Raw genomic sequence first — 922,746 nt, forward strand, 5'->3', positions numbered from 1 at the left:
TGACGCAGCGACCGCTTGAGGCTTTTCCGCAGGCTTCTCGGCAACAGCCGTCGCCTTTGGGGCCGCAGGATAAGACAAGTTCAGCTTCACGCTCATATCCATGTCCATCACCTCTTAAACCAAAAAAGCGAGAGAGCGCGACATGCACACTCCCCCGCCAAAACTCACTCAGCTATTACTGAAGCAGTTTCAGTACAGCGGATGGCAGTTGGTTGGCCTGAGCCAGAACTGCGGTGGAAGCTTGTTGCAGAGTTTGTTGCTTGGTCAGCTGTGCAGTTTCAGCAGCGAAGTCGGTATCTTGTACGCGACCCAGTGCAGCACTGGCGTTTTCGTTGATGTTTTGCAGGTTGGAAATGGTGCTGGACAGACGGTTTTGTGCAGCACCGAGGTCAGCACGGCTGGAGTTGATCTTGGCCAGAGCGGCGTCGATTTTGGTCAGCGCGTTGTTCATCGAAGCTTCGGCGGTTGCCGAGTTGTTACCAGTGATCTGAACGGTAGCCGAGTCAACCGACAGGGTAGCTGCGTCGAAGCCGCTGTCCAGGGTCAGGGTGATCTGGTTGGTAGCGCCAGTGTTGGAACCAACCTGGAAGGTCATGGTGCCAGCGGTGCCGTCGATCAGGTTCTTGCCGTTCAGGTTGGTCGACTTGGCGATACGAGTCAGTTCGTCCGACATCGAAGCGAATTCTTTGTTCAGAGCAGCGCGGTCAGCGGTGCCATTCGAGTCGTTTCGGGATTGAACAGCCAGTTCACGCATACGCTGCAGAATGTTGGTCGATTCTTGCATCGCGCCTTCAGCGGTCTGAGCGATCGAGATACCGTCGTTGGCGTTTTTGATAGCCATGGTCTGACCGCGGATCTGCGAAGTCATACGGGTAGCGATTTGCAGGCCGGCGGCGTCGTCTTTAGCGCTGTTGATTTTCAGGCCGGAAGACAGGCGAGTCATCGATGTCGACAGAGCGTCGGAAGCGCGGTTCAGGTTTTTCTGAACGTTCAACGATGTGACGTTGGTGTTTACTGTTAAAGCCATGACGAATTCCTCGTTGGTTGGGTACTGCGGCTTCCGGCCCTGGCAACCGCCGGGTATGGCCTAGAGAACCTTCGTAATAGTTATCGTCGCCAATGCAACTTGCTTTAGGGGATTTTCAAAATTATTTGCCATCACGTTGCCACCCCCGTAAATCAAGGGGTTGGCGATGATCCGGCAGCGAAAAAATGACGCCAGGGAAATGTCGGCGACAGGTTGGCGAGGACTCGCCGGCACCGACAGAAGGGATATTGCTTAAACAGACAGGCTTTCGGTCAGCAACTCGACCAGTTCATATTCCAGGTAATCGGCCAATGCGAGCCAGTTCTGCGCCTCCTGACACGCGAACATTTTGCTGAGCAAAAATGCCCATTGCTGTTGCGATGCCTGCGGCGTGGAGTCAAATGCCGGATGCACTTCACCGACCAGCTCGATCATTACCAGGCTGGCTTCGACATCACGCCCCAGACGGAACAAGGCTGCACAGTGCTGCGCATCGGCAACGAAGGTTTCAAGCGCGCTCATGACGCAAACTCCGGATGAAAAACCGTACCGGCGATCATCGCCCCTGCCCGACTGCTGTTATGGAAACGCACCTGTGGGTGGCCCGCAATAAAACGCTCCAGCTCACACAGATAGCTGCGGAAGTTGAGTTGAGTCTTGATGCGCTGGCCGTGGCCATCCAGCACCCAGTGCTTGGCAGCCCCCATCTGCGGCCCCAGATCACCATCGCTCCACCCTGCGTGGGTCTTGTCACCCGGGAAGGCAAAGTCGGCGCCGAACAGCGTGATTTGCACAGCGCCCATTTTCACCGCCAGGTCGACCGCCGGGTGAATCACGCTGCCGCCAACATACAGCTCGCCCCTGGGCAATTGCCGACGCAGCTGCTGGTAGATCGGGCTCGCGGAATAACCGGCATAACGCGGCCCCTGCCAGGCCTGGATCACTGCCGGATCAAGCATGGGCATGAACACCAGCGTGATGTCGGCCGTGCCTTCAGACGGCAGGTGCCGCTGCGAAATGCGCTGGTCGATGCTGACGACAATGTCAGGACGAATGCCGTGCTTGAGCAGCGGACGATAGGCCGTGTCGACGCAGATGAACAACGGTCGCTCGGCTTCATTGCGAATAGCGCGCAAGGTCGCAAAGTGCTGTTCCAGGCTTGGCCCGGTGGCGATGACAAACACCTCCCGCCCCGGCTGTGAACCGAACAACTCGGCCACGTCGCGATCGCCCAGCAACCATTTGAGACTGACCTGCAAGCGCTCCACGATTTCAGGCGACTGCGGATCGAACTCACGATTGTTGAAGGTCAGATGGGTTTCACTGATCAGGCGATCACGGATCTTCGCGCTGAAATCGTCGGCCAGTACCAGCTCGGAGGGCAAGGCAAAAAACGGCAGCTGGATTTCTCCCAGATCGCCGGCATACAACAGCTCGACCCTGGGATCGCTGAGCCACGGCTGTTGATCGAGCAGTTGCAGCACCAAGGCAAACACGGCGCCGTTGAGGATGTGCACGTACAAATGCTCAAGACCGGCGCGTTGCAGCAACTCCATTTGCAGATCGCCGAGCCCGGTGCCGTAGACGTGCGCCACCGGACTGTCGAGCGGCAAACTGTCGGCCTGAAGCACGGCCTCGCGACTGCGATCATGGCGGCTGGTCAGCTGAATGCCATTGATGCTCAGCGTCGAGCCCAGGCCTTCCACCAGATCAGCCTGTAGCAGGCTCGTGTCTTCGACCAGCAAGCGCACAGCCAACGCCGGCCAGCGTTGCTGGATGACGTCGACGTTGTGCTCAAAGAACTCGCTCATGGCGCCTCGCATTGTGTTCGGGCAAAAAAATAGCGCTCAAGATTACACCTTGAGCGCTTTTTTTGTGTCTGGCTTTCTTTGACTAAGACGCCTTGTTCAAGGGCGGTAGAGGATCGCCGAGCCCCAGGACAGGCCAACGCCGAAACCGCTGAGCGCAACGCGCTTCCAGTCGGAGTCCAGCACGTGTTTTTCCAACAGCAGCGGAATGCTCGACGACACGGTGTTGCCGGTCTCGACCATGTCCTTGATGAACTTCTCCGGCTCGCCTTCGAAGCGACGCGCCACAGCGTCGACAATCGCGGCGCTGCCTTGGTGAATGCAGAAGGCGTCGATGTCATCAGCGGTCAGTTGCGAGTCAGCCAGCAGCTCATGCAAGTGCGCCGGGACTTTGAGCAGTGCAAAGTTGAACACCTGGCGACCGTTCATGTAGAACACGCCGTCGGTGACTTTCAAGTGCGGCGCACCGGAACCGTCGGTGCCGAACTTGGCTTTGCCCAGCTGCCAGGGCGCGTTTTCGCCCATCCAGGTCGCGGTGGCGGCGTCGCCGAAGAGCATGGTGGTGTTGCGGTCTTCCGGGTCGACGATCTTCGAATAAGGGTCGGCGGTGATCAGCAAGCCATTCTTCAGGCCAGCGGCTTCCATGAAGCCCTTGATCGCGTAGATGCCGTAGACGTAGCCGGAGCAGCCCAGGGAAATATCAAACGCCGCCACGGTAGTCGGCAGGCCCAGCTTGTCCTGAACGATGGCGGCCGTGTGTGGCAAACCTTCTTCGTCGCCGTTCTGGGTGACGACGATCAGCACATCGACGGATTCACGCTTCAAGTCAGGGTTGTTGGCGAACAACGCGTTGGCTGCTTCGACACACAGGTCCGACGTTTCCTGCCCGGCGTCTTTACGCGGCAGGAAGGCCGAGCCGATTTTGCCCAGGATGAACTCTTCATCCTTTTCGAATTTTGCACCTTGTGCGTAATTGTCCACGCCGGCTACAGGAACGTAGCTCGCAATGCTTTTTATGCCAATCATTACGGCTTCCCAATAATAAACAGCCCAATACCACCGCTCGTAATGATTCGAGGGGCGCCGACAAACAGAGAAAAACGTCGCCCCATGGAGGCGACAACGGGAAGAATAAAAGGCTATCACTGGGCCAAACAGAGACCAGGCGCCACCTCCCCGATTTATACAATACAGTGAAGATGCGCGTTATGACTCGCAGGTCACGCTATTTTGCCGAAACAGACCGACAAGGCGTTATTCGACCAACGACCAGTCCAGCGCGGTTCCACGCTGGATGGCGTGGCGGGCGCGGCGGCCCAGAAGGGTTTCAGCGTGTTTGGGCGCCAGCCCCAGGCCAGGACGGATGGCACGCAGATTGGCGACGGTAAACGGCTCTCCGGCCGCCATATCTTGCGTGACATAGAGCGAGCGTCGGTACACCAGGGACTTGCGCTCGGCCTCGGTCACGCCGTAATGCACCTGGCCCATAGCCTGCCAGGCACGCTCGGTTTCGATCACCAGGCTTTCCAGTTCGGCCGGCTCCAGGGAGAAACTGGCGTCCACCCCTCCGGCCGCACGATCGAGGGTGAAGTGCTTTTCGATCACAGTCGCTCCCAGCGCCACGGCGGCCACAGACACGCCGACGCCCATGGAGTGATCGGACAGGCCGATCTCGCAGCCAAACAATTCACGCAAATGTGGAATCGTGCGCACATTGCTATTGGCCGGTGTTGCCGGGTACGTGCTGGTGCATTTGAGCAGCACCAGGTCCTTGCATCCCGCCTCACGGGCAGCGCGCACGGTTTCGTCGAGCTCGGCGATACTGGCCATGCCGGTGGAGATAATCAATGGCTTGCCGGTGGCCGCGACCCGACGAATCAGCGGCAGGTCGGTGTTTTCAAAACTGGCGATCTTGTACGCCGGCACATCGAGGCTTTCGAGGAAGTCGACGGCGCTGTCATCAAACGGCGTGGAGAACGCCAGCATGCCCAGTTCCTTGGCCCGGGCGAAAATCGGCGCGTGCCATTCCCACGGCGTATGCGCTTTCTCGTACAACGCATATAACGAGGTTCCGGCCCACAGACTCTTTGGGTCCTTGATGAAGAACTCACCTTCGGCCAGGTCCAGGGTCATGGTGTCCGCGGTGTAGGTTTGCAGCTTCAAGGCATGCGCGCCGGCCTTGGCCGCCGCTTCGACGATTTGCAGCGCCATGTCCAGCGACTGGTTATGGTTGCCGCTCATCTCGGCGATGATGAACGGCGGCGCGTCGGCACCGATGGAGCGGTTGCCGATCTTGAAGCTAGTCATTGCTGCGTTCCTTTAATACGCGCGTGAACGCGCAAGCACTCTGAGTAAAACCGGCTTCGCGAAACACCTTCAGCGAAGGCTGGTTGTCCGGCAACACCTGGGCGGTGATGGCCGTCAGTTGCGGCCAGTGGGCCGTCACGAACGTCTCGCCGCGGACCAGCAGCGCCCTGCCCCAGCCCAGGCCGATGCGATCTTCAAACAGATAAATCGAGACTTCGGCTTCAAAGCCGCGCACGTCATAACGCAACACCCCCACCGGACCGTCATCGGTTTCGGCGATCAATAGCAAGCGCCGCGCATTATTCAAACTGGCGGCCAGCCAATGTTGATGCGACGACCATTCAATCGCCCCGGCGTCCAGCGACCAGCGCCGAACCGCCTCGGCGTTGCGTCCGTGGAACAGAAGCCGTGCATCGTCTGCGGTCGCGAGACGGATCTGCAACACCGCACCGGCCAACGCTGCCGCCACCCGCTGCGCCCCCCGACCATCCACCAATTGCCGCGAATGATCGGCCAGGCTCTGGCGTATCCCCTGATTGCCAGCGACAAAACCGATGGCCTGGCGCAGTTGTTCAACGCTCACCTGTTCACGAGGGCCCAGGTAGACATGGGCACCCGAGGCGGCCATGACCTCGCCATTGGCCTGCTGATTGTTCGAGACCGCAATGCAAATCGTCGGCAGCCCCATGGCCGCCCGCTCCCAACTTGTCCCGCCACCGGCACCGACAAACAGGTCGGCCTCGGTCATCAGCCGGTAGAAGTCGCTGACAAAACTGTGCAAGCGCCAGTTCGGCCGAGTCGCCGCCATGGCCTGCATATCGTCCCAGGCCGGGTTGTCGGCTCCGGCAACGAAATCGACTTCCAGCGCATCGAAATCCGCCATGGCCAGCATCGCGTGATGAGTCTGCATCGCCGCATCGAAGCCGCCGAAATTCACCAACACCCGCTCGGCCTGCGGTTTGATCGGGATCGCCGGGCAACGGAACTCATCGCGCAGCATCGCGAAACGTGGGCCGAACAACGTATGGCAGCCAGGCGTGAGCAGTGAGTCATAGGCCGCTGGTGTGCCCGACAGGTTCTGGTTGAGCAGCAGGTCGACGGCGTACTGGCGAGTGGCAAGATCATCCACCGCAGCGATCCGTAGCGCCCAGCGCCGGGCCGCCGTTTGCCAGTGATGGTCGAGGCCGTAGTGATCGACGATGATCCAGTCGAACGGCGGATGGTTTTCCAATGCCTGCGCCAACGCGTCGATGTCCGCCTGCCACGGCAGCATGGATTCGATGCCTTGCTGCGGGTCTTCATCGGGATAACGCCCCGGCAGCGCGAAGGTTTCAAAACCTTCGGCCGCCAGACTGTCCAACCGATGCCCCGGCAGCAGGCGACAGGCAAAGGCAACATGTGAACCCTGCTTGCGCAAGGTTCTGGCCAGGGGCAACAAGCGAGCGATATGCCCGCTGCCAATGGTCGGCGATGCGTCGGAGCGAATCAGCACCCTCATTGCAGTTCGCCTCCAGCCTTCAACGCGGCGTAAAGGTATTCAGCGCGTTTCCAGTCTTCGAGGGTATCGATGTCCTGCACCAGATGCCGCGGCAGAATCACCGGCAGGCTCGCCGGGGAAAACAATACATCGCCGCGCAACCAGGCCTCGCTGCGCCCCCAGTAGAACTGCCCCGCATCTTGAAAGGCTTCGGCCAGGTCCTGCGAGCGGGTGTTGCGAAATTCCGGGTACAACGACGTCAACGCGCCGTGTTCGTCGAGGGTCAAGGCACGCTGCACGGGAAAGCCGAAACCGGCCACGGAAAACGCGAAGGATTTATCCGGGTTCTGCTCCAGCAATTCAAAGCCCTGACGCAGAAACCGTGCCTGCAAGAGGGGTGCGGTCGCGTAGATACAACAGGCATAGTCGAACGCCGCAAGCTCATTCAAGGCATGCACCATCACCGCCGCCGTGCCGGTGAAATCGTCGGCCAACGACGCCGGACGCATGAACGGCACCTGAGCACCGTGCACCCGCGCGACCTCGGCGATTTCTTCATCGTCGGTGCTGACGACCACCTGATCGAACAGCTGCGAATCCAGCGCCGTACAGATTGAGCGGACGATCATCGGCACGCCGTCGAACGGTTTGAGGTTCTTGCGCGGGATTCGCTTGCTGCCGCCCCGGGCCGGAATGATGGCTACGCAGCTCACAACCAGCCCCCGCCGCCCGACGATACATCATGATGTTCAACCCAGAATTCGCCTCAAATGCCCCACCACTTCATCCTGCTCCTCATCCGTCAGATCCGGGTACAACGGCAAGCTGATGGCTTCGGAAAAATAACGTTCGGCCTCAGGGAAGTCGCCGTCCTTGAAACCCTGCTCACGGTAATACGGCTGCAAATGCACTGGAATGTAATGCAGGTTCACCCCCAGCCCGGCAGCCCGTAACGCTTCGAACACCTGAGTCTGGCTGAGTTTGATCTGTTCCAGCTGCAACCGGACAACGTACAGGTGCCAGGCCGATTCGGCACCTGACTGAACGGCCGGCAATGTCACCGCAATACCCGCCAGCAGTGTTTCATAACGCGCGGCCAATTGACGACGTCGGGCGACAAACGCATCAAGCCGCGCCATTTGCGACAGGCCCAAGGCGGCATGCAAGTCGGTCATGCGGTAATTGAAGCCAAGCTCCAATTGCTGGTAGTACCACAACCCTGTGTCCGGCACGCTCATCTGAGCCGGATCACCGGTAATACCGTGACTGCGCAAACGGCGCAAACGGTCGGCGAATTCCGGGCGATTGGTCAGCACCATGCCACCTTCGGCGCTGGTGATGATCTTCACCGGGTGAAAGCTGAAAATTGTCATCGCCGCGTATTGGCCACACCCCACCGGCCGCCCCAGATACGAAGCGCCCACCGCATGGGAAGCATCCTCGATCAAGGTGAAGCCATAGCGTTCGGACAACTGCGAGATCGCGCGCATATCGCAACTCTGCCCCGCGAACGCGACCGCCACCACCACTTTGGGCAACTTCCCGGCCGCTTCGGCGATCTCCAGTTTCTCTGCGAGTAACCGTGCATCCAGGTTCAAGGTGTGCGGGTCGATGTCGACGAAATCGACGTCGGCGCCGCAGTATCGACCGCAGTTGGCCGAAGCGACAAACGTGTTGGGACTGGTCCAGAGGTAATCGCCCGGACCAAGCCCTGCGACCCGACAGGCAATGTGCAACGCCGCCGTGGCATTGCACACGGCTACCGCATATTCAGCCTGGCAGTGTTCGGCCAGGGCTTTTTCAAAGCGCTCGATCGTCGGCCCCTGAGTCAGCCAGGGCGAGTTGAGTACCTCAATGACAGCGTCGATGTCTGACTGATCAATGTTTTGTCGGCCGTAGGGAATCCGGTACGGCATCATGACCGTGACTCAACACACTGCCCAACCAGCAGGCGGCCACAAGCGTCCTTGAACTTCATTTTGCCGTTGCACATGTGCTGAGTCCTTTTGCTGATCAGGTAGCTTATGCGAGCAACTGCGTCCAATTCACGCTGGAAGCATCGCCGAGGGTAAAGCCCTTGCCGGTCAAGGCCAGGTTCTGGTTGTAGGCTGAATCCTGTTCGAAGCGCGATTGCCACTTGTCGCGCAGAGCGGCGCGAGCCTGGGTTGCCTCAGGCAGCACGCCCGGATGCAACAGTTGCGCTTGTGGTGTCCAGACAGTCAGGTAACCGGCATCGGCGACTTTCAGGCACAGGTCGATATCGCCAAACGCTTCGTCGAAATGCTCCTCGTCCAGACCACCTACCGCTTCGAACACGTCCTTGCGAATCATCAGACAGGCACCGGACACTGCCGAGTAGTTCTGCTCGACCTGATGGCCGTTCATGTAGCCCTTGGCGTCCTTACGTTCATCGACAAAGACCGAGCCGATATCGCCATTCAAACCCAGGACCAGACCGGCCTGCGTGGTGACGCCACGAATGTCCATCAGTTTGGCGCCAACGATGCCGACTTCCGGACGCTGGGCCTGGTTGAGCATGGCGTCGAGCCAATTGGCATTGACCACTTCGGATTCTGCCGACAGCAATACCAGGTAGTTCCCCTTGGCCTCGCCACAGGCAAAATTGTTCAGCGCCGAGGCGCTCAGGCGCTGACCGCTGCGCAGTACACGAAGGCGATCGCCCTTGCCTTCCAGGCTGCCCAGCCAGGTTGCGAGTTCTTCGGATTGGCTGTGGTTGTCAGCAATCAGCACTTCGTGACGCTGATAACGGGTACGTTGCAGCACACTGACCAGCGCCCGCTGCAGCGACTCAAGGTTGTCCTGGCTCTGGAGGATGATCGACACCAGCGGCCGTTCAGCGTGTTGATAGTCGATCTGGTACGTCAGCGGCAGTGCCGAGCTGACCTGAGCGCGATAACCGCGCGCCGCCAGAGAGCGGGTCAGCACCTGACGTTCCTGAGCGCTGGATTCTTCTACCGGGGCATTGCAAATCAGCAAGGGTTCGGCCAGATGCGCCAGCCCTGCCAGGCCACCGTCCTCGATCAGGCGCAGCAACAGATCGAACTCCAGAGCCTGGGGGACTCGGTCGAGAAACCTTTGGCCTGAGCCAACACATCACGCTGGATCAACCAGTGGCGCGCCATCAACGACGGCACGGTTTGCAGCAGGTCGAGGTTGACCCCGGGACGGAATACATCCGCCAGAGCGCCGTTGGCCTGACGCTGAAGCTCATCCATCGCCACCGCACGCACACCCTCGGCACCGGCCAGCTCAAGGCTGGCGCGCAGCAAACCGCTGGCAGTGAACTGATCTCCGGCCTCGGCCAGCAACAGCCAATCGGCGGTGGACTGGGCGACGATCTGGTTGATGCGCTCCACATAATTGGTTGTGCTGACTTTGACGAAGTGCACGGTGTCGCGCACGGTCGTGGTCGCCGGTAAATCACCGGTGGTGAACACCACCAGGTTGAACGCCCTGCAGTGACCAGCGACCAAGCTATCGAAGGTCGCCTGCAACTTGACCATGTCGGCGTCCAGATCCAGCAACAGAATGCCGAACTGAGGACCGCCATTGTGCCTGGTCAACTGTGCGGCGATTGCCTTGAGCTGCGCGGCATCCGGGTTACGCGCTTCGAGCCAGTTCAGCAACCGGCCGGACGGCATGTTCTCGAACAATCGGCGGTCTTGCTGACCCGGTAAAGCGTTCAGTCGCTCGGCCCAGGCTTGCAGCTTGAGGCCTTCTTCCGGCTCTTCGCTGTCCTTTAACGACTCCGCCAGGCGCTCGACCACCGCCCGGTTGAACACGTTCAGGCTCAAGGCCTCCCACAACCGGCTACGCACAGTGCGGTCAGTGTCATTGGGGTGAATTTGCATCAACTCATGCTGCTTGAGCAGGATGCCTTCCAGTTCCTGAAGTTGCAGGCGTCCGGCAGGCATGGCATGCAGCAGGAATTCGAACTCGGTCAGCAGGTCGAACACCGGTTTATTGTAGAACGGCATTTCGACGAATTGCTCGGGGCCGAACGAACGAATCGGCTCTTCCCCCGCCTCGCGCCAGGCCGAGCGAATAATCATGGTGCCTTTGAGCGAGCGACCTTCGATCAGGCAATCGGCCATGGCGGTAAAACTGTCCAGGGCGATCTGCTTGGCCTGGACCGCCCCCTTGGCGCTGAGTGGCGTCGGGATCGAGGCCAGGAATTCGGCAAACTGCTCGCGCTCGGCAACGCTTTTGGCGTCTTTGAAGGTCAGCACCGTCAACACGTTGGTGTTGTGGTCCGAGGCGCCATAGTTCATTTCCCGCACGGCGAACGGAATCGGCAGGATCCGTGCCTTCGCACAGGCCAGCAGGTAGAAGGTGTGGCCGATCTCCTGCCATTCGAAACCGGTGCCCGGTGGCAGCAGGCTGTACCACTGTTGCAGCAGATCGGTACGGGTGACCGCATAGAACGGCGGCAGGAAATTATCCATGAACCGCACGACACGGTCTTCAGCCTGCTCCGAGTTGTAATCCTCATGAACCTTGCGGTCGCGGCGGAAGTAGTTCACTTCAGTGGCGCGGGTCAGGTACATGATCCCGTAGCCGTGGCACAGGCCGTAGTCGGGGTTGGCTTCGAGAAACTCCACCGACTCGGTCAGTGCGCGGTGCAGCAGGAAGTCGTCATCGGCAGCAAACACCATGTAAGGCGTGGTGACCTGATTGACGCCGTAGGTGAGTTTTTCCTGCAGCCCCTTGTAGGTGTATTGCGGCAAGTGGCGATAGTCGACCGACGGGAAGTCCCGGGCCATGTTCTCGTCACCCTCAGCAGAGGAGTCCAGAACCAGAACCGTGCAGGGATAGCTGCTGTAGTACTGCAAAGTGCGCCGCAGGAACGCGTTCCGGTTGTGAGAAATCACCACCACCGTAAACCGCTCGTTCAGCGGTGCAACGTTGTTTTGAGCACTGTTTTGAACCTGCATCTTCCTATCCCCACAACCGGCCAATCGCCAAGAACCTGAAACCACTTTTGATTAACGAACGCGACGCAGATAGCCGTCTGGCGCCACGGTGATCAGCAGTTTGTTTTGCATCTGCTGGTCGATCTCGAAGTCCTTGTTTTCTTCCAGGTACTTCCACACTGCGGTTTTCGGGTTATCGCCCGGGCCCCAAGGACGATCCGGGAAGAAGTCCGCCGGCATGTCTTCAACTACGGTGTCCATCACCACGCAGTAGCTGTCCACCGAGACCAACGGCGCGTAAAGACGCAGCTCTTCGAGCACGTGATCGTGAGTGTGGTTAGAGTCCAGCACCAGAATGACTTTCTTGCCTTCGGCCGCGGCGCGCACTTGTGCAGCGATTGCAGGATCAATGCTCGAACCTTCGATCATCTTGATGCGCTTGCTCATCGGGTGGCTTTCGATGGCTTCGCGGTTGTGCGGACGGATGTCGAGGTCAATACCCAGCACTTCGCCGTGGCCTTGCAGCTCAAGCAACGATGCGTAGTAGATGATCGAACCGCCATGGGCGATGCCGCACTCGATGACCAGATCCGGTTTGACCTGCCAGATGATCTCTTGCATGGCCATCATGTCTTGCGGCAGCTGGATGATCGGACGGCCCATCCACGAGAAGTGGTAGCTGTATTTGTGCTTGGCCGATTCGTTGAAGAAGTCCCGGGCCAGGCCGGTGAGTTTCTGGTCATCACCTTGCTGGGCGATCTGTTCCCGGCATTCGGCTTCGAAGGCTTTATTGATGCTGTTGTCGGTCATTTCAAAATTCTCAATGGTCACTGGAACGAAGCGCTGTCGACGGCGTGATAGACGTAGCGTCCATCGGTCATCCGCTTGATTTCTTCGAGGTAGTTGGAGTTCATCACAAACAGGTTGGCGCCTTCGGGCAACGCATCCATGGCCTCTTGTGGCGAGGACACCCGCACGCCACTCAGGGGCAGATATCGGCCTTGTTTGGCCGGGTTGATATCCACCACACGATCCACCGCCACGCCGGCCCGTTGCAGGAACAGCGAATAGATCACGCCTTTGGACGACGCGCCCCAGATCGCCGAACCCTGCTCGGGCGCGGCCTGAATGATCTGCACGGCTCGGTCGAGGCTGGTGGTGAAATCTTCGGGCAGCGTCAGGCGCGACACCGGTTGATCCGGGGTCAGGCGCAACGTCGACAGGTCGGCGACGATGTACAGGTATTGGCCACCGAACAGGTGACCGGCCTCGTGCACCGTGCCGAACATCCGGCGCAGGTCGTCGAGGCGGAAATAATTGACGTGCTCGTAGAACAGGTCGAACCAGGCACGGTGCTCGAGGATCCAGTCGAAGCACGGCACTTCGATGTAGATCTGCCCGCCCTGATTGGCGTCGGCCATTTCGGCGAGGAAACTCACCGGGTCCTGAATGTGTTCCAGCACATGGCGCAGCACAATGGCGTCCGCCGCCAGCCCCAGGCCGCGGGTGAACGGCGCCTTGATCACGTCAGCGTTGTTGCCTTCGTAGGCCGGGTCAATGCCGGTGATGGCGTAGCCCAGGCTTTTCAGCAACTCGAGAAAGTAGCCTTTGCCGCAGCCGACTTCGATCAGTTCCTGACCCTTGAAGTGACGGGCAATGATGCCTTCGACATCGCTCAAGTGCTTCTGGAACTGGCCCGAGTGCGCCTGTTCGTTCTGGTAGTCAGCGTCGTAGCTGAGCTTGTCGGCATTGAAGGCCTGGTTGAAGATCAACCCGCTCTTTTCGTCCTGCACCAAGACCATGTCGGCGCACGCCGACGCTTTCGCCGACGCAGGGTCGGCAAAGGTGCGGTTCTGCAACACCGGCAGGTCGGCGACCCGATACAACTCATGCCTCATGCTCTGCTCCCAGTAGCTGTTGCAAACGGTCCGCCACGCCCCAGAACGCCATCGGTTCGTGGGTCGGGTATGGGTAGTGACCGAGGTTCAGGCGGATCGCCGCGCCACGCTCGCGCAGGCGCTGCTCGACCAGCGCCCGAACCGAAACCGGTTGGCCGCTGGAACAATTGATCACGCCGTCGAATTCACGCTGTTGCACGATGGCGGCGAGGTAGCCGGCGGCCGTGTCGATGGCCAGGTAATCGCGCAGCTGCTCGCCGGCCGACATGTTGAAACTGGCATCGCCGGCATCGATGGCCCGGTCCAGCGCCGCCAGCAAACTGTTCGGGTTTTGCCCCTCGCCGTACAGGTAAAACAGCCGCGCCCATTGCAGGGTGAACGGTTGAACCCGCTGCAGATTCTCAAGGAACAGGCGCAAGGTGTTCTTGGCCAGGCCGTAAGGATTACTCGGCAGAGGCGCGGTCTGCTCGCTGAGCGGTCCGCTCTGCAGGCCGTATTCAAAACAGGTGCCGGTGACCAGCACTTGCGAGACGCCCGCCTCCACCGCGCCCTTGATGAACCGATAGTCGGCCATCAGGTTGTGCTCGAAGTGAAACAGCGCCTGATAGTTCGGCAACCCTGGCCAGGCCAGGTGCGCCAAGGCATCGATGCCATCGGTCAGCGCGGCAATGTCGAGGTCGGCGGCGTGAATATCCGCCGCAACGAATTCCACGGCCTTGATCCACGGCAAGTTCGCGGCGGTCTCGGCGTTACGCGCCACGGCGCGGACTTCGCAGCCACGGGCGAGCAAGGCCTCGACCAGATGCCTGCCGACGAACCCGGTCGCCCCGGTGACCAGGACTTTCACAGGACGGTCAACTCAGGCACGGCGATGACGAAGCGGCCATCCCACTCGCGCACCTGGGCCAGTTGCTGACTGACTTCGTGCAGCAAGTTCCACGGCAGCACCAGGACGTAATCCGGCTTTTCCAGATCGATCTGCGCGGGCGAAACAATCGGAATGCGACTGCCCGGCAGGTACTTGCCCTGTTTGTGAGGATTGGCGTCGGCCACCCAGGCCAGCAGGTCCGGCTTGACCCCGGCGTAGTTGAGCAAGGTGTTGCCCTTGGCCGCCGCGCCGTAACCGACCACGCGCTTGCCATCGGCCTTGGCCTGCAACAGGAAACGCAGCAGTTCGTGCTTGATGCGTTCGGCAGCGGGCGCGAGGGTCGCGTAGTACTCGGGCGTTTTCACCCCGGCGGCGAGTTCGGCTTGCAGCTGCTGAGCCACCGCTGGCTGCACCTCGCGGCGCACACCATCGGCGCGCTGGACAAAGACCCGCAGCGATCCGCCATGGGTCGACAGCTGGCTGACGTCGAACACTTCCAGACCGTTGCGCGCGCACAGGGTCTGGACAGCGGTCAGCGACAGATAGGAATAGTGCTCGTGATACAGCGTATCGAACTGCTGCCCGGCCATCAGGGTCAGCAACTGCGGAAACTCGAACGTCGCCACGCCGGTCGGCTTGAGCAATGTCGCGAAACCGCCGAGGAAATCATTGATGTCGGGCACGTGGGCCAGCACGTTATTGGCCGCCATCAGGTCGGCGGACCAACCGTCGGCGATCAGTTGTGATGCCGTGTCGCGGCCGAAGAACAGCTCTCGGATCTCCAGACCTTTTTCCCGCGCCGCTTGTGCGGTGCTGCGGGTCGGCTCGACGCCCAGGCATGGGATGCCGCGCCCGGCCACGTACTGCAACAGGTAACCGTCATTGGCCGCAATTTCCACCACGCGGCTGTCGGCGGTGAGGCCGAAACGCTCGACCATTTCGGCGACGTATTTGTCGGCATGGGCCAGCCAGGTGCTGGAGAACGAACTGAAATACGCATACTCGGCGTCGAACAGGCTGTCGGCGCTGGTGTAATCCTCGGTCTGCACCAGCCAGCATTGCTGACACACCGCCACTTTCAGCGGTACCCATTGCTCGGCTTGTTCCAGCTGATCGGCGCGCACATACGCGTTGGACGGCGGCGAGGTGCCGAGATCGATCAGCGGCAAGGCCAGAGAAGTCCCGCAACCACGGCAGTTCATACACGTACTCCAGCGAAGTGTTCATCAAGCAAAGGATGGCTGGAATCCCGTGCCGACAGATTATTGACAGGCAACGGCCAGGCAATCGCCAGCCGTGGATCGTTCACGCTCAAACCACCCTCGTGCACCGGCGTGTAATCCGCGCTGTGCAGGTAGAGCAATTCAGCGTCGTCGGTCAGGGTCTGGAAGCCATGGGCGAACCCGGCCGGGATCAACAGGCTGCGACCGTCGCCAGCCCGCAGGTGTTCGGCGTGCCAGTGCAGAAAGGTGTCGGAGTCGGGGCGAAGATCCACCGCGACGTCCCAGACTTCACCGCGCAGGCAAGTGATCATTTTGGCTTCCGGCGCGCTGGCGTTCTGGTAATGCAGACCGCGCACACTGCCGCGTTCGCGGTTGCAGGAATGGTTGATCTGGCGGATATGAAACGGCTCACCGAATGCACTCAGGCTGCCTTCACAAAACAGCCGTGCAAAGTGCCCGCGCTCATCTTCGAAGCGTTTGTGCTGAACGCTAAACAGTCCGGCGAGCGGCAATGGCTGCAACAGAAACTCGCTCACAGCGCGCCTCGGTACAGGTTCAACTGGCTCAGCGTGATGGCGCGCATGTCGTCACCGTTCCGCCACGCCAGGTGCCAGTCGAGGGTCTGGGTCAGGCACTGCTGCAATGACCAGCGTGGCTGCCACGCCAAGAGTTGACGGGCGCGGCTGCTGTCCAGACGCAGCAGACCGGCCTCATGCAAATCACTTGGTTCGATGCGCAGGCCACGGGCTTGCGGCCAGCGGCTGGCGAGCAGTTCGACAACTTCGCCGACGCTGCACATATCAGCTTCGCTTGGGCCGAAGTTCCAGGCACCGGCAAATGCCGGGCCTTTTTCATAGAGCCCGGCGGCCAGTTGCAGGTAACCGGCCAACGGCTCCAGCGCGTGCTGCCACGGGCGTACGGCTTGTGGGTAACGCAGGGTCACCGGTTCGTCGGCGGACCAGGCTTTAAGCACATCGGGGATCAAACGCTCTGGTGCAAAATCACCACCGCCCAACACATTGCCGGCACGCGCAGTGGCCAGGGCCAGACCGTGTTCGGCATGTTTGTCGGCCGGGAAGAACGACGCCGCGTAAGACTGCGCCAGCAACTCGCAGCAGGCTTTGCTGCTGCTGTAGGGATCGTGTCCGCCGAGGGCTTCGTTTTCGCGGTACGGCCACAGCCATTCCTGATTGGCGTAGACCTTGTCGGTCGTCACCAGCACACAGGCGCGCACGCCGCCGACCTGGCGGATCGCTTCGAGCAAATTGAGGGTGCCCATGACGTTGCTGGAGTATGTCCCCAGCGGGTCGCGATAACCCTCGCGCACCAGCGGCTGGGCTGCCAGGTGCAGGACGATTTCCGGTTGGGTTTCGGCGATCAGCTCCAGCAGCGCGCCGAGGTCACGCAGGTCGCCGCGCTGATCGTTGATGCCTTCGTGCACCCGCGCCAGCTCGAACAGGCTCGGCTCGGTCGACGGGTCCAGCGAAAAACCGCTGACCTCGGCCCCCAGGCTTTGCAGCCACAACGTCAGCCAACTGCCTTTGAAACCGGTGTGGCCGGTCAGCAGGACCCGCTTGCCGCGCCAGAACTCCGGACTCAGTCCCATTGTTTCCATGGGGCCTCCCCGCTCTGCCACAACGCTTCGAGGTGGTTCTTGTCACGCAGGGTGTCCATCGGATGCCAGAAACCTTCGTGCTCGAAGGCCTTCAACTGTTCATCCTGGGCCAGACGGGCCAAGGGCTCGGCTTCCCAGGTGGTCTCGTCACCGCCGATGTACGACAGCACTTTCGGTGAAAGCACAAAGAAGCCGCCATTGATCCAGCCACCGTCGCCACGGGGCTTCTCGGTGAAACCGAGCACCTGATCGCCGTGACGCTCCAGGGCACCGTAACGGCCCGGCGGTTGTACGGCAGTGACGGTCGCCAGGCGACCGTGGGCGCTGTGGTAGTCCACCAGTTGACGGATATTGATATCGGAGACGCCGTCGCCGTAGGTAAAGCAGAAGGCTTCTTCATCCTTGAGGTAACGGCCGGCGCGCAGCAAGCGGCCACCAGTCATGGTTTCTTCACCGGTGTCGATGAGGGTGACGCTCCACGGCTCGCTGTAGTTCTGGTGCACGTCCATGCGGTTGTTGCGCATGTCGAAAGTGACGTCGGAAGTGTGCAAGAAGTAGTTGGCGAAGAAGTCCTTGATCGCATAGCCCTTGTAGCCAAGGCAGATCACGAAGTCATGAATTCCGTGGGCGGAGTACTGTTTCATGATGTGCCAAAGAATTGGCTTGCCGCCGATCTCGATCATCGGCTTTGGCTTGAGGTGCGACTCTTCGCTGATCCGCGTACCGAGACCACCTGCCAGAATTACTGCCTTCATCGCTGTCCTCTTGCTCTTCGCGCGGCCTGGGCACCCTCGCGAGGGTGGGCGGACCGTCAGATGCACATCATTTACCCGCAGCCATTGAGCCGTTCACACCCATTGGGGTGAAGGTTTTATGGCGATATACGGGGGACTTGCAGGAAGTGAGCCAATTGCGCAGGACAAAAAAGATCGCAGCCTTGGACAACTGCTGCAGGTATCAATACATCCCTGTAGCGGCCCAAGGCTGCGATCTTTTGACGTTTAGAGGGTAATCACGGGATCAGTCAGGCAACCAACCCCACAACCAGTGATTGAGGTTGTCGCCCCGCAGCATGAAATCGCGGTGAACCGCTTCACGCAATTCATCGCCCATACGGTAGCTGGCGTCCGGGTCGACCAGGTGCATGCGGATCGCCTGCAGCCATTCGTCCGTGCTGTTGCTATAGACCCTGGTACACGGCAGATGGCCGCGATAGGCCTCGGTGTCGGTGCAGATCACCGGGTATCCACAGGCGCCGTACTCCAGCAAGCGCAGGTTGCTTTTGCAGTCGTTGAAGATATGGAATTCCAGCGGTGCCAGCGCCAGGTCGAGGTTCAGGCTGGCCAGTTTGAACGGGTAGCTCTGCAAGCCGATGGTGGAGTGAAACTCGTGGACATACGGACGCAAGGCATCAGGGCACATGCCGAAGAACACCCACTCGACTTGGTCCGCCAGTTCGCGCACAACCTCGGCAATGATCTCCAGGTCACCGGTGTGGCTGGTGCCGCCGCCCCAACCGACTCGCGGCTTGCTGGAGGTGCGCCGATGGCTGGTCAGCGTCGCCCATGGGGCCGGCGATAGCATGTTCGGTACTACGCGGATTTCGCTGTGCATGCTCGACAAGGCATCGGCCAGCGGCTGAGTGGTGACCACTACGCGATCGCACAGGCCAATGCCTTCGCGCAACAGCTGCTCGGTATTGACCGGTTTGTTGCGGGCGTGGGTGTTTTTCTTCGGCGCACTGACGATGTAGTCGTCGAGTTCGAAAATTCGTAGCGCACTGGAGTACTTTTTCATCCGCAGAATGTCACCCGCAGCGCCTTCGCTGTAACGCCCTTGCAGAATGATCGTGTCTGGTGACAGACGCTCGATCTCCACGGTCGACGGCGACTCATAGGCCACCCGCGCGATCACCCGACCGGCTGCTTCGAGCTCAGCCAGTGGCGCGGTTACCCGGTAATGGCCAACGGCGGTGCTGTTAACCGGCAGACCGAGAATCAACGGCAAGGCACGGGTGCAGAACGGGTTCCAGTTATTGCGCAGTGACGGCTCCAGACTGAAGCTGGAAATCCCAAGGCTCAGCGCCGGGCTGTAGGCCGGATCCTTGGCGATCTTCGGCAGCCATTTGCGATAGAAATCCTCCTGTTCACGCTCGCGCAGTGCCAGTGTCGAAAGCCCTGCCGGCGACACCTCTTGCTGCACCCATACCACGCTGGCGTAAGGCGTCCAGACCACCAGATAACCATCGTTGCCTGCCCGCAAACACAAGTCGACGTCGCTGAGGCCCTGGGTGAAAGTCACCTCATCGAATTGCTCGAGTTCATCAAACACTTGCTTGCGCACCATCAGGCAGAGATTGCTCACCGCACTCCAGTTCTGGGTTACGTGTAATCGCTGCATGTAGCCGCGAGAACCGGCCGCTTCGCCATAAAATGGCGAACCGACCGGCCCGGCCAGGCCAAGAATCAACCCGGCACTGACGATCGAGCCCTCGGGGCTGAGGATACGAGCACCGACCACACCCACTTCGGGGCGCTGGGCGTGATTGAGCATTTCATCCAGCCAGTCGCTGTCGCAGATCACTGTCTGCGCGCTGAGCAGCAGCAAATATTCGCCATGCGCCAGGCTCGCGGCAAAGTTACGGATCGCCGCGTCGTTGGCATCACCGGCGTAACGCAATACTCGCAGCATTGCGGCGCCCAGCTGCGCCATCGCCTCCAGCCAGTCGAGCATCGCCGGGTCGTCCGTGCCGCTGTCGACGATCAGGATTTCGTATTGGCCGTAAGCCGTGCGCTCGATCAGGCCTTCGATGCACCGCTGCAACGCGTACAGCGAATCGCCGGTCTGGATGATGATCGACACCAAAGGGCGCGCCCCATGGAGGTAGTCGATGCGGTTGATCAACGGCAACTCTTCCTGCCGGATCGAGTGCGCCACACCAATACGTTCCAGGTGTGCGCTGACCATCCCGGCGTTGTTCTCGATCACCTCCGGCAACGACAGCCAGGCGGCGAAAGACTGACTCGACTCAATCTGGATTTCGGCGATGTGCTCAATGGTTTGCGGCCCGGCCTCTTCCACCAGACGCCATAACAAATCGTGCGGCGCCAGCTCACCGTGAGCCGAATCGAAGCCGCCCAGCGTCATGAAGCGCTGCCGCTCGAAGGCCAGGGTTCGGCCGACGTAGGGATAAGCACGCATCAGATCGAGATTGAAATCGGGTTTGAACACCGGGTCGATCGACTCGCCATCGACCAGCGCGCCCTCATCGCTGTAGGCACAGAGAATGCCCGCCGAACCCGCAATGCGTTCAGCCAGGATCAGCAGGGCCGACTCGCGCAAAGTGTCGCCAGCATGCAGCAGATAAAACCAGTGAGCGCCTTCCAGCTGCGGCACCACCGCATTGAGTTGTTGCGCCCAATCCGCCTGGAACGGCAACTGCACCACACGATCGTCGGTCGCGCACAAGGCATCAGAAAGCACCACCACCGCCTGCGGCGTGTAAAGCTGTCGGCTGATGCTTTGCAGCGTAGTGTTCAGCGCTGCACTGTCAGCGCCGCTGTCGATCACAATCGGCACGATCTGCGGACGGAATGCCCAGCTGTCGAGGCGTTGCGGCATGAGCTGCTGCTCGACATCGGAGAACCTGCGGATCGCCAGCCATTCGCGATAGAAATCGGCGTAGCTTTCGCTCTCCCCGCCCACCCGACCATTCACCACTGTGTTGCGGTTGCCCAAAATGCGCACCACGCACAATTCTTCCCAGGCGTGGGGCTGGTCGGTGATTTTAGTCAGCTCGATGTAGCGCACCCAACCCGATGCCGGTGCCGATTCACCGCTGCGTGCCGCGAGCATCTGCGAAAGCCAGCTCCACTCCACCGCTGCGGCCTTGACCATTTCCGGGGTTTTGCTCAGACGCTCCGGGTACAAACGTTCGGTACTCAGCACAGTGCTCAGCGACACCAGATTGCCGCGACGCATCAAGCACACGAACAAGGCGAAATCGAGCATGGCGACGAAACCGGCGCCTTCCTGAATCAGCGCCGGCAACAGCTCCAGTACATCGACGCGACGCATCAGGGTCGAACTGAAGTTGCCGAGGAAATTCTTCGGCGTACCTTCGAAGATCGCCAGCATGTCATCGCCCTTGAGCAAGGCGTCGTTCGGTGAGAACCGGCAATTGTCGACCCGTGGCGGCAGGATGAAATTGCCGGCGTCGCTGAGCATCCGCAGGGCAAAGACCACATTAACGTCCGCGTGGTCGATCAACACCTGCGCCTGCAAGGCTACGCTGGGTGAAAACAGACGGTCGTCATCGCACAGCACTTTGATGAATTCGCCACGGGCTTCTTCGACGCAACGCAATACGTTCTTCTGCAAGCCCAGACGCTGCGGATTACGCAAGTAGCGAACCGGGTGAGCCGGCTCGATGAAGGCCTCGACAATGTCGCGGATATCGTCGCCGGACGAATCGTCACAAATGACGATCTCGATGTGCTCGTAGGTCTGGGCGAGCGCACTTTCCAATGCCTGACTGAAGAAGCGCGGGTTGAAGGCTGGGATGACGATACTGACGAGGGGGCGTTGATTCACGGCAGGAAACTCTCGAGCGGCGGGCCTCTACCCTTTCAGGCAGAGGCCCCGGAACCGCTTACAAAAAGACGGTTGGCAGCTCGGCAGGCGCTGGCTCAGACCTTGTTGAACAGGCCCAACTGAGCGATCTTGCTGAAGGCCAGTTGCGAGGCCTGCAACATGGTTTGTTGCAAGGTCAGACGGGTCATCACTTCAGCCGGATCGGAATCGCGGATTGACGATTGGGTCTGGGCATTGGCCAGCGTCAGGCTCTGGTTGGTATCGTTCTGGGTCTCCAGAGCAGCACCGCGACCACCCACCGAACTCAAGGCGCTGGACAGCTGATCGGTGCCGCTGGCCAGGTTGGCAATACCGGAAGCCAGTGACGCTTGCAGCTTTTGAGTAGCGATCGGGTCACCATTGGTTGGTGTATTCAGAGCGGTTTTCAGTTGGCTCACGGTGTCCAGGATGTTCTGGGTTTCGTGAGTGTTGACCGCGATGCTGAACTGATCGTTGGCAGCCGGCGCACCGCTCAACGTGAAACTCACACCCGATGCAGTGGCGACGCTGCCGGCCATGGTTCCGCTAGACACAGGCTTACTGCTGGCCGTCAAAGGCGCCGCATACAGGTCGAAGGCGGTGGCGCTGGTGAACTTGAGGATCGCCGAACCGGTAGGGAAACTGGCGTGGTAATCCGCCGGGTTGGTGATGCTGCTGGTGGTGACCTGCGCCGCCGAAGCGTTGCCCGGGCTGCCGGTTGCACTGAAGGTGTCCGGCTTGGCCGCCAGGGTAAACGTGTGGCCAGGCAGCACGGTCGCCGCCGTATCGCCGGCACTCAGGTTGATGTTCAGGGTCAGCTCGACGCCACGGAAAGTGACGGCCTGGCCGTTCTTGCTGGCAGGGTCGAACGCACCGCCCTGACTGGCTTCGGCAGTCACGTCATTACCGCCCGAGTCGGTGATTTTCAGCTGGGTGCCGCTGACGAAGTCCACGGTATACGGCTCGCCGCTGCGGAATTTGGCGTTGTAGGTGACGTTCGACGACACCTGGCCGTTGGACAGGGTCACGCGGCCGTCATCCACGACCGGCGCGGTCCGGGTGACCTCGCTACGGCTGGTGTTGATCGCCTGCTGGAACGCTTCCCAACCGGTGCTGTTGGTGGCCATCGACATGGTGTCGCCGATCGCCAGGTCAAGCGTCACCTGGTCGCCGTTGTAGCTGTAGGTGCCATCGTTGTTACGCGTGAACGGAATTGTATCGCCCTTGGAACCGGCGAAGATGTATTTGCCGTTCTCGTCCTTGCTATTCATCAGGCTCAGCAACTGCTCTTCGATCTGCCCCAACTCCGATGCGTTGGCCTGGCGATCGGCATCGGTGTAACCGGCGTTGCCGGCGCCCACAGCCAATTCCTTGGCGCGCTGCAGCACGCTATTGATGCTGGTCATCACCGCTTCGGTCGTGCCCAGGGTCGCCTTGATGGTCGTGGTATTGGCCTTGTACTGATCAAGCATCGACGCCTGTTGACCCAACTGCAGCAGACGCGAGGCGCCAACCGGATCATCGGCGGCGGTGTTGACGCGAACCAGGCTGCTGGCCTCTTCGCTGCTTTTGACTACGTTGGCGAAATTTTTCTGGTAGTTCGCAGCAGAGGACTCGTAAAACTGGGCGGTAGAAATGCGCATGGGCTACGACTCCTTAAAGACTGTTGATCAGTGTGCTGAAGATTTCCTGCGCAGCCTTGATGATCTGCGAAGACGCGGTGTAGTACTGCTGATATTTGACCAGGTTGCCGGTTTCCTCATCGAGGTCGACACCCGACAGCGAATCGCGAGCGCCCTTGGCGTTGGCCAGGATAGCGGTGGTCGCGGCACTGTCGAGCTTGCCTTGCGCGGCCTTGGCGCCGACGCCCTCGACCAGTTTGCCGTAGGCGTCGGTCAGGGAAATGCCTTTACTGGCCGAACCGGTATCCACGGTCTGCTTGGTCTGCAAGCCGGCCAGTGCGGTACCGTTACGGTTGTCCAGCGTACCCGGTTGACTGAGCGTGACGTTAATTGCACTGCCTTGACCTGGCGAACCGGCCACGGTCATATCAAAGGTCGCCGTACGCTGCACGGCGGGTGGCCCCGGATCCATGATCGCGGCGCCGCTGGCGTCGACCAGTGGAATGCTCAGGCTGAGCGTATTGTTCTGGCCCGGCACAATGGTGCCGCTGCTGAGTGCATTGCCTTTGGCATCGAGCAATTGGTAAGTCTGGGTGGTGCCACCGCCGGCACCGAAAACCACTTTGACCGGAGTCGAATTCTGCAGCCCGTTCTGAATGGCCAGAGTGGTCGCCGAGTCATAAATATCAAACTGCGTAGTCAGGGTCGGTTGACCACTGGCCGGGATCGTCAAGGTGCCGCTACCGCCCGGTGCGATGGACGCGCTCAACGGTGCCGCGATGGCCAGACGCTTGCTGTCGGTCATCTCGGTCTTGATGTTCGCCGCCGCGTTGCGGGTCGGCGTGATCTTGAACGTGTCGCCCGCCGCGGCGGTGCCGCCGGAAAGCTTCAGCGAGAAACCGTCGATTACCGGCGGCGGCGTGGTCAGGGTGCTGAAAGCGCCCATGGACGTGCCATCTGGCAGACGCGACACGGTGTAGTTGGTGCCGCTGGTGAAGGTGACCTTGTAGTCGTTGATGGTCAGCTTGCCGCTGTCTTCGATACTCACATCAAAGTTACCCGAGCCGGCACTGTTGCCGACGGTGGCAACACTGCGGCTGGCCATCTGCGCGGCACTGTTGATGCTGTTGAACAGGTTCGAGCCGAACGCACCGTTTTTGTCGATGCCCTGAGCCTGGAGGCTGTTCATCTGATCGGCGACAACCAGCGCCACGCGGCCCAGTTCGTTCATGGCCGGGTCCAGCACGGTGCTGCGATAACGCAGCAAACCACCCATTTCACCACCGGTCATCACCGACGTGATGTCAACGGTGCTGCCGGCGCGATTGAGCTGAATGCCCATGCGCGAAGGGTCGTTCAGGCTCGACGCAACAGACAGGGTGCTGGCGGTGCCGCCGATGACCAGCGGCTGGCCGCTGCCCAGATAAACGTCGAGGTTACCGTCGCGCTCGATGACCTGCGCACCGGTGAAGGTGGAGAGCTGACGCACGGTTTCGTTACGCGCATCGAGCAGCTCGTTCGGCATGCCGCCGGATTTGGAAATCTCGGAAATCTTCTGGTTCAACTGCGCCACGGTGGCGGCCAGTTTGTTGACCTGATCGGCCATGTTCGCCAGGTTGCCGTTGACGTTGGCGTTCTGCTGCGTCAACTGGCTGGAGATCGAGTTGAAACGATTGCTCAAGGCCTGGGCATCGCTGAGCAGAAGCTGGCGCGACGCGTCATCACCCGGCTTGGCGTTGACGTTCTGCACCGAGGCGAAGAACTTGGTCAGGGCGCCGTTGAGGCCGGTGCCGCTGTCCGAGAGCAAGGCGTCGAGCGGGCTGATCTGCCCGGCATACGCAGCCGCATCGCTGTTGAGCGAGGTGGTGGTCTGCAGTTGTGCATCGAGGTAGCTGTTGTAGACGCGACGCACATCGGCCAGGGTCGTACCGGTGCCGATGTAGACATTGCCGAACTGATTCGAGGCTTTGGTGCCCTGCACGGTTTGCTGGCGTGAATAACCGGCGGTGTCGGCGTTGGCAATGTTATTGCCGGTAGTCATCAACGAGGATTGGCTAGCAGCCAGACCCGACATCCCGATATTGAGCAAACTCATGGTTCAGACCTTATGCCTTGTGCCTATAGAGGCGTAGTAGAAGCGCCCGCCGCAGCGTAGTTTTGGTAACTCGTCATCTGCTTGGCTATCTGCGAAATCTTGCTTGCGTAGGCCGGGTCTGTCGCATACCCGGCTTTCTGCAGCTCGCGTACAAACTGTTCTGGGTTATCGGCAGACTTCAGAACATCTTGATAGCGATTATTGGTTTGCAGCAAAGTCACCAGGTCATGGAAGCTGTCTTTGTACGAATCGTAGGAGCGGAACTCTGCCGTCTCCTTGACCATCTCGCCATTCCTGAATTCGCTGGTGATCGCTCGCGCCGATTCACCCTTCCAACTGCTGCTGGCCTTGATGCCAAACAGGTTGTGACTGCTGCTGCCATCCTGGGCACGCATGACCGATTTGCCCCAACCGGTTTCCAGGGCCGCCTGGGCCACCAGGTAACGCGGATCGACGCCGATACGGTCGGCGGCTTCCTTGGCCATCGGCAGCATGGTGTTGACGAATTCGTCGGCGGAACTGAAGGCTTTCTTCGGTGGTGCCAGCGGAATCTGCGCCATCGCACGGCCGTAAACCTGCAGACGTCCGCTCGACTTGTTATCGGTTGGCGAGGGCAGCCAGTCGCCATTGAACAGCGGGCCGGCACCGGTCACGACCGGAGTCGCGGCGCGCTCAGGCAGCAAGGCTTTGTTCGGGGTTGTAGCGGCAGTCGTTGCCGAAGGCACCAGGCCGGCGAGCAAGCGGTCGGCCAGTTTCGGCGGCAAAGCCAGACGGCGCTGATTGATCAGCGCCATGTCATTGTGATGCGTGCCCTCGCCTGTTGGCGCTTTCACCGAACGCGAGGCCCACAACGGACGCTGACCATTGAGCCGCGACAGCGGACCGTCTGAGGCCGCAGTGCCTGCGGCAACCGGTGTTGGCACGGCCGCTTTCGCCGCTTCCTGCTTGGCGGCGGACGCGGCTGCGGCCTCGCCCGGCGCCAGCGGTTTGTTCTTCGACATCTGGCGCATCAGCACGTCCGCCAGACCGATACCGCCGCCCTCGCGGGACATGGAAACGGCCAACTGCTGGTCGTACATTTCCTGGTATTGCTTGGCCGCTGGAGTGTTGAGCGGATTGTCCTTGCCCAGCGCATCGGTGGCCGAGCGCATCGACTTGAGCATTTCACCGAGGAACAGCGACTCGAATTCCTGCGCCACTTTGCGCATGTTCGCGTCACTGTCCTTGTCGCCGACCTTGAGCTGGTTCAAACGATTCAAGTCCGAATAGGAGCCCGAATCGTTGCTGCTGACACCCAGGCCGCCCTTGCGCATATCCATGGTCGCTGTCCTCAGATCACAATCAGGTCGGCTTGCAACGCGCCAGCCTGTTTCAATGCTTCGAGGATCGCCATCAAGTCACCCGGTGCCGCGCCGACCTGGTTCACCGCACGCACAATTTCGTCGAGGGTGGTGCCCGGGCCGAACTTGAACATCGGCTTGGCTTCTTGCTGAGCGTTGACCCGCGAGCGCGGCACAACGGCGGTCTGGCCATTGGACAGAGGGCCGGGCTGGCTGACAATCGGGTCTTCGGTGATGGTCACCGTCAGGCTGCCGTGAGTCACGGCGGCCGGTGAAACCTTGACGTTCTGGCCGATCACGATGGTGCCGGTGCGCGAGTTGATGATGACTTTCGCCACCGCCTGACCCGGGTCGACTTCAAGGTTTTCGATGATCGACAGATAGTCGACGCGCTGACTTGGATCGAGCGGCGCGCTGACCCGAATCGAACCGCCGTCGATGGCCTGGGCAACGCCAGGGCCGAGCATGTCGTTGATCTTGTCGACGATGCGCTTGGCGGTGGTGAAGTCCGAACGGTTGAGGTTCAGGGTCAGGCTGTTGCCCTGGTTGAAACCGCTTGGCACCGAACGCTCCACCGAGGCACCGCCCGGGATACGACCGGCCGACGGAACGTTGACGGTAATCTTCGAACCGTCGCGGCCTTCGGCATCAAAACCGCCGACCACCAGGTTGCCTTGGGCGATTGCGTAGACGTTGCCGTCGATACCCTTGAGGGGTGTCAGCAGCAAGGTGCCGCCGCGCAGGCTCTTGGAGTTACCGATGGAGGAAACGGTGATGTCGACCTGCTGACCCGGCTTGGCGAACGCCGGCAGATCAGCACTGATCGACACGGCGGCGACGTTCTTCAACTGCACGTTGCCCGAACCCGGCGGCACCTTGATGCCGAACTGCGAGAGCATGTTGTTGAAGGTCTGCAGAGTGAACGGGGTTTGCGTCGTCTGGTCGCCGGTGCCGTTAAGCCCGACCACCAGGCCGTAGCCGATCAATTGGTTGGAGCGCACGCCGGAAATACTGGCGATATCCTTCAGCCGCTCGGCTTGCGCGTTGAACGCAGCCGAGAGCATCAGGGCAGCCACCATCAGGTGTTTAAGATTCAACGTGGCCACCTAGAAAGGGAACAGCGGGCTGAGGAAGAAACGGTCGAACCAGCCTGGCTGACTCGCATCGGCAAACGCACCGGTGCCCGAGTAGGTGATGCGTGCATCGGCGACGCGGGTCGACGACACGGTGTTGTCGGTGGAGATGTCATCGGCGCGCACCATGCCGGCAATCCGCACCAGCTCATCGCCGGTGTTGAGCGTCAGCCACTTCTCGCCGCGCACGGCGATGATGCCGTTGGGCAGCACGTCAGCGACGGTCACCGTGATCGAGCCGGTCAGGCTGTTGCTCTGCCCGGACTTGCTGTCGCCCTTGGTCGCGCGATCACCTTCGTAGCCAACGTCCAGGCTCAGGCTACCGCTGCCCACAGGGTCGCTGGTGCTCAGGCCACCGCCAAAGAACGAGCTCAGGCCGATGTCGGTCTTGCTGTTCTTGCCGATTTGCGAGTTGGCGTTCTTGCTGGCCTGGGTCCGTTCGTTCAGGGTGATGGTGATGATGTCACCGACCCGGAACGCCTTGCGGTCGCTGTACAGGTTCTGTTCAAAGCCGGCCTGATAGATCGAGCCGTTATTGGCGGCAGCCGGCAACGGCGTGCGCGGCAACACCGGGGCGTAGTAAGGGTCATTGGGCTTGGGTGGCGGAGCGACGCAGCCCGCGAGCACGACGACCCCACTCAGTGCCAGAACAGATACAAAGCGATTCATGACCCTACCTCACGGTGTTGCAGACGACCTCATGGCCGCCTCATAGACTGATTACAGATTCTGCGTTACGAACGAGAGCATCTGGTCGGCGGTGGAGATCACCTTGGAGTTCATCTCGTAAGCGCGCTGAGTGGTGATCATGTTGACCATCTCTTCAACGGTGCTGACGTTGGACGTTTCCAGGGTGTTCTGCAGCGTGGTACCGAAACCGTTCAGGCCCGGGGTGCCGACTTGCGGCGCGCCGCTGGCAGCGGTTTCCAGGAACAGGTTGTTACCCACGGCTTGCAGGCCGGCCGGGTTGATGAAATCGGCGGTTTGCAGGTTGCCGATCACCTGGCTGGCCGGGTTACCCGGAACGGTGACCGACACGGTGCCGTCGCGACCGACCGTGAAGGTCTGCGCGTCGTTCGGAATGACGATGGCCGGCTCCAGGGCGAAGCCACTGGCATTGACGATCTGGCCGTTGGAATCGAGGTGGAACGTGCCGTCACGGGTGTAGGACGTGGTGCCGTCCGGCTGCAGGATCTGGAAGAAACCGCGACCATCGACGGCCAGGTCCAGCGGCTGCTCAGTGGTTTGCAGGCTGCCGGCGGTGAAGTTTTTCTGGGTGCCGACGATGCGCACACCGGTACCCACTTGCAGACCCGACGGCAGTTCGCTGTCCTGGGTCGACTGGGCGCCTGGCTGGCGCTTGATCTGATAGAGCAAGTCCTGGAACTCGGCACGGTCACGTTTGAAACCCGTGGTCGACACGTTGGCCAGGTTGTTGGAAATGGTCGTCAGGTTGGTGTCCTGGGCGGACAGACCTGTTTTGGCAACCCATAGAGCCGGAAGCATTCGATTCTCCTCGTGCGCCTGTTTTACGGCGCGACGTTCTGATAATTAGCTGATCTGCAAGACCCGAGCCATGGCCTGGTCATCGTCTTTGGCGGTGTTCATCATCTTGATGTGCAGCTCGAACTGCTTCGACAAAGCCAGCACCGAGGTCATCTCTTCCACGGCGTTGACGTTGCTCGACTCAAGGAACCCGGACACCAGTTTGACGCCTGCATCGGCTTGCGCCGGCTTGCCGTCCTTGGTGTGGATCGAACCATCCAGGCCTTTGGTCATGTTCTTCAGGTCAGGGTTGACCAATTTGATACGGTCGACTTCAGCCATCACACGCGGGCCTTCGCCCATCGCACGGATGCTGATGGTGCCGTCTTCGCCCACTTCGATTTGCTGCTCGGGCGGCACGGCGATCGGTCCGCCATTGCCCATCACCGGCATACCGTTGCCGGCACGCAGCACGCCCAGGGCGTCCACGTTCAGGCTGCCGGTGCGCACGTAGCTTTCAGCGCCATCGGGGGTCTGCACGGCGATCCAACCGTTGCCTTGCACCGCGACATCGAGGTCGCGACCGGTTTCAACCAGCGAACCTGGTGAGAAGTCGGTGGCCGGACGCTCGGTCATGGCAAACGCACGCGCCGGAAAGCTGTCACCAAACACCGGCATCGAACGGGCCTGTTCCAGGTCCTTCTGAAAACCGTTGGTAGAGATGTTTGCCAGGTTGTTGGCATGAGCCTTCTGCGCCAGTGCATTCTGGCTGGCGCCGGTCATTGCCACATAAAGGTACTTGTCCACACTCTTTCCTCTGCATGCCGGACGTTTGCCGCCCACCGCTGTACTGTTGAGCGATAAGCAATTTACAGACCAACTTTTTTCTGGCGGTGCGAGGCCCGGCAAACAAAGGACTTGAGGGGTTTTGCGGGGATTGGGGAAATGTATCGGAGACGAAAAACCGGCGGTGTTATGCCGGTTGGTGGCAAGTGCTGGCCTTTGCAGCCAACAGGATCCCCTGTGGCGAGGGAGCTTGCTCCCTCGCCACAAAGTTGTCATTGCTTCAGCTTAAGCGTCGGGGTCTTTGCCGACTTCATACTCACGCAACTTGTTGGCAATGGTCGTATGCGAAACCCCCAACCGCTTGCCCAACTGCCGACTGCTCGGATGCTCGGAATACAACCGCTCCAGCACCGCTTTCTCAAAGCGCCCGACGATCGCATCCAGCCCGCCTTCGAGGGAGAAATCGCCAAGCGGCTGACGCACGCCGTAATCCGGCAAGCGAATGTGCTCGGCCTTCACGGTCCCGCCTTCGCACAACGAAACCGCCTGGAACAACACGTTTTCCAATTGCCGGACATTGCCCGGCCAATGGTAATGACTGAGCCGCTCCATCGCCGCTGGCGCCAGCTTCGGCAGCGGGCAACCGATCTGACGACTGGCCTGGTCGAGGAAGTGCTCCACCAACGGCGTCAAACCATCGAGGCATTCACGCAGCGGCGGAATGTGCAGTGAGAGCACGTTCAAGCGGTGATACAAATCCTGGCGAAACTCGCCCCGCGCGCATAACTCGGACAAGTCCACCTGCGTCGCGCAGATCACCCGCACATCCAGATAGACCTCTTCATCACTGCCCACACGACGGAAGCAACCGTCCTGCAAGAAGCGCAGCAATTTCACCTGCAAGCGCGGGCTCATTTCCCCGACGCCATCGAGAAACAACGTACCGCCCGCCGTCAGCTCCAGCAGCCCAAGCTTGCCTTCGGCACGCGCGCCTTCGAAGGCGCCGGGGCCGTAGCCGAACAATTCGGTCTCGGCCATCGATTCCGGCAGGCCGGCGCAGTTGAGCGCCATCAAAGGTGACTGGCCGCGCGGACTCGCCAGGTGACAGGCACGCGCCAATAATTCCTTACCGGTGCCGGTTTCGCCTTCTATCAAGAGCGGTGCATCCAGTGGCGCCATGCGCCGCGCTTCGCGGACCACCGCGGCCATGACCTTCGAGCTTTGGAAGATGCTGTCGAACCCGCGCAGTTCCTGCTTGCGCACGTTATAGATGCGCTCCCCCACCCGATCAGCGCGGTGCAGCGTCAGGACTGCACCGGCCATGGCTTCGCTGTCGTCATGCTCGGATTGCAGCGGCGCGATGTCGGCGAGGAACACATCGCCCTTGACCTTGACCCGCAGCCCGTTGATCCGCGACTTGTTGGCACGCACCAGTTCCGGCAAATCAAAATCCTCGGCGTAACGCGATAGCGGAATCCCCGGCACCTCATCCACCCGCACCCCGAGCAACTGCGCCGCTGCACGGTTGGCCGCCACGATGGAGCCGCCCATGTCGATCGACAACACCGGAAACTCCAGGGCGCCGAGCAAGGCATTGAGCTCCATGTGCCGACGCTCGCTGGGCATCAGCCCTACACGCTTGACGCCAAATACCCCGGCAATCGACTCGAATTTCGGACGCAACGCCTGGAACTGAATATTGATCAGGTTCGGGCAGTGCAGGTAGATCGCATTGCCATGCTCACCGCCGACCTCGCCGCGAGCGACGTTGATTCCGTACTCGACCAACAAGTTGAGAATGTCGCGCAGGATGCCGATGCGGTTCTGGCAGTGGACTTTGATACGCATATAAAGGCCCAAGAAAAACGGTCAATAGGTTGGATGCCCGAGGTACAACCCTGTGGGAGCGAGCCTGCTCGCGAATGCGTCGGTGCATTCGGCATTGATGTGTCAGGCAGAACGCTTTCGCGAGCAGGCTCGCTCCCACAGGGTATTTTTTTGCTGGCACGCTCAGATAGCCGTCAAGATTATGTGACAGGCGCAACGCTTTTCAAACCCGAAAAACTCAATACCTGCGCCACCGCGATCCATTCGTAACGAAAACTTTACGAAAACTGGAGAACTTTCCTACGCACGGCACGATTCACCTACTGCAACGCGGCACGCCTTGGAGTATTTCTAAGTCCATAGCAGTACATAACAAGAATGAAATCCCCTAGCAGGAGAGCAGCATGAAGCAGACGCAGTACGTGGCTCGCGAGCCCGATGCGCAAGGTTTTATCGACTACCCCGCTGAAGAACATGCGGTGTGGAACACGCTGATTACTCGCCAACTAAAAGTGATCGAGGGGCGTGCGTGCCAGGAATACCTGGACGGTATCGAAAAACTCGGTCTGCCCCACGACCGCATTCCGCAACTCGGTGAAATCAACAAAGTCCTCGGTGAAACCACCGGTTGGCAAGTAGCCCGAGTGCCGGCGCTGATCCCCTTCCAGACCTTTTTCGAATTGCTGGCCAACAAGCAGTTTCCGGTGGCGACCTTTATTCGGACCCGCGAAGAGCTGGATTACCTGCAAGAGCCGGATATTTTCCACGAGATCTTCGGCCACTGTCCGCTGCTGACCAACCCTTGGTTCGCGGAATTCACCCACACCTACGGCAAGCTTGGCCTACAGGCCACCAAGGAAGAACGCGTGTACCTCGCGCGTCTCTACTGGATGACCATCGAGTTCGGCCTGGTCGATACACCAGAAGGCCTGCGCATTTACGGCGGCGGCATTCTCTCCTCGCCGAAAGAAACCGTTTACTGCCTGTCGGACGAACCTGAGCATCAGGCGTTTGATCCGCTGGAATGCATGCGCACGCCTTACCGCATCGACATCCTGCAGCCGCTGTACTTTGTCCTGCCGAACCTCAAGCGTCTGTTTGATGTGGCTCATGAAGACATCATGGCCATGGTCAAGCAAGGCATGCAGCTCGGTTTGCACGCGCCTAAATTTCCACCCAAAAAAGCCGCGTGATCCGCAGCTTTTAGAATCAAGTGAGCCTGTCAGGACACGACGCTTTGCTATAGCGTGGTGAAACTGACGGCCGATTTCCAATCATTCGATTTCAGGAACCCATCATGTCCACATTGAATCAAGCCCATTGCGAAGCCTGCCGCGCCGATGCCCCTCAGGTCAGCGACGAAGAATTGCCGATCCTGATCAAGCAGATCCCGGACTGGAACATCGAAGTGCGCGACAGCGTGATGCAACTGGAAAAAGTGTTCCTGTTCAAGAATTTCAAGCACGCCCTTGCATTCACCAACGCAGTCGGTGAAATCTCCGAGGCCGAAGGCCACCACCCTGGCCTGCTCACCGAGTGGGGCAAAGTCACCGTGACCTGGTGGAGCCACTCCATCAAGGGTCTGCACCGCAACGACTTCATCATGGCCGCTCGCACTGATGAAGTGGCCAAGAACGCCGAGGGCCGCAAATAATGCATTTCGACGCCATCGGTCGAGTACCCGGCGATCCGATTCTCGGCTTGATGGAAGCCTATGCGCAGGACCCGAACCCGCACAAATTCGACCTTGGCGTGGGCGTCTATAAAGATGCTCAGGGCCTGACGCCGATTCCCCAGTCCGTGAAGCTGGCCGAGCAGCGCCTGGTGGATCGCCAGACCACCAAAACCTACATCGGTGGTCACGGCGAACCGGCGTTCGGCAAGGCGATCAACGAGCTGGTACTTGGCGCCGACTCCCCGCTGATCGCCGAACAACGGGCCGGCGCCACCCAGACACCGGGCGGCACCGGCGCGCTGCGCCTGAGCGCAGACTTCATCGCCCAGTGCCTGCCGGGCCGTGGCGTGTGGCTGAGCAACCCGACCTGGCCGATCCACGAAACCATCTTCGCGGCGGCCGGGGTCAAGGTCAGTCATTACCCCTACGTCGGCAGCGACAACCGTCTCGACGTTGAAGCCATGCTGGCAGTGCTTAAAGACGCGCCGAAGGGCGATGTGGTGTTGCTGCACGCCTGCTGCCACAACCCGACCGGTTTCGATCTGTCCCATGACGATTGGCGCCGCGTGCTGGACGTGGTGCGCAGCCGCGATCTGGTGCCGTTGATTGATTTCGCCTACCAGGGCTTCGGCGATGGCCTGGAACAGGATGCGTGGTCGACCCGGCTGTTCGCGGCCGAGTTGCCGGAGGTGCTGATCACCAGTTCCTGCTCGAAAAACTTCGGGCTGTACCGCGATCGCACGGGTGCGCTGATTGTCTGTGCGAAAACCGCTGAGAAGCTGGTGGATATCCGCAGCCAACTGGCAAACATCGCCCGCAATCTGTGGTCGACGCCGCCGGATCATGGCGCTGCCGTGGTCGCGACGATTCTTGGCGATCCCGAGTTGAAAAGCCTCTGGGCCGACGAAGTGGAAGCCATGCGTTTGCGCATCGCCCAATTGCGCAGCGGCCTGATGGAAGCGCTTGAACCCCATGGTTTGCGTGAGCGTTTTGCGCATATCGGTGTGCAACGCGGGATGTTTTCCTACACAGGCTTGTCGCCGGAGCAAGTGAAACAGCTTCGTGATCATCACAGCGTGTACATGGTCGGCACCGGCCGTGCGAACATGGCTGGGATCGATGCAACCCGCCTCGATCTGCTGGCCGAGGCCATCGCCGAAGTCTGCAAGTAACCTCAACCCTGCACATTCCCACCTGTGGGAGCGGCGGTGCGGCGATCCGACATGCTTGCGAAAGCGGTGTGTCAGGCGACATAGATGTCGACTGAGACTCCCTCTTCGCGAGCAGGCTCGTTCTCACATTTGTTTGGTGCTGCCCCTTCCAACAAACCAATCGCTGAAGTTGCGCCCGGCCGCGTCAGCGGCGAGAGGTCTGCAACCTCACCAGAGTGGGAGCGAGCCTGCTCGCGAAGGGGCCAGTCAGAGCAATCCATCACTCTCGGGCAACTCATACTCTGCCGCAACCTTCCCAGCCCTCCCCGGCTTGCTCAGGGTCGGCTCCTTCTCCAGGCACTCCACCAGATAATCAATAAGCACCCGCAATTTCGGCGGCAAATAGCGCGTCGGCGAATGCAGCAACCAGGCGCCGCCATGGTAGGACGCGAGGAAGGTCCAGTCCGGCAGCACCTGCACAATCAACCCTTGCTCCAGCGCATAACGCGCCGTGAAATACGGCAGACTGCCAATCCCGATGTGCTGCAACACCGCCCCCAGCCGCACGCCTGTGTGATTCGCCGCATACCGACCGCGCACACCGACCGTCACAGCCTTGCTGCCTTTCTTGAATTTCCAGCGCGCATCGCTCGGGGTTTCACCCAGGTAGATACAGCTGTGGTTGAGCAAGTCGTGGGGATGCGTCGGCGTGCCATGTTCGGCGAGGTATTGCGGTGTAGCGCAGAGCAAATGGTCGATGGTGAGCAATTGCCGCCCGACCAACCCTGCGGGCGGTCGATCGGTAATCCGAATCGCCAGATCAACGTTGTCGTCGATCAGATCCACCTGCCTATCCTCAAGCAACAACTCCACATCCACTTTGGGATAACGGCGCAGAAATTCCGGCATATGCGGGTGAATCACAAATCGACCGACCGCCTTGGGCACGCTGACCCGAACCAGCCCTTCCGCTTCATGGGTGAACTGCCCGCTGATTTCCATCACGGACTTGGCCGCACTGACCATTTCCTGGCAACGCTTGAACACCTCTTCGCCACCGTCGCTCAAGCGCAGCTTGCGCGTGGTTCGCTGCAGCAGACGCGTGGCCAACGCTTTTTCCAGACGCGAAATACTGCGACTCACCGCCGAGGGTGAAGAACCCATCTGACGAGCCGCTTCGGAAAAGCTGCCGGTCTCGACAACCTTGACGAAAATCGCCATTTCACCCAGTAACGGCAGTGGAAGATTTATGCTCACAGCGCAACAGTCCTTTGATGTTTGAACGGATTATCACGCAATTCCACGATTCATATAATAAAAAGAGAAACTTTAATGAGGACATGGAATATGACGCTTCGCCTCTTTTTCCATAGTGATGACCTCAAGGCCAATGTGGAAGTCCTGGATTGCACGCCCCAGGAAAACGAGTTTGCGGTGGTGCTGCGCGCCACGTTGTTTCACCCCCAGGGTGGCGGCCAGCCTTTCGATACCGGCTGGATCGGCGAAAGCCAGGTGCTGCGCGTGGTCCAGGACCCGGACCGAATCATTCATTTTGTCGACCGGCCAATAAAACCCGGCATGACTCAGATCAGGATTGACGAGCAACGCCGCCGGTTCAATTCGCGCATGCATTCGGCCGGCCACCTGATCGGCCATTTTGTCCAGGCACTGGGCTGGATGCCGGTCAAGGCTCATCACTGGCCGGGCGAAGGACGCGTGCAATTCAAACCGTTGGAGTCGGCAAAAGAGATGGATGCCGAGATGATTCAGCACGGCATCGAGCAATGGGTCGCCCATGACCTGCCGCGCCTGACATCGATGCGCGAAGGCGCCCGGGAAATTGGTTTCGGTGAGCTGCCCGCCTACGGCTGCGGCGGCACCCATGTACGTAGCCTGAAGGATTTGGGCACGGTCACGATCGCTTCCCTTTCACTGAAAAAGGGAATGCTGTCAGTCCACTACAGCGTGGATTGAGCTTTCGGCGATGTCGTCCCCGGCATCGCCCGACGCCCGGGGGAGCCCGCATTCGCGGGTTCTGTTGACTATCTAATAGATGGACCTAAGACATGATGCTTGACGTCGAGCGTCTCGATGAGACGTGCATAAAAAAACTGGCCAATGAAGAAGTCCTCGCCATCCGCGTCAAAGGCCTGCTGCCCCAGCCGCTGGCGATTCAGATTGGCGACAAGATCCTCGCCCCGGGTTTCGAAGGCTATATCAATGCGCCGAGCATCGGTCGCATCGGCATGGCGTTTTATGAGGCGGAAAACCAGCCGCTGCTGATCGAAGATTATTTCGAGCATGCCTCGCGCAACATCGCGGAATTACGCAAACGTTGCGCGCCCTACTCGTCCCCGGTCGACACCTTGCGCTGCATGCTCGATGAGTCCTGGCCGGCGGGTGCGCACCTGGAAAATCTCTACGGCCGCAAGATGTATGTCGGCCTGTCCCGCGTGGTGAAACCAGGGGTGTGCTTCCTGGCCCATCACGACATTTTCGCCAAGGATGCCCCCGACAGTTACCAGGCCAGAAGCCTGGAAGCGCAGTTCGCCTGCAACGTTTACCTGAACATGCCCTCCGAGGGTGGCGCCTTGCAGATGTGGGACCACGATATTTCTCCGGATCAATTCGACGAGATGCGTGGCGACAGCTACGGCATCGACCCGGCCTTGCTCGGCACGCCGGCCCTGGAGATTCGTCCTGAGCCGGGTGATTTCATCATGTTCAATTCGCGCTGCATGCACTCGGTAACACCCGGCGTGGCGGATCCGCGATTGAGCCTTTCGTTCTTTGTCGGCTATCGCGGCAATGCTTCACCCCTTACTTTCTGGAGTTGAAATGCTTTCGAATTACCTGGGCGAGTTCCTTGCGCTGGCGACTATTCACTTTCTGGCTGTGGTCGCACCTGGACCGGACTTCGCTGTCACCATCCGTCAAAGTGTGCGTTTCGGCCGGTTGGTCGGGATCTGCACGGCCCTGGGCATCGGTGCGGGGATTTCCGTGCACGTGCTCTACACCCTGCTCGGGGTCGGCGCGTTGATGCATACGACGCCCTGGTTACTGACGGTGGCCAAGGTGGTGGGCGGCGTTTACATTTTGTACCTCGGTGTCAGCCTGCTACGCAGTAAACCCAAATCCGCGCTTGAGGGGGACAAAGTCGCCAACGAGCCCGTCGTCGAACAAACACTGTTGAAGGCGTTCACCACCGGCTTTTTGACCAACGCGACCAACCCCAAGGCAACGCTGTTTTTCCTGGCAATTTTCACCACGCTCATCAGCGCTACGACACCCTTGAAGATCCAGGCGCTGTATGGGGCCTGGATGTGTTTTGTGAACGCGCTGTGGTTCGTGATCGTCGCGCTGTTCTTTTCCAGCGCCCGGGTGCGATTGCTGTTCATGCGCATGGGGCATTGGTTCGAACGCACCATGGGGGTGATTCTGATCCTGTTCGCCGGGCGTTTGATTCTCTCGATGTAAGAGCGCCTCAAACGCAAAAGGCCCGCTCAGTCTGACTGACGGGCCTTTTTCGTTTCTGCGCCGCTTTTGCATTTCTGTGCGACAGATCCCACATCAGGGACTCCCGTAACACTCCGTTACAGTGTTAGCTTGGAACCGTTTCTGTCTCATCGATCAGAAACTTCTCACTCCACTGCCTGCAAAGGAATGCCAACAGCAATGAATTTCTCACTCAAGCACTTGGCTGCGTCAACCCTGATACTGGCCAGCCTTTCGTCGTTCACCCTGACAGCGCAGGCCAACATCACCCCGCAACAGAGTGCGGCGATCCTCAAGACGTTCAGTGACACCTCCGTAACGGATTTCAGGCAATTCCTGGGAGGCCTGGCCAAGAGCGACCTCGGCAAAACCGACAATCTCGGCCCCGCCATCAGCGCCTTCCTCGACAACAAGACCCTCACTCCAGACCAGCAGAACGAAATCCATCGCCTGCTTGGTCTCTACGCACGGGTGAAATACGGTGCCGCCGCCACCGAGACCCTGCGCGAGCTGGTGGCTATCCCGACCTTCCGCGTCGAGGGCGTTGATCAACACGACAATCCCGAATTCATCAAGATCGCCGACAAGATCAAGGGCCTCGCCCAGGCGTTCAACCTGAACTTCCGCAACATTGACAACCGCGTCTATGAAATATCCCTTGAGGGCAGCGGCGACGAAGTCGTGGGCATTCATGCGCATGCCGATGTGGTGCCCGTAACGCCGGAGAACTGGGTTCTGAAAGACGGCACCAAACTTGATCCGTTCAAGGTCACCCTGATCGGCGACCGCATGTATGGCCGGGGCACCGAAGATGACAAGAACGGTATCGTGGTAGCGCTTTATGCGATGAAGGTCATCAAGGAAGAGAAGCTGCCGCTGGCGCGCAATTTCAAGCTGCTGGTCGATACCACCGAAGAAACCACCGGCGACGCCATCCCTTATTACTTCGAACACAACCCGACACCCAACTACAACCTGGCGCTGGATGGCGGCTACCCGGTAGTGATTGCGGAGAAAGGCTACGGCACCGTGATGGCGAACTTTGCCAAACGCAAGGCTGAGGGCAAGGGCGCCGAGATCATCTCGATGACCGGCGGCATGGCCACCAACCAGATCCCGTCGACATCGGTCGTCACCCTTTTGAGTGAGAAGCCTGTCGAGTTGGCCGCCAGCCTGCAGAAGGCCGGCGCCGAATATGCCAAAAGCAATGGCGGCAACTTCGACGTCACCGCCAAAGTTGATGGCAAGGATGTCAAATTGACGGTCACCGGCGTTTCCGCCCACTCCTCCGAGCCCGAATCCGGCATCAACCCGGTGTCGAGAATGCTGGGTTTCATCAATAGCCTCGACGGCAAGGTTGCGCTCAAGCACAACCACATCACCGACGCCGCCCGCTACGCTGCCGACAACTGGGGGCTGGATTACCTGGGAGGCAAATTGGGGGTCGGTTTTTCCGATGCTTTCATGGGACCGTTGACCGCTTCGCTGACCTATGTCGGGATGGACGATAAAGCCTTCAAGCTCGCGGTCAACCTGCGAGTGCCGAAGGGCAAGTCGCCGGAAACGCTCAAGTCTGAAATCGCCGATAAGCTTGATGCCTGGAGCAAAAAGACCCACGTCGCGGTGGCCTTCGACTACTCGATCGCCGAGCCGATGTACCGCAACCCTGAAGGTGAATGGGTCAAGGCCTTGCTCGCCGTGGCCAGCGAAAACCTGGGCATGGAACACAAGTACGGCACCTCTGCGGGCGCCACTTCGGTCCATGAACTGCCCAATGGCGTGCAATTCGGCCTGGCCAGGCCCGAGGTCAAGTACACCGGCCACACCGACAACGAGTTCAAGACGGTCGACCAGTTCCTGCTGGACCTGCAGATCGTGACGGAAATGATGGGGCGGATCGGGCAGTTGCCGAAACTCTGATCGCCTTTTCGGACCCGCTGTTGTGGCGGGTCCGACGCGTTGATCATCTTGATGCCGGCACCGACAAAAAAGGACCGTCGGTCCTTTTTATAAATGACACACAAACAAAAACGCCGCTCATTGCTGAGCGGCGTTTTTGTTGAATATGGAGCGGGAAACGAGACTCGAACTCGCGACCCCGACCTTGGCAAGGTCGTGCTCTACCAACTGAGCTATTCCCGCAAATGGCGTCCCCTAGGGGACTCGAACCCCTGTTACCGCCGTGAAAGGGCGGTGTCCTAGGCCACTAGACGAAGGGGACACGCTAACTGAAACACATGGTGTGTATTTCAGTGCCCAAATCCGCATCCTAAGATGTCGGCTCTGGCTTCACTCAGCCCTGCCCGAAAGCAACGCTGCTTAAAATTGGAGCGGGAAACGAGACTCGAACTCGCGACCCCGACCTTGGCAAGGTCGTGCTCTACCAACTGAGCTATTCCCGCATATGGCGTCCCCTAGGGGACTCGAACCCCTGTTACCGCCGTGAAAGGGCGGTGTCCTAGGCCACTAGACGAAGGGGACACACGTACAACATTCACTCCCTACCGCGTTTCGCTCTGTGCTTTACGCTGTAAGTGGCGCGCATTCTATGGATGGATTGAGGGGTCGTCAACCCCCAGATATAAATTTATTTAAATCAATGACTTCGCCCCGCTTTCAGCCGGGATTCCGGCTTTTGCGCCTGCTGACCTTTGGCGGCTATATTCTGATAACCACCAAGACGTTATAGTCCGTCGCTGAAGATGATGGCAATCTGAACCACGATTGCCAGTATTTATATAAGTCGAACCCCGGCCGATATAAAGATAGCCACAACCGATTCAACTCGTCGAGCGGTCCTATGCGCCCAAATGCCAAGCCACTACACTCGATCGCGAACCCTATAAAGAGGTCTTACCGGTGACACCACTCATGATCACCCTGCTAGTCGTAGCCGGGATCGCACTATTGATCGCCATTGGCTACATGAACCATGTGGTGGAAAACAACAAGCTGGAAAAGGCCCGTACCAAGGTTGAACTCAACGACCGCCTGCGTCGCTGCGGCGAAATCACCGAGACCTTCCCCGGTCAGCTGATGACACCTGGCCTCAAGCTGCTGCTGACCCGCCTGGAACTCAATGTCTGCAAGCGTTTGCTCAACCTGGAAAAAACCAGTTCCAACCTCAAGGCCCGGATTACCGAACTCGAAGCCCTGGTCGCGCAAGGCGAATCGATCCCGGTCAACAACCCGCCGGCACCGATCCAGACCGAGGCCAAGGCCAAGGACGTGCGTTTCCTGCTCGAAGCCCTGCACGGCCAAATCACCCGCGCCGCACAGGATGGCTTCCTGCCGACCAACGAAGCCAAGCGCTGGATCCGCGAAGTGCGCCACATTCTGGTCCTGCTGCACATCGAGTTCTTCAATAACCTGGGCCAGCAATGCCTGCAACAAAACCAGCCAGGCCAGGCCCGCCTCGCCTTCGAGCGCGGTGTGCAATACCTGCGTAAACAGCAGGAACCACAGATCTACGCCGAACAGCTCGAATACCTGGAAAAACTCCTGGCGCGGGCCAACGCCATGGTGATGGACAACATCGCGGCCGTTGAAAGCGAGACCAACCAGTTGAACGCCGGCCTCAAAGAAGTTGAAGCGGATGCGGACTGGAAGAAAAAAGTGATCTACGACTGATCGGAAGAATCAAGGAAGCCACCGCGAGGTGGCTTTTTTTTGGACTGGGTTTGGCGGGTGAGTACTGCCGGTCAAGATGGATTGGCGGCGAGGCCGTCATCGCTGGCAGGCCAGCTCCTACAGGGTTAGGTGTTCACCTGCAACTCATTGGTCGGCTGTCAGGCCGCCTTCGCGGGCAAGCCTCGCTCCTACAAGGGGGTCGCTGTACACGCTTCGCTCTTCACCACTCATCAGGCCGAGCGTTAGCTCGCCTGCAGCTTGGCCGTCATCGCTGGCAAGCCAGTTCCTACAGGGTTAGGTGTTCACCTGCAAGTCATTGGTCGGCTGTCAGGCTGCCTTCGCGGGCAAGCCTCGCTCCTACAAGAGTTCGGCGTACAGCTTTTGATTTTCACCACTCATCAGGCCGAGCGTTAGCTCGCCTGCAGCTTGGCCGTCATCGCTGGCAAGCCAGTCCCCACAGGGTTAGGTGTCCACCTGCAAGTCATTGGTCGGCTGTCAGGCCGCCTTCGCGGGCAAGCCTCGCTCCTACAAGGGGTTCGCTGTACACGCTTCGCTCTTCACCACTCATCAGGCCGAGCGTTAGCTCGCCTGCAGCTCTTGATCTTGATCTACCCGCCCCTTTCGGAGGCTGAGTGGAGGTGTTCATCCGGGGAGTGGCGCGCAGCGCCGTTCGACGCAGTCGAACACGCTGCATGTAGGTCGTCGCGAAGCAGACCGGAGGGCAGTGTCCCCGGATGGATACCGGAGCGAAGGAACGCCGAGCCTTAGCGAGGGGCCGGACGCTTGGGGCGAGACTTTTTGGTTCCTTTTGGCTGGGCCGGCACTCCGGGCGTTTGACAAAAGGGACTCGCCGTAAGGGCGAAACCATAAGTGGCCGTTACCGCAGGAATGGATATACACCCGGTCAACAGCAGCATGGTCGGCTATCAGGCCGCCATCGCGAGCAGGCTCACTCCCACATTAGATCTGTGCACATACGCAGGGAGACAAATCAGAGCCGGAAGTGTCCGACCATCCCCTTCAACTCAACCCCCAACTGCGCCAATTCAATGCTCGACGCCGCATTCCCCCGCATCGCCAACGAAGACTGATCCGCACTCGCACGAATACTCGTCACACTGCGATTAATCTCCTCTGCCACCGAACTCTGCTCCTCGGCGGCCGCCGCAATCTGCTGGTTCATCTGCTGAATCAACGACACCGCCGCCGCAATACTCCCCAGCGCACTCTCAGTCTGCAACGCGTCACTCACCGCCAGCTTCACCAGCTCACCACTGTTCTGAATCTGCTGCACCGACGACTGCGCCGCCGAACGCAAGGCGCTCACCAGACGCTCAATCTCCTCGGTCGATTGCTGAGTGCGCTTGGCCAACGCCCGAACCTCATCCGCCACAACCGCAAACCCCCTGCCCTGCTCGCCGGCCCGTGCTGCCTCGATCGCCGCATTGAGCGCCAACAGGTTGGTTTGCTCGGCGACACTCTTGATCACACTGAGCACCGTGCCGATGTTCTGGATTTCTGCACTCAGGCTTTCGATGCTCGAACTGGCCGACGTCGCCGAATCCGCCAGCTGCTCGATCCGCGCCATGCTTTGACGCACCACCTGCTGGCCACTTTCCACCTTACCGTCCGCCGTTTGCGCAGCCTGAGCGGCTTCCTCCGCGTTACGCGCCACATCGTGCACCGTCGCCGTCATCTGATTCATCGCCGTGGCGACCTGCTCGGTTTCTTCCTTCTGGCTGCTGACCTCCAGGTTGGTCTGCTCGGTCACCGCCGACAAGGATTGCGCCGAGCTCGCCAACTGCTCGATACCGGCCTGCAAACCGCTGACGATGGTGCTCAGCCCCGCCCCCATCTGTTGCATGGCCTGCATCAACTGGCCGATTTCGTCACGGCGCGTCACTTCAACTGTCGCACTCAAATCACCCGCGGCGATCTGCTGCGCAACACGAATCACACTGCGCAGCGGCGCCACGATCAATCGGGTAATGACCCACGCCGCGATCAATCCGACCAGCAACGCCAGGGCCGAGGAGCCGATGATCAGCATCGAGTTCTTTTTCAATTCGGCCTGCATCGACTGGTCTTCGGCGACATACGCCTGATCGACCCGCTCCACCACCTGCGCAGCACGCTGGTGCAGTTGCTCATAGACGGTTTTTTCCTGGGCTAACAGACCGGTGTATTCGGTCAGTTTCTCGCTGAAACTGGTGATGTGACCCGCCACTTCATTGAGGACAGTCTGATAGCCCTCATCCTTGACTGTGGTTTTCAACTGCTCGGCCTGAACCTGCGCCTGATCGGCCTGCTCGATCTTGCCCTGAGCTGCGCTGTCATCGCCCTTGCGGCTCTGATCCAGACGCACACGTGCTTCGTTCATGGCCTGCAGCATCAACCGCGACACCTGGCTGACCTGATTGGCTTGCTCGATGAACTGCCCACCGTCCTTGCCTTCGGACTCCTTCAAGGTATAGGCGCCATCGTCGGCAAGCCCGGCTTGCAGGACATCCAGATTATTGGCCACGCTGGACACCGACCAACTGGCCATTTCCAGGGCCAGGTCCTTGGCCTGACTCAGCGAGACGAATTCGTCGAAGGCCTTGCGATAAGCCGCCAGGGACTGCTCGACGTCATTCATCACTGGCACGTTGGCCGCTGAAGCAGCCTTGAGCTGCGTCGCCAAGGCGATCAGGCCATCAACCCCCTGGCGCAGGGCATCCGCAGTTTTCGGGTTGCCGTGCAAGGCGTATTCCTGCTCAAGCAGTCGCACCTTGAGCAAACCGCTGTTGAGCGACGACATCTGCTTGAGCCCGTCGAAGCGTTGACTGATGGTTTGCAGGGACCAAACGCCGATGGCTGCCACCAGGGCCGTCAACAGCAGCACCAAGACAAACCCGACACCCATTTTTTTTGCCATACCGAGGTTGGCAAAACGTCCTTGCACGGCCGAAATCATTGCACTTAGTCCCCTGACATAGTCTGTTGACGCAGATTCGCAATGGGCATGGGCCAGCACAAGTCTCTGGCGTCGGAATAATGGCAAAAAGCTACGTCCACGTCGTTTTCAGAACGCTTTAGGTCGATTCGCAGCGGTCGCCTGAAAAAAAGCCCGGGCACGAGAATCACAGGCATAAGCGACGTTGATGCGCTGCCAATCTTTCGCCTGGCCGTCAGGACTGAAGGCCGTGGCAGAAGACAGCAGCACACCGCAGCGCCGGGCCTGTTTGCGCACCTGAGCGTAGTCGGACATCCGCGATCGCGCCCAGATAAACAGGCCACCAGCCGGCTTGCCGAAAACTTCCCACTCGGCGTCTTCGAGCACTTGCAAGGCCGCCTCTCTGTCCGTATTCAAACGCTGGCGCTGACGCTGTACCAGTTTGCGGTACGCGCCGCTGGCCAACAGGCAAGTCAGCACCGATTCGCAGAACCTTGAGGCGCCCATGCTGCTGATCATCTTGACCTCGGCCAATCGCGATATGACCCCTTCGCTGGCCACGACAAAGCCGACCCGCAATGAACTGCTGAGGGTTTTAGAGTAACTGCCAACGTAGATCACGTTGTCATCCCCCCCCAATGCAGCGAGGCGCGTGCCGGGGCCATAGTGCAAATCCGCATAGACGTCATCTTCAATCACCAGCACGCCATGGGTCTTGGTCAATTGCAAAACCTGCTGTGCCATCGCAGGCGTCAGGCAACTGCCCGTCGGGTTGTGGTAGAAACTGTTGATGAATAGCGCGCGGGGCCGGTGCTTTAACAATAGTAATTGCAGTTGCTCCGTGTCGGGCCCGCGCGGGGTACGAGGCACCTCGATCATCGTCACGCCGTGCAGCCTGAGCAGGTCAAACAACAGTGGATACCCCGGACTTTCCACCACCACGCAATCTCCCGGCTTGAGCAAGGTGCGCACGATCAGGTCGAGCCCCTGACTGGCACCTGCGGTGGTCAGGATACGGTTTTCATCCACTTCGATACCGAGCCGTCCAAGGCGTTTGAGAATTTGCAGACGCAAGGCAGGCAGGCCTCGTGAAGTGCTGTAGTTGAACAACCCGGCCATGTCGGTACGGCTGACCTGACGAATCGCGTAGCTCAGGTCGTCAGTTTCGCGCCAGCTCTCCGGCAACCCGCCACAGCCCAGCTTAAGTTCGCCCGAGCAGCCGCCCTGTTTCAGTTCCGCCCCTTCGAACCAGAGGCAATCCTGTTGCCCCTGGGCGACCAGCGTTGGCGTGGCGACAATGAAACCGGCGCCATGACGCGGCGTCAGCACACCTTGAGTCACCAGCCGCTCACAGGCTTCGACGACGCTGGACTGACTGAGCAGATTGACCCGCGCGATGTGCCGCGCAGAAGGTAAACGCGTCCCTGGCTGCACCTCGCTCTGACGGAGCCAGACGGCCAACCCATCGACGATTTGCTGTACGACCGGCACCAATGCCTGTCGATCGATTCTCAATTCCATGAGCAAGCAAACTCCTGTCCATTTGCGGGGAGCAGTTAATCACAGGTGCGCAGGATCGGATGTGCGACAACGCCGCCAAAACCCTCGGTTCTAACCATTTGAAACACATTGTCCGCCGCCCTTCGCGACACCATGAAAAAGCCCGCACGTGTGCGGGCCTTTTCCTACGAGGCAGGTCTTGATGGGTCAGAACGCCGTGACTCCACCGTCCACTGCCAGCGAGTGACCGGTGGTGAACGCCGCGCCGTCGCTGCACAGATACAGCACGGCACTGGCGATTTCCTCGACCTTGCCGATGCGGCCGACCGGGTGCATGGCGTTGGCGAACTCGCCCTTCTTCGGGTCCGCTTCATAGGCGCGACGGAACATGTCGGTGTCGATCACCGCCGGGCATACCGCGTTTACGCGAATCTTTTTCTTGGCGTATTCGATCGCCGCCGACTTGGTCAGGCCGATCACCGCGTGTTTCGACGCCGCGTAAATGCTCATCTTCGGCGCCGCACCAAGGCCCGCCACCGAAGCGGTGTTGACGATCGCGCCGCCGCCCTGGGCCAGCAGCAACGGCAACTGGTACTTCATGCACAGCCAGACGCCTTTGACGTTGACGCCCATGATCGCGTCGAACTCATCAAGGGTGCCTTCAGCCAGTTTGCCTTTTTCGATCTCGATGCCGGCATTGTTGAAGGCGTAGTCCAGACGGCCGTAAGTATTCACCACTTCGTCCATCAGATTTTTTACATCGCTTTCCAGCGTGACGTTGCAACGCACGAAGGTCGCTTCGCCGCCCGCTGTACGAATCAGTGCCACAGTGCCTTCGCCCCCGGCCGTGTCCATGTCGGCCACCACCACTTTCAACCCTTCAGCGGCGAATGCCTGGGCGGTCGCGCGGCCAATACCGTTGGCAGCGCCGGTCACCACGGCGACCTGGCCGGAAAACGTCATGCTCATTGTTATGCCCTCAAAGAGAAGAATGCGGGGGATCGTGTGTTTCCAGTCTAGCCACAGGGGCATGGGACACGGCAGCACTATCAGAAGCCCGGTTGAGTGACCATGAGTGGCAGTGATAGAACTGCGGCACCGACTATCACTGCACTGGATCGACGTCCATTCGCCGCATCAGCCAAACTTGCGGCATCGATCATGAAGGTCTATCAACAAGGCTTCATTCATCTTGAGTGCCTGTCATGACTACCCAGACCAATCGCCAGTTCCTGCTCGCCAAACGTCCGGTGGGCGCGGCTACCCGCGAGACCTTTACCTATCAAGAAGTGCCAGTCGGTGAACCGGCTGCGGGTCAGATCCTGGTCAAAAACGAATACCTGTCCCTGGACCCGGCCATGCGTGGCTGGATGAACGAGGGCAAGTCCTACATTCCGCCGGTCGGTATCGGCGAAGTCATGCGCGCATTGGGTGTAGGCAAAGTCGTTGCCTCGAACAATCCTGGTTTTGCGGTCGGGGACTACGTCAACGGAGCCTTGGGCGTACAGGATTATTTCCTCGGCGAGCCACGAGGTTTCTACAAAGTCGATCCGAAACTGGCACCGCTGCCCCGTTACCTGTCCGCGCTGGGCATGACCGGGATGACCGCCTACTTCGCGTTGCTTGATGTCGGCGCACCGAAGGAAGGTGACACCGTGGTGCTCTCCGGCGCGGCCGGTGCGGTGGGCAGCATTGCCGGGCAGATCGCCAAGATCAAAGGCTGCCGCGTGATCGGCATCGCGGGCGGCGCGGACAAGTGCAAATTCCTGATCGACGAACTGGGGTTTGACGGCGTCATCGACTACAAGAACGAAGACGTGCATGCCGGCCTTAAGCGTGAATGTCCAAAAGGTGTCGACGTGTATTTCGATAACGTCGGCGGCGATATTCTCGACGCGGTGCTGGGTCGCCTGGCCATGAAAGCGCGCGTGGTGATTTGTGGCGCCATCAGCCAGTACAACAACAAGGAAGCGGTCAAGGGCCCGGCCAACTACCTGTCGTTGCTGGTCAACCGCGCGCGAATGGAAGGCTTCGTGGTGATGGACTACGCTGCTCAGTTCGCCGCCGCCGGGCAGGAAATGGCCGGCTGGATGGCCAAGGGGCAGCTCAAGAGCAAGGAAGACATTGTTGAAGGACTGGAGACCTTCCCGGAGACGCTGATGAAGTTGTTCATCGGCGAGAATTTCGGGAAGTTGGTGTTGAAGGTTTAACCCAACAGTTGATTCACCCCAAAACTAATGTGGGAGCGAGCCTGCTCACTCCCACATTTTTGATCTTCGGTGTTTGATCAGGCGATTTCGGCTACAACTTCGGCCAACGCCTTCGCTGGATCTGCCGCCTGGCTGATCGGACGGCCAATGACCAGGTAATCGGAACCGGCATCCAGCGCCTGACGCGGGGTCAGGATACGGCGCTGATCGTCCTGGGCGCTGCCCGCCGGGCGAATCCCTGGGGTCACCAGTTGCAGCGTCGGGTGCGCCGATTTCAGGGCACGGGCTTCCAGGGCCGAGCACACCAGACCGTCCATTCCGGCTTTTTCTGCCAGTGCCGCCAGACGCAGCACCTGTTCCTGCGGCTCGATGTCCAGGCCGATACCCGCCAGATCCTCACGTTCCATGCTGGTCAGCACGGTCACGCCGATCAACAGCGGTTTGGGGCCGGTACGCTGATCCAGCACTTCACGGCAGGCGGCCATCATGCGCAGACCGCCGGAGCAATGAACGTTGACCATCCACACGCCCATTTCCGCCGCGGCTTTAACCGCCATCGCGGTGGTGTTCGGGATGTCGTGGAACTTGAGGTCCAGGAACACTTCAAAGCCCTTGTCACGCAAGGTGCCGACGATTTCCGAGGCGCAGCTGGTGAACAGCTCCTTACCGACTTTGACCCGGCACAGTTTAGGGTCCAACTGGTCGGCCAGCTTCAGTGCGGCGTCACGGGTGGGGAAATCCAGGGCGACGATGATAGGAGTCTGGCAGACGGACATGTGCGGGCTCTCAGGCAGGACGAAATCGGCGCGCATTGTAGCGGAACCAGCGCCACTGCGGGACCCGATGATCGGTAAATCGTCCCGAAGACTCCAGCAAGACTAGTCCCTGCGCCGATTGTGTCGAGTTCGATACACACACGACACGCCCACTACACCCTTCCTCGCTACCCTCGGCAGCCGCAACACGTCCTTACAGCACTTCCCGCCTCCGGGCCGGACGCCTATGCTGGAACCACAACCTCGCAGCCCATCTTTGTGGTTGGCAGCCTACCTGGCAGATGAACGCACGCATGCACAGCACCCCAGCACCTCTGAACGACGATCAAAAAGCACCCGCTGACGACAAACGCTGGAGCATTCGCGCCCTGATCGTCGACGATGACGTCCCGATCCGCGAACTGATGATCGACTACCTGGCCCGGTTCAACATTCACGCCAGCGGCGTCACCGATGGCGCTGCCATGCGCCTGGCGTTGCAAGCGGAGCATTTCGACGTGGTGGTGCTCGACCTGATGCTGCCCGGTGAAGACGGGTTGTCCCTGTGCCGCTGGCTGCGCGCCGAATCGGACATTCCGATCCTGATGCTCACCGCACGCTGCGAACCCACCGACCGGATCATCGGCCTGGAACTGGGCGCCGACGACTACATGGCCAAGCCCTTCGAACCAAGGGAACTGGTCGCGCGGATTCAGACCATTCTGCGTCGGGTGCGCGACGATCGCACCGAACAGCGTGCGAATATTCGCTTCGACAACTGGCGCCTGAACAGCGTGCTGCGGCAATTGATCGCCGCCGACGGTTTGGTGGTGCCGCTGTCCAACGCCGAATTCCGCCTGCTGTGGGTGTTCATTGAGCGTCCGCGCCGGGTGCTCAGCCGTGAACAACTGCTGGACGCTGCCCGTGGTCGTTCCATCGAAGCGTTTGATCGCAGCATCGACTTGCTGGTCTCGCGCCTGCGCCAGAAACTGGGTGATGACCCGAAAGCCCCGCAGTTGATCAAGACCGTTCGCGGTGAGGGTTATCTGTTCGACGCACGAGACATCGGCTGATGCGGGCGCGCTTCGATACGCTGTTCGGCCGCCTGTTTGGCGTGCTGCTGCTGGCGATCATCCTGGCGCACCTGTTGGCGTTTGCCTGGTTTCACCATTACGGTCCTCCCCCGCCTCCACCGCCGCCGGGATTTTCCGAAGGCATGGGCGGACAGCGCCCGCCGATGGACCCGCGCTTTGAAAACCGGCCACCGCGGCCTTGGTTCGGCGGCCCCTTGGTGCCGCTGACGTTCCAGTTTGTCACGCTGATCATTGCCGCCTGGTACGGCGCCAAACTGCTCAGCCGGCCGATCCAGCGGCTGAGCGACGCCGCCGAACGCTTGAGCGAAAACCTCGACAGCCCGCCGCTGGATGAATCCGGCCCACGGGAAGCCCGGCAAGCGGCCTACACCTTCAATTTGATGCAGAAACGCATTATCGAACAGGTGCAGCAGCGCTCACGGATGCTCGGCGCGGTGTCCCACGACCTGCGCACGCCGCTCTCTCGCCTCAAGCTGCGGCTGGAGCAGATCGAAGACCACAAGCTGCAGGGCCAGATGCGCCAGGACTTGGACGACATGATCAGCATGCTCGATGCCACCCTCACCTATTTGCACGAGCAGCGCACCAGCGAAGCCGGGCAATGGATGGACGTGCAGGCGCTGGTGGAATCCTTGAGCGAAAACGCCCAGGACCAGGGGGCAGATGTTCAGGCCAGCGGCCACTGCGCGCCGCTGCAAGTGCAGCCGATGGCGTTGCGCTCGTGCATCAATAATCTGCTGGACAACGCCCTGCGCTATGCCGGGCACGCGCGGATCACGCTCGAAGACAACCGTGAGCAACTGGTGATCCGCGTCATCGACCACGGCCCGGGTATTGCGGCGGACAAACGTGAAGCGGTGTTCGAGCCGTTCTTTCGGCTGGAAGGTTCGCGTAATCGCAATTCGGGCGGCGTCGGGCTCGGTATGACCATCGCTCGCGAGGCGGCGGAACGACTGGGTGGGCAGTTGAGCCTGGAAGAAACACCCGGCGGCGGTCTCACCGCCGTCATCCGCCTGCCCCGCGCCTGAACCACACACCAATCCCTGCAGGCTCACGCCTACATGATCCGAGCCTGGCCTGAGACTTGTGTGTACCAATCGGTACAAACCTCACACACCCACGACACCTTGCCCCTTGACGCTGCATAAGCCGGTGCACCCACCGGTTTTCCATTCCAGGGAGTGAGTCCAATGATTGGTAGTGTCAGCAACTACACGAGCTATACCAGCACCAGCAGCACCTCGACCAACAGCGCCCGCAGCCAGCAATTCCAGAAAGAACTGTTCGCCAAGCTCGACAGCAACAGCGACGGCGCGGTGGATCAGGGCGAACTTGAAAGTGCCCTGTCGCAGAAAACCGATGACGGCCTGCTGGTCAGCCTGAGCAAAAACTTTGGTGATCTGGACAGTGACGACAGCGGCAGCTTGAGCAGCGAGGAAATGGCGGCAATGGCACCGCCGCCGCCACCGCCGCATGATCAGGCACCCAACACCGAACTGGCCGACGCGCTCGTCAGCGCCCTGGACGCCGACGGTGACGGCGCCATCAGCAGCGACGAATTGAGCAACGGTCTGAACAACGCTGGCAGCAGTGCCGACAGTACAGAAATCTTCTCGGCCCTGGACAAGAACCAGGACGGCACCGTCAGCAAGGACGAACTCGCCGCTAGCCTGACCCCGCCGCCACCGCCACCGCAGCAGCAGGTGTCCAGCGAAGAATTGTTCAGCCAGCTGGATACGGACAGCGATGGCAGCGTGACCGCCACCGAACTGAGCAGCGTGCTGCAGGCCAGCGACAGCACCTCATCGACCAGCACCGACACCAGCGCTGCGTTGCTCAAGGAGTTGGACAGTGACGGCAGCGGTGAGGTCAGCAGCGATGAACTGAACGCGGCGCTGCAAGCAGGTCGCGAGAAAACCAGCGACAACTCCACCGCTCAATTCAACGTCAATGAAGCGCTGAACAAAATGATCGCCAACCTGAGCAAGCAGTATTCGCTCGATAACGTGGCGAGCGTGGGCAAATACTTGAACGTATCGACCTGAGTCAAAAGCTTCGCGAGCAAGCCCGTTCCCACAGTAGAGCTGCGCCCTTCACAAATCCCCTGTGGGAGCGAGCCTGCTCGCGATGAGGCCCTCAGCCCCGCCGAAAATCTCAGGGCCGGCGATCGTCTACCCGCGCATGACTCTTGCTCCAGTCCGTCAACAGACTGTACGCAACCGCCAGCAACGTAGGCCCGATGAACAGCCCGATGAACCCGAACGCAATCAACCCGCCAAACACGCCGAGCAACACGATCACCAATGGCAGATTCCCGCCCCGGCTGATCAGGTACGGCTTCAGCACGTTGTCGACGCCGCTGATGATGAACGTGCCCCAGCAGCCGAGGAACACCGCCATCCCGTACTCACCCTTCCAGGCCAGCCACGCGGTGGCCGGAATCCACACCAACGGTGGCCCCATCGGAATCAGACTGAGCATGAACGTCACGATGCCCAGCACCAACGCCCCGGGCACCCCGGCAATCAGGAACCCGATCAATGCCAGGACCGCCTGCGCCGCCGCTGTGCCGATCACCCCGTTCACCACCCGCTGCACCGTCCCGGCCACGAGTTCGATGTAGTACCCGGCGCGATCACCGATCAGGCGCTCCAGCAGCCCATGGACAAACGCCGCCAGCCGCGGCCCGTCACGGTAGAAAAAGAACACGAACACAATGCTCAATGTCAGCTCGAGAATCCCGCCGCCAATCTGCGCACTGCGTGCCAGCAGCCAGTTGCCGACCTGACCCAGATACGGTTTGACCGCCACCATCATCGCCGCGCCTTGCTCATCGATGCTGTTCCAGATCACCATCAACCGCTCGCCCACCAAAGGAACGCCGCCCAGCCAGGTCGGAGCTTCGGGCAAACCGTCCATCTGCACATCCTTGATGAACGCAGTGGCATCACGCACGTGATCCGCCAGGTTGAACCCGAGCCAGACCAGCGGCACCGCCACCAGCAACATCCAGCCCAGTGTCAGCACCAGCGCGGCCAGGGATTCCCGGCCGTTGAGCCAGCGGGTCAACAACCGCATCAGCGGCCAACTGGCGAACGCCAGCACCGCGCCCCAGAACAAGGCCGACCAGAACGGCGCCATCACCCAGAGGCTCGCGCCAAACAGCACCAGGAGCAGGATCTGCACCAACAGCCGATCGTTATTGAGCATGTAGGTTCTCGAAAAAATCAGTCAACAAAGAGCAGGCAAACGCGCCAGCCGCGTTTACCTGATGAAGCTTATCGCAACAGTTCGATGTGCAGGCCAGGGCTTTTGGCGCTGCCGGCTTCCATTCGCGCCGCCCGCACGCCCTGCACGATCAGCGCCTGGCGCCACGCTTCGGCGTTTGGCCCGGAAACACTGACCCGCAAGGTGGTGTCGAGGTTCAAGCCGCGAGAAATGAGGCGCAGCCAGGTGGCATCAGGATCGGCGCTCAATGTGGGGAAATCGAGTTCGCCCGTACTTTTCAGCTCTCGCAGCAAGGTCGCCGACGTCGGCAGCAAATCACCCAGCGGCGCGGCAGCGTCGAACTGCTCGACGTGCAGGTAGGCTTTGCGATTGCCGCGAGTGATGCTGTAAAGCGCCACCAACGTATTGTCCCGGGGCGCCGCGAGACGCAAGAGCAAGTACGCCTGTTGATCGTCGGCACCGTACAACTTGGCGTTACCGAAGACCTCATTGGCCCAGAGGCTGCTTTCACCGCAATCACGTGCCTGACACCAGAACAGCAAGCCGGCACCCTGCTCTTGCAATGCTTCACGCGCGGCAGTGAAGGCGTCGGTTGACGAATGCTCCGGCGGCAACTCATAGGTCACCGATGTCGCCGTTCCCCGGGCGCTGACCTGACCATCGAAGCGCAACTGGCCGCTGATCTTACGGATCGAACCCAGCGGATAAATCCGCTCAAGCTCAACGCCGGGGCGATAGTCGACGATCTGCGCGTCGGCCATGCGCGGCACGATCGGCAAGTCCTGACTGCCCGGGACATCGGCGGCAAATAACAAGGGACTGAAACAACACAGCACCAGCACACTGAATGAACGCATGGATAGACTCATCGGATCAGCATGGCCTGGGCACCCTTGACGACACTGGCATCATCGAAGCGCTCGGGCACCAGCAAACCACGCTGGACCGCCGGACGCGCTTCCATGGATGCCATCCAGCGCTGCAAGGCCGGCAAACCGTCAACCTCGACGCCCGACCACTCATGGCCACGCACCCACGGATAGGTGGCAATGTCGGCAATGCTGTACTCGCCCGCGAGAAACTCCACGGCTTGCAGGCGTGTATCGAGCACCTCATAGAGGCGACGTGTTTCATGTTGATAGCGGTCGATGGCGCCCTGGAGTTTTTCTGGAAAGTAACGGAAAAACACGTTGGCCTGCCCCTGCATCGGCCCGATTCCACCCATCTGGAACATCAGCCACTGCAGGACGACCGAGTGCCCCTTCGGGTCCTGGGGCAGCAGTTTGCCGCCCAGCTCAGCGAGGTAAATCAGGATGGCGCCGGATTCGAACACGGCAAAATCGCCGTTGGCGCGGTCGACAATGGCCGGAATCCGGCCATTGGGATTGATCTTGAGGAAGTCCGGTGACTTCTGTTCCTTTTTGTCGAAACTCAAGGCGTGCACCGTGTAGGGCAGGCCGAGTTCCTCGAGCACGATAGAGACCTTGTGGCCATTCGGGGTCGCAGCGGTGTAGAGATCTATCATGGTTGTCTCCCATTTCAACCCGCCCAGCCTCGACAGTTGCCCGGCGCAAGTCAAGGAACGGCGAAGAACCGATTGAAACAGTCTGCGACAAGGTCGGCGCCGGGTTCGTCATTCAGGTGCAAATGATGGCCGCCAGGCAGCTGTTCACGGCTAAAGGGTAGACGCTCCAGCAGCTCGGGATGTTTGGCGAGCATGCCGTCAGCTGCTACCACTAATAACGCAGGGCAACTGACCCGCTGGACGAAGGCCATCGCCTGTTCGGTTGTCAGACGCAGGGGCGATGGCAGTGTGAGTCGGTTGTCAGTGCGCCAGGTGTAACCGCCCGGTACCGGCATGAGTCCACGCTGGGCCAACAGCTCGGCGGCTTCGCGACTGACCGCCACCAGGCCTTTCATGCGTGCCTCGATGGCTCGATCCAGGGTGTTGTAGACCGGTTTGCGCTTTTCCCGCAGATCCAGCTGGGCTTGCAGGGCCATGCCCATGCGTTCGGCGGCATTTTCGCCTTTGTCTGTCGGAGGAATGATGCCGTCGATCAACGCCAGATGCGTGACACGTTCCGGCATCGACCCGGCAATAATCAACGAAGCGATCGCCCCCATCGAGTGCCCCATCAGTGCAAAACGCTTCAGGCCCAACTGCTCGGCGACTTGCAGCACGTCGTGAGCGTAGTCCCACATCGCGTAACCGGCGCCGGTCGGGCGATGCCCGGAATGTCCGTGACCGGCCATGTCCAGGGCGATGATGCGCAGGCCTTTGAGCTTCGGTGCCAGCCGGGCGAAGCTGTTGGCGTTGTCCAGCCAGCCGTGCAGGGCGATCACCGGCAGGCCGTCTTCGGGACCGAACAGGTGCGCGGCCAGCTCGATGTGCGGCAGGCTCAGGCGAACTTCTTCGACAACGTGGCTCATGCGCAATCCTGTTGGCGACGACCTTCCCAGCGGCTGAACAGGTTTTTCAGCAGCGTGGCGGTGTCTTGCGGACGTTCGAGGGGGAACATGTGGCCACCGGGCATGGTCAGGGACTCACCCAGCGGCATACGCCCGACGGAGCTTGCATGGTGACGCATCACCACCCGGCTCTTGTGCCCGCGCACCACCGCCAGCGGCACTTTCAACTGGCGTGCCTGGCCTGGACTGGTGTGCGGGACGCCACGGTAGATGCTGATCTCCGTGGCCGGGTCGAAACGCAGGCGCAGCTTGTCGCCGACTTTTTGCAAACCGTGTTGCAGGTAAGCGTCGAAGCACTCGGGATCAAAGCTGCGGAACAGGGTTTTGCCGGCGAAATAGAGCCGTGCCGCGTCCAGGTCGGCGAACTCTTCCCGGCGCCCCAATGTACGGCCGGCGGGGGTCAGGCGGTCGATGAAACCGAAACGCTTGGCCGCACGGATCACCCATTGATCGGCGCGGGTCAGCACCGGCGAATCGAGCATCACCACGCCCCGATACAGTTCAGGGCAACGCAACGCCGCGTGCAGGTGCAGCACGCCGCCGAAGGAATGGCCGACGCCCCAGACCGGCTCCGGTTGCTCTTTGAGGTGATGGATCAGCTCATCCACCAGGTTGCGCCAATTGTCGTCCGCCGGAAAACGCGGATCGTGGGCGTGCTGTTCCAGATGCGTCACCTGGTACTCGGGCGCCAGCGCCGCGAACAACTTGCCGTAGGTGCCCGAAGGAAAGCCATTGGCGTGGGCGAAAAATATCTGTTGCGACATACCGGCAAATCCATGAGCGAAAACAAGGGTTGATTGTCCGTAAGACGCGAGGCGGCGGCAATGACTGTAAGTGCCAGGAATGATGACAGTCCGGTCAGGGGCATGAGCATTCAGACATCGCCGAACCCTGTGGCGAGCGAGCTTGCTCGCGTTCGGCTGCGCAGCAGGCGCAAAACCGGTGCACGCCGCGAGAGGCGTGCCGGCAAGGGCTGCTGTCGCAGCCAACGGGAGCAAGCTCCCTCGCCACAGGTAATCATCGGGCCGGAAGAGGTGGTTCGCTCGACAATCAGCGGGCCGGTGGATTCTCGCCCAACGGCACGACCGCCATGGTCAACCGCGACACGCAACTGGCCTTGCCCTCGTCACTGCTCAAACGGATATCCCAGACATGAGTCGTGCGCCCAATGTGAATCGGCTTGGCCACTGCCGTCACTCGCCCGCTGCGCAATCCGCGCAAGTGATTGGCGTTGATTTCCAGACCCACACAATAGAATTTGCTGGCATCGATGCACAAGTAACTGGCCATGGAACCGACCGTCTCGGCCAGCACCACCGACGCGCCGCCGTGCAGCAAACCGTAAGGCTGGTGGGTGCGGTGGTCGATGACCATGCTCGCGGTCAGGGACTCGTCATCAAAGGCTTCGAAGCGAATATCCAGCACTTCGCCAATGGTGTTTTTCTGGATTGCGTTCAACTGCTCGACGTCGGGAATGGTACGCCACAGACTCATCTTGCTTTCCTTTGTTGGTTTTATTCGTGGCTCAATCCTGCCACAGCACCGTCTCGCTGCGCTCGCTCCATTCTTCGAACCGAGCGCCGTAAGACGCTTCGATCACGTTGCGCTTGATCTTCAGGGTCGGTGTCAGGAAGCCGTTTTCCACCGCCCAACTGTCCTTGACCACCACCAACTGGCGCAAGCGTTCGTGTTTGTCGAGGCCGCCATTGACCTCCTCCAGCAGCTTTTCCAGGCTTGCATGCAACCCTGCCCGCGCCGTTCCCCCTGCGTCCTGCTGACCGACCGCCGAGAGCACGCACAACCCCAGCGGCGCACTCAAGCCATCACCGACCACGCACACCTGTTCGATCCGCGAATGCACCGCCAGCCGATTTTCGATCGGCGCCGGCGCGACGTATTTGCCTTTGCTGGTCTTGAAGATCTCCTTCAGTCGCCCGGTCAGGCGCAGGTTGCCTTCGGCATCTTGTTCGCCCTTGTCGCCGGTGCGCAGGAAGCCGTCCTCGGTGATGGTTTCTGCGGTTTTCTCGGGCTCCTTGAAATAGCCAAGCATGGTCGCACCGCTGCGCACCATGACTTCGCCCGAATCGGCGATCCGCACTTCAACCTCCGGGCAAGGCTTGCCGATCCAGCCGGGTTTGTTCTCGCCGGGCCGGCCGATGTGGGAGTAACCGCAGCTTTCGGTCATGCCGTAGACCTCCAGCACATCCAGTCCCAGCTTGCGGTACCACAACAGCAAGGTCTGCGGCACAGGCGCGGCGCCGGACAACGCCACGCGCAACGCATCCAGCCCCAACCCGACGAGCACTTTGTGCCCGACCCGTTTGCCGATAAAGGGCAGGCCGAGCAGGAAGTCGAGGCGTTTTGCCGCAATCTTGCTGTACACGCCCATCTGGAACTTGGTCCAGATCCGCGGGACGCCGAACAACGCGGTCGGCCGCGCGCGCTGCAAATCGGTGAGAAAGGTGTCGAGGCTTTCGGCAAAGAACACGGTTTGCCCGGTGTAGATCGACGCCAGCTCGACGAACATCCGCTCGGCGACATGGCACAGCGGCAGGTAAGACAGCAGTCGATCCGACTCGTTGAGACCGAACAGCTGAGTGCCGCGCGTGGTGGCAAAGCCCAGATTGCCGAAGCTATGCATCACGCCTTTGGGCACCCCGGTGGTGCCGGAGGTGTAAATGATGGTCGCCAACTGGTCGGCGGACGGCTTGGGATCGTCCTGGATCGGTGAGCTCTTTTGCAGATCGGCCCAGCTGTAGTCGAAAGTACCCGGCGGATGCAACGGCAGGCTGATGGTCGGCAGATCGGCACTGACCCCGCGAGACATGCCTGGCCAGTCATCGAGCTTGCCGATGAACGCCAGCGCCGCTTCCGAGTGTTCGAGCACTTGCGCCACCGACTCGGCGGTGAGGTTGGGGTACAACGGCACCGAAACGTGCCCGGCCATCCAGATTGCCAGGTCGGCGATGATCCAGTGCGCGCAGTTTTTCGAAATCAGGGCGATGTGGCTGCCTTGGGGCAGTTCGCGTGCGCGCAGCCAATGCGCGGCGCAGCGAGCCTGATGGCCGACGTCGGCCCAGGTCAGGGTCTCGACGTGTCCGCCGCCGGTAGGTTGGACCAGAAAACGCTGGCGGGGATGACGGGCTTCACGCTCGTAAAAGACGTCCAGCGGCAAACGAAAAGCAGCAGACATGCGACTCGCTCCTTTATTTTTGGTCTGGAGCAAGCGTAGTCAACCAAGCGGTTGCTTGGTTGACTATTTCACACAAAATCCCGGAACACCGCCGCCCCCTGTAGGAGCGAGGCTTGCACGCGAAGGGCTTTCAACGACGGCAACAGCTTCGCGGACAAGCCTCGCGCCTGCAAAAAGCCAAAGCAAATGCGGTTACGGGTGTTTGATGCTGTTGAGCTTCATCGAACCTATCAGCAGTTCAGCGCTCTCGAGCTCGGCTAGGCCAGCGGTGCTGACCCTCTCTGGTGGATAGCCGGCACCATGCTGCAAGTAACTCAACAAGTTCCCCACCAACGGGTTGTGACTGACCAGAAGGACGTCACTCACCGACACGAGTTGCTCGGCCACCTTGTCTGGATCAGTGTCCGGGGTCAGCCACTCGACAGTGCGAATCTCCGGTTCGAAACCCAGCGCCTCGCGCACCAGCTGCGCGGTCTCATGAGCTCGCAGAAACGGGCTGGCATAGATGGCTGTAATCGGCTGACCGATCAGTTCAGCAGCGATGCTCAGCACCTCTGAACGACCATGTTCCGTCAGTGCGCGCTCCGAATCGTGTGGTTTGGAACCGTGTGGCTCGGCTTCACCATGACGCAATACCCAGAGTTTCATAGTTTCGGCTCCTCATCTCGGGCCGGATGTGGCGCTGGCGGCACGGCGTGCGGCGCTTCGCCTTCCGGTGTACGCGGCGTCGGCCAGTCGGCGAACGGCCAGGGTTTCTGGTCGCTGTGGAAGGTGCCGAAACGACCGATCTGCGCCAGGAACTGGCTCAGGCTGTCGCCGAAGTTCATCAGGCTGGCGCTCGGGGCGCCATAAATCAAACGATAGATCAGTTGCACCAGCACCACCGCCCCCAGGATGAACTGCGCCACTTGCCAGACCAGCAAGAAGACGATCATCCATAACACCCGCAGCAGAATGGACTCGTAGGTGGCCTCTGTTTTCGGATCGTTCATGTGCAACTCCCTGCTTTATCTCGAAAGCGTGATCAGTTGAAACCGCTGGTGGAAATGAAGTCCACATCGGTTTTGGGTTCGCCGCGCATCAACAGTTCAATCACTTGATTGAGCGTGCGCCCTTCGAACAGAATCGCGTGCAACCCGGCGACCAGCGGCATATAGACGCCCACTTCCTGAGCCTTGGCCTTGAGCACCTTCAGCGTGTTCACGCCTTCGGCGACTTCGCCCAGGCGGGTCACCGCCTCTTCCAGGCTCAACCCCTGGCCGAGGGCAAACCCGACCTGGTAATTGCGGCTTTTCGGCGACGAACACGTGACGATCAAGTCGCCCACGCCCGCCAACCCAAGGAAGGTCATCGGGTTGGCGCCCTGATTCACCGCGAAGCGGGTCATTTCCGCCAACGCCCGGGTGATCAGCATGCTCTTGGTGTTTTCACCCATGCCCAGCGCCACCGCCATGCCGGCGATGATCGCGTACACATTTTTCAGCGCCCCGCCCAACTCCACGCCGAAGCGGTCGGCGCTGGCGTACACGCGAAAGGTCCGGCCATGCAACGCCTCCTGGACCCGCTGGCAGAGTTCTTCGTCTTCGCTGGCGACCACGGTGGCGGTCAGTGCGTGCTCGGCGATTTCACGGGCCAGGTTCGGCCCGGACAGCACGCCGATGCGCGCTTGCGGGGCGATTTCTTCAAGGATCTCGCTCATCAGCTTGAACGTGTGGGCTTCGATGCCTTTGGTCAGGCTGACCAGCAATTTGCCGCTCAACCGTTCGGCGTGCGGGACCAGTACCGAACGCAGCGCGCTGGACGGCAGCGCAACAAAGCACAGGTCGCAAGCGTCCAGGGTCGCTTGCAAATCAGTCACCGGTTCTACCAGGGGAAGAATCTTGATGCCTTTGAGGTAACGCGGGTTTTCGCGATTGACCCGCATGGACTCAGCCTGCTCGGGGTCACGCATCCACTGCCGGACCTGATGCCCGTTCTCGGCCAACAGATTAGCCACGGCGGTACCAAAACTTCCGCCTCCCAGGACCGCAATTGGGCGCTGTTCAGTCATATGCAATCCGTTAATCCATACCAGTGGCGATGTCGGCATTATACGGAGCGTCCCAGTGGCGGCCAGCCCCCGTATCAATTACCGGCACTTGTAGGAAGAAGACCAATAAATCCTAGGAAAATGCCGGCATCGTGAATGGAAAAGTCGAACAGCTCGGTTAACATGCGCGCCATCTCATCGTTATCAAGGACGTTTCGTGTCGTTTGGCTCTCCTTCACCCTCCTCTCCGCTGGTTCTGGCATTGCTTTTCAGCTCGCCATTGCTGGCCGACGACTTGTTCCTCGACAACGAATCGCTGCCGCAAGTGCTCACGGCCACCCGCCTGAAGCAGTCGCCGGCCGCAGTCCCGGGAAGCATGACGGTGATCGACAGCGAACTGATCAATGCCAGCGGTGCACGGGACATCAGCGAATTGCTGCGCCTGGTGCCGGGCATGATGGTCGGCAATATCAGCGGTAATCAGGCGGCGGTGAATTACCACGGCACCAACGCCACGGAAGCGCGGCGCATGCAGGTGCTGATCGACGGCCGCTCGGTGTACCGCGCTGGCCTGGCCACGGTGGACTGGAGTGATATCCCGGTGGCCATGGAAGACATCGAGCGTATCGAGGTTTTCCGCGGCCCCAACACGGTCAGCTACGGCGCCAATGCGTTGATGGCGGTGGTCAACATCATCACCCGCAACCCGGCCGACAGCCACGGCACGCGGATGAAAGTCACCCGTGGCCAGCGCGGCATCGATGATTTTTACGCCAGCCAGGGTGTGGGCTGGGACGGCGGCGACCTGCGTCTGTCACTGTCCGGCCAGCAGGACGACGGCTTCGACACCGACAGCAACGGCGCTGATTATCGCGACAGTCGCCGCTTGAACCGCTTCAACCTTGCCGTCAGCCAGACGCTGAGTGAAAACCAGAGCATCGACTGGCAGTTGAACGCCAAGGACGGAACCAACCAGCGGCCTTATACCTACCGCCCGGTGTTCTCCGGTATTACCGCAGCCGGGAACAATTCCGACGTCGTTGCCAAGGACTACGCCGGTTCGTTGCGCTGGAACCTGGACATCAATCCTGATCACAGCCTTTATATCCAGGGTTCGGCTCAGCACTGGGACCGTCAGCAGACCTGGCGCGCCTGTGATGCGGAAGTTTCGTTCAGCCCGCAACTGACCGAACTCTGGCAGCTCAACCCGAACTACACCGAACGCCTGGCGCGCAACATCGAGCGCTTCACCGGTCCCGGCGCGCCGGCCGGCACGGCGGCGGAACAAGCGCTAGGCAATCAAGTGCTGGCGCAATGGCGTAACGGTGCCCGGCAAACCCTCTGTGGCGACATCGACCAGAGCGCCCGGGAAACGCGCTACGACCTGGAACTGCAAGACACCCTCAGCCTGTCCGACAGTCTGCGACTGGTCAGCGGCATGAACTATCGTTACGACCGGGCAAATTCCGAGACCTACTTCAATGGAACGCTCGACGACACCACTTGGCGCGCATTCGGCCAACTCGAGTGGCGCGCCACCGAGCACTGGTTGCTGCAGGGCGGCGCCATGTTCGAAGACACGCAATTGACCGGCAGCTCGCTGACCCCGCGGGTAGCGGTCAATTACCTGATCAACCCGCGTCACGGCTTGCGCGCGGTGTATTCGGAAGCCATCCGCTCACCGGACATGTTCGAGAACAACGTCAACTGGAGTTACCAGGTGACCAACCTGCGGCCCAGTGCCTACGGCCAGACCAGCGCCCGGTATTTCGTCAAGACCCGCGGCCCCGGCGACCTCGAACAAGAACGCATGCGCTCGCGCGAGCTGGGCTACAACGGCTACTTCGCGGAGCTTGGGCTGACGGTCGATGTGAAACTGTTCTACGACGAAATCAGCGGCATGATCAGCGAACCCCTGCGCAACAATCAGTACATCGCCAGCAATTCCAACAGCTCGCGCTTCAAGGGCACGGAAACCCAGCTGGACTGGCGCCTGAGCAGCGCCGACCGGCTGCGCCTGACTTACGCCTACGTCGACGCCGAGGCGAGCAATCCGCAGGATGAGCGACTGACGGCGCGCAACAGCGGTTCCGCCGGTTGGCTGCGCAACTGGGGCCACGGCTGGAACAGCGCCCTCTTCTATTACGGGGACGACGCCCTCAACGGTTACCGCTTCGAACGCGTCGACACGCGCATCGCCAAACGCATCGGCCTGGGCAAGGCCAATCTGGAACTGGCCGGCGTGCTCCAGCAGCGCCTCGACCATCAACCCACCACCTTCGTCGACAACAACTATGACGAGCGTCGGGTGCTCTACTTCAGCGCGGAGCTGACGTTTTAAATGCTGCATCGCCTGTCGCGAAAGTCGCCAACCCTTGGCCGCCTGCTGGCAGGGGTGTGTCTGGTGTTTGCCGGCCTGCTTGGCAGCCTGACGATTCAGGCCGCCGACATTCTGCTGACCGGTGCCGAAGACAGCCCGGGCGTGCAATCCTTTGTGCAGGCGCTGAGCGGCATGCGCCCGGCCGACAGCGTTCGCTTCCAAGTACTGGACAGCTTGCCGAGGCCGGGCGCACTGCCCGGCGATACCCGTTTGATCCTGCTCGATCTGCCGAGCCTCGATTGGCGCCTGCAAGAGACACAAGGCCCGCCGACGCTGGTACTGCGCATCAGTCGCCTGCAAGCCCATCATCGTTTCGGCGCTGACTTTCCATCGCACCTCAGCCTGCTCTGGAGCGATCCGCCGCTGGATCGGCAATTGCGCCTGACCCGGCTCATCCTGCCCGAGGCCCGACGCATCGGCGTGCTGTACGACAGTCACAGCGAATTCCTGCTCAAGGAATTGCGGCTGTCGGCACAAGCGTTGGGCCTTGAAGTGATCGCCGAGCGATGGGACAACACCAACGACAGCCGCCCTTTACAGAATTTGCTGAAGAACTGCGACGTGCTGCTGGGCCTCGACGACGCCGATCTGTACAACCCGAAAACCGCAAAAAACCTGCTGTTGAGCAGCTATTCGCGACAACTGGCGCTGGTCGGCCCGAACGCTGCGTTCGTCAAGGCTGGTAGCCTGGCCAGCACCTACAGCGATCAGAACGATTGGCTGGAAGTGCTCGACGAATTGCTCGATCGGCCGCAGACAGGCTGGCCCCGTGCGTTGTATCCAAAACACTTCAAAGTGTTAAGTAATCCGCAGGTGGCTCGTTCATTGGGTATTGAACAGGTGACTGAAGCATTTGTCGCAGCACAGTTGGCCGAAGGAGAAAGCCGCCCATGACCTTCCGTCGCGGTTGGGATATCAACACCCGCACGCAGATCATCAGCCTCGGCCCCGCCCTGTTGCTGACGTTGCTGCTGATCAGTTTCTTCACCTTCGTGCGGATCCAGGACCTGCGCCAGGAGCTCAACCACACCGGCCAGCTGATCGCCAACCAACTGGCCCCCGCCACGGAATACGGGGTGATCTCGGGCAACAACGAGGTACTCGAAAGTTTGCTCAAGGCGACGCTGGCCACGCCCAACGTGCGCTTTCTCGAAGTCCAGGACAGCGCCAACCGGATTCTGGTGTACGTCGAGCAACCGTCGGAAACCCATGCCCGCTCGCATCAGGTCGAAGTGTTCCAGGCGCCGGTGCGGCTGCAACGGATCGCGCTGAACAATGATTTCTTCCAGGGCAGCAACGTCGCCAACACGGCCCCGCCCGAGGACTATCTGGGCCGGGTGATCGTCGGCTTGTCCAATGACGCCTTCAGCCAGCGTCAGCAGGAAATCCTGTTCAAGGCCGGGATTCTCGCCTTGTTCGCGCTGCTGTTTACCTTTCTGGTGGCCCGACGCCTGGCCGGCAGCCTGTCGCAGCCGATCCGCGACATCGGCCACGCCGTGAAGGCGATTCAGGAGGGTGATTACAAAACGCCGCTGCCGATCGTCGATGACACTGAGTTGGGCGCGTTGTCGCAGCACATCAATAACCTCGCGCAAGGCCTCGAGCAGGCCAGCCGTGAGCAGCAGCAGGCCATGGCGCAATTGATCCAGACCCGCGAAGAAGCGGAAAAGGCCAACAACGCCAAATCCGACTTCCTGGCGATGATGAGCCACGAACTGCGCACCCCAATGAATGGCGTGCTGGGCATGCTGCAACTGCTGGAAACCACCGACATGACCGAGGAGCAGATCGAGTATGCGGCGCTGGCTTCGGAGTCGACCGAACACCTGCTCAAAGTCATCAACGACATTCTCGACTTCTCGCGCATCGAGCGTTCAGAACTGGAGCTGGAACACATTCCGTTCAACCTCGCTGACCTGATCGGCAGCTGCGCCCAGTCGTTCCAGCACAGCGCGGCGCAACGCGGGCTCGATCTGGCCCTGGCGATTCCCGAGGACATGCGCGCCTTGCAGGTTCAAGGCGACCCGACGCGGATCCGGCAGATTCTGGTCAACCTGGTGGGCAATGCGCTGAAGTTCACCGAGCAAGGCCGCGTCAGTATCGAACCGCAATGGCAGTCACTGGATCACGAACTGCTGTGGTTCACCTGCACCGTGCGCGACAGCGGCATTGGCATCTCGGCCGAAAGCCTGGAGTTGATGTTCAACGCGTTCCAGCAGGCCGACAGTTCTATTTCAAGGCGTTACGGCGGCACCGGGTTGGGATTGCCGATTGCCCGCACCCTGGCCGAACGGATGGGCGGCACCTTGCGCGCCCAGAGCGAAGAAGGCCTGGGCTCGGTGTTTACCCTGGAAATTCCGTTGGCCCTTTATAAGCAGTCACTGCCGGAGTTGAAACCACGGACACAAAGCGGCGACGGCCATGGTGAAGGACGCAATGTGCTGCTGGTGGAGGACAACCCGGTCAACCAGACGGTGATCGAAGCAATGTTGCGCAGTCTGGGCTTTACTGTCAGCGTCGCGACCGATGGCGCGCAGGCGGTGCAAAGCGCCAAAAGCCTGATATTTGAAGCGATTCTGATGGATTGCCGACTGCCTATCATCGACGGCTACGAAGCGACCCGCCAGATCCGCCTGCTCCCCGGCTGCGCAGACTTGCCGATCATCGCCCTGACCGCCAATGCCTTGCAGGGCGACCGTGAAGCGTGTTTATCAGCTGGAATGAACGATTACCTGGCCAAGCCCTTCAAACGCACTGATCTGCAGCAAATTTTGCAGCGCTGGGTGCAGTAGTACAGGCCTTTCGACCATCTGCGACTGGCGTGAAAGGCGAAAGTGCGGCAGTCTTAGGCACCCGAACAGGCCCGAAAAGGGGCTTGAATAATAATTTCAGTGCACAAGTGTACATTCATGTCCTTGGTGCTGTGACTTTCACCACAACGCAATAGTCTATGAGTAGGCTGCTGACTCGAGGCATGAACGCCTCGGTCGGCCGGGAAGATTTGCCCCACCCTGCCGCATGGGACTATTGAGGAGCTCGCATGACCCAACAAAACGCCTTTACTCGGGAAGACCTGCTGCGCTGCAGTCGCGGTGAGCTGTTCGGCCCGGGTAACGCACAACTGCCCGCGCCGAACATGCTGATGGTGGATCGCATCACCCATATCAGTGCCGAGGGTGGCAAGTACGGCAAAGGTGAATTGGTCGCCGAGCTGGATATCACTCCTGACCTGTGGTTTTTCGCCTGCCACTTCGAAGGTGATCCGGTGATGCCAGGCTGCTTGGGCCTCGACGCCATGTGGCAACTGGTCGGTTTCTTCCTCGGCTGGCAAGGTCTGCCGGGCCGTGGCCGTGCGCTGGGTTCGGGCGAAGTGAAATTCTTTGGCCAGGTCCTGCCGACCGCCAAGAAAGTCACCTATAACATTCAGATCAAGCGCGTGCTGAAGGGCAAGCTGAACCTGGCCATCGCCGATGGTTCGGTCAGTGTCGACGGCCGCGAGATCTACACCGCCGAAGGCCTTCGGGTCGGCGTTTTCACCTCCACTGACAACTTCTAAGGGTTATCCGCATGCGCCGCGTCGTTATCACTGGTCTGGGCATCGTATCGTGCCTGGGCAATGACAAAGAGACCGTCTCCGCTAACCTGCGTGCAAGCCGCCCTGGCATCCGGTTCAACCCGGAATATGCCGAAATGGGTCTGCGTAGCCAGGTTTCCGGCTCCATTGACCTTCCCCTCGAAGAGCTGATCGATCGCAAGATCTATCGCTTCGTCGGCCACGCGGCGGCGTACGCCTACCTGGCCATGAAAGACGCCATCGCAGACTCCGGCCTGACCGATGAGCAAGTCTCCAACCCGCGTACCGGCCTGATCGCCGGTTCCGGTGGCGCCTCCACGCTGAACCAGATGGAAGCGCTGGACATCCTGCGCGAGAAAGGCGTGAAGCGCGTTGGCCCATACCGCGTCACGCGGACCATGAGCAGCACCGTTTCCGCTTGCCTGGCCACACCGTTCAAGATCAAGGGCCTGAATTACTCCATCGCTTCTGCCTGCGCCACCAGTGCTCACTGCATCGGCAACGCCATGGAACAGATCCAGATGGGCAAGCAGGACGTCGTGTTCGCCGGCGGCGGTGAAGAAGAGCATTGGAGCCAATCGTTCCTGTTCGACGCCATGGGCGCACTGTCCAGCCAGTACAACGAAACCCCGGAAAAAGCTTCCCGTGCCTACGACGCCAAGCGTGACGGTTTCGTCATCGCCGGCGGTGGCGGCATGGTCGTGGTCGAAGAGCTGGAACACGCTCTGGCCCGCGGCGCGAAGATCTACGCGGAAATCGTTGGCTACGGCGCGACCTCCGATGGCTACGACATGGTCGCCCCAAGCGGCGAAGGCGCCATCCGCTGCATGCAGATGGCCATGTCCACCGTCGATACTCCGATCGACTACCTGAACACCCACGGCACCTCGACTCCGGTCGGCGACGTCGCGGAAATGAAAGGTGTGCGTGAAGTGTTCGGCGACAAGGCCCCGGCCATCAGCTCCACCAAGAGCCTGTCGGGTCACTCCCTGGGCGCCGCCGGCGTTCACGAAGCGATCTACTGCATGCTGATGATGGAAGGCAACTTCATGGCGGGCTCCGCCAACATCGAAGAATTGGACCCGGAAGTGGCAGACATGCCGATCCTGACCAAGACTCGCGAAGACGCCACCATCAACACCGTGATGAGCAACAGCTTCGGCTTCGGTGGCACCAACGCCACCCTGGTACTGAAGCGCTGGACCGGCAAGTAATACTCCGCCGTCTCGCAGCACACAAAAACGCCCCGACTGGTTCGGGGCGTTTTTTTATGCCTGAAAAAATGTGCACTGCGATGCTTTTTGTAGGAGCCAGGCATGCCGGCGAAGGCGCACTGAAGGACGCTTTCGCCGGCAAGCCTGGCTCCTACAGATACCGTGTTCTACCAGCGAGATATTCACGGCGAACATGAAGCTTTTGTCATGAAACTCAATGCCCTGCGACCGAATGCCACGTGTTTGGCGGGCTGCAGGACTATTGTCGGTTTCGCAAAAATTCGTTACCGAACTCAGTCGTTTACTTAGCAGGCTAACCAAACATATAACAGAGTCCTGCACACGCCTTGCTGCAGATAACAGAGATTGGAGCTAGCAGATGACTGTAAAAGTAACTGAACGCGACGATTCACATAAATCCCATGAAGGCATAGCCGCCGGTATCCGTATCTGGGATGTACATCAACAAGACATGCTGGTGGGGATGTTTCATTCCGAAACCGACGCCCACAGCTACAAGGCTGAACTGGAAAAACAGGAGCAGCAACGAGCGCTCCGATCTGCATAAGCAATGACAGCATTGAAAACGACAAACCCCGCCATGAGCGGGGTTTGTCGTTGTTGAAGCCGTTAAAGGCTTACCACATCAGATCATCAGGGATCTGATAGGCCGCGTATGGATCATCTTCGGCAGCGACTTCTTCAGTCTTGACGTTCAGCTGCACGATGCGCCGAGGATCGCGCTCCTGAATCTTCAGGGCCGCCTCACGCGGGATCACTTCGTAGCCGCCGGCATGGTGCACGATCGCCAGGAAGCCATTGCTCAACTGGTTGCGCATCAGCGTGTTGACGGAGATACGCTTGACCTTCTTGTCGTCAACGAAGTTGTAGTAGTCCTCGGTCGTCAGCTTCGGCAGGCGCGAGACTTCGATCAATTGTTTGATCTGCGCCGCGCGAGCCTTGGCCTCGACTTTCTCCTGTTGCTGACGGTTCAGCTCCTGGTCGCGCTTGACCTTCTCGGCCATGGCTTCCTGGGCGGCACGCTGCTGCGAGTCATCGAGTTCAATCTGGCCTTTATGGGCCAGGCGTTGCTGCTTCTGCTTCTCTTTGCCGACCTGTTTGGCCTGCTTTTGGTTGACCAGCCCTGCTTTGAGCAACTGGTCGCGAAGGGAAATGCTCATGGTGCTTATTTCTCACTTAGGCCACTGCTCAACCGCAGCTGGGCAAATTCTTTTCCTGACGTTTGGCTTCGCCCCACAAGGCGTCCAACTCTTCGAGGGTGCAATCTTCCATGGGACGGTGGGTATCGCGCAATGCCTGTTCGATAAAACGGAAGCGTCTTTCAAACTTGCTGTTGGCGCCACGCAGTGCAGTTTCCGGGTCGACTTTCAAATGACGCGCCAGATTGACCACGGAAAACAGCAAATCCCCCACCTCATCGGCAATCGCTGCCGAGTCATTGTCGGCCATGGCTTCGAGCACTTCATCGAGTTCTTCGCGGACCTTGTCCAGCACCGGCAAGGCGTCCGGCCAGTCGAAACCGACCTGCCCCGCGCGCTTCTGCAACTTCGCCGAGCGGGACAATGCAGGCAGCGCGGCAGGCACATCGTCGAGCAAGGACAGCTGTTCGGGCGCGGATGATTTCTCGGCGCGCTCCTCCGCCTTGATCTCTTCCCAGCGCTGCTTGACTTGGTCTTCACTCAGACGCGGAATATCCAGCGGCGCGTACAGATCACCGGTTGGAAATACGTGAGGATGGCGACGGATCAGCTTGCGGGTGATGCTGTCGATCACACCGGCGAATTCGAAGCGCCCTTCTTCCCTGGCCAGCTGGCTGTAATAAACCACCTGGAACAGCAAATCACCCAACTCGCCCTGCAAGTGATCGAAGTCACCGCGCTCGATGGCGTCAGCGACTTCGTAGGCTTCCTCAAGGGTGTGCGGGACGATGGTGGCGTAGGTTTGCTTGATGTCCCACGGGCAACCGAACTGCGGGTCGCGCAGACGGTTCATCAGGTGCAGCAAGTCTTCAAGTGAATACATCAATCAATCTCTACATCTGCAATGCGGTATGTCGGCCCAACCGTAACCTTGTAGGAGCGAGGCTTGCCCGCGAAGGCGGTGTGTCAGGTATGACGCCTTCGCGGGCAAGCCTCGCTCCTACAGGGATCATCATCACGGTGTACGGTTACGCCGGGTTTCGATGATGTTCGGCAACTGGGAAATCCGTCCCAGCAACCGCCCCAATGCATCCAGCCCCGGAATCTCGATGGTCAGGGACATCAGCGCGGTGTTGTCCTCCTTGTTCGAGCGGGTGTTGACCGCCAGCACGTTGATCCGCTCGTTGAGCAATACCTGCGACACGTCACGCAGCAAACCGGAACGGTCGTAGGCGCGGATGATGATGTCCACCGGGTAGGTGAGTACCGGCACCGGGCCCCAGCTGACCTGAATGATCCGCTCCGGCTCGCGCCCGCCCAGTTGCAGCACCGAGGCACAGTCCTGACGGTGAATGCTCACGCCACGGCCCTGGGTGATGTAACCGACAATGGCATCACCCGGCAACGGCTGGCAGCAGCCGGCCATTTGCGTCATCAGGTTGCCGACACCCTGAATCTGAATGTCGCCGCGCTTGCCCGGTTTGTAGCCGGTGGCTTTGCGCGGGATCAGTTCCAGCTGCTCATTGCCGCGTTCCGGCTCGACCAGTTGTTGCGCCAGGTTCACCAGTTGCGCCAGGCGCAGATCGCCCGCGCCCAACGCGGCGTACATGTCTTCGGCGGTCTTCATGTTGGCCTTGTCGGCCAGCTTGTCGAAGTCCACCGCTGGCAAGCCGAGACGACTGAGCTCACGTTCGAGCAGGGTTTTACCGGCCGCGACGTTCTGATCACGCGCCTGCAACTTGAACCAGTGAACGATCTTTGCCCGTGCCCGCGAGGTGGTGATGTAACCCAGGTTCGGGTTCAGCCAGTCACGGCTCGGAGTGCCGTGCTTGCTGGTGATGATCTCGACCTGTTCACCGGTTTGCAGGCTGTAGTTGAGCGGTACGATGCGCCCGTTGATCTTCGCGCCACGGCAGTTGTGACCGATTTCGGTGTGCACGCGGTAGGCGAAGTCCAGCGGGGTCGCGCCCTTCGGCAGGTCGATGGCATGACCGTCCGGGGTGAAGATGTAGACCCGGTCCGGCTCGATATCGACCCGCAACTGCTCAGCCAGACCGCCGATGTCACCCAACTCTTCATGCCACTCGAGGACCTGGCGCAGCCAGGAAATTTTCTCTTCGTAGTGGTTGGAGCCGGATTTGACGTCGGTGCCCTTGTAGCGCCAGTGCGCGCAAACGCCCAGCTCGGCTTCTTCGTGCATGGCGTGGGTGCGGATCTGCACTTCCAGCACCTTGCCCTCGGGGCCGATCACCGCGGTGTGCAGCGAGCGGTAGCCGTTCTCTTTCGGGTTGGCAATGTAGTCGTCGAATTCCTTCGGAATGTGCCGCCACAACGTATGGACGATGCCGAGCGCGGTGTAGCAGTCGCGCATTTCCGGCACCAGCACACGAACGGCGCGCACGTCGTAGATCTGGCTGAACTCCAGCCCCTTGCGCTGCATTTTGCGCCAGATCGAATAGATGTGTTTGGCCCGGCCGCTGATGTCGGCGTCGACGCCGGTGGCCTGCAACTCGACTTTCAGCTGGTTCATCACATCGGCAATGAAACGCTCGCGATCCAGACGCCGCTCGTGCAGCAACTTGGCGATCTGCTTGTACTGATCGGGCTCAAGGTAACGGAAGGACAAATCCTCCAGTTCCCATTTGATATGACCGATACCGAGACGGTGAGCCAGCGGCGCGTAGATGTCGAAGACTTCACGGGCAACGCGATTACGCTTTTCGTCGTCGGCGGTTTTCACCGCACGGATCGCGCAGGTGCGCTCGGCCAGTTTGATCAGCGCGACGCGCACGTCGTCGACCATGGCCACCAGCATTTTGCGCAGGTTTTCGACCTGGCCCTGGGTGCCCAGCACCAACGATTGACGGGGGCTCAGGCTGGCGCTGATCGCCGCCATACGCAACACGCCGTCGATGAGTTTGGCGACGACCGGACCGAAGCGCTGGCTGACCGCCGGCAGTTCGATCTGGCCTTCGCGCACGCCGCGGTACAGGACCGCCGCGACCAACGAATCCTGATCGAGTTTGAGGTCGGCGAGAATCTCGGCGATCTCAAGGCCGGTGCGGAAACTCGAGGTCCCTTCGGACCATAGATTCTTCGCCGCATTGGCCTGTTGTTCAGACACGCGAGCGAACTCGCACGCTTCCTTCAAGGCTTCGCGATCCAGTGCCAGATCGACACTGACCGCATGATCGAGCCAAGCCTCGAGATTGATACTGCCGTCAGTGTTGATCGGCTGGTGTGCTCTCACCTGTACCATCTTGCTTACCTTCCCTACGACGCAGATTCAATGCGTCAATTCGCTGACCTTCATTGCCCGATTGCCCTCACGGGGCTACTGCAAGAGCGGCACGGGCGGCCAGTCGGACCAGACGAGCCGTCCTAGCTCGCTTCAAATAACGCCATGGCCTCGACATGTGCCGTCTGAGGAAACATATCGAGAATCCCGGCACGTTTTAACCGGTAGCCCTGCTTGATCAATTCGACCGTATCGCGCGCCAGCGTTGCCGGGTTGCACGATACGTACACCAACCGTTTGGCGCCCAGGGACGCCAGCTTGCGCACGACCTCGAAAGCACCGTCACGCGGTGGGTCCAAGAGTACCGCACAAAAGCCTTCGCGCGCCCATTCGGCATCGGTCAAAGGCTGGGATAAATCGGCCTGAAAAAAAGTCGCATTATGAAGATTGTTGCTAGCTGCATTCGCGGCTGCTCGCTCGACCATCGCCTGCACACCTTCCACTGCCACCACTTCGCGAACGACCTTGGCCAGCGGCAAGGCAAAGTTACCCAACCCACAGAATAGATCGAGAACCCGTTCCTCCGCTGTCGGCTTCAGCCACTCCAACGCCTGGGCGATCATCGCTTCATTGACCCCGGCGTTGACCTGGATGAAATCTCCCGGTCGGTACGCCAGATTCAAGTCCCACTGTTCAAGTCGATAACCCAACGACTGGTCAGTCTCGACTGGTTGCGGTTCACCGTCTCCGTGCAGCCACAGTTGGGCTTCATGGAACGCGCAGAAATCCTTGAGGATCGTCATGTCGGCGTCGGACAGCGGCGCCATGTGCCGCAGCAACACCGCCAACGACGAACCGCTGAACAATTCCACATGCCCCAGCGCCTGAGGTTTGCTCAAGCGTCGAAGCATTTCCGGCAAACGGGTTATGATCGGTTGCAAGGGCTGGACCAACACCGGGCATTCGTTGATGGCCACGATGTCCTGACTGCCCGCCGCGCGGAAACCGACTTCGAGCTTCTTCGCTTTCATGTCCCAACGCACCGCCACTCGAGCGCGACGGCGGTAACCGAATTCCGGACCGCTCAACGGCGCTGCCCACTCTTGGGGTTTGACACCGGCGACCTTGGACAGTTGTTCGGCGAGCATGCGCTGTTTCAGGGCAAGTTGTTCAGTGTGCGGCAGATGTTGCACGCTGCAACCGCCACAGCGGCCGGCATGCGGGCACGGCGCCGGACGACGCAACTCGCTGGCCTGGAACACCCGTTCGGTGCGCGCCTCGACCACTTTGCCGTGGGCACCCAACACGCGCGCCTCGACGTCTTCGCCCGCCAGCGCGCCGAGGACGAACCAGGTGCGACCTTCGAAAAACGCGATACCGCGACCGTCATTGGCCAGGCGCTCGATGCTCAAGCGCTGCTTTTTGCCGGTCGGAATTTGCGGGGTCTTGCTGCCGCCAGTGGGTTGGAAGCGCAGGCCTCTCTCTTGCTTGGCCATCAGTTGGGCGCGTCGAAAATGCCGGTCGACAAGTAACGGTCGCCACGGTCGCAAATGATCGCGACGATCACCGCGTTTTCAACTTCCCGGGACAGGCGCAGCATCGCTGCCACCGCACCGCCCGAGGACACGCCGCAGAAGATGCCTTCTTCGCGGGCCAGACGACGGGTCACGTCTTCAGCTTCGCTTTGCGCCATGTCGACAATGCGGTCGACACGATCGGCTTGATAAATCTTCGGCAGGTATTCCTGCGGCCAGCGACGGATACCCGGAATCGCCGAGCCTTCCATCGGTTGCAGGCCGATGATCTGCACGTTGTCGTTCTGCTCTTTCAAGTAGCGCGAGACACCCATGATGGTGCCGGTGGTGCCCATCGAACTGACGAAATGAGTGATGGTGCCCTCGGTCTGGCGCCAGATTTCCGGGCCGGTGGTGGTGTAGTGCGCTTCGGGGTTATCGCCGTTGGCGAACTGATCGAGCACCTTGCCACGGCCTTCGGCTTCCATTCGCTGAGCGAGGTCGCGCGCGCCTTCCATGCCTTCTTCCTGGGTGACCAGGATCAGCTCGGCGCCATAGGCCGTCATCGCGGCCTTACGTTCGGCGCTGGAGTTGTCCGGCATGATCAGGATCATCTTGTAACCCTTGATCGCGGCAGCCATGGCCAGCGCGATACCGGTGTTACCCGAAGTCGCTTCGATCAGCGTATCGCCGGCGTGGATCTGCCCACGCAATTCAGCGCGGGTAATCATCGACAGCGCCGGCCGGTCCTTGACCGAACCCGCCGGGTTATTCCCTTCGAGCTTGAGCAAAAGGGTATTGCTGGTGGCGCCAGGCAGGCGCTGCAAACGGACCAGCGGGGTGTTGCCGACGCAATCGGCGATGGTTGGGTACTGCAAGGTCATGGCGTATTCGCAATCCAGACTGCGGGGGCGCCTATCATACCGGCAAACGCGAGCAGGCCATATCACGCAAAGTGCGGTGCTTATGGCTTATGGGAATAAGGGGCTGTTTCAGCGTTACGCCCCCACAGGGTGCGGGGTTGATCAGACGATTTGTGGTCGGCAAAGATCCACTGTGGGAGCGAGCCTGCTCGCGATGGCGTCGTCACTGACGCCATCACTCTCAGCCACTAACCGAATATTTAGCCGCAGCCCACGCCCAGTGTTCTGTGCCCAAAGACTCCCGCCCTGCCGCTTCACCGCATTCCTCGCAATGCTCAACCCCAAGCCGAACCCGCCATCCCCCGGCCGCGAGCCGTCGAGTCGAATGAACGGACAGAAGATCCGCTCCAGATCCGCCTCAGCCACCCCGCCGCCCTCATCTTCCAGCCACAAATGCCAGAAGTCGCCGTCACGTTGCCCGCTGAAACGAACGATACCGCCACTCGGCGAATGACGAATGGCATTGCGCAGAATGTTCTCCAGCGCCTGCGCCAAGGTGTTGAGATTGCCCCGAACCCAACAGGACGAATCCACCGCGCACTGCAACTGGCTCGCCGGCCAGGCACTTTCATAACAAGCGTTTTCCGTGAGCATTTCCCACAGCGCCTGGACCTGGATCGCTTCGTCGGGCAACGGTGCGCGCTCGGTGTCGAGCCAGGCCAGTTGCAGAGTGTCTTCTACCAGCCGCTGCATGCCATCGACTTCCCGCCCGATGCGCTCGCGCAATTGCGCCAGCCCCTGCTCGCTTTCGCTGGCGACCCGCAGACGGCTCAGCGGCGTGCGCAGTTCGTGGGACAAGTCGCGCAGCAATTGCTGCTGCAGGGCCACAGTGCTTTGCAATCGCTCGGCCATGTGGTCGAAGGCCCGACCCAGCTCTCCGAGTTCATCCGAACGTTTGGTGGTGCTGCTCGACAGACGCACATTCAACTGGTCGGCGCGCCAGGCATTGGCCTGCTCGCGCAATTGATTCAACGGTACGACCAGCAGCCGATACAGGCCGACGCACAGCAACAGCGTGAACAATCCCGGGATGATGCCGTTGGTGATCACGCGCCAGAACAGCCTGTATTGGCCGGGCATGAAGCGCTGGGGCAGTTCGATGACCAGGCTGCCAGCCGTCGAATCGCCGGGAAACGGCACGCGCAGCCACGGCAGGCGTTTCTTGTGAATGGGCCAATCCAGGCCGCGCAGGAAAGTCAGTCGCTCGATTTCCTGGTCAGTGAGCGGCTGGCTGCTTAGGGACTGCAAATCACCGCTGATGACGCCAACCCAGCCTGTTTCACGCTGTTTCATGCCTTGCAGCCAGGCATCGACGCCCGCGCTCTGCTCCGAACGCCACGCCTGCTCGGCCTCGGCGGCATACCCCGTCAGAGTGACTCGGGCCTGATCCGACAGAAACTGGTTTCGCTGCTCCATGTAGCGACCCCAGGACCAGCTCAGCCAGATCATCAGCAGACAGAACGCCACCAACAGACATGCCAGTTTCCAGAACAGCGAGTGTCGGCCCGGCAAGTCAGACCATTTCATCGCCGGCACTCAACACGTAACCCTTGCCCCAGACCGTACGCACTTCCCGCTCGGTGTAGCCGATGCCTTTGAGTTTGCGGCGGATCTGACTGATGTGCATGTCGAGGCTGCGGTCATGGGCGGCAAAACCGCGTTGCAGCACGTGCTGATAAAGGAAGGCTTTGCTCAGCACTTCATCGCCATTGCGATTCAAGGTGTCCAGCAATCGATACTCGCTGCGGGTCAGGCCGGCGGCGAGTTCGCCATAGGAAACGTCACAGAGTTCGTCATCGAAACGCAGGCTGTCGACCGAGGACGTCGCCGCTGCCGGCTCCGGCCGACGGTCGAGCGCCACCCGGCGCAGGATGGCTTCGATGCGCACACGCAACTCGGCCATGCTGAAAGGCTTTGGCAGGTAATCATCGGCCCCCAGGCGAAAACCGCTGATGCGATCCGCCTCGGCGCCCAGCGCCGACATCAGCACCACCGGGGTCGAATGGCTCTGGCGCAGTTGCGTCAGCACGTTCAACCCGTTCAGCCCTGGCAGCAAAATGTCCATCAGCACCACGTCGAAGGGTTGCTGGCGGGCAATGTCCAGGCCTTCCTGGCCGTTCTGGCACCAGGTCACCTGAAAACCGCACCGGCCCAGATGCTCGTGCACATAAGCGCCGAGCACGAGATCGTCTTCAATGGACAGGATGCGGGGATGGCCAACAGAGATGGGAGTCATGAGTATCTGCAAATAATTCTCAGTTGGCGATTATTCAAGATTGCCTGACGTTGGGCAACCCAAGGTTTGCCCGTGGGGCGAAAGCGCCGGTCCGGCCGACGAATGACGACATCAATTTTACGAAGATTGCCTGCCTGCAAATCGCTACACTGGCCCGATGGCACGTGCCGGACGCACGTGCAGGTCAATCAATAGCTGGATGCAGGAGAGATGCGTGCTCAAGAAACTGGGAATTAAAGGCCGCGTGCTGTTGCTGACCCTGTTGCCGACCAGCCTGATGGCGCTGATCCTGGGTGGCTATTTCACCTGGATGCAGCAATCCGACCTGCAAACCCAACTGATGCAGCGCGGTGAGATGATCGCCGAACAGCTCGCGCCCTTGGTGGCCCCGGCCATGGGCCGCAAAGACAACGAGCTGCTGGAGCGTATCGCCACCCAGTCGCTGGAAACACCGGACGTGCGCGCCGTGACCTTCCTCGCCGCCGACCGTACGCCCGTAGCCCACGCCGGCCCGACCATGCTCAACCCGGCGCCGTTGGGCAATGGCTCAAAGATGCTGCGCCACAGTGGCAACGATGCGACACGCTATCTGCTGCCGGTCTTTGGCAAGCACCGCAACCTTGCCGGCGACCTGATACCGGATGAAGCCGACCGACTGTTGGGCTGGGTCGAACTCGAACTGTCCCACAGCGGCATGCTGCTGCGCGGTTACCGCAGCCTGTTCGCCAGCCTGCTGCTGATCGGCGCGGGCCTGGCCGGCGCAGCGCTGCTCGCCTTGCGCATGGGCCGGACCATCAACCGGCCGATCAGCCAGATCAAACTGGCGGTAGCGCAACTCAAGGACGGCCATCTGGAAACCCGTCTGCCACCCCTTGGCAGTCAGGAACTGGATGAGCTCGCGTCCGGCATCAACCGCATGGCCGGCACGTTGCAAAACGCGCAGGAAGAGTTGCAGAACAGTGTCGATCAGGCCACCGAAGACGTGCGCCAGAACCTGGAAACCATCGAGATCCAGAACATCGAACTGGACCTGGCGCGCAAGGAAGCCCTGGAAGCGAGCCGGATCAAATCCGAGTTCCTGGCCAACATGAGCCATGAAATCCGCACCCCGCTCAATGGCATTCTCGGCTTTACGCACCTGCTGCAAAAAAGCGAGCTGACCCCGCGTCAGCTCGACTACCTGGGCACCATCGAAAAGTCCGCCGACAGCCTGCTGGGGATCATCAACGAGATCCTCGACTTCTCGAAAATCGAGGCCGGCAAACTGGTGCTCGACAATATTCCGTTCAACCTGCGCGACCTGCTGCAGGACACCCTGACCATCCTCGCCCCGGCCGCCCATGCCAAACAGCTTGAGTTGGTGAGCCTGGTGTATCGCGACACGCCGTTGTCGCTGGTGGGCGATCCGCTTCGGCTCAAGCAGATCCTCACCAACCTGGTGAGCAACGCGATCAAGTTCACTCGCGAAGGCACCATCGTCGCCCGGGCCATGCTCGAAGAAGAACACGAAGACAGCGTGCAACTGCGCATCAGCATTCAGGACACCGGCATCGGCCTGTCGAACCAGGATGTGCGCGCGCTGTTCCAGGCGTTCAGCCAGGCTGACAATTCGCTGTCCCGACAGCCAGGAGGCACGGGCCTGGGTCTGGTGATTTCCAAGCGCCTGATCGAACAGATGGGCGGCGAGATCGGTGTCGACAGTACGCCGGGCGAAGGTTCGGAATTCTGGATCAGCCTCAGCCTGCCCAAGACCCGCGACGACGCCGAAGACCTGCCCGGCCCGCCGCTGCTCGGGCGCCGCGTCGCGGTGCTGGAAAACCATGAACTGGCCCGTCAGGCCTTGCAGCATCAGCTGGAAGATTGCGGCCTGGCCGTCACGCCGTTCAATACCCTGGAAAGCCTGACCAATGGCGTGACCGGCGCGCATCAGACCGATCAGGCGATCGATCTGGCGGTGCTCGGCATCACCAGCAACGACATGCCACCGGAGCGCCTCAACCAGCACATCTGGGACCTCGAACACCTGGGCTGCAAAGTGTTGGTGCTGTGCCCGACCACCGAACAGACGCTGTTCCACCTCTCGGTGCCCAACCCGCACAGTCAGCTTCAGGCCAAACCGGCCTGCACCCGCAAGTTGCGTCGGGCATTGTCCGATCTGGTCAACCCGCGCCAGCAGCGCAGCGAGCCCGGCGAACCGGTATCGAGCCGCGCACCGAAGGTGCTGTGCGTCGACGACAACCCGGCCAACTTGTTGCTGGTGCAAACCCTGCTCGAAGACATGGGTGCCAAGGTGCTCGCGGTCGAAAGCGGTTACGCGGCAGTCAAAGCAGTGCAAAGCGAGACTTTTGACCTGGTGTTGATGGACGTGCAAATGCCCGGCATGGACGGACGTCAAAGCACCGAGGCGATTCGTCAGTGGGAAAGCGAGCGGCATTGCACGCCGCTGCCGATCGTCGCCCTCACCGCCCACGCCATGGCCAACGAAAAACGCGCGCTGCTGCAAAGCGGCATGGACGACTACCTGACCAAACCGATCAGCGAACGGCAACTGGCCCAGGTGGTATTGAAGTGGACAGGCCTGGCGTTGCGCAATCACGGGCCGGAGCGTTCCAGCGACAGCCATGGCGGCGCCCATGAATTGCAGGTGCTCGACCACGACGAAGGCTTGCGCCTGGCCGCCGGCAAGGCCGATCTGGCCGCGGACATGCTGGCGATGTTGCTGGCCTCCCTGGAAGCTGATCGCGAGGCCATTCGCCTGGCCCGGGAAACCAATGACAACAACGCCTTGATCGAGCGTGTCCACCGCCTGCACGGCGCGACTCGTTATTGCGGCGTCCCGCAACTGCGTGCCGCCTGCCAGCGCAGCGAAACCCTGCTCAAGCAACAGGACCCCAAAGCCCCCGGCGCCCTGGAAGAACTCGACCGTGCGATCAACCGCCTGGCCGCCCATGCCCGGATAAACGCTTGATACAGCGCAATGGCACCGGCCAGCATCGGCGCTAAGCTCACCGGGTTCTGTTCGTCGCGGCACCATTCCAGGTGTTGGAGCCCCCTCGCCACAGCCGTTCGCACAATGGAACGGTGCGCGGCCACACAGGACTCGAAAAATATCAGGAGGACCGTATGCGCACGATTCTTTTCAGCAGCCAGACCTACGACCGTGACAGTTTTCTCGGCACCGAGCTCCCTGCCGGTATCGAGCTGCACTTTCAATCGGCGCGGCTGAGCCTCGATACGGTGGCGCTGGCGGAGCATCACGAGGTGGTTTGCGCGTTCATCAATGATGACTTGAGCGCGCCGGTGCTGGAACGTCTGGCAGCGGGCGGCACACGCTTGATCGCCCTGCGCTCGGCCGGTTACAACCATGTCGATCTCGCGGCGGCGAAGCGTTTAGGGCTGTCAATTGTGCGGGTCCCGGCATACTCGCCGCACGCGGTGGCCGAGCACGCGGTGGCGCTGATCCTGGCGCTCAACCGCCGCCTGCACCGTGCCTACAACCGTACCCGCGAAGGGGATTTCAGCCTGCACGGCCTGACCGGTTTCGATTTGGTGGGCAAGACGGTCGGCGTGGTCGGCACCGGGCAGATCGGCGCAACCTTCGCGAAAATCATGAACGGTTTCGGTTGCCGGTTGCTGGCCTACGACCCCTACCCCAATCCGCAGGTCGAAGCCCTCGGCGCCCGCTACCTGAGCTTGCCGCAATTGCTGGCCGAGTCGCAGATCATCAGCCTGCACTGCCCGCTCAATGAGCAGAGCAAACACTTGATCAACCGTGAATCACTGGCGCACTTGCAGCCCGGCGCGATGTTGATCAACACCGGACGCGGCGGCCTGGTGGACACGCCGGCGCTGATTGATGCACTGAAGGACGGCCAATTGGGGTATCTGGGGCTGGATGTCTATGAAGAGGAAGCGCAGCTGTTCTTCGAGGACCGTTCCGACCTGCCGCTGCAGGACGATGTGCTGGCGCGGCTGCTGACCTTTCCGAACGTGATCATCACCGCGCACCAGGCCTTCCTGACGCGCGAAGCGCTGGACGCAATTGCCACGACCACCCTGCAGAACATCGCAGCATGGGCCGCTGGCACGCCGCAGAATCAGGTCGAGGGCTGAGCCGGTCAGGCCTTGGACAAGAGAATCATCAGGCCCAGCCAGCCGAAACCCAGCAAGCGTTGCCCCACGGAATGCCCGCGACGCAGCAGGAACCAGACAAAAAACGGCGGCAGGAAAAAAATCATCAGCTTCAGCCACAGTTCCACCGGACGCACGCCGTTGGAGGCGGGCATCGGCGCCGCCATCTCGATTGGGGCTTCGGTTTTGCGTTTACGCCCGAATGCGGCCGGGGTCACCCTGGCCACTTTCTCATCCTCCGGTAAACGCCCGAAAGAAAGGGGTGCCTGCACAGGCGCTGCCGTCGAAGTGGCCGCTTGCACCGTTCCCGCCGGTGCACCGCAATGAATGCAAGCAGGCGCCGTGGAGCTGATACGTTGCTTGCACTCATAACATTCGATTAACGCCATGTCCGTTCCTTAGAAATGCAAAAGCGGCAGTGTGCCATGAGTCGACCGGTGATTTGAACCAGATCGAAGGTCATCTGCGCGCGCCATGCTGCGAGCAGGCCCGTGATAGCATACCGCGCATATTTGGAGGACCCATGGTCGAACACGATTTCCGCTATAGCCTGATGAACCCGCAACACACCCTCACCGAATGCCGCGCCCTTGTGCCGGGGCGTTATCAAGTCACCGGCAACGGCGGCTCGATTCGTAATAACGACGTGCTGATCGTGACCCTCAAAGGTGCCAAGGACCTGTCCATGCGCCTGACCGTGGAAACGGTTCGCCACTTGATCAACCCGCCCGGCCAATGGGTCGCAGTGGCCAGTGGTCCGGTGTTCGGCGAATTGGCGATCCACACCTGGAAAGTCAACTGCGACAGCTGCGCCAAAGAGCTGAGCTTTGAGTTTGCGGTCGATGCCAAACTGGGCAACAAGGCAGAAAAACCTGCCGCCACTGCGCGGATTGCCGAGCTGGGCTGGACCACCGTTGGCGAGAAGCACCTGTGCCCGACCTGCCAGGAGCCCGCGTGATGAAACGCCTCGCCCTGACCGCCCTGGTTGGTGCCAGCCTGCTGGGCTGCGCCGCCGAGCCGGTGAAATTGCAACAAAACCGCAGCTACATCCTGGAATGGATCGGCGAACGTCCACTGATGGATTACAGCCACCTGACCATCACCCTCGGTGAAGACGGTCGGGCTTACGGCAATGGCGGCTGCAACCACTGGTTTGCACCGTACACGCTCGAAGGTGACAAGCTGAGCTTCGGCAAAATCGGCAGCACCCGCAAAATGTGCGCGCCAGCCGTGATGGAGCAGGAAAAGCGCTTCATGCAGGCCCTGGAAAATGTGCAGCGCTGGGATGTTTCGCCGATCGAACAGATGCGCTTCTGGCCGGCCGAAGGCAAGCCGTTGCGTTGGTGGCTTGAAGAGGGTTGATAACCCCGAGCTGTGGCCAAGTGAATACCTGTGGCGAGGGAGCTTGCTCCCGCTGGGCTGCGCAGCAGCCCTAAAACCCGTCACCTCGGTTCATCAGGAACACCGTTTGTACCGGTTTTGCGACTGCTGCGCAGTTGAGCGGGAGCAAGCTCCCTCGCCACAAGATCCATGCGCAGTCACTTGACCGCTTGCAACGCCTCAAGCTTGGCCATCACTCCCGCCGCCGTCTGCTCGCCCATCAATTGCTCGCGCACCTTGCCTTTGTTGTCGATGATGTAGGTCACCGGCAACGCTTCGCTGCGCGGCAACTCGAAAAGATCCGCCGGGTCCGACGCCAGCACGGTGAACTTGATCCCCAGTTTCTCGCTGGCGCTTTTCAGCTCTTCCCCCTGCACATTGTCGAAATTGACCCCGAACACACCAATCTTCTTGTCCTTCAACTGAACGGCCAGCTCATTCAACTCCGGGATTTCGGTACGGCACGGGCCACACCATTCCGCCCAGTAGTTGAGCACCACCCATTGGTTGTCCAGACGTTCGGCGGCGACTTTCTGGCCGTTCTGGTCGATGCCATAGTCGTTGCCACAGCCCCCAGCATCAACGCACCGATGATCGCCAATGCTGCTGCCAGTCGTCTTGTCATGTCGTAATCCTTGTTCAAAATTGAATGCGCCTGCGACCCATCGCCTCCCGAGGTTCTGGATTACGCGCTGCACAGTTAGAATAGCCGCCACCTTACGCAAGATGCGACCCGCACATGACCGATCTGACGCTTTATCACAACCCGCGCTGCTCGAAATCCCGCGGTGCGCTCGAACTGCTGGAAGCCCGTGGCCTGACCCCGACCGTGATCCGCTACCTGGAAACGCCGCTGGACGCCGCGCAAATCCAGAGCCTGCTGACCAAACTCGGCATCAGCGCCCGGCAACTGCTGCGCACCGGCGAGGACGAATACAAGACTCTCAACCTGGCCGACAGCAGTTTGAGCGAGGAGCAATTGATCGGCGCCATCGCCGCCAACCCGAAACTCATGGAGCGACCGATTCTGGAAGTCGGCGACAAAGCCATCATCGGCCGTCCGCCGGAGAATGTGCTGGAGTTGCTGCCGTGAGCGCGCCGTACATTCTGGTTCTGTATTACAGCCGCAGCGGCTCGACCAATGAAATGGCCCGGCAAATTGCCCGTGGTGTCGAGCAGGCCGGGATGGAAGCGCGCCTGCGCACGGTGCCGCCGATCTCCACCGAATGCGAAGCCGTGTCGCCGGACATCCCCGACGAGGGCGCGCTGTACGCCAGTCTCGACGACCTGAAGCACTGCGCGGGCCTGGCCATGGGCAGTCCGACCCGGTTCGGCAACATGGCCGCGCCGCTCAAGTACTTCCTCGACGGCACCAGCAATCTTTGGCTGACGGGGGCGCTGGTGGGCAAACCGGCCGGGGTATTCACCTCCACCGCAAGCCTGCACGGTGGTCAGGAAACCACGCTGCTGTCGATGATGTTGCCGTTGCTGCACCACGGCATGCTGATTACCGGCCTGCCGTATAGCGAATCGGCCCTGCTGGAAACCCGTGGCGGCGGCACGCCGTATGGCGCCAGTCATCACGCCGGGGCGGATGGCAAAAGCGGTTTGAACGAACATGAAGTCGCGCTGTGCCGGGCCTTGGGCCTGCGTCTGGCGAAGACTGCGCAGAAACTGGGGAACTGACGTGGCGAAAAAGCCGAAGATTCTGCCCTCGATCGAATGGCTCGAACCGCGGGTCCGGGCGATGCGCGCGATCAGCCTGCTGTGCTTTTTCGGGCTGGTGGGGCTGCTGTGCGCCTATTATCTGGTATTTGCCGACCTGCACGGCGCCCGGCCGTGGGTGATTTTGCTGATCGAACTGGTGCCCCTGCTATTGCTCGCACCGGGGATGATCATCGGCAGCGCACGCGGGCATTCGTGGATGTGTTTTGTGGTGAATCTGTATTTCATCAAGGGCGCACTGGCCGCGTATGACCCCAATCGGCAGCTGTTTGGCTTGCTGGAAATGGGCGCGAGCCTGGCGGTGTTTTGCTCGGCGCTGTTGTATGTGCGGTGGCGGTTTCAGTTGAATCGCAAGTTGGCGGGTGAAGGCGAGATCTCCGCCGCCTGATCTGACGCCTTCGCGGGCAAGCTTCGCTCCTACAAGGACTGCACCGCACCTGTAGGAGCAAAGCTTGCTCGCGAAGGCCACGACTCGGCCTTAATGATTGACGGTGTACGCCAGCATCATCGAAATCTGGCTCATCGGCCGGCCGCCACTCTGTTCATGCCACTGGTTGAACACATCCTGCACCAACGCCAGGTCCCGCTGGCTGGTCGGCACCTTGTCGACGATCTTCTGCGCGTTCAGCCCCGCCACCACGTCATAGCTCGGCACAAACGTATCCTTGCCGACCATGCGCAAGAAACGCGGCGCCGACAACCCGCCCAATTGATGGCCGCGCTTTTTCAGGTACGTCCACAGCCCGACGATGTCCGTCACCGGCCAATCGGCGATCAATGCGCCGAAGCTGCCCTTCTCATGCGCCACGTCCAGTACGAACTGCGCATTGCGCGGCACGCTCTTGAGCTTGCCCAGGTGACGGATGATCCGCGCGTCCTGCATCAGGCGCTCAAGGTGTTCGGCGCTCATCAGCACCACCTTTTCCGGGTCGAACTTGAAGAACACTTCTTCGAACGACGGCCACTTGGCGTCCACAAGGCTGTGTTTGAGGCCGGCGCGAAACACGCGCAGGGCCATGGTCGAGAGATAACGATCGTCGCTGATCTTGCGCAGTTGCGCCGGGGTCTTGGGAACGGGCAGATGGGCTTCCAGTTCAGCTGCTGAACCGAAGCGATTCAGACAGTATTCGTGCAGCCACTTGTAATCGCGCATGCCCTCTCCTGGAGGTTGAAACAAAAAACAATTGCAGGAGTGAGCCTGCTCGCGATAGCGGTGTGTCATTCAACGTTGATGTCGACTGACACGACGCAATCGCGAGCAGGCTCACTCCTACAGTTTCTGATTAGAGGTTGACCACGTTGACGAACCGCGAAGCGGCGGTTTCGTCGATCTTGAGGCTGGTGAAGTCGAACAGGTTACGGTCCGCCAGTTGCGACGGTTGTACGTTCTGCAAGCTGCGGAAAATGCTTTCGGTGCGGCCCGGGGTCTTGCGTTCCCACTCTTGCAGCATGTCCTTGACCACCTGACGTTGCAGGTTTTCCTGGGAGCCGCAGAGGTTGCACGGGATGATCGGGAATTGCTTGAAGTCCGAGTAGGCCTGAATGTCTTTTTCGTTGCAGTAGGCCAGTGGCCGGATCACCACATTGCGGCCGTCGTCGGCGCGCAGCTTCGGCGGCATGGCCTTGAGCGAACCGTTGAAGAACATATTAAGGAAGAACGTCTCGACGATGTCGTCGCGGTGGTGACCGAGGGCCATTTTGGTCGCGCCGATTTCGTCGGCAAAGGTGTAGAGCGTGCCGCGACGCAGGCGCGAGCACAACGAGCAGGTGGTCTTGCCTTCCGGGATCAGCTCCTTGACTACCGAGTAAGTGTCTTTCTCGACAATGTGGTACTCGATGCCCAGCGTTTTCAGATAGGCCGGCAACACGTGTTCAGGGAAGCCTGGCTGTTTCTGGTCCATGTTCACGGCCACGATCTCGAACTTGATCGGAGCGACCTTCTGCAAGTGCAAGAGCACGTCGAGCATGGTGTAGCTGTCCTTGCCACCGGACAGGCAGACCATGACCTTGTCGCCGTCTTCAATCATGTTGAAATCGGCAACAGCCTCACCCGCCTGACGGCGAAGGCGCTTTTGCAGTTTGTTCTGGTTGACCGTGAGAGTGCCCATGACGCGAGATCCGTAAGGTGTGACGAAAGGCCGGCATTTTACGCAAAAACCCACCGTCGGCGAAGTGCCTGGCGACTGCACTTTATCTGAGCTGAGCATACCCCTGTGGCGAGGGAGCTTGCTCCCGCCGGGTCGCGCAGCGGCCCCAAAACCATCCTGCACCATCGGGTCAGTCAAACCCCGTCGGCCGTTTTTGCGACGGCTGCGCAGCCGAACGGGAGCAAGTTCCCTCGCCACATAGGTCGCGCAAGACCCTACGGCGATTAACAGCAGGGTTTACAGCGCAATTTGCTCTAACGCCCTACAACCTGCGCCGTGAAGACCTTTCTATACTGCGACATAAGGTCGCATACATATCCAGACCTTTTACTTACTTGGCCACTTTGGCCTGTAGGCGCTCCACTGGGGGGCGACGGTAAAAACAAGAGGAGTGACTGGCATGATCCATCACGTAGTGGGGCTCTTCACCCACCCCGACCAGGAATGGAAAGAAATCCGTGGCGACCAAGAGGAAAGCATCAGCCACATGTACCTGACTCACACGCTGATTCTGGCGGCAATTCCCGCTGTGTCGGCGTTTATCGGCACCACTCAGGTCGGCTGGGTCATCGGCAATCGAGCGCCGGTCATGTTGACCCAGGAAAGCGCGCTATGGATGACGATCATGTCGTACCTGGCGATGCTCGGCGGCGTCGCGGTCATGGGCGCATTCATCCACTGGATGGCCCGTACCTATGACGCCAATCCAAGCCTGGCACGCTGCGTTGCATTTGCGACCTATACCGCGACCCCGCTGTTCATCGGCGGTCTGGCGGCGCTGTACCCACATATGTGGCTGGGGATGATCGTCGGAACGGCGGCCATCTGCTACACGGTGTACTTGCTGTATGTGGGGCTACCCACTTTCATGAACATTCCATCAGACGAGGGCTTCCTGTTTTCCAGTTCGGTACTTGCCGTAGGCCTGGTGGTGCTGGTCGCCATCATGGCGTTTACAGTGATTGTCTGGGGACTCGGCGTGGGGCCGGTCTACACCAATTAGCAACTCACCACCCAAAAACAAGATCTGCCAACACAGGCCGCCGCAAGGCGGCCTTCTAATGTGTGAGGGGTAACGACCATTCGGCGCCTCGGCGATTCGCAAGGCCCCGGGGTTGCGGCATACTCGACGTCTCTGGAGATCCATCAAGCATGCCCGAGCAACTCAATACCCGCGTCGAAGACTGTTATCAGCTGGCCGAATCCTTTTTCAAACGAACTTTCAAACGCCCCGTGGTGAGCCTCAAGCTGCGCGGTCAAAAAGCCGGTGTCGCGCATTTGCACGAGAACCTGCTGCGCTTCAATCCGCAGCTGTACCGGGAAAACACTGAAGACTTCCTCAAGCAGACCGTGGCCCACGAAGTCGCGCACCTGATCGCCCATCAACTGTTCGGCGACCGCATTCAGCCGCACGGTGAAGAGTGGCAATTGATCATGCGCGGCGTGTACGAACTGCCGCCCAATCGCTGCCACACCTACGACGTCAAACGCCGCAGCGTGACGCGCTACATCTACAAATGCCCGTGCGTCGACAGCGATTTCCCGTTTTCGGCCCAGCGCCATGGCCTGGTACGGCAAGGGCGGCGGTATTTGTGCCGGCGGTGCCGCAGCACGTTGGTGTTCAGTGGGGAAATGCGGGTCGAGTAGTCAGATTTGTGGGGGCTGGTCTGGCCTCATCGCGGGCAAGCCCGCTCCCACAGGTATTGATTTCGAGCACAAGCTTTGTGAACGACACAGATCCTGTGGGAGCGAGGCTTGCCCGCGAAGAGGCCGGTACAGACGCTAGAGAATCACCTTGGCACGGCGCAATTCTGCAATCCGCTCAGCACTCATCCCCAACTCCCCCAACACCTGATCCGTATGCTGTCCCAACACCGCGCCGATATGCCGCGGCGCCGGCAATCCCTCTGAGAATTTCAACGGGCACGCCATCTGCGCCTGCACAGAACCGTCCCCCCGCGGCACCTGCGTCACCAACTCCCGCGCCTGCAACTGCGGATGCTGCACCGCCTCAGCCAAACTCAGCACCGGCTCGACACACGCATCGACCCCGGCAAACAACTCGCACAGTTGCGCAAAGTCATGTTTCTCGAATTCGGCTTTCAACTCGTTCTTCAGTACCTGTTGCTCGGCGGGTTTGGGCGACAGGCCCTTGGCCGCCAGCTCCGGCCGCCCCAGCGCGCTGCACAGTTGCTGCATGAAGGCCGGTTCCAGACTGCCCACCGATAACCAGCGCCCGTCCCGCGAACGGTAGTAGTCGTAGAAGCTGCCGCCATTGAGCATCTGATCCTCCCTGCCCGGCTCCACACCACAGGCCAGGTACCCGGCGCCGGCCATGGCGTTGAGGCTGAAGGCGCAGTCGGTCATGCTGACATCCAGATGCTGCCCCACCCCGCTGTGCTGGCGAGCGATCACCGCCGCCAGCAACCCGATCACTCCGTGCAACGAGCCGCCGGCGACATCTGCCACCTGCATGCCCAATGGCAGCGGCCCGCTCTCGGTGCGGCCGGTGTAGCTCGCCAGCCCCGCCAGCGCCAGGTAGTTGATGTCGTGACCGGCGCGGTCCTTGTAGGGGCCGCTCTGGCCATAACCGGTAATCGACACGTAGATCAGCCGCGGATTGATCGCCTTCAACGCGTCATAACCCAGGCCCAGGCGTTCCATCACACCGGGGCGGAACTGTTCCAGCACGATGTCGTGGTCCGCCAGCAATTGCTTGATCACCTCCAGCGCCTCGGGCTGCTTGAGGTCCAGCGCCAGGCTGCGCTTGTTGCGGTTGAGGTAGGCGTGGCTGGCCGACACCCCGTGATCGTGCGGCGGCAACACCCGGAGCAAATCCATACGGGTCGGCGATTCGATGCGCAGGACTTGCGCGCCCATGTCCGCCAGCAACAACGAGGCAAACGGCCCCGGCAGCAGCGTCGAGAAATCCAGAACTTTGAGTGATGCCAGTGGACCGGGCATGAGCGACCTCCGTGAACGATGCCTCCAGCCTAGGCAGGCAAACGCATTGCAGCAATCACCTGAAGTGTCAGCAGCTGTGACCGTTGCGCTCAAATCCCGGGCAAGAAAAAACCCGCCGAAGCGGGTTTTTCAGTGCTGCCAGTCTTACTTGACGCTGCTTGGGGTTGGGCCTTCGGCCACGCCCAGGTCGTCTTCTTCACGGGTGTCGGAGATACCGCGACCACCGGAAGCCAGCTCGACTTGCAGCTTGTCTTCGTCCAGCTCTTTCACCCACTTGGCCACGACCAGGGTCGCAACAGCGTTACCAACGAGGTTGGTCAGGGCGCGGGCTTCGGACATGAAGCGATCAATACCGAGGATCAGCGCCAGGCCGGCCACCGGCAGAGTACCTACAGCCGACAGGGTAGCCGCCAAGACGATAAAGCCACTACCAGTCACACCCGCTGCACCTTTGGAGGACAACAGCAGCACCAGCAGCAAGGTGATCTGGTGAGTCAGGTCCATCGGGGTATCAGTCGCCTGAGCGATAAACACAGCCGCCATGGTCAGGTAGATAGAAGTACCGTCGAGGTTGAACGAGTAGCCAGTCGGGATTACGAGGCCGACAACGGACTTCTGTGCACCCAGGCGTTCCATTTTGATCAGCATGCGAGGCAGAGCGGATTCCGAAGAGGAAGTGCCCAGCACGATCAGCAGTTCTTCACGGATGTAGCGAATCAATTTGATTACGCTGAAGCCGTGCGCGCGGCAGATGCCGCCCAGTACCACGAGCACAAACAGGATACAGGTGATGTAGAAGCAGATCATCAGCTGACCGAGTTGCACCAGCGAACCGACACCGTAGGCACCGATGGTGAAGGCCATCGCACCGAACGCGCCGACTGGAGCGAGCTTCATGATCATGTTGATGATGTTGAACATCACGTGGGCAAAGCGATCGATGAAGTCCAGAACCGGCTTGCCGTAGGCACCCAGGCGATGCAGGGCGAAACCGAAGATCACCGAGAACATCAGCACTTGCAGGATGTCGCCGTTGGCGAAGGCGCCGACGATGGTGTTCGGGATCACATTGAGGATAAAGGCAACGATGCTCTGGTCTTTACCGGCCGAGATGAAGCCAGCGATTTTGCTGGTGTCCAGAGTCGTCACATCGATGTGCATGCCGGCGCCCGGTTGCACGACGTTGACCACGACCAGACCGATCAGCAAGGCAATGGTGGAGACGATTTCGAAGTACAGCAGCGCATAGCCACCGGTCTTGCCGACCGACTTCATGTTCTGCATGCCGGCGATACCGCTGACGACCGTACAGAAGATGATTGGCGCGATGACCATTTTGATCAGTTTGATGAACCCGTCACCCAGTGGCTTGAGGGCCACACCGGTCTGCGGATAGAAGTGACCGAGCAGGATGCCGATGGCGATAGCAACGATCACCTGGAAATACAGGGATTTATACAGTGGCTGACGAGTCGTCATTGCAAAGTTCCTCAAGAGTGCCCCGTGACAACATCCGTCTGTTGCCCAAGACACTTCAATTGCGAACCCTCCTGCACTGGAGGGATTTGTTTTGTCGAGCTGCGCAACGGCAGGCATCTGCTTGTTGTATCGCAAGGCCCGTGCCACCTTTAAAAAAATGCCTGCATGCCTTTTGACATCAAGGGTTACAGGTCCAGCCTTGCCACTGACGGGTTACCACAATGTGGCGGATTTCCGCCCATCGACCAGGTCTCGTCCTACAATTTGGCGGATATCCGCCTGTTCATAACGAGGGTCGACAGCTACCATCCGTCGTTCATTGGGTCGGACCTGCTTGCCATGCGTGAACGCACCATCGCCAGTCATTTCGCCCGTGCCGCATTAGGTGGCGCGCGTCGGTTGGGTTATGACTATTCAAATCTGCTGCAACAACTCGGCATCAGCCCCGAGTTGCTGGATGAGCCACGGGCGCGAATTGCGCCGGAGCAGTTCACGCGATTGATCCAGGCGTTGTGGCTGGCCCTCGACGACGAATACCTCGGTTTCGGGCCGACGCCCAGTAAAACCGGGACCTTCGCAATGATGTGTCACGCCGTGATCCACTGCCGCAACCTCGATAAGGCGCTGCATCGCGGTTTATTGTTTTACAGCCTATTCCCTGACGGTCCGCGCCTGACCCTGACCCGCGAAGACGAATGGGTCCGCCTGAGCCTCGACGATTCAAAGTTCCAAGACCCTGATCATTTCCTCACCGAAAGCCAACTGATGGTCTGGCACCGGCTTGGCAGTTGGCTGATCGGCCAGCGCATTCGGCTGGAGCAGGCGACGTTCAGTTATCCAAAGCCCGAACACGGCGCCGAATACGATTTTCTGTTCCCCTGCCCCATGGAGTTTTCCACGGAGCAGAGCAGTTTGCTGTTTCACAGCCGCTACCTGCACATGCCGTTGTTGCAGGACGAACGCACACTCAAGCATTTCCTCCAACATTCTCCCGCCGACCTGCTCTCGCGCCCGGATGACGGCGACAGTCTGAGCAGCCAGTTGCGCCGCTTGCTCAGCCGCGACAGTGCACGCTGGCCGGACCTGGAAGCGGTGGCTGCGCACCTGCACATCAGCCCGCAGACGTTGCGTCGGCACTTGCGCGAAGAAGGGTCGAGTTTTCAGGAATTGAAGGATCAGTTGCGCCGGGACATTGCGATTTATCACCTGGGGCGAGCGGATCTGTCGTTACAGCAGATTGCCGAGCAATTGGGGTTTTCCGAGCCTTCGGCGTTTCATCGGGCGTTCAAGAAATGGACCGGATTGACGCCGGGCGCCTATCGCGCGCAAGAGAACTGAATCTGCGTTGAATTGGCCGGCCTCATCGCGAGCAGGCTCGCTCCCACAGGTGATCGGTGTGAACGCACATTATGTATTCACTGAAGATCTCCTGTGGGAGCGAGCCTGCTCGCGATGAACGATGACGCGGTCTACCTGACTGAACGTCTACGGCGGATCAAGCCTGTCCAGCATCCGAAACTGATTTTTGGGTTGAATTGACCGGCCTCATCGCGAGCAGGCTCGCTCCTACAGGTGATCGGTGTGAACGCAAATGATGTATTCACTGAAGATCTCCTGTGGGAGCGAGCCTGCTCGCGATGAACGATGACGCGGTCTGCCTGACTGAACGTCTACGGCGAATCAAGCCTGTCCAGCATCCGCAACTGATTTTTGGGTTGAATTGACCGGCCTCATCGCGAGCAGGCTCGCTCCTACAGGTGATCGGTGTGAACGCAAATTATGCATTCACTGAAGATCTCCTGTGGGAGCGAGCCTGCTCGCGATGAACGATGACGCGGTCTGCCTGACTGAACGTCTACGGCGGATCAAGCCTGTCCAGCATCCGAAACTGATTTTTGGGTTGAGTTGACTGGCCTCATCGCGAGCAGGCTCGCTCCTACAGGGGATCGGTGTGAACGCAGATTATGCATTCACTGAAGATCTCCTGTGGGAGCGAGCCTGCTCGCGATGAACGATGATGCGGTTTACTTGACTGAACGACTACGGCGGATCAAGCCTGTCCAGCATCCGCAACTGATTTTTGGGTTGAGTTGACCGGCCTCATCGCGAGCAGGCTCGCTCCTACAGGTGATCGGTGTGAACGCAGATTATGCATTCACTGAAGATCTCCTGTGGGAGCGAGCCTGCTCGCGATGAACGATGACGCGGTCTGCCTGACTGAACGTCTACGGCGGATCAAGCCTGTCCAGTATCCGCAACTGATTTTTGGGTTGCGTTGACTGGCCCCATCGCGAGCAGGCTCGCTCCTACAGGGGATCTGCGGAGCATGCACTTTTCGCGAGCGCCGCAGATTCAATTGTAGGAGCGAGCCTGCTCGCGATGAGGCCCGAAAAAACACCGCCAACCCCTCGATCAAACCACCGGAAAATGAATCCGGAACGCCGCCCCGCCCATCGGCGAATCCCCCAGCGTCAGCTTCGCGTTGTAGCTCTCGATAATGTCCTTGACCACCGCCAACCCGATCCCCTGCCCCGGGTGCTGGCGATCCAGCCGCTCGCCCCGTTGCAGAATCCGCGCCCGCTGATCCGGCGGCACGCCCGGCCCGTCGTCTTCAACGCACAACTCGACCCCGCTCAGGGTTTCGCGCACGCTGATGCGCACTTCGCTCAGGCACAGGCGATAGGCGTTTTCCAGCAGGTTGCCCATCATCTCCAGCAGCGCGCCCTGTTCGATCGGCACGTAACACGGCTCCGGCAGGTTGAAAGCAACGCGCACGCGCTTGTCGCGATAGACCTTGTCCAGCGTGTCGCACAGACTTTGCAGCACCGGCTGCAGGCGCACCTGGTGGCGTACCAGCCCACTTTTACGCAGGCTGGCGCGTTGCAGTTGATAGCCGATCTGCTGGCTCATGCGCTCGATCTGGGTTTGCAGCAACCAGGCCTGATCTCGGTTTTCCGGGCGCTGGGCCATGTCTTCGCTGACGCCTTGCAGCACGGTCAGCGGGGTTTTCAGGCTGTGGGCCAGGTCGTCGAGGGAATCGCGGTAGCGGCTGCGCTGCTCGCGTTCGCTGTGCAGCAAGCGGTTGAGGGAGCCGGTCAGGCGCAGCAGCTCACGCGGGTGTTGTTCGCTGAGGCTTTCGCGGGCGCCGCTTTCGATTTCGTCCAGCTCCTGACTGAGCCGACGCAAGGCCTGCAAGCCCCAGGTCAGACCGATCCACAGCAGCGCCAGCAGCACCAGCAACGCGGCACCGAAACCGAGGTAGAGGTTTTCGCGCAGGCCTTCGAGGGTGACTTCGTACTCGTGCACCGGTTGCAGGGCGACGATGCTGAATGCCGCGCTTTTGCCGCTGAGCAGTTTGACTTCGACGTCGTAGACGAAGAATTCCTGACCATCGGCCTCGCGAATGCGCGCGAATTCGTTGCCGCGTCCGTCGTAACGCGGTTTGTAGTTGATCTTCTCTTCGCCGGTGGCCTTCGAGCGCCAGACCAAATGACCTTCGCGGTCATAGATGTAACCGAGCAAGCGGCTGTCAGTCAGGTTGAAGCGCTCATCGGGCAACTGCGCCGGCATCTGCAGGGCGTTGTTTTCCACCCGCGCGGCGGAAATCAAGGTGTTTACGTCCGACGCCAGGCGTTGCTCAATGGAATCCTGCAACGCCAGGCTGAACGCGCCCTGCATCGCTGGCAGCAACGCCAGCATGAACAGCACCGCCAGGGTGGCGGCGGCCAGCATCAAACGGACACGAAGGGAGCGAATCAAGTGCAGCGCTCATTGAACAGGTAGCCGAGGCCGCGCACAGTGTCGATAGGTTTGAAACCGGCCGGGCCTTCGAGTTTGCGGCGCAGACGGCCGACCAGCACTTCGATGACGTTCGGATCGCGCTCGTCGTCATCCGGATAGAGCTGCTCCATCAAGCGGTCCTTGGCCACCACTTGCTGGTGATGGCGCATCAGGTACTCGAGGATTCGATACTCGTAGGCGGTCAGCGCCAGCGGTTGTTCATCGAGGGACGCTTGTTTGCGATTGAGGTCGAGCAGCAGCGGCCCGGCGACGATGGTCGACTGGGTGAAACCGCTGGAGCGGCGCAGCAAGGCATTCAGGCGCGCATCGAGCTCTTCGAACTGGAACGGCTTGACCACGTAATCGTCGGCGCCGGCGGCGAGGCCTTCGACCTTGTCTTGCCAGTTGCCACGCGCCGTGAGGATCAGGATCGGGAAGGCCTTGCCACGCGAGCGCAGATGACGGATCAGGTCGAGCCCGCTCATGCCCGGCAGGCCGAGGTCGATCACCGCCAGGTCGTGGTTGAACTGCTCGGTCTGGTACAACGCCTCCTCGGCGTTGGCCACGGACTCGACCACGTGGCCGCTGTCCGTCAGGCGGGTTTGCAGGTGATGGCGCAACAGCGCTTCATCTTCGACGACCAGCAGTTTCATAACGCTCTCCTAGGCAAATCGTTATCTCCAGCAGCACAGTTCTCAGTCACACCGCAGAACCCTGTAGGAGCGAGCCTGCTCGCGATGGCGCCAGCACATTCGACATTGATGTCGACTGACACGCCGCTATCGCGAGCAGGCTCACCCTTACAGGGATTGCACTTATCAGAAAGCGTAGTTCGCCGACAGGTAGGTCTGGGCGCTGCTGGTCAGGTCCAGCGAACCCTGCTTGCTGCCACCGCGCTCGCTCATCTCGGTGCTGGCGTTGCTGCGCAGGTAACGGTAACCCAGTTCGACCGAGGTGTTTTGCGACACTTGCTGCAATACGCCAACCTGGCCGCCAATGGCGTAGCCGATGTTGCTGTCGCGGCTGAACCCTGGGGACTCCTGGGTCATTTTGGTCAGGCCGGCCGTGGCACCGCCGAACAATTTGGTGCTGGCGCCTACCGGGTAGAACAGATCGTAGCTGCCCAACAGGTTTTCCTGACGCAGTTTAATGCCATTGTGCGAACCCGACACGTTGTCGTAAGTGGCGTAGTAGCGGCCCTCGCTGTTTTGCTGGCCCAGACGCACACCCCAGGTGGTGTCCTTGCCGATCACGCCGTCGGCGTTCGGGTGGTTGAGGTTGTCGTTCAGGGCGTGGGACTTTTTGACTTTGTCGCTGGTCTGTCCAAGAGTAAGGCTGGCGAAATTATCGTTGGAAGCGAAAGCCGCGGTGCTTGCGCCCATGACGGTGAAAGCCAGAAGCAGTTTTTTGAAGTGAGTCATTGGGGAATTTCCTCATGCGCTATTTGCTTTTTGGGTACGGGGCAAGGTTACGCACCCACCCCTGAACTCCCCCTGAACGCACTCTGAACCTAAGCTGAATCAACTCCACCCGGCTGTTTTGATGACTTTTATGCAGGAGATCCGACCATGCGCGTGTTCCTCGCCCTCGTATTACTGGCCTTGAGCGGGCTCAGCCACGCCGAGATCAAGACTCAGGAGATTCCCTATCAGAGCCCCGATGGCACGAAGCTGATCGGCTATTACGCTTACGACGATGCTATTAAAGGTCAACGTCCGGGCGTGGTGGTGGTGCATGAATGGTGGGGCCTCAACGATTACACCAAGCGCCGCGCCCGTGATTTGGCCGGAATGGGTTACAGCGCGCTGGCCATTGATATGTATGGCGATGGCAAGAACACCGAGCATCCCAAGGACGCCATGGCCTTCATGCAAGCGGCGTTGAAAGACAGTGCCGCGTCCAGCGCCCGCTTCCAGGCCGGGCTCGATTTGCTGAAGAAACAGCCACAGACCCATCCGGATAAAATCGCTGCCATCGGTTACTGCTTCGGCGGTGCCGTGGTGCTGAATGCAGCGCGTCAAGGCGTTCCGCTGGCGGGCGTGGTGAGTTTCCACGGCGCGCTGGCGACCAAAACGCCCGCAACACCGGGCAGCGTGAAAGCGAAAATCCTGGTGGAGCATGGTGCGCTGGACAGCATGGTGACGGCGGACAACGTCGCGGCGTTCAAGGCTGAGATGGACAAGGCCGGGGCCGACTATCAATTCGTCAGCCTTGAGGGCGCCAAGCATGGGTTCAGCAATCCAGATGCGGATCGGTTGGGCCATGGCGATCATGGTGGGCCGGATATCGGGTACAGCAAGGCGGCGGATGAAAAATCCTGGGCGGATATGCAGGCGTTCTTCAAAAAAATCTTCGGTTAAGCAGAAGACCGAGGCGTGGCCTTCGCGGGCAAGCCTCGCGCCTACAGGGCTTGTGTCGTTCCGCCATTTCGTGATCGGCTCAAACCTGTAGGAGCGAGGCTTGCCCGCGAAGAACGATAACGCGGTCTACGTCAGGGCTACCCAGCCCGAAGGCAACCCGGCAAAATGCGCGACATGAATTCCACCCCCGCCCTGCCCGTCTGCTGCACCCCGCTCGACGCCCATTGGCCGCTGCCGCTTGTGCTGCCTGATACGGTGCTGTTGAGCACGCACTTCGATACCTCGCAACTGGCCCTCGATGATTTCAGGCGCAGCGCCATCGAGCCGCCAGCGAGCATCCAGCGCTCGGTCGCCAAGCGTCAGGCCGAGTTTCTGGCCGGTCGGGTCTGTGCCCGGGCGGCGCTGCAGAAGCTGGAAGGGCTGAGTTTCAGCCCGGCCATCGGTGAAGACCGGGCGCCGGTCTGGCCTGCGCATATCAGCGGCTCAATCACCCACAGCACCGGCCGGGCCGCGGCGATTGTCGCGAACAAGACCCACTGGCGTGGATTGGGGATGGACCTGGAAAATCTGCTAAACCCTGAACGTGCCGAACGCCTGGCCGGGGAAATCCTCACCCCGGCGGAATTGCAGCGCATGGCCGCAGGTCATCGTGATCAGTTGGCGATGCTGGTCACGCTGACGTTTTCGGTGAAGGAGAGTCTGTTCAAGGCGCTGTATCCGATTGTTCGGCAGCGGTTTTATTTTGAACATGCGGAAGTGCTGGATTGGAGCGAGAGCGGTGAGGTGCGGCTGCGATTGCTGACAGATCTGTCCAGCGAGTGGCGCAATGGCACGGAGCTGGATGCGCAGTTTGGGGTGGTGGATGGGCAGTTGTTGAGTCTGGTCAGTATCAAGGCCTGAGGATTTGCGGTGTATTGAAGGGCCTCATCGCGAGCAGGCTCACTCCTACAATGGATCTGTGCAACACCGAAGATTCCCTGCAGGAGTGAGCCTGCTCCGGGCGGCGTTCCGACGATGAGGCCAGTACAGACGCCGCAAATCTCACCGCTTCTCCTGATTCCTCGGCCAACTCAGGCTGAAGCACGCCCCGCCCAGGCTCTTGCTCTTGCTGATCAACGCCCGCCCGTCATGCCAATGGATAATCCGCCGCACAATGGACAGTCCCAAGCCATGCCCGCCCGACGCCCGGGTACGGCTGTCATCAAGGCGCAGGAACGGCGTGAAGATTTTTTCCCACGCCGACTCTGGCACGCCCGGCCCGTCATCTTCGATGTCCACCCGGCAACGCTGCTGCCCCACCTGATAACTGACCGTCACCCGCGACGAGGCATGGCGCATGGCATTGCTCACCAGGTTCTGGATCGCCCGGTGTAAATAGCGCGGCTCGGCCTCGACCCAGGCATCGTCACAATCGGCGGCGGACAGGCACAACCCGCGCTGCACGGTGACGTCGGCGCGTAGCGGTGCCAATTCCTCGATCACTTGATTGACCAACGCATCCAGATCGATCCGCTGGAAATTCAGCGCGGGCGAGCCCTGCTCCAAACGCGCGTAGGTCAGCATTTCGTCCACCAGCTTGTCGAGGTCCTCGATGTCGTGGTCCATGCCTTCGCGGTATTTCTCCAGGGCCTGTGGCGTGGTGGCCGAGCCGATCATCTCCAGGCCAAAACGCAGGCGCGCCACCGGGGTGCGCAATTCGTGGGACACCGCGCGCACCAGTTCACGCTGGATCGCCAACAACTGTTGCAAGTGCTCGGCCATGCCATTGAACGCCGAGGCCAGCCGCCCCACCGAATCCGCGCCGCGCGCCGGCACGCGGGTTTCCAGGCTGCCCTTGGCAATACGCGTGGCAGCGGCTTCGAGACCACGCAAGCGACGCTCAAGTTGTCGCACCAAGAGATAGACGATCAAACCGATCAGGCTCAAACCAAGGGCCGCGATCAGCACCAACCATTCGGGCGGATAAGGATTCATCTGGTACAGCGGGCCAATTTCCAGGACCCACGGCGTGCCGACCATGCCGGCAAACACCCGGATCGAGTCACCGCCCTTGCCCAATGCCATCACCGTGTCGCCTTCGGAGATCCGGCGGCTCTGGTCCTCGTCCATGTCCGCCTGGTCGACGGTGACCAGGCGCAAGTCGAAACCGAAGCCTTTGTCTTGTTTCAATTGCGCCAGGCGCTTGGGCTGCTCAGCCACCGGCACGCGCACCAGTTCGTCGGCCAGCAGATAGATAGTCGCTCGCGCCAGTTGCTCGCTGATCTGCTGGACTTCTCCCGTCAAAACCAACTGCTCCTTGTCGCTGACCAGCCGATACACCTTCGCTGCATGCGGGCCGGTCTGTTCCACCAGCGCCTGGCCGCGCAGCACGCGGGTACGCTGCGTCAGGTCGAGGTCGGTCTGGGCGAAGGTCTTCAGCGCCAACGGAATCCCCAGCAAACGCTCCCACACCAGCAAGGCCCGGTGGCGTTCGGTTTCGTTCATCGGTTGCAGGTTGTCGGCCATCAGCGAGAAGGTGCCGTGGGCCAGGCGTTCGCGGTATTGCTCACTGCGCACCTGGTTGAGCAGGTGCAAGGCCAGTACGCCGAGCACCGCGACCAGAATCAGCGCCGCGCACATGCCGCCGTAGATGCGCAGGAAGATCGAGTTCACAGGGTGCAGGCTTCCGGAACGAACAGATACCCTTTGCTGCGGATGGTCTTGATCAGTCGTGGATGCTCCGGATCGTCGCCGATTTTGGGACGGATGCGCGAGATGCGCACGTCGATGGAGCGATCCTGGCCGTCATAGCCGATGCCGCGCAGGGCGGTGAAAATTTCTTCCCGGGACAGGATGCGCCCGGCGTTGGCCACCAGCAGCCACAGCAGATCGAATTCGGCGCTGGTCAGTTCGATGCCGTTGTCATTCAGCCAGGCCTCGCGCAATGCGTTGTCCACCACCAGCGGGCCAAACTGCAGGCGTCGTTGTTTTTCCGGGGCCACCTCAGGGGCTTCACTGCGGCGCAACAGCGCCTGGATGCGCGCCAGCAGCAGGCGCGGACGCACTGGCTTGCACACGTAATCGTCGGCCCCCAGGTCCAGGCCAAGAATCTGATCGGTATCGTCGGTGCGGGCGGTGAGCATCAGGATCGGGCCGTCATATTTATTGCGGACCTTGCGGCAGATGCTCAGGCCATCTTCGCCCGGCAGCATCAGGTCGAGGATCACCAGGTCCGGCTTTTCATTAATGATGCGGGCCGCGGCCAGGGCGCCATTGCCCTCGATCGATACGCGCAGGCCATTGGCTTCCAGGTAATCGCGGGTCAGTTCGGCCAGACGCTGGTCGTCCTCCACAATCAATATCTGCCAGGCTTCTTGCTCCACGGTGACCTCTGCTTGCCAACAACACTTATAAGGAAGGATCCGCCCGTCTTTTTGTAATGATTGGGGAGGATAAGAATGCATACACACTGGCCGATTGTATAAACGCCGAACGCCGAGAACACAAGCCGGCAAATGCGTTCGGACAACCCGGATTTTTGTGATAGGGTTCGCGCCCTTAAAAATCCGAATGACTGTTTTCAATCGCTGAAAATCAGTGAAAAACGGTTCGCTCCCGCTAGGTCGCGGCCTACACGCCTGTTCCTTCTTTCACACACAATTTACGCACAGGTTTATCCACAGGCAGCACGTTGCAACACCCTCCAAAACGCATTATCTTGTAGCACGGCGCCAAAAAAACCCTACATGTAGGGTTTTTGCTTAAAAAGCCTAACCACATTTCAGACCAGAAACTCAAGCGCTTTATTGCTGTTTCCGGTTGAACCAAGCGTGAATTTGAAAGCCCAAACCGCACCTGCGGATGGCACCGTTTTTTGAGGCCAGAACAGCCGGAACGGTACGGGTGTTGCAGTCATTACTGTCACCCTCAATGGAATCCGGTTTCGGGCCCTGGCTCGAGACCAAAGACTTCGGCAAGGAAGCGGCATCATTAGCCTTTTCCTACTGTCCCGAAGTTGTTATGCCCGAGGCCCCTCGGTTGTAGTGCTTCAGGACAGAACGGTGGGCACCATGAAGGTGCTCAAACAAACATAGAGAATGTGGAGACACTCCCCCATGCAAACCGACACAACTCGCGAGAACCCGCAGGGCACCTTGCCGCAGGCCGCTGATTCGACTTCGGATCTGTCCGCCACCGCGCCTGGCCAACTGCGCGTGATCAAGCGTAACGGCACTGTCGTTCCTTATACCGATGACAAGATCACCGTCGCGATCACCAAAGCGTTTCTCGCAGTTGAGGGCGGCACCGCTGCCGCCTCGTCGCGAATCCATGACACCGTTGCGCGCCTGACCGAACAAGTCACCGCGACCTTCAAGCGTCGCATGCCTTCGGGCGGCACCATCCACATCGAAGAAATCCAGGACCAGGTCGAACTGGCCCTGATGCGTGCCGGCGAGCAGAAAGTGGCCCGCGACTACGTGATCTACCGTGACGGTCGTTCGAAAGAACGCGCTGCCCACGCACCGGCCGAAGAAGCGGTCAACGCTCACCCGTCGATCCGCATCACCCGCGCCGATGGCTCATTTGCGCCTCTGGACATGGGCCGCCTGAACACCATCGTCACCGAAGCGTGCGAAGGCCTGGAAGAAGTCGACGGCGACCTGATCCAGCGCGAAACCCTGAAGAACCTGTACGACGGCGTGGCCCTGACCGACGTCAACACCGCCCTGGTGATGACCGCCCGTACCCTGGTCGAGCGTGAGCCGAACTACTCGTTCGTGACCGCTCGCCTGCTGATGGACACCCTGCGTGCCGAAGGCCTGAGCTTCCTGGAAGTCGCCGAAAGCGCGACCCACCACGAGATGGTCGACCTGTACGCCAAGGCCTTGCCTGCGTACATCGCCAAGGGTATCGAATTCGAATTGCTGAACCCGGTCCTGGCCACCTTTGACCTGGAAAAACTCGGCAAGGCGATCAACCACGAGCGCGATCAGCAGTTCACTTACCTGGGCCTGCAAACCCTGTACGACCGTTACTTCATCCACAAGGACGGTATCCGCTTCGAACTGCCGCAAATCTTCTTCATGCGCGTGGCCATGGGCCTGGCGATTGAAGAGAAGCAGAAAGAAGACCGTGCCATCGAGTTCTACAACCTGCTGTCGTCCTTCGACTACATGTCGTCGACCCCGACCCTGTTCAACGCCGGTACCCTGCGTCCACAGCTGTCCAGCTGCTACCTGACCACCGTGCCGGATGACCTGTCGGGCATCTACCACGCGATCCACGACAACGCCATGTTGTCGAAATTCGCAGGCGGCCTGGGCAACGACTGGACGCCGGTTCGTGCATTGGGCTCGTACATCAAGGGCACCAACGGCAAATCCCAGGGCGTTGTCCCGTTCCTGAAAGTGGTGAACGACACTGCCGTCGCCGTTAACCAGGGTGGCAAGCGCAAAGGCGCTGTCTGTGCCTACCTGGAAACCTGGCACATGGACATCGAAGAGTTCATCGAGCTGCGCAAGAACACCGGTGATGATCGTCGTCGTACCCACGACATGAACACCGCCAACTGGATCCCTGACCTGTTCATGAAGCGCGTCTTCGATGACGGCAAGTGGACCCTGTTCTCGCCGTCCGAAGTACCGGACCTGCACGACCTGACCGGCAAGGCTTTCGAAGAGCGTTACGAGTACTACGAAGCCCTGACCGAGTACCCGGGCAAGGTCAAGCTGTTCAAGACCATCCAGGCCAAAGACCTGTGGCGCAAAATGCTGTCCATGCTGTTTGAAACCGGCCACCCATGGCTGACCTTCAAAGACCCGTGCAATCTGCGCAGCCCGCAGCAGCACGTCGGCGTGGTCCATAGCTCGAACCTGTGCACCGAGATCACCTTGAACACCAACAAGGACGAGATCGCCGTTTGCAACCTGGGCTCGATCAACCTGCCGAACCACATCGTCAACGGCAAGCTGGACACCGCCAAGCTGGAACGCACCGTGAACACCGCCGTTCGCATGCTCGATAACGTAATCGACATCAACTACTACTCGGTGCCACAAGCGAAGAACTCCAACTTCAAGCACCGTCCGGTCGGCCTGGGCATCATGGGCTTCCAGGACGCTTTGTACCTGCAGCACATTCCTTACGGTTCCGACGCGGCCGTCGAATTCGCCGACAAGTCGATGGAAGCGGTCAGCTACTACGCGATCCAGGCTTCCTGCGACCTGGCCGACGAGCGCGGCGCCTACGAGACGTTCCAGGGTTCGCTGTGGTCCAAAGGCATCCTGCCGCTGGATTCGCAACAGATCCTGATCGAGCAACGTGGCCAGAAGTACATCGACGTTGACCTGAACGAATCCCTGGACTGGGCACCGGTTCGTGCCCGTGTGCAGAAAGGCATTCGTAACTCCAACATCATGGCCATCGCACCGACCGCGACCATCGCCAACATCACCGGCGTATCGCAGTCGATCGAACCGACCTACCAGAACCTCTACGTGAAATCGAACCTGTCGGGCGAATTCACCGTGATCAACCCGTACCTGGTTCGCGACCTGAAGGCTCGCGGTCTGTGGGACTCGGTCATGATCAACGACCTGAAGTACTACGACGGTTCGGTGCAACAGATCGAGCGCATCCCGCAAGAACTCAAAGAGCTCTACGCGACCGCGTTCGAAGTGGACACCAAGTGGATCGTTGACGCGGCAAGCCGTCGTCAGAAGTGGATCGACCAGGCTCAGTCGCTGAACCTGTACATCGCTGGCGCATCGGGCAAGAAGCTGGACGTGACCTACCGCATGGCCTGGTACCGTGGTCTGAAAACCACTTACTACCTCCGTGCCCTGGCCGCAACCAGCACCGAGAAGTCGACCATCAACACCGGCAAGCTGAACGCTGTTTCCAGCGGCGGCAACCACGGTGAAGATTCGGTCCTGGCAGCGCCAGCCGGCCCTGCTCCAGTGCCGAAGGCTTGCGCCATCGACGAGCCGGATTGCGAAGCTTGCCAATAAGCTGAGCCGGTGAGCGCCGCAAGGCGCTCGTCTGGATAACCCCCGATCAGTCCTCTGGATTGTCGGGGGTTTTCTTTTGCCCCAAGGAAAGTGGTGACCGGGCTGACGCCTTCGCGAGCAGGCTTGCTCCTGAACTGGACAGGCGCCGCACTGAAGATCCTTTGTAGGAGCGAGCCCGCTCGCGAAGGGGCCATCACTGACAACGCAAAATTCGGCACTCGAGACAAATCCCGCTCATAAAAAAAGCCCCTCTCACGAGGGGCTCTTTATTCAGCGCGAACCAGCATCAGGTCATCTGAATGATGGTCTGCATGATGGTGCTCTGAGTGGAGATGGTCTTGGCGTTCGCCTGGTAGTTGCTCTGCGCCTTGATCAAATCGACCAGTTCGTTGGTCAGGTTGACGTTGGACTCTTCCAGGGAGTTGGACACCACCGCACCCAGCGTACCGGTTTTCGGAGCATCGACACCCGCCTCGCCCGAGGCGAAGGTTTCTTTCCAGCGCGTACCACCGATGGGCTGCAGGCCTTGCTCGTTGGCGAAGCTCGCGACCGCCACCTGGCCGATGGCCTTGGTTTGCTGGTTGCTGAAGTTAGCGGTCATGACACCGGTTTCGTCGATGGTCAGGCTGGAAATCTGGCCAGTGGCGTAGCCGTCCTGAAACTGCTGGGTACGGGCAGTCGGCGAATTGTAAGAGGTGGTCTTGGTCATGTCGAAGGACAGGCCGCCAGTGGCCGCAACCGAACCGTTAGGCCCCCAGACTTTTGGCGTCACGTTGGCATTGGTGACCACGCCCGGCACCCAACCGGTCAACTGGAAGACTTTACCGGTCACAGCAAAGCCAGGACTGCCGGTCATGGTGTTGACGGTACCGTCAGAGTTGAAGGTCACGTTGGCCGTCACTGGCACCGGTGGCTCGGCGGCCGGGTTGGACGGCGAACGACCGTCGACGTAGGTGTACACGGTCCACGCGTTGGTACCGGTTTTCACGTAGTACTGGTCCAGGTTGTGCTGGTTACCCTGGCTGTCATAGATATGCGTGGAGATCGGCTTGTTGTAGCTCAATGGCTCGGCCGGGTTGAACGGTGTAACGGTCGGCAGGGTTTCCGAGGAGTTCAGGTTAATCGTCTGGTCGACGCGAGTGGTGGCCTTGGGCGACAGGCTCGAGGTGTCGATTTTCAGGTCGGTCAGCACGCCATTGATGATCTTGCCGTTGTCATCAACGCCGTAACCTTGCAGGCGGTTGCCGTTGTTGTCGACCACGTAGTTTTCGGCGTCAGTCTTGAACGCACCGGCACGGGTGTAGCTCAGGGAACCGTTGTCGCTGAGGATGAAGAAACCGTTGCCCTGGATGCCCATGTCCAGCACGTTGCCGGTGTTGTTCACGTCGCCCTGGCCGAACTGCTGGGAAACGTTGGCCAGACGCACGCCGTTGCCGACGGTCTTGCTGCCGGTACCCAGGCGAGTGGCCGAGTACACGTCTTCGAATTCTGCACGGGACGATTTGAAACCGGTGGTCGCGACGTTGGCGATGTTGTTGCCGGTCACGTCCAGTTGTTTGTTGGCTGCATAGAGACCGCTAAGGCCGATATTGAAAGACATATTCCACTCCTTTGTGCCGTGTTAGTCGGCTCTATATACCAATGGTCTGTACTTTGGACAGGGCGATACTGCCCAGGCCTGCGAGGTTCAGCATCAACTCACCGCCGGTCTGGCTGATGGTCACGCTGTTGACGGTGGCTGGCAGGTAAGTCACCAGCGCGGTCGCCTTGCTGTCGTAAGTCGCGGTGGCGGCGAATTTGTACGTGCCGGCCTTGGCCACTTCGCCCGCATCGTTTTTGCCGTCCCAGATGAAGCTGGCGTTGCCGGCCTGCTGGCTGCCCATGTCGATGGTGCGAATCACTTTGCCATCGGCGTCGGTGATCTTGATCGTCACCGGATCCACCGATGCCGGAACCACGGCCGTGCCGTTGAAGCTCTTGGAGGTATCGACCACCGCTGTGTCGGTCTGCGCGACCACCGAGCGGCCCACCAGCGAAGATGCTTGCAGCGCTTGCGACGAGTTGTAGTTGCCGGCAATGCCGCTGACCGTATCGTTCAGCGTGGTGATGCCTTCCAGGCTACTGAACTGTGCCAGCTGAGCCACGAAGTCACCGTTGTCTTGCGGCTCGAGCGGGTTCTGGTTCTTCAGCTGGGTAACCAGCAATTGCAGGAACGCGTCCTTGCCCAACGCCTTCTTGCCGGTGGCGCTGTTGGTGGCCGAGGCCAGGCCGTCGCTGCTGGTGTTATTGGCCTTGACCGAAGAGTTGGCCAAGACGTCCTTGATGTTCACGCCGCTGGTTGTATCGGTAACACTCATCTGAGTCGCCCCTTATCACTGACCGAGGGTCAGGACCTTCTGCATCATGGTTTTGGCGGTGTTCATCATTTCAGCGTTGGTCTGGAACGAGCGACTGGCGGAAATCATGTCGGCCATTTCTTCGACGACATTGACGTTCGGGTAGTAGACGTAGCCCTTGGCATCGGCGGCCGGATGGTTCGGCTCGTAACGCGCGTCAAGGTTGCTTTGGTCTTCGACCACGCCCAGCACTTGCACGCCTTGGCCGGCGGCGTCCTGGTTCTGGAACAGCGAATCGCTGCCGCCGCTCTGGCCGCCCTGGAACATGGTGGCGAACACCGGGTGACGGGCGCGATAGGTCTGGTCGATGCTCGACGAGACGGTTTCGGCGTTGGCGATGTTCGAGGCCACGGTGTTCAAGCGCGTGGTCTGCGCACTCATGCCGCTACCGGCAATGTTGAAAACACTGGATAGGGACATGACTTACTCTCCGCGCAGGGCTGACATCAGCCCTTTGAATTTGCTGTTGAGCAGGGTGAAGCTGGCCTGGAAGCCGACGGCGTTTTCCGCGTAGTTCGACTGTTCCAGTTGGGCGTCCACGGTGTTCTGGTCGATCGACGGCTGCATCGGCGTGCGATACATCAGCGACTCGTCGCCATTGCCCAGGCCTTCGGCCTCGATATGGCGGTTGTTGGTCATGTTCAAGGCAAACGTGCCGCCCTTGGTTTTCTCGTTCTGTGCGGCGAGCACTTTGGAGAATTCCAGGTCCCGAGCCTTGTAGTTCGGGGTATCGGCGTTGGCGATGTTGTTGGCCAGGACCTCGGCACGCTGCGCGCGGAAGCCCAGGGCTTGTTCGTGGATACCGAGCGCTTTATCGAAGCTGATGCTCATGTCGGGAAACCTTCGGGTGACCTGATTTTTCGTAACAGAGACATAGCAAGTGGCGTGCCAATTCAAAAAACCCCGGAAACCGGGGCTTTGCCGGCAGTGGCAAGGCGGCAATGCCAGAAAAGCGGCAACCGATTTCCGCCGCCTGCCGCTTTTCTGCCGCTTATCACCCTCTAAAGAACACCACCCTCCCCTGTGGGAGCGAGCCTGCTCGCGATAGCGGTGTAACAGAAACATTGATGTTGGCTGACACGACGCCATCGCGAGCAGGCTTGCTCCCACAGGGGGATCGTGGTGATGTCAGGGCAATCATCGGGCAAAAAAAACGGGAGCCCCTGAGGACTCCCGTTTTTTGATGCGGCCAACGAATCACTTCGCCTGGTAAATGATCCCCGGGCTGCACTGGACCATCTGGTAATGATCCGGCAAACCGTTCAGCGCTTCGGAGGCGCCGAGGAACAGATAACCGCCTGGCTTGAGCGTGCTGTGAATACGCAACAGGATGTCTTTCTTCACCTCGGCGGAGAAGTAGATCAGCACGTTGCGGCAGAACACGATGTCGAACTTGCCCAGGGCCGCGTAGCTGTCCAGCAGGTTGAACGAGCGAAACTCCACGCGACTCTTGATCGGCGCCTTGATCGCCCAGCGCCCCGGCCCTTTGGGGTCGAAGTAACGCTGAAGACGCTCGGGCGACAGACCACGGCCGATGGCCAGGCTGTCGTACTCGCCGGTCTTGCAGTTGGTCAGCATGGTGCCGGACAAGTCGGTCGCGACGATTTGCGCGCCCATCTTCAACTGGCCCATGTTGACGCGCTCGAACTCATCGATCGACATCGACAGCGAATACGGTTCCTGACCCGACGAGCACGCCGCCGACCAGATCCGCAAGCGCTGGCCGGGGGCCGCCTTGATCGCTTCGGGCAACACCTTGTTCTTCAAGACTTCAAACGGATAGGTGTCACGAAACCACAGGGTTTCGTTGGTGGTCATGGCATCCACCACCATCTCGCGCAAACCGCTGCGCGGCTGGGTCTGGATGCGCTGAACCAGCTCACCCAGGGATTTGATGCCTTGCTGCTCCATCAGCTTGTTGAGACGGCTCGAGACCAGGTACTGCTTGTTTTCACCGAGCAAAATGCCACAGGCTTTTTCCAGGAATACCCGGAACTGTTCGAAATCCAAATTACCCGTAGACAAAGATGCCGCCTCTTAAATCGTGTTAACCGCCAGGGGCAGAAGGCCCCTAGCTGATATCTGCTGCTTTGATCCGGTCGACTACCCGGGATGCCAGGTCATCAGGACGGAATTTTGCCAGGAAGTCGTCCGCGCCGACCTTCTTGACCATTGCCTGATTGAATACACCCGACAACGAAGTATGCAGGATGATATGTAGCTTTTGCATGCGCGGGTCGTTGCGGATCTCGGCCGTCAGGGTGTACCCGTCCATTTCCGGCATCTCGATGTCGGAAATCATCATCAGGAACTCTTCTTCCGGCTTCTTGCCCTCATCGACCAGCTTGCGCAAGTAATCCAGCGCTTGCCTGCCGTCGTTCAATGCCACCACTTCAACGCCGACCGTTTGCAGGCAACGGGTCACCTGCTTGCGCGCCACCGACGAGTCATCGACCGTCAATACCCGCAAGGACAGCGCCTTGTGCTGGGTTTCGACATCCACCACGCCGACCGAAATCGCTTCCGGTGTCGGCGCCACTTCCGCCAGCACTTTCTCGACGTCTATGATTTCGACTAACTGATTGTCGACCCGAGTCACAGCCGTCAGGTAATGATCGCGTCCCGTGCCCTTGGGTGGCGGATGAATCTCCTCCCAGTTCATGTTGACGATGCGCTCCACCGATCGCACCAGGAATCCCTGGGTCTTGGTGTTGTACTCCGTGATGATCACGAAGGGATTGCTTTGATCTTTAAGTGCGCCGGAGCCGGTCGCCATCGCCAGATCAAGAATCGGAATGGTCGCCCCCCGGATATTTGCCACACCGCACACGACAGGACTGGACTTGGGCATCAGGGTCAGTTTGGGGCATTGCAGCACTTCCCGAACCTTGAACACGTTGATCCCATATAGCTGCTGGCCGTCGAGACGGAACAACAACAGCTCAAGGCGATTCTGCCCAACCAGTTGCGTGCGCTGGTTTACTGAATCCATTACACCAGCCATGCACTGACTCCTACACCAACGCTTAAGTGTGTTGCGACGCACATTTATTGCTAAACGGCACGGCGCTTGCTTTTTAACTCTTATGAACACAGAACCGACATTTTTCCGACGCCTGACATCAATTACCCGCAAATTGCTTTGCGCAATGTCGGCCGTCTGCCTGTTCAACGCTGGTAGCCCTGCCCTTGCTGACGCGGTTACCTTGCCTGACATGCTTATCGGCGTCACTCAGGGCTTTCTTGAATTCACCGTAGAAGACTATTTGGCTACCAGTCAAACGGAAGGACGCTACGAAATCGAAGTCAACCAGCTCGATCCGCGACTGCGCATGCCCATGTGCGACAAGGAATTGACAGCCACCCTGGAGAGCCCGGCGACCCCGATCGGACGGGTCACGGTCAAGGTCCGCTGCGACAGCACATCCCCCTGGACAGTCTTCGTGCCCGCTCAAGTCCGCCTGTTTCGGGACGTTGTCACCACCACCCGGCCGCTCAAACGCGCCGGGGTCATCGAGCCCGGCGATGTCATGTTGCGCGAGCGAGACATCAGCCTGATCAACCAGGGTTATTTCACCTCCCTGGAACAAGCCGTGGGGCAGAAACTTACCCGACCAACGGTCGCCAATCAGGTCCTGACGCTGGTCCATCTCGAACAGGCGGAAGTCATCAGCAAGGGCGACCAAGTGGTGATTACCGCCCGCAGTGGTACGCTCAGTGTGCGTATGCCGGGTGAAGCCCTGTCCAACGGCGGCCTGCGTGAACAGATTCGTGTGAAAAACCTCAACTCCCAGCGGGTCATCAAGGCGCAAGTCATCGCGCCGGGCCAGGTGGAAGTTGCCATGTAGAACAATCTGCTGGTGAAAGATGGCGCGCCGCCCGGCTGTTCCCTAAACTGTGCCGCAGGCAGGACAAGCGCTGGCGCATGCAAGCTCATTGATAAATGGGCCTAAAGTTTTCGCAGGGAGAGCCGAAAACATGGCAAGCGTCCAAATACCCAGAGGTTTTTTACCATGGTCATCGATTTCAGCCGTTTGAACAGTTCCTCGTCACTTACCGGTAGTACGCGTACCAGCACCGCGAAGGAAACCGCCGAAACCGGCACATCCGCGCCGCTGAATACCCCGGCCGAACAGGCCAGTACCGTCAAAAGCGGGGAATCGGTACACCTCAGCAATGAGGCTCAACAGTTGCAGAAGGTCACTGACAAGCTGCGCGATCAGCCTGCCGTCGACAACGCCCGCGTGGCCGAGTTGAAAGCAGCGATTGCCGATGGCAGCTATAAAGTCGACAGCAACCGTGTAGCCAGCAAACTGCTCAACTTCGAAGCCCAGCGCTAGGCCACGGCCTGCGCCAGGCTTTTGGACGCTTAAACCCCAAGGCCAGCCATGCACGACACTAATTTACTGCAACTGATCACCGACGACTTTGCTCCAGCGCAACGCTTGCTGGAGTTACTGCAAACCGAGTCCCTCGCCTTGCACGGTCGCGACATGCCGCTGCTCGAAGATATTCTGGCGCAGAAGCAGGCAATGATCATTCTGCTTGAACAGCATGGCCGCAAGCGCAGTGAAATCCTCGTCAGCCTCAATCTGCCGGCCGATCGCAGTGGCCTGGAGCAACTTGCCAGCCAGTCGAGCATCGGCGATCAATTGCTGGAACAGAGCGAGAAACTGACCGATCTACTGGCTCAATGCCAGGCAGCCAACGTCAATAATGGCCAGTCGATCCTGGTCCAGCAGGCCGCCACGGCCAATCAGCTGAAAATCCTCACCGGCGGCGAACCGCCAGCGCTTTACGATGCCCGCGGATCAACCTCCAAGCTCGCAAAGCCGCGCCCGCTTAGTCAGGCTTGAGCCTGTTGATGAGCACGCTCTATCAAGACGCCTCACATGCTGGCAGTATGCTAGCAAGTCGCAGTCAAATTTTGCCTGGAGAATGATGAACCGTGTTCAATGCCTTAAACGCGGACGATGCTCCGCAGCCACCCAAGGTGCTATCCACGCCGATGGAAATCGCCGGTAACCTGCGGCAGCTGCAAGAAAGCCATGATCCGCTGATCATCACGTTCCATGAGCGCACCCAACGCTTCCAGAGCTATCTGGTGAACGTTGATCGCGACAGCAATTCGATCGCCCTGGATGAAATGATCCCGCGTGACGGGGAACGTTTTCTGCTGGCCGGAGAACCATTCAAGGTTGAAGGCTTTCATGACGGCGTGCGCATCGCCTGGGAAAGTAACGGTACGCTGACCATCGATGAGTCCGGCGATGCTCGCTGCTATCGTGGCCCACTGCCCGCTGAAGTGATCTATCACCAGCGCCGTAATGCGTTCCGTGCGGCGTTGAAACTGGCGCAACTGGTCAACGTCGAACTGGGCGGTGAGAAACTCAAATCGACCTTGGGCGGCAAGCTGCTGGACATCTCGGCCACCGGCTGCAAACTGCGTTTTGAAGGTGACATCACCGGCAGCCTGCAACTGGGCCAGGTCTATGACCGCTTTGTCGCCGCCCTGCCCTTCGGCAACATGACCGCACCGGTCGAATTGCGTTACCTGCACTTCGAAGAGAGGATCTCCACCACCTTCGCCGGTGTTCGCTTTCATAACATGAGCGGTCTGGTGCAGCGGCAAGTCGAACGGTTCGTCTATCAGCTACAGCGTGAAGCACGCCGTTTCGACAAAGACGACATGTAATACGGTGCTTCAACAAAAAACGGGCAGTCCCTTGCGGTGACTGCCCGTTTTTTTATGCGCAGGTTTTTAGGGCCTGGCTTCGGTGAAGCTTTGCTCACGACCCGCATCCGGGTCTTCTGATGGTGGATCGGTCTCAGTCTCGGGATCCGGCTCTGGTTCAGGCGCAGGTTCCGGGCTGATCGGATTTTGCATCTGATCCTGCACCACCTGCTCATCGACCCGCGGGTCAAGGCATGCCACCAGTGGCGAACTCGACATGCTGTCCGGCATAGCCACGTGATGCAACGGCGCATCTTCGACCTGATGCAGGTTGGTGACCGCTTTCGGGCGAATCCGCCACACCAGCACCAACGCGAAGAAGCTGAAGAAGGCATACAGCATGTGGCTGCCGAACAGCTTCATCAGGACCCCGGCCACCAACGGCCCGATGCTGGCGCCCACGCCGTAAGTCACCAGCAACATCGCTGTCAGGGACACGCGACGATCACCTTCGACGTGGTCATTGGAGAAGGCCACCGCCAGCGGATACAGGCAGAACATCACCAGCGAACAGAAGAACCCGGCGACGAACAGAACCTCCAGCGGCACCTGCTGCATGATCGCCAGCGGCAACGCGGTCAGGGCCAGGACCACCGCAAAACAGCGGATCAACAACGCCCGGTCATAACGGTCAGAGAGCCAGCCCAATGGCCACTGCACCAGCAGCCCGGCAAAAATGCAGCTACCCATAAACAGACCGACCTGCTCGGTGGACAATCCTTGCTGCGAGGCATACAGCGGCGCCAGACCGTAGAAGGAGCCAATGATCAGCCCCGCGCCCAGCACCGTGCTCAATGACTGCGGCACGCGCTTGATGAAGAACCGCGGCTCCATCGGCGCCGGATGCAATGGCGCCGGGTGAATCCGCCGGGTCAAGGCCACCGGCACCAGACACAGCGCGAAGCACAAGGCGACCAGCATCAGCAGTTCCAGGCCCAGGGCCGGGTGCATGACCAGAATCAGTTGGCCCAGCACCAGCCCCAGGTAGGACGCGATCATGTAGCCGCTGAACACCGTGCCACGCTGGGACGCTTCAGCCTGCTCATTGAGCCAGCTTTCGATCACCATGTACTGGCACATCATGCCGAGACCGACGATCACCCGCAGGAATATCCACGCCGGCAACCAGTCGACCAGGCCGTGGCCGAGCACCGCCGCGCCGACAATCCCGGCGCAGGCCGAATAGGCGCGAATATGCCCGACCCGGGCGATCAGTCGGTGACCGATCTTGCCACCCAGCACCAGGCCGAAATAGTTGGCGGCCATCAACGCACCCACCCACAAGCTGTCGACGTTATCCGCCGCCAGACGCAAGCCCAGGTAGGTACTCAGCAAGCCTGAGCCGATCAACATCATCAGCGAGGCAAAATAAAGCGCTCGAAAAGGTTTCCAGATTTGGCGCATCGGCGTTCCGAGCGGCTCCTTGCGGTAAGAAACGGGCTATCCGAAAAGATAGCCCGAAGACGACAGGTCGTCAGGCCTGGGTGGCCAGAACACGGCGCTCCCAGGGGGTAATTTCATCAAAGAAGCTGGTCAACTCCATGGTCTTCGAAGCGACGTAGCCTTCGATGAACTCCTTGCCGAACAGTTCCTTCGCCAATTGGCTACGTTTCAGACGTTCAAGAGCGGCATGCAAGGTACACGGCAACGAAAGATTATCCGGGACTTCGAATTCGCCCTGGATCGCCTCGCTCGGCTCCAGTTCGTTCTCGATGCCATACAAACCGGCGGCAAGACTGGCGGCGATCGCCAGATACGGATTCGCGTCAGCCCCCGGCAAGCGGTTTTCGACCCGACGGGCGGCCGGTGAACTGGCCGGAATGCGCAATCCGGCGGCCCGGTTGTCGTGGGACCAGCAGGCATTGTTCGGCGAAGCATACGGATGGCACAAGCGCTGATAGGAATTCACGTTCGGCGCAAACAACGCGGTGAAATCCGCCATGCCGGCCTGTTGGCCACCAATGAAGTGACGGAAGGTCACTGTCGGTTGGCCTGCCGCATCGCTGAACACATTTCGTCCGTTGCCGATCTCGACGATGCTCTGGTGAATGTGCATCGAACTGCCCGGCGTGTGCGCCAGCGGCTTGGCCATGCACACCACGCTCAGGCCGTGCTTGAGCGCGACTTCCTTGAGCAGGTGCTTGAACAGGAACGTCTGGTCGGCCAGCAGCAACGGATCGCCGTGCAGCAAGTTGATCTCGAACTGGCTGACGCCCATCTCATGCATGAAGGTGTCGCGCGGCAAACCCAGGGCCGCCATGCATTGGTAGACTTCGCTGAAGAATGGCCGCAGACCGTTATTGGAACTGACACTGAACGCCGAATGACCTTCCTCGCGCCGACCGTCCAGGCCCAACGGCGGCTGGAACGGTTGCGTCGGGTCGGGATTGGGCGCGAACACGAAGAATTCCAGCTCGGTCGCCACCACCGGCGCCAGGCCCAGCGCCGCGTAACGGGCGATCACCGCCTTGAGTTGGCCACGGGTCGACAGCTTCGAGCTTTCGCCGGTCAGTTCATCGGCGTCGCAAATGGCCAGTGCCCGCGGTTGCTGGCTCCAGGGCAATCGGTGGATGTGTGCCGGGTCAGGCACCAGCGCCAGGTCGCCATCATCGCTGCCATAAAAGCGTGCGGGCGGATATCCGCCCATGATGCATTGCAGCAGCACACCCCGCGCCATCTGCAAACGCCTTCCTTCGAGAAACCCCTCGGCGGTCATTACCTTGCCCCGAGGCACGCCGTTCAAATCCGGCGTGACACATTCAATCTCATCAATGCCCGTCAATCGCTGTGCGAGTGAACGCTGGCCATCGGTTGTCATGACGCAATCCTTTGTAATTGTGCGAGCCGCGAACGGCGACCCGTACAAAATAGGCTCCGCCTGTTCGGAATATCAAGCAGCGCCACACAAAAAGAAACGTCAGGGCAAACAGAGGCTGAACACCCCACCACCCAACGGCCCGCCGTTGCTGATCCGGGTGCGTCCTTCCACGCCATTGCGCTGATGCAAGGCGGCGATCCGTCCGGCGAAATACAAGCCCAGGCCTGTGCTGCCGCTGCTGTGGTTGATGCCCTGCACATAATCGGCCTGACGCTCGATCATCTCGACCGGATAACCGTCGCCATCATCGTTGATGGACAGCACCAGTTCGCCGGCCTCGTCGCCGACACTGATCAGCAATGACTGGCGGGCGTAACGAATGGCGTTGTTGATGCAGTTGGCCAGCACCGAGGCCACCAGCTCGCGATCGAAGAAACCCAAGGGGCTCAACGGGTCGACTTCATAAGTCGCGACAATGCCGCGACTGGCGAACACTTCCTGATGAGCGGCCAGTTGCGCTTCGATGAAATCATCCAGCTCATGGTAGGCCGGCTGCAACGGCATCTGATTGACGCCCAGTTTGTACAGCCCCAGCAACTGCACCAGCATGCCGTTGAGGTGAGCGAACTCGTACTCGATGACGCCCTGCTCCGGGCTGTGCCGCTCGGGATCGGGCAAGCGGGCCAGCCATTGGCTGTGGGCCTGCATCAGCAGGGTCAACGAGTTCTTCATGTCGTGCACGGTGGAGGCAATCACCGTCGAAAAATCCAGTGCAGAGTTGTCTTGGCTCATCCGCTGAACGCCTTGATTTTCAGTTTCTGAAAGCGCGGATACCGCGCGTCGGTGTCGGGCATCATGCCCACCAGTTTCAGGCAAGCCCGGCATTCATCGAGCTCGGCCGACGCTACGCTGGTATCGGTGCCGTGCAGCAGCGATTGCGCCATGTTAAGGGCGATACTGATGTTCTTCGGTTGCAGCGCCAGCGCTTTGCGAAAGATTGCCCGGGCTTCGACCAGGTTGCCGGTCTTGTACACCTGCACACCCTGCCGGTTGAGGTCGGAGGCCGCGTTGCTCTGGCTGAGGATCGTCGGGTCGTCGGTCAGTTTGGCGATCCCTTGCATCACCACTGGATCGTCACCGTAGATTTCCGCACAGTTTTTCAACATCGTCGCGCCGGCGCTCGCCTGGCCGAGCATTTGCAGCTGCTTGGCCACCAGCAGCGCGGCTTCGGCGCTCATGAACTGCTCCATGCCATCGAGGCGCATCATCGCCTGCTCGGTGAGCTTCTCGGCGGTTTCGGCGTCGTTGAGCAACAGGCTGGTGGCTTTCATCAGGCGCGCACGAATCTGCAGGCCAGGATCAGACGGGTTTTCCTTGGCCACCAGACTGAGGGTCGTATTGATCTCCAGTCGGGTGCGGGTATCCAGGCCTTTCTCGCTGCCTTTGCTGATCAAGGCATGGGCCAGGCCGAGGTTGCTTTCGGCATCCTTGAAGCGTGACTGCGCGCCTTGGGACACGGCCTGGCGATAAGCCTTTGAGGCCGTATCGAAATCTTCGTTGGCCATCGCCAGTTTGCCCAGCAGTGCTTGCCGGCGCACCGCCAGCGGCGACAGGCGAATGGCTTCTTCCAATACTTTCTGCGCGCCCTTGGTATCCCCTTCGGCCACCAGCACATCAGCCATGCCGTCATACAGCGCCGGCATCATCGGAAACACTTTCAGGGCTTTTTCGTAGACGCCTTTAGCCTGGCTGACCTGGCCACGCTTGAACAGCAACTTGCCCAACCCGGCAAACGCCCACGGCAACGGCCGATCGGCAATGATGCTGTCGTAGAGACGTTCCAGCGCTTCGTTTTGATTCAGGTCGCGCAAGGCGTCCGCGCGGTAACGCAGGCACAGCGGCGAATAACGGATGTCCTTCTTGCACAGCTCGATGCAGGCATTGAGCACTTCGAGCGGTTTGCCACGATCGAGCGCTTGCAGGATCGGCTTGAGCAGGTTCTTGCGCTGTTCCAGACGCTCCAGGCGCTGGGCCAGGCCGGAACGGTTGAACGGCTTGGTCAGGTAAGCGTCGGGTTCGTGTTCCAGCGCGCTGAGAACCATGGCCTGGCTGGTTTCGGCAGTGACCATGACGAACACGCTTTCATGGCTGATCAGTTTTTCGATCATCAAGTCTTCGAGGACTTGCTGGCCGTTCTTCTTGCCGTCGCCGAGGTGAAAATCCTGCAGGATGAAATCGTAGGCCTTCTGCGAACACATGCGCAGCGCCTGCTCCCCGGTGTCTGCGGTGTCGACGTCCTTGACCCCCAGTTCACGCAGCATGGACCTGACGGAACTGCGGAAATCCGAGAAATCATCGACGATCAGAAAACTCTTTTGGTGATACGACAGCATCGAAGATTTCCAGGCAATTTGAGAAGAAGACAATGACCGTTCGGGTTATCGGCCAGGAGTGCCGTTCCCTTGAGAACTCCAGCCAATCAAGTGTCTCTAAATATTTGAAGGTGTTATTGAAAAACGGGATTATGCTGCTTTATTGACGCGCTTTTTATAACCGAAGATATCAATAGACCGCAGTCGCCGACTAAGGCAGAAGAAATGACCAGCCCCCCCAGCACTCGGCCCCGGCTCCTGAGCGTAAGGCCCTGAAGCCCAGCACCCTGGATTTTCCAGTGGTAGGCGTTGGAGCGTCGGCGGGCGGGCTGCAAGCCATCAAACTGTTTTTCGAGAACATGCCGCATGACAACGGCATGGCGTTCGTGATCATTCTTCACCTGTCGCCCGATCACCAGAGCATCGCGGACAAGATCATCCAGGAATCGACCCGGATGCCAGTCCTGCAAGTCACCAAAACGGTGCCGATCGAGAAAAACCACGTTTACGTCATCTCGCCGGCTCAGCGGCTGACGATGAATGACGGGGTGCTTGAAGTCGCCAGCAACGACCCGCACGGGTCTCGGCACGCCTCGATTGATCTGTTTTTCCGCGACCTGGCCGAAGTCCACCGCGAGCGCGCTTTCTGCCTGGTGCTGTCAGGCAGTGGCTCCGATGGTGCGGTCGGGCTGTCGCGCATCAAGGAACACGGTGGCATCACCATGGCCCAGGCACCGGAAGATGCCGAGTTTGACGGCATGCCTCGCGCTGCCATCGAAACCGGCAATGTCGATCTGGTGTTGCCGGTGGTGGAAATGCCGCAAAAGCTGCTGGAGCTGTGGCGAAACTCACAGGAAATCAGCCTGCCCACCGCCAACGACCCGGACCTGCAAACGTTCGCCTCCGTGTCCGAGCGTGACGCGGCGCTCGCCGAACAGCTGCTCCATGACATCCTGATCCAGCTGCGCACCGGCACCGGCCATGATTTCAAGCACTACAAGCGCGCGACCGTGTTGCGGCGGATCGAGCGCCGGATGCAGGTCACGGCCCAACCCGACCTGGGTGCCTATTTCCGCTTCCTGCAAAACAATCCCGAAGAAACCAAAGCCCTGCTGGGCGATATGTTGATTGGCGTGACCAACTTCTTCCGTGATCGCGAGGCGTTCGAAGCCCTGGAGCGGGACGTACTGCCGCAACTGGTCAGTGCCGCCGTGTCGGCGCAGCCCGAGAAAGAAGAAATCCGTGTCTGGTCCGCCGGTTGTTCAACGGGCGAAGAAGCCTACAGCCTGGCGATGCTGCTCAACGATCAACTGCAACTGGACGCCAGCAAAGCCTCGCTGCAACTGTTCGCCACCGACATTGACGAGCGCGCCATCAGCATCGGCCGGGCCGGTCTGTATCCGCAAGCGATCGTGACCGATGTGCCGCCGACGCGCCTGCGGCATTACTTCGTCAAGGAAGATGACCACTACCGGATTCGCAAGGAAATTCGCGAAAAGGTCCTGTTTGCCAAACACAGCCTGTTGTCCGATCCGCCCTTTTCGCAGATTGACCTGATCGTTTGCCGCAACCTGCTGATCTACCTGGATCGCGAAGTGCAGCGTGAAATTCTGCAAATGTTTCACTTCGCACTGCGTCCGGGCGGTTTCCTGTTCCTGGGCTCTTCCGAGAGCGCAGACGCTTGCCACGAACTGTTCGCTCCGGTGGACAAGCGCAACCGGATCTTCCGCGCCAAGACCGGCACGGCCAATAGCCGACGTACCCCGACCATGCCCCGTGGCGGTTACGTGCGTACCAGTGTTACCCGCGAGACACCGCAAAGCGCGGTGCAGCGCAAATTGTCCTTCGCCGACATTCATCAGCGCGCCCTCGAACACGCCGCGCCACCGAGCATGATCGTCGATGCCAACGCAGACATCCTGCACATGAGCGAAAGCGCCGGGCGTTTCCTGCGCCATGTGGGCGGTGAGTTGTCGCGCAACTTGCTGACGCTGATCCTTCCCGAGTTGCGTCTGGAGATTCGCACCACGCTGTTTCAGGTCCAGCAGAGTGGCCTGGTGGTCAAATCCCGCGCGGTGCCGATTTCCCGTGAAAACCGGCGCTACAAGGTCGACCTGGTGGCGCAGCCTTATAAGGACGAAGAGTCGGACGGCGAGTTTGTCCTGGTGATTTTCGAAGAGGCCGAAGTCGATCCCTCGGAACAGGCCGCCTCGACCCTGACGCAAACCGAAAGCCAGGTGCTGTCCAACCTTGAACGTGAACTGCAACGCACCAAGTTGCACTTGCAGGACACCATCGAACAATCGGAAGTCTCCAGCGAGGAGCTGAAGGCCTCCAACGAAGAAATGCAGGCAATCAACGAAGAGCTGCGCTCGGCAACCGAAGAGCTGGAAACCAGCAAGGAAGAACTGCAATCAATCAACGAAGAGTTGCTGACGGTCAACTTCGAGCTGAAAACCAAAGTTGAAGAAACCGACAAGATCAACGACTACCTGACCAACCTGATCGCCTCCACCGACATCGCCACGGTGTTCGTTGACCGCAACATGCGGATCAAATGGTTCACTCCGCGCGCCACGGACATCTTCAGCATGTTGCCGGTGGATACCGGACGCTCCTTGCTCGACATCACCCACCGACTGCACTACGACGACCTGGCCCGTGATGCAGCGCTGGTCTTCGAGTCATTGAACATGATCGAGCGTGAAGTCAGCAGCACCGACAAGCGCTGGTACATCGCCCGCCTGCTGCCCTACCGCTCCAGCGAAGACCATATCGACGGGACGGTGCTGACCTTCATCGACATCACCAAACGCCGCGCCGCCGAAGAAGAACTGCGCCTGGGCGAAGAACGCATGCGTCTGGTGGCTGAAAGCACCCGCGATTACGCGATCATCACGCTGGATGAACAAGGGTGATCACCAGCTGGAACAAAGGTGCCGAGTTGATCTTCGGTTATAGCAAGAGCGAAGCAGAGGGCGCTTATTACGACTTTATTTTCTCTGAAGAGGACCGCGCCAGCGGCGTGCCCGAGAAAGAACTGCAGACGGTGCGCGACCATGGGCGCAGCGAGGACGAACGCTGGCACTTGCGCAAGGATGGCAGTCGGTTCTTTTGCAGTGGTGAGGCGACTTTGCTCAGCGGTGACAACCTACGAGGCTACGTGAAGATTGCCCGGGACCTGACCGGCCACAAACGTCAGCACGAAGCGCAAAGCCTGGCGCTGGCCGAGACCCGCAACACCAATTACCTCAAGGACGAGTTCTTCGCGGTCATGTCCCATGAGCTCAAGCACCCGCTGAACCTGATCCAGCTCAACGCTGAGCTGCTGCGTCGCCTGCCGGTGACCAAGTCCGTGGCTCCGGCCGCCAAGGCCGTCAATACGATCTGCGATGCCGTCAATAGCCAGGCCCGGATCATCGATGATCTGCTGGATGTCGCCCGTGTCCGTACCGGCAAACTCAAGCTGCAACCGGTCGCCACCGACCTGGTCAGCGTGCTGCGTGATATCCACAGCGTCGTGGTCAACGAACGGCACGAAACCACGGTCGAGTTGCATGTGCCTTCAGAGCCGTTGATGGTGCATGCCGATCCGACACGCCTGGAACAGATTATCTGGAACCTCGTGAACAACGCGCTGAAATTCACCCCGCCCAATGGCCACGTGCAACTGATCGCCAGCCAGGACGGGAACAGGGTGCGGCTGGACGTCAAAGACAACGGCACCGGCATTGCCGCCGAGAACCTTGAGCACGTGTTCGATCTGTTCGGGCAGGCAGAGAAGCAACATGCCACGCACAACCGTGAAGGGCTGGGGATCGGCCTGTCGCTGGTCCGCCAACTGGCAGAAGCACAACACGGCTCGGTTGAAGTGAGCTCACCCGGGTTGGGTGCAGGGTGCACGTTCAGTGTCTACTTGCCGATGGCCAAGACTGATCATGACGCTCAAACCGCTACGCAGGTCGACGAGGGGGCCGGACGGCTGAGCGGCTTGACCATTCTGCTGGTCGACGACTCTGCCGAAGTGCTGGAAACCTTGAAGATGCTGCTGGAAATGGAGGACGCGCAAGTGATTGCCTTCGACCGTCCGGTGGCCGCGCTGGACGCCGCAAAAGGCACGCACTTCGACCTGATCATTTCGGACCTGGGTATGCCAGTCATGAACGGTCACGAACTGATGAGCGCTTTGCGGCAACTCCCGCTGCTCAGGGATGTGCCGGCCATTGCGCTGACGGGCTACGGTGCCCACAGCGATATTCAGAAATCCCGGCAATCGGGCTTCGACCAGCACATCGGCAAACCGGTGTCCTACGATGAACTGATCGAGACCATCGAGGAACTGCGACGCTCCTCGAGCCTGTCGATCGGCAAATGACTCATCGCAGATAGGCGCGTTGCACACTGATGCGCCGATCAATCGCCTGCCGCAGGCGATCCTTGTGGTCCGCCCACACCCCGGGGTCGACTTTGGTGGCGCGCATCAGCTCAAGCATCGCGGCTTTGGCAGCCAGGTACTCCGACCAGGCGTCTTCGGAGCGGATTTTCAAACGCTCACGTTCGGTCATTTCCATGCGCCGCAGCGCCAGTGTCGGTTCATCGGTAATCACCGGGGCCAACGTCAATTGCACCCGATGCGGCGCGACAAACGCTTGGCTGTCCGCCACCAGCTCTCTTGCCCGCTGAGCGCCCCACTTCAATGCGGAACAATAATATTCACCCACCGCCCGGTCATGAAACTCCTCGCAAATCGCCCCGCCACCGTCAGCGTATATACCGATGAACACCTGAGTGACGCCCCCATTACCGACCCGTGCCTGCACCTCGACCTGCACACCATCGCTGAGCACTTCTTCATGGATGTGGTGAGGTAGCCGGCTGTTGGTCCATAACCAGAAATGTGCACCTCTGTGTCGCATCGCGTCACTCCTTGCATGGTACGAGGAGTAAGGCACAGCAACGATGGACTTGCCATGTAGGTCGTCGGGTCGACGGGCATAAAAAAGCCCCGCTGGAGGATTCTCCGGCGGGGCTTTTTATCACAGCGCAGGGCTGTAAATCAGGTGGTGTCCCAGGGCAGGTTCGAACTGCCAACCTTCCCCTTAGGAGGGTCAATTAATAACCTAGCAGGCTTGAGACAGCACAGCCACTACGGGGCTTTTCGTCCGGTTGCGTCCGTAAAAACGGCGCCGTATAGTTCTTTTTGCTGCCACGGTGCTGTCACGGAGCTGTATTGCTTGAAAACGAAGATCACCCAGAAACTTATCAACAGCTTGGCCACTGAGCCGAAGGCTTACCGAGTGCATGACACTGTACAGCCCGGCTTATTCATACGCGTGCTGCCGAGTGGGCATAAATCGTACATGATCACCTGGGGCCGCAACAAGAATGCCACCCTCGGCCGCGTAGGAGTGGTGACGCTCGATCAGGCGCGCACCGAAGCCGCCCAGTATCTTGCCGATGCGCACGCCCATGGCGAGCCGTTGGCCATCGCTCAGGGGCGGAAAGGTGCCGCCCTGCCCTCCTTGCGCCAGTTCATCGACGACACTTATATACCTTGGTTCAAAACGCACCACAAAGGGCATGAGAAAACCCTGCACACGCTCGACAACAACTTCGAGGCGATCATGCCTCAGCGTCTCGACTCTATCACTGGTCGCGATCTTGAGCAGATCCGCACAGGATGGATGCTGTCAGGCAATAAGCCATCAACGGTCAACCGCAAAATGGGCTCGATCAGCGGCGTGTTCAGCCGGGCCGTTGAATGGGAGTACATCTCCGCGCATCCGCTGGCCAAGCTGAAACAGCTCAAGGTCGACTCCATGGGGCTGGTCCGCTATCTGGATGCCGATGAGACTAAGCGCCTGCGCGAAGCGCTGGACGCACGCCAAGACGAAGCGCGGGCCGAGCGCGAGACTGCGAACAAGTGGCGGGCAGACCGTGACAAAGAATTGATGCCGAGCTTGCTGGAATTGCCCTTCACCGATCACCTGAAGCCCATGGTGCTGGTGTCTCTGAATACCGGAATGAGGCGCGGCGAGTTATTCGACCTGAAATGGTCAGAGGTGAACTTCCCCACTAAGACGATCACCGTTGCCGGCTCCACCACCAAAACGAGCGACACGCGGCATATCCCGATGAACAAGGAAACCTTCGGCGTGCTGGATAATTGGAAAAAGCAGGTAGGAAAGTCTCGATACGTTTTCCCGAGTCAGGCCGGTGGCCGTCTGGAAGATGTTAAAAGTGCCTGGCTCAATCTGCTGGCGCGCGCCAAGATCGAGGGCTTCCGCTGGCACGATATGCGCCATGACTTCGCGTCACGCCTGGTGATGGCCGGCGTACCGCTCAACACGGTACGGGATCTGCTGGGGCACGCCGATATCAAGATGACGCTCCGGTATGCCCACTTGGCGCCAGAAACAAAAGCCGCGGCGGTTGAACTCATTTAGCCAGAGATTGAGCCCGCATACTTTTGTAATCGGCATAGTCCGGCTGAAGCGGCTTGTTGTTTGCCAGAAACCTCACATATTCCTCAACAATTGGCCACTCCTTCTCTACCAGGGCAAGGTTCACCCGAGGCTGCATTCGCGGCTTGAACCCAAACTTCTCTGTCGAACCGTTCAAATCCCCGAAAACATCGAACTCCCCATCGAAATAGTTATCGCCATTGATAAACATAGCGACCTTCGATAACTCCTCTCCGGCGAAATCAGGCCCGAGCGTTCCTGCGCGGAGCTTGTAGAGAGTTTCATTCTCCGACCAGATCGCAGTGAATGCGACCATGAAACTTATTTTTCCCAGATCCTTTTGCGGAGCTTTAAACGGGTTCGTGATGGTTCGGTCATTCATCCCATTCTCAAGGCATAACTCTAGGATCTTCACGATTTTCTCGTTGCTAGATGCCGCCAGCAGTTCAAGCGCAGCTTTAAGGTAGGGGTCGACCCTCGCCGATAGAACAACCTTCTTCGAACGATTTGCCATTTACTCGCCTCGCGATGTCTACAAACTTTTTGCTTGCAGATGATGTTACTTACAAATAGGATGTTTACGTCCGGACCAGTATCGTACAGTCCGCCCCACCGATCAAGGACAAGCTAATGAACAACCCCGAACACATCGCACCTCTTGCAGTTAGCGTGGAAGACGCTGCCCGCGTGGTTGGCTATTCAAGGTCAGGAGTTTATGAGCTCATCGCTTCTGGCGACCTTAAGGCTTTCAAACTCGGACGGCGACGTCTGATTTTGATGACTGAGCTCAAGGCTTGGATTGAACGCGCAGCAAAGGCAGGCGCCCGGTGAACGCGGTAGCGGTCGAGGGAGCAAAATTGGCTGGGATGTTCCCTAGAAGACCGGCCCTAGGACTGGCTTTAGTAGAAAGAAGTGTCGAGCCAGTGTTCGTACCACTGACTCGACTGTCGCACAGCAAATCTGAGCAGACCGCAATGCAACCGCCAAAGCATATCACCATCCATTTGATAGACCATAAGGGCGCGATCCTTGATAGGCACAGCTTGTCGAAAACGACACGTTTGATTGACCTTGAGGCACTCCGCTGTCGTGGCGTCTCTAGAGTGGAAGTACCGCGTACTATCCCCACTAAGCAAGATATGTACCCCGCTGAAGGGGCAGGCTACAGCGCTCAGAAAAACAAAAATGAAGACTTTGGAATCGCAGGGGAGCGTCAATGAACAACGCCCTGAGTTTCACCCTGCCCGAAGATCTGCTCTGCGTAGACAAAGGAGTCGAAGCCGGTGTGCCGATCGACGCTATCACCTGCGCAATTGCTCGCGCTGACTCGGTGCTGACCCTACTCGAAGACCACTTTGAAAGCGAAGGCGACAGACCTCGCTTAGCCAATCACGTACTGGCAGCGGTTATTTGGGACGTGCGCGGCACCTTGGGCCTAATCAAAACCCTCACGCTGCATGGTGACGCCTCCTCTGTTCCTATGGAGCAGAAAGGCGGTGCGCTATGACGCCACCCACCACACTAGGCCGAACTGCGTTTACACGCGTGAACGCTACTAATCAGAAGCTGTTTCGAGTCAACGCCGATATACCGGTCGAAGATGCGCTGGAGATGGCTTCGCAATTCCAGCAGCACGCCAATCAGCTCTCTTTTGAAGCTGCCATGAGCGACCAAGGCGAGCGCTTCAGTTGGCCCGCCCTGTATCTTGGTGAAATGGCCAAGGCCCTGATCGATGACATAAACGAGGCGCTATTCGCGTCAAGGGTCGACACATGACCCAACACCCGAACAGCAACACAAAACGTCCGAGCTTCGCCGACGTGAAAGCCGCCGCGCTGAAAGACATTGATCGTGTCCTGTCGCACTGGCTGCCTAACGGCAAGCGCGTCGATGGCGGCAAGGAATACACCGCTCCGAATCCAACCCGCAGCGATAAGCGCGCCGGTTCGCTCAAGATCAGTTTGAGCAAAGGCACTTGGTCCGACTTTGCCACCGGCGACAAGGGCGGCGACCTGATCGATCTGGTGCGCTACCTGGACGGTGGCACCGACGTCGAGGCCTGCAACAAACTTGCAGACCTGCTCAACGTATCACCCGGCGCCGCTCAGGCGAAGCCAGCGCCTACCAAGACAAAAGCACCTGAGTGGATTGCCATTCAGCCAGTCCCGCCCGAGGTCATGAACAAGTGCCCAGCCAAGCATCGGCAACACGGTGCGCCATCCAAGATGTGGATCTACCGCGATGTGCAGGGCCAGCCGCTCATGGCGCTCTACCGCTTCGACCTCGCCCCCGATGCAGACGGAAAGCCGAAGAAGGTCTTTGCACCACTGACATGGTGTCAGCGCGCCGATGGCCAAACCACGCAATGGCGCTGGCAGGGTCTGCCCGATCCGCGTCCGCTGCTGCGCCTTGATGAACTGGCCCAACGCGTTGACGCACCGGTTGTTCTCTGCGAAGGCGAAAAAGCCGCTGATGCCGCCGCTGAACTGCTGTCAGGTTACGTGGCTACCTGCTGGCCGAACGGCTCTAACTCCTGGCACAAAGCCGATCTGACACCGCTCAAAGGTCGCGACGTGTTGCTATGGCCGGACAACGATGCCAGCGGCAAAGCCTGTATGGAAACCGTCGTCGACAAGCTGCGCGAGATCGGCGCCGCCTCGGTCCGAGTCATCGCGCTGGATGTGTTCAAACGCAAGCCTACGCTGAAGAGCGAGCGCCCCGCCTTCGCCAAAGGTGGTCAATGGGATGACGGCGACGATGCGGCCGATGCGCTCGCCAAAGGTTGGACAGCCGCTCATATCGCCGAGCTGGAAAGCACTGGTGAACTGTTCGGTTTGGCTGTGAAGAAGTCGGCGACACAACCGACCGAAGCCAAGCCTGAACCAAAAACAAAAGCACCGGCCAAGCGTCCGGCGAAATCGAAAAATGACCTAATGCCCGGCGGCTTTCGCCTCACGTCCGAAGGTGTCTTTTATGCGGGCGACGACGGCGAAGCGCGCCCGGTGTGTTCGCCTCTGGAAATTCTAGCCCGCACTCGCGACGACAAAGGGCAGAACTGGGGCCTGCTGGTCGAGTTCGACGATCCCGACGGCGCCAAGAAACGCTGGAACATCCCAGCACGCACCATGACCGGCGACTTCGGTAAAGACGTGCTAGGACCACTGGTGGACATGGGGCTGCGCCTCGCCGGTAGTCGCTCGGGACGTAACGCACGCAACGGCCTGCAAAGTTACCTCGGCGGCTTTGACAGCGCGCAACGGGCACGACTGGTTACCCGGCTGGGCTGGCACGACAGCGCCTTTCTCCTACCCGAGCAACAGGTCGGCCCGCACAGCGAACACCTGCACTTCTACGAGGCTGGTTCTCAGCTTCCGCCGATCAGCGAAGCAGGCACGCTTGAGCAATGGCAAGAGCAGATCGGCGCGTTATGCGTCGGAAACCATCGCTTGGCGTTCGTCGTCGGCGTGGCCTTTGCTGGCCCACTGCTGCACATGCTCGGCCACGAGTCGGGCGGTTTCCACTTGTACGGCGACAGTTCAGGTGGCAAGACCACGCACCTGCAAGTTGCCGCCTCGATCTACGGCGGGCCGCGTCTGGTACGTTCGTGGCGCTCCACCGATAACGCGCTGGAATCCATCGCCGCTGCGCACTCCGATGGGCTACTGGTGCTGGATGAAATTGGTATGTGCGATCCGCGCATCATCGGCGAGACGGTGTACATGCTCGGCAACGGCACCGGAAAGGCCCGCGCCAATGACCGGGGGCAAGCAGGCCGTCAGGTACAGGAGTGGCGTCTGCTGTTTCTCTCCACCGGCGAGAAGACGCTGGCCCAGCACATGGCTGAGGCCAACAAGGAGCTGAAAGCGGGCATGGAGGTACGCATGCTCGCGGTCCCGGCCGATGCGAGCAAAGGCCTCGGCATGTTCGACGCACTTAACGGCTTTGAGGATGCGGCGTCACTGGCCGACGCGCTCAAGGCACGGGTAACGAAGTACTACGGCACTCCACTCACCGCTTTCCTGACGGAGCTGTGCGAACCGGGCAAACGCCACGGTTGGTCCGCCATTCTGCGACACACGCTTGAAGGCTTTATCGCCCAGTCGCTACCGGCGTCGGCCAGCGGGCAAGCACACCGGGCAGCCGCTCGCTTTGGGCTCGCGGCCGCAGCGGGTGAGCTGGCCACCGCGATGGGGATTACAGGCTGGCCCGATGGGACTGCCACCACCGCCGCTCGCGTGTGCCTCAACGCCTGGATGAACGAACGGGGCGGTGCCGGTAACTTCGAGGGGGATGCCATCTTGGCGCGGCTGCGCCAAGTCATTGAGCGCTTCGGCGAAAGTCGTTTCACACGTTGGGAATCGGCGGCGGCAAAGATCGACGAACACGGCCCGCGTACGATCGATCGCCTCGGATTTCGCAAGACGCTGGAACACGGACTGGGCGACTCCCTTCACACCACCAATACCTACTACGTGCTGCCCGAGTCATGGCGCTCGGAGATCTTCCGGGGCATGAACATCAATGCAGTGAACAAGGTGCTGCTACAGCGCGGCGCTTTAGAGCCTGGCAGCGATGGCAAGGCATATAGCTTGGTACGTTTGCCCGGCCTCGGTCCGCAACGCTGCTACATCGTGAAGACGATTCCGGGAATGGATGAGAGCGAGGCTAGTGCTGCCTGAGTGCATCTCCGCTGATCGAGGTAGCGCCGGCTCATTCCCGGCCTCGCCAGCCGCTCAACCAACCCAATCGAATTGAACAGAGACTAAATACATGAACGAGATTCAAGACCTGAAAGACCGCCGCGACCAACTGCTGAGCGAGGCCGATCAACTGCATACCCAACTGCTGCCCCTTGAGGCGGTGCTGGAAAGTGAGGAAACCATCGAGCCGACTCAGGAACGCGAATTGCGCGACAAGTACAACGAGCTGAAACGGAATTTCGATTCGCGCAAAAACAATGCCGACCTTTTGGATAGGAAGATCAGTCGCCGTGAGAACCTCGCCAACTGCGATTCCCTGATGGCGGGTTACATCGAGGCAATGGATAACTGGAAGGCTGATGAGCAGGAGCTCAACGAAAAGCGCCAGAGCCTTAGCAGCCGCCTGGAACAGATCCAACAACAGGCGGAAGAGGACATGGCCAAAGCCCGTCAGGCCGAAACAGACGCCGCCACTGCATACGCGCAGGCCGTTGCGTGGGGCGACACCGAAGGCGAAAAGACCGCCAACGCCGACGCACAAAAGGCCGCGAAGAACCTCACAGCGGCCGCCGAACATAATCGTCGGCAACACTTGATCATGGCCGCGCTGGAGCAGGAGCTGGTCACCGTAGATAAATACATCGCAGAAGCACAGGTAAAGCATAAAGGGATAGAGCGCACTGCCCTGTTGCTTTCGCAGACGGTGCTCGAGGAGAAATGGAACGAGGCCGCTAAAGCGTTGTTCGAGGCGGGCGGTAAGTTGTGGGCGAATTACAACCTGCTGGACCGTGATCAGATTGGGCTTATGAAGCTTGCCGTTCCAGAGCAAGGTGAGAACTTTGGGAAGTGGACGTGGCAAGAGCTATCGGATCGCTCGCGCCAATACCGCGCGCGGGACTTAATCCAGCTCGACAGCCTGCCGGTACAGCAGCAGCCCAAAGATATGAGCAATCTGAAACAACGTAAGGATGAACTTAATGAACAAGCCGATACAGAACAGCGCCAGTTGGTCTGACACGCTCAAAACTCGGAAGGCCCATCTGAATTCCTTGCTGAAGACCATCAACACAGGGCCGGGCAAAACCAGTCCGATACAAACTCTAACCATCAACGCGATTAAAGCGGAAATGGTGCATATTGAAAGCCAACTGAATCGCCGGAAATAGTGCTTGAACTTGTAGCCCGCACTACTATCCAAACAAGCACGCATGACCTCACCGAACAAGGGAAATCACATGTCAAAACTCGCAGAATACCGTCAGTTGGAAAAACATCTGGCCGAGCAACTCCAGGCATTGGAAGCACTGAAAGGTGATGACGGTCTGAAGAAAGAAATCGAGTTCGAAACGAAGCTGCGCAAGCTGCTCGATCAATACGGCTTCAACCTGAAGCACATCATCAACCTGCTCGATCCGCAAACCACTGCCCGACGCCAATCTGCGACACCGGCCGCCAGCACACGCAAGCCACGCGAACTCAAGGTCTACAAAAACCCGAATACCGGGGAAGTGATCGAAACCAAGGGTGGGAATCACAAAGCATTGAAAGAATGGAAAGCAGAGCACGGTGCCGACGTCGTCGAAGGATGGTTGAAGAAGTAAAACAATATCACCTGAAAAAGGGCCCAGACGGGCCCTTTTTATTAACGACGTTTGACTCAAAGTGAATAATTTCGTCGTCAGTTCACAGCCTCCTGACGAATCTCCCATATTCGTAGCTTTCCACTGCAAAGATCAAAGACCGCTTTCGGCCAATAGCGGACATTGCTTAAGCGCTGACTTGGAGGCTGTGGACGCCTGAAGTGATAAGGGTTCGAATCTCTACCTAACCGCCAAATTGATAAAACGCAAACCCTCGTTTTTCCTAGAGAAAGTCGGGATTTTGTGGTTTTTGGCGTTCAAAAAATGGGCCCATGAGACAGCCATGGAACTGGAGGCCTATTTTGGTGCGAATTTGGGCAGGTTACACGGAGGTGAAGACGGCCAATCCAGGTAGGAAAATGCGGAGCAAGGAACAGTTTCAGGGTTCATCTTACGGCGGGGGATATCATTGTGATATCGTTGGGAAAATTATTAAAAGGAATTTAAAAGTGGGCTCTACGAAATTTTTAGGTGTGAAAGCATTTTTCGTTAAAACATGGCAGTTTTTTGCAAGCGTGGTGGTGGTATTTGTTGTTTTCCTTAGTCAATTTCATGACCTCAAGTCTCCTGATGTAATTTTAGAGGTCACATCAGTTAAAGCGACAACTTCGCAGCCAGTTGATCTGGTAAGATTTCCCGAGCTGTCTTCCTTAAAGTCTCTTATAGTTAGTGACGAACGGCCATATGCCCAATCTGCAGATCGCGATTACTCGCCGGAAGAAATAGACCGTATTTTACTTGGCCATAAAAACAATATCAATTCAATGACCTATGATATTGATAAGTCTGAAAAGCGACTTGGCTCTGCAATGTCTGGGGCTGATCAAAAATATATATTAGATACCTTAAATAACTTGGATGATGATTTATTAAGTGGCCGTGGCATTAATTATTTTCTTGCTATGCAGCTTCAGCGTTCGCCAGTTATTGATGAGGATTCTAGTATCGAGAAGAAAATTGAAGCGCTCCGCCTTAGCGTTAATCAAAAACTTGAGAATAAGAGAAAGTACAGAGATGGTCTTAGTTTGAAGTATAAGGAAGCAAACAAGCAGTGGCTGGATTTTAAAACAAATGTTATGCCGAGTAGAGCCAAGTTGGTGATTACATGCGCTATAGGGAATCAAGGAAGCGGAGCTACTTCATTGAAACCACAGGCGCTCTTCAGGGCAAATCTGGGAGAGGGTAATTATCTCGATTTCCCTATGAAGATGAGCGATTATGATAGCTCGCCAGACGCTGCGACTCTACAAAGTCAATCTTATAAAGTTATCAAATTTGAATCGGATGAGATTCAGTCCATGACTGCTGCCGATCGAGATCGATTTAAAGCGTTTTTAGGCAATGCATCCCCTGCCAGAATTTTCGTATCAGATGTGGCTGGCGAAGTGTATGTATCTAACTCAGTGCCTTTTTCTCCAGGTGTATATGAGCAAAAAATGTTTGACGCGCTGAAGCAGTTCGCATCTTTGAAAAGACCCAGGTAGCGAATTGATATTGGTGGTTTTACTTATTTTTAGATAGGTGCTCGGAGGCAGGGGACGGAATACGTCATTGATGAACGCGACAAAGCTACAAACGAAATTAACTGAAGTTGTGAAGTAGAACAGTTTAGGTTGCGTGAAATTTTATCGATTTATTATTATTCGAGATCAGCTCCTGCCGATTGCTGACATCGTGAAGGACTGCTCGAGATAGGACTGAAGGTGGAGCGAGGCAGAAAACGGTCAGATACGTACATCTTCAGGTCACTAGATATTAAACGGAAACATCGTTTGACGTAGTGGCGCTATTCGTTGCAGTTGGACTTCGTCCTGATCGTCGAACTTGCTGCATAATCAGCCCATTAGAAAATTTGTCTCTACTCTAATTCGGATACAAGCATGAAAAAATAATTCTTTCATTATTAATTTCTCTAGCCTTAATCTCACCTGCATTTTTATTCTGTCAAACTGCAACAGCTACTGCTCAGGTGGCCACTGTAGGTGAAGTAGCAGCCAAGGCTTCTGACGCTCAACCCATTGCGCTGCCAGATGTGCCAAAAATCAGCGCCACTTCAAAAATGAGAGCGTCAGACGAGTCCGAGCTGAAAATCCTCAAAGAAAAAAATCTCCTGATCTCTGAATTTCAGAACTCTATGCTATCAATTATCATATGGTCGCTTAGCGCCATTGTGAGCACCGTGCTTCTGTTAGTTGGTGCAAGTTTATTCACTAACTTTAAGTTACATGACAAAGATCTCCAGAGAGTCAAAGAAGATTACGATGCGAAAATAAAAATTTTTCAATCAGAGATAGAAACCAGTCTCGCCGTCGCGAGTCGGGACGTAGCAGCAGCGCAAGAAGTTAGAAGCCAGCAGGATCTGGATAGGATGCTAGATCAGACGTTGCAAGTAAGATCGCACTTTGAAACGGTTAGGGTATCGCTCGAAAGCAAGTTTGATGAGGTGCTGAAAACCACTACGAGCTCTGGCGCAGCGGTTAAAGAACTAAATGAAAATGTCGTCAATATAACCACTGAGTTGCGTAGAGCTGAATCATTGATTTGGGAGGTTAAAAAAATACCAGCCAACTTTTTAATAAGCTGCTTGCAAGGTCTAGATGCTGCGCTTTTGTCCGGAAGTGATTACGATATCGATGACTTTGTTGATCAGATAAAAGAATCTCTGCAGATAAACTTTATCGATACAAAATTGATAGTAGACGAGCAGCTATTGGGTTTTTTCGAAAGACGACTTGCTAAGCTTGCAGCGGTGAGACCGGATGACGAGAAAACTATTCGAACGCTGTTAGCGCAGTGTTCTGATGCTTAACTGTAATTTGACGCTCTCTTTGAGCAGAAAAGTGCTGGCGGCATTTCGTTGGAGCGGTGTCATACGCTTAAGCGTCGATTTCACTCAGGCGTGAGTGTCCGCTTTTGCCCGATTCCTGCCTGTCGCGAAAGGCTCCAATCGACCAAATAGCGGACAGTCCCGGCGATCAAATGCGCGCGCCGATCGGCGGGCCGACCCATGCGGAAAAGTGGAGTTAGGGGCCGGCTGCGGCCCCATTAACTCAGAAGATAGTCTTAATGACTTTATCAACGCCATTAATGAGGTCGTCGACCTCGTCAGTCGTAGGGTCTGTGGTGTTCTTGTGTCCGCATTTGTTGCGGATGTCGCCAAGGAACTGGATGTGACGATGCTGAGAGAGTTCGATGACGTTAGCAGCTTTTAGGCCGTCATTGAGAACTGCGATCGTGCCAGATTTCTTAGGAATGCTGCGATTGTCACATACCTGCTTCAAGTGACCTTCAAGCACAACACCTGCGATTGCTCCTGAAGCGCGGGCGAACCCAGCTTTGAGCAGTCCCCTGGCGGTATCAAGTTCGGAGTCAAACAGGTCCGCTTGGACCAACTGCTTGATGTCGAAAAGTGAGCTTTCGAAGCGCCGTTTAATGGCCCCTACGATGGCAATCTGCTGTTCCAACAATGACGTAGCGGACTTCATGCTGGCCTTAACTTCTCCATACTGCGTGGTCTGCAATCCCTGACAGGCATCTTCAATTCGATAGCTCTCGAAATCGATCGCTTTTCGTGTTTTGGGCTTTTCATACAGCCGCACAAAATCCGAGAGTCGATCAGGCAGCAGTTGTTTCACAAGCGGTAAGGCTTCTGAATACCACTGTTGGTAAGCTGTTCTGAAGGGCTTTATCTTGGCAATGATGGCTTCGGTTTTTTTCTTATTGCCCTCCAAGCCGTCGAGGAGGCTCTGGTAGTACTCTTTACCGTAGGCCTGGTGAAGGAAGGCTTGCTGAACCCGTGTCGCCTCATCTAACAGCTTGTCGAGATCAACCTGATACTTTGTCAAATTTGATATCGCCATGTTCCTTCCCTTGTTAAATGTGCCTGTCCGATCACCAGGTGCGGAAGGCAGCTGGCGGTTATCCGAGATTAATGGCAATTGGCCTCGCCAACAACACGATTATGCGGGTGGAGAGCGACCGCTTTGGTCATAAGCAGCCCTCGGGAAGAACGAGCGCTATTGGCCGATTGCTGCCTGTCGCAGAAAGGCAGTATCCGACCCATAAGCGACGTTCGTCGATTGAACAACGGCATCGATGGCGGGGCCGTTGAACGTCAAGGGCCTGAAACCTGGGTCGAGAGCTACCCGCTATGATAGATAGCTCTAGACCATGGAGGCATTTGTATCGGAAGCCGCTAGCGAACATTCACGCTAAGCCTGCTAGCGGAATGCGCGCTATGGGCTATTGTTTGTGCCAGCATATTGGAATCACGATCTGAAGCGCAGGTTGATTTCGAGCCAATAAGGATGGGCTGCGGTGTTTTCAAAAGCTGATGGCTCGGTACAGCCGCTGCTTAATCATCTCTTGGGCGAGCAGCTACAAACGGAAGGTTTACGACATGTCTAGATGTACAGCACCGGTACATGGTCATCGTTCGGCAAGCGCAAGAGCAGCGTGTCCCGCATGTGGCAGCGGATATAGCGGGTACGGATCGCGATCGTATTCATCCTCGTCCTACGCACCATCCTATTCGTCCCCGTCTCATGGCGGGGGTGGTCGCAGTAGCGGCGGTTCATCCAGCAGCGCAAAGCCGCGCTGGTCGAAACCCGGATCCTCTGTGGCCTACACCTCCGCCGAGGTAAGAACGCTCACACCGGTACGCGAAAATGTCGAGAGGCGTGCGACAGTACCTGATCTACGTGACGTCTTTCTTTGTCACGCCTGGGACGACCGGAAAGGATCCGCGAAGGAGCTGCATGATGTACTCGATTCGCTCGGTGTTTCCGTTTGGTTCAGCGAGAAAGATGTCCTTCTAGGCTCTTCGTTACTGCGTGAAATTGATAAGGGATTGGCGAAGTCTCGAGTAGGAATTGTGCTGGTGACCCCTGCTTTGCTGCGTCGCCTAGCAGCCGAAGGCATCGCCGACAAAGAGCTTTCCGCGCTCCTCGCAAGGGATCTGCTGGTTCCCATCATTCACGACACCACATACGAATCGCTGCGCGAAGTCAGTCCTCTACTCGGTTCGAGAAGCGGCCTGAGCACTGCTGAAGATACGTTTGCAGATATCGCGGCCAAGCTTGCCGAGTTGGTCGCCCCGTAGCTTCACTGTCCATGCGTACGGCTTTACTTACAGACCCGTTATCAATCGAAGGAGTTGAACACATGAGTATTAAACCCGGCCCCAAACCGATCGCTGAATCCACCGGCAAAAAGGACCAACGCCGTCGTGTTACTGAAGAAAACAAACCCAAACATCCTGATCTGGAAGTACATAAACACAAAAAAGGTGATTGACCTTAAAAGCGGTGAGAGGGGGTGAGTCACGTAGGTTTGGCCCCTTCTGGCCGGAAGCGGTCTCCCCTAGCCCTGTGCCATCACGTCAAACAAAGGGCCAGCCTCTCGGAGTTTTCTATTTTGGTAGTGCACCACACGCTTCAATAAGTCTGCCATCGGTGCGGCTATCGATCGCACCATCTGCCCCGATGTACACATCAGTGTTCGGCCACTTCGGTTTAACCCTGATGCAGCGCGATTTTCCACCGTTGTTCCAATCGAACTCCATAAAAAATTGGTTGTTCGGGAAGATGTGCCCTGCCCCACCAGTGGCTTCGCCTGGGTAGATCTCGCCCTTTGAGATGTCGTGCTGAACATTCAAAATGTAACCGAGCCGCCCCTGCCCCTTGTCAGAGAAATGGAAGCTCACTTGGGGTGTGGCGACATACCAAAAGACGATGGGGGCGAGTAGTAGCGCCACTACCCAGCGCCAGTAATGTCGTTTCGGTTTATTTGCAGACGTGGTCACGTGTGCCATCTCCCCAGCTTGAACGTGGTAGTGCTAAAACTTCATCCATGAGCATCTTTGCCGTAATCCCACCGCCTGGGTGCTGCTTGTACAGTTCGACTCCAATGCTGATAGAGACTCGGTCGCCTATATCGTCCCAAGCCCGCATTCCTTCAATGTCTGCTGAGCGGTGAGGTCCTTTTCGCTCGTCCCACTTCTGAACTTTTCGAATAGAGTCTGATGCAATCTGCTCAAACCCAGCGCCGTCCAGAAGAACGCTTTCAGAAAGGCCACCAGCGCGTCCTATGTAGCCATAGTGGATGTTCGACCAGATGTCATAGAAGTAGTCCACCTGACCTTGCTTCAGCCAAGTCCCGCCGAACTGTTGCCCAATCGTCACCTTGTGATCCCATGGCCGATTCTGACCAACCCGCTCAGTCCAAAGGGCCATCGCAGCAGTAGTGTTACCAAGCTCCATTGCTTGGAAATTAGGTGGTGAAAGGCGTGCATACCAAGGGAGCTTTTGAAACTTTGCATTTTCCGCTGCTGCGTCAAAGCTGATTAGCTTTTTCATTTTCAGTACGGATGGGTGTGTGATGTTGCGGTTCATTTCCCCGGCGATATAGCTGGCCACCTGTTCCATCATGTCAGGGTCTTTGCACGTGACGGGGGCTTTTGATTCAGGCTTTGCCTCTGGCTTTTTCGGAGCGGCTTCGGGGGCTACCAGAGCGTTTGCGGCAACTGCCTTCTCTTTCAACTTTGGGTCAGCGAGCAGTGTGGCCATTTTCTCGTCATCCACAGTGCCATCTGGACGGAACGCACCGAGTGCCATGAAGTTGATGATGGTTGCGCCACCAGCATCGCCCATGACAAAACCGCCACCAACATCGCCTGACCCGGTAATGATCGTTCCGCCGTGACTGGTTGGGCTGCCTAAATGGGCCATAGGACGCCCGTTCACTTGAATAGAGGGGAACCCTGTGGTGATTACGGCTCCACAGCCACAGGTATCGCCAACACGAGCAGATCCCATAAAGTTGATGTTTACGTCGCCACTGGCGGAAGCAATCGGGGTAGTGCCGTGACCGGGCATTGGGCAGACATGCTTGTCACCCAATCGAGCGGAGGGAGTCATTCGTCATCCTTGTCGTGCAATAAAAAAGCCTCCGTGCGGAGGCCAAAAAGCGTGTTGTAGGCTCCGCGAGGTTACCGCACCGATTGGAACGAGTCTGTAGGAAAAGTCTGAGTTTAGCCCCTCGACCGCCCTTTTTTGGCCGACAGCGAACCTTAACTGCCGGGTTTCCTTGGCTCCTGCCGATTGACTACATGCGTAACACCTTTCCGCAGTGTTACACCAAACACGGGGGAAGCTCCAAGCAGGTGTTACGATATTTTTCCTCTTTAAATTCAGCCAGTTAAATCAATTTGTAACACCTGTAACTGGCGTAACACGCTTTTTAACAGGTGTCTGTCCCCGCTCCCCATTAGCATTTAGTTCCACCAGCGAGGAGATTCCAGCAAGAGCCGGGGCCCCTGAGGCATTGAGACACACACGGGGTCGGAAACCCGCCAGAGCTTGTTAGCGGGAGTACTCCCAGCTTAGTGAACAGGTGAACCCGGTGAACTGCCGGTTCACCTGTGCATTTGCCCTACGAAACGACCGATCTTTGATCACCATTACCGATACGGTAACGATGTCCCTTTTTCTTCAAGATCCTTTCAATTTCAACGTTGAAATTTCAGTAAGCTGGAACAGCTTCCACTAACAAGATCCCGCGGGTTTCCGACCCCGTGTCCTTTGAAAGTCCTCAGGGTCCCCGGCGCCTTTTGGCGCACGGGACGGCAGTACCCGGCAACTCGACTAGTATCTGTTGACGATCAATCAGCGGGATAGATGTCATGGAAATGATTGCCGTGTACTCCAGTGCAATGACCGCTGTTGGTTATGATCCAGGCACCAAACAGATGCGGATCCGTTTTCAACAGGGACATTCCTACGACTTCTACAACGTCCCCATGGCTATACACAACGGGTTGATATCCGCTGTATCCAAGGGCGCCTACTACAACCAGCACATACGTGATCGTTATCAGTGATGAGGCCCGTCTTCCACTTGGGAAGACGGACATCCCTGCAAAGGTTTCAGCTAGAGAGATTCCGCGAGTTCGATAACCTGTGTAGTGGGCGGCCCTCGGGGAGGCCCCGTAAAAATCGGCGCCCTGCCCGGCGAGGACTTCTCCGTCGCTGGAGGAGACGTAGCCACAGAGGGCAAGGGGTGCCCCCTCAAACCGTGTTACCGGTGTTACACGCGTTACGAAAAACACTAACAGATTGTAATTAAAGGACTTTTCATGCGTTACACGTTCGCACTGTGTGATCGAAAGGTGGTGTTACATCACTGATAGGTGTTACACCCGAGCAAAGCCGGGTGATGACATCTGAAAGGCATCCGATGCCGCCAACCAATAAGACTTCTTCCCTCGCTGGAGGAGGCGTTGCTATAGGGGCAAGGGGACGCACCCTCAAACCGTGTTACAGGTAGTGGCATCCGAGCAACGGCATTTCATGCAAATTGTTCGACTACAGCTGTGCGCCGTTCAGGGACGGTGAATCATCGTTACCTAACTAAAATTTCCGTACGATTCCAGAATCTACGTGCCCCTTCACTGTTAAGGTCATCCATAACGGCTCTACCCGCGCCGTCAGCTGTGGGGTAGACATTCGCTCCGCTGAATCCCGCCTTGCGACACAGCTGAAGTAATTTGACGGACTCGTAAACTGGCAGGGTGAACTTAATCATCGGGCCAGGGATATCGGCAAAATATTGTTCTAGCCCTTGCACTGTGAACTGGCCAGCGCGGAATCCCGAGTGAGGATGAACAGTGAACAAACCACCCTGCGCGGCAAGATGCCTACTAATTGCGCCCGGCGAGTTGTGTAGAGTAATTTTGGGATGAAGCCCAAGCTGATCACGGTTCATCGCCCAGATAGCTAAGCGCTTCGTATCAGACCAATTTGCATAGTCGGCGATCGCAGAGCTTGCCGCAAAGTAAAGGGCCGTGAACGGTTTAGTCGTCCAATCAAGTAGGCGCGTTGGCACTCCATGGTGCTGGGCCATTGCCATCAAATCCAGCACGTGAGGATTCGGCCAGAGTGACGGATCTTTGTAGTACCTATCAGCCGTCTGCGTATTGATCGCAAACTCGCGGAAGCCTTGAGAGTCATTGGGGATGGAAATACCGATAGCATCACAGTGATCCGCAAAGCTGCTCAAGATGATCAGTTCAAAAAAAACCATCTCACTGGCATCAACCATATCGTCATAGGACGTAATGGGTGGCTGGTTGCGAGGGCGCAGGATGGAGGGAATCAGTGACCAACTCGCGTCAGCCTGACCTCGATAAATGAAGTTCTCTGGCCCATCGGTAAGCTTAGCTGTCGGTGATAGAGCCAGCCATAGATCTTCCGCCGTCTCAAAGTTGCGCTCAGTAAACGATGCGTGCTTTCTCACCATACCCCCCTGAAAGTAACCTTCCTTTTCGCACAAAAAAGCCCCGCTAGGTAAACCGTAGCGAGGCTTTTAGATTCCTCCTGCTGTCACCCTGCTGTCACGATAAAAACCGTTCAACACGAGAATGGCCGGAGAGGCGCTAAATATATGGTGTCCCAGGGCAGGTTCGAACTGCCAACCTTCCCCTTAGGAGGGGGATGCTCTATCCAATTGAGCTACTGAGACACAGATCGCCCCGCTGGGATGCGGTGCGATAGACGGCGAGCATGTTAACGGCCAGGCCTGCTTTTGTCATGTCGTCCGTAGGGCTTTTTAAGTGTAGGCAGCCGCCCCTTGTCATCGTGGCTTAATTTACCGTGCAAATTGCATCCTCTCAAAATGCCATCATTGCAATTTGCAACGACGGCCTCTTTAAGTAATAAGTTAATTCTTTGTTTTTAAAGGATTTAATTGCCGTTAGACTCTTGGCACGCGGGCTGCTTTAGCTGTTCTTACGAACAACCGAGGTTAGCCTCATGAACAGCGTCCTTTTACTCTCGAATGCAATCGCTCTTACCGTCCTGCTGGGTGGTCATTTTGCCGCCGAGAGCGGCGCTGAGCAGGTCGCGCATCGGATGCCGCATTACCTCCAGCTGCAAAAAGCCCCGCAATTGGCGGTCATGAACGATCAGCGCGGCTTTGTTGGCCAGGACGTAAGCCAGCAAAATTATCTTCCGGTGTCTCAGACTTCGGAACGCTTGGTATTTTGAATCACCCTATCAGGAGCACAGCAATGTCCAAATCAGCCGCAGGATTTTTGATCCTTGCCTTACTGAGCGGCATTCTTCATCTGTCATTGGTCCCGGACACGGTTGCCACCGTACCCCTGATCGCCTGCGGCGTTTTCGGCGCGTTGTTCGTGCTGGCGCTGATTATCGGACGCAAAATCAAATTCGATCCGGTTCTGCGCTGACGTTCAGCAATTTCAGAAGATTGGCGACGGTGACGGCAATCTCGCCTGAGTTGTCGAGTCGATAGATATGAGAATCAACGAGAGGATCCTTCGCTGTAAATAACCTGTTGCGGCGCAATCTGGCTTCAATTTCTGCAAGGCTCTCACGGCCTCGCTTCATCAGTCGCTCGCGTAATACCTCATCCTGGACCGTCAACAGCACCGGCAACAATGTCGGGTAGCGTTGCAGTGCCTCGGCCAGGTGGCCACGAGAGCCATTGACCAAGACATGACGACCTTCTTCCAGCCAATGGTCGATCTGGACCGGAATGCCGTAATCCAGGCCATGGGCGTGCCACGACAGCGCAAAGTCACCCTTGTCGCGGCGTTGTTCGAACTCCTCGCGAGAGACTCCGATGGCATCTTCGCCTACGGATTCAGCCGAACGCGTAATGACCCGTCGTACCACTTCGCCGTTTATCGAGCGTAAAGGTTGTCGAGCCGCTTCGATGAGGCTGTCTTTGCCGGATCCGGAAGGCCCCATCAAGTAAATCAGCCTGCCATCCATCCTGAATCCCCCCCTGTGCGGGTCTGCCACTAGTAAATCGGCCATTTGCCACTATCCTGTATAAGGTAAGGACCAAGGATCGAATCCGCGTAGCATGCACCTTCAGGCGCCTTCGGGCATCACCTGACGGGAAGAGCACGCGGTCAGCGATACGGGCAGGGACCAAAGTTTTCTAACCAGTCCACATTTTCGATAAAGGTGCTGGCATAACGCCTTTACCCAGCTCAATATTTGTCACAGAATTGACGCCAATGATCTGGCTGCTTTGAGGCATGATGCGAGCCTCTATCAATTCAGGTTGAACATTTGGCCAGAGAGCTTGTCCTATCAGACATCCTGCGGCCAATCCCGAGAACCGCTCCCCTGAACTAACCGGTTAAATATATGCGCCCATTGAAACAGGCAATTTATTCCAGCCGTACGGCTGACAAGTTCGTCGTACGTCTGCCAGACGGAATGCGTGAACGCATTGCCGAGGTGGCTCGCAATCATCATCGCAGCATGAACTCCGAAATCATTGCGCGCCTTGAGCAGAGTCTTATTCAGGAAGGTGCACTGGGCGAAGAGTTGAGCATGCGCCTGGACAGCCCGGAGCTGTCATTGCACGAACGTGAACTGCTGCAACGCTTCCGCCAACTCTCCCACCGCCAGCAAAATGCTCTTGTTTCGCTGATTGCCCATGACGCCGAAATGGCCGCAGACGCTTCCTGATTCGACCCGAAAGCCAAGCCAGCATAATCGCTGGCTTTTTTTTGCCTGAAATTCGGCCATAAAAAACCCGCCGAATTGGCGGGTTTCTTAAAGCAGGTCAGTCAGAGCAGGAAAATCGTTGCCAGCCCGAGGAAGATGAAGAACCCGCCGCTGTCAGTCATGGCAGTGATCATAACGCTGGCACCCATCGCCGGATCGCGCCCAAGCCGCGCCAGAGTCATCGGGATCAAGACCCCCATCAACGCCGCCAGCAACAAGTTAAGCGTCATGGCGGCGGTCATCACCACCCCGAGGGACCAACTGCCATAAAGCAGATAGGCCACAACGCCAATCACGCCACCCCAGACCAGGCCATTGATCAAACCGACGGCCAGCTCCTTGCGCATCAATCGCGAGGTATTGCCGGTGCTCACCTGGTCCAGCGCCATGGCTCGAACGATCATGGTGATAGTTTGATTGCCCGAGTTGCCACCGATACCGGCCACGATCGGCATCAATGCCGCCAGTGCCACCAGTTTTTCGATGGAGCCCTCAAACAGGCCGATCACCCGGGATGCGATAAACGCGGTGATCAGGTTGACCGCCAGCCAGGCCCAACGGTTGCGCAGGGATTTCCAGACCGAAGCGAAGATATCTTCTTCTTCGCGCAGACCCGCCATGTTGAGCACTTCGTTTTCGCTCTCTTCACGGATCAGGTCGACCATTTCATCGATGGTCAGACGACCGATCAGCTTGCCGTTCTTGTCGACCACAGGCGCCGAGATCAAGTCGTAACGTTCGAACGCTTGAGCGGCGTCGTAGGCATCTTCGTCCGGGTGAAAACTCACCGGGTCGCTGGCCATGACTTCCGAAACCTGCTTTTCCGGATCGTTGACCAGCAAACGCTTGATCGGCAGCACGCCCTTGAGCACGCCGTCGTAGTCGACCACAAACAGTTTGTCGGTGTGGCCCGGCAGCTCCTTGAGACGCCGCAGGTAACGCAGCACGACTTCGAGACTGACATCCTCACGGATGGTCACCATCTCGAAGTCCATCAGCGCACCGACTTGCTCCTCGTCATAGGACAACGCGGAGCGGACGCGCTCACGCTGTTGACCATCGAGGGTTTCCATCAGCTCGTGGACAACGTCTCGCGGCAGCTCGGAAGCCAGGTCAGCAAGTTCGTCGGCGTCCATGTCCTTGGCCGCAGCCAGGAGCTCGTGATCGTCCATGTCGGCGATCAGGGTTTCACGAACCGAGTCGGATACTTCGAGGAGAATGTCGCCGTCGCGATCCGCCTTGACCAATTGCCAAAGCGTCAGACGATCGTCCAGCGGCAAGGCTTCAAGGATGTAGGCAACGTCGGCGGAGTGCAGATCATCGAGCTTGCGTTGCAGCTCGACGAGGTTTTGCCGGTGTACCAGGTTCTCGACCCGGTCGTGATGCGGACCTTCCTGGCGATGAGTCAGGTCTTCGACCACCCGCTGGCGCTGCAGCAGCTCAACGACTTGAGCGAGGCGGTCCTGCAAGCTTTCCTGCGTTTTCTTTACTTCTACTTCAGACATAGGCGAACTCCACTCCCAGCAGCGGGGCACGCCGGAAGGATCAATCAGTCAATTCATGATTGGAAAAACGGGATACTGAGTAACTACTGGGTAAGTCCATGGAGGTATTCCACAAGCCCCGGCGGGGCTGACGGGCGCAATGATACACCGCCCGACGGTTTTAAACGTCAAAAAATCATGGCTGAAACAAGCGGTTGCAAGACAAAGCTGAGTGCAGTCCTGATCTCTCCAACTGCGACGACTCATTCTGAAAAGAAAACACACCCTCATCGAAAAATGTAGCGGCTACCCTGACATGGACCGTCATGGAGGACGTTTAATGCCATCAATTGCCTTTTATTTTTTACTGCTTGCCCTGCTCTGCCTTTCACCCCGGTTGCAGGCAACCATCCTTCACCGTTGCGAAGCACCCGACGGTCGCCTCACCTTCACAACCCTGAGTTGCGCGGAGGGTGAAAGCTTCTCGCAGCAAGAGGTGCGCACTTTCACGCCCGGCAACGCGATAGCGCTCATGCCTGAGGCTGACGCTCGGGAGACACCCTCGACGAAAACCGGAAGGAAGGAGCCAACCATTGTCGGCCAGACTGAGGACAAGTGCGCAAACCTGATAACCGCCAAGGAACGTCGCGAAGCAATCATCAATCAACGGATAGTCGCGGGCATGACACAACAGGACGTCGAGAGCGCCTTGGGCAAGCCGGACAAGATCAGTATCAGGAATTCCGCAACAAGCTACCGCTACGAACTCAAGCGAGGTCGCAGCGCACATGTGGAGTTCGACGAGAAAGGATGTACAAAGGGAAAAGCCAAATCCCGGACGGCAAAAAGCCCGCGTTAAACGCGGGCTTTTTGGTGTTTGGTGCACTCGACAGGATTCGAACCTGTGACCGCTCGGTTCGTAGCCGAGTACTCTATCCAGCTGAGCTACGAGTGCATTTGTGTTTTTATACCAGATCACAACTGGTTGGAGCCAAGTCATTTGCATTGCTGCAAACAACTCTTAAATGGTGCACTCGACAGGATTCGAACCTGTGACCGCTCGGTTCGTAGCCGAGTACTCTATCCAGCTGAGCTACGAGTGCATTTGTTGCCGCGCATTATAGGCCGTCTAATCTCTATGTAAAGCACTTTTTCTAGTAATTTCAAACACTTACCGAAAAAGCCAGATTACAACGTACTACGCAAATAATGGCGGAGAACGGGGGATTCGAACCCCCGACACCCTTTTGAGGTGTACTCCCTTAGCAGGGGAGCGCCTTCGGCCACTCGGCCAGCTCTCCGCAACACGGGGCGTATATTAACCAGCTTCTTCCCCGTTTGCAAACATAAAAAACGATAAAAATTAATGGCTTGGTTCGTCGTCCTTCTCTTTCTTGATCCGCAAGTAGATTTCCTCACGGTGAACCGCAACCTCTTTAGGTGCGTTAACGCCAATACGCACTTGATTTCCTTTGACGCCGAGCACGGTCACGGTGATTTCGCCATCACCAATAATCAGGCTTTCTGCGCACCGACGAGTCAGAATCAGCATACCTTTCTCCTCACGCATTTCATTTCAGGGACAACAGTCTGCAAAAAAAAGGCACTCGACCTACAACCGGAAAACGATCGCAGCCCTACATGCCTGAGTATTGACCAGCGCGAGCAAAAGAACAGTTCCTGGGTCGCGCCATTCAAAAAAGACAAAGGGCGCGGTCAGACCGCGCCCTTTGGAAAACCCATCACTCGCCCGTTCGGGCCGGTGCGTCCAGTTCGAAAGCTGTGTGCAGAGCGCGCACAGCCAGTTCCAGATACTTCTCTTCGATCACAACGGAGACTTTGATTTCCGACGTCGAGATCATCTGGATGTTGATGCTTTCTTTCGCCAGGGATTCGAACATGCGGCTGGCCACGCCTGCGTGAGAACGCATGCCGACGCCGACGATCGAGACCTTGGCGATCTTGATGTCACCGACCACTTCACGGGCACCGATCTCGCGAGCGGTGTTTTCCAGCACGGTTTGTGCGGCCTGGAAGTCATTGCGGTGCACGGTGAAGGTGAAGTCGGTGGTGTTATCGTGCGCAACGTTCTGCACGATCATGTCGACTTCGATGTTCGCGGCACTGATCGGGCCGAGAATCTTGAATGCAACGCCCGGGGTGTCTGGCACGCCACGGATGGTCAGCTTGGCTTCATCGCGATTGAAAGCGATGCCGGAAATGATCGGCTGTTCCATGGTTTCCTCTTCATCAATAGTAATGAGGGTGCCCGGACCCTCCTTGAAGCTGTGCAGTACGCGCAGCGGAACGTTGTACTTGCCGGCGAATTCCACCGCACGGATCTGCAACACCTTGGAACCGAGGCTGGCCATTTCCAGCATCTCTTCGAAGGTAATCTTGTCCAGGCGCTGGGCCACGGACACCACACGCGGGTCGGTGGTGTAGACGCCATCGACATCGGTGTAGATCTGGCATTCGTCGGCCTTCAAGGCCGCCGCCAGCGCCACGCCGGTGGTGTCGGAACCGCCACGACCGAGGGTGGTGATGTTGCCATGCTCGTCGACGCCCTGGAAACCGGCGACAACCACCACACGACCTGCCTTCAGATCACCGCGAATCTTCTGGTCATCAATCTGCAAGATACGCGCTTTATTGTGCGCACTGTCCGTCAGAATCCGCACCTGGTTGCCGGTGTAAGACACCGCAGGCACGCCGCGCTTGATCAGCGCCATGGCCAACAGTGCAATCGTCACCTGCTCGCCCGTGGAAACGATCACATCCAGCTCACGCGGAACCGGTTGGCCATCACCACTGATTTGCTTGGCCAGATCGATCAGACGGTTGGTTTCGCCGCTCATTGCCGACAAGACAACCACCAGGTCATCGCCGGCATCGCGGAATTTCTTAACCTTGTCGGCGACCTGCTCGATTCTCTCGACAGTGCCGACTGAGGTGCCTCCAAATTTCTGTACGATCAAAGCCATTTCAAAGCCGCCTCTGCCCATGAAGGGCGCCCAAATAATCACTCAAACAGCGTTCCCGCCCGCCACTAGACGACGGGCCGGACACCCTGCCTTATAAACCCTGCTCTACAAATGGAACCGTCAGGGCCAGTGCCGCGTCCAGTGCGCCAGCGTCAGTACCACCGCCTTGCGCCATGTCTGGACGACCACCGCCCTTCCCGCCCACTGCCGCAGCGGCTTGCTTCATCAAATCACCGGCTTTGAGTTGGCCAGTCAGGTCTTTGGTTACGCCTGCAACCAGAACGACCTTTTCCTCATGGACACTGCCGAGCAGGATCACTGCGCGGCCGAGTTTGTTTTTCAGCTGATCGACGAGCGCCAGCAGCGCCTTGGCGTCCTGACCGTCCAGACGCACGGCCAGCACTTTCACGCCTTTGACGTCCAGGGCAGAAGCCGACAGATCGTCGCCCGCCGCGCTGGCCGCCTTGGCCTGCAACTGCTCGAGTTGCTTCTCCAGCAGACGGTTGCGCTCCAGCACAGCCGACAGCTTGTCGATCAGGTTGTCGCGGCTGCCCTTGACCAGGTTGGCCGCTTCCTTGAGTTGTTCTTCTGCAGCGTTCAAGTAAGCCAGTGCCGCAGCACCGGTGACTGCCTCGATACGACGCACGCCCGACGCAACACCGCCTTCGCTGATGATTTTCAGCAGGCCGATGTCACCGGTACGGTTGGCGTGGATGCCACCGCACAGCTCGACGGAGAAATCACCGCCCATGCTCAGCACGCGCACGTTGTCGCCGTACTTCTCGCCAAACAGCGCCATGGCGCCTTTTTTCTTGGCGGTTTCGATGTCGGTTTCTTCGGTTTCAACGGCGGAGTTCTTGCGAATCTCGGCGTTGACGATGTCTTCCAGGGCCTTCAGTTGCTCAGGCTTGATGGCTTCGAAGTGGCTGAAGTCAAAGCGCAGGCGCTGACTGTCGACCAACGAGCCTTTCTGCTGAACGTGATCGCCCAGCACTTTACGCAACGCCGCATGCAGCAAGTGAGTGGCCGAGTGATTCAGCGAAGTGGCGTGGCGCACCTCGGCTTCAACGTGGGTTTCAACCGGCGAACCGATGATCAGGCTGCCCGATGCCAACACACCGTGGTGCAGAAATGCGCCGCCGGTCTTGGTGGTGTCACGCACGTCGAAGCGGCCACCGCTCGATTGCAGATAACCGCAATCGCCGATCTGGCCGCCGGACTCAGCGTAGAACGGGGTCTGATTGAGAACGACCACGCCTTCTTCGCCTTCACTCAGTACGTCGACCGCCTGGCCTTCTTTATAGAGGCCAACAACTTTCGCCGAACCGCTGGTGGCTTTGTAACCGGTGAATTCGGTGGCCACATCAACCTTGACCAGGCTGTTGTAGTCCATGCCGAAGGAACTGGCGGAACGGGCACGGACGCGCTGGGCTTCCATTTCGCGTTCGAAGCCTGCTTCGTCGATGGTCAAGTTGCGCTCGCGAGCGATGTCGCCCGTCAGGTCCATCGGGAAGCCGTAGGTGTCGTAGAGCTTGAACACCACATCGCCCGGCACCACGTCGCCTTTGAGTTCGGCCAGATCCTGCTCAAGGATTTTCAGGCCCTGCTCCAGGGTCTTGGCGAACTGCTCTTCTTCGGCTTTCAGGACGCGTTCGATATGTGCCTGTTGAGCTTTCAGCTCAGGGAAGGCTTCGCCCATCTCGGCAACCAGGGCCGCTACGATCTGGTAGAAGAAGCTGCCCTTGGCGCCCAGTTTGTTGCCGTGACGGCAGGCGCGACGGACGATCCGGCGCAGCACATAACCCCGGCCTTCGTTGGACGGCAGCACGCCGTCGGCAATCAGGAAACCGCACGAACGAATGTGGTCAGCCACGACTTTCAGGGAAGCCTGAGCGTCGTTGGTGCAGCCGATAGCCTTGGCCGATGCGCTCAGCAGACTCTGGAACAGGTCGATTTCATAGTTCGAGTGAACGTGCTGCAGCACGGCACTGATCCGCTCCAGGCCCATGCCGGTGTCGACCGACGGCGCTGGCAGCGGGTGCAACACGCCATCGGCGGTGCGGTTGAACTGCATGAACACGTTGTTCCAAATCTCGATGTAACGGTCGCCATCTTCTTCCGGCGAGCCCGGCGGGCCGCCCCAGATGTCGGCGCCGTGATCGTAGAAAATCTCGGTGCAAGGACCGCACGGGCCGGTATCGCCCATGGTCCAGAAGTTATCGGAAGCGTATGGCGCGCCCTTGTTGTCGCCGATGCGGACCATGCGCTCGGCCGGAACACCGATCTCCTTGGTCCAGATGTCATAGGCCTCGTCATCGCTGGCGTAGACGGTGACCCAGAGCTTTTCCTTCGGCAGGTTCAGCCACTGCTCGGAGGTCAGGAAGTTCCAGGCGTAGGTGATCGCGTCGCGCTTGAAGTAATCACCGAAGCTGAAGTTACCCAGCATTTCGAAGAAGGTGTGGTGACGGGCGGTATAACCGACGTTTTCCAGGTCGTTGTGCTTGCCGCCGGCGCGCACGCATTTCTGGCTGGAGACAGCGCGGGTGTACGCGCGCTTTTCCTGGCCCAGGAAGCAGTCCTTGAACTGGTTCATCCCCGCGTTAGTGAACAGCAGGGTTGGGTCGTTGCCCGGAATCAAAGAGCTGGAGGCTACACGGGTGTGGCCTTGCTCTTCGAAGAAGCGAAGGAAGGCTTCACGGATTTCTGCGCTTTTCATTAGGTTCTTCCACGGAGGCTGCGGCCAAAGGCCTGTACGAAACGTCAACAGACGAAGCGACGGCAAAGGGCCGCATTATATCGGCCCAGCGCGCGGGGTACAGCGTGTTTATACGATAGAAACGGTCAATTGGACCGCCAAGGCGATCAGTTGCGAGAAAACTCGACGAATGTCGCGACGACCTGCTCGATTTGAGCGCGGTCAACGTCCATGTGCGTGACCATCCGCAGGCGTCCGGCAGCGCTCAGCTTGATGCCACGCTCGGCGGCAAAGGCCTTGATCGCCTCGGCCTTGTCGCCCATGTTCACGTAAACCATGTTGGTCTGCACCGGCTCGACTTCGTAACCGGCCTTTTGCAGTCCGTCGGCCAGAAATTGCGCATTGGCGTGATCGTCGGCCAGACGCTGAACGTTGTTATCCAGCGCATAAAGCCCCGCCGCGGCCAAAAGACCGGCCTGGCGCATGCCACCACCGACCATCTTGCGCAGGCGACGCGCCTTGCCGATCAACTCTGCCGAACCGCACAACACCGACCCGATCGGCGCGCCCAGGCCCTTGGACAGGCAGACCGAAACCGAATCGAAGTGCTGTGTGATCTCGCGGGCATCAACACCCAACTTGACGGCCGCGTTGTAAAGCCGAGCGCCGTCCAGGTGCAGCTGCAACCCATGTTCACGGGTAAGACTGCGTGCCCGGGCGAGATACTCCAGCGGCAGGACTTTGCCCTGCATGGTGTTTTCCAGCGCCAGCAACCGTGTACGAGCGAAATGGAAGTCGTCCGGTTTGATCGCGGCGACGACGTTCGCCAGGTCCAACGAGCCGTCAGCCTGCACTTCCAGCGGCTGCGGCTGGATCGAGCCAAGCACCGCCGCGCCGCCACCTTCGTACTTATACGTGTGTGCCTGCTGGCCGACGATGTATTCGTCACCCCGTTCGCAATGAGCCATCAGGCCCAGCAGATTGCTCATGGTGCCCGTCGGCACGAACAACGCAGCGGCAAACCCCAACCGTTTTGCCAGTTCCGCTTCCAGGCGGTTGACCGTCGGATCTTCGCCATAGACGTCGTCACCGGTGGGCGCACTGGCCATCGCGTCGAGCATTCCGGCGGTCGGTTGGGTAACGGTGTCGCTGCGAAGATCGATAACGCTCATGAATCTGGCCTCGGTAAGCAGGGGAAAATCCCTTTCAGGTAGGAATTACTGCGGTCATGACAACGATTAATCAACCCCAAGCGAAGGAAAAGACCCGTCAAGTGAGCGAAAAAGTCGATAGCAATCATCAGATAGCAGCAATGCACAGGCAGGAAATATGTGTTAAAAAAGCTGCGCCGCCAAACAATCTGGCGGCAAAACGTTCTCAGGGCGGGGTGCAACTCCCCACCGGCGGTAATTGCGCGCAATGCGCATAGCCCGCGAGCGCTTGGTGACAGACACGGCTTCGGTGGTGTCTGGCGGCAAGGTCAGCAGACCCGGTGTGATCCCGGGGCCGACGGTCATAGTCCGGATGAAGAGAGAACGGGATTGGCGCCAAAGGGCCGTCCGCAGGCATTCGTGCGAGCGTGCGTACCCTTAAATCCCATTCGATTCATATGCCCTGTTTTTTACATAAACAGGAGTCAGAACATGCAACCCACCGCAATCGATAGCAAAAGCAAAAACCATCAGGGCGAGCGCGTTGCGTTCATCCAGGCCTGCTGGCACAAGGAAATCGTCGACCAGAGCCGTAAGGGCTTCGTTGCCGAAATGATTGCCCAGGGTTATCAGGAATCGGACATCGATTTCTTCGAAGTCGGCGGCGCCTTTGAAATTCCACTGCACGCCAAGCTGCTGGCCAAGTCCGGCCGTTATGCCGGCATCGTCGCGGCGGGCCTGGTGGTCGACGGCGGCATCTACCGTCACGAATTCGTCGCCCAGTCGGTGATCAGCGGCCTGATGCAGGTTCAGCTGGAGACTGAAGTGCCGGTGTTCTCGGTGGTTTTAACCCCGCACCACTTCCATGCCGGCGAAGAGCATCAGAAGTTCTTCTTCGAGCATTTCGTGCATAAAGGCCAGGAAGCGGCGAAGACCTGTGCCGATACGCTGCACAAGATGCGTGCGTTGCGTCGCAGCGAGCCTCGCGCGGTAGCCGTCTAAACCCCGAGCCAGCCCCCGTAGGAGCGAGGCTTGCCCGCGAAAGCGATTTTAAATTCAACATCAATGTTGATTATGAAATCGCTTTCGCGGGCAAGCCTCGCTCCTACAGGGGACTACTGTGTCTGTTATGCCAGGTTTTCGTCGGTGGCGGGCACGATCAGGATGCCGGCACGCAGGCCGTTCTTGACCTTGGGGTTCGGGAAAATGATCCGGGCGCCCTTTTCTTCGATGATCCAGCGGGTCTGGGCGATGTCTTCGGCCAGTACGTAACCCACGTCCAACTCCGAAAAGTTCTCGATGTCCGCCGGCAGGTTCAGGCGGAAGCTATCGCTGTGCTTGATGATTTCCCGCGCCACGCTGAACAACTGCAAACCGTCCAGGCCTTCGTCGGTCACCGCAGGCTCGGTGCCTTCGATAATCTGCTGGAGGCGGGTTTCAAGCAGCGAGACGTTCACACCGTCGTTCTGCCCAAACGGCCGCGCCTTGCCCAGCTCAAGGGTGAAAGACTCGGCAGCGAGCTTGTCGTAGGTGTAAGAGCTGAACACAATCGACGGCTTGTTCTGCAACAGCACCGCTTCCATACCGGCAGCACGCAAACGGGCCAGCTCGAGACGTGAATGCTGGCGCCCCTCTTTCCAGGGATACAACGCGAACTGCTCGATTTTCGAACCACGAATCGCAGTGTGCAGGTCGTAATGCAGGCGGCTGCGATCCGGCAGGCTGAAGAAACTCGCCGCCAGCCGCTCCAGTTCACAGGCGCGCAGGGCTTCGGAGCCGCTGGTTTGTTCGTGACGGCCGTTGAACAGCCGATTGACGTCCTGCTCGACGAAGCGCTCGCCTTTGCGAATCGCTTCCGGGTTGCCGAACAGGAACAGAATGCGTGCGCGCGGCTTCAAGTCGCCACGCGCGATGTCATGCAACAGGCGATCGAGCAACTCGATCGGCGCTGTTTCGTTGCCATGGATACCCGCTGACAGCAGCAGGTCCAGGCCATTGTCGCGCGCCTCAGGCGGCCGGACTTCCAGCGCACCTTCGCTCAACCAGCGCATGCGCACGCCTTCGACAGTCAGTTGAGTCTTCTCCGCCGGTTCGCGGCCGGCGAGGGTCAGTTCAAGCAGTTTGCCGAGGGCGAGCATAGAGCGATTTCCTTAGTGGTCGTGTGCGCAATCCGGGCCGTGCACGTGGTCTTCGTCGCCGACTTCAGCCGGTTCCATTTCCAGTTGCAGACTTACCAGATTAGTCGCTAATGGGCGCAGCAGCAGGTTTGCGTATTCGGCATCACCTTCCTCAACGTCCACGCCGATCAGCAGCTGGCCGCGGCCGTCCTGCTGGATCCACAGCTCTTTGCCTTGCCACAGGACCGCGACGCGGGTGCAGGACGTTTCCAGTTGCGTGCCGTCGGTGTCTTCAAGGATCAGCTGCAGGGTATCGCTCATGTTTTTTACGCTCTCGACGTTCAATTGATCTGGAAAGGATAAACCGCGCCCAGTCTAAGGATTTGCGTCAGTTCATCCAGTGCCGTCCGGCACTCAAGCAGCAATTGCGGGTCCGCCAGGTCGGTTTCGGCCATGCGGTCACGGTAGTGCTTGTCGACCCATTCGGTCAGCGTGCCGTACAACGGTGCCGTCATGATAACCCCTGGGTTGACCGCCGCCAGTTCGGTTTCATTCAGTGCGACACGCAACCGCAGGCAAGCCGGGCCACCGCCGTTCTGCATACTTTGTTTCAGATCGAAAACCTTCACTTCGCGGATCAGGCCGCCGGAGCTGGTCAAACCTTGCAGATACTGCCAGACGCGTTCATTGCCACGGCACTCTTCCGGCACGATCAACAGCATAGAACCGTCAGGGCGGGTCAGCAGTTGGCTATTGAACAGGTAGGAACGAACGGCGTCTTCAACGGTAACGGCAGAACGCGGGACGCAAATTGACTGGAATTTCCCACCGACTTTTGCGAGTTTGCCCTGCAGTTCAGCGAGCATCTGCTCGGTGTCGAGGAACGCGTCCTCGTGATAGAACAGCACCTCGCCGTTACCTACCGCGATCACGTCGTTGTGGAACACGCCCTGATCAATCACCGATGGGTTCTGCTGGGCGAAGACCACGCCGTCATCGCTCAAGCCGTGCAGGCGAGCAACGGCTTGCGAGGCTTCAAGCGTCTGGCGCGCCGGGTACTTCTGGGGAGCCGGGTAGCGGGTGTCGAATGCGCTGCGACCGAACACGAAGAACTCGACGCCGGCTTCACCGTATTCACGGCAGAAACGGGTGTGGTTGGCCGCGCCTTCGTCGCCGAACTGCGCCACCGCCGGCAAGGCGGCGTGGTGAGCAAAGTGTTTCTGGTCAGCGAACATCGCCCCCAGCACGCGGCTGGTGGTCGGGTGTTCGATGCTGCGGTGGTATTTGCAGTTGAGGTTGGCAGCGGTGAAATGCACGCGGCCATCCGCAGTATCGGCACTCGGGCTGACCGTGGCGGCGTTGGCCACCCACATGCTCGACGCCGAGCAACTGGCGACCAGCAAGGGCATCGCATCTTTGGCGGCTTTCTCGATCACTTGCGCGTCGGTGCCGCTGAAGCCCAGACGGCGCAGGGCCGCAACGTCAGGACGTTCCTGAGGGGCCAGAACGCCTTGCTGAAAGCCCATTTCCATCAGCGCTTTCATTTTCGCCAGGCCTTGCAGCGCGGCTTCCTTCGGGTTCGAAGACTGCTGGCTGTTGCTCTGGGACGCGACGTTGCCGTAGGACAAACCGCCGTAGTTATGGGTCGGCCCCACTAGACCGTCAAAATTGACTTCATAGGATTTCATCAGCGAGGCTCCACGAGAATCTGTTGTTATGGCTTCAGTAACTATTCAGTAAGACCGCGTCGCGGCCATCGCCAGCAAGCTGGCTCCCACAGTGATGGGGTCGTACACAAAATGTGTGAACACCACCGAACCTGTGGGAGCCAGCCTGCTGGCGATGGGCATCACGCCATCTTCACGCCAGGTGTAAGCGATGCAGGCAACACCAGGTTCGGCGTTTCCAGCGAGGCCACCGGGTACGCGCAGTAATCTGCGGCGTAGTAGGCGCTGGCGCGGTGGTTGCCCGAAGCGCCGACGCCGCCGAATGGCGCGCTGCTCGCGGCGCCGGTCAGCTGCTTGTTCCAGTTGACGATACCGGCACGGCTTTCCAGCCAGAACTGCTGATAACGCGCTTCGGAATCCGACAGCAAACCAGCCGCCAGCCCATAGTCCGTGTCGTTGGCTTCAGCAATCGCCGCTTCAAAATCAGCGTAGCGGATCACTTGCAGCAACGGGCCGAACAGCTCCTCGTCAGGACGATCGGCGACAGCCGTCACGTCCAGGATGCCCGGTGTCAGCAACGCGGCTTGCGCCTGAGGCTGAGTCATTTCCAGCAGCGCCACGGCGCCATTGGCCAGCAGATGCTCTTGCGCATCCATCAGCGCTTTCGCCGCGCCGAGGGAAATCACCGAGCCCATGAACGGCGCCGGTTGCTGGTCAAACGCACCGACTTCAATCGTCGAGCTGACCGCCACCAGACGCGCCAGCAACGTGTCGCCCCAGGCACCTTGCGGCACCAGCAAGCGGCGGGCACAGGTGCAACGTTGGCCGGCGGAAATGAATGCCGACTGGATGATGGTGTAAACGGCAGCATCGAGGTCTGCGACCTGATCCACCACCAGCGGGTTGTTACCGCCCATCTCCAGCGCGAGGATCTTGTCCGGACGGCCGGCGAATTGCTGATGCAGGTGATTGCCGGTGCGGCTCGAACCGGTGAAGAACAGACCGTCGATGCCCGGGTTCGCCGCCAGGGCGATACCGGTTTCGCGAGCGCCTTGCAGCAGGTTCAACACACCCGCTGGCAGACCGGCTTCGATCCAGCATTTAACCGTCAGTTCGGCGACTTTCGGCGTCAGTTCGCTGGGCTTGAACAGCACACTGTTACCGGCCAGCAGTGCCGGCACGATGTGACCGTTCGGCAAATGCCCCGGGAAGTTGTAAGGCCCGAACACCGCCACCACACCGTGTGGCTTGTGGCGCAACACGGCGGTGGCGTCGCCCAGCGGACCGCTCTTCTCGCCGGTACGCTCGCGGTAGCTCTGCACCGAGATCGCAATCTTGTTGACCATGCTGGTCACTTCCGTTGCGGCTTCCCACAACGGCTTGCCGGTTTCCTCACCAATGGTGCGGGCCAGTTCGTCAGCGTGGTTTTTCAGCGCGGCGGCAAAGGCTTCAAGCACGGTAATGCGCTCGTCCAGGGTGCGACGGGCCCAGCCCGGAAACGCCTGACGAGCAGCCTGCACGGCCGACTCAACCTGAGCGGCGGTCGCGCCTTCGCCGGTCCACAGCACTTGCTGGGTCACCGGGTTCAGCGACTGGAAGGCTTCGCCCTGACCGGCCAGCCATTCACCTGCGATGTATAGCGAATTCATTATTTCGACTCCCTGGCAGCAGACAACGGAACGGCGCGCACTTGATCACCGGCGTTGAGTTGAAGACGTTTGGCGGTCAGCGGATCAACGACCAACGTACCGGCGGCGAAGCGTGCTGGCGCGGCAGTGATGCGGCAGTCTTCGCGCTTGCGGTTGTGAATCAGGAACGGAGTAGCGTCATCACCCGGCGTGCCGATGGCCAACACCAGTGCCTGGCTATCGCGCACGGCGCGGATCTTGCCGGTTTCGCACTCGACCGCAGGGCCGGCGTCGAAGATGTCGACGTAACCTTGGTAGCTGAAACCTTCGCTCTTGAGCATGGCCAGCGCCGGCTCGGTGTCAGGGTGAACCTGACCGATGACGTTGCGCGCGTCTGGCGACAGAAAGCAGGTGTACAGCGGAAATTTCGGCATCAGTTCGGCGATGAACGCCTTGTTGCCCACGCCAGTCAGGTAATCGGCCTGGCTGAATTCCATCTTGAAGAAGTGACGGCCCAGGCTTTCCCAGAATGGCGAGCGCCCGGCTTCGTCGGACACGCCGCGCATCTCGGCAATGATCTTGTTGCCAAACAGCTGCGGGAACTCGGCGATGAACAGCATCCGCGCCTTGGCCAGCATGCGGCCGTTGAGGCCCGTGCGGTAATCGGCGTGGAGGAACAGCGAGCACAACTCAGAGTTGCCGGTCAGGTCGTTGGCCAGGAACAGCGTCGGGATCTCGCGATAGATGTTCAGCTCTTGCGAAGCGCTGACCGTCAGGCCGACCCGGAAGTTGTACCAAGGCTCACGCAGGCCGACAGCGCCGGCGATGGCGGAAATGCCCACCACGCGGCCATCATCGTCTTCGAGCACGAACAGGTAGTCTGCATCGCCCCGCCCGGCTTCACCGCGAAAGGTCTTCTCGGCCCAGCCGACCCGATGGGCCAGACGTTCTTCGTTGGCCGGCAAGGTGGTCAGGCCGGTGCCGGTGCTGCGGGCCAGGTCGATCAGAGCGGGTAAATCGCTGCTGCGTACAGGACGAACGATCATGCTATCTCCTCAAACGGGCCGCTTGCGCCACCCGCGAAACTTCGCTGCTTTCTAAACACTCAAGCAGTCGTTAAACCGCCACCAGGCGCACGCTCGCACCCTCACCGACGCCCAGGGCTTCGGCCGCTTCCAGATCCAGGGTCACGGGTTTGCCCGGCGCGTAATCGAGCTCGAGCAATACAGCGCGGTAATCCTGCAACTGGGCGTTGGCCACCAGGTACTGACGACCGACACCTTTGACCGCCTCGCCGATTTTCACCGGCACCACACGGCTCTGCGCGATCGAACGGATCCCGGAGACGCGGGCATGCAACGTCGGGCCGCCGTCGAAAATGTCGATGTAGTGATCGGTCTCGAAGCCTTCGCGCATCAGGATGTCGAAGGTGATCTGGGCTCGCGGATGCACCTGGCCCATCGCTTCTTGAGCGGTGTCCGGCAGCAAAGGCACGTAGATCGGGTAATGCGGCATCAGTTCGGCGAGGAAGGTCCGGCTCTTCAGGCCGCACAGACGCTCGGCTTCGGCGTAGTTGAGGTCGAAGAAGTTGCGACCGATGGCGTCCCAGAACGGCGAATCGCCATTTTCGTCGCTGTAACCGACGATCTCGGTCACCACGGAATCGGCAAAGCGCTCCGGATGGCTGGCAACGAACAGCAGACGACCACGGGAGTTGAGCTCGGCCCAAGGCGAACCCACCAACTCGCGCTGCACGTAGAAACTGGTCAGCAAGCTGTTGCCGGTCAGGTCGTGGCACTGCGAGAGCACGTGAATCTTGTTATGAATCTTCAGCTCGCGGGAGGCGTGCACGAAGGTTTCATTGCGAAAGCTGTAGAACGGCTCGGAGTAACCGGCGGAGGCAACGATTGCAGAGCAACCGACCAATTTGCCGGTGGTCGAGTCTTCGAGGACGAAGAAATAGCTTTCTTCGCCGTTGAAGCTGACTTCCGCGGAAAACGAGGCTTCGCTTGCGGCGATCTTGTCGCTCAGGCGTTCAACGTCATCCGGCAAGGAAGTGACACCAATCGGGCTGTCCGCAGCCAGACGCTGTACCTCGCCCAGATCAGCCATTTGCGCGGGGCGCATCACCAGCATGGTGTCACTCCTTTCTCGTAACTCTTTTGGGGAAAATAAGCCGAACCCTTGCAGGAGCGAGGCATGCCCGCGAAAGCGGTGTGTCAGCCAATAACAAGGGGTCTGACACGCCGCTTTCGCGGGCAAGCCTTGCTCCTACAGAAGAGCGGGTCCGGCATAAAAATTGGGTTCGACGCCTGAAATGTCAGGCGCCGAAGGGTCTATCAGGCTTGCGTCAACTTGGCCACAGCGCGTTCGAAGCGGTCCAGGCCCTCGTCGATGTCTGCGTCTTCAACCACCAGGCTTGGGGCAAAACGCACCACGTCGGGGCCGGCTTGCAGAATCATCAGGCCTTCACGCTCGGCGGCGTTGAAGACGTCTTTGGCCTTGCCTTTCCAGGCGTCGCTCAGTACACAACCGATCAGCAGGCCCATGCCGCGGACCTTGGTGAAAATGCCGTACTTTTCACCGATCTGCTCAAGGCGCGCCTTGAACTTGGCATGCTTGGCCTTGACGCCGGCCAGCACTTCAGGGGTGTTGACCACGTCGATCACCGCTTCCCCGACCGCGCACGCCAGCGGGTTGCCGCCGTAAGTGGTGCCGTGGGTGCCGACGACCAAATGCTTGGCCAGGTCTTCGGTGGTCAGCATCGCCGCGATCGGGAAACCGCCGCCCAGGCTCTTGGCGCTGGTCAGGATGTCCGGGACCACGCCGTAATGCTGATAGGCGAACAGGTGGCCGGTGCGACCCATGCCGGTCTGCACTTCGTCGAAGATCAGCAGCGCGTTGTGCGCGGTGCACAGATCGCGGGCGCCTTGCAGGTACTCAAGCTCAGCCGGGATCACACCGCTCTCGCCCTGGATCGGTTCCAGAACCACGGCGCAGGTCTTGTCGGAAATGGCGGCTTTCAGCGCCGCCAGATCGTTGTACGGCACGTGGGTGATACCGGTGATCTTCGGACCGAAACCATCGGAATACTTGGACTGGCCACCGACGTTCACGGTGAACAGGGTACGGCCGTGGAAGCTGTTGAGCGCGGCGATGATTTCGTACTTCTCGCTGCCGAACCGATCAAAACCGACGCGACGGGCCAGCTTGAAGGCGGCCTCGTTGGCTTCGGCGCCGGAGTTGCAGAAGAAAGCACGCTCGGCAAAGGTGGCGTTGACCAGCTTATGCGCCAGGCGCAAGGCCGGCTCATTGGTGAACACGTTGGACACGTGCCACAGCTTGTTCGCCTGCTCGGTCAAGGCACTGACCAGCGCCGGGTGCGCATGGCCCAATACGTTAACGGCAATCCCGCCAGCGAAGTCGATCAGCTCGCGGCCAGACTGGTCCCAGACATGGGAACCGGCACCACGCACTGGAATGAATGCGGCAGGCGCGTAGTTGGGAACCATTACCTGGTCGAAATCGGCGCGTTCTACCGCAGCGTGCTCAACGGACATCGGAGTCTCCTGAAGAGGAACACTCGCCGGAAACTGGCGAGCGATGGGGGGATTGTAAGGACAGTTTTCAGCCCGGCCTTGCCGCCAAGCGACAACTTCTTATAGCGCAAACCCCGGTTTCAGCCGGGTTTACGGCAATGCGACATATAGGGTCGCAAAGGCGCAGTTTAAACCGCCGGCACAGGTTATAGGCAGGCTTGTCGAGCGGTGCGGTAAATATGTACCGCACCCGCCCCGCCATCGTCTGTTTTGCTGGCGACTCATCCAAACGCTAAGGGAATAGCGCATGAGTCGACACGAAAACGATCGCCCTTCAAATGTCGGTGGCAATGAATCCGCCACGCAACCGGACGATCACTACCATCATCTGTTCAACAACCTGCCGGCCTGGGTATTGGAAGCCTCGCCCGCGACACGCGATGCCCTCAAAACCGCCTCGCTTGCCGCGCCGCACTGGCACGGCACCGCGACATCCCTGCAACACCAGTCGCTGAAAAAGCTCAGCCAGGAACATTGGACCCAGCGAAATCGTCTGGACTCAACGCTGTCGAGGCTGCAAAGCGCACGCGCCTTCGCCGAAGCGTTGCTAAGCGCGGCCTTGAAAACCCGGTTTGATCTGGAAGTGGACGTTAAAACCACCTTCCTGCGCCTGTACATTCCACAAGCCGTGCCCTGGTTCGGGATCAAGACGGGGGCTGCACGCACCTGGACCGTGTCGCTGCTCGACGCCGCCCTGCATAACTTTCAGGCATCGGAAATGGCGGCGGATGCTTACGAGCCCGCCTCGACGTTCATTACCGAACCATCGCCCGCAGGGCAGTTCGATACGCTGCCGGCGGTCAATCAGAAACTGACCATCGCTGCCTTTGTGAGGCTGTGCCGGGAACTGGACATCGGCGCCCGCTACACCACGTACCTCAAAGACAATCTTGGGCTGACCAACCCGGTGGCCGGCGCGGTGTTGAAAGCGAAGGTGATCAGCTCGCATAAAACGGCACTCAAAGCCGCGCTGCAAATGGCTCAAATCCGCAAGGATATTCCAGAGGATGCCTATCACTCGATCCTGCGCCTTGTGGAAGGTCGTTCCGGGGCGCGACTCAATGGCCAGCCGCTGTACGGTCATGACCTGACCCTCATGTCCTCCTCCCTGACCGGGATTGTCGTTTTCGCGCCGAGCCTGGAGCGCGCACGCAAGGGAACACGGATCATTGCCTACATTCCCGACGATCCCGAGCACCCGCTCAAGGAGTACCCGAATACCCTGGCGTTCATGACCGAACTGACCCGCAAGCTACGCGCCCCGGCCTACCAGACGTTCTTCAGCCGCTTCGTCGAGCATAAGGAAAGGGGCCCTTTTTTTGCTGATCTCAACCGCCGCCTCCAGCGCGTGACCTGGCATCAACACAAGCGTGGCGACCCACTGCCGAGCTGGCGCGAAACGCCCATCGACAGGCCCAACCTGCGGTTTTCAATGACGCCGTTCAGCGCGGACCTGTGGAACCATCTCTATCAGCGACAACTGAACAAGATCCTCAACGACGCCAGCACGCTGGCCGTCTCCACCGCCTCCGCCGACCGAAACGCGCGCTGGGCTTTGTGGGATGCCGTCAGCAAAGTAGCTTCGACGCTGCTTGAAATCGCAACATTCGTGGCATTGCCGTTCGTCCCGTTTCTTGGCGAAATAATGCTGGGTTATATGGCTTACCAGTTACTCGACGAAACATTCGAAGGCATCGTAGACCTGGCCGAAGGACTGAAAACAGAGGCGGTCGGGCATTTGATTACACTCGCTGAAACAGTGGTTGAGGTGGGCACATTCGCGGTGGGTGGTGCGATCGCTGCCGGCGCCTTCAGCCGTTTGCTTTCGCGCGAAGCGGTCGCGCTGGTCGACCCGCTCAAACCCGTCGCAACGCCGAAAGGAAAAACCCGCTACTGGAAGCCGGATCTGACCCCTTACGAACAGGCACAGCGTTTGCCCGAAGGCGCCAAACCCGATCAGCTTGGCCTCTATCGCCACGGGGGCAAGACGCTGCTGCCTCTGGAAGGAAAACTGTATGCCGTGAAACCCGACGGCACCTCCAACGCGTTTCAGATTGAGCACCCGACCCGCGCCGATGCTTATCAGCCGTCTTTACTGCACAATCACCACGGCGCCTGGCACACCGAGCTGGAACAACCGCTGGAGTGGGATCGGGAAACGGTCATGCGTCGAATCGGCCAGGGTGTCGAGTCGTTCAGCAACGCCGAGCGCGAGCAGATCCTGCGGGTCAGCGGTTTCCACGACAACGCCGTGCGCGAAATGCATGTCGAACATTACCGCCCGCCTTCGCTGCTGACCGACACGATCAAGCGTTTCAAGATCAACCGGGACATCGACACCTTTATCGAGCAGATCGGCAGTGATCAACCCGAGCACTATCGAAAGGCTGATTCGACCCTGCAACATCAACTGCTGAGTGGCTACGACGGCTGGCCTGTCGACACGCCAATGCCGACAGCGCAAGCCCAAACATCAGCCTTCAGACAACGGACCGCAGAACTGGCCCGGGATTACCGCAAATCGCTGTTCGATCTGCGTTATCGCGCGTTGGAAAAAACCGATGACCTGCGGGTTCAGCGGCTGATCGATGATGTGCGGGGGTTACCTACCGATATCGCCGAGGAACTGGTGAGCAATGCGTCCGGCACGGAACTGAAACAGCTGCACAACGGCCGCACGCCCCAGCGTCTCAAGGACGCCGCGCTCAAAGCCATGGAGGCCGTGCGTGCCATCCGAGCCTCTGAAGGTTTTTATTCCGAAGCGCTGGACACCACCGACACCCACCGACTGGCCTTGCAAAGCCTGAACTCACTGCCCGATTTACCAGCCGGGTTGCGTATCGAAGTGCGGGACTACTCGGCCGAGGGGGCTTTGCGCGACAGCATTGGCCAACCCGATGCGCCCCTACAAAAAATACTGGTTCGCGCTGAAGACGGGACTTACCACGTACACCAAGACTCGGATTCGTCGCCGGAGGATTTTTATCAGGCCTTGTTCCGGGCGCTGCCGGATGCGCAACGCAACAAGTTGAACCCTTCGATCACAGATGCCCAGGTCCTTAAACAACGCATCGCCGAACACGCACTGGAGCAACCGGCCTTACGCAGGCTGTTTGCAAAAAATCCCCATCGGAAACCGTTCTATGACCCGACCACCATGCGCCTGCCCGGTGGTACCGAGGGCTACAGTCGAATCGCCCGCGAGACACCGACGCTCAACGACCGGGTTCGCGAGGTTTACCCCAACCTGCCTCAGGAAGAAATGCAGTCCATTGTCCAGACACTGCAACTTCATCCCGATGGTGCTCGCGTAGAACTTTCACGCTTGAGGAGGGAGTTGGCCCGACTGCATCAGGACCTGCGCGCCTGGGTCAGTGATTCCCCAACAACTCATCCTGAAACCGGAAGCCCGCTCAGTGAGCTTGATCAACAAGCCGAGCGAAACAACCGACGGTTGCTGGCCCAGGAAATCCAGCGCAGCTGGCGTCGACAGTCCGACCGGGATTTCGACACACCGGAGGGGGTGACCCAATATGTGCTCAGGTTTGCAGAGCCGATCCTCGGCGACTTGCCGTCGTTGACTGCCGATTTCAGTCATGTGTCGCAGCTGTCCCTGGAAGGCACGCGCAGCGCACAGGCCATTCCCGCGTTTCTACGAGGTTTCAGTGGGCTGCGCCGCCTGGAATTGCGCCGCTTTTCCCTGAACACCCTCCCCGACGCCATCAGCCAAATGCCCGACCTTCACGCCTTGGTCTTGAGCGATTGCGGCATCCGGGTCGACGCCGCCACGTGGTCGAAGCTGGCGTCAATGAAGCAACTGGCCATGCTCGACCTGTACAAAAATCCGTTTGAAACCTTGCCGCATATCGACACGATGAGCGAGCTGGCGCACCTGGACCTGAGCGACACCCGCCAGACAGGGATTGCGGCCAGCCTTCTGCAACACCCGAAGCTTCAAACCCTCCTGCTGATGAACAACCACATCAGCGAGTTGCCTGCCGGGTTATTCGAGAGTTCGCTTTACGACAAGCGCGGCCTGCACCTCACCGACAACCCACTGTCGAACAGCGCGCGAGAATTGATCAAGCAACACCACTTCGAAACCGCCTACGACATGGGCGTCTATGCACCCGAAGCCGACATCGATCGGGTCAAGGCGCTGTACCCCAGCATGGAAATCGAGCAGGCGAGCGAGTTCGTCTACGAATTGCCGGGGACTCTGGAGGATGGCCGCAGCTATTTGACGCGCCTTGAACAAGAGCTCACCCAGCTGAAAAACGATTTGTCCGCGTGGACCGCCGATGTTCCGCAGCAGCACCCGGTGACGGGCGAACCGTTCAGTGACGAGCAACTCGTTGCCGAGCAAACGAACCGCGACGAATTCAAGCGAGCGCTCGAGAAGTGCTGGCAGCGCGAGTCGGAACTGGATGAGTTCAACGAAGCACTTGAGCCGACGTTCGAACTCAGGGTCCGTCCGGTCATCAATGGAGAACTGCCGACCTTGAGTGCGGACTTCAGCCACGTTTCCGCGCTCGAGGTTGACAGTGCCGAGGGCGCAACACGCCTGGGGCGTTTCCTTGAGTCCTTTCTCAACCTCAAAAGCCTGCGGCTACGCGAGTGTGACCTGGGTGACATTCCCGATTCGGTGTTCAAGATGGGACGTCTGCGCTCGCTGTCGCTCCCCGATTGCCGGGTCAGCCTTTCAGCGGAGTCGGCAAGTGCATTGGCGGGAATGGAGCAGCTTGATTACCTCGACCTGAGCTTTAACCCGTTGGGGCGCACGCCGGATCTAAGCCAAATGCCCGACTTGTCGACCGTGCTGCTCAACGACACCGGCATCACTGACATACCCGACGGCCTGCTTCAGCTGGCGGATCTCGACTGGGCTGACCTGAGCATGAATGCAATAACCGAGGTGCCCAGCGACCTGCTGGAATTGCCGGTGGAAATTGCTGAAAACATCACCTTGAGAGGCAATCCGTTTTCCCAGGAAAGCCTCGCGCGACTGGTCCGCTTCTTTGAACTGACCCGTGCGGATTTTGGCGTGGAGGAGGTTATCAACCGAGGGGAAATACAGGTGTCGACCTCAGAGGGTTCCGAGATCGACGAGTAACATCAGCCGCGCTCGGACGGCACCGACGACAACTCGAATGGACTGCTGCTGCGCCGCTGGTTGCGATCTTCCCGCGGCGTGGCACCAAAGAAGTTGCGGTAGGCGCTGGAGAAATGCGGCCCCGATGAGAAGCCACATGACAGGCCGATCTGAATGATCGACTTGCTGGTTTGCATCAACATCTGCCGGGCCTTGTTCAGGCGCAGTTCCAGGTAGTACTGGCTCGGCACGCGGTTGAGGTATTGCTTGAAGATCCGCTCCAGTTGTCGACGGGACACGCACACGTGCTGGGCGATTTCGTCGGTGGTCAGCGGCTCTTCGATGTTGGCTTCCATCAGCAACACCGCTTGGGTGAGCTTCGGATGGCTGGAACCGAGGCGGTTCTGCAGCGGGATGCGCTGGCGTTCGCCGCCCTCGCGGATACGCTCGACTACCAGTTCTTCCGACACAGCGCCGGCCAGTTCGGCGCCGTGATCACGGGCCAGCACGGCCAGCAACAGATCGAGCACCGACAAGCCGCCACACGCGGTCAGTCGATCACGATCCCAATCGAACAGATGGCTGGTGGCGATCACTTTAGGGAAGCGTTCGGCGAAATCGTCCTGCCAGCGCCAATGCACGGCAGCGCGGTAACCGTCGAGCAAACCCAATTGCGCCAACGGGTAGACACCGGCAGACAAACCACCAATCACGCAACCGGCACGCACCAGTTGTTTCAGCGAACTGCTGAGCGCTGGCGCGAGGGTGGTCGGCGGCTCATCGGCGAGCAGAAACAGCTTCTGGAAGTTTTCGAGCTTGCCGGCCCACGGCTCACCCGGCAGTTGCCAGGCGCCTTCGGTCGGTGGTTCGGCCTGCAAAAACGACAATTCGTAGACAACATCCGGATGCACACGCTGGGCAACACGCAAGGCCTCCTCAGCCAGCGCAAGCGTCAGTGCTTTAGTGCTGGGCCAAATCAGGAAACCAATTCGATGGGCAGTCATGGCGGGCAATCCGAAACGAAAACAGTGATGAAGGCATGGGCCAATGCTAGCCCGTAAATGAACGCAAATCTCGAAACCTGCAGCATTCCCCTGTTGGAGCGAGGCTTGCCCGCGAGAACGGTGGTTCAGTCAACATGATTGCTGTCTGAACCACCGCATTCGCGGGCAAGCCCCGCTCCTGCAGGGATTGGGACCAGCCTTTAGGTTGCGAAGCATGCACTATCCCGGTGCGCAACGGGAGTTCGGTTTACTTCAGGCTGCCCGACAGGAATTGCTGCAAGCGTTCAGACTGTGGATTGACCAGCACTTCACGCGGGTTGCCGCTTTCTTCAACGATACCTTTGTGCAGGAACACCAGCTGATTCGACACTTCACGGGCGAAGCCCATTTCGTGCGTCACCACGACCATGGTCCGGCCTTCCAGCGCCAGGGCCTGCATCACTTTCAGTACGTCGCCGACCAGTTCCGGGTCGAGGGCCGAGGTCGGTTCGTCGAACAGCATCACCTCAGGCTCCATCGCCAGCGCACGGGCAATCGCCACGCGCTGCTGCTCGCCGCCGGACATGTGGCCCGGGTAAGCGTCTTTACGATGGGCCACGCCGACCTTGTTCAGGTAGTGCTCGGCTTTTTCGCGGGCCTCGGCCTTGGACATGCCCAGCACGTGAACCGGCGCTTCCATGATGTTTTCCAGCGCGGTCATGTGCGACCACAGGTTGAAATGCTGGAACACCATCGACAGGCGTGAGCGCATGCGTTGCAGCTGTTTCGGGTCGGCCGCTTTCAGCGCGCCGTCCTTGTTTGCCACCAGTTTCAGCTCTTCGTTGTTGAGCAGAATCTTGCCCGCGTGCGGCTGCTCGAGCAGGTTGATGCAGCGCAGAAAAGTACTTTTGCCAGAGCCACTGGAGCCGATGATGCTGATCACATCACCAGCCGCCGCTTTCAGGGACACGCCCTTGAGCACTTCGTGACTGCCATAGCGTTTATGCAGGTCTTGGACTTCAAGTTTGTACATGCGGTCGGTTCTCACAAAAACAGTCAGTCAGTCGTTGAGCAAGCGCCCGTGACGCAGCGCTTCGCGCCCCGCCACCTTGGCCAGCCAGAAACCGGGTTGGGCATAACGCAGCCGTTCAATGGCAAACAGCACCCCGGACGTACCAGCACACACCGTGCTGACCCGATCCGATAACGGATCGATCACTTCGAAAATCTCGTCACCGGCTTCGATCCACTCACCGGGTTTACGCAAAAAGCTGATCACACCCGGGTGCGGCGCGAACAGCAACTCGGTGCCCTCGAACGGCATGCCTTCGCACGCCTCATGCGCAGGCTTGGGCCATTCGCCGCTGATCAAGCCTTGCTCGGCGAGGAACGCCAGAATGCCTTCGGCATAAGCCTCGGCGTCCGCGCGACCGGTATCAGCCTGACCACCCAGTTCGATGGTCGTCGCCAGACAGGCCAGCGGAATCTGCGCATCCGGGAACTGACGCGACAAACGCAGCCACGGCAGCGAGCACGCCTCGTCAAAGGAACTGCCGCCGGAATCTTCCGCCAGCAGCCCCACTTTCACATTCAGGTGCGCGGCCAGCGAACGCCATTGCGGCCAGTGTTGCGGCAAGGCGTACATGTGCAGCGCCGCTTCGGCATCGCAATGCAAATCCAGCACGACATCAGCGGTGCACGCGTGGCTGAGCAAGATGCGCTGCATGCCTTGCAGCTGGCTTGCGGCCGGCGGCAATGCCGCCAGTGCGTCACTCATTGCTTGGCGGATCAAGCGGATATTGGCGTGCGGATCATCGCCCAGGTGCCCGTCCAGCTCAGCGGCCACTGGCGCGCTCAGCTCGACGAAATCGCGGTTGAAATTCTTGCCGCTGCCCGCTTCGAAACGACCTTGATGGTTGCCTTGCAACAGTTGACCGAGGCCCAGTGAATTGGCCACCGGCACCAGCTCGATCACACCGTTGAGCAGGCCTTGGGCTTCGAGTTCGGCCAGGCGCTTTTTCAGCTCCCAGGCCGTGCGCATTCCCGGCAGTTCATCGGCGTGGAGGCTGGCCTGGATGTAGGCCTTGCGCTCGCCACTGCCGAAGCGGAACACCGAGATCTGGCGCTCGCTGCCCAGGTGGTTCCACGGCAATACGTGATCGATGCGTTCCATATCAGTGCTTCCGCGGGGCCAGATAGCCCAGCCAGCGGCGCTCGGCCAGTTTGAACAGCTTCACCAGAATGAAGGTCAGGCACAGATAGAACACGCCGGCGGTGATGTACGCTTCGAACGGCAAGTAGTACTGAGCGTTGACCGTGCGCGCGGCACCGGTGATGTCGATCAGGGTCACGATGGACGCCAGACTGGTGGTCTGCAGCATCATGATCACTTCGTTGCTGTACTGCGGCAGCGCCCGGCGCAGAGCCGATGGCAGCAGGATGCGCTTGTACATTTTGTAGCGCGACATGCCCATGGCCTTGGCCGCTTCGATCTCGCCGTTCGGCGTGGCGCGCAGGCTGCCGGCGATGATTTCGGCGGTGTAGGCGCTGGTATTGATCGCAAAGGCCAGGCACGCACAGAACGTTGCACTGGACAGCCACGGCCACAAGAAGCTTTCACGTACCGCTTCGAACTGCGCCAGACCGTAGTAGATCAAGAACAGCTGCACCAGCATCGGCGTGCCGCGGATCACGTAGGTGTAGAGCCAGGCCGTCATGTTGACGACGGCGTTCTTGGAGACGCGCATCAAGCCCAGCGGCAACGCACACAGCAGGCCGAAAAACAGCGACAGCGCGAGCAATTTGAGGGTGGTCACCAGGCCGCCGAAGTACAGCGGCAAGGCCTCCCAAATGACGTTGTAGTCGAAGATCATAGATCAGCCGCCCTTACGCCTACCGAGTAGCGCTTCTCAAGGTGACGCAATGCCAGCAACGAGACACTGGTAATCACCAGGTACATCGCCGCCACTGCGAGGAAGAAGGTGAAAGGCTCGCGGGTGGCGTCTGCCGCCTGCTTGGCCTTGAACATCATGTCTTGCAGACCCACCACCGAAATCAGCGCGGTGGCCTTGGTCAGTACCAGCCAGTTGTTGGTGAAGCCCGGAATGGCCAGACGGATCATCTGCGGCACCAAAACCCGGAAGAACACCTGGAAACTGCTCATGCCGTAGGCCATGCCGGCTTCTGCCTGACCCTTGGGGATCGCCATGAAGGCACCGCGGAAGGTTTCCGACAGGTACGCACCGAAGATGAAGCCCAAGGTGCCGATACCGGCGGCCAGCGGGTTCAGGTCGATGTAGTCGTCAAAGCCGAGCATCGGCGCCACGCGGTTGAGCAGGTCCTGACCACCGTAGAAAATCAGCAGGATCAGTACCAGATCGGGAATACCGCGGATCACCGTGGAATACAGGTCGCCCAGCCAGGCCAGCCAGCGAACCGGCGACAGACGCAATGCAACGCCGATCAGGCCCAGAAAAATGGCCAGGACCATGGAGGACAAGGCGAGCTGAAGCGTCAGCCATGCGCCATCGAGGATGACAGCCCCGTAGCCTTTCAACATGATTCAGGTCCTCGAATGTTGGGATGAAAAAATGGCGCAAACCTCAGAGATCCTGTTGCTTGCGCCATTTCGGACTTGTCGCCGGGACGTGTTACTTGCCGTAGATGTCGAAGGCGAAGTATTTGTCCTGGATTTGCTTGTACTTGCCGTTCTCGCGAATGGCAGCGATAGCGGTGTTGATCTTGTCTTTCAGCGCGTCGCCCTTGCGAACCGCGATACCCACGCCGTCGCCGAAGTATTTGACGTCGGTGAAGGCCGGGCCAACGAAGGCGAAACCTTTGCCAGCGTCGGTTTTCAGGAAACCGTCATCGAGCAGCGTAGCGTCTGCCACGGTGCCGTCGAGGCGGCCAGCGGCCACGTCGAGATAGATTTCGTTCTGCGAACCGTAAGGCTTGATCTCGGCACCCAGCGGGGCCAGGACTTCGCGGGCGAAACGCTCGTGGATCGAACCACGTTGCACGCCGATGTTTTTGCCCTTGAGCTCAGTCAGGCCTTCGCTGACTTGAGTGCCGGCCTTCATGACCAGGCGCGCCGGGGTGTTGTAATACTTGTTGGTGAAGTCCACGGATTTCTTGCGGTCTTCAGTGATCGACATGGACGACAGGATCGCGTCGATCTTGCGCACTTTGAGCGCCGGGATCAGACCGTCGAACTCTTGCTCGACCCAAGTGCACTTGACCTTCATCTCTTCGCACAGAGCGTTGCCGATGTCGTAGTCAAAACCAACAATGCTGCCGTCCGGTGCTTTGGAAGCAAACGGAGGGTAAGCCGCTTCGATACCGATTTTCAGAGGCTTTTCATCAGCGAAAGTCGGCAGGGACAGCACGGACAGTGCCAGGGCGCCAAGCAGCACGAGTTTCTTCATCTTGGGACTCCATCGGTAAAGGGCTAAAACGGCAGAGTGAGCGACAGCCCAATATGCGAATGAGTGGAACCGCAAAGCGGTGCTGCGTCGTAGGAACCGCGCGCTTTTTTCAACGCGAGCCACAACGAGCGAGTGATCGGCATTCTAACGACAGGCCCGAAGCCGATATTTCTTCAATGCGACAACTAATTACAGATGCACCGAGAAAGCCGCTTGAGCGCGTTGACAGCCCTGCAAATTCATGCAAGAGCAAAAGACAGTGAACCGATCACTGCTGCAAATTGCGGGCCTATTATTGGCAAACCCTTCTAATCCGGCAAGCGCAGCGTTGTGTCTTATTTTTTAGCTGGGCTGGAGAGGCCCGGGAATGGGGGTTGGCGTTTCCCAATGCCCCGCATCGGAGCGCGCGGTTACACATTCAGTTACTTGAAGGGTGGAGGGTAACAGTGGGAAAGCGCCTACAAGTGAAGCCGATAATTATTGGGCGTTGTTTATAGAGTGCCTGACAGATCGCCATCGCTAGCAGGCTAGCTCCCACAGGGATCTCCAGGGGATTCGCAATTTGAAACGAGCGCAGTTCCCTCTGTGGGAGCTAGCCTGCTAGCGATGAGGCCCGACCGGCCAACACAAAAACCTCAGACAAAAAAAGCCCCATCCGGCACAACACCGGATGGGGCTTTTACTGACTCAGAGATGTCGGTTAAGCGACATTCATGATCTTGTGCTCATCAATCAAATGCTGCACCACCCCCGGATCCGCCAGGGTGGAGATATCACCCAACCCATCGTATTCGGCGGTCGCAATCTTGCGCAGGATCCGGCGCATGATCTTGCCCGAACGGGTTTTCGGCAGCCCCGGTGCCCACTGGATCACGTCCGGCGAAGCAATCGGACCGATCTCTTTACGCACCCAGTTTTTCAGTTCCAGACGCAGTTGCTCGCTCGGCTCTTCACCCGCGATCAACGTGACGTAGACATAAATGCCCTGCCCCTTGATGTCGTGCGGCACACCGACCACGGCCGCTTCGGCAACTTTCGGGTGCGCAACCATCGCGCTTTCGATTTCGGCGGTCCCCATGCGGTGGCCGGACACGTTGAGCACGTCGTCCACACGCCCGGTGATCCAGTAGTAACCGTCTTCATCGCGACGTGCGCCGTCACCGGTGAAGTACATGCCACGGAAGGTCTTGAAGTAGGTGTCGACGAAGCGGTCATGGTCGCCGTACAGCGTGCGCGCCTGGCCTGGCCACGAATCGAGAATCACCAGGTTGCCCTCGGCCACGCCTTCGATGATGTTGCCCAGGTTGTCGACCAACGCTGGCACCACGCCGAAGAACGGACGTGCCGCCGAACCCGGCTTGAGGGCGTGAGCGCCCGGCAGCGGGCTCATCATGTTGCCGCCGGTTTCGGTCTGCCACCAGGTGTCGACGATCGGGCAGCGGGACTTGCCCACATTCTTGTAGTACCAGTCCCAGGCTTCCGGGTTGATCGGCTCACCCACCGAACCGAGCAGGCGCAAACTGCTGCCATCAGCACCTTCAACAGCAGCTTGACCCGACGCCATCATCGCGCGGATCGCGGTCGGTGCTGTGTAGAGGATGTTGACCTTGTGCTTGTCGACGATCTTCGCCACCCGGGTGATGTCCGGGTAGTTCGGCACGCCTTCGAACAGCAGCGTGGTCGCGCCGTTGGCCAGCGGGCCGTAGACGATATAGCTGTGGCCAGTGACCCAGCCGACGTCGGCGGTGCACCAGTAGATTTCGCCCGGGCGGTAGTCGAACACGCGCTCGTGGGTCATGGCGGCGTACAGCAGGTAACCGCCGGTGGTGTGCTGCACACCCTTCGGCTTGCCAGTCGAACCGGAGGTGTAAAGGATGAACAGCGCTTCTTCAGCGCCCATCTCTTTCGGCGCGCAGACACTGCCCGCCACTTTCATCAGGTCTTCGTACCAGATGTCGCGATGCTGGTTCCACTTGATGTTGCCACCGGTGCGCTTGCACACGATGACCTTCTGGATGCTGCTGGTTTCCGGGTTGGTCAGCGCGTCATCGACGTTGGTCTTGAGCGGGATCTTCTTGCCGGCACGAATGCCTTCGTCAGCGGTGATGACCACTTTGGATTTGCAGTCGATAATGCGACCGGCCAGGGCTTCCGGCGAGAAACCACCGAACACCACCGAGTGAATCGCACCGATCCGGGTGCAGGCCAGCATGGCGACCACGGCTTCGGGGATCATCGGCATATAGATAGTCACCACGTCGCCGCGGTGCACATCCTGGCCGCGCAAGGCGTTGGCGAACTTGCAGACTTGTTCGTGCAGCTCGCGGTAGGTGATGTTGCGGCTTTCGGCCGGGTCATCCCCTTCCCAAATGATCGCGACTTGATCGCCGCGCTCGGCCAGATGACGGTCGAGGCAGTTGTAGGAAACGTTGAGGGTGCCGTCGGCGAACCATTTGATGTCGACATGGTGATCGTCGAAGGAGGTCTGCTTCACCGTGGTGAAAGGCTTGATCCAGTCGAGGCGCTTGGCTTGCTCGCGCCAGAAGCCGTCCGGGTTGACGACCGACTGCTGGTACATGGCTTTGTAGGTTGCCTCGTCAGTCAGCGTATTGGCCAGAACCTCGGGACGAACGGGATACAGAGAAGCCGCACTCATCTTTCTTACCTCGGTGGAATAGTTGTTTTTGTATGGCCCCAGTTGTAGCCGGGCCGGGCCTATAGAACCATTCGACGATGGTAGTAACAAGCCCCTACAAATTACCGTGATAAGCCTGGAATGCGCCGCTAAAAGCACACCAAACCCCTGTGGGAGCGAGGCTTGCCCGCGAAGAACGATAACGCGGCCCACCTGAAAACCACATCACCGAGATCGCCAATTGTTCGGTTTCTACCACCTTAATCGGTGATTGTTACGAAATCTGTCAAAGGTGTTTATCAAAACCCCACCTATATGAATGCCCCCCCACGCCTAAAATCAGCCCGCCAACAAGGCAACGTGATTAACCAAGTTGCAGCCCCCACGAAGGCCGTTAATCCAAGACTCTTTAATCAAGCTCCACACGCAACCCCAAAAAGGTTGCGTGACCCCATTCGACCTCTAAAAGGTAAATCTGAAATGAAAGCTTTATTAGTTCTGGCCCTCAGCAGCCTGTGCGCAACCGCCATGGCAGACGAGGTCCCGACTGATGTCGCACAGCAGAAACCCGCCATCGAGGAATACACTTACTCGACTCACCTGGACATCGCCAAAGTTATCTCCATGAGTGAAGTTCCTAATGTGTGCGAAGTTGTTCCGGTGAAAATGGAATACGACGACTCCCAAGGTCAACGCCACATCCTGCGCTACAGCATCATGGGCAACGGCTGCACTAACGGCTGATCACCCGCCCGCCTCATAACGGTTCGACCCATCCGCCCCGCCCTTTCAAGGCTGATGCAGCGCCGAACCGTATATATCGATTAATACGATTATTTTAAGCATTTATTTGCGCTTTTTAATCAAATTAGTTGACGTAGCATTCACTCCATACCCAAGGCACAAAACGCCAACGAACCTGGAGCACTACCATGAAAACCAAACTGATCCTCGCCCTGACCCTTTCTGTTCTGGCCGCTAACACCTTCGCTGCTGACGGTTTCGACCGCACTGTCGCTTCTGACGGCTACGACCGTACCGGTACGGCTTCCTTTGCCGCCGATGGTGCCGATCACGTCGGTGCAGCCAAACTGGCTTCGGATGGCTTTGATCACACCGGTGCCGCCAAAGTCGCCGCTGACGGCTTCGATCACACCGGTGCGGCCAAACTCGCTGCCGATGGCGCCGATCACGTCGGTGCGGCACGCCTGAGCTGATCATCGAGCGTGACTTTACAGCCCGGCTTCGGTCGGGCTTAGTTGTGTCTTGAACCACCGAAAACCGATTCAAAACACAACATGTAGTGAAAAACCGGTTTTTTTGCCTATTTTTTGAACAAAAAAGTAGCGCATCAAAATTTATGAAAAAAAATCTTAACCCGCGATCTCCAGCCAAAGCCCTGTAAACCCTCGCTCCGACCGAAAAACCCGCCTTCTCGACCGCTCCATGCGCGGATTCGCCCCACCACGGCCGCAAAAATTTCCCTATAATGCCGGCTTAAACGGGCCTGCAATATTCCCTTACAGGGATAACAGCCAGTCTGAAGCCCACGCCGACGTCCTCACCGATTTCTGCGCCCCTCAGAGGCTCTCGGAACCCCGTAAAAATTTATGTTTATTTGCCTGCGTGTACCGCTGCAAAAAACGCTATCCAACGCGGCCAGTACGGCCGTGTGAAAAATAACCAATCAGTTTTCACACGGGCATCTGGCCCTCACGCAGGAGACGACACGTCATGCTGAGCTGGGACGAATTCGACAAAGAAGACAGCGGCGAGACCGTGGTAAAAGGCGCCAACGCCGGCCACGCGACTGAAGCCAACATGGACCGACTCGACACCGCTGGTGGTGTCGCCGCTCAAGAAGCTCGCGCCGTAACCGCGAACGACTCTGCCGCCATCGCCCGTGCCAAAGCAGCCCTGGACAACCTCGACATCGCCGAAGGCCTCGCCGAACTCGAAGGCGCCTCCGCCCGTGTCGCCGTCGACGAAAAGCGCATGATCAACTGCCGCGCCGACCTCAACCAACTCGTACCGTTCAAGTACGACTGGGCCTGGCAGAAATACCTGGACGGCTGCGCAAACCACTGGATGCCGCAAGAAGTCAACATGACCGCCGACATCGCCCTCTGGAAAGACCCGGAAGGCCTGACCGACGACGAGCGCCGCATCGTGATGCGCAACCTCGGCTTCTTCTCCACCGCCGACTCCCTGGTTGCCAACAACCTGGTCCTGGCCGTGTACCGCCTGATCACCAACCCGGAATGCCGCCAGTACATCCTGCGCCAGGCTTTCGAGGAAGCGATCCACACCCACGCCTACCAGTACTGCATCGAATCGTTGGCCATGGATGAAGGCGAGATCTTCAACATGTACCACGAGATCCCATCGGTCGCGAAAAAAGCCACTTGGGGCCTCAAATACACCCGTTCGATCTCCGATCCGAAGTTCGAAACCGGCACCGTCGAAACCGACAAAGAACTGCTGCGCAACCTGATCGCCTACTACTGCGTTCTGGAAGGCATCTTCTTCTATTGCGGCTTCACCCAGATCCTCTCCATGGGCCGCCGCAACAAAATGACCGGCGTCGCCGAGCAGTTCCAGTACATCCTGCGCGACGAATCCATGCACCTGAACTTCGGCATCGACGTGATCAACCAGATCAAAATCGAAAACCCACACCTGTGGGATGCCGAGATGAAGGAAGAGGCTTCGCAGATGATTCTGCAGGGCACTCAGCTGGAGATCGAATACGCTCGCGACACCATGCCTCGCGGCGTGTTGGGCATGAACGCGGCGATGATGGAGGACTACCTGAAGTTCATCGCTAACCGTCGTTTGAGCCAGATTGGTTTGAAGGAAGAGTATCCAGGGACGACTAACCCGTTCCCTTGGATGAGCGAGATTATGGACTTGAAGAAAGAGAAGAATTTCTTTGAGACGCGGGTAATTGAGTATCAGACTGGCGGGGCGTTGAGCTGGGATTGATTTCAGCCAACTAAAACGTAAGGAACAGAAATGAAAGGCTCTGAAAAACTCAGGGCCTTTTTTACAAACGGAGAAGTAATGGAATACTCAAAAATTATTAGTGGCAGCAGGCTTCGCTCGAGCACTGCTATTCGAGAACACAATTTAGAAGCCGAGACCGAAAGCGACAAAGCTCGTATATTATTTTCGGCACCATTTAGACGTCTTCAAAAAAAGGCGCAGGTATTTCCTTTAGAGTCTAACGCTGCAGTACGAAGTCGTTTAACTCACACACTAGAAGTTGCGACTGTCGGAAGGCAAATTGCGCAAAAAATCTCCAAAGTACTAGCAAGCGAATCAAAAATCGAATCGAAAGAGGCTTTCGTCAACATTGTAGAATCTGCTTGTCTTTTGCATGACATTGGAAACCCTCCTTTCGGTCATTTTGGCGAAGCAGCAATATCGAATTGGTTTAAGAAAAAGGCAAAAATACAAAACTCTATATTCGAATCAGAAAGGTCAGCACACGAAAACCACTATATAGACTTTGAAAATTTCGATGGGAATGCTCAAGGTTTGCGAATTATGACCAAGCTGCAGGGAGAGGATCAATTTGGTCTAAATTTAACCTGCTCAACAATAGCAGCTTATCTAAAATATACGCACCCAGAACACTCCAGAGACAAAAACATTAATGACTTCCATAAAAAACCAGGTTTCTTTTTGACCGAAGAAGACTCCTTAAAAGAAGTCTGGAACAAACTTGAAATACCCGACAATACTCGCAGCCCTCTAACTTTCATCATGGAAGCAGCGGATGATATCGCATACTGCCTCAGCGACATTGAAGACGGTATAGAAAAAGAAATTATTACTTACGACCAACTAATCATAGCAATTTCAAGCAAGCTTAGTGGCGATATCTTAGATTTTTGGCACGATATAATTTCTAATGCCAACCGAAACAGCGACCATGTAAGCAAGTTCATATCAATCAGAACCAACTTGATCAACAAATCAACGGAACTGGCAAAATCCACTTTTCTATCAAACCAGGAAGATATATTATCTGGGAGCTTTACGTCATCGCTCATACCAGAGGACTCTTATGAGCACAGAGTACTTAAAGTTGTTAGAGACTTTGTAGCTCGTAATGTTTATACATCACCAGAAGCAGAAATCATCGAGCTTTCTGGAAACAGTATAATCACCGGAATCTTAGACAAATTAGCACCACTTCTTGAGCTGAGCTTCCCTGAATTCGAGTTCATCCTAAATAAAGATGTCAAGAATGTAAAGCTGAATGGACTTCAAATAGAGGCCAGATTATTAAACTTGCTTCCTGAACAATGTAAAAAATCATACCGCGCCGACTCAGCTACAACACCAGAGTACGAATGGATTTATCGTACCCACCTACTAGTTGATTACATCTCAGGCATGACGGACGACTTCGCACTAGAAATGTACCAAAAATTAGCTGGCATTAGAACTACATGAAATTAGATTCAAGCCACCCTTCTGAAATCATCAAAGAGCTAGCCAATTGGCTAGCCGATGAACTATTGTTTGAACTTAGTATCTACGAGTACGAACCTCAATCTATACTCGACACAAGAGAAATATTCAAAATAAGGGCAGCAGACTTCACTCAAGAAGCTATTGAAAACAAAATAGACAATCTCGCACCAAACAAGGAATTAGCATTCCACTCTATACTTCGCCACAACAAAAAAAAATATCATATTCCAATGATTGACTTTCAGGCACCTGAAAACAAAATAAGAGAGTCAATTAGCTCTCTAGAGAAAGTCATTCCAAAAAGCATATTTAACGAACTTGTTTTTTATAATTCCGGTCGCTCTTGCCATGCTTACAGTCTGAAAATCATAAGCAATTCAGAGTGGATCGATTTTATGGGACGATTACTTCTAGTATCACATCCGCATGAAGATCAAATTATCGATACTCGATGGATAGGACACAGACTTATGTCTGGGTTCAGTAGCTTAAGATGGAGTGCCAATACAGATCAATATCTAGCATTACCTCGAAAAATCATAATGCACTCGACATTAAAAAATATATTCTGACAGGTTTACACCCACGCCTACTTTTCCGGTGCTCATCAGTTACGGGAGAAAAATTGAATCTTGACTGGATAGTTTGAACATCATAATCTCCTCTTTCCGGCGCCTAAGAAACGCCTCAAGTAGCGGCCTGACCGCTCCCGAAAGATGCGGCTTTTTTGTGCCTACGGATTTCTCGTGGGCGTGAAAAAACCTCTGCTATGTCGGGAGTGGGCTAATACAAGACCCGTAAGGGGAATATGTCCGGCCTTCTACTTGGGGTTTCTTAACTCCCGGCGCCTTAGCCCTAAGAAAGCTATCAAGTAGAGGTAATGGATATGCCTAAGCGTTTTCCCTTCCTATTGAAGGAAATGACCTACATTTGCACCGTAAAAAATCTGCTTCCGCTCCAGGAGGCCGATCATGTCTGATCCTTACATTCCCACAGTATTTATTCGCCAAAACCTCGAACTTCACGCCCTCCTCCTGGAAAACCAGCCATGGTTTTGTGCCCGAGATCTGGGTCGCTTGATGGGTTTCCACCTTAACGATCGCGTAGTCAGCAAACTGGATGAAGATCAGCGGCACACGTTGCTGATCGACTACCACGGGCAACCGGAAAAACGGTTGATGCTCAGCGAGTCCGGCGTCTATGCGCTGCTGGTCTATCACTACGCACCGGGGAATCGATTGTTGCGAGAGTGGCTGACACATCAAGTGGTCCCGGCGTTGCGCGACGCGGGGCAGTCGAAGAATGCGGATCGACCGATGTTGAGTTTGTTGGATTGGCCGGAGATGTCGTTGAGTCTGTTGCATTGGCAGGATGAAGGCTGGATTCGGCTGCGGGACATGCCTTATCTGTTGCTCAATCGCACACGGCGGCGGGTGCCGGTGGTTAAGCCTTGGTGGCGGAAGGTTTTGGAGGCGCTTCAGTCATCGAAGCATTCGGTTGGCTAGCCTTTGTAGGATTAACTGAAAGAAGCGTCGGTCTTTTCTGTAGGAATTTTCGTAGACAGTCGTGATGGCCACTCAGTATCGTCCGAGGGTATTCAGCCCTCGGCGATTGTATGGACACGGAAAAGAGCAACAGCGATTGGACTGACATTGAGATTCAGGCAGCGGTAGACGCCTATCTCAGCATGCTGTCCCGCGAGCAGAGTGGTCTGAAAGTCGTTAAGACTGAGGAGAACCGCATCCTGCGTGAGGGTGCCTTAGCCGGTCGGACCAAAGGGTCGGTTGAGTTTCGGATGCAGAACATCTCTACCGTTCTGGTGGAGTTGGGTCGAGCTCGCATTGCGGGCTACAAACCCGCTAAGAATGTCGGCGCGAATGTTGCGCGAAGCATTCGAGACGCGCTCAACGCTCCAAGTGCTTTGACACCTGAGGATTTTGCTCCGACGGCGGACGAGGCAACGCTGGAACAGCGATCTGCCAAACTTGAGAAACAACCGATTAAAGACGTGCCGAAAGGGATTGAGAGGCCAGAACAGACTCAGTCCAACGGAAAGTCTTATGTTCGCGATCCTGAAGTGAGAGCTTGGGTTCGCCAGCAGGCTGAAGGTCGATGCGAAGGCTGTGGCGAGCCTGCTCCGTTTGAAAAGGATGGCAGACCGTTTCTTGAGGTTCATCACGTTAAGCACTTAGCGCAGGAAGGTTCGGATCGTCCGAGCAATGCTGTGGCGCTGTGCCCAAACTGTCATCGCCGTTGTCACCATTCGGGTGACCGGGATGAGTTCACTGCTTCGCTTTATGACAGAGTCAAGCGGTTGAGACGTGAAGAATTGGGCTAAATGAGATTCGTGGCGAGGGAGCTTGCTCCCGCTCGACTGCGAAGCAGTCGCCCAGCAAACAACTTCATCTGTCTGATGCACCGCGCTTGCCAGGTTTGGGTCTGCTGCGCAGCCCAGCGGGAGCAAGCTCCCTCGCCACAGTTAGTGTGTTGCTATTGAGTCAGCGCTAGGTAGATAGACTGAGTTGATGTTTCGAATCGCGAGCAGGCTCACCCCTACAAGGTTTGGTGGGTTGCCCCAGATTTTGCGGCGTGTTGAAAACATTCAGTGCAACCCGCCCCGCCTCCCGCTATTAATACCCTTCCCCCCTCAAGGACCCGAGCCCACCATGAAATTCGACCTCGCTTACTGCCTCAGCCTCGACGACAAGCTGTCGATCTATGACGTGCGCGATCTCAATTTCGACGAAACCATGGATTTCGATTCCGCCAAAGAACACTTCCAATGCCCCAACGACGCCTGTCGCTCGGCCTTCGATGCGGCAAATGTACTGACGACGTTCAACGCCAAAAACGTGAATTACGTTCGCACCCCGCACTTCAAGAACACGCCCAGCACCCGGCATGTGGCGGATTGTCCTTATGCCAGTCTCAAGGCGTCGGCGTCAGGTGTGGATGCGGACGGTGCGGAAACGGATGACAGTCGCGAGGAGCATTTCCCGTCGGAGTTGTTGCTGACTCGGCGTGAGTATGTGCGTAAGCCGTCGAACCCGGCGGTGGCGGCGGATGTGGTGCGGGACGATCCGACGCCAACCACTGAGGCTAGCAACACAGAACACCCAAGCCGTGAATCGGCACCGGACAAGACCAGTGTCTTCGCCCATCCGGTGGAGTGTTTTGTGTCGAACTTCGAAGACAAGGACCTGCTCAAGCGCATGCCGCTGAAGATTGGCGAGCACACGGCGCCTTATGGGTCGTTCTTCAAGAAGATCGAATACCTGACGGACAACAAGGGGCTGATTTACTGGGGCAAGATCAAGGAGATCAAGGATTACACGCAGAGCTTTCGCATCGATTTCGAGCAGAAGGTCTGGTTCAAGCAGGCGGACGAGGCGAAGAAGAAGCCGTATTCAGTCAACGTTTACCTGAGCAAGAAGTTGATCGAGAACTACCGCAAGCGCAAAGCGTTTCTGGAAGAGATCAAGCACGCCATCGACAGCGAAGCGGAGTTGTATTGCTTCTTTTATGGCGTGACGCCGGAGTTGAAGCAGGTGCCAAGCAAGAAAAACCCCGAGCAGACGTTCGGGGTGTTCAGTGCGAATATCGAGAACCTGGATCACTTTATTATTCGTGAGGCGCCGGGGTTATCGGGTACGCAATCAGGGCAGCTGTAGCGCAACGCCGCCGGGGTGTTGCTTGATCAGGCTATACGGCAGGACACCCCAGCCCACATTTCCACACACAGCGGCCACGTGAGGAAAGGACGGATCTAACTTGATCCCCTGCTCGGTGAAATACCAGGAAGGAAAACTCCAGCGGTCCTCGTCATCGTAGTCGCAGTCGTCATCCCCTTCTGGCGTGACCGTCATTTGATTGGGATAGAGATTAAGCAATTGCGCCACCAGCCACGGCGCCAGCTCTTTGCCGCGGTAATCAGAATAGGCACTGAATGACTCAGACGAAGAAATGTAGGCGTCGTAGTTTTCCTCGTAGTGCAGCGGCTTTCCCTGTCCCACCCACAGCACGTCATCAAGCGTCAGAGATTGGCCCGTTTTAGCATCGAGGTTGAGTGAGTCATTGACCTGATCCGGGTAAGCACCGCCACAGAAGTACTCGGTTGAGACACGGACGCTCATGACGTTCGGCGTCATCCACAGAGGCTGACTCGTCTGTGCGTAGTAGGCGTCAGCGTAGTTAGCGAAGCATCCGTAATACCCCACAACCTCCTGCCACAAACGGCCCATCAATTGCTGATTGATACGCTTACGCTCCTCAGCGCTGTAGCCCGAAACCACTTCAAACAGCTCGGCTTTGGATTGTGGGTCGCGCCACCATTGCAGCGTGTAACCCATGAAGGTTTCAGTCTTGCCTTGTGTAAGCTTCATACCCTGCAAGCGCAGGTATTCATAAGGCGCCTTGTCGTGAAGTCTGGCGAGATAGGGCAAGGTATCAGCGGGAATCTGAGGAAGGTTCGTTGGCTGCAGATCAATCTTCAAGACTTTGCCTTTAGGACTAGTCCATTCTCCGGACCAGCCGCTGGACTTTGGTTGTAGGCGAATTGTCGGAAAAGGTTTGTGCTCTCCATATCGCTGGTCACCCTCTTCCAGCACAAGTGTTTTTCCTTCCTTTGAGCCACTAAGCACCAAGTCCTTGCGGTACTTTTGGTAAAAGTAACGACCCTCACTGCCATCGGCGCTCACCTCCAGCACAATCGGCATTTTTCCCAGAGTCCCGGTATAGACCTGCTTGCCGCTGTCGGCCCACAACATCGTAGAAAACGTGGAGCACACCAATACGACAATGCCAGCAAGACGAAACAGTCCTTTAAACATCAAATCATCCTTGAATGCAGCGAGTATTGGCTCGCAAGAAAGAGCGGCGGATTATGGCGAACCCATGTTCGAGAATCGATAAAAAGCTGACTAGATAACGATCAGCTCAGGCACATGCTGACCATCACCAACACCAGCAACCCCACATAGACCCGCGCATGCACCCGATCCGGTATCCGCCCAATCCAAGGCGTAGCCAGCCGAATCCCCACCAGCGATCCCATCGTCAACACCGCAAACGCCAGCAGATCCACATAGCCAATAAACCACGGTCCCAGATCAAACTCGGTGAACCCCGCCATCGCCATGTAAGTCAGCGTCCCGGCCAACGCCACCGGCAGGCTTAACGGATTAGCCATGGACGTCGCCTGACTCATGCTCAACCCGCACCGTCGCAACAACGGCACGGTCATGACGCTGCCGCCTACGCCGAGAAACGTTGCGATCACGCCGATTCCTACACCGCCGCCGGACACTTCCGCCCTGCCCAATCGTCGTGGGATTGCGGTGTCGGACGCTGTCAGAAAACCACGTCGGAACAGGCAATCCACAATGGTCACGCCCAGGTACGCGATGAAGGCATAACGAATCACCTCACCACTCACCCACATCGCGGCGAGCGCTCCGAGGATTGCGCCCAGGCCGATGAACCCGCCCAGCGGCCACAGATAATGACGAATGAGATTACCGGCGCGGCGGTGTTTGCCGGTGGCGATCAATGCGTTAACGATCATCACGCAGGTCGAAGTCGCCACGGCAATGTGCATTGCCGATTGGCTGACGGGGTCATCGGCACCATGGCTAGCCATGAGCATGCGATAAAGCAATGGCACCACAACGAAGCCGCCGCCAAAGCCGAACAACACCGCAGTGACGCCAGTCACGCACCCGAAAAATGCCAGCAGGAGATAAAACATTGCGTGTCGTCCGTTGGTTGAGAGCGGTCGACAATAGAGCGATGAGCCTTGGCCTGCTTCAGCAAGTCAGCCAATAATGTTCGCGTTTACGCCAATTGTTGGAAAACGCTCAATGCGCAATGTTTCGATCAATCTGCTGGATGACACACCGCGCTCGGTGGTGGCGGTCGGTACGGATTATTCCCACGGTCATGTGTTGCCCCGTCATACGCATCGGCGGGCACAACTGCTGTACGGCGCGACGGGGGTGATGCAGGTCAGCACGCACGATGGCAATTGGGTGGTGCCGCCGCAGCGGGCGGTGGATTCCGGCGGGGGTGGCGCATGAGGTGCTGATGCTGGGGGTGAGCACGCGCAGTTTGTACATCGAACCTGATGCGGTTGATTTGGGGGATCGTTGCCAGGTGATCAGTGTGTCGCCGTTGATGCGGCACTTGTTGATGGAGGCGGTGGAGATCCCGCTGGCGTACGACGAGGCCGGGCGCGATGGCGCGCTGATCGACTTGCTGTTGCATGAACTGGCGCGCAGTGCTCACTTGCCGTTGCACATTCCGTTACCGGTCGATGCGCGGTTGCTGGGGTTGTGCCAAGGCTTTTTGCAGCGGCCCGACGCGCATCAATCGCCGCAGCAATGGGCCGATCAATTGCACATCAGCTTGCGCACGTTCAATCGGCTGTTCCGTCAGCAGACAGGGCTGAGTTTCAGCCAATGGCGCCAGCGGGCCTGCGTGGTGCTGGCCCTGGCGCGGTTGGCGGCGGGGACGCCGGTGACGCGCATTGCGCTGGATTTCGGTTATGACAGCCCGGCGGCATTCTCGACCATGTTTCGCCGCGTATTGGGGCAGGCACCGTCCGTCTGGATGGAGGGGGCGACATAGAAAAAATCAAAAAATGAGTTTGATCCGGGCGCAAAACAACTGTACAAAACAACAGTACTTTTTGGATTAGCACTCTCGAGCCCGGAGAACACCATGGCCTCTCTTGCGATGAAAATCACCCTGGAACGTATCGCCCTTTTCCAATTCACCCCGGCCCACTGTGCCCAGGCCCGAGCGATGCTGGGTTGGAGCGTGGAAGAGCTCTCGGAGGAATCCGGTGTCTCCGTGGACGCCATTGTGCGATTCGAGGCCGAACGCGATGTGCTGGATGTCACCCGGCTGGCGTTGGCGTATCGGTTTGAATCGGAAGGCCTGGTGTTCTTCCCCGGATTTGCGCCGGGTCGGGGGATGAATGTGAGAGGGTCGACGCCTGATCCGGTGGGTCGGGCGGACTACGCGATGGTTGAGTGAGGAGTCAGCAGATGAATGGAATCGATGAATGCGACAGGCTTGGTCATCCGTCTTCGGGTGCTGCCGATGCGGGGGAAATGAGGGCCAAGGCCGAATACCTGATGAAGATCGGCATGCTGCTCGACACCGGTCAGTTGGGCAAGCTGGAAGCGGCGCAGAGGCTTGGACTGTCAGCGGGGGAAATGGATGAAATTCTCGACGGGAATGTTTGCGACCTGACGGTGGCGAAGATCGCGGGCCGCTCCATGGCGAGCGGCCCGACGGCAGAAGATCAGGCGTTCTGAGGCGTGACTGGATCGCCCTTTCAGGAAGGCTCATGGCTTGCCTCGCTGGTCGAGCAGCCACGGCCTTTAACGCCCACCATCACCTGCCTTGGTCTTGGACCTTACTGCTCCCGAAACGCCGGATTCTGACGCTCTAACGACGCTTGTTCATAGCTGTAAGCCAGCGCCAGCAGTTGGGGTTCACTCCAGCGCTGGCCGAAAAAGAACACAGACGTTGGCAGTTCATCGCTGTTCATGCCCGACGGGACGGTAATGGCTGGGTAGCCAGCGACTGCGGCACTAAATTGCGAGTAGCCATCGGCATCGGCGAACATTGCATCCAGATTATGTTCAGCCATTTGCTCATCAATGGCAGCCTTGAAGCTGGCACTGAGCACGCCGAACATCTCGGTTGCCTGTGAGTGGGTCATGTCCAGTTGGTTGATGTCGTTCAGCATTTGCTGCCCGTAACCTTCGGCACCCGGATTCAGCTCGTTGAAATCGATCAACTGTTGAAGCGTCTGAATCGGTAACCCTGAGCGGCTGGCCAGGTACTCGGGCAGTTCATGTTTCATGCCTGCCATGAGGGTGTTGAAGTAGCCATCGATATCCGGCAGTCGGACGCTCAACGGCACCAGGGTCGCGCCTTGCTCTTCCAGTGTGGCCAATGCCATCAGGAATTCAAAACCGGGTCGAAGCACAGTGCCGTTGGTGCCGACGTACTCGGTCGGGTAACCGATTCTTTTGCCTTGCAGTGCATCCGTGTTGAGCAGCGCGGTGTAGTCAACGCCCACTGGCGCATCGCTGGTGACAGGGTCACGGGCGTCAACGCCTTGCAGGGCGTTGAACATCAGCGCGGCGTCACGAACGGTGCGCGTCAGGGTACCCGGCGTATCTTGCAGACGGGTGATGGGAATGATGCCCGATCGGCTGAACAGACCCAGCGTAGGCTTGACGCCCACCACGCCATTGGCCGAAGCAGGGCACGCGATGGAACCGTTGGTTTCGGTCCCCATGGCCAACGGTGCGAAACCAGCGGCAACACCGGCGGCTGAACCCGAGCTGGAACCACAGATTTCACCATTTAACACGTGGGGGTTTTTACCCTGGCCACCTCGGCCACTCCAACCGTGGGGCAAGCCCATTTCCCGGACGTAAGCCCATTCGCTCATGTTGGTTTTGCCGAGGATGACGGCACCTGCGTCACGCAGCTGTTGGACCACAAACGCGTCGTTCGCAGCAGGCTGGCCGACCATGGCCAAAGAACCCGCGCTTGTTTGCATCTGGTCCGCTGTGTCGATGTTGTCCTTGAGCAGAACAGGAATGCCGTGCAGCGGACCACGCACTTTTCCGTCCTGACGCTCCTGGTCCAAAGCGGTGGCAATGTCGATGGCCTGTGGGTTGAGCTCGATAATCGCGTTGATCGTCGGCCCTTGCTTGTCCAGCGTGTGGATGCGCGCTTGCAAATACTCCACCAGTGTGACTGAGGTGAGTTCGTTGCGCGCCATCCGCTCGGTAAGCTCGCTGACGCTCGTATATTCGAGCGACTGGGCAGTGACGGAGGTGTTGCTGTCTGCGAATGCAGGTCCGGTGACCGATAGCAGAATGATCTGCGCCAGTGCCGTCATGCGGCTTTTTAAAACGTCCTTCATTTACAGCATCCTTGATATGGCTAATCGCGGGTGAGTCATTTCACCCGCCGCACAGCCTACCGAAACCGTAGGAAACGGCTGTCAGTCACAAGGAGCTGTCAATGTAGGAAACATCATCCAGACTTGTAGCCGCTACAAGCCAAACGCCCTTCTTCCTTCACTGTACTTTCCATTTCCGACCACCATGCGGCCCCTCGCTGTGGGTACATGACGTTGAACGCCTCGCCCATTTGCGGCGTGGTGATCGACACATTGCGTTCCCAGGCCAAGGCGAGGATCCGGTCGAAGGGCTCGAACCAGGCGTGCATCGACAAATCGAAAGTGCCGTTGTGGATGGGCAGTAACCAGCGGCCCTTGAGGTCGATGTGCGCTTGCAGGGTTTCTTCCGGCTGCATGTGAATGTGCGGCCACTCGACGTTGTAGGCGCCGGTTTCCATGAGGGTCAGGTCAAACGGGCCGTGCTGTTCGCCGATGCGTTTGAAGCCATCGAAATAACCGCTGTCGCCGCTGAAGAAGATCCGCGTGTCGCCATCGATCATCACCCACGAGGCCCAGAGCGTGCTGTTGCCATCGAACAGGCCGCGCCCGGAAAAGTGCTGCGACGGTGTGGCGATGAACTGGATGCCATCGACTTCCGTGCCCTGCCACCAATCGAGTTGGCGCACTTTGCTGGCATCGACGCCCCATTTGACCAGGGTGTCGCCGACGCCAAGTGGGGTCAGGAAGTAGTTGGCCTTGTCCGCCAGTGTGAGCACCGTTTGATAATCGAGGTGGTCGTAGTGGTCATGTGACAGGATCACCGCCTCTATCGGCGGCAAGTCATCGAGGCTGATCGGTGGCTGGTGGAAACGCTTGGGGCCGGCCCATTGCACCGGGGAGGCGCGCTCGGCGAAGACCGGGTCGGTGATCCAGAATTTGTCCCGCAATTTGAGCAGTACGGTGGAGTGGCCGAGGCGATAGACGCTGTGGTTGGGCGCGGCAATCAACGCGGCGTGGCTCAGGGATTGCACCGGGACGGGCGCAGTTGGGCGAGTGTCGCGCGGTTTGTTGAAAATCATGTTCCACATGATGCGCAGCATTTTTCTGACGCCTTCACGTTGCACAGGCACATGATTCTGGAACAGCCCTTGTGCCTGACGGGAAGCTTCGGGTGTGGAGGCATTGTCCGCAGGGGAAATTGAGTCGGCCATGTCTGAGTAACTCCAGAAAAACCGCAAAGTGCGGATTTCACGGTGGGACGATAATTGGCCAAAGCACGCACGCATCAGCCGGAGATTCTAGTATTCACTGCACAGGATTAACGAAACATTACACTGCACAGTGTAGTTTCTAGGTTGCATCAAAGCGGATCACAAGTAAACTGCCGAGTGTAATTCTTCTCTGCCGACTGCCGAAGCGTACTTATGACAGCTCCACAGCGCCTCACCGACCGAAAACGCGAAGCCATCATTCAGGCGGCGATTGCCGAATTCCGTGCCAACGGTTTCGACATCACCAGCATGGACAAGATCGCCGCCACCGCTGGGGTGTCGAAGCGCACGGTGTACAACCACTTCCCCAGCAAGGAAGAATTGTTCGCCGAAATCCTCAATCAACTGTGGGCGCGGGTGACCGCCGAACAGGAAACGTCCTACCGCCCTGACCTGCCCCTGCGCGAGCAAATGCGCCAGATGTTGCAGGCGAAATTGCAGATGCTGGGCGATGAAAACTTTCTCGACCTGGCGCGGGTGGCGATCGCCGCCACCATCCATTCTCCCGAGCGCGCGCAGAACATGGTGGCCCGGATGGGCGAGCGTGAAGAAGGCCTGACTGTGTGGATCCGCGCCGCCCAGGCGGACGGTCGATTGAAGCCGGTCGCCCCCGAATTTGCCGCGCAGCAGATCCAGGGGATGCTTAAATCCTTTGCGTTCTGGCCGCAGATTTCCATGGGGCTGCCCCCGCTGTCAGATGAGATGCAACGCACCGTGGTGGAGTCAGCACTGGACATGTTCCTGGCCTGTTATCAGCGCTGAATCGAGCTGCCATAAATGACAATCTCTGCCGAAACACCGATCACAGGGCGCGCTGAATAAAACGCGGCAATGTGTTTCAAAATGAAAATGGCGCTGGGGCTATAGTGAACGTCAGTCCCAGCGCCACGCAGAGATCATCATGACCACGCCGACCCACGAAACCAAACCCGCCGCTGCCGTCGACCATCTGCGCTTTCACCGCCCCCATGCTCACTTGGAGCCAACGTTCGGCAACGACAAGTTCGCCCTGCGCGCCGAGGCCTTTGCACGGTTCTTCGGCACGCCGACCTTCCTGGGCGCCCAGACGCTGATCGTGGCGATCTGGATCTGCCTTAACGTCTCGGGCGTGACCCAGTTCGACGTTTATCCGTTCATCCTGCTCAACCTGGCGTTCAGCCTGCAGGCGGCGTATGCCGCTCCCCTGATCCTGTTGGCCCAGACCCGTCAGGCGGCGCGGGACAAAGCCCAGACCGATGCCGATGCCCTGCACCGCGAATCCATCGCCGTGGCCAACAGCGAACGCCAGGCACAAGCGGCGCAGAACACCGCGCAACTGCTCGAACTGCTTGAACTGAACACCCGGCTTACGGAAATGACCAAGAACCTGACCGAACGCATTGAAAGCCTGACCTCGGAAATGCATCAGCATTTAGTGAATGATCATTCGAAGGATTAGCACCCGGTCACGGCAGTCGAAGCGCCCGCCCCAGCTCATCGAACAACGTCACCACCGAGCGCAACGCGCGGCAGTCCGGACGGGTCAGCAACCAGAGCGCGGTGTCGTAACCGTGCAGCGGGCCAGTCAGTGGTTGCAGTTCATCACCGATCAAAAAGTCCGGTAACGCCGCAACGCCCAGCCCGGCACGCACCAACTCGGTCACCGACAGCATGCTGTTGCAGCGATAAGCCGGTGTGACGCCGGGCAATTGCTGGCGCCGCCATGCCACGGTGGGGTGGTCGGGAAGAAAGTCATCCGGCGCGATCCAGGTCAGCGAGGCCAGGTCTTCAGGATCGACTGATTTCAGGTACGCCGCACTGGCACAGACCCGATAGGAAATATCCGCCAGACGTCGACCAACCAGATGCTCGGGCGGTGCGCGAGTCAGGCGCAAGGCGATATCGGCATCCCGACGGCTGAGGTTGGCGAAGTCGTTGGAGGTGCTCAGTTCGAGGGTCAGCGCCGGGTAGGACGGCATGAACTGCGCCAGCGCCGGCAGCAGCAACCCTTGCAGGACAGAATCGGTGCAGGTCAGCCGCACCGTGCCGCTGATGACTTCACCGCCCTGCTCCACGCCAATGCGCGCCGCGTCCAGCGCTTGTTCCGCGCGCTCGGCTTGCTCGGCCAGGGTCTGGGCGAGTGTGGTCGGCAGGTAACCGGCGCGGCTTTTTTCGAACAGTTGCTGGCCCAGCGCGGCTTCCAGTCGGCGAACCGCGCGAAACACCGTCGACACGTCGACCTTCAATAACGCCGATGCCCGGGCCAGAGAGCCGCCGCGCACCAAGGCGAGGATCAGCGCCAGGTCTGGATAGTCGAGTCGATAGTGCGTCGCTGCATTGATCACTTGGGATAACGCCAATATTGAATGCGTGAGCGCCAATCTATAGTGGGTGCCAGGAATCAACAAGCGTCGAGATCACTCATGGAAAACACCGCCCTGCGCATCGCCCTGATCGGTGATTACGACCCACAGGTCACCGCCCACCAAGCCATTCCCGTGGCGCTCGGCATGGCTGCCGAACAACTGAACGTGGATGTGCAATTTCAGTGGCTGGCCACCGATCACATAAACGCCGCCACCCCGTTACACCACTTCGACGGTTTCTGGTGCGTGCCCGCCAGCCCTTACCGCGACATGGACGGCGCGTTGCGGGCGATCCGTTTTGCCCGTGAGCAGCAGCGACCGTTCCTCGGCACCTGCGGCGGTTTTCAACACGCGGTGCTTGAGTTCGCTCGGAACGTATTGGGTTGGGAAGACGCCGAGCACGGCGAAACCCATCCCGGTGCAGCACGCGCATTACTCACGCCGCTGACCTGCTCATTGGTGGAAGCAACGGACAGCATTCGCCTGGTTGAAGGCTCGTTGATCGCCAACGTGTACGAAAGCGCCGAGATCGTTGAGGGATATCGCTGCCGCTATGGCGTGAACCCGGCGTTCGAGCGTGAGTTATTGAGCCAACAGTTGTGCGCCGTTGGCCATGACTCGACCGGCGACCTGCGGGCGGTGGAGCTCCAGGGTCATCCGTTTTTCGTCGCCACCCTGTTCCAGCCCGATCGCGCCGCGCTCAACGGCACGCTACCGCCGCTGGCCCGGGCGTTGGTCGAAGCCTGCAAAAGGCAACAGCCATGATGGCCGATACGCCATCAGCGCCGTACTACGCGGTGATTTTTACCTCGCTGCGCACCGACGGTGATCAAGGCTACGCCGAGGCCGCCGAACGCATGCTGGAACTGGCCCGTGAGCAGCCGGGGTTTCTCGGTGTTGAGTCGGCTCGGGGTGAGGATGGGTTGGGGATTACGGTGTCGTACTGGGCCAGCGAGGCGGCGATTCTGGCGTGGAAACATCATCCTGAGCACCGTGCGATCCGTGAGCGGGGGCGGTCGACGTGGTATTCGGCGTGTCATACGCGGGTGTGCAAGGTTGAGCGGGCGTATGGGTTCAAGGCCGTAAAATGATGCGGTGTTCTTCTGGCCGCCTTCGCGGGCAAGCCTCGCTCCTACATAGGGCACCGACAACCTGTAGGAGCGAGGCTTGCCCGCGAAGAGGCCAGTCCAGACACAGCAAAACTTCAGCCCCGAACCAGACTCCGCACCGCCGAAATCTCCGGCACTTCCCGCCGATTCATGTACACCCGCAACGGCTCGGTCACATTGATCCGGTCATCAATATTCTGATCCAGCAACAATTGAATCAACTCACGCTTGAGCGTCATGGCCTGCCCAGGCCCCGGCGCCCAGACAAATTCACTGGTGGGAATGATCCCGTCATCGGCCACGTCCATACCAAACGAGTCTTCGCTGAAACGCACAATGTAGTGGCCGGTCTTGCGATTGAGGCCGACGAAGCCCTTGAGTTGGTCAGCGGCCTGGCAGATAAGCTCGGAAGTGATGCGCATATAAACCTCACAAAAGGTCGTTAACGACCGGTGAACGATGGTTTACACGCAAGAACAGGCATTCGGATTTCCCTCTGCCGGGGAAACGCCGGGGCCAAGAGTACTGCAAAGAACCGCACAAAAGCGCTGAAAAAATCTGCTTTAAACACGTTTATGTCGGTCTGGCGATAGCGCTGGCGGCGCTCAGTTGTTAAAAGAGACGTCTTTGAAAATTCAACGCGAAAGGACCTCGACCATGCCTGTTACCTTCACCAAAAGCGCCCTGCTGCTGAGCATGCTGCTGGGCTTCGGCCAGGCACAGGCCGCCAACGAGCCCAGCCCGACTGCACTGGCCACCCGTTTGGGCATCCCGCACCCGGCGGTGATCGCCCACCGCGGCGCATCCTACGATGCACCGGAATCCACGGCGGCGTCTTACAGACTGGCCCGTGATCTGGGCGCCGATTACCTGGAACTGGACCTGCAACGCAGCAAGGACGGCGTGCTGTTCGCCCTGCACGACAACAACCTGCAACGCACCACCGACGTTGCCACCAAATTCCCCGATCGCAAGGACAGCCCGGCCAACGCGTTCACCCTCGCCGAACTGAAAACCTTGGATGCCGGTAGCTGGTTCAACGCCGCGTACCCGGATCGCGCACGTCCGTCCTTCGTCGGCCTGAAGATCCTGACCCTCGACGAAATCATCGACATCGCCCAGGGCAATCCGCTGCACAAACCCGGCCTGTACATCGAAACCAAAGAACCAAAGCAATTCCCCGGCCTCGAACGCGACCTCAAGGACAAATTGCAGGATCGCGGCTGGCTGAGCCCGGCCGGTTCCAAACTGGCGAAAAGCAATCTGGCGGTCGGCCAGGGCAAGGGCAAAGTCGTGCTGCAAACCTTCGAGAAGAGCAGCCTCGAACTGCTTGAGAAGGAAATGCCGCAAGTGCCGAAGATCCTGCTGCTGTGGGTCGGCGAAGGCAGTATCGAGCCTAAGTCCAAAGTGACGTTTGCCGAGTCCGGCGACAAGGACAAGGCCACCTACTACGCCAAACAGGAACCGAAAGACAAAGCCGAATTCCAGCAATGGGTCGAGTACGCCAAGGCCCAGGGTGCGATCGGCACCGGTCCTTCGGCCGCGTTGACCAAGGGTGGCGATCAGAGCTATTCGGACCTGGTGAAACCGTGGATGAACCAGTACACCCACGATCAAGGCCTGCTGGTGCACGCCTACACCATCGACGAAGCAGTTGATTACCAGAAAGTCATGGACGCTGGCGTCGATGGCATCTTCACCAACCGCGCCAGTGAATTGCTGAAGTTCTACAAGCGCCCGGCGGCCGGGACGGTGGCGCAGTTGCTGCAGAACAACGGGTACTGATCGCTAGCTGACACGACACCGCGTCGTCTTCTTCGCGGGCAAGCCTCGCTCCTACGGGTTCTGAGTCGATCACAAATAATGCGACCGCCCCAAATCCCGTAGGAGCGAGTGATGCGGCAAGCCGACTTGCCCGCGAAATCTTCCAAACGACACGGTGATTGGAATTAAGGGTGAATTAAGTTGCCACAGTTAATCTGGACTCACTTAAACAGATCACCCCAAGGAATGAACCCATGAAAACCCTGACTGCCCTGTTCACCGCTGCTGCCCTGACCCTCACCGCTGGCCTGGCTCAGGCTGACGTTCGTGTCGACCAGATCCCTGAGCTGGTCAAGAGCGGCAAGATCAAGCCACTGGAAGAAATGAACCAGGAGGCACTGAAACGGCACCCAGGCGCGATCATCACCGACACGGATCTGGACAACCACTTCAACAACTACGAGTACGAAGTGGAACTGAAAACCGCTGACGGCAAAGAATTCGACGTGGACTTCGATGCCACCACCGGCAAGGTCCTGAGCGACAAACAAGACACCTGATACCCGTATAAAACAAAGCCGCACGATCTTCGGATCGTGCGGCTTTTTTGCATGCCGGATTCGCATAATCAACACGCGCCAACTCGGCGGTAGCCCGCTAGAATCCCTCAACGGTGATTACACAGAGATGGATTGAGATGGGGCAAACAGCGGCAGCAGACATCGCCACGATCGGCCGGATCAGCGCGGTGCCGGCGATTCTCCAGGTGATCCGTGAATTGACGGGGCTGCGCTTCGCTGCGGTGGCGCGTGTCACTGAAGACTCATGGACCGCTTGCGCCGTACTCGATCAGCTGGACTTCGGCTTGCAGGTCGGCGGCGAGCTGGAAGTGGTCACCACCTTGTGCCACGAAATTCGCCAGGCGCATCAGTCGGTGGTGATCGACAAGGCCAGTGAAGACCCGCTTTACCGCGATCACCACACGCCTCGCCTCTATCAATTCGAAAGCTATATTTCGGTGCCGATCTTTCGCCCCGACGGACGCTTTTTCGGCACCATCTGCGCCCTTGATCCCAATCCTGCATCGCTCAAATCCAGCACGATCCAGAGCACCATGGAATCCTTTGCGCGAATGCTGGCGTTGCAGATCGAGGCGGAAGAGAACCTGCAAAAAACCGAAGCGGCATTGATGGCGGAACGCAAAAACACCGCGTTGCGCGAACAGTTCATCGCCGTGCTCGGCCATGACCTGCGCAACCCGTTGTTCGCGATCAGCGCCGGCGCCGAAATGCTCTTGCGCAAGCTTCCCGACCCGGCGAATCAGCAACGGGCCCGGCACATTCTGACCAGTGCCCGGCGCGCGACCCGACTGGTCGATGATGTGCTGGATTTCGCTCGTGGTTCGTTGGGCAGTGGCATTCCGGTGGACATCGCACCGTGCCCGGACCTGGGCGACGCCTTGCGGCACGTGATTTCAGAAGTCCAGAACATCTATCCCCAACGCACCCTTCGCATGTCCATTGGCGAGCTGCACGGTATTCAGTGCGATCGCGAGCGGGTCGCGCAGTTGCTTTCCAATCTGGTGGCGAACGCCGTTGCCCACGGCGACCCCGAGGGCTCGGTAGACGTGAGCGCGCAGATCCACGACGGGCAGTTCGTGCTGAGCGTGACGAATCAGGGGCTCATCGCCGAGGACGCGTTGCCCCATCTGTTTCGCCCCTACGCGCGACCGGCCCGCGGAACACCGCAGACCGGCCTCGGGTTGGGGTTGTACATCGCCAGTCAGATTGCGCAGTCCCATGGTGGAAAGCTGGAAGTGCGCTCGACAACGAAGGAAGGCACGCAGTTTGTTTTCAGCTTTCCGGTGCAGACAGTTCCGGGAAAAGCTTAAGTCGCAGCAATGACGTTGAAGTTAGAAACGGGCGATACAGCGATATTTCCAGAGTCATCGGCTAGCGAGTAATTCGCCTGCACGGGACCAAGCTTAATGAACTGTTTTTCAATGTAAAAGTGCACACCTGCCACCTCTTCAACCCCCGTGATTGTATGCGTGAACACCGACACGTCATTCCAGAACACTTCGAGCTTGTCCCCTTTGTTGTAGTTCTGGTTGCCTTCGACTAGCGCCCGCAAACCGTTTTCGCCTACAGGTTCGGTGAGCTCGCCATCGTCAACCCCTTCTACTTTCAAACGACTTAATTGCAGATCCATAGACATAAAAACGCTCCTTGTAAATACAGCAGCGCCACTGCGCTGACAGCGCTATCAAACGCTCGTGCACGGCAATCGTCTACTGTCAGAACTAACAGGTGCACCGTAAAACCGAACCAAAATGCCAGGCGCCCGACCAGCGGCGTAACCCTTATGGATCCGAGAGCGACGGGCGTACCGACTCGGTAACCGACCTGATACGCCGCCGTTTCCGTTACGCGCTCAGACGCGCCGTCACTTCATTCAACTGCCCCGACAACCCATGCAAATGACGGCCAGCCGCTTCGGTGCGCTGCACGTTGTCCAGGTTGGTGCTGGCGATGCTGGTGATTTCAGTGAGGTTGCGTGAAATGTCCTCGGCCACCGAGGTCTGTTCTTCGGCGGCGGTGGCGATCTGGCGGTTCATGTCGCGGATGGCTTCCACGGCATGGGTGATCCGCTCCAGCATGGCGCCGGCCTGGGTCACTTGCTCGACGCTTTCCTCACTGCGCGACTGGCCGCTTTCAATCGCCTGAGCCGCGTCCACCGCACCGGTTTGCACGGTTTGAATGATCTGGTTGATCTCGATGATCGATGCCGCCGTGCGCTGGGCCAGGCTGCGCACTTCATCGGCCACCACCGCAAAACCGCGTCCGGCTTCACCGGCACGGGCCGCTTCGATGGCCGCGTTGAGCGCCAGCAGATTGGTTTGTTCGGCGATACCGCGAATCACTTCGAGCACCTTGCCGATGCGTCCGCTGTCCGTTTCCAGTTGGCGGATGACCGTGGCGGTGTTGGCGATTTCGCCGCGCATCCGGGTGATGGTGTGAATGGTGCCCTGCATGACTTTTTCGCCGTGTTGGGCGGACTGGTCGGCATCGTCGGCGGCGCGTGCGGCATCGGCGGCGTGACGGGCGACTTCCTGTGCGGTGGCCGACATTTCGTTCATCGCCGTGGCCACCTGATCGGTGCGGTTGAACTGCTCATTGGTGCCGCTGGTCATGAGGCTGGCGATCGAGTTCAGCTCACTGCTGGCGCTGTCCAGGTCCTTGGCGCTGCGCTGCAAACGGCTGAACGTTTCGGCGAGAAAATCACGCAAAGTGTTGGCCGCAACCGCCAATTTACCCAGCTCATCCTGACGGGTGCTGGCCACGCGGTCGGCAAACTTGCCCTGGCTGAGTTGCGCGACGTACTCGATCAGTTTGCGAATCGGTTCAATCAGGTTGCGGTTGACCAGCCACAGGCTCAAGAGCCCGATCAACAGCCCCGAGACGAGCATCACAATGAGCCCCAGCAACACGGTGCGATCGGCTTCGGCGCTGATTTGCTTCGACTGCTCGACACCCTGCTTGCGCAATTCGCTGACCAACTCGGTCATCTGTTCGCTGGTCGCACGGTCGACACCTTTGACCGCCGCGTCGCCTGCCGTCGGGTCGGCGCCCGCCGCCACGTAGGCATCACGGCCCTTCTGATAGGCAGCGCCCAGCAAACGGTGTTCGTCACGCAGACGTTCGATGCGGGTTTTCAGTTGCGGATCGATACCTTTTTGCACGGCCAGCTCACCGAGAATGCTCTGCACATCGCGCTGACGGTCTTCGAACTGTTTCCAATACTTGTCCAGGTCGGCCGGTTGCTTGCCACGCAGCAGGACGTTTTTCCATTCCTGAACCTGCACCTTGAATTGCAGGTTGGCTTCATCGATCAACTGCGAGGTGTGCAGCGGGCCTTCGATCAGGTTGGCGTAGCTCTGAACGCCGCTGGACAGAAAGTGAAAGCAAGCCAGGGCGATCAACAGTACCGCCAACAGGCTGCCGCTCAACAGGGCGAGAATTTGTGCTCTCAGGGATTTTTGCAGCATCGAGTGATACTCATGACAGGGGGTGAGACACGCGGCAAACACAGCGTGAAAGGTGTCCGGACATCCCTGTCTGAAACTTGGCTCATGGCCGAAGCCGCGCAAGGTAACTTAAGCAAGATCGGCGTGCCAGAGCGGTTCTTGAATCTATTCCGACCACCGGCAATGCAATCGTTTGCGGTTATTTTTTCGTCACAAAAACGTCATCCACAGTTGCGATGATGCGGCTCAAGTGAACCTGTAAAACCTGCGACAGGCGCCTCCCCTTGCGAGCCCCAATGAACCACAGCATCGACCAAAGCCATCGCGACCCGGACCTGTTCGGTCTGCTCTACGGTTTCAGTTTTCGCCCCGGTGAGCGGGGTCGGGAGATTGATTCGGCGAAAGCGCTGCAATACCTGCAACAGCCGGACGAGAGCGATGAATTCCTGTGGCTGCACCTGAACCTGGCGCATGCCGCGTGCGAGCGCTGGATGAAAAGCCATCTGGCATTGCCGGACGAGTTTTTCGAAGCCTTGCACGAAGGGTCTCGATCCACGCGCATCGAGCATGTGGATTCGGCGTTGCTGGCGGTGGTCAACGATGTGGTGTTCAACCTCAGCAGCATGGTGTCGTCGGATGTGTCGACGCTGTGGGTGTGCGCCCGCAGCCGGCTGATCATCAGCGCCCGCCTGCAACCGCTGCACTCGGTGGACAAGTTGCGCTCGTCGGTGAAGGCCGGCGAGTGCTTTCGTTCACCGCTGGAATTGCTGGTGCATTTGCTGCGCGATCAGGGCGAGGTACTGACCCAGATCGTGCGCAAGACCAGCCTCAGTGTCGATCAGATCGAAGATGAATTGCTGTCCTCGCGGCTGTCGACCAACCGTGCGGAACTGGGTGCCAATCGCCGGGTGCTGGTGCGCCTGCAACGGCTGCTGGCGCTGGAGCCCGGTTCGTTGTTGCGGTTGCTCAACCGGCCGCCGCACTGGTTGCAGAAGGAAGACGTGAAGGAGTTGCGCAAGTCCACCGAGGAGTTTGCGCTGATCATCAACGACCTCACGGCGCTGGGTGAGCGGATCAAGCTGTTGCAGGAAGAGATCGCGGCCAACCTGAACGAGCAGAGCAACCGCACGCTGTTCACCCTGACCGTGGTGACGGTGCTGGCGCTGCCGATCAACATCATTGCCGGTTTTTTTGGCATGAATGTGGGTGGGGTGCCGTTGTCGGGGGATCCGGAGGGGTTCTGGATTCTGGTGGCACTGGTGGCGACGTTTACCGTGATTGCGGGGCGTTGGGCGTTTCGCAAGCGCCAGGATTATTGAGCCTTTGCCCCATCCCCTGTAGGAGCGAGGCTTGCCCGCGAAGGCGTTTTACCTGATACATAGCTTTCGCGAGCAAGCCTCGCGCCTACAGGGACCGGGAGATTTCTGATTAACGGATCAGCAAAAAAACCAAACCCTGATCTAGGGCAGTTTCTCTGTAACATTTGGCAACGATCATGACAGACACTCCTTCCTTCCTCAGGATTGTCTGTCATGGCTACGCCCTCCTACACCGCCCAAACCCAGGCTCCCGCCCGCAGTGCCAGGCCTCAACTCGATAAAAAACCCAGCCTGCTCACCCTCGTGGTGTTTTTCGGAGTGCTGGCCAGCGGGTTGTTGTTCACCGCCTACAGCCTGATGCACGACATGAGCGAACTCGGCACGGAGGTCACCACCTGGACGCCGTTTCTGCTGTTGGGCGTGGCGCTGCTGATCGCCCTGGGCTTTGAGTTCGTCAACGGTTTCCACGACACCGCCAACGCCGTGGCCACGGTGATTTACACCAACTCGATGCCGCCGAATTTCGCGGTGGCCTGGTCCGGGTTCTTCAACTTCCTCGGGGTGCTGCTGTCGAGTGGCGCGGTGGCGTTCGGCATCATCGCCCTGCTGCCCGTGGAACTGATTCTGCAAGTCGGGTCCTCCGCCGGTTTCGCGATGATCTTCGCCCTGTTGATCGCGGCGATCCTGTGGAACCTCGGCACGTGGTGGCTGGGCTTGCCGGCCTCGTCGTCGCACACCTTGATCGGTTCGATCATCGGCGTCGGCGTGGCCAACGCCCTGATGCACGGCCACGACGGCACCAGCGGCGTGGACTGGGCTCAAGCGACCAAGATCGGCTATGCGTTACTGTTGTCGCCGCTGGTCGGCTTCGGTTTTGCCGCGCTGTTGTTGCTGGCCTTGCGTGCGTTCGTCAAGAACCGCGCGCTGTACAAGGCGCCCGTCGGCAACACGCCACCGCCGTGGTGGATTCGCGGCATGTTGATTGTGACCTGCACCGGGGTCTCGTTCGCCCACGGTTCCAACGACGGCCAAAAAGGCATGGGTCTGATTATGCTGATTCTGGTCGGCACGCTGCCGATGGCCTATGCGCTGAACCGCACCATGCCGGCCGATCAGGCGCTGCAGTTCGCCGCCGTTGCCGAAGTCACCCAGCAAGCGCTGGTCAAAAGCGTGCCGATGCCGGCCCCCGCCGATCCGCGCCCGATCCTCTCTGAATACGTGCGCAGCAAGGAAGCCACACCGCAACTGATCCCGGCCCTCGCCGCCCTTACGGGCAGTATCGGCGCAGAGGTCAAGGGTTATGGCTCGCTGTCCAAAGTACCGGCCGAAGCCGTGGGCAACGTGCGTAACGACATGTACCTGACCAGCGAAACCATTCGCCTGATGGACAAGAATAAAGTCGGCCACTTCGACGCCGACACCACCGGCAAGCTGCAACTGTTCAAGCAACAGATCGACAACTCGACGCGCTTTATTCCGCTGTGGGTGAAGATCGCGGTGGCGATTGCGCTCGGGCTGGGCACCATGGTCGGCTGGAAGCGCATCGTGGTGACGGTCGGCGAAAAGATCGGCAAGACCCACCTGACCTACGCGCAAGGCGCCTCGGCGGAAACCGTGGCCATGCTGACCATCGGCGCAGCGGACATGTTCGGCTTGCCGGTGTCGACCACTCACGTGTTGTCCTCGGGCGTGGCCGGGAGCATGGTCGCCAACGGCGGTGGCTTGCAGATGAAGACCATCCGCAACCTGCTGATGGCGTGGGTGCTGACCTTGCCGGCGGCGATTGTGCTGTCAGGCAGCCTGTATTGGTTGTTCACCCAAATCTTCTAGCCCCAACACATAACCCTGTAGGCGCGAGTGGTGCGAAAATCCGACTTGCCCGCGAAGAACGATAACCCGGTCATTCGGTCAGACCGCGTTATCGTTCTTCGCGGGCAAGCCTCGCTCCTACAGGGGGCGGTTAGGTTGTGGACTGGATGACATTGGCCAGCCAGTCCATGAACGCCCTCACCCGCAGCGGCAAATGCCGTTGCCGGGCGTAGAGCAGCGAGACCTCCATCGAGGGTGCGCTGAACTGCGGCAGCACCGCCACCAGATCACCACTGCTCAAGTGCGATTGCATGCCCTTGACCGGCGCCTGAATCAATCCGAATCCCCCCACGCACGCCAGCTCATAAGCATCGGTACTGTTGACCGTCACGCTGCCCGCCATCGGCAGTTGCCGGGGCTTGCCTTCCACCTCGTACAGAAACCCGTCCGACCGCGAACCCAATACGCCGACGTAATGCACCATCCGGTGCTGCGCCAGGTCTTCGAGTGTTTCGGGAATCCCGTAGCGCGCCAAGTACGCCGGGCTCGCGCAGTTGACCATGGCGAAATCACACACGCGACGAGCGACCACCGACTGGTCCGGCTGCGACCCCACGCGCAACACGCAATCAAAACCCTCCCGAAGCAGATCGACTCGCCGGTCAGTGGTGCTGATTTCCAGTTCCAGGTGGGGGTGGCGCGCCATGAATTCCGGCAGTTGCGGCATCACCACCTGGCGGGCCAGAAAGTTCGGCATGTCGATGCGAATCCGCCCGACCAACGAGGCCGGGTCCTGGCGAAACAGGCCCTCGATGTCGTCCATGTGCGACAACAAATCCTTGCTGCGTTCGTACAGCACCAGCCCGTCCTGAGTCGCCTGGACCCGGCGCGTAGTGCGTTGAAGCAAGCGTGTCCCCAGCAGCGTTTCCAGCGTTTGAACGTGATCGGACACCGTGGACCGAGGCAGACCCAGGCTCTCCCCCGCCAGAGTAAAACTCGACATTTCGCTGACGCGAACGAAGGTGCGCAGCAGTTCCAGCTTGTTCATGAGCCGCCCCTGTATTGTTCGGATTAACCGACCAGTGATTCCGATTTCATACTGTTTATCACTTCAGAGCGGATAAATAAACTTCCTCCACACCGTCACTCACCACCCTTGAGGAAGTCCCATGAACCGTAAAATCGCACTGATCACTGGCGCCAGCCGCGGCCTCGGCAAAAACGCAGCCCTGCATCTGGCCGCCCAAGGCGTCGACATAATCGGCACCTACAACAGCAAGGCCGATGAGGCGCAAGAACTGGTCGCCGACATCGAACGCCTCGGCGCTCGGGCGGTGATGCTGCAACTCGATGTGAGCCAAAGCGAACGCTTCGAAGCCTTCGCCACCCAGGTCGCCGATGTGTTGCACAGCCGTTTTGATCGCCAGCACTTCGACTTCTTGCTCAATAACGCCGGCATTGGCCTGACCGCGAACTTCGTCGACACCACCGTCGCCCAGTTCGATCTGCTGATGAACATCCACCTGAAAGGGCCGTTCTTCCTCACCCAGAACCTGCTGCCGCTGATAGCGGACGGTGGGCGCATCCTCAACGTATCCAGCGGTCTGACCCGTTTCAGTTTGCCGGGTTACGGTGCTTACGCCGCGATGAAAGGCGCGATGGAAGTGCTGACTCGCTATCAGGCGAAGGAACTCGGTGCCCGCGGCATTTCCGTGAACACCCTGGCACCGGGCGCCATCGAAACCGATTTCGGCGGTGGCACCGTGCGCGATAACAGCGACGTGAACAGCTACATTGCCGGCAATACCGCGTTGGGTCGGGTGGATCAGCCGGATGACATCGGCGCTGCGATTGCTTTACTGCTGGCGCCGGGCAGCCAGTGGATCAACGGCCAGCGCGTTGAAGCGTCCGGCGGGATGTTCCTGTAACCCCTGAACCTGTGGCGAGGGAGCTCGCTCCCGCTGGGTTGCGAAGCAGCCCCAAAATCTCGGTACCTGCCGAAGATTTTGCGAGCGCTTCGCACTCGAGCGGGACGGTGCGGCGATCCGCCAAGCTCCCTCGCCACAAAAACGGTTCACTCTGGATTAACGAGCAGTGGACACCATCAACATGCGCTCACGCACCACGTCATACGCCCAGTGATACACGTAGGTGTATGGCAGGAAAAACAGCAACACGCCGATATCCAGCAGGAACGCCTGCCACAGGCTGACGTTCAGCCACCACGCAATCAGCGGCACCCCCATCGCCACCAGCCCGCCTTCGAACAACAGCGCATGGACAACCCGTACCCAGGCGTTGTGCACGATGCCGTAGCGTTTGAGCAAACGGTCGAACAGCCCGTTGAAGACCACGTTCCAGGCCAGCGCCAGGGCGGCGATGACCAACGTGACGATGCCCATCTCGAGCATCGGTTTGTCCATGATCCACGCCAGGAGCGGCGTACAGATCAGGATGGCCAGCACTTCGAAAGCGATGGCCTGGAAAATACGTTCAGTGATGGATTTGTTGACGCTCATGATCAGGAATCTCTGAGTGACTGTGGTTGCCATCATCCAGCCCTGCGTCGATACTTCCTAACCAATAACCATCGACAAAGGCGATAGTTCATGGCGTCTCAGGAAGTGTTGCAAGCGTTTGTCCAGGCGGCGACGCAAGGTTCGTTTTCTGCGGCAGCACGCAAACTCGGCCGCAGCCAGTCGACCATCAGTGCAGCGGTTGCCAGCCTTGAAATCGATCTGAACCTGGTCCTGTTCGACCGCAGCAGCCGCAAGCCGAGCCTGACCCCGGCCGGGCACGTGATGCTGCAGCGGGCCGAGGAGATCCTGGCCGCCACCAGCCGCCTGGCAATGACCGCCAGTCTGCTGTCCCAAGGGGTTGAGCCGAAGTTGACGGTGGCGATTTCCGACACTTATCAATCCGACCGTTTCGAAGCGGCGTTGAGCGCGTTCGATCAGCGTTATCCGGACCTTGAACTCGAATGCCTGATCGCTGAATGCGATGACCTGGTGGCCTTGGTGCAAAGCGGTCGGGCGCATGTGGCCTTTGCCGAAAAGCAGGACAGTTACCCACCGGACCTGGTCAGCTCGACCGTGGATGAACGCACGGAAATTGCCCTGTTCGTGTCCCGCGAGCATCCATTGGCAGCGCTGGGCCTCGTCGATCAAGACGTGTTGCAAAAGCATCGGGAGTTGCGACTGGCGACGATCGTCAATCCGTATGAAAGCCGTGCGAAGGGACGTGTCTGGTCGGCGCCGAGTTACCTGATGCTGCTGGAAATGGCCCAGGGCGGGTTTGGCTGGGCACCGTTGCCGCGATGGTTGGTGGAGCGGTTTGGCCCGGGGACATTGCAGGAGCTGGACGTGCGGGGCTGGCCGAAACCGGTGTTTGTCGATGCCTTGTGGTCGCGGCTGCATCCGCCGGGGCCGGCAGGGAGCTGGTTGCTCGGCAAGCTGCTGGAATGAAGGTCCTGCGGACCTTATCGCGAGCTGGCTCGCTCCCACAGTGGATCGCGGTGATCACAAAATCTGTGTACGCCCCCCGTAGGAGCGAGCCTGCTCGCGATGGGGCCCGTCAGTTCACATCACCTCAGCGCCTTGATCCGCGCCTCGATAAACCGCCGCTCCGGCACCTGCTGCGTCAATTCCAGCGCCCGTTCATACGCCGCCCTCGCCTCTTCACGCCTCCCCAACTGTCGACAAAACTCCGCCCGCGCCGAATGTGCCAAGTGGTAATCCAGCAGATCACCCCGACCCAGAATCCCGTCCACCAACACCAGCCCCGCCAACGGTCCGTCTCGCCTGGAGATCGCCGCTGCGCGGTTCAACTCAATCACCGGTGAAGGCACCGCCGCCAGCAGCACGTCATACAAACCCACAATCTGCTGCCAGTCCGTCTCCCCCGCCGTGGGCGCTTCGGCGTGCACCGCCGCAATCGCCGCTTGCAGGCAATAAGGCCCGAACCGTCCGGTGGTCAGCGCCGCCTCCACCAGCGCGCAACCCTCGGCAATCATCCCGGCATCCCACAACGAGCGGTCCTGTTCATCCAGCACAATCAGTTCACCGCTCGCCGACGTGCGGGCCGGGCGTCGTGATTCATGCAACAGCATCAACGCCAGCAGCCCTATCACTTCCGATTCCGGCAGCAACTCCATCAACAGCCGCCCGAGCCGGATCGCTTCGCGGGTCAGGTCCTCGCGGGTCAGTTCGGCGCCGACAGACGCCGAGTAACCTTCGTTGAACACCAGGTAAATCACCCTCAGCACACTGTCGAGACGCTCGGGCAGTTCCGCCAGTGTCGGCACTTGATAAGGGATTTTCGCGTCACGGATTTTCGCTTTGGCGCGCACGATGCGCTGGGCGATGGTCGCCGGTGCCGAGAGAAAGGCGCGGGCAATTTCCTCCGTGGTCAGGTCGCACACTTCGCGCAGGGTCAACGGCACCTGGGCATCCGACGCGAGGGCCGGGTGACAACAGGTGAAGATCAACCGCAAACGATCGTCTTCCACGTCCTCATCACTCCAGTCGGCCTGTTCCAGCTCCTCCAGTTGAGCAATCAACATCGGCCGGGACGCGGCAAAACGTGCGCGCCGACGCAACACATCAATGGCCTTGAAGCGCCCGGTGGACACCAGCCACGTGCGCGGGTTATCCGGCACGCCGTCACGCTGCCAACGCTCGACCGCGACGAAAAATGCCTCGTGCAGGGCCTCTTCGGCGAGGTCGAAATCGCCAAGCAAGCGGATCAGCGTAGCCAGAATCCGCCGCGAGTCTTCGCGGTAGACCTGCTCGACCCGAGCCGTGACCGAAGCGTCAGTCATCAGTCTGGCATGCCTTCAGTCACCAGCATCACCAAGCGATCGAGGCTTTGTCCCCAGCCATCGTAAAACCCCATGGCCTCATGGGCCTGGCGATCTTCTTCGGACCAGTGCATGGCCCGGGCGGTGTAGAGGGTTTTGCCGTCCTTGTCTTCGAGGGTCACTTCGGCCGACATGAAGGGTTTGCCCGAAGGAATCCACCCGGGAGTGAACGCGTCGGTGAACACCAGGCGTTCAGGCGCGACGATTTCCAGGAAGACTCCCATGGTCGGATACTCAGTCCCGTCCGGTGCGCGCATCAGGGTGCGAAACTGGCCGCCGACCCACAGATCCATTTCGCACTCCGGCGTGGTCATGCCATGCGGTCCCCACCATTGAGTGAGCAAGGCCGGCTCGGTCCAGGCGCGGAAGAGCTTGCGACGCGGCGCGTCGATCAGACGACTGATGGACAGCTCGAATTCGGCAGGCTGATGCTTATACGGTTGTGGACTCATGGGGATCTCCTGTCTTGTGCTTGTTATTCAGGGATTCAATTGGCGAACGGGCCGCACCTCGACGCTGCCGACCCGGGCCGCCGGGATGTTGCCGGCGACCTGGATCGCTTCATTGAGGTCTTTGGCATCGATCAGGTAGAAGCCGGCCAACTGCTCCTTGGTTTCGGCGAACGGGCCATCGGTGATCGACATCTTGCCGTTGCGCATGCGCACGGTGGTCGCGGTCTGCACCGATTCCAGCGCCTCGGCCGCGATCATCCGGCCGCTGCCCTGGATCGCCTCGGCGTAGGCCATGCACTCGGCGTCATGGGGACTGTCGGGCAGCGAGTGCAACTCCTGTTCGTTGCTGTAGACCAGGCATAGGTACTTCATGTGGGCTCTCCCGGATCGAACTGATCAACTATGGCTGCTGATTGGCGTTTTGGCGCTGCTTCCCGATAAACAGTTCGGTGATCAGGGTTCAAGGTTGAACAGCGCCGTGCCGCTGGTCATGTCGAACGGGGCCGACCAGTGTTCATGGACGATGCGCCATTGCCCGGCATCGCGCCGATAGCAGGCGGTCACACGCATCCAGCAGGCCTGGGTTTCACCTTGTTCGTTGGTGCCGCCGCAATGGGCCAGCCAGTGAGCGAAGGCGATGTGCTCGTCCGCGACGATGTTCAAGTGGGCGAAGTCGAACGTGTGCGCGCCCTGGCACATTTCCATGCACTCTTCCCAATGCGCGCGGTAAGCCGCCTTGCCGCGAAACTGCAAGGCCTTGACCGCGTCGTAGGAGACGATGTCGTCGGCATACAGCTGCATGAGTTCTTTGACGTCCTTGGCGATGACCGCCTCACGATAGGTGTCGATCAGGGCCTGGATTTCTTGGGTTGCGTTCATGGTGGTTCTCCGTGGTTTTTGTTGTGAAGACACCCTTAGTCGTCTGGCGCACCGCCAAATCGACAGTCGAAATAAAAATAATCCATGAATGCAAACTCGTTAGAATCCAACGCCTATTTTGTTGGAAAAAGGACACTCCAGTGACAACCCGACTCGTGCCTTACGAAAGCCTGAACGCGCGCCAGCGCCAGCAGATCGAGGCCATCGAAGTGCATAAAGAGCAGATTAAATTCTCCGGCGACATCCACGGTGCATTGCACACCTTGCTGTCCAAACCCGGCCCCGGCGTCAAGGGATTTGCGCTACTGGCCGAGGAGATTCCCGTGGCCTTCCTGCTGCTCAAACGCCCGCCCGTGTTGCCGGCCTGGGCCGATGAACACAGTGCGACCTTGCATGCGTTGCAAGTCGATCACCGCGCTCAAGGCAAAGGTTATGGGAAGGCTTGCCTGCAAGCTTTGCCCGACGTGGCCCGGCTGGCGTTTCCGGAAATCAAAGCGCTGGAACTCTCGGTGGACGCGGACAATGAGGCCGCCATTGCGCTCTATGCAAAATTTGGCTGGGTCGACAGCGGCGAGGCGTACAAGGGCCGGATCGGTTATGAACGGCGCATGAGTCTGGTTTTCTGAGGTGGTTATGCTCAACAGCATCGAAGCACTGGAAGCGATCTACGGCCAACCCCACGACCGCGCCGTGCGCAAACAGATTGCCTTTCTGAACGAGGACTATCAGGCCATGGTCCGCGCCTCGCCGCTGGTCATCATCAGCTCGGCTGGTCCTGATGGCCTGGACGGTTCGCCTCGTGGCGACACGCCGGGATTCGTGCGGATCATCGACCCGAAGACCCTGGCGATCCCGGACCGTCCGGGCAACAACCGCATCGACACGCTGCGCAATGTGGTGCTCGATTCGCGGGTGTCGCTGCTGTTCATCATCCCCGGCATCGGCGAGACGTTACGGGTCAACGGCACGGCGCAGATCAGCGCGGAACCGACGTTGCTGGAGAGCTTTGCGGTGAACGGCAAACCGGCGCGCACAGTGATGCTGGTGACCGTGGACGCGGCGTACTTCCATTGCTCGAAAGCGATTGTGCGTTCGGATTTGTGGAACCCCGAGAAGCATCTGGAGCGCTCGGCACTGCCAACGGCAGGAGCTTTTCACAAGCGCTTGAATGACGGGCAGTTCGATGCCGAAACGTATGACCGGGAAGCGCCGGCGCGGGTGCGGGACAGTCTTTACTGACACGCCCCCTAACCAATGTGGGAGCGAGCCTGCTCGCGATGGCGGTCTGACAGTCGACACTTCTGTTGAATGTTATGCCGTCATCGCGAGCAGGCTCACTCCCACAGGGGATCTTCGGTGCTTGATATACGTTGGTTACAGCGCCAGAACCATCTCATGCCACGCCATTCCGCCGTGGTCGGAGGCCGACGGCTTGATGTAGGCAAAGCCGAATCCGGCGTACAGCGGAATATGCCGTTCCTTGCACATCAGATGGATGTGGGTCTTGCCCATCGCCCGCATGCGCTCGATGAATTCGCCCATCAAACGCTTCGCCAGCCCCTGCCCCTGAAAATCCGGGTGCACCACCACCGACATGATCACGACGTGCGGCCCGGCCGGGTCGTGGCCAATCAGCTCCTTGAACGCTTCGTCTGACATTTCCACCTGAAACGCCGCACCGGAATTGATGAAACCGGCTACAACGCCGTCTACTTCGGCGACGATGAAACCCTCGGGCCAGGTGGCGATGCGCGTGGCGATTTTTTCCCGGGTGGCGGCTTCGTCGCCTTCGTAGGCAACGGTTTCGATGGCGAAGCAGCGGTCCAGGTCGGCGGGAGTGACGTGGCGGATGACGGTGTTCATGGCAGCTCGGATTCAGCGTGGGAAAGGCTGGGGATCATAAATTAATAAGGTGTTCATATCGATCACTGCTGATGTCGTAAAGCCTGCGTATAGGCGCTTTCATTGCCGATCGGATCGGATTATTGGTGTTGCCTGTCTCTGATCATCGATAGGGGGAACACACCATGAGCAGCGTTCAGATCGGACTTCTCTTGCTGTTGGGCATCAGCACGTTTGGCTTTGTGACGTTGTCGATTGACGTGATGCGGTCGCGGCGGATGAAGCGGAGCAAGTAACGATCAAGAGGCGGACGTGGGTCCGCCTCTTGATGCGGTCATTTGTCTTTTAGCGGCAGCCAGATTTCCAGCACGCCGGTGTTGAGCTTCGGGTTGAAGTCTTCGCTGTAGCGTTCGAACTCTGGCGCGTCCGCCGCCTGATGGCCGGACTGCGGCAGCCAGGTTTTCCAGATGTACTGAAAGGTCGCGGGCAACTGGTCCAGTGTGCCTTTGTGCTCGAACACCGCGTAATGCTGGGGTAGAACCTCGACCCAGCGGTACTTCTCGGGCAGGTCGTCGAGTTTGGCGATTTCGACGCCGGCGATGTACTCAAACCCGCCTTTGCCATCGGGATTGCAGCAAATACCGTAGGTCACTTCACCTTTTTGGCCGGGTATCTTGCCCATCTCGGGAATGAATTTTTCCCAGAGTTCGGGAATGCCTTGTGTGGTCTGCTGGGTAAATCGACCACCCAGCCCTGCAATGAGCAGAAAATGCCCATGTTCGAAGCGTGGCTCGGCCGGTTTCACGCCTGTTTGCTCATCCATGACTCAACTCCTTGCTGCAAAAAAAATGGGTTCGGCTGGGAGTATAGAAGCCAAACCCGATTCGCCTAATTACAGGGCGTGCAACTGCTCGACGGCGCCCGCACCAATGAACTCGTTATAACCCGATAGAATCACGTACACCGCGAAATAGCAGAAGATCGCCGCCGATGCCATGTAGGAGTAACGCAGCAGTTTGTCGCCCAGCAATTTGCCGCCGTGGCTCGCGGCGAAGCACAACGCGACGCACCAGAACACTCCGGCGCACAGAAAACCGCCGAGAAACAGCGCCGAGCTGACGGCGTCACCGCCACCGGAGCGCGCGATCAGCGTGCCGCCCACGGCCGCAAACCAGAGAATGGCGCTGGGTGACGACATGGCCAGGAAAATCCCGCGGAAAAACTCCTTGCGGTGAGAGTTCTGCCCCACCTCGGCGGACTGCGCCAACACCGCTTCATGGTGAATCGCCGAATAGATCATCTTCGCCGCGAAATACACCAGCAACGCTGAACCGCCGATCCACAGCACCCAACGCACGGTTTCGTATTGCAGCAAAACGGTCATGCCCGCCAACGCCAGCACCGCGTAAATCAGGTCACCGACGCAAGTGCCCAAGCCCAGGGCAAAGCCTTGAAAATAGCCGCGCTGCATGGCCAGGGTGATCATCGCGATGTTGGCCACGCCGATATCCAGGCACAGCGAAAGGCTCAGCAGAAAGCCGCTGGTAAATTCCATCAACCGGGTTCCTTCGGACAAATTTGTTTACAGAGTCGCTGGACAGTGTGCCACAACAGCCCTTACATTCCGCCACAGGCCACCGCAGTGGCCAGCGTCGCTCGGACGGTTCCGGGCGCTCACGTTACCGAGGCAACAATGGCTAACCCAGGTTCGCCGCGCCGCTTTGCGCGCATAGATCGACTCCCCCCTTACGTATTCAACATCACTGCCGAGCTGAAGATGGCCGCCCGTCGTCGTGGCGAAGACATCATCGACTTCAGCATGGGCAACCCTGATGGCCCTACTCCGCCACACATCGTCGAAAAACTGGTCACCGTCGCCCAGCGCGAAGACACCCACGGCTACTCGACGTCCAAGGGCATCCCGCGTCTGCGCCGGGCCATTTCCAATTGGTACAAGGATCGCTACGAGGTCGATATCGACCCGGAAACCGAAGCCATTGTCACCATCGGCTCCAAGGAAGGCCTGGCGCATCTGATGCTGGCCACCCTCGACCAGGGCGACACCGTGCTGGTGCCGAACCCCAGTTATCCGATTCACATCTACGGTGCCGTGATTGCCGGCGCCCAGGTGCGTTCGGTGCCGCTGATCCCGGGCGTGGACTTCTTCGCTGAACTGGAAAGCGCGATTCGCGGCTCGATCCCGAAACCGAAAATGATGATTCTCGGCTTCCCGTCGAACCCCACCGCCCAATGCGTGGAACTGGATTTCTTCGAGCGGGTGATCGCCCTCGCCAAGCAGTATGACGTTTTGGTGGTGCACGACCTGGCTTACGCCGACATCGTCTATGACGGCTGGAAAGCCCCGTCGATCATGCAGGTGCCGGGCGCCAAGGACATCGCGGTGGAATTTTTCACCCTGTCCAAGAGCTACAACATGGCGGGCTGGCGCATCGGCTTCATGGTCGGCAACGCTGAACTGGTCAACGCCCTGGCGCGGATCAAGAGTTACCACGACTACGGCACCTTCACCCCGCTGCAGGTCGCGGCGATTGCGGCGCTGGAAGGCGATCAGCAGTGCGTCAAGGACATCGCCGAGCAGTATCGGCAGCGTCGCAACGTGCTGGTCAAAGGCCTGCACGAACTGGGCTGGATGGTCGAGAATCCGAAAGCGTCGATGTATGTCTGGGCCAAGATCCCCGAAGCCTATGCGCACTTGGGCTCGCTGGAGTTCGCCAAGAAATTGCTCGCCGAGGCCAAGGTCTGCGTCTCGCCAGGCGTCGGGTTTGGTGAGTATGGGGATGATCATGTGCGCTTTGCGCTGATCGAAAACCAGGACCGGATTCGTCAGGCCGTGCGTGGGATTCGCGGGATGTTTCGGGCGGATGGCCTGGCCCCGAAATCCGCCGGCTAACACTTAACCTGTAGGAGTGAGCCTGCTCGCGATGAGGCCATCACATCCAATTGAAGTGTCAACTGCCCCACCGCTATCGCGAGCAGGCTCACTCCTACAAGGGTGATGTGTTGAGCCATGAAATCATCACCCACAAAAAAACCGCATTGCTGCGGTTTTTTTGTACCTGCGCCTTGCTTAAACAAAGAGCCGCTTAAACGAACATCGACAGCAACAGGATAAAGCCCAGCGCAACGATGGACAGGATGGTTTCCATCGCGGTCCAGGTCTTGAAGGTTTCCGCCACGGTCATATTGAAATACTGCTTCACCAGCCAGAAACCCGCGTCGTTGACGTGAGACAGGATCAACGAACCGGCACCAGTGGCCAGCACCAGCAGCTCACGGTTCACACCCGGAATCATACCCACCACCGGCACCACGATGCCTGCGCCAGTAATGGTCGCCACGGTTGCAGAACCGGTTGCCACACGAATCACCGCCGCCACCAGCCAGGCCAGCAGGATCGGCGAGATCTGCGCTTCCACCGCCATGTGGCCGATCACGTCACCCACACCGCTGGTGACCAGCATCTGCTTGAAGCCACCACCGGCACCGATGATCAGAATGATCGCGGCGGTTGGCGCAAGGCTGGCATCCAGCCATTTGAGCATCTGGTTGGAGCCAATGCCCTGCTTGTAACCGAAGGTGTACAGCGACAGCAGCAACGCCAGCAGGAGAGCCGAGATAGGGTGACCGATCAGGTCCATGAAGGTGCGGAAGAAGTTACCGTCCGGCAGCACCACATCGGCAAAGGTTTTGAGCAACATCAGGAAAACCGGCGACAGCACGGTGATCAAGGTGATGGAGAAACTCGGAAGATCGGCAGATTCGTTTTCACGTGCCAGTTGATCCACCAGTTCCTGGTTAGGATGGCCGGGGATGTATTTGGCGATGAACGTGCCGTAGATCGGACCGGCAATGATGGCCGTCGGCAGCGCAACGATCAGACCGTAAAGAATGGTTTTACCGATGTCAGCGCCAAACACGCCGATGGCCAGCAACGGACCCGGGTGCGGCGGAACGAGGCCGTGCACGGCGGACAGACCGGCCAGCAGCGGGATACCGATCTTGATGATCGACACGCCGGTACGTCGGGCGACGATGAACACCAGCGGGATCAGCAGCACGAAGCCGATTTCGAAGAACAGCGGAATGCCGACCAGGAACGCGGCGAACATCATCGCCCACTGCACCTTGTCCTTGCCGAATGCACGAATCAGGGTTTGGGCAATCTGATCCGCCCCGCCCGACTCGGCCATCATTTTGCCGAGCATCGTGCCCAGCGCGAGGATGATCCCGACAAAACCGAGCACCCCACCGAAGCCGTCCTGGAACGCCTTGATGATGGTGCCGATCGGCATGCCGGAGGTCAGCCCGAGAAAGGCTGCGGCGATGATCAGGGCAATGAACGGGTGGAACTTGAACTTGGTGATCAGGACGATAAGCCCGATCACCGTGACCACTGCATCGAGCAGCAGGAACGTCTCGTGGGACATGCCAAACATTAGGGGTGTCTCCTGGTTGTTGTTGTTATTAAAGCGGGTAACTCGCACGCCATCAGGACAGCGCTATCTCTTCGAAAAAAACTCATACGGCCTGTTTCAGGCCATGGGCCTGCCACCAGACATGCGCTTGCTTCGCCAGTTGCTCGACGCTGTGGTTCGAAGCGTCCAGCGCCAGGGTCAAGGGCTCGCCAACGGGGGATTCAAGGGTGGCGAACTGACTGTCGATCAGGGTCGAAGGCATGAAGTGGCCCGGCCGGTGGGAGACACGATCAGCGGCGACTTCAGGGGTCAGCTCAAGGAACACGAAGCCCAGGCCCGGCAAGGCGCTGCGCAGACGTTCGCGGTAACTGTGTTTGAGGGCCGAGCAGGTCAGCACCGGGCGCTGGCCCTGAGCGTCGACGCGGCGCAATTCATCGCACAGGCTGTCGAGCCAGCCGGCACGGTCTTCGTCGTTCAGGGGGATGCCCGCGCTCATCTTTTCGATATTGGCGGCAGGGTGGAAAGTGTCGCCTTCAATGGCGGTCGCGCCGCTGAGTTGGCACAAGGCCTCGCTGACGCAAGTCTTGCCGCAACCGGCAACGCCCATGATGACCAGGGCGGTGATGGAATGATTCATGTAACACCTCAGCGCGCAGACAGCGCTACCTTTGCCAGTTATGACGCTTGAGCAAAAGCAGAAGTTGCCGACGCCTTCTTGTCATTTTTGTGGGTTGCAGCATGTTCGTTCCCAATGCCAAAAAGCGGGGATCAGGCAAACCCCGCTCACGCATTTGCAGCTGCATCGAGACAGCGCTACCTTAGTGCCTCGAATTTTGTTTGGCAAGCCGTCCGATGATCTCCACTAAAAACGATAAGAATACGCGCACCACTGGCCGCCCTACCCTGAACGAAGTGGCACGCCTGGCCGGTGTCAGCCCGATCACCGCCTCCCGCGCCTTGCGCGGCGTCAGCACGGTGGCCACCGAACTGGTGGAAAAAGTGCAGAAAGCGGCCCTTGAACTCAACTACGTGGTCAACCCTGCCGCCCGCGCCTTAGCCTCGGCCCAGAGCCATTCGGTGGTGGTTTTGGTGCCTTCGCTGTCCAACCTGCTGTTCATCGATACGCTGGAAGCCATTCATCAGGTTTTGCGCCCCAAGGGCTTCGAAGTGCTCATCGGCAACTTCCATTATTCGCGCGATGAAGAAGAAAACCTGCTGCGCAATTACATGGCGTATCAGCCTCGCGGTTTGCTGCTGACCGGTTTCGACCGCACCGAAAGTTCGCGACGGATGATCGAGGCGAGCAACATTCCGTGCGTGTACATGATGGAACTGGACAGCGCCGCCGGGCTCAATTGCGTGGGTTTCTCGCAACTCGCGGCGGGTGAAACGGCGGCGCACCATTTGCTGTCACGTGGGCGCAAGCGCCTGGCCTACATCGGCGCGCAGCTGGATCAACGCACCTTGCTGCGCGGCGAAGGTTTCCGCAAAGCCCTGCAAAAGGCCGGTTTGTATGACCCGGACCTGGAAGTGCTGACGCCGCGCGCCTCCTCCGTCGGCCTGGGGGGCGAACTGTTCCTGCAACTGCTCGCCAATCATCCTGATGTCGATGCCATTTTCTTCGGCAACGACGACCTGGCCCAGGGCGCCCTGCTTGAAGCGATGCGTTGCGGGATCAAAATCCCCGAACAAGTGGCGATCCTCGGTTTCAACGACCTGCCCGCCTCGGCGCACATGGTCCCGCGCCTGAGCAGCATCAGTACCCCGCGCGAGGCGATTGGCCGACGTTCGGCGGAGTTGATGTTGACCTTGCTGGCGGGCAACGCCGTGGCGAAACCGGTGCAGGACATGGGGTTTGAGTTGAAGGTGCGCGAAAGTACCTGACACGGCATCTGATCGTTCCCACGCTCCGCGTGGGAACGATCAGTTCACTGCGTGCTCAGCGACCCATCAGTTCAACAAACGCCATCGCGCCTTTCTGCAACGGCTGGCTCTTGAGCCATACCGCGTGCACCGGCAGCACCAGACCGTTCTCGATGTTGCGGAAACTCAGGCGCTTGAGTCTTCCGGCATCGAGTAACGGTTGGACCACCGACAACGGAAAATTGCCCCAGCCCAATCCGGCTTCGACCATTTCCAGCGCCATGGCGAGGGTGTCGGTGCGCCAATAGGATTCGCCCACCAAAGGCCGGGTTTCGCTGATCGGCAGGTCGCGACTGGCAACGATGATTTGCCGCACGTGAACCAGATCCTCCAGAAACAAATCCTCGCCCTGAAACAGCGGATTGTCCGCTGCCAGCGTGGCGATCACGCGCTCGGTGCCGACGAACTGGAATCGCTCCAGTACGTTCATGCTCAACCCCGCGAAGGCCAGGCAAACGCTGACGCGACTGCTGTGGAGCATCGCCAGCACATCGTCCTGGGGCGCGCTGAGCAGTTCTATCTCCAGGAGCGGATGACGCTGGGCGATGACCTTGATCGCGGCCAGCAAATGGCGCTTGTCGAGGTCCGCCACGACGCCAATGGACAACTTGCTTTCCAGCCCCAGCGACAGCTCGATCGCATGCACCTGCAGCTGCTTGAGCTGTTCGGCGATCAACCGCGCGTGCGGCACCAACGCACTGGCCATCGCCGTCGGCACCGGTTCGCGATGGCTGCGATCGAACAGCGGATATCCGAGCTCGGCTTCCAGGTTGGCAATGCCCATGCTCACCGCCGACGGCACTTTGCCCAGCACACGCGCCGCCGCCGAAAACGAACCGCGCTCGATCACGGCCAGGAACAACTCGATGCTGTCGCTGTTAAAATTCATTCCTCGTCCTATCAATAAAACTGAAAGCTTCTGACTTTTTCTGTCAGTACTATTGAAGCTATCTTTCGTCGCCTTCGCCAGTGCTGCTGGCTTCAAGTTCGCGAGAAAGAGGCAAAACTCCATGCAAGGCGTTAAACGAAAACTGGTCTACGTGTCGCTGTTCGAAGTCTTTGGCATGACCTTCTCGACGCTGGGCCTGGCATTGCTGTCCGGCACCTCGCCTGGCAGCACCGGGCCGTTGGCCGTCATCATCACCACCATCGCAGTGACCTGGAATTTCATCTACACCACAGTGTTCGAGCGCTGGGAACGTCGTCAGCCATCGCGCACCCGCACCGTTAAACGGCGCATCGCCCATGCCGTGGGATTTCAACTAACCTTGATAGTGTTTCTCATCCCGCTGATCGCCTGGTGGATGAACATCAGCCTGGTGCAGGCTTTCCTGCTGGACCTGGCGCTGATCATTTTCATCCCGTGCTACACCTTCGCGTTCAACTGGCTGTTTGATCGCACGTTTGGTTTGCCCGCCTCGGCGTTGCCGGATCCGGTTTGAAAACCGCGCAATGTCTGTCAGATTCCTGAAGCGTCGAATCGCTAACGGAGTAGCTCAATGGAACATGCACTGAAGATTTTGGGTAAGGCGTCGTCCATCAATGTCAGAAAGGTCCTGTGGACCTGTGAAGAACTGGGCGTTGCCTACGAACGCGAGGATTGGGGTAGCGGTTATGCCTCAACCCACACACCGGAGTTTCTGCGGCTCAATCCCAACGCGCTGGTGCCGGTGATCATCGACGACGCTGGAGTGCTGTGGGAGTCCAACACCATCTGCCGTTATCTGGCCGGCAAACACCAGAACACCGATCTGCTCCCCCACGAACCGGCCGCGCGCGCTCGGGTCGAGCAATGGATGGATTGGCAAGCCACTGAACTCAATGCCTCATGGAGCTATGCGTTCACGGCATTGGTGCGTAAAGATCCGGAGTTCCAGGACCCGCATCACATTGCTGCCGGTGTACGTGGCTGGAACCAGAAGATGGGCATCCTCGAACACCAGCTCGCGGCGACCAAAGCTTACGTCGCCGGGCCACGCTTCACCCTCGCCGACATTGTCATCGGGCTGTCCGTCAACCGCTGGCTGATGACCCCGATGGAGCGGCCCGATTACCCGGCCATCGACGAGTATTTTCAGCGACTGGCACAACGTCCGGGGTTCCTCAAGTTCGGCTGCAATGGCCTGCCTTGATGCCCTGCCTTGTTTGCCGCCAAGCGGCAAAGGCTAACCGCAGAACCCACGTCACCCCCTCGGCCAGCACTCACTAACTGGTTGATTTATAGTGGTTTTTGCCTATAGGCATACTATTTGCTCAAAGCACCGCACCACAACTACCTGCAAGGTCTATTCATCATGTTGGTCAGTGCCAAACAACAAACGTTAATGATCCCGCTCTCCAAGAAGCCCGGCGATGATCCTGCGGCTGAAGCCGCTGCCGGCCTTCAGGGGGCGATGCTGCAAACGTTGCAAAGCAACGTTCAGGCGCAAACCGCGCAGGTGCAGACTTCCGCCACCCGGGATGCCACCCGGCAAGTCAGCGAGGCGAGCAAAATCAGCGACAACGTGGATGAAGCGTTCGCCAAAACCCGCGTGCAATTGCAAGCGCTCGAGTCTTTCCAACTGCCGGCCGATGTTAAAGCCAGGGTCACGGACAGCGCCGCCATGAGCGACTTCAAGGACTACATGAGCAAAACGCCGGAGCAGCGCCTGCGCGACAACATTCTGCAAGAGATGGGGCTGACTGAAGAAGAAGTACAAGCCATGCCACCGGAGAAACAACAGGCGATCGCCAAAGAGATCGCCGAGCGCACGGAGGACAAGGTCAAACTGGCGCAGGTCGAGAAAGAAAACGCCAACAGTGAGAAAGGCAGTAGCCGGGTGGTCGACAAGTTCCTCGCTTCGCTTTAACGGCAGGGAACCCTGCACTTCATGCAGCAACCGGCACAGCCGGCTGCTACAAGAGACGCGACGCAATCAGTCAGTTCAACTGCAACGTTTCGTTGAACTGACTGATTGCATCTACTACATGCCGCGACCCTTGCTGAATCTCCAGGATCACCTCCCCCGCCTCGTTCGCCAGTTCCACCCCAAGTCCGGTTCGGCTCAAGCTCGACTGCATGCTGGTCACCGCGCTCAACGACAGGTCATGGTTCTTGCGCACCACGTCGACGATCTCCAGCGTCGCCTGACTCGTGCGTGCCGCGAGGCTGCGTACTTCATCGGCGACCACCGCAAAACCCCGCCCATGCTCGCCGGCCCGGGCCGCTTCAATGGCTGCATTGAGCGCCAGCAAGTTGGTCTGGTCGGCAATGCCGCGAATCGTCTGCACGATGGTGCCGATGATGTCGGACTGTTTGCTGACGGCATCAATACTGAGCGCGGCTTCGTTCAAATCCCGGGAAATGTCCTGGATGATCTGCACCGTTTGCTGCACCACCTGAGAACCTTTCTGTGCACAAGCGTCGTTTTGCACCGACGTGCTGTGCGCCGACTCCGCAGCGGTTTGCAACGTGGCGATTTGCCGGGTGATGTCGCTGGCAAACTTCACCACTTTGTAGAGCCGGCCCTTGGCGTCGAACAAAGGGTTGTAGGACGCTTCGAGAAACACGGTATGGCCGTGTTTATCTTTGCGTTCAAAACGATGAGAGTGATACTCGCCGCGATTGAGTGATGCCCAGAACGCTTTGTAAGCCGACGACTCGGATTCGGCGCGGTGGCAAAACAGGCTGTGGTGTTTCCCCACCACTTCGTTGAGCGAGTAATGCATCGTCTTCAGAAAGTTATCGTTGGCCGTGATGACGTTGCCCTCGGGGGTGAACTCGATCACCGCCATGGAACGACCTATGGCGGCGAGCATGCTTTCTTCTTCGTGTTCCTTGTAAACCCTGGCGGAGATGTCAGTGGCAACTTTAATCACGCTTTTAACCTGACGGTCGGGACCGAACACCGGCATGTAACTGGCTTCGAGCCAGACCTCCTTGCCGCGCTTGTTCAAGCGCAAGAAGCTCCCGCCCACCGGTTCGCCACGGGCCAGGTCGCGCCACAACTTCGCGTAAGCCTCGCTGCGATAAAAAGCTTCCTCGCAAAAGATCCGATGATGTTTGCCGCGCACTTCGTCGGCGCTGTACCCCATGACACTGCAAAAGTTGTCGTTGGCATCCAGCACGATGCCGTCCGGCGTGAACTCGATCATCGCCATTGATCGACTGACCGCCGCCAACTTGGCGTTGGCTTCGCTCAACGCGCAGCTATAGCGCTCGATTTCCAGCAGGTCAGCCTTGTGATGTAGGTTAAACATGGTCGTATCACCTTCAGCGCGTTCTTTTGATTGATGAAAGGTCTTTGGTCTTTCAACGGATCCACCACAACGTTCTATGGAACAGGCACACGCGTTCCTCCACGGGAGGAAGTGTCAGGTGATCAATGATGTTCAATCGGAGTGTCCATGCAGCAACGCACTCATCAAGACATCCTTCTCTTGATAGCCCGGGACCGGGCCAGCCCTAACGGTTTCATAAGTAATTCCCTTTACCGGCCAGCTCCTTGTTACTCCCTGTCGGCGCCTTGGGTTGGGCACTCTTGCTGCGCCATCTTTCATAGGGCGAGCGACATGGGTAGTTAGAAGTCAGCGTAGACAGTCGATAGAGGGGCGCAAGGCCACTAGTCGGCCAGTATTGAGGACAAAATCGGTTCAGCGAGGAAAATCAGGAATGCCTGTAGCGCTGCAGCGCATCAAACGAACTCGCAATGTCTGCCCGTGGGCGGCATCGAAGTAATGGGGCATGGCGTTGCTCAGATCGGGGACCCGTCCCCCTCTGTGCAATGGCGCAGGGAAATCTTGCAGATTATTGGGTTATTTCTTTAGGCATGCAGCAGGAGCCCGAAGACCGGGCTCCCTTGTGGCGAGATCAATGACCGAACACATCCACCTTCTTGGCCTTCTTGTCTGCGCGCTTTTCATCGGCGGTTTTCGCCGGTTTCTTCTTTGCCGCTTTTTTTGAATCCATGCCTTTGGCCATGATACGTACTCCACTCATACGGGATGTGAGATCAGGTATACACCTATCGCCGGCCGCGCGTTCTTTTATAATCACCCGCTTTGCGCACCGACAGATCGAACCCATGCCCGACACCCAGTACACCCTGCTCGCCGAGCCGTTATGGCCGCTGATGAACAAGTTTTATCGCGCCCACCAATCGTCGATGAAAGCGGTTCGCGACGCTCAGCTGTGGGTCGCCAGACGCGAGGAGATCATTGGCGCGCTGTGTTTGCGGCCGGTCTCGGGGGGCATTGGTTGACGGGGTTGTTCGTCGATCCGGCCTGTCGCGAACAGGGCATCGCGGCGGCGTTGATCGCCGAAGCGGTGCGCGGTCTCGACCAACCGGTCTGGCTGTTCTGCCACCCGGACTTGCGGGGCTTTTATGAACGCCGAGGGTTTTCCTTCGATCCGCCAATGCCCTACGCCATGACCGAACGCCTGAGCCGTTATGCCCGCAGCAAACCGATGATTGCCATGGGCCTGGAACCGTCTGTGAGTTCGACATGTAGGAGCGAGCCTGCTCGCGAAGGCGGCGTGTCATTCGACATCATCGGTGAATGACCCGCCGCCTTCGCGCGCAGGCTCGCTCCCACCGTGGTTTGTGGTGTTTTCGGCTCAGTCGTCGGCGTCAGGGTCGAGGTCCGGGAACATCACTTCGGTGAACCCGAATTGGCTGAAGTCGGTAATCCGTGACGGGTACAACCGGCCGATCAGGTGATCGCATTCATGCTGCACCACCCGCGCATGGAATCCCTCGGCGATCCGCAAGATAGGCTGGCCCTTGGGATCGAAGCCTTCGTAGCGAATCTGCTGACAACGGTCTACCGCGCCGCGCAGGCCGGGCACTGACAGGCAACCTTCAAAGCCCTCTTCCATCAGCGAGTTCAAAGGTGTGATCAGCGGGTTGATCAGAATGGTCTGCGGCACCGCTTCAGCGTCCGGGTAGCGTTCGCTGTGTTCGAACCCAAAGATCACCAGTTGCAGATCGACGCCGATCTGCGGCGCAGCCAGGCCGACGCCACCGACGCTTTCCATGGTCTGGAACATGTCGTCGATCAGTTGCCACAATTCAGGGCTGTCGAACATCTCGGCCGGCACCGGCGGAGCAATGCGCAGCAGGCGTTCATCGCCCATTTTCAGGATTTCACGGATCATTTTATGGTTTCGTCAGTGTGCGGCTTGATCGAGTGATCCCGACCCAGTCCGGAAACGTGGTGTTTGGGTTCGTGATCGAGCTCACCGGGGACTTTTTCACCGTCATTCTTGCCTTCGGTCGACATGTGCTCGATCACTGCATTCATCTCCGCGCCCAGCAACAGCACCGCGGCGGAAATATAAAAATAGAGCAGCAACACGATGATCGCGCCGATACTGCCATACATGGCGTTGTAGTTGGCGAACTCCTTGACGTACAGGCCAAAGCCCACGGAGGCAAGGATCCACACCACCACCGCCAGCACCGAACCTGGGGTGATAAAACGAAACTCCTGTTTAACGTCGGGCATGACGTAATAAATCAGCGCCACGGCCACCATCAGCAAAATCACCACCACGGGCCAGCGCACGATGGTCCACAGGGTCACGATGAAGTCTTCCATGCCGACTTGCGCGGCAATCCAGCCCATCAGTTGCGGCCCGAGCACCATCAACGCGGCGGCGATCAGCAGCATGCCGGCGATGCCAACGGTGTAGATGATCGACAGCGGAAAACGCTTCCACGCGGGCCGGCCTTCGACCACGTCGTAGGCGGCGTTCATCGCGCTCATCATCAGCCGCACGCCAGCGGATGCGGTCCACAGGGCAATCACGATACCAATCGACAGCAAGCCACCCTTGGACTGCTGGAGTTGGTCGATCACCGGGTTCACCTGTTCCAGCGCCTGGGGCGGCAGGACCAGTTCCGATTGCAGACGCAGCCAGGAGAAGAAGTCCGGCAGGTGCAGGAAACCGATCAGAGCGATCAGGAACAGGATGAAGGGAAATAGCGAAAACAGCATTTGATAGGCCAGCGCCGAGGCATAGGTCGACATCTCATCGTCGACGAACTCGGTGACCGTGCGCATCATCACACGGTGCAGGCGCAGGCCTTTCATGTGGGGGAAAAACATTAGCGTCTCCTTTCGCCGCAGGTTGGGTTGAAGTCGAGGCGACTCAGGGGCCGTTTTCTACATCAAAGTAGCCTACTTGGCGACTTTGAAACAATTTCCGTGCGCAAGTTCAGGCTGACACAAAAACGGCCATCCGTGGATGGCCGTTCATGTTGTTCATCAAAGGCCGAATCAAGCCTTGTCGACGCCTTTCTTAATCGCGTCCTTGGCTTTGCCGACCGCTTGCTGGGCCTCGCCTTTTCTTTCCTGCACGACGCCTTCTGCGCGCATTTTGTCATTACCGGTGGCCTTGCCGACGCCTTGCTTGACGTTGCCGGCGGCTTCGTTGGCCATGCCTTTTACTTTATCGCCAGTGCTGCTCATGGTGTTTCTCCTGTGAACAATTCAACGGAAAAAGTCGTTACACAAAGATTGACCGGGGGCATTTGCGTGGAGTTTCATTTATTTCACGGCGACATTTCATCGTTCAATGCAGGTTGGGCTTTATGTTTGCCGACCAACCCCCGAGAATGCGCAACGTATTCAGGCCATGGCGCTGAAGATCCAATCCCGTAGGAATGTTATGAAACTCGATAAAAAGCAGGCCATTGCCCGCAGAAACCAGGAACTCGGCGGTGCTGTGCTTGGCGTCAACAACTGCCATTTCACCGAACTGAACCGCAACCGCAACATCTGGTGGTTCGATATCCCGGTGGCGCGCCTGGCCATTGGTCAGTACGAATGGGTTCACCTGTTGATGCACACGCCGGAAACCGACGAACTGCTGCACTTGAAAGTGCCGACGGTGTTCCTGCGCGAGAAGCTTGAGGGCCTGGTGGTGCGCAACGAAGGCAAGCGCAAGGCCGCCTTGAGCCTGGAACTGAGCGCCGACAAGGACTCGTACCTCCAGGACATGCGTCCGGCGGGCACCAACGTCAATTTCGCGCCGTTTCGCCTGTAAATAACGAGCCCCCTGTGGCGAAGGGAGCTTGCTCCCGCTGGGCTGCGAAACGGCCCTGAAACCTGCAACCCCGTTTCGTCAGATGCACCGCATACGCCGGGTTTGCGACTGCTTCGCAGTCGAGCGGGAGCAAGCTCCCTCGCCACAAAAGCGGTCCTGATAGCGTTTAAAAAAAAAGCCCCGCATCTGCGGGGCTTTTTGTTTGTTACGCGCCGACTTTCCTGGCGTTGAGCTTCTTCAGCTCTTCGTCGCGCAATTCGCGGCGCAGGATCTTGCCGACGTTGGTGGTCGGCAGCGCATCGCGGAACTCCACGGCGCGTGGGACCTTGTAACCGGTGACGTTCGCACGCATGTGCTCCATCACCTGCTCCTTGGTCAACGTCACGCCCGGTTTGGCGACGATGAAGATCTTGATCGCCTCGCCCGACTTCTCGTCCGGCACGCCGATGGCCGCGCATTGCAGCACGCCCGGCAGGGTCGCCAGCACATCTTCCAGCTCGTTCGGGTAAACGTTGAAACCGGAGACCAGAATCATGTCTTTCTTGCGATCGACAATTCGCATGTAGCCGTCCGGCTGGATCAGCGCGATGTCACCGGTCTTCAACCAGCCTTCGCTGTCGAGCATTTCATCGGTGGCGTCCTGACGCTGCCAGTAGCCCTTCATCACTTGCGGACCTTTCACACACAGTTCACCGATTTCGCCCAGCGGCTGTTCAACGCCGGCATCGTCGATGACCTTGCACACGGTCGATGGAACCGGAATACCGATGGTGCCGATCTGGATGTGCTGGATCGGGTTCACGGTGGCGACCGGGCTGGTTTCGGTCATCCCGTAACCTTCGCAGATGGCGCAACCGGTGACCGCTTTCCAGCGCTCGGCTGCCGCCAGTTGCAGGGCCATGCCGCCGGACAGGGTGACTTTCAGCGCCGAGAAGTCCAGCTTGCGGAACGCTTCGTTGTTGCACAGCGCCACGAACAGGGTGTTGAGGCCGACGAAGCCGCTGAACTTCCACTTCGACAGTTCTTTGACCATCGCCGTCAAATCGCGCGGGTTGCTGATCAGGATGTTGTGGTTGCCGATCAGCATCATCGCCATGCAATGAAAGGTGAAGGCATAGATGTGGTACAGCGGCAGCGGCGTGATCAGGATCTCGCAGCCTTCGTTGAGGTTGGAACCCATCAGCGCCTTGCACTGCAACATGTTCGCCACGAGGTTGCGATGGGTCAGCATCGCGCCCTTGGCTACGCCGGTGGTGCCGCCAGTGTATTGCAGGACGGCAACGTCGCTGCTGGCCGGGTTGGCTTCAGCCACTGGCTGGCCGTGGCCCTTGCTCAGCACGTCGTTGAACTTGATTGCCTTGGGCAAGTGATACGCCGGGACCATCTTCTTCACGTACTTGATGACGCTGTTGACCAGCAGGCGCTTGAGCGGTGGCAGCAGGTCGGCCACTTCGGTGACGATCACGTGCTTGACGCCGGTTTTCGGCACGACGATTTCGGCCAGATGCGCCATGTTGGCCAGGCAGACCAGGGCTTTGGCACCGGAATCGTTGAATTGGTGTTCCATTTCCCGCGCGGTGTACAGCGGGTTGGTGTTGACCACGATCAGCCCGGCGCGAATGGCACCGAATACGGCGACCGGGTACTGCAACACGTTGGGCAGTTGCACGGCGATTCGATCGCCCGGCTGCAAGTCGGTATGCTGTTGCAGGTAAGCGGCAAAGGCACCGGACAATTCGTACAGTTCACCGTAGGTGATTGTCTTGCCCAGGTTGCTGAATGCCGGTTTGTCGGCGAAGCGCTGGCAGGAACGTTTCAACACTGCCTGAATATTCGGATACTCGTCTGGATTGATCTCGGCAGCAATCCCGGCAGGGTACTTATCCTTCCAAAAGTCTTCGTTCATGGAAGCCCACTCCTCAGCAACGCGAATTCAGCACCGCATTTGATGCGATTATTATTGGTGTGTGTTTGTCGGTGAATCTAGCGCTTTCATAAGCCCGAGACGTCACAAAGCGCGCCGAGAGTAGCAGCTTTGCCAAGGGTCGACTAGAGCCAAAAGCGGCCTCTACGGTCACAATTGTGACTCAAGAATTGCTAGCGGTCATTTTAGAGCAAAAATTCTATACATCCCTGAAAAGCCTGTGAAACCGGGGGCTTCAGATGTTTAAAAGCTTCGCGGGCAAGCCTCGTTCCTGCAGGCTCGCATCGTTCGCTGACTTAATGAACGACACGAACCTGCAGGAGCGAGGCTTGCCCGCGAACGCGCGAAGCGCGGCCATTCACCAACTACGCGATATCCCGCAACTCCCGCCGCAGGATCTTGCCCACCGGCGTCATCGGCAACGACTCCCGCAACACAATGTGCTTGGGCACTTTGTACGCCGTGAAGTTTTCCTTGCAGTACGCCTTCAGCTCTTCAAGGCTGACCCCTGATTCGCGGGCCACCACAAACAGCTTCACCGCCTCCCCCGAACGCTCGTCCGGCACGCCGATCACCGCACAGTTGGCGACTTTCGGGTGAGCCATCACGATGTCTTCGATCTCGTTCGGGTACACGTTGAAGCCCGAGACGATGATCATGTCTTTCTTGCGATCGACGATGCGCACAAAACCGTCCGGGTCGATCACCGCGATATCGCCGGACTTGAACCAGCCTTCGGCATCCAGCACCTCGGCGGTGGCTTCCGGTTTCTGCCAGTAGCCCTTCATGATCTGCGGGCCCTTGATGCACAGTTCGCCTCGCTCGCCCAGCGGCTGCTCGACGCCTTCATCGTTGATCACTTTCAGGGTGGTGCCCGGCACCGGCAGGCCGACCGTGCCGATACGCGATTTGTCGCCGTAGGGGTTGGTGCAGGCCACCGGTGAGGTTTCGGTCAGGCCATAACCCTCGGTGATGCGGCAGCCGGTGAGCTGTTCCCAGCGCTCGGCGGTGGCCTTGACCAGCGCGGTGCCGCCGGAGTTGGTCAGCTTGAGGCTGGAGAAATCCAGGGTCTTGAAGTCGGGGTGATCCATCAATGCAACGAACAGCGTGTTAAGCCCCAGCAGTGCCGAGAACCGCCAGTTCTTCAGCTCCTTGATGAAGGCGCCGATGTCGCGTGGATTGGTGATCAGCACGTTGTGGTTGCCGGTCACCATCATGCACATGCAGTTCGCCGTGAAGGCATAGATGTGGTACAGCGGCAGCGGCGCGATCATCACTTCCTGACCTTCGCGCAGCAATGGCTGACCGTCGCTGCCGAACTGTCCGAGGCATGCCCGCGCCTGTTGCATGTTCGCCACCAGGTTGCCGTGGGTCAGCATCGCGCCCTTGGCCAGGCCGGTGGTGCCGCCGGTGTATTGCAACACCGCGATGTCGTCGAGGCTGACGTTCAGCGGCTTGATGCCCAGGCCCCGGCCCAGACGCAGCGCGCTCTTGAAGGAAATCGCCTGGGGCAAGGAATAGTCCGGGACCATTTTCTTGACCTTGCTCACCATCGTGTTGACCAGCCAACCCTTGGCGGCAGGCATCAGGTCGCCCATCTTCGCTTCGATCAGGTACTGGATGTCGGTGTCGGGCAGCACTTCCTGGACCTTGGCCCCGAACATGTTCAGGTACACCAACGCCCGGGCACCGGAGTCCTTGAACTGATGACGCATCTCCCGCGCGGTGTACAGCGGGTTGGTGTTGACCACGATCAGCCCGGCGCGCAAGGCACCGAACACGGCAATCGGGTAATGCAAAACGTTGGGCATCTGCACCGCGATGCGATCCCCCGGCACCAAGTCGGTGTGGGCTTGCAGGTAACCGGCGAACGCCAGGCTGTAGCGTTCCAGTTCGGCGTAGGTCAGGGTCACGCCCATGTTGCTGAAGGCGGGGCGATCAGCGAATTTCTTGCAGGAACGCTCGAACACCTCAAGCACCGACTTATAGGCCCCAAGGTCAATGTCCAGGGGCACGCCGGCCGGGCGTTTGTCATTCCAGAAATCAGGTTGCATTGTTCTTGTCCTCTTTACCTGAGCCTATCCGGGCCGCTTTTCTGTCACTTTTGTAAAAGCGGGGCTTCACGGACACTAGCAGCTATGGCGAATCAGGCAAATATGCCAATGGGCGTCATTGACCGCGTGAATCTTGCTGCAGCGGCGTGGCCTGATCAGACGGCAAGCGCTGGATGCGCTATACAATGCATCGAGGCTATTTTCATACCCGGCAGCCCCATGCAAAGGAATCGCCATGATCCACGACACTTTCTGGCTGACCGCGAGTGACCGCAGCCGCCTCTTCGTCAACCAGTGGCTGCCCGATCCGCCTTTGAAAGCCGTGATTCTGCTGGCCCATGGCATGGCGGAACACAGCGGTCGCTACGCCCGCCTGGCGGAAAAACTCTGCGCGCAGGGTTACGGTGTCTACGCGCCGGACCTGCGTGGACATGGCAAAACTGCCGAAAACGGGACACTCGGCCATTTCGCCGATGACGATGGCTGGTGCAAAGTGGTTGGCGATCTGGCGAGCCTCAACCAGCACATCGGCCAGCAACATCCTGGCGTGCCGATCGTGCTACTCGGCCACAGCATGGGCAGCTACATCGCCCAGGCCTACCTGCTGCATCACAGCGCCAGCCTGCACGGTGCGGTGCTCAGCGGTTCGAACTTCCAGCCCATCGCTCTCTATCGTGCGGCACGTCAGATTGCCCGTGTCGAAAAATTGCGTCAGGGGCCCAAGGGCCGCAGTGCGCTGATCGAGTGGCTGTCGTTTGGCTCGTTCAACAAAAAATTCAAACCGGTGCGCACGCGTTTCGACTGGCTCAGCCGCGATCCGGCGGAAGTCGATCGGTACGCCAACGACCCGCTCTGCGGCTTTCGTTGCACCAATCAGCTGTGGATCGATTTGCTCGGTGGGTTGCAGCAAATCAGCAAAGCGTCCAATCTCGCTCAGATTGATCCGGGCCTGCCGTTGCTGGTGATTGGCGGTGAATGTGATCCGGTGAGCGAAGGCAAACGTCTGAAGGATCTGGCCGATGCACTACGCGCGGCCGGCAGCCAGAACCTGCAACTGACTATTTACCCGCAGGCACGGCATGAACTGTTCAACGAGAGCAACCGCGATGAAGTGATCAATGACGTGTTGAACTGGATCGCCCAGGCGCTGAGCCACCGCCGGCCACCCAGATCGGAATAGTTTTTTTGTGGATTTTTTATTCGTCACAGGAATTGAAACAGATGACCCAGGTTACCAACACCCCATACGAAGCCCTCGAAGTCGGCCAGACCGCCAGCTACAGCAAGACGGTCGAAGAGCGCGACATTCAGTTGTTCGCCGCGATGTCGGGTGATCACAACCCGGTGCACCTGGACGCGGAATTCGCCGCCGGCACCATGTTCAAGGAGCGCATCGCTCACGGCATGTTCAGCGGTGCGCTGATCAGCGCGGCCGTGGCTTGCGAGTTGCCTGGGCCGGGGACTATTTATATCGGTCAGCAGATGAGCTTTCAGAAGCCGGTGAAGATTGGCGACACCCTGACCGTGCGCCTGGAAATCCTCGAGAAACTGCCGAAGTTTCGTGTGCGGATCGCCACGCGGGTGTTTAACCAGCGCGATGAATTGGTAGTGGATGGCGAGGCCGAGATTCTGGCGCCGCGCAAGCAGCAGACGGTGACGCTGCCGACCCTGCCGGCGATCAGCATCGGCTGATTCACCTCTCACCTGTGGCGAGGGAGCTTGTCGGAACACCGCACCGTCCCGTTGGGGTGCGCAGCACCCCCAAATCAGGCGTCGCGTTTGATCTGATCAACCGCGGCGTTAGTTTTTACAACTGCTTCGCAGCCGAGCGGGACGGTGCAGCGTTCCGACAAGCTCCCTCGCCACAATGATTGCGGCGCAGCGTATTTAGCGTTCGCTTACCTGCACACTCGCCGTCATCCCCGAACTCAGATTCATGCCCTCCGGCAATTTATCAATCTTGATCCGCACTGGAATCCGCTGTGCCAGCCTCACCCAGTTAAACGTCGGTTCTACCTCCGCCAACAACTGCCCATCTGGCGTGGTATTGCGATCGGTAATCCCGCGGCTGATGCTTTCCACATGCCCGTCCAGCGCTTCTCCCGCGCTCATCAACCAGATCTTCACCGGATCGCCCACCCGAATCCGCGACAACTTGGTTTCCTCGAAATACGCCTGCACATAGAAGGTCGAATCATCGATCAACGCCATCACTGGTTGCCCGGCGTTCACATAATTGCCTTGGGCCAGGCGCAGGTTGGTGATGTGGCCGCTGCGAGGCGCATGGACCTGACTGCGCGCCAGATTGAGTTCGGCAACCTTGGCTTCCGCCTGAGCTTCACGCAATTCACCCCGGGCGATACCGGCGTTGATTTGCGCGTTCTCGCGCAGTTCGGCACTGATGGCTTGCGGCCCGAGGCTGGCGCGGCGACTGGCTTCGCGTTCGCGCAGATTGAGTTGTTGCTGGCGGGTCTGCACCACCGCCTGGGCCTTCTCCAGCGCCGCTTCGAACCGGTCACGATCGATGCTCAGCAACAGGTCGCCCGCCTTGACCGGCTGGTTATCGAACGCCTTGAGCTCACGCACCCACCCCGAGACGTCCGGGGCGATGACCACCACGTCGGCGCGGATCCGCGCATCCCGGGTCCAGGGCGTGAGCATGTAGTACTGCCACAAATGGAAGCCGGCAAAGATCGCCACCGCCACCAGGCTCAAGGTTACCGCGACACGTACGGGGGTACGCATGTTCAACTCCTTATAAAGGTCCGAGGACGACGGTGATCAAGGTCAATACACAGACGTACAAGGCGCAATCAAACAGTGCTTCGTGCCAGATCCAGCGGCCGACCGGTGTCAGGCGCAACAGCATGCGCAAGGCTCCGGTGACCAGCAGTGCCAGCAGCACGTAAATCAAAAACGGACTGAGCAGCACGCCGCCCACCGACCACTCACGCAAGCCCATGGCTTTGCTCCTGCTGACGGCACCAGGCGCGCCAACTGCTCTGCAGTTGCAGCACCGCGCCCTGAGCCAGTTTCACCGCGTCGCTGGGTGGCAACGCGTACAAGGTCTTCAAGAAATCTGCGCTGGGTCGTTCGAGCGCATCGGCGCAGTTGCCCGCAGGGCCCTGCTCAAGGACTTTTTCCAACTGCTCGAGATAACGCCGCTGCGGTGCGCTGACCGGCACTTGCGCCACCGCCAGGCTCAACCGCAGATGCAACAATTCATCGCCGATATCGAGGCCGAGCAAGCCGTCATCCCAGCGACTGCGCGCCGGTTCCGGCAACTCGGGATAGTGCCGCGCCAGTTGCAGCAAGCGGTCGGCCATGCGTCCGCCAAACCAGCTTTCGGCACCCCGCAGGTTACGTCGGGTCAGCCGCACCAGATCGTCGAGCGTCGCTGCCAGCAAGCGGCGGCCATGCCACGCCGGGTTACGCAGGATCAGCAAATGAAACGCCAGCACCGCCGCGCCGACACCGACCACCATCGCCTGGGCGCTGTTGAAGAACGTGGCGACGTCGAATTTCATCGCGTTCAGCGGCGACACCAGCACGATGAAATGCAGACAGAACGAAGTCGCCGTGGCCCCAATCTGCGGCTTGGCCATGCCCAGCGCACCGAAAAACAACGGCACGCCCATGCCCATGCAGAGCAAGGCAAATCCGCTCCATTGCGGCAGCAGAATCTGCCCGACGAAAAACGCCGCGGGAATCGCCAGGAAAATGCCACGCATAAAACTCATGCCGATCTGCGCACCGTTCTCTCGACTGGCGAACAGGCTGCACACCACGCACGTCAGCACCAGGGCGCCCGACGCGGCGGGCCAGGCCGTCGCCAGCCAGAAGCACGACACCACCAGAAACGCCAGGGCACTACGCGCGCCAAACACCAGCGCCAATGACAGGTCGCGGTGCGGCGCCAGGGTGCGTGGCGGATCGACCGTTTCGCGCCCCTCCTCCACCGCTTTCATCGCCGCAGTGGCCGCCATCGCGGTATCGAGCAACAAGGTGAAACGGGCCAGGCAATAACTCTGCGCCGAGCTGATGTGCGGGTCATGGGACGCATCGAGCAACCTCGGCCGCAACGCTTGCAGGGTCGCCGTATCGTCGCCGCTGAGCGCAACCTGAACCTCGGTCATCCACGGCGACAGTTGCTCGGCTTCCTGTGGTTCCAGTTGCTTCCACTGACGGCGCACCGAACGGGCAATGCGCAGCAGCATCAAGAGCTTCTGGCTCAAGCCGCTGATGGCTCGTGCCCGCTGCCGACCCAGGCCACCTTCAAACCAGGCATGTTCGCGCTGGGCATCGACCGCGACGATTCGCCCGAGGATTTCCAGCAACCCCTTACGGGCCTGAGCATCGCCGGCCAGCGTTGCACGCGCAGCATTCATCCCGCTGTTCCAGGCGGCTCGCGCCTGATCCGCCAGTTGTCGCTCGACGCGCATTGGCCACAGCAACGCGCTGGCCGCCGTGGCGCACAGGATGCCCAGACAGATTTCCGTGCAGCGCGCCACGGCCTGGTCGAACACCGTCAGCGGATGGGTAATGGCCGGCAACGCGATGATCGCCACCGTGTAACCGGCCAGCACAAATGAATAGGACCAGGCACTGCGCAGCAACGTTGAACTCGCCGTACACAGCCCCAGCCACAACGCCAAGGCCAGCAAAAACAGCCAAGGCGTCTGGGCGAACAAGCCCATGAATACCACCGACATAATCGTGCCGACCAGCGTGCCCAGCAGCCGTGCCAGCCCCTTCTGCACCACCATTCCAGACAATGGCTGAGCGACGATGAACGCCGTCATCAATGCCCAGGCGGGTTGCTCAAGCCCCCAGCGCAATGCCAGCCACAGGGCCAGACCGCCACCGATCAAGGTTTTGATTGCGAACTGTAGGGCGCGGCGGTCAGGCGCAAACAAAGCCTGCAAAGTGATAGGCACGTAAAAGACTCTTGAAAGGACGTTTTTAACGATAGTCGGGTTCACTGAAGTCACTTGAAAAACAAATTATTAGCGAGCTATCTATATTCCGTCCAGCGTTAAATCCCAGACACAAAAAAACGCCAGACTGGCTGGCGTTTTTGACAGGCTACGAACGCTTAAGAGCGTGCGCGAGCCTGGTTGCGCAGGGCTTTTACCTGGTCGTGATTGCGTTGCACGCCGTGGTACTGACGTTCAACCAGGTCACGAATGCCCACCAGATTGTGCTTGTTGATTTTTTCGAGGGCTTCTTTGTAAGCCTTCAGTGCATGGTCTTCACCGCGTTCGGCTTCGTTCAGCACGGCTTCTTCATCCTTGCCGGTGAACATCGCTTTGACGTCGACCCAACGACGGTGCAGATCACCGCTGACGCTGGTGGACGTTTCCGGATCACCACCCATCGAACGCACGGCACTCTGAAGTTCGGCAGCGGCGGTGGCGCAGTCGGCGGAGCGTTGCACGAACAGGGTTTTGAGTTCAGGGTGTTTGATGTCTTCAGCGCAAGTCTTGAACCCTTCCTGACCGTCTTTGCTGGTTTCAATCAGGTCGTTGAGTACAGAGATCGCTTCTTTATTCATGTCGGTCATTTTTCAATTCCTTGCGGGTTGATGAAAGATGCAATAGCTATTGCACCCTGCATGCCAGCTTCGAACCGAGAATTTATGCGTTATATTTCAACAAGTTAGTTATAGCGACCAAATCTGTATCCGCTTTTTTTGCATGAACTGTCAATTGGCCTGCATGCAGAATGCCTGTATTTTCCAGCCTGATGAATCAAGACGACCGATAGATGAACCCTGAAAAGCTCGAACTGTTGATCACCCGTGAAATGCCCTTCGGCAAATACAAGGGTCGCATCATTGCAGACCTGCCCGGCCAATACCTGAACTGGTTCGCCCGTGAAGGATTCCCGCACGGTGAGCTGGGCGGATTGCTGGCCCTGATGCAGGAGATCGACCACAACGGTCTGTCGGACCTGCTCGAACCGCTGCGCGCCAAACACGGCAAACCTGCCCCGCGCCACTGACATCGTCATCAAAAAAGCCGAGTAGCTCATGCCCGATAACACCCGTCGCGCCCGTGATGAACATTTCTGGAAAACCTTTGCCGACCGCTACTCGGTCGAACCCGGGCCCATCAACCTTGAAAACGGTTACTTCGGACGGATGTCGCGCACCGTGGTCGAGGAGTACGAGCGCAATATCGAGCTGATCAACCGCAGCAACTCGGTGCATGTACGCCAGCGTTTCGAACAGATCGAAAGTCTCGAGATCCGGGCGCAGCTCGCCCGCCTGATCGACGTTCCAGTCGACACCGTGGCCCTCACCCGTAACGCGTCGGACGGCCTGCAATCGTTGATCCGCAATTACAATCGCCTTCAGCCGGGCGATCAGGTGCTGATTTGCGATCTGGAGTACGACACGGTCAAAGGCGCGATGCGTTGGCTGGCACGGCATCGCGGCGTGGAAGTGATCGAAATCGACCACGCGCACCCCGCAACGTTTGACAGCTTGCTGGCGACTTATCGCGACGCTTTCGCGCGTTATCCAAAGCTCAAATTGATGGCCCTGACCCATGTCACCCATCGCACCGGATTGGTCATGCCCGTGCAGGCCATTGCTGCTGCCGCGAAAGAATACGGCATCGACGTGATCCTTGACGGCGCGCACGCCCTCGGCCAGATCGAGTTCAATCTGGATGAACTGGGCGTTTCTTTCGCCGGCTTCAACCTGCACAAGTGGATTGGCGCGCCCCTGACGCTGGGCTTTATCTATATAGACCCCGAGCGTTTGGCCGACATCGACCCGGACATGGGCGAGATGCACTTCCCGGTCACCGATATCCGCGCCCGCACGCCCTACAGCACACCGAACATCCCGGCCCTGCTGACGCTGCCGCTGGTGTTCGAGGAGCATCTCGCCATGGGCGGGGCCGCTGCCAAGAGCACACGGCTCAATTACCTGCGCAACCGTTGGGTCAAAGCAGTTCGCGAGTTACCGGGGATCGAGATCATGACACCCGATGACCCGCGACTGTATTGCGGCATTACCTCGATGCGCTTTACCCAGCATACCGATCAACAGGCGATGGTCGAGCGGCTGCTCAGCGATTACAACCTGTTCACCGTGGTCCGCAGTGGCGCGGCGAGCGGGCCCTGCATTCGCATTACACCAGGGCTCACCACCACCGCTGCCGACATGGATCTGCTGGCCAGGGCGCTGAGCGAGTTGCGCTGACGTCAGACCGTGTATTTGTCGAAGTCCTCCGGCTTGATTTGCGTCGAAGCGGCGAACGTGTCGATACCGATGGTCGTATGCCCGAAAAAGCCATCCTCGTTCGAGTCTCGACCGAGGGTGTGGACCGTCAATGTCGAAGCCTCGCCAGCCTGCTCGCGGTAATAAGTGTCTTCATTGTTGCTCAACGGCGAGACCGATCGGCCGCTGTAGTCCCGGGCGTTTAGCACCGAACGTGAAGCGGGTTCGGGGAAGTAGAGCTGACCGACCCAGGCGACGTGTCGTTCGTCGAGGTAATTGTTGCCGGACGTGATGCGCACGGCGACATGAATGTGCAAAGTGCGGCCGGCATAGAACCCCGGGTAGATGGTGGTAAACCGCACAATGCCCTTTTTGTCGGTGAATTGTCCGCCACGCAGATAGGTGTCGTCGTCGGTGCGCGGGATGGAGCCGATGTCCCCGACATCGACTTCCTGGTCCGGATTGACCTTGCTCCAGCCCGAATACGCACCGCGCGCATTGCAATGCCAGATATCGACCAGGGCTCCGGTCACCGGCTCCCCCGTCATGGCATCGACAATCGACAGTCGCAGCACCAGGGGAATGCCATCGGCGCTCTCGCTGATGTTGCGCCTGATCAGTTTCGGATTGCGGAAATACGGGCCGGCAATTTGCTCGGGAGACAGCAGGTAAACGGAGGGTGCGGGTGTTGCGGAGGTGGTGTCGTCCATGACGTTCTCTCTTCCATAAGATGAACGCAGGTTAACGCTGGATGGGCGGCGAGAGGCGGTAACTATGTATCGCATCATTTCCCTTGCAGGAGCGGTATTTCATCAGGCAAAAAAAAACGGTGCACCGACCAAGCGCACCGTAAAGCCGTAGAACACACAACGAAGTGTTTGGTAAAAGCCGATCAGTCCAGCAGCGCCAAGGCCTCGGCGGTGCATTCCTGAATGCGGGCCCAGTCGCCGTTCTTGATCCACTCGGGATCCAGCATCCAGCTACCGCCCACGCACATCACGTTTTTCAACGCCATGTAGCTCTTGATGTTGGCCGGGCTGACGCCGCCGGTCGGGCAGAATTTCACTTCACCGAACGGGCCGCCAAGGGCCTTGATGGCGGCAACGCCACCGCTGACTTCCGCCGGGAACAGCTTGAAGCGGCGATAACCCAGACCATAGCCTTCCATGATGCCGGAAGCGTTGCTGATGCCTGGCAACAGCGGGATCGGGCTATCGACGCTGGCTTCGAGCAGGTCACGGGTGATACCCGGGGTGACGATGAACTGCGAGCCGGCCGCTTCGGCAGCGGCGAGCATCGTGCGATCCAGCACAGTACCCGCACCGGTCACCAGCTCCGGACGCTGCTCACGCAGAATCTGGATGGCCTTGAGGCCGAACTGCGAACGCAGGGTCACTTCCAGGGCAGTCAGGCCACCGGCGGCCAGGGCATCGGCCAGCGGCAGGACGTCCTGTTCGCGGGCGATGGTGATCACCGGCAGGATCCGCGCCTTGGCGCAGAGGCTGTCGATCAGGGCAATTTTGTCCGCCATGGAAACGGTCGGGGATGTGATTGTCATAGCGGCTGATCCTTGGCTCATGGGCACCAGTAAATCTCTAACGTAGGTTGCAGAAACGCGCGAATCGGCATGGCGGCGACATCGTCACCGGCCAATGCGGCACTCAAAGTGGTCAGTTTGGACTGACCGGAAATCGATAGAACGGTGGTCTTGGCCGAGGCCAGCAGCGCGCGGCTCATGGTCAGTCGCTGATGCGGCACGGTCGGCGCCAGCATCGGATAGCACCGACGGGTGCCGTCGACTTTCAAGGCATCGATCAGGTTCGGGCTGTTGGGGAACAACGAAGCGGTGTGACCGTCATCGCCCATGCCGAGGATCAACACATCGATCGGCGGCAATTCGGCGAGCAAACGGTCGGCCTGCTCGGCCGCCAGTTCAAGGTTCGCGGTGGCGCTGTAGAGGCTCAGAAACTGAGCCTTGGCTGCCGGGCCTTGCAACAGGTAACGCTTGAGCAGACCGGCATTGCTGTCGGCATGCTCGACCGGCACCCAACGCTCGTCGGCCAGGGTGACGACCACCTTGGACCAGTCGAGTTTCTGCTTCGCCAGGTTCTGGAAGAACGCCACCGGGCTGCGGCCACCGGACACCACCAGCGTCGCGCTGCCGCGAGCGTCGATGGCATCACTCAGTTGCTTGGCCACAATCAGCGCCAGACCATCGGCCAGCAACACCGGGCTTTTGAACTCATGGGCGCTGACGCCCTGAGGCAGTTTCAATTCAGATATCGCCATACCACGACCTCCCATCCCGCGTGATCAGAGCAATGGAGCTCATCGGTCCCCAGGACCCGGCCGCATACGGCTTGGGCGCATCACCGGATTTTTTCCACCCGGCGATCAACTGGTCACACCACTTCCACGCGGCTTCGATTTCATCTTTACGGACAAACAGGTTCTGATTGCCGCGCATCACTTCCAGCAACAACCGCTCGTAGGCATCGGGAATCCGTGCGCTGCGATAAGTGTCGGAAAAATTCAGCTGCAACGGACCGCTGCGCAACTGCATACCCTTGTCCAGGCCTTGTTCTTTGGTCATCACACGCAAGGAAATGCCTTCATCCGGTTGCAGGCGGATAATCAGCTTGTTGCTGATTTGCAGGCGCTGCTCGGGGGCGAAGATGTAGTGCGACGGTTCCTTGAAGTGGATGACGATCTGCGACAGCTTCTGCGGCATGCGCTTGCCGGTGCGCAGGTAAAACGGCACGCCGGCCCAGCGCCAGTTGCGGATGTCCGCACGCAGGGCGACGAAGGTTTCGGTGTCGCTCTGGGTGTTCGAATTCGGTTCTTCCAGATACCCCGGAACCGGTTTGCCTTCGCTGTACCCGGCGATGTACTGGCCGCGCACCACTTGTGTAGTCAGGCCTTCCGGGCTGATAGGCGCCAGGGCCTTGAGCACTTTGACTTTCTCGTCACGGATGCTGTCGGCGGACAGGTCGGCCGGCGGGTCCATGGCGATCAGGCAGAGCAGTTGCAGCAGGTGATTCTGAATCATGTCCCGCAGCTGACCAGCCTTGTCGAAGTAACCCCAGCGGCCTTCGATGCCGACCTTCTCGGCCACGGTGATTTCCACGTGGGAGATATAATTCTGGTTCCACTGGGTTTCGAACAGGCTGTTGGCGAAACGCAGGGCGATCAGGTTCTGGACGGTCTCTTTGCCCAGGTAGTGATCGATGCGGTAGGTGCGGTTCTCCGGGAAGAACTGCGCCACGGCGTCGTTGACCTTGCGCGAGGATTCCAGGTCCGAACCGATGGGCTTTTCCAGCACCACGCGGGTGTTTTCAGTCAGGCCGACCTTCGACAGGTTCTCGCAGATCGCACCGTAAACGGCGGCCGGCGTGGCGAAGTAGGCAATCACACGCTGGGCGCTGCCGGCCATTTCGGCCAGGGCGACGTAATCGTCGGCCTTGAGGAAGTCGACATGCAGGTAGCTCAAACGGGCCAGGAAGCGTTCGACCACAGCTTCGTCCAGCTCTTTGGCACCTACATAACGGCGCAGTTCGGAGGCGATGAACGCCAGGTGTTCCTGTTCGCTGCCTGGCTCACGGGCCAGCGCGATAATCCGCGTTTCCTCGTGCAGCAGGCCTGCGCCATCGAGTTGATAAAGGGCAGGAAACAGTTTGCGCAGGGCCAAGTCACCGAGGGCGCCGAACAAGGCAAAGGTGCACGGTTCAACCGTAATCGAAGGCATGATGTTTGTTCTTTTATCAAGTTAAGCTACAAATACCTTTTTTCAAGGCATCACTCAAGGGAAAATGTAGTAATAACCACAACATTTTCGCAAAATACAGATTCCGAGTGGTGGTCGGTCGGAGCCATCAGTAGGATAGGCCACCGTGACGGGCCCGATCAAAGTCCCAATTTGCATAGCCGGGGCCCTTATTTGCATTGCTCTCTTGTTTGCGGAGCTAAGGAACATATATGGACCGCGTGCGAAATTTACTGGAACAGATCCAGAATCGCCTTGAAGACCTGAACAAGGCGGAACGCAAAGTCGCCGAAGTGATCCTGCTCAACCCTGAGCTGGCCACCCGGTTCAGCATTGCCGCGCTCGCCCAGGCCTCGAAGGTCAGCGAGCCGACGGTCAACCGTTTCTGCCGTTCGTTCGGCGTCAGTGGCTACCCGGAGCTCAAGCTTCAACTGGCCCAAAGCCTGGCCAGCGGCGCGGCGTATGTCAGCCGTGCAGTCGAGGCCGATGACAATCCCGAGGCGTACACCAAGAAGATTTTCGGCAGCGCCATTGCGTCGCTGGACAGCGCCTTGCAGGCACTGGACCCGAACCTGATCAGCCGCGCCGTCGACCTGTTGATCCAGGCCCGGCAGATCCACTTCTTCGGCCTTGGCGCCTCGGCCCCGGTGGCGCTGGACGCGCAGCACAAGTTCTTCCGCTTCAACCTGGCGGTCACCGCCCATGCCGACGTGCTGATGCAGCGCATGATTGCGTCAGTGGCGCATACCGGCGAGTTGTTCGTGATCATTTCCTACACCGGCCGCACCCGCGAACTGGTGGAAGTGGCGCGTATCGCCCGGGAGAACGGCGCTTCAGTGCTGGGGCTGACGGCCGAGGGGTCGCCTTTGGCCAAGGCCAGCACCTTGAGCCTGAACATTCCGTTGCCGGAAGACACCGACATCTATATGCCGATGACGTCGCGGATCATCCAGCTGACCGTGCTGGATGTGCTGGCCACCGGCATGACCTTGCGCCGTGGCGTGGACTTCCAGCCGCATTTGCGCAAGATCAAAGAGAGCCTGAATGCCAGTCGGTATCCGGTTGGGGATGAGTTTAACTAGGTCAATATCTTCATTGCCTGTCCTGGCCTCATCGCGAGCAGGCTCGCTCTCACATTAGATCTTCGGTGGACACTGTATTTGTATTCAAAGCAGGTCCACTGTGGAAGCGAGCCTGCTCGCGAAAGGGCCAGCCCAGGCGCAAAGATTCTGGAACTAAACCCCCACCCGCGCCTGCAAACTCAAATGCGCTTTCTGCCCCGGCGCCAGGCTCAAACTGTCGGTCCCGCCACTCGCCGCCTCGACACACACAAATTCTGAAATCTCGTTCCAGCTCACCCCCAGCAACGGTCGCGCCCCCGGATGCCAGACCACCGTGTCCGCATGGTCACCGGTGTCGATGCACAACTCGCGCTGCCAGGCGTGGTCCTTGAGCTGCAATTCACCGTCATGCTGGAACACCCGCTGACACCCACCGTCGACTCTCAACTCGCCTTCCTGCTGGCAAACCTGGCGGTTCAACTGGTCGTAACCGTGGGCGCCATCGAGTCCGGACAGCGCTATCTCACCGACATCACCAATACGCCAATAGGCATGCAACGCCTGGCTCAATTGGCACGGCAGGCTGTCCTGATGCTCGGTGCTCAGGCGCAGATCCATGCGTTCGCCCAAGTGTGCGTGCAGGTCCACTTGCCAGTCACACAGCTGAAGTTGCCAATGCAGGCGCACGCCATCGTCGTCATGGCTGCTGTCGAGCAGTTTCCAGTCGATCAACCGTGCCCAGCCATGAGAAGGCCAGGCGTTTTCGCTTGGATGACGGCCATACCACGGCCAGCATACCGGCACACCGCCACGAATCGCGCCGACTTGTGGCCACTTCGCCGCGCACCAGAGCCAGGGCTTCTGGCCCTTTGGCTGGAAGTGCAGCAACTGCGCGCCCTGCCGGCTGAACACCGCCTGACACAGCGGGTGATCGATCACCAGCACATCGCGCTTCTGATAGCGCTCCCACGCAAACACCGGACGTTCGCGCAAGGATTTGAAGAAGCGTTGTAGCGGATGCTCATGCATGTGCCACGGTCCTGAAAATCATCCGGGGTGCGCCGCCCCAAAAAAAAGCGGACAGCCAAGGCTGTCCGCAAAAATGCGCACATAGAGAGGAGCTTATCGCAACAGCGTTAGAACACCGACTGAATTTTCAGGCCGGCCACCAGCGCGTTGTCGACTTCATCCACACCGCCCGGGTGAGTGATGTATTGCAGGTTAGGACGCACGGTCAGCCAGTTGGTGACGTGGAAACCGTAGTTGATCTCGTAGTTGTACTCAGTGTTACGCAGCGGCGCGAACAGCGGGTCCTGATAGTCAGTGACATTGTTGGAGGCGTTGACCAACTCTGAGTTTTTCTTAACGTCATCGTTGACATGGATACGGGCGGCACCGATACCGAAGTCATCCTTCGGCCGTGCATCGAACGGGCCTTTGTACACCAGCATCAGCGACTGGTAGTTATCGACGAAGTTGGTGTCCTTGTCGTGGAAGGTAGCGTTGGCAGCAATGTTCAGACCGCGGGAAGCGTCACCGTTGTGGGTGGTGAGTTGTTGCTGCGCCACGAACCAGTAGCCGGACTTGCTGCTGTGGCTGCGATAGGCGTTACCGCTGGTTGCGGCGTCATTACCGTTGTCGTCTTCACGAACGTCATCGGCCTTGGCCGTGCTTTTGTAGTAACCGACACGGTATTCGCCCGGCAGGTTGCCAGGGTTAGGCAACCAGACCAGTTCGACCGGCAACACGGTGCCCTTGGTACCACTGCCGCTGAGTTTGAAGCCGTTACCGTGCTCCAGTTGCGACGGGTTCTGGTTGTACGCGCCGATCTGCGCATACCACTCAGGCGAGATGTTGTACTTCACGCGAACCGCAGCCTGCATGACCGGCCAGTTGTACCAGATGTTGGTCGCCCAGTTACCCGCTTGGGAACCGCAGAACGCCAGGTTCTGGAACTCGCACGGGAAGGTGTTGAAGTCTTCGCCTTCGCCGAAGTAACCGGCCTTGACGTCCAGTTTGCCATCGAGGAACTGGTGCTTGATCCACAGTTGGGTCAGGCGAACCATGTGGCCACGGCCGTAGACTTCCTGGGAGGAACTCAAGGTGCCGGCACGCGGATCGCCGACACGGTCATTGGAGATGTTCTCACCGTTACGGTTGGTGAGCTGGACCTTGGCCTGGGTGTTATCCCAGCCCCACAGTTTTTGCAGGTCCAGCGCCACGCCCAGGCCAAACTGGTCGGCGTAACGCGCGGTCTTGTCGTTGTTGTAGCCACCGTGAAGGTTGCCACCGACTTCACCGACGTAGTCCATCTTGATGTCGATGCCCCGCTCGATCAGCTTGGTCCGCTCGCCACCCCAATCGCCGGTCATCCATTCGGAATCGGCGCTGAACGCGTCAGCCGCGTGCACACTACCGGCCAGCATCATGGCCGCAACCGCGGACAACTGGCAGATAAGCTGAGCGTTGTTGTTCTTCTTCATCCCTACATCCTCGTTTTATTGTTATTAACTGTTTTTATTTAACGCGGTTACATCAGGTGCGGAGAGCGACAGGCCGCTCACCGCATATCCCCCTGCAGGAGCCAGTTTTGCCGGCGAAGGCGACCCTGAAATCGCCTTCGTCCGCAAGCCTGGTTCCTACAGTTTTAATCTTCAGCGGCCTTTGAATTGGGCGACGTTGGCGCCGTGGCTCTCGGCTTTTGGTTGACCGGCCACCCCCAGGCGCTCCCCGGTCTTGGCATCGAACAACAGCACTTTCGATGGATCGAATTGCAGGGTCAGGGTCTCGCCCACGTTCGGCGCGACGTCCGGCGCCAGGCGGCAGCAGACTTTGGTGTCGTTGAGATTGACGAACACCAGGGTGTCGGGACCGGTCGGTTCGGTGACCTGGACTTCGGCGCGAATGGTCGGCAAACCGTTCGGCTCGCTGCCCGCCAGAACGATCTGCTCCGGGCGCAGGCCGAGGATCACTTCACGGTCTTCCAGACCGGCGTCCTGCATGCCCATCGGCAATTCGCAACGCGCCTGGCCGCTGTCGAGCAGCGCCACCAGACGACCGTCCTTGCGCTGCAAACGCAGCGGAATGAAGTTCATCGGCGGCGAGCCGATGAAGCTCGCCACGAACAGGTTGGCCGGGTTGTTGTAGATGTCCTTTGGCGTACCGAACTGCTGAATGATCCCGTCCTTCATCACCGCAACCTTGTCGCCCAGGGTCATCGCTTCGATCTGGTCGTGGGTCACGTAGACCGTGGTGGTTTTCAGGCGCTGGTGCATCAGTTTCATTTCAGTGCGCATCTCGACGCGCAGCTTGGCGTCGAGGTTGGACAGCGGTTCGTCGAACAGATAAATCTTCGGCCGACGCGCCAGGGCACGGCCCATCGCCACGCGCTGTTGCTGACCACCGGAGAGTTGACCGGGCTTGCGGTTGAGCAAGTGTTCGATCTGCAACAGCTTGGATACCCGCGCCACTTCCGCTTCGATGTCGGCGGCAGGCATTTTGCGGATCTTCAAGCCGAAAGCGATGTTCTCGCGCACGCTCATGGTCGGGTACAGCGCGTAGGACTGGAACACCATGGCGATGTCGCGGTCTTTCGGGCTCATGCCGCTGACGTCCTGATCACCGATCATGATCGCGCCGCCGGTGATGGTTTCCAGGCCGGCGATGCAATTCATCAGGGTCGATTTACCGCAACCCGAAGGTCCGACCAGGATCAGGAACTCACCGTCCTTGATCGACAGTTCGATGTTCTTGAGGGTGTCCGGCAGGCCGGGACCATAGGTCTTGTTTACATTGCGAAGTTCGAGCGTAGCCATGATTACCCCTTGACTGCGCCGGCCGTCAGCCCGCGCACGAAATACTTGCCTGCGACCACATAGACCAGCAGGGTCGGCAGCCCGGCGATCATCGCCGCCGCCATATCAACGTTGTATTCCTTGGCCCCGGTACTGGTGTTGACCAAGTTGTTCAACGCCACCGTAATGGGTTGCGAATCACCGCTGGAGAACACCACGCCGAACAGGAAGTCGTTCCAGATCTGGGTGAACTGCCAGATCAGGCAGACCATGATGATCGGGGTGGACATCGGCAGGATGATCAAGCGGAAGATGGTGAAGAAACCCGCGCCATCGAGCCGCGCCGCCTTCACCAGCGCATCGGGAACGCTGACGTAGTAGTTACGGAAGAACAGCGTGGTGAACGCCAGGCCGTAGACCACGTGCACAAACACCAGGCCGGTGGTGGTGCTGGCCAGGCCCATCTTGCCGAGGGTGAACGAGGCCGGCAGCAGGACGGTCTGGAACGGCAGGAAGCAACCGAACAGCAGCAGACCGAAGAACAGTTGCGAGCCACGAAAGCGCCACATCGACAGCACATAGCCGTTCAGTGCACCGATGGCGGTGGAGATCAGCACCGCCGGAACGGTGATCTTGATCGAGTTCCAGAAGTACCCGTCAACCGTGCCCCAGGCCTTGACCCAGCCAATGCCGCTGACCACGGTCGGCCAGCTCAGCAGGTTGCCGGAGTTGATGTCTTCCGGCGTCTTGAAACTGGTCAACAGCATGACCACCAGCGGTATCAGGTAAAGGAATACCGCCAGGATCAGCACGCTGTAGATGGCGATGCGACTCAGGCTGATGGATGGTTTGGCAGCGAAATTAGTCATGACGCTTGGTCCTCAGCTCGGAGTACAGGTAAGGCACGATGATTGCGAGAATCGCACCGAGCATCAGAATCGCACTGGCCGAGCCCATGCCCATCTGGCCGCGACTGAAGGTGAAGGAATACATGAACATCGCAGGCAGGTCAGAGGAATAACCCGGGCCACCGGCAGTCATTGCCGCCACCAGGTCGAAACTCTTGATCGCGATGTGGGCCAGGATCATGACCGCGCTGAAGAACACCGGGCGCAGGCTCGGCAACACCACTTTCAGGTAAATGCGCGGCATGCTCGCGCCATCGATCTGGGCAGCACGGATGATCGATTGATCCACGCCACGCAGGCCGGCGAGGAACATCGCCATGATGAAGCCCGAGGCTTGCCAGACCGCCGCGATCACCAGGCAATACACGACGCGATCCGGGTCGATCAGCCAGTCCAGGCGAAAGCCTTCCCAACCCCAGTCACGCAGCAATTTGTCCAGGCCCATGCCCGGGTTGAGCAGCCACTTCCAGGCGGTACCGGTGACGATCATCGAGAGCGCCATCGGGTACAGGTAAATGGTGCGAATGAAACCTTCGCGACGAATCCGCTGGTCAAGAAACACCGCCAGCAGCACACCGATCACCAAGGTGATGCCGATGAACATGCCGCCGAACACCGCCAGGTTTTTGCTCGCTACCCACCAACGGTCGTTGTCGAACAGCCGCTGGTACTGCGCCAGGCCCGCCCATTTGTAAGTCGGCAGGAAGGTCGATGTGGTGAACGACAGGATGAACGTCCACAGGATATAGCCATAGAAGCCCACCAGGACGATGAACATGCTCGGCGCCAGCACCAGTTTCGGTAGCCAGCGCTGCAGTGCATCGAACGGCGAGGCCTTGCTGAACACAGCAACAGAACTCATGGGAAGATCCCGTACGAGAGAAAATTTACGTTGGAAATGCTGACCCTTGCAGGCGTGAGACTGCTTGCGATAGCTGAGTGTCAGACTCTGGATGTATCAACTGATACACCGCTAACGCGAGCAGACTCGCTCCTACAGGGGCCAAGCATTACTTGGCAGCTTTGACGGCCGTGCCCAATTGCTTGGCGGCAGTCGCCGGATCGGCTTTCGGGTCGTTGATGAAGTTGGTCACCACATCAAAGAACGCGCCCTGGACCGCCAGCGTGGTCGCCATGTTGTGCGCCATGCTCGGCTGCAGGCCGCCGGACTTGGCGTCCACCAGGAAGTCCTTGGCAGCGGTCTGGGCGCAGGAGTCGAAACCGTACTTGCCCATGTCGTTCAGCATGTCGATTCGAACCGGGATCGAGCCCTTGTTGATGCTGAAGACTTTCTGGAAGTTCTCACCCAGCACGACCTTGGCAATGTCCTGTTGAGCAGCAGCAGTGCCTTTGTCTTTCTGCTTGAACACGGCCAGGGAGTCGATGTTGTAGGTGAACGCCTTGTCGGTACCCGGGAACGCTACGCACTCGTAGTCCTTGCCGGCGACTTTCTTGGCGGCTGTCCACTCGCTCTTGGCCCAGTCGCCCATGATCTGCATACCGGCCTTGCCGTTGATGACCTTGGCCGCTTCCAGGTTCCAGTCCTGGCCTTTGCCGTCGGCGTCCATGTAGGTCGCGACTTTCTTCAGCTCGGTCAGCGCCTTGACCATTTCAGGACCGGTCAGTGCTGCGTTGTCCAGGTCGACCAGGGCTTTCTTGTAGCCGTCGACGCCCATGACCGACAGGACCACCGCTTCGAACACGGTGCTGTCCTGCCAAGGCTGGCCGCCGTGAGCAAGCGCAATGAAGCCCGCTGCCTTGAGCTTGTCACCGGCGGCGTAGAATTCCTGAAGGGTGGTTGGCGCTTTTTCGATGCCGGCTTTCTTGAAGACTTCCGGGTTGATCCACAGCCAGTTGACGCGGTGAATGTTCACCGGCACGGCCACGTAGTCACCTTCGTACTTCACGGTATCGGAGACTTTCTTGTCGAGCAGACTGTCCCACTTCTCGGTTTTGGCCGCGTCTTTCAAGACGTCGGTGTCGAGCAGACCGGTAGACGCCCATTCCTGGATGTCCGGGCCTTTGATCTGTGCGACGCCCGGTGGGTTGCCTGCAACGGCGCGGCTCTTCAGCACGGTCATGGCGGTCGCACCGCCACCACCGGCAACGGCGCCGTCCTTCCAGGTGAAACCGTCTTTTTCGACTTGGGCCTTGAGGACATCAACGGCCGCTTTTTCGCCACCGGAGGTCCACCAGTGAACGACTTCTACCGAACCTTTGGAATCGGCGGCAAGCGCACTGACAGGGAATGCAGAGATAGGGAGCAATGAGGCAAGAGAAATGACAGTAGCGAGGCGAGAAATCGCATTCATCTAGAATTACCTTTCTTGTTGTTATGCATGCAAGTCTGGTGCTTGCGCTGCATAGGATTTTAAACAGGAGTTATCCCCTCGCAGGTAACGAAGGGACGCTTGAATGTCACCACATGGTTACACAGGAGCGCTCTGGGACAACTGCCCCAAGGCCGTGGCCATGCTCGGCGCCAGTGGCAGGCGCGGGATCAGGACGGCTTGCCAGGCGTGATACAGATCCGGTTTACCGGCCCAGATATCGGCACTTGGACGGTTTTGCGGGTCGAGCTCATGGTGCCAACTGCCATCGCAGCGGTCGATGAAATGACTGTCACAGAATTCCCAGAACAGCCGGTACCAGGTTTCGTATTGCGTATCCCCAGTGCGTTTAAGCAACGCGCTGGCGGCGGCACTGGCTTCGCAATGGGTCCAGTGCAAGCGATGGCGAACCACCGCGCGATTGTCCCAGTCGAGGGTGTAGACAATCCCGGGCAGCCCGTCGACATCCCAGCCGTGACGGCAGTTGTGATCGAAGAGTTTTTGCGCGTCGGTGGCCAGCCAACCCGGCGTGAGCATGCCGGCTTGCACGCGTGCCGCTTCGAGGTGCAGCAACAGCCGCGCCCATTCGAAACCGTGGCCCGGGGTGGTGCCGTAAGGGCGGAAACCGTCGGCCGGGTTGTCGTGGTTGTACTCGCGCAGCGGCTGCCAGTCGCGATCGAAATGCTCGACCACCAGGTAGTCGTTGGCAGCGGCGTGACCATGAATGACGCGCTCGACGATGCGCTGAGCGCGGACCAGCCAGCGGTGGTCGTCGGTGACATCGGCCAGGACGAGAAAGGCTTCGGTGGCGTGCATGTTGCTGTTGGCGCCGCGGTAGGCTTCTTCACCGCTCCAGTCGCGCTCGAAGGATTCGCGCATTGCGCCCTCCTCCTCGCTCCAGAAATGCGTGTCGATTATGTTGATCGCATCGTCGAGCAACGCCTGTGCACCGGGGCGCTGGGCGACGACCGCCGAACTGGCCGCGAGGGCCACGAAGGCATGCAGGTAAGCGGCCTTGCCGGTGTTGTCATCGTGATGATGGGCAGCGGCAAACCAGCCGCCGTGTTCGGCATCACGCAACGGGCCGCTGAGCGCCTGGATGCCGTGATCGACCAGCTCGGCAAACCCCGGCAACCCCTGAATGTGCGCCATGGCGAAGCTGTGGGTCATGCGGGCGGTGTTCATGGTTTCGGCGTGGGCGTTGGCCGGGAGACGGCCCTTTTCATCGAGATTGCCGAAGCCTTCGGCAAGCTTTGAAGCCTTGGCAAATGCCAACAGGCGCAAGCCTTCGGCCGCGAGCCATTGCTGATGGGCAGGTGCGTTGAGCCAACTGCTGAATGCAGGTTGGAAGGTGTCCATGGGGTGCCTTTTTTTGTTGTTTTGACTGAGGGCAGTCTAAACAACGGGCGGGGGCGGGCTTGTAACGAAGGGGGCGAGTTATGTCACCAAACTGTGACATACAGATTTTGTGGTGGATGATTATTTGTGGCGAGGGAGCTTGCTCCCGCCGGGGCGCGAAGCGGCCCCAAAAGAAGGACTGCTGCGCAGTCCAGCGGGAGCAAGCTCCCTCGCCACAGGGTCCGCGTCAATCGATCGAACGAGGCAACTGCAACGTCACCCGCAACCCGCCTTCACGCAGGTTTTGCAGGCTGACTTCACCGCCATGGCTATGGGCAATGTTGCGCGCAATCCCCAACCCCAAGCCATATCCCTGCTGCTGCCCGGCCAACCGGAAGTGCGGTTCGAACACCTGCTCCATCCGTTGCTCCGGCACGCCTGGCCCTTCGTCATCGACATGCAGGATGAAGGCGCTCTCGTCGTCATCGATATGCAAATGCGCGTTCTGCCCATACTTCAATGCGTTGTCGATCAGGTTGCCGATGCAGCGCTTGAGCGCCAGCGGTTTGCCCGGGTACGCCGCCAGCGCCCGGCCCTGCTGGGTGACGCGACCATTACCGTTGGGCGCCAGGTACGGTTCCACCAGACAATCGAGCACATGGTTCAGATCCACCGGCTCGATGTTTTCGTGAATATCGGTGTCTTTCACGCATTGCAGCGCGCCCTTGACCAGCAATTCCAGCTCATCCAGATCGCGGCCGAACTTGGCTTGCAGCTGTTCATCTTCAAGCAATTCGACCCGCAGCCTTAACCGGGTAATCGGCGTGCGCAGATCGTGGGAAATTGCGCTGAACAACTGGCTGCGCTCGGTCAGGTAACGGCTGATGCGCTCGCGCATCGCATTGAAAGCGCGGCCCACTTCGACCACTTCACTGCCGCCGCCTTCGGCCACCGGTTCGACTTCGGCACCGAGGGACATGTCCCGCGCCGCCCGCGCCAGGCGTTTGAGCGGACGACTCTGCCAGTGCACCAACAGGCCGATGAACAACAGCAAAAAGCCACTGGTGAGCACGATGAACCAGACCTGCTGCGCCGGCAGGCCCTGTTCTTCAAGGCTGGTGTAGGGCTCGGGCAACAGCGAGGCGATGTACAACCACTCGCCCGGCGCCATCTGGATTTGCGTGACCAGCACCGGCGGGTTCACCGGCTCCAGCGTCAGCGCGTAATGCGCCCATGAGCGCGGCAACTCATCGAGTTTCAGCCCGCTGTTGAAGATCCGCAGGTCTTCGGGGCTGACGAAGGTCACCGAGATATCCGTGTCTTGGCCGAGGGACTCGCGCAATACCTGATCCACGGCCTTGAGCACGGCTTCCTTGCGCGGGGTGATCGGCAACACTTCCATGCCCAGCGGCTTGTCGTTGAGGGTCACCACGAAACGGGTGCCGCCCATGCTGCGCAATTGGTCGAGCACCAAGGGACGAAACGCCACCGGCAGCGAACGAAAATAACTGACGCTGGCCGTCATCGAATGGGCCAGGCTGCGGGCACTGGTGACCAGGCCTTCAAGTTGGGTGGCACGCAGTTGCGACACCCAGATCACGCTCGACAAGGTCTGCGCGAACAGCACCGCCAACAGGGTCAGCAGCAACATGCGCCCGAGCAGCGAACGCGGCATCGGCACGCGGGCGGCGAGCTTGCGCAACCACTCAGTGGCCATTGCTGGCAACCACATTGGCGGCCAGTTGGTAGCCGCTGCCACGCACGGTACGGATCAATCGCGGCGGTTTTTCGGTATCACGCAGGCGCTGACGCAAACGGCTGACCGCCATGTCGACGATGCGATCCAGCGGCATCAGATCGCGGCCACGGGTGGCGTTGCCGATGGTGTCGCGGTCGAGGATTTCCTGCGGATGATCGAGGAACAGTTTCAGCAGCGCAAAATCGGCGCCGGAGAGAATCACTTCTTCGCCGTCGATGTGGAACAGCCGGTGGCTGACCATGTCCAGCCGCCAGTCGTCGAACGCCAGCACTTCACCGCCGGAACGCTCCTGACCGAACTGCGCGCGGCGCAACAAGGCCTTGATGCGCGCCTGCAATTCACGGGGGCTGAACGGTTTACCGAGGTAGTCGTCGGCGCCCAGTTCCAGGCCAATGACGCGGTCGGCCTCGTCGGAGCTGGCGGTGAGCATGATGATCGGCACCTGCGCCTGACGCGGGTGTTGGCGGATCCAGCGACAAAGGCTGAAACCGTCTTCGTCGGGCAGCATCACGTCGAGGATCACCAGATCGCTCGGCGCTTCGTTCATCGCTTGGCGAAAGCCCGCGCCATCGGGCGTGGTGCGGACCTGGAAACCGGCGCGGGTCAGGTAGGTGTCCAGCAACTCGCGTATCTCTTGATCATCATCGACCAACAAAATCGACTTGTTGACTGAGCTCACGGGGCGGCGTCCTTGTTGTTTGAATTGGGCGGATTATGCCTGATCGCGGGTAAATCGTTGGTGTCTGTACGGACGCCTTCGCGGGCAAGCCTCGCTCCTACAAGGTCAGAGCCGTTCGCGAATTCCGTGAACGACATAAAACCTGTAGGAGCGAGGCTTGCCCGCGAAGGGCGCGACTCGGTCTTAGGCCTGATCGAGCGCCACACCCGCACCCATCAACCCGGAATACGGCGCCGTCACCAGCCACACAGGGATGCCTTTGAAGTAATCGCTCATGCAACCCTTGTCGGCGAAGCACCGGGCAAAGCCGCTTTCAACGAAGAAATCGGCAAACCGCGGAATCACTCCGCCGACGATATACACGCCACCGCGAGCCCCCGTGGTCAGCACGTTGTTGCCGGCGACACGGCCGAGCCAGCAGCAGAACTGCTCCAGCACTTCCAGCGCAATCGGGTCACCCGCCAGACCGGCAGCGGTTATCGATTCCGGAGTATCGAGCACCGGCTCATGACCGTCCACCGCACAAATCGCCCGGTAGACCCGCGGCAAACCGCTGCCGCTCAACGCCGTTTCAGCGCTGACATGCCCGATCTCATTGAAGATGTGTTGCCATAGTTGGGTTTCACGCAGACTGCTCAAGGGCAGATCGACGTGACCGCCCTCCCCTGGCAAGGCGGCAAAACGGCCTTCACCCAGGTCCAGCAAGGTGCCGACACCCAGCCCCGTGCCCGGACCGATCACCACGGCAGGCCGCAGCGGCTCAGGCGTGCCTTCGCAGACCACCCGAAACTCACCCGGCTGCAAACGGGTCATGCCCAGCGCCATCGCCGAAAAATCATTGACCAGCAACAACTGATCGACCTGCAATGCCTTGCAAAAATCTTTGCGACTGAGCCGCCAGTGATTATTGGTGAACTTGAATTCATCACCGCTCACCGGGCCAGCCACCGACAGGCATACCGAGCCGATCGAACCCGGCGCCAGGCCAAGCCCGCCCAGATAGAGGGCAATCGCCTCTTCCGGGCTGGCGTGGTCGGCCGTTGCCAGCACCTGGATCGCTTCCAGTTGCTGGTTTTTCCACAACGCGAAACGTGCGTTGGTCCCACCGATGTCACCGACCAAAGCCAGTTTCAATTAAGCGTCTCCAGGGCAGAAGTAAAGGCGCTGGCGCCCTGCTCTGCGGAGCTGAAGGCCATGCGCATGAAACCAAACAGTTCGCGACCGCTGCCAATATTGTTGCCCAACAGGCCCTTGGCCGGGGTGCGCGCTGCAAATTCTTCGGCGTCCACCTTAAGCTCCAGGGTGCCTTTGACGCCATCGACGCGGATGATATCGCCCTCTTGCACCCGCGCAAGAGCGCCGCCGACATAAGCTTCGGGACTGACATGAATCGCCGCCGGGATTTTCCCCGACGCGCCGGACATGCGCCCGTCGGTCACCAGCGCGACTTTGAAGCCGCGATCCTGCAGCACGCCGAGGAACGGCGTCATTTTGTGCAGCTCCGGCATGCCATTGGAGCGCGGGCCCTGGAAGCGCATCACCGCGACAAAATCCTTCTCCAGCAAACCGGCCTTGAACGCGTCGGCCAGGTCCTGCTGATCCTGGAACACCATGGCTGGCGCTTCGACGATCTGGTTTTCCAAGGCAACGGCGGAGACTTTCATCACGCCACGTCCGAGGTTGCCTTCCATCACCCGCAAGCCGCCCTCAGGCGAGAACGCACGCGCGACCGGGCGAAGAATGGTTTCGTCGAGGCTTTCGATCGGGCCTTCGCGCCAGACCAGTTCGCCGTTTTCGAGGAACGGCTCCATGGTGTAACGGCTCAAGCCGTGGCCCAGCACCGTGTTGACGTTTTCGTGCAGCAGCCCGGCTTCCAGCAGTTCGCGGATCAGGAATGACATGCCGCCCGCCGCCTGGAAATGGTTGATGTCGGCTTTGCCGTTCGGGTAGACGTGGCTCAGGGTCGGCACGACTTCGGAGAGGTCGGCCATGTCCTGCCAGGTCAGTTGAATGCCGGCCGCCATGGCGATAGCGGGCATGTGCAAGGTGTGGTTGGTCGATCCGCCGGTGGCGTGCAGCGCCACGATGGAGTTGACCAGCGAACGCTCGTCGACGATTTCGCCGATCGGCATAAAGTCACCGTTCTGCTTGGTCAGACGCGTCACCTGATGCGCCGCTTCGCGGGTCAGGGCATCGCGCAACGGGGTGTTCGGGTTGACGAACGAGGCGCCCGGCAAGTGCAGGCCCATGACTTCCATCAGCAACTGGTTGGTGTTGGCGGTGCCGTAAAAAGTGCAGGTACCCGGGCTGTGGTAGGACTTCATTTCCGATTCCAGCAGCTCTTCGCGACTGGCCTTGCCTTCGGCATAACGCTGACGCACGTCGGCTTTCTGCTTGTTGGAAATGCCCGAGACCATCGGCCCGCCCGGGACGAAGATCGTCGGCAGATGACCAAAACGCAGTGCGCCCATCATCAGGCCCGGGACGATCTTGTCGCAGATGCCGAGCATCAGCGCGCCATCGAACATGTTGTGGGACAGCGCCACGGCGGTGGACAGCGCAATCACCTCACGGCTCGGCAGGCTCAGCTCCATGCCCGGCTCACCTTGGGTCACGCCATCGCACATGGCCGGGGTGCCGCCGGCGAACTGGCCGACGGAGCCGATCTCGCGCAGGGCTTTTTTGATCTGTTCAGGAAAGACTTCGTAAGGCTGATGCGCCGAGAGCATGTCGTTATATGACGAAACAATCGCAATGTTGGCGGAGTTCATCATCCGCAGACTGTGCTTGTCTTCAGTGCCGCAACCGGCCACGCCGTGGGCGAAGTTGGCGCATTGCAGCTTGCCGCGCATCGGACCGTCGCTGGCTGCATCGCGAATAAGCGCAAGGTAAGCCTCACGGGTTGCGCGGCTACGGGCGATAAGCCGTTCGGTGACCTCAAGGACGCGGGGATGCATGTGTAGAACTCCAGGCTAACGGATGTGGCGACCTGATTGTCTATGCTGAGCAAGAGCCGGTGTCGATGGGATGACAGACGGTTTTCTTGATCGGTCGGACCAGTTGATTCAGGTCACTCGTTGTAGATTGAACAAAATATTGCCATTAAAAAGGCTTGTTTTCTATTTTTATGCGAATAATCTTGTAATTCCAACAACAAAACGACGGCGGCCCTGTTAAATGACTCTTCGAATCGCAATCAATGGTTTTGGCCGAATTGGCCGCAACGTCCTGCGCGCACTGTATACCCAAGGCTATCGCCAGGATCTGCAGATCGTTGCCATCAATGACCTTGGCGACAGCGCGATGAACGCTCATCTGCTCAAGTACGACACCGTTCACGGCACGTTCGACGCCGATGTCCAGCACGATCAGGAAAGCCTGACCGTCAACGGTGACCGTATTGCCGTCAGTGCCATTCGCAACCCGGCCGAGTTGCCTTGGGCCGCGGAAAAAATTGATGTGGTGTTCGAGTGCACCGGTCTGTTCACCGACCGTGCCAAAGCCGCCGCGCATATTACGGCCGGCGCGCGCAAAGTGATTATCTCGGCCCCGGCCAAAGGCGCCGACGCCACCGTTGTCTATGGGGTCAACCACGACATTCTGCGCCAATCGCACCAGATCATTTCCAACGCATCGTGCACCACCAACTGCCTGGCCCCGGTGGCGCAGGTGCTGCACCGCGAACTGGGCATCGAAAGCGGTCTGATGACCACGATCCACGCCTACACCAACGACCAGAATCTGACCGACGTCTACCACACGGACCCGTACCGCGCCCGTTCGGCCACCCAGAACATGATCCCGAGCAAGACCGGCGCCGCTGAAGCGGTCGGCCTGGTGCTTCCGGAACTGGCGGGTAAACTGACCGGCATGGCGGTACGTGTTCCGGTGATCAACGTGTCGCTGGTGGACCTGACCGTGCAGCTCAAGCGTGAAGCATCGGCCGATGAAGTGAATGCACTGCTCAAAGAAGCCGCCCAGCACTCGAAGATTCTCGGCTACAACACCCTGCCGCTGGTCTCCAGCGACTTCAATCACAACCCGCTGTCGTCGATCTTCGACGCCAACCACACCAAGTCCAGCGGCAAGCTGCTCAAGGTACTGGCCTGGTACGACAACGAATGGGGCTTCTCCAACCGCATGCTCGATAACTGCCTGGCGCTGTGCAACGCTGAGTAACGGGGAGCTAAACCGATGATCGGTATCAGCTTCACGCAAAAGACCATGGCGGCGCGCAAGCGTATCGCCTTGGTCGCCCATGACCACTGCAAGGTATTTTTGCTGGACTGGGCCGAGCGGCAGAAGGACAAGCTTGCGCAACATGAACTGGTCGCCACCGGCACCACCGGGCTGTTGTTGCAACAACGCCTGGAGCTACCGGTGGAAAGCATGATCAGCGGCCCCTTGGGCGGCGACCAGCAACTCGGTGCGCGCATTGCCGAGCAGCGGGTCGACATGCTGGTGTTTTTCTGGGACCCGTTCGAACCGCAACCCCATGACCCGGACATCAAGGCGTTGCTGCGGGTCGCGGCGGTCTGGAACATTCCGGTGGCGTGCAACGAATGCAGCGCCGACTACCTGCTCAGCAGCCCGATGATGGAGCAGGCTCACGCCCACCGCATCCCCGATTACGCGACCTATCTGTTGGGTCGCGCCTGAACCGCTTTCGGATCCATCACTGACCCCCTTGAACGGATAATGGACATCATCGTCCGTTCAAGAAGGATCAGGTACGCCAGCCTCAGAATCTCCCCGCGATTTCCCCCGTTTTAAGCCCTGTTTTCGGCAGATTTTTCCGCGCAAACGTTCAACCCCTACCGTTCGTCGGGGCCACCATCATGCATCCTCGTCCCACGCCGATGTGCATTGAATGGCGCTGAATGGACTTGGCGAACCGGGTCGACATCGGCCCACAGCCAACAATTCATCCCTTCGCGAGTTCGCCCTATGTTCGACTCTCTCTCTATCCGTCTGAAAATCGTCTTGCTGTCCGGCCTGTGCCTGCTTGGCGTGGTCGCGTTGATCGTCGGTATGAACTTCTACCAGACCAACCAGAACGATGAGCTGGTCAGCGCCTCCAGCCGCAAGATGCTCACCACCAGCGTGCAGGACCTGCTCCAGGCCAAGGCCGCCGAGCAAGCGGTGCGGGTGCAGAAGACATTTGGTGAAAGCCTGTTGGTGGTGACTGCCCTGGCCGATCAGATCAATGACATGCGCGCCATGGCCGCCAAGCGTTCGCTTGAGGCCGGGGCCCTGCGTGAGGAGTTGAACCAGAGCCTGAAAACCGCGTTTGAGCGCAACAGCAAAGTGCTGGGGATCTGGCTGGCGTTCGAGCCCAACGGTCTGGACGGCAAGGACAGCGAGTTCGCCAACGATGCGGCCCGCCAGTCCAACGAATCCGGGCGTTTTGCCAGTTACTGGAGCCGTGCCGGTGGGGCCGGGATCAACACGATCATGGTCGAAGACGACATGACCAAAACCACCCTGAGCCTCAGCGGCACGCCGTACAACAGCTGGTACACCTGCCCTCGCGACAGCAAACGCACCTGCTTGCTGGACCCGTATGCCGACACCGTCGGCGGCAAGGAAATGCTGATGACCACCATTTCCGTCCCGCTGCTGGTGGACGGCAAATCCATCGGCGTGGTCGGTATCGACATCGCCCTCGACGCCCTGCAAGCGGCCGCGGTCGATTCCCAGCGTGACCTGTTCAACAGCGCCGGGCACATGCTGATTGTCTCCGGCAGCGGTGTATTGGCTGGTTACAGCGTCGATGCGAGCAAGGTCGGCAAAGGCATTGATGCGACCCTCGGCGCTGACGGCAAGGACATCCTGCAACTGCTCAGCGGAGGCACGCCGAAGATCCTCGAACAAGGCGAAGTGATTCGTGCGGTGTACCCGGTCAGCCCGATCAGCGACTCCAAAGCCTGGGGCGTGGTGATTGACCTGCCCAAGCAAGTGCTGCTGGCCGATTCGGTCAAGCTGCAAGCGGTGCTCGATGACGCCCAGCAAAGCGGCACGATCAAAGCGGTGCTGGTGGCTGTCGCGGCAGGCCTGTTCGGTCTGTTGCTGATCTGGCTCACCGCGTCCGGCGTGACCCGGCCGATCAACAGCGTCGCCGAGATGCTCAAGGCGATTGCCAGCGGCGACGGCGACCTGACCCAACGCCTGCACTACAGCAAAAAAGATGAACTGGGCGAACTGGTCAGCTGGTTCAACCGCTTCCTCGACAAGCTGCAACCGACCATCGCGCAGATCAAACAAAGCATCACCGACGCTCGTGGCACCGCCGACCAATCCTCGGAAATCGCCCGTCAGACCAGCGAAGGCATGCAGGTGCAGTTCCGCGAAATCGACCAGGTCGCCACAGCGTCAAACGAAATGAGCGCCACCGCCCACGAAGTCGCCAACAGTGCGTCGAACGCGGCCAATGCGGCTAAAGGTGCGGATCAATCGGCGCGCGATGGCATGTCGATCATCGAGCGCAGCACCCGCGACATCAATCAACTGGCCGACGAAGTCAGCAAGGCTGTGACCGAAGTCGAGGCGCTGGCGGTGAACAGCGAGCAGATCGGTTCGGTGCTGGAAGTGATCCGCAGCATTGCCGAACAAACCAACTTGCTCGCCCTCAACGCGGCGATCGAAGCGGCCCGTGCCGGCGAAAGCGGTCGTGGGTTTGCCGTGGTGGCCGACGAAGTGCGCAACCTGGCCAAACGCACCCAGGACTCGGTGGAAGAAATCCGCGTCGTGATCGAGCGCATCCAGACCGGCACACGCGGCGTGGTGGCCACCATGCATTCGAGCCAGACCCAGGCCCACAGCAACGCCGGACAGATCCAGCAAGCGGTCCAGGCCTTGGGCAAAATCAGCGACGCGGTCACCGTGATCAGCGACATGAACCTGCAAATCGCCAGCGCCGCCGAACAGCAGAGCGCGGTGGCCGAAGAGGTCAACCGTAACGTCTCGGCGATCCGCACCGTCACCGAAACCCTGACCGGCCAAGCCACCGAATCGGCGCAGATCAGCAGCCAGCTCAACTCGCTGACCACCCACCAGATGAAATTGATGGATCAGTTCCGGGTGTAACAGCCACAGCCCTGTAGGAGCGAGGCTTGCCCGCGAAGGGAGCGCTGCGGTTTTCAGATAGACCGCATTATCGTTCTTCGCGGGCAAGCCTCGCTCCTACAGGTTTCATCCGCTTTATCACCTGTTTGATCTATGCTCGGGCTCTCGTTCCGGAGGGCCTTCGATGACTGGTTTACTCACGTCCATTCAAGCCGCGCTTGGCTTGTCTCACACGCCAATTCCCTTTACGTCGAGCGGCGCCCTGCCCTCGGCGTTTGCCGTCACTGATCTGGCCTGTGCCAGCATCGCCGCCGCCGGCCAGGCAGTCAGCGAATTACTGCAACAACACACCGGTCGCTTGCCCAGCCTTGAAGTCGACCGCCGCCTGGCCTCTTTCTGGTTCGCCACCTCGATCCGCCCCGTGGGCTGGAGCGTTCCGCCGCTGTGGGACCCGGTGGCCGGGGACTACGCGACCCAGGACGGCTGGATCCGCTTGCACACCAACGCGCCGCATCACCGCGCCGCCGCCGAAAGCGTGCTCGGCACTTGTGCCGACCGTGCGGCGATGGCGAGCAAGGTTGCGCAATGGGCGAAAACCGATCTGGAACAGGCCGTGGTCGATGCCGGTGGTTGCGCCGCCGAGATGCGTAGCTGGGCACAATGGCAGGCGCATCCCCAAGGCCTGGCGGTGAACGCCGAGCCGTTGATTCAGTTCAGCGCCGGCAGCGGTCAACACGCGAAACCCTGGAAAGGTTCTGTGGCGCAACCGTTGGCAGGCATCAAGGTGCTGGACTTGACCCGCGTGTTGGCCGGCCCCGTCGCCAGTCGTTTTCTCGCCGGCCTCGGCGCCGATGTATTGCGCATCGACCCACCGACCTGGAACGAACCCGGCGTGGTGCCCGAAGTCACGTTGGGCAAACGCTGCGCACGGCTGGACCTGCACAACAACGACGATCGAGCGGTGTTCGAAAGCCTGCTCAAGGACGCCGATATCGTGCTCCACGGCTACCGCGCCGACGCACTGGAAAAGTTGGGTTACGGTGTCGCCGAGCGGGAAAAACTGGCGCCAGGCCTGATTGATGTGTGCCTCAACGCCTACGGTTGGAGCGGCCCGTGGCGTAACCGCCGTGGCTTCGACAGCCTGGTGCAGATGAGCAGCGGCATTGCCGACGCGGGCCGGCAGTGGAAGAAAGCGGACAAACCGACGCCGCTGCCCGTTCAGGCGCTGGATCATGCGACCGGGTATTTGATGGCGGCTGCGGCGATCACGTTATTGGGACGGGGTGGGTCGGCCAGGTTGTCGTTGGCGCGAACGGCGAAATTGTTGATTGAAAACGGTGCAGGGACGGATGAGGCGCTACGAGCTGAAGATGAAAATGAAAATGATCAGGGGATGTTGATCGAGCAAACGCCTTGGGGGCCGGCGCATCGGCTTCATGTGCCTTTGAAAATCACCGGCACACCGTTGCAGTGGACACTTCCGGCTTCGGAATTGGGTGCCCATCGCGCGCAGTGGTGGTGACCGTCAGATAGCTATCGCGAGCAGGCTCGCTCCCACATTGGATCTGCGTCGAACACAAAACCTGTGGGAGCGAGCTTGCTCGCGATGGGGCCAGAACACTCAATACAAAACCGGTGCCAGCCGCCACCTCACAACGACAGCAACCCGCTGTACAACCCATACGCCGCCAGCCCCGCCCCGCTGATGACGCAGGTGAAAATGCCTTTCTCGATATGGGTAAACAGCGGCTCGCCTTGCTCTCGCTTGGCCTTGGCAAACAAGATCACCCCCGGCGCATACAACAACGCCGACAGCAGCAGATATTTCACCCCGCCCGCATACAACAACCACACCGCGTAACCCAGGGCGATGCCGCCGATCATCAGGTCCTTGGTCCGCTCGGCCGACGCGTGTTCGTAGGTTTCGCCGCGTCCGCTCAACAGCACCGCATACGCCGCCGACCACAGATACGGCACAAGGATCATCGACGACGCGAGGTAGATCAGGCTGGTGTAAGTGCCTGCCGAAAACAGCGTGATCAGCAGAAAAATCTGGATCATCACGTTGGTCAGCCACAGCGCATTGACCGGTACATGGTTGGCGTTTTCCTTGGTCAGAAAGGCCGGCATGGTCTTGTCTTTAGCCGTGGCGAAAAGGATTTCGGCGCAAAGCAGCGCCCAGGACAACAATGCACCCAACAGCGAAATCGCCAGGCCGATGCTGATCAGCAGCGCCCCCCAAGGACCGACAATGTGCTCCAGCACCGCCGCCAGTGACGGGTTTTGCAGGGTGGCCAATTCCGGCTGGCTCATGATCCCCAGGGATAACACGTTCACCAGCACCAATAACGCCAACACGCCGAGAAAACCGATCACCGTTGCCCGGCCGACGTCCGAGCGTTTCTCCGCCCTGGCCGAGTACACACTGGCGCCTTCAATGCCAATGAACACGAACACGGTGACCAGCATCATGTTGCGCACCTGCTCCATGACACCGCCGAAATTCGGGTTGCTGCGTCCCCAGATATCGCGGGTGAAGACGTCCGCCTTGAAGGCCACGGCGGCGATGACGATGAACATGATCAGCGGCACGATCTTGGCCACGGTGGTCAGCTGGTTGATGAACGTCGCCTCCTTGATCCCGCGCAGCACCAGAAAATGCACGGCCCACAGCAGCACCGAGGCGCAACCGATGGCGATCGGCGTGTTGCCCTGGCCAAACACCGGAAAGAAATAACCGAGGGTGCTGAATAGCAACACGAAATAACCGACGTTGCCCAGCCAGGCGCTGATCCAGTAACCCCAGGCGGATGAAAACCCCATGTAATCGCCGAACCCGGCCTTGGCGTAGGCGTACACCCCGGAATCCAGTTCGGGTTTGCGATTGGCCAGGGTCTGGAACACGAAGGCCAGGGTCAGCATGCCGACCGCAGTGATCGCCCAACCAATCAATATCGCCCCGGCATCGGCACGCGCCGCCATGTTTTGCGGCAAGGAAAAAATCCCGCCGCCGATCATCGATCCGACGACCAGGGCGATCAGCGCACTGAGGCGAAGCTTTTGCGTCGTTTGCACCATCTTGCGTCCCTTTTTTACGGCATGGCCATTGAGGCATAACTTTAACTAAATGGATAACGGGTTTAAGCGTTTATTAACTAACGGAAAATAACGCCTTCTATTTATAGCCGATAATTCTATGGGATCGGTGTGTAACAGTTTTGTATGTCAATTTTGATAAATCCCTTCCACACCGAAAACAGATGACAAAATTGGCAGAAAGCCAAAACCGGACTAAGGTCAAAATTCAAAAGTGCTATGCATCATTCACGCCTGAACTGGCCGAAGCCTCTGGAAAGGGCTTTTCCAGCGATATCCTTATGCCCGTAAAAGTTTCATAAGTCTTTCATTAACAATGGAATGTGTCGATGTACTGATCTATGTCAGATGTCTGAATAGCTAACAGCATTAATCTGCTGTCTCTTTTCTCCTGCATTGGAGGTCATGCAATGTCTGAATCCCCCGGTAAACTGAAACTCGGCGCACTTGTGGCGCTGGTTGTCGGCTCAATGATTGGTGGCGGGATCTTCTCTTTACCGCAAAACATGGCCGCCAGTGCCGATGTCGGTGCCGTGCTGATCGGTTGGGCGATTACCGCGGTCGGCATGCTGACCCTGGCCTTCGTGTTCCAGACCCTCGCCAACCGCAAGCCTGACCTGGACGGCGGTGTCTACGCCTACGCCAAGGCCGGTTTCGGCGACTACATGGGTTTCTCGTCTGCCTGGGGTTACTGGATCAGTGCGTGGCTGGGCAACGTCGGTTATTTCGTGTTGCTGTTCAGCACCCTCGGCTATTTCTTCCCGATCTTCGGCGAAGGCAACACCGTCGCTGCGGTGATCGGCGCGTCGGTGCTGCTCTGGGGCGTGCATTTCCTCGTGTTGCGCGGGATCAAGGAAGCGGCGTTCATCAATCTGGTGACCACCGTCGCCAAGGTCGTGCCACTGGTGCTGTTTGTGCTGATCGCGATTTTCGCCTTCAAACTGGACATCTTCACCGCCGACATCTGGGGCCTGAAAAACCCGGACCTGGGCAGTGTGATGAACCAGGTGCGCAACATGATGCTGGTCACCGTGTGGGTGTTCATCGGCATTGAAGGCGCGAGCATTTTCTCGGCCCGGGCAGAAAAACGCAGCGACGTCGGCAAGGCCACCGTGATCGGTTTTATCACCGTGTTGCTGTTTCTGGTGCTGGTGAACGTGCTGTCGCTGGGCATCATGACCCAACCGGAACTGGCCAAACTGCAGAACCCGTCGATGGCCGCGGTGCTGGAACACGTCGTCGGTCCATGGGGCGCCGTGCTGATCAGCGTCGGCCTGATCATCTCGCTGCTCGGGGCGCTGCTGTCGTGGGTGCTGTTGTGTGCGGAGATCATGTTTGCCGCCGCCAAGGACCACACCATGCCGGCGTTCCTGCGCAAGGAAAACGCCAAACAGGTGCCGGTCAACGCCTTGTGGCTGACCAACGCAATGGTGCAGCTGTTCCTGGTCATCACCCTGTTTTCGGCCAGCACTTACCTGTCGCTGATCTACCTTGCCACCTCGATGATTCTGGTGCCGTATCTGTGGTCCGCGGCTTATGCCCTGCTGCTGGCGGTGCGTGGCGAGAGCTATGAAAACGCTGCGGCTGAACGTCGCAAAGACCTGTTCATCGGTGCCGTCGCGTTGATTTACGCGGTCTGGCTGATCTATGCCGGCGGCGTCAAATACCTGCTGCTCTCTGCCCTGCTCTATGCCCCCGGCGCGATCCTGTTCGCCAAGGCCAAGATGGAGCTCAACAAACCGGTTTTCACCAACATCGAGAAGCTGATTTTCGCCGCTGTTGTCGCTGGCGCCCTGGTGGCGGCCTACGGCCTGTATGACGGCTTCCTGACCCTGTAACACTCGACTCATTTGTCATCTGGAGGATCACTGTAATGACCACCGAAAAAGTTAAGTACGGCGTCCATTCCGAAGCCGGCAAACTGCGCAAAGTCATGGTTTGCTCCCCAGGCCTGGCCCACCAGCGGCTGACTCCGAACAACTGTGACGAACTGCTTTTCGATGATGTGCTGTGGGTGGCCCAGGCCAAGCGTGACCATTTCGACTTCGTCACCAAGATGCGCGAACGCAACGTCGAAGTGCTGGAAATGCACAACCTGCTGACCGACATCGTCGCCATCCCTGAAGCCCTCGACTGGATTCTGGAACGCAAGGTCACCGCCAACTCGGTCGGCCTCGGCCTGATCAACGAAGTGGGTTCGTGGCTGCGTAGCCTGGAACCGCGGCATATCGCCGAGTTCCTGATTGGCGGTGTCTCCGCCGATGACCTGCCGGACAGCTTCGGCGGCAAGACCATCCAGATGTTCCGCGACTTCCTCGGCCACTCCAGCTTCATTCTGCCGCCGCTGCCCAACACCCAGTTCACCCGCGACACCACGTGCTGGATCTACGGTGGCGTGACGCTGAACCCGATGTACTGGCCGGCGCGACGTCAGGAAACCCTGCTGACCACCGCCATTTACAAATTCCACCCACAGTTCACCAACGCCGATTTTGAAATCTGGTACGGCGACCCGGACCAGGATCACGGCAGCGCCACCCTGGAAGGCGGCGACGTGATGCCCATCGGCAACGGTGTGGTGTTGATCGGCATGGGCGAACGTTCGTCCCGACAGGCCATCGGCCAACTGGCGGTGAACCTGTTCAAGCACAACGCCGTGGAGAAAGTCATCGTCGCCGGCCTGCCGAAGTCCCGCGCAGCGATGCACCTGGACACTGTGTTCAGCTTCTGCGACCGCGACCTGGTGACGATTTTCCCGGAAGTGGTAAACCAGATCGTCGCCTTCACCCTGCGCCCTGACGACAGCAAGCCGGGCGGCATCGACATCCGCCGCGAGGAAACCAACTTCCTCGACACCGTCGCCAAGGCCCTCAACCTCAAGGCGCTGCGCGTGGTGGAAACCGGCGGCAACAGCTTCGCCGCCGAACGCGAGCAATGGGACGACGGCAACAACGTGGTGGCCGTGGAGCCCGGCGTGGTGATCGGCTATGACCGCAACACCTACACCAACACCCTGCTGCGCAAGGCCGGTGTGGAAGTCATCACCATCAGCGCTGGCGAACTGGGGCGCGGCCGTGGCGGCGGCCACTGCATGACCTGCCCGATCATTCGCGACCCTATCGACTATTAATTTTTATGCCCTGCTTCGCGCTCATAAAGCGCGAAGCAGGCGGATAACCGAAACCCAAGGAGATCCAAAATGGCTTTCAATATGCGCAACCGCAGCCTGCTCTCGCTGATGCACCACACCACTCGCGAGCTCAACTACCTGCTGGACCTGTCCCGCGACCTCAAGCGCGCCAAATATACCGGCACCGAGCGTCCGCACCTGCAAGGCAAGAACATCGCGCTGATCTTCGAAAAAACCTCGACCCGCACCCGTTGCGCCTTCGAAGTCGCGGCCCATGACCAAGGCGCCCACGTCACCTACATCGACCCGGTGTCGTCGCAGATCGGCCACAAGGAAAGCATGAAAGACACCGCCCGCGTGCTGGGGCGGATGTTCGACGCCATCGAGTACCGGGGCTTCGAACAGGAAATCGTCGAAGAGCTGGCCAAGTTCGCCGGCGTACCGGTGTTCAACGGCCTGACCGCTGAATTCCACCCGACACAAATGATCGCCGACACCCTGACCATGCGTGAGCACAGCGACAAGCCGCTGCACGACATCAGCTACGCCTACCTTGGCGACGCCCGTTACAACATGGGCAACTCGCTGCTGATGATCGGCGCCAAACTCGGCATGGACGTGCGCATCGCCGCGCCCAAAGCCTTGTGGCCGCACGCTGATTTCATCGCCCAGTGCAAAGCCTTCGCTGAGGAAAGCGGCGCACGCATCACCATCACCGAAGACCCGAAAGAAGCGGTCAAGGGCGTGGACTTCATCCACACCGACATCTGGGTGTCGATGGGTGAGCCGGTAGAAGCGTGGGACGAGCGCATCGAGCAACTGCTGCCGTACCAGGTCAACGCCGCGATGATGAAAGCTTCCGGCAACCCGCGGGTGAAATTCATGCACTGCCTGCCGGCGTTCCACAACAGCGAAACCAAGGTCGGCAAGGACATCGCCGCACGCTATCCGCACCTGGCCAACGGCGTGGAGGTGACTGAAGAAGTCTTCGAATCGCCGGCCAACATCGCCTTCGAGCAAGCGGAAAACCGCATGCACACCATCAAGGCGATCCTGGTGTCGGCGTTGGCGGATATCTAACGGCCCACCCGGCTCTCCCGGCTGGAACAAAGCCCCTGTGGGAGCGAGCCTGCTCGCGATAGCGGAGTAACAGTCAACGTCTCTGTTGAGTGTTAAATAGTCATCGCGAGCACGCTCACTCCCACACTGATCGGGTTTCACCAGGGAGACCGAGTCACCTCATCTAGAAGGACTGCATTATGCGTATCGTCGTTGCTCTGGGCGGTAACGCCCTGCTCCGCCGTGGTGAACCCATGACCGCGGACAATCAACGCGCCAACATCCGGATCGCCACTGAACAGATCGCCAAGATTTATGCTGGCAACGAACTGGTGATCGCTCACGGCAATGGCCCGCAAGTCGGGTTGCTGTCTTTGCAGGCCGCCGCTTACACCTCGGTTTCGCCTTATCCGCTGGACGTACTCGGCGCCGAAACCGAAGGCATGATCGGCTACATCATCGAACAGGAGCTGGGCAACCTGCTGGACTTCGAAGTGCCCTTCGCCACCTTGCTGACCCAGGTCGAAGTCGACGCCAACGACCCGGCGTTCCAGAACCCCACCAAACCCATCGGCCCGGTCTACGCCAAGGCCGAAGCGGAAAAACTTGCCGCCGAAAAAGGCTGGGCGATTGCCCCGGACGGCGACAAATACCGTCGCGTGGTGGCCAGCCCGAGACCGAAACGCATCTTCGAAATCCGCCCGATCAAATGGTTGCTGGAAAAAGGCAGCATCGTGATCTGCGCGGGCGGTGGCGGCATCCCGACGATGTACGGCGCCAGCGGCAAACTGCAAGGCGTGGAAGCAGTGATCGACAAAGATCTGTGCTCGGCGCTGCTGGCCGAACAGCTGGAAAGCGATCTGCTGGTGATCGCCACCGACGTCAACGCCGCCTGCATCGACTTCGGCAAACCGACCCAGAAAGCCATCGCCCGAGCCCACCCTGACGAAATGGAAAAACTCGGCTTCGCGGCCGGCTCCATGGGACCGAAGGTGCAGGCCGCCTGCGAGTTTGCCCGCCATACTGGAAAAACCGCGGTGATCGGTTCACTCTCGGACATCGAAGCAATCGTCCAGGGCAAGGCCGGCACGCGCATCAGCACGGCGACACCTGGCATTACTTATTTATAAGGAGAAACGTCAATGGCAACGTTCGCCCCCGGTCACTTGCACATCGAGCGCCACGCGCTGACCTCGGATGATGTCAGCTACAACCTGCACTTCGACTATGAGGTCAGCAATAACGACAAAGGGGAAAAAGGCATCCAGTTCACCATGCATGGCAGCATTCAGGGAAAGGATATGAGCGAAACCTTCTTTCTACCCAAGGTTGAGGCCTACAACTTCGCCAACAACATAACGAATATCGCCGAGAAGTACGGTATTCCAAGGACACACAGCCAGATCGGCTCGGTTCACAAAAATTACGACGAGGTATTTGAAGACATTCGGAAGAAGCTGGATATGAAATCCGGCGACCCGGTAGATCTCAAAAACTTTGAGTAGCCTGCGTCCCCTTGTGGGAGCGGGCCTGCTCGCGATGACGGACTTTCATTCGCTATGGATGCCGACTGAAAGACTGCGGCCCCACGACCTGTAGGAGCGAGGCTTGCCCGCGAAGCTTTTAGCGGTCTTGATGGCCTCTTCGCGGGCAAGCCTCGTTCCTACAGGTTGAACACGTGCATTTCACCTGAGACCCGCCCCAAGGCATACTTGCCCCCTCCGCTTGCCAGATTGAAAACCGCCCCATGCGTATCCACGTCAGCTTCATCGACCGCGTCGGCATTACCCAGGAAGTCCTGGCCCTGCTCGGTGGGCGCAATCTCAATCTGGATGCGGTGGAAATGGTCCCGCCCAACGTGTACATCGACGCTCCGACCCTGAGCCCGGACGTGCTCGAAGAGCTGCGCGATGCGTTGCTCAGCGTGCGTGGCGTGCAAGCGATGACGGTGGTCGACATCCTTCCGGGGCAACGGCGGCACTTGCAGCTCGATGCGCTGCTCGCCGCCATGACCGACCCGGTGCTGGCCCTGGACAGTGACGGCAAAGTGCTGCTGGCCAACCCGGCGCTGATCGCGTTGTATGGTCGCGAACCGGCCGGTGAAAGCGTCGCCGATCTGTTTGCCGACCCGGCGCTGCTTGGCGTATTGCTCGAAAACGGCTTCCGCCTGCCGCTGCGCGAGATCACCGTCAACGGCCAGACCCTGCTGCTCGACGCCACCCCGATCACCGACGCCGGCGCCCTGCTGACCTTGTATCAACCGAACCGCATCGGCGAACGCCTCTCGGCGCTGCACCACGACCATGCCGAAGGTTTCGACGCGTTGCTGGGCGAGTCCCCGGCGATCCGTACCCTCAAGGCACGCGCCCAGCGCGTGGCAGCACTGGATGCGCCGTTGCTGATCCAGGGCGAAACCGGAACCGGCAAAGAACTGGTGGCGCGGGCCTGCCACGCCATCAGCGCCCGGCACGGTTCGCCGTTCCTGGCGCTGAACTGCGCCGCATTGCCGGAGAACCTCGCCGAAAGCGAACTGTTCGGCTACGCCCCTGGCGCCTTTACCGGTGCGCAACGGGGCGGCAAACCGGGGCTGATGGAACTGGCCAACCAGGGCACGGTATTTCTCGATGAAATCGGTGAAATGTCGCCGTACCTGCAGGCGAAGTTGCTGAGGTTCCTCAACGACGGCAGCTTCCGGCGAGTCGGGGGTGATCGCGAGGTAAAGGTCAATGTGCGAATCCTCAGCGCAACTCACCGCAACCTGGAAAAAATGGTCAGCGAAGGTTCGTTCCGCGAAGACTTGTTCTATCGCCTCAACGTCCTGAATGTCGAAGTCCCGCCCCTGCGCGAACGCGGTCAGGACATCCTGCTGCTGGCGCGCTATTTCATGCAGCAGGCCTGCGCACAGATCCAGCGCCCGGTCTGTCGTCTGGCGCCCGGGACTTATCCTGCACTGCTGGGTAACCGCTGGCCGGGCAACGTGCGGCAATTGCAGAACGTGATCTTCCGTGCGGCGGCGATTTGCGAAAGCAGCCTGGTGGACATCGGCGACCTCGACATCGCCGGCACCTCGGTGGCGCGCCAGAGTGACAGCGATGTCGATAGCCTGGAGCAGGCGATGGAAGAGTTCGAAAAGACGCTGCTGGAAAAACTCTACGTCAGCTACCCCTCTACCCGGCAACTGGCCAGCCGCCTGCAAACTTCCCACACGGCGATAGCCCATCGACTGCGCAAGTACGGCATTCCCAATAAGCCGTGAGGCCGGATATACAATCTCCCAACCGGCACAAAACAACTGTAGGAGTGAGCCTGCTCGCGATAGCGGTGTGTCAGTTGCTGCATGTGTTGACTGACACACCGCTATCGCGAGCAGGCTCACTCCTACAGGGTTTGTGTCTGGCCTGAAGACCTGTTTAAAAACGACCTCCATCTGTACTGAAAGCGCTACAGCGGAACGATATCGCTACACCCTCCCCTGATCACCGCTGTGCAAGGCTTTGATCCACCTAGGCTTTTTTCTTCGCCTCTTGCTGTAGCGATTTCGCTACAGTCATCAATCTATCGCGCATCGCAATATCAACTAAGCCATTGATTTATAACGATAAAAAAACATTGGCCGCGAAATTGCTTAGTAACCCGCCATAAAGCAGGGCTTTAGCCCAAGCATTCCATCGCGTCTACCAGACAAGTCTGGCCCCCTTAGGAGTTTCCATGAGCGAGTTGCGTTTTACTGAAGATCACGAATGGCTGCGCACCGAAGCTGACGGCAGCGTCACTGTCGGCATCACCGCCTTCGCACAGAACGCCTTGGGCGACGTGGTTTTCGTACAACTGCCTGAGCTGCAGTCCTACGACAAAGGCGCCGAAGCCGCCACCGTGGAATCGGTAAAAGCCGCCAGCGGCGTGTACATGCCTTTGGACGGTGAAGTGGTCGAGACCAACCCGGCCCTCGAGAGCAGCCCTGAACTGGTCAACGAAGATCCGCTGGGCGAAGGCTGGTTCTTCCGCTTTAAGCCAACCGACGCCTCGGCTGTCGCCAAACTGCTGGATCAGGACGCTTACGACCGTCTGATCAAAGCCAACGCCGAAGCCTGAGGAGCGCTGACATGACTCAAGTCAACCTGACGACCGCCAACGAATTCATCGCCCGCCACATCGGCCCGCGTTCCGGCGACGAGCAAGCCATGCTCAACAGCCTCGGTTTTGACTCCCTGGAAGCCCTGAGCGCCAGCGTCATCCCGGAAAGCATCAAAGGCACCAGCGTCCTCGGTCTCGAAGACGGCCTGAGCGAAGCCGATGCCCTGGCCTTGATCAAGTCCATCGCCGGCAAAAACCAGCTGTTCAAGACCTTCATCGGCCAGGGTTACTACGGCACCCACACGCCGTCGCCGATCCTGCGCAACCTGCTGGAAAACCCGGCGTGGTACACCGCGTACACCCCGTACCAGCCAGAAATCTCCCAGGGTCGTCTCGAAGCGCTGCTGAACTTCCAGACCCTGATCAGCGACCTGACCGGCCTGCCGATCGCCAACGCATCCTTGCTCGACGAAGCCACCGCCGCCGCCGAAGCGATGACCTTTTGCAAACGCCTGAGCAAGAACAAGGGCAGCCACGCCTTCTTCGCGTCCGTGCATTGCCACCCGCAAACCCTCGACGTGCTGCGCACCCGTGCCGAGCCGCTGGGTATCGACGTGGTCGTTGGTGACGAGCAGGCACTGACTGACGTGACGCCGTTCTTCGGCGCCTTGCTGCAATACCCGGCGAGCAACGGTGACGTCTTCGATTACCGCGAACTGACCGAACGCTTCCACGCCGCCAACGCGCTGGTCGCCGTCGCCGCCGACCTGTTGGCCCTGACCGTGCTGACCCCTCCGGGTGAGTTCGGCGCCGACGTGGCCATCGGCAGCGCGCAACGCTTCGGCGTGCCGCTGGGCTTCGGTGGCCCGCACGCGGCTTACTTCTCGACGAAAGATGCGTTCAAGCGCGACATGCCGGGCCGTCTGGTCGGTGTCTCCGTGGACCGTTTCGGCAAACCGGCCCTGCGCCTGGCGATGCAAACCCGCGAGCAGCACATCCGCCGCGAGAAGGCCACGTCGAACATCTGCACCGCGCAGGTTTTGTTGGCCAACATCGCCAGCATGTACGCCGTGTACCACGGCCCGAAAGGCCTGACGCAGATCGCCAACCGCATTCATCACCTGACCGCGATTCTGGCCAAGGGCTTGAGCGCACTGGGCCTGACGGTCGAGCAAGAAAGCTTCTTCGACACGTTGACCATTAAAACCGGCGCCAACACTGGCGCGTTGCACGACAAGGCTCGCGCCCAGCAGATCAACCTGCGCGTCGTGGATGCCGAGCGTCTGGGCCTGTCCCTCGACGAAACCACTTCGCAAGCCGACGTGGAAACCCTGTGGGCCCTGTTCGCCGACGCTAAGGCGCTGCCAGACTTCGCCGCCCTCGCCGCTTCCGTGGTCAGCACCCTCCCGGCCGCGCTGGTTCGCCAATCTCCGATCCTCAGCCACCCGGTGTTCAACCGTTATCACTCGGAAACCGAGCTGATGCGCTACCTGCGCAAGCTGGCCGACAAAGACCTGGCCCTGGATCGCACCATGATCCCGCTGGGTTCGTGCACCATGAAACTCAACGCCGCCAGCGAAATGATCCCGGTCACCTGGGCCGAGTTCGGTGCCCTGCACCCGTTCGCCCCGGCCGAGCAAAGCGCCGGTTACCAACAGCTGACCGACGAACTGGAAGCGATGCTCTGCGCCGCGACCGGCTACGACGCGATCTCGCTGCAACCGAACGCCGGTTCCCAGGGTGAATACGCCGGCCTGCTGGCAATTCGCGCCTATCACCAGAGCCGTGGCGAAGACCGTCGCGACATCTGCCTGATCCCCTCGTCCGCCCACGGCACCAACCCGGCCACCGCCAACATGGCCGGCATGCGCGTAGTCGTCACCGCGTGCGATGCCCGCGGCAACGTCGACATCGAAGACCTGCGCGCCAAGGCCATCGAGCACCGCGAACATCTCGCGGCATTGATGATCACTTACCCGTCGACCCACGGCGTGTTCGAAGAAGGCATCCGTGAAATCTGCGGCATCATTCATGACCACGGCGGCCAGGTGTACATCGACGGCGCCAACATGAACGCGATGGTCGGCCTCTGCGCCCCGGGCAAGTTCGGCGGCGACGTGTCCCACCTGAACCTGCACAAAACCTTCTGCATTCCCCACGGTGGTGGCGGCCCGGGCGTTGGCCCGATTGGCGTGAAATCGCACCTGACCCCGTTCCTGCCGGGTCACGGCACCATGGAGCGTAAAGAAGGCGCGGTCTGCGCGGCACCGTTCGGCAGCGCGAGCATTCTGCCAATCACCTGGATGTACATTCGGATGATGGGCGGCGCCGGCCTCAAGCGCGCTTCGCAGCTGGCGATCCTCAATGCCAACTACATTTCCCGTCGCCTCGAAGAGCACTACCCAGTGCTGTACACCGGCAGCAACGGTCTGGTGGCGCACGAATGCATCCTCGATTTGCGTCCGCTGAAAGACAGCAGCGGCATCAGCGTCGATGACGTCGCCAAGCGCCTGATCGACTTCGGTTTCCACGCTCCGACCATGTCCTTCCCGGTCGCCGGCACGCTGATGATCGAGCCGACCGAAAGCGAATCCAAGGAAGAACTGGACCGCTTCTGCGACGCCATGATCCGCATCCGCGAAGAAATCCGCGCGGTGGAAAACGGTACGCTGGACAAGGACGACAACCCGCTGAAAAACGCCCCGCACACCGCCGCGGAAATCGTTGGCGAGTGGACGCATCCGTACAGCCGTGAGCAAGCGGTATACCCGGTTGCGTCGCTGATCGAAGGCAAGTACTGGCCACCGGTCGGTCGCGTCGACAACGTGTTTGGCGATCGCAACCTGGTTTGCGCTTGCCCGTCAATCGAGCTTTATGCCTAAAGCAGCTGCAAGCTCTAAGCTTCAAGCTACAAGTTAAAAGCCTGCGGGCTCTTACTTGCAGCTTGTAGCTTGCTGCTGACAACTGCGACCCCGGAGCCCAACCATGTCGTTAAGCGTGTTCGACCTGTTCAAGATTGGCATCGGCCCTTCCAGCTCCCACACCGTCGGTCCGATGCGCGCTGCTGCGCGTTTTGCCGAAGGCTTGCGCCGTGAAGGGCTGCTGACTGCCACCGCCTGCGTCAAAGTCGAGCTCTACGGCTCGCTCGGCGCCACCGGTAAAGGCCACGGCAGCGACAAGGCCGTGTTGCTCGGCCTGGAAGGCGAACACCCGGACACCGTGAACACCGAAACCGTCGCCGCCCGTCTGCAAGATATTCGCGGCAATGGTCGCTTGAACCTGCTCGGCGAACACAGCATTGCGTTCAACGAGAAAGAACACCTGGCGATGATCCGCAAACCGTTGCCCTATCACCCCAACGGCATGATTTTTCGTGCGTTCGACGCGGCGGGCCTACAGGTCCGCAGCCGCGAGTACTACTCGGTCGGCGGCGGATTCGTGGTCGATGAAGACGCCGCTGGCGCCGACCGCATTGTCGAAGACGCCACGCCGCTGACCTTCCCGTTCAAAAGCGCCAAGGACCTGCTCAGTCATTGCGCCACGTACGGCTTGTCCATCAGCCAGTTGATGCTGACCAACGAAAGTGCCTGGCGCCCGGAAGCGGAAACCCGCGCCGGCCTCCTGAACATCTGGCAAGTGATGCAGGATTGCGTCGCTGCCGGTTGCCGCAATGAAGGAATTCTGCCCGGTGGCTTGAAGGTCAAACGTCGGGCCGCTGCGCTGCATCGGCAACTGTGCAAGAACCCGGAATCGGCGCTACGTGATCCGCTGTCGGTGCTGGACTGGGTCAACCTCTACGCTTTAGCGGTCAACGAAGAAAACGCCAACGGCGGGCGCGTCGTCACCGCGCCCACCAACGGAGCAGCGGGCATCGTCCCGGCGGTGCTGCATTACTACATGCGCTTCATTCCCGGCGCCAACGAAGACGGCGTCGTGCGCTTTCTGCTGACCGCCGCCGCCATCGGCATTCTCTATAAAGAAAACGCCTCGATCTCTGGCGCCGAAGTCGGTTGTCAGGGTGAAGTCGGCGTCGCCTGTTCCATGGCGGCCGGCGCGCTGTGCGAAGTGCTTGGCGGCACGGTGCAGCAAGTGGAAAACGCAGCGGAAATCGGCATGGAACACAACTTGGGCCTGACCTGCGACCCGATTGGCGGGCTGGTGCAAGTGCCTTGCATCGAGCGCAACGCCATGGGTTCGGTGAAAGCCATCAATGCCGTGCGCATGGCCCTGCGCGGCGACGGTCAGCACTTCGTCTCCCTCGACAAGGTCATCCGCACCATGCGCCAGACCGGCGCCGACATGAAAAGCAAATACAAGGAAACCGCCCGTGGCGGTTTGGCGGTCAACATTATCGAGTGCTGAGGCCCACGCGCATCCGCACACTTTTTCAGGAGCTGAATATGTCCACCGAACAATTGCTGAAAACCCCGCTGCATGCACTGCACATCGAACTCGGCGCGCGCATGGTGCCGTTCGCCGGCTACGACATGCCGGTGCAATACCCGTTGGGCGTGATGAAAGAACACCAGCACACCCGTGATCAGGCCGGGCTGTTCGATGTCTCGCACATGGGCCAGATCCGCCTGACCGGCGCCAATGCCGCCAAGGCCCTGGAAACCCTGGTGCCGGTGGACATCATCGACCTGCCGGTGGGCATGCAGCGCTACGCGATGTTCACCAATGAAACCGGCGGAATCCTCGACGACCTGATGGTCGCCAACCTGGGTAACGACGAACTGTTCCTGGTGGTCAACGCCGCCTGCAAGGATCAGGACCTTGCGCATCTGCAAAAGCACATTGGCGACCAGTGCACAATCGAACCGCTGTTCGAAGAACGCGCGCTGCTGGCCCTGCAAGGCCCGGCTGCCGTGACCGTGCTCGCTCGTCTGGCGCCTGAAGTCGCGAAGATGACTTTCATGCAGTTCACCCGAGTGAAACTGCTGGGTGTCGAATGCTTTGTCAGCCGTTCGGGCTACACCGGTGAAGACGGCTTCGAAATCTCCGTACCGGCCGCCAACGCTGAAGCCTTGGCGCGCGCGCTGCTGGCTGAGCCTGAAGTGGCGGCCATCGGCCTCGGCGCTCGCGACTCCCTGCGCCTGGAAGCCGGCCTGTGCCTCTACGGCCACGACATGAACACCGAGACCACTCCGATCGAGGCCAGCCTGCTGTGGGCCATCTCCAAGCCACGTCGCGCCGATGGCGCACGGGCCGGCGGCTTCCCTGGCGCAGAGACTGTGTTCGCGCAACAACAAGCCGGCGTCAACCGCAAGCGTGTGGGCCTGTTGCCTCAGGAACGCACACCGGTGCGTGAAGGCGCGGAAATCGTCAACGAAGCAGGCGACATCATCGGCGCTGTGTGCAGTGGTGGTTTCGGCCCGACTCTGGGCGGACCTTTAGCCATGGGCTACCTCGACAGCGCTTATATCGCTATCGATACACCCGTATGGGCGATTGTTCGTGGGAAAAAGGTGCCTTTGCTTGTAAGCAAAATGCCATTTGTTCCACAACGCTACTATCGCGGCTGATTGACTGTTTCTATAAGTAACGCGGTTGCGTTAACAGTGCACTAATGTGTAACGCAACCGCCATAAAACAGTGCATGTCTTTGGCTCTAAGCTTCGTTTATGAACGTTGCTTATAACGTTCGAAAACAATTGAACAACCCGATCGAATAAGCCCGCACTAGTGGACACGCTACTGCCATCAACCTGAGCAAAACCGGGCCTCTCACAGGGCTTGTTTTTTCTCACGTAGTTGGCGTAGAGTTTGTTCACTGTGTTTGCATGGGTCGCTTGGAATCGTGACCTGGGCAGTAGCCTACAAGTTAGCTACATCCCGTTCGACGTCTTCTTACTCTCCTGCAACCAGCCCCAGTACTCTTTCATGAGAAGGAGACTGTCATTAATTTTTGCGTCAAAGGAAATAAGAAATGTCCCAACGTCAGAGCGGTACCGTCAAGTGGTTTAACGACGAGAAAGGTTTTGGTTTTATCACTCCAGAAAGCGGTCCGGATCTGTTCGTGCATTTCCGCGCTATTCAGGGCAACGGCTTCAAAAGCCTGAAAGAAGGCCAGAAAGTGACTTTCGTTGCTGTGCAAGGCCAGAAAGGCATGCAGGCTGACGAAGTACAAGCAGAAGCCTAATCTTCTGTAACGAAAAAGCCCCTGATGCTGACATCAGGGGCTTTTTTGTGCGCGTAAATCCGTAAAATGGCTTTTTTTTCCGTCCAGAGGCTGTCATGTCGAAACACCTGCTCAACCCCCAGGGCGACTTTCCCGCCGCCCCCTGGGCCGTCGCCTGGCAGCGATGTTCTATGACTTCCTCTTGTGCACCGCCCTGCTGATCGTCACCAGCGGCATTTACAAGATGATCCAGATGGCGATCATCGGCGAAGACAAAATGCGCACATTGACCGAATCCGGCGCGCTGGACGGTGATCCGCTGCTATCGACGGTGTTGCTGTTTGTGTTGTTTGGGTTTTTTGCCAAGTTCTGGACCTGGTCCGGTCAGACGCTGGGTATGCAGGTGTGGTGCATTCGCGTGCAGAACGCGGATGGTTCGTCCATCAGCCTGTGGCAGGCGCTGCTGCGGTTTGTCGTGTCGATCGCATCGCTGTTGTGCGTTGGCCTTGGGTTCTTCTGGTCGCTGTTCGATAAACAGAAACGCAGCTGGCATGACATGTACTCGAACACGCAGCTCGTGCGCATTCCGAAGAAGAACAAGTAGCTGCGGGAAGCAAAAACCACTGTGGGAGCGAGCCTGCTCGCGATGGCGGTGCCTCAGTCAACATACATGTGACTGACGGACCGCCATCGCGAGCAGGCTCGCTCCCACAGTTTTTATCCCACAGTTTTTGCGAGTACTTAAGCGTTACCAGCCTGTTTCATCCGAGCAGCTTGGGTGAAGTCGAGCATCCGCTTCAACGGCCGAATCGCCTGCGGAATCAACGCCGGATCCACAAAGATCTCGTTCGTCCCCTCCTTCAAGCACTTCAGCGTGCGCTCAAGGGTGTTCATCGCCATCCACGGGCAATGTGCGCAACTGCGGCACGCTGCGCCGTTACCAGCCGTTGGGGCTTCGATGAAGACCTTGTCCGGGCACAGCTGCTGCATCTTGTAGAAGATGCCGCGATCGGTGGCGACGATCAGGGTCTTGTTCGGCAGGCTCTGTGCCGCCGCAATCAACTGACTGGTGGAACCAACGGCGTCCGCCAGCTCGATCACCGAGGTCGGCGACTCCGGGTGCACCAGAATCGCGGCGTCCGGGTACAGCGCCTTCATGTCTTCGAGCTGCTTGGACTTGAACTCTTCGTGAACGATGCAGGCACCGTCCCACAGCAGCATGTCCGCACCGGTCTGGCGCTGGATATAAGTGCCCAGATGCTTGTCCGGGCCCCAGATGATGGTTTCGCCGTTATCCATCAGGCTTTCGACGATCTCCAGCGCGCAGCTGGACGTTACCACCCAATCCGCCCGGGCTTTGACCGCCGCCGAGGTGTTGGCATACACCACCACCGTGCGTTCCGGATGCTGATCGCAGAACGCCGAAAACTCATCCACCGGGCAACCCAGGTCCAGCGAGCAGGTCGCTTCCAGGGTTGGCATGAGAATGCGTTTTTCAGGATTGAGGATTTTCGCGGTTTCGCCCATGAACTTCACACCGGCGACCAGCACAGTCTTGGCCGGGTGAGCACTGCCGAAGCGCGCCATCTCCAGTGAGTCGGAGACGCAACCACCGGTTTCTTCGGCCAGGGCCTGAATCACCGGATCGCAATAGAAGTGAGCAACCAGCACTGCGTCCTGAGCCTTGAGCTCGGCAGCGATGGCGGCACGGTAAAAAGCTTCCTCCTCAACGGTCAGCGGCTTGGGCTGCTTGGCGTCGAGGTGGGCTTGAACCAGAAGGCGTTCGGAAATTTGCGTCATGTTCGCAAGACCTGCAGGCGCTTTCGCGCGAAAGTCGAGTATACACCCGGCTCCGGACCCTTCAGGGTACCGCCGGGAGAGTGAGTATCATCAGGCACGGACATCGGTGAGGCTGCGCAAGGCTACAGAATATCCCGTGGATGCAAAAGATGATTCTGACCTGCGTCACGCGGTGCAACCCCGCGTTGAGCCGAGGTCAAATCGCGGACAAAAAAAAATCCGGAAATCCTCACTTGCGTGGGCCTTCCAGACTTTTAAAACTGCTACAAAAATGGTGGGTCGTGTGGGATTCGAACCTACGACCAATTGGTTAAAAGCCAACTGCTCTACCAACTGAGCTAACGACCCGCTGTGTGGTGGCGCGTATAATACTGATTTTTAAGGACTATTCAACACCTAATTTGAAATAAATCAAAAATAAGGTGTTGGGTCGCTCACGCCGGCCGCTGCAAAGCCTTCTGCACGCAGTCGGCAGCTGTCGCATTTGCCGCACGCACGACCATTATCGTCCGCCTGATAGCAGGAAACGGTCAGTCCATAATCGACCCCCAGCTTCACGCCTGCCTGGACGATCTGTGCCTTGCTGAGGTTCTGCAGTGGCGCCTGGATGCGGAAGCCATTGCCCTCTACACCGGCCTTTGTCGCCAGATTGGCCATGCGCTCGAAGGACTCGATGAACTCGGGACGGCAATCCGGGTAACCGGAGTAATCCACCGCGTTCACGCCGATGAAGATGTCGCGCGCGCCGAGCACTTCAGCCCAACCCAGCGCCAGAGACAGAAACACCGTGTTGCGCGCCGGCACATAAGTGACTGGAATGCCTTCTCCCAGCTCTTCAGGAATGTCGATGCTGCTGTCGGTCAGTGCCGAGCCGCCCATACCGTTCAAATTGAGGCCGATCACCTTGTGCTCGACCACGCCCAGGTCGCGGGCGACTCGTTCTGCGGCGTGCAACTCTGCTTGAGACCGCTGACCGTAATCGAAGCTCATGGTGTAGCAGCTGTAGCCTTCAGCACGGGCCATGGCCACGACCGTCGCGGAGTCGAGACCGCCGGACAGCAGGATGACCGCACGTTTTTCAGCAGTGTTCAGTTGTTCAGTCATCTCAGCGCCCCGGCTCGTCATTCCAAAGATATTTATGCAGCTGCAATTGCAGACGCACTGGCAGGTTGTCCGCCACCACCCAGTCAGCCAGGTCCCGCGCATTCAGGTCATGGTGGCTTGGCGAAAACAGCACTTCGCCCGCACGCGTGTCCAGGCCGTACTGAATCAGCTTGGACACCGCCCAGTCGTAGTCTTCCCGCGAGCAGATGACAAACTTCACCTGGTCATTGGGTGTGAGCAGTTCGATGTTCTCGTAGCGGTTGCGGTGTGCTTCTTTCGAACCCGGGGTTTTCAGGTCGACGACTCGACTGACCCGCGGATCGACCGCCGAGATGTCGAGCGCGCCGCTGGTTTCCAGCGACACTTCGTAACCGGCGTCACACAACTGCTTGAGCAATGGGATGGCATTGGGTTGCGCCAGCGGCTCGCCACCGGTGACACAGACGTAACGCGGACGGAAACCGGCCACTTGCTCGAGGATGTCGTCGAGGGGGCGAATGGTGCCGCCGGTGAACGCGTAGGCGCTGTCACAGTATTGGCAACGCAATGGGCAACCGGTCAGGCGCACAAAAACTGTGGGCAGCCCGGCAGTCCGCGTTTCACCCTGCAACGAGTAGAAAACTTCGGTGATTCTCAATGTGTCTTGCATAGTCGCCACGGGCATAACAGCTAAACAGGCTGTCCGCCTCCGTCAGGCACTTCAAGGAACCCCGCCAACGCGCAGATCCCAAAAAGCGTGTTTCAGAAAAAGGGCGTGAATTCTAACGAAAAAACCCGCGACAGGCGCGGGTTTCTTCAAAACGGGTCAAGCAGCCCTTACATTTTTTGCAGATCACGCTGGGCCAGCTGCGCAGCGGAAGTGCCCGGATACTGGGACACAACCTGTTGCAGAATGCCTTTGACCTTGTCGGTGTGACCGAGGCGGCGTTCTACATCAGCCAGCTTGTACAGCGAATCAGGCACTTTGGGGTGCTTGGGGTATAGCTGCGAAACCTTGGCAAATGCCTGACCTGCACCTTGCAGATCGCCTTTGGCCAAATTGACTTCGCCCAACCAGTATTGGGCATTGCCCGCGTACTGGCTGTTCGGGTACTTGCGCAAGAATGCGGCAAAAGCCTGACTGGCCTTGTCGAAGTCCTTGGCTTTGATCAGGTCGAAGGCTGCATCGTAATACAGTTTTTCCTTCGCCGGATCAGCCGGTTCGCTACCCGCAGCAGGTGCTTGAGCGGCGGCCGCTCCTGCACCTGCGCCAGCGGCGGCACCGGGGGCATTCAAACTGCCACCGGTGGAAGAATTATCAGGAGTCGCGGCTGGTGCAACGCCGGTTCCTATGCGCCGATCAAGATCCTGATATCGCTCCAGGCTCTCTTGCTTCATGCGCGCTACATCATTCTGCAGAACTTCGATCACACCCTGTTGGCGTGAAATCTGCTCCTGCATGGATTGCAATTGGTTGAACAGCTCGCCCTGTGCCGAGACAGGGGTCGAAACCCCTCCCCCGGCATAGGCGCCGTTCGTACCGTAACCCGCAGGCGGATTGCTACTCCCGCTATTGTTATAGCCGGAGTCGTTATCGACCACAGGAACCGCAGCCCACACCGCAAGCGGTGCGAGGCTGAGAGCCAAAACAGTTACAGCACGACGGCACGTTCGCATGACGAATTACTTACGCAGTTCGACGCGACGGTTTTGAGCCCAGGACTGCTCGTCGTTGCCGGTAGCAACTGGACGCTCTTCGCCGTAGGAAACCAGTTCCAGCTGAGCTGGGGAAACACCTTGCAGTACCAGGTAACGCTGAACGGCTTTCGCACGACGCTCGCCCAGTGCCATGTTGTACTCACGAGTACCACGTTCGTCGGTGTTGCCTTCCAGAACAACGCGAGCGCCGTTTGCTTTCAGGTCTTTGGCGTGAACGTCCAGAGCGCGCATGGCTTCTGGCTTCAGGTCCGAGCTGTCGTATTCGAAGTAGAAGGTAGTGATTGCGCGCAGAGCAGCTTCTTCGCTCAGGGAGCCATCAACGGCACCAGTGTTAGCGCCGTAACCAGCGTTTGGATCAACAGCGCCTTCACCGGCATTGTCGCCGCCTTTGGACGAGCAACCTACAGCTACAGCCATGGCCAGAGCCAGCGCAGCAAATTTACCAAACTTCAGCATTTCCATCGTGAAACTCCTAATGAACCCCAGTGTGTTAAGTAAAACGTGTAGCGCCGCGTCAGTTCAGGTAAGGGGACCAGGAAGGTTCTCTGACTTCGCCTTGTGCGGTAGGAAGCGGGAGCCTTACGCGTCCATTAATGGACACGAGCATCAAGACTCCCCGGCCCTGCTGGCGGGTGGCGTAGATTACCATGGTGCCGTTGGGCGCAACAGTAGGCGACTCGTCCAGAGTGCTATCAGTGAGGATCTTTACACTACCGCGCTGCAAATCCTGGGCCGCCACCTTGAAATTAGTGAAGCCATCCTGGCGGTGAATCATCACCAGGGTCTTTTCATCAGCCGAAAGTTTAGGGTTGGCGTTGTAGTTACCAATAAAGGTCACGCGTTCCGCACCGCCACCACCGACGCTGGTTTTGTAGATCTGTGGCTTGCCGCCACGGTCGGAGGTGAAGTAGATGGTCGAACCATCCTTGCCCCAGAACGGTTCGGTGTTGATACCGGGACCATTGGTGACGCGAGAGATCTGACGCGAGCCCAGGTTCATCACGTAGATGTCCGGGTTACCGTCTTTCGACAGTACGAATGCCAGGCGATTGCCATCCGGCGACCAGGCAGGCGCGCCATTGAGGCCTTCGAAGTTGGTGATCTGCTCACGGCGACCGGTGTCGATGTTCTGCATGAAGATACGCGGACGCTTCTGCTCGAACGAAACGTAAGCGATGCGCTTGCCGTCCGGTGCGAAACGCGGCGACAGGATCGGCTCGCGCGATTGCAGCAGAGTCACGGCGCGGGCACCGTCATAGTCCGAGCGTTGCAGCGTGTAGCGCGTGTTCTTCTCGGAGAAACGTTCGGCCGTCACGTACAGCAGGCGTGTCGAGAACGCACCTTTGATACCGGTGAGTTTTTCGAACGACTGATCGGCGATGTAGTGCGCCATGTCACGCAGTTGATCGACACTGCCCGACACGCTGCCGGTCAGCACTTGCTGTTCGGTGGCGACGTTGAACAGAGCGTATTGAACCTGCAGGCGACCGCCCGCTGGAACGATGCTGCCGACCATAATGTACTGAGCGTTGATCGCCTTCCAGTCACGGAAAATGATTTCGCTGGCCTGGCTCGGCTGGCTGATCATGTTCTGCTTTGGAATCGGCGCGTAGTAACCCGAGTTGCGCAGGTCGTTGCCGATGATTTCGGCCATGTCATCCGGCAGCACGGTGCCGCCCTGGAAACCGAATGGCACTACGGCAATTGGAGTTGCCTGGGAGCTACCACTGCTGACCAGGATATTTTTTTCATCTGCGGTGGCCAGTCCTGCAAAGCAGAACATGACGACAAGCAGTCCTCGAAGAAGGTTTCTCACAAGGCTAGATCCTCAGGTGTGAATGTCATCTTGAATGAACGATAGGGTGCGAAATCAGCTGGCTTCAGACCCTGCATTTCGGTCAATCGACCAATATTTTTTACCGCCGCTACCGCTGAACTGTCGAACGGTACATCACCGCTGGACTTGGCAACCGATACGCCGGAGATTGTTCCATCAGGCAGCATGTTGATTTGCAGAATCACTTTCATGCCCTTGCGGGCCGACGGTGGCTGCGCCCAACCTTCGGAAGCACGCGAGCGAATCAAATCGTCGAAGTTACCCGCGACTTCATCACCCGTTTCATCCGCCAAGGCCTGCTGACGCTCCGTCGTGTCGGAAAGCAGATCGGCCAGGGCCTGAGCTTTTTTCTCATCGACGGATTTACGCGCCGCTTCCTGCGATTTTTTCTTCGCAGCATCGGCAGCAGCTTTCTTCTTCGCGTCTTCGGCGACTTTCTTCTTCGCCTCTTCAGCTTCGGATTTCTTCTTGGCGTCTTCCGCGGCTTTCTTCTTCGCGTCTTCGACAATCTTTTTCTTGGCTTCTTCAGCGGCCGCTTTCTTGGCCTCTTCTTCAGCCGCTTTCTTGGCTTCTTCTTCAGATTTCTTCTTGGCTATATCAGCCAATTGTTTCTCTTCGGCCTTTTTGGCTTCGGCGGTCTTCTTCGCTTCATCGGCTTTCTTGGCTTCATCAGCCTTTTTTGCCTCTTCCGCTTTCTTGGTCTCGTCGGCCTTCTTGGATTCTTCGGCTTTTTGAGCCGCATCTTCCTTCTTTTGTTCCGCGGCCTTGATCGCTTCCTGTTCGATCTTTTTCTGTTCCATCTGTTCGACTTCGGTCTGACGCGCGGCGGATTTCTTCGCCTCACCCGCAATCTTCTGATTGGTCTGGGTGGTCGCCTGACTTTTCGATTTCAGTTGGTACAAGGTCGCCTGGACAATCGGCTTGGCCGGCGGCAACTCCGGTGTGAAGGCGAAACTGACGAACAGCATGCCGAACACCAGCACGTGCAAGACAATCGCCAGGACACTAGGCCAGAAGTAGCTTTCCGAGGCGGACGGCTCTCGCATTTGCTGCATCAGGGTGCCTCGGTAATCAAGCCAACATTACCGACCCCGGCTTTCTGCAACCCGCCCATGGCGCCCATCACGGAACCGTAATCGACGGTCTTGTCACCGCGGATGAACACCTGGGTGCGCTTGCCGCCTTCAGTACCGGCGCGAATGATCTTGGTCACCGCGTCAGTCATCTGCGGCAAGGTCATGGCCTTGTCCTGTTGCTTTTCAGTGTCGACTTCGCTGCCAAGGTTCCAGTAGTAGGTCTTGTCAGCCTTGATCGAAATGGTCAGGACCTGGGTGTTGTTGTCCTGCGGCAAGGCTTCGCTGGAAACCTTGGGCAGATCAACTTTCACGCCCTGATTGAGCATCGGAGCGGTCACCATGAAGATGACCAGCAGCACCAGCATCACGTCGATGTAAGGCACCACGTTCATCTCGGCAACCGGCTTGCGCTTTTTGCGAGCTCGAGCGATTAAAGCCATTGGAAATTACCTGCTTATTCTTCGCTGGTGTGCACTTTGCGGTGCAGGATCGCCTGGAATTCATCGGCGAAGGTGTAGTAACGGCCCAGCAGGGTTTCACTGCGAGCAGCGAAACGGTTGTAAGCGATAACGGCCGGGATGGCTGCGAACAGGCCGATCGCGGTAGCAATCAGTGCTTCGGCGATACCCGGAGCCACGGTGGCCAGGGTCGCTTGCTGGGCAGTGGCCAGGCCACGGAAGGAGTTCATGATCCCCCAGACCGTACCGAACAGACCGATGTACGGGCTGACGGAACCGACGGTAGCGAGGAACGGCAGGCTCTGTTCGAGCTTTTCTTCTTCGCGGGAAATGGCGACGCGCATAGCACGGGCCACGCCTTCCATGACCGCTTCCGGGTCAACGCCTGGCTGCTGACGCAGACGGGAGAATTCCTTGAAACCGGCACGGAAGATCTGCTCGACGCCCGAATCCGGGTCCGGGTTGCTACCGGCCTGACGGTAGAGTTTGGACAGGTCGATGCCGGACCAGAAGCGCTCTTCAAAGCTCTCCAGGGCACGTCGACCGGCGCGCAGCAGGTTGCTGCGCTGAAAGATCATGATCCATGAGGTCACCGATGCGGCTACCAGGATCAGCATTACCAGTTGCACCACGATACTGGCATTGCTGACCAGGCTCCACATGGAGGAATGGTCGACGACGTTAGCTTCCACGCTTTATCTCCTGCTTTGAGTGTGTACCCGCGCCGCTCACGTCGGCAAAGGCCGCACGTAGAGCTTCGGGAATGGCCCGGGGTTTTAAACTTTCAGTGCGCACACAGGCCACCAGAAACTGCCCTTCGCAGAGCAGCGCATTATCCGTGGCTCGCCTGACCTGCTGTTTGAAGCGCAGGCTGACACGGTTCAATTCGATTACTTCAGCGCTTACCAGAAGTTCGTCGTCCAGTCGCGCCGGCGCGTGATAACGCGCTTCGCTGGAATGCACGACAAACAACAGGTCCTCTCCTGCCAGCTGGGACTGGGCAAAGCCCAGATCCCGGAGCCGCTCGGTTCGAGCCCGTTCCATAAACTTGAGGTAATTGACGTAATACACGATGCCGCCCGCATCGGTGTCCTCGTAATAAACGCGACAACGAAGTGCGAAAGGCTCAAGCCCGTTTTGCGCGCGCATACTCTAGTGCTTACTCCTCAGGTTGCCAATCCGGCCAGGCAACTGTTTTTCATTGATTCGCGGCTTTCTGGCAAAAGCACGGTCCTAGGACCGCGCAAATCCCGAATAAATCGGCCCGAAAGGTGATTAATCGTCTACCGCATCGAGGAACTCGTCTACAACGGGCATCTCGCCCAATCGTGACGGAATGTTTAAACCGAAGTGCAGATACGCGTGCCGAGTGACCACTCGCCCCCGCGGCGTGCGCATGATGTAGCCCTGCTGGATCAAATATGGCTCCAGCACGTCTTCAATGGTGTGACGCTCTTCGCTGATCGCCGCGGCCAGACTGTCCACACCCACCGGCCCACCGTCGAACTTCTCGATCATGGTCAACAGCAGGCGCCGGTCCTGGTGATCGAAGCCACGCTCGTCGACGTCCAGCAGGTTCAAGGCCAGGTCGGCGATCGGTTTGGTGATGTGCCCCTTGGCACGCACTTCGGCGAAATCCCGAACCCTGCGCAACAAACGGTTGGCGATCCGCGGCGTGCCACGGGCACGACGGGCGATCTCAAAGGCGCCCTCCGGGTCCAGCGGCAAGCCGAGGATGTTCGCCGAACGACTGACAATCGTCGCCAGGTCGGCGGTGTTGTAGAACTCCAGGCGCTGGACGATGCCAAAGCGGTCGCGTAACGGGTTGGTCAGCATGCCGGCCCGCGTCGTCGCCCCCACCAGGGTGAACGGCGGCAGATCCAGTTTGATCGAGCGCGCAGCCGGCCCTTCACCAATCATGATGTCGAGCTGGAAATCTTCCATGGCCGGGTACAGCACTTCCTCGACGATCGGTGAGAGCCGATGGATTTCATCGATAAACAGCACGTCGTGGGGTTCAAGGTTGGTCAACAGCGCCGCCAGATCACCCGGGCGCTCAAGCACCGGGCCCGAAGTGCTCTTGATCGACACGCCCATTTCCTGGGCGATGATATTGGCCAGGGTGGTTTTACCCAGACCCGGCGGGCCGAAAATCAGCGTGTGGTCCAGGGATTCGTTACGCCCGCGTGCGGCCTGGATGAACAACTCCATTTGCTCGCGAACGGTCGGCTGGCCAATGTACTCGGCCAGGCTGACGGGGCGAATCGCCCGGTCCTGGACTTCCTCGCGGTCGCGAGGGCCGGGCGTGGCGGCAATCAGACGATCAGCTTCAATCACTTAGATCATTCCCTTCAGGGCACGACGAATCATGTCTTCACTGCTCAAACCTTTCTCCTTGATCGCGGAAATCGCCTTGCTGGCTTCCTGCGGCTTGTAGCCCAGGGATATCAGCGCGCTGACCGCGTCATTTTCGGCGGTGGCAACCGGCGCCACATCAGGCCCGCCCGGCTGGTTCGGCACCAGGGCGAACATCGCCGGCACGGTTTCCCAAGCCTTGAAGCGGTCCTTGAGTTCCACCAGTAAACGCTCGGCCGTCTTTTTGCCCACGCCCGGCACCTTGGTCAGCGCCGAGGTGTCCTGGGATTGCACGCAACGGACCAGCTCATCCACTTCCAGGCTCGACATCAATGCCAGGGCCAATTTCGGCCCCACACCATTGAGACGGATCAACTCGCGAAAAAAGTCTCGCTCACGCTTGCCGAAGAAGCCATAGAGTAACTGCGCGTCTTCACGTACGACCAAATGGGTGTGCAAGGTCAGTGGTTCACCGACCGACGGCAAGCGATAGAGCGTGGTCATGGGCACTTCCAGCTCATACCCCAGACCGTTTACATCCAGAATCAGGTGCGGCGGCTGTTTCTCAGCCAGTGTGCCGCGCAAGCGTCCAATCACGTTTCAGATCCTTGAGCGTTGGCCAGATCAATGACTGGCGGCTGACAGAACAAGGGGTTTGCGCCGACAACACAGGCGCAAAACCCTCATTCGCTAAAAATGATTGCTGATGCTATCAGAGACGCAGGCGCCCGCCACGACTGCGTGCCGTTCCCAGGCCATGGGGCAACAGGCTGGAACGGGTATGCGCGTGGCAAATGGCAATGGCCAGGGCATCCGAAGCATCGATTTGCGGCTTGCTGGTCAATTTCAGCATGTGCATGACCATCATCTGCACTTGCTCTTTATTGGCGGCACCGGTGCCGGTCACTGCTTGTTTGACCTGGGTTGCGGTGTACTCAGCGATTTCCAGGCTTTCTTCGGCACCCGCCACGATCGCGGCGCCCCGGGCCTGACCAAGCTTGAGGGCAGAGTCGGCATTGCGCGCCATAAAGACTTTTTCGATGCCCATGGTCACCGGGCCGTAGGTCTGGATGACTTCACGCACACCGCGATAGACGATTTGCAGACGCTCATGCAGTTCGCCGGACCCGGTGCGAATGCAGCCCGACGCCACATACACGCAACCACGCCCGGTATCGCGTACCACGCCATAACCGGTGATGCGCGAACCGGGGTCGATACCAAGAATTAAAGTCATAACGCCTGCAGCTCAAAAATGATGCCTGCCGGCAATTGCTTGCTCGGCGTAAAGGCAGAAGCCGGACATGCCTGGCGGTAAAACATCACCGCCTGCACTTCCGGCTTCAAGAGTATTGCAGATCAATCAACCCAGCTGTGCGGCCACAGACTCTGGAATATCCGCGTTGGAGTAGACGTTCTGCACGTCATCCAGGTCTTCAAGCATGTCGATCAGCTTGAGCACCTTCTCGGCGCCTTCCAGGTCCAGTTCAGCGCTGGTGGTCGGCAGCATCACGATTTCCGCATCATCACCTTTGAAACCTGCCGCTTCCAGCGCGTTACGCACGGAGTAGAAGCCGGCGAACGAGGTGAACACGTCAATCGAACCGTCTTCGTGGGTGACCACGTCATCGGCGTCAGCTTCCATGGCCGCTTCCATCAGCGCGTCTTCATCGACACCTGGCGCGAAGGAAATCTGCCCCTTGCGCTCAAACAGATAAGCCACCGAACCGTCAGTCCCCAGGTTGCCACCGCACTTGCTGAACGCATGGCGAACAGCAGCTGCGGTGCGGTTACGGTTATCGGTCATGCACTCGACCATTACCGCCACGCCACCCGGGCCATAGCCTTCGTAGGTCAGTTCGACCATGTCGTCGGTATCGGCTGCACCGGCACCGCGGGCGACTGCGCGATCAATGATGTCGCGACTCATGTTCGCACCAAGCGCCTTGTCCAGCGCCAGGCGCAGGCGCGGGTTGGAACCCGGATCACCGCCGCCCTGACGGGCCGCAACGGTCAGCTCACGAATCCACTTGGTGAAAATCTTGCCCTTCTTGGCATCCTGACGTTCTTTGCGGTGCTTGATGTTCGCCCACTTGGAATGACCCGCCATATCTCGCTCCGAATTTCTCTTTGAAACATCGCCCGCCGCGCACGTTGTGTCGGCCAGCAACAAAAAATCTCGACCTAAAGAAAAGGCGCATCCCGGAAGGATGCGCCTTTGCGGTCAGCTTTACTCAGCCTTTGGTGTTTCGCGCAGACGAATGTGCAGTTCGCGCAATGCCTTGGCATCTACAGCACCCGGTGCCTGAGTCATGACGTCAGCCGCGCTCTGGGTTTTCGGGAAAGCGATCACTTCACGAATCGACTGGGCGCCGGTCATCAGCATGACCAGACGGTCCAGGCCGAAAGCCAGGCCACCGTGCGGCGGCGCGCCGTATTTCAGGGCGTCGAGCAGGAAGCCGAACTTCTCTTCCTGTTCCGCTTCATTGATACCCAACAGGCGGAACACGGTCTGCTGCATTTCCTTGCGGTGGATACGGATCGAACCGCCACCCAGCTCGGTGCCGTTCAGAACCATGTCGTAGGCACGGGACAGAGCGATCGCCGGGTTGGCTTCCAGTTCTTCCGGGGTGCACTTCGGCGCGGTGAACGGGTGGTGCAAGGCGGTGAAGCTGCCGTCGTCGTTCTCTTCGAACATCGGGAAGTCGACAACCCACATCGGCGCCCACTTGCAGGTCAGCAGGTCCAGGTCGTTGCCGACCTTGATCCGCAGCGCGCCCAGGGCTTCGCTGACGATCTTGGCTTTGTCGGCGCCGAAGAACACGATGTCGCCATCGACCGCGCCAACACGATCGAGGATCACGTTGAGGTTGGCTTCAGGGATGTTCTTGACGATTGGCGACTGCAGGCCTTCAACACCTTTGGCGCGCTCGTTGACCTTGATGTACGCCAGGCCCTTGGCACCGTAGATGCCGACGAACTTGGTGTAGTCGTCGATCTGCTTGCGCGGCATGCTCGCAGCGCCTGGAACGCGCAGGGCGGCAATACGGCACTTCGGGTCGTTGGCCGGGCCGCTGAACACCTTGAAGTCGACGTCTTTCAGCTGGTCTTCAACGTCAACCAGTTCCAGCGGGTTGCGCAGGTCAGGCTTGTCGGAACCGTAACGACGCATGGCTTCTTCGAAGGTCATGTGCGGGAAGTCGCCGAACTCCAGGTCCAGCACTTCCTTGAACAGGTTGCGGATCATTTGTTCGGTGATGGCCATGATCTCTTTTTCATCGAGGAAGCTGGTCTCGATGTCGATCTGGGTGAATTCCGGCTGACGGTCGGCGCGCAGGTCTTCGTCGCGGAAGCACTTGGCAATCTGGTAGTAACGGTCGAAGCCGGCGACCATCAACAGTTGTTTGAACAGCTGCGGCGATTGCGGCAAGGCGAAGAAGCTACCGGCGTGGGTACGGCTCGGCACCAGGTAGTCGCGAGCGCCTTCTGGCGTGGCACGGGTCAGGATCGGCGTCTCGACGTCAAGGAAGCCGTTTTCGTCGAGGAAGCGACGGATGCTGGTGGTCATGCGCGAACGCAGACGCAGCTTCTCGAGCATTTCCGGGCGACGCAGGTCGAGGAAGCGATAGCGCAGGCGGGTTTCTTCACCGACGTCGGAGAACTCGTTCAGCGGGAACGGCGGGGTTTCAGACTCGTTCAGCACTTCCAGTTCATAGCCCAGCACTTCGATCATGCCCGACGCCATGTTGGCGTTGGTGGCACCTGCCGGACGCAGGCGAACCTTGCCGGTGATCTTCACGACGTATTCGCTGCGCACGCGATCGGCGGCGGCGAAGCTCTCGGCGCGGTCCGGGTCGAAAACCACCTGGGCCAGACCATCACGATCACGAATATCGAGGAAAATCACCCCACCGTGGTCACGGCGACGGTGCACCCATCCGCAAAGGGTAATTTCCTGGCCTTCCAGGGCTTCGTTCAGTTGGCCGCAATAATGGCTGCGCATCATGGTAGTGGTTTCACTTCTCGTAATCGAAATTCGGTTGGAGGCCTTGCAGGTGTTGCAAGAGCTCGCGCGTGTCGTTCAACTCAGGTTCCAGACCTTAGTCAGCTTTGTCGCCGCCGGCCAGATTCTTCTTGGAACCGGTCTTGAAATCGGTTTCGTACCAGCCGGTGCCGCTCAGGCGGAAGCCCGGCATGGACAGCATCTTTTTAAGCTCTGGCGCCTGGCAGGCAGGGCAGTCGACCAGCGGTGCTGCGCTGATCTTTTGAATGGCTTCCAACTGATGACCACAGGAAGCACATTGATAGTCGTACATCGGCATGGGGGTTGTCTCGGCGATCAGATTGCTACCGCACACGCTGGGTTTTGCGGCAAAGAGCGGGATTATATCCATTAAATGCAGCCTGTGCAGCCGTAAGACTGCACAGACTGACACTCTGCCCGATCACCTGCATGGCTAGGGCATTGCGACGCTGCCCCCTTCTTTCAGGCTGTGCACGACGCAGACAACCCGCACCAGCCCGGTAAAGTTCTTGACCCCGCCATGACGCAAGTGCACTTCGCGATCCACATGGGACAGCAGCGCACTGACCGTACAACAATTGACCTTGGCCATATCGCCCAGAATATCCCAGTACACCTGCTCAAGCCGCAAGCAGGTGGCAAAGCCGTTCAACCGCACCGACCGGGATAAGGGCCGGGCCAGCCCCATATCAAATTCGCTGACAAATGGATCAATCCTTACCTCCTTGACCGGACTGACCCTCCCCTCGCTTCGCCTGTCTTCGTAATCCATATCGTTGACACTCCTTTGTCATCCTTGCCTTCTGTAAGAGCACTCTCCGTGGCCCTATAAAAGCGCAGGCGCAAAGGTATATCCAGATGACTTTATGACCATCGACGTAGGATAAGCCAACAACTGAAGGGCGATCATGGAGAGCGTCCTAGGCCGGCTATTTTCCTACGCCGCCAGACGATTTTTAACGAGCTTAAAAGCGATTTGAAGAAGGCAAAAGACCGCGAATAACACCCGACGGGCGTCATTCGCGTAGTGACGATATTACTGATCCAGCAGAGACCGCAGCATCCATGCGGTTTTTTCGTGGACTTGCATGCGCTGGGTCAGCAGGTCAGCCGTCGGCTCGTCGCTGACTTTTTCCAGCAGCGGAAAGATTCCGCGGGCGGTACGGGTGACCGCCTCTTGCCCATCGACAAGCTGCTTGATCATGTCTTCAGCGCTCGGCACACCGGCTTCTTCTTTAATAGAAGACAGCCGCTCATAAATCGAATAGGCGCCGGGGGCAGGAAACCCGAGGGCGCGAATGCGCTCGGCAATCGAATCGACGGCCAGGGCCAACTCGTTGTATTGCTCCTCGAACATCAGGTGCAGGGTCCGAAACATGGGACCGGTGACGTTCCAATGAAAGTTATGAGTTTTCAAATACAGCACATAAGTGTCCGACAGCAGACGCGAAAGCCCGTCAACGATGGACTTGCGGTCCTCTTCACTGATACCGATATCGATTGCCATGTTTTTCCCCTAAAGGTGATGAGTTCATCCAACAGGTGCAGGACCACTCTAGCAAGCCTGCCACCCCTCGCCGCCCGGGATTGCACAATAACCTGCGACAAATCGCCCCGCGAAGCACCGCTGGACTGCCTGATTTGAGTAGCTGCAGGCTTTGCTGTTAAATAGACCGTGTGTCGCGACCGCCTATTTTTCGGGGGCTGCGCATAGGCTGGTACCGGGTACGTGTCCAACGCCTCTTATTGTTCTGAAGCGAACCGTGCTCCATCAGCTCTTCCTTGTGATCCGTCTTAACGTGAGTTAATCAAAATGTTGAAAATCGTCCACCTGCTAATGGGCGCAGCAGCTTTGCTGCTGTCCTTCATCCCTAGCCTGCAACCCGAAGCTGCTCCTTACCTGCAACAACCCGCTGCGCTGTACCTGGCCTTTTTCGGCCTGCTTAACCTGACCCTCGCTCCGGTTATCCCTTACTGGAACAAAGGTCCTCGTCACCAACTGCAAAACCTGGTCAGCGCCCTGCTGGTCCTGGCCGTCGTCCTGCAAACCCTGACGTTGCTCGCGCCGATGCCTGTCATCGCCGGTCAACCTGCCGTCCTGTTCAGCCTGGTGGCTGCACTGATCGCCGTTCTCCTGCACCTGGCTATCAGCTTCTACAAATCCTCGCCGGCCGCCGCCTCGCCAAGCTACGACATGAGCAACCGCGATACCGGCACCGTCAAGTGGTTCAACACCTCCAAAGGCTTCGGCTTTATTTCCCGTGATTCCGGCGATGATATTTTCGTGCATTTCCGGGCCATTCGTGGCGAAGGTCACCGTGTTCTGGTTGAAGGCCAGCGCGTGGAGTTCTCTGTCATGAATCGTGACAAAGGGCTGCAAGCCGAAGATGTGATCGCTGCATTGCCGCGTCGCTGATTCAAGGCTAAAAAAAACCGCGAGCAGCTGAGCTGTTCGCGGTTTTTTATTGCCTGCGGTTTCAATAATGAGGCGGAGGTGCTTCTTCTTCGAAGGTTTCGAACTGCCCGGCCATTTCTTCCTGGCGCTTGAGCAATGCAGCCATCTGCAATTGCAGGCGTTCAACGGCGCGCTGCTGCGTTGCCAGCACATCACTCAATGACTGGATGGTGTCATCCTGAAACGCCAGTTGGCTCTCCAGATCGGTAACGCGATCTTCCAGGCTCATGATTCAACCCTCCAGAAACGTGAAATGTTCGGTTAACAGCAGACGCAGGCGCTCGCGAATGGCCGCAATTTGCGCTGCGCTGTAAGGCACGGCCGGGTGTTTGCCCCAGACCGGGGCTGGCCAGGCGGCGTCCTCACGCTTGCGCACAATGACATGCATGTGCAACTGACTGACGACATTACCCAGCGCCGCGACATTCAGCTTGTCGGCGTCGAACGAATCCTTGAGCAGTTCCGCCAGCGCGGTCGTTTCCTGCCACAGCTGCTGTTGATCTGCGACACCTAACTGAAATATCTCACTGATATCTTCACGGCGTGGCACCAGGATGAACCAGGGGTAGTTCGAATCATTGGATAACAGCAACCGGCAAAGCGGGAAATCGCCAATCGGTAGCGTGTCTTGTTGAAGTCGTGGATCTAAAGCGAACACCGCGCGCACTCCCGCCAGGTCATCATTTTCAGCTTAGCGCCCATCCTGACAGGCTGCGCACCAAGCGACAGGACGCCAGCATACCCGTGAACGCCACTGCCTTCACGCCGCACGAGCGCCCCTAAATGGGCCTTTTTTGCTCACGGCGCACCATTACAGAACCGCAGACCACGCCAAAAATGCTGAAATGACTGATAACCAATGAAAAGTTCCAGATGAGTCCGTTACCGCACTGTTTGAAATCAGCACAGTGTTTAAGATTTTTTTGCACCAAAACCGCACAGTGCGTCTACGCTGAGTGCGTCAGCATCCGAGAATTACTCAACGAGGGGTGAACCGGTAACATTTTTCGTTGTCACGCTTTCCGTTTCAGAGGTGCAACACCATGCAATGCACGGCGTCAAGCGTACAAAAAACACGCTTGAAGCCCCCGGTTTCATGAGGTTTTTATAGCGACAGGCAGGTTTCCAGAAAAAAACAGCTACAGAATTCTGGTTTGTGCACGCTTGTTGCATTCACACCCACATAGCTTTGGAAGCCTCCGCTGGAAGTGGAAGCCTCAAGGCCAATAAAAACAGCGGCAGGGTTGCCCAATGGAGATTCAAACGTTTCACCAGGGACTCTTTTTAGCGATGCACAAGCCTTGGAAAACAACGTTAAAGTTGCCAATCCGCTTGCGTCGAGGCAGTAAATTTGCGACATCTACCAAGCTGTTTGCGACAGGGTCGTAAAGAAGCTGAAAGGTTAGATACGCAAGTATCGCCAACATGGTCGGCGTGATATAAGTTTGCGCCGACACAAAAAGAAAGAGCCGCCCAGATAATAAAACAGGTGGGACGGCAGTACTCTTCTAAAAACCAAAGGAGCAAATCACGATGCGCGTGATGAAGTGGAGCATGATCGCACTGGCTGTTTCGGCTAGTACCTCGCAGTTCGCAATGGCGTCTTCTCAAGAGGAATCCAAGGGCTTTTTTGAAGATCAGAGCCTGAATGTCAAAAGTCGCATGCTGTACATGAACCGCGATTTCAAGAACGGTGCCTCCAACAACCAAAGCACCGCAAATAAACAACGTATCACAGGCTACCGCGAAGAAACCGGCCTGGGCGTCCAAGCTGTTTATGAGTCGGGCTTCACCCAAGGTACTGTTGGTTTCGGTTTAGACGCCTTGGCCAATGGCATGATCAAACTGGACAGCGGTCCAGGCCGCACCGGTAACGGCATGTTCGGCAAGGACAGTGATGGCACGCCAGAAGACACCCAATCCAACGCTGGCGGCGCAGTTAAATTCCGCTTGTCCGACACTGTTCTGAAATACGGTAACCAATACGTTGCCAGCCCTGTCTTCTCTACTGACGACAGCCGTTTGCTGCCAGAAGTTGCTACCGGTACTTTGATCACCAGCAAAGAAATCAAAGGCCTTGAATTGAGTGCTGGTCATTTCACCGCGATGCGGGCGCAGAACCAAATGGGGCGCGATAGCCTTGGTCTGAAAGCCGCAGATATTGCCGGTGCAACCTACCAGTTCACCGACAATTTTGTTGCCGGCGTGGCTGCTTCCGATGTTGACGACCATTTCAAGAAGCAATACATCAACGCCAACTACACCCTGCCGATCAACGAAGATCAGTCCCTGAACTTCGACTTCAACGGCTATCGCTCCAAGAGCCAGGGTCAAGAGCTGAGCGGTGACGTTGACAACCGCATCTGGTCCCTCGCAGCGGCCTATAGCCTTGGCGCACATAAATTCACCTTGGCTCACCAGCGTTCGACCGGTGACACCGGTTATGTTTACGGCGTTGACGGCGGCGGTACTATCTTCCTCTCCAACTCCGTTCAATACTCCGACTTCAACGGTCAAGACGAGCGCTCCTGGCAGGCTCGCTATGACCTGAACATGAAGAGCTACGGCGTTCCTGGCTTGAGCTTCATGACTCGTTACATCCGTGGCGACAACATCACCACCGGTGACACTGAGTCCAAAGAACACGAATGGGACTTCGAGACCAAGTATGTTCTGCAAAGCGGCCCAGCCAAGGACCTGTCTTTCCGCGTACGTAACGCGGTCTATCGTGCAAACTCCGCATACGATAGCGACAAAGTTGACACCCGTCTGATCATTGAATATCCGCTGAGCATCTTGTAATTCAGCGCTAATTCGACAGCTACACAGCACGGCAACAAAAAAAACGCTCACCTGAATCAGGTGAGCGTTTTTTTGTGCCTGGTTTCCATACCGTCTTTTGATTGTTGCCAGTTCGATAGCAACCTAACAGTACAATACTGACAACCTCCAAGTGACAACGAAGACGTTATTGCGGCACAGTCTCCTGAACCACACGAATAACCCGCTGTGGAAACGGAATATCGATACCCGCCGCTTTCAAACGATCACGGGACTGTTCATTGAACATGAACATCACATCCCAGTAATCCGCGGTCTTCACCCAAACACGCAGCGAAACAGTAATCGAACTGTCTCCCAGGGTCGAAATAACGGCTTGTGGTGCAGGTTCTGCCAGGATGCGTTCATCTTTGGCCAAATCCAGCAACACTTCACGGGCCTTCTGCAAGTCCGCTTCGTAGTCCACGCCCACATCAAATACAACTTTGCGGGTTGGCTGACGATTTGTATTGGTAATGATACCGTTCGACAAGTTGCCGTTAGGCACAATGATGGTCTTGTTATCGCCAGTGCGCAGTACGGTGTGGAAAATCTGGATACTGTCGACCGTACCGGCAACGCCTTGGGCTTCGATCCAGTCACCGATGCGGAACGGACGGAACAACAGAATCAGCACGCCGCCAGCGAAGTTTGCCAGGCTGCCCTGCAAGGCCAGACCGATGGCCAGACCCGCCGCACCAATGGCCGCCACGAACGAAGTGGTTTCCACGCCGATCATTGATGCCACGCTGACTACCAGCAAAACCTTGAGAATAATGTTCGCCAGGCTGCTGATGAAACCTTGCAGCGCGAGGTCGGCATTACGCAACGCCAGCAGGCCGCCAAGTTTTTGCGCCACCTTGCTGATCAACCACCATCCGACTGCCAGCGTGATGACTGCCAGTAGCACGCGGCTGCCGTACTCCATGATCATCGGGATCCAGGCTTGGGATGCCTTGACCAGGTTGTCCACTTCGGTATTCAAATCCATCTACTTTCTCCTGGGTTAAGCACAATCCGGGTGGGAGCGACGGTGCGGCGATCCGACCTGCTCGCGAAGAGGGCAGATCAGTCGACATCACTAATGAAATGACCCACCGCTTTCGCGAGCAGGCTCGCTCCCACAGGGTTCCCGCATTGCTAGGTCAGTCGCGGAAGTTGTTGAACTGCAGCGGCATATCGAAAGTCTTGGCGCGCAGAGCTGCAATCGCCTCCTGCAAATCATCACGTTTCTTACCGGTGATGCGCACTTGCTCGCCCTGAATGGCGGCCTGAACCTTGAGCTTGGCGTCCTTGACGTGAGCGACGATTTTCTTCGCCAGCTCTTTGTCGATGCCCTCCTTGAGGACGGCTTCCTGTTTCATCAGCTTGCCCGACGCGTAGGCATCCTTGACTTCAAGGCACTGCACGTCGATCTTGCGCTTGACCAGGGCCAGCTTGAGGATCTCGATCATCGCCTCGAGCTGGAAGTCAGCCTCGGCGGTCAGGTTGACGGTCAGGTCCTTTTCCTTGAATTCAAAGGTGCCCTTGCCTTTCAGGTCATAACGGCGATCGAGTTCCTTGACGGCGTTCTCGACCGCGTTGGTGACTTCGTGTTTGTCCAGTTCGGATACCACGTCGAACGACGGCATGTAATCTCTCCAATAAAAGGCGCGCTCGATAGCGATGGCGCGCGCTTGGCTTGCGGTTAAAATCGGGCTCATTATAACGGGTCTTTTCCAACCGATACTGCGAGCCTCACATGCCTGTGCCAAACCGAGCAAAAAGCTGATGTCCACCACCTGGCATGTATTGGGCGCCGGCAGCCTCGGCACCTTGTGGGCCACCCGCCTGGCGCGGGCCGGGGTGCCGGTCCGGTTGATCCTGCGCGATGAGCAACGCTTGCAGGCTTATCAGGCGGCCGGAGGGCTGACGCTGGTGGAACACGGCGAAGCCAGCACCTATGACATCCCCGGTGAAACACCCCACGGCAACGAGCCGATCCACCGTCTGCTGGTGGCGTGCAAAGCCTACGATGCCGAAAAGGCCGTGGCGCAACTGGCGCCGCGCCTGGCGCCTGATGCCGAACTGATCCTGTTGCAGAACGGCCTCGGCAGCCAGGACGCCGTCGCCGCGCAGGCTCCCCAAGCGCGTTGTGTATGCGCCTCAAGCACCGAAGGCGCGTTTCGCGATGGCGACTGGCGTGTGGTGTTCGCCGGTCACGGCTACACCTGGCTGGGGATGCCGGTCACCCGGTCGCGCCGATCTGGCTGGACGACTTGACTGCCGCCGGTATTCCTCACGAATGGAGCACCGACATTCTCACGAGGCTGTGGCGCAAACTGGCGCTCAACTGTGCGATCAATCCGCTGACCGTGCTGCACGATTGCCGCAACGGCGGCTTGCAGGAACACCATTGCGAAGTCGCCACCCTTTGCGTCGAACTGACCGACTTGCTGGAACGCTGCGGTCAGCCGGCAGCCGCCGAGGACCTGCAACAGGAAGTCGAACGGGTGATCCATGCCACCGCGGCCAATTACTCCTCGATGCACCAGGACGTCGCAAGCCAGCGCCGAACCGAAATCAGCTATCTGCTGGGCTATGTCTGCAAAGTGGCCTCGCGGCACCAGTTGAACCTGCCCCACCTCAATCAATTACAGCAGCGGCTGATTGCCCATCTTCAAAGCCTTGGATTGCCCAGCGACTGAGCAGCGGCTACGCTGGCCACTTGTTCCTTTTCAGCGATGAACCTGATGCCATTGCGCCAGCGTCTCGAAAACCTTCCGGTCGGCCAGAAACTGCTGGCCGCCCTGCTCGTGCTGTTGATCACCATCCTGCTGGTCGCCAACCTGACCTTTATCAGCGCCGCGTATTACATCTCCCAGGAAAGCATGGCGCCCCAGGCCTTGCAGACCATCGGCCGACTGGTGTCCAACCCGAGCCTGGTGGCCGACGCCTTGAAGTCGCCGCAAAGCGCGGAACGCCTGCTCAACGAACTCAACAGCTATTCACCGCTGCGGGCGGCGGCCTTGTATGACGGCAAGGGTGAGCGATTGGCGCAATTGCAACATGGCGAGAAGCTGCAACTGCCAGAACGCTATCGGCATATCGAAGCCTGGCAGGCCACCGAGTTTCGCAGCAATCAGATCATCACCCTGCCCCGCCCTGGCACCGCGCCGGGCCACCTGTTGTTGGTGGCCAGCAGTGAACTGCCAATGGCGTTCTACACCGGGACCCTGACCGCCAGTCTCGGCATTCTGATCTTCAGTGTACTGTTGTGGCTGGTGATCGCCCGGCAGATCAAGCGCCTGATTACCCGGCCGATCCATCAGCTCGAAGAGCTGTCCCGGCAAGTGACCCGCGAAGAAAACTACGCCCTGCGCGCCTCCCGTGGCAACCACGACGAAATCGGCAGCCTCGCCGAGGCCTTCAACACCATGCTCTCGCGGATCGAAGCCCGGGAGCAGCAGCTCAAACGGGCCCGGGACGATTCCCAGGCGGCTTACGATCAGGCGCAAGGCCTGGCCGAAGAAACCCGCCACACCAATCGCAAGCTGGAACTCGAAGTCCAGGTGCGCAGCAAGATCGAGAAAAAACTTACCGGTTTCCAGAACTACCTCAACAGCATCATCGACTCCATGCCGTCGGCCCTGATCGCCCTTGATGAGCAGCTCTACGTGACCCAGTGGAATCAGGAAGCCAGTGCGCTGTCCGGCACACGTCTGGACGAAGCCTTGAACCAGCCGATCTTCCTCGCCTTCGAACCCTTGAAGCCATTTCTGCCGCAGCTCAAGCAAACCGTCGAGCAGCACACCGTGGCGAAGATCGAGCGCGTGACCTGGTTCAAGGACGATGAACCCAAGCATTACGCCCTGACCTTCTACCCGCTGATGGGCGGCGCCGGGCGCGGCGTGGTGATCCGGATCGATGACATCACCCAGCGTCTGTCGCTGGAAGAGATGATGGTGCAGTCAGAAAAAATGCTCTCGGTCGGTGGCCTCGCCGCGGGCATGGCCCACGAGATCAACAATCCGTTGGGCGCGATCCTGCACAACGTACAGAACATTCGGCGGCGCCTGTCACCTGACTTGCCGAAGAACCTCGAACAGGCTGAGCTAGCCGGTATTTCCCTGGACACGGTCAACAAATACCTGCAATTGCGCGAAGTACCGCAGTTGCTTGATGGCATTCAACAGGCTGGCGCCCGGGCCGCGAAAATTGTCACGCACATGCTCAGCTTCAGCCGCCGCAGCACCCGGCAAATGGCCCCGTGCGACCTGCCGGCGCTGATCGATCAGGCGGTGGAAATCGCCGGTAACGACTTCGACCTGGCCATCGGTTTCGACTTCAAGGGCCAGGCGATCATCCGTCAGTTCGACCCGGCGCTGGGCCCGGTGCCCGGCACGGCCAACGAACTGGAACAAGTGCTGCTCAATTTGTTGAAAAACGCCGCCCAGGCCATTCACCAACGTGAAGACGACAGTGAACCCGGGCGAATCATTCTGCGCACCCGGCTGAATCCGCCTTGGGCCGAAATCCAGGTCGAGGACAACGGCATCGGCATGAGCGAGAACGTGCGCAAACGCACCTTCGAGCCGTTCTTCACCACCAAGGAAATCGGTCAGGGCACAGGCCTTGGCTTGTCGGTCTCGTATTTCATCATCACCAATAACCACAAGGGGCAGATGGAGGTGCAATCGACGCCGGGCCAAGGCACCTGTTTCACTTTGCGTCTGCCGCTGGCGGGCTCCCCCGTCATCTCTCAAGAACTCAATCAGCTATCGAGGTAACCCATGGGCTTTCGCTTGTCGAAGATTTACACCCGCACCGGCGACAAAGGCGAAACCGGACTCGGCGATGGTCGCCGCGTGCCCAAGGACCACCCGCGGATCGAGGCCATTGGCGAAGTCGATACGCTGAACAGCCAAGTGGGCGTGCTGCTGGCCGGATTGGCCGCAGAAAGTGCTGCGAATCCGGGTTTGAACGAGGTGATTGAGGTTTTGGCGCCTTGCCAGCATCGGTTGTTCGACCTCGGCGGCGAGTTGGCGATGCCGGAGTATCAGGCGTTGAATGCAGCGGAAATCGAACGGCTGGAAACGGCGATCGATCTGTGGAATGAGGAGTTGGGGCCGCTGGAGAACTTCATTCTGCCGGGAGGTTCAGCGCTGATTGCCCAGGCCCATGTGTGCAGAAGCCTGGCGCGTAGCGCGGAGCGGCGGTGTCAGCAGTTGAATGCGATTGAACCGTTGGCCGGGGTTGGCTTGGCGTACATCAATCGGCTGTCGGATGTGTTGTTTGTGGTGGCGAGGGTGATTGCCAAGCGGCAGGGGGTTGCCGAGATTCTTTGGCAGGCGGCTGCTAAACCTCAGGAATAATTGGCGTATTCGAGGACGCTATCGCGAGCAGGCTCGCTCCCACAGTTGACCGAGTTCCTCCAGAAGGAATGCGATCAAAGGTGGGAGCGAGCCTGCTCGCGATGAGGCCGGTGGCTACATCACAGAATCAGGCCAAAACGCCCGAATCCCCGCCACTCCCTGCGCCCCCGCCTCCCAAGCCTTTTGCTGTTCCGCCGGGCCAACACCACCGAGCAAGAACACCGGTTTGCTGAAACCGTCGATCAACGCCGCCACCTGCTCCCAGCCCAACGGCAGCGCATCCGGATGAGTCTGGGTCGGCTGCACCGGTGACAAGGTCACAAAATCCACGCCCATCTGCTCGGCCAGCGCCAGCTCTTCAGCGTTGTGGCAAGACGCCGCCAACCAGCGCGACGCCGGTAACGGTCGACCCGCCGCTGCATATTTGCGCAACTGCGCTGACGTGATGTGCCAGCCGGCGGACGGGAAGTCACCCAGCCACTCGAACGGGCCCTTGATCATCAACTGCGCCTTGCCAGCACACAGCCCCGCCGCATCCACCGCCAGATCGCGGTATTTCGGATCGTAGCCGTTGGGTGCCCGCAGCTGGATCAGCTTGATGCCGCCAGCGATGGCTTTCTGGATTCCACGTAGCAAGGCCGGGGTTTCCAGGTCTTCAGGCGTAATCAAATACTGCGCAGGCAAACGTGCAGCCGCCACGATCGGCTGGTTGGCTGCCGGGAACTCATAGCTCAGCAGATCACGTTGGCCCACCCATTCCAAAGGCTGGCCTTCGGCGCCATGGGGCTCGCCGGTAAAGGACGAAACTTCCCAAACGTCCAGCAACACTTGCTTGTCCGGGTAATCGTGGCGGACTTTGATCAACGGTCGCGCAGCGCTGACCACAATGCCCAACTCTTCCTGGAGTTCGCGAGCCAATGCGCTTTCGACGGATTCGTCATCCTCGACCTTGCCCCCGGGGAATTCCCACAAGCCGCCCTGGTGCTGGGTGTCGGCACGGCGTGCGATAAGGATCTTGCCGCTGCTGTCGCGGATAACGGCGGCGGCTACGTGTACTCGTTTCACTGCCCAATCTCCTCCAGGCCAGCCTTCTGCCAGGCCTTGAACGACGGCCATTGATAGACGGTTTCAACGTAGGCTTCGTCCACCGCCGGCAATTTCACCTGATAGGTGCGCAGGCGCACGGCAATCGGGGCGAAGAAGGCATCGGCGAGGGTCGCGCCACCGAACAGGAACGGACCGGTTTCAGTGGCGACCGCACGGCATTCAGCCCACAACGCCAGCATGCGCTCGATGTCTGCCTGAACCTCAGGAGGCGTCGGCGATAGCGGTGCGTCACGGCTCAGGTCGAACGGCATGTTGCCGCGCATGGCAAAGAACCCGGCGTGCATCTGCGCACAGGCCGAACGGGCCTGGGCGCGGGCGGCGGTGTCTTTGGGCCAGAGGCCAGCGTCGGGGAATTGCTCGGCCAGGTATTCGGCAATCGCCAGAGAATCGGCGATGGTGCCGTGCACGGATTTCAGCAGCGGGACTTTGCCGGTCGGCGAATGCTTGAGCAGGCGTTCGCGGGTGTCCGGCTGGCCCAGCTTGATCAGTTCTTCGGTGTACGGGGCGCCAGTGAGGTCAAGGGCCAGTGCGCCGCGCAGGGACCAGGAGGAAAGCAGTTTGTCGCCGATGATCAGGTGGAGGCTCATGTTCGGGACCTTTTGAGAAGGGAAGCGGGCCAGCATTTGCAGTGTCTGGTCGGCCGTCTTCGCGGGCGATCCGACGTGCCCGCGAAAGCGATCTATCTTATGTGCGGTATTCGGCGTTGATCTTCACGTATTCGTGGGACAGGTCGGTGGTCCAGATGGTTTCGCTGCAATCGCCGCGACCCAGTTCGATACGGATGGTGATTTCTTCCTGCTGCATCACCGCCGCGCCCTGGGCTTCGGTGTAGGTCGCGGCGCGGGCACCACGGCTGGCGATGCAGACTTCGCCGAGGAACACGTCGATCTTACTGACGTCCAGGTTCGGCACGCCGGCACGGCCAACGGCAGCAAGGATGCGGCCCCAGTTCGGGTCGGACGCGAACAGCGCGGTCTTGATCAGCGGCGAGTGCGCCACGGTGTAACCGACGTCCAGGCATTCCTGATGATTGCCGCCGCCGTTGACTTCAACGGTCACAAATTTGGTCGCGCCTTCGCCGTCACGCACGATGGCCTGGGCCACGTCCATGCACACTTCGAACACGGCTTGTTTCAGCTTGGCAAACAACTCGCCTTCGGCGCGGGTGATTTCCGGCAGCGCGGCCTGACCGGTGGCGATCAGCATGCAGCAGTCGTTGGTCGAGGTGTCGCCGTCGATGGTGATGCGGTTGAACGACTTGTTGGCACCGTCCAGCAGCAGATTCTGCAACACGTCGCGGGAAACTTTGGCGTCGGTGGCGATGTAGCCGAGCATGGTCGCCATGTTCGGACGGATCATGCCCGCGCCTTTGCTGATGCCGGTAACGGTAATAGTCACGCCGTCATGCTGGAACTGGCGGCTGGCACCTTTGGGCAAGGTGTCGGTGGTCATGATGCCGGTGGCGGCGGCTTCCCAGTTATTCACTGACAGGTCGTCAAGGGCGGCTTGCAGCGCACCTTCGATTTTCTCGACCGGCAGCGGCTCACCGATCACGCCGGTGGAATACGGCAGCACCAGGCTGGCGTCAACGCCGGTCAATTCAGCCAGTTTCGCGCAGGTGCGCTCGGCGGCGGCGAGGCCAGGTTCGCCCGTGCCGGCGTTGGCATTGCCGGTGTTGGTCAGCAGATAACGTACCGGGCCTTGCACTCGTTGCTTGGCCAGAATCACCGGAGCGGCGCAAAAGGCGTTCAGGGTGAACACGCCCGCGACCGTGGAGCCTTCGGCGCAGCGCATGACCACAACATCCTTGCGCCCCGGGCGCTTGATGCCGGCCGAGGCGATACCGAGTTCAAAACCGGCAACCGGGTGCAACGTTGGCAAAGGACCAAGACCAACAGCCATGAATGCGCTCCTTAATAAATGATGTCAGCACCGCTCTCAGGAAGAACGGTGGTGTAAATGGCAAAACGCCGCGACGGCTGATGCCGGTCGCGGCGCGGGTATTTCAGCGTATGAAACGGGTTTACTGGATCTGCCCGTGGCAATGCTTGAATTTCTTGCCCGAACCGCAGTAGCACAGTTCGTTACGGCCCAGCTTCTGTTCGTTGCGAACCGGTGCAGTGGCGAGGGCGACATCGACCTCTTCACCGAGCAGTTCCGGTTGCTCAAGACCTGGCGCTTCGTCGTGCAGGAACTGCATGCGCGCCGCCAATGCCTCGGCTTCCTGACGCAGGCGTTGCTCTTCTGCTTCCGGATCTTCGCGGCGAACCTGAACGTGCGACAGCACACGGATCGAGTCGCGCTTGATCGAATCCAGCAGCTCGGAGAACAGCGTGTACGACTCGCGCTTGTACTCTTGCTTCGGGTTCTTCTGTGCATAACCACGCAAGTGGATGCCGTGACGCAGGTGATCCATGGTCGACAGGTGGTCTTTCCACAGGTCGTCGAGCACGCGCAGTACGATTTGCTTCTCGAAGGTGCGCAGTGCATCGGCACCGGCCTGATCTTCTTTCTCGTTGTAGGCAGCGATGAGCTCCTGCATCAGCTTCTCGCGCAGGGTTTCTTCGTACAGGTGATCGTCTTCGTCGAGCCATTTCTGGATCGGCAGCGCCACACCGAAGTCGCTCTGCAACGCAGCTTCCAGACCGGCCACGTCCCACTGCTCTGGCAGCGATTGCGGTGGAATGTGCGCACTGATGGTCGCGTTGAGCACGTCCTGACGGAAGTCGGCGATGGTTTCACCGATGTTGTCGGCGGCCAGCAACGTGTTACGCATGTGATAGATCACTTTACGCTGTTCGTTGTTGACGTCGTCGAACTCGAGCAGTTGCTTGCGAATGTCGAAGTTACGACCTTCAACCTTGCGCTGAGCCTTCTCGATGGCGTTGGTCACCATACGGTGCTCGATCGCTTCACCGGACTGCATGCCCAAGGCTTTCATGAAGTTCTTCACCCGGTCAGAGGCGAAGATGCGCATCAGGCTGTCTTCCAGCGACAGGTAGAAACGGCTGGAACCGGCGTCACCCTGACGACCGGCACGACCACGCAGCTGGTTGTCGATACGGCGCGATTCGTGACGCTCGGAAGCGATCACCTGCAAGCCACCCGACTCCAGCACTTGCTGGTGACGTTTCTGCCAGTCGGCCTTGATCTGGGCAATCTGCTCAGGGGTCGGATTTTCCAGGGTCGCAACTTCCACTTCCCAGTTGCCGCCCAACAGAATGTCGGTACCGCGACCGGCCATGTTGGTGGCGATGGTCAGCGCACCCGGGCGACCGGCCTGGGCAATGATCTCGGCTTCTTTTTCGTGGAACTTGGCGTTCAGGACCTTGTGTTCGATGCCTTCCTTCTGCAGCAACGCAGACATGTGCTCGGACGTTTCGATGGTTGCAGTCCCCACCAGCACCGGACGGCCCAGGGTCATGCATTCCTTGATGTCGTTGATGATCGCCGCGTATTTCTCTTCGGCGGTCAGGAACACCAGGTCGTTGTAATCTTTACGCGCCAGCGGTTTGTTCGGTGGAATGACCATCACCGACAGACCGTAGATCTGGTGGAATTCGAACGCTTCGGTGTCCGCAGTACCGGTCATGCCGGACAGCTTGTTGTACAGACGGAAGTAGTTCTGGAACGTGGTCGAGGCCAGGGTCTGGCTTTCGGCCTGGATGTTCAGGTTTTCCTTGGCTTCGATGGCCTGGTGCAGGCCTTCGGACAAACGGCGACCCGGCATGGTGCGGCCGGTGTGTTCGTCGACCAGGACGACCTGGCCATCCTGCACGATGTATTCGATGTTGCGATTGAACAGCTTATGAGCGCGCAGACCGGCATAAACGTGGGTCAGCAGGCCCAGGTTGTGCGCCGAATACAGGCTCTCGCCTTCAGCCAGCAGGCCGACGCGGGTCAGCATGTCTTCGATGAACTGGTGACCGGCTTCGTTGAGCTCGACCTGACGGGTCTTCTCGTCAACGGTGTAGTGGCCAGCCTTGGTGACTTCGCCTTCCACTTCTTCGACGTGCAATTCCAGCTGCGGGATCAGTTTGTTGATCTCGATGTACAGCTTGGAGCTGTCCTCGGCCTGACCGGAAATGATCAGCGGGGTACGGGCTTCGTCGATGAGGATGGAGTCGACTTCGTCGATCACGGCAAAATTGAGTTCACGCTGGAATTTTTCTTCCATGCTGAACGCCATGTTGTCGCGCAGGTAGTCGAAACCGAATTCGTTGTTGGTGCCGTAGGTGATGTCGGCGGCGTAAGCAGCGCGCTTCTCTTCCGGCGGCTGGAATGGGGTGACCACACCGACCGTCATACCGAGGAATTCGTAGAGCGGACGCATCCAGTTGGCGTCACGACGGGCCAGGTAGTCGTTCACCGTCACAACGTGCACGCCCTTGCCGGACAGCGCGTTGAGGTAAACGCCCAGTGTTGCCACCAGGGTCTTGCCTTCACCGGTACGCATTTCCGCGATCTGGCCTTCATGCAAGGTCATGCCGCCAATCAGCTGGACATCGAAGTGGCGCATACCCATGACACGCTTACCGGCTTCGCGGGCGACCGCAAAGGCTTCTGGCAGCAGCTTGTCGAGGGTTTCCCCTTTGGCGATGCGGGCCTTGAACTCGTCTGTCTTGGCACGCAACTGATCGTCCGAAAGGGCCACCATTTGCTCTTCGAAGGCATTGACGAGTTGCACCGTCTTGAGCATGCGTTTGACTTCACGCTCGTTCTTGCTTCCAAAAAGTTTCTTTAACAAAGGCGCAAACATATCGGCAGGATCTTCCACACTAAAGGGATGGAGGGCGGCCCCGTGAGTCGCCCGTGCAGCCCTCATGGCCGCATGCGAACGAGCATTCTACCCGGAAACGATGGTGAGGAAAGTGGCGTTGTTCCACGATGCATGCACTGCGCTGTGACGGGGCTCACTTAAAATAAGGGCTTTTTGCGCAACTTCAAGCCATTCGCGGCAGAAGTTACTTGTTGATTTAATGGGTAAAGCGCTCGCAAAGCAATGGGTCGGGCGCATGTGATGCTTTCTGCTACCATGGCGGCTCTGTTACTTCAGGTGTCTGATCATGGCATTTCGCCCTCTCACGGCCAGAGCACCCGCCGTTCTGCTTCGCGAAGCCAAGCCGCTGAAAGCCATTTTTGGCCATGCTCAACGCCTGGGTCATCTGCAACGTCTGCTCGAAAGCCAGTTGCAGCCTGCTGCGCGCGAGCATTGCCATGTGGCCTCGTGGCGCGAAGGCAGTTTACTGCTGATCGTCACTGACGGTCATTGGGCCACCCGCCTGCGTTACCAGCAAAAACGCCTGCAACGCCAGTTACAGATGTTCGACGAGTTCGCCAGCCTGACGCGGATTCTGTTCAAAGTGCAGCCCCCCACCGTTCAGCAAGGGGCGGCGGGGCATACCATCAGTTTGTCGACGGATGCCGGCGCAACCATTCAGGCCACGGCCGATGGCATCAGCGATCCGAATCTGCGAGCGGCGCTGGAACGCCTTGCGGCCCACGCCAAACCCAAAACCTGAAATTGATGTTTCACCTGTAGGATCGCCGCACCGCTCGCTCCTACAGGGTTGTGTCCGGCCAGTGGTTGTCAGCGGCGTTTACTGCCACCGAGCAGCGAGCCCATCAGTCCGCGTACCAGCTGCCGGCCCAATTGATTGGCCGCCTGGCGCATCGCCGATTTCAGCGCCTGCCCCGCCGCCGTTCCGAGGAATTCCCCGGCCTTGTCGGTGAAACTCGGCTCTTCGGCGGCCGGTTTACCCGGAACGGCCTCAGGCTCCGGCGCCAACCCTTTACGACCCATCAATATTTCATACGCCGATTCCCGATCAACCGGCTTGTCATACCGCCCCTTGAACGGCGACCCGGCGATCAGCATCGTGCGCTCGGTTTCGGTCAACGGCCCGATCCGCGATTGCGGTGGGGCGACCAAGACACGCTGAACCATCTCCGGCGTGCCCTTGTCCTGCAAGGTGCCGACCAGCGCCTCGCCGATCCCCAGTTCGGTCAACACCGACAGGGCATCAAACGCCGGGTTCGGCCGGAAGCCCTCCGCCACCGCTCGCAGGGATTTCTGCTCCTTGGCGGTGAAGGCGCGCAAACCATGCTGGATACGCAGGCCGAGCTGAGCCAGCACGTCATCCGGCAAGTCGCCCGGTGATTGCGTGACGAAATACACGCCCACGCCTTTGGAACGAATCAGCCGCACCACCTGCTCCAGGCGATCCTGCAAAGCCTTGGGCGTGTCGGCGAACAATAAATGCGCTTCGTCGAAAAACAGTGCCAGCAGCGGTTTGTCCGAATCGCCACGCTCCGGCAGTTGCTCGAACAACTCGGCCAGCAACCACAGCAGGAATGTCGCATACACCTTCGGCGCTTCGTGGACCAGACGACTGGCATCCAGCAAATGAATGCGCCCACGGCCGTCAGCCGTCGGTTGCAGAATGTCTTCGAGTTGCAGCGCCGGTTCACCGAACAGCGCTTCGGCACCTTGTTGCTCCAGGGTCGCCAGACGCCGCAACAGCGCCTGACTGGAACCGGTGGTCATCAACGCCGCGTCGTCCCCCAGCAACTCAGGGTTGTCACGCAGGTGATTGAGCAGCGCCTTCAGATCCTTGAGGTCCAGCAGCAACAACCCTTCGCGGTCCGCGACCTTGAACGCGGCATACAGCGCCGACTGCTGGCTGTCGGTCAACTCCAGCAGGCTGCCGATCAGCAACGGCCCCATTTCGCTCAAGGTGGTGCGCAATGGATGACCGGACTCACCGTGAATGTCCCACAGGGTGACCGGGTAAGCCGCAGGCTTGTGGTTGAGCCACGGCATCCCGGCGATCCGCTCGGCGATTTTGCCTTGAGGGTTGCCGGCGGCACCCAGGCCACACAGGTCGCCCTTGATGTCTGCCGCGAACACCGCCACGCCCGCGTCGCTGAAGGCTTCGGCCAGTCGCTGCAACGTGACGGTTTTACCGGTCCCGGTAGCGCCCGCAACCAGGCCGTGACGGTTCGCCAGGCGCATGGCCTGGGAGATAGGCTGGCCGGCAAGGTCAGCGCCGATAACGAGTTGCGATGAGTCAGGCATTTTGTCACCCATGGTTAATCTTTGATCCTGCACGGCCGATACAAATAGTTGTGAGACCAATCCGAAAATAGCGTCGGTAATTCCCTAAGGAGAGGATGGAAATATCAGCTTTTTTTCAACATTGCCCATTTTGAGTGCCTTTATAAAAGCACGCTCAGGACATTAAGACCTTAGCGGAACCCCAAGCCATGAACAAAAACCTGCGTTTCAGCCATAAAATCTTGCTTGCCGCCGCCCTCATCGTCATTGCCGCCTTCGCCTCGTTCACACTGTACAACGACTACCTGCAGCGCAACGCCATTCGCGAAGACCTGGACAATTACCTCAACGAGATGGGAGACGTCACCGCCAGCAACATCCAGACCTGGCTGACTGGCCGTATCCTGCTGATCGACAACCTCGCTCAAAACATAGCCGTCAATCCTGAACAGGCCAACGTCGCGAGTCTGCTTGAGCAGAAAGCCCTGACGTCGACTTTCATGGCGTCCTACCTGGGCGACTCCACCGGCAGCTTCACGATTCGTCCCGACGCCAAAATGCCTGCCGGTTTCGATCCGCGGGTACGTCCTTGGTACAAAGGCGCCGAAAGCAGCAGCACGGCCACCGTGACCGAACCTTACATCGATGCGGCCACCGGCCAGACCATCATCTCCATCGCCACCGCCTCGAAAAAGGCCGGGCAAAGCGTGGGTGTGGTGGGCGGCGACTTGAGCCTGCAAACCCTGATCGACACCCTCAGCGCCCGTGATTTCGACGGCATGGGTTACGCCTTCCTGGTCAGCGCCGACGGCAAGATCCTGGTGCACCCGGACAAAGCCCTGGTGATGAAGTCCCTGAGCGAGGCGTACCCGAACAATACCCCGCGCATCAGCAGCGACTTCAGTGAAGTCGAAGTGGACGGCAAGACTCGCATCGTCACCTTCACGGCGATTAAAGGCCTGCCATCGGTCCACTGGTACATCGGCCTGTCGGTCGATAAAGACAAAGCTTTCTCGATGCTCAGCGAATTCCGCGCCTCGGCGGTCGTCGCGACGATCATTGCCGTGGCGATCATCATCGCGTTGCTCGGCATGTTGATCCGCATCCTGATCCAGCCGCTGCATGTCATGACCCGCGCCATGGAAGACATCGCCGACGGTGAAGGCGACCTGACCAAACGTCTGACCATCGTCAATAACGACGAATTCGGCGTTCTAGGCACAGCGTTCAACCGTTTTGTCGAACGTATTCACGGTTCGATCCGTGAAGTGTCCTCGGCCACCGGCCAGGTCAACGAAGTCGCGCTGCGTGTGGTCGCCGCGTCGAATTCGTCGATGTTCAACTCCGACCAGCAAGCCTCGCGCACCAGCAGCGTGGCCGCCGCGATCAACCAGCTCGGCGCCGCCGCTCAGGAAATCGCCCGCAACGCTGCACAGGCGTCCAGCCAGGCCAGCGATGCCCGCAGCCTCGCCGAAGATGGCCAGCAAGTGGTGGATCGCAGCATCAAAGCGATGAATCAGCTGTCGAGCATGCTCAGCGCTTCGAGCACCAACATCGAATCGCTGAACAGCAAAACCGTGAACATCGGGCAGATTCTCGAAGTGATCACCAGCATCTCCCAGCAAACCAACCTGCTGGCGCTCAACGCTGCCATCGAAGCGGCCCGCGCCGGTGAAGCCGGGCGTGGTTTTGCCGTGGTGGCTGACGAAGTACGCAACCTGGCGCACCGCACACAGGAATCGGCGCAACAGGTGCAGACCATGATCGAAGAGCTGCAAGTCGGCGCCCGTGAATCCGTCAGCACCATGAGCGACAGCCAGCGCCACAGCCAGGACAGCGTGGAAATCGCCAACCTGGCGGGCGAGCGCTTGAACAGCGTGACGTTGCGTATTGGTGAGATTGACGGGATGAACCAGTCGGTGGCGACCGCGACCGAGGAACAGACGGCGGTGGTGGAGTCGATCAACGTCGACATTACCGAGATCAACACGCTGAATCAGGAAGGCGTGGAGAACCTGCAATCGACGTTGCGGGCGTGTTCGGACCTGGAGCAGCAGGCAGCGCGTCTTAAGCAGTTGGTGGGCAGTTTCCGTATTTGATGCGGCATTGAGGTCCTCTTTGCGGGCAAGCCTCGCTCCTACACGGGTTAGCGTTAATTTGTAGGAGCGAGGCTTGCCCGCGAAGGCGGTCTGAAATACACCGCAAAAACCTCGCTGATCTGCGCGCCACAAAACCCCGACCGAACATCTATCCTTCATAAAGGTCAACCAAGGGAGAACAACGGACCGGAGGGATGCTCACTGTGCATATCGCGGACATCACCATGTTCTACGCCCCGGCCAGCGGTGGCGTGCGCACGTATCTGGATGCCAAGCACCGTCGCCTGAGCATCAAGCCAGGCATTCGCCACAGTTTGCTGATTCCAGGGGCACACCTGAGTGAGCATGACGGCGTCTACTCAGTTCCAGCCCCGGCCCTACCTTTCGGCAAGGGTTATCGTTTTCCTCTCCGCTTGGCGCCATGGCGAAATGTCCTGCATGATTTGCAGCCTGACCTGATCGAAGTCGGCGACCCTTACCTCACCGCATGGGCAGCTCTGGATGCGCGGCGGCAACTGGATGTGCCGGTGATCGGCTTTTATCACTCGGACCTGCCACTGCTGGTCAGCAATCGAATGGGCAATTGGGTGACCCCGAATGTCGAGGCCTATGTCCGCAAGCTGTATGGCAACTTCGACCGTGTGCTGGCACCGAGTCAGGTCATGGCCGACAAGTTGATCGGTCTTGGCGTGAAGAATGTGTTTGTCCAGCCGTTGGGGGTCGACCTGCAAACGTTCAATCCCCAAGCAAGGGACAGCGGCTTGCGGGCCGAGTTAGGCATTGATGAAAACACCCATCTGCTGATTTTTGCCGGCCGTGGCTCCAAGGAAAAAAACCTGCCGGTCTTGCTCGGTTGCATGAAACGTCTGGGGCCTCGTTATCATTTGTTGCTAGTCGGTTCTTCCATGCCCGCTGTGGTGCCGGACAACGTGACTGTCGTCGATGAGTTCTGCCCGGCCACGCAAGTCGCGCGCTTGATGGCCAGCGCTGACGCGTTGCTGCATGCCGGCGATCAGGAAACCTTCGGCCTGGTGATCCTCGAAGCCATGGCCAGCGGTATTCCGGTGGTGGCGGTAGCCGCCGGGGCCTTTCAGGAAATCGTCACCGATCAATGCGGCTTGCTCTGCGCGCCGAACAATCCCCTGGCGATGGCCAATGCTGTTCGCGAGCTGTTCAGCCACGACAGCGCCGCCCTGGGCAAGCGCGCCCGCAACCATGTCGAACAGCATTACGCCTGGGACACCGTGGTCGACAGCCTGCTGGGGCACTATCACGCAGTGCTCGGCAGCCAATGGCCGCTGACCGCCAATGGTTGAGCCCATGAACCTGCCCAGCCTGGTACTCGTGCTGCATGACGTTGCGCCGCAGACCTGGGCCGATTACCAGCCTTTTGTCGAGGCTGTCGATGCCCTGGGCGAAGTGCCGATGACCTGGCTGGTGGTGCCCAACTTCCACAAGCACAACGACCTGGACGAGCATCCGGGATTTCGCCGATGGCTGACCAGCCGAGTTGCCCGAGGTGACGAACTGGCATTGCACGGCTACTTTCATTGCGACGAAAGCCCTCCTCCCAGCAATCCCAGAGACTGGTTCATGCGCCGGATCTATACCCACGAAGGCGAGTTTTACAGCTTGTCGCAAGCCGCCGCCCTCGCCCGCCTGCGTGCCGGAATCGAAGTGTTCCATCGTTATCACTGGCCACTGGAAGGCTTCGTCGCCCCGGCATGGTTGATGAGCGAAGGCACTCGGCAGGCGTTACGCCAGTTACCGCTGAGCTACACCAGCGATTCACAGCATCTCTATCGGCTGCCGGACTTCAAGGCCATCGATGCGCCGGGACTGGTCTGGAGTGCGCGCAGTGCCTGGCGCCGGGGGCTGTCGAAAATCATCAGCGACCAGCGTGAACAGCGCTGGCGGCACGCGCCGGTGATTCGCCTTGGACTGCACCCGGTGGACATGCGTCATGGATTTTCGCGCAACTATTGGCTGCAAACCCTCAAGCGCTTGCTCGATGAGGGGCGAGTGCCAATGACCAAGGCCCAGTGGCTCTCTTTTCACAGTGATCGTCTCGGTCGCGCCGCATGAGCCGGGGCATTCTGCTGTTTATCGCCCTGCTCGCCGCGGTGCTGATTCCATTGCTGCTGGGCGGCAACGAGACGTGGTCGCGGCTGCAAAATTTCCCCTTGAATGAATTGCTGATCATGTTCGGCATGATCTTGCTGTGCTGGGTGGTGAACACCCTGCGCTTGCGCCTGTTGCTGGGCGATCAGTGCGACAAGGTCGGCCGGGTCAAGAGTCTTGGCGTAGTGATGGCCGCCGAGTTCGCCTACTGCGCCACCCCAGGCGGCAGCGGCGGCCCGCTGACCATCATGGCGCTACTGGCGCGCAATGGCGTGCGCCCGGCACGGGGCAGCGCGGTGTTCGCCATGGACCAACTCAGCGATCTGCTGTTTTTCCTCTGCGCGCTGAGCGGGATTCTGATCTATGCGTTGTTCCAGCACCTCAGCGAACGCCTGGAATGGCTGCTGATCGTCAGCGCCGTCTCCATGTTTGGCGGGTTGCTCAGTTGCGTGGTGGTGGCGCGCTACCATCGACTGCTGATTCGCCTGAGCGGGCGACTGCTCGTTCGCCTCAACGTCAAAGGCACCACGCGCCTGCGCTGGGCACGCAAGCTCCTGCACTTCCTGGCGGCGTTCACTGACACGCTGAAGTTGCCCGTTCTGACGTTGATCAAGGTGTTTGCCCTGACCTGCGTGCATTGGCTCCTGCGGTATAGCGTGCTGTATCTGGCGTTGCGCGGGCTCGGGGCCGACTTGCAGTGGGCCTGGTGCTTTCTGATCCAGATGCTGTCGCTGAGTGCAGGGCAATTCAGTCTGCTGCCGGGCGGTGCGGGTGCGGCGGAGTTGACTTCAGCGGCGCTGTTGGCGCCCATGGTGGGGAAATCCACCGCCGCGGCGGCGATTCTGATCTGGCGGACGGTGACGTATTACTTCTACCTGGTAGTGGGCGGCCCGGTGTTTCTGCTGATGCTGGGGCGGCCGCTGCTGAAGAAACTGATGAAGTTCAAGCAGGCTTAGGCTTGTCTTCGGGTTGCTGCTGCAACTGCTCCCACAACTCGGCGGCACCGGGAAACTCCGTGCCGTCTTCAGGGCTCATCTCATCCGGGTCGTAGCGACTCAAACAGCCCTCCCCCAACGTGGCGGGGGCCTTGGAAGTGGCTTTGTCGAGTGGATCGGCCATGGTCATGTCCTCAGTGCAGAAACGGCGAAGGGCCTGAAGCGATTGAACGCCCAGGCCCTTCGAATTTCAACCGTGATGTGCGGCGATCAGAACACTACGGTCTTGTTGCCATGCACCAGCACCCGGTCTTCCAGGTGATAACGCAGACCACGGGCCAGCACCATTTTCTCGACGTCACGGCCGAAACGCACCATGTCTTCAATGCTGTCGCTGTGGCTGACGCGCACCACGTCCTGCTCGATGATCGGACCGGCATCCAGCTCTTCGGTCACGTAGTGACACGTCGCACCAATCAACTTCACGCCACGCATCGAGGCCTGGTGATACGGCTTGGCGCCGACGAACGACGGCAGGAAGCTGTGGTGAATGTTGATGACCTTGTGCGCATATTCCCTGCACAACGCGGGCGGCAGGATTTGCATGTAACGGGCAAGTACCACCACTTCGGCATCGTGCTGTTTGACCAGGCGCGAGACTTCGGCGAAGGCCGGCTCTTTGTCCTGTGGATTGACCGGCACGTGGTAATAAGGAATGCCGTGCCACTCGACCATGCTGCGCAAGTCGTCGTGGTTGGAAATCACACAGGAAATTTCGCAATCCAGTTCATCACTGTGCCAGCGGTGCAGCAAGTCGGCCAGACAGTGGGACTCACGGCTGGCCATCAACACAACGCGCTTTTTCTGCGCGGTGTCGGTAATGCGCCAGTTCATCGAGAACTCTTCGGCAATGGGTGCAAACGCTTCGCGAAAGGCCTCAATACCGAAAGGCAGCGAGTCGGCACGTATTTCGTGACGCATGAAGAACCAGCCATTCTGATTGTCCGAGTGATGGCTCGCTTCAGTGATCCAGCCGTTATGTGACGCCAGAAAGTTACTGACTTTAGCAACGATGCCGACGCGGTCCGGGCAAGCAATCACCAGCCGAAAAGTGCGCATGAGGGGGAAACTCCAGAACTTCGCAAAGGCCGCCATTCTAGCGATTGCGCAGCAAAACTGCAGTATCGATGACACATTGACCTGCACGCGGGTCAGTGGAACAGATTCCGGCAACCCCTCACCACCCGCGCGATGGTGTTCTTGTAGTCAATCTTCAAGCGCTCAATTGTGAATATCTGTGATGACTGCATCACACTTTTAACTCTGCGTTGAATTGACGCCCTATTCATCGCAACTAATTTAAATAAAAAGCCGGTTAAATGTTTACTTGATGAAACACCCTGACTATTATTGCGGCACTGTCACCCTGCCATCCAGCGCCCAACATAAGGTAGTCCTCATGTCCTTGATCAACGAATATCGCGCCACCGAAGAAGCTATCAAAGAGCTGCAAGCCCGTTTGAAGAACCTGTCCCAAGACGACAAACTGCAAACCGAGCTGGAATTCGAAGGCAAACTGCGCACCCTGATGGGCGAATACTCCAAGTCCCTGCGTGACATCATCGCGTTGCTGGACCCAGAGTCCAAGACCAAAGCACCACGTGGCGGCGCAGTAAAAACTACTGGCACCAAGCGTGCTCGCAAAGTTAAACAATACAAAAACCCGCACAACGGCGAAGTCATCGAAACCAAAGGTGGCAACCACAAGACTCTGAAAGAGTGGAAAGCCAAGTGGGGCGGTGACGTGGTTGAAGGCTGGGCTACCCTGCTGGGCTAAGCCCAATAGGTTGTCAAAGACTTATCCGTGACAAAAAATAACGCCAGCTGATGCTGGCGTTTTTTTATGCCCGGAATACAGCCCGGGCATTTTTCGTTTTCAAAGATTCAAACGTTTGCGTAATTCCTGGACATAATTCTGCCATTCACTCAGTACCTCTCGCTGAAACGTTGTAGCAGTAACGCTCAATTGGGCTGCGGCTTCTACGAAACTTTCAAGCGTATTGGGCGCCCCCCACTCCGGGGTCGACAAACGTTGCTGACAGAATGTTTGCCAGCGCTCTTGCTCCTCGGAATTCAACGTATCGGGGAAGTTGCGTGCGCGATAACGAAACAATAATTCAGGTAAACGTTCGTCATCGAAAGGCCATTGCTGTTGTGATAATTGGGCTGGGTCGGCGGCCCTGACTTGCTCACATAGACGACGATCCCGATCACCGATAAAACCATCGTATAACTGTTGTTCGGGGTCCCGGCTCGGAGTGAAATCTTCGCTGGCATAAATAGCCAACACTTTATCTCGCCAAACTTGTTGTGCGTCACTTAGCCGCAGTACGCGATCCTGATAAAGCGCCATGTCCAGCCCCAGGCGTTGCTGATCGTCAGGACGAAGTACCGACAGCGGCGCCACCACCGGGCACTTGTTGATATGAATAAGCTTGAGCGGCACCGGCAATTCGCCGTCGGCCAGGTCATCACGGCGGGTATACAGGCGCTGACGCAAGGTTTCTGCGTCCAGATCAAGCAACCCCTGGGGATCCAGATGCAGGTCACAGACAATCAGGGCGTTCTTGTTGCGCGGATGCCAGGCCAGTGGCAACACCACACCGACATAACTGCGAGCCGCCGAGAATCGTCCGGAAATGTGCACCATCGGCTGTAACAGCCGAATCTGATCCATCACCTTTTGTTTACCGCGCAACTGGAACAACCAGTCATACAACTTCGGCTGCTTCTCGCGAATAAGCCGAGCCAGGGCGATGGTGGCGCGAACGTCCGACAGCGCCTCGTGGGCATTGCCGTGGTCAATGCAATTGGCGGCGGTCAGCCGTTCGAGTTTAAGCGTCACCCGCCCTTCATCATCGGTTGGCCAGACAAGGCCATCGGGGCGCAAGGCGTAGGCCGCACGTACCACATCAATCAGGTCCCAGCGGCTGTTGCCGCCCTGCCACTCGCGCGCATAAGGGTCGAAAAAGTTTCGGTACAGGCTGTAACGGGTCATCTCGTCATCGAAGCGCAACGTGTTGTAACCCGCGCCGCAGGTCCCCGGTGCCGCCAGTTGAGCGTGCACCCGGGTCATGAAGTCGGCTTCGCTCAAACCGTGTTCGGCCAGCTGACTGGGCGTAATACCGGTGATCGCGCAGGCTGCTGGATGCGGCAGGATGTCGTCGCTGGGCTGACAGAAGAGGTTGACCGGCTCGTCTATTTCATTGAGATCGAAGTCGGTGCGAATCCCCGCCACCTGGAGCGGGCGGTCGCATCGGGGATTGATGCCGGTGGTTTCGTAGTCGTACCAGAAGATCGAGGTCACGGGCTGTTCCTGAACTGAAGATCGGCAAAGTCTAGGCGTTCACATCCCGCCCCGGCCAGTAACTTGTCATTCAATCACTTCTGGTTTCGCAACGTGCAATACATAGTTATGTCGTTTTCCCCCGAGAGGCTGCTAGCATCGGACAGACATCGAATCCCGAACAGGCCACATCAAGGTTGCCCATGCTCGAGACCACAGCACTGCCAAGGAATGCGACGCTGCCCCCACCACTGGACACGCGGTATCAAGTCGAAACGCCCGAAGGCATCGACTTGCCACTGCGCCCGGCCGGGTTGATGGTTCGTGCGCTGGCGTTCTCCATCGACCTCGGGTTGCGCGGGCTGATACTCGGCGTGCTGTTTATCGTGTTGGCGTTTCTGGGAAAACTCGGTGCCGGGCTGGGCTCGATCCTGCTGTTCGGGGTCAGCTGGTGGTACATGGTGCTGTTCGAGGTCCTCAATCAGGGCCGTTCGCCGGGCAAACAATGGATGGGGTTGCGCGTGGTACATGACGACGGCACCCCGATCGGATGGTCCGCCTCGCTGTTGCGTAACGTGTTGCGATTCGTCGACCTGTTGCCGTTTGGCTACTTCCTCGGCGCCATCAGTTGCCTGCAACACCCCTCCTTCAAACGCCTCGGTGACCTGGCCGCCGGCACGCTGGTGATCTACCGCGAACAGCCATTGACCCGACCGCAACTGCCCGACGTCCAGCCTCGGCGCCCGGCCTTTGCCCTGACGCTACCCGAGCAACGTGCCGTCCTCGGGTTTGCCGAGCGCCAGGGCGAACTTTCCGAGGCGCGCAGCCATGAACTCGCGTCCATCCTTGCCCAACCCTTGCAGGTTCCCGCGCCACGCGCCGTGGCGGAACTTAACGCCATCGCTCGTGGTTTGTTGGGGCCCGCATGAAACAAAGCCTTTTCGAAAATCGCCACAAGGCCGAATGGGCGCGGTTTTCCCTGGTGCTCGAACAACTGGAGCGCGGCAAGGACGCTTCCGGTATCGCCAGTTTCCCGAAAGACTATCGACGGCTCTGCCAACAACTGGCACTGGCTCAGGAACGGGGCTACAGCAGTTTCCTGATCGACTCGTTGCAGCAACAAGTGCTGCGCGGGCATCAACAGCTTTACCGGCATCGCAGTCGACTGGGCGCCAACATACTGAGCTTTATCCTTGCCGGCTTCCCGCGGCTGGTGCGCGAACAATGGCGCTTTGTGCTCGCCGCCAGCCTGATGTTTTTTGGCAGTCTGATCGGCTTTGCGCTGCTGGTGTATCTGTTCCCGGACCTGGTCTACAGCCTGATCCCGGCCGAGCAGGTCAGTGAGATGCAAAGCATGTACGACCCGGTCGCCGGCCATTTGGGCCGCTCGGCGGAACGCGCCGCCAGCGAAGACTGGGTGATGTTCGGTTACTACATCATGCACAACATCGGCATCGCCTTTCAGACCTTCGCCAGCGGGTTGCTGTTTGGTCTGGGCAGCGCATTTTTCCTGCTGTTCAATGGCTTGATGATCGGTGCGGTGGCGGGACACTTGACGCACATCGGTTTCGGGCAAACCTTCTGGTCCTTCGTGATTGGTCACGGCGCGTTCGAACTGAGCGCCATCGCCCTGGCCGGTGCCGCCGGCCTGCAACTGGGCTGGGCGTTGATCGCGCCGGGACGCCTGCCCCGCGCCGAAGCGTTGCGACTGGCAGCGCGCAAAAGCGTGTTGCTGATCTGCGGCGTCATGCTGTTTCTGCTGATTGCCGCGTTTATCGAAGCCTACTGGTCGTCGATGACCGCGCCGGCCCCCATGACCAAATACCTGGTCGGCGCCGCGCTCTGGTTGTTGGTGGCGACTTACTTGCTGTTTGCCGGACGGACCCGCCATGCGCCTGAGTGATGCCACGGTCGTCATCCGCCCGCGCAACTCCTGGGAAGCCATGGACCTGGGCGTGCTGCTGAGCCAGCGCCATCGACGGTTGCTGATGACCAGTTGGGCCATCATCACCTTGCCGATCTTCGCGCTGCTCAGCTTTTTCCTGTGGGATTCACCCTCCCTCGCCGTGTTTATCTTTTGGTGGTTGAAACCGGCATTCGAGCGCTTGCCGCTGTATATCCTGTCCAAAGCCATGTTCGGCGAAACGCCCACCTTGAAACAGGCGCTGCGCCAATGGCCAAACCTGCTCAAGCCACAACTGTTGGCCAGCCTGACCTGGCGACGCCTGAGCCTGAGCCGCAGCTTTCTGATGCCGGTGGTGCAACTCGAAGGCCTGGCGGGTGATGAACGACAGCAGCGCTTGCGGGTGTTGCTGCAGCGCAACGCCGGTGCAGCGCAGTGGTTGACGATCATTGGCGTGCACCTGGAAAGCGCGCTGTGGATTGGCCTGATGGTGCTGTTCTATATGTTCCTGCCACAGCAGGTTGAACTCGACTGGAGCTGGCAGTCCTTGATCGACGTGGCCAGCCAGGACTGGCGCTGGCTGGAACACCTGACGAATTTCTTTTACGTGCTGGTGCTGATTGTCTGGGAACCGATCTACGTGGCCTGCGGTTTCAGCCTTTATCTGAATCGACGCACGGTGCTGGAAGCCTGGGACATCGAACTGGTGTTCCGCCGATTGCGCCAACGCCTCAACACCACGGCGGTCACTCTGCTGCTGGCAGCGATAATGCTGGTTCCGACCACGCAAAACGTCTGGGCCGCCGAGCCGGTCATTACCCCGGACAGCCCACGTCTGCTGGACCAACCACTGACCAGCCAGGCCTCTAGGGACACCATCAAAACAATCCTCGATCAGCCCCCGTTCACGAACAAGGAAACGGTGACCCGCTATCGATTTGGCGAAGACAAACCTGACACCAAAACCCCGGAGGACGGGAAAACACCCGAATGGCTGAAGGCTTTGGCCAGTCTGCTCGACAGCCAGCGTTTCGGCTTTATTGCCAACCTGATTGAAGTTCTGCTCTGGGCCGCCGTAATGAGCGCCATCGGCGTGTTGATCTGGCGTTACCGCGACTGGTTGCAGGCATTCGTCAGTCGTCGGCCGGTGTTGAACCGACGAGCCGCGCGTCCGTTACCGCAGCAAGCATTCGGCCTGGACCTGAGCCGCGAAACCCTGCCCGCCGACATTGCCGCCAGCGCTGAAAGTCTCTGGCAAACCAACCCGCGCGCGGCCCTCGGGTTGCTCTATCGCGCACTGCTCAGCCATTTGTTGCACGACCACAACATGGCACTGAAACCCGCCGACACCGAAGGCGAGGTGCTACAACGCGTCGAACAACTGCACCAACCGGCCTTGCTCGCTTTCAGCAAAACCTTGACCGGGCACTGGCAAAACATGGCCTACGGGCATCGATTGCCACCCGCGCATTTGCAACAGGAACTGTGTGACGGCTGGCGAACCTTGTTCGGCCCGGGAGCCGTCCGTTGAACCGGCGCTGGTGGCTTTCGATCGGCGTGTTCATCACTGTACTGGTGGGCGCGCTGAGTGTTTATCTGTACCTGAAAGCCACGCCGTATCAGGCCGAAATCGATCACGGCCCCACGCCCGAAGCCCAGGCCAATCCCTATCTGGCCGCCGAGCATTTCCTGCGCAAACAGGGTCTGACCGTCGGCCATGCCAACAGTCTCGACGTTCTGCCCAGCCTCGATCCGCATCAGCACAGCCTGTTGTTGCTCGGTGATCGCTACAACATGACCCCACGCCAGATTGATCAAGTGATGAACTGGACCCGGGCCGGCGGGCGCCTGTTGTTTGTCGCCCAGTCGCTGTGGGATGAAAAGACCGGCCAGAGCAATGACCTGCTGCTCGATCGCGTGCAGGTGCATCAGTCGCTGAGCAAAGACCTCAAGGAGCCTCCACCGGACATCCTTGACGACCCGTTCCCCAAACTGACCAAGCTGTACCTGGAAGACGAGAACGCGCCGGCCTACGCCAGTTTCGATACGGCGTTCCATCTTGAAGACCCGAATAACCTCGCGCAAGCCTGGGCCAACAGTGGCAAGGCCACGCACATGATGCAGTTGAAACACGGGCTCGGCTCGATCATCGTCGTCACCGACGCCGACCTGTGGAAAACCCCGGCCATTGCCCAATACGACAATGCCTGGCTGCTCTGGTACCTGACCGCCGACACGCGCGTGACCCTGCTATTCAATACCGACCACGACAGTCTGCTGACCTTGCTGCTGCGCAACTTCCCTCAGGCGTTGGTCGCCCTCATCGCCCTGATCGGTCTTGCGCTCTGGCATGTCGGGGTACGCCAGGGTCCGCTGCTGGCACCGGCGTCGAAAGGTCGCCGGCAACTTCAGGAACACCTGCGCGCCAGCGCCGATTTCATGCTGCGCCGCAGCGGTCAGCACAGCCTGTTGCAAGCCTTGCAGCAAGACATCCTGCGCCGTGTCCGCCACCGACACCCCGGCTTTGAACAACTCGGCGTCGCCGAACAATGGCTGGTGCTCGCGCGCCTGACCGGCCAGCCCACACGCGCCATCAGCCAGGCGATGAGCCCGCGACCGAAACAGCGGCTGTCCAGCGCTGAGTTCAGTCGACAGGTCGCCCACCTGCAAACCTTGAGGAACACGCTATGAGTCAACAGATCGAGCCCGGCAGCGCGACCCACGCCGCCCAGCAACGCCAGCGCGCCAGTCAGTTGGCCCAGGCCGTGCGCAATGAGTTGCAAAAAGCCGTGATCGGACAGAACAGCGTGATTGACGACGTGCTCACTGCACTGATCGCCGGCGGCCACGTGTTGCTCGAAGGTGTGCCGGGGTTGGGCAAAACATTGCTGGTGCGTGCCCTCGCCCGCTGCTTCGGCGGCGAGTTTGCGCGCATCCAGTTCACCCCGGACCTGATGCCCAGCGACGTCACCGGGCACGCGGTCTACGACCTGAACACCGAGCAGTTCAAACTGCGCAAGGGTCCGATATTCACTAACTTGCTGCTGGCTGACGAGATCAACCGTGCGCCGGCGAAAACCCAGGCCGCGTTACTTGAGGCCATGCAGGAACGCCAGGTCACTCTGGAAGGACGCGCCTTGGCCATCGTGCAACCGTTCATGGTGCTCGCCACGCAAAACCCGATCGAACAGGAAGGTACGTATCCACTGCCCGAAGCTGAACTCGACCGCTTCATGCTCAAGGTGCGCATGGATTATCCCGACGCCGATCAAGAGCTGAACATGGTCCGCCAGGTCAGCCGCTCGACCCGCGCCGACATGCTCGACGTGCAACCGCTGCGCACCGTGCTGCAAGCCAAGGATGTGATGGCCTTGCAGCGCATCGCCAGCGACCTGCCGCTGGACGATCAGGTCCTCGATTACGCCGTGCGCCTGGCCCGCACTACTCGCACCTGGCCAGGCCTGACCCTCGGCGCCGGGCCACGCGCTTCCATTGCCCTGGTGCGTTGCGCCCGAGCCCGCGCGCTGCTGCGTGGCGGCGACTTCGTGATCCCGGATGACATCAAGGGTTGCGCCTTGTCGGTGCTGCGCCATCGCGTCCGGATCGCCCCCGAGTTCGACATCGAGGGGCTGGATGTCGATCAGGTGCTCAAGCAGTTGCTCGATCAAGTGCCGGCGCCGCGTCTGTGAAACCGTCGCGCCTGTTGCTGATCTGGCTCGCCATCTTGCTCGCCATCGGCATCGTGCTGGGCATGTTGCGGGCACTGGACATCGACATGCCCTCAACCCTGTTGTCGATCAACTGGGGATTGTTGCTGGCGCTGCTGGCCCTGGCCGTTCTCGACGCCGTTCGCCTCAAGCGTTTGCCCTCGCCACGCCTCCAACGCCAAATGCCCGGCAGCCTTGCACTCGGCCGTTGGAGCGAAGTGCGGCTGGAGGTCGAGCATGACTTTGATCAACCACTGAACATCCAGATCTTCGACCATGTTCCGGAAGGCCTGAGCTTCGAAAACCTCCCGCTGCTGGCAGCACTGCAACCCGGTCAACAGAGCCTTGTGGGCTATCGATTGCGTCCCCTCAAGCGCGGCCACTTCACCTTCGAACACTGCGAAATCAACCTGCCGAGTCCAATGGGCCTGTGGTCCGGCAAACGCCTGCTGAACGTGACCGACATCACCCGCGTCTACCCCGACTTCGCCCGTCTCTATGGCGGTGAGCTGCTGGCGGTGGACAACTGGCTCAGCCAGCTCGGCGTGCGCCAGCGCCAGCGTCGCGGCCTGGGCCTGGAATTCCATCAACTGCGCGAATTCCGTGAAGGCGACAGCCTGCGCCAGATCGACTGGAAAGCCACCGCCCGCCAACGTACACCGATCGCCCGTGAGTACCAGGACGAGCGCGACCAGCAAATCATCTTCATGCTCGATTGCGGCCGCCGGATGCGCAGCCAGGACGGCGAACTCGCCCATTTCGATCACGCACTCAATGCCTGCCTGTTGCTCAGCTACATCGCCCTGCGCCAGGGTGATGCCGTGGGTCTGAGCACGTTCGCCAGTGATCGCGCGCACTACCTCGCCCCGGTCAAAGGCACGGGGCAGCTCAATGTGTTGCTCAACACCGTCTACGACCTCGACAGCACCCAACGCCCCGCCGACTACCAGGCTGCCGCCACCCAGCTACTGGCCCGCCAGAAACGCCGGGCGCTGGTGGTGCTGGTCACCAACCTGCGTGACGAAGACGACGAACTGCTCACCGCCGTCAAACGCCTGAGCAAACTGCATCGGGTGCTGGTGGCGAGTCTGCGCGAAGACGTGCTCGACGATTTGCGGCACGCGCCAGTGCAAACCTTGCCGGAGGCGCTGGCCTATTGCGGGACGGTGGATTACCTGAATGACCGGGCGCAACTCCATGAGCAGTTGAGTGCTCATGGAGTGCCGGTGGTGGATGCCCGGCCCTCAGAGTTGGGGGCCGGGTTGGTGACGCGGTATTTGGGGTGGAAGAAAGAAGGTGCTATGTAATAGCGATAAAAAAGGTGGCGATGTCCGGTCTCAGCAATGCAGCAAAGCTGAAGTTAATAATTTCAATGACAATCCGAAATACCAAATAGCTAGCAAGGAATAAATCATGGACGATAAATATCTATTCGCGTCAGTGCTAATCAAGATCAACCAGAACCAACTAGCGTTGGGTGCGGCTATGGATGAGCTCACTATCTGGGCTGAGAAGCAAGGTGCGAGCGATGTCGCTGGCCACATAAGAGATGCACTAGAAACGCTGGATCAAAATCAAGAGTTTATCTCGTGAACGAGCCCCATGAAAGACAGGACACCGTTTCCCCCTTACGATAAGGGATAGGCAAACGGTTATGTTTATGACTAATAGCAACGACAAGAGTGGGGAGCTTTTGGGCCAGGAGCGGCGGCGCCGCTGGAGTCCAGAGCAAAAGCTGGCCATGGTTCGCGAGAGCCTTGAGCCAGGACAAAGTGTGTCGGTCGTCGCTCGGCGCAACGGCATCAATGCCAATCAGTTGTTCTTGTGGCGCAAGCTGTATCAGGACGGCAGCCTGTCGGCGGTCAGTGCTGGCGAAGCCGTGGTGCCTGCCTCCGAGCTGAGCGATGCGCTCAAGCAGATCCGTGAACTGCAACGGATGCTGGGCAAGAAAACGATGGAAGCCGAAATCCTCAAAGAGGCCGTGGAGATCGCCCGGTCGCGAAAATGGATTGCGCACTCACCCTTGTTGCCGGGGGACGACCAGTGAAGCTGGTCAGCGAATGTCTCGGTGTGGCGCGCTCGCAATTAACGGTTCGAATCAAGCAATCGGTATCGCCCAAAGTGCGGCGAAGCAGGCCTGTGAACGATGCTGAGCTGGTCGCTGAAATCCAGCAAGAGGTCAGCGAACTGCCCAGCTATGGATACCGTCGCGTCTGGGGACTGCTGCGTCGTGCACGTGAAAAGCGGTCGCTGCCGGCGGTCAACGTGAAACGGGTTTACCGGGTGATGCGTGACCACAACCTTTTGCTTGAACGCCGGATCAAACAGCCCGGCGTGCCGCGTCGGCACGAAGGCCGTATTGCGGTGGAAACCAGTGATACGCGTTGGTGCTCGGACGGCTTTGAGTTCCGTTGTGAGGACGGCGCCAAACTGAGCGTGACCTTCGCCCTCGATTGCTGTGATCGCGAAGCCATCGGCTGGGTCGCGAGCCCGACCGGGTACAGCGGCGATGATATCCGCGACTTGATGCTGGAAAGCGTGGAGAAGCGCTTTGGTGATCAACTGCCCGCTACGCCGGTGCAATGGCTAAGCGACAACGGCTCGGCGTACACCGCCGAACAGACACGCCTGTTTGCTCGACAGATCGGTTTGCAGCCGGTGACCACCCCAGTTCGCAGCCCGCAGAGCAACGGCATGGCCGAGAGCTTCGTGAAGACGCTCAAACGTGATTATGTGGCGCACATGCCCAAGCCGGATCGAGAAACGGCGCTGCGCAACCTGGCAATTGCCTTCGAGCATTACAACGAGCAGCATCCGCACAGCGCCTTGAAATATCGTTCACCGAGGGAGTTCAGGCGCTTAGCGGGAACATCAATTTAACGGGGAGTTGGTGTCCGGTTTGGTAGGGGCAAGTCCATCTCGTTGGCTCTTCTCTCTGTGTCAACTGACTTCAAAGGAGAATAGGTATCCCCGCTTTATAGTCCCTTTACCCGAAGCGAAGAGTGACGGAGTGGAGAGACTCGCTTTGCTGTGGCCAATGGTCATGACCATTGGCCAAGCCTGCATTCACCCTGGTCCTACACGTATATACAAGAAGCCGTACAACGGCTACATAATCAGTTGCTTCTGCCTACAACCTGCGGTGCCCCCGACTGACTTCGGGCGAGAGTCACCCCGATTAAGGTTCTCCTATCGCTACTTATCAGCGATCCAATAAGGAGTTAACCCCATGTCGAAGGCTACACCTGCCCCTTCCGAGCCTACGTGCTCAGCCTATGCCACTTTCGATCCAAAAAAACTTCATACCGCCGCCCAAAAAGCGCTGAACCACCATCTCGCTCAAAAAAAAACCAAATCGTGCTTTGCTAACGAACGCACCACCGAGGAACGCGCCATGAAGATGTTCACCGTTGTCCCTGATGCCAACCCCGAAGCCTTGACCATCGAGACCTACGAAACATTCTCGACGGTCAGCATTCTGCTACTCGACCTGGCGGAAAGTCTGGAGGACAAGCCGCGGCATCTGGCGATGGCGATTTACCGGATGAGTGAGTTGGGGTTGATGCTGGTGGAGCGGTCGCTGGATAACGAAAAGGCGATCAAGACGACCTGAGCTTGATTATCAGGCGCCTGAGCTGACGTCATCGCGAGCAGGCTCGCTCCTACAGAGGATTTTCGGGGACCACAATATGTGTGGACAGCCGATACCCCTGTGGGAGCGAGTCTGCTCGCGATGGCCATTGCTGATGCATCACAACACTCAGGCAGACGCCGGCATCGGCTGAAAACTGAAGTACTGCGTCAACGCCTCCACCAATTGCCCATACTCCGGCGGTGCCCGTTGCAGGCTGAACCCGGCGTCGTAATGGTGGGGGGTTTCGTCTTCGTGGCACCACAAACAACAGGCCGTCAGGTCAATGACCTGTTGGCAACCGTCGCTGGCGGGGATTTTCAAACGCAGGTCAAAGTCGACGCCCACCATCATGGGCAACTGGCTGATGAGCATCAGCCCGTCGGCGGACACGTTGCCCAAAAAGCCGATGGGTTTGTCGGTGACGCTGTTGAATACTTTCAGAAAATACGGCAGTTGATGCCGCTCGATCCGGCGGTCGGTAAACATGCGCAGTTGGCCCAGCAAGGCCCTTAAGCAGGGCCGCACTAATGCTTCGGAACGTGCCGTTTTTGCTTTTGTTGAAAAAGCCTGGCGCGCTCTCCCCGCTCCCGGTGCGTCAGTCCATGAATCCGCTGACGCTTACGGCTGCCGGTCACAGGTATGACCTCGGTCTAGAGACATGGCTCTAAAACCGATCCATTCGACTATAGCTCACCACCGCCGGGCGGCCAGCCTTTGCACGACAACGGCAATCAGAACCGCGTCGGGCGCACGGCGGCCGCGGCGCTGCGAGTCGGGTAATGTCCCAGGCTCTGCAAGGTTTCCAGACGGGCGCGGGCGCGGTAGGCGTATTCGCTTTGCGGGTAGGACGCCATGATGAACTGATAAGTCTGCGCCGCATCGATGAACAGCTTCTGCCGTTCCAGGCACTGGCCACGCATCATCGACACTTCCGGCCACACATAAGGCCGCGCACGGCTGGAGCGTTCGACTTTGGACAATTCGAGCATCACCTGCTCGCAATTGCCGCGATCGTAAGCGCTGTAGGCATTATTCAAATGATGGTTCATGGACCAACGGGCGCAACCCGTCACACTGAGGGCAAGGGCGGCAATGAGCACGAATCGCATGGGGGATCTCCTGTCTTGAGCTCTGTATCGACCCGTGAGCAGAAATCTTCAGGAATGTTCGGTTAAAGAAACAAACGAAAAAGTAGTGCAAACGAACAATGACTACACCCGCTGACCATAGTAGCCTCACTCAGCGCTTGAACTCAGGAGTCTTTGCATGTCCGTCCGTCGTACCAAAATCGTCGCTACCCTTGGCCCGGCCAGTAACTCGCCGGAAGTTCTCGAACAGCTGATTCTGGCTGGCCTGGACGTCGCCCGCCTGAACTTCTCCCACGGCACCCCCGACGAGCACAAGGCTCGCGCGAAGCTGGTGCGTGACCTCGCGGCCAAGCACGGTCGTTTCGTGGCCCTGCTGGGTGACCTGCAAGGCCCGAAAATCCGGATCGCCAAATTCGCCAACAAGAAGATCGAGCTGAAGATCGGTGATCAATTCACCTTCTCCACCAGCCATCCTCTGACCGAAGGCAACCAGCAAGTGGTCGGCATCGACTACCCGGATCTGGTCAAGGATTGCGGCGTGGGCGACGAGCTGCTGCTCGACGACGGCCGCGTGGTGATGCGCGTCGATACCGCCACCGCCACCGAACTGAACTGCACCGTACTGATCGGCGGCCCGCTGTCCGACCATAAAGGCATCAACCGTCGCGGCGGTGGCCTGACGGCGCCGGCCCTGACCGAGAAAGACAAGGCCGACATCAAGCTCGCCGCCGAAATGGAAGTCGACTACCTCGCCGTGTCCTTCCCGCGCGACGCCGCCGACATGGAATACGCCCGTCAACTGCGCGACGAGGCCGGCGGTACTGCCTGGCTGGTGGCGAAGATCGAACGCGCCGAAGCCGTGGCCGACGACGAAACCCTCGACGCGCTGATCCAGGCGTCCGACGCGGTCATGGTTGCCCGTGGTGATTTGGGTGTGGAAATCGGCGACGCCGAGCTGGTGGGCATTCAGAAGAAAATCATTCTGCACGCACGCCGCCACAACAAGGCTGTGATCGTGGCGACCCAGATGATGGAGTCGATGATCCAGAACCCGATGCCGACCCGCGCCGAAGTGTCCGACGTAGCCAACGCCGTGCTCGACTACACCGACGCCGTGATGCTCTCGGCGGAAAGTGCTGCCGGCCTGTACCCGCTGGAAGCCGTGCAAGCGATGGCGCGCATCTGCATCGGCGCGGAAAAGCATCCGACCAGCAAGACCTCCAGCCACCGCATCGGCAAAGTGTTCGAAAGCTGCGACCAGTCCATCGCCCTGGCGGCCATGTACACCGCCAACCACTTCCCGGGCGTGAAGGCGATCATCGCCCTGACCGAAAGTGGCTACACGCCGTTGATCATGTCGCGCATCCGTTCTTCGGTGCCGATCTACGCGTTCTCCCCGCACCGCGAAACCCAGGCCCGCGCGGCGATGTTCCGTGGCGTCTACACCGTTCCGTTCGACCCGGCATCGCTGCCGCCTGAGCAAGTCAGCCAGGCCGCGATCGACGAGTTGCTCAAGCGCGGCGTTGTCGAGAAAGGCGACTGGGTCATCCTGACCAAGGGCGACAGCTACCACACCATCGGCGGCACCAACGGGATGAAAATCCTGCACGTTGGCGATCCGATGGTCTGAGTGATCGGCTGCTGAAAAGCAAAAGCCCCGCCATGTGAATGGCGGGGCTTTTTGTTGATCGCTCCCACGATCTGCGTGGGAACGATCGATGTCAGTGTCGGCTGATAAAAGCCGACAATGCCGCCAACGCTTCCGGCGAACGCAACCTTTGGGTGAACAACGCGCCCTCTTCTTCGATCACTGTGCGCAGCTGCTCCCGGTCCGGCGCTTTCATCAATTGCTTGCTGATCCGCACCGCTTCCGGTGGCAATGACTCAAACCGCAACGCCATCTCCCGCGCCTTGGCCAACGCCGCTTCGCCACTGCCCAACGCTTCGGTGGCAATGCCCCACGCCGCAGCCTGCTCACCGCTAAACCCTTCACCCAACAGCAACAGCTCCGCTGCTTTGGCATGCCCGAGCAATCGCGGCAGGATCAGGCTCGAACCAAACTCCGGGCACAACCCGAGGTTCACGAACGGCATGCGCAACCGCGCATCACGGCTGACATACACCAGATCGCAATGCAGCAACAGCGTCGTGCCGATCCCCACCGCCGCGCCCGCCACGGCGGCGATCACCGGTTTGCGGCATTCCAGCAAGTTGAGCATGAAGTGGAACACCGGGCTGTCGAGGTTGCTCGGCGGTTGCTGGATGAAATCGGCGATGTCGTTGCCGGCAGTGAAGCACTCGGCGCTGCCGGTGATCAGCACGGCGTTGATGTCGGGGTCGATGTCGGCCTGTTTCAGCGCGTCGGCCAAGTGGCTGTACATGGCGCGGGTCAGGGCGTTTTTCTTGTCGGGGCGGTTCAGGCGCAGGGTCAGCAGGCCGCGTTCGCGTTCAAGCTGGATGGCATCGGTCATGGCGAGTCTCGCGTCGTTAAACGATCAGCGCTCAACCACGGGGAACAAAGACATCCGCCAGCAGTTGGTTGCGCGGCAGTCCGGCCAGGTACAAACGCCGGGCAAAGGCGTCGACACTGTCGGGGGCTCCGCAGACTAAGGCCAGGGTTTGCCGGGAAACAAGCCGCAGTTGCGCCAACGCTTGCGGCAACTCGGCCGGGGTCCAGCATTCAATGCTGAGGTTTTCACGCACATCGGCCATGGCTTGCAGGGGCTTGGCCAGGTAATGCTCGCTGGCGTCATGGGCGAGGTGAATGACGCGGATGGCGCCTTGGTGATCCTGACGCAACGCTTCGCGCAACACACCGAACAACGGCCCCAGTCCCGTACCGGCCGCCATCAGCCACAGTGGTCGAGTGCTCCAGTCCGGGTCATATTGCAACGCTCCGCCACGCAGTTCGCCGAGGCGGATCGGGTCGCCGATTTTCAGCTGACGGGCCGCGTCGCTGAATTCACCCCGCTGTCGACAATCGAGGTGGAACTCCAAAAAGCGGTCCTCTTCCGGCAGACTCGCCAAGGAGTAGGGCCGTGCCACGTTGCCCGCCCACAACACCAGATGCTGCCCGGCGCTGTAGCGTAACGGTCGCTCGGTGGTCAGGCGCAACCGCAATACGCTGGCGCTCAACCAATCAACGGCGACGACTTGCGCGGGGCGGCCGTCGACGTGTGGATCGAAGGCATGCACCTGCAAGTCCTCGACCACCTGGCACTGACACGCCAGACGCCAACCTTGCTGACGCTGTTCAGCGCTCAAGGCATCGGGACGGCTGTCGCTGGGCAAGCCTTGAACGCATTGCACCAGGCACGCATGGCAACTGCCGGCGCGACAACTGTAGGGCACGGCCACGCCGTTCTGATTCAGGGCATCGAGCAGGTTGCTGCCCGGGGCCACGGACCAATGGCGCTCGCCGACGCGCAACTCAGGCATCGACGTTCTCCCATGCCGCCGCGCAGCGATTGCGCCCGTCACGCTTGGCGCGGTAAAGCGCCTGGTCGGCGCGCTGCAAGGCGTCGTCGAGATCATCGCCCAACTCCAGCAACGTCATGCCGGCGGACAAACTGAGGTGGGCGACGTTGAGTCCGATCAACTCGACATCGGTAAAGGCGATGCGCAGCCGCTCGCAACAAGAGGTCAGGCGTTCGGCGTTGCAGTCGGGCAGCAACACCACGAACTCCTCGCCACCATAACGGGCCAGCACATCGCCCTCTCGCAGGCAGGCGGTGGCCACGCCGGCAAAGGCTTGCAGCACCTGATCGCCAGCAGCGTGGCCATGAACGTCATTGATGCGTTTGAAGTGGTCGAGGTCGATCAACGCCAGGCCATGCACCACGCCCGCCTCCATCGCGTTCAGCTCGCGAGAAGCCAGGCGCAGGAAATGCCGGCGGTTGAACAGCCCGGTCAGTTCGTCGGTGGCGACCAGGTCTTCGAGCTGGCGCATCATCCCGCGCAGGGTGTCCTGGTGCGCCTGCAAGGCAAACCGTCGTTGGCGCATACGTTGACGCGAGGCCTGGACGTAACGGGCATAAAGCTCCAGCCACACCAACACGATAAACAGCACGCACACCTGCAACGCGGCCAGCGCCGGGTCGTGCAACTGGAAGTGGTAGCCCTCCCATAGCGTGATCGCACTGAAACTGAAAAACACCAACAGGGCACAGCGCACAAACGCACGGCGCGAAAGATGGAACAGCCCGAACAACATGATCAGCAGGTAGAACACCAGGAACGCGCCGCGCGCCTCATCCAGATTGGCAACCAGCCATGTCTGCCACCCCAGGCCCATCAATACTTGTGCTTCGGTCAGGCTCGGGTCGGAAAAGCGCAGGTTGCAGCCGCTGTAAAACACCGCGAACAACGTCCCCTGGGTGATCACCACCAGCGCGCTGCCGATGGCCACGCTGGTCAGCGGCTCATCGTAATGCCCGGTGAAAAACGCCATCCACAGCAATACCAAAGCCAGGGCGTAGGTGCCGGCTGCGAGGGCGAAGCGTTTGAGCAAAAGCCGTTGGATGGCGTTATGGGTCAATCGTTGACTCACCGTGCGAAAGGAGGCTGATCGAGTGTCCTACTCTACAGACCGAATGCCACTTTAGTGGGGTGTCTGATAAATGACCATTCAATTTTCGGGGCAGAAAACTGGCGTCAAAAGCATGTCCCTGAATGACACAAAACCTGCGGTGAGGGAGCTTGCCTGTGGCGAGGGGATTTATCCCCGTTCGACTGCGAAGCAATCGCCCATCCGACACACGGGGTATACCTGTCTCACCGAGGTGTAGCTATCGGGGGCGGCTTCGCCACCCAACGGGGCGGGGCGACGTTTCGCTAAATCCCCACACCGCAGATAAATCCGCCTGCCGCAAGATTGACTTTCGGCGGGTGTGCCCGGAACCGAGGCGCGGTATACTGCCGCGCCTTTTTAGCGTCGCGCCAGCAGCCCCGGCGTGCCCTGACTCTTCGAGCCAGCTTCAAGTTGCAAGCTCCAAGCAGCAAGCTCAAAGCAGTACACACACTGCTCTTACTTGCCGCTTGTAGCTCAAAGCTTGAAGCTGGCTCGAAGAGCTATTGAATGTTCCCGTCTTTTAGAGGAGCGCGACTCATGACCGTGATCAAGCAAGACGACCTGATTCAGAGCGTTGCCGACGCCCTGCAGTTCATTTCCTATTACCACCCCGTTGACTTCATCCAGGCGATGCACGAGGCCTACCTGCGCGAAGAATCGCCGGCAGCTCGTGATTCGATGGCGCAAATCCTGATCAACTCGCGCATGTGTGCCACCGGCCACCGCCCGATCTGCCAGGACACCGGCATCGTCACCGTCTTCGTCCGCGTGGGCATGGACGTGCGTTGGGATGGCGCCACCATGGGCCTGGACGACATGATCAACGAAGGCGTGCGCCGGGCTTACAACCTGCCGGAAAACGTCCTGCGTGCCTCGATCCTCGCCGACCCGGCGGGCGCTCGTAAAAACACCAAGGACAACACCCCGGCCGTTATCCACTACTCCATCGTTCCGGGTAACACCGTGGAAGTGGACGTGGCAGCCAAGGGCGGCGGCTCCGAGAACAAGTCGAAAATGGCCATGCTCAACCCGTCCGACTCGATCGTCGACTGGGTATTGAAGACCGTTCCGGAAATGGGCGCCGGCTGGTGCCCACCGGGCATGCTCGGCATCGGCATCGGCGGCACCGCCGAGAAAGCCGCCGTGATGGCCAAGGAAGTGTTGATGGAATCCATCGACATTCACGAGCTGAAAAAGCGCGGCCCGTCCAATCGCATCGAAGAGATGCGCCTGGAACTGTTCGAGAAGGTCAACCAACTGGGCATCGGCGCCCAGGGCCTCGGTGGCCTGACCACCGTACTCGACGTGAAGATCATGGATTACCCGACCCACGCCGCTTCGCTGCCGGTGTGCATGATCCCGAACTGCGCCGCCACCCGTCACGCGCACTTCGTATTGGATGGCTCCGGCCCGGCGACCCTGGAAGCGCCACCGCTGGACGCCTACCCGGAAATCGTCTGGGAAGCCGGCCCGTCGGCCCGTCGCGTCAACCTCGACACCCTGACCCCGGAAGACGTGCAGAGCTGGAAGCCGGGCGAAACCGTCCTGCTCAACGGCAAGATGCTCACCGGTCGCGACGCCGCGCACAAGCGCATGGTCGAGATGCTGAACAAAGGTGAAACCCTGCCGGTCGATCTGAAAGGTCGCTTCATCTACTACGTCGGCCCGGTTGATCCGGTGCGCGAAGAAGTGGTGGGCCCTGCCGGTCCGACCACCGCCACGCGGATGGACAAGTTCACCCGTCAGATCCTCGAGCAAACCGGCCTGCTGGGCATGATCGGCAAATCCGAGCGCGGCCCGACCGCGATCGAAGCGATCAAGGACCACAAAGCCGTTTACCTGATGGCAGTGGGCGGCGCAGCTTACCTGGTGGCGCAAGCGATCAAGAAATCCCGTGTCGTGGCATTCGCCGAACTGGGCATGGAAGCGATCTACGAGTTCGACGTCAAAGACATGCCGGTGACTGTTGCAGTAGACAGCAAGGGCGAGTCGGTACACATCACCGGTCCTGCCATCTGGCAGAAAAAGATCAGTGAAAGCCTGGCGGTCGAAGTGCAATAAGCACTGCGACTTTGCCAAAACGGCCGGCTCGTCTGAATGGACGACCCGGCCGTTTTTTTTGCTTGCGAATAATGCCGATGGCATTAAAAGCGATCCGCTTACAGCTATTTGATCTAGAACCCCCTCCTGATCTGTCAGATCTGACAGGTTACGCAAGACTCCCATCTTGTTAGCGTCTGATCCATCAAGCGACACCGTTGCCACGGGCGAACGCCAGGCCAAAACAGGATCAGCCCCATGGAAGACCAAGCGTCCCTGAATATCGTCGCACCCGCGATTGCCAAGAGCACTTCGATCGCCAGCATCGGTAATGATTGGGCTAAAGTCGGTTGGACGGGAGGCGCGTCTTTCGCGCTGTCGCTGCCGATTTCAGCGGGACGCGGCTGCGACCCCCAACTCTCGTTGAGTTACAGCAGCCAGTCGGCGAACGGACCGTTCGGCATCGGCTGGCAGTTGAACCTCGGCGCCATCACTCGCCAGACCAGTAAAGGTGTGCCGCGCTATACCGGCGATGATGTGTTCATCAGCCCTCTGGGTGAGCAGTTGATGGCCGAGCGCAACGCCAGCGGTGAGATCGAGGAACGTGAAGTCTCTGAATACCGTGGCCTGTCTGTCGGCAAGCACGCTGTGCTGCGCTATCGGCCACGGGTCGAAAGCACGTTCGATTTGATCGAATTCTGGTATTCCGATTCGAACCCGGAAGGGTTCTGGCTGGTGCACGGAGCTGATGGCAGCCTGCACCTGTTCGGTAAGATCGAAAGTACGCGCAAGGCAGACCCGCTGGACTCGAAGCGAATTGTTGCCTGGTTGTTGCAGGAGAGCATGAATGCCTGGGGCGAGCATATCCGCTACGAATACCTGAAAGACCAGGCCCCTGGAGAAGAAACCGTCCCGCATGACTACCGCGCACAACGCTACGTCCATCGCGCGTTGTATGGCAACGTTGCCGCGTATGACCAGTTGTACGGCTGGGACTTGCCGCAGACACCGACGCCTGCATGGCATTTCCACTTGGTGTTCGACTACGGCGAGCGCACCCGGGAGCTGACTGAAAAACCGGTGTATGACGGCCCGACGCTCGAGCCCTGGCTGACTCGTGAAGACCCCTTTTCGTCCTATCGACAGGGCTTTGAAGTGGGCACTCGCCGCCTTTGCCAGCAAGTGCTGATGTTTCACAGTTTTCCGGAATTGGGCAGCGAACCCGTGCTGGTCCGGCGCTTGCTGCTGGAGTACGCGGCCAACACAACCCCCTGGTCTTACAGCCAGATCGCGGCGGCGCATTATCAGGCGTATGACGCCGACGGCACCGTGGAAAACATGCCCCCGGTGGAGTTCGACTATTCGGCGTTTGAACTCAATAAAGAGCCGGTTGCCTTCTTCCCGTTCGAGAACATGCCGGGCCTTGAAGACAGCGGACTCTATCAATGCGTCGACCTGTTCGGCGAAGGCCTGCCGGGCTTTCTGTGTCGCCATGACCAATGCTGGTACTACCGCGAGCCCTTGCGTGCCACCACGGGCCCTGACCACATTGACTACGGCCCGTGGACAGCGCTGACGAAAATCCCGGTGGCCGACCGCAATAGACCTGCGCATCAAGCCCTGATGGACATGACCGGCGACGGGCGTCTGGACTGGATTGTCGCCCAACCCGGCATGTGTGGTTTTTACACGCTGAACCCGGATCGGAGCTGGTCAACCTTCATCCCCTTTTCGGCCTTCCCGGTGGAGTTTTTCAACACCCTTTCGCAGCTGTGCGATTTGACCGGCGACGGGCTCAGCTCGCTGGCGCTGATCGGCCCCAACGCCGTGCGCTTCTACGCCAATCAGCGTGAAGACGGTTTTGCCAGGGCCGAAGATGTCCTGCATGACCCCGACCGTTTGCCCATCTTCAGCAACTCAAGCAGCGAACTGGTGCTGTTGGGCAATCTGCTGGGCAGCGACATGACCGAGTTGTGCCGCATTCGGCACAACGAAATCAAATGCTGGCCAAATCTGGGGCACGGACAATTCGGCAGCGGTTTTGTCATCAGCGGCCCGAGTTTCGAGTACGCCGCGTTCGATGCCGCGCGGGTGCGAATCGCCGATCTGAATGGCTCCGGTGCCCCGGCGCTCATTTATCTGAATTCCGCTGGCTTTGACATTTACCTCAACCACGGCGGCAATGGTTTTGCACAAACGCCCATCACGGTCCCCTGGCCCGAGGGCGTGCGTTACGACAACCTGTGTCAGGTCACTTTCGCCGACCTGCAAGGGCTCGGCTGCGCCAGCCTGATCCTGACCGTGCCGCACATGAAGCCCCGACACTGGCGCTACGACTTTGTCGGCGCCAAGCCGTACTTGATGATCGCCAGCAACAACAACATGGGGTGCAGCACGCAGGTGGTGCATCGAAGTTCTGCGCAGTTCTGGCTGGACGAAAAACAGCAGCTTCTCCAGCTTGAGCGCCCTCCCGTCTGTTACCTGCCTTTTGCTGTGCAGGTCGTGAGTCAACAAACCCAGCGGGATGAAATCACCGGTAATTGCCTGAATCAGTTTTTCCGGTATTTCGAGGCCTGGTATGACCATCAGGACCGGGAGTTCCGTGGCTTCGGAAGGCTGGACCAAACCGACAGCGAAACCGGTTCGGATGAAGACGAAAGCTTCACCGCCCCGGCATTGGTCCGCACCTGGTTTCATACCGGCATGCAGATCAATATGCCTCGCGACGGTTATTTCAATCGAGATGATCAGGCACATCCGTTGGGCGACATGCTGTTTTGTCGATATCACCCGGGCGACGAGTACGAAGAAATCATTGCGCCCGGGGATGAAGTCACCGTTCACGAAATCGCCCGCAGCCTGTCGGGTGTCGTACTCAGGGTGGAAACCTTTGCGGCGACTGACCAGCTCCCGGAGACGCCTTTTCTGGCGGTCCAGAATCGATACATCGTCCGTAACGTGCGTGAGCGTGGCGACCACAACCCCGACACGGTGTTGATGACGTCGCTGCTGGAAGAAATCCACTATCACTATGAGCGTTTCGTCGAAGACCCCCTGTGCCGCCATGTCATCAACTTGAGCCGGGACGAGTTTGGGCTCACCACTCACAGCATCACGGTCAGCTACGCACGGCGCCTGACAGAGCAAGACGAACCGCCATTTACCGATATCGATGAACGGCAATGGTGGAAGGACGCCCATGATCCGGCGCAGCAGTCCTACTACTTGAGCGAAACCCGCGCCGGGTTTATTCACCAGGTCGATCCGCAAGGCTGGAGGCTCGGCCTGCCCTATCGGCAACGGGGCAACGCCTTGGTATTGCCCAAGAAGCCAGCCGCTGAAGGGCTTGATCCCGGCGTGATTTCTTATGAGCAGTTCCTTGAGTTGTTCGCCTCACCCGAATGGGCGGCCCGGCGGGAATTGACGTCGCAATCGGTGCAGCGCTACGTCTCTACAGCGAATGAAACATTGCCGGAGGGCACGGCCGGGTTCGAAGCCCTGGTGGGGCCGATGGAAATCGCACAACTGAACAAGGCAGCGCTGGCGGTCTACGGCGATGTGCCAGATCCGTCGTTCGATATCCGGGCAGAACTGGAGCGTATCGGTTATCTGTGCATGAAGCTGTTTCTGGGCACGGACGCAGAGGCCGACGAAGAAGAGGATCAACAGAGAAATCTTTGGTCCGCCCTCCACAACTTTGCCCGATATGCAGACCTCGATCACTTCTACAAGGTCGAGGGGGTCAACGAAACGCTAAGCCACGGCATCACCAAGGTTCAATACGACAGTTACTGCCTGCTGATCAACCGCTTCGAGCTGCCGGATGGCTGCACCACACTCGCCGAGCATGACTATCACGCGTTGACAACGTTGCGCACCACCGATGCCAACGACAACGTTGAAGAAGTCCTCAACGATCCGTCCGGTCCGCACACGGTCACCTTCTATGGAACAGAAAACGCTGTGCGTGCCGGCTTTGACGCCATCGCCGACTATGTCCGGCCCGTTGACGCCAGCCCGGTCACAGCCATCGAATCCCCCGAGGACGCGCTACAAAAAGCCGCCAGTACCTTTCGCAAAGACCTGCTCAGCTGGATGGGTCAGCTCACCCATCCCGTCGAGCAGACACCCGACTGGCTGGCTGAGGGGATCGCCAAAGGTTACGTGTTGCCAAGCCTGCACATCCGCGCCAGTGCGCGCCTGCTCCTGGGCCGCCTCAAGTCCCGGACAACGGCGGAGCAGGCGCTGTGGGACCTGCTGCTCAGCGTCCCGCGCATGCCGCTGCACAGCGTCGTCATTTCCGCTGACCGGTACCCGGATGATGACCAACCCGCGAACTTCCAGATCATCCTGTCGTTGATCGACGGTTTCGGACGCCCCCTGCAAACCCAGCAACGGGTTGAGCCCGGTGATGCCTATGTCGTGGAAAACGGCAAACTGGTGATCGAAGACGGCAAGCCCAAGGTGGCACACGCCGACCAGCGCTGGCGCATCAGCGCACGCGTTGAATACAACAACAAGGGACTGCCGGTACGCACCTATCGCCCCTATTTCGCCAACGCTTACGGCTACATTGATGACGATTGCTTCAAGGAATACGGCCATCACGATAAAAGTTTCTACGATGTGCTGGGTCGCCTGATCAAGGTCATCAACGCCAAGGACGATGTCGCCTACACCCTCCTCCACCCCTGGTACAAAACTGTCCTGGACTTTAATGACACCTACAGTGAGCCTGCTTCGAACGCGAGCAAGGTGGACATGCAATGAGCAACTCCGCCCACTGGAACACCGCCGCAATAGAGTCAAATGATGCGCGTGGATTGGCAGCGCGCCATATCGCCTACCTGCGCAAGACGCCAGAGGACGCGCTTGAACCGCTGATCACCCGGCAACGCCATGACGTTATCGGCCAACTGGTGGAGCAACGGGACCCGCGCCTGGCCGATGCGCTCAAGCCCAACCTGGCCACGGTTTATGGACTTGCCGGGCAACCCGTCATGGTCGACAGCGTTGATACCGGCTGGCGGATCAGCCTGCCGGGGCTGGCCGGAGAAATCCTCCAGCGCTGGGACGCACGCGGCAGCCATTGGCGCACCGTGTACGACGAGCAGTTGCGCCCCGTTGCCATCGATGAAAACGACCAACCGAACGTCGAAATCTTCAGCTATGCCGATGCCGGCGCCGATAAAGCCTTTAACCTCTGCGGCCAGTTGATCAGCCAGGTCGACCCCTCGGGCACCGTGGAATGGCTCAGCTTCGGCCTGCAGGGCCAAGCGCTGAATGACAGCCGGACGATCACCGGTGCCGGCACGTTCCCAAGCCACCGGACCTACAGCCCGCTCGGTGCGCTGCTGACCCAGACCGATGCCGGCGATCACCGGCAACGGATGGTTTACGACCGCGCCGGACAACTGCAACAGGTGCAGTTGCGGCTCACTCCCGCCGAGGCCTGGCAGTCTGTGCTGGAAGACGCGCGCTACAACGCCGCCGGCCAGATCATCGAGCAGCATGCCGGCAACAAGGTGCTCAGCACCTGGGCTTACGATGACGCCGATGGCCGTCTCACCACGTTGAAGGCGGGTGTGCCCGGACAGGGCCTGCTCCAGCATTTTCAGTACGCCTATGACCGTGTCGGTAACGTGCTGTGCATCGACGATCTCACCTTCAAACCGGTGTACTTCGCCAATCAGATCATCGACGGCCACCGCGGATTCATCTACGACACGCTAGAACGATTGATTTGCGCCAACGGCCGTGACGCCGCCCCGAGCACCGGCCTGCCTGGCCGCCCTTCGCCGACCGATCCCGACCACCTTCTCAACTACACACAGAAATACGAGTACGACGAAGGCAACAATCTGATCAAGCAGGTCCATGAACGTGCCGTGGGCAATTACACCCAACAGATGCGCATCGACCCGACCAGCAACCGCGGGGTGCGCTGGACACCGGGGACCCCGAGCCGGTGTTCGACACCGTGTTCGACGCCCACGGCAACCTACACGCCTCGGCCCCCGGAAGGCCCCTGGACTGGAACAGCCGCGATGAACTGGCCCGAGCGGTGCTGGTTGAACGTGACGACGGCCGCCACGATACCGAAGTCTTTCGCTACAGCCAGGGCGTGCGGGTGTTCAAGCGCCATGAATGGCAAGCCGCGACCTTCACCCACTTTCAACAAGTGCTGTACTTGCCAGGGCTGGAAATCCGCACCCGCGACAATGGCGAAACGCTGCACGTCATCACCGTGCCGGGGGGCCGTGGCAGCGTGCGTTGCCTGCATTGGGTCAGCAACAAACCGGACGGCATCGAACAGGATCAGTTGCGCTACACCCTCGACGACGAGTTGGGTTCATGCCTCATGGAACTGGACCAGGCCGCCCGGCTGATCAGCCACGAAGGCTATTACCCGTTCGGCGGCACGGCCTGGCTGGCGGCGGCGTCCCTGCTGGAAGTCGGCTACAAAACCATCCGTTATTCGGGCAAGGAAATGGATGAATGCGGGCTTTATTACTACGGCGCTCGATACTACGCGCCATGGTTGCAGCGTTGGGTGAGTGCCGATCCGGCGGGGGAAGTGGATGGGCTGAATCTCTACGGATTTGTAAGGAATAATCCGTTGCGCTATGTCGATAACGACGGCGAGGCAAGCGGCGAAGCGGTCATTCGCAACTATTCAAATTTCATTTCTGTTCTGGTCGCTTACGCCACTCAAACGCTCGAGCAAATCGACAACATAATCAATAAAACCAACATCGCCAAAGACCTGGCGAAAAACCTGGCTGGGGAATCGATAAATGCAGCCATCGGTTTTGCTGGCGGGTATTACGGGGCTGGAGAGGTCGGCATCGTGTTGCCGGACAAGCCACACATTGCATTCCTCACCAAGCAAAGCAAACCGCCTTTTTCAGAAGGTCTGACCGGTGGCAATCTGGGCGGTGAGCTGGCTGGCTCCGCGGGTGGGGCTATTTTGCCGACCTCCGGCCTGATCAGGCCTCTCATCCCGCAGACATCCACGATGTCCATCAAGGAAATTGATCGTCAAGTCGGCGTCCATGTGGCTGATGATTCGCATGACTGGCTGGGAACCGGGATCAGTATTGCCCTGAACAATGTCGTCGGCTCGGTGGTACCCGGGGTCGGCGCCATCCTCGCCATGGGGTCCAGGGTTCAGGAAGCTGAAGACATCAATAATCGACTGGACCCCGTCAAGATCCTCAAAATAGAGCGGATGCTGGATGAGTGGGAAAGCGTCGACAATGAACGCTTCGCCCAATTCGAAAAAGCGTTTGACGCCGCCGGTGTCGATACCCTCTACCCGCAGCGTACAACCCTCAATGTCAGTGGCTCGGCCCCTGAAGCCATACACCGTATCGATGTGCAACGCGCTCATCACAAGACACAAGATCTTATTCGCCGAAGCAAAGCGGGTATGGCGCGATACAGGGAAATGGGCACGACAGACAACCAATTCCTGGCAAGGCAAGCACGCACTGCGAGTCGTCACCATGCGCCGGCCTGAGCGACCAGCAACACGTTGCGCGCCGCCCTATGACATTGAAATCGGGAGCTGCTGCCCGTGAACACCGCTATCCATAGGGGCACCGCCAATCTTCAAGCCACTGATGCTAGAAGCCTGCCGATTCGCCAGGTGGCTTATCTGCGCAAGAACGCCGGTGACGTCGCGCAATCACTCATCTCGCGGGGCGTTCATAACCTCGCCGGCCACCTGATCGAGCAATGGGATCCGCGGCTCTCCATCCCGTCTTTAAGCAACGTCCATCGCCTCTCCGGCGACGCCATCCAGACTCACAGCGTGGACGCCGGCAAACGCTTGATCCTGCCGGGGCTGGCGGGCGAAGAACTCCGTCGCTGGGACGCACGCGGCAATCATTGGCGCACCCGGTACGACGATCAATTGCGCGCTGTTGCCATCGACGAAAACGACCAGGAGAATGTCGAAACCTTCACCTATGCCGACCCATCGGCCAATCCCGCCTTCAACTTGCGTGGTCAGATGATCAAGCAAGTCGATCAATCAGGCACACTCGAACCGGGAAGTTTCAGCCTCCAGGGATCGCCGCTGAGTGAAAGCCGAACGATTGCGGGTGCCGGCATTTTCAGTAGCAATCGGCGCTACAGCCCTCTGGGCGACCTGCTGATTCAAACCGACTCGGGAGGCCATCGGCAGCGCTTGCACTACGACATCGCCGGGCAGCTCAAGCAGGTTGTTCTGCAACTCAGCGCCGGCGAATCGCAAACCGTCCTGCAGGATGCGCAGTACAACGCCGCCGGCCAGATCACGATGCAAACGGCCGGTAATGGTGTGATCAGCCGATGGACCTATTGCCCGGCCGACGGGCGCCTCACCACTCTCAAGTCGGGGAAACCCGACGAAGCCTTGCAGCAAAATCTCCACTATTTCTACGATCGGATGGACAACATCCTGCGTATCGAAGACCACACCCTCGCCCCGGTGTACTTCGCCAACCAGCGCGTCGATGGCCATCGGGAGTTTATCTACGACTCGTTGTACCGAGTGACCTGCACCCGGGGTTTCGAGGGCGAAGTCCCTAATCTGGAGTCCGGTTTGCCGGAGCTGATCAAGCCGGTCGACCCCGGTCGCCGCTATGGCTACGTCGAAGACTTCACCTACGACGATGGCAACAATCTGATCGAACTGCGCCATCAGCGTGAGGGTAATAATTTCACCCTGCGCATGCGCATCGACCCTGAGAGCAACCGTGGCGTGCGCTGGAAAACAGGTGACCCGGAGCCGGATTTCAAGACCCTGTTTGACCCGCATGGCAATCAGTCATCTCTGCAAGACGGCGCGCAAGCCCTGATCTGGAACGCCTGGGATCAATTGGAGAAAGTGACCTTGCTCACCCACAGCAACGGCCTGGCGGATGATGGGGAAAGCTACCTCTACAGCCAGGGTGAAAGGGTTTGCAAACGCCACGTCACCCACACCCGGTCAATGACTCACAGCCGCGAGGTCCTTTACCTGCCAGGGCTGGACATTCACACCCGCGACGACGGTCGGGTGTTGCACGTCATTACCCTGCCACTGGCCTTCGGCAGCGTTCGATGCCTGCACTGGGCCAGCGGGGGGCCGGGAGATCTGGAACCTGATCAGCTGCGTTACAGCCTCGACGACCATCTGGGCTCCTGCACGCTGGAACTGGATCGCCATGGCGCCTTGATCAGTCTTGAGTTCTATTACGCGTTTGGCGGCACGGCGTGGTGGGCCGCCCGTTCAGAGGTGGAAGCCGATTACAAAACCATTCGGTACTCCGGCAAGGAAATGGATTGCAGCGGACTTTATTACTATGGCGCCCGGTATTACGCGCCGTGGTTGTGGCGCTGGATCAGTCCCGACCCGGCAGGCGATGTGGACGGGCTGAATCTGTATGCGATGGTGAACAACAACCCGATTGTCTTTACCGATTCCGATGGCCGTATGCGGGAAACCCCGGAGGAACGGGCCGTTAGAAAAACCAGGAGCGAGGAGAGACAAAGAGCGAGGGCCGCCCGATCCGCTTTGAATCAGGCGGCTTACAAACACACCCAGATTGTCAAACTCTCGGCACATAGAGCCCGGGACGCACAACGTCAGATTCTCAACCACGGTTCGGCGGCGGCCCTGGGTTCCTCTACCGCGATCAGAGTCGGGGCACATGTTGCAGGCCAGGTTTTTTCCTATGGGGTTGGAATCGGGATCGGAATCGGGACGGCGGCGTTAGGGGTCGCCGCGGGGCCGGTGGGCGTTGCAGCAGGTCTGGCGACAGGCATTGCGGCAAAAAAAGCGGTGAGTTTCGGTGTCGACTGGGCATCGGAGCGAGCAGGTCTGAGTACCTCGGTCAAACTGAAATCAGGGAAGCTGGACCCTCAGCGAATCATCAGCAAAGGTGAATACAAGACCATGGACCTGGTTCCCTATGCCAGCGGCAAACTCAAAGGCGTCGTGAAAGGCGTCATGGATATGAACAGAAAAGGCCTGTTAAAAGGCGGCAAGGAAGGTGGGAGCCTGGCCGTTTCCGTAGGTCTGAAAGTGGCGGGCGCGCCGATGGCCAGTGAAATGAGTGGCGGACTGTCGGTGCTCCTGGGGTTACCTGAGATCTTTCATGAGGTCATGGGGGCGGCAGGGGAACTGACGCCCGAGAAGATTGCAAAGCTGGACGCGAACATCAATGGTCTGATTGGCGTATTGCAAGACAGTATGAACAACGTTGCAGCAATGTTCGCAGCCCACGGCATCGAGGCGATCAATACATTCAGCTACATTCCGAGCAAATTTCACAAGGCGTCCGGCGATACGGTTGAGAGCCTGACCCGGATGACCGACAGCGCCATCAATGAACTGCGCAATACCCAGAAACTACTGCACGCGCAGCCGTCCAGAGTCGCCCCTCAATGAGCGGCCACTGTGGCAAAAGCCAGGAAACCGGGCGGCATGCTATGGTGCGCGCCCGTACCTCTTCCTGTTTCCTACCGCATGCTGCCGACTTCTCGCACGTTACGCCTGACGCTGTACACCTTGCTGATCGTTGCCGGTGCCGCACTGGCGGCCGGAATTGCCCTGCGTCACACCGAACGCCAAGCGCTGGTCGAGGACGCTGCGCGGGCCAATCAGCAACTGGCGCTCTACGCCAATTCCCTGCACACCCTGATTGATCGCTACCGCGCCCTGCCCGCCGTGCTGGCGCTGGACCCGGAGTTGCGCGCTGCGCTCAACGGTCAGGTCACGGCGGAACAACAGGACGCGTTGAACCGCAAACTGGAAAAAATCAACGGCGCCGCGCAGTCCTCGACCCTGGAACTGCTCGACCGCACCGGCCTCGCCGTGGCGGCCAGCAATTGGCGCTTGCCCAGCAGTTACGTCGGTCACAACTACGGTTTTCGCCCCTACTTCAGCCAGACCCGCACTCAGGGCACCGGGCGCTTTTACGCGGTGGGGGTGACCAGCGGCATTCCGGGCTATTTCCTGTCCAGCGCGGTCACCAGCGACAGCGGCGAGTTCCTCGGCGCGATGGTGGTGAAGCTTGAGTTTCCGGAACTGGAGCGCGAATGGCGTCAGGGCAGCGACACGCTGCTGGTCAGCGATGCACGCGGCATTATCTTCATCGCCAATCAGCCGGGCTGGCGCTACCGCTCGTTGAAACCCTTGAGCGACAGCGATCACGCCGAGCTCAAGGCCACCCGCCAATACGACAAACAACCGCTGACCCCACTGGACTATCAATCGCTGCAGCGCTTCGACGACAACAGCGATCTGGCGCGGGTCGTCGGTCCTGATGGCACGGCCAATTACCTCTGGGAATCACTGCCGCTGAGCACGGAAGGCTGGACCCTGCACCTGCTGCGCCGCCCGCACGTCGCCTTCGAAGACAGCCGCAATGCCGCACTCGCCGCTGCCGGGCTGTGGCTGGCGCTGGTGTTTCTGTTGCTGTTCCTCAACCAGCGCTGGCGCCTGGCGAAAATGCGCCAGCGCAGCCGTGAAGAACTCGAACAATTGGTCGAAGAGCGCACCCGCGACCTGCGCACCGCTCAGGACGGTCTGGTGCAATCGGCCAAACTCGCGGCCCTCGGCCAGATGTCCGCCGCCCTCGCCCATGAAATCAATCAGCCACTGACCGCCCAGCGCATGCAACTGGCCACCTTGCGTCTGCTGCTCGATCACGGTCGGGTCGACGATGCCTACAAGGCGTTGAAACCGGTGGACGACATGCTGACGCGCATGGCCGCCCTCACCGGCCACCTGAAAACCTTCGCCCGCAAAAGCCCCAGCGGCTTGCGCGAACGTCTGGACCTGGCGGCGGTGGTGGACCAATCGCTGCAATTGCTCGACGCGCGCCTGCGTGATGAGCAGGTCAGCACCGTGCTGCACCTGACGCGCCCGGCGTGGGGGCGCGGCGATGCGATCCGTCTGGAACAGGTGTTGATCAATCTGCTGCGCAATGCCTTGGACGCGATGCAGGACAAACCCTGCAAACGCCTGGAAATCCGCCTCGAAGCCGACGAGCAACTCTGGCGCCTGACCGTCACCGACAATGGCGGCGGCATCGCCGAAGAGCATCTGCCGAACGTGTTCGATCCGTTCTTCACCACCAAACCGGTGGGTGATGGCCTGGGTCTTGGCTTGGCGGTATCGTTTGCCATCGTGCACGAATCGGGCGGTCGCCTGAGCGCCGACAATCATGCCAACGGCGCCGTGTTCACCGTGACTTTACCCATCGACCTGGAGGCCCACAGTCCATGCTGAATTCCGTGATGGTGGTCGACGACGAAAGCAGCATTCGCAGCGCCGTCGAGCAATGGCTGAGCCTGTCGGGTTTCGAGGTGCAACTGTTCAGCCGCGCCGATGAGTGCCTGGCGCAATTGCCCACTCACTTTCCCGGGGTGATCCTCAGCGACGTGCGCATGCCCGGCATGACCGGCCTGGAGCTGCTGGCCGAAGTTCAGCGCCGCGATGTCGACTTGCCGGTGATTCTGCTGACCGGCCACGGCGATGTGCCGATGGCGGTCGACGCCATGCGCGATGGCGCCTACGACTTTCTGGAAAAACCCTTTAGCCCGGAAACCCTGCTGAGCAGCTTGCGCAGGGCGCTGGACAAGCGCCGGCTGGTGCTGGAAAACCGCGCCTTGCATGAGTTGGCGGACAACCGCGCCAAACTCGACGCGACGCTGCTGGGCGTGTCCCGTGGTTTGCAGACGTTGCGCCGACAGGTGCTGGATCTGGCGACGCTGCCGGTCAACGTATTGATTCGTGGTGAAACCGGCAGCGGCAAAGAGTTGGTCGCCCGCTGCCTGCACGACTTCGGGCCGCGCGCGGACAAACCGTTCGTGGCGCTCAATTGCGCGGCGATTCCCGAGCAGCTGTTCGAGGCGGAATTGTTCGGCCATGAGAGCGGCGCGTTCACCGGCGCCTCGGGTAAACGTATCGGCAAGCTTGAATACGCCGATGGCGGCACGCTGTTTCTCGATGAAATCGAAAGCATGCCCCTGGCCCAGCAGGTGAAATTGCTGCGGGTGTTGCAGGAGCAGAAGCTTGAGCGACTGGGCTCCAATCAGAGCATTCGCGTGGATCTGCGGATCATCGCCGCGACCAAGCCTGATCTGCTGGACGAGGCACGGGCCGGGCGTTTTCGCGAGGACCTGGCGTATCGCTTGAACGTCGCTGAGTTGCGCCTGCCGCCCTTGCGCGAGCGGCGTGAAGACATTCCGTTGTTGTTCGAATCGTTTGCGCAGAAGGCCGCCGAACGTTTGGGCCGCACGTTTCCACCGTTGAGCGGCCCGCAGTTGAGCCATCTGCTGAGCCACGACTGGCCGGGCAATGTGCGCGAACTGGCAAACGTGGCCGAACGTCAGGTGCTGGGGCTGGGCGAGCCGGAACCGGTCGGCATCGATCCCGGCCAGTCGCTGGCGGCGCAGGCCGAAGCGTTCGAAGCGCATTGCCTGCGCGCGGCGCTGACCCGGCACAAGGGCGACGTGAAAGCAGTACTTGAAGAACTGCAACTGCCGCGCCGGACCTTCAATGAAAAGATGCAGCGGCATGGGCTGAGTCGGGAGATGTTCTCGTAGTGCCTGAACGGCCCCCTTCGCGGGCAAGCCTCGCTCCTACAGGGTTTGCGTCGTTTGCAATATTGTCGAGCGACACAAATACCGTAGGAGCGAGGCTTGCCCGCGAAGAGGCCAATGCAAGGGCGAGCCGGAACCGGCCGGCATCGATCCCGGCCAGTCGCTGGCGGCGCAGGCCGAAGCGTTCGAAGCGCATTGCCTGCGCGCGGCGCTGACCCGGCACAAGGGCGACGTGAAAGCAGTACTTGAAGAACTGCAACTGCCGCGCCGGACCTTCAATGAAAAGATGCAGCGGCATGGGCTGACTCGGGAAATGTTCTCGTAGTGCCTGAACGGCCTCCTTCGCGGACAAGCCTCGCTCCTACAGGGTTTGCGTCGTTTGCAATATTGTCGAGCGACACAAATACCGTAGGAGCGAGGCTTGCCCGCGAAGAGGCCAATGCAAGGGCGAGCCGGAACCGGTCGGCATCGATCCCGGCCAGTCGCTGGCGGCGTAGGCCGAAGCGTTCGAAGCGCATTGCCTGCGCGCGGCGTTGAACCGGCACAAGGGCGACGTGAAAGCGGTACTTGAAGAACTGCAACTGCCGCGCCGGACCTTCAATGAAAAGATGCAGCGGCATGGGCTGACTCGGGAGATGTTCTCGTAGTGCCTGAACGGCCCCCTTCGCGGGCAAGCCTCGCTCCTACAGGGTTTGCGTCGTTTGCAATATTGTCGAGCAACACAAATACCGTAGGAGCGAGGCTTGCCCGCGAAAAGGCCAATGCAAGGGCGAGCCGGAACCGGCCGGCATCGATCCCGGCCAGTCGCTGGCGGCGCAGGCCGAAGCGTTCGAAGCGCATTGCCTGCGCGCGGCGCTGACCCGGCACAAGGGCGACGTGAAAGCGGTACTTGAAGAACTGCAACTGCCGCGCCGGACCTTCAATGAAAAGATGCAGCGGCATGGGCTGACTCGGGAGATGTTCTCGTAGTGCCTGAACGGGCCTCTTCGCGGGCAAGCCTCGCTCCTACAGGGTTTGCGTCGTTTGCAATATTGTCGAGCGACACAAATACCGTAGGAGCGAGGCTTGCCCGCGAAAAGGCCAATGCAAACAACGCACATCCACGAGCCTGATAAGCAATTTTCCGCTCACGCCCAGCCCGGCATAAGCGGATTTCCGCTCACCCAATCCCCGCAACCCCTCTAAACCAGCCCTCCTTGATCTGGCACACCTCCTGCTATAGCCCATGCAGGCTGCGTTTCAACGCGCTCCACAAAAACAATTAAACGAAGGATCCTTCAATGGATAACTCCAACGCCCTGCCCCTTGGGTCGGCTGCCGTGCCCGCCAAAGAAAGAACCACCGCCAGTCGCATCAAGTCGATCTTCAGCGGCTCTGTCGGCAACATGGTCGAGTGGTACGACTGGTACGTCTACGCTGCCTTCTCCCTGTATTTCGCCAAGGCCTTTTTTCCAAAAGGCGACACCACCGCACAACTGCTCAACACCGCCGCGATCTTCGCCGTGGGCTTCCTGATGCGCCCGATCGGTGGCTGGCTGATGGGCCTGTACGCCGACAAGGCCGGTCGCAAGAAAGCTTTGATGGCTTCGGTGTACCTGATGTGTTTCGGCTCGCTGCTGATTGCCCTGAGCCCCGGTTATGAAACCATCGGCATCGGCGCACCGATCCTGCTGATTTTCGCCCGCCTGCTGCAAGGCCTGTCGGTCGGTGGCGAGTACGGCACCTCGGCCACCTACCTCAGCGAGATGGCGACCAAGGATCGTCGCGGCTTCTACTCCAGCTTCCAGTACGTGACCCTGATTTCGGGTCAGCTCATCGCCTTGGCGGTGTTGATCGTGCTGCAACAAGTCCTGACCACCGAAGAGCTGTACGCCTGGGGCTGGCGCATCCCGTTCGCCATCGGCGCGCTGTGTGCCGTGGTCGCGCTGTACCTGCGTCGTGGCATGGAAGAAACCGAGTCGTTCACCAAGAAAGAAAAGGCCAAGGAAAGCGCAATGCGCACCTTGATGCGCCACCCCAAGGAACTGATGACCGTGGTCGGCCTGACCATGGGCGGCACCCTGGCGTTCTACACCTACACCACGTACATGCAGAAATACCTGGTGAACACCGTCGGCATGAGCATCTCCGACTCCACCACCATTTCCGCCGCCACGCTGTTCCTGTTCATGTGCCTGCAACCGATCATCGGCGGCTTGTCGGATAAGGTCGGTCGTCGTCCGATCCTGATCGCCTTCGGCGTGCTCGGGACGCTGTTCACCGTGCCGATCCTGACCACCCTGCACACCATTCAATCCTGGTGGGGCGCGTTCTTCCTGATCATGGCGGCGCTGATCATCGTCAGCGGCTACACCTCGATCAACGCGGTGGTGAAAGCCGAACTGTTCCCGACCGAAATCCGTGCACTGGGCGTCGGCCTGCCGTATGCGCTGACCGTATCAATCTTCGGCGGCACCGCTGAATACATCGCACTGTGGTTCAAGAGCATCGGCATGGAAACCGGTTACTACTGGTACGTGACGGCGTGTATTGCCGTGTCGTTGCTGGTGTACATCACCATGAAAGACACCCGCAAGCATTCGCGGATCGAGACGGACTGAGTCAGCCCGCGCAATAAAAAAAGGGGCAGACCTTAACGGGTCTGCCCCTTTTGTTTGCAACCGACACACAAAACCCTGTGGGAGCGAGCCTGCTCGCGATAGCGGCGTATCAGCTACACATTGGCTGACTGACACACCGCTACCGCGAGCAGGCTCGCTCCCATATTTGAATCTCATCGCTGGAAATTATCCGTTCGTCCTTGCACCATGACTGCCTCCCGAGCCTCCCGGAATATATGCCATGCCCGACGACATCCACTTCTACGAACCCGCCAACGGCCACGGCCTGCCGCATGACCCGTTCAACGCCATCGTCGGCCCGCGCCCTATCGGCTGGATTTCCTCCCAAGACGCCAACGGCCGCTTGAACCTGGCGCCTTACAGCTTCTTCAACGCCTTCAATTACATTCCGCCGATCATCGGGTTTTCCAGCGTCGGCCGTAAAGACAGCCTGAACAACATCGAGCAGACCGGCGAGTTCGCCTGGAACCTGGCCACCCGGCCACTGGCCGAGCAGATGAACCAGAGCTGCGCCATGGTCCCGCCCGAGGTCAACGAGTTCGAGCTGTCTGGCCTGACCCCGGTCGCCTCGAAAGTCATTCAAGTGCCACGGGTCGCCGAAAGCCCGGTGTCCTTCGAGTGCAAGGTCACGCAGATCATTCAGTTGCAGCGGGCGGACGGGAACGTGGTGCCGAGCTGGCTGATTCTGGGCGAAGTGGTCGCCGTGCATATCGCCAAGTGGCTGTTGAAAGACGGGGTGTACGACACCGCCGCGGCAGAACCGATTCTGCGCGGCGGCGGGCCAGCGGATTACTTTCAGCTGGGGCCAGAGGCATTGTTCAAAATGTGGCGCCCGGGGGCGGTCAAGTGATTACCAGAGCAGCCCGCCCTCTTCGTCGACGCCCTTGAGGTGAGTCAACTGCATCGCGGCGGCTTCGTCCGCCGAGGTAGCGGTGGTGAATGTCTGGTCTTCCAATAGTTTGTTGAAGCGCGGCGCACCGGAACCGCCGATGGCTTTGGTGGCTATCGCCGCGAAATAACCGCCACCCTCACGGGGCATTACAGCGGATACAGCTTCGAAGGTTTCAAAGGCTTTACGTGCCATGTCGCGGATCCTGGCTGATTGAGAATGCAGCCATTAAACCCTCAACCCGCCATTTTGTGTACCCACGACCCGGACTGCCCCCGCGCCTGGTCGGCCGACACGTCCTTGAAGGTATGAAAATCCAGGCTGTTGACCACCAACTCCTGCACCAGCTCGGCGAAAATCTCCATCGCCGGGGTGCCGAAATAGGCCGTCATCGCTTGCTGGTTCGTCCAGAAACCGGACACAAGCCACAACTCCGGATCGCATTGCGAATGCTGCAGGGAAAAACTCAGGCAACCCGGCGCGCTGCGGGACGGCTCGATCAAGGCGCTCAGGCGCGCACCGAGTTCTGCCGAACGCCCGGCGCGGGCACGAACAAAAGCCATGTGACTGACGGGGATCTGCGTAGACATGTTCAACCCTCCCAGGGAGTCGAGTGGCAGCCGGGGGACGGGCTGCGACAGGATCAAAGGTTAAGCGCGCAGGGGGAAGCGCGGTTAGTCGATTCCTGCCGGCTTGTTGCACAATCCTGCGCGGCGTTTCGATAAACCTGTAACAACCTGTAAAAGCGTTCGTACCAACAAAACTCGGCTTTCAAGCAAGTTTCCCTGAGTTGCAGCAGCCATAGAGGCACCGCTGATCCACTCGATGCAGAATCAGGCAAGCCTGAGGCAGGATGTGTCTACCGCTCTGTCTTGCACAAACTTAAGCTGGCCTCATTACCAACGCCTCAACGAGGATGCCCGGCATGTCGTCGTTCGATCACTTTCAAGCCCCGCTGGATGCCGACATGGAGAAACAGCGCGCTGAACTGGCCACTATCATCCGGCGCAACACCACGGACGATGGCACTTATGCCACTGCCGTCGGCTCGCTGTTCATGTCCAAACACTGCAAGTCCCATGAATTTGCCCCGGTGCTGGCGCAACCCGCGCTGTGCATCATGGCGCAGGGGCGAAAAGAGGTCAGGCTGGCCGACGAATACTTTAATTACGACCCGCTGAATTACCTGGTGGTGTCGGTTTCGATGCCGTTGAGCGGGCGGGTGGTGAACGTCACGTCGCAAGAACCGATTCTCGCGGTGCGACTGGATATTGATCCGGCTGAAATCACCGCGCTGATTGCCGACGCCGGCCCTTTGGGCGTACCGACCCGTCCCACCGGACGCGGCTTATATGTCGAACGGATCGATACGGCGATGCTCGACGCGGTGTTGCGTCTGGCGCGTTTGCTCGATACCCCGAAAGACATCGCCATGCTCGCACCGCTGATTCGCCGGGAGATTCTTTATCGGTTGTTGCGCAGTCAGCAGGGCCATCGGCTGTATGAGATTGCGATTGCCAATAGCCAGAGCCACCGCATCAGCCAGGCGATCAAGTGGCTTAACGGCAACTATGAGCAACCGCTGCGCATCGATGATCTGGCGAAGGAAGTGAACCTGAGCGTCTCGACGTTGCATCACCGGTTCAAGGCGATGACGGCGATGAGTCCGCTGCAGTATCAGAAGCAACTGCGCTTGCAGGAAGCGCGGCGGTTGATGCTGGCCGAAGGGCTGGAGGCTTCGGCGGCGGGGTATCGGGTGGGGTATGAAAGCCCGTCGCAATTCAGCCGGGAATACAGCCGGTTGTTTGGGGCACCGCCGTTAAGGGATCTGGCGCGGTTGCGGTTGTCCGTTTGATCTGATTTTTGTGCTGGTTTTGCCGGCCCTATCGCGAGCAGGCTCACTCCTACATAGGCCGGTGTACACCGACCCACTGTAGGAGTGAGCCTGCTCGCGATGGGGCCAGTCAGTCAGGCGCCGAGTACGCGGCACGCCTCAGCCGGCAAGGTCACCGACACCGGGTTGCCAATGCTCAACCCAAACCCCTGACACGGCGTGCTCAGCGCCGTAAATGAAACCCCGGAACACTCCACCGTCGTTTCAATCGTCGCGCCGATATCGCGCACGAACGTCACCGTACCGAGCAACCGATTTCCCGCCGTGGCCTGCGGGTGCGACAGTTGCAGGTCTTCAGGACGAATCAGCATCTTCACCTTCTCCCCCACCACAATGCTGCTGCAAATCGGCACTTCCAGCGCGGCGCCCCCCGGCAACCCGACCTTGCCGTTGCCCAGCGCCGTGGCGGGGAAGATGTTGCCCGAGCCGATAAAGTCGGCGACAAATTCGTTGGCCGGGTGCCGGTAGATTTCAATTGGCGACCCCACCTGCTGCACCCGATGTTCACCCAGCACCACCACGATATCGGCCATGGTCATGGCTTCACGCTGGTCGTGGGTCACCATGATCGTGGTGATGTTCAGGCGCTGTTGCAGCTGACGAATTTCCACCTGCATCGATTCGCGCAGCTTGGCGTCGAGCGCCGACAGCGGTTCATCCAGCAGGAGGATTTTCGGGTGGTTGGCAATCGCCCGGGCAATCGCCACGCGCTGGCGTTGACCGCCGGAGAGTTTGGCCACCGGGCGATCAATCATCTCGCTCAGCTGAATCAATTCCAGCAACTCCACCACCCGCGCCTGCTGGTCAGCCTTGCTGACCCCGCGCAGTTTCAGCGGATAGGCGATGTTCTCCCCCACCGTCATGTGCGGGAACAGCGCCAGGGACTGGAACACCATGCCGAAGTTGCGCTGATGCGCCGGGGTGTGGCCGATGTCTTCACCGTCCAGGCGAATTTCGCCGCCGCTCAGGGTCTCAAGCCCGGCGATCATCCGCAGCAGGGTGGTTTTACCGCAGCCCGACGGGCCGAGGAAACATACCAGTTTGCCTTCCGGCAAATGCAGGTTTACATCCTTTACCGCGCAGGCCGAGCCGTAATGTTTCTCGACGTTTTCCAGAATCAGACCAGACATAAATCACCTCAAGAATCAGAACGAAACGCCACCTTCACCGACCAGCTTCTCCAGCGCCCAGATCAGGACGAAGTCGATCAGCACGATCAGCACGGCAAACGAAAATACGGTGGGGTCGAGCGACGACACGGTGCGGCTGTACATCCAGATCGGCACGGTCATCACATCGATGGTGTAGAGGAAATAGGTCACGGTGAATTCGTTGAACGAAACGATGAACGCCAGCAGCATGCCCGCCAGAATCCCCGACTTCATCAACGGCACCACCACATCGATAATCGCCCGCAGCGGTGAAGCGCCAAGCATTTGCGCGGCCTCTTCGACTTCGCTGCCGATGGAGAGCATCGCGGCGGTGCAGTTCTTCACCACGAACGGCAGGGCCAGGATCACGTGGGCAATCACCAGCCGCGAGGTGGTCATCTGGAACGGCAGGCTGTCGAACACCAGCAGCAATGCCAGGCCCAACACCACCATCGGAAACACCAGCGGCAGCGACATCAGTTGCAGCGCCACGGCCTTGCCACGGAACTCGCAACGGGTCAGCGCGTAAGCCGCCGGCACCGCCACAATGGTGGCGAAGACCATGGTCAGGCACGCCACCATCAGGCTGGTGGTCATGGCTTTGCCCAGGCTCAGCACATCGCTGGCATCGGGCGACACAAAGGTGTGCCAGGCCGCCTTGTACCATTGCAGGCTGTAACTGCTCGGCGGGAAGTCGAGGTTCGATGCGCCGCTGAACGACATGACGATCATGGTCAGGATCGGCAACACCGCCAGCAGCAGGATGAAGCCCGAGAGAATGCCGGCAAACTTGCCGGTCTCACCGGGCAGCAGCCCATAACGTTTCTTGGTCAACGTGCTCATTGGGAAGCCTCCAGCATGCGCCGACGACGGCCAGTGATGAATTCGGACAAGGTCATGATCGCCAGCGTGGTGACAATCAGCACCACTCCGGCAGCGGACGCGGCGGGCCAGTTCATCAGCGGGGCGATCTGGTCATGCACCATCACCGCCAGCATCGGCACGCGCCGACCGCCGAGCAGCAACGGCACCACAAAACTGCTGGCGTTGTAGGCAAACACCAACGTCGCGCCGGTGATGATCCCCGGCATGCTCATCGGCAGCACCACCTGGCGGAACACCTGGAAGCGACTTGCCCCTAGGGTGGCGGCGGCTTCTTCGTAAGTGCGGGCGACGCCGCGCATGGCGCTGGCAATCGGCAGCACGGCCAACGGGAACGCGGTTTGCACCAGGCCCATCAACACGCCGTTCTGGTTGTAGAGCAGCATGATCGGTCGCTTGATCAGGCCCAGGCCCATCAGTGCCTGATTGAGCATGCCGCCAGGGCCGAGAATCACCAGCCAGCCGTAGCTTTGCAGCAGCAGGTTGACCAGCAACGGCAGCAGCACCGCCGCGAGGAAGATCCGTCGCACGAACGGCGAGGTCAGGCGCGACATGGTGTAGGCCACCGGAATCGCCAGCAACACCGCGATCACCGCGCTGATCAGCGCCAGACGCAGGGTCAGCAGCAAGGATTTGAGGTAATAGGGTTCGAGCAATTGGGCATAACTGGCCAGGCTGAACCCGGTCCACTCTGCGCCTTTGGTGCCCACGCTCATGCGCAGTACCAGCAGGCTGGCGGCAATCAGCACGCCCAGAAACAGCATCGAGGGCGAGAGGAAAAACCACGCACGCGCCGTCGGCGAAACACCCCGATTGGCACGCACGGGAGCGGCGGCGACCGGATGAGTCAGAGGTTGGTGTTCCATAGCAAAGGTCTCGTCAATGGAAAGCAGCTGACAAACACAGGACCTCAGACCACTCCGCCCCCTTGTAGGAGTGAGCCTGCTCGCGATGGCGGTCTATCAGCCGACACAATCGTTGGATGTCGGTCCGCATTCGCGAGCAGGCTCGCTCCCACAGGGGATCTTCATTGGTTGAAGATCTTGTGTTCGCCACTCAATCAGGAAGAAAAGATTTCCGTGTAACGACGAATCCATTGGTCATGCACGGAGGCCAGGAAGGCGTTGTCGTGCATGATCGCCTTCTCGGCAATCTGCTCCGGCGTGAGGATGTAAGGGCTCTTGCGCGCTTCGGCGGAGATGATCGCCTTGGCGTTGACCGGGCCGTTGTAGATGTCCTCGGCCATCTTGCCCTGCACCAGCGGGTCCAGAGAGTGGTTGATGAAGGCGTAGGTCAGGTCGGTATCGCCCGGACGGTTCTTCGGCATCACCGAGAGCATCAGGTCGGTGTAGAAACCTTCCTTCATCCCGAACGTAGCGCCCAGGCCATAGGCCGGATCGCGGATCTGTTTCGGGAAGAACGCCGGTGCGTACAGGCCGCCCATGTCCAGGGAACCGGTGCGGAACAATTCGGCGATCTGGTTCGGGTTTTCACCCAGGGTGACCACACGGTCTTTCAGCTCGGCGAGTTTCTTGAAGCCCGGCTCGATGTTGTGCTCGTCACCCCCGGCCAGTTTGGCGGCGATGATGATCAGGTCCATCGCTTCGGTCCAGTTCGGCGGCGGCAGGAAGATGTTCGGCGACAGCTCGGCGTCCCACAGGGCGGCGTAACTGTCCGGTGCTTCCTTGATGGTGCGGGTGCTGTAGACGAGGCTGTTGCACCACAGCAGGTAACCGATGCCGTGACCGTTAGCGCCGGTACGGTATTTCTCCGGTACGTCGACCAGGTTGGGAATGCGGTTGAGGTCTGGTTTTTCCAGCAGATTGGCTGCTGCCAGACCTTCGGCGCCGACGCCGGCCAGGGTGATGATGTCGTACTGCGGACGATCGCCGGCGGCCTTGAGTTTGGCGACCATTTCCGAGGTGCTGCCGGTGCGGTCAGCGATGACCTTGCAACCATATTTGTCTTCGAAGGTGGCCGCGATGTTACGCAGTGCAGCCAGGCCGGTGTCGTCGGACCAGGTCAACAGGCGCAGGGTCTTGCCCTGGAAGCGCGTGTCGCTGGCATTGGCCTTGACGAAGGGCAAACTCATGGCCGCCGCAGCTACGGACGCCACGCCCACGGTTTTGATGAATTGACGTCTGTTCAGATCATGTTCGCCCATTACGGACTCCCTTTGTTTTTGTAGGTATAAGGCAGGTCGAAACTGTTGCATCCGCGCAGCCGGATCAGCGTTTTCCCTCGTATTTTCGGGGGTTTGGCTGAACCAGTGAGTTCATCCTGAGGTCGTGCAAAACACCTGACTATCGATAAAAACTCATCGAAGCCATGACACCAGTGCATGCCTCGATACGAGGCATGCACTCACCTGTTTCGTGCCTTCAGACGGCGCGAATCACGTGTTTGATTTCCTGGAAAGCCTGCAAGCCCCACGGCCCCAATTCGCGGCCGATGCTGCTCTGTTTGTAGCCACCCCAAGCGGTCTGCGGGAAGATCACTTGCGGCGCGTTGATCCACACCAGTCCCGCCTGCAAGGCGTTGGCGACCCGATCCGCGGCTTCGTTGTCGCGAGTTACCACGCTGGCCACCAAACCAAACTGGCTGTCGTTGGCCACGGCAATCGCTTCGGCTTCGGTGGCGAAACTGCGCACGCAGATCACCGGGCCGAAAATCTCTTCACACCACAACGCACTGCCCTGGGGCACTTCGGTGAAAATCGTCGGCTGCAAAAAATAGCCGCGGGGCAGGTCTGCAGGGCGATTACCGCCGCTAACCAGCTTGGCCCCGGCGCTCAAACCGCGATCGATGTGGCCCAGCACACGCTGGTATTGCGCCTGATTGACCAGCGCGCCCATTTCCACGTTCGGGTCGAACGGGTCGGCGACGCGAATGGCTTCGGCGCGGGCCTTCAATCGGATGAGGAACTCATCTGCCAATTCATCAGCGACCAGCACGCGGCTGGTGGCGGAGCACATTTGCCCGGCGTTGAAGAAACCGCCGCCACAGGCCACTTCCACCGCCAGTTCGATGTCGGCGTCAGCGAGCACCAGCAGCGAAGATTTGCCGCCCAGTTCCAGGCTCACGCCTTTGACGGTTTCCGCCGCACGTTGCATGACCTGCACACCGACCGCATTGCTGCCGGTGAAGGAAATTTTGGCGATGCGCGGGTCGGCCGACAGCGGCGCGCCGACGGCCAGGCCCGTGCCGCAGACCAGGTTGAACACGCCATCCGGCAAGCCGGCTTCAGCGACGATCGCCGCCAGTTCCAGCTCGGGCAACGGCGTGACTTCGGACGGTTTGAGCACCACGCAGCAACCGGCCGCCAGGGCTGGGGCGAGTTTCCAGGCCGTGGTGACCATCGGGAAATTCCACGGCACGATCAGGCCGACCACGCCGCACGGTTCACGGCGCAAGCGAGCGCTGAAATCGTCGGTGGGCAGTTCGACGTTGCTGTCTTGTCTGGCATCGAGGCCTTCGGCGAGACCGGCGTAATACTCGAACGTCGCGATCACGTCATCGACGTCGATGGCGGCTTCGAACAGCGGCTTGCCGTTGTTGCTCGACTGCAACGTCATCAAGTGGTCGCGCCCGGCCTGCACGCCAGCGGCGATTCTGCGCAGGATCGCGCCGCGTTCGGCACCGGTGGTTTTCGACCATTCGCCGAACGCCTGGGTGGCGGCGGTGACCGCTTGATCGACGGCTTTTTCATCGCCGCCATTCACGGTGGTCAACAGGGCTTCGGTCGCCGGGTTGATCACACGCAGATGTTCGTTGCCAGCCGACCATTGGCCGTTGATGTACAGGCCGTCCAGAGTGGTAGGGAAACTCATTTCGATACCGCCTTCATCCACTGGGTCTGATCGATTTCAATCAGGGTCGGGCCCTGACGGTCGGCGGCGCTGCGCAAGGCGCTGCGCAGTTGTTCAACACCGTTGACCGCTTCCGCCGCACAGCCCAGCGCCTTGGCCACACCGATGAAGTCCGGGGTGTAGATGTCCACGCCCACCGGTTCGATGGCGCGGTTGACCATGTATTTCTTGATCTCTTCGTAGCCCTGGTTATTCCACAGCAGGACGATCACCGGGGTGCGCGCTTCAACGGCGCTGGCCAGTTCCGGCAGGGTGAATTGCAGGCCGCCGTCACCGATCAGGCACACCACCGGAGGACGCGCGCCGTTTTCAAGGCTGCCACCGAGCCAGGCGCCGATTGCCGCCGGCAAGGCGTAACCGAGGGTGCCGTAACCGGTGGACGAATTGAACCAGCGACGCGGGCGTTCCGGGTTGAAGGTCAGGTTGCCGGTGTACACCGGTTGGGTCGAATCGCCGACGAACACTGCGTCCGGCAATTCGTGCAACACGGTTTCGAGGAAGCGGGTCTGGGCCAGGGTCGGGGCGTCCCAGGTGGCGGCGAGGTCGTCACGCAGACGGGCAGCGCGGACTTGTCCCCAATCGTTGCGACGCTCGGCCAGCGAGTGCTTGGACAGTTCACTGAGCAAGGCTTGCGCGGCGTTACGCGAGTCCGCCACCAGGGCGACTTTCGGCGGGTAATTGCGCACGGTCTGGTCGGGGTCGATGTCCACGCGCAGCAGCACGCCGGGAATCTCGAAACCGCCGGCAAACGTGACGTCGTAATCGGTCTCGGCCAGTTCGGTGCCGATGGCCAGCACTACGTCGGCCTCGGCGACCAAGGCACGGGTCGCAACCAGGCTCTGGGTCGAACCGATCAGCAGCGGGTGACTGGATTCGAGCATGCCTTTGGCATTGATGGTCAGGGCCACGGGTGCGTCCAGCCGTTCGGCCAACTCGGTCAACTCGGCGGCGGCATCAATGGCACCGCCACCCGCGAGAATCAGTGGGCGCTTGGCGCCGGCCAGCAGCGCGGTCATGCGGCTGATGGCGCTTGGCGAGGCGCCGGCACGGTCGATGTTCACCGGGAGACTGGCGAGCAGGTCATCGGCTTCTTCGACCAGCACGTCCAGCGGAATTTCGATGTGAACCGGGCGTGGACGGCCGGCCTGGAACAGAGCAAAGGCGCGGGCCAATACGCCCGGCAATTCAGCCGCCGACATCAGAGTGTGGGAGAACGCCGCCACGCCGCCGACCAAGGCGCTCTGGTTCGGCAGCTCGTGGAGCTTGCCGCGACCACCGCCCAACTGGCTGCGCGATTGCACGCTGGAAATCACCAGCATCGGGATCGAATCGGCGTAGGCCTGGCCCATGGCGGTGGTGATGTTGGTCATGCCAGGGCCGGTAATGATGAAGCACACACCCGGTTTGCCACTGGTGCGCGCATAACCGTCGGCCATGAAACCGGCGCCCTGTTCGTGACGCGGCGTGACGTGGTTGATGCTCGAACGGGCCAGCCCGCGATACAGCTCCACGGTATGAACCCCAGGAATGCCGAACACCTGCTCGACCCCGTAATCTTCGAGTAACTTGACCAATACTTCGCCGCACGTCGCCATGTCTTTGCCCTTTTTGTTCGTTTGAGACGCCGGGCCTGCGCAGTGTTTATGATGCGTGGGCAGGTCCAGGGATGGCCTCATTGGAACGGGCGACACGTAGCCGCAACAATGGATAAAAAGTCATACTAGCCATGTCCTCACGTCATACCTTGGATCCAAATGAAACGATTGCCTCCCCTGCCGGCGCTGCACACTTTTCTGATTACCGCGCAGTGCTGCAACTTCACTCGGGCCGCCGAACAGCTCTACATCACCCAAGGCGCGGTGAGCCGGCAGATCGCCGGGCTGGAAGAACATCTGGGTTATGAGTTGTTTATCCGCCAGGCCCGGGGCTTGAGCCTGACCGCTGAAGGACGCGAGTGGCTGCCACGGGTGCAGCAGATTTTCGGCTTGATCGACGAGGCGGTGGAACAGATCGGCGAGAAGCGCGAAACCCTGCAACTCAAGGCCCCGACGTGCGTGATGCGCTGGCTGCTGCCGCGCCTGGTGCAGTGGCAAAGGGAGCGCCCGGATGTACCGGTCGAACTGACCACCACGGTGAAACACGGCGTGGATTTTCATCGCGAGCAGTTCGATGCGGCGGTGATCTATGGCGTACCGCCGGAGACATCACTGGCGTCCCATCGGCTGTTCGATGAGCAACTGACGCCAGTCTGCTCCCGGCCGTACCTTGAGGGGCCGGTGCCGCTGCAAGCGCCGGAGGATCTGGAACAACACATGCTGTTGCACCCGACCCGCGATGAGCGCGACTGGAAAGCCTGGCTGGCCAGCGCCGATATTCGCTTGAGCAATGTCGGCAAGGGCCAGCATTTCGAAACCCTGGACCTGGCGATGTCGATGGCGTCCCAAGGGACTGGCGTGGCGATTGGGGACTGGTCGTTGATTGACGACGACCTGAGCGCTGGGCGACTGGTCATGCCGTTTGAATTGAAGGTGAAGACAGGGTTGGCGTATTACCTGGTGTTCCCGGAAAAACCCGGGCCTTCGCCGAAGTTGCGCGAGTTGTTGGGGTGGTTGGTGGAGCAGGCTCAGTCACGCTGAGCCCCGAAGACTTGGCGCATAACCCTGTGGGAGCGAGCCTGCTCGCGATAGCGGTGAGTCAGTCGGCATATTTGTTGAATGACCCACCGCTATCGCGAGCAGGCTCGCTCCCACAGGTTTTTCAGTGACTCAATAACCGACGGTGAACCGCTGCCGCGAATGCTTCGGCGCTTCCACTTCATCGATCAGCGCAATCGCGTAATCGGCGAACGAAATCCAGCTCCGCCCTTCGCTGCTCACCAGCAAATCATCCTTGCCCACCCGAAACGCCCCCGTACGCTCACCTTCGACGAACTCCGCCGACGGTGACAGAAAGGTCCAGTCCAGATCCTGTTCCTGACGCAGGTTTTCCAGAAACAAAGCCCCGGCGCTCGCCTCAGCCTTGTACTCCTCAGGAAAGCCCTTGCTGTCGATCACTCGAGTGCCGTCCGGCAGCAACAATGAACCTGCACCGCCCACCACCAAAAGTCGTTTTACCCCGGCCTTTTTCACCGGCCCGATCACCGCGCTGGCGGGAAGGGTCGCGAAGTGTGCCGCGCTGATGACCACGTCATGACCTTCGACGGACGCTTGCAACGCGTGGGCATCAAGGGCATCGACATCCTTGGTGATCACCCCGGCACGCGGGGCGATCTTCGAGGTGTCGCGGGCAATGGCCGTGACGCTATGACCCCGACGCAGGGCTTCTTCCAGCAGTTGGCTGCCAGCACGGCCGGTGGCACCGATGATTGCGATTTTGCTCATGACGTTCTCCAGTTGGCTTGAGTACACGCGTATTCGTTTGGCATCCAACATTGTGGCGAGGGAGCTTGCTCCCGTTCGGCTGCGCAGCAGTCGTAAAACCTGAGAGTGCGCTGTGGCTCAAACACTGCGGGCGAGCGCTTCGCACAGGAGCGCCAGCCCGGTCCAGCGGGAGCAAGCTCCCTCGCCACAGTTAATCCACTCGCCACATAAACTCATTCACCCCACTTCATCTCGCCCTTGGCGACTTTCGCGCTCAGCTCCAGCGAGCTTTCTTCGCCCAAAGTCGGGAAGCGTTTTTTCATGGCGGCGATCAGCGCAGCGGCGTCTTTGGCCCTTGGGGTTTCTTCGTCGAAGGCCTTGATGTAATCGGCAGTAAACTGCACGGCGGCCAGCGAACGGGCGCTCTCACCGAGGTAATGCCCCGGCACGATGGTTTTCGGTTTCAAGGTTTCGATGGCATGTAGCGTAGCCAACCAATCGGTGTGGGATTGCGCAGTCTGGGTGTCGGCCATCCACACGTGGATGTTTTCGGCGACGACCACGCCACCGACCACGGCCTTGATCGACGGGATCCACACAAAGGTCCGGTCCGGCTGCTTGCCGTCCAGGCCCACCACCTGCAACTTCTGCCCTTCAAGCATCAGGCTGTCACCCTTGAGTACGCCCGGCACGATGGTTTTGGCCGGCACGTCGGCGCCCATTTTCGGGCCCCAGAACGCCAGTTTGCCGTCGACGGTGTGCTTGATGTGATCCACGGTCGGCTGCGAGGCCAGCACTTTGGCGTTCGGGAAGGCGGCGGTCAGGGTGTCGAGGCCGAAGTAGTAATCCGGGTCACCGTGGCTGATGTAGATGGTGGTCAGTTGCTTGCCGCTGGCGCGGATTTTCTCGACCACCTGTTCGGCCTGGGACTTGCCGAATTGCGCGTCGACCAGAATCGCTTCTTTCTCACCGCTGACCAGAACCGAGGTCACCGGGAAGATTGCCTTGTCGCCCGGGTTGTACACGTTCAGGGTCAGGGTCGATGCCGCAGCCGCGTGGGCCGCGAAGCCGAGGGTGGCGGTGGCCAGCAAAAAGCGCTTGAGAGAGGTGAAGCCGATCATCTGTTGCTCCGTTGTCCAAATGCCGTGTCTGGCGATGGGGACAGAGCTTAGTTGCATGACTCAGTACAAAAAATGCGATGCTTGAACATAGTTTGTTTCTGAAAGCGGGCAAATCATGGATCGTCTACAAGCAATGCGAGTGTTCGTGTCAGTGGTCGACCTCGGCAGCCAGTCGGCCGCCGCCGATCATCTGGACATGTCGCGGCCGGTGGTATCGCGTTATCTGGCCGAGCTGGAAGATTGGGTCGGCGCGCGTTTGATGCACCGCACCACGCGCAAATTGAGCCTGACCGCCGCCGGCAGCGAGATTCTGCCCCGGTGTCGGCAGATGCTCGACCTGTCCACCGACATGCAAGCCGCTGTCAGCGAGCCGGACGAGGCGCCACGTGGCCTGCTGCGCATCAGCGTCAGCACCTCGTTCGGCCAGGCGCAATTGGCGGATGCCATGGCGGCTTACGTCAAAAGGTACCCCGGTGTCAGCATCGACATGCAGATGCTCGACCGCACGGTGAACCTGGTGGATGAACGCATCGACCTGGCGATCCGCACCAGCAACGACCTTGACCCGAACCTGATCGCCCGGCGGCTGACCGTCTGCCGCTCGGTGATCTGCGCCTCCCCTGCTTACCTGAGCGAACACCCGACACCGCAGCGGGTCGAGGACTTGAGCCAGCACAACTGCCTGACCCACTCCTACTTCGGCAAAAGCCTCTGGCATTTCGAGGAGAACGGCGAGCCGGTGTCGGTGCCCGTGCAGGGCAACATCAGCGCCAACGAAGCCAGCACATTGCTGCGCGCAACCATGGCGGGTGCGGGGGTGGCAATGCTGCCCAGTTATCAGGCGGGTGTGCATATCCACAGCGGCGAGCTGATCCGCCTGCTGCCACACGCCGAGCCCCGGCAGATGAACGTGTACGCGGTATACGCCTCACGCAAGCACATGCCGGCGGCGCTGCGCAGCATGCTGGATTTTCTGGTGCTCAGGTTTCCCGAAGAGCCGGCATGGGATATCGGCCTGTAACCGAATCCCCTTGTAGGAGCGAGCCTGCTCGCGATGACGGTCTGAAATCTGACATCTTTGTTGCCTGACACTCCGCTTTCGCGAGCAGGCTCGCTCCCACAGTTTGATTGGTGATACCGCAGCCTTTGCGCTCGACTCCACTCCCCTTGTGGGAGCGAGCCTGCTCGCGATGACGGTCCGACATTCAACATCTTTGTTGCCTGACACTCCGCTATCGCGAGCAGGCTCGCTCCCACAGTTTGATTGGTGATACCGCAGTCTTTGCCCTCGACTCCACTCCCCTTGTGGGAGTGAGCCTGCTCGCGATGACGGTCTGACATTCAACATCTCTGTTGCCTGGCACTCCGCTATCGCGAGCAGGCTCGCTCCCACAGTTTGATTGGTGATACCGCAGCCTTTGCGCTCGACTCCACTCCCCTTGTGGGAGCGAGCAGGCTCGCGATGTCGATCTGAAATCTGACATCTTTGTTGCCTGACACTCCGCTATCGCGAGCAGGCTCGCTCCCACAGTTTGATTGGTGATACCGCAGCCTTTGCGCTCGACTCCACTCCCCTCGTGGGAGCGAGCCTGCTCGCGATGACGGTCTGAAATCTGACATCTTTGTTGCCTGACACTCCGCTATCGCGAGCAGGCTCGCTCCCACAGTTTGATTGGTGATACCGCAGCCTTTGCGCTCGACTCAATTCCCCTTGTGGGAGCGAGCCTGCTCGCGATGTCGGTCTGACATTCAACATCTTTGTTGCCTGGCACTCCGCTATCGCGAGCAGGCTCGCTCCCACAGTTTGATTGGTGATACCGCAGCCTTTGCGCTCGACTCCACTCCCCGTGTGGGAGCGAGCCTGCTCGCGATGTCGGTCTGACATTCAACATCTTTGTTGCCTGGCACTCCGCTTTCGCGAGCAGGCTCGCTCCCACAGTTTGATTGGTGATACCGCAGCCTTTGCGCTCGACTCCACTCCCCTTGTGGGAGCGAGCCTGCTCGCGATGACGGTCTGAAATCTGACATCTTTGTTGCCTGACACTCCGCTATCGCGAGCAGGCTCGCTCCCACAGTTTGATTGGTGATACCGCAGCCTTTGCGCTCGACTCCACTCCCCTTGTGGGAGCGAGCCTGCTCGCGATGACGGTCTGACATTCAACATCTCTGTTGCCTGGCACTCCGCTATCGCGAGCAGGCTCGCTCCCACAGGGGGGTATCAGTGTTCTGAATGTCGGGGTACATACAAAAGCCCTGTCACTGGCAACTCACTCCCGCTGACCTATGCTCAAAGTAATACCGGAGGGTATTCGTTCAGAGGTCAACGCCATGAACACCAAAACAAGAAGATACCTCGCCATTTTCGTCACCTGCGCGGCGACGCTGGCGCTGTATGGCACCGCCGCCTGGCGTGTCGAGCAGTTGCGACAACTGCCCCGCGACTACGCGAGTTGTAACTTCGAGCGCTGCATTCCCCACAACGCGACCCTCAACGCCCTTCGGTAACGAAGGCGGTCAGGCCTCGTTGTCCTGATCGGCCTTCAAGCGGTCGCGAAAAGCCTTGGGCGAGATCCCTACCCGACGCCGGAACAGGCGTGTGAAGTTGGTCGGATCGGAAAACCCCAACACGTCGGACATTTCGTAAATGGTCATGCTGGTGTAGGTCAGCAAGCGCTTGGCTTCCAGCAACTGTCGCTCGTGCATGATCTGCAACGCCGGTTGCCCCGCCAGCTCACGACAGGTGCCGTTGAGGTGCGACACGGAGATCCCCAGCCGATGCGCCAGGTCCTCGACCTTGACGTGCTGACGGTAGGTCTCTTCGACCAGCTGGATAAAACCGTTGAGGTACTCCCGGGCACGGTGCGGACGCTGACTGGCAGCGCGGCGCGAAATCACCTGGCGGCTGACCCACACCATGATCACGCTGACCAGCGAATGCATGAGCATTTCACGCGCAGGCTGGTGCCCGGTGTATTCCTCTTGCAGCGCTGAAAACAGGCTGTTGAGGTAATCGCTGTCCTTGCCCGCCGGGTAACTTTCGGCTTGGGCCAACGCGTTCACCGAGTTGCCCAGTTGCGCCTGAAGATGGGCAATCAATGGCGCGGCCAGGGTCACGACGAACCCTTCGACGTCCTCGGAAAACCGGTAACCATGCACCGATAACGGCGGCAGGATCAGGATCGTCGGTTCGGTCAGCTCCGTGTGTTTGCCTTCGATTTCAAGCTCTGCCTGACCTTTGAATACGAAGAGCAACTGGCACAAATCAGCGTGACGATGGGGTTTGATTTCCCATTGATGTTCGCGGCTGCGTTTGGAAATGGTTTCACAGTGCAGCAAGTCGGGGGTCGGCCAGTCCAGGCTTTCACCGTAGAGCTTGAACACTGGAATCGAAGGTAGGTCAGGCTTGTTCATCACTTCAATCCAGGCCTCAGAGGGTTACGGGCGATAATCGCACCGATTGGCAGAATGTACAGGTATCGGCTCAGTTTTCACCTTCAATTGACAGACCCGCAAGGGAAAAATGCAAGCACTCGATCCATAAAAATCATTCACCGGCCGTGGTCGCGTGAAGCTTGCGAGTCATAAAAACAATGAAAACGCTGAAAACCCAAATCGCCATCATTGGCGCCGGCCCCTCCGGTTTGCTGCTCGGCCAATTGCTGCATAACGCCGGAATCGACACCCTGATCCTTGAACGACAGCCCCCCGACTATGTGCTCGGCCGAATCCGCGCCGGTGTCCTCGAACAAGGCATGGTAGAGCTTTTGCGTCAGGCCGGGGTGGGTCAGCGCATGGATGCCGAAGGGCTGGTCCATGGCGGTTTCGAGTTGGCCCTCGACGGACGCCGCGTACACATTGATCTGCAAGCCCTGAGCGGTGGCAAAACCGTGATGATCTACGGTCAGACCGAAGTCACCCGGGACCTGATGGCCGCTCGTCGGGAGGCTGGCGCGCAGACGATTTACCAGGCCGGCAACGTCGTACCGCACGCAATGAAAACCGCAGAACCGTTCGTGACGTTTGAGAAGGATGGCGAGACCTGGCGCCTTGATTGCGACTACATCGCCGGGTGCGACGGTTTCCATGGCGTGGCGCGACAGTCGATTCCTGCCGAGTGCCTGAAGGTCTTCGAGCGGGTCTATCCATTCGGCTGGCTCGGGATTCTCGCTGATACGCCGCCGGTCCATGACGAACTGGTCTACGCCCGCCACGAACGCGGTTTTGCCTTGTGCAGCATGCGTTCGGCAACCCGCACGCGTTACTACCTTCAGGTGCCGGCCGACGAGAAGGTCGAGGCCTGGTCGGATGAGCGTTTTTGGGAGGAGCTTAAATCGCGCCTGCCTGCGGCGCTGGCCAATACTCTTGTGACCGGGCCGTCCATCGAAAAAAGCATCGCGCCCCTGCGCAGTTTTGTGGTCGAACCGATGCAGTACGGGCGGATGTTCCTGGTCGGCGACGCGGCGCACATCGTCCCGCCCACTGGCGCCAAAGGCCTGAACCTGGCGGCCAGCGACGTCAGCACCTTGTTCACCATTTTGCAAAAGGTGTACACCGAGGGACGCCTCGATCTGCTGGAGAAATACTCTGAGATCTGCCTGCGCCGGGTCTGGAAAGCCGAACGGTTTTCCTGGTGGATGACGTCGATGCTGCACCGCTTCGATGATCACGACGCCTTCAGCCAGCGCATCTGCGAGTCGGAATTGGATTACTTCGTACACTCCGAGGCTGGTCGAAAAACCATTGCAGAAAATTACGTCGGGCTTCCTTATGAGGCTATCGAATAGCCTCCTACCGACTTACACTGGCGAGCATCCCCGCTCGCCATTGCCTCGTGCGGGACACTCACTGCCCGCAGGTTCCACCGTGACCAATCTCAACCAGCCTGAAACGCCTAAACCGGCTATTCGCAGCGTGTTGATCGCCCTGATGCTGGCGATCTTTCTCGGCGCACTGGACCAGACCATCGTCGCCGTTTCCATGCCGGCCATCTCCGCGCAATTCAAGGACGTCAGCCTGCTGGCCTGGGTGATTTCCGGCTACATGGTGGCGATGACCGTGGCGGTGCCGATCTACGGCAAGCTCGGCGACCTGTAAGGCCGACGCAAGTTGATGCTGTTCGGAATGGGGCTGTTCACCCTCGCCTCGCTGTTCTGCGGCATGGCCCAAAGCATGGAACAACTGGTGCTGGCGCGAATCATCCAGGGCATCGGTGCGGGCGGAATGATTTCGGTCAGCCAGGCGATCATCGGGGATATCGTCCCGCCCCGGGAGCGCGGTCGCTATCAGGGTTATTTCAGCAGCATGTACGCCGTGGCGAGTGTGGCCGGCCCGGTGCTCGGCGGTTACATGACCGAATACCTGTCGTGGCGCTGGGTATTTCTGATCAACCTGCCGCTGGGCATCGGAGCCTGGCTGGTGGCCAATCGCACACTGGTGGGTTTGCCCGTGCCACAACGCCAACCGATCATCGATTACCTCGGCACGTTGCTGATGATTATCGGTTTGACCGCCTTGCTGCTGGGCATCACGCAAGTTGGTCAGGGCCACTCATGGCGCAGCGCCGAAGTGCTGGGCCTGCTCGGGTGCGCGGTGCTGGTGCTGGCGCTGTTCGTCTGGCATGAGCGCCGGGCGCGGGAGCCATTGCTGCCGATGCACCTGTTTGCCAACCGCAATGCGATCCTGTGCTGGTGCACGATTTTCTTCACCAGTTTCCAGGCCATCTCGCTGATCGTGCTGATGCCGCTGCGCTTCCAGAGCGTCACCGGCGCCGGGGCCGACAGCGCCGCGCTGCACCTGTTGCCGCTGGCCATGGGCTTGCCGATCGGGGCTTATTTCGCCGGACGCCGCACCTCGGTGACCGGGCGCTACAAACCGATGATCCTGGCAGGGGCGGTGCTGATGCCGATCTCGATTCTCGGCATGGCTTTCAGTCCGCCCCAGGCGTTCTTGCTCAGCAGTCTGTTTATGTTGCTCAGCGGCATTGCCAGCGGCATGCAATTCCCGACGTCATTGGTCGGGACGCAGAACTCGGTGGAACAGCGGGACATCGGCGTCGCCACCAGCACCACCAACCTGTTCCGCTCGCTGGGCGGCGCGGTGGGGGTGGCATTGATGTCGGCGCTGTTGCTGGCGCTGCTGCAGGATTCGAGCTTCGCCCACCTGGCCGGTTCGTCGATGATTGCCGAGGGCCGTTCAGGGAATGTGTTGCTGGACGGTTTGAACGCTGCACCGGGGGAGGCGCAGAACGCCTTGCGCGCCGAGTTGGCGCTGACGTTCAGGCATTTGCTGATGGTCAGTGCGGCGGTGTCGTTGCTGGGGTTGGCGGCGGCGGTTGCGATGCCGAACAGGGTGTTGCGGGGGCGTGAGGATAAAGTCCGATAGATAGACCGAGTCGCCCGCCATCGCGAGCAGGCTCGCTCCCACAATGGATCTTTGTCGTCCACAAATGCTGTGAACACTGGAGATCTACTGTGGGAGCGAGCCCGCTCGCGAAGGCGTCCTCACAGACACCGATGAATCAAGGGCTGTAATACCCGACCGCCACCAGAAAGTGCCCGACCTTTTTCAGGTAGGCATGCTTGTCTTCAACCTTGCTGGTGACCGGGTTTTTCCAGCGGTATTCGTATTCGCCGTAATCCTGCTTGGCAATCAACGCCAGGATCGGCTCGCCCACCGGTTTGCCTTCCGGGTCCTTGATCTTGCCGAAGTCGGTATTGATCAACCGCAGGTTGGTACCGTGGGCCACGTAACGCTGGGTGTTGAGGTCAACGACGAACACGTACAGGTCATCCTGCAAGTAGCCGCCCTTGAGGGAGTTGATCGCAGTCAGCGTGCCCTTCTCGTCTTTGGCCAGATCCGTCGCCGCTTTGTTCAGCAAGGCCATCGCCTGTTCCGCCGACGCCCGTGGCAGGTAGTAACCCACGGCCAGAATCCGCTGGCCAACGCGCTGATAGAACACATGCTTGCGCTCGACCTTGCCGTCGGACCAGTTCTGCCAGCGATATTCGGCCTGCTGGATGCCATTGCCCTCCGGCACTTTCAAGGCGTCCTTGAAGGCCTTCTGCAAATCCGGTCCCAGGGTTTCGGTCACATCACGCCCGATCAAGGCCGAAGACGGCCCGCCACTGGCAAGCATCACGCCCTTGGTATCGACCACGAAGACGTAACGATCCTTGTCGACAAACTCGCCCTGACGGCTGAACGCCGCGAACGCCTTGTCGCCGTTGTCGTGGTAGTAGGCCAGGGCTTTTTCCAGCAAGGCTTTGGCCGCCTGGCTGTCATCCTTTTCCGCCGTAGCCGCCTGAACCTGCCCCAGACACAACAACAGCATCCACCCCAGCACGGCCCACTTGTGCAGAACCCCCATAGCGCATCCCCTCGTTCTTGTCGGTGTTTCAAGAGCGTAGACGGCTATGGGATATGTACGAATTTTCAGGCCCCTGTAGCAGCTGTCGAAGGCTTACTGCCTTGCGCGGAGTTGCTGCTGCAGATTCTGGATCTGCGCCTGAAGGGTGTTGATGTTGCGGGTGGTCTGGCCGCGGAAGGCATCGAACTCGGCGGTATTGGTGACGCCTTGCGCTGATGCCGGGCGGTTGTCCTGCTGGCTTTTGAGCACGATCATGTCTTGTTCCAGTCGCTCGATGGCGGCGCTCGGGTTGCCCTGTTTTTTCAGCGCGACGATGTCGGCGCCGAGGCTTTTGAGCTGGGCGTCGAATTTGCTGGTGTCGTCCGGGGCGCTTTTCAGCGCAGCCAACTCGGTGCTCAAGGCTTTGACCTGCGCCTGCAATTGCGTGTTGGCGGCCTGGTGTTCGGTGCTCTGGGCAGTCATCTGCGCCAGGCGCTTGTCCAGGTCGGTGGTTTGCGCGGTCATTTGTGCCAGACGCTTGTCCAGGTCGCTGGTCTGACCGACCACACCTTGCTGCTGCTTGCTTTGGTCCTGCAACTGGTTTTCCAGCTGCTTGATTTGCAACTTCAGGGCTTCGCTGTCGCTAGTGACGTTGGTCTGGCTGGCGACCACCTTGCCGGAAATGTCCTGCAAGCGTCCCGCCGCATCCTCACTGATCCGCGCGAAACTTTCCTGGGTGGCCACCAGTTGCTGTTCCATCAGCGAAATCTGCTGAAAGCTCCACCAGGCAAGGCCGGCGAATGCGAAGAACAAAGCGCCGACCAATGCCCACAGAGGCCCGGTGCTGGCGCTTTTGACCTTGACCACCGGCGCCGTGCGCGAATGCACGGAGGTGCGTTTCGAGGTCGGAAAATCATCGTCATCGGGGACGTCGGCGCGCAGGCTTGGAACATCATCGAAGTCGTCGTTGGCATCGTTACGCATGGACATTGAGTCAACCTTTGTGGAACGCGGTGATGGCTATAGGCAGCGAGTATAAACCCCACGGCCGCAGCGATTGACCCTCAACGCCAAACTCGGTTCAGTGCTGGCAGGTTTGTCACTGCAAAAGTCAGCGAATGTCCTGGGCTTTCCACCAGCCGCAGAATTCATCGAGGGCCGTCCAGAGACTGACTTTCGGATCGTAGTCCAGATAATGCCGGGCGCGGCTGATGTCCAGGGTGAAATTTTTGTTCATCACCTGCATGCCCAGTCGCGACAACGTCGGCTCGGGACGGCCCGGCCACAATTTGCACACCCCTTCGTTGAGCGCGGCAACGCTGTAGGCCAGGCCGTAGGAACGGTAGCGCGTCACTTGTGGGACTTCCATCTTGCGCATTACGTAATTGACCACGTCCCACAGCGGCACAGGCGTGCCGTTGCTGATGTTGTAGGCCTTGCCCAAGGCCGAGTCGCTGGCCAGCAAGCTGCTGAGCAATGCTTCATTGAGGTTTTGCACACTGGTGAAGTCGACCTTGTTCAGGCCGTTGCCGATGATCGCCAGGCGTCCCTTGCGCTGCATGTTCAGGAGCCGCGGGAAGATACTCATATCACCCGCCCCGGTGACGAAACGCGGGCGCAGGGCCAGGGTTTCGAGACCGAACTCCTGTGCGCCAAAGACCTTTTGCTCGGCGAGGAATTTGGTGGCGGCGTAGGGATGCTTGAAACGTTTAGGTACTTGTTCTTCGGTCAGCCCCAGATGATCACGGCCATCGAAGTAGATCGACGGTGACGACAAATGCACCAGGCGCCGGACCCGCTGTTTCAGGCAGGCCTCGACCACGTTTTCAGTGACCTGCACGTTGCCTTGATGAAAGTCCTGATAACGTCCCCACAAACCGACCGCGCCGGCGCAATGCACCACGGCCTCGACATCGGAACACAGCTCGCGCGCCAGTTCCGGGTCGCTCAAGTCGCCCGGGATAAACTCGGCGCCACGGCGCACCAGGTGTTCGACGCTTTCGGCCCGGCGACCATTGACCCGCACGTCCAGGCCCTGCTCCAGGGCGAAACGCGCAAAGCGTCCGCCAATGAAGCCGCTTGCGCCGGTAACCAGAATTTTCATGTAGAGCTCCAACAAATGCAGCGGTGAGCATCAAGCTACACGCAGCAAGTTAAAAACGGTCCGCAAGCGCTTCACTTGCGGCTTGCAGCTTGACGCTTATGGCTGCTTCCAGGGCACCAGCCATTGCTTCGACGAACGCACCAATTGATCGGTCAGCAACCCCAGCAGCTGACCGCCATTGCGCCAATGATGCCAGTACAGCGGCACATCGATGGGCTTATCTGGCAAAAGCTCCTGCAAGACACCGCGCTCCAGCTGCTCGCGCACCTGCAATTCGGGCACCAGGCCCCAGCCAAGTCCGGCTTCGGTCAGGCGGATAAAGCCTTCAGACGATGGGCATAAATGGTGTTCGAAACCGCCATCGACACCGAGGGACGCGAGGTAGCGATGCTGCAGGAAATCGTCCGGGCCGAAGACCAGCGCCGGGGTTTTCGCCAGCAGGTCAGCACGCACGCCTTCAGGAAAATGCCGGGCGATAAACGCCGGGCTGGCCAACGCTCGATAACGCATGGCACCCAATAACACGCTACGTGCGCCAGCCACCGGGCGCTCGCTGGCGCAAATGCACGCGGCCACTTCGCCAGCGCGCATGCGTTTGAGGCCGACGGTCTGGTCTTCGACGACCAGGTCCAGCAGCAGGTGTTGCTCGGCGCAGAAATCACTGACGGCTGCGGCCCACCAAGTCGCCAGGCTGTCGGCGTTCAGGGCGATGCGCAGACGTTCCGGCAGACCTTCTTCGTCCAGCGCCGGTACCAGCGTCTGTAGATCCCGTTCCAGCAAACGCACCTGCTGGACGTGGTTGAGCAGCCGCCGACCAATCTCGGTAGGCGCCGGCGGCGTGACCCGCACCAACACCGGCTGGCCGACCCGCGCTTCCAGGAGCTTGATGCGCTGGGAGATCGCCGATTGCGACAAGCCCAGCACCTGCGCCGCACGTTCAAACCCGGCCTGCTCGACCACGGCGGCCAGGGCGGACAGCAATTTATAGTCGAACATCAGTTTTCCTAATGAGCGATCAGCATGATTGGTTTTTCTTATACCGCGTTGCACCGGAGAATAGCCAGCAAGCACTCTTGAACAGGATCACCGACATGGCTGGCGAAACTTCATTGGCAACCCTGCTGCGCAGCATGAGCCCGCACCTCAACGAGGGCGAATATGTATTTTGCACCCTGCGCGACGGCCAATTGCCCGCCGGCCTCGCGATCGTCGGCAGCTTTCGCGAGCAGGAGGGGCTGACCGTCATTCTCGAACGCTCCCTCGCCGAGCAGGCCGGTTTCAGCTTCGACTACGTCGCAGCCTGGATCACCTTGAACGTGCACTCAGCCCTCGAAGCCGTCGGCCTCACCGCCGCCTTCGCCACGGCATTGGGTAAGGCCGGTATCAGTTGCAACGTGATTGCCGGTTACTACCACGACCATTTATTCGTCGGTCAGGCCGATGCCCAACGCGCAATGCACGTGTTGCGCGACCTGGCAGCCAACGCGGAGTAAACCCTTATGTGGCAAAGCTATGTGAATGGCCTGCTGGTGGCCGCCGGGCTGATCATGGCGATCGGCACTCAGAACGCGTTTGTGCTGGCGCAGAGCCTTCGACGTGAACATCACCTGCCGGTGGCGGCGCTGTGCGTCACCTGCGACGCCTTGCTGGTGGCCGCCGGGGTATTCGGGCTGGCGACGGTGCTGGCGCAAAACCCGACCTTGTTGGCGGTCGCCCGCTGGGGTGGCGCGGTATTTCTGATTTGGTATGGCAGTCAGGCGCTGCGTCGGGCGTGCTCGAAACAAAGCCTGCAACAAGGTGAAAACCAGACGGTGCGCTCGCTACGTGCGGTGATGCTCAGCGCGTTGGCCGTCACCTTGCTCAACCCGCACGTTTATCTGGATACCGTGTTGTTGATCGGCTCCCTCGGCGCGCAGCAAACCGAGCCCGGCGCTTATGTCGTGGGGGCGGCCAGCGCGTCGTTGTTGTGGTTTTTCACCCTGGCACTCGGCGCGGCATGGTTGGCACCCTGGCTGGCACGGCCCAGCACCTGGCGGATTCTCGATCTGCTGGTGGCGGTGATGATGTTTGCCGTGGCGTTTCAATTAATCGTCGCCAGCTGATTATTCCAAAAGGCTCTGGAACCTCTATCCCACACAGTTGTTGCGTGGTTATGCCGCACCCCCGGTGCTATGATCCGATCCGATGCGCCGCAAAGAGTACAAACTCCCCGGCGCTTGTCTGGCCGCCCGTGATCGGCCTTGCGCTCACCGCAACTGACCTGATTAGGAGAATCATCATGGCTTTCGAATTGCCGCCGCTGCCTTACGCACACGATGCCCTGCAGCCGCACATTTCCAAGGAAACTCTGGAATACCACCACGACAAGCACCACAACACCTACGTCGTGAACCTGAACAACCTGGTGCCAGGCACCGAGTTCGAAGGCAAGACCCTGGAAGAAATCGTCAAGTCTTCCTCGGGCGGCATCTTCAACAACGCCGCTCAAGTCTGGAACCACACTTTCTACTGGAACTGCCTGGCGCCAAACGCCGGCGGTCAACCAACCGGCGCACTGGCTGAAGCCATCAACGCTTCCTTCGGTTCGTTCGACAAGTTCAAAGAAGAATTCAGCAAAACCTCCATCGGCACCTTCGGTTCCGGTTGGGGCTGGCTGGTGAAAAAAGCTGACGGTTCCCTGGCCCTGGCCAGCACCATCGGCGCCGGCAACCCGCTGACCAGCGGCGACACCCCGCTGCTGACCTGCGACGTCTGGGAACACGCTTACTACATCGACTACCGCAACGTTCGTCCGAAATACGTCGAAGCGTTCTGGAACCTGGTCAACTGGAAATTCGTGGCTGAGCAATTTGAAGGCAAAACCTTCAAGGCTTAAGCTCGACGCCAGACAAGAAACCCGGCTTTTATGCCGGGTTTTTTTATGGGCTTTGGAAGTATTCACTGCCGTGTGTCGCTCTAAACATCGAATCAACTACCCGGCCGCCTTTGCGAGCAGGCTCGCTCCCACAGTGAACACACCCTTTATAAAACCCGCTCGATCTCCTCTGGGAGCGAGCCTGCTCGCGAAGAACGATGACGCGGTCTCTGGAATGCTATGCCGGATCGACGTTATCAAGCGCCCGGTTCACGGCCAGTTCTGCCAGCATGATGATCTGCTGGATTGCCAGCACGGTGTTGCGCTGCGGGCCGATCAGGTTCGAGGCGAAATCGCTGGCCATGACGCTGGCCGAAGCCAGGGACTCGCAGGCTTGGGCCAGGAGGCTTTCAGTGTCCATGTCGGGGGCGATCATGAACATCGTGCTGGGGCGCCGGGGTTTTTCGAGGTATTGGTTTGGCGGGTCGAGGTAGTAGTCGAGGGCGCGTTTTATGGCTTCGTGGTCTTTGAGGAGCGTTTCGGCTTCGGTGGTGGGAGCGATGTTGACGGGTGGGTCGGGGATTAACTTATCCAAACTGAAATTCCTCTAATCAAACGGGTGCCATCACCCGTCGTTTCTCACGCGACGGAGGGGAGGCAGCTATGTGCGGAGTGAGAAACCGGTAGAGGAATAGACCCGGCCAGACCGAAGTCTGCCCGCACACAGCCGCCATAAAAAACTTGCTGGCAGCGGATAAGCTGGCGGCAATTATGGTGGTACTGGCGCTGTATTAAAACCTCTACGGGCTCTCACACCCGGTCGCTGAGTTTTCAGCGACAGCCAGAGGTTAGAGAACACGCTTCCTACCCGGCAACCTGAAAAATGCGTGGGAAAACGCTGAGTTTTTTACACATTGTTCAACACACAAAAATGGAACGCGGAGCGTCCCGGGCGACATTCCCACGCGGAGCATGGGAACGATCAATCGGGAGGCATCAGGAAGAGATTGGTTGGCTGTCAGGCCGCCTTCGCGAGCAGGCTCGCTCCTACAGTGGAATGGGTGTACCTGCAAGAGATTGGTCGGCTGTCAGGCCGCCTTCGCGGGCAAGCCTCGCTCCTACAAGAACTCAGCGTACAGCCTTTGATTCTCACCACTCATCAGGCCGAGCGTTAGCTCGCCTTCAGCTCTTGATCTTGATCTACCCGCCCCTTTCGGGAGGCTGAGTGGAGGTGTTCATCCGGGGAGTGGCGCGCAGCGCCGTTCGACGCAGTCGAACACGCTGCATGTAGGTCGTCGCGAAGCAGACCGGAGGGCAGTGTCCCCGGATGGATACCGGAGCGAAGGTACGCCGAGCCTTAGCGAGGGGCCGGACGCTTGGGGCGAGACTTTTTGGTTCCTTTTGTGGCGTTTGACAAAAGGGACTCGCCGTAAGGGCGAAACCGCCAGCCGCCGTTACCGCAGAAACGGATATGTACCCGGTCAACCACAACATGGTCGGCCCGAAGGCCGCCATCGCGAGCAGCCTCACTCCCACAGTTGAAATGCGGACACCCGCAGAACCCAAGCCAATCTCCGACAATGAAACCAGCATTCAGCCCCTTGCCCCCCGCCACAGCAGGCTAACATCAACAAAAGGAAAAATAGTCCCAATCCCCCTCAAGTTGAAGGACCCAACTACCGACACAGTACTAATAGGGCAAATACTCAAAACAACAGCATTTCTGCCAAGCTGCAGGCAAAAAACCATGAGATTGAATGTCCCTTTGACTGCCATCACGGGATTGCCAATACTCATGGCAACTTGATGCTACCCGCACGGAACAAGGAATAACCCTTTGAAGCTGGAACTCAAGAACAGCTTGTCGGTGAAGTTGCTCCGGGTCGTGCTCCTGTCGGCATTGATCGTCGGCGTAGTCTTGAGCTGCGCGCAGATCGTTTTCGATGCCTATAAAACACGCCAGGCCGTGGCCAACGATGCACAACGCATCCTCGACATGTTCCGCGACCCCTCCACCCAGGCCGTCTACAGCCTGGATCGGGAAATGGGCATGCAGGTCATCGAAGGCCTGTTCCAGGACGAAGCCGTGCGCCAGGCCTCCATCGGCCATCCCAGCGAAGCCATGCTCGCGCAAAAATCTCGTGAGTTGCACCATTCAAACAGCCGCTGGCTGACCGATCTCATTCTTGGCAAGGAACGCACCTTCACCACCCAACTGGTCGGCCGCGGCCCCTACAGCGAGTATTACGGCGATCTGAGCATCACCCTCGACACCGCCACCTACGGGCAGGGTTTCATCGTCAACTCGGTGATCATCTTCATTTCCGGCGTATTGCGCGCCCTCGCCATGGGCCTGGTGTTGTACCTGGTCTACCACTGGCTGCTGACCAAACCTCTGTCGCGCATCATCGAACACCTGACCGAAATCAATCCGGACCGCCCCAGCGAACACAAGATCCCACTGCTCAAGGGTCACGAAAAGAACGAACTGGGGATCTGGATCAACACCGCCAACCAGTTGCTCGAATCCATCGAACGCAACACCCACCTGCGCCACGAAGCGGAAAACAGCCTGCTGCGCATGGCCCAGTACGACTTCCTAACCGGTCTGCCGAACCGTCAGCAATTGCAGCAACAACTGGACAAGATCCTGGTTGACGCCGGCAAGTTGCAACGTCGGGTTGCGGTGCTGGTGGTGGGCCTGGACGACTTCAAAGGCATCAACGAACAGTTCAGCTATCAGACCGGCGACCAATTGCTGCTGGCCCTGGCCGATCGTCTGCGCGCTCACAGCGGTCGCCTCGGCGCCCTCGCCCGTCTCGGTGGTGACCAGTTCGCCCTGGTCCAGGCCGATATCGAACAACCTTACGAAGCCGCCGAACTGGCGCAAAGCATTCTCGATGATCTGGAAGCGGCGTTTGCCCTCGATCATCAGGAAATCCGCCTGCGCGCGACCATCGGCATCACCCTGTTTCCCGAGGATGGCGACAGCACCGAGAAACTGCTGCAAAAAGCCGAGCAGACCATGACGCTGGCGAAAACCCGCTCGCGCAACCGTTATCAATTCTACATCGCCAGCGTCGACACCGAGATGCGTCGCCGTCGGGAACTGGAAAAAGACCTGCGCGACGCCCTGCGGCGGGACCAGTTCTACCTCGTCTATCAACCGCAGATCAGCTACCGCGATCACCGGGTGGTGGGTGTCGAGGCACTGATTCGCTGGCAGCATCCCGAACACGGTCTGGTGCCGCCGGACCTGTTCATCCCGCTCGCCGAGCAGAACGGCACCATCATCGCCATTGGCGAATGGGTACTGGATCAAGCCTGCAAGCAATTGCGCGAATGGCACGATCAGGGTTTCCCGGATCTGCGCATGGCGGTGAACCTGTCGACCGTGCAACTGCACCACGCCGAATTGCCGCGAGTGGTCAACAACCTGCTGCAGATGTACCGCCTTCCCCCTCGCAGCCTGGAGCTGGAAGTCACCGAAACCGGCCTGATGGAAGACATCAGCACCGCCGCCCAGCATCTGTTGAGCCTGCGCCGCTCCGGCGCATTGATTGCGATCGACGATTTCGGCACGGGTTATTCGTCCTTGAGCTACCTGAAAAGCCTGCCGCTGGACAAGATCAAGATCGACAAGAGCTTCGTGCAGGACCTGCTCGATGACGACGACGATGCCACCATCGTTCGGGCGATCATCCAGCTGGGCAAGAGCCTGGGCATGCAGGTGATTGCCGAAGGCGTGGAAACCGCCGAGCAAGAGGCCTACATCATCTCCGAAGGCTGCCACGAAGGTCAGGGCTACCACTACAGCAAACCGCTGCCGGCACGGGAATTGAGCGCCTACCTGAAACAGGCGCAGCGCAGTAACGCAGCCATTTTGTAGAGATCAAACAATCACAGCCTCGTTCCACTCAACAGCTGCTACGGGTCCGTGTGCTTGTAGCCGCTGTCGAGTGAAACGGGGCTGCGATGTTTTTTGATCCACGACACAACGCTTGTACGAATAAGAAATATTTCCAGCTACAACCCTTTACAGATAATGCGAAAGATTTGCATTATGTCGCAGTTTTGCGCACCCGCTGCGCCATACCCCCCTCTCGAAGCAGGATGTTCGCCATGATTCGTATGCCTCTGGCTACCGCCAGTCTGTTGGCCATCGCTATTTCCCTCGCCGGTTGTGGCGAAGGCAAAGACAAGAACGCCGCTACGCCGACGCCGGCCGCCAGCACCGCTGCGGCTCCAGCTGCCGCCCCGGCCGCTACCAGCAAAGTCGACGAAGCCGCCGCCAAAGCCGTTGTCGCGCACTACGCCGACATCGTCTACGCCGTTTACAGCGATGCCGAATCCACCGCGAAAACCCTGCAAACCGCCGTCGACGCCTTCCTCGCCAAGCCGAACGCCGACACCCTGAAAGCCGCCAAGGCTGCCTGGGTGGCTGCCCGCGTTCCTTATCTGCAGAGCGAAGTGTTCCGCTTCGGCAACACCATCATCGACGATTGGGAAGGTCAGGTGAACGCCTGGCCACTGGACGAAGGCCTGATCGACTACGTCGACAAATCCTACGAACACGCACTGGGTAACCCGGGCGCCACAGCCAACATCATCGCCAACACTCAGGTGCAGGTCGGCGAAGACAAGATCGACGTCAAAGACATCACCCCGGAAAAACTCGCCAGCCTGAACGAACTGGGCGGTTCCGAGGCCAACGTCGCCACCGGCTACCACGCCATCGAATTCCTGCTTTGGGGCCAGGACCTGAACGGCACCGGCCCTGGCGCCGGCAACCGTCCAGCCTCCGACTACCTGGAAGGCAAAGGCGCCACCGGCGGTCACAACGATCGTCGCCGCGCTTACCTGAAGTCCGTGACCCAGCTGCTGGTCAGCGACCTGGAAGAAATGGTCGGTAACTGGAAGCCGAACGTGGCCGACAACTACCGCGCCACCCTGGAAGCGGAACCGGTTGATTCGGGCCTGCGCAAAATGCTGTTCGGCATGGGCAGCCTGTCCCTGGGCGAACTGGCGGGCGAGCGCATGAAGGTTTCCCTGGAAGCCAACTCCCCTGAAGACGAACACGATTGCTTCAGCGACAACACCCATAACTCGCAGTTCTACGATGCCAAGGGTATCCGCAACGTGTACCTGGGCGAATACACCCGCGCAGACGGCACCAAAATGACCGGCGCCAGCCTGTCGTCCCTGGTGGCCAAAGCCGACCCGGCAGCCGACACCGCGCTGAAAGCCGACCTGGCTGCAACCGAAGCCAAGATGCAGGTCATCGTCGATCACGACAACAAGGGTGAGCACTACGACCAGCTGATCGCCGCCGGTAACACCGCTGGCAACCAGATCGTGCGCGACGCAATCGCCGCCCTGGTCAAGCAGACCGGTTCGATCGAAGCCGCCGCTGGCAAACTGGGTATCAGCGACCTGAACCCGGACAACGCTGATCACGAATTCTGATCAACGCTGGCTGAGTGACTAAAGAGGCGACCTTCGGGTCGCCTTTTTCATGCCTGCCAGACACGGACCACTGTAGGAGCAAGCCTGCTTGCGATGGCGCCGTGTCAGTCACCATCAATGTTGAATTCAATACCGCCTTCGCGGCAAGCCTCGCTCCTACAGGGGCTGCGCTAAACCCGTGGGAGCGAGCCTGCTCGCGAAGGCGGCGTGTCAGTCACCCTCCATGTTGAATTCAATACCGCCTTCGCGGGCAAGCCTCGCTCCTACAGGGGCTGCGCTGGACCCGTGGGAGCGAGCCTGCTTGCGAAGGCGCCGTGTCAGTCACCCTCCATGTTGAATTCAATACCGTCTTCGCGGGCAAGCCTCGCTCCTACAGGGTCTACGCTGACCCCGTGGGAGCGAGCCTGCTCGCGAAGGCGCCGTGTCAGTCTCCCTCCATGTTGAATTCAATACCGCCTTCGCGGGCAAGCCTCGCTCCTACAGGGGCTGCGCTGAACCCGTGGGAGCGAGGCTGATTGCGATGGCGGCGCCTCGGTCCCCTGTGAAAACCTGCCCCACATAAACCAAACGATAATTCCTCTTATTCAAACTCCCTTGCCCTGTTAGACTTTGCGCCCTTGTTTTGCTCGTCTTGCAGGATGTCTGATGCCCTCGCTGCTTCTTCGCTTGTCCGCACTGTTTCTGGCCCTGGGCCTGAGTGCCTGCGATGACGCCCCGCGTTTTACCAAGGCCGAACCCGGTGAAGCCCGGTCCGGTGGCGCGGCGACTGTGCGCAAGACCGATCAAAATGCGTTCTCACTGCCCTCCGCGAACCTGTCGCCGTCACGGCGCGTGGATTTCAGCGTCGGCAACAGTTTCTTCCGCAACCCTTGGGTGATCGCCCCTTCGACCACCACCGCCCGGGACGGCCTCGGCCCGCTGTTCAATACCAACGCCTGTCAGGGCTGTCACATCAAGGACGGTCGCGGTCATCCGCCGACGCCCGGTGCGGCGAACGCGGTATCGATGCTGGTGCGCCTGTCGATCCCGAATGCACCGGCCTATGCCAACGTCATCGAGCAGCTCGGCGTGGTCCCGGAGCCGGTCTACGGCGGCCAGTTCCAGGACATGGCCATACCCGGCGTGACCCCGGAGGGCAAAGTGCGGGTCGATTACACCCCCGTTCCGGTCCGCTTCAAGGACGGCACCGAAATCGAGTTGCGCAAGCCCAGCCTGAACATCACCCAACTGGGTTACGGCCCGATGCACCCCGACACCCGTTTCTCGGCACGCGTTGCCCCGCCAATGATTGGCCTGGGCTTGCTCGAAGCCATCCCCGACGAAGCGATCCTGGCCAACGCCGAGGCTCAGGCCAAGGACAAAAACGGCATCGCCGGGCGACCGAACCGGGTCTGGGACGACGTGCAGCAGAAGACCGTCCTCGGCCGCTTTGGCTGGAAGGCCGGGCAACCGAACCTCAATCAACAGAACGTTCACGCGTTCTCCGGTGACATGGGCCTGACCACCAGCCTGCGCCCCTTCGACGACTGCACCGAGGCGCAAACAGCCTGCAAACAGGCGCCGACCGGCAACGGCCCGAATGGCGAGCCGGAAGTCAGCGATAACATCCTGCGCCTGGTGCTGTTCTACAGCCGCAACCTGGCTGTACCGGCTCGTCGCGACGTCAATGCGCCCGAAGTGCTGGCCGGCAAGAACCTGTTTTTCCAGGCCGGATGCCAGTCCTGTCACACACCGAAATACACCACCGCCGCCAACGCCGCCGAACCTGAACTGGCCAATCAGGTGATTCGCCCTTACAGCGATCTGCTGCTGCACGACATGGGCGACGGCCTGGCCGACAACCGCAGCGAATTCCAGGCCAGTGGCCGCGACTGGCGCACCCCGCCGTTGTGGGGCATCGGCCTGACGCAAGCGGTCAGTGGCCACACCCAGTTCTTGCATGACGGCCGCGCGCGCAATCTGCTCGAAGCCGTGCTCTGGCATGGCGGCGAAGCGAAAGCGGCCCAGCAACAGGTTTTGTCTTTCAATGCCGAGCAGCGCGCTGCGTTGCTGGCGTTTTTGAATTCCCTTTAATACGTATTCCATAGCGGGAGCCCGACATGTTCCGTCCCAAATTGTTGTTCACCAGCCTCGCAGCACTCGCCCTCGGCGCTTGCTCGCCACAGGACCCGCAAGCCGTCACCTCGGCCGCCATCGCCAAATCGGTGATCCTGCCAACGTACACCCGCTGGGTTGAAGCCGACCGCCAATTGGCCGTCAGCGCCCTCGCCTACTGCGAAGGCAAGGAAAACCTCGACACCGCCCGCGCCGACTTCCTGCACGCGCAGAAAGCCTGGGCCGAGCTGCAACCGCTGCTGATCGGGCCGCTGGCCGAAGGCAATCGCGCCTGGCAGGTGCAGTTCTGGCCGGACAAGAAAAACCTGGTCGGCCGTCAGGTCGAGCAATTGGTCACCGCGCAGCCGCAGATCGATGCCGCCGCCCTGGCCAAGTCCAGCGTCGTGGTTCAAGGCCTCTCGGCCTATGAATACATCCTGTTCGACAGCAAGCCGGACGTGGCCAACGACGCGCAAAAAGCCAAGTACTGCCCACTGTTGAAGGCGATTGGCGAGCGTCAGAAACTGCTGGCCGAAGAGATTCTGCAAAGCTGGAACAACACCGACGGCATGCTCGCGCAGATGAGCAAGTTCCCGAACCAGCGCTACGCCGACTCCCACGAAGCCATCGCCGACCTGCTGCGCGTCCAGGTCACCGCCCTCGACACCTTGAAGAAAAAACTCGGTACACCGATGGGCCGCCAGAGCAAGGGCGTGCCGCAACCGTTCCAGGCCGATGCCTGGCGCAGCCAGTCGTCCCTGGCCGGCCTTGAAGCCAGTCTCGCCGCCGCCAAAACCGTGTGGGAAGGCGTCGACAACAAAGGCCTGCGCGGCCTGTTGCCGAGTGAGCAAAAACCGTTGGCCGACAAGATCGACGCCGCTTACGCCGCGTCCCTGAAACTGTTCGCCAGCAACCAGCGTTCGCTGACCGAGATGCTCAACGACGATGCCGGCCGCCAGCAACTCAACGATCTCTACGACAGCCTCAACGTCGTCCATCGCCTGCACGAAGGCGAACTGGCCAAGGCGCTGGGCATCCAACTGGGCTTCAACGCCAACGACGGTGACTGATGAGGGCGAGTGCCATGCTGCGACGTCAGGCTCTGACTTTAGGTAGTTTGCTGCTGGGAGCAGTGACACTGGGCGGCTGGACGCTGTTCAAACAAAAGGACAAGAGCCCACTGCTGCTTTCGGCGCGGGACGATGGCGACGGCAAGCATTACGCCGTCGGTTATCGGCTGGACGGCACCCGGGTGTTCGCCACCCAGGTCGGGCAGCGTTGCCACGACATCATCAACCACCCGACGCTGCCGATTGCGCTGTTCGTCGCACGACGTCCGGGCACCGAAAGCTATCTGATCGACCTGCGCGACGGCGCGCTGCTGCAAACCGTGGCCTCGCTGCCCAACCGGCACTTCTACGGGCACGCGGTGATTCACAAGAGCGGCGACTGGCTGTACGCCACCGAAAACGACACCTCCGATCCGGGTCGCGGACTGTTGGGTGTGTATAAGTTCGAAGGTGAACGGCTGGTGCACAGCGGCGAGATTTCCACCCATGGCATCGGCCCCCATCAGGTGTCGTGGATGCCGGACGGCGAGACGTTGGTGGTGGCCAACGGCGGCATTCGCACCGAGGCTGAAAGCCGGGTCGAGATGAACCTCAACGCCATGGAGCCGAGCCTGGTATTGATGCAACGCGACGGTACCCTGCTGAGCAAGGAAACCCTCGCCCAGCCGATGAACAGCGTGCGTCACCTGGGGATCGCCAGCGATGGCACCATCGTCGCCGGCCAGCAATTCATGGGGCCGTCCCACGAGTCCTCAGAGTTGCTGGCGATCAAGCGTCCGGGCCAACCGTTCGTGGCGTTTGCGGTGCCTGAACATCAGTTGCAGGCGATGGGGCATTACACCGCCAGCGTGGCGGTCCACAGTGACTTGCGATTGGTCGCGTTGACTGCGCCGCGCGGCAACCGCTTTTTCATCTGGGACCTGGACAGCGGTGAAGTGCGCCTGGATGCGCCGCTTCCCGATTGCGCCGGGGTTGGCGCCGTGGCTGACGGGTTTGTCGTGACCTCGGGTCAGGGCCGCTGCCGGTATTACGATTGCCGTCAGACAACGCTGGTTGCAAAACCATTGGAGCTTCCGGCGGGGCTTTGGGATAACCACCTTCACCTCATCTGAGCCCGTTTCCTGTGGCGAGGGAGCTTGCTCCCGCTGGGCTGCGAAGCGGCCCCAAAATGGGACTGCTGCGCAGTCCAGCGGGAGCAAGCTCCCTCGCCACAGGTTATTCATCGTTCGTTAGTCCCCTTGAGTGACAGGCGCTCGAAGGCCTCGCCTGTAATTTCTTCCAGTTGGAATCACCCTGCGACTCAGATAATGTGCCCCACTGTCTCACCTGATTTTCTCCAAGGAAGTGGAAATATGCTGCGTCGCCGCATGCTGATCATGTTGGGTGTTGTTCTGCTGATCGTGCTGATCCTGGCCGGTTATAAAGCCTTCTCCATCTACACGATGATTCAAGGCTTTTCCGCGCCGAAACCGCCGATCAGTGTCGCCGCGACCACTGCCGTGGAACGTCCGTGGCAAGCTCGCCTGCCAAGCGTCGGCACCCTCAAGGCGCTGCAAGGCGTGGACCTGAGCCTGGAGACCGACGGCACCGTCATCGATTTGCAGTTCGAGTCAGGCCAGAAGGTCAAGGCCGGCCAACCGCTGCTTCTGCTTGATAGCGTGGTAGAAACCGCCCTGCTCGAAACCGCTCAAGCCGACCTGGGGTTGGCGCAGCTCGATTACGGTCGCGGCAGCCAATTGGTGGGCAGCCAGGCCATTTCCAAAGGCGAGTTTGACCGGCTCTCGGCGATATTGAAAAAGAGCCGGGCCACGGTGAATCAGCTCAAGGCGGCGCTGGCCAAAAAACGCTTGCTCGCACCGTTCAGCGGGACCATCGGTATTCGTCAGGTGGACATCGGTGACTATCTCGCCAGCGGCACCATGATCGCCACCCTGCAAGACCTCAGTAGCCTCTACGTCGACTTTTTCGTGCCCGAGCAGTCGGTGCCGAAGATCGGCGTCGGCCAGTCGGTGCAGATCATTGTCTCGGCCTACCCGACACAGACCTTCCCCGGCACCATCAGCGCGATCAACCCGAAAGTCGAAAACAGCACCCGCAATGTTCAGGTCCGCGCGACCTTGGCCAACCCCGACGGCAATCTGCTGCCGGGCATGTACGCCAGCCTGCAGGTGATGCTGCCCGACCCGCAGCCGCGCATCGTCGTGCCGCAAAGCGCGATCACGTACACGCTGTACGGCAACTCGCTCTACGTCGTCGCGCAGAAAAAAGCCGAAGACGGCAGCCTCGAAAAAGACGACAAGGGCCAGCCGATCCTGATCGCCGAACGGCGTTTCATCGAAACCGGCGAGCGCCGCGACGGGCTGGTGGTGATTACCAAAGGCTTGCAGAACGGCGAAAAAGTGGTCACGGCCGGTCAGATCAAACTGGACAACGGCGCACACATTGCCATCAGCGACGACAAGACCCTGACCGATAAGAACAGTCAGCCACGTACTGACTGATCAAGGAATCCTCATGGCTTTTACCGATCCGTTCATCCGCCGCCCGGTGCTCGCCACCGTGGTCAGCCTGTTGATTGTGCTGCTGGGCTTCCAGGCCTGGAGCAAGCTGCCGCTGCGCCAATACCCGCAAATGGAAAACGCCCTGATCACGGTCACCACGGCGTACCCCGGGGCCAACGCCGAAACCATCCAGGGCTACATCACCCAACCGATGCAGCAAAGCCTGGCCAGCGCCGAGGGCATCGACTACATGACCTCGGTCAGTCGCCAGAACTTCTCGGTGATCTCGATCTACGCGCGCATCGGCTCCAACAGCGACCGCCTGTTCACCGAGCTGCTGGCCAAGGCCAACGAGGTGAAGAACCGGCTGCCTCAGGACGCCGAAGACCCGGTGCTGAGCAAGGAAGCCGCCGACGCCTCGGCCCTCATGTACATCAGTTTCTTCAGCAAGGAGCTGAGCAACCCGCAGATTACCGATTACCTGTCGCGGGTCATCCAGCCAAAACTGGCGACCCTGCCGGGCATGGCCGAAGCCGAGATTCTCGGCAACCAGGTGTTCGCCATGCGCCTGTGGCTGGACCCGGTAAAGCTGGCCGGTTTCGGCCTGGCCGCCAGCGACGTGACCAACGCGGTGCGCCAGTACAACTTCCTCTCTGCGGCCGGTGAAGTGAAAGGCGAGTACGTCGTCACCAGCATCAATGCCAACACCGAACTCAAGTCCGCTGAAGCGTTCGCTGCGATTCCGCTCAAGGTCGAGGGTGACAGCCGGGTGCTGCTCAGCGATGTGGCGCGGGTTGAGATGGGCGCGGAAAACTACGACTCGATCAGTTCGTTCGGTGGCACTCCTTCGGTGTACATCGGCATCAAGGCCACGCCGGGCGCCAACCCGCTGGACGTGATCAAGGAAGTGCGCAAGATCATGCCGGAGCTGGAAGCCCAGTTGCCGCCGAACCTCAAGGGGGAAATCGCCTACGACGCCACGCTGTTCATCCAGGCCTCAATCGATGAAGTGGTGAAAACCCTCTTCGAAGCCGTGCTGATCGTGATCGTGGTGGTGTTTCTGTTTCTCGGGGCGCTGCGTTCGGTGGTGATCCCGGTGGTCACCATTCCGCTGTCGATGATCGGCGTGATGTTCTTCATGCAGATGATGGGCTACTCGATCAACCTGCTGACACTGCTGGCGATGGTGCTGGCGATCGGGCTGGTGGTGGATGATGCCATTGTGGTGGTGGAGAACATTCACCGACACATCGAGGAAGGCAAGAAGCCGCTGGATGCGGCCATCGAAGGTGCCCGGGAAATCGCCATGCCGGTGGTTTCGATGACCATCACCCTGGCGGCAGTGTATGCGCCCATCGGTTTTCTGACCGGGCTCACGGGGGCGCTGTTCAAGGAGTTCGCCCTGACGCTGGCCGGTGCGGTGGTGATTTCCGGCGTGGTCGCGTTGACCCTGTCGCCGATGATGTGTGCCTTGCTCCTGCGCCACGACGAAAATCCCAGCGGCCTCGCGCACCGCCTGGACCTGATTTTTGAAGGCCTCAAGCGCCGATACCAAAGCATGCTCCACGGCACCCTCAACACCCGGCCGGTGGTCCTGGTGTTTGCGGTGATTGTGCTGTGCCTGATTCCGGTGCTGCTCAAGTTCACCAAGTCGGAACTGGCGCCCGACGAAGATCAGGGCATCATTTTCATGCTGGCCAACGCCCCGCAACCGGCCAACCTCGATTACCTGAACACTTACACTGACGAATTCATCACGATCTTCAAGGAGTTTCCCGAGTACTACTCTTCGTTCCAGATCAATGGATTCAACGGCGTGCAATCGGGGATTGGCGGTTTCCTGCTCAAACCGTGGAACGAGCGCGACCGCACGCAGATGGCCATCCTGCCCGAGGTCCAGCGCAAACTGGAGGGCATTGCCGGACTGCAGGTCTTCGGCTTCAACCTGCCCTCGTTGCCCGGCACGGGTGAAGGGTTGCCGTTTCAGTTCGTCATCAACACGGCCAACGATTACGAAGCGCTGCTGCAAGTGATGGACCGGGTGAAAAAACGGGCGATGGAGTCCGGCAAGTTCGCCTTTGTCGATGTCGACCTGGCCTTCGACAAACCCGAAGTCGTCGTGGACATCGATCGCGCCAAGGCCGCGCAGATGGGCGTGTCCATGCAGGACCTGGGCGGAACACTGGCCACATTGCTGGGACAGGCGGAAATCAACCGTTTCACCATTGAGGGTCGTAGCTACAAGGTCATCGCTCAGGTCGAACGACCGTTCCGCGACAACCCGGACTGGTTGAACAACTACTACGTGAAAAACAACCAAGGCCAACTGCTGGCCCTGTCGACCCTGATCACCGTCAGCGATCGGGCGCGTCCACGGCAGTTGAACCAGTTCCAGCAGCTCAACTCGGCCATCCTGTCAGGTGTGCCGCTGGTCAGCATGGGTGAAGCCATCGATGTCGTGCGCCAGATTACGCTGGAAGAAGCGCCGGCCGGTTTTGCCATGGATTACGCCGGCGCCTCGCGCCAATATGTCCAGGAAGGCAGCGCGCTGTGGGTGACCTTCGCCCTGGCGCTGGCGATCATTTTCCTGGTCCTCGCGGCCCAGTTCGAGAGCTTCCGTGACCCGCTGGTGATTCTGGTGACAGTGCCGCTGTCGATCTGTGGCGCGTTGATTCCACTGTTCCTGGGTTGGTCGAGCATGAACATTTATACCCAAGTGGGCCTGGTGACCTTGATCGGCCTGATCACCAAGCACGGGATCCTGATCGTCGAGTTCGCCAACCAGCTGCGCAGAGAGAAAGGCCTGACACCTCGCGAAGCTGTGGAAGAAGCTGCTGCAATCCGGCTGCGCCCGGTGTTGATGACCACGGCGGCGATGGTATTCGGCATGGTGCCATTGATCATCGCCACGGGCGCGGGCGCGGTCAGCCGGTTTGATATCGGCATGGTGATCGCAACCGGAATGTCGATCGGGACGTTATTTACGCTGTTCGTGTTGCCGTGCATCTACACCCTGCTGGCCAAACCCGACGCAAAAGAACACTCATAATCCATTTGGGAGCGAGCCTGCTCGCGATGGCGGTGTGTCAGGCACCTCAATGTTGACTATGCCGCCGTCATCGCGAGCAGGCTCCATCCCACCTTGGGCCATGCACGGCTTGAAATTCGGCACAAAAAAAGGCCTCGCATTGGCGAGGCCTTTTATTTTGGCTTCAATCTGTTCAACTCTGCGGCCTCATTCCTTGAGAAAGTCCGAACATGAACAGCAATAAATCATGATCGGGTTGAGATGCCACAGATGCCTTGGCAACCCGTGGCAACGGACAATGCGCGTCACCGTTCACTGAACTGAGAACTTGCGTGCGGGGCTGCTCCCACGCCGCCACCGCCAATGAAGCAACTGCCAAGGCTCCTATCAGAAACACACCTCGTGCAATTTCTAGTTTCATTGCTATAAACCTTTGATAGCGCTGCCAAACGCCGTCTCATAAAAGTAGACGAGTTTGCGCCAGTCCGCCGTGCTGAACGACGAGTGGCGACGAAGCTGCTTCATGTCGTGAGCCGCCGCCCGATAGGCGGTCAAGCGCTGCCGGCATTTCTCCAGGTCGATCAAGGCGATTTCGACCTTGGCCGACTCGCCTTCACCGGTCACCCGCACGAAAACGTGCTTGATATAGATGCAGCTGTGCTGCCAACGGCCCTTGTGCATGCGGGCCAGGTTTTCGGCCAGGTCCTTCAAGACTCGGTCATGCACCGCCTCGCCGTGACGCTCGCGACCGCCGCCGGCGTACCAGTGTTCGATTTCCTCGAAGCCGTCCAGCGACTTGGTCACCAGCAATGCGCGCCATTTGTGCACGGGGTCGCGCTGTGCGCCGCAGAAAACGATTTCCGGAACTCCCACCCCAAGCGCGCGCAGGCCAATGAGCGCATCACGCTCGCGCAACACGGTCGGACGACCGAAGGGGTGCAACCAGCTGCGATAGATATGCCCGGTCTGTCGCTTGGCGTAGAGCAGCTGACCATCGTTGCCCATGACCCGCTGCACGCCACTTTCTCCACCGCGACGGACGTTGGGTTCTTCTACCCATTCACCGCGCTGATTCCAGAAATAGTCGAAGCGGTCCTGAGAGGCGACGTCCGTCTCTGCTGCACATTGCACTGCCATCCTGTTACCTCTTGCGTAATACGTAAACTCGCCACATGGCATAGAGCGGTAAAAAGTCCAATCGTTCCTGAATACGGAACCCCGCTTGTTCAAACTCTTTTTCGACCGTGGCCGCCGGTAACACAAACCGGTTTTGGTAACCTTCCTGCCCACGCCGTTTCTCTGAGCGCTTGCGTTTCCAGGCCTTGAAATTGCCGTCCACCCACAACGAAAGGATCACGCTGTCACGCGTGACTCGTTCAAATTCGCGCAGAATGGCCAGTCGATGCTCGGCTTCACCGATGTGATGCAGCAAACGCATGCAGAAAATGCTGTCGACAGCGTTGTCGGGCAAAGCAATGTCGAATGCGGAAGTGTGCAAGGGTTGTACCCGTTTCACCACGTCAGCCGGTTGCGCCTGGGTTGCAATCTTCAACATTGACTCGGAGTTGTCGGCCCCGATGATCGCTCGATTGGCTTTCTCCGCCAGCATTGGCCAAAAACGCCCTGCCCCGCACGGCAAATCGAGGACCAGCCCTGGCTCACCGACCAGCTTCAGCGCCTTTCGCGCCAACTGCACGTCACGCCAGTGGGATAGCTTACGACCAAGACCATCCTGGTGCTTCTGCAAATACCTTTGAGCGTGTTGATCGTCGTACTTCTCGGAAAAATCGAGTTTGATCGGGCCGTCCATCATTAAGGTCTCCTGAACTTCTGATGACGCCCACCTTAGGTAGCGTAGTGTCGGTGTCAGGTCATACCTTTGTGAAAAAATTGTTAAGGAAATGTTGAATCATTACAAGATTTTTCAAGTTGACCACCATGGCTCGGAGCCCCGACTGCTCAAGCAACCGCTAGCTTTGGCTCAATTGCACCTGAAAACGACAGCCATTAGGTTCCATATTGGTCAAGCTGACGCTCCAGCCCTGGTTCTCGCAAATCCGCTGCACCAGCGACAACCCCAGTCCCAGGCCCTCGCCGCGCTTTTCACTGCCGCGCACGAAAGGTTCGAACATTGCCTCGCGTTTTTCCTCGGGAATGCCCACACCGCTGTCCTCGACCGTGAAACCTGTGGCCGTGAGGGTCAAACGGATGAACCCGCGCTCGGTGTAATGCAGCGCGTTACGCAACAGGTTGCCCATGACGGCGTGCAAGAGGGTTGCGTTGTAACAGGTGTCCAGTGGATTACCCGGTTCGAAGATCAGGCTCAGCCCCTTGGCTTCAATCGGCTCGCGCCACTGGTTGAGCAGCCCGTCGGCGACCTGGCTCAACGTCTGCTGCGGCGACATGCTCGCGTCTTCTCGCTGGGCCCGGGCCAACATCAGGAACGTTTGCACCAGCTCGCGCATCTCGGCGCACGCGCGGGCAATTCGCTCGACCTGGGCATGGCCGCGCTGGTCGATACCGGGGTTTTCCAACAGCAGCTCACAGGAACTGGCAAGTACCATCAAAGGCGTGCGCAGTTCGTGGCTGACGTCACTGGTAAACAATCGCTCACGGGTCAATGCCTGGCGCAGCCGACCAAGGGTGGCGTCGAAGGCAACCGCCAGCTCGCCCACTTCGTCAGCGGCATAATCCGGTGCCAGGGGTGGCGCCAGCCCCAGCAATTGATCGCGGTGACGCACCTGGCGGGCGAGTCGCACCACCGGCGCCATCACTTTGCGCGCCAGGACCCAACCGAGAAAGACTGCCAGCGCCAGGCTCAGTACGAAGCCCACCAGCACCACGGCAAACAGCACTCGCTCACGTTCTTCGAAATCGCTTTGATCCTGCAGCAGTACGTAACGCCGGCCATCGACCACTTCAACCATCGCGTGATACGACAGCTGCTCGCGAAAGACCTCGTGGAAACCGGGCTCCAGATGCCGTAAATCCTTGGGCAACTCGAAGTCCCCCGGCCCACCACTGAAATAGAACATCTGGTCCGGCTCGGGGCGATGGCTCCAGTCAGAGACGCTGTCCATCAGCAGGAGCCGTTGAAGATCGCCACCCAGCCCGGCTGAAATCAGCTTTTCTTCCACCAGGTGCACGGTCGCCACAATGCCCATGGCGAAGGCGCCTGCCACCAATGCACTCATCAGCGCAAAGGCGATGATGATCCGTTGAGCGAGGCTCTGCTTAAACTCCATCGCGACTCTCGGCCAAGCGATAACCCACACCGTGCACGGTTTGCAGCAAGGGCTTGGCGAAGGGCTTGTCGATCACCTGGCGCAGTTGATGGACGTGGCTGCGCAGGCTGTCGCTGTCCGGGCAGTCATCACCCCAGAGGGCTTCTTCGAGAATTTCGCGGCGCAGAACATGCGGGCTTTTCTGCATCAGCACCGCCAGCAACTTGAGGCCGACCGGGTTGAGCTTGAGCAGGCGACCTTCGCGGGTCACCTCCAGGGTATCGAGGTCGTAGCTCAGATCACCCACCTGCAAGGCGCGTCGACCGCCACCCTGGGCACGGCGCATGACCGCTTCGATGCGTGCAGCCAGTTCGGACAGGGCGAAGGGTTTGATCAGGTAGTCATCGGCACCGGACTTGAAGCCTTGCAGCCGGTCATCCAGCTGATCGCGCGCGGTGAGCATGATCACCGGCGTGTCGCGGCGGGCGTCTTCGCGCAGGCGTTTGCACAGCGTATAGCCGTCAATGCCGGGCAACATGATGTCGAGCACGATCAAGTCATAGTGCTCGGTGGCCGCCAGGTGCAGGCCTGACAAACCGTCCTGCGCGCAATCCACGGTGTAGCCTTTGAGCCCCAGGTAATCGGCCAGATTGGCCAGGATATCGCGGTTGTCTTCAACCAATAGAATTCGCATGGGCACCTCCTCCGCACACAGTAACGGCCGTCATGGCCCGCGCAGCTTAAGGCCAAGTGTGGCTCAGGGCTAGGACTGCGTGCAGTTGTCAATCCGATAGAAAAACCGATGAAGGCTTAACAAGTTTTTCACTATCGATTCACACGCCAATGACAGCGCCGGGCTCAGACTCCGCGCGGATGCGCACTTCATACCCCTTCACCGACCAAGGAACTGCCATGGCTTCGACCGCTGCCCGCCCCGCTTCCAGACCGCTCAACTTTTGGGTGTGTCTGGGTGTGCCCGCTATCACAGCGATCAGTTTGGTGCTGCTTGAGCTGACGTCTCTGGACATGAACCTGGCCAAACTGTTCTACGACCCGGTCGCCGGGGAATTCATCGGACGCCACAGTTACTTCCTTGAAGACATCCTGCATGACCGAGCCAAGCAATTGGTCATCGCCTTTTCGGTGTTTGCGATCATCGGTTTTATCGGCTCGTTTTTCATCGCCAGGCTCAAGCCGTTCAAACGCGAACTGGGTTGCCTGGTGATGTCGCTGGCGCTGGCGACCTCGTTCGTGACCCCAGTGAAAGCGGTGACGGCCGTGCAATGCCCGTGGAGCCTCGAGCAATTTGGCGGCCACGAAACCTACAGCGAACTGCTCAGCCCGCGTCCGCAAACCGACAAGCCTGGGCGTTGCTGGCCTGGGGGTCATGCGGCGACGGGGTTTACCTTGTTCGCGCTGTTTTTTGTGTTGCGTGACCGTCGCCCGCGTCTGGCGCGCCAGGCCTTTGTGTTTGCGTTTGCACTGGGGACGGTGTTTTCCGTGAGCCGGATGATGCAGGGGGCGCACTTCTTTTCGCATAACGTGTGGACGGCGATTTTCTGCTGGCTGATCTGTCTGGGGTCTTACTACTACATCCTGTATCGAACGGCGTCCAAGGCTGAGAAAGCGTCCGAAGCACAACCGGTTAGCGTATGAACTGACGCCTTCGCGGGCAAGCCTCGCTCCTACAGGGATTTCGCTGGAACTGTAGGAGCGAGGCTTGCCCGCGAAGAGCCCCTTAAAAACCACACAACTTTATGCCGGGCAATAAAAAACCCCGCCGGTTCATCACCGGCGGGGTTTTCATGTACGGGGTAAGGCTGGCTTACATCATGCCGCCCATGCCGCCCATACCGCCCATGTCTGGCATGCCGCCACCCGCTGGGCCGTCTTCCTTGATCTCGGCGATCATGGCTTCGGTAGTGATCATCAGGCTGGCAATCGACGAAGCCGCTTGCAGAGCCGAACGAGTCACTTTAGCCGGGTCCAGGATACCCATTTCGATCATGTCGCCGTATTCGCCGGTCGCAGCGTTGTAACCGTAGTTACCCGAACCTTGCTTGACCTTGTCGACCACAACGCTTGGCTCGTCGCCGGAGTTGGCAACGATCTGGCGCAGTGGCGCTTCTACAGCGCGACGCAGCAACTGGATGCCAACGTTCTGGTCATCGTTGTCGCCTTTGAGCTCGGAGATTGCCTGCAGAGCGCGAACCAGTGCCACGCCGCCGCCAGGTACCACGCCTTCTTCAACGGCTGCACGGGTAGCGTGCAGGGCGTCTTCAACGCGGGCTTTCTTCTCTTTCATTTCAACTTCGGAACCAGCGCCAACCTTGATCACTGCAACGCCGCCGGACAGCTTGGCCAGACGCTCTTGCAGTTTTTCACGGTCGTAGTCGGACGAAGTGTCAGCCACTTGCTGACGGATCTGCAGTACGCGAGCCTGGATGTCAGCTTCAACGCCGGCGCCGTCGATCACGGTGGTGTTTTCTTTGGACAGGATCACGCGCTTGGCATTACCCAGGTGTTCCAGGGTAGTGCTTTCCAGGCTCAGGCCGATCTCTTCGGAGATAACGGTACCGCCAGTCAAAACAGCGATGTCCTGCAGCATGGCCTTGCGACGGTCGCCGAAGCCTGGAGCCTTGACGGCTGCGACTTTGACGATGCCACGCATGTTGTTTACAACCAGAGTCGCCAGGGCTTCGCCTTCAACGTCTTCGGCCACGATCAGCAGTGGACGGCCGGCTTTGGCAACGGCTTCCAGGACTGGCAGCATTTCGCGGATGTTCGAGATCTTTTTGTCGACCAGCAGGATCAGCGGACCGTCCAGCTCGGCAGTCATGGTCTCTGGCTTGTTGACGAAGTACGGGGACAGGTAGCCACGGTCGAACTGCATGCCTTCAACAACCGACAGTTCGTTTTCCAGGCCCGAGCCTTCTTCAACGGTGATCACGCCTTCTTTACCGACTTTTTCCATGGCTTCGGCAATGATGTCGCCGATGGAGCTGTCGGAGTTGGCCGAGATGGTGCCGACCTGAGCGATGGCCTTGGTGTCAGCGCAAGGCTTGGACAGGGCTTTCAGCTCTTTGACGATAGCGATGGTCGCTTTGTCGATGCCGCGTTTCAGGTCCATCGGGTTCATGCCGGCAGCGACGGCTTTCAGGCCTTCGTTGACGATCGACTGAGCCAGAACGGTAGCGGTGGTGGTGCCGTCGCCTGCGTCATCGTTGGCACGGGAGGCAACGTCTTTGACCAGCTGCGCGCCCATGTTTTCGAAGCGATCTTTCAGCTCGATTTCTTTGGCAACGGACACGCCGTCCTTGGTGATGGTCGGAGCGCCGAAGCTCTTCTCGATGATCACGTTACGGCCTTTAGGGCCCAGGGTCGCTTTTACTGCGTCAGCCAGGACGTTGACACCGGCGAGCATTTTCTTGCGGGCGGAATCGCCGAATTTAACTTCTTTAGCAGCCATGATCGATATTCCTTAAATACTTTGTAGTAACGGGAAAATGAGCGGGGAATCAGCCTTCGACAACAGCGAGGATTTCGCTCTCGCCGATGACCAGCAGGTCTTCGCCGTCAACTTTCACAGTGTTGCTGCCGGAGTAAGGGCCGAACACAACCTTGTCACCCACTTTCACGGACAGCGCACGCACTTCACCGTTGTCCAGGACTTTGCCCGGGCCTACAGCGAGGACTTCGCCCTGGTTTGGCTTTTCAGCAGCCGAACCTGGCAGGACGATACCGCCAGCGGTTTTCTTTTCTTCTTCGCTGCGACGGACGACGACGCGGTCATGCAGAGGACGAAGCTTCATTGTCGATCTCTCCTAATTGTGGTTTTCATCGGCCGGTGTATTCCCGGCGGGTTTAACAAATCCGGCGGTGCCGGGTGCGGTTCGTCAAGCGAACCGCGGAAGTCTGTCTGGCGTGATCGCCAGAAACCTTGCGGTGACCGTTACATAAGGGCGCATAAGCTTATTACAAGGGCGGGGATCGAAATTTTTTTGCATCAAGGCCCCGAAAACGAACACGGCACCCGAAGGTGCCGTGCAGCTGAAACGCTTTACTTGGAATCGCGGTGTTCGAACTCGCCTTCGATTACGTTCGGCTCGCGGCCCAGCGGCTGCTGCGGAACAGGACCGCCACGTGGTTGAAGATCATCGGCAAACGCCCGCTGGCGGATCGCTGCCTCTTCAGCGCGCTGGCGCATTTTATTGGCCAGCAGTCGACGGGAGATCGGCAGCAGCATGATCAGACCCAGCACGTCCGTGACGAAGCCCGGCAGAATCAACAGACCGCCCGCCAGGGCCAGCATCAAGCCTTCAAGCATGGTCTGGGCCGGCAACTCGCCGCGGTTCAGGCTTTCACGCGCACGCAACGCAGTGGCCAGACCGGCGATGCGCAGCACGAACACGCCGAGCATCGAGCCGAGAATGATCAGCAGCAGGGCCGGGAAAAACCCGATGGCCCCGCTGACCTTGACGAATACGAACAGCTCCAACACCGGAAACAGTACAAAGAGCAATAAAAAAGGGCGCATCAAATGGTTCCTCAACGCAAGAATGCCTTGCCAGTCTTCCCTAGATGACGTCGCCGTTTCGTGAATTCAAGCGTCAGCCACTTCATTTTTCGGCCAATGCTCGGCGTGAGCCAGGAAAACCAAGGCTTCGCGCACTTGTGTCGGCGTATTACAAGTTGCCTGGAACGGCAGCCAGTACAGGGCCTGGCCAATGCGTAGGTGCATGCCTTCGCTGTCGATACCCGCCAGTTGCGCCGGCTCGGTTTTCGGCAGCCCCGCCAAATCGACGTAGTGGGCGATGGCTTTGGCGTGATCGGCGTTCATGTGCTCGACCATGCTCAGTTCGGCTTTGCCGGCGAACGGATTGGCCAGGGTCAGTTGGTCGACCCAGTGAATCGCACCGAAACCGCCGATGTAACGGTGACGCACAGGCTTGAGCACCCAGAAATCGAAATCGTGGGCCTTGTGGTAGCTCTGCGACTCCGGGAAATAGCGGTAGTAACGCTCGGCGGCCGCTTCGATCGCGGCCTCGTCTTGGAGCTTTTCTGCTTCGGCGAGATAAGTCAGGCGACCAACGGCTTGCACATCGTCGGCCTCACGTTCGCCCACAAAAAGCGAGCATTTCGGATCTTTCTGCAGGTTATGGGTGTGCTGGGCGATGCGGCTGATAAGGATCAGCGGCCGGCCCTGCTCGTCCAGGCAATACGGAACCACGGATCCAAATGGGAAACCGGGCATCGACTTGGAGTGCGTCGACAGCACCCCGCGGTATTCCTTGAGAAGCAATTCTCGGGCATTCTTGGCCGCTTCAACGCTCAATTTATGACTCCTTATATAGAATCCGTCGAAAAAACGGACAGGCGCCTGGGGATAAGTTCCAGTACGCCATCGGGGCAGTTCTCATGTGCAACCAGGCCACATCAGGTGCAGATCGAGAGGCCCTCTAGGAAGGAAACCACTCTGAACCTGCTATTGGGGCATGCGAATGCAACTCACTGACAAAGTAATCATTATCACTGGCGGTTGCCAGGGTTTAGGCCGTTCCATGGCCGAGTATTTCGCGGGTAAAGGCGCGAAGCTGGCGCTGGTGGACCTGAACCAGGAAAAGCTCGACGACACCGTCGCGGCGTGCAAAGCCAAGGGCGTAGAAGCTCGGGCTTACCTGTGCAACGTTGCCAACGAAGAGCAAGTGACGCATATGGTCGCCCAGGTGGCCGAAGATTTCGGCGCGATTCATGGATTGATCAACAACGCCGGCATCCTGCGCGACGGCCTGCTGCTGAAGGTCAAGGATGGCGAAATGACCAAGATGAGCCTGGCCCAATGGCAGGCGGTCATCGACGTCAACCTGACCGGCGTGTTCCTGTGCACCCGTGAAGTCGCGGCAAAAATGGTCGAGCTGAACAACAGCGGCGCGATCATCAATATCTCCTCGATCTCCCGCGCCGGCAACGTCGGCCAGACCAACTACTCCGCCGCCAAGGCTGGCGTGGCCGCGGCAACTGTGACCTGGGCCAAGGAACTGGCGCGTTATGGCATTCGCGTGGCTGGCATTGCACCGGGCTTTATCGAAACCGAGATGACGTTGGGCATGAAGCCTGAAGCGCTGGAGAAGATGACGGCCGGGATTCCGCTCAAGCGCATGGGCAAACCGGAAGAGATCGCCCATTCGGCGGCGTACATTTTCGAGAACGACTACTACACCGGCCGGATTCTGGAAATGGATGGCGGGCTGCGGATCTAAGGCCTCATAGATCAATGTGGGCGCTAGCCTGCTAGCGATTGAGCGGGTTCAGTCAACTTATTTGTTGAATGTGAATCCGCTATCGCTAGCAGGCTAGCTCCCACAGTTAGTTGTGTTTCAGGCCATCAATCGTCGCTGATGGTGATGTTCGGCATCGCCGGCGACACCGCTTCCTGCAACACAATCCGCGCGCCGACGTGGCGGGCGAGTTCCTGGTACACCAGGGCAATCGGGCTGTCAGGTTCGGCGATCACCGTTGGCTTGCCGCCATCGGCCTGTTCACGGATAGCCATTGCCAGCGGCAACGACGCCAGCAGTTCGACGCCATACTGGTTGGCCAGCTTCACCCCTCCGCCCTCACCAAACAGATGCTCGGCATGCCCGCAGTTGGAGCAGATGTGCACGGCCATGTTTTCCACCACACCGAGCACCGGGATGTTGACCTTGCGGAACATCTCCACGCCCTTGCGTGCGTCCAGCAATGCCAGATCTTGCGGCGTGGTAACGATCACCGCGCCAGCCACCGGGACTTTCTGCGCCAGAGTCAGCTGGATATCACCGGTGCCTGGTGGCATGTCGATGACCAGGTAATCCAGATCGCCCCAGGCGGTTTGCGTGACCAGTTGCAACAATGCGCCGGAAACCATCGGCCCACGCCAGACCATCGGCGTGTTGTCGTCGGTCAGGAACGCCATCGACATCACTTCAACGCCATGGGATTCAATCGGCACGAACCATTTCTGATCCTTGACCTTCGGTCGGGTGCCTTCGGGGATGCCGAACATGATGCCCTGGCTCGGACCGTAGATGTCCGCGTCGAGAATCCCGACCTTGGCGCCTTCACGGGCCAGGGCCAGCGCGAGGTTGGCGGCGGTGGTGGACTTGCCCACGCCGCCCTTGCCGGACGCCACGGCGACCACGTTCTTGACGTTGGCCAGGCCCGGGATTTGCGCCTGGGCCTTGTGCGCGGCGATCACGCTGGTGATGTCAACGCGCGCGCTCGTCACGCCGTCGAGGCCTTCGATCGCCATTTGCAACATTTGCGACCAGCCACTCTTGAACAGACCGGCGGCGTAGCCCAGTTCCAGTTGCACGCTGACGCGATCGCCCTGGATGTCGATGCTGCGCACACACCCGGCGCTGACCGGGTCCTGGTTCAGATAAGGGTCGGTGTATTGGCGAAGGACGGCTTCCACCGCTGCGCGATTGACGGCGCTCATGGGCAACTCCGATAGCAAGACTGGAAAATCAGGGGGGTATCCTACGCCGGACATACATTTGTGGCGAGGGAGCTTGCTCCCGCTCGGCTGCGAAGCAGTCGCAATCAGGCAGACGCACTCCTTGCGCCGAAAACGGGTTGGAGGGTTTGGGGCGGCTTCGCCAGCCAGCGGGAGCAAGCTCCCTCGCCACAGAAGCATTTTCACGCTCATACTGCCGGTGCAAAGGTTTGGGCATTCGATGCAACCGGAAACAGGCTGACGGGGTGAAAAATATGCGCCAGCGCTTTATAGTGGCCGACCTCCGTTTCATCAAGTAGCCGAGCCCCATGTCCGAGCCACGCAAGATCCTCGTCACCAGCGCCCTGCCCTATGCCAATGGTTCGATCCATCTTGGCCACATGCTGGAATACATCCAGACCGATATGTGGGTGCGCTTCCAGAAGCACCGCGGCAACCAATGCATTTATGTCTGCGCCGACGACGCCCATGGTTCGGCCATCATGCTGCGCGCGGAAAAGGAAGGCATCACCCCGGAACAACTGATCGCCAACGTCCAGGCTGAACACAGCGCCGACTTTGCCGAGTTCCTGGTGGACTTCGACAACTTCCACTCCACTCACGCCGAAGAAAACCGTGAGCTGTCGAGCCAGATCTACCTGAAGCTGCGCGACGCCGGGCACATCGCCCAGCGCTCGATCACTCAGTACTTCGACCCGGAAAAGAAAATGTTCCTGGCCGACCGCTTCATCAAGGGCACCTGCCCGAAATGCGGCACTGAAGACCAGTACGGCGACAACTGCGAAAAATGCGGTGCAACCTACGCACCCACCGACCTGAAGGATCCGAAGTCGGCGATCTCTGGTGCCACTCCGGTGCTCAAGGATTCCCAGCACTTCTTCTTCAAGCTGCCGGACTTCCAGGAAATGCTGCAAGCCTGGACCCGCAGCGGCACCCTGCAAGAAGCCGTGGCGAACAAGATCGCCGAATGGCTGGATGCCGGCCTGCAACAATGGGACATCTCCCGCGATGCGCCGTACTTCGGCTTCGAGATCCCCGACGAGCCAGGCAAATACTTCTACGTCTGGCTGGACGCGCCGATCGGCTATATGGCCAGCTTCAAGAACCTGTGCGCCCGCCGTCCGGAACTGGATTTCGACGCGTTCTGGGGCAAGGACTCCACCGCCGAGCTGTACCACTTCATCGGCAAGGACATCGTCAACTTCCACGCTCTGTTCTGGCCAGCGATGCTCGAAGGCGCCGGTTTCCGCAAGCCGACCGGCATCAACGTGCACGGCTACCTGACCGTCAACGGTCAGAAAATGTCCAAGTCCCGCGGCACTTTTATCAAAGCCCGGACTTACCTGGACCACCTGTCGCCGGAATACCTGCGCTACTACTACGCGGCGAAGCTGAGCCGTGGCGTCGATGACCTGGACCTGAACCTCGAAGACTTCGTGCAGAAGGTCAACTCCGATCTGGTCGGCAAAGTCGTCAACATCGCCAGCCGTTGCGCCGGGTTTATCCACAAGGGCAACGGCGGTGTGCTGGTGGCCGGCAACGCCGCACCGGAACTGACCGAAGCGTTCCTGGCCGCAGCGCCAAGCATTGCCGAGGCCTACGAGGCGCGCGACTTCGCCCGTGCCATGCGCGAGATCATGGGCCTGGCCGACCGTGCCAACGCCTGGATCGCCGACAAGGCACCGTGGTCGCTGAACAAACAGGAAGGCAAGCAGGACGAAGTCCAGGCCATCTGCGCCCTGGGCGTGAACCTGTTCCGCCAACTGGTGATCTTCCTCAAACCGGTGCTGCCGCTGCTGGCCGCCGACGCCGAGGCGTTCCTCAACGTCGCGCCGCTGACCTGGAATGACCACGCGACCTTGCTCAGCAACCATCAACTGAACGAGTTCAAGCCGTTGATGACCCGTATCGACCCGGTAAAAGTCCAAGCCATGAGCGACGCCTCGAAAGAAGACCTGACCGCCAGCGCAACCGACACCGGCAATGCCGCGCCTGCCGGCAATGGCGAACTGGCCAAGGATCCGCTGTCGCCCGAAATCGATTTCGACGCCTTCGCCGCGATCGACCTGCGCGTTGCCTTGATCGTCAAGGCCGAACACGTGGAAGGTGCCGACAAGCTGCTGCGCCTGACCCTGGACATCGGTGACGAGCAACGCAACGTGTTCTCCGGGATCAAGAGCGCTTACCCGGATCCGTCCAAGCTCAATGGCCGTCTGACCATGATGATCGCCAACCTCAAGCCACGGAAAATGAAGTTCGGCATCTCCGAAGGCATGGTGATGGCAGCCGGCCCTGGTGGAGAAGAAATCTACCTGCTCAGCCCCGACAGCGGCGCCAAGCCGGGTCAGCGCATCAAGTAAGTTTCTGCGCTAAATCGATCCCACAGTCGTGCCTGGCGCGACTGTGGGATTTTCATATCAGGCCCCACCCTCCGTCCTTCCCGGATAATGCCTAAGCTTTTTAGAACGCTCTGTTAAAAAGCCCTCTTTCTACCGGCACAATCATGACCGAGATGCTGCTTACACTTATCAGCGCCGCCCTGATCAACAACCTCGTGTTGCACTGGCCGCTGGGCGTCGATCCGCTGCTGGGCAGCGAGCGCGATCAGGTTCATGCATTGGGTATTGCGACGACGTGTCTGATGCTGATGGTCGGCATACTGGGCTACCCGGCTTATCACTGGCTGCTGGTGCCGCTGGAACTGACTTCGCTGCGTCTTTTCGTGTTCCTGCCCTTGAGCGTATTGCTGATCGGCCCGCTGCTGAAAGCGCTTTCCCGGTTACTTCCAAAGCTTGCGTTTGATGGCCTCTGGCCGTTGCTGCTGGGCAACGCGGGTGTGCTGGGGCTGGCATTGCTCAACGCTCAGGACGACAAAGGATTCTTCCACGCCACCGCCCTGTGCCTCGGTGCAGGACTGGGGTTCTGGCTGGTGCTCAGCCTGTTCAGCGACTTGCGCCAGCGCACAATCGAAAATGATATTCCCCTGCCCTTTCGCGGCCTGCCGATCGAACTGATCGGCGCCGGACTGATCGCAGTGGCTTTTCTCGGATTCAGCGGGCTGATCAAAACATGAGTCTGATTCAACGCATCGACGCCCTCTTGCCGCAGACCCAATGCGGCAAGTGCGGCCACCCCGGATGCAAGCCTTACGCCGAAGGCATCGCCAGCGGCGAGCCGATCAACAAGTGCCCGCCAGGGGGCAGCGAAACCATCTCGGCGCTGGCCGAGTTGCTGCAAGTGCCGGTGCTGGAACTGGACGTCAGCCGCGGCTCGGCACCGGCGCAGATCGCTTACATCCGCGAAGCCGAATGCATCGGTTGCACCAAATGCATCCAGGCGTGTCCGGTGGATGCCATCGTCGGTGCTGCCAAATTGATGCACACGGTGATCATCGACGAATGCACCGGTTGCGACCTGTGTGTCGCGCCGTGCCCGGTGGATTGCATCGAAATGCGGCCACTGCCTTTGGCCACGGTGCTGCCGATTGTTGGTGGCCTGGCGTTCAGCCTTGAGGAACAACGGGCGCGCACCGCCAAACGCAATCATGCGCGGCGTCGCTTCGAACAGCGCAACGCCCGTTTGCGCCGCGAGGAAGAGCAGAAACTCGCCGAACGTCAGGCCCGCGCTCAACGCGCCACGCCGCAAAACGAAGTGCCGACGCTCGACCCGGTTCAGGCTGCGCTTGAGCGGGTGCGTGCGCAGAAAGCGGAAAACGCCGATGCGGCGTTGAAAAAAGCCAAGATCGACCTGGCGATGAGTCGTGCGCAACTGAACAAGTCGCTCAAGGCATTCGGGCATCCGCCGACCTTCGAGCAGCAGTCGCAATTGATCGTGCTGCAACAGCAATTCGAGATGGCAGAGCAAGCCTTGGCCAAGCTGGAAAGCAGCGCGCCGCCCATCCCCGCACCGGCACCCGCCGCGCCAGCGAAGGATGCCGAGCTGAAACGGGCGAAGATCCAGCTGGCCATGCGCCGCGCCGAACTCAACAAGGCGCGAACCGGCGAAGCCGCAGCTGAACAGATTGCAGCGCTGGAACGCGCTGTGATGGACGCCGAGCGTCAGGTGGATGCCTATGTCGCCCCTTGAATCGGTGGACGAACGCCTTCAGCAGGCCATGAAGCTGGTGTTGCTGGCCACGGTGCCGGGCATGCTGGCGTTGTTCTGGTTGTATGGCTGGGGCGTGTTGATCAACCTGATTTTGACGGCTGTTACCGCATTGGCGGTTGAAGCTGCGGTGCTGCACCTGCGCAAGCAATCGATCAAGCCAACGCTGAGCGACGGCAGCGCGCTCGTCAGCGCGACGTTGCTGGCCTTGGCCTTGCCGCCTTATTGCCCGTGGTGGCTGACGGTCAGTGCGGCGGCATTCGCCCTGCTCGGTAAACACCTTTATGGCGGGGTTGGCAAAAATCCGTTCAACCCGGCGATGCTTGGTTTTGCCCTGGTGCTGGTGACCTTTCCCCAACAGATGACCCTCTGGCCATCGGCCCACGGCATGAGTCTGCTCGGTGGCTTGCAACAGGTCTTCGGCTTCGGTCAGGCGCCAGATGCCTGGGCCCAGGCCACGGCGCTGGACAGCCTGCGAATCAACAAAAGCCTGACCATGGATGAACTCTTCGCGAGCAACCCGGCGTTCGGCCATTTCGGCGGACGTGGTGTGGAATGGGTCAACCTGGCCTTTCTCGCTGGCGGCGCGTTTCTTCTGCAACGGCGGGTGTTCACCTGGCACGCACCGGTCGGCATGCTTGCCAGTCTGTTCATCATCAGCCTGCTGTGCTGGAACGGTTCGGGCTCCGACTCCCATGGCTCGCCGCTGTTTCACCTGCTCACCGGCGCGACCATGCTGGGCGCGTTTTTTATTGCCACCGAGCCGGTGTCCGGCGCGAAGAGCCCCGGTGCCCGACTGTTGTTCGGTGCCGGCGTGGGAATACTTACTTACCTGATTCGTACCTGGGGCGGATACCCCGACGGTGTAGCGTTTGCCGTGTTGTTGATGAACCTTGGCGTCCCGGCGCTGGAGCGGTTAGTCGCGTCCAGGCAGGAGCAGATGGCCCCATGAACCGAGCGACGAGCGTTGTGATGCTGGTGTTGCTGGCCGGGTTGGGAATTGGCGTGACGTACGTCGTGCAGCACGTCAGCGAACCGCGCATCAGTGCGCAACAGCGCTTGATCGACAGCCGCAACCTGCTGGACCTGCTACCGCCAGACAGCTACGACAATCAGCCGTTGGACCAGCCACTCGCCCTTGAAAACATCCGGCTGTCCAACAGCACGCTGCTGGGCGGCTATTTGGCGACCAAGGCCAGCCAACCGAGCGCGGTGTTGCTTCGCAGCCAGACCTTGGGCTACGAGGGCTCCATCGAGCTGCTGATCGCCATCGGCGCCAACGGCAAGTTGCTGGGGGTCAAGACCCTCAAGCAATCGGAAACCCCTGCCCTGGGCGGCAAGATCGCCGACTGGCCCAATACCTGGCTTCAGGTGTTTACTGGCAAGTCGCGAAACGACCCCGGCGACACCGGCTGGGCCTTGAGAAAGGACCAGGGTCAATTCGATCAGATAGCGGGCGCGACCATTACTTCACGGGCGGTGATCAGCGCCGTTCATGACGCGTTGCGTTTCTTCGACGAACACCCGCAACAGCTAATCGGGAGCAGTGCGCATGAATAAGACATCGACACTGCGCAACTCTCTGATGCTTGCGCCTCTGATCGGCGCTACGCAGGCCTGGCCGACCGCTCTCGGCCTGTGGCTGATGTTCTTCGTAGTGATCAATGCATATGACCTCAGCATGGCCGCCTTGCGATCACGGCTGATCCCGTCCACCCGCTTGCTTGCCAGCATCCTGTTGGCCGCCACGTTGACCAGTTGCGCGGAACTGGCCGGGCAGGTCGGGTCACTTCAATGGCATCAGCACGCGGGGATCTATGCAGGATTGATCGCCTTGCAATGTGTGGTGCTGGAGCACAATGGTTTTTTCCAGGAACCGCGGCTTGATCGCCTGCGTTTGTGTGGCCTGTTTGGCTCGCTATTGGTGGGGCTAGGCCTGCTGCGCGAGGTTATCGGTAACGGCGGTCTGCACCTGGCCACGCTGGTCCCTGGCGGATTCATTCTCTTGGGACTGCTGATCGCCGCCTGGCAGGCCTGGCACCGACCGACTCCCTCACACTGACCGACTTCGAGGAAACGCACTGTCCATGAATGCCGCAAAACGTCTGGAAATTTTCCGCAGGTTTCACGAAGACAACCCGGAACCGAAGACCGAACTGGCCTATTCCTCGCCGTTCGAGTTGCTGATTGCAGTCATTCTGTCCGCCCAGTCGACCGATGTCGGTGTGAACAAAGCCACCGCCAGACTCTATCCGGTGGCCAACACGCCGGCGGCGATCTATGCCTTGGGCGTCGAAGGGCTGTCGGAATACATCAAGACCATCGGCCTGTTCAACAGCAAAGCGAAAAACGTGATCGAAACCTGTCGTTTGCTGGTTGAGCGCCATGGTGGCGAGGTTCCGCAAACCCGAGAGGAACTGGAGGCGCTGCCTGGCGTCGGCCGCAAGACCGCCAACGTGGTGCTCAATACCGCTTTCCGGCAACTGACTATGGCCGTGGATACCCACATTTTCCGAGTCAGCAACCGCACGGGCATTGCTCCGGGCAAAAACGTGGTCGAGGTGGAGATGAAGCTGATGAAGTTTGTCCCCAAGCAATACCTGCTCGATTCACACCATTGGCTGATCCTTCATGGACGCTACGTTTGCCTGGCCCGCAAGCCTCGTTGCGGGAGCTGCCGGATCGAAGACCTGTGCGAATACAAGCAAAAGACCTCGGACGATTGAGGCAGTATTAGTTTTATTGATTCATCGATTGAAAAAATCTTTTTTACCCGCCGGGAGTTTGTCGATATAAGGAGCGCCAAAGGCAGTCTTAGCCTGGAGTTAACCTTATGAGCACTGGCAAAGAGCAATTGGACGTAGAAGACGACTTCACACCTGTTGAGACCGATGACGCTGAACCGGTGGTTGAAGTGGCGAAGACCAACCTGAGCAAACGCCGCACCATTGACAATCTGCTGGAGGAGCGTCGACTGCAAAAGCAGTTGGCCGATTACGATTTTGACCTTTGACACCTGAAAGCCTCCCGAAACGGAGGCTTTTTACTGGGTGCTGCCCGCCCCCCGATGAACGCCCTTTCATCACGCCTCGTCAATCGCCAGTGCGCTCATACCAGTCCATTACGTTGAGCGAGTTCGATCAGATCAACCAATGAGCGAGCATTGAGCTTCAACAACAGGCGTGTCTTGTAAGTACTGACCGTTTTATTGCTGAGGAACATGCCATCGGCAATCTCCTTGTTTGTCTTTCCTCGAGCCAACTGTTGCAACACCATCATTTCGCGCCCGGATAGACGATCCACCATATCGGCTTCACTGGCATTCCCGAGACTGGAGCGAACGGTATGCAGCGCTTGATTCGGAAAGTAGCTGTAGCCCGAAAGCACGGCCTTTATCGCACTGAGCAATTCAGTGAGATCCTGTTGTTTGCAGACATACCCCGCGGCCCCCGACTGCATGCAACGCATGGAAAAATGTCCGGGGGCCTGAGAGGTCAGGATCAGCACTTTAAGAGGCATCGCTGTTGTGGTCAGACGCGCAATGACTTCCAGCCCGTCCAGCTTCGGTATCCCAATATCCAGAATGACAATATCCGGCATAAGTTCGCGGGCAAGTTGTAACGCATCCACACCGTTATCTGTTTCTGCAATGACTTCGTAGCCATGACGTTCCATCAGCATACGTACCGCAAGACGAATGACGGGGTGATCATCCACGATCAGCACTTTATTCATGGGCAAGTCCAATTTCGCTGTTCGAATTTTTAGAGCCCGCACAATAGCCTAGTCGTTTCATCCGTGGCATGCCGCCCCCCTCGGCCACCCGCAGCGAAAGACATTCCCTACAAACAAGCAGGACATGTCTTACAAAAATCAGACGAATACTGTGTGTCTTAAATTTTATCGCCCCGGCGGCACGGTGCTTTCAAAAGTGTTTTTGTATCGATTTACATCAGGAAATCAAAGAAACCAGAGGTTGACCGAAGGATCCGACAGACGCTGACGATTGAGCTACGCTAAAAAACAACCGATATTTTCAGGCGAACATTCACACTCGCTCGTTAAAAATCAAGACGTGACCACTAATCAACTTACAACAACCCTTACACCAGGCAACACTTCAGAAACAGCAATAAACGCCACACTTACCAAAACAACAATAACAAAAATACCCGACGCGCAAATAATACAGCTACTATGACTCCCGTTAACAAACCCACTAAAAGGACACCACCAAAACAGCAGACCGCCTTCCCGACTCCGACAACTTACCAACACCCGAAACCTCTCCATAAATTGATCGAGAACAGACAATCTTCCATGAGCAAACAACATGAACAAACTCAAAATAAGAATTTCCAACCCCATGACAATCATTGCAATATTTGCAACACTGTCTGAAACTTCGGCTGCTATCTCTCTTCCATTTCTCGACAATAAGGAACGAGAGATCTATATCTGGTTCCTTATCAGCTTTCCCTTTTATTTGCTCTTCCTATTCTTCGCCACACTCAACTTCAACTATCGATCGCTTTACGCGCCCTCTGATTTTGAGAAAGGCAAGCATTTCATCAAGGCCATGACCGATGCCGATCACGCGCAAGTCAATACACCCGAGCATTTGATTGAGCACCCCTTACGCTCATCGGTGTTGCTAAAGGATCTGCACATCGTCGATGCACGATGGATGAGCAACAAAATGGACTTCAACACTTTGATGGAAAAGATCCAGCAACCACAGGAAAACCCTGCGCGCGTGATCGTGTTCCTAACCTGTACTGATTCAGAGGCGTTACTGAAGGAAGGCGCACACAAGCATTCGAAACAAACAAAGAAACGCAACAGCACTACGTTCTGGGTTGCCTACAATTTGAGCTCACATGGCATGACGACGATGGCTTGAGCGCCAATAGCAGAAGACCGATTGCGACGGGCAGTCGGAGAGTAAAGCAGACGAAAGCTTATTTGTAACAACAACAAGAAAGTTGATACATGATACCCGGCAGGAAAAATCCCTCTTTCAGAAATGTGGCCTTGTCACTGACAAGGCCACATTTCCATTACCGTCGTTGCAGCTTCAAAGATCTCAGAAAAGCTTCCGGCCTTTGTTCGCAGCAATGCGCATGCGCAAGGCGTTGAGCTTGATGAAGCCCGCTGCGTCGGCCTGGTTATAGGCGCCGCCGTCTTCTTCGAAGGTCGCGATGTTGGCATCGAACAACGATTCGTCGGACTTGCGACCGGTGACGATCACATTGCCCTTGTACAGCTTCAGGCGCACAACGCCGTTCACGTGTGCCTGGGACGCATCGATCATCTGCTGCAGCATCAGACGCTCAGGGCTCCACCAGTAACCGGTGTAGATCAGGCTGGCGTATTTAGGCATCAGCTCGTCTTTGAGGTGAGCCACTTCGCGGTCCAGAGTGATCGATTCGATCGCACGGTGAGCGCGCAGCATGATGGTGCCGCCAGGAGTTTCGTAGCAACCACGGGACTTCATGCCCACGTAACGGTTCTCGACGATGTCGAGACGGCCGATACCGTGTTCGCCACCGATACGGTTCAGGGTCGCCAGCACGGTGGCCGGGGTCATTTCGACGCCGTCCAGTGCCACGATGTCGCCGTTGCGGTAGGTCAGTTCCAGGTACTGCGCCTTGTCTGGAGCCTTCTCCGGGGAGACGGTCCATTTCCACATGTCTTCTTCGTGCTCGGTCCAGGTGTCTTCCAGCACGCCGCCTTCATAGGAAATGTGCAGAAGGTTGGCATCCATCGAGTACGGGGACTTTTTCTTGCCGTGACGCTCGATCGGGATATTGTGCTTTTCAGCATAATCCATCAGCTTTTCACGGGAGAGCAGGTCCCATTCGCGCCAAGGGGCGATCACTTTCACGCCAGGCTTCAGTGCGTAGGCGCCCAGTTCGAAACGAACCTGGTCGTTACCCTTGCCGGTGGCGCCGTGGGAAATGGCGTCAGCGCCGGTTTCGTTGGCGATTTCGATCAGGCGTTTGGCGATCAACGGGCGAGCGATGGAAGTACCCAGCAGGTACTCGCCTTCGTAAACGGTGTTGGCGCGGAACATCGGGAAAACGAAATCGCGCACGAATTCTTCGCGCAGATCGTCGATGTAGATCTCTTTCACGCCCATGGCCTGAGCCTTGGCGCGTGCAGGTTCAACCTCTTCGCCCTGACCCAGGTCAGCGGTAAAGGTCACCACTTCACAGTTATAAGTATCCTGCAGCCACTTGAGGATCACCGAAGTGTCCAGGCCGCCGGAATACGCCAGAACGACCTTGTTTACGTCCGCCATGCCATCACTCCACGGGGTTCTACGGAAAGCCGTGAAGTCTACCGGTCATACGGAATAATTTACAGAGGCGCGACAGCTTATGACGACGAAGCGACAGATTCTGTCGAGCGAGCGACGAATTCAGCAAACTCAGGATGTCGCCGAAGAGCTTCCCGGCGTCGTGGTTTGAGGCGCGACTTTCTCGGTCGGTGCCACCCGCTCCAGGCGCACCGCGACCCGGCGATTCTTCGCGCGGTTGGTGGCGCTGGTGTTCGGCGCCACAGGGTAGCGCTCACCGTGGAAACGCAGGGTGATCTGCGATTCCTGGACGCCATTGGCCTTGAAATAGTCCATCACCGCCAACGCCCGGCGGCGTGACAGCTCGCGGTTGGTCAGGCGATTGCCGCTGTTGTCGGAGTGCCCGTCGAGTTCGATGTGATTGACCGTCGGATCCGCTTTCATGAACTCCAGCATCACCTGCAACTGCGCCTTGGCTTGCGAATCAAGATCAACGCCTTCACCCGGGAAACCGATCTCGGACTGTTTGACCTGCTCGAAATTCTTCGGCAGCAGTTTCGCCACGCAACCCTGGTAGTCGTTGAAGGCCTTGCTGAACTTGACCGGCAACAGGCGCACTTCAGAGACGCGGCCATCACCAGAGGAATGCCGGATGACCGGACTGCGGCCGTCCATCAACCCGCTGATCAGGCGATCGGCCTGAACTTGCGAACTGTTGAACAACACGTTGCCGCTGCCGATTCTCACCGATCCCAGATTGATGTCGCCACGTCCCGGTTGCCACGGCGCAGCGGCCGCCAGCAGGGTTGCTGAACCGCCACCGATCATCGCGTTGTAGGCTTTCAGACGAAACGTCGCCTGCTCGCCGGCGCGGCGCACGAATTCACCCGAACCGAAATCGGTAATCGGCTGAGTCAGGCGGCATTCGAACTTGTCACCTTCGACCGTCCACTCGATGCTCTCCAGACGTGTCTGGAAAGTGAGCGCCATCGCAGGGAGGCTGGCAAACACACTGAGCAAGGCTAAATAACGCTGGCGCACGGGAGGCTCCACTGGCTTCTACAACAAAAAGACCGACACACATATTTACGGCATACCTGTTGGATATCGGAAGCTTCCTGCAAAACTTGATAGCGAGTGCCTGAGAGAGTCTTTTCCGGTAGCATTCCCCAGAGTTTGACCCGCCTGGAATCCCCTCATGTCCGACCGCCTGACCCTGCTGCGTCCCGACGACTGGCATATTCATCTTCGCGATGGTGCTGTGTTGACCAATACCGTTGCGGATGTCGCGCGCACCTTTGGTCGCGCCATCATCATGCCCAACCTGGTACCTCCGGTGCGTAACGCCGCTGAAGCCGACGGCTATCGCCAGCGGATTCTCGCTGCACGTCCGGCCGGCAGTCGTTTCGAACCGTTGATGGTGCTGTACCTGACCGACCGCACCCAGCCCGACGAAATTCGCGAGGCCAAGGCCAGCGGTTTCGTTTACGCCGCCAAGCTGTACCCGGCCGGCGCGACCACCAACTCGGACTCGGGTGTCACCAGTATCGACAAGATCTTCCCTGCACTTGAGGCCATGGCCGACGTCGGGATGCCCTTGCTGATTCACGGTGAAGTCACCCGCGGCGATGTCGATGTGTTCGACCGCGAAAAAATCTTCATCGATGAGCATATGCGTCGTGTGGTCGAGCGTTTCCCGACGCTCAAAGTGGTGTTTGAACACATCACCACCGCGGACGCCGTGCAGTTCGTCAACGAGGCTTCGGCCAACGTTGGCGCGACCATCACCGTGCATCACCTGCTGTACAACCGCAATCACATGCTGGTGGGGGGATTAGGCCGCACTTCTATTGCCTGCCGATCCTCAAGCGCAACACCCACCAGGAAGCCCTGCTCGACGCTGCCACCAGCGGCAGCAACAAGTTCTTCCTCGGCACCGACTCGGCGCCTCACGCCCAGCACGCCAAAGAAGCGGCCTGCGGCTGTGCCGGTTGCTACACCGCTTATGCGGCGATCGAGATGTACGCCGAAGCCTTTGAACAACGCAACGCGCTGGACAAGCTTGAAGCCTTCGCCAGCCTCAACGGCCCGCGCTTCTATGGCCTGCCGGTGAACACCGATCGCATCACCCTGGTCCGCGATGAGTGGACCGCCCCAACCAGCCTGCCATTTGGCGAGCTGACCGTAATCCCGCTGCGCGCCGGTGAAAAACTGCGCTGGCGCCTGCTGGAGGAACACGCGTGAGTGAAGACCATTTCGACGACGAACAGGACGGTCAAGGCGGCGGAGGTGGTTCGCGCCACCCCATGGCTGAGCGCTTCCGTGGATACCTGCCAGTTGTTGTCGACGTTGAAACCGGTGGTTTCAACTCTGCCACTGACGCCCTGCTGGAAATCGCCGCGACCACGATCGCCATGGATGAAAAAGGCTTTGTGTATCCCGATCACACCTATTTCTTCCGCGTCGAACCTTTTGAAGGGGCGAACATTGAAGCCGCGGCGCTGGAATTCACCGGGATCAAACTCGATCACCCGCTGCGTATGGCGGTGAGCGAAGAAACGGCCCTGACCGATATCTTCCGTGGTATCCGCAAGGCCCTGAAAGCCAACGGCTGCAAACGGGCAATTCTGGTTGGGCACAACAGCAGCTTTGACCTGGGTTTCCTCAACGCCGCTGTCGCACGCCTGGACATGAAACGTAACCCGTTTCACCCATTCTCCAGTTTCGATACCGCGACCCTCGCTGGCCTGGCTTACGGTCAAACCGTACTGGCCAAGGCTTGCCAGGCGGCGGACATCGACTTCGACGGTCGTGAGGCTCACTCGGCGCGCTACGACACCGAGAAGACGGCCGAGCTGTTCTGCGGCATCGTCAATCGCTGGAAACAAATGGGCGGCTGGGAAGACTTCAACGACTGATCCCGGTCGCTGAATTTCTCCCGACCATAAAAAAACCGGCCTCAGTGGCCGGTTTTTTTATGCCTCGAACGTGCCTTACAGCGCAGCAGCGTTCTCGGTCAGGTAAGCCGCGACGCCTTCGGTCGAAGCAGTCATGCCTTTGTCGCCTTTTTTCCAGTTGGCAGGGCAGACTTCGCCGTGCTCTTCGTGGAATTGCAGCGCGTCGACCAGACGGATCAGCTCTTCCATGTTACGGCCCAGCGGCAGGTCGTTGATGATCTGCGAACGGACAACGCCTTTGTCGTCGATCAGGAACGCGCCACGGAAAGCAACGCCGCCTTCGGACTCAACGTCGTAGGCCTTGGCGATTTCGTGCTTCATGTCGGCAGCCATGGTGTAACGAACCTGGCCAATACCGCCATTGTTCACCGGGGTGTTGCGCCATGCGTTGTGGGTGAAGTGCGAATCGATCGACACCGCGACCACTTCAACGTTGCGCGCCTTGAAGTCAGCCATGCGGTTGTCCAGAGCGATCAGCTCGGACGGGCAAACGAAGGTGAAGTCCAGTGGGTAGAAGAACACCAGGCCGTATTTGCCTTTGATGGCCGAGGACAAGGTGTAGCTGTCAACGATTTCGCCATTGCCGAGGACGGCAGGTACGGTGAAGTCCGGGGCTTGTTTGCCTACGAGTACGCTCATTGAATATCTCCTGGTCTATATATCGTGAAGAACTGGGTTCGTGTCAGCCTGCCACCCTCAGGCGACAGCCCTGTGACACGCCCCCCTTCGCAAGGACCGACCATCATACACGGCGTTTTTGGGCTGTTCTCAACGGTTTTTCAACCGCGCGTCAAATTGGTCGTCGCGACAGGTGATGGCAGAAGCCCGGATGAAAACCGTTCGTCAGTCATACTCGCTTATAACGCGAAGCTTTCAGAAAGCACTTTGACAATCATTCTCGTTAACATTAAGATCCATCGCAACTGAGTCACCACCAGCGACGGTTCTTAGCTTATGTATGTCTGCCTCTGCACTGGCGTCACCGACGGTCAAATCCGCGATGCAATCTATGAAGGTTGCTGCAGCTACAAAGAAGTCCGCCAGGCCACTGGCGTAGCCAGCCAATGCGGTAAATGCGCCTGCCTTGCCAAGGAAGTGGTGCGTGAAACCCTGACCAAATTGCAATCGGCCCAGGCTGCGATTCCTTTCCCTGTAGAATTTACTGCCGCGTAACTACCCTATTCCAAAGAACCGGACTTGATGTCCGGTTTTTTTATGTCTGAAAATCAACTGCTTACGCTCTAGACGCGGAACACAAACATTCTTATTCCGATTAATTTTCATTTAAGTTTCAATAACTTAGGTTTGACACTCTTAGTTGTGCGGCTCAAACTCCGCCTTATTGACAGCTAATACAGGGCAGGACCCCATCATGAAAGGCGACATTACAGTCATCCAGCATCTCAACAAGATCCTTGCCAATGAGCTGGTCGCGATCAATCAATATTTTCTGCATGCGCGCATGTACGAAGATTGGGGTCTGAACAAGCTCGGCAAGCACGAATACCACGAATCCATCGACGAGATGAAACACGCGGACAAGCTGATCAAGCGCATCCTGTTCCTCGAAGGCCTGCCGAACGTCCAGGACCTGGGCAAGCTGCAGATCGGCGAACACACCCAGGAGATGCTCGAATGCGACCTGCGTATTGAGAAAACTGGTCATGCCGACCTCAAGGTTGCCATCGCTCATTGCGAAACCGTGGGTGACTTCGGTAGCCGTGAATTGCTCGAAGATATCCTTGAGTCCGAAGAAGAACACATCGACTGGCTGGAAACTCAACTGGGCCTGATCGATAAAATCGGTCTTGAGAACTATCTGCAATCGCAGATGGGCGAAGAGTAAGTTAGCGCCCGCTAAACTCGAGACAATAAAAAGCCCCGCACTCTTTTATAGAGGCGGGGCTTTTTAATGCCCTTTGTCTCGTCCTGAACAAGGTTTGCACCTGTTTCAGGACGAAACATCTGCAGGAGCGAAGCTTGCTCGCGAAAGCGGTAGTCCAGTCAACTTATGTGCTGAATGTTGTACCGCTTTCGCGAGCAAGCTTCGCGCCTACAGGTACCGGGTCAGGCTTCGGTCTTGTTCGCAGCAGCCGCTTCAACGGCAGCCTTGATCGTGGCCTGCAGCGAACCATCAGCCGACATTTCAGTCATGATGTCGCTACCGCCGACCAGCTCACCACCGACCCACAGTTGCGGGAAGGTTGGCCAGTTGGCGTATTTTGGCAGGTTGGCGCGGATTTCCGGGTTCTGCAGGATGTCCACGTAAGCAAACTTTTCACCACATGCCATCACGGCCTGCGCGGCTTTCGCGGAGAAGCCACACTGCGGGGCATTGGGCGAACCTTTCATGTAAAGCAGAATGGTGTTGTTAGCAATCTGCTCTTTAATCGTTTCGATGATATCCATGGAGCACCTCGGCTGAACTTTCCGACTCAGAGGTCGGCACGGTGGCGCATTGTAACGGAAACCCGAGCGCCATGCTCGGTCTCCCCGACAGACACAATCAAGCCGCCGCCACTGTCACCGGAACACCGTTCAACGCAGCATTCCCCGACAACTCGTCGAGCTGACATTCATCGGTCAGGTCGTTGGCGCTGGAGCCCGGTTGACTACTGGCGATCGTCATCTGCACGCCGGGCCGTGCATGCCCCCAACCGTGAGGAAGGCTGACCACACCTTTCATCATGTCCAGGCTGGCGAGCACTTCCACTTCGATCACACCAACCCGTGAACTGACCCGCACGCGCTGCCCGTCACCGAGTCCACGACTGGCCAGGTCATCCGGGTGCATCAACAATTGATGGCGCGGCTTGCCCTTCACCAGACGGTGATAGTTGTGCATCCACGAGTTGTTGCTGCGCACATGGCGACGACCAATCATCAGCAATTCGTCGGCAGCCGGTGCTTGCAGCGCGGCGAAACGGGCAAGGTCAGCGAGAATCGCAGCCGGCGCGGCCTGGACTCGCTGGTTGGCGGTTTTCAGGCGTGGCGCCAGGTTCGATTTGAGCGCGCCCAGATCGACGCCGTGCGGGTGATCGAACAGCGTCGCCAACGAAAGCTTGTGCGCCGAGGCATCGCCATAAAGCCCCATCCGCAGCCCACGATCGATCATCTGCGCCGGTGCAATGGTCGGTTTCAGCTCCTTGCCGGTCTTCGCAGCAAAAGCCTGGGCCAGGCCGACAAAGATCTCCCAGTCATGCAATGCACCTTCGGGCTTGCCCAGGATCGCCCGGTTGAAACGGGTGACGTTGCGCACCGCGAACATGTTGAACGTGGTGTCGTAGTGGTCGTTTTCCAGTGCCGAAGTCGACGGCAGGATCAGGTCGGCATAGCGCGTGGTTTCATTGATGTACAGGTCGATGCTGACCATGAACTCCAGACCGTCCAGCGCCTGTTCCAGTTGCCGGCCATTGGGTGTGGACAGCACCGGATTGCCGGCCACGGTGATCAGCGCACGAACCTGCCCTTCCCCGCCCGTCAGCATCTCTTCCGCCAGGGCCGACACCGGCAACTCACCGCCGTACTCGGGACGCCCGGACACCCGGCTCTGCCACAGATTGAAATGCCCACCCGACGTCGAAGCCACCAGATCCACCGCAGGTTCAGTGCACAAGGCACCGCCGACGCGGTCGAGGTTACCGGTGACCAGGTTGATCAGTTGCACCAGCCAATGACACAGCGTGCCGAAGGCTTGGGTCGAGACGCCCATCCGGCCATAGCAGACCGCTGTCGGCGCCGCCGCGAAATCCCGGGCCAACTGACGAATCTGTTCTGCCGGCACCGCGCACAAGGGGCTCATCGTGTCGGCAGTGAATGTGCTGATCGCCTGACGGACTTCATCCAGACCGTCGACCGGCAAATGGCTGTCGCGGGTCAGACCTTCTGCGAACAAGGTATTGAGCAACCCGAACAACAGCGCCGCATCGCCACCGGGGCGCACGAACAGATGCTGATCGGCTATCGCTGCCGTTTCGCTGCGGCGCGGATCGACCACCACCACTTTGCCGCCCCTGGCCTGAATCGCCTTCAGGCGCTTCTCCACATCGGGCACGGTCATGATGCTGCCGTTGGAGGCCAGGGGATTGCCCCCGAGGATCAACATGAAATCGGTGTGGTCGATGTCCGGAATCGGCAGCAGCAAGCCGTGGCCGTACATCAAATGGCTGGTCAAGTGATGAGGCAACTGATCGACCGAGGTCGCGGAAAACCGGTTGCGGGTTTTCAGCAGGCCCAGGAAATAATTGCTGTGGGTCATCAAGCCATAGTTGTGCACGCTGGGGTTGCCTTGATAAACCGCCACCGCATTCTGCCCGTGATGCTCCTGAATCGCAGCCAGGCGTTCGGCGACCAGGCTGAAAGCGTCTTCCCACTCGATAGGCTGCCATTCGCTGCCCACTCGCAACATCGGCTGACGCAGGCGATCCGGATCGTTCTGGATGTCTTGCAAGGCAACCGCCTTGGGGCAGATGTGCCCACGACTGAACGTATCCAGCGGGTCACCCTTGATTGAGGTGATCTGCACGCCATTGCCTTCGACCTCGGAGGTCTCGATGGTCAGGCCGCAGATGGCTTCACACAGGTGGCAGGCACGGTGATGGAGAGTCTTGGTCATGGCCAGTCTCTGTTTTGTTCTGGGCGGGCAATATCAGCCGCGGGAACAAAACTATGGCGCCTGACCCGCGACTGCGCCAGCGACGTTCGTCTTGTGAATCGACGACCATCAGGCTAGCCGATGGCCGTGCACGATCAATTCGGCGGCAACCTGGGCGGCGGCGCCTGCAACTGGATCTCTTGAATGGTTTCGATCTGTTCCTGGGCGATATGTACGCCGGTGAGCTCGCCGATCAGTCGCCAGTGTTCGTCGAGCCCGGTACTAATGGTTGCCATGCGATCGATCATGCGTCGACCGGCCGCTTTGGTCACTTCGTCTTCACTGCGCATCAATTCGAAGGACATCGACGTCATGGAAGCGGTGAGGTGGGTCAAGGAGCGGGCCGTGAGGCCGAGTAAATCCATTAAAAGCTGTTCTTTCGATTCCATTCCGAAGGCTTCCTGCGTCACTCGTGAGTTAGTTATAACCCAGCACTTTGTATTAGCAAACGTTTCATCCAGAACACGGTGACAACCGGCGCCTTGAACAACAGACAAGACACGAAACGACCTCGTCAAAACCTGCGTTCGACCACACAGACAGGCTCACTGAGGCTGAGAAATCTTCGACGCCTTCTTTTTGAGCGGTGAGGCCAAGGCCGTCCAGATACCGCCGACCGCCAGCCAAAGCATCACGCCGGACCCGATCAGGATGATAGCTTTCTGGTTTGCCAGGATGCCCAACTGATGAGGCTCGGCTTGATAGACCTGCAACGCGATATCAATGACGCTCACCACTGTGAACCACGCGACCACCAGGGCAGCTCCATGCTTCAGGTCCGGCGTCGATCGCGCGAGTAGCGAAGCTCCCAGGTAGATTCCAATTGCGACCAATCCTCCCACTACCAAAAACTGGGTCGAATCAATCTGCAATCGCGTCATCCCTGAAATTCTTCACGCCGATAAAAGCGCCGACGATGGCGCCCACCACTGCGCTCGGAACGCCCGGATAAATCGTGCTTGCGATAATCGCGAAGCCCATGACCGTAGAAATGACAGCCATATCGAAGGCCGGCGAAACACGACGAAGGCGCGTCAGACCAGTGTGTCCGGGTTTATTGATCGCCATACAGCGCTCCCTCCCTGGGAGTGTTTGACTTTACGCAGTCGAGAATCCGCAATGAGGCGGATAATACCTGAGCGCAATCCGAAACCCGGCACCTGAAAACGTAACAGCAAACAACTCCGCGAGCTTGTAAGGGGCCCGGAGGGCGCTGTTCAGCGGGTCTTCCATTCTTCGCCGGATATCGAGCCAGATCACGGCAGTTATTGCAATCGAGCTTCGGCACCGTGTACAAATGCTGCTCACAAACTCGCAACGCGGATCGCGTTGTATCGCTTGAAACATGTTGGAAACCGTAAAAAAAGCCTCCTATTGGAAAAACGCGACATTTAATGTCAATATCGCGCCTCCCCCTATTTCGTCGCCCCGTGCGGCTTACGCCGCAGGTCTCGCCCGTTTTTCAGTTAAACAAGGCTTTGAGTATCTGCGGTCTGTTGCAAAAAGGTAGTCAATGATGAGCGCAAGGCACTTTCTCTCCCTGATGGATTGCACGCCCGAAGAGCTGGTCAGCGTGATCCGTCGAGGCGTTGAGCTCAAAGACCTGCGTAACCGCGGCGTACTGTTCGAGCCTCTGAAAAACCGCGTACTCGGGATGATTTTCGAGAAGTCCTCGACCCGTACCCGTATTTCGTTCGAAGCCGGCATGATCCAGCTCGGCGGCCAGGCCATCTTCCTGTCGCCGCGCGACACGCAACTGGGCCGTGGCGAGCCGATCGGCGACTGCGCCATCGTGATGTCGAGCATGCTCGACGCCGTGATGATCCGCACCTTTGCCCACAGCACCCTGACCGAATTCGCCGCCAATTCCCGCGTTCCCGTGATCAACGGCCTGTCCGATGACCTGCATCCGTGCCAGTTGCTGGCCGACATGCAGACGTTCCTCGAACATCGCGGCTCGATTCAGGGTAAGACCGTGGCCTGGATCGGCGACGGCAACAACATGTGCAACAGCTATATAGAAGCGGCGATCCAGTTCGACTTCCAGTTGCGCATCGCCTGCCCTGAAGGGTTTGAACCCAACCCGCAGTTCGTGGCCATGGCCGGCGATCGCGTGACCATCGTCCGCGATCCGAAGGATGCCGTGCGCGGCGCCCACCTGGTGAGCACCGATGTCTGGACCTCCATGGGCCAGGAAGAAGAAACCGCCAAGCGCCTGAAGCTGTTCGCGCCGTTCCAGGTGACTCGCGCCCTGCTCGACCTGGCGGCCGAGGATGTGCTGTTCATGCACTGCCTGCCGGCCCACCGTGGCGAGGAAATCAGCCTCGACGTGCTTGATGACAAGCGCTCGGTCGCCTGGGACCAGGCGGAAAACCGCCTTCACGCACAAAAGGCCCTGCTCGAGTTCCTCGTCGAGCCGGCGTATCACCACGCATGAGCCCTCCATTACTGCTTAACCTGCGCAACCTCGCCTGCGGCTATCAAGACCAGCGCGTCGTGCAGAACCTCAACTTGCATTTGAATGCCGGTGACATCGGTTGCCTGTTGGGCTCCTCGGGCTGCGGCAAGACCACCACGCTACGGGCGATTGCCGGTTTCGAACCGGTGCAGGAAGGTGAAATCACCCTCGCAGGCGAGACCATCTCCCGCGCCGGTTTCACCCTTGCCCCGGAGAAACGCCGGATCGGCATGGTGTTCCAGGACTACGCGCTGTTTCCGCATTTGAGCGTGGCCGAGAACATCGCCTTCGGGATCCGCAAGCACCCGCAAAAGGATCGTGTCACCGAAGAGTTGCTGGAGCTGGTCAACCTGAAAAACCTCGGCAAGCGCTTTCCGCACGAGTTGTCCGGTGGTCAGCAGCAGCGTGTCGCGCTGGCCCGCGCACTGGCACCGGAACCGCAATTGCTGTTGCTCGACGAACCATTCTCCAACCTCGATGGCGAACTGCGACGCAAGCTCAGCCATGAGGTGCGCGACATTCTCAAGGCCCGTGGCACCAGCGCGATTCTGGTGACCCACGACCAGGAAGAAGCCTTCGCGGTGAGCGATCATGTCGGGGTGTTCAAGGAAGGTCGGCTGGAACAATGGGACACGCCCTACAACCTGTACCACGAGCCACTGACGCCGTTTGTGGCCAGCTTCATTGGCCAGGGTTATTTCATTCGCGGCCAGCTGAGCAGCCCCGAGTCGGTGCAGACCGAATTGGGTGAGTTGCGCGGCAATCGGGCCTACACCTGGCCCGTGGGCGGTGCGGTGGATGTGTTGCTGCGTCCGGACGATATCGTTTATGCACCCGACAGCGGCTTAAAGGCGCGGATTGTCGGCAAGTCGTTCCAGGGGGCCTCGACGTTGTACCGTTTGCAGCTGCCGACCGGGGCGCAACTGGAGTCGATTTTCCCGAGCCATGCCGATCATCAAGTCGGTGCCGAAGTGGGTATTCGAGTCGCGGCTGAACACCTGGTGCTGTTCCAGGCATCGGGCAGCACGGCTGCGCAGATTCCGGTGGTAGAGTCCGGTGTCCGGCGCTACAGCACCGCCAGCTAATACACACGGACAAAAAATGTGGGAGCGTGGCTGCTCACTCCCACATCAAATTTGGGTTAACCGAGAATGAGTGTTCCGCTCGCAACCAGCGTCGCATTCCCGCCAATCTTCACCCGGTCCCCTTCCAGTCGGCAGAACAACGCCCCGCCTCGCTTCGAGCACTGATAAGCGCTGAGACTCGTCTTGCCCAACCGCTTCGACCAATATGGAATCAAGCTGCAATGGGTCGAACCGGTCACCGGGTCTTCATTGATGCCGATTGCCGGGGCAAAGTACCGGGACACGAAATCATGCTGACTCCCCTTGGCGGTGACGATTGCACCCGGCCACGGCAGCTTGGCCAGGGCGATCATGTCTGGCTGGCAGTTGAGCACGGCCTGCTCGGACTCCAACACCACGAACAACTCGTTGGGACCCAGAACATCGACCGCTTCGACGCCCAAGGCGCGCTCGACATCCAGGGTCACGCCCACTTCAGATGGCACGACGGCCGGAAAATCCAGCCACAAGCGCCCGTCCTCGCGGCTTACGCTCAACGGGCCGGACTTGCAGATGAAGTCCAGGCGCTCGACCGGCTCCTTATAGATGTCAAACAACACATGCGCGCTGGCCAGGGTCGCATGGCCGCACAATGGCACTTCGGTCGTCGGGGTAAACCAGCGAATGTGCCAACCCTGCCCTTCACGCACCACGAAGGCGGTTTCGGCGAGGTTATGTTCGGCGGCAATCTTCTGCATCAACTCATCGGCTAGCCACGCCTCGAGCCGATACACCATGGCCGGGTTACCACTGAACGGACGATCACTGAACGCATCGACTTGATGAAATTCAAGCTGCATAACCTTCTCCCTGATTCAGGCGCGGCCGATATCGGCAAACTTGGCCTGAGTGTGTTCGGCCAGCACCGCCGGCGCCAATTCAACCTCAAGACCGCGCCGGCCGGCGCTGACGAAGATGGTCGCAAAGGGCTGAGCGGAGTTATCGATAAACGTGCGCAAGCGCTTCTTCTGCCCTAACGGACTGATCCCGCCCAACAGATAACCCGTCGCGCGCTGCGCAGCGGCAGGATCGGCCATTTCGGCTTTTTTCACGCCCGCCGCGTGAGCCAGATGCTTCAAGTCCAAAGTTCCGACGACCGGCACCACCGCTACCAGCAACTCACCTTTCTCACTGGCGGCCAGCAGCGTCTTGAACACTTGCGCCGGGTTCAGCCCCAGTTTCTCCGCGGCCTCCAGCCCATAGGACGCAGCCTTTGGATCATGTTCATAACTGTGCACGCGATGTTCGGCTCGAACTTTTTTCAACAAATCCAATGCGGGGGTCATGGCAGCTCCAGAGTGGGCGGCAGTAGAAAAATCCTGCGCTGGATTCTAGGACATTGGTCGGCAAAAGGCTCTATTGCGCCACTGTTTCAGCGGCTTGACGGCACAGGCTACCGTTCGTCCGTGCCAGGCCGGTCGCGTGAACAATACGATCATTCACATGACTAATAGTTGAATTATGACCGACAGTTCACTTTCGACCTTTGACAGCAGCGTTTCTTGTCTATATTTTTTCGAATCTGAATACTGTACGAATGTGTCATCGCAGCACCCCTGTAGCAGGCCGAGAACAGGATGGGGATTCTGCCTCGGTGGAAAACGCGCTTTGGCCATGATGAAAGAAGCGCCAGACAACAACAAAAACGAGGTTTTCAATGACAACTGCTTTACAACAACCGTCGCTCTCAAGCCAATGCATGGCCGAGTTTCTGGGCACTGCACTGCTTATCTTTTTCGGCACCGGTTGTGTTGCCGCTCTCAAGGTCGCGGGTGCCAGCTTTGGCCTGTGGGAAATCAGCATCATCTGGGGCGTCGGCGTGAGCATGGCGATCTACCTGACCGCCGGGGTTTCCGGAGCTCACCTCAATCCCGCCGTGAGCATCGCACTGAGCATTTTCGCCGACTTCGAAAAACGCAAACTGCCGTTCTATATCCTTGCTCAAATTGCTGGCGCGTTCTGCGGCGCATTTTTGGTCTACACGCTGTACAGCAATCTATTCTTCGATTTCGAACAAACTCACCATATGGTCCGTGGCACCCAGGCGAGCCTCGAATTGGCGTCGGTGTTCTCCACCTTCCCCAACCCGGCCCTGTCCACCGCCCAGGCTTTCCTGGTTGAAGTCATCATCACCGCCATCCTGATGGGCGTGATCATGTCCCTGACCGATGACAACAATGGCCTGCCAAAAGGGCCGCTGGCACCGCTGCTGATTGGCTTGCTGATCGCCGTGATTGGCAGCTCGATGGGCCCGCTGACCGGTTTCGCGATGAACCCGGCGCGTGATTTCGGTCCGAAGCTGATGACTTTCTTCACCGGCTGGGGTGAAATTTCCCTCACCGGCGGCCGCGATATCCCGTATTTCCTGATTCCGATTTTTGCACCGATTGTCGGTGCCTGCCTCGGCGCTGCCGCGTATCGCGGGCTGATTGCCCGTCATCTGCCCAGCGCCACACCTGCTACACAGGACGCAACACCGGCCATTGACGGCAAACCAAGAACTTCTTGATACCGTAGGCGCGTGATCCTGCCCATAAGATCACGCGCCGGACCTCTCTTCCTTTTTTCGTCCAAGGCAATCGACATGACCGACATTCAGAATAAGAACTACATCATTGCCCTCGATCAGGGTACGACCAGCTCCCGCGCGATCATTTTCGACCGCGACGCGAACGTGGTCTGCACCGCCCAGCGCGAATTCGTCCAGCATTACCCGCAAGCCGGTTGGGTCGAACACGACCCGATGGAAATCTTCGCCACCCAAAGCGCCGTGATGGTCGAAGCCCTGGCTCAAGCCGGCCTGCATCACGACCAGGTCGCGGCCATCGGCATCACCAACCAGCGCGAAACCACCGTGGTCTGGGACAAGACCACCGGCCGCCCGATCTACAACGCGATCGTCTGGCAGTGCCGCCGCAGCACCGAGATTTGCCAGCAGCTCAAACGCGACGGCCACGAGCAATACATCAGCGAGACCACCGGCCTGGTCACCGACCCGTACTTCTCCGGCACCAAGCTCAAGTGGATCCTCGACAACGTCGAAGGCAGCCGCGAGCGTGCGCGCAACGGCGAACTGCTGTTCGGCACCGTCGACAGCTGGCTGATCTGGAAATTTACCGGCGGCAAGGTCCACGTCACCGACTACACCAACGCCTCGCGCACCATGCTCTTCAACATCCACACGCTTGAGTGGGACACGAAGATGCTGGAGATACTGGATATTCCGCGCGAGATGCTGCCGGAAGTTAAATCTTCGTCCGAAATCTACGGCCACACCAAAAGCGGCATCGCCATCGGCGGCATCGCTGGCGACCAGCAGGCCGCCCTGTTCGGCCAGATGTGCGTCGAGCCGGGCCAGGCGAAAAACACCTACGGCACCGGCTGCTTCCTGCTGATGAACACGGGCGACAAAGCCGTGAAGTCCAAGCACGGCATGCTCACCACCATCGCCTGCGGCCCACGTGGCGAAGTGGCTTACGCGCTCGAAGGCGCAGTGTTCAACGGTGGTTCGACCGTTCAGTGGCTGCGTGACGAACTGAAGATCATCAACGACGCCCACGACACCGAATACTTCGCCAACAAGGTCAAGGACAGCAACGGCGTGTACCTGGTGCCAGCCTTCACCGGCCTCGGCGCGCCTTACTGGGACCCGTATGCCCGTGGCGCCCTGTTCGGCCTGACCCGCGGCGTGCGTGTGGATCACATTATTCGTGCAGCCCTGGAGTCGATTGCCTACCAGACCCGCGACGTGCTGGACGCCATGCAACAGGATTCCGGCGAACGTCTGAAATCCCTGCGCGTGGACGGCGGCGCGGTTGCGAACAACTTCCTGATGCAGTTCCAGGCCGACATCCTCGGCACTCAGGTCGAGCGTCCGCAAATGCGCGAAACCACCGCACTGGGCGCCGCTTACCTGGCCGGCCTGGCGTGTGGCTTCTGGGGCAGCCTGGATGAGCTGCGCGGCAAGGCGGTGATCGAACGCGAATTCGAACCGACCCTGGACGAAACCGCCAAGGAAAAACTCTACGCCGGCTGGAAAAAAGCCGTCAGCCGCACCCGCGACTGGGAACCACATGAAGGCGCTGAATAAGCCAACCTGAGTACTCGTATCGGTATGTAACTGGTAGGGAGCAGATTCCTGCGGCATCATGGGCAAATTTTGCACGGCAGCCAAAGGAAGCCCCATGAATCTGCCTCCCCGTCAGCAGCAAATCCTCGAACTGGTCCGCGAACGCGGCTATGTCAGCATCGAGGAAATGGCTACGCTGTTCGTCGTTACACCGCAAACCATCCGCCGCGATATCAATCAGCTCGCGGAAGCCAATTTGTTGCGTCGCTACCATGGCGGCGCAGCCTACGATTCCAGTGTCGAGAACACCGCCTACGCCATGCGCGCCGACCAGATGCGCGATGAGAAGCAGCGTATCGGTGAAGCCATTGCGGCTCAGATCCCGGATCACGCCTCGCTGTTCATCAATATCGGGACTACCACCGAATCGATTGCCCGGGCGCTGCTCAACCACAACCACTTGAAAATCATCACCAACAACCTGCACGTGGCCTCGATGCTCAGCGCCAAGGACGACTTCGACGTTCTGCTGACGGGCGGCAATGTGCGGCGCGACGGTGGCGTGGTCGGCCAGGCGAGTGTCGATTTCATCAACCAGTTCAAAGTCGACTTTGCCTTGGTCGGCATCAGCGGTATCGATGAAGACGGCAGCCTGCTGGACTTCGATTATCAGGAAGTGCGGGTATCCCAGGCGATCATCGCCAACGCCCGGAAGGTCATTCTGGCGGCCGACTCCAGCAAATTCGGGCGCAACGCCATGATTCGCCTGGGGCCGATCAGCCTGATTGATTGCCTGGTCACCGACCAACAACCTTCGCCGGCGCTCGCGCAGCTGCTGAGTCAGCACAAAATTCGGCTGGAAGTCGTATAACCCTTTCCAAACAGCGCGCTCCCTTGTGGCGAGGGAGCTTGCTCCCGCTGGGCTGCGAAGCAGCCCTGAAACCGGTAATCGTTGTATTTCCGGAAGAGCGTGTCGTCTGATTTGCGTCTGCTGAGCAAGCTCCCTCGCCACAAAAGCCTCCACCCCCCTCATTTAATGTTCGTATATTTTCCTTTCTCGGTCCTTCGATCAGTATTTTCAATCGAAGTTGACTGGCTGTGGGCGGCTTTATGGGCTACCATTTTCGCAAATGAACATTAATGTTCGAATTCCAATACAGAAAATCAAAAGAGCCCGAGGCCAGCCGATGCCCACTTCTACCTTGCCTACGCCCCCTCTCGCTGAGGTCTACGACATCGCCGTCATCGGTGGTGGGATCAATGGCGTTGGGATCGCAGCGGATGCCGCCGGTCGCGGCCTTTCGGTGTTCCTTTGCGAAAAAGATGACCTGGCCAGCCACACTTCGTCGGCCAGCAGCAAGCTGATCCACGGCGGCTTGCGCTACCTCGAACATTACGAATTCCGCCTGGTACGCGAAGCCCTCGCCGAACGCGAAGTGCTGCTGGCCAAGGCGCCGCACATCGTCAAGCAGATGCGCTTCGTGTTGCCGCACCGTCCGCACCTGCGTCCAGCCTGGATGATCCGCGCCGGCCTGTTCCTGTATGACAACCTCGGCAAGCGGGAAAAACTCGAAGGCTCGAAAAGCCTGAAGTTCGGTCCGGATAGCCCGCTGAAAAGCGAAATCACCAAAGGCTTCGAATACTCCGATTGCTGGGTCGACGATGCGCGCCTGGTGGTGCTGAACGCCATGGCCGCCCGCGAGAAAGGCGCCCACGTTCACACCCAGACCCGCTGCGTCAGTGCCCGTCGTACCAAGGGCCTGTGGCATCTGCACCTGGAGCGCGCCGACGGCAGCCTGTTTTCGATCCGCGCCAAAGCGCTGGTGAACGCCGCCGGCCCTTGGGTCGCCAAGTTCATTCGTGATGACCTGAAGATGGAATCGCCCTACGGCATTCGCCTGATTCAGGGCAGCCACCTGATCGTGCCGAAACTGTATGAAGGCGAACACGCGCACATTCTGCAAAACGAAGATCAGCGCATCGTCTTCACCATTCCGTACCTCAATCACTTCACCCTGATCGGCACCACCGACCGCGAGTACACCGGCGATCCGGCCAAAGTGGCGATCACCGAAGGCGAAACCGATTACATGCTGAAAGTGGTCAACGCCCACTTCAAGAAGCAGATCAGCCGCGACGATATCCTGCACAGCTATTCCGGCGTCCGTCCGCTGTGCAACGACGAATCCGACAACCCGTCAGCCGTCACCCGCGACTACACCCTGGCGCTCTCGGGCACTGGCGAAGAAGCGCCGTTGCTGTCGGTGTTCGGCGGCAAGCTGACCACCTACCGCAAACTGGCCGAGTCGGCGCTGGCACAATTGGCGCCGTACTTCACGCACATCAAGCCAAGCTGGACTGCCAGCGCCACCCTGCCGGGCGGCGAAGACATGACCACCCCGCAGGCGCTGAGCTCGCTGATTCGCGACAAGTTCGACTGGGTTCCGACTGAAATCTCACGCCGCTGGGCAACCACCTATGGCAGCCGCACCTGGCGCATGATGGAAGGCGTGCAGAACCTCAACGACCTGGGCGACCACATTGGCGGCGGTCTCTACACCCGCGAAGTCGATTACCTGTGCAGCGAAGAGTGGGCAACCACCGCCCATGACATTCTGTGGCGCCGCAGCAAATTGGGCTTGTTCACTACCCCGGCGGAACAGCAGAAACTGGTGGATTACCTGAGCAAGGTCGAGCAGAACCGCAGCAAGATCGAAGCGGCCTGATCGCCATCCGTTTAAATGAAAGCCCCTGAATCCGACGATTCAGGGGCTTTTTTGCAGGCGCTCATTGCGCCAGATGCAGCAACAGGAAATCAATGAACGCCCTCGTTTTGTGGGGCAAATGCGGGCTGTTGGGAAACACCACGTTGACGGACTGCGAGGGCAGCGAATAGTCGGGCAACAGGCGAATCAGCCGCTCGCTGGCGATGTCGTCCTTGACCACCCAGGCGGGCAGCACCGAGACGCCCAGCGACGACAACGTCATGGAGCGAATGGCCGTGGAAGAGTTGGATTCAAACTGATTGATCCCGCTGATCTCGACAGCCCCTGATTGCGGATGACGCAACGTCCACTGGGTCGGTGCCTGCAGGTTGCTGTTGGCGATCCACGGCACCGAGTTCAGGTCCTGAGGCGTTTGCACCGGGTGACGGGCAAGAAACGTCTGCGTAGCCACCAGGACAATTTCATAATCCGCCAGCTTACGGCTCTTGAAAGCCGAGTCTGCCAAGTTGCCCAGACGAATAACCAGGTCTAACTTTTCCGCCACCAGATCATTGAGTGAAGAGTTAAAGTCATAGCAAAGTTTTATTTCCGGATAGCGCTCTATAAATTGCGGTATCAACGGAAGGATATAAGCCTCGCCGTATTCTATGGTGGAACTGAACCGCAACTTGCCGGTGACACGATTATGACCTTTCAATACATTATCGAAGGCACTATCGATGTCCGCGACAATACCTTTGAACGATTCATAAAAATCCTGACCTATTTCCGTGAGGGAGATATTTCGGGTATTTCGAATCAACAACGTCGCGGACAGCACATCCTCCAGCGCCTTGACATGCAGGCTGGCCATGGCCTTGCTGATATTCAGGTAATTGGCGGCCTTGGTGTAAGAACCAAAATCGACCACCGCCAGAAATGTCTGTACCCGATTAAGATGAGTGTGCATAGCAATAGAGCTCACTGTTTAATCCCGTCAAACATTGTTTCAAGGATAGTCGTATCGACAGTTCAAGTCCATCGCCCCTATGCTTTGCGACAAAGGGGAAACAACATGACCTATCGCTACAAAGTTGCACTGATATTTCTCATCGGATTTTTTATAGACTGCATTAACATCTTTATATCGGCGGTCGCACTACCGACTCTATCGGCGGCGCTGCACGTTAGTACTTCAGACGTTGCCTGGGTGGCTAACGCTTATATTCTGGGGCTGACACTGATCATCCCGGTCAGCACTTGGCTGGCCGGTCGTTTTGGCAGTCGGGAAATCCTCACCGCCTCGATGATCGTGTTCACAGCCTCCGTGTGGATGTGCGGGCTGGCCGACAGTTTCAACGAGCTGGTGATCTGGCGCTTCGTCCAGGGGATGGGCGGCGGTCTGTTGATTCCAGTCGGCCAGGCACTGACATTCAACCTGTTCAAGGGTGAGCAGCGGGCGAAAATATCCACGTTGGTCATGGCTGTTGCCCTGATAGCGCCCGCCATTTCACCGACCATCGGCGGCATCATCGTCGACAGCAGTTCCTGGCGCTGGGTGTTCTACAGCAACATCCCGTTCTCGCTGATCGCGGCTTTGCTGTCCTGGTTCTGGATCAATGAAGCGCGGCAGACAAGTTTGCCCCGGCCCGACATCAAGGGTTTGCTGCTGGTCAGCGCCGCACTCGGCAGCCTGTTGATGGGCATGTCGTTGTATGGCGGCGACGCTCCGGCCTGGGTGGCCGCCCTCTTCGTCACGGCCGGCGTTACGTTTGTCCTCCTGTACGGGCTGCACTACCGCCGCTGCAAAAACCCGATCATTGAACTGAGCCTGCTCAAAAGCAAAAAACTCAGCACCTCCATCTTTATCTATTACGCGATTCCCGGTGTGTTCACGGGGGTCAACCTGATGAGCATCCTCTTCCTGCAAAACACCCTGCACTTCAGCGCCCGACTGACAGGGATGTTCATGATCCTCTACGCCATCGGCGCGTTCATCGCGATGCTGATCTGTGGCCGGACCTACAACCGGATGGGCGCCAAGCGGTTGTTTGCCCTCGGCATGCTGTTGCACAGCGCCGGCATCGCCACCCTGTTATTGGTCAACGATCCCTCGGACCTCTGGGTAATAGTCATCGCCTACAGCTTGATGGGGATTGGCGGTGGCATCGGTGCCAACACCGCACAAACCACATCGCTGATGGACTTCGAGGGCAATGACACGCACAAGGCCAGTGTCATCTGGAACATCAACCGACAGATGTCATTCAGCATCGGTGCCGCCCTGTTCCTGATGGTTTTCAACCTGCTCTTGAAGCACTTCGATACCACCCAGGCCTATCACGCGACCTTCGCCATCGCCGCGCTGGTGGGCCTGTTTCCACTCTTTCAACTGAGTCAGTTGAACACTCAAAAGGGACTGTCATGCACAACAAAATAGTTGAACAGGCGCACCACAGCGTTCATCACGTGCACGAGTTGATTCAAACCCTGCTCTCCGATGCAAACGGTCAGGGACAGTCCATGCTCGAGCCGCTGATGTCGGCATTCGACGAGGACTTCAGCATGGTCACCACCTCGGCCGCCATCGTCAGCCGGGCGACGGTCGAACAGATGTTCAAGGGTGCAATCGGCGCCAAGCCAGGTCTGGAGATCATCATCAGCGACCTGCAAACGGTCTGGCAGGAAGGCCACAGCGTGGCGATCCGCTACAAGGAAACCCATCGCCTCGACCAGCGCGAAAGCTCAAGGGTTTCGGTGGCGATCATTGACCTGCATCACCGCAACGCCCAGTGGATCTACCTGCATGAAACGCCGCTAAGCCAGGAAAGCTGATTTTCGATAATCAGCTGGCAGCCCCAAACACCATTCGGTTTTCCGAACACGACCTGTCGGTCGATTCGGTTAACCGGATTATCTTTCACAAAAAAAGAACGCCATAAATATTTAATCCCTTTATAAATCAATAACTTGATTTGACTCGCCTGGCCTGGCACGAGTCATGCTCTACACTCTTGGACGAATGTCTCTTGTGCACCCACTTCAGGAGCCGTCAGGCATTCGAAGCACAAAAGGGCCGATGAACTGGCTCCATAAAAAAAACAATGTCGAGGAAAATTTGATGCGCATCGTTCCCCATATCCTGGGCGCAGCCATTGCTGCCGCTCTGATTAGCACTCCAGTTTTCGCTGCCGAACTCACCGGCACACTGAAGAAGATCAAAGAGTCCGGTGTGATCACCCTCGGGCATCGTGACGCTTCCATCCCGTTTTCCTATATCGCTGATGCTTCCGGCAAACCGGTCGGCTACTCCCACGATATCCAGCTGAAAATCGTCGAAGCCATCAAGAAAGACCTGGACATGCCCAACCTCCAGGTCAAATACAACCTCGTGACCTCGCAAACCCGTATCCCGCTGGTGCAGAACGGCACCGTGGACGTCGAGTGCGGTTCCACCACCAACAACGTGGAACGTCAGCAGCAAGTTGCCTTCTCCGTCGGCATTTTCGAAATCGGTACGCGTCTTCTCTCCAAGAAAGACTCCGCGTACAAGGACTTCGGCGACCTGAAAGGCAAAAACGTCGTGACTACCGCGGGCACCACGTCCGAGCGCATCCTCAAGTCGATGAACGCCGACAAGCAGATGGGCATGAACGTCATCTCCGCCAAAGACCATGGCGAATCCTTCCAGATGCTGGAAACCGGCCGCGCCGTGGCTTTCATGATGGACGACGCCTTGCTGGCCGGTGAAGCAGCCAAAGCCAAGAAGGCGGATGACTGGGCCGTGACCGGTACTCCACAGTCCTACGAGATCTACGGCTGCATGGTTCGCAAAGGCGACGAGCCGTTCAAGAAGGCGGTGGATGACGCCATCAAGGCGACCTACGCTTCGGGCGAGATCAACAAGATCTACGAAAAATGGTTCATGCAGCCAATCCCGCCTAAAGGCCTGAACCTGAACTTCCCGATGAGCGACGAGCTCAAGGCCCTGATCGCCAATCCGACCGATAAAGCGGCTGACGACAAGCCTGTAGAAAAAAAGTCCTGAATTCTGACTAACCTTATCTCCTGAGAGGGCCACTGCCCTTTCAGGGATAGTCACTCCCTGCTGGCATTTTTGGAAACACTCGAACCGGTGGTTGTCGAGCCGTTCGTGTGTGCCTGACCACCAGAGTCGGGCGGGAACGGAGCTTCCCCAGGCGGGCACTTGTACATCGAACGATCTGAGGGGAGACCCTAATGAATTACAACTGGGACTGGAGCGTGTTCTTCAAGTCCACCGGCGTGGGCAGTGAGATTTATCTCGACTGGTACCTCTCCGGTTTGGGCTGGACCATTGCCATCGCCGTCGCCGCCTGGATCATCGCGCTGCTGTTGGGCTCGATTCTGGGTGTCATGCGCACCGTGCCGAATCGCATCGTATCGGGCATCGCGACCTGCTACGTCGAACTCTTCCGAAATGTGCCGCTGCTGGTTCAGCTGTTCATCTGGTACTTCCTGGTGCCCGATCTGCTGCCGCAAAACCTGCAGGACTGGTACAAACAGGACCTGAACCCGACCACCTCGGCTTTCCTCAGCGTCGTCGTTTGCCTGGGCCTGTTCACCGCTGCTCGTGTATGCGAACAAGTGCGTACCGGCATCCAGGCGCTGCCTCGTGGCCAGGAAGCCGCCGCTCGCGCCATGGGTTTCAAACTGCCGCAGATCTACTGGAACGTGCTGCTGCCCCAGGCCTACCGGATCATCATTCCGCCGCTGACCTCGGAATTCCTGAACGTGTTCAAGAACTCCTCCGTGGCGTCGCTGATCGGCCTGATGGAGTTGCTCGCGCAGACCAAACAGACCGCCGAGTTCTCCGCCAACCTGTTCGAAGCCTTCACCCTGGCCACCCTGATCTACTTCACCCTGAACATGAGCCTGATGCTGCTGATGCGTGGGGTCGAGAAGAAAGTCGCCGTACCGGGCCTGATCTCCGTAGGGGGTAAATGATGGAATTCGACTTCTCGGGTATCGTTCCGTCCCTGCCGGGCTTGTGGAACGGCATGGTCATGACCCTGCAACTGATGGCGCTGGGCGTCGTCGGCGGGATCATCCTCGGCACCATCCTTGCGCTGTGCCGTCTGTCCCACAGCAAACTGCTGTCGAACCTGGCTGGCGCCTACGTCAACTATTTCCGTTCGATCCCGCTGCTGCTGGTCATCACCTGGTTCTACCTGGCGGTGCCGTTCGTGCTGCGCTGGATCACCGGCGAAGACACCCCGATCGGCGCGTTCGCCTCCTGCATCGTGGCCTTCATGATGTTCGAAGCGGCGTACTTCTGCGAAATCGTCCGGGCCGGCGTGCAGTCGATTCCCAAGGGCCAGATGGGTGCTGCCCAGGCTTTGGGCATGACGTATGGCCAGATGATGCGTTTGATCATCCTGCCGCAAGCGTTCCGCAAGATGACCCCGCTGCTGCTGCAACAGAGCATCATCCTGTTCCAGGACACTTCGCTGGTCTACGCGGTCGGCCTGGTGGACTTCCTCAATGCTTCCCGTGCCAGTGGCGACATCATCGGTCGCTCCAATGAGTTCCTGATCTTTGCAGGTCTCACGTACTTCACAATCAGCTTTGCCGCCTCGCTGCTGGTCAAGCGTCTGCAAAAAAGGTTTGCCGTATGATCTCTATCAAGCAAGTCAACAAGTGGTATGGCGACTTCCAGGTACTGACTGATTGCAGCACCGAGGTCAAAAAAGGCGAAGTGATCGTGGTGTGCGGGCCGTCCGGTTCCGGCAAATCCACCCTGATCAAATGCGTCAACGCCCTGGAACCGTTCCAGAAAGGCGACGTGGTGGTCGATGGCACGTCCATCGCCGACCCGAAGACCGACCTGCCGAAACTGCGTTCGCGCGTCGGCATGGTGTTCCAGCATTTCGAACTGTTCCCGCACCTGACCATCACCGAAAACCTGACCATTGCGCAGATCAAGGTGTTGGGCCGCAGCAAGGAAGAAGCCACCAAGAAAGGCCTGCAACTGCTTGAGCGCGTTGGCCTCTCGGCTCACGCCCACAAGCACCCGGGCCAGCTCTCCGGTGGCCAGCAACAGCGTGTGGCAATTGCCCGTGCGCTGGCGATGGACCCGATCGTCATGCTGTTCGACGAACCGACCTCGGCGCTGGACCCTGAAATGGTCAACGAAGTGCTCGACGTGATGGTGCAACTGGCCCACGAAGGCATGACCATGATGTGCGTGACCCACGAAATGGGCTTTGCCCGCAAAGTGGCGGATCGCGTGATTTTCATGGACCAGGGCAAAATCATCGAAGACTGCAAGAAAGAGGACTTCTTCGGCGATATCACCCACCGCGCCGAGCGTACACAGCACTTCCTTAACAAGATTCTGCAGCACTAAGTTCTACCACCGCCCCCCTGTGGGAGCGAGCCTGCTCGCGAAGACGGCTTAACAGTCAACATCGACATTGGCTGATCCACCGCCTTCGCGAGCAGGCTCGCTCCCACAAGGGTCCGCGGCGATTTACAAGTAAGTGTTGTGGTTGACCCAAGGCATCTGTGATGAAATGCGACCCCACTCTCTATCGCGCTGCGCCGCCATCACTCGCCGTGAAACCCCGTCTGATTCGCCATCTGTTCCTGCCCCCCTGGTCATCGCCCTGATGATCGGATTGGGTTACCTCGGCTTCTGGGTCAGTGAACACTACGGGATTCGCAGCCTTAGCGAGAACGGCCAGCGTCAGCTCGAACTGCACGCCCGCGCCGTCGAGAGCGAGATCAGCAAGTACACCTACCTGCCCAGCCTGCTGGAACTTGAATCCAGTGTTTCAAAACTGCTGGCCGACCCGTCACCGGAACACCGGCAAACGGTCAATGATTACCTCGAAGGCCTGAACCGGCGCAGCCGCAGTCGGGCCATCTACGTGATGGACACCACCGGCCGCGTCATGGCCACCAGCAACTGGCGCGATGTCGACAGTTACCTGGGCGAAGACCTGTCCTTTCGCGCCTATTTCCAGAACGCCGTGCGCGGTCAACCGGGGCGCTTCTACGGGATCGGCAGCACCAACGGCGAACCCGGTTACTACCTGGCCCACGGCCTGGAAGAACACGGCAAGATCATCGGCGTCGCGGTGGTCAAAGTCCGCCTGGAAGCCATGGAAGAACGCTGGCAGCGTGCGCGCCTCGAAGCCTTTGTCAGCGACGAGAACGGCATCATCATTCTGTCCAGCGATCCGGCACGACGGCTCAAATCGGTGGTTCCGTTGAGCGAAGAAACCAAGGAAAAGCTGGCCCGCAGCCTGCAGTACTACTGGTTCCCGCTGAACGAATTGCAGCCACTGGCCCGGGAAAAACTGGCCGAAGGTGAAGAAAAACTGACCTTCCCCGCCAACAGTGAAGTGGAGTCAGACGAAGAGGACATCAGCTACCTCTCGCAGACCCGCCCCCTGAGCGACACCCCGTGGAACTTCACTCTGCTCACGCCGCTCCAGGATTTGCGCCGTGAAGCGATCAATCAAGGGATTCTGGTGGCAGTGGCGTTTGCCCTGGTGGCGTTCCTGCTGATTGCCTGGAACGAGCGGCGCAAGGTGATCGCCACCCGCCTCGCCGCCCGTGAAGCCCTGCAGCAAGCCAACAATCAACTGGAGCGTCGGATTACCGAACGCACCACGGATCTGCGCGCCAGCAACGAACGCCTCAAGGGGCAGATCCGCGAACGGCGTCAGGCTGAAGAGACGTTGCGCCGCGCCCAGGATGAGCTGGTGCAGGCCGGAAAACTCGCCGCTATCGGCCAGATGTCGACCAGCATCGCCCACGAACTGAACCAGCCGCTGGCGGCGCTGCGCACCTTGTCCGGCAATACCGTGCGCTTTCTCGAGCGCGGTCAACTGGACGTGGCCAGCACCAACCTGAAGACCATCAACGAATTGATCGACCGCATGGGCCGGATCACCGCCAGCCTGCGCTCCTTCGCCCGTCGCGGTGACGACAAGGGCCAGGCGTGCCTTGGCAAAGCGGTAGATGCCGCGTTGCAACTGCTGGGAGGTCGCGTGGAAAGTGTCCATCTGCAACTGCATCGTGACTTCAAAGACGTGCAGGTGCAGATCGACCAGACCCGCCTCGAGCAGATCCTGGTCAACCTGATCGGCAATGCCCTCGATGCCATGCAGGCGCAACCGCTGCCCGAGCTGTGGCTGGAAGGCGAAGCATTTGATGGCAAATATCGCCTGCGCGTGCGCGACAACGGCCACGGTATCGACGCCGAAGCACGCAAGCATTTGTTCGAACCGTTCTTCACCACCAAACCCGGCGAACAAGGCCTGGGCCTGGGCCTGACACTTTCCGCCAGCCTGGCCGCCGCCACCGGCGGGCACCTGGGTGTCGAACACCCGGCCAGCGGTGGCACCACCTTCGTCCTCAGTTTACCGTTGGTAAGCCCCACTCACGCCGAGCCAATATGAACAACGAACTTAGTGTGCTGATCGTCGAAGACGACCCCCATGTGCTGCTCGGCTGCCAACAGGCGCTGACCCTGGAAGACATTCCCTGCGTGGGCGTGGGCAGCGCCGAAGAAGCGCTGGAGCGGGTTGGCGACAATTTTGCCGGCATCGTCATCAGCGACATCCGTCTGCCGGGCATCGACGGCCTGGAACTGCTGACCCGGCTCAAGGCGCGCGATAGTAGCTTGCCGGTGGTGCTGATCACCGGCCACGGCGACATCTCCATGGCCGTCGGCGCAATGCAGAAAGGCGCCTATGACTTCATGGAGAAACCTTTCTCCCCGGAACGCCTGGTGGACGTCGCCCGCCGCGCGCTGGAGCAACGCAGCCTGGCCCGGGAAGTGTCTTCGTTGCGCCGACAACTGGCGGAGCGCGATTCCCTCGAAGGTCGGATCATCGGCCGCTCACCGGCCATGCAGAACCTGCGCGAACTGATCGCCAACGTCGCCGATACCTCGGCCAACGTGCTGATCGAAGGCGAAACCGGCACCGGCAAGGAATTGGTTGCGCGCTGCCTGCACGACTTCAGTCGCCGCCACACCAAGCAATTCGTCGCGCTGAACTGCGGCGGCCTGCCGGAGAACCTGTTCGAAAGCGAGATCTTCGGCCATGAAGCCAACGCGTTCACCGGCGCCGGTAAACGACGGATCGGCAAGATCGAACACGCCGACGGCGGCACGCTGTTCCTGGATGAAGTCGAAAGCATGCCCCTGCCCTTGCAGATCAAACTGCTGCGGGTGTTGCAGGAGCGCACCCTCGAACGCCTGGGTTCGAACCAGAGCGTGGCCGTGGATTGCCGGGTGATTGCCGCGACCAAGTCCGACCTCGACGAGTCGAGCAAGGCCGGCGAGTTTCGTAGCGACCTGTATTACCGCTTGAACGTGGTGACCCTCGAATTGCCGCCGTTGCGCGAACGTCGCGAAGACATCCTGCAACTGTTCGAACACTTCCTGCAGCAGTCGTCCCTGCGCTTCGACCGCGCCGTGCCGGAACTGGACAACCAGACCCTGTCGAACCTGATGAGCCACGACTGGCCGGGCAACGTGCGCGAACTGCGCAACGTCGCCGAGCGTTTTGCCCTTGGCCTGCCGGCCTTCAAGAAATCCGGCACCAGTGGCAGCAATCAGGGTCTGGCCTTCGCCGAAGCAGTGGAAGCGTTCGAACGCAACCTGCTCAGCGACGCCTTGCAACGCAGCGGCGGCAACCTGACCCAGGCCAGCCTGGAACTGGGAATGGCCAAGACCACGCTGTTCGACAAAGTGAAAAAATACGGGCTGAGCCACTGATGGACCTGATCCTCAAAGCAGCGCTGGGGGCGGCGGTGGTCGTCATCCTCGCCGCACTGGCCAAGACCCGAAACTATTACATCGCAGGCCTGGTGCCGCTGTTTCCGACTTTTGCGCTGATTGCGCATTACATCGTCGGCAAGGGGCGTTCGCTGGAGGATTTAAAGACCACCATCGTGTTCGGGATGTGGTCGATCATTCCGTACTTCGTTTACCTGGCGACGTTGTACGTGATGGTCGACCGGATGCGGCTTGAAGCGTCGCTCGCCATCGCGGCAGTGGCGTGGCTGATGGCGGCCACCGTCCTCGTCACCGTCTGGGTTCGCCTCCACGCTTGACCATCCCACCCTGTGGCGAGGGAGCTTGCTCCCTCGCCACAATGAATTTCAGTGCAGCAGACGGCTGGCCCGCCCCTTGCATTTACCCCCAAAAGCCCCCTCGGCCGGCTTTCATGATGGATGAAGCCGGTGTCTGGGAGGGTCTGCCAAGGGTGAATTGCGACCTTGAACATTTTAGATCTCGACCACAGCCTGACGGCCCAGGCGCCCATCTCGCGGCTGCTGGAAAGCGGCCGTGCCAAACGCCTCGACTTGCTCGACCTCGGCCCGAAACTGCGGCTGTGGTCCAGCGAACGGACCTGGCGGCGGTTCGCCGAACGCTTGCAGCAACGGCCCCGGCACAGCGGCCCGCAACCGGAAATTTTCTTCGTCGGTTCCGGTGATTACCACCATTTGACCCCGGCATTTCTGACCGATTTGCCGGAGCCGGCAAGCCTGATCCACTTCGACAACCACCCCGACTGGGTCCGCTTCGCCCCCCGTCGGCATTGCGGTTCGTGGGTCAATCAGGCACTGAAACTGCCGAACATCCAGCGCATCGTCACCCTCGGCCCGTGCAGCGACGACCTGCAGAATCCACAGCTCAAGGGCGGCAATGTCCGGGCGCTCAAACGCGGCGTGTTGCAGCTGTTTCCGTGGCAGCGCCCGCCCTCGAAAGTGTGGGGCCGGGTCGGTGACGGCGCTGGCCATCGACAGCAGGAAAACCTGCTGCACTGGCGCAATCTGGCGGAGCTCGACTGGCCGGTGTTTCTCGAACAAATGATCGCCAGCCTGCCCACCCGCGCAGTGTGGATCACCCTCGACAAAGACGTGTTGGCCTGCGAAGACGCGGCGACCAATTGGGACCAGGGCGGCATGCGCTTGAGCCACTTGCTGCAAGCCATCAAAGCCTTGGCGGCCAGCAAGCGAATCCTCGGCATCGACATCTGCGGCGAGTACGCCCGACCCGCCTTCAGCAACGCCCTCAAGCGCTGGGAAGCCAAATCGGACCAGCCCCCGGCCGAACGCTGGAGCGAAGCGGATCTGCTGCGCAACGCGACGACCAACCAGGCGTTGATCGATCTGTTCGAGGAGTTGTTTCCATGACCTTCACCGTGATTGTGCTGGTGGCGTTTTCCATTGTGCTGGACGTCATCGGCCAGCTCTGTTTCAAGCTTGGCCTGGATCGTTTACCGGCGCTCGAAGGCGGGTTTCGCCTGAATGCGTTCTGGGGCCAGGTATTCAACGCGCCGCTGCTGTGGTGCGGGATCGGCGCCTACGTAATCGAATTTTTCGTCTGGCTCGAAGCCCTGTCCCGGGCGCCGCTGAGCCTGTTGTTTCCAGCGGCGGCGCTGGCGTACTGCGGCGTGGTGCTGGCCGGCAAACTGATCCTCGGCGAGACCGTCAGCCGGCGGCGCTGGCTCGGCACTTTAGTGATTACGGCGGGCGTGATGCTCGTGTGTGTCACCCATGCATGAGGCTCAAGCGATGATCAGGAACAAGACCGACTGGCTGCATGAACGCCTCGGTACGGTGGTGCTGTGGGCGTTGTTGATCGGGTTTGAAAGCGCCGGCCAGATCGCCACCAAGGTCGGTGGAGATCAGCTGGGGCAGATGGATTTCAACCTGCAATGGCTGCTGGCTGTGGCGGTCAATCCCGGGGTGTGGTTTGCGATTGCCTGCTACATCGGCGCGTTTTTCGTGTGGATGCTGATCTTGCGGCGCAGCAGTCTGTCCCTGGCGTTCCCGCTGAGTTCGCTGGTGTTTGTCGGGGTGTTGCTCGGTTCGTGGCTGGGGCTGGGCGAGCAGATCAGCGTGCTGCACTGGGTGGGGTGGCGGTGATCATGGGGGGATTGCGTTGCTGGCCGAAGGCGAAGAAACCTGAAAATCACCGCAATTCCTGTGGCGAGGGAGCTTGCTCCCGTTCGGCTGCGCAGCAGTCGTAAAACAGGCTGGCGAGGTATTTCTGGAAGAATGACTTGCCAAGTTTGGGGGCCGCTTCGCGACCCGGCGGGAGCAAGCTCCCTCGCCACAAGTGCTTAGTTGAACTTGTAGGCCAGTGCCGCCTGCACTTCCCCTTGGTTGGTCTCACCGAGCTCTTTGACAAGGCTGCTGTCCGCCGCAGAACCCGTCAGGTGAATCCAGCTCGCGCTGGTCAACAACGACCACTGCGGCGCCAGCGGAAACTCGAAACTCTGAGTCAACGTCACATTCTGCAAACCACCGCCCGCGTTGTACGGCCGAATCCCCGAGGCTTGTGATTCATTGGCACTGACGCCGAAGAACGTCTGACTCTGCCGCGCATCCGCAAAATGCGCGGTCAGACCGGAGCTGCCAATCACCCCGCCACCCAGTGGATAACCCACCTCCCCGCCAACACGCCCCAACACCCCGCCCTGGCCGCCGCGCCCTCCAACCGCTTGCCCGACCGAGGCAAACACCCGCCAGAAATCAGCCGGCGCGTACTGCACAAAACCGCCCACCTCGCCCATGTCCGGCACATCGCGCAACCCCTGCAGTTCGCCGTTGGACGTGCGCCCCGGCAGGTAATTCACGAACGGTCCGGCGCTGAAACCCTTGGTGTTCAACGCGTCCCAGGTCAGCCCGTCGTCCGTACTGAGGCTGACATTGCCCCAATCCAGATCGAGGTAAGGCACCGGCCGGGTTTCGTAGCGGCTACCGGTCGGATCGTGGGGCTGATAGCTGAGGCCAGCCCCCGCCTCACCGGTGATGCCGTCCGCTGAAACGCTGCCCGAAAGGCACGTCAGCGCGGCAAATAGAACAACAGTAATCCTCGACATGAGGCCATTCCTTGAACTGGATGTGCGCGCATCAATCCCCGAATCGCCCCTCTCGCGCAAGCACTCATGTTGTTTGTAGCCACCTACAAAAATTGTAGCTTCACCGCCATCCACACCCGCCTGAACCCCAGCCCCGCTGGGCCAAACCCGGTTGGCACAGTCCCTGCTCTACCCCCTTGGCAAGCGCAAACAGCGCCTCCTGCCAAGATAGGTACAACAGATGATTGACTGGCATATCGTGTGTGATTTCGACGGGACCATCACCCGCACCGACGTGATCGACAGCATCCTCCAACGGTTCGCCGACCCGAGCTGGGAAGCGATCGAAAACGAGTGGCTGGCGGGTGACATCGGTTCCCGTGAATGCCTCAGCCGCCAGCTCTCGCTGGTCAAGGCCACACCGGGCGAACTGCTCGGGTTCTTCGACACCATCGAGATCGACCCGGACTTCCCTGACTTCGTCGACCACGTCATCGGCCTCGGCGCTTCCCTTGAAGTGGTCAGCGACGGCATCGAGCAAGGCATTGCACGGATCCTGGCGCGCCACTACGTCAGCCTTTTGCCGATCCTCGCCAACCGCCTGCGGCAGCTCGACCACCAGAGCTGGCGCATCGACTTCCCTCACGCAAGCGATGCCTGCCGCGCCGCGTCCGGCAACTGTAAATGCAAATCCACCCCCAGCGCCAAACGGGTGCTGGTGATCGGCGACGGTCAGTCCGACATGTGCGTGGCCGCCACCGCCGATTTCGTATTCGCCAAGGATCGCCTGGCCGAGCACTGCGAGCGCAACGGCATCGCCTACGCCCGCTTCGACAGCTTCGCCGATCTGCCTGCGTTGCTCGCCCTGCTGCCAAGCGCCAGCGCCGCCAACGCCACCTCTTTCAACGTAGAAACACAGGAACGCTTCCACCATGTCTGATATTCGAATCGCCACACCTGAAGACCAGGTTCTTCTGGATAAAGAAGCCAAGTACTGCTCCTACGGCGACACCGTTCACTACATCGATCCGCCGCGCATTTTCAGCCGCTGCGAAGGCTCCTACGTCTGGGACACCGAAGACCAGGCCTACCTCGACCTGCAAATGTGGTACTCGGCGGTCAACTTCGGTTATGCCAACCCGCGCCTGAACAATGCGCTAAAACAGCAGATAGACACCCTGCCGCAGATTGCCAGCCAGTACCTGCACAAGGGCAAGATCGAGCTCTCGGAAATGATCGCCGTGGACGCGAAAAAGAAGTTCGGCCTCGACGGCCGGGTGCACTTCAACGTCGGCGGTTCGCAGTCCATCGAGGACTCGCTGAAAGTCGTGCGTAACGCCACCAATGGCAAAAGCCTGATGTTCGCCTTCGAGGGCGGTTACCACGGTCGCACCCTCGGTGCGTCGTCGATCACCTCCAGCTACCGCTATCGCCGCCGCTACGGCCACTTCGGCGAGCGCGCCAATTTCATCCCGTTCCCGTATCACTTCCGGGGCCCGAAAGGCATGACCAAGGAAGAGTACGGCAGCCATTGCGTGCAGCAATTCGCCCGCCTGTTCGAGACCGAATACAACGGCGTCTGGGACCCGAAAGTCGGCCAGAGCGAATACGCCGCGTTCTACGTCGAGCCGGTCCAGGGCACCGGCGGCTACGTGATTCCGCCGATGAATTTCTACAGCGAACTCAAGCATGTGCTGGACCAGCACGGCATTTTAATGGTGGTCGATGAAATCCAGATGGGCTTCTGGCGCACCGGCAAGCTGTGGTCGATTGAGCACTTCGATGTCAAACCGGACGTCATCGTCTTCGGTAAAGCCTTGACCAACGGTCTCAACCCATTGGGCGGCATCTGGGCCAGGGAAGAGCTGATCAACCCGAAAATCTTCCCGCCAGGCTCGACCCACTCGACCTTCGCCTCCAATCCGCTGGGCACGGCGGTCGGCCTGGAAATGTTCAAGATGACCAGCGAAGTCGATTACGGCAAGAGGGTCATGAACAAGGGCAAATACTTCCTCGAAGGCTTGAAAGACTTGCAGAAACGCTACCCGATCATCGGCGACGTCGATGGCCTGGGCCTGGCACTGCGTTGTGAAATCTGCGGTCCGGACGGCTTTACGCCAGACAAGGCAACGCTCGACTTCATGGTCGAAGAAGGCATGAAAGGTGACATCGAAATTGACGGCAAACGCTTGGGCCTGATCCTCGATGTGGGCGGTTACTACAAGAACGTGATCACCCTCGCGCCGTCGCTGGAAATCAGCTACCCGGAGATCGACCTCGGCATCGCGCTGCTCGACCGTCTGCTTGATCGGGCGATGAAACGATGACCCCCTCTTTTTCAAGGGCAGACGAGATCGACATGGGCGAAGGCAGCGCCGGTTTCGTTCTCGGCAACGGCGAGGTCGCGGTGTTGTTGATCCACGGCCTCACCGGCACGCCGACCGAATTGCGACGGGTCGCGATGGGCCTGGCCAAGGCCGGCTGCACGGTCTATGTGCCGACCCTGGCCGGCCACTGCGGGGACAACGCCGACCTGCAAGCCACCGGTTGGCACGACTGGTACGAGAGCGCGCGCAACACTTTTGTTGGTGTGCGACGCAAGCATGAGCATGTGTTCGTCGGTGGCTTGTCGATGGGCGCGGTGCTGGCGATGTACCTGGCGGCCGAGCATCCGGGGCAGATCGAAGGCTTGCTGCTGTATTCGACCACCCTGCGCTACGACGGCTGGAACATGCCTTGGGTCGCCAAACTGAGCAGCCTGGTGATGTCGATTCCGTTTGGCGTGCACCTGTGCCGCTTCAACGAAAAATCACCGTTCGGCATCAAGGACGAACGCTTGCGCGCCATTGTCGAACGGCAGATGAAGGCCGGTGAAAGCGCCAATGCCGGATTGCTGACCATGTCCGGCGTGAGTGTCCGGGAACTGCATCGATTGGTGGCCGCGGTGAAAAAGCGCATGCCGCAGATCACCACCCAGGCGCTGGTGCTGCACTCACGGGAAGACGACATCACCAGCCGCTGGAACGCCGACTATGTCGAACGCAAACTCGGCGGCCCGGTAGTGAAAGTCCTGCTCGACGATTGCTATCACATGATCACCGTCGACCTGCAATACCGCCGGGTCGTGGAGCTGAGTGCGGACTTTATCCAGCACCGGTTCATGCAACAAGTCACCGCCCCGCAACCCATGCGCCAGGACTATCGGCAACTGGCCTGAACACATTTGAAGAAGCTACGCATGCCCACCCTGTTACCCACCATGGCAGCCGTCCCCCAACCCCTGTAGGAGCGAGCCTGCTCGCGATGCACTCAAGAGCGCCGCGTTTCTTCTGTAACCCCACGTTATCGTTAACGACCATCGCGAGCAGGCCCGCTCCTACAAGGAAACGATGTGATCACTGCCCTTGCCTATTCAACCATCGAAGCCATCGACCGCAGTGCCTGGAATGCCTGTTTCCCCGGCGAACTGGAGGACTGGGATTATTACCGGGCCGTTGAACAGGCAGGCATTGCGGATTTCCGGTGGCGCTATCTGGCGCTGTACGAAGACGAGGTGTTGGTCGCGGCGGCAGTGGCATTCACCACCGCGTATTCGCTGGACACCACGGTTCAGGGACCGGGTAAACGCGTCACCGAGCAGTTGCGCCGCTGGTGGCCGGGGCTGTTGGACGTCCGCTTGTACGCCCTCGGTTCGCCGGTGGCCGAGCAATGCCATGTGGGGACCACACGCCAGATCGACCCCGCACGGCGTCCGGCCTTGCTTGAGCAATTGTTAATCCTGGCGCGCAACGACGCCGACCAGGCCGGAATCGGTCTGCTGGCGGTCAAGGACGCGTCCCATCGCGATCCACAGTGGTTGCAGGTGTGTCAGGCGGCCGGTCTGCAAAGCATGCCCGGCCTGCCCAGCGCCGAACTGCCGATCCGTTTTGGCTCCGTGGACGCTTACCTCGGCACGCTCGGCAAATCCACCCGTAAAGACCTGCGCCGCACGTTGCGCGGGCAAGGTCCGCGCATCGAATGGCGGCGCACTGTGGAAGACCTGCTCCCACACATGATGGCGCTTTACGAAGCCACCCTTTCACGCAGCGACCTGACCTTTGAACGCTTGCCATCGGACTACTTCCGCCAAGTCCTCGAATACCTCGATGAACGCGCCGCGTGCGTGCTGTACTGGGTCGGCGATGAGCTGGTAGCGTTCAACCTCGTGCTGCTGGACGAGCAACGCCTGGTCGACAAATTCTTCGCCCATGACCTGACCCGGACCCGCGAGCACAATCTGTACGTGCGCAGCTGGCTGGCCAATGTCGACTACTGTATTGAACACGGCATCCCGATCTATGCGTGCGGTCAGGCCGGCTATGCCAGTAAGCTGCGCCTGGGTTGCTCGTTCACCGGCAACACCGTGTTTTTCCGCCATCGCAACCGAGTGCTCGACGGTCTGTTGCGACTGGTGAAAATGTTCATTCGACCGGACCGCTCCGACCCTGCCATGGCTGCTGCATTAAGCGAAACTTCATGATCAAAAACCGCCCCGCCACCGCCCGACCTTTCGCCCTCTCCGGCTGGAGCCTGCAGCGCAAACTGGTGTTGGCGTTCTGGCTGGTCAGCGTGATTCCGACCATGATCGCCGCAGAACTGGCGGCCACCACCCTGTCGCAGATTTTCGACAGCAACGTGCGGATCTGGCTGCAGGAATCGACCCAGATCGTCGAGGACGAGATCACCGAGATCCGCCGGGATAACGCCCGGGCCGCGCAGTTGTTCCTGCGCTACACCCGCCCGCCGACGGACCGGTTATCGAGCAAGCACGACAAACTGACCACCGACATCGCCGATTCCATGGGTATCGACGTGGTGGCGCTGGTGCGCAACAGCGATCACAAAGTGGTGTTCAGCACCGCCGCCGATGACATCGTCCGGCAAATCAGCACCGAGTCCAAGGCGTTGTTGCAGACCCTGCAAGTCGGCGGCATCCCCACCGGCACGGTGGTCTCGACCTTCGAGACCGATCAGGACGGCGTCGACTACAAACTGGTGATCGCCACCTATCTGGACAGCAGTTTCCTCACCAGCGTCGCCGATGTGCACTCCCTCGACCTGCGCCTGTACCTGGCCAAGGCAGATGACTTCTCGGAGATCTTTTCCACCCAGCGCTTCGAAGATCACCCGGCGGCGGTACCGGAAAAAATCGAACAGACCCTGCGCAACACCAAGCAGCCGATTGAACAATTCACCAATCGCTACAGCGGCATCTACCGGCCGATCCTCAATGAAAGCGGTGAGCTGCAAGGCGTGATTTTCAGCGGTCTGCTGCGCCACACCAGCCTGGTCGGGCTGGTGAACCAGAGCAACCTGTTCATCCTGATTTTCCTGCTCAGCTCGGCGGCGTCCCTGGCGGTCGGCTGGATTGTTTCGCAACGCCTGACCAAGCCGTTGCGCGGGTTGTCCAAAGGCGTGCAAGCGGTGATTGCCGGGGATTACCGCCAACGCCTGGCGGTCACCGGCGGCGACGAACTGGCGGAATTGAGCAGCACCTTCAACCACATGAGCGAACGCCTCGGCGAGTTGCAGCACCTGGAATCGCAACTGCGCCGCCGCGACCGTCTGCATGCCCTGGGTGAAGTCGCCATGGGCCTGGCCCATGAAATCCGCAACCCGCTGGGCATCATCAAGACCGCCACGCAACTGCTGCACCGGCGCGCCGATTTGCCCGAGACCGACAAGCGTCACCTGGAATACGTGGTCAGCGAAGTCAGCCGCATCAACGACCTGATCACCGATTTCCTCGACTTCGCCAAGCCCAGCGCGCCGATGCGTTCGACCCAGGCGGCGCGGCCGCTGGTGGATGACCTGGTCGGCTTCTGCGCCCCGGAGCTGGCCAGCCATAACATCGATGTGCACATCGACGATCAGGCCCCCGGCGCGACCCTTCATGTCGACGCGCGGCAACTCAAGCAGGCCGGCCTGAACCTGATCGTCAACGCCATCGACGCCATGCCCGACGGTGGACGGCTGACCGTGGCGATCAGCAGCGAATCGCCGTACACCGTAATCAGCATCAGCGACACCGGCCAGGGCATCGAACCGGATATGCTCGAACGGATCTTCACGCCGTTCGTCACCACCAAGGCTTCGGGTACCGGCCTGGGGCTGGCGAAGGTGTTCTCGATCATGGAAGGTCATGACGGGCGCATCGAATGCGTCAGTGAAAAAGATGCCGGGACCACCTTCACGCTGTACATTCCGGCCAACGGTGAAGACTTCGACGAGGGCAGCGATGACACATAACGTACTGGTGGTGGACGACGAGCCCAAGCTCTGCGACTTGCTGGCATCGGCCCTGGGTCAGAACGGCATCCAGGTGTTCACCGCCGGCAACGGCTTGCACGCGCTCAAGGTGCTGGAGTGCGAGGACATCGACCTGGTGATCAGCGACTGGCGCATGCCCGGCATGGACGGCCCGCAGTTGCTGGCGGAAATCAAAAGCCGTTTTCCGCAGCTGCCGGTGATCGTCATGACCGCCTACAGCACGGTGAAAAACGCCGTGCAGTCGATGCGCAACGGCGCCTTCGACTACATCGCCAAGCCGTTCGACATCGACGAACTGGACATCACCGTCAGCAAGGCCCTGCAATTTCGCGACATCCTCAAAGACAACCAGCGCATGCGCGCCGAGCTCGATGAGCATCAGCAGATTGACAGCCTGATCGGCGACAGCCCGAGTTTTCGCCGGGTGCTGCACGCCATCGATTCCGTGCGCGAAAGCAACGCGACGATTCTGCTGACCGGCGAAAGCGGCACCGGCAAGGAAATGGTCGCCCGGGCGATCCACAAACACGGTAACCGCGCTGACAAACCGTTTGTGGCGGTGAACTGTGCGGCGATCCCGGAAGGGTTGCTGGAAAGCGAAATGTTCGGTCACCGCAAAGGCGCGTTTACCGGCGCCGTGGCGGATCGCGTCGGGCGCTTCATGCAGGCTGACAAAGGCACGTTGTTCCTTGATGAAATCGGCGAAATGCCGCTGGCCTTGCAGGCGAAAATCCTCCGGGCCTTGCAGGAACGGGTGATCGAGCCGGTGGGCGATCCGCGCGAGCGCAAGGTCGATGTGCGGGTGATTGCCGCGACCAACAAGAACCTGCTGGACGCGGTGGCCAACAAGGAGTTTCGCGAGGACCTTTATTACCGCCTCAATGTGTTCCCGATTCCCTTGCCGGCCCTGCGCGAACGTGTGGAAGACATCGCGCCGCTGGCCCGGCATTTTGCTCACACCCTGGGCGCCACGGCAGGCAAGCGTTTTACCGGATTCAGCGCGGAAGCCTTGCAGGCCATGGCTCATTATTCGTGGCCAGGGAATATTCGTGAGCTGCAGAACTGCGTGGAACGAGCGACGATTGTCGCGTCGGGGGCGGTGATTGAAGAGGAAGATTTGCCGGCGTATCTGTTTGCCTCAAATGCCGGCACCAGCGGTGCGCTGGTCACCGAAGGCAGCGTGCCGGCGGATCTGGAAGCGGCGTTGGCGGAGGTCGAGAAGGCTTACATTCTGGCGGCGCTGGCGCAGAGCAATGGTGTACAGGCTGCGGCGGCGCAGTTGATCGGGATCTCCGAGCGCAGCTTCTGGTATCGCCTGAAGAAACTGGGCATCCACGTCGACAAAATCGTCAGGTAACCGCTCCCCCCTGTGGCGAGGGAGCTTGCTCCCGCTCGGCTGCGCAGCAGTCGTAAATCCAGCGAATGCGGTCTGCCTGGCTACAACGGTGCTGACATTGGGGCCGCTTCGCAGCCCAGCGGGAGCAAGCTCCCTCGCCACAGAAACACTCCCGGTAATTAGCTCACGGTCCCGCCCTTCGATTCGCTCATGATCTGCCGAATCGCCCCGACAAAGGTTTCGACCGGCTGCCCGCCCGTCACCGCGTACTGCCCGTTGAACACCACCGTCGGCACCGAACTCACCCCGCGCGCCAGCCACAACTTCTCTTCTTTGAGCACCTCTGTGGCGAATTCATCGGACGCCAGAATCGCCTCCGCCCGCTGCCGATCCAGCCCCACGCTTTCAGCCATCAGCGCCAACTGCTTGTGATCCGACGGATTGCCGCCCTCAGTGAAATACGCCTTGAACAGCGCTTCCTTCAGATTGAACTGCAACCCTTCCAACCCCGCCCAAAACAACAACCGATGCGCATCAAAGGTGTTGTAGATGCGGCTGTTGCCATCAGTGCGAAACGCGAACCCGACCTCGGCGCCACGGGCGCGGATCATCTCGCGGTTCTTCTGCGACTGCTCCGGGGTCGAGCCGTACTTTTCAGTGATGTGTTCGGTGATGTTCTGCCCTTCCGGCCCCATTTTCGGGTTCAGTTCGAACGGCTGGAAACGGATCTCGGCCTGGACCTCATCGCCCAGCAAATCCAGGGCCCGGGTCAGGCCATACAGACCGACCACGCACCATGGGCAGGACACGTCGCTGACGAAATCGATTTTCATGGGGGTACTCATCATTCACCTCGCAGGCTTGGATCGCGCCGGAAAGTTTGAACGATACACCTGAAAGACCGAGGTGGCAGCCATTCCCCGTCCCCCTGTGGGAGCGAGCCTGCTCGCGATGGCGTCGTGTCAGTCGCCATCTGCTTGACTGATACACCGCCTTCGCGAGCAGGCTCGCTCCCACAGGGGATTTTCGGTGTTTTTGGACGTGTGTTTAGTTCTGTTTAAGGTTACTTCCTGAAAGCTACAGCGCCTTGCGCCGTCGCCTACAACAACGTCAGAATCCGCTGGCTTGTGCGCCTGGGTGGCCGTCGGTAACTTGGTTCGTGTCACTGATTCCCAGTGATCGGGTTTAGTAGCCCGGCTAATACGCTTACGGTTGCACAAGTGTCATCCCGTCAGGTTTTCACCTGCACTTGATGGTAGCTGTGCGCATGGCGCCCTCGGGCGCGCCGGGTTTTGGGCGTATTTTACCGGTCTACTAACTTGCGCACAGCTGCCACCCCTCCGTTTAGTAGCGAGACAGGTTGCGGCTCTACTATTAGGAAAAATACCCCATGTTCAAAATTACTCCGAACCCACCGGAAACCGACGACGTCTCCCCCTACGAAACCCCGGACTCCAAAAAACTCAACGAAGCCGCCGACCGCGCCCTCGATTTCTACCTCAAACCGGTCATTCCCAAAGACACCCCACGCAAACCCAGCACCATCTACACCATCGCCCCCGACATCGATCAAGAAACCCTGCTGGCCAACGCCTGCGAATCCCTGGCGTCAGCGAGCGTGATGCTGAGTGATTTCGCCGGGTTGCTGGAAGGCCCGCAGCGCAACACTGTGCTCGGCATTCAGCAGTCCGTCATGCTGGGTGAACTGGCGGTGAACCGGATGCTGGATAACTTCGTTCCATCGACATAACTCGACTGGAGTGAGGCGCTTTTGTGGCGAGGGAGCTTGCTCCCGCTCGGCTGCACAGCAGTCGTAAAACCGGCCAATGTGGTTTGCCTTATACACCGCATGCGCAGGATTGGGGCCGCTTCGCAGCCCAGCGGGAGCAAGGTCCCTCGCCACAGGGTTTTGTCCCACAGTTGGATTTGGGGGTTACAGGAGGTTCGGAGTGGGCACCGGATCGATCTGTGCCCAATGCGAAGTGTCTTCGCGGTGGGCCTGCAAATACGGCAACACCGCCGCCAGCAACGGCGCCTTGAACGCCTCCTGGAACCGATGCGCCAACCCCGGAATCAGCTTCAACTGACTGCCACGAATATGCGCCGCCAGATGGACGCCATGCATCACCGGCAACAGCGGATCCGCCGTGCCGTGAACCACCAGCGTCGGCACGCGCAACTGGTTAAGCAGCGCCACACGACTGCGCTCGGCGAGGATCGCCATGATCTGGCGCTTCACGCCCTCCGGGTTGAACGCCCGGTCATAGGACAACGCCGCTTGATGCAGCAACGCTTGCCGATCATCACTGACGGTCGGGCTGCCCAGCGCTGCCAGCAAATCGGCCTGCTGTTCCAGCGCCACTTCGCGATTCGGCGCGCTACGCCGCGACAACAACTGCACCAACGCCGCACTCGGCGCCGGCAAGCCTTCGGCCCCGGAACTGGTCATGATCAGGGTCAGGCTCTCGACCCGTTGCGGCGCCATCGCCGCCATGTGCTGGGCAATCATCCCGCCCATGCTCGCGCCCAGGACGTGAAACTGCTCAACCTTCAACGCATCCATCAGGCCAAAGGCGTCGTCCGCCATGTCGGTCAGGGTGTACGGCGCCGCCACCGGCAGACCGAGTTTGTAGCGCAGCACTTCAAACGTCAGGTTGGCGTCGGCGGGCGTTTGCCGCCAGGTCGAGAGGCCGACGTCGCGATTGTCATAACGAATCACCCTAAAACCCTGCTGACACAGCGCGACCACCACCTCGTCAGGCCAGTGAATCAACTGCCCGCCCAGGCCCATCACCAGCAACAACGCCGGGTCGGACGCACGGCCAATGCTCTGGTACGCCAGGCTCACCTGCGCCAGATCGGCCTGTTGGGTGGGAACATTGACATCGCAACGAGACGCCGCCAAAGACGGCAGGCCAAACAACAGCAAGGCCAGAAAAATGAATGCACGCATGAAAAAACACCGAAACGCAGAACCCCAGTAGAGCGCGAGTCTGATGAAGTTTGATCAAGCGCGCTGCCACAGTTACGTGACAGTTTGATGAAGATTGCCGAGCGGTCATTTTCGGGACCGCGTTATCGTTCATCGCGAGCAGGCTCACTCCCACAGGATCGATGTCGTACACAATATTTGTGATCGACCTAGATCCAATGTGGGAGCGAGCCTGCTCGCGATGGCGTCCGAACAGACGCTACATCGGCTAAGCCAACTGACTGCGCAACTGCCGCGCCGCCGCCACCATGTTCACCAACGCCGCCTCGGTCTCCGGCCACGCCCGGGTCTTCAGCCCGCAATCCGGGTTCACCCACAACCGCTCGGCCGGAATGCGCTTCACGGCTTTGCTCATCAACTTGACCATCTCAGCCGTGTCCGGCACCCGTGGCGAGTGGATGTCGTAGACGCCCGGCCCGATGTCGTTCGGGTAGTCGAACGCTTCGAAGGCCTCGAGCAATTCCATGTCCGATCGCGAGGTTTCGATGGTGATCACGTCGGCATCCATCGCCGCGATGGACTCGATCACGTCGTTGAATTCGCTGTAGCACATGTGGGTGTGGATCTGGGTTTCGTCGCGCACACCGGAAGCGCTCAAGCGGAAGGCTTCCACCGCCCAGTCCAGGTATTCCTGCCATTGCGCCCGACGCAGCGGCAAGCCTTCGCGGAACGCGGCTTCGTCGATCTGCACGATCTTGATGCCGGCACTTTCCAGGTCGACCACTTCATCACGCAGGGCCAACGCCAACTGCTGCGCCTGGATTTTGCGCGAGACGTCTTCGCGCGGGAACGACCACATCAGCATGGTCACGGGACCGGTGAGCATGCCTTTCATGACCTTGTCGGTCAGGCTTTGCGCATAGGTGATCCAGTCGACGGTCATGGCGTTCGGACGGCTCAGGTCGCCGTAGATGATCGCCGGTTTGACGCAGCGCGAACCGTAGCTCTGCACCCAGCCGAAACGGGTGAACAGGTAGCCGTCCAGTTGCTCGGCGAAGTACTCGACCATGTCGTTGCGCTCGGCTTCACCGTGCACCAGCACGTCCAGGCCCAGGCGTTCCTGGACTTGCACCGCGTGACGGATTTCGCTGTGCATGGCATCGGTGTAATCGTTGGCCGACAGCTTGCCTTGCTTGAACGCCTGGCGGGCCAGACGGATCGAACCGGTCTGCGGAAACGAGCCGATGGTGGTGGTCGGGAATGCCGGCAGTTTCAGCCGAGCGCGTTGCTGCTCGATGCGTTTGGCGAACGGCGAGTGACGTTGGCTGTCCGCTGCGCTGATCGCATTGATGCGTGCCTGCACGTGGGCTTTATGGATACGCGGCGACTCGGCGCGGCTCGTCTGAATCACTCGGCTCTGGGCCAGAGCCGCTTGTACTTTGGGCGATTGCGGGTCGTTCAGGGCATCGCGCAACACGGCGATTTCACCGCACTTCTGCACGGCGAAGGCCAGCCAGCTTTTCAGTTCAGGATCGAGTTTGTCTTCCCGTTTCAGGTCCACCGGGCTGTGCAGCAGCGAGCAGGAACTGCTGACCCACAGGTTGTCGCCAAAGCGCTCTTGCGCCGGTTGCAGTTGCGCGAGCACTTGCTCCAGTTCGCAACGCCAGACGTTGCGACCGTTGACCAGACCCACCGAAAGAATCTTGTAGGTCGGCAGACGGTCCAGCACCTGACCGAGTTGATCCGGCGCCCGCACCGCGTCGATGTGCAGGCCTTGCACCGGCAGGCCGACTGCCAGGCCGAGGTTGTCTTCCAGGCCACTGAAGTAGGTCGCCACGAGCTTTTTCAGCGGCGAGTATTGAAGGATGTGATAAGCGCGCTCGAAGGCGTTTTTCCAGGCTTGTGGCAGGTCGAGGGTCAGGATCGGTTCGTCGATCTGCACCCATTCCACGCCTTGGGCGGCGAGGCGGCCGAGGATTTCACCGTAGATCGGCAGCAGGCGTTCGAGCAGGTCGAGCTTGTCGAAGTCGTTGCCTTTGGCCTTGCCCAGCCACAGGTAAGTCAGCGGGCCGATGATGACGGGTTTGACGTTGTGGCCGAGGGCCTTGGCTTCGTCGACCTCGTCGAACAACTGTTCCCAGCTCAGTTTGAACTGTTGGTCAGCTGTGAATTCCGGGACCAGGTAGTGGTAGTTGGTGTCGAACCACTTGGTCAGCTCCTGGGCATATTGGGCCTGGGTGTGTTCGCCACCGCAGCAGGCCGCCGTGGCGCCTCGGGCCATGGCGAACAGGGTGTCGAGGGTCGGCAGGCCGCGCGCATCCTTGGCGCTGTCGAAACGCTCGGGGATCACGCCGAAGGTCAGGGAATGGGTCAGCACCTGGTCGTACCAGGCGAAGTCGCCGACGGGCAGCAGGTCGATGCCGGCGTCTTTCTGCAACTGCCAGTGGGTGGCGCGCAGTTGGCGGCCGACGCTTTTCAGCGCGTCCTGATCGAGGTCGCCCTTCCAGTAGGATTCGAGGGCTTTTTTCAGTTCGCGGTCAGCGCCGATGCGCGGAAAACCAAGTGTGTGGGCCAGAGCCATGGTGAATTTCTCCCTGTAAAAGATGGCGCTATTGTCGACAGCCAACCCAACATGAGACAAACTCAACCTTTTCGTGTTGATCACAAGTTTTCCTCATGGAGCCCCCCGGTGCTTGAAATCCGCCACCTGAAGACCCTGCACGCCTTGCGCGAAGCCGACAGCCTGGTCGATGCCGCCGACCGTCTGCACCTGACCCAATCGGCCCTGTCCCACCAGTTCAAGGAACTGGAGGAGCGCATGGGCATGCCGTTGTTCGTGCGCAAGACCAAACCGGTGCGGTTCACCAGCGCCGGGTTGCGCCTGCTGCAACTGGCCGACGCCACCCTGCCGCTGCTGCGCGGTGCCGAACGCGATATCGCGCGGTTGGCGGGCGGCACCGCGGGCCGTTTGCACATGGCAATCGAGTGCCACAGTTGCTTCCAGTGGCTGATGCCGACCATCGATCAGTTCCGCGATGCCTGGCCGGAAGTCGAGCTGGACCTGGCTTCGGGCTTCTCATTCGCGCCGCTGCCGGCCCTGGCCCGTGGCGATCTGGATTTGGTGGTGACCTCCGATCCGCTGGAACTGGCCGGGATCACCTACGTGCCGTTGTTCACCTATGAAGCGATGCTCGCGGTGGCCAATCAGCACCGTTTGGCGAACAAGGCCTACATCGTGCCGGAAGACCTGCTCACGGAAACGCTGATCACCTACCCGGTGGAACGCGACCGGCTGGACATCTTCACCCGTTTCCTGGAACCGGCCGACATTGAACCGGCGCAGGTCCGCACCTCGGAACTGACGGTGATGATGATGCAGTTGGTCGCCAGCGGACGCGGCGTCTGCGGCATGCCCCATTGGGCGCTGCATGAATACAGCTCGCGGGGTTACGTGAAGGCCAAGCGGCTGGGCGAGAAAGGATTGTTTGCGACGCTGTATGCGGGGATTCGTGCGGACATGCTGGATGCGCCGTACATGCGCGACTTCTTGCTGACGGCCAAGGACACATCGTTCTCGACACTCGACGGCGTCAGCGCAGTCCGCTGACACACCGCAACCGCTGTAGGAGCGAGGCTTGCCCGCGAAAGCGGTGTATCAGCCAAGTAGATATCGACTGTCACGACGCCTTCGCGGGCAAGCCTCGCTCCTACAGGGGTCTGTGGTGGGTTTAGAGCTCGCGCCACATATGGATTTTGTCGAAGTAGTCTTCGCCGACGCGCACCGCCATGGGTTCGAGGCCGAACTGTACGAAGCCGCAACGCTGGTACAGGTTGAACGCCGCCTCATTGCCGGCGGTGACGGTCAGCTGGATCAGCCGCAGGCCTTTATGGTTCTGCGCTTCATCCAGCGCGGCTTGCACCAGTTGCTGACCCAACCCGCGCTGCCGGACTTTGCCGGACACATACATGCCAAACAGCGTCGCCTTGTGCCGGGCCTTTTCCCGGGGTTCGAAGGCAAGGCCGACGATGCCTGACAACGCGCCGTCCTCGAACGCCCCGAACACCACATCCAGCTTGCTGGTCAGGCGCGACTCCCACCAACTCAGCGGCATTGTTGCGCGCTCGCGCACACTCGAAGTGAAGGCCTGCGGGTGCAGGTCGTAGGCTTCCAGCATCAGCGCCCGATAGTCCAGCGCATGGCTGGCATCCAGTCGTTCAATCCACATGATCAGGCCGTCCGTCGTTGCTCAAGCATCAGCCGTACCGCCAGCGCGGACAGGACAAACCCCATGAAATAACGCTGCAGCGCCAGCCAGGTCGGGTTGTTGACGAACCACGACGCGATGCCTGCCGCGAAGATCGCGATCAGCAGGTTGACGCAGAAACTGACGCTGATCTGGGTCAGGCCCAGCACGATGCTCTGGGTGAACACCGAGCCATGCTCAGGCGTGATGAACTGTGGAAACACCGACAGGTAAAACACCGCGATCTTCGGGTTCAGCGCGCTGGTGAGAAACCCCATGGTGATCAGTTTGCGCGACGAGTCCGGCGGCAACTGCTGCGCTTCGAAGGGTGAACGTGCGCCGGGTTTGACCGCCTGCCACGCCAGCCACAACAGATACAGCGCGCCGGCCCATTTCAACACTTCGTAGGCCATCGGCACGGCCAGAAAGACAGCGGTCAAACCGGCCGCAGCGGCGAACAAGTGCACGAAGAATCCCGCCACCACGCCGAGCAACGAAGTCACGCCGGCCTTGCGCCCCTGGCAGATCGAACGGGAGATCAGGTAGATCATGTTCGGCCCCGGCGTCAGCACCATCAGCAACGCGGCAGCGGCGAAAATCAGCAAGTCTTGAAGTGGGATCATGGGGCAGTCCTAGTCCGTGGATGATCAGGCGATTGCAGTCAGCGAAGCTCGATAAAACGGCAGGATCAGGTCCCGTGTCAATGGCGCCAACGAGAGATCGCCGTCGGTGGCCGGATCAATCCAGCGCACCTCTTCAATCTCCGCGGCGGGCGAGACGTCTGAATCGATGGTCAGCAGAAAGAGTTCAGCCTGGACGACAAAACCCGGCTCGTTGGCCGCCGGTGCCGAGAAGCGGCCCAGGTAGGTGGCGTGCGCGGGGTCGATGACCAGTCCAAGCTCTTCTTCCAGCTCACGGGCCAGGGCGTGAACCGGTTGTTCATGGGCCTCAATCTTGCCGCCGGGTTGCATGAAGGCTTCGGTGCCGCGTTTGCGGACCAACAGCGTGCGACCGTCAGGGCCGATCAGCAGGGCGGCGGCGATGCGGATGGTGCGGGGGGAAGGGGCGGATGAAAGCGTCATGGATCTGAGTGTGCCTTGAGTGAAAGGCGCAAAGGATCACATGGGTGTCGCGCCGGCGTCACGGGGGAAAATAGCGGTCTAGCCCTTTGTGGGAGCGAGCCTGCTCGCGATAGCGGTCTTTCAGTCGACATCCATGGTGAATGTCAGGCCGTCTTCGCGAGCAGGCTCGCTCCCACAGGGGTCAGTGTTGAGTCTTCCAAAGGCGGATCAGGGCTGAGCTTGAACCACCAGCGGCGCTTCGAGGATTGCGGCTTCCACTTCCTCCGGCACTTTCACAAAAACGCTGTATTTCGCCCCTTCCATCGCTTCGAACGCGATCAGTTTCTCCACCAGCGGCCCGCTCAGCACCTTCCCCGCATTGAGCAACAGCATGCCGTTATCGGCATTGAGGTTGCGCGCCAGAATCATGCCGGTCGCCAGGTCCCGGGTGGTCAGTACCTTGACCGTCGGATCGGCCAGTGACACATCGCTCTGGTAGGCGGCGCAGACCTGAATGAAGTCCTCCACCAGATCAGGATCGTAGAGACGACCGGCGTACTGGCGGATATAGACCAGGGCTTCATCGCTGTTCATCTGGCGCTCAAGGATCAGCCCACGCTGCAACTCGATGAAATCCACCGCCAGTTTCAGCCACCGCGACCCGAGCGGAATCGCCTCGCCCTTGAGCCGGTCGGGGAAACCGGTGCCATCCCAGCGCTCCTGATGGTGAAGGATCAGGCGCGCCGCATCCTTCATCGGATCGAGGGTCATCAGCAACGATTCGCTCTGCTTCGGATAACCGCGATAGCGTTCCTGATCGTTGTGGTGCAGCAAATCCGCAGGCGCGGTCATCATGCTGTCGGTCCAGCTCAGCTTGCCGATGTTGTAAAGCGCCGCGGCCATGGTCAGGTCGCGGGTACTGCCCTCGTCCACGCCATGGAGTTTGCAGTACACCCGCACCAGTTCGATGATCTGCCGGTTCGTCTGCTTGGCCGGTGGCAAACGCAGGTTGGCCAGCAGCGAGAACACCTCGGTGCCGGTGACATAGCTGTGTTTGAGCTCTTCGTAGGCCAGGTCGAGCATGTCGGCGGTCTGCTGCAGCTCGGCGGTGCGGGACGCAACGTGTTTCTCCAGGGTCGCGTTGAGCAACCTCAATTCTTCGTTTTGCTCCCAGGTCTCCTGCACCAGATGCAGGCGTTCGCGCTCGGAACGCTGGTAGGCGAGGGATTGTCGCAACGTCAGCAGCAATTCCTCATCGTGCCAGGGTTTGCTGATGTATCGGTCAATCTGCCCGTCGTTGATTGCTTTGACGATCATCGTCAGGTCGGCATAACCGGTCAGCAAAATGCGCAGCGTGTCGGGATGGCGCTGGTGAATGTGCGCCAGCAGCGTGGCGCCGTCCATGTTAGGCATGCGCGCATCGCTCATCACCAGGTCGACGGGCTGTTTCGCCATGATATCCAGGGCTTGCTCCCCGCTGGTGGCCAGCAATACTTCGTAGGGCTGGCCGCGCAAGAGCCGGCGCAGACTGTTGAGGATAGACTCCTCGTCGTCGACCAGCAGAATCGTGGGTTTATCGGCAAAAGTAGTGGGGAGTTGCTCTTCCATGGCATTACCTCAAGCAAAACGGGCGTCGTCGCGTCAATCATCAGCCAGAACATTCCGTTTCTGGCGCTGCCTGAGCTACAGGCTAGATGATTTCCAGCGACGCCCCTGGAAATGATTCGTTTCAGGCGACCGGGCGAAGTGCTGCACAGGCGACTATGCTCAGTTCACTCGGATCCACTTTCTGCGCTTGGCCACGTGATCAGGGAAAGGATGCCCCTATGAGCACACCGCACCACCACATTGCCACCGCTCCCGGCGTATGCCTATGAATACGCTGCTGGCACGAACCAACCGTCGGATACTTATCGTCGACGACACCGCGTCTATTCATGCGGACTTCATCAAGATCCTCAGCCCGCCATCGCCCGAAGACGACGACCTGATCAGCGCCGAAAAAGCCCTGTTCGGGACGCAGGCGACGGCAACCCTGCAAAGTTTCATGCTCGATTCGGCGTTTCAGGGGCTGGAAGCACTGGACAAGGTTGAACGAGCGCTGGCCAACGACCTGCCCTATGCGATGGCTTTCATCGACATGCGCATGCCGCCGGGCTGGGACGGCCTGGAAACCATCGAACGGCTGTGGCAGGTCGATCCCAAGCTGCAAGTGGCGCTGTGCACCGCTTATTCCGACTATTCCTGGGAAGACATCGATGAACGCCTGGAACTGGGCGATCGCCTGCTGATCCTGAAAAAACCGTTTGATGCCATCGAAATCCGTCAGCTGGCCAGCGCCCTGACCGCCAAATGGCAAATGACCGAAGACGCCGAACTGAAGATGTCGTTGCTGGAACAGGCCGTGGAAGAACGCACCCGGGAGCTGTCCGACGCCAACATCATCGTGCAGAACAGCCCGACCATTCTGTATCGCCTGCGGGGCGAACCGTCGTTTCCGCTGATGTACATCTCCCACAACATCACCAAGTACGGTCATGTCGCGGCGAATCTGGTCGCCTCGGCCAACTGGGCCCGGGAGTTGATCCATCCCGACGACCAGCCGAAAGTCGACACGGCCATGGCCCGAGTGCTGGATCGCCATGCGGGCGGCGCGTCCATCGAGTTTCGGATGCGCACCGGCGACGGTGCCTGGCGCTGGGTCGAAAACCGCTATATTCCGGTGCGAGACGCCGAAGGACGTTTACTGGAAGTCGAAGGCATCATCATCGACGTCACTGAACGCAAGGTCGCCGAGGAGAAAATCGCCCTGCTGGCCCGCACCGACGGGCTGACGGGGCTGGCCAACCGTGCCACCTTGATCGAGCGCCTGCATCAGGCCTTCGCCGCTGCGCGCCGGGGTGCAACACCGTTCGCGATGTTCTACCTGGACCTTGACCACTTCAAACGCATCAACGATACCCTCGGTCATCCGGTGGGCGATCTGTTGCTGCAGGAAGTGGCCCGGCGCATCAAAGCCTGTGTGCGCGAAAACGACGTGGTCGCCCGCCTCGGCGGCGACGAGTTTGCCATCCTGCAACTGGACGTCAGCGACCCGACCCAGTCCGCGTCCCTGGCGGCTAAGGTCCGCGATGCACTGGTGCTGCCCTACTCCCTGGACGGCAATGACGTGCGGGTGTCGGTCAGCATCGGCATCAGCAGCTATTCGCCGCGCATCACCAGCGCCGACGGCTTGCTCAGCCAGGCTGACATGGCGCTGTATCGCTCCAAGGAAAAGGGCCGCAATCAGTATCACTTCCACTCCGAGGAGATCAATCAGGAGGTGGTCGAGCGCATGACCATCGCCAGCGAACTGCGCACGGCCATCGACCATGAAGAACTCGAACTCAGATACTGGCCGGAAGTCGACCTGAGCAGCGGCAAGATCCTCGGCATGGAAGCCCAGGTCTGCTGGAACCACCCCGAGCGCGGCTTGCTGGAAGCATCGGCGTTCCTGCCGGCCGCGGAAAAAACCGGCGCCATCATCCCCCTCGGGCACTGGGTGCTGGATCGCGCCTGCCAGCAAATGCGTCTGTGGCGCGACGAAGGCATGGCGCCCCCGGTGATTGCCATCAAACTGTCCCTGGCCCAACTGAAAAGCGGGCCCGAACTGATCTATGACGTACTGCGCACCACCGCGCGCTGGGAATTGTGCGCCTGGGACCTGCGCTTCGATGTCACCGAAGCCACCCTGGCCCAGACCAAATGGACCCACAACGACGTGCTGCCACGCCTGCGCGAGCTGGGGGTGAAGATCGCCATCGACGACTTCGGCACCGAATACTCCTCGTTCGACTACCTCAAGACCTACCAGGTCAATCACCTGAAACTCGCCCAGGCTTTCATCGACACCGCTGCCCGCGACCCGGCAAGTGCCAACACGTTGCGCGCAATCATCAATTTCGCTCGAGAAGTAGGGATCGGAATCATCGCCGAAGGTGTCGAAACCCAGGAACAGCGTAGTTCGCTGATGGCCACAGGCTCGCCAATGAACGCACAGGGTTACTTTTTCAGTAAAGCGGTCAGCAGCCAACAAGCCGCCCAGTTGCTCAAAGCCGGCAGCATCGTGCCCGCAAGCCACGGGCCGATCCTGGACAACCCGCACGCCACGGAGGACAAGTGATGAAAACGTCGTCCGTCCGGACCAACCGGCGCATCCTGATCATCGACGACACGCCTTCGATTCATGAGGATTTTCGCAAGATCCTCGGCCCTGACTCTGAAGATGAGCAGACCCTGGCCGGCACGGAAGAAGCGCTGTTCGGCACGCAACAGCCGGCTCGGCTGACCTTCCAGCTCGATTCCGCCTACCAGGGCCAGGAAGCCCTTGAGCTGGTCCAGCGGGCCCAGGCCGAAGGTCGCCCCTACGCCATGGCGTTCACCGACATGCGCATGCCGCCGGGTTGGGACGGGCTGGAAACCATCGAACAGCTCTGGAAGATCGACCCGCACCTGCAAATCGCGCTGTGCACCGCCTATTCGGATTACAGCTGGGAGGACATGGCTGAACGGCTGGAGTTCGGCGACCAGTTACTGGTGTTGAAAAAACCCTTCGACAGTCTGGAAATCCGCCAGATGGCCAGCGCCCTGACCTGGAAATGGCAGATGACCCAGGACGCGGAGACAAAAGTGCAAAGCCTGGAGCAAACCATCGAGGCGCGGGTCCACGAACTGCTCAAGGTGTCCCACCTGTTGCAATACGACGTACTGACCGAGCTGCCCAACAGCACGTTGCTCGGAGATCGACTGAACCAGTCCCTGGCGTTGTCGCGCCGCCATGACAAGCAGCTGGCGGTGATGTTCCTGGGTCTTGATCGCTTCAAGCGCATCAACAATGCCCTGGGCCATCCGGCCGGTGACGAGATGCTCAAACGGGTCGGGCAAAACCTGGTGTCCACGGTGCGCGAATCCGATTCGGTGTTTCGCTACGGCGCTGATGAGTTCGTGGTGATCCTCGCTGACATCCGCCATCCCCAGCAGACCAAAGGCATCGCCGAAAAACTCTTGAACGCCATTGGCACGACCCAGCACATCGCCGGCCATGACCTGAGCGTAACCGCCAGCCTGGGCATCAGCATCTACCCCGATGATGGCTTCGATGCGATCGCGCTGATCAAGAAAGCCGAAACCGCGATGCGTCACGTCAAGGAAAGCGGCCCCAACGACTTCCGCTTTTTCATTGAAGAAATGAACCAGCGCGCCCGGGACCAGCAGACCATCGAGTCGGGCATTCGCCTGGCATTGGAGCGGGACGAATTTGTCCTGCATTACCAGCCCAAGCTCGACCTGGGCACCGGTGAGGTAGTCGGCGCAGAGGCCTTGATTCGCTGGCAGAAACCGGGGCATGGCTGGGTCTACCCGTCGGACTTCATTGGCGTGGCCGAAGACAGCGGCTTGATCGTACCGTTGAGCAAATGGGTGCTGGCCCAGGCCTGTCGGCAAGCCTGCGCCTGGCAGGCGGCGGGGCTGCCGAGGCTGTGCATGTCGGTGAATGTGTCGGCCATCGACTTTCGCCAACGAGGCTTTGTCGAAGGCATTGAACAGGTTCTGAAACAAACCGGTCTGGACCCGTCATTGCTGGAGCTGGAAATCACCGAAGGCGTGCTGATGCAGAACGTCGATGCCACGGTCACCGCCCTGAACCGGATCAAGGCCATGGGGGTGCGGCTGGCCATCGACGACTTCGGCACCGGTTATTCCAGCCTGAGTTACCTGCGGCGTTTTCCCATCGATGTGCTGAAAATCGATCAGTCGTTCATTCGTGGCCTGAGCCGTGACATCAACGACGCAGCGCTGGTCAGCGCCATCATCAGCCTGGGCAAGAGCCTGAAACTGACCATCATCGCCGAAGGGGTGGAAACCCTCGAACAACTGGATTTCCTCAAGGCCCATCAGTGCGAGGAAGGCCAGGGCTACTACTTCAGCAAAGCCGTGGCGCCGGATGACTTCGTGCACTACCTGACGTCGGTGAAATCCCCTCCCCCTGCCGCCACATGACCGATAAGCAGCGACACACGGGCTATCCGCCAAGGAATTACAGGATGTCGCCATTTCTCTACCGCTTGCTCTTGATGCCTCTGCTCGGAGTCTGTCTGACGGCCAGCGGCGCGCCACTGGACGAACCACTCAAACCGCTGCCGGCCGTGCCGCAGCAAAACCCTCTGCGTGTCGAACTCGGTCGCCAGTTGTTCAACGAGCCACGTTTATCGGTCAACGGCAGCCTCTCGTGTGCCAGTTGCCATCGCCTGGAAAGCGGTGGCGCCGATAACAAGGCGTTTTCCATCGGTTTCAACGGCCAGCCAGTGGCAGTCAATACTCCGAGCGTGTTTAACGCCAGCCTGAACTTCCGGCAATTCTGGAACGGCCGCGCCGACACCCTTGAAACCCAGGTCCACGCCGTGGTGCAAAGCCCCAGTGAGATGGGCAGCAACTGGGAATACGTGGTGCAGACGCTGTCCGCCGACGCCGCTTATCGAACCGCGTTCGGCAACGCCTACCCGGATGGCGTGACCATGATCAATGTGCAAAACGCCCTGGCAACCTACGAGCGCACGTTGATCAGTGCCAACTCGCGTTTCGACCAATACCTGCTGGGCGACACCGACATTCTCACCCGCGAGGAGAAATACGGTTACCAACGCTTCAAGGATTACGGCTGTATCGCCTGCCATCAGGGAATCAATATCGGCGGCAACATGTTCCAGAAATTCGGGGTGATGGGCGATTACTTCAAGACACGAGGCAACCCGACCGACACCGACCTGGGCCGCTACCTGCTGACCAAGGACGAAGAGGACCGCTACGTGTTCAAGGTCCCGAGCCTGAGGAACGTCGCCGTGACCGCGCCGTACTTTCACGACGGCTCGGCCAAAACCCTCGAAGACGCCGTGGAGGTGATGTTCTCATTTCAACTGGGACGCATCCCCTCTGTCGAGGACAAGGTGCTGATCATCAAATTCCTCAAGACCCTGACCGGTGAATGGGAGGGCAAACCATTATGAAAATATCCCGCCGACGCAGTGTGGCACTCCTCGGTATCATGGCCCTGATACTGGCCTCGACACTGCTGTTTCTGTACCTCAAATCCAACTCCAATCAGACGTCGACCTACACCGAATCCCGGGATCTGATTTCCCGGATGAAACAGCTGAATGCGCAGTGGGAAACGGAAATCCTCAAGGCCAGGATTGCGATCAACCACAACTACGATCCGCTGGTCACACCGCTGACCGAGATGACGCTCCTGTGGGAACGGTTCGACACAATGTCGTCGAATCACAGCCGCAACACCTCGCCCGTCTGGTTGACCAGCCATGATGCGTACCTGAGCGCCTTCGAGGAAAAGATCCGGCTGGTTGAGCAGTTCAAGTCTCACAATGCTGTGTTGCGCAACTCACTGGCGTTTCTGCCGACCGCCGAAGACGACATTCAGGAACCCCTCGCCCAGTTGCAGGACGGCGACAAACTGCAACTGCAGAACATCGCCAACGACACCTATGACCTGGTACTCAGCACCATGGAGTTCGCCATGGTTACCTCTGACGACAAGGCCGCCGAAATCCTGGTGGGATTGAGCAAACTGAAAGTGAACAAACTGCGACTGCCGGAGGAGTTTCACAGTCCGCTGGATGTGCTCAATAACCACATTGAGCTCATTCTGCGTGAGCAACCGGTGGTCAACCGCTTGCTGGAAAACATCGAGGCGATTCCCGTGGCCGAGCGGCTCGACGGCATCACCGATCTGCTGAACAACGATCAGCAGCGCACCGATGCGGTCGACCAGCGTTATCACTTTTACATGCTGGTGTTTTCGGTGCTGCTGGTGCTGTTGCTGGTGTACCTGGCGATTCACTTGATGCGCAGTTTCACCGTGATCAATCGCGTCAACAAGGCCCTGAAAACCGCCAATGATGACCTCGAAAAACGGGTCGAAGAACGCACCCGCGAACTCAAGGATACCCAGAGCGAACTGCTGGACACCGCGCGCCAGGCCGGCATGGCGGAAATCGCCACCAATGTGTTGCACAACGTCGGCAACGTACTCAACAGCGTGAACATCTCCGCCGACCTGGTCAGCCGCAAACTGCGCAGCAGCAAGGCCCAGGGGCTGGGCAAGGCGATGCAGCTGATTAACGAGCATCAAGGCGACCTCGGGGCCTTTCTGACCCAGGACGCGAAAGGCAAATTGCTGCCCGGCTATCTGAATCAACTGGTCGACGCCATCGCGCTCGAACAACAAAGCATGACCGACGAACTCGCCCAACTGACCAAAAGCGTCGACCACATCAAGGACATCGTCGCCACCCAGCAGTCCTACGCCGGCGCCAACAGCCTGATGGAACCGCTGCACATCAGTGAACTGCTGGAAGACGCCCTGCGCATGAACTCCGGTGCCCTGACCCGGCACCACGTCACCGTGGTCAAGGAGTACAACGAGGTGCCGCAGGTCATGGGCGACAAACACCGATTGCTGCTGATCCTGATCAACCTCATCAGCAATGCCAAATACGCCATGTCCGACCTCAGCAATCGTCCGCGACAAATGACCCTGGGGGTGAAAATCGTCGAAGACTCCACCCTGCAAATCAGCGTCAAGGATGATGGCGAAGGCATCGCGCCGGAGAACATGACGCGCATCTTTGCCCACGGTTTTACCACCCGCAAGGAAGGCCACGGTTTTGGTCTGCACAGCTGCGCACTCGCGGCGATAGAAATGAACGGCCATCTCAGCGCCCACAGTGACGGGCCCGGCAAGGGCGCGCAGTTCACCTTGCAGATTCCGCTGAAAACCGTCCCGGAGGAGGCATGAGTGAGCATTCGAACCGACGCATTCTGTTGATCGACGACACACCGTCGATTCATGACGACTTTCGCAAGATCCTCACCCCGGTTCCGGTGGAGCACCTGGAACTGGACGAGATGGAAGCCACGCTGTTTGGCCGTGAAATCAAAACCACCACGGCCCTGTTCGAACTGGATTCGGCGTATGGCGGCCAGGAAGGCCTGGGCAAACTCACTCAGGCCTTGCAGGAAAGCCGGCCCTACGCCCTCGCGTTCGTCGACATGCGCATGCCTGAAGGCTGGGACGGCGCGCAAACCATCGAACATCTGTGGCAGGAAGATCCGCACCTGCAAGTGGTGGTGTGTACCGCGTATTCCGACTATTCCTGGGATGAGCTGTTGGACCGACTGCAAGCCCATGATCGGTTGCTGATCCTGAAAAAACCGTTCGACAACATCGAAGTCCAGCAGATGGCCAACACCCTGCTGACCAAATGGGAGATGACCGAACGCGCCTCCGTGCAGATGAGCCATCTGGAGCATCTGGTGGACCAGCGCACCACGCAGTTCAAACAGGCCAGCGAGGCGTTGCAGCGGGAAATCGACGAGCGCAAACAGCTTGAATCGCAACTGGTGCAATCGGAAAAACTCGCGTCCCTGGGGCAATTGGCGGCCGGCGTTGCCCATGAAATCAACAACCCCATCGGCTTCATTTCTTCCAACCTTGGCAGTCTTGATGGCTACTTCAAGCAACTGCAGGACATGCTCGATGCCTATCGCGAGGCCGAAGAGGCGATTGCTTCAAATGAGGTGATCGAGCGGCTTGGTCAGTTACGGGAACGCATCGAACTGGAATTTCTGCGCGAGGACATTCCATTGCTGATCAAGGAATCCAAGGAGGGCATCAACCGGGTGGGGCAGATCGTCAAGGACCTGAAGGACTTCTCCCGGGTGGACTCCAACCAGGAATGGCAGTGGACCAATCTGCAACAGGGCATCGAATCGACCTTGAACATCGTCGCCAATGAACTCAAGTACAAGGCCGATGTGCTGAAGGAGTATCAGCCATTGCCCGACATCGAGTGCCTGCCATCGCAAATCAACCAGGTGATCATGAACCTGATCGTCAACGCGTCCCAGGCGATGGGCCCACAGCGGGGCACCATCACCCTGCGCACCGGGTTTGAGGGTGAACGGGTGTGGATTGAGGTGGCCGACACCGGCTCCGGTATCGCGCCGGACAGCCTGCAGAAAATCTTTGATCCGTTCTTCACCACCAAACCGGTGGGCCAGGGGACAGGGCTTGGGTTGTCCTTGTCCTATGGCATCGTTAAGAAGCACCGGGGGGATATTTCGGTGCGCAGTGAAGTGGGCGTGGGCAGCACGTTCCGAGTCGAACTGCCCGTGCACCAGACACACTCAGCCACCTGAACTCCGTAATAAATGCAGGAGTGAGCCTGCTCGCGATGGCGGTATGTCAGTCGCCCTTGATGTTGACTGACATGGCCCTATCGCGAGCAGGCTCACTCCTACAGGGGGTTTTGCAGCGTCCGAGGTCAGGTGGCCTCCTGGAAATCCATCTCCGGTGGCTGGCGGCGGAAACCACCGGTCAGCACCGCCAGGTACACCACGCCAATCGCCAGCCAGCTCAGGCCCAGGTAGATTGCCAGGTGATCGAGGCTGACCATCAGCCACAAATCTGCCGCCAGGCCAATGAACGGGAATAACAGGAACAGCACGAACTCGCGCAGCCCTTTCTTTTCCCCTCCTATCCAGTAATGAAAGATCACCGACAAATTCACCAGACTGAACGCCAGGAACGCGCCGAAGTTGATGAACGAGGTCGAGGTGGTGACGTCCAGTTTCAGCGCCAGCAACGCGACCACGGCGCACAGCAGGATGCTGTTGACCGGTGTGCCAAAGCGCTCATGCAAGCTGCCGAAAAATGATTTAGGCAGCACGCCGTCGCGGCCCATGGCGAACAACAGACGCGAACCACTGGCCTGAGCCGACAGGCCTGAGGCGAACTGGCCGACGATCAGGCCGATCAGGAAGATCGTCACGAACAGGTCGCCACCGATGTTGCGGGCGATTTCATAAGCGGCCGAGTCGACGCTGTCGAACTGGAACGAGGGATGGGCGATCTGCACGAAGTACGAGACGCTGACGAAGATCAGGCCGCCGATCAGGGTAATCAACATGATCGCCCGCGGAATGGTACGACGAGGGTCGCGGGTTTCTTCGGTCAGGGTGCTGACCGCGTCGAACCCGAGGAACGAGTAACAGGCGATGGCCGCGCCACTCATGATCAGCGGCATCTGCATGTCGCCGTTGAAGAACGGCTTGATCGACCACAACGGCGTGCTCGCATCGCCCCCGACGTAGTGGATGCACAGCGCGACGAAGGCGATCAGCACCAGGAACTGCACCAGCATCAGCAAGGCATTGATGCCGTTGGCCAGTTTCAGGCCGACGATGTTGATCGCGCTGGTGATGCCGATGAATGCCAGCACCCAGATCCACTGCGGCACGGCCGGGAACGCGGAATTGAGGTAGGCCGCGCCGATCAGCCAGATCGCCATCGGCAGGAACAGATAGTCGAGCAGCACCGCCCAACCGGCGATGAACCCCAGCTTCGGGCTGATGGCCTTGCGGACATAGCTGTAGGCGGAACCGGCGACGGGGAATGCCGAGGCCATTCGGCCGTAGCTCATCGCGGTGAAAAACATCGCCACTAACGCCGCCAGATACGCGGCCGGGACCATGCCGGCGGTGGATTGAGCGAGGATGCCAAAGGTGCCGAGCACAATGATCGGCGTCATGTAGGCGATGCCGAACAGCACCACCGAACCCAATGACAGGGTGCGTTGCAAACGAGCCATGAGCGACTACTCCGAATTTATTAGATTTATGGCAGAGCCGAGTTCGGCGCTAAATTTCGGGTGTTTCGTTGTTGTTTTGGGTGATCGGTCAAACAGGTGTGTTGTCTGTCAGGACCTCTTCGCGAGCAGGCTCGCTCCCACAGGGGATCTGCAGTGGACACAAACTCAATGTGGGAGCGAGCCTGCTCGCGAAAGGGCCACTCGGAGCAATGCAACATCCGGATCAGCGCGAAGGAATCAGCAACTCCCGCACACCAGAAGCCTGCTCGACAATCTCACCCGGCAACTTCAGCCGCTGGTCATCCAGATACCGGTAATCCTTGCGTGCCGCCTCCAGCCGGCTGAAATCCAGCTCAACCGCAAACTGCCCTTCATCGCGTCCGGCCTCGAACAACAGGGTGCCGAGCGGATCCACCAGCGCACTGCCACCGGCAAACACCAATCCGTCATCACTCTCTTTGACCCGATTGACCATCAGCGCAAAGGCCTGGTTTTCCTGGGCCCGGGCCATGATCGCGGTGCGATGAGTGGGGCCGTAAGGGTCCATGTTGCCGTTGGTGACGATCAGTAATTCGGCGCCCAGTTGTGCCAGGGCGCGGGCAGTTTCCGGGAATTCGATGTCGTAGCAGATCAGCAGACCGACCCGCACGCCGTTCCACTCGCAAGTGGCGTAACGGTCGCCCGCCTCGAACACGCCGCGATCCGACGCCCACAGGTGCGTCTTGCGGTATTTCAGGGCGATGCCTTCGGGGGTAATCAGCAGCGTGGTGTTGTAGAAGCGGCCGTTGTCGTTCTCGGCCATGCCGATCACCACGGCGATGTTGCGTTCGCGGGCAGCCGCCACGACGGCGCTGACCGTCGGCCCGTCCAGCGGTTCGGCGGTCTTGGCCACGGTGTCGGCAGTCGGAAAGCCCATCAGGTGGGTTTCCGGGAAGACGATCAGTTGCGTATCCGCGTGGCAGGCAGCGATGGCCGCCAAGGCGCGTTCGAGGTTGTACGCTGTGCCGTTGTCACGGCCCGCCAACTGGGCGAGTTCGACTTTCATGGGTATTCCTTGTTTTGGGCCGAGCGGCAGAAAGATTGCCCGGTCTGTGTCTGTGCGCCAGTATGCGCAGCAAGCCACCGGCCGGGGAATCACGCCGCTGGGGTAACCCGATAGGGGTAGAGGCATGACACTTTCGTTAGACGACATCGCGTGGCACCGCTCGGTCGGGCAACTGATCGACGCCCTCGACAAGCCCAACTTCTGGACGCAGCTGGTGCGCCTGCTGGATCAGTACGTGACCTTCGACAGCTGGGTGGCGCTGCTTTTCAGCGCGGACCAGCACCCGCAGGTGTTCGCCGAATGCCCGGGCGAGGACGGCAGCCCTGATCAGCTGTTTCAGGATTACCTGCGCGGGCTCTATCTGCTTGATCCGTTCTACATCGCCTGCCGCGAACAATCGCGCACCGGCCTCTATCGTCTGTCGGAAGTGGCGCCGGAGCACTTCGAGCTGACCGAGTATTACCAACGATACTTTCGTCTGAATGTGGTGGCCGACGAAATCCAGTTCAATTGCCAGCTCGAAGGGGACCGCACGCTGTGCCTGTCATTGGGCAGCAAGCAGCGTTTCAGCGGCCAGCAGATTGCCTTGCTGTCGCTGATCCAGCCTTGGGTGCTCGGCCTGTTGCGCCAGCGCCTGCCCTACGAAATCAACGAGGCCGTGGCCCTCGCGCCAGCACCGATCCAGGGCGATTGGCGCGTGCAGCTGGAAGCCTCGGTGCAACAACTCAAGGGCGCGCAACTGACCGCCCGGGAACTGGATGTCGGGCGCTTGATGCTCAGCGGTTGCTCCAGTAAAGAAATCGCCCGTAAGCTGGAAATCTCTGTTGAAACCGTGAAAGTCCACAAGAAACACATGTACAGCAAGCTGGGGATCAAATCCCAGTCCGAGCTGTTTTCGATATTTCTCCAGGCGCAAAATGCCTGATTGCAACGCGGAGTGCTTTTTACTGTGGGAGCGAGCCTGCTCGCGATTGCGGTCTTTCATTCAGCATTGATATCGACTGAACCACCGTAATCGCGAGCAGGCTCACTCCCACAGGGATCTGTGTGTATCCATGCACCTGCTGCGTTGAAATTATTGAGTCCGAACCAAGGAACCCGTATGAGCCTGTCACTCCTGAGCCGCTACGCCTTCTTTGCTGCCTGTGTGATTTTCACCCTCGCCAGCCTGCCTTTCCTGGAACACGACTGGCTCTGGCCAATCACCGCCGTGACGGGCGTCCTGAGTCTGGTGGGCCTGTTCGATCTGCTGCAAAGCCCTCACGCGGTGCGGCGCAACTACCCGATCCTGGGCAATATTCGCTACCTGGTGGAGGGCATTCGCCCGGAGATCCGCCAGTACCTGCTCGAATCCGACAGCGACGCCCTGCCCTTCTCCCGGGCCCAGCGCTCGCTGGTCTATTCCCGGGCCAAGAATGAAAGCGCTGACAAACCCTTCGGCACGCTGATCGATGTGTACCAATCGGGTTTCGAATTCATCGGCCACTCGATGCGCCCGGCGCCGTTGAGCGACCCGAGCAATTTCCGCGTCATCGTCGGCGGCCCACAGTGCACCCAGCCGTACTCGGCCTCGGTGTTCAACATCTCGGCCATGAGCTTCGGCTCGCTCAGCGCCAACGCCATCCGTGCATTAAACCAAGGCGCCAAACTCGGCAACTTCGCCCATGACACCGGCGAAGGCAGCATCAGCGCGTATCACCGGGAAAACGGCGGCGACCTGACCTGGGAACTGGGCAGCGGCTACTTCGGCTGTCGCACTGCCGATGGCCGCTTCGACCCGGAACGCTTCGCCGCCCAGGCGCAAACGCCGCAAGTGCGGATGATCGAAATCAAGATGTCGCAAGGGGCTAAACCCGGGCATGGCGGCATCCTGCCCAAGCACAAAGTCACCAAGGAAATCGCCGAAACCCGCGGCATCCTGATGGGCGAAGACTGCATCTCGCCGTCTCGGCACAGCGCATTTTCCACGCCGATCGAACTGATGCAGTTCATCCAGCAGTTGCGTGAACTGTCCGGCGGCAAACCGGTGGGCTTCAAGTTCTGCCTCGGTCACCCTTGGGAATTCATGGGTATCGCCAAGGCCATGCTGGAAACCGGCATCCTCCCGGACTTCATCGTGGTCGACGGCAAAGAAGGCGGCACCGGCGCCGCGCCCGTAGAGTTCACCGACCACATCGGCGTGCCGATGCGCGAGGGCCTGCTGTTCGTGCACAACACGCTGGTGGGCCTGAACCTGCGGGACAAAATCAAACTCGGTGCCAGCGGCAAGATCGTCAGTGCCTTCGACATCGCCAGCGTCCTGGCCATCGGCGCCGACTGGGCCAACTCGGCGCGCGGCTTCATGTTTGCCATCGGCTGCATCCAGTCGCAAAGCTGCCACACCAACAAATGCCCGACCGGCGTCGCCACTCAAGACACCCTGCGCCAGCGTGCGCTGGTGGTTCCGGACAAGGCCCAGCGGGTCTTCAACTTTCACCGCAACACACTCAAGGCCCTGGCCGAAATGCTCGCGGCCGCCGGCCTCGATCATCCGTCACAACTGTCGGCCAAGCATCTGGTACGGCGCATGTCGGCGACCGAGATCAAGTTGTTCTCGCAGTTGCATGTGTTCTTGAAGCCGGGGAATTGCTCACCGGTGAAGTGAATGGCGAGTTTTACTCGCGGATGTGGCAGATGGCGCGGGCGGATAGCTTTGAGCCTAACGAGGTGGTTGCTGCGTAAAGATCGCTCTGCATGCCAGCCTTACGGACAGGCTGGCATCAGCGACACGTTCACGCTTCGCGCTCGCCATACAGGACAAATCTCGAGAAGAAAAACCCGCCAACCAGACTCAACAGCGAGAACGACCCTACGGTCACCAGCCCGTGGATTTTCCAGACATCAGCGTAATGTCCGACAACGAAACTCATGCCCCCATGAAAAACACATACAGCAGATAACGAAGTACCGACGCCCCGGCCTCAAACGTGTAGAGCGCATGCACATAGAATGAGAACGTCGCGGCCACACAAAACGCCGAAAAATTACTGGCGGCCTGACTCAGGTCGGCCGCGATGGTGAGTACGTAAAATATCTGCCAATGGATCAACGTATTGGCTACGCCAACAACCGCATACGTGGAGAACTCTTTCCATAAGGCTTTCATGTTCGGTCCTTGAACTGTCGTTGTTTCAGGTGCGGCTCAAACCTAAAGTCGAGGACAGGTGCGCGTCTACTGTAAGAACTAACAGGTAGCGCGACATTCCAGACCAATGGTCACGGGGTTCACCACTGGAGAGAGCGGACCCGGGCGGGTTCTTTCATGACAATAAAGCCGTAGTCCCCCAGCAGATAAATCCGATAAAACAGACTGTCCACCAGCGGTGGATACCCCTGATAACCCACCAGCGTCGCGTTACGCCGTTCCTTTTCCCTGACCACATTAGTGATACCTGTTTTCGGCAGATTTTCAGCGAGCATGTAGAAATCGATGTTCAACAAGTAATGCAAAACCGGCATCTGCTTGAACGACCCGGCCGCCCCCAACAGCCAGTGATCGGAGTACGTCACCGACATATAAATGCGCTTGGCTTCGCGCAACGCCGGGCGCGAAGCAATGTCGGCACTCAAGGCGTACAGCGCATTCGTCGCGAAGGTTTTTTGTAATGTCAGCACCCGTCCATACGCGAAGGAAAGCGAAAGCATCGCCAACAATGGAACCAGCAACAGCAGCGGCAGCTTTCCGTGCACCGACGCCAGCGCCAGATGGCTCAGGTAGAACAGCAATACGAGCACGACAGCAAAGCCCATCAAGGTGCGGGCGCCTTCATTGAAGTCGCGGAAAAACAATGAGACGCCCGGCACCAGCACCATCAGGACGGGCAAGATCAACAGGCACAGCAGGCCGATCACGGTTTTGTTCAGCCCAGTACCGGCACGCTCCAGCACGCGCTGTCCCACGCGCACGGCACCGAACAGGGCGCACAGCAACAGCGCGGCGAATACCCAGGCAAAGCCGCCATGGAACAGCAGCACGATTTTTTCCAGCACCCAGCCCGCGCTGGTTTCAATTTGCTGCAACGGCGCTGCTGCCCCGTTCAACAATGAGGTGCGCTTCTGAGTCATGAAGGAATAGGCGGTGGCGTAATAGATCAACCCTGCCAGACCCACCTGTACAACTTTGCAGCCGATCAATCGCCACCAAGCAGGCCATGCCAATGGGTCGTCCGTGCGCCGCAGCAACTCCATACAACACAGACCGAGAAACACATTAAAGCTGACCTGATAAAGCCCGATGGCCAAGGCGATCAGCGCGGCCGGTATCAGCAGGTGCTGAACGCGAGAAGGGCTTTGGAAGGTGATCGCGTAGATCACCGCCACCAGGCTGAGCGCCATGCTCGGTCCGTCGTATTGGTACGACAGGTTTTGCAGGAAGAACGGGTTGTACCAAAGCGGCAGCACCACCAGGCAATGGGCGAACGTCGGTTCGGGGAAATAGTGAAACGTCAGCCGGGTCAGGGCCCAGCTCATCGCCAGCGTGGCGATCAACAGCGGCAGCGGGAAGATGTTCGGCGCGGCGCCGCTGAAGGTCAGCAGGTTGTAGAACCACTGCGCGAACAGCCGGCCGTCCTCCGCCCAGCCGGTACCCGCGGCCAGGGCACGCCAGTTGTCATCGATGTAGGGATAATCCGCGAGGATCAGCGGCAGGATGTACACCAGCGTCGCGAAAAGAAACAACAACCAGACTTGACGGCCGGTGAGTTCTTTGTCGAGCCATTCGCTGATCTGCATGCCGGCGCCTCAAGGGAATTCCGCCTTCAATCAATAAAGCTTTGAACCTCGACGGTCGTCAGAGATCGCCGACCTGCGTGTCTTTTAGACAGGCGGTTGTCGCCTCGGCGATGCACAGAGACACTCCGTAATATCCGCACTTTGCAATTGCCGCCGAATCCCTGCACCCTGCGCGCCGCCAATGTGCAGCGCGCAACCTTTTGTGTCGCCGGCGCTCCTACTTCAAACCCCGTTCCAGAGCCCGCAGCCATGACGACTGAACGCGATCACCGGATCGACTTTTTCCGAGGCCTGGCGCTGATCTTCATTTTCTGGGATCACGTGCCCCACAACCCGCTGGGTCAAATCACTCTGCGTAACGTCGGCTTCAGCGATGCCGCCGAAGTCTTCGTGTTTCTCGCCGGTTACGCGGCGGTCCTGGCCTACGGCAAGATCCTGGCCCGCGACGGTTACCTGATTGCCTGCGTGAAAATCCTGCGCCGCGCCTGGGTGCTGTATGTGGTGCATATTTTCCTGCTGGCGATGCTGATGGGCATCGTGTTCTTCGCCAACAGCCATGTGGAGACCCGAGATCTGGTGGAGGAGATGGGCATGCACCACTTCATCAGCAATCCGCAGCAAGCCTTGATCGATGAGTTGCTGTTGCGCTTCAAACCGAACCTGATGGACCCATTACCGCTCTACATCGTGCTGCTGGCCGGTTTGCCGCTGGTGCTGCCGATATTTGTGCGCAAACCATGGGTGGTGGTGGCGATGTCGTTTGCGGTGTACCTGACGGTGCCGTTGTTCGGCTGGAATCTGGCGGCCATCAAGGACGGCGTGTGGTACTTCAACCCCGTCGCCTGGCAACTGTTGTTCGTACTCGGCGGTGCCGCTGCGATTCACACGCAGCGCCCACGCTTGCCCGACAGGCGCCCGTTGCTGCGCCAGCCATTGTTTGTGAGTGCGGCGTTATACGCAGGCGTCGCCGGTGTACTGACCGTATTGTGGCGGTGGCCGCAACTGCATGATGCGATGGTACCAACCAGACTGAGCAATCTGTTGTACCCGATCAGCAAGACCGACCTGTCGCCGGTGCGACTGCTGCACTTCCTGGCGCTGGCGTATGTCACGGCGAAACTGTTGCCGGACACTGGCTGGACGCAGAACTGGCTGGCCCGGCAATGCAGTCGCATGGGCCGTTATTCGCTGGAAGTGTTCTGCCTCGGGGTGTTGCTCGCGCCGCTGGCAGACATGATCAATGCCCTGACCGACGATGCGTTTGCCATGCAAATCTTCACCGCGCTGGTGGGTGCAGGATTGATGGGGTTGTTGGGGGTTTGGCTGGATTTCAACAAGCGCCTGACCGCACCGATTCAACCGGTCGCCGTCCATTAAGAAACTCCGCGCCTTTGTGGCGAGCCAGCTCGCTCGCCACCGGAGATTTCGTCAGCCAATAAAAAGCCCCGGCCAATGGACCGGGGCTTTTGCGTTTCAGGCGTTACGACTTACGCAGGCGAACGCACCGCACCTTGCGACACATTGGTCGGTTGCAGCTTGAACACGTAGAACAACACCGTCAGCAGCACCAGGAACGCCGGGCCGACGTACAGCGCCACGCGGGTTTCCGGGAAGTAAGCCATCAGGCCGACCACCAACACCAGGAACGCCAGCGCCAGGTACGAGCTGACCGGGTACAGCCACATCTTGTATTTCAGACCGGCACGTTCGCTGGCACTCAGGCCTTTGCGGAACTTGAGCTGGGCCAGCAGGATCATCACCCAGGTCCAGATCGCGCCGAAAGTGGCAATCGCCGTCACCCAGACGAAGACTTTTTCCGGGACCATGTAGTTGAGCAGCACGCCCAGCAACAGCACGAAGATCGACAACAGCAACGCGCGACGGGGCACGCCGTTGCTCGACGTGGTGGCAAAACCGGCCGGGGCCTGGCCATTCTGCGCCAGGCTGTAAAGCATGCGCCCGGTGCTGAAGATGCCACCATTGCAGGACGACAGCGCCGCGGTGATTACCACGAAGTTGATGATGCCGGCCGCGGTCTTGATCCCCAGTCGTTCGAACGTCATCACGAACGGACTGCCCTGGGTGCCGATTTCGTTCCACGGGTAGATCGACAGGATCACGAACAACGCACCGACGTAGAACAGCAGAATCCGCCAGAACACCGAGCCGATCGCGTTGGGAATGGTCTTCTGCGGGTTCTTCGCTTCACCGGCGGTCAGGCCGATCATCTCGACACCGAGGTAGGCGAACATCACCATCTGCAGCGACATCAATACGCCTTGCACGCCGTTGGGCATGAAGCCGCCGTGGGCCCAGAGATTGGAAATCCCCAGCGCCACGCCGTCATTGCCGAAACCGAACGCGATCACGCCGATACCGCCGATCACCATCGCAATGATGGTGACGATCTTGATCAGGGCGAACCAGAACTCGAATTCACCGAAGGCTTTCACCGCGATCAGGTTGATCGAACCCATGCTGATCAACGCGGCGAGTGCCCAGATCCAGCGCGGCACATCAGGGAACCAGACGCCCATGTACACCGCCACGGCGGTGATTTCCGCGACACAGGTCACCAGCCACAGGAACCAGTAATTCCAGCCTGTCAGGAAGCCCGCCAAGGGGCCGAGGTAGTCTTGAGCGTAACGGCTGAAGGAGCCGGCGACCGGGTTGTGCACGGCCATCTCACCGAGAGCGCGCATGATCACCAGGATCGCCAGACCGCCGATGATGTAGGACAGCATGATGGCGGGGCCGGCCATTTCGATGGCCTTGGCCGAACCGAGGAACAGACCGACGCCGATACACGCTCCGAGCGCCATCAAGCGGATATGCCGTTCGCCGAGTTCGCGTTTAAGCGGGCCGCCCTGAGCGGTCTCGCCATGGGGCAGATGATTGCCGACTGGCATAGGGGTACAACCTCGTCTTGTTATTGGATATGACCACCGAGTAACAAAGCGCTGACCGGTAAGCCATTGCTTCTGAGAAACCGGGCCTGCTTCGTGAGCAAACCCGTCTTGCAGGACAACACCGGCAAGATCAGCGGGGCGTGCAGTATAAAAAGCTTCGTACAGGGTTTTTCACTCTATAAACCACAACATTCAGCCAGAAATCTCGGGAAAAGCCCGGTTAGCGGAGGGGCATTACCTGACTTTTGTAGGATCTTTCACCAACTGAAACGCCGCCGAGTATTGCACAGCATTGGTGCATCGTCATGCCCCTGGCCGGGCCTTATTTGCTATTCGACGTGTCTAGGAAGGGCATTTCAGGCAGGCACTACCTGTGGCGAGGGAGCTTGCTCCCGCTCGGCTGCGCAGCAGTCGCAAAACCTGTGATCGCGGTTCTACTAAAGGACCGAGTTGGCAAATTCGGGTCTGCTTCGCAGCCCAGCGGGAGCAAGCTCCCTCGCCACAGGGAATGGGGAATATTTGAGATCTGTGCGTCCACAATTTCTTCACCATCGCCAACCACCGACTAAGCTTCAGACAAGTCAGATCAATCTGCGTGAATGGATCAGTCGACTATGGGCGCGTTATGGCAAACCGATACGAGTAAAACTGTGGTCCCGACTGAACGTGTGGATGAAGCGCCTATTCCTGAAAAACCCCCTGGCAGTCGCACAAAGCATGGCTGGGGGGCGTTTTGGTTGTTGCTGATTATTATCCTGATTGTCTTGGGGCTTGCCGCTGCCAAGGAAATGCGTACCTCGAAGTTTCAATCCCGCGAGGTCAGCAAATTCGCCGCCTCCCTGAGTTACGAAATGAAACCCGGCCCCAGCGACGCGATTCGTTATCCAGGCGCAGGCCCTTTCGACTTGCGTCTGGGCTACAGCTCGCTGGGTGAGTTTCTGCCGCGATTGCTCAAGCGTGACTACGTCATTGCGTCGCAAACCCGCTTCTCTGAAAAGCTGATGAACTACACCGACAAGGGCTTTTTCGTGCCTTACGCGGAGAAAATACAGGCTGGACTGTCGATCACCGATTGCCGTGCGGCGCCGCTGTACCAGTACAAATACCCCCAACAACTGTATTCAAGCTTTGAGTCGATTCCGCCCGTGGTGGTCAGCAGCCTGCTGTTTATTGAAAACCGCTTTTTGCTCGATCCTCGTCAGCCCCTGGCCAACCCCGCCGTGGACTGGCCACGGTTCGGCATGGCGATCTGGTCCCAGGTTGCCAAGCTGCTGCATATACCAGGGCAGTCGGCGGGCGGCAGTACGCTGGCGACGCAACTGGAGAAATACCGGCACTCGCCCGATGGCCTGACGGTGTCAGGCGCGGAAAAGATCCGGCAGATGATTTCCGCCACCGTGCGTGCTTATCAAGCGGGGCCGGAAACCTTGCAGGTCCGGCAAAATGTGGTGCGCGATTACCTCAATAGCGTGCCGCTGTCGGCGGTACCGGGACACGGTGAAGTGCATGGCATGGCCGAAGGGTTGCGCGTCTGGTACGGCGCCGACTTCAACAAGGCCAACGAACGGCTGGCCAGCACCGACACGGACCCCAAGAGCATGGCCGAAAAAGGCCTGGCGCTGCGTGAAATGCTCTCGCTGATGATCGCCCAGCGCCGCCCTTCTCATTACCTGACCAAGGGTCATGATGAACTGGCCGACCTCACCGACAGCCACATCCGCCTGCTGGCGGCGAATGGCGTGATCGACGCGCCCTTCGCCGCCGCCGCCCTGGCCAGCCAGGTGACCTACCGCGACTGGCAGACCCAGCCGACCATCCAGCCGATTGAAACCAACAAAGGCATCAGCGTGGCGCGCAGCCGTCTGGGCGGGTTGCTCAATCGTCCGCTGTACGATCTCGACCGCCTCGACCTTTCCGCCACCAGCACCCTGCAAGGTGAATTGCAAAGCCAGGCTACCGAGTATCTCAAGCGCCTGGCCGACCCGGCGTTCGCCACACAAATCGGGCTGATGGGCGAACGCTTGCTCACCCCCACCAGCACCACTCAGGTGCGCTACAGCTTCACGTTGTTCGAGCTGACACCGGACGGCGCTCGCGTGCGGGTACAGACCGACAGCACCGACCAGCCGTTCGACATCAATGAAGGCAGCAAGCTGGAACTGGGCTCTACCGCGAAAATGCGCGTGCTCACCACCTACCTGCAAATCATGGCCGAGCTGCACGATAAATATGCCGAAATGACCGTCCCGGAACTGAAGAAAGTCGACATCCCGGATCAGGATCGCCTGAGTCGCTGGGCCATCGACTACCTGATTGAGAACAAGGACCGCAACCTGCCGGCCATGCTCGGTGCCGCGCTGGATCGTAAATATTCGGCCAGCCCCGGCGAAGCGTTTTTCACCGGCGGCGGGCTGCACACCTTCGTCAACTTCCGCAAGGAAGACAACGGTCGCATTCCGACCCTGCGTGATGCGTTGCGTGAGTCGATCAACCTGCCGTTCATTCGCCTGATGCGTGACCTGGTGCGCTACACCACGTACTCCGGCCCCAACAACAGCGCCGAATTGCTCAAGGACGATCGCGACCCGCGGCGTCAGGAATACCTGGCCAGTTTCGCCGACCGCGAAGGGACTTCGTTCCTGCTCAAGTTCTGGAAGAAATACAAAAACAAGGACACCCAGGCGCGGCTCGACACCTTCCTGGACAGCATGCGTCCGACGCCGATTCGCCTGGCGGCGGTGCACCGCTATTTGCTGCCCCAGGCCAGCCAGGAAAGCTTCAATGCCTTCGTGCGCGCGCACCTCAAAGGCGCCAAGCTCACCGAAAAACTCACCGACGAACGCCTGCAACGGCTCTACGAAAATTACAGCCCCGGCGCCTACGACTTGCCGGATCAGGGTTTCATCGCCAAGGTTCACCCGCTGGACCTGTGGCTCATGGGCTACCTGCTGAACAACCCGGATGCCAAGTGGAGCCAGATCGTCAAAGCCAGCCAGTTCGAGCGTCAGGAAGTCTACAGCTGGCTGTTCAAGAGTCGTCACAAGGGCGCCCGCGACAGCCGTATTCGCACCATGCTGGAAATCGAAGCGTTCCTGGACATTCATCAGCGCTGGCAGAAAGTCGGTTACCCGTTCGATCACCTGGTACCGTCGCTGGCCACCGCCATCGGCAGTTCCGGCGATCGCCCGGCCGCCTTGGGCGAGTTGATCGGCACCATCCTCAACGATGGTGTGCGCATGCCGACATTGCGCATCGACACCCTGCACTTCGCGGCGAACACCCCGTATGAAACCAAACTGATCAATGACCCAGACGCCGGCAAACGAGTGATGCCGTCCGAAGTGGCCACGGCCATGCGTGAGGCGTTGTCGCAGGTTGTGGATGCCGGTACGGCCAAACGGGTGTCCGGCAGTTTCATCACCCCCGATGGCAAACCCCTGGCGATGGGCGGCAAGACCGGGACCGGGGACAACCGCATCGAAGCCATTGGTTCCGGCGGGCGGATCCTGAGTTCGAAGTCGATCAACCGCACCGCCACTTTCGTGTTCTATATCGGTGATAGCCACTTCGGTACGTTGACCGCCTTCGTGCCCGGGCGCACCGCCGAAGCCTTCAAGTTCACCTCGGCGCTGCCCGTGCAAGTGCTCAAAGGCATGGCACCGATTCTCACGCCCTATCTGCAACCGGGTGCGCATACACAATGCCTGCCGGTGGAGGTCGCACGGCGCTGAAAAAAGGCGGTAATTACCTATTTTCGGCATTGGTAATTCCAATGTTTATGGGCGGCTGACACTGATTAAGCAGCGGTAATTCAGGCTTTTACTTTGAGCCTCGGGCGTTAGGCTGGTCATTCCACTTAACGCTCAAGGTTTATTAAAAGCATGACTGACTTACACGGACGTATATCAGCGCGACCTACACGGGGGGCGGATGACAATAAAGGTCGCCACTACGATTTCATCAAAAGCCGTATCCACCCCACGTTCAAGGACGCGTCACTGCGACGGATCCGGGAACTGAGCCTCACGCAAACGGCTTCAGGGTATTGGGTACAGAACACCAAGGGTTTCGATCACTCCCCGCTACAACACGCCAACCTCGAACTCTGGTCCGCTCAAAACACTGTCGACCGGGTCATGGACAAGGTCCAAGGTATTTACGAATTCGCCGAGCCGTTGCTGACCAGGGCGTTGCTGGAACAATTCGGTGTCGACGTCGATGTAAAGACCACTTACCTGCACCTTTATCTACCCAAACAGCTCCCCTGGTATGCCAGCAATCTCAACGGCGTGGTGACCCGCACCGTTTCGCTGCTGGACGCGGCCTTGCATAACTTCGCGAGCCGCGAAACCTGCGAGGCGGACTCGAACTTCATCAGCCAGCCCGATGCCCGCGGGCATTTCGACACCCTGGCGATCAAACGCAAAATGTCCATCGCCCAGTTCCAGACCCTGTGTCGCACGCTGGACATTGGCGCGCGCTACACGAAATACCTCGAAGAACAATTGCGGCCCAGGGATGGCCTCGCCCAAGTGGTTTTGAAACACAAGATCATCGAGAACGAGAAAGCCGCGTTTAAAGCCGCCGCCAGGCTGGCCGTCCTGAAGGGCGACATCGACGCCGATGCCGGTGACCTGATCCTGATGATGCTCGATGGCCAGCGCAACCTCACCCGCAAAGGCCGAATCATGCAGTTCGCCAAACTGTCCATGCTCGACAGCCTGCTGACCGGCATCGTCTTGATTACGCCGGATCTGAACCGGGTCCATAAGGTAGTGCCGATCTTCGCGTATGTCCCACAAGACCCCGAGCACCCGCTGAAAGAGTACCCCTCGACCCTCGCGCTGATGAAAGAGCTGACGCGTCAGCTGCGCGACAACGCTGTCATCTCCTCCACCGGCATGACCTACCAGCAATTCTTCAGCCGGTTCGTCGATCAATCCGATCGGGGGCATTTTTTCGGCGGGTTGCAACAACGCCTGTTCCAAGTGAAATGGCATCGCAAAGAGCCGCTTGACCCGAGGCCGAGCTGGCGCGAAGAGGCTATCACTGCCCCTCGTCTGCAGTTCAACACCGCACCGATCAGCGGCGAACTGTGGCAGTACCTGTTCGAGCAAAAGCTCAACAAGGTCCTCAATGACGCCCGTCACATCGCCGTGTCCACCGCCGATGCCGATACCCATGCACGATGGGCCTGGTGGGAGAACTTCAAGAAAATCGTCTCGGACATCTTCAACATCGCCCTGATGGTCGTCACGCCGTTCGTGCCCGGACTGGGTCAGCTGATGATGGGCTACATGGCTTATCAGATGGCCAGCGACGCCATCGAAGGCCTCGTCGACATGACCCTGGGACTGTGGACTGAAGCCACCGAACACATTGTCGGCCTGGTCACCGATGTTCTTCAGCTGGAAGCGTTCGCCGCCGGTGCGCAGATCGGTGCGCTGGCACGCCTGAAACTGTCGCCGCTGATCGAAGGCATGAAACCGGTCACCCTGCCCGATGGCGAATCCCGGTTGTGGCACCCCGACCTCAAACCTTATGAATGGCCGGATGTGCAGTTATCGCCGGGCTCCAGACCTGACGCGCTGGGGCTGCACGCTCACGAGGGCGAGGCGGTTCTGCCGCTGGATGACAAGCACTACGCCGTGCAAAAGGATCCGCAAACCGGCAACTACCGGGTCAAACACCCGCATCGCGACAATGCTTACCTGCCCGAGTTGAAACACAACGGCCTCGGCGCCTGGACCCATGAAGCCGAGAACCCGCGAGCCTGGGATCGTCCGACGTTGATGCGCCGTCTCGGCCACACCGTGGAGGGCTTCAGCGACGCGGAACTCGAAGCCGTTCGCATCGCCAGCGGTACCGACGACGGTGCGCTGCGCCGGATGTACGTCGACAACACGGCCCCGCCACCGTTACTCGACGACAGCCTCACCCGCTTGAACATCCAGCGCCAGACCCGCCAGGCCATCGAGCGAATTCGTTCAGGCCAGCCTCTGGATCCCTCCTCCTACTGGTTTGAACCGCTGGCGACTTACCTGGACGGCTGGCCCGCGGACAAAGCCCTGAAGGTCTACGAAAACGCCGACATGAGCGGCCGGTTCCGCCAGTACGGCAATGCCGATGCGACGGCCGAACAGACTCTCTCCACCAGTTTGTCCAACCTCATGAGCGAGCAATTTGCGCCAGACCTTGTCGAGTTTCTCAACGAAGAAGAACTGCACGCCGTGCTCGGTCGGTCCACCGCCCAACGTGAACGGGTGCAAGCCTTGCGCAATCGACTGGCGGACGAAGCCGATCGGCTGACCCCAGACATCATCAATCAGCTTTACCAAGGGGCCCAGGCGTTCGACGATCCGCCGCTGCGACTCATGCGCCACACCTTTCCCGAGTTGCCGTCCCGTGCCGCCGCGACGCTGCTGAACACCACCGACGCTGCCGACCTCAAGCGCATGACCCAAACGCAACGACTGCCCTTGAGCCTCAAGAGCCGCGCCCGTGAGGCGGCCTTCGAAGCCCGGACCAACCACGCCTATGAAGGCTTCCAGGACGGCGCGCAGTGGGTGGCGCAAACCGAAAGCCTGGTGCTGAACGCCTTGAGGATTCATACCGACACGTTCGCGCAATTGCGCATCGAGGTTCGTGAAGGCAACGATGCCGGTCCCTTGCGTAGCCGTGTAGGGGCCGAAGACGCGTCGATGGTCCGGGTGCTGGTCAAGGACGATGGCAACCGGTTCGAAGTCTGGGACGGTGACAACCGAAAACTGCACGACGCCACTGACTTTTACGAAGCCGTTCTCAACGCCCTGCCGAAAAACAAACTGGCGCAGTTGGGTTATCGGCCAGGCCAGGGGGACTTCTTCAAGCAATGGGTGATGGCCAAGACCGAGACACCGGCGCAGCGCCGCACGGCGCTCGCCGCCCCGCCGATCCGTCCGCTGGCTGACCATGAAGACATGATCCTGTTGCGCGGTCCCGGCTTCTCCACCGTCGCCCCCACGCTCACCCAACGGGTGCAGGACATTTACCCTCACTTCAACGACCGCGAGGTCAATACCTTCGTTCGATCCCTCGGTTCGCAGGAGCAAGGGCACCAGACACTGACCCGACTGGACCGCGAACTGGACGACCTGCGAGTGCTGTTGAATCGCTGGCGCTACCAGCAGCCGGATAACTGGGGGCCGGATCAGCGCGGGTTCGTCAACAGTGGCGGGTTGCACATTGCCGACCGCTTTATCGACTGTTTCAAACGCAAGCCCACGGTTTTTGGTGAACGCAGCATCACGGCCGACGGCGGGTATGCGCTGGACCTGTCCACAGAGTTTCAGGTGCTCGACCTCGAACGCTGGTGGAAGGAACTGCCGGATATCAAACACTACCTCGATCAGATCAGCACCTTGAATCTGGACCGCACGACCTTTTCCGAAACCACCTCCGGCCTCTTGGGCGCCTTCCCTCATCTGCGACAACTGAGCGCCCGTAGCTGCGGCCTGACGCGACTTCCCGACACCATCGGCAAGATGCACCACCTGCGCACGTTGCGACTGATGAACAACGACATCACGTTGACCCCCTCCGCTGTCGAGCAACTGCGAAATCTGACCCGCCTGGAAACCCTCAGACTCGATGACAACGCGAAGCTGGGCCTGCTCCCGGACGTCGGACGCATGCCCAGGCTGAGAATCCTGAGCTTGAGCAACACGGGCGCCACCACCTGGCCCGACGGCCTGTTCGGGCCCTCCAACAAACGTCGACCGCGCGGCTTCTTTCTGGATTTGCAGGAGAACCCGATCAAGGTCATTCCGAAAGTCGTGCCCGGCTCGGAAGATGCCTTCCTCCTGGCCCGGACCCGCTTGTACGAAGAGCAGCTCTCGGACGCCAACCTGATCACCTTCAAGGCGTATCGACGGTCAGTCGGCCTCGCGCCCGAGCAGGTCTACATCGATGCGGCGCGTGACGCGATAGAACTGTGGCCGATGCAAGACGATTCGGTCTGGTGGAGTGCCGAGGTCTCAGGGCTGGGGACCTTCCGCGAGGAAGCCTGGCACGAATTGATGACCGAGCCCGGCGCCAAGGATTTCTTTGCATTGATCCAGAAGCAGACCCGCTCGGCCGATTACAAGGCCGGTGGTGAATTGCGCCAACAACTCAGCAGCCGGGTATGGCGCATGATTGAAGCCATCGACCTGGACACCGAGCTGCGCAAGGATCTGTTCGAAATGGCCAGGGCGCCTACCACCTGTGCCGATGCCGGGGCCCAGGTGTTCAACCACATGGGTATCAAGGTGCTCGCCTCCGAAGCCTATGCCTTGTCGACGTCCAACGCCGTGCTTGAAAGCAAACTGGTGAACCTGGCCAGAGGTGCCGCTCGCCTCGCGCGCGTGGATGACATTGCCCGTGCCGATTTCGGCAGCCGCCCGGGCAATCCGGATGAGGTCGAGGTGTACCTTGCCTACGAAACCGGCCTGGCTCAACGCCTCGGTTTACCGTGGCAATCGGAGACGATGCTGTTTCGCACCATCGCCGGTGTGAACACCAAAACCATCGACACCGCCTTCGAGACGGTGATGTCGATGGAGGCCGGCGATGGGTTGGTCAACGACATGATCGAACAGCCGTTCTGGCAGAAATACCTGCAGGACACTTATCCGAACGAATTCCGGCGCAATACCCGGTTTTACGAAACCAAGAGCGACTTGCTCGATGAGTTACGCGAAGTCCAACACACCTGGGCCAGTTCCAAGGGCCAGCAAATTGCACAACGACGCGCCCTCAAACAGCGTCTGCAAGACCTCGCCCGGCGCCTGAATATCGATGACAGTGTGGTGTTGACGGACCAGGACATGACCGATGAGGTCTACGGCCAATTGCTGCACGACATGGGTTACGAAGAAAAAGAGCTGAGCAGAAAACTCACCCGCGCAGCGCTGCAAAAAGACGCACAGCCGTAATCGGCAACCCCTGATGCATCGGGTGATGTATCAGGGGTCACGCTTAACCCACTTCCGAATCCCAAACCACCGTGACAGTGCCCGAGTACGTTCTGGCGACACCGGGCTTGATCATTTCCTCGACCTCATCCTGCGCAATCTCGAAGTGCAACGTGCCCGGTTTGCGATCGACATAAAAGCGCGGCTGGAACAGCTCGGTACCACTGCCGTCGCGCCGTAACAGCCGACGGCTGACCGGTTGATCGGTGGCATCCACCAAGCCATTGGGCAGGGTCACGCTGACGTCGAGCGGCACGACATGGCCTGAAGCCGGGTCGCGCACCGAGCAGCGGTTGCCATCGGTGCTGTACTGGCAGTCCAGGTTCATCTTGAAGCGACTCGATGAAGACACATTGAACGTCTGATCACGAAACAGCCGTGTGGGCTTGCGCCCTTGGGTCAGCCAGGCTTGCCAGCCGCCCTGCGGAACCAGTTCAACGCGATTGCCACCGGGTGGAATCTCGACCTTGAGGGTGTGCCGAACATCCAGAGAGAAGTTGAGGGTCAGTTGGTTGTCACTGGGGATCATGACATCGCCCATGTCGAAGTCCTGACGCGGACCGACGGTGTACGGCATGGTGCCGGTGTATTTGCCCGTCTTCATGGTCAGGGGGTTAGGCGTGCGCAGCTCATAAGCGAACACGAAGTACAGGTAGCGAAAGGAAAGCGGAATATCGAACCTCGCCGTCTTGCTGCACACGCCCACTCCTCTGGCGACTCGCCAGAAACTGTTGTAGCCCGAGGGCCCTGCCGAGTGCCAACCCACACTTGAACAGGGTATAGGCGCATAGGCCCAACCGCCACCTACCCACAAGTCATCCCACCAACCTCCTCCGGTCAGTTCAGTGACAGGGCGGGGAATTGCGGCTTCGTGCCCGATCCCGCCGATACGAATGGAAAGCACCTCGGTATCACCCGACTCGTGGGTGACCACCACCTCTCTCCAGTCCGAGGGAACGCGGGCCATTCCTCCTTGCCGCGGGTCCGCATGGTTGGCCAGGATTGGCGCATTCGCCGTGAAGGAAATAGGCGCAATAAGGCTGAACAGCTTATAGGGCGCACAGGCCTGTGGAATCTGCCGGCAAAAACCTTCGGACGGGGTCATGTTGACGAACACGTTATTATTCGGATTCGAGGAATCCGGCTCGAATACCGCTTCGATGTCCATCACAGCGGCCTGTATGGGCAGGGCAAACACCGCACACAGCAGGCTGGCCGATGCAGCACCCTTCAACGTCCGGGCTGATCGCTTATTCAATAAATTCATCATTTGGGCAACACCGCGTTGAAGACCATGTTGACGCTTCCAAAATAGTTGCCGGGTTTGTAAACCCCATCGGCGGGTGGCACAGGCAGCACTTCCAGTAAAACCCGCTTGCCCTGCGCGGCGTCGACCAGCGAAACCACCTCGCGGCTTTCCCCCTCGCTCAACAACTTTTCGTTGAACAGCACGCGCAATCCAATGTCATGGGCCTGCGTCCCGTTAGACAAGTAAGGCCGGCCCTCAAGGCGGGCTTCGATGGAACCGGCTTCGCTCTTCACATCGAAATACTTGCGCAAGCCGCCCAGGGTCGAGGTCGTCAGATTCCATGGCAATGACTGTTCGCGGTGAATCCAGCCGGGGTCTGCGGGAATGACGTAGAACGCCTGGCTCGGGATCGTCACGAATACTTCAAAGTGCTGCACTTCGCGGGCCGCGAACGCACCATGGCAGGCCATCGCCGACACCATCAGGACCGTCAGTTGTCTGAACATAGTCATCAGCCCTTCACATCGAGTTTCTTGCGGCTTTCGCCTTCAACCAGGGTGAAGCGGTACTCGCGGCCAGCCTGTTTCTCGAACTCGAAATGGCGGCCGGCCAGAACATGATGCTTGGTGGTCGGCTGGCAGTCCTGGTCGTTCTTGACCGAGCAATCCTTGAACTCATCGATCACCACCACGGTGTTGCCGGTATTGCGAATCCGGTACCTGGCCGCCTCGTTTTCGATCACGCTGGCGTAACGCGGGTCCTTGGGGCGAACGAAAAACACCGCGCCATACCCGGCCAGCACCGTGACCCCGGCGGACAGGGCTTTCCTGTACTGCTCACGCTCCTCGCCGGAGACGGCGAATTCGTCTTCCTTCTCGGGCACCACCGGTATGAAACGCACACGAAAATAGCGCTCTTTGTCGCGCTCGCCCATGTACAGCAACCGCGTGCCCTGCATGCCACTGGCGGGCACGATCAGTCGCGCCGGGCTGGCCATCAAGCCATCCCGGGAATTGCCCTCGGCATTGGATTTGAGCGGCACCTCCCGCGACTTGCCATCGGCGTCGTAGAGAATTTCAAGGATGTTGACCTTGACGAAAGCGGTGCTGTCGCCGCCGTTATAGACGCGTTTCAAAAAGGTACTTTTGTCGCCGTCCAGGTAGTCGTAGACCGTGCCGATATTGATGTTCGGCCCGGCGTGTGCCGTCTGGGTGAACAAACAAAAACCAATCAGTGCCAACCGACGTTTCATCGTCATTTACCTCATAAAAAAATGCGGGGTGCCGGGCATCAGCCTGCCGTCGGCGTCTCAAGCGTCAGGTCCGCCAGCGTGTCCGGCGTGCAACGCAAATCACCAATCATCAGCACGTTGTTTTCCGTGTGGCCACGGCTCGGGTCGAGGCGGAACTGGCACAGCAACTGGTTGCCGTGGCGCACTTCCAGGGTCGGTGAACCGGCGTTCATTTCCATGGAGAAGAAGCCGTCCACCTCACTGACCCCGCGACTGGCGTGGTTGATGATGTGATGGCCCTTGAGCGGGTTGCCCTGGGGGTCGATCAGGCGACCGAGGACAGTGAGGGTTCGCATCACGCGAATCTGGCGATAGTCCACGCCGCCCTTGTTCAGGTGATAACTGGAACGGGCCGGCTGGATGGTCGCGGCAGGCACGTGATTGCCTTCGAAATCGAAACTGACGGAGCTGCTTTTGTAAGCCGTGATCGGCACAAAATTGCGTCCGGGCTTGAGAACTGCGCTGCCACCGCTCAGATCGTCTGCGCGCAATGTGATGTCGTCGATGTCCGACTCGACATCGATGATCATGCCCGCGCCATTGCGGTGGTATTGGCTGGTCACGATCATCTTTTGCCCGCCGACCGCCACGGTGCTGTCGAGGTTGAGGCCGCCGGTGAGGTCGTTGTTGTAGGACGAGCGCTGGATAAATCCGTCGCCGTTGACCCGGTCCGATTGCATCGTCGCCAGCGCATTCAAACCGAGGCCATAGGTGTCGGTGATGGCCGTGGCGGAAACGCTTTGCAGCAGGTGGTCCTGCAAGTCTTTGCGGTAAGTGATCGAGGCATTGTTATCACGCCCGCCATCGCGATCGGTGCGGGTGCCGATGCTGCCGGAGAGCTGCTCTCCCGGGCCACCCAGCGCCACGCTAACGCTCAGGTCAAGGCCGCGATTTCGATCATTGCCCGAACTGAAGCTGCCCGGCCTGTCGAACAGCGACAGGCGCCAATTGGCGTCGCTGCCGAACAGTTGCGTGCGTTGAGTCCAGCCCAGATCCACGCCGACCCCTTCGGTGTTGCCTTCGCTGTGGGACACCCGGGCATTGACCGAACTTTTGCTGGTGAGGCGATGATTGAGTGACAAGGACGAGTTGCTGGTCTGGCCGATAAATACATTGCGCTGCCGCACGCGCGTGCCGTCGGGCAAGGTGTCGTAGAGCCGCGTGGTGTCGAGCCAGCTGCGGTTATGGCTGGCGACGAGGCTGCCGCTGCCGTAGGAATAAAGCCCCTGCACGTCGAAACCGGTGCCGTAGTCCTGAGTCTTGTAGACGTTGGCGAAGACGCTGGCGTTGTTGACGATGGCCCAATCGACCGACGTGCCGTATTGCAGGGTGTCTTTCACTTGCCGACCCGACAGGCCGAGGATCACCCGCGGGTGCAGCAGGAAGTTGAAGGCGGCGCCAGCGGTCATGTCGCCATCGGCCTGCTCATCCCAGTTGCTGAGCATTTTCGATTCACGCCCGGCAAACAGGTTGTAGCGCCAGCGCTCGTCATGATTGCGCCAGTTGTTGGGTTTGTAGACCAGCTCCTGCGTGCTGGAGGTGATCTGGCCGTCTTCGATCAGCCGCACTTCCACTTCATAGATGCCGCCGGGCAATGGCCGCGTATCGAGGGTCTGCAAACCAGCCGGTATCGCCTGGGTATTGATCAGCAATCCGTCGCGATAGATTTCCACCGAGCCCTGGCGATTGGCCGTGACGTAGATCGGGTAGACCGCCGGTTTCGGGTTATTGATGGCCAGGCTGTCGGAGCTGCCGTACATGACGCCGAGCGCGGTGTCAGGGCTGGCGCCGAAGGAGCGCGGCTGGCGCGTCAGGCCTTCCGAGGTGGGCGTGAACAAGCCCAGGCGCAGGAAGTTGCCTTCCAGTTCGCGCTGGGTAAAGAGCTCATGCACGGCGTGATAGAGCTGATTGTCCACACCGCCCAGGCGGGACAACTGCATGTTCACCGCCTGGGTCCAGTTGCCCAGGCTGCTGCTCGCTTCCAGACCGTATCGACCACCGAGGTCCTGGTTCTGGCCGCCATTGAGGTTCAGCTGGTTGCGCACGATCAACCCGGTGCTGCCGTCTTCGGGCTGGTTGTAATAGCGCTGCACCTGATCATCGTGCTCGGCGTTTTCCGTGAGGATCGACACCAGCGAGTTTTCCAGGCTGTAGTGCACGGCCAGCAGTTGTTCGGGGCAATTGGCCTGGCAGGCGCCCAGCACCACGCCATGTTTGAGGTAGTTGGCCCAGATGTCGCGCTCGCTGGCTTTGATCGTGCTATTGCTGACATCGGTGAATTCAACGAGGGTGATGCGATCGTCGCGGGTCAGCACAACCATCGCCTCACCGAGAAACTGCTGATCAAGTTCCACGCGCACCGCCAGCGGCACATCAAAGAAGTGCTCTTCGAACTCGCTCGGTAATCCCTTGGCTTGCGCAAGCAGACTTCGGGGTGTGTGGCCGTTGTCCGCTGGCGCAGCCAGGGCAGTCGCACAAAAACATAGGGCAAGCGCCGTCGCGATGGGAGTCATCGGGAACATGAACGAAATACTCTGAAGATAAATTCGTTGAAACCCGATCGACAGGCACAACCTCCCTGGCGATCGGTGAACGTTGCCAAGTAAGACAGAACTTACTTACAGCACGCGTTTGCTTCAGATGCGCGGAATGGCATCAAAGATGACGACCGGGTTGGCGGTGTAGATCCCCACCTGACTGTTGCCCGGCTTCTCTGCCGTAATCACCAGGTCGGCGCGCATGCCGCCGTTGGACTCGGTGTCGCCGACCACTTCCTGAGAATCAGCGGTCAACTCCGTGCCATTGAAGGTATAGGTCAGAGGAATGTTCAAGGCTGGATTACCGTTGAACAGCGGAGTAGGACCGCCCACGACATAAGCGCCGACCGAGCCGTTGGTGTGTTGAATATCATAGGTGCCACGGACTTCCGTCAGGGTGCCGGAGCCGACGAGATACTGCATTTTCTCGTCTTTCCCGAAGTCTTTGTCTACAGGCTGAGCGTGGAAGACCTTGCTCGGAATATCAGCGGTAATGTTGATGGAGGTGCGCGATTCTTCCGCCGCGAACGCCATCGAAGTGCTCAGGGCCAGGAGGGTCATGGGAACGGCGATTGCAAACGTCTTGAACATTATTGAGTACCTGTATTTTTTCAAAGGATTGGGCCGAGGAAAGTCTGGAAAGCCGACATCTCTCCATACGGTGATGGCGATTTCACTTAACTTTCGACGCCGAAGAATGATCGTTCAATCCCTTGAAAAAGTAAGTACGCAACTTCCCAAGAACGTGTAGTAACAATGGCGTTCGAACAATAGGAAAAACATTGAAAAAACGCCAACTCGATTGTTTTACCCTCAGAGAAAGACTACACACAGTTCTAATTGAAAAAGCACACAGATACGAACTAGTTGAATTCCGTCAGACGAAGACTACTTATCTTGCGACAGTGGAATAATTATCAATCGATGAACTTTCATGATTAGTTCAATTGCTCTAAAAGAGCAACCGATACCGCATTCCTCATCGCTGATCGCTTCTGGACCTCCAGCGGTGGCCGAGAACGACCGTTGGTCCAGAACGCTTGCGTCTGTCTAAAGATATATCTTAAGTTGTATCTAAACACGACGAGAGAAGACGCAGAAATGAGAGACCATCATTCCCATCGCGACCATAGCGACAGCCGAGACGGCTTCGAGAAACGCCCAGGCCCCGGCCGTGAACGCGGCGGCCGCGGCCCCCGGGTGTTCGCCCCCGGCGACCTGAAACTGCTGCTGTTGGCGTTGATCGCGGAGCAGCCCTGCCACGGCTATGACCTGATCCGCCAGATCGAAAGCATGTTCGACGGCGCCTACTGCCCCAGCCCCGGTGTGATCTACCCGACCCTGACCTTTCTCGAAGAAAGCGAAATGATCCTGGGCGATGCCGAGGGCGGCAAAAAACGCTACACCATCACCGACGCCGGACGTCTGTCATTGACCGAACAGGCTATTGCGCTGGACGGCGTGCGAATGCGCATCGAGGTCAGCAAGCGCTCATTGCGCGGCCATGATCGCCCCGCCGAGATCCACGAGGCGGTGCACAACTTGCGTCACGCCCTGCAAATGCATCACGGCCGCTGGAGCCCGGAAGAAATCCTGCGGGTTCGCGACCTGCTCAACAACACCGCCAAAGCCATCGTCGATGGCCCTGCCGTTCAACCCGTCCAGGAGAAAGCCGAATGACTGAAGTTGTGCACACCATTCACCGTGTCATGCACGAGATCAAACGCCGTCGTCTGCAAGTGCTGCGGGTGGTTGACCTGACCCCGCGGATGCGTCGGATCACCCTGGGCGGCCCGGAGCTGGCCGGCTTCGTCAGCTTGGGCACGGACGACCACGTCAAACTGCTGTTCCCGCAAAAAGCGGCCGAACACGCCGCGCTGGAAACCCTGGTACTCGGTGCCGGCAAAGACAACGGGCCGATGCCGGCAATGCGCGACTACACGCCGCGTCGCTACGACCTCGACACCCTGGAACTGGACATCGATTTTGTCCTGCATGGCGACGGCCCCGCCTCGACCTGGGCCGAGCAGGCCACGCCCGGCCAGTTCCTGCACATCGGCGGGCCGCGTGGCTCGATGATCGTGCCGGACATGTTCGACAGCTATTTGCTGATCGGTGACGGAACTGCCCTGCCCGCCATCGCCCGCCGGCTCGAAGGTCTGGCGGCCAATCGTCGTGCGCTGGTAATTGTGGAAGTGGAGAACGGCGCCGAGCAGCAACGCCTGGAAAGCGCCGCGCAGGTCAATGTGATCTGGGTCTTGCGCGAGGGTGGCAAAGACAACTTGCTGACCACCGTGAAGCAGCTGCAAGTGCCGAGCGGCAACCTGTATGCGTGGGTGGCGACCGAGACCAAGGTGTCACGGCAGATTCGTCGTGTGCTGCTTGATGAGCACGGTTTGAATGAACAATTCGTCAAGGCCGTGGGGTACTGGCGGGCGGAGGGCAGCGACGAGGAATAACTGCAACTCGATAGTGTGGCGAGGGAGCTTGCTCCCGTTCGGCTGCGAAGCAGTCGTAAAATCAGCCTGCGTGGTGACTCAGTTAAAACCCGGTTGCAGGTTTAAGCACTGCTGCGCAGCGCAGCGGGAGCAAGCTCCCTCGCCACAAAAGCCCTTCACATCACCCTCAGTATTCACCGACCGCGCCACCGGTCCAATGCGATCATTATTAGAGCAATCACCACAAACCCCGCCAACAATCCACCCGCATTCAAAAACACCTGTGGATAACCCAAGGTGCCGACGTCAATGAACGGATAGGGATAAACCGCCAACTCATGCCCCCTCAGCAATGAATAGGCGAAATACACCAGCGGATAGATCACCCACAACCCGAGATGCCGCAGGCGCAACGTGCCCTTGGGCACGCACCACCACCAATACGCCAGGAACAGCAGCGGCATGACGTCGTGCATCAACTCATCGGCCAGAAACTGCCAGCCTTCGGGATGCCACAAATGGCGCAACAACAGGCTGTACGCCAGACCGACGACCACGATGCTCACTGCAATGGCGCTACTGACCCACGGCTGCAAAAACCAGCGTCGCGCCGCCGACTCGCGAGAGGTCCACTCACATGTCAGCACCACCGCCACCAACGTATTGGTCAGCACGGTGAAATAGCTGAAAAAGCTCAGCAGCCCACCGATCAAGCTCGCTTCCAGTGTCCAGCGCGAGTACAGAATCAGGTACAGCTGAATGGCCAGTCCGGCCCAGCCCAGCACAGCGGCCACCGCCACAAAACGACGCCTCGCGGCAGAACCTGGCGTCGACAGAAAGCCCATGTTCAGAGCGGGCGCTTGGTGCGCATCAGCTTCACGTACAAGCGTTCAACCTTCTCCCGCGCCCATGGGGTTTTACGCAGGAAGGTCAGGCTCGACTTGATGCTCGGGTCACTCTTGAAACAGCGGATATCAATGCGCTCGGCCAGCCCCGACCATTCGTAATGTTCCACCAGGGCGTTGAGGATTTGCTCCAGCGTCACGCCGTGCAGCGGGTTGTTGTTCTGTTCGGTCATGCCGGGCCTTTGAGCGATGAAGGGGATTGGAAGCCGCGCACCTTAGCCGAGGGTGTCGCCGGGTGGAAGCGCTCTGTGCGCTCTCTGGTAAATGTAGGTGAACTTGAACCGATCGCTGTCCGGCACTGTTACCGAATACGAAATAATTCATGTCACGAAAAGCGCTTTCTCTATTTGTAACAGAACATTATCCTTGCGCCCGTCAAGCTGAAACGCTTCATCCAGGCGCGACATAGTGCCGCTTTCAGTTCACCCCCCAGAAAAGATCAAGAATTCCTTCTCTATGCCTGATTTCCCAACTCCGCGAGACAGCGCTGTCTGCATCGCTATTGCCAGTCGAAAAGCCCTGAACCTGATCGGTGGTTTCACTGCTTTTGGCCTGGCTACCTGCACCCAGGCCGCGCCCGCCTTCGATAGCGAATCGCCCTGGATGCTCGGTGACTGGAATGGCACGCGCACCGAACTTTCGGAAAAAGGCTACGACTTCAAAGTCGATTACACCGGCGAAATGGGCAGCAATCTGCACGGCGGCTACGACCACGATCGCACCGCACGCTACAGCGACCAGTTCGGTTTCGGCACGCACCTGGACTTGCAGAAAATCCTCGGCTGGGACGACGCTGAATTTCAGCTGACCGTCACCGAGCGCAATGGCAACAACATCAGCAACGACCGGATCAACGATCCGCGTGTCGGCGGTTTCACTTCGGCGCAGGAAGTCTGGGGCCGTGGGCAAACCTGGCGCCTGACGCAGATGTGGTACCAGCAGAAATTTTTCGACCAGAAACTCGACATCAAAGTCGGCCGTTTCGGCGAAGGCGAAGACTTCAACAGCTTCCCATGCGACTTCCAGAACCTGGCGTTTTGCGGCTCGCAGGTCGGTAACTGGGTCGGCGGCATCTGGTACAACTGGCCCGTTAGCCAGTGGGCAATGCGGGTGAAATATCACCTGACGCCGGAGCTCTACGCGCAAATCGGTGCGTATGAGCAAAACCCGTCGAACCTTGATCGCGGCAACGGCTTCAAGCTCAGCGGCAGCGGCACCCAGGGCGCGATTCTGCCGGTCGAACTGGTGTGGTCACCAACACTCAACGGCCTGCCGGGCGAATACCGCGCCGGTTATTACTACAGCAACGCCAAGGCCACGGATGCCTACAAGGACAGCAATGGTCAGCCGGCAGCCCTGAGCGGCGAGGCTTACCGCAGCGCATCGAGCAAGCACGGCGTGTGGCTGGGCGTGCAGCAGCAGATCACCAGCCGCGCCAGCGACAATTCGCGCGGCCTGAGCGTGTTCGCCAACGGCACGATGCACGACAAGAAGACCAACGCCATCGACAACTATGTCCAGGCCGGCGTCGTCTACAAAGGCCTGTTCGATGCGCGCGCCAAGGACGACATCGGCTTTGCCCTCGCCCGGGTTCACGTCAACCCGGCCTATCGCAAGAACGCCGAAGCGACCAACCAGGCCCGCGTCGTCTATGACTACGACGATCCCTCGTTCCTTCCGCCCCAGGACACCGAATACAGCGCCGAACTCTATTACGGCGTGCACGTCACGAACTGGCTGACCGTGCGCCCGAACCTGCAATACATCCGCCACCCCGGTGGCGTGGACAAGGTCGATGACGCGCTGATCGGCGGGATAAAAATCACCTCGTCCTTTTAAGACACACACAAAACCTGCTCGCGAAGGGCCGTCAGCCTGAACATCAATGCCGACTGTCCCATCGCTTTCGCGAGCAGGCTCGCTCCTGCAGGGAACGCACCAACCGAACCTTTTTTATCTGAACCATGCCCGCACAGGATCGTCATCTACAGTGAACTTGCGCGGGACTACTTGAAACGTCACGGAGAACCACACTATGAGCACTGATGGTGCTTTGAGTCGAAGCCGTCTACTGCCGACCCTGCTCGGCATTCTGCTTCTACTAATGGGCCTGGCCATGCTGGCCGGCGGGATCAAGCTGAGCCTGCTCGGCGGCTCGTTGTATTACCTGCTGGCCGGTATCGGCCTGACGCTGACCGGCGTGCTGCTGATCCTGGCCCGCCGCGCTGCACTGGGCCTCTACGCACTGGTGCTGTTCGCCAGTACCGTGTGGGCCTTGTGGGAAGTCGGCCTCGATTGGTGGCAACTGGTGCCGCGTCTGGCGATGCTGTTTGCGCTGGGCCTCGTCATGTTGCTGCCGTGGTTCCGCCGTCCGTTGCTGATCACCGGCCCTGCGCCGATGGGCACTGGCGCACTGAGCGTGGCAGTGGTACTCGCGGGCGTTGCCGCACTGGCCAGCCAGTTCACCAACCCGGGTGAAATCAAAGGCGAACTGGACCGCGACAGCGTGCCCGGCATGACCAACACCGCCCCGGCCATGCCCGACGGTGACTGGAATTCCTACGGTCGTAGCGCTCATGGTGATCGTTACTCTCCACTGGCGCAGATCACCCCGCAGAACGTGAACAAGCTCGTTCCCGCCTGGACCTATCGCACCGGCGACCTGCCGGGGCCGAACGATCCGGGTGAAACCACCGCCGAAAACACCCCGCTGAAAGTCAACGGCATGCTCTACGTGTGCACGCCGCACAGCCAGGTGATCGCGCTGGATCCCGACACCGGCAAGGAAATCTGGCGTTTCGATCCGAAGCTCTCCACGCAAAACGCGGCGAACTTCAAGGGTTGGGCGCACATGACATGCCGTGGCGTGACCTATCACGATGACGCCGTCTACGCGTCCGAGCAAAGCCCGACCGGCACCGCCAGCCCTGCGCCGGTCAGCACCGTCTGCCCACGCCGGATCTTCCTGCCGACCGCCGACACCCGCCTGATCGCCCTCGACGCCGACACCGGCAAGATGTGCGAAGACTTCGGCGACAAAGGCCAGGTCGACTTGACTGCCAACATCGGCGGCTTCAATGCCGGCGGTTACTACTCCACCTCGCCTCCAGCGGTCACTAAAGACCTGGTGGTGATCGGCGGCCACGTCACCGACAACGTTTCTACCGACGAGCCCAGCGGCGTCATCCGCGCGTTCGACGTGCACACCGGCAAACTGGTGTGGAACTGGGACAGCGGCAACCCGGACGACACCACGCCGATTGCCGAAGGCCAGGTCTACACGCGCAACTCGCCGAACATGTGGTCCATGTTCGCCGTCGACGAAAAGCTCGGCATGCTTTACCTGCCGATGGGCAACCAGACCCCGGACCAGTTCGGTGGCGATCGCACCCCTGAGTCGGAACTGCACGCTGCGGGCCTGACCGCCCTCGACATCGCGACCGGCCAGGTGCGCTGGCACATGCAGTTCACCCACCATGACCTGTGGGACATGGACGTCGGTGGCCAGCCTACCCTGATGGACCTGAAAACCGCTGACGGCGTGAAGCCAGCGGTACTCGCTTCGACCAAGCAAGGCAGCATTTACGTGCTGGACCGCAGCACCGGCAAGCCGATTGTGCCGATCAACGAAGTGCCGGTGCCCCAAGGCGCTGTCGCTGGTGATCACACCTCGCCGACCCAACCCAAATCCGACCTCAACCTGATGCCGCCGCCGCTGCAAGAGCGCGACATGTGGGGCGTGACCCCGTTCGACCAACTGATCTGCCGGATCGACTTCAAATCCATGCGCTACGACGGCCCGTTCACGCCGCCATCGCTGCAGGGTTCGATCGTTTATCCCGGCAACTTCGGCGTGTTCGACTGGGGCGGCATCGCGGTTGACCCGGTGCGTCAGATCGCTTTCGTGAACCCGAGCTACATGGCGTTCAAATCGAAAATGATCCCGGCTGCCGAAATCGCCGCCCAAGGCCCGCGTAAAAGCGAAACCGAAGGCGTGCAGCCGAACAAAGGCGCGCCTTACGGCGTCGTCCTCGAAGCCCTGCTCTCGCCAATGGGCCTGCCGTGCCAGGCGCCGGCCTGGGGTTATGTGGCCGCGGTCGACCTGACCACCCAAAAAACCATCTGGAAACACAAAAACGGCACCGTGCGCGACAGCTCACCGGTTCCGATCCCGCTGAGCATGGGCGTGCCTAGCCTGGGCGGCACCTTCACCACCGCTGGCGGCGTCGGCTTCCTGAGCGGCACCCTCGACCAGTACCTGCGCGCCTACGACGTGAAAAACGGCAAGCAACTGTGGGAAGGCCGCCTGCCTGCCGGCGCTCAAACCACGCCAATGACCTACACCGGCAAGGACGGCAAGCAATACGTGCTCGTCGTTGCGGGCGGTCATGGGTCGCTGGGCACCAAGCAAGGTGACTATGTGATTGCGTACAAACTGTCCGAATAAGGTTTAGCGGCGGTTAAAGGAAAGGCGACTCCTGCGAGGGGGTCGCCTTTTTTTGCATCGCTGCACATCAAAATGTAGGAGTGAGCCTGCTCGCGATAGCGGACTGTCAGCCACCCAGGATGTTGAATGTTAAACAGCTATCGCGAGCAGGCTCGCTCCCACATTGGGTCGTGTCGGGCCTGAATATTTTTTCCAGCGTCCTACAGCCGTTGCTGTTCTGGCGGAGAATTCCGACAAGTTCTATCGGTTGTTGTGTCAGAAGCCCGTTCGATAGGCTTTCGGGGTCGCTGCAAATTCAGCGGCCGGGTTTGGTCGCCCGGGTTTAGAATGGCGCACTTTTCGTGCTTGCTTCATGGCGAGCTGTGCGTGGGAGGGCTCCGGCCCTGCCGGGTTCCATTCCCTGGTCGACCAACCTGCGTATGGTTCGCCACCCAACTGCTTGGTCGCAGTCGTGGCGAACTTCCAGTCCCCGAATGGAGCTTCACCATGCTCAAAGAAACCCCGAATCCCCCGCAAAACGACGACGTTTCCCCCTACGAATCCCTCGATTCCAAAAAACTCCACGATGCCGCCGAGCGCGCGTTGGATCACTACCTCAACCCAGCAGCCCTCAAATCCCCTTCTACCCGCAAACCCAGCACGATGTTTTTGATTGCTCCGGATATCAAGGACGAAGAGCTGCTCGCCCACACCTGCGAGTCATTGGCCCAGGCCAGCGTGATGGCGAGTGACTTCGCGGACTATCTGGAAGGCCCGCATCGGCACAAGGCAATGGCCATTCAACAGATCGTCATGCTGGCTGAACTGGCCGCAAACCGGATGCTCGATAACGTCGCCATCACAAAATCTGCGCCACACTGCTGATCCCCCGGTGTGAACTGTTTCCCTGTGGGAGCGAGCCTGCTCGCGAAAGCGGTGAGTCAGACGACTTCAATGTCGTCTGACACTCCGCCTTCGCGAGCAGGCTCGCTCCCACATTGGGCCGCGTCAGGCCTGAATTTTTTTGCCAGCGTCCTACAGCCGTGACTTTTATGGAGGATGATTCCGACAAGTTCTGGCGGTTGTCTTGTCGGAAGCCAGGGGGATAGGCTTTCGGAGTCGCTGCACATCAACGACCAGGCGTCGCGGCCTGAATCAGCTTACTTGGTGCATAATCACCCGCCTCAACCGACCAGCCTTCTGTGCGTGTCGTTTGGTCTTATGGTGGCTGTGCGCGGGATACCCTCGGGTATGCCGGGTTTCCAAGTAGCTCGGTCCGCGAACCTGCGTACAGCTGCCACCTACCATCGCGTCGCGGCGATCAGTGGCGGCTCCATTACTTACTTGGAGCTTCACCATGTTCAAAGAAACCCCGAATCCGCCGCCAACCGACGACGTTTCCCCCTACGAATCCCTCGACTCCAAAAAACTCCACGATGCCGCCGAGCGCGCATTGGATCACTACCTCAACCCAGCAGCCCTCAAATCCCCTGCTACCCGCAAACCCAGCACGATGTTTTTGATTGCTCCGGATATCAAGGACGAAGACCTGCTCGCCCACACCTGCGAGTCATTGGCCCAAGCCAGCGTGATGGCGAGCGACTTCACGGACTATCTGGAAGGCCCGCATCGGCACAAGGCAATGGCGATTCAGCAGATCGTGATGCTGGCCGAACTGGCGGCGAACCGGATGCTCGATAACGTCGCCATCACAAAACCTGCGCCACACTGCTGATCCCCTGTAGGAGCGAGGCTTGCCCGCGATGGCGGTGTGTCATTCAACATCAATGTCGTCTGACACTCCGCCATCGCGAGCAGGCTCACTCCTACAGTGGAATGTGGGTATCTGCAAGAGATTGGTCGGCTGTCAGGCCGCCTTCGCGAGCAGGCTCGCTCCCACATTTGGATTGCGTACATCTGTCAGAGATTGGTCGGCTGTCAGGCCGCCTTCGCGGGCAAGCCTCGCTCCTACAAGAATTCAGCGTACAGCTTTTGATTCTCACCACTCATCAGGCCGAGCGTTAGCTCGCCTGCAGCTCTTGATCTTGATCCACCCGCCCCTTCGGGAGGCTGAGTGGAGGTGTTCATCCGGGGAGTGGCGCGTAGCGCCGTTCGACGCAGTCGAACACGCTGCATGTAGGTCGTCGCGAAGCAGACCGGAGGGCAGTGTCCCCGGATGGATACCGGAGCGAAGGTACGCCGAGCCTTAGCGAGGGGCCGGACGCTTGGGGCGAGACTTTTTGGTTCCTTTTGTGGCGTTTGACAAAAGGGACTCGCCGTAAGGGCGAAACCATAAGTGGCCGTTGCCGCAGAAACGGATATGAACCCAACCCCCAAGAACATGGTCGGCCCAAAGGCCGCCAAGTCAAAAGCACCTGTCCAAACCCTGAACACACACCCAGAAATATCCTGCCCCATTGAAACCACCCCCCACCTGCCCCATCTAAGACCCATACCCCATTGCGCAGGTGCCCCATGAGCGACCAGCAAGAATTCCCTGAAGACCCGAGCGAATACGCCGACCCAGAGAACGCCGAACACCATTCCACCGGCAAAGGCCTCGCCCTGCCCGGCCAGAACCTGCCGGACAAGGTCTACATCATCCCGATCCACAACCGCCCGTTCTTCCCGGCCCAAGTGCTGCCGGTCATCGTCAATGAAGAACCGTGGGCTGAAACGCTGGATCTTGTGAGTAAATCCGATCACCACTCCCTGGCCCTGTTCTACATGGACACGCCCCAGGAAGATCCGCGCCATTTCGACACCTCGGCCCTGCCGCTGTACGGCACTCTGGTCAAGGTGCACCACGCCAGTCGCGAAAACGGCAAACTGCAATTCGTCGCCCAAGGCCTGACCCGCGTGCGCATCCGCACCTGGCTCAAACACCATCGCCCGCCGTATCTGGTGGAAGTCGAATACCCGCACCAGCCCACCGAGCCGACCGACGAGGTCAAGGCCTACGGCATGGCGCTGATCAATGCGATCAAGGAACTGCTGCCACTCAACCCGCTGTACAGCGAAGAACTGAAAAACTACCTCAACCGCTTCAGCCCCAACGATCCGTCGCCGCTGACCGACTTCGCCGCCGCCCTGACCTCGGCCACCGGCAGCGAGCTGCAAGAAGTGCTCGACTGCGTGCCTATGCTCAAGCGCATGGAAAAAGTCCTGCCGATGCTGCGCAAGGAAGTCGAAGTTGCGCGACTGCAGAAAGAGATTTCCGCCGAAGTTAACCGCAAGATCGGCGAGCATCAGCGCGAGTTTTTCCTCAAGGAACAACTCAAGGTCATCCAGCAAGAACTGGGGCTGACCAAGGACGACCGCAGCGCCGACATCGAACAGTTCGAGCAGCGTCTGGAAGGCAAGGTGCTGTCGAGCCAGGCACAGAAACGCATCGAAGAGGAAATGAACAAGCTGTCGATCCTTGAGACCGGTTCGCCGGAATACGCCGTCACCCGCAACTACCTCGACTGGGCGACTTCGGTGCCGTGGGGCGTGTACGGCGAGGACAAACTCGACCTCAAGCACGCGCGCAAGGTGCTGGACAAACACCACGCCGGCCTCGACGACATCAAGGACCGCATCCTCGAATTCCTTGCGGTCGGTGCTTATAAAGGCGAGATCAGCGGTTCCATCGTCTTGCTGGTCGGCCCGCCGGGCGTGGGTAAAACCAGTGTCGGCAAATCCATCGCCGAATCCCTCGGCCGGCCGTTCTACCGCTTCAGCCTCGGCGGCATGCGCGACGAAGCCGAGATCAAGGGCCACCGACGCACCTACATCGGCGCACAACCGGGCAAACTCGTGCAAGCGTTGAAAGACGTCGAAGTGATGAACCCGGTGATCATGCTCGACGAAATCGACAAGATGGGCCAAAGCTACCAGGGCGACCCGGCCTCGGCGCTGCTGGAAACGCTGGACCCGGAACAGAACGTCGAATTTCTCGACCACTATCTCGACCTGCGGATGGACCTGTCGAAAGTGCTGTTCATCTGCACCGCCAACACCCTGGATTCGATTCCCGGCCCATTGCTGGACCGGATGGAAGTGATTCGCCTGTCGGGTTACATCACCGAAGAAAAAATCGCCATCGCCAAGCGTCACCTGTGGCCCAAGCAGCTGGAAAAGGCCGGCGTGTCCAAAGGCAGCTTGAGCATCAGCGACAGCGCGCTCAAAGCCCTGATCGACGGTTATGCCCGTGAAGCCGGGGTGCGCCACTTGGAAAAACAGCTGGGCAAACTGGTGCGCAAAGCCGTGGTGAAGTTGATCGACGAGCCGAAAGCGGTGATCAAAATCGGGCCGAAAGACCTGGAAGCCTCGCTCGGCCATCCGGTGTTCCGCAACGAGCAAGTGCTGTCCGGCACCGGCGTGATCACCGGGCTGGCCTGGACCAGCATGGGCGGCGCAACATTGCCGATCGAAGCCACGCGCATCCACACGCTCAACCGTGGCTTCAAACTCACCGGGCAACTGGGCGACGTGATGAAAGAGTCGGCGGAAATCGCCTACAGCTATGTCAGCTCGAATCTGAAGTCGTTTGGCGGTGATCCGAAATTCTTCGACGAAGCCTTCGTCCACCTGCACGTCCCGGAAGGCGCCACCCCGAAAGACGGCCCGAGCGCCGGCGTGACCATGGCCAGCGCCCTGCTCTCGCTCGCCCGAAACCAGGCGCCGAAAAAAGGCATCGCCATGACCGGCGAACTCACGCTGACCGGGCATGTACTACCGATTGGCGGGGTGCGTGAGAAGGTGATTGCGGCGCGGCGCCAGAAAATCTTCGAATTGATCCTGCCGGAGCCGAACCGTGGCAGCTTTGACGAACTGCCGGACTATCTGAAGGAAGGGATTACCGTGCACTTTGCCAAGCGCTTTGCGGATGTGGCGAAGATTTTGTTCTGAATGAATGTTCGCCATCATGCCTGCACTGCAGGTGTGCTGGCGAACCACTCTTATTCCTAATAAAGCTAAGTAACTGTCAGACATGACAGTTACCTCCTATTGAATTGCTCGCCAAACTTCCCACTCGAGAATGGCTCATCATCAAAAGGAATTAGCACATGACAGATAAAATCAGCCCCTCTACCGAAGAACTGTTCGCCTTGGATGGCAACATGAGGTTCATGGGGCCCGGTCGGCTTGAGTTCAGATCGACTGATCTGGAGATTCGACTTTTAATCCTGAACGAAACGACGATTGGTTTTTATCAGAACCGGAACCGTCCTGCCGAAAAGCACCTGTCGTTTACTTTCAGCAAAGACATTAAAAGTGGCACTCACGAACTTGCGCAAGCGGGCCCCTTCCTCGCGGCGAATTTCCATGAAGTGCTTAACAATCAACTGGGCATGCAATCCCCCGAGCATTACAAAGCAACCAAAGGCACGGTAAACCTGGTTCTTTTGGACAGCTCGCCTGATCAAACCAGTCATATTGTCACTGGTTTCAATCTAACTCTGGAATCGTCGACTACCGGTAAAAGCATTGATCTTTCCGGAGAATTTCAAAGCCACATGACTTACACCACGGCGAAATAGGCCTGACTGCACCTCTACGGGCGCTGAACAGGTACCAGAAGATCGCGCCCGTAGTCCCTTCCGTCACAATTTGTCTCATCTTCAGTTATGCTCGCCGTTCGTCGTGAATGCCGGAGCCACTGAACTTATGTCCCCCACTCGCCTGTTTGTCCCCCTCGCCCTCACCTTGCTGGCCGCTTGCGCCACGCAACCGAAACAGAACGTGACCGTGGAAAAACAAGGCGAATGCCCGGTGCAAATGCGCAATGGACAAAACCTCATCCTGACCCTGCCAAGCAACCCGACCACGGGTTATCGCTGGTCGATCCAGGATTCGGCTGGTGGCGTGCTGCATGCGCTCAGCCCCGAGGTGTACAGCAACCCTGAAGACGCCGGGATCGTCGGCAGCGCCGGGATTTCGACCTGGCGCTTCCAGGCATTTGCCACCGGTACAGGCCGCTTGCGCCTGACCTATTCACAGCCATGGGCCCCGGAAGTGCCGGCCGTGAAAACCTTCGATTGCGCGATTGCGGTCAACTGATCGTGGGCTGGCTGATTCTGGCGCTGATGGGCGCAGTGACCTTTCTGTATGGCTTGAGCGTGCACGCTGCGCTGCTGTGCCTGCTGGTCAAACCGTTGCCGGTCTTGGCGCTGCTCGGTTGGCTGCACGACGCACCGCCCACTGAGTATCGGCGCTGGATCAGCCTTGGATTGATTTTCTCCCTGCTCGGCGATGTGTTGCTGGCGTGGCCGGGGGATTTGTTTGTGTTTGGCCTTGGGGCATTTCTGGTCGCCCACTTGGCGTATCTGAAGGCTTACTTGAGCGATTGCCGGCGGTTGGCGTTGTTGCCCTTGGTGATTGCCTTGGGGGTTGGCGCGGTGCTGCTGGGGATTTTGATTTCCCACGGACTGGGCCCACTGTTGATTCCGGTGATCGTCTACGGTTTGGCCATCAGTGCGATGCTCTGGCGGGCGCTGGCCCGGCTCGGGACCGACGTGCCGAAACGATCGGCGCTGCTGGCGGCGGCGGGTGCGGTGGCGTTTGTGTTTTCCGATAGCGTGATTGGCATCAGTCGCTTTGCGGTGCCATTCAATGCGGCGCCCTACGTGATCATTCTCAGTTACTGGCTGGGGCAATGGGGGATTGCGGCGTCTGCGTTTGGACCGAAACCGCGTTGAATTCGTCAGACAACCCGCGCATCCCCCCGTCAATTTGGCTAAAATGCCGGCCTTTTCCACCTACGCCGCTGGAACCGCCGTGAGCAAAGAACCCGATCGCCTTTTCGCCCAGCCTTTGGCCCAGGTGCCCGACTTCGCCTTTAACGAGGACGTGGTGCGGGTGTTCCCGGACATGATCAAGCGCTCGGTGCCGGGTTATCCGACCATCGTCGAGAACCTCGGCGTGCTCGCCGCGCAATTCGCCCAGCCCAACAGCGTGCTCTACGACCTCGGCTCATCCCTGGGCGCCGTGACTCAAGCATTGCGCCGCCACGTGCGCACCGACGGTTGCCGCGTGATCGCTGTGGATAACTCCGCCGCGATGGTCGAGCGCTGCCGTGAATACCTCAACGGTCAAGACTCGATGTTCCAGGAGTTGCTGCCCGTGGAAGTGATCGAAGGTGACATCCTTGCCCTCGAATTCCAGCCCGCCTCTGTGGTGGCACTGAACTTCACCCTGCAATTCATCGCCCCGGACCAGCGCACCGCGTTGCTTTCGCGCATCCGCCAATCGCTGCTGCCTGGCGGTGCGTTGATCCTCTCGGAGAAGCTGCGCTTCAACGACCTCGAAGAACATGCGTTGCTCACTGATTTGCACGTCGCGTTCAAACGCGCCAACGGCTACAGCGAACTGGAAATCGCCCAGAAGCGCAGCGCCATCGAAAACGTCATGAAGCCCGACAGCCTCGAAGAACACCGCGAGCGCCTGTTGGCGGCCGGGTTCTCGAAAGTCGTGCCGTGGTTCCAGTGTCTTAACTTTGCCTCGTTGATTGCCTTGCCATGATTGATCTGTCCCCCCTCGCCCGCCGTCTGGCCGGCACGCCGCTGGCCGAATGGGCCAACACCCTGCAAGCGCAACTCGACAAGAAAATGGAAAAGGGCCACGGCGACCTGGAGCGCTGGCAAAGTGCGCTGGATGCGTTGCCGAAGATTCAGCCGAGTGAAGTCGACTTGTTGAACGGTCTGACACTGGACACCGATTGCGACCCTGAGACCCGCGCGCAAATGCGCACCGCGTTGATGGGGTTGTCGCCATGGCGCAAAGGACCGTTTGATCTGTTTGGTGTGCACGTCGACACGGAATGGCGTTCGGACTGGAAATGGTCTCGGGTCGCGCCGCACCTGGACCTCAAGGGCAAACGCATCCTGGATGTGGGGTGCGGCAATGGTTATTACATGTGGCGCATGCTTGGTGCTGGCGCCGACAGTGTGATCGGTGTCGACCCGAACTGGCTGTTCTTCTGCCAGTTCCAGGCGGTGCAGCGTTACTTGTCAGAACCCAATGCCTGGCACCTGCCGTTCCCTTTCGAAGACCTGCCACCGAACATGGAAGGCTTCGACACGGTATTTTCCATGGGCGTGTTCTACCACCGCCGTTCGCCGATCGAGCATTTGCTGGCGCTGAAGGATTGCCTGGTCAAGGGCGGCGAGTTGGTGCTGGAGACGTTGGTGATCGAAGGCGATCAACAGCAGGTGCTGGTGCCGGAAGACCGATATGCGCAGATGCGCAACGTGTGGTTCCTGCCGTCGGTGCCGGCGCTGGAGTTGTGGTTGCGACGTGCCGGGTTTACGGATGTTCGCTGCGTCGACGTGAGCGTGACCACGGTCGAGGAACAGCGCGGGACGGAGTGGATGAAGTATCAGTCGCTGAGTGACTTCCTGGATCCGGACGATCACAGCAAAACGATTGAAGGACTGCCGGCGCCGATGCGTGCCGTCATCGTGGCCCGTAAGTAACCCCCCCGCGATCTCACCACCAATGGAGATCAACTGTGGGAGCGAGCCTGCTCGCGAAGACGGCGGCACATCCAGCATTGATGTGACTGACATACCGCTTTCGCGAGCAGGCTCGCTCCCACAAGGACCGGTGTTTATTCCGTGGGCTTTGCGCGTCTAGCCTTGAAAAACTCGCTGAGTACCGCCCCGCATTCCTCCGCCAACACCCCGCCTTCAAACAACACCCGGTGGTTCAAGAAGCCCTGGGTAAAAAACTGCCCCTGACTCTGCACAATCCCGGCCTTGGGCTCCAGCGCGCCATACACCACCCGCGCAATCCGTGAATGCACGATCAGCCCTGCGCACATGCTGCACGGTTCAAGGGTTACGTACAGCGTGCTGCCCGGCAGGCGATAGTTGCTGGCGGCCAAGGCTGCGGCGCGGATTGCGACCATTTCGGCGTGGGCACTCGGGTCGTTGCCGCTGATCGGGCAATTGAAGCCGCGACCGATGATCTCGCCGTTCTGCACCAACACGGCGCCCACGGGAACCTCACCCAGCGCCGCGCCTTGTGCGGCCAAGGCCAGGGCTTCGCGCATGAAGTCGCGGTCACGGCTGCGGTCGATGATCGCAGCGGGACGTATCTGACGCATCAGGCCACCTCGATAGCGGCCATCAGGCCGGTTTCCATGTGATCGATCACATGGCAATGGAACATCCACACGCCGGGGTTATCCGCCACCAGCGCCACTCGTGCACGCTCGTTCTTGCCCAACAGGTAGGTGTCGGTGAAGTACGGGATCACCTTGTGCCGGTTCGAGGCGATGACCTTGAAGCTCATGCCGTGCAGGTGAATCGGGTGCTGATACTGAGTCATGTTCTTCAATTCGAAAATGTAGCTCTTGCCCTTTTCAAGCTTTGCAATCGGGCGGTCGGCGCAGGTCTTGTCCGTGATGTCCCAGGCCTTGCCGTTAATCTGCCACAGGCTCGGCGGCTTGCCGTTGTCGACGTTGACCGACACCGAGCCCACCCATTCGAAATTGAAGTTGAGTTTCTCGGCATTGGCCAGGTCGGGCTCGGCCACCGGGTTGGCCGGCAGGGCAGCGGGCCATTCGGTGGGTGCATCGGTGTTGGCCACCGAGCGCAACGTGCCCAGGCGAACCGGGCCGTTGCGCAGGGACAGTTCTTCACCGGCGGGCGGCGCCTTGATCGCCAGGCAGATACGCATGCCCGGGCCGAGCCAGTACTCCTTGCCCATGGGCCGCGGCTCAACCGGATTGCCATCCAGCGCGTAGATCTGCGCTTCGACGCCAGGAATATTGAGGCGATAGGTCAGGGTGTTATCGAGGTTGAGCAGGCGCACGCGGGTGATTTGCCCGGCGGGCAAGTCGATCACCGCTTGCGAGACACCGTTGATGGTCGACAGCCGTCCCGCCGTGCCACCCCGGGCGGCTTCGCGAGGAATGCTGAAGGCCACGAAAGCCCCCTCTTCATCGACGTGCCAGCTCTTGAGGCTCAGGGTTTTCTCGTATTTGAAACCGGTGGGCTCACGCTCTTCGACGATCAGAGGGCCGACGAGGCCGCGGCCGAGCTCTTCGCTGCTGTTCACATGCGGGTGATACCAGTAACTGCCCGCGTCTGGCACACGGAATTTGTAGTCGAAGTACTCCCCAGGCAGCACCGGCAATTGCGAAACGTACGGGACACCGTCCATTTCCAGCGGCAGGCGGATGCCGTGCCAGTGAATGGTGGTCGCCACCGGCAGATGGTTGATGAAACGCACCCGCAACCATTCACCCTGACGAACCCGCAACTCGGTGCCCGGTGCCGAAGGGCCGAACGCCCAGGCTTCGGTCTTGTGCCCGGCGACCAGTTCGACGTCCAGCGGTGCGGCGATCAGCTCATAGTCATGACCGGCGTCAGCATCAGCCATCTTGCCCAGCCAGTACCGCGACGCGCCCCCCGCTCCGACACCAACGACAACAAGACCGGCCAGGCCACCGAGGATTTGGCGACGGGTAAAGGACATGAACTCAACTACCTCACGTATCAGCGACAGGCCCGAGGGCCTGTAAAAGGCGAATACGATACACCTGCGGATGAGAAACAGTAAGGGCGACCGAGGGCCGCACATCCCCCGGAAGGGAATCGGTTATGGCTGCAGGCCGGTAATCAGATGCACCACCCCGTCATCCAGCATCATGACGCCCGGCACACCTGCCACACTCAATGCCTGCCGATCCATCCGCGCCACATCCCGCAACGCCACCCGGACCCGGGTCAACGCTACAGGCTGCTGAGACTTGAGGTTATCCACACCACCCAGTGCGTCCACGACATTCGCTGGCAACCCGGACACCGGCTGAACAACTGCCTTCGGCTCCTCCGCCACCAGATCCGGCGTCAACGCTTTCCAGAACGCCCGCTGCATTTTCTCGAACATGTTCAGTTCTCCAGAACCAGTGAAGTATCGACCGTCGCCTCGTGATACAGGCGCAATGCCTCGCGTACCTGTCCGGCACTTTCCAGGCCCAGCACTTGCTGGGCGATGGCCTGACAGTCCATCAGGTCCAGCTCACGAACCGCTGCCTTGATCGACGGAATCAACGGCACACTCACCGACAGTTCATCCACCCCCAGCCCCAGCAACAGCGGAACGGCCAGCGTCTCGGAGGCCATCGCGCCACACACACCGACCCATTTGCCGTGGGCGTGCGCAGCCTTTACGGTGCTGGCAATCAAGCGCAGCACCGCCGGATGAAAGCTGTCGGCCTGACTGGCCAGCCGCGGGTGATCGCGGTCCATGGCCAGGGTGTATTGCGTGAGGTCGTTGGTGCCAATGGAAAAGAAATCCACCTCGGGTGCAAACAGGTCCGCCATCAGTGCCGCCGCCGGCACTTCGATCATGATGCCCAGCTTGGGCAGTTCCGTGAGGCCCAAAACCAGCGCCTCTTCTTCGAGCAGTTGCCGAGCCAGGCGCAACTCCGACAGCTGCGTAACCATCGGCAGCATGATGTGCAGGCGAGCGAGCCCGGCACTGCCAAGGATGGCCTTGAACTGATCGCGCAACAGCTGCGGGCGCTCCAGGCACAAACGAATCCCGCGCATGCCGAGGAAGGGGTTGGTTTCGCTGTCCATCGGCACGTAGGCCAGCGGTTTGTCACCGCCGACGTCCAGGGTGCGCACCACCAGATTGCGCGTCGGCCCGAGTACTTTGGCGATGGCGTTGTAAGTAGACGCCTGCTCGTCATGGCTCGGCGCATGGTTGCGATCCAGATAGAGAAACTCCGAACGGAGCAAACCGACGCCCTCGCCTCCCAGTGCCATGGCCTGCTCGGCTTCGGCCAGCGAAGCGATGTTGGCCGTCACTTCAAAATGGTGACCGTCGCGGGTGCAGGCGGCCAGTGTTGCGTGCGCCAACTCATGCTGCCGGCGTTGCTGTTGAAGCTGGCGCTTGGCTTGCAGCTGTTCGATGGCCTGCAGATCCGGATCCAGCTGCAATTCGCCCTTGTCGGCATCGAGCAACACCTGGGTTCCATTGACCAGCGCCATCACTTGTACCGGCAGTCCGCAGATCGCCGGCAAACCGAACGCCCGGGCGAGGATCGCGACGTGGCTGGTGGCACCGCCACCCACCGTGGCGAAACCCAGTACCTTGCGGGTATCGAGCCCGGCGGTCTGCGACGGCGTCAGTTGTTCGGCGATCAGGATCGCCCCTTCAGGCAGCTCCATCACCTGATCCCGTACGCCGAGGATCTGCTTGAGCACCCGCTGGCTCACATCGGCGAGGTCCGCAGCCCGCTCCGCGAGCAGGGCGTTACCCAGGCTCTTGAACAAGGTGGCTGCTGACTCGGTGGCCGAGCGCCACGCAAACCCGGCGCTTTTGCCTTCATCGATCAGCACGTGAGCCACTTCCAGCAAACCAGGGTCTTCGAGCAGCTCCTGATGCGCCTTGAAAATGTCGGCCTGCGCGTCGCTCTTGGCGTTGTCACGCAGCTGTTGCAGGGCCACCAGTGCTTCGGCCAGGGCGCGGGACAGATGATCGCGTTCCACCTGCGGTGTTGAGCCGAGTTCATTCACTTCCAGGTTTTGTTCGGCGATCTGTACCACTTGGCCAAACGCCGACCCGGGTGATGCACAAACCCCGCGCAGCACCGTCAGCGATGAAGCCTCGACCGCATTCACCTCAACCTGCATCGGACCCGCGACCACTTCACCGCATCCAGTCAGCAGCAGTTCGGCCAGCGTCTTGATCGCCGCTTCCGCATCCGGACCGGCCGCGCTGACTTGCATGACATCACCGTGCGCCGTCTGCAACGCCATGATCGCCACCAGGGATTTCGCGTTCGCAGTCTCCTGCTTTTTATGCAGGTAGATGCTCGCCGAAAAAGCTTTTGCCGCCTGGGCGAATACCGCGGCTGGACGGGCGTGCAAGCCGTTGAGGTTGGCCAGCGTCACCGGTTTTGAAAACAGCGCTTCGGCCGCGTCGGTTAGCGGCGTATCGCTTGTCTGCTCGACAAGGTTCAGGCTCAGCAGCGGCTGGCCACTGTCTACCAGACCCGTTTCCGGCGCCAGCCAGGTGAACGGTTCTCCACTGACTACCAGCATCAACGTCAGCAGGCTGCGGGCATTCAATGCAACAAAATCGGCATCGAATTCGATCAGCGCCTGCCCAACGTCAACCTGCTGACCTTCCTCCACCAGCCGCGTAAACCCGTTTCCGGCCAGGTTCACCGTGTCGAGGCCGATGTGCATCAACACCTGCACACCCTTTTCGTCAGTAATGCTGACGGCATGCCCACTGGCCTGCACATTGCTGACAACCCCGGCCAGCGGCGCGCACAAGGTCGTTGAAGTCGGGTCGATGCACAGCCCGTCGCCGATGACCCGGCTGGAAAACACCGGGTCGGGCACGAGGTCCAGCGGCACCAATACGCCTGACAGGGGGGCGTGCAGTTGCAATTGTTGGGGTGTGGCCATGACGTCACCTGCTGTTTTGTTCTTTGAAGTGCCGATGGAGCGCGAGGCTCCGACAGCATCGCTTATTTCCACCAATACTCGACCTGCAATCCGACATTCGCACCGTGCCGCGCCGTGCCGAAGGCGCCGGTATCGGACAATGCCGAGCCCGCCGCCAGTTCATTGGCTGCCCGTTTGGCCGCCTCGTTCCAGCTGGCATAGGTGTAATACAGACGCACTTCGGGCCGCGCCCAGAATTCCGGACCTTTGGGCGACCATGTCGGGGCGAAGGTGAACTTGCTCAGCTTGCGCGTGCCGCCCGCAGCTTCGACCTGATCGTGGCCCAGTTCGGTCACCAGTTTGAACTGCTCGGTGATCGCGTACGCCGGACGAATTCCCAGGGAAATCCAGTTCTGATCGGCCCCGTCCGGGCGAATGTCCTTCTGGTAAACCGCCTCGACTTGTCCGCCAAACCGTGGCGTCACTTGCCAGTCGAAGAACTCCACCACCCGGTAGCTTTTGTTGCTGTCGTCCAGCTTTACGTTGCCGGTATAGCCCAGCCCGGTGCCGGGGCCTTCGCCGTACTGGAAGGCCAGTTTGTTCTTGCCGCCCAGAAAACCTTTTTGCACATGCTGTGCGGTGATTGCCCAGCCGCGGTGTGCGTCGCGGCTGTCGGGTTTGTCGATGTAGCTCAGTCCGAGTTCCAGTTCACCACCGGGGTTGGTGCGGAAACCGGCGACGTTGAAATCGTGACGGTTGATGTAGTCCTTCTGATACAGGTTGTCCTTGCGCGAGAAGGCATAGCTGTATTTCAGATCGCCGATCAGCACATCCTCGATACCACCGCCCGTGGCGCTCTGGTTCCAGTAGTAGAAGTCGGAGATGTGGATGTCGTTTCGCTTGTAGTAACGCCGACCGGCCCACAGCGAACCGCCGTTGAGGCTCGGCATGTTCGACCACTGCGCGTACAACTGCGGCATGCGCACCGAGCCATTGTCGCCATTGAACGTCAGGTCCTTGTCGTACTGGTTATACAGAGAAGCCATGCCGTCGACGCTCAGCACCGAACCATCGTCTAGGGTGTACAGGTCCTGGCGAAGTTCAAGCTCACCGTACTGCTCACACTCGTTGCCCAAGCGGTATTTGGTCTGCGCGCCGGGCAGTTGGAAACACTGTTGTTTTCCACTGTTGACCGATGTCCCGACGCCGCTGCGCACGTAGCCGCCGAACTCCAGGGCCTGCGCTGATAACGGCAACGCCAGGCATAAGCTCGCGGCAGCAAGGCTGCAATTTAGTGTTGTTTTCAAGAACCACCCCATTATTTTTATTGTGTTGTTCCGCAAATTCGGCGCGCAAAACTCCCCCGCGCAGCGCTCTGCGTGTTTTTTAAAGTCGGTGTTTTTAGTGGTCGATCAGTCGGTCAGGTGCAAAACGAACGACTCATAGGGCCTTAAAGAAATCTGCCGGTTTCGCGGCGGACAGTTCGGGTAATTGCTGATGACCAGGCGTTGAGTCATGGCTTCGCTGATCACGTCATCGGGCAGCTCGACGTCGCACGGCGTGCCATAGAAGTTGTTCAGTACCAGCAAACGCTCGCCTTGACCTTCACGCACATACGCCCAGATTTGCGGGTGCTCCGGCAACAATTGCCGATAGACGCCATCGGAAATCAGCGCTTCGCTACGGCGCAGGGCAATCAACTGACGGTAGTGATGCAGCACGGAGTCCGGGTCTTCGAGCTGGGTGGCGACGTTGATCTGCGTCGCGTTGGCCGGCACGCCAATCCAGGGTTCTGCGGCGCTGAATCCTGCGTTCGGCTCGGTGTTCCAGTGCATCGGCGTACGGCCGTTGTCCCGGGATTTCTGCATGATCGCCGCCATGTTGTCGGCATCACTTGCACCAGCCTCCCGCTTGAGGCGAAAGATGTTGAGCGTCTCGACATCGCGGTACTGATCGATGTGATCAAACCCCGGATTGGTCATGCCCAGTTCTTCGCCCTGATACACAAATGGTGTGCCCTGAAGGAAGTGCAGCGCGGTGCCGAGCATCTTCGCCGAGATCACCCGAAACTCGCCGTCGTTGCCGAAACGCGACACCACCCGTGGCTGGTCGTGGTTACACCAGAACAACGCGTTCCAGCCACCGCCCGCCTGCATGCCGGTTTGCCAGTCCGAGAGAATGCGCTTGAGTTCGAGGAAGTCGAAGTCGGCGCGAATCCACTTCTGCAGGTTCGGGTAATCGACCTTCAGGTGATGAAAGTTGAACGTCATCGACAGTTCTTTCGACTCTGGCTTCGAGTAGCGAATGCAGTGTTCCAGGCTGGTGGACGACATCTCGCCGACGTTGATCAGGTCGTGACCTTCGAAGACTTCGCGGTGCATTTGCTGCAAGTATTCATGCACGTTCGGGCCGTCGGTGTAGAAGCGTCGACCGTCGGTGTTGTCTTCTGGAAAGTCCGAAGGTTTGGAGATCAGGTTGATCACATCCAAACGGAAACCGCCCACGCCTTTATCGCGCCAGAAACGCATCATCTTGAAGACTTCGGCGCGTACGTTCGGGTTGTCCCAATTCAGGTCGGCCTGGGTGTGATCGAACAGGTGCAGGAAGTACTGACCGGTCTGCGCTTCGTATTCCCAGGCCGAACCACCGAACTTGGATTCCCAGTTGTTGGGCTGATCGCGCCAGATGTAAAAGTCGCGGTACGGGTTGTCGAGGCTGCTACGGGCCTGCTGGAACCAGGCGTGTTCGATCGAGGTGTGGTTGACCACGATATCGAGCATCAGCTTGATCCCGCGCTTGCCCGCCTCGGCAATCAGCAACTCACAATCGGCCATGGTCCCGTAGCTCGGGTCGATGGCGTAGTAATCGCTGATGTCGTAACCGTTGTCGCGCTGGGGCGAACGCAGGAACGGCGTGATCCACAGGCAGTCGACACCCAGCCAGTGCAGGTAATCGAGCTTGGCCACGACGCCGAGCAAATCCCCCGTGGGGTTGCCGGCGTGGCTGTGAAAACTCTTCGGGTAGATCTGATAGATCACCGAACGTTGCCAGTCTTGCATGGCGCTATTCCTTCAATAATTTTGTCCAGGCCTTGCTCGCGAATCCGGTCTGTCAGGCAACCCGATACCCTGGCCGGATAATCTTCATGCTCAACCCACAGGTCAGAACAAACGGCACGACCATCGCAATCACCATTCCAATCACAAACATCGGAATGAACTGCGGAATGATCGAGATGAAACCGGGCAAGCCACCCACACCGATGGCCGAGGCCTGGACCTTGTTCAGCGACAGGAAGATGCAACCCAGGGCCGAGCCGCAAAGGGCCGCATAGAACGGAAACTTGTAGCGCAGGTTGACCCCGAACATGGCCGGTTCGGTGATGCCGAAATAGGCGGAAATCGCCGAGGTCGAGGCCATGCTTTTGTCGCGGACACTGCGGGTCATGTAGAACACCGCCAGTGCCGCGCTGCCCTGGGCGAGGTTGGACATGACGATCATCGGCCAGATGAACGTGCCGCCCTGGGTGGAGATCAGTTGCAAGTCGACCGCGAGGAACATGTGGTGCATGCCGGTGATCACCAGCGGCGCGTAGAGCAGCCCGAAAATCGCCCCGCCGACCATCGGCGCGAGGTCAAACAGCATGACCACGCCTTCGGTGATGAGAATCCCAAGATGCCGGGTCACCGGGCCGATCACGGCCAGTGCCAATACACCGGTGACCACGATGGTGGTAATCGGCACCACCAGCAATTGCACGGCGTTCGGCACCCGCGCCCGCAGCCATTTTTCGATGACGCTCATGACATAGGCCGCCAGCAGGATCGGCAGGATTTGGCCCTGGTAACCGACCTTCTCGATCTGGAACAGCCCGAGGATGTCGAAGTACGGCAGGCTTTGCCCGTCCAGCCCGGCCACCGCTTTGCCGTAGTTCCAGGCGTTGAGCAGGTCCGGGTGAACCAGCATCAGGCCGAGCACGATGCCGAGAATTTCGCTGCCACCAAACCGCTTGGCCGCCGACCAGCCCACCAGTGCCGGCAAGAACACAAACGAGGTGTTGGCCATCAGGTTGATCAGGCTCCAGAGCCCGTCGAGTTTCGGGTAGGCATCCAGCAGGGTCTGGCCTTCGAGGAACATCCCCTTGGCGCCGATCAGGTTGTTGATGCCCATCAACAGCCCCGCAATGATCAACGCCGGCAGGATCGGCATGAACACGTCGGAAAACACCCGCACAAGACGCTGCATCGCGTTTATCTTGTCGGCGCTTTTTTGTTTAACGTCGGCGATGGTTGAGGCGGCGAGACCGGTTTGACGGCGCAGTTCGGCGTACACCTTTTCAACCTCGCCGGGGCCGATGACCACCTGGAACAGGCCGCCGGTGAAGAATGAGCCTTTCACCAGGTCAATCTGATTCAGCGTGGCGCTGTCGACCAGGCTCGGGTCCTTGAGGGCCAGGCGCAGGCGTGTGACGCAGTGCGCGGCCTGCTCGAGGTTGTCGCTGCCGCCGAGGCTTTGCAGCAGCTCGCTGGCGATGTTCGGATAGTCGTGGCTCATGCTTTTCTTCCGCTGTAGTTTTTTGTTTTTGGCAGCACGCCGAAGCGAAAAGTACTCGTCTGTACGAGTTAAAGCAACAACTCGTACAGACGAGTTTGATTTTGTTTACTACGACCCCGTCAATCGGCGACTTTTCCTACCTCCCGAAACGATGAAACCCAAAGCCGCATGGACAAACCCCTACCCTGCCCTTAAGGTTCGAAACCTTGAGTACATCGCGGCACAGAGCCATCCCCATGAGTAAATACAACCAGATCTACAGCGATCTGCTTGCCAGCATCACGACCGAACGTCTGGAACGCGGCGCCCGGTTGCCTTCCGAAACCGAATTGATGGACACCTATCAGGCCAGCCGCGGCACCGTGCGCAAGGCCATCGAGCAATTGCAGGAGCGCGGTTTCGCCCAGAAAGTCCACGGTAAAGGCACTTTCGTGTTGTCGACCAACCCGATCGAATTCCAGTTGGGCGGCATCGTCAGCTTCCAGGAGACCTATCCGCGACTGGGCAATGACGTCAGCACCGAGGTGGTCGAATTCACCCAAATCCCCCTCGAAGGCCCGCTGCTCGACCACATCAAGGCTGAAGAAGGCAGCCTGATCACGCGGATCAAGCGCGTGCGGCGGATTGACGGCAAACGCGTGATCCTCGACATCAACCATTTCGTCAGCGACGTGATTCCCGGCCTGAACCGCGACATCGCCGAGCAGTCGATCTACGCCTTCATCGAACAGACCCTGCAGCTGCAAATCGCCTACGCCCAGCGCACCATCGAAGCGGTCCCTCGAAGCAAGGACGACCAACACCACCTGGACCTCGACGGCCAGAGTCATGTGATCGTGGTCAGCAACCAGACGTTCCTGCAGGACGGTCGCCAATTCGAATACACCGAATCACGGCATACCCTCGACAAGTTCTACTTTTCGGATGTGGCACGGCGCTGACCCTACACGGTCACGAAAGGCATGTGGGCATAACTATGTAGTGCACTTGCCTTGAGCAAACGGGTCATCCTCACGGCCCATTTCTCAAGGAGCGAGATCATGCCTGCCGATCAAAGTACTGAAGCGTTACCCAATGCTGCCGACAGGGAGCAGCTGAAAACGATTGCCCCCGTCGTTGTCACAGCCTGTCCGGGGTTGAAGGAAGAAGCCCACGCGGTCGCCAGTGAAATCCTGAAAAAACACGGCATCACCGACAAGGACCCTGACCAGGTCTGGTGGCATCGGTTCGATAACGTCTCGGCCAGCAGCACCAAGGCCTTTCTGAGTTGGGAACACGCCCCCAAACCCTGTGAATCACTGACCCTGACGCAACTGGTGATCCAGGGATATCGCGTGACCGATCAAGACGACGCCCTCGAACTGAACAGTAACGGCGGGTTTTACACTGAAGACGCAAACGCCAGCATTTTCAATGAAACCAACGAGGTGCGGATGTACCCCAGCAAGGTCCTCACAGACCTGTGGGAGATGAACCTCAGTGAACGCTACCTGAATAAGCTGAACGCTTTCTGGACCACGCATTTCGATGACTTCCGGAGCCTGGCCAAATCCAGCTACCTCAGCAAAGCGGTCGAGGCGCGGCAAAACGGTCAGCTGGAAGAGGACGATTTCCAGACCGTCGTAAGGGCCGTTGTCGCTGACGCAGCCTGGCCGATTACCCTGGCGACGCTGCAATCCCAAACCACGGCGCCTGCGGATCTTCGTGTCTGCGCCCTGGATGTCGCAGGGCACGTCGCCACCGATATTCTGCGCATCGTTGACCGCAACGGCCGACAGATCACTTATGTTCCCGGCGCCGCACAGGCCTTCCACGTGCATCCCACACAAACGGACATGCACTGGTGGATGTTGCTGCAAATGAATGAGGCGCAGCCGCGCACCGAGTTCATGACCCATTTCCCGCTGTCGGTTCGCAAAGCAGTCCATGACAACATCACTCCGCTGATGAACCAGCTGGTCGGTACCTGGGGAAAATACGACCATCACCTGATCAATCAGAAAAACATCACCATCAGTGGCGATGCCTTCACCTGGCAGAGCCGGGCAGTCCAGAGCACGATGCTGGAAGAGGCGGACCTGACGCTGGTGACCCACGGACAAATGCGCAAACAGCTCTGGCTGGGTTACCTGAGTGCCGGTCTGCATGTTTTTGGTCCCTTGGCGGTGATGGGCTGGCCAATCGCGCTGCCGGTGATCGGTGCCAGCCTCGCCGCGATGGGCTTGAACATCGACAAGGCGGTGAATGGCAAAACGGCGGCGCAGCGCAAGGCCGGCGTCATTGGCGCGGTGCTCGATGGCATCAATGCGCTGTTCAATATTCCGCTACTCAAGGAAGTCAACGTATTGGAAGACGTCGGGGCTGCGGCCGAGGCGGCTGAAGCGACCGAGATGGCGGATTTGAACAAGACCCTCAATCCGGAAGAAAGCGTCGTCACGCAAGACCCTCTGGCGCCCGGAGAGTCAGAGGAAGGGTCTGTGCAACCGGGTGTGTTGCCGACCCTGCCCGAGGAAACCGCCGAAGCTTTTGAAGTGCCGGAGCACTACCAAAGCAATGAAATCCTCGAAAACTACCCGATGGCCACGAGCGGGAAATTCCAGGGTATCTATACGCTGGACTCAAACCCTTCCACCGCCATCATGATGAACGATCAGGCTTATTACGTGCGCTACGAAGCCGACATCAACGGTGGCGGTACGTGGGCGATCATCGACCCCAGTCATCCGCAGGCGTCCACGGGATCGATTCCCGTGCGCCTGAATGACGACGGCGAATGGGAGCTGGCACCCACAGCCGGATTGAAAGGCGGCGGCAAAGGCCTCAGCAAGCCTGCGCCCGTTCCCGGTCCTTCCAGGCCGACGACTCACGCCCGGCCAAGGTCTGATTTTTTCAGTCATTTGACGCGATACGATGCACCCAATGGACGTTCGCTGAACTTCCTGGCCCTGGGAAAGCCGGAAACCCATATAAAAGTCGTGGCCATGCCTAACGGGTTCATCAGAGGAGTCTCCCCCTACGAAGAGTATGTCGCTGGGCGTCGAGCGGTGCTGATCAGGGATGCGATCGTATTCCAGACCCCGGAGGACTTTTTTGCCTCGTTGCCCGCCCGGCCGGTGCAGCCCGTGATCACACCCTCCACCACCGTGACGGAACTCATCGAGAACATTTTCAACACTGCGCCCGGCCTTGTCGTCGGTGAAAGTCAGGATCGAATTGCCAGCATGCGGTTCCTGATCGAGAACATGCAGACCCTGGCGAAACAAGGCGTCAAGACGATCTACATGCATCGCCTGCTCAACGACTTCAATCAGGTCGACCTGAACGAGTTCGCCGAAACCGGGGACATGCATGGGATGCTGGAGAAATACCTGCAGAAACTGCCAGGTGATCCTGCCGGACAGTACACCCCCCTTGAAGTCGTCAAAGCGGCCCAGCAGAACGGCATTCGAATCCAGGCCACCGATTGCCTGGCGAGTTATCGCTACACAGATTCAAACTTCCGTGCCATCTCACGACAATCCGTCAAGACCTACCTCACCCATACCATCATGCAGGCCACTCAAGCCCGCAATGGCGGCGGAAAATGGCTGGCGCTCACCGACCAGGAGAGTACAAACACATTCAGGGGGATGGCCGGCATCAGCGAAACGGAGGGAGGTATCGGACTACGCATCGAAGAAGTGGGCCCAGACCAGCCTATGCACCTGGGCATCGACCATGGCATCGAAGTCGGCCGTGATGTTTCGGAGGCCGGCGCTCAAATGCGCGGTGATTTCGACACCCTGTATGCCGACATCAGCTTGCAGATGCCGACTCCGGTCATTCAACGATCGTCTGAGCAAATCAATCAGCTGCTGTTCCGCCAGGGCATGTTCACCATTGAAAGGTCGGACGACGCGTTGACGCTGATCCATCGCAGTCGGTCGAATCAGATTGTGCGAACGATGATTGAGCGAACGGCGAATGGGGGCTTTCTGATCAACCGCCCTGCCTGGGCCGCCGTGCATCAGGTCACTTACGCGAATCTGATCAGCCTTGTCCACGCGCTCAATCGCATGGGCCTGATGCTTGAAGGGCGCCTGCCCACTGTAGCGGCCTGATCGCAAAAAGGCCCCGTGAACTCACGCTCACGGGGCCTTTCAGGTGTTACGGGCGATCAGTCAGACCGGGATCATTCCCACTCTATTATAAACAACTGTCTATGCGCCTTGCTTGGCTTGACCCGTAAGCGATACCTCCATATTGATACCATAAAAAAGACCATGATTATCGCTTTTCGTATTGGGTAAGGTCATCGTTAGACTTAAAAGGCTACGAGGCCCAGAAGATCAAGCTTACCTACCGATGCCAAGGAGTCGACGCTCTTGAATCCTGCGACGGGACAGCATCCACCAAGCCGCAAACATCAAGGCTCTTGCAGTCTTCTGTGGTCAGCATCATGGGAAGCGCATTAAGACGCTTGACCGAATAGACAAACATGAAGAAAGATGATCGCGATAGCACTTTGCAATGACGTCCGGACGCGAGGAAAAGGGCAAACGGCCCTCGGCTCGTCCCCTTCGTTGCTCGGCCAAATGCCTTTTAAGCTGAGAATCCATGAGAATTCGCTATAGGGTCCCGTTCAAGCGCAAAATCCTCATTGACGACCACTGGGATATACCCATGCAGGGTGGCAAGCTGCGCGTCATCGAAAAAAACCACCACGCCGAAGCGCTAGAAATCATCTTCGAACATCAACCCATCGAGTACGCCCCATCCGTCAGGAAACACACCGAGGGTGAAATTGTAGCGACAATCACCGGGCGCGATCACCGCATGACATCGGTAAAGCACCAACTCGACAATGCAATAACATTTCTGGAGTGCTTCCATGACGTCGAGCTGATGACTGATGAAATGGAGGTCTCATACGAAGGCGAGACCCCAGAGGAAGATGCCAAGATTGTGATAAAAGGTTCGTCCTTCGGGCGATCAAGCCAAACGCTGCCACTTTCCTTCGACATGATCACGCGCGCACTAATGGCCGCTGAACACCATGACGGCCCTCGGTTCGAGGCAACCCTTGTTGGAAGCGCTCGTAAGGCGCTTGCAAGACAAGAGTTTATCAATTCATTCCGCTACTCGTTCCTGCTTATAGAATCACTCTTCGGAGATGGGCAGTTCAAGAAAGCAAGCTTACAAATAGCTCTAAAAGCAAGCAAAGAGTTTAGAAGTATCGTCGAGTTTGCGATCAAAGATGTAATCCCCACAAAGGACGATCGGAGCTCGGATACCACAACAATGCTTGCAGCAAAACCGACAGCGGATGAGGTAATTGATCATCTTATTGAGAAGCGTGGTTTTTACTTTCACGGCAACGTTAAACGGAAGGACGCTTGGAGGCCAGACGAACAAGGCGCAGCGGAGTCGCTGGCTCACCTAGCGGCAGCTATCGCAACGCGCATTTCGATGAAGGCCGCTGATCCAATTTTCGAGCTGGACTTGGAAAAACGCCACTATGAGCATGCAATGCAGGCCGGAGCTAAAATCGTGTTCGATATAAAATTTAAATTCCGAGAACCAGCTGAAGATTTTGACCGCCAAAACAATATAAATATCAATATTGCAGGAACCAAAGTTACTGCTCGGACATCATTTGCAGTAGCGCAACATTTCCTGAAAGTATTCCAAGAGCATCAGCCTGCCTCGCATCTACTGGAGGCTCGATGCATTGTTCAAGGTAGTGACCAGAAAGTTTTTGATCTAACTTTTTACTCCCCTGAAGAACGAGCAAAATAGCTCGCAGCACTACACTGAAGCATGTCATAGAACTGGAACACCTATGACCACCGAAAGAACGCTAAGTAAATACAGTTTTAATCAGGAATGAAGGCGCCACTGAAACCATTTGCGCAAGCCTTCCAGACATAAAAGGAGTTTACGATGACCAATGACATTGAAAAAATTACAGAAATATACGGTAGCTACGGCTTCGAATATCGGCCAGACCTATCAGAACCAGACTCGTTTGTTTTCACTATCACGCAAGGCGTGTTTGATAACGCTATAATTCTTTCCATGACAGCGGGGACCTCTGTAGAAGATCTTGAGTCGGAGCTATCCGAGCTAGGTTTTCATGTAAAAAAAGAAACATTTTCATCAATTTTAAAAACAGAGGAATCTCTTTTCGCAGGTTTCTTCTCGGTAAAAAAAACCAAAGCCGGATTTAAAAAAGACTACGACTCGCACATTACCAATATTATAAAGTCGTTCCCTGCTGACGGCGCTTCCTATGACTATATAAAATCTCCTTTTCTAAAAAACTCTTACTCTTTTGGCGATGAAGACGATATCCTCAGTGATATTCATACGGAACTTTCGAGCAATGGACCCAAGCTAATCCTAGTGGAGGCTGCAGCAGGATTTGGAAAAACCTGTACTGCGTATGAAGTAGGAAAGCTTATTTCGGATCAAAATGACGATCACATAGTTCTATTCGCAGAGCTATCCCGCGACCGGCAAGCGAAGATCTTCAATCACGTACTGTATAAGGAAGTGGCGAGATCATTCCCCGCAGTATCTCCAGACCTAGTAATTAGAGAAATAAAAAACGGGAAAATCATCGTAATACTCGACGGCTTCGATGAACTACTGAATGAGCGGGAAGACGAGCGATACCAATTCGAGAAATCACAAGCAATGCTCGAAACTATTGGAAAGATCCTCGAGCAAGATGCAAAGGTTGTTTTGACAACACGCAAAACTGCAATTCTCCAAGGTGACGACTTTGACGAATGGGTAAGCGGGCATTCAGAAGATTTCGCATTCACTCGCTATAGCTTAAAACCGCCGTCAATACGCAGCTGGCTAAGCTACGAGCGCCACGCGCGACTAGAAGAATCTCGCGTAAATATTAAACATCTGTCCAACCCAGTACTTTTGACGTTTCTAAGGTTCATTAGTGACGAAGAGTTCGCAGACGTTCTAGCGAACCCAAACACCATAGTAGATAAATATTTTCTGCTATTATTAAACCGCGAAATTGAGCGTCAGACGCTGGAACTTTCTGTAGCTGAGCAATCCGATTTCATGAAGCGACTAGCTCAATATATGATCCATCGCAACTTTACCCGCGATTCCAAGGAAAGTATTGTAAAATACTTTGCAGAAAGCGAAGTTAGCCTAATTGAGCTATGCAGATCCCGCTATCGCCCTGAGGCAAGACCTACATTTGAGGAGATGCTCGAGAAACTTTCTAACCATGCACTACTAGACAGGTCTAGCATCGATGAAAAAATCGGATTCGTGAACAACTTTGTGCTTGGCCATTTTGTCGCTAGGGACTTAATGGAAACATCAGGAGAATGGCTCGCTGACAGCATATTTCTAGAGGCTGCTGTTAACGCGTATTCTTCCCGCACGGTTGACCAACGGACCCTCGCCTGGACGCGACTAACTGACTCGCTACAATATGCAACGGACGATGAACGTGTCCGACTAGAGCTAAGTCTACTAGACCAAGTAAGTGGTACCTTTAAGGACAGTCAATTTAACGAAATCGTGTTCGACACTAACTCTTTTTTTGACGAAGGCAATGTTACTAGCTGCTACTTCAACGAATGCACGTTCAAAAACTGCACGTTTGATTTCTCCCGTATATCCAACTGCACATTCATATCTTGCTATTTCTATGGATGCCGTTCAATCGGCGGACCAGAAAACAATGAGTTCATATCACCGCATATGGACGAAGCCTCTGGACAAGCACTGATTATTCCTGCTGAGCAAGTCGTACCGGTTGGAGTTACAGTCGAGGCGGATGAAATTAAGAAATACATTCTTGAAAAGTTCTGGCCCGTCGGAAAAGATACGGTCGCGTTCGCGCACCGTCCGATGTTCATTTTCTATCGAGGAGGGGCGCATCCAGCCATCGCCGTGACTACCGCCCTTGAAGAGCTGCGACGCGATGGGATCATAGTACCGGCGAAACGTAAGAACTGGGTAGGATTGGACTTAACAGCAAATCACTTCGTTACTATTAAGGAAATATTGGGGCGCTAACATGGAAGGCAGTCAAACAACCAACCTAGTCAAAGATATAGAAAACTGCATCTCCAAACTCGGAATCATGTTCAGGATTTTCTATCGAGAAAAAACCAAAAGCTCCCTAGTAAAAAAACTGGAAAAAGAACCTGGCAAATATGGCGCCGAAAAAAAGATCCAGGATTTGATCGGCGTTAGAATTGCATTGTATTTTGTAGATGACATCGCAGTTGCTAGAAAAGCTCTAGAAGAACGCTTCCACTACGTATCCATCGACTCCGAAGTTGACGAACCGAAATCCGAAACATTCAAAGCAGTACGCTGCAACCTAATATTCAAACTGCCGGAACATTTCGACTTTTCCAATAGTTTGGATGAAGATCATGTAGCATTGGTAGACAACACTTTCGAAGTTCAAATTCGCACAATTCTTTCAGAGGGCTGGCACGAAATCGATCATGACTTACGATATAAACGCAAAGATGACTGGATAGGATTTGACCGAGAAAATCGAGCTTTGAACGGAGTATACGCAACGCTTGAAACCAGTGAGTGGACGCTGCTGAAGCTTTTTGAAGAACTAGCGTACAAACATTACAAAAGCGGAAATGTTTCTGCGATGCTTAACAACAAATTCAGGTTAAGACTCAAAGAGTCTTCTCTGGACAAAGAATTAATAGCATACATTGAATCAAACCAAAATCTAATAAAAAAAATTTATAGATTCGACCGAATTCGGCTACTCGAATGTATTTCCTCAAGACCATATATGCCTATTAGCATGTCCAACCTAATTTTCATCATGAACTTAGACACAATAAACGATCCTGTAATTACTGAAAGAATGCCGTCTAAATTCAAAGTTTGGTGGGAAAGCGCTGCCTAATGGTAAGGCTGGGTGGCGCAGGAGCGCCACCTATTCTTCACCGCTCTGGGCATGCCGGGTGTGGTCGTGCGCACCAAACGCGAGGGCTAGTTGCTGTAACAAAATAACCAGTTCTGCTGGGCTGCCTTCGCACAATACGTCATTGAGTAATTCAGCTGCATATGCAGGGTCTGCACGTAGCTGCTCAGACATTGCTTCACTGTGTGGTCGGTCTCTCATTCGGTCCTCCCCTCTCCCTCAGAGACACATGAGCTAAACCCGACCTATAGCATATATTGAAAAATAGGGTGATGGCATCAAGCTCAAGACAGTCAAAGGGACAGCAACCAACCGGACATCGGCGTTTTGGATCGCTCAATCTTAAAGCTTTTCAGAGCTATGAGTTTACTTGTGAGCTTTAACAATCGCTCCCATCTTCATTCCTATGTCCACTTGCAATCTCCGAAACTCCACCATTATGCTCTCAACATCAATGGCGTTCGCGCCTTCTCCACGCTTCTGTGCGAGCCAAAGTTTCAAAAGACCAGCAACCCGTCCGAGGTCGCCACTCACCTTCGCCAATTCAGAAACCGCGCCCAGGTCAACGACTGACTTTACAGGCGTATTCAAACCGAGAGCGCGTAGATAGGCCGAGCGTGCCATACCAGCCTCTTTAGCCCGAGCAGTAATTGTGGCCTTTTCTTCATCGGTCACCCAAACCTCTACGGGCTTCCCGCGTCGGCGAGCCGTTGCTTTTTCTTTGGTGCCGTCTGTCATGGGTGCTCCTGTTATTACTGTGCTTTTGCCCTTAGACGCGGCAGCGAATGTGTGCCTCACAGAGGAAAATGTCGTTGAGCCGAAGGCGAATAAGAGGCCGGTGTTGTACGGGTGCGGGCCTGCCCGTACCCGTACAACACACATCTTGCCGTCCAGTTCTACGCGACTTTATGCGACGAAAACATCAGTACCAATTGATCAGGCCTCCGTCGCACTAATTCGCATAAAATCGCATTAGTTTTTTGTTCCATCGCATTGAATCGCGTTAATTCGCGTTAATTCGCATTAAGTCGCATTGAGTGACTGCCTTGTTGCTTCACACCGATGAATGACACCAAAAGGAAAGGCATCCCACTCAACCCAACTGTCACCTATAAGCCTTAAGGACGGCTCGGCGACGGGGCAATACGAGACGATGGCCCGCGCTTTGAGCTATTTTCGGAGCTGTGAGCGCCTTGGGCATTTGCCAACACCTAGAAACCTTTTTTACGTCCTCTGCGGGCCTTTTGCTCGCGCCAACGAAAATCCTTACCAACCGCCCTTCCCTTTGGTGCTCGACGGCCGTAGGCCGATCAAGACAGCAAGCGATGGGCTGCGCCCTGAAGGCGCGGCACTTCGTGCGCAGGATGGAGATTCTTAGAGAATCTTGGATGGAATTAGAAAACTGCTCGGAGAGCCTCGCCTTTACTGGGCCTTTAAGAATCGGCTGGATGCCATTAACGTGGGGCTTGGGTGCTGAAAACGTGGGAGTCGGGTGCCGTTAACGTGGGTGGCGTGCCTTTATCCAATGCCTTAGGTCGTCCGATCTCCCATTTGCCTTTGGAATATTCGCATAGCTTCCAGCCCACAGCGGCAAGCTCGCCGAGTGCCTTACGTGCTGTCTGGCGGCGCTTTTTAATCGCGTTGACATTAATTACTTCTTCCGGCCAGACATAGCGACAAAGAGTATCCAGAGCTATCCGCCCCGACTTGCCGGAGTCGACCCAGCCGCAGAGTCGTTGATGAAGTAGGCGAGCGGGATCAGTCTGTAGTGACCTAACTTCTGCCATATCTATACGAATGTGCTGTCCGCCCATGACAGCACGAGTAATCAAAGGATTTAGGGCTACATACAGTTTGCCGTCCTGCTCGTCGCTGGTGTACTCCGATAGCAAACGAAAGCCCTGTCGCTTCCTTCCGTTCTGCACAATGATGGATACCTTCCAAAGTCGCTCGATGCAGTCACGTATTGGTCTGGTGTCATCAATGTTGGCATAGCCGACTTCGCGGGCCAGCGCCCGGTAGCTTCCCTTGACTACCATCGCATCTTGCTGGACAGCCTCCCACTTAGGTTCGAGGAAAAGCCGGAGTTGCCGACCAGCTTCTGTTTGGGGCTCAGGTGACAGCACAAGACCAGACGGCCCGGCCAATGCCACCAATCCTTGCAGGATGCGAAGGTCGTCCACGCCCAACGGCTCCGGGCCGCTGAACTCGATTCGCTTGCCGTCACCGTAGTCATACACTACGTCAAGCTTGCCACGCTTACGCTCACCTCGTTTGAGACTGCGGAACAGGCCAGGGGCCAGACAATGCGCTGGATCATGTCGGGCGTGCGTCAAGTCATGCTTGCGCACGATGCTTCACCTTTCCGCAATCCTCCTTGGCATCCAGCAGCTCTACCGGCAAAAGCACGCCACCGCCTTGCTGCATGTACCAACGATCAACCTGCGCAGTCGCATAGTTCTGTTTGGACACGCCAAAACGCACAAAGAAGTGGCGACGCTCCGTGCCGATAGATCGCCTGTCGAACGCACGGTCGGTTAGGCCCTCAGCTTCTTTCTCCGTCATCTTGGCGACAAAACCACACCAGCGGGCGTTGTCGATCAGCGCAGAGGCGCCTCGGGCCGCCTGCTGCTGATCGGTGTGACCTTCGCGGGCACTACCCTTACTCACATGGTGCAGGTAAAGAACTGACGCTCCAGTGCTAGCCGAGACGTGTTCAAGCGTGGCAACAAGCCTCGCCATATCACCATTGCTGTTTTCATCGAGGCTATGAATCCGGCTCAAAGTATCCAGCACGATAAGCCGTGCACCACCACTGAACTCAATGATTCGCGTAAGGTGCCGATCATCCATGACGTTCAGACGTTTACCCATGATCGTCTCAATGGTCAGGTTCTCTGCGATGACCTCACGTGCTTGCTGGCCCAGGTGTTTACCAATGGCATGAATACGCCCCACCAACGCGGGCTCTGGGTCCTCTCCAGCGAGATAGATCACCCGGCCAGCTTGCGCCGGAGCAAGTCCTACTAAGTCTCCACCCACGGCTCTACTTTCGACAGTCGCACCGCAAGCAACAGACATTGCAGCCTCCAACGCCCAAAAGCTCTTCCCTGTAGCTCCGGGAGCTACCAACGCTCCAACGGTTCCCGCCAAGAATCCGGGCCATATGAAGTCCAGCACCGGTGGCTCATTCTCGAACGCTGCTAGTAAATCAATTGCCATAACTCATGCCCCCATTTCCCGGACGTGAGGCTGATCCAGACTCCCTACAAGAATTAATCCATTCCTCGACTTCGGCCAAATCCCACACGACCTTGCGGCTGCTGAGTGCGATCCGGCGAGGAAATTTTCCCTGCTTTTCAAAGTTGTAGATCGTGCGCTCGCACAACGGGATGATTGCCAACAATTGCCTCTTACTGATGAGGACTGTTTTCTTTTTTTCCGATTCCTTTTCCACCCGAAAAACCTCTATCAATCACATATCGAAGTTCGATTATTACCCCCAATTACCGGTACCTTCCAGCATTTAAAAATCGATTTTTATCATACAATTCAGATACTTAATGTCCGTAAAACGTCTAGTTCCGGACAAAAAAATACTCTCAATCAGATGTGTTTACAGGAGCTTCACTCGACCTATTTTCGAGAATAAATGTGTCCGGCAAACGGGATATTCGGGACGAAAAAAAACCCACCGGAGTGGGCGTTTCGCTACGAAAAATTACAGCTTCCCGTGCGCTTGGTGCATCACGAAGTTAAAAATCAGCCGCTTGTACGGGATTTTTTGGTCGTCCATTCGTCAATCATGTCAGCCCAATCCTGCAGCATTGCACTGCGCTGATCGCGATATTCAGCCTTGTTGTAGACGGCCCGCACGCCCTTCTGTTCATGCGCGAGGCATTTCTCAATCCAGTCAGAGTTGTAACCCGCTTCATGCAGCAGCGTGCTTGCTGTCCGCCTCAGATCATGTGGCCCGAACTTGCTCAAAGGCTTCCCTTCTTTCTGCGCAAGTCGATAAGTGAGAGTAAGCACTTGGTTGATCGTGGCTGCACTCATGGGCAAATCTGAGTCGTAGCGTGAGGGCAACACGTAGTCTGATCCACCAGCAAAGGTCTTCAGCGCAATGAAGATATCCAGCGCTTGCCTAGACAAGAACACCAAATGGGGATTTCGCCGCTTCATACGCTCTTTGGGAATGGTCCATAGGGCTTCGCTGAAATTGATCTCGCCCCAGGTCGCATTGGTCAACTCACTTTTCCGCACCAAAGTGAGCAACAACAGCTTCGCCGCAGCTCGCACCGATGATGCAGTTCCTATGCGATCCATGTACTGATACATCAAGGCGATTTCGTCGGGGGTCAAAGCCCGGTCGCGTGGCTCGAACCTAGCAATGCTTGCAGGACGCACCAGATCGGCCGGGTTCTCAACCTTCTGGCCACGCTCAATAGCCCAGCGGAAGACCTGTAGCATAATCTCACGGGAATGCACCGCCGTTGCTGGGGCGCCTCGCTCTACGATTGCTTCGGTAAGCGTACGCAGATCCTCATGAGTGATCTCTATTAGTTTCTGATTACCAAATTTCGGCTTGAGCTCACGCTCGTAAACCGAGCGGCGCATGTCACGAGTTGAATCGGCCATCTGATACCCGCGTAACCATTTCTCGGCCCACGCATCAAACGTCTCCGCACCCTTGATACGAGCCTTGTCGCGGGCTTTCTCCTTGGCAGGTGACTTGCCAGCCGAAACCAGTTTCTTGGCCTCACCCAAGCGCTCCCGGGCTTCCGCAAGCGTTATACCACCTACCCCGTAGCGACCGAACGTGACGGTCTCCTGTCGGCCGTTGATGGAGTAGTAGTAGCGAAACGAGATTGATCCCGCAGCTGTGACAGCCACATAGAGTCCATCGCGGTCGTTCACTTTGTAGAGTTTTTCTTTCGGTTTGAGATTACGCAGCTTGGTATCGGTCAGCATGGCGCTCGCGGATTCCGTTCAAAAAATACCATGCTCAGAAATCACCTCAACATCGCAAGGAAACCCAATAAAACCGGGCGAATGATGAGATTCGATACCATGCTCATCCCTACGTAGTCGGCATGGTATTAAACACCGAGCATGGCATTGGGCTCAGTCAATGCCCCATACCATGCCACATAAACACGGTGCTTGGCGATGCGCAAAACTGCCGGATTTTGCCAGACTCAAAAAGCCGAAAGCCCGCAATTACGCGGGCTTCAGGGTATTTCTTGCTACATGGTGCCGGTCAATGCCGGACGCCCAATCATTCCCACTCGATCGTCGCTGGCGGCTTGCTCGACACGTCGTAAGTCACGCGGGAGATGCCTTCGATTTCATTGATGATCCGGCCGCTGACGGTTTCCAGCAGTTCGTAAGGCAGGTGAGCCCAACGCGCGGTCATGAAGTCGATGGTTTCCACTGCACGCAGGGCCACAACCCAGGCGTAACGACGGCCATCACCGACCACGCCAACCGATTTCACCGGCTGGAACACCACGAAGGCCTGGCTGACTTTGTGGTACCAGTCGGCTTTGCGCAGTTCTTCGATGAAGATGTGGTCCGCGCGACGCAGCAGGTCGGCGTATTCCTTCTTCACTTCACCGAGAATGCGCACGCCCAGGCCCGGGCCCGGGAACGGGTGACGGTAGACCATGTCGTACGGCAGGCCGAGTTCCAGGCCCAGACGACGGACTTCGTCCTTGAACAGCTCGCGCAGGGGTTCAACCAGCTTGAGGTTCATTTCTTCCGGCAAGCCACCCACGTTGTGGTGCGACTTGATCACGTGGGCCTTGCCGCTTTTGGCGCCAGCCGACTCGATCACGTCCGGGTAGATGGTGCCTTGAGCGAGGTACTTGATGTTGTCCAGTTTGTTGGACTGGGCATCGAAGACGTCGATGAAGGTACGGCCGATGATCTTGCGCTTCTTCTCCGGGTCGGACTCGCCGGCCAGGTTGTTCAGGAACTGGTCTTCAGCGTTGGCGCGGATCACCTTGACGCCCATGTTCTCGGCGAACATGGCCATCACTTGCTCACCTTCGTGCAGACGCAGCAGGCCGTTGTCGACGAAGACGCAGGTCAGCTGGTCGCCGATGGCTTTGTGCAGCAGCGCGGCAACCACCGAGGAGTCAACGCCGCCGGACAGGCCGAGCAGCACGTTGTCAGTGCCGACCTGGGCGCGGATATTGGCGATGGCGTCTTCCGCAATCTTCGACGGCGTCCACAGGGCTTCGCAGCCGCAGATGTCGAGGATGAAGCGCGACAGGATGCGACCGCCCTGCTTGGTGTGGGTCACTTCCGGGTGGAACTGCACGCCGTAGTAGCCACGAGCATCGTCGAACATGCCGGCAATCGGGCAGCTCGGGGTGCTGGCCAGGATGTGGAATTCCTGCGGCATCTTGGTGACCTTGTCACCATGGCTCATCCACACGTCGAGACCGAACAGGCCGTCAGCGTCGATGTGGTCTTCGATGCCGTCGAGCAGGCGGCTCTTGCCGACCACGTCGACACGGGCATAACCGAACTCACGCAGTTCGGAACCTTCCACCTTGCCACCCAGCTGTTCAGCCATGGTCTGCATGCCGTAGCAGATACCGAAGACCGGAACGCCCAGGTCGAACACCGCCTGCGGGCAGCGGGGGCTGTCGGCTTCGTGCACGGACTCGGGGCCGCCGGCGAGAATGACGCCTTTTGGAGCGAATTCGCGAATCGCGTCTTCATCCATATCGAACGGATGCAGTTCGCAGTACACGCCGATTTCGCGCACGCGGCGGGCAATCAGCTGGGTGTACTGGGAACCGAAATCGAGGATCAGGATGCGGTGAGCGTGAATGTCGAGGGCCATGATTCAGTCTCGTCTAGTAATTCAGAAACAGTCGTGATTCAGAAACAACTCGGGGCTGAATAAAACAGCCCCGGTTACTTAACGTTTTGCTTGAAGCCTCAACCTACGCGGTAGTTTGGCGCTTCTTTGGTGATCTGTACGTCGTGGACGTGGGACTCGGCCATGCCAGCGCCGGTGATCCGCACGAACTCAGGCTTGGTGCGCATTTCTTCGATGTCGGCACTGCCGGTGTAACCCATCGAGGAACGCAGGCCGCCCATCAGTTGATGGATGATGGCGCTCAGGCTGCCCTTGTAAGGAACACGCCCTTCGATGCCTTCCGGAACCAGCTTCTCGGCACCCGCGGAGGAGTCCTGGAAGTAACGGTCGGAGGAACCCTGGGCCTGGGACATGGCGCCCAGCGAACCCATGCCGCGGTAAGCCTTGTACGAACGACCCTGGAACAGTTCGATCTCGCCCGGGGCTTCTTCAGTACCGGCGAACATCGAGCCCATCATCACGCAGGAAGCACCGGCTACGATGGCCTTGGACAGGTCACCGGAGAAACGGATGCCGCCGTCGGCGATCAACGGAACGCCAGTGCCTTCAAGGGCAGCGGCGACGTTGGCGATGGCACTGATTTGCGGGACGCCGACACCGGCGACGATACGGGTGGTGCAGATCGAGCCAGGGCCGATACCGACCTTGACCGCATCAGCGCCGGCTTCGGCCAGGGCCTTGGCAGCAGCGCCGGTGGCGATGTTGCCGCCGATGACCTGCACTTCAGGGAAATTCTGTTTGACCCAGCGAACGCGGTCGATCACGCCTTTGGAGTGACCGTGTGCGGTGTCGACCACCACCACGTCAACGCCGGCATTGACCAGGGCAGCGACGCGGTCACCGGTGTCTTTACCGGTACCGACTGCTGCGCCAACACGCAGACGACCTTGATCGTCCTTGCTGGCCAGCGGGTACGCCTTGGCTTTTTCGATGTCGTTGACGGTCATCATGCCTTTGAGGGCAAATTTGTCGTCGACGATCAGCACGCGTTCGATGCGGTGTTTGTGCAACAGCTCGCGAACGTCGTTCTTGTCGGCGCCTTCCTTGACCGTGACCAGACGCTCTTTGGGCGTCATCACTTCGCGGACCGTGGCTTCCAGACGATTTTCGAAACGCACGTCACGGGAAGTGACGATGCCGACCAGGTCGCCATTGTGCAAAACCGGAACGCCGGAGATGTTGTGCAGACGGGTCAGTTCGAACAGTTCACGCACCGTGGCTTCAGCCTCGATGGTGATCGGGTCCTTGACCACGCCGGCCTCGTAACGCTTGACCTTGCGCACTTCGGCAGCTTGCTGCTCGATGGTCATGTTCTTGTGGATGATACCGATGCCACCTTCCTGAGCCATGGCGATTGCCAGACGGGCTTCAGTGACGGTGTCCATGGCGGCAGAAACCAGAGGAATATTCAGCTCGATGCCACGGGTAAGGCGGGTCTTGAGACTGACTTCGTTAGGAAGCACCTCGGAATAACCGGGCACTAGGAGAATGTCGTCGAATGTCAGAGCTTCTTGGCTGATACGCAGCATCGCGGGGGCTCCCGAGCGGGAAAATGGAAGCGCGCCATTATAGTCAGACACCCCCTCGTGTTCAATGTAAAACTCTTTCTATTATTAGCATTACTGATATACGGGGATTGTCGCTTCCTACAACTCGACTTTCACCCAACTGACGGGCTGATCCAGCCAATCGGCAAACTCATCGATAAAGCTCTGCTTGAACCCGGCTTCGGCCCAGTTGTTGAAAATGAACCCCAGGTTGGAAAAGCCGCATTCCTGCAGGAAAAGAAAGCCGTTGATGTCGTCTTCATGCCCGCATTCCGGGCAGGTGAAGTTATCGGTGCGCCCCGGCATCCAGTCTTCCAGGCTTTCGAACAGCGCTTCGCCGACTTCCTTGCGGCACTCGGCGCAACCCGCCTCTTCCAGGAAACCCTTGGCCGGCGTGTAGATGCAGCGCTTGGTGATGATCTCCAGGCCATTGATCGGCTCGCCGAACGGCAGCGCTTGTGGGTGCAACACCACGGCGCGGGCACCGTCGGCGATGGCGTGGCCCATGCGGTTACCGGTACGGCCACACGTGGTCAGCTCTTCCTTGATGATGTTCTTGCGCACCAGCCAGCGCACGACCGCCCGGGCCCGGGGTTCGTGTACCGGCAGTGTGGAGATTTTCGGGACGATGATGCTTTGCGAATTCATTGTGCAAGCCTACTGCGTCAATTGGATGTTTCTGCGGTGTTCTTACTGACGCCTTCGCGGGCAAGCCTCGCTCCTACCGGAAAAGTTTGCGAACGACTGTAGGAGCGAGGCTTGCCCGCGAAGGCATCGGAACGGCCGGCAGCTTAATCCCTGACGAAATCCGGTCAAGTACTCAAATAACGCCCGATCAAGGCAATCCCGCTCGCCAGCACCAACCAGGTCACCAGCCGCACGAACGCCTCGCGGGACAATCTCAGGGTCAATCGCCGCCCGACCCACAGCCCCACGGCCATGGCCGGCAATAGACACAGGGCCAATATCAATAAGGGTAGCTCGGCATAGGCACCTGCGACGGCAAACAGGCTCAAGCGCACCACGGTGCTGCAACTGATCAGCGCACTCTGGGTCGCCCGTGCCGCCTCTTTCGGCAACCGGCTGTTCAAATAGATCGCATATAAGAAGCCGCCACTGCCAAACAGCGCGCCGAACAGCCCACCCACAGTGCCCATCGGTACGGCCCAACCGGCGGACAATTGCGTCGGCCGGGTTTTGACCCACAGGCTGTAAATCGCATAGGCGCTGATGAACAGACCCATCAACAGCAATAACACATCGGATTTGAGGTTCAGCAGAAAGATCACCCCCAACGTGCAGCCCACCGCCATGCAGGGCAGCAGCCGCAGCAACTCGGGTTTCGCCACATCCCGCCGCGAAGGCAGCAGATTGCCAAACGCTGCGACAAAATCCAGCAGCACCAGCAACGGCACGATCTTCGACAGCGGCATGAACAGAATCAGAATCGGCCCCGCCACCAGCGCAGTGCCAAATCCGGCGATACCAAACACGATATAGGCCAGGGCAATGCCCAGCCCGATCACCAGCCAATCCGTGGCGCCGAATGGCCATGGGGTCAACAGCTCAAGCACACTCATTCCCTCGTCTTCCCTGAATCCCGGGGCTGACTTTACTCCTTATGGGAGCGCGCAGGCCCGCTCTCACAAGGGATTTGTGCGCACTCATGGAGATTGTTCGACGAATGCCTTTATCATGCGCCCCATGATTAAAGATCCCTTTGCAAGACTCGGCCTGGACCGTGAAGTCCTGACTGTCAGCCAGCTCAACGGCCGCGCGCGGGTGTTGCTCGAAGACGTGTTCAGCAACATCTGGGTCGAAGGCGAAATCTCCAACCTCGCCCGGCCGGCGTCCGGCCACGTGTATTTCACCCTCAAGGACAGCGGCGCCCAGGTTCGTTGCGCGCTGTTTCGGCAGAACGCAGCACGAGTTCGCCAGGCGCTGAAGGACGGCCTGGCGGTCAAGGTGCGCGGCAAGGTTTCGCTGTTCGAGGGGCGTGGCGACTATCAGCTGATCCTCGACACCGTGGAGCCGGCCGGTGACGGTGCGCTGCGTCTGGCGTTCGATGCACTGAAGGAAAAACTCAGCGCCGAAGGCCTGTTCAGCGCCGAGCGCAAAGTGCCGTTGCCGGCGCATCCGCAGCGCATCGGCATTATCAGTTCGCCGACTGGCGCGGTGATTCGCGACATCATCAGCGTCTTTCGCCGCCGCGCACCGCAGGTTCAACTGACTCTGATCCCGACCGCCGTACAGGGACGCGAAGCGACTGCGCAAATCGTCCGCGCGCTGAAACTGGCGGACGCTCGCGGTTTTGATGCGCTGATCCTCGCCCGTGGCGGCGGTTCGCTGGAAGACCTCTGGTGTTTCAACGAAGAAGCCGTGGCCCGCGCCGTGGATGCGTGCGTGACGCCGATTGTCAGCGCCGTCGGCCATGAAACCGATGTATCGATCAGTGACTTCGTCGCCGACGTCCGCGCCCCGACGCCCTCCGCCGCCGCCGAATTGCTCGCGCCGGATTCCAGCGACCTGGTGCGCCGGGTCGAAAGCCTGCACCGGCGCCTGGTGATGCGCATCCGCGACCGCTTGATGCGCGATCGGCTGCGCCTGGAAGGCATGTCCCGCCGCCTGCGTCACCCTGGCGAACGTCTGCGCCAACAAGCACAACGTCTGGACGACCTGGACATGCGCATGCGCCGCGCGTTCGAACGCAGCCTCAATACCCGTCGCGAACGCTTGATCCGTCTGGAAACCCGCCTCGCCGGGCAACACCCGGGACGGCAATCGGCAATGCTTCGTCAGCGCCTCGACAGCTTCGCCGAGCGCCTGCCGCGAGCCATGCGCGAAGGGCTCAAGTCCCGTCGCCTGCAATTGCAAAGTCAGGTGCAGACGCTGCAAGTGGTCAGCCCGCTGGCGACCCTGGCCCGTGGCTACAGCATTCTGCTGGATGAACGCGGCAACGCGATTCGCAGCGCCGAGCAAACCCATACCGGTCAGCGCCTGAAAGCCAAACTGGGCGAAGGCGAGCTGCACGTCCGGGTCGAAGACAATCACCTGACGCCTGTCACCCTTTCTTTACTGGATTGATCCATGCCGCGTTTTTTAGCTCCGCTGCTGTTGCTATGCCTGACCTTCAATGCCCACGCCGACAGCTACATCACCCGCCTGTTGAATAAACCGGTGCCGGGGGGCGTGGCCGTGGTGGACCTGGGTGCTTCTGCACAGGCGCCAAAAGCCAGCTACCAAGGCAAGTCGGTGCTGGTGGTCAAGGAACAGAACAATTGGCTGGCGATTGTCGGCGTGCCGTTGACGGTTAAACCGGGCACGCAGCAGGTCAGCAGCGGCGGTCGCACGCTGAGTTTCACGGTCGGCAACAAGAAGTATCCGGAACAGCACATCACCCTGAAGAACACGCAGCAGGTCAATCCGAACCCGGAGAACCTTAAGCGCATCGAAGGTGAACTGGCCGAGCAAATCGCCGCCTACCGCACGTTCAGTCCGAATACCCCGAGCAACCTGCTACTGGACAAACCAGTCAACGGGCCGCTGTCGAGCAAGTTCGGCGTTCGCCGGTTCTTTAATGGCGAAGAGCGCAATCCCCACTCGGGCCTGGATTTCGCCGTGGGCGCCGGTACACCGATCAAGACTCCGGCGGCGGGCAAGGTGATCCTGATCGGCAACTACTTCTTTAATGGCAATACGGTGTTCGTCGACCATGGGCAGGGCTTTATCAGCATGTTCTGCCATATGTCGAAGATTGACGTGAAGGTGGGGCAGCAACTGGCGCGCGGCGGTGTAGTCGGGAAAGTCGGCGCCACCGGGCGGGCGACCGGGCCGCACATGCACTGGAATGTCAGCCTGAATGATGCGCGGGTGGATCCGGCGATTTTTATTGGTGCTTTCCAGCCCTGAATCTTCTTTGAGGCGACTGGCCCATTCGCAATCAGGCTCGCGATAGGGCCTTCACTGCCGCCGCTTATTCAGCGTCCAGATCCTCAATACCATGGACCTCCCGGTTCGCCAGACAATTGCTGATCCATGTTTGAGTGTCTTGTGAGAAGCCAGCCAATTCTTCAGCCGTGATCAACTCGCGGGCACACAACGCCAGCAAGTGAGAGCTGGCGTCATTGCGTGAGAACCTGAAAGCGCCAAATGCCCAATACAGCTCCTTTTGCCCGGCTTTGAGCAGCTCTTCGCTCGCTTCAATTCGATCATAAGGCGCTTGGCTTCTATCCAGCACCGTGCGCTCGACTTCGTCCATGATCCGGTTACACATCCGCTCATGGGCCAACGGGCGCAACGCACTGTAAAGCTTCCAATCCGACTCGTTCATCGCTGACTCCTGCATTCCAGTCGTCTGGTTGAGGCTTTAAGAATAGCTGCCGTCACCAAGACAAGGCTGCCAACTTTCAATTGCGCACCCTTCAAACCTCGCGCAAACATCAACACAATCACCCGGTCTGACCGCAATAAAATCTCGATAATCCCGACTATTCGAGTATTCCTCTCAATTTTTTTCGACTGCTTGCCATCCTCAATCACGGCGGTTAGGGTTGAAGGCATGAAAACCTCTCACACCCTCATTCAGCTTCGTCAGCACCGCAGCCTGTGCCTCGTCAGTGCACGACTGCCAGGCTGAATCGCGGTGCCTCGCCCCACGCTTTTCCCCAAGAACATTGATCCACCGGCAGGCCGCCTTTTTTCGGCCCACACAATAAGGATTTCCCGATGAGCATGCTCAAAGACCCGTCTTCGAAATACCGCGCGTTCCCGACCATCGACATCCCGGACCGTACCTGGCCATCGAAGACCATCACCGCAGCGCCGATCTGGTGCAGTTCCGACCTTCGTGACGGCAACCAGTCGCTGATCGAACCAATGGACGCAGTCAAGAAGCTGCGTTTCTGGAAGACGTTGGTGCAAGTCGGTGTGAAAGAGATCGAAGCGTCGTTCCCGGCCGCGTCGCAAACCGACTTCGACTTCGTGCGTACCCTGATCGAAGGCAACCACATCCCGGACGACACCACCATCCAGGTGCTGACCCAGGGCCGTGAAGACCTGATCGAGCGCACTTTCGAATCCCTGCGCGGGGCGAAGAAAGCCATCGTTCACTTGTACAACGCGACCTCCCCGTCCTTCCGCCGCATTGTCTTCAACCAGGACAAGGAAGGTGTCAAGGCCATCGCCGTGAACGCCGCCAAGCTGTTCGTCAAATATGCCGCCCAGCAACCGGACACCCAGTGGACCTTCGAATACTCGCCGGAAACCTTCAGCGCGACCGAATTGGAGTTCGCCAAGGAAGTCTGTGACGCGGTCATCGAAGTCTGGAACCCGACGCCTGAGCACAAGGTGATCCTCAACCTGCCGGCCACCGTCGAATGCGCGACCCCGAACATCTATGCCGACCAGATCGAATGGTTCGGCCGTCACATCAACCGTCGTGACAGCGTGATCATCAGCCTGCACACCCACAACGACCGTGGTACGGGCGTGGCGGCCACCGAACTGGGCCTTATGGCCGGTGCTGACCGTGTCGAAGGCTGCCTGTTCGGTAACGGCGAGCGTACCGGTAACGTTGATCTCGTGACCGTGGCACTGAACCTCTACACCCAGGGCATTCACCCTGAGCTGGACTTCTCCGACATCGACGGCGTGCGCAAAGTCGTTGAAGAATGCAACCAGATCCAGGTGCACCCACGCCACCCCTACGTCGGCGACCTGGTTCACACCGCGTTCTCCGGCTCCCACCAGGATGCGATCCGCAAGGGCTTTGCCCAGCAGAAACCGGACGCCTTGTGGGAAGTGCCGTACTTGCCGATCGACCCGGCCGACATCGGCCGCAGCTACGAGGCGGTGATCCGCGTCAACAGCCAGTCGGGCAAGGGCGGTATCGCCTACTTGCTGGAACAGGAATACGGCATCAGCTTGCCGCGTCGCATGCAGATCGAGTTCAGCCAGGTGGTACAGCGTGAAACCGATCGCCTCGGCCTGGAGATGACCGCCCAACAGATCCACGCGTTGCTGCACAGCGAGTATTTGCAGGCCAACACCCCGTATGCGCTGGTCAGCCATCGCCTGCAGGAAGAAAACGGTCACAGTGCCGTGGAAGTGGAAGTCTCGGGCAAAGGCCAGGGCGAAACCAACCTGCACTGGCGCGGCAAGGGCAACGGCGCGCTGGAAGCCTTGGTGGCCGGCCTGCCGATCCCGGTGGAAATCATGGACTACAACGAACACGCAATCGGCGCGGGCACCAATGCCAAGGCAGCGGCTTACATCGAACTGCGTGTGAACGGTGAACGTGCGGTGCATGGCGTCGGTATCGATGAAAACATCACCACCGCGAGCTTCAAGGCCCTGTTCAGCGCGCTGAACCGCTCCCTGAGCCAGCCGGAAGCGAAAGCGGCGTAAGCGTTCGCGGCAATGCAAAAGGCCCCGAGGTGAAAACCTCGGGGCCTTTTTGTTTGCCTGGCATTTTTAGGGTGCCTGTCATGGCCTCTTCGCGAGCAGGCTCACTCCCACAGGAGGCTTCGGGTGCACACAAAATCTCTATTCACGCGATCCACTGTGGGAGTGAGCCTGCTCGCGATAAGGCCGGCTCAGGCTGCCGAGATATCAGGTGAACTCGAACGTATCTGCATCGAGATTCGCCGGAAACCGTGTGCGATAGGCTTGCAGATCCGCCGCATTCAGTACTACCTGAAACACACCATCGGCTTCGCCGGCACTGAGCAATGTCTCACCCTGGAAATCCAGCACCTGGCTATCACCGGTGTAAGCAAAGCCTTTGCCGTCGGTACCGATGCGATTGACCGCCGCCACGTAGCACAGGTTTTCAATCGCCCGCGCTGGCAGCAAACGGTTCCAATGCTGACGACGCGCGCCGGGCCAGTTGGCGGTGTAGAGCAGCAAGTCAGTGTCTTGTGCATCGCGACTCCAGACCGGGAATCGCAAGTCGTAGCAAATCAGCGGCCGCACACGCCAGCCCTTGAGCTCGAACTGCACCTGGCGCTCGCCCGGTGTGTAGTGGTTGTGCTCACCGGCCATGCGGAACAGGTGACGCTTGTCGTAGTGCCAGACTTCCCCGTCCGGCCGCGCCCACAACAATCGATTGCGGTGGCTGCCATCAGCGGCCTGGACGATGACGCTGCCGGTGATCACCGCATCAAGTTTCGCCGCCTGGACGCGTAGCCATTTGCTGGTCGGACCGTTTTCCGCTTCGGCGAGGGTCTGCGATTCCATGGAAAAACCGGTGGTGAACATCTCCGGCAGAATGATCAGATCCGCCCCGCGAGCCTGCTCAAGCAATGGCTCGAAATGCTCCAGGTTGGCCTGACGGTCGTGCCAGGCCAGGGTGGTCTGGATCAGCGCGACGTTCAGATTGGGCAGTGCACTCAGATCACGCATAGTTTTGCCGCTGCTTCACGCAACGTCTCCTCGCGTTTGGCGAAGCACAAGCGCACCAGGCGCTGGCCTTCAGGTGGTGTCTGGTAGAACACCGAGATCGGGATGCTCGCCACGCCATGTTCACGGGTCATCCACAGCGCCATTTCGACGTCATTGAGGTCCGGGCGGATCTGCGAATAATCGACCAACTGAAAATACGTGCCGGTCACGCGCTTGAAGCTGAAACGCGACGATGCCAGCAGATCGCAGAACAGATCGCGCTTGGCCTGGTAGAAACCCGGCAGTTCTTCGACGTGTTCAGGATGTTCGGCCATGAAGTCGGCCAAGGCGTATTGCAGCGGGGTCACGCCGCAGAAACTGACGTACTGGTGAACCTTGCGCAGCTCGGCGGTGAGCGCCGGCGGTGCGACCACGTAGCCGGTTTTCCACCCGGTGACGTGATAGGTCTTGCCGAAAGAACTGACCACGAAGGCGCGCTGATACAGCTCTTCGTGATTCAGCACGCTGACGTGAGGCACGCCGTCGAAGACCAGGTGTTCGTAGACTTCGTCACTGACGATGTAGATGTCGCGATCCCGAATCAACGCTGCCAACTGGTCCAGCTCGGCACGGCTGATCAGCGCGCCACTCGGGTTATGCGGAGCGTTCAGCACGATCATCCGCGTGCGCGGCGTAATCGCTTCGGCGAGTTTCTCGAAGTCGATGGAAAAATCATTCAGACCCAGTTGCACATGCACGCATCGCCCACCGGCCAGCTCCACCGACGGCTCGTAGCTGTCGTAGCACGGATCGAACACGATCACTTCATCGCCGCTGTGGATAACCGCTTGAATCGCACAGAAGATCGCTTGGGTGGCACCGGGAGTGACCGTCACTTCATGGTCGGCATCCACGCTGACGCCGTAGGTGCGGGCGATCTTCGCCGAAATCTGCTGACGCAGCGCCGGCAGGCCGGTCATCGGTGAATATTGGTTGTGGCCATTGGCAATGTGCCGACCGACCGCATCGCACAGGGCTTGCGGCGCATCGAAATCAGGAAACCCCTGGGACAGGTTGATCGCCCCGGTTTGCGCCGCGAGCTGAGACATCTGAGTGAAGATAGTGATGCCGACATTCGGCAGCTTACTGGTGATCATCGGTAGCCCCTTGCAGGTGAGCTGCAAGTTTCAAGCTGCAAGCTGCAAGTGGTCAAGCAACAAACCATCAGACACAAAAAAGGGCTCTGACTTGAGCCCTTTTCTGCAGTGAGTTGAAGCTTGCAGCTTGATACTTAAAGCTGCTTCTATTTCTTATCGCGGCGCTTTTTGTCGGCCTTTTTGTGGTGCGACATCATGCGACGCTTCTTGTTGACCTGACGGTCGGTCAGCGTGGTCTTTTTGCCTTCGAACGGGTTCTCGCCGCCCTTGAACTCGATGCGGATCGGCGTACCGACCAGCTTCAAGACACGACGGTAAGTGTTTTCCAGATAACGGACGTAAGACTTCGGCACCTTCTCGATCTGGTTACCGTGGATCACGATGATCGGCGGGTTCGCACCACCCAAGTGGGCATAACGCAGCTTGATCCGGCGGTTGTTGACCATCGGCGGCGCGTGCTCGCTGACCGCATCTTCCAGGATCGTGGTCAGGCGGTTGGTTGGCCAGCGGGTAACCGCAGACTTGAACGAGTTCTGTACGGAGGCATAGAGGTTGCCCACGCCCGTACCGTGCAGGGCCGAGATGAAGTGGATGTCGGCGTAGTCGACGAAGAACAGTCGACGTTGCAGCTCGACCTTCACGAAGTCACGCTCGCTCGGCGTCATGCCGTCCCACTTGTTGATCGCGATCACCAGCGCACGACCCGACTCAATGGCGAAGCCCAGCAGGTTGAGATCGTGATCGACCACGCCCTCGCGGGCGTCCATCACAAAGATCACCACGTTGGCGTCTTTGATCGCTTGCAGGGTTTTGACCACGGAGAACTTTTCGACTTCTTCGTGGATCTTGCCGCGCTTGCGCACACCGGCGGTGTCGATCAGCGTGTACTTCTCGTCGTTACGCTCGAACGGGATGTAGATGCTGTCACGAGTGGTACCAGGCTCGTCATAGACGATAACCCGGTCTTCACCGAGCATGCGATTGACCAGGGTCGACTTGCCGACGTTCGGGCGGCCGATGATGGCGATCTTGATCCCGTCTTTTTCGCTAGGGCCAGGAATGCGCTTGGCTTCCTCGCCTTCGGCAACGATCTCTTCCTCGCCTTCTTCCTGTTCGTCATCGTCTTTCGGGAAGTCGCTCAGGGCGATTTCCAGCATCTGGGTGATGCCACGACCGTGGGCGCCGGCGATCGGAATCGCGTGGCCCATGCCCAACGGGGCGAACTCGGCGCGGGCCATTTCAGGGTCGATGTTGTCGACCTTGTTGGCAACCACGTAGGAACGCTTGTTACGTTTGCGCAAATGCTCGGCGATCATCTGGTCGGCGGCGGTAAAACCGGCCTTGGCATCTACCAGGAACAGAACGACATCCGCTTCTTCAATGGCCAGCAACGACTGCTCGGCCATTTTTTCGTCCATACCGTGCTCGTCACCGGAGATACCGCCGGTGTCGACCAGAATGTAGGAACGCCCTTGCCACTTGGCCTCACCGTATTGGCGATCACGGGTCAGACCGGACAAGTCGCCGACGATGGCGTCGCGAGTCCTGGTCAGGCGGTTGAACAAGGTGGACTTGCCGACGTTCGGTCGGCCCACCAGGGCGATTACGGGAACCATGCGGCTCTCCACTTCGTTATTTCAGAAAATACAAAAGCCGCTGCGAGGCAGCGGCTGGTGCTCGGGGCAGCGCTTGAGGGCGCTGCGAACCCCGTGGTTACGGGGCTGCCTGGGGTTTAACCCCAAGCATAGTCAAACCTTTACTTAATGGTCAGGGCTTCCAGTTTGCCACTGTTGCCATACACATAAATCGTGTCACCCACCACCAGCGGACGGGCACGCAGGCCGTCGCTGTCGATGCGCTCGCGGCCGACGAAACGACCGTCCACCTGGCTCAGCAGGTGCAGGTAGCCTTCCATATCGCCGACTGCAACGTAGCTGGAGAACACTTCCGGAGCTGACAGTTGACGACGAGCCAGCGAATCGTTGCTCCACAAGGCTGTGGTGGAACGTTCGTCGACGCCTTCAACAGTGCCCGAAGACAGGCTCACGTAAACGCTGCCAAAACCCTGCGCGACGCCGGCATAGCTGGAAGCATCACGCTGCCAGAGCTGACGACCGCTTTGCAGGTCCAGTGCCGCAACGCGACCCTGGTAGCTGGCGACGTATAGCGTTTCGCCGGACAGCAGCAGGCCACCGTCGATATCGACCACACGCTCCAGTTCCGAACGACCTTGTGGAATCGCGACCCGTTGTTCCCACACCGGCACGCCGTTGGAAATATCGAGAGCGACCACTTTACCGGTCGACAGGCCAGCCACCGCGAGGCGGTTGGTGACGATCGGTGCGCTGGTGCCGCGCAAGGTCAGGACCGCAGGCGTGCTGTCATACAACCAGCGCTGGGTGCCGGTGGCGGCATCCAGACCAATCAGACGGTCGTCCTGAGTCTGAACCACAACCACGTCACCGTTGTTGGCCGGCGGTGCGAGTACTTCGCTGGACACGCGAGCGCGCCATTTCTCTTCACCATTGATCGCATCCAGAGCAACGATTTCGCCCTTGATGGTGCCGAACATGACCAGACCGTAACCCACGCCAACGGCGCCGGAAACAGGCAGTTCAAGGTCCTTCTTCCATTTGACGTCGCCGTTGCTGCGATCCAGCGCCATCACCACACCGGTGACGTCGGCAGCATAGATGGTATCGCCTTCGATCGCCGGAACCAGCATGTTGTAGGTTTCGCCCTGACCGTCACCGATCGAACGACTCCACTGCTTTTGCAGAACCACTTCTTCTTTGAAGTCGGTCAACTCGGCCGGTGGCAATTCTTTTTTGCTGTTGCTGCTGCAACCCGCGGCCAAAATGGCCAGAGCCAGCAATGCTGCATGTTTCCAACGGATCACGTCACGCATCCCCTTTGGCCAGGTCGTCCAGCTTGATTTGTAGGCCACCGACCGCCGCTTCATCCGACAGTGCCGCCTTGGCTTTTTGATACGCCGTGTTTGCTTCGTCGGTACGACCCAACTGCACCAGCAGGTCGCCTTTGAGTTCTTCGCGCGTGGCCAGGAATGCCTTGTCAGCATCGCCTTCGAGCAGCTTCAGGGCCTCATCGACCTTGTTCTGCGCCGCCAGTACCTGCGCCAGACGCTGACGGGCGATTTCGCCCAGCGCCGGGTTGGCCGGTTTTGCCACGATGGCTTTCAGCTCGGTGGCCGCGTCGTCCAGCTTGCCGCTGTCGACCGCGACTTTCGCCACGAACAAGCTGCCGTACTGTGCATAGGCGCTACCGCCGAACTCGCTGTTGAGCTTGCCGGCCAGGTCCGAAACACGGGCGGCATCAGGCTTGCCGTCAGGCGTCAGCGTGGTTTCGAGCAATTGCTGATAGAGAATCGAGGCGCCTTGCGACTGATTGCTCTGATACTTCTGAAAGGCCTGCCAGCCGAACACGATGACCAGCGCCAACAGGCCGCCAGTGACCAGGGGCTTGCCGTTGCGTGTCCACCAGTCCTTCAAATCTGCCAGGTTTTCGTCTTCGGTACTCGACACCCCAATACTCCTTAATCGCTAAATCGGCTGTTTATGACAGCTTCAACCCTGCACGACGCAGGTGGCCAGGTGTGCAGCAAGCGCATCCCAGGCAATGCTTTGTTGTTCGCCCTGGCCACGCAGGGGTTTGAAACCTACCACTTGCTGGGCCATTTCGTCGTCACCGAGGATCAGCGCATACAGCGCGCCGCTCTTGTCGGCCTTCTTGAACTGGCTTTTGAAGCTGCCCGCGCCGGCATTGACTTGCAGGCGCAGGTTGGGCAATTGATCACGTACACGTTCACTCAGGGCCAGACCGGCCAGCTCGGCGGCTTCTCCGAAGGCGCAGAGGTAAACGTCGACCTGACGGGAGATCTCTTCCGGAATCTGCTCCAGGGTTTCAAGCAACAGCACCAGGCGCTCGATACCCATGGCGAAACCGACGCCCGGGGTTGGCTTGCCACCCATCTGCTCCACCAGACCGTCGTAACGACCACCGGCACACACGGTGCCCTGGGCGCCCAACTTGTCGGTGACCCATTCGAAAACGGTCTTGCTGTAGTAATCCAGCCCGCGAACCAGCTTCGGGTTGATCACGTAAGGAATGCCGGCGGTGTCCAGACGAGCCTTCAGGCCCTCGAAGTGCACACGGGACTCTTCGTCCAGGTAGTCGGCCATTTTCGGCGCATCGACCAGCACGGCTTGCGTGTCTGCGTTCTTGGTATCGAGCACCCGCAAAGGGTTGGTTTTCAGACGGCGCTGGCTGTCTTCGTCCAGCTTGTCCAGGCGGGACGAGAGGAACTCGACCAGCGCTTCGCGATAACGAGCACGGGACTCGGCGGTGCCCAGGCTGTTGAGCTCAAGCTTGACCGCATCACGGATGCCCAGCTCGCCCCACAGGCGCCAGGTCAGCACGATCAGCTCGGCGTCGATGTCCGGACCGTCGAGGTTGAAGACCTCGCAACCGATCTGATGGAACTGGCGATAACGGCCTTTTTGAGGACGTTCGTGACGGAACATCGGGCCGATGTACCAAAGTTTCTGCACCTGACCACCGCCGGTGATGCCGTGCTCGAGCACAGCACGCACGCAGGCCGCCGTGCCTTCAGGGCGCAGGGTCAGGGAATCGCCGTTGCGGTCGTCGAAGGTGTACATCTCTTTTTCGACGATGTCGGTCACTTCACCAATGGAGCGCTTGAACAGCTCGGTGAACTCGACGATCGGCATGCGGATCTGCTTGTAACCGTAGTTATCCAGCAGACGCGAGACGGTACCCTCGAAATGACGCCACAGCGGGGTCTGTTCGGGCAGGATGTCGTTCATGCCACGTATGGCTTGCAGAGACTTGCTCACTATAAATCCTTCAATTCGTTCGATCAGCCGCGGGCGATGACTGCCGCGTCGGCTTCGACCTTTTCGGCCGCTTTCTGGCGGATCAAGCGTTCAAGCTCATCCACCAGATTGTCATTCGTCAGTTTCTGCGACGGCTTGCCGTCGATGTAAATCAGGTTTGGCGTGCCGCCGGTCAAGCCGATATGGGCTTCCTTGGCTTCACCCGGCCCGTTGACCACGCAACCGATGACCGCGACATCCAGCGGCACCAGCAGATCTTCGAGGCGCCCTTCCAGCTCGTTCATGGTTTTGACCACATCGAAATTCTGCCGCGAGCAGCTCGGGCAGGCGATGAAGTTGATGCCACGGGAACGCAGGTGCAGGGATTTGAGAATGTCGTAGCCGACTTTCACTTCCTCGACCGGGTCGGCCGCCAACGAGATGCGAATAGTATCGCCAATCCCTTCGGCGAGCAGCATACCGAGGCCCACGGCGGATTTCACCGTGCCTGAGCGCAAACCACCGGCTTCGGTGATGCCCAGGTGCAGCGGCTGGACGATTTCCTTGGCCAGCAGGCGGTAGGCGGCGACGGCCATGAACACGTCGGAGGCCTTCACGCTAACCTTGAAGTCCTGGAAATTCAGGCGTTCAAGGTGCTCGACGTGACGCAGGGCAGACTCGACCAGCGCCGCCGGGGTCGGCTCGCCGTATTTCTTTTGCAGGTCTTTTTCCAGGGAACCGGCGTTGACGCCGATGCGGATCGGGATCCCGCGATCACGGGCGGCATCGACCACCGCACGCACGCGGTCTTCACGACCGATGTTGCCCGGGTTGATCCGCAGGCAATCAACGCCCAGTTCGGCGACGCGCAGCGCAATCTTGTAGTCGAAGTGGATGTCGGCAACCAACGGCACCTTGACCAATTGCTTGATCTTGCCGAAGGCTTCGGCGGCATCCATGTCCGGCACGGAAATCCGCACGATATCGACGCCAGCGGCTTCCAGACGATTGATCTGGGCCACGGTGGCGGCCACGTCATTGGTGTCGCTGTTCGTCATGCTCTGAACAGCGATGGGCGCATCGCCGCCGACGGGCACGTTACCGACCCAGATCTTGCGGGATTCGCGACGTTTGATTGGAGATTCGCCGTGCATGACTTATTGACCCAACTTCAGGCGAGCAGTCTCGCCACTGGTGAACGGAGCGACATCAACCGCCTGCCCGTTGTAGCTGACCTGCGCGCCACGGGCGAAGCCCAGACGCACGGCAAACGGTGGCTTGCCGCTGACGGAAACACTTTCGCCTTTACGCTTCAGACCGCTCAACAGCACTTTGCCGGTGCCATCGGTCACTTGCGTCCAGCAATCGGCGGTGAACTGCAGTTGAACCTGACCTTGGCCGGCAACCGGAGCTGCTGGTGCTGGAGCGGGGATGGTCGGCGTCACCGAAGCGCTTGCAGGCGGAGTTGATACAACAGGAGCCGTCGGAGCCGGCGCTACGGGAGTCGCGACAACCGGAGCGCTGCTGTGCGCCGGTGCAGCAGGCGCTGGGACAACGGGCGCAGTCGGCGCGGCGGCAGGCGCAGTGGCTTCAGTCCCGGCCGGTGCTTCAGTGGCATTTTCGGCTTGCGGCAACGCCAGCGCGGTTGCCCCGTCAACCTGACTTTCCGCGACGGCCTGGTCTTCCGGCTCGTCCAGCGGATGGATCTGGGTGGTGCCATCAGCACCTTCGACTTCGACGTGTTCCGGGCTCGGGGTGATCAGGTCCTTGGTGCGCTGGGAGGTTTGATCCTGCCACCAGACAAAACCACCGCCAATCACTGCGATCAGCAACAGCAGGCTGACAATGCGCAAAATAGTGTGGGAAACCCGAACCGGTTCTTCGATACGCCCCAGGCTGTGGACGTTGCTGCCCTGGGAGTCGGTGCCGGTGGATTGGTCGAACTGCTGGACCAGAACGGTCTGGTCCATGCCCAACAATTTGGCATACGCGCGAATATAACCGCGAGCAAAGGTGTGCCCCGGCAGCTTGTCGAAAGCGCCAGCTTCCAGATTACTCAAGGAATTAACGGTGAGGTTGAGCTTGAGGGCCACTTCAGCCAGCGACCAGCCATTGCTTTCGCGGGCCTGGCGCAAAGTCTCACCGGGGTTAACGCGATTCGCTGCTACAACTTCGGGATGCGCCGCTTTCATCATTGCTCCGACAGGTATTGCTGATATTCCGGCGTACCGGGATAGAGTCGTTTTAGTTGCAGGCCAAAACTGGCGGCCTTGTCGCGATCTTCAAACACTTTTGCCAGCCGAACGCCGAGCAATAGACTACGTGCATTTTGCTCGGTGAGCAGGCTAAAACGATCGTAATAGTCACGCGCGGGCACATAATGCCTGTCTTCGAAGGACAACTCAGCCATTTCCAGCAATGCACGCGGTTGTTGGCGGTTCAAACGCAGGGCTTTTTCCAGTTGCTGCTGGGCCAGATCACGCTGACCCAGCTTCGAAGCGGTCATGCCCAGGTTCTCGAACACCCGCGAACGCTCAGGATACAGGGTATCGGCGGCGGCCTGTTCAAAGCGCTCGTAAGCCTCTTTGTAACGTTTTTCTTCGAAAAGAAAGCTGCCGTAGTTGTTCAGGATTCGAGCATCGTCGGGGCGGGAAGACAGCGCCTTGCGAAAGTGCTGGTCTGCCAGTTCAGGTTCCATTTCAGCCTGAAACACCAACCCAAGCGCCGCATTGGCATCCGGGTCCGAGTCATCCAGATCCAAGGCTTTCTTCAACGGCACTTTCGCCCGTTCGGTCATGCCTTGCTGCAAGTACCCCAAGCCCAGTTGCACATAGGCAGCACGCGCTTCATCGCGACCTTTGCTGGTTTTCATCGGGTTGAAATCGCCCGACAGGACGCAACCAGCACACAGGCTGGCCAACAGCAAAAGCAGCGCAAAGCGCAGGGACATAGAGATCCTCTCTTGATTTATTCCGCAGCGTTTTGAGCCATATCGTTCTCGGCGTTCAACTCACGCACGGCGATATAACGTTCGCTGCGACGGGTGCGATCCAGCACCTGCCCTACCAATTGGCCACACGCGGCATCGATGTCTTCACCGCGGGTGGTGCGCACGGTGACATTGAAGCCGGCATGGTGAAGCTGATCCTGGAAACGGCGAATCGCGTTGTTGCTCGGGCGCTCGTAACCGGAATGCGGGAACGGGTTAAACGGAATCAGGTTGATCTTGCACGGGATGTTCTTGAGCAACTCGATCATCTCAACGGCATGTTCAACCTTGTCGTTGATGTCCTTGAGCAAAGTGTACTCGATGGTCAGCACGCGCTTTTCGCCCAGGGACGACATGTAGCGCTGGCACGACTCGAGCAGCATCTTAAGCGGATATTTCTTGTTGATCGGCACCAATTGGTTACGCAATGCGTCGTTTGGTGCGTGCAGCGACAACGCCAGGGAGACGTCAATGTGCTTGGACAGCTCATCGATCATCGGCACCACGCCCGAAGTGGACAGGGTCACGCGGCGCTTGGAGATCCCGTAGCCCAGGTCATCCATCATCAGATGCATGGCGGCCACGACGTTGTCGAAGTTCAGCAGCGGCTCACCCATGCCCATCATCACCACGTTGGTGATGGCACGGTCGGCGGTCGCCGGGATGCTGCCGAACGATTTATTGGCAATCCACACCTGGCCGATGACTTCAGCGGCGGTGAGGTTGCTGTTGAAACCTTGCTTGCCGGTGGAGCAGAAACTGCAATCCAGGGCACAGCCTGCCTGGGACGAAACGCACAAAGTGCCGCGCTTGCCCTGGGGAATGTAAACGGTCTCGACGCAGCTGCCGGACGCCACGCGCACTACCCATTTACGGGTACCGTCGGTGGAGATGTCCTCGCTGACGACTTCAGGACCGCGAACTTCGGCAATAGCCTTGAGCTTGTCGCGCAAGGCCTTGCTGACGTTCGTCATGGCGTCGAAATCATCGACGCCAAGGTGGTGAATCCATTTCATTACCTGACCGGCACGGAAACGCTTCTCCCCGATTGAGTCGAAGAATTTTTCCATTTCCAGCTGAGTCAGACCCAGCAGGTTGGTTTTTACAGTCGATGTAGTCATGGATTCACCTTCACTCATAAGCCAATGCTTAGCGAGTGGTTACTTCAGTAGCTGCGAAGAAGTACGAGATTTCGCGAGCAGCAGCGGCTTCGGAGTCCGAACCGTGTACAGCGTTGGCATCGATGGAGTCAGCGAAGTCAGCACGGATGGTGCCGGCAGCAGCTTCTTTAGGGTTGGTAGCGCCCATCAGCTCACGGTTCAGAGCGATAGCGTTTTCGCCTTCCAGAACCTGAACGACAACTGGACCGGAGATCATGAAAGCAACCAGGTCGCCGAAGAAACCACGAGCGCTGTGCTCAGCGTAGAAGCCTTCAGCTTCGGCTTTGGACAGTTGCTTCATTTTCGAAGCTACAACCTTCAGGCCGGCTTTTTCGAAACGAGTGGTGATCTCGCCGATGACGTTTTTTGCAACAGCGTCAGGCTTGATGATGGAGAAAGTACGTTGAACAGCCATGGTGTAACTCCAGAAACGGTAATTTGCGAAAAATTAAACCCGCGAATTATACGCGGGTTCTTTGGTATTGCCTAACTGCATACGGCGCAGACTCAGTCTGCTTCTTCGATCCAGGCGGCCTGAATGGCTTCAAGTACCTTCTCGCCACCGCGGGTCGGATCATCACGGAACTCCGGCAATGCCAGCACCCATTTGTGCAGATCGACGAAGTTCACATAACGCGGATCCACTTCCGGCCGGGATTCAGCCAGCTGGATCGCGATTTCCAGCACATCAACCCATTTCAGACTCATGACGTTTCCTTGAATCAGTGCGGCGCTTCGGCCGCATGGTTGAGCGAGTACTTCGGAATTTCGACGGTCAGGTCTTCAGTCCCGACTTTTGCCTGACAGGCCAAGCGTGAGTGGGGCTCCAGCCCCCAAGCCTTATCAAGATAGTCTTCTTCCAGCTCATCGGCCTCTTCCAGCGAGTCAAAGCCCTCGCGAATCAGGCAATGGCAGGTGGTGCAGGCGCAGACGCCGCCGCAAGCGCTTTCCATCTCGATATGGTGTTCGTGAGCCAGTTCGAGGATGGAGATGCCGGGTTCAGCCTCCACAACCATGCCGTCCGGGCAAAACTTCTCGTGTGGCAGAAAAATGACCTGCGGCATCGTTATTCCTCAATCTCATTCAAGTTGCGCCCCGCCAGCGCGGCTTTCACCGTTGAGTCCAGGCGGCGGGCAGCAAAAGCGTCGGTCACTTGCGACAGACGCTTGGTCTGCTGCTCGATGGCGAAACCATCGGTACCTTTCATCAGTTCGGTCAGTTCCTGCATCTGCAACTCGATGACCATGCGCTCTTCGGCGTCGAGCAAGCGCTCACCGTCGACATCAAGGGCAGCCTGCACCGCTTCGATCAGGCGCTGGGCGTCGACCTGCTGCTCACGCAACACACGGGCGACCTTGTCGTCGTTGGCGTGCTGGAACGATTCCTTGAGCATTTTGGCGATTTCGCCGTCGGTCAGACCGTAGGACGGCTTGACCTGAATGCTGGCCTCGACGCCTGAACCCAACTCGCGAGCGGAGACACTGAGCAGACCGTCGGCATCGACCTGGAACGTCACGCGGATTTTCGCAGCACCGGCGACCATGGCCGGAATGCCGCGCAATTCGAAGCGCGCCAGGGAACGGCAGTCGCTGATCAGCTCACGCTCGCCCTGCAGCACGTGAATCGCCATGGCCGACTGGCCGTCTTTGTAAGTCGTGAAGTCCTGGGCGCGGGCAACGGGGATGGTGGTGTTGCGTGGGATCACCTTCTCCATCAGGCCGCCCATGGTTTCCAGCCCCAGGGACAACGGAATGACGTCGAGCAAGAGCAATTCGCCGCCATCGCGCTTGTTGCCAGCCAACGTATCGGCCTGGATCGCAGCCCCAATGGCCACCACTTGATCCGGATCGATTTCAGTCAGCGGCTGGCGACCAAAGGCTTCAGCGACGGCTTCACGAACGCGAGGCACGCGCGTCGAGCCGCCGACCATGACCACAGCGTGCACTTCGTCCAGCTCGATGCCGGAATCACGCACCGCGCGGCGGCAGGCTTTCAGGCTGCGGGCGACCATTGGCTCGATCAGCGCATCGAAGGCTTCGCGGGTCAGTTGCGCTTTCCAGTCGCCGTAAGCGACTTCAACCGTCGAGGCATTGGTCAGGGCTTCTTTGGCCGCACAAGCGGTTTGCAGCAGATGGCGCTGAGCACCCGGGTCGAGGTCGGCGGACAAGCCGGCGCTCTCGATGATCCAGCCAGCGATGGCGTGGTCAAAGTCATCGCCACCCAAGGCGCTATCGCCACCGGTAGCGAGGACTTCGAATACACCGCCCGTCAGGCGCAGGATCGAAATATCAAACGTACCGCCACCCAGGTCGTAAATCGCGACCAGGCCTTCGGCATGCTGATCCAGACCGTAAGCCACTGCGGCTGCGGTCGGTTCATTGAGCAAACGCAGCACGTTCAGACCGGCCAGCTTGGCCGCATCCTTGGTCGCTTGACGCTGAGCATCATCGAAATAGGCCGGAACGGTGATCACCGCGCCCACCAACTCGCCGCCCAATGCCGCTTCAGCACGCTGACGCAGCACCTTGAGGATATCGGCGGAGACTTCGACCGGGCTTTTCGGCCCCTGAATCGTGTCGATGAACGGCATGTGCGACTCGCCACCGACAAAGCGGTACGGCAGTTGGTCGCCCAATTGCTTGACGTCGGACAGACCACGACCCATCAAGCGCTTGACCGACAGCACGGTGTTCAAAGGATCGGTAGCAGCCGCCAGCTTGGCGGACTCGCCGACTTCGACGCGATCGGCGTGGTAGCGCACGGCGGACGGCAGGATGACCTGCCCTTCGGCGTCGGCCAGAGGCTCGGAAAGACCACTGCGCAACGCAGCGACCAGCGAATTGGTAGTGCCCAAGTCGATCCCCACAGCCAGACGACGCTGGTGCGGTTGAGGACTTTGGCCGGGTTCGGCGATCTGCAGTAGGGCCATCGTTATCAGGACTTATCTGTATATCAGGCGTGCGACCGGAGCGGCACTGGGTTAATCGTCGAGGCGCTCTTCTAACTGGCGCACTTCGTAGGTGAGCTTGTCGAGGAACTGCATGCGCCGCATCAGGCGTTCGGCCTGTTCACGTTGCGCTGCATCATCCCAACAGGCTGCGAAGCTTTCGTTCAGTTCATCCTGAGCCGTCTTCAGGCGACGCTTGAACACTGCAACACCCGCCAGGTCGGCGCTGTCTTGCAGGTCTTCGAGCTCTTCACGCAATTCCATCTGCTGCAGAAGGAATTCCGGATCATGCACCGTGACCTCCAGCGGCAGCTCGCCTCCATTCAAAGCGAGCAGGTATCGCGCGCGCTTTGGGGGACTTTTGAGCGTCTGATAGGCCTCGTTGAGGCTCGCGGATTGCTCCAGCGCCAGCCGCTGCTCGCGCTCGGAAGCGTCTGCAAAGCGGTCCGGATGAACACCGCGCGCCAACTCACGATAGCGCGTGGCCAACTGATCGAGATCCAGACGGAAGCTCGGCTGCAGTTCAAATAAAGCGAAATGACAAGGAGTACCCACGAGCAGCCTCAGATGTTGAAGCTTTCGCCGCAGCCACATTCACCGCGCACGTTGGGGTTGTTGAACTTGAAGCCTTCGTTCAACCCTTCCTTGACGAAATCGAGTTCGGTGCCGTCCAGGTAGGCAAGGCTTTTCGGGTCGATGATCACTTTCTCGCCGTGACTTTCGAACACCTGATCCTCTGCAACCACCTCGTCGACAAACTCCAGCACGTAGGCAAGGCCGGAACAACCTGTGGTGCGAACACCCAGGCGAATCCCCTCACCTTTGCCGCGCCCGTTAAGGGAGCGTCGCACGTGTTGAGCAGCCGCTTCTGTCATGCTGATAGCCATCGTTGACTCCTTACTCGTCGCTTAATGCTTAGATCAAGCCTTTCTTCTGCTTGTAGTCGCGAACGGCCGCTTTGATAGCGTCTTCAGCGAGTACGGAGCAGTGAATTTTTACCGGCGGCAGTGCCAGTTCTTCGGCCAGCTGAGTGTTCTTGATGGTCTCTGCTTCATCCAGAGTCTTGCCTTTCATCCACTCGGTCGCCAGGGAGCTGGAGGCGATCGCCGAACCGCAACCATAGGTCTTGAACTTGGCGTCTTCGATGATGCCTTGCTCGTTGACCTTGATCTGCAGACGCATCACATCGCCGCACGCCGGAGCGCCGACCATGCCGGTGCCGACATCAGGGTCTTCCGCGTCCATCTTGCCGACGTTGCGCGGGTTTTCGTAGTGGTCGATGACCTTTTCGCTGTAAGCCATGATTCTTAATCCTCACTCATCAGAGAGTCGCTCTTGAGCCCTGAAAACCTTGGTTTTGCAGGGCCGGTTTGCGGCGACTTGAAATCAGTGTGCCGCCCACTCGATTTTCGAAATGTCGACACCGTCTTTGTACATGTCCCACAGCGGCGACAGGGTGCGCAGCTTGGTAACGGCCTCGCAGACTTTCTGCGCGGCGTAGTCGATTTCTTCTTCGGTGGTGAAACGGCCGAAGGTGAAACGGATCGAGCTATGGGCCAGTTCGTCGTTGCGGCCCAGGGCGCGCAGTACATACGAAGGCTCAAGCGATGCCGAGGTGCAGGCCGAACCGGACGAAACCGCCAGATCCTTGAGCGCCATGATCAGCGACTCGCCTTCAACGTAGTTGAAGCTCAGGTTCAGGTTGTGCGGTACGCGGGCGGTCATGCTGCCGTTGATGTACAGCTCTTCCAGGCCTTCGACCTGCTTGAAGAAACGGTCGCTCAGGGCTTTGATACGGATGTTCTCGGCCGCCATGTCTTCCTTGGCTACGCGGAACGCTTCACCCATGCCGACGATCTGGTGGGTCGCCAGGGTGCCGGAACGCATGCCACGCTCGTGACCGCCGCCGTGCATGGTCGCTTCGATGCGAACACGCGGCTTGCGGCTGACGTACAGCGCGCCGATGCCTTTAGGGCCGTAGGTTTTGTGGGCAGAGAACGACATCAGGTCGACTTTCAGCTTCTGCAAGTCAATCTCGACCTTGCCAGTGGACTGAGCGGCGTCGACGTGGAACAGAATACCCTTGGAGCGGGTCAGTTCGCCGATGGCTGCGATGTCGTTGATGGTGCCGATTTCGTTGTTCACGTGCATGACCGAGACCAGGATGGTGTCGTCGCGCAGGGCGGCTTCGATCATCGCTGGCGTAACCAGGCCGTCAGTCTGAGGCTCGAGGTAGGTCACTTCGAAACCTTCACGCTCCAGTTGGCGCATGGTGTCGAGGACAGCCTTGTGCTCAATCTTGGTGGTGATCAGGTGTTTGCCTTTGGTCGCATAGAAATGCGCCGCACCCTTGATTGCCAGGTTGTCGGACTCGGTGGCACCGGAGGTCCAGACGATTTCACGCGGGTCGGCGTTAACCAGGTCAGCGACCTGACGACGAGCGTTTTCGACGGACTCTTCAGCTTTCCAGCCGAACACGTGGGAACGGGACGCCGGGTTACCGAAGTTTCCGTCGACCAGCAGGCATTCACTCATCTTTTGCGCAACACGCGGATCAACCGGGGTGGTCGCAGAGTAATCAAGGTAAATCGGCAATTTCATGGACTATCTCCTAATCAGGCTGGCTGGCGTACCGCTTTGCTCTCTGGCTGTCATTCGACGGCGGACGCTTCAATCTTGTCCAGGCGTGGCGCCTTGCTGTTGCAACGGCGCTGGTCCTGACGCTGGGCTACTTCTTGCACCTCACGGCGAGTTACAAGGTCAGCCAAGCTGATACCGCTCAGAAATTCGTGAATCTGCAGGCTCAGATCGCACCACAAGTGGTGGGTCAGGCAGGTGTCGCCTTGATGGCAATCACCCTGGCCCTGGCATTTGGTTGCATCGACCGATTCGTTCACCGCATCGATCACCTGGGCGACCTGGATGCCCTGCATGTCGCGGGACAGTTGGTAGCCACCGCCCGGGCCACGAACGCTGGAAACCAGATTGCTGCGGCGCAATTTGGCGAAAAGCTGTTCGAGGTAGGACAGGGAGATGCCTTGGCGCTCGGAGATATCGGCCAGGGACACCGGCCCGTGCTGCGCGTGCAACGCCAGGTCGAGCATGGCGGTTACGGCGTATCGGCCTTTTGTAGTCAGTCGCATGGACAATTACCACGGAGTTCGGAATGGGGCGAGTATGCAATTCCCGAGTATTTAAGTCAACTATAAGACCTAGTACTTTAGTCAGGATTACCCGCAAAAGAGCGCGCGCATCATAGCAAAGGCTGGCCGCGTACAGCCAGCAGTACCGCGTTATCGTTCTTCGCGGGCAAGCCTCGCTCCTACAGGGGTCGCGCCAAGGCTTGCCCGCGAAGGGGTCGGCGCGGTTTAACTGGCCTGGCTCTGATCCTTGTCCTTCACACAGGCAAAGTCTTCTTCGCGCAGCTCAGGCAGATCTTTCGCACAGTAATTACTGCCCAGGTCCTTCAACGCTCCGCACATCCCCTCCAGACGGCCATCGACTGCCTGCAGGTGATCGAGCAATTGGTTAATAGCCCGCGCCACCGGGTCAGGCATGTCTTCGCCAACACCGTAGGCATCGAAACCGATCTTCTCGGCCATGGCCTTGCGCTTGGCGTCCTGCTCTTCATCGGACTTGACGATGATCCGCCCCGGAATCCCGACCACCGTGGCCCCGGCCGGAACCGCCTTGGTCACGACGGCGTTGGAACCGACCTTGGCACCCGCGCCCACCGTGAACGGACCGAGCACCTTGGCGCCCGCCCCGACCACCACGCCATCTTCCAGCGTCGGGTGACGCTTGCCCTTGTTCCAGCTGGTGCCACCCAACGTCACGCCCTGATAAAGGGTGACATCGTTGCCGATCTCGGCGGTCTCGCCAATGACGATGCCCATGCCATGGTCAATAAAGAAGCGACGACCGACCTTGGCGCCGGGATGAATCTCGATCCCGGTCAGCCAGCGACCGAAGTTAGAGACAACCCGCGCCAGCCACTTCCAGCCCATACCCCACAGGGCCGATGACAGGCGATGGATCCAGATGGCGTGCATGCCGGGGTAGCAGGTCAGGACTTCAAAGGCGTTGCGCGCTGCCGGGTCACGATGGAAAACACTCTGGATATCTTCACGCAAACGCTCGAACATTTTTAATCCTTCCGCTTTAGAAGCTCGCCACGGGCCGCTTTCTGGGTTTCCGTGAGGATGCCACGCAATATATTCATTTCCGCCCGGCTCACCGAGCTGCGACCGTACAACCGGCGCAGGCGCGCCATCAAGTGCCGTGGTTTTTCCGGATCGAGGAATTCGATGGCCACCAGGGTTTGCTCCAGGTGCTCATAGAATCGCTCCAGCTCATCCATGGTCGCCAGCTCACCACTTTTGGTGGACGCCACCTCATCCTTCTCGACCTTGCTCGGCTGGCCTTGGGCCGCGAGCCAGGACATGCGCACTTCATAACTCAACACCTGCACCGCTGCCCCAAGGTTCAGCGAACTGAACTCAGGGTCTGATGGAATGTGCACGTGATAATGACATCGCTGCAGCTCTTCATTGGTCAGGCCGGAATCTTCACGACCAAAGACCAAGGCAATCTCGGCTCCCGATGCCGCTTCCTCGACCACCTTCACACCGCATTCGCGGGGATCGAGCAACGGCCAGGGGATGCGACGGTCACGGGCGCTGGTGCCAAGCACCAGATTGCAGCCGACCAAGGCATCTTCCAAGGTGGCGACGACTTGCGCGTTTTCAAGGATATCCCCGGCGCCGGAAGCACGGGCATCGGCCTCGTGATGCGGGAACAACCGCGGTTCGACCAGCACCAGCCGCGACAGGCCCATGTTCTTCATGGCACGCGCAGCCCCACCGATGTTGCCGGGGTGGCTGGTATTGACCAGGACGACACGAATGTTATGCAGCACGGGAGGCGTTCTCGAACACAAATTTGGGAGCAGAATCTTACAGTTGATCCTACCGTTAAGCTATGAAAGCGAACACCAACCTTCACCTGTAGAAAAGTTCTGATAGAATGCCCGGCTTTCTTTAACAACCTTAGGTGACACATCCATGCAGCCCATGCTGAATATCGCGCTGCGCGCCGCCCGCAGCGCCAGTGAATTGATCTTCCGCTCCATCGAGCGCCTGGATACCATCAAGGTCGACGAAAAAGACGCCAAGGATTATGTATCCGAGGTGGATCGCGCCGCCGAACAGAAAATCATCGACGCGCTGCGCAAGGCCTACCCGAATCACTCGATCCTGGGTGAAGAAACCGGCATGCACGCCGGCACCGGGATCGAAGGCGAAGAATACCTGTGGATCATCGATCCGCTGGACGGCACCACCAACTTCCTGCGCGGCATTCCTCACTTCGCTGTCAGCATCGCCTGCAAATACCGCGGTCGCCTGGAGCACGCTGTTGTTCTGGACCCGGTTCGCCAGGAAGAATTCACCGCCAGCCGTGGTCGCGGCGCTCAACTGAACGGTCGTCGCCTGCGCGTCAGCGGTCGCACCAGCCTGGACGGCGCCCTGTTGGGTACCGGCTTCCCGTTCCGTGACGACCAGATGGACAACCTCGACAACTACCTGGGCATGTTCCGCGCCCTGGTAGGCCAGACCGCCGGCATCCGCCGCGCAGGTTCGGCGAGCCTGGACCTGGCCTACGTGGCTGCCGGTCGTTTTGACGCCTTCTGGGAGTCGGGCCTGTCCGAGTGGGACATGGCGGCAGGCGCCCTGCTGATCCAGGAAGCCGGCGGCTTGGTGAGCGACTTCACCGGTGGCCACGACTTCCTTGAGAAAGGCCATGTCGTTGCAGGCAACACCAAGTGCTTCAAGGCAGTATTGACGGCGATCCAGCCGCACCTGCCGGCCTCGCTGAAACGCTAAGCGAACGCCCTCAAAAAAGCACCCTTCGGGGTGCTTTTTTTATGCCTGGAATTTTTACCTGCCGCATCACGGACCCCATGTAGGAGTGAGCCTGCTCGCGATAGCGATGTATCAGTCTCCGCCTGTTTTGACTGATAGATTGCAATCGCGAGCAGGCTCACTCCTACAAGGGTTTTGCTGTGTCGCTTAAATCGTGGGCACAAAAAAAGCACCCATCCGGGTGCTTCTTTTTGAATCTGAATTGCAGTTTTTTAGTGAGCCTGTTCGTTCTGCGACAGGACCAGCTTGCCTTCCTTGTCGACCGGAATCTGGTTACCCGGATCACGATCCATCCGCACCTTGCCTTCCTTGCCATCCAGCGAATAACGAACGTCGTAGCCTACAACCTTGTCGCTGATGTCATTCACCGTGTTACAGCGAGTCTGAGTCGTGGTGTAGGTGTCACGCTCTTGCATGCCTTCCTGAACCTTGTTGCCCGCATAACCACCACCGACAGCGCCTGCGACCGTGGCAATCTTCTTGCCGGTGCCGCCGCCGATCTGGTTACCCAGCAAACCACCGGCTAATGCACCGACCACCGTACCGGCGATCTGGTGTTGATCTTTCACCGGCGCTTGCCGGGTTACTGCTACATCCTTGCACACTTCACGTGGCGTCTTGATTTGTGTCTTGACCGGTTCAACGGCTAGCACTTGCGCATACTCAGGGCCGCTTTTAACCAGGCTGTAGGTGGCAACAGCACCCCCGGCTGTTACACCGACAGCACCCAATACCGCACCAACCAGCAACGACTTGTTCACATGAACCTCCTGACCATCACATGCGGGCAAAGCCCGCGCTTCTCCCAGCCTTGGAGCATAAAAAAAGGCGCGAGTTCAACTCGCGCCTTTTTGGGCTGACAGCTGGAGGAGCGATGGCCGTTATGGACGGTCGTCGACTTCCTTGTCAGTGGCCGCAGGAGGAATCAGGTCCTCGCTGCTCAGGTTCAGCCAGATCAGCACCACGTTCGCGATGTAGATCGACGAGTAAGTACCCGCCAGAACACCGATAAACAGGGCAATGGAGAAGCCGAACAGGTTGTCGCCACCAAAGAACAGCAGGGCCGCGATCGCCAGCAAGGTGGAGATCGACGTTGCCATGGTGCGCAGCAGGGTTTGCGTGGTCGAGATGTTGATGTTCTCGATCAGGCTGGCCTTGCGCAGTACACGGAAGTTCTCACGAACCCGGTCGAATACCACGATGGTGTCGTTGAGCGAGTAACCAATGATCGCCAGTACCGCCGCCAGCACCGTCAGGTCGAAGGTGATCTGGAAGAACGACAGGATACCGATGGTCACGATCACGTCGTGGATCAGCGAAACGATGGCACCGACCGCGAACTTCCACTGAAAGCGGAAAGCCAGGTAGATCAGGATACCGCCCAGCGCCATCAGCATGCCGAGGCCGCCCTGGTCGCGCAGTTCTTCACCCACCTGCGGGCCGACGAACTCGACGCGTTTGACCGTCGCCGGGTTGTCGCCGCCGACTTTCAGCAGCGCTTCTGCCACTTGATGGCCCAGCTGCGGGTCTTCACCCGGCATACGCACCAGCAAATCGGTAGTCGCACCGAAGCTCTGCACGATTGCCTCGTGATAACCCGAAGTGACCAGCTGCTCACGCACCTTGGTGACATCGGCCGGACGCTCGTAGGTCAGCTCGATGAGCGTACCGCCGGTGAAGTCCAGGCCCCAGTTCATGCCCTTGGTGGCGACGCTGAACAAAGCCAGCACGGTAAGGAACAATGTGACGCCGAACGCAACGTTGCGAACGCCCATGAAGTTGATTGTACGTAACATGGCAGCCCCTTAAATCCACAACTTCTTGAAGTCACGACCGCCGAAGATCAGGTTGACCATCGCGCGGGTCACCATGATGGCCGTGAACATCGAGGTAAAGATCCCGAGGGACATGGTCACTGCGAAGCCTTTGACTGGACCTGTGCCCATCGCAAAGAGAATCCCGCCGACCAGCAACGTTGTCAGGTTGGCGTCGAGAATCGCAGTAAAAGCCCGGCCGAAGCCTTCGTTGATTGCCCGTTGTACGGTCATGCCCGCCGCGATCTCTTCACGAATCCGCGAGAAGATCAGAACGTTGGCGTCGACCGCCATACCCATGGTCAATACGATACCGGCGATACCCGGCAGGGTCAGCGTTGCACCCAGCAGCGACATCAAGGCCAGCAGCAGCACCATGTTCACCGACAGTGCGACGGTGGCGATGATGCCGAAGAAGCGGTAGATGGCGATGATGAACAGCGAGACAAACAGCATGCCCCACAGCGATGCATCGATACCTTTGGTGATGTTGTCGGCACCCAGGCTCGGGCCAATGGTGCGCTCTTCAGCGAAGTACATCGGTGCAGCCAGACCACCGGCACGCAACAGCAGCGCCAGTTCGGACGACTCGCCCTGACCGTTCAGGCCAGTGATGCGGAATTGAGCACCCAGCGGCGACTGGATGGTCGCCAGGCTGATGATCTTCTTCTCTTCTTTAAACGTCTGGACCGCAACGTCTTTCTCGACGCCGTTGACCATTTGCTTGGTGTACGTGGTGACCGGGCGCTGTTCGATGAAGATCACCGCCATGCTGCGACCGACGTTGCTGCGAGTCGCACGACTCATCAGCTCGCCACCGTGGCCATCCAGACGGATGTTCACTTCTGGCGTGCCGTGCTCGCCGAAGCCAGCCTTGGCGTCAGTCACCTGGTCACCGGTGATGATCAGGCCACGCTCGATCTGTGCCGGTGGACGATTGCCTTCACGGAATTCGAAGCTTTCGGAAGTGGCTTTCGAAGCGCCCGGCTCAGCCGCCAGACGGAACTCAAGGTTGGCCGTCTTGCCGAGGATACGCTTGGCTTCTGCGGTGTCCTGCACGCCCGGCAGCTCAACCACGATGCGGTTGGCGCCCTGACGCTGAACGATCGGTTCGGCAACACCCAGCTCGTTGACGCGGTTACGTACCGTGGTCAAGTTCTGCTTGATGGAGTATTCGCGGATTTCCGCCAGCTTGGCCGGGGTCATCGCCAGACGCAGCACCGCCTGACCATTGAGGTCGGCCGGAACAATGTCGAAATCGTTGAAGTTCTTGCGGATCAGTGCGCGGGCCTGCTCGCGGGACGCTTCATCACTGAAACCCAGCTGAATGGCACCGTTGAGTTGCGGCAGGCTGCGATAGCGCAGTTTCTCTTTACGCAACAGGCTCTTTACATCGCCTTCGTACACTTTCAAGCGTGCGTCGAGGGCTTTGTCCATGTCCACTTCCAGCAGGAAGTGCACACCACCGGACAAGTCCAGACCCAGCTTCATCGGGTGCGCGCCCAGGCTGCGCAGCCATTGCGGGGTGGTTTGTGCCAGGTTCAGCGCGACGACGTAGTCATCACCCAGTGCCTTGCGCACGACGTCTTTGGCCGGCAGCTGATCTTCAGCCTTGGTCAGACGAATCAGACCGCCCTTGCCATTGGCCGCCAGCGTGGCTGCCTTGACGTTGATCCCGGATTCCTTGAGCGCAGCGCTCACACGATCCAGATCAGCCTGATTGACTTGCAGCGCAGTGCTTGCGCCGCTGACCTGAATGGCCGGGTCATCAGGATATAAATTGGGAGCGGAATAAATCAGACCGACCGCCAGCACCGCCAGGATCAGAATGTATTTCCACAGAGGGTATTTGTTCAGCATCACGCCGCCCGCTTATGACGCGGGGCGCCTTGCGCGCCCCGTCGATTGAGTAGAAGTTGAAACTTAGATCGCTTTTAGCGTGCCTTTTGGCAGCGTGGCGGCAATGGCGCCTTTCTGGAACTTCATTTCGACGGTGTCGGAAACTTCCAGAACCACGAAATCATCAGCCACTTTAGTGATCTTGCCGGCAATACCGCCGGTGGTCACAACTTCGTCGCCTTTCTGCAGGCTGCTCAGCAGGTTCTTCTGCTCTTTGGCGCGCTTGGCCTGTGGACGCCAGATCATCAGGTAGAAGATGACCAGGAAACCGACCAGGAAAATCCACTCGAAACCGCCACCCATTGGGCCGGCAGCTGCCGGTGCAGCAGCGTCAGCCATGGCATTAGAGATAAAAAAGCTCATTTAGCACTCCAGTTGCAAATGTTGAATCTTGGGGTCAGAAAACTCAGTCCAAAGGCGGAACAGGAAGCCCGCGTTTGGCGTAGAAGGCATCGACAAAGGCGGCCAATGTACCCTGTTGAATAGCCTCGCGCAAACCAGCCATAAGCACTTGATAATGACGCAAGTTATGGATGGTATTGAGCATGCTCCCCAGCATTTCGCCGCACTTGTCCAGGTGATGCAGATAAGCGCGGGAGAAGTTCTGGCAGGTATAGCAATCGCAGGTCGGATCGAGCGGCGAATCATCATGGCGATGGAACGCGTTTCGGATCTTCAGCACGCCTGTATCAATGAACAGATGCCCATTGCGGGCATTACGGGTTGGCATCACGCAATCGAACATGTCCACACCGCGGCGCACACCCTCAACCAGATCTTCCGGTTTGCCAACGCCCATAAGGTAACGAGGTTTGTCAGCCGGCATTTGCCCCGGCAGGTAATCCAGCACCTTGATCATCTCGTGCTTGGGCTCGCCCACCGACAGACCGCCAATGGCCAGGCCATCGAAGCCGATCTTGTCGAGGCCTTCCAGGGAGCGCATGCGCAGATCCTGGTGCATGCCGCCCTGAACGATGCCGAACAGCGCCGCCGTGTTGTCGCCATGGGCTTCTTTCGAACGCTTGGCCCAACGCAACGACAGCTCCATGGAAATCCGTGCGACGTCTTCGTCGGCCGGGTACGGGGTGCATTCGTCGAAAATCATCACGATGTCCGAGCCCAGGTCACGCTGAACCTGCATCGACTCTTCCGGGCCCATGAACACTTTGGCGCCGTCGACCGGAGAAGCGAAGGTCACGCCCTCCTCCTTGATCTTGCGCATCGCACCGAGGCTGAACACCTGGAAACCACCGGAGTCGGTCAGAATCGGGCCTTTCCACTGCATGAAATCGTGCAGGTCGCCGTGCTTCTTGATCACTTCGGTGCCAGGACGCAGCCACAAGTGGAAGGTGTTGCCCAGAATGATCTCCGCGCCGGTCGCGACGATATCCCGCGGCAGCATGCCCTTGACGGTGCCATACGTGCCCACCGGCATGAACGCCGGGGTCTCGACGGTACCGCGCGGGAAGGTCAAACGACCGCGACGAGCCTTGCCGTCGGTAGCAAGCAACTCAAACGACATACGACTTTGGCGACTCATTCTTTGTCCTCAGGGCCACGTGGTGCGGGGTTACGGGTGATAAACATCGCATCACCGTAGCTGAAAAAGCGGTATTCATGCTCAACAGCCGCTTTATAAGCGGCCATCGCTTCGGGATAACCGGCGAACGCCGAAACCAGCATCAACAGCGTGGATTCGGGCAAATGAAAGTTGGTGACCAGGGCGTCGACCACATGAAACGGCCGGCCCGGGTAGATAAAGATATCGGTGTCACCACTGAACGGCTTGAGCACACCATCGCGCGCGGCGCTTTCCAGGGAACGCACGCTGGTGGTCCCCACCGCCACCACACGACCACCGCGAGCGCGACAGGCCGCCACGGCATCCACCACGTCCTGGCCGACTTCCAGCCATTCGCTGTGCATGTGGTGATCTTCGATCTTCTCGACGCGCACCGGCTGGAACGTGCCCGCGCCGACGTGCAAGGTCACGAACGCCGTCTCGACGCCCTTGGCGGCAATCGCCTCCATCAGCGGCTGATCGAAATGCAGCCCCGCCGTCGGCGCCGCCACCGCGCCCAGGCGCTCGGCGTACACCGTCTGATAACGCTCGCGGTCCGAGCCTTCATCCGGGCGGTCTATATAAGGAGGCAGCGGCATGTGCCCGACGCGATCCAGCAGCGGCAACACCTCTTCGGCAAACCCCAGCTCGAACAACGCATCGTGCCGCGCCAGCATCTCGGCCTCGCCACCGCCATCGATCAGGATCTTCGAACCCGGCTTCGGCGACTTGCTGGACCGCACATGCGCCAGCACGCGATGACTGTCGAGCACCCGCTCCACCAGAATTTCCAGCTTGCCGCCGGAAGCCTTCTGGCCAAACAGCCGCGCCGGAATCACCCGGGTATTGTTGAACACCATCAAATCGCCCGGGCGCAAATGCTCGAGCAAATCGGTGAATTGACGGTGTGCCAGGGCGCCGCTGACCCCATCAAGGGTCAACAGGCGACTGTTGCGACGCTCGGCCAAAGGGTGGCGAGCAATCAGCGAATCTGGGAGTTCGAAAGTAAAGTCAGCAACGCGCATGATGGGGTTCGTCTAGCAGGGGCCGGAAGTCTAGCCGAAATAGTGAAAATTCTCTATGTACCTGATTGACCGACGGTAATCTCATCTCTATACTTCGCCGCCATTGAGCCCTGATGGCGGAATTGGTAGACGCGGCGGATTCAAAATCCGTTTTCGAAAGGAGTGGGAGTTCGAGTCTCCCTCGGGGCACCATATAGCAGTATCTGAAAGTCTCTACCAGACTCTCAGACCCAGAGAAACCGGCCACTCGAGCCGGTTTTTTTGTGTCTGGCTATCTACCTCTGTATCCCCTTATCCGTTGTATCCCTGTACCCCTGCTTGTATCCTGAGAAAAATGCCGAACTTTGGGATACAAGGATGAAGCGCGCAGATATCAAGCGCCGCCCTCTAGCAGACACGACGCTTGCGGGGCTGGAGCCAGAATCAAAGGAATACAGGGAGCTGGACGGAAACGGCCTCTACTTCAGGGTCAAACCTGATGGTGGAAAATCCTGGCAGCTCCGCTACAAACGTCCGGCGGGCAATTGGGCCTGGATGGGGCTCGGGGGTTACCCGGAAGTAAGCGGTGCATTGGCACGGGACAAAGCTGCTGAACTACGCAAGGTAGTTAGCAGCGGCGCCGATCCTCTCGAACAGAAACGCTCCGCCAAAGCTGCCATTGACGCTGCCAGGACTCGGACCTTCCGAGCTGCTGCTGAAGCTTGGCTCAGGGCCAAAGAAGAAAAGGGCCTCGCTCCCTCCACTCTTAACAAAATCCGCACTTACCTCAACAAAGACATCCTCCCGGCATTGGGAGATAAGCCCCTCGACGAAATTACCCGTACCGACTGCGCAGAACTCCAGGCATCCCTCGAGGCTCGAAACGCACACAACGTGGCGGAAAAGTGCCGCACGTGGATCAATCAGATCTTCGGTCGAGCCATCGGCCTAGGGCTCACCGAAAACGATCCAGGCAGCCGCCTGCGTGACATTGCAGCACAAGCTCCTAAGACTCAGCAGCATCCACATTTGCTGGAGCCTGAGCTGGCTGAATTCCTCCAAGCGCTCAGAAACACACCGAGCAGACTGACAGCCCGCACTGCTGCATGGCTTTGTGTCTGGACAGCATCACGACCCGGCATGGTTCGATTGGCTGAATGGAAAGAATTCGACCTTGAAAAATCCATTTGGACTACACCTGCTGCCAAGATGAAGATGCGCCGGGATTTTGTTTGCCCCCTTCCCCACCAAGCCGTTGCGGCACTGAAAGAGCTGTATTGCTTAACCGGTCGCAGCCGCTGGCTCTTCCCAGGAGTGGGAGCAAAAAATCCGACCATCAGTGAAAACACAATCAACAAGGTCTTCGCCACCATAGGCTACAAAGGTCGTCTCGTTGGACACGGGACTCGCCACACAGCGAGCACATTGCTTCGAGAACATGGCTGGCCTAAAGAACACGTTGAGGCGCAGCTTGCCCACAAAGAGGAAGGTATTTCAGGGGTATATAACAAGGCTCAGTACCTAGAACAGCGTGTAGTGATGATGCAGTGGTATGCCGACCACCTTGAGCAAATGGCAGCGGGTAATGTGGTGCAGGGACAGTTTGGGAAGGCGGTATGAGCGCACGTAATCGCCCCCCCTCAAAAATCGGTGTAACGCGTGTTACAGGTGTAACGAAGCCATATAACTCATTGATAATAATGAATTATTTATCGGTTACACGTTGTTTTCACCTCGAATGCCTCAAGTGTAACGACACGAAGTCGTGTAACAGAAATATCCCCGAATCCGTCCTGTCGGCAGCGGCTTTATCCAATCCACGACGCTGGAACAGCGCGCCTGTCTTGGGGCGAGGGGCGGCCTAAATGGATATCGAGCTAGGTATTGAACCTGAAGAACTAGAAATCGCAGGGACCGACGTGAAGTGTCTGATTTGGGACATGGATGACGCCGAACTAGCAGTGCGTGAGTTAGCGTTGTATCCCCATTTCCACGAGCATTTCCGAGAAGCTTTCGACCTCATCGGCGTGGCAACTTCGTTCTGGCTTGAGGATGGCTCCTACGCGACCAGTGCAGAATCAGTCACAAGCACCTTGTTTCGACTCCGGGATGCCATCGGTGAACGTGCAAGCTCTGCGGAAGCAGCTTCACTGCCTAACGTCATTCGAGGCTTTCTCGGGGTCGATCATCCAGCTACAGATTCACAACTCGCTGCAGCTTTTGCCCTGGTACTCGGCGTACAAGCTGTGGAAATACTTTCAAATTGGCTCTTCGAGCTCGAGGTCGCTACCTACGATATAGATGCGGATCTGATAGAGGGGCTAAGAAAGGACTCACCCCGCCAGTACTCGGCTCTTATCGACAAAGAACGAGATCGCCGCGCCGGCTTTGAAATAGAAGCGAGAGAGCAGTTTGCAGTCTTGAAAGGTGAGGCTAATCAGACATTGATGATGGCAAGCCTCTATCGCCAGGTGGAGAGCATCGATGTATCCAAAAATGGCTTCAACACATCGAGTCTGATGCTTCGACTACTTGACGAAGCCTTCTCAGCGAAGGCATCTAAACGCGGGCAAGAGGCTGGCAAAGGTAATCAAGAGGCAGACTCTAAAACACAAATAGAAACGATGGATCGGCGCTCAAACATAAAGGCAGCCGCAGAGCAAATTATTGCAGGCCGGCGAATCGAGAAACGAAACCTGACAGATGCAGAGCTAACCAACCTGCTGTTCGACCAGGCCGTTCACGGCACCAAGAAAACCATCCGCGATCATTTGACCGCGCTAGGTCTTCGACCACTCAAATAAAAAAGGGAACGGACACAGTCCGTTCCCTTCCCTCTCCGTAGCGTATGGCCTGTCGTCTCAATAAACGCAGGTTTGGATCGCTATGACTACCGCAATAAAACACCTTGCTTCACACGACCCCGCCACAACTCTCATCCGTATGCCCGAGGTGGTATCAATCGTTGGGCTTGCCCGCCCGACCATCTACAAGCTCATGCGCCAACCTGAGAGTGGATTTCCACTCCCAGTGAAGCTAAGTAACAGTAACGCCCGAAGTGCGCCAGTCGCGTGGGTGCTCGGAGAGATTCAAGCATGGACTCGCGCGCGCATCGCTGCACGTGATCGGGTGGCAGCATGAGAAAAAGACCTATCACTACGGCAGTGTTGCAACCCTTCTCAATTCTGCGCCAAGTCGGTTTTTCGCCGCGTTACATGCAACGCCTTGAGCGTTATCGCAGCCGGCAGGAAAAACAAAGTCGCGTCGTTGGTGTGCTCAGTTGGCCTGACGGCACCTGGTGCGCCATTACCTTCCACACCGAAAAATTCAATGCAGTGACTGTCGACGAAGGCCAGCAAGCAGCCGCCTACGAAGATGCTCGCGCCATGATCGATGGTGACTTCCTGCCCCTGCTTTCCCTGCGCTGGGAAGTTCATGCCTGAAATGAAAACGCCCCCGGGAGCGATCCGGAGGCGTTGAGGTAAATCTACATGCACAAACAATTTATGCTGCACCAGAATATTCCGCAAGCTATACGCACGGTTGCACTTTCGAAAAGCGGGCGTTACTCTCTGATTGTCGCTGCAAACTCAGCGATTGGGCTTGGCGGCCCAAACTGTACAAGGCGCAACAGCGCCCCCATTACGATTGCAGGCGCTTTTTTTGTGCCCGCATTCCTGTGTTATGGCGGGTTGCGTAGGAGCACCCTCGGGTGCGCCGGTCTCCTTGTACGCCGGTCCGCCAATCCTGCGCAATCCGTCACCCTAATCTGCTTGGCGGCAGACGGTGACGGTTCCTCAGTACAAGGAGCCTTCACAAATGCAATACGCCCTCAATCCGTCCAAAATTCGCGCCGCTGCACACCGTGCAATGGCTCTCGCCGCTTTACACGCCAACTCCAGCCTCGCTACACGCCTGTCCCGTTACAACGCTCACATGGCCAAAGCCCGCGCACTAGAAACCGCAGGCGGCGCCCAATGAATAACGCCCTGAGTTTCTCTCTGCCTGAAGACCTGCTTTGCGTGAATCCGACCGCAGAAGCCGGTGTGCCCATCGACGCTATTACCTGCGCGATTGACCGTGCCGATTCAGTGCTGACATTGCTCGAGGATCACTTCGAAAATGAATCCTCGCGCCTCGCCAATCACGTTATCGCAGCCGTCCTTTGGGATGTACGGGGCACCCTCGGCCTGATCAAAACACTGGCCATGCACGGCGATAACACGTCGACGCCTGCCATGCAGAAAGGCGGTGCGCTATGACCGCTTCCACCACGCTCGGCCACGCCACTTTTACTCGCGTGAATGCCACCGATTTAAAATTATTTCGGGTCAATGCCGGTGTCCCGGTCGAGGATGCACTGGAGATGGTTTCTCTACTCCAGCATCTCGCTAACCAACTCAACTTCGACGCCGCCATGAGCGACAGCGGTGAGCGTTTCAGTTGGCCTGCCCTGTACCTTGGCGAGATGGCCAAAGCGCTGATCGATGACATCAACGACGCGCTGTTTCTGCCGAGGGCTGACACATGAGCCAGCGCCCAAACATCACCACAAAACGTCCAAGCTTCGCCGACGTGAAAATCGCCGCGCTGAAAGACATTGATCGTGTCCTGTCGCACTGGCTGCCCAACGGTAAGCGCGTGGATGGCGGCAAGGAATACACCGCTCCAAATCCGACCCGCAGCGATAAGCGCCCCGGTTCACTCAAGATCAGCTTGAGCAAAGGCACTTGGTCCGACTTTGCCACCGGCGACAAGGGCGGCGACCTGATTGATCTGGTGCGCTATCTAGACGGAAGCACCGACGTCGAGGCCTGCAACAAATTGGCAGACCTGCTTAATGTTACGGCCGGCACCGCCCAGGCGAAAAACGCTCCTGCCAAGACGATAGCCCCTGGGTGGATTGCCATTCAACCGATCCCAGCAGAGGCCATGAACAAGTGCCCCGCCAAACATCGCAATCATGGTGTGCCGTCCAAGGTTTGGGTCTACCGCGACGCAAAGGGTCAGCCTCTCATGGCGCTCTACCGCTTCGATCTCGGCCCCGATGAAGACGGCAAGCCGAAGAAGGTCTTCGCGCCACTGACGTGGTGTCAGCGCGCGGACAATCAAACCAAACAATGGCGCTGGCAGGGTCTGCCAGATCCGCGTCCGTTGCTTCGCCTTGATGAACTGGCCCAGCGCAGTGACGCACCGGTGGTTCTGTGCGAAGGCGAGAAAGCTGCCGATGCCGCCGCCGAACTGCTGCCCAACCACGTGGCCACCTGCTGGCCGAACGGTTCCAACTCTTGGCACAAAGCCGACCTGACAACCCTCAAAGGTCGGGACGTGTTGTTGTGGCCGGACAACGACGACAGCGGCAAAGGCTGCATGGAAGTCGTTGCCGAGAAGCTGCGTGAAATCGGCGCTGCCTCGGTCCGACTCATCGCATTGGATGTGTTCAAACGCAAGCCGATCCGGAAGAACGAACGTGCCGCGTTTGCCAAAGGTGGGCAATGGAACGACGGCGACGATGCCGCCGATGCGATCGCCAAAGGGTGGACCGTCGCCCACCTCGTCGAGCTGGAAAGCAGCGGTGAACTGTTCGCGGTGATTGAGGAAAAAGCGGTTGTTGCACACGTTGAACCAGAACCCGAAGAGAAGCCTAAAGCAGCGCCCAAGCGCCCAACCAAATCGAAAAACGACCTAATGCCGGGAGGCTTTCGCCTGACGTCCGAAGGCGTGTTTTATGCCGGTGACGACGGCGAGGCGCGTCCGGTATGTTCGCCTCTGGCGATCCTCGCTCGGACGCGCGATGACAAGGGACAGAACTGGGGTCTGCTGGTCGAGTTCGACGATCCAGACGGCACCAAAAAACGTTGGAACATTCCGGCACGCACGATGACTGGCGACTTCGGCAAGGACGTGCTTGGGCCGCTGGTAGACATGGGGCTGCGCCTCGCCGGTAGCCGTTCGGGACGCAACGCACGCAATGACTTGCAGAGTTATCTCGGCGGATTTGACAGCGCGGAACGGGCACGTCTGGTAACCCGCTTGGGGTGGCACGACAACGCCTTTCTGTTGCCCGAGCAGCAGGTTGGCACGCACAGCGAACATCTGCATTTCTATGACGCCGGTGCACAGCTTCCACCGATCAGCGAAGCGGGCACGCTCGAACAATGGCAACAGCAGATCGGCTCACTGTGCGTTGGCAATCATCGCCTAGCGTTTGTCGTCGGGGTGGCCTTCGCGGGTCCGCTACTACACATGCTTGGCCATGAGTCGGGCGGCTTCCACCTGTACGGCGACAGCTCCGGCGGTAAGACCACTCACCTGCAAGTTGCCACCTCGATCTATGGCGGACCGCGCTTGGTGCGTTCGTGGCGCTCGACTGACAACGCGCTGGAGTCCATCGCTGCCGCGCATTCTGATGGCCTCCTGGTACTGGATGAAATCGGCATGTGCGATCCGCGCATCATTGGCGAAACGGTCTACATGCTCGGCAACGGCACCGGGAAGGCTCGCGCCAATGACCGAGGCCAAGCAGGCCGACAGGTACAAGAGTGGCGCCTGCTGTTCCTCTCCACTGGAGAGAAGACCTTGGCCCAGCACATGGCCGAAGCCAACAAGGAACTGAAAGCGGGCATGGAGGTGCGCATGCTCGCCGTTCCGGCCGATGCCAGCAAAGGCCTCGGCATGTTCGACACGCTCAACGGTTTCGAGGATGCGGCAGCGCTCTCCGATGCGCTCAAAGCCCGCGTAGCGAAATACTACGGCACCCCGCTCACTGCATTTCTGACGGCGCTGTGCGAACCCGGCAAACGCCATGGCTGGGCGGGGATCCTGCGCCGCACGCTGGAAGGCTTTATCGCTAAATCGCTTCCTGCATCCGCGAGTGGGCAGGCGCACCGTGCTGCCGCTCGTTTCGGTCTCGCGGCAGCCGCAGGCGAGCTGGCCACCGCGATGGGTATCACCGGCTGGCCGGACGGGACCGCCACCACGGCCGCTCGCGTGTGCCTGAGTGCTTGGCTAAACGAACGTGGCGGCGCCGGTAATTTCGAGGGCGATGCGATATCGGCGAGGCTGCGACAGTTCATCGAGCGCTTCGGCGAAAGCCGCTTCACCCGCTGGGAATCGACTGCAGCCAAGATCGACGAACACGGCCCGCGCACGATCGACCGCCTCGGCTTTCGCAAGACGCTGGAGCACGGCATGGGCGACACCCTGCACACCACAAATACCTACTACGTGCTGACCGAGGCTTGGCGCTCGGAGATCTTCCGGGGCATGAACCTTACCGCAGTAAACAAGGAACTCTTGCAACGCGGTGTGCTGGAGCCGAGCAGCGACGGCAAGGCATCAAGCCTCGTGCGATTGCCCGGCTTAGGCCAACAGCGCTGCTACATCGTGAAAGCAATTCCGGGAACGGATGACAGCGAGGCTCGGGCTGCCTGAGGGCACCTCATCTGATCGAGGTAACGCCGGCTCACTCCCGGCCTCGCCAGCCAAATCAATGTAATCAAAACTCATCAAGGACCATGAACATGAAAATGAATGAATTGAAACAGCAACGAGCCGCTCTTGTCGCTGAGCGCGAAACCATCGAAAACAGTCTTCCTATTATGGAGGCCGAGTGGCGCAACGCCCCCAGCAACTACAGCCCGAACGGCAACTTGATAGGAAGCCCTGAGGGGCGTGAAGCTATGGAGCGGCTATCATCTGCCAACAGCCGCTTGCGAGCTATCCCATATGAGCTTGAACGCATTGAAACAAAGATCGCGTATTTGGAACGCATGGAGCAGGTTGACGAAATCAAAACGAAGTCGATCCAAGCCATGTCCGAAACTGCTGCTGAAGTCGAAGCGCTGGAACGGACCCAGTTGCACTTGAATGAACGCCTTCTGACGATTAAGACGGATGCGGAGCAATCCCTTGAAAAAGCGCAGCAAGCAGAAAGAGACGCTGCAAGTCTGTATGCCAGAAGTCTCGCCAGTGGAGACAGCGAAGGCGAGAAAGCTGCCAACGGCGAAATTCAGAAGGCAGCCAAGCAACTAGCAACCACAGATGAGCACGTAAGAAGGCAGGAACTCATCCTCGTGGCTTTACAGGCGGAACTCGAGTCCCTCGAAATGCAAATTTCAAAAGCCAAGCAGCGAGCAGATGACGCCAAAAATGCGGCCCTGAACGCAGTAAGGCTTACGTTAGACGAAGAGTGGAATGCCGTTACAGATCAACTCATAGCTATAGGCGCACGGATACTTGCCGTGAGCTACCAAAAGGGGAGCTCGGGATACGGTTTCTCCAAGCTGGATGTACCTCGATTCGGCCCTTTTCATTCGGACCTTAGTAACTCAGAACTGGCCGCTGCAGCCCGTGATATTTCATTGGAAGATTTGCTGGCAGCGTGAATCCGAAATAGCCCGTCAATGCGGGCTGTTTAGAATTCCAAAGGATGAAAAAATCATGATCACTCCAATACAAAGCAGCGCCAGCTGGACTGACACTCTAAAGGCGCGCAAAAGCCATTTGACCGCGCTGATGAAAGTTGTGGATATCAATACCGGAAAGACCTCTAAGGTTCAGGCACTAACGGTCAACTTGATCAAGAACGAAATGTGCCTCATCGAAAGCCAGTTAAAAGGTCGAAAGTAACCTGAACTCTATGCTGCAATGCTATTCAGATAGATATCTTCGGAAATAAATTAGGAAGCAATAATGTCAAAACTTGCCGAATACCGTCAGCTGGAAAAGCACTTGGCCGAACAGCTCCAGGCGTTGGAAGCACTGAAGAACGACGGAGCACTGAAGAAAGAGATCGAGTTTGAAACCAAGCTCCGTGAATTGCTCGCCCAGTACGGCTTCAGCCTCAAGCACATCGTCAACCTATTAGACCCACAGAGCAGCGCACGCGGCCAAGCGCCTGTTCAAACGCCAGGCACGCGTAAACCTAGAGTGCTGAAGACGTATAAGAACCCGCACAATGGTGAAGTGGTTGAAACCAAAGGTGGCAATCACAAGATCCTAAAAGAGTGGAAAACACAACACGGTGCTGACGTGGTTGAAAGCTGGCTGAAAAAGTAAGATCGCTGCAGCTGAAAAAGGGCCCAGATGGGCCCTTTTTGTAATTTAGAATTCCTGATTTACCTACGTCATCAAGCACGGTCGTGCTGGAAAGCAGCACTATGGCGCTCCGCTGCATAACCACACCTGACGCAGTACCTCCGGACACTCCACCAATGAAGCTACCGCCCTCGGCGTATTTGATCTTTTCACGGGGCTTCTATGTTGCCTGCTGCCCAGACTTTTTGAACCTTCGTATAGGATGCGCCCCCTCCTAAGGCTGCGCCGATCCAGCCTCCGTATTTCACAACCGTTGCAGCCTTGGCGACGCCCTCCGCGTGACTGGCGTAACCTGGAGTTTGACCCGAAGCACAGTACGGCTGATAACTGCCCTTCACGAACGTCCTCTATCGGCCAGAAGCGGACGGTGACCATTAAATAAATCGGTTCCCTTTTCCGCACTTAAGACAACACTACACGCTCTTCCAGGTAAAACTCAGCGACCTAAAGAGAACCCCACTCATTCTTTATATATCGCGGGATTCGAGATGATGCCTTATACCCTAACTTAATCCTCTCTAGAACAGGGGTAGAAACAGCAGTATCTGCAGCTCGATAGTATCTGGAACTCAAGAACGCCTCCAACGTCTCCACATCATCAATCCTGCAGTGATGATAACCTACGAAAGATGGATGTCGAATGAACTCATGATCGCCAACACCGAGCAAACACGACGAATCGGCTTTGTTATGATGACTCTCAATGGGAGCCAACAGAACCTTATCCTTCCCGTCAATTACTTGTATACCCGCAATCACAACAAATAGGTGCTCTCCAGACGGGCCGCTGGGAATGAATATACCCATACCGACCTGGATACAAGGCGCAACAGCGACAGCCTGCATACCAGTCATATTAAAAACCAGAGCAACGGGCTTGAGGAGAGCTAAACGCTACGATGTTTGATACGACCTGAGGAATCTGATCATCTGAGAAACCAACAGAAGACAGAAGAGTTTCCAACTCAATCCAATTTGTTTTGTCTCCTTGCTTCCAATTCCACTCTGGAAACGCAGAAGCATCGTGCAGATGAGTTTCCAGCCTTTTAGATGACCAAACGCCATATCCCGCCCAAACAGACTCGACCAGTTGAATTTCAGCATCGCTAAATCTATCCAGATCATCGGAACTAGAATAAACACAGTTCTCGACCAACTGAAGATATTGATGCCGACTGCCATCACGAGCCACTGAGAATATATCTTTCCATACATTCTCTTTCTTACCCTCAATAATGGATAAGGTGCCAGACGGAACAGGACCATGTTTCAAAGAGCACAACTTGTCATTAATCAATGGCTCGCCAAACTCTTTGTACGACTCCCTCTCCGCAAGATATATCCACTTGATAAGGCGGAGTTTGGTGACATGCATTTGCCGCTCTGACGCCTTTTTCAGAAAGAAATAGACAAGCTGCCCGGTCTTTTTCAAATCCAAGCATTCAGAACTTAACTGGGTCATTTCAGAAGCCTCATACGGCGATTATTCATAGAAACCAAGCTTAAGCCATCCCATCGACAGCCAAGAAAATCATAACGGACCATCATACAACAGCCCCTCCCCCATTTCACTAGTGAGCAACAGACACCGCACATCAAAAAACTGACACATTTACCAACGAAATATAAGCAGCTGATTTTATTGAAAAAAACCAAAATCCGACCTAAAGCCCGGCACTACGATCAGCCACCCTGCAACCAAGAGCGTCCTAATGCCACCATCACAGCAAGGTTGCAGAACGCCACCCTAGGTAACCTTGATAAGCAGAGTCCGCCCACGATAGCGCCCCAAAAGTCTCACACAGGAAGCAGAGCTTTGCAGCTCAATGCTCCACCCTGCCAAGGCGGTACCCAACCAAGCAGGGCTATGCTGGACATTGCGAATCTGTCCAGGTGGGCTCAACCCCCCGGCCCACCAAATACAAGCTCCCACATGGCCGGAAACACCCCTAAAAAGCCCGACCCGTGCGGGCTTTCTTGTTTCTACACGTCCCCACACGCACCCGCATCGTATTGCTTGCCGCGTAATCGGGGACAGACCACGATATTGATGCAGACGGAGCAGTCCGAAGCTGACTCTACTGCCAGTAAGTGGCTGCTTCTGGCCGACAGTTGCCGCTCGGGGGGGGGAGTCTTTAGACCCATTGCAGCCGTTGAACACCGGCATAAATCAGCCCAAAACCGATGTTGAATGGTGCCTTTCAAGCAGTAGGGAAGCCATCCCCCGGGCTACTCTCGGTTATGGCCATAGAAGCGTCTACGAACCTCAAGGCGACGCAGTCTTCTCCTTCACGTCATAGTTTTTTTTCTTCGCAAAGACGCCACCAACGACTGTAGGCTCTATAAATAAAATCTTTCTCTTGCTAGCTCCAGGGCCGTAGGGCTGCATTCGAAAATGACCCTTCCTCCAATGTGTACGCTTTTCCTTTACATTTCTCGCGTGATTAAATCCCGCATCAGATTCATAGACCACATTATCCACTGGGCTAATCACAACCCTGTCATAGGTCTTCCGAAGCTTATCTTCAAATTTACGAATTTTGCCTATGCCCTTCAAGGAAGTTATTTTTTTTCTCAGTTCTTTGCGCTCATTGAAGGCAGTGTCGCGGTATTGCTTGCAGTTAATGAATAACAGAACTTTGGCCATGTGATTTAATGTTTCAGACAAATAAGTCATATCGCCTGTAAAGTCATCATCCTGACCGTACTTTTCTTCGACTCGACTGAGCTCCTGCTTTATTGTTCGCATCCCATCCTGTATGTAAAATCCTTGCACTCGCAGTGTGTCATCTTCCACATGTGCTTTACCCAATGGCGAGCCGGTAAACATCAGGTCCAGAATCCTCAGCGGCTTGTTTATATCCACCATTGCGCTATCGTTATAACGCTTCATCTCCGTTGAGCCCGGATTAATTTGGGTCTCGCTTATATATACGCCTTCTAGTATGTGCTCGTGCGTAAGTTCGTTATAGACTTTGAGTGAAGAGCTTCGGCTCTCTGTGAATTCGATGTAACAAGCTTTAAACGGTGGACGGAGGTAATCTACCGGAACGTCATCGCCAATCTCTGTTTGTTCCAAAATCTCATCAAGAAAATCTGATGTCGTCAAGATATTACCATCCTGACGCCTGAATTTATAAGAGTGAAGCGTTGTACTAAGCGCGATTCCCGCCATATGATCGGTTAGGTTTTCAGAGCGATGCAAAGAAAATATATCAGGCCGCAGACTCATCATCGTCTGTGTCAAGTAGTCTATTGAACTAGTTTCAATATCCAGCCCGGTGAAGACTTCGTCGTACACTTGATCCATCGCCTGGGTGCACATCTCAGTATATTTGGAACAGGTAATTCTCACCGGGTGTGGCAATTTGTATGTGATGTCCATATTCCTCCAACCTACCAATGAAATACAATAAAACCCTATCAGACTCGGACAATGCCGAACAATGAGATTATGACATTGCGAAAGTCGGATAGCCTCATTGAATCAAAGGGGGATCGAACTGACCATCGTCCGCATTTGGCCGATTGCAGCCGGCCGAGAGTGGCGGCTAACGGCCAAAAGCCGCCGCTTCAAGGCGCTTGTCTCGAGCCAGCGCTGCCCTCAGCGGACAGTGGCCGTCGGCTAAAAAGTGTAATTCAGGTCAGCCCCATAATTCACTTTGTGCACAATTGGCTGTTGGCGGGGCCGGGGAATAAATGTCGGAATCCACGGACCTTCTACACTCAAGACATTATTATTCGATTTTTTATATCGCTTAATATATCTTCAAGAGGAGTTCTCTTTTCAATTTTTAGGCCTTCAAGTGCGGAAATCAAATCTGCATCTGTTAAAGGTATTATTAAGCCATGGCCGTTCTTGAATGAGTCCCTGCACCTTTCAACGAACAGATCCTTGTTAGAAATCTCTCTACAAGTTATGACGCCAAGCATGCCCCGATTAACAGTCAACCGCCCAATCATCTGATCGAGTTCAGGATTCTGTATATCTTTAGAATAGTTCTTACACTCTACAATCACATATGGACATGGAATCTTATGAATCATGTGGAGATTATAGAAAAAACCTTCTTTGGCAGAGTTCTCGAAGTAGATATCTATTCTTTTCCTACCCTGATTTATTTCAGCCTCGAGTACTGGCGAAGATGCATTCGGATAAAGTAGCATCTCCAGGATACCAACTATAGTTTTGTGATATTCCGTTGCCGCTGCCGTACCTTGCTTAATCGCTTTCAGCCTAGCTATCAAGTGATCAACTACAACATTAAGATTTAACTCCGAATCAATTGAATCGGAAGATAGAGGTCTTACCTGTTCCGCTTGTTGATCTCTGAATGACTGGAAAACCAACGGATGCTTCTCGGTAAACTCAAACAGCCACTCTTTACTAAACTCCTTGACAACGTTCTCTTTCAAACTCTTCTTGGAGACAAAAGGTGTGCCATCCTTGCGATGCTCTACCCATATACTACCTGACCTTATGTGTTCATGCTGAAGATACTCTAGAACATGCTTATTATAGTAGTTCTCAGGCGCATATGCTTTGCTATAGGAAACGATACCTTTGGGCGTCAAAAGGATTTTTTTACCTTCGACCAGTAATGTCTCCTCATGAGAAAAAGTCCATTTTTTTCGGGAAACATCCCAGATAGGCCCTGCAGAAACTCCCGGGGTCAAAGCAATTCCGTGCAGGTTGCACTGAGCTTGAGTGTAAGCAATGAGACTCCCTCTTATAAGATTGGTAGTCATATCGGATACTTTGTCCTTCCCAATGCCTGGAATGAACAACCTGAAGTCTTCTAAATCGGTGATTTTTCCGGACTTTATCGCCTTGCTGCCCATGATACTTTCGAACAGTTTTTTCGCGTCTTCACTTCCGATACCATTGCCTCGCGGCTTACCGGACGAGAGCCCCAGACATGTTTCATTTGGTTCATGAAGATGCGAAAAAAGCTCAAAAGCATCGTCATCCTTTCCTTGGCGAACAAGATCTAAAAAGTGTGAGAAAAAGGATCTCACAGAGCTAGATGCTTTCGTTGACCAGCGATCAGGCCTCAACCCTAATAAATATGGATCAACAAATAATCGAGTGTCAGCGTCCGTATCAATATCGACAAAGTCGAGTTCAAACTGAGTTTTCGAAAGACTGAAGCGCTTTGATAATTTCATAAATCCTTTAATCCACCAATAAAACACTGATCAATGCTAGAGGGTTTAATGATTACTGAACAATCTAAATAACTATATTTTAGTGATTTATTTTTCTCAGCGTGTTCCCCGAGCTAGGCATAACGTCCAAGAGCTTCGTGAACGAATTTTCGGCAATCGTGACCCCTCATTAGAAAATCGCATTTTTCCTCAATCTATGAACTCTAGACCAATAGAGGCTTTTTGCAATCACTCAGAGAAGTTCGTACCCGTTTCGTATTGTGATAACTGCCAGTCACGCCGAGTATCGACGCATGCATTTCGATCCGACTTGGCTCCGAAGGGTGGATTCTATTTTCCGCGTGCTCAGGATCTACGAGATGCAATATAGGCAAGAAAATCACAGCTAAGGCGCAGAGATGGGTAAAACGGCGCGAGAGCTCGTTGTCACGACCTGAACCGAATGCAACCTTGCTAGTCCGGAAGCATTGGAAAGTATGGTGTCCCTGGGCAGGTTCGAACTGCCAGCCCCTTCCCTTTAGGAGGGTGGAGGTCAGCTTCTGGCCGAAAGCAATCTTTCGCGACTGCCTGCAATTGCTGACACAACTGACGGCCTGGTGCCAGATGATTTCCGACGGCTAACCATTACTAACGCGCGGTCAACCAGTTGGAGTGCCCTACCTTCATCTGAAACTGTTACACGACTTGACTCAGTTACACGCTTGAAAATTGGTGTGCCAGATCGGTGTAACTCAATAAAACTCAATAAAACTCAATAAATACAATAACTTATAGATTCTTGTTACACCAATTACACGAGTTACACCGCATTTTGAACAGATACGATCCCCGCTCCCCGGTAGCGTCAATCCCTCCAGCGAACTTCAGATGCATCTCCCGCGGTCTGCCGGGGGCCCCTGATGTTTTCATTGAGACACGGGGTCGGAAACCCGCCGGACCTTGTTAGCGGGAGAACTCCCAGCTTAGTGAACAGGTGAACCCGGTGAACTGCCTGTTCACCTGTGCATTTGCCCTACGAAACAACCGATCTGAGGTCACCATTACCGATACGGTAACGATGCCCTTTTTCCTTCAAGATCCTTTCAATTTCAACATTGAAATTTCAGTAAGCTGGGGCACCTTCCACTACCAAAGCCCCGCGGGTTTCCGACCCCGTGTGCTCAACAAATCCTCAGGGTCCCCCGGCAGTTTCGAAGCATCGAGGATGAACTCTTGAGGTGGCTGTCCTCAACTGACTCGCAACCTATCAGGTGTTTCAGTAAGCACGCACTCTCACATGCTCACTCACACTGATCAGGCTCTATACCGACATTCACTCGGTAGCTCACCGGGGTTCTGGGCATGCCCAATAGCTCATAACCAGACAGCCTATAGTCGTAATGTTTGCTCTTTCCATTACCCAGAGAATGAACCCGCACAAGCTCAAAGCTCTGTGGGTTGGCAGCCGCAAAATTCACCTCATTTTCAGAGATGTAGAAAGCCGTATTGGCATCACCCGAGGTGGTTTTGACCTCCAGGTAATACGGGGTGATTCCTGCGCCGGTGTCACGCACAGAGCGGATGTCATAACCTGCACCATCACCTTCTGTTAGTGATACATGCACAACCTGACTGACGTACTCCTCACCATGTTCGGCATGCACGCGCAGCCTTTCTCGCTCAAACACTAGCAACTCACCGGCGAGGCCAAGGCTCTGATTATTCGCAGCCTCCTGGAGGTAGTCCCTTTTACGCGAGTAAGTGCCTTTGACCTCACCAGTAGCTGCGGGCTTCGCTTTAGGCTTGGCCGGGCCTCGTGTGCCCCCATAGGCGGACTTTGACGAATCAAAGCCAATATTTGGCTGATCAACTTCCCCGTAAGCGATGTGAGTTGCCAATTGCGCTTGAACCCGGAAAAGCTCTGCAAGCTTATCGGCATTTTTCTGAAGGCGCTTTCCGGTGCCCATTGGGGCATATGTAAAGCCACCACTCTTCATGGCATTAAGGGACAGGTGATTGCTGGCCAAATGCGCAATTTGAACACCTAGATCGAGCTTATCGTCCTTGCATCCCTCAATCATGTCCTGCACAACTTGCGCTGGAATCTGGTTCACATCTCCCAACCAAAGCACATCAGAAAAGTGCACTAAATTCGGCCACATCATGGGGGATGAGACGTTCATGCTTTGGTTTTCGATGACTTCGGAGAGCCAGCGAGGTTCTGTTTTTTTCGAAATACGATCAACTATCCCAGCACCAATAAAGCCAGAGGTCTTCGTTTTTGAACTGTGATTTTTTACGAAATTCTTGTTCGGCGGGATCGACTGAAAAACCAAGACATCCCCCTTTTTAAGCTCACTCCAGGCATTCTCGTTACCGGCATCAAAACCCCAAAAACCAGTGGCCAAGGTAGTCAGCCAATGCTCAATCGGGCCATTGGCCTTCCGAGCTTCACCCTTTGAAATTTCCTCAAGAATCCGAGAAGTGATGTCCATACCTAATTTATGTCCTTAGAGCTCGTTGTATTTTTTGGCATTCCCGCGAGCTTTATCAGCCGGGTATTTATCAGCGTTGACTCTCAGTTTCCGATCAACTGCATCCTGCAAGTCCAAAGAAAGAACGTCAGCAAGGCGCAATAGATACAGGGTTACGTCGGCAATTTCCTCCTCAATCCTGCGCATGCGGTCCGCATCGTCTTTGACCGAACGCGCCTGTTCATCAGTTAACCACTGAAAATTCTCAAGTAGCTCGGCCGCCTCCACTGCTAGAGCCGTAGCCAGGTTCTTGGGGGTATGGAACTGCTCCCAATCTCGTTCCTTTGCAAAGTCGCGCAGTTGCTGCTGAACCTTCACCACGTCCATCTCATTTCCCTCTGTCTGCCATTTCGAATAAGCTCCATTACCTATCCGGACGACTGCGTTGCGCAACAGCAAACTACATCAAGAGGATAAAAATGTAGTCAGCACCCGCAACCATGTATCCCTGTCTGTATCCCCAACTGTACAATCACGCTACAAGTCACGGCCTTTATAGAACGCACGAGTCTCCCTCGGGCACCAAAATTAAGAAAGGTCTTGCTTAGCAAGGCCTTTTTTTTCGCCTGCGATAAAGTGGCTGACACCCCGCCGACCTGTAGGAGCCGGCTTGCTGGCGATGCTTTTGATTTCTCGCATCCTCGGTCGGTACGACCCCTCTCAAGGATTCACCCCATGGAACTGTTGCTGGAAACCGTCGCCCTGTTCTGCCTCAAGCTTGCTTATGAGACGGAGGATTCGAGTCCGATTCTTCGGGATGATCCGATCATGAGTGATTATGAGCGGGAGGTTTTTGGCTTGCTCGTGCGCAGGGGGATGTTGACTCGATCCAGTTTAGAGTGTCGCACTGCGTGGGTTTGGCGATAGAAGCTTTAAAGGGTGTTGATACGCCACTGGGGCGGGAACTGCACAGGTTGTCGGCTGACTTCAGCACGGCAAAGAAGATGGATCAGCTTGAAGCCCCGCTCATCGCGCTCAAGGGATACCTGAAAGACATTCAATAAAAGAAGGAAGGCGACAAAAAACGGTAGCGCTCGATAGCCGGACTTACGCTGGTCGTCTAATCCGATAATAAATCTGCCCCCCGCCCTCCTTCGATGATCAAGCTGACCTCTCGCCTAAGTCGACAGATCGTTGGTGGTTGGTGGTTGGTGGTTGGTGGTTGGTGGTTGTGTGGAACCATCCGTACTTTTTTCATTTTTGCCCCCTGAATTACTTAAGCCGCTAAGCCGTTCGTCTGTGTTTGTGCACAACGGCCTTCGATACAAAGTTCCATTGCAAGTATTCGGGCGCGCCGTGACGGCACATTCTCATCGTCGGCGCTATTCAAAGCGGAAAACCCAAATTAGCATGATGCTTCGTAACTAAATCCACCCGCAGGGACAGCACAATGATCAAGAATATTGTTCTGCGCAACGTTTCAAGCTACGCGCCCAATGTCGATTCGATCATCGGTCCGTTGACACGAGTTAACATTTTCTACGGGCAGAATGGGACTGGCAAAACCACCATTAGCAACTTTTTGCAGGCCCCGAATGAGCTGGCCCATAAATCGTGCCGTGCAGATCCTGCTGAGGCCGAACGTGAGGTGCTGGTCTACAACCATGCATTCACGGAGAAAAACTTCCACGCCAGCGTGCAGCCGGGTGTTTTTACATTGAATGAAGGCAACATTGAGGCAGAAGCCGCATTGAAGGCAGCGGAAGACGCTATCAAGGTTCTTAGCGACAATGAGCAAACGGAAACAGCTGACGGGAAGGAACTGAAAGCAGCTCAGGAAGCGCTCTCGGTGACACTCAAAGACAAAGTTTGGCTGCTGAAAAAGCCGTTTGACAGCGGTTCACTTAACTATTGTTTTGGCGGAATCAATACCAAGGAGCGGTTGCTGGAAAGGGTCGTGCCGCTGAAGTTCATGGCTACGGTCGACACCTTTGAATCATTGGCATCAGAAGCCTCTGAGCTGCAGTCCGCCAGTGATACAGAGCTGGATGGCATCGCTTCTTTTTCGTTCTATGCTGACGACATAGAAACGAAGCCTATTTTCCAAGAAGCCATTGCCGGCTCCGGAGACTCTTATCTGTCGGCTCTGATTCAGCAATTGGGTAACTCGGACTGGATCAAACAATCCTTCAAGTTTGTCGACAAAAACGACGAGCACTGCCCTTTCTGCCAGCAAGCACTGCCGAATGATTTCTATGTGCAGCTTGAAAAGGTATTCGATAAGACTTACGAGCTTCGCATTTCGGAGCTGACCGCGCTGGAAACCCGCTACAAAAAAGGTGTTGATGAACTGCTTCTTCTGCTTGATAAACCTCAATACCAAGCCAAGTCGTTTCTCGCGCATGTGGTGACTTTGAAGTCTGCACTACAACAGAATATTCAGCGTATCCAAGCCAAGATGGCTAGCCCCTCGGCTCCAGTTAGCCTGACCGCGACCTCCACATTGATTGCTAATCTGAACGCTGCCATCCAGGTTGAGCAGGATAAGATCAATGCCATAAACCTGAAGATCAAGGACAAAAAAACTCACCTTGAGCAAATCAAGGAGCGTTTCTGGAACTGCTTCCGTGGCAGCTGTGACGCCATGGTCATTAAAACTACCAAAGAGCATCGTGAGTACGATGACAAACTGACTGCAAAAAGGGATGCAGTAAGGCTGATACGAGACCAGATCAAAGCGCAGGAGGAAACGATCGTAGAGAGTCGCGCCAAGATCACAAACATCGACCAAGCGGTCTTGAGCATCAATGGGTGGCTCGGGGTGCTGGGTCTTCAAGGATTTGTGCTGTTGAGGGAGGAGGGCGAGGTTCCTCAGTATCGGCTGCATCGACCTGACAAAAAGGACGATGTATTCAAGACGCTGAGTGAAGGCGAGAAAACGCTGATTTCGTTTTTGTATTTCCTGGAAGTTTGCAATGGCGACCTGGATGACAAAACCAGCAAGCTGAAAAGTAATCGGATTATTGTGATCGATGACCCGATCTCCAGCTTGTCCCACAACTACATCTACGACATTGCCTCGCTGATCAGGCGACAGGTTTTGAGCCCCAAAACGAAGTTCAAACAAGTCTTCATCCTTACGCACAACCTGTTTTTCTTCCACGAAATGATCAAGCTGATGCAGGAAGACAAAGAGGAGAAGACCCTTGCGTTGTTCAGGATCACCAAGGCGCAATTCAGCTCGGTAGCCACGATGCAGGAAAAAGAAGTGCAGAACGATTACCAGTCGTTTTGGCAGACCATCAAGGATGCACTGGCCGGGCGAACGTCCACCAACGTGATTCCAAACATGATGAGAAACATTCTGGAGTATTACTTCACGTTCGTGCACCGACAGGACTCACTCAGAAGGGCACTGACGGACCTAGCCGACGAAAATCCAGAGTTCCGAGCGCTGTTCAGATACATCAATCGTGAATCACACTCTGATGCTATCAATTTGACCGATTTTGGCGAGATCGACCCCGCGCAATACATCGCCCGATTCAGGGATGTGTTTGTGAAAACCAAATTTGAATCGCATTTCGACAAAATGATGAGTTGACTGGTAACCAGCGACGCCCGGAGGCGCTTGCTCTCCGGGCGTTTTTTTCGTGTACGGATTTCGTGGTTTAAGACAGTTTTTCAACCCTTTCTCGGGTCGCAACCTGATGTGAAGGATTACCCTAGTCAAGCTCGGAAACCCTTGATAGCATTACCGCCGCAGCTACCACCGAAGCACTCTCCCTCTCGCCCGCGCTCATTGGCTCGCTTTGCTCATGAAGTGCAAAGGCTGTCAGCGGCCCGCTGAGATCAGATGGAGAAAATGCCATGAAAGATGGAAAAGTTGTTCTGGTTCGCCAGTATGACCGTTTCCGGCTTGGGCAGTGGGAGACCGTGTGCCAGCACACGCGCTCCCTTCCGCGCCGGTAAATGATGTGCCGATGTGGTAGCTGCACTTACACCTATCTTCGTTTCGAATGCCGCCGCATAGTTTAACCAAAAATAAATCCGTCACCTTTTCCGGTTATTCAATAACAAATCTATCCCGCTTTTTTTCCTCATTTCCAATGAAATGTTCGTAGCTACGAGCTTGCTGCTAGTTTCATGGCACACGAAGCTTTAAGCTGTTGATAAATCAGTGCAAATACTTCCAGTACCTCTGAATCCGCAGGAAGATCATCGTCATACAACATATCTTTGAAATTTCCAGAAAACTCTTCAGAAATAAGTGCCCACGTTGCTTCGGGGTCTGAGAACAAACACGCTTCACTCGTAGGATGATCCAACCATGTGCAACCTGCCTTAAATTGCTGTCTATCAGTGTTTGCAACCACCTCCACCATTTCACAAAATTCGTCCGATAGTAAATATTTACGATATTCATCAACTCTAAGAATCATACAAATATCGTAAATATGTCGAATTTTTTCGCGCAAGGATGTGGACGGGTCTGGCTCTCGACACGCCCTAACAAGGCTAAACACTTTTTCAACTAACGTACGTTGAACACAAAGAACTTTTACATCAAAGACTTCAAGCTCATACTCAACAATCAGTTCACTCTGACCAAGATCATTGAGAACCTCAGCAATAAGCGAACTTATAGGGCGAAATTCGGAAGGTTCAGGTGTTGTGAACGCGTTGGTTTCAATCAATATATGGGGAGCCACCTGACCTAACTCTGCATCAGGGTATAATCCAGGATATTGATATATAGCCTTTCTGAACTGACCAAACTTGCTTTCCCTTGGATCGCCCTCGACCCGTACTAGCCCCGTAGCCGTGACTTTTTCCGCAGCCTTTATCATGGTCTTTATCTGACCACCAGAATGGCCATTGAAACAAATCGCAAGATCTATATCTTCAGAAAATCTATTGATCAATTTATAAGCTTTTGATAATGCGGTACCACCTTTGAAAACCACTACATTCGCGCTTGGAGACTCGCTTAAATATTTAAGCGCCCGCGTTACCCAATAGTCCTTTTCTACATATGCCTCGGGAACCTGCAAATGTTGAGCTGCGGCCTGTGCCAATTCTAAAAATAATGCTTTATTAAGATGCAACCTCATCGAATCGACCACTCCTTTGCATTTGGCCACTCATCTTCATCAATACCTATATTATATTTTGTAGTCGGATTCAGACTTCTTTTCAACTCGGGAATCGGCCGAAAACCAATATAAGAAACAATCAGACCAAGCAAAGCTTTTGTCGAGGGCGAGTAGTACTTCACGGCAATATTTTGAAGCTCCTTAACGGAAGCATCCTCAAGCTTTGAAATCGTCAAAGCCAACAATCTAACAACTTCAGCCGGAGGAGCATCAGAGATACACTTTACATCCTTCAATACATCTAACAACTCAAGCAACCGAACATTTTTGTCAGACACAGGTGCAGAAGAGTTAACCAATCTAATTTTTATAGTACCGAAGTTTTTCTCCTGCCTACTACAAGTTGTCGCTATTTCTATAGTCTTGGGCTGCTGAGTCGAAAGACCAAGCTTATTATACAAAGCCGCTCCAGTTATGTAACCTGTGCGCTGCCCCTTGCTATATAAACATGACTTTAGCAACTCTGAATCACTTGGCTTCATATTCCCCAAAATTCCTTTTTTCGGGACATAATATTTTCCCTTACTGATTCTACCAAGTCGATTGATAGCCACCATCCGGCTCAGTGCTTTCAAGACAGCGTCTGGGTACTGGTTATAAACATTTAAGTCGTTACATTCAAAAATTGTTCCTGGCTCAATTTTAGCGATGGTGTCTTCAACGCAAGCACTGATCCTCACGACGTATCCTCCACACTCAGTGATTCAGCTTTTGAGAAGCCTAAGCTTCTAAAAAGCCGACAGTCAAGTTTTTACTGCTAAAAACCTGACAAAAGGGCACAAAAAGCTCGCTGGTAATAGCTCCTTTGATGTGAAAAGGGGTTCTTCCGCCACGCCTCCCTGAGCCTGTCAAATAAAACCATCGCCATCCCGTTGCTCGATCAATTGCACTCATGAGCTAAGCCATGCTCAAAAACGACCGACCACGTCATCGGCTTCCGCTAAATTCCCTACCCTGCTACCAGCGCCACCATTTCAATCACCCGAATTCCTCTTCCGGGAGTTTACGGACGAGGTTGCAGAAAAGTAATCGGAGAGATACCCTTTTTGCGTCGCTGCCAATTCAGCGACCGGGCTTGGTAACCCGAGGTAAATCACTGCGCAACAGTGCTATGCGTTCGCAGGCGCTTTTTTTTCGCCTGCGATCTGCGTTATGGCGGCTGTGCGTGGGACGTCTTCGGACGTGCCGGTTTCCTTGATTTCCCGGTTTACCAACCTGCGCACAGCTGCCACCCCATTCGCTTGGTAACGAATTGTGGCGGCTCTTAAAAATTAAGGAGCTTCACAATGCGCTGTATGGATACGTACAAAATTTGGCTTTTCCCTCAACGCGACTCCCAGTTGCGTATCGCCCCACCATCCACCCTCGCCCACCGCCTCTCCCTCACTGGAGGTGGCAAATGACCGATCAATCAGAGCTAAAAACCATCGGCCTAACCCCGCCATTTACTGCGCCGATCAACCACTTTTCCACGTCACTCGCGGCGTTCCCCTAGGCGATGCATTAGCCATGGCTTCTGACTTTCTGTTTCTCGCCAAGAAGCTGAACGAAGATGCCGCCTACGCCACAGACACCGACCGCCACGCTTGGGCCGCGCATTATTTGACGGCGATGAGTAAGGCGGTGGTTGATGATGCGGTGAAGGTACTGACGCGGGATCGGAAGGTCGCGCCGATGTCGAAGCAGGCAGCGGAGGCTGAAGGGTAGCTTCTGTTTTTTAGACGTCAGGCATAACGCATGTGGGGACGGGTTTGGTCGCGGGGTGGGGCATTCAGCGGGAGTGGTGGTTGCCTTGAGTTTTTCGCGAGCAGGCTCGCTCCCACAGGAGGGCGGTTAAGCCAATTTCCATGTTCCAGAAACAAGAAGGCCCGAACGTAATGCTGGACTGAGCCAGCACCAGAGGATCGGGCGCGATTGGGATTGATGCTGTCGGAGCCTGATCATCATGTCTACGCCGACGCCACATAAAACACTGGTTTTTTGCCGACACCTAAGCGGGTGGGGGCTGAGGCTGGGAAGTAGTGGCTAGCTTTAAGCGTTGATGGTGGCTGGTCTGGCGCTTTCGCGAGCAGGCTCGCTCCCACTTTGGATGTGTGTTTAGTCAGTTAGCCCCGAGGTTTCGGGGCTTTTTCGTGTTGGGGTCAGAGCAAGTGCTGGGAGATCAGTTTTGAGATTTCGACCATGGATGTCCTGCCGGTGAATTCGAATTTCACTTTTCCCAGCGACGAAAAGTAGATCTCCAGCTCTGAATCCAGGTCGAAGGTGCCGGAGGTTTCCACCGAGTACGCCACGATGTTTTTGTAGGGTAATGAGGTGAAGTCTTTTTTGCTGCCGGTGAGGCCCTGGACGTTGACGGCGATGATGCGTTTGTTGGTGAACACCACGCCGTCGCGCATGGACTTATAAGCGTCGATGACGTGTTCGCCGTCGATCAAGAGGTCGGAAACGCGTGCGGCGTATTCGTCGTTTTGCTTGAGCTTGAAGAATCCTTTGTTGTTGAAATCAATCATCAGTCTTTCCCTGTTTTCAAATGAACATCGCTAGCAGGGCTTCATAGCGCATTTCCCACTACGCCGCCACGTCCCCTACTCCAGGTGGTCTGTCGCCCGCACCGCATTTTCAATCGCCCGAATGCTGATCGCCGCAAATATTGCCGTCATCAGCACCCCGTTAAACCCCAGCAAAACCGCCAGCACCCGTGAGACGGCCAGTTTCGGGACGAGATCGCCATAACCGATGGTCAGGCCGGTCACGAACGCGAAGTAGATACCGTCAAAAGGACCCCATCCTTCCAGATAGCTGATGATCAGACCGAACAGCACGATCAAAAACAGCAGGATGGAAAAAATCGGCCAGACAACGTGAAAGTAGAACCTGACGGCTTTATAGAATTCTCGACGGACGTGTGCTGCATGAGCGATGTTCATGTTATGGGCCCTTTGGGGGTTTGCCTGACCGGCAATTGAATGCTCGGCGCTTCAACACCCTTCAGCTTGGCACAAGCGAGGTGGATCGCCCGCTCATCGTACTCAAGGCGTATCTGAAAGATATTCGGTAAGCAAACGCTTGGCTTTGTGCTCTTCTAGACTTACTGGAGAGTCGTAGGCAGAACCGAACACGTCGCTTTGGTGCAGTTCGATCAATAGCAGCGTGGCAAGCTGCCCTTTATGCCCAATAGAGGTGCGGCGAAGACCGTATCGGGCACAACAAGATGCCCGCTCAGGGTGCCCTGGCCAACGGCCTGACAATGCCACGATACCGTGACGTGGTGTGAATGCCGCAGCCGACACTTTCGGACGACCGACAACCGCCTGGTTTGTCCGTGACCGTGAGGAATGCTGTATGCCTGATGAGATGTTGCAATTGCCTATGGTCAATAGCGTGCTGGAGCGCCACAAGGGCTCTGCGGGTGCGCTGTTGCCCATCCTTCATGAGATTCAGGCCGGTATCGGTTACATCCCCGATGCCGCCATTCCCGAGATTGCCCACGCGCTCAACCAGAGTCAGGCCGAGGTTCGCGGGGTGATCAGCTTTTACCATGACTTCCGTACCGCGCCGCCGGCCCGGCATATCCTGCGGTTGTGTCGGGCTGAGTCGTGCAAGAGTCGTGGCGCCGAGCAGCTCGCCGCGCAGTTGCGTGATCGTCTGCAACTGGATGATCACGGCAGCAGCGCCGATGGCAGCATCAGTTTGCGTCCGGTGTATTGCCTCGGTGCCTGCGCCTGCTCACCCGCTCTGGAATTGGATGGTCAGGTGCATGCGCGGCTCAGCGCCGAGCGTCTCGATGCTTTGCTCGACGCTTGCCGGGAGGACGCATGAGCCTCTATCTCCCCTGTGATTCTCTTGCCCGTGCCGTGGGTGCCGATGCGGTGGCGTCGGCCCTTGCCGGTCAGGACCTGCAACGCACCAGTTCCCGTGGTCTTTACTGGCTTGAGCCGCTGCTGGAAGTGGACACCCCGCAAGGCCGTATCGGCTTCGGCCCGCTGACCGCTAGCGATGTGCCGTCGGTGCTCGATGCGCTGCAAGGTGAGCCGTCCTCGCACCCACTGGCCTTGGGCCTGGTGGAAGAATTGCCCTATCTGAAATCTCAACAACGCCTGTTGTTCGCTCGCGCCGGCATCACCCGGCCGTTGTCGCTGGACGATTACCGGGCCCATGGCGGTTTCGAAGGTTTAACGAGAGCCGTGACCGTTGGCGGTGATCAAACCGCAACGGAAGTGTTCGATTCAGGCCTGCGTGGCCGTGGCGGCGCAGCGTTCCCTGCCGGGATCAAATGGCGCACGGTGCGTGTCACCCAGGCGGCGCAGAAATACATTGTGTGCAACGCCGACGAAGGCGACTCCGGCACTTTCGCCGACCGCATGTTGATGGAAGGCGACCCCTTCCTGCTGATCGAAGGCATGGCCATTGCCGGCATCACCGTCGGCGCTAGCTACGGCTACATCTATGTGCGCTCGGAATACCCACAGGCCATCACCACGCTGAACGAGGCGCTGGAGATTGCCCGGTCCAACGGTTACCTCGGGGCCAATGTCGGCGGCAGCGGCCTGGCTTTTGATATGGAAGTGCGTGTCGGGGCCGGCGCTTACATCTGCGGTGAGGAAACCGCGTTGCTGGATTCGCTCGAAGGCAAACGCGGGGTCGTCCGCGCCAAGCCACCGATTCCCGCGTTGAAAGGCCTGTTCGGCCTGCCGACGCTGGTGCATAACGTGCTGACCCTGGCCTCGGTGCCGCTGATTCTGGCCAAGGGTGCGCAGTTCTATCGCGATTACGGCATGGGCCGTTCCCTGGGCACGATGCCCTTCCAGTTGGCGGGCAATATTCGTCGTGGCGGTCTGGTAGAACGAGCCTTTGGCCTGACGCTGCGCGAACTGGTGGAAGACTACGGCGGCGGCACCGCCAGTGGCCGACCGCTGAAAGCCGCGCAGGTCGGCGGCCCGCTCGGCGCCTGGGTGCCGCCGTCGCAATTCGACACGCCGCTGGATTACGAAGCCTTCGCGGGCATCGGCGCGATGCTCGGTCACGGCGGCGTGGTGGTCGCGGACGACAGCCTGGACATGGCGCAAATGGCGCGTTTCGCCCTGCAATTCTGCGCCGAGGAATCCTGCGGCAAATGCACGCCCTGCCGCATCGGCTCGACCCGGGGCGTGGAGGTGATCGACCGTCTGCTGGCCGCGCCGGACCAGCGTGGTCGCGATGAGCAGGTCATCATCCTCAAGGACCTGTGCGACACGATGCAATACGGTTCGCTGTGCGCCTTGGGCGGCATGGCCCCCTTTCCGGTGGTCAGCGCCCTCAAGTACTTCCCCGCCGACTTCGGTCTGCAATCTTCGGAGGCCGACCAATGATTACCCTCTTCGACCCGAAAACCGACATTGATCTGGGCACCCCGGCCCGCGACAGCGACGTGCAGATAACCCTGAGCATCGACGGGCGCAGCATCAGCGTGCCGGAAGGCACTTCGGTGATGCGCGCCGCCGCATTGATGGGCACGACCATTCCGAAACTGTGTGCCACCGACAGCCTGGAAGCCTTCGGCTCCTGCCGCATGTGCCTGGTGGAGATCGACGGCATGCGCGGCTATCCCGCGTCTTGCACCACGCCGGTCACCGAAGGCATGACCGTGCACACCCAGACGCCGAAGCTCGCGACCCTGCGTCGCAATGTCATGGAGTTGTACATCTCCGATCACCCGCTGGACTGCCTGACCTGCTCGGCCAACGGCAACTGCGAGCTGCAAACCGTCGCCGGTCAGGTTGGCCTGCGGGAAGTGCGTTACGGCTATGAAGGTGACAACCATCTGGCCGACGTGAAGGACACTTCCAACCCTTACTTCGATTACGACCCGAGCAAGTGCATCGTCTGCAACCGCTGCGTGCGTGCCTGCGAAGAAACCCAGGGCACCTTTGCCCTGACGATTACCGGACGCGGTTTTGAATCCCGGGTGGCGGCGGCCGGTGGCGATAACTTCCTCGACTCCGAATGCGTGTCCTGCGGCGCCTGTGTGCAGGCTTGCCCTACTGCGACGCTGATGGAAAAAAGCGTGGTCGAACTGGGTCAGCCGGAGCACAGCGTGATCACCACCTGCGCCTATTGCGGCGTGGGCTGCTCGTTCCGCGCCGAGATGAAAGGCGACCAGTTGGTGCGCATGGTTCCGGACAAGAATGGCCAGGCCAACCATGGTCACTCGTGCGTCAAAGGGCGCTTCGCCTGGGGCTACGCCACCCACCCGGATCGCATCACCAAACCGATGATCCGCAAACACATCAACGACCCGTGGCAGGAAGTCAGCTGGGATGAAGCGGTGACTTACGCCGCCAGCGAATTCCGTCGGTTGCAGCAAAAGTACGGCCGCGACTCCATTGGTGGCATTACCTCCAGCCGTTGCACCAACGAAGAAACCTACCTGGTGCAGAAACTGGTGCGCGCCGCCTTCGGCAACAACAACGTCGACACCTGTGCGCGGGTTTGCCACTCGCCGACCGGTTATGGGCTGAAACAAACCTTGGGCGAATCCGCCGGCACCCAGAGTTTCGACTCGGTGATGCAGGCCGACGTGATCCTGGTGATGGGCGCCAACCCCAGCGACGCCCACCCGGTGTTCGCCTCCCAACTCAAACGCCGCCTGCGTGAAGGCGCACGCCTGATCGTCATCGACCCACGGCGCATTGATCTGGTGGACGCGGTGCATGCCCGCGCCGAACTGCACCTTGCCCTGCGCCCGGGCACCAACGTCGCCATGCTCAATGCGTTGGCCCACGTCATCGTCACCGAAGGCTTGCTCGATCAGGCCTTTATCGACGCCCGTTGCGAGGGTAGCGATTTCGCTCGCTGGAGCGAGTTCGTCAGCCGCGCGGAACACTCGCCGGAAGTTCTCGGCCCGGTCTGCGGCGTCGCCGCTGCCGATATCCGCGCCGCCGCTCGCCTGTATGCCGGTGCCGACAATGCGGCGATCTACTACGGCCTGGGCATCACCGAACACAGCCAGGGCAGCACTGCGGTCATGGGCATCGCCAACCTCGCCATGGCCACCGGCAACATCGGCCGCGAAGGCGTGGGCGTGAACCCGCTGCGTGGGCAGAACAACGTTCAGGGCTCCTGCGACATGGGTTCGTTCCCCCACGAATTGCCCGGTTACCGGCACATCTCCAACGAAGTGGTACGGGCGCAGTTCGAACAGGCCTGGAACGTCACCTTGCAACCCGACCCGGGGCTGCGTATCCCGAATATGTTCGAGTCGGCGCTGGCCGGCAGTTTCAAAGGCCTGTATTGCCAAGGCGAAGACATCGCCCAGAGCGACCCGAACACCCAACACGTCACCGCAGCCCTGTCGGCCATGGAATGCATCGTGGTGCAGGACATTTTCCTCAACGAAACCGCCAGGTTCGCCCATGTGTTCCTGCCGGGCAGTTCGTTCCTGGAAAAGGACGGCACCTTCACCAACGCCGAGCGGCGTATCTCGCGGGTGCGCAAGGTCATGGAGCCGCTGGGCGGCAAGGCTGACTGGGAAGGCACAGTGGCGCTGGCCAACGCCTTGGGCTACCCGATGAACTACACGCATCCGTCGCAAATCATGGATGAAATCGCCAGCCTGACGCCGGCGTTCACCAACGTCAGTTACGCCGCACTCGACAGCCACGGCAGCCTGCAATGGCCGTGCAACGCCGAGGCGCCGGACGGCACGCCGACCATGCACATCGATCAGTTCGTGCGCGGCAAAGGGCGCTTCATGCTCACCGGGTACGTGCCCACCGAGGAGAAGGTCAACAATCGTTATCCCCTGCTGCTGACCACCGGGCGCATCCTCAGTCAGTACAACGTCGGCGCTCAGACACGGCGAACCGAAAACGTCGCCTGGCACGATGAAGACCGCCTGGAAATCCACCCGACCGACGCCGAGAGCCGAGGCATCAACGAAGGCGACTGGGTCGGCATCGGCAGCCGCGCCGGTCAGACCGTACTGCGTGCGCGGGTTACCGAGCGGGTCGCGCCGGGCGTGGTGTACACGACGTTCCACTTCCCGGAATCGGGGGCCAACGTCATCACCACCGACAACTCCGACTGGGCTACCAACTGTCCGGAGTACAAGGTCACGGCCGTGGAAGTCAGCCGCGTCTACCACCCTTCCGAGTGGCAAAAACGCTATCAGGCCTTCAGTGACGAACAGGACCGTCTGCTCAAGGAACGCCGGCATGCCCGTGGCGCTAAAGCGGAGGTGCGCCGATGAGTACGGAGAACCTGATCAAGATGGTCAACCAGATCGCCCTGTACTTCGCCACCGAACCGGACCAGCAAGCGGCCGTGCTCGGTGTGCGTAATCACCTGCAGATGTACTGGACGCCGGGCATGCGCAAGGAATTGCTGGCCTGGCAGACAGAACATCACGGGGCGGATTTGCATCCGTTGGCGCAGGCGGCGGTCAGTGGCGCGGGGTGGGAGGCTTAGGCTCACACGATCCCGTGAGATTGCCCCGGCCTGCTGGCTGACACTAACACCTGTGGCGAGGGAGCTTGCTCCCGCTGGGCCGCGAAGCGGCCCCCTTATCCATGAAAAGAAGGGGACTGCTGCGCAGTCCAGCGGGAGCAAGCTCCCTCGCCACAGTATTTTGATCGACTGGGTGCGGCGTTATCGCGTCAGGGGCTACTCGATCTCAATCGGCCCTCTAGTCCCGGCATCACTGTCCATCCAGTAATCCTCCCCCGTCAGCCGTCGATCACCTTGAATCGTGAAGGTGATCTTTCCCTGCTTGAATTGCAGCGCGCCATCGGTGCGCTTCGCGTTGACCCGCTTGCCGTCCACCCAGACCTGTTCCTTGGCATCGATACGAATCGTGGCAACAGTCGCGCCGGCCTCGCTCTTCGCGACCCATTGCCCGGCATAAGGTGTCTGGGTGCTTGCGCTGTCCGCCGCTGGGTTGGTAAACCCGGCCTTGGCGTTTTCCGCTTTGCTCTTGTGGATATCGCAGCCCTGAAGTTCGCTCACTTGGGTGCAACCGGATTGCTCGAGTTGTTTGCGGTATTTGTCATTGATCGCGTGGGCGGGGAATTGCACCAGCATCAATAGGGCCAGTGTTGGCAGGATGATTTTGTTCATCAGTTCTCTCCTTCGATCAGCGCCTTTCCGCGCCTCTGGATAATTCACTGTAGTCAGAACCCGGTACTCGGTTACACGGGCAACACCACCAACGCCTCCAGCCCGCCCTTCGACCGATTTCGCAGTTTCAATTCCCCGCCATGCTCCAACACTATCGCCCGCGCCGCCGATAATCCCAAGCCCACACCGCCGGTGCTTTTGTTGCGTGATCCTTCCATGCGAAAGAACGGCACAAACACTTGTTCAAGGCTGGCCTCCGGAATACCCGGCCCGCGATCCAGTACTTTGATCCGCACCTCCCCAGCATCAGCAATCAACTCAATTGCCGGCTCACTGCCGTACTTGATCGCGTTATCCAGCAGATTGGTCATCACCCGCTTAAGCCCCAGCGGCCGCCCGAAATACACCCACCGCGTCGGCCCGACGTAGGCGATCTCAACCCCCTGATCCCGGTAATCATCCAGCAACGTTTGCAGCAACTCGGCCAGATCAAACTGGGTCGCCGGTTCAAGCCGCGCATCATCCCGGAAGAATTCCAGCGCCGAGTTGATCATCGCCTGCATTTCATCCACATCACGAAACAGCCGCTGCTGTTGCTCGCTGTCTTCGATGAATTCCCCGCGCAAACGCATCCGCGTCAAGGGCGCGCGCAGGTCGTGGGAGATGGCGGCGAGCATTTGGGTGCGGTCGCGAATGAAGTGTTGCAGTTGGGCCTGCATGGCGTTGAACGCGAGGATCGCCTGGCGGATTTCCTGAGGGCCTAGCGGTTCGATCGGCGGGGCGCGGAAGTCCACGCCGAAGCGTCGGGCGCCTTCGGCGAAGTGTTGCAAAGGTGTGGCGAGGCGGCGGGTGGCGATCAGCGCGACCAGGGCGGTGGAGATCAGCACCAGCAGGATGACGATCAGGTAACGCGGCGCTTCGTCCAGGCCCCAGCTGCGCGAAGGGGCGGAGAACATGACCCAGGTCGCGTCCGGCAGCTGGATCAGCAGCGCGTAACGGGCGTCCGCCGAGGGTTCCGTCCAGTCGGCCGGCTCGTAGGTCTGGATTCGTGCGGAAAACTTAAGCAACGGATGCAGGATGGTCGAGCCGATTTGGGAATCCAGGTCCTCCACCGTCGGCAGATTGAGCTCACGTCGATCAAGGTGCCAACTGACGATGAAGCCCTCATCGCTGACGGCGTGCGCCAGTTGGCTGCGCAGCGGCGCCGGGGCGGCCTGGATGATGCGGGTGATGGCGGCCATTTTGTCCAGCAACCCGGTTTCGGTCAGCGGTGGGCGCGCCCACACACCCGCCAGTTGGATAAACAGCCCGTTGAGCGCCAATGAAATCAGCATCGCCAGAATGATGGTCAAGGCGATCCAGCGCGCCACCGTGTCCCGGCGAATCCGCTTCAACCAGCTCATCGCCGGGTCACGCTGGGGGTGAACAGATAACCGCCATTGCGCACCGTGCGAATCATCGCCGGGCGTTTGGTGTCGGATTCGAGCTTGCGTCGCAGGCGGCTGACTTGCACATCGATGCTGCGATCAAACGCGTCATGGCAATGCCCCCGCGCCAGGTCCAGCAACTGCTCGCGGGTGAGGATGCGTTGAGGGTGTTCGACGAAGACCAGCAGCAAGTCGAACTCACCGGCCGACAGCGGGATCATCACGTTGTCCGGCGAGCGCAGTTCACGGCGGGTGACGTCGAGGTGCCAGTCGGCGAAGTCGATCAGCGGCCGTGGGCGCTCCGTCACGACCGGCCGGCGTTCGTCCACGCGCCGCAGCACGGCGCGCACCCGGGCCAGCAGCTCGCGGGCGTCGAAAGGTTTGGTCAGGTAATCATCGGCGCCGAGTTCGAGGCCGACGACCCGGTCGCTGAGTTCGCCCATGGCGGTCAGCATGATCACCGGCATGGCGTAGCGAATCCGCAGTTGCTGACACAGGATCAATCCGCTGTCCCCCGGCAACATCACGTCAAGAATGATCAGGTCCGGCGGCTGGCGCTCGATGGCCGCCCACAGCGACGCGCCGTCGGTGGCGACCTCGACGCTGTAGCCGTGCTGCACGAAGAATTTTTTCAGCAGATCGAGGACTTCAAGGTCGTCGTCCACAATTAAAAGGCTGTTCACCGAAGGTCACTTAAGGGGCGAATGGAGCCGCCATCTAAAACCATTCACGGCAGCGCGTCATATATTTCAATCCTGCAATAAAGCGTCAGCACCGCAATAAACCAGACATCTTTGTGCAAGGCCTGGGGCTCAGCATCTCGGCGAATTCCTCCCGAGACTTGCGTCCATGTTGCCTTTCAAATGTGCTCCCTGGCTGGTCCGCAACACGTCGATGGCCGTGCTGGCCGCCGGGCTGGCGGGTTGCAGCAGCCAACCGCCGGCGTCCGCCACCGTGACGTGTGCCGAAATCAGCTATTCGGTGTACGACCCGGCGGAACCGTTCAACCGCGGTGTCTTTGCCTTCAATCGGGTGGCCGATGACTATGCCCTGGCACCGGTCGCCCGTGGCTATCGGTACTTGCCGGACTTTTTCCAGACCGGTGTGCACAACTTTGTCGCGAACTTTGGCGAGCCCAAGGTCTTTATCAACGACCTGCTGCAAGGCAACCCGATGCGCTCGGTCAATACGTTGGGACGTTTCGCGCTCAATACCACCGTGGGCGTGGTGGGCTTGATCGATGTGTCCGGCATGGCCGGCATCCCGCGTCACAAAGCAGATTTCGGCCAGACCTTCGGCGTGTGGGGCATCGGCAACGGTCCGATCGTCGAGCTGCCCTTGTTCGGCACCTCGAACAGCCGCGATGCAGCCGGGCGAGTGCTGAGTTTTGTGGTCGATCCGTTCGGCAGCAACAGCGATACCGTGGACACGCTGTCCACGATCAACACGGTCGGCGGCATCGTCGATGGTCGAGCCGAAGCATTACCGCTGACCGACAGCCTGCAAAAATTGCCGGATTACTACAGCGCCTTGCGCAACGTGGTCGCCGAGCATCGAGCCGCTTATGTGGAGGATGGCAAACAAGGCTCAGCGCAAACAACCCAACCTCAATGCGAAGGAGTACCGACCGATGGTTTCTGAAAGCAATCACTTAACGCTGCAACAGCGAGTGACCCGGCACGACGCGGTTAATGTGCACTGCCGGGAAATCACCCTGCGCCTGTCACCGGACTGCCGCCAACTGGTGCTCAGCCGCTACACCGAACACTACGGCCCGGCGGTGGTGCGCTGGATCGAGCGCAGTCATACGGTATCGCTGAGCGAGCTGTTTCGCTGGCTGGTGGCCAATGGGGAAACCAGTGTCATGAGGGGGGACAGCCTTTCGCTGCCTTGATGAATCGCCCGTCTCACTTCAACACCACGCCACTGATTTGCTATCGTGCACGCCATCGCCCCACCTCAAAGAACAATGGACGCCATTGTTACCAAGGAAGAATGAATGGTTCTCGTCGCAATATTGGTGTTCTTGGCTGCGTCAGCGGGGATGTGGTTCTGGATAGTGAGGAACCGTGGCAGCTTGTATCTGTGGTTCGCCAACCTGGCAGGTGCTCTGGCCAGTTTGATTGTCGCGACGATCGTGCTGATGTTCATGAGCCCCGATGAGACAAAAACACGACCCGCTTACTTTCTCTATACGATCATGGCGACCTTTGGCGTCTTCTTCGGAACATGGCTCTTCACAGTCGCCAGGTTCAAGCAGGATGAGTATCCGGTCGGGCGCCATTTGATAGCCGGAGCTTGCAGCCTGGTGACGGCATTCCTGACGTTTGTGATATGCGCAGTGATCATTGATGGCAAATGAGCACTGCCCGGCTCGGCTTTACAATTTCAGCAGCAAGCCAGTAGCCATCAGATAATCCCGGGCGCTGCCTGCGCTATCATCGCGCGCTCTGTGCACCAAGAGTCTTGAACCTGCATGCCCATGTCTTCGCCATTCCCCGACAGCCATCGCTCTCTGCCACCGGTCCTCGCCGGCCCGCTGTTGCGGCGTCTGGACCCCACGCGCCTGGTGCTCTGGCTGGTAGGAACCCGGGCATTGTCGCTGACCTTGCGCCTGCAAGGTGTCGGTGACATTCGCCTCGATGCCGGGCAATGCACGGTCATTCCGGTGGGCAAGCATGCCTTCGTCCACCTGATCGATGTACCACTGGCGACCGCCCTGCCCTGCGACACCCTGATCGACTATGACCTGCTGATAGATGACGCGGCGACCGGTATTGCCGACTGGGCGCCTCATCTGCTGTACGGCGAAGCCCGTTGCCCGAATTTCGTCTTGCGTTCGCGCATTGATCAGTTGATGCACGGTTCCTGCCGTAAACCTCACCACCCGGCAGCCGACGGTTTGCTGTGCGTCGATCGTTTTCTGGCGACAGAACATGCCGCGACGGAGCGCCCGGCCCTGCTGATGATGAGCGGCGATCAGGTGTACGCCGACGATGTCGCCGGTCCGATGTTGCGGGCGATCCATGCGCTGATCACTCAACTGGGGCTGTTCGAAGAACGCCTCGAAGGTGCGGTGGTCAGCGACAGCGCCAAACTCTACGAACACCCTGCCAGTTATTACCATCGTGCGGATTTGTTGCCGGCGCTTGAGAGCAACAAAACCTTGCGCGAGCGATTTTTCGGCGGAGCGCGCAAGCCGATTTTCACCAGCAGCAGTGCCGACAATCACCTGGTGACATTCGCTGAAGTCATGGCCATGTACCTGCTGGTCTGGTCGCCGACTCCCTGGACGCTGATCGCGCCACAACCGCCAGCGCTGACGCCCGAAAGACGCAAGCGTTATGCCCTTGAACAGACGCGTATCGATGACTTCAAGGGGGCCTGGGGGATGTCGCGCGGGCCATGGCGCATCTGCCGTGCCTGATGATTTTCGACGACCATGACATTACCGATGACTGGAATCTGTCCGCGAAATGGGAGGAAACGGCCTACGGCCATCCGTTCTCCAAGCGCATCATCGGCAACGCGCTGCTCGCCTACATGCTGTGCCAGGGCTGGGGCAACAACCCGGATGCGTTCGGCGACGTGCTGGAAAAAGCCCGATTATTGAGTGCCACGGGGCACGACGATTATCTCGACAGCGACGTCCAGGACGCTCTGATCGATGAGCTGCTCGGCTTTCAACACTGGCATTACGTGCTGCCGACCACTCCGGCGCTGGTTGTCATCGACACCCGCACCCGACGCTGGCGCAGCGAGATGAATCTCAAGCAACCCTCGGGTCTGCTGGACTGGGAAGCGCTCAGCGAACTGCAACAGGAACTGCTCGATCACCCGTCGGCGATCATTGTTTCGCCAGCGCCGATCTTCGGCGTCAAACTGATCGAAACCGTGCAACGCGTCTTCAGCTGGTGCGGTTATCCGCTACTGGTCGACGCTGAAAACTGGATGGCCCATCGGGGCGCGGCCCAGGTGATCCTGAACATTTTCCGACACTCGCGCACACCGGGTAACTACGTGGTGCTGTCGGGCGATGTGCATTATTCCTTCGTCTACGAAGTCCTGATCCGACACCGCCAGGCCGGTCCGAGGATCTGGCAGATCACCAGCAGCGGCATCAAAAACGAATTCCCGCCCACGCTGCTCGAATGGTTCGACCGCCTCAACCGCTGGCTCTACTCGCCGCGCTCGCCGCTCAATTGGCTGACCAAACGCCGTCGCATGCGCATCATCCCGCACATCCCTGAACATGCCGAAGCGGGTGAACGGCTGTGGAATTCGGCAGGGATCGGCCAAGTGTTCTTCAATGAAAAGGGACAGCCGCAGGAAATCTTTCAGCACAATTCAAACGGTGCACCGAAGACGCGGATGATTGCGCCCGACACAGACGACTGAACGTGTGAGCCACCATGAATCTCACTCGAACCCTGATCATCGGCAACTCTGGCGCGGGCAAAAGCTGGCTGGCTAAACGACTGGCCGAACATCTTCATGCGCCGTGGATCGATCTTGATCGGGTTCACTGGGTGTCGGATGAAAGCAGCATCGCCCGCTCTCGCTCCGAAGCATTGGGCATGGCGCGCGTGCTGGCCGATGAAGAGCGCTGGGTGATTGAGGGTGTTTACGGCTGGATCGTCAGCGAACTGATCAACCGTGCAACAGCGCTGGTCTGGCTGTGTGTTGACGACGAAACCTGCGTCGCCAATATTCGTCAGCGAGAAAACCGGCAGGACAACGACGAATTGCTGATCGCGTTGCTGGAATGGGCCGGCAGTTATCGTGTTCGCAAAGACTCCAGCGGGTTTTCCGCACACCGGCAGCTGTTCGAAGGGTTCAGCGGTTCAAAAATCAGGCTCATGGATCGGAGTGAAATCGCGGCCTTCGTGAACACTCTTCCCGACTCATCTCACAGCGTTTGAAAAAGGATTGGTATGTTTGCACGGAGCAAGTTAGTCCCCGAACTGATGGTCACCGACATCAAGAAAAGCCTGCATTTCTGGACCTCGCTAATCGGTTTCAAGATTGCCTACGAGCGGCCTGAAGCGGGCTTCGCCTACCTCGATAACAACGGCGTGCAAATCATGCTGGAGCAATTCGCTCCAGACGAAGGCCAGTGGATGACCGGAGCATTAGAAGCGCCGTTTGGCCGGGGCATCAACTTTCAGATCACTGTTGATCTCGTCGAGCCGATACTCCAACGATTGGCCGAAGTTGAATGGCCGCTGTTTCGTCCCTGCGCCGATGTCTGGTATCGCGCCGATGCGGTGGAGGTCGGGCAACGTGAATTTCTGGTTCAGGACCCGGATGGGTATCTGGTTCGGTTGGTGGAGAGTTTGGGGGAGCGGGTGTGTTTGTCCGGCTGTTGAGGTCACAACAACCAAAACCCCGAGCAAGATCATTCCCACGCTCCGCGTGGGAACGATGATCCTTCCACTAAGCGGTGATTAACGCCCGACAAACCCCTCTGACAATCATCTCCACTTCCCGCTCATCAATCGTCAGCGGTGGCAGCAGGCGGATGGTCTTGCCCCGTGTCACGTTGATCAGCAAGCCGTGGTCGCGTGCGGCGATCAGGGTCAGGTCGCGGATCGGTTGCTTGAGCTCGATGCCGATCATCAAGCCTTGGCCACGAATCGCCAGGACGTTCGGGTCGTCGGCCAGTTCGGCGCGCAGTCTTGCCAGCAGGCGTTCCCCCTGAAGCGTGGCGTTTTCCAGCAGACCTTGTTCTTCGATGATGTCCAACACCGTGCAACCGACACGACACGCCAGCGGATTACCGCCGAAAGTGCTGCCATGGCTGCCGGGGGTGAACAGCTCGGCGGCTTTGCCCCGGGCCAGGCAGGCGCCAATGGGGATACCGTTGCCGAGGCCCTTGGCCAGGGTCATGACGTCCGGGACGATGCCTTCGTGTTGGAAGGCGAACCACTGGCCGGTACGACCGATGCCGGTCTGGATTTCGTCGAGCATCATCAGCCAGCCGCGCCGGTTGCACAGCTCGCGCACGGCTTTCAGGTAACCGGCAGGCGCCAGCTGGACGCCGCTTTCACCTTGAATCGGTTCCATCAGAATCGCCACGATGCGCGAGCCATGGGCTTGCCGCACGTTGTCCAGCGCGTTGAGGTCGCCGAAGGGCACTTTGACGAAGTCGCCGGGCAACTCGTTGAACCCCAGGCGCACGGCCGGGCCGTCGCTGGCGGATAAGGTGCCCAGCGTCCGGCCATGGAAGGCGTTTTCCATCACCACCACCAGCGGCTGCTCGACACCTTTATGCCAGCCATAAAGCCGTGCGAGTTTCAACGCGGTTTCATTGGCTTCGGCCCCGGAATTGTTGAAGAACGCCCGCTCCATGCCCGACAACTTCGTCAGTTTCTGCGCCAACCGCTGCTGCCAGTCAATGCTGTAGAGATTGGAGGTATGCAACAGCAGCCCGGCCTGCTCGCTGATCGCCGACACGATTTTGGGATGAGAGTGGCCGACATTGGTCACCGCCACACCCGCCACCGCATCCAGATACTCACGTCCCGCCTGATCCCAAAGTCGAGTGCCCAGGCCTTTGCTGAAACTCAGGGCCAGGGGTTGGTAAGTGGTCATCAGGCAAGCGGCGGTCATGACATCAAGCTCCATCAATTGTCGGTGTTTTTGCAGTATGGTTAGCCACCTGAGCTGGATAAACGCTGCAACACTTCAATCATCTTAAAGCTGAGCTTGATAATGGATTTATTCCAGGCAATGACGGTTTACGTCAAAGTGGTCGAAGCCGGGAGCATGACGGCCGCCGCACAGCAGTGCGAAATGTCCACCACCATGGTCGGCAATCACCTCCGCGCGCTGGAGCAACGTCTGGGTGTGCGTTTGTTGAACCGGACGACGCGGCGCCAGCGTTTGACGGAGTTCGGCTCCGCCTATTACCAGCGCTGTCTGGAGGTGTTGGGATTGGTGGAGGATTCCGAGCGGCTGGCCGAACAAAGTCAGGACACCCCGAGCGGGACCTTGCGCATCACGGCCCCGCTGACCTTCGGCACTGAAAAGCTTGCGCCGGCACTCAGCGAGTTCACCCTGCGTTACCCGCAAGTCAAGCTGGACGTGGTGCTCACCAACGGGCGGCCCGACCTTCTCGAAAACGGCCTCGACGTGGCGTTTCGCCTGGGCGCAATCGAACCGTCCAACCTGATCGCCCGCCCGCTCATCGACTACACGCTGACCATGTGCGCCTCGAAGTCTTATCTGGCACGCCGGGGCACACCGGAAAAACCCGAAGACTTGCAACAGCACGACTGCTTGTCCTTTGCCTACCCGGTCGGCGATGACTGGCAATCCGTGGAAAAGCAATGGCGGCTGAGCGGGCCGGAAGGCGAAGTCATGGTGGCCGTCAGAGGACCGATGCTGATCAACAGCTCGGCCGGGCTGCACCAGGCTGCTCGAACCGGGATGGGCATCGTGATGTTGCCCGATGCGCTGGTCGAGCAGGATCTGCTGAGCGGAAACCTGGTCGCGCTGATGCAAGACTATCGACTGCCCAGCCGGCCGATGCACCTGGTGTACGCCCAGGATCGCTACCGCTTGCCGAAATTGCGTCGCTTCGTCGACTTCGCCATGCAGATGTGGGCCAAACACTAGCCGGGGCAATACACCATGCACTAATCTCCCGGCTGACGGGTCACTTTGATATCAGTGCAAGGAGAGCGGTGATGGGTGAGGCATCAAATATCGAGCCGTTGAAATTCAATGTGTCGGATTTGAACGAGGACATGCTGCACACCATTCTGGAACTGGTCAGTGACGGCATTTGGGACTGGAATGCCAACACCGGGTTCGTCTACCGCAATCCCGGGTGGTACGTGATGCTCGGCTATGCTCCGCACTCCCTGGACAACACCGTGTTTACCTGGGAAAACGTGATGCACCCCGACGATTACCCGCGGGTGATGGCGTTGTTTGATGCGTACCTGAATCAACGCGCGGCGGGCTATCAAGCCGAGTATCGCTGCCGCAAGCAGGACGGCAGTTATATCTGGATCGAAGATCGCGGCTACGTGCTGGCACGCAATGCCGACGGATCGGTCGCGCGGATGGTCGGTGCGCACCGCAGCATCGAAGACAAGAAACGCCTCTTCGAGGAGATGGAACGGCGCAATCAATCCCTTGAAGCCATCGTCGAAGAACGCACCCGGGAGTTGTCGCGGGTCAATCAGCAGCTGCAAATTCAACTGGAAGAAAATCGCAAACTGGCGGAAACCGATGCGCTGACATCGATCGCCAATCGCTATCGCCTGGAAAAAACCCTGCCTCAGGAATGCGAGCGTGCCCAGCGCTTTCGCCAGCCGCTGTCATTGATCGCCATGGACATCGATGACTTCAAGAACATCAACGATCACTACGGCCATGCCCTGGGAGACGCGGCATTGGTGCAGGTCGTCAAGACCGTGAAACGCTGCGTGCGCTACGGCGATCTACTGGCACGCTGGGGCGGTGACGAGTTCATCCTCATCCTGCCCAATACCTCGCTGGCCGACGCCCGATCCTTCGCCGAAAAAATCCGCCAAGGCCTCTCAAGCATGCCGCCTGTGGGTGAGTTCCAGGTAACCATGAGTTTCGGGGTGGTCCAGCGCTTTGAAGAAGAGCAACAGACCGGCCTTCTGGCCAGGGCCGATCAGGCGCTGTATCGGTCGAAAGTGGCGGGCAAGAATGTGATTTCCGGGTGAGCGCCGTCCTGCATGTCCGCGATGTACTGCCCTCGGAAGCGGAATCCGTGCGGCTGTTTCTTGAGCAGAACGGATGGGCCCACCGCTTGGGATCAACTGAACATTTTGCGCAGTTGATCGCCAGCTCCCAACGTACCGCGCTTGCCGTGAAAGATGCCCAGATCGTCGGGTTTGCCCGTGGCATCACCGACAGCCTATCCAATGGTTATCTGTCTATGGTTGTCGTGTCCGGGCAGCATCGACGTGAAGGCGTTGGCCGGGCGCTGGTCGAGCATGTCATGGGCGAGAACACCGACATCACCTGGGTTCTGCGCGCAGGCCGTGAAGGCGCTTCGGAGTTCTTCTCGCGCCTGGGTTTTGAACCATCGAGCATCGCGATGGAGCGCCCCCGCAGTCGATAGCCAAAACGCCCTTCACATCCCCGCCTTCACCAGCACCGGTTTCTCCTGATACCGATCCGGGTACAGCTGCTTCAGCTGCGCGACTTTCGGCAGGTCGTTGATCACGATGTATGGATACGTCGGGTGCTCGGTCAGAAAGTCCTGATGTTCCTCTTCCGCCGGGTAGAAACCGTTGTAGGTTTCCAGCTTGGTGACAATGGGTTTGGTGAACGAATGGGCGGCGTCGAGCTGGGCGATGTAGGCCTGGGCGACGCGCTGCTGTTCCGTGTTCGCCGGGAAAATTGCCGACCGGTACTGCGTGCCGCTGTCGGGGCCCTGGCGGTTCAACTCGGTGGGGTTGTGCGCCACTGAGAAATAGATTTGCAGCAAGGTGCCGTAGCTGACCTGCGACGGATCGAAAGTGACTTCGACCGATTCCGCATGACCGGTATCGCCGTCGCTGACACGCTCATACCGGGCGGTGCTGGCTTCACCGCCAGCGTAACCGGAGACGGCTTTTTTCACGCCTTTGACATGCTGGAACACCCCTTGGACGCCCCAGAAGCAACCGCCGGCGAAGACTGCGGTTTCGCTGTGGGCCTGGGTGGTTTCATCCAGGGCAGGCGGCGGGATAATGACTGCCTCTTCAGCAGCGCCGAAAGAAAACGCCGAGCATTGGCCAATGACGCCTGCAGCCGCCAAACCCAACAAGGTACGGCGCCAGGTAACCGGGTTTTTCATGAGTCTGACTCCTGAACAAATGATAGGGCGATCAACCGAACGTAAACGCATACGCCGACACACCCGGATCGAGAAACTCGATGCTGAAAGTGCGGTCCGTCACGCCGCCGTTCTGGCGCACCAATTGATACAACCGTTGCTCGGTAACGCTGCCGCTGCCATCGGGGGCGACGTCGGTGCCGTGGGCATCGCCGGGGGCTTTTCCGTCGATCAGCACTTTGAAGCGCACCGGTTTGCCGTCTGCGCCGGGGCCCAGTACCAGGTGCAAATCGCGCGCGTGGAAGCGGTAGACGATTCGGCTGGCCGGCGCGCTTGAAATCGCGCGTTCCGAACCGACGTTCCATTGACCGTCCAGGCCCCAATCGTTGAGTGCCAATTGCGCTGGCGTGCTGTACGCCGACACCTTGTCCGGCACCAGACCGGTTTGCGGCACGAAGTGCTCCGCACGCTGGTAGCCCACATAGGTTTCCGGCGACTGGACTTCATTCATGTCCGGGGCCAGTTGAACCCCGGTGGCATCGGCTGTGATCAGCCCATCGGCGACTTTTGAGGCGCCCGCTTCACGCAGCAGCTGCTGGATGACGCGTTCCGATTCGGCGTATTCGCCTTCACCGAAGTGGTGATAACGAATGCGCCCCTGCGCGTCGGCAAAATAGTGAACCGGCCAGTATTCGTTGTTGAAGGCACGCCAGATCTTGTAGTCATTGTCGATCGCCACCGGGTAGTTGATGCCCAGGTCTTTCATGGCTTTGGTGACATTGCCCACATCCCGCTCGAACGCGAATTCGGGCGCATGAACACCGATCACCACCAGCCCCTGATCGCGGTACTTCTCGGCCCAGGCTTTGACATACGGCAAGGTGCGCAGGCAGTTGATGCAGGAGTAAGTCCAGAAATCCACCAGCACGACCTTGCCCTTCAATGCCTGTGCGGTCAGTGGAGGCGAATTGAGCCATTGCACGGCGCCATCCAGCGGCGGGAGGTTGCCTTCAATCGGCAATGCGCCTGGCGCTTTTGCTGACATTTTCATCGCCCCGCCAGCGGCCATCATCGCCCCGCTGTTGTTCGGTGATTTGCCGGCCAAACGGCCCACCAACGCCTGCTCGAGGCCACCGGTGGAAGCCGTCGAAACCCGCGCCAGGATGCCAGTGTCCAGCCCTAGGGCAATCGCCGCCACACCGGCCAACATCGCCGCGCCCAAACCTCGACGGACCCATTCACCCGCGCCGATCGAGCGCTTCATCGCCGCGAAGACTTTACCGCCCAGCAACAACGCCACGGCGAGGGAAGTGGCGGCACCCGCGGCGTAAGCCAGCAACAGCAACGTGGTGGCGATGCTTGCCCCTTGCAGCGCCGCCCCGGTCAGCAACAGGCCGAGAATCGGCCCGGCACACGGTGCCCAGAGCAGGCCCGTGGCGACGCCGATCAGGAACGAAGCGCCGGGACGCGGACGAGCATCGGCGCCCGCGGCTTCCGACAGTCGGCTGCCGGCCGCCACCAGTGGGCGCGTCAGGCGCTCGGCCAATCGAGGCAGCAGCAGCGTCAGCCCGAACAGTGCCACGAACAGCAACGCGAGCCAGCGACCGTACTGATTGACTTGCACCACCCAGCCGCCGCCCACCGCCGCCAATGAGGCGACGAGCGCGAAGGTCACCGCCATCCCCGCCAACAGTGGCAAGCCACTTTTCATAAACGGCTGCCCGGTGCGAGCGAAGACAAAGGGCAATACCGGCAGAATGCACGGGCTGACAATCGTCAGCACACCACCGAGATACGCGAGAACCAGAAGCCACATAGCATCGACCTGCAATAAATGAGTGAAAGGAAGTGCCCATGGGTCACGCCGCCCCGGGCTCGAAGGTCATCGCCAGACCGTTCATGCAGTAACGCAGGCCGGTCGGCTTGGGCCCGTCGTCGAAGACGTGGCCCAGATGCCCCCCGCAACGCCGGCAGTGGACTGCTTCGCGCAGTACGCCGAAGGAACGGTCCTGACGGGTCGCCACCGCCTTGTCCAGTGGCGCCCAAAAGCTGGGCCAACCGGTGCGGCTGTCAAACTTCGTGTCGGATGAGAACAGCGGCAAATCACACCCGGCACAGGCGAAAATTCCCTCGCGATGCTCGTTGTTCAACGGGCTGCTGTAGGCCCGTTCGGTGCCTTCTTCGCGCAGGATTTCGTACTGCTCGGCACTGAGCATCGCGCGCCATTCGCTGTCACTGTGAGTCACCTCGAACACCTCCGACGCACTGGCCTCGCTGACCAGCGCCGAATGGGCGGCAAATTTTGGCAACACACCGATCACCAGGGCTGCAGCGCCCAGCCCGCCGCTCGCTACAAGAAATTGTCGCCGTGAAAACATGGCCATCTCCAAAATTCCAAGTGCCTGATAGGGAACACAGCCTAGGCTTGGGTTGATCGCCAAATCCTCACGGACAGTTAAACAATTCGTGATAACTCGCCCCGGGGAAAACCCGCACAATGTGCCCATTGCGCTACAAAGGATTGAGCTTTATGGAACAGACCAAACGTGTCCTGGTGGTCGAGGACGACCTGCACATCGCCGACCTTATCTGCCTGCATCTGCGCGATGAGCAGTTCGAGGTGGTGCACTGCGCCGACGGTGATGAGGGTATGCGACTGCTGCAGCAAGGAAGCTGGGACGCACTGATCCTCGACCTGATGTTGCCCGGCGTCGACGGCCTGGAAATCTGCCGTCGGGCGCGGGCCATGGCCCGCTACACACCGATCATCATCACCAGCGCCCGCTCCAGTGAAATGCACCGGATCCTGGGGCTGGAACTCGGGGCCGACGATTACCTGGCCAAGCCTTTTTCAATGCTTGAGCTGGTCGCCCGGGTCAAAGCCCTGCTGCGACGTGTCGACGCCATGGCCCGCAACCTGAAAATGGACGCCGGCAGCCTGATCACCAACGGCCTGTCCATCGACCCGATCACCCGCGACGTGTCCCTCGACGGTCGTCGCCTGGACCTGACCCCGCGAGAGTTCGACCTGCTGTATTTCTTCGTCCGCCAGCCTGGCAAGGTGTTCTCGAGGATGGACCTGCTCAACGCAGTCTGGGGCTACAGCCACGAAGGCTACGAACACACGGTCAACACCCACATCAATCGTCTGCGGGCCAAGATCGAAGCCGATCCGGCACAACCTGCGCGCATCCTCACGGTATGGGGTCGAGGCTATAAATTCGCGGCCAAGGAGGAGCAGCCATGAGGCTGACCCTGACACAGCGCCTGTCCCTGGTGTTCGCCATTCTGTTGCTGGTGTGCTGTGGCACCTCGGCCTGGATGCAAGTGCGCTCCAACAAAATGCACGAACTGGAGGTGGTTCAAGGGCTGTCGCGTGATCTCGCCCAGCACATCGCCCGCGACACTGTGCTGATGGACACCAATGGCCTGATGCCCAATGCCGTGCGCGAATTGTTCAGCAAACTCATGCTGGTCAATCCGAGTGTCGAGGTCTATCTGCTTGATAACGAGGGGCTCATTGTCGGCAGCGCCGCCCCCGAAGGCCGGATGCGTCGGGATCGGGTCGATCTGGCACCGATCCAGCGCTTGCTCAAGGGTGAGGCGCTGCCGATTCTCGGCGACGACCCGCGCAGCGTCGACGGACGCAAGGTGTTCAGCGCAGCGCCGTTGCAGGTCAACGGCAAGCCGGAAGGTTACCTCTATGTGGTGTTGCTCAGTGAAGAACACGACCGCTTCGCCGAACGCGGTGCCACCAGCGCCGCGCTCAATACGGCGCTGCTGTCTATCGGTCTGGTGGCGTCGTTGTGCCTGATCGCCGGCCTCGCCGCATTTGCCCTGATCACCCGACCGTTGCGTCGATTGACCGATCGAGTCAGCCAGTTCGACATCGACGGAGTCCCCTCCACACCGCCCGCATCGGACCCGGTAGAAAAAGCATCGAGCCACGATGAAATAGCCGTACTCGACGCCGCTTTCCGCCAGATGCAAACCCGTCTCGGCGAACAATGGCGCTCGCTGACTCGCCAGGATCAGGAACGCCGCGAATTGGTAGCGAACATCTCCCATGACCTGCGCACACCGCTGGCCTCGCTGCACGGTTATCTGGAAACCCTGTCGCTCAAAGACGCCACGCTGTCCCCCGCCGACCGCCGTCGCTATCTGGGCATCGCCCTGGATCAAAGCCGCAAGGTTGGCGGCCTGGCGCAATCGCTGCTGGAACTGGTGCGGCTGGAACACGGTTTCGTGCAACCGGTGCTGGAGCGTTTCTCCCTGACCGATCTTGTGCAGGACATCTTCCAGAAGTTCGAACTCACCGCCGAAGCGCGCCAGATTGAACTCAAGGCCAACTTCGCGCCCAACGTCTCGGCCGTCTGCGCCGACCTGGGGCTGATCGAACGTGTGCTGACCAACCTGTTCGACAATGCCCTGCGCGATACCCCGCAAGGTGGAGAAATCGAACTGAGCCTGCGACCTCAAGGGCCCTTTATCGAAGTCACCATCAGCGACACCGGCCCCGGCATCGCCCCCGAGTTGCGCGAAGGTTTGTTTCTGCGTCCGTTCAACATTGGCGGTGCCCGGCGCGATGGCGGGCTGGGGCTGCGCATCGTGCATCGGATCCTGCAACTGCACGGTCGCGAGATTCAGTTGATCGACGTTCCGGGACGGGGGGCGACTTTCCGTTTCTCCTTGCCGGTGGATGAGCAAACGGCCGAAAAATGGGCCGTTCGCTCGATGAACCTGAATTCGATGGGGAAATAGCCCGGTTTCAGCGGTCACAGCTTTGAACCCGATACCCGATGCTGAGGCGAGAAAACGTTGATGACGGCCACGACGCCCTTGTATATCGGCTGCGCCGGATGGAGCCTGCCCCGTGAGCAATGGAGTGCTTTTCCCGACGAAGGCACTCACCTGCAACGGTACGCGGCACAGCTGATGTGCGCGGAAATCAACAGCTCGTTTTATCGACCACACCGCCCGGCAACCTATGCGCGATGGGCTGAAAGCGTGCCGGAGAATTTCAGGTTTTCAGTCAAAGTCCCCAAGCAGATCACCCACGAGGCTCGCTTGGTGAATGGTGAACAGTTGATCGATGACTTTATTGAGCAATGCATCCACCTGGGCCAGAAGCTTGGCTGCCTGCTGATCCAGCTTCCGCCCTCCTTGCCCTTCGACGTCAACACGGCCGAAACCTTTTTCGCCACCTTTCGTTCGCGCTACACAGGCTTCGCCGTGTTTGAACCCAGGCACGTCAGCTGGCAAACAGCCGAGGCGCAGGCGCTGCTGATGGAGCATCGAATAGGCCAAGTGGCAGCCGATCCTTCGCCACTGCCCAATGGCGATGTACCCGGTGCCTGGCCGGGCATCCGCTACTACCGATTGCACGGGTCGCCGCGAATCTACTATTCAAACTACGAGAAACCATGGCTTGAAGACCTGGCTCGAACGCTACACCCCCAAGCCGACGGCGTTCCCACCTGGTGCATCTTCGACAACACCGCCAGTGGTGCGGCGACCGCCAATGCGCTGGAGCTTCAGCGAATGACATCCCAGCGCCAAAAATGATGACCAACCGCCTGTTCATCCGTGACAACTCGGGTCAGGTCCAATAGATTAGGCGGCCTGAAAAAGCCCTGTGCTTTCTCGCCTAAACCCAAGTTAAAAGAAGTAGTGAAATTTCAATGTCCGATTCCAATACCGCTGAATCCGTAGTCACCTTGTCGTCCAAAGCGGAATACGAAAACTCCATCAATCTTTCACAGCATGTGCCACAGGCCAAGACCATCAGCGAGATGGTCCTGGACGCTTTTCAATCCACCCGGGAAAGCGACCAGATCCGCGAGCTGCGCGCCGCGATTCGCCAGGCGCACGACAGCTTCGACGACGATAAAGCCTATGAACTGATGGGCGAACTCAAACAACTGAAAGACGCTGAAGCGTCCGACATTGCCGCGCTGGAAGACCTGAGCAGCAAATTCCCGATCAGCCGTATTCTTTCCAGCTTCAAGGAAGACCCGGCGTTTCAGGAAATCGTCTATGGCCTGGCGTTGAAGGTGCTGAACCAGACTCACCAGGCCATCAGCAACCCAAGCACCGGCAAGAGCAAAGTGGCTCGCGCCAAGAAAGACCTCGAAGTGTTCACCATCAGCAAGGATGGCGTGAGCGTTACGCTACCGCTACGCACTCCACGTGCGAGCCTGAACGTTGATCGCAAAGCGCTGGAGTTCCTCGGTTTCACTTTCGTCGGCGAAGGTGAAGACGCGGCCATTGAAAACGAAACGTTCCTGGACAATACCGGGGCCGAACAAGCGGTCAACCGCAAGAACATCATTACTGCTATTCAACAACAAACCGCGTTCGACGGTTACAGCATCGCTGCGCAGTAACCGATCAACCTGAAAGCTTTCAGTCAGCAAGGAACCTGTGGCGAGGGAGCTTGCTCCCGCCGGGCTGCGTAGCGGCCCCAAAAAATGTGGCAACAATGCCGACTCTTGTGAGTGCTACCCACTCAAGCGGGAGCAAGCTCCCTCGCCACAAAAGCAGGTATGCCCGAAAGAATTATCGCGCTGACGGATGCAGGGCCGCGATCATGTCCACTTCAATCGGCGCATTTTTCGGCAGCTGGTAAACACCGACGGTCGTTCGGGTGTGTTTACCGGCCTCACCCAATACATGCGTGAAGACGTCAGACGCTCCATTGGCAACCTCACTGAGGTCCACAAAATCGAACGTGGATTTCACGTAGACCGTGATGCGCAGCAATGCCTTGAGGTTATCCAGTGAGCCGATGGCCTCACGGATCAGGGCAAGCCCGCGTATCGCGCTGATACCGGCAGCCTCTTGGGCATCGGCCAGGTTGAGTTCCAGTCCCACTCGGCCGGGGTATTGGATTTTGCCGTTCATTCGCGGCACCAGCCCACTGACGTACAGTTCATCATCGTGCCGGACCACCGGGGCGTAATGCCCGCCGGCAGAATTCTCGTCGTAGATATCAAAGCCAAGTTCTTTCGCCATCGCGAGGAAGCGTTCGTCGCGACTCATTTGATTACTCATTAACCGACCCCCTCTTAATCAATCATGCATACGCGCAGATGATGGTAGAGAGAGATGCGTGTCTTGATCAGGGCAACTTCGTATAAGATCCAACAAACTTTACTGCCAGGGAGACCAGTAAAATGCAGCGCGCCGTCATCGCCGCCATCGAGTTCCAGCCGGGAGTGCCGCTGGTGCAGCAGATCGTCGATCAGCTGTCTTTGGCCATTAACCAGGGTGGCCTGCCGAACGGGGCCAAGTTGCCACCGATTCGCGAGCTGTCCGAGTTGATGAACGTCGGCAAGTCCACGGTGGTCGATGCTCTCGACCGGTTGCGGGCCAAGGGGTTGGTGGTTTCACGCCAGGGTTCGGGGCATTACATTCACCGCCCAAGCATCCAATCCCAGCATGCAACTGGCCCGGACCTGCATCCCCAAGACACACTCAGCCGGGTCCGCCGCGCCTTGCTGCTGAACAACGGCGCGCTGCGCCCCGGCTGCGGATTTCTGCCCGCTTCGTGGCTGCCCGCCGACGAATTGCTCAAAGCCGTGCGCAGCACCCTTCGTGCGACCGCGCTGCGCATGGGCGAGTACGGTGAGGTCGGTGGTTACCTCCCGTTGCGCGAGGCGTTGCGCGTGAAGCTGTCGACCGTCGGCATCGAGGTGCCGGTGGAGCAGATCATCACCACCGCCAATACCGTGCAGGCCATCGACCTGCTGATGCGCCTGTTGATAAAACCCGGCGACACCGTGCTGCTCGACGATCCCTGCTACTTCAACATGCACACCAACTTGGCGCTGCACGGCGCCAAGGTCATCACCATCGCCCGCGATTGCGACGGGCTGGACCTGGAAGCGTTCGAGCAATTACTGATCGCCCATCGCCCAGTGCTGTATATGACCAACAGCACGCTGCACAACCCGACCGGACACTCGTTCTCCGCCGCCCAGGTTTATCGCTTGCTGGAGCTGAGTCACCGTTACGGCGTCCACATCCTCGAAGATGACTTGTATGGCGACCTCCAGCAAAGACGCACCCCGCGCCTGGCCGCGAGCGGTCTGGATAATGTCAGTTACGTGTCCGGTTTCTCCAAGACCCTGACCGCCAACAGCCGGGTCAGCTACACCGCGCTATCGCCGCAACTGGCCGCACGCATAATCACCTTGAAAATGGCCTGCGGCGGCGTGACCTCGGAACTGGCGGAGCAGATCACCTGCACCATGCTCAGTAACGGCAGCTACGCCAAACACACCCGGCGCACGGTGGATCGCCTGTATGAATCGAGCAGTCGCGTGACGAGATGGCTGGTAGAGGCGGGATGTTCGGTGTCATCGATAGCGGGTGAAGGGCTGTTCATCTGGACTCGGTTGCCCGAAGGACTGCACGCCGAAACCCTGGCCGGCAAAGGCCTCGAACACGACCTGGTGCTGGCGCCCGGCACCCTGTTGAGCAAGGCCGCCGATGCCAGCAGCTTCCTGCGTTTCAATGTTGCGCATAGCGATAGCCTGCAGGTGCGTGAGCAGTTTTTCCGGCTGCTCGATCGCTGAGTTTTTCTGATGCCATTTTGCTGTTCCAACAAAAAGCCCCGCTCTTCTCTCGAAGGCGGGGCTTTCAACCGGAGCTGCATCGGGTTCTTGTTTTGCAACTCAGGCTCAAGAAAATGTTGCGCGTTGCTCCGCCTCGTAATGTCGAGTCTGAAAAGGCATGAGGGTTTGAGCCTTTAGGCCAAGGCCTTCACTCAACCCCCAGGAGGCTGCCAGTTCATCACGGCGACGGCGAAGCGGCGCGGCTGGTTCTGGCTTCACGCCTTGCTTGATAGTCGAGTAGGCAAAAAGCTCAAGGGCATTAAAGGTTTCCAGCACTCGGCTATCAGACACGCATGAAAAACGTGTAAAGCGTTCGAGCAGGTAGCCTGCGCGACGAACCTCGACCTCATCAGAATGCCGACTCAAAAAAGCCGTGACTTCACTTGAGAGGTTCGAGCTTGAGTACCAAACAGCTTTGGCAGCGCTCACAAGCGCAACGTCATCTGCTTGATTCAAAGGACTTTTGACCAGAGTGTCCAAAGCGGATGAGAGGACGTGGCCGCTAAGGGGCTTCGTCATCTGTATTCTCCAGATAGTTTTGCAGAATATTTTCGAGAACAGAGGTTGGTGATTCTTTATTGCCAACATATACATCAATAGCCTGCAACGCCAGTCGGCGGAGCTCAGTGGTGAGTATGAAACCACTTCTGAGCAGCGCCATGATATCGCCAATGTCCTGATCCGTAGCTCTGCCCAATTTAGAAATGGCAATGTCGATAGGCGATGCAATGTGAACATGCAGAGGAGACTCATTCGGAAACTCGGCAAGTGGAAGGCTTCGCTCCCAGTAATCCTCGTGAACAGGCCCAAAGCTTGTGTTGTATTGAAGGTCGTAGTTCAGTTCCATCAATCGACCGGATCGTTCATCGACAAACTCTTCCGGAACCTCTGCGAGCATGGTTTGAAGGTGGAGACCTTTTGGGACATTAGCCTCGTAAATTTCGGCATCGACATCCGTGGAAACACGGTGATTTGTATAGAGGTGAACCGCACACCCACCGAACACAATAATTTTGACCGCCCCAGTGTCTGCAGACTCAAGCACCAACTCAGCTTCGACAGATTTGAACATTGAAATCAAAGCCTGCCCTAACGCCGTGCTCGTATTAACACGGGGATTGATTACGTCCGGCAAATCCATATTCGAACCTCTAGCGACAAAACGCCAGGCAGCTGCTGCAGCTGATTTGGCAAAGTCCGAGGTTAGAAAGACGACTTCCGACCGACAACCTGAAAGGTTTGTAGGAAGATTCTTCCACATGGGTAAGCAGGAGCACTGGGCCTCGCATTAGTTGCGCGCCTACGAGACTTGGTGTGCCGAACGACTGAATCGCACCCAACAAAAAGCCCCGATCTTCTCTCGAAGACGGGGCTTTTCTTTACAGCAGCCGGCGCTTAAGGCGCGTAAGTCAGCAACAACTCACTCGGCACTTTGAAGTCCAGCGACATCATCACGCTCAACGCGGTGATGGTGAAGATCGAGAACACGAACAGCTTGCGTGCCCAGACCGTGTCATCGACTGCCTTGTAGCCGGTCCAGGCCATGTACAACCAATACATGCCCATGGCCGCGGCGACGGCGAGGTAGCTCATGCCGGCGTAGCCGCTGAAGGTCAACATCAAGGTCGCCACGAGGAACGCCAGGATGTAGAGCAGGATGTGCCGCTTGGCCACTTGAATCCCGCGCTTCACGGGCAACACCGGAATCGATGCGGCCCGGTAATCGTTGAAGCGGAAGATCGCGATGGCGTAGGAATGCGGCATCTGCCACAGGCTGAACATCACCAGCAACGTCAGTGCGGCCATGTCGAAGTTGTTGGTCACGGCTACGTAGCCAATCACCGGCGGCATCGCACCCGACAGACTGCCCACCAGCGTGCCGTGAACCGACTTGCGCTTGAGGTACAGGCTGTAGAAGCCGACGTAGATGACGAAACCGATCACCGCGAACAGCGCGGCCAACGGGTTCGCCACCTTGTACAACAATGCAACGCCGGCCACACCGAGGACGGTCGCGAAGATCAGCGCCAGTTTCAGGGAGATCAGGCCCTGGACCAGTACGCGGTTCTTGGTGCGCTCCATCTTCAGGTCGATGTCGCGGTCGATGCAGTTGTTGAACACGCAACCGGAAGCCACCACCAGGGAGGTGCCGATCATTGCCGCCAGGAAGATGGCCAGATCGACATGCCCTTGAGAGGCCAGGAAAAATCCGCCTGCCACTGAAAGCACGTTACCGAAAATGATCCCCGGTTTGGTGATTTGGATAAAGTGCTTAAAGGACATCCGGACTTACCTCACTTCGCCATCATGAACGTGTGGATGCTGAACATGATCCACAGCGACAGGCCCACCAGCAGGACAATCACGATCGCGGCGAAAACAAATGCAATCACGTTGTTACGCTGCGCGGCCGAACGGTCCAGGTGCAGGAAGTACACCAGGTGCACCAGCACCTGGATCACGGCGAATGCCAGGACGATCATCAGGGTGATCGACTTCGGCAGCGTCGGGTACATCACCAGCGCAAACGGGATGACGGTCAGGATCACCGACAGGATGAAGCCGATCGCGTAGGACTTGACGCTGCCGTGGCCGGCGTCGTGGCTGTCATGGGCGTGTGTGTTAGCCATTTACATAGTCCCCATCAGGTAAACAACGGTGAATACGCAGATCCACACGACGTCCAGGAAGTGCCAGAACAGGCTCAGGCAGCTCAGGCGGGTCTTGTTGGTCGACGTCAGGCCATGCTTGTTGACCTGATACATCATGATCGCCATCCAGATCAGACCGCTGGTCACGTGCAGACCGTGGGTACCGACCAGGGTGAAGAACCCGGACAGGAAGCCGCTGCGGCTAGGGCCGTAGCCTTCGGCGATCAACACGTGGAACTCGTTGATCTCCATGCCGATGAAGCCGGCACCGAACAGGAAGGTCATGGCCAACCAGCCCAGGACCTGCTTCTTGTTACCCCGGTAGAACGCCAGCATGGCGAAGCCGTAGGTGATCGAACTGAACAACAGCAGAGCGGTTTCGCCCAGCACGTAAGGCAGTTCGAAGATGTCGTGGCCCGACGGGCCACCGGCGACGTTGTTAACCAGTACCGCGTACACCGCGAAGATCGACGCAAACAGAATGCAGTCGGTCATCAGGTAGAGCCAGAAACCGTATACGGTCATCTCGCCCGAGTCGTGGTGATGGTCATCGTGCCCATGTCCATCGACATGGGTGTGTCCAGCATTGGTCACTAAGTTCGACATGGTTTAAGCCTGTTCCAACGAGGTTTCAACACGGGTGGCGGTGGCCGGGATTTTCCCTGCCGCGACCAGACGCTTGTGCTGCTCGGCTTCGATGCGTTCGATCACATCGACCGGCACCATGTAGCCTTGATCGTCACGTGCAGCGTGGATCACGAAGTAGATGACAGTGCCAGCCAGGCTCGCGATTGCCAGCCACCAGATGTGCCAGATCATCGCGAAACCGAACACGGTCAACAGCGCGCCCATCACCACGCCAGTGGCGGTGTTGTTCGGCATGTGGATCGGCTCGTACTTGGCCGGAGCGCGGTACGCAGTACCGTTTTCCTTGGCTTCGGTGAACGGGTCGATGCAGTCGGCTTTCGGCAGCACGGCAAAGTTGTAGAACGGTGGTGGCGACGAGGTCGACCATTCCAGCGTGTGGGCATTCCACGGATCACCGTGTTCGCACATGTTCTCTGGCTTGTTGCGGTCACGCACACTGACGTACAGCTGGATCAGTTGGCAGGCGATGCCGACAGCGATCATCACCGCACCGAACATGGCGACATACAGGTACGGCACCCACTCAGGGTTGGTGGTGGCGTTCAGACGACGGGTCATGCCCATGAAGCCCAGTGCATAGAGCGGCATGAACGCGACGAAGAAGCCGCTGATCCAGAACCAGAACGCTGCCTTGCCCCAGCCTTCGTGCAGCTTGAAGCCGAACGCTTTCGGGAAGTAGAAGGCGAAACCGGCGATGTAGCCGAATACCGCGCCGCCGATGATCACGTTATGGAAGTGCGCGATCACGAACAGGCTGTTGTGCAGTACGAAGTCAGCACCCGGGATGGCCAGCAATACGCCGGTCATGCCGCCGATGGCGAAGGTCACCATGAAGCCCAGGGTCCACAGAACCTGGCTGGTGAAGCGCAGACGGCCCTGGTAAATGGTGAACAGCCAGTTGAATAGCTTCACCCCCGTCGGGATCGAAATCAGCATCGTCGCCAGGCCGAAGAAGGCGTTGACGTTGGCACCCGAACCCATGGTGAAGAAGTGGTGCAGCCAAACCATGAAGCCCAGTACCGAGATCGCGCCGGAAGCGTAGATCATCGAGTGGTGGCCAAACAGTTTCTTGCCGGTGAAGGCCGAGATGACTTCCGAGAAAATGCCGAATGCCGGCAGGATCAGGATGTACACCTCAGGGTGACCCCACGCCCAGAACAGGTTGACGTACATCATTGGATTGCCACCAAGTTCATTGGTGAAAATGTGGAAATCCATGTAACGGTCAAGCGTCAGCAGTGCCAGGGTAGCGGTCAGGATCGGGAACGAAGCCACGATCAGGACGTTGGCCCAGGTGCAGGTCCAGGTGAAGATCGGCATGTCCATCAGTTTCATGCCAGGGGTACGCATTTTCAGCACGGTGGCCAGGAAGTTGACCCCCGTCAGCGTTGTCCCCAGACCCGATAGCTGTAGCGCCCAGATGTAGTAATCCATCCCCACGCCCGGACTGTATTGCAGGCCCGACAGCGGCGGATAGGCAACCCAACCGGTCTTGGCGAATTCGCCGACGCCCAGGGACAGGTTGATCAGCACCACGCCGGACACCAGCAGCCAGAAGCTCAGGGAGTTCAGGAACGGGAAGGCAACGTCACGCGCGCCGATCTGCAGCGGCACTGCAAGGTTCATCAGGCCGGTGAAGAATGGCATCGCCATGAAGATGATCATGATCACACCGTGGGCGGTGAAGATCTGGTCATAGTGTTCAGGCGGCAGGTAGCCAGGCGAACCCTCGGTGGCCATGGCCAGCTGGGTACGCATCATGATGGCGTCGGCAAAACCGCGCAGCAGCATGACCATGGCGACGATGATGTACATCACGCCGATTTTCTTGTGGTCGACCGACGTCAGCCACTCGGTCCACAAGTAGGTCCACTTCTTGAAGTAGGTGATTGCAGCGAACAGTGCCAGACCACCGAGCGCGATCATGGCGATGGTTATCATCACGATCGGTTCGTGGAACGGGACCGCTTCCCAACTTAATTTACCAAACATCGTTTACTCCTCTGCCCCGGCAGCTGAATGCGAGTTCATGTCCATTCCTTGCGTAGCGGCCACTTCTTTCTCTTTCTTCTCGTGCTTCACCTTAGGACCCGGTTTCATGCCTTCGTACTTGTCGACGATGGTCTGGAACAGGTTCGGCGTCACCGAGGAGTAGAGCTCGACTGGGTTGTTCTGGCTCTGCTTGGCAAGGGCTGCGTACTCAACTTGTTCAAGCTGCTTGGGTGACTTTTTGACTTCACTTACCCAGGCGTCGAAATCTTCCTGGGAAGTTGCGATCGCTTTGAATTTCATACCGGTGAAACCCGCGCCGCTGTAGTTGGCGGAGATACCGTCCATTTCAGCGTTACGGTCAGCGATCAAGTGCAGCTTGGTCTGCATGCCCGCCATCGCGTAGATCTGGCCGCCCAGGCCCGGGATGAAGAACGAGTTCATCACGGCGTCGGAGGTGATCTTGAAGTTGATTGGCGTGTGCGCCGGGAACACGATCTTGTTGACCGTGGCAATGCCTTGTTCCGGGTAGATGAACAGCCACTTCCAGTCCAGCGCGACCACTTCGATGGTCACAGGCTTGACGTCGGATTGAATCGGACGGTACGGGTCCAATTCGTGGGTCGAAATGTAGGTGATGTAACCCAGGGCAACGATGATCAGGACCGGGATGGTCCAGACGGCCACTTCGATTTTGGTCGAGTGAGACCATTTCGGGGTGTAAATGGCGTCCTTGTTAGAGGCACGGTACTTCCAGGCGAACAGGAAGGTCATGACGATAACCGGCACCACGACCAACAGCATCAGCAGCGTGGCGGTGATGATCAGGTTTCGCTGTTCCAGGCCGACCTGGCCCGTGGGATTGAGCAAGGTCATGTTGCAGCCTGACAGCAACAACGTGCCGAGCAGCGGCAATAAGCCTAGTAGTCTGGGGTACCTGTTTTTACTCATCTCACGACCTCTAAAGCAGCTTGCGCAATGCAGTTGGGTTTTGATCGCCAACACTTCACCCTGCCAAGGGTTGGCATTTTTCTTGGATTGAATAAGGGCTGCCCGTCGCGCGTCAGACGCTGTTCGACAAATCCTGGGCTAGCGGTAAGTTCTTATTCGAATTCGTGGTCAAAGGCCTTGTTACAGACCAATTCCATTTGGTGCGGATAGTTGGAAGGCTCCGACACCTGGGAGTCGCACGAAGCGTTCAAGCCCCTCGACGCCCTGTTTTCCTGCTCAAGGTGAGCAGTGCCGGAATTCAGTGCGGGCGATTGTAGATACGTAGCGACTCATAAACCATGTCTCATCCCGAAATAATTTTTATCCATTCCAGCAACAATCATTAACGGATTTTGCAAAAGTGCGGCATCTTATCGAAATTAATTCTCAACAAAAACACCAAAATTTGTAGGTCTACAGGGCGCAGTTCAGACAGCTATCGGGGCTGACGCAGACACTTCGACGATGCGCTAGCCCCTACAAGACAAGGGCTCTGGCGATTTGCCAGCCGCTGTTAAAACTGTCTGTTTGCGTGCGATGGCCAATAAATCGGCAGACGCCTGAGCAGGCCAATTTTGTTGCCAGGCCATACACCGATTCTGCCCGTTGAAATGCCTTGCGACAGTCACGCTGTGACAACATGTCGCACACGTGTCGCACCCTTTCTTGTCGCACATCACGGACTTTTTATTTGTCCCCTGAAATGCAAAACGCCCCGGCCCTCTTGATGAGGACCGGGGCGTTTTTTCACGTTATCCGCACGAGTGGCGGATGACCTCAGCGCAGCGCTTTGCGGTTACGCGAAGTGAGCAGCGGCACCAGCACCACGATCAGCACGAACGCCACCAGCGCCCACTGCGCCAGCGACAAACCGAGGATCGGCGGGTATGGCGTGGAGCAGAAACCATCGACCTGAAAGCCCAGCGGGAAAATCTTCGCCAGCGGCAGGCCATCGACAATCGGTTGCAGCACATCGATGCCACAGCTGACCGCCGGGTAGAACTGGGTGTAGACGTGATGCCCGGCCACCGCGACGCCGGCCAGTGCGAAAATCACCACCAGGGTTTCAAACACCGTGATGCTGCGGCGGGTGCGCATCGCCGCGCCAATGAAGGCAAACAGCGCAATCAGCAACAGCGCGTAACGTTGCAGGATGCACAGCGGGCACGGCGCCTCGCCCAGCACAACTTGCATGTACAGCGCGCCACCGATCAGCGCCAGGCAGATGATGCCCAGCAACACCAGGTAGCGCCGTTCACGTCCCAACCGCATTGTTTCCTCGCTCATCGCGTTTCCCTTTTATGCTCGTGGATCAGCTCGCCGGCGGCTGCGCTTGCAGCTGCTGCATCAGGCTGATGTTGTCTTCGATATGCCAATTGGCCGCGATGCGACCGTTTTTGATCTGATAGATATCGGTTGCCCGGAAGTCTACACGCTGACCCTGACCTTTGAGAGCCTTGAACGGACCAGTGAAGTGACCGCGAAAGTGCAAATGCACTACCACCCGGTCGCCAGCAATGATCATTTGCTCGATCTCGCAGCTCAGGTCCGGCACCGCCGTGCGGAAAAACTTCGACGCCAGCAGCGGCCCGGTCGGCCCCTGGACCCGGCCTTCAGGCGGGGTCATGTCGATGAACTGCTCCGACAAGGCCGCCTTGGCCAACGCCTCCTCCCCGCTGTTCCAGAAACTACCGTAACGACGAGCTGCCAATTCCATCGCATCACGCTGCGCCTTGGGCAGGCTCTGATCAACGATCAAGGTCTGCGGCTGGAGCAAGGCGGATTCGGCGAACGCGAAAGGGCTGGCCAGTAACGCAGCCGATAGAACGAGACGGGAGAAGGTGAAGTGAGTCATGGGGCGATCCTGATCATGTAAACGAACGAGCGCCTATCATCAGCATCGGGGAATAAACGATAAACCGGTTAAGAACGGATTAACTTTTAAGGGATTTTTACGAATCGGGACCGCGGCGCGTCTATCGCGGGCAAGCCCCGCTCCTACAGATTTTGTGTTGTTCGCGCGATTGCGCAACGGCACAAAACCTGTAGGAGCGGGGCTTGCCCGCGAAGCAGGCGACTCGGTCTCCCGAGTCGCCGCAAACAGTTACTCCAATGCCGAAGCCGGCCCAAAGAACTCGTAACGGCTCTGCTTCTCCGGCACACCCAACGCCTTGAGGTGACGCTTGATTGCCGCCATGAACCCTTTCGGCCCCAGGAAGTAAGCATCCAGATCGCGCTGCTCCGGCAGCCACTCGCCCAGTTGCTCGCGGCTCAACAGCCCGACCGTGTCTGCCGCCGGGCTCACGCCATCATCTTCGGCGTAGCAATAGAAGCGTTTGAGTTGCGGGTGACGCTCGGCCAAGCCATCGATCCAGTCACGGAATGCATGAACGCTGCCGTTACGCGCACAGTGGATAAAGTGAACCGGCCGTTCGGTGGCCAGCGCCGCTTCCAGCATCGCCAGCGTTGGGGTGATGCCGACACCACCGCTGATCAGCACCAGCGGTTTGTCACTGGCGGTCAGGGTGAACTCGCCCGATGGCGGGAACAGCTGGATGCTCGAACCAACGTGCAACTGATCGTGCAAGTGGTTGGAGGCGCGGCCACCGGTTTCACGCTTGACGCTGATGCGGTACTGGCCCTTGTTGGCCAACGCCGACAGCGAGTAGTTACGACGGATCTCTTCGCCATCGAGGATCAGTTTCATGCCGATGTACTGGCCCGGTTCCGCTGCCAAAATCGCGCCTTTGTCGGCAGGTTCGAAGTAGAACGAGGTGATTTCCGCGCTTTCCTCGACCTTGGCCGCCACGATGAATTCCCGCGCCCCGCGCCAGCCACCGGGTGCCTGTTCCTTTTGATCGTAGATGCTGGTTTCGGCGCCGATCAGGATGTCGGCCAACTGACCGTAGGCCGCGCCCCAGGCACTCATCACCTCAGGGGTGGCAATTTCTTCGCCCAGCACTTCGGAGATCGCACGCAGCAGGCAAGTGCCGACAATCGGGTAGTGCTCCGGCAGGATTTGCAGGGCCACGTGCTTGTTGATGATCTTGGCGACGAGGTCGCCCAACTGATCGAGCTGGTCGATGTGGCGCGCGTACATCAGAACACCGTTGGCCAGGGCGCGCGGCTGATCACCGCTGGCCTGGTGAGCCTGGTTGAACAACGGGCGGACTTCGGGGTATTCCGAGAGCATCATGCGGTAGAAGTGAGTGATCAGCGCTTCGCCACCGCTTTCCAGCAACGGCACGGTGGATTTGACGATGGCACGGTCTTGAACGCTAAGCATAAAGTGACTCCTGGGCTACTTTGGATTGCTAACTGATGACCCTAGGGTTATCACTTTCCATGCCAACTATTTAACCCTTTAAAAACAATAACTTATAAACACAGTAGTCATATCGACACACGCTGGCTTATAGTCATCCCGACTACACGGAGTCACTATGACTGCAAAATCCTTGCTTACCGCCCTGCTACCGCTGGTCTCCGACCTGTCCCGCGAACTGCCCGAAGGCGAGCGTTATCGACGCCTGCTCGAAGCCATGCGCGCCCTGCTCCCCTGCGATGCCGCCGCCCTGCTGCGCCTTGATGGCGAATGGCTGGTGCCGCTGGCCGTCGATGGGTTGAGCACCGACACCCTGGGCCGCCGTTTCAAAGTCAGCGAGCACCCGCGTTTCGAAGCGTTGCTCAGCAGCCACGGCCCGACGCGGTTCGCCGCCGACAGCGACTTGCCGGACCCTTACGACGGTCTGGTCGACGGCCTCGACGAGCATCTGGAAGTTCACGACTGCATGGGCTGCCCGTTGTTCATCGACGAGCGTCCCTGGGGCTTGCTGACCCTCGACGCCCTCGACCCGGAAAAATTTGAACCCATCGAACTGGACGCCCTGCAAGCCTTCGCCAGCCTCGCGGCGGCCACCGTCAACGCCGCCGAACGCATCGAACGCCTGGCCAATCGAGCCGAAGACGAGCATCAGCGCGCCGAGGTCTACCGCCAGGCCAGCGGCCAGCAAAACCGCGAGATGATCGGCCAGAGCAAGACGCATAAACGCCTGGTGGAAGAGATCAGCCTGGTGGGCGGCAGCGACCTGACCGTGCTGATCACCGGCGAAACCGGGGTCGGCAAGGAATTGGTCGCGCAGGCGATTCACGCCGCTTCGCCAAGGGCGGACAAACCGATCATCAGCCTCAACTGCGCCGCCCTGCCGGACACCCTGGTGGAGAGCGAATTGTTCGGCCATGTGCGCGGCGCCTTCACCGGCGCCACCAGCGATCGGCGCGGCAAGTTCGAACTGGCCAATGGCGGCACACTGTTTCTCGATGAAGTCGGCGAACTGTCGCTGACCGTGCAGGCCAAGTTGTTGCGGGTGCTGCAAAGCGGTCAATTGCAGCGCCTGGGGTCGGATAAAGAACATCAGGTGGACGTGCGCCTGATCGCAGCGACCAACCGCGACCTGGCCGAAGAAGTGCGCAGCGGCCGCTACCGTGCCGACTTCTATCACCGCTTGAGCGTATACCCGCTGCTGGTACCGGCCCTGCGCGATCGCGGGCGCGATGTGTTGCTGCTCAGCGGTTATTTCCTGGAACAGAACCGCTCGCGGATGGGCCTTAACAGCCTGCGCCTGAACAGCGACGCGCAGGTGGCATTGCTGGCATACGACTGGCCGGGGAATGTCCGGGAGCTGGAGCATTTGATTGGTCGCAGTGCCTTGAAAGCGCTGGGTAACTGCAAGGTACGGCCGAAGATTCTGAGTTTGAGTGCGGCGGATCTGGATTTGCCCAATGGCAGCATCGAAGTGGTCGCCGAGCAACCGGCGGCGGCCCCAATGGCATTGGTGTCGGGGGATTTGCGAGAGGCTACCGAAAATTATCAGCGCCAATTGATCAGCGCTTGCCTGGAGCGGCATCACGACAACTGGGCAAGCGCGGCGCGCGAGTTGGGCCTGGATCGGGCGAACCTCGGGCGGATGGCCAAGCGCCTAGGGATGAAATAAGCCCCCCACTGTGGCGAGGGAGCTTGCTCCCGCTCGGCTGCGAAGCAGCCGCAAAACCTGAAAATGCGGATAGTCTGATAACACACATCACCTGATCGGGAGTGCTTCGCACTCCAGCGGGAGCAAGCTCCCTCGCCACAGGGTTCGCCGTTGGGCCGGGAATGGGTATTTAGCCTAAAGCCTGCCCCCAACAAGTCGATAACCCGGCATCAATAGTTTTTGGCGACTTTTTACTCGCCCATCACCTTTTTCCACAGAAGGTTTTTATGTCCACCACCAAAGCCCGCGCAGACTCACTTTCGCTTCTGCTGTTTACCTTGCGCAGCGGCAAGCTGATGGCAATCAACCTGCTGAAAGTCAGCGAAATCATCCCCTGCCCGCCGCTGACCAAGCTGCCGGAGTCGCACCCACACGTCAAAGGCATTGCCACCCTGCGCGGCGCCTCGTTGTCGGTGATCGACCTCAGCCGCGCCATCGGCGAGCGGCCACTGGAAGACCCGAATGGTGGCTGCCTGATCGTCACCGACGTCAGCCGCTCCAAACAGGGCCTGCACGTTCAGGCCGTGAGCAAGATCGTCCACTGCCTGACCACAGACATCCGTCCGCCGCCCTTCGGCTCCGGCGGTGTGCGCTCATACATCACCGGCGTGACCTCGGTCGACGGCACCCTGGTGCAAGTGCTGGACATCGAAAAGGTCATCCACGGCATCGCCCCGGCGCAGATCGAAATGGCCCCGACCGAACTGAGCATGGAAGACGCCGAAGTGCTGGGTAACGCTCGGATCCTGGTGGTCGACGACAGCCAGGTCGCGCTGCAGCAATCGGTTCACACCTTGCGCAACCTCGGCCTGCAATGCCACACCGCCCGCAGCGCCAAGGAAGCCATCGACTGCCTGCTGGACCTGCAAGGCACGGCGCAGCAGATCAACCTGATCGTCTCGGACATCGAAATGTCGGAGATGGACGGCTACGCCTTCACCCGCACCCTGCGCGAGACGCCGGACTTCTCGCACCTTTATGTGCTGCTGCACACATCGCTGGACAGCGCGATGAACAGTGAGAAAGCGCGTCTGGCCGGGGCCAACGCGGTGCTGACCAAGTTCTCCTCACCAGAACTGACCCGGTGCCTGATCGAAGCGGCCAAGGCCGTCGCCGAACAAGGTCACTGAGTCATGGCTGAAGGCTTTTGCGTGCTGATGCGGCGCAACCTTGCCGAGGCGGTGCCCGCAATCACGTGGCCGGTCGGCATTGAATTGATCGAGTACCGTCCCGAAGTCGCCCAAGCCGTCCATCACGTGATGGAACTGGGTCACCTGGAAGGCGGTGGTCGTGTGCCGGAATTGGCGATCTGGCAGCGACGTTTTGAAACCGATCCTGAATACGACCCCACGCTCTGCTTCATCGCTCAAGATGCCGAAGGGATCGTCGGCGTGGCGCAGTGCTGGACCAGCGCCTACATCAAGAAGTTGATGGTGCACCCACGGGCACAGCGACGCGGGCTTGGTCGCGCATTACTGCTCCACGCGTTCCAGGTGTTTCAGGACCGCCGGGAAGGTTATGTGGATTTGAAAGTACTGGAAGACAACCTTCGGGCGCAGCGGCTGTATGAAAGCGCCGGGATGTATGTAGTCCGCCGAGAATTGGTCCCAGTCTGATACACCGCCATCGCGAGCAGGCTCGCTCCCACAATGTTTTTTGTCGTACACAACATCGGTGTCTGGTGAAGATCTACTGTGGGAGCGAGCCTGCTCGCGATGGGGCCGACACATTCAACCCAATACCATCAGGCATACTCCCCCTCGGCCAACTCAATGCCCAAGGATGCCTGACCCATGAAAACCGCCACCCTGACCTTGCTCTGCCTTACCGCCCTCGCCCCCAAGCCCACGCCTCCAGTCCCGACGCCTGGGCCGCCTACGACAAAGCCGTGCTCGCCAGCTGCACCAAAGCCAGCGGCCTGAAAAACGCCAAACCCGTCGGCACCGCCGCGCAGTTCGACGACCGGGTCGACTACACCGCGCTCCTGATGCAAGGCCAATACCCGCAAAAACACATGAAAGGCCAGCAAGGCACCGAACTGTGCCTCTACAACAAAAAGAGCAAAACCGCCTACGTGACCGAATGGGACTCCATCCGCCCCACCGCCAAAACCCAGTGACTGGCGCATAACTTGCTTCGACCCGAGCCTTCGCGGTGTCTTTCTGGCGCCGTTCCATGCCCTCGGAAGCGACCGGCCGCTCAATGAATACGACATTTTCCTGCGTAGGTTGCGGCAAATGCTGCAACGACCACCACGTGCCCCTGACCCTGGCCGAAGCCCGCATGTGGGCGGCCGACGGCGGTCAGGTGATCGTGTTGGTGGAAGGTTTCCTCGGCAACGGCCTGGGCCTTCCCGTGCAGCAACGCGAACACGCCGAACGTCGCTCAGCAGTGGTTCGAAGCGGCACGTCCGAGGCTTATGTGGCGATCACCTTCGCCGCGTACAACGTCGGTCCCTGCCGGAATCTTGACGAAGACAACCTCTGCCGAATCTACGAACGCCGCCCGCTGGTGTGCCGCATCTACCCGATGGAAATCAATCCGCACATTGCGCTGAACACCGCAGTGAAAGAATGCCCGCCCGAATCGTGGGAACAGGGACCGGACTTGATCATCGGGGGTAAGTTGGTGGATCAGGAGCTCGCGGGATTGATCCAGCGTTCGCGTCAGGCGGATCGCGATGACATTCAGACCAAGGATGCGATTTGCGGGCTGCTGGGGATTCGGACGACAGCGTTGAAGGGGGATGGATTTACGGCTTATCTGCCGGATATGAAGGCGTTTGCCACCGTCATCGACCAGGTTGCCGCGCAGCCGCTGGCGGGCTCAGGCAGTGATTGGCAGTTTCATGTGTCAGGGGAAGACATCGCCGGGCAAGTGCAGGCGGCCGGGGCGATGGTGGCGACGGAAGTGCCGGTGAACTATGCGTTTATTTCGTTGCGGGTGGCTTGATTCCAGGGCTGTTCAACCTGTTATGGCCCCTTCGCGAGCAGGCTCGCTCCCACCATTGATCTGCGTCGTACACAAAATCTGTGTTCTGTTGAGATCTACTGTGGGAGCGAGCCTGCTCGCGAAGGCGATTGATCAGGCACCGCAGCGTTTGAAACTCAGCGCTTACCCATCGACCGACGAGTCCCTGGAGGCGCAGCCCCTGGCGTCTTGGTATGGCCATTCTTCGCGCCATTCTTGTACCAAGGCTGGCTGGCATTCTTCGCAGCGGCCAAATCACCCGGTTTGAACGGGAACTTGAACGCCGGGATCGCGGCTTTGGTTTCGCTGTCTGCGCTGGAGTCGACGCTGTCTGGCAGGTCTGCCGGGTCGTCGCTCAAAGCGTCGGCAACCGGCGGTTGTGTCGGGGAAGTCATGAAAGCTCCGGGGTGATGCAAAAAGTCGGGCCCGGTCAGCGAGCCGCGAAAGAGCGGCAGTATACCTGTGTCCAGAGCCGCAAGCTTCACGCCGCAAGCGAGTCCGTCGGGTTTTGTGCCAATCGCGAGCAACCCCCGCACCTGTGGGAGCGAGGCTTGCCCGCGAAGAACGATCACGCGGTAAACCAGACCGAACGCTATCTACCGGGGAACCTCAACCCTATCCAACACCCGATTCACCGCCAACTCCGCCAGCATGATGACCTGCTGAATCGCCATCAGCGTATGCCGCTGCGGCCCCTCCAGACTCGTCGCAAAATCACTGCTCATCACACTCGCCGACGCCAACGACTCACAGGCATGAGCCAACAGACTTTCAGAATCAACATCAGGATCGACCACAAACATCGTGCTCGGCCGGCGCGGTTTTTCGATGTAGCGCTCGGGGGATCGAGGTAGTAATCGAGCGCGCGCTTCATGGCTTCGTGGTCTTTGATGAGCGATTCGGCCTGGGTGGTTTCGTCGCGGGGTGTGGTGGTGTTGATGGGTGGATCGGGGATTAACTTATCCATGCAAATTTCCTTTTGATGTTGGAGCCATCAATTTCCGATCTCACTCGGAGCAGAGGTGGCAGCTATGTGCGGTGTGAGATTACCGGCAAAAGGAACCCGGCCAGACCGAAGTCTGCCCGCACACAGCCGCCATAAAAAACTTGGGGGCCTTGCGCTGGTTTCCAATTGTTCAGCCGGAATCTCACTCCCGGTCGCTGAGTTTTCAGCGACAGCCAAAGGTTAGAGAACACGCTTCCTACCCGGCAACCTGAAAAATGCGTGGGAAAACGCTGTGTTTTTTACACATCTTTCAACACACAAAAATGGAACGCGGAGCGTCCCGGGCGGCATTCCCACGCGGAGCGTAGGGAACGATCAATCGGGGGCAGTAGAGAGAAATTGGTCGGCTGTCGGGCCGCCATCGCGAGCAGGCTCACTCCTACAGTGGAACGATGCACGTCTGCAAGTGATTGGTCGGCTGTCAGGCCGCCTTCGCTGGCAGGCCTCGCTCCTACAGTGGAACGATGCACGTCTGCAAGAAATTGGTCGGCTGGCAGGCCGCCTTCGCGGGCAAGCCTCGCTCCTACAGTGGAACGATGCACGTCTGCAAGAAATTGGTCGGCTGGCAGGCCGCCTTCGCGGGCAAGCCTCGCTCCTACAGTGGAACGATGCACGTCTGCAAGAAATTGGTCGGCTGTCAGGCCGCCTTCGCGGGCAGGCCTCGCTCCTACAGTGGAACGATGCACGTCTGCAAGAAATTGGTCGGCTGGCAGGCCGCCTTCGCGGGCAAGCCTCGCTCCTACAGTGGAACGATGCACGTCTGCAAGAAATTGGTCGGCTGTCAGGCCGCCTTCGCGGGCAAGCCTCGCTCCTACAAGGGGTTCGGTGTACACGCTTCGCTTTTCACCACTCATTAGGCCGAGCGTTAGCTCGCCTGCTTTTGATCTTGATCTGCCCGCCCCTTCGGGAGGCTGAGTGGAGGCGTTCATCTGGGGGTGGGCGCGTAGCGCCGTGCGGCGAAGCCGCACACATCGAGAGGAGGTCGAAGCGAAGCCGACCGGAGGCGATGCCCCCAGATGAATGCCGGAGCGAAGGAACGCCGAGCCCAGGCGAGGGGCCGGACGCTGGGGCGAAGCGTTTTGGTTCCTTTTGGGCGTTTGCAAAAGGGACTCGCTGTAAGAGCGAAACCGCCAGCAACCGTTACCGCAGGAATGGATATGTACGCCATCAACAGCAGCATGGTCGGCTACCAGGCCGCCAAGCCCAAACTGACAGCGCCGTCAGTTAGCAGTCACCTTCCTGACCGCCGAACAGGTTTATAAAGGAAGGTATAAACCCGACCCGACTCCCGACCACCTAGCCCGGCGCCCCCACTCGCATGCGAACCCAGAAAAAAACCGCCTTGATCGCAGGCCTGCTGATCGCCCTGGCAGCGAGTGGCGCGTGGTACGCCACCAAACCCGCCACCGCCAAACTCGCCGCGCCCACAGCGATCCCGGTTCGAGTCGTCAGCGTCACCGAAAAAGACGTCCCCCGCTACGTCACCGGCATCGGCTCGGTCCTGTCCCTGCACAGCGTCGTAGTCCGCCCGCAAATCGACGGCATCCTCACCAAAATCCTGGTCAAAGAAGGCCAATTGGTGAAACAAGGCGACCTGCTCGCCACCATCGACGACCGCTCGATCCGCGCCAGCCTCGACCAGGCTCGGGCACAACTCGGCGAAAGCCAGGCGCAACTGCAAGTCGCGCTGGTCAACCTCAAGCGCTACAAACTGCTCAGCGTCGACGACGGCGTATCCAAGCAGACCTACGACCAGCAACAAGCCCTGGTCAACCAGCTCAAAGCCACCGCCCAAGGCAATCAGGCGTCAATCGACGCCGCTCAGGTGCAGCTTTCCTACACACAGATTCGCTCCCCGGTCACCGGCCGCGTCGGTATTCGCACGGTGGACGAAGGCAACTTCCTGCGCATGACCGACACCCTGGGCCTGTTCACCGTGACCCAGATTGACCCGATCGCCGTCGAGTTTTCCCTGCCGCAACAAATGCTGCCTACCCTGCAAGGCCTGATCGGCGACCCCGAGCGCGCACAAGTGAAGGCCTATATCGGCGCCGACACCGACGGCGAAACCGGCAACCTGCTGGGCGAAGGGCACCTGACCCTGATCGACAACCAGATCAACGCCAACACCGGGACCATCCGCGCCAAGGCGGAATTCAACAATCCCGGGCAGAAGCTCTGGCCTGGCCTGCTGGTGACGGTAAAAATTCAGACAGCCCTGGATAAAGATGCGCTGGTGGTCCCGCCCACTGTCGTACAGCGTGGCCTCGATCAACATTTCGTGTACCGCGTCAACGGCGACAAGGTCGAAACCGTCACCGTACAAATGGTCTACCAAGGCAGCGGCCAGGACATCATCAAAGGCGTAAAACCGGGTGACGTGCTGGTCAGCGACGGCCAGTCGCGGCTCAAACCCGGCTCGACCGTGCAGGTAATGACCGAGCCGCCGCAAGTGGTGCAATCGGAGTCGAAGCCATGAAGGGCCACGGTTCTGTCTCAGCCTGGTGTATCGATCATCCGGTGGCGACGATCCTGCTGACCTTTGCCCTGGTGTTGCTCGGCGTCATCGCCTTCCCGCGCCTGCCGATTGCGCCGCTGCCGGAAGCCGAATTCCCGACCATTCAAGTCGCCGCACAATTGCCCGGCGCCAGCCCCGAAACCATGGCGTCGTCGGTGGCCACGCCGCTTGAAGTGCAATTCAGCGCCATCCCCGGCGTGACCCAGATGACCTCGAGCAGCGCCTTGGGCTCGACCAACCTGACCCTGCAATTCACCCTCGACAAAAGCATCGACACCGCCGCCCAGGAAGTGCAGGCCGCAATCAACACCGCCGCCGGCAAGCTGCCCAAGGACATGCCGAACCTGCCGACGTGGCGCAAGGTCAACCCGGCCGACAGCCCGGTGCTGATTCTCAGCATCAACTCAACCTTGATGCCCGGCACCGAACTCAGTGACTTGGTGGAAACCCTGCTCTCGCGTCAGATCAGTCAGATCGACGGCGTAGGCCAAATCAACATCACCGGCCAGCAACGTCCGGCAATCCGTGTTCAAGTCTCGGCCGACAAACTCGCGGCCATCGGCCTGACCCTGGCGGACATTCGGCTGGCGATCCAGCAAACCAGCCTCAACCTGGCCAAAGGTGCGTTGTACGGTGAGTCGAGTATCTCGACACTGTCGACCAACGACCAATTGTTCCACCCCGAGGAATACAACCAGCTGATCGTTTCCTACAAGGACGGTGCCCCGGTTCACCTCAAGGATGTCGCTAAAGTCGTCAACGGTTCAGAAAATGCCTACGTCCAGGCGTGGGCCGGTGATCAACCCGGGGTGAACCTGGTGATTTCCCGGCAGCCGGGCGCCAACATCGTCGAAACCGTTGATCGCATCCAGGCCGCCCTGCCCGGCCTCGAAGCCATGCTGCCGGCCTCGGTGCAGGTCAAGGTGCTGGTCGACCGCACCCAGACCATCCGCGCCTCCCTGCATGAAGTGGAAATTACCCTGCTGATCGCGATCATGCTGGTGGTGGCGGTGATGGCGCTGTTCCTGCGCCAATGGTCGGCGACCCTGATTGTGTCCGCCGTACTGGGCGTATCGCTGGTCGCCAGTTTCGCCCTGATGTACATCATGGGTTTCAGCCTGAACAACCTGACGCTGGTGGCAATCGTGGTGGCCGTGGGGTTTGTGGTCGACGATGCGATTGTGGTGGTGGAGAACATTCACCGCCACCTGGAGGCCGGCGACGGCATGCGCGAGGCGGCGATCAAGGGTGCCGGCGAGATCGGTTTTACCGTGGTTTCGATCAGCTTCTCGCTGGTGGCGGCGTTCATTCCGTTGCTGTTCATGGGTGGCGTGGTCGGGCGGCTGTTCAAGGAATTCGCCCTGACCGCCACTTCGACCATCATGATTTCGGTGGTGGTGTCGCTGACGCTGGCGCCGACCCTGGCCGCGCTGTTCATGCGCGCCCCGGTGCATCACGCCCACAGCAAACCCACGTTTGGCGAACGCTTGCTGACAGGTTATGAAAAACTGCTGCGCCGTGCCCTCGCCCACCAGAAACTGATGATCGGGGTTTTCTTTCTGTCACTGGGCCTGGCGGTGGCCGGTTACATCTTTATTCCCAAAGGGTTCTTCCCGGTGCAGGACACCGGTTTTGTCCTCGGCACCACCGAAGCCGCCGCCGATATTTCCTACGGCGACATGGTGAAAAAACACCTGGCGATGGCCGAAATCGTCGCCGCAGACCCAGCGGTGGCGGCGTTTTCCCACTCGGTCGGGGTCTCGGGCAGTAACCAGACCATCGCCAATGGCCGCTTCTGGATTTCCCTGAAAAAACGCGGCGACCGCGACGTCTCGGCCAGCCAGTTCATCGACCGGATCCGTCCGAAACTGATGAAAGTCCCGGGCATCGTGCTCTATCTGCGCGCCGGCCAGGACATCAACCTCAGCTCCGGCCCGAGTCGCGCCCAGTATCAATACGTGCTCAAGAGCAACGACGGCGCAACGCTCAGCACCTGGACCCAACGCCTGACCGAAAAACTGCGCGCCAACCCGGCGTTCCGCGATATTTCCAACGACCTGCAACTGGGCGGCAGCATCACCCACATCAGCATTGACCGCAGCGCCGCCGCGCGTTTCGGCCTGACCGCCAGTGATGTCGATGAAGCGCTGTACGATGCGTTCGGCCAACGGCAGATCAATGAATTCCAGACCCAGATCAACCAATACAACGTGATCCTGGAACTGGACACCCAGCAACGCGGCAAGGCCGCAAGCCTCAATTATTTCTACCTGCGCTCGCCGCTGAGCGGGGAAATGGTGCCGCTGTCGGCCCTGGCGACATTCGATGCGCCAACGGTTGGCCCGTTGTCTATTGCCCACGACGGCATGTTCCCGGCCGCCAACTTGTCGTTCAACCTGGCGCCCGGCGTGGCGTTGGGCGATGCGGTGATCATGCTCAATCAGGCCAAGGCCGACATCGGCATGCCGGCCGCCATGAGCGGCAACTTCCAGGGCGCGGCGCAAGCGTTCCAGAGTTCGCTGGCCAGCCAGCCGTGGTTGATCCTGGCGGCGCTGGTGGCGGTGTACATCATTCTCGGCGTGCTCTACGAGAGCTTCGTCCATCCGTTGACCATTATTTCAACGCTGCCATCGGCGGGGCTTGGCGCGGTGATCATGCTGTGGATCTGCGGCCAGGACTTTTCGATCATGGCGCTGATCGGGCTGGTGTTGCTGATCGGCATCGTCAAGAAAAACGGCATCCTGATGATCGACTTCGCTCTCGATGCCCAGCGCAATCGTGGCTTGCCGCCGGAAGAGGCGATTTACCAGGCCTGTATCACGCGGTTCCGGCCGATCATCATGACCACCCTCGCCGCCCTGCTCGGCGCCCTGCCGTTGATGCTCGGGTACGGCACCGGCGCCGAACTGCGCCAGCCATTGGGCATCGCGGTGGTCGGCGGCTTGCTGGTGAGCCAGGCGCTGACGCTGTTTACCACTCCGGTCATATACTTGTGGCTTGAGCGGCTTTTCCATAAGCCCAAACCCGCACCGATGCCGGCGCTGGCAACCACAGACTGAGGCGGGGTCATGCGCGTTCTGATTATCGAAGACGAAGAAAAAACCGCGGACTATCTGCACCGCGGCCTGACGGAACAGGGTTACACCGTGGACCTGGCGCGCGACGGCGTCGAAGGCCTGCACCTGGCGCTGGAAAGCGACTACGCGGTGATCGTCCTCGACGTCATGCTGCCGGGCCTCGACGGCTTCGGTGTATTGCGCGCGCTGCGTGCGCGCAAGCAAACCCCGGTGATCATGCTCACCGCCCGCGAGCGGGTCGAAGACCGCATCAAAGGCTTGCGCGACGGGGCCGACGATTACCTCGGCAAGCCGTTTTCCTTCCTCGAACTGGTGGCGCGCCTGCAAGCGCTGACCCGGCGCAGCGGCGGCCACGAACCCGTGCAAGTGAGCATCGCCGACCTGTGGATCGATTTGATCAGCCGCAAGGCCACCCGCGCTGGCACCCGCCTGGACCTGACCGCCAAGGAGTTCTCGCTGCTCAGCGTTTTGGCCCGCCGGCAAGGTGAAATCCTCTCTAAAACGGCGATTGCCGAGATGGTCTGGGACATCAATTTCGACAGCGACGCCAACGTCGTAGAAGTCGCGATCAAACGCCTGCGGGCCAAGCTCGACGGGCCGTTCGACGAAAAACTGCTGCACACGATCCGGGGCATGGGTTATGTGCTGGAGAGCCGCGGTGTCCAGTAATTCGATTGCCCTGCGCCTGAGCGGGATGTTCACGCTGGTGGCGCTGCTGGTGTTCCTGTTGATCGGCTGGGCCTTGTACCAGCAGGTCGACAAAGGCCTGGGTTTGCTGCCCGAGGCGGAGCTGGACGCGCGTTACAGCGTGCTCGAATCCACCGTCGGGCGATATGGCACGCCGGAGCATTGGGTGAAGATCAACAACAAGCTCAAGTTGCTCGGCGAAGAAGACAAGCGCATTAGTTTCTGGATCATCAGCGGCGACCCTCACTACGAATACGGCAACCTGACACCGCAGATCCGCGCCTTTGCCGAAGGGCCCCTGGGGATGCGCGACATGACGTTGCCAGACCAGCCTTATCCGCTGAAAGTGCTGGTCAGCCAGTTCCCGGCCAAGGATCAACGGCCGCCGCTGCGTTTCATGATCGGTATCGACACCGAGACGTTTTTCCAGACCCAGCATCATCTGCTGATCGCGCTGATCAGCCTGGCAATTATTGGCGTGTTGCTGGCCTCGGCGCTGGGTTATTGGGTGGCGCGAATTGGCCTCAAACCCTTGATCAAGTTGTCGCAGGAAGCCCAACGCCTGGCACCGCCGTTGCGTTCCGGGCGTTTGCGCTTATCGCCGCTGCCGCCGGAGCTCAATCAGTTCGTCAATTCGTTCAACTCCACACTGGAGCGAGTCGAGCAGGCCTATTCGCGGCTTGAGTCGTTCAACGCCGACGTCGCCCACGAACTGCGCTCGCCGCTGACCAACCTGATCGGCCAGACCCAGGTCGCGCTGACCCGTGGACGCTCGGCGGAACACTACTTCGAAGTGCTGCAATCGAACCTCGAAGAGCTGGAACGGCTGCGTTCGATCATCAATGACATGCTATTTCTTGCCAGCGCGGATCAGGGCAGCAAGGCGACCAAACTGACTTCCACCTCGCTGGCCGACGAAGTGGCCACGACTCTGGAATACCTGGATTTCATTCTTGAGGATGCGCAGGTTCAGGTGCAGGTCAGTGGAGATGCGCAGGTGCGGATCGAGATTGCGCATCTGCGCCGGGCGTTGATCAATTTGCTGAGTAACGCGGTGCAACACACCGGGCCCGGGCAGGTGATTGAGGTGCGGATAGAGGTCGAGGAGCACCAGGTGAGCATCGGCGTGGCCAACCCCGGGTCGCCGATTGCCAGCGAGCATTTGCCTCGATTGTTCGAGCGTTTTTATCGCGTCGACGCATCGCGCAGCAACAGCGGGAATAACCACGGGCTGGGGTTGGCGATCGTCAAGGCGATTGCGCTGATGCATGGCGGTGATGTGTTTGTGCGCAGTGATCACGGCATGAACACCTTCGGCATCCACCTCCCGGTCTAGACCCTTCCCTGTGGCGAGCGAGCTTGCTCGCGCTGGGCTGCGTAGCAGCCCCCCAATCAGCCACTCAGGTTCCTCAGGAAAATCGGGGGGTTGTTTGCGACTGCTGCGCAGTCGAGCGCGAGCAAGCTCCCTCGCCACAAAAGCCATTTCCCGCCGCTGGCTACTGTTGCTTTTAGCGCAACAGTCCTTTCATGAATCCGCTCTTTTTCCCCTGTCCAATCCCCCTTATCTTTGCCGCACCAAACAGCACTTGCCAAGCAAGAAGGTTTTAAAGATGTCCAACACTATGGGTATTGCCAGCGCTTTCGTTTTGTCCTCTTTGTTCCTGTCTCCGTTCGCCGTGGCTGAAGAATCGCCGGCCTTCGTCGCGCACAATGCCGCACGCGCCGCTTCGTATGAAGAGCATCAGGGCGAAATGACAGCCAAGGCTAAAGAGGCTGCGCAAACCCCTCAAGCATCAATGTCTTCAAGCCAACCACGGGTTGAGAAAGACAGCTGATCCGACCCGTTTGCTCCTTTTCCCTCGACACTTTTCATCGGCTCTTCCCTTTGAAAAGTTGTCTTCAAAGCCGCTGCTATCAGCGGCTTTTTTTCGTTGTGGTTTAAACGCCGTCCAGTTCGTCTTCACTGACAAGAAACATTTTGCACTTCAAGAGTATGAAGTGTTTAGTTGACCAAGGAGCTTTACCGCAAGTGCGTTTCCCTCTCCGTTTCAACCCGTTGTTCATTGCAATCGCTGCAACGATGACCCCCGCCGCCTACGCCGCCGACGAATCCAGTCAGGAAGGTTTTGTCGAAGGTTCGAGCCTCAACCTTAATGTCCGTAACTACTACATGAACCGCAACCGCCTGCAGCAGGCGGACGACAACATAGAGTGGGGTCAGGGTTTCCTCGGTCTCTTTGAATCGGGTTTCACCCAGGGCACCGTCGGGTTCGGCGTTGATGCCCACGCCATGCTGGGGCTCAAGCTCGACGGCGGTGGCGGCACGGATGGTTCGAGCATCCTGCCGATCAGCGATGGCAACGGCAAAGCGCCTGGGTCGTTCTCAACGGCGGGTGGCACGCTGAAAATGCGTGCTTTTGATACCGAGTTGAAGGCCGGCGACCTGTTCCTCGCCAACCCGGTGATTGCCGGCGGCGAAACCCGCATGTTGCCGCAGACCTTTCGTGGGGTCAGCCTGACCAACCACAGCTTCGACGGCTTCCTGATCGAAGGTGGCCAGGCGAGCTTCACCAAGCCGTACAACCAGAGCGGTCACACCCGCATCGGCACCTCCTACGGCAGCCTGGCAGACGGTGACGACAGTCAGCACCTGAACTGGGCCGGTGTGGCGTGGAGCGGTCTGCCGGGGTTGACCAGCAGCCTGTACGCCTCCGAACTCAAGGACATCTGGAACCAGTACTACTACGACCTGGATTACACCTACGCGCTGAACGACCTGGTCAGCCTCAACCCGGGCCTGCATTTCTATCACACGCAAGACACCGGCGATGCGCTGCTGGGTCACATCGACAACAACGCCTACAGCCTGCATTTCACCGTCGGCGTGGGCTTTCACAGCGTTACGGCGGCGTATCAGCGAGTCAACGGCAACACGCCGTTCGACTACATCAGCCAGGGCGACAGCGTCTTCCTCGACAACTCCCAGCAGTATTCTGACTTCAACGGCCCGAACGAGCGCTCGTGGAAACTCAAGTACGCCTACGACTTTGCCGGTCTCGGCCTGCCCGGCCTGACCTCGGCGCTGTCCTACTCCCGAGGCGAACTGGACCTGACCAAAGTCGATCCGGACAGCCGCGGCTACGCCTCGTGGTACAGCGCCGACGGCAAAAACGCCAGGCACTGGGAGCGCGACATCGATCTCAAGTATGTGATCCAGGGCGGCAAGGCCAAGGATCTGGCGGTGCGCATGCAATGGGCCACCAACCGCGGCGGCAATGGCTATGGCGCGCTGGATCAGGACACCGATGAATACCGGGTGATCGTCGACTACCCGCTCAATGTCTTCTAAGCTTCACTAAGCAAAAGGCCAGCATTTTTTTGCTGGCCTTTTTTTTATCCGGCATTTATACAAGCGCTCTGGACGCGACCGGTTTCTGGAACTCTGCCCGATTCTTGTAAAAAACTTTTATAACGCCTTATTTGCAGAAGTCAGAACCATGAGTGTGAGCAATGAGAAATCTCAACATCCGATCAGCTCGACACGATCGGAGCAACTTCTGACTCTCGGCAGTGTGCTGTTGGTGATTGCGATATTCAGCATTGTGACCTTCCTGCTGATCCGTGAACGCGCCAACGCCGAGTTGTCCGCCGCTCGCGCCGCCAACAACATCGTGCAATTGATCGACGCCGATGTGCTGCGCAATGTCGAACTCTATGATATTTCCCTGCTGGGTTTGATCGCTGCCTCCCGGCGAGAAGATCTCAAGAGCGTTTCTCCCACCATTCGCCATCTGGCCTATTTCGACCGCGCCACCGCCGCGCCGTACAAGGGCGACATTTTGTTGCTCGACAACAAGGGCGACGTGATCGCCGACTCGGCGTCGGTGGAACCCAGGCAAGGCAACTACGCTGATCGCGAATACTTCCAGTCGCACGTGAACAACCCGGCCCCGGGCATGTTCATCAGCCCGCCCTTCCGGGCCAGGTCGGCCGAACACGATTGGCGTATCAGTTTCAGTCGACGGGTGAGCGGCTCCCAGGGTGAGTTTCTGGGGGTTGCCGAAGCCGCCATGCGCTTGAGTTACTTCGATCAGTTGTTCAACAGTTTGAGCATCGGCCGCGACAGCACAGTCAATCTGATCAGCAAGAACGGGATTCTCCTGGCCCAGCAACCACGCCTGGCCGAAGAGCTGATCGGCAAGGATTTCAGTAACCGCCCCAATTTCCAGCGCATCGTCAAAGAAGGCAACGGCAGCTTCACCAGCATGTCCGATCTATACCGTGACAAGCGCCTGTACACCTTCTCCAAGGTCGGAAATTTGCCGTTGATCGTCATCGTTGCACTGTCCAGTGATGAAGTCTTTTCGGCCTGGAAACGCACTGCGGTGGTGGTCAGCTCTGCAACCGCAGCCTTGTGCGTGAGCCTGCTGTGGCTGACGTGGGTGCTGCGCCGGGAATTGCGCCGGCGTCACAATGCCGAACACGAACTGGCGCAACTGGCCGCCACCGATGCGTTGACGGGGCTGGCCAACCGCCGAACGCTGGATCAGGCCCTGCGCCATGAATGGTTTCGCGCTCAACGTTCCGGCATGCCTTTGTCACTGATGATGATTGATGCCGACCATTTCAAAGCGTTCAACGACCGCCATGGCCATCAGGCCGGCGACGAAGCGCTGCGCTCGCTGGCCAACGTTATCAGCGCCCACGTGCGACGACCGGCGGACCTGGCTGCCCGTTATGGCGGCGAGGAGTTTTCGGTGATCCTGGCGGAAACCGATAGCGCCGGTGCGCGGCAGATTGCCGAAAATATCCGCAAGGCCGTTGAGCAGTTGCCGCTGGTTGAGGGAGCTGATGGGCCGATGACTGTCAGTATCGGGATCAGCACCTGGACGACAGCGACGGATATCAGCCTGGAGAGTTTGCTGTTTGCGGCGGACAAGGCGTTGTATCAGGCCAAGGAAAACGGACGGAATCGGGTGGTCGACACGGCTTGAAATCTGCGGTGTCGCTACTGGCCTCTTTGCGGGCACGTCGGATCGCCGCACCGCCCGCGCCTACAATGGCGCTCGGTCTACCTCTTTCCCGCGGGCATAAAAAAAGGCCACCCGAAGGCAGCCTTTAAAAACTAGAGAGGTTTTTGACTTACACGGCCGCTACGGGACGCATGTAAGAGATCGGTGCAGTGCTGGCGTCTTCGAAAGTCACGACTTCCCAAGCATCTGTCTGCTCAATCAACTTGCGCAGCAGCTGGTTGTTCAATGCATGTCCGGACTTGAAGCCCTTGAACTCACCAATCAGGCTATTGCCCAGCAGGTAGAGGTCACCAATTGCATCGAGGATCTTGTGCTTCACGAATTCGTCTTCATAGCGAAGGCCGTCTTCGTTCAGTACACCATCCGCGTCGACCACAATAGCGTTTTCAACGCTGCCGCCGAGTGCGAGGTTGTGCTTGCGCAAGTACTCGATGTCACTCATGAAACCAAAGGTACGGGCGCGGCTGACTTCTTTTACGAACGAAGTGCTGGAAAAATCCACGCTTGCACTTTGTGTGCGGTTACGGAAAACCGGGTGATCGAAATCGATCTCGAAACTCACCTTGAAGCCTTCGAAAGGGACGAAAGTGGCGCGCTTGTCGCCGTCTTCCACTGTCACTTCCCGCAGGATCCGGATGAACTTCTTCGGTGCGTCCTGTTCTTCCAGGCCGGCCGATTGAATCAGGAATACGAAAGGTCCAGCGCTACCATCCATGATCGGGACTTCGGACGCGGAGAGCTCGACGTAGGCGTTATCGATGCCCAGGCCAGCCATGGCCGAGAGCAAGTGCTCCACCGTATCCACTTTGGTGTCGCCACTGACCAATGTGGTCGACATCGTGGTTTCACCAACGTTTTCCGCGCGGGCAGGAATCTGCACCACAGGGTCGAGGTCGGCACGAACAAACACAATGCCGGTGTCGATAGGTGCAGGCTTGAGGGTCAGGTAAACCTTCTCCCCGGAGTGCAGGCCTACACCTGTAGCACGGATAATATTTTTCAGTGTGCGTTGTTTAATCATGGCTTGGGCCGCTTCAGCGCAAATTGCGAACTGGTATCAACAAAGGCTGGCGATAATAGCAGACCAGACCTTTGCTGAACACCAATCACCTTCATAGCCCTGATACATTCCATCAATCAGCCTGACGACGCAGGAAAGCCGGGATGTCCAGGTAATCCAGATCATCTTGCGGATTCATCTTCGCGGCAGTCGCAGCACCGGCCTGAGCCTGGTTGCGCATGACGGTCGGACGGTCCAGGTCACGGTAATTTACCGCCGGTTGTTCCTGACGAGCGGGCGCCGATTGTTGCGGCTGGGAGGCCATGGAGGTGTGAACGGTGTTGTCGATGACCTTCACAGGCTTCTCGATTTTCGCGCCCAGACCGGTGGCAACCACAGTCACGTGCAGTTCGTCGCGCATGTCCGGATCGATAACGGTACCGACCTTGACCATCGCGTGCTCGGAAGCGAAGGCTTCGATGATGCTACCCACGTCGGAGTACTCACCCAGGGACAGGTCAGGACCGGCGGTGATGTTCACCAGGATGCCGCGTGCACCTTGCAGGTTCACGTCTTCGAGCAACGGGTTGCGAATGGCCGCTTCAGTGGCCTCACGTGCACGGTTCGGACCGCTGGCACAGCCAGTGCCCATCATCGCCATGCCCATTTCGCTCATTACAGTCCGTACGTCGGCAAAGTCGACGTTGATCATGCCCGGACGCTTGATGATGTCGGAGATACCGCGAACGGCACCGGCCAGTACATCGTCGGCCTTGGCGAAAGCCGACAGCAGGCTGGCGTCTTTACCGAGGATGGTCAGCAGCTTCTCGTTGGGAATGGTGATCAACGAGTCGACGCTTTCAGACAGCAGACGGATACCTTCGTCGGCGATCTGCATACGCTTGCGGCCTTCGAACGGGAACGGACGAGTCACCACCGCAACGGTGAGAATCCCCATTTCCTTGGCCACTTCAGCAATGATCGGCGCAGCACCGGTACCGGTACCACCGCCCATGCCGGTGGTGATGAACACCATATTGGTGCCCTGCAGGACTTCGGCAATGCGCTCACGGTCTTCGAGAGCGGCCTGACGACCTACTTCAGGGTTGGCGCCGGCGCCCAGACCTTTGGTAACGCCGGTACCCAATTGCAGGATGGTCCGCGCGCCGATGGATTTCAGCGCCTGGGCATCAGTGTTGGCGCAGATGAATTCAACGCCTTCAATGTTGCTCTTGACCATGTGGTTGACGGCGTTGCCGCCGCCTCCGCCAACACCGATAACTTTAATAACCGGGCTTGCGGGGATGTTGTCTACGAGTTCGAACATTTTCCCTCTCCTTTACGTTCTCTAGTTTTTTCGCCTACTGCTTTTACTGCTTGTCGCTTTTACTGCTTGCTCTTGCGGCTTGTAGCTTGCCGCTTGAATCTGCTTCGTCAGAAGTTGCCTTGTACCCAGCTCTTGATGCGATCGAGCAAGGCGGCTTTCGGTTCTTCATTGCTGTAGCTGTCGCGGCTGCTGATGCCCGAGAACGAAATCCCGTCGGACTGCTTCTGCAGGCCGTACATCAACAGGCCTACGCCGGTGGAATAAATCGGGTTGCGGACCACGTCGTCCAGGCCCTTGACGCCATGGGGCACGCCCAGGCGGACCGGCATGTGGAAGATCTCTTCGGCCAGTTCGACCGCGCCTTCCATTTTCGAGGTACCGCCGGTCAGCACGATGCCGGCCGGGATCAGGTCTTCGTAGCCACTGCGGCGCAGTTCGGCCTGGATCAGCGTGAACAGTTCGTCGTAACGCGGCTCGACCACTTCGGCCAGGGCCTGGCGGGACAGCTCGCGCGGTGGACGGTCGCCAACACTTGGCACCTTGATGGTTTCACCGGCACCGGCCAGCTTGGCCAGGGCGCAGGCGTAGCGAATCTTGATTTCTTCGGCGTACTGGGTCGGGGTGCGCAACGCCATGGCGATGTCGTTGGTCACCTGATCGCCCGCAATCGGGATCACCGCGGTGTGACGGATCGCGCCTTCGGTGAAGATCGCGATGTCGGTGGTGCCGCCGCCGATGTCCACCAGGCACACGCCCAGCTCTTTCTCGTCGTCGGTCAGGACCGAATAGGCCGACGCCAGTTGCTCGAGAATGATGTCGTCGATTTCCAGACCGCAGCGACGCACGCATTTTTCAATGTTCTGTGCGGCATTGACGGCGCAGGTCACCACATGGACCTTGGCTTCCAGACGCACGCCCGACATGCCCAGCGGCTCACGAACGCCTTCCTGGTTATCGATCACGTAATCCTGCGGCAAGGTGTGCAGTACGCGCTGGTCAGCCGGGATCGCCACGGCCTGGGCGGCGTCGAGGACACGCTCAAGGTCGGCGGAGCTGACTTCGCGATCACGAATCGCCACGATGCCGTGGGAGTTCAGGCTGCGGATGTGATTGCCGGCCACGCCGACGAACGCCGAGTGAATCCGGCAACCGGCCATCAGCTGCGCTTCTTCGATCGCGCGCTGGATCGATTGCACGGTGGACTCGATGTTCACCACCACGCCTTTCTTCAGGCCACGGGACGGATGAGTGCCGATCCCGACGATTTCGAGCGTGCCGTCGTCCGAGACCTCGCCGACCAGCGCCACCACCTTGGAGGTGCCGATATCGAGACCGACGATCATTTTGCCGCTTTGCACGTTTGCCATGGGTCCTGCCTCTTCTTAATTCTTCGCGACAGCGGGTTGGGCTGTCGTGGGCGCTACAGGTTCCCGCCAGCCAACAGCAAGGCCGTTGGCGTAGCGCAGATCGATGCGCGCAATGTTCGTAATCTGTTCTTTAAGCGTCTTGTCGTAGATGGCAATGAAGCGGCGCATCTTTTCCACCAGCTTGCCGCGTCCCAGCAGCAGTTCGATCCCCGGGCCCGCGCTGCCGGCGCCGGTGGTCAGGAACCAGCTGCCTCGTTCACGCAACTCCAGGCGTGCAATCGAGAAGCCCATCGGCCTGAGCATCTGGCTCAGCACCTGGTATTGCTGCATCACTTGCTGTTGCGCCCGTTGTGGGCCGAACAGCTGTGGCAAATGTTCGTAATTGGCCAGCTCACGCGGGGTGAACGCCTGGCCCTGGTTGTTCAACAGCGATTCATCGCCCCAACGGGCTATCGGCAGTTGTTCTTCCAGGCGGATCACTACTTGATCCGGCCACACCCGACGCACTTCGGCGTGAGCAATCCATGGCATCGTTTCAAGTTCGGTGCGCATGCTCGCAAGATCGATGGTGAAGAAGCTCGACGCCACATAAGGGGCGATTCGCTGCTGCACCGCCTGCTGGCTGATGTAACTCAAGTCACCCTGCACAGCGACTTTGGTGATCGGCCGGTCGGCGTAGGGCAGCAAACGCTGCGCGCCTTCGTAAGTGCCGAACCCCAGCGCAACCAACATCACCGGCCAGAACAGGCTTTTCAGAAAACCAAAATTGGCTTTCGGCAGGCGCGCAGACATCGGCTCTTTGGCCACCATTCGGCTCGCACCCCGTGGCACCGGCTTGCGGCCGGGTGCTGGAGGGGGCTGATGTCTCAGCTGTGCGCCTTGCATGGTCTTAACCCCGCGCCTCGATACTTGCGGCCAGAATCGCCAGAACCAGTTGCTGGAAATCCAGACCGGCGGCACGGGCCGCCATCGGCACCAGGCTGTGATCGGTCATGCCCGGTGCGGTGTTGACTTCGAGGAACCAGAACTGCCCGTCGGCGTCCTGCATCACGTCTGCCCTGCCCCAACCGGCGATACCCAGCGCCTCACAGGCTTTCGCCGTGAGGTCCATCAATTCTTTTTCCTTGGTGCTGTCCAGGCCACACGGGATCCGGTACTGAGTATCGGAAGCCACGTACTTGGCGTCGTAGTCGTAGAAGCTGTGCGTGGTGCCCAGGGCAATCGGTGGCAACACCTGGTCACGCAGGGTGGCGATGGTGAACTCCGGACCTTGAATCCATTGCTCGACCAACACTTGCGAATCGTAGGTACTGGCCGCTTTCCAGGCGTCGATCAATTCCGACGCGGACGTCACTTTGGCCATCCCGATACTTGAACCTTCATGGGCCGGTTTGACGATCAAAGGGAAGCCCAGTTCCGTCGCTGCCGAAATACAATCAGCCTCTGAGCTCAGTACCGCGTGACGTGGCGTCGGGATGCCGAGGCTGTGCCAGACCTGTTTGGTCCGCAGCTTGTCCATGGCCAGTGCCGAAGCCAGGATGCCGCTGCCGGTGTAGGGAATACCCAAGCATTCGAGCAGGCCCTGCATGCTGCCGTCTTCACCGCCACGACCGTGGAGGATGACAAAGGCGCGGTCGATCTTTTCGTTCAGCAAACGCTGCAGAAGGTCATCGCCCACATCGAGGCCGAACGCATCCACACCGGCGCTCAGCAGCGCGTCGAGTACCGCGTTGCCCGACTTCAGGGACACCTCACGCTCGGCACTCTTGCCGCCGAACAGCACGGCGACGCGGCCGAAGTCTTTCGGCGCGACCGTGGAGACGAGGTTGGCGTAGGCAGCAGTCATTTCAACTTCCCCACAGTCGGCGCGGCAACAGCACCCGCAAATAGCGGACTGGCCAACAGTTTCGGGGCGAGACCACCGATATCACCGGCGCCCTGGCACAGCAGTATGTCGCCGGCACGCAGCAGCGGCTTGACCAGTGGCGCGAGGTCGACTCCGCGCTCGATGTAGATCGGGTCGAGCTGACCGCGCTGACGAATGCTGTTGCACAGCTTGCGGCTGTCGGCCCCCGGAATCGGTTCTTCACCGGCCGGGTAGACTTCCATCAGCAGCAAGACGTTGGCATCGGCCAGTACATTGACGAAATCGTCGTACAGGTCGCGGGTACGGCTGTAACGGTGCGGCTGGTAAACCATCACCAGACGACGCTCCGGCCAGCCACCGCGGACGGCCTGGATCACGGCCGCGACTTCGGTCGGGTGGTGACCGTAATCATCGACCAGCATGACGTTGCCGCCATCGACCGGCAGTTCGCCGTAGACCTGGAAGCGTCGACCGACACCCTGGAAGCCGGACAGGCCCTGGACGATGGCTTCATCGCTGACGCCCTCGTCGGTGGCGATGCAGATGGTGGCCAGCGCGTTCAGCACGTTGTGGTTACCCGGCATGTTCACCGAGACATCCAGCGGCTCGCGATCAGGGCGCAGTACGGTAAAGAAAGTCTGCATGCCTTGCTGGCGCACATTGATGGCGCGCACGTCGCAGTCATCGCCGAAGCCATAGGTGACCGTCGGGCGTTTCACCAGCGGCAGGATTTCACGCACCACCGGATCGTCCAGGCACACCACCGCCAGACCGTAGAACGGCAGGTTGTGGAGGAACTCGACGAAGGTTTTCTTCAGTTTGTTGAAGTCACCGTCATAGGTCGCCATGTGGTCGGCGTCGATGTTGGTGACCACGGCCACCAGCGGCTGCAAGTGCAGGAAACTGGCGTCGCTTTCGTCGGCTTCGGCGATCAGGTAGCGGCTGGTGCCAAGCTGGGCATTGGTGCCCGCGGCATTCAGGCGGCCACCGATGACGAACGTGGGGTCCAGGCCACCGGCCGCGAACACCGAAGCGATCAGGCTGGTGGTGGTGGTTTTGCCGTGCGTACCGGCGACGGCGATGCCGTGGCGATAGCGCATCAGCTCGGCCAGCATTTCTGCGCGTGGCACCACAGGGATGCGACGTTCCAGCGCGGTGGCGACTTCCGGGTTGGACGTGTTCACGGCGCTGGATACCACCAGCACGTCAGCGGCAGCGGCGTTTTCAGCACGGTGACCGATAAAGATGTGCGCGCCAAAAGACTCGAGACGCTCGGTGACGGGCGAAGCTTTCAGGTCGGAACCGGACACTTCATAGCCCAGGTTCAACAACACTTCGGCGATGCCGCACATGCCCACGCCGCCGATGCCGACGAAGTGGATGCGACGGATGCGGCGCATTTCCGGTTGCGGCATGGCTTTCTGTTTCTCAACCATGGGCCACCTCCAGGCAGGTATCGACCACGTTACGGGTGGCATCGGGTTTGGCCAGGCGGCGTGCCGCAGTGGCCATGTCGTTGAGTCGTTGTGGTTGCATCAGGACCTCTGTCAGGCGTGCGGCAAGATCCGCTGCGCCAGTCGTTCTTTGCGGCATCAGGAAGGCAGCGCCTTCACGGGCCAAATAATCGGCGTTGCGGGTCTGGTGATCGTCGATCGCGTGGGGCAATGGCACCAGCATCGAGGGCAGACCGGCGGCAGCCAGCTCACTGATGGTCAATGCGCCTGCGCGGCACACCACCAGGTCGGCCCAGCCATAGGCTTGGGCCATGTCTTTGATGAAAGGCTGCACTTGCGCCTCGACGCCAGCCGCGCGATAGCGCTCTGCAGTCACTTCATCGTGGTTTTTGCCGGCCTGATGAAACACTTCCGGGCGCAGGTCGGGGGCGACTTGCGACAGGGCTTCAGGCAGCAACTTGTTCAACGGCTCTGCGCCCAGGCTTCCGCCCAGAATCAGCAAACGCGCCTTGCGACCCGCCAGGGCGGGGCGCTGTGTTTCGAGGAACAGCTCGGTGCGCACCGGGTTACCGGTGGTCCGACGGCTGTCCGACAGGGTAAAGGTGTCGGGGAACGCTTCACAGACTCGGGCGGCCAACGGCACCAGCAACCGATTGGCGGTACCGGCCACGGCGTTCTGTTCATGAACGATCACCGGCACGCCGGCCAGTTTGGCTGCAACGCCACCGGGGCCGGTCACATAACCACCGAAGCCGACCACACACACTGGCCGCAGCTGACGAATGATCGCCCGCGCCTGCCAGACGGATTTGAGCACCATGAACGGCGCCTTGAGCAGGGACAACTTGCCCTTGCCGCGCAGACCGGTGGCGTTGATCCGATGCAGCTCGATACCGGCCATCGGCACCAGGTCGTTCTCGATCCCGCGCGGTGTTCCGAGCCAGTGCACGGTGTAACCGCGGGCCTGGAATTCGCGGGCGCACGCCAGCGCCGGGAACACGTGGCCACCGGTACCGCCCGCCATGATCAAGACGTTAGCGCCCATGGGTCGGCTCCTCGGCGAAGTCGCTCTCATGGAACTCCATCTCTTCGCTGCCCAAGTGGGTTCGACTCTCCCACTCGATGCGTAACAACAAGCCGAGACAGGCACCGCAAATCACCAACGAACTGCCGCCATAACTGAGGAACGGCAGGGTCAGGCCTTTGGTCGGCAACAGGCCGACGTTCACCCCGATGTTGATCAGGAACTGGCCGATCCACAGGAACGACAGGCCATAAGCGATGTAGGCGGCGAAGAATTGCTTGGCCTTCTCGGCCCAATAGCCGATGTACATGCCACGCACGCAAACAAAGACGAACAACGCCACCGTGCACAAGGAACCCACGGCACCCAGCTCTTCGGCAAGGACTGAGAACACGAAGTCGGTGTGGGCTTCCGGCAGGTAGAACTGTTTCTGTACGCTGTTGCCCAGGCCAACGCCCAGCCATTCGCCGCGACCAAACGCGATCAACGCCTGCGACAACTGATAGCCGGCACCGAACTGGTCGGCCCATGGATCGGCAAAGTTGGTCAGACGCGCCATTCGATACGGCTGAACTTGAATCAACAGCACCACCGCCCCGACCGCCAGGACCACCATCAAGGAGAAACGGAACAGTCCGACCCCGCCGAGGAACAGCATCGCCGCCGCCGCGCCCATCATGACAACGGTGGCGCCGAAGTCCGGTTCCATCAGCAACAGACCGGCCATGGGCAGCAGCACGATGAACGGCTTGAAGAAGCCCATCCAGCTTTCCCGCACTTCTTTCTGGCGACGCACCAGATAACCGGCGAGGTAGATCACCACGAACACCTTGGCGATCTCGGATGGCTGGACGTTGAAGAAACTGAAACCGATCCAGCGCATGGAACCGTTCACTTCACGGCCGATCCCCGGGATGATCACCATCACCAGCAAACCGAATGCGCCGAGCAGCATCAGCCAGCCCAGGCGCTGCCAGGTGGCGATCGGAATCATCATGGTGACGACGCAGGCACCCAGGCCCAGCACGATGTAGATCAAGTGGCGAATCATGTAGTACAGGGCACTGCCCGACTGCACGGCCGCCACTTCGGTCGACGCCGAGGCAATCATCACCAGCCCGAGACCGATCAAGGCCAGGCAACCGGCGAGCATCGGGAAGTCGAGGTCGATCCCGCGTCCGGTGATGATCGGCGACGGATAAGGCTTGATGATGTTCATCAGGCTCATACCAGATCCTCCACGGCGCGGACGAACTGGTGACCACGGTCTTCGTAATTCTTGAACATGTCGAAACTGGCGCAGGCGGGCGACAGCAGCACGGCGTCACCCGGTTCGGCGATGGCGCGGCATTGGGCAACCGCTTCATCCAGCGAACCGACGCGAATCAGCGGCACGGCATCGCCGATGGCCTGGCCGATCAAGTCGCTGTCACGGCCCATCAGGACCACGGCGCGGCAATTGGCTGCCACCGGATCCCGCAGATCCTTGAATTCGGCACCCTTGCCATCGCCACCGGCGATCAGCACGAGTTTGCCGTCGATGTCCGCACCCAGGCCTTCGATGGCCGCCAGTGCGGCGCCGACGTTGGTGGCTTTGGAATCGTTGTAATAGCTCACGCCGTCCAGCTCACGAACCCACTGGCAACGATGTTCCAACCCGGCGAAGGTGCGCAGGCTCGAGAGCATGGCGTCGAACGGCAGGCCGACGGCATGGCCCAGGGCCAATGCTGCCAACGCGTTGGACTGGTTGTGGGCGCCACGAATTTTCAACTCGCGCACCGGCATCAGGTTCTGGAATTCGAAGGCCAGGTACTTCTCGCCGTCTTCTTCGCGGATACCGAAAGCCTTGAAATCGGGCTTGCTCAAACCGAAGGTCCAGCAAGGCTGGCCCTCGCCCATCAGCGGACGGCTCAGGGCGTCCTGACGGTTGACCACAAACTGTTTCGCGCCACGGAAGATCCGGTGCTTGGCCAGGTGATAGGCCGGCAGACCGCTGTAGCGGTCCATGTGGTCTTCGCTGACGTTGAGCACGGTCGCCACTTCGGCGTTGAGTTGATCGGTGGTTTCGAGCTGGAAGCTCGACAACTCCATCACGTACAACTCGACGTCGTCGCTGAGCAAATCCAGCGCCGGCGTACCGAGGTTGCCACCGACAGCGACACGCTTGCCCGCCGCCACGGCCATCTCGCCGACCAGGGTGGTGACAGTGCTTTTCGCGTTGGAACCGCTGATGGCGACAATCGGCGCCTTCGCGTTACGCGCGAACAGCTCGATGTCACCGGACAATTTCACGCCACGGGCGGCGGCAGCCTGCAGGGCCGGAGTCGCCAGCGCCAGGCCGGGGCTCACGTAGAGTTCGTCGGCACGGCACAGGAACTCGACGTCCAGCTCGCCACAACGCACTTCCACGTGCGGATAGTCACGCTTGAGCGTGGCCAGTTCCGGTGGATTTTCCCGCGTATCGGCCACAGCAAACGACGTGCCCCGGTTCGCCAGGAAGCGAACCAGGGACATGCCGCTCTTGCCGAGGCCGACAACGATGCGGAAGTGGTCAGAAGCGATCAGAGACACTCGTTCTACCTCAGCTTCAGGGTGGCAAGGCCGACCAGTACGAGAATCACGGTGATGATCCAGAAACGGACGATCACACGCGGCTCGGGCCAGCCCTTGAGTTCAAAATGGTGGTGAATGGGTGCCATGCGAAACACACGGCGACCGGTCAGCTTGAAAGAAGCAACCTGGATAACCACGGACAGGGTTTCCATCACGAACACGCCGCCCATGATGAACAGGACGATTTCCTGACGGACGATCACCGCGATGGTGCCCAGGGCCGCGCCCAGCGCCAGCGCGCCGACGTCGCCCATGAAGACCTGCGCCGGATAGGTGTTGAACCAGAGGAAACCGAGGCCCGCACCGATCAAGGCACCGCAGAACACGATCAACTCACCGGCGCCCGGCACATACGGAATCAGCAGGTATTCAGCGAATTTCACGTTACCGGACAGGTAGCAGAAGATGCCAAGACCGCCGCCGACCATCACCGTCGGCATGATCGCCAGACCGTCGAGGCCGTCGGTCAGGTTGACCGCGTTGCTCGAGCCGACAATCACGAAATAGGTCAGAACGACGAAGCCTATGCCCAGCGGAATGCTGTAGTCCTTGAGCATCGGCAGGATCAGGGTCGTTTCCACCGGCGTCGCAGCGGTCATATAAAGGAAGATCGCCGCGCCCAGGCCGAACACGGACTGCCAGAAATATTTCCAGCGGCTCGGAAGGCCTTTGGAGTTTTTCTCGATCACTTTGCGATAGTCATCGACCCAGCCGATAGCGCCGAACAGCAACGTCACCAGCAACACGGTCCAGACATAACGGTTGCTCAGGTCAGCCCAGAGCAAGGTGCTGACGCCGATGGACGACAGGATCAGTGCACCGCCCATCGTCGGGGTGCCCGACTTGGACAAGTGCGATTGTGGACCGTCGTGGCGAACGGATTGACCGATCTGACGGTTCTGCAAAGTGCGGATCATCCACGGGCCATAGCACAGGGACAAAACCAGCGCGGTCAGCACACCGAGGATCCCGCGCAGGGTCAGGTACTGAAAGACCGCGAAGCCTTTGTAGAACTGTTGCAGATACTCCGCTAGCAGCAGCAGCATTAATGTTTCTCCGGACTGGACCCGCACAAAGCGGCGACGATGTTTTCCATCGCAGCGCTGCGCGAGCCCTTGATCAAAATGGTGGTGTTTGTGTCTTGCTCGGCGCCCAGGGCCTTGATCAGCTCAGCCTGAGTGCTGAAGTGAAAGGCCTGTGGACCGAAAGCGTTCACGGCGTGAGCCATCAGTGGCCCAACGGCGTAAAGCGCGGATACCTTGCCGCGGGCGTACTCGCCCACATCGCGGTGCCCCTGCTCTGCCCAATCGCCCAGTTCGCCAATATCTCCGAGCACCAGAACGGTGCGGCCGGAAAAGCCGGCGAGTATATCAACGGCGGCGCACATGGAGGTGGGGTTCGCGTTGTACGTGTCATCGATCACGCGCATGCCATTGCTGGCCAGTTGCGCGACGGTGCGGCCCTTGACCGGTTGCACCGCGCCGAGGCCGGTGGCGATGCCGAACAGCGACACGCCCAAGGCGTGTGCGGCAGCGGCGGCGGCCATGGCATTGGTAACGTTATGAGTGCCGAGCAGGTTCAGTTGAACGCGCTCCACACCTTCAGGACTGTGCAGGTTGAAGGCCGGGCAACCGCGCGCATCGCGATCCAGGTCGCTGGCATAGAAGTCGGCGCTTGGGTTGTTCAGGGCGAACGTCAGGACTTTGCGACCGGCCGCACGGGCCTTCCAGATGCCGAACGCCTTGTCGTCAAGATTGAGCACCGCGACGCCATCGGCCTCCAGCCCTTCAATGATCTCGCCCTTGGCTTCAACGATTTTTTCCGGCCCGCCAAACTCGCCGACGTGGGCGGTCCCGGCGTTGTTGAGCACGGCCACGTGCGGCTTGGTCATGCCGACGGTGTAGGCAATTTCGCCAAGACGCGAAGCACCGAGTTCGATGACGGCCGAGGTATGTTCCGGCGCGAGTTCGAGCAGGGTCAGCGGAACGCCGAGGTCGTTGTTCAGGTTGCCACGGGTCGCCAGGACCGGACCGCGCGTGCGCAGGATGCTGGCGAGCATTTCCTTGACCGTGGTTTTGCCGCTGGAACCGGTGATCGCCGCGACCGGGTTAGTAAACGCGGCACGGTTCATCGCGCCCAGTTGGCCCAACGCCTGGCGGGTGTCCTTGACCAGCAATTGCGGCAGCGCGCTGTCGGCGACTTCGCGCTCGACCAGAGCGGCAACCGCGCCTTTGCTGGCGACGTCGTTCAAATAGTCATGACCGTCGAAGCGCGGACCGGTCAGGGCAATAAACAGTTGGCCCGGTTTGATCGCGCGGCTGTCGATGCTGACGCCATCGAACGTGGCATCAGCCGCGATCAATCGTGCATTCAGTGCGCCAGTCAGCTCACTCAGTTTCAACGCTTTAAGCATGAGCCACCTCCCATGCGGTCAGGGCGTGATCGGCCTCGACCAGATCGGAGAAAGCGTGACGCTCGCCGTTGATTTCCTGATAGTCCTCGTGGCCTTTACCGGCCAGGACAATCACGTCATCCGCCGAAGCACTGGCGATCAACTGGGCAATCGCCTGCCCACGGCCAGCGACAAAGGTGACTTTATCCACAGCGGTGAAACCGGCGCGGATGTCATCGAAAATCAACGAAGGATCTTCGGTGCGAGGGTTGTCATCGGTGACCAGCACGCCGTCGGCCAGACGTTCGACCACTTCGGCCATCAGCGGACGCTTGCCGCGATCGCGATCGCCGCCACAGCCAAACAGGCACAACAAACGGCCTTTGGCGTGTGGACGCAGGGCCATCAAGACCTTTTCCAACGCGTCCGGGGTGTGGGCGTAATCGACCACCACCAGCGGCTGAGTGCCGCCGCCCAAGCGCTGCATGCGACCGGCCGGGCCTTCGAGTTTCGGCAGGACCTTGAGGATTTCGTCCAGCGCGTAGTCCAGGCCGAGCAAGGCGCCGACGGCAGCCAGCACGTTGCTCAGGTTGAAACGACCGAGCAAGGTGCTGCGCAAATGGTGTTCGCCCTGCGGCGTGACCAGCGTGGCGCGCACGCCTTCGTCATCGAACTGCGCTTCACGGCAATACAGGTAAGCGCTGGCATCTTCCAGGCTGTAGGTAATCAGGCGCGACTCACGTTTGTCCGCAGCCAGTTGGCGGCCGAACTCGTCGTCGAGATTGATCACCCGGCACTTCAAATCGTTCCAGGCAAACAGCTTGGCCTTGGCTTCGCCGTAGGCTTGCATGGTGCCGTGGTAATCGAGGTGATCGCGGGACAGGTTGGTCATCACCGCCACATCGAATGCCAGCGCGGTCACGCGGCCTTGGTCCAGGCCGTGGGAAGACACTTCCATGGCGACGGCTTTGGCGCCGGCCTTTTTCAGGTCAGCCATGGTCGCTTGCACGGCGATCGGGTTCGGCGTGGTGTGCAGGCCACTTTCCAGTGCACCGTAGAAGCCGGTACCCAGGGTGCCGACAATGCCGCAATGCTGGCCGAGCAAATCCAGGGCTTGTGCAACCAATTGCGTGACGCTGGTTTTGCCGTTGGTGCCGGTCACGCCGACCAGGTTCAGGTGCCGGCTCGGGTCGCCATAAAAGCGACCGGCGATGTCCGACAGCTGCGCCGCCAGGCCTTTGACCGGAATCAGCGGCACGTCGGTGATCGGCAAAACGGTAGCGCCTTCGACTTCGTAAGCCACGGCAGCAGCACCGCGTTGCAAGGCATCGGCGATGTGCGCGCGCCCGTCGAGCTTGCCGCCAGGAACAGCGAGAAACAGATCGCCAGCCCGCACGTTACGGCTGTCCAGGGTCAGCTCGCGGATCAACAGATCGCGGCCGGCGTGGGCGAAAATCTTGTTCAGGCTCAAAGACATTAGCCGCGCCCTCCATTGGCTTTCAGTGGAACGACCGGTGTGGCGTTAGCGGTTTGCGTCGGTGGCAGGTTGTCCGGAGTGATGTTCATCAGGCGCAGCGTCCCGGACATCACTTTGCTGAACACCGGGGCCGATACCAGACCACCGTAGTAACCGGCTTTGGTCGGTTCATCGATCACCACCACGATTGCATAGCGCGGATCGCTCATCGGGCCGAAGCCGGCGAACAGCGAGCGGTAGGAATTCTCGGCGTAGCCTTTGGTGCCCACCGACGTCTTGCGCGCAGTACCCGACTTGCCGCCCACGTGATACGCCGGCACTTGCGCACGGAATACACCGCGCGGGGCTTCGATCACCTGGGTCAGCATGGTCTGCATGGTTTTCGCGACGGCTTCCGGCAGCACTTGCGTGGTTTGCGCTGGTTTGTCGGTTTTGATCAGGGTCAGCGGTGCGAGACGACCGTTGTTGGCCAGGGCCGAGAAGGCGTGGACCAGCTGGATCGCGGTCACGGAAATACCGTAGCCGTAGGACAGCGTGGCGGTTTCAGCCTTGCGCCATTCGCGGTAGTTCGGCAGGTTGCCGACGCGTTCGCCCGGGAAGCCGAGACCGGTGTCCTGGCCGAGGCCGACTTTCTGCGCGAGGCGGAAGATGGTTTCGCCGCCGATATCGAACGCGACCTTACTCATGCCGACGTTACTGGAGTTGATCAGGATGCCGGTCAGGTCAAGCACCGGGCCTTCGGACTTGGAGACGTCCTTGATGGTGTATTTACCAATCTGCAAAGTGCCCGGGTACACCTCGACGGTGTCGCTCGGTTTCCAGCGCCCGGTTTCGATCGCGGCACTCATGGAAATAGCTTTCATGGTCGAACCCGGTTCGAACACGTCGATCATGGCGCGGTTGCGCATCATCGCCGGTTGCAGGTTGCGACGGTTGTTCGGGTTGTAGGTCGGCTGGTTGACCATGGCGAGGATCTCACCGGTCTTCACGTCCATGATCACCAGGCTGCCGGCCTTGGCACCGTTCTCGATGATCGCGTTACGCAGCTCGCGGTTGGCCAGGTATTGCAGACGCAGGTCAATGGACAACGCCAAGGGCTTGCCGGCCTTGGCGTTTTTGGTGACCTGGACATCCTTGATAAGTCGGCCACGCCGATCCTTGATGACCTGTCGCTTGCCGGGGACGCCGGCCAGCCATTCGTCGTAGGCCAGTTCGACCCCTTCACGACCGTGGTCATCGATGTCGGTAAAGCCGACCATGTGTGCGGTGACTTCACCGGCCGGGTAGAAACGCCGGAACTCTTCGATGCCGTAGACACCCGGCACTTTCAGGTCGAGCACGGACTGGCCTTGCTCGGGAGTCAGCCCGCGCACCAGGTAGATGAATTCTTTGTTGGCCTGGGCTTCGAGACGTTCGGCCAGGGCTTTAGGGTCTTGGCCCAGCGCGGCCGCCAGGGCTGGCCATTTCTCTTTGGCCAGCTGCATTTCCTTGGCGTTCGCCCACAGTGTGGTGACCGGGGTACTCACGGCCAATGGCTCGCCGTTACGGTCGGTGATCAGACCACGGTGAGCCGGAATCGGAATGTGACGAACGCTGCGCGCATCGCCCTGACCTTTAAGGAAGGCACGGTCGACGACTTGCAGGTCGATGATGCGCCAGCAAATCGCCGCGACCATGATGCCGAGCAAGCCCAGCACCAGGCGGAAACGCCATGGGAACAGTGCGCCTTCGAGTTTCATCATGGCGCCACCATCTGCACTTCAGCGGCGCCGGGAATGCGCATCTTCAGTTGCTCGGTGGCCAGCACTTCGATACGGCTGTGCGCAGTCCAGGTGCTCTGCTCGAGAATCAACCGGCCCCACTCCGCCTGCGCCTTGTCGCGCACGCTCAACTCGGCGTACAGCGAGTTCAGCAACTGACGGTTCCAGTGGGCGCTGTACGACACGCCGATGGCCGACACGAGCACGCCAATAAACAGCAGCAGCATGAAAAAGCTTCCGCCGGGAAGAGGCTTGGCGAAAAGCTTGCTCACCGCAGCTTCTCCGCGACGCGCATGACAGCGCTCCGGGAACGTGGGTTGGCTTTGAGTTCGGCCTCGGAGGCGGACTGCGCTTTGCCATGGATTTTGATGATCGGTTCGAACGCGACGTGACGGACCGGCAGGTTGCGCGGCAGGTTGTCGGCTTCGCCTTTTACCAGCTTGCGCATGAACAGTTTGACGATGCGGTCTTCCAGCGAGTGGAAGCTGATGACGACCAGACGGCCGCCGATCTCCAGGCAGTCCAGCGCGGCTTCGAGGCCGGCTTCCAGGTCGCCCAGTTCGTTGTTGACGTGAATACGCAGGCCCTGGAACGCACGGGTGGCAGGGTTCTTGCCCTTTTCCCATGCCGGGTTGGCGACTTTCAGGACTTCAGCCAGGTCGGCCGTGCGCTCGAACGGCTTGATGTCGCGACGCTCGGCCACGGCACGGGCCATGCGGCCGGAGAAACGCTCTTCGCCGTATTCCTTGAATACGCGGGCGATCTCTTCCACCGGTGCGGTGTTGACGAATTCGGCAGCGCTGATCCCGCGGGACGGGTCCATGCGCATGTCCAGCGGGCCATCATTGAGGAAACTGAAGCCGCGCTCAGGGTCGTCGAGCTGTGGCGAAGACACGCCCAGGTCGAGCAACACGCCGCTGACCTTGCCGTGCAGGCCACGTTCGGCCACTTCCGAACCCAGCTCGGCAAAGCTGCGTTGCACAACGACAAAGCGGCCGTCTTCGGCCGCTAGCGTTTGCCCGGTGGCAATCGCTTGAGGATCTTTGTCGAATCCGAGCACCCGACCATCGGGGCCGAGCTGGCTGAGGATCAACCGACTGTGCCCGCCGCGCCCGAACGTACCGTCCAGATAGCAGCCATCAGGACGTACGGCGAGAGCCTCCACGGCTTCGTCAAGCAGTACGGTGATGTGGTTAAAGCCGCTATCAATAGTCACAGGATCAAATCACGCAGTTCATCAGGCATGGCGCCCGGTTGTTGAATAGCAGCCAGGTCAGCGGCAGAAACCGCATCCCAGGCATCCTCGTCCCACAATTGGAACTTGTTCAGTTGGCCTACCAACATCGCGCGCTTATCCAACCTGGCATATTCACGAAGACGCGGCGGAACCAGAAAACGACCACTGCCATCGAGCTCGAGGTCGACGGCATTACCAATCAGCAAACGTTGCAGGCGGCGGTTCTCTTCGCGAAGCGAAGGCAGTGCGCGCAGTTTGGTTTCGATAATTTCCCACTCATCGAGGGGTAAACACACAAACACGGATCAACGGCATCAATTGTGACGATCAGTTGACCGGAACTACGCGAAACGAGCTCGTCACGGTACCGGCTCGGCATAGCGAGACGGCCCTTTGCGTCGAGACTGATAGCGTTAGCTCCGCGAAACACGTCAGCGTTTCTCCAAATATTAGCGTTTTACGCTCAAAAAACCCACTTCATGCCACTTTCCGCCACTTGCGCACACTATAGGAATGCGGCCACCGCACCGTCAAGGCGCGGTTTAAAGGAAAAGCCTTACAGAACTGAGATTTAGGAGGGTAAACGGAGGGGTAACGACAATCTGACGGCTGAATTTGCCCAATAACTTGAATCAGCACAGAAGGCTGCGTTCGAAAGTTAAAGTAGTTTGTTAAGAGTAAGATTTTTTCGGTATTACGAAAGTGTTCTGGCAACGATTCTGGAAGGAGGGAAAATGCTACTACCAGCGCCCTGCTTAAATGATTAAAGCAGGGAGGAGAAAAAGGTGGAGAGTCGATCTGTAAGCCGGGTTCTGTCTTGAACAGTCATTCGTCTACGATGGCCATCACTGGACATCTTTAGCAACCTACCCGGTCCCAGCGCGGGCCACGCCTTGGGACCCTATTTGGTCTTGCTCCAAGTGGGGTTTACCTAGCCACGAACTGTTGCCAGACGTGCGGTGCGCTCTTACCGCACCTTTTCACCCTTACCGGCGCCGAAGCGCTTAGGCGGTTATTTTCTGTGGCACTTTCCGTAGGCTCACGCCTCCCAGGCATTACCTGGCACTTCGCCCTATGGAGCCCGGACTTTCCTCCCCCCCTAATTTTCATAGAGGGCAGCGACTGTCCAATCGACTCTCCGCCGCGAAGGTTAACGGCAGAGCGGCCGAAGAACAAGCGCTAAACGCCTTCGGCTGCTCCTGCGCGTCGGGTTTTTACTCGCCCTTCTGTTTATCCAGCGCCACCTGATAGAGCACATTCTTGCGCTCACCGGTAATTTGCGCCGCCAATGCCGCAGCACGTTTGAGCGGCATCTCTTCAAGCAACAGATTGAGGATGCGCATGGCCTCACTGCTGACCGCGTCCTCGGTCTCGGGCACAGACCAGCCCGCCACCAACACCACACACTCGCCACGCTGCTGATTGCTGTCCGACTCGACGAACTCACGCAGCTCGGCCAGCGGCAGGCCTTTGAGGGTTTCGAAGGTTTTGGTGATTTCACGGGCCAACAACGCCGGACGTTCAGGACCGAACACCAGCTCCATGTCTTGCAGGCACTCAAGGATGCGATGCGGCGCCTCATAGAAAATCAGTGTGCGCGGCTCTTCCTTGACCAGTTCAAGACGAGCACGACGACCAACGGCCTTGGCCGGCAGGAAGCCTTCGAAAATGAAACGGTCCGACGGCAGCCCCGCCGCCGACAATGCCGCGATCAATGCACAGGCACCCGGAACCGGCACCACATTGATCCCGGCGGCACGAGCCTGACGCACCAGGTGATAACCCGGATCGGAAATCAGCGGCGTGCCAGCATCGGAGATCAGCGCCACATCATCCCCCGCCAGCAATCGCGTGATAAAGCGGCTACCCTCGTCGCGCTCGTTGTGCTCATGGCACGCGGCCAGCGGCGTGGGAATGCCGAAATGCTGCATCAGGCGCTGTGAGTGACGGGTGTCTTCGGCGGCAATCAACGCGACGTCGCGCAGGATCTTCAGCGCACGCGCACTGATGTCGTCCAGGTTGCCGATGGGCGTCGCCACCACATAAAGCGAGCCAGCAGCGGAATTCAAAGCACCTGGAGCAGTCAAAGCGCACACCTCATGATCGGTAAAAGGCGACATTGTAGCGCGTAGCGGCGCTTGCGATCGCCCCGCCCTCCTCGGGTTTTTCAGGCGTTTGTGCAGCGCTGCAACATTTGTACGAGCTAAATTGATCGATTCACGCCAGTAACATCGCGCCCCGGCCAGTGCTTGGGTACAATTCCACGCTAATTTGATCGAGTATCAGGAACACTACATGATCGCTTGCCTGCGGCTGTTCACTGCCCTCTGCCTCGCTGCCTTGCTGGCGGCTTGCGCCAGCTCGCCCTCCTCCAGCCTTGGCGAACTTCCACGGACCCCTGACGCCAGTATCGAGCAGCTGCTCGAACAGGCCGCTCAAAGCAAGGACCCGGAAAAAGCTGCGTTGCTGCGCCTGAGCGCGGCCGACCTGGCCTATCGTCAGGGCAATGCCGGCCAGTCCGCGCAAATCCTGCAACAGGTTCCGGTGGAACAACTCAAGCCAGGCCAACAGGTCTTCGCCAGCACCCTGGCGGCTGAACTGGCCATGGCGCGCAATCAGCCCAAGGCAGCGTTGACTGCCTTGAGCCATCCGAGCCTGCAACGCCTGAGCGAGTTGCCGGTCGAGCAACAGGTTCGCACCGGCACTGTCCATGCTCGCGCCCTTGAGGCCGACGGACAGACGCTGGCCGCCGCACGGGAGCGCATTTTCATCGCACCCATGCTCGAAGGTGAAGCCGCCGCCAAAAACCACGAAGCGATCTGGACCCTGATCGCCTCGCTGCCAACCGATCAACTGCAGCCCACCACCAATGATGACCTCGGCGGCTGGATGGGCCTGGCACTGGCGGTGAAAACCGCCGGAACCCTGGAACAGCAGCAAGCCGCGATTGACAACTGGCGCGCCCAGAACCCTAAGCACCCGGCTGCCATTCAGTTGCCTCTGCCACTGACCAAGCTCAAGGAACTGGCCAGCCAGCCCCTGAGCAAGATCGCCCTGCTGCTGCCGCAAGACGGCCCGCTGGCGTCGGTCGGCAAAGCACTGCGCGAAGGTTTCATGGCTGCTCACTACCAGGCTCAACAAGCCGGGCAGAAGCCGCCTGCCATTGAGTTCTATGACAGCTCGAAACTGACTTCGATGGACGAGTTCTATCGCAAGGCCCAGGCCGATGGCGTGCAATTGGTGGTCGGTCCGCTGGAAAAACCACTGGTCAAACAGCTTAGTGCTCGCCCGCAGCTGCCGATCACCACCCTGGCGCTGAACTACAGCGAAGGTGAACAAGGTCCGGCCCAACTGTTCCAGTTTGGTCTGGCCGCTGAAGACGAAGCCCGTGAAGTGTCTCGTCGTGCTCGCGCCGACGGCCTGCATCGCGCCGCCATCATGGTGCCGAAAGGCGAATGGGGCGATCGCGTGTTGCGCGCATTCAGCCAGGACTGGCAAGCCAACGGCGGCAGCATTGTCGCGACCGAGCGCGTTGACCAACCGGTTCAACTGGCCCAGCAGATTGCCGACATGTTCCAGCTGCGCCAGAGCGAAGGTCGCGCCAAGAGCCTGCAAAGCACCGTCGGCTCGCAGATAGCAGCCCAGCCTTCGCGCCGCCAGGACATCGAGTTCATCTTCCTGGCTGCCACTCCGCAACAGGCCCAGCAGATCAAACCGACCTTGAACTTCCAGTACGCGGGCGATGTGCCGGTTTACGCCACCTCCCACGTGTTCAGTGCCAGCGGCGACGTGAACCAGTACAACGACATGAACGGCATCCGCTTCTGCGAAACCCCGTGGTTGCTGGACGCCAATGATCCGCTGCGCAAACAGGTCACCGCACAATGGCCGCAAGCCGCCGGCAGCCTCGGCCGCCTCTACGCAATGGGCGTTGACGCCTATCGCCTGGCACCGCGACTGGGGCAACTCAAGGCACTGCCGGACAGCCGTATTGAAGGTCAGTCGGGCAGCCTGGGCATGACTCAAAACCAGCGCGTGGTGCGCCAGTTGCCTTGGGCACAGTTCGTCAGCGGTCAGGTTCAACGCCTGCCGGATACCTCACGCTGATGCCTGACAGGTCACGCCAGCAAAGCGGTAAAGATGCCGAGCGCCATGCGCTCGAGCATCTTCAACAGCAAGGTCTGCGCCTGCTGGCGCAGAACTGGTTGTGTAAACGCGGCGAGCTTGATCTGGTCATGCTTGATGGCGATACAGTAGTATTCGTTGAAGTCCGCTATAGAAAAAACACCCAGTGGGGTGGAGCGCTCGACAGCATCGATGGGCGCAAACGGCAGAAACTGATTTTCGCCGCGCAGTATTTTCTTCAGCGCGAGTCGCGTTGGGCCAATTCCCCCTGCCGCTTCGACGTGGTTGCCATCGACAGCAACCTCGATCAGTTGAACTGGTTGCAGAATGCCTTCGATAGCTGATCGCCTGCGCCCCGAAGCGCACACCTTTACCCAACACTTTTGCTCTTTGCTTTGCGGGCTGCACATTCATGTGCCGAGTAGCCGCGCTAATTAAGGTCACACAGATGGACATGCAATCCCGAATTCGCCAGCTTTTTCAGGCCAGTATCGACACCAAGCAAATGGCGATGGACGTACTTGCACCGCACATCGAGCAAGCCAGCCAGGTAATGGTCAACGCCCTGCTCAATGAGGGCAAAATGCTTTCCTGCGGCAACGGTGGCTCCGCCGGTGATGCCCAGCACTTTTCGTCCGAGCTGCTCAACCGCTTCGAGCGCGAACGTCCGAGCCTGCCCGCCATTGCGCTGACCACCGACAGCTCGACGATCACCTCGATCGCCAATGACTACAGCTACAACGAAATTTTCTCCAAACAGATCCGTGCACTGGGCCAACCGGGTGACGTATTGCTGGCGATTTCCACCAGCGGTAACTCGGCGAACATTATTCAAGCGATCCAGGCCGCACATGATCGCGAAATGATTGTCGTAGCATTGACTGGTCGCGATGGCGGCGGCATGGCGTCGTTGCTATTACCCGAGGACGTCGAGATTCGCGTACCGGCCAACGTCACCGCACGTATTCAGGAAGTCCACCTGCTGGCGATCCATTGCCTTTGCGATTTGATCGACAGCCAACTGTTCGGGAGTGAAGAATGACCCCTAATCGCCTAGGCCTTCTGGCCTTGACCCTCTGCCTCGGCATCAGCGGCTGCACTTCGGTGGTTAAAGCCAGCCGTGAAGCCCCCATTGAAGATGACCGCGGTACGCGCACCTTCGGCAGCAAGATCGATGACTCCCTGATCGACACCAAGGTCGGCGTGAACGTCGCCAAGGCCGATCCTGCCCTGGACAACGATTCGCACATCGTCGTCACCAGTTTCAACGGCGTCGTGCTGCTCGCCGGGCAAACACCGACTGCCGAGCTCAAGGCCAAGGCCGAACAGGCTGCCGCCGCGGTCCAGCGCGTGAAGAAGGTGCATAACGAACTGCAGGTCCTGCCGCCCTCCGGTTTCCTTGCCCGTCAGAACGACACCTGGCTGACCTCCAAGATCAAAACCCAGATGCTCACCGACCCGAACATCCCGGGTTCGCGCATCAAGGTCGTCACCGAGAACGGTATCGTTTATCTGCTGGGCCTGCTGACCAAGCAGGAAGCGGCGCAGGCTACCAATCTGGTGCAAAGCGTTTCAGGCGTGCAGAAGATTGTGAAGTTGTTTGAGTACATTGACTGATATGGCTTATCGGCGATGGTGCTCTTAAAGACGCCTTCGCCGGCAAGCCTGGCGCCTACATGAAGTAAAAAAGGGTGATCCTTGCGGATCACCCTTTTTTTATTTCACCACTTTCAAACTGGGTCGACCGCTGGGACGCGGTGGTTCGCTGTCGGGCGGCGGAATGTCATCATCCGGCTCGATATCTTCCACGTCTTCCATAGGCGATTCCAGATCGAACACCATACCCTGGCCATTCTCCCGGGCGTAAATGCCCAGGATCGATGCGATAGGCACGTACAGAGTGTGCGGCACCCCACCGAAGCGCCCTTCGAAGCTGACCGCTTCGTTGTCCATGTGCAGATGACGCACGGCAGCCGGCGATACGTTCAGGACAATCTGTCCGTCACTGGCAAAACCCTGAGGCACCTGCACCGATGGATACTCGGAATTGACCAGCATGTGCGGGGTGCAATCGTTGTCCACAATCCACTCATAGAGCGCGCGGACCAGATAAGGTCGACTGGAGTTCATAGCGGCTCCTTAAGCCTTAGCGCATATCGCGTTCGACACCAGACAGACTCGCCTGGAAAGCCTCACGCGCAAACGAGCGCTCCATGTAATCAAGCAACGGCTTGGCAGGCCGCGGCAGTTCAATACCCAGAATCGGCAAACGCCAGAGTATTGGCAATAGGCAGCAATCCACCAGACTTTGTTCCTCGCTGAGGAAAAACGGCTTGTCGGCAAACAACGGCGACACGCCAGTCAGGCTTTCACGCAACTCTTTACGAGCCACGACGCGGGCGGCTTCCTTGGTCCGCGAATCCAGGATCAGATCCACCAGACCACACCAGTCACGCTGAATACGATGGATCAGCAGACGGCTGTTGGCACGCGCCACAGGATAAACCGGCAGCAAGGGCGGGTGCGGGTAACGCTCATCCAGATATTCCATCACCACGGTCGACTCCCACAACGCCAGGTCACGATCGACCAGGGTGGGCAGACTTCCGTAAGGGTTCACTTCAATCAGTTTAGGCGGCTGGCGACCAGCTTCCACGTAAATGATCTCTGCGCTGACACCCTTCTCTGCAAGTACGATGCGCACTCGGTGGGAATAGTGGTCGGCGGGGTCGGAGTAACAGGCCAACCGATTGGTCACGCCCATGGCGGTCCTCCTCGCTTGTTGAAATTATCGGAAGCGGAAAAACGCACGCGCCCAGAGGACGCCTCCCGTAACGTCTGGCTTGCCAGACTCGTTACACCTTCAGAGACGCCCCTGGGCGCGTGCGATTAACAGCAATTGCTTACAGCTTTATCAATGGACGTCTTTCCAGTATTCACGCTTGAGCAAGTAAGCGAATACGAAGAAGAACGCCAGGTACAGCAACACATAGGTACCGATGCGCTGATGCTCCAGCTTAACCGGGTTAGCCGAGTAAGCCAGGAAGGTTACCAGATTCTTGACCTTCTCATCGAACTGCTGTTCGGTCAGAGCACCGCTCTTCGGCACGATGGTCAGCTGATCGCACGCTTCATGTGTCAGCGCGTTACCGGTCAGCGGATCATATTGCTTCTTGCCGTCTTCGACGATCGGAACCTGCTTGCAACCGACAACCTGACGACCTTGCAGGCCAACCAGGACGTTAGGCATACCCACGTTCGGGAAAACCTTGTTGTTCACACCCCAAGGACGCGACGGATCTTCGTAGAAGGACTTCAGGTAACCATAAAGCCAGTCCGTACCACGAACACGCGCTACCAGAGTCAGGTCAGGCGGTGCGGCGCCAAACCAGGTCTTGGCGTCAGCCGGCTGCATGCCGATGCTCATGTGGTCGCCAATCTTGGCGCCTGTGAATATCAAATGGCTTTGCATCAGATCCGTAGGGATATCCAGATCATTGGCAACACGCTCATACCGCTGGTACTTCGCGCTGTGGCAACCCATGCAATAGTTGGCAAAAGTACGCGCACCATCTTGCAAGGCGACTTTGTCAGCAACGTCAATCTCAACCTTTTCAAGCTCAGGCTCGAGAGCGTTTGCAAAAGTAACCGCAGGAAGCACAGCGAGAATCAAAACTGCAAATAACTTTTTCATCAGCCAGTCACCCTTTCCGGAACCGGTTTGGTCTTCTCGAGCCTGGTGTAGAACGGCATCAGAATGAAGTAGGCGAAGTACAGGAAGGTACATACCTGCGACAGCAGCGTACGACCCGGCGTCGGAGCCAGAACACCCAGAACGCCGAGGATCACGAACGAGACGCAGAACACCACCAGCCAGATTTTGCTCAACCAGCCTTTGTAGCGCATCGACTTGACGGGGCTGCGATCCAGCCAAGGCAGGACGAACAGCACAGCGATGGCCGCGCCCATGGCGATAACGCCCAGGAGCTTGTCCGGAACCGCCCGCAGAATCGCGTAGAACGGTGTGAAGTACCAGACCGGAGCAATGTGTGCAGGGGTCTTGAAGGCGTTCGCCGGCTCAAAGTTCGGCTTCTCCAGGAAGTAGCCGCCCATTTCCGGGAAGAAGAACACGATCGAGCAGAAGATGAACAGGAACACCACCACGCCGACGATATCTTTCACGGTGTAATACGGGTGGAAGGCAATGCCATCCAGCGGTACGCCGTTTTCGTCTTTGTGTTTCTTGATGTCCACACCGTCCGGGTTGTTCGAACCGACTTCGTGCAGCGCCAGGACGTGCAGCACCACCAGACCGAGAATCACGATCGGCAGGGCAACAACGTGCAGGGCGAAGAAGCGGTTCAGGGTAATACCGGAAATCAGGTAGTCACCACGGATCCACTGGGTCAGGTCGTTACCGATGACCGGGATCGCACCGAACAGCGAGATAATCACCTGGGCGCCCCAGTAGGACATCTGGCCCCACGGCAGCAGGTAGCCCATGAAGGCCTCAGCCATCAGCGCCAGGTAAATCAGCATGCCGAAGACCCACACCAGCTCACGCGGCTTCTGGTACGAACCGTAGAGCAAGCCACGGAACATGTGCAGATAAACCACGATAAAGAACATCGAAGCGCCGACGGCGTGCAACATACGCAGGATCGAGCCGTACTCGACGTCGCGCATGATGTATTCAACGGAAGCAAACGCTTCTTCCGCCGATGGCGTGTAGCTCATGGTCAACCAGACACCGGTAACGATCTGGTTGACCAGAACGAGCAGCGCCAGGGAGCCAAAGAAATAGAAGAAGTTGAAGTTCTTCGGGGCGTAGTACTTGCTGAGATGGTCTTCCCACATTTTGGTCGCGGGAAAGCGTGCATCAACCCAATCCATGAACTTGCTCATCACGCTTTCTCCGTATCGACGCCAATGACAATGATGTCATCGGTCTCATAGGAATGCGGGGGAACTGGCAGGTTCAAAGGCGCAGGTTGCGACTTGTAGACGCGGCCAGCCAGATCGTAGTGGGAACCGTGGCAAGGGCAGAAATAACCACCTACCCAGTCCTTGCCCAGATCCGCAGGTGCCACTTCTGGACGGAAGGTCGGCGAGCAACCCAGGTGCGTGCAGATACCGATCAGCAGCAGAACTTCTGGCTTGATCGAACGCGTTTCCGGGTCGACATAGGTCGGTTGTGTCGAGTTCTTGGAGGTCGGGTCAGACAGCTGGCCCTCGATCTTTTTCAGATTCCCCAGGATTTCCTCGGTACGGCGGACAATGAACACCGGCTGACCGCGCCACTCAGCAATCATCTGCTGACCTGGTTCGATTTTGCTGACATTCACTTTCACCGGTGCACCTGCGGCTTTCGCCTTGGCACTGGGAAACCATGACCCCACGAACGGGACCGCAGCCCCCACCGCTCCTGCAGCACCCACCACGGATGTGGCTGCTACCAAGAAGCGACGCCGGCCTGCATTCACGCCGTCATTGCTCATTCAGTCCTCTCCCATCAGCTTTGTGGCCTGTTAAATCAGGCGTCTACTAAGTAAAAATCTGAACTTATAAAAATTTTGCCGAATGGTAATGAAAAGCCCCAATTCTGACAAGGTAATTACCGAGGGGCTTCACTGCCAAGCCTTGCAGTATAGGGCTTCTACGGCTGTGGCAAGTTGTCACAGCGCAATTCTTTGATAAATCGCGCCCATAAAAAAACGCCCAGCTTCGCGAGGAAACTGGGCGTTCTTTTTGAACGCGAAAGCGAATTAACGCTTCGAGTACTGCGGACGCTTACGCGCTTTACGCAGACCAACTTTCTTACGTTCAACTTCACGAGCATCGCGAGTAACGAAGCCAGCTTTGCGCAGAGCGCCACGCAGGGTTTCGTCGTACTGCATCAGAGCGCGAGTGATACCGTGGCGGATTGCGCCAGCTTGACCACTTACACCGCCACCGATAACGGTGACGTAGATGTCGAACTTTTCAACTGTCTCGGTCAATTCCAGCGGCTGACGAACTACCATGCGGGCAGTTTCGCGACCGAAGAAATTATCCAGGGAGCGGTTGTTGATCGAGATGTTACCAGTACCCGGACGCAGGAAAACGCGTGCGGTTGCGGTCTTGCGACGGCCAGTGCCGTAATTTTGAGTCGCCGACATAATGAACTATTCCGTTAAAACTTCAGTTCTTGGGGCTGCTGAGCAGTATGAGGGTGTACAGCGCCCGCATAGACTTTCAGCTTACGATACATGTCGCGACCCAGCGGGTTCTTAGGCAGCATGCCTTTGACCGCGGTCTCGATCACGCGCTCAGGGGCTTTGGCGATCAGCTTTTCAAAGTTGATCGACTTGATGCCGCCCGGGAAACCGGAGTGGGAGTAGTAGATCTTGTCGGTGGTTTTAGCACCGGTTACACGAATCTGCTCGGCATTGATAACGACGATGTAATCGCCGGTGTCAACGTGAGGAGTGTACTCAGCTTTATGCTTGCCACGCAGACGGCTCGCGATTTCGGTGGCCAGACGACCCAGGGTCTGACCTGCAGCGTCGACGACAAACCAGTCGCGCTGTACTGTTTCCGGTTTAGCAGTAAAAGTTTTCATTCTTTATAGCCTCAGGGGCCGCCCTGTAAATTAGACGGCGGATCTTACTGAATAGTGCGTACTTTGACAAGTCAAAGGCAGCCGGATACAGACGCTTTCGGGGGCTCGGGTCGGCGCGTCCGTTCAACGGCAAGATTCTTCGGCGGCGGCGCATCACTTCCACTGCAGAAAGAGGTGCGCAATTATGCAGATTGCGAAAAATAATTCAACCTGCTTTTATGATTGTTTTGCCCAAGGAGCACCCGATGGACTATCGCCAGCTAGGCCGAACCAATCTGAACGTGAGTGCCATCTGCCTCGGAACCATGACCTGGGGCGAGCAAAACACTGAAGCTGAAGCCTTCGCCCAGATCGAACGGGCCAAGAACGCCGGGATCAATTTCATCGACACCGCCGAAATGTACCCGGTGCCGCCGAAGGCCGAAACCTACGCCACTACCGAACGCTACATCGGCAATTACTTCAAAAGTCGCGGCGATCGCTCCGACTGGATCCTCGCCAGCAAAATCGCCGGCCCCGGCAACACCATCGATTACATCCGCGATAAAAACCTGCGACACAACCGCCAGCACATCACTGAAGCCGTGGACGCCAGCCTCAAGCGCCTGCAAACCGACTACATCGACCTCTATCAGCTGCACTGGCCGGAACGCAGCACCAACTTCTTCGGCCAGCTCGGTTACAAACACCAGACCGAAGCCAACCTCACGCCGCTGGAGGACACCCTCGAAGCGCTGGACGAGCAGGTCAAGGCCGGCAAAATCCGCCACATCGGCCTGTCCAACGAAACGCCATGGGGCACCATGCGCTTCCTCGCCCTGGCCGAAGCCCGTGGCTGGCCGCGCGCGGTGTCTATCCAGAACCCGTACAACCTGCTCAACCGCAGCTTCGAAGTCGGCCTGGCGGAAATCGCCATCCGCGAACAGTGCGGCCTGCTCGCCTATTCGCCGCTGGCGTTCGGTTTCCTGTCGGGCAAGTACGAAGGTGGCGCACGCCCACCAAAAGGCCGCCTGAGCCTCTACAGCCGCTTCAGCCGCTATTTCAACCCGCAATCGGAAGCAGCGTGCAGCCGTTATGTCGCGCTGGCCCGGGAACACGGCCTGGACCCGGCGCAAATGGCGTTGGCGTTTGTCAATCAGCAGCCGTTTGTGACCAGCAACATCATCGGCGCCACAACCCTGGAGCAACTGGAGAGCAACATCGCCAGTTTCGAGCTGAAACTTTCCGATGAAGTGCTGGCGGGGATTGAGGCGATTCACAAGGATCACCCGAACCCGGCGCCTTGATCGACTCATAGTCCCCATCGCGAAAAGCTCACTCCCACAGGTTTTGCACAATCCCTGCAGGAGTGAGCCTGATCGCGATGAGGGCCTGACAGTCACCGCAAAATCAAAGCGACCGCGCAATAATCTCCTTCATGATTTCATTGGTCCCCGCATAAATCCGTTGCACCCGCGCATCGGCCCACGCTCGGGCGATCGGATATTCCCACATGAATCCGTAACCGCCATGCAACTGCACGCATTCGTCGAGCACCTTGCATTGCAGGTCAGTCCCCCAATACTTGGCCATCGCGGCGGTAGGCACATCCAGCTTGCCTTGCAGGTGCAACTCGAGGCAGCGATCAACGAAGACCCGGCCGATCTGGATTTCAGTCGCCATCTCCGCCAGCTTGAAGCGCGTGTTCTGGAAATCGGCAATCGCCTTGCCGAACGCCTTGCGTTCACGGGTGTAATCGAGCGTCCATTTCAACGCAGCTTCGGCCGACGCCAACCCGCCAATGGCGACGGTGAGGCGCTCCTGCGGCAACTCCTGCATCAGGTAAGCGAAGCCCATGCCCGCCTGCCCCAACAGATTCTCCTTGGGGACCCGCACGTCCTGGAAGAACAACTCCGACGTGTCCTGAGCCTTCATGCCGACCTTTTCCAGGCGCTTGCCCTTGTCGAAGCCCGGGGTGTTGGCCTCGACCAGAAACAGACTGGTGCCCTTCGCGCCAGCCTTCGGATCGGTCTTGGCCACGACAATCACCAAGTCGGCCAGAAAGCCATTGGTTATAAAGGTCTTGGAGCCGTTGATCACGTACTCGTCGCCATCCAGCACGGCGGTGGTTTTCACCCCTTGCAAGTCGGAACCGGCGCCCGGTTCGGTCATGGCAATCGCGGTAACCATTTCGCCGGACACCAGTTTCGGCAGGTATTTGTGCTTCAGCGCTTCACTGCCGTAATGCAGGATGTACGGCGCCACAATGTCCGAATGCAGAGAAAAACCGATGCCAGTCAGGCCGAGACGACCGACCTCTTCGATCACGACAGCGCTGTAGAGAAAGTCCGCCCCCAGCCCACCGTATTCCTCCGGCAGGTGCGAACAAAGCATCCCCGCCTCCCCCGCCTTGTTCCAGAGTTTACGGTCGATGTAGCCTTGTTTTTCCCATTGCCCGTGGAACGGCACGGCCTCCTTTTCGAGGAACGTTCGCACGCTGTCGCGAAACAATTCGTGCTCGGAACTGAACAAGGTTCTGGGGATCATGCGGCACCTGTCATTAATTGTTGGAAGAAGTTGACCTTCAGAGACTAAGCCCCGCATCCGATACAGGACACTGGACACATCAGACAAAAAATAAGACGATCCAGCCGTCTGGTGACCACTTTCCCCTATAAGAATAAAGTTGAATTATGTCTAACCAAGTCTCCACGCCCTTGCGGCGCGTCAGCATCCTGGCTATCGACCGGGTTTTCGCTTCCACCCTCATGCAAGCCAAGGATTTCTTTCATCTGGCCAGCCTGCGATACGGCAAACAACTGGGCCAGGGCCTGACACCGGCGTTCGAAACCCGGCTGGTCAGCCCCGACGGCAAACCGGTGAACAGCTTCAGCGATGTGATCATGCCGGTGGACGGCGGCCTGGAAAATGCCGACGTCATTATCCTCCCGGCCTTCTGGGACGATTTCGATACCCTTTGCCAACGTTATCCACAGGTCCTGCCCTGGTTGCGTCAGCAACACGCTCGCGGCGCCGTGCTTTGCGGTGAGGCCACCGGGGTGTTCTGGCTTGCCGAGGCCGGCCTGCTCAACGGCAAGGAGGCGACCACCTATTGGCGCTTCTTCAATGCCTTCGCCGAGCGTTTCCCACAGGTTTATCTCAATCAGGACAAGCACCTGACGGACGCCGACAACCTGTATTGCGCAGGCGGCACCACCTCGGCATGCGACCTCTACATCTACCTGATCGAACGTTTCTGCGGCGCCAACGTCTCCCAGGCCGTGGCCCGGGACATTCTCTACGAAGTGCAGCGCAGCTATTCGCCAGGACGCATCGGCTTCGGCGGACAGAAATTGCACCAGGACGTGATCATCCTGCAGATCCAGCACTGGCTCGAAGAACACTTCGCCGACAAATTCCGCTTCGAAGACGTCGCCCGCGAACACGGCATGAGCATCCGCAACTTCATGCGGCGCTTCCAGACCGCCACCGGCGACAAGCCCCTGCATTACCTGCAACGCCTGCGCATCGAAACCGCCAAGGGTTTGCTGTCGGGCAGCCGCAAGAGCATCAAGACCATCAGCTATGAAGTCGGTTATGACGATGCGAGCTTCTTTGCGCGGCTGTTCCGCCAGCACACCGAGTTGTCGCCGAATCAGTATCGGCAGCAATTTCAGCAAGCCGCCTAAGCTGAACCCAACACCCGTCCGATGTGGGAGCGAGCCTGCTCGCGAAAGCGATAAATCAGTCACATCAATGCTGGATCCGCCGCCTTCGTGAGCAGGCTCGCTCCCACAGGAAATCTGCGGTGAACAAAAAAGGGCCTGCATGTGCAGGCCCTTTTTTTATTGTCCGAATCGTCCTACGGCTTGTGCGCCCGGGACAGGAATTCGTGCGACTGCATTTCCAGCAGACGGCTGAGCGTGCGCTGGAATTCGAAGTTCAGGCGACCGCCGGTGTAGAGGTCCTTGAGCTCGACTTCAGCCGAGATGATCAGCTTGACGTTACGGTCGTAGAACTCGTCGACCATGTTGATAAAGCGTCGGGCGATGTCGTCGGTGGTGACGCTCATCTGCTCGACACCGCTGAGCAACACGGCGTGGAAGATCTTGCCCAGCTCGATGTAATCGTTCTGGCTGCGCGGGCCGTCGCACAGTTCGCGGAAGTCGAACCAGGCCACGTCATCGCAGGTGCGCACGGCGCGAATTTCGCGGTTCTCGATCATCAGCACGTCATTCTCGATGGCGGCCGTGCATTCCGGAGTCAGGGCGCGGAAGCTTTTGCGCAGGCTTTCCTGAGCGGCTTCGTCCAGCGGGAAGTGGAACAGCTCGGCTTGCTCGAGGTGGCGCAGACGATAGTCGACGCCGCTGTCGACGTTGACGATGTCGGTGTTCTGTTTGATCAGCGCAATGGCCGGCAGGAAGCGCGCACGTTGCAGGCCATCCTTGTACAGACCGTCCGGCACGATGTTCGAGGTCGCGACCAGGGTCACGCCATTCTTGAACAGCTCTTCCATCAGCGTGCCGAGGATCATCGCGTCGGTGATGTCGGACACGAAGAACTCATCGAAACAGATCACCCGGGCTTCATCAGAGAAGCGCTTGGCGATGATGGTCAGCGGGTTCTTCTCGCCGCCGAGGGTCTTCATCTCTTCGTGCACGCGCTTCATGAAGCGGTGGAAGTGAGTGCGGACCTTTTCCTTGAACGGCAACGCTTCGAAGAAGGTGTCGACCAGGTAAGTCTTGCCGCGACCCACGCCACCCCAGAAATACAGGCCCTTGACCGGTGCCTGATCTTTCTTGCCAAACAGTTTGCCGAGCAGGCCCGGCTTGGTGTTCGACGCAGCGACCAGATCGTCGTACAGGCGCTGCAAATGACGCACGGCGGTTTCCTGCGCGGCGTCATGGAAGAATTCCGGGCGTTTCAGATCAGCTTGATATCGTTCTAGGGGCGTCATAATTCGTTAGCAAGGCAACAAAAACGGGCCGTCACTGTAGCGACGGCCCGTGGGAATGGCAATCGGCCCTTGGTCGGGTCGAGCCGTTGATTTATTCCTGAACCGGTGTCAGCGCAACCCGCAGGGCGTCAATGGCGACGTCGCGAGCGGCGTTGTCAGCAAAGGTCGGGCTGTCGGCCACGCACTCACCTTCCAGCCAGACGCTGAAGCTCTGCTCTTCACTGCGCACATCCAACGGCTGGCCCGATTGCAGCTGCTTGGTCACTTGACCAGCGGTTTTGCCGTCGGCGAAGTTGCGCGACAACAGCAGTTGCTCGCCATCGGCCGCCAGCAGACGGAAGCGGAAACTGCTGTCTTCTTCGCGGAAGCTGACAAAACGCGCGGCTTTCGCAGCTTTCTTCTTGGTGGTGGCAGCGACCTGAGTCTGGGCGACGAAAGAGCGCAGGCCGACCGCTTCGCGCAGTTCGTGGAGGAACGGTGTAGCCACCGAACGGGCTTTTTTCGCGCCGAGTTGCAGCATGTCTTCCAGGTCCGCCGGGCGTTCGATCAGTTGGTGATAACGCTCGCGGGACTCGCCCAGCTCGCTATCGAGCAGTTGGAACAGGCGATTCTTCGCCTCGCCCCAACCCAGGCCCTGCAACAGTTCGCTGCGGAATTCATCGGACTGTGCCGGCGTGGCAAACGCCTGGAACAGGGTGAACAGGTGCGAGTTGTCCGGATCCTTGGCTTCGCCCGGCGCGCGGGAGTCGGTGACGATCCGCGAGATCGCGTCCTTCATTTCCTTGGCGCTGCTGAACAACGGAATGGTGTTGTCGTAGCTTTTCGACATCTTGCGACCGTCGAGGCCTGGCAGCGTGGCGACGCTTTCTTCGATCAGCGCCTCCGGCATGGTGAAGAACTCTTTGCCCTGGCCGAACAGGTGGTTGAAGCGCTGGCCGATGTCGCGGGCCATTTCCACATGCTGGATCTGGTCACGACCGACCGGCACCTTGTGGGCGTTGAACATCAGGATGTCCGCGGCCATCAGCACCGGATAGCTGTACAAGCCCATGGTGATGCCCGCATCCGGGTCTTCGCCGGTCTCGACATTCTTGTCCACCGAGGCCTTATAGGCATGGGCGCGGTTGAGCAGGCCCTTGGCGGCAACGCAAGTCAGCAGCCAGGTCAGCTCGGGGATTTCCGGGATGTCGGACTGGCGATAGAACGTCACACGATCCACATCCAGGCCACCGGCCAGCCAGGTCGCGGCGATTTCCAGACGCGAGCGCTGGATGCGCAGCGGGTCGTCGCATTTGATCAGGGCGTGGTAGTCGGCCAGGAAGTAGAACGAATCGGCATTGCTGTCACGGCTGGCCAGGATCGCCGGGCGGATGGCGCCGGCGTAGTTGCCCAGGTGCGGCGTGCCGGTAGTGGTGATGCCGGTGAGGATACGGGTACGAGTCGTCATGGGTAATCGCTTGTCAGACTGCAATCAATTCGAAAGGCGCGGCAGGATCAGATCCTTGAGATCGGTCAGCTTGCCATGAAAAAAGTGTCCGCATTCTGCCACTTTCAGCAGCTCATGGGGGCGTTCGAGCTTGTCGGACCATTCGTAAACAAGTGGCGGATCGATCACTTCGTCGGTTTCCGGCTGGATCAGGGTCAGTTCACCCTGCTGCGGCAGTTGATCCTGATCGCCCAGGCGCATGACAGCCGGCGCGACCATAAACAGATGCTTGAGCTGTTCGCCCTTGGCTTCCAGGCGTCCGCCGAGACTTGCTGCAACAAAACCACCAAAGGAGAAACCGAACAGGGTCAGCGGCAACTCGGGGTGTTTGGCCCGTAGCCATTCGGCAACGGCTTGGGCGTCGTCGACTTCGCCGGTGCCCATGTCGTGGGTGCCTTCGCTGGCACCGACGCCACGGTAGTTGAAGCGCAAAGTAATCAAACCGGCGTCGCGCGCGGTGCGCTGCAGGGTCGAGACGACTTTATTGAGCATGGTGCCGCCCTGCACCGGGTTCGGGTGGCAGATCAGCGCGATGCCGCGCGGCTGCTCATTATCAAGATAAAGGGCTTCCAGTTGGCCGACCGGGCCATCAATCACTACAGGGGTTTCGCGCATAAGCAAGGAAGGAACTCCGTGACCTCGAATCGGGTCGACTCGTCTAGCAAATTGTCTGTGCCAATCTATTGCGAGTGAATCGCGGTATACAGCGCAGGTTCGAGCCGTTAACGTAAAGCAAAGCCGTTTATAGAGGAAGGACTCGTGGAACACTCGCTCTTAGTTTGGTTGTTGCCGACTCTTGCCCTGGTTGTGGGTGTCGCCATTGGTTTCCTGATCGCTCGTTTGGTGCCGAATGCCGCGCCTAGCAGCACCCAACGTCAGCTGGATGACATTCAGGAACGTTTCGACAGTTATCAGAACGAGGTGGTCACCCACTTCAACAGCACTGCAAACCTGGTCAAGAAGCTGACGGCGAGCTATCAGGAAGTGCAGGATCACCTCGCCGAGGGTGCCAACCGCCTGGCCCTGGACGAGCAGACTCGTCAACGATTGCTGGCCGCCCTGCACGCCGATTCGGCACAGGCTCCACGGGAACGCCTGACGCCACCGCGCAATCAGGAGCCGCCTCGCGACTACGCCCCCAAAGCTCCGAACGCGCCGGGCATGCTCGATGAGCATTACGGCCTGAAGAAGTAATCAGGTCTCGCGCGTCATGAAAAAGCCCCCGGATGAGTGATTGTCCGGGGCTTTTTTAATTTTGAAGTTTTCATCGCCTGTTCTGTCCCCTTCGCGAGCAAGCCCGCACCCACAGGGGATTTGTGCTTTGCCACATTGTTGTGATCGACACAGAACACTGTGGGAGCGGGCTTGCTCGCGAAGGGCCGGAACTGGCGACAAAAAAAAACCGCCCGATCTACTGAGAATCGGGCGGGCTTTTTTACGCCTGGGGTTCAATCAGACAATTACGGATACTGCTGAACAGTACCCGGCTGCTGCTGACCACCGTACTGCTGACCCGGAATCGCCTTCAGGTTGACTTCAACGCGGCGGTTCTGCGCCCGGCCATTGACGTCGCCGTTGCTGGCAATCGGGTTATCCGGCCCGGCACCGCGCGCCGACAGGTTGGCGCCGCTGACACCTTGCGAGGTCAGGTAGGTCGCCACGCTCTGCGCACGACGTTGCGACAGGTCCATGTTGTGCTGGCGGCTGCCGGTGCTATCGGTGTAGCCGACGATTTCGATCTGGTTCTGGCTGAACTCCTTCAGCGAGCCGGCCAGATTGTTCAGCGGCTGATAGAAGCTGGAGGCGATATTTGCCGAATCGGTGGCAAACGTGATGTTGCCCGGCATGATCAGTTTGATCTGGTCACCCTGACGCTGCACCTCGACACCGGTGTTGGCCATGCTGGCCCGCAGCTTTTTCTCTTGCTGGTCAGCGTAGTAACCGTAACCGGCAGCGGAAGCACCCACCACGGCAGCGCCAATCAGCGCGCCCTTGCCACGGTTATCATGACCGATGGCGGCGCCAGCCAAGGCGCCAGCCAGAGCGCCGAGGCCACCGTATTTAGCGGTTTTGCTCATGCCCGTGGAGCCACTGTCAGCCTGGCCCTGGTTGTCATAAGGGTTAGGCGAGGCGCAGCCAGACAGCAAGGCCACAGCCGTAGCGACGATAATCAAACGCTGCTTGGTGAACATGAAGAGCTCCTACTTTTTGCATTCTGGGGTGCAACGGACAAAGGCAATGGACCTTTGCGGGTGTTGGATCGTTTTGGCCGACGAAAATTCCGTCGATTGCCTTCAAGCCCGCACAAACGGGTTCTCGCGCATTTCATCGCCCAAGCGCGTGTCCGGACCATGCCCGGTCACGACCGTTGCTTCTTCGTCGAGCGTATAGAGTCGCTGCTTGATCGACCGCACGATGGTCGCTTGATCGCCGCCCCACAAATCCGTACGCCCTACCCCGCGACGAAACAACGTGTCACCGGCAATCAGCAGCTTGGCCTCGGAAAACCAAAAGCTCATGGAACCCGGCGTGTGACCCGGCGTATGCAACGCCACGCCGCACCCGCAAGCCAGCTCTTCATCGTCGGCCAACCAGCGATCCGGCGACGGCACCGGCGTGTAAGGCACACCGAACATCTGGCACTGCATCTCCAGATTGTCCCAAAGGAACTGATCTTCTTTGTGCAGATGCAGGGTCGCGCCGGTTTTCTCCTTGAGCTGACCGGAGGCCAGAAAGTGATCCAGGTGCGCATGGGTGTGGATGATGCTCACCACCTTCAGGCCCAAGGCATCGAGCCGCGCGAGGATCAGTTCGTGGTTACCGCCTGGGTCGACGACGATGGCTTTTTTGGTGATCGGGTCGCCAATGATCGTGCAGTTGCACTGCAACGGGCCGACGGGGAAGGTTTCGCGGATCAGGGTGGGCTGCTGGGACATCGGGGCATGCTCGGAAAACAGGGATGGGCAATTTTGGCACAAAACCGTATTCCGTCATTTAGCGGACCCGGTAGATCTTGAAAATGCGCTACTCCAGCACCCTTAACTCTTTAGCCCGCGCCACCGCCTGCGTGCGCCGCTCAACCCCAAGTTTGCTGTTGATGTGACTGGCGTGGGTCTTCACCGTGTGCAGCGAGATGAACAGCTGATCGCTGATTTCCTGGTTCGAGCACCCTTGGGCGATCAGGCGCAGGACGGCCAGCTCACGGGTGCTGAGCTGTTCCGTTGCGGGGGATGCTTCCAGTGTCGGGCGAGCGGCCATGGCTGGTAGTTTTTCGGTCAGTTCCTGCGAAACGACTGTAGGAGCGCATAGTTGCAGTTGCCCGCGCAGCCAGTCCGGGTGTTCGGCCAGCAATCGGTCGAACGGTTGCAGGACGCCACCGGCTGCCGCTTCCAGTGCCTGGGCAAACGCCTTGCGCGCCTCGGGCTCACGCCCGACCGAAAGCAACAGGGTGATTTTCTGCGTCAGCGCCATCACGCTGAGCATTTGCCGTCCCGATTTCTGTCCATGCTCAAGCAGCGCGTTCAAACGCCCTTCGGCCAGCATCGGCTGCCCCTGGATCACCTCCAGCAAGGCTTGCTGCAATTCGATATGCAGCGGCAGTTGTGGATGAAATTCCGGCGGCGCTGCCGCGTGGTCGCCGTTGTAGGTCTGTCCCAATCGCGCCAGCCAGGCTTCGGCCAGATCGGTACGGCCCTGGGCCAGCCAGAGCTCGCATTTGACCAGGGTGATCATCGCCAGGTAGTAGATCGGCGGCACGTCCCAGATGTGCATCAGGCGTTCGGCTTCGGCGAGTTCGGCGAAGGCTTTGGCGAACTCGCCGCTGCTGCCCTCGAGCCGGGCGATCACGCAGTGGCCGATCAACACGCTGATATCGCGACAGGCTCGGGCTTCATTCAAACCGGCTTGTAGACGCACCCGCGCGGCTTGCGGCTGCAAGCGCACGGCAAGTAAAAAGCCCTCGTACAAGGTCAGGCGCGCACGCACGGCATAAAGCCGTTGCGGGGATAACCCTTGCAGGCGTTGCAGCCCCTGACGGACCTCCTGTAACGAGCGCAGAATTTCCCCGCGCGCTTGCAGCACACGCGCGCGGTCGTAATGGGCCAGCGCTTCGAACAGTGGGTTGCCGACCCGTTGCGCCAATTCCAGCGATTCGCGGTTCAAGCTGCGTGCACGCCACAGGTCGCCGTCGGCGATCGCCAGGTTGGACAGCGTCGAAAGACACATCAGCCGTTGCCCGTAGCGCTTGGCCGGCAGACTATCCAGCGCTTCGGTGCAGTAAAGTTGCGTGAGCGCGCGATTGCCGCGCCCCCGGGCGATGATGCCACTCAGGGCCAGCCATTGCGCCAGCATGGACTTCTGCGCAGTGGCCGACGGGGCTGGCAGGAAACGACTCAAGTGCGCCGCCAGCTCCTCGGCAGCGTCCAGCTGACAGGCCAGTCCCAACGCCCAGCTGTAGAGCACAATCAGGCGCGGCGTGCTGATCAGCAGGCTGTCGGGCAAGTCCATCTTCCAGCGCAGCAGCATGCCGACATTCTGTTCGGCGAGCAGTTGTTCTTCAGAGAGGTTTTGCACCAGGTTCGCTGCAACGTCCAGGTGTCCGGCGCGCAGTGCCTGCTCCACCGCTTCGTCGAGCAACCCCTGCGCATTGAACCAGCGACAGGCGCGCAGATGCAGGCTGGCGGCCGGCACGATTGACTGGGCGGCGGGCCGGGTACGCAGCAGGTCGGAAAACAAATGGTGATAGCGATACCAGTGCCCGTGTTCGTCCAGCGGCACCAGAAACACTTGGTGCGCCTGAAGGAAACGCAGGATTTCGGCACTGTCATGGGCCTCGCGGACCGCGTCGCAGAGCTCGCTGCAAAAACGTTCCTGAGGCGCGGTGTCGTACAGGAACGACTGCACTTCGGCGGGCAGGCAATCGATGACTTCTTCGAGCAGGTAATCGCGAATCAGACCTTCTCCGCCGTGCAACGACTGCGGCAATGCTCCGTCGGTACCGGCTTCGGACGCCGCCAGCAACCAGAAACGCAGGCCGGCGACCCAGCCTTCACTGCGCTGGATCAGGTTTTCCAGTGCCTCGCCACGCAATGAACTGCTGTGTCGATCGAGCAACGTGAGGGCTTCATCGTGGGTCAGTCGTAGGTCCTGCTCATGCAACTCAAGCAATTGCCGCGACAAGCGCAAACGCGCCAGATGCCAGTCCGGACGCTGTCGGCTGGTCACCATGACCAGCAAGCCATCGGGCAAATGATTGAGGAAAAACTGCAAGCAACGATCCAGCACAGGCCCCTGCGCCAGGTGATAGTCATCCAGCACCAGCAGCAAAGGTGTCATCGGCGAAAGGTGGATGGCCAGTTCATCGAGCAACCCGTCCAGCCATTCTTCGAAGGCGAAGGGCTGATGGCGCTGGCGCATTTTCAACAGACCCAGGGCCTGGCTGCCGAGCTTCGGAAAGTAATCCTGAAGACCTTCGAGCAACCGCTCGAGGAAACGCCCCGGATCGCTGTCTCGAGGACTCAACCCCAACCACAGGCTGTGCCAATGGGCCGGCAGCCCCTGGCAGAACTCCACCGCCAGTGAGCTCTTGCCGAACCCGGCGGGTGCACTGACCAGCAACAGCCTGCCACCGAGGCCAGCACTCAGGCGCTCGCACAGGCGAGGCCGCAGCACATGGCCGTCGGGCAACGGGGGCCGAAAAAAGCGCCCGTCCAGTGCCGCGACGGCAACGCTTGCAGGGCCCGGGAGTGGGGACAGATCAGTCATGGCCGGCTCTTGTTTGAATTGCGGGTGGCGGCGTTGCAGATGTCCGCAGACTATCGGTAAACGAAGAGGGAATGAAGGTTATTGCTACAAATGGCTACAAAAAGAATACAAGCAGAAGTTGCGGGGCTTGAGATGGCGTTTTCCTGACAGACCGTGTCGCGTCCATCGCGAGCAGGCTCGCTCCCACAGTTGACGGCGCTCTCATGGAAGAGCGCGTTACCTGTGGGAGTGAGCTTGCTCGCGATAGGCCGTCATCGACACTGAAGATTCACAGTGAGAAATCCGGGCAAAAAAAAACGCCCCGAACCAGTCGGGGCGTTTTTCGAGGATGCGGCCTCTGTTCAGTGCAGGTTAACGAACCCCGTCCTGACGCAGCGCAGCGGGGGTGAAATCGCTGGTGGTCGCGGTGAAGCCGAAGTCATATGCCGACTTCTCTTCGTTCTTCATGCCCAGTGCCAGGTAACGGCCCGATTGCAGGTCGTACAAGGTTTCCAGGGCGTACCACGGCACTTGCTTGTCGTAGTAGTTCTCGGCGTGAGCTTCCGCCACTCGCCACAGTTGATTACGGCCGTCGTAATGGTCGATCACCGCGGCTTGCCAGGTGTCTTCGTCGATGTAGAAGTCGCGCTTGGCGTAGATGTGACGCTGACCTTCCTTCAAGGTAGCCACCACATGCCAGACCCGGCGCAGCTCGTAGCGAGCCAGGTCCTGGTTGATGTGACCGGCCTTGATGATGTCGTCGTACTTCAGTTGCGGTGAATCGAGCTTGTAGCTGTCGGAGGCAATGTACATCTCTTTCTTGCCTTCGAGTTTCCAGTCGTAGCGATCCGGCGCACCGTTGTACATGTCCAGGTTGTCGGAGGTCCGCAGGCCGTCAGCCGCAGTACCCGGCCCGTCATAGGACACTTGTGGCGCACGACGCACGCGACGTTGACCGGCGTTGTAGACCCACGCCGAACGTGGCTCTTTAACCTGATCGAGGGTTTCGTGCACCAGCAGCACACCACCGGCCAGACGTGCCGGCGCAGTCACTTTCTGCTTGAAGTAGAACAGGATGTTGCCCGGATTCGCCGGATCGTAGTCCTTCATCTTGTCGCGGAACACGAACTGATCCTGGAAGTACACCAGGCTGTACGAACCGTTAGGTTGCGGCGTCGCCTGGGTCACCAGGCGGGTCACGCTGCCTCCGCGATAACGGGTGATGTGGTTCCAGATGACTTCAACGCCGGTCTTTGGAATCGGGAACGGTACGGCGGTTTCGAAGTTTTCCAGGCCGTTGCCGCCAGACACGAGGTTGGTGTTGGTGGCGTTTTTCTTGATGGAGGCGAACACGGCATCCGGCACGGTCGCGCCACGATGGGACGGGTAAACCGGCATCTTGAAGGTTTCCGGGTAGCGCTTGAACATCGCGTACTGGCCCGGAGCGAGCTTGTCTTTGTATTGGTCGACGTTCTGCGCAGTGATGGTGAACAGCGGTTTTTCACTGGCGAATGGGTCAGACAGGAAGCCTTTGCCGTCGACGGTGCCGGCGTTTTTCGCCATCGGTTTCCAGGCCGGGATCGAACCGTCAGCGTTGCCCGCCATCTCGGCGCCCATCGGCGTCAGGCTCTTGCCCAGTTTGTCCGCTTCGGCAGCAGGCACTGCCGCCATGACGCTGGTCGCCAGCAGCGAAAGCCCCAGAACTCCAGCGTGGAACAGACTCTTTGTTATTTTCATATGTGTGTTCGTCCTGAAAAAACAGTGCTTAGAAGTTCACGCCGAAGCTGAGCGCAACGAAGTCGCGGTCATCGACGGTGGTGTACTTGCCATCAAAGAAGTTGGTGTAGGCCAGGCTCGCGGTGTAGGTGTTCTGGTATTCGGCATCGACACCCAGGCTCACCGCTTTGCGACCTTCTTCGAAGTTGCCGCCAGGGCCTGGCGAGTAACCGTCCACGTCGTGGGACCAAGCCACGTTCGGCTTGAGGTTCACACCGGCGAACACGTCGTTGTATTCCCAGATGGCGCGACCACGGTAGCCCCACGAAGTCGACGTGGTGAAGCCGTCACTGTTGCAGTTGCGGCTGCGGTTGTTGGTTGGAGTGCCTGGGCCGGCACCGTTGATGGTGCTGGTGTTGAGGGCCACACACGTATTCGCCCCGCCAGTGGCTGGCAATGCACCCGGACCGTAGACCGGATCGCGGCCATAACGGAGGTCGGAAGTGCTTTCCAGGCCGCCGACGTGAGTCACGCCCACTTCGCCCACCAGGGTCAGACGGCTTGCGCCCATGACCTGGTCAAAGAAGTGCGTCAGGGTGGTCTGGAATTGGGTGATTTCTTTACGACGATAGCCGTGCAGGTCTTGACCCGGGCCGGCAGAGAGCAGCGAAGCGTTACCCAGGGCACCGCCCAGAGGTCGTACACCGGCGAACAGAATGTCGGTGGAGTTGAGCTGCACCGGTGCGTTCGGACGGTAGCTCAGTTCACCGCTCCACGCCGTACCGGTAGGCAGGGTGGTAGAGAAGCTCAGGCCGTAGAGGCGAATGTCTTCAGGGTATTCGATGAAGTATTTCGAGTTACCTGCCACCAGCAGCGGCGCGAGTGCGGCGAACGGTCCTGGCAGAGAAGCCGCGGTGTTATAGACCGACTGCGGCGCACCCGTGGCGCTGAAGATCGGCGCACGGCTGTGGTAGTTCATGAAGTAGGCACCGAACTCGGTGTCCAGCGGCTCGAACATGTACTTGAGGGACGCGCCCCACTGGCCGCTGTCGCGAGCATCACGATCGCCGCCACGCTGGACCAGCACACCTTCCTCGTTGACATTGACGCCGTTGGCGGCCAATGGACCCAACGCCACGGCTGGAATCTGCGAACGCTTGTTCAGCACGCGAAGGTTATCGGTGCAACCATCGGCAACGATGTCCGGCTGCGAGAAGAACGTGCCGCAGTTATCGACAACGGTCTGGTCCCATTCCAGCTGGTAGAAGGCTTCTGCCGAAAGGTTTTCGGTCAGGCTCTGGGACACATAGAACATGTTGACCGGGATCAGGCCTTCCTTGATCTCGGCACCCGGACGACGGAACGCAGACACGTCGATCGGGTTGATCGAGTTGATGCCGCCGCCGATGAAAGTACTTTCACCCCAGCTCACTACCTGCTTGCCCAGACGCACGGAACCCGGCTGATCGGCAACGGAGTAGTTGTGGTAGACGAAGGCGTCGAGGATTTGCCCGCCGGAGGACTTGGCGCCTTCCTTGCGGTTGTTGTCGCTGATGTCCTTGAACGGACGGCTTTCGTCCTTCAGTTCAAAGTCGTACCAGTATTTGCCACGGACGAAAACGCCAGTGTCGCCATATTTCAATTCAAGGTCATGGATGCCCTTGAAGATCTTCGAGAAGGTTTTCCCGCTTTCGAAGTTCAGGTGACCGTCATCAGAGGTCTGGGACAGGCCGCTGCCACCGTTGTTCACGCCAATGAGGTTCTTGTTGGGACTCTCGGTAGACCAGCTGGAACCGATCGAGAGGGAAGAATCGAACTGACCTTCGATTTCACCAACGTTGAAACTGACGCCGAATGCAGGCCCGGCGAGCGAAGAGGCGAGACTGACCGCCAGGGGCAATTTCGCCCGGCGCCAGAACGTGTTTACTGATGTCATCGACGCTACTCCATGTGCATTATTGTTATGGCAGTTAGCACTTCTAAAAACGTTGTGGATGACGGGGAGCCAAGGCGTCCCGAAGTCACTCCAAATTGCATCGCCCCGTTTTGTGCGTGCGCTCCGTTCTTAAAAATCCTTGAGCGGACTATAGCCAGCAGGTAGTAGAGCTTGATCCCTCTAAAGTGTGATTTGCAGCTGCCGGCCACTCTGGAACAGTCCTTTCGCCAGTCCGACACATGTCGGCATGCCAAGGATGGCTGAAAATTCGGATTTCACAAGCCAAGCGCTTGCTTGGTGGGGCTGGCGTGCCCTTTCGGGCACACCAGAAGGCGCTTAAAGCGTCGAGAGGAAGGTGCTGTTGTTGGCCTGCCATTCAGTGATGTCTAGGCGGATGCGCTTCTTGTCGAGTTTGCCGACACTGGTCTTGGGAATTTCAGTAACAAGGGCGATCTGGCTCGGGATCGCCCACTTGCTCAGGTGGCCCAACTCTACGAATGGCTTGAGGTGTTCCTTGAGCTCTTTAGCCCCGATCTCATGCCCTTCGCGGATCACCAGCAGCGCAAACGGGCGCTCGCCCCACTGTGGATCGGCGATGCCTACCACTGCTACTTCGCGTACCGCCACGTGACGGCTGATCAGATCTTCGAGGTCCAGGGACGAGATCCACTCGCCGCCGGTCTTGATCACGTCTTTGATGCGATCACGAATGTCGATCACGCCCATGCTGTCCAGCGTCGCCACGTCGCCGGTGTGCAGCCAGCCCCCGGCCCAGAGCTCGGCACCCTTTTGCGGTTCGTTGAAGTAGCCTTCGGTGAGCCACGGCGCACGTAGCACCAGTTCGCCCTGAGTCTCGCCATCGGCGGGCAGGAAGTTGCCGTCGGTGTCGACGATCGCCGCCTCCACCAGTGGCCCCGGCACGCCGGCCTTGATGCGATACGTGGTGCGTTCGTCTTCGGTGCCGGCCATCAGCTCATCGTTGAGGTGGGCACAGGACACCAACGGCCCGGTTTCCGACATGCCATAAGCGGCGGTCAGCTGAATGCCCTTGGCCTTGGCCGCTTCGTACAGTGCACGGTTCAGCGCACTGCCGCCGATGACGATTTTCCAGCCGCCGAAATCGGTGCTCTGCGCCGCCTTGGAATTGAGGACCATCTGCAGGATGGTCGGCACGCAGTGGGAAAAGGTGACCTTCTCCTTGCGCCACAGCTCCACCAGGTACTCCGGGTCGTAACGGCCGGGATAAACCTGCTTGAGCCCGAGCATGGTCGCCACATACGGCAAGCCCCAGGCATGCACGTGGAACATCGGCGTGATCGGCATGTACACGTCGTTGGTGCCCAGCAGCCGCACGCTGTCGATGGCGCCCATGATGGTCGACACGCCCATGGTGTGCAGCACCAGTTGCCGGTGGGTGAAGTACACGCCTTTAGGGTTGCCGGTGGTACCGGTGGTGTAGAACGTGGTCGCGACCGAGTTTTCGTCGAAATCCTGGAAGTCGTACTGCGTGCTCGCGGCCGCCAGCAACTGCTCGTACTCGCCTACCAGGTTCGGCAAGTCGGCGGTTTTTTCCGGCAGGTCTGTCAGAAGCAGGGTTTTCTCGACCGTGGTCAGGTGCCCGGCAATCGCCTGGTACAGCCCGACGAATTCGCTGTTGACCAGTACGAAGCGGTCCTCGGCGTGGTTCATGGTGTAGAGGATCTGTTCCGGTGACAGGCGCACGTTGATGGTGTGAATCACCGCGCCGATCATCGGGATGGCAAACATGCATTCCAGATACCGATGGCTATCCCAGTCCATCACCGCCACGGTATCGCCGGCCTTGACCCCGGCCGCCGTGAGCACGTTGGCCAGCCGCGCGACCCGCTCGATCAGGGTCGGATAGCTGTAGCGCAACTGGTCGCGGTAAATGATCTCGCGGGTTTTCTCGTAACGAGCGCCGGACATCAGCAGCCGTTTGATCAGCAGCGGATACTGGTAAGCGCCTTCGGCTGGGGGGATAACGCGAGTCTGCAACATAAGAATCCCTTTTCTGACTGCACGGTGTTGGCTTCAAGAGGCAACCACTCTAGAACCCTTATACGCCGGCCAAATCAGCCAAAGGAATGATTTGCAGAGCCGTACAAATGCTAGCTTTGCGCCAGCATTTGCGGGAGTTCGTTATACAGGGCGCTGCGCGATCAATGCATCTCGGTAAAAGCGAGTTTGACGCCGATGGCGATCAGCACCACACCCATGGTCCGGTCGAACCAATGGCCCATCCGCGCAAAACCGGCGCGCACGCGCTGCTGGCTGAACAGCCGCGCCACCAGGCAGAACCACACGGCCGTCGCCGCCGCGAGATAGAGCCCGTAGCCTGCCTGTACCGCCAACGGCGTGTGCGGGTTGATCACCACGGTGAACAGCGACAAAAAGAACAGCGTGGCTTTGGGGTTCAGGCCGTTGGTCACGAAACCTGAGGTGAAGGCACCGCGGGGTGTGCGCTCGCCGGCTTCCTTGTGCAAGTCGTCGGTGACGGCTTTAGCCGGTTGCGCGCGCAAGGCCTTGTAGCCGATGTACAGCAGATACGCGGCAGCCGCCCATTTCAAGGCGTTGAACAGCACGATCGACTGCGACACGATCAGGCCGATGCCGAGCAATGAATAGCCGACGTGCAGGAAAATCGCCGTACCGACGCCCAGCGCTGTCCAGGTCCCGGCGCGACGGCCATGAGTCACGCTTTCACGCACCACCACGGCGAAATCCGGGCCGGGGCTGGCGACGGCGAGCAAGTGAATCAGGGCAACGGTCAAGAACTCTGTCCAGTACATGGGGGCTCCTTTGGGGTAGATCGATCAAAATGAAATTCACAGGTCAACGCCAACCCTTGTGGGAGCGAGCCTGCTCGCGATGCGATCTGACATTCAACAAAGGTGTTGAATGTTAATGCCCCATCGCGAGCAGGCTCGCTCCCACAGGTTTCGCACCTGGCCTGCAATGCGTAACTATATGTTTCATCTGGTAGGCTCGGCAGATTACGCCTTCAGTTCACCGCACAAAAGGTACAGTTGATGACGAACTCTCGCCGCGCCGTTTTCCTCGACCACCCTTCCCTGGACCTGGGCGACCTCGATCTCAGCCCGTTGCGCGACTGCTTTGACGACTTGCAGCTGTTCGCACAGACCACGCCGGAGCAGGTGATCGAACGTCTCAAGGGCGCCACCGTGGCCATCAGCAACAAGATTCTGATCGACGCCAACGCCATCGCCGCCAGCCCTGATCTGAAGCTGATCCTGATCACCGCTACCGGCACCAACAACGTCGACCTCGCGGCCGCTCGTGCCCACGGCATCACGGTCTGCAACTGCCAGGGCTACGGCACACCGTCGGTGGCGCAGCACACGATCATGTTGCTGCTCAACCTGGCCACGCGCCTGGCGGACTATCAGAAAGCCGTGGGTGAAGGCCGCTGGCAGCAAGCGAAACAGTTCTGCCTGCTGGATTACCCGATTGTCGAACTCGAGGGCAAAACCCTCGGCCTGCTCGGCCATGGCGAACTGGGCGGCGCCGTCGCACGGCTGGCCGAAGCCTTCGGCATGCGTGTGTTGCTGGGGCAGATTCCGGGGCGCCCTGCCCGGCCGGATCGCTTACCGCTGGATGAACTGCTGCCGCAAATCGATGCGCTTACCCTGCACTGCCCGCTCAACGAACACACCCGCCACTTCATTGGTGCCCGCGAACTGGCCTCGATGAAACCCGGCGCGTTCGTGGTCAACACCGCACGCGGTGGCTTGATCGATGAACAGGCACTGGCCGATGCCTTGCGCAACGGTCATCTGGGCGGCGCGGCGACCGATGTGCTGAGCGTCGAACCACCGACCGCCGGCAATCCGTTGCTGGCCCACGATATTCCACGGCTGATCGTCACGCCGCACAACGCCTGGGGCAGTCGCGAGGCGCGGCAAAGGATCGTCGGTCAGTTGACCGAAAACGCGCAGGGATACTTCAGCGGTAAAGCGCTGCGGGTCGTCAGTTGATAGACTGCGGCACTTTTTTTCACAGGAGCAGTTATGGATCCGCGCAGTGAAGTACTGCTTCGTCAGGCCGACTTATTTCAGGGTTCGGTGCTGCTGGCCGGTTTGCCCGCCGACGACTTGCTCGGCCGTCTGCCCGACGCCCATGGCTGGTGCTGGCATGCCGGTGATCAAGCGGCGCTGGAGGCGCGTTTTGCCGAGCGCAGCCATTTTGGTGTGACCGCACCCGAGCGTGAGTTCGAGACGGCGGTGGTGTTTTTACCCAAGTCCAAGGACCTGACCGATTACATTCTCAACGCCCTCGCCTCTCGCCTGGCCGGTCGCGAGTTGTACCTGGTGGGTGAAAAACGCAGCGGCATCGAAGGCGCGGCCAAGCAACTGAACCCGTTCGGCAAGCCACGCAAGCTCGACAGCGCGCGGCATTGCCAGCTTTGGCTGGTCACCGTGGCCAACGCGCCAGAAGCCAAGTCGCTGGAAAGCCTGGCCCAGACCTATGAATTGCCGCTGGCCGAAGGTCCGCTGAAAGTCATCAGCCTGCCGGGCGTGTTCAGCCACGGCCGGCTGGATCGCGGTAGCGCATTGCTGCTGGAACACTTGGACAAGTTGCCGAGCGGCCACTTGCTCGACTTCGGTTGCGGTGCCGGTGTACTGGGTGCGGCGGTGAAACGTCGTTATCCGCACAATCAGGTGACGTTGCTTGACGTGGACGCATTCGCTGCCGCCAGCAGCCGTATGACGCTGGCTGCCAATGGCCTGGAAGCGGACGTGATTACCGGTGACGGCATCGACGCGGCACCGATGGGTTTAAGTGCAATTCTGAGCAATCCACCGTTCCATGTCGGCGTGCATACCGACTACTTCGCCACCGAGAACTTGCTGCGAAAAGCGGCTAAACATCTGAAAAACGGCGGCGAACTACGCTTGGTTGCAAACAGCTTCCTGAAGTATCAGCCGCTGATCGAAGAGCACTTGGGCGTGTGCGCGATCAAGGCCGAAGGACAGGGCTTCAGAATTTATCGGGCCAAACGAGGCTGAAAAATAAGTGCTTGCCTAACGGGTTTTGCCTAGGCAGAATCCGCTCCGTCCTAGGGGAGTAGTCTCCCACGAGCGCCATGCTCGTCCGGCATACGTCAACATACTTGGTCAACAGACCATGGCGTATGCGACCCAAGCGTCCGCATCAGACGGATCGCAGGGTTTGACAAGACCTATGACACGAACACCTTACCCGGGGCGGGAAGGCTGTACGTGTCATAGCCGTGTCGACCCGCCCCTTAGGAAAATCCCTGATGCTGGACTCTTTGCTCGTTCCCACCGCAATCGTTGCCTTGGCCGAAATCGGCGACAAGACGCAACTGCTCGCGCTCATTCTCGCTGCCCGCTTTCGCAAACCCTGGCCGATCATCGCCGGCATCGTCGCCGCGACCCTGGCCAACCATGCGGCGGCCGGTGCGGTCGGCGCCTGGTTCGGCAGTTTCTTCTCGAATGCGGTGTTGCACTGGATCCTGGCGGCGAGCTTCGCCGCGACCGCACTGTGGACCCTGGTGCCGGACAAGATGGACGACGATGAAGCCAGCACCGCCCGCAAGTTCGGGCCGTTCCTGACCACGCTGATCGCGTTTTTCCTGGCAGAAATGGGCGACAAAACCCAGGTCGCCACGGTGATGCTCGCCGCGCAATACCCGGATTTGTGGCTGGTGATCATCGGCACCACCGCCGGGATGTTGATTGCCAACGTGCCGGTGGTATTGGCGGGTAACTTTGCGGCGGATAAATTGCCGCTCACCCTGATCCGTCGCCTGGCGGCGTCGGCGTTCTTTGTCCTGGCGATTGTGGCGGTGTACAAGGCGATGCAGAGCAGCGGGTGGGTTTGACGCCGTAGGTTGATAGACCGCGTTATCGTTCCTCGCGGGCAAGTCTCGCGCCTACAGATTTTGTGTCGTAATCGACCGAAAACCTGTAGGAGTGAGGCTAACCCGCGAAGGCGTCAGCGGCATCACCGCCTGACCATCAGGATTTCGGCGCTTTCTCGTACAACGGCATCACCTTCGGAATCGCCGCCTGCAACGAAGCAATCCGGCTGGACGAAGCCGGGTGCGTACTCAAGAACTCAGGTGGAGCGCCTTCCGAGGCTTTGCTCATTTTGTTCCACAACGTGATCGCCGCATTCGGGTTGTAACCGGCGCGGGCCGCCAGCTCGAGGCCGATCAGGTCCGCCTCGTTTTCATTGCCACGGCTGTTGGGCAAGGTCATGCCGTATTTCGCCACGGTGTCCGCCAGGGCCAGGCTGTCCTGACCCAGACCGAGCAACGCGCCTGCGCCTTGCTTGGCCATTTCGACGCCGTATGCCTTGGACATCGCTTCACGACCATGCTCGCGCAGGGCATGGGCGATTTCATGGCCCATGATCGCGGCGATTTCATCGTCGGTGAGTTGCAGTTTGTCGATCAGCCCCGTGTAGAAAAAGATCTTGCCGCCAGGCCCGCAGTTGGCATTGAGCTCGTCGCTCTTGATCAGGTTGACTTCCCATTTCCACTGGGCCGAATCCGGACGAAACACCGGCGCCTGGGCAATCAGCCGGTCGGCAATCAGCTGGACGCGTTTGGCGTCGTTACTGGTCTTGTCCAGCACACCCTTGGTGCTCGCCTCTCCGACAGTCTTCTGATAAGACTGCGCGTACATCTGGTTGACTTCGTCGGTGGACAACATGCTGAACATGTACTGCTTACGCTCTACGCCAACAGCCCCACCGCTGGTGGTATTGACCGACTGACAACCGGCAAGCAACAAACCTGCGCTCAGCGCACACACAACCAATGTCTTGTTCATCAAAAAACTCCCTGAAAACATGCCGGGTATCCTAGGCGGGTAACTGTATCCGCACCAGATACAACTGACGTGTAGACGCTCATTTCAGATAAAGCTCTCATTGCCGTAGGAAAAAATTCACATAACGGCGCTCGCCACGGCCGCCAACGCCCGGCAATGATTCATTTACGACATCAACCACTCCAAAACAGCCATTTCGCGCTGCCTCGCTCATGGCCCTCCAGCTCCCTGCCGATACACCACCGCAGACGTCCTCTTGCGTGCGGAGCACCCATGAAATTCAAGTCGATCCAGTTTTCCGTGGCCGCCCTCGCCGGCGCCATCGTTCTTAGCGTAGTCGCCGCGCTGGTGCTGTACGCACTGTTCTCCGGCGCCCGGACGCAAGACATGGTCCAGGAGCGGACCCAGGCGCAATTCGAGCAAGTCATCGAGCAGCGCCTGACCTCTCTGGCGCAAACCCAGGTCAGCCAGATCCAGCGCGAACTCGAAGCGCCGCTGCTGATCGCTGGCGGCCTGGTGCGGGTCAACGCGCTGATCGGTACGCCGGGGGTCGATGGCCAGCCGACATTGAGTCTGAGCCGGGAGCAGTTGATCAGCCTGATCAAGGAAAACGTTGCCAAGAACCCGAAAATTCTCGGCACCTATATAGGCTGGGAAAAAGACGCGCTCGATCACAACGATGCGGCCTACGTCGACACCAAGGTAGTCGGCATCGACGCCAGCAACGGGCGCTTCCTGCCGTGGTGGTTTCGCAACGAGGACGGCACCCTGGGCCTGGACAAACTGGTGGACGTCGATGACCAGAAAACCCTGTCCACCGGGGTCCGTGCCAGCGAGTACTACCTGTGCTCGAAAGAAACCAAGAAGTCCTGCGTGATTGATCCGGCGCCCTACAAGGTCGGGGACAAGATCGTCATGCTCGCCTCCTTTATTGAACCGATCATGCTCAACGGCGCCTTCCAGGGCATCGTCGGTGCCGACCTGTCGGTGAACTTCATCCAGGAAATGTTGCTGGGGGCGAATCAGAAACTGTACAGCGGCGCAGGGGAAATGGCGCTGATCGGCGGTAATGGCCGGATCGTTGCCTACACCAAGGACCCAAGCAAATTCGGCGAAAAGGTCAGCGACATTCTCGACAGCAAGCAGATCGCCAACATGGCCCACCTCAAGGGCGGCGAAGTGACTTACACCGTCGACAAGGCCCAGGGCAGGATCGAGTTGTACCTGCCCTTCGGCATCGGCCAGACCGATGCGCGCTGGACCTTGATGCTGCAACTGCCGCTGAACGCCGTGATGGCCGACCTGCAAAAACTCCAGGGCGACCTGGACGCTCAGCGCAAATCCGACACCTTCGGCATGGCCATGGTCGGTTTGTTGATCGCCGGTATCGGTCTGTTGGTGATCTGGCTGGTGGGCCACGGCATCGCCCGTCCGCTCAAGCAAATGGTGGCGATGCTCGACGATATCGCCAAAGGCGAAGGCGACCTGACGCGCCGCCTGACCAGCGACCGCGCCGACGAACTGGGCTCGATTGCCAAAGGCTTCAACACGTTCCTCGCCAAGCTACAGGCGATGATCACCCAGGTCGTGACCTCGGTGCAGAGCGTCAGCGATTCATCGGAACACACCGCCGACATTGCCATCCGCACCAACATCGGTGTGCAGAAGCAAATGGCCGAGATCGATCAAGTGGCGACGGCGGTGCATGAAATGACGGCCACCGCCCAAGACGTGGCACGCAACGCCACCCAGGCCGCGCAAGCCGCCAGCCATGCCGATCAGGCAGCGGCCCAGGGCATGCAAATTGTCCGGGATACGTCGAATTCGATTGGCGTCCTGGCAATTGAAATCGGCAAGGCTGTGGGCGTGGTGCAAACCCTGGCCAAGGACAGCGAGAACATCAACGCGATCCTGACCGCCATTCGCGGGATCGCTGAACAAACCAATCTGCTGGCCTTGAATGCGGCCATTGAAGCGGCACGCGCGGGCGAACAGGGCCGCGGTTTTGCGGTGGTGGCCGATGAAGTGCGCAACCTGGCGCAGAAGACTCAGAAAGCCACTGAAGAAATCCAGACCATGATCCAGCAACTGCAACAAGGCACCCGCGATGTAGTGCGGGTCATGGAGGACAGCCAGAACCGCACAGACGAAAGCGTGCAACATGCGGCGAAAGCGGCCGAGGCCCTGGAGACCATTACTCAGGCGGTGTCAGTGATCAATGACATGAACACCCAGATTGCCAGTGCGGCCGAAGAGCAGAGCGCGGTGGCGGATGACATCAACCGTAACGTGATCAACATCGGGCAAGTGGCCAATGAAGTGGCCGGCGGGGCGGATGAGTCCAGTGCGGCGAGTGCGGATCTGACCAAGTTGGCTGAGCAGCAGCGGCGGTTGATCAATCAGTTCAAGGTTTGATCCAAAAAACCCTTCGCGGGCAAGCCTCGCTCCTACAGAACACTGCGGTCCGTAGGAGCGAGGCTTGCCCGCGAAGGCGTCAGCACAGGCAACCTTTAACCAGGGGTCAGACACTCCGGCCCATTCAGCTTCGGATCATTCACCAGATTTGCCAATACCCGCTCGCGCAACGCCGCGGGTTCACTGGCCAGCAACCCTTGCAATACATGCAGTGGCGTCTCGGGATCAAGCCACGCCGCCTGCCCTGCCTCATCCAGAATCAATGGCCGACGCTGACTCGCGGCCGGCTGGGTGATCACCGCCGTGCTCAGCCACACTTGCTCCTGCACCGGATACGCTTCCCAGATCGCCGCAAAAAACAAGGTCGAGCCTTCTCCCGGCGTCAGCCAATACGGGCGCTTGCGGGTCGTGCCGCGCCATTCGTAGAAACCGTTGGCCGGCAGCAGGCAACGGCGTTCGCGCAGGGCCTGGCGAAACATCGGTTGTTCAGCGACGGTTTCGGCCCGGGCATGGGCCGGTGTGCGGGAAAGATCGGTCAGCCAGGGCGGCGTCAGCCCCCAACGCGCCCGCGCCAACTCACGCTGAGCGTCTGCACCGGCACGCAGCATCAGCACCGAATCATTGGGGGAAATATTCCACTGGGCCTGCTGATCGGCGGGGAAGCCAGGCAGGGCCGCGAAGGCGGGGTTCCAGCGAAACAGGGCATAACGTCCACACATGGGGCAACACGACTCTCAATAAAACGAACGCCAGCCTAACAGACCAGCGTGCCGGGAAAGCTGTCCGGTTCATCACCGGGCAGTGGCAGCGCGGCATTGTACGCGGTGATCAGCTCGCGGGCGTATTCGGCCTGGTCGTTGTCCACCGACAAACCCAGCAGGCCGTAGATCGGCAGTTCACCGGTCCCGCCGATCAAATCGCGGCCCACCAGATGCGCCTCGATGCCCTCGCTGGCCAGCATGCCTTGCAGCAACTCCCCTTCCATCAGGTTTTCCGGCTCGTAGATTCGCTGCATAGACGCCCCTTACTCGTTTTCGCTGAACACTTCGAGATGCCATTCCTCTCCGTCTACCTGCAACACAAACGTTATCGGCCGACAGCACACCTGACAGTCCTCGATATAGGTCTGATCGCCACCGGACAGGTCCACCGTCGTCTCGACCTCTTCACCACAATACGGACATTCGTACAACGCAGGTTCCAGCATCGCGGTCTCCCAAGTGACTTGTGCGTATAATCGCCGGTCTATTTGCAGGGCTATTTTTGTCTGGCTAACTTTTCAGACCGTGCCCCGTTGGTTTTCGATCAAAACCTTTACTTACCCTAGCCGTTTCTAACAAGAGAGCATGATGGGCGAATTCGATGCCATCCGACCTTACAATGACAGCGAAGTCCCTGCGGTGCTGGACCGACTGCTCGGCGACAAGGCGTTTCTAGATATCCTCATCCATTTCCGCTTCCCGCGTTTTGCCGGTGCCTTTGGCTGGGCGCTCAAACCTCTTATAGCTCATCGGCTGCGCCGTGAGTTCGCCAGCGTCACCTCGGTGGCGACGTTGCAGGATAAAGTCGAGATGTATGTCGACCACACCATCGAACGAGCCACGGACGGTGTGACGTACACCGGCGTCGAGCAGTTCAAGTCCGGCAGCGCCTACCTGTTCATCGCCAACCACCGTGACATCGTGATGGACCCGGCCTTCGTCAACTACGCCGTGTACCACGCCGGCCTGCCGACACCGCGCATCGCGATCGGCGACAACTTGCTGCAAAAGCCCTTTGTCAGCGATTTGATGCGCCTGAACAAGAGCTTCATCGTGCACCGTTCGATCACCGGGCGTCGCGAGAAGATGGCGGCGTATCAGCTGCTGTCCGCCTACATCAACCACTCGATCCGCAACGATTGCGCCTCCATCTGGATCGCCCAGGCCGAGGGCCGGGCCAAGGACGGTGATGACCGCACCGAGTCGGCGATCCTGAAGATGTTCCATATGAGCCGCAAGGACGAGCCGTTCGGCGAAGTCATCCGCTCGCTCAACGTCAGCCCGGTGTCGATCAGCTACGAATACGACCCGTGCGACCAGGCCAAGGCCCGCGAGTTGTTCATCCGCGCCACCACCGGCAGCTACACCAAAGTCCCGGGCGAGGACGACGTCAGCATCGCCAAGGGCATCACCGGCTACAAGGGCCGGGTGCACGTGAACTTCGCCGCGCCGATCACCGAACTGTTCGACGACACCAAGCAATTGGCGATCGAAATAGATCGGCAGATTCTCGGCGGCTACCGGTTATTCCCGGTGCATTACCTGGCTTACGCGCAGTGGAAAGACGCTGACCCGCAATTGCAGGTGCCAAAAGCTGCCGAGGTGTTTGCGGCCGACGAACTGGCCAAGGCCCAGGAAGAATGGCAACGCCGACTGGAAGCCTGCCCTGAGGAACATCGGCCGTATCTGGTGCTGCAATATGCGACGCCGGTGCGTAATCAGTATCGGGTCAAGGCTGGTTTGCCGCTGTAATAGACTGGATACAACAACGGCGCCTTCGAGGCGCCGTTTTTATTTGCCTCGACGCGGTAGGTGGGCAAGGCTCTGTACCTGTGGCGAGGGAGCTTGCTCCCGCCCGACTGCGCAGCAGTCGAAACATCGGTGCTCGCGGTTTACCTGACGCTACAAGGATGGCTGGTTTTGGGACCGCTTCGCAGCCCAGCGGGAGCAAGCTCCCTCGCCACAAGGTTCTGCGTCAAAGATTCAGAACCGGGTGCTGATCCACGACACCAGCAACGCCAACCCCAGGCACGTGAAGCCGAAGCGGTAGAAAAACCGGTTCATGCGCAACGTCGCCCAATCCAGGGTGGGCTCTTCGTTCGGACGGCTCTGGCGTTGGGCGACAAGGCTCGCCATGGCGCGTTGTTCACGGCGACGCGTGGCATGCAGCAGCCAACTACCCGGGAAGGCCAACAGCAAGGCCAGCAGGTTGATCAACTTGGCGGGATGGTGGGTGAACAGCGAAATCAAATGCAACGACATCACGGACCTCGGCAAAACAGGTGTGGCAGACGCCGAACCGACGACCGCGGCGCGAATTCTACCGAAAGCCTGTCCCCCTGCCCTGCCTTTCCGACAAATAACGAACCATCTGACCAAATGCTGCCCTGTGTCACGGCTCCGTCATCTGAATACGCCAGTCTGGCGGCCCTCGAAACCGACACGGATACCGTCATGCTGCACGCCGAAAACCAGGACCGCCTCTACCTCATCGCCCAGAGTGACGAACAACAAAACCTCGTAGGAAGCCTCGCCTTTAACGTTCAGGACCGCCATTGGCTGGTTTATTGCGCACTGGGCGGGCATCAGCATGCGGATTTGCCAGAGACGGATTTGCTGACCGGCGTGAGCGTGCTGGATTTCTATTCACAAGCGGCCTGACCCCACCAGCCTCGCGCCTGCTGGTGATCGGTAATCAGCAGGCATGAAAAAGCCCGGAGCCATTGCTGGCACCGGGCTTTTTTGAATCTCGCGAAAGTTACTCGCCGAGAATCTGACCAATCGTCGGGTCCTTGAACAGACGCGTCAACGCATCGCTCAACACGTCGCTGACCAGCTTGGTGTTGGTTTCCTGATTCGGCGCCATACCGAAACGCTGGTCCAGGGATGCGCCGTAACGGCCGCTGTAGCGACGGTTGGCGTTCTGCACATCCGAGCGGAAGGTTGCGCCGATGGTCGCTTCAGTCACGTACATGCCTTCTTTAGGCGACTGATACTTCAACTCGGCCAGGGTCACGGTCAATTGCGGGGCATTCAGCGCATTCGAGGTCGGGGTGAAGCCCAGCAACCGCACGGCCGCCTCGGCCTGTGCCTGCAACTTCGGCAGGATCTGCGCGCCCTGCACGGTGATCGCGCTGGTCTCGGGGTACAAGCCACCACGGGTGCCCAGGGTTGGCGACGGACGACCATCCACCACACGCACCACCACCGGCTGACCGCGGCCGACCGGCGCCAGCTGAGCTGTCAGCTTGGGTTCAGGGTTCAGTTGTTGCGGGCTGTGGGCGCAGCCGACGAGGGTCAAACTGGTCACAGTGATCAAACCGAACAACAGGCGTTGCAACATGCTCTTCTCTCCAGAATCAGGCACAAACAGGCCCGCAGTATAGCCGTGCGCCACTGCAGCGAACTAGGGCGCTGCAATGATTGAAGTAATTTCCTACAAACCCATCAGAAACCCCCTCGTGTCACAGATCTGTCATCGCCCATACACTTTCACGTCACGGCTTGCTGGCAACCTTCTCGGCAGGTCACCCACAAGGTACTTTGTCATGCGTTATCTCATCTCGCTGTTCGCGCCACGCCCCTTGCACCGCAGTTTTGCCCTGCTCGACCGCAATGGCCATTGCCAGGCGTTCAAGCAGTGCAGCCTCCAGCCGATGGGCGATGGCTGGGTCGAAATCGAAGAAATCCGCCTCAACTGGTTGCACCATCCCCTGCCCCCGAGTGCCCGTGTCAGCCAGCGCCGGCCACGTGCACGGGTGCAACATCTGTTGACCACCTGACCAGACGCCTAATAAAAGTCATTAAACACGTCCATTTCCCTGCGTTTCTTAGATACAATCTCCCCCGATTATAAGGACGTCTCCTGATCGGGCCTCGCAGCATCGTCAATGCTTCGGTATTGGCACCCCGCACCGCCCACAGAGAGCCGCCCACACAGATCGAGTGAAGCTGGCGCGCTTGCTGTTCCTTGAGCAAAAACCCCACTTTTCGCGAATCTGCAGAGCTGTCATTACGCTCGGTCACTGAGCTGTTTGCCCGTTTTGCCTGTCATGTACCCCATGACGGCAATCCATCCGGGCACGGTGCCAGGCTGGGACAGCCCTTTTTTGAGGTTCACGTCTTCAAAAGAGCGTGAAAAAAACGGGTTTTCACAACTTCACAAGAGTGTGGCGAGCAAATGAATAGTTTTGCGTCTGAACATGCACCATTAGCGTCTGAAACAGCCCAACGACACAGGACCGAGTACTCCTCGAACACCGGAGCCTGAAGCCTGTCCGCTACGGATTTGGTTGCACAAACGGATGTCTCGACCATAAGTCGAATTGCCAGCCGCGCGCTGAGATGAGTTCATGTAACTCTTTAGGCCCGGCCGCATGCATCCGTCGAAGTTGCGAAAAATTGCGAAGATTCGGACATGGCAACACTGACCACGGGTACCTGGGCATCACTGACACGCCCCGGAACGCCTGGCAGCCATGCCGACAATTTGGTGCTGCAGATTTTGGAGACGCGTTAAATGGCGCATAACGAAGCAGTCGACGTAGTACTGGTTGGGGCCGGCATCATGAGTGCCACCCTTGCCGTACTGCTCAAAGAACTCGACCCCGCGATCAAGCTGGAAGTCGTCGAGCTGATGGATTCCGGTGCTGCGGAGAGTTCCAACCCATGGAACAACGCCGGTACCGGTCACGCCGGGCTGTGTGAGCTCAATTACACGCCGCAGGCGGCCGACGGCAGCGTCGACATCAAGAAAGCCGTGCACATCAACACTCAGTTCGAAGTGTCGAAGCAGTTCTGGTCCTACCTGACCAAAAAAGGCACGTTCGGCTCCTGCAAGACGTTCATCAGCCCGGTGCCGCACCTCAGCTTCGTGCAGGGCAATGATGGCGTTTCCTTCCTCAAGGAACGCTTCAAGACCCTGAGCAAGCACCACGCCTTCTCGGACATGGAATACACCGAAGACAAGGCCACCATGGCCGACTGGATGCCGTTGATGATGCCGGGCCGGCCAGCCGACGAAGTCGTCGCAGCCACCCGCGTAATGAACGGCACCGACGTCAACTTCGGCGCCCTGACCAATCAATTGCTCAAGCACCTGACCAGCGCACCCGATGCCCAGGTCAAGTACTGCAAGCGCGTGACGGGCCTCAAGCGTAACGGCAGCGGCTGGACCGTCAGCATCAAGGACGTCAACAGCGGCAACACCCGCGAAGTCGACGCCAAATTCGTCTTCCTCGGTGCGGGCGGCGCGGCACTGCCGCTGTTGCAGGCCTCGGGCATCGAAGAAAGCAAAGGCTTCGGCGGCTTCCCGATCAGTGGCCAGTGGCTGCGTTGCGACAATCCGGAAGTGGTCAAGCATCACCAGGCCAAGGTCTACAGCCAGGCTGCGGTGGGTTCTCCACCGATGTCGGTGCCGCACCTGGATACCCGCGTGGTCGATGGCAAGAAGTCGCTGCTGTTCGGACCTTATGCCGGTTTCACCACCAAGTTCCTCAAGCATGGCTCCTTCATGGACCTGCCGATGTCGGTTCGCGCCGGCAACATCGGCCCGATGCTGGCCGTGGCGAAAAACAACATGGACCTGACCAAGTACCTGGTCAGCGAAGTGATGCAGTCGATGGAGCAGCGTCTGGACTCCCTGCGTCGCTTCTACCCTGAGGCGAAAGCCGAAGACTGGCGCCTGGAAGTGGCCGGCCAACGGGTGCAGATCATCAAGAAGGATCCGAAAAAAGGCGGCGTTCTGCAGTTCGGTACCGAACTGGTCGCGGCCAAGGACGGTTCCCTTGCCGCCCTGCTCGGCGCCTCCCCAGGCGCTTCGGTGACTGTTTCGATCATGCTTGAGCTGATTGAAAAATGCTTCCCGAACAAGGCATCCGGCGAATGGGCTGCCAAACTGGCGGAAATCTTCCCGGCCCGGGAAAAAGTTCTGGAAACCGACGCTGCGCTGTATCGCAAGATCAATGCGCACAACAACGTCGCCCTGGAACTGGTTGAAGCCAGTAACGAGACCGAAAGCTACGCTTGATTCGGCCCCATGAAAAACGCCCCGTTCTCAGTGAGAGCGGGGCGTTTTTTTTAGGACGCTGAAATTATCTTTGTGGCGAGGGAGCTTGCTCCCGCTGGGCTGCGAAGCGGCCCCAAAGCTCTGCGAACGGCATAGATTTTGTGAGCGCTGCGCACTCAAGCGGGAGCAAGCTCCCTCGCCACATATTCCGGTGTGTCCGGGATCAGCCGCGCGCCTTGGCAATCAACTCGATGTACTCGGCCGCATTGCGCTGATCCTTGATCAGGGCGACGAAGTCATTGCCGTGCTCATCCTTGCCATCCAGGTCCAGGCCGGCTGCGACGAAGAATGTCAGAAAACGCTCGAAGTCATCGATGCGCAGGCCACGGTAGGCCTTGATCAGCTTATGCAGGGACGGCGAAGTGGCGTCGACCGGTTCGAAATCGAGAAACAACTTGATCTGCTCATCGCCGATCTCGTCACCAATCACTTGTTTCTTATCTTTACGCATTGCCGACTCCAGCTCGCAGACATTTCACGGGGCGGGCAGTTTACCCCTGCCCGGGCACAAGGCTCAACGCGGACGAACAGCGCCCGTGTGCAGATCGGCCCAGACATGGCCGTTGGCGTAGCTGAGGAACTGGCAATAGACCGTGCCATTGCGCAACAAATCGATCACCACCCGGTACTGCGCCATCGGGTAAAACAGCGTCAGGGTTTTGCTTTTTTCGTCATAGATCGGCTTTTTCAGGCTTTTGCTTTCGCCGTCGAAATTGACCAGCACCTGGTTGATGGTCGCGCCCTTGTTCAAGGATTTGCCCTTGAGGCGGATCATCATCGGAGACGTAACCGGAATCGGTTGTTGATTGGACTGACGCTGGCTGCCAACCACCACCGAATATTCGGTGACCTGCAACAACTGTTGCTGCTCGGGCTCCGCGTCACGCAGGGTAAGGTCGTCAGGCGGCAGAAACTGCGCGTGCATCGGCGCCGGGGCGGCCGCCAGAGGCAGGCTGAGGGTCAGCAACAGGACGGCGCAGCTGCGGATCAAAAGGCTCATGACGGGCTCCGAAGACGGGGCCAAGCACTCTAGCATGAGGATCAACCGCGCGAATTGGCGATATAGGTCAATACTTCGCAGTACGAGGTTGGCCATGCTGGACGAGCTTTCAGCCGTCGTTCAACAGTGCATCGTCTTCTAGGGAGTGTGCATGACGTTCTCCGTCCCCCCATTGTTTGCGGCCTGGCGTCAGACCTGGCGCGCCGGCTACACCCTCAGGCGCTTACGCGGCGACATCAGTGCCGGGGTGACGGTAGGGATTATTGCCATCCCGTTGGCCATGGCCCTGGCGATTGCCGTAGGTGTACCGCCCCAGCAAGGGTTGTATACGGTACTGATCGCTGCGCCCCTGATCGCCCTGACGGGAGGTTCACGTTTCAATGTCAGTGGGCCGACCGCCGCGTTCGTGGTCATTCTGTTGCCCATCACCCAACAATATGGCCTGGGCGGCCTGCTGCTTTGCACCATGCTTGCCGGCGTCATTCTCATTGCCTTGGGGCTGATTCGAGCCGGGCGGTTGATTCAGTACATTCCGTACCCGGTCACCCTGGGCTTTACCGCCGGGATCGGCATTGTCATTGCCACCCTGCAATTGAAGGATTTGCTGGGCCTGACCACCGCCGGCCAGGCAGAACACTACATTGAACAACTGGGCGTATTGATTCTGGCGTTGCCCAGCGCCCGACTAGGGGACGGGATCATCGGCCTCACATGCCTGGCCGTTCTGATTGTCTGGCCACGGTGGGTGCCGAGGATTCCGGGGCATCTGGTGGCGCTGACAATCGGCGCGCTCCTGGGGGTGGCGCTGGAGCACGGCGGGCTGGCGGTGGCGACATTGGGTGAGCGCTTCAGCTATATGGTCGACGGCGTCAGCCATCCCGGCATTCCGCCGTTCCTGCCAAGCTTCGATTGGCCTTGGAATCTACCCGGCCCCGACGGCCAGCCGCTGCACCTGTCTTACGATTTGATCCGTCAGTTACTGGCGCCCGCGTTCGCCATTGCCATGCTCGGCGCCATCGAATCCTTGTTGTGTGCGGTGGTGGCGGATGGCATGACCGGCAGCAAACACGACCCCAACGCAGAACTGCTGGGCCAGGGCCTGGGCAACCTGATCGCCCCGTTGTTCGGTGGCATTACCGCCACGGCGGCCATTGCCCGAAGTGCCACCAACGTGCGCAGCGGCGCCTTTTCGCCACTGGCCGCCATTATTCATAGCGCCGTGGTGCTGATGGCAATACTCGTCCTGGCACCGCTTTTCAGCTACTTGCCGATGGCGGCACTGGCCGCGTTGCTGGTCATGGTGGCGTGGAACATGAGCGAGGCCCGGCACGTGCTCCATACCTTGCGCATCGCGCCTCGCAGCGATGTGCTGGTCTTGCTGACCTGCCTGAGCCTGACGGTGTTGTTCGACATGGTGATGGCCGTCGCCGTCGGCCTGCTGCTGGCCGCCGGGTTATTTATCAAGCGCATGAGCGATCTCACCGACACCGCCGAACTGCCTCGCGGCTTCCATCAGGCCTTGCAGGACATGCCGGAGCACGTTCGCTGCTACGCGATACGCGGGCCGCTGTTCTTCGGCGCAGCTGAAAAAGCGCTGGGGGTGCTACGCAAATTCAACCCGGAGGTCAAAGTGGTGATCGTCGAGATGAGCGCCGTGCCGATGCTGGACATGACGGCGCTGGCCGCCTTCGACAATATCCTGAGGGATTACCGCAAGGACGGCATCGGCCTGATTCTGGTGGCGACCGCTCCACGGGTGCGCCTGAAGCTCAGGCGCGCGGGCATCCATCGGGAACAGCGTCAGCTGGCCTACGTGAACAACCTGGAACAGGCCCGTCGCAAAAGCGAACGCTGGCTGGCCGAGGAAAATTGAGCGCACGGCTCAATCAAACTGTGCGCGCATCCACGCCTGATACTCGGCCACACCCGGCTCGCCTTCACGTGGTGCCCACGGCGCAAGCTCACCTTCACCCACCGGGCGATAAGGCCCGGCCTTGCACTCGAACATCAGGCTGTCGGCTTCCAGCACGACCAGGCCATGGAACACGCCTGTTGGCAGGTCCACGCCGACACAATCACCACCGGCGACGAGGACTTGCTTCGTCACGACCACGCCAGACTCATCAAAGATCAGCAAACCGAGCCGCCCTTTGAGGACCAGCAATGTTTCTGCCTTGTTGTCGCCCAAGTGTCGGTGAGGCGGGATATACGTGTTTGGCTGCAACCCCACCGCCATGCGATGGCAAGCCTCTTCCATCTGATGGAAGTTGTGATGCTGACGCCCGCGCGGATTGGCCGCAGCTTTCTCGGCCAATCCGGCGAACAACGTTTGATCAAGAAAGCTGGGCACGGTCATGTTCTTACATTCCTTTAACAGCAAAAATCCCGTTGGCGTTACGCCAGTAACCTTTGTAGTCCATGCCGTAACCGAAGATGTAACGGTCGATGCACGGCAGGCCGACGAAATCGGCTTTCAGGTCCGGGCGAGCCTTGCGGTCGTGGTCCTTGTCGATCAGCACGGCGGTGTGCACTTTGCGCGCGCCAGCGTGTTTGCAGTAATCGATGATCGCGCCCAGGGTGTGACCTTCATCGAGGATGTCGTCGATGATCAGCACGTCGCGGTCGAGGAACGAAACTTCCGGCTTGGCTTTCCAGAACAGGTCACCGCCGCTGGTTTCGTTGCGATAACGGGTGGCGTGCAGGTAGGACGCTTCCAGCGGGAAGTGCAGATGGGTGAGCAGCTTGCCGGCGAAAATCAGGCCGCCGTTCATCACGCAGAACACCACCGGGTTAGTGTCAGCCAGCTGTTCATTGATGTGTGCACCGACGCGGGCGATGGCCGCCTCGACTTCAGCTTCGGTGTACAGGCAGTCAGCCTCTCGCATGATTTGACGGATATGCTCGAGATCAGCGGACATGGCGCTCTCCAGGGGGGGACGGATTCGGGAAAAGCGGGCAAAGGTACGCATCCCGCACGGCCAGATCAAGCGTTTGTGGACTAACGTACTGTATGTCTATAGGACAACACCCTCGGATAGATTAATCTAGGCCGGTTTTTTTGCCCGCCGCCGGAGCCTTTCCCATGCCCATCCTCGAGATCCGCCATCCGCTGATCCGTCATAAACTCGGCCTCATGCGCCGCGCCGACATTAGCACGAAGAATTTCCGTGAGCTCGCTCAGGAAGTCGGTGCCCTGCTGACCTATGAAGCCACCAAAGACCTGCCGCTGGAAACCTACGACATCGAAGGTTGGTGCGGCACCGTGTCGGTGGAGAAAATCGCCGGCAAGAAAATCACCGTGGTGCCAATCCTGCGCGCCGGCATCGGCATGCTCGAAGGCGTGCTGAGCCTGATCCCGGGTGCCAAGGTCAGCGCCGTCGGCGTGGCCCGCAACGAACAAACCCTGCAGGCCCACACCTACCTGGAAAAACTGGTTCCGGAAATCAACGAGCGCCTGGCAATGATCATCGACCCGATGCTCGCCACCGGCAGCTCCATGGTCGCCACCATCGACCTGCTGAAAAAGGCCGGTTGCCGCGACATCCGCGCCATGGTGCTGGTTGCCGCGCCGGAAGGCATCGCCGCTGTAGGCAAATCGCACCCGGACGTGATGATCTACACCGCCTCCATTGATGAAAAACTCAACGAACACGGTTACATCATCCCAGGCTTGGGCGATGCCGGTGACAAGATCTTCGGTACCAAGCAGAAGGACGCTTGAGCATGCAGCAAGAGTTCAACGATCCGCTCTGGCGCACGGTTCTGTCTGGCGCACAGATGCTGTTCGTGGCCTTCGGCGCCCTGGTGTTGATGCCGCTGATTACCGGCCTCGACCCTAACGTGGCGCTGTTTACCGCAGGCCTGGGGACGATTCTGTTCCAGATCGTCACCGGGCGTCAGGTGCCGGTATTCCTCGCATCGAGCTTCGCCTTCATCACCCCGATCATTCTCGCCAAGGGCCAGTTCGGCCTCGCGGCGACCATGGGCGGCGTGATGGCGGCGGGTTTCGTCTACACCTTTCTCGGCCTTGCGGTGAAGATCAAAGGCACCGGTTTCATCGACCGTCTGCTGCCACCGGTAGTGATTGGTCCGGTGATCATCTCGATCGGCCTGGCCATGGCGCCGATTGCCGCCAACATGGCGATGGGCAAGGCTGGCGACGGCACCGAGCTGATTCCCTATCAGACCGCCATGCTGATCTCGATGCCGGCGCTGCTCACCACGCTGATCGTCGCCGTGTTCGGTAAAGGCATCTTCCGCCTGGTGCCGATCATTTCCGGCGTGCTGGTCGGTTTTGCCATGGCGTTCTATTTCGGCGTCGTCGACACCGCGAAGATTGCCGCCGCACCGTGGTTTGCGATTCCGCACTTCACCGCGCCGGAGTTCAACTGGCAGGCGATTCTGTTCATCGTTCCGGTAGCCCTGGCGCCAGCCATCGAGCATATCGGCGGGGTAATTGCCGTCGGCAGCGTGACCGGCCGCGATTACCTGAAGAAACCCGGCCTGCACCGCACCCTGCTCGGCGATGGCATTGCCACCACCGCTGCCGGTCTGTTCGGCGGCCCGCCCAACACCACCTACGCCGAAGTGACGGGCGCGGTGATGCTGACCAAGAACTACAACCCGAAAATCATGACCTGGGCGGCGATCTTTGCCATCAGCCTGGCGTTCGTCGGCAAGTTCGGCGCACTGCTGCAAAGCATTCCGGTGCCGGTAATGGGCGGGATTTTGTGCCTGTTGTTTGGCTCGATCGCTGCGGTGGGGATGAACACGCTGATTCGCCACAAGATCGACCTGGGCGAAGCGCGCAATCTGGTGATTGTGTCGGTGACGTTGGTGTTCGGGATTGGCGGTGTGCTGGTCGGCACTGGCACCGGCCCCGATGACTTCGGCCTCAAAGGCATTGCGTTGTGCGCGGTGGTGGCGATCGGGCTGAATCTGTTGCTGCCGGGCAATGACAGCTGGAAGCACAAGAAGGCGGATGAGCCGTTGTTGTAGTCAGCCTTGAGAATGCCTTCGCGGGCAAGCCTCGCTCCTACAAGTTGTGTGTCGCTCGACACAACGACGCAATTCTGTAGGAGCGAGGCTTGCCCGCGAAGCTTTTAAAGCGCCAACGGCGCCCTTTCACACAAGGCACTCAACGCCCGCGCCCACTGCGGATCATCGTTGAGGCAAGGCACCAGCACCAAATCCTCGCCCCCCGCCTCGCGGAACAATTCCTTCCCGCGATCACCGATTTCCTCAAGCGTCTCGATGCAATCGGCAACGAACGCCGGGCACATCACTAGCACCTTCTTCACGCCCATTCCCGCCAGCTCATCGAGGCGCGCTTCGGTGTAGGGTTCGATCCACTTGGCCCGACCCAGACGCGACTGGAACGACACCGACCACTTGCCATCCGCCAGCCCCATGCGCTTGGCAAACTCCGACGCCGTGCGCAGGCATTGGGCGCGGTAGCAGGTCGCCAATACTTCTGGCGAAGCGTTCTGGCAGCAATTATCGCTTTGGAAGCAATGGTGACCGGTAGGGTCGATCTTCTTCAGGTGCCGCTCCGGCAAACCATGGAAGCTCAGCAACAGGTGATCGTAATCCTGCTGCAAATAAGGTTTCGCGCTGGCGACCAATGCGTCGAGGTATTCCGGCTGATCGTAGAACGGCTGGAGAATCGAAAACTGCACATCGAGCCGCTTCTCACGCACCACCCGCTTGGCTTCTTCAATCACCGTGGTCACGGTGCTGTCGGCGAATTGTGGATAAAGCGGTGCGAGGGTGATTTTTTTGTGGCCCTGAGCAGCCAGCTCAACCAGTTTCGTCTCAATCGACGGCTCGCCGTAGCGCATCGCCAGCTCAACCGGCCCATGGTGCCATTGCGCAACCATGGCCTCGCGCAGGCGACGGCTGAGCACCACCAGCGGCGAGCCCTCCTCCCACCAGATCGACGCGTAGGCGTGGGCGGACTGCTCCGGACGCTTGATCAGGATCAGCGACACCAGCAAGCGTCGTACCGGCCATGGCAGGTCGATCACGTAGGGGTCCATCAGAAATTGATTGAGGTAACTGCGCACATCCGCCACCGATGTAGAGGCAGGTGAACCCAGGTTAACCAGAAGCAATGCGTGATCGGTCATGCAACGTCCTATTTCAAAGGCGGCTGGACAGGTCGTCCAGGGCCGCGCGCAAATCGGTGAACTGGAAAGTGAAACCCGCTTCCAGCAAGCGCGCCGGTACGGCCTTCTGGCCACCCAGCAACAACAGTGACAACTCGCCCAGGCACACTTTCAAGGCCAAGGCCGGCATCGGCATGAACGCCGGTCGGTGCAGCACGGCGCCCAATGTTTTGGCGAACTCGCGGTTGCGCACCGGTTTTGGCGCGCAGGCATTATATGGACCGCTGGCGTCATTGCGATGCAGAAGAAAATCAATCAGGGCGATTTGATCGTTGATATGAATCCAGGGCATCCACTGCCGACCACTGCCCAAAGGCCCGCCCAGCCCCAGTTTGAACGGCAGCAACAGCCGCGACAAAAAGCCGCCCTCGGCAGACAGCACCAAACCGGTTCGAATCAGGATCACCCGAATACCCATGGCCTCGGCGCGCTGGCCGGTTTCTTCCCAGGCAATGCACAACTGACTGGCGAAATCATCGATGGACGGCGGAGATGCTTCGGTCAGTTCGCGCTCGCCACTGTCGCCGTACCAGCCGATGGCAGAACCCGAGATCAACACCTGCGGTTTCTGCGCGCGGGTCTCGAGCCAGGCCAGCAAGGTTTCGGTCAGGGTGATGCGACTCGCCCAGAGCAAGGCTTTGCGCCTGGACGTCCATGGCCGATCAGCAATGGGCGCGCCCGCCAAATTGATAATTGCGTCCACCGGTTCTTGCCCGAGGTCTTCGAACAACGCGACGCCGCGAACCTGGGCACCGCAGATTTTCGCGACTTTTTCCGGCGTACGGCTCAAGACTGTCAGGCGATGTCCCTGACTCAACCAGTGTCGGCAGAGTTGACGTCCTATCAAACCAGTACCGCCGGTCAGCAATATGTGCATGACTTCTTCCTCGCGTGGCGTTTTACCCTGATCACTAGTCTATTTTTATAAGCAGGGATCTTTGGTATCGGGCAGTGTCTGTGTTTAACAATAGGCCAAGCTGTCAGATCGAGAACGCTAAAAGTTATACCAAAAAACAATATTGTACAGGTTTAAACCACGGCGTAGTCTGTACAGAAAGGTAAACGAGGCCCCTATGACTGTACCTATCGCAATCATCGGCACCGGCATCGCCGGGCTCTCAGCCGCTCAGGCCCTGACAGAAGTCGGGCACAGTGTTCAACTTTTCGATAAAAGCCGCGGCAGTGGCGGACGCATGTCGAGCAAGCGCAGTGATGCGGGTGCCTTGGACATGGGCGCACAGTATTTCACTGCCCGCGACCGGCGCTTCGTCACCGAGGTCCAGCGTTGGCAATCCAACGGCTGGGTCGCCGAGTGGACGCCGCAGCTCTACACCTTCCACGGCGGGCAGCTCAACCTGTCGCCGGACGAACAGACACGCTGGGTCGGAACACCGCGCATGAGCGCCATCACCCGCGGCTTGCTCGGCGACCTGGAAGTGCATTTCGCCTGCCGGATCACCGAGGTCTATCGCGGTGAAGAACACTGGCACCTGCAAGACGCCGAAGGCTTCACCCATGGTCCGTTCAGTCACGTGGTGATCGCCACGCCGGCGCCTCAAGCCACGGCACTGCTGGCCTCCGCGCCGAAACTCGCCGGGGCCGCCGCCGGGGTGAAAATGGAGCCAACGTGGGCGGTGGCGCTGGCATTCGATACGCCGCTGGATACCCCCATGGAAGGTTGCTTCGTGCAGGACAGCCCGCTCGACTGGCTGGCGCGCAACCGCAGCAAACCCGGGCGCGACAACACCCTCGACACCTGGGTGCTGCACGCGACGAGCGCCTGGAGCCGGCAACATATCGACCTGCCCAAGGAGGCGGTGATCGAGCAACTGCACGGTGCATTTGCCGAGCTGTTGCACAGCGCCATGCCCGCCCCGACCTTTAGCCTCGCGCACCGCTGGCTTTACGCGCGTCCCGCCAGCAGTCACGAATGGGGTGCCTTGGCCGATGCCGACCTGGGACTGTATGTATGCGGCGACTGGTGCCTGTCCGGGCGTGTCGAAGGCGCCTGGCTCAGCGGCCAGGAAGCTGCACGACGGTTACACGAGCACTTGCAGTGAATAGAATCAATCCGAGTAAATTGCTGCTGTCGAAATGGACAGCAGCCCACCCGCGAAACCGCGAGAAACATTTTCTGGTGACCGAACTGTTCCGCGATGAGGAAGGCACGGTGCTGGACGTCGAATTGCAGGCGGTGCTGACCCAACGCAGTGAGCGTCTCCCATGGCAATCGCTGAAAGCCAGCGACGACTGGATACTCGGCTGGAAATAGATCCTGCCCGCGGATGCGGTGTGTCAGCTACCCATGTGTCGCCTGATCCACCGCTATCGCGAGCAAGCCCTCTCCCACAAGGGAATGCACTCCCCTCCCGAAAACCTATACAAATAATTTGACTTGTACACCTTTGAATCTATGATGAAGACAAAGTTGTACAGAGTTACCGCTCTGTACAGGTCTGGATTCGAGGTGTTCCGATGCATGTACAGCCAGCGACTCTACCGAAAATCGCCATCAGCGCCTGCTTGATGGGAGCGGAGGTGCGTTTCAACGGTGGGCACAAGGAATCGCGCCTGTGCAGCCGAACCCTCACCGACTATTTCGAGTTCGTACCGGTGTGCCCGGAAGTCGCCATTGGCTTGGGCATTCCTCGCGAACCGATCCGCCTGATCGGCGACCCCGAAAATCCCGAAGCCGTTGGCACCGTCAACCCTGAGACTAACGTCACCCGGCCGCTCGCCGAGTACGGTCAGAAAATGGCTGCGGAGCTGGACGATATCTGCGGCTACATCTTTATGCAGAAATCCCCTTCCTGCGGCCTCGAGCGGGTCAAGGTCTACCAGGCCAACGGGTCGCCGGTGGACGGAGGTGGACGTGGTATCTACGCCCAGGCGTTCTGCGCCCTGCACCCCGACTTACCGGTGGAAGAAGATGGCCGCCTCAACGACCCGGTATTGCGCGAAAACTTCCTGACCCGCGTGTTCGCCTACAGCGCCTGGCAGCAGCTATTGCGAGAAGGAGTGACACGACGCGGCCTCATAGAATTTCACTCGCGCTACAAATACTTGCTGATGGCCCATAACCCGGTGCAATACAAAACCCTGGGCAACCTGCTGGGCAACATGGGCCAGACCGATCCTGCGGAACTGGGCCCGCGCTATTTCAGCGAACTGATGGCGGCATTGAAAAAATGCGCGACGCGGCGCACCCACACCAATGTCCTGCAGCACATAAGCGGTTATCTCAAGCAATTCATCAGCCCTGAAGACAAGCAGGAAATGCAGCACGTCATCGGCCAGTACCGGCACGGCATCGTGCCGTTGGTGGTGCCGCTGACGCTGCTCAAACACTATTTCCGTCAACACCCGGATCCATACATCGCGCAGCAGGTTTACCTTCAGCCGCACCCGGAAAACCTCAGCCTGCGAAACGCAATCTAATGAAAAGCCCAATCGACACCAGCGCCAGCGAAGACCTTGGCGCCGACTTCAAGAAAGCCCTGGACGAAGGCTGGCTGCCGATTCGCGAAGTGGCGCGCCAGACTGGCGTGAACGCCGTGACCCTGCGTGCCTGGGAGCGACGCTACGGGCTGATCGTGCCCCAGCGCACGCCCAAGGGGCATCGCTTGTTTTCTGCCGAACACGTTCAACGGATTTTGACCATCCTCACCTGGCTCAATCGCGGCGTGGCCGTCAGTCAGGTCAAGCAGCTGCTCGACACGCCACAGGCCTTTACCGAAACCGTCGAAAACGATTGGCAAGTGCTGGGCCAGACATTGCTGCAAGCGGTGACCCAGCTCAATGAACGCACGCTGGATGACACCGTCAATCAAGCCATGGCGCTGTATCCGCCCCGCACCTTGTGCGAACAACTGCTGATGCCGTTGCTGGCGGAGCTGGAGCAACGCTGGCAGGGCCAGTTCGGCGCGCAGATGGAGCGGGTGTTTTTCTTTTCCTGGCTGCGTAGCAAATTCGGCGCACGCATCTACCATAACAACCGTCAGTTACGCACCGCGCCGTTGCTATTGATCAATCACTCGGACCAGCCACTGGAACCTTGCCTGTGGCTGACCGCGTGGCTGATCAGCAGCGCCGATTGCCCGGTGGAAGTCTTCGACTGGCCGCTGCCGCCAGGCGAACTCGCGCTGGCGGTCGATCACCTGCAAGCCCGCGGCGTACTGCTGTATTCCAGCAAAGCCATGAACATTTCGCAGCTGCCGAAACTTTTGAATGGCGTCAGTTGCCCAAAAATGATTGCCGGACCAACGGTATGCATCCACCACGCCGAGCTGTCCGCAAAAACGTCCGAGAGTGTTGATTTGTTCCTGGCTGAAGACCCGCTATCGGCTCACCAGGAACTGGTCAATCGTGGGCTTATTTAATGGACACTTCCATGCATTTGATCTGGTTGCGTAGCGACTTGCGCCTGCACGACAACACCGCCCTGTCGGCTGCTGCCGCTCGCGGCCCGACGGTGGCCGTGTACCTGTTGAGCCCGGCGCAATGGCTGGAACACGATGACGCGCCGTGCAAAGTGGATTTCTGGCTGCGCAATCTGGGTGAACTGAGCGACGCGCTGGGCGAACTGAACATCCCCCTTCTGATTCGCCACGCCCCTCGCTGGGATGAAGCGCCGCAGGTTTTGCTCAAGCTGTGTCAGCAATTAAACGCCGAGGCGGTGCACGTCAACGAGGAATACGGGGTTCATGAAAGCCGTCGCGATACGGCAGTCGCCGAAACGCTCAAGGCCCATGGCATCGACTTCTTCAGCTACCTCGATCAGTTGTTGTTCAATCCGGGCACCGTGTTGACCAAGACTGGCACCTATTTCCAGGTCTTCAGCCAGTTCCGCAAAGTCTGTTACGAACGTCTGCACCGGTCGCTTCCGGGACGGGTGGCCAAACCGGCCGTACAGGATCCGTTGCCCATCAGCAGTGACGACATTCCATCGAGTGTTAAAGGGTTCGACATGCCCAGCGAGAGCTTGCGCCAGCTCTGGCCCGCCGGCGAAGCCGAAGCTCAACGCCGTCTCGACACCTTCGCCGACGCACAAATCGATTACTACAAAAGCGAGCGCGACTTCCCGGCCAAACCCGGCACCAGCCAGCTCTCGGCTTACCTCGCTGCCGGGGTGATTTCCCCGCGCCAGTGTTTGCACGCCGCCCTGCACAGTAATCAAGGCGAGTTCGAAAGCGGCAAGGTGGGCGCGGTCACCTGGATCAACGAGTTGCTGTGGCGCGAGTTCTACAAACACATTCTGGTGGGCTACCCACGGGTCTCGCGTCACCGCGCCTTCCGCCCGGAGACCGAAGCTCTGGCCTGGCGCGACGCCCCGGAAGAACTGCTGGCCTGGCAGCAAGCCCGTACCGGCCTGCCGATCATCGACGCGGCCATGCGCCAGTTGCTCGAAACCGGCTGGATGCACAACCGCTTGCGCATGGTGGTGGCGATGTTCCTGACCAAGAACCTGCTGATCGACTGGCGCGAAGGCGAACGCTTTTTCATGCGCCACTTGATCGACGGTGACCTGGCGGCGAACAACGGTGGCTGGCAGTGGAGTTCGTCCACGGGCACTGACTCGGCCCCTTATTTCCGTATTTTCAATCCGCTGAGCCAATCGGAGAAATTCGACGCCGAAGGCGTGTTCATCAAGCACTGGCTGCCGGAACTGGCTGGGCTGAACAAAAAAGACGTGCACAACCCGGCGAACGTCGGCGGTCTGTTCGGCGTGGCGGATTATCCGTCGCCGATCGTCAACCTGAGCACTTCGCGCCAGCGAGCCTTGGCAGCGTTCAAGAACTTGCCCTCGCGACACGATGCCGGAGGCGCTCATGAGTGATTTCCTGCGGCAGTTTGCCCGGCAATTCGCGCAGCTGGATAAAAACAGTTTGCAACGCCTCGGCGAGCTGTACACCGAAGACGTGCACTTCACCGATCCGCTGCATGAAGTGCAAGGGCTCGGACAGTTGCGCAGCTACTTCACGGAGCTCTACGCCAACGTCACCGAACTGCGTTTCGATTTTCACGGTTTCGACCAGACCGGCGAAGGCCAAGGGTATCTGCGCTGGGTCATGAGTTTCCGCCATCCGCGCCTGAGCGGCGGCCGGTTGATTCGTGTCGACGGCTGCTCGTACCTGCTCTGGCGCGACAAGGTTTATCGTCACCGGGATTACTTCGATGCCGGGGCACTGCTTTACGAACATTTACCCGTATTGGGTCGGGCGATTGCCTGGCTGAAAAGGAGAATGGGATGAGTCTTACACCTCCACGGCGATACTGGCTGACGGGTGCCAGCAGCGGCATCGGCGCCTCGCTGGCTGAAGAAATCCTCAAAACCGGTGCTCATCTGGCCGTGAGCTCGCGCTCTACAGCGGTGCTGAAAGTCTTGTCCCAGCGTTATCCGGGGCAAGTGCTGGTCGTGCCCGGCGATTTGACCAGCAGTCAGGCGGTGCGCGAAATCGGCGAACAGATCGCCCATGAATGGGGCTCGCTGGACACGGTGATCCTCAACGCCGGCACGTGCGAATACGTCGACGTCAAGCAGTTCGATTCCTCGATCGTCGAACACGTGGTGCGCACCAACCTGCTCGCGAGCGCCTATTGCATCGAGGCCGCGTTGCCCTTGTTGCGCAAGGGCACCGCGCCGCATCTGGTGGGCGTCGCCAGTTCGGTGACCTACCTGCCCCTGCCACGGGCCGAAGCCTATGGCGCGTCGAAGGCCGGGCTGCGTTATCTGTTCGAATCCCTGCGCATCGATCTTGCGCCGGAAGGCATCGAAGTCACAGTGGTCAGCCCGGGGTTTGTCGAGACCCCACTGACGGCGAAAAACGACTTCCCGATGCCGCTCAGTTGGCCAGTGGCGAAAGCCGCCCGGCACATCTTCGCCAAACTCAAGAACCGCCCCCTGGAGATCGCTTTTCCGGGACTGTTCATGGCTGCTCTCTGGCCCCTGTCGAAAATGCCCAATTGCGTGAAACTGGCCATCGGCAAACGCATGGTGCGCAGCAGCCCACCGATCAGGGACGTGCCGTGAACATTGCGATCATTGGCAGCGGAATCTCAGGGCTCACCAGCGCCTGTCTGCTCAATCGCAGGCATGAGATCACCCTGTTCGAGGCCAGCGACTGGATCGGCGGGCACACCCATACCGTGGACGTGACCGTGGATGACCAGCGCTACGCCGTGGACACCGGTTTCATTGTGTTCAACGACTGGACCTACCCGAATTTCATTCGCCTGCTCGGCCAGATCGGCGTGGAGTCGAAACCGACTGAAATGAGTTTTTCAGTGAAGGATCCGGACTCGGGCCTGGAATACAACGGCAATAACCTCAATAGCCTGTTTGCCCAACGGCGAAATCTGTTGTCACCCGGCTTCTGGGGCATGTTGCGCGACATCCAGCGCTTCAACAAAGAGGCGCAGCGTGACCTGGCCGAGGGTCGGATCGCCGCCGACACCACGCTGGACGACTATCTGAAAAACGGCCGCTATGGCGAACGCTTCATCCTGCATTACATCGTGCCGATGGGCGCAGCAATCTGGTCGATGTCCATGGCTGACATGCTCGGTTTCCCGCTGCAATCCTTCGTCAGGTTTTTCAAGAATCACGGCCTGCTGTCCATCAGCAATCGTCCGCAGTGGCGGGTGATCGAAGGTGGCTCGAGTGCTTACATCGAGCCATTGACGGCGACCTTCAAAGAGAAAATCCGTCTCGGCTGCCCGGTGACCCGGGTCGAGCGGGATGAGGAAGGCATCGTTATCCACAGCACCGCCGGAAGCGAGCGATTCGACAAAGTGGTGTTCGCCTGCCACAGCGATCAGGCCCTGAAACTGCTGGCCAAGCCGAGCGATGCCGAACAATCGATCCTCAGCGCCCTGCCCTACGCCGACAACGAAGTGGTGCTGCACACCGACACACGCCTGCTGCCTACTCGAAAACTTGCGTGGGCCAGCTGGAATTACCGCCTCGGTGGCCCGGGCCATACACGGGCCGCCGTTACCTACGACATGAATATCCTGCAAGGCATCCAGAGCGACACCACGTTCTGCGTCAGCCTCAACCAGAGCGCTGGCATCGACCCGAGTAAAGTGCTCGCCAGATTCACTTACGCCCATCCGCAATTCAGCCTGGCGGCCGTTGCTGCGCAAAGCCGTTGGGAGGAACTGGACGGCGCGCAACACACTTATTATTGCGGCGCCTATTGGGCCAACGGTTTCCATGAAGACGGCGTGGTCAGCGCGTTGCGCGTTGCTCGCTCGTTTGGTGAAGTGTTGTGAACAGCGCCCTCTACAGAGGCTGGATCGCGCATCGGCGGTTCGCCCCAAAGCCTCATGCCTTCCGTTACCGGATCGGTCTGTTGTACCTGGACCTCGACGAACAGGAGGCCGTGTTCGACCTGTCGCCGTTCTCGGGCAACAGTCGCTTCGCACCGTTCTCGTTTCGCGAGAGCGATTACCTCAAAACCTATACCGGCAGCGGCATGCGCCTGATTGACGCGGTGCGCCAGCTCGTCGGCCAGGCCATCGGTCATGCGCCCCAAGGTTCGATCTGCCTGCTGACCCAGCCGCGCAGTTGGGGTTTGTCGTTCAACCCGGTGAGTTTTTTCTACTGCCATGAGGCTGATGGGCAACTGGCGGCGATTCTTTGCGAAGTCACCAACACCCCGTGGCGCGAGCGTTATCACTATGTATTGCCGGCCAAGGCCCCGGAGAATCTCGGCGATTTCCATCAACATTTTGCCGTGGCGAAGGCGTTTCACGTTTCGCCGTTTCTACCGCCAGACCTGGAATACCGCATGAGTTTCAGCCCCGCCGCGAAACGGCTCGGCGTGCACATGGCGGACTGGCAGGGCGAGCTGAAGTTGTTCGACGCCACGCTCAGCTTGAAACGCCAGGCACTGGACCGTGCCAGCCTGCATCGTTACTTGCGGCGCTTTCCATGGATGACGGCGAAAACCTGCCTGGCGATCTATTGGCAGGCCCTGCGCCTGCTGCTCAAGCGCGCACCGATATTTGCTCATCAGGCTGCCGTTGGCAGCGTTCAAACCGCCATCGTTCCTCCCAAGGATCACCGTCATGAAATCCTCTAGCGCCTCGGCCAAAGTCAATCTGCTCAGCACCAACGGCCTGACCGGATCGTTGCTGCGCCGTGGTGTATTGCGGCAACTCACGCAGCTCAAACATGGACAACTGGTGGTCATCGAAAACGGCGAACGGCAAGTTTTCGGGACCGCAGGCAGCCCATTGATCGGGGAGATCCATATCCTCGACGCGGCGGCGTGGGGGCTGGTGGCGGGTAACGGCTCGATCGGCGCTGGCGAAGCGTTTATCCACGGTTATTGGAGTTCGCCGGACTTGACCGCGGTGGTTCGCGTGTTCGTCAGTAACCTTGAGGTACTGGATGCGCTGGAAGGTGGCCTGGCGAAACTCGGCCGCCCTTTCGTTCAAGCGCTGCACTGGCTCAATCGCAACACGCGCAAGGGTTCGCAGAAAAACATCGCCGCCCACTACGATCTGGGCAACGATCTGTTCGAACAGTTTCTCGACCCCACCATGATGTATTCCGCCGCACAGTTCCTGACGGACGAAGACAGCCTGGAACAGGCGCAGTTGAACAAGCTGGAACGGATCTGCCAGAAACTCGCGCTCAAACCCAGTGATCACTTGCTGGAAATCGGCACCGGCTGGGGCAGCATGGCGCTTTACGCGGCGCAGCATTACGGCTGCAAGGTCACCACCACCACGCTTTCAAAAGAACAGTACGCCTTCACTGCCCAACGCATTGAAGCCCTCGGCCTGCAAGACCAGGTCACGCTGCTGCTCAAGGATTACCGCGACCTCACCGGGCAGTACGACAAATTGGTGTCGATCGAGATGATCGAAGCGGTCGGCCATCGCTTCCTGCCGGTCTATTTCAAGCAATGCGCGCAGTTGCTCAAAAGCAACGGCCTGATGCTGTTGCAGGCCATCACCATCCGCGAACAGCGCTACGAACAGGCCAAGGGCAGCGTCGATTTCATTCAGCGTTACATTTTTCCTGGCGGTGCCCTGCCCTGTGTGCAGAAGATGCTGGAAGTCATCAGCCGCGACACCGACATGAATTTGCTGCACATGGAGGATTTCGGCCTGCACTACGCCCGAACCCTGCGCCTGTGGCATGAGAATTTTCGCCGAGCCCAGGGCCGCTTGAGCGAGTTGGGCTACGACGATTATTTCCTGCGGTTGTGGGAATTTTATCTGTGCTACTGCGAAGGGGGATTTCTGGAGCGCACCATCGGCACCGCGCAAATGGTGCTGGCCAAACCCTCGGCAATGCCCGCGCCGCTGCTGGGGCGCTTCGATGCGTGAGCGCTTGGCCAATGCCGCACTGTTTCAGCTCGGCTGGTTTGCCTGTGTGATGGGCGGCGACAGTTTATGGTTGCTGGTGGCGTTGGCGGTACTGGTGATTCATCTGCTGTGGATAAGTCGCTGGGCGGATGAAGGCCGATTGATTCTCAGCGTTGTGCTGCTGGGCACCACCGTCGACAGTTCGTTGCGCTGGCTTGGTGTGTTCGATTTCGCCGACGTCGCGCCCTTGATCCCGCTGTGGCTGATGCTGTTGTGGGCGTTACTGGCAACCACGTTGCGCCACTGCCTGCAATGGACCGCCAAACCTTGGTGGCTCGGCAGCCTGCTGGGCGCCGTGGGTGGGCCGTTGTCGTATTACGCCGGTGGACAACTGGCCGGCGTGCAGTTTCCTTACGGTCAGGTGCCCACGCTGCTGGGTATCGGCCTGCTCTGGGCCATGCTGTTCCCAACGCTGCATTTCATGGCGCAACGGCTGGCGGCGGACACCCGCAGCTAAGCGTCCGTCAGGCCTTTAACACAGCCAGGGCGCACTGCCTTACACTGCCCGCCATGAAAACCATTCCCCACACGCAAATCACCGAACCGGCCGTCACGTGCTCGACTTGCGCAGCCTGTTGCTGCCAGCTCGAAGTCATGCTGATCACCGACACGGGCGTGCCTGAACGTTTTATCGATACCGATGATTGGGGCGGGGAAGTCATGCTGCGTCTGGATGACGGCTGGTGCGCTGCGCTGGATCGCAACAGCATGATGTGCACCATCTACGAAAAGCGCCCGCTGATCTGCCGGGAGTTCGAGATGGGCGCACCGGAGTGCCTCGAAGAGCGCCAGGGGATTACCACGGCGTATCGCTGAATTTGAAGTCGACGCACATCCAGTGTGGGAGCGAACCTGCTCTCGATGGCTTCCTGTCAGTCAACACTGTTGCTGAATGGCAGACCGCAATTGCGAGCAGGCTCGCTCCCACACTTAAAGGAGCGAGTCTCAGAGCGGCATCGTGTAGTGCAGCGCGTAACTTTCTACACCGTTGTTCGGGCTACTGAGCCCGGCATTGGAATAGTGCGTCGCACGAATGCCGACTTCATGTCCACCGGTAAAGCGCAGGCCAAAACCGAACCGGTCTTCAAACTGAAAAGCACTGCCGAGTTGATTGTTTTCGACTTCGGTATTGGCGAATACCGCGACGCCGACCCCCAACTCCACATAAGGCTTGACGGTCTGGCCAGCAAATTCGTAAACCAACACCGGCGCGAACGACAGGCTGTGGTTGCTGGAAGTCTTGTCGCCTTCCCAATAGGTGTAGGCACCGCTCCAGTACCCCGTCAAACGACCGATATCACTCTGCAACCAGCTCTTGTCCCAATCGAATTGCATGCCCAATCGATAGGTCATGGTCGACTCGCTGGTCTGTCCGACCGCGAATTCCACGCCTGCCGCCTGCGCGGTAAAACTGTGCCCCATCAGTGCGGCCGCAATCGCGGCCAAGCAGAATAGTCGCTTCACTAGAAACATCCTTTTCCGAACGATTTCATATGGTTTTTTTGTTGCTCACCGCTATAGAAGTCGACGATTAATCAGAAGTTCAGCCCAATTATTCGTTTTCGCCCACTTTTTTTTTAGTTATCTATCGAAGCTTTGCACAACACCGCCGCTGTTCCACAGCGTCGGCAAAATAGTCCTGAAATGCTCCGGATCGGCACTCGTCCAGAACTGCGCAGCACGTGCCGGCCCCTCGGCAAGTAACTCACGCTCGGCCAACAAACGCTGGAGTTGCCGCGCAACAGCGGCACCGGTGTCGATCAAGCTGATGTCTTCAGGGATCATCTGCTTAAGCAATGGCTTTAGGAAGGGATAATGCGTGCAGCCCAGAATTATCGTGTCGCACCCGGCGCCGAGCAGCGGCCCGACGTACCCGGCCAGCAACTGACGCAATGCCTCGCTGTGCAGATCGCCGTTTTCAATCAGCTCCACCAGGCCGGGGCACGGCTGAGTGATAACGCGTACATCAGTGGCGAAACGATCGAGCAAGGCTGCAAACTTGGCGCTCTGCAACGTGCCGGTGGTCGCGAGCACACCGACCACACCACTGCGGGTGGCGGCAGCGGCAGGTTTGACGGCGGGCTCCATGCCGACGATGGGCCACGCAGGGAAATCGCGCCGCAAGTCCGCAACACCGGCGACGGTCGCCGTGTTGCAGGCCAGCACCAAGGCCTTCGCGCCCTGCTGCTGAAAAAATTCGGCCATCACGCTGCAACGCTGCTGGATGAATTCAGGGGTTTTTTCGCCGTAGGGAACATTGCCGCAATCGGCGACGTACAGCAGCGACTCGTTGGGCAGCAAACGCTGGATCTCGGCCAATACCGAAAGCCCACCGACGCCGGAGTCGAATACGCCGATTGGCGCTTCACGCATGTGTCGAACCACAGACGCTGCAGCCAGGATCGCGCTTGACCCGCAATTCACGGAAGCGCGAACCCAGGGCATCGATCAGCAACAGGCGCCCCACCAATGGCTCACCGAAACCCACCAGCAGTTTCAGGGCTTCCAGCGCCTGGAGGCTGCCCACCAGCCCAACCAGTGGACCGACAACGCCGGCCTCACTGCAGGTCAATTCGGCTTCACTGCCGTGACCGTATAGACAGTGGTAACACGGGCTTTCCGGGCGTCGCGGGTCAAACACCGACAACTGCCCTTCGAGGCGAATCGCCGCGCCGCTGACCAGCGGTTTGCTGGCAGTAACGCAGGCCGCGTTGACCGCTTCACGGGTCGAGAAATTATCGGAACAGTCCAGCACCAGATCCACCGCCGCCACGGCGGCCGCCAGGGAATCTTCGTCCAGTGCGGTGCGATGGGCGATCAGTTGGATCTCGGGATTGATCGCGCTCAGTCGGCGGATCGCTGAATCGACCTTGCTCGAGCCGACGCTGTCAGTGTCGTGAACGATCTGGCGTTGCAGATTGGTCAGGTCGACCGTATCGAAATCCGCCAGGTGCAGCTCGCCGACACCGGCCGCGGCCAGATACAGCGCCACCGGTGAGCCAAGACCGCCAAGACCGACGATCAATACGCGGCTTTCTTTCAGCCGCAACTGGCCGTCGATATCGACGTGTTGCAACAGAATCTGCCGGCTATAGCGCAACAACTCCTGATCATTCAGCACGGCAGACGCCCCAGGCTGATACGTTCGTGACCGCCCAGATCGGTGCGGCTGTGGACTGCTTCAAAGCCGCGGCTCAACAGCAAGTCGCGCACGGCTTCGGCTTGATCGTAACCGTGCTCGAGCATCAGCCAGCCACCCGCTTCCAGATAATCCGGCGCCTGGGCGACGATCAGGCGCAGATCATCGAGCCCGTCGATGCCAGCCACCAGAGCGCTGGCCGGTTCGAAGCGCACATCGCCTTCTACCAGATGCGGGTCGGCGGAGGCGATGTACGGCGGGTTGCTGATGATCAGATGAAAACGCTGACCTTCCAGGGCGCTGAACCAATGGCTGCTCAGCACCGTGGCATTGTTCAAGTGCAGGCGCTGACGATTGCGTTCGGCCAGCGCCACGGCCTCGAGTATGCGATCCACCGCAGTGACTTTCCACGCCGGACGCTCGCTGGCCAAAGCCAGGGCAATGGCGCCGCTGCCGGTGCCAAGATCGAGCACTTGGGCCGGTGTGGCTGGCAGCAATTCCAGCGCCGCTTCCACCAGCAGTTCGGTATCCGGGCGCGGGATCAGCGTGTGCGGCGCGACTTCCAGATCAAGCTTCCAGAACCCTTGCTGCCCCAGAATGTAGGCCACCGGCTCACCGCCGCGACGACGTTGCAGGTACTCGGCAAACTTCAGCGCGGCTTCGCTCGGCACAATGCGTTCCGGCCAGGTGTGCAGAAAGCTGCGGGACTTGCCCAAGGCCGCGGCCAGCAATAATTCGGCATCCAGACGCGCCGTGGGCGAGTCGGGCAAATCGGCGGCGCGCAACAAACTGGCAATGATCGTCATTTACTCACCTATCGCTGCCAATTGATCGGCCTGGAACTCGGCCAGTAACGGTTCAATCACGGCCTCGACGCCGCCCGCGAGGATTTCGTCGAGGGAATACAGCGTCAGGTTGACCCGGTGGTCGGTCACCCGGCCCTGGGCAAAGTTGTAGGTGCGGATGCGCTCGGAGCGATCCCCCGAACCGACCAGCAGCTTACGCTCGCTGGCGATGGCGTTCGCGGCGGCGCTGGTTTGTTGATCGTTGAGCTTGGCCGACAACCAGGACATCGCCCGGGCGCGGTTCTTGTGTTGCGAGCGTTCTTCCTGGCATTCGACGACGATACCGGACGGCAAGTGCGTGATGCGGATCGCCGAGTCCGTCTTGTTGACGTGCTGGCCGCCGGCCCCGGAGGAACGATAGGTATCGACCCGCAGGTCCGCCGGGTTGATCTCGATCGTTTCCTGCTCATCCGGCTCAGGCAACACCGCCACGGTGCAGGCCGAGGTGTGGATGCGACCCTGGGATTCGGTGGCCGGAACCCGTTGCACGCGGTGCACGCCGGATTCGAACTTCAGTTTGCCGTAGACGTTTTCGCCTTCAACACGGGCGATGACTTCTTTATAGCCGCCGTGTTCACCGATGTTCTCCGAGAGAATTTCCACCCGCCAGCCACGCCGCTCGGCATAACGCGAATACATACGGAACAGGTCGCCGGAAAAAATCGCCGCTTCGTCACCGCCGGTGCCGGCACGGATTTCGAGGAACACGTTGCGCCCGTCATTCGGGTCCTTGGGTAGCAGCATGCGTTGCAGGCTGGCTTCGATGTCGATCAGTTGCTCTTTGGCTTCGCGAACTTCTTCCACGGCCATTTCGCGCATGTCCGGGTCGCTGTCCTTGAGCAGTGCCTGGGCGCCTTCGAGGTCGCCTTGCACTTTGAGCAGCTGTTTATAGGTGGCGACAATCGGTTCGACTTCCGCGTATTCCTTGGAATAGGTGCGGAATTTGTTTTGATCGGAAATGACTTCGCCATCGCCAAGCAGGGCGGTCAATTCCTCGAAACGGTCCTGGAGGATGTCCAGCTTATTGAGCAGTGACGCTTTCATTGCGGTTTCTTATCCGAAAAGCTATCCGATGAGCCCTCATTCAGGGCAAAGAGTTCCTGGGCCATGGCCAGCGCATCGAGGCGGCCTTCGGCAGAAAGCTTTTTCAACTGCACACTCGGGGCGTGCAAGAGTTTGTTGGTCAGGCCACGCGCCAATTGCACCAGCACCTCTTCGGGGCTGCTGCCATTGGCCAGCATGCGCTGGGCCTTCTGCAATTCTTCGTCGCGCATGCGCTCGCTTTGTTGGCGATAGGCCTTGAGCACATCCACCGCCGCCAGTTCACGCAGGCGGACCATGAAATCTTCGGCACCGACCAAGACCATATCTTCCGCCGCCTGGGCAGCGCCCTGCCGGCTCTTGAGGTTCTCGGCGACCACTTCGTGGAGATCGTCGACGCTATAGAGGTAAACGTCGTCCAACTCGCCGACTTCCGGCTCGATATCCCGAGGAACAGCGATGTCTACCATGAAGATCGGTTTGTGCTTGCGCAGTTTCAACGCGCTTTCCACGGCGCCTTTGCCAAGGATCGGCAACTGGCTGGCAGTGGAACTGATCACGATGTCGCTGCGCACCAGCTCTGCCGGGATGTCCGAGAGCAAAACGGCATGGGCACCAAACTGCTCGGCAAGGATGCTCGCGCGTTCCAGGGTTCGGTTGGCGACCACAATGCGCTTTACACCCAGTTCATGCAGGTGGCGGGCGACCAGGGTGATGGTCTCTCCGGCGCCGATCAGCAAGGCCTGGCTGCGCTGCAAATCGCTGAAAATCTGTTTCGCCAGGCTGACCGCGGCAAACGCCACGGACACCGGGTTCTCGCCGATGGCCGTGTCGGTGCGCACTTGCTTGGCCGCGTTGAACGTCGCTTGAAACAAGCGCCCGAGCAGCGGACCGATGGTGCCGGCCTCACGCGCCACGGCGTAGGCCGATTTCATCTGGCCGAGAATCTGCGGTTCGCCCAACACCAGCGAATCGAGCCCGGAAGCCACCCGCATCATGTGACGAACTGCCGCATCATCTTCGTGCACATAAGCGCTCGCACGCAGCTCTTCGAGGCTCAAATGATGATAATCGGCCAGCCAGCGCAAGATGATGTCAGCCGAAAGGTGATCCTGTTCTATATAGAGTTCACTGCGATTGCAGGTGGAGAGGATCGCAGCTTCGCGGCTGTCGGTAAGTCGGCAGAGCTGCTGCAAGGCCTCCACCAGCTGCTCAGGGGTAAAGGCCACGCGCTCGCGGACGTCTACTGAAGCAGTCTTGTGGTTGATACCGAGTGCAAGGAAGGCCATTCAAGGTCGCTGATGGTGACGTGAAGCCGGCAATTGTCCTACTTCGACAGAGCCAGAACAACTACCGCTGACTATTGTCCCAATGACCTGCCTCTATAAAGGCATCCATCGAGACTCGGTTATGTTTGGCCGAAGGCTTGTGTCATGATGATCCGACCGCAGGTTAGTCGTCCTCTTCCTATATGAATAGATCCTCCGCGTTGCTCCTCGCTTTTGTCTTCCTCAGCGGCTGCCAGGTCTTGGCACCCGTTTCGTCGGACGGTACGCCGCCGGTCGAAGACAGCACTCCGGCCCCTGAAAAGCCCAAGGTTTACAGCTCATTCAGTGAAGAAACCGTCTTCAGCCTGTTGAGCGCCGAACTGGCTGGCCAGCGCAATCGTTTCGACATTGCCCTGGACAACTACGTCACCCAGGCTATCAACACTCAGGATCCGGGCATCTCCGAGCGAGCCTTCCGCATTGCCGAATACCTTGGCGCCGATCAGGCTGCCCTGGATACCGCGCTGATCTGGGCAAAAAACGCCCCGGACGATCTCGAGGCGCAACGCGCGGCTGCCGTGCAGCTGGCGCGCGCCGGGCGTTATGACGACTCCATGGTCTATATGGAGAAAGTCCTGCTCGGCAAAGGCGACACGCATTTCGACTTTCTTGCCCTGTCCGCGGCCGATACCGACCAGGACACGCGCAACGGCCTGATGAAAAGTTTTGACCGCTTATTGCAGCGCCACCCGAACAACAACCAGTTGATTTTCGGCAAGGCTTTGCTGTTGCAACAGGACGGTGACGCCAAAGGCGCGCTGACCTTGCTTGAAGACAATCCGCCGGACGACGGCGAAATTGCCCCGATCCTGCTGCGCGCGCGCCTGTTGCAAGTGCTCAACCGTGGCGATGAAGCCTTGCCACTGCTGCAAAAAAGCATCAAGAAATACCCGGACGACAAACGCCTGCGCCTGACCTATGCACGCATGCTGGTTGAACAGGACCGCATGGACGACGCCAAGGTCGAGTTCTCAAGCCTGGTCCAGCAATACCCGGAAGACGACGAACTGCGTTATTCCCTGGCGCTGGTGTGCCTGGAAGCCAAGGCCTGGGACGAGGCCAAGGGTTATCTGGAAGACTTGGTCGCCCGGGAAAGCCACGTTGATTCGGCGCACCTGAACCTCGGCCGTATAGCTGAAGAGCGCAACGACCCACAAGGCGCACTGATCGAGTACGCCCAGGTCGGCCCCGGCAATGACTATCTGCCTGCGCAACTGCGCCAGACCGACATTCTGATCAACAACGGCAAGACCGCCGAAGCCCAAAGCCGTCTGGCTACGGAACGCGACGAGCAACCTGATTACGCGATCCAGTTGTACCTGATCGAAGCCGAGACCTTGTCTGCCAACAATCAGCCCGACAAGGCGTGGAAGGTTCTGCAAACCGCGCTGCAGAAGTACCCGGACGATTTGAACCTGCTTTACACCCGCGCCATGCAGGCGGAAAAACGCAATGACCTGGCGCAGATGGAAAAAGACCTGCGCCTGATCATCAAGCGCGACCCGGACAATGCAATGGCGTTGAACGCCCTCGGCTACACCCTGTCGGACCGCACGACGCGTTACGCCGAAGCCAAGGCCCTGATCGAACAAGCGCACCAGATCAACCCGGAAGACCCGGCGGTACTCGACAGCCTAGGCTGGGTGCACTTCCGCCTGGGCAATCTCGATGAAGCCGAGCGCTATCTGCGTCAGGCCCTGGATCGCTTTCCCGATCAGGAAGTTGCCGCTCACCTGGGCGAAGTCCTGTGGGCCAATGGCAAACAGCGGGAAGCCAGGCAAATCTGGAGCAAGTTCCTCAAGGAACAACCCGACAGCCCCATCCTGCGCAGCACCATCAAGCGCCTGACCGGATCAGAGACTCTTTAAGATTATGTTTTTGCGCCACCTTATTGTTTTCAGCTTCATCGCCCTGCTCGCCGGTTGCGCGGGCTTCGGCGCCCGCGAATCGGTCCAGGGCCAAGGCAACACGGCCCAATGGCGCGATTACAAACAGCAGCTGACCAGCCTTGATGGCTGGCAGATCAACGGCAAGATCGGTATTCGTGCGCCAAAAGACTCGGGCAGCGGCACGTTGTTCTGGCTGCAGCGACAGGATTACTACGACATTCGCCTCTCTGGCCCGCTGGGTCGCGGCGCGGCTCGTTTGACCGGCCGTCCGGGCAAAGTCTCGCTGGAAGTGGCCAATCAGGGCCGTTATGACGCCACGACCCCGAAGCACTGGTTGAAGAACAGCTCGGCTGGAAGCTGCCGGTGTCCAATCTGGCGTGGTGGGTTCGCGGGCTTCCGGCCCCGGACAGCAAAAGTCGCCTGACCCTGGACGCCGACAGTCGGCTGGCCAATCTCGAGCAGGACGGCTGGCAAGTCGAATACCTCAGTTACGCCGAGCAAAACGGCTATTGGCTGCCCGAGCGGATCAAACTGCACGGCACCGACCTTGATGTCACGCTGGTGATCAAGGAATGGCAACCACGCAAACTGGGGCAGTGAACATGACCGTTGCGCGCTTGACGCTGCCCTCCCCGGCCAAACTCAATCTGATGCTGCACATTCTCGGCCGCCGTGAAGACGGTTATCACGAGTTGCAGACGATTTTTCAGTTTCTCGATTACGGAGACGAAATCACGTTTGCCGTTCGTGACGACGGTGTGATTCGGTTGCACACCGAATTCGATGGCGTTCCTCACGACAGCAACCTGATCGTCAAAGCCGCGAAAAAACTTCAGGAACAATCCGGTTGTTCGCTCGGCATCGATATCTGGATCGAAAAAATCCTGCCCATGGGCGGTGGAATCGGTGGCGGCAGTTCAAATGCCGCGACGACTTTGCTCGGCCTCAATCATCTCTGGCAACTGGGTTGGGATGAGGATCGACTGGCTGTGCTGGGCCTGACACTGGGCGCCGACGTCCCGGTTTTCGTGCGTGGGCACGCGGCTTTCGCCGAGGGCGTAGGGGAGAAACTCACCCCTGTAGACCCCGAAGAACCGTGGTATCTCGTGCTTGTGCCGCAAGTATCTGTAAGTACAGCAGAAATTTTTTCAGATCCGTTGTTGACACGTAACTCTTCTCCCATTAAAGTGCGCCCCGTTCCCAAGGGAAACAGTCGAAATGACTGCTTACCGGTGGTAGCAAGGCGTTATCCAGATGTACGTAACGCATTGAATTTGTTAGGTAAATTTACCGAAGCAAAACTCACCGGAACTGGAAGTTGTGTGTTTGGGGGCTTCCCAAGCAAAGCTGAAGCTGATAAAGTCTCGGCCCTTCTTACAGAGACCCTTACAGGGTTTGTAGCAAAAGGAAGCAACGTTTCGATGTTGCATCGCAAGCTACAAAATCTGCTCTAAAGGAATCGATTACTGGGTAATCGTTGCAACAGATACAGGGGCGTCGCCAAGCGGTAAGGCAGCAGGTTTTGATCCTGCCATGCGTTGGTTCGAATCCAGCCGCCCCTGCCATTTTCCTATACTCATCCAGGTTACCCTCAGCCTTCAGGTACTGCGCGTGTCCAAGATGATGGTCTTTACGGGGAACGCTAACCCCGATCTGGCTCGGCGTGTTGTACGTCAGCTGCATATCCCTCTCGGTGACATCTCTGTCGGTAAGTTCTCCGACGGCGAAATTACTGCCGAGATCAATGAAAACGTCCGCGGTAAAGATGTTTTCATTATTCAGCCGACTTGCGCTCCGACCAACGATAACCTGATGGAACTGGTAGTGATGGCTGATGCCTTCCGCCGCTCCTCGGCTACTCGTATCACTGCTGTTATTCCTTACTTTGGTTATGCCCGTCAGGATCGCCGTCCGCGTTCCGCACGTGTGGCTATCAGCGCGAAAGTCGTTGCTGACATGCTTACCGTAGTCGGCATCGACCGTGTTCTCACGGTTGATCTGCATGCTGACCAAATCCAGGGTTTCTTCGATATTCCGGTAGATAACATCTACGGCTCCCCGGTTCTGGTGGATGACATTGAAGATCAGCGCTTCGAAAACCTGATGATCGTGTCCCCGGACATTGGCGGCGTCGTGCGTGCACGTGCTGTTGCCAAATCCCTGGGCGTGGATCTCGGGATCATCGACAAACGCCGTGAGAAAGCCAATCACTCTGAAGTGATGCATATCATCGGTGATGTCGAAGGGCGTACCTGTATTCTGGTCGATGACATGGTCGATACCGCCGGCACTCTGTGCCACGCGGCCAAGGCCCTGAAAGAGCATGGCGCCGCCAAGGTTTTCGCCTACTGCACACACCCTGTGCTGTCCGGTCGGGCGATCGAAAACATTGAAAATTCCATGCTGGACGAACTGGTGGTGACTAACACCATCCCGTTGTCCGCTGCTGCTCAAGCCTGCACGCGTATCCGTCAACTGGATATCGCGCCGGTCGTTGCCGAGGCGGTCCGCCGCATCAGCAATGAAGAATCGATCAGCGCGATGTTCCGTTAAGGGCCCTGCCCTTCTCGACTGTCTCGCTGACGAAAAGCGCCCCGCCCCGGCATTCCTGCCGGGGCGGGGCTTTTTTGCCCATATCGCCTTTAGCGCTGGTCGCAACCGCTGGGGCGAATGTGGTTATTTTGGAGATACAAAATGAACGAATTTACTCTGAATGCTGAAGTGCGTTCCGACCTGGGGAAAGGTGCGAGCCGCCGCCTGCGTCGTCTCGCAAGCCTGGTTCCAGCTGTAGTTTACGGTGGCGAAAAAGCCCCTGAATCCATCAGCATGCTGGCTAAAGAAGTTGCCAAACTGCTCGAAAACGAAGCGGCTTACAGCCACATCATCGAGCTGAACGTTGGCGGCACCAAGCAAAACGTAATCATCAAGGCTCTGCAGCGTCACCCGGCCAAAGGCCACGTACTGCACGCTGACTTCGTGCGCGTTGTAGCTGGCCAGAAACTGACCGCTATCGTGCCTGTACACTTTGTTGGCGAAGAAGCCCCGATCAAGAAAGGCGGCGAAGTTTCGCACGTTGTTTCGGAAATCGAAGTGACCTGCCTGCCAAAAGACCTGCCTGAATTCATCGAAGTCGACCTGGCTAACGCCGAAATCGGTTCGATCATTCACCTGTCCGACCTCAAAGCCCCTAAAGGCGTTGAGTTTGTTGCTCTGGCACACGGCGATGACAAGGCTGTTGCCAACGTCCACGCTCCACGTGTTGCTCCAGAAGCTACTGAAGAAGGCGAAGCAGAGTAATTCACTCTGTCATGCCGGAGTGATCAAGTAACATCGCGGACTGGAACGTAGCGAGAAAGCGGGCGAGAACGCGGAGTTTACATAATGGTAAATGAGCACTTTTCGTCCACTTTCGCCGCACACACTGATTGCGGCGATGTTATCCACCACTCCAAAGAAGGGCCCCTATCGTGACTGCCATCAAACTGATCGTTGGCCTGGGAAATCCAGGCGCTGAATACGAACAGACCCGGCATAACGCAGGGGCCCTTTTTGTTGAGCGCATCGCGAACGCGCAAGGCGTCAACCTTGTGGCCGATCGCAAATATTTCGGCCTGACCGGGCGCTATTCGCATCAGGGTCAGGATGTTCGTCTGCTGATTCCCACCACCTACATGAACCGCAGCGGCCAAGCCGTCGCGGCACTTGCCGGCTTCTTCCGCATTACGCCTGAAGAAATCCTGGTGGCGCATGACGAACTCGACCTGCCACCTGGCGTTGCCAAGCTCAAACAGGGCGGCGGCCATGGCGGTCACAACGGGTTGCGCGACATCATCGCGCAACTGGGCAATCAGAATACCTTTTACCGCTTGCGGCTTGGCATTGGCCACCCGGGCGTTGCCAGTATGGTTTCAAATTTCGTCCTGGGTCGTGCGCCACGCGCCGAACAGGAAAAACTCGATGCCAGCATCGACTTTGCCCTCGGCGTGCTGCCGGATATCCTCGCCGGTGAATGGAACCGCGCGATGAAAAACCTGCACAGCCAGAAGGCCTGACTCACTCCTCGGGGAAAACACCATGGGATTCAATTGCGGCATCGTCGGCCTGCCTAACGTCGGCAAGTCCACCCTATTCAACGCCCTGACCAAATCCGGGATCGCGGCCGAGAACTTCCCCTTCTGCACCATCGAGCCGAACACCGGTATCGTGCCGATGCCGGATCCACGCCTGGAAGCCCTGGCGGCCATTGTCAATCCAAAGCGCATCTTGCCAACCACCATGGAATTCGTCGACATCGCGGGCCTGGTGGCCGGTGCCTCGAAAGGTGAAGGCCTGGGCAACAAGTTCCTCGCCAACATCCGCGAGACCGATGCTATCGCTCACGTGGTCCGCTGCTTCGAAGACGAAAACGTGATTCACGTCTCCAACAGCGTCGACCCGAAACGCGACATCGAAATCATCGACCTGGAACTGATCTTCGCCGACCTCGACAGCTGCGAGAAGCAACTGCAGAAAGTTGCCCGTAACGCCAAGGGTGGTGACAAGGACGCCGTGGTCCAGAAAGGTCTGCTGGAGCAACTGATCGCTCACTTCACCCTCGGCAAGCCAGCGCGCACGCTGATGAAGAACATGGGCGCCGACGATAAAGCGGTGATTCGTGGCTTCCACCTGCTGACCACCAAGCCGGTCATGTACATCGCCAACGTCGCTGAAGACGGTTTCGAGAACAACCCGCTGCTGGACATCGTCAAGGCCATCGCCGAAGAAGAAGGCGCCATGGTGGTTCCGGTCTGCAACAAGATCGAAGCCGAAATCGCCGAACTCGAAGACGGCGAAGAGAAAGACATGTTCCTCGAAGCCCTGGGCCTCGAAGAGCCTGGCCTGAACCGCGTGATCCGCGCCGGCTACGAAATGCTGCACCTGCAGACCTACTTCACCGCCGGTGTCGAAGAAGTCCGCGCCTGGACCGTCCGCGTAGGTGCTACCGCGCCACAAGCCGCTGGCGTGATCCACACCGACTTCGAAAAAGGCTTCATCCGCGCCGAAGTCATCGCCTACGACGACTTCATCCAGTACAAAGGCGAAGCCGGCGCTAAAGAAGCCGGTAAATGGCGCCTGGAAGGCAAGGACTACATCGTTAAAGACGGCGACGTGATGCACTTCCGTTTCAACGTGTAAAAGCAGCCGCACAAGAAAAAGCCGCGTTTAATACGCGGCTTTTTTGTGCCTGAAATCCGGGCGAGACCTAATCCTGCAGGAGCGAGGCTTGCCCGCGAAGAACGATGACGCGGTGTTCCTGGCAAACGGTGTAATGGCCTTCGCGGGCAAGTCACGCTCCTACAGGTGGAGCGGTGCTACGCCTTTTTGGTTCTTGGCAGCAAGATCGCCAGTACGCCAAACAATGGCAGGAACGAGCACAGAAAGTACACGTACTCGATGCCGTGGACATCCGCCAGATGCCCGAGCAACGCCGCGCCAATCCCGCCAAAACCGAACATCAATCCGAAGAACACCCCGGCAATCATCCCGACATTGCCCGGCACCAGCTCCTGTGCGTACACCACGATGGCCGAAAAGGCTGACGCGAGGATAAAGCCGATCAGCACGCTCAGAATGCTGGTCCAGAACAGATCAACGTGAGGCAAGATCAGCGTGAATGGCGCCACGCCAAGGATCGAGAACCAGATCACCGCCTTCCGCCCGATCTTGTCGCCAATCGGCCCACCGAAGAACGTCCCCGCCGCCACGGCGCCCAGGAACAGGAACAGATGCAGCTGCGAACTGGCTACCGACAGGTCGAACTTCTCGATCAGGTAGAAGGTGAAGTAGCTGGTGAAACTGGCCATGTAGAAATACTTGGAGAACACCAGCAGCCCGAGTACCACCAGCGCGCTGATCACCCGGCGTTTCGACAGGCCGTGCGTTGCCGCCTGACCTTGTTTGAGCTTGAACAGGTTTAAGTGGTTGGCGTACCAGCGGCTGATCCGATAGAGCACGAACAGCGCAAACACGGCGAACAATCCAAACCACGCCACATGGCCCTGGCCGAAGGGAATGATGATCGCCGCTGCCAGCAACGGGCCGAAGGCCGAGCCGGCATTGCCGCCGACCTGAAAGGTCGATTGCGCCAGACCGAATCGCCCGCCCGAGGCCAGTCGAGCCACGCGAGAAGCTTCCGGGTGAAAGGTCGACGAGCCGATGCCAATCAACCCCGCCGCCAGCAGAATCAGCGGAAAAGTACTGACCACCGACATCATCAAAATACCGATCAGCGTGCAGACGGTTCCCGCCGGTAGCAGCCAGGGCTTGGGATGGCGATCGGTGTGGTAACCGACCCATGGCTGCAACAGCGAAGCCGTCAGCTGGAACGTCAAAGTGATCAATCCAACCTGGGTAAATGTCAGGCCATAGTTGGCCTTCAACATCGGATAAATCGACGGTAGAACTGACTGGATCAGGTCATTGATCAAATGCGCCAGCGCCACCGCGCCAATGATGCGCATGACCAGAGGGCTGCTTTGTGAAGTCGCGGGTGCCGACGTCGTGCCGGTCTGAACATTGCTGATAGCCATGAGAATTTCCGTACAGCAGATGGGTGCACGCAGGCAGGTGCGTCAATGTGCCATTTTTCAGTGCGACAGCGCCATCCCCTTAGCCTGCTAACGACCTAGACACTCATCGCCAAGAAGGTGATAGCGCAACGCCATGGTCTGAATCTTGCCTTGTTAATCCGCTTCAACGCGGCCCCTTACAAAGGGGACCGAGAATGGGAAGTTTCGCTACAGAGTCGGCCTACAGAGCTGACAAGGGTGAACTTTCGAGGCCTTTTAAAAGGGCACAAGTCGCGGTCGCAACGACCCCGACGCACGCCAATGGTGCGTGGTGTCCAGAGGAGTCATGGGGCATGCAGGCTTTTTTATCACCGGGGATCGGATTGCTGGGGCGTTTTGGCTTCGCACGCAAATTTCAGTTGTTGTTTCTGCTGTTTATCCTGCCGCTGGCAGGCAGCCTGGTGATGATTGGTCAGGACTATCGCGCCAAACTTAACTTGATCTCCGGCGAACGTGCCGGTGTTCGGCAACTGCTCGCCCTGGATGCGCTCGATAACCTGCTCGCCGCCCAACGTGACCGCGCCGCCCGCTGGCGTGCGACGGAAACCAATCGCCAGCCAACGCCTGCAACCCTTGCCGCGATGGCTGGGTTCGATGCGGTTCAACCCGCCGTCGCCCAAGCCACCTCGGACCTCGGTGATGCGCTGAAAACCGAAGGCGCCGAGGGCGACACCCTGACCCGTTATCAGGCCCTGCAAACCGCCCTCAACGGCCTCGACTCGAAAAGCCTGAGCAGCGTTGGTTGGTGGCCGGATGGCTACGATCGTTTCACCAATGCCTTGAGTGCGCTGCAAGCCCTGCGCGAGCAGATCGCCATGGACAATCGCCTGACCCTCGCGCCGTGGCTGGAAACCTACTTGCTGACGCAAATCTCGACACAGCATGCGCCGGACCTGATTGAGCGGGTTGGCCGCCTGGCCAGCGTCGGTCAGGCATCGGTGGTGTCCGGGCAGTTCACCCTGCAAAGCCGTCTGCAATTGCGCGATTTGCGCAGTCGTATCGGCGATGCCCGGGAACAGCTGGCGAAAACCGCCAGCCTGCTGGAAGCACGCCTGCCCAGCGCGTTGCAAAGCTGGGCCGGGCAATACCACGACAGCCTCAAGCATCTCGACGCTGAACTGAAAGTCCTCGATGACGGCGTCTTCGGCGGCAGCATCAAGCTCAAGCCGGAAGAATTCGAGCGCAGCCTCGACAGCCTGCTCACCGACCTCGCCTCGCTGCGCCAGCAGTCATTGGTTTCGCTGGATCAACGCCTGGATTACTACCATGGCTCGGCGATCCGCCAGTTTATTCTGGTGGCGACGATCTTTGGCTGCCTGCTGCTGGCCGCGCTGTACCTGTTCATCTGCTTGCAGGCCTCGATCCGGCGCAGCGCCAGCGGCATCACCCTGCTGGCCGAAGCATTGCGCGACGGCAACCTAAGCCTGCAAGTGCCGGTGCAGGGGCGCGACGAGCTGGCGGCCATCAGCACCGCCCTGAATGTCGCCGTGGTGCAGCTGCGCAACAGTTTGCTGGGGGTCGATCACGAAACCTTGCAGGTGAGCAACGCGGTGCGCACCCTCAACCATCACTCCAGCGGCGCCTTGGGCGAAGTTGAAGCGCAGCAATTGCAGATCAGCCAGATCGCCGCTGCGGCCACGCAGTTGGCCGCGACCTCTCAGGGTGTCGCCCAGAGTTGCGAACAGGCGTCCGGCAGCGCTCAACACACCCAACGCATTGCGGCCGATAGCAGCCGCGACAGCCAACGCACCACGGCGAGTATTCAGCAGCTCAACCAGCGCTTGAACGACACGGCGGCGGCACTCGGCCGGGTCAGCGAACAAGGCCAGCAGATCCAATTGGTGGTCGACACCATTCGCGGCGTGGCCGAGCAGACTAATCTGCTGGCGCTCAACGCGGCGATCGAGGCGGCTCGCGCGGGCGAACAGGGTCGCGGCTTTGCGGTGGTGGCGGATGAAGTGCGCAGCCTCTCGCAACGCACTCAGTCCTCCACCGCGCAGATCGCCGGCACTGTCGACAGTCTGCGCAGCACGGTGAATGAGGCGGTCAGCCTGATGGAAGCGGCCTGTAGCCAAGCGCAAAGTGATGCCCAGTCGGTCACCGGCCTGGGCGAACGCCTCGGGGAAATTGCCCACGCGGTGCAAGGCGTTACCGACACCCTGGCGCAGATCGCCACGGCGGTTGAGGAACAGGCCAGCACCGCCGATGAAGTCAGCGGCAACATCCAGCAGGTCGATCAGGCCGCGGTAAGGTTGCTCGAAGGCGCGCGGGCGGTGAACCTGGCGGCGGACACCTTGAGCCAGGGCAGCAAGGCCTTGAGTGCCAATACCGGGAGATTTCAGCTCAGTTGACGCCCTCACCCGGCCCGAATATTCGGCTCAGGTGGATAAGCGGTTGAAAGCGTAGAGAAATATTTTGGATTTACGCTTGACGCATCTGCATTACCGGTGAATAATGCGCGCCACTTGGCTACATAGCTCAGTTGGTTAGAGCATAGCATTCATAATGCTGGGGTCCGGGGTTCAAGTCCCTGTGTAGCCACCAAGTACTAAAAACGGCTTACCGAAAGGTAGGCCGTTTTTTTATGCCTCGCGAAAAGTGCCCCGAACAGCACTTCAAGAACGAACCGTCGGCAACGCCGATAACGCGCGCTCCCAAATCTGCCACGTCCGCAGCCAGACCATCGCCTGCCAGTCGCTGTCGGCGGGATAGAACTGCTCCAGCAGATTCAGTTTGATCTCGCGCCCCACCGCATTACTTGGATTACCGTGCAGATGCAGCCAGTGGTCATCGCGCAAATGACGATGAACGTCCGGCCCCGGATACGTCCCGCACTCGATCACGAACGGCATCAGTTTGACCTGCGGCAGCGCATTGATCAGTGCCTGCGAGGTGTAGCCCGTCGCGGTGGCCGCCACGCCGGTTTCACTCAAGGTGTCGGCACCGGTCAGCAACGTGTAGAGCCAGGGACCATAAATGGCCTGCGCATCGGGTAGCGCCGGATAAGCCGCCTCGGTGATGGTCAGCAACATCGGATGACCGTACTCGCCAGCGCCAGTGTGCAAATCGAAACACATCGCGACCTCGGCGTGGGCAACATGCGTTTGCAGGATTTCGTGCAGCGTGCGGTTCGACCAGCTCGGCGCCAGGCCGCCATAAAACAGCCCATCGGGATGACTGTGCTGGCCGCCCTCGACGATTGACATCACCGCTGGCCAGCCGTGTTCGCGAATCTGTCCGTCGAGCAAGGCGTCGGCGCGCTCACGTTCGGGCCCCCGCAACTCAGTGAACGCATAGATGTCATGCAGCGTTGCGTAAGCCTGATTGTCCGGCAGCGGACGTTCGAAGTTCAGGTGATTGCGGTTCAGATCGATGTTGTCTTCGTTGACCCGACGCAGCCATGCGGTGCCCCAGGGATTAATCAGGTGGATCATCACCACCGCGACATCCGCCGGCAGTGAACGCTTGCCCAACTCCTGCATCCACTTGATCTGGCATCCCGAGCCATAGAAACCTTCCACCCCATGGGTGCCGCTCAACGCAATCAGCAATCGCTTGGCACCTGGATCACCCAACACCGCCACATCGGTGCTCAAGGGTTCACCGAAAGGTCCTTTGAGGGGATGCGGATATTCAGTCAACGTCGCTCCGGCCGCGGTCGCTGCGGCGAGGAATTGCTCACGCTGAGTGCGATAACTCGGCTGGGTGGGAAACTCGGTCTGCATGGCTGCCTCATGTTGATTTTCTGCCCCGTCTGATGCCCTCGACCCTACAGAAAATCCGTCAACTCATGAAGGGTAAAAGCGTCTTGGCTCTCATCCGTGGTTTGCACCACGCCCTGTCGGCCGATAAAGTCCCCTGATCTTTTCCCACGGACGGAGTGCCCAACGTGTTCTCAGCCTTCCGCTTGAGCCGCTATCGCCTGTCAGCCTTTTCGCTGATCGCCACCGCGCTGACCCTTGCAGCGTGCAACGCCCCGCCCACGTCGACATTGCCGATCGCGCCGGAAGTCGCCTCGGGTTATCGCACCGACCTGCAAACCCGGCACGCCTCGAAACACATGGCGGCGGCAGCCAACCCTCTGGCGGCCGAGGCCGGGCGCGAGATGCTGCGTCAGGGCGGCTCGGCGGTGGATGCCGCGATTGCCATGCAAGCGGTGTTGACGCTGGTGGAGCCTCAATCCTCGGGCATCGGCGGCGGCGCGTTCATTGTGTTGTGGGATGGCAAGAACGTGCGCACTTACGACGGTCGCGAAACCGCACCGGCCGGCGCCACGGAGAAGCTTTTCCTACAAGCCGACGGCAAACCGATGGCCTTCACCCAGGCGCAGATTGGGGGTCGCTCAGTGGGCACGCCCGGTGTGTTACGAGCGCTTGAGCTGGCACATCAGAAACACGGTCGTCTGCCATGGGCGCAACTGTTCGAACCGGCCATCCGACTCGCGGAGCAAGGTTTCGCCATCTCGCCGCGCTTGCATCAGCTGATCGCTTCAGATTCCTCCATGCGTCGCTCGCCTGACATGATGGCGTACTTCCTGAATGCCGATGGCAGCCCGAAAGCCGCCGGCACTCAGCTGAAAAACCCGGCACTGGCCGCCGTGCTCAAACGCATCGCCACAGAAGGTCCCGATGCGTTGTACAAAGGGCCGGTTGCGCAAGAAATCGTCGCCAAGGTTCAGGGCCACGCCAACCCTGGCAGTCTGTCGCTGAACGATCTCCAAGGCTATACGGCCAAGGAACGCGCGCCTCTATGCACCGACTACAAACGCTGGCAGGTCTGCGGCATGCCGCCGCCGTCGTCGGGCGGGATCGCCGTGGCGCAGATCCTCGGCACACTCCAGGCGCTGGAAGTACGCGACCAGCGTTTTGCCTTGGCCTCAATGAAACCGGTCAAGACCGACAAACCCGCCGGCACCGAGCCGACACCAGAAGCCGTGCACCTGATTGCCGAAGCCGAGCGCCTGGCCTACGCCGACCGCGCGCTCTATCTGGCCGACGCCGACTTCGTGCCCGTCCCTGTCAAAGGCCTGGTGGACCCGAGCTACCTGGCCAGCCGCGCCGCCCTGATCGGTGACCGCAGCATGGGCACGGCCAAACCCGGCACCCCGCCGGGCATCAAGATCGCCTACGCACCGGACCGTTCACCGCTGCGCATCTCGACCTCGCAAGTGGTCGCGGTCGATGACGAAGGTGGCGCGGTGTCCATGACCACCACCGTCGAATCCGCGTTTGGCTCGCACGTGATGGTTCAGGGTTTTCTGCTCAACAATCAGATGACCGACTTCTCGTTCATACCCGAAGAAAACGGGCAGAAAGTCGCCAACCGCGTCGAACCCGGCAAACGCCCCCGCTCGTCCATGGCACCGACGCTGATTTTCGACCGTCAGAGCGGCGAATTCCTCGCCACCATCGGCTCGCCGGGCGGTTCGCAAATCATCGAATACGTCGCCAAATCCACCATCGGCCTGCTCGACTGGAACCTCGACCCGCAAGCCGCCATCAGCCTGCCCAACTTCGGCAGCCGCAACGGCCCGACGGAACTGGAAGAGGGTCAGTTCAGCGCCGGGTTGATTCAGGCGCTGAAGGACAAAGGGCACAGCGTGAGCGAGATCGACATGACCAGCGGCACCCAGGCGATTGTTCGGGTGAAGGATGCGCAGGGGAAGGCTTCGTTGGCGGGCGGGGCCGATCCTCGTCGTGAGGGGGCTGCGTTGGGGGATTGATTCCTACAGAGGGTGGAAAAGGCTTACCGGGAGGTAGGCCTTTTTTGTATGTAATGAGTCCTGTTCGGCTACCTCGCGCCGACTTTTCCTACCTGCACACCACTGCTTCTTCGATAGAGTTCAAAGATCATTTTTCGCATCAGTTCAGCCACCCGAAGCACCTAGGTACAAAGTCGAATCCGCACCTCCCATCGGCCACACCTCCACAGACTTGCATCAGTCCCATCACGGGACTAGGATCACGCCATGAGAATTATCGCCATTAGTCAGCTTAAAAGTTTTTGGGAGCGCTACCCGGACGCAGAACAATCCTTACTAGCTTGGATTGACGAGGCAAGAAATGCCGAGTGGAAAACACCTGCGAACATAAAAGCGCACTTTGCTACCGCCAGCATTCTCAAGAGCCGTAGAGTCGTGTTCAACATCAAGGGTAATGACTTTCGGCTGGTAGTCGCTGTGGCTTATCGCTTCGGCGCCGTTTACATAAAATTTGTCGGCACTCACAAGCAGTACGACGCAATCGACGCCGATACCGTCGAGATGGAGTAACCAATGAACATTCGTCCGATTCACACCGACGAGGACTACCGCGCAGCCCTCAAGACTGTATCTGCCCTTTTCGACAATGAGCCAGAGCCTGGCACGCCTGAAGGGGATTATTTCGACATCATGATCACACTGATCGAAGCTTATGAATCGAAGCAGTTTCCAGTTGATCTGCCCAATCCAATCGATGCGATAAAATTTCGCATGGAACAATCAGGTCTGTCCGCAGCGGACCTTGCGCCTGCCATTGGCCGGACAAACCGGGTTTACGAAGTGCTTAATGGCAAGCGTGCGTTGACGCTCCCGATGATATGGAAACTACATGATCTGTTCGGAATACCAGCAGAGAGCCTGATTAAACCTATGAAACAAGCTTGATCAAACGTCGGTCGAAGCGTACTGGCCGACGCTGAAAATCTCCCCTCCCCGGCTCATCGGATATCACGCAGGCACACTACACGCTCACGTACACCCACGCTTCAATCCCGGATTGAAGGACTACGCTGACACGCTTGTAATCCGATACCTCATAACTGTCGGCGGCGGCTAGTTCCTCGGGTGTGATCTGGAACACCATGCCGGGAATCGGGACGCTGCTATCGCTTCCCGGACGAAGAATCGGATGGTGAGTCTTGCCGCTGGTGGCCAACACCTCTGGGTCGGTGATTTCGACCCAGGACTGCTCGTACCCCAGCATCGCATCGGCACTGCCGCTGAGCTCGCGCCCGAAGTTGGCCAGTTGCACGACTTTGTCCTGCAAGGTGCCGTAGGAAAACAGGTACTCCGTTTTATCGCTCATCCATAAATCCTTGTTTGAATAGTCCCGAGTAGCTTATCGGGTGATCTTCAGCGCTTGCCGTGCCTTGTGCTTCTCCAGCGCCAGATCGATCAAGCGGCTGACCAGCTCGCTGTAAGTCATGCCGGTGGCTTGCCAGAGCTTGGGGTACATGCTGATTCGGGTGAAGCCGGGCAGTGAGTTGATTTCGTTGATCAGCACTTCGCCGCTGTCGGTCAGGAACACATCGACCCGCGCCAGCCCGGAACAGCCCAGCACCTGAAACGCCTCGACAGCCAAGGCGCGGATGCGCTCACTGGCCTCGCTGCTGATGTTGGCCGGCACCACGACCTCTGCCGCTTGAGCGTCGATGTATTTGCTGTCGTAGGAATAGAAGCCGCTGCGCACCACGATCTCGCCACAACCGCTGGCGATGGCATCCTCGTTGCCCAGCACCGCGCACTCGATCTCGCGACCGTTGACGGCGGATTCGATCAATACTTTTTCATCGAAACCCAGGGCCAGTTCCACTGCCGCCGTGTACTCGGCTTCGTCACTGACCTTGCTGACGCCCACGGACGACCCCTGGTTCGCCGGCTTCACGAACAGCGGCAGACCGAGTTTGGCCTGGACCTCGGCGAACCCGGTGCGCGCGGCGCTGGCACGAGTCAGGGTCACGAAGGGCGTGACTGCAATCCCGGCATCACGCAACAGCCGCTTGCTGATGTCCTTGTCCATGCACACCGCCGAGCCGAGCACATCGGAGCCGACAAAGGGTAAATCCGCCATGCGCAACAGGCCTTGCAGGCAACCGTCTTCACCCAGCGTGCCGTGCACGATCGGGAAGATCACATCGACGTGGCCCAGCATTTCCTGACTCGAGGTTTCGACCAATTGCTGGCTGGCCTTGCCCGGCACCACGGCCAGTTCCCGGTTGGACTGGTTGAGGGCGATCAGGGCCGGATTTTCCTGGTTGAGCAGGAAGTTCGATGGATCATTGAGGTGCCAATGGCCTTGCTTGTCGATACCGATCAGCACCGGTTCGAAGCGCGACCGATCCAGCGCATCGACGATGTTTTTCGCCGATTGCAGCGACACTTCGTGCTCCGCCGAACGACCACCAAAAATAATCCCTACCCGCAGTTTGCTCATACCAGACACCTCGACGAACGATCAAACGCACCCGCGCCTCGATGGCTTACAGGGTGCAGAGAATGCTCGATACCTTGCTACATTTGTATGCGGTTTTCTACCAGCCCCATGGGTTTTATCGGCCAGCAGACAGGTGGCCGGTCCCTGGGTTACCGTGATCGACATTGCGCTCAAGACAACGACACCATGGCCAAGCACACGCCTCCCATCGACTGGTTCCATCGCGCCCCCGACGTGGGCGGGGTTCAGCGTTTCGAGGCATTTTTTTTGCCGGCCACGGCTACGACCTTCACCGCCATGACACCTACGCAATCGGCCGGACCCTGGCCGGCGTGCAGAGTTTTCAATACCGCGGCGGCTGGCGCCACAGTCTGCCCGGCGGGACCCTGGTGCTGCACCCGGACGAAGTCCACGATGGCGAGGCTGGCACCGAGGCCGGCTTCAAGTACCGGATGATGTACATCGAGCCGGCGCTGATCCAGCAGATACTCGGCGGGCAACCGCTGCCGTTCATCAAGACCGGATTGTCGACCGACCCACGCCTGTTCGCCGCCACCGACGTGCTGCTGCGAAGCCTGGATTGCCCCCTCGATCCATTGGAAGAGCAGGACGCGCTGTTCGATCTGGCGCAGGCATTGAGCACTGTCTCCGGCGCGCCCGGTAAACGCCAGCGCTTCGACTACGTGGCGGCGGAGCGCGCGCGGGAGTTCATCCACAGCGCTCCGGATCGCACGGTGACACTGGAGGAACTGGCGCAGCACAGCGGTCGGGATCGCTGGAGTCTATCGAGGGATTTCCGCCTGTTGTTTGGCACCAGCCCTTATCGATACCTGACCATGCGTCGCCTGGACCTAGTCCGCGCCCTGCTGATCCAGGGCCAGTCTCTGGTCAGTGCCGCACTGATCGCCGGTTTCACCGACCAGAGCCACATGACCCGGCAATTCAGCAAGGCATACGGCCTGTCACCGGCCCGCTGGATGAAAATGCACCGCCGCTGAGCGCGCACAATCGTACAAGAAGCCCGCTGCCGTGCTGACTATCGTGGCTTCACGATCAACCACGAGAGCTTTCTTCATGAACGCCTACCAAAGCCTGAACTTCGCTGAAAAAATCGCCCGGATCGACTCGCACTGGAGCCCTCGGGTCATCGCCGAGATGAACGACTACCAGTTCAAAGTGGTGAAACTGCTGGGGGATTTCATCTGGCACGATCACCTGGACACCGACGAGACCTTCATCGTGCTCGAGGGGCAGCTGCGCATCGACTTTCGCGATGGCCACGTCCTGCTGAACGCGGGCGAAATGTATGTGGTGCCGAAGGGTGTCGAGCACAAACCCTCTGCCGCGCAAGAAGTGAAACTGCTGCTGATCGAGCCCAAGGGTGTGCTGAATACAGGCAGCGAAGGCGGCGAACGCACGGCGCAGAATGACGTCTGGGTGTAAAAGGCAGCCGGTTTACGGCTGCAGAGTCTTGCCGTCCACCGGCTCGCCGATCGTCAGGAAATGCCCGCCCGCCACATGATGCAGGGTGCGTAGCGCATCGTGTCCCGCGAAGTGCCAACGGCCTTCACTGAACACGCGTTCATCGGCCTGGGCGGCAATCACCTCGGCCAGGAACAGGTCGTATTGCTGATGGTTGTTGGGCTCCGGCAGCAGTCGGCACTCCAGCCAGGCGACGCAACCTTCAAGCATCGGCGCATCGATCAGCTCGCCACTGAACGTCTGCAGGCCGTAGACCTGAAACTTGTCCAGGCCCTGGCCCTGAGTCAGCTCCAGGCCCGACGTCGAGCCCACAGTCTGGGCGATGTCGGCCTGGGCGGCGCAGGGAACGTTCAGCACGAAGGTGCCCGACGCTTCCAACAGTTGGCGGGTCCAGGTGGACTTGTCCAGCACCAAGGCGATTTTCGGCGGTTCGAAGTCCAAAGGCATGGCCCAGGCCGCGGCCATGATATTGCGCTGGCCTTCATGCGCCGCGCTGACCAGCACGGTCGGCCCGTGATTGAGCAAGCGATAAGCCTTGGACAAGGGAACCGGACGGCGGTGAGAAACGCTCATGAGGGCTGCTCCTGGGAAAACGCCGATTGTAGCGATTTCCACCAGGAGGTCAGGTATCAAGTCGCCAGTTGATTGGCAAACTGCCCGACCGCGTTCACCACTTTCTGCGCGCCGTCCTGAATCTCGACGATCACCGTGCCCGCTTCCGCCGCCAGCGCCAGGCCTTGTTCAGCCTGAAGTTTGCCGTCGGTCATCAGGGCCACGGCATTGCGCGCCATGTCCTGGTTCTGGCGTACCACGCCAACGATTTCATCGGTGGCCTGGCTGGTACGGGACGCCAACTGCCGGACTTCATCCGCCACCACCGCAAAACCTCGCCCCTGTTCACCGGCGCGCGCCGCTTCGATGGCCGCGTTAAGCGCCAGCAGGTTGGTCTGTTCGGCAATGCCGCTGATGGTTTTGACGATGGTGCCAATCACCAGCGACTGCTCGTTCAACGCTTCGATGCCTTCGCCGGCGGTTTGCATGTGCCGGGCCAGGTCACGCATTACGTCCACCGCCTGAGTCACCACGGCGGTTCCACGCTGAGCGCTTTGATCGGTTTGCTGGGAGGTGCTGTAGGCGATGTTGGCCGCTTCGGCGACCGCCTGCTCCTGATTGACCTGATCGGTAATCACCGTGGCGAATTTCACCACTTTGTAGAGCGTGTTGTTGGCATCCACCACCGGGTTGTAGGACGCCTCCAGCCAGACCACACGACCGTGGTTGTCCACACGCTTGAAGCGGCCTGCCACGAATTCGCCGGCGTTCAGGCGGCGCCAGAAGTTCTGGTATTCCGCGCTGTTGTACTCTTCAGGCTCGCAGAAAGTACGGTGATGTTTGCCCTTGATTTGCGCCAGGCTGTAACCCATGCCGCTGAGGAACCGCTCGTTGGCCGCCAACACGTTGCCATTGAGATCGAACTCGATGACCGCCGTCGAACGCACCAGCGCGCCGATCAGGTTCTCATGCTCGCGGGACGCCTCGATGGTGCGGGTCAGGTCGCTGGAATAAATCGAGAAGTGCTTGATCCGCCCCTCCGAGGACAACACGGGCTGCACAATCGAACGCAACCAGGCTTCCTTGCCATTGCCCCGCAGCAAACGCACGGCGCCGGCAAAGTGCTCACGGCGGGTCAGCGCAGCCTTGAAGCGGAGGTGGAATTCGTCCGATTTCACATGGGGCGGGACGATGTCTTCAATGTGCCGGCCGATCAGGTCGCTGCTTTTGTAGAGCATCTCGCCGAGGAAGTTCTGGTTGACCAATTGAATCCGTCCATCAGGATCCAGGGTCAGGACCAGCATCTCGCTTTCCAGACTGTCCTTCACTTGCTGAAGGCTGGAGAGTTCTTCGCGAAGAGCCGACAGCTCCTGCTTCAAGCGTTTGTTGAACATGGAAAGCACCGATGGACAGGAATGGAAAGCGGCATGCAGCCTAGCCATCGGCCTTGCGGATATTTTCTGAAGAGCGTTTCAGGGTTGTCCTACAAAAATAGTTGCGGCACGCCTGCGTGACCTTGCGTTCATGCCGTGCCAGCGGCCGGGCAATGCTCAACCCGGGGCATCCGTGTGCCGAAATAAGCAGCGCTGCTCACGCCCACCGCGCCCATCACCGCACTGAAGATCACGCAAATCCACGGACTCCACGGCATCAGACCGATCAGCAACAACGGTGTGACACTCGCCCACGCTGCGTAGGCAATGTTGTAGGTGAAGGAAATCCCCGAGACGCGAATTCGCGCGGGAAACAGGCTGATCATCACCGACGGCACCGCGCCGACGACCCCGCAACCGAGTCCGGCAATCGCGTAGGCCAAGCCGATCCATTGGCCCCCGGTGATCAGGCACGTATAAAGCACGCCGATGCCCAGCGGCAGCAGCAGGCTATAGAGCATGACCGTGCGCCAGGCGCCGATGCGATCGACGAGCAGCCCGGCGAGTACACAGCCGATGTTCAGGAACACAATGCCCAAGGCACTCAAGGCGAACGTGTGGCTGGCGGTCATGCCGAAGGTTTTCTGCATCATGGTCGGGGTGATGACCACGAACACCACCACCGCCGACGTCAGTACGCAGGTGAGGAGCATCGCTGGCAATATCGCCAGGCGATGTTCGCGCAAGACCGTGCGTAGCGGCAGTTCGACAGCGGCCTCGCGCTTGGCCTGCATGGCCATGAACACCGGGGTTTCGCTGAGCCAGCGGCGTAGCCAGACGCCAATCACCCCAAACACGCCGCCCAGCAGGAACGGGTAACGCCAGGCGTAATCGAGGATTTCCGTCGGGGTGAACGCCTGCGCCAGAAAGGTCGCGGTCAGGGCGCCGATCAGGTAGCCAAAGGTCAGCCCGGCTTGCAAGAAGCCCAGGGCATAACCGCGATGCCCGGCCGGCGCGTGCTCGGCGACGAACACCCAGGCGCTCGGCACTTCACCGCCGACCGCAGCGCCCTGCAGGACCCGCAGGACCAACAGCAGCAGCGGTGCGAAATAGCCGATCTGGGCGTAGGTCGGCATGATGCCGATCAGCAGGCACGGCAGCGCCATCATCAGGATGCTCAGGCTGAAGACCTTCTTGCGCCCCAGCCGGTCGGCGAAATGCGCCATCAGAATGCCGCCCAATGGGCGCGCCAGATAACCCGTCACGAAAATCCCGAAGCTTTGCAGCAAGCGCAGCCACTCGGGCATTTCCGGTGGGAAAAACAGCTGGCTGAGGGTCAGCGCGAAAAAGACGAAAATGATGAAATCGTAGATTTCCAGGGCGCCGCCAAGGGCCGCCAGGCCAAGGGTCTTGTAGTCCGAGCGGCTGAACGGCGTCGGGCGCGAATCGGTATTGGCAGTCATGAAAAGAACTCTGGCACGGGCAAAAAAACAAGGCGCCCATGGTCTACGCAAACGCGTCCACCGACAACCCGTTAGACCAAAGTCTCAGACGGGTTAATCTTCGTCACAAAAAAATGACCGATTGAATTACTGTTGGCACCTGTCCAGACGGGCCTTTCCCGCCCCAAAGACCACAATAAACATAAAAATTCGAGGTACTCCCGTGGCCGCTGATATCGAAGATACCCGCTCCGCCCGCTTTGCCCTGCGCTGTTCAAGTTTTGCCGAACGCTGGTTCCCCGACTCGTGGGTGTTTGCCGCGCTGGCGGTGATCATCGTGGCCGTGGCGACCCTGTTCATGGGCGCCAAACCCACTGACGCGGCCATGGCTTTCGGTGATGGGTTCTGGAGCCTGATCCCGTTCACCATGCAGATGGCGTTCGTGGTCATCGGCGGTTATGTGGTCGCCAGCTCCCCGCCCGCAGTAAAACTCATCGACCGCCTGGCCCGGATCCCGAAAAACGGCCGCTCGGCCGTGGCCTGGGTCGCGTTGATTTCCATGGTGGCGTCGCTGCTGAACTGGGGCCTGTCGCTGGTGTTCGGCGGTCTGCTGGTGCGCGCCCTCGCTCGCCGCACCGACCTGAAAATGGATTACCGCGCCGCCGGTGCTGCCGCGTATCTGGGCCTTGGCGCCGTGTGGGCCTTGGGCCTGTCGTCGTCCGCCGCGCAATTACAGGCCAACCCGGCCAGCCTGCCACCCTCGATTCTGTCGATCACCGGCGTCATTCCGTTCACCCAGACCATTTTTCTCTGGCAGTCCGGCGTCATGCTGCTGGCACTGATCGTGATTTCGCTGATCATCGCCTACGCCACCGCGCCGGGGCCGAAAACAGCCCGCGACGCCGAAGCCTGCGGCATCGACCCGAGCTTCAACCTGCCACCGCTGCAACCGCGCACCCGCCCCGGCGAATGGCTGGAGCACAGCCCGTTGCTGACGATTTTGCTGGTGCTGCTGGCCGCAGGGTGGTTGTTCCACGAGTTTTCGACTAAACCGGCGATCAGCGCGATCTCGGGCCTGAACACTTACAACTTCCTGTTCATCATGCTCGGCGCGCTGCTGCACTGGCGCCCGCGCAGCTTCCTCGATGCCGTATCGCGAGCGGTGCCGACCACCACCGGCGTGCTAATCCAGTTTCCGCTCTACGGCTCGATCGCTGCGCTGATGACCACGGTCAAAGGCACTGACGCCCAGACCCTGGCCCACCACATCTCGACCTTCTTCGTCAGCATTGCATCCCACGACACTTATGCGCTGCTGATGGGCGTTTACTCGGCGATTCTCGGTTTCTTCATTCCATCCGGCGGCGGCAAATGGATCATCGAAGCGCCTTATGTCATGCAGGTGGCCACCGACCTGAATTACCACCTGGGTTGGGCCGTGCAAATCTACAACGCGGCTGAAGCCCTGCCGAACCTGATCAACCCGTTCTACATGCTGCCGCTGCTGGGCGTGCTCGGGTTGAAGGCGCGGGACTTGATTGGCTTCTCGTTCGTGCAATTGCTGGTGCACACGCCGCTGGTGCTATTTTTGCTGTGGGCGCTGGGGACGACGCTGACGTATACGCCGCCGGTGATGCCGTAAACGAAGTTGATTGCACCTGTGCAAAGCAGGTGCAATCAGATTTGATCGGAGGGTAAAACCTTCAACAACTCAGGCAAGGCCGTCTGAACGGTATCCCACACCACTTCGAGATTGATATCGAAATAGCCGTGAGCAATGCGGTTGCGCATACCTCGCATGCTGCGCCATGGCACTTGTGAATTTTCGCTCGCAAAATCCGCATAGCCATCCATTACTTTGGTGGCTGCTTCACCAATAATGATGAGGCTCATGATCACAGCTTGCTGGGTACGTTTGTCTTCGGAAAACTCTTCTTTACTCAAGCCTTCGACAAAAATCAGCGCATCGCTTGCGGCTTGCCGCATATGGTCAAGGTAATCTGCGAGACGGTTAACAGTCATACGGGACGAGCCTGTTCGAGTACCTGCTGACGAAACTTCAACGGAAGATCTCCCGGCGTCAGCAGATCAACACTGACCCCCAGCAAATCTTCGAGCTCGACTTGAAGCCCTCCGAGATCGAAAAGCGTGGCCCCTGGGAGAGCGTCCACCAGTAAATCAAGGTCACTCCCTTCTTTATCTGTCCCGAGTAACGCGGAACCAAATACACGAGGGTTGGACGTACGAAATCGACCGACGACCTCGCGGACGGCTGCTCGTTTTAGATCCAGTGCAGTAGAAGGTTTCATGGGTGACCTTTGCCAAGTCCAATACTGCGCCAGTCTAGCAGTGCTCGAGAACGGTAGACACTGCACCTCTTGTAACCCTCTGTCACATCCAACGCTTCCGGACCAAACCACGTCCCGCCGCAAATAATAGCTCAGTGCCACTACTTTCCTTTACCGCCCCGCTGCTCCGGTAATATCCTTGCGCGAATATTATCTGTATCAACTTTTTGCAGGCCGGAAAGGGAGTTCATCGCCATGATCGTAGGGATTGACCTGGGAACCACCAACAGCCTCGTTGCCGTCTGGCGCGGGGAGTCCAGCGAGTTGGTGCCCAATGCACTCGGCCAGTTCCTCACTCCCAGCGTGGTGGGTCTCGATGATCAGGGCCGGGTTCTGGTCGGCCAGGCTGCCCGCGAGCGCTTGCACACTCACCCGCGCCAGACCGCTTCGCTGTTCAAGCGGCACATGGGCAGCGCTACGGAAGTGCGTCTGGGAGACCGGTCATTCCGTCCCGAGGAGCTTTCGGCGCTGGTGCTCAAGAGCCTGAAGGAAGACGTCGAGCGGGCCTTCGGCGAAACCGTGCATGAAGCGGTGATCAGCGTGCCGGCCTACTTCAGCGATGCCCAGCGCAAGGCCACGCGCATTGCCGGTGAGCTGGCGGGTCTGAAGGTTGAAAAACTGATCAACGAGCCAACCGCTGCGGCGCTGGCATATGGGCTGCATCAACGGGACAAGGAAACTTCGTTCCTGGTGTTCGACCTCGGCGGCGGCACCTTCGACGTGTCGATCCTGGAGCTCTTCGACGGGGTCATGGAAGTGCGCGCCAGCGCGGGCGACAACTTCCTGGGTGGTGAAGATTTCGACAGCGTGCTGCTTGAGCATTTCCTTGAGCACCATCGCAACACCGACAACTTTCCTGACCGCAACAGCATCATCCAGCCTTTGCGTCGCGAGGCCGAGCGCGTGCGCAAAGCCCTGGGCCAGGACAGCAGCGCCGAATTCAGCCTGCGGGTCGACGGCCAGCAATGGACGCAAACCATCACCCAAGCGCAATTGGCCACGCTCTACACGCCGCTGCTCGAACGCCTGCGCACACCGATCGAGCGGGCCCTGAGAGACGCGCGGATTCGGGTCAGTGATCTCGACGAAATCCTGCTGGTAGGCGGTACGACGCGCATGCCGCTGGTGCGCAAACTGGCGGCCGGCCTGTTTGGGCGTTTCCCTTCGATCAGTCTCGATCCGGACGAAGTCGTGGCCCACGGTGCGGCGATCCAGGCCGCCTTGAAAGCACGCTCCGCCGCGCTGGAAGAAGTGGTGCTGACCGACGTCTGTTCTTACACATTGGGCATCGAGACTTCGACCCAAATCGGCCAGCAGTACGAAAGCGGGCATTACTTGCCGATCATCGAGCGCAACAGCATCGTGCCGGTGAGCCGGGTCAAGACGGTGTACACATTGCAGGATAACCAAGAGCACGTGCTGCTGAAGATCTTTCAGGGCGAAAGCCGTCTGGTCAAAGACAACGTGGCATTGGGCGAACTGGACATCAAAGTGCCGAAACGCAAGGCCGGCGAAGTCGCCCTCGACGTGCGTTTCACCTACGACAACAACGGTTTGCTCGAAGCCCAGGTGGTCATCCCCCTGACGGGCGACAAGCATTCTCTGGTCATCGAAAACAACCCCGGCGTGCTCACACCCGAAGAGATTCAGCAACGCCTGGAGGGCCTGGCGCTGTTGAAGATTCATCCGCGCGATCAGCAGGTCAATACGGTGTTGACCGCACGTCTTGAGCGTCTCTATCAGGAAAGTCTGGGGCAGATGCGTGAACAGATTGCTCATTGGGCCAAACAGTTTCAGCACGCGCTTGATTCGCAGGATGAACGGCGGATCCGTGAAGCGCGCAGTGAACTGACCCAGCAACTGGGCATGCTGGACAACGGTCTCTGGCACTGAGGAGCAGCAACATGGATTGCTGGTCTGTGCTGGAACTGCCGGAAGACGCTGATGCGCGCACCCTCAAGCGAAGCTATGCAAGGCTGCTGAAAACCTTCCGGCCCGATGAAGATCCCGAAGGCTTTCAGCGCTTGCGTGAAGCCTATGAGGAGGCGCTGGGTGTTGCGCAATGGCGAGCCGAATACGCCGCCGAAGAACATGAAGTCGCAACGGTCGACGTTGTCGAGAAGCCCAATCACACCGACCTTCAGGCAGGGTCCGATGTGCTCGGCGTGCGTCCGTTGAGCCTTCAAAATCCGCCTCCACTTCGGCCCTTGAACCTTGAAAGTCCGCCCCCTCTGCGCTCACTGAACCTTGCACCGTCCAACCCCCAGCCCCTTCACGAACCGGTTGCAGCGCCGGACGAACTCGCGGCGCGCGCCTTGCTCGACGGACTCTCCGAGCAGAATCTGTCCGAGCGCTGGGCCCAAGCGCAACAACAGCACTGCGCCAAGGCGTTTGAGCAGCGATTGCTGGCGTTGTGCTTCGATCATCCGGGCTTGCGCAATTCGATTGCCGCCTGGGCGGTCCAGCACCTCGATTGGCTCGCGCCCTGGCAAAACGTCGAAATGACCGATTGGCAGCGAGACGCTCTCGCCAGCGGCTTGCTGCAGGATTATCGGCAGGCGTTGCAGGAGTTGCTCGAAGCCGGCAAGGAGCGGGAATTCCTGACACAGCTCAAAAGTTACACCGTGCAACCCTGGCTGCAGGTGTTCGATCGACGTCAGGAGTGGCAGCGGATCCTCCTGCAATTGTTCAACGACACCGAATGGAGCCTGCCACTGTTCGATCGCGTCGGTCAGGTGTTTGGCTGGGACGATAAAAAAGGCATTCATCCTGAACCGATGTCGCTCTGGCAGGCACTGATTGAGCGCTGCAATCAGGAAATCTTCTACGCAAGCCTGCAGGCCAAGGCCCAAGACAACCGGACCTGGGCCGCTGACGTTCAAGCCGCGCACTTGCTGATGAATCCGATGCAGCCTGGCCAACAAAAGAAAATGATCGACGGCTTTGGCCAGAACGAATGGCAGGCCTGTCATGACCTTGCGCAAACCCTCAAGTGGCGTTATCCGCAATTGCGTTTGCGGTTGCCCCACGCCGATGTTTTTCACTGGCGACGTTTCCTGCCGCGCCCCATCGCCGACGAAACCTGGGTGCGTGTCTGGGCGGGCATCGCACTGGCGCTGTTTTTGTTTTATTTCCCGACCGAATACAAATCCAAAGGCTTCAGCATCAGCATCCCAATGATATTTATCTCGTTGGCATTCGCCTGCGTGCCGGTCTGGTTCTTCCGTTTCGCCATGAGCTGGTGGGTGCCGATCATCTCGCATGTCGTTGTCCAGGACCTGTGGCTGACCGAAGGCCTGGTCCCCCGCCACTGGAACCCGGATACCCGTTGGCTGGTGATGCGACACGGTGTTCCGCAAGCCGTCCTCACGTTGCTGTTCGGGCTTCTGTTGGGTTGGCCGGGCATGGCGACTTATGTCGGTTTCATGCTGATCGGTCTCTTGCACAAACGCCGTATCGGTCAGCTCGACCCTGAACTGGCCGCTCGGCGTCCCTGGCTGACGGCGCTGCATTGGGCGCACTTCAGTCCGTTGCAGTTGGTGTTTTTGCTGGTGATGGTCGGCGTCATCTTCGTGTGTCGGATGTATTTCCCGGAATATCACCTGACTCATTTGATGTTCAGGTGAGCGATTGCCGGCCGATCTGCTTAAGTAACTATCGCCCGCGATCAACGCGGCCCACGCTGAAAAGGATCTGAGCATGTTCAAACTGACAGGACTTACCCTCGCGGCCCTTACCCTGAGCGCCGCCGCCCACGCCAATGTCGATCTGAAACTGGGCAGCACCGAACGCGTCACGCGGCTGTTCGCCTACCCCAACAACTGCAACGTCGTCTGCTTCCGCAACTGGACGCTTGAGCAAACCGTCGAGCACTACCTGACCCAAAGCGTACAGCGCGATGGCTACAGCACTGCGAAAGTGCGGGTCAAAACCGATAACGGTCAGCTCTACGCCGACATCAGCGGCGTGCCGAAGGGTTACGAAAAACCGTTGTCCGCGCTGCTCAATGCCGGTGATCTGGCCTACACGGGCGCCAAAAAGCTCAACGTTGATGGCAAGTGGGCTTACAGCTGGTATCTGTTCCTGCCACTGGGCATGGCCCTGGAAAACCGCAAGAGCGTCGAGCTGCTGCATTTCCCGCCGGATTACTCCCTGACACAGGCCCAGGATTACCTGCGCTCCGCCACCACGGATCGCTGGGCCACGCTGCTGACCGACAACGGTATCCCCGCCGATCAGACGCCGGGTTACCAGACCATCATTGATATCGCGCCGATTGCGGCGCCGGCCAGTGCAGGCAAGGATCTGGAAGGTGTCTACGACTACTTCAAGGACTACCAGACCACCATGGTCAAGGAAGTCAGCCAGAACGCCAGCGGTGCCACGTTGCCGATGGTCGCGTTTGGCGCACCGGTGCGTAACTGGATCAAGCAGCAATACGGGCCGACCGTGAATGTGCTGGGTCTGGCCACGATCAGCCCGAGCGCCGGGGTGAAGGTGCCGGTGCTGGGCTCCAACCACCCGAGCTACATCTGGTACGCCGCCAACCCAGAGAGCTACACCGGCGACGATGCTCAGGCCAAGGCCGATGCCGCGGGCCTGAAAGTCATGGGCCAGGATTTGAGCGCCGCCTGCTGGCAGGCCGGTATGGGCAGCAAACCCGGGACCGACCCGACCGCTCAGCTGAAAGGCTGCACACAGACGTGGCAAGTGACCCAGAAAGAAAAAACCTGCGAGCTGTTCTACACCTCGATCCGTAACCTGACGCCTGAACAAGCCGTGGCCAAATGCGCGACGACGCCGATCCAGTCCGAGCTCAAACAGCTGCAAGCCCCGGCACCTGTGACTGCGGCTCCGGCGCCTGCGCTGTAAACGCCCTTGCACGTTTGCGTGTGAGCGAAGGCTTACGCGCAAAAGCGCACTTTCCTTCTGTCAGTTCTGACAGTAGACCCGTCGTTTCATTTGCGAGATCTTGAGGTAACCCCCTGTGTTGCAGGGCTGACAGGACGTCAGTTGGGAAATCGCAACGCGCTGCCGACAAGGATCGTTATGAAACCTCATTCCCTGCACGGGCCCCTGGCGCAAGCTCCCGATGGATTCTATCCATTCCCGGAGCTACCGCCAGGCCTTGGATTTCCTTCCCGGGTCGATTTCGAGATTATCTACAACGCGAGTGGATTGGCCGCGGCCATCGTAGCCCTGCGCGAATTTCCACAGATCAGCCGAATCTGCCGCGTGTCGGGGCATCTCGTGCCTTATCGCCATCGACATACCCGGCAACTGGCGCCTGGTATCCACGTCTACGACCCACACTTCAGCGGGCTGCTGAGGCACTCCTGCGACCCCAATGTCTTTCTCGACATGAGCGAAATGTGGTTGTGGGCACTGACGGATATTAATAAAGGCGACAACTTGACGATGGATTACGCCACGACCGAAGACAAACTGCTGCGCCAGTTCGCCTGTCAGTGCGGGTCCCCGGAGTGTCGAGGCTGGATCTGCGGCTACGATGAACAGCCGAACGCCGACGGCCAGTTGTATTTCCACCACTGGCGTCGGCGCAGTCTCTGTTGAACCGTTTTACAGCGTTTCGACCGGACGCAGTCGGTACTGCGGCGGCAATTGCTCAAAACCGCTGATGGTCGTGTTCAGGCTTTTCCACCGGCCATCCTTGATGCCGTAGATGCAACCATGGATCGACAGGTTCTGCCCGCGATGCCAGGCGTTTTGCACAATGCTGGTATGGCCGACGTTGGCCACTTGCTGGATCACGTTGAGCTCGCAGAGACGGTCGACCCGTTCTTCTTCGGTCGGCAACCCGGCCAGTTCTTCACGCTTCTCGTAATAGAGATCACGGATCGAGCGCAGCCAGCCGTCGATCAGGCCCAGCTGGCGATCCTGCATCGAAGCGCGCACACCGCCGCAGCCGTAGTGGCCCGTGACGAGGATGTGTTTGACCTTGAGCACGTCGACCGCGTACTGAATCACCGACAGGCAGTTGAGGTCAGTGTGCAGCACCACGTTGGCCACGTTGCGGTGGACGAACAGGTCGCCGGGCAGCATGCCGACGATCTCGTTGGCAGGCACCCGGGCGTCGGAACAGCCAATCCACAAGTATTCCGGCGTCTGTTGGCGAGCCAGCTTGGAGAAGAAGTCCGGATCTTCCTGTTTGATCGCCTCGGCCCAGCGTTCGTTGTTATCAATCAGATCTTGTAATTCGTTCATGCTGTAAAGCCTCAAGAATGATGCGCTGGTTTGACAGACAACCGCCCGTCGGGGTCACGCGCTTGATGCAAGTAATGCCGGGTGGAATTCTCAGGAGTTCAGCGGGTCCACCCTAGTAAGGCCCACAGTATGAGGAATTGCCATGACTGATTCACGACGTCCGTACGATGCGGTGCAGCCCGAGCCCATCGACGACAACGAAGACCGCATGGGTTCGATGCATGAACTGGATTTCGACGAGGAAGAACCCAGCGCGAAAATAGGCGACGAACTGCCGGAAACCGAGCGCGAACGGCTGATGCCTCGGGAACGTGTGCGTGAAGCGGGCATGACGGGGGCCTCGACCGATGACCATGAGTCTACAGATGATGACATGAGCCCGGAAACGTTGATCCGTGAAGACGGTGCGCGGGATGCCCATGAGGCCGGTGAGGGCAATCAGGCGGATTGGGATTTGAGTATTGTCGATGAAGACGATATTGGCGGGGGCAATGGGCTGGATGAGGCGGAGATGGCGCGGCGGGATCCGATGGACGGTAATCGTTGATCGTAGATGTCAGTCAGGACGCCTTCGCGGGCAAGCCTCGCTCCTACGGGATGGGTAAGACACCAGTCCTGTAGGAGCGAGGCTTGCCCGCGAAGCTTCAAAAAGGCTCAGTCGACCAAAGTGCAGGCCATGACCACGGCATCTTCCCGCCCTCCCACCGCGGGGTAGTAATCCCGCCGCCGCCCAATCTCGTTAAACCCATAACGCTCATACAACTTGAACGCGCCACGGTTGCTGTCGCGCACTTCCAGAAAACATTCCCGCGCCTTGGCGTTATACGCCCGGGACATCAAATGCTCCAGCAGCGTCAAACCCAGCCCACGGCCCTGATTCTCGGGCTTGACGGTGATGTTGAGCAGATGCGCTTCATCCAGAATGATCTGCACCACGCCGTGACCGACCTGTTGCTGCCCTTCGAACATCAGCCAGATCTGGTACTTGCCCAGCCCATCCAGAAAAATCCCGCGGGTCCAGGGATGGCTGTACGCCGCGTATTCGATTTTCAGTACAGCGTCCAGGTCCGCCTCGGTCATCGGGCGGAACGATACAGCGTCACTCATTTGATTCTTTCCAGCGCGCCATCAGCCGACGCATGGCTTGCCAGACATCAGCCTTACGCTGTGGCTCTTCCATTAATAATTCCAGGCCCGGCAGGGCCCAGACCGAGCCCAGGCCTTCGACCTGGAGTTCACGGTTGAAGGATTCGGCGTTCGCCTCACCGGCAAAACGCACCGCTGGCAGGCCGATCAGCCACACGCAAACGCACGGAGCGTCTTCCAGCCGGGCCGAGAGAAAACCTTGCACGAAGTCCCGAGCGGCTTCCGGCCCCTGATCCATGGTGCCCCGGGCCAACAGCGGCCAGCGCACCGGCTCGCCGATGATCTGCGGGCTGTCCGGCAGACCGGCGGCGCGCAGCATGTCTTTGAGCAGCAGATAGGCCGGATCGCGGGTCTGGAACGTTTCGCCTGTGGGTAACTCGACCAACAGTAGGCACCGACCAGCGCGCAGCAATTGCAGGGAAAAACGCGGTGGCGGTACTGGCACAGACTTGGCGACGACCGGCGCGGCTTCTTCTTCGACCTTGGCGTTCGTGCGGGTGCTGGCCAGCGATGGCCGCGGCACCTCAATCTTGACGCGCTCCGTCGGTGCCATCACCGGCGCAGCGGCAGGTGCTGGCGCGGAGGCAGGCACCACCGGCGCGACGACCAACGGCTCCGGCATCTCCATCAGCTCGGGACGCGATGGCGCGGCAAAGGGCAATTCAGTGCGCGGCAGCCAGTTGACCACCTGCATGGCAGTCAAATAGGCGCGGCGACGGGACTCGATTAGCAAAGGTCGGCCACTTGTGGATAACTAAAGTGCGCTGATTCTACCGCCCTTCGCTCAAGATCGCCCGCGCTTGATCGATACTCTTTCCCTTAGAAACAGCGACAGCCCGTCCCGAGAGTGAATCGCATCGGTCCCGATGCAGTACAATCGCGGCTTTTAATCGCCAACCAGCCGGCCATTCCGATGATCGAACCCAAGCGCGTCTTGCGCGCCCTCGCTGAACACTGGGCACTTCTGGAGCCACTGTGCGAGCACTTCGACCAAGGCACATTGAGCCTCAACGAACTGCGTTCACAGTTGGCCGCCCAGCAACTCGACAGTACGCCGCAGGACATCACCAGCCTGCTGGACGTGTGGATCCGCCTCGACATTCTGGTTCCCGTGGCAAAAAGCCCGAACCGTTTCGAGCTCAATGCGCAGATCCACGACTTCCTCGCTTACCTGCGCCGTGAGCACCGTCTGGGCCTGTGCCTGGAAATCGAAGCGTATCTTCGCCACCTCGAACGTCTGGCCGGTTATATCCAGGACGCTTTCGACATTCGCGATGGCCACGATCTGGCGCGCCAATTGCGTTTGCTCGACATGCGCGTACGCGATGTATTGAAGAAACTCGCCAACGACGAACAGGCCCTGGTGGCCGTCGCCGAACGCGCCAAGACCAGCGACCGGCAGATCCCGCTGCGTCAGCGTTACGCCGAAGTACTGGCGACCTGGGACGAATACGTCGAGCCGATGATTCAGTTGGTGAACGCCGACGGCGCCTTCGAGCAAGGCGTGCGCAAGGTCGAGAACGTCCTGCTGCGCATGCTCACCGAACAACAGCGCCTCGGTCACCTGGTCGACGACGACATGCTGCTGCGTACTCACGCACGCATTCTCGAAATGCAGACCAGCGCCCAACTGACCCTGCGCCACGCCCGCGAATTGCTGCTGCCGTTGCGTGAAGAAGCCCGTCGACACAACGCCGTGACCCGAGGCGCTGCGCTGGCCTTGTCGGCCATTCGTCGCAAAGGCATCGATGCGGTGCCGCAAGCGGCGATGCCGATGTTCACCCGCCCGCAAAGCACCTTCCTCGGCAGCGCCAGTCAGGTCGAAGCCTACGTTTATGCGCTGGCGCGATTCGAGCCGAAACCGGCGCGCTTCCCCAAGGCCCACAAAACGCAGAAAGGCGAAGCGCCGCGCGCGCCACGCACGGTTCGGGAAATGCTCGAACGCTGCGAAAACGCCCTGCCGATGCCGGACCTGATGACCTGGCTGCTGGAGCAGGAGCCGGACGGCGCCACCGACGAATTGCTTTACTGGTTCTCGCGCCTGTCGCGGGAAAAACGCTTCACACGCGAGCGTCTGGAACGCCGCGATTACCACACTCACGAGCATCAGGTCAGCCTGCGCTCCTTCGCCCTGCTCTCGGCCCGCGACACCGCCGCCGAGGATTCTGCGAGCACCCCACATGCATCTTGATCTATCCGAACTGTCCCAACTGGCGCCGATCTTTCGCGAGCTGTTCAAGGGCTACCACGTCAGCCGCCGCGACCCGGAGTTGTACGCGCAACTGTCGAACTTCCAGGACCAGTACCGCACGCTGTTCAGGGCGCTGGGCTATGAGTTGGTCTGCGACACCCGTGGTTTCTATTACTTCGTGCCGGACCTTGCGGCGGCAGCGGTGAACAAGACTGCGCAACGTCTGGCGTTGTTCACCTTCATCCTCGTCGAGCACTTGGCGGATCAGGGCCGTGACCCGGTCGCCGTGCTCGACGGTGGCAGCCTCGGCCGCGATGAATTGCCGTCCTTGCTGGAAAAATACCGCGACCTGTTCATCCAGGCCGAAGTGCAGACCGTGGAAGAACTCGAAGAAAAAATCATGCGCCGCATGACCCAGCTCGGTTTTGCCGGCGAAGAAAACGGCATCTACCGCTTCCTGCCGCCGATGCATCGTTTCCTCGACGTTTGCCTGTCGGTTCAACAAGACCGCGATCTGGCGGCCAGCCTGCACAGCGTCTTACCGCTGCCGGTTCCGGTGCTGATCGATGACGACAGCGACGAAAAACTGCTGCAAACCGATGATCCGCTCGATCTGAGTGACTTCGAAGAAGAAAGCGAAGAAGACGCCATGGCCCGCGCCATTGCAGAAGAACAGGAGACCGACGCATGAGCAAGGAACGCTACGGCATTCGCCGCTTTGCACTTTTGAACACCGCCGGTTACAGCCTCGGCCTGTTTCCACTGGAAGAACCGTTGTCGGTCTACGGCGCGAACAACCTCGGTAAATCCGCCTCGATCAACGCGTTGCAGTTTCCGATTCTGGCGCGCATGTCGGACATGAGTTTCGGCAAGTACAGCCTGGAACAATCCCGTCGTTTCTACTTCGCCTCGGACACCAGTTACATCCTGGTCGAAGTCTCGCTGCCCCATGGTCCGCACGTAATCGGCGTGGTCGGGCGCGGCCCGGGCGGTGGTTTCGGTCACCAGTTCTTTGCCTACGCCGGCAAACTGGACCTCGCGCACTATCAAAAGAACGACACCTGCCTGCGCCAGAAAGAGCTGTTCACCAACCTTGAGCGTGAGGGCCTGAAAGCTTATGAACTCAAGCCGGATGAGCTGCGTCGCTTGCTGGTCGGCGGTCACACCTCAATCCCGCTGGACCTGACCCTGATCCCGCTGCGCTCCACCAGCGAGCAGAGCCTGAAGACGTTCCGCGCACTGTTCATCAACCTGCTGCACATGCGCGAAATCACCGCGGCCAAGCTCAAGCAACTGTTCCTCGATGCGTTTGAACACAGCTTGCGTTCCGGCAGCGTCGATTACATCGCCGCGTGCGAAGAAGCGTTCCGCGATGTACGCCGCATGGAGCAGGACTACAACTCGCTGGTCACCGCCGGCCCGTTGGTTGAAGCCCTCGCCGCTGGCGTGACCCAGCGCAATATTCTGCGCGGCAAGTTGCACCGGATCTCGCCGTTGCTCGACTCGCTGCTCGGCACTTGGTCGGATTACGCCAGTGCGCGCAAGGAAGAGCTGACGATTCAGGCCGAGCACTACCGCAACGAACAGGACGCGCTGCAAAACGATCAGCGTGGCGGCACTCAGGAGTTGATGCGCCTGGAGCGGGAAATAACCGGCATCCAGCGTTGGCTCGGCGAACTCTCGGCGTTGAAGAATCGCTTCGCGTTGGTCGATGACGTCAAAGTGCTGGAGCAGCAACTGCTCGCGGCCAAGGACGCGCACGATGAACTGGCCGGTGCGCTGGCCCAGTCGCGGCAGTTCTCTGCCGAAGACCTCGAAGAACGTCTGCGGGACCTGGAAAAACGCCTGAAATCGGTGAAACAGCAACTCGATCACGCCGACAACAACAGCTACGCCCGTCTGCGCGAAGAGTTCTCGCAGCAGGACGTTGAGCGTTTGATGCGTCTGTTCAACAGCGCGCTGTTCAGCCTGCCGCTGGGTGAGCATGGCATTACGCTGGATGAGGACGGTCAGTGGGTCAAATCCCTGGAGCTGATCCTCGACGGCTTCAAAGGCGAGCGTTTCGAAGTACCAGGCCTGGCCATCGACATCTCGCACATTGAGCCGCCAGCCCTGCAAGCCTTGGCCGACCGCGCGGCATTGCGCGATCAGAAAGACCGCCTGGAGAAAGAACTCAAGCAACTGAAAACCCAGGCTGCCGTGGTCGCCGACCGTGCAGCGAGCAAGACCCAGACCGAAGCGCTGTACCAGCAAGTGCTGGATGCGCAAAAAGCCCTGGAAGATTTCCGCCGTGCACAAACCCTGAGCGCCGAAGAAGGCGACAAGCTGGAGCAACTGGCGCAGATGGAAGCGGCGCAGGACGAATTGAAGCGTTCCAGCGATGCCTTCACCGAGCGCGTCCAGCAACTGTCCGCCAAGCTGCAACTGGTCGGCCGGCAGATCGGCGACATGGAAGCCAAGCAACGCACCCTAGACGACGCCCTGCGCCGCCGTCAGCTGTTGCCCGCAGACCTGCCGTTCGGTACGCCGTTCATGGACCCGATCGATGATTCCATGGACAACCTGCTGCCGCTGCTCAACGACTATCAGGACAGCTGGCAGGGTTTGCAGCGCAGCGATGGCCAGATCGAGGCGCTTTATGCGCAGGTTCGCCTCAAGGGCGTGGCCAAGTTCGACAGCGAAGACGATATGGAGCGTCGCCTGCAACTGCTGATCAACGCTTACGCGCACCGCACCGACGAAGCGCTGACCCTCGGCAAGGCGCGCCGTGCGGCGGTGACCGACATCGCCCGGACCCTGCGCAACATCCGCAGCGACTACGACAGCCTTGAGCATCAACTGGCGCTGTTCAACCGCGAGATCAACAAACGTCAGGTCTCCAACCTGCAGAGCTTCCGCATCGTGCTCGCGCCGAACAAGGAAGCCCTCAAGCACATCGACCAGATCATCCACAGCGCCGGTCAGTACGAGGAAGGCGAAACCCTTTCGGTCTTCGACCTGAGCCAAAGCGCCGATCAGGACAACAAGAACGAAGAAGCCAAGGAATACCTGGCCCGTCTGGTGGCGGCTAACCACAACCAGCTGGGCCTCAAAGACTTGTTCGAACTGGCGTTCGAGATCACCAAGGTCAATGGTCAACCGGTTATCCACACTGACATCGATGGCGCGGCCTCCAACGGCACCACGATGACCATCAAGGCGCTGACCAACATGTACTTGTTGCTGCACTTGATGGACCGTGATCAAGCCGGTCGCGTGCGCCTGCCGTACTACCTCGACGAGGCGGCGGACATCGACGAGAAGAACCAGGCTGCGCTGCTGGAAACCAGCCTGCAACTGGGCTTTGTGCCGATCCTGGCGAGTGTGAAGCCGCAGGTCTGTGCCAGTGTGGCGATTGACCTGGAAGGTGGCAGCGGGCCAAACGGGATCTACATCGATGAGGCGGACTGGAAGTACATTCGTCGTCATGATGAGGTGAAGGCTGTGGTCAGCGTTGAAGCAGATGAGCCGGAGCTGGACGCGGTTTGATTTGCGTTTATCGAAGGCATTAAAAAGGCCGCGATCCAATGGATCGCGGCCTTTTTTTGGGCATGTCTTTTTAGTGATTCAGTGTACTTGAGGGCCTCTTCGCGAGCAGGCTCGCTCCCACAGGGGGTTGGTGTCGATCACAAATTCCGTGGTTACAGCAAATCCTTTGTGGGAGCGAGCCTGCTCGCGATGGCGGCAGCAGGGACACCAATAGTCTATTTACCGAGTGAAATCTTCGGCGCCCAGGTCAGCCATTCATCTTCAAACTTGTCGAACAGCGGGAACGTCTGCTCAGGCCGCGCCGGATTGCCCATGCGATCACCCTCCGGCGTGGCGAAGGCGATACCGCCCTGAATCAGCGTTTCCAACGATTCGGTACGGACCGTCGCGCCTTTGAACAAGCCGTAGTCGAACCCGAAACCGCTGGTGTTCCAGAAACGCGTGCCGCTGCGCACCAATGGCGCGTATTTCGGCTCGATCAGAATGTGCACCAACACACGGTCAGCGGTCTGACCCAATTCATAGCCCGTCACCTTGCCCACGGTGACCTCGCGGTACGTTACCGGCACACCGGTTTTCAGTGAACCACGGCGAGCGGCGCTCAACACCAGACTCAAACCGGCTTCTTGCTTGGCCGATTCCGGTGGAGTGGCCAGGGCGACGAAGTTCTTCTGCGGCCCCAGATTCTTCGCTGCTGGCTGCACTTCGATGTATTGGCCAGTTACCAGCGTTTCCAGGTTGGAGGTCTTGATCAGGCCCAACTCAGGCTTGACCACCCAGAACTGACTGCCGACCCGGGCAATGCGCTCCGGCACTTCGGTGATTCGTGCGGTGAGCATCACCGATTGCAGGTCATCACTGAGGTCGACATCTTCGATCTTGCCGACATCGAGGCCTTTGAATCTCACGGGAGTGCCACTGCGCAAGCCATCGGCGCGATCGACCTTGATCGTAACCACGGCGCCTTTCTGGTTGGCTTCGTCATGGCTGGCGAACAGGCGGAAACGCGGAATGCGTTTTTGCAACGGCGCCTTGGCTTCGGGGGTTTCGAAAGCGATGCCGCCGGCCATCAGGCTTTGCAACGACTCACTTTTGACCTGGATTCCGCCGGTCAGGCCGCCTGTGAGCGTGATGCCGCTGGCATTCCAGAAGCGTGTCGAGGCATTGACCAGTCCTTCGTATTCCTTCTCGATGTGGACACCGATCACCAGTTGCTTCTTCTTTTTGGAGAACTGATAGCTCTGCACCGAACCAACCTTGACCTGCTTATAGAGAATCGGACTGCCGACTTCCAGCGAACCCAGGTTTTCGGTGAACAACACCAGGTGCAGACCAGGCGAACGCAGGTCCAACGGCGGCGCCTTGGGTCTGGCCACAAATTCACGTTGCGGCGCGGCCCCTTTGTCGCCCGGTCGCACAGCGATGTAGTTACCTTTGACCAAGGCCTCCAGCCCGGTGATGCCCGCAAGGGAAATCGACGGTTTGACCACCCAGAACTGAGTGCCTTCGACCAGGTAATCCTCGGCCAGTGGATCAAGTGTCAATTCGGCAGTGGCGGCATTCAGATCCGGATCGACCTTCAGTGCTTTCAGGTTGCCGACCTGGATGCCTTTGTACATGACCGGAGTACGGCCGGCCTGCAGGCCTTCGAAATCGCTGAGTTTGACCTTGACCCGAATGCCGGCAGCGGCGGCATCGAAGTCCTCGTAGAGGCGAAACGGCAGGCTTGGATCGGTGGGCGGGCTGTCCTTGCGATTCTCCGGTGTGGCGAAGGCGATACCGCCGGCGACGATGCTGGCGAGCGATTCGCTGCGCACTTTTACACCAGACAGGTTGGCGTCGATGCTGATGCCGCTGGCGTTCCAGAAACGGGTGTGTTTGCGCACCAGATTGGCGTAGGTGGGCTCAATGAACACTTTGAGCTCGACTGTGCTTTGATCTTCCGACAGCAAGTAGCTTTTGACTTGGCCGACCTTGATCTGCTTGTAGAACACGGGGCTGCCGCGATTCAGTGAACCGAGACGATCAGCCTTGATGGTGAGGTGCAGGCCGGGCTGAGAGTCTGACAGCGGGGGCTCTTCAGCCAGGGCCTTGAACTTGCGGGTAGGCTCGCCCTCGCCGGGGCTGATGGCCACGTAGTTGCCGGACACCAGCGTTTCCAGCCCGGTGATACCAGCCAGGGTCACGCTCGGTTTGACCAGCCAGAAACGGGTGCTGGTCTTGAGGTATTGCTCCACGTCCTTGTTCATCTCGACGGTGGCGATCACACCTTTGGAACTGCCTTCGTCATCGAGCTTAAGGGTTTTCACCTTGCCGACTGGCATGCCCTTATAGACGACTTCAGTCTTATTGGCCTGAATGCCTTCACCGCTTTCGAAACGCACCTGTATCTCGATGCCAGTTTCGCTATAGGCACGCCAGCCGAGCCAGCCGCCGATGATCAGGGCGATCAGGGGCAGCACCCAGATGGCAGACCAGTTCGAAGCCGGTCGGGTTTTAGCTGTAGGCAAATCAGTCATGGTCGTCGTCCGACTCCGTGTTATCCCAAATCAGTCGGGGATCGAAAGTAACTGCGGCAAGCATCGTCAAAATCACCACACTGGCGAAAGCGATGGCACCAAGATTGGCTTCGACGCTGGCAAGCCGTCCGAAATTCACGACCGCCACCAGGATGGCGATCACGAAGATGTCCAGCATCGACCAGCGGCCGATGAACTCGATAAAGCGGTACATCCAGATTCGTTGGCGTGCCGAGAGGGGCTGGCGACGTTGTACTGAAAACAGCAGCAGCGCGATGCCCACCAGCTTGAACGTCGGCACCAGAATACTGGCGATAAAAACCACGGCGGCGATGGGAATCATGCCGTGCTGAACCAGCTGGATAACGCCCGACATGATGGTGCTGGGATCGCCCTGCCCTAATGAGCTGACAGTCATGATCGGCAGCACGTTGGCCGGAATGTAGAGAATCGCTGCGGTGACCAGCAGTGCCCAGGTCCGCATGACACTGTTCGGGCGACGGGCGTGCACCAGCGCACCGCAACGGGTGCAGGTTTGCTCGTCGGTGTCGGCTTCCTGCTTGTTCAATTCATGGCATTCGGCGCAAATCAGAATGCCTGCATCAATCGCCCGCATGGGCATCCTCTCCTGACAAAGCCTGCCAGATCTGATGAGGCGACATCACGACCTCCAACCAGACCTGGACCAACAACAAACTGATAAAGCAGGCCAAACCGAGACCTACTGTAATGGCTGCCATATCTGCCAGTTTTACGATCGCCACCAGTACGCCCATGAGGTAAACCTCGAGCATCCCCCAGTCCCTTAGATGGTGATAAATACGGTAGAGCAGCAAACCGTAGCTGCGTCCGATATCAAACCGGATGCTCAACAGCACGGCCAATTGGCAGAGCAACTTGAGCAACGGGATTCCCATGCTGCACAGGAACACAATCACCGAGACGCCTTGCATGCCGGTATCGAACAGACCGACAACGCCGGTCCAGACGGTGTCTTGCGACGATTGCCCGAGTAGATTGAGCTGCATGATGGGTAAAAAGTTCGCCGGGATGTACAACAACAGCGCGGCGATGACCAACGCGAGACTGCGCTGCACTACGTTGTGCCGATGGGCGTAGAGTTCGTAACCGCAGCGCGGGCACAGGGCTTTCTCGCCATGGGCAAGCTCAGGCTTGCGCATCAGCAAGTCACACTCATGGCACGCCACCAAGTCGTCCAGCGGTAATTCTGACAGCCCGGGGGCGTCAACCGGATCTGGCATAAGGGCTCTGGCTCCGAAAAAAGTTGGACCTATTCTAGTGTCATGAGTCGAAAATAACTGTGCAAATTTGTGTTGTAGCTTGAGGAAAACTTTCCTGCGGACAAAACAAAACCCCTACCTGCATACGCAGATAGGGGTTTCGGAATTTAATCTTGACGATGACCTACTCTCACATGGGGAAACCCCACACTACCATCGGCGATGCATCGTTTCACTGCTGAGTTCGGGATGGGATCAGGTGGTTCCAATGCTCTATGGTCGTCAAGAAATTCGGTAGCCAGGTCGTTTGCCTTACGGCACACGCTCCAGCGAATGGGTATGTGATAGATCTCGGTGTTTGTGAACAATCGAACTTTCGGTTCGTTTCGTCTTCACACACCGCAATCTGGTGCCCTTTCAGGTCAGCAAATTGCTTGGGTGTTATATGGTCAAGCCTCACGGGCAATTAGTATTGGTTAGCTCAACGCCTCACAGCGCTTACACACCCAACCTATCAACGTCGTAGTCTTCGACGGCCCTTCAGGGGACTCAAGGTCCCAGTGAGATCTCATCTTGAGGCTAGTTTCCCGCTTAGATGCTTTCAGCGGTTATCTATTCCGAACATAGCTACCCGGCAATGCCACTGGCGTGACAACCGGAACACCAGAGGTTCGTCCACTCCGGTCCTCTCGTACTAGGAGCAGCCCCTCTCAAATCTCAAACGTCCACGGCAGATAGGGACCGAACTGTCTCACGACGTTCTAAACCCAGCTCGCGTACCACTTTAAATGGCGAACAGCCATACCCTTGGGACCGGCTTCAGCCCCAGGATGTGATGAGCCGACATCGAGGTGCCAAACACCGCCGTCGATATGAACTCTTGGGCGGTATCAGCCTGTTATCCCCGGAGTACCTTTTATCCGTTGAGCGATGGCCCTTCCATACAGAACCACCGGATCACTAAGACCTACTTTCGTACCTGCTCGACGTGTCTGTCTCGCAGTCAAGCGCGCTTTTGCCTTTATACTCTACGACCGATTTCCGACCGGTCTGAGCGCACCTTCGTACTCCTCCGTTACTCTTTAGGAGGAGACCGCCCCAGTCAAACTACCCACCATACACTGTCCTCGATCCGGATAACGGACCTGAGTTAGAACCTCAAAGTTGCCAGGGTGGTATTTCAAGGTTGGCTCCACGCGAACTGGCGTCCACGATTCAAAGCCTCCCACCTATCCTACACAAGCAAATTCAAAGTCCAGTGCAAAGCTATAGTAAAGGTTCACGGGGTCTTTCCGTCTAGCCGCGGATACACTGCATCTTCACAGCGATTTCAATTTCACTGAGTCTCGGGTGGAGACAGCGCCGCCATCGTTACGCCATTCGTGCAGGTCGGAACTTACCCGACAAGGAATTTCGCTACCTTAGGACCGTTATAGTTACGGCCGCCGTTTACCGGGGCTTCGATCAAGAGCTTCGCGTTAGCTAACCCCATCAATTAACCTTCCGGCACCGGGCAGGCGTCACACCCTATACGTCCACTTTCGTGTTTGCAGAGTGCTGTGTTTTTAATAAACAGTCGCAGCGGCCTGGTATCTTCGACCGGCATGGGCTTACGCAGTAAATGCTTCACCCTCACCGGCGCACCTTCTCCCGAAGTTACGGTGCCATTTTGCCTAGTTCCTTCACCCGAGTTCTCTCAAGCGCCTTGGTATTCTCTACCCAACCACCTGTGTCGGTTTGGGGTACGGTTCCTGGTTACCTGAAGCTTAGAAGCTTTTCTTGGAAGCATGGCATCAACCACTTCGTGTTCTAAAAGAACACTCGTCATCAGCTCTCGGCCTTAGAATCCCGGATTTACCTAAGATTCCAGCCTACCACCTTAAACTTGGACAACCAACGCCAAGCTGGCCTAGCCTTCTCCGTCCCTCCATCGCAATAACCAGAAGTACAGGAATATTAACCTGTTTTCCATCGACTACGCTTTTCAGCCTCGCCTTAGGGACCGACTAACCCTGCGTCGATTAACGTTGCGCAGGAAACCTTGGTCTTTCGGCGTGGGTGTTTTTCACACCCATTGTCGTTACTCATGTCAGCATTCGCACTTCTGATACCTCCAGCAAGCTTCTCAACTCACCTTCACAGGCTTACAGAACGCTCCTCTACCGCATCACCTAAGTGATACCCGTAGCTTCGGTGTATGGTTTGAGCCCCGTTACATCTTCCGCGCAGGCCGACTCGACTAGTGAGCTATTACGCTTTCTTTAAAGGGTGGCTGCTTCTAAGCCAACCTCCTAGCTGTCTAAGCCTTCCCACATCGTTTCCCACTTAACCATAACTTTGGGACCTTAGCTGACGGTCTGGGTTGTTTCCCTTTTCACGACGGACGTTAGCACCCGCCGTGTGTCTCCCATGCTCGGCACTTGTAGGTATTCGGAGTTTGCATCGGTTTGGTAAGTCGGGATGACCCCCTAGCCGAAACAGTGCTCTACCCCCTACAGTGATACATGAGGCGCTACCTAAATAGCTTTCGAGGAGAACCAGCTATCTCCGAGCTTGATTAGCCTTTCACTCCGATCCACAGGTCATCCGCTAACTTTTCAACGGTAGTCGGTTCGGTCCTCCAGTTAGTGTTACCCAACCTTCAACCTGCCCATGGATAGATCGCCCGGTTTCGGGTCTATTCCCAGCGACTAGACGCCCTATTAAGACTCGCTTTCGCTACGCCTCCCCTATTCGGTTAAGCTCGCCACTGAAAATAAGTCGCTGACCCATTATACAAAAGGTACGCAGTCACCCAACAAAGTGGGCTCCCACTGCTTGTACGCATACGGTTTCAGGATCTATTTCACTCCCCTCTCCGGGGTTCTTTTCGCCTTTCCCTCACGGTACTAGTTCACTATCGGTCAGTCAGTAGTATTTAGCCTTGGAGGATGGTCCCCCCATATTCAGACAAAGTTTCTCGTGCTCCGTCCTACTCGATTTCATGACTAAGAGATTTTCGCGTACAGGGCTATCACCCACTATGGCCGCACTTTCCAGAGCGTTCCGCTAATCTCAAAGCCACTTAAGGGCTAGTCCCCGTTCGCTCGCCACTACTAAGGGAATCTCGGTTGATTTCTTTTCCTCAGGGTACTTAGATGTTTCAGTTCCCCTGGTTCGCCTCTTAAGCCTATGTATTCAGCTTAAGATAACCATCTTATGATGGCTGGGTTCCCCCATTCAGACATCTCCGGATCAAAGTCTGTTTGCCGACTCCCCGAAGCTTTTCGCAGGCTACCACGTCTTTCATCGCCTCTGACTGCCAAGGCATCCACCGTATGCGCTTCTTCACTTGACCATATAACCCCAAGCAATCTGGTTATACTGTGAAGACGACATTCGCCGAAAATTCGATAATACTCAATTAAGAGCAACTCACAAATTTTACCTTAGCCTGATCCGTTACCAGTGAAAGTAACGTTCAGTCTATCTTTCTATCACATACCCAAATTTTTAAAGAACGATCTAATCAAAGACTAGAAATCAATATTCATCCGAATATTCATTTCTAAACTCTAACAGCAGAAGCAGTTATATGGTGGAGCCAAACGGGATCGAACCGTTGACCTCCTGCGTGCAAGGCAGGCGCTCTCCCAGCTGAGCTATGGCCCCATAACAAAATTGGTGGGTCTGGGCAGATTCGAACTGCCGACCTCACCCTTATCAGGGGTGCGCTCTAACCAACTGAGCTACAGACCCAATTTCGAGCGCGCAACTGTTAGCTTGGAGCTATCAGCTTGGAGCTTAAAGCTGCTTCTATCGTCTTCTTCAATGAATCAAGCAATTCGTGTGGGAACTTATGGAGCAGCTGATGTCGTCGATTAAGGAGGTGATCCAGCCGCAGGTTCCCCTACGGCTACCTTGTTACGACTTCACCCCAGTCATGAATCACACCGTGGTAACCGTCCTCCCGAAGGTTAGACTAGCTACTTCTGGTGCAACCCACTCCCATGGTGTGACGGGCGGTGTGTACAAGGCCCGGGAACGTATTCACCGCGACATTCTGATTCGCGATTACTAGCGATTCCGACTTCACGCAGTCGAGTTGCAGACTGCGATCCGGACTACGATCGGTTTTCTGGGATTAGCTCCACCTCGCGGCTTGGCAACCCTCTGTACCGACCATTGTAGCACGTGTGTAGCCCAGGCCGTAAGGGCCATGATGACTTGACGTCATCCCCACCTTCCTCCGGTTTGTCACCGGCAGTCTCCTTAGAGTGCCCACCATTACGTGCTGGTAACTAAGGACAAGGGTTGCGCTCGTTACGGGACTTAACCCAACATCTCACGACACGAGCTGACGACAGCCATGCAGCACCTGTCTCAATGTTCCCGAAGGCACCAATCCATCTCTGGAAAGTTCATTGGATGTCAAGGCCTGGTAAGGTTCTTCGCGTTGCTTCGAATTAAACCACATGCTCCACCGCTTGTGCGGGCCCCCGTCAATTCATTTGAGTTTTAACCTTGCGGCCGTACTCCCCAGGCGGTCAACTTAATGCGTTAGCTGCGCCACTAAGAGCTCAAGGCTCCCAACGGCTAGTTGACATCGTTTACGGCGTGGACTACCAGGGTATCTAATCCTGTTTGCTCCCCACGCTTTCGCACCTCAGTGTCAGTATCAGTCCAGGTGGTCGCCTTCGCCACTGGTGTTCCTTCCTATATCTACGCATTTCACCGCTACACAGGAAATTCCACCACCCTCTACCATACTCTAGCTTGTCAGTTTTGAATGCAGTTCCCAGGTTGAGCCCGGGGATTTCACATCCAACTTAACAAACCACCTACGCGCGCTTTACGCCCAGTAATTCCGATTAACGCTTGCACCCTCTGTATTACCGCGGCTGCTGGCACAGAGTTAGCCGGTGCTTATTCTGTCGGTAACGTCAAAACAGATACGTATTAGGTAACTGCCCTTCCTCCCAACTTAAAGTGCTTTACAATCCGAAGACCTTCTTCACACACGCGGCATGGCTGGATCAGGCTTTCGCCCATTGTCCAATATTCCCCACTGCTGCCTCCCGTAGGAGTCTGGACCGTGTCTCAGTTCCAGTGTGACTGATCATCCTCTCAGACCAGTTACGGATCGTCGCCTTGGTGAGCCATTACCTCACCAACTAGCTAATCCGACCTAGGCTCATCTGATAGCGCAAGGCCCGAAGGTCCCCTGCTTTCTCCCGTAGGACGTATGCGGTATTAGCGTCCGTTTCCGAGCGTTATCCCCCACTACCAGGCAGATTCCTAGGCATTACTCACCCGTCCGCCGCTCGCCACCAGGTACAAGTACCCGTGCTGCCGCTCGACTTGCATGTGTTAGGCCTGCCGCCAGCGTTCAATCTGAGCCATGATCAAACTCTTCAGTTCAAACATCTTTGGGTTTTTAAGAAACCCTAAACTTGGCTCAGCAATCGTTGGTTACATCTTTGATTTCTCGCGGAGTAACTTGTGATGCTGATAATCTTGTTGACTATCAGTCTGACTCCACAAGCACCCACACGAATTGCTTGATTCAGTTGTTAAAGAGCGGTTGGTTAAGATCTTTCGTCTCAACCGAGGCGCGCATTCTACAGCAGCCTCTGTTGCTGTCAAGCGGTTATTTTCAGAAGTTTTCAAAGTTTCCTTTGCAACTTCAACCACTTGCGCTTCCGATCTCTCGTTAGCGGGAGGCGAATTCTACAGCGTTACTCGCTGCTGTCAACACCTCTTTTTCTCCGCTTTCGACCGAGAAGATCGAACCGTCAACCAAGCCAAACAACCCCGCCTGATCAACTCCTTCTGGGCTTCGATGACCTGAAGCAACTCGCTGTCGAAAACTGCGTAACTCTTTGTTTACCAAGGAGTTTTCCGTTTCGACTGCGCCGGAAGTGGGGCGAATTATAGACTTCCAGAATCTGCCGTCAACACCTATTTATGCTTTTCTTGCAGAAGGCGCTTTTTTGGCTATTAAACGCGGGATTCGACGGGCCACAGGCGGAATGCGCAACACTAATAACAGCGCACCTATAGAAGCATAGATCGCCCATTCCTTGAGATCGGCACGAACGATCCACAACATATGCAGCAATCCAAGCCCGAGAATGACATACACCAGCCGATGCAGCTTCTTCCAACGAACACCCAGCCGGCGCTGACTGTAACGATTAGAAGTCATCGCCAATGCCAATAAACAGAGAAAACCCAACGTCCCGACAATGATGTACGGCCGTTTGCGCAACTCGACACCCAGCTGCGACCAATCAAATCCAAGAATAAACGCCGTGTAGCCGCTCAGATGCAGAACCACATAAGCGAAACACCACAACCCCAGCTGCCGGCGCACAGCGATCCACCCCGCCCAACCGGTGAGTTTCTGCAGAGGCGTCATGCTTAACGTTATTAGCAGCAGGATAAGCGTCCCCAGCCCCAGCCGATCAACCAGGACCTTGCCCGGATCGGGACCCAACACATCCTGCCAGGCCTGATACAACCAAAGCAGCGGCCAGACCGCCGCCGCTATAAAGACGCCAATTCGCCAAAACGGATAACGCATCAGTAGTTCTTCCGCAGATCGAGCCCTGTATAGAGAGAAGCGACTTCATCCGAGTAGCCGTTGAACATCTGTGTGTCCCGAACATTGGGCTTGAACAGGCCGCTCGGCAAACGACGCTCACGAGCCTGAGTCCAACGCGGGTGATCAACTGTAGGGTTCACGTTGGCGTAGAAGCCGTATTCATCCGCGGCAATGCTCTGCCAGGTGGTTTTCGGCTGTTCGCTGACCAGACTGATCCGCACGATGGATTTGACGCTCTTGAAGCCATACTTCCAGGGCACCACCAAACGCAGAGGCGCCCCGTTCTGATTCGGCAGTTCACGCCCATACATGCCCACCGCAAGAATGGCCAACGGATTCATCGCCTCATCCAGGCGCAAACCCTCTACATAGGGCCACTCGATCAAGGCAAAACCAGAGCGCTGCCCAGGCATGCTCTTGGGATCTTGCAGCGTTTCAAAGCGGATGAACTTGGCCTTCGATGTCGGCTCGACTTGCTTCAGCAACGCCGAAAGAGGAAAACCAATCCAGGGAATAACCATCGACCAGGCCTCGACACAGCGAAGACGATAAATACGCTCCTCCAGCTGATAGGGCTTCATGAAGTCTTCCAGCGCATACCGCCCCGGCTTACCTACCTCTCCATCCACCACCACGGTCCAAGGCTCAGTCTTCAGCGAACCGGCATTGGCGGCAGGGTCGCCTTTATCAGTGCCGAACTCGTAGAAGTTGTTGTAGTGGGTCGCATCCTTGAATGGCGTGATCGCCTCATCCTTGACGTTGACTGCCCCCCATTTAGTAGCAGGAAGCTTTTCGGCAAACCAGGAAGGCGCCTTGCCTGGCTCGACATCTGCGTAACGAGCGGCTTCGTCAGCACTGGCCCAGCGCGGCAGACTGCTCACGGCCAGACCGGCAACGGCTGCGCCCAGTAGATTGCGTCGAGAAAGATAGAAGGATTCAGGCGTGACGTCCGACTCGTGACAGTCAGACGCTTTGGGGACTTTGATCAGCATGGCAACTCCGCAGCATTGGAGGACAGATGCACCAATAGACTGCGGAGTATGAGGGAAATTACATCACTCGGCGTTTTTGTGCCGACGAAGATGCAACAGGTATTGCACCGGACCAGACGCCGCGTAAGCGAGGAAAACCAACAGTAGAATGCGCGGCGGATCACTGAAGACCACGGCAAACACCAGGACTACCGCGAGGATCGCGACAAAGGGCACTCGCCCCTTCAAGTCCAGCTCCTTGAAGCTGTTGTACTTGATGTTGCTGACCATCAGCATGCCGGCGGCGGCCACCATCAGCGCAACCAGGAACGACATCTTGGAACCCTGAATGCCGTAGTCACTGAACGCCCAGACAATCCCCGCGACAACACCCGCCGCAGCCGGACTGGCCAGACCGATGAAGTAGCGTTTATCCGCGGTGCCGACTTGCGTATTGAAGCGTGCCAGGCGCAACGCTGCACCCGCGACATAGATGAAGGCAACCATCCAGCCGACCTTGCCCATGTCGCCCAACGCCCAGCCAAACGCCAGCAACGCAGGCGCGACACCAAAGGCGACCATGTCCGACAGCGAATCGTACTCGGCGCCGAAGGCACTCTGGGTATTGGTCATGCGGGCAACGCGACCATCAAGGCCGTCGAGCACCATGGCGACGAAAATCGCAATCGCGGCAAACGCAAAATACTTGCTCGCGCCAATCGAATCACCGGCACTCAACGCACTCTGGGCGCTCATCGAGCTGATGATGGAATAAAACCCTGCGAACAGGTTCGCGGTGGTGAACAGATTCGGCAGAAGATAGATACCACGATGCCGGACTTTACGACCTTCAGCGTCATGCCCTTCCTCGATGTGTTCATCGATGGGCAGCAGGCTTTCGGCGTCAGAAGCCTTGTTTGGCTCTTCGGGACGTTCGCTCATGGACATTACCTTGCAACGGGGTGGAAAGTTTCGACAGGTGTCTGGGACGACGGTTCGGCCGCAAACGATGCAGCTTTATACCAGAACCTTTCAGCCCAAACGAAAAAACGCGGCCTAAGCCGCGTTTTTCGTACAAGTGCGCGACTTAGTTTTTAGCTTTGTCGACGATCTTGTTGGCACCGATCCACGGCATCATGGAGCGCAGTTGCTCGCCGATGATTTCGATACCGTGAGCGGCGTTGTTACGACGCTTGGCGGTCATCGAAGGATAGCCGGTCGCGCCTTCGCTGATGAACATCTTGGCGTATTCGCCGTCCTGAATACGTTTCAGGGCGTTGCGCATAGCCTGACGGGACTCGGCGTTGATCACTTCCGGACCCGTCACGTACTCGCCGTATTCAGCGTTGTTGGAGATCGAGTAGTTCATGTTGGCGATACCGCCTTCGTACATGAGGTCAACGATCAGCTTCAGTTCGTGCAGGCATTCGAAGTAGGCCATTTCCGGCGCGTAGCCAGCTTCAACCAGGGTTTCGAAACCGGCTTTGACCAGCTCAACGGTACCGCCGCACAGAACGGCTTGTTCGCCGAACAGGTCGGTTTCGGTCTCGTCCTTGAAGGTGGTTTCGATGATGCCGGTACGACCGCCACCGACGCCTGCGGCGTAGGACAGTGCAACGTTTTTGGCGTTGCCCGAAGCATCCTGATAGATAGCGATCAGGTCAGGGATACCGCCGCCTTTGACGAACTCGGAACGCACGGTGTGGCCCGGTGCTTTCGGCGCGATCATGATCACGTCGAGGTCAGCACGCGGAACAACCTGGTTGTAGTGGATCGCGAAGCCGTGGGAGAAGGCCAGGGTGGCGCCTTTCTTGATGTTCGGCTCGATTTCGTTTTTGTACAGGGCAGACTGGAACTCGTCCGGGGTCAGGATCATGACCAGGTCGGCAGCTGCAACAGCGGAAGCAACGTCGGTCACTTTCAGGCCGTGAGCTTCGGCTTTGGCAACAGTGGCCGAACCTTTGCGCAGACCGACAGTCACGTCAACGCCGGAGTCTTTCAGGTTGCACGCCTGAGCGTGGCCCTGGGAACCGTAACCGATGATGGCAACTTTCTTGCCCTGGATGATCGACAGGTCGCAGTCTTTTTCGTAATAAACTTTCATGAAATTCCCCTATATATCCAGGCCGTTCAGGCCGTTCGCTAATTTGGTTTAGATGCTGAGTACTTTGTCGCCGCGAGCGATACCGGTTACGCCGCTACGGACGGTTTCCAGGATCGAGGCGGTGCCAATGGACTGAATGAAGCTGTCGAGCTTGTCGCTGGTACCGGTCAATTGAACGGTATAAACGCTGGCGCTGACATCGACGATCTGTCCACGGTAAATATCGGTGGTGCGCTTGATCTCGGCGCGCTGGGCGCCGGTAGCCTTGACCTTGACCAGCATCAGTTCGCGCTCGATGTGAGCACTTTCCGACAGGTCGACCAGTTTGACCACTTCGATCAGCTTGTTCAGGTTTTTGGTGATCTGCTCGATGATTTCATCGTGGCCGACAGTGGTCAGCGTCAGACGCGACAAGGTCGGGTCTTCGGTAGGGGCCACGGTCAGGCTTTCGATGTTGTAGTTGCGCTGCGAGAACAGGCCGACTACACGAGACAAAGCGCCGGGTTCGTTTTCCAGAAGCAGGGAAATAATATGTCGCATGATTAAGTACGCTCCGTCTTGCTCAGCCACATATCGCGCATGGAGCCGTCTTTGATCTGCATCGGGTAGACGTGTTCAGCTGCGTCGACCTTGATGTCGATGAACACCAGACGATCCTTCATCGCGAAGGCTTGCTCCATCATCGGCTTCAAATCCTTCAAGTCCGTGATGCGCATGCCGACGTGACCGTAGGCTTCAGCCAACTTGACGAAGTCCGGCAACGATTCCATGTAGGAGTGCGAGTGACGCGCGCCGTAGCTCATGTCCTGCCACTGACGGACCATGCCGAGCACGCCGTTGTTGAGCAGGATGATCTTCACCGGCAGGTCATGTTGCAGGCAAGTGGACAGCTCCTGGATGTTCATCTGGATGCTGCCTTCACCGGTCACGCAAGCCACATCGGCTTCCGGGAAGCTCAGTTTGACGCCCATTGCTGCCGGGAAACCGAAGCCCATCGTGCCCAGGCCGCCGGAGTTGATCCAGCGATTAGGCTTGTTGAAGCGGTAGTATTGCGCCGCGAACATCTGGTGCTGACCCACGTCGGACGCAATGTAGGCATCGCCCTTGGTCACTTCGTGCAGGGTTTCGATAACGGTTTGCGGCTTGATGATGCTGCCGTCCCCTTTGTTGTAAGGGAACATGTCGCGATCACCGCGCCACTCTTCAACCTGCTTCCACCAGGCAGCCACCGAGTCCTTGTTCGGGGTCTCGCCGATTTCCTTGAAGGTAGCGACCATCTCGGTCAGTACGCTTTCCACCGGGCCTACGATAGGAACGTCGGCCTTGATGGTTTTGGAGATCGAAGCCGGGTCGATGTCGATGTGGATGATCTTGGCGCTTGGGCAGAACTTCGATGCACCGTTGATAACACGGTCATCGAAACGCGCGCCAACGGCCATGATCACGTCCGCATGGTGCATCGCCAGGTTGGCGGTGTAGCTGCCGTGCATACCGAGCATGCCGAGGAACTGACGGTCGCTGCCCGGATAGGCGCCGAGGCCCATCAAGGTATTGGTGACCGGCACGTTCAGCAGTTGCGCCAGTTCGGTCAATGGCGCGGAGCCGTTGCCCAGAATGACGCCGCCGCCGGCATAGATGATCGGCCGCTTGGCCGCCAACAGCATTTCCACCGCTTTGCGGATCTGGCCCGAATGGCCACGAACCGCTGGGCTGTAGGAGCGCAGCTTGGCTTTTTTCGGGAAGATATATTCGAACTTCTCGGCCGGGTTGGTCATGTCTTTCGGAATGTCGACAACGACAGGACCAGGACGACCCGATTGCGCGAGGTAGAAAGCCTTTTTCATGATCTCCGGGATTTCCGAAGCATGCTTGATCATGAAACTGTGTTTCACGATCGGCCGGGAGATACCGATCATATCGGTTTCCTGGAAGGCATCGGTCCCGACCATGGTGCTAGGCACCTGGGCGGTCAGGATCACCATCGGAATCGAGTCCATGTACGCGGTAGCAATGCCGGTAATGACGTTGGTCGCACCGGGACCGGAGGTCACCAGTACAACGCCTGCCTTGCCGGTGGCGCGCGCATAGCCGTCAGCCATGTGAGTGGCAGCCTGCTCATGACGAACGAGAATATGTTGAACGGCTGGTTCTTTGAACAGCGCGTCGTAGATATGCAATGCGGCACCACCTGGGTACCCATAGATATATTTAACGCCTTCGTCACGCAAAAAGCGGACGAGCATCTCACCGCCAGATAAAAGCTCCACGTTGCTCACCTCTAAAACGCCAGAATACCGCCCACATAAACGGGGACGGGTCTTAATAGGTTTACTTCTCAGCAGAGCATGAGCGACGGTGGTCGCCGACTACGTCAGCACTGACTGAGCAAGTATTGGGATCGTCCCAAGTGTTGCGGGCCTTTCCCACCCAGCGCGAGGTAACGCGTTGCGGGTGTAACAGGTCGGCGCGGATGTGCGCCTCATGATCTGCTGAGTGGGTCTGCTTCTGGCAGTCCCTCTACAGCGGACTTTGGATTCTTCTGTTTCGTCCTCTGCAAGTCAAGCCGTCTATGTGCTTTATTGAAGTAAGCACATGAGAAAGCAAGAAAAAACCGCTAAACCGCAACTGTGTTAGCTTCAATTGCGCAACTCTGGCAAGGAAATGGCATGCGAACGTTCTTAATGGTCACTTTGCTGATCAGCCCTTTGTGTATGGCCGCTCAGATCTATAAATGGGTCGACGCCCAAGGCGTTACCCACTTCGACGCGCAACCGCCTCAAGGCCAGGAGGCCACCACCGTGGTGACGCCCTCCCCGCCTGCCGGCAAACCCGCCGCACCAACGCGCAGCACGGCGATTGGCGATCAACAGGCCATCGACAACACAGTGAAAAAGCAGGTTGCCGAGCAGCAAGCCCAGCTAAAGGTATTCTGCGAGCAGGCGCGAACGAACCTGGCCCAGCTGCAGAACAATCCGCGATTGCGTGAGGACGTGGACGGTGAGAGGCGCCGCCTGACCGATGAACAACGTCAGGAGCGCACTACCGAAGCACAGAAACAGATTGCGGATAACTGCCAGTAGGCACTGGCAGTATCCGATTCAGCGAGAGGCGGTGATCAGCAGATCGAACTCTTTGAGCAAGACCTGCAGCTGCCGGTCCCTGCCTTGGACATTGCGGGCGGCGAAGACCATTTCGGCCATCTCCTGAATCCCCGATGCGTTGGGCAGCGGTAGATCCTGTTCGAGGATGACCTTCATCTTCGGCAGGAAGATCCATTGCAGCCACTGCTCGAAATCGAGCGTATCGACCGAAAACGGTTCAACGCTGGATAACGCTTCAGCGGATGGCGAAACGTCATCCCACCAACCCTGAACCCGTAGCTCACGTTCGATCAACAGCAGTTGCTCGGCAATCTTGGGGAAGCGTGCGTCCATCACGACACAACCTTGGCCTTCTGACGGGCCAGTGCCGCACCTGCGGAATCACCCTGTTTCTCACGCGCCTGGGCGATCAGTTCCCACAGGCTGGCCTGAAGCGCCGGACGACCATTGGCGAACGTCAGGCCACGACGGGCGAACTGTTCAGCCTGTGGCGCATCGCCTTGGGCCATGCGCACCTGAGCCAGGCGATAAAGCACTTGCGGCTCACGCGGTGCAACTCGCTGGGCGCGCTCGAGGCTGGAGGACGCACCGTTGAGATCGCCGCCGGCCTGTTGCTGCTGAGCAGTGGTCAACAGCGCCAGCACCGGACCGTCCAGTTGCTCATCGGCAGACAATCCACCGGAGCTCGCCGAAGGAATCCCGCTCGGCGTCGACGGCATGCTGTAGCTGCCCTGATTGATCGGTGCCGACTGTACCGGCGAGGTGTCGATCGGCCCTGGGGTAATCGGGCCAGGCGTAATCGGACCGGTGCTGATCGGGGCCGACGCCACTGCGCCGCCACCTGGCACCATCACGACGACACCCGTGTCACCTTGCGGAATCGCTTGAGTCTGGGCTTGCACAGGACGTTTAGTCGTCGTCTTGCGGAATCCGCCATTTGCCGACACTCGCTCACTGTTGGAGACAGCACTGCCAGAGTCCACAACCGGAATCGAACCGCGTTGTACGGAGGAACAACCGCTGAGCAAAGCCACGGCGGTAACCGCTGGAATCAACCACTTGTTCACTTGAAACCCTCTTTGCTTAATTCATCCAGCCCTTGACCCAATCCATCACCGTTTCGCCGGATGCGGGACTGTCGCCACCGCAAGCCGCGCCGGGAGGCGGTTCGCTGCCGCGAATATACGGCATCTGCACGGCACCTGGGCAGCTGCCGTCGGAACCTTGCCCGGTCCGCGAATCGACCCAGGCCTGAACAACATTGTCCGGTTGCGGCATGTCCAGCGGCAATGGATCGGCCTTGCGCATGAAACTGGTCCAGACCTGCAATGCACCGGTGGCACCGGTGAACGGGGTCTTGCCGTTGTCATCGCGTCCCAGCCACACCACCGCCAGCAAGTCCTGGCTGAAACCGGCGAACCAGCTGTCTCGCGAGTCGTTACTGGTACCGGTTTTACCCGCCAGGGTCAGGGTTTTCGGCAGCACGTTGTAAACCGAACTGCCGGTACCTTCACGCATGACTCGCTGCATGGCGCTCTGGATCAGGTAGATGGAGGCCGGATCGAAACGCTGCTCGATCTGGAACGGATAACGCTTGAGCGGCTCGCCTTCGGCGGTCAATACGCTACGAATCCCGCGCATCGGCGTATTGAAGCCGCCGTTGGCCAGCGTCTGGTACATGGTCGCCACTTCGATCGGAGTCAGACCACCGGCCCCCAGCAACATCGAAGGGAACGCCGGGAACTCGCGACTGACACCCAGGCGCGCCAATGTCTTCAGGACATTCGGCACGCCAACCGCCAACCCGAGGCGCGCCGTTGACAGGTTGTAGGAATGGGCCAGGCCTTGGTACAGGAAAACCGTACCGTGGGAACGGCGATCGTAATTCTGGGGTTTCCAGACCTGACCGTCCGCGCCTTTGACCGAGAAGGATTCGTCCGACAGCCAACTGGTCAGCGTGTACTGGCTCGGCTTCTCAAGGGCTGTCAGATAAACCGCAGGCTTGATCAACGAACCGATTGGTCGCACTGCATCCAGCGCCCGGTTGAAGCCGGCGAAACTTGCCTGACGGCTGCCGATCATGGCCTGGACTTCACCGGTTTCCGGGTTGGTCACGACCATCGCCGCCTCAACCTCATCGGAACCCTTGCGTCCGGACAAGCGTTTAAAGGTGTCGTTGACCGACGCTTCGGCTTTCATCTGCAGGATCGGGTCGAAACTGGTGAAGATCCGCAGGCCTTCTTCGGTCAAGTCTTCGTCGCGATAGTCTTCGCGCAGCTGACGTTTAACCAGGTCGAGGAAGCCCGGGAATGAACTGTCCGCCAGCTTGCCGCGCGTCGTCACGCCCAGTGGCATATTCTTCGCCGCTGCGACCTGCTCGGCGGTGGCGACGCCTTGTTGCTCAAGCACATCGAGCACCAGATTGCGCCGCTCCAGCGCCCGTTCCGGGTTGCGACGCGGATTGTAATAGGACGGCCCCTTGACCATCCCCACCAGCATGGCGACTTGATGCAGTTTCAGCTCGGACAATGGCTGCCCGAAGAAGAACTGGCTGGCCAGGCCGAAACCGTGCACCGCGCGCTGCCCATCCTGACCGACGAACACTTCATTGAGGTACGCCTCAAGAATTTCCCGTTTGTCGTAATGCAGCTCAAGCAGCATCGCCATCATGGCTTCGGTGAGTTTGCGGGTCAGGCTGCGTTCGCTGGTCAGGTAGAAATTCTTCACCAACTGCTGGGTCAGCGTACTGCCGCCCTGGGTCATCTTGCCGCCGGATGTGTTGACCCACACGGCGCGGGCAATCGACTTGGGCGACACGCCCCAGTGGCTATAGAAATCCCGGTCTTCCACGGCGACCAGGGTTTCCAGCAGGTACGGTGGGACCTGATCGATTTTGATCAGAATGCGGTCTTCAAGATTTTTCGGGTAAATGCCGCCGATCAGCAGAGGCTCCAGACGCACGACTGAAAGCTTCGAACCGTTGGTCGCCGAAAGGTCAGCCACGTAATCGCCGGAGAAACGCACGCGCACCGGCTGAGCTTTTTCCAGGCCTTCATAGAACTGGAAGCCACGGGTATTCAAGTCGACGGTGTTGCCGTTGACCGCCGCTGCGCCGGGGCCGTTGCTCACGGCTTCGCGGCGATAGCCCAAGGCGTCGAGCTCGGTGAGGAAGTCTTCCTTGCTCAGCTTCTGGCCGGTGAACAGCTCCAGCGGGCGCGCATACACCTTGGCCGGGATGGTCCAGCGCTTGCCGGAGAACTTCTCCTGGACCACGGCGTCGAGGTAAACCGCGAACCCGGCGAGCACCACGAGGCCGACCAGACTGAGTTTAAGGGCCCAGCCCAGCCAGGGGCTCAAGCCCCGGGAAGGTGGTTTTTTGGGGGTACGGGGGGATCGAGTACGAGTCATGGCGGCGGATTATACGCACTTTATTCATACTCAACAGGAGCCCTCCGAGGTTTGCGTCAGACGGACTTGCAGCCATAATGGCGGCCGTGAATTTTCCCCAGACTCTGAAGGATCGCCTGTGAGCCAGTCCCTGATCGCCGCCCTGCAAAACCCGGCCCTCTACCCGCATCCTGTCGACGGGTTCCAGGTCATCGAGACCCACATCTCCTGGGTCATCCTCACCGGTCCCTTTGCTTATAAAGTGAAGAAGCCCGTGAATTTCGGCTTCCTCGACTTCACCAGCCTCGACGCTCGCGAGCATTTCTGCGGCGAAGAGCTGCGCCTCAACCAGCGCCTGACCCACGATTTGTACCTGGAAGTGTTGCCGATCACCGGCAGCGAAGCTGCGCCACAACTGGGCGGCGAAGGTCCGGTTGTCGATTTCGCACTGAAAATGCGTCAATTCCCACAAAGCCAGTTGCTCAGCACCCTGCAAGCCAATGGTGAGTTGACCACCGCGCACATCGACGAGATGGCCGCACAGATCGCCCAATTCCACCTCACTGCACCGAAAGTGCCTGGCGAACACGAAGCCGGCACCCCGAACAGCGTGATGGCACCGGTACGCCAGAACTTCGAACAGATCCGCCCTTTCCTCAGCGACAAGGCCGATCTGCTGCAACTTGATGCGTTGCAAGCCTGGGCCGAAAGCAGCTTCGAACGCCTGAAGCCGCTGTTCGCCCAGCGCAAGGCTGAAGGCTTCATCCGCGAATGCCACGGCGACATCCACCTGGGCAACGCCACCGTGATCGATGGCAAGGTCGTGATCTTCGACTGCATCGAGTTCAACGAACCGTTCCGCTTCACCGACGTTTATGCCGACACCGGTTTCCTGGCCATGGACCTGGAAGATCGCGGCCTGAAAAGCCTGGCGCGTCGTTTCATCAGCCAGTACCTGGAACTGACCGGCGACTATCAGGGCCTTGAGCTACTGAACTTCTACAAAGCGTACCGCGCACTGGTTCGCGCCAAGGTCAGCCTGTTCAGCATGCCGGCCGAAGCCGACCCGGTGCAACGCGCCACCACCCTGCGTCAGTACCGCAACTACGCCAACCTGGCAGAAAGCTACAGCACCATTCCTTCGCGGTTCATGGCGATTACCCACGGCGTTTCCGCTGTCGGCAAAAGCCACGTCGCCATGCGCCTGGTGGAAGCGCTGGGCGCCATTCGCCTGCGTTCGGATGTTGAACGCAAGCGTTTGTTCGGCGAGCAAACCGTACCGAATGACCCGCAGGCCGGCATTTATAGTGCCGACGCGAGCGCCGCCACTTACAGCCGCCTGCATGAAATTGCCGCGGTCATCCTGCGCGCCGGTTTCCCGGTGGTCATCGATGCGACATACCTCAAGCGCGCTCAGCGTGACGGCGCGGCGAAAATCGCCGAAGCCACCGGGGCACCGTTCCTGATCCTCGATTGCAATGCACCACAAGCAGTCATCGAGAGCTGGCTGGCCTTGCGTCAGGCAGACCAAAAGGATCCGTCCGACGCCAACCTCGCTGTTATCGCCGCCCAGCAGGCGAGCCGTGAGCCCCTGACGCCAGCAGAAATTCTGTGCAGCAAACGCGTCCAGACCAATGAAAGCGGGACGCTCGACACCGTTGTTGCACAGATTCGCCAGCGCATGCCGGGCCTGTAAAAACTATTTCAGCCGTGAAGCCATCGCCGGCTTCACGGCTGCCAAATAGTGGCACTATACTGGCGTCATAAAACCATCAGGTGATGCGACATGAGCCAGCCGAAACTTCTCGACACCCCGCTTTATGCCTTGCTGCACAAAGACGACATCGCAGGCTTCAATGCCGAGCGCGCCAGTCATGCCTCTGTCGACATGGTCGGCGGCGATTTTCGTGGTCTGGACCTGCGTGAGCTGAACGCCGATGGCGTCGATTTCACCGATGCCTACTTCCGCTCCGCTGATTTGCGTGGTATCGACTTCCGCAACTCCTGCCTGGAAGGCGCAAGCCTGGCTCACGCACAGATCTCCGGCGCCTACTTTCCGCCAGAACTGAGTGCTGACGAGATCCTGATGTCGATGAATTTCGGTACTCGCCTGCGTTATCGCACCCGCTAAAAACGACGTTCTACCTGACAAGTCCAGCGCCCCCGCTTCGCGCTGGGCGCTGGATTTTTTGTCGGGAAAGTTGATTCCTCCGCGCTTCCTCCGACTGCTCCCGCAGACCTTCACGCAGCTATCTGAGTCTTCCTCTTAGAAGCTTTTGCGTCGAAACCGACCAAACAATCACGCTTTTCCTACTGATGGCTACACTCCTGAGAGGCTCGCCCACGCACCGTTCGGCCGTCGCAAGGAGGCTTGATGAATGATGAACTGCAACACCTGAAGAATCTTGGCAAGACGTCGGCACAGTGGCTGCATGCCGTGGGCATCCACAGCGCGTCGGACTTGCGCCGCCTGGGAGCGGTGGATGCTTATCGGGCCGTGCGTACGCGCGGGTTCCGGGCGTCCAAGGTGTTGTTGTATGCGATCGAAGGCGCGCTGATGGACGTGCACTGGAACGACATTCCAGCTGATCGCAAAGAAGCCTTGAACAAACAACTGGAAGCCATCTCGTCCCGTCACAAGAACTGAACAGGCAGATTCGCCTCAGGATTACCGACTCAGGCGCAATGATTACGGGCTTTCGCGCAAGGAAAAAGGGGAATGCAAAGAAATCAAAAAAACAGCGGTTGACTTGGTAATGAGAATCGCTATGATTATCACAACTGGTCGCGAGACTGGTCGATATTTGAAAAGCCCTTGGTTCGGACTCTCAGATATCTCCTCATCAGGCTAATCACGGTTATTTGACCCGGCTCTTGCCGGGTCTTTTTTTGCCTGTGGAAAAGTCGACCGCTTACGCTTACTTCCCGAACTGCTTACGCATTTGCGCACAGTAATCCTGAGCCGGCGTGGCAGGCGTGTACCAGACGTAATCAGCCATGGCCGACGTGACCTCACCCCCCTCCTCCGCCAGCATCAACACCTTCAGTGCTTCAGGCTCGCCAAGATCAAGGACGTGGATCGGCACGCCAACATCCTTGCGCGCGTGGTAAGCGCCGGCAAACAGCAGCGAAGGCGTCGGTGCCGACAACAAGCGCTCGGCCATCCGACGATCACGTTGTTGCTGGACCGCCAGCATCGCGGGCATCTGCGAGGTGGGCAGCAAGCCGCAATGGGAGTCGTTGATCTGCGCCAGCAACTCATCCTTGACCGACGGAGCATTGGAAAGCCGACCGTTTAATGTCGGTGGCTTGGCATAAACAGTACGGACTTCAAGAGTGTCCAGATTGGCCGCCAACAACGGGTAGGGTTGAGTCAGCACAAAGCGCACGATCGGCCCGTACAGATTCCAGTCCCACCCCGACTGCCAGTTCAACGCGCCGGGAAGATCTGCGGGTAGCGTCGAGGCACGGCGAATGTCATCGACGCGCGATTGTTGATCCGGCGTGAGCATTTCCAGCAACAGACTGCCTTGGGGTCGACGTTCGCCCAACGCCTGTAGCAACCACAATTGCAGTTGATGGTGATCAGAATTGTCGTGCTGCTCACCGACGATCAGCCGCGACGGCACGGCCAACCGTTCGACCAACTCCGCGGGTGTCAGGATCTGGCCACTGCGCAGGTCCTGAATATCACCGACGACCGGAGGCGGTGCCGAAACGTGCTGGCAGGCACTCAACAACACGACCGCCAGTAGCAAAATTCCTCGCATGCTCACCTCGATGTCTTTCTCAGCGGGCGATGATCAGCGGATGACCACGCTCCGGATGCCGCTGCACCAGCACTTCCAGCCCGAATACCGCTTTGAGTGGTTCCGGGCGCAAGACGTGCTCAGGGGTGTCCAGCGCCACGGGCCGCCCACCTTCGAGCAGTAACAGGCGATCACAATAGCGCGCCGCGAGATTCAGATCATGCAGGATCACCAGCACCGCAGCGCCATGATCGGCGAACTCGCGCACTGCTTGCAGGGTGGTGTGCTGGTGCAGCGGGTCGAGCATCGAAGTCGGTTCATCGAGCAACAGCGTCTGCCCCACCTCCCCCGGCCAGAGCTGCGCCAGTACCCGCGCCAGGTGTACCCGCTGCCGCTCGCCGCCGGACAGCGCCAGATAGCTGCGGCCACTCAGGTGTCCCGCATCGGCAGCGTGCAAGGCGGCGGCGACGATCTCGTCATCCCGGACCCGCCCGCTTTGATAAGGCAAACGCCCCATGCCGACCACTTCCTCCACACGGAAGGCGAAGTCCAGGGTCGACACCTGCGGCAAGACCGCCAGTCGCTGGGCTCGCTGCGCGCCGGTCCAATGGCTCAATTCGCGCTCATCGAGCCAGACGCTGCCGTGGTCAGCCTTCAACTCGCCGCACAAGGCGCCGAGCAAGGTGCTTTTGCCTGCACCGTTGGGCCCCAACACACCGAGGACTTCGCCGGGCTTGAGCTCAAGCGTGATGTCCGTCAGAACGATTTTTGCGCCTCGACGGATTTGCAGGCTCTGGGTTCGCAACATCAGGCACGCCCTCTGAGCAGTAAATACAGAAAGAACGGCGCGCCGATGAAGGCCGTGACAATTCCGATCGGCAACTCTGCTGGCGCCAAGGCCAGCCGTGCGACCAGGTCGGCAAACAGCAGGAGACTGGCACCGGCCAGCACTGAGGCCGGCAACAACACCCGATGATCAGGACCGGCCAGCAGGCGCACCAGATGCGGCACCACCAGACCGACAAAGCCAATCATCCCTGCTGCCGCCACGGCCGCGCCAACCCCCAGCGCGGTGCAAAACACCAATTCGCGCTTGAGCCCTTCGACGTCAATGCCCAGATGACCGGCCTCCGACTCGCCGAGCAGCAACGCATTCAAGGCCTTGGCACGACGCGGCAACCAGAGCGCAACACCGGCGCTCACCAGCAGCAACGGCCAGAGCCGTGAATAGCTGGCGCCGTTCAGGCTGCCGAGGTTCCAGAACGTGAGGGTGCGCAAGGTCGCGTCGTCGGCCAGATAGGTGAACAAACCGACCGCCGACCCCGCCAGCGCCGTTAACGCAATACCGGCCAGGAGCATGGTCGCGACGTTCGTCTGCCCGTTGCGGCGACCCAGCCGATACACCAACGCCGTCACACCCAACCCGCCGAGAAATGCGCACACTGACAACAGATAAGGCCCGAACGATTCAGGCAGACCGCCAAACACCGAACCACCGACAATCGCGATCGCAGCGCCCAGCGCAGCACCGCTGGACACCCCGACCAACCCCGGGTCAGCCAGCGGGTTACGAAACAATCCCTGCATCGCCACGCCGGACAACGCCAGTACGCCGCCCACCGCCAGGCCCAACAAGGTTCGAGGCAGGCGTATTTGCCCGAGGATCAGCTCGGCCTGCTCCAGCCCATCAGGGGCAATGGGCAGGCCGATCATGCGCAACGCCGCACGTAGGGTATCGAATAAAGGCAGGCTGACCGGCCCCAGCGCCAAGGACAGCCAGATCGCCACTAAACACAGCAGGCTCAGGCCAATGAACAACGCACGGGGTTTAACCAGAACGGTCATTGGGTCGTTTTGCCTGGGAAGAAACCATCAGACAGCGTTTTCAACGCATCGGGCAACCGAGGCCCCAATCCACCTACCAACAAGGTCGGATCGAGCTCCATGACGCGTCCGTCCCTGGCCGCACGGGTCGAGGACAGAATCGGGTTTTCCTTGAACAACGCCGCGCGCGCGGCATCGCCGGTCATCGCTCGGTCAGCAAACACCAGCACGTCGGGGTCAAGACTGACCAGCGACTCAACGGAAAAGGGTTTGTAGCCAGTGTGCGTGGCCAGATTGTGCCCGCCGGCCTTTTGGATGAGCCAATCGGCGGCGGTGTCTTTGCCGGCGATAAGCGGCTTGCCGCCCGCATGGCCCAGCAGCAACAGCACGCCCGGCGATTTTTCCTTCAACTGCGCGCGAGTGACCCGGACCTTCTGCTGTTCGAGTTGCTGCTGGTAGGTCTGGAGCAATTGCGCAGCCCGGTCTTCAGCACCGAGCAACTTGGCCAGATGCGCCAGATTGCCCTGCAGCGTCGGCAGATCAGGCTGGGCCGAGAACAGTTCGACCTGCACGCCCGCGCTACGAACCTGCGACAGCACCGGCGGCGGCCCCATTTCTTCGGTGCCGACCAGGATCTGCGGGCGTAAGCTCAAGATGCCCTCCGCCGACAGTTGCCGCTGATAACCGATGCTCGGCAGCGCCTTCAACGAGGCCGGATGCTGACTGGTGGTATCGACGCCGACCAGTTTTGACTCACCGCCCAGCGCGCTCACCCACTCCGACAAGGCGCCACCGGCACTGACCCAACGCTGTGGCAACTCGGCCGCTGCGGCGTGGTGGCTGACGAGGAGTCCGACACACAGCGCAACAACGCGGGTACTCAGGCGCATAAACAGCTTCCTTTTAAGTTTTCCCAGGCATCGAGATGACAGGCCAAGTATCCTCGGCATCCGGCACCTGCACCCGACGGGGCGAAGCGGCCATTTGATAATTGTTTGCATTTGAACGTCAAGCTCGGACATATCCGGTCACGAGCCGCCGACACTGAGGATAGACATGAAGTTGATTTGTACAGGTGCCGAACTGGCTGACAACAGCAGTCGCGGATTCGACATCGACAGTCAGAAACTTTTTGCTGTGCGCCGGGGCGGCCAAGTGTACGTCTACATCAATCGCTGCCCGCACCGGGGTGTCGGGCTGGAATGGAAACCCGATCAGTTTCTCGACCCCAGCAACAGCCTGATCCAGTGTGCAACCCACGGCGCACTGTTCCTGATCGAAGACGGCGAATGCGTCGCCGGCCCGTGCGCCGGACAATCCCTCACCCCCGTTGCCTGCCGCGAAGACGAACAAGGTATCTGGATCAACCCTTAACTGTTCAGCAGCACCTCCAGGCGTCGATCGACCACCATCTCTTCATGGGTCAATCGCACGCCATAGGCCATTACCTCGACGCCGCATGCCACCGCCTCTCGCAATGCTACTGCGTAGGCCGAATCGATCTCTTCTGCCGGACGCACCGCTTCAATGCCGGTCAGGTTGACGCAATACAACTGCACCGCGCGAATCCCGTCCCGAGCCAAGTGAGCCAGTTCCCGCAAATGCTTGGCGCCCCGTTGCGTCACTGCGTCGGGAAATGCCGCCACCGATGAACCGTCGAAGCCCAGGGTCACGCTTTTGACCTCTACATACGCCGGCCCGCCCGGGTAATCGAGACGGAAATCGATGCGGCTGCTTTCCTGTCCGTAGGCCACTTCGCGTTTCAATTCGGTAAAGCCGTTCAGCTCGGTAATCACCCCCGCCCGCAACGCCTCTTCGATCAACCCGTTGGCGCGCCCGGTGTTCACGCAAAACAACCGGCCTTGCGGGGTTTCGCCGACTTCCCAAGTGCCGGGCAATTTGCGCTTCGGGTCGTCGGAGCGGCTGAACCAGACCTGCCCACCTTCCACCTGGCAATTGAGCATCGAGCCGGTGTTCGGGCAGTGAATTGTCAGCAATTCGCCGCCAACGGTTTCGATATCGGCGAGAAAACGCTTGTAACGACGGATCAGGCGACCTTCTTCGAGGGGAGGATGAAAACGCATCAGCCTTGCCAGCTCCGCAATCCACGTGCGATCCGCTCGACCGCTTCTTCCAGGCGCGGCAGGCTTTGGGTGTAGGCAAAACGCACATGGTGCCCGGCCTGATAACGTCCAAAGTCCAGGCCCGGGGTAATGGCGACATGCTCGGTTTCGAGGAAATGTCGGCAGAATGCGAAGGCATCGCCGCCGAACTTGCTGATATCGGCGTACAAGTAAAACGCGCCTTCCGGCTCGACTGCGATCCCGAAGCCCAGTTCTCTTAGGGCCGGCAACAGGAAATCCCGTCGACGACCGAATTCGGCCCGACGCTCTTCCAGAATGCTGATCGTGGCCGGCTCGAAGCAGGCCAGCGCGGCGTGCTGGGCCATGCTCGGGGCGCTGATGTAGAGGTTTTGCGCAAGTTTTTCCAGCTCGCCGACTGCCGCTTCAGGAGCGACCAGCCATCCCAGCCGCCATCCGGTCATGCCGAAATACTTGGAAAAACTATTAAGGACAAAGGCGCTGTCATCGACTTCCAGCACACTGGCGGCATCGGTGCCATACGTCAGGCCATGATAGATCTCGTCCACCACCAGATGACCGTGTCGCTCCTTGATCGCAACCGACAAGCCCGCCAGTTCGTCACGGGTCAGGATGGTCCCGGTCGGGTTGGCGGGTGAGGCCACCAAGGCGCCGACGCTGTCTTGATCCCAATGGCGCGCCACCAGGTCCGGCGTCAGCTGATAGCGAACGTCCGGGCCGACCGGCACCAGTTGCGCGGCGCCTTCGACCAACCGCAGGAAATGCCGGTTGCAGGGATAACCCGGGTCCGCCAGCAGCCAATGTTTGCCCGGATCGACGAGCAAGGCGCTGGCCAATAACAAGGCGCCGGAACCGCCAGGCGTGATGAGGATTCGCTGCGGGTCGATGTTCAACCCGTAACGCTGCTGATAAAAGCCCGAAATGGCCTCACGCAACTCGGGGATACCGCGCGCAGCGGTGTAACGGGTCTTCCCCGCCGTCAGTGCTGCCTGGCCGGCCTGGATGATCGGCTCGGCGGTGGTGAAGTCCGGCTCGCCGATTTCCAGGTGGATCACATCGTGACCCTCGGCTTGCAGTTCATTGGCCCGCGCCAGCAGCGCCATGACATGGAAAGGTTCGATCGCGCGACTGCGGGCACTGTAGGACTGAGCCATTAGCCTTCCTTACAACGGAGAAAAAAATCGATTCTACCCAAGCGTTGGAACGAGCGAGAACCTAAAGCGGTCAGACGCGTTATAACTTGGCCGTAAACGACTCAAGCGTGTACCTCAGGTTTGACTAAAATCAATAATTGATCAGGTCTCCATCGCCGCCAGACAAGGCTTTGCGATCATTTGCAAGCCCTTTGGGCCACTACCTCGACATCCGGGAGTAGCGCGGCCCGATTTGATCTGGTAAGTTCGCCCGCTTGCAGCCGCAGGGCCGGCAGGTGTCGGTGATGGAGCAATCCTGCGCAATGGATTACAAGAGTAGAGGCGGTCCATTTCATGCCCACCCAAGCAAAGCAGCAAAACCAGTCGATCAGCGGCTTCGAACCCTACAAAGAAGTAAAGGGCGAGGAGTACATGGGCAAGCCCATGCGCGCTCACTTCACCAAGATCCTGAATAAGTGGAAACAGGACTTGATGCAGGAAGTCGACCGCACGGTTGATCACATGAAAGACGAAGCGGCCAACTTCCCTGACCCGGCCGACCGTGCCAGCCAGGAAGAAGAGTTCAGCCTTGAACTGCGTGCCCGCGACCGCGAGCGCAAGTTGATCAAGAAGATCGACAAGACGCTGCAGCTGATCGAAGACGAAGAATATGGCTGGTGCGAGTCCTGCGGCGTCGAGATCGGCGTCAAGCGACTGGAAGCCCGCCCTACCGCCGACATGTGCGTTGACTGCAAGACCCTGGCGGAAATCAAGGAAAAGCAAGTCGGCAAGTAATGTCGCCTTGAACGAAGAACGGAGCGTGCGAACGCTCCGTTTTTGTTTCTGATATTTATTGCGTCTTCGGCATTGCCTTCGCGAGCAAGCTTCGCGCCTACAAAGGCTGGCACGATCTTCTGTAGGAACGAAGCTTGCTCGCGACGGCGGCTTCAAGCCATGCTCGAAACGATTGGACAGCCTGACACCGCCTTATGACCGCCATCGCCTCCCCCACCTACATCGGCCGCTTCGCCCCCACGCCCAGCGGCCACCTGCATTTCGGTTCGCTGGTCGCGGCGCTGGCTTCGTACCTCGACGCGCGTGCGGTGGGCGGGCGCTGGTTGATGCGCATGGAAGACCTCGATCCGCCACGGGAAGAACCCGGCGCCCAGGCAGCCATCTTGAAAGCCCTGGAAAGCTACGGTTTCGAGTGGGACGGGGAAGTGGTCCGCCAGAGCGATCGGCATGACGCCTACGCCTTAGTCCTCAATCGCCTGTTCAATCAAGGCCTCGCTTACGCCTGCACCTGCTCGCGCAAGCAATTGGAGCCGTATCACGGCATTTACCCGGGCCTGTGCCGCAACGCCGGCCATGGCACCGAAGATGCCGCGATTCGCTTGCGCGTCCCCGAACTGGAATACCACTTCATCGACAGGGTGCAAGGCGAATATCGCCAGCACCTGGGCCGGGACGTCGGCGATTTCGTGATCCGGCGCCGCGACGGGCTCTACGCCTATCAACTGGCGGTAGTGCTGGACGACGCCTGGCAAGGCATCACCGATATCGTCCGTGGCGCTGACCTGCTCGACTCCACGCCGCGCCAGCTTTACCTGCAAGAACTGCTCGGCCTGCCTCAACCGCGTTATCTGCACATCCCGCTGATTACCCAGCCCGATGGCAATAAACTCGGCAAGTCCTACCGCTCGCCGCCATTGACCGAAGATCAGGCAACCCCTTTGTTGCTGCGTGCGTTGCGCGCATTGGGGCAAAACCCCGGTGCTGAACTGGCTTACGCCACCCCCCGCGAAGTGCTGGATTGGGGCATCGCCCACTGGGATGCGTTATTAATCCCGCGCACACTGACCCTGCCCGAAGCGCAACTACAGTGATCACACTTGCAGTGGCGCGCCCATCCGTTACCATCGCCGCACGTTTTCGGGCACGCGCATAAAAAAGAGAGGCCGGGATGTACATCTATCGCTTGGTCCTGCTCCTGGTAGTGGGGATTTACCTGTTCTCCCCGGCCATCATGGATTGGTGGATCGACGCCACTGGCGCCTGGTATCGCCCTTATCTGCTCTGGCTGATTCTGATCGTCGTGACCTTCATCCTGCAGAGCCAAAAAGATGCCGATGAGCTTTAGCCTGACCCAGATGATCCTGATCAGCGCCGCGTACCTGGCGGTGCTGTTCGGCGTCGCCTGGATCAGCGAACGGGGCATGATCCCCGGGCGATCATTCGCCACCCGCTGACCTACACCCTGTCGCTGGGGGTGTATGCCAGTGCCTGGGCGTTTTACGGCACGGTGGGCCTGGCCTATCAGTACGGCTACGGTTTTCTGTCCAGTTACCTCGGGGTCTCCGGGGCGTTTTTGCTGGCGCCGGTGTTGCTGTACCCGATCCTGAAAATCACCCGCACCTATCAACTGTCGTCGCTGGCCGACCTGTTTGCTTTCCGTTTCCGCAGTACGTGGGCCGGGGCGCTGACCACGATTTTCATGTTGATCGGCGTGCTGCCATTGCTGGCGTTGCAGATCCAGGCGGTGGCCGACTCCATCGGCATCCTGACCCGCGAGCCGGTGCAGCATCGCGTGGCCTTGAGCTTTTGCGCGCTGATTACCCTGTTCACGATCTTCTTCGGCTCGCGCCACATCGCCACCCGCGAGAAACATGAAGGCCTGGTGTTCGCGATTGCCTTCGAGTCGGTGATCAAGCTGATCGCCATTGGCGGTGTCGGCCTCTATGCCCTTTATGGCGTGTTCGACGGCCCGCAACAGCTGGAACTGTGGCTACTGCAAAACCAGACCGCCCTCGCTGCCTTGCACACGCCCTTGCAGGAAGGCCCGTGGCGAACGCTGCTGCTGGTGTTCTTCGCCTCGGCGATTGTGATGCCGCACATGTACCACATGACCTTTACCGAGAATCTCAACCCGCGCTCGCTGGTCAGTGCCAGCTGGGGTCTGCCGCTGTTCCTGCTGTTGATGAGCCTGGCGGTGCCGCTGATTCTCTGGGCCGGACTGAAACTCGGCGCCACTACCAACCCGGAATATTTCACCCTGGGCATCGGCATCGCCGCCAACAGCAAAGCCTTGGCGTTGTTGGCGTACGTCGGCGGGTTGTCGGCCGCGAGCGGACTGATCATCGTCACCACCCTGGCGCTGTCCGGGATGGCGCTGAACCATCTGGTGCTGCCGCTCTACCAACCGCCGGCCGAAGGCAACATCTATCGCTGGTTGAAGTGGACCCGCCGGGCGCTGATCGTTGCGATCATCATGGCCGGTTACGGTTTCTACCTGTTGCTGGGCGCCGAACAGGACCTGGCCAACCTCGGCATCGTCGCGTTTGTGGCCACGCTGCAATTTCTTCCGGGGGTCCTGTCGGTCCTGTATTGGCCGACCGCCAACCGCCGCGGCTTCATCGCCGGTTTGCTGGCGGGTATCCTCGTGTGGCTGGTGACCATGTTGTTGCCGCTGGTCGGCAATCTGCAGGGCTTCTACATTCCGCTGTTGAACATGATCTACGTGCTGGACGACACCAGTTGGCACATGGCCGCGATCGCGTCCCTGGCCGCCAACGTGCTGATGTTCACCCTGATCTCACTGTTCACCAACGCCAGCCCCGAAGAGGCCAGCGCCGCCGAAGCCTGCGCCGTGGACAACGTGCGTCGCCCGCAGCGCCGCGAACTGCACGCCGCCTCGCCTCAGGAGTTCGCCACGCAGCTGGCCAAGCCCCTGGGCGCCAAGGCCGCACAGAAAGAAGTCGAGCAGGCCCTGCGTGATCTCTATCTGCCGTTCGACGAGCGCCGGCCTTATGCCTTGCGCCGTTTGCGCGACCGGATCGAAGCCAACCTCTCCGGCCTGATGGGCCCGAGCGTGGCGCAGGACATGGTCGAGACCTTCCTGCCGTACAAGGCTGGCGGCGAAAACTACGTCACCGAAGACATCCACTTCATCGAAAGCCGTCTCGAGGACTACCACTCGCGCCTCACCGGCCTTGCCGCCGAACTCGATGCCCTGCGCCGCTATCACCGCCAGACCTTGCAGGAATTGCCGATGGGCGTTTGCTCGCTGGCCAAGGATCAGGAAATCCTCATGTGGAACAAAGCCATGGAGGAGCTGACCGGGATTGCCGCGCAGCGTGTGGTCGGCTCGCGCCTGAGCACCATCGCCGATCCGTGGAAAGAACTGCTGCAAGGCTTCATCAATCTGCCGGACGAGCATTTGCACAAACAGCACCTGGCCCTTGATGGCCAGACCCGCTGGCTGAACCTGCACAAAGCGGCCATTGATGAACCGCTCGCACCGGGTAACAGTGGCCTGGTGTTGCTGGTGGAAGATCTGACCGAAACCCAGATGCTCGAAGACAAACTGGTGCACTCCGAGCGCCTGGCCAGCATCGGGCGACTCGCGGCGGGTGTGGCTCATGAAATCGGCAACCCGATCACCGGCATCGCGTGCCTGGCGCAGAACCTGCGCGAAGAACGCGAAGACGATGGCGAACTGAAGGAAATCAGCGGTCAGATCCTCGAGCAGACCAAACGCGTTTCGCGCATCGTTCAGTCGCTGATGAGCTTCGCCCACGCCGGCAGTCACCAGCACAGCGACGAGCCCGTCTGTCTGGCTGAAGTGGCTCAGGATGCCATCGGTTTGCTGGCCCTGAACCGACGCAATTTCGAAGTGCAGTTCTATAACCTGTGCGACCCCGATCATTGGGTCGAAGGCGATCCGCAACGCCTCGCCCAGGTATTGATCAACCTGCTCTCAAACGCCCGTGACGCCTCGCCTCCCGGCAGTGCGGTGCGGGTCAAGAGCGAAGCCGGCGAACACACGGTCGATCTGATCGTGGAAGACGAAGGCAGCGGTATTCCGAAGAACATCATGGACCGATTGTTCGAACCTTTCTTCACCACCAAGGATCCTGGCGAAGGCACCGGTCTGGGCCTTGCACTGGTCTATTCCATCGTTGAAGAGCATTATGGACAAATCACCATCGACAGCCCGGCTGATGTACAAAGCCAACGCGGCACCCGTATTCGGGTGACCTTGCCGCGTCATGTCGAAGCGACGTCCGCTGTGAACTGAGACCGTCGAGAGTATCGAATCAATGCCGCACATTTTGATCGTCGAAGACGAAACAATTATCCGCTCCGCCTTGCGCCGCCTGCTGGAACGTAACCAGTACCAGGTCAGCGAAGCCGGTTCAGTGCAGGAAGCACAAGAACGCTTCACCATTCCCACGTTCGACCTGATCGTCAGCGACTTGCGTCTTCCGGGCGCTCCGGGCACCGAGTTGATCAAACTCGGCCAGGGCACTCCGGTGCTGATCATGACCAGCTACGCCAGCCTGCGTTCGGCCGTCGACTCGATGAAGATGGGCGCGGTGGATTACATCGCCAAGCCTTTCGATCACGACGAAATGCTCCAGGCTGTCGCCCGTATCCTGCGTGACCGCCAATCGCTGCCGGCCGGCGGTGAACCTGCCACCGGCAAAGCGGCCAATGGCGCGGCGAAACCGGGTGTTGATAACAGCAACGGCGAAATCGGCATCATCGGTTCGTGCCCGCCGATGCAGGACCTGTACAGCAAGATCCGCAAAGTTGCGCCGACCGATTCCAATGTCCTGATCCAGGGCGAATCCGGTACCGGCAAAGAACTGGTGGCCCGCGCCCTGCACAACCTGTCCAAACGAGCCAAGGCACCGATGATTTCGGTGAACTGTGCAGCCATCCCGGAAAGCCTGATCGAGTCCGAACTGTTCGGCCACGAAAAAGGCGCGTTCACTGGCGCCAGCGCCGGGCGTGCCGGTCTGGTGGAAGCGGCGGACGGCGGCACCTTGTTCCTCGACGAAATCGGCGAACTGCCACTGGAAGCCCAGGCCCGCTTGCTGCGCGTGTTGCAGGAAGGCGAAATTCGCCGGGTCGGTTCGGTCCAGTCACAGAAAGTCGATGTGCGCCTGATCGCCGCGACTCACCGGGACCTCAAGAGCCTGGCGAAGATCGGTCAGTTCCGTGAAGACTTGTATTACCGCCTCCATGTGATCGCCCTGAAATTGCCGGCCCTGCGCGAGCGCGGTGCCGACGTCAACGAGATCGCCAATGCCTTCCTGGCGCGACAGAGCGCGCGGGTCAACCGCACCGACCTGAAATTCGCGGCGGATGCCGAACAGGCGATCCGTCATTACTCCTGGCCGGGCAACGTTCGTGAACTGGAAAACGCGGTAGAGCGCGCCGTCATCCTGTGCGAGAGCCCGGAGATTTCCGCCGAGCTGCTGGGGATCGACATCGAACTGAGCGACCTGGAAGACGACGACTTCATTGGTCTGCCGCCGCAACAGGGCAACGGCGCCAGCAACAACAATCATGAGCCGACCGAAGACCTGTCGCTGGAAGACTACTTCCAGCACTTCGTGCTTGAGCATCAGGACCACATGACGGAAACCGAGCTGGCCCGCAAACTCGGGGTGAGTCGCAAGTGCCTGTGGGAACGTCGTCAGCGCCTGGGTATCCCGCGGCGCAAGACCGGGGTTGCCAGCGAGAGCTGAACCGCGCCTGTCTGATGTGCGGGTAACACATGACTTTGTGAAAAAACTGTTACCTCAGTCTTTTCACGTAACAGAAGCCGGGGCTTACGGTAACGAAGTCCAGGCTTTTTTTCGGCCTCGAAAACCCTGCCAGCCCGCCTAACCCCTTGTTTTGCTGGGCCTCACAAAAGTTGGCACGCACCCTGCTATATGTTTAGTACAAGAACAATAACAAGCAATGCACAAGACAATAAAAATAAGACGAATCGACTCACGCACAATAAAAACAAGACGGCGAGAGGCGCAGCTAACTGATTCTTTTGGAGAGGCGTTGTATTTGGGGCTTGCCCCACGACCAGGCCGAGAATAATAAAAAACTGTCCCAAGACAGTGCCTGAACTGGTTGGATCGCAAGATCACTGCAGCACAGCGACCAAAGCAATCCGTTTGCTCTTGGCTCCCGATTGGGAGGGCCATGAAGGAAACACTTCATGGCGAGGGCACTTAATAAAAACAAAAAGCCCGACTCAAAAATAAAAATAGAGCATGCAACTACTTTCTTGGGGAGCTTCGGCTCCCCTTGTAGTTTCTACGATTCGAAAAACCTACCCAAATCGGCTTTGTTTTCCGCTTGAAGCCTGCGGCTTACAGCTCATATCTGCTGTGTCCTACACCATCCCCTGACTAAATGCTAGAATCCCCGCCCATCATGCGGTCATTCTTCGTTATGGCCGAACATTCCTTCAAACAGTGCATCCCATGCTGAAGAAGTTGTTCCAGTCATTCCGTTCTCCCAAGCGTCATACGCAACACATTCGCAGTACGCCTGAAGTCCTCAACAGCGGCCAACATTCGCTGCAAAAGGCCCAATTCAGCCGTTACGCGGTGAACATCGTCGAACGCCTGCAGAACGCCGGTTACCAGGCCTACCTGGTCGGCGGCTGTGTGCGTGACATGCTCCTTGGCATCACGCCAAAAGATTTCGACGTCGCCACCAGTGCCACGCCTGAGCAGGTGCGGGCCGAATTCCGCAACGCGCGGATCATCGGTCGCCGCTTCAAGCTGGTGCATATCCACTTTGGCCGCGAAATCATCGAAGTCGCGACCTTCCGCGCCAATCACCCGCAAAACGACGAGGAAGAAGACAGCAACCAGTCTTCTCGTAACGAGAGCGGGCGCATCCTGCGCGACAACGTCTACGGCACGCTGGAAGAAGACGCGCAACGCCGCGACTTCACCATCAACGCCTTGTATTACGACCCGGTCAGCGAGCGCATTCTCGATTACGCCAATGGCGTACACGACATCCGCAATCACCTGATCCGCCTGATCGGCGACCCGAAGCAACGCTACCAGGAAGACCCGGTACGGATGCTGCGGGCCGTGCGTTTCGCCGCCAAGCTGAATTTCGGCATCGAAAAACACAGCGCCCTGCCGATCCGCGACCTGGCGCCGATGCTGCGCGAGATCCCGTCAGCCCGTCTGTTCGAAGAAGTGCTCAAGCTGTTCCTCTCCGGCCATGCCGCGGACACCTTCGAGATGCTGGTCGACCTGCAGTTGTTCGATCCGCTGTTCCCGGCCAGTGCCGAGGCTCTGGAATACAACCCGACGTACACCCACACCTTGATCAGCGAAGCGTTGATCAACACTGACCTGCGGATCAAACAGAACAAACCGGTGACCCCGGCGTTCCTGTTTGCAGCCCTGCTGTGGCCTGCCCTGCCGGCCCGCGTCCTGCGCCTGCAAGAACGTGGCATGCCACCGATTCCGGCGATGCAGGAAGCCGCTCACGAGCTGATTGCCGAGCAGTGCCAGCGGATCGCGATTCCGAAACGCTTCACCATGCCGATCCGCGAGATCTGGGACATGCAGGAGCGGCTTCCTCGCCGCAGCGGCAAGCGTGCCGACCTGTTGCTGGACAACCCGCGGTTCCGTGCCGGTTACGACTTCCTGCTGCTGCGAGAAAGCGCTGGCGAGCAGACCGATGGCCTGGGCGAATGGTGGACCGACTATCAGGACGCCAATGACAGTGAGCGTCGGGACATGATCCGCGACCTCAGCGGCAAGGATGAAGGCACCGGCGCACCACGCAAACGGCGTCGCAGCGGTGGCGCCAAGCGCAAACGCGCGGCCGGCGCACCGAGTGCTACGGGCGAGTAATCCATGGAACGCATCTACATCGGCATGGGCAGCAATCTGGCTGACCCCGCCGAACAATTGCGCAGCGCCGTCGAGGCGCTGGCGCAGTTGCCGCAGACCCAACTGGTCGGGGTGTCCGGGTTTTATCAAAGCGACTCGCTTCTGCCCGGCCAGCCGCGTTACACCAACGCGGTCGCCGCCCTCGACAGCACGCTCCCGCCATTGGACCTGCTTGATGCGCTGCAAGCCATCGAGAACGGACAAGGCCGCGAGCGTCTTGAGCGTTGGGGTCCACGAACGCTGGACCTCGACATCGTGCTGTTTGGCGACCGGCTGATCGACGAACCGCGCCTCAAGGTGCCGCACTACCATATGCAGGAGCGGGCCTTCGTTCTGTATCCGCTGGCCGAACTGGCGCCTGCAGAGCTGCGTCTGGCCGATGGCCGCAGCCTGAAGGCATTACTCGCAGCCTGTCCGTTCGTCGGCCTGGAACGCCTCCCTCCGAATTAATGCAAATCCCCTGTGGGAGTGAGCCTGCTCGCGATAGCGACTTAACATTCACCGAAGATGTTGACTGTCAGGACGCAATCGCGAGCAGGCTCACTCCCACATTGGTTTTTGTGTTGAACATAGAATCCGCTGCTGAATCGCATCAGTTACCCCGGTAACACCCCCGCGTAACAACGCGGTAACACATGCAATTGACTTCCCGAGTTCTCCTCACGACTATAGGCGTCCCGCTGCCGCCAACACGGCGTTGAAGGGCGCAATCCAGGCCTTAAAAGCACGACATCAGAGCGTGCGCCTGTATTTAACGAAGAATCACGCGCGTTACTCGCAGTAGTTTCCAAGCGCCTGAATGAGGAACTTTTCATGCCAGCCATCACCCTGACCACTCTGCAAGGTTTGAAGCAAAAAGGTGAAAAAATCACCATGCTGACCTGCTATGACGCGACCTTCGCCCACGCCTGCAATCAGGCTGGCGTCGAAGTGCTGCTGGTGGGCGACTCCCTCGGCATGGTTTTGCAAGGTCACGACAGCACCCTGCCGGTGACCACCGCGGAAATGGCTTACCACGTGGCAGCCGTCAAACGCGGCAACGCCGATGCGCTGATCCTCGCCGACCTGCCGTTCATGGCCTACGCCACCACCGAACAAGCCATGAGCAACAGCGCCCTGTTGATGCAGGCCGGTGCGCACATGGTCAAGGTTGAAGGCGCATTGTGGCTCGCCGACTCGATCCGCCTGCTGGCCGAACGAGGCATCCCTGTGTGCGCGCACATGGGCCTGACACCGCAATCGGTGAACATGCTGGGCGGTTACAAAGTCCAGGGCCGCAGCGAGAACCAGGCGCGACAGATGCGCGCCGACGCCATCGCGCTGGAACAGGCCGGTGCCGCCATGCTGTTGCTTGAGTGCGTACCGAGCGAATTGGCCCAGGAAATTACCCAGGCAGTGGGCATTCCGGTGATCGGTATCGGTGCCGGCAGTGACACCGATGGCCAGGTCCTGGTCCTGCACGACATGCTCGGCCTGTCCATTACCGGTCGCGTACCTAAATTCGTAAAGAACTTCATGAACGGCCAGACCAGCATTCACGCAGCTCTGAGCGCCTACGTCAGTGAAGTCAAAGCCGCCTCTTTCCCTGGGATCGAACACGGATTCTCTGCATGAACACCGTAAAAACAGTACGCGAACTCCGGGCCGCCGTGGCCCGCGCCCGCAGCGAAGGCAAGCGCATCGGCTTCGTGCCGACCATGGGCAACCTGCACAGCGGTCATGTCGCGCTGATTACCAAAGCGACCCAACGGGCGGATTTCGTAGTCGCCAGCATTTTCGTCAACCCGTTGCAATTCGGCGCCGGCGAAGACCTCGACAAGTACCCGCGGACCCTGGCGGCTGACCAGGAGAAACTGCTCCAGGCCGGTTGCCACTTGCTGTTCGCGCCCACCGTCGAAGAAATGTACCCCGACGGCATGGCCGGCCAGACCCGCGTCAGCGTCCCGCAACTCTCCGAAGGTCTGTGCGGCGCCAGCCGTCCCGGGCATTTCGAAGGTGTCGCGACGGTCGTCAGCAAGCTGTTCAACATGGTCCAGCCGGACCTGGCGGTCTTCGGCCAGAAAGATTTCCAGCAACTGGCGGTGATCAAATCCCTGGTCCATGACCTGAACATGCCAGTGCAGATCATTGGCGAACCGACCGTTCGGGCGGCCGATGGCCTGGCGCTGTCGTCGCGCAATGGTTTCCTCAGCGAAGAGCAGCGCGCCGTTGCGCCGGTGGTGTATCGCGGCCTGTGCCAGATTGCCGAGGCGATCAAACAGGGCGAGCGGGATTTCCCGGCGCTGATCGACGCACAGATCAAGCAGCTTGAAGCAGCCGGGTTGCGCCCCGATTACCTGGAGATTCGTCACGCGCAAACCTTGCGCCCAGCGACTCCGGAAGATCGGGACCTGGTGATATTGGTTGCGGCGTTCCTGGGCACCACACGGTTGATCGACAACCTGCACCTGAACCTCGACGCCTCCGCCTAAGCACCGCCCCCCTGTAGGAGCGAAGCTTGCTCGCGAACAGCCTGTCACACTCGACATTTGTGTCGACTGATACGCCGCGTTCGCGAGCAAGCTTCGCTCCGACAGAAAATTGCGTGGCTTCGCTCCCTTATTGCTGCCTTTTATGCCTTCGGGCAAACTGCCCGCCGTTCGATTCCGACCTGGGAAAACACTCATGCACGCCATCATGCTCAAAGCCAAGCTGCATCGCGCCGAAGTCACTCACGCCGTACTCGATTACGAAGGTTCCTGCGCCATCGACGGCGAATGGCTGGACTTGTCCGGCATCCGTGAGTACGAACAGATCCAGATTTATAACGTCGACAACGGCGAACGCTTCACCACCTACGCGATTCGTGGCGAAGAAGGCTCGCGGATGATCTCGGTCAACGGTGCTGCCGCGCACAAGGCCAAGGTCGGTGACCGTGTGATCATCTGCGCCTACGCCCATTACAGCGAAGCCGAGCTGCTCAACTTCAAACCGCGCATGCTTTACATGGCACCGGGCAATGAACTGAGCCATACCAGCAATGCCATTCCGGTTCAGGTCGCCTGATCGAACCGACGCCCCTCCCGTTTGTCGAACCGTTCCCTGCTTTGTGTATAAAAAAGTACCGGGAACGTGTTAGACAAAGTCAAGACAGATCGCAGCGCGAGGTTTACTGTATTCGCCCTGTGTCATTATCGTGTCGACGCAGTTGACCGGACGCCTGCCTACGGCGCGCCGGGATTTTCAGTGTTCAAAAAAGCCGTTCAAGTAAAAAGGAAACCCGCAGCGATGGCGTACTACCGCACTCCTCACGACGTGACCGCTCTGCCCGCCTGGCAAGCGTTGAATGACCACCGCCAAGCCATGCAGGATTTCAGCATGCGCGAGGCCTTCAATGCCGATCCGCAGCGTTTTACTCAATTCACCCTCAGCAGCTGCGGCCTGTTTCTCGATTACTCGAAGAATCTGATCAACGCCGAGACCCGCAATCTGCTGGTGGGCCTGGCCAATGAAGTCGACCTCAAGGGCGCGATCAAATCGCTGTTCGACGGCGAAATCGTCAACTCGTCGGAAGGTCGTCCAGCCCTGCACACCGCACTGCGTCGCCCGGTTGGCGACAAGCTGTCGGTGAATGGCGTCAACGTGATGCCAGAAGTGCACAAAGTGCTGAACCAGATCACCGACCTCGTCGGCCGCATCCATGACGGTCTGTGGCGTGGCTACACCGAAAAGCCGATCACTGACGTGGTGAACATCGGCATCGGTGGCTCGTTCCTCGGCCCTGAGCTGGTGTCTGAAGCGCTGCTGTCCTACGCCCAGAAAGGCGTGCGTTGCCATTACCTGGCGAACATCGATGGCAGTGAGTTCCACGAACTGACCATGAAGCTGCGCGCTGAAACCACGCTGTTCATCGTGTCGTCGAAATCCTTCAACACCCTCGAAACCCTGAAAAATGCCCAGGCCGCTCGCGCCTGGTACCTGGCTCAGGGCGGTTCGGAAGCCGAGCTGTATCGTCACTTCATCGCCGTATCCAGCAACAACGCGGCGGCCGTGGCGTTCGGTATCCGCGAAGAAAACATCTTCCCGATGTGGGACTGGGTCGGCGGCCGTTACTCGCTGTGGTCGGCCATCGGTTTGCCAATCGCACTGGCCATCGGCATGTCGAACTTCAAGGAACTGCTGTCCGGTGCCTACACCATGGACCAGCATTTCCAGAGCGCGCCATTCGAACAGAACATGCCGGTGCTGCTGGCGTTGCTCGGCGTGTGGTACGGCAACTTCTGGGGTGCGCAAAGCCACGCGATCCTGCCTTACGACCACTACCTGCGCAACATCACCAAGCACTTGCAACAGCTGGACATGGAATCCAACGGCAAGAGCGTGCGCCAGGACGGTACGCCAGTGTCCACCGATACCGGCCCGGTGATCTGGGGTGGCGTGGGTTGCAACGGTCAGCACGCGTATCACCAGTTGCTGCACCAAGGCACCCAACTGATTCCGGCCGACTTCATCGTGCCGATTGTCAGCTTCAACCCGGTCTCCGACCACCACCAGTGGCTGTACGCCAACTGCCTGTCGCAAAGCCAGGCTCTGATGCTCGGCAAGACCCTTGTCGAAGCCGAAGCCGAACTGCGTGACAAAGGCATGAGCGAAGAAGACGTGCATAAAATCGCGCCGCACAAGGTGATCCCGGGCAACCGTCCGAGCAACACCCTCGTGGTCGAGCGCATCAGCCCCCGTCGTCTCGGTGCGCTGGTGGCGATGTACGAACACAAAGTCTTCGTGCAAAGCGTGGTCTGGGGCATCAATGCCTTCGACCAGTGGGGCGTGGAGCTGGGCAAGGAGCTGGGCAAAGGCGTCTACAACCGCCTGGTCGGCAGCGAAGAATCCCCGGCTGACGATGCTTCCACCCAAGGCCTGATCAACTACTTCCGCGGTCGTCACCGCGGTTGATCTGACGCCCGCCCACAGGGTTTGTGCCAAACACAAATGCTGTGGGCAACACCAATCCCTGTAGGAGTGAGCCGGCTCGCGGTAGCGGTTTTTCATTCAACATCGATGTTGACTGATCCACCGCTATCGCGAGCGGGCTCACTCCTACCGTTGTTTTGTGTCTGGCTTGAACCCTTTCGCTACTCGGCGCATCTTTATTACTTGTCGCAAAACAAGAATAAGGAACCGTCATGTTCGATATCAGCACGTTCCCCAAAGCCGATGCCGTCCGCCGGGCTGCACACTTGAGTCAAGACGACTACCACCGCCTCTACCGTCAATCCATCGAGCACCCCAGTGAGTTCTGGGCCGAGCAGGCCACCCGCTTTCTCGACTGGAGCACGCCGTGGGACACCGTCCAGCGCTATAACCTGAAGACCGGCGAGGCCAGCTGGTTTGCGGGTGGCAAGTTGAACGTCAGTTACAACTGCATCGACCGTCACCTGGAAAAACGCGGCGATCAGATCGCCATCCTCTGGGAAGGCGACGACCCCGCCGAATCCGCGCAGATCACCTACAAGAAACTCCATCACAACGTCTGTCGCCTGGCCAACGTGCTCAAAAGCCGTGGCGTGAAAAAGGGTGACCGCGTGTGCATCTACATGCCGATGATTCCCGAAGCGGCCTACGCCATGCTCGCCTGTACGCGGATTGGCGCGGTGCATTCGGTGGTGTTCGGCGGCTTCTCTCCAGACTCTGTGCGCGACCGGATTCTCGACGCCGACTGCCGCACGGTGATCACCGCCGATGAAGGCGTGCGCGGCGGCAAATTCGTGCCGCTCAAGCAGAAGGTCGACGAGGCGCTGCAAAGTTGCCCGAACGTCAGCACCGTCATCGTCGTCGAGCGCACCCAAGGCAAAGTGGACTGGGTTGAAGGTCGCGATCTCTGGTATCACCAGGCGCTACGCGACGTCAGCGACGATTGCCCGCCAGAGCCCATGGACGCCGAAGACCCGCTGTTCATCCTCTACACCTCCGGCAGCACCGGCAAACCCAAAGGCGTACTGCACACCACCGGCGGCTATCTACTGCAAGCGGCGATGACCTTCAAGTACGTACTCGACTACCGCGATGGTGAAGTCTTCTGGTGCACCGCCGACGTCGGCTGGGTCACCGGCCACAGTTACATCGTCTATGGCCCGCTGGCCAACGGCGCGACCACGCTGATCTTCGAAGGCGTGCCAAGTTACCCGAACAGTTCGCGCTTCTGGCAGGTGATCGACAAACACCACGTCAACATTTTCTACACCGCCCCGACTGCGCTGCGCTCGCTGATGCGTGAAGGCCCAGAGCCGTTGAAGGACACTTCTCGCCAGAGCCTCAGATTACTCGGCAGCGTCGGTGAGCCGATCAACCCGGAGGCGTGGGACTGGTACTTCAACGTCGTCGGCGAACAGCGGTGTCCGATCGTCGACACCTGGTGGCAGACCGAAACCGGCGGCATCATGCTCAGCCCGCTGGTCAGCGCGCAACGGATCAAGCCCGGCTGCGCCACCCAACCGATGTTCGGCGTGCAACCGGTGCTGCTGGATGAAACGGGCAAGGAAATCAAAGGCGCCGGCAGCGGCGTGCTGGCGATCAAATCCAGCTGGCCGGCGCAGATCCGCAGCGTCTATGGCGACCCGCAACGGATGGTCGACACCTACTTCAAGCCCTACCCCGGCTACTACTTCACCGGCGACGGCGCGCGGCGTGATGAGGATGGCGATTACTGGATCACCGGCCGCATCGACGACGTGATCAACGTCTCCGGGCACCGCATCGGCACCGCAGAAGTAGAAAGCGCACTGGTGCTGCACGACAGCATCGCCGAGGCCGCCGTGGTCGGTTATCCCCACGACCTCAAGGGCCAGGGCATCTATGCCTTCGTCACGCCCATGAACGGCACCGAGGCCAATGACGAACTGAAGAAGGAATTGCTGGCTCACGTCAGCAAGGAGATTGGCAGTTTCGCCAAACCGGACTTGATCCAATGGGCCCCGGCCTTGCCGAAAACCCGTTCGGGCAAGATCATGCGGCGCATCCTGCGCAAGATCGCGTGCAACGAACTGGACAGTCTGGGGGACACCTCGACCCTGGCCGATCCAAGCGTGGTGCAGGGGCTGATCGACAAACGTCTGAACCAGTAACGCACCTGACAGCATCGCGAGCAGGCTCGCTCCCACATTGGCTTTGTGCAAAACGCAAAACGCTCAGCCAACAATTAGCTCTGTGGGAGCGAGCCTGCTCGCGATGGCAACACCTCGACTTCCCGTCAATGCTGTTAAACTCCCGCGCCAAATTCCCTCCTGCAAGGCGCACAGCATGTCTTCCTTGAATCAGGCGCTGCGCGCCGCCCTCGATCATCGCCAGGACCTGCTCGCCGAGCTGCATCAGCAAGGCACCGATTGCTATCGCCTGTTCCACGGCAGCCAGGAAGGCGCCGGCGGCCTGACCATCGACCGCTACGGCCCGCAACTGCTGGTACAAAGCTTCCACCAGGCGCTGGAACGTGACGCACTGCTGCAACTGCACGAGACCGTCAATCAACACCTGGGCCTCGATACGCTGCTGGTCTACAACGACCGTTCTAGGGGCAACTCGCGTATCGACCGCGAAGACACCGTCTACCGCGCCGACGAGGCAGCCCTGCAAGACTTGATCGGCCACGAATGGGGCCTGAACTACCGGGTTCGCGGCCGTCATGCCGGCCAGGATCCGCTGCTGTTTCTCGACCTGCGCAACACGCGCGGCTGGGTCAAGGAGCACAGCAAAAACAAAAGCGTGCTCAACCTGTTCGCCTACACCTGTGGTGTCGGCCTGAGTGCTGCGGCCGGCGGGGCAAGTGAGGTGTGCAACCTGGATTTCGCCGAGGGCAATCTGGCGGTCGGCCGCGAGAACGGTCTGCTCAATCCGCAATTGCCGGCCATGGAATTCATCCAGTCCGATTACTTCCCGGCCATCCGCCAACTGGCGGGGCTGCCGATCAGTCAGCGACGCGGGCAGAAACTGCCGAGTTACACGCGTCTCGACCAGCGTCAGTACGACCTGGTGCTGCTCGATCCACCCGCCTGGGCCAAGAGCGCGTTCGGCACGGTCGACCTGCTGCGCGACTACCAGAGCCTGCTCAAACCCGCGCTGCTGACCACCGCCGAGAACGGCGTGCTGATCTGCTGCAACAACCTGGCAAAGGTCAGCATGGACGATTGGCGCGAGCAGGTTTTACGTTGCGCAGAGAAGGCCGGGCGGCCTGTGCGTGAGTGGACGGTGATGAAACCGGGCGGTGATTTCCCGTCGATGGATCAACAGCCGCCGCTGAAGACGTTGATTCTGCAACTCTGATCACGCAGGAAATTTCCTACGCAAATTTCTGAAAAACCAGAAGAGTGCGTTCACTTCGGAACCGGAATCGCGTGCCATACTCCAACGCACTCCGATTCAGACAGATGAAGCCACACATGCCCAAAGGATTGATTCGCGCTATTGGCGCATTGTTGACTGCTCTGGCCCTTTATAGCCTGCTGGGGTTTCTGATTTTGCCGGGCATCGCGTTGCGGGTCGCCAACCAGCAATTGGCCAATTACGCCACGATGCCCGCGACGATTTCCCGGATCGAGCTCAACCCCTTCAGCCTGGAAGTGACCCTCTGGGGCCTGGTCATCGGCGAGCCGGGCAAAGAACAGGTCGGTTTCGAACGCCTGTACGCCAACCTGCAAATCGACAGCCTGTGGACCAAGGCGCTGCACCTGTCCGATATCGAAATGGACAAACCCAAGACCGAAATCCTTTTCGGCAAGGACGGCAAGCTCAATCTGCTGGGCCTGTTCAAGATCCCCGCCAGCGAACCGACCCCGGCCGACCCGGAAGCCAAGCCGTTCCCGTTGCGTATCGAGCGGATCAAACTGGCGGGCGGCAATGTGCACTTTCAGGATTTGCGCCCCAGCGAACCCATCGAATTCCTCTACGACAAACTCGACTTCGAGCTGAAGAACCTCAGCACGCTGCCGGAAGACAGTGCCGACATGACGTTGGTGGCCATCGGCCCGGGCGGTGGGCAGCTCGACTGGACCGGTAACTTCAGCCTGATCCCGATTGCCTCCGAAGGTAAGCTCAAGATCACCGACGGCAAGATGAAAGCCTTCTGGCCCTATGTGCGTGACGCGTTGCCCCTGGTGCTCGAAGACGGTGTCGTCAACCTGAGCACTGACTACAAGCTCAACTTGTCCAAGGAAACCGAGCTGCTGCTGAGCAACGTCGCCGTCAGCGTCGCGCCATTTGCCATCAAGGCCCCGGACGGTCGACCACTGGCCAAACTCGAGCGCCTGGACATCAGTGAAACCACGGTGGACCTGGCCAAACAGCAAGTGGTGGTCGGCAAGATCCGTAGCAATAAACTGGAAACCTGGGCCGCCCTGGAAGCCGACGGACAACTCGACTGGCAGAAACTGTTCGCCAGCCAACCATCCAAAGCAGCGGTAAAAGCCAACGCCGAACCGGCGAAAACGCCGGCGGCAGCCGATTCGCCTGAAGCCGAACCCGCGCCACCGAGCAAGCCGTGGCAAGTGCTGCTCAAAGACGTGCAACTGCGCAATTACCAGGTTCATCTGGCCGACCGCAAGGCACAACCGACCGTGGCACTGGATGTCGGTCCGCTGAACCTCGATTTGCAGAATTTCGACAGCCTCAACGGCTCGCCTTTCAACCTCAAGCTCGACACCGGCGTGGGCAAACAGGGCAAGCTTATGGCCGACGGCGTGGTCAATCTGGCACCGGTCAGCGCCAAACTGAATGTGCAAACCAAAGACATCGACCTGCGTGTCGCCCAGTCCTACATCAACCCGTTCATTCGCCTGGAGCTGCGCAGCGGCATGCTCGGCAGTGATCTGGCGGTCGATCTGAAAAGCACCGAGCCATTGGCATTCAGCGTCACCGGTAAAGCGCAGGTCGATCAACTGCACACCCTCGACACCCTCAAGACCCGCGACTTTCTCAAGTGGCAGCAGCTGGTGCTCGAAGGTCTGAACTATCAGCATGGCGACAGCCTGTCGATCGACAAGGTCAACCTCTTCCAGCCTTACGTGCGTTTCATGATCAACGATGACCGCACCACCAACATCGATGACCTGCTGATCCCGCAACCGGCCGACACCGCAGCTGCCAAGACAGCCGCCAGCAAACCCGCCAGCAAGGACAAACCGCTGGGCATCCACATTGGCGGCATTGCCATCAATGACGGTTCGGCGAACTTCGCCGACTTCAGCCTGACCCCGAACTTCGCCACGGCGGTGCAACAACTCAACGGTCAGATCGGCACCATCGACAGCCGTCAGGCGAAACCGGCCAGCGTCGATATCAAAGGCAAGGTCGACCGTTACGCGCCCGTGACCATCAAGGGTTCGGTCAACCCGTTCGACCCGATGGCCAGCCTCGACATCGCCACCAGTTTCAAACGTGTGGAACTGACCACGCTGACGCCCTATTCCGGCAAGTTCGCCGGGTACCGCATCCGCAAGGGCCGGCTCAATCTCGACCTGCACTACATCATCGTCAAGGGCCAGCTCAAGGCCGAAAACAAAGTGGTGGTCGAGCAACTGCAACTGGGTGAAAAGGTCGACAGCCCGGACGCCGTGAGCCTGCCGCTGAAACTGGCGATCGCGTTGCTCAAGGACGTCGACGGCAAGATTTCAATTGAGCTGCCGGTGACCGGCGACCTGAACAACCCGCAGTTCAGCGTCATGCCGATTGTCTGGCAGACCCTGCGCAACCTGATCGTCAAGGCGGCTGCCGCACCGTTCAAAATGATAGGTGGGCTGGTCAGTGGCGGGGGTTCAGAAGATTTGGGCACTGTCTCGTTTGCGCCGGGCTCCAGTGAGCTGAGCAAGGACGCCGAGGGTTCGTTGATCAAACTGTCCCAGGCCCTCAAGGAACGCCCTGCCCTGCGCCTGGAAATCGAAGGCACCGCAGCCGCCAGCAGCGACGGTCCGCTGATTGCCGAGCAACGGCTTGAGCGCGAATACCAGTACAACTACTACAAAATGCTCCAGCGACGCGGTGACAAGGTTCCGGCCCAGGCTTCATTGCTGCAAGTGCCGGACGGCGAGAAAGGTCCGCTGCTGGAAGGGATCTACCGCACGCGCCTGAAGACCCAGCCACCGGCTGAGTGGAAGGATCTGGGCAAGGAAGAGCGCACCGCAAAAATGCGCGCAGACGTGATCAAATTCTGGAGCACCAGCGACGTGTTGCTGCGCCAACTGGGTCAGGAACGCGCCAGCAGCATCAAGGATTACCTGGTGGACAAGGCCCAGATGGCCGATGACCGTGTCTACTTCATCGACGCCCAACTGGGCGAGGCGGAAAGTGACGGTCGGGTGGTAACGCCGATGCACCTGGATGCCGAGTGATGTTCAGACAAGTGTTGATCAGCCTGACCCTGGCGCTGGCGGCCAGTCAGGCCTCGGCGGCCGATACCCTGCGCTGTGGCAGTCAGTTGGTCAGCGTCGGGGACAGGTCCAGCGAAGTGCTGCAGAAGTGCGGTGAACCGGTCAGCCGCGATCTGCTGGGCTACAAGCGCAGCGCCAACCGACGGGAAGAGTTTCAGGTCGAGGAATGGACCTACGGGCCCAATGGCGGGATGTATCAATACCTGCGGTTTGAAGGTAATCGCCTGAAACAGATCACCAGCAAGCGCGGTAACTGAACCTCCGATCCGGAGTGGTTACATCACAAAATGTGGGAGCGAGCCTGCTCGCGATAGCGGTGTGTCATGCAGCATTGATGTTGGCTGACACACCGCTATCGCGAGCAGGCTCACTCCCACATTGGTTTGTGCGACGCCCACAATAGAACAGGCCCCCGACACGAATGTCGGAGGCCTGTAATGGCCACATCCTTGTGGCCTTTCGCATGAACTCTCCAGATGCGGCTGGCGTATTGCTCGGCCCGCCTGCCGCGCCTTCTCCCAGTCCAGGCGAGAAGTCTGGCCTTACTCGGCTTTCAGGCCGTCAGCGGAGACCGCCTGGACGCCTTTGATTTTCTTGGCGATGGCCACTGCGGTGGTTTTCTGTGCTTCAGTCACTGCAACAGTGGACGACAGGGAAACAACACCTTTGTTGGTCTCAACCTTGATGTCGGTACCAGGAATGCCTTTTTCGGTTACCAGGTCTGCTTTGACTTTGGTGGTGATCCAGGTATCGGAGGTAGCTTCTTTGGCTTGGGTCACTTCACCGGCGGCCAGGACCATTGGAGCCTGAGTCGCTTGGGTTTGAGCGAATGCAGCGTTGGCCATGGTCAGGGTCAGCGCGGTAGCAGTAGCGGCAGCGATAGCGAACTTCTTCATACGAGTAACTCCTGTTTTTCTAGAAAGTCTGCTGCGTGTCTTGTCAGCAGGGTTACTGGGTATATTGCGAACGCTGTGCCAACTTCGAGACAGCCAATAAATTCTTATAAAACAACGACTTATAAAAACACCTGATTTCCGGAATCATGCAAAATGCATGACTTGGTGATTCTCTACATGCAAGTTGCGGGTTTTGACGTGGGCCTAAGGCCATGAATTGTCGAGAATTTCTTTCTTTAACGAGTTTTTCCCTTCAACAGACAAAAAATGCCCCACCTCGTGAAAGGCGGGGCATTTGTTAACCGCAAGTATCAGACGCCTGTGCAGCCTTTAGGTGCGTACTCCTGAGCCACTGTGGTGGTGCAAGCCCAGCCAGTCAGAGAGCGCGTCAGGGTAATGGTTTTGCTCAAGACCGGACCTGGAGCGTTGAGGATCGTGCAACCGATGGTGCCGGTACCATCAGTCGCGACACCCGCTGCCGTGGTTGTGCAATTGGAAGTCGTGGCGGTTCCGCCCACTTTTGTCAGATCCGGATTGGTACCAGAGTTCATGAGGTCCTCAAACGGGACTTTCAACGCCGTGATCTCTGCCAGACCGGCCGTCACCTTGGCACGCGCTTGATACTTCGAATAAGCCGGCAACGCAAACGTCGCCAGAATCCCGATGATCGCCACCACGATCAGCAGTTCGATCAGGGTAAAACCTTTTTGAGTATTCATAGACAGGCTCCATGCATGAGTCGAAATCTCATGATCTGAATGAACTTCAGCACAGCCCGTGCCAAGCGCTGCGCCCCCAGTTGGCGGGGCGTGAAGCCAGGTCAGGGACCTTTCCTACCCCCAGGATCCGCACTATCTGACACTATTTGTCACCTGACGGCCGCTGGTTTGGCTCAGCGCCTTGACTAGGCTATAAGTCATGAACTGTCTGCGTCCGGTATCCCCATGAATGACATCGCCCTAAGCGGTCTGGCCAAGCAACTGGTCATGGCCGAACTGCTCACTGACCAAAGCGCGCAACAGGCGTATCTGCAAGCCCAACGCAGCAAAATCTCCCTGGTCAGTTACCTGGTGCAGAACAAGCTGGTGAAGAGCCGGCAGGTTGCCGAGATTGCCTCGGAGCATTTCGGCATGGCGCTGCTCGACCTCAATTGCCTGGACAAGGAAGCCCAGCCTCGAGGGTTGGTCAGCGAGAAACTGATCCGTCAGCACCACGCCCTGCCCCTCTGGCGCCGTGGCAACAAACTGTTCGTGGGGGTTTCCGACCCGACCAATCATCAAGCCATCAATGACATCCAGTTCAGCACCGGTCTGAACACCGAAGCCATTCTGGTAGAGGACGATAAGCTCGGCGATGCCATCGAGAAGTTCTTCGACAACCAAGCAACCGGCCTGGAAGACATGGCCGATGTTGACCTTGACGGGCTGGACATCGAGTCGGTCGACGACAACAAAAAGGACGCCATCGCCGGCCAGGATGCCGATGACGCGCCGGTGGTGCGCTTCGTCCACAAGATGTTGCTCGATGCGATCAAGAGCGGCTCTTCCGACCTGCATTTCGAGCCCTACGAAAAAACCTACCGGGTGCGGATGCGCACCGACGGCATGCTGCGAGAAGTCGCCAAGCCGCCGAGCCAACTGGCCAACCGCATTGCGGCGCGGCTGAAAGTCATGGCCAGCCTCGACATCTCCGAGCGGCGCAAACCCCAGGACGGACGGATCAAGATGCGCCTGTCCAAGACCAAGTCCATCGACTTCCGGGTCAACACCCTGCCGACCCTGTGGGGCGAGAAAGTGGTGATCCGGATCCTCGACCCGTCCAGCGCACAAATGGGCATCGACGCCCTCGGCTACGAGCCTGAACAGAAAGCCTTGTACATGGCTGCACTGAAGCAGCCACAGGGCATGATCCTGGTCACCGGGCCGACCGGTTCGGGCAAGACCGTGTCGCTCTACACCGGGTTGAATATCCTCAACACCGTGGACATCAACATCTCCACCGCCGAAGACCCGGTGGAGATCAACATGGAAGGCATCAATCAGGTCAACGTCAATCCCAAGCAAGGGCTGGATTTCGCCCAGGCTCTGCGCTCGTTCCTGCGTCAGGACCCGGACGTGATCATGGTCGGTGAGATCCGCGACCTCGAGACCGCCGAAATCGCCATCAAGGCTGCCCAGACCGGGCACATGGTGCTTTCCACCCTGCACACCAACAGCGCCGCGGAAACCCTGACCCGCCTGCACAACATGGGCATTCAGGGCTTCAACATCGCCACCTCGGTCACCCTGATCATCGCCCAGCGGCTGGCGCGCAAACTGTGCAGCCATTGCAAGAAACCCATCGAGATTCCCCGCGAGGCGTTGCTCAAGGAAGGCTTCCCCGAGGAACGCATCGGCTCGTTCACGATCTATGAGCCGGTCGGTTGCGATCAGTGCAATGGCGGTTACAAGGGGCGAGTGGGGATTTATGAAGTGGTGAAAAACACACCGGACCTGCAACGGCTGATCATGGCCGAAGGCAATTCCCTGGAAATCGACATTCAGATGCGCAAGGACGGCTTTAATGACTTGCGCACCTCGGGCTTGATCAAGGCCATGCAAGGCGTCACCAGCCTTGAAGAAATCAACCGGGTCACCAAGGACTGAACATGGCGGTCAAAGCAGCAAAAATCAGCGTCTACGCCTGGGAAGGCACGGACAGGAAAGGATCAAAGATGACCGGCGAGTTGAGCGGTCTCAACCCGGCCTTGATCAAGGCTCAGTTGCGCAAGCAGGGGATCAACCCCGGCAAGGTGCGCAAGAAATCCGCCTCGATTTTCAGTTTCGGCAATCGGATCAAGGCTCAGGAAATCGCCCTGTTTACCCGGCAAATGGCAACGATGATGAAAGCCGGCGTGCCGCTGCTGCAATCGTTCGACATCATCGGTGAAGGCTTCGACAACCCGGCCATGCGCAAACTGGTGGACGAGGTGAAGCAGGAAGTCGCGGCGGGTAACAGCTTCGCCGCGTCCTTGCGTAAAAAACCGCAGTATTTCGACGAGCTGTACTGCAACCTCGTCGACGCAGGTGAGCAGGCTGGCGCTCTGGATACTCTGCTGGAACGGGTGGCGACCTATAAGGAAAAGAGCGAAAGCCTCAAGGCCAAGATCAAGAAAGCCATGACCTACCCGCTGGCCGTGGTCTTTGTGGCGATCATTGTCACCGGGATTCTGCTGATCAAGGTGGTGCCGCAGTTCGAGTCGGTGTTCAAGGGCTTTGGCGCCGAGTTGCCGGCCTTCACTGTGATGGTCATCGGCTTGTCGGAGTTCTTGCAGGCCTGGTGGTGGATGATGCTTGGCGCGTTGATCGCCGCGATCTTCGGTGTGCGCCACGCCTTTAAAACATCCGAGGCCTTTCGGGACCGCACGGACACCTGGCTGCTGAAGCTGCCGCTGATCGGCACCTTGATGTACAAGTCCGCCGTGGCCCGTTACGCCCGCACCCTGTCGACCACATTCGCCGCCGGCGTGCCGTTGGTCGAAGCCCTGGATTCAGTGGCGGGCGCGACCGGCAACATCGTGTTCAAGCGGGCGGTGCTGCGCATCAAGCAGGACGTGTCGACCGGCATGCAGCTGAATTTCTCGATGCGCACCTCAGGCATCTTTCCCAGTATGGCGATCCAGCTGACCGCCATTGGCGAAGAATCCGGCGCTCTGGACGACATGCTCGATAAGGTCGCGAGCTTCTACGAGGACGAAGTGGACAATATGGTCGATAACCTCACCAGCTTGATGGAGCCGTTCATCATGGTGGTGCTGGGTGTTATTGTCGGTGGCCTGGTGGTTGCGATGTACCTGCCCATCTTCCAACTCGGCTCAGCGATCTGACATGCCCTTGAACGAAGTCCTGATCCTCTATCCGCTGGTGTTCGTGGCCATCGCCTTGGCAGTCGGCCTGCTGGTAGGCAGTTTCCTCAACGTGGTGGTCTGGCGCCTGCCGAAAATGCTCCAACGCGAATGGCGGCTTCAAGCCCATGACGTGTTGGGTTTTCCGCCCGAGGCACCGGGCACCGCCTACAACTTGATGCTGCCTCATTCCCACTGCCCGCAGTGCGACCATCGAATCCGCGCCTGGGAAAACATCCCGCTGCTCAGTTATCTGTTTTTACGGGGTCGATGCTCGAACTGCGCCGCGCCAATCAGCAAACGTTATCCGCTGACTGAACTGGCCTGCGGTCTGCTCTCGGGGTTTATCGCCTGGCATTTCGGCTTCGGCTGGCAGGCCTGCATGGTGCTGGTGCTGACCTGGGGCCTGCTGGCGATGAGTCTGATCGACGCCGAGCATCAACTGTTGCCGGATGTGCTGGTACTGCCACTGCTGTGGCTGGGGTTGATCGTCAACAGCTTCGGGCTGTTCGTGTCACTGCATGAGGCATTGTGGGGCGCAGTGGCCGGTTATATGACCTTGTGGTCGGTGTTCTGGCTGTTCAAGCTGCTCACCGGCAAGGACGGCATCGGCCACGGCGATTTCAAGTTACTGGCCCTGCTCGGGGCCTGGGGCGGTTGGCAGATATTGCCGTTGACCATTCTGCTGTCATCGCTCGTGGGGGCCATCATCGGGGTGATTTTGCTGCGACTGCGCAACGCGCAAACCTCGACTCCGATCCCCTTCGGACCCTTTCTGGCAATTGCCGGCTGGATTGCCTTGCTCTGGGGTGGTCAAATAACCGGCTTCTATTGGCAGTTTGTCGGTTTGAAATGAATACCCCTGTGGAAAAACCCTGGATTCTCGGCCTGACCGGCGGCATCGGCAGCGGCAAAAGCGCGGCTGCCCAGCACTTCATCGACCTGGGCGTGCACGTGGTGGACGCCGATCACGCAGCCCGTTGGGTGGTGGAGCCGGGGCGCCCGGCGCTGGCGAAGATCGCTGAACATTTCGGCCCCGGCGTATTGCAAGCCGACGGACAACTGGATCGCGCGGCGTTGCGCAAACTGATCTTTGAGGTGCCGGAGGAACGCCGCTGGCTCGAAGCGTTGCTGCATCCGCTGATCGCCAAGGAAATCACCGATCACCTGGCCAAGGCACAATCGCCTTACGCGATTCTGGTTTCGCCGTTGCTGATCGAGTCCGGGCAGTACGCCATGACCCAACGGGTCCTGGTGATCGATGCCCCGGAACAGCTACAGATCGAACGCACCTTGCAGCGTGACCAGACCAGCGAGCAACAGGTCCAGGCGATCCTCAAGGCGCAATCCAGCCGCCAGGACCGCTTGAGCCACGCCGACGATGTGGTGGTCAACGACCGCGACCTCGCCTGGCTGCACAGCGAGGTCGAACGCCTGCATCACTTTTACCTTACATTGCGTGGAGGCCAGTCATGAGCCAAACCCCAACCGTCGATTGCCCAACCTGCGGAGCCCCTGTTGAATGGAGTCCCGAAAATAAATTCCGGCCATTCTGTTCTGACCGTTGCAAACTGATCGACCTGGGCGCCTGGGCGTCGGAAGAACACAAGATTCCGGTCAGCCCGGACGCCGAAGACGAGATGTTCAGCGAAGACTTCGACCCGCGTCACTGACACTCAAGGCCGCATAAAGCCGTAGTCCTGGTCTTCATCGAGGTTTTCCGCCAGAAAGCGCAACTCGTCGGCCAGGTCTTCGGCACTGCGCACCGCTTTGCTCTGCTGCACCACCGCGCAGAGCAAGGCGCGCAGGCTCAATCCCGGATCAAACCCCACTTCCTGTGCACTATCCAGACTCTGACGCAGTTCCTGCCTTGCCCATTCGTACACACTCATATCGATGCTCCTGTAGGTTTTGTGGAGCATGAAAGCGTCAGCGTTTTATCGATTTGATGTGGATCAAGATTTGGGATCGTCGTCTTTCCAGGGCGCCGAAAGGTAGCGCGTGCGGTTGAAGGTCTCCAGCCATTCCGGGCTGAACACCACCAGCGCGCTGACAATCATGCCGTTGATGAAGGCTTCGGGAAAAATCAGCAGCCACAGATAACCGACAAAATCCTCAAGCCAGTACGGCATCTCGAAACGTTCGTTGAACCACAACAGCCACAGCGCCAGTAATAGACACAGCAACGCTGACAACGCCGCGGCGAAGAAGCCGGAAACGAAGATATACACAAAGGGATTACGTGGCTGCGCGCGTTCGACCAGGATCGCACAGCATTCGGTCACCAGCACCGGCAGCACAATCAGCAGCGCACCGTTGACCCCGACGGCCGCCAGGTCCTGACGCCCGAGCAGCACCAGCCCGCATTGCGCCACCAAGGCACCGACGATCGCCAGTGGCCAATCCAGCAGCAACGTCACAGCCGTCATGCCGATGAAGTGATACGACACGCCTGTATCGAAATCACGTCGCACCAGCCACAGCATGAACAGCGCGAACACTGTGCCAAACAGCAAATGCTGACGGCGGCTGTCGGTGAACAGCTCAACCCACGGCGCACGCCAGAGGGCCCAGAGCAGCACGGACACATAAATCAGCCAGCCGACTGTCAGCGTTTGCTGGGACAGCAGCTCGGCACCGATCATGGTCCAGCCTTCTCCAGTGCCTCATGCAACTGCGCGGCCGTGGCATATTCGTGTTGCGCAACCAATTGGCCATCTTTGAGTTGCAGCCACAGCACTTTATCCACAGCCCCGGGATAACGCGGCGCCACACGCCCCTCGCGGTCCAGCATGACCCGATAGGAATAATCACGCATGGCCGGAACGGCAAACATCTTCGCGATCAGCCGTGGCATGCGCTGGATGTCCGCTAAAAACACAACGTGGCGCGCCTCCAGATAACCCTTGGGCTCGCCTTTCAGCGCAGCGTCAAGCAGTTTGGCGGCGTCCATGCTTCGCGCCACCAGCAACGTCTGAGTCTTGTGATCGAGCGTATAGGCCTGGTCGAATTGATCGAGCAAGGTCCAGGGCGCGAGTCGCTCGCCCACCTCCACCGCCTGGGCCCATAAGGGCAGAAGCCCCAGTAGCAACACCGGCCAATATTTCACATTCACCCCTTGTCGGATCAATTACACACAGTGGCCATCAGTCTACACCGCCCGATCCGACTGCCCAGTGACCTCCTTTACCGGTAAACGCTTTCTGCTTGTCGCATTTGAACGCTAAGCTTGGGCCTATGGATGACTCAGATTATTTACGCCTGCTGACCATCGCGGCCGAGCAAGCCAACGCCTTTCTGTCCAATGCCCGCAAATGGGAGCGTGAGCGTTGGGTTTGTCAGCGCCTGCTGCAAGGCCTGAACATTCCCTATCGCGCCGACGAGTTCGCGCCTGCCGGGGAGCCGCCGGACGTGCTGTTCCGCGACGCCAGTTTCGAGGTGTTCTTCGTCCTCGACGAAGGCCGGCGCCTCAACGACGAATGGCGCGATGAACTGCAACGCCGGCGCAGCGCGTTTTCCCTGAGCCAACTGGTGCGTCGCGAGGCCAAGCCCCGGCGCATTCCCGCCAATGAATTCCTGCTGAGACTGGCGCCGACCTTGCGTAAAAAAGCCCACAACTACAAAGAACGCGGCATGGACCTGGGGGAACTGGACATCATTGCGTTCGCCAGCCTCAAGCGTGAAGTACTGGACCTCAACAGCCATTTTCCGCCGCCGACCGAATATTTGCGCCAGGGCTGGCGCTCACTGTCGTTGGTCGGTCCGACCTTCGCCCGAGTGCTGTTTGCACATCCGGACGCTCCGGACTTCCTGCGCAGTAACCTTGGCCGCAGCATCGTCTTCGACGTCGGGATCAGCCTGTGAGCCCATTGCAGGCATTAATCGCCGAAGTCCCGCAAGCCGGCCGCGTGCGCTGGATCGGCGTGCGCCCGGAACCTCACGTGCCGATGATCGAACTGGATGCCGTTGAGGCGCGACTTGAAGCCGGCCTGACCGGCGATCGAGCCCGCCCGGGAGTCCGTAACGCACGGCAAGTGACGTTGATTCAGTGGGAGCATCTGGCGGTGATCAGTTCGCTGATGGGCCGCCCGCACGACAAACCGGTCTTGCCTGAAGATTTGCGGCGCAACCTCGTTATCAGTGGTATCAACCTGTTCAGCCTCAAGGGTCGTCGCTTCCGTATCGGCCAGGCAATTTTCGAAACCACCGGCTGGTGCCAGCCTTGCGCGCGCCTGCAAAACAACCTCGGCCCCGGGACGTTTCAGGCTGTGCGCGGACATGGCGGAATCACGGCCCGAGTGCTACAAGGTGGAATCATTCGCCTGGACGACAGGGTGAGCGTCGAGCCCATTCCCGACAGCGGCTATGCTCCGTTCAACGTTCGTTAATCAGCCTGTAGCTTCTACACCTTCAGCAACGTCTACCTGACGAGGCCCAATATGACCAGCCGCCTGAACCCCGACGACCAGAAGCATGTCGAAGAGTACCTGCACCTGTCCCAGCACCGAGTCGAGCGCCGGCCTTTCCGGCCGTGGATGCTCCTGGTGGTGGTGTTGGCAGTGACCATTGGTTTAGGCCTGTTGAGCCGATTTATCAGTTACCTGACGCTATGAGCTGCCTCGCGCTCGCTCGGTTGACTGCACCGATTTCTTTTAGCCTTGCGAGATATCCCTATGACTCATCGTATTGTCATCGTTGGCGGCGGCGCCGGCGGTCTGGAGTTGGCTACCCGTCTGGGTAAGACTCTGGGCAAACGTGGCACGGCCAGCGTGATGCTGGTCGACGCGAACCTGACCCACATCTGGAAGCCGTTGTTGCACGAAGTGGCGGCCGGATCGCTGAACTCTTCCGAAGACGAACTCAACTATGTTGCCCAGGCGAAATGGAACCACTTCGAGTTCCAGCTGGGGCGCATGAGTGGCCTCGACCGCGAGCAGAAGAAAATCCAGCTGGCCGCCACTTACGACGAAGCCGGCCTGGAACTGGTACCGGCGCGTGAAGTGGCTTACGACTCGCTGGTGATTGCCGTCGGCAGTACCACCAACGATTTCGGCACGCAGGGCGCGGCGCAGCATTGCCTGTTTCTCGACACCCGCAAACAGGCCGAGCGTTTCCACCAGCAACTGCTCAATCACTACCTGCGCGCCCATGCCGGGCAGACCGACAAGGTCGAGCAGATCAGCGTCGCCATCGTTGGCGCGGGTGCCACCGGTGTCGAACTGGCAGCAGAACTGCACAACGCCGCCCACGAGCTGGCGGCCTATGGCCTGGACCGGATCAAACCGGAAAACATGCACATCACCCTGATCGAAGCCGGCCCACGAGTGCTGCCAGCCCTGCCGGAACGCATCGGCGGGCCTGTGCATAAAACCCTGGAGAAACTCGGGGTCAATGTGATGACCAACGCCGCCGTCAGCGAAGTGACCGCTGATAGCTTGATCACCGCCGATGGCAACGTGATCAACGCCAGCCTGAAAGTCTGGGCCGCCGGCATTCGTGCGCCGGGCTTCCTCAAGGACATCGATGGCCTGGAAACCAACCGCATCAACCAGCTGCAAGTGCTGCCAACCCTGCAAACCACCCGCGACGAAAACATCTTCGCCTTCGGTGACTGCGCGGCCTGCCCGCAACCGGGCACCGATCGTAACGTACCGCCGCGCGCGCAAGCCGCACATCAGCAGGCCTCGTTACTGGCAAAATCGCTGAAACTGCGGATCGAAGGCAAGGCGTTGCCGGAGTACAAATACACCGACTACGGCTCGCTGATCTCACTGTCGCGTTTTTCGGCTGTGGGTAACTTGATGGGCAACCTGACCGGTAGCGTGATGCTCGAAGGCTGGCTGGCGCGGATGTTTTACGTGTCGCTGTATCGCATGCACCAGATGGCGCTGTATGGCGCGTTTCGCACGGCGATGTTGATGCTCGGCAGCAAGATTGGGCGCGGGACTGAGCCGCGACTCAAACTGCATTAACATCTTCAGCGTCCATTAGGGCCTCTTCGCGGGCACGCTTCGCTCCTACAAGTTCACCACCGATCTGTAGGAGCTAGGCTTGCCCGCGAATGAGGCACCTCGGTCCACTTGTGTGTCCCACTGTATCTCCCCCCTCGATTCCTCCCCTTCGCTTACAAACTCCCCCTTGCGCGACACAGTAGCGATACACCCCGCCCTTTAAATGGCTACATCCGAGCAAGGCAACTCGCCCGCTACGGTTATCGCCGCACTCACGTGGCGTCCTTTATCGAACGGTTGTGTCGTGCAACCCAGGAGTATTGAAATGTCCCGTACTACCAAAAACACTATTGGCCTGCTCGGCGCTGTTTTAGCCGGCGGCATGATGTTGTCCGGTTCCGTATTCGCTGCGCAGCCGTTGACCCAAGGCTATTTGCTGGCCTCGGCCGAACAGGTGGTGAAAACCCCTGAAGGCAAATGTGGCGAAGGCAAGTGTGGCGATGCGTCGATGGCGAAGACCGATACCGATGGCGACGGCAAGGTCTCCCGCGCCGAATTCCAGAAAGTCGCGCCGAAGTCCAATTTCGACAAGATCGACACCAACCATGACGGCTTCATCGACGAGCAAGAGGCTTACGACAACGTAAAAGCCAACTTCGAAGCCAATGGCAAGAAAATGCCAAAAGGTCTGTTCGAACATTTGAAAGACCAAGACGGCGCCTAAGCCTTCAGGAATCAAACCGCGTTTTTCCTTCGAGAAACGCGGTTTTTTTTCGGCTGGCGATTTACACCTGGAAGCGCTGCCCTGGAGTTATACGATAACTGAAGCGCTGTTTTTTGCAGACAAAAAAAATCCCCGTATCTTTCGATACGAGGATTTTTAATATGGTCGGGGTAAGGGGATTCGAACTCCTGACATCCTGCTCCCAAAGCAGGCGCGCTACCGGACTGCGCTATACCCCGGTAAAAAAAAGGCACCTTTTAAAGGCGCCTTCTGCGAACAGAGCTTTTGGCGTCTGATCTTAAGATCTGATCCCAGCGTTAACTGGTTTCAAAAATGGTGGGTCGTGTGGGATTCGAACCTACGACCAATTGGTTAAAAGCCAACTGCTCTACCAACTGAGCTAACGACCCAAAAATGGTCGGGGTAAGGGGATTCGAACTCCTGACATCCTGCTCCCAAAGCAGGCGCGCTACCGGACTGCGCTATACCCCGGTTTGAAATTGGCTCCGTGACCAGGACTCGAACCTGGGACCCAATGATTAACAGTCATTTGCTCTACCGACTGAGCTATCACGGAACTACATATTTCAATTACAACGTTTGACGCTTTGTTGCACTCTCTTCGACCCGTTCGCATCGCTGCGTTCGTGTGTCTGAGGCGCGCTATTCTACAATCTTAAGCACCTCTGTCAACCCCTTAAATTGCATTCAAGTTAATGATTTGCAACTTATTTCAGATTTCTGCTTGGGGAGCAGAAACCCTTACGGGCGACTTACTGCGGGGCGCACTTTACAAGCCTTTTCCTTTCAGTTCAACAACCTGACGAAAAAAAGGCCTCGCAATGCGAGGCCTTGTTTATTTCACCGCCGTGACGGGTCAGGCAAATACGATCTCGTCGTTCTCCACCTTGCCGACAGCCGTGTCGCCAGGCATGAATCGACCGGACAAAATCAGCTGTGCCAGCGGGTTCTCGATCCAGCGCTGAATCGCTCGTTTGAGCGGTCGTGCGCCGTACACCGGGTCGTAACCCACCGCGATCAGCTTGTCCATGGCCTCTGGACTCAGCTCCAGTTTCAACTCGCGCTCAGTCAGGCGACTGCGCAGACGACCCAACTGGATCTCGGTAATGCCCGCGATCTGATCCCGCGCCAACGGCTCGAAGATCACCACTTCGTCGACCCGGTTGATGAACTCCGGCCGGAAGTGCGTGGAAATCGCATCCATCACCGCCGCACGTTGCGCCTCTCGATCACCGACCAGTTCCTGGATCTGCACCGAGCCCAGGTTGGAGGTCATGACGATCACGGTGTTCTTGAAATCTACCGTGCGGCCATGGCTGTCGGTCAAGCGGCCATCTTCCAGCACTTGCAGCAAGATGTTGAACACATCCGGGTGGGCCTTCTCGACCTCGTCCAGGAGGATCACCGAGTAAGGCTTGCGACGCACCGCCTCGGTCAGGTAACCGCCCTCTTCATAGCCCACGTAGCCCGGTGGCGCACCGATCAGCCGGGCCACGGAATGTTTCTCCATGAACTCGGACATGTCGATCCGCACCATCGCCTCTTCCGTATCAAAGAGGAACTCGGCCAGCGCCTTGCACAGCTCGGTTTTACCGACACCGGTCGGGCCGAGGAACATGAACGAACCGCTCGGACGATTCGGGTCGGACAACCCGGCCCGGGAACGCCGCACAGCGTTGGAAACGGCGATCACCGCTTCGTCCTGACCAATCACACGCTGGTGCAACAGGCTTTCCATCTTCATCAGCTTGTCGCGCTCGCCTTCGAGCATTTTCGACACCGGAATGCCGGTCCACTTCGAGACGACTTCAGCGATTTCTTCTTCAGTCACCTTGCTGCGAAGCAACTGGTTTTCGCTTTTGCCATGCTGGTCGACCATTTGCAGGCTGCGCTCCAGGTCCGGGATCACCCCGTATTGCAGCTCGGCCATGCGGTTCAGATCACCTTTACGGCGCGCGGCTTCCAGTTCCTGACGGGACTGTTCGATTTTCTGCTGGATCTGCGCAGAACCCTGTACCTCGGCTTTTTCCGAGTTCCAGATTTCTTCGAGGTCCGAATACTCACGTTCGAGGCGAACGATTTCTTCCTGCAACTTCTCCAGACGTTTCTTCGCCGCGTCGTCGCTTTCTTTCTTCAGCGCCTGGGATTCCACCTTCAGCTGAATCAGACGGCGCTCCAGACGGTCGAGGACCTCCGGCTTGGAGTCGATCTCCATGCGGATACGGCTGGCCGCTTCGTCGATCAGGTCGATGGCCTTGTCCGGCAATTGACGGTCGGTAATGTAGCGATGGCTGAGCTTGGCTGCGGCAATGATGGCACCGTCGGTGATCGCGACTTTGTGGTGAACCTCATAACGCTCTTTGAGGCCCCGCAGAATCGCGATGGTGTCCTCTTCGCTCGGCTCGTCCACCAGGACTTTCTGGAAGCGCCGTTCGAGTGCCGCATCCTTCTCTATATATTGGCGGTACTCGTTCAGCGTGGTCGCACCAACGCAATGCAATTCGCCGCGTGCCAACGCAGGCTTGAGCATGTTGCCCGCGTCCATCGAGCCTTCGCCCTTACCGGCGCCGACCATGGTGTGCAGTTCGTCGATGAACAGAATGATCTGCCCTTCCTGCTTCGACAGCTCGTTGAGCAGCGATTTCAGGCGTTCTTCGAACTCGCCGCGGTACTTGGCACCGGCAATCAGCGACCCCATGTCCAGGGACAGCAGGCGCTTGCCCTTGAGACCGTCCGGCACTTCACCGTTGATGATGCGCTGGGCCAGGCCTTCGGCAATGGCGGTTTTACCCACGCCAGGCTCACCGATCAGCACCGGGTTGTTCTTGGTGCGACGTTGCAGGACCTGGATCGTCCGGCGAATTTCGTCGTCACGGCCGATCACCGGGTCGAGCTTGCCTTCTTCGGCACGCTTGGTCAGGTCGACGGTGTATTTATCCAGCGCCTGGCGCGACTCTTCGTGATTGGCGTCATTGACCGCTTCGCCACCACGCAGGTTAGTGATCGCGTTTTCGAGGGCTTTTTTGCTGACGCCCTGACCGAGCAGCAATTTGCCGAGCTTGCTGTTCTCGTCCATCGCGGCGAGCAACACCAGTTCACTGGAAATGAACTGATCGCCCTTCTGCTGGGCCAGGCGATCGGCCTGGTTAAGCAGGCGCGCCAGATCCTGCGACATGTTCACGTCGCCGGTCGGGTTCTGGATTTTCGGGAGCTGGTCGAGCTCTTTGGTCAGCTCTTTACGCAAGCTGTTGACGTCAAAACCGACCTGCATCAGCAGGGGCTTGATCGAACCACCCTGCTGTTCAAGCATGGCCTGCATCAAGTGCGCCGGCTCGATGCCGGGATGGTCAAGGCCGACGGCCAGCGATTGGGCGTCGGATAGAGCTAACTGCAATTTGCTGGTTAAACGATCTATGCGCATGGGTCACCTTCCTTTTGAGCAGGCCGGACCTATAAAACATCCTGAATGAAGAAACCTGCCAGATACCTCATTAGATGTGGTCGATTCTGGGAGATTCAAGCGTCTTGGAATTGATGTAGATCAGAGAAGTCTAGCGTTCGTACCCCAGACAGGGCACTACAGCCAGATAAGAGAGGCAAACCGACCCGTGCGTGGATTGCGGCGGTAAGAAAAGAAGCGAGGATCGGTCACGGTGCAGAAACCGCCACCATAAACAGCAGTGACACCGCGCACAGCAAGGCGCAAACGCGCCAGTTCGTAGATGTCGGCCATGAACTTGCCAGCGTTTTGGCTGAGCACAAAGGCTTTGGCCGCTTCGGGCAGTTGCTGGACGAAGGTCTCGCGCACTTCCGGGCCGACTTCAAAGGCTTGCGGGCCAATGGCCGGGCCCAGCCAGACCAGCACGTCTTCTGGAGGCACCGCCAGGCTGTCGAGCGTCGCTTCGAGCACACCTGCCGCCAATCCACGCCAACCGGCATGGGCCGCCGCGACGCGAGTACCGGCACGGTCACAAAATAGCGCTGGCAGGCAATCGGCGGTCATTGCCGCGCAGGCAATGCCGGGGGTTGTCGTCCAACTGGCATCAGCGGTTGCCGTGATGTTGGGGTCAGCATGGGCCACGGCAATGCCGTGAACCTGCTTTAACCAGGCCGGCTGAATAGAGAAATGATCGGTGAGGCGTCGGCGATTTTCGGCAACCGCTTCCGGGTTGTCGCCGACGTGATCGCCAAGGTTGAAGCTGTCGAACGGCGCCAGACTGACGCCGCCCGCACGGGTGGTAACGCAGGCTTTCACCCCGGCAGGCGCAGGCCAGTCGGGAATCAGCCAGTCACTCATCCGATGAACGCCTCGCGGTCTTGCTTGAGCAGCGTCAGCAACCAGACGAAATCATCCGGCAATGGCGATTCCCAGCTCATGCGTTTACCGGTGGTCGGGTGATCCAGCTCCAGGAACCGCGCATGCAGTGCCTGACGCGGGAACGCCTTCAACGATTCGACCATGGTCACACTGGCGGCCGGTGGAATGCGGAAGCGACCGCCGTAGGCAGGATCTCCGACCAACGGGTAGTTGATGTGGGCCATGTGCACGCGAATCTGGTGTGTACGACCGGTTTCCAGCTTCACCCGCACGTGCGTGTGAGAGCGGAAACGCTCAAGTACGCGGTAATGGCTGACGGCTTGCTTGCCCCCTTCCATCACGGCCATGCGCTGGCGTTGCTGGCCGTGACGACCGATCGGCGCATTGATCTTGCCGCCGGCCGTCACCACACCGATCACGATGCATTCGTAGATCCGGCTTACGCTACGGCTCTGCAATTGCGTGACAAGCTGTGTCTGCGCCTGAATGGTCTTGGCCACCACCATCAGACCGGTGGTGTCCTTGTCCAGGCGATGCACGATACCGGCGCGGGGCACATTGATAATGTCCGGCACGTGGTGCAGCAAGGCGTTGAGCAAGGTGCCATCCGCGTGACCGGCGGCAGGATGCACCACCAGGCCCGCAGGTTTGTTGATCACCAGGATGTCATCGTCTTCATAGACGATGTCCAGCTCGATGTCTTGAGCGATCCATTCGCCCTGAGCTTCCTGCTCGGCAGTCAGTTCAAGAATGGCGCCACCATGAACGATGTCTCGCGGGCGGATAACCGCCCCATCCACAGTCAGGCGGCCGTCTTTGATCCAGGCGGAAAGGCGCGAGCGCGAGTGCTCAGCGAATAATTGTGCGGCGACTTGATCGAGGCGTTGGCCGCCCAATTCGGACGGCACCTCTGCGCGAAGTTCAATTTTATCGGACATGCTCAGACTAGGCGTCGGCACAGCCTTTGGTTTCGGCTGCGCGCTTGTGGTTAAATACGGCGTCTTTTGCCCCGAGGCTATTCAACGGGGCGCTCATCATAACAGGACGGCCCCGCCCAAGACAGCGGCCGTCATAGGGACGCAAGCCGCCATGCAAGTGAAACACCTGCTGCTGATCGCCATCCTCGCATTGACCGCTGCTTGCTCATCGAAGGAAGTCGTAGACGAAAACCTTAGCGAAGTCGAGCTGTACCAGCAGGCTCAGACCGACCTGGACAACAATAGCTACACTGCCGCCACAGCCAAGCTGAAGGCGCTGGAGTCGCGTTATCCGTTCGGGCGCTACGCCGATCAGGCTCAACTCGAGCTGATCTACGCCAACTACAAGAACGCCGAGCCTGAGGCTGCGAAGTCTGCTGCCGAGCGTTTCATTCGTTTGCACCCACAGCATCCGAACGTGGATTACGCGTATTACCTCAAAGGCCTGACCTCCTTCGACCAGGACGTCGGCCTGTTGTCGCGCTTCCTGCCGCTGGACATGACCAAGCGTGACCCGGGTGCGGCCCGCGACTCGTACAACGAGTTCGCCCAGCTGACCAGCCGTTTCCCGAACAGCCGCTACTCGCCGGACGCCAAGCAGCGCATGATCTACCTGCGCAACCTGCTGGCGGCCTACGAGATTCACGTTGCCGACTATTACCTGACCCGTCAGGCCTATGTCGCCGCTGCGAACCGTGGCCGTTACGTAGTGGAAAACTTCCAGGAAACCCCTTCGGTCGGTGACGGCCTGGCGGTGATGACTGAAGCCTACCAACGTCTGCACCTGGACGACCTGGCAGCCACCAGCCTTGAAACCCTGAAGCTCAACTACCCGAACCACCCAAGCCTGGTAGACGGTCAGTTCAAGCCTTCGGTCGACGAAGCCGACAACCGTTCGTGGCTGAGCAAGGCCACCTTGGGCCTGATCGAATCCCGTCCTCCTCTGCCGCCGGGCGAAACCCGCGCCAACCAGGACGTGCAGAAGCAGTTCCAGGATGCCAAGGACGCGATTCCGAACGATCTGAAGCCTAAAGATGCAGATGGCGACGTGATCGAAGAAGAGGAACACGAGTCCGAAGCCAACAGCGAAGACCGCTCGTGGTTCAGCTACATGACCTTCGGCGTGTTCGACTGACACATCGGGTTATGCAAAAAGGGAGACTCTTGAGTCTCCCTTTTTTATTGCGCTGTGCGCAGGTCAGGTCCTTGGCTAAACTGCCTGCTCATTAGCCAATAAAGCAGCTCACCATGCTTCGTTTACTGTTCTGGATCGCCCTGATTGCCGCTGCGGTATGGTTCTGGCGCAAGTTCAAGGCTTCGACTTCCGCGCCCAGGTCCTCCGCCGAGCTGGATGCCGCACCGATGGTCCGCTGCGCGCATTGCGGCGTACACCTGCCCCGCGATCGCGCGCTGAGCCTTCAACAACAGTGGTATTGCAGCCAGGCTCACCTTGAGCAAGGCCCGGGCCCAAGTGGTCGCTGAGACGTCCACTCCCGGCGGCAAACAGGCACAGCGACTGCTGCGTCTTTACCATCTCTACCGTTTAAGCGTCGGCATCACCCTCGTACTGTTGATTTCCAGCAACATGGACAACCAGCTGCTGGCCTTCGCCCAGGATGACCTGCTGCGCAGTGGCAGTTGGTTGTACCTGGTGCTGAACATCCTGCTGGTGGTCTTTTGGCAGAACACCCGACGGCCGGCGCAGCTTTTCAGCCTCGCATTGGTCGATGTCCTTCTGCTGTGCGGTCTGTTCTATGCCGCGGGCGGTGTGGCCAGCGCCATCGGCAACCTGCTCATTGTCTCGGTGGCCATCAGCAACACCCTGTTGCGCGGGCGTATCGGCTTGTTGATCGCGGCGGTCGCCGCCCTTGGCATCGTCGGCCTTGGCTTCCTCCTGAGTTTCAGTCACCCGATCAGTCCCGGCGAGTACCTGCAAGTCGGCACTCTCGGCGCGCTGTGTTTTGCCGCGGCGTTGCTCGTGCAAGGTCTGATCAGGCGACTGGAAGTCAGCGAAAACCTCGCCGAACAGCGAGCCAGTGAAGTGCTTGGCCTGGAAGCGCTCAATGCGCTGATCCTGCACCGCATGCGCACGGGCATTCTGGTGCTGGACGACCAGCGGCGGGTGCGACTGGCCAATCAAAGCGCCTTGACCTTACTGGGGCAGAACGACCTCGATGGTCAGCTGATCGACGACTATTCGCCGGCCTTGGTCGAACGCCTTCAGCTGTGGTTCAACAATCCATCGCTGCGACCGCAAAGCCTGAAAATCGCCAGCAGTGGCATAGAACTGCAACCCAGCTTCATTGCGTTGGACCAAAGCCCGAACCACCACACCCTGGTATTTCTGGAGGACCTCGCCCAGATCGCTCAACAAGCGCAGCAACTGAAGCTCGCCGCACTCGGGCGCCTGACGGCGGGTATCGCCCATGAAATCCGCAATCCACTGGGCGCCGTTAGTCATGCCGCGCAGCTATTGCAGGAATCCGAGGAACTGAACGGCGCGGATCGGCGTCTGACGCAGATTATTCAAGACCACTCTCAGCGAATGAATCGGGTTATCGAAAACGTCCTGCAACTGTCCCGCCGCCAACAAACCGTACCGCAACGGCTCGATCTGAAGCCGTGGCTGGAGCATTTCGTCGCCGAAACCCGTGAAGGCGCGACCGATCGCCAGTTGATTCACCTGCACATCGGCCCAGGCGACTTCAAAACCCTGATGGACCCGAATCAGCTGACTCAGATTCTCGACAATCTGTTGCGCAATGCCTGGCGCCATAGCGCCCTGAATCACGACCTGGCGCAGGCCTGGCTCGAGTTGTTTGTCGAGCCCAACAGCCAGTTGCCGACGCTCGAAGTCCGGGACAACGGCCCCGGCGTGGCGCCGGACCAACAGACGCATTTGTTCGAACCGTTCTTCACCACCAGTAGCCAGGGTACAGGCCTGGGGCTTTATCTGTCCCGTGAGCTGTGCGAAAGCAACCAGGCCCGCCTAGACTTCAAACCACGCCAAGGCGGCGGCTGCTTTCGCATCACTTTTGCTCACGGACGGAAACAAAGTTGAACATGAGCCCACGGCCAAAAGTCCTGATCGTCGACGACGAACCGGATATCCGCGAACTACTGGAAATCACCCTGGGACGGATGAAACTCGATACCTACAGTGCCCGCAACCTTGGCGAAGCCCAAGCCTTGTTGATGCGCGAGACATTCGACCTGTGCCTGACCGACATGCGCCTGCCCGACGGCACCGGCCTTGAGTTGGTGCAGTACATCCAGCAACGTTACCCACACGTGCCGGTGGCGATGATCACCGCTTACGGCAGCCTCGAAACAGCGATCAACGCCCTCAAGGCAGGGGCTTTCGACTTCCTGACCAAGCCGGTTGACCTGACGCGCCTGCGCGAACTGGTCACCAGCGCCCTGCGCTTGCCGGCACCGGGTGGCGCCAGTACCGCCATCGATCGCCGGTTGCTGGGCGATTCACTGCCCATGCGCAACCTGCGCAAACAAATCGACAAACTCGCACGCAGTCAGGCCCCGGTGTACATCAGCGGCGAATCCGGCAGTGGCAAGGAATTGGTCGCCCGACTGATCCACGAGCAGGGCCCGCGGGCTAATCAACCGTTCGTCCCGGTCAATTGCGGGGCAATTCCGTCAGAGTTGATGGAGAGTGAATTCTTCGGCCATCGCAAAGGCAGTTTCAGCGGCGCCATCGAAGACAAACCAGGGCTGTTCCAGGCCGCCCACGGCGGCACACTGTTTCTCGACGAAGTGGCCGATCTGCCCTTGGCGATGCAGGTCAAACTGCTCCGAGCCATTCAGGAGAAAGCCATTCGCAGTGTCGGCGGTCAGCAAGAAATGGTGGTTGATGTCCGCATCCTTTGTGCCACCCACAAAGACCTCGATGCCGAAGTCACCGCCGAACGCTTTCGCCAGGATTTGTACTACCGGTTGAACGTGATCGAACTGCGCGTCCCCCCTTTGCGCGAGCGCCGCGACGACATCGAACCGCTGGCCAGCCATGTGCTCAAGCGCCTGGCGGCCGGCAGCGGTCAACCCGCCGCAAAACTCCATCCACTCGCCCTGGATGCGCTGAAAAGTTACCGTTTTCCGGGCAACGTACGGGAGCTGGAGAACGTGCTGGAGCGGGCTTACACCCTGTGTGAGGACAAACAGATTGAAGCCAGCGACCTGCGACTGGCCGAAGGTAACTGCACGGCAGAGAGCGGCGTGCCGGACCTGACGCAAATCGATAACCTGGAAGATTATCTGGAAAACGTCGAACGCAAACTCATCCTCCAGGCACTGGAGGAAACCCGCTGGAACCGCACGGCGGCGGCTCAGCGGTTGAATCTTTCATTCAGATCGATGCGATATCGGCTCAAGAAATTGGGTCTGGATTGAGGGCTCCTTCGCGGGCAAGCCTCGCTCCTACAGGGGGTGTGTCGTTCGCAAGTGTATTGAACGACTCAAACCTGTAGGAGCGAGGCTTGCCCGCGAAAGCGATCTGGCAGGCAATAAAGAATCTTGCTGTCAGATCCGCCCGGTCGGCGCATACGGCGCAGGATCAATAATCGGCGCCCTGCCCAACATCACATCCGCAAACAACTGACACGACGCCGGCGCCAGCACCAGCCCGTTACGGTAATGCCCGCAGTTGAGCCAAAGTCCATCGAACCCCGGCACTCGGCCAATGTAGGGAATACCCTCCGGCGAACCCGGGCGCAATCCAGCCCAATGCCCCACCACTTCGGCCTCTGCCAGCGCAGGAATCAACTCTACCGCTGATGCCTTCAGACTCTCCAGCGCCGAGTCGGTCGGCGTCTTGTCGTAGCCTTCATGCTCCAGCGTACTGCCTATCAGAATGTGTCCATCGCGCCGGGGAATCGCATAACGCCCCTTGGCCAGCACCATGCTCGGCAGGAAGTCCGCCGCGCACTTGTAAAGAATCATCTGCCCTTTGACCGGCTCGACCGGCAACTCAAGGTCCAGACTCTTGAGCAAGTCACCACTCCAGGCGCCAGCCGTCAGGACCACCTGATCACCGTGTATGGAGCCCACCGAAGTCTGCACGCCGACAACCCTGTCGCCTTCGCGAATAAACCCGCTGACTTCGCACTGCTCACGAATCGTCACGTTCGGCAGCGCCAACAATGCAGCCTTCAGGGACTTTACCAGCCGTGGATTACGCACGTTGGCCACATCAGCCATATAGATCGCCCGGGAAAACCCGGGGCCCAGCACTGGTACGGCATCGTGTGCCGCCGAGATATCCACAGCCCGCAACGGACGGTTTTCCCGCTCGGCCCAGGCCAACGCCTCGGCCTCGTCATCCAGATCCAGCCAGTAAAGGCCGGTGGTATGCACTTCGGGATCAACCCCGGTTGCGGCGAACAGTCGCTCACCGAGCTGCGGATAAAAATCCTGGGACCAATGCGCCAACGCGGTGACTGCCGGACTGTAGCGCCATGGATAGAGCGGGGAAACAATCCCGCCACCGGCCCATGACGATTCCTGCCCCACGCTCGAACGATCCAGCAACACAACACTTTGCACTTCGGATGCGAGATTGAACGCCGTCAGCAGCCCAATCACGCCGCCGCCGACAATCACCACTTGCTGTTGCCTGCTCATGTTCTGATCCAACCGGTAAATAGACAGAGGGCGCAAAAAAGTCGCCCGAAAAAGGAACTCAGCGACCCCAGCAATCTTTGGTCGCCAACCCGGACGTCGCATTGACCATGCTTCTGACGCCGGTGTTGGTGAGGGTGAAATCCCCGCACTTGTCAGTCGCCATTGCAGCGCCGGTCTTGCGCGTTGCCGTCAACAAAAAGGTTTGATCGGTCAGGGTCGGGGTGATGGTGTAAAAATCGTTGCCGGCGCTCAGTCCGGTGGCAGCGGTATAGACATTGTTCTTCGAGTAGAACCGCTCAAGGATCTGTGCCTGCTCGGAGAGCAGCCCGGCCACTTCGGTGCGGCGGCCCTTTTTCACGTACTCGGTGAGGCTCGGGGCACCAATGGTGATGACGATCCCGATGATCGCAATCACGATCATGATTTCGATCAGGGTGAAACCTCGGTTGGATCTACGCATTCCTTCACTCTCACTTACTGTATTTGTCGCCACATGATGCGACGGCTGCCGCCGCCGGATTTTTCCACCAGGGTGCTGATGCCGCCACTGGAGTCGTTCACAACCTTGCGGGTCGCGCCGTTGACGATGGCGTTCAGGGTCGGGATGCCACCGGTAAAAATCACTCCGCTGGACACCGTGTCCGTGCTGTCGACCGTCCCGTCGTTATTGGTGTCGAGCACCGCATAATTGAGCATCTTACCGCTGAACGCATCCAGTTCGACCAGTTTGCCGGTACCAAAGCTGGCACACGGGTCAGTGGTGTCCACACTCGCCGTGGTAAAGACGATCCGTCCCAGCACCAGGCTGGCCTGATTGATCACCCGCTCCCCCGTCAACACGCTGTTGTACACCAGCGGCAAGTACCAGCCCTTCTCCCCCGGATAGGTCACGTCGTTTTGGCTGGTGGTGATGAACTGTCCGGTGCTGCCCGAGAACACACCGGTCACCGCTTGTGCCTGCAAACTGGACACGGTGATCTGACCCGCGCCGCCCTCCGCATCCCACACGGCGTAGAACGCCTGCAAATCCTTGTTGGTCTTGTCGGCAGTCTCGTTGAATTTGCCGGTGCCGAAAAACACTTCCTTGCCGCCCAATGAATTGTCCGCCAGTAACGGCTGCACAGTAATGGGCTGAGTGGCACCGCCCGCCGTGGTAAACAGCGGCTTGCCGGAGAATGCCACGCCCCAGGAGTCGGGGGCGGTAGCGCTCAAATCGAACTTCCATAACCGCCCTTTCAGGTCGCCACCATAGGCGGCCTGCACCACATTCTGCGAGTTGACCCTGAGCTTCACCGACGACAGGCCATTGTTGGTGTCGGCGCTGTCGACCACGATTTTCTTGATCAACGAGCCGTCACGAACGTCCACCACGTACAACGCCGCCACCCCGGAGTTACTGCCATAGCCGTTGGAAATGAACGCGGCCCAGCGACCGTCGGCCAAGCGTGCCACTTCCGGCCGTGCATAGGCATAACCCAGATCATTGAAAGCGTTCGCAGTATTGGCCGTGGCCGGCGCACTGATTTCCCACAGCGCCTTGAACACGTTGCCCGCTGACGCATCGAACAGCTGCAACGCATAAAAAGTCCTGCCGCCAGCCCCGGTTCCGCCAATGGCCAGGGTTTTCCAGACGCTGCTGAACTGGGCATCGAACACCCCGACCTGACCGTCGACCAGAAACTTGTGGCTCACACCGTTGATGTAGGTCGGGTCGGCGATGTAGCGCAGTGATGGCAACACGCTGGACGGCATGTAGGCATAACGCCGGGTGCCATTGGCCGAGTTGATGACATTCACAAACCCGTCGTTGGCATTCACCACCAGGCTGGGACTCATGGTGGAGGCTTTGGTGGTCAGGTAGGTGCTGTAAGTGGTGTCCCCCACCAGATCAGAGGCGGTCTTGTCCGTGGGTGACGCCAGCACGAGGGGTGAATTGATGATGTCGCCGAGCAGCACGCTACGCACCTTGAGCCCGGTTTTGTTGGTGCCCTTGCTCCACTCCACCAGATCGCTGCCGGTAATGCCGGTGGGCAGGCTTTGGCTGAGGGAGGTCTGTTGTGCCGGGGAAAAACTGGCATACGCCAAGGTGACTGCGGCGTTGGTCAGGGTGTTCCAGGACTGGTAAGTCGGCGCTGTGGCACCTGGGACGATCGTGGTGTCGGTGGTCCAGAGTGTCGCAGAGGTATTTACGATACCCGCCGAGGTGAAGCCAAAGGACTTGATCGTGCCGCGCCAGTCCTTGGGGTCATAAATGGTCTGAAAGTAACTCGAATTGCTGGCCAGGGTGGTGCCGCTTGTGACGCCGCTGCCACCGGAACCGGCCTTGGAGGTAATGTCGCTCAGCGCCGAGGACAGCGCACTGCTGAGTCCTGCGCTGTCGGTCGCCTGGTAGTACTTGCCCTGTCCGTAGTTGGCGGCATCCGACAGCATTTGGTTCGCGGCGGTGAAGCCCACGGTATAGGTGTTGATGTTCTGCTTGGGAAAATCCCCAGCGTTCCAGCTTTTGCCTGCCAGATCGGTTCCCGTGGAACGCATGTCGATGTCGAAGCCAAACTTGGCGATGTCGTCCAGATACAGCGTGTCGCCTTCACCATCACCATTGAGGTTGTCGCCATCGTTATTCACGCCATCCCAGTTTGGAAGGCGAGCGCCCGCCAGTGGGTCGGTGCCCGGAAAAGTCCGGTCAAAGGTCGGCAAGCCATCGGTGATCACCACGCCATAGTTTTTCTGGCAGCGATACTGGATCGGGCTGCTGTAAGTCGCCGGTGTCGAGTTGTAGACCGGCGCCAGGCCTCGAAAATAACGGTTTATTTCATAGTAGGTTTCCGCCAGCGGTGTATTGGCCACGGCACTCAAGCCGTTGATGGCAGAGATCAGGTTGTTGTAGTTGGTATCCGCCTGGGATTGGGTGACGCTGCCGCTCACCGCAGAGAGATCGCTGATCGATCGGGCGATAAAGCCACCACCACCGGAGTTGCTGGTTGTAGGCGGATTGAACGTCGCAAGACCTATACGCAGCGAGCGATTGCTGGAGACCAGGCTTGTGGAGACATCCTGGGCCACGCTGATCCGGTATTCATTGGGAATCGCGCTGGCGCCCGTGGTGAAATCCTTGCTCGAACCGTTGGCCAACCCCAGCAGATAAGCCAGGTAGTCGGCGGTGTAGCGCGTATTTTCATTGCCCACCGGATCCGGCAGCTTCAGGCAGATGGGTGTCAAACCGAGAAAGCCGCGATAAAAACCGTACCAGTTGCCGTTGGTCGAGCAACCGCCGCGATTGAGGCTCGACAGCAAAATATTGGTATCACTCATGTTCAGGTTCTGACCGCTTAAACAGGAGGTGTTGGAACTGCAAATCGCGATCTGCCCATAGTTGGCCGCCGGATTGAACCCCGACGCCCAAATGATATTGTTCATGCTCCCCGAGTCATCGATCAGCAGCATGACGTTCGGAGGGACGGCTGCGCCGCTCAACAGCGGTGAATCCGACGGCGTGAAGGCATACGCCGGTGCGGACAGGTAAAGCCCCAGTACAACGCCGCAAAACAGCTGCCACACGCCACGGCGCCCTTCAGTACTTCGCATAAATACTCTCCACGACGCTGCGCGAGTTGCCCGCGATGCCGACGGCGGTCACTCGGTAAAGCGTCGCCGAGGTGTTGCTCGGCACATTCACGGCGTTGACCGTAGTGCCGATATTCTGCACCCCGTAAAAGCCCTTGCCCGAGGCGATCCAGGTCACGCCGGGGGTCGAACCGGGGCCGGCGGCAGTGACCGTCAACGCGTCCGACGGTGGCGCGCACTGGCTGCAGACCGGCAATGAATAGCTGTCCAGTTGCACCGCACTTTCTCCCACACGTAATGCAGCTTCAGCGCCCTGGAACGACTGGTTGCGCAAGGTCACGCTGCCGGCCATTTTTTCCTGCAGCGTGGCGTTCTGCATCGATGAAAGACCGATCAAGGTCAGCAACAGCAGAAACACCAGGCTGACCAGCAGCGCCATACCCCGCTGGGCATGAAACGTCATGGAGGCCTCCCTCATGGCAACCTGTTGCGCAAGGCGGCAACCACGGTGAAGGTTTGATTTTTAACCCGACTGTTCGGGTCGTAGAGAGTCATCGTCAGGCGCACACTGCGAATTCGCGCGGGGTCGGACGGGTTGGCGCTGTAGCTGGAAGCGGCTACATCAGTGGCCGAATTGGCGAGGCCGAAGAGCACGCTGAAGGCACTGACGTTATCGACCAGTACGAACTGGGCCGGCGTGCCGGGACCGGAGCCCATCATGATTTTGTTATTGCTGAAGCTGTAGATCAGCCGCCGTATGGGAAACGCCAACTGCCCCGATGTCAGCGCCGGTGGATTCGTATACGCCGTCGCCGTATTTCGACAGTCGGAAACCACTGTCCAGGCTGGCGCCCCGCCACCCGCTCCCACATCGGCGGCCACCAGGGTCAATTTCTGGTTGGCATTATCCCAGCTGATCGGCGTTATCTGACTGGCAGCGAAGCTCCCCCCTGTACTTGAATCGGTGATCGTCCCCAGGCAGCCAAACATGCCGACCATGCGGATTTCCTGAATCATCTTGCTGAGCACAAAACGCGCATCTTCCTGCATGGCGGCGGCGGCGTTCTGGCTGATGTAGGTGTTCTTGGCGGCGATGAAGATCTGAGCCACGCCCAGCACCACAATCAAACTCAACGCGAGGGCAATCAACAACTCGATCAGCCCGAAACCTCTGCTGGACCGCCTCAAGGGGTTGCCACCGGGTCGACCGTGGCGCGACTGGTCAAGACAAAGCTGCGGCGCGAGTTGGCGATATTGGCGGCGCGCGAGTCATCCCAGGTGATGGTGATGGTGTACACGCGCTGATTCAGCGTAACGGTGCCAGTGGCCGTCGCACCTCCGAAATTGACGATATTGGTGGTGAAGTCGTAGAGGTCCTGATCGCGGGCGACGTTCAGGTTGCCCGACGTCGGAGGCGTCACAGTGTAGTCGGCGCCGGAATTGGCGCGGATACGGTCCATCATGTCGTAGGCGATAAAACTCGCCTGGCTGGTCATCCGCGAGCTGTCGGTGTATTTCAGCGCATTGAGCTGAATCGCCGCCGCGCCCAGCAGCCCCACGGTCAGAATCACCAACGCGACCAGCACTTCGATCAGCGTCATGCCCTCCTGTGCATGTTTGCCCCGTTCCCTCATCCGCAACTTCCACCCAATAGAATTCGTCCGTTCAAACACACATTCAGCGTCCTGGTTTGCGCCCCCAATACATAGCTGATCACCACGGGTGTGGCTGGCGCTGACAAACCACCCAGATTGTTGAAATCGATGGCGGTCACTCCTGAGGGTAGCGTCAGACTCGCGCCGCTGCTCAGTGCTGGAACAACCCGCAATACATTGGCCGGGGTGTTCGTACTGTCATATACCGCCAAGTCACCGGTCCAGGCGCCACCAACAGCGATCGGACGAACCCGAATGGAGACGCCCCGATCGATGGCCTCGAGTCGTGCGAAATTGAGTCCGCGTTGCAGGTCGCCGATTTCGGTGTCTGCCTTGGTGCCTTGCACCGACCGGGTGAACGCCGGTACGGCCAGGGTGATCAGGATCAAAAAGACCGCGAGCGAGACCAGCAGCTCGATCAGCGTGAAACCTTTTGTACGATGATCCATCGGTGCCCTCCGTTGCCGTCGGCTATACCTGCTTCTACACGCTAGAACATTCGACCGCCCGGCGTGCGGTTGATTTGCCATTACTCGCGCACGGAATGCGCGGGCCGCAGCACTCCACGGAGGGAGATGACATGCATCAGCGAGGTTTCAGCCTGATCGAACTGCTCATGGGACTGACAATTGCCGGGATTGTTCTGCTGTTGGTCAGTCCGGCGTTCGCGGCCCTTACAGAATCGAATCATCGCGAGGCGGCGGCAAAGTCTCTTGCCAGTGGTATTCGCAGCGCCAGAAGCGAAGCTCTCGCGCGAAATCAGACCATCGTCATTCATGGCATCAACGACGACTGGGGTCAGGGCTGGCGCATCATTCTGGATATCAGCGGCAAAGGGCCGGAGGACAGCAGCAATCCGCTGCTGATTGAGCGCGTGAGTGGCGCTCGGGTGTCGATTGTTGGCAATTGGCCGGTCAGACGATACATCCGTTTCAGCCGTATCGGCGAGCCACAGATGCCTGGCCGGGCGTTTCAAGCGGGGACGCTGCACGTTTGCACAGTCCGCGAACCGGTTAGCCAGCTTCAGGTGGTGCTGGCCGCGACCGGTCGCGTCAGCCTGCGCAGCGATAAGGCTGAGCAGGCGCTATGTCCGGGAGGAAAAAAAGTTAAAGCAGGGAGCGCACGCGCAACTCTTTAGGCATGGAGAACGTGATGTTCTCCTCGCGACCCGCCAATTCATCGGCCCCGGTAGCACCCCAGGCCTGCAACTGCTGGATCACGCCACGCACCAACACTTCCGGTGCGGAGGCGCCAGCGGTGATGCCGATACGCTCGACACCGTCGAACCAGCTTTTTTGCAGGTCTTCGGCGCCGTCGATCAGATAAGCCGGGGTGGCCATGCGCTCGGCGAGTTCACGCAAGCGGTTGGAGTTGGAGCTGTTCGGGCTGCCCACCACCAAGACCACGTCACATTCGTCGGCCAGTTGTTTGACGGCGTCCTGACGGTTTTGCGTGGCGTAGCAGATGTCGTCCTTGCGCGGACCACCGATCGCCGGGAAGCGTGCACGCAGAGCATCGATCACGCGGCTGGTGTCGTCCATGGACAGTGTGGTCTGGGTGACGAACGCCAGTTTGTCGGGATTGACCACCTGCAGCGCGGCGACGTCTTTCTCGTCTTCAACCAGATAGATGGCACCACCGTTGCTGCCATCGTACTGGCCCATGGTGCCTTCGACTTCCGGGTGACCGGCGTGGCCGATGAGAATGCATTCACGGCCGTCACGGCTGTAACGCGCGACTTCGATGTGCACCTTGGTCACCAGCGGGCAGGTCGCGTCGAACACTTTCAGGCCACGGCCAGCGGCTTCGGTACGCACAGCCTGGGAAACCCCGTGGGCACTGAAGATCACGATGACATCGTCCGGCACCTGATCCAGTTCTTCGACGAAGATCGCCCCGCGAGCACGCAGGTCCTCGACGACGAATTTGTTGTGGACCACTTCGTGGCGCACATAGATAGGCGGCCCGAAGACTTCCAGGGCGCGGTTGACGATTTCGATCGCCCGGTCCACGCCGGCGCAGAAGCCACGGGGGTTGGCGAGTTTGATTTGCATGCTGTGCCTCGTGTCTTGCGCGCAAGAAATTAGAACATTACATCCCTGTAGCAGCGAAGCTTGCTCGCGAAAGCGGTGTGTCAGTCGACATTGATGGTGAATGTGATGACGCCTTCGCGAGCAAGCTCTGCCCCTACATTGGACCGCATTCGGTCAGTTACAGCGATTTGACGCTGATGATTTCTACGTCAAAGGTCAATGTCTTGCCGGCCAGCGGATGGTTGAAGTCGATGGTCACTTGCTCGTCATCGAATTCCTTCACCACGCCAGGCAGCTCAGTATTGGCCGCATCGTTGAAGATCACCAGCAAACCCGGCGACAGTTCCATGTCCTTGAACTGCGAACGCGGGATGATCTGCACGTTTTGCGGGTTAGGCTGGCCAAACGCGTTTTCCGGCTGAATCGTCAGCGTGCGCTTGTCGCCTGCCTTGAAGCCGAACAGCGCTGCTTCGAAACCTGGCAACAGGTTGCCATCGCCGACCTGGAAGGTCGCCGGGGCTTTGTCGAAGGTGCTGTCGACGGTGTCGCCGTTCTCCAGGCGCAGTGCAAAGTGCAAAGTGACTTCCGTGTTCTGGCGGATGCGTTGCTCAGCCAATACCTGTTCAGTCATGAACGGCTTCTCCGGTCTTTTTACTTTTGAACATGTCCAGCGCGAGCATAACGGCGCCGACGCTGATGGCGCTGTCGGCAAAGTTGAACGCCGGGAAATACCAGCGGTTCTGCCAATGCACCAGAATGAAGTCGATCACATGGCCCAGGGCGATGCGGTCATACAGATTGCCCAGCGCCCCGCCCAGCACCAGCGCCAAAGCGACGGCCAGCCAGGTTTCGTTGCGCCCCAGACGCTTGAGCCACACCACCAGCACCGCACTGACCACCACGGCGATCAGGGCAAACAACCAGCGCTGCCAGCCGGAGCTGTCGGCCAGGAAGCTGAATGCCGCGCCGGTGTTGTAGGCCAGGGTCCAGCTGAAATAATCGGGAATCACCACGATTTGCTGGTACATCTTCAACGAGCCTTCGAAGTAGAACTTGCTGGCCTGGTCGATGACCAGGACCAGCAAGCTCAACCAGAGCCAGCTCAGCCGTCCGAAACGGCCAGCAGCGTTAGGCATAATGACGAACCTCGCCCGCACCGCTGATGTTGTCGACGCAACGACCGCAGATTTCCGGATGCTCCGGGTTCACGCCGACGTCTTCACGGCAGTGCCAGCAACGGGCGCACTTGGCGAAGGCCGACTTGACGATTTTCAGCTTCAGGCCGCTGACTTCGGTGACTACCGCGTCCGCAGGTGCCTGAACAAAAGGCGCCACGCTGGCGGTCGAGGTGATCAGCACGAAGCGCAGTTCGTTGCTCAGCTTGGCCAGGTCGGCGCTCAGCGCCTCCTCGGCGAACAGCGTCACCTCGGCTTGCAGGTTGCCACCGACGGCCTTGGCCGCGCGCTGGATTTCCATTTCCTTGTTGACCGCGACCTTCACCGCCATGATCCGCTCCCAGTAGGCACGGCCCAGTTCGACGTTGTCCGGCAGTTCGGTCAGGCCTTCATACCAGGTGTTGAGCATCACCGATTCGTTGCGCTCGCCCGGCAGGTATTCCCACAGCTCGTCGGCGGTGAAGGCGAGGATCGGCGCGATCCAGCGCACCAGCGCTTCGGAGATGTGGTACAGCGCGGTTTGCGCCGAACGGCGCGCCTTGCTGTTGGCGCCAGTGGTGTACTGACGGTCCTTGATGATGTCGAGGTAGAAACCACCCAGCTCTTGCACGCAGAAGTTGTGGATCTTGGAGTAGACGTTCCAGAAGCGGTATTCGCCGTAGTGCTCTTGCAACTCGCGTTGCAGCAGCAGGGTGCGGTCCACGGCCCAACGGTCCAGGGCGAGCATTTCCTCGGCCGGCAGGATGTCGGTGGCCGGATTGAACCCGGTCAGGTTGGAGAGCAGGAAGCGCGCGGTGTTACGGATACGCCGGTAGGCGTCCGCACTGCGTTGCAGAATCTGCTCGGACACCGCCATTTCACCCGAGTAATCGGTGGAAGCGACCCACAGACGCATGATGTCGGCGCCCAGGGTGTCGTTGACCTTTTGCGGCGCGATCACGTTGCCCAGCGACTTGGACATCTTGCGACCGGACTCATCGACGGTGAAACCGTGGGTCAGCAGCTCGCGGTACGGCGCATGGTTGTCGATGGCGCAACCAGTCAGCAAGGACGAGTGGAACCAGCCACGGTGTTGGTCCGAACCTTCCAGGTACAAGTCGGCGCGCGGGCCGGTCTCGTGGCCCATCGGGTGCGAACCGCGCAGGACGTGCCAGTGCGTGGTGCCCGAATCGAACCAGACGTCCAAGGTGTCGCTGATCTTGTCGTACAGCGGCGCCTCGTCACCCAGCAGTTCGGCAGCGTCCATCTTGAACCACGCTTCGATGCCTTCGACTTCAACACGCTTGGCGACTTCTTCCATCAGCTCGGCAGTGCGCGGGTGCAGCTCGCCGCTTTCCTTGTTCAGGAAGAACGGGATCGGCACGCCCCAGTTGCGCTGACGGGAGATGCACCAGTCTGGACGGTTGGCGATCATCGAGTGCAGACGTGCCTGGCCCCAGGCCGGGACGAACTGAGTCTCTTCGATGGCTTTCAGTGCGCGCTTGCGCAGGGTGTCGCCGCTGACAGGCTCTTTATCCATGCCGATGAACCACTGCGCGGTGGCGCGGTAGATCAGCGGGGTCTTGTGACGCCAGCAGTGCATGTAGCTGTGTTCGATGATGGTGGTGTGCAGCAGCGCACCGACTTCGGTCAGTTTGTCGACGATGGCCGGGTTGGCTTTCCAGATGAACTGGCCGCCGAAGAACTCCAGCGATGTCATGTAAACGCCGTTGCTCTGTACCGGGTTGAGGATGTCGTCGTTGACCATGCCGTACTTCTTGCAGGTCACGAAGTCGTCCACGCCATAGGCCGGGGCGGAGTGAACCACGCCGGTGCCAGCGCCCAGCTCAACGTAATCGGCCAGGTAAACCGGCGACAGGCGATCGTAGAACGGGTGACGGAAGTTGATCAGTTCCAGTTCTTTACCGGTGGTGGTCGCGATGACCGAGCCTTCCAGGCTGTAGCGGGCCAGGCACGACTCGACCAGTTCTTCAGCCAGCACCAGCAGTTTGTCGCCGACGTCGACCAGGGCGTAGTTGAATTCCGGGTGAACGTTCAGCGCCTGGTTGGCCGGGATGGTCCACGGGGTGGTGGTCCAGATCACGATCGAGGCAGGTTTGGCCAGGGACGCCAGACCGAAAGCGGCAGCCAGCTTGGCTTCGTCGGCAATCGGGAAGGCCACGTCGATGGTCGAGGACTTTTTGTTTTCGTACTCGACTTCCGCTTCAGCCAGGGCTGAACCGCAGTCAAAGCACCAGTTCACGGGCTTCAGGCCCTTGAACACGAAACCGCCCTTGACGATTTCGGCGAGCGCGCGGATTTCACCGGCCTCGTTCTTGAAGTCCATGGTCTTGTACGGGTTGGCGAAGTCGCCCAACACGCCCAGACGGATGAATTCGGATTTCTGGCCTTCGATCTGCTCGGTGGCGTAGGCGCGGCACAGTTCGCGGGTCTTGTCCGCGCCCAGGTTTTTGCCGTGGGTCACTTCGACTTTGTGTTCGATCGGCAGACCGTGGCAATCCCAGCCCGGAACATAAGGCGCGTCGAAACCCGACAGGGTTTTCGAGCGGATGATCATGTCCTTGAGAATCTTGTTCAGCGCATGACCGATGTGAATCGTGCCGTTGGCGTAAGGAGGACCATCATGAAGTACGAACTTCGGACGATCCTTGCCAATCTCGCGCAACTTACCGTACAGGCCAATGCTGTCCCAGCGCTGCAGAATCTGCGGTTCGCGCTGAGGCAGGCCGGCCTTCATTGGGAAGGCGGTGTCCGGAAGGTTTAGCGTGGCTTTATAGTCGGTCATTTAAGGCTCTTCATTAGCGATTGGCGCTAGGTGCGACAGGGCACGGGCGGCGGCAACATCCGCATTGATCGCCGTCTTAAGCGCCTCCAGAGAGGCAAAACGCTGCTCTTCACGCAGCTTGTGGTGGAAAACCACCGTCAAACGCCGGTCATACAGATCGCCGGCAAAATCTAAAAGGTGCACTTCGAGGTGGGCTTTGCCATCACCTTGTACCGTGGGCCGCACGCCAATGTTGGCGACGCCGGGCCAGGTCTTGCCGTCGATGTCGACGTTGACCAGGTACACCCCGGTCAAGGGCACGCGACGACGCTTGAGTTGAATGTTGGCGGTGGGCGTACCCAGTTGGCGCGCCAGCTTCTGGCCATGCAAGACCCGCCCGGTGATCTGGAACGGACGCCCGAGCAGCCGCTCGGCCAAGGCAAAATCGGCAGCGGCCAAGGCATTGCGGACCTGCGTGCTGCTGACGCGAATGCCGTCCAGCTCGACGGTTTGCGCCGCTTCAACGGTAAAGCCCTGAACGATGCCAGCCTGCTGCAGGAAATCGAAATCCCCTACCCGGTCACAGCCGAACCGGAAGTCGTCACCGACCTCCAGGTGCTGGACGCCGAGACCGTCGACCAGAATGGCATCGACGAATTCACTGGCACTGAGCTTGCTCAGCCGGTGGTTGAAGGCCAGGCACAGAACCCGGTCGACACCTTCGTCGGCCAGCAGCTGCAGTTTGTCACGCAGCCGGGCCAGACGGGCCGGGGCCGTGTCCGGGGCGAAGAACTCTCGCGGCTGTGGTTCGAAAATCACCACGCAGCTGGGCACGCCCAACTCGATAGCGCGCTCACGCAGCCTCGCCAGGATAGCCTGGTGGCCACGGTGAACACCGTCAAAGTTGCCAATAGTGGCGACACAGCCCCGATGCTGGGGGCGCAGGTTGTGGAGGCCTCGAACCAGCTGCATAACGCGCTTCTTGCTCATAAAGTGGTCGATTATAACCACACCCGGCGGCCGACGACAGGCAACACCGTAACCCAAAGTAATCGAGCCGACAAAACTGCCGGTTCGCCCATGTTTATCGAGGCCCAAGCCTCAGCTCAGCGCCTTGCGATTGAAGTCGCGCAAACGGAAGCCCATCAACAGCAGCATGCCGAAATAACTGATCACCCCGGCAGCGACCAACGCGCCCAGGCGCAGGAACCGCTCCAGCATATGCCCCTGATCCCAGGCCGGCATGAAGTGCATCCCGGCCAGCAGCACAGCAGACATCACCAACACCGCAATCACAAGCTTCAGACCGAATTTGGCCCAACCCGGTTGCGGTTGATACATCTGCTGCTTGCGCAGCTGATAGAACAATAGCCCGGCGTTGATGCAGGCACCGATGCTGATGGCCAGGGCCAGACCGGCGTGAGCCAGCGGGCCGATGAGCACGAGGTTGAACAGCTGAGTAACGATCAGGGTGAAAATCGCTATTTTTACCGGAGTGCGGATGTTTTGTTGCGCATAAAAGCCCGGCGCCAGCACTTTGATCACGATAATTCCGAGTAAACCGACTGAATAAGCGATCAACGCCCGCTGTGTCATGGAGGCATCAAACGCGCTGAATTGGCCGTACTGGAACAGCGAAACGGTCAGCGGCTCGGCCAGAATCCCCAGTGCCAGAGAACACGGCAACACCAGCACGAAGCACAGACGCAGGCCCCAATCGAGGATTCGCGAATATTCGTGGCGATCTTTGCTGGCGTAGGTCTTGGCCAGGGTCGGCAGCAGAATGGTGCCCAACGCTACGCCCAGTACGCCGGACGGCAACTCCATCAAACGGTCGGCGTAATACATCCACGACACGGAGCCGGCGACCAGGAACGAGGCGAAGATGGTGTTGATGATCAGGGAAATCTGGCTCACTGACACGCCGAGAATCGCCGGTAACATCTGCTTCATCACCCGCCAGACACCGCTGTCACGCAGATTCAGGCGTGGCAGCACGAGCATGCCGATCTTTTTCAGGTGGGGTAGCTGATAAAGCAACTGCGCCAGGCCACCCACCAGTACCGCCCAACCCAAGGCCATGACGGGAGGGTCGAAGTATGGCGTGAGGAATACCGAAAAGACGATCATGCTGACGTTGAGCAACGTCGGCACGAAAGCCGGCACCGAGAATCGGTTGTACGTATTGAGGACCGCACCGGCCAATGAAGACAGGGAGATCAGCAATATATAAGGAAAAGTCACGCGCAACAGATCGGTCGTCAGCTCGAATTTTTCCGGGGTATCGGTAAAACCCGGCGCGGTGGCCCAGATGACCCACGGCGCGGCGAGTATGCCCAGCGCGGTGACCAGGGCCAGTACCAGCGTCAGCAGGCCAGACACGTAAGCGATGAACGTTCGCGTCGCCTCCTCGCCCTTCTGGCTCTTGTATTCAGCAAGAATCGGCACGAATGCCTGGGAAAAGGCACCCTCGGCGAAGATTCTTCGCAGCAGATTGGGCAGTTTGAAGGCGATAAAGAAGGCGTCCGTCGCCATCCCGGCGCCAAATGTACGTGCGATGAGGGTGTCACGAACGAACCCCAGAATCCGGGAAAGCATCGTGATAGAGCTGACGGCGGCCAACGATTTGAGCAGATTCATTGAAAGAGTTTGTGCCTGTCGATAAACAGCAGGCGAACAAAGCGCCTACTTATGCGATACTCCGCGCCGCAGCAGCACAGAGCCAAAGCTCGCGAGTTTACAGGTCAAGCGCCGGAAATAAATATCCCGCCTCTTTATACCTACCACTTAGCGGAACGTCTCAACCGCCCTTGACAAGACATCAACTCATCGGCATGATTCGCGGCCTATTTTGTTTGCTATTTCCTAAAAAGTCTTTCGAGGAGCTCGACGGTGGCCAACACACCTTCCGCCAAAAAACGTGCAAAACAGGCTGAGAAGCGTCGCAGCCACAACGCCAGCCTGCGTTCCATGGTTCGTACCTACATCAAGAATGTAGTTAAGGCCATCGACGCAAAAGACGCTGAAAAAGCTCAAGCAGCTTACGTTCTGGCTGTGCCAGTTATCGACCGTATGGCCGATAAAGGCATCATCCACAAGAACAAGGCAGCTCGTCATAAGAGCCGCCTGAACGGTCACGTCAAGGCTCTGAACCTTGCTGTAGCCGCATAAGCGATAAGCTTGTTGAAAAACCGACCTCAGGGTCGGTTTTTTATTGCCTGCGATTTGGTAAACGCCGCGCAAAAAAAATGTAGGAGTGAGCCTGCTCGCGATAGCGGTGCAACACTCAACATTGATGCCGACTGTTACACCGCTATCGCGAGCAGGCTCACTCCCACATTTCGATTTGCGCCAGCTTATTGGGCGTGCGTCCACGGCAGGATCGGGATCGCCGTCACCGCATTCTGCGGGCTGCCTTCGATCAAGCGATCGCTGTAGACCAGATACACCAGCGTATTGCGCTTCTTGTCGAGGAAGCGCACCACCTGCATGGTCTTGAACACCAGCGACGTACGCTCCTTGAACACCTCATCGCCATCCTTCAGCTCACCCTTGAAGCTGATCGGACCTACCTGACGGCACGCGATAGACGCTTCAGCGCGATCTTCCGCCAAACCCAGCCCACCTTTCACACCGCCGGTCTTGGCCCGCGAGAGGTAGCAAGTCACACCCTCAACCTTCGGATCATCAAACGCCTCGACGACGATACGGTCGTTCGGGCCGACGAACTTGAACACCGTCGACACTTGGCCAATCTCCTCAGCCGAAGCCAGCAGCGGCATTGCCAACAGCAGACCCAACAATCCTTTTGCCACACGCATTCAAATATTCCTTCAGACCAGAATCAGGTTATCGCGGTGAACCAGTTCCGGCTCCGCCATGTAACCCAACAGACCGACAATCGCCTCAGACGACTGACCGATGATTTTTTGTGCTTCCAGCGCGCTGTAGTTGGCCAGGCCACGGGCAATTTCACGACCGTCCGGCGCCACGCACACCACCATTTCACCGCGCCGGAAACTGCCTTGAACCAGTTTGACGCCAACCGGCAGCAAACTTTTGTTGCCCTGGGACAGCGCGGTCACTGCACCCGCATCCAGCACCAGGGTGCCACGGGTCTGCAGATGACCGGCCAGCCATTGCTTGCGCGCCGCCAGCATGCCGCGCTCAGGTGACAACAAGGTGCCGATGCGCTCGCCCGCCTTCAGGCGATCCAGCACACGTTCAATGCGCCCACCGACGATGATGGTGTGCGCACCGGAACGCGCCGCCAGACGTGCGGCACGTAATTTGGTCTGCATGCCGCCCCGACCCAACGCACCACCGGTACCGCCAGCGACGGCATCCAGCGCCGGATCATCGGCGCGCGCCTCGTAAATCAGGTTGGCGTCGGGGTTGTTGCGCGGATCGGCGTCGAACATGCCGTCGCGATCGGTAAGGATCACCAGCAAGTCCGCCTCGACCAGATTGGCCACCAGCGCCGCCAGGGTGTCGTTGTCGCCGAAGCGGATCTCGTCGGTGACCACGGTGTCGTTTTCGTTGATCACCGGGATCACTTTCAGCTCGACCAACGCACGCAGGGTGCTACGGGCATTCAGGTAACGCTTGCGGTCAGACAAGTCATCGTGCGTCAGGAGAATCTGCGCGGTATGCCGGCCATGCTCGGCAAAGCTCGACTCCCAGGCTTGCACCAGACCCATCTGACCGATAGCGGCAGCGGCCTGCAGTTCGTGCATTGCACTGGGTCGCACGGTCCAGCCCAGGCGACTCATCCCCGCCGCTACGGCCCCGGAGGACACCAGCACCAGTTCGACGCCCGCCTCATGCAAAGCCACCATCTGCTCGACCCAGACACTCATTGCCGCGCGATCCAGGCCCTTGCCGTCAGCCGTCAGCAAAGCGCTGCCGATCTTCACGACCCAACGCTGCGCACCTGTCACCTTGCTCCGCATCATCTTCAACCTTAGCTTGAGGGCAGCGCGACCCAGCGCCGCCCGTAACGTTATTCGTGACTACCGATTTCCAGATACTAAAACGCCGCTCGATTGAGCGGCGCTTAAGTTTACTGCAACGAATCAGTCACGCACGTAAATGATTTCCGGACCGTCTTCGTCATCCACATCTTCTTCGTCCCAGTCATCGTCGCCGATGTCATGGACCGACTTCACGCCGCTGCGACGCAGGGCACGCTGGTCATCCAGCGCTTGCAACTGGGCACGGGCTTCGTCTTCGATGCGCTGATCGAGCTCGGCCAGCTCTTCCTTGTAAACCGGGTCGTTAGCCAGACGGTCAGCACGATCTTCCATGTAACGCATGATGTCGTGGCACAGACGCTCGGTGCCCAGCTTGGAGATGGCGGAGATCACATAGACCGGACCGGTCCACTCCAGGCGATCAACGATTTCCTTGACGCGAGCATCATGCTCTTCTTCAAGGATCTGGTCGCACTTGTTCAGCACCAACCAGCGATCACGCTCAGCCAGGGACGGACTGAACTTGGTCAGTTCGCTGACGATCACTTCAGCAGCATCCGGAGCGCTGGCGTCATCCAGCGGCGCCATGTCCACGAGGTGCAACAGCAAACGGGTACGCGACAAGTGCTTGAGGAAGCGAATACCCAGGCCAGCGCCATCGGAAGCACCTTCGATCAGGCCCGGAATGTCCGCGACCACGAAGCTCTTCCAGCGATCGACGCTGACCACACCCAGGTTCGGCACCAGCGTGGTGAACGGGTAGTCGGCGACTTTCGGCTTGGCGGCCGATACGGAGCGAATGAAGGTACTTTTACCGGCGTTCGGCAAACCCAGCAGACCGACGTCAGCCAATACTTTCATTTCCAGCTTGAGATCACGCGCCTCGCCCGGTTTACCCGGAGTGGTCTGGCGCGGAGCACGGTTGGTACTGGATTTGAAACGGGTGTTACCCAGACCGTGCCAGCCGCCATGAGCCACCAGCAGTTTCTGGCCAGCCTTGGTCAGGTCGCCGATCACTTCCTGAGTGGCGGAGTCGATGACGGTGGTACCAACCGGAACACGCAGCACCAGCTCTTCACCTTTCTTGCCGGTGCAGTCGGTGCTGCCGCCGTTGGAACCGCGCTCGGCATCGAAGTGCCGGGTGTAACGGTAGTCCACCAGGGTGTTGAGGTTTTCGTCGGCGATCATGTAGACCGAGCCGCCATCACCACCGTCACCGCCGTTCGGGCCGCCGTTTTCAATGAATTTCTCGCGACGGAAGCTCATGCAACCGTTGCCGCCGTCACCGGCCTTTACTCGAATCGATACTTCGTCAACAAACTTCATAACAAAACGCCTCTCGTCATACGGACGAGCCGAAAAAATCTAGACATAAGACTCTTGCAAAAATGAGCGCAGCGACCTCAATCAACGACCGCAAATCCAGCGCTGGAGCCCATCACAAACAGCTTTGCAAGAGACTCACCCCACAAACGAAAAAGCCCCGTCGCGAGACAGGGCTTTTCCAGCAACTACGCAATTATGCCGCGACGACTTCAGTCTTCGGGACAATGCTCACGTAACGGCGGTTGAAAGCGCCTTTTACTTCGAACTTGATCACGCCGTCGATTTTAGCGAACAGAGTGTGATCTTTACCCATGCCAACACCGTAACCGGCGTGGAATTGGGTGCCGCGCTGACGCACGATGATGTTGCCCGGAATGATAACCTGGCCGCCATACATCTTCACGCCAAGGCGTTTGGCTTCTGAGTCGCGACCGTTACGGGTACTACCACCAGCTTTTTTGTGTGCCATGAGTCAATTCTCCTAGTGAGGAATTAGGCTGAAATTAAGCCTGAATACCGGTGATTTTGATCTCGGTGTACCACTGGCGGTGGCCCATACGCTTCATGTGGTGCTTACGACGACGGAACTTGATGATGCGGACTTTATCGTGACGACCTTGGGAGATCACTTCAGCCACAACGGTAGCGCCAGCAACAACTGGAGCGCCGATGTTCACGTCATCGCCATTGGCGACCAACAGAACGCGATCAAAAGTAACGGATTCGCCGGTAGCGATTTCCAGTTTTTCGATCTTCAGGTATTCACCTGGGGCGACCTTGTATTGCTTGCCACCAGTAACAATTACTGCGTACGACATGGTATTTCTCCGATAATCCTGCTCACCCAGCTCTTTATAAGAAGAGGTATTGGCTGGCATGGCTGCATAAGGCTGGAAGGCCTGTTTGCAATTGCGTAAGGCAGGTGCTGCCCAGGAAGTTCAGGGTGCGCGATTGTACGCAAGCTGCCGGGGCGATGCAAGAGGCCGTCCATCGTGCCTTGACACCCGCCGACGTGGGTCCTAGCATGCCGCGCAACCCTTCTGGAGCAACTGTCGCTGATGCAACCCCAAGCTTTCTACCGCGCGGTGGCGGACGATTTTAGCGCCGTCGACGGCATCATCAAGAAGCAGCTGACTTCCCGAGTGCCGCTGGTATCGAAAATCGGCGATTACATTACCTCGGCTGGCGGTAAACGCCTGCGTCCCCTATTAGTGTTGCTGTGTGGCAAGGCTCTGGGTCGCGAAGGCGATGACCTGCGCCTGCTGGCCGCGACCATCGAGTTCCTGCACACCGCCACGCTGCTGCACGACGACGTGGTCGACATGTCCGGCATGCGCCGTGGCCGCTCGACCGCCAACGCCATGTGGGGCAACGCGCCAAGCGTGCTGGTGGGCGACTTCCTGTATTCGCGTTCCTTCGAAATGATGGTCGAACTGGGCTCCATGCCGGTGATGAAGATCCTTTCGCAAGCCACGCGCATCATCGCCGAAGGCGAAGTGTTGCAGCTGTCCAAAGTGCGTGATGCCAGCACCACCGAAGAAACCTACATGGAAGTCATCCGCGGCAAAACCGCGATGCTCTTCGAAGCCTCGACCCACAGCGCCGCGGCCCTGGCCGGTGCCACACCGGAACAGAGCGAAGCGCTACGTACCTTCGGCGATCATCTGGGCGTGGCCTTCCAACTCGTCGACGACCTGCTGGACTACCGTGGCGACGCGGAAACCCTGGGCAAGAACGTCGGTGACGACCTGGCCGAAGGCAAGCCGACCCTGCCGCTGATCTACACCATGCGCGAAGGCACGCCGGAGCAGGCTGCACTGGTGCGCAAGGCGATCCAGAAAGGCGGTATCGAAGACCTGGAAAGCATCCGCGAAGCCGTGGAAGCGTCCGGTTCGCTGGATTACACCGCGCAACTGGCCCGCGATTATGTAGCCCGTGCAATCAAATGCCTCGACGCGCTGCCCCCCAGCGAATACCGCGATGCATTGGTTGAGCTCAGTGAGTTTGCGGTCGCCCGTACGCACTAACTGCACCGTAATACCCTGTGGGAGCAAGCCTGCTCGCGAAAGCAATCTGTCAGTCAAATGCTGACTGGCACACCGCTTTCGCGAGCAGGCTCGCTCCCACAGTTTTTGGCGTCGCCCCCCTCCCAGCTAAAACCCTATATAATGTGCGCTTTTTAGCGATCCTGAATCCAAGGAGCTTTAGTGAGCACGTTGCCACCCTGCCCAAAATGCAATTCCGAATACACCTACGAAGACGGCGCTCAGCTGATCTGCCCCGAGTGCGCCCACGAGTGGTCCGCCAGCGGCGAAGCCGAAGCGGCGTCCGATGACACCGTGAAAAAAGATTCGGTCGGCAACGTCCTGCAGGACGGCGACACCATCACCGTGATCAAGGACCTGAAGGTCAAAGGCACGTCGCTGGTGGTCAAGGTCGGCACCAAGGTCAAGAACATCCGCCTGTGCGATGGCGATCACGACATCGACTGCAAGATCGACGGCATCGGCCCGATGAAGCTCAAATCCGAGTTCGTCAGAAAAGTCTGATTCTGTTGTCTTCCATCCCGCGCCCTGCGTGGGATGGTGCTTCACCCGCCCCGCCTCTCCCCACATATCCTCGCAATAGCCAAACGCCAGCCGTTTTGACCTTACGCAATCTTTACCCGGAAAAAATCACAAACCGCCAATAGGTCCTTGCTATTTGATGAATAAGAATTATTCTCATTGAAACCCATCAATGGAGATGAGACCCATGACTTATTTGATCGATGCCTGGCTGGACCGCCCACACCCCTACCTCAGGATCCTGCATCGGGAAACCGGGGAAGTCTGTGCAGTGCTTGAAGAAGAAGCCTTGAACGAGCTGCAGGATCAGGGTGATCTGGACGTCAATGGCTTGAGTTCCTGCGAGCCGGTGGTGCTCAAGGAACTGGTGCGCAATCTGTTTCTGTTCTGCTACGCCCGGGCGTTGCGCCCGACGAGCGATCTGAACCACAAGATCGAAGTATGAGTAGCACTACAAACCCCGTAGAAGCGAGGCTTGCCCGCGAACCTGACAACTCGGTTCTGACTTGAACCGAGGTGATGCATTCGCGAGCAAGCTTCACTCCTACAGAATCAAAAGCTTACAGAACGTCGAGCAGTTCGACGTCGAATACCAGAACGCTGTGCGGCGGAATGCTGCCAACGCCTTGAGCGCCGTAAGCCAGTTCGCTCGGCACGTACAGGCGCCATTTGCTACCGGCATTCATCAGTTGCAGGGCTTCGGTCCAGCCAGCGATCACGCCGCCAACCGGGAATTCTGCAGGCTGGCCACGATCGTAGGAGCTGTCGAACACAGTGCCGTCGATCAGGGTGCCGTGGTAGTGAGTGCGCACTTGATCTTCACGGGTTGGCTTGGCGCCTTCACCTTGAGTCAGCACTTCGAATTGCAGGCCCGAGGCCAAGGTGGTGATGCCGTCACGCTTGGCGTTTTCAGCCAGGAAAGCCAGGCCTTCGCCAGCGGCCGCTTCGGCTTTTGCAGCTGCTTCGGCCTGCATGATTTCGCGGATCACCTTGAAGCTGGCGGACATTTCTTCCTGACCGACACGGCTAGGCTTACCGGCGAACGCGTCGGTCAGGCCAGCCAGGATCGCGTCCAGGTTAACGCCCGGTGGCGGGTTGTCGCGCAGTTGGTCGCCCAGCTGACGGCCAATACCGTAGCTGACGCGGGTTTCGTCGGTGGACAGATTTACTTCGGACATGACACTGCTCCGCTGTGCGGACGGCCCGGGAACTTGCCGTGCGTGCACAGCGCGTCCCGGAGCGCCCGGAACCAAAAGGGCCAGCAGACTAGCACAGATGCCGTTGCGCTGATCAGGGGGTCATTGCTACCAGCGAGAACTGAAGGCGATCGGCACCTTCAGGCCCTCTTCTGCATTGGCACCGAGTCCGCACATTTCATCATGGACCGACGTGTGCACAAGGTTGAAAGGCAAGGTGGGGAGTCGGTGCAGCACTTGACGCGCATGCTCCACCGAACGCAGGTGGAGCATATGGTCGTGGGCATCACTTAACGGATACGCCGCCCCATGCATGCGCGCCTCCAGCAGGTAGATCCCGCCTTCCATAGAAATCAGGTTCAGCTCATCGACTTTCCCTGCGATGGCATATGCACGTAATTCAACAAGGTTCATGAATGCACCTCATACGGTGTCAAGCCAATATCAATACATGCATAGGCTTCGGCACCTCAAAGTACAAGCCACAAACGACACCGCCCGTCTGTTTGCACCTGACTGTAGGAGCGAAGCTTGCCCGCGAAGGCGGTGTGACGGGCAACAACTGTATCGACTGACACGGCCCCTTCGCGGGCAAGCCTCGCTCCTACAGGGCTTTGTGAGCGTCAGTGCTTGGTCAGCTTATCCAGATAACCCATGGCAAACGCCGACACGACGAACGTCATGTGAATAATCACGTACCACTTCAAATGCTCGGGATCAACGTTCTTGGCGTCCATGAAGATCCGCAGCAGGTGGATCGACGAAATCGCCACGATGGAGGCCGCCACTTTCATCTTCAGCGAAGACGAATCCATGGTGCCCAGCCAGTTGAGCTTTTCCTTGCTGTCGTCGATGTCCAGCTGGGAAACGAAGTTCTCGTAACCGGAGATCATCACCATCACCAGCAAGCCACCCACCAGTGCCATGTCGATCAGCGACAGCAGCACCAGGATCAGGTCCGACTCGGCCATCGAGAATACGTTGGGAATGACGTGGAAAACTTCCTGGAAGAATTTCAGCGCCAGCGCCAGTAGCCCAAGGGACAGACCGAAGTAGATCGGTGCCAGCAGCCAGCGGGAGGCATACATTGCATTTTCGATAAAGCGTTCCATTGAATCTCACACGTGATGTTGAAAATGGCCGCAAGTATACCAGCCCCCTGTCTATACCCTGAAGCAGCCAGAAACCTTCGGCAAATCCGCGACCTGCGCGTGTGCCACAAAGTTTTTCTGCTAGTGTCCAGACTATTGACAGCTCAGCGACATCGGACAGGAAGACTGGAAATGGATGTGCGATTGCCAATAACGAGTGCCGGCATTTGCCTGGCTCTGCTGCTGGGCGGCTGCTCACCCAGCGATGAGAAGCGCCAGACTAGCCTCGAGGAAAAGACCGCGCAGTTCGAGAAGTCTCTGGATGCGATTGAGGATCCAAAGCTCAGGGATGCCGTTGCCGAACTCGGCGGTTCACTGCTGTTGCTCGAGCGTGCGCAACTCAAGCTCGACAGCAAACCCGTGGAAACCGAATACGGCGAAGACGTTCTCGCCGTGCTCAAGCACTACCCCACGCCCCAGGCTTTGGTCGACACCTACATCAACGGCCTGTTCGTGCTGCACAAGGATTCCAGTTCCGACTACCTGACCGACCTGCAACCGGTGTTCCCTTTCAACTTCAACATTCCGGCAGCGTTTCTCTTTCCCCATGGCCTGGAATGGCAATCGGTGACCTTGAGCAACAAGCGCGTCATCGCGTTCCAGCCGGAATGGTCGGAAACCGATCCCGGCATTCAACTGAGCCCCTCTAGTTCCAACCTGACCAACCCGGATGATCTGACGGTGACCTATCCGTTCATCGACGGTCTGGACATGGACAACAAGAACCAGCCTCAACCGGTGAGCCTGCAAGGCAAGGTCGAGGTCATCGCCCCGCGCCGGCTCTACACCTTCGACCTGACGAAAAAAGACGTTGGCCAGACCCGCACCAACGACAACCTCAGCGTCACCTTGCTGAAACTGGGCAACAACTACGCCGAAATCGAATTCAACAACAGCGCACCACTGGCTCCTGAAGTCAGCGAAACACCGTTGAATCCGCTGATCGTCCAGGCCAGGGACATCACCGGGCAATTCCTCTCGCGATCGGGTTCGATCAACGAAACCGCTGCGCAAATTGCCTTCTATCAAAAACAACTGGCGAAAATTCAGCAGCAGAAAGCCTGGAGCGAGACTTTCGAAAAGCAGATCGACGAAGAACAGCGCACCTTCGAGGCGCAGCAGAAGAATCATTACACCAAAGTGTATTTCAACGGTCCGGTCGAAACCGTTGAAGTGAGCGTTCTGGATTTTTCGGCCGCCACGGTGACCCACAAGGACCTGAACCTGCCGGTGCGCCGCTTTGACTCACACACCACGGCAAAAACCATCCAGCCACTGACCCTACCGGTGGTGGTGTATGACGATCAGGCCCCGACCTGGCTCAAGGGCGCGACATTGAGTGAGGAACAGCTGAAGAAGGGCATCATCGTCAGTCAGTCGGTGGATGACCCCAGCGCCGCACGCATCGAGTTCGACCACCCCAGAAGCTTCAATGACGAGATGCTCGGTACATCGTTCAGCGCTGGCGATAGCCCGGTCACGTTCTTTACGGAGGATGGCAGTGGCAAGCGCGATGGGCCGATCGAGCTGCCGCTTGAGGCTTACGAGGTCGATCCGCTACGTGGCGCCATCACCTATGACTTGAACCTGTTTCCGGAAACACCGGCCTATGCAGTGGGCTCCATGCCGCTGTTTCTGGCGACGGTGGCCAAACAAACGCTCGACGCCCATACGTTGCCCAAAGGCCTGGAACTCAAAGGCAATGCCTTGGTGGTTGATTTGAAGCTGTTTCCTGCCCAGGAGTGGCGTTTTTTCGCCAAGGACGACTCTGGAAACTATCTGAAAGAAATCCTTTCGGTCACTCACGACGCGAGCGCAGAAGGCCCGGCGCTATTTGCCGTGCATTACTTCTATGGCCAGCCAACACGTCTGGAAACCTATCAGCGAACCGACCTCACCACGGTGCAATATGGTTTCGAGGTCAAACTGGCCAAGGCGGATTTGAGCCACCTTGATCAATAACCGGTTTCAGTGGCCGCGCCGAACTCAGCCATTGAGGTTGCGGCAACGGCCCCCGTTGATTTCCCGCAGCTGGGCTTGCAGGTGCAGGCACCAGATTTGTGGGTCATCGGCCAGTTCGTAGCCATGCAGCGTCAGGCTTTCAACAATCGTGTCGAGGATGGACTCCGCCACGAAAGGCCCATGAAACGGTCCCTGCGCCTTGATGGCGGAAGGTTGTTCGCCGGCCATTCCGGCGGCGAAGAGCAAGGTCCACATGCCCGTATCCCCCGCCAACGGACGGATGGCACACTCGATACGGGTCACAAGGCCCAGGCATTGACGGGTGAGGCAGAGGTTGCGCGACATGGCGGCGACCCTCGGTAGATCCGGTGTTCAGCCCCCACGGGAAGGCTGTCTCGATCCAGTGATTACTGTCGATATCCTTGAGCTGAGAATAGAAGAAAAGTCTGACTAGCACGTCAAGCCAGACCAGAAGGCGCCGAATGGTCATTGTGTGAATATTGACGTCAGAGTGATGGCACTTTCTTGAAGTGGACACATCACAAATGTGGGAGTGAGCCTGCCCGCGATAGCGAACTTTCAGCCAACACATGTGTTGGATGAAAGTGCCACATCGCGAGCAGGCTCGCTCCCACTGTGGATCGGGGTGATCCTCAGATCGGTCAGGCCGGTTTGGCTTCCACCAGGGCTTCCAGCGCCGCTTCTTTCTCGGCTTCCTTGAGGTCTTCTTCGCTGATCATTTCCGCGATCACGCGCAAGCGTTCCACCACCCGTGCGTTAACGCTGCCTTCGGGGAACTGGCCATCGGCATCCGGCGCACCGGCCGGCTCTCCGACCAACAGGCTCAACGCCTCGTCAGCCTGGCGCACGGCGTAGACATGGAACTGCCCCGCACGCACCGCCGAGAGCACCTTCTCGTCGAGCATCAGCGTGGCGACGTTGGCGTGAGGAATGATCGCCCCCTGCTCACCGGTCAGCCCACGGGCTTCGCAGAGTCGGAAGAAGCCTTCGATCTTCTCGTTGACCCCGCCTACCGCCTGCACTTCACCGAACTGGTTGATCGAGCCGGTGATCGCAAAGCATTGCTTGAGCGGCGTTTTCGACAGGGCCGAAATCAGCGTGCACGCCTCGCCCAGCGACGCACTGTCGCCATCGACGTAACCGTAGGACTGCTCCAGCGCGATACTCGCGGAAATCGCCAGCGGGAATTCCTGGGCGTAACGACTGCCCAGATACCCGGTGAGGATCATCACACCCTTGGAGTGGATCGGCTGGCCGAGGTTGACCTCGCGCTCGATGTCGACGATGCCGCTGCCGCCCGGGTAGACCGTGGCGGAAATCCGCGCCGGCACACCGAACGCCGAGTCGCCGACTTCCAGCACGGTCAGCCCGTTGCACTTGCCGACGGCGGCGCCATCCGTGTCGATCAGGATGATCCCGGCGAGCATGTCATCGAGAATCCGCGCAGAGACCCGCCCGGTACGGGTGGCCTTGGCCTTGAGCGCCCGTTCGATATGCCCGGCATCGGTCATCTCGTCCCCCGCCAGGTGACGAATGAAGTCCGCCTCGCTGACCAGTTGGAACAGATCACCGATGCGCGCCGACAAACGCCCCTGGTGTTCGGCCAGGCGCGCGCTGTAAGTCGCCAGGCGCGCCACGGCATCGGCCGTCAGCGGCGCCATGCCTTCTTCCGAGGTGCGGGTTTTGAGCAACTGGGCGAACTGCTCCAGGCTCTCGTCGACCATAGGGATGTCTTCGTCGAAATCCACCAGGACGCGGAACATCTCCTGGAAGTCCGGATCGAGGTCTTGCAGCGTGTAATACAGCTGACGCGCACCGATGATGACGACTTTGACCTGCAACGGAATGTGTTGCGGCGTCAGGGTCACGGTGGCCAGGCGGCCCAGCTCACCGAGCGGCGATTCCATTTTCAGCTTGCGCGATTGCAGGGCGCGCTTGAGCGCATCCCACACGAACGGCTCGCTGAGCATTTTTTCCGCTTCTAGGATCAGGAAACCGCCGTTGGCCCGGTGCAATGCGCCCGGCCGCAGTTGCCGATAGGTCGTGTACATCGCCCCCTGATCGGTGCTGTATTCAATGCGGCCAAACAGGTTTTCGTAAGTCGGGTGCGGCTCGAAGACCACCGGCGCACCGCCGCTGGACGAATGACCGACCACCAGGCTCGGGGCGTATTGCTCTTCCAGCAATTTGCGGGCGACGGCGTCGGTCTTGCTGTCGTCCACCAGTTGCTCGACCACGGTCTTGAGCAGGTAGACCTGCATGGCTTGCAGGTAACCGCAAACGGCGGCGTTCTCGGCGTATTTCTCCGACAACGGCGACAGCAACGGCTGCAAGGCCAACGTGATGGTTTCTTCGTTGAGGTGGCGCAGCTGATTGCTCGACTCGCGCTTCCATTGCGGCAGGCTGGCGAGCTCTTCGTTCAGTCGCTCCTCCAGACCGGAAATATCGTCGTGGAAACGCTCGCGATCGGCTTCCGGCAACTGGGCGAATTCCGCTTCGTCCAGGGCCTTGCCTTCGCTCATGGGCGTGAACGCGATGTTGCTGGCGTCGCGGTAAAGCGCGACCTCCTTCTCCAGCGCCAGGCGCTCGATCACGTCCAGTGCCTTGTCGTAGCGCTGGTTGAAGGCGCGGTCGATGGCGCTTTTTTTCTGCTGGTAGGACGGGTGCTCGAACACTGCCGGAAAAGTCGCCAGCAGGTTGTCGATCAAGCCGTTGATGTCACCGATGAAGGCGCCAGCAGTGCCCGATGGCAATTCCAGTGCACGAGGCTCGCGAGGCTCATCGAAATTATTGACGTAGACCCAGTCGGCCGGGGTCTGCAGGCGCTTGCCTTCGGCTTTCAGGTAGCGTTTGACGAACGAAAACCGGCCGGTGCCGGGCTCACCCATGACAAATACGTTGTAACCGGGGCGTGGCATGGCCACGCCGAACTGCAAGGCTTCGACCGCACGTTCCTGGCCAAGCACACCGCGAAAGGGCTCCAGATCATTGGTGGTAGAGAAGCTGAACTGTTCAGCGGAAAACGGACGGGTCAGCGCTTCAGGCGCTAGACGCAAGCTGGCAGCAACAGGATCAGGCATCGGGCTTCCTTACATCAGGCGGGGCAGATAGCGGCATTCTGGCGCTGCCCATACCTCACTTGCAAGGCGCGCCTCCAGCCAAAGCATAGACAAACCGTCATCTCCAAGCCGGCCGGGGACAAATCAATGATTTCAACGAATGTTTTGCAAAAAATCACGGAACCCCAGGAACGTGCCTAAACTCCAAACTGCGCGGCTGGATTAATAACTGGCCCACTGGCGCCGGATTGGGCCAGACCCCTTGTCCATTGGTATGCACATAAAGAGAACAAAGCTATGAAACGGATTCTTCTCGGTACTCTCTTCACCGCTGTATCCATCAACGCGATGGCCCAAGCGCCAGGCGGCCCGGATTGCGGTTGGGGCAACATGCTGTTCGAAGGTCAGCGTGGCACCCCGGCTCACTTCCTGGCATCCACCACCAACGGCACTTCCGGTAACGCAACGTTCGGTATGACTTCTGGTACCAACGGTTGCTCGACTAATGCGTCGCTGACTTATGGCGGCAAATCCTGGTTTGCCATGAATGGCATGATGAACGAGCTGTCCGAAGACATGGCCAAAGGTAACGGCGAAGCGCTGACGACCTATGCCGTGGTACTGGGCGTGGCGCCGGAAGACCGTGCGCACTTCGCCGCTGTGACTCACCAGCACTTCCAGCAGATCTTCAGCAAGGCTGACGTGACCGCTGACGACGTGCATACCAACACCCTGGCCGTTCTGAAGAACGATCCACGTCTGGCCAAGTACGCTACTCAAGCTTAAGCTCGACCCACCCGCTCCTTTCGGGGGCGGGTTTTATTTTTTGGACCTGTCCCCCTTGGGTCTTTATTTTTTTTCGACTTAAGTTGCTCACTATGCTCAAACGCCTTGCCTGGCTGGCGCTCTGTGTCTGCGCCCCGCTGTCCGCCGCGCCACATGTCGACAATCAACGTTTGCAGCAACTGGCCAACGACCCTTTCTGGATTTCCCTGGGCCATTACGAAACCGCCAAGCTGGGCGGCTGGCGCAGCTATGTCAGCGACAAAAAGTTCTTTCTCGCACCCGACGGTAACGAACACCCCGACCGCGAACTGGCGGCCACCGTGCAGGCGCTGTACGCCCCGGCCAGTGCGGGCGAACAACATGCCCAATGTGTGTACCCGGCGCGCACCCGCTGGTTGAAAGCGCAGCTCAACCTGACTGATTTGCCGGCGCTCGATTGCACTGAGTTCAAGCAATGGTTCAAGGATGTCTCGCCCCATAGCGCGGTGATGATTTTCCCGGCGGCTTACCTGAACAGTCCGTCATCGATGTTCGGCCATACCTTGCTGCGCATCGACCAGGCCGATGTGCAGAGTGATCACACCGCGCTGCTCAGTTACGCGATCAACTTCGGCGCCTACATCGAAGGTTCGGACAACAGTATCCTCTACGCCTGGAAAGGCTTGATGGGCGGCTATCCGGGGCTGTTCGCGCTGGTGCCGTATCAGGAAAAACTCTCGGAATACCGCAGCCTCGAAAACCGGGACCTGTGGGAGTACCGGCTGAACCTGACGCAGGCAGAAACCGAGCGCATGGTCGAGCACGTCTGGGAGTTGAAACAGATCCAGTTCGACTATTTCTTTTTCGACGAAAACTGCTCCTATCGCCTGCTTGAGCTGCTGCAGGTGGCGCGGCCAAGCCTGCGCCTGACCGAACAGTTCCCACTGACGGCCATTCCGACCGATACCGTCAAAGCGGTGAAAGAAGCCGGGCTGGTGGAATCCATTCAGTATCGTCCGTCCCGTGAACGGGAACTGCTGAGCCGCGCCGAGCCGTTGACTGACGAAGAACAGGAGTGGGTGCTGAAAGTCAGCGCCGACCAAAAGCAATTGCAGACACCGGCGTTCAAGGCTCAACCGCGCGACCGCCAGGCGCTGATCATCGATGCGTCTTACCGCCTCGAACGCTATCGCGCCAACGGTCAGGAGCGCGACCCTGAGAGGGCGCAACGCAGTTTCGAACTGCTGCGGGCGATCAACCAGAACCCCGCCCCTGAGCTGGACATCCCGAGGCCCGGCCTGCCCGAGGACGGTCATGAATCCCGCACCTGGCAGGCCGGCATCGGCACCCGGGGCGACAAGGCCTTTGGCGAATATGGCCTGCGCATGGCGTATCACGACCTCAACGATAACGCCGAGAGCTTCCCGCTCGGTGCGCAAATCGAAATCCTGCAGATGAAACTGCGCCAGTACGAAGGCAATGACTGGCAGTTCCAGCAACTGGACCTGGCGACCATTCGCTCCCTGACGCCGCGCAATGAGTTGTTGAAGCCATTATCGTGGCAAGTCACGGGCGGCCTGGAACGCGTGCCAGGCAAGCATGACGATGAAACGCTGGTCAGCCACGTCAACGGCGGTGGCGGCGGCACCTGGCAGTTGGGTGAAGACATGCTCGGCTTTGCACTGGGCACCGTGCGTGTCGAACACAACAACGACTTCGCGGGCTTTATCGCACCGGCGGCAGGTTTCAATAGCGGTCTGCTGTGGAAAAACCCACTGGGCAACTTCAGCCTGGAAACCAAGGGCGATTTCTTCACCAACGGCGAGGTGCGCCGCAGTGTGAGCCTCAACCAGCAGTGGGAACTGTCGCGCAACCTGGGCCTGCGCCTGAGTGCCCAGCGCGAATTCAGCCACCTCGCCTCGCCCGAGAACGAAGTGATGCTTGAGGTGAAGTGGTATCACTATTGACCTGACACCCCACCGTCCCTGTGGGAGCGAGCCTGCTCGCGATGGCGGTGTATCAGTCGACATCAGTGTTGACTGACACACCGCCATCGCGAGCAGGCTCGATCCCACAGCGGATGTGTGGTGGCCAACAGATTAATCACACGCCTTTCACAACTGCCTCACGAATCCACTCCTAGAATTCACCCATTGGCCGTCCAACGGCCCGGGAGTCGGAGATGTGGCGTTGCGCAGGTGTGCTGGGATTGTTGATGTTGATCGCGGGTTGCCAGACGACCCACGAGGATTTGATCGCCAAGGGTTATCCACCGGCGTTCGCCGATGGTTTCGATGACGGTTGCAGCAGTGGCCGACAAGCTGCCGGGGCAATCACCGGGGAATTTCGCAAGAACGTCCCACGTTATCTCAAGGACAAGCAGTACGCCGAAGGCTGGAGCGACGGTTTTCGCCAGTGCCAGGCCATGCGCGAAAGCGAGGATCGCGAGGACTATCGCAGCCACCACTGGGACGACCGCGACAAAGCCTGGCAGCAACAAAAGGACCAGGACGCCGCCCGTGCCTATCGCTCGCAATGAGTCGCGGACAGACATCCATCGAAACTAAAAGCCTGCAACCATGGCCCAAACCCTATAACGGGAGAAAACCATGAGTCGCGCTTTCGTCAATGAAGATAACGCCGCCGCGCAAGCCGATCAGCCGGTCGAACGGCAGGTCAGCGCACAGCCCAATTACGTCACGCCCGCCGGGCTGGCGCAGCTTCAGGCGAAAGTCGCCGAAGTGCAAAACCTGCTCAATGGACAGAGTGCGAAAGGCGAACTCGCGGACAAACAGCGCCAGGCCGATCTGGAACGTGACTGGCGATATTTCAATCAACGCCTGCAAAGCGCTCAGTTAGTCGTACCGGCCTCCTCGACCGATAAAGTCCAGATTGGCGCGTGGGTAACGTTTGCCGATGAACAGGGCCACGAACAGCGCGTGCAGTTGGTGGGTGAGGATCAGGCGGATGCGGCGAGTGGGCTGATCAACTGGGGCTCGCCGCTGGGGCGGGCGTTGTTGGGCGCGCAGGTCGGGGATGAAGTGGTGTGGAAGCGGCCGGTGGGGGATTTGATGATTGAGGTATTGAGCATAGAGATCGAGTGATCGTCAGGCCGTCATCGCTAGCAGGCTAGCTCCCACAGTGGATTTGTGCCGCTCACATATCCCCTGTGGGAGCCAGCCTGCTGGCGATGGCCGCGCTGCGGTGTCACTGAAACCCATAAAAAAACGGAGCCCCGAAGGCTCCGTTTTTTCATGCAACCCGCCCGATATCAGGCCAGCTTCTTGTGCCGTACACGATGCGGCTGGGAAGCCGCTTCGCCGAGGCGCTTCTTGCGATCGGCTTCGTACTCGGTGTAGTTACCTTCGAAGAACACCGCTTGCGAGTCGTCTTCGTAAGCCAGGATGTGCGTCGCGACGCGGTCAAGGAACCACCGATCGTGAGAGATCACAATGGCGGCGCCCGGGAAGTCCAGCAGGGCTTCTTCCAGGGAACGCAGGGTTTCAACGTCGAGGTCGTTGGACGGTTCGTCGAGCAGCAGGACGTTGCCGCCCTCTTTCAAGGTCAGGGCCAGGTGCAAGCGACCGCGCTCACCACCGGACAGGTCCTTGACGAACTTCTGCTGGTCGCCGCCCTTGAAGTTGAAGCGACCGACGTAGGTGCGCGACGGGATCTCGTAGTTGCCGATGCGGATCTGATCGGAACCGTCGGAGATTTGCTGGAACACCGTCTTGCTGCCGTCCAGGTCTTCGCGGCTCTGATCGACGCACGCCAGTTGCACGGTTTCGCCGACTTCGATGCTGCCCGAATCCGGCGTTTCCTTGCCCATCAGCATGCGGAACAGGGTCGACTTACCGGCACCGTTACCGCCGATCACGCCAACGATGGCGCCTTTTGGCATGGAGAACGACAGGTTGTCGATCAACACGCGATCGCCGTAACCCTTGGAAACGTTCTTGAACTCGATGACCTTGTCACCCAGGCGTGGTCCGGCCGGAATGTAGATCTCGTTGGTTTCGCTGCGCTTCTGGAATTCCTGCGACTGCATTTCTTCGAAGCGTTGCAGACGAGCCTTGGATTTGGACTGGCGGGCCTTGGCGCCTTTGCGCACCCACTCCAGTTCTTCCTTCATGGCTTTTTCGTGGGCCGACTGCTGCTTGGATTCGGCAGCCAGACGGTCGGACTTGGCTTCCAGCCAACCCGAATAGTTGCCCTCGTAAGGGATACCGGCGCCGCGGTCGAGCTCGAGGATCCAGCCGGCGACGTTGTCCAGGAAGTACCGGTCGTGCGTGATCGCGACTACGGTGCCCGGGAAGTCGTGCAGGAAGTGCTCCAGCCAGGCGACGGAATCGGCGTCCAGGTGGTTGGTCGGTTCGTCGAGCAGCAGCATGTCCGGAGCAGACAGCAGCAGGCGGCACAGGGCCACGCGACGCTTCTCACCACCGGAGAGGAATTCGATCTTGGCATCCCAGGCCGGCAGACGCAGCGCATCGGCGGCGACTTCCAGCTGGCGATCCAGGTTGTGACCGTCGCTGGCTTGCAGGATGGCTTCGAGCTTGGCCTGTTCGGCGGCCAGTTTGTCGAAGTCGGCATCTTCATCAGCGTAAGCGGCGTAGACCTCGTCCAGGCGAGCCTGGGCGTTCTTGATCACGCTGACCGCTTCCTCGACCACTTCACGAACGGTTTTAGTCGGATCCAGGATCGGCTCTTGTGGCAGGTAGCCGATGTTCAGGTCCGGCATCGGACGCGCTTCGCCCTCGAACTCGGTGTCGACGCCCGCCATGATTTTCAACAGCGTGGACTTACCCGAACCGTTGAGGCCGAGCACGCCGATCTTGGCGCCGGGGAAGAAGGACAGCGAAATATTTTTCAGGATTTCCCGCTTCGGCGGAACAACTTTGCCCAGCCGATGCATGGTGAAGACGTATTGAGCCATGGAGAACCTTGGGTCAGTGACAGATGAATGATTGGAGCGCAGGCGATGCCTGGCCAGACTGTGCGCGTCGTCAGATTGATAATGTATCAATGCATGAGCGCTGAAAAAGTCTGAGTCTAGGAGCTGGAACGCTCCCGCGTAACCGGCAAAGCTACCTGAATGACAGATGGCAGTCCAGCCGGTAGGGGCTGGCACTTCGCCACAACACAAGGCATGCTAGCCGCCCTCCGGGCGTCCGGCTTATAGTGCACGTCGCGCCAGTCCAGCCAAACCGCAGGATTACAGTTTGTCCAATGTCTCTCCGCCTTCGTCCGTGAGCGCACCTCATCCTGCGACCGGCGCGCCCCTGCGCGGATCCTTGAAGGGTGCGCTGGCGACACTCGTGCTGTTGTTGCTCGCCTTGCTGTTCTGGCAGCTGCTGGATCAGCTGCGCGAAACACAGAAGCACCAGCGGCAATACACCATCGACTACACCGCCGATCTGGCCGCGCAAGTCAGCCTGAACATGGCGCTCAACGCCCAGATTGCACTGAACCTGCTACCGATCGTCGAACAACCGCAAAGTGCCGACGAACAGCAGGCGCTACTGCGCAAACTGCAACAATCGCTGCCTGACCTACGCAGCCTGGCGCTACTCAGTCCTTCCGGCAAAGTCCTCAGTGACAGCGCCGCCGACGCCCAGGATGCCGATTACCTGGGTGAACTGGTCCGGCGCAGCCGCGCCCAGGCCCACTATTTCAGCAATGCCGATGACGGTTCAGTGGTGCATCTGCTGTTGCATCAAGCCAGCGGCAGCACTCGTGGCTACTGGGCCCTGCGCCTGACACCGACGTTTTTCTCGTCACTGACCAAACAAAACGAAGCCGGCATCCGTCCGCTGTGGCTGGTGGAAAACCGGGTCAATCACCAGATCATCAGCCGCGATGAAGCGTCGCCTTCGGTCAAACCGAGCGCGTTATCCCCCGACGATCTGGCCAAAAGTGTGCTGACAGTGCCCCTGAGCAGCAGCGACTGGCAACTGCGCGGACTGTTCGATCGCCAGCAAGTGCTCGAACAACTGTTGCCAGCATTCATCGGCAAATGCCTGCTGGGCCTGGCCTTCTCCCTGCTGCCGTTCATCGTGTTGCTGAACATTCGCCGCCGTCAGCGCCAGTTGCATGAAGGCCGCCGCCGCTATCACGATATTTTCGAAGGCACGGGCGTTGCCCTGTGCGTACTGGACGTCTCCGGGCTCAAGACCTTCTTCGACAAAGCCCAACTGCACAGCAGCGAGCAACTCAAGGCGTGGCTCGACAGACCGGAGCAACGCCAGCAACTGCTCCAGGAACTGCGCATCACCGAGGTCAACCAGGTCGCCCTGCAACTGCTCAACGTCAACTCCTGCGCTCAGGCCTGGAAACTGTTGATTGACGGCTGCCCGCTGGACGGCACCGCCATCGGCCACCAAGTGATCGAAACGGTGTTCAACCAGCAGAGACAGCTCGAGCTGGAAATCAAACTCCAGGACCTCAATGGCCGCGACCAGCACCTGTGGCTGGTGCTGCGCCTGCCGGAAGATTACGCCGACTATAAAGCGGTGATCCTGAGCATCACCGACATTACCAGCCGTAAACTCATCGAGCTGTCGCTGCTGGAACGCGAAGGGTTCTGGTCCGATGTGGTGCGCACTGTGCCGGACCACCTGTACGTGCAGGACGTGATCAGCCAGCGGATGATTTTCAGTAACCACCACCTGGGCCAGACCCTCGGTTACAACCGTACCGAGTTGCACCAGATGGGCGAGTACTTCTGGGAAATCCTCCTGCACCCCGAAGATGCCGATGACTACCACCGCTCGCGCCAGGCCCAGCGCCACGGGGGTTACACCCAATTGCTGCAATGCCAGTTGCGGTTCCGTCATCGCGACGGCAAGTGGCGGCGTTTCGACATTCGCGAACAGGCACTGGCGCGGGACAAACACGATCAAGTCACGCGGATCATCGGCGTGGCCAAGGACATCACCGAACAGATCGAAGCCAGTGAATCCCTGCGTGACAGCGAGCAGCGCTACCGGATGCTCGCCGAAAGCATCAGCGACGTGATTTTCTCCACCGACAGCAAAATGGCACTCAATTACGTCAGCCCGTCGGTGCATGCCGTGCTGGGCTACGACGCCGAGTGGATCTTCCAGAACGGCTGGCAATCGACCATCGCCAACCCGCAGCAACTGACCGGCATTTACGGCCTGATGGATCGGGTCAGCAAAGCGCTGGATAAACCCGAGCAACTGGCGCTGCTGCGCACTCAGGTGCAGACCCAACTGTTCCTGTTCGATTGCCTGCGGGCCGACGGGCGCAAGATTCCGATCGAACTACGGCTGGTGCTGGTCTGGGACGAACACGGGGCCTTCGAAGGCGTACTCGGCGTCGGACGCGATATCAGCCAGCAACGCCGGGCCGAAAAAGACCTGCGCATGGCGGCCACGGTTTTCGAACATTCGACGTCGGCGATCCTGATCACCGACCCGGCCGGCTACATCGTCCAGGCCAACGAAGCGTTCAGTCGCGTCAGCGGTTATGCCGTGGAGCAGGTGCTGGACCAGTTGCCAAACATGCTGACCGTCGACGAGCAGCAGGAAGCCCATCTGCGTTATGTGCTCAAACAACTGCATCAGAACAGCACCTGGGAAGGCGAAGTCTGGCTCAAGCGGCGCAACGGCGAGCATTACCCGGCCTGGGTCGGCATCACGGCTGTGCTCGACGATGAAGGTGACCTGGCCAGTTACGTGTGCTTCTTCAGCGACATCAGCGAGCGCAAGGCCAGCGAACAGCGGATTCACCGCCTCGCCTACTACGACGCCCTGACCCACCTGCCCAACCGCACGCTGTTCCAGGACCGCCTGCACACCGCGCTGCAATCGGCCGAGCGGCAGAAGTCCTGGGTCGTGCTGATGTTCCTCGACCTCGACCGTTTCAAGCCGATCAACGACTCCCTCGGTCACGCCGCCGGCGACCGCATGCTCAAGGAAATGGCCACGCGTCTGCTCGGTTGCGTCGATGATGACGACACCGTGGCGCGCATGGGCGGCGATGAATTCACCTTGTTGCTGCAACCGCGGGCCAACCGTGAAGTCGCCTTGAACCGGGCGATCCATGTCGCCGAGCAGATCCTCGCCAGCCTGGTGAAACCGTTCGTGCTGGAAGGCCGCGAGTTCTTCGTCACCGCCAGTATCGGCATCGCGCTGAGCCCGCAGGATGGCAACGAACTCAGTCAGCTGATGAAAAACGCCGACACCGCGATGTACCACGCCAAAGAGCGCGGCAAGAACAACTTCCAGTTCTATCAGGCGGACATGAACGCCAGCGCCCTGGAGCGCCTGGAGCTGGAAAGCGACTTGCGCCATGCCCTGGAACAAGACGAATTCGTTCTGTATTACCAGCCGCAGTTCAGCGGCGACGGCAAACGCCTGACCGGCGCCGAAGCGCTGCTGCGCTGGCGTCATCCACGTCGCGGCCTGGTGCCGCCGGGGGATTTCATTCCGGTGCTCGAAGAGCTCGGGCTAGTGGTGGATGTCGGTGACTGGGTGATCAGCGAAGCCTGCCGTCAGCTCAAGACCTGGCATCAGGCCAAGGTGCGGGTGCCTAAGGTGTCGGTGAACATTTCGGCCCGGCAATTCTCCGACGGCCAACTCGGGACGCGGATTGCCACCATCCTCAAGGAGACCGGCCTGCCGCCGGCGTGCCTGGAGCTGGAGCTGACCGAAAGTATCCTGATGCGCGAAGTCAGCGAAGCGATGCAGATCCTCGCCGGATTGAAAAACCTCGGCCTGAGTATTGCGGTCGATGACTTCGGCACCGGGTATTCCTCGCTCAACTACCTCAAGCAATTCCCGATCGACGTGCTGAAAATCGACCGCACCTTCGTAGATGGCCTGCCGTCGGGTGAACAGGATGCGCAGATTGCCCGGGCGATCATTGCGATGGCCCACAGCCTGAATCTGGCGGTGATCGCCGAAGGTGTGGAAACCCACGAGCAGCTCGATTTCCTGCGTGAGCATGGTTGCGATGAGGTTCAGGGGTATCTGTTCGGCCGGCCGATGCCGGCAAGCCGGTTTGAGGCGCAGTTCAGCAATGATGCGCTCTTCATGTTTGATTGATTGGAGCCAACAGCTCCAATCAATCAAACATGAAGAAAGCTGGAAGCTTCAAGTGGCAAGCTTCAAGCAGTGGCCGGTCCGCTTTTGACTTGCCGCTTGAGGCTTACAGCCAGAAGCTGAATTCCTTTCGTCTGCGACATGATGTCCTTTCATATGCCATCTAAAAGCGGTTGAGTTAGAATGCCCCCCTTTTCTGCCCCGATCCTTGAGGACCGCCATGTTCAGCCGTGATTTGACTATTGCCAAGTACGACGCCGATCTTTTTGCCGCCATGGAGCAAGAAGCTCAGCGCCAGGAAGAACACATCGAGCTGATCGCTTCGGAAAACTACACCAGCCCAGCGGTGATGGAAGCTCAAGGCTCGGTACTGACCAACAAGTACGCCGAAGGCTACCCGGGCAAGCGCTACTACGGTGGTTGCGAGTTCGTCGACGTGGTTGAGCAACTGGCCATCGACCGCGCCAAAGAACTGTTCGGCGCCGATTACGCCAACGTTCAGCCACACGCCGGTTCCCAAGCCAACAGCGCCGTGTACCTGGCACTGCTGCAAGCGGGCGACACCATCCTGGGCATGAGCCTGGCCCACGGCGGTCACCTGACCCACGGCGCCAGCGTTTCCTCCTCCGGCAAGCTGTACAACGCCGTTCAATACGGCATCGACGCCAACGGCCTGATCGACTACGACGAAGTCGAGCGTCTGGCGGTTGAGCACAAGCCAAAAATGATCGTGGCCGGTTTCTCTGCCTACTCGCAGATCCTCGACTTCCCGCGTTTCCGCGAAATCGCTGACAAAGTCGGTGCCTACCTGTTCGTCGACATGGCCCACGTGGCCGGTCTGGTCGCCGCTGGCGTCTACCCGAACCCGGTTCCGTTCGCTGACGTCGTGACCACCACCACGCACAAGACCCTGCGCGGTCCACGTGGCGGCCTGATCCTGGCTCGCGCCAACGCCGACATCGAGAAGAAGCTGAACTCCGCGGTATTCCCGGGCGCCCAGGGTGGCCCGCTGGAGCACGTGATCGCCGCCAAAGCGATCTGCTTCAAAGAAGCGCTGCAGCCTGAGTTCAAGACCTACCAGCAACAAGTGGTGAAAAACGCCCAGGCCATGGCCGAAGTGTTCATCGAACGTGGTTTCGATGTGGTTTCCGGCGGGACCAAGAACCACCTGTTCCTGCTGTCGCTGATCAAGCAGGAAATCTCCGGTAAAGACGCCGACGCCGCTCTGGGCAAAGCGTTCATCACCGTGAACAAGAACTCCGTGCCAAACGACCCACGCTCCCCGTTCGTCACCTCCGGCCTGCGCTTCGGTACTCCGGCTGTGACCACTCGCGGCTTCAAGGAAGCAGAGTGCAAAGAACTGGCCGGCTGGATCTGCGACATCCTGGCTGACCTGAACAACGAAGCGGTGATCGATGCCGTTCGTGAGAAGGTCAAGGCCATCTGCAAGAAGCTGCCGGTGTACGGCGCTTAATTGCGGCGCTAAACCGCAGCCATAAAAAACCGGCCACCTGATGGCCGGTTTTTTTTCGCCCTGGATTTGTAGGAGCCGGCACCACTGGTCAGACCGGTCATGCCAATTATGCAATTTCCGCTTGCGATCACCCAAAAACAGCGCCTAGACTGCGCCTGCACTGGACATACCGGTAAGACCAAAATAATTAAGTCCTGAATCTGATGCGCCCACTCAAGCGCACGGCAGCCAGGACACCGACCAGGATTCCTCCCATGCTCAGATGGTGCTCGCGTTCAATCTTCCTCCAAGTGGTTCTCGGACTGGTGCTCGGCATCGTCTGCGGGCTGACCCTTCCTGAATACTCCGCCCAGCTCAAACCGCTCGGCGATGGCTTCATCAAACTGATCAAGATGCTCATCGGCCTGATTGTGTTTTGCGTAGTGGTCAGCGGTATCAGCGGTGCCGGCGACTTGAAGAAGGTCGGACGCATCGGCCTGAAATCGGTGATCTACTTCGAAATCCTGACCACCATCGCCCTGGTGATTGGTCTGGTGTTCGCATTCACCACCGGCATCGGCAGCGGCGCGAACATTCATCTGGATCAGCTTTCCGCTGCCGACATGGGCGACATCGCCCAGCGCGGCCAGCACATGCAAACCACCTCCCAGTTCTTGATGAACCTGATCCCCACCTCGGTCATCGGCGCCTTCGCGGAGAACAACATCCTGCAAGTCCTGCTGTTTTCAGTGCTGTTCGGCAGTGCGCTGAACCTGGTGGGCGAAGCAGCGTCGGGTATTTCCCGGCTGATCAATGAGCTGAGCCACGTGATCTTCCGCATCATGGGCATGATCGTGCGCCTGGCGCCGATCGGCGTGTTCGGCGCCATCGCCTTCACCACCAGCAAATATGGCCTGGATTCCCTGCAACACCTGGGCAGCCTGGTCGGCCTGTTTTACCTGACCTGCGTGGCGTTTGTGACATTGATTCTCGGCCTGGTGATGCGCCTTTCGGGCCTGAAGATGTGGCCGTTGCTCAAGTACCTGCGCGAAGAACTGCTGATCGTCATGGGCACCGCTTCGTCCGACGCCGTGCTGCCACAAATCATGCGCAAGCTTGAGCACCTGGGCATCGGCAGTTCGACGGTGGGGTTGGTGATTCCGACGGGTTACTCGTTCAACCTCGACGGGTTCTCGATCTACCTGACCCTCGCCATCGTCTTCATCGCCAACGCCACCGGCACGCCGCTGGCCATGACCGACTTGCTGACGATTCTGCTGGTCTCGCTGATTACCTCAAAAGGGGCCCACGGGATTCCCGGTTCGGCGCTGGTGATTCTGGCAGCGACACTCACGGCGATCCCGGCGATTCCGGTGGTCGGCCTGGTATTGGTGCTGGCGGTGGACTGGTTCATGGGCATCGGCCGGGCGCTGACCAACCTGATCGGCAACTGCGTCGCCACCGTGGCCATCGCCCGCTGGGAGAAGGACATCGATATTCAACGGGCGAACAAAGTGCTTTCCGGCCAGGTGGGGTATACCTTCCAGCCGAGAAAACCCGTCGCCCCGGCACATCAGCAGGAATTCTGAATAAACGCCGTGCCTGTCTTCGGGCAGGCACGGTCAACAACCGTTTTGGATGCTCATGGAGCGAACAGTGATTACCTCGTCGACCGTTGTGAACTCAGTCGTAGAAAAACTCCGGGCCGCTTTGGCCCGTGGTCAGTGGCGCTCCGGCGAAATGCTGCCTGGGCAGCGTGAGCTGGCCGAACAACTGGGCATCAGCCGCCCGAGCCTGCGTGAAGCGGTGATCGTGCTGGAAACCCTTGGCCTGGTGCGCTCGATGCCCGGCAAAGGCGTGGTGGTGCTGGACGCCCATCTCAGCGACAGCCAAAGCCACGACAGCGCGGTCGCCGGCGCCAGCCTGGAAGATGTCTTGCAACTGCGCTACACCCTCGAGCCGTTCATCGTCGGCCTGGTCGCGCAGTCGATCAGCAGCAAGGAGGTCGGGCAACTGCGCCTGACCTTGATGGACATGCGCGAAGCGCTGGAGGCCAACGACAGCGAGGCCGGGGTGAACGCCTACATCGCATTCCACGAAGAACTGTTCACGCTGACCTCGAACCCGATTTTCCAGAGCGTGGTGCAGCAGACCAGCAATGCCCTCAAGCAAAGCGCCGAGGTGCTGCGCAACTCCCCCGAGCATCTGGCTGAGCGCCTTGAGGAGAACGAAGCCGTGGTGCGCGCGATTCGCAGCAAAAACAGCGCCCAGGCCAGTGCCGAGATGCGTCGGCACATCCTTCGGGAAGGCCAGCGGATGGGCATTGAACTGAATATTCCAGACGACAACTTCGGCAGTTAAAACTTCTTCGAACCGGAGACAGGCCATGAACAGCTTCGCGTCACCGCAAACACTCACTGCCCTGCCCCTTCCACCGCGGGCGGAAGATCTCTATTCGCGGATCTTCGACGCCATTCTCGAACAGCGCCTCAATGCGTCCAGCCGCTTTACCGAAGAAAGCCTGGCGCGGATGTTCAGCGTTCGACGCAGTGACATTCGTGGCGTGCTGACGCGTCTGTCTCATCAGCAAATCATCGTCCTTCGGGCGAACCATCGGCCCCGCGTTGCCACGCTCGATGCAGAACAGACTCGGCAGACGCTGCATGCCCGACGACTGACCGAGACCACCTTGGTGCGGCTGGCCTGCCGACAACCTCGTGCGCAACCCTTGAACCGCCTGCATGCCCTGCTTGAACGCGAACGCCACTGTACAGAGCGCGGCCCGGCGATCCGGTTGTCTGGAGAGTTTCATTTGCTGTTGGCGGAAATGGCGGGAAATGCACCATTGGCGCATTTTCTTGGCAGCCTGGTGCCGCTGACTTCATTGGCGATTGCGCAGTTTGATGCGCAGATGGAGGCCCCTTGCGCGTGGCATGAGGACATTATCAATGCGCTGGAGCGTGGGGATGCGGTGACTGCCGAGGCTTTGCTAAACCGCCACCTCGATATTCTTGAACAGATGTTGCTAGATCCGGTACCCATCCCTGGCAAAAATCGTGTTGCCGGTTAGATCGCCTTCACGGGCAAGCCTCGCGCCTACAAGGGCTACGCAGAACCTGTAGGAACGAGGCTTGCCCGCGAAGGCGTCATCACCGATGAACACACTCTTTCAATCCGCCGCTACCCGCGCAAACCCCTCACGGATTTTCTCTTCCGGCAAATCATCGGCAATGAACACGATCACGCTTTCGCGCGCCTCGTCCTCTGCCCAATCCGTGTCCCAGTCGAATCCGTAAAGCTTCAACACGCCCTGAAACACCATGCGCCGCGGCTCGCCCACAATGCTCAATACACCTTTGTAGCGCAGCAATTGCTTGCCATGGTCTTCCAGCAGCTCGTTCATGAACTCGCTGAGCTTGTCGATATCCAGCGGCTTGTCGGTGCGCAGCACCAGGCTGGAGATCCGGTCGATGGAGGGTGCCTTGGTCACCGGACGCAGGCTGACGCCGCCGAGGTCGGCATTCAGGTTGAAACCGCGCACGTCGAGCAATTCGGCCAGGTCGATCTTGCCGTGTTCGACCACTCGAATCGGCGCGCGACGGTTGATGCGGGTCAGGCGCTCGCTCAACGCGGTAAACGTCGCTTCGTCCACCAGATCGCGCTTGCTCACCAGCAAGCGGTCGGCAAAACCGATTTGCGCCTGGGCGATGGTTTGCGTCAGGTGAGTGTCGGCGTGCGCCGCGTCTACCAGGGTGATGATGCCGTCGAGGATGTAACGCTCGCGCAGCTCTTCATCGATGAAAAAGGTTTGCGCCACTGGCGCCGGGTCGGCCAGGCCGGTGCATTCGATCACCAGACGGTCAAAGGCGATTTCGCCGCTGTCCAGGCGTTCGAGCAGCAGGTACAAGGCCTTGGTCAGGTCGGTGTGGATGGTGCAGCAGACGCAGCCGTTGGACAGCGTCATCACTTGCACCGGTTCATCGCCCAACAGCTGGGTGTCGATACCGGCGTCACTGAATTCGTTCTCGATCACCGCGATTTTCAGGCCGTGCTCGGCTTTGAGCAGGTGGCGCAGCAGCGTGGTTTTACCGGCGCCGAGGAAGCCGCTGAGGATGGTTACCGGGATGGGAGAGGACAACTGGAATCTCCTGTTTCACAAAATTAAAAAGCAACACAAAACAAATGTGGGAGCTAGCCTGCCAGCGATGGCGGACTGTCAATCAACAGTGATGTTGAATGTTCAGCCGCCATCGCTAGCAGGCTAGCTCCCACAAGGATTGCTGTTAACCCGACAACCGGGTCAACAGCACTTCGGCCCACCCTTGCCACCGTAACGAGCCTCTTGGCGTTCCCGGAAGAACATCTCGTAGCTCATCATCGGTTTGTCCGGGTGTTTGGTTTGCATATGCTCGACGTAGTTGTCGTAGTCGGGCATGCCGACCATCAGGCGCGCGGCCTGACCGAGGTATTTACCGAGGCGACTCAGGTCATTGAACATGGTGCAATCCTCGATTACGCATCCGGCACCGCCTGGAACGGTGCTTCTTTATCCGTGCGTCCTTTGCTGCCCCAGGCGGAGATACCGACCTTGAGCGCATAGAACAGGATGCTGAAGACCACGAACAGGAACAGCGCCGTCAGCGTTGCGTTGGTGTAAGCGTTGAAGATCACGTGCTGCATCTGAGTGATGTCCTTGGCCGGGGCGAGGATCTGACCGTTGGCCAGCGCATCGCTGTATTTTTTCGCCAGCGACAGGAAGCCGATCGCCGGGTTGGCGTCGAACAGCTTGATGAAACCGGCGGTGGTGGTGCAGATCAGCAGCCACACCGCTGGCAGCATGGTGACCCAGACGTAACGTTGGCGTTTCATTTTGATCAGCACAACGGTGCCGAGCATCAGCGCGATACCGGCCAGCATCTGGTTGGAGATACCGAACAACGGCCACAAGGTGTTGATGCCGCCCAGTGGATCGATGACGCCCTGGTACAACAACCAGCCCCACATCGCCACACAACCAGCGGTCGCGATCAGGTTGGCGGTCCAGGACTCGGTGCGTTTCAGCGCCGGCACGAAGGAACCGAGCAAGTCCTGCAGCATGAAACGCCCGGCACGGGTGCCGGCATCAACGGCCGTCAGGATGAACAGCGCTTCAAACAGAATTGCGAAGTGGTACCAGAACGCCATGGTGTTTTCACCCGGCAGGACACTGTGCAGGATCTGCGCGATACCGACCGCCAGGGTCGGCGCACCGCCGGCACGGGCCAGGATCGTGGTTTCACCGATGTCCTTGGCCACCGCTTGCAGCGCTTCCGGGGTGATTGCAAAGCCCCAGCTGCTGACAGTTTGGGCCACGGCCACCACATCGCTGCCGACGACTGCCGCCGGGCTGTTCATGGCGAAATACACACCTGGCTCGATCACCGAAGCCGCCACCATCGCCATGATGGCGACGAAGGATTCCATCAGCATGCCGCCGTAACCGATGTAACGGGCGTTGACTTCGTTATCCAGCAATTTCGGCGTGGTGCCGGAGGAGATCAGCGCGTGGAAACCCGAGACCGCGCCACAGGCGATGGTAATAAACAGGAACGGAAACAGACCGCCCTTCCACACAGGGCCAGTACCGTCGATGAACTGGGTCAGCGCCGGCATCTTCAGCTCAGGCATGGTGATCAGGATGCCGATCGCCAAGGCCACGATGGTGCCGATTTTCAGGAAGGTCGAGAGGTAGTCGCGCGGCGCCAGAATCAGCCAGACCGGCAGCGAGGCGGCTACAAAACCGTAACCGACCAGCATCCACGTAATCTGTACGCCAGTGAAGGTAAAGGCTTTGGCCCAGACCGGATCGGCGGCAATCTGCCCACCGAGCCAGATCGAGCCCAGCAGCAACAGCACCCCGACCACGGAGATTTCGCCGATGCGGCCCGGGCGGATGTAGCGCATGTAGATGCCCATGAACATCGCGATCGGGATGGTCGCCATCACCGTGAATATGCCCCAAGGACTTTCGGCCAGAGCTTTCACGACGATCAATGCCAGCACCGCGAGGATGATGATCATGATCAGGAAGCAGCCGAACAGCGCAATGGTCCCGGGGATGCGGCCCATTTCTTCACGGACCATGTCGCCCAGGGAACGGCCGTTGCGGCGAGTGGACATGAACAGGACCATGAAGTCCTGAACCGCACCGGCCAGCACCACGCCGGCAATCAGCCACAGCGTACCGGGCAAATAGCCCATCTGTGCAGCCAATACCGGACCGACCAGCGGCCCCGCGCCAGCGATGGCGGCGAAGTGGTGACCAAAAAGAATGTGTTTGTTGGTGGGGACGTAGTCCAGACCATCATTGTTGAGCACGGCGGGGGTGGCCCGTCGCGGGTCGAGTTGCATCACATTGTTGGCGATGAACAGACTGTAGTAACGGTAGGCAACCAGATAAATGGCCACGGCTGCGACCACAATCCACAAGGCGTTGATCGCCTCGCCTCGACGCAATGCCACGACACCAAGGGCGCACGCTCCCACGATTGCCAGCAGCAGCCAGGGTAGATGGCGTAGCAGGCTATTATTATTTTTCATTTTATGATTCCAGCCAGGGTGGACAAGAAAGACAGCCACCCCGAGTTTAGCTCGCCTGACGGCAAAGGCCATACCCCGACATTGGTCTAGAGGACTGTCCTCACTGGCAGGCTTTGACCGTGGCGGTCTATAGTCAGCGAACATCAAGAGGATTGCGCCATGAGTGAGCTCGCCGCCGATCGCCGCCGCTTCAAACGTATTGCGTTCGATGCCAGAACAGAGCTGAGCCAAGGGGAATTAACCTGGCCGGTGAAGCTGATCGACCTGTCACTCAAGGGGTTGCTGATCGAGAAGCCCGAGCCGTGGCTGGGTAATCCGGACAAGCATTTCCTGGTCGATATTCATCTTAACGAAGACGTCGAGATCAAGATGGATGTGATGTTGACCCACGATGATCATGGTCAACTCGGGTTCGTCTGCAAACACATCAGCCTGGAATCGATTGAACGCCTGCGGCGGTTGATCGAGTTCAACCTGGGGGATCCCAAGGAACTGGAGCGCGAATTGGGCGCGCTCATAGAAGTCTGAAGGCTCAACACTGATCCAATGTGAAGCGAGCTTGCTCGCGAAAGCGGAATGCCAGTCGACATAAATGTTGAATGTCAGATCGCTATCGCGAGCAGGCTCGCTCCCACAGGATTGTGTGCTGCCTGCGACTACTCGAACAATGCGTCGAGGGCCTGCTCCAGACGGGTCACGGCAATAATCTGCAACCCCGGCGGCGCTTCCTTGGGCGCATTGCCCTTGGGCACGATGGCGCGTTTGAAGCCGTGCTTGGCGGCTTCCTTCAAGCGTTCCTGGCCACTCGGCACCGGGCGCACTTCGCCTGACAGCCCGACTTCACCGAACACCAGCAAATCATGGGGCAGCGGGCGGTTGCGCAAACTGGACATGACCGCCGCCATCAGCGCCAGGTCGGACGCCGTTTCCAGCACCTTCACCCCACCGACCACGTTGAGGAAGACGTCCTGATCGTGGGTCGGAATTCCGCCGTGACGATGCAGTACCGCCAGCAACATCGCCAGACGATTCTGATCCAGCCCCAGCGTGACCCGGCGCGGGTTCGCCAAATGGCTGTCATCCACCAGCGCCTGGACTTCCACCAGCATCGGCCGCGTTCCTTCCCACGTCGCCATGACCACGCTGCCCGGCACTTCTTCCTGCGCACGAGTGAGAAAAATCGCTGACGGGTTGGAGACTTCTTTCAGGCCCTTGTCGGTCATGCCGAAAACGCCCAACTCGTTGACAGCGCCGAAACGGTTTTTCACCGCGCGCAACAGACGCAGCCGTCCATCGGATTCGCCTTCGAAATACAGCACCGTATCGACCATGTGCTCCAGCACGCGCGGCCCGGCCAAGGCGCCTTCTTTTGTCACGTGGCCGACCAGGAAAATCGCCGTGCCGCTCTGCTTGGCATACCGCACCAGCAACGCGGCACTTTCCCTCACCTGCGACACGCCGCCCGGTGCCGATTGCAGTTGTTCGGTGAAGATGGTCTGAATGGAGTCGATCACCATGACCTTGGGCTTTTCGACCCGGGCGGTGGCAATGATGGTTTCGATGCAGGTTTCGGTCATCACCCGCAGCTGATCCTGCGGCAGGCCCAGACGTCGGGCGCGCATGGCCACCTGCTGCTGGGATTCTTCACCGGTGACGTACAGCGCCGGCATGACTTTGGCGAGGTTGCACAAGGTTTGCAGGAGAATGGTCGACTTGCCGATGCCCGGATCACCGCCGATCAGCACCACCGAACCATCCACCAGGCCACCGCCCAACACCCGATCGAGTTCACTGGACGCGGTGGAGAAGCGCGGAATCTCTTCGACGCTGACTTCGGCCAGGGTCTTGATCTGAGCCTGCTGGCCGGTCCAACCGGTGCGACCGCTGGGTGCTGCGGCGCCGCCGCTCTCGACCATGGTTTCGGTCAGCGTGTTCCAGGCCCCGCACTCGCCGCACTGGCCGGCCCACTTGGGGAAGGTTGAGCCGCACTCGGTGCAGCCGTACATGCGCTTGGCCTTGGCCATCTGAACTCCCGGCAAAAACCGCGATGATAGCTCAGCTGACGCGGATCAGCGCGGCACCGCTGTGCGGATTTCACCGTTGGCCAGACGCGCGGCGCTGTTGCCCAACGGATCTTCGGCATTCAGGTCGGCGCCCTTGGCCTTGAGCTCATCCAGCAATTCGACTCGCTTGAACAGTCCCGCGTACATCGCGGCCGTCTGGCCAGCGCCGTTACGTTGGTCGGGGCTGCAATGGGCGGCCAACAGGGTTTTGGCGATCTGGATTTCGCCCTTGAAAATGGCGCCCATCAGGGCGGTGTTGCCGCGCTGATCCTGCGCGCAGGCGTCGGCCCCGGCCGCGAGCAAACGGTCCACGGCGGCTGTCTGGCCATGATAGGCCGCAAGAATCAGCGCGGTGTAACCCTTGCTGTCGCGGGTATCGAGGGCGTAACCGGCCTCTATGAAGGTATCGAGCATCGGCACGTCGCCACGGCGGGCGGCGTCGAAGTAGTAATTTTTCAGTTGAACCTTCAGCGCTACGGGATCTTCGGCCGGCGCGCCGAATACGCTGAAACACACGCACGACAGAAACAGCGATAGGCAAAAACGCATGGCAATCTCCTTGGTCTGACGGGACCTCGTCAGAGGCCCCGCTTTTTCAGGCAAACGCGATCAGTCCGCCAGCTTGGCCGCCAGTGCCTTGACCCGGCCCAGATCACCCTTGGCCACCTTGGTCACGCCGCTCCCGTATTCCGGGTCAGCCTTATAAAGGAAGGACAGGATGATGTGCTTGCTCTCGTCATCGGTGGTGGCCAGTGAGCCGCCGAAGCTCTCGATCAGGTCCTTGCGTTCTTTCTTGCTGAACGAGCGATACAGATCGCCGGCCTGCTTGAAGTTCTGCTCACGCTGGATCTTCGCCTGCTGCGTGCTGCCCGACAGGGCCGACTGGCTGTAACGTGCGGTTTGCGGCTCGTCACGAGGCAGTAAACGGCTCGGCTGATAATTCACGCCGCTGCTGCTATGGCCGATGTTCATCGCGCCATCCTGATTACCGTTGTTCACGGCGACCTTGGGTGCATTGATTGGCAATTGCAGTGCATTGGCGCCCAGGCGATACAGTTGAGTATCGGCATAAGAGAACACCCGTCCTTGTAATAAGCGATCTTCGGAAGGTTCGATGCCTGGAACAAGATTGGCCGGTGCCATGGCAACTTGTTCTGTTTCCTGGAAGACATTTGCCGGATTTCGGTTCAACACCATTTGTCCAACTTTTCGTTCAGGAACTCCGGGCCAGATTTTGGTTGCGTCCAATGGATCGAAATCAAACTTGTACAAGTCTTTAGGATTTAACACCTGGACGTACAAGTCCCATTTTGGAAAGTTGCCCTTGTTAATATGAGACACCAAGTCATTGGTCATATGACTGTAATCTTGACCTTGAACTTTGGTTACTGCTTTTGGATCGAGATTATTAATCCCCTGCAGACTTTTCCAGTGAAACTTCACGTAGTGAACTTCACCCTTGGCATTAACTAACTTGTAAGCATGAACACCGTTACCGTCCATTTCCCGATAACTGGCGGGTGTACCGGAATTGGAATACAACTCCGTCAGCGTGCGAGTGGCCTCTGGAACATGGGAAAAGAAATCGAAGCGGCGGGCATCATCGTCCAGGTTGGTACGTGGGTCCGGCTTGAAGGCGTGGACCATGTCCGGGAATTTGATGGCATCACGAATGAAAAAGGTCGGAAAATTGTTGCCGACCAGGTCCCAGTTGCCGTCCGCCGTATAGAACTTGGTGGCAAAGCCACGGGGATCACGAAGGGTTTCTGGCGAATGGTTGCCGTGGACGACCGCCGAGAAACGCACAAACACCGGCGTGCTTTGACCGCCAGCGAATACCTTGGCCTTGGTCAGGTCACTCAGGTCGTCCGTCACGGTAAAGGTGCCGTGGGCACCGGTGCCGCGGGCATGCACGACGCGCTCGGGAATGCGCTCGCGATCAAAGCGTTGGAGCTTCTGGATCAGTTGCACGTCCTGTAGCAGCACCGGGCCATTGGCACCGGCGGTTTGCGAGTTCTGGTTGTCGCCGACGGCAGCACCGTTATCGCGGGTCAGGGGGGCAGCGTGGACGGAGAAGGTCAGCAGGCTGGCGGTTAATACGCCAAGGGTACGCCGATGGGGGAAAGCCCCAAGGCCAAGGGTCGAAGTCATATCAGGTTCCTCTGTTTTCAAGGCGCACTCCAAGTGCGCTGCCCAGAGGCTAGTGGCCCGGAGCGCAGAACATAAATAGAAAGAACGTAATGCGATGATTCAGAGAATTGTGTGGCTAATCAGCCAGTTAGCGCGTAGTTCGCGCGCGATTGCTGGCACTTTGCAAACTAAATGCCTGCAAATGTGTCGATAAACATGGGCATTGTAAGAAGGCGTTTCGAGCAGGACAGGATTTGCTGATTTACACTGCGTTCACCAACCTCATCTGTAACAAGGAAATAACCTATGGGCGTGATAAGTGAGTTCAAGGCCTTCGCGGTCAAAGGTAATGTGGTCGACATGGCCGTCGGTATCATCATCGGCGCCGCGTTCGGCAAGATCGTTTCATCGTTTGTCGGCGACGTGGTGATGCCGCCAATCGGCCTGCTGATCGGTGGGGTGGACTTCAGTGACCTGGCGGTTACCCTCAAGGCAGCCAACGGCGATATCCCGGCGGTGGTGCTGGCCTACGGCAAGTTCATCCAGAGCCTGATCGACTTCATCATCGTCGCCTTCGCGATCTTTATGGGCGTCAAAGCCATCAACCGTCTGAAACGCGAGGAGGCCGTTGCGCCCACCCTGCCGCCGGTTCCAACCAAGGAAGAAGAGCTGTTGAGCGAGATCCGTGACCTGCTCAAGGCCCAGAACAATCAGCCCTGAAGGCTGGTTGCGTGCAAAAGAACGGCGCCTTCGGGGCGCCGTTTTTTTTACCAGAAGTTCTCCACCGCCACTTGGCCGGGTCGTCGACTGAGGCTCAAGTGCATGTCCCGCTGCTTGAGCAGCTTGCGTGTGTCATCGATCATCTGGGGGTTGCCGCAGAGCATGACCCGCGAGTGCTCGGGCGTCAGCGCCACCCCCGCCACCCGCTCCAGTTCTCCGTTGTCTATCAGCGTCGTGATTCGCCCGTTAAGGGCGCCGGGGTGCTCCTCGCGCGTGACGGTCGCGATGAACTGCAACTTGTGCGCGTATTCGGCCAGATAGTCGCGCAGCGCCAGCCCCGCGATCAGCGCCTGATAAGCCAGCTCGCGGGCTTCCCTTACGCTGTACACCAGGATGATCCGCTCGAATTTCTCCCACACCTCAAAGTCCTGCAGGATCGACAAAAATGGCGCCACGCCGGTGCCAGTGGATAGCAACCAGAGATCACGACCGTCGACGAAACGATCCAGCGTCAGGTAGCCGAAGGCCTGACGGTCCACCAACAGCGTATCGCCGACCTCCAGCCGACTCAGTTCGCTGGTGAACTCCCCGCCTGGCACCACGATGGAAAAGAACTCGAGAAATTCGTCATGGGGCGAGGAGACCATTGAATAGGCGCGCCATACCGTGCTGCCATCGGTCCGGGTAACGCCCAACCGGGCAAATTGCCCCGCCCGAAAACGAAAACCGGGGTCTCGGGTGGCCCGCAACGTGAACAGGTTGGGGGTCAACGGCTGAACGTCGGTCAGGGTCTGGCGAGTGAATTTTTCTGCGCTGGCGGTCATGGGGTGCTCCATTCAACAGATGCCCCAGTGTCCCGCAAAGCGAGTGATGTAAACACCGGTGATTTGTAGTGGCTTTAGACGAGCCACCCATGTCCTGGGGTTACTGATGCGATTGTAAGTGCCCCTCCTGTCACACTAACCAAAGGGTACAACACAAAATTCAATAGAAGCATTAGGTACAACATATAACGTTTGTTAATCCTGACTAAGAACCAGTTATTTACTTTTCAACCTTTTCAAGAGCAAAAAAATTGCAGCCTCTTCGTAGGAATACTCCTACACTCGTGAGGTGCCGGATTTCGGATCCAATGTGCACCCCCCAGATACCCCGTATGGAGTTACGCCAATGGAAATGTGGAAGGAATCACGTTTAAGACAGATATCTGAAGCGAGAGACGTTGGAGATGCCTATGAGATATCACTGGATTTCGTCAAAAGCCTTGGCTTTAATTTTTGTGCATTTTCAATCACTTCTCACTTGCGAGGCCCACACTTCGATAGAGTGAATTTCAACAACTACCCAAGTGGCTGGAACGCGGAATATGAACAAAATCACTTCAGAGAAATAGACCCAGTAGTAGCTCATTGCAATCATTCAACAATGCCCATTTTATGGGAAGAGAAGGTTTATTCGAAGACACCAACGCTGTGGCAAGCACAGAAACAACTCGGTTTGCAGTATGGCTGGTCGCAATCGCTCCATGGCGACAACGGGCTGCGCAGCATGCTCAGCCTGGCAAGAAGCGACTGCCCCATCACCCCCTATGAATGGTATGAAAAACTGGGCTACACGATGTTCATCAGCAACCACCTGCATGGGCTCGTCGCTAAAAAATTGCCTGATCGCGTGAAGGATTACTGCAAACCGCATTTATCGGCACGCGAGATCGAGATATTGAAACTGTCAGCCGATGGCAAAACCGCCTACGAGATAGGCATCATCCTGTGCATCACTGAACGCACCACAAATTTTCATATTCACCGAGTAATAATGAAACTGGGCGTCAACAACAAGCTTGCGGCAGTGGTCGCAGCCACCAGGGCGTGCTTGATCTGAGCAGTACACCCCTAATAACCAGGAGGAAAAACCTGCGGGCAATCCAAAAGAAAAAAACGTACCATTTGCGGCTCCTCCAGAGTGTTGACGAATGCACCATTACGTCGCAGTCCACTCGGACAGTCCCGCCCGCTACAACGCTTCAGGCAGCGGGACACCACACCCGTTGACTACCCAGAGCCCCGCCTCATGCCCCTGCTCGAAACGCCCTTCGCCCAACTCGATCTGATCCGTCAGCCAGAACAGCAGAACGAACCACTGCAAGCTTTCGATGCCGCAGACGAGTACATGCTCAATTATCTGGCCGAGCAGCAACCGGCCGCGGACACCCGAGTGCTGGTGCTCAACGATAGCTTCGGCGCGTTGGCCGCGAGCCTGGCGGGGCACGTTGTGGTGACCAGCAGCGGCGACTCGTTTCTGGCCTTCCAGGGCCTGGAAAAGAATCTGATCCGCAACGGCCTGGCCTTCGATGCCGTGCCGAGCGTACCGGCCAACGAAGCCTTTTCGGGGCCGTTTGACCGCGTGTTGATCCGGGTGCCGAAAACCCTGGCCTTGCTGGAAGAGCAACTGATTCGCCTGCAAAGCCAACTGGCCCCGGGTGCTCAGGTGATTGCAGCAGCGATGGTCAAGCATCTGCCCCGTGCCGCCGGTGATCTGCTGGAGCGTTACATCGGCCCGGTGCAAGCCTCGTTGGCGGTGAAAAAAGCCCGGCTGCTGATCGCAACGCCTGAAGCCAAAAGCCCAGCCGTGTCGCCCTACCCTTCACGCTATCAACTCGACACACCGGCGATCGAACTGCTGAACCACGCCAACGTGTTCTGCCGCGAAGGGCTGGACATCGGCACTCGCGCATTTCTTCCACACTTGCCACAGAACCTCGGGACAGCCCGCGTTGCCGATCTCGGTTGTGGTAACGGCGTACTGGCAATCGCCAGCGCTCTGCAAAACCCTGAGGCCCATTACACGCTGGTGGACGAGTCATTCATGGCGGTGCAATCGGCCGCCGAAAACTGGCGCGCAGCACTGGGCGATCGTGACGTGATCGTCCGCGCCGACGATGGCCTGGCCGGACAAGAACCGCAATCGCTGGACGTGGTGCTGTGCAATCCACCGTTTCACCAGCAACAAGTCGTAGGCGACTTTCTCGCCTGGCGGATGTTCCAGCAAGCGCGCGAAGCTCTGGTAACCGGCGGTGCGCTGTACATCGTCGGCAACCGTCACCTGGGTTACCACAGCAAGCTCGCGCGGCTGTTCCGTGGCGTCGAGCAAGTGGCGGCCACGCCGAAATTCGTCATTCTCAAAGCCCGCAAATAATCGCAGGTAAAAAAAAACCCTCCGTGACAGGAGGGTTTGAATCCGTGCCGCAAGGCAACGGGGATGGGAATGTCGGGTGTTTCAGTGCGTGGACAGACCTGCGGCGTTCATGAACATGCGCATCAGGCTGGCCACGATAAACAGGGCCCCCACGCTACCGACCCAAATCAAGGCCAACCAACCGAGCCGCTGCCAAAGCGGTTTTTTCTCTGCCGCCTTGATTTCCTCCAGGGAATGTTTGCCAGCCATCATCTTGACCTCCTCTGAAACGGCGCAGGTTCAAGCCCTGCGCCATTGTCGTGTGCGCTAGTGATAACCGTCTTCGTGGGTCACCTTGCCGCGGAACACGTAGTAGCTCCAGAAGGTGTAACCCAGGATGAACGGGATGATGAACAGCGTACCGACCAGCATGAAGCCCTGGCTTTGCGGCGGTGCAGCAGCGTCCCAGATCGAGATCGAAGGCGGTACGATGTTGGGCCACAGGCTGATGCCCAGACCGCTGTAGCCGAGGAAGATCAGCACCAACGTCAGCAGGAATGGCGTGTAGTTCGCATTGCGGGCCACGGCGCGGATCAGACCGTACATAGTCACCAGCACCAGGATCGGTACCGGCAGGAACCAGAACAGGTTCGGCAGGGTAAACCAGCGGGCCGCGATCTCGGCATGGGCCAACGGGGTCCAGATACTGACGATACCGATCACCGCCAACACCACGAACGCCAACGGCCGCGCCAGATCATGCATCTGCTGCTGCAACTTGCCTTCGGTCTTCATGATGAGCCAGGTGCAACCCAGCAGCGCATAAGCCACCACCAGCGCGAGGCCGCAGAACAGGGTGAACGGTGTCAGCCAGTCCAGTGAACCACCGGCAAACTGGCGATTGACCACCGGCAACCCATCGATGAATGCCCCCAGGGCCACCCCCTGGAAGAAGGTTGCAGCAATCGAACCACCGATAAACGCCTTGTCCCACAGATGACGCTTGTCGTCCTTGGCCTTGAAGCGGAACTCAAACGCAACGCCCCGGAAAATCAGCCCGATCAGCATGAAAATCAGCGGCAGGTACAGCGCCGAGAGCACCACCGAATAGGCCAGCGGGAACGCGCCGAACAACGCCGCGCCACCCAGTACCAGCCAGGTTTCGTTGCCGTCCCAGACCGGGGCGACGGTGTTCATCATCACGTCACGGTCGGTCTTGCCCGGGATGAACGGGAAGAGAATCCCGATCCCCAGGTCGAAGCCGTCCATGACCACGTACATCATGATGCCGAAGATGATGATCACGGCCCAGATCAGCGGAAGATCAATACCCATGACTCAAATCTCCTTGGTCAGGCTGGGATCGTGGTCGTCGTCGGCGGAATCGTCGGCGGCGGACAGCGGACGAGCCGGCGTGCGCTTCTTGCCTGGACCACCTTCGGGCGTTTCCTTGCCTTCGTCGATCTTCGGCCCTTTGCGCACCAGGCGCATCATGTAGCCCAGACCGGCACCGAACAGCGCGAAATACACCACCACGAACAGGACCAGCGTGATGCTCATCTGCAGGAAGCTGTGATTGGAGGACGCGTCCGCCGTGCGCATCAGCCCATAGACCACCCACGGCTGACGACCGATTTCAGTGGTGAACCAGCCCGCGAGGATCGCGATCAGGCCGGATGGGCCCATCCACAACGCCAGATATAGGAACGGACGCGAGGTGTACAACTTGTCACTCTTGCGCAGCCACAGGCTCCACAATCCGGTGAAGATCATCAGCATGCCCAGACCCACCATGATCCGGAACGACCAGAACACAATGGTGGAATTCGGCCGGTCTTCAGGCGGGAAGTCCTTGAGCGCCGGCACTTGCTTGTCCAGGGAATGGGTCAGGATCAGGCTGCCCAGGTAGGGAATCTCTACCGCGTATTTGGTCCGTTCTTCTTTCATGTCAGGCCAGCCGAACAGGATCAGCGGGGTCGGCTCATCGCCGTGATTTTCCCAGTGACCTTCGATCGCAGCGATTTTCGCCGGCTGGTGCTTAAGCGTGTTGAGCCCGTGAAAGTCACCGATGACCGCCTGAATCGGCGCCACGATCAATGCCATCCACATGGCCATCGAGAGCATGGTGCGGATCGCCGGGTTGTCCTTGCCGCGCAGCAAATGCCAGGCCGCGGAAGAGCCGACGAAGAAGGCAGTCGCGACGAACGCGGCCGTCGCCATGTGCATCAGGCGGTAGGGGAATGAGGGGTTGAAGATCACGGCGAACCAGTCGGTTGGAATGACCTGGCCATTAATGATTTCGAATCCTTGCGGGGTCTGCATCCAACTGTTGGAGGCGAGAATCCAGAAGGTCGATATCAGCGTGCCGATGGCAACCATGACCGTGGCGAAGAAGTGCAGATTGCGCCCGACCTTGTTCCAGCCGAACAGCATGACGCCGAGGAAACCGGCCTCAAGGAAGAACGCTGTGAGGACTTCGTACGTCAGCAACGGCCCGGTCACGGAACCGGCGAAATCCGAGAAGCGGCTCCAGTTGGTGCCGAACTGATATGCCATAACCAACCCGGACACCACCCCCATGCCGAAGTTGACGGCAAAGATCTTCGACCAGAAATGGTACAGATCGCGGTAAGTGTCGTTGTTCGTCTTCAGCCACAAACCTTCGAGTACCGCCAGGTAACTCGCCAGGCCAATGGTGATAGCCGGGAACAGGATGTGGAACGAGATGGTGAACGCAAACTGAATTCGGGCGAGATCAAGCGCCTCCAAACCGAACATAAGTCTTCCTCTGTCAGGTAATACCGGCTGAAGGCTTGCGGCCTGCACCCACTGCCCCCACGGATATGGAGTGTGGCGAATTAGAATTCGTTCTTTTTTTACAAACGTCACAACGTAGGGAGTCTGGCCATCTGGCCACCGGATCATTTCCACAAGGGTCTTGATCTGGATCAAGCAATGGTTAAAAGAGTAGTCCCATTTTTGACGATGGACGGTGTGGTCTTTTGCCGCGTGACAGGTTGCCTCATAGCTCTACTCATGAACTGAAACACATTACCGGTGAGAGCGAGCCGGCTCGCGAAGCAGTGTGTCAGGCAGCAGAGGTGTCGACTGATACTCCATCATCACGAGCAGGCTCGCTCCCAAAGGGGAATGTCGGTGTTTTTGGAGATCGGTGTCTAGCTAACTAAATTTTCCCAGCCTGCAACTTCTGGTTACAGCTTGGTGATAATCTCGACCCTCACCTCGCTCAAGACCTGCCCTCAGATGCCCAGCCAAGCGCCCTTGCTGTTACGCCATCACCGCCCTTTTATCGCGTTCTGGCTGGCTCGGGTGTTTACCGCCAGCGGTTTTCAGATGCTCACCGTGGCCATCGGCTGGAATCTGTATCAACTGACCGGCAATGTGCTCGACCTGGGCTTGGTAGGGCTGGTGGAATTTGCTCCACGGGTTTTGTTCATGCTGCACACCGGGCACGTTGCGGACCGCTATGACCGGCGCAAGGTCGCGGCGATCTGCCAATCTCTGCAAGCGATGATTGCCCTCTCCCTGGCCATCGGCAGCGCAACCGACCATGTCACCCGCGAGATGATCTTCATCCTCGCCTTCCTGCTCGGCGCCGCACGCTCCTTCGAGATGCCGACCACCCAGGCCCTGCTGCCGAGCATCGTGCCCAGCGCGCTGTTCCCCCGCGCCGTCGCCGCCGCGCAGTCGGCTCAACAATCAGCCACCATCGTCGCCCCGGCCCTTGGCGGTTTGCTCTATGCCTTCGGCAGCGTCTGGGTATATGGCCCGACCGTGATCCTCTACCTCATTGCCTGCTTGCTGATGCTCAACCTGCCCGCCCGGCAAACACCGCTGAACAAGGGCAAGGCGACGCTGGACTCATTGCTCGCAGGCATCCGCTTCATTCGCAGTCGGCCGGACATTCTCGGGGCGATTTCCCTGGACCTGTTTGCGGTATTGCTCGGCGGGGCAACGGCACTGCTGCCGGTGTTCGCCAAAGACATCTTGTTGACTGGCCCCTGGGGCCTGGGTCTGTTGCGCTCAGCCCCGGCCGTCGGTGCGCTGCTGATGTCGCTGTACCTGGCGCGATTTGCCGTGGAGCGCAAAGTCGGGCGGGTGATGTTCACGGCCGTCGGTGTGTTCGGCGTCGCGACCATCGCGTTCGGCCTCTCTACTTCGTTCTGGTTTTCCCTGGCCGTGCTGGTGGTGTTGGGCGCAGCAGACATGATCAGCATGGTGATCCGCGCCTCCTTCGTGCAACTGGAAACCCCGGACGAAATGCGCGGCCGGGTCAGCGCCGTGAACGGTTTGTTCATCGGTGCTTCGAACCAGTTGGGCGAGTTCGAATCCGGCCTCACCGCCCATTGGTTCGGCACCGTGCCGGCGGTGGTCATGGGCGGTATCGGCACGCTGGTGGTGACCGGGGCGTGGATCAAATTGTTCCCGACCCTGGCCAACCGCGACCGTATGCATGTGCCAATCGAAGAAGCCAAGGCCTAGAGCAGTTTGTCCAGGGTGATGGGGAAATCCCTCACCCGTTTGCCAGTCGCGTGATAGATCGCATTGGCCACCGCTGCCGCCACGCCGACGATGCCGATCTCGCCCACGCCCTTGGAACCCAAGGCATTGACGATCTCGTCGTGTTCTTCGACAAACAGCACGTCAATGTCGCCGATATCAGCGTTTACCGGAATGTGGTATTCGGCCAGGCTGTGATTCATGTGACGACCCAGCGCATGGTCGGTCTGCGTCTCCTCGTGCAAGGCCATGCCGATGCCCCACACCACGCCACCGAGAATCTGGCTGCGGGCCATTTTCGGATTGACCACTCGACCCGCCGCAATCGCGCTGACCACCCGGTTCACCTTCACCGTGCCCAAGTCCTCATCCACCAGCACTTCGACGAACACCGCTGAATGGGTGGCGGTGGCGTAGGCTTCACGCTTCTTGTCAGGCTCGGCATCAACCTGAACCTCGAGGGTGTCTTCGCCACAGTCCCGGGCCAGGTCGGCCAGTTTTACCCGCGCATCGCCAAATGACAGATATCCGTCTTCAAAAGCCGCTTGTTCCGAGGTCACACCACTGAACGCGGGTGAGGTTTGCCGCGCAACGGCGAGCAGTTTTTCCTTTAAGGCTTCGCAAGCCTGCTGAACGGCCGTGCCGACCGACGACACCGTGAACGATCCGCCCTGCAATGGCGCGGTTGGCAATGAAGAGTCGCCAAGGACAAAAGTGACATCCTCTACCGAAACGCCTGACGCCTGCGCGGCAATTTGCGTCATGACCGTGTAGGTGCCCGTGCCGATATCGGTGGTGGCGCTACTGACGGTCAGCTTGCCGTTGTGATCAAGCGAAGCCTTGGCGCTGGCCTTCTGCTGCATCGCTTCCCAGACACCGCCGGCCATGCCCCAGCCCACTAACTGTCGACCCTGACGCATGCTGCGCGGTTCGGGATCGCGCTGATCCCAGCCAAAGCGTTTGGCACCTTGGGCGTAACATTCGCGCAAGGCTTTGCTGGAGTACGGTTTGTCTTCGTTCTGATTGCGCTCGGAATAATTGATCAACCGCAGCTGCACCGGATCGATGGCCAACGCACAGGCCAGTTCGTCCATCGCACATTCAAGGCCAATCAACCCCAGCGCCGCGCCTGGCGCTCGCATGTCGAGGGGCGTGAACACGTCCAGTGGCACAAGTTTGTTGGTCAACTGCACGTTGTCGCAGTGATAGAGCATGCCGCTCCACTCCACCACGTGCTCGGTGAAATCCTCGAAACGCGAGGTCTGGCCGATGGCGGTATGAGCCACCGCCAACAAGCGTCCATTGGCCGCAGCGCCCAATTGCAAACGTTGCAAAGTGCGCGGACGGTAGCCGAAGGTGAACATCTGCTGCCGAGTCAATGTCACTCGCACCGAACGCTTGAGGTGCAGCGCGGCCATCACGGCCAGCGCCAACTGGTACTGCGGACGCAGGCCCGAGCCAAACGCACCGCCGACATACGCGGCGAAAATTCTGACCTGCTCTTTCTCAAGCCCGAACACCTTTTGCACGTATGACTGACAGTTCTGCGGACCCTGAGTCTTGTCATGGATATGCAGACTGCCATCGGCCTGATAAAGCACTGTGCTGGCGTGCGGTTCCATCGGGTTGTGGTGTTCGATCGGCGTGCTGTAGTTCAGATCCAGACTCAGGGCGGCACCGGCAAATTCGGCCTGGAAGTTCCCACGAGGTTCAGGCAGCTTGGCGGGTGCCGGTTTGGCTTCGCCTTGCAGGCTCAACAGATCGGTCTGATGAGACTCGGTGTCGTATTCAATCTTTACCAGCGAACCGGCATAACGCGCCAACTCAAGGTTATCCGCAACGACGAGCGCCAGCGGCTGGCCGCTGTACAGGACCTTATCGTTGTACAACGGACGAAACGGCGATCCCTCAGCCGAGTCGGCGTCTTCGTAATCCTTGTCATAACTGGCGATTGTCGGACGCTGGAGGTGATCGATCACCGCGACAACACCGGGCAATGCCAGCGCCTCCGAGGCGTCAATGCTGAGCACGCGACCGCAGGCGATAGAACTTGAGACAACGCTGCCGTGGAGCAGGCCTTCCTCAGGAAACTCACCGGCGTAGCGGGCCTGGCCGGTAACTTTGAGAGGACCGTCGACCCGGTCCAGTGGCTGGCCCATGGGTAAGGTAAATGTGTTCATCGGGCTTGCCCTCCTCGCGCGGCATCGCTCAAGGCGCGAACAATTGCCTCTCGCGCCAGTTTGACCTTAAAGGCGTTATGTTCGAGCGGTTCGGCCTTTTGCAGGAGCATGTCGGCAGTGGCGCCGAAGGTTTCATGGTTGGCCACCTTACCCACCAGCCATTGCTCGACGGCATTGTCACGCCACGGTTTATGCGCCACGCCACCGAGGACCAAACGCGCTTCGCGAATGGCCGGCCCGGACAGGTCCAGCGCTGCGGCGACCGACACCAGGGCGAAGGCGTAAGAGGCGCGATCGCGAATCTTCAAATAATGGCTGTACTCGGCAAAACCGGCGGCGGGCAACTCGACCGCGATAATGAGTTCATCGTCGGCCAGTTGGTTATCGCGCTCAGGGGTATCGCCCGGCAATCGGTGGAAGTCGGCAAACGCAATGGTTCTGGCACCGTCGCGCCCCTGGACGTGGACGATTGCCTCCAACGCCGCCAACGCCACACACATGTCGGAAGGATGGGTGGCGACGCAATGCGTACTGGCGCCGAGGATCGCGTGAATCCGGTTGAGACCGTCCCGTGCAGGGCAACCACTGCCGGGCTCCCGCTTATTGCACGGCACGCTGGCGTCGTAGAAGTAATAGCAGCGAGTGCGTTGCAGAAGATTGCCGCCGGTGCTGGCCATGTTGCGCAATTGCGGCGAAGCACCTGCCAGGATCGCCTGGGATAACAGCGGGTAACGCTGCTCAATCAGCGGGTGCCAGGCCAGATCGGCATTGCTGACCAAGGCGCCAATCATCACGCCGCCGCTGGCCGTTTCCTTGACCTCGCGTAGTGGCAAACCGGTGATATCAATCAAATGTTCGGGGCGAGTGAGGTTCTCTTTCATCAAATCCAGCAGATTCGTACCGCCGGCGATGAAGCGCGACGCCGGACTGGCGAGGTGCACGGCGTCCTGCACCGAATCGGGTTTGCTGTAGTGGAAAGGATTCATTGACCACCTCCTTGCCCAGGCTGGCGGCAGGAGGGAAGTACCTCTTCGATGGCATCGCGAATATTGTTGTAGGCACCGCAACGGCAGAGGTTTCCGCTCATCAGCTCCTGAATGTCCGCGCGGGTATGCGCCCGCCCTTCATTCGCCAGACCGACCGCCGAACAGATCTGCCCCGGCGTGCAATAGCCGCACTGAAAGGCATCGTGCTTGATGAAGGCTTGCTGCATGGGGTGCAACTCATCGCCGTTTGCCAGCCCTTCAATGGTGACCAGCTCTGCGCCGTCGCACATCACCGCCAGCGTCAGGCAGGCGTTCACCCGCTTGCCGTTGAGCAACACCGTGCAGGCGCCACACTGGCCATGATCGCAACCTTTTTTGGTGCCGATCAGGTCCAATTGCTCGCGCAGCAGGTCCAAAAGCGTGGTCCAGGGCAAGACCTCCAGTTGACGCTCCTGACCGTTGAGGGTCAGGCGTAACGGGTGACGAACGAAGGACGGCTGCGCCGCCTCGGGGGTGGTCGCACTCATAAACACCTCACGGTAAGTCGTAATAAGCGGCGTTTTGGCAAACCGCCGTCATAAGGGGTACGACTTCGGGGTGGCGAGAGTGTTCAAGGAAACTGATGGGCGCGGAAAGACCAGTATTGGAGCGGGCGAAGTGTTCGTTTGGCTGTTACTAAAAGGTTCGCGCAACTTGAAACCACGAACAGTCAGACCACCAACTCAACCGCCACCGCAGCCCGAGCAGCTTTACCGCACAGTTGCTCCACCAGCGCCAGCGCAAACGGCAGCGCCGCCCCCGATCCCTGGGCAGTGATGCAGTTGCCGTCGACCACCACGGGCTGGTCGACAAAATTGCAGCCCGACAATCGATGGCTGGCCGATGGCAGGCAGGTCATGCGCCGCTGACGCAAGACGCCAAAGGCTTGCAACGCCAGCGCCGGGGACTCACCAATGCCGGCGAACAGGCGCCCGGCGGCGGCCTGGTCCTTGATCAACTGTTGCAGGGGTTGATGCGCGGCGAGGTGCTGGGAGCCCACCTCGCCTCCAGGCAATACGAGAAGGTCGAACGGCTGGGCCAGCAAGTCCACCAGCATTGCATCGGCGGTCAGGCGGGTACCGCGGGCACAAGTGATCATGCGTCGCCCCTCGATGCTCGCCGCCACCACTTCAACCTTGGCGCGGCGCAGTACATCGATCAGGGTGACGGTTTGCAGGTCGTCGATGCCCTCGGCGAGGGTAATCAAAGCTCTAAAGGTCATGGGCGCGGTCCACAGAATGATCTTTAAAGCGTAGTCAGCTTTCCTGACCCTTGTTCGAACGCAGCCGTTACTTGATGTAAAGCTGTGTCGACATCGTGTTGCGGGGCGCGTTGATGGACGTGTTGCTGAAGGTGAAGATGCCGTCCTGCTTGCCCTTCAGATCGAAGATGTACAGATAGCCGACGGTTGTTTCTCCGGATGCGCACTCCTTCAGGTTGCCGGTTTGATAGGCACACACCGCCGTCCGGGTGCCGTCTACGTTAAAACCATCCAGCGCGACGTGCGGACTAAGGCTGCCATATCCAACTTCCAGAACGTAGACCTTGATGTCCGGACCACTGTGGTCGCAGCTCGTCTGCTCCTGTTTCTCGACAATGTTTTCAAGACCACAGCCCGGCGATTGGACCTTGATCACTTTCACCTGGCTCAACGGAGCCGCCATCGCCGCCGAAGCAGTTTGCGCCCCCAGCCACAACGCCATCGCGACGCCCACCACCGCAATCCCACGCTTTTTAATGCACTTCATAACGCCCCCCCAAAACCAGCGCGCAGTATGGCTCACTTCGCTTTACGGCAAAACATCGACGACGATCGCAGCCATAAGCAGCCATAGCCCCACGCTGCTGGTATGATGCGCGGCTTTTTCCGGCCCACAGAAAATTACCAGGCGCTATCAGCGGTCTGTGCTTTGCTGTTGAGGTCGATACATTCACGGCGCCCGGCGCGCCACGGGGAGCAGACATGCTGGAAAGGCTGTTTCAACTCAAGGCACACAACACCAACGTGCGGACCGAGATTCTGGCGGGCGTCACGACTTTCTTGGCCATGGCCTACATTCTGTTCGTCAACCCGAGCATCCTCGGCGAGACCGGCATGGACAAGGGCGCGGTGTTTGTCGCGACCTGTCTGGCAGCAGCCATCGGCTCCACGGTGATGGGCCTGATCGCCAACTACCCGATCGCACTCGCGCCGGGCATGGGCCTGAACGCCTTCTTTACCTACACCGTGGTCCTGCACATGGGCCACACCTGGCAAGTGGCGCTGGGGGCGGTGTTCATCTCGGCGGTGCTGTTCTTCCTGCTGTCGATCTTCCGCATCCGCGAATGGATCATCAACAGCATCCCGCTGCCGCTGCGCTCAGCGATTGCCGCCGGTATCGGCCTGTTCCTGGCGCTGATCGCCCTGCATAACGCCGGCATCGTCGTCAGCAACCCGGCGACCATGGTCGGCCTCGGTGATTTGAAGCAACCCGCTCCGATCCTCGCGACCCTCGGTTTTGCCCTGATCGTTGCCCTCGAAGCGCTCGCCGTGCGCGGTGCGGTGCTAATCGGCATTCTGGTCGTGACCATCGCGTCCATCGCATTGGGCTTCACGCCGTTCGGCGGCGTGATGTCGATGCCGCCGTCCCTGGCGCCGACCTTCCTGCAACTGGACATCAAAGGTGCGCTCGACATCGGTCTGGTCAGCGTGATTTTCGCTTTCCTGTTCGTCGACCTGTTCGATAACTCCGGCACCCTGATCGGCGTCGCCAAGCGCGCCGGCCTGATGGGCAAGGACGGCCACATGCCGAAAATGGGCCGCGCCCTGATCGCCGACAGCACCGCGGCCATGGCCGGTTCGCTGCTGGGCACCTCGACCACCACCAGCTACATCGAATCCGCCGCTGGCGTGAGTGCCGGTGGCCGTACCGGCCTCACGGCCGTCGTGGTGGCGATCCTGTTCCTGCTGGCGCTGTTCTTCTCGCCGTTGGCCGCCAGTGTTCCGGCGTTCGCCACCGCACCGGCGCTGCTGTTCGTCGCGGTGTTGATGACATCCGGCCTGGCCGAAATAGACTGGGATGACATCACCGTCGCCGCACCGGTCGTGGTCACTACGCTGGCCATGCCGTTTACGTACTCCATCGCCAACGGCATCGCCTTCGGTTTCATCTCCTGGACCGCGATCAAGTTGCTGTCCGGCCGCGGCCGTGAGCTGAACCCTGCGCTGGTGATTCTTTCGATTCTGTTTGTGATCAAGTTGGGTTGGTTCAACGCATGACTTTTGATTCCCAGGCCTACGCCATTCAGCTCGAAGAAAAGGTCACGCGCCTGCGCGATCTGCTGGCCCCGTTCGATGCACCGGAACCTGCGGTGTTTGACTCGCCGCTGAAAAATTTCCGCCTGCGTGCCGAATTCCGCCTGTGGCGCGAAGGCGGTGATCGGCATTACGCGATGTTTTCCCAGGAAGACAAACGCACGCCGATCCTGATCGAAGCGTTCCCGATCGCCAGCCTGCGCATCAATGAACTGATGCCGCAGCTCAAGGCGGCCTGGAAGGCAAGTGCGGCGCTGAGCCACAAGCTGTTTCAGGTGGAGTTTCTGACCACCCTGGCCGGCGATGCGATGATCACCTTGTGCTATCACCGTCCACTGGATGAACACTGGCACGCGGCGGCGTCAAAACTGGCCACCGACCTGAACGTCAGCGTTATCGGTCGTTCGAAAGGCAAACGCGAAGTGATTGGCCATGATTACGTGGTCGAGAAACTCGACGTCGGTGGCCGCACGTTCAGCTACCGCCAGCCCGAAGGTGCATTCACCCAGCCCAACGGCATCGTGAACCAGAAGATGCTCAACTGGGCTTACGACGCCCTCGGCGATCGCCCGGACGATTTGCTGGAGCTGTATTGCGGCAACGGCAACTTCACCCTGCCGCTGGCGACCCGTGTGCGCAAAGTGCTGGCCACGGAAATCAGCAAGACTTCGGTCAACGCCGCACTGAGCAACCTCAGCGAAAACGCTGTGGATAACGTCACCCTGGTGCGGTTGTCCGCAGAAGAGCTGACCGAAGCCCTGAACGAAGTTCGCCCGTTCCGTCGCCTGCAGGGGATCGACCTGAAGAGCTACGAATTCGGTAGCGTCTTCGTCGACCCGCCTCGCGCCGGCATGGACCCGGACACCTGCGAACTGACCCGGCGCTTCGACAACATCCTCTACATCTCCTGCAACCCGGAAACCCTGGCCGCCAACATCGCCCAGTTGCACGACACCCATCGCATCACCCAGTGCGCGATGTTCGACCAGTTTCCGTGGACACATCACATGGAATCCGGGGTGTTGCTGACCCGTCGTTGAAAGTCAGTCGCTTAGACAAATCAGCCGTCATCACGACGGCTTTTTTGTGGGTGCTCAATCGGTGACATCTGTCTTGCGCGGACGCCCGCCTTTTCGGCCATTGGCCCGCGCGGCCTCGGCTTTGGCGGCGCTGCTTTGGCGACCATTGCGCGAGGCGATGACCGAGGCAGCCATGTCCATCAACGGCTTGCTCGCCGAAATCATCCCAGCGATGGACACGTGCAGATCCTTGCCTTCATGGCACAGGGCGGTTCCGGAAAAGCCGACTTTGAGGTCTGCGAAATCCTCGACGTCAAAATCATCAAATTCCGGATAGTGCTGCACGGGCAGCAGCACGCCACTGCCATCAATGAAACTGACCGCCAGACAAGGCTCCACAAACCTCACCGAAGTCGCCTGCAATCCGCTCTTCTGGCGCACTTGCCCGCGCTGGATGGCTTCATCCAGCACGGCCTCGGTGACAGGCCGATCGACCAGCATGCCTGCCTGTATCGTTTTCATAGTTGGATCTCCACACCCTCAGGAGCGCCGATCAGCGCCAACAGGGTCTTGTTCGTCTCGGGCTCATAGCAAGCCGAGCCAATCATCCAGGTCGTACTCGCAATCCTTTTTATCACCACGACTTCGCTGGCCTGCCAGTCCCAAATCTGATGATCAAGACAGACCGTGTGCAACTCGCCCCACCAGATGGCACGGGCGCGGCGCAAGTGGGCGGGTTGGCCGAGTGCGTGACGCAATCCTTCCAGCACGGCCACTGGCGGCCGATTTGAATGAGGAACCACATCCCACAGCTCGACACTGTTGTGCCAAAAGCAGAATTTGAAGCGTGCGCTCCAGCTTCCGGCGTCCACATGTGCGTGAGGCGGACAGTGCTCATCACGCAACATGATCACCATTGAAAACCCTTTGTAGCTGAATAAGCGCATACCAACCCATCCGTTAGGTTAAGGAATCCGAAGACCCGACATTCCCTGGAAAACCGACAATTGGCGCGACGCCAAATCGCCTTTACGCCTCTGAGACTAGCGCCAAGCCTCGCCTTGGACCGGTGGATAACGGCGCAAAATAGTAAGCAATCCTTTCGCCGCGCCCACAAAAAAGCCGTCACGAGGACGGCTCTGCGGGCGTGTAACACCCTCATCCCGGCAGGTTTTTTCGATACTCGGTGGTGGTCATGCCGGCATAACCCCAGTTATCGGTGTCGACTTCTTCGATCACGATGTGGGTCAATTTCGGATCCTTGCCGAGGACTCGCTCCAAGGTGTCGGTAATCTCGGCGATGACTTGGGCTTTCTGCTCCCGGGTGACGCCGTCACGGGTAATACGCACGCTGACGAAAGGCATGATGCTGCTCCTGGCCGGTTATCAAGGAAGACGCCGTCAAGTAAAGCACCGCCGGGCCGATTTCATCTACAGTGGCGAAATCCAGTCCCTCTTTGACCCCCGGTGTCATCCATCATGCAGCGAGTATTCGACGATCTTCAGCTGGGCAGCATCGAACTGTTTTGCCTCGCCGCCGAGGCCGGCAGCTTTACGGCGGCCGCGTTGGTGGCGGGTGTCACACCGGCCGCCGTGAGTCGATCGGTGTCGCGCATGGAAGAACGTCTGGGCGTGCGGCTGTTTGCGCGTACCACCCGCAGCGTCAAGCTGACCGACAGCGGTCGGCGCTATTACGAGGAATGTCGTCAGGCCCTGGCGCAGTTGGTGGAGGCTCAGCGCGAGGTCATGGGCCAGCAACAGCAACCGTCCGGGACACTGCGCATCAGTATTCCCACGACGTATGCGCACCATCGGATCTTGCCGTTGTTGCCGGCATTCCGGGCGCGTTTTCCAGACGTGAAAGTCGAATCGCACATCAGCAATCGCAACATCGATTTTGTCGGCGAAGGCTATGACATGGCGATCCGCGTGCGGGCGATTCCGGATTCCGGCCTCATCGCCCGGCACCTTGAGGACGCCGCCCTGGTGATGATTGCCAGCCCCGATTACCTGAAGCGCGCGGGCACCCCGCAAAGCCTGGACGACCTTGCGCAGCACGAATGCATTCAATACGAATTGCCCAGCAGCGGTCGGCGCATTGCCTGGCTGTTCAACGACGACGGCGTCCCGCGGGAGATTCTTGCCGAGGGCAGCCTCAGTTGTTCTGACGACGTACTCGGCGGCGTGACCCTGGCCAAACACGGGGCGGGGCTTTTTCAAACCTACCGCTTCATCGTTGAAAACGAACTGGCCGATGGCTCATTGGTGGAAGTGCTCAAGCCGTATGGCGGACGCTCGCGCCCCTTCACCCTGCTCTATCCACAGACCCGTCATATGCCGCTTAGACTGCGGGCATTTATCGATTTCCTGGTCGAGCATCTGCCGCGATAAGTCGTGCGACTGTCCGATCACCGCACACAAAACCTCAATGAAACCGCTCTTCAATTGACCGAACTAACCAGCTAGTACAATTTATCTCCACAGGCTGATCACCCCAGCCCATTCCAAAAATAATATGTGGAGAGACTTCGATGTCCCCTATCGTTCTGGTGCTCAACGGCCCGAATCTGAACCTGCTTGGCACCCGCGAACCGGCGACTTATGGTCACGAAACCCTGGCCGATATCTCTGCCCTGTGCGGACGCGCCGCCGAAGAGTTCGGCCTGGCAGTGGAGTTTCGCCAAACCAACCATGAAGGCGAATTGCTCGACTGGATTCACGCGGCCCGTGGCCGTTGCGCCGGGATTGTCATCAACCCGGCGGCCTGGACGCACACGTCAGTCGCGATCCGCGATGCCTTGGTCGCCAGCGAATTGCCGGTGATCGAAGTTCACCTGTCCAACGTTCACGCCCGCGAACCCTTCCGGCATCACTCCTTCGTTTCCGCCATTGCCACAGCGGTGATGGCCGGTTTCGGCAGCCATGGTTATCGCCTGGCGCTGGATTACTTCAGCCAACGTTTGAAGGGGTAAGCGCCGTGACTCAGAACAACGCGGTACTGGCCGGGCTGATCGGCGCCGGCATCCAGGCTTCCCGTACTCCGGCACTGCACGAGCATGAAGGTGATGCCCAGGGTTTGCGTTATCTGTATCGCTTGATCGACCTCGATCAGTTGAAACTCGACAGCAGCGCCCTGCCCGATCTGTTGATGGCCGCCGAACGCATGAACTTCACCGGCCTGAATATCACCTTCCCGTGCAAGCAGGCGATCATCCCGTTGCTCGACGAATTGTCGCCGGAAGCTCGCGGCATCGGGGCGGTGAACACGGTCGTGCTGAAGGACGGCAAGCGCATCGGCCACAACACCGATTGCCTCGGTTTTGCCGAGGGTTTTCGCCGGGGCTTGAAGGACGTTGCCCGCGAGCGTGTGGTCCAGATGGGCGCTGGCGGGGCCGGGGCGGCAGTGGCCCACGCGCTGTTGAGCGAAGGCGTACAGCTGCTGAGTATTTTCGATGTGGAGATCAGCCGTGCGCAGTCCTTGGCGGACAATCTCAATCAACACTTCGGCGCTGGCCGGGCCGTGGCGGGGCATGATTTGCCGAGCACGCTGGGACAGGCGGATGGGTTAGTGAACACCACGCCCATGGGCATGAAGAAACTGCCGGGCATGCCGGTTCCGGTGGAGTTGCTTCGGGCTGAGTTGTGGGTGGCGGAGATTGTTTATTTTCCGCTGGAAACCGAGTTGCTACGCAATGCCCGCGCCTTGGGTTGCCGAACGCTGGATGGCGGCAACATGGCGGTGTTTCAGGCGGTGAAGGCGTTTGAGTTGTTCAGTGGCGTGGTGCCGGATGCGCAGCGGATGTTGGCGCATTTTCAGAGCATGAATGGCTAAGGTTGAAAGTATGAGGGCTGCATCGCAGCCCAACGGGGCGATGCGGTGTTCCGACGCCCCCTCGCCACAGGTCAGGCTTGCAGGTATCGCAAGACCGACTCGCAGATCATCTCCCGATGACGCTGCTTGATGCTTTCGTCCGGCAAGTCGATCTGAAAAATCTCACCGAAGGTATGGCGGTTGGACACGCGATAAAAGCAAAACGAGCTGATCAGCAGATGCACATCCAGCGGCTCAAGCCCTGAACGGAACACGCCCTCTTCAGCCCCGCGACGCAAAATCACGCCCAGGGAATCGAGGATGGTGTTGTTCATCGCCTTGATCGCATCGGAACGCTTCACGTACTCCGCGTTGTGAATGTTCTCGATGCTGACGATGCGCACGAAATCGACGTTGCGGTCATGGTGGTCGAAGGTGAATTCCACCAGTCGCCGAATCGCCTCCACCGGCGCCAGTTCGGCCAGGTGCAGATGGTTTTCCGTGTTGCGGATGTCGCCGTAGAGTTTCTCCAGCACCTCGACGTACAGCTGTTCCTTACTGCCGAAGTAGTAATAAATCATGCGTTTGGAGGTGTGGATGCGCTCGGCGATGGCATCGACGCGAGCACCGGAAAGCCCTTGCTGGACGAATTCGACAATCGCCTCTTGAAGGATGTTCTCGCGGGTCTTTTCCGGGTTGTTCTTGCGACTCTTGCGCGGCCCGGCAATCGGTTCGGCGGGCACTGCGGAGAGTTCTGAAGTTATCGTCATTGCGGGCTCACGGCCATCACTGCACAGGCTGGCGATTATGGGCCGCACCGCCCAGTGAAGGAAGCCGCGCGGCAGCGGTTTGTCGCCGTGTTTACGATTTTCCTACAACTTTGCCAGACGTACCGCACCACTTCGGGATTTGGCCATGGCCGCCAGGCGTACCGCCACATTGGCCGCACCGTAACCGGCGTAGCCATTTTTGCGCTGGATGATTTCAAAGAAGAACCGCCCTTCGAACGGCTCCGTGTACACATGGAACAGCTCGCCGCCCTGGGCATCGCGGTCATAAAGAACGTTGAAATACGCCAGTTCACTGAGGAATTCGTCGTCGAAATCGAACCGTGCAGCGAGGTCATCGTAATAGTTGAGCGGAATATCCAGCAGCGGCACGCCCGCCTCTTTGGCACGACTGACTTCGGCAAAGATGTCATCGCAATCAAACGCGATGTGATGCACGCCGGAGCCGCGATAACTCGACAGCGCGTGTGAGATCGCGGTGTTGCGGTTTTCGGAAATGTTCAGCGGCAGGCGAATCGAACTGTCACGACTGCGCAACGCTCGACTTTTCACCAAACCGTAAGGATCGGGCAGCACCACTTCGTCATCGGCTTCGAAATCCAGCAGGCTCTTATAGAACAGCACCCAACTGTCGAGACTGTCGGCCGGCAATGCCATCGCCATGTGGTCGATGCGTTTGAGGCCACCACTGGCCACGGCAGCCGGTTGCAGATGGAAATCAGTGCCGTAGACATCGGCGTCCTGATCCACCAGATAAATCAGGCTGCCATCCGGTGCGCGCACGGCAGCGAGCTCAAGTTCATTGGGGCCGACCAGTCCGCGATACGGTTGCCCCTTGTAGGCCACGGCCCGAGCGAGCGCACTGGCGCTGTCCTTGACCCGCACGGCGGTGGCGCACAGCGACGGACCGTGCGCTTCGAAAAAACTGTGGGCAAACGAGTAAGGCTCGGAATTGAGGATCAGGTTGATGTCACCTTGACGCAGCAGGCTCACGCTCTTGGAGCGATGTTGCCCGGCCTTGACGAAACCCAGTCGCTCCAGCCAGTGGGAAAGCTTGGCGCCAAGGCTTTCGTCCACAGCGAATTCGAGAAACTCGATGCCGTTGTATTCGCTGGCCTTGGGCGTTTCGAACAGTATGTCGAGGCTGACCGCCGGTGTCGTTTCCTGTGCCAGACGCTGACGGGTTTTCTCCTCCAGATACAGCAACGAACGCAAACCGTCGGCGGCATTGGCCCGAGGCGGCGCGGCACGGAAACCGTCGTTGAAGATTTCCAGCGACAGCGGCCCGGTGTACCCACTCTTGATGATCGGAGCCAGGAAGCCCGGCAAATCGAATTCGCCCTGACCCGGGAAGCAGCGGAAATGCCGGCTCCACTCGAGCACGTCCATCGCCAGAATCGGTGCGTCGGCCATTTGTACGAAGAAGATTTTATCGCCAGGGATCTCGGCGATGGCACTCGGATCACCCTTGAGCGACAGCGTGTGAAAGCTGTCCAGCAGCACACCGAGGCTTGGGTGATCGGCCTGACGGACGATGTTCCACACCTGTTGCCAGGTGTTCACATGCCGGCCCCAGGCCAGCGCTTCGTAGCCGATCCGCAACCCGCGTGCGCCGGCGCGTTCGGCCAGCAGGCGCAAGTCGTCGATGAGGATATTTTCATCACCGATGGAATCGGCGGACGCGTTGCTGCACACCAGCACCAGGTCGGTGCCCAGTTCCTGCATCAGGTCGAACTTGCGCTCGGCCCGTTCCAGATTGCGATGCAAACGGTCGCGGCGGCAGCCTTCAAAGTCCCGAAAGGGTTGAAACAGTGTGATCGCGATCCCGAGATCGGCGCACATCTGCTTGATTTCCCGCGGGCTGCCGTCGTAGTAGAGAAGGTCGTTTTCGAAGATCTCCACCCCGTCGAACCCGGCGGCGGCAATGGCTTCGAGTTTTTCCGGCAGGGTACCGCTCAAGGAAACGGTGGCAATGGAACGCTGCATATTTCGGCTCCCGGTGGTGGAGACAATCTTATTAAAGGCGTCGCACCCTTTTTGCAGGAGCGAAGCTTGCTCGCGAAGGCGATCTTGAGGACGCCATCGCCGGCAAGCCTGGCTCCTACAGGGATCGCGTTTCTCTCGGGGGAATTATTGGCTTGGCAGTCGAACACAGCAATTTAAAGTGTACTACCCAGTTAGTTTTGCGTGCGATTATCGAACACAATGGCCCTTGGCGAATTGACGATTTTTCGTCCACTGCCCAACATCGACGACACATTGAGCCCGGTCACACACATCGGTCTCGATGACCAAAGACTCAGAACACCACATAAAAATAATCGGTGGCCTACATGACTCCTTCTCAAAGCTCTCCCGTGGAGCGTTCCTCCATGACTCCTGCCAGCGGCGGTATCGGCGACAAGATTCGCGGCGCCATGGCGGTCGGCAAGACCCGTTGGGGCATGCTGGCACTGGTGTTTTTTGCCACCACGCTCAACTACATCGACCGCGCGGCACTGGGCGTCATGCAGCCTATCCTCGCCAAGGAAATGAGCTGGACGGCGATGGACTACGCCAACATCAACTTCTGGTTCCAGGTCGGCTACGCCATCGGTTTCGTGCTGCAAGGCCGGTTGATCGATCGGGTCGGTGTGAAGCGCGTGTTCTTCTGCGCAGTGTTGCTCTGGAGCCTGGCGACCGGCGCCCACGGCCTGGCCACGTCGGCGGTCGGCTTCATGGTCTGCCGGTTCATCCTCGGTTTGACCGAAGCCGCCAACTACCCGGCTTGCGTGAAAACCACGCGCTTGTGGTTCCCGGCCGGCGAGCGCGCCGTGGCCACCGGCATCTTCAACGCCGGCACCAATGTCGGCGCAATGTTCACGCCGATGCTGCTGCCGCTGATCCTGCACGTGTGGGGCTGGCAAGCCGCGTTCCTGTGCATGGCGTCACTGGGCGGGATCTGGTTGCTGTTCTGGGGTTTGAAGTACTTCAACCCGGAAGACCATCCGAGCGTCAAACAATCGGAACTGGACTACATCCAGAAGGAAGTCGAGCCGGAGCAGACCCGTGTACCGTTCTCGAAAATCCTGCGCATGCGTGGCACCTGGGCCTTCGCCCTCGCCTACTCCATCACCGCACCGGTGTTCTGGTTCTACCTGTACTGGCTGCCGCCGTTTCTCAATCAGCAATACAACCTGGGGATCAACGTGACCCAGATGGGTATCCCGCTGATCATCATCTACCTGACTGCAGACTTCGGCAGCGTCGGCGGCGGGATCCTGTCCTCGCTCCTGATCGGCCGCGGCATGAATCCGATCAAGGCGCGCCTGTTGTCCATGTTCCTGTTCGCCTGCTGCATCGTCGGCGTAATCATGGCGGCGGGTTCGAGCAGTCTGTGGGTCGCGGTGTTCGCCATCTCCCTGGCCATCGGTGCGCACCAGGCCTGGACCGCCAACATCTGGAGCCTGGTGATGGACTACACGCCTAAACACATGATGAGTACGGTATTTGGATTCGGCGGCATGTGCGCAGCCATCGGCGGTATGTTCATGACTCAGTTGGTCGGCCACATCCTGACGGTCACCAACAACAACTACACCGTGCTGTTCACCCTGATTCCGGCGATGTACTTCATTGCCCTGACCTGGATGTACTTCATGGCACCGCGCAAGATTCCTACTGTCACCGAGTAAAGTCCCCTCCCTTGGCAGGCCTGGTTCCAGGCCTGCCTGTTTGATTTTCCTACCGACGACTCTGTTGCCACGCCGCCGCCAACCCGCTGCAGCAAATCACCGCGATCCCGATCACTGTGGTCAGGGTCGGTGTGTGGGAGAACAGCAGCCAGCCCAGCAAACCGGCAAAGACAATCTGGCAGTAACCGAACGGCGCCAACAACGCGGGCGCGGCGTGGCGGAAGGCCTGAGTCAGAAACAAATGCGCGGTCATCCCGCAGGTCCCCAGCGCCACCATCATGAAACCATGCCCCAGTGTCGGCACTTGCCAGAAGAACGGCACCAGCGCGCTCATCACCAGGGTGTTGCACAAGCCGGCGAAGAAGTTGCTGGTGGTCGGGCTGTCGATGTTGCTGAGCTTGCGAGTAAGCAACTGATAAAAGCAGAAAAACAGCGCTGAACAGAGCGGCAGCAACACCGCCGGCGTGAACAGATCGCCACCGGGGTGGACGATGATCAACACGCCGATAAATCCGCAAATCACCGCGATCCATTGGCCACGTGTCACGCGCTCCCCCAGCAGCGGCACCGAGAGCGCAGTCACCAGAACCGGCGCAAGAAAGTTGACCGCCGTCGCTTCAGCCAACGGGATGTACTGCAGGCCGGTGGTAAAAAACAAACTGGTGCCCAACAGGCACAACGCCCTCACCAACTGCAGCATCGGTCGTTTGGTCCGTAGGACGCGCAACCCGGACTGCGGCAGAAAAATCCCGGCCATCAACAAGGTGTGCACCACATAACGAGCCCAGACCACCATCACGATCGGATAGAAGCCCGAGAGGTATTTCGAAAAAGCGTCATGGCTGGAAAACAGGAAAGTGGCGACGACAATCAGCAAAATCCCTTTGAAGGGCTGGTTAACGCCGGAGAGCGGAGTGCTGGCGGTCATGGGTTTCCCTTGAGAAGTGAAACGTGTCTCGGGCGGCGAGCTCCAATAATTTAGAACCTGGTTCCAGATTCCAACACAAGCTTCAGCCGAAAGTGTTCGAATACCGCACAGTTTCACGATCAATAAAAATCAACCGTGGGAGTGAGCCTGCTCGCGATGGCGGACTGACATTCAACATTTTAGCTATTTGAAAGTTCACTTTCGCGAGCAGGCTCGCTCCCCGTAAATTAGCTGAACAACTCCGACGCCAGACTCGCCGCCGCCAATTCCTCGGTATACCTCAACAACAGCGGCGCCAATTCATGCAACCGCGCCCCCGGCATCCGCGCACTCGGTCCGGCGATGCTCAGCACACCGATCACACGACCCTCGCTCGGGTGCCGCACCACCGCCGCGATCGCCGAGGTGCCCACCGCCGAGCTTTCCTCGACCCAGGCATAGCCCTGTTCCCGCGCCAGACGCAGACGTTCGAGCAGTTCAATGTTGGAACGCGGAGCATTCGGCCCGAGGTCTTTTGGCTGCTCGCCGCCCTGGCGCTCAACCAGCGACAACGCTTCGGCATCGGTCATGCACGCCAGCCACGCATGGCCCGACGCGGTATAAAACAACGGCGCATCGCGACCCATTTCCGGGTCGTAGCGCAGGCCGGAACGGGCCCCCTGGGACTTGGCAATCCAGATCTGCCGCTCGCCTTCAATCACCCCCAGACGCACCAACTCCCCGGTGTCCTGGGCCAGGCGATCCAGCACTGGCTGAACGATATCGGCGCCGCTGCCCGACAAATAACGAAACCCCATCGCCACCAGTTTGGTGGACAAGTGATACCGCAGGTTCTCTGGATTCTGCCGCACATAACCCAACCTGATCAGCTCCGCAAGCAGGCGGTGAGTTGCGCTTTTCGGGATATCCAGTTGCTCCGCGAGCATCTGCATCGGCAAACCGCGAGGGTCACTGGTGAGACTTTCGAGCACATTGAAGACACGTTCGATCTGACTGCCGGCCATGGGAGGTTCCACCTACAATGCCTGATTCTAGAAGATGAACCCTGTAATGCGAAATCTGGAACCCGCTACTCGACAGACCCGCGGGTCGCCCGTTCGATAAAAATCCGCGCCCTGACGGAATTCAATGGGTGATCCATGTTCCTACAGTCAGCGATTCTTCCGGCCAGTGAACGAAATGCCGGACAGCCGGACTGGCGCCGCCCCCCCACACCAGCAACACTCATCACCACGGACAATCAGAGGATTCCCACATGCTATGGAAAAAAGGCCGACGCAGCGACAACGTGGTCGACGCCCGTGGTGATGATGTCGGCAGCGGTGGCGGTGGGATGCGTTTTGGTGGCGGCAAAGGCCTGAGCCTGACCGCGATCATCCTGATTGTGGGGATCGGCTGGCTCACCGGCCAGGACCCGATGCAAATCCTCGGGCAACTGACCGGACAAATGACCGAGCAATCGGCACCGGCCACCAACCAGAGCCGCAAGGCGCCGCCGGCCAATGATGAAGGCGCCGAATTCGTGCGCTCGATCCTCGGCGATACCGAAGACACCTGGGGCCAGATTTTCCAGCAGGCCGGTCGGCAGTATAAAAACCCGACGCTGGTGCTGTTCAGCAACCGGGTTAATTCGGCCTGTGGTCTGGCGACATCGGCGACCGGACCGTTCTATTGCCCGGCCGACCAGAAGGTCTACCTGGACATGGCTTTTTTCCAGGAAATGTCGCAACGCTTTTCCGCGGCCGGTGACTTCGCCCAGGCCTACGTGATCGCTCATGAAGTCGGACACCACGTTCAGACATTGCTCGGCGTTTCCGCGAAAATTCAGACAGCTCGCCAGCAAGGCCGGCAGATGGAAGGTGATGGCGGCTTGTTGGTGCGTCAGGAGTTGCAGGCCGATTGCCTGGCCGGCGTCTGGGCCAACAATGCGCAGCAGCGTCTGAACTGGCTGGAACCGGGTGACATCGAAGAAGCCTTGAACGCGGCCAACGCCATCGGCGATGACCGTTTGCAACAACAAGGGCAGGGTCGGGTGGTACCTGACTCGTTTACCCATGGCACATCGGCGCAAAGGGTGCGCTGGTTCAAAACCGGATTTGCGCAAGGCCAGGTGGGCCAGTGCGATACCTTTGCGGCGAAAAACCTTTAAATGAATAAGTGGTTGTTGATGTTGTTGTTCACCTGCGCGAGCACCCAGGCTGCGGAGCATGGCGCCAAAGAGCTCAGCCCCGGGCGGTTGTTGTTGAAAGAAGGTGAGATGGCGGTGAGCCTCGGCCCGGCGCCCGCGAAAATCGAACGCGTGCTGATCATCATCCATGGTCGTCTGCGCAACGCTGAAACCTATCGCCAGAGCGCCGAGCGCGCAGCGGAACTGGCCGGGCAAAGTGCAAGCACCCTGGTGATCGCGCCGCAATTCCTCAACGAAACCGACATCGCACTTCATCCTGTGGCAGACACGGTGTTGCGCTGGCAGGGCAATGACTGGATGGCAGGAGGTTTATCCACCGCTCCTTTTGCGCTGAGTTCCTTTGCAGCCCTCGATCAGATCATCGAGCGAGTCGGCGACCATCGACAGTTTCCGGACGTGAAGGAAATCATCCTCGCCGGCCACTCCGGTGGCGCTCAGGTGGTGCAGCGATATGCGTTGCTGGCCCGCGAGCAACCGGCCTTGACGGCCGCCGGCGTGAAGCTTCGCTACGTGGTCGCCAACCCTTCGTCCTATGCGTATTTCAATGAGCAGCGGCCAGTGGCGTTCAACCATGCGGCGTGCCCCGGTTTCAATCGCTGGAAATACGGGCTGACGGATTTACCGGTATATGCCAGTGGGCAAACGGCACCACAGATTGAAGGAAATTACGTCAAACGGGACGTGACTTACCTGCTCGGGCAGCAAGACACCGACCCGCAGCATCCGGCGCTGGACAAAGGTTGCGAGGCCGAAGCCCAAGGTGCTTATCGTCTGGTTCGCGGGAAGAATTTTTTCAATTACCTGCTGCGTCGTAATCCGAAAGGGGTGAATCAGCGGCTGGTTGAAGTGCCGGGGGTCGGGCATAACGGGGATGGGATGCTGACGTCACCGGAGGGGCAGAAGGTATTGTTTGGTCAGTGAGTTTGTATGGCCTGATCTGACGTCTTCGCGGGCAAGCCTCGCTCCTGCAAGGGCAGCGCGGCCCCTCTGTAGGAGCGAGGCTTGTCAGCGAGGGGCCCTCAAGCCGAAAGCATCTCCCTCAACACCGCACAATCCGCCGCATGCCAATCCGTCAGCTCCGGCCAAGGGTTATCCGGCAGATTCACCAACACCGTCCGCGCCCCCGCCGCTCGGCCGCAATCCAGATCAAAGCGGTAATCACCGACCATCACCATCTCGCTCGCCGGCACGTGCCAGGCCTCGGCCAGTTTCAATAAACCACCGGGATGCGGTTTAGGCGGCGCTTCATCACGCCCCAGCACATCCTCCACGGCAAAACAGTCAGCCAGGCCGATCGCCTCCAGGGTTACGTGCGCCAGCTCCCGAGCATTGCGCGTGAGAATGCCAAGACGATAACCGCGCCCGGCCAACTCCCGCACCAGTTCCACCGCACCCGGCGCCGGTTTCGAACCCAGCGCCAAGTCCCGTTCGTGCTCCAGCAGCCAAGCATGCTTGGCGGCCGCTTCATCGGCCGGCAGCGCCGCGAGGTGGGTCAGGATGTCGTCTTCGGCGGGAATCGCCAACGCCACGCGAATCGCCGCGAAGTCATGCACGGCCACCGTCAGGGTGCCGTCCATGTCGAACACCCAGTGCCGCACCTCGGCCAGGCTCATGCCCAATCCTTGCGGTGACGGATCAAACCTTCCTGAGTCACCGAAGCCACCAGTTGCCCGGCACGATTGAACACGCTGCCACGGGTGAACCCGCGAGAATTGCCGGCCCAGGGGCTGTCCATCGCGTACAGCAACCAGTCATCGGCGCGCAGGTCCGCATGGAACCACAGCGAGTGATCGAGGCTGGCGACTTGCATGTCTTTCTGCCAGACCGATTTGCCATGGGGCTGCATCGAGGTGGTCAGCAGACCGAAGTCCGAGGCGTAGGCCAGCAGGTATTTGTGCAACGCCGGAGAGTCGGCCAAAGCACCGTCGGCGCGAAACCAGACGTACTTGACCGGATCTGACGGTTGCGGGTTGTAGGGATCTTTCTCGGTGATCGGTCGGAATTCGATCGGCTTGGGGCACAGAAATTTCTCGCGCATGTGCTCAGGGATCAGGTGCGCACGCTGCTGGGTGAGTTCCAGTTCCGAGGGCAGGTTTTCCGGGCCGACCACGGTCGGCATCTCGGCCTGATGCTCGAAGCCTTTTTCGTCGTACTGGAACGAGGCGCTGCAGGTAAAGATCGGGTTGCCTTTCTGGATCGCCGTCACCCGGCGCGTGCTGAAACTGCCGCCATCACGCACCCGGTCAACCTGATACACCACAGGCAACGCGGAATCGCCCGGGCGCAGGAAATAACCGTGCATCGAATGCACATGGCGCGCTTCTTCGACTGTCTGACTGGCCGCCGACAACGACTGACCGATCACCTGACCGCCGAACAACTGACGAAAACCCAGGTCCTGACTGCGGCCACGAAACAGGTTTTCTTCGATCGGTTCCAGGGTCAGCAAATCGACCAGATCATCCAACACTTGGCTCATTCAGACTCTCCTCACACAAAGCTTGCCGCGCAGTCTTGGCTGCGGCGGTCGATTCAGTTTATGGCCAGGGCCCATGGCAGCCATTGTAAACGTCCGTGACTGCTTATCCATGCAAGGTTTGCAGCCATTGTTCACGGGAGATGCGATACAGCACATGGTGACGCAGGGGATGATCGGCCGCGAGCTTGGGATGGTCAAAGTCATCGGCTGAATCATGGTGCATGCCGATCGCCTGCATGACTTTTTCCGAAGGCAGGTTGTCTTTGGCGGTAAACGACACGACTTCTTGCAGCGCCAACCGATCAAAGCCGCAGCGCAGAGCGGTCCACGCCGCCTCACTGGCATAACCCAAGCCCCAATGCTCGCGCGCCAGGCGCCAGCCGATTTCGGTCGCCGGGGTGAACGGCGCATCGAAACCAACCACACCGAGGCCGGTGAAACCGATGAATGCCCCGGTGTCCTTGCGCTCCAGCGCCCAGAGACCAAAGCCATGTTCGGCAAAATGCCCGCGAATCCGTCCGATCAGCGACGCACTTTCCAGACGACTTAAAGGCGCCGGAAAATATCGCATCACCTGTGGATCGGCGCACATCGCCGCAAACTCCGGCAAATCCTCATCGCGCCACTGCCGCAACAGCAGTCGTGCGCTCTCGAGTTCCAGTATCGGCTCCATCTTTCCTCCCCTTTCCATGCCGCAAGTCTACAACGCTGGTAGGATCCTTCACTCATTCCTACCTGAATTCGTTATGCCGCTGCCGCTGATCTACCACGAAGACTACAGCCCCGAATTCCCGGCGGATCACCGCTTCCCCATGGACAAATTTCGCCTGCTGCGCGATCACTTGGTGGACAGCGGCCTGACCCGGGACGCCGACCTGCTGCGCCCGGAGCTCTGCCCCCCGGAGATTCTCGCCCTCGCCCATGACGCTGCCTATATCGAACGCTACATGAGCGGCGAGTTGTCCCGCGAAGACCAGCGGCGCCTCGGCCTGCCCTGGAGCGAAGCGCTGGCCCGACGCACCGTGCGGGCGGTCGGCGGATCGTTGCTTGCGGCAGAACAGGCGCTGGAACATGGGCTGGCCTGTCATTTGGCCGGAGGCACCCATCACGCGCATTACGACTATCCGGCGGGTTTCTGCATCTTCAATGACCTGGCGGTGATCAGCCATTTCCTGCTGGAAAGCGGCCGTGTGAATCGGGTGCTGATCTTCGATTGCGACGTGCACCAGGGCGACGGGACTGCACGGATTCTGCACAACACCCCGGAGGCGGTGACTGTTTCCCTGCACTGCGAAAAGAATTTTCCTGCACGCAAGGCTGAAAGCGACTGGGACATCCCGCTGCCAAAAGGCATGGGCGATGCCGATTACCTGAAGGTGGTGGATGACGCGCTGAATTATTTGCTACCGCTCTACCAACCGGATCTGGTGTTGTATGACGCCGGCGTCGACGTGCACAAGGACGACGCCCTCGGTTACCTGAAGCTGACCGACGAAGGCGTGGCCGCTCGCGATGAAAGCGTGATGCGCCACTGCCTGGGTCGGGATATTCCGGTGGTAGGAGTGATTGGCGGCGGCTACAGCAAGGACCGCCAGGCCCTGGCGCGCCGCCACGGCATCCTGCATCACAGCGCGCAACGGGTCTGGCAGTCATCAGGGTGTCATTGAGGTGTGAGTCTTTACCCACAATGCCTGTGGAACTGCCTGTGGATAACCTGAGTGAAAGGGTCTGCAGGCCATGCTTCATATAGCATGCAGAGCACTGGTTGTTTTTTGATCACTATTTTATGAACACCCCGGAACCGATGTGGGAGCGAGCCTGCTCGCGATGAGTCCATCACATCCAACATCGATTTTGACTGACCCACCGCCATCGCGAGCAGGCTCACTCCCACAGGGATCTGTGCTGATAGAATGCCCGGCTTATTCCGCCGAACCGCAGCGCACTCCATGACCCAGCCCTCGACCTCCTCCCCTTCTCACGTCGCCATCATCGGCGGCGGCCCCGCCGGTCTGATGGCGGCCGAAGTGCTGAGCCAGGCCGGGATCAAGGTCGACCTGTACGACGGCATGCCGTCGGTGGGGCGAAAATTCCTGCTGGCCGGTGTCGGCGGCATGAACATCACCCATTCCGAAGCCTACCCGGCGTTTCTCTCGCGCTATGCCGAACGCGCGCCGCAGATTGCCCCGCTGCTTCGCTCATTCGGCGCTGATGCGTTGTGCCAGTGGATTCATGACCTGGGCATCGAAACCTTCGTCGGCAGCTCCGGCCGGGTGTTTCCGACCGACATGAAAGCGGCCCCCCTGTTGCGCGCCTGGCTCAAGCGTCTGCGCGAGGCCGGCGTCGTTATCCACACCCGCCACCGCTGGCTCGGCTGGGATGACCACGGTGGGTTACGCATCGACAGCCCCGATGGCGAAACCATCATCAAGCCCGACGCCACCTTGCTGGCCCTCGGCGGAGGCAGCTGGTCACGCCTCGGTTCGGACGGCGCGTGGATGCTGCCATTGGAGCAGCGAGGCGTAGGACTGATGCCGTTGCAACCGAGCAATTGCGGCTTCGAGGTGCAAGCCTGGAGCGAGTTGATGGTCAGCAAATTTGCTGGCGCGCCGCTGAAGAACATCGCCATCGGCCTCAATGACGACGTGCCGCGCTTGGGCGAATGCGTGATCACCGCGACCGGGATCGAAGGCAGCTTGATCTACGCCCTCTCGGCACCGATTCGCGAGGCCATCAATCAGCACGGCTCCGCCACCGTTCATCTTGACCTGTTGCCGGGCCGGCCTGTGGATAAAGTTCAGGCGGCGCTGAGCAAACCCCGTGGCTCCCGCTCCATGTCCAAACACCTGCACAGCCAGCTCGGGATCGATGGGGTGAAAGCGGCATTGCTACGCGAACTCACACCGGCCGAAAGCTTTGCTGATCCGGCGTTGCTGGCCAGGGCGATCAAGGCGTTGCCCCTGATGCTGGTTAAAACCCGTCCACTGGACGAGGCCATCAGCAGCGCCGGAGGCGTGATGTTCGAGTCGATGGATGAACGGCTGATGCTCAAGCAATTGCCTGGGGTGTTCTGCGCGGGGGAAATGCTCGATTGGGAAGCACCGACCGGTGGCTATCTGCTGACCGCGTGTTTCGCCAGTGGGCGTGCGGCGGGGTTGGGGATGCTGGAGTGGTTGAAGCGCTAGGCTTGAAACCGAGTCGTGCCCATCGCGAGCAGGCTCACTCCCACACTGGATCTGTGTCGTTCACAAATCCCCTGTGGGAGCGAGCCTGCTCGCGAAGGCGTCCTGACAGACGCCGAAGCTTTTTAAGGCTTACGCTTACGCGGCCCAGTGTTAAACACCGGCACTTTGCGCACAGGCTTGATCGAAGGCTCCGGCGCCGAAGCATCCCCACTCTCGACCCACTTACCCAGATTACGTTTACCGCCACCGGAGGTCTTCGGCTTCTTCGGTTTTTTCGGCTTCTTGACGACCTGACCGCTGGCGTCGGTATCCGGCACCCGGTGCTCAGGTTCGAAGTCATGTTCCATCTGCCGCGGCAATGTCTGACGGGTCAACGTCTCGATGGCCGACAGCAGATTCACTTCATCGGCACACACCAGCGAAATGGCCTGCCCGCTTGCACCCGCGCGACCGGTACGACCGATCCGGTGGATATAGTCCTCCGCCACGATCGGCAGGTCGAAGTTGACCACCAATGGCAAATCTTCGATATCCAGACCACGGGCCGCAACGTCGGTGGCCACAAGAATCTGCACTTCACTGGCCTTGAACCGGTCCAGCGCACGCTGACGGGTTGCCTGCGGTTTGTCGCCGTGGATGCCGTCGGCATTGATGCCCAGGCCCTGGAGTTTTTCCACCAGCGCGTCCACACCATTGCGGGTCTTGGCGAACACCAGCACCTGCTTCCACTTGCCCTTGCGCATCAAGTGAACGAACAGTTCAGGCTTGCGCTTCTTGTCCACCACCACGACCCACTGCTTGACGGTGCTGGCAGCGACGTTGCGCGGGCTGACTTCGATGCTCAGCGGATCGTTGAGCATTTGTCCAGCCAGCAAGCGGATCGCGTCGGAGAACGTTGCGGAGAACAGCAGCGTCTGACGTTGCTTGGGCAGCACGCGGTAGATATTCCCCAGCTCCTCGGAGAAACCCAGATCAAGCATGCGATCGGCTTCGTCCAGAATCAGGGTTTGCAGCTGATTGAACTTGAGAGCCTTCTGGCGATACAGATCGAGCAAACGACCCGGCGTCGCCACCAGCACGTCAACACCCTTGCGCAGCTTCATCATTTGCGGGTTGATGCTGACGCCGCCGTACACGGCATAAGTGCTCAACGGCAGGTTCTCGGCGTACTGACGCACGGCTTCGTGAACCTGTTCGGCCAGTTCGCGGGTCGGCACCAGGATCAGTGCGCGCACCGAGTTAGACGCCACTTTCGGCCCTTCCATGGCCAACAATTGCAGGAGCGGCAGCGCGAAGCCGGCGGTCTTGCCAGTGCCGGTCTGGGCGGCGGCCATCAGGTCGCGACCGGCCAGCACCGCCGGAATGGCTTGCGCCTGAACCGGCGTCGGGGTCTGGTAGCCGAGCGTCTCGAGAGAGCGCAGCAAGGGTTCGATCAGGCCAAGGGTGGCGAAAGTCATGGGATTACCGTAGGAAAATTCAGCGCGGGTTTTTCAAAACAAGTGTGCAAAACAAGATGCAATGGCGCGCAGTTTACCCTAATTCACACTCGATTCTGTCTGCACCACAGCAGCAGGTCGTTCCGGTGCCCGACGCCACTGCGGCAATCCGATCAACACCACGGCACTGATAATCACCAACATGGCCAGCGCTTCTTCGATACCAATGGTCTCCCCGGCAAATACGATCCCCAGCAACACCGCGACCGCCGGGTTGACGTAGGCATAACTGGTCGCCGCCGCCGGACGCACGTTTTTCAACAGGTACATGTAAGCGTTGAAGGCGATGATCGAACCGAAGAAGGTCAGGTAGGCCAGGGCTGCCCAGCCTTCGATCGGCGGCATCGCCTGCAGATGCTCGCCGCTCAGCGCGCTGCCGATCAGCAATGCCACGCCGCCCACCAGCATTTCCACGGCACTGGCCATGGCGCCCTGAGGCAATGGCAATTGTTTGCTCCAGACCGAGCCGAACGCCCAGGACGCGGCCGCAAACACCAGCAACGCCGCACCCAGCGGGCTCGATTGCAGGTTTGAACCGAGGTTGAGCATGGCGATGCCGATCAGCCCGAGCACAATGCCGGCCCATTCGAGACGGGTATTGCGCGCGCCCCAGAAATAGCCGCAGAGCAAGGTAAACAGCGGCACCGTCGCCACCGCCAGTGCCGCAACACCGGAAGCGACACCCGTGTGTTCGGCCACACTGACCGCGCCGTTACCGCACGTCAGCAGCAAAATTCCGATGATCCCGGCGGCTTTCCACTGCGCCCAGGTCGGGGCCGGTGCCCCGCGCCAGCGCAGGAAGGCGTACATCAAACTCCCGGCGATCACGAAACGGATGCCGGCGAGCAGCAACGGCGGCCAGTACGCCACACCGATGCGGATCACCAGGTAAGTCGAGCCCCAAATCACGTACAACGCGAAAAAGGCGGCGATCAACGGTAAGGGGAAACGACGTAAGCCAGGCATGGGCAGCTCGATGACAGGACAATGTGAACGGCTATTCTAGAAAGGCCAGCGGCTTAAAATAAGTTACAAAACCTGTTTATAGCGCCGGTACACTTTTCAAAACACGGAGATTGACGCTATAAGCCGTGTTTTCGAAAGTCAGTCATTTTTCAGGTATACGACGATGGATAAATACGACCGCATGCTGCTCAGCGCCCTGCTGGAAAACGGCCGTGCGTCCTACGCCGACCTGGCGCGCAAGGTCAACCTGTCCGCCCCGGCCGTGGCCGAGCGCGTGGCCAAACTCGAAGCCAGCGGGGTGATTACCGGTTACCAGGCGAAAGTCGACATGGCCAAGCTTGGGCTGCCGATCCAGTGCGTGATCGAGTTGCGTTTGAACCAGCATGGAAATCAAAAAGCCTACGACGACCTGATCAAAATCCCACAGCTAACTGAATGCCACCGGGTCACGGGTGATCCGTGCGTGATCATGCAGGCTGCGGTGGGTTCGATGCCGGAGCTGGAAGAGCTGATCAACCGGATCGCCAAGTTCGGGTTCAGCAAGACCTCGATTGTGCTGTCGAGCGCGATAGAGAAGCGCGTGCCGCTGGGGCAACTGGAAGGCAACAGCAAAGTCTGAAAACGGCGCAGTCCCTGTAGGACCGAGCCTGCTCGCGATAGCGGAGTATCAGTCGACATCAACGTTGAATGATAAATCGCTATCGCGAGCAGGCTCACTCCCACAGGGGATTTGCAGCGTACTTAGAACCCGCGATGACGCTTAAGGCCAGGTGCGACGTCAGGTTGGCCGCCATTTCAGCATCGGCCATGGCCCGGTGAGCCTGTCCACAACCCCACCCCCACGGATGTCACCTGATTCCTGTGGGAGCGGCGGTGCGACGATTCGACTTGCCCGCGAAGCGATCTGTCAGATGCCGCAGTAACTTGCAGGCAACAAGCCCGGCATATCCCGCAGGCGCACCCAAGGTTCTTTGCGCCAATGCAGCAGCCGCAGCGTTCCTCCCGCCCATTCCATCGCCCGCATATGCGGCGCTTGATTCGAAATGGACCCGACTTCCTCCCGCAACATCGGCACCACGTCGTGGGTCAGCCAACGTCGTAAATGGCGGTTTTCCGGGCAGTAGTGATAGACCAGCATCGCGTACACGCCGGACTCGCTAAGCATCAGTGTCTCTTGCGAGCCATCGTTTCCAGACAGTCGCATCACTTGCCGCTGATCCAAATCAAGCTTGAGCGCTTGCCGTCCGTTTAGCTCCACCCCCATCAGCCGCCCGATATCGCGAGCACAGAACCAAGCCTCTGCATGCAGCAACAGGGCTCGCAGCTGGATGTGATGACGGATGAATGTTTTGGGGATGAGGTGAGCTGCGCTCGTAGCTGATTGCGCAGAGTCTTCGGGGGGATTGGGGGTAACTTTGATCATGGCGAATCTCCTGAGAAAGTCGGAGCTGCCAGCATCACTTGCAGATGATGGGTGGCAGCTATGCGCGGGTCTGCAAGACCGAGTAGGAGACCACCCCGGCAGACCCGAAGGTCTCCCGCACACAGCTACCATAAATCGATGGTCGCTCATTAAAGCGACGCGATTATAGGTGCGCCGGTGGTCTCATAACAAACTGTCGGCGGGCTTGCAGACCCGGTCGCTGAATTGGCAGCGACAGTCAAAAGGTTATCGATGCCACAGATGAGGGGCAAGACAGACATTCCCTATTATTCGGTAGGACCGATCATCAAACCGGAGGCGTCGTTAAACACATCAACTCACTGTTCAAACGCGAAACTGCCATCACACGATGGACGCCAGGAAAAGCAACAGATACTGTCGTTTGAGTGACGGCCAGGCGCTCTCCCCCGAAAACAAAAAGCAATTTGAATGAGAGGATCTCTGAGATGACATGGAAAGGAACTCTGCGCTCGATGCAAGCGTCAGCTCGACGGGCTGAGCGTAACTCGAAGCGTCGTCAACGTGAGCTTCAAGTGCA

813 protein-coding genes, 18 tRNA genes, 3 rRNA genes, 1 other RNA gene, 32 pseudogenes and 2 riboswitches (2 of these 869 cut by a window edge) are annotated in these 922,746 nt (G+C 59.1%); of the genes and pseudogenes, 395 read left to right on the forward strand and 472 right to left on the reverse strand.

The window, feature by feature from the left end; genetic code table 11:
* The 26 genes and pseudogenes from HP062_RS12065 to HP062_RS12190 all read right to left on the reverse strand — a co-directional run.
* Positions 1–102, reverse strand: partial view of a flagellar protein FlaG gene (locus HP062_RS12065; protein ID WP_010456977.1) — the 5' portion only. It extends 264 nt beyond the left edge of the window; only the first 102 of its 366 coding nucleotides appear in the window; its start codon is at positions 100–102; its stop codon lies beyond the left edge, outside the window.
* A gap of 73 nt (positions 103–175) precedes the next feature.
* Positions 176–1,027, reverse strand: a complete 852-nt coding sequence (locus tag HP062_RS12070; RefSeq protein WP_008072599.1) for a flagellin domain-containing protein — start codon at positions 1,025–1,027, stop codon at positions 176–178.
* 252 nt (positions 1,028–1,279) lie between these two features.
* A complete protein-coding gene (locus HP062_RS12075) occupies positions 1,280–1,549 on the reverse strand; it encodes a hypothetical protein (protein ID WP_010456982.1) in 270 nt (89 codons plus the stop codon).
* A complete protein-coding gene (locus tag HP062_RS12080; protein ID WP_172791448.1) occupies positions 1,546–2,838 on the reverse strand; it encodes a motility associated factor glycosyltransferase family protein in 1,293 nt (430 codons plus the stop codon). Before HP062_RS12080 ends, HP062_RS12075 begins: the two co-directional genes overlap by 4 nt.
* A gap of 96 nt (positions 2,839–2,934) precedes the next feature.
* On the reverse strand, positions 2,935–3,861 hold the full coding sequence (locus HP062_RS12085) for a ketoacyl-ACP synthase III (RefSeq protein ID WP_010456985.1): 927 nt from the start codon (positions 3,859–3,861) through the stop codon (positions 2,935–2,937).
* Positions 3,862–4,089: 228 nt separating this feature from the next.
* Positions 4,090–5,142, reverse strand: coding sequence for a pseudaminic acid synthase (gene pseI / locus HP062_RS12090; RefSeq protein ID WP_172791449.1), 1,053 nt, complete (start codon positions 5,140–5,142; stop codon positions 4,090–4,092).
* Positions 5,135–6,640 carry a UDP-2,4-diacetamido-2,4,6-trideoxy-beta-L-altropyranose hydrolase gene (gene pseG / locus HP062_RS12095; protein WP_172791450.1) on the reverse strand — a complete coding sequence of 502 codons (1,506 nt, stop codon included), beginning with the start codon at positions 6,638–6,640 and terminating at the stop codon, positions 5,135–5,137. Before pseG ends, pseI begins: the two co-directional genes overlap by 8 nt.
* Positions 6,637–7,332, reverse strand: coding sequence for a pseudaminic acid cytidylyltransferase (gene pseF / locus HP062_RS12100; protein WP_145309658.1), 696 nt, complete (start codon positions 7,330–7,332; stop codon positions 6,637–6,639). Before pseF ends, pseG begins: the two co-directional genes overlap by 4 nt.
* A gap of 36 nt (positions 7,333–7,368) precedes the next feature.
* A complete protein-coding gene (pseC, locus tag HP062_RS12105) occupies positions 7,369–8,538 on the reverse strand; it encodes a UDP-4-amino-4,6-dideoxy-N-acetyl-beta-L-altrosamine transaminase (RefSeq protein WP_010456993.1) in 1,170 nt (389 codons plus the stop codon).
* A 103-nt stretch (positions 8,539–8,641) separates the two neighbouring features.
* Positions 8,642–11,574, reverse strand: a pseudogene (locus HP062_RS12110) (TIGR00180 family glycosyltransferase).
* Positions 11,575–11,625: 51 nt separating this feature from the next.
* Positions 11,626–12,363 (reverse strand): cephalosporin hydroxylase family protein, encoded by a 738-nt coding sequence (locus tag HP062_RS12115; protein WP_010456998.1) that lies wholly within the window; start codon positions 12,361–12,363, stop codon positions 11,626–11,628.
* Positions 12,364–12,380: 17 nt separating this feature from the next.
* Entirely contained in the window at positions 12,381–13,451 is a 1,071-nt protein-coding gene (locus HP062_RS12120) for a class I SAM-dependent methyltransferase (RefSeq protein WP_083375977.1), read from the reverse strand.
* Complete coding sequence (locus HP062_RS12125) at positions 13,441–14,298, reverse strand: NAD(P)-dependent oxidoreductase (RefSeq protein ID WP_172791451.1); 858 nt, start codon at positions 14,296–14,298, stop codon at positions 13,441–13,443. Before HP062_RS12125 ends, HP062_RS12120 begins: the two co-directional genes overlap by 11 nt.
* A complete protein-coding gene (locus HP062_RS12130) occupies positions 14,295–15,521 on the reverse strand; it encodes a class I SAM-dependent methyltransferase (RefSeq protein ID WP_083375975.1) in 1,227 nt (408 codons plus the stop codon). The genes HP062_RS12125 and HP062_RS12130 overlap by 4 nt, the downstream gene beginning before the upstream one ends.
* Positions 15,518–16,078: a dTDP-4-dehydrorhamnose 3,5-epimerase family protein gene (locus tag HP062_RS12135; RefSeq protein ID WP_172791452.1), complete on the reverse strand. Its 561-nt coding sequence runs from the start codon at positions 16,076–16,078 to the stop codon at positions 15,518–15,520. The genes HP062_RS12130 and HP062_RS12135 overlap by 4 nt, the downstream gene beginning before the upstream one ends.
* Positions 16,075–17,157 carry a CDP-glucose 4,6-dehydratase gene (gene rfbG, locus HP062_RS12140; protein WP_169856630.1) on the reverse strand — a complete coding sequence of 361 codons (1,083 nt, stop codon included), beginning with the start codon at positions 17,155–17,157 and terminating at the stop codon, positions 16,075–16,077. Before rfbG ends, HP062_RS12135 begins: the two co-directional genes overlap by 4 nt.
* Positions 17,139–17,912: a glucose-1-phosphate cytidylyltransferase gene (rfbF, locus tag HP062_RS12145; RefSeq protein WP_008072576.1), complete on the reverse strand. Its 774-nt coding sequence runs from the start codon at positions 17,910–17,912 to the stop codon at positions 17,139–17,141. Before rfbF ends, rfbG begins: the two co-directional genes overlap by 19 nt.
* 265 nt (positions 17,913–18,177) lie before the next feature.
* Positions 18,178–21,750: a glycosyltransferase gene (locus tag HP062_RS12150; protein ID WP_172791453.1), complete on the reverse strand. Its 3,573-nt coding sequence runs from the start codon at positions 21,748–21,750 to the stop codon at positions 18,178–18,180.
* 95 nt (positions 21,751–21,845) lie between these two features.
* Entirely contained in the window at positions 21,846–23,411 is a 1,566-nt protein-coding gene (locus tag HP062_RS12155; RefSeq protein ID WP_172791454.1) for a flagellar hook-associated protein 3, read from the reverse strand.
* Between the two features lie 13 nt (positions 23,412–23,424).
* On the reverse strand, positions 23,425–25,485 hold the full coding sequence (flgK, locus tag HP062_RS12160; protein WP_010457010.1) for a flagellar hook-associated protein FlgK: 2,061 nt from the start codon (positions 25,483–25,485) through the stop codon (positions 23,425–23,427).
* Positions 25,486–25,508: 23 nt separating this feature from the next.
* Positions 25,509–26,804, reverse strand: coding sequence for a flagellar assembly peptidoglycan hydrolase FlgJ (gene flgJ / locus HP062_RS12165; protein ID WP_172791455.1), 1,296 nt, complete (start codon positions 26,802–26,804; stop codon positions 25,509–25,511).
* Between the two features lie 11 nt (positions 26,805–26,815).
* Positions 26,816–27,904: a flagellar basal body P-ring protein FlgI gene (locus tag HP062_RS12170; protein WP_010457013.1), complete on the reverse strand. Its 1,089-nt coding sequence runs from the start codon at positions 27,902–27,904 to the stop codon at positions 26,816–26,818.
* A 27-nt stretch (positions 27,905–27,931) separates the two neighbouring features.
* Positions 27,932–28,627, reverse strand: coding sequence for a flagellar basal body L-ring protein FlgH (gene flgH, locus HP062_RS12175; RefSeq protein WP_010457015.1), 696 nt, complete (start codon positions 28,625–28,627; stop codon positions 27,932–27,934).
* A gap of 51 nt (positions 28,628–28,678) precedes the next feature.
* Positions 28,679–29,464: a flagellar basal-body rod protein FlgG gene (gene flgG / locus HP062_RS12180; protein WP_010457017.1), complete on the reverse strand. Its 786-nt coding sequence runs from the start codon at positions 29,462–29,464 to the stop codon at positions 28,679–28,681.
* 45 nt (positions 29,465–29,509) lie between these two features.
* Positions 29,510–30,250, reverse strand: a complete 741-nt coding sequence (locus HP062_RS12185) for a flagellar basal body rod protein FlgF (RefSeq protein WP_010457018.1) — start codon at positions 30,248–30,250, stop codon at positions 29,510–29,512.
* A gap of 264 nt (positions 30,251–30,514) precedes the next feature.
* Complete coding sequence (locus HP062_RS12190; protein ID WP_010457020.1) at positions 30,515–32,077, reverse strand: sigma-54-dependent phenylalanine hydroxylase transcriptional regulator PhhR; 1,563 nt, start codon at positions 32,075–32,077, stop codon at positions 30,515–30,517.
* Between the two features lie 383 nt (positions 32,078–32,460).
* Here HP062_RS12190 and phhA point away from each other — a divergent pair, with 383 nt between their 5' ends.
* The 3 genes from phhA to HP062_RS12205 all read left to right on the forward strand — a co-directional run bounded on the left by phhA (position 32,461) and on the right by HP062_RS12205 (position 34,903).
* Positions 32,461–33,249 carry a phenylalanine 4-monooxygenase gene (gene phhA / locus HP062_RS12195; protein WP_010457022.1) on the forward strand — a complete coding sequence of 263 codons (789 nt, stop codon included), beginning with the start codon at positions 32,461–32,463 and terminating at the stop codon, positions 33,247–33,249.
* Positions 33,250–33,353: 104 nt separating this feature from the next.
* Positions 33,354–33,710, forward strand: a complete 357-nt coding sequence (locus HP062_RS12200) for a 4a-hydroxytetrahydrobiopterin dehydratase (protein ID WP_010457024.1) — start codon at positions 33,354–33,356, stop codon at positions 33,708–33,710.
* Positions 33,710–34,903, forward strand: coding sequence for an amino acid aminotransferase (locus HP062_RS12205; RefSeq protein WP_372242818.1), 1,194 nt, complete (start codon positions 33,710–33,712; stop codon positions 34,901–34,903). Before HP062_RS12200 ends, HP062_RS12205 begins: the two co-directional genes overlap by 1 nt.
* A 246-nt stretch (positions 34,904–35,149) precedes the next feature.
* Here HP062_RS12205 and HP062_RS12210 read toward each other — a convergent pair whose 3' ends face one another.
* A complete protein-coding gene (locus HP062_RS12210; protein WP_010457027.1) occupies positions 35,150–36,139 on the reverse strand; it encodes a LysR family transcriptional regulator in 990 nt (329 codons plus the stop codon).
* A 90-nt stretch (positions 36,140–36,229) separates the two neighbouring features.
* On the opposite strand from HP062_RS12210, the gene HP062_RS12215 reads away from it, so the two are divergent.
* The 4 genes from HP062_RS12215 to HP062_RS12230 all read left to right on the forward strand — a co-directional run bounded on the left by HP062_RS12215 (position 36,230) and on the right by HP062_RS12230 (position 40,297).
* Complete coding sequence (locus HP062_RS12215; RefSeq protein WP_010457029.1) at positions 36,230–36,856, forward strand: hypothetical protein; 627 nt, start codon at positions 36,230–36,232, stop codon at positions 36,854–36,856.
* Between the two features lie 92 nt (positions 36,857–36,948).
* Entirely contained in the window at positions 36,949–37,719 is a 771-nt protein-coding gene (locus HP062_RS12220; RefSeq protein WP_010457032.1) for a 2OG-Fe(II) oxygenase, read from the forward strand.
* A 1-nt stretch (position 37,720) separates the two neighbouring features.
* Positions 37,721–38,359: a LysE family translocator gene (locus tag HP062_RS12225; RefSeq protein ID WP_077748608.1), complete on the forward strand. Its 639-nt coding sequence runs from the start codon at positions 37,721–37,723 to the stop codon at positions 38,357–38,359.
* Positions 38,360–38,557: 198 nt separating this feature from the next.
* Positions 38,558–40,297 carry a dipeptidase gene (locus HP062_RS12230; RefSeq protein WP_102593851.1) on the forward strand — a complete coding sequence of 580 codons (1,740 nt, stop codon included), beginning with the start codon at positions 38,558–38,560 and terminating at the stop codon, positions 40,295–40,297.
* A gap of 146 nt (positions 40,298–40,443) precedes the next feature.
* On the opposite strand, the gene HP062_RS12235 is transcribed toward HP062_RS12230, so the two are convergent.
* The 4 genes from HP062_RS12235 to HP062_RS12250 form a co-directional block, all read right to left on the reverse strand.
* Positions 40,444–40,519, reverse strand: a tRNA-Gly gene (locus HP062_RS12235).
* A gap of 3 nt (positions 40,520–40,522) precedes the next feature.
* Positions 40,523–40,598: transfer RNA gene (locus HP062_RS12240), tRNA-Glu, on the reverse strand.
* 105 nt (positions 40,599–40,703) lie between these two features.
* Positions 40,704–40,779: transfer RNA gene (locus HP062_RS12245), tRNA-Gly, on the reverse strand.
* A gap of 3 nt (positions 40,780–40,782) precedes the next feature.
* Positions 40,783–40,858: transfer RNA gene (locus HP062_RS12250), tRNA-Glu, on the reverse strand.
* Between the two features lie 378 nt (positions 40,859–41,236).
* On the opposite strand from HP062_RS12250, the gene HP062_RS12255 reads away from it, so the two are divergent.
* Positions 41,237–42,007: a hypothetical protein gene (locus tag HP062_RS12255; RefSeq protein WP_172791456.1), complete on the forward strand. Its 771-nt coding sequence runs from the start codon at positions 41,237–41,239 to the stop codon at positions 42,005–42,007.
* A gap of 991 nt (positions 42,008–42,998) precedes the next feature.
* Here the strand turns inward: HP062_RS12255 and HP062_RS31460 are convergent.
* From HP062_RS31460 to HP062_RS12270, 4 genes and pseudogenes are all read right to left on the reverse strand, one after another.
* Positions 42,999–43,880: a methyl-accepting chemotaxis protein gene (locus HP062_RS31460; protein WP_370655173.1), complete on the reverse strand. Its 882-nt coding sequence runs from the start codon at positions 43,878–43,880 to the stop codon at positions 42,999–43,001.
* 27 nt (positions 43,881–43,907) lie between these two features.
* A pseudogene (locus HP062_RS31465) lies at positions 43,908–44,963 on the reverse strand (HAMP domain-containing protein); the annotation flags it as partial.
* Positions 44,964–45,071: 108 nt separating this feature from the next.
* Positions 45,072–46,463, reverse strand: a complete 1,392-nt coding sequence (locus HP062_RS12265; protein ID WP_172791457.1) for a PLP-dependent aminotransferase family protein — start codon at positions 46,461–46,463, stop codon at positions 45,072–45,074.
* A gap of 186 nt (positions 46,464–46,649) precedes the next feature.
* Positions 46,650–47,411, reverse strand: a complete 762-nt coding sequence (locus HP062_RS12270) for an SDR family oxidoreductase (RefSeq protein WP_077749218.1) — start codon at positions 47,409–47,411, stop codon at positions 46,650–46,652.
* A 236-nt stretch (positions 47,412–47,647) separates the two neighbouring features.
* Between HP062_RS12270 and HP062_RS12275 the strand changes: the two genes are divergently transcribed.
* Complete coding sequence (locus HP062_RS12275) at positions 47,648–48,652, forward strand: NADP-dependent oxidoreductase (RefSeq protein WP_172791458.1); 1,005 nt, start codon at positions 47,648–47,650, stop codon at positions 48,650–48,652.
* 77 nt (positions 48,653–48,729) lie between these two features.
* Here the strand turns inward: HP062_RS12275 and pyrF are convergent, their stop codons facing one another.
* Complete coding sequence (gene pyrF, locus HP062_RS12280) at positions 48,730–49,428, reverse strand: orotidine-5'-phosphate decarboxylase (protein ID WP_167362277.1); 699 nt, start codon at positions 49,426–49,428, stop codon at positions 48,730–48,732.
* Between the two features lie 293 nt (positions 49,429–49,721).
* Between pyrF and HP062_RS12285 the strand changes: the two genes are divergently transcribed.
* From HP062_RS12285 to xopAW, 3 genes are all read left to right on the forward strand, one after another.
* A complete protein-coding gene (locus tag HP062_RS12285; protein ID WP_077749216.1) occupies positions 49,722–50,480 on the forward strand; it encodes a response regulator in 759 nt (252 codons plus the stop codon).
* Entirely contained in the window at positions 50,480–51,529 is a 1,050-nt protein-coding gene (locus HP062_RS12290; RefSeq protein WP_010457050.1) for a HAMP domain-containing sensor histidine kinase, read from the forward strand. The genes HP062_RS12285 and HP062_RS12290 overlap by 1 nt, the downstream gene beginning before the upstream one ends.
* Positions 51,530–51,691: 162 nt before the next feature.
* Positions 51,692–52,546 carry a XopAW family type III secretion system calcium-binding effector gene (gene xopAW, locus HP062_RS12295; protein ID WP_077749215.1) on the forward strand — a complete coding sequence of 285 codons (855 nt, stop codon included), beginning with the start codon at positions 51,692–51,694 and terminating at the stop codon, positions 52,544–52,546.
* A gap of 109 nt (positions 52,547–52,655) precedes the next feature.
* On the opposite strand, the gene HP062_RS12300 is transcribed toward xopAW, so the two are convergent.
* The 10 genes from HP062_RS12300 to HP062_RS12345 all read right to left on the reverse strand — a co-directional run bounded on the left by HP062_RS12300 (position 52,656) and on the right by HP062_RS12345 (position 61,441).
* Positions 52,656–53,711 (reverse strand): AI-2E family transporter, encoded by a 1,056-nt coding sequence (locus tag HP062_RS12300; RefSeq protein WP_077749214.1) that lies wholly within the window; start codon positions 53,709–53,711, stop codon positions 52,656–52,658.
* A 68-nt stretch (positions 53,712–53,779) separates the two neighbouring features.
* Positions 53,780–54,586 carry a DUF4892 domain-containing protein gene (locus HP062_RS12305; RefSeq protein WP_172791459.1) on the reverse strand — a complete coding sequence of 269 codons (807 nt, stop codon included), beginning with the start codon at positions 54,584–54,586 and terminating at the stop codon, positions 53,780–53,782.
* 8 nt (positions 54,587–54,594) lie between these two features.
* A complete protein-coding gene (locus HP062_RS12310; protein WP_172791460.1) occupies positions 54,595–55,254 on the reverse strand; it encodes a glutathione S-transferase family protein in 660 nt (219 codons plus the stop codon).
* A 50-nt stretch (positions 55,255–55,304) separates the two neighbouring features.
* Positions 55,305–56,159: an alpha/beta hydrolase gene (locus tag HP062_RS12315; protein ID WP_010457064.1), complete on the reverse strand. Its 855-nt coding sequence runs from the start codon at positions 56,157–56,159 to the stop codon at positions 55,305–55,307.
* A complete protein-coding gene (locus HP062_RS12320; protein ID WP_010457066.1) occupies positions 56,156–56,962 on the reverse strand; it encodes an alpha/beta fold hydrolase in 807 nt (268 codons plus the stop codon). Before HP062_RS12320 ends, HP062_RS12315 begins: the two co-directional genes overlap by 4 nt.
* A gap of 286 nt (positions 56,963–57,248) precedes the next feature.
* Positions 57,249–57,692, reverse strand: a complete 444-nt coding sequence (locus tag HP062_RS12325; RefSeq protein WP_010457067.1) for a hotdog fold thioesterase — start codon at positions 57,690–57,692, stop codon at positions 57,249–57,251.
* 31 nt (positions 57,693–57,723) lie between these two features.
* Positions 57,724–59,391, reverse strand: coding sequence for an AMP-binding protein (locus HP062_RS12330; RefSeq protein WP_154501406.1), 1,668 nt, complete (start codon positions 59,389–59,391; stop codon positions 57,724–57,726).
* Positions 59,392–59,583: 192 nt separating this feature from the next.
* Positions 59,584–60,039 carry a phosphohistidine phosphatase SixA gene (gene sixA, locus HP062_RS12335; RefSeq protein ID WP_172791461.1) on the reverse strand — a complete coding sequence of 152 codons (456 nt, stop codon included), beginning with the start codon at positions 60,037–60,039 and terminating at the stop codon, positions 59,584–59,586.
* Complete coding sequence (locus HP062_RS12340) at positions 60,036–60,383, reverse strand: DUF4389 domain-containing protein (protein ID WP_010457073.1); 348 nt, start codon at positions 60,381–60,383, stop codon at positions 60,036–60,038. The genes sixA and HP062_RS12340 overlap by 4 nt, the downstream gene beginning before the upstream one ends.
* Before the next feature lie 32 nt (positions 60,384–60,415).
* On the reverse strand, positions 60,416–61,441 hold the full coding sequence (locus HP062_RS12345; RefSeq protein WP_172791462.1) for an NAD(P)H-dependent glycerol-3-phosphate dehydrogenase: 1,026 nt from the start codon (positions 61,439–61,441) through the stop codon (positions 60,416–60,418).
* Between the two features lie 196 nt (positions 61,442–61,637).
* Between HP062_RS12345 and HP062_RS12350 the strand changes: the two genes are divergently transcribed.
* The 6 genes from HP062_RS12350 to HP062_RS12375 all read left to right on the forward strand — a co-directional run bounded on the left by HP062_RS12350 (position 61,638) and on the right by HP062_RS12375 (position 69,156).
* Positions 61,638–63,761 (forward strand): TonB-dependent siderophore receptor, encoded by a 2,124-nt coding sequence (locus HP062_RS12350; protein WP_145309693.1) that lies wholly within the window; start codon positions 61,638–61,640, stop codon positions 63,759–63,761.
* Positions 63,762–64,694, forward strand: coding sequence for an ABC transporter substrate-binding protein (locus HP062_RS12355; protein ID WP_010457078.1), 933 nt, complete (start codon positions 63,762–63,764; stop codon positions 64,692–64,694).
* Complete coding sequence (locus HP062_RS12360) at positions 64,691–66,592, forward strand: ATP-binding protein (RefSeq protein ID WP_172791463.1); 1,902 nt, start codon at positions 64,691–64,693, stop codon at positions 66,590–66,592. The genes HP062_RS12355 and HP062_RS12360 overlap by 4 nt, the downstream gene beginning before the upstream one ends.
* Before the next feature lie 248 nt (positions 66,593–66,840).
* A complete protein-coding gene (fabA, locus tag HP062_RS12365) occupies positions 66,841–67,356 on the forward strand; it encodes a 3-hydroxyacyl-[acyl-carrier-protein] dehydratase FabA (protein WP_008148022.1) in 516 nt (171 codons plus the stop codon).
* Between the two features lie 11 nt (positions 67,357–67,367).
* Positions 67,368–68,588, forward strand: a complete 1,221-nt coding sequence (gene fabB / locus HP062_RS12370) for a beta-ketoacyl-ACP synthase I (RefSeq protein ID WP_010457084.1) — start codon at positions 67,368–67,370, stop codon at positions 68,586–68,588.
* A 379-nt stretch (positions 68,589–68,967) separates the two neighbouring features.
* Positions 68,968–69,156 carry a hypothetical protein gene (locus HP062_RS12375; protein WP_010457086.1) on the forward strand — a complete coding sequence of 63 codons (189 nt, stop codon included), beginning with the start codon at positions 68,968–68,970 and terminating at the stop codon, positions 69,154–69,156.
* Positions 69,157–69,226: 70 nt separating this feature from the next.
* On the opposite strand, the gene HP062_RS12380 is transcribed toward HP062_RS12375, so the two are convergent.
* The 7 genes from HP062_RS12380 to HP062_RS12410 form a co-directional block, all read right to left on the reverse strand.
* Positions 69,227–69,769 (reverse strand): DUF2058 domain-containing protein, encoded by a 543-nt coding sequence (locus tag HP062_RS12380; RefSeq protein WP_010457087.1) that lies wholly within the window; start codon positions 69,767–69,769, stop codon positions 69,227–69,229.
* Between the two features lie 28 nt (positions 69,770–69,797).
* Positions 69,798–70,631, reverse strand: coding sequence for a nucleoside triphosphate pyrophosphohydrolase (gene mazG, locus HP062_RS12385; protein ID WP_172791464.1), 834 nt, complete (start codon positions 70,629–70,631; stop codon positions 69,798–69,800).
* A 132-nt stretch (positions 70,632–70,763) separates the two neighbouring features.
* Entirely contained in the window at positions 70,764–73,007 is a 2,244-nt protein-coding gene (gene relA / locus HP062_RS12390) for a GTP diphosphokinase (protein ID WP_010457093.1), read from the reverse strand.
* A 122-nt stretch (positions 73,008–73,129) separates the two neighbouring features.
* Entirely contained in the window at positions 73,130–74,482 is a 1,353-nt protein-coding gene (rlmD, locus tag HP062_RS12395; protein ID WP_172791465.1) for a 23S rRNA (uracil(1939)-C(5))-methyltransferase RlmD, read from the reverse strand.
* Complete coding sequence (cysM, locus tag HP062_RS12400) at positions 74,482–75,384, reverse strand: cysteine synthase CysM (RefSeq protein WP_042932649.1); 903 nt, start codon at positions 75,382–75,384, stop codon at positions 74,482–74,484. The genes rlmD and cysM overlap by 1 nt, the downstream gene beginning before the upstream one ends.
* A gap of 141 nt (positions 75,385–75,525) precedes the next feature.
* On the reverse strand, positions 75,526–76,950 hold the full coding sequence (locus tag HP062_RS12405; RefSeq protein WP_172791466.1) for a sensor histidine kinase: 1,425 nt from the start codon (positions 76,948–76,950) through the stop codon (positions 75,526–75,528).
* The gene (locus HP062_RS12410; RefSeq protein ID WP_172791467.1) at positions 76,937–77,659 is read right to left on the reverse strand and encodes a response regulator transcription factor; all 723 of its coding nucleotides are present in this window, start codon (positions 77,657–77,659) and stop codon (positions 76,937–76,939) included. Before HP062_RS12410 ends, HP062_RS12405 begins: the two co-directional genes overlap by 14 nt.
* Before the next feature lie 214 nt (positions 77,660–77,873).
* Between HP062_RS12410 and HP062_RS12415 the strand changes: the two genes are divergently transcribed.
* The gene (locus HP062_RS12415; protein ID WP_010457103.1) at positions 77,874–80,627 is read left to right on the forward strand and encodes a response regulator; all 2,754 of its coding nucleotides are present in this window, start codon (positions 77,874–77,876) and stop codon (positions 80,625–80,627) included.
* Positions 80,628–80,782: 155 nt separating this feature from the next.
* Positions 80,783–81,772, forward strand: a complete 990-nt coding sequence (locus HP062_RS12420; protein ID WP_102595526.1) for a 2-hydroxyacid dehydrogenase — start codon at positions 80,783–80,785, stop codon at positions 81,770–81,772.
* 5 nt (positions 81,773–81,777) lie between these two features.
* Here HP062_RS12420 and HP062_RS12425 read toward each other — a convergent pair whose 3' ends face one another.
* Positions 81,778–82,179, reverse strand: a complete 402-nt coding sequence (locus tag HP062_RS12425) for a hypothetical protein (protein ID WP_010457107.1) — start codon at positions 82,177–82,179, stop codon at positions 81,778–81,780.
* A gap of 134 nt (positions 82,180–82,313) precedes the next feature.
* Here HP062_RS12425 and HP062_RS12430 point away from each other — a divergent pair, with 134 nt between their 5' ends.
* On the forward strand, positions 82,314–82,748 hold the full coding sequence (locus HP062_RS12430) for a hypothetical protein (protein ID WP_077749204.1): 435 nt from the start codon (positions 82,314–82,316) through the stop codon (positions 82,746–82,748).
* Positions 82,748–83,152, forward strand: coding sequence for an META domain-containing protein (locus HP062_RS12435; protein ID WP_010457111.1), 405 nt, complete (start codon positions 82,748–82,750; stop codon positions 83,150–83,152). The genes HP062_RS12430 and HP062_RS12435 overlap by 1 nt, the downstream gene beginning before the upstream one ends.
* Positions 83,153–83,328: 176 nt before the next feature.
* On the opposite strand, the pseudogene HP062_RS12440 reads toward HP062_RS12435, so the two are convergent.
* Positions 83,329–83,795: pseudogene (locus HP062_RS12440) on the reverse strand (TlpA disulfide reductase family protein).
* A 114-nt stretch (positions 83,796–83,909) separates the two neighbouring features.
* On the opposite strand from HP062_RS12440, the gene arsC reads away from it, so the two are divergent.
* From arsC to HP062_RS12455, 3 genes are read left to right on the forward strand one after another with little or no spacing between them, the layout of a single operon-like run.
* The gene (gene arsC, locus HP062_RS12445) at positions 83,910–84,263 is read left to right on the forward strand and encodes an arsenate reductase (glutaredoxin) (RefSeq protein WP_172791468.1); all 354 of its coding nucleotides are present in this window, start codon (positions 83,910–83,912) and stop codon (positions 84,261–84,263) included.
* Positions 84,260–84,856 (forward strand): NAD(P)H:quinone oxidoreductase, encoded by a 597-nt coding sequence (gene wrbA, locus HP062_RS12450; protein ID WP_010457117.1) that lies wholly within the window; start codon positions 84,260–84,262, stop codon positions 84,854–84,856. The genes arsC and wrbA overlap by 4 nt, the downstream gene beginning before the upstream one ends.
* Position 84,857: 1 nt before the next feature.
* Entirely contained in the window at positions 84,858–85,283 is a 426-nt protein-coding gene (locus tag HP062_RS12455) for a DUF2069 domain-containing protein (protein ID WP_010457118.1), read from the forward strand.
* 90 nt (positions 85,284–85,373) lie between these two features.
* On the opposite strand, the gene HP062_RS12460 is transcribed toward HP062_RS12455, so the two are convergent.
* Together HP062_RS12460 and ttcA are read right to left on the reverse strand one after the other, a co-directional pair.
* Complete coding sequence (locus tag HP062_RS12460; RefSeq protein ID WP_077749200.1) at positions 85,374–86,048, reverse strand: DNA-3-methyladenine glycosylase I; 675 nt, start codon at positions 86,046–86,048, stop codon at positions 85,374–85,376.
* Positions 86,049–86,178: 130 nt separating this feature from the next.
* The gene (gene ttcA / locus HP062_RS12465; RefSeq protein ID WP_010457122.1) at positions 86,179–87,003 is read right to left on the reverse strand and encodes a tRNA 2-thiocytidine(32) synthetase TtcA; all 825 of its coding nucleotides are present in this window, start codon (positions 87,001–87,003) and stop codon (positions 86,179–86,181) included.
* Between the two features lie 439 nt (positions 87,004–87,442).
* On the opposite strand from ttcA, the gene HP062_RS12470 reads away from it, so the two are divergent.
* Positions 87,443–88,045, forward strand: coding sequence for a Yip1 family protein (locus tag HP062_RS12470; RefSeq protein ID WP_010457124.1), 603 nt, complete (start codon positions 87,443–87,445; stop codon positions 88,043–88,045).
* Between the two features lie 149 nt (positions 88,046–88,194).
* Positions 88,195–88,689 carry a SprT family zinc-dependent metalloprotease gene (locus tag HP062_RS12475; RefSeq protein ID WP_010457127.1) on the forward strand — a complete coding sequence of 165 codons (495 nt, stop codon included), beginning with the start codon at positions 88,195–88,197 and terminating at the stop codon, positions 88,687–88,689.
* Between the two features lie 135 nt (positions 88,690–88,824).
* On the opposite strand, the gene HP062_RS12480 is transcribed toward HP062_RS12475, so the two are convergent.
* Positions 88,825–90,006: a CaiB/BaiF CoA-transferase family protein gene (locus HP062_RS12480; RefSeq protein ID WP_172791469.1), complete on the reverse strand. Its 1,182-nt coding sequence runs from the start codon at positions 90,004–90,006 to the stop codon at positions 88,825–88,827.
* 144 nt (positions 90,007–90,150) lie between these two features.
* Positions 90,151–91,485, reverse strand: coding sequence for a dicarboxylate/amino acid:cation symporter (locus HP062_RS12485; RefSeq protein ID WP_172791470.1), 1,335 nt, complete (start codon positions 91,483–91,485; stop codon positions 90,151–90,153).
* Between the two features lie 339 nt (positions 91,486–91,824).
* Here HP062_RS12485 and HP062_RS12490 point away from each other — a divergent pair, with 339 nt between their 5' ends.
* Positions 91,825–92,823: an AraC family transcriptional regulator gene (locus HP062_RS12490; RefSeq protein ID WP_172791471.1), complete on the forward strand. Its 999-nt coding sequence runs from the start codon at positions 91,825–91,827 to the stop codon at positions 92,821–92,823.
* A gap of 1,074 nt (positions 92,824–93,897) precedes the next feature.
* Here the strand turns inward: HP062_RS12490 and HP062_RS12495 are convergent.
* The 3 genes from HP062_RS12495 to HP062_RS12505 all read right to left on the reverse strand — a co-directional run bounded on the left by HP062_RS12495 (position 93,898) and on the right by HP062_RS12505 (position 96,686).
* Positions 93,898–95,244, reverse strand: a complete 1,347-nt coding sequence (locus tag HP062_RS12495) for an ATP-binding protein (RefSeq protein WP_010457134.1) — start codon at positions 95,242–95,244, stop codon at positions 93,898–93,900.
* A complete protein-coding gene (locus HP062_RS12500) occupies positions 95,241–95,918 on the reverse strand; it encodes a response regulator (protein WP_077749196.1) in 678 nt (225 codons plus the stop codon). Before HP062_RS12500 ends, HP062_RS12495 begins: the two co-directional genes overlap by 4 nt.
* 165 nt (positions 95,919–96,083) lie before the next feature.
* Positions 96,084–96,686, reverse strand: coding sequence for a membrane protein (locus HP062_RS12505; protein ID WP_010457138.1), 603 nt, complete (start codon positions 96,684–96,686; stop codon positions 96,084–96,086).
* Between the two features lie 147 nt (positions 96,687–96,833).
* Between HP062_RS12505 and HP062_RS12510 the strand changes: the two genes are divergently transcribed.
* Together HP062_RS12510 and HP062_RS12515 are read left to right on the forward strand one after the other, a co-directional pair.
* Positions 96,834–97,625 carry a dienelactone hydrolase family protein gene (locus HP062_RS12510; protein WP_172791472.1) on the forward strand — a complete coding sequence of 264 codons (792 nt, stop codon included), beginning with the start codon at positions 96,834–96,836 and terminating at the stop codon, positions 97,623–97,625.
* A 174-nt stretch (positions 97,626–97,799) separates the two neighbouring features.
* Positions 97,800–98,525 carry a 4'-phosphopantetheinyl transferase gene (locus HP062_RS12515; protein WP_218585117.1) on the forward strand — a complete coding sequence of 242 codons (726 nt, stop codon included), beginning with the start codon at positions 97,800–97,802 and terminating at the stop codon, positions 98,523–98,525.
* Between the two features lie 141 nt (positions 98,526–98,666).
* Here HP062_RS12515 and HP062_RS12520 read toward each other — a convergent pair whose 3' ends face one another.
* Positions 98,667–100,277 (reverse strand): ATP-binding protein, encoded by a 1,611-nt coding sequence (locus HP062_RS12520; RefSeq protein ID WP_010457144.1) that lies wholly within the window; start codon positions 100,275–100,277, stop codon positions 98,667–98,669.
* Entirely contained in the window at positions 100,274–100,987 is a 714-nt protein-coding gene (locus HP062_RS12525; RefSeq protein WP_010457146.1) for a response regulator, read from the reverse strand. Before HP062_RS12525 ends, HP062_RS12520 begins: the two co-directional genes overlap by 4 nt.
* A gap of 732 nt (positions 100,988–101,719) precedes the next feature.
* On the opposite strand from HP062_RS12525, the gene HP062_RS12530 reads away from it, so the two are divergent.
* Positions 101,720–104,614, forward strand: coding sequence for a ribonucleoside-diphosphate reductase subunit alpha (locus tag HP062_RS12530; RefSeq protein ID WP_010457148.1), 2,895 nt, complete (start codon positions 101,720–101,722; stop codon positions 104,612–104,614).
* 286 nt (positions 104,615–104,900) lie between these two features.
* On the opposite strand, the gene flgE is transcribed toward HP062_RS12530, so the two are convergent.
* The 6 genes from flgE to HP062_RS12560 form a co-directional block, all read right to left on the reverse strand.
* On the reverse strand, positions 104,901–106,214 hold the full coding sequence (gene flgE / locus HP062_RS12535) for a flagellar hook protein FlgE (RefSeq protein WP_077749191.1): 1,314 nt from the start codon (positions 106,212–106,214) through the stop codon (positions 104,901–104,903).
* Positions 106,215–106,245: 31 nt separating this feature from the next.
* The gene (gene flgD, locus HP062_RS12540; RefSeq protein ID WP_077749190.1) at positions 106,246–106,971 is read right to left on the reverse strand and encodes a flagellar hook assembly protein FlgD; all 726 of its coding nucleotides are present in this window, start codon (positions 106,969–106,971) and stop codon (positions 106,246–106,248) included.
* Between the two features lie 15 nt (positions 106,972–106,986).
* Complete coding sequence (flgC, locus tag HP062_RS12545; RefSeq protein ID WP_010457154.1) at positions 106,987–107,430, reverse strand: flagellar basal body rod protein FlgC; 444 nt, start codon at positions 107,428–107,430, stop codon at positions 106,987–106,989.
* A 3-nt stretch (positions 107,431–107,433) separates the two neighbouring features.
* Positions 107,434–107,841, reverse strand: a complete 408-nt coding sequence (gene flgB, locus HP062_RS12550) for a flagellar basal body rod protein FlgB (RefSeq protein ID WP_010457156.1) — start codon at positions 107,839–107,841, stop codon at positions 107,434–107,436.
* A 366-nt stretch (positions 107,842–108,207) separates the two neighbouring features.
* Positions 108,208–109,035, reverse strand: coding sequence for a protein-glutamate O-methyltransferase CheR (cheR, locus tag HP062_RS12555; RefSeq protein WP_010457158.1), 828 nt, complete (start codon positions 109,033–109,035; stop codon positions 108,208–108,210).
* 46 nt (positions 109,036–109,081) lie between these two features.
* Positions 109,082–110,014 (reverse strand): chemotaxis protein CheV, encoded by a 933-nt coding sequence (locus HP062_RS12560; RefSeq protein ID WP_010457160.1) that lies wholly within the window; start codon positions 110,012–110,014, stop codon positions 109,082–109,084.
* A gap of 82 nt (positions 110,015–110,096) precedes the next feature.
* Here HP062_RS12560 and flgA point away from each other — a divergent pair, with 82 nt between their 5' ends.
* The 4 genes from flgA to HP062_RS12580 all read left to right on the forward strand — a co-directional run bounded on the left by flgA (position 110,097) and on the right by HP062_RS12580 (position 112,705).
* The gene (gene flgA / locus HP062_RS12565) at positions 110,097–110,858 is read left to right on the forward strand and encodes a flagellar basal body P-ring formation chaperone FlgA (RefSeq protein WP_077749189.1); all 762 of its coding nucleotides are present in this window, start codon (positions 110,097–110,099) and stop codon (positions 110,856–110,858) included.
* A gap of 165 nt (positions 110,859–111,023) precedes the next feature.
* Complete coding sequence (gene flgM, locus HP062_RS12570; RefSeq protein ID WP_010457164.1) at positions 111,024–111,350, forward strand: flagellar biosynthesis anti-sigma factor FlgM; 327 nt, start codon at positions 111,024–111,026, stop codon at positions 111,348–111,350.
* A gap of 48 nt (positions 111,351–111,398) precedes the next feature.
* Positions 111,399–111,866, forward strand: a complete 468-nt coding sequence (locus HP062_RS12575) for a flagella synthesis protein FlgN (RefSeq protein ID WP_010457166.1) — start codon at positions 111,399–111,401, stop codon at positions 111,864–111,866.
* 92 nt (positions 111,867–111,958) lie between these two features.
* A complete protein-coding gene (locus tag HP062_RS12580) occupies positions 111,959–112,705 on the forward strand; it encodes a flagellar brake protein (protein WP_042932643.1) in 747 nt (248 codons plus the stop codon).
* Between the two features lie 66 nt (positions 112,706–112,771).
* Here HP062_RS12580 and HP062_RS12585 read toward each other — a convergent pair whose 3' ends face one another.
* The 4 genes from HP062_RS12585 to HP062_RS12600 form a co-directional block, all read right to left on the reverse strand.
* Positions 112,772–114,148, reverse strand: a complete 1,377-nt coding sequence (locus HP062_RS12585; RefSeq protein ID WP_010457169.1) for an MFS transporter — start codon at positions 114,146–114,148, stop codon at positions 112,772–112,774.
* Positions 114,149–114,218: 70 nt separating this feature from the next.
* A complete protein-coding gene (locus HP062_RS12590) occupies positions 114,219–115,460 on the reverse strand; it encodes a glutamine synthetase family protein (RefSeq protein ID WP_172792572.1) in 1,242 nt (413 codons plus the stop codon).
* Positions 115,461–115,661: 201 nt separating this feature from the next.
* Positions 115,662–116,354, reverse strand: coding sequence for a sensor histidine kinase KdpD (locus HP062_RS12595; RefSeq protein WP_077749187.1), 693 nt, complete (start codon positions 116,352–116,354; stop codon positions 115,662–115,664).
* A complete protein-coding gene (locus HP062_RS12600; RefSeq protein WP_010457175.1) occupies positions 116,351–117,955 on the reverse strand; it encodes a tetratricopeptide repeat-containing response regulator in 1,605 nt (534 codons plus the stop codon). Before HP062_RS12600 ends, HP062_RS12595 begins: the two co-directional genes overlap by 4 nt.
* Positions 117,956–118,206: 251 nt before the next feature.
* Here HP062_RS12600 and HP062_RS12605 point away from each other — a divergent pair.
* Positions 118,207–122,309, forward strand: a pseudogene (locus tag HP062_RS12605) (CheR family methyltransferase).
* Position 122,310: 1 nt separating this feature from the next.
* Here HP062_RS12605 and HP062_RS12610 read toward each other — a convergent pair.
* The gene (locus HP062_RS12610) at positions 122,311–122,850 is read right to left on the reverse strand and encodes a hypothetical protein (protein WP_172791474.1); all 540 of its coding nucleotides are present in this window, start codon (positions 122,848–122,850) and stop codon (positions 122,311–122,313) included.
* A gap of 318 nt (positions 122,851–123,168) precedes the next feature.
* Here HP062_RS12610 and HP062_RS12615 point away from each other — a divergent pair, with 318 nt between their 5' ends.
* Positions 123,169–124,380 (forward strand): site-specific integrase, encoded by a 1,212-nt coding sequence (locus HP062_RS12615; RefSeq protein WP_172791475.1) that lies wholly within the window; start codon positions 123,169–123,171, stop codon positions 124,378–124,380.
* On the opposite strand, the gene HP062_RS12620 is transcribed toward HP062_RS12615, so the two are convergent.
* The gene (locus HP062_RS12620; protein ID WP_172791476.1) at positions 124,373–124,912 is read right to left on the reverse strand and encodes a hypothetical protein; all 540 of its coding nucleotides are present in this window, start codon (positions 124,910–124,912) and stop codon (positions 124,373–124,375) included. The genes HP062_RS12615 and HP062_RS12620 overlap by 8 nt on opposite strands.
* A 116-nt stretch (positions 124,913–125,028) precedes the next feature.
* Between HP062_RS12620 and HP062_RS12625 the strand changes: the two genes are divergently transcribed.
* The 8 genes from HP062_RS12625 (at position 125,029) to HP062_RS12660 (ending at position 133,547) form a co-directional block, all read left to right on the forward strand.
* Positions 125,029–125,229 (forward strand): helix-turn-helix domain-containing protein, encoded by a 201-nt coding sequence (locus HP062_RS12625; protein WP_172791477.1) that lies wholly within the window; start codon positions 125,029–125,031, stop codon positions 125,227–125,229.
* Between the two features lie 385 nt (positions 125,230–125,614).
* Positions 125,615–125,905, forward strand: a complete 291-nt coding sequence (locus HP062_RS12630) for a hypothetical protein (RefSeq protein ID WP_172791478.1) — start codon at positions 125,615–125,617, stop codon at positions 125,903–125,905.
* Entirely contained in the window at positions 125,902–126,174 is a 273-nt protein-coding gene (locus HP062_RS12635; protein WP_172791479.1) for a DUF3077 domain-containing protein, read from the forward strand. The genes HP062_RS12630 and HP062_RS12635 overlap by 4 nt, the downstream gene beginning before the upstream one ends.
* A complete protein-coding gene (locus HP062_RS12640) occupies positions 126,171–129,077 on the forward strand; it encodes a DUF927 domain-containing protein (RefSeq protein WP_172791480.1) in 2,907 nt (968 codons plus the stop codon). The genes HP062_RS12635 and HP062_RS12640 overlap by 4 nt, the downstream gene beginning before the upstream one ends.
* A gap of 91 nt (positions 129,078–129,168) precedes the next feature.
* The gene (locus tag HP062_RS12645) at positions 129,169–130,113 is read left to right on the forward strand and encodes a chromosome segregation protein SMC (RefSeq protein WP_172791481.1); all 945 of its coding nucleotides are present in this window, start codon (positions 129,169–129,171) and stop codon (positions 130,111–130,113) included.
* A 220-nt stretch (positions 130,114–130,333) separates the two neighbouring features.
* Positions 130,334–130,699 carry a histone-like nucleoid-structuring protein, MvaT/MvaU family gene (locus HP062_RS12650; RefSeq protein WP_172791482.1) on the forward strand — a complete coding sequence of 122 codons (366 nt, stop codon included), beginning with the start codon at positions 130,334–130,336 and terminating at the stop codon, positions 130,697–130,699.
* 371 nt (positions 130,700–131,070) lie between these two features.
* Positions 131,071–132,222, forward strand: coding sequence for a hypothetical protein (locus HP062_RS12655; RefSeq protein WP_172791483.1), 1,152 nt, complete (start codon positions 131,071–131,073; stop codon positions 132,220–132,222).
* A gap of 485 nt (positions 132,223–132,707) precedes the next feature.
* The gene (locus HP062_RS12660) at positions 132,708–133,547 is read left to right on the forward strand and encodes a hypothetical protein (protein WP_172791484.1); all 840 of its coding nucleotides are present in this window, start codon (positions 132,708–132,710) and stop codon (positions 133,545–133,547) included.
* Positions 133,548–133,788: 241 nt separating this feature from the next.
* On the opposite strand, the gene HP062_RS12665 is transcribed toward HP062_RS12660, so the two are convergent.
* Positions 133,789–134,598, reverse strand: coding sequence for a hypothetical protein (locus HP062_RS12665; protein ID WP_172791485.1), 810 nt, complete (start codon positions 134,596–134,598; stop codon positions 133,789–133,791).
* Positions 134,599–135,356: 758 nt separating this feature from the next.
* Between HP062_RS12665 and HP062_RS12670 the strand changes: the two genes are divergently transcribed.
* Positions 135,357–135,839 (forward strand): toll/interleukin-1 receptor domain-containing protein, encoded by a 483-nt coding sequence (locus HP062_RS12670; RefSeq protein WP_256666163.1) that lies wholly within the window; start codon positions 135,357–135,359, stop codon positions 135,837–135,839.
* A 62-nt stretch (positions 135,840–135,901) separates the two neighbouring features.
* Entirely contained in the window at positions 135,902–136,033 is a 132-nt protein-coding gene (locus tag HP062_RS31075; protein ID WP_017337405.1) for a hypothetical protein, read from the forward strand.
* A 115-nt stretch (positions 136,034–136,148) separates the two neighbouring features.
* On the opposite strand, the gene HP062_RS12675 is transcribed toward HP062_RS31075, so the two are convergent.
* Both HP062_RS12675 and HP062_RS12680 read right to left on the reverse strand, forming a co-directional pair.
* Entirely contained in the window at positions 136,149–136,541 is a 393-nt protein-coding gene (locus tag HP062_RS12675) for a hypothetical protein (RefSeq protein ID WP_256666164.1), read from the reverse strand.
* Complete coding sequence (locus tag HP062_RS12680; RefSeq protein WP_172791487.1) at positions 136,522–137,655, reverse strand: polymorphic toxin type 44 domain-containing protein; 1,134 nt, start codon at positions 137,653–137,655, stop codon at positions 136,522–136,524. Before HP062_RS12680 ends, HP062_RS12675 begins: the two co-directional genes overlap by 20 nt.
* Positions 137,656–138,419: 764 nt before the next feature.
* On the opposite strand from HP062_RS12680, the gene HP062_RS12685 reads away from it, so the two are divergent.
* Positions 138,420–138,617 (forward strand): KTSC domain-containing protein, encoded by a 198-nt coding sequence (locus HP062_RS12685; protein WP_172791488.1) that lies wholly within the window; start codon positions 138,420–138,422, stop codon positions 138,615–138,617.
* A 521-nt stretch (positions 138,618–139,138) separates the two neighbouring features.
* On the opposite strand, the gene HP062_RS12690 is transcribed toward HP062_RS12685, so the two are convergent.
* Together HP062_RS12690 and HP062_RS12695 are read right to left on the reverse strand one after the other, a co-directional pair.
* Positions 139,139–140,035 (reverse strand): FRG domain-containing protein, encoded by an 897-nt coding sequence (locus HP062_RS12690; RefSeq protein ID WP_172792574.1) that lies wholly within the window; start codon positions 140,033–140,035, stop codon positions 139,139–139,141.
* A 145-nt stretch (positions 140,036–140,180) separates the two neighbouring features.
* Positions 140,181–140,257: transfer RNA gene (locus tag HP062_RS12695), tRNA-Arg, on the reverse strand.
* Between the two features lie 290 nt (positions 140,258–140,547).
* Here HP062_RS12695 and HP062_RS12700 point away from each other — a divergent pair.
* Positions 140,548–140,781, forward strand: coding sequence for a hypothetical protein (locus HP062_RS12700; protein ID WP_077749184.1), 234 nt, complete (start codon positions 140,548–140,550; stop codon positions 140,779–140,781).
* A gap of 23 nt (positions 140,782–140,804) precedes the next feature.
* Positions 140,805–140,984 carry a PA3371 family protein gene (locus HP062_RS12705; protein WP_010457208.1) on the forward strand — a complete coding sequence of 60 codons (180 nt, stop codon included), beginning with the start codon at positions 140,805–140,807 and terminating at the stop codon, positions 140,982–140,984.
* Here the strand turns inward: HP062_RS12705 and phnN are convergent.
* A complete protein-coding gene (gene phnN / locus HP062_RS12710; protein WP_172792575.1) occupies positions 140,959–141,531 on the reverse strand; it encodes a phosphonate metabolism protein/1,5-bisphosphokinase (PRPP-forming) PhnN in 573 nt (190 codons plus the stop codon). The genes HP062_RS12705 and phnN overlap by 26 nt on opposite strands.
* Positions 141,532–141,915: 384 nt before the next feature.
* Between phnN and HP062_RS12715 the strand changes: the two genes are divergently transcribed.
* The gene (locus tag HP062_RS12715; protein ID WP_003178899.1) at positions 141,916–142,242 is read left to right on the forward strand and encodes an Arc family DNA-binding protein; all 327 of its coding nucleotides are present in this window, start codon (positions 141,916–141,918) and stop codon (positions 142,240–142,242) included.
* 101 nt (positions 142,243–142,343) lie between these two features.
* On the opposite strand, the gene mgtE is transcribed toward HP062_RS12715, so the two are convergent.
* Positions 142,344–143,786 (reverse strand): magnesium transporter, encoded by a 1,443-nt coding sequence (gene mgtE / locus HP062_RS12720; protein WP_010457218.1) that lies wholly within the window; start codon positions 143,784–143,786, stop codon positions 142,344–142,346.
* A gap of 319 nt (positions 143,787–144,105) precedes the next feature.
* Here mgtE and HP062_RS12725 point away from each other — a divergent pair, with 319 nt between their 5' ends.
* Positions 144,106–144,624, forward strand: coding sequence for a cell envelope protein SmpA (locus HP062_RS12725; protein WP_145309741.1), 519 nt, complete (start codon positions 144,106–144,108; stop codon positions 144,622–144,624).
* A 19-nt stretch (positions 144,625–144,643) separates the two neighbouring features.
* Here HP062_RS12725 and HP062_RS12730 read toward each other — a convergent pair.
* The 7 genes from HP062_RS12730 to ltaE form a co-directional block, all read right to left on the reverse strand.
* Positions 144,644–144,720, reverse strand: a tRNA-Arg gene (locus tag HP062_RS12730).
* Positions 144,721–144,791: 71 nt separating this feature from the next.
* A tRNA-Arg gene (locus HP062_RS12735) sits at positions 144,792–144,868 on the reverse strand.
* Positions 144,869–144,975: 107 nt separating this feature from the next.
* A tRNA-Ser gene (locus HP062_RS12740) sits at positions 144,976–145,066 on the reverse strand.
* 62 nt (positions 145,067–145,128) lie between these two features.
* Positions 145,129–145,317: a carbon storage regulator CsrA gene (csrA, locus tag HP062_RS12745; RefSeq protein ID WP_003178872.1), complete on the reverse strand. Its 189-nt coding sequence runs from the start codon at positions 145,315–145,317 to the stop codon at positions 145,129–145,131.
* Positions 145,318–145,507: 190 nt separating this feature from the next.
* Complete coding sequence (locus HP062_RS12750) at positions 145,508–146,749, reverse strand: aspartate kinase (RefSeq protein ID WP_008033100.1); 1,242 nt, start codon at positions 146,747–146,749, stop codon at positions 145,508–145,510.
* Positions 146,750–146,840: 91 nt separating this feature from the next.
* Positions 146,841–149,465 carry an alanine--tRNA ligase gene (gene alaS / locus HP062_RS12755; RefSeq protein WP_010457228.1) on the reverse strand — a complete coding sequence of 875 codons (2,625 nt, stop codon included), beginning with the start codon at positions 149,463–149,465 and terminating at the stop codon, positions 146,841–146,843.
* A 146-nt stretch (positions 149,466–149,611) separates the two neighbouring features.
* Positions 149,612–150,616 (reverse strand): low-specificity L-threonine aldolase, encoded by a 1,005-nt coding sequence (gene ltaE / locus HP062_RS12760; protein WP_172791489.1) that lies wholly within the window; start codon positions 150,614–150,616, stop codon positions 149,612–149,614.
* Between the two features lie 197 nt (positions 150,617–150,813).
* A riboswitch (FMN riboswitch) is annotated at positions 150,814–150,985 on the forward strand.
* Positions 150,986–151,087: 102 nt separating this feature from the next.
* On the opposite strand from ltaE, the gene HP062_RS12765 reads away from it, so the two are divergent.
* Positions 151,088–151,597 carry a 6,7-dimethyl-8-ribityllumazine synthase gene (locus tag HP062_RS12765; RefSeq protein WP_008071834.1) on the forward strand — a complete coding sequence of 170 codons (510 nt, stop codon included), beginning with the start codon at positions 151,088–151,090 and terminating at the stop codon, positions 151,595–151,597.
* A gap of 125 nt (positions 151,598–151,722) precedes the next feature.
* Here the strand turns inward: HP062_RS12765 and astE are convergent, their stop codons facing one another.
* From astE to HP062_RS12800, 7 genes are all read right to left on the reverse strand, one after another.
* Positions 151,723–152,733, reverse strand: a complete 1,011-nt coding sequence (gene astE / locus HP062_RS12770) for a succinylglutamate desuccinylase (protein WP_010457232.1) — start codon at positions 152,731–152,733, stop codon at positions 151,723–151,725.
* 12 nt (positions 152,734–152,745) lie between these two features.
* Positions 152,746–153,033: a hypothetical protein gene (locus HP062_RS12775; protein ID WP_010457234.1), complete on the reverse strand. Its 288-nt coding sequence runs from the start codon at positions 153,031–153,033 to the stop codon at positions 152,746–152,748.
* A gap of 20 nt (positions 153,034–153,053) precedes the next feature.
* Positions 153,054–154,400 (reverse strand): N-succinylarginine dihydrolase, encoded by a 1,347-nt coding sequence (astB, locus tag HP062_RS12780; protein WP_172791490.1) that lies wholly within the window; start codon positions 154,398–154,400, stop codon positions 153,054–153,056.
* A 161-nt stretch (positions 154,401–154,561) separates the two neighbouring features.
* Entirely contained in the window at positions 154,562–156,031 is a 1,470-nt protein-coding gene (gene astD, locus HP062_RS12785) for a succinylglutamate-semialdehyde dehydrogenase (protein WP_167362295.1), read from the reverse strand.
* Positions 156,028–157,053, reverse strand: coding sequence for an arginine N-succinyltransferase (gene astA, locus HP062_RS12790; RefSeq protein WP_010457241.1), 1,026 nt, complete (start codon positions 157,051–157,053; stop codon positions 156,028–156,030). The genes astD and astA overlap by 4 nt, the downstream gene beginning before the upstream one ends.
* A gap of 70 nt (positions 157,054–157,123) precedes the next feature.
* The gene (gene aruF, locus HP062_RS12795; RefSeq protein ID WP_010457242.1) at positions 157,124–158,143 is read right to left on the reverse strand and encodes an arginine/ornithine succinyltransferase subunit alpha; all 1,020 of its coding nucleotides are present in this window, start codon (positions 158,141–158,143) and stop codon (positions 157,124–157,126) included.
* 203 nt (positions 158,144–158,346) lie between these two features.
* Positions 158,347–159,567 (reverse strand): aspartate aminotransferase family protein, encoded by a 1,221-nt coding sequence (locus HP062_RS12800; RefSeq protein WP_010457244.1) that lies wholly within the window; start codon positions 159,565–159,567, stop codon positions 158,347–158,349.
* Positions 159,568–159,853: 286 nt separating this feature from the next.
* Here HP062_RS12800 and HP062_RS12805 point away from each other — a divergent pair, with 286 nt between their 5' ends.
* On the forward strand, positions 159,854–164,719 hold the full coding sequence (locus HP062_RS12805; protein WP_172791491.1) for a dermonecrotic toxin domain-containing protein: 4,866 nt from the start codon (positions 159,854–159,856) through the stop codon (positions 164,717–164,719).
* 2 nt (positions 164,720–164,721) lie between these two features.
* Here the strand turns inward: HP062_RS12805 and HP062_RS12810 are convergent, their stop codons facing one another.
* From HP062_RS12810 to acs (HP062_RS12840), 7 genes are all read right to left on the reverse strand, one after another.
* The gene (locus HP062_RS12810; protein WP_010457247.1) at positions 164,722–165,702 is read right to left on the reverse strand and encodes a GlxA family transcriptional regulator; all 981 of its coding nucleotides are present in this window, start codon (positions 165,700–165,702) and stop codon (positions 164,722–164,724) included.
* A 247-nt stretch (positions 165,703–165,949) separates the two neighbouring features.
* Complete coding sequence (locus HP062_RS12815) at positions 165,950–166,714, reverse strand: ABC transporter ATP-binding protein (protein WP_010457249.1); 765 nt, start codon at positions 166,712–166,714, stop codon at positions 165,950–165,952.
* Positions 166,715–166,741: 27 nt separating this feature from the next.
* On the reverse strand, positions 166,742–167,854 hold the full coding sequence (locus HP062_RS12820; protein WP_172791492.1) for a M14 family metallopeptidase: 1,113 nt from the start codon (positions 167,852–167,854) through the stop codon (positions 166,742–166,744).
* A 1-nt stretch (position 167,855) separates the two neighbouring features.
* On the reverse strand, positions 167,856–168,554 hold the full coding sequence (locus HP062_RS12825; protein WP_010457252.1) for an ABC transporter permease: 699 nt from the start codon (positions 168,552–168,554) through the stop codon (positions 167,856–167,858).
* A complete protein-coding gene (locus HP062_RS12830) occupies positions 168,551–169,240 on the reverse strand; it encodes an ABC transporter permease (protein ID WP_010457254.1) in 690 nt (229 codons plus the stop codon). The genes HP062_RS12825 and HP062_RS12830 overlap by 4 nt, the downstream gene beginning before the upstream one ends.
* Before the next feature lie 91 nt (positions 169,241–169,331).
* Positions 169,332–170,105, reverse strand: a complete 774-nt coding sequence (locus tag HP062_RS12835; protein WP_010457256.1) for an ABC transporter substrate-binding protein — start codon at positions 170,103–170,105, stop codon at positions 169,332–169,334.
* A 700-nt stretch (positions 170,106–170,805) separates the two neighbouring features.
* Positions 170,806–172,761, reverse strand: a complete 1,956-nt coding sequence (gene acs, locus HP062_RS12840; RefSeq protein ID WP_172791493.1) for an acetate--CoA ligase — start codon at positions 172,759–172,761, stop codon at positions 170,806–170,808.
* A 459-nt stretch (positions 172,762–173,220) separates the two neighbouring features.
* Here acs (HP062_RS12840) and HP062_RS12845 point away from each other — a divergent pair, with 459 nt between their 5' ends.
* The 8 genes from HP062_RS12845 (at position 173,221) to HP062_RS12880 (ending at position 180,896) form a co-directional block, all read left to right on the forward strand.
* A complete protein-coding gene (locus HP062_RS12845) occupies positions 173,221–173,484 on the forward strand; it encodes a DUF2790 domain-containing protein (protein WP_010457261.1) in 264 nt (87 codons plus the stop codon).
* Between the two features lie 188 nt (positions 173,485–173,672).
* Positions 173,673–173,957 (forward strand): hypothetical protein, encoded by a 285-nt coding sequence (locus tag HP062_RS12850; RefSeq protein WP_077748655.1) that lies wholly within the window; start codon positions 173,673–173,675, stop codon positions 173,955–173,957.
* 517 nt (positions 173,958–174,474) lie between these two features.
* A complete protein-coding gene (locus tag HP062_RS12855) occupies positions 174,475–175,725 on the forward strand; it encodes a ribonucleotide-diphosphate reductase subunit beta (RefSeq protein ID WP_017340233.1) in 1,251 nt (416 codons plus the stop codon).
* A 30-nt stretch (positions 175,726–175,755) separates the two neighbouring features.
* Positions 175,756–177,204 (forward strand): dGTPase, encoded by a 1,449-nt coding sequence (gene dgt / locus HP062_RS12860; protein ID WP_172791494.1) that lies wholly within the window; start codon positions 175,756–175,758, stop codon positions 177,202–177,204.
* Entirely contained in the window at positions 177,201–177,797 is a 597-nt protein-coding gene (locus HP062_RS12865) for a hypothetical protein (RefSeq protein WP_256666165.1), read from the forward strand. The genes dgt and HP062_RS12865 overlap by 4 nt, the downstream gene beginning before the upstream one ends.
* A gap of 399 nt (positions 177,798–178,196) precedes the next feature.
* Complete coding sequence (locus HP062_RS12870; RefSeq protein WP_172791495.1) at positions 178,197–178,730, forward strand: Bro-N domain-containing protein; 534 nt, start codon at positions 178,197–178,199, stop codon at positions 178,728–178,730.
* Between the two features lie 110 nt (positions 178,731–178,840).
* Positions 178,841–179,563 (forward strand): HNH endonuclease, encoded by a 723-nt coding sequence (locus HP062_RS12875; protein WP_172791496.1) that lies wholly within the window; start codon positions 178,841–178,843, stop codon positions 179,561–179,563.
* A 328-nt stretch (positions 179,564–179,891) separates the two neighbouring features.
* A complete protein-coding gene (locus HP062_RS12880; protein WP_172791497.1) occupies positions 179,892–180,896 on the forward strand; it encodes a hypothetical protein in 1,005 nt (334 codons plus the stop codon).
* Here the strand turns inward: HP062_RS12880 and HP062_RS12885 are convergent.
* Both HP062_RS12885 and HP062_RS12890 read right to left on the reverse strand, forming a co-directional pair.
* Positions 180,882–182,054, reverse strand: coding sequence for a hypothetical protein (locus HP062_RS12885; protein WP_172791498.1), 1,173 nt, complete (start codon positions 182,052–182,054; stop codon positions 180,882–180,884). The genes HP062_RS12880 and HP062_RS12885 overlap by 15 nt on opposite strands.
* 101 nt (positions 182,055–182,155) lie before the next feature.
* Positions 182,156–182,971: a sulfite exporter TauE/SafE family protein gene (locus HP062_RS12890; protein WP_172791499.1), complete on the reverse strand. Its 816-nt coding sequence runs from the start codon at positions 182,969–182,971 to the stop codon at positions 182,156–182,158.
* Positions 182,972–183,083: 112 nt separating this feature from the next.
* Between HP062_RS12890 and HP062_RS12895 the strand changes: the two are divergent.
* The 3 genes and pseudogenes from HP062_RS12895 (at position 183,084) to HP062_RS12905 (ending at position 184,544) form a co-directional block, all read left to right on the forward strand.
* Positions 183,084–183,849 (forward strand): annotated as a pseudogene (locus HP062_RS12895) (helix-turn-helix domain-containing protein).
* A 93-nt stretch (positions 183,850–183,942) separates the two neighbouring features.
* Complete coding sequence (locus HP062_RS12900; RefSeq protein ID WP_010457271.1) at positions 183,943–184,260, forward strand: helix-turn-helix transcriptional regulator; 318 nt, start codon at positions 183,943–183,945, stop codon at positions 184,258–184,260.
* An 11-nt stretch (positions 184,261–184,271) separates the two neighbouring features.
* Entirely contained in the window at positions 184,272–184,544 is a 273-nt protein-coding gene (locus HP062_RS12905; RefSeq protein WP_010457272.1) for a hypothetical protein, read from the forward strand.
* A 101-nt stretch (positions 184,545–184,645) separates the two neighbouring features.
* On the opposite strand, the gene HP062_RS12910 is transcribed toward HP062_RS12905, so the two are convergent.
* Both HP062_RS12910 and HP062_RS12915 read right to left on the reverse strand, forming a co-directional pair.
* Positions 184,646–186,175 (reverse strand): amidase family protein, encoded by a 1,530-nt coding sequence (locus HP062_RS12910; RefSeq protein ID WP_172791500.1) that lies wholly within the window; start codon positions 186,173–186,175, stop codon positions 184,646–184,648.
* Between the two features lie 113 nt (positions 186,176–186,288).
* Entirely contained in the window at positions 186,289–187,365 is a 1,077-nt protein-coding gene (locus HP062_RS12915; RefSeq protein ID WP_077748662.1) for an MBL fold metallo-hydrolase, read from the reverse strand.
* Between the two features lie 213 nt (positions 187,366–187,578).
* On the opposite strand from HP062_RS12915, the gene HP062_RS12920 reads away from it, so the two are divergent.
* Together HP062_RS12920 and HP062_RS12925 are read left to right on the forward strand one after the other, a co-directional pair.
* Positions 187,579–188,187 (forward strand): TetR/AcrR family transcriptional regulator, encoded by a 609-nt coding sequence (locus HP062_RS12920; protein WP_083375917.1) that lies wholly within the window; start codon positions 187,579–187,581, stop codon positions 188,185–188,187.
* 139 nt (positions 188,188–188,326) lie between these two features.
* A complete protein-coding gene (locus HP062_RS12925; RefSeq protein WP_172791501.1) occupies positions 188,327–188,863 on the forward strand; it encodes a DUF1003 domain-containing protein in 537 nt (178 codons plus the stop codon).
* A gap of 7 nt (positions 188,864–188,870) precedes the next feature.
* Here HP062_RS12925 and HP062_RS12930 read toward each other — a convergent pair whose 3' ends face one another.
* Positions 188,871–189,812 (reverse strand): LysR family transcriptional regulator, encoded by a 942-nt coding sequence (locus HP062_RS12930; protein WP_172791502.1) that lies wholly within the window; start codon positions 189,810–189,812, stop codon positions 188,871–188,873.
* 15 nt (positions 189,813–189,827) lie between these two features.
* On the opposite strand from HP062_RS12930, the gene HP062_RS12935 reads away from it, so the two are divergent.
* Together HP062_RS12935 and HP062_RS12940 are read left to right on the forward strand one after the other, a co-directional pair.
* A complete protein-coding gene (locus HP062_RS12935; RefSeq protein WP_172791503.1) occupies positions 189,828–190,535 on the forward strand; it encodes a CTP synthase in 708 nt (235 codons plus the stop codon).
* Entirely contained in the window at positions 190,532–190,861 is a 330-nt protein-coding gene (locus HP062_RS12940) for an antibiotic biosynthesis monooxygenase (RefSeq protein WP_172791504.1), read from the forward strand. Before HP062_RS12935 ends, HP062_RS12940 begins: the two co-directional genes overlap by 4 nt.
* A gap of 113 nt (positions 190,862–190,974) precedes the next feature.
* On the opposite strand, the gene HP062_RS12945 is transcribed toward HP062_RS12940, so the two are convergent.
* The gene (locus HP062_RS12945; protein ID WP_010457284.1) at positions 190,975–191,301 is read right to left on the reverse strand and encodes a DUF2025 family protein; all 327 of its coding nucleotides are present in this window, start codon (positions 191,299–191,301) and stop codon (positions 190,975–190,977) included.
* Positions 191,302–191,536: 235 nt separating this feature from the next.
* On the opposite strand from HP062_RS12945, the gene HP062_RS12950 reads away from it, so the two are divergent.
* The 3 genes from HP062_RS12950 (at position 191,537) to HP062_RS12960 (ending at position 194,534) form a co-directional block, all read left to right on the forward strand.
* Positions 191,537–192,664 carry a glycerophosphodiester phosphodiesterase gene (locus tag HP062_RS12950; RefSeq protein ID WP_154501429.1) on the forward strand — a complete coding sequence of 376 codons (1,128 nt, stop codon included), beginning with the start codon at positions 191,537–191,539 and terminating at the stop codon, positions 192,662–192,664.
* Positions 192,665–192,897: 233 nt separating this feature from the next.
* Positions 192,898–193,203: a PepSY domain-containing protein gene (locus HP062_RS12955; RefSeq protein WP_154912421.1), complete on the forward strand. Its 306-nt coding sequence runs from the start codon at positions 192,898–192,900 to the stop codon at positions 193,201–193,203.
* Between the two features lie 137 nt (positions 193,204–193,340).
* Positions 193,341–194,534, forward strand: coding sequence for a GAF domain-containing sensor histidine kinase (locus tag HP062_RS12960; RefSeq protein ID WP_010457290.1), 1,194 nt, complete (start codon positions 193,341–193,343; stop codon positions 194,532–194,534).
* Here the strand turns inward: HP062_RS12960 and HP062_RS12965 are convergent.
* Both HP062_RS12965 and HP062_RS12970 read right to left on the reverse strand, forming a co-directional pair.
* Positions 194,531–194,860 carry a hypothetical protein gene (locus HP062_RS12965; RefSeq protein ID WP_172791505.1) on the reverse strand — a complete coding sequence of 110 codons (330 nt, stop codon included), beginning with the start codon at positions 194,858–194,860 and terminating at the stop codon, positions 194,531–194,533. The two genes, HP062_RS12960 and HP062_RS12965, sit on opposite strands and share 4 nt — an antisense overlap.
* A 208-nt stretch (positions 194,861–195,068) precedes the next feature.
* Entirely contained in the window at positions 195,069–196,691 is a 1,623-nt protein-coding gene (locus HP062_RS12970) for a methyl-accepting chemotaxis protein (RefSeq protein WP_172791506.1), read from the reverse strand.
* A gap of 275 nt (positions 196,692–196,966) precedes the next feature.
* Between HP062_RS12970 and HP062_RS12975 the strand changes: the two genes are divergently transcribed.
* The gene (locus HP062_RS12975; protein ID WP_010457297.1) at positions 196,967–197,989 is read left to right on the forward strand and encodes a transporter; all 1,023 of its coding nucleotides are present in this window, start codon (positions 196,967–196,969) and stop codon (positions 197,987–197,989) included.
* A gap of 213 nt (positions 197,990–198,202) precedes the next feature.
* Positions 198,203–199,819: an inorganic phosphate transporter gene (locus HP062_RS12980; protein ID WP_010457300.1), complete on the forward strand. Its 1,617-nt coding sequence runs from the start codon at positions 198,203–198,205 to the stop codon at positions 199,817–199,819.
* A gap of 130 nt (positions 199,820–199,949) precedes the next feature.
* Here HP062_RS12980 and HP062_RS12985 read toward each other — a convergent pair whose 3' ends face one another.
* Entirely contained in the window at positions 199,950–200,846 is an 897-nt protein-coding gene (locus tag HP062_RS12985) for a LysR family transcriptional regulator (RefSeq protein ID WP_172791507.1), read from the reverse strand.
* Positions 200,847–200,967: 121 nt separating this feature from the next.
* On the opposite strand from HP062_RS12985, the gene HP062_RS12990 reads away from it, so the two are divergent.
* Positions 200,968–201,726 carry an SDR family NAD(P)-dependent oxidoreductase gene (locus HP062_RS12990; protein ID WP_172791508.1) on the forward strand — a complete coding sequence of 253 codons (759 nt, stop codon included), beginning with the start codon at positions 200,968–200,970 and terminating at the stop codon, positions 201,724–201,726.
* Between the two features lie 156 nt (positions 201,727–201,882).
* Here HP062_RS12990 and HP062_RS12995 read toward each other — a convergent pair whose 3' ends face one another.
* On the reverse strand, positions 201,883–202,317 hold the full coding sequence (locus HP062_RS12995) for a multidrug/biocide efflux PACE transporter (RefSeq protein ID WP_042933029.1): 435 nt from the start codon (positions 202,315–202,317) through the stop codon (positions 201,883–201,885).
* Positions 202,318–202,407: 90 nt separating this feature from the next.
* Here HP062_RS12995 and HP062_RS13000 point away from each other — a divergent pair, with 90 nt between their 5' ends.
* A complete protein-coding gene (locus HP062_RS13000) occupies positions 202,408–203,262 on the forward strand; it encodes a LysR family transcriptional regulator (protein WP_077748674.1) in 855 nt (284 codons plus the stop codon).
* 119 nt (positions 203,263–203,381) lie between these two features.
* Here HP062_RS13000 and HP062_RS13005 read toward each other — a convergent pair whose 3' ends face one another.
* The 4 genes from HP062_RS13005 to HP062_RS13020 form a co-directional block, all read right to left on the reverse strand.
* The gene (locus HP062_RS13005; protein WP_077748675.1) at positions 203,382–204,617 is read right to left on the reverse strand and encodes an RNA polymerase sigma factor; all 1,236 of its coding nucleotides are present in this window, start codon (positions 204,615–204,617) and stop codon (positions 203,382–203,384) included.
* Positions 204,617–205,108, reverse strand: a complete 492-nt coding sequence (locus HP062_RS13010; RefSeq protein ID WP_010457306.1) for an SRPBCC family protein — start codon at positions 205,106–205,108, stop codon at positions 204,617–204,619. Before HP062_RS13010 ends, HP062_RS13005 begins: the two co-directional genes overlap by 1 nt.
* A gap of 27 nt (positions 205,109–205,135) precedes the next feature.
* Entirely contained in the window at positions 205,136–205,480 is a 345-nt protein-coding gene (locus HP062_RS13015; RefSeq protein ID WP_010457311.1) for a YciI family protein, read from the reverse strand.
* Between the two features lie 81 nt (positions 205,481–205,561).
* Positions 205,562–205,987: a nuclear transport factor 2 family protein gene (locus HP062_RS13020; protein ID WP_145309282.1), complete on the reverse strand. Its 426-nt coding sequence runs from the start codon at positions 205,985–205,987 to the stop codon at positions 205,562–205,564.
* Positions 205,988–206,127: 140 nt separating this feature from the next.
* Here HP062_RS13020 and HP062_RS13025 point away from each other — a divergent pair, with 140 nt between their 5' ends.
* Positions 206,128–206,613, forward strand: coding sequence for an N-acetyltransferase (locus HP062_RS13025; RefSeq protein ID WP_172791509.1), 486 nt, complete (start codon positions 206,128–206,130; stop codon positions 206,611–206,613).
* A gap of 7 nt (positions 206,614–206,620) precedes the next feature.
* The gene (locus tag HP062_RS13030) at positions 206,621–207,226 is read left to right on the forward strand and encodes a pyridoxamine 5'-phosphate oxidase family protein (RefSeq protein WP_010457318.1); all 606 of its coding nucleotides are present in this window, start codon (positions 206,621–206,623) and stop codon (positions 207,224–207,226) included.
* 135 nt (positions 207,227–207,361) lie between these two features.
* On the opposite strand, the gene HP062_RS13035 is transcribed toward HP062_RS13030, so the two are convergent.
* The 3 genes from HP062_RS13035 to HP062_RS13045 all read right to left on the reverse strand — a co-directional run bounded on the left by HP062_RS13035 (position 207,362) and on the right by HP062_RS13045 (position 209,384).
* A complete protein-coding gene (locus HP062_RS13035) occupies positions 207,362–207,850 on the reverse strand; it encodes a GNAT family N-acetyltransferase (RefSeq protein ID WP_145309275.1) in 489 nt (162 codons plus the stop codon).
* Positions 207,851–208,163: 313 nt separating this feature from the next.
* On the reverse strand, positions 208,164–208,652 hold the full coding sequence (locus HP062_RS13040; protein WP_010457321.1) for a GyrI-like domain-containing protein: 489 nt from the start codon (positions 208,650–208,652) through the stop codon (positions 208,164–208,166).
* Between the two features lie 69 nt (positions 208,653–208,721).
* Positions 208,722–209,384 (reverse strand): LysE family translocator, encoded by a 663-nt coding sequence (locus tag HP062_RS13045; RefSeq protein ID WP_010457323.1) that lies wholly within the window; start codon positions 209,382–209,384, stop codon positions 208,722–208,724.
* A 138-nt stretch (positions 209,385–209,522) separates the two neighbouring features.
* Here HP062_RS13045 and alaC point away from each other — a divergent pair, with 138 nt between their 5' ends.
* Entirely contained in the window at positions 209,523–210,740 is a 1,218-nt protein-coding gene (gene alaC, locus HP062_RS13050) for an alanine transaminase (RefSeq protein WP_102594217.1), read from the forward strand.
* Positions 210,741–210,933: 193 nt separating this feature from the next.
* Here alaC and HP062_RS13055 read toward each other — a convergent pair whose 3' ends face one another.
* Entirely contained in the window at positions 210,934–212,286 is a 1,353-nt protein-coding gene (locus tag HP062_RS13055) for a GntP family permease (protein ID WP_172791510.1), read from the reverse strand.
* An 82-nt stretch (positions 212,287–212,368) separates the two neighbouring features.
* The gene (locus HP062_RS13060) at positions 212,369–212,902 is read right to left on the reverse strand and encodes a gluconokinase (RefSeq protein ID WP_010457327.1); all 534 of its coding nucleotides are present in this window, start codon (positions 212,900–212,902) and stop codon (positions 212,369–212,371) included.
* Positions 212,903–213,117: 215 nt separating this feature from the next.
* Between HP062_RS13060 and HP062_RS13065 the strand changes: the two genes are divergently transcribed.
* Positions 213,118–214,149, forward strand: coding sequence for a LacI family DNA-binding transcriptional regulator (locus HP062_RS13065; RefSeq protein ID WP_172791511.1), 1,032 nt, complete (start codon positions 213,118–213,120; stop codon positions 214,147–214,149).
* A 55-nt stretch (positions 214,150–214,204) separates the two neighbouring features.
* Here the strand turns inward: HP062_RS13065 and HP062_RS13070 are convergent, their stop codons facing one another.
* The gene (locus HP062_RS13070; protein ID WP_172791512.1) at positions 214,205–215,077 is read right to left on the reverse strand and encodes a LysR family transcriptional regulator; all 873 of its coding nucleotides are present in this window, start codon (positions 215,075–215,077) and stop codon (positions 214,205–214,207) included.
* 121 nt (positions 215,078–215,198) lie between these two features.
* Between HP062_RS13070 and HP062_RS13075 the strand changes: the two genes are divergently transcribed.
* The 3 genes from HP062_RS13075 to HP062_RS13085 all read left to right on the forward strand — a co-directional run bounded on the left by HP062_RS13075 (position 215,199) and on the right by HP062_RS13085 (position 217,037).
* Positions 215,199–215,630 carry a PACE efflux transporter gene (locus HP062_RS13075; protein WP_010457335.1) on the forward strand — a complete coding sequence of 144 codons (432 nt, stop codon included), beginning with the start codon at positions 215,199–215,201 and terminating at the stop codon, positions 215,628–215,630.
* 57 nt (positions 215,631–215,687) lie between these two features.
* Positions 215,688–216,320 (forward strand): glutathione S-transferase family protein, encoded by a 633-nt coding sequence (locus HP062_RS13080; RefSeq protein WP_010457337.1) that lies wholly within the window; start codon positions 215,688–215,690, stop codon positions 216,318–216,320.
* A 162-nt stretch (positions 216,321–216,482) separates the two neighbouring features.
* The gene (locus HP062_RS13085; RefSeq protein ID WP_172792577.1) at positions 216,483–217,037 is read left to right on the forward strand and encodes a hypothetical protein; all 555 of its coding nucleotides are present in this window, start codon (positions 216,483–216,485) and stop codon (positions 217,035–217,037) included.
* A 70-nt stretch (positions 217,038–217,107) separates the two neighbouring features.
* On the opposite strand, the gene HP062_RS31470 is transcribed toward HP062_RS13085, so the two are convergent.
* On the reverse strand, positions 217,108–217,680 hold the full coding sequence (locus HP062_RS31470) for a methyl-accepting chemotaxis protein (protein WP_238706180.1): 573 nt from the start codon (positions 217,678–217,680) through the stop codon (positions 217,108–217,110).
* Between the two features lie 27 nt (positions 217,681–217,707).
* Positions 217,708–218,427, reverse strand: a pseudogene (locus tag HP062_RS31475) (PAS domain-containing protein); the annotation flags it as partial.
* An 824-nt stretch (positions 218,428–219,251) separates the two neighbouring features.
* Between HP062_RS31475 and HP062_RS13095 the strand changes: the two are divergent.
* Positions 219,252–219,658 (forward strand): annotated as a pseudogene (locus tag HP062_RS13095) (GNAT family N-acetyltransferase); the annotation flags it as partial.
* A 126-nt stretch (positions 219,659–219,784) separates the two neighbouring features.
* On the opposite strand, the gene def reads toward HP062_RS13095, so the two are convergent.
* The 3 genes from def to HP062_RS13110 form a co-directional block, all read right to left on the reverse strand.
* Complete coding sequence (def, locus tag HP062_RS13100; protein ID WP_172791513.1) at positions 219,785–220,324, reverse strand: peptide deformylase; 540 nt, start codon at positions 220,322–220,324, stop codon at positions 219,785–219,787.
* Positions 220,321–221,277 (reverse strand): YihY/virulence factor BrkB family protein, encoded by a 957-nt coding sequence (locus HP062_RS13105; protein ID WP_010457347.1) that lies wholly within the window; start codon positions 221,275–221,277, stop codon positions 220,321–220,323. Before HP062_RS13105 ends, def begins: the two co-directional genes overlap by 4 nt.
* A 171-nt stretch (positions 221,278–221,448) precedes the next feature.
* Complete coding sequence (locus tag HP062_RS13110; RefSeq protein WP_010457349.1) at positions 221,449–221,640, reverse strand: CsbD family protein; 192 nt, start codon at positions 221,638–221,640, stop codon at positions 221,449–221,451.
* A 199-nt stretch (positions 221,641–221,839) separates the two neighbouring features.
* Between HP062_RS13110 and HP062_RS13115 the strand changes: the two genes are divergently transcribed.
* Positions 221,840–222,217 carry a hypothetical protein gene (locus tag HP062_RS13115; protein ID WP_010457352.1) on the forward strand — a complete coding sequence of 126 codons (378 nt, stop codon included), beginning with the start codon at positions 221,840–221,842 and terminating at the stop codon, positions 222,215–222,217.
* 205 nt (positions 222,218–222,422) lie between these two features.
* On the opposite strand, the gene fadD1 is transcribed toward HP062_RS13115, so the two are convergent.
* Complete coding sequence (fadD1, locus tag HP062_RS13120) at positions 222,423–224,123, reverse strand: long-chain-fatty-acid--CoA ligase FadD1 (RefSeq protein WP_010457354.1); 1,701 nt, start codon at positions 224,121–224,123, stop codon at positions 222,423–222,425.
* Positions 224,124–224,506: 383 nt separating this feature from the next.
* The gene (gene fadD2 / locus HP062_RS13125) at positions 224,507–226,195 is read right to left on the reverse strand and encodes a long-chain-fatty-acid--CoA ligase FadD2 (RefSeq protein WP_010457356.1); all 1,689 of its coding nucleotides are present in this window, start codon (positions 226,193–226,195) and stop codon (positions 224,507–224,509) included.
* 235 nt (positions 226,196–226,430) lie between these two features.
* Between fadD2 and HP062_RS13130 the strand changes: the two genes are divergently transcribed.
* Together HP062_RS13130 and HP062_RS13135 are read left to right on the forward strand one after the other, a co-directional pair.
* The gene (locus HP062_RS13130; protein ID WP_010457358.1) at positions 226,431–227,375 is read left to right on the forward strand and encodes an alpha/beta hydrolase; all 945 of its coding nucleotides are present in this window, start codon (positions 226,431–226,433) and stop codon (positions 227,373–227,375) included.
* A 41-nt stretch (positions 227,376–227,416) separates the two neighbouring features.
* The gene (locus HP062_RS13135) at positions 227,417–227,887 is read left to right on the forward strand and encodes a MaoC family dehydratase (RefSeq protein WP_008151121.1); all 471 of its coding nucleotides are present in this window, start codon (positions 227,417–227,419) and stop codon (positions 227,885–227,887) included.
* Positions 227,888–228,082: 195 nt separating this feature from the next.
* On the opposite strand, the gene HP062_RS13140 is transcribed toward HP062_RS13135, so the two are convergent.
* The 4 genes from HP062_RS13140 to HP062_RS13155 form a co-directional block, all read right to left on the reverse strand.
* On the reverse strand, positions 228,083–228,940 hold the full coding sequence (locus HP062_RS13140; protein WP_077748686.1) for an HlyD family secretion protein: 858 nt from the start codon (positions 228,938–228,940) through the stop codon (positions 228,083–228,085).
* A 10-nt stretch (positions 228,941–228,950) separates the two neighbouring features.
* On the reverse strand, positions 228,951–229,157 hold the full coding sequence (locus HP062_RS13145; RefSeq protein ID WP_008151119.1) for a DUF1656 domain-containing protein: 207 nt from the start codon (positions 229,155–229,157) through the stop codon (positions 228,951–228,953).
* Entirely contained in the window at positions 229,144–231,132 is a 1,989-nt protein-coding gene (locus HP062_RS13150; RefSeq protein WP_010457364.1) for an FUSC family protein, read from the reverse strand. Before HP062_RS13150 ends, HP062_RS13145 begins: the two co-directional genes overlap by 14 nt.
* Before the next feature lie 158 nt (positions 231,133–231,290).
* Positions 231,291–231,758: a PA2169 family four-helix-bundle protein gene (locus HP062_RS13155; protein ID WP_010457366.1), complete on the reverse strand. Its 468-nt coding sequence runs from the start codon at positions 231,756–231,758 to the stop codon at positions 231,291–231,293.
* 203 nt (positions 231,759–231,961) lie between these two features.
* Here HP062_RS13155 and HP062_RS13160 point away from each other — a divergent pair, with 203 nt between their 5' ends.
* Positions 231,962–232,198: a DUF3820 family protein gene (locus tag HP062_RS13160; RefSeq protein WP_010457368.1), complete on the forward strand. Its 237-nt coding sequence runs from the start codon at positions 231,962–231,964 to the stop codon at positions 232,196–232,198.
* Positions 232,199–232,226: 28 nt separating this feature from the next.
* Complete coding sequence (locus HP062_RS13165; protein WP_172791514.1) at positions 232,227–233,408, forward strand: aminotransferase class V-fold PLP-dependent enzyme; 1,182 nt, start codon at positions 232,227–232,229, stop codon at positions 233,406–233,408.
* Between the two features lie 2 nt (positions 233,409–233,410).
* Here HP062_RS13165 and HP062_RS13170 read toward each other — a convergent pair whose 3' ends face one another.
* The 4 genes from HP062_RS13170 to zwf all read right to left on the reverse strand — a co-directional run bounded on the left by HP062_RS13170 (position 233,411) and on the right by zwf (position 237,171).
* Complete coding sequence (locus HP062_RS13170; protein ID WP_077748689.1) at positions 233,411–234,136, reverse strand: intradiol ring-cleavage dioxygenase; 726 nt, start codon at positions 234,134–234,136, stop codon at positions 233,411–233,413.
* Between the two features lie 182 nt (positions 234,137–234,318).
* Positions 234,319–234,984: a bifunctional 4-hydroxy-2-oxoglutarate aldolase/2-dehydro-3-deoxy-phosphogluconate aldolase gene (locus HP062_RS13175; protein ID WP_010457374.1), complete on the reverse strand. Its 666-nt coding sequence runs from the start codon at positions 234,982–234,984 to the stop codon at positions 234,319–234,321.
* 17 nt (positions 234,985–235,001) lie between these two features.
* Positions 235,002–235,715, reverse strand: coding sequence for a 6-phosphogluconolactonase (gene pgl, locus HP062_RS13180; protein ID WP_169858027.1), 714 nt, complete (start codon positions 235,713–235,715; stop codon positions 235,002–235,004).
* Positions 235,702–237,171 (reverse strand): glucose-6-phosphate dehydrogenase, encoded by a 1,470-nt coding sequence (gene zwf, locus HP062_RS13185; RefSeq protein WP_010457378.1) that lies wholly within the window; start codon positions 237,169–237,171, stop codon positions 235,702–235,704. Before zwf ends, pgl begins: the two co-directional genes overlap by 14 nt.
* Positions 237,172–237,410: 239 nt before the next feature.
* Between zwf and HP062_RS13190 the strand changes: the two genes are divergently transcribed.
* A complete protein-coding gene (locus HP062_RS13190; protein ID WP_169858048.1) occupies positions 237,411–238,271 on the forward strand; it encodes a MurR/RpiR family transcriptional regulator in 861 nt (286 codons plus the stop codon).
* A gap of 153 nt (positions 238,272–238,424) precedes the next feature.
* Here HP062_RS13190 and HP062_RS13195 read toward each other — a convergent pair whose 3' ends face one another.
* From HP062_RS13195 to edd, 11 genes are all read right to left on the reverse strand, one after another.
* Positions 238,425–239,279 carry a D-hexose-6-phosphate mutarotase gene (locus HP062_RS13195; RefSeq protein ID WP_010457382.1) on the reverse strand — a complete coding sequence of 285 codons (855 nt, stop codon included), beginning with the start codon at positions 239,277–239,279 and terminating at the stop codon, positions 238,425–238,427.
* Positions 239,280–239,386: 107 nt separating this feature from the next.
* On the reverse strand, positions 239,387–240,733 hold the full coding sequence (locus HP062_RS13200; protein ID WP_010457384.1) for a carbohydrate porin: 1,347 nt from the start codon (positions 240,731–240,733) through the stop codon (positions 239,387–239,389).
* 171 nt (positions 240,734–240,904) lie between these two features.
* On the reverse strand, positions 240,905–242,065 hold the full coding sequence (locus tag HP062_RS13205; RefSeq protein WP_010457386.1) for an ABC transporter ATP-binding protein: 1,161 nt from the start codon (positions 242,063–242,065) through the stop codon (positions 240,905–240,907).
* A 2-nt stretch (positions 242,066–242,067) separates the two neighbouring features.
* Entirely contained in the window at positions 242,068–242,913 is an 846-nt protein-coding gene (locus HP062_RS13210) for a carbohydrate ABC transporter permease (RefSeq protein WP_010457388.1), read from the reverse strand.
* Positions 242,906–243,814: a carbohydrate ABC transporter permease gene (locus HP062_RS13215; RefSeq protein WP_010457390.1), complete on the reverse strand. Its 909-nt coding sequence runs from the start codon at positions 243,812–243,814 to the stop codon at positions 242,906–242,908. The genes HP062_RS13210 and HP062_RS13215 overlap by 8 nt, the downstream gene beginning before the upstream one ends.
* Positions 243,815–243,962: 148 nt before the next feature.
* Positions 243,963–245,264: an ABC transporter substrate-binding protein gene (locus HP062_RS13220; RefSeq protein WP_010457391.1), complete on the reverse strand. Its 1,302-nt coding sequence runs from the start codon at positions 245,262–245,264 to the stop codon at positions 243,963–243,965.
* Positions 245,265–245,381: 117 nt separating this feature from the next.
* On the reverse strand, positions 245,382–246,641 hold the full coding sequence (locus HP062_RS13225; protein ID WP_172791515.1) for an AGE family epimerase/isomerase: 1,260 nt from the start codon (positions 246,639–246,641) through the stop codon (positions 245,382–245,384).
* 226 nt (positions 246,642–246,867) lie between these two features.
* Positions 246,868–248,337, reverse strand: a complete 1,470-nt coding sequence (locus HP062_RS13230) for an ATP-binding protein (protein ID WP_172791516.1) — start codon at positions 248,335–248,337, stop codon at positions 246,868–246,870.
* Positions 248,327–249,058, reverse strand: coding sequence for a response regulator (locus HP062_RS13235; protein WP_010457397.1), 732 nt, complete (start codon positions 249,056–249,058; stop codon positions 248,327–248,329). The genes HP062_RS13230 and HP062_RS13235 overlap by 11 nt, the downstream gene beginning before the upstream one ends.
* 183 nt (positions 249,059–249,241) lie before the next feature.
* Positions 249,242–250,192: a glucokinase gene (locus tag HP062_RS13240; RefSeq protein WP_010457399.1), complete on the reverse strand. Its 951-nt coding sequence runs from the start codon at positions 250,190–250,192 to the stop codon at positions 249,242–249,244.
* Entirely contained in the window at positions 250,189–252,015 is a 1,827-nt protein-coding gene (gene edd / locus HP062_RS13245; RefSeq protein ID WP_010457401.1) for a phosphogluconate dehydratase, read from the reverse strand. Before edd ends, HP062_RS13240 begins: the two co-directional genes overlap by 4 nt.
* 220 nt (positions 252,016–252,235) lie before the next feature.
* Between edd and gap the strand changes: the two genes are divergently transcribed.
* The 5 genes and pseudogenes from gap (at position 252,236) to HP062_RS13265 (ending at position 257,645) form a co-directional block, all read left to right on the forward strand.
* The gene (gene gap / locus HP062_RS13250) at positions 252,236–253,237 is read left to right on the forward strand and encodes a type I glyceraldehyde-3-phosphate dehydrogenase (protein WP_077748694.1); all 1,002 of its coding nucleotides are present in this window, start codon (positions 252,236–252,238) and stop codon (positions 253,235–253,237) included.
* A gap of 15 nt (positions 253,238–253,252) precedes the next feature.
* The gene (locus HP062_RS13255; protein WP_077748695.1) at positions 253,253–253,717 is read left to right on the forward strand and encodes a methylglyoxal synthase; all 465 of its coding nucleotides are present in this window, start codon (positions 253,253–253,255) and stop codon (positions 253,715–253,717) included.
* 561 nt (positions 253,718–254,278) lie between these two features.
* Positions 254,279–255,238, forward strand: a pseudogene (locus HP062_RS31480) (chemotaxis protein); the annotation flags it as partial.
* A 378-nt stretch (positions 255,239–255,616) separates the two neighbouring features.
* Positions 255,617–256,144, forward strand: a pseudogene (locus HP062_RS31485) (methyl-accepting chemotaxis protein); the annotation flags it as partial.
* A gap of 163 nt (positions 256,145–256,307) precedes the next feature.
* Complete coding sequence (locus HP062_RS13265) at positions 256,308–257,645, forward strand: CoA transferase (RefSeq protein ID WP_172791518.1); 1,338 nt, start codon at positions 256,308–256,310, stop codon at positions 257,643–257,645.
* Between the two features lie 128 nt (positions 257,646–257,773).
* On the opposite strand, the gene arcD (HP062_RS13270) is transcribed toward HP062_RS13265, so the two are convergent.
* Positions 257,774–259,201: an arginine-ornithine antiporter gene (gene arcD / locus HP062_RS13270; protein ID WP_083375891.1), complete on the reverse strand. Its 1,428-nt coding sequence runs from the start codon at positions 259,199–259,201 to the stop codon at positions 257,774–257,776.
* 428 nt (positions 259,202–259,629) lie between these two features.
* Between arcD (HP062_RS13270) and arcD (HP062_RS13275) the strand changes: the two genes are divergently transcribed.
* The 12 genes and pseudogenes from arcD (HP062_RS13275) (at position 259,630) to HP062_RS13330 (ending at position 274,207) form a co-directional block, all read left to right on the forward strand.
* The gene (gene arcD / locus HP062_RS13275) at positions 259,630–261,057 is read left to right on the forward strand and encodes an arginine-ornithine antiporter (protein WP_172791519.1); all 1,428 of its coding nucleotides are present in this window, start codon (positions 259,630–259,632) and stop codon (positions 261,055–261,057) included.
* Between the two features lie 35 nt (positions 261,058–261,092).
* Complete coding sequence (gene arcA / locus HP062_RS13280; protein WP_083375889.1) at positions 261,093–262,349, forward strand: arginine deiminase; 1,257 nt, start codon at positions 261,093–261,095, stop codon at positions 262,347–262,349.
* A gap of 69 nt (positions 262,350–262,418) precedes the next feature.
* Complete coding sequence (locus tag HP062_RS13285; protein WP_010457417.1) at positions 262,419–263,429, forward strand: ornithine carbamoyltransferase; 1,011 nt, start codon at positions 262,419–262,421, stop codon at positions 263,427–263,429.
* Positions 263,430–263,608: 179 nt separating this feature from the next.
* Positions 263,609–264,538: a carbamate kinase gene (gene arcC / locus HP062_RS13290; RefSeq protein WP_172791520.1), complete on the forward strand. Its 930-nt coding sequence runs from the start codon at positions 263,609–263,611 to the stop codon at positions 264,536–264,538.
* Between the two features lie 12 nt (positions 264,539–264,550).
* Positions 264,551–264,913, forward strand: a complete 363-nt coding sequence (locus tag HP062_RS13295; protein WP_077748701.1) for a DUF5064 family protein — start codon at positions 264,551–264,553, stop codon at positions 264,911–264,913.
* A gap of 242 nt (positions 264,914–265,155) precedes the next feature.
* Positions 265,156–266,664: a sigma-54-dependent transcriptional regulator gene (locus HP062_RS13300; RefSeq protein WP_010457423.1), complete on the forward strand. Its 1,509-nt coding sequence runs from the start codon at positions 265,156–265,158 to the stop codon at positions 266,662–266,664.
* A 452-nt stretch (positions 266,665–267,116) separates the two neighbouring features.
* Positions 267,117–267,500 carry a glycine cleavage system protein GcvH gene (gene gcvH, locus HP062_RS13305; protein WP_154501450.1) on the forward strand — a complete coding sequence of 128 codons (384 nt, stop codon included), beginning with the start codon at positions 267,117–267,119 and terminating at the stop codon, positions 267,498–267,500.
* An 11-nt stretch (positions 267,501–267,511) separates the two neighbouring features.
* Complete coding sequence (gene gcvP / locus HP062_RS13310; protein ID WP_172791521.1) at positions 267,512–270,364, forward strand: aminomethyl-transferring glycine dehydrogenase; 2,853 nt, start codon at positions 267,512–267,514, stop codon at positions 270,362–270,364.
* Positions 270,365–270,467: 103 nt separating this feature from the next.
* Positions 270,468–271,844 (forward strand): L-serine ammonia-lyase, encoded by a 1,377-nt coding sequence (locus HP062_RS13315; protein ID WP_010457430.1) that lies wholly within the window; start codon positions 270,468–270,470, stop codon positions 271,842–271,844.
* Positions 271,845–271,882: 38 nt separating this feature from the next.
* Positions 271,883–273,007: a glycine cleavage system aminomethyltransferase GcvT gene (gene gcvT, locus HP062_RS13320; protein WP_083375885.1), complete on the forward strand. Its 1,125-nt coding sequence runs from the start codon at positions 271,883–271,885 to the stop codon at positions 273,005–273,007.
* 404 nt (positions 273,008–273,411) lie between these two features.
* Positions 273,412–273,624 carry a cold-shock protein gene (locus HP062_RS13325; protein ID WP_003175786.1) on the forward strand — a complete coding sequence of 71 codons (213 nt, stop codon included), beginning with the start codon at positions 273,412–273,414 and terminating at the stop codon, positions 273,622–273,624.
* A 95-nt stretch (positions 273,625–273,719) separates the two neighbouring features.
* Positions 273,720–274,207, forward strand: a pseudogene (locus HP062_RS13330) (RDD family protein).
* A 137-nt stretch (positions 274,208–274,344) separates the two neighbouring features.
* On the opposite strand, the gene nadA reads toward HP062_RS13330, so the two are convergent.
* The 19 genes from nadA to HP062_RS13425 all read right to left on the reverse strand — a co-directional run bounded on the left by nadA (position 274,345) and on the right by HP062_RS13425 (position 289,462).
* Positions 274,345–275,403, reverse strand: a complete 1,059-nt coding sequence (gene nadA, locus HP062_RS13335) for a quinolinate synthase NadA (RefSeq protein WP_172791522.1) — start codon at positions 275,401–275,403, stop codon at positions 274,345–274,347.
* 272 nt (positions 275,404–275,675) lie between these two features.
* Positions 275,676–275,751, reverse strand: a tRNA-Lys gene (locus HP062_RS13340).
* Between the two features lie 63 nt (positions 275,752–275,814).
* Entirely contained in the window at positions 275,815–276,507 is a 693-nt protein-coding gene (queC, locus tag HP062_RS13345) for a 7-cyano-7-deazaguanine synthase QueC (protein WP_145309231.1), read from the reverse strand.
* 1 nt (position 276,508) lies between these two features.
* Positions 276,509–277,156, reverse strand: coding sequence for a 7-carboxy-7-deazaguanine synthase QueE (queE, locus tag HP062_RS13350; RefSeq protein WP_077748728.1), 648 nt, complete (start codon positions 277,154–277,156; stop codon positions 276,509–276,511).
* Positions 277,157–277,323: 167 nt separating this feature from the next.
* Complete coding sequence (gene ybgF, locus HP062_RS13355) at positions 277,324–278,163, reverse strand: tol-pal system protein YbgF (RefSeq protein WP_077748707.1); 840 nt, start codon at positions 278,161–278,163, stop codon at positions 277,324–277,326.
* 6 nt (positions 278,164–278,169) lie between these two features.
* The gene (gene pal, locus HP062_RS13360; RefSeq protein ID WP_003178634.1) at positions 278,170–278,667 is read right to left on the reverse strand and encodes a peptidoglycan-associated lipoprotein Pal; all 498 of its coding nucleotides are present in this window, start codon (positions 278,665–278,667) and stop codon (positions 278,170–278,172) included.
* Positions 278,668–278,719: 52 nt separating this feature from the next.
* Positions 278,720–279,988, reverse strand: coding sequence for a Tol-Pal system beta propeller repeat protein TolB (gene tolB / locus HP062_RS13365; protein WP_187699818.1), 1,269 nt, complete (start codon positions 279,986–279,988; stop codon positions 278,720–278,722).
* A gap of 29 nt (positions 279,989–280,017) precedes the next feature.
* Positions 280,018–281,097 (reverse strand): cell envelope integrity protein TolA, encoded by a 1,080-nt coding sequence (gene tolA / locus HP062_RS13370; RefSeq protein ID WP_010457470.1) that lies wholly within the window; start codon positions 281,095–281,097, stop codon positions 280,018–280,020.
* Complete coding sequence (gene tolR, locus HP062_RS13375; RefSeq protein ID WP_161807482.1) at positions 281,097–281,549, reverse strand: protein TolR; 453 nt, start codon at positions 281,547–281,549, stop codon at positions 281,097–281,099. Before tolR ends, tolA begins: the two co-directional genes overlap by 1 nt.
* Positions 281,550–281,572: 23 nt before the next feature.
* Entirely contained in the window at positions 281,573–282,268 is a 696-nt protein-coding gene (tolQ, locus tag HP062_RS13380) for a protein TolQ (protein WP_008147369.1), read from the reverse strand.
* Positions 282,258–282,725 (reverse strand): tol-pal system-associated acyl-CoA thioesterase, encoded by a 468-nt coding sequence (ybgC, locus tag HP062_RS13385; RefSeq protein WP_010457477.1) that lies wholly within the window; start codon positions 282,723–282,725, stop codon positions 282,258–282,260. Before ybgC ends, tolQ begins: the two co-directional genes overlap by 11 nt.
* 126 nt (positions 282,726–282,851) lie before the next feature.
* A complete protein-coding gene (gene ruvB / locus HP062_RS13390) occupies positions 282,852–283,913 on the reverse strand; it encodes a Holliday junction branch migration DNA helicase RuvB (RefSeq protein ID WP_008147374.1) in 1,062 nt (353 codons plus the stop codon).
* The gene (gene ruvA, locus HP062_RS13395; RefSeq protein ID WP_077748709.1) at positions 283,914–284,528 is read right to left on the reverse strand and encodes a Holliday junction branch migration protein RuvA; all 615 of its coding nucleotides are present in this window, start codon (positions 284,526–284,528) and stop codon (positions 283,914–283,916) included. It lies immediately after the preceding gene.
* A 115-nt stretch (positions 284,529–284,643) separates the two neighbouring features.
* Positions 284,644–285,168, reverse strand: a complete 525-nt coding sequence (ruvC, locus tag HP062_RS13400; RefSeq protein ID WP_008147379.1) for a crossover junction endodeoxyribonuclease RuvC — start codon at positions 285,166–285,168, stop codon at positions 284,644–284,646.
* A gap of 126 nt (positions 285,169–285,294) precedes the next feature.
* The gene (locus HP062_RS13405) at positions 285,295–286,041 is read right to left on the reverse strand and encodes a YebC/PmpR family DNA-binding transcriptional regulator (protein WP_008072427.1); all 747 of its coding nucleotides are present in this window, start codon (positions 286,039–286,041) and stop codon (positions 285,295–285,297) included.
* 120 nt (positions 286,042–286,161) lie between these two features.
* The gene (gene aspS / locus HP062_RS13410) at positions 286,162–287,937 is read right to left on the reverse strand and encodes an aspartate--tRNA ligase (RefSeq protein WP_042932630.1); all 1,776 of its coding nucleotides are present in this window, start codon (positions 287,935–287,937) and stop codon (positions 286,162–286,164) included.
* A 94-nt stretch (positions 287,938–288,031) separates the two neighbouring features.
* On the reverse strand, positions 288,032–288,253 hold the full coding sequence (locus tag HP062_RS13415; RefSeq protein ID WP_010457489.1) for an FmdB family zinc ribbon protein: 222 nt from the start codon (positions 288,251–288,253) through the stop codon (positions 288,032–288,034).
* 135 nt (positions 288,254–288,388) lie between these two features.
* Positions 288,389–288,727 (reverse strand): ribbon-helix-helix domain-containing protein, encoded by a 339-nt coding sequence (locus HP062_RS13420; protein WP_172791523.1) that lies wholly within the window; start codon positions 288,725–288,727, stop codon positions 288,389–288,391.
* Positions 288,728–288,991: 264 nt separating this feature from the next.
* Positions 288,992–289,462 carry a Dps family protein gene (locus HP062_RS13425; RefSeq protein WP_010457493.1) on the reverse strand — a complete coding sequence of 157 codons (471 nt, stop codon included), beginning with the start codon at positions 289,460–289,462 and terminating at the stop codon, positions 288,992–288,994.
* A 306-nt stretch (positions 289,463–289,768) separates the two neighbouring features.
* Between HP062_RS13425 and HP062_RS31320 the strand changes: the two genes are divergently transcribed.
* On the forward strand, positions 289,769–290,371 hold the full coding sequence (locus tag HP062_RS31320; protein ID WP_010457494.1) for a cold-shock protein: 603 nt from the start codon (positions 289,769–289,771) through the stop codon (positions 290,369–290,371).
* Between the two features lie 61 nt (positions 290,372–290,432).
* On the opposite strand, the gene HP062_RS13435 is transcribed toward HP062_RS31320, so the two are convergent.
* Complete coding sequence (locus tag HP062_RS13435) at positions 290,433–290,639, reverse strand: SlyX family protein (RefSeq protein WP_010457497.1); 207 nt, start codon at positions 290,637–290,639, stop codon at positions 290,433–290,435.
* A 3-nt stretch (positions 290,640–290,642) separates the two neighbouring features.
* Positions 290,643–291,068: an HIT domain-containing protein gene (locus HP062_RS13440; RefSeq protein ID WP_042933027.1), complete on the reverse strand. Its 426-nt coding sequence runs from the start codon at positions 291,066–291,068 to the stop codon at positions 290,643–290,645.
* Between the two features lie 875 nt (positions 291,069–291,943).
* Here HP062_RS13440 and HP062_RS13445 point away from each other — a divergent pair.
* Positions 291,944–293,212, forward strand: coding sequence for an OprD family porin (locus HP062_RS13445; protein ID WP_010457501.1), 1,269 nt, complete (start codon positions 291,944–291,946; stop codon positions 293,210–293,212).
* Positions 293,213–293,378: 166 nt separating this feature from the next.
* Here the strand turns inward: HP062_RS13445 and HP062_RS13450 are convergent, their stop codons facing one another.
* Positions 293,379–294,221 (reverse strand): mechanosensitive ion channel family protein, encoded by an 843-nt coding sequence (locus HP062_RS13450; RefSeq protein ID WP_010457503.1) that lies wholly within the window; start codon positions 294,219–294,221, stop codon positions 293,379–293,381.
* A gap of 154 nt (positions 294,222–294,375) precedes the next feature.
* Complete coding sequence (locus HP062_RS13455) at positions 294,376–294,861, reverse strand: YajQ family cyclic di-GMP-binding protein (protein ID WP_007906601.1); 486 nt, start codon at positions 294,859–294,861, stop codon at positions 294,376–294,378.
* A gap of 139 nt (positions 294,862–295,000) precedes the next feature.
* On the opposite strand from HP062_RS13455, the pseudogene HP062_RS13460 reads away from it, so the two are divergent.
* From HP062_RS13460 to HP062_RS13470, 3 genes and pseudogenes are all read left to right on the forward strand, one after another.
* Positions 295,001–295,917 (forward strand): annotated as a pseudogene (locus HP062_RS13460) (putative 2-dehydropantoate 2-reductase).
* A 45-nt stretch (positions 295,918–295,962) separates the two neighbouring features.
* On the forward strand, positions 295,963–297,999 hold the full coding sequence (locus HP062_RS13465) for a HAMP domain-containing sensor histidine kinase (protein WP_042933026.1): 2,037 nt from the start codon (positions 295,963–295,965) through the stop codon (positions 297,997–297,999).
* A 3-nt stretch (positions 298,000–298,002) separates the two neighbouring features.
* Positions 298,003–298,584: a cob(I)yrinic acid a,c-diamide adenosyltransferase gene (locus HP062_RS13470; RefSeq protein ID WP_010457512.1), complete on the forward strand. Its 582-nt coding sequence runs from the start codon at positions 298,003–298,005 to the stop codon at positions 298,582–298,584.
* 114 nt (positions 298,585–298,698) lie between these two features.
* Here HP062_RS13470 and HP062_RS13475 read toward each other — a convergent pair whose 3' ends face one another.
* The 4 genes from HP062_RS13475 to secA all read right to left on the reverse strand — a co-directional run bounded on the left by HP062_RS13475 (position 298,699) and on the right by secA (position 304,450).
* Positions 298,699–299,649, reverse strand: a complete 951-nt coding sequence (locus HP062_RS13475; protein ID WP_010457514.1) for a Nudix family hydrolase — start codon at positions 299,647–299,649, stop codon at positions 298,699–298,701.
* Positions 299,646–300,278 carry a glutathione S-transferase family protein gene (locus HP062_RS13480; protein WP_010457515.1) on the reverse strand — a complete coding sequence of 211 codons (633 nt, stop codon included), beginning with the start codon at positions 300,276–300,278 and terminating at the stop codon, positions 299,646–299,648. Before HP062_RS13480 ends, HP062_RS13475 begins: the two co-directional genes overlap by 4 nt.
* A gap of 97 nt (positions 300,279–300,375) precedes the next feature.
* Positions 300,376–301,593, reverse strand: a complete 1,218-nt coding sequence (gene argJ / locus HP062_RS13485) for a bifunctional glutamate N-acetyltransferase/amino-acid acetyltransferase ArgJ (RefSeq protein WP_010457517.1) — start codon at positions 301,591–301,593, stop codon at positions 300,376–300,378.
* Between the two features lie 121 nt (positions 301,594–301,714).
* Positions 301,715–304,450 (reverse strand): preprotein translocase subunit SecA, encoded by a 2,736-nt coding sequence (gene secA / locus HP062_RS13490; protein ID WP_010457520.1) that lies wholly within the window; start codon positions 304,448–304,450, stop codon positions 301,715–301,717.
* Positions 304,451–304,757: 307 nt separating this feature from the next.
* Between secA and HP062_RS13495 the strand changes: the two genes are divergently transcribed.
* Complete coding sequence (locus HP062_RS13495) at positions 304,758–305,213, forward strand: DUF721 domain-containing protein (protein WP_008147416.1); 456 nt, start codon at positions 304,758–304,760, stop codon at positions 305,211–305,213.
* A gap of 68 nt (positions 305,214–305,281) precedes the next feature.
* On the opposite strand, the gene HP062_RS13500 is transcribed toward HP062_RS13495, so the two are convergent.
* Positions 305,282–306,769 carry a helicase HerA-like domain-containing protein gene (locus tag HP062_RS13500; RefSeq protein WP_010457524.1) on the reverse strand — a complete coding sequence of 496 codons (1,488 nt, stop codon included), beginning with the start codon at positions 306,767–306,769 and terminating at the stop codon, positions 305,282–305,284.
* 188 nt (positions 306,770–306,957) lie between these two features.
* Between HP062_RS13500 and HP062_RS13505 the strand changes: the two genes are divergently transcribed.
* The 4 genes from HP062_RS13505 to HP062_RS13520 all read left to right on the forward strand — a co-directional run bounded on the left by HP062_RS13505 (position 306,958) and on the right by HP062_RS13520 (position 311,924).
* A complete protein-coding gene (locus HP062_RS13505; protein WP_010457526.1) occupies positions 306,958–308,847 on the forward strand; it encodes a methyl-accepting chemotaxis protein in 1,890 nt (629 codons plus the stop codon).
* Between the two features lie 194 nt (positions 308,848–309,041).
* Positions 309,042–310,163, forward strand: a complete 1,122-nt coding sequence (locus HP062_RS13510; RefSeq protein ID WP_172791524.1) for a glycosyltransferase family 1 protein — start codon at positions 309,042–309,044, stop codon at positions 310,161–310,163.
* On the forward strand, positions 310,156–310,932 hold the full coding sequence (locus HP062_RS13515; RefSeq protein WP_172791525.1) for a DUF2334 domain-containing protein: 777 nt from the start codon (positions 310,156–310,158) through the stop codon (positions 310,930–310,932). The genes HP062_RS13510 and HP062_RS13515 overlap by 8 nt, the downstream gene beginning before the upstream one ends.
* Complete coding sequence (locus HP062_RS13520) at positions 310,929–311,924, forward strand: lysylphosphatidylglycerol synthase transmembrane domain-containing protein (protein ID WP_102594733.1); 996 nt, start codon at positions 310,929–310,931, stop codon at positions 311,922–311,924. The genes HP062_RS13515 and HP062_RS13520 overlap by 4 nt, the downstream gene beginning before the upstream one ends.
* Here the strand turns inward: HP062_RS13520 and HP062_RS13525 are convergent.
* The gene (locus HP062_RS13525; RefSeq protein WP_010457533.1) at positions 311,911–312,087 is read right to left on the reverse strand and encodes a hypothetical protein; all 177 of its coding nucleotides are present in this window, start codon (positions 312,085–312,087) and stop codon (positions 311,911–311,913) included. The genes HP062_RS13520 and HP062_RS13525 overlap by 14 nt on opposite strands.
* 86 nt (positions 312,088–312,173) lie before the next feature.
* Positions 312,174–313,022 carry a formyltetrahydrofolate deformylase gene (gene purU / locus HP062_RS13530; protein WP_010457535.1) on the reverse strand — a complete coding sequence of 283 codons (849 nt, stop codon included), beginning with the start codon at positions 313,020–313,022 and terminating at the stop codon, positions 312,174–312,176.
* A gap of 340 nt (positions 313,023–313,362) precedes the next feature.
* Between purU and mvaT the strand changes: the two genes are divergently transcribed.
* Complete coding sequence (gene mvaT / locus HP062_RS13535; RefSeq protein ID WP_007933316.1) at positions 313,363–313,740, forward strand: histone-like nucleoid-structuring protein MvaT; 378 nt, start codon at positions 313,363–313,365, stop codon at positions 313,738–313,740.
* Between the two features lie 99 nt (positions 313,741–313,839).
* Here mvaT and sbcB read toward each other — a convergent pair whose 3' ends face one another.
* Positions 313,840–315,270, reverse strand: coding sequence for an exodeoxyribonuclease I (gene sbcB, locus HP062_RS13540; RefSeq protein ID WP_172791526.1), 1,431 nt, complete (start codon positions 315,268–315,270; stop codon positions 313,840–313,842).
* A 182-nt stretch (positions 315,271–315,452) separates the two neighbouring features.
* On the opposite strand from sbcB, the gene HP062_RS13545 reads away from it, so the two are divergent.
* The 9 genes from HP062_RS13545 to HP062_RS13585 all read left to right on the forward strand — a co-directional run bounded on the left by HP062_RS13545 (position 315,453) and on the right by HP062_RS13585 (position 324,472).
* Complete coding sequence (locus HP062_RS13545; protein ID WP_172791527.1) at positions 315,453–316,178, forward strand: RDD family protein; 726 nt, start codon at positions 315,453–315,455, stop codon at positions 316,176–316,178.
* Positions 316,175–317,152: a stage II sporulation protein M gene (locus tag HP062_RS13550; protein WP_145309209.1), complete on the forward strand. Its 978-nt coding sequence runs from the start codon at positions 316,175–316,177 to the stop codon at positions 317,150–317,152. Before HP062_RS13545 ends, HP062_RS13550 begins: the two co-directional genes overlap by 4 nt.
* Positions 317,139–318,683, forward strand: coding sequence for a DUF4129 domain-containing protein (locus tag HP062_RS13555; protein ID WP_172791528.1), 1,545 nt, complete (start codon positions 317,139–317,141; stop codon positions 318,681–318,683). Before HP062_RS13550 ends, HP062_RS13555 begins: the two co-directional genes overlap by 14 nt.
* Positions 318,680–319,843, forward strand: coding sequence for a DUF4350 domain-containing protein (locus tag HP062_RS13560; protein WP_172791529.1), 1,164 nt, complete (start codon positions 318,680–318,682; stop codon positions 319,841–319,843). Before HP062_RS13555 ends, HP062_RS13560 begins: the two co-directional genes overlap by 4 nt.
* Complete coding sequence (locus HP062_RS13565; RefSeq protein ID WP_010457549.1) at positions 319,840–320,841, forward strand: MoxR family ATPase; 1,002 nt, start codon at positions 319,840–319,842, stop codon at positions 320,839–320,841. Before HP062_RS13560 ends, HP062_RS13565 begins: the two co-directional genes overlap by 4 nt.
* The gene (locus HP062_RS13570) at positions 320,838–322,166 is read left to right on the forward strand and encodes a DUF58 domain-containing protein (protein WP_172791530.1); all 1,329 of its coding nucleotides are present in this window, start codon (positions 320,838–320,840) and stop codon (positions 322,164–322,166) included. Before HP062_RS13565 ends, HP062_RS13570 begins: the two co-directional genes overlap by 4 nt.
* A gap of 106 nt (positions 322,167–322,272) precedes the next feature.
* Complete coding sequence (locus tag HP062_RS13575; protein ID WP_172791531.1) at positions 322,273–322,452, forward strand: hypothetical protein; 180 nt, start codon at positions 322,273–322,275, stop codon at positions 322,450–322,452.
* A 67-nt stretch (positions 322,453–322,519) separates the two neighbouring features.
* A protein-coding gene (locus HP062_RS13580; RefSeq protein WP_372242693.1) for an IS3 family transposase occupies positions 322,520–323,739 on the forward strand; the annotation gives its coding sequence in 2 pieces (ribosomal slippage) (positions 322,520–322,865 and positions 322,865–323,739; 1,221 coding nt in all).
* Between the two features lie 349 nt (positions 323,740–324,088).
* Entirely contained in the window at positions 324,089–324,472 is a 384-nt protein-coding gene (locus HP062_RS13585; RefSeq protein ID WP_172791532.1) for a DUF6124 family protein, read from the forward strand.
* 147 nt (positions 324,473–324,619) lie between these two features.
* Here HP062_RS13585 and HP062_RS13590 read toward each other — a convergent pair whose 3' ends face one another.
* Together HP062_RS13590 and HP062_RS13595 are read right to left on the reverse strand one after the other, a co-directional pair.
* Positions 324,620–324,979 (reverse strand): PilZ domain-containing protein, encoded by a 360-nt coding sequence (locus HP062_RS13590; protein ID WP_010457554.1) that lies wholly within the window; start codon positions 324,977–324,979, stop codon positions 324,620–324,622.
* A 245-nt stretch (positions 324,980–325,224) separates the two neighbouring features.
* Positions 325,225–325,602 carry a tol-pal system YbgF family protein gene (locus HP062_RS13595; protein ID WP_010457555.1) on the reverse strand — a complete coding sequence of 126 codons (378 nt, stop codon included), beginning with the start codon at positions 325,600–325,602 and terminating at the stop codon, positions 325,225–325,227.
* Between the two features lie 157 nt (positions 325,603–325,759).
* On the opposite strand from HP062_RS13595, the gene pyk reads away from it, so the two are divergent.
* Positions 325,760–327,211 carry a pyruvate kinase gene (pyk, locus tag HP062_RS13600; RefSeq protein ID WP_154501472.1) on the forward strand — a complete coding sequence of 484 codons (1,452 nt, stop codon included), beginning with the start codon at positions 325,760–325,762 and terminating at the stop codon, positions 327,209–327,211.
* A gap of 91 nt (positions 327,212–327,302) precedes the next feature.
* On the opposite strand, the gene HP062_RS13605 is transcribed toward pyk, so the two are convergent.
* From HP062_RS13605 to HP062_RS13615, 3 genes are read right to left on the reverse strand one after another with little or no spacing between them, the layout of a single operon-like run.
* Entirely contained in the window at positions 327,303–328,052 is a 750-nt protein-coding gene (locus HP062_RS13605) for an enoyl-CoA hydratase-related protein (protein ID WP_172791533.1), read from the reverse strand.
* Between the two features lie 31 nt (positions 328,053–328,083).
* Positions 328,084–329,019 carry an iron-sulfur-binding ferredoxin reductase gene (locus HP062_RS13610; protein ID WP_102594723.1) on the reverse strand — a complete coding sequence of 312 codons (936 nt, stop codon included), beginning with the start codon at positions 329,017–329,019 and terminating at the stop codon, positions 328,084–328,086.
* The gene (locus HP062_RS13615; RefSeq protein ID WP_010457559.1) at positions 329,012–330,118 is read right to left on the reverse strand and encodes a diguanylate cyclase; all 1,107 of its coding nucleotides are present in this window, start codon (positions 330,116–330,118) and stop codon (positions 329,012–329,014) included. Before HP062_RS13615 ends, HP062_RS13610 begins: the two co-directional genes overlap by 8 nt.
* Positions 330,119–330,688: 570 nt before the next feature.
* Here HP062_RS13615 and HP062_RS13620 point away from each other — a divergent pair.
* The 12 genes and pseudogenes from HP062_RS13620 to HP062_RS13670 all read left to right on the forward strand — a co-directional run bounded on the left by HP062_RS13620 (position 330,689) and on the right by HP062_RS13670 (position 349,243).
* Positions 330,689–332,212, forward strand: coding sequence for a fumarate hydratase (locus tag HP062_RS13620; protein WP_010457560.1), 1,524 nt, complete (start codon positions 330,689–330,691; stop codon positions 332,210–332,212).
* Positions 332,213–332,449: 237 nt separating this feature from the next.
* On the forward strand, positions 332,450–336,961 hold the full coding sequence (locus tag HP062_RS13625; protein ID WP_172791534.1) for a SpvB/TcaC N-terminal domain-containing protein: 4,512 nt from the start codon (positions 332,450–332,452) through the stop codon (positions 336,959–336,961).
* Between the two features lie 53 nt (positions 336,962–337,014).
* Positions 337,015–338,580 carry a hypothetical protein gene (locus HP062_RS31085; RefSeq protein ID WP_256666166.1) on the forward strand — a complete coding sequence of 522 codons (1,566 nt, stop codon included), beginning with the start codon at positions 337,015–337,017 and terminating at the stop codon, positions 338,578–338,580.
* A complete protein-coding gene (locus HP062_RS31090) occupies positions 338,553–339,713 on the forward strand; it encodes an RHS repeat-associated core domain-containing protein (RefSeq protein ID WP_256666167.1) in 1,161 nt (386 codons plus the stop codon). The genes HP062_RS31085 and HP062_RS31090 overlap by 28 nt, the downstream gene beginning before the upstream one ends.
* 57 nt (positions 339,714–339,770) lie before the next feature.
* The gene (locus HP062_RS13635) at positions 339,771–342,611 is read left to right on the forward strand and encodes an RHS repeat-associated core domain-containing protein (RefSeq protein WP_172791535.1); all 2,841 of its coding nucleotides are present in this window, start codon (positions 339,771–339,773) and stop codon (positions 342,609–342,611) included.
* Between the two features lie 78 nt (positions 342,612–342,689).
* Positions 342,690–344,456, forward strand: a complete 1,767-nt coding sequence (locus tag HP062_RS13640) for an ATP-binding protein (protein WP_172791536.1) — start codon at positions 342,690–342,692, stop codon at positions 344,454–344,456.
* The gene (locus HP062_RS13645) at positions 344,450–345,775 is read left to right on the forward strand and encodes a sigma-54 dependent transcriptional regulator (protein WP_172791537.1); all 1,326 of its coding nucleotides are present in this window, start codon (positions 344,450–344,452) and stop codon (positions 345,773–345,775) included. Before HP062_RS13640 ends, HP062_RS13645 begins: the two co-directional genes overlap by 7 nt.
* Before the next feature lie 121 nt (positions 345,776–345,896).
* Positions 345,897–346,097: pseudogene (locus HP062_RS13650) on the forward strand (helix-turn-helix domain-containing protein); the annotation flags it as partial.
* Between the two features lie 121 nt (positions 346,098–346,218).
* Positions 346,219–346,419, forward strand: a pseudogene (locus HP062_RS13655) (helix-turn-helix domain-containing protein); the annotation flags it as partial.
* A gap of 121 nt (positions 346,420–346,540) precedes the next feature.
* A pseudogene (locus HP062_RS13660) lies at positions 346,541–346,741 on the forward strand (helix-turn-helix domain-containing protein); the annotation flags it as partial.
* Between the two features lie 311 nt (positions 346,742–347,052).
* Complete coding sequence (locus HP062_RS13665) at positions 347,053–348,372, forward strand: MFS transporter (RefSeq protein WP_010457563.1); 1,320 nt, start codon at positions 347,053–347,055, stop codon at positions 348,370–348,372.
* A gap of 241 nt (positions 348,373–348,613) precedes the next feature.
* Positions 348,614–349,243, forward strand: a complete 630-nt coding sequence (locus HP062_RS13670) for a flavin reductase family protein (RefSeq protein WP_010457564.1) — start codon at positions 348,614–348,616, stop codon at positions 349,241–349,243.
* Here the strand turns inward: HP062_RS13670 and HP062_RS13675 are convergent, their stop codons facing one another.
* A complete protein-coding gene (locus HP062_RS13675) occupies positions 349,244–349,477 on the reverse strand; it encodes a hypothetical protein (protein WP_010457565.1) in 234 nt (77 codons plus the stop codon).
* 41 nt (positions 349,478–349,518) lie between these two features.
* Complete coding sequence (locus tag HP062_RS13680) at positions 349,519–349,872, reverse strand: putative quinol monooxygenase (protein ID WP_077750448.1); 354 nt, start codon at positions 349,870–349,872, stop codon at positions 349,519–349,521.
* Positions 349,873–350,207: 335 nt separating this feature from the next.
* On the opposite strand from HP062_RS13680, the gene HP062_RS13685 reads away from it, so the two are divergent.
* The gene (locus tag HP062_RS13685) at positions 350,208–351,137 is read left to right on the forward strand and encodes an AraC family transcriptional regulator (protein WP_010457570.1); all 930 of its coding nucleotides are present in this window, start codon (positions 350,208–350,210) and stop codon (positions 351,135–351,137) included.
* Between the two features lie 113 nt (positions 351,138–351,250).
* On the opposite strand, the gene HP062_RS13690 is transcribed toward HP062_RS13685, so the two are convergent.
* The 6 genes from HP062_RS13690 to HP062_RS13715 form a co-directional block, all read right to left on the reverse strand.
* Positions 351,251–352,306, reverse strand: a complete 1,056-nt coding sequence (locus HP062_RS13690; RefSeq protein WP_010457573.1) for an ABC transporter ATP-binding protein — start codon at positions 352,304–352,306, stop codon at positions 351,251–351,253.
* A gap of 15 nt (positions 352,307–352,321) precedes the next feature.
* Positions 352,322–353,170, reverse strand: coding sequence for an ABC transporter permease (locus HP062_RS13695; RefSeq protein ID WP_010457574.1), 849 nt, complete (start codon positions 353,168–353,170; stop codon positions 352,322–352,324).
* Positions 353,167–354,075: an ABC transporter permease gene (locus tag HP062_RS13700; RefSeq protein WP_010457577.1), complete on the reverse strand. Its 909-nt coding sequence runs from the start codon at positions 354,073–354,075 to the stop codon at positions 353,167–353,169. Before HP062_RS13700 ends, HP062_RS13695 begins: the two co-directional genes overlap by 4 nt.
* Positions 354,076–354,269: 194 nt before the next feature.
* A complete protein-coding gene (locus tag HP062_RS13705; RefSeq protein WP_010457579.1) occupies positions 354,270–355,373 on the reverse strand; it encodes an extracellular solute-binding protein in 1,104 nt (367 codons plus the stop codon).
* Positions 355,374–355,590: 217 nt separating this feature from the next.
* Positions 355,591–357,039, reverse strand: coding sequence for an aldehyde dehydrogenase family protein (locus tag HP062_RS13710; protein WP_172791538.1), 1,449 nt, complete (start codon positions 357,037–357,039; stop codon positions 355,591–355,593).
* Complete coding sequence (locus HP062_RS13715; RefSeq protein WP_077750445.1) at positions 357,036–358,673, reverse strand: 5-guanidino-2-oxopentanoate decarboxylase; 1,638 nt, start codon at positions 358,671–358,673, stop codon at positions 357,036–357,038. Before HP062_RS13715 ends, HP062_RS13710 begins: the two co-directional genes overlap by 4 nt.
* Positions 358,674–358,832: 159 nt before the next feature.
* Here HP062_RS13715 and HP062_RS13720 point away from each other — a divergent pair, with 159 nt between their 5' ends.
* Complete coding sequence (locus HP062_RS13720; RefSeq protein ID WP_172791539.1) at positions 358,833–359,714, forward strand: LysR substrate-binding domain-containing protein; 882 nt, start codon at positions 358,833–358,835, stop codon at positions 359,712–359,714.
* Between the two features lie 129 nt (positions 359,715–359,843).
* Here the strand turns inward: HP062_RS13720 and HP062_RS13725 are convergent, their stop codons facing one another.
* Complete coding sequence (locus tag HP062_RS13725) at positions 359,844–360,458, reverse strand: NAD(P)-dependent oxidoreductase (RefSeq protein ID WP_172791540.1); 615 nt, start codon at positions 360,456–360,458, stop codon at positions 359,844–359,846.
* Between the two features lie 212 nt (positions 360,459–360,670).
* On the reverse strand, positions 360,671–361,558 hold the full coding sequence (locus HP062_RS13730; RefSeq protein WP_172791541.1) for an MBL fold metallo-hydrolase: 888 nt from the start codon (positions 361,556–361,558) through the stop codon (positions 360,671–360,673).
* A 115-nt stretch (positions 361,559–361,673) separates the two neighbouring features.
* Here HP062_RS13730 and HP062_RS13735 point away from each other — a divergent pair, with 115 nt between their 5' ends.
* Positions 361,674–362,579 (forward strand): LysR family transcriptional regulator, encoded by a 906-nt coding sequence (locus HP062_RS13735; protein ID WP_218585118.1) that lies wholly within the window; start codon positions 361,674–361,676, stop codon positions 362,577–362,579.
* A 1,307-nt stretch (positions 362,580–363,886) separates the two neighbouring features.
* Positions 363,887–364,063, forward strand: a complete 177-nt coding sequence (locus tag HP062_RS13740) for a hypothetical protein (RefSeq protein ID WP_010457594.1) — start codon at positions 363,887–363,889, stop codon at positions 364,061–364,063.
* A gap of 9 nt (positions 364,064–364,072) precedes the next feature.
* On the opposite strand, the gene HP062_RS13745 is transcribed toward HP062_RS13740, so the two are convergent.
* On the reverse strand, positions 364,073–364,969 hold the full coding sequence (locus HP062_RS13745; protein ID WP_172791542.1) for a helix-turn-helix domain-containing protein: 897 nt from the start codon (positions 364,967–364,969) through the stop codon (positions 364,073–364,075).
* A gap of 188 nt (positions 364,970–365,157) precedes the next feature.
* Between HP062_RS13745 and pobA the strand changes: the two genes are divergently transcribed.
* Complete coding sequence (gene pobA, locus HP062_RS13750; RefSeq protein WP_172792579.1) at positions 365,158–366,342, forward strand: 4-hydroxybenzoate 3-monooxygenase; 1,185 nt, start codon at positions 365,158–365,160, stop codon at positions 366,340–366,342.
* Positions 366,343–366,421: 79 nt separating this feature from the next.
* Positions 366,422–367,939 (forward strand): annotated as a pseudogene (locus HP062_RS13755) (MDR family MFS transporter).
* Between the two features lie 136 nt (positions 367,940–368,075).
* On the opposite strand, the gene HP062_RS13760 reads toward HP062_RS13755, so the two are convergent.
* The 4 genes from HP062_RS13760 to HP062_RS13775 all read right to left on the reverse strand — a co-directional run bounded on the left by HP062_RS13760 (position 368,076) and on the right by HP062_RS13775 (position 372,003).
* Positions 368,076–368,924, reverse strand: a complete 849-nt coding sequence (locus HP062_RS13760; protein WP_077750482.1) for a cache domain-containing protein — start codon at positions 368,922–368,924, stop codon at positions 368,076–368,078.
* 93 nt (positions 368,925–369,017) lie between these two features.
* A complete protein-coding gene (locus HP062_RS13765) occupies positions 369,018–369,893 on the reverse strand; it encodes an ATPase (RefSeq protein ID WP_172791543.1) in 876 nt (291 codons plus the stop codon).
* A 121-nt stretch (positions 369,894–370,014) separates the two neighbouring features.
* Entirely contained in the window at positions 370,015–371,007 is a 993-nt protein-coding gene (locus tag HP062_RS13770; RefSeq protein WP_010457606.1) for an NAD(P)-dependent oxidoreductase, read from the reverse strand.
* 96 nt (positions 371,008–371,103) lie between these two features.
* Positions 371,104–372,003 (reverse strand): LysR family transcriptional regulator ArgP, encoded by a 900-nt coding sequence (locus tag HP062_RS13775; RefSeq protein ID WP_010457608.1) that lies wholly within the window; start codon positions 372,001–372,003, stop codon positions 371,104–371,106.
* 95 nt (positions 372,004–372,098) lie between these two features.
* Between HP062_RS13775 and HP062_RS13780 the strand changes: the two genes are divergently transcribed.
* The 3 genes from HP062_RS13780 (at position 372,099) to HP062_RS13790 (ending at position 373,882) form a co-directional block, all read left to right on the forward strand.
* Positions 372,099–372,500, forward strand: a complete 402-nt coding sequence (locus HP062_RS13780) for an ACT domain-containing protein (RefSeq protein WP_077750479.1) — start codon at positions 372,099–372,101, stop codon at positions 372,498–372,500.
* Positions 372,501–372,506: 6 nt separating this feature from the next.
* Entirely contained in the window at positions 372,507–373,109 is a 603-nt protein-coding gene (locus tag HP062_RS13785; protein WP_010457612.1) for a LysE/ArgO family amino acid transporter, read from the forward strand.
* 176 nt (positions 373,110–373,285) lie between these two features.
* On the forward strand, positions 373,286–373,882 hold the full coding sequence (locus HP062_RS13790; protein ID WP_010457614.1) for a superoxide dismutase: 597 nt from the start codon (positions 373,286–373,288) through the stop codon (positions 373,880–373,882).
* 217 nt (positions 373,883–374,099) lie between these two features.
* On the opposite strand, the gene HP062_RS13795 is transcribed toward HP062_RS13790, so the two are convergent.
* The gene (locus HP062_RS13795; RefSeq protein WP_010457616.1) at positions 374,100–374,456 is read right to left on the reverse strand and encodes a DUF6124 family protein; all 357 of its coding nucleotides are present in this window, start codon (positions 374,454–374,456) and stop codon (positions 374,100–374,102) included.
* Positions 374,457–375,698: 1,242 nt separating this feature from the next.
* Between HP062_RS13795 and HP062_RS13800 the strand changes: the two genes are divergently transcribed.
* The 7 genes from HP062_RS13800 to HP062_RS13830 all read left to right on the forward strand — a co-directional run bounded on the left by HP062_RS13800 (position 375,699) and on the right by HP062_RS13830 (position 388,041).
* On the forward strand, positions 375,699–377,750 hold the full coding sequence (locus HP062_RS13800) for a bifunctional diguanylate cyclase/phosphodiesterase (RefSeq protein ID WP_172791544.1): 2,052 nt from the start codon (positions 375,699–375,701) through the stop codon (positions 377,748–377,750).
* 233 nt (positions 377,751–377,983) lie between these two features.
* Positions 377,984–379,327, forward strand: a complete 1,344-nt coding sequence (locus tag HP062_RS13805) for an imelysin family protein (RefSeq protein ID WP_172791545.1) — start codon at positions 377,984–377,986, stop codon at positions 379,325–379,327.
* 645 nt (positions 379,328–379,972) lie between these two features.
* The gene (locus HP062_RS13810) at positions 379,973–381,400 is read left to right on the forward strand and encodes a di-heme oxidoredictase family protein (RefSeq protein ID WP_172791546.1); all 1,428 of its coding nucleotides are present in this window, start codon (positions 379,973–379,975) and stop codon (positions 381,398–381,400) included.
* A gap of 26 nt (positions 381,401–381,426) precedes the next feature.
* Positions 381,427–382,491 (forward strand): imelysin family protein, encoded by a 1,065-nt coding sequence (locus HP062_RS13815; protein WP_010457623.1) that lies wholly within the window; start codon positions 381,427–381,429, stop codon positions 382,489–382,491.
* 14 nt (positions 382,492–382,505) lie between these two features.
* Positions 382,506–383,603 carry a DUF1513 domain-containing protein gene (locus tag HP062_RS13820; protein ID WP_169857913.1) on the forward strand — a complete coding sequence of 366 codons (1,098 nt, stop codon included), beginning with the start codon at positions 382,506–382,508 and terminating at the stop codon, positions 383,601–383,603.
* A 240-nt stretch (positions 383,604–383,843) separates the two neighbouring features.
* On the forward strand, positions 383,844–384,992 hold the full coding sequence (locus HP062_RS13825) for an efflux RND transporter periplasmic adaptor subunit (RefSeq protein WP_010457626.1): 1,149 nt from the start codon (positions 383,844–383,846) through the stop codon (positions 384,990–384,992).
* A 13-nt stretch (positions 384,993–385,005) separates the two neighbouring features.
* Positions 385,006–388,041, forward strand: coding sequence for a multidrug efflux RND transporter permease subunit (locus HP062_RS13830; protein WP_010457628.1), 3,036 nt, complete (start codon positions 385,006–385,008; stop codon positions 388,039–388,041).
* Positions 388,042–388,213: 172 nt separating this feature from the next.
* Here the strand turns inward: HP062_RS13830 and HP062_RS13835 are convergent, their stop codons facing one another.
* The 5 genes from HP062_RS13835 to colR all read right to left on the reverse strand — a co-directional run bounded on the left by HP062_RS13835 (position 388,214) and on the right by colR (position 391,938).
* Positions 388,214–388,441, reverse strand: coding sequence for a hypothetical protein (locus HP062_RS13835; protein WP_077749882.1), 228 nt, complete (start codon positions 388,439–388,441; stop codon positions 388,214–388,216).
* 2 nt (positions 388,442–388,443) lie between these two features.
* Positions 388,444–389,157 carry a lipopolysaccharide kinase InaA family protein gene (locus tag HP062_RS13840; protein ID WP_077749883.1) on the reverse strand — a complete coding sequence of 238 codons (714 nt, stop codon included), beginning with the start codon at positions 389,155–389,157 and terminating at the stop codon, positions 388,444–388,446.
* 4 nt (positions 389,158–389,161) lie between these two features.
* On the reverse strand, positions 389,162–389,830 hold the full coding sequence (locus tag HP062_RS13845) for a class I SAM-dependent methyltransferase (protein ID WP_077749907.1): 669 nt from the start codon (positions 389,828–389,830) through the stop codon (positions 389,162–389,164).
* A gap of 160 nt (positions 389,831–389,990) precedes the next feature.
* Positions 389,991–391,265 (reverse strand): HAMP domain-containing sensor histidine kinase, encoded by a 1,275-nt coding sequence (locus tag HP062_RS13850; protein WP_102594587.1) that lies wholly within the window; start codon positions 391,263–391,265, stop codon positions 389,991–389,993.
* Positions 391,255–391,938, reverse strand: coding sequence for a two-component system response regulator ColR (gene colR / locus HP062_RS13855; RefSeq protein ID WP_010457636.1), 684 nt, complete (start codon positions 391,936–391,938; stop codon positions 391,255–391,257). Before colR ends, HP062_RS13850 begins: the two co-directional genes overlap by 11 nt.
* A 218-nt stretch (positions 391,939–392,156) precedes the next feature.
* On the opposite strand from colR, the gene HP062_RS13860 reads away from it, so the two are divergent.
* Positions 392,157–392,900 (forward strand): phosphatase PAP2 family protein, encoded by a 744-nt coding sequence (locus HP062_RS13860; protein WP_172791547.1) that lies wholly within the window; start codon positions 392,157–392,159, stop codon positions 392,898–392,900.
* A gap of 169 nt (positions 392,901–393,069) precedes the next feature.
* On the opposite strand, the gene groL is transcribed toward HP062_RS13860, so the two are convergent.
* The 4 genes from groL to HP062_RS13880 form a co-directional block, all read right to left on the reverse strand.
* Positions 393,070–394,713, reverse strand: coding sequence for a chaperonin GroEL (gene groL, locus HP062_RS13865; protein ID WP_008155543.1), 1,644 nt, complete (start codon positions 394,711–394,713; stop codon positions 393,070–393,072).
* Between the two features lie 49 nt (positions 394,714–394,762).
* Positions 394,763–395,056, reverse strand: coding sequence for a co-chaperone GroES (locus tag HP062_RS13870; protein WP_007948593.1), 294 nt, complete (start codon positions 395,054–395,056; stop codon positions 394,763–394,765).
* 248 nt (positions 395,057–395,304) lie between these two features.
* The gene (locus HP062_RS13875; RefSeq protein ID WP_172791548.1) at positions 395,305–395,781 is read right to left on the reverse strand and encodes an FxsA family protein; all 477 of its coding nucleotides are present in this window, start codon (positions 395,779–395,781) and stop codon (positions 395,305–395,307) included.
* Positions 395,782–395,847: 66 nt separating this feature from the next.
* Entirely contained in the window at positions 395,848–396,579 is a 732-nt protein-coding gene (locus HP062_RS13880; protein ID WP_172791549.1) for a HugZ family protein, read from the reverse strand.
* A 166-nt stretch (positions 396,580–396,745) separates the two neighbouring features.
* On the opposite strand from HP062_RS13880, the gene HP062_RS13885 reads away from it, so the two are divergent.
* Positions 396,746–397,504: an SDR family oxidoreductase gene (locus HP062_RS13885; protein ID WP_077749886.1), complete on the forward strand. Its 759-nt coding sequence runs from the start codon at positions 396,746–396,748 to the stop codon at positions 397,502–397,504.
* A 125-nt stretch (positions 397,505–397,629) separates the two neighbouring features.
* Here HP062_RS13885 and apbC read toward each other — a convergent pair whose 3' ends face one another.
* Positions 397,630–398,724 (reverse strand): iron-sulfur cluster carrier protein ApbC, encoded by a 1,095-nt coding sequence (gene apbC / locus HP062_RS13890; RefSeq protein ID WP_010457651.1) that lies wholly within the window; start codon positions 398,722–398,724, stop codon positions 397,630–397,632.
* 326 nt (positions 398,725–399,050) lie between these two features.
* On the opposite strand from apbC, the gene metG reads away from it, so the two are divergent.
* From metG to HP062_RS13930, 8 genes are all read left to right on the forward strand, one after another.
* Entirely contained in the window at positions 399,051–401,102 is a 2,052-nt protein-coding gene (gene metG, locus HP062_RS13895; protein WP_010457653.1) for a methionine--tRNA ligase, read from the forward strand.
* A 143-nt stretch (positions 401,103–401,245) separates the two neighbouring features.
* On the forward strand, positions 401,246–401,815 hold the full coding sequence (locus HP062_RS13900) for an electron transport complex protein RnfA (protein ID WP_010457655.1): 570 nt from the start codon (positions 401,246–401,248) through the stop codon (positions 401,813–401,815).
* Positions 401,812–402,828 carry an electron transport complex subunit RsxB gene (gene rsxB, locus HP062_RS13905; RefSeq protein ID WP_172791550.1) on the forward strand — a complete coding sequence of 339 codons (1,017 nt, stop codon included), beginning with the start codon at positions 401,812–401,814 and terminating at the stop codon, positions 402,826–402,828. The genes HP062_RS13900 and rsxB overlap by 4 nt, the downstream gene beginning before the upstream one ends.
* Positions 402,815–403,798, forward strand: a complete 984-nt coding sequence (locus HP062_RS13910) for an RnfABCDGE type electron transport complex subunit D (protein ID WP_154501512.1) — start codon at positions 402,815–402,817, stop codon at positions 403,796–403,798. Before rsxB ends, HP062_RS13910 begins: the two co-directional genes overlap by 14 nt.
* A complete protein-coding gene (locus tag HP062_RS13915) occupies positions 403,795–404,406 on the forward strand; it encodes an RnfABCDGE type electron transport complex subunit G (protein WP_172791551.1) in 612 nt (203 codons plus the stop codon). Before HP062_RS13910 ends, HP062_RS13915 begins: the two co-directional genes overlap by 4 nt.
* Entirely contained in the window at positions 404,399–404,908 is a 510-nt protein-coding gene (locus tag HP062_RS13920) for an Rnf-Nqr domain containing protein (protein ID WP_172791552.1), read from the forward strand. Before HP062_RS13915 ends, HP062_RS13920 begins: the two co-directional genes overlap by 8 nt.
* 25 nt (positions 404,909–404,933) lie before the next feature.
* On the forward strand, positions 404,934–405,572 hold the full coding sequence (gene nth / locus HP062_RS13925; RefSeq protein ID WP_083375850.1) for an endonuclease III: 639 nt from the start codon (positions 404,934–404,936) through the stop codon (positions 405,570–405,572).
* A gap of 107 nt (positions 405,573–405,679) precedes the next feature.
* Positions 405,680–405,859 (forward strand): PA3496 family putative envelope integrity protein, encoded by a 180-nt coding sequence (locus tag HP062_RS13930; protein WP_010457665.1) that lies wholly within the window; start codon positions 405,680–405,682, stop codon positions 405,857–405,859.
* Between the two features lie 95 nt (positions 405,860–405,954).
* On the opposite strand, the gene HP062_RS13935 is transcribed toward HP062_RS13930, so the two are convergent.
* Positions 405,955–406,581: a response regulator transcription factor gene (locus tag HP062_RS13935; protein ID WP_010457667.1), complete on the reverse strand. Its 627-nt coding sequence runs from the start codon at positions 406,579–406,581 to the stop codon at positions 405,955–405,957.
* A gap of 598 nt (positions 406,582–407,179) precedes the next feature.
* Here HP062_RS13935 and HP062_RS13940 point away from each other — a divergent pair.
* Positions 407,180–407,749: a hypothetical protein gene (locus tag HP062_RS13940; protein ID WP_010457670.1), complete on the forward strand. Its 570-nt coding sequence runs from the start codon at positions 407,180–407,182 to the stop codon at positions 407,747–407,749.
* Positions 407,750–407,932: 183 nt separating this feature from the next.
* On the opposite strand, the gene HP062_RS13945 is transcribed toward HP062_RS13940, so the two are convergent.
* Positions 407,933–409,150: an argininosuccinate synthase gene (locus HP062_RS13945; protein ID WP_007898502.1), complete on the reverse strand. Its 1,218-nt coding sequence runs from the start codon at positions 409,148–409,150 to the stop codon at positions 407,933–407,935.
* Between the two features lie 129 nt (positions 409,151–409,279).
* The gene (locus tag HP062_RS13950) at positions 409,280–410,188 is read right to left on the reverse strand and encodes an OmpA family protein (RefSeq protein ID WP_172791553.1); all 909 of its coding nucleotides are present in this window, start codon (positions 410,186–410,188) and stop codon (positions 409,280–409,282) included.
* A 157-nt stretch (positions 410,189–410,345) separates the two neighbouring features.
* On the opposite strand from HP062_RS13950, the pseudogene pyrC reads away from it, so the two are divergent.
* Positions 410,346–411,391 (forward strand): annotated as a pseudogene (pyrC, locus tag HP062_RS13955) (dihydroorotase).
* On the forward strand, positions 411,388–412,065 hold the full coding sequence (gene rnt, locus HP062_RS13960) for a ribonuclease T (RefSeq protein ID WP_008155580.1): 678 nt from the start codon (positions 411,388–411,390) through the stop codon (positions 412,063–412,065). Before pyrC ends, rnt begins: the two are co-directional and overlap by 4 nt.
* Positions 412,066–412,140: 75 nt before the next feature.
* On the opposite strand, the gene HP062_RS13965 is transcribed toward rnt, so the two are convergent.
* On the reverse strand, positions 412,141–412,743 hold the full coding sequence (locus HP062_RS13965) for a peroxiredoxin (protein WP_010457682.1): 603 nt from the start codon (positions 412,741–412,743) through the stop codon (positions 412,141–412,143).
* A gap of 315 nt (positions 412,744–413,058) precedes the next feature.
* Between HP062_RS13965 and HP062_RS13970 the strand changes: the two genes are divergently transcribed.
* Both HP062_RS13970 and bfr read left to right on the forward strand, forming a co-directional pair.
* The gene (locus HP062_RS13970) at positions 413,059–413,277 is read left to right on the forward strand and encodes a bacterioferritin-associated ferredoxin (protein WP_007943567.1); all 219 of its coding nucleotides are present in this window, start codon (positions 413,059–413,061) and stop codon (positions 413,275–413,277) included.
* A 199-nt stretch (positions 413,278–413,476) separates the two neighbouring features.
* Entirely contained in the window at positions 413,477–413,950 is a 474-nt protein-coding gene (gene bfr, locus HP062_RS13975) for a bacterioferritin (protein ID WP_010457685.1), read from the forward strand.
* Between the two features lie 221 nt (positions 413,951–414,171).
* On the opposite strand, the gene grxD is transcribed toward bfr, so the two are convergent.
* The 5 genes from grxD to HP062_RS14000 all read right to left on the reverse strand — a co-directional run bounded on the left by grxD (position 414,172) and on the right by HP062_RS14000 (position 417,826).
* The gene (grxD, locus tag HP062_RS13980) at positions 414,172–414,513 is read right to left on the reverse strand and encodes a Grx4 family monothiol glutaredoxin (RefSeq protein WP_010457686.1); all 342 of its coding nucleotides are present in this window, start codon (positions 414,511–414,513) and stop codon (positions 414,172–414,174) included.
* Between the two features lie 97 nt (positions 414,514–414,610).
* Entirely contained in the window at positions 414,611–416,719 is a 2,109-nt protein-coding gene (locus HP062_RS13985) for a molybdopterin oxidoreductase family protein (RefSeq protein ID WP_102594576.1), read from the reverse strand.
* A 134-nt stretch (positions 416,720–416,853) separates the two neighbouring features.
* On the reverse strand, positions 416,854–417,147 hold the full coding sequence (locus HP062_RS13990) for a hypothetical protein (RefSeq protein WP_077749897.1): 294 nt from the start codon (positions 417,145–417,147) through the stop codon (positions 416,854–416,856).
* A gap of 156 nt (positions 417,148–417,303) precedes the next feature.
* The gene (locus HP062_RS13995; RefSeq protein ID WP_138739082.1) at positions 417,304–417,639 is read right to left on the reverse strand and encodes a hypothetical protein; all 336 of its coding nucleotides are present in this window, start codon (positions 417,637–417,639) and stop codon (positions 417,304–417,306) included.
* Positions 417,620–417,826 carry a hypothetical protein gene (locus HP062_RS14000; RefSeq protein ID WP_010457690.1) on the reverse strand — a complete coding sequence of 69 codons (207 nt, stop codon included), beginning with the start codon at positions 417,824–417,826 and terminating at the stop codon, positions 417,620–417,622. The genes HP062_RS13995 and HP062_RS14000 overlap by 20 nt, the downstream gene beginning before the upstream one ends.
* Before the next feature lie 448 nt (positions 417,827–418,274).
* On the opposite strand from HP062_RS14000, the gene argF reads away from it, so the two are divergent.
* Positions 418,275–419,195, forward strand: coding sequence for an ornithine carbamoyltransferase (argF, locus tag HP062_RS14005; protein WP_010457691.1), 921 nt, complete (start codon positions 418,275–418,277; stop codon positions 419,193–419,195).
* Entirely contained in the window at positions 419,192–420,301 is a 1,110-nt protein-coding gene (locus tag HP062_RS14010) for an ABC transporter ATP-binding protein (protein ID WP_010457692.1), read from the forward strand. The genes argF and HP062_RS14010 overlap by 4 nt, the downstream gene beginning before the upstream one ends.
* Before the next feature lie 56 nt (positions 420,302–420,357).
* Here the strand turns inward: HP062_RS14010 and HP062_RS14015 are convergent, their stop codons facing one another.
* Both HP062_RS14015 and ybaK read right to left on the reverse strand, forming a co-directional pair.
* Positions 420,358–421,140, reverse strand: a complete 783-nt coding sequence (locus HP062_RS14015; protein WP_172791554.1) for a PhzF family phenazine biosynthesis protein — start codon at positions 421,138–421,140, stop codon at positions 420,358–420,360.
* A 15-nt stretch (positions 421,141–421,155) separates the two neighbouring features.
* Positions 421,156–421,626 carry a Cys-tRNA(Pro) deacylase gene (ybaK, locus tag HP062_RS14020; protein ID WP_077749898.1) on the reverse strand — a complete coding sequence of 157 codons (471 nt, stop codon included), beginning with the start codon at positions 421,624–421,626 and terminating at the stop codon, positions 421,156–421,158.
* Between the two features lie 371 nt (positions 421,627–421,997).
* Here ybaK and HP062_RS14025 point away from each other — a divergent pair, with 371 nt between their 5' ends.
* The 4 genes from HP062_RS14025 to glpD all read left to right on the forward strand — a co-directional run bounded on the left by HP062_RS14025 (position 421,998) and on the right by glpD (position 427,135).
* Positions 421,998–422,849 carry an MIP/aquaporin family protein gene (locus HP062_RS14025; RefSeq protein WP_077749899.1) on the forward strand — a complete coding sequence of 284 codons (852 nt, stop codon included), beginning with the start codon at positions 421,998–422,000 and terminating at the stop codon, positions 422,847–422,849.
* Positions 422,850–422,924: 75 nt separating this feature from the next.
* Entirely contained in the window at positions 422,925–424,430 is a 1,506-nt protein-coding gene (gene glpK / locus HP062_RS14030) for a glycerol kinase GlpK (protein ID WP_077749900.1), read from the forward strand.
* Between the two features lie 94 nt (positions 424,431–424,524).
* On the forward strand, positions 424,525–425,280 hold the full coding sequence (locus HP062_RS14035) for a DeoR/GlpR family transcriptional regulator (RefSeq protein ID WP_010457697.1): 756 nt from the start codon (positions 424,525–424,527) through the stop codon (positions 425,278–425,280).
* Between the two features lie 316 nt (positions 425,281–425,596).
* Positions 425,597–427,135, forward strand: a complete 1,539-nt coding sequence (gene glpD, locus HP062_RS14040) for a glycerol-3-phosphate dehydrogenase (protein ID WP_172791555.1) — start codon at positions 425,597–425,599, stop codon at positions 427,133–427,135.
* A 61-nt stretch (positions 427,136–427,196) separates the two neighbouring features.
* On the opposite strand, the gene HP062_RS14045 is transcribed toward glpD, so the two are convergent.
* Entirely contained in the window at positions 427,197–428,084 is an 888-nt protein-coding gene (locus HP062_RS14045) for a LysR family transcriptional regulator (protein WP_172792580.1), read from the reverse strand.
* Between the two features lie 105 nt (positions 428,085–428,189).
* Between HP062_RS14045 and HP062_RS14050 the strand changes: the two are divergent.
* The 12 genes and pseudogenes from HP062_RS14050 to HP062_RS14105 all read left to right on the forward strand — a co-directional run bounded on the left by HP062_RS14050 (position 428,190) and on the right by HP062_RS14105 (position 439,091).
* Positions 428,190–429,558: pseudogene (locus HP062_RS14050) on the forward strand (MFS transporter).
* Entirely contained in the window at positions 429,539–429,949 is a 411-nt protein-coding gene (locus HP062_RS14055; protein ID WP_172791557.1) for a DUF4440 domain-containing protein, read from the forward strand. Before HP062_RS14050 ends, HP062_RS14055 begins: the two are co-directional and overlap by 20 nt.
* A 286-nt stretch (positions 429,950–430,235) precedes the next feature.
* Entirely contained in the window at positions 430,236–431,162 is a 927-nt protein-coding gene (locus HP062_RS14060; RefSeq protein WP_042933025.1) for a glutamate/aspartate ABC transporter substrate-binding protein, read from the forward strand.
* Between the two features lie 191 nt (positions 431,163–431,353).
* Positions 431,354–432,100, forward strand: coding sequence for an amino acid ABC transporter permease (locus HP062_RS14065; protein WP_010457703.1), 747 nt, complete (start codon positions 431,354–431,356; stop codon positions 432,098–432,100).
* Complete coding sequence (locus HP062_RS14070; protein ID WP_010457704.1) at positions 432,100–432,771, forward strand: amino acid ABC transporter permease; 672 nt, start codon at positions 432,100–432,102, stop codon at positions 432,769–432,771. The genes HP062_RS14065 and HP062_RS14070 overlap by 1 nt, the downstream gene beginning before the upstream one ends.
* Positions 432,768–433,502, forward strand: a complete 735-nt coding sequence (locus HP062_RS14075) for an amino acid ABC transporter ATP-binding protein (RefSeq protein WP_102594572.1) — start codon at positions 432,768–432,770, stop codon at positions 433,500–433,502. Before HP062_RS14070 ends, HP062_RS14075 begins: the two co-directional genes overlap by 4 nt.
* 161 nt (positions 433,503–433,663) lie before the next feature.
* Positions 433,664–435,564 (forward strand): annotated as a pseudogene (locus tag HP062_RS14080) (ATP-binding protein).
* Between the two features lie 44 nt (positions 435,565–435,608).
* Positions 435,609–436,889 carry a sigma-54 dependent transcriptional regulator gene (locus HP062_RS14085; RefSeq protein WP_256666180.1) on the forward strand — a complete coding sequence of 427 codons (1,281 nt, stop codon included), beginning with the start codon at positions 435,609–435,611 and terminating at the stop codon, positions 436,887–436,889.
* Positions 436,890–436,897: 8 nt separating this feature from the next.
* Positions 436,898–437,227, forward strand: a complete 330-nt coding sequence (locus HP062_RS14090; RefSeq protein ID WP_169857921.1) for a GlpM family protein — start codon at positions 436,898–436,900, stop codon at positions 437,225–437,227.
* Positions 437,228–437,392: 165 nt separating this feature from the next.
* A complete protein-coding gene (locus HP062_RS14095; protein WP_172791559.1) occupies positions 437,393–438,313 on the forward strand; it encodes an arginase in 921 nt (306 codons plus the stop codon).
* Positions 438,310–438,684 carry an EamA family transporter gene (locus tag HP062_RS14100; RefSeq protein ID WP_083375843.1) on the forward strand — a complete coding sequence of 125 codons (375 nt, stop codon included), beginning with the start codon at positions 438,310–438,312 and terminating at the stop codon, positions 438,682–438,684. The genes HP062_RS14095 and HP062_RS14100 overlap by 4 nt, the downstream gene beginning before the upstream one ends.
* 10 nt (positions 438,685–438,694) lie before the next feature.
* Positions 438,695–439,091, forward strand: a pseudogene (locus HP062_RS14105) (transporter).
* A gap of 154 nt (positions 439,092–439,245) precedes the next feature.
* Here HP062_RS14105 and HP062_RS14110 read toward each other — a convergent pair.
* Positions 439,246–440,007 (reverse strand): MipA/OmpV family protein, encoded by a 762-nt coding sequence (locus HP062_RS14110; protein ID WP_172791560.1) that lies wholly within the window; start codon positions 440,005–440,007, stop codon positions 439,246–439,248.
* Between the two features lie 220 nt (positions 440,008–440,227).
* Between HP062_RS14110 and HP062_RS14115 the strand changes: the two genes are divergently transcribed.
* The 6 genes from HP062_RS14115 (at position 440,228) to HP062_RS14140 (ending at position 447,652) form a co-directional block, all read left to right on the forward strand.
* Positions 440,228–440,926, forward strand: a complete 699-nt coding sequence (locus tag HP062_RS14115; protein WP_010457714.1) for an MtnX-like HAD-IB family phosphatase — start codon at positions 440,228–440,230, stop codon at positions 440,924–440,926.
* Positions 440,919–442,313 carry an aspartate aminotransferase family protein gene (locus HP062_RS14120; RefSeq protein ID WP_154912366.1) on the forward strand — a complete coding sequence of 465 codons (1,395 nt, stop codon included), beginning with the start codon at positions 440,919–440,921 and terminating at the stop codon, positions 442,311–442,313. The genes HP062_RS14115 and HP062_RS14120 overlap by 8 nt, the downstream gene beginning before the upstream one ends.
* Entirely contained in the window at positions 442,310–443,203 is an 894-nt protein-coding gene (locus HP062_RS14125) for a carboxylesterase (protein WP_145308514.1), read from the forward strand. Before HP062_RS14120 ends, HP062_RS14125 begins: the two co-directional genes overlap by 4 nt.
* Positions 443,204–443,377: 174 nt before the next feature.
* Positions 443,378–444,505 carry a GNAT family N-acetyltransferase gene (locus tag HP062_RS14130; RefSeq protein ID WP_102595829.1) on the forward strand — a complete coding sequence of 376 codons (1,128 nt, stop codon included), beginning with the start codon at positions 443,378–443,380 and terminating at the stop codon, positions 444,503–444,505.
* Complete coding sequence (locus HP062_RS14135; RefSeq protein WP_102595828.1) at positions 444,502–446,274, forward strand: ATP-binding protein; 1,773 nt, start codon at positions 444,502–444,504, stop codon at positions 446,272–446,274. Before HP062_RS14130 ends, HP062_RS14135 begins: the two co-directional genes overlap by 4 nt.
* Positions 446,264–447,652, forward strand: a complete 1,389-nt coding sequence (locus HP062_RS14140) for a sigma-54 dependent transcriptional regulator (protein WP_077749832.1) — start codon at positions 446,264–446,266, stop codon at positions 447,650–447,652. Before HP062_RS14135 ends, HP062_RS14140 begins: the two co-directional genes overlap by 11 nt.
* Before the next feature lie 158 nt (positions 447,653–447,810).
* On the opposite strand, the gene HP062_RS14145 is transcribed toward HP062_RS14140, so the two are convergent.
* Positions 447,811–448,476 (reverse strand): DsbA family oxidoreductase, encoded by a 666-nt coding sequence (locus HP062_RS14145; protein WP_172791561.1) that lies wholly within the window; start codon positions 448,474–448,476, stop codon positions 447,811–447,813.
* Between the two features lie 545 nt (positions 448,477–449,021).
* Here HP062_RS14145 and HP062_RS14150 point away from each other — a divergent pair.
* Positions 449,022–449,381: a DUF6124 family protein gene (locus tag HP062_RS14150; RefSeq protein WP_172791562.1), complete on the forward strand. Its 360-nt coding sequence runs from the start codon at positions 449,022–449,024 to the stop codon at positions 449,379–449,381.
* 183 nt (positions 449,382–449,564) lie between these two features.
* On the opposite strand, the gene HP062_RS14155 is transcribed toward HP062_RS14150, so the two are convergent.
* Both HP062_RS14155 and metE read right to left on the reverse strand, forming a co-directional pair.
* On the reverse strand, positions 449,565–450,584 hold the full coding sequence (locus tag HP062_RS14155) for an alpha/beta fold hydrolase (RefSeq protein ID WP_010457723.1): 1,020 nt from the start codon (positions 450,582–450,584) through the stop codon (positions 449,565–449,567).
* Positions 450,585–450,831: 247 nt separating this feature from the next.
* Positions 450,832–453,144, reverse strand: a complete 2,313-nt coding sequence (metE, locus tag HP062_RS14160) for a 5-methyltetrahydropteroyltriglutamate--homocysteine S-methyltransferase (protein ID WP_172791563.1) — start codon at positions 453,142–453,144, stop codon at positions 450,832–450,834.
* 108 nt (positions 453,145–453,252) lie between these two features.
* Here metE and metR point away from each other — a divergent pair, with 108 nt between their 5' ends.
* Positions 453,253–454,170, forward strand: a complete 918-nt coding sequence (gene metR, locus HP062_RS14165; RefSeq protein ID WP_010457725.1) for a transcriptional regulator MetR — start codon at positions 453,253–453,255, stop codon at positions 454,168–454,170.
* Between the two features lie 121 nt (positions 454,171–454,291).
* Here metR and HP062_RS14170 read toward each other — a convergent pair whose 3' ends face one another.
* The 4 genes from HP062_RS14170 to HP062_RS14185 all read right to left on the reverse strand — a co-directional run bounded on the left by HP062_RS14170 (position 454,292) and on the right by HP062_RS14185 (position 457,476).
* Positions 454,292–454,789 (reverse strand): GNAT family N-acetyltransferase, encoded by a 498-nt coding sequence (locus HP062_RS14170; protein ID WP_010457726.1) that lies wholly within the window; start codon positions 454,787–454,789, stop codon positions 454,292–454,294.
* Between the two features lie 2 nt (positions 454,790–454,791).
* Entirely contained in the window at positions 454,792–455,430 is a 639-nt protein-coding gene (locus HP062_RS14175) for a LysE family translocator (RefSeq protein ID WP_010457727.1), read from the reverse strand.
* A 24-nt stretch (positions 455,431–455,454) separates the two neighbouring features.
* Positions 455,455–455,889 (reverse strand): NUDIX domain-containing protein, encoded by a 435-nt coding sequence (locus tag HP062_RS14180; RefSeq protein WP_102594176.1) that lies wholly within the window; start codon positions 455,887–455,889, stop codon positions 455,455–455,457.
* Positions 455,890–456,096: 207 nt separating this feature from the next.
* Complete coding sequence (locus HP062_RS14185; RefSeq protein ID WP_172791564.1) at positions 456,097–457,476, reverse strand: HD domain-containing phosphohydrolase; 1,380 nt, start codon at positions 457,474–457,476, stop codon at positions 456,097–456,099.
* A 259-nt stretch (positions 457,477–457,735) separates the two neighbouring features.
* On the opposite strand from HP062_RS14185, the gene HP062_RS14190 reads away from it, so the two are divergent.
* The 5 genes from HP062_RS14190 to HP062_RS14210 are packed head-to-tail and all read left to right on the forward strand — an operon-like array spanning position 457,736 to position 466,119.
* Positions 457,736–460,030: a bifunctional diguanylate cyclase/phosphodiesterase gene (locus HP062_RS14190; protein ID WP_042932615.1), complete on the forward strand. Its 2,295-nt coding sequence runs from the start codon at positions 457,736–457,738 to the stop codon at positions 460,028–460,030.
* The gene (locus HP062_RS14195; protein ID WP_083375836.1) at positions 460,030–461,904 is read left to right on the forward strand and encodes a bifunctional diguanylate cyclase/phosphodiesterase; all 1,875 of its coding nucleotides are present in this window, start codon (positions 460,030–460,032) and stop codon (positions 461,902–461,904) included. The genes HP062_RS14190 and HP062_RS14195 overlap by 1 nt, the downstream gene beginning before the upstream one ends.
* A gap of 44 nt (positions 461,905–461,948) precedes the next feature.
* Positions 461,949–462,908: a cytochrome-c peroxidase gene (locus tag HP062_RS14200; protein WP_010457733.1), complete on the forward strand. Its 960-nt coding sequence runs from the start codon at positions 461,949–461,951 to the stop codon at positions 462,906–462,908.
* Complete coding sequence (locus HP062_RS14205; RefSeq protein WP_010457736.1) at positions 462,905–464,716, forward strand: DAHL domain-containing protein; 1,812 nt, start codon at positions 462,905–462,907, stop codon at positions 464,714–464,716. The genes HP062_RS14200 and HP062_RS14205 overlap by 4 nt, the downstream gene beginning before the upstream one ends.
* Entirely contained in the window at positions 464,713–466,119 is a 1,407-nt protein-coding gene (locus HP062_RS14210; RefSeq protein WP_010457738.1) for an ATP-binding protein, read from the forward strand. The genes HP062_RS14205 and HP062_RS14210 overlap by 4 nt, the downstream gene beginning before the upstream one ends.
* Before the next feature lie 125 nt (positions 466,120–466,244).
* On the opposite strand, the gene HP062_RS14215 is transcribed toward HP062_RS14210, so the two are convergent.
* A complete protein-coding gene (locus HP062_RS14215) occupies positions 466,245–467,570 on the reverse strand; it encodes an APC family permease (protein WP_077749822.1) in 1,326 nt (441 codons plus the stop codon).
* 223 nt (positions 467,571–467,793) lie between these two features.
* Positions 467,794–468,615, reverse strand: coding sequence for a carbon-nitrogen hydrolase family protein (locus tag HP062_RS14220; RefSeq protein WP_172791565.1), 822 nt, complete (start codon positions 468,613–468,615; stop codon positions 467,794–467,796).
* A gap of 124 nt (positions 468,616–468,739) precedes the next feature.
* On the opposite strand from HP062_RS14220, the gene HP062_RS14225 reads away from it, so the two are divergent.
* Positions 468,740–469,540 carry a LuxR C-terminal-related transcriptional regulator gene (locus tag HP062_RS14225; protein ID WP_010457744.1) on the forward strand — a complete coding sequence of 267 codons (801 nt, stop codon included), beginning with the start codon at positions 468,740–468,742 and terminating at the stop codon, positions 469,538–469,540.
* A gap of 177 nt (positions 469,541–469,717) precedes the next feature.
* Positions 469,718–471,336: pseudogene (locus HP062_RS14230) on the forward strand (FMN-binding glutamate synthase family protein).
* Between the two features lie 50 nt (positions 471,337–471,386).
* Here the strand turns inward: HP062_RS14230 and HP062_RS14235 are convergent.
* Both HP062_RS14235 and HP062_RS14240 read right to left on the reverse strand, forming a co-directional pair.
* Positions 471,387–471,760, reverse strand: a pseudogene (locus HP062_RS14235) (GtrA family protein).
* Positions 471,761–471,879: 119 nt separating this feature from the next.
* On the reverse strand, positions 471,880–473,385 hold the full coding sequence (locus HP062_RS14240; protein WP_172791566.1) for a glucosyltransferase domain-containing protein: 1,506 nt from the start codon (positions 473,383–473,385) through the stop codon (positions 471,880–471,882).
* Between the two features lie 249 nt (positions 473,386–473,634).
* Between HP062_RS14240 and HP062_RS14245 the strand changes: the two genes are divergently transcribed.
* Positions 473,635–474,762, forward strand: coding sequence for an OpgC family protein (locus tag HP062_RS14245; protein ID WP_172791567.1), 1,128 nt, complete (start codon positions 473,635–473,637; stop codon positions 474,760–474,762).
* Between the two features lie 110 nt (positions 474,763–474,872).
* On the opposite strand, the gene HP062_RS14250 is transcribed toward HP062_RS14245, so the two are convergent.
* Positions 474,873–476,294, reverse strand: coding sequence for an amino acid permease (locus HP062_RS14250; protein WP_172791568.1), 1,422 nt, complete (start codon positions 476,292–476,294; stop codon positions 474,873–474,875).
* Positions 476,295–476,908: 614 nt separating this feature from the next.
* Between HP062_RS14250 and HP062_RS14255 the strand changes: the two genes are divergently transcribed.
* Together HP062_RS14255 and HP062_RS14260 are read left to right on the forward strand one after the other, a co-directional pair.
* Positions 476,909–480,025, forward strand: coding sequence for a transglycosylase domain-containing protein (locus HP062_RS14255; protein WP_154501557.1), 3,117 nt, complete (start codon positions 476,909–476,911; stop codon positions 480,023–480,025).
* 150 nt (positions 480,026–480,175) lie between these two features.
* Positions 480,176–485,248, forward strand: a complete 5,073-nt coding sequence (locus tag HP062_RS14260) for an NEL-type E3 ubiquitin ligase domain-containing protein (protein ID WP_172791569.1) — start codon at positions 480,176–480,178, stop codon at positions 485,246–485,248.
* Between the two features lie 43 nt (positions 485,249–485,291).
* On the opposite strand, the gene HP062_RS14265 is transcribed toward HP062_RS14260, so the two are convergent.
* The 5 genes from HP062_RS14265 to HP062_RS14285 form a co-directional block, all read right to left on the reverse strand.
* On the reverse strand, positions 485,292–486,557 hold the full coding sequence (locus tag HP062_RS14265) for a hypothetical protein (protein ID WP_077749810.1): 1,266 nt from the start codon (positions 486,555–486,557) through the stop codon (positions 485,292–485,294).
* Positions 486,554–487,042: a CS1 type fimbrial major subunit gene (locus HP062_RS14270; protein WP_042933024.1), complete on the reverse strand. Its 489-nt coding sequence runs from the start codon at positions 487,040–487,042 to the stop codon at positions 486,554–486,556. The genes HP062_RS14265 and HP062_RS14270 overlap by 4 nt, the downstream gene beginning before the upstream one ends.
* 5 nt (positions 487,043–487,047) lie before the next feature.
* Positions 487,048–487,788 (reverse strand): hypothetical protein, encoded by a 741-nt coding sequence (locus HP062_RS14275; RefSeq protein ID WP_010457763.1) that lies wholly within the window; start codon positions 487,786–487,788, stop codon positions 487,048–487,050.
* A gap of 38 nt (positions 487,789–487,826) precedes the next feature.
* Positions 487,827–490,349, reverse strand: a complete 2,523-nt coding sequence (locus HP062_RS14280; protein ID WP_172791570.1) for a TcfC E-set like domain-containing protein — start codon at positions 490,347–490,349, stop codon at positions 487,827–487,829.
* Positions 490,350–490,463: 114 nt separating this feature from the next.
* Positions 490,464–490,955, reverse strand: a complete 492-nt coding sequence (locus tag HP062_RS14285) for a CS1 type fimbrial major subunit (RefSeq protein ID WP_010457768.1) — start codon at positions 490,953–490,955, stop codon at positions 490,464–490,466.
* Positions 490,956–491,465: 510 nt separating this feature from the next.
* Here HP062_RS14285 and HP062_RS14290 point away from each other — a divergent pair.
* Positions 491,466–492,044, forward strand: coding sequence for a PadR family transcriptional regulator (locus HP062_RS14290; RefSeq protein WP_010457769.1), 579 nt, complete (start codon positions 491,466–491,468; stop codon positions 492,042–492,044).
* Entirely contained in the window at positions 492,041–492,823 is a 783-nt protein-coding gene (locus HP062_RS14295) for a siderophore-interacting protein (protein WP_172791571.1), read from the forward strand. Before HP062_RS14290 ends, HP062_RS14295 begins: the two co-directional genes overlap by 4 nt.
* A 173-nt stretch (positions 492,824–492,996) precedes the next feature.
* Here HP062_RS14295 and HP062_RS14300 read toward each other — a convergent pair whose 3' ends face one another.
* Together HP062_RS14300 and HP062_RS14305 are read right to left on the reverse strand one after the other, a co-directional pair.
* On the reverse strand, positions 492,997–493,647 hold the full coding sequence (locus HP062_RS14300; protein ID WP_077749807.1) for a Pr6Pr family membrane protein: 651 nt from the start codon (positions 493,645–493,647) through the stop codon (positions 492,997–492,999).
* Between the two features lie 2 nt (positions 493,648–493,649).
* On the reverse strand, positions 493,650–493,880 hold the full coding sequence (locus tag HP062_RS14305) for a VF530 family DNA-binding protein (RefSeq protein WP_007903672.1): 231 nt from the start codon (positions 493,878–493,880) through the stop codon (positions 493,650–493,652).
* A 283-nt stretch (positions 493,881–494,163) separates the two neighbouring features.
* Between HP062_RS14305 and HP062_RS14310 the strand changes: the two genes are divergently transcribed.
* From HP062_RS14310 to cmoB, 10 genes are all read left to right on the forward strand, one after another.
* Positions 494,164–495,546, forward strand: a complete 1,383-nt coding sequence (locus tag HP062_RS14310) for a carbohydrate porin (protein ID WP_077749806.1) — start codon at positions 494,164–494,166, stop codon at positions 495,544–495,546.
* A gap of 196 nt (positions 495,547–495,742) precedes the next feature.
* Complete coding sequence (locus tag HP062_RS14315; RefSeq protein WP_083375822.1) at positions 495,743–498,154, forward strand: glucose/quinate/shikimate family membrane-bound PQQ-dependent dehydrogenase; 2,412 nt, start codon at positions 495,743–495,745, stop codon at positions 498,152–498,154.
* A 486-nt stretch (positions 498,155–498,640) separates the two neighbouring features.
* Positions 498,641–499,018, forward strand: a complete 378-nt coding sequence (locus HP062_RS14320; RefSeq protein WP_172791572.1) for a DUF6124 family protein — start codon at positions 498,641–498,643, stop codon at positions 499,016–499,018.
* A gap of 472 nt (positions 499,019–499,490) precedes the next feature.
* On the forward strand, positions 499,491–499,868 hold the full coding sequence (locus tag HP062_RS14325; RefSeq protein ID WP_172791573.1) for a DUF6124 family protein: 378 nt from the start codon (positions 499,491–499,493) through the stop codon (positions 499,866–499,868).
* Between the two features lie 740 nt (positions 499,869–500,608).
* Complete coding sequence (gene lon, locus HP062_RS14330; RefSeq protein WP_010457788.1) at positions 500,609–503,026, forward strand: endopeptidase La; 2,418 nt, start codon at positions 500,609–500,611, stop codon at positions 503,024–503,026.
* Between the two features lie 158 nt (positions 503,027–503,184).
* Positions 503,185–503,658, forward strand: a complete 474-nt coding sequence (locus HP062_RS14335; RefSeq protein WP_172791574.1) for a hypothetical protein — start codon at positions 503,185–503,187, stop codon at positions 503,656–503,658.
* A gap of 127 nt (positions 503,659–503,785) precedes the next feature.
* Complete coding sequence (locus tag HP062_RS14340) at positions 503,786–504,178, forward strand: protease inhibitor I42 family protein (protein WP_077749325.1); 393 nt, start codon at positions 503,786–503,788, stop codon at positions 504,176–504,178.
* 2 nt (positions 504,179–504,180) lie between these two features.
* Positions 504,181–504,816: a lysoplasmalogenase gene (locus HP062_RS14345; RefSeq protein ID WP_172792581.1), complete on the forward strand. Its 636-nt coding sequence runs from the start codon at positions 504,181–504,183 to the stop codon at positions 504,814–504,816.
* Between the two features lie 43 nt (positions 504,817–504,859).
* Entirely contained in the window at positions 504,860–505,639 is a 780-nt protein-coding gene (cmoA, locus tag HP062_RS14350; protein WP_154501569.1) for a carboxy-S-adenosyl-L-methionine synthase CmoA, read from the forward strand.
* Positions 505,636–506,592 carry a tRNA 5-methoxyuridine(34)/uridine 5-oxyacetic acid(34) synthase CmoB gene (gene cmoB, locus HP062_RS14355; protein ID WP_010457799.1) on the forward strand — a complete coding sequence of 319 codons (957 nt, stop codon included), beginning with the start codon at positions 505,636–505,638 and terminating at the stop codon, positions 506,590–506,592. Before cmoA ends, cmoB begins: the two co-directional genes overlap by 4 nt.
* Positions 506,593–506,726: 134 nt before the next feature.
* On the opposite strand, the gene tadA is transcribed toward cmoB, so the two are convergent.
* From tadA to treP, 7 genes are all read right to left on the reverse strand, one after another.
* Positions 506,727–507,224, reverse strand: coding sequence for a tRNA adenosine(34) deaminase TadA (tadA, locus tag HP062_RS14360; RefSeq protein WP_077749326.1), 498 nt, complete (start codon positions 507,222–507,224; stop codon positions 506,727–506,729).
* Positions 507,224–508,600 (reverse strand): multicopper oxidase family protein, encoded by a 1,377-nt coding sequence (locus tag HP062_RS14365; RefSeq protein WP_172791575.1) that lies wholly within the window; start codon positions 508,598–508,600, stop codon positions 507,224–507,226. Before HP062_RS14365 ends, tadA begins: the two co-directional genes overlap by 1 nt.
* 123 nt (positions 508,601–508,723) lie before the next feature.
* The gene (locus HP062_RS14370) at positions 508,724–509,014 is read right to left on the reverse strand and encodes a PTS transporter subunit EIIB (RefSeq protein ID WP_010457805.1); all 291 of its coding nucleotides are present in this window, start codon (positions 509,012–509,014) and stop codon (positions 508,724–508,726) included.
* A gap of 2 nt (positions 509,015–509,016) precedes the next feature.
* Positions 509,017–511,551, reverse strand: a complete 2,535-nt coding sequence (gene ptsP, locus HP062_RS14375) for a phosphoenolpyruvate--protein phosphotransferase (RefSeq protein ID WP_172791576.1) — start codon at positions 511,549–511,551, stop codon at positions 509,017–509,019.
* A gap of 62 nt (positions 511,552–511,613) precedes the next feature.
* On the reverse strand, positions 511,614–512,837 hold the full coding sequence (locus tag HP062_RS14380) for a carbohydrate porin (protein WP_042933022.1): 1,224 nt from the start codon (positions 512,835–512,837) through the stop codon (positions 511,614–511,616).
* A gap of 105 nt (positions 512,838–512,942) precedes the next feature.
* Positions 512,943–514,589: an alpha,alpha-phosphotrehalase gene (gene treC, locus HP062_RS14385; protein WP_172791577.1), complete on the reverse strand. Its 1,647-nt coding sequence runs from the start codon at positions 514,587–514,589 to the stop codon at positions 512,943–512,945.
* A 52-nt stretch (positions 514,590–514,641) separates the two neighbouring features.
* Complete coding sequence (gene treP / locus HP062_RS14390) at positions 514,642–516,084, reverse strand: PTS system trehalose-specific EIIBC component (protein WP_010457812.1); 1,443 nt, start codon at positions 516,082–516,084, stop codon at positions 514,642–514,644.
* Positions 516,085–516,320: 236 nt separating this feature from the next.
* Here treP and treR point away from each other — a divergent pair, with 236 nt between their 5' ends.
* The 5 genes from treR to HP062_RS14415 all read left to right on the forward strand — a co-directional run bounded on the left by treR (position 516,321) and on the right by HP062_RS14415 (position 524,992).
* Positions 516,321–517,025, forward strand: a complete 705-nt coding sequence (gene treR / locus HP062_RS14395; RefSeq protein ID WP_010457814.1) for a trehalose operon repressor — start codon at positions 516,321–516,323, stop codon at positions 517,023–517,025.
* Between the two features lie 99 nt (positions 517,026–517,124).
* Positions 517,125–520,184 (forward strand): membrane-targeted effector domain-containing toxin, encoded by a 3,060-nt coding sequence (locus HP062_RS14400; protein WP_172791578.1) that lies wholly within the window; start codon positions 517,125–517,127, stop codon positions 520,182–520,184.
* A gap of 496 nt (positions 520,185–520,680) precedes the next feature.
* Positions 520,681–521,862: a hypothetical protein gene (locus HP062_RS14405; RefSeq protein ID WP_172791579.1), complete on the forward strand. Its 1,182-nt coding sequence runs from the start codon at positions 520,681–520,683 to the stop codon at positions 521,860–521,862.
* 144 nt (positions 521,863–522,006) lie between these two features.
* The gene (locus HP062_RS14410) at positions 522,007–524,124 is read left to right on the forward strand and encodes a hypothetical protein (RefSeq protein WP_172791580.1); all 2,118 of its coding nucleotides are present in this window, start codon (positions 522,007–522,009) and stop codon (positions 524,122–524,124) included.
* A 1-nt stretch (position 524,125) separates the two neighbouring features.
* Entirely contained in the window at positions 524,126–524,992 is an 867-nt protein-coding gene (locus HP062_RS14415; RefSeq protein ID WP_172791581.1) for a RelA/SpoT domain-containing protein, read from the forward strand.
* A 384-nt stretch (positions 524,993–525,376) separates the two neighbouring features.
* On the opposite strand, the gene HP062_RS14420 is transcribed toward HP062_RS14415, so the two are convergent.
* The 9 genes from HP062_RS14420 to HP062_RS14460 form a co-directional block, all read right to left on the reverse strand.
* Positions 525,377–525,748 carry a CopG family transcriptional regulator gene (locus HP062_RS14420; RefSeq protein ID WP_172791582.1) on the reverse strand — a complete coding sequence of 124 codons (372 nt, stop codon included), beginning with the start codon at positions 525,746–525,748 and terminating at the stop codon, positions 525,377–525,379.
* 716 nt (positions 525,749–526,464) lie between these two features.
* A complete protein-coding gene (gene repC / locus HP062_RS14425; protein ID WP_172791583.1) occupies positions 526,465–527,361 on the reverse strand; it encodes a replication protein C, IncQ-type in 897 nt (298 codons plus the stop codon).
* On the reverse strand, positions 527,348–528,232 hold the full coding sequence (locus HP062_RS14430) for a helicase RepA family protein (RefSeq protein ID WP_172791584.1): 885 nt from the start codon (positions 528,230–528,232) through the stop codon (positions 527,348–527,350). The genes repC and HP062_RS14430 overlap by 14 nt, the downstream gene beginning before the upstream one ends.
* Positions 528,222–528,467 carry an AlpA family transcriptional regulator gene (locus tag HP062_RS14435; RefSeq protein WP_172791585.1) on the reverse strand — a complete coding sequence of 82 codons (246 nt, stop codon included), beginning with the start codon at positions 528,465–528,467 and terminating at the stop codon, positions 528,222–528,224. Before HP062_RS14435 ends, HP062_RS14430 begins: the two co-directional genes overlap by 11 nt.
* 305 nt (positions 528,468–528,772) lie before the next feature.
* Positions 528,773–529,981, reverse strand: coding sequence for a tyrosine-type recombinase/integrase (locus HP062_RS14440; RefSeq protein WP_172791586.1), 1,209 nt, complete (start codon positions 529,979–529,981; stop codon positions 528,773–528,775).
* Positions 529,982–530,288: 307 nt separating this feature from the next.
* The gene (gene guaA, locus HP062_RS14445) at positions 530,289–531,866 is read right to left on the reverse strand and encodes a glutamine-hydrolyzing GMP synthase (RefSeq protein ID WP_010457818.1); all 1,578 of its coding nucleotides are present in this window, start codon (positions 531,864–531,866) and stop codon (positions 530,289–530,291) included.
* 98 nt (positions 531,867–531,964) lie between these two features.
* The gene (gene guaB, locus HP062_RS14450) at positions 531,965–533,434 is read right to left on the reverse strand and encodes an IMP dehydrogenase (RefSeq protein ID WP_010457821.1); all 1,470 of its coding nucleotides are present in this window, start codon (positions 533,432–533,434) and stop codon (positions 531,965–531,967) included.
* Between the two features lie 117 nt (positions 533,435–533,551).
* Positions 533,552–534,100 (reverse strand): sugar ABC transporter ATPase, encoded by a 549-nt coding sequence (locus HP062_RS14455; protein ID WP_077749331.1) that lies wholly within the window; start codon positions 534,098–534,100, stop codon positions 533,552–533,554.
* Positions 534,101–534,264: 164 nt separating this feature from the next.
* Positions 534,265–535,032 (reverse strand): sulfite exporter TauE/SafE family protein, encoded by a 768-nt coding sequence (locus HP062_RS14460; protein ID WP_172791587.1) that lies wholly within the window; start codon positions 535,030–535,032, stop codon positions 534,265–534,267.
* 124 nt (positions 535,033–535,156) lie between these two features.
* On the opposite strand from HP062_RS14460, the gene xseA reads away from it, so the two are divergent.
* Entirely contained in the window at positions 535,157–536,536 is a 1,380-nt protein-coding gene (gene xseA / locus HP062_RS14465) for an exodeoxyribonuclease VII large subunit (RefSeq protein WP_172792582.1), read from the forward strand.
* Positions 536,537–536,539: 3 nt separating this feature from the next.
* Positions 536,540–537,361 (forward strand): peptidoglycan DD-metalloendopeptidase family protein, encoded by an 822-nt coding sequence (locus tag HP062_RS14470; protein WP_102593573.1) that lies wholly within the window; start codon positions 536,540–536,542, stop codon positions 537,359–537,361.
* 64 nt (positions 537,362–537,425) lie between these two features.
* Here the strand turns inward: HP062_RS14470 and HP062_RS14475 are convergent, their stop codons facing one another.
* Entirely contained in the window at positions 537,426–537,782 is a 357-nt protein-coding gene (locus HP062_RS14475; protein WP_169857881.1) for a hypothetical protein, read from the reverse strand.
* A 395-nt stretch (positions 537,783–538,177) separates the two neighbouring features.
* Between HP062_RS14475 and leuA the strand changes: the two genes are divergently transcribed.
* Positions 538,178–539,857: a 2-isopropylmalate synthase gene (leuA, locus tag HP062_RS14480; RefSeq protein WP_077749336.1), complete on the forward strand. Its 1,680-nt coding sequence runs from the start codon at positions 538,178–538,180 to the stop codon at positions 539,855–539,857.
* 204 nt (positions 539,858–540,061) lie between these two features.
* On the opposite strand, the gene HP062_RS14485 is transcribed toward leuA, so the two are convergent.
* The 21 genes from HP062_RS14485 to trmJ all read right to left on the reverse strand — a co-directional run bounded on the left by HP062_RS14485 (position 540,062) and on the right by trmJ (position 558,856).
* Positions 540,062–540,853 carry an amidohydrolase gene (locus tag HP062_RS14485; RefSeq protein ID WP_010457836.1) on the reverse strand — a complete coding sequence of 264 codons (792 nt, stop codon included), beginning with the start codon at positions 540,851–540,853 and terminating at the stop codon, positions 540,062–540,064.
* Positions 540,841–541,989 (reverse strand): pyridoxal phosphate-dependent aminotransferase, encoded by a 1,149-nt coding sequence (locus HP062_RS14490; protein WP_077749337.1) that lies wholly within the window; start codon positions 541,987–541,989, stop codon positions 540,841–540,843. The genes HP062_RS14485 and HP062_RS14490 overlap by 13 nt, the downstream gene beginning before the upstream one ends.
* Positions 541,990–542,135: 146 nt before the next feature.
* Positions 542,136–543,605 (reverse strand): ribosome biogenesis GTPase Der, encoded by a 1,470-nt coding sequence (gene der, locus HP062_RS14495; RefSeq protein ID WP_010457840.1) that lies wholly within the window; start codon positions 543,603–543,605, stop codon positions 542,136–542,138.
* 140 nt (positions 543,606–543,745) lie between these two features.
* The gene (gene bamB / locus HP062_RS14500; RefSeq protein WP_042932605.1) at positions 543,746–544,897 is read right to left on the reverse strand and encodes an outer membrane protein assembly factor BamB; all 1,152 of its coding nucleotides are present in this window, start codon (positions 544,895–544,897) and stop codon (positions 543,746–543,748) included.
* Positions 544,890–545,531 carry a tetratricopeptide repeat protein gene (locus HP062_RS14505; protein ID WP_010457845.1) on the reverse strand — a complete coding sequence of 214 codons (642 nt, stop codon included), beginning with the start codon at positions 545,529–545,531 and terminating at the stop codon, positions 544,890–544,892. Before HP062_RS14505 ends, bamB begins: the two co-directional genes overlap by 8 nt.
* Positions 545,532–545,573: 42 nt before the next feature.
* Complete coding sequence (hisS, locus tag HP062_RS14510; protein ID WP_010457847.1) at positions 545,574–546,863, reverse strand: histidine--tRNA ligase; 1,290 nt, start codon at positions 546,861–546,863, stop codon at positions 545,574–545,576.
* Between the two features lie 23 nt (positions 546,864–546,886).
* Positions 546,887–547,996: a flavodoxin-dependent (E)-4-hydroxy-3-methylbut-2-enyl-diphosphate synthase gene (gene ispG, locus HP062_RS14515; protein ID WP_010457850.1), complete on the reverse strand. Its 1,110-nt coding sequence runs from the start codon at positions 547,994–547,996 to the stop codon at positions 546,887–546,889.
* A gap of 3 nt (positions 547,997–547,999) precedes the next feature.
* Entirely contained in the window at positions 548,000–549,034 is a 1,035-nt protein-coding gene (locus HP062_RS14520; RefSeq protein WP_077749339.1) for a RodZ family helix-turn-helix domain-containing protein, read from the reverse strand.
* Positions 549,034–549,792, reverse strand: a complete 759-nt coding sequence (gene pilW, locus HP062_RS14525) for a type IV pilus biogenesis/stability protein PilW (protein WP_010457854.1) — start codon at positions 549,790–549,792, stop codon at positions 549,034–549,036. Before pilW ends, HP062_RS14520 begins: the two co-directional genes overlap by 1 nt.
* 17 nt (positions 549,793–549,809) lie before the next feature.
* Positions 549,810–550,952 carry a 23S rRNA (adenine(2503)-C(2))-methyltransferase RlmN gene (rlmN, locus tag HP062_RS14530; RefSeq protein WP_010457857.1) on the reverse strand — a complete coding sequence of 381 codons (1,143 nt, stop codon included), beginning with the start codon at positions 550,950–550,952 and terminating at the stop codon, positions 549,810–549,812.
* A 28-nt stretch (positions 550,953–550,980) separates the two neighbouring features.
* Complete coding sequence (gene ndk, locus HP062_RS14535; protein ID WP_010457859.1) at positions 550,981–551,406, reverse strand: nucleoside-diphosphate kinase; 426 nt, start codon at positions 551,404–551,406, stop codon at positions 550,981–550,983.
* 92 nt (positions 551,407–551,498) lie between these two features.
* Positions 551,499–551,699: a Fe-S cluster assembly protein IscX gene (gene iscX / locus HP062_RS14540; protein WP_010457861.1), complete on the reverse strand. Its 201-nt coding sequence runs from the start codon at positions 551,697–551,699 to the stop codon at positions 551,499–551,501.
* A gap of 14 nt (positions 551,700–551,713) precedes the next feature.
* On the reverse strand, positions 551,714–552,055 hold the full coding sequence (fdx, locus tag HP062_RS14545) for an ISC system 2Fe-2S type ferredoxin (protein ID WP_010457863.1): 342 nt from the start codon (positions 552,053–552,055) through the stop codon (positions 551,714–551,716).
* Between the two features lie 2 nt (positions 552,056–552,057).
* Positions 552,058–553,920, reverse strand: a complete 1,863-nt coding sequence (gene hscA / locus HP062_RS14550; RefSeq protein ID WP_083375808.1) for a Fe-S protein assembly chaperone HscA — start codon at positions 553,918–553,920, stop codon at positions 552,058–552,060.
* A 51-nt stretch (positions 553,921–553,971) separates the two neighbouring features.
* Positions 553,972–554,493, reverse strand: coding sequence for a co-chaperone HscB (gene hscB, locus HP062_RS14555; RefSeq protein WP_010457866.1), 522 nt, complete (start codon positions 554,491–554,493; stop codon positions 553,972–553,974).
* Positions 554,494–554,501: 8 nt separating this feature from the next.
* Complete coding sequence (gene iscA / locus HP062_RS14560; protein WP_007903589.1) at positions 554,502–554,825, reverse strand: iron-sulfur cluster assembly protein IscA; 324 nt, start codon at positions 554,823–554,825, stop codon at positions 554,502–554,504.
* A 28-nt stretch (positions 554,826–554,853) separates the two neighbouring features.
* Positions 554,854–555,240 carry a Fe-S cluster assembly scaffold IscU gene (iscU, locus tag HP062_RS14565; RefSeq protein WP_003443374.1) on the reverse strand — a complete coding sequence of 129 codons (387 nt, stop codon included), beginning with the start codon at positions 555,238–555,240 and terminating at the stop codon, positions 554,854–554,856.
* Between the two features lie 84 nt (positions 555,241–555,324).
* Positions 555,325–556,539: an IscS subfamily cysteine desulfurase gene (locus tag HP062_RS14570; protein WP_010457878.1), complete on the reverse strand. Its 1,215-nt coding sequence runs from the start codon at positions 556,537–556,539 to the stop codon at positions 555,325–555,327.
* 50 nt (positions 556,540–556,589) lie between these two features.
* Positions 556,590–557,081, reverse strand: coding sequence for a Fe-S cluster assembly transcriptional regulator IscR (gene iscR, locus HP062_RS14575; RefSeq protein WP_007903581.1), 492 nt, complete (start codon positions 557,079–557,081; stop codon positions 556,590–556,592).
* Positions 557,082–557,306: 225 nt separating this feature from the next.
* Positions 557,307–558,083 (reverse strand): serine O-acetyltransferase, encoded by a 777-nt coding sequence (gene cysE / locus HP062_RS14580; protein WP_010457882.1) that lies wholly within the window; start codon positions 558,081–558,083, stop codon positions 557,307–557,309.
* Between the two features lie 2 nt (positions 558,084–558,085).
* Positions 558,086–558,856, reverse strand: coding sequence for a tRNA (cytosine(32)/uridine(32)-2'-O)-methyltransferase TrmJ (gene trmJ / locus HP062_RS14585; RefSeq protein WP_010457884.1), 771 nt, complete (start codon positions 558,854–558,856; stop codon positions 558,086–558,088).
* Positions 558,857–559,001: 145 nt separating this feature from the next.
* Between trmJ and suhB the strand changes: the two genes are divergently transcribed.
* Positions 559,002–559,820 (forward strand): inositol-phosphate phosphatase, encoded by an 819-nt coding sequence (gene suhB, locus HP062_RS14590; RefSeq protein ID WP_008053258.1) that lies wholly within the window; start codon positions 559,002–559,004, stop codon positions 559,818–559,820.
* 251 nt (positions 559,821–560,071) lie between these two features.
* On the opposite strand, the gene HP062_RS14595 is transcribed toward suhB, so the two are convergent.
* The 6 genes from HP062_RS14595 to queA all read right to left on the reverse strand — a co-directional run bounded on the left by HP062_RS14595 (position 560,072) and on the right by queA (position 566,158).
* Positions 560,072–560,620, reverse strand: coding sequence for a glycine zipper 2TM domain-containing protein (locus tag HP062_RS14595; RefSeq protein WP_010457893.1), 549 nt, complete (start codon positions 560,618–560,620; stop codon positions 560,072–560,074).
* Positions 560,621–560,740: 120 nt separating this feature from the next.
* On the reverse strand, positions 560,741–561,655 hold the full coding sequence (gene secF / locus HP062_RS14600; RefSeq protein WP_010457895.1) for a protein translocase subunit SecF: 915 nt from the start codon (positions 561,653–561,655) through the stop codon (positions 560,741–560,743).
* Positions 561,656–561,664: 9 nt separating this feature from the next.
* Positions 561,665–563,533: a protein translocase subunit SecD gene (gene secD / locus HP062_RS14605; protein WP_172791588.1), complete on the reverse strand. Its 1,869-nt coding sequence runs from the start codon at positions 563,531–563,533 to the stop codon at positions 561,665–561,667.
* A 63-nt stretch (positions 563,534–563,596) separates the two neighbouring features.
* On the reverse strand, positions 563,597–563,935 hold the full coding sequence (gene yajC / locus HP062_RS14610) for a preprotein translocase subunit YajC (RefSeq protein WP_007916913.1): 339 nt from the start codon (positions 563,933–563,935) through the stop codon (positions 563,597–563,599).
* A gap of 43 nt (positions 563,936–563,978) precedes the next feature.
* Positions 563,979–565,094 carry a tRNA guanosine(34) transglycosylase Tgt gene (gene tgt, locus HP062_RS14615; RefSeq protein WP_010457900.1) on the reverse strand — a complete coding sequence of 372 codons (1,116 nt, stop codon included), beginning with the start codon at positions 565,092–565,094 and terminating at the stop codon, positions 563,979–563,981.
* A gap of 14 nt (positions 565,095–565,108) precedes the next feature.
* The gene (queA, locus tag HP062_RS14620) at positions 565,109–566,158 is read right to left on the reverse strand and encodes a tRNA preQ1(34) S-adenosylmethionine ribosyltransferase-isomerase QueA (protein ID WP_008025479.1); all 1,050 of its coding nucleotides are present in this window, start codon (positions 566,156–566,158) and stop codon (positions 565,109–565,111) included.
* Positions 566,159–566,265: 107 nt separating this feature from the next.
* On the opposite strand from queA, the gene HP062_RS14625 reads away from it, so the two are divergent.
* The 12 genes from HP062_RS14625 (at position 566,266) to HP062_RS14680 (ending at position 575,197) form a co-directional block, all read left to right on the forward strand.
* A tRNA-Leu gene (locus HP062_RS14625) sits at positions 566,266–566,350 on the forward strand.
* Between the two features lie 165 nt (positions 566,351–566,515).
* Positions 566,516–567,757, forward strand: coding sequence for a tyrosine-type recombinase/integrase (locus HP062_RS14630; protein ID WP_172791589.1), 1,242 nt, complete (start codon positions 566,516–566,518; stop codon positions 567,755–567,757).
* A 245-nt stretch (positions 567,758–568,002) separates the two neighbouring features.
* Complete coding sequence (locus tag HP062_RS14635; protein WP_172791590.1) at positions 568,003–568,941, forward strand: hypothetical protein; 939 nt, start codon at positions 568,003–568,005, stop codon at positions 568,939–568,941.
* An 82-nt stretch (positions 568,942–569,023) separates the two neighbouring features.
* Positions 569,024–569,278: an AlpA family transcriptional regulator gene (locus HP062_RS14640; RefSeq protein ID WP_172791591.1), complete on the forward strand. Its 255-nt coding sequence runs from the start codon at positions 569,024–569,026 to the stop codon at positions 569,276–569,278.
* Positions 569,275–569,580 carry a hypothetical protein gene (locus HP062_RS14645; RefSeq protein WP_172791592.1) on the forward strand — a complete coding sequence of 102 codons (306 nt, stop codon included), beginning with the start codon at positions 569,275–569,277 and terminating at the stop codon, positions 569,578–569,580. Before HP062_RS14640 ends, HP062_RS14645 begins: the two co-directional genes overlap by 4 nt.
* A 376-nt stretch (positions 569,581–569,956) precedes the next feature.
* Complete coding sequence (locus tag HP062_RS14650) at positions 569,957–570,118, forward strand: hypothetical protein (protein WP_172791593.1); 162 nt, start codon at positions 569,957–569,959, stop codon at positions 570,116–570,118.
* Entirely contained in the window at positions 570,115–570,399 is a 285-nt protein-coding gene (locus HP062_RS14655) for a hypothetical protein (protein ID WP_038362940.1), read from the forward strand. Before HP062_RS14650 ends, HP062_RS14655 begins: the two co-directional genes overlap by 4 nt.
* On the forward strand, positions 570,396–570,668 hold the full coding sequence (locus HP062_RS14660; protein ID WP_172791594.1) for a DUF3077 domain-containing protein: 273 nt from the start codon (positions 570,396–570,398) through the stop codon (positions 570,666–570,668). The genes HP062_RS14655 and HP062_RS14660 overlap by 4 nt, the downstream gene beginning before the upstream one ends.
* Positions 570,665–573,571 (forward strand): DUF927 domain-containing protein, encoded by a 2,907-nt coding sequence (locus HP062_RS14665; protein WP_172791595.1) that lies wholly within the window; start codon positions 570,665–570,667, stop codon positions 573,569–573,571. The genes HP062_RS14660 and HP062_RS14665 overlap by 4 nt, the downstream gene beginning before the upstream one ends.
* Before the next feature lie 89 nt (positions 573,572–573,660).
* Complete coding sequence (locus HP062_RS14670) at positions 573,661–574,524, forward strand: hypothetical protein (protein WP_256666175.1); 864 nt, start codon at positions 573,661–573,663, stop codon at positions 574,522–574,524.
* Positions 574,525–574,579: 55 nt separating this feature from the next.
* The gene (locus HP062_RS14675) at positions 574,580–574,768 is read left to right on the forward strand and encodes a hypothetical protein (RefSeq protein ID WP_172791596.1); all 189 of its coding nucleotides are present in this window, start codon (positions 574,580–574,582) and stop codon (positions 574,766–574,768) included.
* A 63-nt stretch (positions 574,769–574,831) separates the two neighbouring features.
* The gene (locus tag HP062_RS14680; RefSeq protein WP_172791597.1) at positions 574,832–575,197 is read left to right on the forward strand and encodes a histone-like nucleoid-structuring protein, MvaT/MvaU family; all 366 of its coding nucleotides are present in this window, start codon (positions 574,832–574,834) and stop codon (positions 575,195–575,197) included.
* A gap of 895 nt (positions 575,198–576,092) precedes the next feature.
* Here HP062_RS14680 and HP062_RS14685 read toward each other — a convergent pair.
* The 5 genes from HP062_RS14685 to HP062_RS14705 all read right to left on the reverse strand — a co-directional run bounded on the left by HP062_RS14685 (position 576,093) and on the right by HP062_RS14705 (position 583,245).
* On the reverse strand, positions 576,093–576,698 hold the full coding sequence (locus tag HP062_RS14685) for a Panacea domain-containing protein (protein ID WP_172791598.1): 606 nt from the start codon (positions 576,696–576,698) through the stop codon (positions 576,093–576,095).
* A gap of 804 nt (positions 576,699–577,502) precedes the next feature.
* Positions 577,503–578,537 (reverse strand): hypothetical protein, encoded by a 1,035-nt coding sequence (locus HP062_RS14690; protein ID WP_172791599.1) that lies wholly within the window; start codon positions 578,535–578,537, stop codon positions 577,503–577,505.
* 425 nt (positions 578,538–578,962) lie between these two features.
* The gene (locus HP062_RS14695; protein WP_172791600.1) at positions 578,963–580,405 is read right to left on the reverse strand and encodes a hypothetical protein; all 1,443 of its coding nucleotides are present in this window, start codon (positions 580,403–580,405) and stop codon (positions 578,963–578,965) included.
* Between the two features lie 1,280 nt (positions 580,406–581,685).
* Entirely contained in the window at positions 581,686–582,879 is a 1,194-nt protein-coding gene (locus HP062_RS14700; protein ID WP_172791601.1) for a DUF3883 domain-containing protein, read from the reverse strand.
* A gap of 15 nt (positions 582,880–582,894) precedes the next feature.
* Positions 582,895–583,245 carry a nucleotide pyrophosphohydrolase gene (locus HP062_RS14705; protein ID WP_172791602.1) on the reverse strand — a complete coding sequence of 117 codons (351 nt, stop codon included), beginning with the start codon at positions 583,243–583,245 and terminating at the stop codon, positions 582,895–582,897.
* 348 nt (positions 583,246–583,593) lie between these two features.
* Between HP062_RS14705 and HP062_RS14710 the strand changes: the two are divergent.
* Together HP062_RS14710 and HP062_RS14715 are read left to right on the forward strand one after the other, a co-directional pair.
* A pseudogene (locus HP062_RS14710) lies at positions 583,594–583,922 on the forward strand (hypothetical protein).
* Positions 583,923–584,308: 386 nt separating this feature from the next.
* Complete coding sequence (locus HP062_RS14715) at positions 584,309–586,462, forward strand: AAA family ATPase (protein ID WP_172791603.1); 2,154 nt, start codon at positions 584,309–584,311, stop codon at positions 586,460–586,462.
* A gap of 520 nt (positions 586,463–586,982) precedes the next feature.
* Here the strand turns inward: HP062_RS14715 and HP062_RS14720 are convergent.
* Both HP062_RS14720 and HP062_RS14725 read right to left on the reverse strand, forming a co-directional pair.
* Positions 586,983–587,972 (reverse strand): nucleotidyl transferase AbiEii/AbiGii toxin family protein, encoded by a 990-nt coding sequence (locus tag HP062_RS14720; protein WP_172791604.1) that lies wholly within the window; start codon positions 587,970–587,972, stop codon positions 586,983–586,985.
* On the reverse strand, positions 587,969–588,694 hold the full coding sequence (locus HP062_RS14725) for a DUF6088 family protein (RefSeq protein WP_172791605.1): 726 nt from the start codon (positions 588,692–588,694) through the stop codon (positions 587,969–587,971). The genes HP062_RS14720 and HP062_RS14725 overlap by 4 nt, the downstream gene beginning before the upstream one ends.
* Before the next feature lie 719 nt (positions 588,695–589,413).
* Here HP062_RS14725 and HP062_RS14730 point away from each other — a divergent pair.
* Positions 589,414–589,721 (forward strand): annotated as a pseudogene (locus HP062_RS14730) (DUF3077 domain-containing protein).
* 434 nt (positions 589,722–590,155) lie between these two features.
* Here HP062_RS14730 and HP062_RS14735 read toward each other — a convergent pair.
* Together HP062_RS14735 and HP062_RS14740 are read right to left on the reverse strand one after the other, a co-directional pair.
* The gene (locus HP062_RS14735; protein WP_172791606.1) at positions 590,156–590,524 is read right to left on the reverse strand and encodes a PH domain-containing protein; all 369 of its coding nucleotides are present in this window, start codon (positions 590,522–590,524) and stop codon (positions 590,156–590,158) included.
* A gap of 75 nt (positions 590,525–590,599) precedes the next feature.
* On the reverse strand, positions 590,600–590,941 hold the full coding sequence (locus HP062_RS14740; protein ID WP_172791607.1) for a potassium channel family protein: 342 nt from the start codon (positions 590,939–590,941) through the stop codon (positions 590,600–590,602).
* A 415-nt stretch (positions 590,942–591,356) separates the two neighbouring features.
* Here HP062_RS14740 and HP062_RS14745 point away from each other — a divergent pair, with 415 nt between their 5' ends.
* The 4 genes from HP062_RS14745 to HP062_RS14760 are packed head-to-tail and all read left to right on the forward strand — an operon-like array spanning position 591,357 to position 596,459.
* Positions 591,357–591,833, forward strand: coding sequence for a formate dehydrogenase subunit gamma (locus HP062_RS14745; RefSeq protein WP_010457990.1), 477 nt, complete (start codon positions 591,357–591,359; stop codon positions 591,831–591,833).
* Positions 591,830–593,362 (forward strand): NADH-quinone oxidoreductase subunit NuoF, encoded by a 1,533-nt coding sequence (locus tag HP062_RS14750; RefSeq protein ID WP_172791608.1) that lies wholly within the window; start codon positions 591,830–591,832, stop codon positions 593,360–593,362. The genes HP062_RS14745 and HP062_RS14750 overlap by 4 nt, the downstream gene beginning before the upstream one ends.
* Entirely contained in the window at positions 593,359–596,241 is a 2,883-nt protein-coding gene (gene fdhF, locus HP062_RS14755) for a formate dehydrogenase subunit alpha (RefSeq protein ID WP_172791609.1), read from the forward strand. The genes HP062_RS14750 and fdhF overlap by 4 nt, the downstream gene beginning before the upstream one ends.
* Positions 596,238–596,459: a formate dehydrogenase subunit delta gene (locus HP062_RS14760; RefSeq protein ID WP_010457997.1), complete on the forward strand. Its 222-nt coding sequence runs from the start codon at positions 596,238–596,240 to the stop codon at positions 596,457–596,459. The genes fdhF and HP062_RS14760 overlap by 4 nt, the downstream gene beginning before the upstream one ends.
* Positions 596,460–596,654: 195 nt before the next feature.
* Here the strand turns inward: HP062_RS14760 and HP062_RS14765 are convergent, their stop codons facing one another.
* The 3 genes from HP062_RS14765 to HP062_RS14775 all read right to left on the reverse strand — a co-directional run bounded on the left by HP062_RS14765 (position 596,655) and on the right by HP062_RS14775 (position 599,217).
* Positions 596,655–597,107, reverse strand: coding sequence for a hypothetical protein (locus HP062_RS14765; protein WP_172791610.1), 453 nt, complete (start codon positions 597,105–597,107; stop codon positions 596,655–596,657).
* Positions 597,108–597,178: 71 nt separating this feature from the next.
* Positions 597,179–598,510, reverse strand: coding sequence for an ATP-binding protein (locus tag HP062_RS14770; RefSeq protein WP_172791611.1), 1,332 nt, complete (start codon positions 598,508–598,510; stop codon positions 597,179–597,181).
* Positions 598,507–599,217, reverse strand: coding sequence for a response regulator (locus HP062_RS14775; RefSeq protein ID WP_077749357.1), 711 nt, complete (start codon positions 599,215–599,217; stop codon positions 598,507–598,509). The genes HP062_RS14770 and HP062_RS14775 overlap by 4 nt, the downstream gene beginning before the upstream one ends.
* Positions 599,218–599,383: 166 nt before the next feature.
* Here HP062_RS14775 and HP062_RS14780 point away from each other — a divergent pair, with 166 nt between their 5' ends.
* The 6 genes and pseudogenes from HP062_RS14780 to HP062_RS14805 all read left to right on the forward strand — a co-directional run bounded on the left by HP062_RS14780 (position 599,384) and on the right by HP062_RS14805 (position 603,903).
* Positions 599,384–600,175, forward strand: a complete 792-nt coding sequence (locus HP062_RS14780) for a VacJ family lipoprotein (protein WP_010458011.1) — start codon at positions 599,384–599,386, stop codon at positions 600,173–600,175.
* Positions 600,165–600,428: a hypothetical protein gene (locus HP062_RS14785; protein WP_077749358.1), complete on the forward strand. Its 264-nt coding sequence runs from the start codon at positions 600,165–600,167 to the stop codon at positions 600,426–600,428. The genes HP062_RS14780 and HP062_RS14785 overlap by 11 nt, the downstream gene beginning before the upstream one ends.
* Before the next feature lie 105 nt (positions 600,429–600,533).
* Complete coding sequence (locus HP062_RS14790) at positions 600,534–600,896, forward strand: hypothetical protein (protein WP_172791612.1); 363 nt, start codon at positions 600,534–600,536, stop codon at positions 600,894–600,896.
* Between the two features lie 114 nt (positions 600,897–601,010).
* Positions 601,011–602,932 (forward strand): annotated as a pseudogene (locus tag HP062_RS14795) (alkaline phosphatase D family protein).
* A gap of 14 nt (positions 602,933–602,946) precedes the next feature.
* On the forward strand, positions 602,947–603,456 hold the full coding sequence (locus tag HP062_RS14800; protein WP_172791613.1) for a shikimate kinase: 510 nt from the start codon (positions 602,947–602,949) through the stop codon (positions 603,454–603,456).
* A gap of 12 nt (positions 603,457–603,468) precedes the next feature.
* A complete protein-coding gene (locus HP062_RS14805; RefSeq protein ID WP_172791614.1) occupies positions 603,469–603,903 on the forward strand; it encodes a VOC family protein in 435 nt (144 codons plus the stop codon).
* 67 nt (positions 603,904–603,970) lie between these two features.
* On the opposite strand, the gene HP062_RS14810 is transcribed toward HP062_RS14805, so the two are convergent.
* Complete coding sequence (locus HP062_RS14810) at positions 603,971–605,146, reverse strand: aspartate aminotransferase family protein (RefSeq protein WP_172791615.1); 1,176 nt, start codon at positions 605,144–605,146, stop codon at positions 603,971–603,973.
* Between the two features lie 102 nt (positions 605,147–605,248).
* Between HP062_RS14810 and HP062_RS14815 the strand changes: the two genes are divergently transcribed.
* The 3 genes from HP062_RS14815 (at position 605,249) to HP062_RS14825 (ending at position 607,640) form a co-directional block, all read left to right on the forward strand.
* Positions 605,249–606,154 (forward strand): LysR family transcriptional regulator, encoded by a 906-nt coding sequence (locus tag HP062_RS14815; protein WP_077749364.1) that lies wholly within the window; start codon positions 605,249–605,251, stop codon positions 606,152–606,154.
* 71 nt (positions 606,155–606,225) lie between these two features.
* Entirely contained in the window at positions 606,226–607,239 is a 1,014-nt protein-coding gene (locus HP062_RS14820; protein WP_172791616.1) for a sensor domain-containing diguanylate cyclase, read from the forward strand.
* A complete protein-coding gene (locus tag HP062_RS14825) occupies positions 607,236–607,640 on the forward strand; it encodes a GNAT family N-acetyltransferase (protein WP_172791617.1) in 405 nt (134 codons plus the stop codon). The genes HP062_RS14820 and HP062_RS14825 overlap by 4 nt, the downstream gene beginning before the upstream one ends.
* Positions 607,641–607,652: 12 nt before the next feature.
* Here HP062_RS14825 and msrA read toward each other — a convergent pair whose 3' ends face one another.
* From msrA to msrB, 3 genes are read right to left on the reverse strand one after another with little or no spacing between them, the layout of a single operon-like run.
* The gene (msrA, locus tag HP062_RS14830; protein ID WP_172791618.1) at positions 607,653–608,360 is read right to left on the reverse strand and encodes a peptide-methionine (S)-S-oxide reductase MsrA; all 708 of its coding nucleotides are present in this window, start codon (positions 608,358–608,360) and stop codon (positions 607,653–607,655) included.
* A 31-nt stretch (positions 608,361–608,391) separates the two neighbouring features.
* Positions 608,392–610,155, reverse strand: a complete 1,764-nt coding sequence (locus HP062_RS14835) for a cytochrome c biogenesis protein DipZ (RefSeq protein ID WP_172791619.1) — start codon at positions 610,153–610,155, stop codon at positions 608,392–608,394.
* 43 nt (positions 610,156–610,198) lie between these two features.
* The gene (gene msrB / locus HP062_RS14840) at positions 610,199–610,717 is read right to left on the reverse strand and encodes a peptide-methionine (R)-S-oxide reductase MsrB (protein ID WP_077749381.1); all 519 of its coding nucleotides are present in this window, start codon (positions 610,715–610,717) and stop codon (positions 610,199–610,201) included.
* 152 nt (positions 610,718–610,869) lie between these two features.
* Here msrB and HP062_RS14845 point away from each other — a divergent pair, with 152 nt between their 5' ends.
* From HP062_RS14845 to HP062_RS14860, 4 genes are all read left to right on the forward strand, one after another.
* On the forward strand, positions 610,870–611,586 hold the full coding sequence (locus tag HP062_RS14845) for a response regulator transcription factor (RefSeq protein WP_010458041.1): 717 nt from the start codon (positions 610,870–610,872) through the stop codon (positions 611,584–611,586).
* Positions 611,583–613,100, forward strand: coding sequence for a HAMP domain-containing sensor histidine kinase (locus HP062_RS14850; protein WP_172791620.1), 1,518 nt, complete (start codon positions 611,583–611,585; stop codon positions 613,098–613,100). The genes HP062_RS14845 and HP062_RS14850 overlap by 4 nt, the downstream gene beginning before the upstream one ends.
* Before the next feature lie 60 nt (positions 613,101–613,160).
* Entirely contained in the window at positions 613,161–613,904 is a 744-nt protein-coding gene (locus HP062_RS14855) for a DUF72 domain-containing protein (protein ID WP_077749370.1), read from the forward strand.
* 116 nt (positions 613,905–614,020) lie between these two features.
* The gene (locus HP062_RS14860) at positions 614,021–614,725 is read left to right on the forward strand and encodes a hypothetical protein (protein WP_010458047.1); all 705 of its coding nucleotides are present in this window, start codon (positions 614,021–614,023) and stop codon (positions 614,723–614,725) included.
* A 172-nt stretch (positions 614,726–614,897) separates the two neighbouring features.
* On the opposite strand, the gene HP062_RS14865 is transcribed toward HP062_RS14860, so the two are convergent.
* Entirely contained in the window at positions 614,898–615,392 is a 495-nt protein-coding gene (locus HP062_RS14865) for a RidA family protein (protein ID WP_042932582.1), read from the reverse strand.
* A 122-nt stretch (positions 615,393–615,514) separates the two neighbouring features.
* On the opposite strand from HP062_RS14865, the gene HP062_RS14870 reads away from it, so the two are divergent.
* The gene (locus HP062_RS14870; protein WP_172791621.1) at positions 615,515–616,918 is read left to right on the forward strand and encodes a PLP-dependent aminotransferase family protein; all 1,404 of its coding nucleotides are present in this window, start codon (positions 615,515–615,517) and stop codon (positions 616,916–616,918) included.
* A gap of 105 nt (positions 616,919–617,023) precedes the next feature.
* On the opposite strand, the gene HP062_RS14875 is transcribed toward HP062_RS14870, so the two are convergent.
* The 10 genes from HP062_RS14875 to hmpA all read right to left on the reverse strand — a co-directional run bounded on the left by HP062_RS14875 (position 617,024) and on the right by hmpA (position 626,521).
* Entirely contained in the window at positions 617,024–617,476 is a 453-nt protein-coding gene (locus tag HP062_RS14875) for a hypothetical protein (RefSeq protein WP_172791622.1), read from the reverse strand.
* Positions 617,460–618,098 carry a DUF6036 family nucleotidyltransferase gene (locus HP062_RS14880; RefSeq protein ID WP_172791623.1) on the reverse strand — a complete coding sequence of 213 codons (639 nt, stop codon included), beginning with the start codon at positions 618,096–618,098 and terminating at the stop codon, positions 617,460–617,462. The genes HP062_RS14875 and HP062_RS14880 overlap by 17 nt, the downstream gene beginning before the upstream one ends.
* Positions 618,099–618,352: 254 nt before the next feature.
* Positions 618,353–619,240 (reverse strand): heme o synthase, encoded by an 888-nt coding sequence (gene cyoE / locus HP062_RS14885; protein ID WP_010458052.1) that lies wholly within the window; start codon positions 619,238–619,240, stop codon positions 618,353–618,355.
* An 11-nt stretch (positions 619,241–619,251) separates the two neighbouring features.
* Positions 619,252–619,587, reverse strand: coding sequence for a cytochrome o ubiquinol oxidase subunit IV (cyoD, locus tag HP062_RS14890; RefSeq protein WP_077749376.1), 336 nt, complete (start codon positions 619,585–619,587; stop codon positions 619,252–619,254).
* Positions 619,588–620,214 carry a cytochrome o ubiquinol oxidase subunit III gene (locus HP062_RS14895; RefSeq protein ID WP_010458056.1) on the reverse strand — a complete coding sequence of 209 codons (627 nt, stop codon included), beginning with the start codon at positions 620,212–620,214 and terminating at the stop codon, positions 619,588–619,590.
* A 3-nt stretch (positions 620,215–620,217) separates the two neighbouring features.
* Positions 620,218–622,248, reverse strand: coding sequence for a cytochrome o ubiquinol oxidase subunit I (gene cyoB, locus HP062_RS14900; RefSeq protein WP_010458058.1), 2,031 nt, complete (start codon positions 622,246–622,248; stop codon positions 620,218–620,220).
* Between the two features lie 3 nt (positions 622,249–622,251).
* Positions 622,252–623,196, reverse strand: coding sequence for a ubiquinol oxidase subunit II (cyoA, locus tag HP062_RS14905; RefSeq protein ID WP_010458061.1), 945 nt, complete (start codon positions 623,194–623,196; stop codon positions 622,252–622,254).
* A gap of 816 nt (positions 623,197–624,012) precedes the next feature.
* Positions 624,013–624,522 (reverse strand): disulfide bond formation protein B, encoded by a 510-nt coding sequence (locus tag HP062_RS14910; RefSeq protein ID WP_042932579.1) that lies wholly within the window; start codon positions 624,520–624,522, stop codon positions 624,013–624,015.
* Between the two features lie 25 nt (positions 624,523–624,547).
* A complete protein-coding gene (locus HP062_RS14915; protein WP_172791624.1) occupies positions 624,548–625,090 on the reverse strand; it encodes an ester cyclase in 543 nt (180 codons plus the stop codon).
* A 249-nt stretch (positions 625,091–625,339) separates the two neighbouring features.
* Positions 625,340–626,521, reverse strand: a complete 1,182-nt coding sequence (gene hmpA / locus HP062_RS14920) for an NO-inducible flavohemoprotein (RefSeq protein ID WP_010458067.1) — start codon at positions 626,519–626,521, stop codon at positions 625,340–625,342.
* Between the two features lie 157 nt (positions 626,522–626,678).
* Between hmpA and norR the strand changes: the two genes are divergently transcribed.
* The 5 genes and pseudogenes from norR (at position 626,679) to HP062_RS14945 (ending at position 631,220) form a co-directional block, all read left to right on the forward strand.
* On the forward strand, positions 626,679–628,229 hold the full coding sequence (norR, locus tag HP062_RS14925; RefSeq protein ID WP_083375783.1) for a nitric oxide reductase transcriptional regulator NorR: 1,551 nt from the start codon (positions 626,679–626,681) through the stop codon (positions 628,227–628,229).
* Positions 628,230–628,495: 266 nt separating this feature from the next.
* Positions 628,496–629,398: a chemotaxis protein CheV gene (locus tag HP062_RS14930; RefSeq protein WP_010458072.1), complete on the forward strand. Its 903-nt coding sequence runs from the start codon at positions 628,496–628,498 to the stop codon at positions 629,396–629,398.
* Between the two features lie 27 nt (positions 629,399–629,425).
* Positions 629,426–629,884 carry a GNAT family N-acetyltransferase gene (locus tag HP062_RS14935; RefSeq protein ID WP_042933005.1) on the forward strand — a complete coding sequence of 153 codons (459 nt, stop codon included), beginning with the start codon at positions 629,426–629,428 and terminating at the stop codon, positions 629,882–629,884.
* Between the two features lie 177 nt (positions 629,885–630,061).
* A pseudogene (locus HP062_RS14940) lies at positions 630,062–630,387 on the forward strand (hypothetical protein).
* Between the two features lie 83 nt (positions 630,388–630,470).
* Positions 630,471–631,220 carry a YkgJ family cysteine cluster protein gene (locus HP062_RS14945; RefSeq protein ID WP_172791625.1) on the forward strand — a complete coding sequence of 250 codons (750 nt, stop codon included), beginning with the start codon at positions 630,471–630,473 and terminating at the stop codon, positions 631,218–631,220.
* A 155-nt stretch (positions 631,221–631,375) separates the two neighbouring features.
* On the opposite strand, the gene HP062_RS14950 is transcribed toward HP062_RS14945, so the two are convergent.
* The gene (locus HP062_RS14950; protein WP_083375782.1) at positions 631,376–631,633 is read right to left on the reverse strand and encodes a hypothetical protein; all 258 of its coding nucleotides are present in this window, start codon (positions 631,631–631,633) and stop codon (positions 631,376–631,378) included.
* A 201-nt stretch (positions 631,634–631,834) separates the two neighbouring features.
* Positions 631,835–632,205, reverse strand: a pseudogene (locus HP062_RS14955) (DUF6124 family protein).
* A 503-nt stretch (positions 632,206–632,708) separates the two neighbouring features.
* Between HP062_RS14955 and HP062_RS14960 the strand changes: the two are divergent.
* The 8 genes from HP062_RS14960 to HP062_RS14995 all read left to right on the forward strand — a co-directional run bounded on the left by HP062_RS14960 (position 632,709) and on the right by HP062_RS14995 (position 643,520).
* Positions 632,709–633,101 carry a hypothetical protein gene (locus HP062_RS14960; RefSeq protein ID WP_172791626.1) on the forward strand — a complete coding sequence of 131 codons (393 nt, stop codon included), beginning with the start codon at positions 632,709–632,711 and terminating at the stop codon, positions 633,099–633,101.
* 461 nt (positions 633,102–633,562) lie between these two features.
* The gene (locus HP062_RS14965; RefSeq protein WP_010458085.1) at positions 633,563–634,723 is read left to right on the forward strand and encodes an efflux RND transporter periplasmic adaptor subunit; all 1,161 of its coding nucleotides are present in this window, start codon (positions 633,563–633,565) and stop codon (positions 634,721–634,723) included.
* Complete coding sequence (locus HP062_RS14970) at positions 634,720–637,821, forward strand: multidrug efflux RND transporter permease subunit (RefSeq protein ID WP_102593547.1); 3,102 nt, start codon at positions 634,720–634,722, stop codon at positions 637,819–637,821. Before HP062_RS14965 ends, HP062_RS14970 begins: the two co-directional genes overlap by 4 nt.
* A 9-nt stretch (positions 637,822–637,830) precedes the next feature.
* A complete protein-coding gene (locus HP062_RS14975) occupies positions 637,831–638,508 on the forward strand; it encodes a heavy metal response regulator transcription factor (RefSeq protein ID WP_007916978.1) in 678 nt (225 codons plus the stop codon).
* A complete protein-coding gene (locus tag HP062_RS14980) occupies positions 638,498–639,862 on the forward strand; it encodes a heavy metal sensor histidine kinase (RefSeq protein ID WP_077748987.1) in 1,365 nt (454 codons plus the stop codon). Before HP062_RS14975 ends, HP062_RS14980 begins: the two co-directional genes overlap by 11 nt.
* A gap of 274 nt (positions 639,863–640,136) precedes the next feature.
* A complete protein-coding gene (locus HP062_RS31330) occupies positions 640,137–640,361 on the forward strand; it encodes a hypothetical protein (RefSeq protein ID WP_010458093.1) in 225 nt (74 codons plus the stop codon).
* A 194-nt stretch (positions 640,362–640,555) separates the two neighbouring features.
* Entirely contained in the window at positions 640,556–641,875 is a 1,320-nt protein-coding gene (locus tag HP062_RS14990; protein WP_172791627.1) for an OprD family porin, read from the forward strand.
* Positions 641,876–642,023: 148 nt separating this feature from the next.
* Positions 642,024–643,520 carry a sensor domain-containing diguanylate cyclase gene (locus HP062_RS14995; protein WP_077748989.1) on the forward strand — a complete coding sequence of 499 codons (1,497 nt, stop codon included), beginning with the start codon at positions 642,024–642,026 and terminating at the stop codon, positions 643,518–643,520.
* Positions 643,521–643,668: 148 nt separating this feature from the next.
* On the opposite strand, the gene lpxC is transcribed toward HP062_RS14995, so the two are convergent.
* The 18 genes and pseudogenes from lpxC to rsmI all read right to left on the reverse strand — a co-directional run bounded on the left by lpxC (position 643,669) and on the right by rsmI (position 663,197).
* Entirely contained in the window at positions 643,669–644,580 is a 912-nt protein-coding gene (gene lpxC / locus HP062_RS15000) for a UDP-3-O-acyl-N-acetylglucosamine deacetylase (RefSeq protein ID WP_008147525.1), read from the reverse strand.
* Between the two features lie 112 nt (positions 644,581–644,692).
* Complete coding sequence (ftsZ, locus tag HP062_RS15005; protein ID WP_007943486.1) at positions 644,693–645,886, reverse strand: cell division protein FtsZ; 1,194 nt, start codon at positions 645,884–645,886, stop codon at positions 644,693–644,695.
* 107 nt (positions 645,887–645,993) lie between these two features.
* Positions 645,994–647,253 carry a cell division protein FtsA gene (gene ftsA, locus HP062_RS15010; RefSeq protein ID WP_008147519.1) on the reverse strand — a complete coding sequence of 420 codons (1,260 nt, stop codon included), beginning with the start codon at positions 647,251–647,253 and terminating at the stop codon, positions 645,994–645,996.
* 15 nt (positions 647,254–647,268) lie between these two features.
* Positions 647,269–648,138 carry a cell division protein FtsQ/DivIB gene (locus HP062_RS15015; protein WP_010458113.1) on the reverse strand — a complete coding sequence of 290 codons (870 nt, stop codon included), beginning with the start codon at positions 648,136–648,138 and terminating at the stop codon, positions 647,269–647,271.
* 4 nt (positions 648,139–648,142) lie between these two features.
* Positions 648,143–649,099: a D-alanine--D-alanine ligase gene (locus HP062_RS15020; RefSeq protein ID WP_010458115.1), complete on the reverse strand. Its 957-nt coding sequence runs from the start codon at positions 649,097–649,099 to the stop codon at positions 648,143–648,145.
* Positions 649,096–650,556 carry a UDP-N-acetylmuramate--L-alanine ligase gene (gene murC / locus HP062_RS15025; protein ID WP_077748991.1) on the reverse strand — a complete coding sequence of 487 codons (1,461 nt, stop codon included), beginning with the start codon at positions 650,554–650,556 and terminating at the stop codon, positions 649,096–649,098. Before murC ends, HP062_RS15020 begins: the two co-directional genes overlap by 4 nt.
* Positions 650,549–651,619 (reverse strand): undecaprenyldiphospho-muramoylpentapeptide beta-N-acetylglucosaminyltransferase, encoded by a 1,071-nt coding sequence (gene murG, locus HP062_RS15030; protein WP_010458119.1) that lies wholly within the window; start codon positions 651,617–651,619, stop codon positions 650,549–650,551. Before murG ends, murC begins: the two co-directional genes overlap by 8 nt.
* Positions 651,609–652,826: a putative lipid II flippase FtsW gene (ftsW, locus tag HP062_RS15035; RefSeq protein ID WP_010458121.1), complete on the reverse strand. Its 1,218-nt coding sequence runs from the start codon at positions 652,824–652,826 to the stop codon at positions 651,609–651,611. The genes murG and ftsW overlap by 11 nt, the downstream gene beginning before the upstream one ends.
* Positions 652,823–654,169: a UDP-N-acetylmuramoyl-L-alanine--D-glutamate ligase gene (gene murD / locus HP062_RS15040; RefSeq protein ID WP_083375775.1), complete on the reverse strand. Its 1,347-nt coding sequence runs from the start codon at positions 654,167–654,169 to the stop codon at positions 652,823–652,825. Before murD ends, ftsW begins: the two co-directional genes overlap by 4 nt.
* A 5-nt stretch (positions 654,170–654,174) precedes the next feature.
* Positions 654,175–655,257 carry a phospho-N-acetylmuramoyl-pentapeptide-transferase gene (gene mraY, locus HP062_RS15045; RefSeq protein ID WP_010458126.1) on the reverse strand — a complete coding sequence of 361 codons (1,083 nt, stop codon included), beginning with the start codon at positions 655,255–655,257 and terminating at the stop codon, positions 654,175–654,177.
* A complete protein-coding gene (gene murF, locus HP062_RS15050; protein ID WP_172791628.1) occupies positions 655,257–656,624 on the reverse strand; it encodes a UDP-N-acetylmuramoyl-tripeptide--D-alanyl-D-alanine ligase in 1,368 nt (455 codons plus the stop codon). Before murF ends, mraY begins: the two co-directional genes overlap by 1 nt.
* Positions 656,617–658,080: a UDP-N-acetylmuramoyl-L-alanyl-D-glutamate--2,6-diaminopimelate ligase gene (locus tag HP062_RS15055; RefSeq protein WP_010458130.1), complete on the reverse strand. Its 1,464-nt coding sequence runs from the start codon at positions 658,078–658,080 to the stop codon at positions 656,617–656,619. The genes murF and HP062_RS15055 overlap by 8 nt, the downstream gene beginning before the upstream one ends.
* A complete protein-coding gene (locus tag HP062_RS15060; protein ID WP_169857918.1) occupies positions 658,080–659,819 on the reverse strand; it encodes a penicillin-binding protein 2 in 1,740 nt (579 codons plus the stop codon). Before HP062_RS15060 ends, HP062_RS15055 begins: the two co-directional genes overlap by 1 nt.
* Positions 659,819–660,112 (reverse strand): cell division protein FtsL, encoded by a 294-nt coding sequence (gene ftsL / locus HP062_RS15065; protein WP_010458132.1) that lies wholly within the window; start codon positions 660,110–660,112, stop codon positions 659,819–659,821. The genes HP062_RS15060 and ftsL overlap by 1 nt, the downstream gene beginning before the upstream one ends.
* Complete coding sequence (gene rsmH / locus HP062_RS15070; RefSeq protein ID WP_010458133.1) at positions 660,109–661,056, reverse strand: 16S rRNA (cytosine(1402)-N(4))-methyltransferase RsmH; 948 nt, start codon at positions 661,054–661,056, stop codon at positions 660,109–660,111. The genes ftsL and rsmH overlap by 4 nt, the downstream gene beginning before the upstream one ends.
* A pseudogene (mraZ, locus tag HP062_RS15075) lies at positions 661,053–661,507 on the reverse strand (division/cell wall cluster transcriptional repressor MraZ). Before mraZ ends, rsmH begins: the two are co-directional and overlap by 4 nt.
* A 355-nt stretch (positions 661,508–661,862) precedes the next feature.
* Positions 661,863–662,215, reverse strand: an RNA gene (gene rnpB, locus HP062_RS15080) — RNase P RNA component class A.
* Positions 662,216–662,291: 76 nt separating this feature from the next.
* Positions 662,292–663,197 carry a 16S rRNA (cytidine(1402)-2'-O)-methyltransferase gene (rsmI, locus tag HP062_RS15085; protein WP_167362276.1) on the reverse strand — a complete coding sequence of 302 codons (906 nt, stop codon included), beginning with the start codon at positions 663,195–663,197 and terminating at the stop codon, positions 662,292–662,294.
* Between the two features lie 175 nt (positions 663,198–663,372).
* Between rsmI and HP062_RS15090 the strand changes: the two genes are divergently transcribed.
* The 4 genes from HP062_RS15090 (at position 663,373) to HP062_RS15105 (ending at position 666,819) form a co-directional block, all read left to right on the forward strand.
* On the forward strand, positions 663,373–665,184 hold the full coding sequence (locus tag HP062_RS15090) for a penicillin-binding protein activator (protein WP_077748995.1): 1,812 nt from the start codon (positions 663,373–663,375) through the stop codon (positions 665,182–665,184).
* Positions 665,184–665,546, forward strand: coding sequence for a YraN family protein (locus HP062_RS15095; protein WP_007904371.1), 363 nt, complete (start codon positions 665,184–665,186; stop codon positions 665,544–665,546). The genes HP062_RS15090 and HP062_RS15095 overlap by 1 nt, the downstream gene beginning before the upstream one ends.
* 104 nt (positions 665,547–665,650) lie before the next feature.
* Positions 665,651–666,244 carry a phosphoheptose isomerase gene (locus HP062_RS15100; RefSeq protein ID WP_008025961.1) on the forward strand — a complete coding sequence of 198 codons (594 nt, stop codon included), beginning with the start codon at positions 665,651–665,653 and terminating at the stop codon, positions 666,242–666,244.
* Positions 666,241–666,819 (forward strand): BON domain-containing protein, encoded by a 579-nt coding sequence (locus HP062_RS15105; protein WP_010458144.1) that lies wholly within the window; start codon positions 666,241–666,243, stop codon positions 666,817–666,819. The genes HP062_RS15100 and HP062_RS15105 overlap by 4 nt, the downstream gene beginning before the upstream one ends.
* Positions 666,820–666,918: 99 nt before the next feature.
* Here HP062_RS15105 and HP062_RS15110 read toward each other — a convergent pair whose 3' ends face one another.
* From HP062_RS15110 to rplM, 7 genes are all read right to left on the reverse strand, one after another.
* The gene (locus tag HP062_RS15110; protein WP_010458147.1) at positions 666,919–667,332 is read right to left on the reverse strand and encodes a ClpXP protease specificity-enhancing factor; all 414 of its coding nucleotides are present in this window, start codon (positions 667,330–667,332) and stop codon (positions 666,919–666,921) included.
* Positions 667,333–667,348: 16 nt separating this feature from the next.
* Entirely contained in the window at positions 667,349–667,966 is a 618-nt protein-coding gene (locus HP062_RS15115; protein ID WP_007905304.1) for a glutathione S-transferase N-terminal domain-containing protein, read from the reverse strand.
* Between the two features lie 150 nt (positions 667,967–668,116).
* Entirely contained in the window at positions 668,117–668,896 is a 780-nt protein-coding gene (locus tag HP062_RS15120) for a cytochrome c1 (protein WP_172791629.1), read from the reverse strand.
* Positions 668,896–670,107, reverse strand: coding sequence for a cytochrome bc complex cytochrome b subunit (locus HP062_RS15125; protein ID WP_172791630.1), 1,212 nt, complete (start codon positions 670,105–670,107; stop codon positions 668,896–668,898). The genes HP062_RS15120 and HP062_RS15125 overlap by 1 nt, the downstream gene beginning before the upstream one ends.
* On the reverse strand, positions 670,107–670,700 hold the full coding sequence (petA, locus tag HP062_RS15130; RefSeq protein ID WP_007905300.1) for a ubiquinol-cytochrome c reductase iron-sulfur subunit: 594 nt from the start codon (positions 670,698–670,700) through the stop codon (positions 670,107–670,109). The genes HP062_RS15125 and petA overlap by 1 nt, the downstream gene beginning before the upstream one ends.
* A gap of 267 nt (positions 670,701–670,967) precedes the next feature.
* Positions 670,968–671,360, reverse strand: a complete 393-nt coding sequence (rpsI, locus tag HP062_RS15135) for a 30S ribosomal protein S9 (RefSeq protein ID WP_002555064.1) — start codon at positions 671,358–671,360, stop codon at positions 670,968–670,970.
* A 14-nt stretch (positions 671,361–671,374) separates the two neighbouring features.
* Positions 671,375–671,803 (reverse strand): 50S ribosomal protein L13, encoded by a 429-nt coding sequence (rplM, locus tag HP062_RS15140; RefSeq protein ID WP_007905295.1) that lies wholly within the window; start codon positions 671,801–671,803, stop codon positions 671,375–671,377.
* Positions 671,804–672,048: 245 nt separating this feature from the next.
* Here rplM and HP062_RS15145 point away from each other — a divergent pair, with 245 nt between their 5' ends.
* Positions 672,049–673,089, forward strand: a complete 1,041-nt coding sequence (locus tag HP062_RS15145; protein WP_010458157.1) for an NADP(H)-dependent aldo-keto reductase — start codon at positions 672,049–672,051, stop codon at positions 673,087–673,089.
* A gap of 103 nt (positions 673,090–673,192) precedes the next feature.
* Here the strand turns inward: HP062_RS15145 and HP062_RS15150 are convergent, their stop codons facing one another.
* Positions 673,193–674,329, reverse strand: coding sequence for an acyl-CoA dehydrogenase family protein (locus HP062_RS15150; RefSeq protein WP_109634724.1), 1,137 nt, complete (start codon positions 674,327–674,329; stop codon positions 673,193–673,195).
* 245 nt (positions 674,330–674,574) lie between these two features.
* On the opposite strand from HP062_RS15150, the gene HP062_RS15155 reads away from it, so the two are divergent.
* On the forward strand, positions 674,575–675,471 hold the full coding sequence (locus HP062_RS15155; protein ID WP_169857917.1) for a GlxA family transcriptional regulator: 897 nt from the start codon (positions 674,575–674,577) through the stop codon (positions 675,469–675,471).
* A gap of 173 nt (positions 675,472–675,644) precedes the next feature.
* Here the strand turns inward: HP062_RS15155 and zapE are convergent, their stop codons facing one another.
* The 3 genes from zapE to HP062_RS15170 form a co-directional block, all read right to left on the reverse strand.
* Positions 675,645–676,739 (reverse strand): cell division protein ZapE, encoded by a 1,095-nt coding sequence (zapE, locus tag HP062_RS15160; protein WP_010458163.1) that lies wholly within the window; start codon positions 676,737–676,739, stop codon positions 675,645–675,647.
* A 91-nt stretch (positions 676,740–676,830) separates the two neighbouring features.
* Positions 676,831–678,186, reverse strand: coding sequence for a tryptophan--tRNA ligase (locus HP062_RS15165; protein WP_077748996.1), 1,356 nt, complete (start codon positions 678,184–678,186; stop codon positions 676,831–676,833).
* 24 nt (positions 678,187–678,210) lie between these two features.
* Positions 678,211–678,840, reverse strand: coding sequence for an alpha/beta hydrolase (locus tag HP062_RS15170; protein WP_042932570.1), 630 nt, complete (start codon positions 678,838–678,840; stop codon positions 678,211–678,213).
* Positions 678,841–678,984: 144 nt separating this feature from the next.
* Here HP062_RS15170 and HP062_RS15175 point away from each other — a divergent pair, with 144 nt between their 5' ends.
* The gene (locus HP062_RS15175) at positions 678,985–679,419 is read left to right on the forward strand and encodes a YhcB family protein (RefSeq protein ID WP_010458168.1); all 435 of its coding nucleotides are present in this window, start codon (positions 678,985–678,987) and stop codon (positions 679,417–679,419) included.
* Positions 679,420–679,685: 266 nt separating this feature from the next.
* On the opposite strand, the gene HP062_RS15180 is transcribed toward HP062_RS15175, so the two are convergent.
* From HP062_RS15180 to HP062_RS15210, 7 genes are all read right to left on the reverse strand, one after another.
* Positions 679,686–680,417, reverse strand: coding sequence for an OmpA family protein (locus HP062_RS15180; RefSeq protein ID WP_010458190.1), 732 nt, complete (start codon positions 680,415–680,417; stop codon positions 679,686–679,688).
* Positions 680,418–680,519: 102 nt separating this feature from the next.
* On the reverse strand, positions 680,520–681,161 hold the full coding sequence (locus tag HP062_RS15185; RefSeq protein ID WP_010458191.1) for an MBL fold metallo-hydrolase: 642 nt from the start codon (positions 681,159–681,161) through the stop codon (positions 680,520–680,522).
* Between the two features lie 88 nt (positions 681,162–681,249).
* Positions 681,250–683,988, reverse strand: coding sequence for a LuxR C-terminal-related transcriptional regulator (locus HP062_RS15190; protein WP_172791631.1), 2,739 nt, complete (start codon positions 683,986–683,988; stop codon positions 681,250–681,252).
* A gap of 351 nt (positions 683,989–684,339) precedes the next feature.
* Positions 684,340–685,704 (reverse strand): DUF1329 domain-containing protein, encoded by a 1,365-nt coding sequence (locus tag HP062_RS15195; RefSeq protein ID WP_010458193.1) that lies wholly within the window; start codon positions 685,702–685,704, stop codon positions 684,340–684,342.
* 28 nt (positions 685,705–685,732) lie between these two features.
* Positions 685,733–687,619: a DUF1302 domain-containing protein gene (locus HP062_RS15200; RefSeq protein WP_172791632.1), complete on the reverse strand. Its 1,887-nt coding sequence runs from the start codon at positions 687,617–687,619 to the stop codon at positions 685,733–685,735.
* A 336-nt stretch (positions 687,620–687,955) separates the two neighbouring features.
* Entirely contained in the window at positions 687,956–689,638 is a 1,683-nt protein-coding gene (locus tag HP062_RS15205; protein WP_077748998.1) for a fatty acid--CoA ligase, read from the reverse strand.
* Between the two features lie 161 nt (positions 689,639–689,799).
* Positions 689,800–690,429 carry a LysE family translocator gene (locus HP062_RS15210; protein ID WP_083375764.1) on the reverse strand — a complete coding sequence of 210 codons (630 nt, stop codon included), beginning with the start codon at positions 690,427–690,429 and terminating at the stop codon, positions 689,800–689,802.
* 240 nt (positions 690,430–690,669) lie between these two features.
* On the opposite strand from HP062_RS15210, the gene HP062_RS15215 reads away from it, so the two are divergent.
* From HP062_RS15215 to HP062_RS15225, 3 genes are all read left to right on the forward strand, one after another.
* Entirely contained in the window at positions 690,670–691,635 is a 966-nt protein-coding gene (locus HP062_RS15215; RefSeq protein ID WP_010458197.1) for a 2-hydroxyacid dehydrogenase, read from the forward strand.
* A 33-nt stretch (positions 691,636–691,668) separates the two neighbouring features.
* On the forward strand, positions 691,669–692,667 hold the full coding sequence (locus tag HP062_RS15220; RefSeq protein ID WP_010458199.1) for a class I SAM-dependent methyltransferase: 999 nt from the start codon (positions 691,669–691,671) through the stop codon (positions 692,665–692,667).
* A gap of 41 nt (positions 692,668–692,708) precedes the next feature.
* A riboswitch (yybP-ykoY riboswitch) is annotated at positions 692,709–692,831 on the forward strand.
* A gap of 90 nt (positions 692,832–692,921) precedes the next feature.
* Entirely contained in the window at positions 692,922–693,506 is a 585-nt protein-coding gene (locus tag HP062_RS15225) for a TMEM165/GDT1 family protein (RefSeq protein ID WP_010458201.1), read from the forward strand.
* Between the two features lie 136 nt (positions 693,507–693,642).
* Here HP062_RS15225 and HP062_RS15230 read toward each other — a convergent pair whose 3' ends face one another.
* On the reverse strand, positions 693,643–694,461 hold the full coding sequence (locus tag HP062_RS15230; RefSeq protein WP_010458203.1) for a M48 family metallopeptidase: 819 nt from the start codon (positions 694,459–694,461) through the stop codon (positions 693,643–693,645).
* Between the two features lie 1,452 nt (positions 694,462–695,913).
* Between HP062_RS15230 and HP062_RS31490 the strand changes: the two are divergent.
* Both HP062_RS31490 and HP062_RS31495 read left to right on the forward strand, forming a co-directional pair.
* Positions 695,914–695,973 (forward strand): annotated as a pseudogene (locus tag HP062_RS31490) (hypothetical protein); the annotation flags it as partial.
* 198 nt (positions 695,974–696,171) lie between these two features.
* Entirely contained in the window at positions 696,172–696,876 is a 705-nt protein-coding gene (locus HP062_RS31495) for a methyl-accepting chemotaxis protein (protein WP_372242822.1), read from the forward strand.
* A 95-nt stretch (positions 696,877–696,971) separates the two neighbouring features.
* Here HP062_RS31495 and HP062_RS15240 read toward each other — a convergent pair whose 3' ends face one another.
* The 3 genes from HP062_RS15240 to HP062_RS15250 are packed head-to-tail and all read right to left on the reverse strand — an operon-like array spanning position 696,972 to position 698,083.
* Positions 696,972–697,595 (reverse strand): SOS response-associated peptidase, encoded by a 624-nt coding sequence (locus tag HP062_RS15240; protein WP_010458207.1) that lies wholly within the window; start codon positions 697,593–697,595, stop codon positions 696,972–696,974.
* A 35-nt stretch (positions 697,596–697,630) separates the two neighbouring features.
* The gene (locus HP062_RS15245; RefSeq protein WP_010458208.1) at positions 697,631–697,891 is read right to left on the reverse strand and encodes a putative signal transducing protein; all 261 of its coding nucleotides are present in this window, start codon (positions 697,889–697,891) and stop codon (positions 697,631–697,633) included.
* A gap of 9 nt (positions 697,892–697,900) precedes the next feature.
* Positions 697,901–698,083: a CPXCG motif-containing cysteine-rich protein gene (locus HP062_RS15250; protein ID WP_010458210.1), complete on the reverse strand. Its 183-nt coding sequence runs from the start codon at positions 698,081–698,083 to the stop codon at positions 697,901–697,903.
* 139 nt (positions 698,084–698,222) lie between these two features.
* Here HP062_RS15250 and HP062_RS15255 point away from each other — a divergent pair, with 139 nt between their 5' ends.
* Positions 698,223–699,389 (forward strand): 1-acyl-sn-glycerol-3-phosphate acyltransferase, encoded by a 1,167-nt coding sequence (locus HP062_RS15255; protein ID WP_077749002.1) that lies wholly within the window; start codon positions 698,223–698,225, stop codon positions 699,387–699,389.
* A gap of 231 nt (positions 699,390–699,620) precedes the next feature.
* Here HP062_RS15255 and HP062_RS15260 read toward each other — a convergent pair whose 3' ends face one another.
* On the reverse strand, positions 699,621–699,899 hold the full coding sequence (locus HP062_RS15260) for a hypothetical protein (RefSeq protein WP_154501724.1): 279 nt from the start codon (positions 699,897–699,899) through the stop codon (positions 699,621–699,623).
* A gap of 192 nt (positions 699,900–700,091) precedes the next feature.
* Between HP062_RS15260 and HP062_RS15265 the strand changes: the two genes are divergently transcribed.
* Positions 700,092–700,298 carry a hypothetical protein gene (locus tag HP062_RS15265; RefSeq protein ID WP_010458215.1) on the forward strand — a complete coding sequence of 69 codons (207 nt, stop codon included), beginning with the start codon at positions 700,092–700,094 and terminating at the stop codon, positions 700,296–700,298.
* A gap of 97 nt (positions 700,299–700,395) precedes the next feature.
* Here the strand turns inward: HP062_RS15265 and HP062_RS15270 are convergent, their stop codons facing one another.
* Complete coding sequence (locus tag HP062_RS15270) at positions 700,396–700,980, reverse strand: YajG family lipoprotein (protein WP_010458217.1); 585 nt, start codon at positions 700,978–700,980, stop codon at positions 700,396–700,398.
* 205 nt (positions 700,981–701,185) lie between these two features.
* On the opposite strand from HP062_RS15270, the gene HP062_RS15275 reads away from it, so the two are divergent.
* Positions 701,186–701,419, forward strand: a complete 234-nt coding sequence (locus tag HP062_RS15275; protein WP_010458219.1) for a hypothetical protein — start codon at positions 701,186–701,188, stop codon at positions 701,417–701,419.
* Between the two features lie 737 nt (positions 701,420–702,156).
* Positions 702,157–703,665 carry a malate dehydrogenase (quinone) gene (gene mqo, locus HP062_RS15280; protein WP_077749003.1) on the forward strand — a complete coding sequence of 503 codons (1,509 nt, stop codon included), beginning with the start codon at positions 702,157–702,159 and terminating at the stop codon, positions 703,663–703,665.
* Between the two features lie 202 nt (positions 703,666–703,867).
* On the opposite strand, the gene HP062_RS15285 is transcribed toward mqo, so the two are convergent.
* The gene (locus HP062_RS15285) at positions 703,868–704,155 is read right to left on the reverse strand and encodes a PA4642 family protein (RefSeq protein WP_010458223.1); all 288 of its coding nucleotides are present in this window, start codon (positions 704,153–704,155) and stop codon (positions 703,868–703,870) included.
* A gap of 63 nt (positions 704,156–704,218) precedes the next feature.
* Positions 704,219–704,704 carry a hypothetical protein gene (locus HP062_RS15290; RefSeq protein WP_010458225.1) on the reverse strand — a complete coding sequence of 162 codons (486 nt, stop codon included), beginning with the start codon at positions 704,702–704,704 and terminating at the stop codon, positions 704,219–704,221.
* Between the two features lie 151 nt (positions 704,705–704,855).
* Between HP062_RS15290 and dauA the strand changes: the two genes are divergently transcribed.
* On the forward strand, positions 704,856–706,577 hold the full coding sequence (gene dauA, locus HP062_RS15295; RefSeq protein ID WP_010458228.1) for a C4-dicarboxylic acid transporter DauA: 1,722 nt from the start codon (positions 704,856–704,858) through the stop codon (positions 706,575–706,577).
* 9 nt (positions 706,578–706,586) lie between these two features.
* On the opposite strand, the gene HP062_RS15300 is transcribed toward dauA, so the two are convergent.
* Positions 706,587–707,060 (reverse strand): WbuC family cupin fold metalloprotein, encoded by a 474-nt coding sequence (locus tag HP062_RS15300; protein WP_154501728.1) that lies wholly within the window; start codon positions 707,058–707,060, stop codon positions 706,587–706,589.
* Between the two features lie 4 nt (positions 707,061–707,064).
* Positions 707,065–707,622, reverse strand: coding sequence for a hypoxanthine-guanine phosphoribosyltransferase (locus tag HP062_RS15305; RefSeq protein WP_010458232.1), 558 nt, complete (start codon positions 707,620–707,622; stop codon positions 707,065–707,067).
* Positions 707,623–707,786: 164 nt separating this feature from the next.
* On the opposite strand from HP062_RS15305, the gene upp reads away from it, so the two are divergent.
* Both upp and HP062_RS15315 read left to right on the forward strand, forming a co-directional pair.
* Complete coding sequence (upp, locus tag HP062_RS15310) at positions 707,787–708,425, forward strand: uracil phosphoribosyltransferase (RefSeq protein ID WP_172791634.1); 639 nt, start codon at positions 707,787–707,789, stop codon at positions 708,423–708,425.
* Positions 708,426–708,427: 2 nt separating this feature from the next.
* Complete coding sequence (locus HP062_RS15315) at positions 708,428–709,702, forward strand: uracil-xanthine permease family protein (protein WP_010458235.1); 1,275 nt, start codon at positions 708,428–708,430, stop codon at positions 709,700–709,702.
* Between the two features lie 104 nt (positions 709,703–709,806).
* On the opposite strand, the gene hemH is transcribed toward HP062_RS15315, so the two are convergent.
* Positions 709,807–710,832 carry a ferrochelatase gene (hemH, locus tag HP062_RS15320; RefSeq protein WP_010458238.1) on the reverse strand — a complete coding sequence of 342 codons (1,026 nt, stop codon included), beginning with the start codon at positions 710,830–710,832 and terminating at the stop codon, positions 709,807–709,809.
* A 13-nt stretch (positions 710,833–710,845) separates the two neighbouring features.
* Entirely contained in the window at positions 710,846–711,748 is a 903-nt protein-coding gene (locus HP062_RS15325) for a TIGR01777 family oxidoreductase (RefSeq protein WP_172791635.1), read from the reverse strand.
* A gap of 196 nt (positions 711,749–711,944) precedes the next feature.
* On the opposite strand from HP062_RS15325, the gene HP062_RS15330 reads away from it, so the two are divergent.
* From HP062_RS15330 to HP062_RS15385, 12 genes are all read left to right on the forward strand, one after another.
* Positions 711,945–712,931: an NAD(P)/FAD-dependent oxidoreductase gene (locus HP062_RS15330; protein WP_010458243.1), complete on the forward strand. Its 987-nt coding sequence runs from the start codon at positions 711,945–711,947 to the stop codon at positions 712,929–712,931.
* Entirely contained in the window at positions 712,928–713,143 is a 216-nt protein-coding gene (locus HP062_RS15335; protein ID WP_010458245.1) for a TIGR02450 family Trp-rich protein, read from the forward strand. The genes HP062_RS15330 and HP062_RS15335 overlap by 4 nt, the downstream gene beginning before the upstream one ends.
* A 203-nt stretch (positions 713,144–713,346) precedes the next feature.
* Positions 713,347–714,309: a DUF523 and DUF1722 domain-containing protein gene (locus tag HP062_RS15340; RefSeq protein ID WP_145310086.1), complete on the forward strand. Its 963-nt coding sequence runs from the start codon at positions 713,347–713,349 to the stop codon at positions 714,307–714,309.
* A complete protein-coding gene (locus tag HP062_RS15345; RefSeq protein WP_077749008.1) occupies positions 714,309–715,250 on the forward strand; it encodes a MerR family transcriptional regulator in 942 nt (313 codons plus the stop codon). The genes HP062_RS15340 and HP062_RS15345 overlap by 1 nt, the downstream gene beginning before the upstream one ends.
* A gap of 11 nt (positions 715,251–715,261) precedes the next feature.
* Positions 715,262–716,707: a deoxyribodipyrimidine photo-lyase gene (gene phrB / locus HP062_RS15350; RefSeq protein WP_010458251.1), complete on the forward strand. Its 1,446-nt coding sequence runs from the start codon at positions 715,262–715,264 to the stop codon at positions 716,705–716,707.
* A complete protein-coding gene (locus tag HP062_RS15355; RefSeq protein WP_172791636.1) occupies positions 716,700–717,122 on the forward strand; it encodes a nuclear transport factor 2 family protein in 423 nt (140 codons plus the stop codon). Before phrB ends, HP062_RS15355 begins: the two co-directional genes overlap by 8 nt.
* Positions 717,119–717,901 carry an SDR family oxidoreductase gene (locus HP062_RS15360; RefSeq protein WP_010458254.1) on the forward strand — a complete coding sequence of 261 codons (783 nt, stop codon included), beginning with the start codon at positions 717,119–717,121 and terminating at the stop codon, positions 717,899–717,901. Before HP062_RS15355 ends, HP062_RS15360 begins: the two co-directional genes overlap by 4 nt.
* Entirely contained in the window at positions 717,898–719,145 is a 1,248-nt protein-coding gene (locus HP062_RS15365) for an NAD(P)/FAD-dependent oxidoreductase (RefSeq protein ID WP_172791637.1), read from the forward strand. The genes HP062_RS15360 and HP062_RS15365 overlap by 4 nt, the downstream gene beginning before the upstream one ends.
* On the forward strand, positions 719,142–719,957 hold the full coding sequence (locus HP062_RS15370; RefSeq protein ID WP_172791638.1) for a DUF1365 domain-containing protein: 816 nt from the start codon (positions 719,142–719,144) through the stop codon (positions 719,955–719,957). The genes HP062_RS15365 and HP062_RS15370 overlap by 4 nt, the downstream gene beginning before the upstream one ends.
* Positions 719,944–721,215 carry a cyclopropane-fatty-acyl-phospholipid synthase family protein gene (locus tag HP062_RS15375; protein WP_077749013.1) on the forward strand — a complete coding sequence of 424 codons (1,272 nt, stop codon included), beginning with the start codon at positions 719,944–719,946 and terminating at the stop codon, positions 721,213–721,215. The genes HP062_RS15370 and HP062_RS15375 overlap by 14 nt, the downstream gene beginning before the upstream one ends.
* Positions 721,208–721,711, forward strand: coding sequence for a DUF2878 domain-containing protein (locus HP062_RS15380; RefSeq protein WP_010458261.1), 504 nt, complete (start codon positions 721,208–721,210; stop codon positions 721,709–721,711). The genes HP062_RS15375 and HP062_RS15380 overlap by 8 nt, the downstream gene beginning before the upstream one ends.
* A gap of 53 nt (positions 721,712–721,764) precedes the next feature.
* Complete coding sequence (locus HP062_RS15385) at positions 721,765–722,070, forward strand: YkgJ family cysteine cluster protein (protein WP_102594936.1); 306 nt, start codon at positions 721,765–721,767, stop codon at positions 722,068–722,070.
* Between the two features lie 129 nt (positions 722,071–722,199).
* Here HP062_RS15385 and HP062_RS15390 read toward each other — a convergent pair whose 3' ends face one another.
* The 6 genes from HP062_RS15390 to hemA all read right to left on the reverse strand — a co-directional run bounded on the left by HP062_RS15390 (position 722,200) and on the right by hemA (position 727,568).
* Positions 722,200–722,718: an acyloxyacyl hydrolase gene (locus HP062_RS15390; RefSeq protein WP_172791639.1), complete on the reverse strand. Its 519-nt coding sequence runs from the start codon at positions 722,716–722,718 to the stop codon at positions 722,200–722,202.
* A 117-nt stretch (positions 722,719–722,835) separates the two neighbouring features.
* Positions 722,836–723,627: a glutamate racemase gene (murI, locus tag HP062_RS15395; RefSeq protein WP_083375757.1), complete on the reverse strand. Its 792-nt coding sequence runs from the start codon at positions 723,625–723,627 to the stop codon at positions 722,836–722,838.
* Entirely contained in the window at positions 723,620–724,375 is a 756-nt protein-coding gene (locus HP062_RS15400) for a molybdopterin-synthase adenylyltransferase MoeB (protein WP_010458269.1), read from the reverse strand. Before HP062_RS15400 ends, murI begins: the two co-directional genes overlap by 8 nt.
* Entirely contained in the window at positions 724,369–725,199 is an 831-nt protein-coding gene (gene prmC, locus HP062_RS15405) for a peptide chain release factor N(5)-glutamine methyltransferase (RefSeq protein WP_172791640.1), read from the reverse strand. The genes HP062_RS15400 and prmC overlap by 7 nt, the downstream gene beginning before the upstream one ends.
* Positions 725,200–726,282 (reverse strand): peptide chain release factor 1, encoded by a 1,083-nt coding sequence (gene prfA / locus HP062_RS15410; protein ID WP_172791641.1) that lies wholly within the window; start codon positions 726,280–726,282, stop codon positions 725,200–725,202.
* Positions 726,279–727,568 (reverse strand): glutamyl-tRNA reductase, encoded by a 1,290-nt coding sequence (gene hemA / locus HP062_RS15415; protein ID WP_010458274.1) that lies wholly within the window; start codon positions 727,566–727,568, stop codon positions 726,279–726,281. Before hemA ends, prfA begins: the two co-directional genes overlap by 4 nt.
* Before the next feature lie 182 nt (positions 727,569–727,750).
* Between hemA and HP062_RS15420 the strand changes: the two genes are divergently transcribed.
* From HP062_RS15420 to ychF, 8 genes and pseudogenes are all read left to right on the forward strand, one after another.
* A complete protein-coding gene (locus HP062_RS15420) occupies positions 727,751–729,475 on the forward strand; it encodes a tetratricopeptide repeat protein (RefSeq protein ID WP_077749018.1) in 1,725 nt (574 codons plus the stop codon).
* Positions 729,476–729,479: 4 nt separating this feature from the next.
* A pseudogene (gene lolB, locus HP062_RS15425) lies at positions 729,480–730,096 on the forward strand (lipoprotein insertase outer membrane protein LolB).
* 2 nt (positions 730,097–730,098) lie between these two features.
* Positions 730,099–730,950 (forward strand): 4-(cytidine 5'-diphospho)-2-C-methyl-D-erythritol kinase, encoded by an 852-nt coding sequence (gene ispE / locus HP062_RS15430; protein ID WP_010458280.1) that lies wholly within the window; start codon positions 730,099–730,101, stop codon positions 730,948–730,950.
* A 36-nt stretch (positions 730,951–730,986) separates the two neighbouring features.
* A tRNA-Gln gene (locus HP062_RS15435) sits at positions 730,987–731,061 on the forward strand.
* Between the two features lie 46 nt (positions 731,062–731,107).
* Positions 731,108–732,049 carry a ribose-phosphate pyrophosphokinase gene (locus HP062_RS15440; protein ID WP_010458281.1) on the forward strand — a complete coding sequence of 314 codons (942 nt, stop codon included), beginning with the start codon at positions 731,108–731,110 and terminating at the stop codon, positions 732,047–732,049.
* 141 nt (positions 732,050–732,190) lie between these two features.
* Complete coding sequence (locus HP062_RS15445; protein WP_010458284.1) at positions 732,191–732,793, forward strand: 50S ribosomal protein L25/general stress protein Ctc; 603 nt, start codon at positions 732,191–732,193, stop codon at positions 732,791–732,793.
* A gap of 170 nt (positions 732,794–732,963) precedes the next feature.
* Positions 732,964–733,548: an aminoacyl-tRNA hydrolase gene (pth, locus tag HP062_RS15450; protein WP_010458286.1), complete on the forward strand. Its 585-nt coding sequence runs from the start codon at positions 732,964–732,966 to the stop codon at positions 733,546–733,548.
* A 22-nt stretch (positions 733,549–733,570) separates the two neighbouring features.
* On the forward strand, positions 733,571–734,671 hold the full coding sequence (ychF, locus tag HP062_RS15455; RefSeq protein ID WP_010458288.1) for a redox-regulated ATPase YchF: 1,101 nt from the start codon (positions 733,571–733,573) through the stop codon (positions 734,669–734,671).
* Positions 734,672–734,847: 176 nt separating this feature from the next.
* Here the strand turns inward: ychF and HP062_RS15460 are convergent, their stop codons facing one another.
* A complete protein-coding gene (locus HP062_RS15460; protein ID WP_172791642.1) occupies positions 734,848–736,065 on the reverse strand; it encodes an MFS transporter in 1,218 nt (405 codons plus the stop codon).
* A gap of 332 nt (positions 736,066–736,397) precedes the next feature.
* Between HP062_RS15460 and HP062_RS15465 the strand changes: the two genes are divergently transcribed.
* Both HP062_RS15465 and HP062_RS15470 read left to right on the forward strand, forming a co-directional pair.
* Positions 736,398–738,455, forward strand: a complete 2,058-nt coding sequence (locus tag HP062_RS15465) for a methyl-accepting chemotaxis protein (protein ID WP_077749019.1) — start codon at positions 736,398–736,400, stop codon at positions 738,453–738,455.
* Positions 738,456–738,571: 116 nt separating this feature from the next.
* Positions 738,572–738,648 (forward strand) — tRNA-Met (locus tag HP062_RS15470).
* A 71-nt stretch (positions 738,649–738,719) separates the two neighbouring features.
* Here HP062_RS15470 and HP062_RS15475 read toward each other — a convergent pair.
* On the reverse strand, positions 738,720–739,829 hold the full coding sequence (locus HP062_RS15475; RefSeq protein WP_172791643.1) for a DUF2817 domain-containing protein: 1,110 nt from the start codon (positions 739,827–739,829) through the stop codon (positions 738,720–738,722).
* A 164-nt stretch (positions 739,830–739,993) separates the two neighbouring features.
* Between HP062_RS15475 and ggt the strand changes: the two genes are divergently transcribed.
* The 3 genes from ggt (at position 739,994) to HP062_RS15490 (ending at position 742,750) form a co-directional block, all read left to right on the forward strand.
* Positions 739,994–741,826 carry a gamma-glutamyltransferase gene (gene ggt / locus HP062_RS15480; RefSeq protein ID WP_172791644.1) on the forward strand — a complete coding sequence of 611 codons (1,833 nt, stop codon included), beginning with the start codon at positions 739,994–739,996 and terminating at the stop codon, positions 741,824–741,826.
* A gap of 246 nt (positions 741,827–742,072) precedes the next feature.
* Positions 742,073–742,375 carry a type II toxin-antitoxin system HigB family toxin gene (locus HP062_RS15485; RefSeq protein WP_077749021.1) on the forward strand — a complete coding sequence of 101 codons (303 nt, stop codon included), beginning with the start codon at positions 742,073–742,075 and terminating at the stop codon, positions 742,373–742,375.
* A 3-nt stretch (positions 742,376–742,378) separates the two neighbouring features.
* Positions 742,379–742,750 carry a type II toxin-antitoxin system HigA family antitoxin gene (locus HP062_RS15490; protein WP_077749022.1) on the forward strand — a complete coding sequence of 124 codons (372 nt, stop codon included), beginning with the start codon at positions 742,379–742,381 and terminating at the stop codon, positions 742,748–742,750.
* A 76-nt stretch (positions 742,751–742,826) separates the two neighbouring features.
* Here the strand turns inward: HP062_RS15490 and HP062_RS15495 are convergent, their stop codons facing one another.
* Entirely contained in the window at positions 742,827–743,171 is a 345-nt protein-coding gene (locus HP062_RS15495; protein WP_010458309.1) for a gamma-glutamylcyclotransferase family protein, read from the reverse strand.
* 33 nt (positions 743,172–743,204) lie between these two features.
* A complete protein-coding gene (ddlA, locus tag HP062_RS15500; RefSeq protein ID WP_010458310.1) occupies positions 743,205–744,299 on the reverse strand; it encodes a D-alanine--D-alanine ligase in 1,095 nt (364 codons plus the stop codon).
* Between the two features lie 186 nt (positions 744,300–744,485).
* On the opposite strand from ddlA, the pseudogene HP062_RS15505 reads away from it, so the two are divergent.
* Both HP062_RS15505 and HP062_RS15510 read left to right on the forward strand, forming a co-directional pair.
* Positions 744,486–745,297 (forward strand): annotated as a pseudogene (locus HP062_RS15505) (AraC family transcriptional regulator).
* Positions 745,298–745,373: 76 nt separating this feature from the next.
* Positions 745,374–745,742 carry a cupin domain-containing protein gene (locus tag HP062_RS15510; protein ID WP_077749023.1) on the forward strand — a complete coding sequence of 123 codons (369 nt, stop codon included), beginning with the start codon at positions 745,374–745,376 and terminating at the stop codon, positions 745,740–745,742.
* A 12-nt stretch (positions 745,743–745,754) separates the two neighbouring features.
* On the opposite strand, the gene HP062_RS15515 is transcribed toward HP062_RS15510, so the two are convergent.
* The 4 genes and pseudogenes from HP062_RS15515 to HP062_RS15525 form a co-directional block, all read right to left on the reverse strand.
* Entirely contained in the window at positions 745,755–746,354 is a 600-nt protein-coding gene (locus tag HP062_RS15515) for a flavin reductase family protein (RefSeq protein WP_172791645.1), read from the reverse strand.
* Positions 746,355–746,410: 56 nt separating this feature from the next.
* Complete coding sequence (locus HP062_RS31500; RefSeq protein WP_372242823.1) at positions 746,411–747,019, reverse strand: methyl-accepting chemotaxis protein; 609 nt, start codon at positions 747,017–747,019, stop codon at positions 746,411–746,413.
* Positions 746,999–747,775, reverse strand: a pseudogene (locus HP062_RS31505) (PAS domain-containing protein); the annotation flags it as partial. The gene HP062_RS31500 and the pseudogene HP062_RS31505, both read right to left, overlap by 21 nt.
* A gap of 80 nt (positions 747,776–747,855) precedes the next feature.
* Entirely contained in the window at positions 747,856–749,169 is a 1,314-nt protein-coding gene (locus HP062_RS15525) for an MFS transporter (protein WP_010458327.1), read from the reverse strand.
* A gap of 202 nt (positions 749,170–749,371) precedes the next feature.
* On the opposite strand from HP062_RS15525, the gene HP062_RS15530 reads away from it, so the two are divergent.
* Positions 749,372–750,790, forward strand: coding sequence for a short-chain fatty acid transporter (locus tag HP062_RS15530; RefSeq protein ID WP_010458328.1), 1,419 nt, complete (start codon positions 749,372–749,374; stop codon positions 750,788–750,790).
* A gap of 35 nt (positions 750,791–750,825) precedes the next feature.
* On the opposite strand, the gene HP062_RS15535 is transcribed toward HP062_RS15530, so the two are convergent.
* Both HP062_RS15535 and HP062_RS15540 read right to left on the reverse strand, forming a co-directional pair.
* Positions 750,826–751,170: a DUF86 domain-containing protein gene (locus HP062_RS15535; RefSeq protein WP_010458329.1), complete on the reverse strand. Its 345-nt coding sequence runs from the start codon at positions 751,168–751,170 to the stop codon at positions 750,826–750,828.
* Entirely contained in the window at positions 751,167–751,457 is a 291-nt protein-coding gene (locus tag HP062_RS15540; protein WP_010458330.1) for a nucleotidyltransferase family protein, read from the reverse strand. The genes HP062_RS15535 and HP062_RS15540 overlap by 4 nt, the downstream gene beginning before the upstream one ends.
* A 234-nt stretch (positions 751,458–751,691) precedes the next feature.
* Here HP062_RS15540 and HP062_RS15545 point away from each other — a divergent pair, with 234 nt between their 5' ends.
* The 4 genes from HP062_RS15545 (at position 751,692) to HP062_RS15560 (ending at position 757,070) form a co-directional block, all read left to right on the forward strand.
* Complete coding sequence (locus HP062_RS15545; protein WP_172791646.1) at positions 751,692–753,389, forward strand: molecular chaperone HscC; 1,698 nt, start codon at positions 751,692–751,694, stop codon at positions 753,387–753,389.
* 11 nt (positions 753,390–753,400) lie between these two features.
* Positions 753,401–755,122 carry a J domain-containing protein gene (locus tag HP062_RS15550; protein WP_172791647.1) on the forward strand — a complete coding sequence of 574 codons (1,722 nt, stop codon included), beginning with the start codon at positions 753,401–753,403 and terminating at the stop codon, positions 755,120–755,122.
* Positions 755,123–755,195: 73 nt separating this feature from the next.
* Complete coding sequence (locus HP062_RS15555; protein WP_077749027.1) at positions 755,196–756,368, forward strand: hypothetical protein; 1,173 nt, start codon at positions 755,196–755,198, stop codon at positions 756,366–756,368.
* A 177-nt stretch (positions 756,369–756,545) separates the two neighbouring features.
* On the forward strand, positions 756,546–757,070 hold the full coding sequence (locus HP062_RS15560; protein ID WP_102594945.1) for an SET domain-containing protein-lysine N-methyltransferase: 525 nt from the start codon (positions 756,546–756,548) through the stop codon (positions 757,068–757,070).
* 6 nt (positions 757,071–757,076) lie between these two features.
* On the opposite strand, the gene can is transcribed toward HP062_RS15560, so the two are convergent.
* Positions 757,077–757,721, reverse strand: a complete 645-nt coding sequence (can, locus tag HP062_RS15565) for a carbonate dehydratase (protein WP_010458342.1) — start codon at positions 757,719–757,721, stop codon at positions 757,077–757,079.
* Between the two features lie 142 nt (positions 757,722–757,863).
* On the opposite strand from can, the gene HP062_RS15570 reads away from it, so the two are divergent.
* Positions 757,864–758,268 (forward strand): hypothetical protein, encoded by a 405-nt coding sequence (locus tag HP062_RS15570; RefSeq protein WP_010458344.1) that lies wholly within the window; start codon positions 757,864–757,866, stop codon positions 758,266–758,268.
* Positions 758,269–758,375: 107 nt separating this feature from the next.
* On the opposite strand, the gene rimI is transcribed toward HP062_RS15570, so the two are convergent.
* Positions 758,376–758,828 carry a ribosomal protein S18-alanine N-acetyltransferase gene (rimI, locus tag HP062_RS15575; RefSeq protein WP_077749029.1) on the reverse strand — a complete coding sequence of 151 codons (453 nt, stop codon included), beginning with the start codon at positions 758,826–758,828 and terminating at the stop codon, positions 758,376–758,378.
* A complete protein-coding gene (locus HP062_RS15580; RefSeq protein WP_172792584.1) occupies positions 758,821–759,561 on the reverse strand; it encodes an energy transducer TonB in 741 nt (246 codons plus the stop codon). The genes rimI and HP062_RS15580 overlap by 8 nt, the downstream gene beginning before the upstream one ends.
* 219 nt (positions 759,562–759,780) lie before the next feature.
* Between HP062_RS15580 and mksB the strand changes: the two genes are divergently transcribed.
* The 3 genes from mksB to mksF are packed head-to-tail and all read left to right on the forward strand — an operon-like array spanning position 759,781 to position 764,586.
* Positions 759,781–761,058, forward strand: coding sequence for an Mks condensin complex protein MksB (gene mksB / locus HP062_RS15585; protein WP_167362275.1), 1,278 nt, complete (start codon positions 759,781–759,783; stop codon positions 761,056–761,058).
* Positions 761,048–761,749, forward strand: a complete 702-nt coding sequence (gene mksE, locus HP062_RS15590; protein ID WP_077749032.1) for an Mks condensin complex protein MksE — start codon at positions 761,048–761,050, stop codon at positions 761,747–761,749. The genes mksB and mksE overlap by 11 nt, the downstream gene beginning before the upstream one ends.
* Positions 761,746–764,586, forward strand: a complete 2,841-nt coding sequence (gene mksF / locus HP062_RS15595; RefSeq protein WP_010458353.1) for an Mks condensin complex protein MksF — start codon at positions 761,746–761,748, stop codon at positions 764,584–764,586. The genes mksE and mksF overlap by 4 nt, the downstream gene beginning before the upstream one ends.
* Before the next feature lie 215 nt (positions 764,587–764,801).
* On the opposite strand, the gene HP062_RS15600 is transcribed toward mksF, so the two are convergent.
* The 14 genes from HP062_RS15600 to HP062_RS15665 all read right to left on the reverse strand — a co-directional run bounded on the left by HP062_RS15600 (position 764,802) and on the right by HP062_RS15665 (position 780,274).
* A complete protein-coding gene (locus tag HP062_RS15600) occupies positions 764,802–767,105 on the reverse strand; it encodes an intermembrane transport protein PqiB (protein ID WP_172791648.1) in 2,304 nt (767 codons plus the stop codon).
* Complete coding sequence (locus tag HP062_RS15605) at positions 767,098–767,721, reverse strand: paraquat-inducible protein A (protein WP_154914030.1); 624 nt, start codon at positions 767,719–767,721, stop codon at positions 767,098–767,100. The genes HP062_RS15600 and HP062_RS15605 overlap by 8 nt, the downstream gene beginning before the upstream one ends.
* The gene (locus HP062_RS15610; RefSeq protein WP_077749035.1) at positions 767,708–768,367 is read right to left on the reverse strand and encodes a paraquat-inducible protein A; all 660 of its coding nucleotides are present in this window, start codon (positions 768,365–768,367) and stop codon (positions 767,708–767,710) included. The genes HP062_RS15605 and HP062_RS15610 overlap by 14 nt, the downstream gene beginning before the upstream one ends.
* Positions 768,368–768,517: 150 nt before the next feature.
* Positions 768,518–768,633 (reverse strand): 5S ribosomal RNA (rrf, locus tag HP062_RS15615).
* 158 nt (positions 768,634–768,791) lie between these two features.
* Positions 768,792–771,683, reverse strand: a 23S ribosomal RNA gene (locus tag HP062_RS15620).
* A gap of 238 nt (positions 771,684–771,921) precedes the next feature.
* Positions 771,922–771,997: transfer RNA gene (locus HP062_RS15625), tRNA-Ala, on the reverse strand.
* A gap of 10 nt (positions 771,998–772,007) precedes the next feature.
* Positions 772,008–772,084: transfer RNA gene (locus HP062_RS15630), tRNA-Ile, on the reverse strand.
* Positions 772,085–772,207: 123 nt separating this feature from the next.
* Positions 772,208–773,746: ribosomal RNA gene (locus HP062_RS15635) — 16S ribosomal RNA — on the reverse strand.
* The 16S, 23S and 5S rRNA genes sit together here with 2 tRNA genes alongside, the layout of an rRNA operon.
* A 544-nt stretch (positions 773,747–774,290) precedes the next feature.
* Positions 774,291–774,911, reverse strand: coding sequence for a protein-methionine-sulfoxide reductase heme-binding subunit MsrQ (msrQ, locus tag HP062_RS15640; RefSeq protein ID WP_010467642.1), 621 nt, complete (start codon positions 774,909–774,911; stop codon positions 774,291–774,293).
* The gene (gene msrP, locus HP062_RS15645) at positions 774,911–775,924 is read right to left on the reverse strand and encodes a protein-methionine-sulfoxide reductase catalytic subunit MsrP (protein ID WP_010467640.1); all 1,014 of its coding nucleotides are present in this window, start codon (positions 775,922–775,924) and stop codon (positions 774,911–774,913) included. Before msrP ends, msrQ begins: the two co-directional genes overlap by 1 nt.
* Before the next feature lie 63 nt (positions 775,925–775,987).
* On the reverse strand, positions 775,988–776,845 hold the full coding sequence (pssA, locus tag HP062_RS15650) for a CDP-diacylglycerol--serine O-phosphatidyltransferase (protein WP_010467638.1): 858 nt from the start codon (positions 776,843–776,845) through the stop codon (positions 775,988–775,990).
* Between the two features lie 145 nt (positions 776,846–776,990).
* Positions 776,991–778,007 (reverse strand): ketol-acid reductoisomerase, encoded by a 1,017-nt coding sequence (gene ilvC / locus HP062_RS15655; RefSeq protein WP_007948647.1) that lies wholly within the window; start codon positions 778,005–778,007, stop codon positions 776,991–776,993.
* Between the two features lie 48 nt (positions 778,008–778,055).
* Positions 778,056–778,547, reverse strand: coding sequence for an acetolactate synthase small subunit (gene ilvN / locus HP062_RS15660; RefSeq protein WP_003205610.1), 492 nt, complete (start codon positions 778,545–778,547; stop codon positions 778,056–778,058).
* A 2-nt stretch (positions 778,548–778,549) separates the two neighbouring features.
* Complete coding sequence (locus HP062_RS15665) at positions 778,550–780,274, reverse strand: acetolactate synthase 3 large subunit (protein WP_010467631.1); 1,725 nt, start codon at positions 780,272–780,274, stop codon at positions 778,550–778,552.
* Between the two features lie 399 nt (positions 780,275–780,673).
* On the opposite strand from HP062_RS15665, the gene HP062_RS15670 reads away from it, so the two are divergent.
* Positions 780,674–781,087, forward strand: coding sequence for a DUF4124 domain-containing protein (locus HP062_RS15670; protein ID WP_145308734.1), 414 nt, complete (start codon positions 780,674–780,676; stop codon positions 781,085–781,087).
* Positions 781,088–781,105: 18 nt separating this feature from the next.
* Here HP062_RS15670 and HP062_RS15675 read toward each other — a convergent pair whose 3' ends face one another.
* Genes HP062_RS15675 through mrcB form a run of 3 tightly spaced genes read right to left on the reverse strand, consistent with a single transcriptional unit; the run spans position 781,106 to position 784,516 of the window.
* The gene (locus tag HP062_RS15675; protein WP_010467628.1) at positions 781,106–781,441 is read right to left on the reverse strand and encodes a YqcC family protein; all 336 of its coding nucleotides are present in this window, start codon (positions 781,439–781,441) and stop codon (positions 781,106–781,108) included.
* Complete coding sequence (locus HP062_RS15680; protein WP_010467627.1) at positions 781,441–782,175, reverse strand: hypothetical protein; 735 nt, start codon at positions 782,173–782,175, stop codon at positions 781,441–781,443. Before HP062_RS15680 ends, HP062_RS15675 begins: the two co-directional genes overlap by 1 nt.
* A gap of 16 nt (positions 782,176–782,191) precedes the next feature.
* Positions 782,192–784,516 carry a penicillin-binding protein 1B gene (gene mrcB, locus HP062_RS15685; protein ID WP_077750439.1) on the reverse strand — a complete coding sequence of 775 codons (2,325 nt, stop codon included), beginning with the start codon at positions 784,514–784,516 and terminating at the stop codon, positions 782,192–782,194.
* A 118-nt stretch (positions 784,517–784,634) separates the two neighbouring features.
* Between mrcB and HP062_RS15690 the strand changes: the two genes are divergently transcribed.
* From HP062_RS15690 to HP062_RS15700, 3 genes are all read left to right on the forward strand, one after another.
* Entirely contained in the window at positions 784,635–786,191 is a 1,557-nt protein-coding gene (locus tag HP062_RS15690) for a bifunctional aminoglycoside phosphotransferase/ATP-binding protein (protein WP_172791649.1), read from the forward strand.
* 90 nt (positions 786,192–786,281) lie between these two features.
* Complete coding sequence (locus tag HP062_RS15695) at positions 786,282–786,626, forward strand: pentapeptide repeat-containing protein (RefSeq protein WP_010467624.1); 345 nt, start codon at positions 786,282–786,284, stop codon at positions 786,624–786,626.
* Between the two features lie 243 nt (positions 786,627–786,869).
* On the forward strand, positions 786,870–787,142 hold the full coding sequence (locus HP062_RS15700) for a TfoX/Sxy family protein (RefSeq protein WP_010467623.1): 273 nt from the start codon (positions 786,870–786,872) through the stop codon (positions 787,140–787,142).
* A gap of 271 nt (positions 787,143–787,413) precedes the next feature.
* On the opposite strand, the gene HP062_RS15705 is transcribed toward HP062_RS15700, so the two are convergent.
* The 4 genes from HP062_RS15705 to HP062_RS15720 are packed head-to-tail and all read right to left on the reverse strand — an operon-like array spanning position 787,414 to position 790,958.
* Positions 787,414–788,265 carry a ChaN family lipoprotein gene (locus HP062_RS15705; RefSeq protein WP_145308740.1) on the reverse strand — a complete coding sequence of 284 codons (852 nt, stop codon included), beginning with the start codon at positions 788,263–788,265 and terminating at the stop codon, positions 787,414–787,416.
* 19 nt (positions 788,266–788,284) lie between these two features.
* Entirely contained in the window at positions 788,285–789,052 is a 768-nt protein-coding gene (locus HP062_RS15710; protein WP_102595141.1) for a heme ABC transporter ATP-binding protein, read from the reverse strand.
* Positions 789,052–790,089, reverse strand: a complete 1,038-nt coding sequence (locus tag HP062_RS15715; protein WP_145308742.1) for an iron ABC transporter permease — start codon at positions 790,087–790,089, stop codon at positions 789,052–789,054. Before HP062_RS15715 ends, HP062_RS15710 begins: the two co-directional genes overlap by 1 nt.
* A complete protein-coding gene (locus HP062_RS15720) occupies positions 790,086–790,958 on the reverse strand; it encodes a hemin ABC transporter substrate-binding protein (RefSeq protein WP_172791650.1) in 873 nt (290 codons plus the stop codon). Before HP062_RS15720 ends, HP062_RS15715 begins: the two co-directional genes overlap by 4 nt.
* A 166-nt stretch (positions 790,959–791,124) precedes the next feature.
* On the opposite strand from HP062_RS15720, the gene HP062_RS15725 reads away from it, so the two are divergent.
* A complete protein-coding gene (locus tag HP062_RS15725) occupies positions 791,125–791,442 on the forward strand; it encodes a Rieske (2Fe-2S) protein (protein WP_154913024.1) in 318 nt (105 codons plus the stop codon).
* Here HP062_RS15725 and sfsA read toward each other — a convergent pair.
* Complete coding sequence (gene sfsA, locus HP062_RS15730; protein WP_010467613.1) at positions 791,439–792,152, reverse strand: DNA/RNA nuclease SfsA; 714 nt, start codon at positions 792,150–792,152, stop codon at positions 791,439–791,441. The two genes, HP062_RS15725 and sfsA, sit on opposite strands and share 4 nt — an antisense overlap.
* Positions 792,152–793,324, reverse strand: a complete 1,173-nt coding sequence (locus tag HP062_RS15735; protein WP_010467611.1) for a pyridoxal phosphate-dependent aminotransferase — start codon at positions 793,322–793,324, stop codon at positions 792,152–792,154. The genes sfsA and HP062_RS15735 overlap by 1 nt, the downstream gene beginning before the upstream one ends.
* 333 nt (positions 793,325–793,657) lie before the next feature.
* Here HP062_RS15735 and dksA point away from each other — a divergent pair, with 333 nt between their 5' ends.
* The 15 genes and pseudogenes from dksA (at position 793,658) to HP062_RS15810 (ending at position 813,664) form a co-directional block, all read left to right on the forward strand.
* A complete protein-coding gene (dksA, locus tag HP062_RS15740) occupies positions 793,658–794,098 on the forward strand; it encodes an RNA polymerase-binding protein DksA (protein WP_007902025.1) in 441 nt (146 codons plus the stop codon).
* Between the two features lie 194 nt (positions 794,099–794,292).
* The gene (gene gluQRS / locus HP062_RS15745) at positions 794,293–795,189 is read left to right on the forward strand and encodes a tRNA glutamyl-Q(34) synthetase GluQRS (protein WP_077750276.1); all 897 of its coding nucleotides are present in this window, start codon (positions 794,293–794,295) and stop codon (positions 795,187–795,189) included.
* 77 nt (positions 795,190–795,266) lie between these two features.
* Positions 795,267–795,443 (forward strand): hypothetical protein, encoded by a 177-nt coding sequence (locus HP062_RS15750; protein ID WP_003176118.1) that lies wholly within the window; start codon positions 795,267–795,269, stop codon positions 795,441–795,443.
* Positions 795,427–798,380, forward strand: a pseudogene (locus HP062_RS15755) (ATP-binding protein). Before HP062_RS15750 ends, HP062_RS15755 begins: the two are co-directional and overlap by 17 nt.
* A 22-nt stretch (positions 798,381–798,402) precedes the next feature.
* Complete coding sequence (locus HP062_RS15760) at positions 798,403–799,839, forward strand: sigma-54 dependent transcriptional regulator (RefSeq protein WP_010467604.1); 1,437 nt, start codon at positions 798,403–798,405, stop codon at positions 799,837–799,839.
* Positions 799,840–800,577: 738 nt separating this feature from the next.
* Positions 800,578–801,978, forward strand: coding sequence for a polynucleotide adenylyltransferase PcnB (locus HP062_RS15765; RefSeq protein WP_010467601.1), 1,401 nt, complete (start codon positions 800,578–800,580; stop codon positions 801,976–801,978).
* A 3-nt stretch (positions 801,979–801,981) separates the two neighbouring features.
* On the forward strand, positions 801,982–802,467 hold the full coding sequence (gene folK, locus HP062_RS15770) for a 2-amino-4-hydroxy-6-hydroxymethyldihydropteridine diphosphokinase (protein ID WP_077750274.1): 486 nt from the start codon (positions 801,982–801,984) through the stop codon (positions 802,465–802,467).
* Positions 802,468–802,830: 363 nt separating this feature from the next.
* Positions 802,831–803,631 carry a 3-methyl-2-oxobutanoate hydroxymethyltransferase gene (gene panB, locus HP062_RS15775; protein WP_010467597.1) on the forward strand — a complete coding sequence of 267 codons (801 nt, stop codon included), beginning with the start codon at positions 802,831–802,833 and terminating at the stop codon, positions 803,629–803,631.
* Positions 803,628–804,488 (forward strand): pantoate--beta-alanine ligase, encoded by an 861-nt coding sequence (panC, locus tag HP062_RS15780; protein WP_172791651.1) that lies wholly within the window; start codon positions 803,628–803,630, stop codon positions 804,486–804,488. Before panB ends, panC begins: the two co-directional genes overlap by 4 nt.
* Positions 804,489–804,681: 193 nt before the next feature.
* The gene (gene panD, locus HP062_RS15785) at positions 804,682–805,062 is read left to right on the forward strand and encodes an aspartate 1-decarboxylase (RefSeq protein ID WP_003228271.1); all 381 of its coding nucleotides are present in this window, start codon (positions 804,682–804,684) and stop codon (positions 805,060–805,062) included.
* Between the two features lie 222 nt (positions 805,063–805,284).
* Positions 805,285–806,949 carry a glucose-6-phosphate isomerase gene (gene pgi, locus HP062_RS15790; RefSeq protein ID WP_010467595.1) on the forward strand — a complete coding sequence of 555 codons (1,665 nt, stop codon included), beginning with the start codon at positions 805,285–805,287 and terminating at the stop codon, positions 806,947–806,949.
* A gap of 230 nt (positions 806,950–807,179) precedes the next feature.
* On the forward strand, positions 807,180–809,117 hold the full coding sequence (gene acs / locus HP062_RS15795) for an acetate--CoA ligase (RefSeq protein WP_010467593.1): 1,938 nt from the start codon (positions 807,180–807,182) through the stop codon (positions 809,115–809,117).
* A 175-nt stretch (positions 809,118–809,292) separates the two neighbouring features.
* Positions 809,293–810,309, forward strand: a complete 1,017-nt coding sequence (locus HP062_RS15800; RefSeq protein ID WP_010467591.1) for a class I SAM-dependent rRNA methyltransferase — start codon at positions 809,293–809,295, stop codon at positions 810,307–810,309.
* 104 nt (positions 810,310–810,413) lie between these two features.
* Positions 810,414–813,368, forward strand: coding sequence for a DUF748 domain-containing protein (locus HP062_RS15805; protein WP_172791652.1), 2,955 nt, complete (start codon positions 810,414–810,416; stop codon positions 813,366–813,368).
* On the forward strand, positions 813,368–813,664 hold the full coding sequence (locus tag HP062_RS15810; protein WP_154501766.1) for a DUF2845 domain-containing protein: 297 nt from the start codon (positions 813,368–813,370) through the stop codon (positions 813,662–813,664). The genes HP062_RS15805 and HP062_RS15810 overlap by 1 nt, the downstream gene beginning before the upstream one ends.
* A gap of 285 nt (positions 813,665–813,949) precedes the next feature.
* Here the strand turns inward: HP062_RS15810 and HP062_RS15815 are convergent, their stop codons facing one another.
* Positions 813,950–814,303 carry a BON domain-containing protein gene (locus tag HP062_RS15815; protein ID WP_010467586.1) on the reverse strand — a complete coding sequence of 118 codons (354 nt, stop codon included), beginning with the start codon at positions 814,301–814,303 and terminating at the stop codon, positions 813,950–813,952.
* Between the two features lie 311 nt (positions 814,304–814,614).
* A complete protein-coding gene (locus tag HP062_RS15820; RefSeq protein ID WP_172791653.1) occupies positions 814,615–815,022 on the reverse strand; it encodes a pilin in 408 nt (135 codons plus the stop codon).
* Positions 815,023–815,247: 225 nt separating this feature from the next.
* On the opposite strand from HP062_RS15820, the gene pilB reads away from it, so the two are divergent.
* Genes pilB through yacG form a run of 5 tightly spaced genes read left to right on the forward strand, consistent with a single transcriptional unit; the run spans position 815,248 to position 819,859 of the window.
* Positions 815,248–816,948 carry a type IV-A pilus assembly ATPase PilB gene (gene pilB / locus HP062_RS15825; protein ID WP_172791654.1) on the forward strand — a complete coding sequence of 567 codons (1,701 nt, stop codon included), beginning with the start codon at positions 815,248–815,250 and terminating at the stop codon, positions 816,946–816,948.
* A 2-nt stretch (positions 816,949–816,950) separates the two neighbouring features.
* Positions 816,951–818,168, forward strand: coding sequence for a type II secretion system F family protein (locus tag HP062_RS15830; RefSeq protein ID WP_010467583.1), 1,218 nt, complete (start codon positions 816,951–816,953; stop codon positions 818,166–818,168).
* 1 nt (position 818,169) lies between these two features.
* The gene (locus HP062_RS15835; RefSeq protein WP_172791655.1) at positions 818,170–819,042 is read left to right on the forward strand and encodes an A24 family peptidase; all 873 of its coding nucleotides are present in this window, start codon (positions 818,170–818,172) and stop codon (positions 819,040–819,042) included.
* Positions 819,039–819,662 carry a dephospho-CoA kinase gene (coaE, locus tag HP062_RS15840; RefSeq protein ID WP_042932554.1) on the forward strand — a complete coding sequence of 208 codons (624 nt, stop codon included), beginning with the start codon at positions 819,039–819,041 and terminating at the stop codon, positions 819,660–819,662. Before HP062_RS15835 ends, coaE begins: the two co-directional genes overlap by 4 nt.
* Positions 819,659–819,859, forward strand: a complete 201-nt coding sequence (gene yacG / locus HP062_RS15845) for a DNA gyrase inhibitor YacG (RefSeq protein ID WP_077750267.1) — start codon at positions 819,659–819,661, stop codon at positions 819,857–819,859. Before coaE ends, yacG begins: the two co-directional genes overlap by 4 nt.
* 3 nt (positions 819,860–819,862) lie before the next feature.
* On the opposite strand, the gene HP062_RS15850 is transcribed toward yacG, so the two are convergent.
* From HP062_RS15850 to HP062_RS15860, 3 genes are all read right to left on the reverse strand, one after another.
* Positions 819,863–820,078, reverse strand: coding sequence for a hypothetical protein (locus tag HP062_RS15850; protein WP_172791656.1), 216 nt, complete (start codon positions 820,076–820,078; stop codon positions 819,863–819,865).
* A gap of 63 nt (positions 820,079–820,141) precedes the next feature.
* A complete protein-coding gene (locus HP062_RS15855) occupies positions 820,142–820,831 on the reverse strand; it encodes an energy-coupling factor ABC transporter permease (RefSeq protein ID WP_083375730.1) in 690 nt (229 codons plus the stop codon).
* Positions 820,828–821,295, reverse strand: a complete 468-nt coding sequence (locus HP062_RS15860) for an FAD/FMN-containing dehydrogenase (RefSeq protein WP_172791657.1) — start codon at positions 821,293–821,295, stop codon at positions 820,828–820,830. The genes HP062_RS15855 and HP062_RS15860 overlap by 4 nt, the downstream gene beginning before the upstream one ends.
* 128 nt (positions 821,296–821,423) lie before the next feature.
* Here HP062_RS15860 and HP062_RS15865 point away from each other — a divergent pair, with 128 nt between their 5' ends.
* The 5 genes from HP062_RS15865 (at position 821,424) to HP062_RS15885 (ending at position 824,861) form a co-directional block, all read left to right on the forward strand.
* Positions 821,424–822,050: a DUF1780 domain-containing protein gene (locus HP062_RS15865; RefSeq protein WP_007970534.1), complete on the forward strand. Its 627-nt coding sequence runs from the start codon at positions 821,424–821,426 to the stop codon at positions 822,048–822,050.
* A complete protein-coding gene (locus tag HP062_RS15870; protein ID WP_010467568.1) occupies positions 822,047–822,574 on the forward strand; it encodes an MOSC domain-containing protein in 528 nt (175 codons plus the stop codon). Before HP062_RS15865 ends, HP062_RS15870 begins: the two co-directional genes overlap by 4 nt.
* Positions 822,575–822,625: 51 nt before the next feature.
* Positions 822,626–822,799 (forward strand): DUF3094 domain-containing protein, encoded by a 174-nt coding sequence (locus tag HP062_RS15875; RefSeq protein ID WP_008028730.1) that lies wholly within the window; start codon positions 822,626–822,628, stop codon positions 822,797–822,799.
* Between the two features lie 60 nt (positions 822,800–822,859).
* Positions 822,860–824,158, forward strand: coding sequence for an NAD(P)/FAD-dependent oxidoreductase (locus HP062_RS15880; RefSeq protein WP_010467566.1), 1,299 nt, complete (start codon positions 822,860–822,862; stop codon positions 824,156–824,158).
* A gap of 304 nt (positions 824,159–824,462) precedes the next feature.
* Positions 824,463–824,861, forward strand: coding sequence for a hypothetical protein (locus HP062_RS15885; protein WP_010467563.1), 399 nt, complete (start codon positions 824,463–824,465; stop codon positions 824,859–824,861).
* Between the two features lie 162 nt (positions 824,862–825,023).
* Here the strand turns inward: HP062_RS15885 and HP062_RS15890 are convergent.
* From HP062_RS15890 to rluD, 7 genes are all read right to left on the reverse strand, one after another.
* Positions 825,024–825,100 (reverse strand) — tRNA-Pro (locus HP062_RS15890).
* Positions 825,101–825,195: 95 nt separating this feature from the next.
* Positions 825,196–825,271: transfer RNA gene (locus tag HP062_RS15895), tRNA-Lys, on the reverse strand.
* Positions 825,272–825,276: 5 nt separating this feature from the next.
* Positions 825,277–825,353 (reverse strand) — tRNA-Pro (locus HP062_RS15900).
* Positions 825,354–825,362: 9 nt separating this feature from the next.
* Positions 825,363–825,438: transfer RNA gene (locus HP062_RS15905), tRNA-Asn, on the reverse strand.
* 300 nt (positions 825,439–825,738) lie between these two features.
* Positions 825,739–828,303, reverse strand: a complete 2,565-nt coding sequence (gene clpB, locus HP062_RS15910; RefSeq protein ID WP_010467561.1) for an ATP-dependent chaperone ClpB — start codon at positions 828,301–828,303, stop codon at positions 825,739–825,741.
* A gap of 156 nt (positions 828,304–828,459) precedes the next feature.
* Complete coding sequence (gene pgeF / locus HP062_RS15915) at positions 828,460–829,179, reverse strand: peptidoglycan editing factor PgeF (protein ID WP_172791658.1); 720 nt, start codon at positions 829,177–829,179, stop codon at positions 828,460–828,462.
* Entirely contained in the window at positions 829,176–830,138 is a 963-nt protein-coding gene (gene rluD / locus HP062_RS15920) for a 23S rRNA pseudouridine(1911/1915/1917) synthase RluD (protein WP_007942311.1), read from the reverse strand. The genes pgeF and rluD overlap by 4 nt, the downstream gene beginning before the upstream one ends.
* Positions 830,139–830,289: 151 nt before the next feature.
* On the opposite strand from rluD, the gene HP062_RS15925 reads away from it, so the two are divergent.
* The 4 genes from HP062_RS15925 (at position 830,290) to HP062_RS15940 (ending at position 834,581) form a co-directional block, all read left to right on the forward strand.
* Complete coding sequence (locus HP062_RS15925) at positions 830,290–831,312, forward strand: outer membrane protein assembly factor BamD (RefSeq protein ID WP_010467556.1); 1,023 nt, start codon at positions 830,290–830,292, stop codon at positions 831,310–831,312.
* Between the two features lie 113 nt (positions 831,313–831,425).
* A complete protein-coding gene (locus tag HP062_RS15930; protein ID WP_094470587.1) occupies positions 831,426–831,659 on the forward strand; it encodes a PP0621 family protein in 234 nt (77 codons plus the stop codon).
* Positions 831,649–833,238, forward strand: a complete 1,590-nt coding sequence (locus HP062_RS15935) for a PAS domain-containing sensor histidine kinase (protein ID WP_172792585.1) — start codon at positions 831,649–831,651, stop codon at positions 833,236–833,238. Before HP062_RS15930 ends, HP062_RS15935 begins: the two co-directional genes overlap by 11 nt.
* Before the next feature lie 2 nt (positions 833,239–833,240).
* The gene (locus HP062_RS15940) at positions 833,241–834,581 is read left to right on the forward strand and encodes a sigma-54 dependent transcriptional regulator (protein ID WP_010467552.1); all 1,341 of its coding nucleotides are present in this window, start codon (positions 833,241–833,243) and stop codon (positions 834,579–834,581) included.
* A gap of 129 nt (positions 834,582–834,710) precedes the next feature.
* On the opposite strand, the gene thiO is transcribed toward HP062_RS15940, so the two are convergent.
* The 7 genes from thiO to HP062_RS15975 are packed head-to-tail and all read right to left on the reverse strand — an operon-like array spanning position 834,711 to position 841,479.
* Positions 834,711–835,811 (reverse strand): glycine oxidase ThiO, encoded by a 1,101-nt coding sequence (thiO, locus tag HP062_RS15945; RefSeq protein WP_172791659.1) that lies wholly within the window; start codon positions 835,809–835,811, stop codon positions 834,711–834,713.
* Positions 835,812–835,869: 58 nt separating this feature from the next.
* Complete coding sequence (locus HP062_RS15950; RefSeq protein WP_077749389.1) at positions 835,870–836,271, reverse strand: type IV pilin protein; 402 nt, start codon at positions 836,269–836,271, stop codon at positions 835,870–835,872.
* A gap of 14 nt (positions 836,272–836,285) precedes the next feature.
* Positions 836,286–839,396 (reverse strand): pilus assembly protein, encoded by a 3,111-nt coding sequence (locus tag HP062_RS15955; RefSeq protein WP_172791660.1) that lies wholly within the window; start codon positions 839,394–839,396, stop codon positions 836,286–836,288.
* Positions 839,383–839,853 (reverse strand): PilX N-terminal domain-containing pilus assembly protein, encoded by a 471-nt coding sequence (locus tag HP062_RS15960; RefSeq protein WP_172791661.1) that lies wholly within the window; start codon positions 839,851–839,853, stop codon positions 839,383–839,385. The genes HP062_RS15955 and HP062_RS15960 overlap by 14 nt, the downstream gene beginning before the upstream one ends.
* A complete protein-coding gene (locus HP062_RS15965) occupies positions 839,850–840,563 on the reverse strand; it encodes a PilW family protein (RefSeq protein ID WP_077749391.1) in 714 nt (237 codons plus the stop codon). Before HP062_RS15965 ends, HP062_RS15960 begins: the two co-directional genes overlap by 4 nt.
* Positions 840,560–841,009, reverse strand: a complete 450-nt coding sequence (gene pilV, locus HP062_RS15970; RefSeq protein ID WP_042932547.1) for a type IV pilus modification protein PilV — start codon at positions 841,007–841,009, stop codon at positions 840,560–840,562. The genes HP062_RS15965 and pilV overlap by 4 nt, the downstream gene beginning before the upstream one ends.
* Positions 841,006–841,479 carry a GspH/FimT family pseudopilin gene (locus HP062_RS15975; RefSeq protein WP_077749393.1) on the reverse strand — a complete coding sequence of 158 codons (474 nt, stop codon included), beginning with the start codon at positions 841,477–841,479 and terminating at the stop codon, positions 841,006–841,008. The genes pilV and HP062_RS15975 overlap by 4 nt, the downstream gene beginning before the upstream one ends.
* Positions 841,480–841,610: 131 nt before the next feature.
* Between HP062_RS15975 and HP062_RS15980 the strand changes: the two genes are divergently transcribed.
* Positions 841,611–842,168, forward strand: coding sequence for a GspH/FimT family pseudopilin (locus tag HP062_RS15980; RefSeq protein ID WP_172791662.1), 558 nt, complete (start codon positions 841,611–841,613; stop codon positions 842,166–842,168).
* On the opposite strand, the gene ispH is transcribed toward HP062_RS15980, so the two are convergent.
* The 6 genes from ispH to murJ form a co-directional block, all read right to left on the reverse strand.
* Positions 842,137–843,084 carry a 4-hydroxy-3-methylbut-2-enyl diphosphate reductase gene (gene ispH / locus HP062_RS15985; protein ID WP_010467539.1) on the reverse strand — a complete coding sequence of 316 codons (948 nt, stop codon included), beginning with the start codon at positions 843,082–843,084 and terminating at the stop codon, positions 842,137–842,139. The genes HP062_RS15980 and ispH overlap by 32 nt on opposite strands.
* A 157-nt stretch (positions 843,085–843,241) precedes the next feature.
* Positions 843,242–843,679 carry an FKBP-type peptidyl-prolyl cis-trans isomerase gene (gene fkpB, locus HP062_RS15990; RefSeq protein ID WP_010467538.1) on the reverse strand — a complete coding sequence of 146 codons (438 nt, stop codon included), beginning with the start codon at positions 843,677–843,679 and terminating at the stop codon, positions 843,242–843,244.
* A gap of 7 nt (positions 843,680–843,686) precedes the next feature.
* The gene (gene lspA, locus HP062_RS15995; RefSeq protein WP_010467537.1) at positions 843,687–844,199 is read right to left on the reverse strand and encodes a signal peptidase II; all 513 of its coding nucleotides are present in this window, start codon (positions 844,197–844,199) and stop codon (positions 843,687–843,689) included.
* On the reverse strand, positions 844,192–847,023 hold the full coding sequence (gene ileS / locus HP062_RS16000) for an isoleucine--tRNA ligase (protein WP_172791663.1): 2,832 nt from the start codon (positions 847,021–847,023) through the stop codon (positions 844,192–844,194). The genes lspA and ileS overlap by 8 nt, the downstream gene beginning before the upstream one ends.
* Positions 847,024–847,974 carry a bifunctional riboflavin kinase/FAD synthetase gene (gene ribF / locus HP062_RS16005; protein WP_010467535.1) on the reverse strand — a complete coding sequence of 317 codons (951 nt, stop codon included), beginning with the start codon at positions 847,972–847,974 and terminating at the stop codon, positions 847,024–847,026.
* A 129-nt stretch (positions 847,975–848,103) separates the two neighbouring features.
* Positions 848,104–849,642, reverse strand: a complete 1,539-nt coding sequence (gene murJ, locus HP062_RS16010; protein ID WP_010467534.1) for a murein biosynthesis integral membrane protein MurJ — start codon at positions 849,640–849,642, stop codon at positions 848,104–848,106.
* A gap of 252 nt (positions 849,643–849,894) precedes the next feature.
* Here murJ and rpsT point away from each other — a divergent pair, with 252 nt between their 5' ends.
* Positions 849,895–850,173, forward strand: a complete 279-nt coding sequence (gene rpsT / locus HP062_RS16015) for a 30S ribosomal protein S20 (protein ID WP_008154937.1) — start codon at positions 849,895–849,897, stop codon at positions 850,171–850,173.
* 185 nt (positions 850,174–850,358) lie between these two features.
* Here rpsT and HP062_RS16020 read toward each other — a convergent pair whose 3' ends face one another.
* The 5 genes from HP062_RS16020 to rplU form a co-directional block, all read right to left on the reverse strand.
* Positions 850,359–850,823, reverse strand: a complete 465-nt coding sequence (locus HP062_RS16020; RefSeq protein WP_010467533.1) for a CreA family protein — start codon at positions 850,821–850,823, stop codon at positions 850,359–850,361.
* A 12-nt stretch (positions 850,824–850,835) separates the two neighbouring features.
* Positions 850,836–851,954 carry a glutamate 5-kinase gene (gene proB / locus HP062_RS16025; RefSeq protein WP_010467532.1) on the reverse strand — a complete coding sequence of 373 codons (1,119 nt, stop codon included), beginning with the start codon at positions 851,952–851,954 and terminating at the stop codon, positions 850,836–850,838.
* 123 nt (positions 851,955–852,077) lie between these two features.
* A complete protein-coding gene (gene cgtA, locus HP062_RS16030; RefSeq protein ID WP_010467530.1) occupies positions 852,078–853,301 on the reverse strand; it encodes an Obg family GTPase CgtA in 1,224 nt (407 codons plus the stop codon).
* 193 nt (positions 853,302–853,494) lie between these two features.
* The gene (gene rpmA, locus HP062_RS16035; RefSeq protein ID WP_003215862.1) at positions 853,495–853,770 is read right to left on the reverse strand and encodes a 50S ribosomal protein L27; all 276 of its coding nucleotides are present in this window, start codon (positions 853,768–853,770) and stop codon (positions 853,495–853,497) included.
* Between the two features lie 34 nt (positions 853,771–853,804).
* Positions 853,805–854,119 carry a 50S ribosomal protein L21 gene (rplU, locus tag HP062_RS16040; RefSeq protein WP_003176051.1) on the reverse strand — a complete coding sequence of 105 codons (315 nt, stop codon included), beginning with the start codon at positions 854,117–854,119 and terminating at the stop codon, positions 853,805–853,807.
* Between the two features lie 240 nt (positions 854,120–854,359).
* Here rplU and HP062_RS16045 point away from each other — a divergent pair, with 240 nt between their 5' ends.
* The 3 genes from HP062_RS16045 (at position 854,360) to HP062_RS16055 (ending at position 856,313) form a co-directional block, all read left to right on the forward strand.
* The gene (locus HP062_RS16045; protein ID WP_083375721.1) at positions 854,360–855,328 is read left to right on the forward strand and encodes a polyprenyl synthetase family protein; all 969 of its coding nucleotides are present in this window, start codon (positions 854,360–854,362) and stop codon (positions 855,326–855,328) included.
* Positions 855,329–855,508: 180 nt separating this feature from the next.
* The gene (locus HP062_RS16050; protein WP_010467527.1) at positions 855,509–855,850 is read left to right on the forward strand and encodes a zinc ribbon domain-containing protein YjdM; all 342 of its coding nucleotides are present in this window, start codon (positions 855,509–855,511) and stop codon (positions 855,848–855,850) included.
* Between the two features lie 205 nt (positions 855,851–856,055).
* A complete protein-coding gene (locus HP062_RS16055) occupies positions 856,056–856,313 on the forward strand; it encodes a hypothetical protein (protein ID WP_010467526.1) in 258 nt (85 codons plus the stop codon).
* Between the two features lie 115 nt (positions 856,314–856,428).
* On the opposite strand, the gene HP062_RS16060 is transcribed toward HP062_RS16055, so the two are convergent.
* The 3 genes from HP062_RS16060 to HP062_RS16070 form a co-directional block, all read right to left on the reverse strand.
* A complete protein-coding gene (locus HP062_RS16060; RefSeq protein ID WP_010467525.1) occupies positions 856,429–857,046 on the reverse strand; it encodes an FKBP-type peptidyl-prolyl cis-trans isomerase in 618 nt (205 codons plus the stop codon).
* A gap of 126 nt (positions 857,047–857,172) precedes the next feature.
* Positions 857,173–857,478 (reverse strand): DUF6482 family protein, encoded by a 306-nt coding sequence (locus HP062_RS16065; protein WP_010467524.1) that lies wholly within the window; start codon positions 857,476–857,478, stop codon positions 857,173–857,175.
* 209 nt (positions 857,479–857,687) lie between these two features.
* On the reverse strand, positions 857,688–858,176 hold the full coding sequence (locus tag HP062_RS16070; protein ID WP_007943976.1) for a TIGR00645 family protein: 489 nt from the start codon (positions 858,174–858,176) through the stop codon (positions 857,688–857,690).
* A gap of 171 nt (positions 858,177–858,347) precedes the next feature.
* On the opposite strand from HP062_RS16070, the gene HP062_RS16075 reads away from it, so the two are divergent.
* Positions 858,348–860,177, forward strand: a complete 1,830-nt coding sequence (locus HP062_RS16075) for a hypothetical protein (protein ID WP_102593909.1) — start codon at positions 858,348–858,350, stop codon at positions 860,175–860,177.
* Positions 860,178–860,201: 24 nt separating this feature from the next.
* Here the strand turns inward: HP062_RS16075 and HP062_RS16080 are convergent, their stop codons facing one another.
* Complete coding sequence (locus tag HP062_RS16080) at positions 860,202–860,522, reverse strand: hypothetical protein (protein WP_010467520.1); 321 nt, start codon at positions 860,520–860,522, stop codon at positions 860,202–860,204.
* A 317-nt stretch (positions 860,523–860,839) separates the two neighbouring features.
* Positions 860,840–863,278, reverse strand: a complete 2,439-nt coding sequence (locus HP062_RS16085; protein ID WP_010467518.1) for a Lon protease family protein — start codon at positions 863,276–863,278, stop codon at positions 860,840–860,842.
* Positions 863,279–863,554: 276 nt separating this feature from the next.
* On the opposite strand from HP062_RS16085, the gene HP062_RS16090 reads away from it, so the two are divergent.
* The 4 genes from HP062_RS16090 (at position 863,555) to HP062_RS16105 (ending at position 867,126) form a co-directional block, all read left to right on the forward strand.
* Entirely contained in the window at positions 863,555–864,043 is a 489-nt protein-coding gene (locus HP062_RS16090) for a DUF3015 domain-containing protein (RefSeq protein WP_010467516.1), read from the forward strand.
* Between the two features lie 92 nt (positions 864,044–864,135).
* Complete coding sequence (locus HP062_RS16095; RefSeq protein ID WP_010467514.1) at positions 864,136–865,989, forward strand: DUF4105 domain-containing protein; 1,854 nt, start codon at positions 864,136–864,138, stop codon at positions 865,987–865,989.
* Positions 865,990–866,204: 215 nt separating this feature from the next.
* Positions 866,205–866,561: a hypothetical protein gene (locus HP062_RS16100; RefSeq protein WP_010467512.1), complete on the forward strand. Its 357-nt coding sequence runs from the start codon at positions 866,205–866,207 to the stop codon at positions 866,559–866,561.
* A 70-nt stretch (positions 866,562–866,631) separates the two neighbouring features.
* Entirely contained in the window at positions 866,632–867,126 is a 495-nt protein-coding gene (locus HP062_RS16105) for a GreA/GreB family elongation factor (RefSeq protein WP_172791664.1), read from the forward strand.
* A 167-nt stretch (positions 867,127–867,293) separates the two neighbouring features.
* Here the strand turns inward: HP062_RS16105 and ettA are convergent, their stop codons facing one another.
* Positions 867,294–868,958, reverse strand: a complete 1,665-nt coding sequence (gene ettA / locus HP062_RS16110; RefSeq protein WP_077749399.1) for an energy-dependent translational throttle protein EttA — start codon at positions 868,956–868,958, stop codon at positions 867,294–867,296.
* Between the two features lie 286 nt (positions 868,959–869,244).
* Here ettA and HP062_RS16115 point away from each other — a divergent pair, with 286 nt between their 5' ends.
* The 5 genes from HP062_RS16115 to HP062_RS16135 all read left to right on the forward strand — a co-directional run bounded on the left by HP062_RS16115 (position 869,245) and on the right by HP062_RS16135 (position 877,613).
* Complete coding sequence (locus HP062_RS16115) at positions 869,245–873,093, forward strand: bifunctional diguanylate cyclase/phosphodiesterase (RefSeq protein ID WP_172791665.1); 3,849 nt, start codon at positions 869,245–869,247, stop codon at positions 873,091–873,093.
* Positions 873,094–873,310: 217 nt separating this feature from the next.
* Positions 873,311–874,564 carry a serine hydroxymethyltransferase gene (glyA, locus tag HP062_RS16120; RefSeq protein WP_102593912.1) on the forward strand — a complete coding sequence of 418 codons (1,254 nt, stop codon included), beginning with the start codon at positions 873,311–873,313 and terminating at the stop codon, positions 874,562–874,564.
* Between the two features lie 254 nt (positions 874,565–874,818).
* The gene (locus HP062_RS16125) at positions 874,819–876,132 is read left to right on the forward strand and encodes a C4-dicarboxylate transporter DctA (protein WP_010467502.1); all 1,314 of its coding nucleotides are present in this window, start codon (positions 874,819–874,821) and stop codon (positions 876,130–876,132) included.
* Positions 876,133–876,199: 67 nt separating this feature from the next.
* A complete protein-coding gene (locus HP062_RS16130; RefSeq protein ID WP_010467500.1) occupies positions 876,200–876,904 on the forward strand; it encodes a FadR/GntR family transcriptional regulator in 705 nt (234 codons plus the stop codon).
* Between the two features lie 25 nt (positions 876,905–876,929).
* Positions 876,930–877,613 carry a GntR family transcriptional regulator gene (locus tag HP062_RS16135; protein WP_083375717.1) on the forward strand — a complete coding sequence of 228 codons (684 nt, stop codon included), beginning with the start codon at positions 876,930–876,932 and terminating at the stop codon, positions 877,611–877,613.
* Positions 877,614–877,712: 99 nt separating this feature from the next.
* Here the strand turns inward: HP062_RS16135 and yjiA are convergent, their stop codons facing one another.
* From yjiA to HP062_RS16150, 3 genes are all read right to left on the reverse strand, one after another.
* Positions 877,713–878,681, reverse strand: a complete 969-nt coding sequence (yjiA, locus tag HP062_RS16140; protein WP_083375716.1) for a GTPase — start codon at positions 878,679–878,681, stop codon at positions 877,713–877,715.
* 162 nt (positions 878,682–878,843) lie between these two features.
* The gene (locus HP062_RS16145) at positions 878,844–879,041 is read right to left on the reverse strand and encodes a YbdD/YjiX family protein (RefSeq protein WP_010467494.1); all 198 of its coding nucleotides are present in this window, start codon (positions 879,039–879,041) and stop codon (positions 878,844–878,846) included.
* 14 nt (positions 879,042–879,055) lie between these two features.
* Positions 879,056–881,122 carry a carbon starvation CstA family protein gene (locus HP062_RS16150; protein WP_154501788.1) on the reverse strand — a complete coding sequence of 689 codons (2,067 nt, stop codon included), beginning with the start codon at positions 881,120–881,122 and terminating at the stop codon, positions 879,056–879,058.
* A gap of 159 nt (positions 881,123–881,281) precedes the next feature.
* On the opposite strand from HP062_RS16150, the gene HP062_RS16155 reads away from it, so the two are divergent.
* Positions 881,282–881,650 (forward strand): PilZ domain-containing protein, encoded by a 369-nt coding sequence (locus HP062_RS16155; RefSeq protein ID WP_172791666.1) that lies wholly within the window; start codon positions 881,282–881,284, stop codon positions 881,648–881,650.
* A gap of 128 nt (positions 881,651–881,778) precedes the next feature.
* Here HP062_RS16155 and radA read toward each other — a convergent pair whose 3' ends face one another.
* Genes radA through katB form a run of 3 tightly spaced genes read right to left on the reverse strand, consistent with a single transcriptional unit; the run spans position 881,779 to position 885,336 of the window.
* A complete protein-coding gene (gene radA / locus HP062_RS16160; protein WP_010467488.1) occupies positions 881,779–883,146 on the reverse strand; it encodes a DNA repair protein RadA in 1,368 nt (455 codons plus the stop codon).
* 45 nt (positions 883,147–883,191) lie between these two features.
* Positions 883,192–883,734, reverse strand: coding sequence for an ankyrin repeat domain-containing protein (locus HP062_RS16165; RefSeq protein WP_154913053.1), 543 nt, complete (start codon positions 883,732–883,734; stop codon positions 883,192–883,194).
* A 60-nt stretch (positions 883,735–883,794) separates the two neighbouring features.
* Positions 883,795–885,336: a catalase KatB gene (katB, locus tag HP062_RS16170; RefSeq protein WP_172791667.1), complete on the reverse strand. Its 1,542-nt coding sequence runs from the start codon at positions 885,334–885,336 to the stop codon at positions 883,795–883,797.
* Positions 885,337–885,621: 285 nt separating this feature from the next.
* On the opposite strand from katB, the gene mscL reads away from it, so the two are divergent.
* Positions 885,622–886,035, forward strand: a complete 414-nt coding sequence (mscL, locus tag HP062_RS16175) for a large-conductance mechanosensitive channel protein MscL (RefSeq protein WP_010467482.1) — start codon at positions 885,622–885,624, stop codon at positions 886,033–886,035.
* Between the two features lie 47 nt (positions 886,036–886,082).
* On the opposite strand, the gene HP062_RS16180 is transcribed toward mscL, so the two are convergent.
* A complete protein-coding gene (locus HP062_RS16180) occupies positions 886,083–886,859 on the reverse strand; it encodes a ferredoxin--NADP reductase (RefSeq protein ID WP_172791668.1) in 777 nt (258 codons plus the stop codon).
* A 346-nt stretch (positions 886,860–887,205) separates the two neighbouring features.
* On the opposite strand from HP062_RS16180, the gene HP062_RS16185 reads away from it, so the two are divergent.
* Positions 887,206–887,916 (forward strand): autoinducer binding domain-containing protein, encoded by a 711-nt coding sequence (locus HP062_RS16185; protein WP_077749409.1) that lies wholly within the window; start codon positions 887,206–887,208, stop codon positions 887,914–887,916.
* Between the two features lie 189 nt (positions 887,917–888,105).
* Complete coding sequence (locus tag HP062_RS16190) at positions 888,106–889,230, forward strand: class I SAM-dependent methyltransferase (RefSeq protein WP_172791669.1); 1,125 nt, start codon at positions 888,106–888,108, stop codon at positions 889,228–889,230.
* 81 nt (positions 889,231–889,311) lie between these two features.
* Here the strand turns inward: HP062_RS16190 and HP062_RS16195 are convergent, their stop codons facing one another.
* Genes HP062_RS16195 through HP062_RS16205 form a run of 3 tightly spaced genes read right to left on the reverse strand, consistent with a single transcriptional unit; the run spans position 889,312 to position 891,987 of the window.
* Complete coding sequence (locus tag HP062_RS16195; RefSeq protein ID WP_010467474.1) at positions 889,312–889,479, reverse strand: DUF2474 domain-containing protein; 168 nt, start codon at positions 889,477–889,479, stop codon at positions 889,312–889,314.
* Between the two features lie 57 nt (positions 889,480–889,536).
* Positions 889,537–890,544, reverse strand: coding sequence for a cytochrome d ubiquinol oxidase subunit II (cydB, locus tag HP062_RS16200; protein ID WP_083375711.1), 1,008 nt, complete (start codon positions 890,542–890,544; stop codon positions 889,537–889,539).
* Positions 890,545–890,547: 3 nt separating this feature from the next.
* On the reverse strand, positions 890,548–891,987 hold the full coding sequence (locus HP062_RS16205; RefSeq protein ID WP_102599721.1) for a cytochrome ubiquinol oxidase subunit I: 1,440 nt from the start codon (positions 891,985–891,987) through the stop codon (positions 890,548–890,550).
* A 486-nt stretch (positions 891,988–892,473) separates the two neighbouring features.
* On the opposite strand from HP062_RS16205, the gene HP062_RS16210 reads away from it, so the two are divergent.
* Complete coding sequence (locus HP062_RS16210; protein ID WP_077749411.1) at positions 892,474–893,712, forward strand: MFS transporter; 1,239 nt, start codon at positions 892,474–892,476, stop codon at positions 893,710–893,712.
* On the opposite strand, the gene HP062_RS16215 is transcribed toward HP062_RS16210, so the two are convergent.
* The 5 genes from HP062_RS16215 to HP062_RS16235 form a co-directional block, all read right to left on the reverse strand.
* Complete coding sequence (locus HP062_RS16215) at positions 893,709–895,910, reverse strand: xanthine dehydrogenase family protein molybdopterin-binding subunit (RefSeq protein ID WP_172791670.1); 2,202 nt, start codon at positions 895,908–895,910, stop codon at positions 893,709–893,711. The two genes, HP062_RS16210 and HP062_RS16215, sit on opposite strands and share 4 nt — an antisense overlap.
* Complete coding sequence (locus HP062_RS16220) at positions 895,907–896,896, reverse strand: xanthine dehydrogenase family protein subunit M (protein ID WP_172791671.1); 990 nt, start codon at positions 896,894–896,896, stop codon at positions 895,907–895,909. Before HP062_RS16220 ends, HP062_RS16215 begins: the two co-directional genes overlap by 4 nt.
* The gene (locus HP062_RS16225; protein WP_172791672.1) at positions 896,893–897,423 is read right to left on the reverse strand and encodes a (2Fe-2S)-binding protein; all 531 of its coding nucleotides are present in this window, start codon (positions 897,421–897,423) and stop codon (positions 896,893–896,895) included. The genes HP062_RS16220 and HP062_RS16225 overlap by 4 nt, the downstream gene beginning before the upstream one ends.
* 182 nt (positions 897,424–897,605) lie before the next feature.
* A complete protein-coding gene (locus tag HP062_RS16230) occupies positions 897,606–898,157 on the reverse strand; it encodes a DJ-1 family glyoxalase III (RefSeq protein ID WP_077749415.1) in 552 nt (183 codons plus the stop codon).
* A 67-nt stretch (positions 898,158–898,224) separates the two neighbouring features.
* Positions 898,225–898,683: a DUF4879 domain-containing protein gene (locus HP062_RS16235; RefSeq protein ID WP_172791673.1), complete on the reverse strand. Its 459-nt coding sequence runs from the start codon at positions 898,681–898,683 to the stop codon at positions 898,225–898,227.
* A 215-nt stretch (positions 898,684–898,898) separates the two neighbouring features.
* On the opposite strand from HP062_RS16235, the gene HP062_RS16240 reads away from it, so the two are divergent.
* Both HP062_RS16240 and trmA read left to right on the forward strand, forming a co-directional pair.
* A complete protein-coding gene (locus HP062_RS16240) occupies positions 898,899–900,194 on the forward strand; it encodes an NCS2 family permease (RefSeq protein ID WP_010467459.1) in 1,296 nt (431 codons plus the stop codon).
* A complete protein-coding gene (gene trmA / locus HP062_RS16245) occupies positions 900,191–901,270 on the forward strand; it encodes a tRNA (uridine(54)-C5)-methyltransferase TrmA (protein WP_172791674.1) in 1,080 nt (359 codons plus the stop codon). The genes HP062_RS16240 and trmA overlap by 4 nt, the downstream gene beginning before the upstream one ends.
* A gap of 54 nt (positions 901,271–901,324) precedes the next feature.
* Here trmA and HP062_RS16250 read toward each other — a convergent pair whose 3' ends face one another.
* The 3 genes from HP062_RS16250 to HP062_RS16260 all read right to left on the reverse strand — a co-directional run bounded on the left by HP062_RS16250 (position 901,325) and on the right by HP062_RS16260 (position 902,614).
* Positions 901,325–901,771 (reverse strand): DUF2442 domain-containing protein, encoded by a 447-nt coding sequence (locus HP062_RS16250; protein WP_172791675.1) that lies wholly within the window; start codon positions 901,769–901,771, stop codon positions 901,325–901,327.
* Positions 901,768–902,196 carry a DUF4160 domain-containing protein gene (locus HP062_RS16255; RefSeq protein ID WP_154501805.1) on the reverse strand — a complete coding sequence of 143 codons (429 nt, stop codon included), beginning with the start codon at positions 902,194–902,196 and terminating at the stop codon, positions 901,768–901,770. The genes HP062_RS16250 and HP062_RS16255 overlap by 4 nt, the downstream gene beginning before the upstream one ends.
* Positions 902,197–902,407: 211 nt before the next feature.
* A complete protein-coding gene (locus HP062_RS16260) occupies positions 902,408–902,614 on the reverse strand; it encodes a 4-oxalocrotonate tautomerase family protein (RefSeq protein WP_010467451.1) in 207 nt (68 codons plus the stop codon).
* Between the two features lie 114 nt (positions 902,615–902,728).
* Here HP062_RS16260 and HP062_RS16265 point away from each other — a divergent pair, with 114 nt between their 5' ends.
* The 3 genes from HP062_RS16265 to HP062_RS16275 all read left to right on the forward strand — a co-directional run bounded on the left by HP062_RS16265 (position 902,729) and on the right by HP062_RS16275 (position 905,081).
* Entirely contained in the window at positions 902,729–903,640 is a 912-nt protein-coding gene (locus HP062_RS16265) for a LysR family transcriptional regulator (protein WP_010467449.1), read from the forward strand.
* A gap of 140 nt (positions 903,641–903,780) precedes the next feature.
* A complete protein-coding gene (gene aroQ / locus HP062_RS16270; RefSeq protein WP_172791676.1) occupies positions 903,781–904,221 on the forward strand; it encodes a type II 3-dehydroquinate dehydratase in 441 nt (146 codons plus the stop codon).
* A gap of 5 nt (positions 904,222–904,226) precedes the next feature.
* Positions 904,227–905,081, forward strand: coding sequence for a shikimate dehydrogenase (locus HP062_RS16275; protein WP_083375706.1), 855 nt, complete (start codon positions 904,227–904,229; stop codon positions 905,079–905,081).
* A 71-nt stretch (positions 905,082–905,152) separates the two neighbouring features.
* Here HP062_RS16275 and HP062_RS16280 read toward each other — a convergent pair whose 3' ends face one another.
* Entirely contained in the window at positions 905,153–905,830 is a 678-nt protein-coding gene (locus HP062_RS16280; protein WP_042932539.1) for a TetR/AcrR family transcriptional regulator, read from the reverse strand.
* A 102-nt stretch (positions 905,831–905,932) separates the two neighbouring features.
* Complete coding sequence (gene quiC, locus HP062_RS16285; protein ID WP_172791677.1) at positions 905,933–907,834, reverse strand: 3-dehydroshikimate dehydratase QuiC; 1,902 nt, start codon at positions 907,832–907,834, stop codon at positions 905,933–905,935.
* Between the two features lie 386 nt (positions 907,835–908,220).
* Here quiC and HP062_RS16290 point away from each other — a divergent pair, with 386 nt between their 5' ends.
* Positions 908,221–909,522, forward strand: a complete 1,302-nt coding sequence (locus tag HP062_RS16290; RefSeq protein ID WP_010467439.1) for an MFS transporter — start codon at positions 908,221–908,223, stop codon at positions 909,520–909,522.
* A 49-nt stretch (positions 909,523–909,571) separates the two neighbouring features.
* On the opposite strand, the gene HP062_RS16295 is transcribed toward HP062_RS16290, so the two are convergent.
* Together HP062_RS16295 and HP062_RS16300 are read right to left on the reverse strand one after the other, a co-directional pair.
* Entirely contained in the window at positions 909,572–910,450 is an 879-nt protein-coding gene (locus tag HP062_RS16295) for a DMT family transporter (protein WP_172791678.1), read from the reverse strand.
* Between the two features lie 227 nt (positions 910,451–910,677).
* Positions 910,678–911,454, reverse strand: a complete 777-nt coding sequence (locus HP062_RS16300; RefSeq protein ID WP_083375704.1) for an IclR family transcriptional regulator — start codon at positions 911,452–911,454, stop codon at positions 910,678–910,680.
* A gap of 251 nt (positions 911,455–911,705) precedes the next feature.
* Between HP062_RS16300 and HP062_RS16305 the strand changes: the two genes are divergently transcribed.
* Together HP062_RS16305 and HP062_RS16310 are read left to right on the forward strand one after the other, a co-directional pair.
* Complete coding sequence (locus HP062_RS16305) at positions 911,706–912,599, forward strand: neutral zinc metallopeptidase (protein WP_010467434.1); 894 nt, start codon at positions 911,706–911,708, stop codon at positions 912,597–912,599.
* Entirely contained in the window at positions 912,600–913,559 is a 960-nt protein-coding gene (locus HP062_RS16310; protein ID WP_010467432.1) for an alpha/beta fold hydrolase, read from the forward strand.
* A 98-nt stretch (positions 913,560–913,657) separates the two neighbouring features.
* Here the strand turns inward: HP062_RS16310 and HP062_RS16315 are convergent, their stop codons facing one another.
* The 3 genes from HP062_RS16315 to HP062_RS16325 all read right to left on the reverse strand — a co-directional run bounded on the left by HP062_RS16315 (position 913,658) and on the right by HP062_RS16325 (position 915,790).
* On the reverse strand, positions 913,658–914,251 hold the full coding sequence (locus tag HP062_RS16315; protein ID WP_010467429.1) for an HAD family hydrolase: 594 nt from the start codon (positions 914,249–914,251) through the stop codon (positions 913,658–913,660).
* The gene (tesB, locus tag HP062_RS16320) at positions 914,248–915,117 is read right to left on the reverse strand and encodes an acyl-CoA thioesterase II (protein ID WP_083375702.1); all 870 of its coding nucleotides are present in this window, start codon (positions 915,115–915,117) and stop codon (positions 914,248–914,250) included. The genes HP062_RS16315 and tesB overlap by 4 nt, the downstream gene beginning before the upstream one ends.
* A gap of 103 nt (positions 915,118–915,220) precedes the next feature.
* Complete coding sequence (locus tag HP062_RS16325; RefSeq protein WP_010467427.1) at positions 915,221–915,790, reverse strand: GNAT family N-acetyltransferase; 570 nt, start codon at positions 915,788–915,790, stop codon at positions 915,221–915,223.
* A gap of 73 nt (positions 915,791–915,863) precedes the next feature.
* Here HP062_RS16325 and HP062_RS16330 point away from each other — a divergent pair, with 73 nt between their 5' ends.
* Entirely contained in the window at positions 915,864–916,784 is a 921-nt protein-coding gene (locus tag HP062_RS16330; protein ID WP_010467425.1) for a histone deacetylase, read from the forward strand.
* Between the two features lie 282 nt (positions 916,785–917,066).
* Positions 917,067–918,302: a TIGR03862 family flavoprotein gene (locus HP062_RS16335; protein ID WP_178119846.1), complete on the forward strand. Its 1,236-nt coding sequence runs from the start codon at positions 917,067–917,069 to the stop codon at positions 918,300–918,302.
* A 122-nt stretch (positions 918,303–918,424) separates the two neighbouring features.
* Here the strand turns inward: HP062_RS16335 and HP062_RS16340 are convergent, their stop codons facing one another.
* Positions 918,425–919,759: a DEAD/DEAH box helicase gene (locus tag HP062_RS16340; RefSeq protein WP_010467419.1), complete on the reverse strand. Its 1,335-nt coding sequence runs from the start codon at positions 919,757–919,759 to the stop codon at positions 918,425–918,427.
* 78 nt (positions 919,760–919,837) lie between these two features.
* A complete protein-coding gene (yedA, locus tag HP062_RS16345) occupies positions 919,838–920,764 on the reverse strand; it encodes a drug/metabolite exporter YedA (RefSeq protein WP_010467417.1) in 927 nt (308 codons plus the stop codon).
* Positions 920,765–920,927: 163 nt separating this feature from the next.
* Here yedA and HP062_RS16350 point away from each other — a divergent pair, with 163 nt between their 5' ends.
* Complete coding sequence (locus HP062_RS16350; protein ID WP_010467415.1) at positions 920,928–921,383, forward strand: Lrp/AsnC family transcriptional regulator; 456 nt, start codon at positions 920,928–920,930, stop codon at positions 921,381–921,383.
* Positions 921,384–921,671: 288 nt separating this feature from the next.
* Here the strand turns inward: HP062_RS16350 and HP062_RS16355 are convergent, their stop codons facing one another.
* A complete protein-coding gene (locus tag HP062_RS16355) occupies positions 921,672–922,187 on the reverse strand; it encodes a Bro-N domain-containing protein (RefSeq protein WP_172791680.1) in 516 nt (171 codons plus the stop codon).
* A 467-nt stretch (positions 922,188–922,654) separates the two neighbouring features.
* Between HP062_RS16355 and HP062_RS16360 the strand changes: the two genes are divergently transcribed.
* Positions 922,655–922,746, forward strand: partial view of a hypothetical protein gene (locus HP062_RS16360; RefSeq protein ID WP_083375698.1) — the 5' end (the start) only. It continues 913 nt past the right edge of the window; the window shows 92 of its 1,005 coding nt (coding positions 1–92); it begins with the start codon at positions 922,655–922,657; the stop codon falls past the right edge of the window.

The sequence above is a fragment of the Pseudomonas sp. B14-6 genome (assembly GCF_013260315.1).
Classification (GTDB): domain Bacteria; phylum Pseudomonadota; class Gammaproteobacteria; order Pseudomonadales; family Pseudomonadaceae; genus Aquipseudomonas; species Aquipseudomonas mandelii.

Coding starts and splice junctions, on each gene's coding strand:
- HP062_RS15610 (WP_077749035.1), bottom strand. CDS start 768,367: ATGCCAGATCCGGTTGACGCCCCCGGGCTGTCAGAATTACCGCTGGAC.
- HP062_RS12115 (WP_010456998.1), bottom strand. CDS start 12,363: ATGACCGACAACAGCATCAATAAAGCCTTCGAAGCCGAATGCCGGGAA.
- HP062_RS14000 (WP_010457690.1), bottom strand. CDS start 417,826: ATGGCGATCAATAAACCCGGACACACTGGTCTGACGCGCCTTCGTCGT.
- HP062_RS16355 (WP_172791680.1), bottom strand. CDS start 922,187: ATGATCAAAGTTACCCCCAATCCCCCCGAAGACTCTGCGCAATCAGCT.
- HP062_RS12915 (WP_077748662.1), bottom strand. CDS start 187,365: ATGGCCGACTCAATTTCCCCTGCGGACAATGCCTCCACACCCGAAGCT.
- der (WP_010457840.1), bottom strand. CDS start 543,605: ATGGTTCCCGTAATCGCCCTGGTGGGCCGACCGAACGTCGGCAAGTCC.
- HP062_RS15200 (WP_172791632.1), bottom strand. CDS start 687,619: ATGACATCAGTAAACACGTTCTGGCGCCGGGCGAAATTGCCCCTGGCG.
- astB (WP_172791490.1), bottom strand. CDS start 154,400: ATGAAATCCTATGAAGTCAATTTTGACGGTCTAGTGGGGCCGACCCAT.
- HP062_RS16075 (WP_102593909.1), top strand. CDS start 858,348: ATGGATGTGCGATTGCCAATAACGAGTGCCGGCATTTGCCTGGCTCTG.
- HP062_RS14475 (WP_169857881.1), bottom strand. CDS start 537,782: ATGAACGAGTCGGATTGGAAGCTTTACAGTGCGTTGCGCCCGTTGGCC.
- queA (WP_008025479.1), bottom strand. CDS start 566,158: ATGCGCGTTGCTGACTTTACTTTCGAACTCCCAGATTCGCTGATTGCT.
- HP062_RS14895 (WP_010458056.1), bottom strand. CDS start 620,214: ATGTCGAACTTAGTGACCAATGCTGGACACACCCATGTCGATGGACAT.
- ilvC (WP_007948647.1), bottom strand. CDS start 778,007: ATGAAAGTTTATTACGAAAAAGACTGCGACCTGTCGATCATCCAGGGC.
- HP062_RS14735 (WP_172791606.1), bottom strand. CDS start 590,524: ATGATTGATTTCAACAACAAAGGATTCTTCAAGCTCAAGCAAAACGAC.
- HP062_RS12285 (WP_077749216.1), top strand. CDS start 49,722: ATGCACAGCACCCCAGCACCTCTGAACGACGATCAAAAAGCACCCGCT.
- mvaT (WP_007933316.1), top strand. CDS start 313,363: ATGTCCTTGATCAACGAATATCGCGCCACCGAAGAAGCTATCAAAGAG.
- HP062_RS12640 (WP_172791480.1), top strand. CDS start 126,171: ATGACCCAACACCCGAACAGCAACACAAAACGTCCGAGCTTCGCCGAC.
- HP062_RS14650 (WP_172791593.1), top strand. CDS start 569,957: ATGCAATACGCCCTCAATCCGTCCAAAATTCGCGCCGCTGCACACCGT.
- HP062_RS13115 (WP_010457352.1), top strand. CDS start 221,840: ATGAAACTCGATAAAAAGCAGGCCATTGCCCGCAGAAACCAGGAACTC.
- suhB (WP_008053258.1), top strand. CDS start 559,002: ATGCAGCCCATGCTGAATATCGCGCTGCGCGCCGCCCGCAGCGCCAGT.
- HP062_RS14660 (WP_172791594.1), top strand. CDS start 570,396: ATGACCGCTTCCACCACGCTCGGCCACGCCACTTTTACTCGCGTGAAT.
- HP062_RS12920 (WP_083375917.1), top strand. CDS start 187,579: ATGACAGCTCCACAGCGCCTCACCGACCGAAAACGCGAAGCCATCATT.
- HP062_RS13900 (WP_010457655.1), top strand. CDS start 401,246: ATGACCGAGATGCTGCTTACACTTATCAGCGCCGCCCTGATCAACAAC.
- HP062_RS14170 (WP_010457726.1), bottom strand. CDS start 454,789: ATGTGGATTGAACGACTGGATGCCAGCCATGCGCTGGACTATCGGGCG.
- HP062_RS15100 (WP_008025961.1), top strand. CDS start 665,651: ATGGACATGCAATCCCGAATTCGCCAGCTTTTTCAGGCCAGTATCGAC.
- HP062_RS12835 (WP_010457256.1), bottom strand. CDS start 170,105: ATGAAGAAACTCGTGCTGCTTGGCGCCCTGGCACTGTCCGTGCTGTCC.
- HP062_RS14125 (WP_145308514.1), top strand. CDS start 442,310: ATGACCCCCTCTTTTTCAAGGGCAGACGAGATCGACATGGGCGAAGGC.
- dgt (WP_172791494.1), top strand. CDS start 175,756: ATGAAAGGCTCTGAAAAACTCAGGGCCTTTTTTACAAACGGAGAAGTA.
- HP062_RS12325 (WP_010457067.1), bottom strand. CDS start 57,692: ATGAGTCTGTGGCGTACCATTCCCGACGTCGAGCAGTTGAACGCAATC.
- HP062_RS13725 (WP_172791540.1), bottom strand. CDS start 360,458: ATGAGCAAAATCGCAATCATCGGTGCCACCGGCCGTGCTGGCAGCCAA.
- ybaK (WP_077749898.1), bottom strand. CDS start 421,626: ATGACCCCCGCATTGGATTTGTTGAAAAAAGTTCGAGCCGAACATCGC.
- HP062_RS13010 (WP_010457306.1), bottom strand. CDS start 205,108: ATGAGTCCACAACCGTATAAGCATCAGCCTGCCGAATTCGAGCTGTCC.
- HP062_RS15170 (WP_042932570.1), bottom strand. CDS start 678,840: ATGCGCGAAACCCCTGTAGTGATTGATGGCCCGGTCGGCCAACTGGAA.
- HP062_RS14440 (WP_172791586.1), bottom strand. CDS start 529,981: ATGCTGACCGATACCAAGCTGCGTAATCTCAAACCGAAAGAAAAACTC.
- HP062_RS14800 (WP_172791613.1), top strand. CDS start 602,947: ATGAATCTCACTCGAACCCTGATCATCGGCAACTCTGGCGCGGGCAAA.
- HP062_RS12420 (WP_102595526.1), top strand. CDS start 80,783: ATGCGCACGATTCTTTTCAGCAGCCAGACCTACGACCGTGACAGTTTT.
- HP062_RS16335 (WP_178119846.1), top strand. CDS start 917,067: ATGACCCAGCCCTCGACCTCCTCCCCTTCTCACGTCGCCATCATCGGC.
- HP062_RS13030 (WP_010457318.1), top strand. CDS start 206,621: ATGCTCAACAGCATCGAAGCACTGGAAGCGATCTACGGCCAACCCCAC.
- purU (WP_010457535.1), bottom strand. CDS start 313,022: ATGCGCACTTTTCGGCTGGTGATTGCTTGCCCGGACCGCGTCGGCATC.
- HP062_RS15720 (WP_172791650.1), bottom strand. CDS start 790,958: ATGCGCCTGAGTACCCGCGTTGTTGCGCTGTGTGTCGGACTCCTCGTC.
- fabA (WP_008148022.1), top strand. CDS start 66,841: ATGACCCAACAAAACGCCTTTACTCGGGAAGACCTGCTGCGCTGCAGT.
- panD (WP_003228271.1), top strand. CDS start 804,682: ATGCACGCCATCATGCTCAAAGCCAAGCTGCATCGCGCCGAAGTCACT.
- rpmA (WP_003215862.1), bottom strand. CDS start 853,770: ATGGCACACAAAAAAGCTGGTGGTAGTACCCGTAACGGTCGCGACTCA.
- HP062_RS14950 (WP_083375782.1), bottom strand. CDS start 631,633: ATGACTTCCCCGACACAACCGCCGGTTGCCGACGCTTTGAGCGACGAC.
- HP062_RS15835 (WP_172791655.1), top strand. CDS start 818,170: ATGCCCTTGAACGAAGTCCTGATCCTCTATCCGCTGGTGTTCGTGGCC.
- HP062_RS15820 (WP_172791653.1), bottom strand. CDS start 815,022: ATGAATACTCAAAAAGGTTTTACCCTGATCGAACTGCTGATCGTGGTG.
- HP062_RS12225 (WP_077748608.1), top strand. CDS start 37,721: ATGCTTTCGAATTACCTGGGCGAGTTCCTTGCGCTGGCGACTATTCAC.
- HP062_RS14570 (WP_010457878.1), bottom strand. CDS start 556,539: ATGAAATTGCCGATTTACCTTGATTACTCTGCGACCACCCCGGTTGAT.
- gcvP (WP_172791521.1), top strand. CDS start 267,512: ATGACTCAAGTCAACCTGACGACCGCCAACGAATTCATCGCCCGCCAC.
- leuA (WP_077749336.1), top strand. CDS start 538,178: ATGAGCATGCTCAAAGACCCGTCTTCGAAATACCGCGCGTTCCCGACC.
- nth (WP_083375850.1), top strand. CDS start 404,934: ATGAATGCCGCAAAACGTCTGGAAATTTTCCGCAGGTTTCACGAAGAC.
- rsxB (WP_172791550.1), top strand. CDS start 401,812: ATGAGTCTGATTCAACGCATCGACGCCCTCTTGCCGCAGACCCAATGC.
- HP062_RS14430 (WP_172791584.1), bottom strand. CDS start 528,232: ATGGCAATTGATTTACTAGCAGCGTTCGAGAATGAGCCACCGGTGCTG.
- trmA (WP_172791674.1), top strand. CDS start 900,191: ATGACTTTTGATTCCCAGGCCTACGCCATTCAGCTCGAAGAAAAGGTC.
- HP062_RS14135 (WP_102595828.1), top strand. CDS start 444,502: ATGATCAAAAACCGCCCCGCCACCGCCCGACCTTTCGCCCTCTCCGGC.
- HP062_RS15205 (WP_077748998.1), bottom strand. CDS start 689,638: ATGTTGCAGACTCGCGTTATCCCCCCAGCCGAAGGCGCTTACCAGTAT.
- HP062_RS14750 (WP_172791608.1), top strand. CDS start 591,830: ATGAGCCTCTATCTCCCCTGTGATTCTCTTGCCCGTGCCGTGGGTGCC.
- HP062_RS14780 (WP_010458011.1), top strand. CDS start 599,384: ATGTTGCCTTTCAAATGTGCTCCCTGGCTGGTCCGCAACACGTCGATG.
- HP062_RS13735 (WP_218585118.1), top strand. CDS start 361,674: ATGGATCGTCTACAAGCAATGCGAGTGTTCGTGTCAGTGGTCGACCTC.
- HP062_RS14100 (WP_083375843.1), top strand. CDS start 438,310: ATGACCTTCACCGTGATTGTGCTGGTGGCGTTTTCCATTGTGCTGGAC.
- acs (WP_010467593.1), top strand. CDS start 807,180: ATGTTCGATATCAGCACGTTCCCCAAAGCCGATGCCGTCCGCCGGGCT.
- HP062_RS12645 (WP_172791481.1), top strand. CDS start 129,169: ATGAACGAGATTCAAGACCTGAAAGACCGCCGCGACCAACTGCTGAGC.
- metE (WP_172791563.1), bottom strand. CDS start 453,144: ATGGCTCTGGCCCACACACTTGGTTTTCCGCGCATCGGCGCTGACCGC.
- HP062_RS12515 (WP_218585117.1), top strand. CDS start 97,800: ATGAATTCCACCCCCGCCCTGCCCGTCTGCTGCACCCCGCTCGACGCC.
- murC (WP_077748991.1), bottom strand. CDS start 650,556: ATGGTTGAGAAACAGAAAGCCATGCCGCAACCGGAAATGCGCCGCATC.
- mazG (WP_172791464.1), bottom strand. CDS start 70,631: ATGTATTCACTTGAAGACTTGCTGCACCTGATGAACCGTCTGCGCGAC.
- HP062_RS12610 (WP_172791474.1), bottom strand. CDS start 122,850: ATGCGACACAGAGGTGCACATTTCTGGTTATGGACCAACAGCCGGCTA.
- pgl (WP_169858027.1), bottom strand. CDS start 235,715: ATGGCGATATCTGAATTGAAACTGCCTCAGGGCGTCAGCGCCCATGAG.
- HP062_RS16205 (WP_102599721.1), bottom strand. CDS start 891,987: ATGTTCGGTTTGGAGGCGCTTGATCTCGCCCGAATTCAGTTTGCGTTC.
- HP062_RS13990 (WP_077749897.1), bottom strand. CDS start 417,147: ATGGAATCGAAAGAACAGCTTTTAATGGATTTACTCGGCCTCACGGCC.
- tadA (WP_077749326.1), bottom strand. CDS start 507,224: ATGCGTCAGATACGTCCCGCTGCGATCATCGACCGCAGCCGTGACCGC.
- HP062_RS13200 (WP_010457384.1), bottom strand. CDS start 240,733: ATGAAGAAGAACAACAACGCTCAGCTTATCTGCCAGTTGTCCGCGGTT.
- HP062_RS16055 (WP_010467526.1), top strand. CDS start 856,056: ATGACTTATTTGATCGATGCCTGGCTGGACCGCCCACACCCCTACCTC.
- cysM (WP_042932649.1), bottom strand. CDS start 75,384: ATGACCTTGCAGTACCCAACCATCGCCGATTGCGTCGGCAACACCCCG.
- HP062_RS12810 (WP_010457247.1), bottom strand. CDS start 165,702: ATGACTGCCCATCGAATTGGTTTCCTGATTTGGCCCAGCACTAAAGCA.
- HP062_RS13555 (WP_172791528.1), top strand. CDS start 317,139: ATGCGCCTGAGTGATGCCACGGTCGTCATCCGCCCGCGCAACTCCTGG.
- HP062_RS13195 (WP_010457382.1), bottom strand. CDS start 239,279: ATGCATGAGCATCCGCTACAACGCTTCTTCAAATCCTTGCGCGAACGT.
- HP062_RS14035 (WP_010457697.1), top strand. CDS start 424,525: ATGAATCTGCCTCCCCGTCAGCAGCAAATCCTCGAACTGGTCCGCGAA.
- proB (WP_010467532.1), bottom strand. CDS start 851,954: ATGCGGAGCAAGGTGACAGGTGCGCAGCGTTGGGTCGTGAAGATCGGC.
- HP062_RS13000 (WP_077748674.1), top strand. CDS start 202,408: ATGGCGTCTCAGGAAGTGTTGCAAGCGTTTGTCCAGGCGGCGACGCAA.
- HP062_RS13845 (WP_077749907.1), bottom strand. CDS start 389,830: ATGGACGGCCCGATCAAACTCGATTTTTCCGAGAAGTACGACGATCAA.
- HP062_RS13130 (WP_010457358.1), top strand. CDS start 226,431: ATGATCCACGACACTTTCTGGCTGACCGCGAGTGACCGCAGCCGCCTC.
- HP062_RS13705 (WP_010457579.1), bottom strand. CDS start 355,373: ATGGGCGAACATGATCTGAACAGACGTCAATTCATCAAAACCGTGGGC.
- HP062_RS12220 (WP_010457032.1), top strand. CDS start 36,949: ATGATGCTTGACGTCGAGCGTCTCGATGAGACGTGCATAAAAAAACTG.
- HP062_RS13915 (WP_172791551.1), top strand. CDS start 403,795: ATGAACCGAGCGACGAGCGTTGTGATGCTGGTGTTGCTGGCCGGGTTG.
- HP062_RS12775 (WP_010457234.1), bottom strand. CDS start 153,033: ATGAGCGATACCCTGCAGCTGATCCTTGAAGACACCGACGGCACGCAA.
- gcvH (WP_154501450.1), top strand. CDS start 267,117: ATGAGCGAGTTGCGTTTTACTGAAGATCACGAATGGCTGCGCACCGAA.
- ttcA (WP_010457122.1), bottom strand. CDS start 87,003: ATGGGCACTCTCACGGTCAACCAGAACAAACTGCAAAAGCGCCTTCGC.
- HP062_RS14810 (WP_172791615.1), bottom strand. CDS start 605,146: ATGACCGCCGCTTGCCTGATGACCACTTACCAACCCCTGGCCCTGAGT.
- groL (WP_008155543.1), bottom strand. CDS start 394,713: ATGGCTGCTAAAGAAGTTAAATTCGGCGATTCCGCCCGCAAGAAAATG.
- mgtE (WP_010457218.1), bottom strand. CDS start 143,786: ATGTCTGAAGTAGAAGTAAAGAAAACGCAGGAAAGCTTGCAGGACCGC.
- HP062_RS15930 (WP_094470587.1), top strand. CDS start 831,426: ATGCTTCGTTTACTGTTCTGGATCGCCCTGATTGCCGCTGCGGTATGG.
- acs (WP_172791493.1), bottom strand. CDS start 172,761: ATGAGTGCGGCTTCTCTGTATCCCGTTCGTCCCGAGGTTCTGGCCAAT.
- HP062_RS15925 (WP_010467556.1), top strand. CDS start 830,290: ATGCAAGTGAAACACCTGCTGCTGATCGCCATCCTCGCATTGACCGCT.
- hmpA (WP_010458067.1), bottom strand. CDS start 626,521: ATGCTTAGCGTTCAAGACCGTGCCATCGTCAAATCCACCGTGCCGTTG.
- guaB (WP_010457821.1), bottom strand. CDS start 533,434: ATGCTGCGTATCAGCCAAGAAGCTCTGACATTCGACGACATTCTCCTA.
- HP062_RS14205 (WP_010457736.1), top strand. CDS start 462,905: ATGAAAATATCCCGCCGACGCAGTGTGGCACTCCTCGGTATCATGGCC.
- HP062_RS15560 (WP_102594945.1), top strand. CDS start 756,546: ATGAAACCTCATTCCCTGCACGGGCCCCTGGCGCAAGCTCCCGATGGA.
- iscU (WP_003443374.1), bottom strand. CDS start 555,240: ATGGCTTACAGCGAAAAGGTCATCGACCACTACGAAAACCCGCGCAAC.
- fdhF (WP_172791609.1), top strand. CDS start 593,359: ATGATTACCCTCTTCGACCCGAAAACCGACATTGATCTGGGCACCCCG.
- HP062_RS13680 (WP_077750448.1), bottom strand. CDS start 349,872: ATGTCTACGCAGATCCCCGTCAGTCACATGGCTTTTGTTCGTGCCCGC.
- yajC (WP_007916913.1), bottom strand. CDS start 563,935: ATGAGCTTTTTTATCTCTAATGCCATGGCTGACGCTGCTGCACCGGCA.
- HP062_RS15700 (WP_010467623.1), top strand. CDS start 786,870: ATGAATGATGAACTGCAACACCTGAAGAATCTTGGCAAGACGTCGGCA.
- HP062_RS15260 (WP_154501724.1), bottom strand. CDS start 699,899: ATGTCGTTGCATTTGATTTCGCTGTTCACCCACCATCCCGCCAAGTTG.
- HP062_RS14420 (WP_172791582.1), bottom strand. CDS start 525,748: ATGACAGACGGCACCAAAGAAAAAGCAACGGCTCGCCGACGCGGGAAG.
- HP062_RS15815 (WP_010467586.1), bottom strand. CDS start 814,303: ATGAAGAAGTTCGCTATCGCTGCCGCTACTGCTACCGCGCTGACCCTG.
- iscA (WP_007903589.1), bottom strand. CDS start 554,825: ATGGCTATCAGCATGACAGAAGCGGCTGCTCAACACGTGCGACGCTCC.
- zapE (WP_010458163.1), bottom strand. CDS start 676,739: ATGACGCCCCTAGAACGATATCAAGCTGATCTGAAACGCCCGGAATTC.
- HP062_RS12130 (WP_083375975.1), bottom strand. CDS start 15,521: ATGAACTGCCGTGGTTGCGGGACTTCTCTGGCCTTGCCGCTGATCGAT.
- cyoB (WP_010458058.1), bottom strand. CDS start 622,248: ATGTTTGGTAAATTAAGTTGGGAAGCGGTCCCGTTCCACGAACCGATC.
- aruF (WP_010457242.1), bottom strand. CDS start 158,143: ATGCTGGTGATGCGCCCCGCGCAAATGGCTGATCTGGGCGAGGTACAG.
- edd (WP_010457401.1), bottom strand. CDS start 252,015: ATGCATCCCCGCGTCCTTGAGGTCACCGAACGGCTTATCGCCCGTAGC.
- HP062_RS13830 (WP_010457628.1), top strand. CDS start 385,006: ATGGCTTTTACCGATCCGTTCATCCGCCGCCCGGTGCTCGCCACCGTG.
- HP062_RS12625 (WP_172791477.1), top strand. CDS start 125,029: ATGAACAACCCCGAACACATCGCACCTCTTGCAGTTAGCGTGGAAGAC.
- HP062_RS16310 (WP_010467432.1), top strand. CDS start 912,600: ATGAATAAGTGGTTGTTGATGTTGTTGTTCACCTGCGCGAGCACCCAG.
- clpB (WP_010467561.1), bottom strand. CDS start 828,303: ATGCGCATAGATCGTTTAACCAGCAAATTGCAGTTAGCTCTATCCGAC.
- upp (WP_172791634.1), top strand. CDS start 707,787: ATGCCCATCCTCGAGATCCGCCATCCGCTGATCCGTCATAAACTCGGC.
- HP062_RS13040 (WP_010457321.1), bottom strand. CDS start 208,652: ATGGATGAGCAAACAGGCGTGAAACCGGCCGAGCCACGCTTCGAACAT.
- HP062_RS15315 (WP_010458235.1), top strand. CDS start 708,428: ATGCAGCAAGAGTTCAACGATCCGCTCTGGCGCACGGTTCTGTCTGGC.
- HP062_RS13325 (WP_003175786.1), top strand. CDS start 273,412: ATGTCCCAACGTCAGAGCGGTACCGTCAAGTGGTTTAACGACGAGAAA.
- HP062_RS14875 (WP_172791622.1), bottom strand. CDS start 617,476: ATGACGAAGCCCCTTAGCGGCCACGTCCTCTCATCCGCTTTGGACACT.
- HP062_RS13745 (WP_172791542.1), bottom strand. CDS start 364,969: ATGAACAAGCCTGACCTACCTTCGATTCCAGTGTTCAAGCTCTACGGT.
- HP062_RS13210 (WP_010457388.1), bottom strand. CDS start 242,913: ATGACTAATTTCGCTGCCAAACCATCCATCAGCCTGAGTCGCATCGCC.
- csrA (WP_003178872.1), bottom strand. CDS start 145,317: ATGCTGATTCTGACTCGTCGGTGCGCAGAAAGCCTGATTATTGGTGAT.
- HP062_RS14665 (WP_172791595.1), top strand. CDS start 570,665: ATGAGCCAGCGCCCAAACATCACCACAAAACGTCCAAGCTTCGCCGAC.
- HP062_RS14705 (WP_172791602.1), bottom strand. CDS start 583,245: ATGGACGTGGTGAAGGTTCAGCAGCAACTGCGCGACTTTGCAAAGGAA.
- HP062_RS15475 (WP_172791643.1), bottom strand. CDS start 739,829: ATGCAGACCGAGTTTCCCACCCAGCCGAGTTATCGCACTCAGCGTGAG.
- HP062_RS15445 (WP_010458284.1), top strand. CDS start 732,191: ATGAACGAATTTACTCTGAATGCTGAAGTGCGTTCCGACCTGGGGAAA.
- HP062_RS12200 (WP_010457024.1), top strand. CDS start 33,354: ATGTCCACATTGAATCAAGCCCATTGCGAAGCCTGCCGCGCCGATGCC.
- HP062_RS12650 (WP_172791482.1), top strand. CDS start 130,334: ATGTCAAAACTCGCAGAATACCGTCAGTTGGAAAAACATCTGGCCGAG.
- HP062_RS14860 (WP_010458047.1), top strand. CDS start 614,021: ATGTCCGATTCCAATACCGCTGAATCCGTAGTCACCTTGTCGTCCAAA.
- HP062_RS15485 (WP_077749021.1), top strand. CDS start 742,073: ATGAGAATTATCGCCATTAGTCAGCTTAAAAGTTTTTGGGAGCGCTAC.
- HP062_RS12425 (WP_010457107.1), bottom strand. CDS start 82,179: ATGGCGTTAATCGAATGTTATGAGTGCAAGCAACGTATCAGCTCCACG.
- HP062_RS13945 (WP_007898502.1), bottom strand. CDS start 409,150: ATGGCGGACGTAAACAAGGTCGTTCTGGCGTATTCCGGCGGCCTGGAC.
- rsmI (WP_167362276.1), bottom strand. CDS start 663,197: ATGTCGCCTTTTACCGATCATGAGGTGTGCGCTTTGACTGCTCCAGGT.
- rpsI (WP_002555064.1), bottom strand. CDS start 671,360: ATGTCGGCGACTCAAAATTACGGCACTGGCCGTCGCAAGACCGCAACC.
- HP062_RS13700 (WP_010457577.1), bottom strand. CDS start 354,075: ATGGAACACCAACCTCTGACTCATCCGGTCGCCGCCGCTCCCGTGCGT.
- HP062_RS16195 (WP_010467474.1), bottom strand. CDS start 889,479: ATGGCTGGCAAACATTCCCTGGAGGAAATCAAGGCGGCAGAGAAAAAA.
- HP062_RS13850 (WP_102594587.1), bottom strand. CDS start 391,265: ATGGAGTTTAAGCAGAGCCTCGCTCAACGGATCATCATCGCCTTTGCG.
- HP062_RS14195 (WP_083375836.1), top strand. CDS start 460,030: ATGAAAACGTCGTCCGTCCGGACCAACCGGCGCATCCTGATCATCGAC.
- HP062_RS13550 (WP_145309209.1), top strand. CDS start 316,175: ATGAAACAAAGCCTTTTCGAAAATCGCCACAAGGCCGAATGGGCGCGG.
- HP062_RS13145 (WP_008151119.1), bottom strand. CDS start 229,157: ATGGGCTTGCGTGAGTGGTCGGTGGGCGGCGTGCTGCTCAGTCCGTTT.
- HP062_RS12380 (WP_010457087.1), bottom strand. CDS start 69,769: ATGAGCATTTCCCTTCGCGACCAGTTGCTCAAAGCAGGGCTGGTCAAC.
- coaE (WP_042932554.1), top strand. CDS start 819,039: ATGAATACCCCTGTGGAAAAACCCTGGATTCTCGGCCTGACCGGCGGC.
- HP062_RS13820 (WP_169857913.1), top strand. CDS start 382,506: ATGCTGCGACGTCAGGCTCTGACTTTAGGTAGTTTGCTGCTGGGAGCA.
- HP062_RS15710 (WP_102595141.1), bottom strand. CDS start 789,052: ATGTTGCGAACCCAGAGCCTGCAAATCCGTCGAGGCGCAAAAATCGTT.
- HP062_RS15300 (WP_154501728.1), bottom strand. CDS start 707,060: ATGACCGTGCCCAGCTTTCTTGATCAAACGTTGTTCGCCGGATTGGCC.
- HP062_RS14700 (WP_172791601.1), bottom strand. CDS start 582,879: ATGGACATCACTTCTCGGATTCTTGAGGAAATTTCAAAGGGTGAAGCT.
- treP (WP_010457812.1), bottom strand. CDS start 516,084: ATGAGCCACGACTATCCGAACATCGCCAGCGAGCTGCTGCAAAGCCTC.
- HP062_RS14880 (WP_172791623.1), bottom strand. CDS start 618,098: ATGGATTTGCCGGACGTAATCAATCCCCGTGTTAATACGAGCACGGCG.
- HP062_RS14180 (WP_102594176.1), bottom strand. CDS start 455,889: ATGACGCTTTCATCCGCCCCTTCCCCCCGCACCATCCGCATCGCCGCC.
- HP062_RS13595 (WP_010457555.1), bottom strand. CDS start 325,602: ATGCGATTCGTGCTCATTGCCGCCCTTGCCCTCAGTGTGACGGGTTGC.
- HP062_RS13970 (WP_007943567.1), top strand. CDS start 413,059: ATGTATGTCTGCCTCTGCACTGGCGTCACCGACGGTCAAATCCGCGAT.
- HP062_RS12850 (WP_077748655.1), top strand. CDS start 173,673: ATGAAAACCAAACTGATCCTCGCCCTGACCCTTTCTGTTCTGGCCGCT.
- HP062_RS14250 (WP_172791568.1), bottom strand. CDS start 476,294: ATGCCAGTCGGCAATCATCTGCCCCATGGCGAGACCGCTCAGGGCGGC.
- HP062_RS12665 (WP_172791485.1), bottom strand. CDS start 134,598: ATGGCGATATCAAATTTGACAAAGTATCAGGTTGATCTCGACAAGCTG.
- HP062_RS14305 (WP_007903672.1), bottom strand. CDS start 493,880: ATGACCGAACAGAACAACAACCCGCTGCACGGCGTGACGCTGGAGCAA.
- HP062_RS12500 (WP_077749196.1), bottom strand. CDS start 95,918: ATGAAACTGCTGGTCGTCGAAGATGAAGCGCTGTTGCGCCATCACCTG.
- ybgC (WP_010457477.1), bottom strand. CDS start 282,725: ATGCGCGCGCAAAACGGGCTTGAGCCTTTCGCACTTCGTTGTCGCGTT.
- cgtA (WP_010467530.1), bottom strand. CDS start 853,301: ATGAAGTTTGTTGACGAAGTATCGATTCGAGTAAAGGCCGGTGACGGC.
- cyoD (WP_077749376.1), bottom strand. CDS start 619,587: ATGGCTAACACACACGCCCATGACAGCCACGACGCCGGCCACGGCAGC.
- HP062_RS15330 (WP_010458243.1), top strand. CDS start 711,945: ATGACTGTACCTATCGCAATCATCGGCACCGGCATCGCCGGGCTCTCA.
- HP062_RS12320 (WP_010457066.1), bottom strand. CDS start 56,962: ATGTCGCAACAGATATTTTTCGCCCACGCCAATGGCTTTCCTTCGGGC.
- HP062_RS16225 (WP_172791672.1), bottom strand. CDS start 897,423: ATGAGTGCGACCACCCCCGAGGCGGCGCAGCCGTCCTTCGTTCGTCAC.
- HP062_RS16095 (WP_010467514.1), top strand. CDS start 864,136: ATGCTCAAACGCCTTGCCTGGCTGGCGCTCTGTGTCTGCGCCCCGCTG.
- bamB (WP_042932605.1), bottom strand. CDS start 544,897: ATGCGTGACGTGATCCGTTGGAAACATGCAGCATTGCTGGCTCTGGCC.
- iscR (WP_007903581.1), bottom strand. CDS start 557,081: ATGCGACTGACTACAAAAGGCCGATACGCCGTAACCGCCATGCTCGAC.
- HP062_RS16305 (WP_010467434.1), top strand. CDS start 911,706: ATGCTATGGAAAAAAGGCCGACGCAGCGACAACGTGGTCGACGCCCGT.
- HP062_RS12315 (WP_010457064.1), bottom strand. CDS start 56,159: ATGAGCCACGTTGTCGAAGAAGTTCGCCTGAGCCTGCCGCACATCGAG.
- iscX (WP_010457861.1), bottom strand. CDS start 551,699: ATGAGTCTGAAATGGGTTGATGTGCTGGAAATCGCGATCCAGCTGGCT.
- HP062_RS14245 (WP_172791567.1), top strand. CDS start 473,635: ATGACGACTGAACGCGATCACCGGATCGACTTTTTCCGAGGCCTGGCG.
- HP062_RS12960 (WP_010457290.1), top strand. CDS start 193,341: ATGGGGCAAACAGCGGCAGCAGACATCGCCACGATCGGCCGGATCAGC.
- HP062_RS13645 (WP_172791537.1), top strand. CDS start 344,450: ATGCTGAATTCCGTGATGGTGGTCGACGACGAAAGCAGCATTCGCAGC.
- HP062_RS16150 (WP_154501788.1), bottom strand. CDS start 881,122: ATGAAAAATAATAATAGCCTGCTACGCCATCTACCCTGGCTGCTGCTG.
- flgJ (WP_172791455.1), bottom strand. CDS start 26,804: ATGGATATGCGCAAGGGCGGCCTGGGTGTCAGCAGCAACGATTCGGGC.
- HP062_RS13470 (WP_010457512.1), top strand. CDS start 298,003: ATGGGCTTTCGCTTGTCGAAGATTTACACCCGCACCGGCGACAAAGGC.
- HP062_RS15725 (WP_154913024.1), top strand. CDS start 791,125: ATGAAGTTGATTTGTACAGGTGCCGAACTGGCTGACAACAGCAGTCGC.
- HP062_RS15705 (WP_145308740.1), bottom strand. CDS start 788,265: ATGCGAGGAATTTTGCTACTGGCGGTCGTGTTGTTGAGTGCCTGCCAG.
- HP062_RS14765 (WP_172791610.1), bottom strand. CDS start 597,107: ATGAACAAAATCATCCTGCCAACACTGGCCCTATTGATGCTGGTGCAA.
- HP062_RS12265 (WP_172791457.1), bottom strand. CDS start 46,463: ATGGAATTGAGAATCGATCGACAGGCATTGGTGCCGGTCGTACAGCAA.
- HP062_RS16155 (WP_172791666.1), top strand. CDS start 881,282: ATGAGTGAGCTCGCCGCCGATCGCCGCCGCTTCAAACGTATTGCGTTC.
- HP062_RS16135 (WP_083375717.1), top strand. CDS start 876,930: ATGAACAGCTTCGCGTCACCGCAAACACTCACTGCCCTGCCCCTTCCA.
- HP062_RS13020 (WP_145309282.1), bottom strand. CDS start 205,987: ATGAACGCAACCCAAGAAATCCAGGCCCTGATCGACACCTATCGTGAG.
- HP062_RS14915 (WP_172791624.1), bottom strand. CDS start 625,090: ATGACTCACTTCACCTTCTCCCGTCTCGTTCTATCGGCTGCGTTACTG.
- HP062_RS16215 (WP_172791670.1), bottom strand. CDS start 895,910: ATGAACACATTTACCTTACCCATGGGCCAGCCACTGGACCGGGTCGAC.
- HP062_RS13605 (WP_172791533.1), bottom strand. CDS start 328,052: ATGACCGATGCCATCCAGCTTGAACGCGAACGCGGCCTGCTGACCCTG.
- HP062_RS14275 (WP_010457763.1), bottom strand. CDS start 487,788: ATGAAACGTCGGTTGGCACTGATTGGTTTTTGTTTGTTCACCCAGACG.
- HP062_RS15830 (WP_010467583.1), top strand. CDS start 816,951: ATGGCGGTCAAAGCAGCAAAAATCAGCGTCTACGCCTGGGAAGGCACG.
- HP062_RS13710 (WP_172791538.1), bottom strand. CDS start 357,039: ATGAGTTTCCCTACCACTCTGGACGGCCTGTACATCAACGGCCAATGG.
- HP062_RS14870 (WP_172791621.1), top strand. CDS start 615,515: ATGCAGCGCGCCGTCATCGCCGCCATCGAGTTCCAGCCGGGAGTGCCG.
- apbC (WP_010457651.1), bottom strand. CDS start 398,724: ATGAGCGCCGTCAATCGCGCAGCGGTGGAAGCCGTCCTTCGCCAATAC.
- HP062_RS13135 (WP_008151121.1), top strand. CDS start 227,417: ATGACCCAGGTTACCAACACCCCATACGAAGCCCTCGAAGTCGGCCAG.
- HP062_RS12925 (WP_172791501.1), top strand. CDS start 188,327: ATGACCACGCCGACCCACGAAACCAAACCCGCCGCTGCCGTCGACCAT.
- HP062_RS13835 (WP_077749882.1), bottom strand. CDS start 388,441: ATGAAACTAGAAATTGCACGAGGTGTGTTTCTGATAGGAGCCTTGGCA.
- mqo (WP_077749003.1), top strand. CDS start 702,157: ATGGCGCATAACGAAGCAGTCGACGTAGTACTGGTTGGGGCCGGCATC.
- HP062_RS16325 (WP_010467427.1), bottom strand. CDS start 915,790: ATGGAGCCGATACTGGAACTCGAGAGCGCACGACTGCTGTTGCGGCAG.
- HP062_RS16295 (WP_172791678.1), bottom strand. CDS start 910,450: ATGACCGCCAGCACTCCGCTCTCCGGCGTTAACCAGCCCTTCAAAGGG.
- HP062_RS15675 (WP_010467628.1), bottom strand. CDS start 781,441: ATGGACGCACGCTTCCCCAAGATTGCCGAGCAACTGCTGTTGATCGAA.
- cmoB (WP_010457799.1), top strand. CDS start 505,636: ATGATTGATCTGTCCCCCCTCGCCCGCCGTCTGGCCGGCACGCCGCTG.
- HP062_RS13425 (WP_010457493.1), bottom strand. CDS start 289,462: ATGGCAATCGATATCGGTATCAGTGAAGAGGACCGCAAGTCCATCGTT.
- HP062_RS14760 (WP_010457997.1), top strand. CDS start 596,238: ATGAGTACGGAGAACCTGATCAAGATGGTCAACCAGATCGCCCTGTAC.
- xopAW (WP_077749215.1), top strand. CDS start 51,692: ATGATTGGTAGTGTCAGCAACTACACGAGCTATACCAGCACCAGCAGC.
- HP062_RS16190 (WP_172791669.1), top strand. CDS start 888,106: ATGCCCCTGCTCGAAACGCCCTTCGCCCAACTCGATCTGATCCGTCAG.
- HP062_RS12715 (WP_003178899.1), top strand. CDS start 141,916: ATGCGCCCATTGAAACAGGCAATTTATTCCAGCCGTACGGCTGACAAG.
- HP062_RS14835 (WP_172791619.1), bottom strand. CDS start 610,155: ATGTGGCTTCTGGTTCTCGCGTATCTCGGTGGTGTGCTGACGATTGTC.
- HP062_RS12690 (WP_172792574.1), bottom strand. CDS start 140,035: ATGGTGAGAAAGCACGCATCGTTTACTGAGCGCAACTTTGAGACGGCG.
- HP062_RS13415 (WP_010457489.1), bottom strand. CDS start 288,253: ATGCCGATGTACGACTATCAATGTGCTTCCTGTGGTCATCAGTTGGAA.
- HP062_RS13405 (WP_008072427.1), bottom strand. CDS start 286,041: ATGGCGGGTCATTCCAAGTGGGCGAACATCAAGCACCGCAAAGAACGT.
- HP062_RS13105 (WP_010457347.1), bottom strand. CDS start 221,277: ATGTTTTTCCCCCACATGAAAGGCCTGCGCCTGCACCGTGTGATGATG.
- HP062_RS16100 (WP_010467512.1), top strand. CDS start 866,205: ATGTGGCGTTGCGCAGGTGTGCTGGGATTGTTGATGTTGATCGCGGGT.
- rplU (WP_003176051.1), bottom strand. CDS start 854,119: ATGTCGTACGCAGTAATTGTTACTGGTGGCAAGCAATACAAGGTCGCC.
- queC (WP_145309231.1), bottom strand. CDS start 276,507: ATGACTGAACAACTGAACACTGCTGAAAAACGTGCGGTCATCCTGCTG.
- HP062_RS13730 (WP_172791541.1), bottom strand. CDS start 361,558: ATGATCGGCTTCACCTCTCTCAAGCGCTTTTTGCTGGCCACCGCCACC.
- HP062_RS15340 (WP_145310086.1), top strand. CDS start 713,347: ATGCATGTACAGCCAGCGACTCTACCGAAAATCGCCATCAGCGCCTGC.
- HP062_RS14045 (WP_172792580.1), bottom strand. CDS start 428,084: ATGCACACTCATCTTAATCGGGTACAGACATTTCTGGCGGTGGTCGAT.
- HP062_RS14845 (WP_010458041.1), top strand. CDS start 610,870: ATGGAACAGACCAAACGTGTCCTGGTGGTCGAGGACGACCTGCACATC.
- HP062_RS15750 (WP_003176118.1), top strand. CDS start 795,267: ATGTACATCTATCGCTTGGTCCTGCTCCTGGTAGTGGGGATTTACCTG.
- ychF (WP_010458288.1), top strand. CDS start 733,571: ATGGGATTCAATTGCGGCATCGTCGGCCTGCCTAACGTCGGCAAGTCC.
- HP062_RS12070 (WP_008072599.1), bottom strand. CDS start 1,027: ATGGCTTTAACAGTAAACACCAACGTCACATCGTTGAACGTTCAGAAA.
- HP062_RS14935 (WP_042933005.1), top strand. CDS start 629,426: ATGCGGCGCAACCTTGCCGAGGCGGTGCCCGCAATCACGTGGCCGGTC.
- HP062_RS13165 (WP_172791514.1), top strand. CDS start 232,227: ATGCCCGATAACACCCGTCGCGCCCGTGATGAACATTTCTGGAAAACC.
- msrP (WP_010467640.1), bottom strand. CDS start 775,924: ATGCTGATCAAAGTCCCCAAAGCGTCTGACTGTCACGAGTCGGACGTC.
- HP062_RS15880 (WP_010467566.1), top strand. CDS start 822,860: ATGACTCATCGTATTGTCATCGTTGGCGGCGGCGCCGGCGGTCTGGAG.
- HP062_RS13155 (WP_010457366.1), bottom strand. CDS start 231,758: ATGACCGACATGAATAAAGAAGCGATCTCTGTACTCAACGACCTGATT.
- HP062_RS13255 (WP_077748695.1), top strand. CDS start 253,253: ATGATCGGTATCAGCTTCACGCAAAAGACCATGGCGGCGCGCAAGCGT.
- HP062_RS13740 (WP_010457594.1), top strand. CDS start 363,887: ATGAACACCAAAACAAGAAGATACCTCGCCATTTTCGTCACCTGCGCG.
- rluD (WP_007942311.1), bottom strand. CDS start 830,138: ATGTCCGATAAAATTGAACTTCGCGCAGAGGTGCCGTCCGAATTGGGC.
- HP062_RS13675 (WP_010457565.1), bottom strand. CDS start 349,477: ATGGCACGTAAAGCCTTTGAAACCTTCGAAGCTGTATCCGCTGTAATG.
- HP062_RS13765 (WP_172791543.1), bottom strand. CDS start 369,893: ATGTCCATGCGTAACGATGCCAACGACGACTTCGATGATGTTCCAAGC.
- HP062_RS13810 (WP_172791546.1), top strand. CDS start 379,973: ATGCCCTCGCTGCTTCTTCGCTTGTCCGCACTGTTTCTGGCCCTGGGC.
- HP062_RS14640 (WP_172791591.1), top strand. CDS start 569,024: ATGACTACCGCAATAAAACACCTTGCTTCACACGACCCCGCCACAACT.
- rlmD (WP_172791465.1), bottom strand. CDS start 74,482: ATGGCCAAGCAAGAGAGAGGCCTGCGCTTCCAACCCACTGGCGGCAGC.
- ispG (WP_010457850.1), bottom strand. CDS start 547,996: ATGCACGGCGAATCTCCAATCAAACGTCGCGAATCCCGCAAGATCTGG.
- HP062_RS15955 (WP_172791660.1), bottom strand. CDS start 839,396: ATGCGAAGTACTGAAGGGCGCCGTGGCGTGTGGCAGCTGTTTTGCGGC.
- HP062_RS15765 (WP_010467601.1), top strand. CDS start 800,578: ATGCTGAAGAAGTTGTTCCAGTCATTCCGTTCTCCCAAGCGTCATACG.
- pgi (WP_010467595.1), top strand. CDS start 805,285: ATGGCGTACTACCGCACTCCTCACGACGTGACCGCTCTGCCCGCCTGG.
- HP062_RS12360 (WP_172791463.1), top strand. CDS start 64,691: ATGACCTTCCGTCGCGGTTGGGATATCAACACCCGCACGCAGATCATC.
- HP062_RS15270 (WP_010458217.1), bottom strand. CDS start 700,980: ATGTTGCAACGCCTGTTGTTCGGTTTGATCACTGTGACCAGTTTGACC.
- HP062_RS14975 (WP_007916978.1), top strand. CDS start 637,831: ATGCGCGTTCTGATTATCGAAGACGAAGAAAAAACCGCGGACTATCTG.
- HP062_RS15460 (WP_172791642.1), bottom strand. CDS start 736,065: ATGGCTATCAGCAATGTTCAGACCGGCACGACGTCGGCACCCGCGACT.
- metG (WP_010457653.1), top strand. CDS start 399,051: ATGTCCGAGCCACGCAAGATCCTCGTCACCAGCGCCCTGCCCTATGCC.
- HP062_RS15165 (WP_077748996.1), bottom strand. CDS start 678,186: ATGACGACTCGTACCCGTATCCTCACCGGCATCACCACTACCGGCACG.
- HP062_RS12825 (WP_010457252.1), bottom strand. CDS start 168,554: ATGATCTTCGACTACAACGTCATTTGGGAGGCCTTGCCGCTGTACTTC.
- HP062_RS12490 (WP_172791471.1), top strand. CDS start 91,825: ATGCGTGAACGCACCATCGCCAGTCATTTCGCCCGTGCCGCATTAGGT.
- HP062_RS13035 (WP_145309275.1), bottom strand. CDS start 207,850: ATGAACACCGTCATCCGCCACGTCACTCCCGCCGACCTGGACCGCTGC.
- HP062_RS15490 (WP_077749022.1), top strand. CDS start 742,379: ATGAACATTCGTCCGATTCACACCGACGAGGACTACCGCGCAGCCCTC.
- ispE (WP_010458280.1), top strand. CDS start 730,099: ATGACCGTTGCGCGCTTGACGCTGCCCTCCCCGGCCAAACTCAATCTG.
- HP062_RS12855 (WP_017340233.1), top strand. CDS start 174,475: ATGCTGAGCTGGGACGAATTCGACAAAGAAGACAGCGGCGAGACCGTG.
- rlmN (WP_010457857.1), bottom strand. CDS start 550,952: ATGACTACATCGACTGTAAAAACCAACCTGCTGGGTCTGACTCAGCTG.
- HP062_RS15850 (WP_172791656.1), bottom strand. CDS start 820,078: ATGAGTGTGTACGAATGGGCAAGGCAGGAACTGCGTCAGAGTCTGGAT.
- alaC (WP_102594217.1), top strand. CDS start 209,523: ATGGCTAACCCAGGTTCGCCGCGCCGCTTTGCGCGCATAGATCGACTC.
- ptsP (WP_172791576.1), bottom strand. CDS start 511,551: ATGGCCACACCCCAACAATTGCAACTGCACGCCCCCCTGTCAGGCGTA.
- ilvN (WP_003205610.1), bottom strand. CDS start 778,547: ATGCGACATATTATTTCCCTGCTTCTGGAAAACGAACCCGGCGCTTTG.
- petA (WP_007905300.1), bottom strand. CDS start 670,700: ATGAGCAATGACGGCGTGAATGCAGGCCGGCGTCGCTTCTTGGTAGCA.
- HP062_RS12815 (WP_010457249.1), bottom strand. CDS start 166,714: ATGTACAAACTTGAAGTCCAAGACCTGCATAAACGCTATGGCAGTCAC.
- HP062_RS12905 (WP_010457272.1), top strand. CDS start 184,272: ATGAATGGAATCGATGAATGCGACAGGCTTGGTCATCCGTCTTCGGGT.
- HP062_RS12630 (WP_172791478.1), top strand. CDS start 125,615: ATGAACAACGCCCTGAGTTTCACCCTGCCCGAAGATCTGCTCTGCGTA.
- cydB (WP_083375711.1), bottom strand. CDS start 890,544: ATGGGTATTGATCTTCCGCTGATCTGGGCCGTGATCATCATCTTCGGC.
- HP062_RS14630 (WP_172791589.1), top strand. CDS start 566,516: ATGAAGCGCGCAGATATCAAGCGCCGCCCTCTAGCAGACACGACGCTT.
- msrQ (WP_010467642.1), bottom strand. CDS start 774,911: ATGCGTTATCCGTTTTGGCGAATTGGCGTCTTTATAGCGGCGGCGGTC.
- HP062_RS14415 (WP_172791581.1), top strand. CDS start 524,126: ATGGAAGGCAGTCAAACAACCAACCTAGTCAAAGATATAGAAAACTGC.
- prmC (WP_172791640.1), bottom strand. CDS start 725,199: ATGACGATCATTGCCAGTTTGTTGCGCGCCGCCGATTTGCCCGACTCG.
- HP062_RS13525 (WP_010457533.1), bottom strand. CDS start 312,087: ATGGCCGATCCACTCGACAAAGCCACTTCCAAGGCCCCCGCCACGTTG.
- HP062_RS14190 (WP_042932615.1), top strand. CDS start 457,736: ATGCCTATGAATACGCTGCTGGCACGAACCAACCGTCGGATACTTATC.
- ruvC (WP_008147379.1), bottom strand. CDS start 285,168: ATGACTTTAATTCTTGGTATCGACCCCGGTTCGCGCATCACCGGTTAT.
- cyoE (WP_010458052.1), bottom strand. CDS start 619,240: ATGTCCTTTAAGCACTTTATCCAAATCACCAAACCGGGGATCATTTTC.
- HP062_RS15345 (WP_077749008.1), top strand. CDS start 714,309: ATGAAAAGCCCAATCGACACCAGCGCCAGCGAAGACCTTGGCGCCGAC.
- nadA (WP_172791522.1), bottom strand. CDS start 275,403: ATGACGCAAATTTCCGAACGCCTTCTGGTTCAAGCCCACCTCGACGCC.
- HP062_RS13055 (WP_172791510.1), bottom strand. CDS start 212,286: ATGTTTGGCATGTCCCACGAGACGTTCCTGCTGCTCGATGCAGTGGTC.
- murI (WP_083375757.1), bottom strand. CDS start 723,627: ATGCGTGAAGCGCCAATCGGCGTATTCGACTCCGGCGTCGGTGGGCTT.
- yacG (WP_077750267.1), top strand. CDS start 819,659: ATGAGCCAAACCCCAACCGTCGATTGCCCAACCTGCGGAGCCCCTGTT.
- HP062_RS12995 (WP_042933029.1), bottom strand. CDS start 202,317: ATGAGCGTCAACAAATCCATCACTGAACGTATTTTCCAGGCCATCGCT.
- HP062_RS12230 (WP_102593851.1), top strand. CDS start 38,558: ATGAATTTCTCACTCAAGCACTTGGCTGCGTCAACCCTGATACTGGCC.
- HP062_RS13015 (WP_010457311.1), bottom strand. CDS start 205,480: ATGAAGTACCTATGCCTGGTCTACAGCAACGAACAGGAGTTGCACTCG.
- HP062_RS12820 (WP_172791492.1), bottom strand. CDS start 167,854: ATGGAACGCATCGATCACGTATTGCCGTGGAACCACCTGGGCAGCGAG.
- HP062_RS13940 (WP_010457670.1), top strand. CDS start 407,180: ATGAACAAACTCAAAATAAGAATTTCCAACCCCATGACAATCATTGCA.
- HP062_RS15695 (WP_010467624.1), top strand. CDS start 786,282: ATGAGCCAGCCGAAACTTCTCGACACCCCGCTTTATGCCTTGCTGCAC.
- HP062_RS16125 (WP_010467502.1), top strand. CDS start 874,819: ATGCTCAGATGGTGCTCGCGTTCAATCTTCCTCCAAGTGGTTCTCGGA.
- HP062_RS14965 (WP_010458085.1), top strand. CDS start 633,563: ATGCGAACCCAGAAAAAAACCGCCTTGATCGCAGGCCTGCTGATCGCC.
- HP062_RS15940 (WP_010467552.1), top strand. CDS start 833,241: ATGAGCCCACGGCCAAAAGTCCTGATCGTCGACGACGAACCGGATATC.
- HP062_RS12910 (WP_172791500.1), bottom strand. CDS start 186,175: ATGAAGGACGTTTTAAAAAGCCGCATGACGGCACTGGCGCAGATCATT.
- arcA (WP_083375889.1), top strand. CDS start 261,093: ATGACCACCGAAAAAGTTAAGTACGGCGTCCATTCCGAAGCCGGCAAA.
- HP062_RS14685 (WP_172791598.1), bottom strand. CDS start 576,698: ATGACCCAGTTAAGTTCTGAATGCTTGGATTTGAAAAAGACCGGGCAG.
- mrcB (WP_077750439.1), bottom strand. CDS start 784,516: ATGACTCGTACTCGATCCCCCCGTACCCCCAAAAAACCACCTTCCCGG.
- queE (WP_077748728.1), bottom strand. CDS start 277,156: ATGCAAGACACATTGAGAATCACCGAAGTTTTCTACTCGTTGCAGGGT.
- HP062_RS14370 (WP_010457805.1), bottom strand. CDS start 509,014: ATGTTCGAGAAAATGCAGCGGGCGTTCTGGAAAGCGTTGACGCCGGAT.
- pilW (WP_010457854.1), bottom strand. CDS start 549,792: ATGTCCCTGCGCTTTGCGCTGCTTTTGCTGTTGGCCAGCCTGTGTGCT.
- pyrF (WP_167362277.1), bottom strand. CDS start 49,428: ATGTCCGTCTGCCAGACTCCTATCATCGTCGCCCTGGATTTCCCCACC.
- HP062_RS14340 (WP_077749325.1), top strand. CDS start 503,786: ATGTCCCCCACTCGCCTGTTTGTCCCCCTCGCCCTCACCTTGCTGGCC.
- bfr (WP_010457685.1), top strand. CDS start 413,477: ATGAAAGGCGACATTACAGTCATCCAGCATCTCAACAAGATCCTTGCC.
- sfsA (WP_010467613.1), bottom strand. CDS start 792,152: ATGCGTTTTCATCCTCCCCTCGAAGAAGGTCGCCTGATCCGTCGTTAC.
- HP062_RS14770 (WP_172791611.1), bottom strand. CDS start 598,510: ATGAGCTGGTTGAAGCGGATTCGCCGGGACACGGTGGCGCGCTGGATC.
- HP062_RS14820 (WP_172791616.1), top strand. CDS start 606,226: ATGGGTGAGGCATCAAATATCGAGCCGTTGAAATTCAATGTGTCGGAT.
- HP062_RS12935 (WP_172791503.1), top strand. CDS start 189,828: ATGGAAAACACCGCCCTGCGCATCGCCCTGATCGGTGATTACGACCCA.
- pseI (WP_172791449.1), bottom strand. CDS start 5,142: ATGACTAGCTTCAAGATCGGCAACCGCTCCATCGGTGCCGACGCGCCG.
- rplM (WP_007905295.1), bottom strand. CDS start 671,803: ATGAAAACTTTTACTGCTAAACCGGAAACAGTACAGCGCGACTGGTTT.
- ftsZ (WP_007943486.1), bottom strand. CDS start 645,886: ATGTTCGAACTCGTAGACAACATCCCCGCAAGCCCGGTTATTAAAGTT.
- HP062_RS14260 (WP_172791569.1), top strand. CDS start 480,176: ATGACTGACTTACACGGACGTATATCAGCGCGACCTACACGGGGGGCG.
- HP062_RS12475 (WP_010457127.1), top strand. CDS start 88,195: ATGCCCGAGCAACTCAATACCCGCGTCGAAGACTGTTATCAGCTGGCC.
- mksB (WP_167362275.1), top strand. CDS start 759,781: ATGATCGAACCCAAGCGCGTCTTGCGCGCCCTCGCTGAACACTGGGCA.
- HP062_RS12075 (WP_010456982.1), bottom strand. CDS start 1,549: ATGAGCGCGCTTGAAACCTTCGTTGCCGATGCGCAGCACTGTGCAGCC.
- HP062_RS12765 (WP_008071834.1), top strand. CDS start 151,088: ATGCAACCCACCGCAATCGATAGCAAAAGCAAAAACCATCAGGGCGAG.
- HP062_RS12290 (WP_010457050.1), top strand. CDS start 50,480: ATGCGGGCGCGCTTCGATACGCTGTTCGGCCGCCTGTTTGGCGTGCTG.
- HP062_RS16235 (WP_172791673.1), bottom strand. CDS start 898,683: ATGAAGTGCATTAAAAAGCGTGGGATTGCGGTGGTGGGCGTCGCGATG.
- HP062_RS13520 (WP_102594733.1), top strand. CDS start 310,929: ATGAGCCGGGGCATTCTGCTGTTTATCGCCCTGCTCGCCGCGGTGCTG.
- HP062_RS12300 (WP_077749214.1), bottom strand. CDS start 53,711: ATGCTCAATAACGATCGGCTGTTGGTGCAGATCCTGCTCCTGGTGCTG.
- HP062_RS15230 (WP_010458203.1), bottom strand. CDS start 694,461: ATGAACAAGACATTGGTTGTGTGTGCGCTGAGCGCAGGTTTGTTGCTT.
- HP062_RS14010 (WP_010457692.1), top strand. CDS start 419,192: ATGAGCCCTCCATTACTGCTTAACCTGCGCAACCTCGCCTGCGGCTAT.
- HP062_RS14310 (WP_077749806.1), top strand. CDS start 494,164: ATGCCTGATTTCCCAACTCCGCGAGACAGCGCTGTCTGCATCGCTATT.
- murG (WP_010458119.1), bottom strand. CDS start 651,619: ATGGGCGCTAACGTCTTGATCATGGCGGGCGGTACCGGTGGCCACGTG.
- HP062_RS15110 (WP_010458147.1), bottom strand. CDS start 667,332: ATGAACTCCAGTCGACCTTATCTGGTCCGCGCGCTCTATGAGTGGATT.
- secD (WP_172791588.1), bottom strand. CDS start 563,533: ATGCTGAACAAATACCCTCTGTGGAAATACATTCTGATCCTGGCGGTG.
- HP062_RS16290 (WP_010467439.1), top strand. CDS start 908,221: ATGACTCCTGCCAGCGGCGGTATCGGCGACAAGATTCGCGGCGCCATG.
- glyA (WP_102593912.1), top strand. CDS start 873,311: ATGTTCAGCCGTGATTTGACTATTGCCAAGTACGACGCCGATCTTTTT.
- HP062_RS12170 (WP_010457013.1), bottom strand. CDS start 27,904: ATGGTGGCTGCCCTGATGCTCTCGGCTGCGTTCAACGCGCAAGCCGAG.
- flgH (WP_010457015.1), bottom strand. CDS start 28,627: ATGAATCGCTTTGTATCTGTTCTGGCACTGAGTGGGGTCGTCGTGCTC.
- HP062_RS31460 (WP_370655173.1), bottom strand. CDS start 43,880: ATGCAGGCCATGCAACAGATGGGGGCGGGGCTGAGCACCATCGTCAGC.
- HP062_RS15855 (WP_083375730.1), bottom strand. CDS start 820,831: ATGATCGGTGCCGAGCTGCTGTCCCAGCAAACGCTGACAGTCGGCTGG.
- HP062_RS13920 (WP_172791552.1), top strand. CDS start 404,399: ATGAATAAGACATCGACACTGCGCAACTCTCTGATGCTTGCGCCTCTG.
- HP062_RS12680 (WP_172791487.1), bottom strand. CDS start 137,655: ATGACTCCCTCCGCTCGATTGGGTGACAAGCATGTCTGCCCAATGCCC.
- HP062_RS16180 (WP_172791668.1), bottom strand. CDS start 886,859: ATGACCGCCAGCGCAGAAAAATTCACTCGCCAGACCCTGACCGACGTT.
- msrB (WP_077749381.1), bottom strand. CDS start 610,717: ATGTTTTCACGGCGACAATTTCTTGTAGCGAGCGGCGGGCTGGGCGCT.
- HP062_RS16350 (WP_010467415.1), top strand. CDS start 920,928: ATGGATAAATACGACCGCATGCTGCTCAGCGCCCTGCTGGAAAACGGC.
- HP062_RS15960 (WP_172791661.1), bottom strand. CDS start 839,853: ATGAGGGAGGCCTCCATGACGTTTCATGCCCAGCGGGGTATGGCGCTG.
- HP062_RS15385 (WP_102594936.1), top strand. CDS start 721,765: ATGAAAACCATTCCCCACACGCAAATCACCGAACCGGCCGTCACGTGC.
- HP062_RS14745 (WP_010457990.1), top strand. CDS start 591,357: ATGCCTGATGAGATGTTGCAATTGCCTATGGTCAATAGCGTGCTGGAG.
- HP062_RS15545 (WP_172791646.1), top strand. CDS start 751,692: ATGATCGTAGGGATTGACCTGGGAACCACCAACAGCCTCGTTGCCGTC.
- HP062_RS14110 (WP_172791560.1), bottom strand. CDS start 440,007: ATGTCGAGGATTACTGTTGTTCTATTTGCCGCGCTGACGTGCCTTTCG.
- HP062_RS13780 (WP_077750479.1), top strand. CDS start 372,099: ATGGCTGGCGAAACTTCATTGGCAACCCTGCTGCGCAGCATGAGCCCG.
- secF (WP_010457895.1), bottom strand. CDS start 561,655: ATGTTACGTACAATCAACTTCATGGGCGTTCGCAACGTTGCGTTCGGC.
- tgt (WP_010457900.1), bottom strand. CDS start 565,094: ATGTCGTTTGAGTTGCTTGCTACCGACGGCAAGGCTCGTCGCGGTCGT.
- HP062_RS15055 (WP_010458130.1), bottom strand. CDS start 658,080: ATGTCTTTGAGCCTGAACAAGATTTTCGCCCACGCCGGCCGCGATCTG.
- ispH (WP_010467539.1), bottom strand. CDS start 843,084: ATGCAAATCAAACTCGCCAACCCCCGTGGCTTCTGCGCCGGCGTGGAC.
- HP062_RS12875 (WP_172791496.1), top strand. CDS start 178,841: ATGGACACGGAAAAGAGCAACAGCGATTGGACTGACATTGAGATTCAG.
- HP062_RS13285 (WP_010457417.1), top strand. CDS start 262,419: ATGGCTTTCAATATGCGCAACCGCAGCCTGCTCTCGCTGATGCACCAC.
- HP062_RS14070 (WP_010457704.1), top strand. CDS start 432,100: ATGGAATTCGACTTCTCGGGTATCGTTCCGTCCCTGCCGGGCTTGTGG.
- HP062_RS15020 (WP_010458115.1), bottom strand. CDS start 649,099: ATGACTGCTGCCTACGCCAACCTCGTCTCCACGGTCGCGCCGAAAGAC.
- yedA (WP_010467417.1), bottom strand. CDS start 920,764: ATGCCTGGCTTACGTCGTTTCCCCTTACCGTTGATCGCCGCCTTTTTC.
- lpxC (WP_008147525.1), bottom strand. CDS start 644,580: ATGATTAAACAACGCACACTGAAAAATATTATCCGTGCTACAGGTGTA.
- glpD (WP_172791555.1), top strand. CDS start 425,597: ATGCCCACTTCTACCTTGCCTACGCCCCCTCTCGCTGAGGTCTACGAC.
- HP062_RS14670 (WP_256666175.1), top strand. CDS start 573,661: ATGAAAATGAATGAATTGAAACAGCAACGAGCCGCTCTTGTCGCTGAG.
- fadD1 (WP_010457354.1), bottom strand. CDS start 224,123: ATGAACGAAGACTTTTGGAAGGATAAGTACCCTGCCGGGATTGCTGCC.
- HP062_RS12955 (WP_154912421.1), top strand. CDS start 192,898: ATGAAAACCCTGACTGCCCTGTTCACCGCTGCTGCCCTGACCCTCACC.
- HP062_RS12830 (WP_010457254.1), bottom strand. CDS start 169,240: ATGTTGAAAGGCTACGGGGCTGTCATCCTCGATGGCGCATGGCTGACG.
- xseA (WP_172792582.1), top strand. CDS start 535,157: ATGATTAAAGATCCCTTTGCAAGACTCGGCCTGGACCGTGAAGTCCTG.
- HP062_RS15190 (WP_172791631.1), bottom strand. CDS start 683,988: ATGACTGATCTGTCCCCACTCCCGGGCCCTGCAAGCGTTGCCGTCGCG.
- HP062_RS14215 (WP_077749822.1), bottom strand. CDS start 467,570: ATGGCTCGTTTGCAACGCACCCTGTCATTGGGTTCGGTGGTGCTGTTC.
- HP062_RS15150 (WP_109634724.1), bottom strand. CDS start 674,329: ATGATCCCCAGAACCTTGTTCAGTTCCGAGCACGAATTGTTTCGCGAC.
- HP062_RS15810 (WP_154501766.1), top strand. CDS start 813,368: ATGTTCAGACAAGTGTTGATCAGCCTGACCCTGGCGCTGGCGGCCAGT.
- HP062_RS16020 (WP_010467533.1), bottom strand. CDS start 850,823: ATGCGTGTGGCAAAAGGATTGTTGGGTCTGCTGTTGGCAATGCCGCTG.
- HP062_RS13455 (WP_007906601.1), bottom strand. CDS start 294,861: ATGCCGTCGTTCGACGTGGTATCCGAACTGGACAAACACGAAGTCACC.
- HP062_RS15220 (WP_010458199.1), top strand. CDS start 691,669: ATGGATCCGCGCAGTGAAGTACTGCTTCGTCAGGCCGACTTATTTCAG.
- HP062_RS16300 (WP_083375704.1), bottom strand. CDS start 911,454: ATGGCCGGCAGTCAGATCGAACGTGTCTTCAATGTGCTCGAAAGTCTC.
- gcvT (WP_083375885.1), top strand. CDS start 271,883: ATGTCCACCGAACAATTGCTGAAAACCCCGCTGCATGCACTGCACATC.
- tolB (WP_187699818.1), bottom strand. CDS start 279,988: ATGTTCTGCTTTGCAGGACTGGCCACCGCAGATGAAAAAAATATCCTG.
- HP062_RS13720 (WP_172791539.1), top strand. CDS start 358,833: ATGAAACGATTGCCTCCCCTGCCGGCGCTGCACACTTTTCTGATTACC.
- HP062_RS16105 (WP_172791664.1), top strand. CDS start 866,632: ATGAGTCGCGCTTTCGTCAATGAAGATAACGCCGCCGCGCAAGCCGAT.
- HP062_RS13065 (WP_172791511.1), top strand. CDS start 213,118: ATGATCTCCACTAAAAACGATAAGAATACGCGCACCACTGGCCGCCCT.
- HP062_RS15215 (WP_010458197.1), top strand. CDS start 690,670: ATGACGAACTCTCGCCGCGCCGTTTTCCTCGACCACCCTTCCCTGGAC.
- HP062_RS13300 (WP_010457423.1), top strand. CDS start 265,156: ATGCGTATCCACGTCAGCTTCATCGACCGCGTCGGCATTACCCAGGAA.
- HP062_RS15515 (WP_172791645.1), bottom strand. CDS start 746,354: ATGAGCGTTTCTCACCGCCGTCCGGTTCCCTTGTCCAAGGCTTATCGC.
- HP062_RS14850 (WP_172791620.1), top strand. CDS start 611,583: ATGAGGCTGACCCTGACACAGCGCCTGTCCCTGGTGTTCGCCATTCTG.
- grxD (WP_010457686.1), bottom strand. CDS start 414,513: ATGGATATCATCGAAACGATTAAAGAGCAGATTGCTAACAACACCATT.
- HP062_RS15355 (WP_172791636.1), top strand. CDS start 716,700: ATGAGTGATTTCCTGCGGCAGTTTGCCCGGCAATTCGCGCAGCTGGAT.
- HP062_RS14335 (WP_172791574.1), top strand. CDS start 503,185: ATGACAGATAAAATCAGCCCCTCTACCGAAGAACTGTTCGCCTTGGAT.
- HP062_RS14300 (WP_077749807.1), bottom strand. CDS start 493,647: ATGGGCTTTCTGTCGACGCCAGGTTCTGCCGCGAGGCGTCGTTTTGTG.
- HP062_RS15145 (WP_010458157.1), top strand. CDS start 672,049: ATGGACTATCGCCAGCTAGGCCGAACCAATCTGAACGTGAGTGCCATC.
- HP062_RS15865 (WP_007970534.1), top strand. CDS start 821,424: ATGGATGACTCAGATTATTTACGCCTGCTGACCATCGCGGCCGAGCAA.
- HP062_RS15125 (WP_172791630.1), bottom strand. CDS start 670,107: ATGAGCAAGTTCATGGATTGGGTTGATGCACGCTTTCCCGCGACCAAA.
- HP062_RS14945 (WP_172791625.1), top strand. CDS start 630,471: ATGAATACGACATTTTCCTGCGTAGGTTGCGGCAAATGCTGCAACGAC.
- astE (WP_010457232.1), bottom strand. CDS start 152,733: ATGCTCGCCCTCGGCAAACTGCTTGAACTGACCCTCGCCGGCCGCGAA.
- HP062_RS15510 (WP_077749023.1), top strand. CDS start 745,374: ATGAACGCCTACCAAAGCCTGAACTTCGCTGAAAAAATCGCCCGGATC.
- lon (WP_010457788.1), top strand. CDS start 500,609: ATGAGCGACCAGCAAGAATTCCCTGAAGACCCGAGCGAATACGCCGAC.
- HP062_RS14065 (WP_010457703.1), top strand. CDS start 431,354: ATGAATTACAACTGGGACTGGAGCGTGTTCTTCAAGTCCACCGGCGTG.
- HP062_RS15715 (WP_145308742.1), bottom strand. CDS start 790,089: ATGACCGTTCTGGTTAAACCCCGTGCGTTGTTCATTGGCCTGAGCCTG.
- secA (WP_010457520.1), bottom strand. CDS start 304,450: ATGTTTGCGCCTTTGTTAAAGAAACTTTTTGGAAGCAAGAACGAGCGT.
- HP062_RS14325 (WP_172791573.1), top strand. CDS start 499,491: ATGTTCAAAGAAACCCCGAATCCGCCGCCAACCGACGACGTTTCCCCC.
- HP062_RS15380 (WP_010458261.1), top strand. CDS start 721,208: ATGCGTGAGCGCTTGGCCAATGCCGCACTGTTTCAGCTCGGCTGGTTT.
- HP062_RS14365 (WP_172791575.1), bottom strand. CDS start 508,600: ATGTCCTTTACCCGTCGCCAAATCCTCGGTGGCCTGGCCGGTCTTGTT.
- HP062_RS12080 (WP_172791448.1), bottom strand. CDS start 2,838: ATGAGCGAGTTCTTTGAGCACAACGTCGACGTCATCCAGCAACGCTGG.
- flgC (WP_010457154.1), bottom strand. CDS start 107,430: ATGTCCCTATCCAGTGTTTTCAACATTGCCGGTAGCGGCATGAGTGCG.
- HP062_RS14320 (WP_172791572.1), top strand. CDS start 498,641: ATGCTCAAAGAAACCCCGAATCCCCCGCAAAACGACGACGTTTCCCCC.
- HP062_RS15210 (WP_083375764.1), bottom strand. CDS start 690,429: ATGTACTGGACAGAGTTCTTGACCGTTGCCCTGATTCACTTGCTCGCC.
- tesB (WP_083375702.1), bottom strand. CDS start 915,117: ATGAGCCAAGTGTTGGATGATCTGGTCGATTTGCTGACCCTGGAACCG.
- HP062_RS16230 (WP_077749415.1), bottom strand. CDS start 898,157: ATGACCTTTAGAGCTTTGATTACCCTCGCCGAGGGCATCGACGACCTG.
- HP062_RS12725 (WP_145309741.1), top strand. CDS start 144,106: ATGCCATCAATTGCCTTTTATTTTTTACTGCTTGCCCTGCTCTGCCTT.
- HP062_RS15290 (WP_010458225.1), bottom strand. CDS start 704,704: ATGAGCCTTTTGATCCGCAGCTGCGCCGTCCTGTTGCTGACCCTCAGC.
- thiO (WP_172791659.1), bottom strand. CDS start 835,811: ATGAGCAGGCAACAGCAAGTGGTGATTGTCGGCGGCGGCGTGATTGGG.
- HP062_RS14210 (WP_010457738.1), top strand. CDS start 464,713: ATGAGTGAGCATTCGAACCGACGCATTCTGTTGATCGACGACACACCG.
- HP062_RS14270 (WP_042933024.1), bottom strand. CDS start 487,042: ATGTTCAGACAACTGACGGTCCTGATGGTGTCGGCGATGGCCTGCCAT.
- ribF (WP_010467535.1), bottom strand. CDS start 847,974: ATGCAGCTGGTTCGAGGCCTCCACAACCTGCGCCCCCAGCATCGGGGC.
- HP062_RS15195 (WP_010458193.1), bottom strand. CDS start 685,704: ATGAAAATAACAAAGAGTCTGTTCCACGCTGGAGTTCTGGGGCTTTCG.
- HP062_RS12155 (WP_172791454.1), bottom strand. CDS start 23,411: ATGCGCATTTCTACCGCCCAGTTTTACGAGTCCTCTGCTGCGAACTAC.
- HP062_RS12885 (WP_172791498.1), bottom strand. CDS start 182,054: ATGTTTAAAGGACTGTTTCGTCTTGCTGGCATTGTCGTATTGGTGTGC.
- flgD (WP_077749190.1), bottom strand. CDS start 106,971: ATGAGTGTTACCGATACAACCAGCGGCGTGAACATCAAGGACGTCTTG.
- can (WP_010458342.1), bottom strand. CDS start 757,721: ATGAACGAATTACAAGATCTGATTGATAACAACGAACGCTGGGCCGAG.
- HP062_RS12405 (WP_172791466.1), bottom strand. CDS start 76,950: ATGAAATGGTCTGACTTGCCGGGCCGACACTCGCTGTTCTGGAAACTG.
- HP062_RS13985 (WP_102594576.1), bottom strand. CDS start 416,719: ATGACCAAGACTCTCCATCACCGTGCCTGCCACCTGTGTGAAGCCATC.
- murF (WP_172791628.1), bottom strand. CDS start 656,624: ATGCTTAAAGCGTTGAAACTGAGTGAGCTGACTGGCGCACTGAATGCA.
- ddlA (WP_010458310.1), bottom strand. CDS start 744,299: ATGAGCAAACTGCGGGTAGGGATTATTTTTGGTGGTCGTTCGGCGGAG.
- treC (WP_172791577.1), bottom strand. CDS start 514,589: ATGCAAGACTGGCAACGTTCGGTGATCTATCAGATCTACCCGAAGAGT.
- katB (WP_172791667.1), bottom strand. CDS start 885,336: ATGACTTCGACCCTTGGCCTTGGGGCTTTCCCCCATCGGCGTACCCTT.
- HP062_RS16260 (WP_010467451.1), bottom strand. CDS start 902,614: ATGCCTTTCGTCAGCGTGCGTATTACCCGTGACGGCGTCACCCGGGAG.
- HP062_RS12120 (WP_083375977.1), bottom strand. CDS start 13,451: ATGAGGCATGAGTTGTATCGGGTCGCCGACCTGCCGGTGTTGCAGAAC.
- pssA (WP_010467638.1), bottom strand. CDS start 776,845: ATGAGCGAACGTCCCGAAGAGCCAAACAAGGCTTCTGACGCCGAAAGC.
- HP062_RS12940 (WP_172791504.1), top strand. CDS start 190,532: ATGATGGCCGATACGCCATCAGCGCCGTACTACGCGGTGATTTTTACC.
- quiC (WP_172791677.1), bottom strand. CDS start 907,834: ATGCAGCGTTCCATTGCCACCGTTTCCTTGAGCGGTACCCTGCCGGAA.
- HP062_RS16255 (WP_154501805.1), bottom strand. CDS start 902,196: ATGCGCTTATTCAGCTACAAAGGGTTTTCAATGGTGATCATGTTGCGT.
- astA (WP_010457241.1), bottom strand. CDS start 157,053: ATGATCGTTCGTCCTGTACGCAGCAGCGATTTACCCGCTCTGATCGAC.
- HP062_RS13805 (WP_172791545.1), top strand. CDS start 377,984: ATGATTCGTATGCCTCTGGCTACCGCCAGTCTGTTGGCCATCGCTATT.
- HP062_RS12890 (WP_172791499.1), bottom strand. CDS start 182,971: ATGTTTTATCTCCTGCTGGCATTTTTCGGGTGCGTGACTGGCGTCACT.
- HP062_RS15875 (WP_008028730.1), top strand. CDS start 822,626: ATGACCAGCCGCCTGAACCCCGACGACCAGAAGCATGTCGAAGAGTAC.
- HP062_RS16070 (WP_007943976.1), bottom strand. CDS start 858,176: ATGGAACGCTTTATCGAAAATGCAATGTATGCCTCCCGCTGGCTGCTG.
- HP062_RS15535 (WP_010458329.1), bottom strand. CDS start 751,170: ATGACTGTTAACCGTCTCGCAGATTACCTTGACCATATGCGGCAAGCC.
- pilB (WP_172791654.1), top strand. CDS start 815,248: ATGAATGACATCGCCCTAAGCGGTCTGGCCAAGCAACTGGTCATGGCC.
- HP062_RS12635 (WP_172791479.1), top strand. CDS start 125,902: ATGACGCCACCCACCACACTAGGCCGAACTGCGTTTACACGCGTGAAC.
- HP062_RS16090 (WP_010467516.1), top strand. CDS start 863,555: ATGAAACGGATTCTTCTCGGTACTCTCTTCACCGCTGTATCCATCAAC.
- HP062_RS12595 (WP_077749187.1), bottom strand. CDS start 116,354: ATGAGCCAAGACAACTCTGCACTGGATTTTTCGACGGTGATTGCCTCC.
- HP062_RS13620 (WP_010457560.1), top strand. CDS start 330,689: ATGACCGTGATCAAGCAAGACGACCTGATTCAGAGCGTTGCCGACGCC.
- HP062_RS13435 (WP_010457497.1), bottom strand. CDS start 290,639: ATGAGCCTGGAAGATCGCGTTACCGATCTGGAGAGCCAACTGGCGTTT.
- HP062_RS13910 (WP_154501512.1), top strand. CDS start 402,815: ATGTCGCCCCTTGAATCGGTGGACGAACGCCTTCAGCAGGCCATGAAG.
- HP062_RS15580 (WP_172792584.1), bottom strand. CDS start 759,561: ATGCAGGTGGTCAACTGGCTGCCGCGCACTGAATTGCCCTTTGCCGCG.
- HP062_RS13695 (WP_010457574.1), bottom strand. CDS start 353,170: ATGAGCACGTTGACCAAGAAACGTTATGGGCTGCTGCCCGGTGAGACC.
- HP062_RS12435 (WP_010457111.1), top strand. CDS start 82,748: ATGAAACGCCTCGCCCTGACCGCCCTGGTTGGTGCCAGCCTGCTGGGC.
- HP062_RS15115 (WP_007905304.1), bottom strand. CDS start 667,966: ATGGGCGTGACCAATCGGTTGGCCTGTTACTCCGACCCCGCCGACCAC.
- pilV (WP_042932547.1), bottom strand. CDS start 841,009: ATGAGGGAACGGGGCAAACATGCACAGGAGGGCATGACGCTGATCGAA.
- HP062_RS15605 (WP_154914030.1), bottom strand. CDS start 767,721: ATGCGGGCGATTGATGCAGGCATTCTGATTTGCGCCGAATGCCATGAA.
- HP062_RS15225 (WP_010458201.1), top strand. CDS start 692,922: ATGCTGGACTCTTTGCTCGTTCCCACCGCAATCGTTGCCTTGGCCGAA.
- HP062_RS12700 (WP_077749184.1), top strand. CDS start 140,548: ATGAACAGCGTCCTTTTACTCTCGAATGCAATCGCTCTTACCGTCCTG.
- HP062_RS14910 (WP_042932579.1), bottom strand. CDS start 624,522: ATGAGCGAGGAAACAATGCGGTTGGGACGTGAACGGCGCTACCTGGTG.
- HP062_RS12530 (WP_010457148.1), top strand. CDS start 101,720: ATGCAAACCGACACAACTCGCGAGAACCCGCAGGGCACCTTGCCGCAG.
- HP062_RS31330 (WP_010458093.1), top strand. CDS start 640,137: ATGTCCAACACTATGGGTATTGCCAGCGCTTTCGTTTTGTCCTCTTTG.
- pseC (WP_010456993.1), bottom strand. CDS start 8,538: ATGATGCCGTACCGGATTCCCTACGGCCGACAAAACATTGATCAGTCA.
- HP062_RS15555 (WP_077749027.1), top strand. CDS start 755,196: ATGTTCAAACTGACAGGACTTACCCTCGCGGCCCTTACCCTGAGCGCC.
- HP062_RS12375 (WP_010457086.1), top strand. CDS start 68,968: ATGACTGTAAAAGTAACTGAACGCGACGATTCACATAAATCCCATGAA.
- dauA (WP_010458228.1), top strand. CDS start 704,856: ATGACGTTCTCCGTCCCCCCATTGTTTGCGGCCTGGCGTCAGACCTGG.
- HP062_RS12560 (WP_010457160.1), bottom strand. CDS start 110,014: ATGGCTGGTGTAATGGATTCAGTAAACCAGCGCACGCAACTGGTTGGG.
- HP062_RS13230 (WP_172791516.1), bottom strand. CDS start 248,337: ATGGCCACTGAGTGGTTGCGCAAGCTCGCCGCCCGCGTGCCGATGCCG.
- panC (WP_172791651.1), top strand. CDS start 803,628: ATGAACACCGTAAAAACAGTACGCGAACTCCGGGCCGCCGTGGCCCGC.
- HP062_RS13445 (WP_010457501.1), top strand. CDS start 291,944: ATGCGCGTGATGAAGTGGAGCATGATCGCACTGGCTGTTTCGGCTAGT.
- HP062_RS13760 (WP_077750482.1), bottom strand. CDS start 368,924: ATGGGGGTTCTGCACAAGTGGGCCGTGCTGGGGTGGATGCTGTTGTTG.
- HP062_RS12470 (WP_010457124.1), top strand. CDS start 87,443: ATGATCCATCACGTAGTGGGGCTCTTCACCCACCCCGACCAGGAATGG.
- HP062_RS12880 (WP_172791497.1), top strand. CDS start 179,892: ATGAAATTCGACCTCGCTTACTGCCTCAGCCTCGACGACAAGCTGTCG.
- HP062_RS14960 (WP_172791626.1), top strand. CDS start 632,709: ATGCACGTCTGCAAGAAATTGGTCGGCTGGCAGGCCGCCTTCGCGGGC.
- HP062_RS14290 (WP_010457769.1), top strand. CDS start 491,466: ATGAGAGACCATCATTCCCATCGCGACCATAGCGACAGCCGAGACGGC.
- HP062_RS14225 (WP_010457744.1), top strand. CDS start 468,740: ATGACACTTTCGTTAGACGACATCGCGTGGCACCGCTCGGTCGGGCAA.
- HP062_RS14285 (WP_010457768.1), bottom strand. CDS start 490,955: ATGTTCAAGACGTTTGCAATCGCCGTTCCCATGACCCTCCTGGCCCTG.
- HP062_RS15305 (WP_010458232.1), bottom strand. CDS start 707,622: ATGTCCGCTGATCTCGAGCATATCCGTCAAATCATGCGAGAGGCTGAC.
- HP062_RS13085 (WP_172792577.1), top strand. CDS start 216,483: ATGTTGGTCAGTGCCAAACAACAAACGTTAATGATCCCGCTCTCCAAG.
- HP062_RS13610 (WP_102594723.1), bottom strand. CDS start 329,019: ATGCCTGAGTTGCGCGTCGGCGAGCGCCATTGGTCCGTGGCCCCGGGC.
- HP062_RS16340 (WP_010467419.1), bottom strand. CDS start 919,759: ATGACTTTCGCCACCCTTGGCCTGATCGAACCCTTGCTGCGCTCTCTC.
- HP062_RS13225 (WP_172791515.1), bottom strand. CDS start 246,641: ATGGACACCTTCCAACCTGCATTCAGCAGTTGGCTCAACGCACCTGCC.
- HP062_RS12510 (WP_172791472.1), top strand. CDS start 96,834: ATGCGCGTGTTCCTCGCCCTCGTATTACTGGCCTTGAGCGGGCTCAGC.
- HP062_RS14150 (WP_172791562.1), top strand. CDS start 449,022: ATGTTCAAAATTACTCCGAACCCACCGGAAACCGACGACGTCTCCCCC.
- tolA (WP_010457470.1), bottom strand. CDS start 281,097: ATGCAGCAAATGCGAGAGCCGTCCGCCTCGGAAAGCTACTTCTGGCCT.
- HP062_RS13775 (WP_010457608.1), bottom strand. CDS start 372,003: ATGTTCGACTATAAATTGCTGTCCGCCCTGGCCGCCGTGGTCGAGCAG.
- HP062_RS12590 (WP_172792572.1), bottom strand. CDS start 115,460: ATGACCGCCGAGGGGTTTCTCGAAGGAAGGCGTTTGCAGATGGCGCGG.
- HP062_RS14255 (WP_154501557.1), top strand. CDS start 476,909: ATGGGCGCGTTATGGCAAACCGATACGAGTAAAACTGTGGTCCCGACT.
- HP062_RS12340 (WP_010457073.1), bottom strand. CDS start 60,383: ATGAACGATCCGAAAACAGAGGCCACCTACGAGTCCATTCTGCTGCGG.
- HP062_RS13815 (WP_010457623.1), top strand. CDS start 381,427: ATGTTCCGTCCCAAATTGTTGTTCACCAGCCTCGCAGCACTCGCCCTC.
- HP062_RS14240 (WP_172791566.1), bottom strand. CDS start 473,385: ATGCAGATCAGCGAATGGCTCGACAAAGAACTCACCGGCCGTCAAGTC.
- fdx (WP_010457863.1), bottom strand. CDS start 552,055: ATGCCGCAGGTCATTTTTCTGCCACACGAGAAGTTTTGCCCGGACGGC.
- HP062_RS15885 (WP_010467563.1), top strand. CDS start 824,463: ATGTCCCGTACTACCAAAAACACTATTGGCCTGCTCGGCGCTGTTTTA.
- HP062_RS16240 (WP_010467459.1), top strand. CDS start 898,899: ATGCTGGAAAGGCTGTTTCAACTCAAGGCACACAACACCAACGTGCGG.
- HP062_RS12750 (WP_008033100.1), bottom strand. CDS start 146,749: ATGGCTTTGATCGTACAGAAATTTGGAGGCACCTCAGTCGGCACTGTC.
- HP062_RS16220 (WP_172791671.1), bottom strand. CDS start 896,896: ATGAATCCTTTCCACTACAGCAAACCCGATTCGGTGCAGGACGCCGTG.
- HP062_RS12800 (WP_010457244.1), bottom strand. CDS start 159,567: ATGTCCGTTGAGCACGCTGCGGTAGAACGCGCCGATTTCGACCAGGTA.
- HP062_RS13585 (WP_172791532.1), top strand. CDS start 324,089: ATGTCGAAGGCTACACCTGCCCCTTCCGAGCCTACGTGCTCAGCCTAT.
- HP062_RS14715 (WP_172791603.1), top strand. CDS start 584,309: ATGATCAAGAATATTGTTCTGCGCAACGTTTCAAGCTACGCGCCCAAT.
- HP062_RS13110 (WP_010457349.1), bottom strand. CDS start 221,640: ATGAGCAGCACTGGCGATAAAGTAAAAGGCATGGCCAACGAAGCCGCC.
- HP062_RS14120 (WP_154912366.1), top strand. CDS start 440,919: ATGTCTGATATTCGAATCGCCACACCTGAAGACCAGGTTCTTCTGGAT.
- HP062_RS15420 (WP_077749018.1), top strand. CDS start 727,751: ATGAATAGATCCTCCGCGTTGCTCCTCGCTTTTGTCTTCCTCAGCGGC.
- flgG (WP_010457017.1), bottom strand. CDS start 29,464: ATGCTTCCGGCTCTATGGGTTGCCAAAACAGGTCTGTCCGCCCAGGAC.
- HP062_RS12975 (WP_010457297.1), top strand. CDS start 196,967: ATGAACCACAGCATCGACCAAAGCCATCGCGACCCGGACCTGTTCGGT.
- pyk (WP_154501472.1), top strand. CDS start 325,760: ATGTCCGTCCGTCGTACCAAAATCGTCGCTACCCTTGGCCCGGCCAGT.
- pal (WP_003178634.1), bottom strand. CDS start 278,667: ATGGAAATGCTGAAGTTTGGTAAATTTGCTGCGCTGGCTCTGGCCATG.
- HP062_RS16065 (WP_010467524.1), bottom strand. CDS start 857,478: ATGAACCTTGTTGAATTACGTGCATATGCCATCGCAGGGAAAGTCGAT.
- HP062_RS12480 (WP_172791469.1), bottom strand. CDS start 90,006: ATGCCCGGTCCACTGGCATCACTCAAAGTTCTGGATTTCTCGACGCTG.
- HP062_RS12355 (WP_010457078.1), top strand. CDS start 63,762: ATGCTGCATCGCCTGTCGCGAAAGTCGCCAACCCTTGGCCGCCTGCTG.
- HP062_RS15240 (WP_010458207.1), bottom strand. CDS start 697,595: ATGTGTGGACGTTATGCCCTGTTTCGCTGGAACCCCGCCTTCGCGGCC.
- HP062_RS15975 (WP_077749393.1), bottom strand. CDS start 841,479: ATGGATCATCGTACAAAAGGTTTCACGCTGATCGAGCTGCTGGTCTCG.
- HP062_RS15120 (WP_172791629.1), bottom strand. CDS start 668,896: ATGAAAAAGTTATTTGCAGTTTTGATTCTCGCTGTGCTTCCTGCGGTT.
- aspS (WP_042932630.1), bottom strand. CDS start 287,937: ATGATGCGCAGCCATTATTGCGGCCAACTGAACGAAGCCCTGGAAGGC.
- HP062_RS14485 (WP_010457836.1), bottom strand. CDS start 540,853: ATGCGTGATCTGAGTGCACTGCCCAATCTGAACGTCGCGCTGATCCAG.
- HP062_RS12345 (WP_172791462.1), bottom strand. CDS start 61,441: ATGACTGAACAGCGCCCAATTGCGGTCCTGGGAGGCGGAAGTTTTGGT.
- HP062_RS15090 (WP_077748995.1), top strand. CDS start 663,373: ATGATCGCTTGCCTGCGGCTGTTCACTGCCCTCTGCCTCGCTGCCTTG.
- HP062_RS14175 (WP_010457727.1), bottom strand. CDS start 455,430: ATGATCCCACTTCAAGACTTGCTGATTTTCGCCGCTGCCGCGTTGCTG.
- HP062_RS16165 (WP_154913053.1), bottom strand. CDS start 883,734: ATGCGTTTTTGCCTATCGCTGTTTCTGTCGTGCGTGTGTTTCAGCGTA.
- HP062_RS14865 (WP_042932582.1), bottom strand. CDS start 615,392: ATGAGTAATCAAATGAGTCGCGACGAACGCTTCCTCGCGATGGCGAAA.
- HP062_RS31075 (WP_017337405.1), top strand. CDS start 135,902: ATGAGTATTAAACCCGGCCCCAAACCGATCGCTGAATCCACCGGCAAA.
- HP062_RS12485 (WP_172791470.1), bottom strand. CDS start 91,485: ATGACGACTCGTCAGCCACTGTATAAATCCCTGTATTTCCAGGTGATC.
- HP062_RS14015 (WP_172791554.1), bottom strand. CDS start 421,140: ATGCAGCTTGAATTTCATCAAGTCGATGCGTTCAGTGATCGTCCGTTC.
- HP062_RS14295 (WP_172791571.1), top strand. CDS start 492,041: ATGACTGAAGTTGTGCACACCATTCACCGTGTCATGCACGAGATCAAA.
- HP062_RS13510 (WP_172791524.1), top strand. CDS start 309,042: ATGCTCACTGTGCATATCGCGGACATCACCATGTTCTACGCCCCGGCC.
- HP062_RS31090 (WP_256666167.1), top strand. CDS start 338,553: ATGGAACTGGACCAGGCCGCCCGGCTGATCAGCCACGAAGGCTATTAC.
- HP062_RS14740 (WP_172791607.1), bottom strand. CDS start 590,941: ATGAACATCGCTCATGCAGCACACGTCCGTCGAGAATTCTATAAAGCC.
- HP062_RS13995 (WP_138739082.1), bottom strand. CDS start 417,639: ATGACGCGATTGCAGATTGATTCGACCCAGTTTTTGGTAGTGGGAGGA.
- HP062_RS13450 (WP_010457503.1), bottom strand. CDS start 294,221: ATGGATTTGAATACCGAAGTGGACAACCTGGTCAAGGCATCCCAAGCC.
- HP062_RS12865 (WP_256666165.1), top strand. CDS start 177,201: ATGAAATTAGATTCAAGCCACCCTTCTGAAATCATCAAAGAGCTAGCC.
- HP062_RS14695 (WP_172791600.1), bottom strand. CDS start 580,405: ATGAAATTATCAAAGCGCTTCAGTCTTTCGAAAACTCAGTTTGAACTC.
- HP062_RS13500 (WP_010457524.1), bottom strand. CDS start 306,769: ATGCCTGACTCATCGCAACTCGTTATCGGCGCTGACCTTGCCGGCCAG.
- HP062_RS13465 (WP_042933026.1), top strand. CDS start 295,963: ATGCCATTGCGCCAGCGTCTCGAAAACCTTCCGGTCGGCCAGAAACTG.
- HP062_RS16080 (WP_010467520.1), bottom strand. CDS start 860,522: ATGTCGCGCAACCTCTGCCTCACCCGTCAATGCCTGGGCCTTGTGACC.
- cmoA (WP_154501569.1), top strand. CDS start 504,860: ATGCCGGCCTTTTCCACCTACGCCGCTGGAACCGCCGTGAGCAAAGAA.
- HP062_RS14145 (WP_172791561.1), bottom strand. CDS start 448,476: ATGAGTACCCCCATGAAAATCGATTTCGTCAGCGACGTGTCCTGCCCA.
- HP062_RS14815 (WP_077749364.1), top strand. CDS start 605,249: ATGGATTTATTCCAGGCAATGACGGTTTACGTCAAAGTGGTCGAAGCC.
- aroQ (WP_172791676.1), top strand. CDS start 903,781: ATGTCCCCTATCGTTCTGGTGCTCAACGGCCCGAATCTGAACCTGCTT.
- argF (WP_010457691.1), top strand. CDS start 418,275: ATGAGCGCAAGGCACTTTCTCTCCCTGATGGATTGCACGCCCGAAGAG.
- HP062_RS14315 (WP_083375822.1), top strand. CDS start 495,743: ATGAGCACTGATGGTGCTTTGAGTCGAAGCCGTCTACTGCCGACCCTG.
- HP062_RS12270 (WP_077749218.1), bottom strand. CDS start 47,411: ATGAGCATGACGTTTTCCGGCCAGGTCGCCGTGGTGACCGGCGCTGCC.
- HP062_RS15360 (WP_010458254.1), top strand. CDS start 717,119: ATGAGTCTTACACCTCCACGGCGATACTGGCTGACGGGTGCCAGCAGC.
- HP062_RS12980 (WP_010457300.1), top strand. CDS start 198,203: ATGGCTACGCCCTCCTACACCGCCCAAACCCAGGCTCCCGCCCGCAGT.
- HP062_RS13565 (WP_010457549.1), top strand. CDS start 319,840: ATGAGTCAACAGATCGAGCCCGGCAGCGCGACCCACGCCGCCCAGCAA.
- mksE (WP_077749032.1), top strand. CDS start 761,048: ATGCATCTTGATCTATCCGAACTGTCCCAACTGGCGCCGATCTTTCGC.
- HP062_RS14115 (WP_010457714.1), top strand. CDS start 440,228: ATGATTGACTGGCATATCGTGTGTGATTTCGACGGGACCATCACCCGC.
- ltaE (WP_172791489.1), bottom strand. CDS start 150,616: ATGAGCGTTATCGATCTTCGCAGCGACACCGTTACCCAACCGACCGCC.
- cysE (WP_010457882.1), bottom strand. CDS start 558,083: ATGTTCGAGCGTTTGCGTGAAGATATCCAGAGTGTTTTCCATCGTGAC.
- HP062_RS14855 (WP_077749370.1), top strand. CDS start 613,161: ATGACGGCCACGACGCCCTTGTATATCGGCTGCGCCGGATGGAGCCTG.
- HP062_RS16330 (WP_010467425.1), top strand. CDS start 915,864: ATGCCGCTGCCGCTGATCTACCACGAAGACTACAGCCCCGAATTCCCG.
- HP062_RS15550 (WP_172791647.1), top strand. CDS start 753,401: ATGGATTGCTGGTCTGTGCTGGAACTGCCGGAAGACGCTGATGCGCGC.
- HP062_RS13220 (WP_010457391.1), bottom strand. CDS start 245,264: ATGAATGCGATTTCTCGCCTCGCTACTGTCATTTCTCTTGCCTCATTG.
- HP062_RS14720 (WP_172791604.1), bottom strand. CDS start 587,972: ATGAGGTTGCATCTTAATAAAGCATTATTTTTAGAATTGGCACAGGCC.
- hscA (WP_083375808.1), bottom strand. CDS start 553,920: ATGGCCCTACTGCAGATCGCCGAACCCGGCCAAAGTCCTCAACCGCAC.
- mscL (WP_010467482.1), top strand. CDS start 885,622: ATGGGCGTGATAAGTGAGTTCAAGGCCTTCGCGGTCAAAGGTAATGTG.
- HP062_RS15570 (WP_010458344.1), top strand. CDS start 757,864: ATGACTGATTCACGACGTCCGTACGATGCGGTGCAGCCCGAGCCCATC.
- HP062_RS13935 (WP_010457667.1), bottom strand. CDS start 406,581: ATGAATAAAGTGCTGATCGTGGATGATCACCCCGTCATTCGTCTTGCG.
- HP062_RS13175 (WP_010457374.1), bottom strand. CDS start 234,984: ATGACAATCACATCCCCGACCGTTTCCATGGCGGACAAAATTGCCCTG.
- pgeF (WP_172791658.1), bottom strand. CDS start 829,179: ATGAGTGACTGGCTGATTCCCGACTGGCCTGCGCCTGCCGGGGTGAAA.
- HP062_RS13785 (WP_010457612.1), top strand. CDS start 372,507: ATGTGGCAAAGCTATGTGAATGGCCTGCTGGTGGCCGCCGGGCTGATC.
- murJ (WP_010467534.1), bottom strand. CDS start 849,642: ATGAATCTGCTCAAATCGTTGGCCGCCGTCAGCTCTATCACGATGCTT.
- HP062_RS14075 (WP_102594572.1), top strand. CDS start 432,768: ATGATCTCTATCAAGCAAGTCAACAAGTGGTATGGCGACTTCCAGGTA.
- hemH (WP_010458238.1), bottom strand. CDS start 710,832: ATGACCGATCACGCATTGCTTCTGGTTAACCTGGGTTCACCTGCCTCT.
- HP062_RS12705 (WP_010457208.1), top strand. CDS start 140,805: ATGTCCAAATCAGCCGCAGGATTTTTGATCCTTGCCTTACTGAGCGGC.
- HP062_RS14675 (WP_172791596.1), top strand. CDS start 574,580: ATGATCACTCCAATACAAAGCAGCGCCAGCTGGACTGACACTCTAAAG.
- guaA (WP_010457818.1), bottom strand. CDS start 531,866: ATGGCCCTCGACATTCACGCTCACCGCATCCTGATCCTCGATTTCGGT.
- HP062_RS15245 (WP_010458208.1), bottom strand. CDS start 697,891: ATGCAGCGAATCTACGAGCCGGAAAACCTGATGGAAGGGGAGTTGCTG.
- HP062_RS12620 (WP_172791476.1), bottom strand. CDS start 124,912: ATGGCAAATCGTTCGAAGAAGGTTGTTCTATCGGCGAGGGTCGACCCC.
- cyoA (WP_010458061.1), bottom strand. CDS start 623,196: ATGAGTAAAAACAGGTACCCCAGACTACTAGGCTTATTGCCGCTGCTC.
- HP062_RS14995 (WP_077748989.1), top strand. CDS start 642,024: ATGAGTGTGAGCAATGAGAAATCTCAACATCCGATCAGCTCGACACGA.
- gap (WP_077748694.1), top strand. CDS start 252,236: ATGACTCTTCGAATCGCAATCAATGGTTTTGGCCGAATTGGCCGCAAC.
- HP062_RS13420 (WP_172791523.1), bottom strand. CDS start 288,727: ATGGATTACGAAGACAGGCGAAGCGAGGGGAGGGTCAGTCCGGTCAAG.
- HP062_RS15735 (WP_010467611.1), bottom strand. CDS start 793,324: ATGGCTCAGTCCTACAGTGCCCGCAGTCGCGCGATCGAACCTTTCCAT.
- HP062_RS14410 (WP_172791580.1), top strand. CDS start 522,007: ATGACCAATGACATTGAAAAAATTACAGAAATATACGGTAGCTACGGC.
- treR (WP_010457814.1), top strand. CDS start 516,321: ATGAGTAAATACAACCAGATCTACAGCGATCTGCTTGCCAGCATCACG.
- HP062_RS15250 (WP_010458210.1), bottom strand. CDS start 698,083: ATGCTGGAACCTGCGTTGTACGAATGTCCGTATTGTGGTGAAGAGGTC.
- HP062_RS16265 (WP_010467449.1), top strand. CDS start 902,729: ATGCAGCGAGTATTCGACGATCTTCAGCTGGGCAGCATCGAACTGTTT.
- HP062_RS14220 (WP_172791565.1), bottom strand. CDS start 468,615: ATGAAAGTCGAACTCGCCCAGTTGGCGGGCCGTGACAACGGCACAGCG.
- HP062_RS12460 (WP_077749200.1), bottom strand. CDS start 86,048: ATGCGCGATTACAAGTGGCTGCACGAATACTGTCTGAATCGCTTCGGT.
- prfA (WP_172791641.1), bottom strand. CDS start 726,282: ATGAAAGCGTCACTGCTCAATAAGCTGGACATCCTCCAGGACCGTTTC.
- HP062_RS14155 (WP_010457723.1), bottom strand. CDS start 450,584: ATGCGTGCATTCATTTTTCTGGCCTTGCTGTTGTTTGGCCTGCCGTCT.
- HP062_RS12585 (WP_010457169.1), bottom strand. CDS start 114,148: ATGCGCCAAATCTGGAAACCTTTTCGAGCGCTTTATTTTGCCTCGCTG.
- HP062_RS16085 (WP_010467518.1), bottom strand. CDS start 863,278: ATGCCTGATCCTGTTGCTGCCAGCTTGCGTCTAGCGCCTGAAGCGCTG.
- HP062_RS12430 (WP_077749204.1), top strand. CDS start 82,314: ATGGTCGAACACGATTTCCGCTATAGCCTGATGAACCCGCAACACACC.
- HP062_RS15495 (WP_010458309.1), bottom strand. CDS start 743,171: ATGAGCGATAAAACGGAGTACCTGTTTTCCTACGGCACCTTGCAGGAC.
- HP062_RS13625 (WP_172791534.1), top strand. CDS start 332,450: ATGGAAGACCAAGCGTCCCTGAATATCGTCGCACCCGCGATTGCCAAG.
- HP062_RS15465 (WP_077749019.1), top strand. CDS start 736,398: ATGCAGGCTTTTTTATCACCGGGGATCGGATTGCTGGGGCGTTTTGGC.
- HP062_RS15265 (WP_010458215.1), top strand. CDS start 700,092: ATGCTGCACGCCGAAAACCAGGACCGCCTCTACCTCATCGCCCAGAGT.
- HP062_RS12900 (WP_010457271.1), top strand. CDS start 183,943: ATGGCCTCTCTTGCGATGAAAATCACCCTGGAACGTATCGCCCTTTTC.
- HP062_RS15285 (WP_010458223.1), bottom strand. CDS start 704,155: ATGCGTAAAGATAAGAAACAAGTGATTGGTGACGAGATCGGCGATGAG.
- HP062_RS15670 (WP_145308734.1), top strand. CDS start 780,674: ATGCGAACGTTCTTAATGGTCACTTTGCTGATCAGCCCTTTGTGTATG.
- HP062_RS13075 (WP_010457335.1), top strand. CDS start 215,199: ATGCAAGGCGTTAAACGAAAACTGGTCTACGTGTCGCTGTTCGAAGTC.
- msrA (WP_172791618.1), bottom strand. CDS start 608,360: ATGAAAAACCCGGTTACCTGGCGCCGTACCTTGTTGGGTTTGGCGGCT.
- HP062_RS15805 (WP_172791652.1), top strand. CDS start 810,414: ATGAAGCCACACATGCCCAAAGGATTGATTCGCGCTATTGGCGCATTG.
- HP062_RS15180 (WP_010458190.1), bottom strand. CDS start 680,417: ATGTTCACCAAGCAGCGTTTGATTATCGTCGCTACGGCTGTGGCCTTG.
- HP062_RS13590 (WP_010457554.1), bottom strand. CDS start 324,979: ATGTTTACCGACCGCCGGATCGAGCGGCATCAACTGCCGTATTTTCTG.
- HP062_RS15950 (WP_077749389.1), bottom strand. CDS start 836,271: ATGCGTAGATCCAACCGAGGTTTCACCCTGATCGAAATCATGATCGTG.
- HP062_RS15185 (WP_010458191.1), bottom strand. CDS start 681,161: ATGTCCCAGCAGCCCACCCTGATCCGCGAAACCTTCCCCGTCGGCCCG.
- HP062_RS15095 (WP_007904371.1), top strand. CDS start 665,184: ATGCCTGACAGGTCACGCCAGCAAAGCGGTAAAGATGCCGAGCGCCAT.
- HP062_RS13790 (WP_010457614.1), top strand. CDS start 373,286: ATGGCTTTCGAATTGCCGCCGCTGCCTTACGCACACGATGCCCTGCAG.
- mraY (WP_010458126.1), bottom strand. CDS start 655,257: ATGCTGCTGCTGCTAGCGGAGTATCTGCAACAGTTCTACAAAGGCTTC.
- fadD2 (WP_010457356.1), bottom strand. CDS start 226,195: ATGCAACCTGATTTCTGGAATGACAAACGCCCGGCCGGCGTGCCCCTG.
- argJ (WP_010457517.1), bottom strand. CDS start 301,593: ATGGCTGTTGGTCTTGGTCCTTTGCCAACGTTGCACCCGGTTGCCGGT.
- HP062_RS15525 (WP_010458327.1), bottom strand. CDS start 749,169: ATGACTGCCAATACCGATTCGCGCCCGACGCCGTTCAGCCGCTCGGAC.
- HP062_RS14055 (WP_172791557.1), top strand. CDS start 429,539: ATGCACAACAAAATAGTTGAACAGGCGCACCACAGCGTTCATCACGTG.
- HP062_RS13685 (WP_010457570.1), top strand. CDS start 350,208: ATGTCGTCGTTCGATCACTTTCAAGCCCCGCTGGATGCCGACATGGAG.
- HP062_RS12190 (WP_010457020.1), bottom strand. CDS start 32,077: ATGCGTATCAAAGTCCACTGCCAGAACCGCATCGGCATCCTGCGCGAC.
- flgK (WP_010457010.1), bottom strand. CDS start 25,485: ATGAGTTTGCTCAATATCGGGATGTCGGGTCTGGCTGCTAGCCAATCC.
- HP062_RS14265 (WP_077749810.1), bottom strand. CDS start 486,557: ATGATGAATTTATTGAATAAGCGATCAGCCCGGACGTTGAAGGGTGCT.
- HP062_RS13515 (WP_172791525.1), top strand. CDS start 310,156: ATGGTTGAGCCCATGAACCTGCCCAGCCTGGTACTCGTGCTGCATGAC.
- HP062_RS14490 (WP_077749337.1), bottom strand. CDS start 541,989: ATGATCACCAGTAAGCTGCCGAATGTCGGCATCACTATCTTCACTCAG.
- HP062_RS13840 (WP_077749883.1), bottom strand. CDS start 389,157: ATGGCAGTGCAATGTGCAGCAGAGACGGACGTCGCCTCTCAGGACCGC.
- HP062_RS15060 (WP_169857918.1), bottom strand. CDS start 659,819: ATGAAACTCGAAGGCGCACTGTTCCCATGGCGTTTCCGCCTGGTGCTG.
- HP062_RS31320 (WP_010457494.1), top strand. CDS start 289,769: ATGTTGAAAATCGTCCACCTGCTAATGGGCGCAGCAGCTTTGCTGCTG.
- HP062_RS13495 (WP_008147416.1), top strand. CDS start 304,758: ATGGCATTTCGCCCTCTCACGGCCAGAGCACCCGCCGTTCTGCTTCGC.
- HP062_RS13665 (WP_010457563.1), top strand. CDS start 347,053: ATGGATAACTCCAACGCCCTGCCCCTTGGGTCGGCTGCCGTGCCCGCC.
- HP062_RS15015 (WP_010458113.1), bottom strand. CDS start 648,138: ATGCAAGGCGCACAGCTGAGACATCAGCCCCCTCCAGCACCCGGCCGC.
- HP062_RS16280 (WP_042932539.1), bottom strand. CDS start 905,830: ATGACGATAACTTCAGAACTCTCCGCAGTGCCCGCCGAACCGATTGCC.
- HP062_RS12870 (WP_172791495.1), top strand. CDS start 178,197: ATGTCTGATCCTTACATTCCCACAGTATTTATTCGCCAAAACCTCGAA.
- HP062_RS16045 (WP_083375721.1), top strand. CDS start 854,360: ATGCAACCCCAAGCTTTCTACCGCGCGGTGGCGGACGATTTTAGCGCC.
- rimI (WP_077749029.1), bottom strand. CDS start 758,828: ATGAGTGACGCTGTATCGTTCCGCCCGATGACCGAGGCGGACCTGGAC.
- HP062_RS13205 (WP_010457386.1), bottom strand. CDS start 242,065: ATGGCTACGCTCGAACTTCGCAATGTAAACAAGACCTATGGTCCCGGC.
- HP062_RS14520 (WP_077749339.1), bottom strand. CDS start 549,034: ATGAAAGCGGCGCATCCCGAAGTTGTAGCAGCGAATCGCGTTAACCCC.
- HP062_RS16145 (WP_010467494.1), bottom strand. CDS start 879,041: ATGTTCAATGACCTGAGTCGCCTCGGTAAATACCTCGGTCAGGCCGCG.
- fabB (WP_010457084.1), top strand. CDS start 67,368: ATGCGCCGCGTCGTTATCACTGGTCTGGGCATCGTATCGTGCCTGGGC.
- glpK (WP_077749900.1), top strand. CDS start 422,925: ATGACCGACATTCAGAATAAGAACTACATCATTGCCCTCGATCAGGGT.
- HP062_RS15275 (WP_010458219.1), top strand. CDS start 701,186: ATGCGTTATCTCATCTCGCTGTTCGCGCCACGCCCCTTGCACCGCAGT.
- HP062_RS14470 (WP_102593573.1), top strand. CDS start 536,540: ATGCCGCGTTTTTTAGCTCCGCTGCTGTTGCTATGCCTGACCTTCAAT.
- HP062_RS12600 (WP_010457175.1), bottom strand. CDS start 117,955: ATGCTGTCGTATCACCAAAAGAGTTTTCTGATCGTCGATGATTTCTCG.
- flgB (WP_010457156.1), bottom strand. CDS start 107,841: ATGAGCATCAGCTTCGATAAAGCGCTCGGTATCCACGAACAAGCCCTG.
- HP062_RS13070 (WP_172791512.1), bottom strand. CDS start 215,077: ATGAATTTTAACAGCGACAGCATCGAGTTGTTCCTGGCCGTGATCGAG.
- HP062_RS14025 (WP_077749899.1), top strand. CDS start 421,998: ATGACAACTGCTTTACAACAACCGTCGCTCTCAAGCCAATGCATGGCC.
- ndk (WP_010457859.1), bottom strand. CDS start 551,406: ATGGCTGTTCAACGTACTTTCTCCATCATCAAGCCTGACGCTGTTGCA.
- HP062_RS13770 (WP_010457606.1), bottom strand. CDS start 371,007: ATGAAAATTCTGGTTACCGGCGCAAGCGGCTTCATTGGCGGACGCTTT.
- HP062_RS12685 (WP_172791488.1), top strand. CDS start 138,420: ATGGAAATGATTGCCGTGTACTCCAGTGCAATGACCGCTGTTGGTTAT.
- HP062_RS13005 (WP_077748675.1), bottom strand. CDS start 204,617: ATGACTGACGCTTCGGTCACGGCTCGGGTCGAGCAGGTCTACCGCGAA.
- HP062_RS13670 (WP_010457564.1), top strand. CDS start 348,614: ATGCCCGACGACATCCACTTCTACGAACCCGCCAACGGCCACGGCCTG.
- HP062_RS15600 (WP_172791648.1), bottom strand. CDS start 767,105: ATGACTGATTTGCCTACAGCTAAAACCCGACCGGCTTCGAACTGGTCT.
- HP062_RS13575 (WP_172791531.1), top strand. CDS start 322,273: ATGGACGATAAATATCTATTCGCGTCAGTGCTAATCAAGATCAACCAG.
- HP062_RS12985 (WP_172791507.1), bottom strand. CDS start 200,846: ATGAACAAGCTGGAACTGCTGCGCACCTTCGTTCGCGTCAGCGAAATG.
- HP062_RS16315 (WP_010467429.1), bottom strand. CDS start 914,251: ATGAGCCTGGCCGAGGTGCGGCACTGGGTGTTCGACATGGACGGCACC.
- HP062_RS15800 (WP_010467591.1), top strand. CDS start 809,293: ATGTCTTCCTTGAATCAGGCGCTGCGCGCCGCCCTCGATCATCGCCAG.
- HP062_RS14185 (WP_172791564.1), bottom strand. CDS start 457,476: ATGGAAGAGCAACTCCCCACTACTTTTGCCGATAAACCCACGATTCTG.
- HP062_RS14280 (WP_172791570.1), bottom strand. CDS start 490,349: ATGTTCCCGATGACTCCCATCGCGACGGCGCTTGCCCTATGTTTTTGT.
- HP062_RS13080 (WP_010457337.1), top strand. CDS start 215,688: ATGGAACATGCACTGAAGATTTTGGGTAAGGCGTCGTCCATCAATGTC.
- HP062_RS15760 (WP_010467604.1), top strand. CDS start 798,403: ATGCCGCACATTTTGATCGTCGAAGACGAAACAATTATCCGCTCCGCC.
- HP062_RS13875 (WP_172791548.1), bottom strand. CDS start 395,781: ATGCGCCCTTTTTTATTGCTCTTTGTACTGTTTCCGGTGTTGGAGCTG.
- HP062_RS14655 (WP_038362940.1), top strand. CDS start 570,115: ATGAATAACGCCCTGAGTTTCTCTCTGCCTGAAGACCTGCTTTGCGTG.
- HP062_RS12945 (WP_010457284.1), bottom strand. CDS start 191,301: ATGCGCATCACTTCCGAGCTTATCTGCCAGGCCGCTGACCAACTCAAG.
- HP062_RS14140 (WP_077749832.1), top strand. CDS start 446,264: ATGACACATAACGTACTGGTGGTGGACGACGAGCCCAAGCTCTGCGAC.
- HP062_RS15255 (WP_077749002.1), top strand. CDS start 698,223: ATGATGGGCGAATTCGATGCCATCCGACCTTACAATGACAGCGAAGTC.
- HP062_RS12970 (WP_172791506.1), bottom strand. CDS start 196,691: ATGCTGCAAAAATCCCTGAGAGCACAAATTCTCGCCCTGTTGAGCGGC.
- HP062_RS14405 (WP_172791579.1), top strand. CDS start 520,681: ATGAGAATTCGCTATAGGGTCCCGTTCAAGCGCAAAATCCTCATTGAC.
- HP062_RS14970 (WP_102593547.1), top strand. CDS start 634,720: ATGAAGGGCCACGGTTCTGTCTCAGCCTGGTGTATCGATCATCCGGTG.
- folK (WP_077750274.1), top strand. CDS start 801,982: ATGGAACGCATCTACATCGGCATGGGCAGCAATCTGGCTGACCCCGCC.
- HP062_RS13715 (WP_077750445.1), bottom strand. CDS start 358,673: ATGGCGACGTGCGGCGAAGTATTGGTCAAGTTACTCGAAGATTACGGG.
- HP062_RS15105 (WP_010458144.1), top strand. CDS start 666,241: ATGACCCCTAATCGCCTAGGCCTTCTGGCCTTGACCCTCTGCCTCGGC.
- HP062_RS12310 (WP_172791460.1), bottom strand. CDS start 55,254: ATGATAGATCTCTACACCGCTGCGACCCCGAATGGCCACAAGGTCTCT.
- HP062_RS13045 (WP_010457323.1), bottom strand. CDS start 209,384: ATGGAATTTACCAGCGGCTTTCTGCTGAGCCTTTCGCTGTGCCTGGAT.
- HP062_RS14400 (WP_172791578.1), top strand. CDS start 517,125: ATGCCTGCCGATCAAAGTACTGAAGCGTTACCCAATGCTGCCGACAGG.
- alaS (WP_010457228.1), bottom strand. CDS start 149,465: ATGAAAAGCGCAGAAATCCGTGAAGCCTTCCTTCGCTTCTTCGAAGAG.
- ftsW (WP_010458121.1), bottom strand. CDS start 652,826: ATGAGCCTGATGAACATCATCAAGCCTTATCCGTCGCCGATCATCACC.
- HP062_RS13170 (WP_077748689.1), bottom strand. CDS start 234,136: ATGGACGACACCACCTCCGCAACACCCGCACCCTCCGTTTACCTGCTG.
- HP062_RS12505 (WP_010457138.1), bottom strand. CDS start 96,686: ATGACTCACTTCAAAAAACTGCTTCTGGCTTTCACCGTCATGGGCGCA.
- HP062_RS12215 (WP_010457029.1), top strand. CDS start 36,230: ATGACGCTTCGCCTCTTTTTCCATAGTGATGACCTCAAGGCCAATGTG.
- HP062_RS13825 (WP_010457626.1), top strand. CDS start 383,844: ATGCTGCGTCGCCGCATGCTGATCATGTTGGGTGTTGTTCTGCTGATC.
- lspA (WP_010467537.1), bottom strand. CDS start 844,199: ATGCCTAACGCTGCTGGCCGTTTCGGACGGCTGAGCTGGCTCTGGTTG.
- arcD (WP_172791519.1), top strand. CDS start 259,630: ATGTCTGAATCCCCCGGTAAACTGAAACTCGGCGCACTTGTGGCGCTG.
- gluQRS (WP_077750276.1), top strand. CDS start 794,293: ATGACCGCCATCGCCTCCCCCACCTACATCGGCCGCTTCGCCCCCACG.
- arsC (WP_172791468.1), top strand. CDS start 83,910: ATGACCGATCTGACGCTTTATCACAACCCGCGCTGCTCGAAATCCCGC.
- HP062_RS13480 (WP_010457515.1), bottom strand. CDS start 300,278: ATGAGCCTCCACCTGATCATCGGCGACAAACTGCTTTCCTCCTGGTCC.
- phhA (WP_010457022.1), top strand. CDS start 32,461: ATGAAGCAGACGCAGTACGTGGCTCGCGAGCCCGATGCGCAAGGTTTT.
- HP062_RS13930 (WP_010457665.1), top strand. CDS start 405,680: ATGAGCACTGGCAAAGAGCAATTGGACGTAGAAGACGACTTCACACCT.
- phnN (WP_172792575.1), bottom strand. CDS start 141,531: ATGGATGGCAGGCTGATTTACTTGATGGGGCCTTCCGGATCCGGCAAA.
- HP062_RS15325 (WP_172791635.1), bottom strand. CDS start 711,748: ATGCACATATTGCTGACCGGCGGTACTGGTTTGATAGGACGTCAACTC.
- HP062_RS12330 (WP_154501406.1), bottom strand. CDS start 59,391: ATGTCTGCTGCTTTTCGTTTGCCGCTGGACGTCTTTTACGAGCGTGAA.
- HP062_RS13640 (WP_172791536.1), top strand. CDS start 342,690: ATGCTGCCGACTTCTCGCACGTTACGCCTGACGCTGTACACCTTGCTG.
- HP062_RS12410 (WP_172791467.1), bottom strand. CDS start 77,659: ATGACTCCCATCTCTGTTGGCCATCCCCGCATCCTGTCCATTGAAGAC.
- HP062_RS14805 (WP_172791614.1), top strand. CDS start 603,469: ATGTTTGCACGGAGCAAGTTAGTCCCCGAACTGATGGTCACCGACATC.
- HP062_RS15375 (WP_077749013.1), top strand. CDS start 719,944: ATGAAATCCTCTAGCGCCTCGGCCAAAGTCAATCTGCTCAGCACCAAC.
- HP062_RS16210 (WP_077749411.1), top strand. CDS start 892,474: ATGCCCAGCCAAGCGCCCTTGCTGTTACGCCATCACCGCCCTTTTATC.
- pseG (WP_172791450.1), bottom strand. CDS start 6,640: ATGAGGGTGCTGATTCGCTCCGACGCATCGCCGACCATTGGCAGCGGG.
- ettA (WP_077749399.1), bottom strand. CDS start 868,958: ATGGCTCAATACGTCTTCACCATGCATCGGCTGGGCAAAGTTGTTCCG.
- HP062_RS16060 (WP_010467525.1), bottom strand. CDS start 857,046: ATGTCCGAAGTAAATCTGTCCACCGACGAAACCCGCGTCAGCTACGGT.
- HP062_RS12305 (WP_172791459.1), bottom strand. CDS start 54,586: ATGCGTTCATTCAGTGTGCTGGTGCTGTGTTGTTTCAGTCCCTTGTTA.
- HP062_RS15540 (WP_010458330.1), bottom strand. CDS start 751,457: ATGAAACCTTCTACTGCACTGGATCTAAAACGAGCAGCCGTCCGCGAG.
- colR (WP_010457636.1), bottom strand. CDS start 391,938: ATGCGAATTCTATTGGTTGAAGACAACCGCGATATCCTGGCCAATCTG.
- relA (WP_010457093.1), bottom strand. CDS start 73,007: ATGGTACAGGTGAGAGCACACCAGCCGATCAACACTGACGGCAGTATC.
- HP062_RS13315 (WP_010457430.1), top strand. CDS start 270,468: ATGTCGTTAAGCGTGTTCGACCTGTTCAAGATTGGCATCGGCCCTTCC.
- HP062_RS13690 (WP_010457573.1), bottom strand. CDS start 352,306: ATGTCTGGTCTGATTCTGGAAAACGTCGAGAAACATTACGGCTCGGCC.
- HP062_RS13060 (WP_010457327.1), bottom strand. CDS start 212,902: ATGAATCATTCCATCACCGCCCTGGTCATCATGGGCGTTGCCGGTTGC.
- radA (WP_010467488.1), bottom strand. CDS start 883,146: ATGGCCAAGGCCAAGCGCATGTACGGCTGCACCGAGTGCGGCTCAACC.
- arcD (WP_083375891.1), bottom strand. CDS start 259,201: ATGGTGCAAACGACGCAAAAGCTTCGCCTCAGTGCGCTGATCGCCCTG.
- HP062_RS14455 (WP_077749331.1), bottom strand. CDS start 534,100: ATGAATTCGCAAAGCATCATCGTCCCGAAAATCTCCACACTGCCGGTA.
- HP062_RS13265 (WP_172791518.1), top strand. CDS start 256,308: ATGACTGGTTTACTCACGTCCATTCAAGCCGCGCTTGGCTTGTCTCAC.
- HP062_RS12950 (WP_154501429.1), top strand. CDS start 191,537: ATGCCTGTTACCTTCACCAAAAGCGCCCTGCTGCTGAGCATGCTGCTG.
- HP062_RS14645 (WP_172791592.1), top strand. CDS start 569,275: ATGAGAAAAAGACCTATCACTACGGCAGTGTTGCAACCCTTCTCAATT.
- HP062_RS31495 (WP_372242822.1), top strand. CDS start 696,172: ATGACGGCCACCGCCCAAGACGTGGCACGCAACGCCACCCAGGCCGCG.
- HP062_RS16250 (WP_172791675.1), bottom strand. CDS start 901,771: ATGAAAACGATACAGGCAGGCATGCTGGTCGATCGGCCTGTCACCGAG.
- HP062_RS13545 (WP_172791527.1), top strand. CDS start 315,453: ATGCTCGAGACCACAGCACTGCCAAGGAATGCGACGCTGCCCCCACCA.
- HP062_RS12575 (WP_010457166.1), top strand. CDS start 111,399: ATGCACGACACTAATTTACTGCAACTGATCACCGACGACTTTGCTCCA.
- ybgF (WP_077748707.1), bottom strand. CDS start 278,163: ATGCGAACGTGCCGTCGTGCTGTAACTGTTTTGGCTCTCAGCCTCGCA.
- flgM (WP_010457164.1), top strand. CDS start 111,024: ATGGTCATCGATTTCAGCCGTTTGAACAGTTCCTCGTCACTTACCGGT.
- HP062_RS12275 (WP_172791458.1), top strand. CDS start 47,648: ATGACTACCCAGACCAATCGCCAGTTCCTGCTCGCCAAACGTCCGGTG.
- HP062_RS14635 (WP_172791590.1), top strand. CDS start 568,003: ATGGATATCGAGCTAGGTATTGAACCTGAAGAACTAGAAATCGCAGGG.
- HP062_RS14785 (WP_077749358.1), top strand. CDS start 600,165: ATGGTTTCTGAAAGCAATCACTTAACGCTGCAACAGCGAGTGACCCGG.
- arcC (WP_172791520.1), top strand. CDS start 263,609: ATGCGTATCGTCGTTGCTCTGGGCGGTAACGCCCTGCTCCGCCGTGGT.
- rfbF (WP_008072576.1), bottom strand. CDS start 17,912: ATGAAGGCAGTAATTCTGGCAGGTGGTCTCGGTACGCGGATCAGCGAA.
- HP062_RS13215 (WP_010457390.1), bottom strand. CDS start 243,814: ATGAGTTCTGTTGCTGTGTTCAGCAAGGCCTCGCCGTTCGATGCACTG.
- HP062_RS13885 (WP_077749886.1), top strand. CDS start 396,746: ATGCAACTCACTGACAAAGTAATCATTATCACTGGCGGTTGCCAGGGT.
- rfbG (WP_169856630.1), bottom strand. CDS start 17,157: ATGGAAACAATGGGACTGAGTCCGGAGTTCTGGCGCGGCAAGCGGGTC.
- phrB (WP_010458251.1), top strand. CDS start 715,262: ATGCATTTGATCTGGTTGCGTAGCGACTTGCGCCTGCACGACAACACC.
- HP062_RS13140 (WP_077748686.1), bottom strand. CDS start 228,940: ATGCGTACCCCCGTACGTGTCGCGGTAACCTTGAGCCTGGTGGCGGTG.
- HP062_RS15980 (WP_172791662.1), top strand. CDS start 841,611: ATGCATCAGCGAGGTTTCAGCCTGATCGAACTGCTCATGGGACTGACA.
- dksA (WP_007902025.1), top strand. CDS start 793,658: ATGCCCACCCAAGCAAAGCAGCAAAACCAGTCGATCAGCGGCTTCGAA.
- HP062_RS14790 (WP_172791612.1), top strand. CDS start 600,534: ATGGTTCTCGTCGCAATATTGGTGTTCTTGGCTGCGTCAGCGGGGATG.
- HP062_RS12990 (WP_172791508.1), top strand. CDS start 200,968: ATGAACCGTAAAATCGCACTGATCACTGGCGCCAGCCGCGGCCTCGGC.
- HP062_RS13965 (WP_010457682.1), bottom strand. CDS start 412,743: ATGAGCGTACTCGTAGGCAAACAAGCCCCGGACTTCACCGTACCTGCC.
- HP062_RS12805 (WP_172791491.1), top strand. CDS start 159,854: ATGAGTCGACACGAAAACGATCGCCCTTCAAATGTCGGTGGCAATGAA.
- HP062_RS14930 (WP_010458072.1), top strand. CDS start 628,496: ATGTCCACCACCAAAGCCCGCGCAGACTCACTTTCGCTTCTGCTGTTT.
- hemA (WP_010458274.1), bottom strand. CDS start 727,568: ATGGCCTTCCTTGCACTCGGTATCAACCACAAGACTGCTTCAGTAGAC.
- mksF (WP_010458353.1), top strand. CDS start 761,746: ATGAGCAAGGAACGCTACGGCATTCGCCGCTTTGCACTTTTGAACACC.
- flgA (WP_077749189.1), top strand. CDS start 110,097: ATGAACACAGAACCGACATTTTTCCGACGCCTGACATCAATTACCCGC.
- norR (WP_083375783.1), top strand. CDS start 626,679: ATGACTGCAAAATCCTTGCTTACCGCCCTGCTACCGCTGGTCTCCGAC.
- def (WP_172791513.1), bottom strand. CDS start 220,324: ATGATCCGTGAAATCCTGAAAATGGGCGATGAACGCCTGCTGCGCATT.
- HP062_RS14200 (WP_010457733.1), top strand. CDS start 461,949: ATGTCGCCATTTCTCTACCGCTTGCTCTTGATGCCTCTGCTCGGAGTC.
- HP062_RS12965 (WP_172791505.1), bottom strand. CDS start 194,860: ATGTCTATGGATCTGCAATTAAGTCGTTTGAAAGTAGAAGGGGTTGAC.
- zwf (WP_010457378.1), bottom strand. CDS start 237,171: ATGCCTTCGATTACGGTTGAACCGTGCACCTTTGCCTTGTTCGGCGCC.
- HP062_RS14060 (WP_042933025.1), top strand. CDS start 430,236: ATGCGCATCGTTCCCCATATCCTGGGCGCAGCCATTGCTGCCGCTCTG.
- HP062_RS14680 (WP_172791597.1), top strand. CDS start 574,832: ATGTCAAAACTTGCCGAATACCGTCAGCTGGAAAAGCACTTGGCCGAA.
- sixA (WP_172791461.1), bottom strand. CDS start 60,039: ATGAAACTCTGGGTATTGCGTCATGGTGAAGCCGAGCCACACGGTTCC.
- ftsA (WP_008147519.1), bottom strand. CDS start 647,253: ATGGCAAACGTGCAAAGCGGCAAAATGATCGTCGGTCTCGATATCGGC.
- flgE (WP_077749191.1), bottom strand. CDS start 106,214: ATGTCTTTCAATATCGGCCTTAGCGGTCTCTATGCAGCCAACAAACAA.
- HP062_RS12845 (WP_010457261.1), top strand. CDS start 173,221: ATGAAAGCTTTATTAGTTCTGGCCCTCAGCAGCCTGTGCGCAACCGCC.
- HP062_RS12085 (WP_010456985.1), bottom strand. CDS start 3,861: ATGATTGGCATAAAAAGCATTGCGAGCTACGTTCCTGTAGCCGGCGTG.
- HP062_RS13295 (WP_077748701.1), top strand. CDS start 264,551: ATGGCAACGTTCGCCCCCGGTCACTTGCACATCGAGCGCCACGCGCTG.
- HP062_RS13860 (WP_172791547.1), top strand. CDS start 392,157: ATGGCTTCGACCGCTGCCCGCCCCGCTTCCAGACCGCTCAACTTTTGG.
- HP062_RS14460 (WP_172791587.1), bottom strand. CDS start 535,032: ATGAGTGTGCTTGAGCTGTTGACCCCATGGCCATTCGGCGCCACGGAT.
- HP062_RS13160 (WP_010457368.1), top strand. CDS start 231,962: ATGAACCCTGAAAAGCTCGAACTGTTGATCACCCGTGAAATGCCCTTC.
- HP062_RS13870 (WP_007948593.1), bottom strand. CDS start 395,056: ATGAAGCTTCGTCCTCTGCATGACCGCGTCGTCGTCCGTCGCAGCGAA.
- ileS (WP_172791663.1), bottom strand. CDS start 847,023: ATGACCGACTATAAAGCCACGCTAAACCTTCCGGACACCGCCTTCCCA.
- HP062_RS16185 (WP_077749409.1), top strand. CDS start 887,206: ATGGAAATGTGGAAGGAATCACGTTTAAGACAGATATCTGAAGCGAGA.
- HP062_RS13505 (WP_010457526.1), top strand. CDS start 306,958: ATGAACAAAAACCTGCGTTTCAGCCATAAAATCTTGCTTGCCGCCGCC.
- HP062_RS12205 (WP_372242818.1), top strand. CDS start 33,710: ATGCATTTCGACGCCATCGGTCGAGTACCCGGCGATCCGATTCTCGGC.
- panB (WP_010467597.1), top strand. CDS start 802,831: ATGCCAGCCATCACCCTGACCACTCTGCAAGGTTTGAAGCAAAAAGGT.